Origin of the sequence: Neobacillus sp. SuZ13 (assembly GCF_030123365.1) — a bacterium.
GTDB lineage: Bacteria > Bacillota > Bacilli > Bacillales > Cytobacillaceae > Neobacillus.
Map to the genome: position 1 here is coordinate 4,098,186 of NZ_CP126107.1, position 922,746 is coordinate 5,020,931.

General features: G+C 38.6%; 934 protein-coding genes, 22 tRNA genes, 3 rRNA genes, 3 other RNA genes, 8 pseudogenes, 7 riboswitches and 10 other annotated features (1 of these 987 cut by a window edge). Of the genes and pseudogenes, 205 read left to right on the plus strand and 765 right to left on the minus strand.

Features of this window, described 5'->3' with window-relative positions:
• Positions 1–225 precede the first annotated feature (225 nt).
• Positions 226–411, minus strand: a complete 186-nt coding sequence (locus QNH17_RS20120) for a hypothetical protein (protein ID WP_283874660.1) — start codon at positions 409–411, stop codon at positions 226–228.
• 350 nt (positions 412–761) lie between these two features.
• Here QNH17_RS20120 and QNH17_RS20125 point away from each other — a divergent pair, with 350 nt between their 5' ends.
• From QNH17_RS20125 to QNH17_RS20140, 4 genes are all read left to right on the plus strand, one after another.
• Entirely contained in the window at positions 762–1,139 is a 378-nt protein-coding gene (locus QNH17_RS20125) for a hypothetical protein (RefSeq protein ID WP_283874661.1), read from the plus strand.
• A 282-nt stretch (positions 1,140–1,421) separates the two neighbouring features.
• Positions 1,422–1,547, plus strand: coding sequence for a hypothetical protein (locus QNH17_RS20130; protein WP_283874663.1), 126 nt, complete (start codon positions 1,422–1,424; stop codon positions 1,545–1,547).
• Positions 1,548–2,023: 476 nt separating this feature from the next.
• Positions 2,024–2,812, plus strand: coding sequence for a phospholipase D-like domain-containing protein (locus QNH17_RS20135; RefSeq protein ID WP_283874665.1), 789 nt, complete (start codon positions 2,024–2,026; stop codon positions 2,810–2,812).
• 305 nt (positions 2,813–3,117) lie between these two features.
• The gene (locus QNH17_RS20140; RefSeq protein ID WP_283874667.1) at positions 3,118–3,441 is read left to right on the plus strand and encodes a recombinase family protein; all 324 of its coding nucleotides are present in this window, start codon (positions 3,118–3,120) and stop codon (positions 3,439–3,441) included.
• A gap of 42 nt (positions 3,442–3,483) precedes the next feature.
• On the opposite strand, the gene QNH17_RS20145 is transcribed toward QNH17_RS20140, so the two are convergent.
• From QNH17_RS20145 to QNH17_RS20190, 10 genes are all read right to left on the minus strand, one after another.
• The gene (locus QNH17_RS20145) at positions 3,484–4,959 is read right to left on the minus strand and encodes a recombinase family protein (RefSeq protein WP_283874668.1); all 1,476 of its coding nucleotides are present in this window, start codon (positions 4,957–4,959) and stop codon (positions 3,484–3,486) included.
• 264 nt (positions 4,960–5,223) lie between these two features.
• Positions 5,224–5,448 (minus strand): YozE family protein, encoded by a 225-nt coding sequence (locus tag QNH17_RS20150; protein WP_283879556.1) that lies wholly within the window; start codon positions 5,446–5,448, stop codon positions 5,224–5,226.
• A gap of 128 nt (positions 5,449–5,576) precedes the next feature.
• A complete protein-coding gene (locus QNH17_RS20155; RefSeq protein WP_283874669.1) occupies positions 5,577–5,861 on the minus strand; it encodes a YokU family protein in 285 nt (94 codons plus the stop codon).
• Positions 5,862–5,872: 11 nt separating this feature from the next.
• Positions 5,873–7,312 carry a lysine 2,3-aminomutase gene (gene kamA / locus QNH17_RS20160; RefSeq protein WP_283874670.1) on the minus strand — a complete coding sequence of 480 codons (1,440 nt, stop codon included), beginning with the start codon at positions 7,310–7,312 and terminating at the stop codon, positions 5,873–5,875.
• A 121-nt stretch (positions 7,313–7,433) separates the two neighbouring features.
• Complete coding sequence (locus tag QNH17_RS20165; RefSeq protein WP_283874671.1) at positions 7,434–8,828, minus strand: sigma-54 interaction domain-containing protein; 1,395 nt, start codon at positions 8,826–8,828, stop codon at positions 7,434–7,436.
• 63 nt (positions 8,829–8,891) lie between these two features.
• Entirely contained in the window at positions 8,892–9,746 is an 855-nt protein-coding gene (gene ablB / locus QNH17_RS20170) for a putative beta-lysine N-acetyltransferase (RefSeq protein ID WP_283874673.1), read from the minus strand.
• Between the two features lie 124 nt (positions 9,747–9,870).
• Positions 9,871–11,124: a peptidase gene (locus QNH17_RS20175; protein ID WP_283879557.1), complete on the minus strand. Its 1,254-nt coding sequence runs from the start codon at positions 11,122–11,124 to the stop codon at positions 9,871–9,873.
• A gap of 43 nt (positions 11,125–11,167) precedes the next feature.
• Positions 11,168–11,833, minus strand: coding sequence for a 3-oxoacid CoA-transferase subunit B (locus QNH17_RS20180; RefSeq protein WP_283874674.1), 666 nt, complete (start codon positions 11,831–11,833; stop codon positions 11,168–11,170).
• A complete protein-coding gene (locus tag QNH17_RS20185; protein ID WP_283874676.1) occupies positions 11,818–12,510 on the minus strand; it encodes a CoA transferase subunit A in 693 nt (230 codons plus the stop codon). The genes QNH17_RS20180 and QNH17_RS20185 overlap by 16 nt, the downstream gene beginning before the upstream one ends.
• Positions 12,511–12,532: 22 nt before the next feature.
• A complete protein-coding gene (locus tag QNH17_RS20190) occupies positions 12,533–13,867 on the minus strand; it encodes an aspartate aminotransferase family protein (RefSeq protein WP_283874678.1) in 1,335 nt (444 codons plus the stop codon).
• Between the two features lie 181 nt (positions 13,868–14,048).
• On the opposite strand from QNH17_RS20190, the gene QNH17_RS20195 reads away from it, so the two are divergent.
• Complete coding sequence (locus QNH17_RS20195) at positions 14,049–15,410, plus strand: TrkH family potassium uptake protein (RefSeq protein ID WP_283874679.1); 1,362 nt, start codon at positions 14,049–14,051, stop codon at positions 15,408–15,410.
• A 105-nt stretch (positions 15,411–15,515) separates the two neighbouring features.
• Here the strand turns inward: QNH17_RS20195 and QNH17_RS30075 are convergent, their stop codons facing one another.
• Entirely contained in the window at positions 15,516–15,590 is a 75-nt protein-coding gene (locus QNH17_RS30075) for a YjcZ family sporulation protein (protein ID WP_142332963.1), read from the minus strand.
• A 203-nt stretch (positions 15,591–15,793) separates the two neighbouring features.
• Between QNH17_RS30075 and QNH17_RS20205 the strand changes: the two genes are divergently transcribed.
• Positions 15,794–16,384, plus strand: a complete 591-nt coding sequence (locus tag QNH17_RS20205) for a DUF502 domain-containing protein (RefSeq protein WP_283874681.1) — start codon at positions 15,794–15,796, stop codon at positions 16,382–16,384.
• 58 nt (positions 16,385–16,442) lie between these two features.
• On the opposite strand, the gene msrB is transcribed toward QNH17_RS20205, so the two are convergent.
• The 3 genes from msrB to rsgA all read right to left on the minus strand — a co-directional run bounded on the left by msrB (position 16,443) and on the right by rsgA (position 18,609).
• Positions 16,443–16,877 (minus strand): peptide-methionine (R)-S-oxide reductase MsrB, encoded by a 435-nt coding sequence (msrB, locus tag QNH17_RS20210; RefSeq protein ID WP_283874683.1) that lies wholly within the window; start codon positions 16,875–16,877, stop codon positions 16,443–16,445.
• Positions 16,874–17,359, minus strand: a complete 486-nt coding sequence (gene msrA / locus QNH17_RS20215) for a peptide-methionine (S)-S-oxide reductase MsrA (protein ID WP_481858633.1) — start codon at positions 17,357–17,359, stop codon at positions 16,874–16,876. The genes msrB and msrA overlap by 4 nt, the downstream gene beginning before the upstream one ends.
• A 182-nt stretch (positions 17,360–17,541) precedes the next feature.
• On the minus strand, positions 17,542–18,609 hold the full coding sequence (gene rsgA, locus QNH17_RS20220; protein ID WP_283874686.1) for a ribosome small subunit-dependent GTPase A: 1,068 nt from the start codon (positions 18,607–18,609) through the stop codon (positions 17,542–17,544).
• A 342-nt stretch (positions 18,610–18,951) separates the two neighbouring features.
• Between rsgA and QNH17_RS20225 the strand changes: the two genes are divergently transcribed.
• Positions 18,952–19,704: a DUF4397 domain-containing protein gene (locus tag QNH17_RS20225; RefSeq protein ID WP_283874688.1), complete on the plus strand. Its 753-nt coding sequence runs from the start codon at positions 18,952–18,954 to the stop codon at positions 19,702–19,704.
• 28 nt (positions 19,705–19,732) lie between these two features.
• On the opposite strand, the gene QNH17_RS20230 is transcribed toward QNH17_RS20225, so the two are convergent.
• The 6 genes from QNH17_RS20230 to QNH17_RS20255 form a co-directional block, all read right to left on the minus strand.
• A complete protein-coding gene (locus QNH17_RS20230; protein WP_283874690.1) occupies positions 19,733–20,308 on the minus strand; it encodes a YpmS family protein in 576 nt (191 codons plus the stop codon).
• On the minus strand, positions 20,309–21,139 hold the full coding sequence (locus QNH17_RS20235; RefSeq protein ID WP_283874691.1) for an SGNH/GDSL hydrolase family protein: 831 nt from the start codon (positions 21,137–21,139) through the stop codon (positions 20,309–20,311).
• A 105-nt stretch (positions 21,140–21,244) separates the two neighbouring features.
• Complete coding sequence (locus QNH17_RS20240; RefSeq protein WP_283874693.1) at positions 21,245–21,823, minus strand: SCO family protein; 579 nt, start codon at positions 21,821–21,823, stop codon at positions 21,245–21,247.
• A gap of 83 nt (positions 21,824–21,906) precedes the next feature.
• Positions 21,907–23,073 (minus strand): Ger(x)C family spore germination protein, encoded by a 1,167-nt coding sequence (locus tag QNH17_RS20245; protein ID WP_283874694.1) that lies wholly within the window; start codon positions 23,071–23,073, stop codon positions 21,907–21,909.
• Positions 23,057–24,178 carry a GerAB/ArcD/ProY family transporter gene (locus QNH17_RS20250; RefSeq protein WP_283874696.1) on the minus strand — a complete coding sequence of 374 codons (1,122 nt, stop codon included), beginning with the start codon at positions 24,176–24,178 and terminating at the stop codon, positions 23,057–23,059. The genes QNH17_RS20245 and QNH17_RS20250 overlap by 17 nt, the downstream gene beginning before the upstream one ends.
• Positions 24,179–24,189: 11 nt before the next feature.
• Positions 24,190–25,707: a spore germination protein gene (locus QNH17_RS20255; protein ID WP_283874697.1), complete on the minus strand. Its 1,518-nt coding sequence runs from the start codon at positions 25,705–25,707 to the stop codon at positions 24,190–24,192.
• Positions 25,708–25,898: 191 nt separating this feature from the next.
• Between QNH17_RS20255 and QNH17_RS20260 the strand changes: the two genes are divergently transcribed.
• Entirely contained in the window at positions 25,899–26,789 is an 891-nt protein-coding gene (locus QNH17_RS20260; protein WP_283874699.1) for an MBL fold metallo-hydrolase, read from the plus strand.
• 39 nt (positions 26,790–26,828) lie between these two features.
• Here QNH17_RS20260 and QNH17_RS20265 read toward each other — a convergent pair whose 3' ends face one another.
• The 25 genes from QNH17_RS20265 to QNH17_RS20385 form a co-directional block, all read right to left on the minus strand.
• The gene (locus QNH17_RS20265; RefSeq protein WP_283874701.1) at positions 26,829–27,671 is read right to left on the minus strand and encodes a DegV family protein; all 843 of its coding nucleotides are present in this window, start codon (positions 27,669–27,671) and stop codon (positions 26,829–26,831) included.
• Positions 27,672–27,806: 135 nt separating this feature from the next.
• The gene (locus QNH17_RS20270) at positions 27,807–28,058 is read right to left on the minus strand and encodes a DUF2535 family protein (RefSeq protein ID WP_283874703.1); all 252 of its coding nucleotides are present in this window, start codon (positions 28,056–28,058) and stop codon (positions 27,807–27,809) included.
• Positions 28,059–28,925: 867 nt separating this feature from the next.
• Positions 28,926–29,666: a twin-arginine translocase subunit TatC gene (tatC, locus tag QNH17_RS20275; protein ID WP_283874705.1), complete on the minus strand. Its 741-nt coding sequence runs from the start codon at positions 29,664–29,666 to the stop codon at positions 28,926–28,928.
• A 175-nt stretch (positions 29,667–29,841) separates the two neighbouring features.
• On the minus strand, positions 29,842–30,042 hold the full coding sequence (locus tag QNH17_RS20280) for a twin-arginine translocase TatA/TatE family subunit (protein ID WP_283874707.1): 201 nt from the start codon (positions 30,040–30,042) through the stop codon (positions 29,842–29,844).
• A gap of 213 nt (positions 30,043–30,255) precedes the next feature.
• The gene (locus QNH17_RS20285) at positions 30,256–30,750 is read right to left on the minus strand and encodes a dihydrofolate reductase (RefSeq protein WP_283874709.1); all 495 of its coding nucleotides are present in this window, start codon (positions 30,748–30,750) and stop codon (positions 30,256–30,258) included.
• On the minus strand, positions 30,747–31,541 hold the full coding sequence (locus QNH17_RS20290) for a thymidylate synthase (RefSeq protein WP_283874711.1): 795 nt from the start codon (positions 31,539–31,541) through the stop codon (positions 30,747–30,749). Before QNH17_RS20290 ends, QNH17_RS20285 begins: the two co-directional genes overlap by 4 nt.
• A gap of 55 nt (positions 31,542–31,596) precedes the next feature.
• Positions 31,597–32,304: an anthrax toxin lethal factor-related metalloendopeptidase gene (locus tag QNH17_RS20295; protein WP_283874713.1), complete on the minus strand. Its 708-nt coding sequence runs from the start codon at positions 32,302–32,304 to the stop codon at positions 31,597–31,599.
• Between the two features lie 132 nt (positions 32,305–32,436).
• On the minus strand, positions 32,437–33,015 hold the full coding sequence (locus QNH17_RS20300; protein WP_283874715.1) for a TerD family protein: 579 nt from the start codon (positions 33,013–33,015) through the stop codon (positions 32,437–32,439).
• A 34-nt stretch (positions 33,016–33,049) separates the two neighbouring features.
• Positions 33,050–33,661: a TerD family protein gene (locus QNH17_RS20305; RefSeq protein ID WP_283874716.1), complete on the minus strand. Its 612-nt coding sequence runs from the start codon at positions 33,659–33,661 to the stop codon at positions 33,050–33,052.
• 22 nt (positions 33,662–33,683) lie between these two features.
• On the minus strand, positions 33,684–34,787 hold the full coding sequence (locus QNH17_RS20310) for a toxic anion resistance protein (RefSeq protein WP_251456848.1): 1,104 nt from the start codon (positions 34,785–34,787) through the stop codon (positions 33,684–33,686).
• 3 nt (positions 34,788–34,790) lie between these two features.
• Positions 34,791–36,428, minus strand: coding sequence for a YceG family protein (locus QNH17_RS20315; protein ID WP_283874720.1), 1,638 nt, complete (start codon positions 36,426–36,428; stop codon positions 34,791–34,793).
• A 459-nt stretch (positions 36,429–36,887) separates the two neighbouring features.
• Positions 36,888–37,688: an HAD family hydrolase gene (locus QNH17_RS20320; RefSeq protein ID WP_283874722.1), complete on the minus strand. Its 801-nt coding sequence runs from the start codon at positions 37,686–37,688 to the stop codon at positions 36,888–36,890.
• Positions 37,685–38,806, minus strand: coding sequence for a cysteine protease StiP family protein (locus tag QNH17_RS20325; RefSeq protein ID WP_283874723.1), 1,122 nt, complete (start codon positions 38,804–38,806; stop codon positions 37,685–37,687). Before QNH17_RS20325 ends, QNH17_RS20320 begins: the two co-directional genes overlap by 4 nt.
• Positions 38,787–40,163 carry a phosphoribosyltransferase family protein gene (locus QNH17_RS20330; protein ID WP_283874725.1) on the minus strand — a complete coding sequence of 459 codons (1,377 nt, stop codon included), beginning with the start codon at positions 40,161–40,163 and terminating at the stop codon, positions 38,787–38,789. The genes QNH17_RS20325 and QNH17_RS20330 overlap by 20 nt, the downstream gene beginning before the upstream one ends.
• A complete protein-coding gene (locus QNH17_RS20335; protein WP_283874727.1) occupies positions 40,114–41,301 on the minus strand; it encodes an HpcH/HpaI aldolase/citrate lyase family protein in 1,188 nt (395 codons plus the stop codon). Before QNH17_RS20335 ends, QNH17_RS20330 begins: the two co-directional genes overlap by 50 nt.
• A gap of 75 nt (positions 41,302–41,376) precedes the next feature.
• Complete coding sequence (locus QNH17_RS20340; RefSeq protein WP_283874729.1) at positions 41,377–42,162, minus strand: TerC family protein; 786 nt, start codon at positions 42,160–42,162, stop codon at positions 41,377–41,379.
• Between the two features lie 80 nt (positions 42,163–42,242).
• The gene (locus QNH17_RS20345) at positions 42,243–42,824 is read right to left on the minus strand and encodes a TerD family protein (RefSeq protein ID WP_251456858.1); all 582 of its coding nucleotides are present in this window, start codon (positions 42,822–42,824) and stop codon (positions 42,243–42,245) included.
• 101 nt (positions 42,825–42,925) lie between these two features.
• On the minus strand, positions 42,926–43,519 hold the full coding sequence (locus QNH17_RS20350) for a YpjP family protein (protein ID WP_283874734.1): 594 nt from the start codon (positions 43,517–43,519) through the stop codon (positions 42,926–42,928).
• 142 nt (positions 43,520–43,661) lie between these two features.
• A complete protein-coding gene (locus tag QNH17_RS20355) occupies positions 43,662–44,096 on the minus strand; it encodes a BrxA/BrxB family bacilliredoxin (RefSeq protein WP_144547325.1) in 435 nt (144 codons plus the stop codon).
• A gap of 63 nt (positions 44,097–44,159) precedes the next feature.
• Entirely contained in the window at positions 44,160–45,293 is a 1,134-nt protein-coding gene (locus tag QNH17_RS20360; protein WP_283879558.1) for a conserved virulence factor C family protein, read from the minus strand.
• 10 nt (positions 45,294–45,303) lie between these two features.
• Positions 45,304–47,193, minus strand: a complete 1,890-nt coding sequence (locus QNH17_RS20365; RefSeq protein ID WP_283874743.1) for an ABC-F family ATP-binding cassette domain-containing protein — start codon at positions 47,191–47,193, stop codon at positions 45,304–45,306.
• The gene (locus QNH17_RS20370; protein ID WP_283874744.1) at positions 47,190–47,837 is read right to left on the minus strand and encodes an HD domain-containing protein; all 648 of its coding nucleotides are present in this window, start codon (positions 47,835–47,837) and stop codon (positions 47,190–47,192) included. The genes QNH17_RS20365 and QNH17_RS20370 overlap by 4 nt, the downstream gene beginning before the upstream one ends.
• 292 nt (positions 47,838–48,129) lie before the next feature.
• Positions 48,130–48,978: a DegV family protein gene (locus QNH17_RS20375; RefSeq protein WP_283874746.1), complete on the minus strand. Its 849-nt coding sequence runs from the start codon at positions 48,976–48,978 to the stop codon at positions 48,130–48,132.
• 128 nt (positions 48,979–49,106) lie between these two features.
• A complete protein-coding gene (locus QNH17_RS20380) occupies positions 49,107–49,628 on the minus strand; it encodes a hypothetical protein (RefSeq protein WP_283874748.1) in 522 nt (173 codons plus the stop codon).
• An 18-nt stretch (positions 49,629–49,646) separates the two neighbouring features.
• Entirely contained in the window at positions 49,647–51,335 is a 1,689-nt protein-coding gene (locus QNH17_RS20385) for a formate--tetrahydrofolate ligase (RefSeq protein WP_283874749.1), read from the minus strand.
• Positions 51,336–51,576: 241 nt separating this feature from the next.
• Between QNH17_RS20385 and metA the strand changes: the two genes are divergently transcribed.
• Both metA and QNH17_RS20395 read left to right on the plus strand, forming a co-directional pair.
• Entirely contained in the window at positions 51,577–52,485 is a 909-nt protein-coding gene (metA, locus tag QNH17_RS20390; RefSeq protein ID WP_283874751.1) for a homoserine O-acetyltransferase MetA, read from the plus strand.
• Between the two features lie 114 nt (positions 52,486–52,599).
• Complete coding sequence (locus QNH17_RS20395) at positions 52,600–52,812, plus strand: DUF3892 domain-containing protein (RefSeq protein ID WP_144547341.1); 213 nt, start codon at positions 52,600–52,602, stop codon at positions 52,810–52,812.
• Between the two features lie 34 nt (positions 52,813–52,846).
• On the opposite strand, the gene mntR is transcribed toward QNH17_RS20395, so the two are convergent.
• From mntR to QNH17_RS20410, 3 genes are all read right to left on the minus strand, one after another.
• Positions 52,847–53,269, minus strand: coding sequence for a transcriptional regulator MntR (mntR, locus tag QNH17_RS20400; protein WP_026563854.1), 423 nt, complete (start codon positions 53,267–53,269; stop codon positions 52,847–52,849).
• Positions 53,270–53,339: 70 nt separating this feature from the next.
• Positions 53,340–55,526, minus strand: a complete 2,187-nt coding sequence (locus QNH17_RS20405; protein WP_283874754.1) for a DNA topoisomerase III — start codon at positions 55,524–55,526, stop codon at positions 53,340–53,342.
• Between the two features lie 179 nt (positions 55,527–55,705).
• On the minus strand, positions 55,706–55,993 hold the full coding sequence (locus QNH17_RS20410) for a hypothetical protein (RefSeq protein ID WP_283874755.1): 288 nt from the start codon (positions 55,991–55,993) through the stop codon (positions 55,706–55,708).
• Between the two features lie 278 nt (positions 55,994–56,271).
• Here QNH17_RS20410 and cspD point away from each other — a divergent pair, with 278 nt between their 5' ends.
• Positions 56,272–56,472, plus strand: coding sequence for a cold-shock protein CspD (cspD, locus tag QNH17_RS20415; protein WP_026563856.1), 201 nt, complete (start codon positions 56,272–56,274; stop codon positions 56,470–56,472).
• Between the two features lie 71 nt (positions 56,473–56,543).
• Here cspD and QNH17_RS20420 read toward each other — a convergent pair whose 3' ends face one another.
• The gene (locus QNH17_RS20420; RefSeq protein ID WP_349632549.1) at positions 56,544–56,729 is read right to left on the minus strand and encodes a zinc-finger domain-containing protein; all 186 of its coding nucleotides are present in this window, start codon (positions 56,727–56,729) and stop codon (positions 56,544–56,546) included.
• A gap of 20 nt (positions 56,730–56,749) precedes the next feature.
• Positions 56,750–57,406 (minus strand): reverse transcriptase-like protein, encoded by a 657-nt coding sequence (locus QNH17_RS20425; RefSeq protein WP_283874758.1) that lies wholly within the window; start codon positions 57,404–57,406, stop codon positions 56,750–56,752.
• Positions 57,407–57,604: 198 nt separating this feature from the next.
• Here QNH17_RS20425 and QNH17_RS20430 point away from each other — a divergent pair, with 198 nt between their 5' ends.
• Together QNH17_RS20430 and QNH17_RS20435 are read left to right on the plus strand one after the other, a co-directional pair.
• Positions 57,605–58,012, plus strand: a complete 408-nt coding sequence (locus QNH17_RS20430) for a reverse transcriptase-like protein (protein ID WP_283874759.1) — start codon at positions 57,605–57,607, stop codon at positions 58,010–58,012.
• Positions 58,013–58,017: 5 nt separating this feature from the next.
• Complete coding sequence (locus QNH17_RS20435) at positions 58,018–58,947, plus strand: DMT family transporter (RefSeq protein WP_283874760.1); 930 nt, start codon at positions 58,018–58,020, stop codon at positions 58,945–58,947.
• Between the two features lie 34 nt (positions 58,948–58,981).
• On the opposite strand, the gene QNH17_RS20440 is transcribed toward QNH17_RS20435, so the two are convergent.
• Positions 58,982–59,263 carry a DUF6123 family protein gene (locus tag QNH17_RS20440; protein ID WP_283874761.1) on the minus strand — a complete coding sequence of 94 codons (282 nt, stop codon included), beginning with the start codon at positions 59,261–59,263 and terminating at the stop codon, positions 58,982–58,984.
• A 29-nt stretch (positions 59,264–59,292) separates the two neighbouring features.
• Positions 59,293–59,784, minus strand: coding sequence for a divergent PAP2 family protein (locus QNH17_RS20445; protein WP_283874763.1), 492 nt, complete (start codon positions 59,782–59,784; stop codon positions 59,293–59,295).
• Positions 59,785–59,868: 84 nt separating this feature from the next.
• On the opposite strand from QNH17_RS20445, the gene sspL reads away from it, so the two are divergent.
• On the plus strand, positions 59,869–60,006 hold the full coding sequence (gene sspL, locus QNH17_RS20450; RefSeq protein WP_026563862.1) for a small, acid-soluble spore protein L: 138 nt from the start codon (positions 59,869–59,871) through the stop codon (positions 60,004–60,006).
• Between the two features lie 103 nt (positions 60,007–60,109).
• Here sspL and QNH17_RS20455 read toward each other — a convergent pair whose 3' ends face one another.
• The 5 genes from QNH17_RS20455 to QNH17_RS20475 form a co-directional block, all read right to left on the minus strand.
• Positions 60,110–61,003 (minus strand): 5'-3' exonuclease, encoded by an 894-nt coding sequence (locus QNH17_RS20455; protein WP_283874765.1) that lies wholly within the window; start codon positions 61,001–61,003, stop codon positions 60,110–60,112.
• A 68-nt stretch (positions 61,004–61,071) separates the two neighbouring features.
• Positions 61,072–61,899, minus strand: coding sequence for a sulfurtransferase (locus tag QNH17_RS20460; RefSeq protein ID WP_283874766.1), 828 nt, complete (start codon positions 61,897–61,899; stop codon positions 61,072–61,074).
• A gap of 40 nt (positions 61,900–61,939) precedes the next feature.
• A complete protein-coding gene (locus QNH17_RS20465; protein WP_283874768.1) occupies positions 61,940–65,596 on the minus strand; it encodes a dynamin family protein in 3,657 nt (1,218 codons plus the stop codon).
• A gap of 338 nt (positions 65,597–65,934) precedes the next feature.
• Positions 65,935–66,510: an isoprenylcysteine carboxyl methyltransferase family protein gene (locus QNH17_RS20470; RefSeq protein ID WP_283874771.1), complete on the minus strand. Its 576-nt coding sequence runs from the start codon at positions 66,508–66,510 to the stop codon at positions 65,935–65,937.
• Complete coding sequence (locus QNH17_RS20475) at positions 66,511–67,599, minus strand: type III polyketide synthase (RefSeq protein WP_283874773.1); 1,089 nt, start codon at positions 67,597–67,599, stop codon at positions 66,511–66,513. It lies immediately after the preceding gene.
• Positions 67,600–68,316: 717 nt separating this feature from the next.
• Here QNH17_RS20475 and QNH17_RS20480 point away from each other — a divergent pair.
• Genes QNH17_RS20480 through QNH17_RS20490 form a run of 3 tightly spaced genes read left to right on the plus strand, consistent with a single transcriptional unit; the run spans position 68,317 to position 70,631 of the window.
• Positions 68,317–68,466 (plus strand): cytochrome c oxidase subunit 2A, encoded by a 150-nt coding sequence (locus QNH17_RS20480; protein ID WP_283874774.1) that lies wholly within the window; start codon positions 68,317–68,319, stop codon positions 68,464–68,466.
• A gap of 21 nt (positions 68,467–68,487) precedes the next feature.
• Positions 68,488–68,964 (plus strand): cytochrome c oxidase subunit II, encoded by a 477-nt coding sequence (locus tag QNH17_RS20485; protein ID WP_283874775.1) that lies wholly within the window; start codon positions 68,488–68,490, stop codon positions 68,962–68,964.
• Positions 68,964–70,631 (plus strand): b(o/a)3-type cytochrome-c oxidase subunit 1, encoded by a 1,668-nt coding sequence (locus QNH17_RS20490; protein WP_283874776.1) that lies wholly within the window; start codon positions 68,964–68,966, stop codon positions 70,629–70,631. The genes QNH17_RS20485 and QNH17_RS20490 overlap by 1 nt, the downstream gene beginning before the upstream one ends.
• 345 nt (positions 70,632–70,976) lie before the next feature.
• Here the strand turns inward: QNH17_RS20490 and QNH17_RS20495 are convergent, their stop codons facing one another.
• From QNH17_RS20495 to QNH17_RS20505, 3 genes are all read right to left on the minus strand, one after another.
• Positions 70,977–72,479, minus strand: a complete 1,503-nt coding sequence (locus QNH17_RS20495) for a carboxypeptidase M32 (protein WP_283874777.1) — start codon at positions 72,477–72,479, stop codon at positions 70,977–70,979.
• A gap of 214 nt (positions 72,480–72,693) precedes the next feature.
• On the minus strand, positions 72,694–72,927 hold the full coding sequence (locus tag QNH17_RS20500) for a DUF2249 domain-containing protein (protein WP_283874779.1): 234 nt from the start codon (positions 72,925–72,927) through the stop codon (positions 72,694–72,696).
• Positions 72,928–73,207: 280 nt separating this feature from the next.
• The gene (locus QNH17_RS20505; protein ID WP_283874780.1) at positions 73,208–75,571 is read right to left on the minus strand and encodes a nitric-oxide reductase large subunit; all 2,364 of its coding nucleotides are present in this window, start codon (positions 75,569–75,571) and stop codon (positions 73,208–73,210) included.
• 224 nt (positions 75,572–75,795) lie between these two features.
• On the opposite strand from QNH17_RS20505, the gene QNH17_RS20510 reads away from it, so the two are divergent.
• Genes QNH17_RS20510 through QNH17_RS20530 form a run of 5 tightly spaced genes read left to right on the plus strand, consistent with a single transcriptional unit; the run spans position 75,796 to position 78,560 of the window.
• Positions 75,796–76,488, plus strand: a complete 693-nt coding sequence (locus tag QNH17_RS20510) for a Crp/Fnr family transcriptional regulator (RefSeq protein ID WP_283874782.1) — start codon at positions 75,796–75,798, stop codon at positions 76,486–76,488.
• Between the two features lie 40 nt (positions 76,489–76,528).
• A complete protein-coding gene (locus QNH17_RS20515; RefSeq protein WP_283874784.1) occupies positions 76,529–76,762 on the plus strand; it encodes a DUF2249 domain-containing protein in 234 nt (77 codons plus the stop codon).
• A gap of 18 nt (positions 76,763–76,780) precedes the next feature.
• Complete coding sequence (locus QNH17_RS20520; protein ID WP_283874786.1) at positions 76,781–76,987, plus strand: DUF2249 domain-containing protein; 207 nt, start codon at positions 76,781–76,783, stop codon at positions 76,985–76,987.
• Between the two features lie 15 nt (positions 76,988–77,002).
• The gene (locus QNH17_RS20525) at positions 77,003–78,247 is read left to right on the plus strand and encodes a hypothetical protein (protein ID WP_283874787.1); all 1,245 of its coding nucleotides are present in this window, start codon (positions 77,003–77,005) and stop codon (positions 78,245–78,247) included.
• A gap of 13 nt (positions 78,248–78,260) precedes the next feature.
• Complete coding sequence (locus tag QNH17_RS20530; RefSeq protein WP_283874789.1) at positions 78,261–78,560, plus strand: metal-sulfur cluster assembly factor; 300 nt, start codon at positions 78,261–78,263, stop codon at positions 78,558–78,560.
• Between the two features lie 43 nt (positions 78,561–78,603).
• On the opposite strand, the gene QNH17_RS20535 is transcribed toward QNH17_RS20530, so the two are convergent.
• The 8 genes from QNH17_RS20535 to QNH17_RS20575 all read right to left on the minus strand — a co-directional run bounded on the left by QNH17_RS20535 (position 78,604) and on the right by QNH17_RS20575 (position 88,167).
• Positions 78,604–80,526 (minus strand): ATP-dependent DNA helicase, encoded by a 1,923-nt coding sequence (locus QNH17_RS20535; protein WP_283874791.1) that lies wholly within the window; start codon positions 80,524–80,526, stop codon positions 78,604–78,606.
• A gap of 57 nt (positions 80,527–80,583) precedes the next feature.
• Positions 80,584–81,741, minus strand: coding sequence for a THUMP domain-containing class I SAM-dependent RNA methyltransferase (locus tag QNH17_RS20540; RefSeq protein WP_283874792.1), 1,158 nt, complete (start codon positions 81,739–81,741; stop codon positions 80,584–80,586).
• 372 nt (positions 81,742–82,113) lie between these two features.
• An RNA gene (rnpB, locus tag QNH17_RS20545) (RNase P RNA component class B) lies at positions 82,114–82,519 on the minus strand.
• 79 nt (positions 82,520–82,598) lie between these two features.
• On the minus strand, positions 82,599–82,901 hold the full coding sequence (gene gpsB / locus QNH17_RS20550; protein ID WP_026563881.1) for a cell division regulator GpsB: 303 nt from the start codon (positions 82,899–82,901) through the stop codon (positions 82,599–82,601).
• 143 nt (positions 82,902–83,044) lie between these two features.
• The gene (locus QNH17_RS20555) at positions 83,045–83,602 is read right to left on the minus strand and encodes an SLOG family protein (RefSeq protein WP_283874793.1); all 558 of its coding nucleotides are present in this window, start codon (positions 83,600–83,602) and stop codon (positions 83,045–83,047) included.
• A 130-nt stretch (positions 83,603–83,732) separates the two neighbouring features.
• The gene (locus tag QNH17_RS20560; RefSeq protein ID WP_283874794.1) at positions 83,733–84,185 is read right to left on the minus strand and encodes a CotD family spore coat protein; all 453 of its coding nucleotides are present in this window, start codon (positions 84,183–84,185) and stop codon (positions 83,733–83,735) included.
• Positions 84,186–84,616: 431 nt separating this feature from the next.
• A complete protein-coding gene (locus QNH17_RS20570; protein ID WP_283874795.1) occupies positions 84,617–85,873 on the minus strand; it encodes a ribonuclease H-like domain-containing protein in 1,257 nt (418 codons plus the stop codon).
• Positions 85,874–85,890: 17 nt separating this feature from the next.
• Complete coding sequence (locus QNH17_RS20575) at positions 85,891–88,167, minus strand: DEAD/DEAH box helicase (protein WP_283874796.1); 2,277 nt, start codon at positions 88,165–88,167, stop codon at positions 85,891–85,893.
• Positions 88,168–88,375: 208 nt separating this feature from the next.
• On the opposite strand from QNH17_RS20575, the gene QNH17_RS20580 reads away from it, so the two are divergent.
• Positions 88,376–89,074, plus strand: a complete 699-nt coding sequence (locus tag QNH17_RS20580) for a Crp/Fnr family transcriptional regulator (RefSeq protein WP_283874797.1) — start codon at positions 88,376–88,378, stop codon at positions 89,072–89,074.
• Positions 89,075–89,113: 39 nt separating this feature from the next.
• Here the strand turns inward: QNH17_RS20580 and hcp are convergent, their stop codons facing one another.
• Positions 89,114–90,412, minus strand: coding sequence for a hydroxylamine reductase (gene hcp, locus QNH17_RS20585; protein WP_283874798.1), 1,299 nt, complete (start codon positions 90,410–90,412; stop codon positions 89,114–89,116).
• 186 nt (positions 90,413–90,598) lie between these two features.
• On the opposite strand from hcp, the gene QNH17_RS20590 reads away from it, so the two are divergent.
• Entirely contained in the window at positions 90,599–91,078 is a 480-nt protein-coding gene (locus tag QNH17_RS20590) for an Hsp20/alpha crystallin family protein (RefSeq protein WP_283874799.1), read from the plus strand.
• Positions 91,079–91,131: 53 nt separating this feature from the next.
• On the opposite strand, the gene QNH17_RS20595 is transcribed toward QNH17_RS20590, so the two are convergent.
• Entirely contained in the window at positions 91,132–91,695 is a 564-nt protein-coding gene (locus QNH17_RS20595; RefSeq protein ID WP_283874800.1) for a YppG family protein, read from the minus strand.
• A 191-nt stretch (positions 91,696–91,886) separates the two neighbouring features.
• On the opposite strand from QNH17_RS20595, the gene yppF reads away from it, so the two are divergent.
• A complete protein-coding gene (yppF, locus tag QNH17_RS20600; RefSeq protein WP_283874801.1) occupies positions 91,887–92,096 on the plus strand; it encodes a YppF family protein in 210 nt (69 codons plus the stop codon).
• A 34-nt stretch (positions 92,097–92,130) separates the two neighbouring features.
• Here yppF and QNH17_RS20605 read toward each other — a convergent pair whose 3' ends face one another.
• The 3 genes from QNH17_RS20605 to QNH17_RS20615 form a co-directional block, all read right to left on the minus strand.
• Positions 92,131–92,487 (minus strand): DUF1798 family protein, encoded by a 357-nt coding sequence (locus QNH17_RS20605; protein ID WP_283874802.1) that lies wholly within the window; start codon positions 92,485–92,487, stop codon positions 92,131–92,133.
• A gap of 80 nt (positions 92,488–92,567) precedes the next feature.
• On the minus strand, positions 92,568–92,831 hold the full coding sequence (locus QNH17_RS20610) for a hypothetical protein (RefSeq protein ID WP_283874803.1): 264 nt from the start codon (positions 92,829–92,831) through the stop codon (positions 92,568–92,570).
• A 345-nt stretch (positions 92,832–93,176) separates the two neighbouring features.
• A complete protein-coding gene (locus QNH17_RS20615; protein ID WP_283874804.1) occupies positions 93,177–94,154 on the minus strand; it encodes a DUF2515 domain-containing protein in 978 nt (325 codons plus the stop codon).
• A gap of 195 nt (positions 94,155–94,349) precedes the next feature.
• Between QNH17_RS20615 and recU the strand changes: the two genes are divergently transcribed.
• Positions 94,350–94,964 carry a Holliday junction resolvase RecU gene (recU, locus tag QNH17_RS20620; RefSeq protein ID WP_283874806.1) on the plus strand — a complete coding sequence of 205 codons (615 nt, stop codon included), beginning with the start codon at positions 94,350–94,352 and terminating at the stop codon, positions 94,962–94,964.
• A 29-nt stretch (positions 94,965–94,993) separates the two neighbouring features.
• Positions 94,994–97,681 carry a PBP1A family penicillin-binding protein gene (locus tag QNH17_RS20625; RefSeq protein ID WP_283874807.1) on the plus strand — a complete coding sequence of 896 codons (2,688 nt, stop codon included), beginning with the start codon at positions 94,994–94,996 and terminating at the stop codon, positions 97,679–97,681.
• A 30-nt stretch (positions 97,682–97,711) separates the two neighbouring features.
• Here QNH17_RS20625 and QNH17_RS20630 read toward each other — a convergent pair whose 3' ends face one another.
• The 18 genes from QNH17_RS20630 to QNH17_RS20715 form a co-directional block, all read right to left on the minus strand.
• The gene (locus tag QNH17_RS20630) at positions 97,712–98,074 is read right to left on the minus strand and encodes a YpoC family protein (RefSeq protein ID WP_283874809.1); all 363 of its coding nucleotides are present in this window, start codon (positions 98,072–98,074) and stop codon (positions 97,712–97,714) included.
• Positions 98,067–98,729 (minus strand): endonuclease III, encoded by a 663-nt coding sequence (nth, locus tag QNH17_RS20635; protein ID WP_283874810.1) that lies wholly within the window; start codon positions 98,727–98,729, stop codon positions 98,067–98,069. Before nth ends, QNH17_RS20630 begins: the two co-directional genes overlap by 8 nt.
• Before the next feature lie 254 nt (positions 98,730–98,983).
• Positions 98,984–99,682 (minus strand): DnaD domain-containing protein, encoded by a 699-nt coding sequence (locus QNH17_RS20640; protein ID WP_283874812.1) that lies wholly within the window; start codon positions 99,680–99,682, stop codon positions 98,984–98,986.
• Positions 99,683–99,802: 120 nt separating this feature from the next.
• Positions 99,803–100,999: a pyridoxal phosphate-dependent aminotransferase gene (locus tag QNH17_RS20645; protein ID WP_283879561.1), complete on the minus strand. Its 1,197-nt coding sequence runs from the start codon at positions 100,997–100,999 to the stop codon at positions 99,803–99,805.
• A 31-nt stretch (positions 101,000–101,030) separates the two neighbouring features.
• Positions 101,031–101,504, minus strand: coding sequence for a cell wall elongation regulator TseB-like domain-containing protein (locus tag QNH17_RS20650; RefSeq protein ID WP_283874814.1), 474 nt, complete (start codon positions 101,502–101,504; stop codon positions 101,031–101,033).
• Between the two features lie 15 nt (positions 101,505–101,519).
• Complete coding sequence (locus QNH17_RS20655) at positions 101,520–101,690, minus strand: YpmA family protein (RefSeq protein WP_098574777.1); 171 nt, start codon at positions 101,688–101,690, stop codon at positions 101,520–101,522.
• 116 nt (positions 101,691–101,806) lie between these two features.
• Positions 101,807–102,658 carry a ComEC/Rec2 family competence protein gene (locus QNH17_RS20660; protein ID WP_283874816.1) on the minus strand — a complete coding sequence of 284 codons (852 nt, stop codon included), beginning with the start codon at positions 102,656–102,658 and terminating at the stop codon, positions 101,807–101,809.
• A gap of 66 nt (positions 102,659–102,724) precedes the next feature.
• Positions 102,725–105,526 (minus strand): ATP-dependent DNA helicase DinG, encoded by a 2,802-nt coding sequence (gene dinG / locus QNH17_RS20665; protein WP_283874818.1) that lies wholly within the window; start codon positions 105,524–105,526, stop codon positions 102,725–102,727.
• A 167-nt stretch (positions 105,527–105,693) separates the two neighbouring features.
• Complete coding sequence (panD, locus tag QNH17_RS20670; RefSeq protein ID WP_283874820.1) at positions 105,694–106,077, minus strand: aspartate 1-decarboxylase; 384 nt, start codon at positions 106,075–106,077, stop codon at positions 105,694–105,696.
• 30 nt (positions 106,078–106,107) lie between these two features.
• Entirely contained in the window at positions 106,108–106,956 is an 849-nt protein-coding gene (gene panC / locus QNH17_RS20675; protein ID WP_283874821.1) for a pantoate--beta-alanine ligase, read from the minus strand.
• The gene (panB, locus tag QNH17_RS20680) at positions 106,953–107,789 is read right to left on the minus strand and encodes a 3-methyl-2-oxobutanoate hydroxymethyltransferase (RefSeq protein WP_283874823.1); all 837 of its coding nucleotides are present in this window, start codon (positions 107,787–107,789) and stop codon (positions 106,953–106,955) included. Before panB ends, panC begins: the two co-directional genes overlap by 4 nt.
• 243 nt (positions 107,790–108,032) lie before the next feature.
• Positions 108,033–109,010, minus strand: coding sequence for a biotin--[acetyl-CoA-carboxylase] ligase (locus QNH17_RS20685; RefSeq protein WP_283874824.1), 978 nt, complete (start codon positions 109,008–109,010; stop codon positions 108,033–108,035).
• A complete protein-coding gene (locus tag QNH17_RS20690) occupies positions 108,995–110,194 on the minus strand; it encodes a CCA tRNA nucleotidyltransferase (protein ID WP_283874826.1) in 1,200 nt (399 codons plus the stop codon). The genes QNH17_RS20685 and QNH17_RS20690 overlap by 16 nt, the downstream gene beginning before the upstream one ends.
• Positions 110,195–110,204: 10 nt before the next feature.
• Positions 110,205–111,332, minus strand: coding sequence for an N-acetyl-alpha-D-glucosaminyl L-malate synthase BshA (gene bshA / locus QNH17_RS20695; RefSeq protein ID WP_283874828.1), 1,128 nt, complete (start codon positions 111,330–111,332; stop codon positions 110,205–110,207).
• 2 nt (positions 111,333–111,334) lie between these two features.
• Complete coding sequence (bshB1, locus tag QNH17_RS20700) at positions 111,335–112,045, minus strand: bacillithiol biosynthesis deacetylase BshB1 (RefSeq protein ID WP_283874830.1); 711 nt, start codon at positions 112,043–112,045, stop codon at positions 111,335–111,337.
• Positions 112,038–112,454 carry a methylglyoxal synthase gene (gene mgsA / locus QNH17_RS20705; RefSeq protein ID WP_144547436.1) on the minus strand — a complete coding sequence of 139 codons (417 nt, stop codon included), beginning with the start codon at positions 112,452–112,454 and terminating at the stop codon, positions 112,038–112,040. The genes bshB1 and mgsA overlap by 8 nt, the downstream gene beginning before the upstream one ends.
• A gap of 11 nt (positions 112,455–112,465) precedes the next feature.
• Positions 112,466–113,269 (minus strand): 4-hydroxy-tetrahydrodipicolinate reductase, encoded by an 804-nt coding sequence (gene dapB / locus QNH17_RS20710; RefSeq protein ID WP_283874832.1) that lies wholly within the window; start codon positions 113,267–113,269, stop codon positions 112,466–112,468.
• Between the two features lie 5 nt (positions 113,270–113,274).
• Entirely contained in the window at positions 113,275–113,601 is a 327-nt protein-coding gene (locus QNH17_RS20715; protein WP_035445060.1) for a nucleotide pyrophosphohydrolase, read from the minus strand.
• A 214-nt stretch (positions 113,602–113,815) separates the two neighbouring features.
• Between QNH17_RS20715 and QNH17_RS20720 the strand changes: the two genes are divergently transcribed.
• Positions 113,816–114,688, plus strand: coding sequence for a YitT family protein (locus QNH17_RS20720; RefSeq protein ID WP_283874834.1), 873 nt, complete (start codon positions 113,816–113,818; stop codon positions 114,686–114,688).
• A gap of 298 nt (positions 114,689–114,986) precedes the next feature.
• Here the strand turns inward: QNH17_RS20720 and ypjB are convergent, their stop codons facing one another.
• The 28 genes from ypjB to QNH17_RS20860 form a co-directional block, all read right to left on the minus strand.
• Complete coding sequence (gene ypjB, locus QNH17_RS20725; RefSeq protein ID WP_283874836.1) at positions 114,987–115,781, minus strand: sporulation protein YpjB; 795 nt, start codon at positions 115,779–115,781, stop codon at positions 114,987–114,989.
• Between the two features lie 66 nt (positions 115,782–115,847).
• The gene (gene lhaT, locus QNH17_RS20730; protein WP_283874838.1) at positions 115,848–116,441 is read right to left on the minus strand and encodes a lipoprotein heptaprenylglyceryl N-acetyltransferase LhaT; all 594 of its coding nucleotides are present in this window, start codon (positions 116,439–116,441) and stop codon (positions 115,848–115,850) included.
• A 77-nt stretch (positions 116,442–116,518) separates the two neighbouring features.
• On the minus strand, positions 116,519–117,292 hold the full coding sequence (locus tag QNH17_RS20735) for a menaquinol-cytochrome c reductase cytochrome b/c subunit (RefSeq protein WP_283874839.1): 774 nt from the start codon (positions 117,290–117,292) through the stop codon (positions 116,519–116,521).
• A gap of 65 nt (positions 117,293–117,357) precedes the next feature.
• Positions 117,358–118,032 (minus strand): menaquinol-cytochrome c reductase cytochrome b subunit, encoded by a 675-nt coding sequence (qcrB, locus tag QNH17_RS20740; protein WP_026563914.1) that lies wholly within the window; start codon positions 118,030–118,032, stop codon positions 117,358–117,360.
• Position 118,033: 1 nt separating this feature from the next.
• Positions 118,034–118,540 carry a QcrA and Rieske domain-containing protein gene (locus QNH17_RS20745; RefSeq protein ID WP_283874840.1) on the minus strand — a complete coding sequence of 169 codons (507 nt, stop codon included), beginning with the start codon at positions 118,538–118,540 and terminating at the stop codon, positions 118,034–118,036.
• Between the two features lie 143 nt (positions 118,541–118,683).
• Positions 118,684–119,148 (minus strand): YpiF family protein, encoded by a 465-nt coding sequence (locus QNH17_RS20750; protein ID WP_283874841.1) that lies wholly within the window; start codon positions 119,146–119,148, stop codon positions 118,684–118,686.
• Between the two features lie 110 nt (positions 119,149–119,258).
• A complete protein-coding gene (locus tag QNH17_RS20755; RefSeq protein WP_283874843.1) occupies positions 119,259–119,825 on the minus strand; it encodes a ReoY family proteolytic degradation factor in 567 nt (188 codons plus the stop codon).
• A 32-nt stretch (positions 119,826–119,857) separates the two neighbouring features.
• The gene (locus tag QNH17_RS20760) at positions 119,858–121,123 is read right to left on the minus strand and encodes a tetratricopeptide repeat protein (protein ID WP_283874844.1); all 1,266 of its coding nucleotides are present in this window, start codon (positions 121,121–121,123) and stop codon (positions 119,858–119,860) included.
• A 21-nt stretch (positions 121,124–121,144) separates the two neighbouring features.
• Positions 121,145–122,047: a hypothetical protein gene (locus QNH17_RS20765; RefSeq protein ID WP_283874846.1), complete on the minus strand. Its 903-nt coding sequence runs from the start codon at positions 122,045–122,047 to the stop codon at positions 121,145–121,147.
• 396 nt (positions 122,048–122,443) lie between these two features.
• Positions 122,444–123,730 carry a 3-phosphoshikimate 1-carboxyvinyltransferase gene (aroA, locus tag QNH17_RS20770; protein ID WP_283874848.1) on the minus strand — a complete coding sequence of 429 codons (1,287 nt, stop codon included), beginning with the start codon at positions 123,728–123,730 and terminating at the stop codon, positions 122,444–122,446.
• 27 nt (positions 123,731–123,757) lie between these two features.
• Positions 123,758–124,864: a prephenate dehydrogenase gene (locus tag QNH17_RS20775; RefSeq protein WP_283874849.1), complete on the minus strand. Its 1,107-nt coding sequence runs from the start codon at positions 124,862–124,864 to the stop codon at positions 123,758–123,760.
• Between the two features lie 34 nt (positions 124,865–124,898).
• Positions 124,899–125,987, minus strand: coding sequence for a histidinol-phosphate transaminase (gene hisC, locus QNH17_RS20780; protein WP_283874850.1), 1,089 nt, complete (start codon positions 125,985–125,987; stop codon positions 124,899–124,901).
• A 54-nt stretch (positions 125,988–126,041) separates the two neighbouring features.
• The gene (aroH, locus tag QNH17_RS20785) at positions 126,042–126,416 is read right to left on the minus strand and encodes a chorismate mutase (protein WP_283874852.1); all 375 of its coding nucleotides are present in this window, start codon (positions 126,414–126,416) and stop codon (positions 126,042–126,044) included.
• A gap of 18 nt (positions 126,417–126,434) precedes the next feature.
• Complete coding sequence (aroB, locus tag QNH17_RS20790; protein WP_283874853.1) at positions 126,435–127,502, minus strand: 3-dehydroquinate synthase; 1,068 nt, start codon at positions 127,500–127,502, stop codon at positions 126,435–126,437.
• On the minus strand, positions 127,502–128,674 hold the full coding sequence (gene aroC, locus QNH17_RS20795) for a chorismate synthase (RefSeq protein WP_283879562.1): 1,173 nt from the start codon (positions 128,672–128,674) through the stop codon (positions 127,502–127,504). Before aroC ends, aroB begins: the two co-directional genes overlap by 1 nt.
• Before the next feature lie 164 nt (positions 128,675–128,838).
• Positions 128,839–129,285, minus strand: coding sequence for a nucleoside-diphosphate kinase (ndk, locus tag QNH17_RS20800; RefSeq protein WP_026563926.1), 447 nt, complete (start codon positions 129,283–129,285; stop codon positions 128,839–128,841).
• A gap of 100 nt (positions 129,286–129,385) precedes the next feature.
• Positions 129,386–130,348, minus strand: coding sequence for a heptaprenyl diphosphate synthase component II (gene hepT / locus QNH17_RS20805; protein WP_283874855.1), 963 nt, complete (start codon positions 130,346–130,348; stop codon positions 129,386–129,388).
• A gap of 44 nt (positions 130,349–130,392) precedes the next feature.
• Positions 130,393–131,097 carry a demethylmenaquinone methyltransferase gene (locus tag QNH17_RS20810; RefSeq protein WP_283874856.1) on the minus strand — a complete coding sequence of 235 codons (705 nt, stop codon included), beginning with the start codon at positions 131,095–131,097 and terminating at the stop codon, positions 130,393–130,395.
• Positions 131,098–131,104: 7 nt separating this feature from the next.
• Positions 131,105–131,917, minus strand: coding sequence for a heptaprenyl diphosphate synthase component 1 (locus QNH17_RS20815; RefSeq protein ID WP_283874857.1), 813 nt, complete (start codon positions 131,915–131,917; stop codon positions 131,105–131,107).
• Between the two features lie 220 nt (positions 131,918–132,137).
• Positions 132,138–132,374: a trp RNA-binding attenuation protein MtrB gene (mtrB, locus tag QNH17_RS20820; RefSeq protein WP_144547474.1), complete on the minus strand. Its 237-nt coding sequence runs from the start codon at positions 132,372–132,374 to the stop codon at positions 132,138–132,140.
• A 31-nt stretch (positions 132,375–132,405) separates the two neighbouring features.
• Positions 132,406–132,972 carry a GTP cyclohydrolase I FolE gene (gene folE / locus QNH17_RS20825; RefSeq protein ID WP_283874859.1) on the minus strand — a complete coding sequence of 189 codons (567 nt, stop codon included), beginning with the start codon at positions 132,970–132,972 and terminating at the stop codon, positions 132,406–132,408.
• 153 nt (positions 132,973–133,125) lie between these two features.
• Positions 133,126–133,398, minus strand: coding sequence for an HU family DNA-binding protein (locus tag QNH17_RS20830; RefSeq protein WP_026563932.1), 273 nt, complete (start codon positions 133,396–133,398; stop codon positions 133,126–133,128).
• Positions 133,399–133,792: 394 nt separating this feature from the next.
• Positions 133,793–135,271, minus strand: a complete 1,479-nt coding sequence (spoIVA, locus tag QNH17_RS20835; RefSeq protein WP_144547476.1) for a stage IV sporulation protein A — start codon at positions 135,269–135,271, stop codon at positions 133,793–133,795.
• A gap of 271 nt (positions 135,272–135,542) precedes the next feature.
• Positions 135,543–136,253: a YphF family lipoprotein gene (locus tag QNH17_RS20840; RefSeq protein WP_283874861.1), complete on the minus strand. Its 711-nt coding sequence runs from the start codon at positions 136,251–136,253 to the stop codon at positions 135,543–135,545.
• A 31-nt stretch (positions 136,254–136,284) separates the two neighbouring features.
• Entirely contained in the window at positions 136,285–136,470 is a 186-nt protein-coding gene (locus QNH17_RS20845; RefSeq protein ID WP_026563935.1) for a DUF2768 domain-containing protein, read from the minus strand.
• A 269-nt stretch (positions 136,471–136,739) separates the two neighbouring features.
• Positions 136,740–137,795 (minus strand): NAD(P)H-dependent glycerol-3-phosphate dehydrogenase, encoded by a 1,056-nt coding sequence (locus QNH17_RS20850; protein ID WP_283874863.1) that lies wholly within the window; start codon positions 137,793–137,795, stop codon positions 136,740–136,742.
• 23 nt (positions 137,796–137,818) lie between these two features.
• On the minus strand, positions 137,819–139,129 hold the full coding sequence (gene der, locus QNH17_RS20855) for a ribosome biogenesis GTPase Der (RefSeq protein ID WP_283874865.1): 1,311 nt from the start codon (positions 139,127–139,129) through the stop codon (positions 137,819–137,821).
• A 253-nt stretch (positions 139,130–139,382) separates the two neighbouring features.
• Positions 139,383–139,991 (minus strand): YphA family membrane protein, encoded by a 609-nt coding sequence (locus QNH17_RS20860; protein ID WP_283874866.1) that lies wholly within the window; start codon positions 139,989–139,991, stop codon positions 139,383–139,385.
• Positions 139,992–140,099: 108 nt separating this feature from the next.
• Between QNH17_RS20860 and QNH17_RS20865 the strand changes: the two genes are divergently transcribed.
• The gene (locus QNH17_RS20865; protein ID WP_283874869.1) at positions 140,100–140,240 is read left to right on the plus strand and encodes a YpzI family protein; all 141 of its coding nucleotides are present in this window, start codon (positions 140,100–140,102) and stop codon (positions 140,238–140,240) included.
• A gap of 32 nt (positions 140,241–140,272) precedes the next feature.
• Here the strand turns inward: QNH17_RS20865 and fni are convergent, their stop codons facing one another.
• The 15 genes from fni to QNH17_RS20940 form a co-directional block, all read right to left on the minus strand.
• On the minus strand, positions 140,273–141,331 hold the full coding sequence (gene fni, locus QNH17_RS20870; RefSeq protein WP_283874871.1) for a type 2 isopentenyl-diphosphate Delta-isomerase: 1,059 nt from the start codon (positions 141,329–141,331) through the stop codon (positions 140,273–140,275).
• 11 nt (positions 141,332–141,342) lie between these two features.
• Positions 141,343–142,482 carry a 30S ribosomal protein S1 gene (gene rpsA / locus QNH17_RS20875; protein WP_283874873.1) on the minus strand — a complete coding sequence of 380 codons (1,140 nt, stop codon included), beginning with the start codon at positions 142,480–142,482 and terminating at the stop codon, positions 141,343–141,345.
• 160 nt (positions 142,483–142,642) lie between these two features.
• Positions 142,643–143,224, minus strand: coding sequence for a lysophospholipid acyltransferase family protein (locus QNH17_RS20880; protein ID WP_283874875.1), 582 nt, complete (start codon positions 143,222–143,224; stop codon positions 142,643–142,645).
• A gap of 2 nt (positions 143,225–143,226) precedes the next feature.
• Complete coding sequence (gene cmk, locus QNH17_RS20885) at positions 143,227–143,901, minus strand: (d)CMP kinase (RefSeq protein WP_283874877.1); 675 nt, start codon at positions 143,899–143,901, stop codon at positions 143,227–143,229.
• A 164-nt stretch (positions 143,902–144,065) separates the two neighbouring features.
• Positions 144,066–144,245, minus strand: a complete 180-nt coding sequence (locus QNH17_RS20890) for a YpfB family protein (protein WP_283874879.1) — start codon at positions 144,243–144,245, stop codon at positions 144,066–144,068.
• Positions 144,246–144,323: 78 nt separating this feature from the next.
• The gene (gene ypeB / locus QNH17_RS20895) at positions 144,324–145,673 is read right to left on the minus strand and encodes a germination protein YpeB (protein ID WP_283874882.1); all 1,350 of its coding nucleotides are present in this window, start codon (positions 145,671–145,673) and stop codon (positions 144,324–144,326) included.
• Between the two features lie 14 nt (positions 145,674–145,687).
• A complete protein-coding gene (sleB, locus tag QNH17_RS20900; RefSeq protein ID WP_283874883.1) occupies positions 145,688–146,617 on the minus strand; it encodes a spore cortex-lytic enzyme in 930 nt (309 codons plus the stop codon).
• 96 nt (positions 146,618–146,713) lie between these two features.
• Positions 146,714–147,403 carry a glutamic-type intramembrane protease PrsW gene (gene prsW / locus QNH17_RS20905; protein ID WP_283874885.1) on the minus strand — a complete coding sequence of 230 codons (690 nt, stop codon included), beginning with the start codon at positions 147,401–147,403 and terminating at the stop codon, positions 146,714–146,716.
• Positions 147,404–147,513: 110 nt separating this feature from the next.
• The gene (locus QNH17_RS20910) at positions 147,514–148,470 is read right to left on the minus strand and encodes an asparaginase (protein WP_283874887.1); all 957 of its coding nucleotides are present in this window, start codon (positions 148,468–148,470) and stop codon (positions 147,514–147,516) included.
• The gene (locus QNH17_RS20915; RefSeq protein WP_283879563.1) at positions 148,470–149,450 is read right to left on the minus strand and encodes a YpdA family putative bacillithiol disulfide reductase; all 981 of its coding nucleotides are present in this window, start codon (positions 149,448–149,450) and stop codon (positions 148,470–148,472) included. Before QNH17_RS20915 ends, QNH17_RS20910 begins: the two co-directional genes overlap by 1 nt.
• Before the next feature lie 118 nt (positions 149,451–149,568).
• Complete coding sequence (locus QNH17_RS20920) at positions 149,569–150,846, minus strand: Glu/Leu/Phe/Val family dehydrogenase (RefSeq protein ID WP_144547506.1); 1,278 nt, start codon at positions 150,844–150,846, stop codon at positions 149,569–149,571.
• A 220-nt stretch (positions 150,847–151,066) separates the two neighbouring features.
• A complete protein-coding gene (locus tag QNH17_RS20925) occupies positions 151,067–151,648 on the minus strand; it encodes a genetic competence negative regulator (RefSeq protein ID WP_283874888.1) in 582 nt (193 codons plus the stop codon).
• Positions 151,649–151,723: 75 nt separating this feature from the next.
• The gene (locus QNH17_RS20930) at positions 151,724–152,506 is read right to left on the minus strand and encodes a metallophosphoesterase (protein WP_283874889.1); all 783 of its coding nucleotides are present in this window, start codon (positions 152,504–152,506) and stop codon (positions 151,724–151,726) included.
• 22 nt (positions 152,507–152,528) lie between these two features.
• Positions 152,529–152,897, minus strand: coding sequence for a hypothetical protein (locus QNH17_RS20935; RefSeq protein ID WP_283874890.1), 369 nt, complete (start codon positions 152,895–152,897; stop codon positions 152,529–152,531).
• A gap of 56 nt (positions 152,898–152,953) precedes the next feature.
• The gene (locus QNH17_RS20940) at positions 152,954–153,589 is read right to left on the minus strand and encodes a CBS domain-containing protein (protein ID WP_283874891.1); all 636 of its coding nucleotides are present in this window, start codon (positions 153,587–153,589) and stop codon (positions 152,954–152,956) included.
• Between the two features lie 143 nt (positions 153,590–153,732).
• Between QNH17_RS20940 and QNH17_RS20945 the strand changes: the two genes are divergently transcribed.
• Genes QNH17_RS20945 through QNH17_RS20955 form a run of 3 tightly spaced genes read left to right on the plus strand, consistent with a single transcriptional unit; the run spans position 153,733 to position 154,827 of the window.
• Positions 153,733–153,963, plus strand: coding sequence for a spore coat associated protein CotJA (locus tag QNH17_RS20945; RefSeq protein WP_283874892.1), 231 nt, complete (start codon positions 153,733–153,735; stop codon positions 153,961–153,963).
• On the plus strand, positions 153,960–154,220 hold the full coding sequence (locus QNH17_RS20950; RefSeq protein ID WP_098574829.1) for a spore coat protein CotJB: 261 nt from the start codon (positions 153,960–153,962) through the stop codon (positions 154,218–154,220). Before QNH17_RS20945 ends, QNH17_RS20950 begins: the two co-directional genes overlap by 4 nt.
• 37 nt (positions 154,221–154,257) lie before the next feature.
• Positions 154,258–154,827 (plus strand): manganese catalase family protein, encoded by a 570-nt coding sequence (locus QNH17_RS20955; RefSeq protein ID WP_283874893.1) that lies wholly within the window; start codon positions 154,258–154,260, stop codon positions 154,825–154,827.
• 31 nt (positions 154,828–154,858) lie between these two features.
• On the opposite strand, the gene QNH17_RS20960 is transcribed toward QNH17_RS20955, so the two are convergent.
• From QNH17_RS20960 to QNH17_RS20980, 5 genes are all read right to left on the minus strand, one after another.
• The gene (locus QNH17_RS20960) at positions 154,859–155,314 is read right to left on the minus strand and encodes a YpbF family protein (RefSeq protein WP_283874895.1); all 456 of its coding nucleotides are present in this window, start codon (positions 155,312–155,314) and stop codon (positions 154,859–154,861) included.
• 255 nt (positions 155,315–155,569) lie between these two features.
• Entirely contained in the window at positions 155,570–156,031 is a 462-nt protein-coding gene (locus QNH17_RS20965) for a hypothetical protein (protein ID WP_283874897.1), read from the minus strand.
• Positions 156,028–156,633, minus strand: coding sequence for a CPBP family intramembrane glutamic endopeptidase (locus QNH17_RS20970; protein WP_283874899.1), 606 nt, complete (start codon positions 156,631–156,633; stop codon positions 156,028–156,030). Before QNH17_RS20970 ends, QNH17_RS20965 begins: the two co-directional genes overlap by 4 nt.
• The gene (locus tag QNH17_RS20975; protein ID WP_283874901.1) at positions 156,630–158,144 is read right to left on the minus strand and encodes a RecQ family ATP-dependent DNA helicase; all 1,515 of its coding nucleotides are present in this window, start codon (positions 158,142–158,144) and stop codon (positions 156,630–156,632) included. Before QNH17_RS20975 ends, QNH17_RS20970 begins: the two co-directional genes overlap by 4 nt.
• Positions 158,144–159,181 carry a YpbB family protein gene (locus QNH17_RS20980; RefSeq protein ID WP_283874903.1) on the minus strand — a complete coding sequence of 346 codons (1,038 nt, stop codon included), beginning with the start codon at positions 159,179–159,181 and terminating at the stop codon, positions 158,144–158,146. Before QNH17_RS20980 ends, QNH17_RS20975 begins: the two co-directional genes overlap by 1 nt.
• Positions 159,182–159,437: 256 nt before the next feature.
• Here QNH17_RS20980 and QNH17_RS20985 point away from each other — a divergent pair, with 256 nt between their 5' ends.
• A complete protein-coding gene (locus QNH17_RS20985; protein ID WP_098574836.1) occupies positions 159,438–159,686 on the plus strand; it encodes a ferredoxin in 249 nt (82 codons plus the stop codon).
• 113 nt (positions 159,687–159,799) lie between these two features.
• Here the strand turns inward: QNH17_RS20985 and QNH17_RS20990 are convergent, their stop codons facing one another.
• From QNH17_RS20990 to QNH17_RS21075, 18 genes are all read right to left on the minus strand, one after another.
• Positions 159,800–160,384 (minus strand): ECF transporter S component, encoded by a 585-nt coding sequence (locus QNH17_RS20990; protein WP_283874907.1) that lies wholly within the window; start codon positions 160,382–160,384, stop codon positions 159,800–159,802.
• A 165-nt stretch (positions 160,385–160,549) separates the two neighbouring features.
• A riboswitch (FMN riboswitch) is annotated at positions 160,550–160,683 on the minus strand.
• Positions 160,684–160,792: 109 nt separating this feature from the next.
• Positions 160,793–161,530 carry a peptidoglycan DD-metalloendopeptidase family protein gene (locus QNH17_RS20995; RefSeq protein WP_283874908.1) on the minus strand — a complete coding sequence of 246 codons (738 nt, stop codon included), beginning with the start codon at positions 161,528–161,530 and terminating at the stop codon, positions 160,793–160,795.
• 172 nt (positions 161,531–161,702) lie between these two features.
• Positions 161,703–162,878, minus strand: coding sequence for a hypothetical protein (locus QNH17_RS21000; protein ID WP_283874909.1), 1,176 nt, complete (start codon positions 162,876–162,878; stop codon positions 161,703–161,705).
• On the minus strand, positions 162,853–163,404 hold the full coding sequence (gene sigX / locus QNH17_RS21005) for an RNA polymerase sigma factor SigX (RefSeq protein ID WP_283874910.1): 552 nt from the start codon (positions 163,402–163,404) through the stop codon (positions 162,853–162,855). Before sigX ends, QNH17_RS21000 begins: the two co-directional genes overlap by 26 nt.
• 229 nt (positions 163,405–163,633) lie before the next feature.
• A complete protein-coding gene (locus tag QNH17_RS21010; RefSeq protein WP_283874912.1) occupies positions 163,634–165,415 on the minus strand; it encodes an ATP-binding protein in 1,782 nt (593 codons plus the stop codon).
• A complete protein-coding gene (locus QNH17_RS21015) occupies positions 165,412–166,128 on the minus strand; it encodes a response regulator transcription factor (RefSeq protein ID WP_283874913.1) in 717 nt (238 codons plus the stop codon). The genes QNH17_RS21010 and QNH17_RS21015 overlap by 4 nt, the downstream gene beginning before the upstream one ends.
• A gap of 175 nt (positions 166,129–166,303) precedes the next feature.
• Positions 166,304–167,488: a c-type cytochrome biogenesis protein CcsB gene (ccsB, locus tag QNH17_RS21020; RefSeq protein ID WP_283874914.1), complete on the minus strand. Its 1,185-nt coding sequence runs from the start codon at positions 167,486–167,488 to the stop codon at positions 166,304–166,306.
• Positions 167,489–169,111: a cytochrome c biogenesis protein ResB gene (gene resB / locus QNH17_RS21025; RefSeq protein WP_283874916.1), complete on the minus strand. Its 1,623-nt coding sequence runs from the start codon at positions 169,109–169,111 to the stop codon at positions 167,489–167,491.
• Positions 169,112–169,132: 21 nt separating this feature from the next.
• Complete coding sequence (resA, locus tag QNH17_RS21030) at positions 169,133–169,657, minus strand: thiol-disulfide oxidoreductase ResA (RefSeq protein WP_283874918.1); 525 nt, start codon at positions 169,655–169,657, stop codon at positions 169,133–169,135.
• A gap of 97 nt (positions 169,658–169,754) precedes the next feature.
• Positions 169,755–170,492 carry a 23S rRNA pseudouridine(2605) synthase RluB gene (rluB, locus tag QNH17_RS21035; protein ID WP_283874920.1) on the minus strand — a complete coding sequence of 246 codons (738 nt, stop codon included), beginning with the start codon at positions 170,490–170,492 and terminating at the stop codon, positions 169,755–169,757.
• A gap of 156 nt (positions 170,493–170,648) precedes the next feature.
• Complete coding sequence (locus QNH17_RS21040) at positions 170,649–171,185, minus strand: spore maturation protein (protein WP_283874921.1); 537 nt, start codon at positions 171,183–171,185, stop codon at positions 170,649–170,651.
• Between the two features lie 6 nt (positions 171,186–171,191).
• Complete coding sequence (locus tag QNH17_RS21045; protein WP_283874924.1) at positions 171,192–171,779, minus strand: nucleoside recognition domain-containing protein; 588 nt, start codon at positions 171,777–171,779, stop codon at positions 171,192–171,194.
• A complete protein-coding gene (locus QNH17_RS21050; RefSeq protein WP_283874925.1) occupies positions 171,772–172,917 on the minus strand; it encodes a D-alanyl-D-alanine carboxypeptidase family protein in 1,146 nt (381 codons plus the stop codon). The genes QNH17_RS21045 and QNH17_RS21050 overlap by 8 nt, the downstream gene beginning before the upstream one ends.
• Positions 172,918–173,083: 166 nt before the next feature.
• Positions 173,084–173,974: a superoxide dismutase gene (locus QNH17_RS21055; RefSeq protein WP_283874927.1), complete on the minus strand. Its 891-nt coding sequence runs from the start codon at positions 173,972–173,974 to the stop codon at positions 173,084–173,086.
• A 176-nt stretch (positions 173,975–174,150) separates the two neighbouring features.
• On the minus strand, positions 174,151–174,639 hold the full coding sequence (locus QNH17_RS21060) for a YpuI family protein (protein WP_283874928.1): 489 nt from the start codon (positions 174,637–174,639) through the stop codon (positions 174,151–174,153).
• Between the two features lie 37 nt (positions 174,640–174,676).
• The gene (locus QNH17_RS21065) at positions 174,677–175,096 is read right to left on the minus strand and encodes a hypothetical protein (protein WP_283874930.1); all 420 of its coding nucleotides are present in this window, start codon (positions 175,094–175,096) and stop codon (positions 174,677–174,679) included.
• Positions 175,097–175,216: 120 nt separating this feature from the next.
• The gene (gene scpB / locus QNH17_RS21070) at positions 175,217–175,804 is read right to left on the minus strand and encodes an SMC-Scp complex subunit ScpB (RefSeq protein WP_283874932.1); all 588 of its coding nucleotides are present in this window, start codon (positions 175,802–175,804) and stop codon (positions 175,217–175,219) included.
• Positions 175,791–176,561: a segregation/condensation protein A gene (locus tag QNH17_RS21075; RefSeq protein WP_283874934.1), complete on the minus strand. Its 771-nt coding sequence runs from the start codon at positions 176,559–176,561 to the stop codon at positions 175,791–175,793. The genes scpB and QNH17_RS21075 overlap by 14 nt, the downstream gene beginning before the upstream one ends.
• 210 nt (positions 176,562–176,771) lie before the next feature.
• Between QNH17_RS21075 and QNH17_RS21080 the strand changes: the two genes are divergently transcribed.
• The gene (locus QNH17_RS21080; RefSeq protein WP_283879564.1) at positions 176,772–176,858 is read left to right on the plus strand and encodes a YjcZ family sporulation protein; all 87 of its coding nucleotides are present in this window, start codon (positions 176,772–176,774) and stop codon (positions 176,856–176,858) included.
• 163 nt (positions 176,859–177,021) lie between these two features.
• Complete coding sequence (locus QNH17_RS21085; protein ID WP_283874936.1) at positions 177,022–177,543, plus strand: DUF309 domain-containing protein; 522 nt, start codon at positions 177,022–177,024, stop codon at positions 177,541–177,543.
• Between the two features lie 32 nt (positions 177,544–177,575).
• Here QNH17_RS21085 and QNH17_RS21090 read toward each other — a convergent pair whose 3' ends face one another.
• Positions 177,576–177,926, minus strand: a complete 351-nt coding sequence (locus QNH17_RS21090; protein ID WP_283874937.1) for a GNAT family N-acetyltransferase — start codon at positions 177,924–177,926, stop codon at positions 177,576–177,578.
• A gap of 493 nt (positions 177,927–178,419) precedes the next feature.
• On the opposite strand from QNH17_RS21090, the gene QNH17_RS21095 reads away from it, so the two are divergent.
• On the plus strand, positions 178,420–179,283 hold the full coding sequence (locus tag QNH17_RS21095; protein WP_283874938.1) for a DUF1002 domain-containing protein: 864 nt from the start codon (positions 178,420–178,422) through the stop codon (positions 179,281–179,283).
• Between the two features lie 110 nt (positions 179,284–179,393).
• Here QNH17_RS21095 and lysA read toward each other — a convergent pair whose 3' ends face one another.
• The 18 genes from lysA to QNH17_RS21185 all read right to left on the minus strand — a co-directional run bounded on the left by lysA (position 179,394) and on the right by QNH17_RS21185 (position 195,430).
• Positions 179,394–180,698 carry a diaminopimelate decarboxylase gene (lysA, locus tag QNH17_RS21100; RefSeq protein WP_283874940.1) on the minus strand — a complete coding sequence of 435 codons (1,305 nt, stop codon included), beginning with the start codon at positions 180,696–180,698 and terminating at the stop codon, positions 179,394–179,396.
• Positions 180,699–180,856: 158 nt separating this feature from the next.
• Entirely contained in the window at positions 180,857–182,347 is a 1,491-nt protein-coding gene (locus QNH17_RS21105) for a spore germination protein (protein WP_283874943.1), read from the minus strand.
• Entirely contained in the window at positions 182,334–182,909 is a 576-nt protein-coding gene (gene spoVAEA, locus QNH17_RS21110; protein WP_283874945.1) for a stage V sporulation protein SpoVABEA, read from the minus strand. The genes QNH17_RS21105 and spoVAEA overlap by 14 nt, the downstream gene beginning before the upstream one ends.
• 37 nt (positions 182,910–182,946) lie before the next feature.
• Positions 182,947–183,369: a stage V sporulation protein AB gene (locus QNH17_RS21115; protein ID WP_283874947.1), complete on the minus strand. Its 423-nt coding sequence runs from the start codon at positions 183,367–183,369 to the stop codon at positions 182,947–182,949.
• A complete protein-coding gene (locus QNH17_RS21120) occupies positions 183,359–183,979 on the minus strand; it encodes a stage V sporulation protein AA (protein ID WP_283874949.1) in 621 nt (206 codons plus the stop codon). Before QNH17_RS21120 ends, QNH17_RS21115 begins: the two co-directional genes overlap by 11 nt.
• 284 nt (positions 183,980–184,263) lie before the next feature.
• Entirely contained in the window at positions 184,264–185,022 is a 759-nt protein-coding gene (gene sigF, locus QNH17_RS21125) for an RNA polymerase sporulation sigma factor SigF (RefSeq protein WP_026563988.1), read from the minus strand.
• A 12-nt stretch (positions 185,023–185,034) separates the two neighbouring features.
• A complete protein-coding gene (spoIIAB, locus tag QNH17_RS21130; RefSeq protein WP_026563989.1) occupies positions 185,035–185,475 on the minus strand; it encodes an anti-sigma F factor in 441 nt (146 codons plus the stop codon).
• Entirely contained in the window at positions 185,476–185,826 is a 351-nt protein-coding gene (spoIIAA, locus tag QNH17_RS21135; RefSeq protein ID WP_144547568.1) for an anti-sigma F factor antagonist, read from the minus strand. It lies immediately after the preceding gene.
• A 178-nt stretch (positions 185,827–186,004) separates the two neighbouring features.
• Positions 186,005–187,177 carry a D-alanyl-D-alanine carboxypeptidase family protein gene (locus QNH17_RS21140; protein ID WP_283874954.1) on the minus strand — a complete coding sequence of 391 codons (1,173 nt, stop codon included), beginning with the start codon at positions 187,175–187,177 and terminating at the stop codon, positions 186,005–186,007.
• 145 nt (positions 187,178–187,322) lie between these two features.
• Positions 187,323–188,627, minus strand: a complete 1,305-nt coding sequence (locus tag QNH17_RS21145) for a pyrimidine-nucleoside phosphorylase (RefSeq protein ID WP_283874956.1) — start codon at positions 188,625–188,627, stop codon at positions 187,323–187,325.
• Between the two features lie 98 nt (positions 188,628–188,725).
• Positions 188,726–189,544: a purine-nucleoside phosphorylase gene (locus QNH17_RS21150; protein ID WP_283874958.1), complete on the minus strand. Its 819-nt coding sequence runs from the start codon at positions 189,542–189,544 to the stop codon at positions 188,726–188,728.
• 14 nt (positions 189,545–189,558) lie between these two features.
• Positions 189,559–190,743 carry a phosphopentomutase gene (gene deoB / locus QNH17_RS21155; RefSeq protein WP_283874959.1) on the minus strand — a complete coding sequence of 395 codons (1,185 nt, stop codon included), beginning with the start codon at positions 190,741–190,743 and terminating at the stop codon, positions 189,559–189,561.
• Between the two features lie 214 nt (positions 190,744–190,957).
• On the minus strand, positions 190,958–191,845 hold the full coding sequence (gene xerD / locus QNH17_RS21160) for a site-specific tyrosine recombinase XerD (RefSeq protein ID WP_283874961.1): 888 nt from the start codon (positions 191,843–191,845) through the stop codon (positions 190,958–190,960).
• Positions 191,846–191,850: 5 nt separating this feature from the next.
• Complete coding sequence (locus QNH17_RS21165) at positions 191,851–192,078, minus strand: YqzK family protein (protein WP_283874963.1); 228 nt, start codon at positions 192,076–192,078, stop codon at positions 191,851–191,853.
• A gap of 124 nt (positions 192,079–192,202) precedes the next feature.
• Positions 192,203–192,667 carry a ferric iron uptake transcriptional regulator gene (gene fur, locus QNH17_RS21170; protein ID WP_098574870.1) on the minus strand — a complete coding sequence of 155 codons (465 nt, stop codon included), beginning with the start codon at positions 192,665–192,667 and terminating at the stop codon, positions 192,203–192,205.
• Between the two features lie 118 nt (positions 192,668–192,785).
• A complete protein-coding gene (gene spoIIM / locus QNH17_RS21175) occupies positions 192,786–193,433 on the minus strand; it encodes a stage II sporulation protein M (protein WP_283874965.1) in 648 nt (215 codons plus the stop codon).
• Positions 193,434–193,715: 282 nt separating this feature from the next.
• Positions 193,716–194,879, minus strand: a complete 1,164-nt coding sequence (locus tag QNH17_RS21180) for an endonuclease Q family protein (RefSeq protein WP_283874967.1) — start codon at positions 194,877–194,879, stop codon at positions 193,716–193,718.
• Entirely contained in the window at positions 194,876–195,430 is a 555-nt protein-coding gene (locus tag QNH17_RS21185) for an NUDIX hydrolase (RefSeq protein ID WP_144547578.1), read from the minus strand. Before QNH17_RS21185 ends, QNH17_RS21180 begins: the two co-directional genes overlap by 4 nt.
• Before the next feature lie 70 nt (positions 195,431–195,500).
• On the opposite strand from QNH17_RS21185, the gene mciZ reads away from it, so the two are divergent.
• Both mciZ and QNH17_RS21195 read left to right on the plus strand, forming a co-directional pair.
• Positions 195,501–195,632, plus strand: a complete 132-nt coding sequence (gene mciZ / locus QNH17_RS21190; RefSeq protein ID WP_283874969.1) for a Z-ring formation inhibitor MciZ — start codon at positions 195,501–195,503, stop codon at positions 195,630–195,632.
• A gap of 63 nt (positions 195,633–195,695) precedes the next feature.
• Entirely contained in the window at positions 195,696–196,607 is a 912-nt protein-coding gene (locus QNH17_RS21195; protein ID WP_283874971.1) for an aldo/keto reductase, read from the plus strand.
• A gap of 234 nt (positions 196,608–196,841) precedes the next feature.
• Here QNH17_RS21195 and QNH17_RS21200 read toward each other — a convergent pair whose 3' ends face one another.
• The 3 genes from QNH17_RS21200 to QNH17_RS21210 all read right to left on the minus strand — a co-directional run bounded on the left by QNH17_RS21200 (position 196,842) and on the right by QNH17_RS21210 (position 198,674).
• Positions 196,842–197,096: a YqkE family protein gene (locus QNH17_RS21200; protein WP_283874972.1), complete on the minus strand. Its 255-nt coding sequence runs from the start codon at positions 197,094–197,096 to the stop codon at positions 196,842–196,844.
• A 196-nt stretch (positions 197,097–197,292) separates the two neighbouring features.
• The gene (locus tag QNH17_RS21205; RefSeq protein WP_283874974.1) at positions 197,293–197,961 is read right to left on the minus strand and encodes a 3-oxoacid CoA-transferase subunit B; all 669 of its coding nucleotides are present in this window, start codon (positions 197,959–197,961) and stop codon (positions 197,293–197,295) included.
• 23 nt (positions 197,962–197,984) lie between these two features.
• The gene (locus tag QNH17_RS21210) at positions 197,985–198,674 is read right to left on the minus strand and encodes a CoA transferase subunit A (protein WP_283874975.1); all 690 of its coding nucleotides are present in this window, start codon (positions 198,672–198,674) and stop codon (positions 197,985–197,987) included.
• 149 nt (positions 198,675–198,823) lie between these two features.
• Here QNH17_RS21210 and QNH17_RS21215 point away from each other — a divergent pair, with 149 nt between their 5' ends.
• The 3 genes from QNH17_RS21215 (at position 198,824) to QNH17_RS21225 (ending at position 200,999) form a co-directional block, all read left to right on the plus strand.
• Positions 198,824–199,726, plus strand: coding sequence for a hydroxymethylglutaryl-CoA lyase (locus QNH17_RS21215; RefSeq protein WP_283874977.1), 903 nt, complete (start codon positions 198,824–198,826; stop codon positions 199,724–199,726).
• Between the two features lie 78 nt (positions 199,727–199,804).
• Positions 199,805–199,945 carry a hypothetical protein gene (locus QNH17_RS21220; protein ID WP_180230143.1) on the plus strand — a complete coding sequence of 47 codons (141 nt, stop codon included), beginning with the start codon at positions 199,805–199,807 and terminating at the stop codon, positions 199,943–199,945.
• Between the two features lie 133 nt (positions 199,946–200,078).
• Entirely contained in the window at positions 200,079–200,999 is a 921-nt protein-coding gene (locus QNH17_RS21225) for an alpha/beta hydrolase (protein WP_283874979.1), read from the plus strand.
• Between the two features lie 21 nt (positions 201,000–201,020).
• Here QNH17_RS21225 and QNH17_RS21230 read toward each other — a convergent pair whose 3' ends face one another.
• The 3 genes from QNH17_RS21230 to QNH17_RS21240 all read right to left on the minus strand — a co-directional run bounded on the left by QNH17_RS21230 (position 201,021) and on the right by QNH17_RS21240 (position 203,044).
• On the minus strand, positions 201,021–201,353 hold the full coding sequence (locus QNH17_RS21230; protein ID WP_283874980.1) for an iron-sulfur cluster biosynthesis family protein: 333 nt from the start codon (positions 201,351–201,353) through the stop codon (positions 201,021–201,023).
• A gap of 78 nt (positions 201,354–201,431) precedes the next feature.
• Positions 201,432–201,767, minus strand: coding sequence for a YolD-like family protein (locus QNH17_RS21235; protein WP_283874981.1), 336 nt, complete (start codon positions 201,765–201,767; stop codon positions 201,432–201,434).
• A 17-nt stretch (positions 201,768–201,784) separates the two neighbouring features.
• Positions 201,785–203,044, minus strand: a complete 1,260-nt coding sequence (locus QNH17_RS21240) for a Y-family DNA polymerase (protein WP_283874982.1) — start codon at positions 203,042–203,044, stop codon at positions 201,785–201,787.
• Positions 203,045–203,203: 159 nt separating this feature from the next.
• Between QNH17_RS21240 and QNH17_RS21245 the strand changes: the two genes are divergently transcribed.
• Positions 203,204–203,395, plus strand: a complete 192-nt coding sequence (locus tag QNH17_RS21245) for a YqzH family protein (protein WP_283874983.1) — start codon at positions 203,204–203,206, stop codon at positions 203,393–203,395.
• A 55-nt stretch (positions 203,396–203,450) separates the two neighbouring features.
• Here QNH17_RS21245 and QNH17_RS21250 read toward each other — a convergent pair whose 3' ends face one another.
• Positions 203,451–204,248 carry an SDR family NAD(P)-dependent oxidoreductase gene (locus QNH17_RS21250; protein ID WP_283874984.1) on the minus strand — a complete coding sequence of 266 codons (798 nt, stop codon included), beginning with the start codon at positions 204,246–204,248 and terminating at the stop codon, positions 203,451–203,453.
• Between the two features lie 30 nt (positions 204,249–204,278).
• Complete coding sequence (locus tag QNH17_RS21255) at positions 204,279–205,241, minus strand: MBL fold metallo-hydrolase (protein ID WP_283874985.1); 963 nt, start codon at positions 205,239–205,241, stop codon at positions 204,279–204,281.
• Between the two features lie 481 nt (positions 205,242–205,722).
• Here QNH17_RS21255 and proC point away from each other — a divergent pair, with 481 nt between their 5' ends.
• From proC to namA, 3 genes are all read left to right on the plus strand, one after another.
• Positions 205,723–206,568, plus strand: coding sequence for a pyrroline-5-carboxylate reductase (proC, locus tag QNH17_RS21260; protein ID WP_283874988.1), 846 nt, complete (start codon positions 205,723–205,725; stop codon positions 206,566–206,568).
• 58 nt (positions 206,569–206,626) lie between these two features.
• Positions 206,627–207,766 carry a glycosyltransferase family 2 protein gene (locus QNH17_RS21265; RefSeq protein ID WP_283874990.1) on the plus strand — a complete coding sequence of 380 codons (1,140 nt, stop codon included), beginning with the start codon at positions 206,627–206,629 and terminating at the stop codon, positions 207,764–207,766.
• Positions 207,767–207,846: 80 nt separating this feature from the next.
• Entirely contained in the window at positions 207,847–208,866 is a 1,020-nt protein-coding gene (gene namA, locus QNH17_RS21270) for an NADPH dehydrogenase NamA (protein ID WP_283874992.1), read from the plus strand.
• A gap of 53 nt (positions 208,867–208,919) precedes the next feature.
• Here the strand turns inward: namA and rnz are convergent, their stop codons facing one another.
• On the minus strand, positions 208,920–209,843 hold the full coding sequence (gene rnz / locus QNH17_RS21275; protein ID WP_283874993.1) for a ribonuclease Z: 924 nt from the start codon (positions 209,841–209,843) through the stop codon (positions 208,920–208,922).
• Positions 209,844–210,126: 283 nt separating this feature from the next.
• On the opposite strand from rnz, the gene zwf reads away from it, so the two are divergent.
• Entirely contained in the window at positions 210,127–211,596 is a 1,470-nt protein-coding gene (zwf, locus tag QNH17_RS21280; protein ID WP_283879565.1) for a glucose-6-phosphate dehydrogenase, read from the plus strand.
• Between the two features lie 47 nt (positions 211,597–211,643).
• Here zwf and QNH17_RS21285 read toward each other — a convergent pair whose 3' ends face one another.
• The 4 genes from QNH17_RS21285 to mce form a co-directional block, all read right to left on the minus strand.
• The gene (locus QNH17_RS21285; protein WP_283874995.1) at positions 211,644–212,921 is read right to left on the minus strand and encodes a DNA polymerase IV; all 1,278 of its coding nucleotides are present in this window, start codon (positions 212,919–212,921) and stop codon (positions 211,644–211,646) included.
• Between the two features lie 79 nt (positions 212,922–213,000).
• A complete protein-coding gene (locus QNH17_RS21290; RefSeq protein ID WP_283874997.1) occupies positions 213,001–214,122 on the minus strand; it encodes a tripeptidase T in 1,122 nt (373 codons plus the stop codon).
• 219 nt (positions 214,123–214,341) lie between these two features.
• Positions 214,342–215,892 (minus strand): acyl-CoA carboxylase subunit beta, encoded by a 1,551-nt coding sequence (locus tag QNH17_RS21295; protein WP_283874998.1) that lies wholly within the window; start codon positions 215,890–215,892, stop codon positions 214,342–214,344.
• Position 215,893: 1 nt separating this feature from the next.
• Complete coding sequence (gene mce / locus QNH17_RS21300; protein WP_283874999.1) at positions 215,894–216,307, minus strand: methylmalonyl-CoA epimerase; 414 nt, start codon at positions 216,305–216,307, stop codon at positions 215,894–215,896.
• A gap of 162 nt (positions 216,308–216,469) precedes the next feature.
• Here mce and prli42 point away from each other — a divergent pair, with 162 nt between their 5' ends.
• Positions 216,470–216,565: a stressosome-associated protein Prli42 gene (prli42, locus tag QNH17_RS21305; RefSeq protein WP_222127296.1), complete on the plus strand. Its 96-nt coding sequence runs from the start codon at positions 216,470–216,472 to the stop codon at positions 216,563–216,565.
• Between the two features lie 44 nt (positions 216,566–216,609).
• On the opposite strand, the gene QNH17_RS21310 is transcribed toward prli42, so the two are convergent.
• From QNH17_RS21310 to QNH17_RS21395, 18 genes are all read right to left on the minus strand, one after another.
• Positions 216,610–217,122, minus strand: coding sequence for a L,D-transpeptidase (locus QNH17_RS21310; RefSeq protein ID WP_481858539.1), 513 nt, complete (start codon positions 217,120–217,122; stop codon positions 216,610–216,612).
• A gap of 23 nt (positions 217,123–217,145) precedes the next feature.
• On the minus strand, positions 217,146–218,141 hold the full coding sequence (locus QNH17_RS21315) for an aromatic acid exporter family protein (protein WP_283875001.1): 996 nt from the start codon (positions 218,139–218,141) through the stop codon (positions 217,146–217,148).
• A 307-nt stretch (positions 218,142–218,448) separates the two neighbouring features.
• The gene (locus QNH17_RS21320; RefSeq protein WP_283875002.1) at positions 218,449–219,171 is read right to left on the minus strand and encodes an amino acid ABC transporter ATP-binding protein; all 723 of its coding nucleotides are present in this window, start codon (positions 219,169–219,171) and stop codon (positions 218,449–218,451) included.
• On the minus strand, positions 219,164–219,823 hold the full coding sequence (locus tag QNH17_RS21325; protein WP_144547601.1) for an amino acid ABC transporter permease: 660 nt from the start codon (positions 219,821–219,823) through the stop codon (positions 219,164–219,166). The genes QNH17_RS21320 and QNH17_RS21325 overlap by 8 nt, the downstream gene beginning before the upstream one ends.
• Before the next feature lie 62 nt (positions 219,824–219,885).
• On the minus strand, positions 219,886–220,662 hold the full coding sequence (locus QNH17_RS21330) for a transporter substrate-binding domain-containing protein (protein ID WP_283875003.1): 777 nt from the start codon (positions 220,660–220,662) through the stop codon (positions 219,886–219,888).
• 206 nt (positions 220,663–220,868) lie between these two features.
• Positions 220,869–222,035, minus strand: a complete 1,167-nt coding sequence (locus tag QNH17_RS21335) for a M20 family metallopeptidase (protein WP_283875004.1) — start codon at positions 222,033–222,035, stop codon at positions 220,869–220,871.
• Positions 222,036–222,161: 126 nt separating this feature from the next.
• Positions 222,162–222,599: a BrxA/BrxB family bacilliredoxin gene (locus QNH17_RS21340; RefSeq protein ID WP_283875005.1), complete on the minus strand. Its 438-nt coding sequence runs from the start codon at positions 222,597–222,599 to the stop codon at positions 222,162–222,164.
• Between the two features lie 111 nt (positions 222,600–222,710).
• Positions 222,711–223,826 carry a methylmalonyl Co-A mutase-associated GTPase MeaB gene (meaB, locus tag QNH17_RS21345; RefSeq protein ID WP_283875006.1) on the minus strand — a complete coding sequence of 372 codons (1,116 nt, stop codon included), beginning with the start codon at positions 223,824–223,826 and terminating at the stop codon, positions 222,711–222,713.
• The gene (gene scpA, locus QNH17_RS21350) at positions 223,826–226,024 is read right to left on the minus strand and encodes a methylmalonyl-CoA mutase (protein ID WP_283875007.1); all 2,199 of its coding nucleotides are present in this window, start codon (positions 226,022–226,024) and stop codon (positions 223,826–223,828) included. Before scpA ends, meaB begins: the two co-directional genes overlap by 1 nt.
• Positions 226,005–227,903 (minus strand): methylmalonyl-CoA mutase subunit beta, encoded by a 1,899-nt coding sequence (locus QNH17_RS21355; protein ID WP_283875009.1) that lies wholly within the window; start codon positions 227,901–227,903, stop codon positions 226,005–226,007. Before QNH17_RS21355 ends, scpA begins: the two co-directional genes overlap by 20 nt.
• Positions 227,904–228,029: 126 nt before the next feature.
• Positions 228,030–229,331, minus strand: a complete 1,302-nt coding sequence (locus tag QNH17_RS21360; protein ID WP_283875010.1) for a dihydrolipoamide acetyltransferase family protein — start codon at positions 229,329–229,331, stop codon at positions 228,030–228,032.
• Positions 229,332–229,395: 64 nt separating this feature from the next.
• Entirely contained in the window at positions 229,396–230,379 is a 984-nt protein-coding gene (locus QNH17_RS21365) for an alpha-ketoacid dehydrogenase subunit beta (protein WP_283875012.1), read from the minus strand.
• A 12-nt stretch (positions 230,380–230,391) separates the two neighbouring features.
• Positions 230,392–231,387: a thiamine pyrophosphate-dependent dehydrogenase E1 component subunit alpha gene (locus tag QNH17_RS21370; RefSeq protein ID WP_283875013.1), complete on the minus strand. Its 996-nt coding sequence runs from the start codon at positions 231,385–231,387 to the stop codon at positions 230,392–230,394.
• Positions 231,388–231,566: 179 nt separating this feature from the next.
• Positions 231,567–232,988: a dihydrolipoyl dehydrogenase gene (gene lpdA, locus QNH17_RS21375; RefSeq protein WP_283875014.1), complete on the minus strand. Its 1,422-nt coding sequence runs from the start codon at positions 232,986–232,988 to the stop codon at positions 231,567–231,569.
• A gap of 21 nt (positions 232,989–233,009) precedes the next feature.
• Complete coding sequence (buk, locus tag QNH17_RS21380; RefSeq protein ID WP_283875016.1) at positions 233,010–234,113, minus strand: butyrate kinase; 1,104 nt, start codon at positions 234,111–234,113, stop codon at positions 233,010–233,012.
• Positions 234,114–234,218: 105 nt separating this feature from the next.
• Positions 234,219–235,322 (minus strand): branched-chain amino acid dehydrogenase, encoded by a 1,104-nt coding sequence (gene bcd / locus QNH17_RS21385; RefSeq protein ID WP_098574908.1) that lies wholly within the window; start codon positions 235,320–235,322, stop codon positions 234,219–234,221.
• A 29-nt stretch (positions 235,323–235,351) separates the two neighbouring features.
• Positions 235,352–236,257, minus strand: coding sequence for a phosphate butyryltransferase (yqiS, locus tag QNH17_RS21390; protein ID WP_283875017.1), 906 nt, complete (start codon positions 236,255–236,257; stop codon positions 235,352–235,354).
• Positions 236,258–236,388: 131 nt separating this feature from the next.
• A complete protein-coding gene (locus QNH17_RS21395) occupies positions 236,389–238,464 on the minus strand; it encodes a sigma 54-interacting transcriptional regulator (protein WP_283875018.1) in 2,076 nt (691 codons plus the stop codon).
• 182 nt (positions 238,465–238,646) lie between these two features.
• On the opposite strand from QNH17_RS21395, the gene QNH17_RS21400 reads away from it, so the two are divergent.
• The gene (locus QNH17_RS21400; protein ID WP_098574911.1) at positions 238,647–238,880 is read left to right on the plus strand and encodes a DUF2627 domain-containing protein; all 234 of its coding nucleotides are present in this window, start codon (positions 238,647–238,649) and stop codon (positions 238,878–238,880) included.
• A gap of 326 nt (positions 238,881–239,206) precedes the next feature.
• Here QNH17_RS21400 and QNH17_RS21405 read toward each other — a convergent pair whose 3' ends face one another.
• Complete coding sequence (locus tag QNH17_RS21405) at positions 239,207–239,935, minus strand: glycerophosphodiester phosphodiesterase (protein ID WP_283875021.1); 729 nt, start codon at positions 239,933–239,935, stop codon at positions 239,207–239,209.
• Between the two features lie 37 nt (positions 239,936–239,972).
• Here QNH17_RS21405 and QNH17_RS21410 point away from each other — a divergent pair, with 37 nt between their 5' ends.
• On the plus strand, positions 239,973–240,110 hold the full coding sequence (locus QNH17_RS21410) for a YycC family protein (RefSeq protein WP_144547617.1): 138 nt from the start codon (positions 239,973–239,975) through the stop codon (positions 240,108–240,110).
• 85 nt (positions 240,111–240,195) lie between these two features.
• On the opposite strand, the pseudogene QNH17_RS21415 reads toward QNH17_RS21410, so the two are convergent.
• Together QNH17_RS21415 and QNH17_RS21420 are read right to left on the minus strand one after the other, a co-directional pair.
• Positions 240,196–240,399 (minus strand): annotated as a pseudogene (locus tag QNH17_RS21415) (sporulation initiation factor Spo0A C-terminal domain-containing protein); the annotation flags it as partial.
• Between the two features lie 173 nt (positions 240,400–240,572).
• Positions 240,573–241,370 (minus strand): hypothetical protein, encoded by a 798-nt coding sequence (locus QNH17_RS21420; RefSeq protein ID WP_283875022.1) that lies wholly within the window; start codon positions 241,368–241,370, stop codon positions 240,573–240,575.
• Between the two features lie 467 nt (positions 241,371–241,837).
• Between QNH17_RS21420 and QNH17_RS21425 the strand changes: the two genes are divergently transcribed.
• Both QNH17_RS21425 and QNH17_RS21430 read left to right on the plus strand, forming a co-directional pair.
• Positions 241,838–242,386 carry an HNH endonuclease gene (locus QNH17_RS21425; protein ID WP_283875024.1) on the plus strand — a complete coding sequence of 183 codons (549 nt, stop codon included), beginning with the start codon at positions 241,838–241,840 and terminating at the stop codon, positions 242,384–242,386.
• Between the two features lie 528 nt (positions 242,387–242,914).
• The gene (locus tag QNH17_RS21430) at positions 242,915–244,216 is read left to right on the plus strand and encodes a phospholipase D-like domain-containing protein (RefSeq protein WP_283875025.1); all 1,302 of its coding nucleotides are present in this window, start codon (positions 242,915–242,917) and stop codon (positions 244,214–244,216) included.
• A gap of 419 nt (positions 244,217–244,635) precedes the next feature.
• Here the strand turns inward: QNH17_RS21430 and dcm are convergent, their stop codons facing one another.
• Together dcm and QNH17_RS21440 are read right to left on the minus strand one after the other, a co-directional pair.
• On the minus strand, positions 244,636–245,823 hold the full coding sequence (gene dcm / locus QNH17_RS21435; RefSeq protein ID WP_283875026.1) for a DNA (cytosine-5-)-methyltransferase: 1,188 nt from the start codon (positions 245,821–245,823) through the stop codon (positions 244,636–244,638).
• A gap of 43 nt (positions 245,824–245,866) precedes the next feature.
• On the minus strand, positions 245,867–246,079 hold the full coding sequence (locus tag QNH17_RS21440; protein WP_283875027.1) for a hypothetical protein: 213 nt from the start codon (positions 246,077–246,079) through the stop codon (positions 245,867–245,869).
• Between the two features lie 257 nt (positions 246,080–246,336).
• On the opposite strand from QNH17_RS21440, the gene QNH17_RS21445 reads away from it, so the two are divergent.
• A complete protein-coding gene (locus QNH17_RS21445; protein ID WP_283875028.1) occupies positions 246,337–246,753 on the plus strand; it encodes a very short patch repair endonuclease in 417 nt (138 codons plus the stop codon).
• Between the two features lie 169 nt (positions 246,754–246,922).
• Here QNH17_RS21445 and QNH17_RS21450 read toward each other — a convergent pair whose 3' ends face one another.
• The 4 genes from QNH17_RS21450 to QNH17_RS21465 all read right to left on the minus strand — a co-directional run bounded on the left by QNH17_RS21450 (position 246,923) and on the right by QNH17_RS21465 (position 250,512).
• On the minus strand, positions 246,923–247,984 hold the full coding sequence (locus QNH17_RS21450) for an McrC family protein (protein WP_283875029.1): 1,062 nt from the start codon (positions 247,982–247,984) through the stop codon (positions 246,923–246,925).
• Complete coding sequence (locus QNH17_RS21455) at positions 247,965–249,248, minus strand: AAA family ATPase (protein ID WP_283879567.1); 1,284 nt, start codon at positions 249,246–249,248, stop codon at positions 247,965–247,967. Before QNH17_RS21455 ends, QNH17_RS21450 begins: the two co-directional genes overlap by 20 nt.
• A gap of 406 nt (positions 249,249–249,654) precedes the next feature.
• Complete coding sequence (locus tag QNH17_RS21460; RefSeq protein ID WP_283875031.1) at positions 249,655–249,852, minus strand: hypothetical protein; 198 nt, start codon at positions 249,850–249,852, stop codon at positions 249,655–249,657.
• A gap of 69 nt (positions 249,853–249,921) precedes the next feature.
• Positions 249,922–250,512, minus strand: coding sequence for a recombinase family protein (locus tag QNH17_RS21465; RefSeq protein ID WP_283875032.1), 591 nt, complete (start codon positions 250,510–250,512; stop codon positions 249,922–249,924).
• Between the two features lie 232 nt (positions 250,513–250,744).
• Here QNH17_RS21465 and QNH17_RS21470 point away from each other — a divergent pair, with 232 nt between their 5' ends.
• The gene (locus QNH17_RS21470; RefSeq protein WP_283875033.1) at positions 250,745–250,936 is read left to right on the plus strand and encodes a hypothetical protein; all 192 of its coding nucleotides are present in this window, start codon (positions 250,745–250,747) and stop codon (positions 250,934–250,936) included.
• 339 nt (positions 250,937–251,275) lie between these two features.
• Here the strand turns inward: QNH17_RS21470 and QNH17_RS21475 are convergent, their stop codons facing one another.
• Positions 251,276–251,497, minus strand: coding sequence for a hypothetical protein (locus tag QNH17_RS21475; protein WP_283875034.1), 222 nt, complete (start codon positions 251,495–251,497; stop codon positions 251,276–251,278).
• Between the two features lie 674 nt (positions 251,498–252,171).
• On the opposite strand from QNH17_RS21475, the gene QNH17_RS21480 reads away from it, so the two are divergent.
• Both QNH17_RS21480 and QNH17_RS21485 read left to right on the plus strand, forming a co-directional pair.
• Positions 252,172–252,480 (plus strand): DUF4236 domain-containing protein, encoded by a 309-nt coding sequence (locus tag QNH17_RS21480; RefSeq protein ID WP_283875036.1) that lies wholly within the window; start codon positions 252,172–252,174, stop codon positions 252,478–252,480.
• A gap of 77 nt (positions 252,481–252,557) precedes the next feature.
• A complete protein-coding gene (locus tag QNH17_RS21485) occupies positions 252,558–253,109 on the plus strand; it encodes a hypothetical protein (RefSeq protein ID WP_283875037.1) in 552 nt (183 codons plus the stop codon).
• 176 nt (positions 253,110–253,285) lie between these two features.
• Here QNH17_RS21485 and QNH17_RS21490 read toward each other — a convergent pair whose 3' ends face one another.
• The 26 genes from QNH17_RS21490 to spoIIIAA form a co-directional block, all read right to left on the minus strand.
• A complete protein-coding gene (locus QNH17_RS21490) occupies positions 253,286–254,170 on the minus strand; it encodes an HNH endonuclease (RefSeq protein ID WP_283875038.1) in 885 nt (294 codons plus the stop codon).
• Between the two features lie 601 nt (positions 254,171–254,771).
• Positions 254,772–256,082 (minus strand): hypothetical protein, encoded by a 1,311-nt coding sequence (locus QNH17_RS21495; protein ID WP_283875040.1) that lies wholly within the window; start codon positions 256,080–256,082, stop codon positions 254,772–254,774.
• A 364-nt stretch (positions 256,083–256,446) separates the two neighbouring features.
• The gene (locus QNH17_RS21500; protein WP_283875041.1) at positions 256,447–257,664 is read right to left on the minus strand and encodes a hypothetical protein; all 1,218 of its coding nucleotides are present in this window, start codon (positions 257,662–257,664) and stop codon (positions 256,447–256,449) included.
• 604 nt (positions 257,665–258,268) lie between these two features.
• Positions 258,269–259,249 carry a tyrosine-type recombinase/integrase gene (locus tag QNH17_RS21505; protein WP_283875042.1) on the minus strand — a complete coding sequence of 327 codons (981 nt, stop codon included), beginning with the start codon at positions 259,247–259,249 and terminating at the stop codon, positions 258,269–258,271.
• Positions 259,250–259,406: 157 nt separating this feature from the next.
• Positions 259,407–260,198 carry a sporulation transcription factor Spo0A gene (spo0A, locus tag QNH17_RS21510; protein ID WP_144547618.1) on the minus strand — a complete coding sequence of 264 codons (792 nt, stop codon included), beginning with the start codon at positions 260,196–260,198 and terminating at the stop codon, positions 259,407–259,409.
• A 377-nt stretch (positions 260,199–260,575) separates the two neighbouring features.
• A complete protein-coding gene (spoIVB, locus tag QNH17_RS21515) occupies positions 260,576–261,865 on the minus strand; it encodes a SpoIVB peptidase (protein ID WP_283875043.1) in 1,290 nt (429 codons plus the stop codon).
• 172 nt (positions 261,866–262,037) lie between these two features.
• Entirely contained in the window at positions 262,038–263,756 is a 1,719-nt protein-coding gene (gene recN / locus QNH17_RS21520) for a DNA repair protein RecN (protein ID WP_283875044.1), read from the minus strand.
• 15 nt (positions 263,757–263,771) lie between these two features.
• A complete protein-coding gene (ahrC, locus tag QNH17_RS21525) occupies positions 263,772–264,221 on the minus strand; it encodes a transcriptional regulator AhrC/ArgR (protein WP_026563645.1) in 450 nt (149 codons plus the stop codon).
• 161 nt (positions 264,222–264,382) lie between these two features.
• The gene (locus QNH17_RS21530; RefSeq protein WP_144547621.1) at positions 264,383–265,222 is read right to left on the minus strand and encodes a TlyA family RNA methyltransferase; all 840 of its coding nucleotides are present in this window, start codon (positions 265,220–265,222) and stop codon (positions 264,383–264,385) included.
• Between the two features lie 3 nt (positions 265,223–265,225).
• Positions 265,226–267,121 (minus strand): 1-deoxy-D-xylulose-5-phosphate synthase, encoded by a 1,896-nt coding sequence (dxs, locus tag QNH17_RS21535; protein WP_283875046.1) that lies wholly within the window; start codon positions 267,119–267,121, stop codon positions 265,226–265,228.
• Positions 267,122–267,309: 188 nt separating this feature from the next.
• Positions 267,310–268,203: a polyprenyl synthetase family protein gene (locus QNH17_RS21540; RefSeq protein ID WP_283875047.1), complete on the minus strand. Its 894-nt coding sequence runs from the start codon at positions 268,201–268,203 to the stop codon at positions 267,310–267,312.
• A 3-nt stretch (positions 268,204–268,206) separates the two neighbouring features.
• Complete coding sequence (locus QNH17_RS21545; RefSeq protein WP_283875048.1) at positions 268,207–268,440, minus strand: exodeoxyribonuclease VII small subunit; 234 nt, start codon at positions 268,438–268,440, stop codon at positions 268,207–268,209.
• A complete protein-coding gene (gene xseA, locus QNH17_RS21550; RefSeq protein ID WP_283875049.1) occupies positions 268,430–269,788 on the minus strand; it encodes an exodeoxyribonuclease VII large subunit in 1,359 nt (452 codons plus the stop codon). Before xseA ends, QNH17_RS21545 begins: the two co-directional genes overlap by 11 nt.
• Positions 269,789–269,880: 92 nt before the next feature.
• On the minus strand, positions 269,881–270,738 hold the full coding sequence (folD, locus tag QNH17_RS21555; RefSeq protein ID WP_283875050.1) for a bifunctional methylenetetrahydrofolate dehydrogenase/methenyltetrahydrofolate cyclohydrolase FolD: 858 nt from the start codon (positions 270,736–270,738) through the stop codon (positions 269,881–269,883).
• 36 nt (positions 270,739–270,774) lie between these two features.
• Entirely contained in the window at positions 270,775–271,173 is a 399-nt protein-coding gene (gene nusB, locus QNH17_RS21560) for a transcription antitermination factor NusB (RefSeq protein WP_283875051.1), read from the minus strand.
• Between the two features lie 223 nt (positions 271,174–271,396).
• Entirely contained in the window at positions 271,397–271,807 is a 411-nt protein-coding gene (locus QNH17_RS21565; RefSeq protein ID WP_283875052.1) for an Asp23/Gls24 family envelope stress response protein, read from the minus strand.
• Positions 271,808–271,825: 18 nt separating this feature from the next.
• Positions 271,826–273,181 (minus strand): acetyl-CoA carboxylase biotin carboxylase subunit, encoded by a 1,356-nt coding sequence (gene accC / locus QNH17_RS21570; protein WP_283875053.1) that lies wholly within the window; start codon positions 273,179–273,181, stop codon positions 271,826–271,828.
• Between the two features lie 18 nt (positions 273,182–273,199).
• Entirely contained in the window at positions 273,200–273,712 is a 513-nt protein-coding gene (gene accB, locus QNH17_RS21575) for an acetyl-CoA carboxylase biotin carboxyl carrier protein (RefSeq protein ID WP_283875055.1), read from the minus strand.
• A gap of 252 nt (positions 273,713–273,964) precedes the next feature.
• Positions 273,965–274,534, minus strand: a complete 570-nt coding sequence (locus QNH17_RS21580; RefSeq protein ID WP_144547630.1) for a SpoIIIAH-like family protein — start codon at positions 274,532–274,534, stop codon at positions 273,965–273,967.
• A gap of 114 nt (positions 274,535–274,648) precedes the next feature.
• Positions 274,649–275,302, minus strand: a complete 654-nt coding sequence (spoIIIAG, locus tag QNH17_RS21585) for a stage III sporulation protein AG (protein ID WP_283875056.1) — start codon at positions 275,300–275,302, stop codon at positions 274,649–274,651.
• Positions 275,295–275,924 carry a stage III sporulation protein AF gene (gene spoIIIAF, locus QNH17_RS21590; RefSeq protein WP_283875057.1) on the minus strand — a complete coding sequence of 210 codons (630 nt, stop codon included), beginning with the start codon at positions 275,922–275,924 and terminating at the stop codon, positions 275,295–275,297. The genes spoIIIAG and spoIIIAF overlap by 8 nt, the downstream gene beginning before the upstream one ends.
• An 11-nt stretch (positions 275,925–275,935) precedes the next feature.
• On the minus strand, positions 275,936–277,135 hold the full coding sequence (gene spoIIIAE / locus QNH17_RS21595; protein ID WP_283875058.1) for a stage III sporulation protein AE: 1,200 nt from the start codon (positions 277,133–277,135) through the stop codon (positions 275,936–275,938).
• A gap of 31 nt (positions 277,136–277,166) precedes the next feature.
• Positions 277,167–277,616, minus strand: a complete 450-nt coding sequence (spoIIIAD, locus tag QNH17_RS21600) for a stage III sporulation protein AD (protein WP_283875059.1) — start codon at positions 277,614–277,616, stop codon at positions 277,167–277,169.
• A complete protein-coding gene (gene spoIIIAC / locus QNH17_RS21605) occupies positions 277,573–277,776 on the minus strand; it encodes a stage III sporulation protein AC (protein ID WP_007084610.1) in 204 nt (67 codons plus the stop codon). The genes spoIIIAD and spoIIIAC overlap by 44 nt, the downstream gene beginning before the upstream one ends.
• A gap of 11 nt (positions 277,777–277,787) precedes the next feature.
• Entirely contained in the window at positions 277,788–278,303 is a 516-nt protein-coding gene (spoIIIAB, locus tag QNH17_RS21610) for a stage III sporulation protein SpoIIIAB (protein WP_144547635.1), read from the minus strand.
• Positions 278,304–279,227 (minus strand): stage III sporulation protein AA, encoded by a 924-nt coding sequence (spoIIIAA, locus tag QNH17_RS21615; RefSeq protein ID WP_283875061.1) that lies wholly within the window; start codon positions 279,225–279,227, stop codon positions 278,304–278,306. It abuts the gene before it with no gap.
• 186 nt (positions 279,228–279,413) lie between these two features.
• On the opposite strand from spoIIIAA, the gene QNH17_RS21620 reads away from it, so the two are divergent.
• Positions 279,414–280,109, plus strand: coding sequence for an SIMPL domain-containing protein (locus tag QNH17_RS21620; protein WP_283875062.1), 696 nt, complete (start codon positions 279,414–279,416; stop codon positions 280,107–280,109).
• A 44-nt stretch (positions 280,110–280,153) separates the two neighbouring features.
• Here QNH17_RS21620 and QNH17_RS21625 read toward each other — a convergent pair whose 3' ends face one another.
• The 17 genes from QNH17_RS21625 to QNH17_RS21705 all read right to left on the minus strand — a co-directional run bounded on the left by QNH17_RS21625 (position 280,154) and on the right by QNH17_RS21705 (position 292,819).
• Complete coding sequence (locus tag QNH17_RS21625; protein WP_283875063.1) at positions 280,154–280,663, minus strand: TlpA family protein disulfide reductase; 510 nt, start codon at positions 280,661–280,663, stop codon at positions 280,154–280,156.
• A 77-nt stretch (positions 280,664–280,740) separates the two neighbouring features.
• The gene (locus tag QNH17_RS21630; RefSeq protein WP_283875065.1) at positions 280,741–280,872 is read right to left on the minus strand and encodes a CcmD family protein; all 132 of its coding nucleotides are present in this window, start codon (positions 280,870–280,872) and stop codon (positions 280,741–280,743) included.
• A gap of 12 nt (positions 280,873–280,884) precedes the next feature.
• Positions 280,885–281,646 (minus strand): cytochrome c biogenesis protein, encoded by a 762-nt coding sequence (locus QNH17_RS21635; RefSeq protein ID WP_283875066.1) that lies wholly within the window; start codon positions 281,644–281,646, stop codon positions 280,885–280,887.
• A gap of 3 nt (positions 281,647–281,649) precedes the next feature.
• The gene (locus tag QNH17_RS21640; RefSeq protein WP_283875067.1) at positions 281,650–282,330 is read right to left on the minus strand and encodes a heme exporter protein CcmB; all 681 of its coding nucleotides are present in this window, start codon (positions 282,328–282,330) and stop codon (positions 281,650–281,652) included.
• Positions 282,327–283,031 carry an ABC transporter ATP-binding protein gene (locus QNH17_RS21645; protein ID WP_283875068.1) on the minus strand — a complete coding sequence of 235 codons (705 nt, stop codon included), beginning with the start codon at positions 283,029–283,031 and terminating at the stop codon, positions 282,327–282,329. Before QNH17_RS21645 ends, QNH17_RS21640 begins: the two co-directional genes overlap by 4 nt.
• A gap of 24 nt (positions 283,032–283,055) precedes the next feature.
• Positions 283,056–284,051, minus strand: coding sequence for a hypothetical protein (locus tag QNH17_RS21650; RefSeq protein WP_283875069.1), 996 nt, complete (start codon positions 284,049–284,051; stop codon positions 283,056–283,058).
• Positions 284,048–284,422, minus strand: coding sequence for a hypothetical protein (locus tag QNH17_RS21655; protein ID WP_283875071.1), 375 nt, complete (start codon positions 284,420–284,422; stop codon positions 284,048–284,050). The genes QNH17_RS21650 and QNH17_RS21655 overlap by 4 nt, the downstream gene beginning before the upstream one ends.
• A gap of 12 nt (positions 284,423–284,434) precedes the next feature.
• Positions 284,435–284,941 carry a cytochrome c-type biogenesis protein CcmH gene (locus QNH17_RS21660; protein ID WP_283875072.1) on the minus strand — a complete coding sequence of 169 codons (507 nt, stop codon included), beginning with the start codon at positions 284,939–284,941 and terminating at the stop codon, positions 284,435–284,437.
• Position 284,942: 1 nt separating this feature from the next.
• Positions 284,943–286,925 (minus strand): heme lyase CcmF/NrfE family subunit, encoded by a 1,983-nt coding sequence (locus tag QNH17_RS21665; protein WP_283875073.1) that lies wholly within the window; start codon positions 286,923–286,925, stop codon positions 284,943–284,945.
• Between the two features lie 25 nt (positions 286,926–286,950).
• Entirely contained in the window at positions 286,951–287,403 is a 453-nt protein-coding gene (locus QNH17_RS21670) for a cytochrome c maturation protein CcmE (protein WP_283875075.1), read from the minus strand.
• 16 nt (positions 287,404–287,419) lie between these two features.
• The gene (locus QNH17_RS21675) at positions 287,420–288,472 is read right to left on the minus strand and encodes a hypothetical protein (RefSeq protein ID WP_283875076.1); all 1,053 of its coding nucleotides are present in this window, start codon (positions 288,470–288,472) and stop codon (positions 287,420–287,422) included.
• A gap of 235 nt (positions 288,473–288,707) precedes the next feature.
• The gene (locus QNH17_RS21680) at positions 288,708–289,358 is read right to left on the minus strand and encodes a c-type cytochrome (RefSeq protein WP_283875077.1); all 651 of its coding nucleotides are present in this window, start codon (positions 289,356–289,358) and stop codon (positions 288,708–288,710) included.
• 10 nt (positions 289,359–289,368) lie between these two features.
• Complete coding sequence (locus QNH17_RS21685; protein ID WP_283875078.1) at positions 289,369–289,818, minus strand: PCYCGC motif-containing (lipo)protein; 450 nt, start codon at positions 289,816–289,818, stop codon at positions 289,369–289,371.
• 154 nt (positions 289,819–289,972) lie between these two features.
• Complete coding sequence (locus tag QNH17_RS21690; RefSeq protein WP_283875079.1) at positions 289,973–290,470, minus strand: DUF6803 family protein; 498 nt, start codon at positions 290,468–290,470, stop codon at positions 289,973–289,975.
• A gap of 133 nt (positions 290,471–290,603) precedes the next feature.
• Entirely contained in the window at positions 290,604–291,161 is a 558-nt protein-coding gene (gene efp, locus QNH17_RS21695) for an elongation factor P (RefSeq protein ID WP_283875080.1), read from the minus strand.
• A 20-nt stretch (positions 291,162–291,181) separates the two neighbouring features.
• A complete protein-coding gene (locus QNH17_RS21700; RefSeq protein ID WP_283875081.1) occupies positions 291,182–292,243 on the minus strand; it encodes a M24 family metallopeptidase in 1,062 nt (353 codons plus the stop codon).
• A 78-nt stretch (positions 292,244–292,321) separates the two neighbouring features.
• Positions 292,322–292,819, minus strand: coding sequence for a YqhR family membrane protein (locus tag QNH17_RS21705; RefSeq protein ID WP_283875083.1), 498 nt, complete (start codon positions 292,817–292,819; stop codon positions 292,322–292,324).
• 281 nt (positions 292,820–293,100) lie between these two features.
• On the opposite strand from QNH17_RS21705, the gene QNH17_RS21710 reads away from it, so the two are divergent.
• Together QNH17_RS21710 and QNH17_RS21715 are read left to right on the plus strand one after the other, a co-directional pair.
• Positions 293,101–294,045 (plus strand): DUF1385 domain-containing protein, encoded by a 945-nt coding sequence (locus QNH17_RS21710; protein ID WP_283875084.1) that lies wholly within the window; start codon positions 293,101–293,103, stop codon positions 294,043–294,045.
• 57 nt (positions 294,046–294,102) lie between these two features.
• Entirely contained in the window at positions 294,103–294,498 is a 396-nt protein-coding gene (locus tag QNH17_RS21715) for an SA1362 family protein (RefSeq protein WP_283875086.1), read from the plus strand.
• 46 nt (positions 294,499–294,544) lie between these two features.
• Here the strand turns inward: QNH17_RS21715 and QNH17_RS21720 are convergent, their stop codons facing one another.
• The 4 genes from QNH17_RS21720 to QNH17_RS21735 form a co-directional block, all read right to left on the minus strand.
• Positions 294,545–295,429 (minus strand): patatin-like phospholipase family protein, encoded by an 885-nt coding sequence (locus QNH17_RS21720; protein ID WP_283879568.1) that lies wholly within the window; start codon positions 295,427–295,429, stop codon positions 294,545–294,547.
• A 158-nt stretch (positions 295,430–295,587) separates the two neighbouring features.
• Positions 295,588–296,037: a C40 family peptidase gene (locus tag QNH17_RS21725; RefSeq protein ID WP_283875087.1), complete on the minus strand. Its 450-nt coding sequence runs from the start codon at positions 296,035–296,037 to the stop codon at positions 295,588–295,590.
• A 223-nt stretch (positions 296,038–296,260) separates the two neighbouring features.
• Positions 296,261–298,819, minus strand: coding sequence for a vitamin B12-dependent ribonucleotide reductase (locus QNH17_RS21730; protein WP_283875088.1), 2,559 nt, complete (start codon positions 298,817–298,819; stop codon positions 296,261–296,263).
• A gap of 323 nt (positions 298,820–299,142) precedes the next feature.
• The gene (locus QNH17_RS21735; RefSeq protein WP_283875089.1) at positions 299,143–299,979 is read right to left on the minus strand and encodes a lipoate--protein ligase family protein; all 837 of its coding nucleotides are present in this window, start codon (positions 299,977–299,979) and stop codon (positions 299,143–299,145) included.
• 193 nt (positions 299,980–300,172) lie between these two features.
• Here QNH17_RS21735 and QNH17_RS21740 point away from each other — a divergent pair, with 193 nt between their 5' ends.
• Positions 300,173–300,556 (plus strand): rhodanese-like domain-containing protein, encoded by a 384-nt coding sequence (locus QNH17_RS21740; protein ID WP_283875091.1) that lies wholly within the window; start codon positions 300,173–300,175, stop codon positions 300,554–300,556.
• Between the two features lie 99 nt (positions 300,557–300,655).
• On the opposite strand, the gene gcvPB is transcribed toward QNH17_RS21740, so the two are convergent.
• Genes gcvPB through gcvT form a run of 3 tightly spaced genes read right to left on the minus strand, consistent with a single transcriptional unit; the run spans position 300,656 to position 304,580 of the window.
• The gene (gene gcvPB, locus QNH17_RS21745) at positions 300,656–302,116 is read right to left on the minus strand and encodes an aminomethyl-transferring glycine dehydrogenase subunit GcvPB (RefSeq protein WP_144547660.1); all 1,461 of its coding nucleotides are present in this window, start codon (positions 302,114–302,116) and stop codon (positions 300,656–300,658) included.
• Positions 302,109–303,455 (minus strand): aminomethyl-transferring glycine dehydrogenase subunit GcvPA, encoded by a 1,347-nt coding sequence (gene gcvPA / locus QNH17_RS21750; protein ID WP_283875093.1) that lies wholly within the window; start codon positions 303,453–303,455, stop codon positions 302,109–302,111. The genes gcvPB and gcvPA overlap by 8 nt, the downstream gene beginning before the upstream one ends.
• 18 nt (positions 303,456–303,473) lie before the next feature.
• Positions 303,474–304,580, minus strand: coding sequence for a glycine cleavage system aminomethyltransferase GcvT (gene gcvT, locus QNH17_RS21755; protein WP_283875094.1), 1,107 nt, complete (start codon positions 304,578–304,580; stop codon positions 303,474–303,476).
• A 170-nt stretch (positions 304,581–304,750) separates the two neighbouring features.
• A riboswitch (glycine riboswitch) is annotated at positions 304,751–304,838 on the minus strand.
• A 177-nt stretch (positions 304,839–305,015) separates the two neighbouring features.
• On the opposite strand from gcvT, the gene QNH17_RS21760 reads away from it, so the two are divergent.
• The 12 genes from QNH17_RS21760 (at position 305,016) to QNH17_RS21815 (ending at position 313,113) form a co-directional block, all read left to right on the plus strand.
• Positions 305,016–306,704, plus strand: a complete 1,689-nt coding sequence (locus tag QNH17_RS21760; RefSeq protein WP_283875095.1) for a DEAD/DEAH box helicase — start codon at positions 305,016–305,018, stop codon at positions 306,702–306,704.
• Complete coding sequence (locus QNH17_RS21765) at positions 306,682–307,473, plus strand: YqhG family protein (protein ID WP_283875096.1); 792 nt, start codon at positions 306,682–306,684, stop codon at positions 307,471–307,473. The genes QNH17_RS21760 and QNH17_RS21765 overlap by 23 nt, the downstream gene beginning before the upstream one ends.
• Before the next feature lie 150 nt (positions 307,474–307,623).
• The gene (gene comGA, locus QNH17_RS21770; protein ID WP_283875097.1) at positions 307,624–308,706 is read left to right on the plus strand and encodes a competence type IV pilus ATPase ComGA; all 1,083 of its coding nucleotides are present in this window, start codon (positions 307,624–307,626) and stop codon (positions 308,704–308,706) included.
• Positions 308,693–309,724: a competence type IV pilus assembly protein ComGB gene (comGB, locus tag QNH17_RS21775; protein ID WP_283875098.1), complete on the plus strand. Its 1,032-nt coding sequence runs from the start codon at positions 308,693–308,695 to the stop codon at positions 309,722–309,724. The genes comGA and comGB overlap by 14 nt, the downstream gene beginning before the upstream one ends.
• Before the next feature lie 23 nt (positions 309,725–309,747).
• On the plus strand, positions 309,748–310,059 hold the full coding sequence (gene comGC, locus QNH17_RS21780) for a competence type IV pilus major pilin ComGC (RefSeq protein WP_283879569.1): 312 nt from the start codon (positions 309,748–309,750) through the stop codon (positions 310,057–310,059).
• 6 nt (positions 310,060–310,065) lie between these two features.
• On the plus strand, positions 310,066–310,500 hold the full coding sequence (gene comGD, locus QNH17_RS21785; protein ID WP_283875099.1) for a competence type IV pilus minor pilin ComGD: 435 nt from the start codon (positions 310,066–310,068) through the stop codon (positions 310,498–310,500).
• The gene (locus QNH17_RS21790; RefSeq protein WP_283875100.1) at positions 310,490–310,828 is read left to right on the plus strand and encodes a hypothetical protein; all 339 of its coding nucleotides are present in this window, start codon (positions 310,490–310,492) and stop codon (positions 310,826–310,828) included. The genes comGD and QNH17_RS21790 overlap by 11 nt, the downstream gene beginning before the upstream one ends.
• A complete protein-coding gene (gene comGF, locus QNH17_RS21795; RefSeq protein ID WP_283875101.1) occupies positions 310,776–311,252 on the plus strand; it encodes a competence type IV pilus minor pilin ComGF in 477 nt (158 codons plus the stop codon). Before QNH17_RS21790 ends, comGF begins: the two co-directional genes overlap by 53 nt.
• The gene (gene comGG / locus QNH17_RS21800; protein WP_283875102.1) at positions 311,249–311,635 is read left to right on the plus strand and encodes a competence type IV pilus minor pilin ComGG; all 387 of its coding nucleotides are present in this window, start codon (positions 311,249–311,251) and stop codon (positions 311,633–311,635) included. Before comGF ends, comGG begins: the two co-directional genes overlap by 4 nt.
• 49 nt (positions 311,636–311,684) lie before the next feature.
• Positions 311,685–311,870: a YqzE family protein gene (locus QNH17_RS21805; protein ID WP_283875103.1), complete on the plus strand. Its 186-nt coding sequence runs from the start codon at positions 311,685–311,687 to the stop codon at positions 311,868–311,870.
• A gap of 218 nt (positions 311,871–312,088) precedes the next feature.
• Positions 312,089–312,787, plus strand: a complete 699-nt coding sequence (locus tag QNH17_RS21810; protein ID WP_283879570.1) for a helix-turn-helix transcriptional regulator — start codon at positions 312,089–312,091, stop codon at positions 312,785–312,787.
• A gap of 83 nt (positions 312,788–312,870) precedes the next feature.
• Positions 312,871–313,113, plus strand: coding sequence for a DUF2626 domain-containing protein (locus QNH17_RS21815; protein ID WP_088088969.1), 243 nt, complete (start codon positions 312,871–312,873; stop codon positions 313,111–313,113).
• A 44-nt stretch (positions 313,114–313,157) separates the two neighbouring features.
• Here QNH17_RS21815 and QNH17_RS21820 read toward each other — a convergent pair whose 3' ends face one another.
• Both QNH17_RS21820 and QNH17_RS21825 read right to left on the minus strand, forming a co-directional pair.
• Positions 313,158–314,249, minus strand: coding sequence for a class I SAM-dependent methyltransferase (locus QNH17_RS21820; RefSeq protein WP_283875104.1), 1,092 nt, complete (start codon positions 314,247–314,249; stop codon positions 313,158–313,160).
• 163 nt (positions 314,250–314,412) lie between these two features.
• On the minus strand, positions 314,413–315,048 hold the full coding sequence (locus QNH17_RS21825; RefSeq protein ID WP_283875105.1) for an MBL fold metallo-hydrolase: 636 nt from the start codon (positions 315,046–315,048) through the stop codon (positions 314,413–314,415).
• 215 nt (positions 315,049–315,263) lie between these two features.
• Between QNH17_RS21825 and QNH17_RS21830 the strand changes: the two genes are divergently transcribed.
• Positions 315,264–315,440, plus strand: a complete 177-nt coding sequence (locus tag QNH17_RS21830) for a DUF2759 domain-containing protein (RefSeq protein WP_283875106.1) — start codon at positions 315,264–315,266, stop codon at positions 315,438–315,440.
• A gap of 72 nt (positions 315,441–315,512) precedes the next feature.
• Here the strand turns inward: QNH17_RS21830 and QNH17_RS21835 are convergent, their stop codons facing one another.
• The 21 genes from QNH17_RS21835 to QNH17_RS21935 form a co-directional block, all read right to left on the minus strand.
• Entirely contained in the window at positions 315,513–315,830 is a 318-nt protein-coding gene (locus QNH17_RS21835; RefSeq protein WP_283875107.1) for an MTH1187 family thiamine-binding protein, read from the minus strand.
• Between the two features lie 91 nt (positions 315,831–315,921).
• Positions 315,922–317,058, minus strand: coding sequence for a YqgU-like beta propeller domain-containing protein (locus tag QNH17_RS21840; RefSeq protein ID WP_349632593.1), 1,137 nt, complete (start codon positions 317,056–317,058; stop codon positions 315,922–315,924).
• Between the two features lie 138 nt (positions 317,059–317,196).
• The gene (locus QNH17_RS21845; protein ID WP_283875109.1) at positions 317,197–318,168 is read right to left on the minus strand and encodes an ROK family glucokinase; all 972 of its coding nucleotides are present in this window, start codon (positions 318,166–318,168) and stop codon (positions 317,197–317,199) included.
• A gap of 14 nt (positions 318,169–318,182) precedes the next feature.
• On the minus strand, positions 318,183–318,389 hold the full coding sequence (locus QNH17_RS21850; protein WP_283875110.1) for a YqgQ family protein: 207 nt from the start codon (positions 318,387–318,389) through the stop codon (positions 318,183–318,185).
• Between the two features lie 113 nt (positions 318,390–318,502).
• Positions 318,503–320,065 (minus strand): rhomboid family intramembrane serine protease, encoded by a 1,563-nt coding sequence (locus QNH17_RS21855; RefSeq protein ID WP_283875111.1) that lies wholly within the window; start codon positions 320,063–320,065, stop codon positions 318,503–318,505.
• Positions 320,066–320,237: 172 nt separating this feature from the next.
• Positions 320,238–320,432 (minus strand): hypothetical protein, encoded by a 195-nt coding sequence (locus QNH17_RS21860; protein ID WP_283875112.1) that lies wholly within the window; start codon positions 320,430–320,432, stop codon positions 320,238–320,240.
• Positions 320,433–320,502: 70 nt separating this feature from the next.
• Entirely contained in the window at positions 320,503–321,459 is a 957-nt protein-coding gene (locus QNH17_RS21865; RefSeq protein ID WP_283875113.1) for an L-lactate dehydrogenase, read from the minus strand.
• A gap of 63 nt (positions 321,460–321,522) precedes the next feature.
• A complete protein-coding gene (locus QNH17_RS21870) occupies positions 321,523–322,311 on the minus strand; it encodes a DUF92 domain-containing protein (protein ID WP_283875114.1) in 789 nt (262 codons plus the stop codon).
• A complete protein-coding gene (locus tag QNH17_RS21875; RefSeq protein WP_283875115.1) occupies positions 322,308–322,874 on the minus strand; it encodes a 5-formyltetrahydrofolate cyclo-ligase in 567 nt (188 codons plus the stop codon). Before QNH17_RS21875 ends, QNH17_RS21870 begins: the two co-directional genes overlap by 4 nt.
• 60 nt (positions 322,875–322,934) lie before the next feature.
• Positions 322,935–323,084, minus strand: coding sequence for a 50S ribosomal protein L33 (gene rpmG / locus QNH17_RS21880; RefSeq protein ID WP_015594975.1), 150 nt, complete (start codon positions 323,082–323,084; stop codon positions 322,935–322,937).
• Positions 323,085–323,188: 104 nt separating this feature from the next.
• Entirely contained in the window at positions 323,189–323,800 is a 612-nt protein-coding gene (locus QNH17_RS21885; protein WP_283875116.1) for a hypothetical protein, read from the minus strand.
• Positions 323,801–323,814: 14 nt separating this feature from the next.
• On the minus strand, positions 323,815–324,378 hold the full coding sequence (locus tag QNH17_RS21890; RefSeq protein WP_283875117.1) for a DUF4912 domain-containing protein: 564 nt from the start codon (positions 324,376–324,378) through the stop codon (positions 323,815–323,817).
• Positions 324,379–324,585: 207 nt separating this feature from the next.
• Positions 324,586–325,245: a phosphate signaling complex protein PhoU gene (phoU, locus tag QNH17_RS21895; protein ID WP_283875118.1), complete on the minus strand. Its 660-nt coding sequence runs from the start codon at positions 325,243–325,245 to the stop codon at positions 324,586–324,588.
• 13 nt (positions 325,246–325,258) lie between these two features.
• A complete protein-coding gene (pstB, locus tag QNH17_RS21900; RefSeq protein ID WP_026563577.1) occupies positions 325,259–326,032 on the minus strand; it encodes a phosphate ABC transporter ATP-binding protein PstB in 774 nt (257 codons plus the stop codon).
• Between the two features lie 12 nt (positions 326,033–326,044).
• Positions 326,045–326,866 (minus strand): phosphate ABC transporter ATP-binding protein PstB, encoded by an 822-nt coding sequence (pstB, locus tag QNH17_RS21905; RefSeq protein WP_283875121.1) that lies wholly within the window; start codon positions 326,864–326,866, stop codon positions 326,045–326,047.
• Positions 326,867–326,882: 16 nt separating this feature from the next.
• Entirely contained in the window at positions 326,883–327,770 is an 888-nt protein-coding gene (gene pstA / locus QNH17_RS21910; protein ID WP_283875122.1) for a phosphate ABC transporter permease PstA, read from the minus strand.
• Positions 327,770–328,690 carry a phosphate ABC transporter permease subunit PstC gene (gene pstC / locus QNH17_RS21915; protein ID WP_026563574.1) on the minus strand — a complete coding sequence of 307 codons (921 nt, stop codon included), beginning with the start codon at positions 328,688–328,690 and terminating at the stop codon, positions 327,770–327,772. Before pstC ends, pstA begins: the two co-directional genes overlap by 1 nt.
• Before the next feature lie 81 nt (positions 328,691–328,771).
• Positions 328,772–329,686 (minus strand): phosphate ABC transporter substrate-binding protein, encoded by a 915-nt coding sequence (locus tag QNH17_RS21920; RefSeq protein ID WP_283875123.1) that lies wholly within the window; start codon positions 329,684–329,686, stop codon positions 328,772–328,774.
• A gap of 193 nt (positions 329,687–329,879) precedes the next feature.
• Positions 329,880–331,958, minus strand: coding sequence for a peptidoglycan D,D-transpeptidase FtsI family protein (locus tag QNH17_RS21925; protein ID WP_283879571.1), 2,079 nt, complete (start codon positions 331,956–331,958; stop codon positions 329,880–329,882).
• 190 nt (positions 331,959–332,148) lie between these two features.
• Complete coding sequence (locus QNH17_RS21930) at positions 332,149–333,378, minus strand: MFS transporter (RefSeq protein WP_283875124.1); 1,230 nt, start codon at positions 333,376–333,378, stop codon at positions 332,149–332,151.
• 100 nt (positions 333,379–333,478) lie between these two features.
• Positions 333,479–334,087 carry a superoxide dismutase gene (locus tag QNH17_RS21935; protein WP_026563571.1) on the minus strand — a complete coding sequence of 203 codons (609 nt, stop codon included), beginning with the start codon at positions 334,085–334,087 and terminating at the stop codon, positions 333,479–333,481.
• A gap of 345 nt (positions 334,088–334,432) precedes the next feature.
• On the opposite strand from QNH17_RS21935, the gene QNH17_RS21940 reads away from it, so the two are divergent.
• A complete protein-coding gene (locus QNH17_RS21940; RefSeq protein ID WP_283875127.1) occupies positions 334,433–335,128 on the plus strand; it encodes a Crp/Fnr family transcriptional regulator in 696 nt (231 codons plus the stop codon).
• A 32-nt stretch (positions 335,129–335,160) separates the two neighbouring features.
• Here QNH17_RS21940 and QNH17_RS21945 read toward each other — a convergent pair whose 3' ends face one another.
• Positions 335,161–335,643 (minus strand): DUF456 domain-containing protein, encoded by a 483-nt coding sequence (locus QNH17_RS21945; protein WP_283875128.1) that lies wholly within the window; start codon positions 335,641–335,643, stop codon positions 335,161–335,163.
• A 174-nt stretch (positions 335,644–335,817) separates the two neighbouring features.
• On the opposite strand from QNH17_RS21945, the gene QNH17_RS21950 reads away from it, so the two are divergent.
• From QNH17_RS21950 to ispG, 3 genes are all read left to right on the plus strand, one after another.
• Positions 335,818–336,591, plus strand: coding sequence for a DUF1189 domain-containing protein (locus QNH17_RS21950; protein ID WP_283875129.1), 774 nt, complete (start codon positions 335,818–335,820; stop codon positions 336,589–336,591).
• A 98-nt stretch (positions 336,592–336,689) separates the two neighbouring features.
• On the plus strand, positions 336,690–337,022 hold the full coding sequence (locus tag QNH17_RS21955) for a hypothetical protein (RefSeq protein ID WP_283875131.1): 333 nt from the start codon (positions 336,690–336,692) through the stop codon (positions 337,020–337,022).
• A gap of 117 nt (positions 337,023–337,139) precedes the next feature.
• Positions 337,140–338,240, plus strand: coding sequence for a flavodoxin-dependent (E)-4-hydroxy-3-methylbut-2-enyl-diphosphate synthase (gene ispG / locus QNH17_RS21960; RefSeq protein ID WP_283879572.1), 1,101 nt, complete (start codon positions 337,140–337,142; stop codon positions 338,238–338,240).
• 56 nt (positions 338,241–338,296) lie between these two features.
• Here ispG and QNH17_RS29900 read toward each other — a convergent pair whose 3' ends face one another.
• Positions 338,297–338,779, minus strand: a complete 483-nt coding sequence (locus QNH17_RS29900; RefSeq protein WP_335694448.1) for a DUF4190 domain-containing protein — start codon at positions 338,777–338,779, stop codon at positions 338,297–338,299.
• 196 nt (positions 338,780–338,975) lie between these two features.
• Between QNH17_RS29900 and QNH17_RS21970 the strand changes: the two genes are divergently transcribed.
• The gene (locus tag QNH17_RS21970) at positions 338,976–339,569 is read left to right on the plus strand and encodes a 5' nucleotidase, NT5C type (protein ID WP_283875133.1); all 594 of its coding nucleotides are present in this window, start codon (positions 338,976–338,978) and stop codon (positions 339,567–339,569) included.
• A gap of 43 nt (positions 339,570–339,612) precedes the next feature.
• Here the strand turns inward: QNH17_RS21970 and zur are convergent, their stop codons facing one another.
• Genes zur through QNH17_RS21985 form a run of 3 tightly spaced genes read right to left on the minus strand, consistent with a single transcriptional unit; the run spans position 339,613 to position 341,640 of the window.
• A complete protein-coding gene (zur, locus tag QNH17_RS21975) occupies positions 339,613–340,023 on the minus strand; it encodes a zinc uptake transcriptional repressor Zur (RefSeq protein ID WP_283875135.1) in 411 nt (136 codons plus the stop codon).
• On the minus strand, positions 340,013–340,870 hold the full coding sequence (locus QNH17_RS21980) for a metal ABC transporter permease (protein ID WP_283875137.1): 858 nt from the start codon (positions 340,868–340,870) through the stop codon (positions 340,013–340,015). Before QNH17_RS21980 ends, zur begins: the two co-directional genes overlap by 11 nt.
• On the minus strand, positions 340,867–341,640 hold the full coding sequence (locus QNH17_RS21985; RefSeq protein ID WP_283875139.1) for a metal ABC transporter ATP-binding protein: 774 nt from the start codon (positions 341,638–341,640) through the stop codon (positions 340,867–340,869). Before QNH17_RS21985 ends, QNH17_RS21980 begins: the two co-directional genes overlap by 4 nt.
• Before the next feature lie 169 nt (positions 341,641–341,809).
• Here QNH17_RS21985 and QNH17_RS21990 point away from each other — a divergent pair, with 169 nt between their 5' ends.
• Positions 341,810–342,067 carry a DUF2624 domain-containing protein gene (locus tag QNH17_RS21990; RefSeq protein ID WP_283875140.1) on the plus strand — a complete coding sequence of 86 codons (258 nt, stop codon included), beginning with the start codon at positions 341,810–341,812 and terminating at the stop codon, positions 342,065–342,067.
• 29 nt (positions 342,068–342,096) lie between these two features.
• Here the strand turns inward: QNH17_RS21990 and QNH17_RS21995 are convergent, their stop codons facing one another.
• Both QNH17_RS21995 and QNH17_RS22000 read right to left on the minus strand, forming a co-directional pair.
• Positions 342,097–342,990 (minus strand): deoxyribonuclease IV, encoded by an 894-nt coding sequence (locus QNH17_RS21995; protein WP_283875142.1) that lies wholly within the window; start codon positions 342,988–342,990, stop codon positions 342,097–342,099.
• Positions 342,991–343,012: 22 nt separating this feature from the next.
• Entirely contained in the window at positions 343,013–344,329 is a 1,317-nt protein-coding gene (locus QNH17_RS22000; RefSeq protein ID WP_283875143.1) for a DEAD/DEAH box helicase, read from the minus strand.
• A gap of 249 nt (positions 344,330–344,578) precedes the next feature.
• On the opposite strand from QNH17_RS22000, the gene vrrA reads away from it, so the two are divergent.
• Positions 344,579–345,250, plus strand: a complete 672-nt coding sequence (vrrA, locus tag QNH17_RS22005; protein ID WP_283875144.1) for a VrrA/YqfQ family protein — start codon at positions 344,579–344,581, stop codon at positions 345,248–345,250.
• Between the two features lie 135 nt (positions 345,251–345,385).
• Positions 345,386–346,324 (plus strand): 4-hydroxy-3-methylbut-2-enyl diphosphate reductase, encoded by a 939-nt coding sequence (locus QNH17_RS22010; RefSeq protein ID WP_283875145.1) that lies wholly within the window; start codon positions 345,386–345,388, stop codon positions 346,322–346,324.
• Positions 346,325–346,623: 299 nt separating this feature from the next.
• Here the strand turns inward: QNH17_RS22010 and QNH17_RS22015 are convergent, their stop codons facing one another.
• From QNH17_RS22015 to rpsU, 23 genes are all read right to left on the minus strand, one after another.
• A complete protein-coding gene (locus tag QNH17_RS22015; protein WP_283875146.1) occupies positions 346,624–347,739 on the minus strand; it encodes a Nif3-like dinuclear metal center hexameric protein in 1,116 nt (371 codons plus the stop codon).
• The gene (locus tag QNH17_RS22020) at positions 347,726–348,445 is read right to left on the minus strand and encodes a tRNA (adenine(22)-N(1))-methyltransferase (protein ID WP_283875148.1); all 720 of its coding nucleotides are present in this window, start codon (positions 348,443–348,445) and stop codon (positions 347,726–347,728) included. Before QNH17_RS22020 ends, QNH17_RS22015 begins: the two co-directional genes overlap by 14 nt.
• Positions 348,446–348,704: 259 nt before the next feature.
• Complete coding sequence (gene cccA, locus QNH17_RS22025) at positions 348,705–349,070, minus strand: cytochrome c550 (RefSeq protein ID WP_283875149.1); 366 nt, start codon at positions 349,068–349,070, stop codon at positions 348,705–348,707.
• 200 nt (positions 349,071–349,270) lie between these two features.
• Complete coding sequence (locus QNH17_RS22030; protein ID WP_283875151.1) at positions 349,271–350,410, minus strand: acyl-CoA dehydrogenase family protein; 1,140 nt, start codon at positions 350,408–350,410, stop codon at positions 349,271–349,273.
• A gap of 392 nt (positions 350,411–350,802) precedes the next feature.
• A complete protein-coding gene (gene rpoD / locus QNH17_RS22035; protein WP_026563551.1) occupies positions 350,803–351,933 on the minus strand; it encodes an RNA polymerase sigma factor RpoD in 1,131 nt (376 codons plus the stop codon).
• Between the two features lie 42 nt (positions 351,934–351,975).
• Positions 351,976–353,784 (minus strand): DNA primase, encoded by a 1,809-nt coding sequence (gene dnaG / locus QNH17_RS22040; protein WP_283875152.1) that lies wholly within the window; start codon positions 353,782–353,784, stop codon positions 351,976–351,978.
• Between the two features lie 590 nt (positions 353,785–354,374).
• Positions 354,375–355,184 (minus strand): pyruvate, water dikinase regulatory protein, encoded by an 810-nt coding sequence (locus tag QNH17_RS22045; protein ID WP_283875153.1) that lies wholly within the window; start codon positions 355,182–355,184, stop codon positions 354,375–354,377.
• A 40-nt stretch (positions 355,185–355,224) separates the two neighbouring features.
• Positions 355,225–355,857, minus strand: coding sequence for a transcriptional regulator CcpN (gene ccpN / locus QNH17_RS22050; RefSeq protein ID WP_283875154.1), 633 nt, complete (start codon positions 355,855–355,857; stop codon positions 355,225–355,227).
• A 104-nt stretch (positions 355,858–355,961) separates the two neighbouring features.
• The gene (locus tag QNH17_RS22055; protein ID WP_283875155.1) at positions 355,962–357,344 is read right to left on the minus strand and encodes a glycine--tRNA ligase; all 1,383 of its coding nucleotides are present in this window, start codon (positions 357,342–357,344) and stop codon (positions 355,962–355,964) included.
• Between the two features lie 64 nt (positions 357,345–357,408).
• Positions 357,409–357,593 (minus strand) — a binding site (T-box leader).
• Positions 357,594–357,643: 50 nt separating this feature from the next.
• Positions 357,644–358,396 carry a DNA repair protein RecO gene (gene recO / locus QNH17_RS22060; RefSeq protein WP_283875156.1) on the minus strand — a complete coding sequence of 251 codons (753 nt, stop codon included), beginning with the start codon at positions 358,394–358,396 and terminating at the stop codon, positions 357,644–357,646.
• A gap of 34 nt (positions 358,397–358,430) precedes the next feature.
• The gene (locus tag QNH17_RS22065) at positions 358,431–358,574 is read right to left on the minus strand and encodes a YqzL family protein (protein WP_066257674.1); all 144 of its coding nucleotides are present in this window, start codon (positions 358,572–358,574) and stop codon (positions 358,431–358,433) included.
• A gap of 159 nt (positions 358,575–358,733) precedes the next feature.
• Complete coding sequence (era, locus tag QNH17_RS22070) at positions 358,734–359,657, minus strand: GTPase Era (RefSeq protein WP_283875159.1); 924 nt, start codon at positions 359,655–359,657, stop codon at positions 358,734–358,736.
• 265 nt (positions 359,658–359,922) lie between these two features.
• Positions 359,923–360,303 (minus strand): diacylglycerol kinase family protein, encoded by a 381-nt coding sequence (locus QNH17_RS22075; RefSeq protein ID WP_283875161.1) that lies wholly within the window; start codon positions 360,301–360,303, stop codon positions 359,923–359,925.
• The gene (gene ybeY / locus QNH17_RS22080; protein ID WP_283875162.1) at positions 360,287–360,757 is read right to left on the minus strand and encodes an rRNA maturation RNase YbeY; all 471 of its coding nucleotides are present in this window, start codon (positions 360,755–360,757) and stop codon (positions 360,287–360,289) included. Before ybeY ends, QNH17_RS22075 begins: the two co-directional genes overlap by 17 nt.
• Entirely contained in the window at positions 360,754–362,925 is a 2,172-nt protein-coding gene (locus tag QNH17_RS22085; protein WP_283875163.1) for an HD family phosphohydrolase, read from the minus strand. Before QNH17_RS22085 ends, ybeY begins: the two co-directional genes overlap by 4 nt.
• 298 nt (positions 362,926–363,223) lie before the next feature.
• On the minus strand, positions 363,224–364,192 hold the full coding sequence (locus QNH17_RS22090; protein ID WP_283875165.1) for a PhoH family protein: 969 nt from the start codon (positions 364,190–364,192) through the stop codon (positions 363,224–363,226).
• The gene (yqfD, locus tag QNH17_RS22095; RefSeq protein ID WP_283875167.1) at positions 364,189–365,382 is read right to left on the minus strand and encodes a sporulation protein YqfD; all 1,194 of its coding nucleotides are present in this window, start codon (positions 365,380–365,382) and stop codon (positions 364,189–364,191) included. The genes QNH17_RS22090 and yqfD overlap by 4 nt, the downstream gene beginning before the upstream one ends.
• Positions 365,379–365,681 carry a sporulation protein YqfC gene (gene yqfC, locus QNH17_RS22100; protein WP_144547724.1) on the minus strand — a complete coding sequence of 101 codons (303 nt, stop codon included), beginning with the start codon at positions 365,679–365,681 and terminating at the stop codon, positions 365,379–365,381. The genes yqfD and yqfC overlap by 4 nt, the downstream gene beginning before the upstream one ends.
• An 87-nt stretch (positions 365,682–365,768) precedes the next feature.
• Positions 365,769–366,215, minus strand: coding sequence for a YqfB family membrane protein (locus QNH17_RS22105; RefSeq protein WP_283875168.1), 447 nt, complete (start codon positions 366,213–366,215; stop codon positions 365,769–365,771).
• A gap of 32 nt (positions 366,216–366,247) precedes the next feature.
• Positions 366,248–367,240, minus strand: a complete 993-nt coding sequence (gene floA / locus QNH17_RS22110; protein ID WP_186328576.1) for a flotillin-like protein FloA — start codon at positions 367,238–367,240, stop codon at positions 366,248–366,250.
• A gap of 15 nt (positions 367,241–367,255) precedes the next feature.
• Positions 367,256–367,891 (minus strand): NfeD family protein, encoded by a 636-nt coding sequence (locus tag QNH17_RS22115; RefSeq protein WP_283875169.1) that lies wholly within the window; start codon positions 367,889–367,891, stop codon positions 367,256–367,258.
• 438 nt (positions 367,892–368,329) lie between these two features.
• Positions 368,330–368,776, minus strand: a complete 447-nt coding sequence (locus QNH17_RS22120) for a GatB/YqeY domain-containing protein (RefSeq protein ID WP_144547727.1) — start codon at positions 368,774–368,776, stop codon at positions 368,330–368,332.
• 15 nt (positions 368,777–368,791) lie between these two features.
• A complete protein-coding gene (rpsU, locus tag QNH17_RS22125; RefSeq protein ID WP_007087607.1) occupies positions 368,792–368,965 on the minus strand; it encodes a 30S ribosomal protein S21 in 174 nt (57 codons plus the stop codon).
• Between the two features lie 215 nt (positions 368,966–369,180).
• Here rpsU and QNH17_RS22130 point away from each other — a divergent pair, with 215 nt between their 5' ends.
• A complete protein-coding gene (locus QNH17_RS22130) occupies positions 369,181–370,116 on the plus strand; it encodes a Na/Pi symporter (RefSeq protein WP_283875170.1) in 936 nt (311 codons plus the stop codon).
• 24 nt (positions 370,117–370,140) lie between these two features.
• On the opposite strand, the gene deoC is transcribed toward QNH17_RS22130, so the two are convergent.
• From deoC to gpr, 13 genes are all read right to left on the minus strand, one after another.
• Positions 370,141–370,815: a deoxyribose-phosphate aldolase gene (deoC, locus tag QNH17_RS22135; protein ID WP_283875171.1), complete on the minus strand. Its 675-nt coding sequence runs from the start codon at positions 370,813–370,815 to the stop codon at positions 370,141–370,143.
• Positions 370,816–370,915: 100 nt separating this feature from the next.
• Positions 370,916–372,283: a tRNA (N(6)-L-threonylcarbamoyladenosine(37)-C(2))-methylthiotransferase MtaB gene (mtaB, locus tag QNH17_RS22140; RefSeq protein WP_283875173.1), complete on the minus strand. Its 1,368-nt coding sequence runs from the start codon at positions 372,281–372,283 to the stop codon at positions 370,916–370,918.
• Between the two features lie 6 nt (positions 372,284–372,289).
• Complete coding sequence (locus QNH17_RS22145; RefSeq protein WP_283875175.1) at positions 372,290–373,039, minus strand: 16S rRNA (uracil(1498)-N(3))-methyltransferase; 750 nt, start codon at positions 373,037–373,039, stop codon at positions 372,290–372,292.
• Positions 373,040–373,147: 108 nt separating this feature from the next.
• Positions 373,148–374,089: a 50S ribosomal protein L11 methyltransferase gene (gene prmA / locus QNH17_RS22150; RefSeq protein ID WP_283875176.1), complete on the minus strand. Its 942-nt coding sequence runs from the start codon at positions 374,087–374,089 to the stop codon at positions 373,148–373,150.
• 18 nt (positions 374,090–374,107) lie between these two features.
• On the minus strand, positions 374,108–375,235 hold the full coding sequence (gene dnaJ / locus QNH17_RS22155; protein WP_144547733.1) for a molecular chaperone DnaJ: 1,128 nt from the start codon (positions 375,233–375,235) through the stop codon (positions 374,108–374,110).
• Between the two features lie 194 nt (positions 375,236–375,429).
• Entirely contained in the window at positions 375,430–377,265 is a 1,836-nt protein-coding gene (dnaK, locus tag QNH17_RS22160) for a molecular chaperone DnaK (RefSeq protein ID WP_283875177.1), read from the minus strand.
• Positions 377,266–377,297: 32 nt separating this feature from the next.
• Positions 377,298–377,897: a nucleotide exchange factor GrpE gene (gene grpE, locus QNH17_RS22165; protein WP_481858540.1), complete on the minus strand. Its 600-nt coding sequence runs from the start codon at positions 377,895–377,897 to the stop codon at positions 377,298–377,300.
• Positions 377,898–378,001: 104 nt separating this feature from the next.
• Positions 378,002–379,033 carry a heat-inducible transcriptional repressor HrcA gene (gene hrcA / locus QNH17_RS22170; RefSeq protein ID WP_283879574.1) on the minus strand — a complete coding sequence of 344 codons (1,032 nt, stop codon included), beginning with the start codon at positions 379,031–379,033 and terminating at the stop codon, positions 378,002–378,004.
• 132 nt (positions 379,034–379,165) lie between these two features.
• On the minus strand, positions 379,166–380,299 hold the full coding sequence (gene hemW / locus QNH17_RS22175; RefSeq protein WP_283875178.1) for a radical SAM family heme chaperone HemW: 1,134 nt from the start codon (positions 380,297–380,299) through the stop codon (positions 379,166–379,168).
• 77 nt (positions 380,300–380,376) lie between these two features.
• Positions 380,377–382,212 carry a translation elongation factor 4 gene (lepA, locus tag QNH17_RS22180; RefSeq protein WP_251457392.1) on the minus strand — a complete coding sequence of 612 codons (1,836 nt, stop codon included), beginning with the start codon at positions 382,210–382,212 and terminating at the stop codon, positions 380,377–380,379.
• 116 nt (positions 382,213–382,328) lie between these two features.
• Complete coding sequence (locus QNH17_RS22185) at positions 382,329–382,655, minus strand: DUF3679 domain-containing protein (RefSeq protein WP_283875180.1); 327 nt, start codon at positions 382,653–382,655, stop codon at positions 382,329–382,331.
• 19 nt (positions 382,656–382,674) lie between these two features.
• The gene (gene spoIIP, locus QNH17_RS22190; RefSeq protein WP_283875182.1) at positions 382,675–383,871 is read right to left on the minus strand and encodes a stage II sporulation protein P; all 1,197 of its coding nucleotides are present in this window, start codon (positions 383,869–383,871) and stop codon (positions 382,675–382,677) included.
• A 126-nt stretch (positions 383,872–383,997) separates the two neighbouring features.
• Positions 383,998–385,122: a GPR endopeptidase gene (gene gpr, locus QNH17_RS22195; RefSeq protein ID WP_283875183.1), complete on the minus strand. Its 1,125-nt coding sequence runs from the start codon at positions 385,120–385,122 to the stop codon at positions 383,998–384,000.
• A gap of 211 nt (positions 385,123–385,333) precedes the next feature.
• On the opposite strand from gpr, the gene rpsT reads away from it, so the two are divergent.
• On the plus strand, positions 385,334–385,594 hold the full coding sequence (rpsT, locus tag QNH17_RS22200; RefSeq protein ID WP_088089041.1) for a 30S ribosomal protein S20: 261 nt from the start codon (positions 385,334–385,336) through the stop codon (positions 385,592–385,594).
• A 43-nt stretch (positions 385,595–385,637) separates the two neighbouring features.
• On the opposite strand, the gene holA is transcribed toward rpsT, so the two are convergent.
• Positions 385,638–386,654, minus strand: a complete 1,017-nt coding sequence (gene holA / locus QNH17_RS22205) for a DNA polymerase III subunit delta (protein ID WP_283875184.1) — start codon at positions 386,652–386,654, stop codon at positions 385,638–385,640.
• Positions 386,655–386,958: 304 nt separating this feature from the next.
• On the opposite strand from holA, the gene QNH17_RS22210 reads away from it, so the two are divergent.
• On the plus strand, positions 386,959–387,093 hold the full coding sequence (locus tag QNH17_RS22210) for a YqzM family protein (RefSeq protein ID WP_026563518.1): 135 nt from the start codon (positions 386,959–386,961) through the stop codon (positions 387,091–387,093).
• 73 nt (positions 387,094–387,166) lie between these two features.
• Here the strand turns inward: QNH17_RS22210 and QNH17_RS22215 are convergent, their stop codons facing one another.
• From QNH17_RS22215 to QNH17_RS22225, 3 genes are all read right to left on the minus strand, one after another.
• On the minus strand, positions 387,167–389,494 hold the full coding sequence (locus QNH17_RS22215; protein ID WP_283875186.1) for a DNA internalization-related competence protein ComEC/Rec2: 2,328 nt from the start codon (positions 389,492–389,494) through the stop codon (positions 387,167–387,169).
• A gap of 81 nt (positions 389,495–389,575) precedes the next feature.
• A complete protein-coding gene (locus QNH17_RS22220) occupies positions 389,576–390,034 on the minus strand; it encodes a ComE operon protein 2 (protein WP_283875187.1) in 459 nt (152 codons plus the stop codon).
• 73 nt (positions 390,035–390,107) lie between these two features.
• The gene (locus QNH17_RS22225; RefSeq protein WP_283875188.1) at positions 390,108–390,749 is read right to left on the minus strand and encodes a helix-hairpin-helix domain-containing protein; all 642 of its coding nucleotides are present in this window, start codon (positions 390,747–390,749) and stop codon (positions 390,108–390,110) included.
• Positions 390,750–390,836: 87 nt separating this feature from the next.
• Between QNH17_RS22225 and comER the strand changes: the two genes are divergently transcribed.
• On the plus strand, positions 390,837–391,661 hold the full coding sequence (comER, locus tag QNH17_RS22230; protein WP_283875189.1) for a late competence protein ComER: 825 nt from the start codon (positions 390,837–390,839) through the stop codon (positions 391,659–391,661).
• Positions 391,662–392,474: 813 nt separating this feature from the next.
• Here the strand turns inward: comER and QNH17_RS22235 are convergent.
• The 8 genes from QNH17_RS22235 to QNH17_RS22270 are packed head-to-tail and all read right to left on the minus strand — an operon-like array spanning position 392,475 to position 397,524.
• Complete coding sequence (locus QNH17_RS22235) at positions 392,475–393,236, minus strand: class I SAM-dependent DNA methyltransferase (RefSeq protein WP_283875190.1); 762 nt, start codon at positions 393,234–393,236, stop codon at positions 392,475–392,477.
• Positions 393,233–393,589, minus strand: a complete 357-nt coding sequence (gene rsfS, locus QNH17_RS22240) for a ribosome silencing factor (protein ID WP_283875191.1) — start codon at positions 393,587–393,589, stop codon at positions 393,233–393,235. Before rsfS ends, QNH17_RS22235 begins: the two co-directional genes overlap by 4 nt.
• Positions 393,590–393,592: 3 nt before the next feature.
• On the minus strand, positions 393,593–394,159 hold the full coding sequence (gene yqeK / locus QNH17_RS22245; RefSeq protein ID WP_283875192.1) for a bis(5'-nucleosyl)-tetraphosphatase (symmetrical) YqeK: 567 nt from the start codon (positions 394,157–394,159) through the stop codon (positions 393,593–393,595).
• Positions 394,149–394,718 (minus strand): nicotinate-nucleotide adenylyltransferase, encoded by a 570-nt coding sequence (locus QNH17_RS22250; RefSeq protein WP_283875193.1) that lies wholly within the window; start codon positions 394,716–394,718, stop codon positions 394,149–394,151. Before QNH17_RS22250 ends, yqeK begins: the two co-directional genes overlap by 11 nt.
• A 24-nt stretch (positions 394,719–394,742) precedes the next feature.
• A complete protein-coding gene (yhbY, locus tag QNH17_RS22255) occupies positions 394,743–395,033 on the minus strand; it encodes a ribosome assembly RNA-binding protein YhbY (RefSeq protein ID WP_026563509.1) in 291 nt (96 codons plus the stop codon).
• The gene (gene aroE, locus QNH17_RS22260; protein WP_283875196.1) at positions 395,027–395,866 is read right to left on the minus strand and encodes a shikimate dehydrogenase; all 840 of its coding nucleotides are present in this window, start codon (positions 395,864–395,866) and stop codon (positions 395,027–395,029) included. The genes yhbY and aroE overlap by 7 nt, the downstream gene beginning before the upstream one ends.
• 32 nt (positions 395,867–395,898) lie before the next feature.
• Complete coding sequence (gene yqeH / locus QNH17_RS22265; RefSeq protein WP_283875198.1) at positions 395,899–397,005, minus strand: ribosome biogenesis GTPase YqeH; 1,107 nt, start codon at positions 397,003–397,005, stop codon at positions 395,899–395,901.
• Between the two features lie 3 nt (positions 397,006–397,008).
• Positions 397,009–397,524, minus strand: a complete 516-nt coding sequence (locus QNH17_RS22270) for a YqeG family HAD IIIA-type phosphatase (RefSeq protein WP_026563506.1) — start codon at positions 397,522–397,524, stop codon at positions 397,009–397,011.
• 472 nt (positions 397,525–397,996) lie between these two features.
• Here QNH17_RS22270 and QNH17_RS22275 point away from each other — a divergent pair, with 472 nt between their 5' ends.
• Positions 397,997–398,137, plus strand: a complete 141-nt coding sequence (locus QNH17_RS22275; RefSeq protein WP_251457430.1) for a sporulation histidine kinase inhibitor Sda — start codon at positions 397,997–397,999, stop codon at positions 398,135–398,137.
• Positions 398,138–398,181: 44 nt separating this feature from the next.
• Here QNH17_RS22275 and QNH17_RS22280 read toward each other — a convergent pair whose 3' ends face one another.
• Positions 398,182–398,961: a phosphatidylserine decarboxylase gene (locus QNH17_RS22280; RefSeq protein WP_283875199.1), complete on the minus strand. Its 780-nt coding sequence runs from the start codon at positions 398,959–398,961 to the stop codon at positions 398,182–398,184.
• 127 nt (positions 398,962–399,088) lie between these two features.
• On the opposite strand from QNH17_RS22280, the gene pssA reads away from it, so the two are divergent.
• Both pssA and sigK read left to right on the plus strand, forming a co-directional pair.
• A complete protein-coding gene (gene pssA / locus QNH17_RS22285; RefSeq protein WP_283875200.1) occupies positions 399,089–399,628 on the plus strand; it encodes a CDP-diacylglycerol--serine O-phosphatidyltransferase in 540 nt (179 codons plus the stop codon).
• Positions 399,629–399,868: 240 nt separating this feature from the next.
• Positions 399,869–400,582 (plus strand): RNA polymerase sporulation sigma factor SigK, encoded by a 714-nt coding sequence (gene sigK / locus QNH17_RS22290; RefSeq protein WP_026563502.1) that lies wholly within the window; start codon positions 399,869–399,871, stop codon positions 400,580–400,582.
• Positions 400,583–400,807: 225 nt separating this feature from the next.
• Here the strand turns inward: sigK and QNH17_RS22295 are convergent, their stop codons facing one another.
• Together QNH17_RS22295 and QNH17_RS22300 are read right to left on the minus strand one after the other, a co-directional pair.
• Positions 400,808–401,785 carry a F510_1955 family glycosylhydrolase gene (locus QNH17_RS22295; RefSeq protein ID WP_283875202.1) on the minus strand — a complete coding sequence of 326 codons (978 nt, stop codon included), beginning with the start codon at positions 401,783–401,785 and terminating at the stop codon, positions 400,808–400,810.
• A gap of 35 nt (positions 401,786–401,820) precedes the next feature.
• Entirely contained in the window at positions 401,821–402,504 is a 684-nt protein-coding gene (locus QNH17_RS22300) for a response regulator transcription factor (RefSeq protein WP_283875203.1), read from the minus strand.
• A 181-nt stretch (positions 402,505–402,685) separates the two neighbouring features.
• Between QNH17_RS22300 and QNH17_RS22305 the strand changes: the two genes are divergently transcribed.
• On the plus strand, positions 402,686–404,482 hold the full coding sequence (locus QNH17_RS22305; protein ID WP_283875204.1) for a M3 family oligoendopeptidase: 1,797 nt from the start codon (positions 402,686–402,688) through the stop codon (positions 404,480–404,482).
• Positions 404,483–404,934: 452 nt separating this feature from the next.
• On the opposite strand, the gene QNH17_RS22310 is transcribed toward QNH17_RS22305, so the two are convergent.
• The 6 genes from QNH17_RS22310 to mtnN all read right to left on the minus strand — a co-directional run bounded on the left by QNH17_RS22310 (position 404,935) and on the right by mtnN (position 408,698).
• Positions 404,935–405,075: a YrzI family small protein gene (locus tag QNH17_RS22310; RefSeq protein WP_283875205.1), complete on the minus strand. Its 141-nt coding sequence runs from the start codon at positions 405,073–405,075 to the stop codon at positions 404,935–404,937.
• A 45-nt stretch (positions 405,076–405,120) separates the two neighbouring features.
• Positions 405,121–405,261, minus strand: a complete 141-nt coding sequence (locus tag QNH17_RS22315; protein ID WP_283875206.1) for a YrzI family small protein — start codon at positions 405,259–405,261, stop codon at positions 405,121–405,123.
• 38 nt (positions 405,262–405,299) lie between these two features.
• Positions 405,300–405,440 carry a YrzI family small protein gene (locus QNH17_RS22320; protein WP_081825320.1) on the minus strand — a complete coding sequence of 47 codons (141 nt, stop codon included), beginning with the start codon at positions 405,438–405,440 and terminating at the stop codon, positions 405,300–405,302.
• A 487-nt stretch (positions 405,441–405,927) separates the two neighbouring features.
• Positions 405,928–407,064 (minus strand): bifunctional cystathionine gamma-lyase/homocysteine desulfhydrase, encoded by a 1,137-nt coding sequence (locus QNH17_RS22325; protein WP_283875207.1) that lies wholly within the window; start codon positions 407,062–407,064, stop codon positions 405,928–405,930.
• 1 nt (position 407,065) lies between these two features.
• Positions 407,066–407,989 carry a PLP-dependent cysteine synthase family protein gene (locus QNH17_RS22330; protein WP_283875208.1) on the minus strand — a complete coding sequence of 308 codons (924 nt, stop codon included), beginning with the start codon at positions 407,987–407,989 and terminating at the stop codon, positions 407,066–407,068.
• Between the two features lie 13 nt (positions 407,990–408,002).
• Complete coding sequence (gene mtnN / locus QNH17_RS22335; protein WP_283875210.1) at positions 408,003–408,698, minus strand: 5'-methylthioadenosine/S-adenosylhomocysteine nucleosidase; 696 nt, start codon at positions 408,696–408,698, stop codon at positions 408,003–408,005.
• Between the two features lie 326 nt (positions 408,699–409,024).
• Between mtnN and QNH17_RS22340 the strand changes: the two genes are divergently transcribed.
• Entirely contained in the window at positions 409,025–409,228 is a 204-nt protein-coding gene (locus QNH17_RS22340; protein WP_283875211.1) for a DUF2536 family protein, read from the plus strand.
• 40 nt (positions 409,229–409,268) lie between these two features.
• Here QNH17_RS22340 and QNH17_RS22345 read toward each other — a convergent pair whose 3' ends face one another.
• The 21 genes from QNH17_RS22345 to cymR all read right to left on the minus strand — a co-directional run bounded on the left by QNH17_RS22345 (position 409,269) and on the right by cymR (position 430,254).
• Positions 409,269–409,976 carry a DUF1510 family protein gene (locus tag QNH17_RS22345; RefSeq protein WP_283875212.1) on the minus strand — a complete coding sequence of 236 codons (708 nt, stop codon included), beginning with the start codon at positions 409,974–409,976 and terminating at the stop codon, positions 409,269–409,271.
• Between the two features lie 115 nt (positions 409,977–410,091).
• Positions 410,092–411,852, minus strand: a complete 1,761-nt coding sequence (locus QNH17_RS22350) for a peptidoglycan D,D-transpeptidase FtsI family protein (RefSeq protein ID WP_283875213.1) — start codon at positions 411,850–411,852, stop codon at positions 410,092–410,094.
• A gap of 88 nt (positions 411,853–411,940) precedes the next feature.
• Positions 411,941–412,417 carry a transcription elongation factor GreA gene (greA, locus tag QNH17_RS22355; protein ID WP_026563493.1) on the minus strand — a complete coding sequence of 159 codons (477 nt, stop codon included), beginning with the start codon at positions 412,415–412,417 and terminating at the stop codon, positions 411,941–411,943.
• 159 nt (positions 412,418–412,576) lie between these two features.
• Complete coding sequence (gene udk, locus QNH17_RS22360) at positions 412,577–413,212, minus strand: uridine kinase (protein WP_283875215.1); 636 nt, start codon at positions 413,210–413,212, stop codon at positions 412,577–412,579.
• Position 413,213: 1 nt separating this feature from the next.
• Positions 413,214–414,485 (minus strand): peptidase U32 family protein, encoded by a 1,272-nt coding sequence (locus QNH17_RS22365; RefSeq protein WP_283875217.1) that lies wholly within the window; start codon positions 414,483–414,485, stop codon positions 413,214–413,216.
• A 14-nt stretch (positions 414,486–414,499) separates the two neighbouring features.
• A complete protein-coding gene (locus QNH17_RS22370; protein ID WP_283875218.1) occupies positions 414,500–415,429 on the minus strand; it encodes a peptidase U32 family protein in 930 nt (309 codons plus the stop codon).
• A complete protein-coding gene (locus QNH17_RS22375; RefSeq protein ID WP_283875219.1) occupies positions 415,426–416,076 on the minus strand; it encodes an O-methyltransferase in 651 nt (216 codons plus the stop codon). The genes QNH17_RS22370 and QNH17_RS22375 overlap by 4 nt, the downstream gene beginning before the upstream one ends.
• Before the next feature lie 303 nt (positions 416,077–416,379).
• Positions 416,380–417,516: an endolytic transglycosylase MltG gene (gene mltG, locus QNH17_RS22380; RefSeq protein WP_283875220.1), complete on the minus strand. Its 1,137-nt coding sequence runs from the start codon at positions 417,514–417,516 to the stop codon at positions 416,380–416,382.
• A 166-nt stretch (positions 417,517–417,682) separates the two neighbouring features.
• Positions 417,683–417,994 (minus strand): DUF1292 domain-containing protein, encoded by a 312-nt coding sequence (locus QNH17_RS22385; RefSeq protein ID WP_144547770.1) that lies wholly within the window; start codon positions 417,992–417,994, stop codon positions 417,683–417,685.
• A 12-nt stretch (positions 417,995–418,006) separates the two neighbouring features.
• Entirely contained in the window at positions 418,007–418,423 is a 417-nt protein-coding gene (gene ruvX, locus QNH17_RS22390; RefSeq protein ID WP_283875221.1) for a Holliday junction resolvase RuvX, read from the minus strand.
• Positions 418,424–418,425: 2 nt separating this feature from the next.
• Complete coding sequence (locus QNH17_RS22395; RefSeq protein WP_026563485.1) at positions 418,426–418,692, minus strand: IreB family regulatory phosphoprotein; 267 nt, start codon at positions 418,690–418,692, stop codon at positions 418,426–418,428.
• 72 nt (positions 418,693–418,764) lie between these two features.
• On the minus strand, positions 418,765–421,401 hold the full coding sequence (alaS, locus tag QNH17_RS22400) for an alanine--tRNA ligase (RefSeq protein ID WP_283875222.1): 2,637 nt from the start codon (positions 421,399–421,401) through the stop codon (positions 418,765–418,767).
• A gap of 53 nt (positions 421,402–421,454) precedes the next feature.
• Positions 421,455–421,683 (minus strand) — a binding site (T-box leader).
• A 63-nt stretch (positions 421,684–421,746) separates the two neighbouring features.
• Positions 421,747–422,826, minus strand: coding sequence for an AI-2E family transporter (locus QNH17_RS22405; RefSeq protein WP_283875223.1), 1,080 nt, complete (start codon positions 422,824–422,826; stop codon positions 421,747–421,749).
• 87 nt (positions 422,827–422,913) lie between these two features.
• Positions 422,914–423,048, minus strand: coding sequence for a YrzQ family protein (locus QNH17_RS22410; protein WP_283875224.1), 135 nt, complete (start codon positions 423,046–423,048; stop codon positions 422,914–422,916).
• A gap of 80 nt (positions 423,049–423,128) precedes the next feature.
• The gene (locus tag QNH17_RS22415) at positions 423,129–423,320 is read right to left on the minus strand and encodes a YrzR-like zinc ribbon domain (protein ID WP_026563482.1); all 192 of its coding nucleotides are present in this window, start codon (positions 423,318–423,320) and stop codon (positions 423,129–423,131) included.
• An 11-nt stretch (positions 423,321–423,331) separates the two neighbouring features.
• On the minus strand, positions 423,332–423,805 hold the full coding sequence (locus QNH17_RS22420; RefSeq protein WP_283875225.1) for a PRC-barrel domain-containing protein: 474 nt from the start codon (positions 423,803–423,805) through the stop codon (positions 423,332–423,334).
• A 33-nt stretch (positions 423,806–423,838) separates the two neighbouring features.
• Positions 423,839–426,289, minus strand: a complete 2,451-nt coding sequence (recD2, locus tag QNH17_RS22425) for an SF1B family DNA helicase RecD2 (protein WP_283875227.1) — start codon at positions 426,287–426,289, stop codon at positions 423,839–423,841.
• Between the two features lie 32 nt (positions 426,290–426,321).
• The gene (locus QNH17_RS22430; protein WP_283875228.1) at positions 426,322–426,975 is read right to left on the minus strand and encodes a tetratricopeptide repeat protein; all 654 of its coding nucleotides are present in this window, start codon (positions 426,973–426,975) and stop codon (positions 426,322–426,324) included.
• 515 nt (positions 426,976–427,490) lie between these two features.
• A complete protein-coding gene (gene mnmA / locus QNH17_RS22435; protein ID WP_283875229.1) occupies positions 427,491–428,609 on the minus strand; it encodes a tRNA 2-thiouridine(34) synthase MnmA in 1,119 nt (372 codons plus the stop codon).
• A gap of 38 nt (positions 428,610–428,647) precedes the next feature.
• On the minus strand, positions 428,648–429,790 hold the full coding sequence (locus QNH17_RS22440; protein ID WP_283875230.1) for a cysteine desulfurase family protein: 1,143 nt from the start codon (positions 429,788–429,790) through the stop codon (positions 428,648–428,650).
• 44 nt (positions 429,791–429,834) lie between these two features.
• On the minus strand, positions 429,835–430,254 hold the full coding sequence (cymR, locus tag QNH17_RS22445; RefSeq protein WP_283875231.1) for a cysteine metabolism transcriptional regulator CymR: 420 nt from the start codon (positions 430,252–430,254) through the stop codon (positions 429,835–429,837).
• A gap of 162 nt (positions 430,255–430,416) precedes the next feature.
• Between cymR and QNH17_RS22450 the strand changes: the two genes are divergently transcribed.
• Positions 430,417–431,688 carry a replication-associated recombination protein A gene (locus QNH17_RS22450; RefSeq protein WP_283875232.1) on the plus strand — a complete coding sequence of 424 codons (1,272 nt, stop codon included), beginning with the start codon at positions 430,417–430,419 and terminating at the stop codon, positions 431,686–431,688.
• Positions 431,689–431,741: 53 nt separating this feature from the next.
• Here QNH17_RS22450 and QNH17_RS22455 read toward each other — a convergent pair whose 3' ends face one another.
• The 7 genes from QNH17_RS22455 to QNH17_RS22485 form a co-directional block, all read right to left on the minus strand.
• On the minus strand, positions 431,742–432,686 hold the full coding sequence (locus QNH17_RS22455) for an ABC transporter permease (protein WP_283875233.1): 945 nt from the start codon (positions 432,684–432,686) through the stop codon (positions 431,742–431,744).
• Positions 432,679–433,608, minus strand: a complete 930-nt coding sequence (locus tag QNH17_RS22460; protein ID WP_283875235.1) for an ABC transporter ATP-binding protein — start codon at positions 433,606–433,608, stop codon at positions 432,679–432,681. The genes QNH17_RS22455 and QNH17_RS22460 overlap by 8 nt, the downstream gene beginning before the upstream one ends.
• Before the next feature lie 123 nt (positions 433,609–433,731).
• Entirely contained in the window at positions 433,732–434,499 is a 768-nt protein-coding gene (locus tag QNH17_RS22465) for a tRNA threonylcarbamoyladenosine dehydratase (protein ID WP_283875236.1), read from the minus strand.
• 160 nt (positions 434,500–434,659) lie between these two features.
• A non-coding RNA gene (gene ssrS / locus QNH17_RS22470) (6S RNA) lies at positions 434,660–434,858 on the minus strand.
• A 66-nt stretch (positions 434,859–434,924) separates the two neighbouring features.
• Positions 434,925–436,694 (minus strand): aspartate--tRNA ligase, encoded by a 1,770-nt coding sequence (gene aspS, locus QNH17_RS22475; protein ID WP_283875237.1) that lies wholly within the window; start codon positions 436,692–436,694, stop codon positions 434,925–434,927.
• 13 nt (positions 436,695–436,707) lie between these two features.
• The gene (gene hisS / locus QNH17_RS22480) at positions 436,708–437,979 is read right to left on the minus strand and encodes a histidine--tRNA ligase (protein ID WP_283875239.1); all 1,272 of its coding nucleotides are present in this window, start codon (positions 437,977–437,979) and stop codon (positions 436,708–436,710) included.
• A 94-nt stretch (positions 437,980–438,073) separates the two neighbouring features.
• Positions 438,074–438,314, minus strand: a binding site (T-box leader).
• Between the two features lie 60 nt (positions 438,315–438,374).
• Positions 438,375–438,551 (minus strand): hypothetical protein, encoded by a 177-nt coding sequence (locus QNH17_RS22485; RefSeq protein WP_283875240.1) that lies wholly within the window; start codon positions 438,549–438,551, stop codon positions 438,375–438,377.
• Between the two features lie 167 nt (positions 438,552–438,718).
• Here QNH17_RS22485 and QNH17_RS22490 point away from each other — a divergent pair, with 167 nt between their 5' ends.
• Positions 438,719–440,257 carry an N-acetylmuramoyl-L-alanine amidase family protein gene (locus tag QNH17_RS22490; protein ID WP_283875241.1) on the plus strand — a complete coding sequence of 513 codons (1,539 nt, stop codon included), beginning with the start codon at positions 438,719–438,721 and terminating at the stop codon, positions 440,255–440,257.
• 40 nt (positions 440,258–440,297) lie between these two features.
• Here QNH17_RS22490 and dtd read toward each other — a convergent pair whose 3' ends face one another.
• The 6 genes from dtd to QNH17_RS22520 all read right to left on the minus strand — a co-directional run bounded on the left by dtd (position 440,298) and on the right by QNH17_RS22520 (position 448,997).
• Positions 440,298–440,741 (minus strand): D-aminoacyl-tRNA deacylase, encoded by a 444-nt coding sequence (dtd, locus tag QNH17_RS22495; RefSeq protein WP_283875242.1) that lies wholly within the window; start codon positions 440,739–440,741, stop codon positions 440,298–440,300.
• A gap of 11 nt (positions 440,742–440,752) precedes the next feature.
• Positions 440,753–442,951: a RelA/SpoT family protein gene (locus QNH17_RS22500; protein ID WP_283875243.1), complete on the minus strand. Its 2,199-nt coding sequence runs from the start codon at positions 442,949–442,951 to the stop codon at positions 440,753–440,755.
• 372 nt (positions 442,952–443,323) lie between these two features.
• Positions 443,324–443,836: an adenine phosphoribosyltransferase gene (locus QNH17_RS22505; RefSeq protein ID WP_026563464.1), complete on the minus strand. Its 513-nt coding sequence runs from the start codon at positions 443,834–443,836 to the stop codon at positions 443,324–443,326.
• Positions 443,827–446,190, minus strand: a complete 2,364-nt coding sequence (recJ, locus tag QNH17_RS22510; RefSeq protein ID WP_283875244.1) for a single-stranded-DNA-specific exonuclease RecJ — start codon at positions 446,188–446,190, stop codon at positions 443,827–443,829. Before recJ ends, QNH17_RS22505 begins: the two co-directional genes overlap by 10 nt.
• Before the next feature lie 100 nt (positions 446,191–446,290).
• Positions 446,291–448,555: a protein translocase subunit SecDF gene (secDF, locus tag QNH17_RS22515; protein ID WP_283875245.1), complete on the minus strand. Its 2,265-nt coding sequence runs from the start codon at positions 448,553–448,555 to the stop codon at positions 446,291–446,293.
• Between the two features lie 145 nt (positions 448,556–448,700).
• On the minus strand, positions 448,701–448,997 hold the full coding sequence (locus tag QNH17_RS22520) for a post-transcriptional regulator (protein WP_283875247.1): 297 nt from the start codon (positions 448,995–448,997) through the stop codon (positions 448,701–448,703).
• A 138-nt stretch (positions 448,998–449,135) separates the two neighbouring features.
• Between QNH17_RS22520 and spoVB the strand changes: the two genes are divergently transcribed.
• A complete protein-coding gene (spoVB, locus tag QNH17_RS22525; protein WP_283875248.1) occupies positions 449,136–450,683 on the plus strand; it encodes a stage V sporulation protein B in 1,548 nt (515 codons plus the stop codon).
• A 224-nt stretch (positions 450,684–450,907) separates the two neighbouring features.
• On the opposite strand, the gene QNH17_RS22530 is transcribed toward spoVB, so the two are convergent.
• A complete protein-coding gene (locus tag QNH17_RS22530; protein WP_481858541.1) occupies positions 450,908–451,609 on the minus strand; it encodes a DUF421 domain-containing protein in 702 nt (233 codons plus the stop codon).
• A gap of 216 nt (positions 451,610–451,825) precedes the next feature.
• Between QNH17_RS22530 and QNH17_RS22535 the strand changes: the two genes are divergently transcribed.
• Positions 451,826–452,188 (plus strand): TIGR04086 family membrane protein, encoded by a 363-nt coding sequence (locus tag QNH17_RS22535; RefSeq protein ID WP_144547972.1) that lies wholly within the window; start codon positions 451,826–451,828, stop codon positions 452,186–452,188.
• Positions 452,189–452,244: 56 nt separating this feature from the next.
• Here the strand turns inward: QNH17_RS22535 and yajC are convergent, their stop codons facing one another.
• The 8 genes from yajC to QNH17_RS22575 all read right to left on the minus strand — a co-directional run bounded on the left by yajC (position 452,245) and on the right by QNH17_RS22575 (position 459,288).
• Positions 452,245–452,535 carry a preprotein translocase subunit YajC gene (gene yajC / locus QNH17_RS22540; RefSeq protein WP_098575610.1) on the minus strand — a complete coding sequence of 97 codons (291 nt, stop codon included), beginning with the start codon at positions 452,533–452,535 and terminating at the stop codon, positions 452,245–452,247.
• A gap of 29 nt (positions 452,536–452,564) precedes the next feature.
• Entirely contained in the window at positions 452,565–453,704 is a 1,140-nt protein-coding gene (tgt, locus tag QNH17_RS22545; protein WP_283875252.1) for a tRNA guanosine(34) transglycosylase Tgt, read from the minus strand.
• 27 nt (positions 453,705–453,731) lie between these two features.
• Positions 453,732–454,760 carry a tRNA preQ1(34) S-adenosylmethionine ribosyltransferase-isomerase QueA gene (gene queA, locus QNH17_RS22550; RefSeq protein ID WP_283875254.1) on the minus strand — a complete coding sequence of 343 codons (1,029 nt, stop codon included), beginning with the start codon at positions 454,758–454,760 and terminating at the stop codon, positions 453,732–453,734.
• Between the two features lie 80 nt (positions 454,761–454,840).
• A complete protein-coding gene (gene ruvB / locus QNH17_RS22555) occupies positions 454,841–455,845 on the minus strand; it encodes a Holliday junction branch migration DNA helicase RuvB (RefSeq protein ID WP_283875256.1) in 1,005 nt (334 codons plus the stop codon).
• 10 nt (positions 455,846–455,855) lie between these two features.
• Entirely contained in the window at positions 455,856–456,467 is a 612-nt protein-coding gene (gene ruvA / locus QNH17_RS22560; protein WP_283875258.1) for a Holliday junction branch migration protein RuvA, read from the minus strand.
• Between the two features lie 345 nt (positions 456,468–456,812).
• Positions 456,813–457,367: an intercompartmental signaling factor BofC gene (locus QNH17_RS22565; RefSeq protein ID WP_283875259.1), complete on the minus strand. Its 555-nt coding sequence runs from the start codon at positions 457,365–457,367 to the stop codon at positions 456,813–456,815.
• Between the two features lie 132 nt (positions 457,368–457,499).
• Entirely contained in the window at positions 457,500–458,192 is a 693-nt protein-coding gene (locus tag QNH17_RS22570) for a YhcN/YlaJ family sporulation lipoprotein (protein ID WP_283875260.1), read from the minus strand.
• Positions 458,193–458,298: 106 nt separating this feature from the next.
• Positions 458,299–459,288 (minus strand): phosphotransferase, encoded by a 990-nt coding sequence (locus QNH17_RS22575; protein WP_283875262.1) that lies wholly within the window; start codon positions 459,286–459,288, stop codon positions 458,299–458,301.
• Positions 459,289–460,973: 1,685 nt separating this feature from the next.
• Here QNH17_RS22575 and QNH17_RS30080 point away from each other — a divergent pair.
• A pseudogene (locus tag QNH17_RS30080) lies at positions 460,974–461,027 on the plus strand (hypothetical protein); the annotation flags it as partial.
• A gap of 203 nt (positions 461,028–461,230) precedes the next feature.
• Here the strand turns inward: QNH17_RS30080 and safA are convergent.
• The 4 genes and pseudogenes from safA to nadB all read right to left on the minus strand — a co-directional run.
• A pseudogene (gene safA / locus QNH17_RS30085) lies at positions 461,231–461,365 on the minus strand (SafA/ExsA family spore coat assembly protein); the annotation flags it as partial.
• 162 nt (positions 461,366–461,527) lie between these two features.
• The gene (gene nadA, locus QNH17_RS22585) at positions 461,528–462,622 is read right to left on the minus strand and encodes a quinolinate synthase NadA (protein WP_283875264.1); all 1,095 of its coding nucleotides are present in this window, start codon (positions 462,620–462,622) and stop codon (positions 461,528–461,530) included.
• A gap of 1 nt (position 462,623) precedes the next feature.
• Positions 462,624–463,472 carry a carboxylating nicotinate-nucleotide diphosphorylase gene (nadC, locus tag QNH17_RS22590; protein ID WP_283875265.1) on the minus strand — a complete coding sequence of 283 codons (849 nt, stop codon included), beginning with the start codon at positions 463,470–463,472 and terminating at the stop codon, positions 462,624–462,626.
• Positions 463,441–465,024 (minus strand): L-aspartate oxidase, encoded by a 1,584-nt coding sequence (gene nadB / locus QNH17_RS22595; protein WP_283875266.1) that lies wholly within the window; start codon positions 465,022–465,024, stop codon positions 463,441–463,443. The genes nadC and nadB overlap by 32 nt, the downstream gene beginning before the upstream one ends.
• A 124-nt stretch (positions 465,025–465,148) precedes the next feature.
• Between nadB and QNH17_RS22600 the strand changes: the two genes are divergently transcribed.
• Complete coding sequence (locus tag QNH17_RS22600) at positions 465,149–466,300, plus strand: IscS subfamily cysteine desulfurase (protein ID WP_283875268.1); 1,152 nt, start codon at positions 465,149–465,151, stop codon at positions 466,298–466,300.
• Between the two features lie 55 nt (positions 466,301–466,355).
• Positions 466,356–466,895, plus strand: a complete 540-nt coding sequence (locus QNH17_RS22605) for a transcription repressor NadR (RefSeq protein ID WP_283875269.1) — start codon at positions 466,356–466,358, stop codon at positions 466,893–466,895.
• Between the two features lie 204 nt (positions 466,896–467,099).
• On the opposite strand, the gene pheA is transcribed toward QNH17_RS22605, so the two are convergent.
• The 23 genes from pheA to QNH17_RS22720 form a co-directional block, all read right to left on the minus strand.
• Positions 467,100–467,954, minus strand: coding sequence for a prephenate dehydratase (pheA, locus tag QNH17_RS22610; protein ID WP_283875271.1), 855 nt, complete (start codon positions 467,952–467,954; stop codon positions 467,100–467,102).
• 57 nt (positions 467,955–468,011) lie between these two features.
• Entirely contained in the window at positions 468,012–468,452 is a 441-nt protein-coding gene (locus tag QNH17_RS22615) for an ACT domain-containing protein (RefSeq protein ID WP_283875272.1), read from the minus strand.
• Positions 468,453–468,493: 41 nt separating this feature from the next.
• Positions 468,494–469,789 (minus strand): GTPase ObgE, encoded by a 1,296-nt coding sequence (obgE, locus tag QNH17_RS22620; RefSeq protein WP_283875273.1) that lies wholly within the window; start codon positions 469,787–469,789, stop codon positions 468,494–468,496.
• A gap of 60 nt (positions 469,790–469,849) precedes the next feature.
• On the minus strand, positions 469,850–470,392 hold the full coding sequence (locus QNH17_RS22625; RefSeq protein ID WP_283875274.1) for a Spo0B C-terminal domain-containing protein: 543 nt from the start codon (positions 470,390–470,392) through the stop codon (positions 469,850–469,852).
• Positions 470,393–470,599: 207 nt separating this feature from the next.
• Positions 470,600–470,893, minus strand: coding sequence for a 50S ribosomal protein L27 (gene rpmA / locus QNH17_RS22630; RefSeq protein ID WP_026563442.1), 294 nt, complete (start codon positions 470,891–470,893; stop codon positions 470,600–470,602).
• Positions 470,894–471,238 (minus strand): ribosomal-processing cysteine protease Prp, encoded by a 345-nt coding sequence (locus tag QNH17_RS22635; RefSeq protein ID WP_283875275.1) that lies wholly within the window; start codon positions 471,236–471,238, stop codon positions 470,894–470,896.
• Between the two features lie 15 nt (positions 471,239–471,253).
• Positions 471,254–471,562 (minus strand): 50S ribosomal protein L21, encoded by a 309-nt coding sequence (gene rplU / locus QNH17_RS22640; RefSeq protein ID WP_026563440.1) that lies wholly within the window; start codon positions 471,560–471,562, stop codon positions 471,254–471,256.
• Positions 471,563–471,575: 13 nt separating this feature from the next.
• Positions 471,576–471,658, minus strand: a sequence feature (ribosomal protein L21 leader region).
• An 84-nt stretch (positions 471,659–471,742) separates the two neighbouring features.
• Positions 471,743–473,191, minus strand: a complete 1,449-nt coding sequence (locus QNH17_RS22645; RefSeq protein WP_283875277.1) for an Rne/Rng family ribonuclease — start codon at positions 473,189–473,191, stop codon at positions 471,743–471,745.
• A 183-nt stretch (positions 473,192–473,374) separates the two neighbouring features.
• Positions 473,375–474,244: a M50 family metallopeptidase gene (locus QNH17_RS22650; protein ID WP_283875278.1), complete on the minus strand. Its 870-nt coding sequence runs from the start codon at positions 474,242–474,244 to the stop codon at positions 473,375–473,377.
• A complete protein-coding gene (locus tag QNH17_RS22655; RefSeq protein WP_283875279.1) occupies positions 474,237–475,025 on the minus strand; it encodes a M23 family metallopeptidase in 789 nt (262 codons plus the stop codon). Before QNH17_RS22655 ends, QNH17_RS22650 begins: the two co-directional genes overlap by 8 nt.
• Before the next feature lie 123 nt (positions 475,026–475,148).
• Positions 475,149–475,952: a septum site-determining protein MinD gene (minD, locus tag QNH17_RS22660; RefSeq protein WP_283875280.1), complete on the minus strand. Its 804-nt coding sequence runs from the start codon at positions 475,950–475,952 to the stop codon at positions 475,149–475,151.
• 1 nt (position 475,953) lies between these two features.
• A complete protein-coding gene (gene minC, locus QNH17_RS22665) occupies positions 475,954–476,634 on the minus strand; it encodes a septum site-determining protein MinC (protein WP_283875282.1) in 681 nt (226 codons plus the stop codon).
• A 152-nt stretch (positions 476,635–476,786) separates the two neighbouring features.
• Positions 476,787–477,305 carry a rod shape-determining protein MreD gene (gene mreD / locus QNH17_RS22670; RefSeq protein WP_283875284.1) on the minus strand — a complete coding sequence of 173 codons (519 nt, stop codon included), beginning with the start codon at positions 477,303–477,305 and terminating at the stop codon, positions 476,787–476,789.
• A complete protein-coding gene (gene mreC, locus QNH17_RS22675; protein WP_283875285.1) occupies positions 477,302–478,183 on the minus strand; it encodes a rod shape-determining protein MreC in 882 nt (293 codons plus the stop codon). The genes mreD and mreC overlap by 4 nt, the downstream gene beginning before the upstream one ends.
• 82 nt (positions 478,184–478,265) lie before the next feature.
• Complete coding sequence (locus QNH17_RS22680) at positions 478,266–479,288, minus strand: rod shape-determining protein (protein ID WP_283875287.1); 1,023 nt, start codon at positions 479,286–479,288, stop codon at positions 478,266–478,268.
• A 162-nt stretch (positions 479,289–479,450) separates the two neighbouring features.
• Positions 479,451–480,140: a RadC family protein gene (gene radC, locus QNH17_RS22685; protein ID WP_283875288.1), complete on the minus strand. Its 690-nt coding sequence runs from the start codon at positions 480,138–480,140 to the stop codon at positions 479,451–479,453.
• Positions 480,141–480,182: 42 nt separating this feature from the next.
• Complete coding sequence (locus QNH17_RS22690) at positions 480,183–480,755, minus strand: Maf family protein (RefSeq protein ID WP_283875289.1); 573 nt, start codon at positions 480,753–480,755, stop codon at positions 480,183–480,185.
• A 206-nt stretch (positions 480,756–480,961) separates the two neighbouring features.
• Positions 480,962–482,077 (minus strand): hypothetical protein, encoded by a 1,116-nt coding sequence (locus QNH17_RS22695; RefSeq protein WP_283875290.1) that lies wholly within the window; start codon positions 482,075–482,077, stop codon positions 480,962–480,964.
• 472 nt (positions 482,078–482,549) lie between these two features.
• Positions 482,550–483,314 (minus strand): prepilin peptidase, encoded by a 765-nt coding sequence (locus QNH17_RS22700; protein ID WP_283875292.1) that lies wholly within the window; start codon positions 483,312–483,314, stop codon positions 482,550–482,552.
• On the minus strand, positions 483,311–483,418 hold the full coding sequence (locus QNH17_RS22705) for a type IV pilin protein (RefSeq protein ID WP_481858542.1): 108 nt from the start codon (positions 483,416–483,418) through the stop codon (positions 483,311–483,313). Before QNH17_RS22705 ends, QNH17_RS22700 begins: the two co-directional genes overlap by 4 nt.
• A gap of 168 nt (positions 483,419–483,586) precedes the next feature.
• Positions 483,587–485,308 (minus strand): sensor domain-containing diguanylate cyclase, encoded by a 1,722-nt coding sequence (locus QNH17_RS22710; protein ID WP_283875294.1) that lies wholly within the window; start codon positions 485,306–485,308, stop codon positions 483,587–483,589.
• A 63-nt stretch (positions 485,309–485,371) separates the two neighbouring features.
• Complete coding sequence (locus QNH17_RS22715; RefSeq protein WP_283875295.1) at positions 485,372–486,694, minus strand: bifunctional folylpolyglutamate synthase/dihydrofolate synthase; 1,323 nt, start codon at positions 486,692–486,694, stop codon at positions 485,372–485,374.
• Between the two features lie 75 nt (positions 486,695–486,769).
• Positions 486,770–489,412, minus strand: a complete 2,643-nt coding sequence (locus QNH17_RS22720; protein ID WP_283875297.1) for a valine--tRNA ligase — start codon at positions 489,410–489,412, stop codon at positions 486,770–486,772.
• Between the two features lie 48 nt (positions 489,413–489,460).
• Positions 489,461–489,697, minus strand: a binding site (T-box leader).
• Positions 489,698–489,849: 152 nt separating this feature from the next.
• On the opposite strand from QNH17_RS22720, the gene QNH17_RS22725 reads away from it, so the two are divergent.
• Positions 489,850–490,041, plus strand: coding sequence for a hypothetical protein (locus QNH17_RS22725; protein WP_144547838.1), 192 nt, complete (start codon positions 489,850–489,852; stop codon positions 490,039–490,041).
• An 18-nt stretch (positions 490,042–490,059) separates the two neighbouring features.
• Here QNH17_RS22725 and ysxE read toward each other — a convergent pair whose 3' ends face one another.
• The 8 genes from ysxE to hemA form a co-directional block, all read right to left on the minus strand.
• Complete coding sequence (gene ysxE, locus QNH17_RS22730) at positions 490,060–491,094, minus strand: spore coat protein YsxE (protein WP_283875299.1); 1,035 nt, start codon at positions 491,092–491,094, stop codon at positions 490,060–490,062.
• Between the two features lie 109 nt (positions 491,095–491,203).
• Entirely contained in the window at positions 491,204–492,481 is a 1,278-nt protein-coding gene (gene spoVID, locus QNH17_RS22735; RefSeq protein ID WP_283875301.1) for a stage VI sporulation protein D, read from the minus strand.
• 951 nt (positions 492,482–493,432) lie between these two features.
• Entirely contained in the window at positions 493,433–494,719 is a 1,287-nt protein-coding gene (gene hemL / locus QNH17_RS22740) for a glutamate-1-semialdehyde 2,1-aminomutase (protein ID WP_283875302.1), read from the minus strand.
• Positions 494,720–494,738: 19 nt separating this feature from the next.
• The gene (gene hemB / locus QNH17_RS22745) at positions 494,739–495,719 is read right to left on the minus strand and encodes a porphobilinogen synthase (protein ID WP_026563410.1); all 981 of its coding nucleotides are present in this window, start codon (positions 495,717–495,719) and stop codon (positions 494,739–494,741) included.
• Between the two features lie 3 nt (positions 495,720–495,722).
• A complete protein-coding gene (locus tag QNH17_RS22750) occupies positions 495,723–496,505 on the minus strand; it encodes a uroporphyrinogen-III synthase (RefSeq protein WP_283875304.1) in 783 nt (260 codons plus the stop codon).
• The gene (gene hemC / locus QNH17_RS22755; RefSeq protein WP_283875305.1) at positions 496,502–497,437 is read right to left on the minus strand and encodes a hydroxymethylbilane synthase; all 936 of its coding nucleotides are present in this window, start codon (positions 497,435–497,437) and stop codon (positions 496,502–496,504) included. The genes QNH17_RS22750 and hemC overlap by 4 nt, the downstream gene beginning before the upstream one ends.
• Positions 497,438–497,464: 27 nt before the next feature.
• Complete coding sequence (locus QNH17_RS22760) at positions 497,465–498,298, minus strand: cytochrome C assembly family protein (RefSeq protein ID WP_283875306.1); 834 nt, start codon at positions 498,296–498,298, stop codon at positions 497,465–497,467.
• A 12-nt stretch (positions 498,299–498,310) separates the two neighbouring features.
• Entirely contained in the window at positions 498,311–499,654 is a 1,344-nt protein-coding gene (hemA, locus tag QNH17_RS22765; protein ID WP_283875307.1) for a glutamyl-tRNA reductase, read from the minus strand.
• A 278-nt stretch (positions 499,655–499,932) separates the two neighbouring features.
• Between hemA and QNH17_RS22770 the strand changes: the two genes are divergently transcribed.
• A complete protein-coding gene (locus QNH17_RS22770) occupies positions 499,933–500,421 on the plus strand; it encodes a LiaI-LiaF-like domain-containing protein (RefSeq protein ID WP_283875308.1) in 489 nt (162 codons plus the stop codon).
• A gap of 31 nt (positions 500,422–500,452) precedes the next feature.
• Here the strand turns inward: QNH17_RS22770 and yihA are convergent, their stop codons facing one another.
• The 13 genes and pseudogenes from yihA to QNH17_RS22835 form a co-directional block, all read right to left on the minus strand.
• Complete coding sequence (yihA, locus tag QNH17_RS22775; protein WP_283875309.1) at positions 500,453–501,034, minus strand: ribosome biogenesis GTP-binding protein YihA/YsxC; 582 nt, start codon at positions 501,032–501,034, stop codon at positions 500,453–500,455.
• Positions 501,031–503,358: an endopeptidase La gene (lon, locus tag QNH17_RS22780; protein ID WP_283875310.1), complete on the minus strand. Its 2,328-nt coding sequence runs from the start codon at positions 503,356–503,358 to the stop codon at positions 501,031–501,033. The genes yihA and lon overlap by 4 nt, the downstream gene beginning before the upstream one ends.
• A gap of 237 nt (positions 503,359–503,595) precedes the next feature.
• A complete protein-coding gene (gene lonB, locus QNH17_RS22785; protein WP_283875311.1) occupies positions 503,596–505,263 on the minus strand; it encodes an ATP-dependent protease LonB in 1,668 nt (555 codons plus the stop codon).
• A 326-nt stretch (positions 505,264–505,589) separates the two neighbouring features.
• Complete coding sequence (gene clpX, locus QNH17_RS22790; RefSeq protein WP_283875312.1) at positions 505,590–506,849, minus strand: ATP-dependent protease ATP-binding subunit ClpX; 1,260 nt, start codon at positions 506,847–506,849, stop codon at positions 505,590–505,592.
• 378 nt (positions 506,850–507,227) lie between these two features.
• Positions 507,228–508,505 carry a trigger factor gene (gene tig / locus QNH17_RS22795; protein WP_283875313.1) on the minus strand — a complete coding sequence of 426 codons (1,278 nt, stop codon included), beginning with the start codon at positions 508,503–508,505 and terminating at the stop codon, positions 507,228–507,230.
• Positions 508,506–508,673: 168 nt separating this feature from the next.
• Complete coding sequence (locus QNH17_RS22800; protein ID WP_283875314.1) at positions 508,674–509,699, minus strand: tetratricopeptide repeat protein; 1,026 nt, start codon at positions 509,697–509,699, stop codon at positions 508,674–508,676.
• Positions 509,700–509,811: 112 nt separating this feature from the next.
• A pseudogene (locus QNH17_RS22805) lies at positions 509,812–510,226 on the minus strand (group I intron-associated PD-(D/E)XK endonuclease).
• Between the two features lie 590 nt (positions 510,227–510,816).
• On the minus strand, positions 510,817–511,332 hold the full coding sequence (locus QNH17_RS22810) for a metallophosphoesterase family protein (protein WP_283875316.1): 516 nt from the start codon (positions 511,330–511,332) through the stop codon (positions 510,817–510,819).
• A complete protein-coding gene (locus tag QNH17_RS22815; RefSeq protein ID WP_283875317.1) occupies positions 511,332–511,940 on the minus strand; it encodes an XTP/dITP diphosphatase in 609 nt (202 codons plus the stop codon). Before QNH17_RS22815 ends, QNH17_RS22810 begins: the two co-directional genes overlap by 1 nt.
• 334 nt (positions 511,941–512,274) lie before the next feature.
• Positions 512,275–513,030, minus strand: a complete 756-nt coding sequence (gene rph / locus QNH17_RS22820; protein WP_283879575.1) for a ribonuclease PH — start codon at positions 513,028–513,030, stop codon at positions 512,275–512,277.
• 123 nt (positions 513,031–513,153) lie between these two features.
• Complete coding sequence (locus QNH17_RS22825; protein ID WP_283875318.1) at positions 513,154–514,212, minus strand: GerMN domain-containing protein; 1,059 nt, start codon at positions 514,210–514,212, stop codon at positions 513,154–513,156.
• 152 nt (positions 514,213–514,364) lie between these two features.
• On the minus strand, positions 514,365–515,159 hold the full coding sequence (racE, locus tag QNH17_RS22830) for a glutamate racemase (RefSeq protein WP_283875319.1): 795 nt from the start codon (positions 515,157–515,159) through the stop codon (positions 514,365–514,367).
• Positions 515,160–515,174: 15 nt separating this feature from the next.
• Positions 515,175–515,624, minus strand: coding sequence for a MarR family winged helix-turn-helix transcriptional regulator (locus tag QNH17_RS22835; protein ID WP_283875320.1), 450 nt, complete (start codon positions 515,622–515,624; stop codon positions 515,175–515,177).
• A gap of 208 nt (positions 515,625–515,832) precedes the next feature.
• On the opposite strand from QNH17_RS22835, the gene QNH17_RS22840 reads away from it, so the two are divergent.
• A complete protein-coding gene (locus tag QNH17_RS22840; protein WP_283875321.1) occupies positions 515,833–516,141 on the plus strand; it encodes a HesB/YadR/YfhF family protein in 309 nt (102 codons plus the stop codon).
• A 353-nt stretch (positions 516,142–516,494) separates the two neighbouring features.
• Here the strand turns inward: QNH17_RS22840 and gerE are convergent, their stop codons facing one another.
• The 5 genes and pseudogenes from gerE to QNH17_RS22865 all read right to left on the minus strand — a co-directional run bounded on the left by gerE (position 516,495) and on the right by QNH17_RS22865 (position 520,780).
• Complete coding sequence (gerE, locus tag QNH17_RS22845) at positions 516,495–516,719, minus strand: spore germination transcription factor GerE (protein WP_026563391.1); 225 nt, start codon at positions 516,717–516,719, stop codon at positions 516,495–516,497.
• A gap of 143 nt (positions 516,720–516,862) precedes the next feature.
• Positions 516,863–517,446: pseudogene (locus QNH17_RS22850) on the minus strand (class D sortase).
• 141 nt (positions 517,447–517,587) lie between these two features.
• Positions 517,588–518,349 carry a succinate dehydrogenase iron-sulfur subunit gene (gene sdhB, locus QNH17_RS22855; RefSeq protein ID WP_283875324.1) on the minus strand — a complete coding sequence of 254 codons (762 nt, stop codon included), beginning with the start codon at positions 518,347–518,349 and terminating at the stop codon, positions 517,588–517,590.
• A 15-nt stretch (positions 518,350–518,364) separates the two neighbouring features.
• Positions 518,365–520,113 carry a succinate dehydrogenase flavoprotein subunit gene (sdhA, locus tag QNH17_RS22860; RefSeq protein WP_283875325.1) on the minus strand — a complete coding sequence of 583 codons (1,749 nt, stop codon included), beginning with the start codon at positions 520,111–520,113 and terminating at the stop codon, positions 518,365–518,367.
• Between the two features lie 58 nt (positions 520,114–520,171).
• Positions 520,172–520,780, minus strand: coding sequence for a succinate dehydrogenase cytochrome b558 subunit (locus tag QNH17_RS22865; protein ID WP_283875326.1), 609 nt, complete (start codon positions 520,778–520,780; stop codon positions 520,172–520,174).
• A 445-nt stretch (positions 520,781–521,225) separates the two neighbouring features.
• Here QNH17_RS22865 and QNH17_RS22870 point away from each other — a divergent pair, with 445 nt between their 5' ends.
• Positions 521,226–521,669, plus strand: coding sequence for a YslB family protein (locus QNH17_RS22870; protein ID WP_481858543.1), 444 nt, complete (start codon positions 521,226–521,228; stop codon positions 521,667–521,669).
• 46 nt (positions 521,670–521,715) lie between these two features.
• Here QNH17_RS22870 and QNH17_RS22875 read toward each other — a convergent pair whose 3' ends face one another.
• The 13 genes from QNH17_RS22875 to zapA all read right to left on the minus strand — a co-directional run bounded on the left by QNH17_RS22875 (position 521,716) and on the right by zapA (position 536,957).
• Complete coding sequence (locus QNH17_RS22875; RefSeq protein WP_283875328.1) at positions 521,716–522,933, minus strand: aspartate kinase; 1,218 nt, start codon at positions 522,931–522,933, stop codon at positions 521,716–521,718.
• Positions 522,934–523,047: 114 nt separating this feature from the next.
• A riboswitch (Lysine riboswitch) is annotated at positions 523,048–523,225 on the minus strand.
• 70 nt (positions 523,226–523,295) lie between these two features.
• On the minus strand, positions 523,296–525,068 hold the full coding sequence (uvrC, locus tag QNH17_RS22880; protein ID WP_283875329.1) for an excinuclease ABC subunit UvrC: 1,773 nt from the start codon (positions 525,066–525,068) through the stop codon (positions 523,296–523,298).
• A 348-nt stretch (positions 525,069–525,416) separates the two neighbouring features.
• Complete coding sequence (gene trxA, locus QNH17_RS22885) at positions 525,417–525,731, minus strand: thioredoxin (RefSeq protein ID WP_144547864.1); 315 nt, start codon at positions 525,729–525,731, stop codon at positions 525,417–525,419.
• Between the two features lie 200 nt (positions 525,732–525,931).
• Positions 525,932–526,909: an electron transfer flavoprotein subunit alpha/FixB family protein gene (locus QNH17_RS22890; RefSeq protein WP_283875331.1), complete on the minus strand. Its 978-nt coding sequence runs from the start codon at positions 526,907–526,909 to the stop codon at positions 525,932–525,934.
• Between the two features lie 39 nt (positions 526,910–526,948).
• A complete protein-coding gene (locus QNH17_RS22895) occupies positions 526,949–527,722 on the minus strand; it encodes an electron transfer flavoprotein subunit beta/FixA family protein (RefSeq protein ID WP_283875332.1) in 774 nt (257 codons plus the stop codon).
• Positions 527,723–527,828: 106 nt separating this feature from the next.
• The gene (locus QNH17_RS22900; protein ID WP_283875333.1) at positions 527,829–528,602 is read right to left on the minus strand and encodes an enoyl-CoA hydratase; all 774 of its coding nucleotides are present in this window, start codon (positions 528,600–528,602) and stop codon (positions 527,829–527,831) included.
• A gap of 23 nt (positions 528,603–528,625) precedes the next feature.
• Entirely contained in the window at positions 528,626–529,210 is a 585-nt protein-coding gene (locus QNH17_RS22905; protein WP_283875335.1) for a fatty acid metabolism transcriptional regulator FadR, read from the minus strand.
• 392 nt (positions 529,211–529,602) lie between these two features.
• Complete coding sequence (locus QNH17_RS22910; protein WP_283875336.1) at positions 529,603–531,309, minus strand: AMP-binding protein; 1,707 nt, start codon at positions 531,307–531,309, stop codon at positions 529,603–529,605.
• 233 nt (positions 531,310–531,542) lie between these two features.
• Complete coding sequence (locus QNH17_RS22915; protein WP_283875337.1) at positions 531,543–531,950, minus strand: DUF350 domain-containing protein; 408 nt, start codon at positions 531,948–531,950, stop codon at positions 531,543–531,545.
• 19 nt (positions 531,951–531,969) lie between these two features.
• The gene (locus tag QNH17_RS22920; protein WP_283875339.1) at positions 531,970–534,330 is read right to left on the minus strand and encodes an endonuclease MutS2; all 2,361 of its coding nucleotides are present in this window, start codon (positions 534,328–534,330) and stop codon (positions 531,970–531,972) included.
• A 12-nt stretch (positions 534,331–534,342) separates the two neighbouring features.
• Complete coding sequence (polX, locus tag QNH17_RS22925; RefSeq protein WP_283875340.1) at positions 534,343–536,061, minus strand: DNA polymerase/3'-5' exonuclease PolX; 1,719 nt, start codon at positions 536,059–536,061, stop codon at positions 534,343–534,345.
• A 74-nt stretch (positions 536,062–536,135) separates the two neighbouring features.
• Complete coding sequence (locus QNH17_RS22930) at positions 536,136–536,690, minus strand: CvpA family protein (RefSeq protein ID WP_283875341.1); 555 nt, start codon at positions 536,688–536,690, stop codon at positions 536,136–536,138.
• Positions 536,691–536,696: 6 nt separating this feature from the next.
• Entirely contained in the window at positions 536,697–536,957 is a 261-nt protein-coding gene (gene zapA / locus QNH17_RS22935; protein WP_283875342.1) for a cell division protein ZapA, read from the minus strand.
• 108 nt (positions 536,958–537,065) lie between these two features.
• Between zapA and rnhC the strand changes: the two genes are divergently transcribed.
• Together rnhC and QNH17_RS22945 are read left to right on the plus strand one after the other, a co-directional pair.
• Positions 537,066–538,010, plus strand: coding sequence for a ribonuclease HIII (gene rnhC, locus QNH17_RS22940; RefSeq protein WP_283875344.1), 945 nt, complete (start codon positions 537,066–537,068; stop codon positions 538,008–538,010).
• 61 nt (positions 538,011–538,071) lie between these two features.
• The gene (locus QNH17_RS22945; RefSeq protein ID WP_283875345.1) at positions 538,072–538,362 is read left to right on the plus strand and encodes a 4a-hydroxytetrahydrobiopterin dehydratase; all 291 of its coding nucleotides are present in this window, start codon (positions 538,072–538,074) and stop codon (positions 538,360–538,362) included.
• Positions 538,363–538,458: 96 nt separating this feature from the next.
• On the opposite strand, the gene pheT is transcribed toward QNH17_RS22945, so the two are convergent.
• From pheT to QNH17_RS22960, 3 genes are all read right to left on the minus strand, one after another.
• Entirely contained in the window at positions 538,459–540,873 is a 2,415-nt protein-coding gene (gene pheT / locus QNH17_RS22950; RefSeq protein ID WP_283875346.1) for a phenylalanine--tRNA ligase subunit beta, read from the minus strand.
• A 51-nt stretch (positions 540,874–540,924) separates the two neighbouring features.
• Positions 540,925–541,962: a phenylalanine--tRNA ligase subunit alpha gene (gene pheS, locus QNH17_RS22955; RefSeq protein ID WP_098574324.1), complete on the minus strand. Its 1,038-nt coding sequence runs from the start codon at positions 541,960–541,962 to the stop codon at positions 540,925–540,927.
• A gap of 70 nt (positions 541,963–542,032) precedes the next feature.
• Positions 542,033–542,303 (minus strand) — a binding site (T-box leader).
• Between the two features lie 61 nt (positions 542,304–542,364).
• Positions 542,365–543,114 (minus strand): TrmH family RNA methyltransferase, encoded by a 750-nt coding sequence (locus QNH17_RS22960; RefSeq protein ID WP_283875349.1) that lies wholly within the window; start codon positions 543,112–543,114, stop codon positions 542,365–542,367.
• Positions 543,115–543,380: 266 nt separating this feature from the next.
• Between QNH17_RS22960 and sspI the strand changes: the two genes are divergently transcribed.
• Entirely contained in the window at positions 543,381–543,587 is a 207-nt protein-coding gene (gene sspI / locus QNH17_RS22965) for a small acid-soluble spore protein SspI (protein ID WP_098574329.1), read from the plus strand.
• 310 nt (positions 543,588–543,897) lie between these two features.
• On the opposite strand, the gene QNH17_RS22970 is transcribed toward sspI, so the two are convergent.
• Positions 543,898–544,983, minus strand: coding sequence for a M42 family metallopeptidase (locus QNH17_RS22970; RefSeq protein WP_283875350.1), 1,086 nt, complete (start codon positions 544,981–544,983; stop codon positions 543,898–543,900).
• Positions 544,984–545,226: 243 nt separating this feature from the next.
• Here QNH17_RS22970 and QNH17_RS22975 point away from each other — a divergent pair, with 243 nt between their 5' ends.
• The 3 genes from QNH17_RS22975 to QNH17_RS22985 are packed head-to-tail and all read left to right on the plus strand — an operon-like array spanning position 545,227 to position 549,096.
• Positions 545,227–546,324 carry a GerAB/ArcD/ProY family transporter gene (locus tag QNH17_RS22975; RefSeq protein ID WP_283875351.1) on the plus strand — a complete coding sequence of 366 codons (1,098 nt, stop codon included), beginning with the start codon at positions 545,227–545,229 and terminating at the stop codon, positions 546,322–546,324.
• Positions 546,325–546,355: 31 nt separating this feature from the next.
• Entirely contained in the window at positions 546,356–547,915 is a 1,560-nt protein-coding gene (locus QNH17_RS22980) for a spore germination protein (protein ID WP_283875352.1), read from the plus strand.
• Between the two features lie 26 nt (positions 547,916–547,941).
• Complete coding sequence (locus tag QNH17_RS22985) at positions 547,942–549,096, plus strand: Ger(x)C family spore germination protein (protein WP_283875353.1); 1,155 nt, start codon at positions 547,942–547,944, stop codon at positions 549,094–549,096.
• Positions 549,097–549,429: 333 nt separating this feature from the next.
• On the opposite strand, the gene dut is transcribed toward QNH17_RS22985, so the two are convergent.
• The 24 genes from dut to QNH17_RS23105 all read right to left on the minus strand — a co-directional run bounded on the left by dut (position 549,430) and on the right by QNH17_RS23105 (position 572,773).
• Positions 549,430–549,864, minus strand: a complete 435-nt coding sequence (gene dut, locus QNH17_RS22990; protein WP_283875354.1) for a dUTP diphosphatase — start codon at positions 549,862–549,864, stop codon at positions 549,430–549,432.
• Between the two features lie 77 nt (positions 549,865–549,941).
• Positions 549,942–550,202, minus strand: coding sequence for a DUF1294 domain-containing protein (locus tag QNH17_RS22995; RefSeq protein WP_283875355.1), 261 nt, complete (start codon positions 550,200–550,202; stop codon positions 549,942–549,944).
• 95 nt (positions 550,203–550,297) lie between these two features.
• Positions 550,298–550,657, minus strand: coding sequence for a 50S ribosomal protein L20 (rplT, locus tag QNH17_RS23000; RefSeq protein WP_026563363.1), 360 nt, complete (start codon positions 550,655–550,657; stop codon positions 550,298–550,300).
• Between the two features lie 38 nt (positions 550,658–550,695).
• Positions 550,696–550,896 carry a 50S ribosomal protein L35 gene (gene rpmI / locus QNH17_RS23005; protein ID WP_026563362.1) on the minus strand — a complete coding sequence of 67 codons (201 nt, stop codon included), beginning with the start codon at positions 550,894–550,896 and terminating at the stop codon, positions 550,696–550,698.
• Positions 550,897–550,912: 16 nt separating this feature from the next.
• Complete coding sequence (infC, locus tag QNH17_RS23010) at positions 550,913–551,416, minus strand: translation initiation factor IF-3 (RefSeq protein WP_035444926.1); 504 nt, start codon at positions 551,414–551,416, stop codon at positions 550,913–550,915.
• A gap of 148 nt (positions 551,417–551,564) precedes the next feature.
• Positions 551,565–551,697: a sequence feature (ribosomal protein L20 leader region), on the minus strand.
• Positions 551,698–551,861: 164 nt separating this feature from the next.
• Positions 551,862–553,796, minus strand: a complete 1,935-nt coding sequence (gene thrS, locus QNH17_RS23015; RefSeq protein WP_283875356.1) for a threonine--tRNA ligase — start codon at positions 553,794–553,796, stop codon at positions 551,862–551,864.
• An 86-nt stretch (positions 553,797–553,882) separates the two neighbouring features.
• Positions 553,883–554,132, minus strand: a binding site (T-box leader).
• A 94-nt stretch (positions 554,133–554,226) separates the two neighbouring features.
• The gene (gene ytxC / locus QNH17_RS23020) at positions 554,227–555,105 is read right to left on the minus strand and encodes a putative sporulation protein YtxC (protein WP_283875358.1); all 879 of its coding nucleotides are present in this window, start codon (positions 555,103–555,105) and stop codon (positions 554,227–554,229) included.
• Positions 555,106–555,268: 163 nt separating this feature from the next.
• Positions 555,269–556,195, minus strand: coding sequence for a primosomal protein DnaI (dnaI, locus tag QNH17_RS23025; RefSeq protein WP_283875359.1), 927 nt, complete (start codon positions 556,193–556,195; stop codon positions 555,269–555,271).
• Positions 556,196–556,207: 12 nt separating this feature from the next.
• Positions 556,208–557,596 carry a replication initiation and membrane attachment family protein gene (locus tag QNH17_RS23030; RefSeq protein WP_283875360.1) on the minus strand — a complete coding sequence of 463 codons (1,389 nt, stop codon included), beginning with the start codon at positions 557,594–557,596 and terminating at the stop codon, positions 556,208–556,210.
• A 57-nt stretch (positions 557,597–557,653) separates the two neighbouring features.
• Positions 557,654–558,115 (minus strand): transcriptional regulator NrdR, encoded by a 462-nt coding sequence (gene nrdR / locus QNH17_RS23035; protein ID WP_026563356.1) that lies wholly within the window; start codon positions 558,113–558,115, stop codon positions 557,654–557,656.
• Positions 558,116–558,203: 88 nt separating this feature from the next.
• Complete coding sequence (locus QNH17_RS23040) at positions 558,204–558,599, minus strand: hypothetical protein (protein ID WP_283875361.1); 396 nt, start codon at positions 558,597–558,599, stop codon at positions 558,204–558,206.
• 299 nt (positions 558,600–558,898) lie between these two features.
• Positions 558,899–559,273 (minus strand): adenosylmethionine decarboxylase, encoded by a 375-nt coding sequence (gene speD / locus QNH17_RS23045; RefSeq protein ID WP_283879577.1) that lies wholly within the window; start codon positions 559,271–559,273, stop codon positions 558,899–558,901.
• 329 nt (positions 559,274–559,602) lie between these two features.
• Complete coding sequence (locus tag QNH17_RS23050; protein WP_283875362.1) at positions 559,603–560,634, minus strand: glyceraldehyde-3-phosphate dehydrogenase; 1,032 nt, start codon at positions 560,632–560,634, stop codon at positions 559,603–559,605.
• A 176-nt stretch (positions 560,635–560,810) separates the two neighbouring features.
• The gene (coaE, locus tag QNH17_RS23055; protein ID WP_283875363.1) at positions 560,811–561,416 is read right to left on the minus strand and encodes a dephospho-CoA kinase; all 606 of its coding nucleotides are present in this window, start codon (positions 561,414–561,416) and stop codon (positions 560,811–560,813) included.
• A gap of 22 nt (positions 561,417–561,438) precedes the next feature.
• The gene (ytaF, locus tag QNH17_RS23060; protein ID WP_283875364.1) at positions 561,439–562,074 is read right to left on the minus strand and encodes a sporulation membrane protein YtaF; all 636 of its coding nucleotides are present in this window, start codon (positions 562,072–562,074) and stop codon (positions 561,439–561,441) included.
• 95 nt (positions 562,075–562,169) lie between these two features.
• Entirely contained in the window at positions 562,170–563,006 is an 837-nt protein-coding gene (mutM, locus tag QNH17_RS23065; protein WP_283875365.1) for a DNA-formamidopyrimidine glycosylase, read from the minus strand.
• Between the two features lie 15 nt (positions 563,007–563,021).
• Positions 563,022–565,658, minus strand: a complete 2,637-nt coding sequence (polA, locus tag QNH17_RS23070; protein ID WP_283875366.1) for a DNA polymerase I — start codon at positions 565,656–565,658, stop codon at positions 563,022–563,024.
• Positions 565,659–565,677: 19 nt separating this feature from the next.
• Complete coding sequence (gene pnpS / locus QNH17_RS23075) at positions 565,678–567,096, minus strand: two-component system histidine kinase PnpS (RefSeq protein ID WP_283875367.1); 1,419 nt, start codon at positions 567,094–567,096, stop codon at positions 565,678–565,680.
• Positions 567,093–567,809, minus strand: coding sequence for a response regulator transcription factor (locus QNH17_RS23080; RefSeq protein WP_283875368.1), 717 nt, complete (start codon positions 567,807–567,809; stop codon positions 567,093–567,095). The genes pnpS and QNH17_RS23080 overlap by 4 nt, the downstream gene beginning before the upstream one ends.
• Positions 567,810–567,931: 122 nt before the next feature.
• Entirely contained in the window at positions 567,932–568,408 is a 477-nt protein-coding gene (locus QNH17_RS23085; RefSeq protein WP_283875370.1) for a MaoC/PaaZ C-terminal domain-containing protein, read from the minus strand.
• 87 nt (positions 568,409–568,495) lie between these two features.
• Positions 568,496–569,434, minus strand: coding sequence for a malate dehydrogenase (gene mdh, locus QNH17_RS23090; protein WP_098574379.1), 939 nt, complete (start codon positions 569,432–569,434; stop codon positions 568,496–568,498).
• A 91-nt stretch (positions 569,435–569,525) separates the two neighbouring features.
• The gene (gene icd / locus QNH17_RS23095) at positions 569,526–570,794 is read right to left on the minus strand and encodes an NADP-dependent isocitrate dehydrogenase (RefSeq protein ID WP_283875371.1); all 1,269 of its coding nucleotides are present in this window, start codon (positions 570,792–570,794) and stop codon (positions 569,526–569,528) included.
• A gap of 123 nt (positions 570,795–570,917) precedes the next feature.
• A complete protein-coding gene (gene citZ, locus QNH17_RS23100; protein WP_283875372.1) occupies positions 570,918–572,036 on the minus strand; it encodes a citrate synthase in 1,119 nt (372 codons plus the stop codon).
• Between the two features lie 275 nt (positions 572,037–572,311).
• Complete coding sequence (locus QNH17_RS23105) at positions 572,312–572,773, minus strand: DUF441 domain-containing protein (RefSeq protein WP_144547902.1); 462 nt, start codon at positions 572,771–572,773, stop codon at positions 572,312–572,314.
• Between the two features lie 218 nt (positions 572,774–572,991).
• Between QNH17_RS23105 and ytvI the strand changes: the two genes are divergently transcribed.
• Complete coding sequence (ytvI, locus tag QNH17_RS23110; protein WP_283875375.1) at positions 572,992–574,107, plus strand: sporulation integral membrane protein YtvI; 1,116 nt, start codon at positions 572,992–572,994, stop codon at positions 574,105–574,107.
• A gap of 42 nt (positions 574,108–574,149) precedes the next feature.
• Here ytvI and QNH17_RS23115 read toward each other — a convergent pair whose 3' ends face one another.
• The 8 genes from QNH17_RS23115 to dnaE form a co-directional block, all read right to left on the minus strand.
• A complete protein-coding gene (locus tag QNH17_RS23115; protein WP_283875377.1) occupies positions 574,150–574,536 on the minus strand; it encodes an FxsA family protein in 387 nt (128 codons plus the stop codon).
• A gap of 360 nt (positions 574,537–574,896) precedes the next feature.
• Positions 574,897–576,660 (minus strand): pyruvate kinase, encoded by a 1,764-nt coding sequence (gene pyk / locus QNH17_RS23120; RefSeq protein WP_283875379.1) that lies wholly within the window; start codon positions 576,658–576,660, stop codon positions 574,897–574,899.
• Positions 576,661–576,717: 57 nt separating this feature from the next.
• On the minus strand, positions 576,718–577,677 hold the full coding sequence (gene pfkA / locus QNH17_RS23125; protein ID WP_283875381.1) for a 6-phosphofructokinase: 960 nt from the start codon (positions 577,675–577,677) through the stop codon (positions 576,718–576,720).
• 311 nt (positions 577,678–577,988) lie between these two features.
• Positions 577,989–578,966 carry an acetyl-CoA carboxylase carboxyl transferase subunit alpha gene (gene accA / locus QNH17_RS23130; protein ID WP_283875383.1) on the minus strand — a complete coding sequence of 326 codons (978 nt, stop codon included), beginning with the start codon at positions 578,964–578,966 and terminating at the stop codon, positions 577,989–577,991.
• The gene (accD, locus tag QNH17_RS23135; RefSeq protein ID WP_283875385.1) at positions 578,960–579,838 is read right to left on the minus strand and encodes an acetyl-CoA carboxylase, carboxyltransferase subunit beta; all 879 of its coding nucleotides are present in this window, start codon (positions 579,836–579,838) and stop codon (positions 578,960–578,962) included. The genes accA and accD overlap by 7 nt, the downstream gene beginning before the upstream one ends.
• Positions 579,839–580,037: 199 nt before the next feature.
• Entirely contained in the window at positions 580,038–580,616 is a 579-nt protein-coding gene (locus tag QNH17_RS23140) for a FadR/GntR family transcriptional regulator (RefSeq protein ID WP_481858634.1), read from the minus strand.
• A 58-nt stretch (positions 580,617–580,674) separates the two neighbouring features.
• On the minus strand, positions 580,675–581,913 hold the full coding sequence (ystJ, locus tag QNH17_RS23145; protein ID WP_283875387.1) for an NADP-dependent malic enzyme: 1,239 nt from the start codon (positions 581,911–581,913) through the stop codon (positions 580,675–580,677).
• A gap of 126 nt (positions 581,914–582,039) precedes the next feature.
• Positions 582,040–585,402 carry a DNA polymerase III subunit alpha gene (gene dnaE / locus QNH17_RS23150; protein WP_283875388.1) on the minus strand — a complete coding sequence of 1,121 codons (3,363 nt, stop codon included), beginning with the start codon at positions 585,400–585,402 and terminating at the stop codon, positions 582,040–582,042.
• 403 nt (positions 585,403–585,805) lie between these two features.
• Here dnaE and ytrH point away from each other — a divergent pair, with 403 nt between their 5' ends.
• Both ytrH and ytrI read left to right on the plus strand, forming a co-directional pair.
• Entirely contained in the window at positions 585,806–586,147 is a 342-nt protein-coding gene (ytrH, locus tag QNH17_RS23155; protein ID WP_180230121.1) for a sporulation membrane protein YtrH, read from the plus strand.
• A complete protein-coding gene (gene ytrI, locus QNH17_RS23160) occupies positions 586,144–586,644 on the plus strand; it encodes a sporulation membrane protein YtrI (RefSeq protein ID WP_283875390.1) in 501 nt (166 codons plus the stop codon). Before ytrH ends, ytrI begins: the two co-directional genes overlap by 4 nt.
• A 219-nt stretch (positions 586,645–586,863) precedes the next feature.
• On the opposite strand, the gene QNH17_RS23165 is transcribed toward ytrI, so the two are convergent.
• On the minus strand, positions 586,864–587,814 hold the full coding sequence (locus QNH17_RS23165; RefSeq protein WP_283875391.1) for a DHH family phosphoesterase: 951 nt from the start codon (positions 587,812–587,814) through the stop codon (positions 586,864–586,866).
• Positions 587,815–587,910: 96 nt separating this feature from the next.
• Between QNH17_RS23165 and QNH17_RS23170 the strand changes: the two genes are divergently transcribed.
• Positions 587,911–588,222: a YtpI family protein gene (locus QNH17_RS23170; RefSeq protein WP_283875393.1), complete on the plus strand. Its 312-nt coding sequence runs from the start codon at positions 587,911–587,913 to the stop codon at positions 588,220–588,222.
• 88 nt (positions 588,223–588,310) lie between these two features.
• On the opposite strand, the gene QNH17_RS23175 is transcribed toward QNH17_RS23170, so the two are convergent.
• From QNH17_RS23175 to QNH17_RS23185, 3 genes are all read right to left on the minus strand, one after another.
• Positions 588,311–589,630, minus strand: a complete 1,320-nt coding sequence (locus QNH17_RS23175) for a CBS domain-containing protein (protein WP_283875394.1) — start codon at positions 589,628–589,630, stop codon at positions 588,311–588,313.
• A 126-nt stretch (positions 589,631–589,756) separates the two neighbouring features.
• Positions 589,757–589,996 (minus strand): hypothetical protein, encoded by a 240-nt coding sequence (locus QNH17_RS23180; RefSeq protein ID WP_283875395.1) that lies wholly within the window; start codon positions 589,994–589,996, stop codon positions 589,757–589,759.
• 83 nt (positions 589,997–590,079) lie between these two features.
• Positions 590,080–590,760, minus strand: a complete 681-nt coding sequence (locus tag QNH17_RS23185) for a metal-dependent hydrolase (RefSeq protein ID WP_283875396.1) — start codon at positions 590,758–590,760, stop codon at positions 590,080–590,082.
• A 187-nt stretch (positions 590,761–590,947) separates the two neighbouring features.
• Here QNH17_RS23185 and QNH17_RS23190 point away from each other — a divergent pair, with 187 nt between their 5' ends.
• Together QNH17_RS23190 and ssrS (QNH17_RS23195) are read left to right on the plus strand one after the other, a co-directional pair.
• Positions 590,948–592,045, plus strand: a complete 1,098-nt coding sequence (locus QNH17_RS23190; protein WP_283875397.1) for a M24 family metallopeptidase — start codon at positions 590,948–590,950, stop codon at positions 592,043–592,045.
• 55 nt (positions 592,046–592,100) lie between these two features.
• A non-coding RNA gene (ssrS, locus tag QNH17_RS23195) (6S RNA) lies at positions 592,101–592,297 on the plus strand.
• A gap of 174 nt (positions 592,298–592,471) precedes the next feature.
• Here ssrS (QNH17_RS23195) and ald read toward each other — a convergent pair.
• The 3 genes from ald to QNH17_RS23210 form a co-directional block, all read right to left on the minus strand.
• Positions 592,472–593,590 (minus strand): alanine dehydrogenase, encoded by a 1,119-nt coding sequence (gene ald / locus QNH17_RS23200; RefSeq protein ID WP_283875398.1) that lies wholly within the window; start codon positions 593,588–593,590, stop codon positions 592,472–592,474.
• A 170-nt stretch (positions 593,591–593,760) separates the two neighbouring features.
• Positions 593,761–594,135 (minus strand): hypothetical protein, encoded by a 375-nt coding sequence (locus QNH17_RS23205; protein ID WP_283875400.1) that lies wholly within the window; start codon positions 594,133–594,135, stop codon positions 593,761–593,763.
• 159 nt (positions 594,136–594,294) lie between these two features.
• Positions 594,295–594,456, minus strand: coding sequence for a hypothetical protein (locus QNH17_RS23210; RefSeq protein ID WP_283875401.1), 162 nt, complete (start codon positions 594,454–594,456; stop codon positions 594,295–594,297).
• 103 nt (positions 594,457–594,559) lie between these two features.
• Between QNH17_RS23210 and QNH17_RS23215 the strand changes: the two genes are divergently transcribed.
• Both QNH17_RS23215 and QNH17_RS23220 read left to right on the plus strand, forming a co-directional pair.
• The gene (locus QNH17_RS23215; RefSeq protein ID WP_283875402.1) at positions 594,560–595,012 is read left to right on the plus strand and encodes a universal stress protein; all 453 of its coding nucleotides are present in this window, start codon (positions 594,560–594,562) and stop codon (positions 595,010–595,012) included.
• Positions 595,013–595,190: 178 nt separating this feature from the next.
• Positions 595,191–595,505, plus strand: coding sequence for a hypothetical protein (locus QNH17_RS23220; RefSeq protein WP_283875403.1), 315 nt, complete (start codon positions 595,191–595,193; stop codon positions 595,503–595,505).
• A 38-nt stretch (positions 595,506–595,543) separates the two neighbouring features.
• On the opposite strand, the gene QNH17_RS23225 is transcribed toward QNH17_RS23220, so the two are convergent.
• The 9 genes from QNH17_RS23225 to sppA all read right to left on the minus strand — a co-directional run bounded on the left by QNH17_RS23225 (position 595,544) and on the right by sppA (position 602,995).
• Positions 595,544–596,056 (minus strand): MogA/MoaB family molybdenum cofactor biosynthesis protein, encoded by a 513-nt coding sequence (locus QNH17_RS23225; protein WP_283875404.1) that lies wholly within the window; start codon positions 596,054–596,056, stop codon positions 595,544–595,546.
• Positions 596,053–596,895, minus strand: a complete 843-nt coding sequence (locus QNH17_RS23230; RefSeq protein WP_283875405.1) for an EcsC family protein — start codon at positions 596,893–596,895, stop codon at positions 596,053–596,055. Before QNH17_RS23230 ends, QNH17_RS23225 begins: the two co-directional genes overlap by 4 nt.
• 116 nt (positions 596,896–597,011) lie before the next feature.
• Positions 597,012–598,205: an acetate kinase gene (locus QNH17_RS23235; protein ID WP_283875406.1), complete on the minus strand. Its 1,194-nt coding sequence runs from the start codon at positions 598,203–598,205 to the stop codon at positions 597,012–597,014.
• Positions 598,206–598,438: 233 nt separating this feature from the next.
• Positions 598,439–599,422 carry a class I SAM-dependent methyltransferase gene (locus QNH17_RS23240; RefSeq protein ID WP_283875407.1) on the minus strand — a complete coding sequence of 328 codons (984 nt, stop codon included), beginning with the start codon at positions 599,420–599,422 and terminating at the stop codon, positions 598,439–598,441.
• Positions 599,423–599,534: 112 nt separating this feature from the next.
• Positions 599,535–600,035, minus strand: a complete 501-nt coding sequence (gene tpx / locus QNH17_RS23245) for a thiol peroxidase (protein WP_283875408.1) — start codon at positions 600,033–600,035, stop codon at positions 599,535–599,537.
• Between the two features lie 182 nt (positions 600,036–600,217).
• Positions 600,218–600,712: a GerW family sporulation protein gene (ytfJ, locus tag QNH17_RS23250; protein ID WP_283875409.1), complete on the minus strand. Its 495-nt coding sequence runs from the start codon at positions 600,710–600,712 to the stop codon at positions 600,218–600,220.
• Positions 600,713–600,729: 17 nt separating this feature from the next.
• The gene (locus QNH17_RS23255; RefSeq protein WP_349632550.1) at positions 600,730–601,428 is read right to left on the minus strand and encodes a DUF2953 domain-containing protein; all 699 of its coding nucleotides are present in this window, start codon (positions 601,426–601,428) and stop codon (positions 600,730–600,732) included.
• 76 nt (positions 601,429–601,504) lie between these two features.
• The gene (locus QNH17_RS23260; RefSeq protein WP_283879579.1) at positions 601,505–601,966 is read right to left on the minus strand and encodes an RDD family protein; all 462 of its coding nucleotides are present in this window, start codon (positions 601,964–601,966) and stop codon (positions 601,505–601,507) included.
• A gap of 18 nt (positions 601,967–601,984) precedes the next feature.
• Entirely contained in the window at positions 601,985–602,995 is a 1,011-nt protein-coding gene (gene sppA, locus QNH17_RS23265) for a signal peptide peptidase SppA (protein WP_283875411.1), read from the minus strand.
• 163 nt (positions 602,996–603,158) lie between these two features.
• Here sppA and QNH17_RS23270 point away from each other — a divergent pair, with 163 nt between their 5' ends.
• Positions 603,159–603,962, plus strand: a complete 804-nt coding sequence (locus tag QNH17_RS23270; RefSeq protein ID WP_283875412.1) for an NAD kinase — start codon at positions 603,159–603,161, stop codon at positions 603,960–603,962.
• Between the two features lie 56 nt (positions 603,963–604,018).
• Here the strand turns inward: QNH17_RS23270 and rarD are convergent, their stop codons facing one another.
• The 7 genes from rarD to refZ form a co-directional block, all read right to left on the minus strand.
• Positions 604,019–604,951: an EamA family transporter RarD gene (gene rarD, locus QNH17_RS23275; RefSeq protein ID WP_283875413.1), complete on the minus strand. Its 933-nt coding sequence runs from the start codon at positions 604,949–604,951 to the stop codon at positions 604,019–604,021.
• 465 nt (positions 604,952–605,416) lie between these two features.
• Positions 605,417–607,003: an acyl-CoA synthetase MbcS gene (gene mbcS / locus QNH17_RS23280; protein ID WP_283875414.1), complete on the minus strand. Its 1,587-nt coding sequence runs from the start codon at positions 607,001–607,003 to the stop codon at positions 605,417–605,419.
• 266 nt (positions 607,004–607,269) lie between these two features.
• Positions 607,270–607,476, minus strand: a complete 207-nt coding sequence (locus QNH17_RS23285; RefSeq protein ID WP_088089259.1) for an alpha/beta-type small acid-soluble spore protein — start codon at positions 607,474–607,476, stop codon at positions 607,270–607,272.
• A 100-nt stretch (positions 607,477–607,576) separates the two neighbouring features.
• Positions 607,577–608,782, minus strand: a complete 1,206-nt coding sequence (gene thiI, locus QNH17_RS23290; RefSeq protein WP_283875417.1) for a tRNA uracil 4-sulfurtransferase ThiI — start codon at positions 608,780–608,782, stop codon at positions 607,577–607,579.
• Positions 608,783–609,925: a cysteine desulfurase family protein gene (locus QNH17_RS23295; RefSeq protein WP_283875419.1), complete on the minus strand. Its 1,143-nt coding sequence runs from the start codon at positions 609,923–609,925 to the stop codon at positions 608,783–608,785. It abuts the gene before it with no gap.
• A 118-nt stretch (positions 609,926–610,043) separates the two neighbouring features.
• Positions 610,044–611,732, minus strand: coding sequence for a septation ring formation regulator EzrA (gene ezrA / locus QNH17_RS23300; protein ID WP_283875420.1), 1,689 nt, complete (start codon positions 611,730–611,732; stop codon positions 610,044–610,046).
• Between the two features lie 170 nt (positions 611,733–611,902).
• A complete protein-coding gene (refZ, locus tag QNH17_RS23305) occupies positions 611,903–612,535 on the minus strand; it encodes a forespore capture DNA-binding protein RefZ (protein WP_283875421.1) in 633 nt (210 codons plus the stop codon).
• 157 nt (positions 612,536–612,692) lie between these two features.
• Between refZ and QNH17_RS23310 the strand changes: the two genes are divergently transcribed.
• On the plus strand, positions 612,693–613,175 hold the full coding sequence (locus QNH17_RS23310) for a GAF domain-containing protein (RefSeq protein ID WP_283875422.1): 483 nt from the start codon (positions 612,693–612,695) through the stop codon (positions 613,173–613,175).
• Positions 613,176–613,214: 39 nt separating this feature from the next.
• Here QNH17_RS23310 and megL read toward each other — a convergent pair whose 3' ends face one another.
• Together megL and QNH17_RS23320 are read right to left on the minus strand one after the other, a co-directional pair.
• Positions 613,215–614,399 (minus strand): methionine gamma-lyase, encoded by a 1,185-nt coding sequence (gene megL, locus QNH17_RS23315; RefSeq protein ID WP_283875423.1) that lies wholly within the window; start codon positions 614,397–614,399, stop codon positions 613,215–613,217.
• Positions 614,400–614,500: 101 nt separating this feature from the next.
• Positions 614,501–615,931 (minus strand): sensor domain-containing diguanylate cyclase, encoded by a 1,431-nt coding sequence (locus tag QNH17_RS23320; protein WP_283875424.1) that lies wholly within the window; start codon positions 615,929–615,931, stop codon positions 614,501–614,503.
• Between the two features lie 381 nt (positions 615,932–616,312).
• Here QNH17_RS23320 and rpsD point away from each other — a divergent pair, with 381 nt between their 5' ends.
• The gene (rpsD, locus tag QNH17_RS23325) at positions 616,313–616,915 is read left to right on the plus strand and encodes a 30S ribosomal protein S4 (RefSeq protein WP_026563299.1); all 603 of its coding nucleotides are present in this window, start codon (positions 616,313–616,315) and stop codon (positions 616,913–616,915) included.
• 144 nt (positions 616,916–617,059) lie between these two features.
• Here the strand turns inward: rpsD and QNH17_RS23330 are convergent, their stop codons facing one another.
• From QNH17_RS23330 to QNH17_RS23370, 9 genes are all read right to left on the minus strand, one after another.
• On the minus strand, positions 617,060–618,382 hold the full coding sequence (locus tag QNH17_RS23330) for an MFS transporter (RefSeq protein ID WP_283875426.1): 1,323 nt from the start codon (positions 618,380–618,382) through the stop codon (positions 617,060–617,062).
• A 259-nt stretch (positions 618,383–618,641) separates the two neighbouring features.
• Entirely contained in the window at positions 618,642–620,108 is a 1,467-nt protein-coding gene (gucD, locus tag QNH17_RS23335) for an alpha-ketoglutaric semialdehyde dehydrogenase GucD (RefSeq protein WP_283875427.1), read from the minus strand.
• A gap of 23 nt (positions 620,109–620,131) precedes the next feature.
• Positions 620,132–621,301 (minus strand): UxaA family hydrolase, encoded by a 1,170-nt coding sequence (locus QNH17_RS23340; protein ID WP_283875428.1) that lies wholly within the window; start codon positions 621,299–621,301, stop codon positions 620,132–620,134.
• Positions 621,294–621,593 (minus strand): UxaA family hydrolase, encoded by a 300-nt coding sequence (locus QNH17_RS23345; RefSeq protein WP_283875430.1) that lies wholly within the window; start codon positions 621,591–621,593, stop codon positions 621,294–621,296. The genes QNH17_RS23340 and QNH17_RS23345 overlap by 8 nt, the downstream gene beginning before the upstream one ends.
• A gap of 53 nt (positions 621,594–621,646) precedes the next feature.
• Positions 621,647–622,546 carry a fumarylacetoacetate hydrolase family protein gene (locus tag QNH17_RS23350; RefSeq protein WP_283875431.1) on the minus strand — a complete coding sequence of 300 codons (900 nt, stop codon included), beginning with the start codon at positions 622,544–622,546 and terminating at the stop codon, positions 621,647–621,649.
• Between the two features lie 462 nt (positions 622,547–623,008).
• A complete protein-coding gene (locus QNH17_RS23355; protein WP_283875432.1) occupies positions 623,009–624,919 on the minus strand; it encodes a sigma 54-interacting transcriptional regulator in 1,911 nt (636 codons plus the stop codon).
• Positions 624,920–625,401: 482 nt separating this feature from the next.
• Positions 625,402–626,295, minus strand: a complete 894-nt coding sequence (locus tag QNH17_RS23360; RefSeq protein WP_283875433.1) for an SH3 domain-containing protein — start codon at positions 626,293–626,295, stop codon at positions 625,402–625,404.
• A gap of 157 nt (positions 626,296–626,452) precedes the next feature.
• Positions 626,453–627,379 (minus strand): response regulator, encoded by a 927-nt coding sequence (locus tag QNH17_RS23365; protein ID WP_283875435.1) that lies wholly within the window; start codon positions 627,377–627,379, stop codon positions 626,453–626,455.
• 6 nt (positions 627,380–627,385) lie between these two features.
• Positions 627,386–628,615: a sensor histidine kinase gene (locus QNH17_RS23370; protein WP_283875437.1), complete on the minus strand. Its 1,230-nt coding sequence runs from the start codon at positions 628,613–628,615 to the stop codon at positions 627,386–627,388.
• A 210-nt stretch (positions 628,616–628,825) separates the two neighbouring features.
• Here QNH17_RS23370 and QNH17_RS23375 point away from each other — a divergent pair, with 210 nt between their 5' ends.
• Complete coding sequence (locus QNH17_RS23375; RefSeq protein ID WP_283875438.1) at positions 628,826–630,073, plus strand: cation:dicarboxylate symporter family transporter; 1,248 nt, start codon at positions 628,826–628,828, stop codon at positions 630,071–630,073.
• A gap of 86 nt (positions 630,074–630,159) precedes the next feature.
• Here QNH17_RS23375 and QNH17_RS23380 read toward each other — a convergent pair whose 3' ends face one another.
• Together QNH17_RS23380 and tyrS are read right to left on the minus strand one after the other, a co-directional pair.
• Positions 630,160–630,348, minus strand: a complete 189-nt coding sequence (locus QNH17_RS23380) for a DUF6954 family protein (protein WP_283875440.1) — start codon at positions 630,346–630,348, stop codon at positions 630,160–630,162.
• Positions 630,349–630,467: 119 nt separating this feature from the next.
• Positions 630,468–631,721 carry a tyrosine--tRNA ligase gene (tyrS, locus tag QNH17_RS23385; RefSeq protein ID WP_283875441.1) on the minus strand — a complete coding sequence of 418 codons (1,254 nt, stop codon included), beginning with the start codon at positions 631,719–631,721 and terminating at the stop codon, positions 630,468–630,470.
• 47 nt (positions 631,722–631,768) lie between these two features.
• Positions 631,769–631,989 (minus strand) — a binding site (T-box leader).
• Between the two features lie 145 nt (positions 631,990–632,134).
• Here tyrS and QNH17_RS23390 point away from each other — a divergent pair.
• A complete protein-coding gene (locus tag QNH17_RS23390) occupies positions 632,135–634,969 on the plus strand; it encodes a transglycosylase domain-containing protein (RefSeq protein ID WP_283875442.1) in 2,835 nt (944 codons plus the stop codon).
• Positions 634,970–635,303: 334 nt separating this feature from the next.
• Here the strand turns inward: QNH17_RS23390 and acsA are convergent, their stop codons facing one another.
• Positions 635,304–637,022, minus strand: a complete 1,719-nt coding sequence (acsA, locus tag QNH17_RS23395) for an acetate--CoA ligase (RefSeq protein WP_283875444.1) — start codon at positions 637,020–637,022, stop codon at positions 635,304–635,306.
• 223 nt (positions 637,023–637,245) lie between these two features.
• On the opposite strand from acsA, the gene QNH17_RS23400 reads away from it, so the two are divergent.
• From QNH17_RS23400 to QNH17_RS23410, 3 genes are read left to right on the plus strand one after another with little or no spacing between them, the layout of a single operon-like run.
• Positions 637,246–637,878 carry a GNAT family N-acetyltransferase gene (locus QNH17_RS23400; RefSeq protein WP_283875446.1) on the plus strand — a complete coding sequence of 211 codons (633 nt, stop codon included), beginning with the start codon at positions 637,246–637,248 and terminating at the stop codon, positions 637,876–637,878.
• A 46-nt stretch (positions 637,879–637,924) separates the two neighbouring features.
• Positions 637,925–638,572 (plus strand): acetoin utilization AcuB family protein, encoded by a 648-nt coding sequence (locus QNH17_RS23405; RefSeq protein ID WP_283875449.1) that lies wholly within the window; start codon positions 637,925–637,927, stop codon positions 638,570–638,572.
• Positions 638,569–639,741, plus strand: coding sequence for an acetoin utilization protein AcuC (locus QNH17_RS23410; RefSeq protein WP_283875451.1), 1,173 nt, complete (start codon positions 638,569–638,571; stop codon positions 639,739–639,741). Before QNH17_RS23405 ends, QNH17_RS23410 begins: the two co-directional genes overlap by 4 nt.
• Before the next feature lie 40 nt (positions 639,742–639,781).
• Here the strand turns inward: QNH17_RS23410 and ccpA are convergent, their stop codons facing one another.
• The 5 genes from ccpA to QNH17_RS23435 form a co-directional block, all read right to left on the minus strand.
• Entirely contained in the window at positions 639,782–640,780 is a 999-nt protein-coding gene (gene ccpA, locus QNH17_RS23415) for a catabolite control protein A (RefSeq protein WP_283875453.1), read from the minus strand.
• Between the two features lie 245 nt (positions 640,781–641,025).
• Positions 641,026–642,105 (minus strand): bifunctional 3-deoxy-7-phosphoheptulonate synthase/chorismate mutase, encoded by a 1,080-nt coding sequence (locus QNH17_RS23420; protein WP_283875455.1) that lies wholly within the window; start codon positions 642,103–642,105, stop codon positions 641,026–641,028.
• 253 nt (positions 642,106–642,358) lie between these two features.
• Positions 642,359–642,691, minus strand: a complete 333-nt coding sequence (gene ytxJ / locus QNH17_RS23425) for a bacillithiol system redox-active protein YtxJ (protein WP_283875457.1) — start codon at positions 642,689–642,691, stop codon at positions 642,359–642,361.
• Positions 642,692–642,783: 92 nt separating this feature from the next.
• Complete coding sequence (locus QNH17_RS23430; RefSeq protein ID WP_283875459.1) at positions 642,784–643,278, minus strand: YtxH domain-containing protein; 495 nt, start codon at positions 643,276–643,278, stop codon at positions 642,784–642,786.
• A gap of 22 nt (positions 643,279–643,300) precedes the next feature.
• Positions 643,301–643,762: a DUF948 domain-containing protein gene (locus QNH17_RS23435; protein WP_283875461.1), complete on the minus strand. Its 462-nt coding sequence runs from the start codon at positions 643,760–643,762 to the stop codon at positions 643,301–643,303.
• Between the two features lie 224 nt (positions 643,763–643,986).
• On the opposite strand from QNH17_RS23435, the gene QNH17_RS23440 reads away from it, so the two are divergent.
• Positions 643,987–645,102 (plus strand): aminopeptidase, encoded by a 1,116-nt coding sequence (locus tag QNH17_RS23440; RefSeq protein WP_283875463.1) that lies wholly within the window; start codon positions 643,987–643,989, stop codon positions 645,100–645,102.
• Between the two features lie 231 nt (positions 645,103–645,333).
• Here QNH17_RS23440 and murC read toward each other — a convergent pair whose 3' ends face one another.
• The 6 genes from murC to QNH17_RS23470 all read right to left on the minus strand — a co-directional run bounded on the left by murC (position 645,334) and on the right by QNH17_RS23470 (position 652,431).
• On the minus strand, positions 645,334–646,635 hold the full coding sequence (gene murC / locus QNH17_RS23445) for a UDP-N-acetylmuramate--L-alanine ligase (protein ID WP_283875465.1): 1,302 nt from the start codon (positions 646,633–646,635) through the stop codon (positions 645,334–645,336).
• Positions 646,636–646,865: 230 nt separating this feature from the next.
• Entirely contained in the window at positions 646,866–649,301 is a 2,436-nt protein-coding gene (locus tag QNH17_RS23450; protein ID WP_283875467.1) for a DNA translocase FtsK, read from the minus strand.
• 159 nt (positions 649,302–649,460) lie between these two features.
• Positions 649,461–650,249, minus strand: a complete 789-nt coding sequence (locus tag QNH17_RS23455) for a DUF1444 domain-containing protein (RefSeq protein ID WP_283879580.1) — start codon at positions 650,247–650,249, stop codon at positions 649,461–649,463.
• Positions 650,250–650,396: 147 nt separating this feature from the next.
• On the minus strand, positions 650,397–650,711 hold the full coding sequence (locus tag QNH17_RS23460; protein ID WP_283875469.1) for a thioredoxin family protein: 315 nt from the start codon (positions 650,709–650,711) through the stop codon (positions 650,397–650,399).
• An 81-nt stretch (positions 650,712–650,792) separates the two neighbouring features.
• Positions 650,793–651,296 (minus strand): DUF84 family protein, encoded by a 504-nt coding sequence (locus tag QNH17_RS23465; RefSeq protein WP_283875471.1) that lies wholly within the window; start codon positions 651,294–651,296, stop codon positions 650,793–650,795.
• Between the two features lie 61 nt (positions 651,297–651,357).
• Positions 651,358–652,431, minus strand: a complete 1,074-nt coding sequence (locus tag QNH17_RS23470; protein WP_283875473.1) for a M42 family metallopeptidase — start codon at positions 652,429–652,431, stop codon at positions 651,358–651,360.
• 179 nt (positions 652,432–652,610) lie between these two features.
• Here QNH17_RS23470 and QNH17_RS23475 point away from each other — a divergent pair, with 179 nt between their 5' ends.
• Positions 652,611–652,940: a PepSY domain-containing protein gene (locus QNH17_RS23475; RefSeq protein ID WP_283875474.1), complete on the plus strand. Its 330-nt coding sequence runs from the start codon at positions 652,611–652,613 to the stop codon at positions 652,938–652,940.
• Positions 652,941–652,981: 41 nt separating this feature from the next.
• Here the strand turns inward: QNH17_RS23475 and QNH17_RS23480 are convergent, their stop codons facing one another.
• Together QNH17_RS23480 and trmB are read right to left on the minus strand one after the other, a co-directional pair.
• Positions 652,982–653,824: a YtnP family quorum-quenching lactonase gene (locus QNH17_RS23480; RefSeq protein ID WP_283875476.1), complete on the minus strand. Its 843-nt coding sequence runs from the start codon at positions 653,822–653,824 to the stop codon at positions 652,982–652,984.
• Positions 653,825–653,923: 99 nt separating this feature from the next.
• On the minus strand, positions 653,924–654,565 hold the full coding sequence (gene trmB / locus QNH17_RS23485; protein WP_283875478.1) for a tRNA (guanosine(46)-N7)-methyltransferase TrmB: 642 nt from the start codon (positions 654,563–654,565) through the stop codon (positions 653,924–653,926).
• Positions 654,566–654,731: 166 nt separating this feature from the next.
• On the opposite strand from trmB, the gene QNH17_RS23490 reads away from it, so the two are divergent.
• Positions 654,732–655,010 carry a YtzH-like family protein gene (locus QNH17_RS23490; protein ID WP_098574557.1) on the plus strand — a complete coding sequence of 93 codons (279 nt, stop codon included), beginning with the start codon at positions 654,732–654,734 and terminating at the stop codon, positions 655,008–655,010.
• Here the strand turns inward: QNH17_RS23490 and QNH17_RS23495 are convergent, their stop codons facing one another.
• The 4 genes from QNH17_RS23495 to thpR all read right to left on the minus strand — a co-directional run bounded on the left by QNH17_RS23495 (position 655,011) and on the right by thpR (position 659,706).
• A complete protein-coding gene (locus QNH17_RS23495) occupies positions 655,011–655,784 on the minus strand; it encodes a phosphotransferase family protein (RefSeq protein ID WP_283875480.1) in 774 nt (257 codons plus the stop codon).
• A gap of 216 nt (positions 655,785–656,000) precedes the next feature.
• Positions 656,001–658,133, minus strand: coding sequence for a type I pullulanase (pulA, locus tag QNH17_RS23500; RefSeq protein ID WP_283875481.1), 2,133 nt, complete (start codon positions 658,131–658,133; stop codon positions 656,001–656,003).
• Positions 658,120–659,103, minus strand: a complete 984-nt coding sequence (locus tag QNH17_RS23505) for a diacylglycerol/lipid kinase family protein (protein ID WP_283875483.1) — start codon at positions 659,101–659,103, stop codon at positions 658,120–658,122. Before QNH17_RS23505 ends, pulA begins: the two co-directional genes overlap by 14 nt.
• Positions 659,104–659,124: 21 nt before the next feature.
• Positions 659,125–659,706, minus strand: coding sequence for an RNA 2',3'-cyclic phosphodiesterase (gene thpR / locus QNH17_RS23510; RefSeq protein WP_283875484.1), 582 nt, complete (start codon positions 659,704–659,706; stop codon positions 659,125–659,127).
• 170 nt (positions 659,707–659,876) lie between these two features.
• Between thpR and cysK the strand changes: the two genes are divergently transcribed.
• Positions 659,877–660,806 (plus strand): cysteine synthase A, encoded by a 930-nt coding sequence (gene cysK / locus QNH17_RS23515; protein WP_283875486.1) that lies wholly within the window; start codon positions 659,877–659,879, stop codon positions 660,804–660,806.
• Positions 660,807–660,846: 40 nt separating this feature from the next.
• On the opposite strand, the gene dat is transcribed toward cysK, so the two are convergent.
• Complete coding sequence (gene dat / locus QNH17_RS23520) at positions 660,847–661,719, minus strand: D-amino-acid transaminase (RefSeq protein WP_283875487.1); 873 nt, start codon at positions 661,717–661,719, stop codon at positions 660,847–660,849.
• A gap of 448 nt (positions 661,720–662,167) precedes the next feature.
• Here dat and QNH17_RS23525 point away from each other — a divergent pair, with 448 nt between their 5' ends.
• Positions 662,168–662,389: a DeoR family transcriptional regulator gene (locus QNH17_RS23525; protein ID WP_007086548.1), complete on the plus strand. Its 222-nt coding sequence runs from the start codon at positions 662,168–662,170 to the stop codon at positions 662,387–662,389.
• Between the two features lie 463 nt (positions 662,390–662,852).
• On the plus strand, positions 662,853–664,211 hold the full coding sequence (locus QNH17_RS23530; protein WP_283875488.1) for an amino acid permease: 1,359 nt from the start codon (positions 662,853–662,855) through the stop codon (positions 664,209–664,211).
• A 44-nt stretch (positions 664,212–664,255) separates the two neighbouring features.
• Here the strand turns inward: QNH17_RS23530 and QNH17_RS23535 are convergent, their stop codons facing one another.
• Positions 664,256–665,140 carry a LysR family transcriptional regulator gene (locus QNH17_RS23535; RefSeq protein ID WP_283875489.1) on the minus strand — a complete coding sequence of 295 codons (885 nt, stop codon included), beginning with the start codon at positions 665,138–665,140 and terminating at the stop codon, positions 664,256–664,258.
• Between the two features lie 122 nt (positions 665,141–665,262).
• Here QNH17_RS23535 and QNH17_RS23540 point away from each other — a divergent pair, with 122 nt between their 5' ends.
• A complete protein-coding gene (locus QNH17_RS23540) occupies positions 665,263–667,263 on the plus strand; it encodes a YhgE/Pip domain-containing protein (protein WP_283875490.1) in 2,001 nt (666 codons plus the stop codon).
• Positions 667,264–667,312: 49 nt separating this feature from the next.
• Here QNH17_RS23540 and QNH17_RS23545 read toward each other — a convergent pair whose 3' ends face one another.
• The 3 genes from QNH17_RS23545 to speD (QNH17_RS23555) all read right to left on the minus strand — a co-directional run bounded on the left by QNH17_RS23545 (position 667,313) and on the right by speD (QNH17_RS23555) (position 669,204).
• Positions 667,313–667,693, minus strand: coding sequence for an ArsR/SmtB family transcription factor (locus QNH17_RS23545; RefSeq protein WP_283875491.1), 381 nt, complete (start codon positions 667,691–667,693; stop codon positions 667,313–667,315).
• Positions 667,694–668,119, minus strand: a complete 426-nt coding sequence (locus tag QNH17_RS23550) for an SRPBCC family protein (RefSeq protein ID WP_283875492.1) — start codon at positions 668,117–668,119, stop codon at positions 667,694–667,696.
• Between the two features lie 275 nt (positions 668,120–668,394).
• Complete coding sequence (gene speD, locus QNH17_RS23555; RefSeq protein WP_026563259.1) at positions 668,395–669,204, minus strand: adenosylmethionine decarboxylase; 810 nt, start codon at positions 669,202–669,204, stop codon at positions 668,395–668,397.
• 173 nt (positions 669,205–669,377) lie between these two features.
• Between speD (QNH17_RS23555) and QNH17_RS23560 the strand changes: the two genes are divergently transcribed.
• Positions 669,378–669,812 carry a Dps family protein gene (locus tag QNH17_RS23560; RefSeq protein WP_283875493.1) on the plus strand — a complete coding sequence of 145 codons (435 nt, stop codon included), beginning with the start codon at positions 669,378–669,380 and terminating at the stop codon, positions 669,810–669,812.
• Positions 669,813–670,035: 223 nt separating this feature from the next.
• Here QNH17_RS23560 and QNH17_RS23565 read toward each other — a convergent pair whose 3' ends face one another.
• Positions 670,036–670,755 (minus strand): 16S rRNA pseudouridine(516) synthase, encoded by a 720-nt coding sequence (locus QNH17_RS23565; RefSeq protein WP_283875494.1) that lies wholly within the window; start codon positions 670,753–670,755, stop codon positions 670,036–670,038.
• Entirely contained in the window at positions 670,745–672,376 is a 1,632-nt protein-coding gene (locus tag QNH17_RS23570) for a putative polysaccharide biosynthesis protein (protein WP_283875496.1), read from the minus strand. The genes QNH17_RS23565 and QNH17_RS23570 overlap by 11 nt, the downstream gene beginning before the upstream one ends.
• 205 nt (positions 672,377–672,581) lie before the next feature.
• Here QNH17_RS23570 and QNH17_RS23575 point away from each other — a divergent pair, with 205 nt between their 5' ends.
• Complete coding sequence (locus QNH17_RS23575) at positions 672,582–673,856, plus strand: BaiN/RdsA family NAD(P)/FAD-dependent oxidoreductase (RefSeq protein WP_283875498.1); 1,275 nt, start codon at positions 672,582–672,584, stop codon at positions 673,854–673,856.
• 7 nt (positions 673,857–673,863) lie between these two features.
• Here the strand turns inward: QNH17_RS23575 and QNH17_RS23580 are convergent, their stop codons facing one another.
• The gene (locus QNH17_RS23580) at positions 673,864–674,049 is read right to left on the minus strand and encodes a sporulation protein Cse60 (RefSeq protein WP_026563254.1); all 186 of its coding nucleotides are present in this window, start codon (positions 674,047–674,049) and stop codon (positions 673,864–673,866) included.
• Between the two features lie 148 nt (positions 674,050–674,197).
• Here QNH17_RS23580 and QNH17_RS23585 point away from each other — a divergent pair, with 148 nt between their 5' ends.
• Positions 674,198–674,599 (plus strand): hypothetical protein, encoded by a 402-nt coding sequence (locus QNH17_RS23585; RefSeq protein WP_283875500.1) that lies wholly within the window; start codon positions 674,198–674,200, stop codon positions 674,597–674,599.
• A 252-nt stretch (positions 674,600–674,851) separates the two neighbouring features.
• Positions 674,852–675,175 (plus strand): S-Ena type endospore appendage, encoded by a 324-nt coding sequence (locus QNH17_RS23590; protein ID WP_283875502.1) that lies wholly within the window; start codon positions 674,852–674,854, stop codon positions 675,173–675,175.
• 90 nt (positions 675,176–675,265) lie between these two features.
• On the opposite strand, the gene QNH17_RS23595 is transcribed toward QNH17_RS23590, so the two are convergent.
• The 3 genes from QNH17_RS23595 to QNH17_RS23605 all read right to left on the minus strand — a co-directional run bounded on the left by QNH17_RS23595 (position 675,266) and on the right by QNH17_RS23605 (position 678,743).
• Positions 675,266–675,580, minus strand: coding sequence for a rhodanese-like domain-containing protein (locus QNH17_RS23595; protein ID WP_218349320.1), 315 nt, complete (start codon positions 675,578–675,580; stop codon positions 675,266–675,268).
• Between the two features lie 54 nt (positions 675,581–675,634).
• The gene (gene leuS / locus QNH17_RS23600) at positions 675,635–678,052 is read right to left on the minus strand and encodes a leucine--tRNA ligase (RefSeq protein ID WP_283875505.1); all 2,418 of its coding nucleotides are present in this window, start codon (positions 678,050–678,052) and stop codon (positions 675,635–675,637) included.
• 44 nt (positions 678,053–678,096) lie between these two features.
• Positions 678,097–678,319 (minus strand) — a binding site (T-box leader).
• 145 nt (positions 678,320–678,464) lie between these two features.
• Entirely contained in the window at positions 678,465–678,743 is a 279-nt protein-coding gene (locus tag QNH17_RS23605; RefSeq protein WP_283875506.1) for a hypothetical protein, read from the minus strand.
• Here QNH17_RS23605 and QNH17_RS30090 point away from each other — a divergent pair.
• Positions 678,631–678,951, plus strand: coding sequence for an S-Ena type endospore appendage (locus QNH17_RS30090; RefSeq protein ID WP_481858635.1), 321 nt, complete (start codon positions 678,631–678,633; stop codon positions 678,949–678,951). The genes QNH17_RS23605 and QNH17_RS30090 overlap by 113 nt on opposite strands.
• 168 nt (positions 678,952–679,119) lie before the next feature.
• Here the strand turns inward: QNH17_RS30090 and QNH17_RS23610 are convergent, their stop codons facing one another.
• The 6 genes from QNH17_RS23610 to QNH17_RS23635 all read right to left on the minus strand — a co-directional run bounded on the left by QNH17_RS23610 (position 679,120) and on the right by QNH17_RS23635 (position 684,304).
• Positions 679,120–680,313: an MDR family MFS transporter gene (locus QNH17_RS23610; RefSeq protein ID WP_283875507.1), complete on the minus strand. Its 1,194-nt coding sequence runs from the start codon at positions 680,311–680,313 to the stop codon at positions 679,120–679,122.
• Positions 680,314–680,651: 338 nt separating this feature from the next.
• The gene (locus tag QNH17_RS23615) at positions 680,652–682,103 is read right to left on the minus strand and encodes an ammonia-forming cytochrome c nitrite reductase subunit c552 (RefSeq protein WP_283875508.1); all 1,452 of its coding nucleotides are present in this window, start codon (positions 682,101–682,103) and stop codon (positions 680,652–680,654) included.
• A 2-nt stretch (positions 682,104–682,105) separates the two neighbouring features.
• Entirely contained in the window at positions 682,106–682,618 is a 513-nt protein-coding gene (locus tag QNH17_RS23620; RefSeq protein WP_283875509.1) for a NapC/NirT family cytochrome c, read from the minus strand.
• A gap of 76 nt (positions 682,619–682,694) precedes the next feature.
• Positions 682,695–683,495, minus strand: a complete 801-nt coding sequence (locus QNH17_RS23625) for a hypothetical protein (RefSeq protein WP_283875511.1) — start codon at positions 683,493–683,495, stop codon at positions 682,695–682,697.
• A 363-nt stretch (positions 683,496–683,858) separates the two neighbouring features.
• Positions 683,859–684,038, minus strand: a complete 180-nt coding sequence (locus QNH17_RS23630) for a glycogen biosynthesis protein GlgD (protein ID WP_283875513.1) — start codon at positions 684,036–684,038, stop codon at positions 683,859–683,861.
• Entirely contained in the window at positions 684,035–684,304 is a 270-nt protein-coding gene (locus tag QNH17_RS23635) for a YtzC family protein (RefSeq protein WP_144555210.1), read from the minus strand. Before QNH17_RS23635 ends, QNH17_RS23630 begins: the two co-directional genes overlap by 4 nt.
• Positions 684,305–684,516: 212 nt before the next feature.
• On the opposite strand from QNH17_RS23635, the gene mnmL reads away from it, so the two are divergent.
• On the plus strand, positions 684,517–685,476 hold the full coding sequence (mnmL, locus tag QNH17_RS23640) for a tRNA modification radical SAM protein MnmL/YtqA (RefSeq protein ID WP_283875517.1): 960 nt from the start codon (positions 684,517–684,519) through the stop codon (positions 685,474–685,476).
• Between the two features lie 2 nt (positions 685,477–685,478).
• Positions 685,479–686,051: a tRNA 5-(aminomethyl)-2-thiouridylate-methyltransferase MnmM gene (gene mnmM, locus QNH17_RS23645; protein WP_283875518.1), complete on the plus strand. Its 573-nt coding sequence runs from the start codon at positions 685,479–685,481 to the stop codon at positions 686,049–686,051.
• A 28-nt stretch (positions 686,052–686,079) separates the two neighbouring features.
• Here mnmM and QNH17_RS23650 read toward each other — a convergent pair whose 3' ends face one another.
• Together QNH17_RS23650 and QNH17_RS23655 are read right to left on the minus strand one after the other, a co-directional pair.
• A complete protein-coding gene (locus tag QNH17_RS23650; RefSeq protein WP_283875520.1) occupies positions 686,080–687,162 on the minus strand; it encodes a tetraprenyl-beta-curcumene synthase family protein in 1,083 nt (360 codons plus the stop codon).
• A 17-nt stretch (positions 687,163–687,179) separates the two neighbouring features.
• A complete protein-coding gene (locus QNH17_RS23655; RefSeq protein ID WP_283875521.1) occupies positions 687,180–687,983 on the minus strand; it encodes an alpha/beta hydrolase in 804 nt (267 codons plus the stop codon).
• Positions 687,984–688,128: 145 nt separating this feature from the next.
• Between QNH17_RS23655 and QNH17_RS23660 the strand changes: the two genes are divergently transcribed.
• Complete coding sequence (locus QNH17_RS23660; RefSeq protein ID WP_144555215.1) at positions 688,129–688,641, plus strand: gamma carbonic anhydrase; 513 nt, start codon at positions 688,129–688,131, stop codon at positions 688,639–688,641.
• A gap of 286 nt (positions 688,642–688,927) precedes the next feature.
• On the opposite strand, the gene asnB is transcribed toward QNH17_RS23660, so the two are convergent.
• Both asnB and metK read right to left on the minus strand, forming a co-directional pair.
• A complete protein-coding gene (gene asnB / locus QNH17_RS23665) occupies positions 688,928–690,832 on the minus strand; it encodes an asparagine synthase (glutamine-hydrolyzing) (protein WP_283875522.1) in 1,905 nt (634 codons plus the stop codon).
• Between the two features lie 248 nt (positions 690,833–691,080).
• A complete protein-coding gene (gene metK / locus QNH17_RS23670) occupies positions 691,081–692,280 on the minus strand; it encodes a methionine adenosyltransferase (RefSeq protein ID WP_283875523.1) in 1,200 nt (399 codons plus the stop codon).
• A gap of 202 nt (positions 692,281–692,482) precedes the next feature.
• Positions 692,483–692,622: riboswitch (SAM riboswitch) on the minus strand.
• A gap of 250 nt (positions 692,623–692,872) precedes the next feature.
• Here metK and pckA point away from each other — a divergent pair.
• Positions 692,873–694,459, plus strand: coding sequence for a phosphoenolpyruvate carboxykinase (ATP) (pckA, locus tag QNH17_RS23675; protein ID WP_283875524.1), 1,587 nt, complete (start codon positions 692,873–692,875; stop codon positions 694,457–694,459).
• 34 nt (positions 694,460–694,493) lie between these two features.
• Here the strand turns inward: pckA and QNH17_RS23680 are convergent, their stop codons facing one another.
• The 4 genes from QNH17_RS23680 to QNH17_RS23695 form a co-directional block, all read right to left on the minus strand.
• Complete coding sequence (locus QNH17_RS23680; RefSeq protein ID WP_283875525.1) at positions 694,494–695,447, minus strand: hypothetical protein; 954 nt, start codon at positions 695,445–695,447, stop codon at positions 694,494–694,496.
• Positions 695,428–695,952: an RNA polymerase sigma factor gene (locus QNH17_RS23685; RefSeq protein ID WP_283875527.1), complete on the minus strand. Its 525-nt coding sequence runs from the start codon at positions 695,950–695,952 to the stop codon at positions 695,428–695,430. The genes QNH17_RS23680 and QNH17_RS23685 overlap by 20 nt, the downstream gene beginning before the upstream one ends.
• A 203-nt stretch (positions 695,953–696,155) precedes the next feature.
• A complete protein-coding gene (locus QNH17_RS23690; protein WP_283875529.1) occupies positions 696,156–696,398 on the minus strand; it encodes a DUF2584 domain-containing protein in 243 nt (80 codons plus the stop codon).
• Positions 696,399–696,438: 40 nt separating this feature from the next.
• Positions 696,439–697,233, minus strand: coding sequence for an alpha/beta hydrolase family protein (locus QNH17_RS23695; RefSeq protein WP_283875531.1), 795 nt, complete (start codon positions 697,231–697,233; stop codon positions 696,439–696,441).
• A gap of 122 nt (positions 697,234–697,355) precedes the next feature.
• Here QNH17_RS23695 and QNH17_RS23700 point away from each other — a divergent pair, with 122 nt between their 5' ends.
• From QNH17_RS23700 to QNH17_RS23710, 3 genes are read left to right on the plus strand one after another with little or no spacing between them, the layout of a single operon-like run.
• A complete protein-coding gene (locus tag QNH17_RS23700) occupies positions 697,356–698,372 on the plus strand; it encodes an ABC transporter substrate-binding protein (RefSeq protein ID WP_283875533.1) in 1,017 nt (338 codons plus the stop codon).
• Between the two features lie 20 nt (positions 698,373–698,392).
• Positions 698,393–699,169 (plus strand): ABC transporter ATP-binding protein, encoded by a 777-nt coding sequence (locus tag QNH17_RS23705; RefSeq protein ID WP_283875535.1) that lies wholly within the window; start codon positions 698,393–698,395, stop codon positions 699,167–699,169.
• Positions 699,150–699,956, plus strand: coding sequence for an ABC transporter permease (locus tag QNH17_RS23710; protein WP_283875536.1), 807 nt, complete (start codon positions 699,150–699,152; stop codon positions 699,954–699,956). The genes QNH17_RS23705 and QNH17_RS23710 overlap by 20 nt, the downstream gene beginning before the upstream one ends.
• Positions 699,957–699,973: 17 nt before the next feature.
• On the opposite strand, the gene ytkD is transcribed toward QNH17_RS23710, so the two are convergent.
• Positions 699,974–700,453, minus strand: a complete 480-nt coding sequence (ytkD, locus tag QNH17_RS23715; protein WP_283875538.1) for an RNA deprotection pyrophosphohydrolase — start codon at positions 700,451–700,453, stop codon at positions 699,974–699,976.
• An 89-nt stretch (positions 700,454–700,542) separates the two neighbouring features.
• On the minus strand, positions 700,543–700,860 hold the full coding sequence (locus QNH17_RS23720) for a hydrolase (RefSeq protein ID WP_283875539.1): 318 nt from the start codon (positions 700,858–700,860) through the stop codon (positions 700,543–700,545).
• A gap of 203 nt (positions 700,861–701,063) precedes the next feature.
• Between QNH17_RS23720 and QNH17_RS23725 the strand changes: the two genes are divergently transcribed.
• Positions 701,064–701,321, plus strand: coding sequence for a DUF6154 family protein (locus tag QNH17_RS23725; RefSeq protein ID WP_026563229.1), 258 nt, complete (start codon positions 701,064–701,066; stop codon positions 701,319–701,321).
• Between the two features lie 113 nt (positions 701,322–701,434).
• Positions 701,435–701,596 carry a YtzI protein gene (gene ytzI / locus QNH17_RS23730; protein ID WP_283875541.1) on the plus strand — a complete coding sequence of 54 codons (162 nt, stop codon included), beginning with the start codon at positions 701,435–701,437 and terminating at the stop codon, positions 701,594–701,596.
• 41 nt (positions 701,597–701,637) lie between these two features.
• Here ytzI and QNH17_RS23735 read toward each other — a convergent pair whose 3' ends face one another.
• Positions 701,638–702,111, minus strand: a complete 474-nt coding sequence (locus QNH17_RS23735; RefSeq protein WP_026563228.1) for an S-ribosylhomocysteine lyase — start codon at positions 702,109–702,111, stop codon at positions 701,638–701,640.
• A gap of 140 nt (positions 702,112–702,251) precedes the next feature.
• On the opposite strand from QNH17_RS23735, the gene yidD reads away from it, so the two are divergent.
• Complete coding sequence (yidD, locus tag QNH17_RS23740; RefSeq protein ID WP_283875542.1) at positions 702,252–702,479, plus strand: membrane protein insertion efficiency factor YidD; 228 nt, start codon at positions 702,252–702,254, stop codon at positions 702,477–702,479.
• On the opposite strand, the gene QNH17_RS23745 is transcribed toward yidD, so the two are convergent.
• Entirely contained in the window at positions 702,476–703,048 is a 573-nt protein-coding gene (locus QNH17_RS23745; protein WP_283875543.1) for a beta-class carbonic anhydrase, read from the minus strand. The genes yidD and QNH17_RS23745 overlap by 4 nt on opposite strands.
• A 211-nt stretch (positions 703,049–703,259) precedes the next feature.
• On the opposite strand from QNH17_RS23745, the gene QNH17_RS23750 reads away from it, so the two are divergent.
• A complete protein-coding gene (locus QNH17_RS23750; RefSeq protein WP_283875544.1) occupies positions 703,260–704,207 on the plus strand; it encodes a metal ABC transporter solute-binding protein, Zn/Mn family in 948 nt (315 codons plus the stop codon).
• A gap of 59 nt (positions 704,208–704,266) precedes the next feature.
• Here QNH17_RS23750 and menC read toward each other — a convergent pair whose 3' ends face one another.
• The 6 genes from menC to QNH17_RS23780 all read right to left on the minus strand — a co-directional run bounded on the left by menC (position 704,267) and on the right by QNH17_RS23780 (position 711,947).
• Positions 704,267–705,373: an o-succinylbenzoate synthase gene (menC, locus tag QNH17_RS23755; protein ID WP_283879581.1), complete on the minus strand. Its 1,107-nt coding sequence runs from the start codon at positions 705,371–705,373 to the stop codon at positions 704,267–704,269.
• A complete protein-coding gene (locus tag QNH17_RS23760; protein WP_283875545.1) occupies positions 705,369–706,868 on the minus strand; it encodes an o-succinylbenzoate--CoA ligase in 1,500 nt (499 codons plus the stop codon). The genes menC and QNH17_RS23760 overlap by 5 nt, the downstream gene beginning before the upstream one ends.
• Positions 706,869–707,141: 273 nt before the next feature.
• Positions 707,142–707,960, minus strand: coding sequence for a 1,4-dihydroxy-2-naphthoyl-CoA synthase (menB, locus tag QNH17_RS23765; RefSeq protein ID WP_026563222.1), 819 nt, complete (start codon positions 707,958–707,960; stop codon positions 707,142–707,144).
• Between the two features lie 14 nt (positions 707,961–707,974).
• Entirely contained in the window at positions 707,975–708,793 is an 819-nt protein-coding gene (menH, locus tag QNH17_RS23770) for a 2-succinyl-6-hydroxy-2,4-cyclohexadiene-1-carboxylate synthase (protein WP_283875546.1), read from the minus strand.
• A complete protein-coding gene (gene menD / locus QNH17_RS23775) occupies positions 708,794–710,542 on the minus strand; it encodes a 2-succinyl-5-enolpyruvyl-6-hydroxy-3-cyclohexene-1-carboxylic-acid synthase (RefSeq protein ID WP_283875547.1) in 1,749 nt (582 codons plus the stop codon).
• Between the two features lies 1 nt (position 710,543).
• The gene (locus QNH17_RS23780) at positions 710,544–711,947 is read right to left on the minus strand and encodes an isochorismate synthase (RefSeq protein WP_283875549.1); all 1,404 of its coding nucleotides are present in this window, start codon (positions 711,945–711,947) and stop codon (positions 710,544–710,546) included.
• 364 nt (positions 711,948–712,311) lie between these two features.
• Here QNH17_RS23780 and QNH17_RS23785 point away from each other — a divergent pair, with 364 nt between their 5' ends.
• Positions 712,312–713,247, plus strand: coding sequence for a 1,4-dihydroxy-2-naphthoate polyprenyltransferase (locus QNH17_RS23785; protein WP_283875551.1), 936 nt, complete (start codon positions 712,312–712,314; stop codon positions 713,245–713,247).
• Positions 713,248–713,278: 31 nt separating this feature from the next.
• Here the strand turns inward: QNH17_RS23785 and QNH17_RS23790 are convergent, their stop codons facing one another.
• The 29 genes from QNH17_RS23790 to QNH17_RS23930 form a co-directional block, all read right to left on the minus strand.
• Positions 713,279–715,675, minus strand: a complete 2,397-nt coding sequence (locus tag QNH17_RS23790) for a glycogen/starch/alpha-glucan phosphorylase (protein ID WP_283875552.1) — start codon at positions 715,673–715,675, stop codon at positions 713,279–713,281.
• Positions 715,665–717,116: a glycogen synthase GlgA gene (gene glgA, locus QNH17_RS23795; protein ID WP_283875553.1), complete on the minus strand. Its 1,452-nt coding sequence runs from the start codon at positions 717,114–717,116 to the stop codon at positions 715,665–715,667. The genes QNH17_RS23790 and glgA overlap by 11 nt, the downstream gene beginning before the upstream one ends.
• Complete coding sequence (locus QNH17_RS23800) at positions 717,113–718,144, minus strand: GlgC family sugar phosphate nucleotidyltransferase (protein ID WP_283875555.1); 1,032 nt, start codon at positions 718,142–718,144, stop codon at positions 717,113–717,115. The genes glgA and QNH17_RS23800 overlap by 4 nt, the downstream gene beginning before the upstream one ends.
• Positions 718,145–718,166: 22 nt before the next feature.
• A complete protein-coding gene (locus QNH17_RS23805) occupies positions 718,167–719,312 on the minus strand; it encodes a glucose-1-phosphate adenylyltransferase (RefSeq protein ID WP_283875556.1) in 1,146 nt (381 codons plus the stop codon).
• Positions 719,260–721,203 carry a 1,4-alpha-glucan branching protein GlgB gene (glgB, locus tag QNH17_RS23810; RefSeq protein WP_283875557.1) on the minus strand — a complete coding sequence of 648 codons (1,944 nt, stop codon included), beginning with the start codon at positions 721,201–721,203 and terminating at the stop codon, positions 719,260–719,262. Before glgB ends, QNH17_RS23805 begins: the two co-directional genes overlap by 53 nt.
• Before the next feature lie 538 nt (positions 721,204–721,741).
• Positions 721,742–721,813, minus strand: a tRNA-Glu gene (locus tag QNH17_RS23815).
• Positions 721,814–721,821: 8 nt separating this feature from the next.
• Positions 721,822–721,912, minus strand: a tRNA-Ser gene (locus QNH17_RS23820).
• Positions 721,913–721,915: 3 nt separating this feature from the next.
• Positions 721,916–721,990, minus strand: a tRNA-Asn gene (locus tag QNH17_RS23825).
• 6 nt (positions 721,991–721,996) lie between these two features.
• Positions 721,997–722,073, minus strand: a tRNA-Ile gene (locus QNH17_RS23830).
• A 4-nt stretch (positions 722,074–722,077) separates the two neighbouring features.
• Positions 722,078–722,151 (minus strand) — tRNA-Gly (locus QNH17_RS23835).
• Between the two features lie 16 nt (positions 722,152–722,167).
• Positions 722,168–722,243, minus strand: a tRNA-His gene (locus QNH17_RS23840).
• Positions 722,244–722,270: 27 nt separating this feature from the next.
• Positions 722,271–722,346: transfer RNA gene (locus QNH17_RS23845), tRNA-Phe, on the minus strand.
• A 6-nt stretch (positions 722,347–722,352) separates the two neighbouring features.
• A tRNA-Asp gene (locus QNH17_RS23850) sits at positions 722,353–722,429 on the minus strand.
• A 2-nt stretch (positions 722,430–722,431) separates the two neighbouring features.
• Positions 722,432–722,505 (minus strand) — tRNA-Met (locus tag QNH17_RS23855).
• 22 nt (positions 722,506–722,527) lie between these two features.
• Positions 722,528–722,620 (minus strand) — tRNA-Ser (locus QNH17_RS23860).
• Positions 722,621–722,639: 19 nt separating this feature from the next.
• A tRNA-Ile gene (locus QNH17_RS23865) sits at positions 722,640–722,716 on the minus strand.
• Positions 722,717–722,739: 23 nt separating this feature from the next.
• Positions 722,740–722,816: transfer RNA gene (locus QNH17_RS23870), tRNA-Met, on the minus strand.
• Between the two features lie 21 nt (positions 722,817–722,837).
• Positions 722,838–722,913 (minus strand) — tRNA-Ala (locus tag QNH17_RS23875).
• Positions 722,914–722,930: 17 nt separating this feature from the next.
• Positions 722,931–723,007: transfer RNA gene (locus QNH17_RS23880), tRNA-Pro, on the minus strand.
• A 6-nt stretch (positions 723,008–723,013) separates the two neighbouring features.
• Positions 723,014–723,087: transfer RNA gene (locus QNH17_RS23885), tRNA-Arg, on the minus strand.
• 22 nt (positions 723,088–723,109) lie between these two features.
• Positions 723,110–723,198, minus strand: a tRNA-Leu gene (locus QNH17_RS23890).
• Positions 723,199–723,208: 10 nt separating this feature from the next.
• A tRNA-Gly gene (locus tag QNH17_RS23895) sits at positions 723,209–723,280 on the minus strand.
• A gap of 37 nt (positions 723,281–723,317) precedes the next feature.
• Positions 723,318–723,402 (minus strand) — tRNA-Leu (locus QNH17_RS23900).
• A gap of 13 nt (positions 723,403–723,415) precedes the next feature.
• A tRNA-Lys gene (locus QNH17_RS23905) sits at positions 723,416–723,491 on the minus strand.
• Positions 723,492–723,501: 10 nt separating this feature from the next.
• Positions 723,502–723,574 (minus strand) — tRNA-Thr (locus QNH17_RS23910).
• A gap of 30 nt (positions 723,575–723,604) precedes the next feature.
• A tRNA-Val gene (locus QNH17_RS23915) sits at positions 723,605–723,680 on the minus strand.
• Between the two features lie 9 nt (positions 723,681–723,689).
• Positions 723,690–723,806, minus strand: a 5S ribosomal RNA gene (gene rrf, locus QNH17_RS23920).
• 126 nt (positions 723,807–723,932) lie between these two features.
• Positions 723,933–726,867, minus strand: a 23S ribosomal RNA gene (locus tag QNH17_RS23925).
• Between the two features lie 198 nt (positions 726,868–727,065).
• A 16S ribosomal RNA gene (locus tag QNH17_RS23930) occupies positions 727,066–728,603 on the minus strand.
• Together the 16S, 23S and 5S rRNA genes with 21 tRNA genes alongside form the textbook arrangement of a ribosomal RNA operon.
• A gap of 462 nt (positions 728,604–729,065) precedes the next feature.
• Here QNH17_RS23930 and QNH17_RS23935 point away from each other — a divergent pair.
• From QNH17_RS23935 to QNH17_RS23950, 4 genes are all read left to right on the plus strand, one after another.
• Complete coding sequence (locus QNH17_RS23935; RefSeq protein ID WP_283875558.1) at positions 729,066–729,761, plus strand: MgtC/SapB family protein; 696 nt, start codon at positions 729,066–729,068, stop codon at positions 729,759–729,761.
• 75 nt (positions 729,762–729,836) lie between these two features.
• Positions 729,837–729,909 (plus strand) — tRNA-Ala (locus QNH17_RS23940).
• Positions 729,910–730,352: 443 nt separating this feature from the next.
• On the plus strand, positions 730,353–730,679 hold the full coding sequence (locus QNH17_RS23945) for a DUF485 domain-containing protein (RefSeq protein WP_283875560.1): 327 nt from the start codon (positions 730,353–730,355) through the stop codon (positions 730,677–730,679).
• On the plus strand, positions 730,679–732,217 hold the full coding sequence (locus tag QNH17_RS23950) for a solute symporter family protein (RefSeq protein WP_283875561.1): 1,539 nt from the start codon (positions 730,679–730,681) through the stop codon (positions 732,215–732,217). Before QNH17_RS23945 ends, QNH17_RS23950 begins: the two co-directional genes overlap by 1 nt.
• 311 nt (positions 732,218–732,528) lie before the next feature.
• Here QNH17_RS23950 and QNH17_RS23955 read toward each other — a convergent pair whose 3' ends face one another.
• Positions 732,529–733,869, minus strand: a complete 1,341-nt coding sequence (locus QNH17_RS23955; protein WP_283875563.1) for a DEAD/DEAH box helicase — start codon at positions 733,867–733,869, stop codon at positions 732,529–732,531.
• A gap of 203 nt (positions 733,870–734,072) precedes the next feature.
• Here QNH17_RS23955 and QNH17_RS23960 point away from each other — a divergent pair, with 203 nt between their 5' ends.
• Positions 734,073–734,648 (plus strand): RBBP9/YdeN family alpha/beta hydrolase, encoded by a 576-nt coding sequence (locus tag QNH17_RS23960; protein WP_283875564.1) that lies wholly within the window; start codon positions 734,073–734,075, stop codon positions 734,646–734,648.
• 153 nt (positions 734,649–734,801) lie between these two features.
• Positions 734,802–735,701: a selenium metabolism-associated LysR family transcriptional regulator gene (locus QNH17_RS23965; RefSeq protein WP_283875565.1), complete on the plus strand. Its 900-nt coding sequence runs from the start codon at positions 734,802–734,804 to the stop codon at positions 735,699–735,701.
• Between the two features lie 148 nt (positions 735,702–735,849).
• Here the strand turns inward: QNH17_RS23965 and QNH17_RS23970 are convergent, their stop codons facing one another.
• Positions 735,850–736,599 carry a glucose 1-dehydrogenase gene (locus QNH17_RS23970; RefSeq protein ID WP_283875566.1) on the minus strand — a complete coding sequence of 250 codons (750 nt, stop codon included), beginning with the start codon at positions 736,597–736,599 and terminating at the stop codon, positions 735,850–735,852.
• A 147-nt stretch (positions 736,600–736,746) separates the two neighbouring features.
• On the opposite strand from QNH17_RS23970, the gene QNH17_RS23975 reads away from it, so the two are divergent.
• On the plus strand, positions 736,747–736,890 hold the full coding sequence (locus QNH17_RS23975; protein WP_283875568.1) for a hypothetical protein: 144 nt from the start codon (positions 736,747–736,749) through the stop codon (positions 736,888–736,890).
• A gap of 75 nt (positions 736,891–736,965) precedes the next feature.
• Positions 736,966–739,497 carry a putative bifunctional diguanylate cyclase/phosphodiesterase gene (locus QNH17_RS23980; RefSeq protein WP_283875569.1) on the plus strand — a complete coding sequence of 844 codons (2,532 nt, stop codon included), beginning with the start codon at positions 736,966–736,968 and terminating at the stop codon, positions 739,495–739,497.
• An 11-nt stretch (positions 739,498–739,508) separates the two neighbouring features.
• Here QNH17_RS23980 and thrB read toward each other — a convergent pair whose 3' ends face one another.
• Together thrB and QNH17_RS23990 are read right to left on the minus strand one after the other, a co-directional pair.
• On the minus strand, positions 739,509–740,426 hold the full coding sequence (gene thrB, locus QNH17_RS23985; protein WP_283875570.1) for a homoserine kinase: 918 nt from the start codon (positions 740,424–740,426) through the stop codon (positions 739,509–739,511).
• A gap of 60 nt (positions 740,427–740,486) precedes the next feature.
• A complete protein-coding gene (locus tag QNH17_RS23990; protein ID WP_283875572.1) occupies positions 740,487–741,782 on the minus strand; it encodes a homoserine dehydrogenase in 1,296 nt (431 codons plus the stop codon).
• A gap of 420 nt (positions 741,783–742,202) precedes the next feature.
• Between QNH17_RS23990 and serA the strand changes: the two genes are divergently transcribed.
• Positions 742,203–743,846, plus strand: a complete 1,644-nt coding sequence (serA, locus tag QNH17_RS23995; protein WP_283875573.1) for a phosphoglycerate dehydrogenase — start codon at positions 742,203–742,205, stop codon at positions 743,844–743,846.
• Between the two features lie 44 nt (positions 743,847–743,890).
• Here the strand turns inward: serA and QNH17_RS24000 are convergent, their stop codons facing one another.
• The 13 genes from QNH17_RS24000 to QNH17_RS24060 form a co-directional block, all read right to left on the minus strand.
• On the minus strand, positions 743,891–745,015 hold the full coding sequence (locus QNH17_RS24000; RefSeq protein ID WP_283875575.1) for an HAD family hydrolase: 1,125 nt from the start codon (positions 745,013–745,015) through the stop codon (positions 743,891–743,893).
• A gap of 187 nt (positions 745,016–745,202) precedes the next feature.
• Positions 745,203–746,411 carry an acyl-CoA dehydrogenase family protein gene (locus QNH17_RS24005; RefSeq protein WP_283875577.1) on the minus strand — a complete coding sequence of 403 codons (1,209 nt, stop codon included), beginning with the start codon at positions 746,409–746,411 and terminating at the stop codon, positions 745,203–745,205.
• 14 nt (positions 746,412–746,425) lie between these two features.
• On the minus strand, positions 746,426–747,610 hold the full coding sequence (locus QNH17_RS24010; protein ID WP_283875579.1) for a CaiB/BaiF CoA transferase family protein: 1,185 nt from the start codon (positions 747,608–747,610) through the stop codon (positions 746,426–746,428).
• A gap of 168 nt (positions 747,611–747,778) precedes the next feature.
• On the minus strand, positions 747,779–749,200 hold the full coding sequence (locus tag QNH17_RS24015) for an NAD-dependent succinate-semialdehyde dehydrogenase (protein ID WP_283879582.1): 1,422 nt from the start codon (positions 749,198–749,200) through the stop codon (positions 747,779–747,781).
• Between the two features lie 38 nt (positions 749,201–749,238).
• Positions 749,239–750,609, minus strand: coding sequence for a 4-aminobutyrate--2-oxoglutarate transaminase (gabT, locus tag QNH17_RS24020; protein WP_283875580.1), 1,371 nt, complete (start codon positions 750,607–750,609; stop codon positions 749,239–749,241).
• Positions 750,610–750,637: 28 nt separating this feature from the next.
• Positions 750,638–752,011, minus strand: coding sequence for a putrescine aminotransferase (locus tag QNH17_RS24025; protein ID WP_283875581.1), 1,374 nt, complete (start codon positions 752,009–752,011; stop codon positions 750,638–750,640).
• A gap of 24 nt (positions 752,012–752,035) precedes the next feature.
• A complete protein-coding gene (locus QNH17_RS24030) occupies positions 752,036–753,508 on the minus strand; it encodes an aldehyde dehydrogenase family protein (protein WP_283879583.1) in 1,473 nt (490 codons plus the stop codon).
• Between the two features lie 237 nt (positions 753,509–753,745).
• A complete protein-coding gene (locus QNH17_RS24035; RefSeq protein ID WP_283875583.1) occupies positions 753,746–755,869 on the minus strand; it encodes a sigma 54-interacting transcriptional regulator in 2,124 nt (707 codons plus the stop codon).
• Positions 755,870–755,984: 115 nt separating this feature from the next.
• Positions 755,985–756,233 carry a biotin/lipoyl attachment domain-containing protein gene (locus tag QNH17_RS24040; protein ID WP_283875584.1) on the minus strand — a complete coding sequence of 83 codons (249 nt, stop codon included), beginning with the start codon at positions 756,231–756,233 and terminating at the stop codon, positions 755,985–755,987.
• 21 nt (positions 756,234–756,254) lie between these two features.
• Positions 756,255–756,548, minus strand: a complete 294-nt coding sequence (locus tag QNH17_RS24045; RefSeq protein WP_283875585.1) for an SAV0927 family protein — start codon at positions 756,546–756,548, stop codon at positions 756,255–756,257.
• Positions 756,549–756,580: 32 nt separating this feature from the next.
• On the minus strand, positions 756,581–757,867 hold the full coding sequence (locus QNH17_RS24050; RefSeq protein ID WP_283875587.1) for a Glu/Leu/Phe/Val family dehydrogenase: 1,287 nt from the start codon (positions 757,865–757,867) through the stop codon (positions 756,581–756,583).
• Positions 757,868–758,060: 193 nt separating this feature from the next.
• Positions 758,061–759,422: an APC family permease gene (locus tag QNH17_RS24055; protein ID WP_283875588.1), complete on the minus strand. Its 1,362-nt coding sequence runs from the start codon at positions 759,420–759,422 to the stop codon at positions 758,061–758,063.
• Positions 759,423–759,793: 371 nt separating this feature from the next.
• Entirely contained in the window at positions 759,794–761,134 is a 1,341-nt protein-coding gene (locus QNH17_RS24060) for an APC family permease (RefSeq protein ID WP_283875590.1), read from the minus strand.
• 322 nt (positions 761,135–761,456) lie between these two features.
• Here QNH17_RS24060 and speB point away from each other — a divergent pair, with 322 nt between their 5' ends.
• Positions 761,457–762,392, plus strand: a complete 936-nt coding sequence (gene speB, locus QNH17_RS24065; protein WP_283875591.1) for an agmatinase — start codon at positions 761,457–761,459, stop codon at positions 762,390–762,392.
• A gap of 94 nt (positions 762,393–762,486) precedes the next feature.
• On the opposite strand, the gene QNH17_RS24070 is transcribed toward speB, so the two are convergent.
• Positions 762,487–763,089: a cell wall hydrolase gene (locus QNH17_RS24070; protein WP_481858544.1), complete on the minus strand. Its 603-nt coding sequence runs from the start codon at positions 763,087–763,089 to the stop codon at positions 762,487–762,489.
• A 367-nt stretch (positions 763,090–763,456) separates the two neighbouring features.
• Between QNH17_RS24070 and QNH17_RS24075 the strand changes: the two genes are divergently transcribed.
• The gene (locus tag QNH17_RS24075; protein WP_283875593.1) at positions 763,457–763,903 is read left to right on the plus strand and encodes a Dps family protein; all 447 of its coding nucleotides are present in this window, start codon (positions 763,457–763,459) and stop codon (positions 763,901–763,903) included.
• 125 nt (positions 763,904–764,028) lie between these two features.
• Complete coding sequence (locus QNH17_RS24080) at positions 764,029–765,294, plus strand: FAD-dependent oxidoreductase (protein ID WP_283875594.1); 1,266 nt, start codon at positions 764,029–764,031, stop codon at positions 765,292–765,294.
• A 44-nt stretch (positions 765,295–765,338) separates the two neighbouring features.
• Here the strand turns inward: QNH17_RS24080 and QNH17_RS24085 are convergent, their stop codons facing one another.
• Complete coding sequence (locus QNH17_RS24085) at positions 765,339–766,319, minus strand: 2-hydroxyacid dehydrogenase family protein (protein WP_283875595.1); 981 nt, start codon at positions 766,317–766,319, stop codon at positions 765,339–765,341.
• A gap of 210 nt (positions 766,320–766,529) precedes the next feature.
• Here QNH17_RS24085 and QNH17_RS24090 point away from each other — a divergent pair, with 210 nt between their 5' ends.
• Entirely contained in the window at positions 766,530–766,634 is a 105-nt protein-coding gene (locus tag QNH17_RS24090) for a YjcZ family sporulation protein (RefSeq protein ID WP_283875596.1), read from the plus strand.
• A 64-nt stretch (positions 766,635–766,698) separates the two neighbouring features.
• Here QNH17_RS24090 and QNH17_RS24095 read toward each other — a convergent pair whose 3' ends face one another.
• From QNH17_RS24095 to mgrA, 3 genes are all read right to left on the minus strand, one after another.
• A complete protein-coding gene (locus tag QNH17_RS24095; protein WP_283875597.1) occupies positions 766,699–767,109 on the minus strand; it encodes a disulfide oxidoreductase in 411 nt (136 codons plus the stop codon).
• A gap of 2 nt (positions 767,110–767,111) precedes the next feature.
• Entirely contained in the window at positions 767,112–767,816 is a 705-nt protein-coding gene (locus QNH17_RS24100) for a DsbA family protein (RefSeq protein WP_283875598.1), read from the minus strand.
• Positions 767,817–767,955: 139 nt separating this feature from the next.
• On the minus strand, positions 767,956–768,948 hold the full coding sequence (mgrA, locus tag QNH17_RS24105) for an L-glyceraldehyde 3-phosphate reductase (RefSeq protein WP_283875599.1): 993 nt from the start codon (positions 768,946–768,948) through the stop codon (positions 767,956–767,958).
• A gap of 143 nt (positions 768,949–769,091) precedes the next feature.
• Here mgrA and QNH17_RS24110 point away from each other — a divergent pair, with 143 nt between their 5' ends.
• The 11 genes from QNH17_RS24110 to QNH17_RS24160 all read left to right on the plus strand — a co-directional run bounded on the left by QNH17_RS24110 (position 769,092) and on the right by QNH17_RS24160 (position 782,048).
• Positions 769,092–770,150, plus strand: coding sequence for a lactonase family protein (locus tag QNH17_RS24110; protein ID WP_283875600.1), 1,059 nt, complete (start codon positions 769,092–769,094; stop codon positions 770,148–770,150).
• Between the two features lie 103 nt (positions 770,151–770,253).
• Positions 770,254–770,970, plus strand: coding sequence for a DUF421 domain-containing protein (locus QNH17_RS24115; protein WP_283875602.1), 717 nt, complete (start codon positions 770,254–770,256; stop codon positions 770,968–770,970).
• 62 nt (positions 770,971–771,032) lie between these two features.
• A riboswitch (SAM riboswitch) is annotated at positions 771,033–771,148 on the plus strand.
• Between the two features lie 95 nt (positions 771,149–771,243).
• Entirely contained in the window at positions 771,244–772,356 is a 1,113-nt protein-coding gene (locus QNH17_RS24120) for a methionine biosynthesis PLP-dependent protein (protein ID WP_144554610.1), read from the plus strand.
• Positions 772,356–773,549: a cystathionine beta-lyase gene (metC, locus tag QNH17_RS24125; RefSeq protein WP_283875604.1), complete on the plus strand. Its 1,194-nt coding sequence runs from the start codon at positions 772,356–772,358 to the stop codon at positions 773,547–773,549. Before QNH17_RS24120 ends, metC begins: the two co-directional genes overlap by 1 nt.
• Positions 773,546–775,411 carry a bifunctional homocysteine S-methyltransferase/methylenetetrahydrofolate reductase gene (locus QNH17_RS24130; protein ID WP_283875606.1) on the plus strand — a complete coding sequence of 622 codons (1,866 nt, stop codon included), beginning with the start codon at positions 773,546–773,548 and terminating at the stop codon, positions 775,409–775,411. The genes metC and QNH17_RS24130 overlap by 4 nt, the downstream gene beginning before the upstream one ends.
• Entirely contained in the window at positions 775,389–778,838 is a 3,450-nt protein-coding gene (metH, locus tag QNH17_RS24135; protein WP_283875608.1) for a methionine synthase, read from the plus strand. Before QNH17_RS24130 ends, metH begins: the two co-directional genes overlap by 23 nt.
• Before the next feature lie 143 nt (positions 778,839–778,981).
• Entirely contained in the window at positions 778,982–779,395 is a 414-nt protein-coding gene (locus QNH17_RS24140) for a MarR family winged helix-turn-helix transcriptional regulator (protein ID WP_283875609.1), read from the plus strand.
• Positions 779,396–779,409: 14 nt separating this feature from the next.
• Positions 779,410–780,621, plus strand: a complete 1,212-nt coding sequence (locus QNH17_RS24145; RefSeq protein ID WP_283875611.1) for an MFS transporter — start codon at positions 779,410–779,412, stop codon at positions 780,619–780,621.
• A 119-nt stretch (positions 780,622–780,740) separates the two neighbouring features.
• Positions 780,741–780,950, plus strand: coding sequence for a ribosome rescue factor BrfA (locus QNH17_RS24150; protein WP_283875612.1), 210 nt, complete (start codon positions 780,741–780,743; stop codon positions 780,948–780,950).
• Between the two features lie 122 nt (positions 780,951–781,072).
• Positions 781,073–781,636 (plus strand): NAD(P)/FAD-dependent oxidoreductase, encoded by a 564-nt coding sequence (locus QNH17_RS24155; RefSeq protein ID WP_283875613.1) that lies wholly within the window; start codon positions 781,073–781,075, stop codon positions 781,634–781,636.
• Positions 781,637–781,664: 28 nt separating this feature from the next.
• Positions 781,665–782,048 carry a VOC family protein gene (locus QNH17_RS24160; protein ID WP_283875614.1) on the plus strand — a complete coding sequence of 128 codons (384 nt, stop codon included), beginning with the start codon at positions 781,665–781,667 and terminating at the stop codon, positions 782,046–782,048.
• A gap of 50 nt (positions 782,049–782,098) precedes the next feature.
• Here the strand turns inward: QNH17_RS24160 and QNH17_RS24165 are convergent.
• From QNH17_RS24165 to QNH17_RS24200, 8 genes and pseudogenes are all read right to left on the minus strand, one after another.
• Positions 782,099–782,218: pseudogene (locus QNH17_RS24165) on the minus strand (sugar phosphate isomerase/epimerase); the annotation flags it as partial.
• Positions 782,219–782,221: 3 nt separating this feature from the next.
• A complete protein-coding gene (locus tag QNH17_RS24170) occupies positions 782,222–783,283 on the minus strand; it encodes a Gfo/Idh/MocA family protein (RefSeq protein ID WP_283875615.1) in 1,062 nt (353 codons plus the stop codon).
• A 15-nt stretch (positions 783,284–783,298) separates the two neighbouring features.
• On the minus strand, positions 783,299–784,348 hold the full coding sequence (locus QNH17_RS24175; protein WP_283875616.1) for a Gfo/Idh/MocA family protein: 1,050 nt from the start codon (positions 784,346–784,348) through the stop codon (positions 783,299–783,301).
• A 22-nt stretch (positions 784,349–784,370) separates the two neighbouring features.
• On the minus strand, positions 784,371–785,093 hold the full coding sequence (locus QNH17_RS24180) for a ThuA domain-containing protein (protein ID WP_283875617.1): 723 nt from the start codon (positions 785,091–785,093) through the stop codon (positions 784,371–784,373).
• Between the two features lie 24 nt (positions 785,094–785,117).
• Entirely contained in the window at positions 785,118–785,945 is an 828-nt protein-coding gene (locus QNH17_RS24185; RefSeq protein WP_283875618.1) for a carbohydrate ABC transporter permease, read from the minus strand.
• Between the two features lie 44 nt (positions 785,946–785,989).
• Entirely contained in the window at positions 785,990–787,219 is a 1,230-nt protein-coding gene (locus QNH17_RS24190; protein ID WP_283875619.1) for an ABC transporter permease subunit, read from the minus strand.
• Positions 787,220–787,414: 195 nt separating this feature from the next.
• Positions 787,415–788,728: an ABC transporter substrate-binding protein gene (locus tag QNH17_RS24195; RefSeq protein WP_283875620.1), complete on the minus strand. Its 1,314-nt coding sequence runs from the start codon at positions 788,726–788,728 to the stop codon at positions 787,415–787,417.
• Positions 788,729–788,738: 10 nt separating this feature from the next.
• The gene (locus tag QNH17_RS24200; RefSeq protein WP_283875621.1) at positions 788,739–789,755 is read right to left on the minus strand and encodes a LacI family DNA-binding transcriptional regulator; all 1,017 of its coding nucleotides are present in this window, start codon (positions 789,753–789,755) and stop codon (positions 788,739–788,741) included.
• A 413-nt stretch (positions 789,756–790,168) separates the two neighbouring features.
• On the opposite strand from QNH17_RS24200, the pseudogene QNH17_RS30095 reads away from it, so the two are divergent.
• A pseudogene (locus tag QNH17_RS30095) lies at positions 790,169–790,255 on the plus strand (hypothetical protein); the annotation flags it as partial.
• Positions 790,256–790,466: 211 nt separating this feature from the next.
• Positions 790,467–790,726 (plus strand): annotated as a pseudogene (locus QNH17_RS30100) (HIT family protein); the annotation flags it as partial.
• A gap of 108 nt (positions 790,727–790,834) precedes the next feature.
• Here QNH17_RS30100 and QNH17_RS29910 read toward each other — a convergent pair.
• Positions 790,835–791,062, minus strand: coding sequence for a pirin family protein (locus tag QNH17_RS29910; RefSeq protein ID WP_481858545.1), 228 nt, complete (start codon positions 791,060–791,062; stop codon positions 790,835–790,837).
• A gap of 324 nt (positions 791,063–791,386) precedes the next feature.
• Between QNH17_RS29910 and QNH17_RS24215 the strand changes: the two genes are divergently transcribed.
• Positions 791,387–792,361, plus strand: a complete 975-nt coding sequence (locus QNH17_RS24215) for a nuclease-related domain-containing protein (RefSeq protein WP_283875622.1) — start codon at positions 791,387–791,389, stop codon at positions 792,359–792,361.
• Between the two features lie 221 nt (positions 792,362–792,582).
• Here QNH17_RS24215 and QNH17_RS24220 read toward each other — a convergent pair whose 3' ends face one another.
• From QNH17_RS24220 to QNH17_RS24255, 8 genes are all read right to left on the minus strand, one after another.
• The gene (locus QNH17_RS24220; RefSeq protein ID WP_283875624.1) at positions 792,583–792,981 is read right to left on the minus strand and encodes a cytosolic protein; all 399 of its coding nucleotides are present in this window, start codon (positions 792,979–792,981) and stop codon (positions 792,583–792,585) included.
• Between the two features lie 104 nt (positions 792,982–793,085).
• Entirely contained in the window at positions 793,086–793,253 is a 168-nt protein-coding gene (locus QNH17_RS24225; RefSeq protein ID WP_283875625.1) for a hypothetical protein, read from the minus strand.
• A gap of 102 nt (positions 793,254–793,355) precedes the next feature.
• Positions 793,356–793,508 (minus strand): hypothetical protein, encoded by a 153-nt coding sequence (locus tag QNH17_RS24230; RefSeq protein WP_283875626.1) that lies wholly within the window; start codon positions 793,506–793,508, stop codon positions 793,356–793,358.
• Positions 793,509–793,527: 19 nt separating this feature from the next.
• Complete coding sequence (locus QNH17_RS24235; protein ID WP_283875628.1) at positions 793,528–794,748, minus strand: tetratricopeptide repeat protein; 1,221 nt, start codon at positions 794,746–794,748, stop codon at positions 793,528–793,530.
• 144 nt (positions 794,749–794,892) lie between these two features.
• A complete protein-coding gene (locus QNH17_RS24240; protein ID WP_283875629.1) occupies positions 794,893–796,152 on the minus strand; it encodes a S8 family peptidase in 1,260 nt (419 codons plus the stop codon).
• A gap of 153 nt (positions 796,153–796,305) precedes the next feature.
• Positions 796,306–797,244: a magnesium transporter CorA family protein gene (locus QNH17_RS24245; protein ID WP_144554624.1), complete on the minus strand. Its 939-nt coding sequence runs from the start codon at positions 797,242–797,244 to the stop codon at positions 796,306–796,308.
• Positions 797,245–797,473: 229 nt separating this feature from the next.
• Positions 797,474–798,370 (minus strand): cation diffusion facilitator family transporter, encoded by an 897-nt coding sequence (locus QNH17_RS24250; RefSeq protein WP_283875630.1) that lies wholly within the window; start codon positions 798,368–798,370, stop codon positions 797,474–797,476.
• 121 nt (positions 798,371–798,491) lie between these two features.
• Positions 798,492–798,629 carry a hypothetical protein gene (locus QNH17_RS24255; protein WP_283875632.1) on the minus strand — a complete coding sequence of 46 codons (138 nt, stop codon included), beginning with the start codon at positions 798,627–798,629 and terminating at the stop codon, positions 798,492–798,494.
• Between the two features lie 99 nt (positions 798,630–798,728).
• On the opposite strand from QNH17_RS24255, the gene QNH17_RS24260 reads away from it, so the two are divergent.
• Positions 798,729–798,944 (plus strand): YozQ family protein, encoded by a 216-nt coding sequence (locus tag QNH17_RS24260; protein ID WP_098572791.1) that lies wholly within the window; start codon positions 798,729–798,731, stop codon positions 798,942–798,944.
• 55 nt (positions 798,945–798,999) lie between these two features.
• Here QNH17_RS24260 and QNH17_RS24265 read toward each other — a convergent pair whose 3' ends face one another.
• Entirely contained in the window at positions 799,000–799,755 is a 756-nt protein-coding gene (locus QNH17_RS24265) for a yteA family sporulation protein (protein ID WP_283875633.1), read from the minus strand.
• 230 nt (positions 799,756–799,985) lie between these two features.
• Between QNH17_RS24265 and QNH17_RS24270 the strand changes: the two genes are divergently transcribed.
• Together QNH17_RS24270 and QNH17_RS24275 are read left to right on the plus strand one after the other, a co-directional pair.
• Positions 799,986–800,147 (plus strand): hypothetical protein, encoded by a 162-nt coding sequence (locus QNH17_RS24270; RefSeq protein ID WP_283875634.1) that lies wholly within the window; start codon positions 799,986–799,988, stop codon positions 800,145–800,147.
• A gap of 18 nt (positions 800,148–800,165) precedes the next feature.
• Entirely contained in the window at positions 800,166–801,521 is a 1,356-nt protein-coding gene (locus QNH17_RS24275; RefSeq protein ID WP_283875636.1) for an amino acid permease, read from the plus strand.
• Between the two features lie 91 nt (positions 801,522–801,612).
• Here the strand turns inward: QNH17_RS24275 and QNH17_RS24280 are convergent, their stop codons facing one another.
• The 21 genes from QNH17_RS24280 to QNH17_RS24375 all read right to left on the minus strand — a co-directional run bounded on the left by QNH17_RS24280 (position 801,613) and on the right by QNH17_RS24375 (position 820,186).
• Complete coding sequence (locus tag QNH17_RS24280; protein WP_283875637.1) at positions 801,613–802,308, minus strand: ABC transporter ATP-binding protein; 696 nt, start codon at positions 802,306–802,308, stop codon at positions 801,613–801,615.
• Positions 802,301–803,071 carry an ABC transporter ATP-binding protein gene (locus QNH17_RS24285; RefSeq protein ID WP_283875639.1) on the minus strand — a complete coding sequence of 257 codons (771 nt, stop codon included), beginning with the start codon at positions 803,069–803,071 and terminating at the stop codon, positions 802,301–802,303. Before QNH17_RS24285 ends, QNH17_RS24280 begins: the two co-directional genes overlap by 8 nt.
• Before the next feature lie 10 nt (positions 803,072–803,081).
• Complete coding sequence (locus QNH17_RS24290; protein ID WP_283875640.1) at positions 803,082–804,083, minus strand: branched-chain amino acid ABC transporter permease; 1,002 nt, start codon at positions 804,081–804,083, stop codon at positions 803,082–803,084.
• Positions 804,083–804,949, minus strand: coding sequence for a branched-chain amino acid ABC transporter permease (locus QNH17_RS24295; protein WP_283875641.1), 867 nt, complete (start codon positions 804,947–804,949; stop codon positions 804,083–804,085). The genes QNH17_RS24290 and QNH17_RS24295 overlap by 1 nt, the downstream gene beginning before the upstream one ends.
• Before the next feature lie 260 nt (positions 804,950–805,209).
• On the minus strand, positions 805,210–806,427 hold the full coding sequence (locus tag QNH17_RS24300) for an ABC transporter substrate-binding protein (protein ID WP_283875643.1): 1,218 nt from the start codon (positions 806,425–806,427) through the stop codon (positions 805,210–805,212).
• Between the two features lie 327 nt (positions 806,428–806,754).
• Positions 806,755–808,332, minus strand: a complete 1,578-nt coding sequence (locus QNH17_RS24305) for a benzoate-CoA ligase family protein (protein ID WP_283875644.1) — start codon at positions 808,330–808,332, stop codon at positions 806,755–806,757.
• 138 nt (positions 808,333–808,470) lie between these two features.
• Positions 808,471–809,268, minus strand: a complete 798-nt coding sequence (locus QNH17_RS24310) for an enoyl-CoA hydratase/isomerase family protein (protein ID WP_283875645.1) — start codon at positions 809,266–809,268, stop codon at positions 808,471–808,473.
• 35 nt (positions 809,269–809,303) lie between these two features.
• Complete coding sequence (locus tag QNH17_RS24315; RefSeq protein ID WP_283875646.1) at positions 809,304–810,797, minus strand: aldehyde dehydrogenase family protein; 1,494 nt, start codon at positions 810,795–810,797, stop codon at positions 809,304–809,306.
• Between the two features lie 13 nt (positions 810,798–810,810).
• Positions 810,811–812,010 (minus strand): thiolase family protein, encoded by a 1,200-nt coding sequence (locus tag QNH17_RS24320; RefSeq protein WP_283875647.1) that lies wholly within the window; start codon positions 812,008–812,010, stop codon positions 810,811–810,813.
• Positions 812,007–812,759, minus strand: a complete 753-nt coding sequence (locus QNH17_RS24325; RefSeq protein ID WP_283875649.1) for a 3-hydroxyacyl-CoA dehydrogenase family protein — start codon at positions 812,757–812,759, stop codon at positions 812,007–812,009. The genes QNH17_RS24320 and QNH17_RS24325 overlap by 4 nt, the downstream gene beginning before the upstream one ends.
• Positions 812,749–813,609: a 3-hydroxyacyl-CoA dehydrogenase NAD-binding domain-containing protein gene (locus QNH17_RS24330; RefSeq protein ID WP_283875650.1), complete on the minus strand. Its 861-nt coding sequence runs from the start codon at positions 813,607–813,609 to the stop codon at positions 812,749–812,751. Before QNH17_RS24330 ends, QNH17_RS24325 begins: the two co-directional genes overlap by 11 nt.
• Positions 813,596–813,799, minus strand: a complete 204-nt coding sequence (locus QNH17_RS30105) for a PaaD-like zinc ribbon domain-containing protein (protein WP_481858636.1) — start codon at positions 813,797–813,799, stop codon at positions 813,596–813,598. The genes QNH17_RS24330 and QNH17_RS30105 overlap by 14 nt, the downstream gene beginning before the upstream one ends.
• A complete protein-coding gene (locus QNH17_RS24335) occupies positions 813,783–814,421 on the minus strand; it encodes a Phenylacetic acid catabolic protein (protein ID WP_283875651.1) in 639 nt (212 codons plus the stop codon). Before QNH17_RS24335 ends, QNH17_RS30105 begins: the two co-directional genes overlap by 17 nt.
• 1 nt (position 814,422) lies before the next feature.
• Positions 814,423–814,653, minus strand: a complete 231-nt coding sequence (locus QNH17_RS24340) for a hypothetical protein (protein WP_283875652.1) — start codon at positions 814,651–814,653, stop codon at positions 814,423–814,425.
• The gene (locus QNH17_RS24345; protein WP_283875653.1) at positions 814,650–814,973 is read right to left on the minus strand and encodes a metal-sulfur cluster assembly factor; all 324 of its coding nucleotides are present in this window, start codon (positions 814,971–814,973) and stop codon (positions 814,650–814,652) included. Before QNH17_RS24345 ends, QNH17_RS24340 begins: the two co-directional genes overlap by 4 nt.
• On the minus strand, positions 814,974–815,912 hold the full coding sequence (locus QNH17_RS24350) for a Phenylacetic acid catabolic protein (RefSeq protein WP_283875654.1): 939 nt from the start codon (positions 815,910–815,912) through the stop codon (positions 814,974–814,976). It abuts the gene before it with no gap.
• Between the two features lie 172 nt (positions 815,913–816,084).
• Positions 816,085–817,062, minus strand: coding sequence for an MBL fold metallo-hydrolase (locus tag QNH17_RS24355; RefSeq protein WP_283875655.1), 978 nt, complete (start codon positions 817,060–817,062; stop codon positions 816,085–816,087).
• Between the two features lie 17 nt (positions 817,063–817,079).
• A complete protein-coding gene (locus QNH17_RS24360; RefSeq protein WP_283875656.1) occupies positions 817,080–817,856 on the minus strand; it encodes an enoyl-CoA hydratase-related protein in 777 nt (258 codons plus the stop codon).
• A gap of 45 nt (positions 817,857–817,901) precedes the next feature.
• On the minus strand, positions 817,902–818,780 hold the full coding sequence (paaX, locus tag QNH17_RS24365; RefSeq protein WP_283879586.1) for a phenylacetic acid degradation operon negative regulatory protein PaaX: 879 nt from the start codon (positions 818,778–818,780) through the stop codon (positions 817,902–817,904).
• 84 nt (positions 818,781–818,864) lie between these two features.
• Positions 818,865–819,314 (minus strand): acyl-CoA thioesterase, encoded by a 450-nt coding sequence (locus QNH17_RS24370; protein WP_283875658.1) that lies wholly within the window; start codon positions 819,312–819,314, stop codon positions 818,865–818,867.
• Between the two features lie 74 nt (positions 819,315–819,388).
• Positions 819,389–820,186 (minus strand): enoyl-CoA hydratase/isomerase family protein, encoded by a 798-nt coding sequence (locus QNH17_RS24375; RefSeq protein ID WP_283875659.1) that lies wholly within the window; start codon positions 820,184–820,186, stop codon positions 819,389–819,391.
• Between the two features lie 352 nt (positions 820,187–820,538).
• Between QNH17_RS24375 and QNH17_RS24380 the strand changes: the two genes are divergently transcribed.
• On the plus strand, positions 820,539–821,516 hold the full coding sequence (locus QNH17_RS24380; protein WP_283875661.1) for an MBL fold metallo-hydrolase: 978 nt from the start codon (positions 820,539–820,541) through the stop codon (positions 821,514–821,516).
• A gap of 42 nt (positions 821,517–821,558) precedes the next feature.
• Here the strand turns inward: QNH17_RS24380 and QNH17_RS24385 are convergent, their stop codons facing one another.
• The 5 genes from QNH17_RS24385 to QNH17_RS24405 form a co-directional block, all read right to left on the minus strand.
• Positions 821,559–823,346 (minus strand): adenine deaminase C-terminal domain-containing protein, encoded by a 1,788-nt coding sequence (locus tag QNH17_RS24385; RefSeq protein WP_283875663.1) that lies wholly within the window; start codon positions 823,344–823,346, stop codon positions 821,559–821,561.
• Between the two features lie 153 nt (positions 823,347–823,499).
• Entirely contained in the window at positions 823,500–824,123 is a 624-nt protein-coding gene (locus QNH17_RS24390; RefSeq protein ID WP_283875665.1) for a LysE family transporter, read from the minus strand.
• Between the two features lie 311 nt (positions 824,124–824,434).
• Complete coding sequence (locus QNH17_RS24395) at positions 824,435–824,893, minus strand: GtrA family protein (protein ID WP_283875667.1); 459 nt, start codon at positions 824,891–824,893, stop codon at positions 824,435–824,437.
• Positions 824,844–825,884, minus strand: coding sequence for a glycosyltransferase family 2 protein (locus tag QNH17_RS24400; protein WP_283879587.1), 1,041 nt, complete (start codon positions 825,882–825,884; stop codon positions 824,844–824,846). Before QNH17_RS24400 ends, QNH17_RS24395 begins: the two co-directional genes overlap by 50 nt.
• A gap of 20 nt (positions 825,885–825,904) precedes the next feature.
• On the minus strand, positions 825,905–827,581 hold the full coding sequence (locus QNH17_RS24405; protein WP_283875669.1) for a DUF6044 family protein: 1,677 nt from the start codon (positions 827,579–827,581) through the stop codon (positions 825,905–825,907).
• A gap of 175 nt (positions 827,582–827,756) precedes the next feature.
• Between QNH17_RS24405 and QNH17_RS24410 the strand changes: the two genes are divergently transcribed.
• Positions 827,757–827,954 (plus strand): hypothetical protein, encoded by a 198-nt coding sequence (locus QNH17_RS24410; protein WP_283875671.1) that lies wholly within the window; start codon positions 827,757–827,759, stop codon positions 827,952–827,954.
• A gap of 119 nt (positions 827,955–828,073) precedes the next feature.
• Here the strand turns inward: QNH17_RS24410 and QNH17_RS24415 are convergent, their stop codons facing one another.
• On the minus strand, positions 828,074–828,235 hold the full coding sequence (locus QNH17_RS24415) for an aspartyl-phosphate phosphatase Spo0E family protein (protein ID WP_283875673.1): 162 nt from the start codon (positions 828,233–828,235) through the stop codon (positions 828,074–828,076).
• A gap of 240 nt (positions 828,236–828,475) precedes the next feature.
• Here QNH17_RS24415 and QNH17_RS24420 point away from each other — a divergent pair, with 240 nt between their 5' ends.
• Positions 828,476–829,462 carry a potassium channel family protein gene (locus QNH17_RS24420; protein WP_283875674.1) on the plus strand — a complete coding sequence of 329 codons (987 nt, stop codon included), beginning with the start codon at positions 828,476–828,478 and terminating at the stop codon, positions 829,460–829,462.
• Between the two features lies 1 nt (position 829,463).
• On the opposite strand, the gene QNH17_RS24425 is transcribed toward QNH17_RS24420, so the two are convergent.
• The 6 genes from QNH17_RS24425 to yugI all read right to left on the minus strand — a co-directional run bounded on the left by QNH17_RS24425 (position 829,464) and on the right by yugI (position 835,786).
• Positions 829,464–829,871: a YugN-like family protein gene (locus tag QNH17_RS24425; protein ID WP_283875675.1), complete on the minus strand. Its 408-nt coding sequence runs from the start codon at positions 829,869–829,871 to the stop codon at positions 829,464–829,466.
• A gap of 103 nt (positions 829,872–829,974) precedes the next feature.
• Positions 829,975–831,321 (minus strand): glucose-6-phosphate isomerase, encoded by a 1,347-nt coding sequence (locus QNH17_RS24430; RefSeq protein ID WP_026567932.1) that lies wholly within the window; start codon positions 831,319–831,321, stop codon positions 829,975–829,977.
• A gap of 120 nt (positions 831,322–831,441) precedes the next feature.
• Complete coding sequence (locus QNH17_RS24435) at positions 831,442–832,605, minus strand: iron-containing alcohol dehydrogenase (protein WP_283879588.1); 1,164 nt, start codon at positions 832,603–832,605, stop codon at positions 831,442–831,444.
• Positions 832,606–832,699: 94 nt separating this feature from the next.
• Positions 832,700–833,983, minus strand: coding sequence for a Glu/Leu/Phe/Val family dehydrogenase (locus QNH17_RS24440; protein ID WP_283875678.1), 1,284 nt, complete (start codon positions 833,981–833,983; stop codon positions 832,700–832,702).
• A gap of 27 nt (positions 833,984–834,010) precedes the next feature.
• The gene (locus QNH17_RS24445; RefSeq protein ID WP_283875679.1) at positions 834,011–835,210 is read right to left on the minus strand and encodes an ornithine--oxo-acid transaminase; all 1,200 of its coding nucleotides are present in this window, start codon (positions 835,208–835,210) and stop codon (positions 834,011–834,013) included.
• A 171-nt stretch (positions 835,211–835,381) separates the two neighbouring features.
• Positions 835,382–835,786, minus strand: a complete 405-nt coding sequence (gene yugI / locus QNH17_RS24450; protein WP_144554638.1) for a S1 domain-containing post-transcriptional regulator GSP13 — start codon at positions 835,784–835,786, stop codon at positions 835,382–835,384.
• A gap of 233 nt (positions 835,787–836,019) precedes the next feature.
• On the opposite strand from yugI, the gene QNH17_RS24455 reads away from it, so the two are divergent.
• Positions 836,020–836,217: a helix-turn-helix domain-containing protein gene (locus QNH17_RS24455; protein WP_283875681.1), complete on the plus strand. Its 198-nt coding sequence runs from the start codon at positions 836,020–836,022 to the stop codon at positions 836,215–836,217.
• 137 nt (positions 836,218–836,354) lie between these two features.
• Here QNH17_RS24455 and QNH17_RS24460 read toward each other — a convergent pair whose 3' ends face one another.
• The 6 genes from QNH17_RS24460 to QNH17_RS24485 all read right to left on the minus strand — a co-directional run bounded on the left by QNH17_RS24460 (position 836,355) and on the right by QNH17_RS24485 (position 840,372).
• The gene (locus QNH17_RS24460) at positions 836,355–836,618 is read right to left on the minus strand and encodes a DUF1871 family protein (RefSeq protein ID WP_283875683.1); all 264 of its coding nucleotides are present in this window, start codon (positions 836,616–836,618) and stop codon (positions 836,355–836,357) included.
• 107 nt (positions 836,619–836,725) lie between these two features.
• On the minus strand, positions 836,726–837,928 hold the full coding sequence (locus tag QNH17_RS24465) for an alanyl-tRNA editing protein (RefSeq protein ID WP_283875684.1): 1,203 nt from the start codon (positions 837,926–837,928) through the stop codon (positions 836,726–836,728).
• 127 nt (positions 837,929–838,055) lie between these two features.
• The gene (locus QNH17_RS24470; RefSeq protein WP_283875686.1) at positions 838,056–838,559 is read right to left on the minus strand and encodes a hypothetical protein; all 504 of its coding nucleotides are present in this window, start codon (positions 838,557–838,559) and stop codon (positions 838,056–838,058) included.
• 154 nt (positions 838,560–838,713) lie between these two features.
• On the minus strand, positions 838,714–839,241 hold the full coding sequence (locus QNH17_RS24475; protein ID WP_283875687.1) for a superoxide dismutase family protein: 528 nt from the start codon (positions 839,239–839,241) through the stop codon (positions 838,714–838,716).
• Between the two features lie 85 nt (positions 839,242–839,326).
• Positions 839,327–839,536, minus strand: a complete 210-nt coding sequence (locus QNH17_RS24480; RefSeq protein ID WP_283875689.1) for a hypothetical protein — start codon at positions 839,534–839,536, stop codon at positions 839,327–839,329.
• Positions 839,537–839,628: 92 nt separating this feature from the next.
• The gene (locus QNH17_RS24485) at positions 839,629–840,372 is read right to left on the minus strand and encodes a peptidylprolyl isomerase (protein ID WP_283875690.1); all 744 of its coding nucleotides are present in this window, start codon (positions 840,370–840,372) and stop codon (positions 839,629–839,631) included.
• Positions 840,373–840,626: 254 nt separating this feature from the next.
• On the opposite strand from QNH17_RS24485, the gene kapB reads away from it, so the two are divergent.
• Complete coding sequence (gene kapB / locus QNH17_RS24490; protein WP_283875691.1) at positions 840,627–841,007, plus strand: kinase-associated lipoprotein KapB; 381 nt, start codon at positions 840,627–840,629, stop codon at positions 841,005–841,007.
• Positions 841,008–841,046: 39 nt separating this feature from the next.
• Here kapB and kapD read toward each other — a convergent pair whose 3' ends face one another.
• The 9 genes from kapD to QNH17_RS24535 all read right to left on the minus strand — a co-directional run bounded on the left by kapD (position 841,047) and on the right by QNH17_RS24535 (position 847,858).
• Entirely contained in the window at positions 841,047–841,670 is a 624-nt protein-coding gene (gene kapD / locus QNH17_RS24495) for a 3'-5' exonuclease KapD (protein WP_144554647.1), read from the minus strand.
• 154 nt (positions 841,671–841,824) lie between these two features.
• Complete coding sequence (locus QNH17_RS24500; RefSeq protein WP_283875694.1) at positions 841,825–842,208, minus strand: hotdog fold thioesterase; 384 nt, start codon at positions 842,206–842,208, stop codon at positions 841,825–841,827.
• Positions 842,209–842,328: 120 nt separating this feature from the next.
• A complete protein-coding gene (locus tag QNH17_RS24505) occupies positions 842,329–842,553 on the minus strand; it encodes a hypothetical protein (protein WP_144554649.1) in 225 nt (74 codons plus the stop codon).
• A 310-nt stretch (positions 842,554–842,863) separates the two neighbouring features.
• A complete protein-coding gene (locus QNH17_RS24510; protein WP_283875695.1) occupies positions 842,864–844,372 on the minus strand; it encodes a leucyl aminopeptidase in 1,509 nt (502 codons plus the stop codon).
• Positions 844,373–844,561: 189 nt separating this feature from the next.
• On the minus strand, positions 844,562–845,170 hold the full coding sequence (locus QNH17_RS24515; protein WP_283875696.1) for a stationary phase survival protein SpsC: 609 nt from the start codon (positions 845,168–845,170) through the stop codon (positions 844,562–844,564).
• Between the two features lie 150 nt (positions 845,171–845,320).
• A complete protein-coding gene (locus QNH17_RS24520) occupies positions 845,321–845,644 on the minus strand; it encodes a YuiB family protein (protein ID WP_283875697.1) in 324 nt (107 codons plus the stop codon).
• 137 nt (positions 845,645–845,781) lie between these two features.
• The gene (locus tag QNH17_RS24525; RefSeq protein WP_186328847.1) at positions 845,782–845,907 is read right to left on the minus strand and encodes a YuiA family protein; all 126 of its coding nucleotides are present in this window, start codon (positions 845,905–845,907) and stop codon (positions 845,782–845,784) included.
• 155 nt (positions 845,908–846,062) lie between these two features.
• Complete coding sequence (locus QNH17_RS24530) at positions 846,063–846,554, minus strand: NUDIX domain-containing protein (protein ID WP_283875700.1); 492 nt, start codon at positions 846,552–846,554, stop codon at positions 846,063–846,065.
• An 86-nt stretch (positions 846,555–846,640) separates the two neighbouring features.
• A complete protein-coding gene (locus QNH17_RS24535) occupies positions 846,641–847,858 on the minus strand; it encodes an NAD(P)/FAD-dependent oxidoreductase (RefSeq protein ID WP_283875701.1) in 1,218 nt (405 codons plus the stop codon).
• Between the two features lie 450 nt (positions 847,859–848,308).
• Here QNH17_RS24535 and QNH17_RS24540 point away from each other — a divergent pair, with 450 nt between their 5' ends.
• Positions 848,309–849,307 (plus strand): NAD(P)/FAD-dependent oxidoreductase, encoded by a 999-nt coding sequence (locus QNH17_RS24540; protein ID WP_283875702.1) that lies wholly within the window; start codon positions 848,309–848,311, stop codon positions 849,305–849,307.
• A gap of 40 nt (positions 849,308–849,347) precedes the next feature.
• On the opposite strand, the gene QNH17_RS24545 is transcribed toward QNH17_RS24540, so the two are convergent.
• Both QNH17_RS24545 and QNH17_RS24550 read right to left on the minus strand, forming a co-directional pair.
• Complete coding sequence (locus tag QNH17_RS24545) at positions 849,348–849,713, minus strand: HesB/IscA family protein (protein ID WP_283875703.1); 366 nt, start codon at positions 849,711–849,713, stop codon at positions 849,348–849,350.
• A 129-nt stretch (positions 849,714–849,842) separates the two neighbouring features.
• A complete protein-coding gene (locus tag QNH17_RS24550) occupies positions 849,843–850,082 on the minus strand; it encodes a YuzB family protein (RefSeq protein ID WP_026567906.1) in 240 nt (79 codons plus the stop codon).
• 226 nt (positions 850,083–850,308) lie between these two features.
• On the opposite strand from QNH17_RS24550, the gene QNH17_RS24555 reads away from it, so the two are divergent.
• Positions 850,309–851,376, plus strand: a complete 1,068-nt coding sequence (locus tag QNH17_RS24555; protein ID WP_283875704.1) for an NAD(P)/FAD-dependent oxidoreductase — start codon at positions 850,309–850,311, stop codon at positions 851,374–851,376.
• 84 nt (positions 851,377–851,460) lie between these two features.
• Here the strand turns inward: QNH17_RS24555 and QNH17_RS24560 are convergent, their stop codons facing one another.
• On the minus strand, positions 851,461–851,784 hold the full coding sequence (locus tag QNH17_RS24560) for a YuzD family protein (protein WP_283875706.1): 324 nt from the start codon (positions 851,782–851,784) through the stop codon (positions 851,461–851,463).
• A gap of 124 nt (positions 851,785–851,908) precedes the next feature.
• On the opposite strand from QNH17_RS24560, the gene QNH17_RS24565 reads away from it, so the two are divergent.
• Entirely contained in the window at positions 851,909–852,172 is a 264-nt protein-coding gene (locus QNH17_RS24565; protein WP_283879589.1) for a NifU family protein, read from the plus strand.
• Positions 852,173–852,228: 56 nt separating this feature from the next.
• On the opposite strand, the gene yutH is transcribed toward QNH17_RS24565, so the two are convergent.
• A complete protein-coding gene (yutH, locus tag QNH17_RS24570) occupies positions 852,229–853,239 on the minus strand; it encodes a spore coat putative kinase YutH (RefSeq protein WP_283875708.1) in 1,011 nt (336 codons plus the stop codon).
• A gap of 194 nt (positions 853,240–853,433) precedes the next feature.
• Between yutH and QNH17_RS24575 the strand changes: the two genes are divergently transcribed.
• The gene (locus QNH17_RS24575; protein WP_283875710.1) at positions 853,434–853,946 is read left to right on the plus strand and encodes a phosphatidylglycerophosphatase A family protein; all 513 of its coding nucleotides are present in this window, start codon (positions 853,434–853,436) and stop codon (positions 853,944–853,946) included.
• Between the two features lie 114 nt (positions 853,947–854,060).
• Here QNH17_RS24575 and QNH17_RS24580 read toward each other — a convergent pair whose 3' ends face one another.
• The 3 genes from QNH17_RS24580 to QNH17_RS24590 form a co-directional block, all read right to left on the minus strand.
• A complete protein-coding gene (locus QNH17_RS24580) occupies positions 854,061–854,825 on the minus strand; it encodes a TIGR01457 family HAD-type hydrolase (protein ID WP_283875711.1) in 765 nt (254 codons plus the stop codon).
• A 69-nt stretch (positions 854,826–854,894) separates the two neighbouring features.
• Positions 854,895–855,332, minus strand: coding sequence for a DUF86 domain-containing protein (locus tag QNH17_RS24585; RefSeq protein WP_283875713.1), 438 nt, complete (start codon positions 855,330–855,332; stop codon positions 854,895–854,897).
• A 29-nt stretch (positions 855,333–855,361) separates the two neighbouring features.
• The gene (locus QNH17_RS24590; protein ID WP_283875715.1) at positions 855,362–856,654 is read right to left on the minus strand and encodes an EAL domain-containing protein; all 1,293 of its coding nucleotides are present in this window, start codon (positions 856,652–856,654) and stop codon (positions 855,362–855,364) included.
• A gap of 191 nt (positions 856,655–856,845) precedes the next feature.
• Here QNH17_RS24590 and QNH17_RS24595 point away from each other — a divergent pair, with 191 nt between their 5' ends.
• Together QNH17_RS24595 and QNH17_RS24600 are read left to right on the plus strand one after the other, a co-directional pair.
• A complete protein-coding gene (locus QNH17_RS24595) occupies positions 856,846–857,112 on the plus strand; it encodes a DUF3055 domain-containing protein (RefSeq protein ID WP_283875716.1) in 267 nt (88 codons plus the stop codon).
• A 57-nt stretch (positions 857,113–857,169) separates the two neighbouring features.
• Positions 857,170–857,460: a cytosolic protein gene (locus tag QNH17_RS24600; protein WP_283875717.1), complete on the plus strand. Its 291-nt coding sequence runs from the start codon at positions 857,170–857,172 to the stop codon at positions 857,458–857,460.
• A 27-nt stretch (positions 857,461–857,487) separates the two neighbouring features.
• On the opposite strand, the gene QNH17_RS24605 is transcribed toward QNH17_RS24600, so the two are convergent.
• The gene (locus QNH17_RS24605; RefSeq protein WP_395947805.1) at positions 857,488–857,754 is read right to left on the minus strand and encodes a YutD family protein; all 267 of its coding nucleotides are present in this window, start codon (positions 857,752–857,754) and stop codon (positions 857,488–857,490) included.
• Positions 857,755–857,878: 124 nt separating this feature from the next.
• On the opposite strand from QNH17_RS24605, the gene QNH17_RS24610 reads away from it, so the two are divergent.
• Positions 857,879–858,517: a YhcN/YlaJ family sporulation lipoprotein gene (locus QNH17_RS24610; protein WP_283875718.1), complete on the plus strand. Its 639-nt coding sequence runs from the start codon at positions 857,879–857,881 to the stop codon at positions 858,515–858,517.
• A 36-nt stretch (positions 858,518–858,553) separates the two neighbouring features.
• On the opposite strand, the gene lipA is transcribed toward QNH17_RS24610, so the two are convergent.
• Positions 858,554–859,471 carry a lipoyl synthase gene (gene lipA, locus QNH17_RS24615; protein WP_283875720.1) on the minus strand — a complete coding sequence of 306 codons (918 nt, stop codon included), beginning with the start codon at positions 859,469–859,471 and terminating at the stop codon, positions 858,554–858,556.
• Between the two features lie 201 nt (positions 859,472–859,672).
• Here lipA and QNH17_RS24620 point away from each other — a divergent pair, with 201 nt between their 5' ends.
• Positions 859,673–860,671, plus strand: coding sequence for a M23 family metallopeptidase (locus tag QNH17_RS24620; RefSeq protein ID WP_481858546.1), 999 nt, complete (start codon positions 859,673–859,675; stop codon positions 860,669–860,671).
• Between the two features lie 21 nt (positions 860,672–860,692).
• On the opposite strand, the gene yunB is transcribed toward QNH17_RS24620, so the two are convergent.
• The 15 genes from yunB to QNH17_RS24695 all read right to left on the minus strand — a co-directional run bounded on the left by yunB (position 860,693) and on the right by QNH17_RS24695 (position 875,838).
• A complete protein-coding gene (yunB, locus tag QNH17_RS24625) occupies positions 860,693–861,484 on the minus strand; it encodes a sporulation protein YunB (RefSeq protein WP_283875722.1) in 792 nt (263 codons plus the stop codon).
• Positions 861,485–861,603: 119 nt separating this feature from the next.
• Positions 861,604–861,906, minus strand: a complete 303-nt coding sequence (locus QNH17_RS24630; RefSeq protein WP_283875724.1) for a YunC family protein — start codon at positions 861,904–861,906, stop codon at positions 861,604–861,606.
• A 71-nt stretch (positions 861,907–861,977) separates the two neighbouring features.
• The gene (locus QNH17_RS24635) at positions 861,978–863,324 is read right to left on the minus strand and encodes a bifunctional metallophosphatase/5'-nucleotidase (protein WP_283875726.1); all 1,347 of its coding nucleotides are present in this window, start codon (positions 863,322–863,324) and stop codon (positions 861,978–861,980) included.
• A 7-nt stretch (positions 863,325–863,331) separates the two neighbouring features.
• Positions 863,332–864,153, minus strand: a complete 822-nt coding sequence (locus QNH17_RS24640; protein ID WP_283875727.1) for a sulfite exporter TauE/SafE family protein — start codon at positions 864,151–864,153, stop codon at positions 863,332–863,334.
• Between the two features lie 21 nt (positions 864,154–864,174).
• Complete coding sequence (locus QNH17_RS24645) at positions 864,175–865,020, minus strand: DUF72 domain-containing protein (RefSeq protein WP_283875728.1); 846 nt, start codon at positions 865,018–865,020, stop codon at positions 864,175–864,177.
• A gap of 288 nt (positions 865,021–865,308) precedes the next feature.
• Positions 865,309–866,706, minus strand: a complete 1,398-nt coding sequence (sufB, locus tag QNH17_RS24650) for a Fe-S cluster assembly protein SufB (protein WP_283875729.1) — start codon at positions 866,704–866,706, stop codon at positions 865,309–865,311.
• 94 nt (positions 866,707–866,800) lie between these two features.
• Positions 866,801–867,238, minus strand: a complete 438-nt coding sequence (sufU, locus tag QNH17_RS24655; RefSeq protein ID WP_283875730.1) for a Fe-S cluster assembly sulfur transfer protein SufU — start codon at positions 867,236–867,238, stop codon at positions 866,801–866,803.
• Complete coding sequence (locus tag QNH17_RS24660) at positions 867,228–868,457, minus strand: cysteine desulfurase (protein WP_283875732.1); 1,230 nt, start codon at positions 868,455–868,457, stop codon at positions 867,228–867,230. The genes sufU and QNH17_RS24660 overlap by 11 nt, the downstream gene beginning before the upstream one ends.
• Entirely contained in the window at positions 868,457–869,767 is a 1,311-nt protein-coding gene (gene sufD / locus QNH17_RS24665) for a Fe-S cluster assembly protein SufD (RefSeq protein WP_283875733.1), read from the minus strand. Before sufD ends, QNH17_RS24660 begins: the two co-directional genes overlap by 1 nt.
• A gap of 21 nt (positions 869,768–869,788) precedes the next feature.
• On the minus strand, positions 869,789–870,574 hold the full coding sequence (gene sufC, locus QNH17_RS24670) for a Fe-S cluster assembly ATPase SufC (RefSeq protein ID WP_026567865.1): 786 nt from the start codon (positions 870,572–870,574) through the stop codon (positions 869,789–869,791).
• A gap of 380 nt (positions 870,575–870,954) precedes the next feature.
• Complete coding sequence (metQ, locus tag QNH17_RS24675) at positions 870,955–871,797, minus strand: methionine ABC transporter substrate-binding lipoprotein MetQ (protein ID WP_283875735.1); 843 nt, start codon at positions 871,795–871,797, stop codon at positions 870,955–870,957.
• Positions 871,798–871,810: 13 nt separating this feature from the next.
• Complete coding sequence (locus QNH17_RS24680; RefSeq protein WP_283879591.1) at positions 871,811–872,440, minus strand: methionine ABC transporter permease; 630 nt, start codon at positions 872,438–872,440, stop codon at positions 871,811–871,813.
• 34 nt (positions 872,441–872,474) lie between these two features.
• Complete coding sequence (locus QNH17_RS24685; protein WP_283875737.1) at positions 872,475–873,500, minus strand: methionine ABC transporter ATP-binding protein; 1,026 nt, start codon at positions 873,498–873,500, stop codon at positions 872,475–872,477.
• A gap of 169 nt (positions 873,501–873,669) precedes the next feature.
• Positions 873,670–873,779, minus strand: a riboswitch (SAM riboswitch).
• Positions 873,780–873,900: 121 nt separating this feature from the next.
• Entirely contained in the window at positions 873,901–875,217 is a 1,317-nt protein-coding gene (locus QNH17_RS24690; protein ID WP_283875739.1) for an O-acetylhomoserine aminocarboxypropyltransferase/cysteine synthase family protein, read from the minus strand.
• Positions 875,218–875,285: 68 nt separating this feature from the next.
• A riboswitch (SAM riboswitch) is annotated at positions 875,286–875,396 on the minus strand.
• A gap of 82 nt (positions 875,397–875,478) precedes the next feature.
• Positions 875,479–875,838 (minus strand): hypothetical protein, encoded by a 360-nt coding sequence (locus QNH17_RS24695; protein WP_283875740.1) that lies wholly within the window; start codon positions 875,836–875,838, stop codon positions 875,479–875,481.
• Between the two features lie 235 nt (positions 875,839–876,073).
• Here QNH17_RS24695 and QNH17_RS24700 point away from each other — a divergent pair, with 235 nt between their 5' ends.
• Positions 876,074–876,244: a hypothetical protein gene (locus QNH17_RS24700; RefSeq protein WP_283875741.1), complete on the plus strand. Its 171-nt coding sequence runs from the start codon at positions 876,074–876,076 to the stop codon at positions 876,242–876,244.
• 36 nt (positions 876,245–876,280) lie between these two features.
• Here the strand turns inward: QNH17_RS24700 and QNH17_RS24705 are convergent, their stop codons facing one another.
• The 8 genes from QNH17_RS24705 to QNH17_RS24740 all read right to left on the minus strand — a co-directional run bounded on the left by QNH17_RS24705 (position 876,281) and on the right by QNH17_RS24740 (position 883,990).
• Positions 876,281–876,589: a thioredoxin family protein gene (locus QNH17_RS24705; RefSeq protein ID WP_283875742.1), complete on the minus strand. Its 309-nt coding sequence runs from the start codon at positions 876,587–876,589 to the stop codon at positions 876,281–876,283.
• Positions 876,590–876,596: 7 nt separating this feature from the next.
• Positions 876,597–876,953, minus strand: coding sequence for a toprim domain-containing protein (locus tag QNH17_RS24710; RefSeq protein ID WP_283875744.1), 357 nt, complete (start codon positions 876,951–876,953; stop codon positions 876,597–876,599).
• 142 nt (positions 876,954–877,095) lie between these two features.
• Positions 877,096–877,335, minus strand: coding sequence for a YusG family protein (locus QNH17_RS24715; RefSeq protein WP_283875746.1), 240 nt, complete (start codon positions 877,333–877,335; stop codon positions 877,096–877,098).
• A 107-nt stretch (positions 877,336–877,442) separates the two neighbouring features.
• Complete coding sequence (gcvH, locus tag QNH17_RS24720) at positions 877,443–877,826, minus strand: glycine cleavage system protein GcvH (protein WP_026567855.1); 384 nt, start codon at positions 877,824–877,826, stop codon at positions 877,443–877,445.
• Positions 877,827–877,903: 77 nt separating this feature from the next.
• A complete protein-coding gene (locus QNH17_RS24725; protein WP_283875748.1) occupies positions 877,904–878,260 on the minus strand; it encodes an arsenate reductase family protein in 357 nt (118 codons plus the stop codon).
• A gap of 195 nt (positions 878,261–878,455) precedes the next feature.
• Positions 878,456–880,240: an acyl-CoA dehydrogenase FadE gene (locus tag QNH17_RS24730; RefSeq protein ID WP_283875750.1), complete on the minus strand. Its 1,785-nt coding sequence runs from the start codon at positions 880,238–880,240 to the stop codon at positions 878,456–878,458.
• Between the two features lie 76 nt (positions 880,241–880,316).
• Positions 880,317–881,492 (minus strand): acetyl-CoA C-acetyltransferase, encoded by a 1,176-nt coding sequence (locus QNH17_RS24735; RefSeq protein ID WP_283875751.1) that lies wholly within the window; start codon positions 881,490–881,492, stop codon positions 880,317–880,319.
• A gap of 110 nt (positions 881,493–881,602) precedes the next feature.
• Complete coding sequence (locus QNH17_RS24740) at positions 881,603–883,990, minus strand: 3-hydroxyacyl-CoA dehydrogenase/enoyl-CoA hydratase family protein (protein WP_283875752.1); 2,388 nt, start codon at positions 883,988–883,990, stop codon at positions 881,603–881,605.
• 205 nt (positions 883,991–884,195) lie between these two features.
• Between QNH17_RS24740 and QNH17_RS24745 the strand changes: the two genes are divergently transcribed.
• The 3 genes from QNH17_RS24745 (at position 884,196) to QNH17_RS24755 (ending at position 885,207) form a co-directional block, all read left to right on the plus strand.
• Positions 884,196–884,327 carry a YuzL family protein gene (locus QNH17_RS24745; protein ID WP_098572409.1) on the plus strand — a complete coding sequence of 44 codons (132 nt, stop codon included), beginning with the start codon at positions 884,196–884,198 and terminating at the stop codon, positions 884,325–884,327.
• Between the two features lie 102 nt (positions 884,328–884,429).
• Positions 884,430–884,723 (plus strand): hypothetical protein, encoded by a 294-nt coding sequence (locus QNH17_RS24750; protein ID WP_283875753.1) that lies wholly within the window; start codon positions 884,430–884,432, stop codon positions 884,721–884,723.
• Between the two features lie 148 nt (positions 884,724–884,871).
• On the plus strand, positions 884,872–885,207 hold the full coding sequence (locus QNH17_RS24755; protein WP_283875754.1) for a spore coat protein: 336 nt from the start codon (positions 884,872–884,874) through the stop codon (positions 885,205–885,207).
• Between the two features lie 46 nt (positions 885,208–885,253).
• Here the strand turns inward: QNH17_RS24755 and QNH17_RS24760 are convergent, their stop codons facing one another.
• Genes QNH17_RS24760 through QNH17_RS24780 form a run of 5 tightly spaced genes read right to left on the minus strand, consistent with a single transcriptional unit; the run spans position 885,254 to position 889,128 of the window.
• Complete coding sequence (locus QNH17_RS24760; protein WP_283875755.1) at positions 885,254–885,505, minus strand: YusU family protein; 252 nt, start codon at positions 885,503–885,505, stop codon at positions 885,254–885,256.
• On the minus strand, positions 885,465–886,244 hold the full coding sequence (locus QNH17_RS24765) for an IucA/IucC family C-terminal-domain containing protein (RefSeq protein WP_283875757.1): 780 nt from the start codon (positions 886,242–886,244) through the stop codon (positions 885,465–885,467). Before QNH17_RS24765 ends, QNH17_RS24760 begins: the two co-directional genes overlap by 41 nt.
• Complete coding sequence (locus QNH17_RS24770; protein WP_283879592.1) at positions 886,237–887,055, minus strand: ABC transporter ATP-binding protein; 819 nt, start codon at positions 887,053–887,055, stop codon at positions 886,237–886,239. Before QNH17_RS24770 ends, QNH17_RS24765 begins: the two co-directional genes overlap by 8 nt.
• Before the next feature lie 16 nt (positions 887,056–887,071).
• On the minus strand, positions 887,072–888,127 hold the full coding sequence (locus tag QNH17_RS24775; RefSeq protein ID WP_283875758.1) for a FecCD family ABC transporter permease: 1,056 nt from the start codon (positions 888,125–888,127) through the stop codon (positions 887,072–887,074).
• Positions 888,124–889,128 carry a FecCD family ABC transporter permease gene (locus tag QNH17_RS24780; RefSeq protein WP_283875760.1) on the minus strand — a complete coding sequence of 335 codons (1,005 nt, stop codon included), beginning with the start codon at positions 889,126–889,128 and terminating at the stop codon, positions 888,124–888,126. The genes QNH17_RS24775 and QNH17_RS24780 overlap by 4 nt, the downstream gene beginning before the upstream one ends.
• Before the next feature lie 238 nt (positions 889,129–889,366).
• Here QNH17_RS24780 and QNH17_RS24785 point away from each other — a divergent pair, with 238 nt between their 5' ends.
• Positions 889,367–890,350 carry an ABC transporter substrate-binding protein gene (locus QNH17_RS24785; RefSeq protein ID WP_283875762.1) on the plus strand — a complete coding sequence of 328 codons (984 nt, stop codon included), beginning with the start codon at positions 889,367–889,369 and terminating at the stop codon, positions 890,348–890,350.
• Positions 890,351–891,092: 742 nt separating this feature from the next.
• Here the strand turns inward: QNH17_RS24785 and QNH17_RS24790 are convergent.
• From QNH17_RS24790 to QNH17_RS24800, 3 genes are all read right to left on the minus strand, one after another.
• Positions 891,093–891,290: a hypothetical protein gene (locus QNH17_RS24790; protein ID WP_283875763.1), complete on the minus strand. Its 198-nt coding sequence runs from the start codon at positions 891,288–891,290 to the stop codon at positions 891,093–891,095.
• Between the two features lie 40 nt (positions 891,291–891,330).
• Positions 891,331–892,500 (minus strand): FtsW/RodA/SpoVE family cell cycle protein, encoded by a 1,170-nt coding sequence (locus QNH17_RS24795; protein WP_283875765.1) that lies wholly within the window; start codon positions 892,498–892,500, stop codon positions 891,331–891,333.
• A gap of 105 nt (positions 892,501–892,605) precedes the next feature.
• Positions 892,606–893,370, minus strand: a complete 765-nt coding sequence (locus tag QNH17_RS24800) for a DUF4931 domain-containing protein (RefSeq protein ID WP_283875767.1) — start codon at positions 893,368–893,370, stop codon at positions 892,606–892,608.
• Positions 893,371–893,575: 205 nt separating this feature from the next.
• Between QNH17_RS24800 and QNH17_RS24805 the strand changes: the two genes are divergently transcribed.
• A complete protein-coding gene (locus QNH17_RS24805) occupies positions 893,576–894,358 on the plus strand; it encodes an undecaprenyl-diphosphate phosphatase (protein WP_283875769.1) in 783 nt (260 codons plus the stop codon).
• 34 nt (positions 894,359–894,392) lie between these two features.
• On the opposite strand, the gene QNH17_RS24810 is transcribed toward QNH17_RS24805, so the two are convergent.
• Positions 894,393–895,055, minus strand: coding sequence for an FMN-dependent NADH-azoreductase (locus tag QNH17_RS24810; protein WP_283875771.1), 663 nt, complete (start codon positions 895,053–895,055; stop codon positions 894,393–894,395).
• A 240-nt stretch (positions 895,056–895,295) separates the two neighbouring features.
• On the opposite strand from QNH17_RS24810, the gene QNH17_RS24815 reads away from it, so the two are divergent.
• From QNH17_RS24815 to QNH17_RS24830, 4 genes are all read left to right on the plus strand, one after another.
• Positions 895,296–896,243 carry a helix-turn-helix transcriptional regulator gene (locus QNH17_RS24815; RefSeq protein ID WP_283875773.1) on the plus strand — a complete coding sequence of 316 codons (948 nt, stop codon included), beginning with the start codon at positions 895,296–895,298 and terminating at the stop codon, positions 896,241–896,243.
• The gene (locus QNH17_RS24820; RefSeq protein ID WP_283875774.1) at positions 896,237–897,103 is read left to right on the plus strand and encodes an ABC transporter substrate-binding protein; all 867 of its coding nucleotides are present in this window, start codon (positions 896,237–896,239) and stop codon (positions 897,101–897,103) included. The genes QNH17_RS24815 and QNH17_RS24820 overlap by 7 nt, the downstream gene beginning before the upstream one ends.
• Before the next feature lie 70 nt (positions 897,104–897,173).
• Positions 897,174–897,872, plus strand: coding sequence for an ABC transporter permease (locus tag QNH17_RS24825; RefSeq protein ID WP_283875775.1), 699 nt, complete (start codon positions 897,174–897,176; stop codon positions 897,870–897,872).
• Positions 897,869–898,612, plus strand: coding sequence for an ABC transporter ATP-binding protein (locus QNH17_RS24830; protein WP_283875777.1), 744 nt, complete (start codon positions 897,869–897,871; stop codon positions 898,610–898,612). The genes QNH17_RS24825 and QNH17_RS24830 overlap by 4 nt, the downstream gene beginning before the upstream one ends.
• Positions 898,613–898,672: 60 nt before the next feature.
• Here QNH17_RS24830 and QNH17_RS24835 read toward each other — a convergent pair whose 3' ends face one another.
• Together QNH17_RS24835 and QNH17_RS24840 are read right to left on the minus strand one after the other, a co-directional pair.
• Positions 898,673–900,046, minus strand: coding sequence for an ATP-binding protein (locus QNH17_RS24835; protein WP_283875779.1), 1,374 nt, complete (start codon positions 900,044–900,046; stop codon positions 898,673–898,675).
• Positions 900,024–900,734 carry a response regulator transcription factor gene (locus QNH17_RS24840; protein WP_481858547.1) on the minus strand — a complete coding sequence of 237 codons (711 nt, stop codon included), beginning with the start codon at positions 900,732–900,734 and terminating at the stop codon, positions 900,024–900,026. Before QNH17_RS24840 ends, QNH17_RS24835 begins: the two co-directional genes overlap by 23 nt.
• Positions 900,735–901,084: 350 nt before the next feature.
• Here QNH17_RS24840 and QNH17_RS24845 point away from each other — a divergent pair, with 350 nt between their 5' ends.
• The gene (locus QNH17_RS24845) at positions 901,085–902,446 is read left to right on the plus strand and encodes a sensor histidine kinase (RefSeq protein WP_283875781.1); all 1,362 of its coding nucleotides are present in this window, start codon (positions 901,085–901,087) and stop codon (positions 902,444–902,446) included.
• Positions 902,447–902,488: 42 nt separating this feature from the next.
• Here the strand turns inward: QNH17_RS24845 and QNH17_RS24850 are convergent, their stop codons facing one another.
• The 8 genes from QNH17_RS24850 to nadE all read right to left on the minus strand — a co-directional run bounded on the left by QNH17_RS24850 (position 902,489) and on the right by nadE (position 912,413).
• A complete protein-coding gene (locus tag QNH17_RS24850; protein WP_283879594.1) occupies positions 902,489–904,828 on the minus strand; it encodes an immune inhibitor A domain-containing protein in 2,340 nt (779 codons plus the stop codon).
• A gap of 435 nt (positions 904,829–905,263) precedes the next feature.
• Positions 905,264–906,781 (minus strand): flotillin lipid rafts scaffold protein FloT, encoded by a 1,518-nt coding sequence (locus tag QNH17_RS24855; RefSeq protein WP_283875783.1) that lies wholly within the window; start codon positions 906,779–906,781, stop codon positions 905,264–905,266.
• A 14-nt stretch (positions 906,782–906,795) separates the two neighbouring features.
• The gene (locus QNH17_RS24860; RefSeq protein ID WP_283875785.1) at positions 906,796–907,338 is read right to left on the minus strand and encodes an NfeD family protein; all 543 of its coding nucleotides are present in this window, start codon (positions 907,336–907,338) and stop codon (positions 906,796–906,798) included.
• Between the two features lie 243 nt (positions 907,339–907,581).
• A complete protein-coding gene (locus tag QNH17_RS24865; RefSeq protein ID WP_283875787.1) occupies positions 907,582–908,316 on the minus strand; it encodes an amino acid ABC transporter ATP-binding protein in 735 nt (244 codons plus the stop codon).
• Between the two features lie 15 nt (positions 908,317–908,331).
• Positions 908,332–909,030 carry an amino acid ABC transporter permease gene (locus QNH17_RS24870; protein ID WP_283879595.1) on the minus strand — a complete coding sequence of 233 codons (699 nt, stop codon included), beginning with the start codon at positions 909,028–909,030 and terminating at the stop codon, positions 908,332–908,334.
• A complete protein-coding gene (locus QNH17_RS24875; protein ID WP_283875788.1) occupies positions 909,017–909,847 on the minus strand; it encodes an amino acid ABC transporter substrate-binding protein in 831 nt (276 codons plus the stop codon). The genes QNH17_RS24870 and QNH17_RS24875 overlap by 14 nt, the downstream gene beginning before the upstream one ends.
• Positions 909,848–909,937: 90 nt before the next feature.
• Positions 909,938–911,368, minus strand: a complete 1,431-nt coding sequence (locus tag QNH17_RS24880) for an amino acid permease (protein ID WP_283875789.1) — start codon at positions 911,366–911,368, stop codon at positions 909,938–909,940.
• Positions 911,369–911,591: 223 nt separating this feature from the next.
• The gene (gene nadE, locus QNH17_RS24885; protein ID WP_283875790.1) at positions 911,592–912,413 is read right to left on the minus strand and encodes an NAD(+) synthase; all 822 of its coding nucleotides are present in this window, start codon (positions 912,411–912,413) and stop codon (positions 911,592–911,594) included.
• A gap of 124 nt (positions 912,414–912,537) precedes the next feature.
• Here nadE and QNH17_RS24890 point away from each other — a divergent pair, with 124 nt between their 5' ends.
• Complete coding sequence (locus QNH17_RS24890) at positions 912,538–913,050, plus strand: acyl-CoA thioesterase (protein WP_283875792.1); 513 nt, start codon at positions 912,538–912,540, stop codon at positions 913,048–913,050.
• Positions 913,051–913,081: 31 nt separating this feature from the next.
• Here the strand turns inward: QNH17_RS24890 and QNH17_RS24895 are convergent, their stop codons facing one another.
• Both QNH17_RS24895 and QNH17_RS24900 read right to left on the minus strand, forming a co-directional pair.
• Positions 913,082–914,077 (minus strand): DUF3231 family protein, encoded by a 996-nt coding sequence (locus QNH17_RS24895; protein ID WP_283875793.1) that lies wholly within the window; start codon positions 914,075–914,077, stop codon positions 913,082–913,084.
• 109 nt (positions 914,078–914,186) lie between these two features.
• Positions 914,187–915,161 (minus strand): cation diffusion facilitator family transporter, encoded by a 975-nt coding sequence (locus tag QNH17_RS24900; RefSeq protein ID WP_283875794.1) that lies wholly within the window; start codon positions 915,159–915,161, stop codon positions 914,187–914,189.
• A 151-nt stretch (positions 915,162–915,312) separates the two neighbouring features.
• Here QNH17_RS24900 and QNH17_RS24905 point away from each other — a divergent pair, with 151 nt between their 5' ends.
• A complete protein-coding gene (locus QNH17_RS24905; RefSeq protein WP_283875795.1) occupies positions 915,313–916,023 on the plus strand; it encodes a DNA alkylation repair protein in 711 nt (236 codons plus the stop codon).
• Between the two features lie 38 nt (positions 916,024–916,061).
• On the opposite strand, the gene QNH17_RS24910 is transcribed toward QNH17_RS24905, so the two are convergent.
• From QNH17_RS24910 to QNH17_RS24920, 3 genes are all read right to left on the minus strand, one after another.
• Positions 916,062–916,295, minus strand: coding sequence for a hypothetical protein (locus QNH17_RS24910; RefSeq protein ID WP_283875796.1), 234 nt, complete (start codon positions 916,293–916,295; stop codon positions 916,062–916,064).
• Between the two features lie 63 nt (positions 916,296–916,358).
• Positions 916,359–917,363, minus strand: a complete 1,005-nt coding sequence (locus QNH17_RS24915) for an AI-2E family transporter (protein ID WP_283875797.1) — start codon at positions 917,361–917,363, stop codon at positions 916,359–916,361.
• Positions 917,364–917,459: 96 nt separating this feature from the next.
• Positions 917,460–918,476, minus strand: a complete 1,017-nt coding sequence (locus QNH17_RS24920; protein ID WP_283875799.1) for a polysaccharide deacetylase family protein — start codon at positions 918,474–918,476, stop codon at positions 917,460–917,462.
• 246 nt (positions 918,477–918,722) lie between these two features.
• Between QNH17_RS24920 and QNH17_RS24925 the strand changes: the two genes are divergently transcribed.
• A complete protein-coding gene (locus QNH17_RS24925) occupies positions 918,723–919,190 on the plus strand; it encodes a hypothetical protein (protein WP_283875800.1) in 468 nt (155 codons plus the stop codon).
• A 42-nt stretch (positions 919,191–919,232) separates the two neighbouring features.
• Here the strand turns inward: QNH17_RS24925 and QNH17_RS24930 are convergent, their stop codons facing one another.
• The 3 genes from QNH17_RS24930 to QNH17_RS24940 form a co-directional block, all read right to left on the minus strand.
• Positions 919,233–919,628, minus strand: coding sequence for a 2Fe-2S iron-sulfur cluster-binding protein (locus QNH17_RS24930; RefSeq protein ID WP_283875802.1), 396 nt, complete (start codon positions 919,626–919,628; stop codon positions 919,233–919,235).
• Between the two features lie 3 nt (positions 919,629–919,631).
• Positions 919,632–920,480, minus strand: a complete 849-nt coding sequence (locus QNH17_RS24935) for a family 1 encapsulin nanocompartment shell protein (RefSeq protein WP_283875803.1) — start codon at positions 920,478–920,480, stop codon at positions 919,632–919,634.
• A gap of 342 nt (positions 920,481–920,822) precedes the next feature.
• The gene (locus tag QNH17_RS24940) at positions 920,823–921,395 is read right to left on the minus strand and encodes an IMEF encapsulin system ferritin-like cargo protein (protein ID WP_283875805.1); all 573 of its coding nucleotides are present in this window, start codon (positions 921,393–921,395) and stop codon (positions 920,823–920,825) included.
• Positions 921,396–921,580: 185 nt separating this feature from the next.
• Here QNH17_RS24940 and QNH17_RS24945 point away from each other — a divergent pair, with 185 nt between their 5' ends.
• The gene (locus QNH17_RS24945) at positions 921,581–922,249 is read left to right on the plus strand and encodes a spore coat protein (RefSeq protein ID WP_283875807.1); all 669 of its coding nucleotides are present in this window, start codon (positions 921,581–921,583) and stop codon (positions 922,247–922,249) included.
• 153 nt (positions 922,250–922,402) lie between these two features.
• Positions 922,403–922,746, plus strand: partial view of an LAGLIDADG family homing endonuclease gene (locus QNH17_RS24950; protein WP_283875808.1) — the 5' portion only. The gene runs 64 nt beyond the window's last position; only the first 344 of its 408 coding nucleotides appear in the window; its start codon is at positions 922,403–922,405; its stop codon lies beyond the right edge, outside the window.

Below are 922,746 nucleotides of genomic sequence, written 5' to 3' on the forward strand. Positions count from 1 at the left end.
TAATATATTAAATTCAATTCAACTAATATATAAAAGCATAAGCAACACCTTTTTTCATCTTTAAATAAATAGAAGTAGCATTCCGTTCCGGCACACTCGCCAGACATTTGCTAAATCCTAGACTTCAGCTAATTCTTCTGGTTAGTTTTATTTAATTTTGAAAGAACAAATTTAAGGGCTGTTGATTTTAATCAACAGCCCTATCCTATTCTTGATCATCCAATTTCAACTTACCTGGTCTACTTCATCAATTGAAATAATATCTAAAACATACTCCAATGCTTTAATTTGACCTGCATTATACATCCTATAATTCTTATTAGTCTGAGATTTGAGCCATTTTAACCGATTTATTATATCCTCTTCAACTAATTCAAATAATACCTCATAATCTTCTAATTTAAATTTCATTTAATTTTACCTCACTTTAATAATATTATTTACCATTCTTTAAAATGGTATGTAATATGGGGAGGCATTGAATTATTTTCCATCTCTATTTATATAATATGTACGAAACTATTTTTTATACATAAAAAAGAAATAATTTATTACTATACTTAATCTTTTAAAACATTTAATCGGTTTAAAATAGAATTTAAAATAAATAATATCAAAAACTCCATTTTAAAAATTTGATAGTGACCATATCTATTCCTTTCTCTTTATTCTCCTATTTTTTCTCTCAAATTTCCTACCCTAAATGCCATTTGCATATTCCCCTCTCCCCCTGCTACCTTTGGGATAGAGGAGGTGTTTATTTGAAAGGTTTCACTTTATATCAAATGCTGTTAGCATCAGCGAAGTCTCGAAACTTACTTGAATTGAAATTGGATTTGTTAAATTTAAAGCATACCGGAATATTGTTTTTCACTGAAGATATCCTGCTATTAAATCCGGAAGAACGATTTGAGGTTTATCATTGTGGTTCGCCTGGCAGTATTAAATTCCGCAATGCATTCCCTATTGTTAAACATGAATTTATTAACTCTAAATGTAACACGGAAAATTATACAGCATTTTTAAAGGATAAACATTTTGATTATTACCAAGAGGAAGTGAGTGATGATTCAATAAAGTTATTTCAAAACTGTTATATGGGGCAAGAGTACGTGTGGATTTATAAAGACAATTGTTAACTTGGAGAAATATAAATGAATACACCCATGATAAACAAAATATTGACTATGGTGGTCTGTTTGAAAGAGACTGTGATCATTATAATACCGGGAGTGGAATCCATTATATAGAGTGGGCTAAGACTCACAATGAGCCACAGGTCATTGTGTCGGGAATAAAGAATCCTCGTATTTCTGGGATAGTTGATGTGATTGATTGGCTTAAGGAATTACCGGCAGGAGTTACTTTCTGGATTGACACCTTTTCATAAGGACAGGAACCTAACAAAATGAGGAATCTATATGATTGAAATGAATTTAAATAAATGGAAATTGGTCTTATTAAATGTACGACATTATACAAATGAATCATTAATCGAGGGAGAATTATTATTAAATGGTTTTTCATTTATATCGGCGTGGATTTAGGATTTATTTTAGCTCAGATTTAAAAAATATAATAAAACCAGTTGGGGCGAAGCACTCATTAAGTTTTCTAAAACATATTGAAAAAAGAATTTATAAAAATCGACTTTATATTGTTTGTGGTAATTGGGATGAGATTAGATAAAAGGAGCAGCCGCTCCTTTTATTTTTTAAGAGAAGCCATTTTACTTCAAACTTTAGACACCCTGGATGATCTTATATTCATCGCATGAAAAATAGTATCTAATATTCGTTGCTTATTATACTTCCAAATACATCATCTAGCCCAATCTTTAACCTGTACCTTGACTAGTGGCTCCTATCAATTCCGGAGAATAAATAACATCACCCCATAATTCGTCATTCCGCTTTTTATAAACATACTTCGGCGAAAATTTCGATTTCATAATCTTTAAATTTCCTATTGTTACGAGCAGTATACATATAATATTATTAATATTAAAAGGGGTGGAAAAATATTGAAATTAGATGAAGTCGCACTAAAACAATTAGTACCATTCATAAATGAAGTATATTATCGTACAGGTCCGCAATTAATAGAATTATTTAACAGATTTGGTTCTAGAGACATATATGGGAGAGGTTTCCCTTCAAGAAAAGATTATACATTTGATAAACTAACTCAAATTAATGAATCAAAACAACTTGAGCTATTCTTAAATGAAATCGTTCATTCTAGAACATACCTCGGAACTGACATTGATATCCATTCTGTTTTTATTGAACCGATGAATGAAATTATTAAGTATTGTGGGTACGGATACGAAAAAAATGAACAAGATGAATTTATTATAATAGGAGGAGGATTAATTCCTGATGAAGCAATCGATATACAAACATCTTTTGAAAATATACAACGGGACATACTTCAGCATCTAGACCAAGCGCAATTTACCATTTGGGTATCCGTTACATGGTTTACTGATAGCGTTCTTTTTGAGAAATTAAAAGAAAAGGCTTTACAAGGAGTTAATGTGCAAGTAATTATTAATAACGATGATATCAATACCAGAGCTGGTCTTGATTTTGAATCATATTTTGAAACATACAGGATAGATGGATTTGGAGTTTTTCAAGATAATATTTTACATGAGAAATTTTGCGTAATAGACCTAAAAACAATAATAAATGGTTCATACAATTGGACCAACAGAGCCATGTATAACCAGGAAAATATAAATATAATTCATAGCCACACTACTGCTGAAACATATGCAAAGCGATTTATTGAAAGTAAGAAACGATAATAATAACTAAAAGAAGAAAACTCCCACTAGGGAGTTTTTTTTAACCACTTTAAAAGACGAATGAGGTCTTTAATTGCCAATTATTTTGATATTACCACAAGAAAAAAGTCTAACCTTGGTAGAGCCAATCACAACCAAATTAACAGCCTCTTCATTTTGTAAAAAGTAAATCCAAAAGTAAACATCAATTCCTGAACCGTTTTTTAAAAAATTTCATTATAAGCTACTATTAACTGCCATACAAGTATACAATATTCAAATATTGCCATAATAGGAATCAATTATTAAAACGGAAGGATGATTGCATGTATATTGCTATTTACACCAGGGCAGCCCAAGGGACTATTTCAGACAGTCAACTTGATGAATGTATGTTCAATGCAGAAAAATTAGCAAAGAAAATGGGATTTCTCAAAAGAAAAATAAAAGTATTTAAAGATGAAGGATATTCCGGCATGGACATAAAAAACCGACCGGAATTAACACGCTTACGCAGTGAAATAGGTAATGCTCACGTTTCCCATGTCATAGTACCAGATTATGCAAGGCTCAGTCGTAATTTAGCCGATATTCAAATTCTCGTCGAAGAATTTGAGTATCATGATGTTGAGTTAGTGGTTTGTCAATAAATATGAAAAGGAGCGATTGTTCGCTCCTTTTGTATTTCGAAATTAAAGCCATTCAATTTCTATTGTGACTTCTGGAGGTTCTTTTTTGGTATTATGATCTGCTGTTGCATTAGTTGAGAACCATATTTTCTTTATGAATGTTTTAAGGAAGGTATTACACTCTTCAGCTTCCAATAATTCAAGATTATATAATGTATTAATGCACTGTTCTAACCGCTCTTGCTCCTCTTCTGTATTATTCAAATTTTCTAATTGAATTTCTAATAATTCTTTTTGCTGTTTAATTTGTTTTATTTTCTCTTCATTTTCCTTGTTTAAATCTAAAAAGTCGGTTTTTGTAATTTCTCCATCCATTCGCATTATTTTAAGGTTTTTTTCCCTGTTGTAAAACTTTTCTAACTGTTTATCAAGGGATTCCATTTGAACAATTAATTTTTTTTCTTCAAGAGATGTATCGGAATCTTTTAATTTTAATAACGCTTGTTGAAAGTCTTCCTTTCTCTCCTTAACTTTTTGGATTACAAAATCTTCAACAGACTGATATTTAAATCCTTTATCTTTACAAGTATTATTGCTTATTTTATAAGAACATGTTTTGATGAAGTCCTTGTCACTACCATCTGTTTGAATGTATCTTTTTCTACCGCAGCAATTACAATAAATCAAATTTTGAAGCCTTCTGGTCGCTTTCTTTTTATTAAAGTAATTGCCTTTTGAACTATCATTTAAAATTTTTTGAACTTCTAACCAATGCTGTTTTGAAATGATGGGATCGTGAGCATTTTCAACAAATACTTCATCTACTACTCTCCCATTGACTCTTCTGCAAGCAGCCACAACACCGTAATAAACTACATTTCTTCTAATAGAAGAAATGTGGGCGGTGGTTAACACTTTTCCACTTCTGCTCTTCCAACCAAGCATAAATAATTGTTTAGAAATTTCATTTGCAGAGACTCTTTCGATTGTTTTTTCAAAGATGTATCTGATAATTTTTGCTTCTTCCTCCACAATCACTAATATTTTATTATCGTCTTTTTTATATCCCAGAGGAGCTTTGTTACTCATCACCCATCTGCCTTGTTCTGCAGCAGATAGCCGTCCTCTTCCTAACCGCTTTTTGATTTGCTTATACTCAAAGTTTGCCATCATCGCTTGAAATGAAAATAACATCTCATTACTCTCTTGTGCCAGATCTATTTCTCCATGCGGAGTCAATATTTTTATGTCATGGGCAATCAACATGGTTTTTATTTGCTCCGCATAAGCATTATCACGAGAAATTCGGTCAATATCCATCACAAGTATATAATCATACTGTTCAAGGCTATCCAGTAATTTATTTAATTCCGGTCTTTCCGTGTTTACACCACTGGAAATTTCTTGATAGATATCAAAGCTTAATTGATGTTGTTTTGCAAGTTTAATTAAAGCCTGTCTGTGACTCGTTAAAATCTCCTCGATATCTAATTGCTCTTCGTTCCTTGACAGTCGTAAATAAATAGCAGCCAAAGACATTTTGGTTTTACCACTCCTTTGCTATGTAGTATTACCGTAAATTTAGCAAATTAACATCTGTTACCTTGCCAACTGTTCCATATATGGTAATCACGACCGTATCACCGATCTTAAACTTCGGTTTTTTTCTATTTGCCATTTCCTCCCATCCTCTCAATAATAAGTCGTGAGTTTTGATTACAATAGTATATGCACCGTTCACATAAAAGCGCATGGCATTTGTAAAATGAAAAAATCGCCTCATTAAGAGACGATTCTAATTTCCTATTCTTTGCGTTCAGTTAACAAATATTGCTGCCAGGCCTCATCAAAAACAGTCATGGATTCTAAATAATGACCGTTCAGCTCCAGATAAGAACTGATTTCATCGTAGTCCTCCGACACTTTAGGAAAACTATGATCTAAATAAGCATGATTCGCAAATAAGCTAATTTTATCCTTTGGAGCTGGATGCCTATATTTCATTAAAAAATGGTAAAAGGATTTGATCATATCGAAACGCCTTTCTCATCCAGATTTCTTAGAAATACTATAACGGATTCAATGATAGGCGTCCAGCTTTTCGGAATGAATGAATAAAGTATAAAGCAAAGCAGCCTGCGAGTGAGGCTGCTTCTTTAGGACGAAAAATCAAAATAATTTTTCTTTAATAATCTTGGAATCGCCATTAATTCTTCAAAGCTGACCACTTTTCCTAGCTGTTTACAATCGATTAAATACAACTGATTTTCAATCTCTTTTACGATTGCTTCACTTTGATAAATCATTTTACAGTCAGTGCAGGACTGGGTAGGGGTTTCTGTTATTTCAATTGCCCGTGTCCCATCAGGCAATTCCCAAAACACAGAATCAGTTAATCTCACCACATTTGAGCTATTACACCACTCACATTCAATTTTCAATTACACCCCTCCTAATCCTTCATTTTTTCAGCTGACGTGCCTTCGGTGGCTGGTTTCTGACCTACCGCTTCTTTCTGGGTCAATGCCTTAAACTTCTTATCCTTCAATTCATCCCGTTTACTGCGTTTATCTTTTAATGTGGTATGGGCAGGGTCTTGGTTGTAATCTTTGCGTCGATTTAGCCTCGTTAATCCTTCAGGAACAAGGTTAAAATGCTGATCATTCATGATACCCGCGATTCCTGCAAGTGAACGCTTCTCTTCCATATCCGGATATACCTCTTGAAAATATTTCTCTGCCCTACCCGGGACATAATTCTCAGGTTCAGGGTATGAGGTGATTACGCCTTCAAAGTTCCTTAGGACAACCTTATCTGGACTTTGGGAGATCAGATAATTCGGCTGGAGGGCTATTTTACCACCTCCGCCAGGGGCGTCAACCACAAAAGTTGGTACTGCATATCCCGAGGTATGTCCGCGAAGCCCCTCAATAATCTCAAGTCCTTTTGAAACTGGTGCTCGGAAATGACCAATCCCCTCTGATAAATCACACTGGTAAATATAATATGGACGAACGCGAATTTTGACAAGATCATGCATCAGTTTCTTCATGATTGGCACACTGTCGTTAATGCCAGCAAGGATAACAGATTGATTCCCAACTGGAACACCGGCATTCGCAAGCATTTCACAAGCCCTTTTCGAATCCTCGGTAATTTCAATGGACGTATTAAAATGAGTGTTTAGCCAGATTGGATGATATTTTTTCAAAATATTACAGAGGTTTTCGGTAATTCGCTGCGGAAACACAACAGGAGCTCTTGTTCCAATTCTGATAATTTCAACATGATCGATTTCTCGCAGGTTCTTAAGAATGTATTCCAAGATATTATCATTAATCAGCAGGCCATCCCCTCCTGAAATCAAAACGTCACGAACTTGCGGGGTCTTTTTGATATAGGAAATGGCGGCATCCAGCTGCTTTTTAGGAACACCCATGCCAATTTGACCTGAGAAACGTCTCCGTGTACAGTAGCGGCAATACATCGAACATTGATTGGTTACCAAGAAGAGAACCCGGTCCGGGTAACGGTGCGTTAATCCTGGGACTGGTGAATCTTCATCCTCATATAATGGGTCTTCCAAGTCATATTTCGTTTTGTAAATTTCCTTTGAAATCGGGACCGATTGCATTCTGATTGGACAGCGCGGGTCGTCTGGATTCATTAAGGAGGCATAATAGGGTGTAATATTTAAGGGAATAGTTTTCGTTGAAATTCTTACCCCTTCTTCTTCATCAGGTGTTAAATTGATTACCTTTTTTAAATCGTCTAACGTTCGAATCGTATTTGTTAACTGCCAAAGCCAATCGTTCCACTGCTCTTCGGTCACATCTTTCCATAACTCTATATCTTTCCAATGCCTGCTTGGTTTATATAAAAATTGTTTCATTGTAAGTTCCTCCCATCTTGCTTCACTAAAATAATATGCAAGAAATGTGCCAATGTCATAAAAAGGCGTAGAACTCACGTTAGTTGTTTTTTGCAAAAAAAAGCGCCGAATACTCGGCACCTTATTCAATAATTTTTTTCAATTTATATTGTAGTGTTTGTCTAGGAATTTCTAAAAGCTTTGCTGCTTGGTTAATATTCCCTGCAGATAATTCAAGGGCGTTCATGATCAGATTCTTCTCTAATTTTTCGATATTTTTCCTTAATGATAGATTGTCTAGTTCGCCGCGGTTACTTATGGCTGTGCTTGAAAGATGTTTTAATAAACTCGGTAAATCTTCATATCTCAACTGCCCTGCTTCACAAACATTCATCATATATTCAATGGTATGTTTTAATTCCCGCACATTCCCTGGCCATTGATAATTCGTCAAAAAGAGTCCCAGTTTTTTCTCATATCCTATTATATTTTTGTGGAGTTTTTGATTAAATTCATTGATAAAATGTTCTGTAATAAAAGGAATATCCTCTTTTCGTTCCCTCAAAGGGATAAGTGAAAAGGTAAAGACATTCAATCTGTAGTAAAGGTCAGCTCTAAGTGTATGCTCTTGGAGAGCACTGCTAGGGGATACATTCATGGCAGCAATCACTCGTACATCTACAGAAATACTTTGTGAGCTTCCGACCCTCCGTACCATCCCATCTTCTAGAACCCGTAATAGCTTCGCCTGGAGCTCAATCGGCATCGTATGTAATTCATCCAAAAATAATGAACCACCATCTGCCAGTTCAAATAACCCTTTACGATCAACGGCACCGGTATAACTTCCTTTTGCCGTGCCAAAAAGGATACTTTCTAATAGTGTTTCAGGGATGGCTGCACAGTTTTGGGCAATAAATGGTTCATTTGAGCGATGGGATTCATGATGCACGCCTTGTACAAATAATTCTTTCCCTGTACCCGACTCACCATAGACAAGAATAGGAGCATCTGATTTTGCCAGTTTCTTAGCCTCATTTTTCATCTTTTGAAAAGCTGGATTCAAAGTCAATAGATCATTTAATGTATAAGTGACTTGTTTTGATGTCTTCTTCCTACTGTTTTTATTCAACCCTTTTTGTAAATCTAATAATCGTTCCGCGAGCAGTTTCATTCGGGAATAATCTTTGGCGATTTCAACCGCGCCAATGATTTCATTGCCAAGAAAGATCGGCAAAGTTGTATTAATGGTATCGATTCTTGTCCCATGCAAGTTCATATAGACCTGTGTTTGATTGTAAATGGGCTTGCCTGTTTTAATTACTTTTAGCAAGGTACTCGACTTTTCAGTAAGGGAGGGAAAGACGTCAAGTAAATACTTTCCCTGAACTTCCTTCACGTCCATGCCATCGTGAATGGCTGCTACTTCATTGTAAAAAATGGTTTTCCCCTCTGTATTAACAACATGAATTCCTTCATCAATGCCCTTTAGAATAGCGGTTAGAACTTCTTGTGTTAAAGTGGTTAACAACACCATTCCATCACTACCCTTCATTCTCAACTTACAGATGCCGAAATCTTGGCACTAGGAGCCGGATTTTTAGCAGTTTGCCAGATTTTTTACCCACATATTCATATTTTCCAACTTATCATAGATAAAACAATTATTCATAAACCTCCCCCGGTAAGAATAGCCTAACTGAAATAAGACGGCATTCATCCCAAAGGATAATGACCTGGCAATGGAATAGGCACAATAAATTCCCTTCCTTTGCAATTCCCCTTCCAGTTCCTGGAGAATAATTTTCATCAGCCCGTATTTTCGATGTTCTTTCAATGTAGCACAATCCGTTAATTCTGCGTTTTTATAAAGAGAATTAACTTCAGCAGAAGCAGCACTAACTATTTTTCCTGAGTGGAAGAAAGTGTAATAAATTGTTCCTTCCTTCATGGTCTTTTTAATATATTCCGGCTCATGCAATGGAGTTGGATAAATTTGAAACACCTGCCTGTACAGTGCGGCAAGTTCCTTGGCGCAACTGTCATCAGCCTTTCTTAATTCATACTCTTTCGGTGGAAATGCCTTTTGAACGCTAGTGTCTAATTGATAAATACTATGGATCATCCCATCCTCAATCACCCAATGATCATTATTTTTACGCTCAAGGGTATAAAACTTTGAAAAAAAATAGGCATCCGAGCCAAGAAAATAACGGTCTACTACGGCTTCTGGCTGAAGACCTTCTTCCAAGAAAGTGAAGTAATCTTCACGGCGGACTTTAATAATTAATTTTTCAGCCTTGTGTTTTAAGACGAGTTCTTCGGCCTTCTCCATCAACAATTTTGTATTGCCACGATAATCATCAATACGAATACGTTTATTAAATGGATCAAGATAAACTTCGAGGAAATAATAATCCTCCTCTAGAAAAATAGTGGATGCCGTTTGATTCATTGCACTCACCTCATTTCGATTATTTTTCTAGCAATTTGAAGAAATGTCTGGCCCTTGATAAGCCAGACATTTCTATATCAATTATGACAATTATATGATTAATAAATAGGAAAAATTTTGCTATTTATTCTGCAACCTCACACCATTTTAATAGTGTTAACGCGATAATCTCACTTGCCACAAACATATCCTCGAGAACAATATGCTCATTAGCATCGTGAGCAGTCTCAGTTATACCCGGACCGAATACCACCACGGGAGTATTCCCAATCGTTGAAAGAATACCTCCATCTGTCCCCCATGGGCTTGCCTCGATGATTGGGCTATCTCCCTTAACTTCTATAAAACTCTTTGTCAATTCAGCCATCAAAGGATGATCATTTTCAAGACTTCCTGGCAGCCATCTTCCACCAAACCATTCTAATTTAAGTGGATTCTCATGCAGCCACTCGTCATGATCACCTAAATCACGCAAGCATTTTTCCATCTCCTGCTGTGCAGATTGAATTGTTTCCTCCGGAGAAACGCCCATCCTGCCTTCAATCACTGCGGTGTCAGGCACCGAAGAAGGCCATTCGCCGCTCGTAAGTTTTCCGATATTAATGGGTATTGGGATGGGGATTTTGTCAAAGAGTGGATCTGTCATTCTGGCATTTCTATCTTTCTCTAATTGTTGTAATCTTTGAATGACTATGAGCGCTTTTTCAATCGCGCTGATTCCTTTGTACCTCGTACCTCCGTGTGCTGCCCTGCCTTTGATCGTTATTCTAAACCACATGGACCCCTGTTGCTTCGGAAATATTCGCAGATTTGTCGGTTCAGGAATAATGGCCCCATCCGCATGATAGCCTCTTAGAACAGCTGCAAGGGTACCAGCCCCGCCGCTTTCTTCTTCTATTACACTTTGAAAAATCACATCACCTTTCAGTTTGATTCCATTCGCAATTAATGACTCCATCGCCATTAATAACGCTGCGTTGCCGCCTTTCATATCTGTTGCGCCTCTTCCGTACAGCTTGCCACACTCAATTATCCCGCTAAATGGGTCATGGTTCCAACTTGACTCATCCCCAACTGGGACCACATCAATATGGCCATTTAAAATCATCGACTTGCCGCCGCCAGTCCCTTTTAACACAGCTACCAGATTGGGATTTCCTTCGAAACTCTTACGATCACAGCAATATGCTGAGTGAGATGTTAACTCATCACCGCCGATTTCCCAAATATCGAGGGTTAAGCCTAACTGTCTGCATTTTTCAATGATAATCGCTTGTGTACTACTTTCGTTTCCCCGCGTACTATTTTCTCGTACCATAATTTGTAACAATCTCGCTCCACGAGCCCGATTCTCTTTAATCCAGTGTTTGATTCGCATTTCATCATTGTTCAAACGATTCACTCCTTCAGAATGATTCTGCCTAGTATGGAATCATACGAACAGTTTCCCGTATTTTGAATTCGCAGCCAGTTTTATTGACAACTGTTTCTAAGCTATAAGGGGCAAATAACTCCGTTAAAAGTAAACCCTCTTCCGTTACCATGAAAACAGCTAGTTCAGTTATGATTAAATCTACACAAGCGGATGAAGTTAACGGTAATGTGCAAGAAGAAACAATTTTGGGATTCCCATGTTTATCACAGTGATTCATAACCACAATGACTTTTTTCGCTTTTTGTGCAAGTTCCATTGCTCCGCCCATTCCTGGAACTTTTTTCCCTGGGACAATCCAGTTCGCAATGTCTCCGCTATTACTTACCTGAAGCGATCCTAATATGGTTATATCCACTCTGCCGCGGCGAATTATTCCAAATGAAATCGCACTGTCACAATAAGACCCGCCCTTATTCAAGGTAACTGGAAATCCTCCAGCATTACATAAATTTTCATCTTCTTCACCCTTACTAGGGCTGGGACCCATCCCAGTAATACCGTTTTCCGCATGAAACATCACTTTTGTCTCGCTTGAAAGATGGTTCGGAACGAGCGATGGAATCCCTATTCCTAAGTTGACAACCATACCGGAATGAATTTCTTCTGCGGCTCGTTTAGCCATTTGATTTCGAACATCTACTCCCATGCCCATTTCCAATTGACCCCTTTCGATAAAATTACATAATCCACAAACACTCCTGGAGTTATGATTGCGTCGGGGTCAAGATTGCCAAGCGGGACAATTTCTTCTACTTCCGCAATCGTGATATCCCCTGCCATAGCAACAAGCGGATTGGTATTGCGGGCACTTTTGTCATAAATTAAATTCCCATACTCATCGGCCTTTTTTGCATAAACAATGGACACCTCGGCAGTTAGGGCCGTTTCAAGCAAATACCTCTTATCTGCTAAAGAAATATACGGTTTGCCTTTCATAACTAATTCATTATCCATGCCGATATCAGATAGAATCGCAGGCAGGCCGACACCGCCGGCACGGATTCTTTCAGCTAATATCCCTTGTGGTGAAAATTCGACCTCTAGTTTTCCTTCATGCATCAATTGTCCTGCAAATGGATTGGAACCGATATGAGAGGCGATGACTTTCGATGCTCGTTGTTGGCTGACTAATTTTCCAATGCCAATATGCGGGAATCCCGTGTCGTTCCCTATTAACGTAAGATCACGAACTCCTTTTGCAAGAATGCCATCAATTATGTCTGGAGGGGAGCCGACCCCGCCAAACCCGCCAAACATCAATGTCATTCCATCATGGAAATATTCCATGACTGCTTCTAATGTAGTCACCTTTCTAAAAGGATTTTCCATTTCAGTTCCCCCCTCTCTTCATTCATTGTGTTGACTCTGAAAAGTCTTTAAATGTTTCTATTAGTAACTGGACTAGTTCATCCATCTCTTTTAATGTAATGGTTAGTGGTGGGGAAATAATAATTGAGTCACCATTAATTCCATCCACTCCTGCACCAGCAGGATAAACAATCAGCCCTTTTTCCTTGGCCAGTTCAACCATTCTTTGTGTGACATGCGCTTTTCGAGGGAATGGTGTTTTGGTTGCAGAATCCTGGACAAACTCAATTCCTAGCAATAACCCTTTGCCACGGACATCACCAATAAACGAGTAGTGTTGCTTTAAATTTTCAAGCTGGCTACGTAAATAATTCCCTTTATGTTCAACCTCCTGAATAATATTGTTTTTTTCTAAGAATTGAAGGACCGCCAAAGCAGCCGCACATGCCTGCGGATTCGCACTCAAAGTATGACCGCTCATTACAGCCTTGGTACCAGCCAATATCGGTTCGATGACTTTTTCACTTGCGATAGCTGCTGCTATCGGTGCATACCCCGCACCCATCCCTTTTCCTAATGCAACAATATCAGGGGTGATTCCCCATTGTTCACAAGCCAGCATGGTACCAGTTCGGCCACAGCCAGTCATGACTTCATCGGCGATAAAAAGGATGTCATGATCCTCACAAATTTGCTTTAAGACCTTGTAATAACCAGGGGGTGGGGCTATGGCTCCTCCTGCAGCGCCAATCACTGGTTCAGCGATAAAAGCAGCGATTTGATTGGGGCCGATCCGATTGATCGCCGTTTCCAACTCATGAGCACATAAGTAATTACAACTTGTTGACTCGAGGTTATATGGGCAACGATAGCAATATGGGGGATGAATAACTGGGAAATCCTCTAAAAGTGGAACAAATCTTGCTCTCCTTGCTGTATGCCCTGACATGGATAGTGCTCCTAGGGTTATCCCGTGGTAGCTCACCCATCTTGAAAGCACCTTAGATTTCGATTGCACCCCCTTTTCCTGCCAATATTGAATCGCCATTTTCATCGCCGTTTCAGTAGCCTCAGAACCACTGTTCACGAAGAAGCACCAATTTAGATCTCCAGGAAGCATATCTGCCATTTTTAACGCTAAATTCTCCGCTGCCTCACTCGTAAATTGGGAGCGATACACAAAGGAAACTTTTTTTGCCTGTTCATTCATCGCTTCAATAATTTCTGGTACACCATGACCAATATTGGCTGTTACCGCACCGGAAGCAGCATCTAGATACTTTTTTCCATCCATATCAAATAAATAACTTCCTTGGCCATAGTCAATGACGGGATAAATGTCATCGAGCATTGGCTTTATGAGAAAAGAATGATCCAAAGGGATTCACTTCCTTTTTAAATTAGGCAGTCCTTATAGAAATTGTATGAATGGTTTATATGTTTCTTTCGTGTTATTTACAAAGAAAAGAGGATGCCAAGACAGTTAAATGAAAGGAAACTTTTACATTTCATAGTGATTCATATAAAATTACTCTTAGAATACAGAAGGAATGGATCCGATGAGCGCAATCAAAAAAATAAAGTTAAAAACAAAAGAGATTTCGACGGTACAATTAATTGTTATTTTTTATTTATCTGCTTTAGTCATTTCGACACTACTATTAAAAATCCCGATGGCCCACCGCGAGGATGTTACACTCAGTTTTATTGATGCCATGTTTACCTCGGCTAGTGCGATAAGTGTTACCGGGTTAAGTGTGATTTCCATTAAAGATACTTTTAGCAACTTTGGTATCTTTCTCTTATGCTTAATTCTCCAATTGGGTGGATTAGGGGTCATGTCTTTAAGTACATTCCTCTGGATTATGCTTGGCAAAAAGGTAGGCTTAAAAGAACGACAATTGATTATGATTGATCAAAATCAATCGAAACTCTCTGGACTGGTTCAATTGGCAAAACGAATATTAATTATTTTTATCTCGTTTGAATTTGTGGGTGGAATCATACTAGGGATTCGTTTTTTGAATTATTACGAAGGAATATTATCTGCATTTAAACATGGATTTTTCGCATCAATCAGCGCCACGACCAATGCGGGATTTGATTTGACGGATGAGTCACTCAGTCCATTTAGCGGTGATTATTATGTACAGTCGGTTATCATTGTATTGATGATAGTGGGAGCGATTGGCTTTCCAGTGATGGTGGAGGTTTATGAATTCTTAATAAACTTTAATAAGAGGAAGAAATTTCATTTCACTTTATATACAAAGTTAACAACCATAACGTTTGTCCTTCTTACCGTAGTAGGAGCCTTATTTATCTATATATTTGATAGTCAACACTTTTTTACGAATAAAAGTTGGCATCAATCCTTTTTCTACTCGTTATTTAATTCGGTGACAACCAAAAGTGCGGGCTTAGCAACCATGAATATTAATGACTTTACACCGAGCAACCAACTGTTCTTATCCATATTAATGTTCATTGGCGGCTCCCCTAGTAGTGCAAGCGGCGGAATCCGAACGACTACGTTTGCGATTATCATTTTAGCCATTGTATTTTATGCTCAAGGAAAAAGTTCAATCAAGATCTTTAGACGTGAGTTGCTAAGTGAGGATGTGCTGAAATCCTTTATTGTCATCACGACAGGTGCGCTATTATGTTTATTTTCCATTTTAGTATTATCGATTACTGAAAACGGCACTGTTCTTGAAGTCATCTTCGAGGTTTCGTCTGCTTTCGGGACAAATGGTTTATCACTGGGGTTAACACCTCGACTATCTACCTTTGGACAAATTCTTATTATTATCCTTATGTTTATTGGGAGAGTCGGAATTGTTACTTGTTTACTCATTTTAAGAGGCAAAGGCAGTAAGGAAAAGATCAAATATCCGAAGGAAAAAGTAACGATTGGGTAAATACATACAGGAATGGAGGGCTTTTTGCTCCTCCATTTTTTTGTGAAAATAACCATCAAAAATAGAAAATGGCTGACTCGATATGAGTCAGCCTCTAGTCCACTATTAACAGCCCCAGCTTGCTCCGATAATGATCAATAGGATAAAGAGGACGACAATTAACGCAAATCCACCGCCGATTCCGCAGCCTCCTACTGGATATGCAGGGTATCCACAACCAACACCACAACCACCAAAACCAAAACCACCATGTCCGTAATACATGCACATTCACTCCTCGCGAAATTGTTTCTTAACACTGATACAATATGTAGTAGGTACTTGACCCGCATGTGCATTCGCCTATATTATGTAAGACAATGATAAAAATTGTAGGTGAATCGATGAAATCAATAGCGAAAAATTTTATTAACGGCATTTTAACGATTGTCCCTATTATCCTCGTGGTCTATGTCATTTACAAAACCTTTCTATTTTTAGACGGTTTACTGGGTAATACGCTGAGGCCGTATTTAAAGGAGGATTACATCCCTGGCATTGGATTACTGTCAACCCTTATATTAATTACAGTATTGGGCTGGCTGTCTACGAAATATATCTCAGGAAAGATTATCAGGTTAATTGATAGGCTCCTCGAAAAGATTCCTGTTGTTAAAACGATCTATTCCGTTATTAAAGACACTGTTCAATCCTTTCTTGGCGAGAAAAAGTCTTTTTCCAAAGTTGCTCTTGTCGTCATTCCAGGAACCGAGATGCGGAGTCTCGGATTTATCACCTCGGAACAATTAGAGGACTTTTATTCTCCCTTAAAAGATCATGTGGCCGTATATATTCCACAAACCTTTCAAGTGGCCGGGTTCACGTTTTTAATTCCCAAGGAACAAGTCGAAATTATTGACGTTAAGCCCGAGGATGCGATGAAATTTATTCTCTCAGGCGGGATGACATCTACTTCTAAACAAAAAGCCAAATAGGTCATCAGCCAGACCAATTATACTCCACTAAAATTGAAAAAGCCGCATAGTGCGGCTTTTATTTTGCTCCGAATAGCTTACTGAACTCCCCATACCCTTCTTCTTCAAGTTGATCCCTCGGAATAAAACGTAAGGCGGCAGAGTTGATACAATAACGTAAACCAGTCGGCGCTGGTCCGTCATTAAATACATGTCCTAAATGGGAATCGGCCGATTTACTTCTTACCTCGGTCCGCGTCATATAATGACTGAAATCAGCTTTCTCGATCACTTCTTCCTCTTGTATCGGTTTTGTAAAGCTCGGCCAACCGCAGCCAGCATCGAATTTATCCAATGAACTGAACAGTGGTTTCCCCGAGACAAGATCTACATAAATGCCCTCTCTTGTTTCATTCCAATATTCATTTCGAAACGGTGGTTCTGTGCCATTATTTTGTGTAACTTCATATTGAATTGGTGTTAATTCCTTCTTTAATTGTTCTTTGTTTTTCACTTTTTCTCCCCCCAATGACTTTGAATAAACCCCGCACGTCCTGATCCTACATGATAAGACTCATAATGGGCCCGATTTTTCTTATAATACTGCTGATGATAGTCTTCTGCAGGATAAAATGTCTTTGCAGGCAAGATCGGTGTAACAATGGGTTTGCTAAAAATGCCTCTTTCTTGTAATGCTTGCTTCGACTGTTCAGCAAGCTTTCTTTGTTCCTCATTATGGTAGAAAATCGCCGTTTGATACGATTGTCCACGATCATAAAATTGACCGCCAGGGTCGGTTGGGTCGATTTGCTGCCAGAATAACTCCAGTAATTTTTCATACGGAAAAATTTCTGGATCATATGTAATCTGGACAGCTTCATAGTGACCGGTTGTATCTGAACATACTTGTTGGTACGTTGGATTTTCTACCGTTCCGCCTGTATAGCCGGAAATAACACTTTTTATCCCCGGCTGTTCATCAAACGGCTTTACCATACACCAAAAACAACCGCCGGCAAATGTTGCAACTTGATTTTGCTTATCCAAATTCCCACCCCATTAACTATATTTTCTTGATTAAAAGTATACATAAAGATTTAGTAAAAATAAAATTTCAGAGACTATAAAAAAGCTGAGCAAGTCATGGTCGATATCGACCTAACTTGTTCAGCTTTCCATTAGTAGCTTTTCCGTTGCTGTTTTATTTGTTTGTTCAAATTTTTCCATTGTTTTTTGACTTCAGCTTGGGCCCGTTTATCTGCCTTTCGTTCGATAAATGCTAATTCTTTTTGCAGTTTATTGTAGCTTGTTAACCGTTCAGCTGCTACCAATCCTTCTTCAATCGCCCTCACCACCGCACAGCCAGGCTCATTCATATGCTGACAATCCCGGTAGCGGCAAGAGGTGGCTAGTTCTTCTATGTCTGAAAAGGTTTCCGATAAACCGTCCCTGCTTTCCCAAAGCTGCAATTCCCTCATTCCTGGCGTATCAATCAAGACACAACCATTGGGAAGAAGGATTAGTTCACGGTGCGTCGTAGTATGACGTCCTTTATCATCTGCCAAGCGAATATCCTGAACCACTTGTTTTTCCTCACCTAAAAGGCGATTCGTTAATGTTGATTTACCTACACCTGAGGATCCCAGCAAAGCAATTGTTTTTCCCAGCTGCAAGAAAGGTTCTAGTTTCTCTAAACCACTCTCTGTTTCTGCACTCACAGCAATCACAGGAACTCCCATACTTACTGCTTCAACCTCAGCTAACTTACGATCAAGATCTTGACAAAGGTCTGCCTTACTCAAAACAATTACAGGATTTGCCCCACTTTCCCATGCAAGTAATAGATAGCGCTCAATCCTTCTTAAATTCAAATCCTCGTTTAATGAATTCACGAGAAACACGGTGTCGACGTTGGTGGCCACTATTTGCTCTTCTAAGGTAAGTCCAGCTGTCTTTCTAGAGAACTTCCTTTTCCGCGGCATGATGGCTAAAATAGTTCCTTTCCCTTCGTTGCTTCTCGGCTTAAGTGCTACCCAATCTCCAACAGCCGGGAAGTCCTCTCGGTTGAGGGCATTAAAACTAAGTCGTCCTGACACCTCACACAATAATTCCCCCTGCTCCGTCCAGACCCGATACATATGTTTATGTTCAAGTGCGACACGACCTAGAATCATTTCTTCATTTGTATTTATAGTTTTAAAATGTTGTTTTATCATTTCAGTTAACCCGATTATTACTAAATTCATTTGTATTCCTCCAGCGAAATATTATTTTTTACATAATAAAAAAACCATAGGCATACACAGCCCATGGTTTATTCGCTATTGGAATAAATGTACAAAGGAACCCTACCGAGGTAAACATTGGGCTGTGCAACTTACAATATTCAACTGACTGATTGCTCTCATTGTTTCAATTAACATTGCACGTCACCCACTTTCAAATATATTTGATATAAGTATATGTGTAATATTCCCATTTGTAAATAAAAAATGTAAAAATTCCAATTTTGAGCAGAAGAAGTTAGACACCTACCTATTTAAGCTTGAATAAATTATGGTGTAATCCATTTGATAGGAGTTGATAATATGTCCGAGAAAAGAACTCAACCCGATTATCTTCAAAAAGCAGCTATGTATGATTTGTTGGCTCAATTTTATAAATACTCATTTCCCAACTTACACATGCATTACTACCTAAAACATATCCAATATATGAATAAAGCGATGAACTTCATGAGAACAAATCCTCAACCAGTCCAAGGAGAAGCGACTATTCGCGTCCTCCACACCTCCCCTGATTCTCCAAACGTTGATATTTATATTGATGGGCACCGAGTGATAAGGGACTTACCATTTAACAATGTAAGTAGTTACCTATCATTAAAAGCAGGAAAACATCATATTGATATTTACCCAGCGGGAAATATGGTCGAGAGTGTTTTAAATAAAAAGATTACTGTTGAACCTGGAAAATCATACACACTTGCAGCCATTGACTCTGTGAAGAAAATGCGCTTGTTAGTATTCCAGAATAAACCAAGGGTCCCTGCAAATGAATCGAAAGTTCGCTTTATCAACTTATCACCAGATACCCCGCCCTTAGATATTGCAGTGAAAGACAGAGATGTGGTTTTCCCAAAAGTATCGTATAAACAGGCTACTGATTATTTAGGTTTAACACCAATGACAGTAGATTTGGAGATTAGGGAGGCAGAGACAAAAAACGTGTTATTACCGATGCCAAGAGTCCAATTTTCACCAAATGAAAGCTATACGATTGTGTTAGTTGGTCTTGCAAATAATGAACCAGCATTCCAATTCATCAAAATTAAGGATTAAAAATAGGTGCCTCTAATTAACGAGGCACCTATTTCACTGGAACTAATATCGTAAACCCAATATCATCCTTTTTTAGGTCAAATTTGTCAGCTTTTAGTTTAATATCACTTTTTAATTTCAATTGCTGCATATTGATATAAATCAGTTTATCTTTTGGCCGAATCTCGACACCTTTTGGGATTTTATAATTGCCGCTAATAAAATTAAGAACGTATGAAATAGGAAGATGTAAACTCCCGATTGTCATTGATTTTTGCTTTAATACCAAATCACCATTTTCAAGGGCACTTGGTTTAAAGGTTAATTTCATATTTAATTCTTCACTAAAAAACGGCATGGTACCATACAGTTCGACCTCATCCCCTAGAATGACCTGATAATCAATCGAACCCAGAGCCTCTTCTTTAAGATAATGATTAATTAACTGATTTAAATCATTCTTGTTGGATTTAACATGAAAGGAAACATGTTCACCCACCAGTCCCTTCGTTTTGCTAGTTTCCGGCCCTTCCGATGGGAACATCATTAGGGACACAATAATAATAGCGAACAAAAGGTTGATTCCCAGCAAGATCAGGAATCCTATTTTCCATTTGTTTTTCATCTAATTCTCCTCTGTATTAACCATATATGGCGGCTTATCCAATTCAGGTAATACTTGTTCTTCTAAGGTTTCGTTCAACCTGTGTGCAATCAATTCATAGCCTTTGTCATTTGGGTGAAAATTATCAGTAAATAAAAGGTCTTCTGTTGCATTTAAAAACATATCTTCGATTGGAACAAAATAGGCATTTGGATAATGGGCAATGACCGTTTGACCGGTTTTATTCCAGTCAGCTACAATCTCATCCAACTCTTTAATTTCTGAAAACCATTTAGAAAATGGATTGTATAACCCCACTAAAACAACCTGTGCATGGGGATTTTCCTGATGAATAAGGTCAAAAATTTGCGTTAAATGTTTTTGATATGATGCTTTTTCGGCGGTAAACGTGGAGAGTTGAAGGTTTTCAATATTGTCCTTTACCACTTTCATAATATCGTTGCCGCCAATTGTTAATATGACCAAATCCGCCTTATGGAGTGCACTTTTCATGTCTGATGTCTTCAATCTTTTTAAAAGCTGCGTTGTTCGATTGCCTTTTACACCATAATTATAGAAATCAACTTCCTTGATTCCCTTTTCTTTTTCAAGCATCGTTTCTAAATATGGCAAGTAGCCGCCTTTGTTTGTACTATCGCCTACCCCTTGGGTTAGTGAATCGCCTGCAGATAAAACAGTTAATTTACGAGGGACAAAGTCAGCGGGAACTTGGGCAAAGGCTTGGGCAGCAGTTTTCTTTTCAGAATGAAGTCTTAACTGGTCAACTGGATTACATGAAGATAAGAGTAATACCGAGAGAATTAGAAGGGGGAACAGCTTTTTCATCTCCATTTCACCTTCCTTCTAAATTATTTTTATTATAGCACGGCTAGAATCATTCAAAACAATATGTACTATATCCTATTCCTGCCCAAAAAAATAGACCCGTCCAAAGGTCTATTGTAATGCTTTCATATCATGGATAATTTCATCAAATGGAACATTCTTGTAGCCATCGTAAGTTTTTCGAATATGCCCTTCTTGGTCAACTAAATAAAGGGACGTTCCATGAATGACTTGATTACCCTCTTGTGGCTTTTTAACCAATGCTTTGAAATTTTTCAAGGCAAAGTTTTCAATATAGGCCTGTGAGTAACCAGTCAGAAAGGTCCAATTTTTAAAATCGACTTGGAATTGCTCCGCATATCGTGTCATTACTTCCGGCTTATCTACTGTAGGGTCGACACTGAATGACACAAGTTCAATATTTTTCAACCCTTCATCCTTAACCATTTTTTGTAATTTCGTCAGATTGGCTGTCATTGGTGGACAGACATCTGCACAGCTGGTGAAAATAAAGTCTGAAATCCATACTTTTCCCTTTAAATCCTTTAAACCAAAGGATTTATTGTCTTGATTGGTTGCTGTAAAATCTTTAACTGGCCAATCGATGGCATTTTCTATTTCTTTTTGTCCACACGCCGTCATGATCAAAGTCGATAGAACCACGATAATTAATAAAAACTTAGCTTTCATACGATCACCTGCAACCTTTATTCTTTTCCATTTCGTGATTAGTTTAACAAAGATCTGAAAAAGAAGAAAGGAATTGGTTTTTGTTAATCGATTACACCGGTTCTTTCTATGGTATTTTTGACGTGCACATCAAATGTTACATCCTTATATACCCTGTCCCATTCTTTCTTTGTGATCGTTCTTCCTCTTAGATGTGCTTCGTATTCATTTCCAAAACCAATCGGGTCAATTCCCATTTCCTTAAAATGAACAAGTAACTCTTCCATTTTCTTTTTCATTGCGTGGTCGAACTTGCTTTCAAGCAGCTTTATGGATGCCGGTTTACCTAAATCCAAGGCCTGAGTCATCTCTAGAACCCTTGAATCCAGATTAACATTTACGCTAAAGCGGAGATTTTTTTTATCTACTAATTTAATTTTTGTCTTGCTCCGAATATTATCAACAGTCACATATATTTTACTAAAAATAGGTTTCTTTGTGTAATTTTCATTTTTTAAGATGATTTTTTCTAATTGTTCCGTCTTAAACCCCATTTCTTTTGTACCCGCATTATATTTATCTGCTAATATTTTCAGATAAAAAAGATCACCTTGCCTCAGTTCATCCACTAAGCGGTCATCTTTGAACAAACCCACCCCTTTAATAATGACATCTTTACCTTTAACTTTAAGGATTGGGAGCACAGGATCCCTGCCAATATCATAATAGTTATGGTTAAACTCATGAAGAGTCGGAGAGATAACTTGTTCACCCTCTACATTTTGTTTAATTAGGTTGTACATATAGGTCCCAAGATTTAATCTTCCTTTATTCTTGTTTTCAACTTGAAGAATTTCTGAAGCAGATTTATCAGCAATCGTTAAATAGACCATATTTCCAATCGCTGCATCTCGATTTAACGTATCGACAAGCTGGATAATTCCTTTTTCTGCAAGCTCCCTACTGTAGACAACCGACCGTAGTTGTCCTGAAACAAGCTTCTGATTGGATTTAAGATTCTCTTGTTGTCTTAATCCCTTGCTTGTTTTTGCTATGGACTCGATTACGATCGTGGCTGCTTGGGTCATCGGATCAAATTTTTGTACGACGACTGTCCCTTTAATTTTATTTTTCCCTTCTAAATCGTATCCTGAGGTTGTAATTAATCCTAATTTTTCAAGAGGCTTTTGCTGTAAACATCCTGCACAAAGAACCATCGTCATCAAACAAATTGTCCAAAGAATGAGTTTGCATTTATGAAGCTTCTGCACTAGACTTCTTCCTCCTTTGGAACCATTTTTTCACCAAAACAAGCATTGAAAGGAGAACAGGATAACAGAATGCCGCTAAAAAGCCTAGCTGACCAACAAAATCAGTCAATTCATTCATTTGATACCTAGCTTTAATAAAAAACGTGCCACCCCAAACAAGGACACCAATGATCCAAATCCCCTTTTTTTGTTTCCAATTCATAATCCGATTAAATCCCTTAGATGCCGCCCATAAATAGGAGCACATGTTCGGCAAGATAACTAACATCCAAAATGAGACGGCAATAAATTCAAACCGTTCTAAGTTAGGTAACCTAACAATTTTAAACATCGATAAGACGGGCCAAATGGTTCGTGCTAATCCATTTTCAGCGAAGAAGGTAATGCACACCATTGTCACAGCCGTGAAAAGAATCGTTGTATATAAATTCCCAATTTGTGAGTACATGAAAAGCTTTTTTTTATCTTTTATATATGGATATAGGAACATAAGCAGTTCAAAGCCCATAAGTGACAGAGAGGTTTTATAGACCCCATTGATAATGTGCTTCAAATCTGTGTTTAATAATGGCATCAAATTCTTAGGGTCTGAATATTCCATAGGTACAAGTAAGATAAAAATCATCCAGAGAGTCCCTATGACTGACATAAAAGCTACTCCGACAATGATACGAACGCCGCCATTAACGGCATAAATCGTTAAGAGGATCAGAGCAAGCGAGATTTGCCATGTGGGTAATTCTGGGAAAATCCACACTTGAACAATTTCAATATAATTCATCAGGATAACAAAAAAACTAATGCTCATATACATCATATAAAAAACATTCAACGCATTTCCCAGCCATTTTCCAAACACATCTACCTGAATTCCATATAAATCCGCACTATCATATTTCTTAAGCATGAGAATCATCATTGCTAAGACAAAAGCCGATAATAATCCTCCAAGAAAAACAGAGATCCACGCATCGTGTTTTGCTGCTAAATAGACAATTCTAGGTAAGCCAACAATTCCTACGCCTGTTTGTGCAGCGTGTATAAAAAACATGACCAGGAATGCATTAACCAATAATCCTTCTTTTGGCTGCACATTTACTTTCATCCTGACCGCTCCTATTCATCTACATCCTTTTTTTCAACACCTTTATGTTTAGGAAAAAGCTGTTTGTCCACAGGACGGTTTGTTTCTGGCCTGTAGGATAAATATTGAGTCGGAAATTTAATAATACTGTACCCTAAGTCCTTCCACCTAAAGGGATAGATGGGCATAAGATAGGGCCTCCCAATGGTGGTTAATCTTAATAGGTGAACTAGAATAAAACAAAACGAAAACATAATCCCAATCCCCCCCCAAATACCGGCTAAGATTATTATTGGAAAACGAACCATCCGAATGGCAGTACCCATTAAATAGCTAGGTGATGTAAAAGACCCAAGAGCACTTAGTGCAATAATGATAATTAAGATATTACTTGTAAATCCTGCTTGTACTGCTGCCTGTCCGATGACGATACCGCCAACGATACCCATTGTTTGACCTACTTTAGTAGGGAGTCTTGCGCCCGCCTCCCTTAAAAGTTCGATGACAAATTCTAAGAGAAAGGCTTCGAGGACTGGTGGAAATGGAACATTTGCCCTTGATTGGCCAAGTGAAATGAGCAGTGCTGATGGAATAACCTCATAATGATAGGTCAAAACAGCCACATAAGCTGGAGTTAATAAGACAGAAAGAAAAATTGAAATAATCCGCAGCATCCGTAAGAAAAAGCCCATATTCCAACGCATATAGACATCTTCGGTTGATTCAAAGAAACTAAGGAAGGGTGTTGGACCATAAATAGCCGACGGGGACCGGTCCATTAATACTGCCACTCGCCCCCTCATCAAGGAAAGAGTGACCCGGTCTGGCAGTTCAGTTGACATAATTTGCGGGAAAATCGTCCAGCTATTATCTTCGATTAACTGCCCCAAGACTGTCGTATCCGGTATATAATCAAATTCTAAATCCGTAATCCTCTGTCGAAAGGTACTCACATTTTCCTCATCTGCGATATCCTTAACATAAACAAGTTTTCCTGGGGTCTTAACTCTTTTTCCGATAGTGATATCTTCCATACAAAGGTTGGGGTCTTTCAAATTACTCCTGATAATATTTAGATTACCGATAAGTGACTCGGTAAAAGATATCTTAGGACCATATACAAGCGACTCGGTTTCAGCCTTTTCAAGCGATCGTTCCACCGTTGAACCGACATTGGCAAGTATCCCATAAGGTTCACCATCGATATAAATATACGATTTTCCTTCTATTAAAGAGGAAACAACTTCTTTTAATTGATTGGTAACAGAAAGTTCTGCAATCGGCAAGATCTGTGCCAAACTTTCCGTTGTCCATTCATTTTGTGTACTTTGCTGGACAGCTGACAAGAGAAATTCATCAAAGCTAGATTTATCAATGAGGCTGCTTAAAAAGCAAAAGACAATTTTCTTCCCATTTTTTTTAAGGGTGCGAAAATTCAGATCTGAACAATCCCCTATCTCTGCTTCCAATTCTGACTTAAGTTCATCCACATTCAAACTATGCGGCTTCTTATCCTCTGATCGTTTATTTTCTGACTTCCACTTAAACATAGGCAACACCTTAACCAATCAATTTTTTTTATCTTTACCAGAACATCTAATATTATCCAAAAGAAACTGAATGGGTGTCAGGCACCATCAATGTTTCCATATCTAATGATTTGTGATACTATGAATGAATAATCATTCATAAATATAATGTACGTAACTTTTATGATAAAAAATCCTTTGAGGTGATAGGAATGGAGCGAATTGGACCAATTATGATTTTGGAAGGCACTAACTACAGTAAAGTCCCTTTTTCCCGCAGTCTTTTCATCGATTGTTCGGAAAAGGTGTTGGTCGATAGTGGAGCGGATGCCAAAGCTTTATTGGATGTGGACCGTGAATTCGGGATTGAACTCATCATTAATACCCACTACCATCCCGACCATACCCTTCACAATCATTTGTTTCCCAATGCAACTAAAATAATTAATCCAATTGAATTTGAAACGTCACTGACGATTGAAGGGGTTGCACGAGCGAATGGCGTCTATCAGGAATGGGGGCACCTTGGTGTTGAAAAGTGGAAAAAGTCGCTTCCACAGGAATGGGTGAGAAATCTGGGGGAAATTTCAGGTACGTATGAGTATGAAACGGACTATACCTTTGGGGATATAAGGGTAATATTTATACATACTCCTGGACATACAAGCGGCTTTTCCTGCCCCTACTTTCCTGAATTAGGTGTAGCCTTTGTTGGGGATTATGATATGACATCCTTTGGTCCTTGGTATAATGGGACCGATGGAAATATCGAAGATTTCATTGCTTCAGGCAAACGCCTGCTTTCACTTGATGCAGACACCTATATTACAGGGCATCAGAAAGGGATATTTTCGAAGCAGGAGTTTAAACTGGCAATGGAGAAATTCTTGGCGATTATTGATCGGCGCGATGAAACAATTGAGAAATACGTCCAACAAGGATTAACCTTTGAAGAGCTGACGAAGGTCGGTATCTTTTATCCGAAAAAAAGTTTGGAAAATAACATTCTCTTAACCTGGGAACGCAGTGGGATTCGCAAGCATTTAGACAGGATGGGACTTTCGATCCCCTTATCTAACACCGAGTTGGTAAATGGTAAATAAATAGGATGGTGGCCGGTAATGTGGCACCATCCTTTTTGGCTATTCCGTATAATACATTAAAGCGATTGTACCAGGTCCAGTGTGAGTACTTATTGTAGGACCGGTATAATCAATCGAGATATTTTGATAGCCTGTTAATTCCATGATTGCTTCTTTAAGTTTTGATGAAAGTTGAAACGCTTCGGCATGAACAATGCCTGCGCCAAGTATGGTTTTCCCTTTAACATCTTCTGAAAATTGTTTAGCCAAATATTTAACCACTTGGGTATGACTTCGAACCTTGGCAACTGGGTTGTATTCAGCTCCTTCAAGTGAGGCAATTGGCTTGATATTTAGTAACGAGCCTATAAAGGCCTTCCCTTTACCGATTCGTCCGCCCTTCACCATGTTTTCAAGCGTGTCGACCATAATATAAAGTTTGGTATTTTCACGTATCTTGTCTAGGCGTGTTAAGATTTCCTCGATACTCTTTCCTTGCTTTGCCATTTCTGCTGCTTCCTTGACCTGGAACTGAAGCGCCAATGAAATAAACAACGAGTCAACAACGGTGACTTTTGTTTTCGTCATTTGTGCAGCGCTTTCAGCAGAACGAACGGTTCCGCTCATTTTACCTGTCATGTGGATCGATAATACCTCATAACCTTCATCCCCGAGCCGGTCGTACACTTCAAGGAAGGTTCCAGCAGAAGGTTGCGAACTTTTCGGTAATTCTTCAGATTGTTTCATCACTTGAATATATTCGGCCACATCTATGTCTACTCTATCTAAGTATGATTCTCCATTTATAGTTACGGACAAGGGGACAACTACTATACCAAGTTGTTCCGCCATTTCTAATGGCATGTCCATCGTTGAATCGGTTACAATTTTAATTTTGCTCAAAACAGTCACTTCCCTACCAGTACTGCTTTGTATTATACAGTTAAGTGCAGTGGAAAGGAATAACATACATCACTTTTGATGATTTTTTAAAATTAAAGAGCACCGCAGGGGATCCCCGGCGATGCTCTGGATGCATTAAGCGTTATTCTTTAATTCTCCTATTTTAAACAAGCGTTCATAATCAGGCCATTTCATGATCTTTTTAAGATAATCTTTAAAGGAATAGCATTTTTTCAAGCTTTTTTCCTCATAGAGCGACGTAACATACGTCTGTAAACGAGCTTGGATCATAAATTTATAAGTGCTATCTTCCTCCAATACAGGAATTTCAATAATTTTAACCTTCTGTCCAATAACATTTTTGAACTCTAGGCTTTTGAATAACAAAATATCAATCCTCGTTTTCACCCGTTTGTGTATATTATACACCTAATGCGGTTCGAAATGTGTCTAAATATGCTTGGGTAAGAGAAATATTTATGACTTTATTCTTACTTGTATATTTATAAAAACAGCAAAAAACAGGACCTGTGGAATGGCCTGTTTATCTACTTGGAAGTTTTGAAATTATAAGGTCTAACTTGGGGGCTTTGAAGATTTGTTTTGGTGGGAGTAACCATTTTGGATAAGGAACAATTGCGGTTTCACTTTTTGACGCGATTCAGCATCTTGAGATTTGGTTTTGGTAAGATCACGGTTGCAGGTAGGACAGTGCCACGTTCCGATGGATTTTGGCAATTTGGGCAGAGTTTCTTGTACATCTGGGGCAACTCCAATCTTAATTAAATTCGAGAATTTAATTTTGCTTAAAAAAATTTTATTAATTAAAAATTTAAAATAGATCTTGACTCTGGATTTCAATTAAATCAAGGTCCTGTTATTAATCGTTCGCAAATTTTTTACGTCATTTAATATAGAATTGAAGAATTGACCCTATTAAAACTAACACCGCTCCGGATACTAAAATATTAAACATATTTGTTCTAGTCTCTGGAAGTTTTGGCCCATCAACTGGTAGAGTTCCTCCCTGCTAGAGGAGTCTAAACCGAAGATCCATGAGGACATCGAACTGGATGAGGAATGGAAGATTTTGATCTGCCAGGCGATTGAGGATGGTTTAATGAAAGAAGACTTTCATGAGTATCGCAACTACATAAAATTTCAGTCATGGATGAAAGAACAGAACAAAGGATAAAAAATATGCCCCCATTCCTAATGGAATGAGGGCTCATTTTTTTTGCTATCACAGCCTATTTACGCTTCAACCATCTCTTCTGTATCCTCATCTTGCTGCTTTTTCAACCGTTTACGATAGACAAATTTCGATAAATTAATGCTGATTTCGTACAGCAGTAAAAGTGGTACGGTTACAACAAAATCAGACATAAAGTCTGGTGGTGTAATAACAATCGCAATTATAATAAGTACGAAATAGGCATACTTACGAATTTTTGAAAGAACAAACGGATTGATGATTCCCAGCGAAGTTAAAAACATGACAACAACTGGAAGTTCAAACAATACCCCGAATGGAAGGGTCATGTTCAAGATAAAGCTAAAATATCTTTCGGCTGTGAAGTTTGTGACAAACATATCTTTGCCTATGTTCACTAAAAAGTCTAACACCATTGGGAAAATGACAAAATATCCAAAGGCTAAACCAATAATAAATAGGAAAAATAAAGCTGGAACGTAGGATAGGGTTATTCTTCTTTCAATCGGTTTCAAGGCCGGTCTCACAAACAGCCAAATTTGTAAAGCAAGGACTGGAATGGTTCCTGCCACGGCAATAACGGTTGCCAGCATGAAATAGATCCACATAATATCACTAGGGCCGAGAACTAGTAGTTTTTCATTTCCAACAAACCATTTATAGATATCATCAACATAAATAAAACCAACAATAAAAAAAACTACAAAGGCAAGTGCTGAAATAATAATCCGTTTGCGCAGTTCCTCTAAATGATCCACCAAATTTAATTCTCTATCATCCATGTACTTCCCCTGCCAATTTCAAAAGATTAAAAAAGAGCACGTGCTTGTACTCTAAGTAAAACAACTTTAGTTATGATTATATACGAAATGTCCCATAAAATTCCTTAATCATGGTCAAAATTTTTTTATAGACTTAAATTAAAGAAGAAAAGGTGTAAGACGGAAATCTCACACCTTATTTAGTCAAGTTTTTCTTTTCTTCATCAATGTCAATGTCTTTCATGACATCATCAGTAAGTTCACGTGTGGACTTTTTAAATTCCTTTAAGGTTTGTCCGAACGCACGGCCGATTTCTGGAAGTTTCTTAGGTCCGAATATAATTAATGCAAGTGTTAAAATCAAAATCAATCCGGGTACTCCGATATTAGAAAACATGGATGTACATCCCCTTTAATTGTTTATTATTGCTACTATGATTATAGTACCAAAAATCCTTTTTAGGTAAATTATCATCAATAATTCATAGTAAATTCACAATATCTATATAAAGCAACAACTATGTGATATTTAGTATTGCTTAACACATTATAAATTACTACTGATAATTTAACAATTACAACGTAATGAAGTCAAATAATAAATTATGATTTACACTTTAGACTTTCTATCATAAATTCTAAACTCATAATCATACGGATTTTTATCATCTCTTGGTCCTTTTTCATTAGACACTAGTTCCCAATCGCTTGGATCAAATTCAGGAAAGAACGTGTCGCCTGCAAATTCATCATGAATAACTGTAATGTAAAGACGATCCACGAATGCAAATGTCTCTTTGAATATTTCTGCTCCGCCAATCACAAAGATTTCATCGTTTTGCTTTCGGCAATATTTGACAAAGTTTTCAACCGAGGTAAAAACAGTACAATCTTCACTCCGATAATCAGCTTGGCGAGTGATGACAATATTCTCTCTGCCTGGAAGAACACGGCCAATGGATTCATGCGTTTTTCTTCCCATCGCAATCGGATGGCCCATGGTAACCCGCTTAAAGAACTTTAAATCCTCGGGTAAATGCCAAGGAAGTTGATTATCTTTCCCAATTACTCTATTTTCGTCCATCGCGACAATAAAGGAAATCATACACTGACCACTCCTTTAATATGGGGATGTGGGTCATAACCTTCAAGTGTAAAGTCTTCATACTCAAAAGAATAGATATCCTTAACGGACGGATTTATTTTGAGAACAGGCAAGGCACGAGGGTCTCTCCCCATTTGTAACTTTACTTGTTCGAGATGATTTTGATATATATGAACATCACCGAATGTATGGATAAATTCGCCTGGTTCAAGGTCACATACCTGAGCGATCATCATTGTCAGAAGAGCATAGGATGCAATGTTAAATGGGACGCCAAGAAAGACATCTGCTGAGCGTTGGTAAAGCTGACAGGATAATTTTCCGTCTGCCACATAAAATTGGAACATGCAGTGGCATGGTGGCAGCGCCATGTTGTCAATTTCTGCTACATTCCAAGCATTAACCAGCAGTCTTCTGGAATTAGGATTTGTTTTGATTTGATCGATGAGTTCACTAATTTGATCAACAGTTTTACCGTCTGCCCCTGTCCATGAACGCCATTGATGACCATAAACAGGACCCAATTCTCCGTTTTCATCGGCCCATTCATTCCAAATACGGACACCATTCTCTTGTAAATATCGAACGTTGGTATCACCATTTAAAAACCAAAGTAGTTCATAGATAATTGATTTTAAATGCAGCTTTTTCGTAGTCATAAGCGGAAACCCTTCCGCTAAATTAAATCTCATTTGATACCCGAAGGTGCTAATCGTTCCCGTACCTGTTCGGTCGCCCTTTACGTTTCCATTTTCAAGGACATGCTTACACAAATCTAAATATTGCTTCAACCCGGACAACTCCCTTATCTGCACATATTCATCTATTTTAACAATCAAAGACAAATTAGTGAAGTGATAGTTGTTTCATAAATTCAAATGTTTTCGGTGCTTTCTTCCGTAATAGTTCTTTCGATTCAGTATTTAAATAGTACATTGCAAAAGTCTCAGCAAAATATTCTTCTGGATATTGAAAATAACTGTTGCCCGGAAATAATTGTTCATGTTCCGATTCCAACATATTCAAAAATTCTTTCGAGCCACTAATTTCATTAAACACATAATGATCGATGGAATGTGCCAGTTCATGTAATTCCAAATTTACAGAACCGTGGCCATGCCCTTTATCACTCGCACCGATTTTAACCAATACCACCTTTGAACCGCCAATCCCAGGGACATCATCCCAGGTTACATTATTGGTATATCCTCTTGGAATTTTCCCTTTTAGGTGACTTGCTGTTGGATTATCTGTTAGCTTCCCAGTAAAAAGTTTCAAACGGATTCCTTGGTTTTTTACTTTATTTAAAATATAGCCGGGGATTGAATCAATTCTGTTAATCATTGCAGCCGCTTCTTTTTGATCAAAACTTTGCTTAGGTAAGACAATAATTTGATCGAGAAGTGATAATGATTGATCTATTTTAAGTGATTGGTAGAGTACAGAATTCGTCGAATAATCTCCAAGCCAAACACCATCATAAGATGCTTGCGAAGTAGTGATTGATGATAGAAATAATCCAGCGATTATTACTGAAACGATAGTTTTTCGCACCCTATCATCCCCTTGTCATTTCATAGATTACTTGAATTATAACATGGGAACACGAATGCAGTTTCAGAAAATTATAAGGAATTACTGGATAAAAAAAGGGAAGAAGCTGCCAAAACGGCAGCTTCCTTAAAGTTACACTTCTAAACCATAATTTCGGCAAAGGGCTGCTAATCCACCTGCAAAACCACTGCCAATTGCATTAAATTTCCAATCGCCATTATGACGATAAAGTTCACAAAAAACAACGGCTGTCTCTACGGAAAAGTCCTCGCCAAGATCAAAGCGCAATATCTCATTATCCGTATCTTCATCAACTAGGCGAACAAAAGCGTTGGAGACTTGGCCGAAATTTTGAAATCTTGCCTCTGCATCATGAATGGTTACTGTAATGGCGATCCGGTGCACATGTGATGGGACTTTACTGAAGTCAATCTTGATCTGTTCATCGTCTCCGTCACCTTCACCCGTACGATTATCTCCTGTATGTTCAACCGAACCTGAAGGGTGGACGAGTTGATTGTAAAAAATAAAGTCCGAATCGTTAACGACTCTGCCATTCGCATCAGCTAAAAACGCCGATGCATCCAAGTCAAAGTCATTTCCGCCATGATAACGATTCGTATCCCAGCCCAGACCACAAACTACTTTCGTTAAGCCTGGGTTTGTTTTTGTTAAATCAATTCTTTGCCCCTTTGACAAGTTAATACCCAAAAGGAATCACCTCAATTTGAACTTTTTACCTTACTTAACTAAAGGAACGAACGACTTCACTAAGGTTTGCTGCATTTGTACCACTGCCGATTGCTGCAAACTTCCATTCATTGCCGTGACGATAAATTTCTCCTGTCACAAGGCAAGTTAAACCGCTGTAATCGTCTGTTAGGTTGTAGTGAAGTAACTCTTGATTATTTCCTGGATTTACGACCCTGATAAATGCATTTTTAATCATTCCAAAATGCTGCTTTCTCTTAACACAGTCGTAAATATTTACAACGAAAACAAGTTTCTGAATATTGGCTGGTACACGGCTTAAATCGATCATTACCTGCTCGTCATCGCCGTCACCATCTCCTGTTAGATTATCTCCTGAGTGTTGTACGCTGCCATCATTGCTTCGCAAGTTTCCGAAGTAAACGACATCCTTGTTGTTTTGAAGCTTATCGTTTGTGCCCAGCATAATAACCGAGGCATCACAGTCCACATTAGCCGCACTGCCGCCGCCAAACAAACCTCCGAATAAGCCGCCGCCACCGCCGCTTTGAACTGGGTCCCAACCTAAACCGACCATGATTTTAGATAATCCTGGATTACTCTTTGTTAAATCCACTCGTTGACCTTTTTGTAAATTAATAGCCAATTCAATCACTCCTAAATAAAGTTTAAGATTGTTTCAATTTTTTAAAGTTATCTTGCAGCTGTTCTAAACGTTTTGTGCCTTCAGCCCTCATTCGTTTATTTTCCTCTTCAATCGCCTTTGTTTCCTGCATACCCTTTATGATAATGTTCCAAGATTCTTCAATGGTCTCAATTTTAATACTTGGGCCACCAGCTAATCTCGCAATATCGGTGCTTTGCTGCGAAATGTTCTGCGCATTCTTAAGAAGCATTTCGTTTGTCCTGCGGTCTAATTCACTCATCGAATCAGCCACTAGCTTTTGTCTTTTCGCTGCCATCGCTTGAATTAACCCATTCTTAAAAATCGGAATGGTCGTGACAAATGCCGAATTAATTTTGCCAATCAGTTTCGTATTTCCTCTTTGTAAAAGACGAATCTGAGGAGCAGTTTGCAGAGCAACCATTTTTGCCATTTCCAGATCATAGATGCGCTGTTCCAATAACTCAATAACATTTTTGAGCGAGTCCAATTGCATGGAAGCCATCTGATCACCAGCAGCTGTCCGGGCTTCAAGCTGTGGAAGTTGATTATTCTTTAATTCCTCTACTTTAATTTCACCCGCAACAATATATTTTTCAAGGGTCAAATAGTATTGATAGTTTTGCTCGTACATTTGTTCGAGCATATTGGTTGAATCAACCATTTCATGCTGATATTTTGATATTTCTATGTATACCTTGTCAATTTCTGAGCCCATGGTTTGGTACTTGCCAAACAGCTTTTCGACCATCTTTTCACCCTTTTTAAAGAGCTTTCCGAAAAGTCCGCCTGACGTCTTTTGAAAGTCCTTTGCATCAAACTTATCCATGATGCGGCCAAGTTGCTTAAGTAGCTCCCCTGAGTCCTCTACTTTCGTTGTCCGCATATTATTTAGGATCTGGTCAGAAAATCGGGAAATTTGTACAGCAGGTTCCTTCCCAAACTCTAGCACTTGAATCTGGTCACGTTCATCAATGGTACGGGCCAAATTTTGAATTTCTGGTTCTTTCCGAAGTGCAAGTTTAATGTCAGAGACTTTTGTTTCTGTGAGGATGTCATCTGCACCTGCTGGCGTTAAGCCGCTTGATGGATTAGGCGTAAGATTCACTTATTAATCTCCCCTTAAATTTTTTAAGATTCCTTGGAAAAGCCCTTTTTTGAAAATGGACGGTTCCTTAAACTCCAATTCAAAAACAACATCTTCGAGCCAATGCTTATCAAATAACCGGTCGTCAAGAAAATTTTCAATATCATTATGGCCTGGAGGATTATATAGGATGATATCGATCCCAAATTGATTTAAAAGTAAAAGCAGTGCTGCATCGGATCTTGTCAGCATACCGGCTAATTCATTATTGAAAATGATTAACTTCGGTACATGTTGAGAGTAGTCAAATTTCTCAATCAACTGAATAATCGGTTTAGGCATAAACAAGGCCTGCGTAAATAAATACATTTTTACGTCTTCTATCGTTTCCGTTGGCAGGGGCTTTAAACCTGGTTTATCACATATTCTTCTCACCGCGTTAGCAATTCCCTTTTGTAAGCCGGTTGATAGGAACGAGTAAGGCCAATAATGTGACTTAATCATGATTTCAGGATTAATAAAGCCATCCTTTCCGTGAGCATTTCGATAATGAAAGCGAAAATCACTTGTGCTTTCCATCGTGATCGGCAAGCGTCGAATCAGTAAACTATGATCTAATTCACTCAGTGATTGCAAACGGTCCCAGTACTCTTTACGATTCTTACTCACACCCTGAATCTTAGCAAAGATGGAAGGAATTTTAACTTGTCCGTTCCCTACCTCAAAATCAGGCCGAATCATAGCTATTTCTTTTCCAAGGATAAAAAGTTCATCATACGTGGTTTTTAACGTAATCGAAGATGGTGTGTAATCCCTTAATTGCCATGGCTTGTAAAGGCCAGAACCCTCTTGGTTTAAAATGGTCTCAATTTCTTTAGAGGCTCGGTAAGCAACCGTTGCTTTACGCGTGCGCTTTGCCTTAGGGAATGGTTCTGCAGGGATCCGATTAGGGTATCCATGAGAGAATATCGGCTCATTCATCATCCCTTCTAAGATATCTTTACCTTCTGGGTGGAAAATGACCAGATCACAGCCTAGCTTTATTAAATAATATAAAAAATATTGATGACTTTTCTTAAAATCGCCATACCACAAAAATTTTGGCATTTCTTTTTGTGGATCGCACTTTTCCAAAACTGGCTCTAAATGATTGATAGACCATTTCACTAGATCAACCAGGACCCGTCTTAAATCATGGTTGACTAAACCGTCTTTTTCAATCTTCGCGAACATCTCTAATGTTGCAATCATCGCTTCGCGCAGTTTCCGATGAATAACTGGGACCCTGGATTTCAACAATAGCTGTTCCCCTTCAAGAAAAGCTGTAAATCGGTTGATGGACAGCTTTTGTTCTCGATGGATATTGATAACTTTTTGAATGGATTGAAAGTGATGGTTATTAATCGTTTTATCCAGTGACTCTTCACTTAATAAATGCAGATTCCATTCTGGAATATTCACATAATCAAAGAGCTGGTTATAATAGTGGTCCTGGTCAATAGGTATTCCAAGGAACTTCCCAATTACTTGCCCAATGTGAATGGTGCCATTTTCTAATGAATAAAATGGCCGCTCTGGCAGTGGCTTCTTCAGCAAAGACTGCCAATTTTCATATGAAAGGGCGACAGGTTGGGCCTTTAACTGATTATATGATGGATTCATTCATAATCCCTTCCCTCTAGAAGCGAAAGCTTTTTTTTCAAGCGTTTAGAAAATTATGTAAGGTTTCCATAACATCATATCACAGTTATTTAATTGGTACATTTGTTTATACGAAACTCCTTAAAAAATGTTTCATACAACATGTATTTCCCTAATTCTTCACCTTTTTCCTTGTCCTTACATACTATTGAGTACTCACACTAAAGTAGGTGACTCAAATGCGTTTTTTATATAAGCGGCCGCGGATGGAGCAGATACAAGAGGAATTGGATACCGTTATGGATGTAATGGTTTCAGATGTTTTTGTTTATCTAGATTTATTTGTTTTCAGTTTCATCTTTACGTTTCTACTATCTCCAATATTGCAATCATTAGCCTTGTCAGTCCTATTCTGCTTAGGAACGTATAGTTTATTTTCCTGTGTTTATTTTTTCGTTATTACCCGAAAAGAGAAAAAGATTAAACTGTAAGACGAAGCAGTTGTAGAAATTGCAGGATAATCTCCTCCCCTGCACCGATCCCCTTATTTTTTGTCAGAGTATAATCATTGGTGCCTGACACCCTTGCCAGTTCCCCGTGGGCCGGGACAAAACGATAGTGGCAGTTTTTCAGAAAGTCCCAATCTAGTATGGAGTCCCCCGCACCAGCAATTACTTTCATTCCTTCTCGTTTTGAGATATATTCAAGTGCGTCTCCTTTGCTAATTGCTCTAGGGATAAAGTAGAGTTTTCTCCCTTGTAAGGAGATTCTCCATCCATTTAGAACTGCCACTTTATGAATCACTTGGAGATCAGAAGCAGGTGGAAGACTGTTTAAGATGAAATAGAAAAATAAATTTTCTGCCTGCTTCATTTGCCCATCAAATTGAAAACTTTCCTTTTTTAACTTAGCAAGCAGTTCCTTTTGGGTAACTGATTCCTCCGTCATACGGTTGATAATATGTGCTGACCACTCTTTCAACAACATACCCTGATAAATGATATTGGCCCCATTTGAAGTGATTGCATATTTAATTGCAATGTCATCCTTAAAAATATGAAAACGGTTAAATTGTTCCGTTGTCCTTGTGGTAACTGGAATAAATAAACTATTCCTTGCTAACTCTTTTAATGCTGAATAGGATGTTTCAGTCATATAGGCAACCCAGTTATCGTCTTTTCTTTCAACTGGTTTAAGAAGGCTTGGATCATCGTTACCTAGATCCTCAATCGCCCGGTTTGAATAAACCAATGTACGGTCAAGGTCAGATGCAAAAATCATACATTACTCTCCTTAACCGATTTAATTAAGCCGCAGCATAAATACTTTAAGTTTGGATATGGTACGACTTCTACTCCCTTTTCTTCTGCGAGCATAAGAATATGTTTGACGAATGGACTTGAAGGATCACGCATCAGAATTTTCCATGGAACCCTGCGAAGTAATACTCTCGTTGTTTCGCCAACCCCTGGTTTAATAAAATGAGGGCTCCTAATTCCAAATTCAGTTTGAATTCGTTTGACGTCCTCCATCCCTAGGAATCCCGTTTCTATTCTTTCGTCAACCATGTTTCGAGTGACCTCAGCAGCTTCCACAGAAATGGTTCCAAATTCCTTACTAATCAAATCAATATATTGATTGGAAACATCGATGGGAATCAATTCCTGGTAATACTTGGCTCCATGGAAATCATCCTTGCCGATATATAGATCATTTAAAACGGTTCTGCTTACCAACCCAGATACGGTTGAGTTAAGACAAGCGCTTGGGATTAAAAAATCTTCCCTTGTTCCAAACAATGTTGTGCAGTAGCCGGGATCAGCAATAACTGCCAATGTGTCATCCAGTGAGACCCCGTATTTTTTTTTGTACTCGTGACAGGCTTTTGTCAATTCTTTCGAAATGGCCCCCTTACCCGTCCATCCATCAACAAACTGAATTTCAGCATTAGGGTGTTGAGTTAAAATGTAATTCAAGGCATTTTCATCGATCCCTCTATCACGAATGATAGATATACTATAATGCGGCACTGAAACATGGCAGTTCATGTGTATATATCTTTTTATCAAAATTCCAACCGGTGTTCCTGCACGTGCAAGGGACACGAGCACAGTCTTATCACCTTTCGATTGATAGATTCGTTCGGCCACAATCCCAATGCATAAGGCCACTTTTTTCTTATACTCCTTGAGAGTGGACCAGAATAATTCCACATAGGCATTTGGCGGCTGGTACTCGATAGGTAACGATTCACTGTAGTGAACACCTGATTGAACCTTCATTTCTCGATTCTCTGTGGTATCCTCTAGAGAAATCTCACTTAAATCCTTTAATAGAAATTGAACGTCCTCCGCTTTATAACTTCCGATGCTTGCTGGTTTATTGGTTGTGCTTTTCATTTTGTTCCCCTCGATTATTAGAAAAATAGACGAGCCTAATCATCTTTATTTGTAATTTCTCTAGTTCTTTCAGAAGCGGCTGTAAACTCTCTAATTCTACTTTTCTTTCCATGAAAACAAATAATTCATCGTAGAATCCTGGAGGGATGTTGTAAACAAAGTGAGTTATCGATAAGTCTTCAGGATTTGGAAAAGACTCTCCGAACCTTGCCCCATAACCCACTTTGTTTTTAGTAAAGATAGGGCTGCGGGTGGTCGATTGATAAAATATCCCACTGCCCATTAGAGACGCGAGTTTCATGGGAAGATACATAAACTCTCCCGTTCCTAAGCAAAGAGTCTTATGCCCCGATCTTTTTTGATTCAATATTACTGCAGCTAGGGAGGCTTTATGGTGAAGATTATTATTGTCTGGACTACTAAGACCAAATCGACCTGTTTCGTAAATAAATGCTGATTGATTCATTGGGTTATCCACAGAAAAGGTGGTGTTCGAAAAAAAGGGAGATAGGTCAATCCATTCTATGGATGCTTTTGCATAATCTTCTCTTTCATTGATTGGTGAATGGTTCACTAGTTCTCGAATCTGCTTCACCTGGACAGTACCCGTTATCAGACTTACGACATTGATTTTTATATCAAGCTCCTGTTGAACCTGTTGAAATCTTTTTCGATCCTGTTCTGAACGCCAATCCAAAATGGAAACGATCGTATAGACTTGTCTCGGAAATTTGCTATGAATCGATTCGATAATATTTAAGGCCGTTTTTCCTGTGGTCAATTCATCATCAACAAGGATAATTTCTCGTCCATTTTGAATCATCTCTAACGGAACATAGCAGCGGTGGGATGTTGCATGAGAATGCTCTTCTTCAAAGGTAATTTCCGGTCTTAACTGCTTGATTTCTTCCCGAGTGGTATGGAAATATTCGGCGTTTTGAAAACAATCAAAGAAGGCATGACCCAGGGCTGTGGCTGTTTCAGCAAAACCAATCACTACTGGACAAACATGTTCAGGAACAAACGCCTTACTCTTATATAATTCTTCTCTATAAAATGAGGTTAATAGTTTCTCAGTTTCTACATATTTAATTCCCTGAACCATTTCTAAATATCTTGCACCTAGGAGGGCAGCAGTCAACAGCCCTTTATGGGGATTTATCGGTAGGTGTTTACCAAGCACCTTACTTACGAAAAGGAACGAACGCTTCTTATTAATCCTTGCAGCCATGGTAAATAACTCTTGGATCGACAATTCATACGGATTTTCAGTCACTTCTATCTCGGTTTCAATCGAGTCTAAAATATTATACGTAAACTTCTTTTTTGATAAGGTCAATGGTTGTGAATTCTTCATGCAGCACCCCGTATAACTTTGATTTTAAGATGGTTTTCTTAGCCCAATAATAGTGAGGTTTAATCTCATTCATTTTATTTGCAAAATTACTTTTCATCACACCAATTTCCCCTGTAGCCGCTTTTATGATATTGCTGGCATCAATGAATTCTTCGTAGGAAACCACATTTAGCGCTTGAACGACTTTGATATGTGTGGGATGGATAATCGTTTTACCTGTTAGTCCGTTTGCGATATCCATGAGGACTTCCTGGATTAATCCATCCATATGATCATCAATCAATTTTGCCCGCCATTTCAGCCCTTCATTACCATATCTCTCACGAAAAGGGGTTTGCCTTAACTGTGGCTTGAGCATTCTTTTTTTCGCAGAAAAATACTCCCAGACAGGACCAGAAACAACGTAGGGACTGTCAAAACGTTGAAAGACATTGATTATATCAGAAATGCAATCTCTCAAAACTGCTATATCATACACCGTTGTGTCTGCACTTCGGCGTATTCCATATAATCCACAAAAATCGGTCGCCCCAATCCGAACATTTAGAATATGTTCCTTGTAACGATCAAGTAGATTTTTTATGCCTATTAATTCATCCATTCTCGATTCTTTTTGGATGACCTTGGCTGTCTCCAAAATGGGCATAGCATAAAATGGATGCTGCTTAGTATGAATTCGACTTACCTCTAATAATAGTTCTTCACCTGTTTCAGCACTGAATTTTGGAAGCACCACTCCTGTCAGGAGATGAATAGCATCAGCTAATTGAGCCGTTACCCGTTTAAACTGTTCAAGATTCCGAATTCGGATAAACATTAGTGGGAGATCCATATAGCATAGGAACCCCTTACTCATTTCAGCATGTAATTTTACCAATTCATTGATGAGCCTTGTTTCCGCATCAGTTACCTCGTGATCTCCTACAGCATCTTCTAAGTCGATTACAAGCGAGGTCAATCCTTCATGCTTTTTGGATAATATCTCTTGATGAATATTTGGGCGTGTCGCTGGCATATAAAGAGTAGCTCCTAAACCATAGGATAGGAGTTCACGCTTAGAGTATTTAGTAAATGTCTGCGGTTTTTGAAAGAAGAAGCGTTTAATTTCATCCTGGTAAAAGTATGTAAAAAATTCCATAACCAATTTCTCCTCTTTTAAAGCTAAAAAATAGAGGAGACGGACTCTCGTCAGCTCCCCTTTTAATTCAATAGATTATGATTGGTTTTCTTTACTGGCTTCTTTTTTCTTATTCATAAAGTGAACAATAAAGGTAGCTCCAAATGTTACAGCTAAAATGATAAAGAAATGTAATGATTCAATATGAATGTTGAATAACGGTAAGGTTAGAGCCATCTTAATAGAAATAATCAGGATTAAGATGTAAGCAGTAGTTTCAAGTTCGGGAATTCTATCAATTAATGTGAGGAATACACCAGCAACACCCCGCATCATTAATACACCTAGGATTCCACCTACAAACAGTATCCAAACTTGGTTGCTGACCCCAAATGCAGCAAGAACACTATCGACCGAGAAAGCAATATCCATTAATTCAACAGCTGCTACGGTTCCCCAGAAGGTACCAAATAGACGAATTAGCAAGCCGCCTTGATTAATTCCTTCTGCTTCCTCTTCATCATGACCAGTATCGCCTTTACGCTTATCGATGAAATACTTAATCGCTAACCACGCAAGATAGGCGGCCCCAAGAGCTTTGATGACCCAAAACTTGATTAAGTATACTCCGATTCCAATAGCGATAAATCGGAATATATATGCACCTAATAAACCATAGAATAAAGCTCTTTTCCGCTTTTCAGGCGGCAAGTGTTTAACCATTACGGCCAACACAAGCGCGTTATCCGCAGAAAGCAGGCCTTCTAAAATAATAAGAGTCCCTATAAGTCCCCAGCTGACCGGATCTGATAATATCTTACCCCACATATCTAAATCAAAAAATTGTGCATATGTGTCCAAGATATGATTAATAACTGACATTTAGAATAATTCCTCCCAAGTTGTTAAGAAAGTTTTTGTAAAAAGACCCAGTATGAAACTGGATCTTTCACATTTAACAATTAACCAATCTGTAAGCCGAAGTCTGTGGCAAGTGCAGCTAAACCGCCTTGATAGCCGCTGCCAATAGCACTGAATTTCCATTCACCATTGTGACGATATAATTCCCCGACAACAATGGCTGTTTCAATCGAGAAATCCTCACCTAAATCATAGCGAATTAATTCTTCTCCGTTGGCCTCATTATAGATACGGGCATAAGCATTTGAAACCTGACCAAAGTTTTGGTTTCTGCTGTCTGCATCGTGAATTGTAATTGTAAAAGCAATTCGCTGAATATTAGCAGGGATAGATGTAAGATTTACTTTCACACCCTCGTCATCACCATCCCCAGCACCTGTGCGATTATCACCAGTATGTACAACAGCACCATTTGCTCCTTGAGGATTATTATAGAAAATAAAGTCAGTTTCATTCGTCACTTTTCCATTTTCTCCTAATAAGAAAACAGATGAATCTAAATCAAAATCATTACCGCCATCATATTTGTTCGTGTCCCATCCAAGTCCAACTACCACGTTTGTTAATCCTGGATTGGTTTTTGTTAAATCCACTTTTTGACCTTTTGATAAACTTACTGCCATTTTTCATTCCTCCATTTTAGGTAATAGTCTATTTACGAGTTTGTCATAAAAAGGTTTCAATTATTATAATAATTTTTTTTTGTGCTTATTAGCAAATCACTTTAACTCATCCATTTGGGTGGTGTATTTTTAGCCCAATAAATGGCCCCTAATTCATGGTGGTTCTGGAAATCATCATGATAGGTGTGATAATGAAAGTTAAACCAATAGCCTTCTTGTGGCGGATTATCCCGTCTCACATGGAAACGAAGGACATCTTTACCGGTTCCTCGATTATTAATATTAAATATTTTCTCCGAATGTCCTGCCCCGGGTTGTTCTGTAATAGTGAGATTTTTTAAATCTTCTTCAGGAAATTGAATGGCCATCTCCTCAAGAGCTCTTTCGATATTCGGTAAAATAATTTCTTTGAATTCATTTTCGATGACAGGTTTTATTTTAGTACCAAATTTCTGATAGGACTGGATTTCTGCCTGTTTCATCAGTTCCTCTATAAATTTATCTCTATCAAACTCCGCTGTTTCCTCAAACGTGTTCACTTTTCCATAGGAATCTTCGGTTGACGGGGCTTCAAACGCATCACGATCCGTGAGATTCTCTGCGTTTATATGGTCTATTAATTGTGTTGGTGTAACAAGTCCAAAAGTTAAAACGGAAACTAGTACAAATAACGTTTTACGAACCCAATTGTTCATTATTAATCACCCTATTCTTTATTCAATTTTCTATTATTATCTCAAATTAGTTATTATAGAAAATATTATACTTCCTTTTACACATAATTGGAAAAATTTCCGTCCAACACTACAAAAAAAAGGATGTCGGCTGACATCCTTTTTAACAATGGGCTTCGAATGCCCCGAGTAAATTATGCATTACTGATTCCATCGGCATTCCTTCAATATCATGTCTTGGAATAAAATGAACAACTTTTTTATCCTTTAATAATGCCATTGAAGGAGATGATGGTTCAATTCCTTCAAAATACTCACGCATTTTTGCGGTTGCTTCTTTATCCTGTCCAGCAAACACGGTTACGATATGGTTCGGTTTTTTCTCGCTATTTAGGACAGCTTGCGTTGCCGCAGGACGAGCCAACCCAGCCGCACAACCGCATACGGAATTTACGACAACAAGCGTTGTTCCACTCACATTTTCCATAAATTGTTCTACCTCTTGAGCTGTTGCGAGCTCTTCAAAACCAGCTCTTGTTAATTCTTCTCGCATCGGTAAAACCATTTGTTTCATATATTCTTCATATGCATTTGACAATTTTAATCACTCCGTTTCGGTTCATCCACTTTAGAATACCTAATCTACTGCCTATTTGCAATTTTATTCAACGCTCTTCCTAGCTTCCGTCATTTGCTTCCAAACAGACCCCTTTGCTTCTGAGCCGCCTTCTATTCTTTCGATCGCCATTTTTATTTGCAAACTGACTTCAAACTCCGAATCATTTTCGGCAGCTTTTAATGCCGGAAGTGCCTTTTCATCGCCTGCTTCATATAAAAACATAGCTGCCCGCCAGCGGACAAGCTTGCTCTTATCCTGCAATGCCTTCATCATTTCGTCTGTGGCTTCCGAAAACCCTAAATCTGATAGACAATCTCCCGCTGTCCTGCGAACAGTCACCGTTTTATCTTTCAGTGCCTTATACAGTAACGGCAATACTTTCTTTTCCTTGATCATACCTAGGTACACGGTTGCTAGCCTTCGAATCGAAGCCTTTTCATCTGATAACGCTTTTTCCAGGACTGGTAAATCCTCTAATTCTGGGTCATCCATTTGTTCGAGAACCTGATAGCGAATTTGCCAATCCGGATTATCTAACTCTTTTAACGATACTTTTTTGCGCTTCTTACTATATTTTAATTCCGGCTTAGGATCAGTGGATTGTGCTTTTGCAACCAATTCTTCAAGCCGCACCTCAGGATAGGCGGCAATAAGTTCATCCACCACTTCCTGGCCGATCTGCTCAAACTCTCCATAGCGGACGCCTTGATTTTGCCATTTTCTAAGTAAAAGGTAATGATCATCAGGCAGCTGTGCCCGTTCTCTTGCTTTTAAAAAGGATTCCGGCATTCCAAACCTTTTTTCTGATGTGCCGTCCGTAAGCTTTACTTGGAGGGGAATATCTTTAAACATCTGGATTTCAACCTTAATCTCACCAAAATGTTCGTTGATCTGATTGGTTTGGCTAATTTCCTCCACTTTTTCACCAAATGCTTGGCGTACTTGCGGCAATAATTCCTTCCAATCATATTTCGCATTTCGTTCAATGGCAAGAAAATCTGCCACATGATAAACACCTTTTATACCATCAATTTGAAGGATGGCTTGAATCATTGCTGGAGCATCAGCAACAGTTTCTTTTTTATAATTATGGCTCTTCCCCATGGGAAGTTCTTCATCTAAAATGATCTTCATTGTATTTGGACTTGGCGTTGGTTCAATCGCTTTAATTTTCAACACGATCACCTCATTCCTTTTCCGCGAGTTCGGCCAAGTATGACCAGCGCTCGATTAAATGTTCGAGTTTCTCGTTCAATTCAGTTTCTTGCTTCATTAAGTCTTGTGCCTTGGTAAAATCACTGCCTGTCTTTGCCATTTCTGAAGCTATTTCTTCCAGGCGGGTTTCCGTTGTCTCGATGTCTTGATCAATGGATTCCCATTCTTTTTTCTCTGAATAGGTCATTCTTTTCTTTTTTTCTTTTTCAATTGGCTTTGTTGGCTTAGCGGTAACAGTGACTGTTTTTTGTGCCTCTAATGCCGATTCCTTTTCAAGATACTCTGTGTAATTTCCATAGAAGGATTCAATTGCCCCTTCCCCTTGTAGAACGAGAAGCTGCTCTGCCACCTTATCTAAGAAATAGCGGTCATGGGAAACCGTAATCACCACTCCTGGAAAATCCTCCAAATAATCTTCGAGAACGGTCAGTGTCTGTGTATCAAGGTCATTTGTAGGTTCGTCCAATAGAAGCACATTTGGAGCTGTCATTAGTATTTTCAATAAGTATAAACGTCGTTTTTCACCACCCGATAACTTGCGGATTGGTGTTCCGTGCGTAAATGGCGGAAACAAAAACCGTTCAAGCATTTGGGCCGCTGAGATTGTTTTCCCATCCGAGGTGTTTACAACTTCGGCTGTCTCTTTAATATATTCAATCATCCGCTTATTTTCATCCATGTCTTCGCTTTCCTGGGTATAATAAGCGATTTTCACGGTCTGGCCCATGATGAATTCCCCTTCATCCAGCGGGATTTGTTTAGCAAGAATATTCAACAGAGTTGATTTACCCGTCCCGTTTTTCCCGATAATCCCCATTCTGTCCCCAGGTTTTACTAACAAATTAAAGTGATTTAGGATTGTTCTTGATCCGAATCGCTTGGAAGCATCCTTCAGTTCAAATACTTGTTTTCCTAGGCGGCTTCCGTTTAAAGTAATATCAAGTTTTTCAGAGGCTGGTTTTCCATTAGTAACCTTCTCATCCAGCTCTTCAAATCGTTGAATCCTGGCTTTTTGTTTTGTTGTTCTTGCTTTTGCGCCGCGCCGGATCCATTCAAGTTCTCTTCTAAAAAGATTTTTTCTTTTTTCAAAAGTCGCTGCCTCATTCTCTTCACGAATCGCTTTTGCTTCTAAAAAGGCTGCATAATTGCCTTTATAACTATATATTTGACCGCCATCTAGTTCAAACATCCGATTTGCCACTCGGTCTAAAAAGTAACGGTCGTGAGTGACAAGCAAAATCGAACCACTATACCTGCTTAAATAATCTTCCAACCATTTCACCGAATCAAAATCTAGATGGTTGGTTGGCTCATCTAAAATAAGTAAATCTGGTTCAGCAATCAAAACTTGTGCTAATGCGACTCGCTTCTTTTGCCCCCCGGACATTTCACCAATTCTTTTTGTAAAATCTTCAATCCCTAATTTCGTTAAAATCGATTTTGCATTTGTGCTCGCATCCCAGGCATTTAGCGCATCCATCTGCTTTTGCAAACGAAAAAGGTCTTCTTGGATTTTCGTATCATTTGGGGAACTAGTAAGCTCCAGCAATGTTTTTTCATAGGAGCGCATTAGTTTGAGAATTGGGGCTTCACCATGGAAAACCTGCTCTAGCACTGATTTATCCCCATCTAATTCTGGCTGCTGATTTAAAAATGTGATTGAATAATCTTTGCTTGTAATGATTTTGCCTTCATCCGGCGTATCCAGCCCAGCAATAATTTTTAATAGTGATGATTTACCAGTTCCATTGACCCCGATTAACCCGACACGCTCTTTTTCTCCAATCGTAAAGGAAATAGAGTTAAAGAGTTGTTTTTCCCCATATGTTTTTGAAACATTTTCAACTGTGAGCATTTTCATACCTGTCCATCCCATTCTCGGTAAAATTGTTCTAAAAAAGTTACCATCATTTGTTGACGACTCTCTGCCATTTTTCGAGCAGTATCTGTATTTAGTAAGTCTTTCAATTTAAGCAGTTTTTCATAGAAATGATGAATACTTGTTGATTTCCCTTTTCGATACTCTTCTAAAGTCATTTCATTTCTTACAGAAATGCTTGGGTCATAAATGGATTGCCCTTTTTTGCCGCCGTAGGCAAACGCCCTCGCAATCCCGATGGCTCCAATCGCATCTAAACGGTCCGCATCCTGAACAATTTTTGCTTCAATCGTGGACAGTGTCGTCCTTTGTCCACCCTTAAAGGAAATCGTTTCGATAATCTGTTTTATATGTCTTTTATCAGTATCTGTCAGCAGAAGGGTTTGTAAAAAAGATTCCAGTTTTTCTTCCCCTTTTTCACTGCTTTCATTGAGCTTTTCATCTGCTATGTCATGGAGAAGGGCCGCCATTTCAATAATGAACGGATCTCCTGTCGTTTCTTCCTTGCAAATATGTAGGGCATTTCTTCGAACACGATCCACATGAAACCAATCATGGCCAGTAGCGTCTTCCCCTAATTCGTTGCGGACATAATTTTCTGTTTGTTCTATCACTTGGTTTCTCATTTTCACGAACACCCACTTTCACCCTTGCTATTTTATCATGAAAAACAAATAAAAAATAACCCCGAAGAATCGGGATTATTTTTTATTTGCTTGACGTCCACTTTTTTTCTGACTTTGCGATTTGGTATTACCAATCTGAAATTCACTGCCAAGTTCGATATCATTTCGTTTGTCTTGTTTTTCAATTTGCTCTCTCGTTTGGTTCGCATTTTGTCTACCTTGCTTACTAATTGCGCATCTTCCTCTCATTTAAAATCAAGTGCAAAATTAGTATGCTCCATCCAAGAAAAAGTTATTTCAAGCCGTTGTGCCAACTGATTCCAAGCGTATTTTCACCTGCATGTACACCGATCACTGCTCCTAAGGGACAACGAACTATCTTTAAATCAGGAAATTCCTTGCTTATTTCATATTCCCAATTGGAGGCTTGTTCCTCATGCAATCCATATAAAATATATACTTCTTTAAAGTGATGCTGCTCGTAGGATAATCGTAAATAATCCACTATTCTTTCTTTCGCCTTTTTCTCACTTCTTGCTTTTTCTTTTACATTCAATGCCCCGTCTACGATGGAAATAATCGGTTTAACATTAAGCATACTGCCGAGAAAGAATTTCAAGCCTGACATTCTGCCACTTCGGTGGAGTTGTTCTAAACTTCCAACAAGGACATAAGTCTCGTTCGTTTTCTTGATCCTTTCAAGTTGGTCGATTACCGAATCAAGACTAGCACCAGCCTCCATAAAAGCCATTCCCTCTTTTAGCAAGGCTGTCATCGGATAAGTAAGAATGTTAGAATCAAACGTGGTAACCGGAATTTCAACCAATTTTGCTGCTTGCTCACTTGAGGATACCGTACCACTTAACTTTCCTGATAAAAGTACAGCAACCACTTGGTCATAATCCGCTGACAATTTTTCGTAGAGTGCTTGAAATGCCCCAATAGAAGGCTGTGATGTTTTTGGAGGATTTTTAAGCTGCTTTAGTCGATCAAATAATTGAGCAGATGTTAAGTCAATCCCATCTGAATATTCCTCGCCATCAAGTAAAATTGTTAACGGTATTGTATATAAATCCGGATGATTTCTTAATTCTTCATCTAAATAGGCAGTACTATCTGTAACCCATGCCGTTTTGACCAACGTCATCTCCCCTTATAATAATTTTGAACTAGTATGTAAATTAATCGTACATAAAAATTAGAATATTGTAAATATTATAAGAAAAACAACAAAACCAGCCTTCAATAAAAAAAGCTGGTTTTGGATTTTTAACGAATTTCCTCGTTTAGTTTCTTTAGGGTAGTGATGATAAACTCCGTCATTTCGACTAAGTCCTCGATTTGGTCTTCATGAATCAGCCGATCAAATTCAATCTTTATTATAAGAGCTTTCACTGGATCAATGCTTAACGGGTCATAGAGTACTCTTTGAGTTATTGTTCTGGTCGGCCCCCAAATATCCACTAAGAGGGCTTTTAGTGCGGTAAAATCTATGTCCAATTCATCTTTAGCTGTATGAAATTGCAGACTTAACATACATCCTGCCTGCTCCTCTGATTGGAAGGATGGTAAAAGCTCCGCGGCTAAATTAACAAGTCCTGATTGCAATTCGATTGTCGCCTTTACCTTTTTTTCGGGTAATCGGAACGAAATGTCAAATGTTCGTGACATTTTAGCCATATTAAATGAATCGTTTCGATCGGTAATAACTATCTCTCCACAAATATCCAGATCATAAAGAGCCCCTTCAATCACTACTTTCATATTATCAAATGCAGTTGGATCAAACATAAACTTTCGACTCTCCTCTTAGAATAGCCCGATTGCATTCCCGTTTTCATCGACATCCATATTTAAGGCTGCCGGTTTTTTTGGTAATCCCGGCATCGTCATGACATCTCCCGTTAAGGCGACAATAAATCCAGCCCCGATTGAAGGTTTAAATTCCCTGACTGTTACATTGAAATCCGAAGGTCTGCCTAACTTTGATGGATCATCAGATAAAGAATACTGGGATTTCGCCATACAAACAGCCAAATTAGACCAGCCAAACTTTTCAAAATCAATTAATTGTTTTTTTGCTTTTGATGAAAGTTCAACTTCGTTTCCACCATAAACTTTTTGAACAATCGTCCGAACTTTCTTTTCAATCGAATCCGATAAGTCATAGAGCGGTTTAAAATGGTTTTCTTCCCTGTCCATGACAGCTAACAGTTTATTAGCAAGATCGATGCCTCCTGCTCCACCCTTTTCCCAGACTTCAGTTAAAGCAACGGCCACATTTTCTCTTTGACACCATTCAAGTAATGTGTCTACTTCCTGTTTGGTATCGGTGATGAATTTGTTAACGGCCACAACAACTGGTAATCCAAAGCTCTGAATGGTCTCAATATGTTTCTTTAGATTTGCAAAACCCAGCGTTAATGATGGAATATTTTCTTTAGCTAACTCACTTTTCACTACACCGCCATGCATTTTCAAAGCACGAATTGTTGCAACAATAACAACAGCCTCCGGTTTAATACCTGCACTTCTCGATTTTATATGTAAAAATTTCTCTGCACCCAAATCAGCACCAAACCCTGCTTCTGTAATAACATAATCCGCTAATTTAGCTGCTGTGGTTGTTGCAATTACACTGTTACATCCATGGGCAATATTTGCAAATGGACCGCCATGAATTAGAGCTGGCGTGTGTTCAATCGTTTGTACAAGATTGGGTTTAACCGCATCTTTTAACAATAACGTTAATGCACCTTCCACCCCTAAATCACCAACAGTCACTGGATTCTTATCATAATTATAAGCTACAACCATCCGAGATAATCGTAATTTTAAATCTTTTAAGTCTGTGGCTAAACATAGAACCGCCATAATTTCTGATGCAACTGTAATATCAAAACCATCTTCACGAGGCACCCCTTGGAGTGGGCCGCCAAGGCCGATAATTACTTTTCTTAAGGCTCTGTCATTTAAATCTACCGCCCGTTTCCAGACAATCCTGCGTTGATCAATGTTAAGTTCGTTACCCTGTTGGAGATGATTATCGATTAATGCCGCGAGGGCATTGTTTGCAGTCGTTATCGCGTGAAGATCTCCAGTAAAGTGTAGATTGATATCTTCCATTGGCAGGACTTGTGAGTACCCACCACCAGTCGCCCCGCCTTTAATACCCATTGTAGGGCCCAGGGAAGGCTCTCTTATAGCGATCATTGTTTTTTTACCAATTTTATTGAAAGCATCGGCCAGTCCAACCGTTACGGTCGACTTTCCTTCGCCAGCCGGTGTTGGATTAATGGAAGTGACAAGAATTATTTTCCCACTTTCCTTCGTTCTCAGTTTAGCAAGAGCTTCGTTTGAAATTTTGGCCTTGTATTTACCAAAGAGCTCTAAATCATCCGCTTCCAGACCAATTTTTTCTGCTATTTCAACAATTGGTCTCATCTCTGAATCTTGTGCAATTTCAATGTCTGATTTCACTATTGTTTTTAATACCACCTTTATCCCCCGCATTCAGCATTAGAAATGACCTACGGTTTCATTGTATCAAAAAAGCGCTTTCAATCAATTTGTTAATTATGAACAAATTATTATCTTTTCTGAATTTAGAATAATGTTTATAATATAAATATTAAATATTATAAATATTCATTGACTTCATGTCGTATGTAGTAGTTATATTAATGGATGTAGTATTAGATAAACGCATGAAATTAAACCAGAAAAAGGGGATGGTCACTTGCCAATTAACATTCCAAAACTTCTTCCTGCGAGGGAAATTCTTGAAACAGAAAATATCTTCATCATGGATAACGAACGTGCCATTGCTCAGGACATCAGACCGCTAAATATACTCATTCTGAATTTAATGCCTGAAAAAGAAAGAGCAGAAACACAGCTTTTACGATTATTAGGAAACTCGCCCTTACAAGTAAATGTTAATTTTTTAAAAACGAATTCATATGAATCTACTCATACGAGTAAACAGCATCTCGAACAGTTTTACACGACCTTTTCACAAGTGAAGAACCTGAAATTTGACGGGATGATTATCACTGGTGCCCCTGTGGAACTGTTAGAATATGATCAAGTGAAATATTGGTCAGAGTTAACAGAAATAATGGATTGGGCCAATGAAAATGTCACTTCGACATTACATATTTGTTGGGGAGCCCAGGCTGCACTACATTATCATTACGGAATTGGTAAATTTGAATTACAGAGAAAATGCTCCGGCATTTATGCCCACCGGATTTTTGAACAAAATGATATTTTGCTGCGTGGTTTTGATGATCAATTTTACGCTCCGCATTCCCGTTATACAGATGTTTCGATCGAAGCGATTAAAAAGAATACAGAACTAAAATTATTAGCTGCCTCAGATGATGCAGGAGCCTTATTAATTGCATCTCGCGATAGAAAGCATGTAATGATTACTGGACATTTAGAATATGAATCAGATTCGCTTGCACAGGAATACGAAAGGGATGTGAATAAGGGTCTTGAAATCCATATTCCCGAAAACTACTTCCCAAATAATGATCCAACCCAACCGCCAATAAATCGCTGGCGGTCCCATGGCCATTTATTCTTTTCAAACTGGCTCAATTATTATGTCTACCAAGAAACCCCTTTTTTTTGGGCTTAACAGAAAGCATCGGAAAATAACTTCCGATGCTTTTTTAAGTTTATTTTTTTTAAAAATAGAAAGAATATAGAAAAAGTAAGAGGCTCCATAAAAAATCTAAAGGGGAGAGTTTGTATGGAATCAATCGTTGCACTTCATCGCAATTACTTTGGTGAAATTATTAACTTCGTTACTTCCGAGGGGCGAATCATCTCGTATCGAAAGGCGTTACAAGAGGCTGAAGACGGTCTAATCCAAGGGGTTCAGGCGATAGAGGAAGAACATGGGAAAATGTCTTTAATCCCAGAAAGCAGCCAATCTTTTGACCAGTTCCCAGATTTATATTAAAAGCACCTAGCTTAATTTGCTAGGTGCTTTCTTATTATTCATTTTCATTCTGTTTTTGAATTTCATTTAATGCATCAATTCGCTTTTGATCCTCTTCAAAAAACTGAACAAGGTCACCAATTCGATCGATGGAATCCCAACTTAAATGGTGCTCAATCCCTTCAACATCGTTATAAATATTTTCATCTTTTACACCGATGATTTTTAGGAATTGTTCTAGCAAATCATGTCTAAAGACAAGTCGTTTACCAATCTTTTTACCCTTTGTTGTTAACACGAGACCTCTATATTTTTCATAAACTAAGTACTCATCTTTATCAAGCTTTTGCACCATTTTCGTTACTGAGGAGGGATGTACAGACAGCGCTTCGGCAATATCTGAGACCCGAGCGTATCCTTTTTCTTCAATCAATATATATATTTGTTCAATATAATCTTCCATACTTGGTGTTGGCATCCCATACCCTCCAAAAAAATTACTCAACTAAAAGTGTACTATAAGAAAAAAATAGTGACAAGGAACTTTATCATTTATCTATAAATACTTCCTTATTTTGAGGCTTTTGTTCAAATAAAAATTTGACCCTTTTTTCAGATTCGTCTAAATAAAGCCGGGCATTAAAAGTTTTTTCTTTATTAACAAACCCTTCAATCAGCTCTGTTTTCCCTTCAGATAAAAGAAGCTTAATATTCTTTTGCGTAATGTTTTTACCTAAAATCTTCTTGGATATAGTAAAATCACAATGATTTTTTTGGTAGTTGGAACAGCCATAAAAACTGCCCTTGTCCACTACCGATCCCTCACATTTTTTACAAGTCCCTAATTTGGTAGACTGCTTTCTTCCCTTTTGCTTTCCTGGTGCAAAATTTTCACGCATTTCATCTGAAAACGACCAATTTGCCGCTTGGTCTATACTAGACGTAAATAAATGAAAAACCATCTTTTTCGTTTGCTCCATGAAATGTTTGGGCGCTGCAGATCCTTCTGAAATTTCCTTCAATTTCTGTTCCCACTTGGCGGTCATTTCAGGTGAAGCTAAAATTTCTTTGCCGATGGCTTCGATCAGGATTTTGGCCTTTGCTGTGGCATAAACTAAATTTTTGTTTACCTCAATATATAAACGGTCCTTTAACATCGTAATAATGCCAGCTCTCGTCGCTTCCGTGCCAAGACCCTCAGTTTTAGTTAGGATTTTTTCAAGCTCTTTATCATCTATATGCTTTCCGGCCGTTTTCATTAACGTAATCAATTGACCTTCGGTATAACGTTTTGGAGGCTGAGTCTTACTTTCTTTCACTTCCACTTTATCTGTCTTACCTTGCTCACCCTCTGTTAACTTTGGCAGTGCAGGCTCATCATCATTATCTTTTGGTTTCAGTACCTTTCGCCAGCCTTCCTCAATCTGTACCTTACCTTTTGAGATAAATGCCGCCCTGCCATCTACCAATGTAGTTACAGTAGTATATTCCGCAATCGCCTTATTGTAGTGTGCAGCTATTAAACTTGTTACGACTAAATCATATATTTTCTTTTCATCTGGGGTAAGCCGTTCTACATTTGGGATTTGTTCCGTTGGAATAATTGCGTAGTGGTCCGTGACCTTCTTTTCATTCACATAGCGTTTGTTTTCTGAAATAGATGTTATTGGCAAGGGGAAGAAACTCTCGTAATCCTTAATATGACTTAATTTGTTTAAGATATCTGGGAAAGTATTGGCTTCTTCTTTCGTTACATACCGTGAGTCGGAACGAGGGTATGAGACATTTCCTTTTTGATAGAGCTTTTGCATAACATCTAGTGTTTTCTTCGGAGAAAATTTAAACCGTTTGTTCGCCTCAGCTTGTAGAGCCGATAGATTGTATAAGAGTGGTGGGAGAAATTCTTTTCTTTCTGATTGAACCTCACTAACCTCAGCGGGTTTACCTTTGCAAAAAGCCGCGACTTTATCTGCTAACTCTTTTTTATTTACTCGAGTTTCGCCATCATTCTGCCATTTTCCCGTGTACTTTTTTCCATCCATAATAAAATGTGCTAGAACCTCCCAAAAGGGATCCGACTTAAAGTTCTCTATCTCTAGTTCTCTTTTAACAATCAGGGCTAAAGTTGGGGTTTGCACTCTGCCAACTGAAAAAACATCAGAAAATCCTTGTTTTTGAAGTAAGAGGCTATAGAGCCGTGAGGCATTCATACCAACCACCCAGTCAGCACAAGCCCTGGTATAGGCTTCAAAATATAAACTCCGCGTCTGTTGTTCATCCAAAAGCTTCTGGAAACCCTCTCGAATACTATTGGCTGTCAACGAAGAAATCCAAAGCCTTTTCATAGGTTTGTGACATTTTGTCAGCCTGAGGATATTACGAATTATTAGCTCACCTTCGCGCCCCGCATCACCCGCGTGAATAATTTCAGTAACTCTTGGGTCAGAGACCAATTTCTTAATGACGGCAAATTGCTTTGCCTTATCCTTTGTTACCTCGTATTCAAACTGTTCGGGGATCATTGGTAAATGATCTAATGACCATTTTTTCCAGCCTTGCTGATATTTTTCAGGTGAGACTAATTGGCATATATGTCCAATGGCCCAAGTTATATAGGCTCCCTCTGGAAAAACATCATTTGAAAAAATTTCAATAAAACCATTTTGTTTTTTATGTTTAAAGATTGATGCTAAGGTCGAACCTTGATCCGGCTTTTCGGCAATAATTAATTTCATATGATTTCTCCCTTTTTTACAAGCATCCCGATGTCCATTTTACCCATTAAATCGATAGTTAGTAAAGAGATAAAATACTGGGTATCCAGTATTTCCCTTGACGAATTTATGACAAATGAGTCAGCTGGAGAATAAATAAAAGGATGGCCATTTTATGGCCATCCAGGATAAACTAATCATTACTTTATTTGTTTTAAAGTAGTAAGCTCTGGATCATCATACCAATTGTCATCTGGGATAATATTTGAAACTGTTAATATTAAAGAGGGAATTCTCTCAACTTCGAAAACTATTGCACCAATTTTTTTCGTAAAAATGATAAAGGCACTTCCGTGAGAATATTTACTTAAATCAGCACCGATATGAAGCAGAGCCATGAATATCGCCTGTTTTTCGACTGAATCAATATAAACTTGAGGTGAAAATCTTAATATCCAATCCGCACCTTCAATGGAAAATCGGTACATGGTATCTGCCTCCTGCATGTATATTGGTTATTTAAACATATGATGCAAAAGTAGTTTTATGTTAGTACCTGCAAACGATATCCAAATATTTTCATAGAATCTATGATAAATTAACTAAAAAACCTAAGTCCTTCCTTGACTGTAAATTTTCAATATTGTATATTTAAAGCATCATGTATCTACTATATGCATTCCTATTTTAGTGCAGATCGTTTACATGATAATATTTATCTTTGGCACCATAAGGGTGGCTTGAAAGGCTTAGGAGGAAGAAGTAAATGCAAAACGGTAAAGTTAAATGGTTCAACAATGAAAAAGGTTTTGGTTTTATTGAAGTAGAAGGCGGCGACGATGTATTCGTACACTTCAGCGCTATCACTGGCGAAGGCTTCAAATCTTTAGAAGAAGGCCAAGAAGTTTCTTTTGAAATCGTTGAAGGAAACCGTGGACCACAAGCAGCTAACGTTGTAAAACTATAATCTAAACTAACCAATTAGGGCTGACGAATATCGTCAGCCTTTTTATTTTTGCAGGTAATATGTGACAACCATTAACTTAATTTTTTCCCAAACTCCTGAAGTTGTTCTCCTACTGTACACTGGGAAATGCAAAACCGGTGTGCTGCTCTTCGCCCGCCTTCTTTTTTCATATGTTGATGTAAAAAGCAGCCATCACAGTATTGAGCCATTAACGATTCTACATGACTCAATAATTCTCTTCTGTTGATTTCCTTCACAAGAGTTTCACACCCATTTCCTAAAGAATTAATGTTTTTGCAAATATTTCTTTTCCCTCTAATGCTTGTGTCGCCAGTTTATCTGCCTCTTTATTATCTTTTCTATTAATGGATGTATATTTAGGTATTAAACCTAATTCTTTAATTTTTCCTTCAATTCGGTCAAGCCAGTTGTTAAGGGTATCTTCATAACATGGCCATTCTCCTTCTAACTGTTTTAACACAACCTGGGAGTCACCTTTGAATTCACAGGATAAATGATGGACACCTAAATCCTCTAAAATATTCAATGCATAATAAAAAGCAGCGTATTCTGCTTCATTGTTTGTCTCAAGTTCATCGATCCGTTCATTCGCTCGAATACGGTATTTCTTCTTCCCTTGTTTAAAAAAAATAACTGCTCCGAGACCGGCTTGATTGGTTTCCTTTTGAAAACCTCCATCAAAGTAGACAGTTATTTCATGAGGGTCTTCTTCAATTTCAGTCATCAACTTTTTCATTTCCTTTAAAATCCAAGATGTTCCTTTCTCATCATAAAAAAACAAATCCGATACCTTCCCAGTATTTTCAAGCTCTTCTCCGATTTGTATTGCAGTTTCACCTGATACCAATTCAGAGGAAAACTGAACCTTTTCATTACTTTTCGTTTTATACATCCACTCTAACCGATATTTCAATGTCTTCAACCTTTCTTTAAAGAATTCAATGGCATTTAAAATATTCGATCCTATTCGGCAATTTTACCACTTCATCCTAACCTATTCTGATATATTCTTATCATACCCACTTCTTCATAGTTGTTATAAGAATAAATATTTTCTGCCTTAAAAGAAATATGATAAACTTTCATTAGTACACTTATGGAGGAAACAGAATTGATTGAAGTTTATATTGACGGGGCAAGTGCTGGAAATCCTGGACCAAGCGGGGCCGGGATTTTTATTAAAGGAAATGGCATTACTGAAAAATATTCCATTCCACTTGGAAACATGTCAAATCACGAAGCAGAATATCATGCATTTATTAAAGCATTAGAAATATGTTTAGAAAAAGGGGTTCAGGATTCCGTTTTGTCTTTTAGAACGGATTCTCAATTAGTTAACCAGGCAGTTGAAAAAGAGTTTGTTAAAAATAAGCTTTACACCCCATTACTTGAACACGCATTACATTTATCCAAACAAATTCCTTTATTTTTTATGAAATGGATTCCAAGTGCTGAAAATAAAGTTGCTGATGAATTAGCACGGCAGGCGATTCGAAAAAATCTTCCCGAGGAGCAATAAAACTCATGAAAAAACCTTTATTTGCTGATTTAAGTTTGCTCCTTGTCACCCTTATTTGGGGGACAACTTTTGTATTAGTTCAAAATGCTATTGATTTCCTTGAACCATTTTCCTTTAATAGCATTCGCTTTCTTGCTGCCGCTATAATATTAATTCTCTGCCTTTTCCTATTTGATAAAGAGCAGTTAAAAAAATTGGATAGAGAGTTACTTTTATCCGGTGTTTTCATCGGATTTTGGCTATTTCTTGGGTATGCTACCCAAACCATAGGGCTATTATATACAACTTCTTCTAAAGCTGGATTTATTACAGGGCTAAACGTTGTCCTCGTCCCATTGTTTTCCATGATGTTATTAAAACAGTTTCCAACCAGAAATGCAGTCTTAGGTGTGTTGACAGCGACGATTGGTTTATTTTTGCTTACAATGACTGATATTACTGCATTAAATAAGGGCGATGGATTTGTTTTCATTTGTGCGATTAGTTTTGCCCTTCAAATTATTTATACCGGCAAATTTAGCAATAAATATCCTACACTGCTGTTAACGGTTATTCAAATTACAACCGTAGCTTTTCTTTCGGTTGTATCCTCTTTCTTTTTTGAAGATTGGAGGAAGTCATTTAATCCCGAGATACTATTTAGACAAGAGGTGCTCATTGCCTTAATCATCACGAGCTTGTTCGCGACGGCCCTGGCCTTTTTAATTCAGACTAATTTCCAAAAGTATACTTCAGCAACAAGAGTGGCCTTGATTTTTGCGATGGAGCCGGTATTTGCTGCTATTACAGGGTTTTATTGGGCTCATGAACGACTATCCTATAGTGCTTTAGTAGGCTGTTTCCTTATATTTGCAGGCATGATATTTGCTGAACTTCCAACCCAAAAAATTACTTTATTTAAAAGAAGTAAAAGTATTGAAGATAAAGTTTCATGAAAAAACTCCCTATAAAAAGGGAGTTTTCTCATGTTTATATCGCTAATAGTTCCTTTTCTTTAACAAATCGTATCGCTTCTTTTCTTGTGCTAATCTTGTTTGAAATTAAGGTTTCTAATAATGATACGTAAAAACTTCCATCAAAACTTCTTTGTGCTTTAAGAGTCATTTCAATGGCCGTATTAATTATTTCATCTGAAGCGTTTGTATAGTGTTTCCCAAAGAAAATAAACCCAATTGCATCCTCTTGGAATTGAAAACCCTTTCCTTTCAAGTGATGCAAATAATCTTCGACTGTTCCCACTGACTTTGCCATCCCTCTCCCAACAAACTCTGAACATCCCTTTAAAATCTTAACTTAAATTTTGATAATTTTCTATTCTTTTTTGTACATAAGTGACCAATGACTCCCACCAAAACACCTAGAATGGCCCCGCCAACAACCTCTTCCGGTTCATGACCTAACATCTCTTTTAACTTTTTTGGAGAGTCCTGTTTAAATTCAACGCTTTCCTCTTTATGGATTTTTTCAATTAACTCATTCATGGAATTTACCTTTAAGGTTAATTCCCCTGTTTGTCTCCTAACCCCTTGTGCATCATACATGACAATTAATCCATAGATAAGGGAAAGGGCAAAATCAAAGGTTGTCAGGCCACGCTGCATGGCAATGTAGGTCGTTAAGGTAGAAACCCCGGCTGAATGCGAACTAGGCATCCCACCGGTTCCAAAGAACAGTTCAGGGCGCCATTCTTTCTCTTTTATATAGTGAATCGGAATTTTCATTCCTTGTGCTAGTCCTATACTAAAAAGCGCTAAATAAACACCTTTGTTCATCAAATCACCCCTGCTACTATTGTTCGAATTCCTGAGTTTTATTATTCCAACGGGAAATACTAAAATAGTGGGAGGTGAACGTTTATGGGTAAAAATGGTCAAGCTAATCGTGGCGTGAAAGCACCTGGGGTTAATCCTCAAGGATATGGTCAAGATGCCGAGTTTGCAGAAGAACCGAAAAGTAAATTAGAAAATGCAGCCAAGAAAAAAAATACAAAATAAGAAGATAAAACATGAAACCGACTGCCAATCTTTTGACAGCCAGTTTCAACAAAGTTAGTTTATCCCAAAAAAAGAGGTTGTCTCAAATGGACAACCTCTTTTTTCAGGAAACAAACACTTCGTCGAATGGCACTAGGCGCTGTAATCCCCGAAGTTCTAATTCCATTAACTTATTCAATGCTTTTTCTTTTTCGATTCTTAAGCCTGCCTCATCCAAGGCACAACTAACAGGAACATCACATTTTATTTCTGCAAGTGTTCTCGATAAATGGAGCATTTCTAAATCCTGTTCAATTTTAGTCTTATTGGACTTAGATAAACGTTCTAAATTGGAGATAATACCCTCAACATGGTCGAACTCCTTTAGGAGCTTAAGAGCGGTCTTTTCGCCTATTCCTCTCACTCCAGGATAATTATCACTCGTATCCCCCATCAGAGCTTTTAAGTCGATCATTTGCCGAGGGGTAATTCCCTTCTCTGCCAAAAAGGTTTCTGGCGTATGAACGAGATAGTTCCCATAACCCTTTTTCAACAAAATTACGGAAATACTGTCATCAAGCAGCTGCAGCATATCTTGATCACCCGTTAGGATCGATACATGTGCGAAGTCTTTTGATTGATTGGCAATTGTTCCAATGCAATCATCGGCTTCGTATCCAGCTAGTCCGATATTGGGTATATCAAAAGAGGCAACAACCTCTTTTACTAAATCAAACTGCGGGATAAGCTCAACCGGCGCTTCTCCCCGATTCCCTTTATAATCCGAAAACAATTCCGTACGGAAGGTTTTACTTCCCATATCCCAACAAACTGCAAGATGTGTGGGCTTGAAGGAATTTACTGCCGTGAATAAATGCTTTACAAAGCCATGTATTCCATTTGTAGGAGTTCCTTTTGAATTTATCATAAATTGTCCAGTAACTGCGGTAGCGTAAAAAGCACGGAATAATAAGGCCATTCCATCAACAAGCATCAGTGAAGGTTTTTGATTCGTCATTTTGGACCTCCTTAGTTAGGTGTTAAAAACAACACGATTTCAATTATAACATAAGTTGCCCCAAAATATTATTCAATTTTATTATCCTCATATGAGATCCAATCACTAAAGCTTCCAATATAGAGCTTTACTTTCTCAAAACCTGCTTCTTTCAAAGCTAAGTAATTTGGGGCAGCTGTCACCCCTGATCCGCAGTATACAATCATTTCCTTTGCAGGGTCGAGATTTTCGAACCTTTGTTTCTGGATTTCAGCAGGTTTATAGTACCTCTCATTTAATCCTTCCATCCATGGCTTATTGATTGCTCCAGGAATATGCCCAGCTTTTTTATCAATTGGTTCTTCTATACCTAAAAAGCGCTTTTCTTCACGCGAATCGATTAAGATTTTATTATTTAACTGCTTTTCAACTACTTCTTTTACTTCGTCCGTTGTTGCCAGCAATTGTGGCTGAACCGTGAAATGGAATTTAGTTTTTTCAAAAGCTGGAATTTCCTTCGTTACAGGATAGGATGCTTCTATCCATCCTTTATATCCGCCATCAAGTACATAGACATTTTCATGGCCGAGGTATTGAAGCATCCAGCAAAAACGAGCAGCATACGCGCCTTCACCATAGTCATAGGCAACAACTAGTTTGTTTTCATCGATCCCTGCATTCTCAAGTTTGGAGATAAATTCTTCTAGCACAGGCATTGGATGCCTGCCGCCATAGGTTTGTTTCGGACTTGACAAGTCTTTTTCTAAATCAAAGAACACTGCCCCGGGAATATGACCTTGTAAGTATTCTTGCTTCCCTTTTTCTGGTTCAGCTAACGAAAAACGGCAATCGATGATCCTGACGTGGCTCTCATGTAAGCATTCTAAAACCCATTCCTGATCTTTAATAAATTTCACTAGTGCAGCCTCCTCGAATCTGTTACTTCCCATTAAAAATCTAATCTGCCAACTTTGTTTGGATATCCTTTAAAAATTCAATTGAGATTCCGCCGTCTAAGGCCGAGAGATGGCTTAAATAAAAATCATTTACTTGTTCGATCATTTGTTCTAATAAGCGATTGAATTCCGTTGTGATTTCATCGCTATAGTGACTATTTAAACGTTTCGCTTCTTCTGCTAAATATTCCTCAGCAGGCAAATCCAGTGCTTGATTAAGTTCATCACTCATTAGTTTCTTTTCATTTTTTTCAAAGAAGGATTTTGGATTTTTAAAATAAGACATTGCTTTCGTAAATACTTGTTTATCTACATCTTTAAAAGCATTTGGAAATTCAATTGTTGCTTCATGCTCCATTTCAAATGCTGAAAAGGAGAGGTCAGGATTGATTTCTTGGAGATTCCGAATAAGACCTGATTGGAAGTCAGCCAATTGTTTTTCAGAAAAGCGCTCAATTCGTACAGTAGTAGCTCTCATTTCTTGAGCAAAATCAAACCCTAGACTTTCGAGAAATTCATCCAAAGCACCTTGTAAAACCTTTTTTAAATTACGTCCATCATCCCTTAGGGCGCTAGGATTAAATGACTCCCTAAAGAAATCCCCGAAGCGTAAGAATACCCGCTTCTTAATGTAATAAACCAGCTCATTTGCTTCTTGATGCAAACGGTTTTGTAAATTTCCAACTGTTTGGTTTGTAAATAACTCTTGAATACGCGCTTGCTGATTTCTAATATCCTCACGTTTTTTCTCTTTAACCGATTGATCTTCTTGTGAACTCTGAATCAGATTTGTAATTAAATCATGGACACGAGTTACTTCCTTTTCTGCTGAAGAAATAGCCATTTCTGTTAATTCATTGGTAATAAATTGATAAAATGCCTGTTCAAATTGATTCATTCCTGATTTAAATGTTGGATTAGGTTCCGTTTTTTCCTTTAAAGCTAGCAAACTAGACACAGGATAAAGATGAGGATTTCTTATCCCATATTTGCTAAGTTGATCCTCAACATAATCTATCACCGTTTCTTTTTCTTCTTCACTCTCAGCGAGATCGATTGCATTGATAATAAAGAACATTTTATCCATTTGGAATGATTCCTTCACACGTCCAAGTTGGATTAAAAATTCACGGTCGGCTTTAGAAAAAGCATGGTTGTAATAAGTAACGAAAAAACAAGCATCTGAATTTTTTATATAATCAAAGGCTACCCCAGTATGACGGGCATTGATTGAATCCGCTCCAGGTGTATCAACAAGTGTGATGCCTTTTCGGGTTAACTCACAATCATAATAAAGCTCGATCCATTCGACATAGCAGGATTTTTCTTCTTTTGCGACGAACTCGCTAAATTCAGCAACATCCGTTTCGAGAACAGTTCCTAACATATTCCCATATGATGCATAGCCTTTCATAAATGCCTGCAAGAAGGCAAAATGGGTCTTTTCTAACACGCCGCCCTCTTGGCCTGTTTGCAGCATAATCTGATCTATTTTCTTGGATGCATCTTCTAAATCTGCAACCTGAAGTTCAAATACTTTTAACGAACGATTAACATCTTCCAGCATGGATGATGCATCTTTAAATTTAACAAGGACAGTCCCATGGGGATGATTTTCCGTAACTGGTTTAATTTTATTAATTGCAGCAGTGGTAGGATTGGGTGAAACAGGTAGAACTTTTTCACCCATAAGTGCATTGGCAAAGGAAGATTTGCCTGCACTGAAAGCACCAAATAATGCGACAGTAAATCCTTTGTTTGCAAGTCTTTCTGCTTTTTCCACTAATTCTGCTGAGAGCTTTTGAAATCCTGGAATGTCTTTGATTACTGTTGAAGTCTGACTGAGACGTTCTACTGTTTTTATTAAATGGTCATTCGATGTAATAACTTCTGGTTCCTTAATTATGGATTGATCGACAGTTTCAGTCGTAGAAGTAGTGGTGGCAGTTACACGAGTGCTAGTTGTTGGCTGGGCCCTGACCACTTCAAATTCTTCTTCATCCTGTTCAAAAAGATAATACCTATCTTCTTTGAGCTCAATATCCGTGGTTAATAATTTTTCGATTTTTGATTCCAACAAGGTAATTTTCTGCTGAGATTTTTTTAATTCTGTTAATGCCTTAAGATACCGATCTGTTCTATTGTGTTCTTGTTCAAATTTCTCTATTAATCTGGCCGTTCGTTCCTTTAATGCTTTAAGAAACTCTTCTTTAAAACTCGTGAGTTGGATCCGTGCCAGTCTTTTGATTTCATTGGCCACATCTTCTGTATAATGTAATACATATTCACCAGACATTCGTGCCCCAGACTTTACTGCTTCCGTTAAAAGACTTGTCGGAACTTCGATGGAATAAGACTGTGCCAATCCCTGCAGTTCCCCCTCATCAAGACCTATTTCTTTTAAAGTGCTCAGTAAAAATTCACGGACATGCCATTCAAGCTGAGTTTTCGTTTTATCAAGGATATCAAGATGAAAACGTTCTAGCCTTACCTTTCTCTCTTCTGCTGTTTTTTGCTTAGAAAATAAAAATCCAATTTTAAATTCTGGCTGACATGATTCCAAATAACTTTCAGCCAATTCTCTCGTTTGAAAAGGCATCAGATAGGCATTTTTAAGGATTTGGGCTATTTGATGATCAAATTCTTTCTCCGTTCCTGCAACCCCTTCTTTTAATGTATTAAGATTTCCTACCACTTCTTCAGCCGAATTTGTCAATGTACTTTGTTCTGCCTCAGATAATTCATTCAGGATCTCAAGGACTGGTGCTAACTCCTCCTGATCTAATTTCCGTCTTTGCTGGATATGATCATGGCTAATTTTCTTTAAAGATTGAAAAATGGATGGAACTAATAATTGGTCTTTAGAGGCCAATTTATCCGCAATAAAACCTTGAAGATCAGTAAATTCATTGAAGGGATGGGTTTCATGCTTCAAGGAGGTATAAAAAATCCTTGCCGGTTTAACTCCCCATGAAGCAAACGAATCTAACACGCTATTTTGAAACTCCAGAAAACTTAGTTCTTCATCCTTGTGTTTATCAATTTGGTTTATTACTAAGTAAACTTCTTTCCCTGCTTCAGTTAATTCCTTTGTAAATAAAAAGTTCAACTCTGCTTGGACATGGTTATAATCCATTACATAAAGAATCAAATCAGCAAGATGGATGGCCGATTCCGTTGCAATTCGGTGGGCATCATCAGCTGAATCAATGCCAGGTGTATCCATAATGACAGTATGATCAGGCAGACCGGTATCACTGTGACTTATTTCGATTTCTTCGATTTGGTCGCCGTCTTTACAATAATTCTTTACTATTTCATAATCATAAGGGGCTAAATAAATACGAGGTGTTTCATTTTTAAAAAAGACCTTTGCATAATCTTCGCCTGCTTTTACCTTCACCAGATTTGCACTGGTGGGAATCGGGCTTGATGGCAGTAATTTTTCACCCACAAGTTGGTTAATCATTGTCGATTTTCCTGCAGAAAAATGACCGCAAAAGGCAATCAAAAACTCTCTGTTTTCTAGCTTTTTGGCTAATTGCTTAATTTTTTTGGCATTTTCAAAATCCTCTTGTTCCATTAAATATTCATATATTGAAACGATCTTCGATTTCAATGTCTGGATGGCTTCTTCTTGGTTCGCTATTTTTACCATTACCTATTCCCCTTAACAACTTTGTAATATTTATTTATTTTATACGATAATTCAAACTTTTCCTATCCTGACACTTCATTTGATTAAAACAAATTTTTCCCAAAAACGACAAAAAGCCAAGGTTAACAACCCTGGCTCCAATAAAATAGATATTCATTTCAATGGGTAACATTTTTTAAAACGTGCTTCATGACAAAGGCATAAATAATAACAGTTCCGCCAACTAAAGCAAAAGTCATATGTAACACCTTCCTTATCAAGGTTGTTGAGAATGATTTTCATTGTTAATCAAAGTTTAACATAGGTGATAATCATTTTCAATAGTCCTTTTCTAATTGTCACACTTTTTTAACAACTTTAGGAAGAAAGCGATTGCAATTCTGGAATGTCCATTCATATTCCGTCAGTTCCTTAAGAGCTTTTTCTTCCTCCGGAATCCGAATCATAAGGATTATTCCATTTAGAACGGTAAAAAGACACGCCGTTATATAGCAGTTAAATAGTAGAGGAACGACAGCTAATTCAATCGCAACCACAAAATAATTTGGATGTTTAATATAAAGGTAAGGACCTTTTTTGATCACCTTTGCATCTCTTAAGACAATAATTTTCGTATTCCAGTACCGTCCAAGTGAGGTAATCACCCAAATCCTAATGATTTGCGCCCCAAAGAAAACTGATAAGAAGATCAGCCAAAAATAGGAAAGCTCACGACTCCCATAAACTTCTTCTGCAATAAGGCAAATGAAGAAGAGTACATGCATCAATACCATAAATCGATAATGATTTTTTCCAAATTCAATAGCACCTTGGTTCTTCATCCATTTTTCATTCCGTTTTGCGATTCTTAGTTCAACCACACGTTGAACAACAATTAAGCCAATGATGATTTCGAATACAAGAAATCCATTCATTTACCCCCACCTCATTAAATGCAGTTCTGAACTAAACCCTGGCCCTAGAGCGGTACCGAGACCAAGGGCCCCTTCGGGAATTTCTTTCTCCATGAATCGATTCAGCACAAAAAGTATTGTCGCTGAAGACATATTTCCAAACTGTTTTAACACATCAAGTGAAACCTCTGTCATTGAGGGAGGGATTTCTAATGATTTTACATATGCATCGATCACCTTTTTTCCACCAGGATGGGCAATAAAATAGTTTATTGTTTCAAGGTTTACATGATTTTCTTTTAAAAACTCAGTTACATTCGGCTTTAACCAATTTTCAATTATGAGAGGAATATCACGTGAGAATACCACGTATAACCCGTTACTCTTTATATCCCATCCCATTACATCTAAGGAATCTGGCATAAGTGTTGACTGAGTTGCAATAATGAAGGGGGACGTCTTCTTCTTCCTGTAATTGCAGTAATTTGAATCATCACCGCAAACTAACGCACAGGCAACACCATCGGCAAATAAAGAGGTACCTATGAAATTACTTTTCGATAGATCATTGCGCTGAAAAGTTAAGCTGCAAAGTTCCACTGAGAGAACAAGTACCTTTGCTTTCGGAAAAGCAAGGCAATATTCATAGGCCCGGGACAACCCAGCAGCACCACCTGCACAACCAAGACCCCATATTGGAATCCTTTTGGTGTGAGGCTGGAAGGGAAGTAAGCTCATAATTCTGGCTTCGATGCTTGGTGTAGCAATTCCGGTGGTTGAAATAAAAAAAATAGCATCAATGTCCTGATAGGGAATATTCGTTGTTAAGAAATCAGTATTATCTAAACACTTCACGATTGCTTCTCTTCCAAGTTCAACTGCTGACTCAATATAAGCCGTATTTTTTTCTTCAAACGTTTTATCTTCTTTAAACCAATCAATATTTTTTACAAAATGCCTTTTTTCAATCTGGCCATTTTGAAACGCGCGTAAAAGTCTTTCAATGTCCTTAAAGGAATCGGAGAACAGCTCACGAGCAAACTCTGAGGCTTGATTTTGGTTTACTTCAAATGGCGGCGTTACCTCTGCAACTGAAATAATCGTTGGCATGTTTTTTCTCCTTCAAGCTAAGTAAGGGTATTTTTTCCATATTTAAGATTATTATGCATAAATGCATGCACAAAAAAAAAGCTCCCTTTAAGGTAGAAACCAAAGTTTCCACATTAATGGGAGCAAACGTTTTGAAGGTTGTTGCTGTGCTCTTAAATTATATAATGGATGCTAAATTCGTTCATTAGCTAATGTTTTCCAATTTCAACTTTCTAAACAAAAAGCAAGAAATATGCTTTTCTCGATCTATTTTTTATCAGGTTGTTTTTGAACTTCAATTTTAATTTTATTTTTTACTACCGTTCCACAAACCTTACAAATTTCAACATTATCATACAAAAGCCTACATCGATCACAATAATATTTTTCCACAAAAATCCACTCTTTTCTGGAGGAAAATAAGATTTATTACTATCATATTTTCGAACTCCTCGAGTGTGACATTGATTCCAAAAAGATGTCTTTTATCGTTTGTGAAGGATTATTCAATTACTTAAATCACAGGGGAATTGTGATAGTTCACATTTTATTCACAAATACCCCAGGGGAATTGTGATATAAATCACTGTTACATCAATTTTATAATATTAACATAGTAGATACCTAAGGAATGAACAATTTGTGAACTGTGAAAGTTGTTGTTTTTTCATCACAATTGTTTTGTATTATGAAAGAGAACTAATCATTTATTTTATTACTCTGAAGGGAGTGCGGGGGATGGCGAAGGCGGAACTTAAAACAAACAATAAAACAGAAATCGAAGACAGCTCTTCTCTTAAAGGGACATTAGCGTCTGTTTTCTTATTAGGAGCCTTTATTGTTGTCACTTGGGTAAGTGTTTATTACTTGTTTGTTGAACGTTTTTAATGATTGAAGGGGGAAACGATTATGCATATGCATAAATTCGAGAAAATTTGGCTTACTTTTGGAATTGGCGCATTGGTTGTATTTTTAACAACTGTAGGTGTAAGCGCGTTCTATCTTGGCAACAAGCCGCCAAGCTGTTTAACAACGATTAATGTAGATAAGGTCGATCAAACAAAACCATTTAATAAACCAGGATTACATAAAGTTGAAGGCAAAGATTGGGATTATGAATTAGTCTATGTTGCTTCGGCTTTCTCTTATAATCCAGTAAAAGTGGAAGTACCTCTTGGAGCAAAGGTCAAAGTCATTGCTACAACAAAAGACGTCGTCCACGGCTTTGAGGTGGCTGGTACAAATATTAACATGATGCTAGAGCCTGGTTATGTCAGTGAATATACGACAACGTTTGATAAGGCAGGCGAATATTTAATTGTATGTAACGAATATTGTGGTGCTGGACACCATTTAATGAGTTCGATGATTGAGGTGAAAAAATAATGGCTAACTCCATAACAACGAAAGTAAAAGTAGACACTCGTGATGCAAAGCTTTCAATGGCGCATTTTTTTGTCGCCTTCTCTGCTCTTGCACTTGGTGGTTTAATGGGGCTATTACAAACCCTTGTCCGTTCCGGGAAATGGGAGCTTCCCTGGGGCATTGATTATTACCAAATCCTAACCGTCCATGGTGTGTTAATGGGCTTAGTTTTAACAACATTTTTTATTATGGGATTTCAATATGCTGCCGTAAGCAGAACCACTGGCGGTCATTCAAATGCTGCCCGCCGAACAGGCTGGATCGGTTTTTGGTTGATGTTAGTAGGAACCTTAATGGCTGCAACCATGGTTCTACTTAAAGAAGCATCCGTTCTTTACACTTTTTATGCTCCACTTAAAGCACATTGGATTTTTTACTTAGGATTAACTTTTGTAGTGGTTGGCAGCTGGATTGATGGTTCGGCTCAAATTATGACATATGCAAAATGGCGGAAAAACAACCCAGGTCAGCCAAGTCCATTATTGAGTTTTATGGCTGTTATTAATACTGTTATGTGGATTATTGCTACATTAGGTGTTGCAGCTACAGTTTTATTCCAATTACTTCCTTGGTCGCTTGGATTAGTAGATACTGTTGATGTATTAGTAAGCCGGACTTTATTTTGGTATTTTGGTCACCCACTTGTTTATTTCTGGTTGTTACCTGCGTACATGTGCTGGTATGCGATTATCCCAAAAATTATCGGTGGGAAAATCTTCTCCGATTCATTAGCACGCTTGTCATTTATTTTGTTTCTGCTCTTCTCAATTCCGGTTGGTTTTCACCACCAATTAACAGAGCCAGGGATTGACCCTGCTTGGAAGTTCTTACAGGTAATTTTAACATTCATGGTTATTATTCCATCGTTAATGACTGCCTTCTCGTTATTCGCTACATTTGAAAGATATGGTCGCTCAAAAGGAGCAACAGGCCTTTTTGGCTGGATTAAAGTTTTGCCATGGGGCGATGCCAGGTTTACCGTTCCGTTTATCGGGATGGCCTCATTTATTCCTGCTGGTGCTGGTGGTATCATTAATGCTTCCAACCAAATGGACCAAGTTGTGCATAACACCATTTGGGTAACAGGTCACTTCCATTTAACGGCTGCTACATCCGTTGTCTTAACCTTCTTTGGAATTTCTTATTGGCTGGTTCCACATTTAACCGGCCGGAAATTAACAAAGGCTATGAATAAATTAGGGATCATCCAAGCTTGGGTTTGGTTCATTGGAATGGCCTTCATGTCGGGTGCCATGCACTTCCAAGGCCTTTTAGGCGGACCGAGACGTTCTGCTTTCTCTACTTACGGCGGAGCCAAACAAGCAGCTGAATGGATTCCATATCAAATTGCTCAAGCAGTGGGTGGAACAATTCTTTTCCTAGGAATTATCTTAGTGATTATCATATTCATCAATCTTGCGTTCTTTGCTCCTAAAGGGGAAGAAGAATTCCCTGTAGCTGTGGCTGAGAATCTTGAAGAAAAAGCACCAATGGTCTTTGAAAACTGGAAATTATGGCTAGGAATTGCTGCAGCCCTAATTCTTTTCGCTTACACGATTCCATTTATAGATATTATTCAAAATGCACCTCCAGGCTCTAAAGGATTCCAGACATGGAGTAAATGGTAATAAGAAAAGTGCAAGCGCCCTGTTCAGCGGCGTATGGCCTGGAGCGCTCCAACTGAAATAAAGGAAAGCCGAAAAGCGGAAGCACCTTGCCCAGGAGCGACAGGCATAAGACGAGCCGGCGAGAAGGTTGCTCTTTAACCTTCTTGACGGATTGGCTTATGACCCGAGCCCCTAGGTGCTGTAGCTAGACAACACGAAGAGCAAGAGGCGCATTCGTGCTTGACTTATCGTAGGGCGGAGAGCGAAGGACACTAGCCGCTAGGGCCGCTTGCGCTAGACAATTCTCAAAGTCAAATATTAATAATAAGCAAAGGCTTCATTCTTTTCGATTGAAGCCTTTGCTTATTAATTTAATCTATAGACCTTTCCAAACTTTTCATACAGATAATCAATTAAATATTTGGGATTAAGGCCCTCTCCGGTAACATCCTGTAAGATTTCAAGCGGTTTCTTCATTTTACCGTATCGATGAATTTTAGCAGTTAGCCATTCTTTAATCGGGATAAGGTCCCCTTCTTCAACTAATTGATTAAAGTTCGGAAGATCTTCGACCATTTTCTGTTTAAATTGAGCTGCATACATATACCCTAAGGCATAGGAAGGGAAGTACCCAAAGCTGCCTCCCGCCCAATGGACATCCTGCAACACCCCCAAAGCATCATTTTCAGGACGAATGCCTAAATATTCTTCGTATTTATCATTCCATATCTTTGGTAAATCCTTCACATCAATTTCATCATTAAATAACCCTTTTTCAATTTCATAACGGATTATAACATGGAGCGGATATGTTAATTCGTCCGCTTCAATTCTTATGAATGAGGGTTTAGATTCATTAATAGCCCGATAAAAATCTTCAATTTCCACTTGGTCAAATTGTCCAGTCGCATAGTCCTTAAGCAGCTGGTAATTATTTTTCCAAAATGAAAAGCTTCTACCCAGAATATTCTCATAAAAAAGGGACTGCGACTCATGAATTCCCATTGAGGTTCCCGTGCAAAGCGGTGTACCAATTAAGTATTTGGAAATATTCTGTTCATATAAAGCATGACCGCCTTCATGTATTGTTCCAAAAACGGCGGTACGGAAGTCGTTTTCATTATAATTGGTGGTCACACGAACATCACCAGGGTTTAATCCTGTTGCAAAAGGATGAACCGTTTCATCCAGACGGCCTGCTTTGAAATTATAACCCATTTTTTCAAGAATTTTTAAACTCAGTTCACGTTGGTTTTCCTTAGGGAATTTTTTAAACAGAAAGTCAGTTTTAGGTTTGTGTGACGACTCTGAAATTTGTTTGACTAATGGTACAATTTTCTCTCTCAGTTCACCAAACACTTGATCTAATACATTCATCGTCATGCCTGGCTCATACATATCTAATAATACGTCGTATTTATTTTTTTCATGTCCCCAGTAGCTAACGAACTTCTTAGTCATAGCAACCAGTTTTTCTAAGTAAGGACTAAACATGGAAAAGTCCGAATGTTCTTTCGCCTCCTCCCAAACACTCTCAGCCTTAGATTGGAGAATGACAAACTCTTTATACTCTTCAGCGGGGATTCTTTTATTTCGTTCATATTCTTTTTTGCATTCGTCAAGAATTTTTCTAGTTCTTTCGGACAATGGCTGTTTTCCTAAAGTGGCTATGTATGCTGCCATTTCCTCAGAGGTTGACATTTTAAATACTTCGGAGGAAAGCATTCCAATCACTTCAGACCGTTGCTCCACACCTTGTTTTGGAGCCCCTGTCCTTAAATCCCAATAAATTAATCCTAATGCCTCATTATATGCTGATATTTTTTTCACATATTCCAGAAACTCTTTTTCTAGAAGTACCCTATTCATCCGATATCCCCCTTTAGATTCCATTTAAATTTTAACACATTATTCAGAAAAATAGGGGAATGGCTGTTTCCATCGGAATAAAAAACAACAGAAAGAAATTCTGTTGTAAAATAGAAATATAGGGAAAAGAGGATGAATCCTGGAAAATAAATAGATTGGAAAATTTAGTGATGGTTAAGTAAACCAAGATTATTCGAATTAAATTTTAATGGAATTACTTTTTAGCAATAGCCACTCTCCAAGTTTCTGGACCTTCTTCAAGGTACTCCCAAGAAAATTGCTCCGGTCTTTCCATCATGAATTGATACAATAATGGTCTTGGATCATGGTCATTGACAATCATCATAGTTTCACCAGATGCTAGTTCGTCAAAACAATTAAAAATGGTAGGATGTTTCTCCCGTGGCGGGAAGTCTGGTACATTGATAACTTTTGCGTATGTTTGCATTATTATCACTCCTATTAATTTGTTAACTTCTCTTTTATTATATTGAATCCTGTATGAAAACTTAGTGAGAGGCATCACACCAATAACATAATTTTGTTAGGAGGTATGACAAATGAAGGAGCTCATAGGAAAGTGCTCATGCTGTAGTAAAGATATCTATTGTTTGGATGGTTTTTTTAACGGGATCCATACAGAAGAGAAAGAGCTCTATTGTTTTGAGTGTTTTGAGAAAAAGAGCAAAGAAAATCCGCAAAGCTGATCTTTGCGGATTTTTTTACCATTAATCTTCATCCATTGATAAATCTTTAACTGGAAGTTTTTCTCCTTCTTTGTGGGTTGGCTTCCGTAAATTAAAGATTGCTTTAATACAGAATACTAACAATATCACTACACCAATTAAGAAAATGGTGTCAGGCACCGCGCGCCAAGTTAATAATGTTTCAACAATATCCTTTTGTAGGAAAGATGCTGAACGAGAAGCAGCATATCCATGATTAAATGCTTCTTTAATTTGGATGAACCCAACTGGAAGTAATGATAGAAATACCATTCCTGCGAGTCCAACGTTTAACAGGATACAGCTAATTTTAATCCATTTATCATTCCATGCTTCTGGTTTCACTATGTTTCTTAATGAGTAAAGGAGTACTGCACATGCGAACATACCGTACACCCCCATCATCGAACCATGGCCATGTGCTGGGGTTAAGAATTGTCCGTGTTCGAAATAGCTGACTGCAGGTAAGTTAATTAAGAATCCAAGCACACCTGCACCAACTAAGTTCCAAATGGCAACTGAGATTAAGAACCAGAATGTTCCTTTGTAAGGGAAATTTACTCCACCCTCACGCATCATTTTGTATTGCTCATATGCTTCTAGGATTAACAATGTTAACGGAATAACTTCTAATGCAGAAAAGACAGCGCCAAGAGACAGCCAAATTTCTGCAGAACCATTGTAATAATAATGGTGTCCGATTCCGATTACCCCACTGCCCAAGAGCAGAATCAATTGGAAATAAAGTTGTCTTACGGTAGATTTTTTCGTTACTAGTCCAAGTTGAACTAATAAGAAACCAATAACTACAACGGCAAACACTTCAAAAATACCTTCTACCCATAAGTGGATAATCCACCAGCGCCAGTAATCGGCAAATGTAAAGCTGGTACCTGGGTTGATGAATAAGGCAAAAATATAGAAAGCTGGAACAGCAATCGCTGAGTAGAATAATAGGTGAATCAATCCACCTTTATCTGTTTCTCGCTTAAGACCTGCCTTGACTCCACGATAAACGATAAACAGCCAGATAAGCATCCCCACAATGAGAATCAGCTGCCAAACACGACCTAGTTCAATATATTCCCAACCTGTATGACCAAATAAGAACCACTTGTTTCCTAAATAACCATTTGCACCAAGCCATTCTCCAACCATACTTCCAACAACAAGAACAACCAATGCCCAGAATAAAATATCTACTAATAGACCTTGTTTCTTAGGTTCATATCCGCCAACAAGCGGTGCAACATAGATTCCCATTCCAAGCCATGCTGTAGCAATCCAGAAGATAGCCAGCTGCAGGTGGTAACCTTTTGAAATATTAAATGGAAGAATATCATGAATCCACTTCATTCCGAAGAAACTATCTGGCTCGATATAATAGTGAGCAAGTAAGGCCCCAAACATACACTGTACAAAGAATAAAGCAGCAACAATCACAAAGTATTTCCCTGTTTTCACTTGTGAGCTTGTCACTGGCATTTTCCGTAGATCAATACGAGGGAAATTACCTTCCTTATACGCTTCCTGCATACCAAAATTATAACGGTAGAACACAAACAGGATAATTCCTACCATTAATACAAATAAAGTAATGCTTGCCCCGCTCCACCAAACTGCTGAAAAGGATAATTGGTTGCCCGCGTCTTCATAATATGGCCAATTATTTGTATAAGTAATTTTATCACCTTCACGGACTGTACTTGAAAGCCAGGCAGTCCAGAAGAAGAAATCTGATATTTGAGTGATTTGGTCGCCTGTTGCAACATAAGCACGATCTGTTTTAGGCATGTCGTCTTCTTTAATTAGGTTTGGCTTTAATCCCCAGCCGTCACCTTTAGTGAATACCTCTTTATAGTACTCTCTAACTCTTTCAAGTCCAAACGCCTGTGCATTTGTTAACTTCATAGTATCGCTGCTTGAGTCATAACGGTTTTTCCGCATTTCTTTGATTACTTTATTTTTAATTACTGATTTTTCATCATCATTTAAAGAAGCAAAGTCTTTACTATATTGTTCATTGGCCTTAAAGTCTTGCATTCCCTCTGTATAAAGCTTCAATGCTTCCGCCGTATAGTCAGGACCCATATATGAACCGTGACCTAAAACGGTACCATAATCCATTAATCCGTACTTCTGAAAAACGGCCTGTCCCCCCATAATCGAATCCTTTGTAAAAAGAACTTCACCATTTTCATTGGTTACTTCGACTGGTCTTGGTGCCTGTTCTTTAAAAATCCAATACCCCCCAACTAGTAAAACAGTGAAGCTGAGTAATATCGTGATCACTAATACAGATTTCAGTAATGCATTTTTATTCGTCTTCACCACTTTTTTTGATGGTGTTCCTCGTTGTATTTCCATAACCCTTCATCCTTTCATGTTTCATTACCTTTCGTATTGTAACTTTCACAAGTTCGACACAAAGTGAAGCATTTCATTGTTTTCCTGTGATATTACCCACACACCAGTTTAACTGAGAATAATTTTCATAAAAACTAGCTAACTATGATGGAGGTCACATTATTATTGGTTAAACATTGATAAAATCTAACTAAATCAGATTTACTAATACGAAGGTGATGTTAATGAGGCAAGAGGACATAATTAAAAGATTATCTGTTGTCCCTATCTTTAAAGAACTGTCAGCAGAAGAACTAGAGCCAATCGTAAAGATTGCACAAACTCGTTTTTTTAAACAAAAGATGTATGTTTTTATGCAGGAGGATCCACTTGACCGAGTCTTTTTTATTCATAGTGGGAAGATTAAGATTTGCAAAACAGACTTATCAGGTAAAGAACAACTAATTTCCGTCCTTGAGCCTGGCGAAATGTTTCCACATGCAGGATTTTTCAGAAAGGGCAATTTTCCAGCCCATGCTGAAGTGATGGAGGATGCCAATCTTATTATTATTCCGATTGCTAAGTTTGAAAATATCCTAATTACCTACCCAGAGCTTTGCATTAAACTCTTTAAAGTATTGGGAGAAAAAATAGTAGATTTACAAGGAAGATTAGAAGCACAAGTACTCCATAATACTTTTGAACAAATTATTTTACTACTAATTAGACTTTGTAAATCTAATGGCGAAATGGTTGATGGTCGTTATAGACTCACCACACAGTTCACCAATCGTGAACTAGCTAATATGATTGGTACTTCAAGAGAAACGGTAAGTAGAACGATTAATCAAGTGAAAAAGAAAAACTTTGTTGCGCTTGATGAACAAGGTTTTTATCTGATCGACCGGGAAGCACTTCAACAGGAATTGTTCTATTAATAAATTGATCTCGATTATATAAAAAGGAGTTGTAAATGCTATGGAGCAGAGAATTATTGAACTAGATGTACGAGAAGATTTAAAGAATAAAATTGAACCCTTCCAAAAAATTATTGAGGCAATTAAGGAGTTAAAAGGAAATGATATTTTTATTCTTCATGCCCCTTTTAAACCCGTACCACTCTTCACTGTATTAAAAGCAAAAGGCTTCACCCACGAGGAAGAAGAAATTGATAAGATGCATTGGAAAGTAACTTTCACAAAGAAAGCTTAAGGAAGAAGGGGAAATTGTATGATTTTAGATAATCGCGGTTTAGAACCGCCTCAACCAATGATGAGAACATTAGCTGCCTTGGAAATCCTAGGAGAAAATGAAACATTAACAATCATAAATGATAGAAGACCCATGTTTCTTTATGAGCAACTTGAGGAATTGGGTTATCAACAACGAACAGAACAACAAAGTGACGAAAGTTTTAAAATTGAAATCTTCCGGTAAACGGGGTGAATGATCATGCTTCCTCAAAATTTGGGAAGTGAAACAAATATTAAACTTCCATTTTCATTTATTTTGTTTAGTTTAATTGCATTAGTACTTTCGCAAATTTTACTATTAGTCAATGGTCAATTAATGGCTTCAGGGAATTTTAGAATTCCTGTCATCTGGTCTTCAGCCCATTTATTAGTTTTGGGCTGGTCATTAATGGCGGCCATGGGATCGATGTATCAATTGGTATCAGTTGTTTTCCTAACTAAAATATGGAATGAAAAATTCGGATTTATTCAATTCTTCGTAACGGCTATTGGAATTGTTTCTTTTTCAGGGATGTTATATTGGTCGCCGCAAAATGCGATGCTGCCTGGAATCCTCATGCTGCTTGGGATCTTAATGTTCTTATTCCAAATGTTTATGACCCTTAAATCACAAGCAAAGCCAACTATTCTTACTGCTTTTGTTGGTTCAGCGCTAGTTTGTTTATTCATTACCATTTCCTTAGGGATTACACTAATATATTGCTTAAAAACAGGTTTTGCTGGTGAATATTATCAAGCCATCTTTAAAGCTCATTTGCTAATGGGGATTACAGGCTGGTTTACATTATTAATTTTCGGATTCTCTTACAAAATGGTGCCGATGTTTTCCTTATCCCATGGGTTTCCGATGGTCCAAGCAAAATATGTATTTGCGTTTTATATTTCTGGTCTAGTCCTATCACTGATTGCATTCTTTACTAATAACAATCTGCTATTGAAAATAGGATTCTTTTTACTTTTCGTTGGTTTTACTATTTTTAGCTGGCATATTAGCCTTATTATCAAAAAACGATTAAAAAAAACGCTAGATAAACCATTTACGTTCGCACTAGTTGCGATTGGATTAGGAAATTTGATTCATTTGGCTGCACTTATCATACTATGGAATCACCAATTCACGAGCCTTATAGGAGTGCTTGTTTACGCTTATTTATTACTCTGGATCGTCTTATGTATTGTTAGTTATTTATATAAAATCGTTCCATTTCTATGGTGGACATATAAATATAGTAAGGAAATAGGAAAAAGCAAGGTCCCTTCTTTAAAAGAAATGATGAATGAAAAAATCGTTACCCCCTTGTTTTCAATATTTATCGTTGCGATTCTGGCAGTCTTTTGTGCCTTAACTTTTCATATAACTGTTCTGTTTAATGTCGGTCAGACCATCCTGTCGATTGTATTTATTATTATTGCATTCAGTATCCTTCGAGTTTTAAAAAAATAGTGAGGTGTTTATGATGAATATCAAAGAAAAAATTATTAGTGCGTTAAAAACTGTTTACGATCCTGAGCTTAACATAAATGTAGTCGACCTCGGCTTAATTTATAATATTGAAATTACAGAATTAAATGATGTTACGATTACAATGACGTTAACGACACCAGGCTGCCCGCTCCATGACAGCATAACAAGCGGGGTGCGTTACAGTGTTGAAGGGATGGAAGAAACAAAAAAAGTAGATGTTAACCTGGTTTGGGAACCAGCATGGTCTCCAGATAAAATGACCCCTGAAGGACTCAAATTATTAGGAAGATAATATATGAAAACGGAAGCACCATTTAAGGTACTTCCGTTTTTTATTATGCTTTAGCTTCAGTAGGTAAAACTTCTTTAACTCTCTCTAATAAGTCTGGGTCGATATTTTCATTTACAAAAATATGGACCGCCCCTTGATCCTTTTCACTCCGAATCAAGCGTCCCACCCCTTGGCGTAACCGAAGGAGCATATACGGTAATTCAACCTCGGCAAACGGGTTATCCACGCCCGCCTTTTTTGCCGTAAAGACAGGATCATTCGGTGGAAATGGAAGCGAAAAGATCATCACATTTTCAAGCGACCTCCCTGGAATATCTAAACCTTCCCACAGATGGATCGAACAAAGAATTGCATGTTCTTCATTCTGAAATTTAGAAACAAGTGTGCTTATTTCTTCATCGCCTTCAAAATAAATAGGGTATGGGACTTCTCCAGAAAGATTTTTCTTAAGATATGCTAACTCAACTTTATTATTGAGAAGTATTAATGCACGCCCTTCAGATTCGTGAATTGCCTTTAAAATATAGTTAATTTTTCCGTCCATGTCCGCATGTTTAAAGGCAGGCAGGTAAAGGTCCATTTTATCATCATAATCAAAAGGAGATGACACTGAGAATGATAGATAGTCATCAACACCAAGACTCGATGAAATGTAATCGAATGATTTTTGATTTGCGAGCGTTGCAGACGAGAAAATAAACGGTTTTTTCTGTGTGAATACTTCTTCCCGCATTACTTCTTCAACCATTTTTGGCATAATAACTAGTGTCCGTTCTCCCCCTTTTTCTTCGAACCAAGTAATTCCATTTAACTCCTGAAGAAAAAGTGATAAAGAATAAGTGATTTGTTCTAAGTATTCCTCAACAATTTTCAAATCGTATTCATTAATAACATATAGTTCACTTTCAAATACTAATTCCTCTTCTAATGATTGTAGAGTGGACAGAAGTTTCCTGCATGTCTTCATTACTAGTGGATGCTTAGTAATCATTTGTTTTTCAGACCCCTGTGAAAGTGATGAGAATTGTGAAATACCATCGAAAAATGCTTCATTATCTAATAAAGCCTCTTCTATTGTATATAAGGTCTTTTCACGGACTTCATTTTCCATTAGTCTTGTAAGCAGTGTTTCTAAGGTATAATCCGTAAAACGATAGCTTAACGCTTTCTGTGCCGCATATTCAAGAAGGTGTCCTTCGTCAAAAACAACGGAAGAATGTTCGGGTAATAACGGCAGCTGTCCTTCACGTTTTCTCGATTCTTTTGTCCAAATATGCTCCATATAAAAATCATGGGAACAGATAATTAAATCCTCAGAGTGGCGGTAATACTCTCTGTGCAAGGTCAGCCCACAGCGGTGACGCTTCTCACAAGAAAAACAATCCTGTACAGCATCCCAGCTAACTTCACTCCACATCTCATCAGATAAAGTTGGATAGTCCCTTCTGTCGCCATATTTTTCAAAGGTTTGCATGGAGCCAACAGTATGCACAAAATCAGGCAGGTTTTCATATATACTTGCAATCTCATCGGAGAAATCATTGTTCTTCGTTTGATCCAACTTTTTTAAACAGAGATACTGATCTCGAGATTTAGCCAAGCGGACATCGATATCTAGTCCGAGAACCTTCTCTAATTTTGCGATATCTCCCTCTTTTTTCACCAATTGCTCAATTAAAGTCTCATCTGCACAAGCAATGACAGCCGGGCGATTCGTATAGCGGGCATACATGATCGCATAAAGCAAGTAAACAATTGTTTTCCCCGTTCCAACTCCTGCTTCAGCAAACATCACTTTTTTATCTTTGAAGGCATTTTCTAGTTGAAAAGCCATATATATCTGTTCATCTCTTAATTCGAATCCTGCTTCGGGCAATATATCATAGAATAAATCCCCGATCCATTCACCCAATTTTTCATAAAAGGACTCAGTTTTTGCAATCTCAAATGGCATACGTTTTTGCATGGTACCCTCCCCAAAAAAACTTTCATATAATTCAACAAAAATAATGATTCATTCGAATTACTTGTCTTGATTTAAATCATCTTGACGAGGAGGTTTCTTTCCCCAATATTGATAAAGATCCGTACGAATAAAGCCGTTAAAAAGTTTTCGCTTTTTTGTCGCGGGTTTACCATAAAATTGTTCAAACTGCTCGTTAGAAGTTAAGATATATTTAGACCATGTATCAAGTGTATTGAATGCAACGCCCATTTCTTTATACATCTGTTCGACTGCTTTTTTCTCCCCGAGTCTTTCACCATAAGGGGGATTCCCAACAATGACACCGTATTGCTTATTTGTAGAAATGTCTCTAACCTGCATTTGCTTAAATTGGATCAAGTCCCCAAATCCAGCCTCAAAAGCATTATCTTGGGCAATTTTCACCATTCTATGGTCGATATCTGTCCCTAAAATATCTAATGGCTGATCATAATTTGCTAAGTCCTCCGCTTCATTTCTAGCGTCATCCCAAACTTGCGCTGGGATCCAATTCCATCGTTCCGATACAAACTCCCTATTAAAGCCTGGTGCAATATTTTGCCCGATCATTGCTGCTTCAATCGGAATCGTTCCAGAACCACAGAAAGGGTCCATAAAGGGACGGTCTGCTTTCCAATTAGTGAGCAAAACCAGCGCAGCTGCAAGGGTTTCCTTTAGGGGTGCCTCACCTTGATCCACTCGATAACCGCGTTTATGCAGCCCTTGACCACTTGTGTCAATGGTTATAGTGGCGACGTCTTTTAGTAATGCCACTTCGATGCGAAAATAAGCACCGTTTTCTTCAAACCATGTACTTCGCTTATAGTGTTGTTTCATCCGTTCCACAACAGCCTTTTTAACAATTGCCTGGCAATCAGAAACACTGAAAAGCTTTGACTTAACGGATTTACCAACCACAGGAAATTCAGCATCTTCAGGTAAGAATTTCTCCCATGGAAGTGCCTTAGTTTTTTCAAATAGTTCATCAAAGGTAAACGCCTTAAATTCTCCGACCTTTATCTTTATTCTATCTGCTGTCCGTAGCCATAAATTACTGCGTGCGATTGCAGATTCATCCCCTGTGTAAGTGACCTTTCCATTTTCAACTTCACATTCATATCCCAATGCCCGGACTTCTTTGGCAACTAAAGCCTCCAGCCCCATGGCCGCAGTAGCTATTATTTGATATTTTCCCATTTTTTCACCCTTAATTCATTTCATTAGTATGTATGGTTGTGTTTATAAAATTATCTTTCATTCGCTTTCATTATGGACAAAAACTAGTTAATGAATGCAATATGTTTATCTATAATAATGTCTCTGTTAAATTGTCCTGTTGATTTCCGCTCCAGGCACTTCGCTTTCCGCGGGCGGTTCGGGGAGCCTCCTCGTCGCTGCGCTCCTGCGGGGTCTCCCCTGCCCCGTCCTCCCGCAGGAGTCTTCGTGCCTTCCGCTCCAATCAACAGGGTGCCAAATTAAACAATAACCTTTACAAACATATAATAATAATAAAAAGCTCTCCTTATTAGGAGAGCCGTTTATATCCAGCATACATTCCCATTAATAACGTTCTGTAAGCCATGTTCTGTACCAGTGTACTACAAACGACACGGGTGTGTCTCGTACTTAGGTGGTAATCATCTATCTACAGGCTCAAATTTGAGCCTGTCCTTCTCCTTGTTCAATTCCTCAGAGAAAGTGCCCCTACCATTATTTGGGTTTCTCGCTCGTGGGGTTTACCCGTTCCACCCTTCCCATTTCTGGAAAGGCTACGTCACTGTGGCACTTTTATAGGTATTCATACCATATCCTAAAAAGGACTTAGGTATTTTCCCGGCCGTCAGTTGGATGCTAGCCCCAACTGCCCTAGCTTATGAATTCACTAGGCACGAACACTACGAGCATCTCAGCTCGTGCGAGCATGGACTTTCCTCTGCAAGAAAGCAAATGCATCTTACAGCGATTACCCGAACGTTATTAATGAATACAATTTATTATATGTATTTCACGCTGGTAATTCAATGGTTATTAACAGGAAATCTTCCTATTTTTTGTTAATCATAAAGCTTGTTACCAAAAACATGTTTTTCAAGATTGGATAAACGCTTCAAGATATCAAAATTTGTTGTTCCTGCAGGTTGAGCTGCTGGCTGCCTTTTTGATGTTTCCTCAAGCTGTTTCCGGAGCCGAAGATTTTCCTGTTGAAGATCTTCAATCTCCTGATGAAAAGTTCCATAGTCTTTAATGATTAGATCTAAGAACTTATCAACATCTTCTTGTTTATAACCGCGTACTCCAGACTTAAACTCTTTTTCTAAAATATCCTTCGCTGTTAATTTCACTTTATCTGACAGCATTCCATTCACCTCAGTATTTGCCAATCACTACCTATTATTTTTTCAAAAATATGTAGTTTTGTCAATTTTCATTTGTATTGTCAGTATTATGATTTTTAAAACAATTCAATATATGGAATAACCACCGTAAAAATGACTAAAACCTAAAAATCAGACAGTTTCATTTGTTCTTCTTCCACAATCATTTGTAAATCATAAAATGTTATAAGTTCAATGGAGTATGGATGTTTCTTTCGGTATTCCAAAGCCATTTCATAAATAAATTTTGGATTCCCTTCTTTTTCCTGATCGTACAGAAGGAGGAGTCCATCACTTTTTTCAATAAAAAATTGATTTTTCAACCGAAATTGCCAAGGTTTTTCATATACCTTTTTCGAAACAGAATCAATGAAATCTGCTTGAGCAAGGATCGACTCATACCATTCCCGGTTATTTTCCTTCCATGATGCTTGCTGGTCTAAAAATGGAGTGATCACCGCTAGCTTTACATCAGGAAATTCCATTTGCAGTTCAAAGACAACCTCAGCAGCCCACAGCTCCACGCCTAACTGACCACTGATCAGCACCCACTCTAATCCTTCTTCCATCATTGGAAGTAATGATTTCTTTAAAGCAGCCTTAATAAATAAAACCGACGGATGATCATTCTTAAAAATCCCTAATTCAAACGGTTTATAACCTGATATGGCTAGAACTTTCATCTAAAAATGTTCTCCTCAATATAGGAATTTTTTTAAAAATGGATAAACATTTGGACAAGAATAGCATATCATGTAGTAATAATAAATAAAAAACAAGGGCTAAAAAGCCCCTGTAATCAACTATTAACTATTAGCGTCTAGGTCCCATGAATGGTCCTGGTGCAAATCCTGGGCCTCCTGGACCGCCCATTCCTGGACCAAATCCCGGGCCTCCTGGGCCAACCATTCCTGGACCAAATCCTGGGCCTCCTGGGCCAACCATTCCTGGACCAAATCCTGGGCCTCCTGGACCGAAACCTGGGCCTCCTGGCATAGCGTTTGGTAAAGCATTTGCAGCCGGCAGAGTTGCTGGCAGTGGAGCTATTGGAGCACATGGGTTACAGCAGTTAATATGCTGATTGCATACCTCTTCAGCACATGAAGCAGTTTGTGGGCAGTAATGCTTATGTTGAAACAAATGATGATTCACCGTTGTTGTGTGGACAGGGTGAATATGGGGAACCACTGTTGTTGAAAACGTATGGTTCACAAATTGTTGAGTCGGATGAATAACAGGCGGCGTAATATTAGTTCCAAGATACATATGAAAATCTCCCTTCAGAATTTTGTTTACATTACAGCCTATGTTGAAGGGATTACTCTTGTACTAATGAAAATACCTATTTTTCCTTGGCAACAGTTTATTTCCTTAATTTCTATTTAAATATGTATAAATATGCCTAGCTTAAAACAAAATATTCTAGGCATATGTTTTATTTATAGAAAAGAATAAAAGCTATCTTTTAAACTTGTAAAAATAACTGCAGTCAAACATACGACAACGAAAAATAAAAATAAAATTGCTTTATACATATAACCAGCTCCAAATGTTTTGTATTTCATTTTTTTCAATCCAATTTCAAATTTTACAACTTTCAGCTTTAATTAACAATATGGAAATACTGGTTTTTCAAACAAATTACAAAGATTTTTTGACAAAAAAGTGAACTTTAAAAAAGTTAATTATTTTTCTAGTTATTTTGCCATTTTCCGCTCTAACCGCTTAAGCCTGAATTGCAGTTGTTCTAGACTGCAGTGGCCTGAAATTATGGATGTTTGTTCCGATTGAGACACAAGCATAATCGCTTTCTGACAGTATTCTATAGCAAGTTTATAATCTTTTATTCTATGTTCATATATTTTTGCAAGTTCTAAGCAGGCTTCTAACATCAACCGTTTATTACCCGAATCTGCAACATCTGAAAATAGTTTCTCCGCTTTTACCCAATCTTTTTCTTTTTTGCGTTGTAAAGCTAAAGAAAATTTAGCTTGAAAGGATGTCATATCACTTCCATTAACAAGTTGGGTTAATACTTTCTCAGCCTGATTTTTTTCACCTAAAGCTGCAAACCAGCGCCCTACCTCAAAAGACTCCGGCCTGGTCTGATCAGTATCAAGCCCGCAAAGCTGGAACGTGATATGTGTGTATAAGGTAACAAGCGATAAAATATCAATTTCATTATGCTTTAGAATGCCCATCATCCCATCTGGTTGTTTACTATCAATGAAATCAAAATAAATCATTGGAGCTAAAAAGCCAGGAATATCATCGACTCTTTCCACACCAAGTACCTCTTTCTCAACGACAGCTAACTTCAAACGCTCTAATTTATGCTTCCAAAGTCTCTTCGCCGCATGAAACAAATCAAAATGTCCAAACTGTGGCAGCTTGGGGACATGTTCTCGAACAAGGGTATGTCTAGTCTTTACCTGCGGCCAATCAAATGACTTCCCATTATAGGTCACGAGCGTTTTATAATTGACTTTCTCTAGAAAGCTTTGATATAAAGCAACTTCGGCACCCGGATTAGGTAAAATATGTTGTCTTAAGATGAGGGAATCGCCCGATACGCTGGCATAGCCGAGAAGGAAAATGGTATTTCCTACTCCGCCTCCAAGCCCCGTTGTTTCGGTATCAAAAAAGAATAATTCCTCCGCTTGATGTCCTTCGGCAGATAATGGATGATTGACGGGTTGTTTGTTCCAAATGTCGACTGCAGTGAGGAAATCCCGAAAACAGTAATGCCCGTGCTGATGTGAGAGTGGATATTTCACTTCTCTGATTAAACAGTAATCCTCGTCTAAAAAAAACGGAAACACGTTTGCATGTTCCCATTTTTCCTTGAAGGGAACCTCAATGTTAGCTGTTTTTAGAGGAGTATTCATTTTTTCTGATGATCCCCCAACAGAAAGATGTGGTTTTAAACGATTTAATTTATTTTTTAACGACATCGCTAATCTTCCTTCTCCTATATTGAGGAATTTAAAAATGCTTCAATTATTTTTAAAACATCCTTTTTCGCTGCTTCACTAATTGTGTCCGTACCAATGCAGGATGGGCAGCCATATTCACACTGACATCCGTTAATCATTTTCTTTGTTTCGATAAATACTTCTGACATTCCCATGTGTATTTTTTCGCTTAAGCCAATCCCGCCTGGGTAGCGGTCATAAAAGAAAATGGTTGGCTTTTCATTATGATCTGCCTTCACCTGTGGTATAACATGAATATCCTGTGGGTCCGCCATTACGAATAAGGGGGCAATATGGTTTAGTGCGTGGGCCGTCCCAACAAGCCCCTGTTCGAGTCGCTCATGGCCCAATTCAGACAAAGGCTGGTTTAAGGAAATCCATGCTGCATTGGTGTGCAGCTCCTCTTCAGGCAAATGGATTGGTCCGGACCCAATATTTTCGTGTGTTTCAAATTTTATTTTTTTAAATATGGTTGCCATCGCTCGTACACTAACATCCCCATAGCCAAATTCCGCCTCGTCTAATTCTTGAAGTTTGTCCACTTCAAGCACTTTTAATTGGACGGCTAAATTTGCATCAGTAAAATAGTCTACATCTACTTCCCTTACGAACGCCTTTTTCTCTTCCCAATCGAGTTTTTCAACCTGGAATTGGGTACCTTGATGTAAATAAATGGCTTCATCATGGAGAAGCGTCATCGCAGAAAAGCGGTCCATTTCTCCAATAACTTTGACATTGGCCACATCAGATTGGTCAACAATGATGACATTTTCCTGTGATGCCGATCGCAAACTAATGTTATGTGCAGGGAAGGAATCATTCATCCAATACCACTTTCCGCTGTTATGATAAAGAACACGTTCCTCGGTTAAGTATTCTAGCAATTCCTCTGTTTCCACGCTTCCAAATTGCTCTCCAGCTTTAAACGGAAGTTCATAGGCAGCACATTTCATATGATCGATTAAGATAATAAGATTGTCTGGATTTATTCTTGCTGTTTCAGGGCTTTTATTAAAAAAGTAATCAGGATTCTGGATGATATATTGATCAAGTGGACTAGAACTTGCTACCATAATAACAAGTGCTTCACTATGCCTTCTTCCGGCTCTTCCCGCTTGCTGCCAAGCACTGGAAATGGTACCTGGATAGCCGGTCATAATACAAACTTGCAACTGTCCAATGTCCACCCCTAGTTCTAGAGCATTCGTGCTGACTACACCGTAAATCTCACCAGAACGGAGATCTTTTTCTATCTTCCTTCTTTCGGTTGGGAGATATCCGCCTCTGTAGCCCATTATAGACTTTGCACCCAATTGGTTTTTCACTAATTCTTGCAAATAGGTTAGGATGATTTCAACTCTTACTCTGCTTCTCGCAAAGACTATTGTTTGAATTTTATTTTTTAATAGTTCCCCTGCAATTTTCCGCACCTCTAGCGTGGCGCTTCTCCGAATGTTTAACGGCTTGTTTACGATAGGCGGGTTATAGAAGAGAAAATGCTTTGTACCACTAGGGGCCCCATTGTTATCAATCAGGTGCATTTTTTCTTCTGTAAGGGTTTCGGCTAACTCTAGTGGATTCGCAATTGTTGCGGAAGTACAAATGAACACAGGGTTACTTCCATAATATTTACAAATCCGTTTTAGCCTTCTAATTACATTGGCTACATGGCTGCCAAACACACCGCGATACGTATGAAGTTCATCTATGACAACAAATTTAAGGTTTTCAAACAAGGAAACCCATTTTGTATGATGCGGTAGAATAGCTGAATGTAGCATATCTGGGTTCGTAATCACCACGTGACCTGCTTGTCTTACTCGTTGACGAATATTTGCTGGCGTATCCCCATCATACGTATAACTATTGATGTCTATACCGGCTGCTTGTATAATTTCATTGATTTCGCTCTTTTGATCTTGTGCTAGAGCCTTAGTAGGAAACATATAAAGGGCGCGTGCGCTTGGATTTGCTAGGATTGTTTGCAAGACTGGCAGATTATAACATAGGGTTTTCCCTGAAGCTGTCGGAGTTACTGCAACAATACTTTTACGGTCCCTAATTTTTTCATAGGCTGCGTTTTGGTGTGTATACAGTTGTTCTATTCCCCTGCCATTTAATGCAGATTTTAATGCTGGATGAAGGTCATTGGGAAGCGGAACTGTTTGAGCCTGCTTTTCTTCGAGTGTATGCCAAGTTACGATATTTTCCTTGAATTGATCATTTATTTTTAAGTCCGTTAATATTTCTTGTAGGTTTTTTCTTAATTTCATGCCCTCTCACCTCATTACTTCTATTCTAACCGAATAAGCGTTCGCAACAAAAGTAAAAATGATAAATTTATGCTTTTATTCCAGTGGTATCTTTTTCCTCTTTTATAAAAAGGTCAATCTATTCCTTAACCTTTATTAATACCATAAACTATTTCTTAAATTTTTGTTACAATAGATAATAACTGACAATGACTGTGAAGGTGATTGAATGAAAATTGAAGAAATAAAAAAGGTGCTCTCTGATTTTACTCTTTTTCGAGAATTAAATGAATTTGAACTAACAAAAATAACTGATATCGCCATCTCCAGAGAATGGAAAAAGCAAAGCCATGTATTTCTCCAAGGTGACCCGCTTGAAAATGTTTATTTTATTTATGACGGAAAAATCAAAATCTACAAAAGCGACATTAACGGCAAAGAACAAATTGTTGCTATTGCCCAAAAAGGCGAGATGTTCCCCCATGTAGGCTTTTTCAGAAAAGGTGATTATCCTGCCTATGCAGAAGTACTTGAGCCATCAACACTAATTACTGTTCCAATTTCAAAATTTGAAACCGTTTTGATTGAAAACCCAGAGCTATGTATTAAAGTGTTTAAAGTGTTGGGAGAAAAAATCGTTGATTTACAAAACCGTTTGGAAGAGCAAATCCTAAATAATACCTATGAGCAAATTGTAAAACTTCTGATCCGAATTGCGCAAAAACATGGAAAAGAACAAGAAGATGGGACTATCCTCTTAAAATCGGAATTTACGAACAAGGATCTTGCTAATATGATAGGGACAACTAGGGAAACCATTAGCAGAACACTGACAAAAATGAAAAAGGATGAATTAATTGAAGTAGATGATAAAGGCAACATGATTGTAGATGTTGAAATTCTCATGGAAGAGATCCATCTAATATAAACAAAACCGCAGCCACTCGATGCTGCGGTTTTGTTTACTTTATGTTAATGATAATTTAAGTATATCTTGCATGTCTTCTTGTGCTGTACCAATCAATTTTAGATTAAAGGTATCCTGTAGAACCTGTAACACACCTTCAGATATAAATTCAGGCGGTTTTGGACCAATTCGAATATCCTGTATCCCAAGACTAAATAGACCGAGTAAAATCGCGACGGCCTTTTGCTCAAACCATGACAAAACAATGCTGACTGGAAGTTCATTCACTTCGCATCCAAATGCATCTGCAAGCGCGAGTGCAATTTTTACTGTTGATCCAGAGTTATTGCATTGGCCTAAATCGATATACCTTGGAATATTCGTCCCCGGCACAACTCCATAGTCGACATCATTGAAGCGGAATTTTCCACACGAGGTTGTTAATATTACAGTCTCCGGTGGGAGTGATGTAGCAAGCTCCCGGTAATAATTACCGCCAGGACCTGGGGCATCACAGCCTGCGATGACAAAGAAACGTTTGATTTTTCCTGCTTTAACCGCATCGATTACTTCTGGTGCTAAGCCTAGGACCGTTTCATGATGGAAACCGGTAAGTAATGTTTCATCAGATTCTATGGCAGCATCAGGTAGTTCTAAGGCTCTGTTAATTAATGGGGCAAAATCATCATTGATAATCTTCTCTACATTTTCAAGTCCAGCCACTTCATATGTAAACATTCTGTCAGCGTAGCTTCCTTTGATGGGCATAACACAGTTTGTTGTCGCTAGGATGGCTCCTGGAAATTTTTCAAACAAACGACGCTGATCATACCAAGCTTTCCCGATGTTTCCTTTTAAATGGGCATATTTTTTCAACGCTGGATAACCGTGAGCAGGGAGCATTTCGGAGTGGGTATAAATATTGATCCCCCTTCCTTCTGTCTGCTTTAATAATTCCTCCAAAGCAAATAAGTTGTGCCCTGTAACGACTATGCATTTTCCTTCAATCTTATTTTGGCTGACCCGGATTGGTTCAGGAATTCCAAGTCGGGTTGTATGAGCTTCATCCAGCATCTCCATTACACGAACCACTGATTTACCGACCTTCATCGCCATGTCAATATGTTCTTGAATATTAAAATTGGAATTCGTTAAGGTCATGTATAAAGCTTCATGTGTGGTCGCATCTACAAAGGAATCTGTATACCCTAATTGATTTGCGTGTGTCCGATATGCTGCAATTCCTTTTAAAGCAAAGATAATTGTGTCTTGTAAACTAGCAATGGTCTCATCTTTTCCACATACTCCTATTACATTACAGCCGCCAGTTGGAGTTTGTTCACATTGATAACAGAACATTTTATTTCCTCACTTTCCATTTCTTTTCTGCTTTACTATACTAATCAACCCACACTTTAAATGTGATATAGGTCACATCTGAAGCAATTGTAATAAATCGTTCAAAATCGTTATTTTATGGCGGCACATACCCAGTTTTATTCGCATATACTGGCAATTGAAAAACTGGAAAGCGAGGGAATCCATATGTCATCTATGGTGCCGAATGATAAGAATTCAAAAAAGCCAAGAACAGATTCTTTTGGTGATTTAATGAAAACGATGAACGAATTTTTCCATGAAAAACCGATTAAGGGCTTTTTACAGTCAATCGATGATTTTTTCAAAAGTCCATTTCCACCAGGGGCAAACTTCCATGTTGACACAATTGAAACAGGTAACGAATATATCATCTCAGCTGAGCTGCCTGGGATTAAACGGGAGCAGATTCAATTAAATATCTCAGGTAATTATTTAACTATTTCTGTGGAAAATAGAGAAATTGAAACAGCCGAAGATGAGAATAACCAGATTTATCGACGAAAATACTTACAACAAAAGTCATCCAGAACCATCTCCCTTCCTCACACAATTAACGAGAAAAATGTGAAAGCTTCCTATCGTGATGGTTTATTAAAAGTCCGAATTCCACAGGAAAAAGGGAAAATGATTGAAATTGAGGAGTAGACAACAATATTTCTCCACATGAAAAGACGGCTTACCAGCAGCCGTCTTTTTCTTTACGCTTTAAATATTCCACCAAATCCTTTGACAAGCGAGCTCACCTGATTAACAGCATTCATCATCTGTCCGGCTGTGTTAACCATTTTATTAATATCTACCGATCCATCCTGGGATTTAAAAGAGTTCATAAAGGATTGGACCCCTCCCGGCTGTTTGGGGATTGCACTTTGTTTAGGATATGGATTCATCGCTGGATATCCATTCATTGGAGCGTACTGTGGTTTTTGTACCATCTTTTCTTGCGGCTGTAATGGATTCTGGAAAAGGAATTGCGAATCCGTTTGTGAAAATGGCTGGCTATTGTACGAAGGACCTTGAGAAACGTGACCTTGTTGATAGTTTTGCATATAGGGCGGGTAAGCTTGCTGATAATATGGGTTTTGTTGATTTTGTTGTTGGTATAATGTCCAATCAAAGTTTTGAGGTGGACTTTGATATACGTATGGTGGATTACTAGTAAAGTGCTGCTGATTTCTATACTGACCAACTGGACCTTGGTGCATCATTTGCCCCGGATATCCATTATTGAAGTAATTGGTTGGTCTTTTCTTTCCAAACATGGGCAAACATCTCCTCCGCATTTTTATCTACTACACTTTATGAAGAAAAGGAAGGAATGGTGAATCCTCCAGAAAAGATTCCCAATGTCATAATGACAAGAATTTTGTCTAAAGTTTAAATATTTTAAAAACTAGAAATCCATTACTTTCGTGATACGATAGAAAAAAGGATGAAGGAGGAGCTAATAGAGATGGACATTCGCGAATTAAAAAGCAAATTTATTCAAAGCAGGGATTATACAACTGATGATGTTAATGCATTAATGGATTTTGCTAAGAAAGCGTATATTCATAACGATATTAATATTAAAGAATATCGTCTTCTTGTCCGTGAACTTGAAAAACAGGGCGCGGTAATACCTGAAACGGATCATAAAGACTCCCTCATCGAACATTCTTAATACAGATAAAAGAGATGCAGCTGCATCTCTTTTGCTATTTTTTCATCTCTTTTAATATTTCTAGAAGAAAATATTCAACCGTACGATTTGCATTAATAAACCTTGATTTACTGGTCTCTGGGAAAAAGGCTTGGATTGAAAGTTGATCAATATGCTCAGAAGTAGTGTCAATTTGCTTTAAATGAAGATATTTATGGTTGGAGTCTGAAATCCATTTTTTCATAGCCAGTTTCCATCGGTCATTTATATCCTTAACTTCATTTGCAAATGGCTTTATGACTTCATGAAAATCATACTTAATCCCTGCTGTTCGCCCCTCTTGATAATATTTCATGAATAAGCTGTTAAAAGTTAGTAGTTTTTCTGTTAGAACAATAATTTCTTCAGACATCTCGAAAAAAAACCTTCCTCCCAAAAATAAAAAAGCAGCATGAATTTTTATTCCATGCTACTTTAATTGATATTGTTATTTTAACGGCAATTAAAAGCCCAATTCAAGTTGTAAGGCTCACCGGCTAATTCTAGGTTTGAAATAGAGTTAACTTTATCCATTGTTTGTTGTATTCCAAATAATTTTTGTTTGGATTCCCTTATCTTATCCTGTTCTTCCTGGTCCAAACTTTTTCGCAGGTCTGAGAAGGATGCTTCTAGCACCACTTCCAAGTCTTCTAATTGATCATATATTTCTGTAAGCATTGAAATCAACTTTTCTTTATCGGACAATGGCTTATTCATCAATCAAACCCCTCCCAGCATTTTCTATTTAGTATAATTCTCTTTCTTTCTTTTGCTTCCTTCTGCCTTGACAAAACTAGTTTCTATTCGCCAAAGGTAGTGGTAAAATGGCATTTTTCCCTTAAGGGTTCGACACCAACTTAACTTGCATGAAAATTTAAAAAGCGCACATTCTATTATTGGAGGTGCTATTAATGCCAAAAAATAATAAACAAAACAAAAATCAGCAAACAAAACCAGCCGATGAAGTAAAAAAGACTGGCTACGGTGATAAAAAGCTTGTCGGTGAAAATCGTCCAGCTGAATAAAGCCCAAAAAAGCAAGGGGAAACTTCCCTTGCTTTTTCTAATTCAACTTTTTTAACTGCAAGGTCTTTTGGAGTGCCAGTATTAGTTGAAGTTGATTTGATTTGGTAAAGTACCAATCTGTCAAATGAATCGGATGACGATTGTCAACGGGAAAGTATAACCACCTAGGGGAAACCCTTCGATGCAAACTCCAATCTTCAAATTTATGTTGATTATGCTCTATAATTGGAAAGGTCGCTCGTAAAATCGGTGTTTTTTGACCTGTTTTTAATTTAAAATATTGTTCATAATCATATCTTGAACCAGTATGAGGCGTTTTTACTGCAAACTCATAAAAATAAGGAAAGAGTCGCGGGTGAAAAAGAATATTGGCAAGTCGTTTACCTAAATTGATTCTTTTCGAAAGTGATTTGAAGCCATTGACACTAGCACCGTATAATTCTCCTCCACATGTTGGAAACAATACACAGCTGAAATGAAGCCAATCCTGAAATGAAAAAAGCTTTGTTTGGAAAACCTTTTTTTTATAAACAGGGTGTTCTATTACAGGCGTTTGAATGACATTTTGCTCATTTATGATTAAACAAGTAGTTAGCCTATTCTTATCGTTTTCTTTCCAATATCGATACCATTCCTTTTGGATAAACGTTGAAACATGAAAATAAGGAAGTAAATGAAACATTTGTCGATTCATTTTCGTCGAATATTGATAGACCAACAACTGAGGATAGGCATCATGGAAAATAAGCCAATTTGCCCGTTCATAGGTTAGAAAAAGCTGTTTTCTCGTCATGTCTGTGATCAAATGAGGAAAGATAGACCCTTGCAGGTCACACATATTCCATCCTCCATTTCTTGAAACCATGCTTGCTAAGAAAGCCCAAATGATATCCGGATTTTTTTTAAAAAAAGATAAATATGCTTCTGTCCTTGAGATATTATCGGCATTTTTTTTATTCGTTTCTTCTCGTATTTGACGAATGATTGTTTGTTCCTGTATTGTAAGATGATTCATATTCATCTTCCCTTATGTTTTTTAATAGATTATTAGTACAATTTTAGCGTTTGTTCCTTTTATGAATAATGCATCATGTATAAATTCAGCATTCTCGGTACAATTGTTATTAGCCTGTGTATGCAAAAGTATTTTATACACCCCAATCTTGCTAAGATTTGATATGATAAGGAATAGCTTGAGAGGTGTAAAAAAGTGAATTTTAACTATCCAAATGGAAAAAGGTACATACCTAAAGAACAAGGCACAGACACTGAAAGTACAAGTAAAAAAAGGAAAAATAGTTCTTATAGTAACAGAGGTATGACGCTAGAAGAAGATTTAAATGAAACAAATGAATATTACCGAGAGAGAAAACTAGCAGTTATTCACAAGAAACCAACACCTGTGCAAATAGTCCAAGTTGATTATCCCAATCGAAGTGCAGCTGTGATTAAAGAAGCTTATTTCAAACTAGCATCAACGACGGATTACAATGGTGTTTATAAAGGAAGGTATATTGACTTCGAAGCAAAAGAAACGCAGAATCCCACCTCTTTTCCATTAAAAAATTTTCATCAACACCAGATACAGCATATGGAAGAAGTTCTCAATCAAGGAGGTATATGTTTTGTTATCCTTCGTTTTACAAAGTTTGAACAAGTTTTCTTACTTGAAGCACAACACTTGTTAACTTTTTGGGAGCGGATGACAAGTGGAGGCAGAAAATCAATTACAAAAGAAGAAGTAGAACAACAGGGACATCTGATTCCACTTGGTTTTCAACCCCGAATTGACTATATTAAAATTATAGATAAGCTTTACAATTGAGAAAAGGCTCGAAAGGAAGGAATATTACAATGTCTGAACAATACCAATCAAGAGAGGAGCGCAGAAAGAAGCTCCAATCTAAAGGTAAACCAAAAGCCAAGAAAAAATCTGGAGGACTTGTAAAGAAAATTTTTTTAACATTAGTAGCTCTTGGAATTGTTGGGATACTGGCTGGTGTGGGTACTTTCGCTTACTTAGTAAAAGATGCTCCCGTACTTGACCCGAAATTATTAAAAGATCCAATCCCTTCGAAGATTTTAGATAAAGATGACAAACTTGTAACAGAAGTGGGTGCTGTTAATCGGGAATATGTAAACTATAAGGATATTCCGCCGGTAGTCGAAAATGCGATTTTAGCAACAGAAGATTATCGTTTTTACAAGCACCATGGAATTGATCCGATTCGATTAGGTGGCGCTATTCTAGCAAATATCCAACATGGCTTTGGTTCTGAGGGTGCCAGCACCATTACTCAACAAGTGGTTAAAAACTCATTTTTAACTCCTGAAAAAACCTTAAAGCGGAAAGTTGAAGAAGCTTGGCTTTCTTATCAATTGGAACAGCAATATACAAAGCATCAAATTTTTGAAATGTATGTAAATAAGGTATATGTTTCTGAAAATAGTCATGGGATTGCTACCGCTGCAAAAATTTTCTATGGAAAAGAATTAAAGGACTTAACTCTTGCAGAAGCGGCCCAAATTGCAGGGATGCCGCAAAGTCCAAATAATTATAACCCTTTCGATCATCCTGATTTAGCTGAAAAAAGACGAAACATTGTCTTAACGTTAATGCATCAGCATGGATATATTTCTAAACAAGCGATGGAAGATGCGAAAAAAGTGTCAGTTAAAGATACCGTCTTAAATGAAAAAGAGCGAGAGGTCAAAGAGAAACCCTTTGATTCATTTGTCGATGCAGTCATTGATGAAGTGAATGAAACATCTGATTTTGATATTTTTACTGATGGCTTAACGATTCATACAACACTTGATCCGAATGCACAATCCTATGTAGAGGACATCCTTAATAAAAATGACGTGATTGACTATCCGGATGATGATTTCCAAGCCGGGGTTGCTCTTCTAGATACAAAAACAAGTGAAATCCGTGCCATTGGAGGCGGCAGAAATCAAAAAGTCAAACGTGGATTTAACTATGCAATTGATACTCAGCGTCAACCTGGGTCAACTATTAAACCAGTTCTTGATTATGCGCCTGCAATTGAATATTTAAACTGGGGAACTTATGAAATGATTGAAGATAAACCCATTACTTATTCTTCTGGGAAAAAGTTTGGGAACTGGGACCAAAGCTATAAAGGAGCAATGACCATTAGAACGGCATTGCAATTATCACGAAATTCACCAGCTGTTCAAGCATTGCAACAAGTTGGTCTTGATAAAGCAAAAGACTTTGCAGTGAATTTAGGTATCCCATTAAAGGAAATTTTTGAATCCTATGCAATTGGTGGATTTAAAACGGGTGTATCCCCTCTGCAAATGGCAGGTGCCTACAGTGCATTTGGTAATAAAGGTATTTACACAAAACCTCATGCGATTAGGAAAATAAAACTCCGTGATGGTACTGTGATAAGCACTGCTCCAGAACCGAAGGTAGTAATGAAAGACTCTACTGCTTTTATGATTACAAGTATGATGGAAAGTGTTCTCGAATATCCTGGTACAGGAACAAGAGCGGATGTTCCTGGACTTGACATTGCCGGTAAGACAGGTACAACTAACTATACAGATGAAGAAATTCAAAAATGGGATATTCCAAGCAGCAGATCTGTTCCTGATGCATGGTTCACCGGTTATACCACCAATTACACCGCATCCATTTGGACAGGTTATAAAAATCGGAGCACCCCTATTAATGCGGTTGGAAATAATCAACGTATAGCGCAATTAATTTTTAAGAATGTAATGGAACATGTATCGAAGGATATTGATACACCTGACTTTAAAATGCCTAGCAGCGTACAAAGAGTAAGGATTGAGAGAGGCTCCATGCCTCCAGTTTTAGCAAGTGAATACACACCATCAAGTCAAATTATTACAGAGTATGCTGTGAAGGGTCACTCACCTAATCGAGTTTCCACAAAGTATGACAAACTAGCTGCTCCAAAAAATCTAAATGCAAATTATGATCAGGCAAGTAATACGATTGGATTATCTTGGAAGCACTCTAAAAAATCCAATATTACTTTCTCTATTACAGTGGATAACGGGACAGAACAGAAACAATATACTCAAGCAGAAACGTCATTAACTATTCCAGCGATACCGGGTGCGAAGTATTCCTTCACCATTATTGCGATTAGTGGAGATAGACAAAGCGACCCTGTAACGACAACCCTTGAAATTCCAGCCCAAGAAACTAACCCAGGCACGAGTACCGAACCAGGCACCCCGCCAGGGAACGGAAATGGAAATGGAAATGGAAATGGAACTGGTACTGGCAACGGTAATGGTACTGGTACTGGTAACGGTAACGGCAATGGTAACGGTAACGGTAACGGCAATGGTAACGATAACGGAACTGGTACTGGCAATGGTACTGGCAATGGAAACGGAACTGGTACTGGTACTGGTACTGGTGATGGCACAGGTGACAACGGCGGGGATCAAGGAAATGGAGAAGGAACCACCCCACCAGATACTCCAGTTGACAACGGGACAGGCGAGCAGCCTGCAGTAGGAACTCCTGGCTAAACCTAGCAATCAGAAAACATTAATAAGCGTCTAACCATTTGGTTTAGACGCTTTTTTTAGTATGTTTCTCTTTACAAACAATTTTTCTTGTTCCATCATCAACTCTGATAGTTGTCGATAAGAATGATATAAAGCTGGCCTTGAGGTAATGAAGGCCAATCGTTCCTCCACATTAACCGGCTTAAACTCTAACTGTTTAAAATTAAGCGATTCATTCAAAGTAACTGGCAAATCATTGGACCAAGCCAGAAATTGAATAAACAACTGAATCCCCTTATCCATCAACAATTTTGCATTTTTATACTCACGTTCCCGAAATAATAATTCCAATTGCATTTTACTATTTTTCCATTCTGTCAAAAGGTTGGAAATCTCCACTTCCTTTTTATCCATTGCTTGCAACCTGCCCTTTCATCCTCTTTTTTCCTTCCCTGCAAAGCTCTAATAAAGGGCAGCTTGGACATTGTGGATTTTGAGCTTTACAATGGTAACGTCCAAAGAAAATCAGGCGGTGGTGTGTAAGTGACCACTCTTCTTTTGGAACCTTTCTCATTAATGTCTTTTCCACTTCAAGAACAGAATCCTTCCACCTGCAAATACCTAATCGTTTACTAACTCTTTCCACATGTGTGTCTACTGCAATTGCAGGTATATTATAAGCAACCGACACCACAACATTCGCTGTTTTCCTGCCAACACCAGGCAGTTTTGTTAACTCATCACGGTCTGTTGGGATATCACCGTTATATTCTTCTAATACAATTCGGCAAAGGTTTTGAATGTTTTTAGCTTTATTTCGGTAAAGGCCAATCGAGCGAATATCGTTTTGTAATTCTTCAAGAGGAACTGCTAGGTAATCCTCTGGTGTTTTATATTTTTCAAATAATGATTTGGTTACTTTATTTACAAGCACATCGGTACATTGTGCTGATAGAGCTACAGCTATGACTAGTTCGAAGGGATTCGAATGGTTAAGCTCACAGTGGGCATCAGGAAACATTTCACCCATTTGATCAAGGCAATAACGGATTTGGCTGTTATTAAGCATATCTTTCACCTACTTCTATTTAAATGAAGGGCTGTGTTAAACTTGTCTGTTGATTTCCGTTCCAGGCACTTCGCTTTCCGCGGGCGTGCCGGGGAGCCTCCTCGTCGCTTTGCTCCTGCGGGGTCTCCCCTGCCCCGTACTCCCGCAGGAGTCTTCGTACCTTAAACGAAGGTCAACAGAGTGCCAAAATCAACATTTACCTTTAACAAAGCCAAATGAAATAAAACGAGAGAAATATCTCTCGCTCATCGAATTTATTGTTCTAACCAATTGTAAAATGGGACTGTTGGTTGATGTGGTTCATCTTTAATACTTCCCTTTTGTGTTTGCTTTTGACGAAATTTAAGACCATGGTTTTTGGCCTGTTCAATTGTTTTTATTCCATTCTTTTTCCACTCAAAGAGAATTCTATCAATATAGCGGAAATTTAATTTCCCCGACATTACTGCTTCACGTAAAGCCGCTTTTATGATCATTGGGTCATGATGGTCATCATCCATCCACATTGCAAGTGATTCACATTCAAACGGTGATAGTGGACGTCCGAATTCCTTTTCAAAACATGTATAAAGATCTGTTTCATCAGCTTTCTTATCCAATTCTTTATTCATTTTATTATTTTTTAAGAACTGTTCTATCAGTCTTTCCCATAAAGGCTCAATGGAATACTTCTCATACCGAATACCATCATGATTATATCCATCTGTGATTTGAATAAAGCCTCTCTGTATCAGTCTTCTGAGCATTTCATTACAATCAGAAATAGTTATTGTCATTCTTGCTGAAAGTTCATCTGGAGTAGGAAATTCATGTCCTTTTTCTAAATAGGTGAGAATATTTAATAATAGAACAAGTTCATATTCATTTAAATTTAAATTACGATATTCAGAAAATAATAATGTAGGAACGGTAATGTTCCCTTCTTGAATCCATGCTAATAAGTTTGTTTTCATATTCAGGACACCTCCTGTTAAGTATATCATGAAGCATCTATCCGAGTAAGAGTATAAGGCATCCATCTTTGGTAACTAAAAGCAAAAAGCCTGCAGCTTTTCGCAGACTTTTTACAGTAATTAATTATTGACCATGCTTGATTTTGAAACAACAAATTGGTGGATTCTCTCCACTGCCTTTTCTAACAAGGTTAAAGAGGTTGCGTAGGAAAGACGGATATTATCAGGGGTTCCAAAACCTGACCCAGGAATAACTGCAACCTTTGCGTCCACGAGTAAGGCTTCTACAAAGTCATCCACATTCTGGTAACCTGTCATCTCTGCTGCTTTCCTTACATTTGGATAAAGATAAAAAGCTCCTTGTGGTTTCACACATGTCACACCTGGAATTGCAACAAGCTTAGTAAAAATAATTTCTAATCTTTCTTCAAATGCCTTCCTCATGTCTTCTACTGGCTGTTGTGAGCCAGTGTAAGCTGCAATTGCTGCATATTGGGCAGTTGTTGTTGGGTTAGATGTACTATGACTAGCAAGGTTTGTCATTGCTTCAATAATATTTTTATTACCAGCTGCATACCCTATTCTCCAACCAGTCATCGAATGTGACTTGGAAACGCCATTAATAACAATTGTTTGTTCTTTTAATTCAGGAGAAAGTTGAGCAATTGAAATATGTTTATTTTTCCCGTAAACTAGCTTTTCATATATTTCATCTGAAACAATGAGAATGTTTTCCTCAAGGCAAACTTTGCCTATTTCCAAAAGCTCTTCAGCTGTATATAGGACTCCTGTAGGGTTGCTAGGCGAATTAATAATAACGGCTTTTGTCTTCTTCGTAATCGCCTTTTTTAATTGTTCTGGTGTGATTTTAAATTGATTTTCCTCAAATCCCTCAATATAAACTGGTACGCCTCCAGCTAATTTTACTTGTTCTGGGTAACTGACCCAATATGGTGTTGGGATGATGACCTCATCACCATCATTTAAGACCACTTGAAACAAGGTATAAAGGACGTGTTTTGCGCCATTTCCCACAATGATTTCATTAGGATTAAATGCTAACCCCTGGTCTTCAACAAATTTCTTGATAATTGCCTTCTTTAAAGCAGGCAAGCCAGCTGAAGGGGTGTACTTCGTATGTCCCTCATTCATGGATTGAAATGCAGCATCTAAAATATGTTGTGGAGTATTAAAGTCAGGCTCACCAGCACCTAGACCGATAACATCCTCCCCTTGTTCCTTTAGTTCTTTTGCTTTTGCCGTAATCGCTAATGTCGTTGAAGGTGTAAGTGCTTTTACACGATTAGCTAATTCCACTACCATTCCAATTCCTCCGCTCTCCATCTAGTTATAGGTTTTCAATTTTTTTTAGCCATTCACCTGTATCAAAGTGAACATAGTAATAATTTATTAAATTATTATTAGAACGGTAATAAATTTCCCACAGTGGGATATTCTTTTCCATACCGAGTCGAACAGATATGATCTCCTTCGGGCTTTTTTCTTGTTGAAGTTTTTGAATAGCTTCTTCCCTGGTTAAACCATTCTTAGCTTTTCTTACGAAAATTTCCTTACTTTTCTCAGGCATCCACACGATAATTTTGTTGCCATTCTTACTTTTCCCCTCAATGACATTAACCGTTTCAATACCATTATAAATATGAAAATCTTCTACTTCTTTTAGTGAGGTTTCCTCTTGAGCACGTGAGACAGCTTTTGTCTCTGCTGTTTTCACAGGATCCAATGCTGATAAATAAACTTTTATCAATAACCCACAAAAGGCTACTACTATTATTGATAGAACAATAATCCACTTTTTCATTGCTAATTCACTTCTTTATGTACGATAAATCGTAAAAATCGCTGTATTTTGATTCGCTTGATCCAGTGCAAGTCCAAACATAAGGTCTTCCTGTTTCAAGGTTCGATTAAGGGCGTCAACAATTTTATACAAATCCGGACTGTGTTGGATTTTCACTGTTGATAAAACTTCTATTTTACTTTCCATCCGTTATCCTCCAATTTTTTCCTATATATCTACATTATTTGATAAATCTTATCCATTATTATAACAGGTGGAAGCAAAAAGCGGGTCAAAGATGCTATGATTTTTCTAATAAAATTTTATTCATCCGTTTCTATCGGAATGGTTATGATCTCATAATTTGAATCGGTGAATTTTATTGTTATGGTTCCATGTTTTTTCGTTGAATAAATTTCTGACCAAGTTTCGTGAAGATCGACTAATATATCTGGATCATGTACCTCTTCTTCTGGTGCAAAAAGGACTGAAATTTGCGGATTTAGATATTGAATTAATTTCTCAGATAAGGAGTCTTCCGGTACACCATTAGGGATTTTAAACACATTAATATTCTCCAGATTTTTCTCCAAGAGTGTTTCTTCAGCTCTTGGCGTGAATGAAGTCATAAGGAATATTCGATGATTAAAAAAATCAAGTGTTAGATCCATACCTTCATTCGCATCATTTCCCACAAATTGAACTTCAGCATTCATCTCAGGCAGGATAGGTCTCTTTGTACCCTGCCCCCAAGAGATAACTGCGGGCTTATTTTTTGAATCTAGCTCTGTTTTGATTTGAGCAGACAATTTAGGTGTTGTAATTATTTCTTTGATATTATATTTCGAGATTAGACGATTTAATTGTTGTTTAGAGAGTTCTGTTCCGTTATGTGTAAGGATTAATTTAGAAATCTCCTTCACATCATAAAGGAAAAGCCACCCTTCTAATTCCGCAGCAGTTTCTTTTCCTCCGGTATTTATCAAGGTATTCTCATTATTTGCGCCTTGGATTAGTGTTGCTTCCCCTGCCGACAACCCCAGAAAAGTGACTGCAACCTCATGGTCTTTAATATTTAAATTAATATTTTCAATATTATTTAATGATGGCCCTGATGCCTCTACCATGAGTGTCGTGGGAAGAAAAAATGACAAGATAATTAGTAAGGTTCTCATGACACACCTCCTATATTAAGGATGTGTTTATTTACCAATTTTTATCCAGACTAATTATCCCTCAAATCACAACCAGGACTGGATAATTTCAACTAATTCATCCATCTTTCCTCGATTAATAGGAACGGGGGGAACTGATTTCAAAAATGCCTTCCCATATTTCGTGGTTACAATTCTTTTGTCAAATACCACAATGATACCACGATCACTTTCTGTTCGAATAAGTCTACCAAAACCTTGTTTAAATCGGAGAATTGCTTCTGGCAGGGAGTATTCAGAAAAGGAATTTCCCCCCCGTTTTTCGATTAACTGGCATTTCGCCTCTGTTAAAGGATCATCTGGCGGGCTAAACGGAAGCCTGACAATAACAAGGCATGATAAGTCCTCACCAGGTATATCTACGCCTTCCCAAAAACTGCTTGTCCCTAACAATAAGGCCTTATCATACCGTTGAAAGTTTCTGGTTAGCCTTGTTCTGCTTCCACTGGTTATCCCTTGTGCAATCATTGCGTAGTCATGTAAAAAACCACTTTCTTTGATTAATTCATAGGTTTTCTTTAGCATGTCATAGGCAGTAAATAGAAGCAGCATTCTTCCCTTAGTTGCCTCAGCTATTGTAATGATATGCTCCGTAATTGAAATCACATAATCATCCAAAGATACGGTATTAATTTCTGGTAAGTCCTCAGGAATTAATAGCTGTACCTGTTGATTATATGCAAATGGAGATGGGATATTTAATTGTACTGTAGACACAGGGTCTAAACCCATTTCCTTTATAAAATATTCAAATGATTTATTTACAGTTAACGTTGCCGAAGTAAATACTACCGCTTTTTTTAATTGAAAGAATTGTTCGTATAGTTTCCCCGCAACTGAAGTTGGCTGTACCATAAAGGTAGTTACATTTTGCGGTGAGCGTATATCTATTTCAATCCATTTTACATCATTCGTTATTTTCAGAAAGGAATTGATTACTGTATCTCTAAGTTTTGTTAATTCGATTTGAAATGAAAGAATCTCCTCCAATTTGTTTTCTTCTATACGTGAAAAAGAATTACTTTCATTTTTAATCCATTCAAGACGTTCACTGATTTCTGAATCAAGGTCCTTTAGTAAAAAGGCAAATCTCTCAGCACTGTGAACTAGTGCCTTTTTTTCTTTTGCTTCGTCATTGGGTGAAAAGCGAATTTTGGCACGATTAACTCCTTTTTTATTCGCCATCTTGGCTTTTGCAAAAAGAGCAATCAATTGAAAAAATTCATCCATTTCAAAAATAAGATCAGCCATAAGTTGATTGACCTTAGTTGAGGTGGTCCTGCTCTCATTTTTTGTTGATATAGAATCAATTAGCTTTTCCAATTCATAAAAGAGCTGTTTTTGTTCATATAGCCCAAATTGACCCAATAGGAGACGGGTAGATAAATAATCTAATGTATGTCCAAAAAACTGACTAGCAGCTTTTTCAAAATGATGCCCTTCATCAATAATGGCATAAGAAAATTCAGGCAAGATAGCGGCTTCACCTTTAATATCACTTAGTAATAAAGAATGATTTGTAATAATAAGGTCAGCAACTTCAGCCTTTCTTTTTGCTCTTAAATAAAAATCTCTTTCCTGCCATGCTTCGTCTTGTAAAAATATTGATGGTTCATTCTTTATTTTATTCCAAAAAATTTGCCCGCCACTTGAAAGGTTTAACTCGTCCCGATCACCGGTTTCTGTTTCGATCAACCAAACAAGAATTTGCATTTTTGTTAATCCAGTATCGTAATTATCGTTATCATCCGCTAGTGTCTGGTGAAACTTTTCTAAACTAAGATAATGATTTCTTCCCTTTAGCAATACTGTGTCTAATGGAAAGGGCAAAAGTTTAGCCAAGAGCGGTATTTCATTTTTTAGAATCTGCTCTTGCAAATGGATAGTATGTGTACTTACAACGATAGGATGCCTATTTTTCCTAGAAAAGTAAGCACATGGCAGCAAATAGCCAAGTGATTTTCCTACACCTGTACCAGCCTCAATTACAGCATGATTTTCATTTTGAAAAGCCTGGTAGACTGTATCCATCATGGTAAATTGGCCAGTTCTCTTCTCGAAAGCTTCAAATGCCTGACTGACCAATTCGATTTTTTCTGCCTCAGATGCAGGAAAACGATATTCTTTATCTTCAGCATGAAGCCTAATATGGTTGGGAATTCTTTTTAAAGCAAGTTCCTTAAATATCTCAATTGTCTCAGATAAGTTTTCTACAGTTTCTTCCTTAATAACAAGTAATTCATCAAGCAACTGTTGAAGGTCGCTTTTCAATCCCCCTGATAAATGCGCAAGCTGTTTTAATGTTGTGATTGGTAATGAAGTCAAACGTTCTATAAGAATAAGTAAAAGTTCAGCTGTTACCTGTGCATCACTATCTGCTTGATGGGGGCGATCATGATTCAATTTTTCTCTCTCAGCTAAATCAGATAGCTTATAACCATCTGCTGTCGGATAAAGGATTCTCGCCAATTCAACCGTATCTAGAACAGGACCGAAGAACCCTTCTTGGCCTGATTGGATTAATTCTTCTTGAAGAAAGGACAAATCAAACAAAACATTATGTGCAACAAAATAAGCCCCGTCCAGTAATGTCATGACTTTTTCTGCAATTTCAGAAAAAAGTGGCGCATCTTTCACCATATCATCATTTAAACCAGTTAATTCTTCAATAAATATGGGGATGGATTTTTTGGGATTAATTAATGATGAAAACTTTTCTGTGATTTTCCCATTTTCAATGACCACAGCTGCAAATTGGATGATTTTATCACCTTTTTTTGGAATGTTTCCCGTTGTTTCCAAATCGATTACGACGAATTTATTTCGCATTTATTAACACCCCAAACCTTCGTTCATTAAAACGGTATCACATAATCTTTAAAAGAAAAAGTATACACTACTAGGAGCTCTAGATTCTACCATAAACTTTACGATTATTTTTATTATGTATATTATATAAAACTCTAGGTAAAAAAGAAAAATCCCCTGAACGGGGATTACATGATCGTTAGTGCAGGTTCAGCATGGATAAGTTCTTTAATACGATTATCTTCATCCATGATCGCCACTTTTGGTTTATGTGCAGCTACTTTTTCTTCAGCAATTAGCGCATAAGAGATAATAATGACGATATCACCTTTTTGAACAAGACGGGCGGCTGCACCATTTAAACAAATGACTCCGCTGCCTCTTTCACCAGGAATTATATAAGTCTCTAAGCGGGCACCGTTATTATTGTTAACTATTTGAACTTTTTCATTTGCAATCATTCCGACTGCATCTAATATGTCCTCATCGATTGTAATACTGCCTACATAATTTAAATTTGCCTCAGTAACAGTGGCACGGTGAATCTTTCCGTTCATCATGTTGCGAAACATATCCTCTTCCTCCATTTCCACTTAGTCCTATCAATCTATTTTTGTAATGAAATTGTCTATTAAACGAACCTTTGTAAATTTTACAGCGAGCGCAATAATAATTGTACCCTCTAATTTTTCCAATGGTTTTAATTGCGGATAAGAGTAGATTTGGACATAATCAATTACACCAGATGATTCTTTACCAATCTCTTCACGAATCAGATGAATTAATTTATTGGGATCTCTCTCACCTTCATCTATAGCTGCAGCAGCTGCTTGAAGACTCTGATAAAGAACAGGTGCTTCTTTCCTTTCCTTCGGCAGGAGATTAACATTACGGGAACTCTTAGCCAGTCCATCATTTTCCCGGACAATATCTACTGCTACAAGATTTACAGGAATATTAAAATCTGAAATTAATCCTTCAATAACCGCAACTTGCTGGGCATCTTTTTTCCCAAAATAAGCACGTGTTGGCATAATAATGTTAAAGAACTTTGTAATGACTGTAGCAACCCCGTCAAAATGGCCAGGGCGTGAACTACCACATAAAACATCTGTGCGCTCCTGTACGGTAACTCTAACTGAAAGGTCAGTAGGATACATTTCTTCTACACTTGGATAAAATATAAAATCGGCCATTTCACTTTCAGCCAAAGCACGGTCACGCTCAAAGTCACGTGGATATTCAGCATAATCCTCTTTCGGACCAAACTGTAAAGGATTCACAAATATGCTGAGGACGACGATATCATTTTCTTGTCTAGCTCTATTTAACAGCGTTAAATGTCCTTCATGCAGAAAACCCATCGTTGGAACAAAACCAATAGATTTTCCTTGGGACTTTTGTTTCAAAATTAACTCCTGCATTTCTTTAATTGTGGTGATTACCCTCATTTTATACCTCCATAAAGCCCTTTCAGTTCCTGGTCCTTCATTGTGAATGAATGCTTATCTTCAGGAAACTGTTTGTTTTTAACATCTGCTGCATATGCTTGAATAGATTCGAGCATAAAAGGATTTACAGAATGGTATTGTTTCACGAACTTCGGAACACGCTCAACACCATAACCAAGGATATCATGATATACAAGCACTTGACCGTCCACCTCTATCCCAGCACCAATACCAATTATAGGTATAGAAAGACTTTGTGTAATTTCTTCAGCCAATTGTTTTGGGACACATTCAAGTACGATAGCGAACGCTCCTGCTTCTTCACATTTCTTCGCATCATCTATTAATTTTCTGGCCGTCTCTGCATCTTTCCCTTGTACTTTATACCCGCCTAAAACCCCAACTGATTGTGGAGTTAACCCCAAATGAGCACACACTGGGATGCCTGCTTTCGTAAGAGCAGCTATTTTTTCTAATACATCATCTGCACCTTCGAGCTTTACTGCATGTGCGCCTGTTTCTTGAATGAGTCTGCCTGCATTCATAAGAGTATCCCGGACAGATAAATGATAGGTTAAAAATGGCAGGTCCGCGAGAATAAATGTATCTTTAGCACCTCGTTTTACTGCTTTCGTATGATGGATCATGTCTTCAAGCGTCACCGGAATGGTTGAATCATACCCTAAGACAACCATACCAAGTGAATCTCCCACCAAAATAATGTCAACTCCACCTTCTTCTGCTTGTTTAGCAGAGGGGTAATCATACGCAGTTAACATGACAATTTTTTCGTTATTTTCCTTCATTTTCATAAAATCTGTTGCTTGTTTCATCCATTTTTCCCTCCTTTTAGTTGGGAGAGGGGATTAGAAGATTTCGAAGAGCAAATAAAAAGATCCTTCTGAAGGCAGAGGATCCCTATTACTCAATTACATGCTTCATCCCTCTGTCCCGGTCCGTTAAACGGATCTAGGCAGAAACCTTTTTAAATTGTTGTTTAATACATAAAGGTGCAGTTCACCATGGATACTGCCCATTGGAATGAATTATAGCAAATTTCTCGAAAAGTTCAAGCCTTATAACTCAATATCCGCTGAATAAATTTGGTGAATGAAACCAGTCTGATCTTCTAGTTTCAACACTCCATCATCTGTGATTCCGAGTGCTTTACCTTCAATAGTCTTCGTTAATGTTCTCGCTTTAATGTACTTGCCGATACTGCTGGCATAGCCCTCCCATAAAAGCTTTATTGGTAAGAAGCCCTGCTCCAAATACATTGTATACAAATTTTCAAAATTCTTGAGGATACTTTTAATTAATTCCGCCCTCGAGACAGTTTCTTTTTGCTCAATAAAAAGGGAGGTGGCAATTTCTTGAATTTCTGCTGGGAAATCTTCTGTCTTTTGATTCACATTGATACCAATTCCAATAATAATCGAATGAATTCGATCGGCTTCAGCCTGTAGCTCAGTTAAAATTCCAGTGACTTTTTTTCCATTAATTAGAACATCATTAGGCCATTTGATATCTGGCATTAAGTCTGTCATTTCTTCAATGGCTTGAACAATTGCAACCGCTGCTAATAATGTTAATTGTGGCGCATTACTAAGGGGGATATTGGGACGCAGGATCATGCTCATCCAAATCCCTGTATATTTTGGAGAATGCCATTTACGGGCCATTCTGCCCCTGCCTGACAACTGCTCTTCGGCGATAATGACCGTTCCTTCTGGGGCATCTTCAGAAGCCATGCGATGGGCAATCTTCTGAGTAGACTCAACAGTCTCCTCATAATGGATATTTCTTCCCATGAAGTGAGTTGTAAGGCCAAGTCTTATTTCATCCGCTGTTATTTTTTCTGGGGTTTTCAGAATTCGATATCCCTTATTTCTAACTGCATCTAATTCAAATCCTTCTTTTCTTAGTTCCTCTATGTGCTTCCAAACTGCCGTTCTAGAGCAGCCAATGAGTTCAGCTAGATGTTGACCTGACAAAAAGGCATCTCCGGCATTTGTAAAGGCATCAAGTAATTCTTTTCTTATTTCTGATTGCACTTCATTAGCCACTCCTTGATTTTTTCTTTGTTATTCTCTAGTTGGCAAGATAGGATACTGTTTTCAATATCTAATAGCGTTTCCTTTAGCCATGGTCCGCCTCTTTTATTGTACCAATCCATTAAGTCATTCCCTGATATATTTATTTCTGCCCGTTCTTTAATCGGAAGAGAATCATACAGGTTAACCCAATGTTTAATCGAGCGATAATCCTTTATTCGTTTAATCACAAGGTAGAGTCTTTCTGTTGAAAGAATCGTATCACGGCCCGCAGAATAGAGGTCATAAATAGACCATTCTTGTTCAAGTCTTTTATATAAGAAATGGACCGTTCGCCCAATCTCTCTTATTTCCTTAATTGCAAGCCGCCAGTCTTTTAGAAATGCCTCGATCTCTTTTTCTTTTAATTGTAAACAGAAAATTAATAATGACCACATTTCATTACTATTGAGAGTGTTGCTTTCAAAGCTAATCATTTTCTCTAACGCTTGCCGATTTCCTTTTAAACCAGGCAAATATAAATAGATGTTTGTATCAAGAAGGATATTTAGTGCGGTGGGTTTGTTTTTACCGATTAACAGTTTTTCAAACTCTGTTCTTTTTCTCTCTACAGCAATCTTATCAAGTAAGTGAACAAGACTGGCTAATGCGGTGACAGTTCCCGCTTCAATTTGAAATGAAAGTTGACTAACAAACCGTACCGCTCTCATCATTCTTAAAGCATCTTCTTGGAATCTGTCACTTGGACTTCCGACGGTTTGAATTATTTTATTCTGAATCGCTAAAAATCCGTTAAATGGATCAATCAGTTTTCTATTCCTGTCCATTGCAATGGCATTCATTGTAAAATCCCTGCGCTGCAAGTCATCCTTTAGATTTCGAATAAACGTAACCTCTTTCGGTCTACGATAATCTTCATAATCCGATTCTGTTCTAAAGGTAGTAATCTCATATGCCCCATTATTCACCAAGACTAGAACCGTTCCATGTTCTATTCCAATATCTACTGTTTTCGGAAAAATTTTTTTCACTTCATCTGGTGTTGCACTTGTCGCAATATCCACGTCATTAATCATTCTTTTTAAAAGAAAATCTCTTACTGATCCGCCAACAAAATAGGCCTCATATCCGGCATCCTCTAGCTTTTTTATGACAGGAATTGCAGTTTGGAATGGGTCTGTCATTTCCTTCACCTTAATTCAGTAAATTAAAATATATTTGCTCATATTGTTCAACGATCTTGTCCGCTTTAAATGTTGTTTTTGCTGTGTAAATGGATTGTTTAGAAAATTGCTGATGAAGCTCGGCATCATTTAAAACAGCCATTGCTCGACTGGAAATATCCTCTATGTCTCCTACTTCACAAATAAATCCATTGACACCATGATTAATAACCTCTGGTACACCGCCAACATTTGTCCCAATACAAGGGACACCACACGCCATCGCCTCTAAGGCAACAAGTCCAAAGCTTTCTTTTTCAGATAATAACAACATTAAATCACTAATAGAGTACAATTCCTCTAAACTCTCTTGTTTACCAAGAAAAATGACTTGATCTTCTAAGCCCAGGTCTCTGACCAACTTACAAACGATGGTCATTTCGGGACCATCACCGACCAACAGTAATTTTGCAGGCATTGCTGATGCAATCTTTGCAAAAGATTTCACTACATCTTTCACTCGTTTTACGGGACGGAAATTGGAAACATGAATGATCACTTTCTCCTCTTCCCTTATCTCAAAATCCGACTTCAAAGCGAGTGCATCCATTTTTTTATAGACTCGGTCATCAATAAAATTATAGACAGTTTCGATTGTTTTATCAGGATTAATGAGATCATAAGTTTGATCCACAAGCGCTTTCGAAACAGCAGTTACCACATCAGATTTTTCTATTCCAAATTTAATCGCATCTGTCAACGAAGGATCATACCCCAAGACAGTTATGTCAGTTCCGTGTAGGGTAGTGACGATTTTAAAATCTCGGTGACTCATTTGCTTGGCTAATATAGCACAAACCGCGTGAGGAATAGCATAGTGAACGTGAAGCAAATCTAATTTTTCCCGATTAGCTACTTCCGCCATTTTACTTGCTAAAGCAATATCGTAAGGTGGGTACTGAAATAAGGAATATTGATTCACTTCAACTTGATGATAATAGATATTATGATAAATTTTGTTCAATCTAAAAGGGATGCTTGATGAAATGAAATGAATTTCATGACCTTTTTCAGCAAGCATTTTTCCTAATTCCGTTGCTACCACACCCGACCCGCCTACTGTCGGATAGCAAGTAATTCCAATTTTTAATTTCCTCATGGTTATTCTCCTATCAAATCTCGATTCAAAAGAATAGGAACTTTCGTTTTGAACCCTTCAGCAAATGTAACACCAACGAGCTTGCCAAACATTCTTTCCCTTGCCTCTACTGTTTCAATATACCCATTTACGAGCGGGGTATTGTAGGTTTCTTCTGTTTGCTGGAATTGGCTCTTATACTCCCTTAATGCTTGGAGCTTTTTATCTATGTATTGAGAAATATCGATAACAAAATCTGGTTTATGAAAACCATTAATCATATAAAAATAAACTCTTTCTACTCGGTGGGCAGGTTCATTTCCTTCTGTTACATATTTTCGTATTCCAGCAGAAAAAACTGCCTCCTCCACTAAACTAGCACAATTTCCATGGTCTGGATGGCGGTCTTCAAAATAAGGTGCAAACACAATTTGAGGCTTAGTTTTTCTTATGACCCTTGCAATTTCTCTTATGTATTCTTCTTTAAGAAATAAACCCCTATCTGGAAAACCTAAGGAGGTTCTACATGAAACTTTTAACACTTCAGCTGCTTTCGCTGCCTCTAACTTTCTTAATTCTACGTTCCCATTTGAAGAGAGGTCGGCATCTGTTAGATCACAGATACCCACACGTTTTCCTTCAGATGTAAATTTTGCAATAGTCCCCGCCATGCCTATCTCGACATCGTCCGCATGGGCACCAAATGCAAGGACTTCAAGGTGTTGATTAATCATTAAGTCCACCATTCTCTTTAATTATATTTCTCCATTCAATAAGCCCCAGTTCTAAACCTCTTATTAGCAATTCTGCAGTTCCCATATTGGTTGCAAGGGGTATGGAGTAAACATCACATAGTCTTACTAAGGCAGTAACATCTGGTTCATGAGGCTGGGCGGTTAATGGATCGCGGAAAAAGAAAACAGCATCCATTTCATTTTGGGCAATCATGGCACCGATTTGCTGGTCACCACCAAGCGGTCCGGATTGGAACCGTGTAATACTCAACCCCGTTGCTTCACTAATCCTTTGCCCAGTTGTCCCAGTAGCAAATAAAGAATGCTTCGAAAAAATATTCTGATAGGCGATCGCGAACTGTACCAAATCATTTTTCTTATTATCATGAGCAATTAAAGCAATATTCATTATTTTTCCTCCTACCCTAAAATATTTTCAAGGCCATAAACAAAGGTATTATGTGTCATTACAGATTCCACTGCCACTTTTACCCCAGACATAAACGACCCTCGATGGTAGGAATCATGCCTGATTGTTAGAGTCTGACCATCTGAGCCGAATAACACTTGTTGATGCGCGACCAATCCCGGCAAACGGACCGAGTGAATATGCATTCCATCAAAATTCGCTCCCCGTGCACCTTCTATTGTTTCTTTTTCATTTGGGTGACCTTGTTTTTTTGACTCTCGCACTGAAGATATCATTTCAGCAGTTTTTACCGCCGTTCCAGACGGTGCATCCAACTTCTGGTCGTGGTGCAATTCAATAATTTCTACATCATCAAAATATTTTGCAGCCATTTGGGAAAATTTCATCATTAACACAGCACCTATGGCAAAATTCGGAGCGATGATACACCCCAAATTCTTTTCCTGACAAATACTTTCTAATTCCTCTAAATCACTATTTGTAAAACCGGTCGTACCTACAACTGGGCGTACATTGTAGGCAAGCGCAGTTTTTGCGTGGTGCATACCTACTTCAGGTGTGGTTAGGTCAATCAACACATCTGCTTGAACATTCTGCAGGCATGTTTCAATATTAGAATAAACTTGCACATTATGTATTGAATGAAAACCTTCCAAATCGCTTAGCATGATACCATCATACTTATGATCTACAACAGCCACTAGTTCAAAGTGTTCAGTATTAGCGACCAATTTTACAGCTTCGCTCCCCATCCTGCCGCGGGGACCTGCGATGATAATTTTTATTTTTTCCATAACATTCACTCCATTTTTCCTTCATTAATTCTTGTCCAACGATCTTTGTCTCTTGTCTTAAATTTTGCCATGACATAATCATGTGCATCTTCGAGGCTAATATTTAAAGAATTTGCAAAGCAAATTAATACAAATAAAAGATCCCCCAACTCTTCCTCAATCGCTTTTTCAGTTTCACTAGTTTTTTTGGGTTTCTCCCCATAGTAATGGTTTACCTCTCTAGCAAATTCCCCAAGTTCCTCTGTAAGTCGCGCCAACATGGCCAGCGGACTGAAATAACCCTCTTTAAATTGACTAATGTACAAATCTACTTCTTGCTGAAGATCTTTCATCGTCTTTTCCTTGGCCACTTCGTCTACACCTCGTTATTATGACTCATACTTATGTCCATTTTCTTATTCATTGTTAATGTTAGCTAAATTATTGCGGTTTTACAAATGTTTTCATTTATTAATGCTCTTTTTTACAACCATTGCTCTAACATTTTTAATTCGATATAATAAAAACCGCCATATAAGAGAATTTATGGCAGAGGGGAGATTATGAATGTTATCAGGACTTAAATTTAAAAACATATTGTTCATCCTTTTAGGAGCTGCAATCATGTCGTTTGGCCTTGTCAATTTTAATATGCAAAACAAGTTGGCTGAGGGTGGTTTCACTGGTATTGCACTCTTATTTTATTTCTTGTTCAAGTGGGATCCGTCTTATTCGAATCTATTTTTAAATATTCCACTTTTTTTTATTGGCTGGAAATTGTTAGGACGGAATACATTTTTATATACCATCATAGGAACGGTTGGAGTATCTATTTTTCTTTGGATATTTCAACGCTATGCCATTGAAATGCCACTTGAAAGTGATTTAACATTAGCCGCATTATTTGCTGGGGTTTTAACAGGCATTGGTTTAGGAGTAATCTTTCGTTATGGTGGAACAACGGGCGGAGTCGATATTATTGCAAGGCTCGTCCAAAAATATGCAGGCTGGAATATGGGAAAAACGATGTTCTTATTTGATGCATGTGTTATCGCCTTATCACTAATAACATATTTAAATTATAAACAGGCAATGTATACACTTGTAGCTGTTTTTATAGGTGCAAGAGTCATCGATTTCATCTTAGAAGGCGCTTATTCTGCAAGAGGCGCAATGATCATTTCTGAAAAAAATGAACAAATTGCCGCAAAAATTATGGAGGAAATGGATCGGGGAGTAACTGCCTTAAAAGGTTATGGATCGTACACAAAAAGTGAACGTGAAGTCTTATATTGTGTTGTCGCTAAAAATGAAATCGTCCGGTTAAAAAATGTAATCACTTCGGTCGATCCGCATGCCTTTGTTTCTATTACCATTGTCCATGATGTTCATGGAGAAGGATTCACCCTAGATGAAAATAAAATGCCAATAACAGATTAAAAAGCAATGTCGTTAGACATTGCTTTTTAATGTATAGAAAATTATAAAATAATTAATTGTTGTTAAATAGAAATAGTTCTCTGAATCCAGCTCCAGCACCCAGCGGCTAGTGTACTTCGCTCTCCGCCCTACGATAAGTCTAGCACGAATGCGCTGTCGCTCTTCGTGTTTCCTTTATCTCGGTTGGAGTGCTCCACAAGGAAGGCTTCGGTAGCATAAGCATCGCACGAAGAAAGAGCGTTAGCTCTTTCGAGGAGTCCATACGCCGCTAAACGGGCGCTTGCGCCTTTTGTTCGTCTCAATCTTTTAAATCCCTAGATCGATCCTTTTTCTGATTCTTATCACCTTGATATTTTCTCCAGCCAACGTAGGATAATGTCATGATAATAATGCTTCCAGTGGAGATAATAACCCACCAAATGTTAGGATCTGCCTCATCCTCTTCCATGTTAGAAAAGAGTTTGACTAAGTCAGTATCTAGTTTGTCCAATTCCTGCTGACTTTTTGAATCACTGACTACTAGTGAACGGTATTCATTAATAAAATCAATCCGAGCATCTAATTTTTGTACATTTTCAACAGACACATCAATTTTCATACTTGGGTAGATGACATTGTACAAAGATAAAAATGAGTTGAAGTTTGTATGAAAGTGTCCTGAATCACCTTTTTTGGCGGCATCTTTTGCTTGATGAAAGGCAGTCATAATTTGATCTTCCATTTCAACCCATAACGGTTGATGACTTGTAGCAATCGCATCAATAACAAGTCGAAATTTGACTAATTTATTTATTCGTTCCTCATATTTCATGTTGGAACTAACTGCCGCTTCCATTGCTTCATCATGGGAGGTGTTTATTATTCTTACCTCATCCATGGTTAATGGTGGATCCGTACCAGCAATACTAGTGAACTGATCTGAAAAATAATCAAGGAGTCTTTTAGCATCTTCATATCTATGAAACTTAACCATTTGGAGTGCTTCATCTGATATATCATCAAGCTTCTCCATTGGCGATTGTTGTTCTGCATAAATAGTTGTGGGAGTAAGCATCATGATAATTGCAAATAAAAATAACCATTTGATTTTCAATCCTTGTCCCCCCTTTCATTACTAATAAAATGTATGTAGAGGTGGACAAGGTTAGACCATATTGGATTATTTTATTTCAAGTTTATAACGATTGGACCGAATGGAAAAATAGTAGGCAAGCGCGATGGAAAATATCGAGAGCCAGAAAGTAAAATACCCAATTTGCGGGGTGTAGCGGTCAAGCATATGATAGCTTGGCAACATAAAAAAAACATAATCAATCACATCATTATGTAATGTCCAGATAGCTGTAATGATTAAATGCCACCATTTAAAACGGTAAAATGGAGCATATAAAATACCTTGGACAGCCATTGCGAAATGAGAAAATATCAGCATATAGCCAACTGCATCTAGTTCTCCTTGGACAAAGTAAACAAGAATGTTCATTACCACTGCCCAAATTCCATATTTAAAAAGTGTGACAATCGCCAGAGCCTCTATTAAAGGCCAATTTTTCCTTAAAAGAAAGGCAATCAGAACGAATACAAAAAATAGACTAGCTGTTGGGCTGTCAGGAACGAATGGCAGGAAAATTGTAGGGGTTTCTTTTAGTTGCCATCCATACCAGTAATATCCATATACGGTTCCTGCTATATTTATAAATAATAACAGCTTCATAATTGACCTATTGGCCAAAAGAGGAAAAATCCAACTCACAAGCAAGCTCCTTTCATGATTTTTTTCATGAAGAAAAAAGCTGACGATCGTTCGTCAGCTTTTCAATAATTCGATTATTACTTACCAAGGCCTGAGATAAATTCTGAAAGTGTTTTAAGTTCTTCGTCAGTACCTTTGAAGATTCCGGCTGGCATCTTTCCACCTTTACCTTCTTTAGCAATTGTCGCAATTTCCTCTGGTTTCAAGCCTGTACCGATTAATGCAGGAGCACCGGCACCACCTGAAAGATTTTCACCGTGACAAGTAATACAAGTATTGGCACTAGCTATTTTATAGCCGGCACTCGACTTATCAATATCAACCTTAGCAACAATTTTACCTTGGCGTTCTGCCTGTGCCCAGTCATGTGTCGCAACAGATTCCCATGTTAAGAAGACTGTAGCAGCTAATGCCAAAAGCATAGCACTTGTTGCAATTGGACGCTTCATAGGACGTCGTTCCGGACCATTATCCAAGAACGGTGCTAATAATAACCCTCCAAAAGCAAGTCCTGGTATGATCATTGCTCCGATCACAGTGTATGGACCAGATGCATATGTGTATTTCAATAATTGATACAAAAATAAGAAATACCAGTCTGGCAATGGAATGTACCCAGTATCTGTAGGGTCCGCTATTCTTTCAAGCGGAGCCGGATGGGCAACAGTTAAACATAAAAAGCCGACAAGAAATACAGCTCCTATCATCCATTCTTTCAAAAGGAAGTTAGGCCAGAACGCCTCTGTTTTACCAGGGTATTCAGAGTAATCTTTCGGAATCATTTTTTTTCGTTCAGAAGGTGCTAAAACACGTGAATCACCAACGAACTTTAATCCTTTACCGCGATGCATCGAGCAATCCCCCTCCTTTTTCCGTAGTTAGTAGAAAAACATCGATAAAATAAATAGAGCCGATTTTATAGTGGTCCAGAAATACCTTGTTTACGAATCATTAAGAAGTGAGCTCCCATTAAACCAAGCAATGCACCTGGCAAGAAGAACACATGAATCGCAAAGAAGCGGGTTAATGTTTGAGCACCAACTATATGTTCATGTCCTGCAAGTAAAACCTTAACCTGTGTTCCGATAAACGGTGTTGCTTCGGCAATCTGCAGACCTACTTTTGTAGCAAATAACGCTTTCATATCCCATGGTAATAAGTAACCTGTAAAACCTAAGCCAAGCATTACGAAGAAAATAAGCACTCCGACTACCCAGTTTAATTCACGAGGTTTTTTATATGCACCTTGGAAGAAAACACGTAGTGTATGTAAGAACATCATTACAAGTACTAAACTTGCACCCCAGTGATGCATTCCACGGACAATTTGTCCAAAAGCAACTTCATTTTGAAGATAATAAACCGATTCCCATGCGTTTTTAATATCTGGTACATAGTACATGGTTAAAAACATACCAGAGAGAATTTGAATGACTGTAACGAAGAATGTAAGACCTCCAAAGCAGTATACAAACGCTGAAAAGTGATGCGCTGGATTAACATGCTCAGGTACTTCATGGTCTGCGATATCGCGCCACAAAGGCGTAATATCTAAACGTTCATCTACCCAATCGTAAATCTTGTTTAACATGTTACGCCTCCTTCCGTGGTTCAGCTTTACCTAAATAAAGAAAACCGTCTTTTTCCTTGAATGGATATACATCAAGCGGGTGAAGTGGTGGTGTACCTGGAACATTGGTACCATCCTTTGTATAACGGCCATAGTGGCATGGACAGAAGAACTGGTTTGGATGTTCCTTGTCTGTATTCCAGTTAACCGTACAACCCAAATGTTTACATGTTGGTGAAAGGGCTACAATTTTACCTGCATCATTCTTATAAACCCATGCAGTATTTGTTACCTCTGACTCGTACCATGCATCCTTTTGCTTAAAGGTAAAGTCAACACGAACTGGTTCGTCCGTTATTTCAGAAACCTTTTGTTTTGTTGCGATGAAATCTCCGCCTTCTTCAGCCTTTAAAACAGGATCAACAGCAAATCTTACCATTGGCATTAGCATACCAGCTGCCATGAAGCCGCCTACCCCTGTTAATGTGTAGCTTAAAAATTGACGTCTTGAAACGCGTTGCTTACTCATGCTTATATCCCCCCCTCTATTCACGAAGTTAAGTCCAACGGACAAAATTTAAACACATATAAAACTAGGACATAACAATGATATATCAATCTTCAGGTTAGGTCAATATCATACTATTTTAAAAACATGCTTAAAAGATGGTTTTACTCATTTTCATGCCATTTTTGCGTAAAAAGATCTAATAATTGTTTTACTTGACTATCAACAACCGCCATTTTCTGTGAATCATTCATATGTTCCAGCGGGATGGATGGTAACCATAACACAGTTCCCGATAGTTCTCCTTCTCGTGTTCTCCATTCAATGTCGGATGTTATGTAAAATACGTGTTTAAACTCCCCCTTTGTAAGGCTATCCTCCCAATCCTTCAAATCACTAATAGTATTTTCTCCATTTTTGGACTTCAGATATGTATAGGGAGGTAATAATAATAATCTTCCTGTAAATTGCCTTTCTAAATGGCCTGTTAGCAATGTGATAAATTCCGCACCGGCTGCAGACTGCTTCATCTCCGCACCGACAGAAACGCCCAGTAACGGTACAACAGCTGTGTCTACATACTCCTTGGCATTCAAATACGTTTCAATATCTTGAGGTATCCATTTCATATCTATGCACCAACCTTTTGATTTCACTATTATTATAATATCATTTTCTACAGAAACAATTAAAGATATAGGGCTATAATTAGATAAATTCAAAACAAAAAGGAAGCTGCTTATCGCACGCTTCCTTTTTGTTCAGTCATTGTTAATGTATTAAGTTTTTGCGTCAGCATTTGAAATGCCTTTCGATCTTGATTATCAAGGGCCTCATCGATTAATTGAAGGATTTTCTCACGTTGAAAGTGTTCGATACTCCGCTGCAGTAATTGTTCTGCAATGATGCCATCCTTCTCATTCACTTGCAGATGCTTGGGAACAAATAAATTTTCTTCGAGAACCGCAGCATACTGATGTGCCTGATTAGAAGCATGAAAGTTTAATTGGATAAAAATATCCTCATCTCGATTTAAGCGAATATCGTGAAAGGATTTTTCAGCATCAGTTGTCATCACATTCTCTTTATAAAATCTAAATGGTACCTTATCGACGCAATGTGTAGACATAATTAAACCTCTAGGACAATACTGTGCCTGCTCCACAAAATGGACCTTCTCCATTAGTTGATCGTGGCTCATTAGATAGTTAAGAATCCAAACACATTCTCTTCTCTTTAATTGATAATGATTTAAAAACCAGCGAATAAAGTCCTTCTTCTCGTTGACAGAAACAGGGGTTGCCATGATAGTTTCCCTCCTCTGCAAATCAGCTTTTTTTAATCTTTCAACCCTGTAAGACGTTCAAGTAAATCCATATACTCCCCGTTTGTTGGATCTTCATTAAGCAACTGTTTAAAAATTTCGGCGGCGCGGTCACTTTTTCCTTCTTCAATTAGAAAATAACCGTAATCCTGTAAAAAAGTTTCATTTTTCTTAAAAAAAGTATATGCACTTTCGTATTTGTCTAATGCGTAAGAAAATTTTTCTAACTTCTGATAGCTTACTGCTGCATCCCATAAAAGTTGAGGTTCTTCATCTTCTTTAATATCAAGTTCGGTAATTAAATCAATGATGTCCTCATATCTTTCTTGAAGGAAAAAGAGTTTATTTAATGTGAGTGCTGCTTCAATAAATCCTGGGTCTAAGGCAAGAGCTTCTCGGAAATACTGTTCTCCTGCTTCCGCTTTCCCCAATTGGGTTGCTATTTTCCCTCCAAGGAAAAATAACTCCTTATTAAATTCATCTTGTTTTATGCCTTCTTGAATGGTAAGTAAACTATTTTCAAGTTCTCCCTCCCTTTCATATGCTAAAGCAAGGTGTAAATATAGAGAATGATATTCTGGATCCAGCTCTTTTAATTCAGTGAATTTTCCAATAGCGGTCTGATAATATCCAGCCTGAAGTGCTGTAAAACCATAGCCGAATAACGTGTTAATCTCTAATTTTTCATTCATCGCCTTTTCATAATAAACCAATGCTTCCTCAAACATTCCAGATACACTTAAGAGATCTGCAATCCGTTGATCTATATTTACACCAGCTATTTCATTTTCTTCTTTTAAAACCTTTTCGTATGCTTCCAGTGCCTTGGTCACTTCACCTTGTTCACTGTAAAGTTCCCCTAAAGCAAAATCTATAATGATTTCATCTGGCAACAATTCCTTTGCCTTCAGAAGTTTTCTTTCACAAACTTCATATAAACCTTGTACTTGATAAAGATCGGCTAATAAAAGTAAGGATTGTCCAAAATTTGCATCATATTCTGATATCTTTTCAAGAACAAGAATTGCCTCTTCGTCTTCCCCTGCTTCAACTAATATTTCACCTAACAGGACTAGAAGCTCACCTTCCTCAGGGAATGTTTCTAATAAATTTTCTATTAGTGACTTTGCCTCTTCAAGGAAACCATATTGATACAATTCTTCGCCGAGAAGGAACTTTTCATCGGGCATGCCATTTTGTAATACATCATTATATTCAGTTAAGGCCTCATTATGTTGACCATTTTCTAACATGTTAATAATTTTATTCACTCGTTCCATTGACACTTACCTCTCGTTCTCCTAGATTGACAGAGAAAAATAGGATGGGAGTCGCACCCTAACATGTTCTCCATTTCCAGGTTTAAATATCACTTCACCACCTGCTCGTAGAACATCCCCCTTGTGGACAGTCACTACGAGTCTATCACAATGATAAAGAAATAAATTCACATCATCAACATTCTGGCTTTCATTTATTTTTGTATACAAATTATAACTTACTTCTGTACCACACATTAAACTTGCTTTTTGCGGATATACACCAATTTTATTTAATACAGAAACAGCCAATGGGCTATTTTCTTCAATTTCATCATAAAGAGCCGGGAGATTCTCTCTTTTCATGATACCTTTCCATTTCGACAAAACACTCTTCACTTCCTTCTTGTGAACTGAAGAAATTATTGGGATTAACGGACTGTTGAAGGGAAACATTGCTTCTTTAATCCAACCCCAGGGAATTTGTTCTAATTCTTCATGTGATTGAAGGTCAACAAAAATTGCAGGTACTTTTTCCTTCTTACATTTCCTAATAAACGATTGAGTAATCAAACGAACAGGTATTCTTACCCCAATGAGATAGTCAATTGGGCTGCTTAAGAGAGCCGTTTTCAGCGCAGATATCTTTGTGGATAATTCATTTTCGTAGGAAACATTAACATAGGTGAACAAGGTGGTGCAACCTTTCAACAAAAAATCTTCTCTCAAACACTTTTTTAATTCTTGAAAGGTTCTTATTTGTGGAATATTTGAATTAAACAGAACATAGGTAGGGGCCATAATATATGGATTGGCATTCATTTTTATGAGCCGATAATGTTTGAAATGCGAGTCAATCTTCTCGATTCGGTTGTTACTAATTAATAGTGAACATGTTTTTATTTGCTTGTCTTTCAGGAGATTGGCATTTTCAATGATATACATTATCCACCACCCTTTTCATTGTGTCCTATTTTTCACTTTCACTTTTCCCTTTAAGACAAGCTATGCGAAAATTCTAAAAACTATGCCGTTCTATTTCGGAAATATAACATAAATAAAATTAATATATAGACTTTGCCACATGTCTGTTGATTTGCGCTCTAGGCACTTCGCTTTCCGCGGGCGTGCCGGGGAGCCTCCTCGTAGCTGCGCTTCTGGGGGGTCTCCCCTGCCCCGTACTCCCGCAGGAGTCTTCGTGCCTTCCGCTCCAATCAACAGAGTGTTTTTATAGAGACTTTCAACTCCATAAAAGTCGGTTATAAGGCTAGGACAAAATAAAAAAATTGCCGAGAAGAATACTCTTTCTCGACAATCTGGCCGCATTAAAATGCAGATTTACTAAATTAGACTATTTAAATGGTCAAAGAAGTTCGGATAGGAAACGGAAATGGCTTCTGGGTTTTCTAGCTCTGCTCTTTCATTACAAAGGAGTGCTGCTATTGCCAGCATCATTCCAATTCGATGGTCGCCGTGACTTGAGACAGTTCCACCGCTTAATTTGGTTTTCCCATGAATAATCATTCCATCTTCAGTCGCTTCGATTCTAGCACCTAATGTTTTAAGTTCATGAACAACTGTATCAATTCGATTTGTTTCTTTAACTTTTAATTCCTCGGCATCCTTGATAATTGTTGTACCTTCAGCCTGAGTGGCTAAAAGGGCAATTATTGGGATTTCATCAATTAATTTTGGAATTAAATCTCCTTCAATAACTGTACCTTTTAGACTGGAAGACTTAATAATAAGATCTCCCATAGGTTCAAATGATGATTCCTCGTTTTGAACAATTTCTAAGTCAGCACCCATTTTTTTCATTACCTCGATAATTCCCGTTCTTGTTGGGTTCAGCCCGACATTTTTCAAGACAACTTCACTTTCAGGAATTATCGCACCAGCAACTAAAAAGAATGCAGCAGACGATATATCCCCAGGAACGTATACGTGTGTTCCGGTTAGTTTTTGACCGCCATTGACGATAATCATTTGGTTATCCTTGTGGATTTCTCCGCCAAATTTAATGATCATTCTTTCTGTATGATCACGTGTTTCTTCAGGCTCAATAATCACACTTTGTCCATCTGCTTGTAGCCCAGCAAGAATTAATGCGGATTTAACCTGTGCACTTGCAACCGGAAGTTGATAATTTACAGGTTTTAATTCACCGCCACGAATAGAAATGGGTGTGAAGGAACCGTTGTTACGGCCATCTATTCTTGAACCTAATTCCGATAATGGGTTTGTTACCCTAGTCATTGGACGTTTCCCGATTGACTCATCACCAACAAGGGAGGAGAAAAATGGTCTACCTGCCAATATTCCCATTAATAAACGGATTGTTGTTCCAGAGTTACCAACGTCCAATACTTCATTGGGTTCGGTTAACCCTTCAAATCCTTTACCAATAATGCGAAGTTGACCATCAGATTCTTCGATGGTAACTCCCAGTTTTCGGAAGCACGAAATCGTGCTTAAGCAATCTTCCCCAAGCAAGAAATTGGATACTGTGGTTTCACCGTGAGCAATCGAACCAAACATAACTGACCGATGCGAAATTGATTTATCTCCGGGAATTGTTATTTCTCCGTTTAAGTGTGTTATGCTTGTCTTCAGTTTTAGAGACGTCATGAAAAATCACCTTTTTTATATATCATTTTAAGAACCAATAGATGTAGCAAAACTAGAATAGGAGCCGATACATCGTTCAGCTTTTTGCCGGTCCTCTTCTGTTTGAAAACTAATTACTAAGACACCATTTATATCTTCACGTGTTTCTAAAATTCGAATATTTGTGATACTAATTTCTTCCTTCGCTAAATAACCGGTGATTTCGGAAATCACCCCTGGGTAGTCAGGTACATCAACAAATAAATCATAAAATGCCGGAATCGCACCCTTATCTTTTTGAGGCAGACCATCACGGAATTGTTTTGCCTGATGGAAATAGTCATATATTGCCGAACTGTTTTCATCTTCAAGCAGCGTTTTGACACTATTCATCTCTTCTTGCCACTGATTGAGCAGTTCAATTAATATCTCTCGATTGTGGAGGAGAATATCCTTCCACATCTTCGGACTGCTAGAGGCAATCCGGGTAATATCTCTAAACCCGCCTGCTGCAAGACGCGGAATTAAACTCTCTGCTTCTGCTAACTTTTCAGTTTGGCGAACAATTGAGGCAGCAATGATATGAGGAAAATGACTGACAATTCCGGTAAGATAATCATGATTTTCTGGTGTGATGGTTAAAAACTTGGCTTTCGTCCCAGCTAACCATAATTTTATTTGTTCAACCTTTGAATCTTCTATATGCTCTTGCGGTGTTAACAGGTAAAATGCATTTTCAAATAATATTTCTTTGGCAGCAGAAACACCACTTTTATGTGATCCCGCCATTGGATGCCCGCCGATAAACGTAATCCCTCGATCTTTTAGGCTTTTGGCACCTCCAACAATCTTGCTTTTTGTACTGCCTGTATCTGTCACGATTACCTCTGGATGGAGAGGGAGACCCGCAAGGAACTGGATAATTTCCTCTGTTTCATTTACAGGTGCAGAAATAATAATTAAATTAGCATCAATTGCGCCACTTTGGATATCTTCAGCTATTTCATCAATGACACCAAGCATTTTTGCTAGTCTTGCTTGTTCACTATTAATATCAAATCCTACAATCGTTGCATCCCCATGTTCCTTTTTTATACAAAGGGCAAGAGAACCTCCAATTAATCCTAAGCCTATAACAAAAACACGGCCTTTCAATGATAACTCCCCCTAAAAACAAAGCAGAACTATATTACTTTTGTGATAAAAACTCTCCTAATGCATTGAGAACACCCTCATTTTGTTCAGATGATCCCACTGTAATTCTAACCCCAGTAGGAAAACCAAGAGCTTTCCCGGAACGAACAATAAAGCCTCTCTGCATTAGATTTTCGAATACCAAATCTCCATCTGTTTTACAATCAATTAAAATAAAATTTGTTTGTGATGGGTAATAATCGAGTTCATACTTCCTACAGAATTCATAGAACTGTTCAAGCCCCTGCCTATTTTTTTCTTTGCAGTTGTTTATAAAATCCTGATCTCTTATGGCTGCAGTCGCCGCTAACAAACCTAAGGAATTAACATTAAATGGTTCCCGAGCTGGTTCAAGTGCTTTAATGATTGCCCGATTGGCAACCCCATATCCAATTCTTAAGGCAGCGAGGCCATATATTTTTGAAAAAGTCCTTAGAACAATTAAATTTTCATACTTTTGAGCTAATTTGATGGAATCATAGTAATCTTCCGCAACAACATATTCATAATAAGCTTCATCTAATACAACCAGAATATCAGCAGGAACTTTTTCAAGAAAAGCGTTTAACTTAGATTCTGGTATATAGGTACCGGTAGGATTATTAGGACTGCATAGCCAAATGACATTGGTCTGATCATCAATGGCTGCCAACATGGCATCTAAATCATGGTTTCCGTTTACAAGCGGGATTTCCTTACAAACCGCCCCTTCAATCACTGCGTTATGCTTATATTGTGAAAAACTAGGTGTAGCCATAATTGTATTAGCATTCGGATGTAACAGTGCCCTTGAAATGATTTGAATTAAGTTATCTGAGCCATTTCCAAAGATTATTTCTGCTTCATCAACTTTCAAAAAGGCTGAAAGTGTCTCCCGTAAAGTAGTTGCATAACCATCAGGGTAGATTGCCAAACTTGTTTGGTTTGATTGAAGTGCATCCAAGGCCTGAGATGAGCATCCAAAAGGATTTTCATTTGATGCTAGCTTCACTATCTTGTCAAGTTTATATTGCCTCTTCACTGCTTCGATCGATTTCCCTGGTTGATAAGGAGTCAGTTGTAATAACTGCTCTTTCCATCTCATATTTACTCACTCCGTTCGTAATAAGTTATTCTATTACAGCCTTACTGTTTTTACCTATTTTGCTAGACTGCTGCCAAGGTCGGGCCTCAGAACAGTTGCACCTTTTAAGTATACATGAATAATTTCTTCTTGTGGTTTGTTTGTATTCACATGCATCATGACCCGGACACACTTCTTTAGCGAATTGGGTACAGGAATTTCTTGCATACACATCACAGGGACATACGTCCACCCCTCAAATTTACGAAGTGCCTTTGCAGGGAATGCTGCATTAACATCGTCGGTTGTTGAAATGAAAATTGATCCAACTTGATCGGGTTGAATATGATTTTCTTCAATTAACCTCATAAAAAGTTCTTCTGTTGCAGAGATGATTTCCTCTTCGGAATTCTGGTCAATCGTAATTGCTCCTCTTACCCCTCTAATCAAGAAAAGCCCCCCTTATTATTAACGGTTTAATTGTTCGTATAGTATTGTTTCCGATATTTCCTTAACTGTCGGCTGACCCAATTGTTCAAGTAGAACAAAGCGAATCTCATCCCTAACCGACTTTTTATCCTGCTTCATTTTGCTGATTAATTTTTCATGGGATAGATTTCCCGGGATTTTTGATTCATAACCCAGTCTTTCAATCCAGTTAGTAAATTCTTCGATATCGAAAGTAAGTCCTAATAATTGGTTACTTAGCTTTAGGGCATAAATCATTCCTATCATCACTGCTTCCCCGTGCGTAAAGTTCCCATAACCCATCTCTGATTCAATGGCATGCCCTAACGTGTGGCCAAAATTCAAGTAAGCCCTGATACCAGTTTCTCTTTCATCTTGACCAACAATTTTACCTTTTACCCTTATACCTTTTATTAAAGATTCAGATAGCATCTCTAATGATAAGGTTTGAAGGTCTTGCACATTATCTTTTAACCAATTATAGAAATCAATATCATCAATAAGTGCATGTTTAATAACCTCAGCAAAACCTGAACGAATTTCATGAACTGGTAGTGTTTTAAGGAATGCTAAATCATAAAAAACTGCTTCTGGTTGATGGAAAGCTCCAATCATATTTTTTCCAAGCGGATGATTAATGGCTACCTTCCCGCCAACGGCACTATCATGAGCTAATATAGTAGTTGGCACCTGTATAAATGGAATGCCCCTCATAAAGGATGCTGCAACAAATCCTGACAAATCTCCAACAGCCCCCCCTCCAAAGGAGAGAATGACAGATTTCCGGTCTAGTTTGTTTTCAAGTGCTGTTGAAAGCGCGGCATAGAAAACTTCAAATGTTTTTGCTTTTTCCCCACTTGGAGCAGTAAAAATTACAGGGTTTAACGATTTCAACTCAAACAATAATTTTTCCAGATGAAGCTTTGCAACGGTTTCATCCGTAATGATTAATATTCTAGATAGACCGTCAAAATGGTTCGCCAAAAAAGGGCCGATTTCTTTTCTTACCCCTTCTCCCACATAGACATCATAGTTTTTTGAATCTGTATGGATTTGAATGGTTTCCATTAAAATTCCCTCGCATATTCCCGCTGTCTATTAATTTCCTCTGCAAAAGTCTCAAAACGGTCACTATAAAATTGTTCAACCAAAGCATTGGCAAGTTCCCAAGCAACCGCATGTTCTGCAACAACAGCTGCAGCAGGTACTGCACAACTGTCTGAACGCTCGACGCTTGCTGCAAACGGCTCTTTTGTATCAATATCAACGCTCATTAAAGGTTTATATAATGTCGGGATAGGTTTCATTACCCCTCTGACCACAACCGGCATGCCTGTTGTCATACCACCTTCAAATCCACCAAGGCGATTAGACTTCCGGTAATAACCTTTTTCTTGGTCCCATGCAATTTCATCATGAACTTCACTTCCAGGTTTCCTTGCAGCCTCAAAGCCAATGCCAATTTCTACTCCTTTAAAGGCATTTATACTCATAATAGCGGCTGCTAATTTCCCATCCAATTTCCGATCATAATGAACATAACTTCCTACACCCGCTGGCATCCCCGTAGCGATTACTTCTACAACTCCGCCAATCGAATCCCCATTTTTCTTTGCTTCATCAATTGCAGCCATCATATCACTTTCGACGTTAGAGTCAGCACAACGAACAGGGGAATTTTCTGTCTTTTCCTTCAATTCATTAAATGAAAGGGAACGATCAATATTAGCTTTGATTCCGCCTATTTCAACTACATGTGAAACAATTTCAACACCCACTAATGATAAAAGCTTTTTGGCTACGGAACCTGCTGCAACTCTGACCGTGGTCTCACGTGCAGAAGAACGTTCAAGGACATTCCTCATATCTCTGTGTCCATATTTAATCGCACCATTTAAATCGGCATGACCAGGACGTGCACGCGTTACCTTCCGTTTTACCTCATCTTCTTGTCCTTCTTCTAGCGGTTCTGCACCCATAATCTTTGTCCAATGCTTCCAGTCATTGTTTTGAACTACTAATGCAACGGGTGATCCGAGAGTATACCCATGACGGACACCAGAAACAATTTGGGCTGTATCCTTTTCAATTTGCATTCTTCTTCCACGTCCATAACCTTTCTGACGCCTGGATAATTCTTCATTTATATCTTCCAATAATAATGGCATACCTGCAGGGAGGCCTTCTATAATCGTTGTTAATTGCGGCCCATGGGATTCTCCTGCTGTTAAATATCTCATTCCCATATTACTTTCCCCCTTCAACTCATTAAAGAATTTTGTATCAATATACCATATACTGCGCAATAAACATAGTATAACTATTCAGAAAAGAGGGAATTAATTTCTCATATAAAAAAAGGCATTTGTATAATTTCTTATACAAATGCCTCTCTTGATTTCAATTAGTAGATCCATTCGTTTACTAGTTTATTGTACTCTACTACCCCAGAATCTTTAAAGAATAAGCCAATTTCACGCTCAGCACTTGCAGGTGAATCAGACCCATGGATAACATTTTTTCCGACTGTTAATCCAAAATCACCGCGGATCGTTCCAGGGGCAGCATCCTTTGGATTAGTAGAACCCATCATTTGGCGAGCAGTAGCAATCACATTCTCACCTTGCCAAACCATTGCAAAAACTGGTCCTGAAGTAATAAAATCTACTAATTCTCCGAAGAATGGACGCTCTTTATGTTCACCATAATGCTCTTCAGCTAGTTCATTAGGAATGCTCATTAATTTAGCCCCTACTAATTGAAAGCCCTTTCTTTCAAAACGTGAAACGATTTCTCCAATTAGGTTACGTTGTACACCATCAGGTTTTACCATTAAAAATGTTTTTTCCATGAATTCCACTCCTAAAAATAAATTATTATGTATATTGAATGTTTTTAGAAAACAATCCATGAAAAATATTATCATTTTTTCGAAAATTTAACAAGTTGATTTAAAATTTTCGTTTTCCAATGAATCTTGCTAAGTCATGAAGGGTTTTTTTTGTTCTATTTGCAGGTAACCCTTCTAATTCTGCCAAAGCTTTTTTAAGGTAAAGATCACTAAGTGCAATAGATTTTTCAATTGCATCTGAGTTTTTAATAATGGTGATAATTTTCTTAATCTCTGAAGGAGCCATGGATTCATGTACCTTTTCAATTTCTGTACGTATTTCAGCCTTTTCCATTGCATATAGAGCAGGTGCAGTAATATTCCCTTGGAGCAGGTCTCCGCCGGCCGGCTTTCCTAGTTCCTTCTCTGTAGACGTAAAATCTAAAATATCATCGATAATTTGATAAGACATACCGACGTAGTAACCAAAACGATATAGTTTTTTATGAACGGATTCCTCTACATCAGCTGCAATTGCTCCTAATTGACAACTTACAGCAATTAATAGAGCGGTCTTTCTCTTAATTCTACGAAGATAATCTCGGAGATTTTGATTAAAACGGTATTTATCTTTTATTTGTTGAATTTCCCCTAGTGAAACTTCAACAATGGTATTAGATAAAATTTTATGAGCAATTGGATTTCTAATGTTCGTCATTAATTCTATCGCCAGAGCAAAAACAAAGTCACCTGTATACATAGCAATTTTGTTATCCCATTTAGATTTCACGGTTGGCTGCCCTCGACGAAGATCCGCATCGTCTATCACATCATCATGGACAAGTGATGCCATATGAATTAATTCAAGTGCAACAGCAACATTTTTCATCACATGTATATCATAATTTCCAAATTTACCAGCAAGCAAAACAAAAACAGGACGAATTCTTTTTCCTCCGGCTTGTAATGTATGCATAGAAGCTTGTTTTAGCAGAAGGGACTCCGCATGGATGGTCTCTTCTAACTTTTTTTCGATCAAGTTAATATCCGAATTCAAAAATGAATACATCATTTTTAATTTCATTTGTATTCACCCAGCTTTTCATCCTGTCTTCATGTACAAATAAATTAATTTTTCCTGCCAATATGAACAGCTGCTGCACCGCCGCTATATGGTTTATATTTTACATCTGCGAAGCCTGCTTGTTCAAACATTTTAGCAAGTTCCTTCATCCCTGGAAACTCACGTGCTGACTCATGCAGCCATGCATATTCACGATAACTTTTTGCCAGCAATTTACCAAACATCGGCATAATATAGCGAAAGTAAAAATAATAGAGCTGTTTATATCCGATTAAAGTAGGTTGTGAGGTCTCTAAGCAGACAGCAATACCGCCAGGTTTTACAACACGGTGCATTTCTTTTAATACTTGCAAATAGTCAGGGACATTCCTTAAGCCAAAACCAATTGTTACATAATCAAAACTATTATCTGGAAAAGGGAGTTCCATAGCATTACCATGTACTAATTTCACCTGTTTTAATCCCAGGTCTTTAACCTTTTCAATCCCCACATTAAGCATGTTTTGGCTAAAATCCAAACCTGTAACGTCCCCTGCCTGTCCCACTGCCTCAGCTAATGCTATGGTCCAATCAGCGGTGCCGCAGCAAACATCGAGAGCTCGTGAACCCGGCTTTACATCCATTCTTTTCATCGTGTCTTTCCGCCACTTGATGTGTTGTTGAAAACTGATAACAGAATTCATTTTATCATAGTTATCGGAAATCTTTTCAAACACATTGTGAACCCGCTGTTCTTTCGATTCCTGCATGTTTTTATTACCCTTCTTCCACAAAAGTTTTTGCATATGGCTGGTATTGGTTTAAGAGTGAAATAATTCTATTTTCAAGCAGTTCATTTAAGTAAGGAAGTTGCTCTAGTCCTTTTTCTATCACTTTTTTTGACTTTTCAATATACTGGTCACAATATTGGAACAAATGACTTTTCTGATCACTAGATAATTCTTTTAATTTAAAGTTATGGATTGGGAAAACAATTGATGTCATAGCCTCGAATAAAACGGATCTTTCTGTGCTAATAAATTGACTTTTTTCATTCAATAACCGTTTAAAGAGAAGCAAATTTTCAAGAAATTCGTTCAAGAGGTCTACTTTAAAATACTCAGAGAGACGAGCAAGTAAGGAACTTTCTATCCGCTTAATACTTGTCATTAACTCCTCTACAGAAACCAATTCATGGTGATAAACAGAAATTTTATTTTCGTTTACATCCTTAATTCCTTTAGAAAGTGCCTTAATCATCAAAATATCTTCTGATTCTGCAAGAAGCTTATAATAAAGGCCACTGAAATAATCCCCCGCAAGAACAGTTAATTGACGATTTTTTTCGTCAACAGATGCATTTGATATACGTTCATGGGTATCAAGGGCGATTTGTATTAACATTGTTGATAAGGCGTAGTTTTGCATATCGCTGAATGACAATTCGAGGCGTTCCATAATTGAGACTAAAATAAGAAGTTTATCTTCATCTATAATCGGAATCTCAATATATTTGAGCAGGTAAGTATCACAAACTCTTTGTTCGACCTGCTCTCGAATATTTGTAAATTTTTGTCGAATGTCCAGCAATTAAATCACCCTTGCTTCCCCTATTAATGTCTATATGTATTCTTATTTCCTATTTGCATAGTAAAATTCATGCCGTTTAGCCTTAATAATGAAAAATACCTAATCATTCTCTAAAAACAAGGCAGACACCATTATAACATAAAAGGTATTCTTAAGGCAGAATTTCATAAAATAATCATTTTAGCTAATATGAAATAAGATGAAAACAGTGTGATTAGGATTATTTTTTTATTTCACTTTCTATTTCACCAAGGTGTGTAAGTATTTTAGCATTTCCCCTTATTTTTATAGCCGAAGTATGCTCTGTAAATTGAGCAATTAGGACTTCTCCTTTATCAAGCTTTTCGGAATGATGAAATTTGGTATCAGAGCCCCTTGTTAAGCCGATAACATTAACCCCATCGTCAATTGCCTTAATTACTACATACTCACTGTTTTGGTTTTCTCGCTTCTCCATTTATACACCTCAAATCTTCTTAGAAATAGGACTAATACTTAATTAACGTGAGTACTTCAGACCGTGCAACCGCATCATCTGATAGAATACCCCGGACAGCCGTAGTTACTGTTTTAGAGCCAGGCTTTTTAACTCCTCGCATGGTCATACACATATGTTCTGCTTCAACGACTACCATTACCCCATGCGGCTCTAATTTTTCCATCATACTGTCCGCAATCGTGGAAGTAATCCGTTCTTGAAGTTGAGGTCTCTTTGCTACTGCTTCTACTGCCCTTGCTAATTTACTCAATCCGGTCACACGACCATTTTGGGGAATGTACGCTACATGCGCTTTTCCAAAGAAAGGTACAAGATGATGTTCACACATGGAATAAAACGGTATATCTTTAACCAATACCAACTCTTCGTGGTCTTCACTAAAGATTGTTTCAAAATGCATCTTTGGATCCTCGTTTAACCCGCTAAAAACTTCTTCATACATTTTTGCCACTCGTTTTGGTGTATCATGAAGTCCTTCACGATTTGGGTCTTCCCCGATTGCTTCTAATATTAAACGTACCGCATCTTCAATTTGGGCACGATTTACTTGTGACATATAAAAATTCCTCCTAATGTTCAGTCAAGTATATATGACAAATACATATTAGCACAATCATTAAAGTTCAAGCAAAAAAAATAGAAAAAAGGCCATGGACATAACCATGACCTTTTTGCTTAAGCGTTCGCTTATAGCAATAAATTTATGTAATTATTTTACTGCGTCCTTAAGCGCTTTCCCTGGTTTAAAAGCTGGAACTTTGCTAGCAGCGATATCGATTTCCTCACCTGTTTGAGGGTTACGACCTTTACGAGCTGCACGCTCACGTACTTCAAAGTTTCCAAAACCGATTAATTGTACTTTATCACCATTTTTTAAAGCATCTAAAATCGCATCAAAAACAGCATCAACTGCTTTAGTTGCGTCCTTTTTAGAAAGTTCGCTAGCTTCAGCAACTGCATTAATAAGTTCTGTCTTGTTCATGCCTTTCACCTCCTCCCAAAGAAATTATCAAGATTCGTAAATAAGATTACTTATCTACATTTCTAAACAATTTTTCTAATTTCTATACGTCATAGCGCAGTTTTATTACCAAAATTAACATAAATAATTAAATTGGTAACTAGAATCTATTTTTTAGGAAAAACCCTTATGAAATAAGGGTTCAAACGCTATAATGTAATTCAGTTAAAAGATTATCATAATCAAAACAGCTTATCAAGAAGAATTCATGAAATTATGGTAATCTTTTCTTTGTTTCAACAAAATTCTACTTAATTTGACCTTTTTTGGTAGTTATTTTGAAATAATGGGAAGTTTCCCCCTACTCCTGCCACTTTTCTCAATGAAAAAAAGACTCCGAATTGGAGTCCATAGCTTAAAGTATAATGGCAATTAAGCCACCTGAACCTTCGTTAATAATTCTCTCTAATGTTTCTTTTAATTTATATCTTGCATTTTCTGGCATCAAGGAAAGCTTTGCCTGGATACCTTCTCGAACAATGGAACTTAAGCTGCGGCCAAAGATATCTGAATTCCAGATGGATAACGGATCATCTTCAAAATCCTGCATTAAGTATCTCACTAGTTCCTCACTTTGTTTTTCAGTACCAATGATTGGCGCAAATTCCGATTCCACATCCACTTTTATCATATGGATGGATGGTGCTACAGCTCGCAGCCTTACACCAAATCGTGCACCTTGACGAATAATTTCTGGTTCTTCAAGACTCATATCTGAAAGGGTTGGTGAGGCAATACCATAACCCGTTTGTTTAACCATTTTTAATGCATCAGCAATGTGGTCATACTCTGCTTTTGCATGAGCAAAATCCTGCATTAATTCAAGAAGATGATCTTTCCCGCGAATTTCTACTCCAACGATTTCTTTTAATATATCATCATACAATTCATCTGGTGCATATAAATCGATTTCAGCAACACCCGAACCCATTTCAATTCCGGCTAAACCAGCTCTTTCAATGAATTCAAACTCGCTAAAGTGTTGTACTACTCGGTCAACATCTCTTAATCTCTTGATATCTTTTACAGTATCTTTGACGGCATCTTGATAGCTTTCACGAAGCCAGTGGTTTTCTCGAAGGACCATTACCCAACTTGGCAGGTTCACATTGACTTCGAGGACTGGGAACTCGTAAAGTGCTTCACGCAGAACATTAAGAACATCGCTGTCACGCATACTTTCAACACTCATGGCAATTACCGGAATATCATATTTATCTGCTAAACTGGATCTTAGGGTTTCAGTGCTAGGATGGTAGGGCTGTGCACTATTAACGACCATGATGAACGGTTTGCCAACTTCTTTCAGTTCGTTAATAACTCTTTCTTCAGCTTCAATATAGTTACTCCTTGGAATCTCACCAATGGTCCCATCTGTTGTTACAACGACCCCAATGGTTGAATGCTCTTGTATCACTTTCCTTGTGCCAATTTCAGCAGCTTCATGAAAAGGAATTGGTTCCTCATACCAAGGGGTGGTAATCATTCTTGGACCATTTTCATCCTCATAGCCTTTCGCACCTGGAACGGTATAGCCTACACAATCAACCAGCCTGATATTGACATTTAATCCATCATCAACATGAACAGTTGCTGCTTGATTGGGTACGAATTTCGGCTCCGTTGTCATAATTGTTTTTCCTGCAGCACTTTGAGGTAACTCATCGAGTGCCCGTGATCTCTCAGCTTCACTGTTTATATTCGGTAAAACAACAAGCTCCATAAATTTTTTAATAAATGTTGATTTTCCAGTCCGTACTGCACCTACTACGCCTAAATAAATATCACCGCCTGTTCTCTCGGCAATATCTTTAAAAATATCAACCTTTTCCAAGTGATCCCCTCCCGATCATAGAGTAAAGTGGGATTAAACATCCATTTTAGGTATTTTTGGACAATATATGTTTATGATGTTGTCCTACTATGTTATGACACTTTTCTAAAAATTTTTTTACCCCCTTATTAAAAATTCACTAGGTTCTCTTGTATCTGTAGTGTCTGAACATTTGTTATTATGGAGGGTTTCAATATATGTTTTCTTTTGGGAATAGCCAAAAAAAACCCTTCTCCTACAATATATTTCATCGGAAAAGGGTTATGACTATTTATTCTTCTAAAAATACTGGTTCTTTCGCCTTAGAATCCCAGGTATATGGTAAGGAATATGCAGGCACAAACATGGAATCCTTCACTAAAATTGGGCGAATATCTTCACCTGGTTTTACCTTCGTATCCTTTTTTTCCATGGCTTGATATAAATCAGGGCGATAATCTACATATACCTCCGCACTGCCTGTAATGACAAAGGATAGATTTTGATTTGAAAATGGACTTGTTACATAAGGGGCTTTTTTATACCCTAATTGTTTATAATCAAGAGTAAAAACATTTTTTGCAAGTTGCTCTTTATAGGGAGGATACCCCTTTGTTTTAATTCTTAATTTAATATCACGGATCGCTTCTGTTAATCTTAAATCAAATAATTTTACAGTTGGCTTGGTTTCAACATCAACAAGGACATACTGGAAGATCCCGCCGCTTTCATATGCATTACCAGGAGGCTCAGCGATATATTTTGGTGCTATTTTTTTAAAATCAATCGGATACTTTTGATAAATTGGGGTTTCTGCTTCCTTTGTTTTTATCGGAAGAATCCCGCCATTATCCTTCTTAAATGTATCTACTGCTGTTTGAACAGCTAAAATTTGATCTTTATATGGGATTTGATTTTTTGCTAATTCCTCTTCAGGATACATGCATCCAGTTAGGAAAAGAGCAGTAAATACTATAAAACAACCGAGTACATTCCATTTCATACAATCACCTTTTATTATGTATTTATCCCAATTATGTTAGAAAAACAATTAGAAGCGTTATTCCGGCAATAATCATTAATAAGTAAGCAATTATTGCAGTAACAATTCTGAATACCCCTTTTAGCTTATATCTACTTAGATAAATTGTGATAATTGCCAGGAACATAAAACCCATACCTGCAATTGAGACCCACATTTTAAACATAGCTGGCGACAAACTTAACTCCCCCTTTTTCGAAGATTAATTATATCACAAGCGATAACTTTTCTAGAAAAATTTTGAACGAAATAAAAAAAAACTGAAGTAAAGAGGGGCGAATTCTTTACTTCAGCTTTAACGACTAAATAACCCATACCTGCGTATAACTACTAGGTTGCTTCGTTGCATTGTATGCAATCTAGTCACAAAGCGTTTCACCGAACGCCCATTTATTAAGAAAAACTTTTTAAAACATAAGGTCCCTATTCTCCATTATGCTACATTTTTTAATCTTCAATATTTCGTTCCTCTAAGACATTAACCAAATCTTCCATTTCATGCGTCTTGCCGCGGGCCATTAGAACATCTACAGCATCCGCTGCGCTCTTCTCATTAAATAGGACATCATATAAGGCAAATGTAATCGGCATTTTCACATCATACTTTTGGGCTAACTGATAAGCAGCCTTGGTGGTTCGAACACCTTCCACTACCATCCCCATGTTCTCCAAAACCTCATTAAGGGTTTTCCCTTTACCCAATAGGTTTCCTGCTCTCCAGTTCCTTGAGTGGACACTTGTACATGTAACAATTAAGTCACCAATACCTGCAAGTCCAGAAAACGTTAATGGATTAGCACCCATTTTCGTACCTAGTCGAGCTATTTCTGCTAACCCTCGAGTCATTAATGCCGCTTTAGCATTATCACCATAGCCCAACCCATCAGTAATACCCGCAGCAAGGGCAATAATATTTTTTAAGGCACCACCAATTTCAACACCAATGACATCTGAATTAGTATAAACACGAAAATTATTGTTAATAAATAAATCCTGTATTTTTTCCGCTGCTTCCATATTCTCTGAAGTTACGGTTACCGTTGTTGGGTGGCGAAGGCTAACTTCTTCTGCGTGACTAGGACCGGATAATACAACAACATCCTTTAATAAATCTTTTGGCATTTCCTCTTTAATAATTTCAGAGATGCGTAGTAATGAATCAGGTTCAATCCCTTTGCTAACATGCGCAATTGTCAATGGTTCTGCATGTACGGCACGAATTTTACCGATTACTTCACGTATTGCCTTTGTCGGGACGGCTAATATAAGTGTATCCACACCTGCTAAAGCATCACTTAATGATGAGTATCCAACAATCAATTCTGAAAGATCAATCTCTGGAAGGTATTTCTTATTAGTGTGCTTTTCATTAATTTCTTTGATTTGCTCTTCATTATGGCTCCAAAGACGAACTTCATGACGATTGTCTGCTAGCACTATTGCTAAAGCGGTTCCCCAGCTTCCAGCTCCAATAACGGCTATTGCTGTTTTCGTATCCTTCACTTTACATCACACCCACCTTATCTTTATTTTCTTTCTCTCGCATAAATTTTAATAGGGGTTCCTTCAAATCCAAATGCCTCTCTAATTCTGTTCTCTAAGAAGCGTTCATATGAGAAGTGCAATAATTCAGGTTCATTAACAAATACAACGAAGGTCGGCGGTTTAACTGCCACTTGTGTAGTGTAATATATTTTTAAGCGTCTGCCATTGTCTGTTGGTGTTGGATTCATCGCAACAGCATCCATGATCACATCATTGAGTACGCTGGTTTCAACTCTCATTGAATGGTTTTCACTAGCGGTATTGATCATTGGGAGCAACGTGTGAACCCGTTTTTTTGTTTTTGCAGATAAAAACACAATTGGAGCATAACTAAGAAATAAGAAATGTTCCCTTATCTTCTGTTCAAGTTCTTTCATCGTTTTTTCGTCTTTTTCAATCGCATCCCACTTATTGACCACGATAACGACAGCCCTGCCAGCTTCATGTGCATACCCAGCAATCTTTTTGTCCTGCTCAATGATTCCTTCTTCAGCATTAATTACAACAAGAACAACGTCAGAACGTTCAATTGCCCTTAAAGCACGAAGTACACTATATTTTTCTGTACTCTCATAGACTTTTCCTTTTTTCCTAATTCCCGCTGTATCAATGATGACATATTTTCCCCCATTATATGTATATGGAGAATCGACAGCATCACGAGTGGTACCAGCAATATTACTGACAATTACACGTTCCTCGCCTAATATAGCATTGACTAATGATGATTTCCCTACATTGGGGCGTCCAATTAAGGAAAACTTCACTACATCCTCTCCATATTCAACTGATTTATTTTTGGGGAAATGTTTTGCGGCCTCATCTAAAAGGTCTCCTAAACCAAGCCCATGTGAGCCTGAAATGGGAATCGGCTCACCAAATCCCAATGAATAAAAATCATAGATTTGATCACGCATTTCAGGGTTATCTATTTTATTAACAGCTAATACAACGGGCTTTTTAGACCGATATAAAATTTTTGCTACTTCCTCATCAGCTGCTGTAACCCCTTCACGTCCGTTTGTTAAGAAGATGATTACATCTGCTTCATCAATTGCTATTTCAGCCTGATGTCGAATTTGTTCCAAAAACGGTTCATCACCTATATCAATTCCACCTGTATCGATAAGGTTGAAGTCATGTGTTAACCACTCACCAGAACTATAGATACGATCTCTTGTAACTCCAGGAATGTCCTCCACAATAGATATTCTTTCGCCGACAATCCGATTAAAAATTGTTGATTTTCCTACGTTGGGCCGTCCTACAATGGCAATAACAGGTTTAACCAATTACAATCGCCATCCTTTCTTTCTTATAATTAAATACTATTAGTATGTTAGCATAGAGTGAAATTACATCAGTGGGGGGCATCATCCACGATAATGCTGGGTTATTCCCTTTAGTCCTTATGAAGTAAAGAAACCCTTCTGTGATCTAGAAGGGCCTAACTATGTTATTTTAACAATGTTAATCCTTTCCCGCAATGGAAAAAACCGAAAAGTGGATTACTGAAAACCTGCCATTAATTATATTGGATCTCTTTCAAGATGATTTTTGCTTCTCTTTTTCAAAAAAATGAAAATGATTTTGGAGAATAGGTCCTATATTCTCTAACGCGGTCCAACCTGTAAGCAGTAGCACTGTTAATGAGCAAACATCTAGGTATGCAAAGGTCCCTATTACATACGGAAATTCGAATTTATTTAAAATAAAGGCATATAAAATGTCCCCTTGCATGGCACCAGCAAAAATGATGAGTATTCGCCCTTTTAAAGTTTTCTGCAATAATAAGGCTAAATACCACAATGTTATTCCCATCATCCATTCCTTTTTAAAAATAATCCAAATCGGATCAAATATCTCAAATAAATGAAAGGTCACGTATGCAATTGATACGGTAAATGAACAAATGAAAAAATATATAAGTGCTCCTCGTTTTTCTTGGCTTATAAAAAAATAACATATTCCTAACATAAATAACCCGCTTGCCTGTATATCAAACTCTCCTGCAGCAAACCGGACATTAGATAATATTAGTACTATTAATACATTTGCAGCCAGTTTTAATCGATATGGGTTTTGCTTTTCCAGAATAAAGGTCAAGTATATCCAGAAACCCCAAAAGACCCAATAAAAGATTGCCCCTTCCAACTCATACACCTCCTATTATTTTCATTATTGGTAATCTTTATGTACTTTCATACTTCCCTGAATAATATTTCCTGTGTGAATCATCTTATTAAGAGGAGGTGTGTTTGAATGGGAAAAGACCGACAAGAAAAAAAGTTACGGGCGAGTCGAAGAGTAGAATCAGATCGTGACCAGGCGTTGCACTATCCTGGTGCCACGAAGCTATCTGGACCTGAAGAAGCACGGGGATTAAACGACGGTAAAAAATAAAAAAAAAGCTCTCGCAAAAAATTGCGAGAGCTTTATTTGATGGAACGCTGGGCGAACGCTTTGGTATCGACGCCACGTTGATGTAACCAATGATAGGTTTCTCCTGAGATAATTACGGGTGCCTTCCTTAAATCTGAAATCGTTTTAGCTCCCAAAGCAGTCATAATCATCGTTAATTCATAATGAAGGGCTTCAATTTCTTGTTGCAAAACCTCTACCCCTTCCTTAATCAGGATTGGTAAGAAATAGCCTGCCATGCCGATTGCATTCGCCCCAAGTGCTAATCCTTTTGCAATATCATGTCCTGACTTAAATCCTCCTGAACCAATAACTGAAAGATGCTCCGAAACAGATGATGCTTCAAGAATAGAAACACCAGTGGGGATCCCCCAATGATTAAAAAAAGACAATGCTTTATCTCTGCGTTTATTTTCAATTTCAGCAAAATTTGTCCCGCCAGAGCCGCCTACATCAACCACACTTACACCTACGGATGATAACGCTTGGACCGTCTCCAACCCCATTCCGAAACCAACTTCCTTTACAATTACAGGCACATTTGTCTCTTTTACAATTGTTTCAATCCTTTTAAGTGCACCAGAAAAATCGCGATCTCCTTCGGGCATAGTCAGTTCTTGAATAACATTTAAATGTATTTGCAGAGCGTCTGCTTCTATCATATCAACCGCGGCTTTTGCCTCTTCTACAGACGCTTCGCTTCCTAAATTTGCAATGATAACACCAGAGGGATTCTCTTTACGGACAACTTCATATGTGTATTTTTGAGAGGTATCCTTTAATGCAGCCATTTGTGACCCAACAGCCATCGTTAAACCGGTATTTTTAGCGACAATGGCCAATTCTTTATTGATACGATATGTTTTTTCACCGCCACCACCAGTCATGGCATTGATAAAAATAGGCGAACTTAAATAAAGTCCGCCAATTTCATGGTCTAATCCAACATCGAATACACCGATATTGGGTAGGCCCTGGTGAATAAATTTAATATCATCGAAAGCTGAAGAATGATTTTGCCGATTTTCAAGGGCAAAACGAATATGGTCCCATTTTCGTTCAGATCTAGACACTTATATCACCATTATTTTCCTAAATTCTTTAATTTATCACCAATAACTTCTCCTAGCTGAAAGCCTTTTGACTCTTCAGGAAGTTCATAGTCTTGGTTTTCCTCATACTCTTTTTCAAGTAGTTCTTTAATGCTTAATGATAGACGTTGATCAGACTCATTTGCATCAAGGACCTTAACTTCTACTTCTTGTCCTTCTTTTAATACTTCATGTGGAGTACCAATATGCTTATGTGCAATTTGTGAGATATGGACAAGGCCTTCCACACCAGGGAATACCTCGACAAATGCACCATAAGAGACCAATCTTTTTACTTTACCTTTTAAGATACTGCCTTTAGGCGCTTTTTCGGAAAGATTTGACCATGGTCCAGGGAGTGTTTCTTTAATCGATAGGGAAATTCTCTCACTATCACGGTCCACACTTAAAACCTTAACTTGAACTTGTTGACCTTCATGAACAACATCTGATGGTTTATCAACATGATCATAGGATAATTGAGAAATATGAACTAGACCATCAATGCCGCCAATATCAACAAAAGCGCCAAAATCAGTGATTCTTTGAACTGTTCCATCAATAATTTGACCTACTTGTACGGCACTAAGTCGACTTTGTTTTTGCTTACCTTTTTCTTGTTCTACCACTGCTCGATGAGAAAGGATTAAACGATTCTTTTCCTTTTCAAGTTCAACAATTTTAAAAGTAAGAATACGACCTTTGTAATCACTAAAATCTTCAACAAAATGAGCTTCAACTAAAGATGCAGGTACAAATCCACGAACTCCTAGATCAACTACCAGACCGCCTTTTACAACATCTTTTACTTCAGTTTCAATAATTTCTCCGCTTTGGAATTGATTTTCCAAGTGATCCCAAGCCTTTTCTGCATCCACTTTTCTTTTTGAAAGGATGATTGCTTCTTCCTCGACCTTCAACACTTCTAATTCTAATTCATCACCTTCAGCAACTGCATCAGACGCCTTTTCAATATGCAGACTTGAAAGTTCACTGATTGGGATGATTCCATCCAATTTGCTGCCTTGGATATCGACTAGCACCTGCTTTTCTTCTACTTTGGTAACTTGTCCAGTTACTTTATCCCCGATTTCAAAGCTTCTCACTTCTACTTGATTTAATTCTTCCGACATATGTATTCCTCCTTAATCCATTTACTTCAAAATTCTATATATGATCTGGTGGATGCCACGCAGCATACAACACATATAAAAATAATAAAAAAGCAGTGAATTTTCAAAAAAAACTCTTTCCATTAACTTCTTACAAATAGACTATTTTGTCAAGCAGAAGCTATTGATGTTCTTTTCTAAGTTTATCAATTTTGGACATAATTAATTCAGTAACTTCTTCTGCTGACGCCTTCTCTTTTCTCATTTCCTCTAAATCAATAGGTTCTCCATAAACAACCTTTAATTTTCGGAAACTTTGGTAAGGACCGATGATGGCGCATGGGACAACCGATGCTGAGGACCTTAACGCAAAAAAGCCTGCTCCAGCAAGTCCCTTACCTAGTTCGCCGGTCTTACTTCTTGTGCCCTCTGGAAAGAGACCGAAAACATGACCATCCTTTAGAATTTTCAAGCCTGTTCTAAGTGCTTCTCGATCACTGAATCCCCTTTTTACTGGAAAGGCATTACATTTTCTAACGATATTTCCCAAAACAGGTACTGAAAAAATCTCTTCTTTTGCCATGTAATGAACAGGACGCGGGGCCATTATTCCGACTATAATGGGATCAAAATTATGAATGTGATTCGCACAAAGAAGGACACCACCTTCTTTGGGGAAATGTTCTAATCCGATAGCTTCAACTCTGTAAAGTGGTTTAAATATTCCAGTAACCACTGATTTGGCAAAGTCATAAAACGTCACGCCTATCCAATCCTTTCGTGCACCAACACCATTATTTTTTCTACAACATCTTGAATTGATAAAGAGGTTGTATCGATTTCCACAGCATCATCCGCTTTTTTCAATGGTGCCACTTCTCTCTCCGAATCGATCTTATCTCTTCGAGCAATTTCTTCTTTTAATTTTTCTACGTCAGACGGGAAGCCTTTTTGGATATTTTCCGTATGGCGCCTTTCTGCTCTTTCCTCAACACTAGCAAGTAAAAATACCTTTACCTCGGCATTAGGCAAGACATGGGTACCAATGTCCCTCCCATCCATCACAACGCCGCCTTCCGTGGCAAAAGCTTGCTGTCTTCTGACCATTTCTTCACGGACCTTTTGGTGTTTAGCTACATACGAGGTGGAATTGGTAACCTCAGCAAAACGAATTTCATTTGTAACATTTCGCTCATCTACGTAAACTAACTGACCTTTATCAGATGGCTGTAATCTAATGTCTGTTGATAATAATGTTTCCAATAATGCATCTTCATCTTCTAAATTCAGTTGATTTACGATTGCTTTATATGTTAAAGCTCGGTACATTGCACCCGTATCGATATAAATATAGGAAAGTTTTTCTGCCACTATTTTTGCAACCGTACTTTTACCGGCTGCAGCAGGGCCGTCTATTGCAATTGATATTTTCTTGTCCATAAATCCTCCTATTTGTCATCATGAGTTTCTTAGATGTTGTCTATTATTTATTTTACCACAAGATATTGGATTGCCTCTTTTTTTACCATGATAAAATATGAAATTTTTAACTATTTTTTTAGTTAAAATTGGTCAATCAAAAGAAAGCAGGCTGGCCTGCTTTCTCATTTTCCCTGAAAGGTTTCAAGAATTTCAGTATATGTATTTTCATTTACTCCTTCATATTTTGTCAATTGTTTTATTTGGGGAAGTATATTTAGCTGATGAAAAAAAAGTTGAGTTAGAAATAAAAAAATAAATTGAACGATGACAATTTTTATTAAGATTCTTTCTACCTTTTTCATGAAATTCCACTCCACTGATTAATATACTTATTATTGGAGTTTTTTGAAAAAAATATAAGGAAAAGCAAATGCTTTTCCTTATAACACATCTTCATAAACGGCCTCAGCATTTTTTAACTTTTCAACTTTTTCCTCAACACCACTTTTAGCATTAATATAAATTCGATACGTATCATCATCAATTGTTCCTAAAAATTCATAACAAAGAACTTCTTTGTTAAGGTTATTTATAATCATCGCCTGACGATCTTCCATAACCTTAAAATTTGGGTTTACCTTTGCTCGTGCTTGTTTCACAGAAATAGTTGGTTTTTCTATTTTCCTTGTCTGAAAAGACTTTAAATATTCTTCTGCTGATAGACCAATTATATCACCGTTATCCAGTGCGACCTTTACTTTAATTGATTCAGGATAAATTCTAACTCCGTTAGTGGTTGAAACGAAATTGAATACTCCAATATTGTCATATTGTGTGCTTTCAAAGATTTCTAAACCTTTAAAGCCCGTTTCTTTTAAGAAAGCTGTCGCCTTATTATCAGCATCATTTAAACTAAGAACTTGTTTTTTTACATCACGTTGATTAATAAACCAGATTGGATGGCCGGCTTTTTTCGTAATATCCATACTTCCTTCCTCACCGGTTTTCTTATCTTTAATAGAAACGCTATAAAAACCATAGTCGGAACCTTTCCCATTCTCTGTTACCTTTACCTCTGAATTTCCGTCAATCTTGATGTATTTCTTAGCGATTTGGATAGCCTCTTGCTTAGAAATAGTCTTTCCTTCTATTTTGTTAAAATTTTCATCCTTTTGTTGCAGGTTTGCAAAAGTAGGACCCATATTTGATTCAGTGTAGCCGCTTACTGTCTTTTCTACAGCTTTAAAGCCATCAATAATTGTATTATCTGTTGTTTCTTTTCCAGATGCTAAAGCCAGTTCAACATCCATCCATCGAAGATTATTTTTTAAAACCATATGCTGTACTTTTCTGAGATCATTTTGAATATCACCAGATTGCTTATATAACACCTTTAATGTGTTGTATTCATCCTTTGACAGTGGTTCCTTGTCTAAATCTCTGACAGCAGTACGGTAACTAAAGTTCCCAATTTTAGATAAGAATTCCTCAGTCTTGTTAAACGGAAGCAAGGTTAGCGGCAATTGTCCAACATCACTATGTGCCTCCGAGGTAAGCCTCCATACTTCAATTAAGGAAGGAGACAATGATTGTCTTGAGTTCATTGCTAGGGTTGTACCAATTTTATCGTGTAATAAATCTACTTGATAGGTAAGGTCATGAAATGCCCGTTGATACGTGTTTTCCGCATTTAATAGAACGGCATTTTTCTCCTGATGTTCTTGATAGCCCCAGTATGCTGTTCCCGCAACACCGACAGCGAGAACTCCAATTAATATTCCTCTTATCAATTTAATTCACCTCTCTACTTGCAAAAAATATGTTTCCCGATTCGTTTGATTTGTGGTCGTCCCCAGATCCACCCGCTGGTAGCGGTATCCGGGTTAAAATAATAAAGCGCATCCCCAGTTGGGTCCCAACCATTAATCGCATCCAAAACCGCCTTCTTTGCATTTTCATTTGGGGTAAGCCATATTTGTCCATCGGCTACGGCTGTGAATGCACCAGGCTCAAAAATCACTCCTGAAACTGTATTTGGGAATGTGGCACTATTTACCCGATTGAGAATAACAGCAGCCACAGCAACTTGGCCTGTATAAGGCTCTCCCCGGGATTCTCCATAAACGGCATTAGCCATTAACTGAATATCATTTTGTGAAAAACCATTTGGTGTGTTCGCTGCCGTCGGTTTTTTAGGTGCTGTTTTCTGGGGTGCTGTGTTTTTTTGTGGCACCGTTTGTTTTGGAGCTTGCTTTGCTGGTGCCTGTTTCACTGGCGCTTGGTTAGCTGGCGGCTGATTTTCTGGTGCTTGGTTAGCTGGCGCCTGTTTCGCAGGACTTGGTGCAACCTGTTTACTTTGATCAACCCCACCGTAATGTGTAAACTTTTTGCCAGTATTAATATGTTTTTTTACAAACTGTTCATTGTATTTACTTGCTTTGGCTAGTTTTAATTTTGTTGGCCACCCTGCAAGCCCATCTACCGGCAAGCCAAATTCATATTGAAAATTTCTTAATGCCCAATATGTGCTCCAGCCAAAAACCCCATCAATCTTACCGTTATAAAAGCCCAAATACTGGAGTCTTGATTGAAGCTCAATGACATCATCTCCAACCGCCCCCTTTTGAATTACCTGATTAGAGAAAGCACGCACCTCCTTGCTTTCAGAAATCGATGATGTCACGATCAGAAGGATTAGTATAAATAACTTAATTAGGATTTTCTTCTTTTTCATGGAATTTTAACCCCCATTGTAAATCTTTTAAGCAGTAAACCTATTTTTTGTTTTAATGGGTTTTTTATTCCAATTATATAAATAAAAAACCCTTCTTTATGACTGAAGGGTTTTTTGGACAGAATATTGTTTTTTCAAATGATTGGCACTTAAGATTTTTGCTTTCTTAACTTTTCTTAGACCAAACCACCAAAGAAAAATCATAAACGGAAAAATAATCATAAGCCAATTTTCTTGTGATATTAAGATAAAATCATAGGCTCCATGGAGAATAAATGGCAAAAACAAGGAAAGAATGACCCACTTCGCTTTACTTCCTTCTGTAAATTTTGCCTTTCCAATGTAAAAGCCCATAATTACACCAAATAAGGCATGACTGGAAACAGGTAACAATGCACGTGTCATGGCATGTTCGATTCCATTCGCTATTAAGTAAAAGATATTTTCGATTGTAGCAAAACCAAGTGAAACAGCTACTCCGTAAACAATACCATCAAAGGGTTCATCAAACTCTACATGCTGATAAATAACGTAAAAGAGGATAAACCATTTAAAGAACTCTTCAAACAGGCCTGAGCTAAAGAATGCATTGAATATTTCAGATTTTACTATATGTTCTGTTTCAAGGACATGCTGGATAAACATAATTGGAAACACAAGCAATGCTCCGTACATAAACGTCCTTAAAACGAAAGAAATTGGCTCTGGTTCATATTCATCTTTTAAATAAAAGTAACTTAGTAATGCCAGTCCGGGGGCAAGTCCGGCTGATAATATTCCCAGCATGATGAACCTCTTTTCAAATCCATTTTCTTAATCGTAACATGGTTTCTCTATAAAGAAAATGAAAGATTCATTCCAATTACTAATAGGTTATTCCATTTGGTTAGTTAAGCTTAAAATCTAATCTCATTCAAATTACTTGCAAGCGCAACTGCCAATTTAATTCTAGCTTTTTTAGAGTCATTATCACTTCCAAGAATTACGCCTTTATTAAATAGGTCAAAGGCACTTCCTTCATAATCATAGGTTGTATAAACTGAACCTTCTTCTGCGCTTGTGGTTATAACTAGTTTCATTCCTTGAGCAATAGCTTTTTCAATTTCTGTCATCATTTTAGGAGCAACTTGACCACGCCCCACTCCCTCTAAAATAATTCCAGCAATCCCCGCCTCCCGCGCTGCCTTGATAAATTTCCCATCCGCTCCAATATAGCATTTAATGATTTCAACTTGAGGGATGGAAGTTTTAATCTCAAAATACTCTCTTTTAATTGGTTTTTGGAAAACATGAACTTGATCATTATCTATAATGCCTAGATATCCAAACCCAAATGAGTTAAATCCTTGGATATTAGATGCATGTTCTTTTTTCACATAACGTGCAGCAAATATTCGTTCATTAAAAACAACCACTGTTCCGGCATTCCTTAAATCTTCAGCACAAGCACAATAAATGGCATGACGTAAATTAATATATACATCGCTTCCTACATCCTCCAGTGAGCGCTGTGAACCTGTCACGACCACAGTCCTGGAGTCATTAATTGTTAAATCAAGGAAATAGGAAGTTTCTTCCATCGTATCTGTTCCATGAGTGACAACAACACCTGAAACATCGTCATCCTTAAAATAGCCTTCTATTTTATCCTTCAATAATAATAGATCATCGAAGGTAATATGAATACTGGCTTTCTGAAAAACAGATTCAACAACCACTTCGATGTCGTTTGGCAAATTACACATACTTGCCAATTCCTCACCCGTTATCGCTCCTGAGGCTAATTTTCCTGAATCTTTATTTGTCTTGCTTGCAATAGTCCCGCCTGTCGTTAATAAAACTACCTTTTTCATTATTTAGCCACCTTTTTTGCATCTTTTTCTATAATTGAACGAGAGATTGCCTCTCCATGGAACCTGCCATTTTCAATAAATATTTCATTTGCGTTATTTCCGGCTGCAATAACACCTGCAATATATATTCCCTCAATGTTTGTCTCCATCGAATCCGGACTAAAGAATGGCCTTCCTGATTCTTCGTCTATTTTTACACCCATATTTTTTAAGAATTGATGGTCTGGATGGTATCCGGTCATGGCAAATACAAAATCATTGCTTATAGTTTTATCTTCTGCGTCTTTTGTATAAATAACTTGATTCTCTGTTATTTCCTTAACGAGGGCGTTAAACTCCATTAGGATTGTTCCTGTTCGAACTAGCGACTCAAACTCAGGGAGAATCCAAGGCTTAATACTTGGTGAATATTTATTACCACGATATAAAACGGTCACTCTCGCACCTGCTTTAACAAGTTCAAGGGCCGCGTCAACACTTGAATTTTTTCCGCCGATCACACAAACATCCTTATCGAAATATGGATGGGCCTCTTTAAAATAGTGGAATACCTTGGATAAATTTTCACCCGGAACATTCATATAGTTTGGATGATCATAATAACCAGTTGCAATGATTACATGGCGTGCATTATACGTATTTTTATCAGTAAAGATTTGAAATATCTCATCCTTTTTAAGAACTTTATTCACTTGTTCGAAAGAATTAATACGGAGCTGTTTTCGTTTAGCGACTTCTCGATAATAGACAAGAGCTTGATTTCTTTTTGGTTTATAGCTCTCAGTAATAAATGGGACTTCCCCAATTTCTAACTTTTCTGCCGTGCTAAAAAATGTTTGATGAGTAGGATAGTGATAAATGGAATTTACCACATTCCCCTTTTCAATGATTAATGGTTTTTTTCCTTTATCCTGAAGGGCGATGGCTGCTGCTAATCCACAGGGTCCGCCACCAACAATTATAATATCTTCTATTTGCATCATCGGTACACTCCTTAATACAATCACATGGATGACAAAAAAAACTCCTATCGTCTATGATAGGAGTTTTTATTCTATGTTTCAATGGTTTAGTATAATATTTAGCCTGGGGCCGTTATTAAATCCAGCCTCTAAAGCGGCTCGCTTCTGCCATTTTTCTAACCCCAACCATATATGCAGAAAGACGCATATCTACTCGACGGGTTTGAGCAGTATCGTAAATATTATTAAAAGATTTTACCATTACTTTTTCAAGCTTTTCTTCCACTTCTTCTTCCGACCAATAGTAACCTTGGTTATTTTGAACCCACTCAAAATAAGAAACGGTTACACCGCCCGCTGAAGCTAAAACATCTGGTACAAGGAGAATTCCACGCTCTGTTAAAATTTCCGTTGCTTCGAGTGTTGTTGGACCATTTGCAGCTTCAACAACGATGCTCGCACGAATATTATGAGCATTTTCTTCAGTAATTTGATTTTCTATCGCAGCAGGTACGAGAATATCGCACTCAAGTTCCAGCAATTCCTTATTAGTTATCGTGTTATTAAATAACTTTGTAACTGTTCCGAAGCTGTCTCGTCTATCTAATAAATAATCAATATCTAAGCCATCGGGATCATGCAGGGCACCGTAGGCATCGGAAATCCCAATTACTTTTGCTCCTGCATCATGCATAAATTTAGCTAAAAAGCTTCCGGCATTACCAAAACCTTGGATCACTACACGTGCGCCCTCAATTTCGATACCTTTCTTCTTGGCAGCCTCTTGGATACAGATTGTCACACCTTTTGCAGTTGCAGACTCACGCCCATGAGACCCACCTAGAACAAGCGGTTTCCCTGTAATAAAGCCTGGTGAGTTGAATTCATCTATCCGACTATATTCATCCATCATCCATGCCATGATTTGCGAATTAGTAAATACGTCTGGAGCTGGAATATCTTTAGTTGGTCCTACAATTTGACTAATTGCTCTTACGTAACCTCGGCTTAATCTCTCTAGCTCTCTAAAGGACATATCTCGAGGGTCGCAAACAATCCCGCCTTTACCACCACCATAAGGCAGGTCAACGATTCCACATTTCAAGCTCATCCAAATTGAAAGGGCTTTCACTTCCGTTTCTGTCACACCCGGATGGAAACGAATCCCACCCTTTGTTGGTCCCACTGCATCATTATGTTGTGCACGGTATCCAGTAAAAATTTTTATGGAACCATCATCCATTCTAATTGGAATTTTAACGGTCATTAAACGTAATGGCTCTTTTAAGAGCTCGTAAACCTCTTCAGGATAACCTAACTTTTCAAGGGCCTTATGTATAACTGTTTGTGTCGATTTCAACACATCATGCTTTTCCTCTTGATTAGTCTTTTCATTTTCTTTTTCGGCTACCATTTGTAATCCTCCCTAAAAAAATGCTACGAATGTTGTCATCTTTCAGACACAAGTATACACCTTTCATTCATTTATGCAAGAAGAAAAGTATAAATAAAATCAAATATGTAAACGCTGCCATTAGCATTTTTAAAGGGGTTACAAATGTAATGGCTAAATATTATTGTTCAATATCTTTTTTCCATTTAAGGGCGGTGGGCGCCCTTTTTTATCTATCCTTTTACTTAAAATAATGAAGAATGGTTTCCACCGCTTGTTGTTCGATTATTCGTTTACCGTACTCAGCCAGCACATATGGACTAAGAATAGATGCATTTCCAAATTCGGATAAAACACAGGCTGCTTTTATATTTTTTTCCGATTCTAAATTATCCATTAATAAATAGTAGCGGTTGTTCCAAGCATAGAGACTTCCGCCGAAAATATTGACAGTAGACAGTCTTTTGGCTAGACCAATAATATCTTCAAATTCATCAAATTCATATAACAGGTCCTCATATCCTTCAACCCTAACTTGCATTTCAATAAAACCATCATACAAAATTTCTTCATCTTCTATTACTTCATCAACGGTAATAATCAATATCATCCCTTGAGCCTGGAGGGAAAACACCTCTACCGCAACAGAACCTTGAATATCAACATCAAATTCCTCACTTGCCTCTTCCAGCATATCATGGAAAAGCTGATTCCATTTAATGGAGTCCTTCCAAATATCTTCTTTGGAGAGTCCTCTGTCAAATAAATCATCAGAGGTTAGAAAAATCTTTATTTTATTGGCTGTTAATCGTTCTAAGCGCATGATTTTGCCCCCTGCCGTGACATAACTCTTGTTTTCAGTGTATGCCTCAGGGTTCTGTTGGTGAATTGTCTAAATTTATCTCTCCTCTCCAGATTTGCCATTCAGTGTAATCAGGTGACATTCAGCCGGTGCACCTAACCGAAGTGGAATGGCAGTTGTACCATAACCATTACTAATTAAAAGGATCGTACTATCCAGCTTTTTAATTTTCCCTCGCTCATGAGGGCTGTACCCCAAAATATGGATTTGTCCTCCGTGTGTATGCCCGCTTAACACCAAGCGTATTTTATGTTCTGGAAGTATCTTATTTGTAATATTAGGATAATGACTTGCTAATATCTTAAAACCACTTTCTTCCGCATCTAATAAGGCCAAATCAAGGCGATCTCGTTCTTGGCTTAAATCATCCACACCTAGTAAACAAAATTTTTCTCCTTCAGCAGATTCAAAGGTAACAGCTGTATTAGCTAATACTTTTATTCCCAATTCTAGGAGAATGGCATCCAATTTATGATAATCCACTTCATAATCATTGTTCCCCCAAACAAAATAAACTGGACCAATTTGTTTTAATTTCATTAAATTTGCCTTTACTTTTTCAAAAGAGACTCCTTTTTCAGTTAAGTCACCACCGATTACAACAATATCCGCTTTTCCAATTACAGGATTTACCACTTTATCAGAAATCGTTCGCCTATGTATATCCGAAATAAAAAAAATCGAAACACTGCCAAGTGATTTAGGAAAGTCAGGAAAGCTAAATTCATGTTCTATGATATTATTTAAAAAAGCTTCTCGTATCATGTATAAAAGCAGGCATCCACCAATGATGAACAAGAAAACTAATGTAATAACCATTTCTCTTTTCCCCATTTCTTAACTAACGTTCAATTGAAATAATACCATAAAAAAGACTTAAACTAAAAAAGACAATCGTTTGGACCAAACCTAAATAAAAGAGAAGGCAAAAAACAATTAGAAGATAGAGATACTCAATGAGAAGGTCAACACCAATTACTTTTCGTTTTTGCCAAGCTATTTTTGTTCCTACGATAAGTTCTGATAGGACTCTTCCAGTTAAGAGAAATCCGATAAAAAAAACCAATGTTGCTGCAAAAAATTTCAAGGGATTTACGACAAGGCTTATAAAGAAATCAGCTAAAACAAAAGGATGTGGAATTGAAATCCATTTGATTAGTATATATCCACATAAAAAAATCACAAAATACTTAACTACTTTTATGAACATAAAAAACCCCTCCCATACAATGTATGAGAGGGATTTAAAAATCTTACCTACAGCTATTAATCATCTTCTTGGATGCTCAGTATTCTGAAGCCATGGTCTTCCAGCCTCTTGGTGAATTTATCGATATTGTCTTTCTTCTCTATCTTCATTACAATTCTCCGGACAAGTTTATCTGTTTCATCAAAGGTTACCAGAGAGATAATATGCTCGTGGAATTGATGTGCGATTTCAGACAGACGTGCAATTCGTCCTTCGGTTTCAACTGATGTAAAGGCAATCCGCACACCTGGACGATTTACCCCAAATGCACTTTCGAAAGAACTAATTACATCAGAGCGCGTAACTACTCCCAGGAAGTTTTTGTTGACATCGACAACCGCTAATAAAGGAAAATCCTTTAAATCAAGTAGTGTTTTCTCAAATAATTCTCCACCTTCTAGAAACTTATCTTGATGCGAAGCAATATCTTTTACATAAGTTGTGGTTAAATACTCATTCTTTTGTTTATCAGACTGAAAATAGCTCTCATAAATGTTGAATCTTGTCGCCACTCCAACGTATTTTTCTCCATTTAATATCGGTAGCCCATCAATCTGATATTTTTCCAAACTTTCTAAAGCTTCTTTAAGCGTAGTGTTTTCTTGGGAAGTAATACATTCATGCTTTGGAATCATAATATTTTTTACGAACAAATCCCATCACCTCGAAATAAAATCATGCTTTATTTAGTATACTTCTATAAGACTTGGATAAAACCCTTTTGCATTTAAGATTATGTCATAGAAAAAGGAATATTTCATATTATTAAATGATGTTGAATAAAGGGAGGGCTAAAATGAATACACATTTCAAAACCTTTCATCCATATGCGAGTCCTTTTGACCCTTGCAAACCGATTCTTGAAAAGTCCTATTCCACCCCGCCTAATTTATATATGGGTTTTCAGCCGCCGAATCTTCCACAATTTACACCACTAGAAGCACTTAGAGCTGGTACGCTCTGGAAAGCATTTTATGATCCATGGTTTAGTCCACTGGAGCCTGGCAAAGGAGGATTACCTCAATGAAACAAGTTCCTGCTGAATACTACCAATTAATGGAACAACTACAAGCTGTTGACTTTGTCTTAGTTGAACTCACCCTCTATTTGGATACTCATAATGATGATCTTGAAGCCATCAATCAATTCAATCATTACGCAAAAGAAAGAAAACGCCTTAAAAAAGCATTTGAAAGCCAATTTGGACCTCTTTTGCAATTTGGTAATAGTTACTCAAGTTATCCATGGAATTGGGACGATACCCCTTGGCCATGGCAAGTATAGAAGCACCCGTATTATTTTAGAGGAGGGATTGGTGTAAATGTGGATTTACGAAAAGAAATTACAATATCCTGTTCGCGTAAGTACATGTAATCCGCGATTGGCTAAATATTTAATTGAGCAATATGGGGGTGCAGATGGGGAATTGTCTGCAGCACTACGATATTTAAACCAAAGATATTCCATTCCTGACAAAGTAATCGGACTTCTGACTGATATAGGAACAGAGGAATTTGCTCACCTCGAAATGATTGCGACGATGATTTATAAGTTAACGAAAGATGCTACTCCAGAACAAATAAAAGCAGCAGGGATTGAGGATCACTATGTAAATCATGATAAAGGTTTATTTTACCATAATGCCTCTGGAGTTCCTTGGACTGCTGCATACATTGCAACTAAAGGTGATCCAATTGCCGATCTTTATGAAGACATTGCAGCAGAAGAAAAAGCGAGAGCAACCTATCAATGGATTATTAATATGAGTGATGATACAGATTTAAATGATGGTCTACGGTTCTTAAGAGAACGAGAGATTATTCATTCACAGCGCTTCCGTGAAGCAGTAGAAATTTTAAAAGACGAACAGGGCAAAAAGAAAATATTTTAATATAAAATAAGAAGCAGTCTTTTCCTGCTTCTTATTTCTTTTCATGATATAGATTTATGTCATATTTGGATTTCATCATTTCAAAGACGATATGGCGGTTTTTCCATTCTTCTTCCTTCTTCCAGTAATCTTTACTGCGGTCTACAATTTCACAGCGTAATTCATGGTATTCTTTTTCTGCTTTGTCTTTTTTCTCTTTCAACAAGTTCATCGTTCCATACATGCCTACACAAAAGACTAACAGTGTTAAATTATTCGAATCATTGACAAAGGCAGAAAACATCGCTGCAAAGGAATAGGAATAGTTGCTAGCAACTGTTAGATATAAATAGACAAAAAAACCCGCAGCCAAAATAATCGTTGCCCAGATTGAAAGGATATGCCGCTTTTTAAACCGATCAAACTTTTCTTTCCTTTTCCTTACATTTTCAAGCGCTTGCTTTGTTGCCTGATCCGTATTTTCAAGTAATTGGATTGGAGAATCCATGTTATCACCCTCCATTTCTATAAATATACATATGAACTTGTCCCTTCTATTATGTTTTTTTCATGAAAAAACCGATCACTTTCGGATCGGCTAATTGTTTATTGGTATTTTCAAAACCTGTCCTGCATTAACTTGTTTACTCTTAAGATTATTGGCTTTCATAATGATGTCCATCCCCTTGGCAGAATGGTAGTACTTCAAGGCTATTCTATATAGATTTTCGTTTGGTTTGACCTTATGCGTTACAGTAGAATTTTATTGTGGTTCTGTAGTGACTTCAGTTGTTTTTTTTATAGGTTCTGTGGTTTCAGCTTGTTTTACCTCGTTGCTAGGTTGTTCTGTTGTATTATCCTCAGGATTAGTTTCATTCGATTGATCCAAATCTTCAACTATTGGTTCGTCTTCCTCATTTGACGTATCTAAATGAATGGTTTCATATCCAACAGAATCCTCAGTGTTTTTCGGAACTCCATTAACTTTATTAGCACCATCACGGTACGAAATTACACTAAAAATAATGATCGGCAGAAGGATAAAGAACAAAACTAATAACCGTATAACTGGGTACTTTAGCTTCCACTTTGTTTTTTTCTTCTTTTGCCGGTGTATATGCTCACGAGGCGGCAAGTCGTCTTTGACGTCCATTTTCTCATTAATTTTTTCTATTCGTTGTTTTAAACGTTCCGCCTGGTCCCTGTAAGGCTCTTCGCTATTCATAGCCGAACTCCTCCCCGTTCATCTTCTCTAGTTGGACTTTTACATTTTATATAAACACCTAATAAAAAATCAATAATAAAATGCATAGCAATTGTAATAGCTAAATTATTGGTCCATTCAAAAATGAGTCCAATCAAAAAGCTTAATACAACAATATTCACAAATAAAAACCAATTAAAAAGGTAACGATAGTGAATAATCGCAAAAATAATGCTCGCTAAAACCAGTCCTACTTTTGTTTGTATGATTCCTCTGAACAATAATTCCTCACTAAACGCTACAAAAAAAGCAATCAGTACAATGTGGAAAATATTTCTATTTTTAAAGATTCTTTCATTTAAACCCCCATCATCATAATAGGAAGAAGGCAGCCACTTCATTAAGAGGACATCTAACATCACAACTATTAATCCTGCAGGAATCCCAATTGTAAAAATTTGAGAGTCATCTAAAATAATTGTCTCTAAATAGGAGAAATGGTCAAAAAATATAAACCCCAATAGTAATGAGATGACACAGAGAATTACTTGTGTCATGTACAGATGAAAAAGCAAATCTCTATCAGTTAATCCATTTATTAATTCAAAATACTTCTTTTTCATTCCCTCAACTCACTATTGATTAGAATTTTGGCAAGATATTCTTTCCAGTTTTGTTCCGTTTTTTTCACAAAAGTATCATTACTGGAATTACTAGTTTGGTAATCGATTATTTGAAGTCCGCAAATGTCACAGCACTTATTTACCCTGTTTAATAATGTTTCATCAAAATAATGTAAAATATTTTCACGTCTGCAAAACTTAGATTCAACCCATTTTTTCATTCGATAAATATTATTTTTTTTAATTGTTAATCTTTCCTGAACAAACTCTTTAATAAGAATTTGTAATTGTTTAAGACTTATTGTTTCAAGCGGCGAATTTATTACAAAGTCCTCAATAATCCGCCATTGAATTTCTGAGAAACCCCCAAGGTCCATTAACTTGATATCTAAAGTAATTTTTCCATCTTTTAAAATCTGTTTCTCATCTATCATTTTAAACAACCAGTCTATTTGGAGTTCTGATGGTAACTCACTCTCGGCAAGTTGTAGCGGCAGTTGTTCATCCCCAGGAGTATATAAAAGGATGGCAATACTTGGTTTACCATCTCGACCTGCCCTTCCAATTTCTTGGAGATACGACTCTATTTGCATCGGCATATGATAATGAATAATAAACCGGATATTTTCTTTATTTATTCCCATACCAAATGCACTCGTTGCACATATAACATCCAATTGTCCATAAAGAAACTGCTGTTGAATTAGTATTCTTGTGTTTTGGTCCAATCCGCCATGATAGGCCATCGCACTGCAAATTCCTTTTTCTGCTAATAATGAAGCCATTTGTTCCGCCATTTTTTTACTTGAAAAATAAATAATTCCTGGTTTTTTCAAATTAGCAACAAGCTCACAGACAATCCCTTGCTTTTCTCGGTAGTCTAATAATTCTTTAACATAAAAACCGATATTCGGCCTGTCAATCGTTGACTCTATTTTATTAATTTCATCCAAATCAAGTGAACGAATGATGTCCTCTCTTACTTTTTTTGTTGCAGTTGCAGTTAATGCAAGTGTGAGCGGATTGCCAAACTTTTTTCTAACTTCACCTAATTTTGAATAATCTGGTCGAAAGTCAAAGCCCCATTGCGAAATACAATGTGCTTCATCAACCACAAATAATGAAATAGTAAGTTCTTGTAGTTTGCGGAGGATAAAAGGTACCAATAACATTTCTGGTGATATAAAGATAAACTTATACTGATTAAGTTGATGAAGTGCATTTTGCCTTTCATCTGCACTAAGAAAGGAGTTTAAAGCAATTACTCTCTTTTCACCAAATTTCTTAAAATGCTCCACTTGGTCTTGCATCAGTGAGAGAAGAGGCGATATTATTAAAACTTGCCCCTTTAACATTAACCCTGGCAGTTGATAACATAATGATTTCCCTGTTCCTGTCGGGAGCATGGCCAATGTATGTTGACCAGATAAGACAGATGTGATGACCTCTTTTTGTCCTGTCTTAAAACTTTGAAAACCAAAATGTTCTTTTAATACTTTTTCTAGTTCCATTATCTATCACCATATTTCGCTAATACCAACCTTATTTGAAAATATGTTGCAATTACTATTTTTTCTCGAATTAACTTTAACTGTTTAGTTGCAATTTGATGTGAAATTTCTAAAATCTTATTTTGTAACTCTATATCTACGTAAGTATCAATAGAGAAATTCTCTATATTTAAGGCTAATTCAACCAGATGATCTTCTATTGTACTTAATTTTAAGTTCCTTATATTTGCAATCATATCAAGTGTATATCCTTGATTTAATAATCTCTGTGTTTTCCTAGTAGATAACGTTAATTCATCATTTTTCATTAGACCTTTGACTAAAAAAGGCAAAATTTTAAACTCACTACTATCTTCCTCAATTTTTTGCATTAAATAATGAAGTGTATTAGTAAACCCAATTTGGTAATCGTGAAAATCTATATTTAACTGTTTGGCTGCTTGAAGAGGGGTCAAGCCAATTTGTTGAAAACCTGTTAACTGAATTACTACAATCGCAGGGTCAAATCCATTTCCTGTGTCAAAACAATCCTCTAATTCTGAATAAACAGTGGTCCCCATTTCCATCCTAGGCATATTAATACTTTTTAGAGTAGATTTTAACCAACTATGAACCTCTTTGTTTTTTTGGATGGGAATATATCTTGTTTCACCGAACATTAAATTGGATATCACCTGCACTAATAAGGACAATCTTTCCCAAAATAAGGATGTCATTTGATGATAGTTCCAGCCATTAATATACTTTGGGAGTTGTTTTTTTTCTAGGAGTTCTTTTCCAAGAAGAGTTAATATAAATCGTTGTTCTCCGATATTTTTTATCCACTTTTTTTCACTCATCGATTGGATGATCTCTTCAAAAGATTCCCTTGATAATTGTTCGTAAATCCCAAAAAAACTTTTCAACGAAAATAAATGGGCATCTTGGATTGTTTGCGATGACTTTTTTCCATTAAGAAGGTGATAGACCGCATAAATGGTCCGTTCCCTATTTAATTGTTTTATACTGTAAAGAATGATGGATTCAATTTGGAGCATACGAACCTCCCACCACTTATTTCGCGCATATTCGACCAAAAACACCATTTTCCTTCTTTATTCTACCATGAAATAAGGGAACTTGATGACCAAAAATGTGGAAGATTTAGAAAATCGCTTGGATAAACTAAAGGGATAAAGGCATTTTTCTATTGAAAAGTTGACGATACAGTTTTACAATAGATATGAGTTATCCGTTTTCATATTATTAATGGAAATGAGTCTTATTTTTTTAATTTACTGGGAGGTTTTTTTCATGGCAAAGTATACAATTGTTGATAAGGAAACATGCATTGCATGTGGAGCTTGCGGCGCAGCAGCACCAGATATCTATGATTACGACGATGAAGGTATCGCATACGTAACTCTTGATGATAATGAAGGAATTGTTGAAATTCCTGATGTATTAATCGATGACATGATGGATGCTTTTGAGGGCTGCCCTACTGATTCCATTAAAGTAGCAGACGAAGCTTTTGATGGCAATCCAACTAAATTTGAATAATATTTAGGATAAGATGTTTAAGCTACTACCCCTCTCCTTTTTAGGTGAGGGGCTTTTATTTTTATTTACAAAATAAACAACAGGAGGAATGATTCCCCCTGCTGTTCAGCTGCTTAGGCGCTTTTTATAGTTGTATATTTAATGATCCATGCTTGCATCCGTATGAACAGAAGCATAAAGATGCCTGACATCATGACACCTTTTAAAAGGTTAAATGGTAAGATTGCTGGCAACACTAAATTCCGCATATCTGGAAAGCCCATCAGTACGGTATATGCAGGTAAAATTACCAAGTAGTTTAAAATACTCATCATTACCGCCATAATTGTCGTACCGATAATTAAAGCTAGCGTCATACCTTTTCTAGTCTTAAGTCTATTATATACAAAATAAGTTGGCAGGATAAACACAATTCCTGCAACGAAATTGGCTATATGCCCCACAGGAATTCCTGTTTGGCTTCCTGTCTGAATATAATTAAGGACATTTTTAAAAAACTCAACTAAAATTCCTGCAATCGGACCAAAAATCAATGTGGCAATTAAGGCTGGAATGTCACTGAAATCGACAAACAAGAAATTTGGGAATAGCGGCAATGGAAATTGTATTAGCATTAACAAAAAAGCAATACTACTCAGCATTCCTATTGACACATAAGCCCTAACGTTCATTTTCCTCTTTTTCTGCATTTTCTTCATCTTCCTCTCTCCTTTTTTGATCCATCGCGTTAAGGAAGAGAGGTTCAGCAAACAAACGAGACCAATGTAAATAAAAACTCCCTCAGCAATAATTGCTTGAGGGAGTTTACAAAGGCACGCTTAATAAACGTTCATTAATATATAATTTTTGAACGTCTGCAGAACCTCCATCTTCTCCCATCCAGACTATACTGTCGGCTTTGGAATCTCACCAAATCCTGCCTAAAACGGCTCGCGGGCTTATGAGTATTTACTCAAATACCGCCGATCGGGAATTTCACCCTGCCCCGAAGATAGATCGATATTAAATTACAATATTAATTATACTGTAGAACATTTCTTTTGTTAAGTAAAAGATTTTAACAACAAAACCCGCAGACAACAGTCTGCGGGTCTTACTGCCCGAGATTAATGGACATTTAATATTTGTTTAGGTTTAATCAGATCGGTGGAAAGATGGTTTAGCTCTTTAATCCGGGTCACCGAGATGTTTTTTTTCTTCGAAATTGAATACAATGTATCACCCTGTTTGACGATATATTGTTGGTTCGTCACTTTGATTTTATCCTCTTTAATGTGTGAGCTCGCCTCTAATACATCGTGATTACTTGCCGCAATACCTCCGCGTACAGTCTCCCCGGTGTCTGCTTTTCCTAATATCGTTTCTGGATCCAAGGCAAATTTCTTATCGTATCTCCATTCTTGCTGATGCGTTTCAAAATGGAGATGAGTCCCGGTAGCTTGTCCAGTTTCCCCCATTTTCCCTATTACTGTTCCTTGCTTAATCTTTTGCCCTTTATACACGTTTCGCTTGTTTAAGTGTGCGTAAACAGTCACTATATGACTTGGATGTTTAATAAACACAACATTTCCATATGTATTAGAGTAATAAGATTTCACCACTTGCCCGTCAGCCACGGCTAGTACAGGTGTATTTAATTTTCCAGCGATATCTATCCCCTTATGCTTACCCATCCTTGTTCCATATGTATCAGAAACTATACCATCTGCAGGCCATATCCACCCATCCTTAACCTTTTTATCAATTTTCATGCTGGCTTCTGAATGCTTTCCTCCTAAAAATAACAAACTGACACATAGCGCCATAATTAGGGCAATAATAACCCTTTTTATGTAATCTCGCATTTTCTTTAGTCACTCTCCTTAATTCTTTTCTTCCTCCACACAATATGTTGTTTTTTTCACCTTTAGAACATATTCCTTATCGGTGGAGTGATTAGGCATACTTGTTATAATTTGGAGAAACGATAAATAATATTCATAAAAAAATCAACCTTTAACGGTTGATTAAAAAAGATTATTGTAATTTCCGTTGATTCGGGGCCAGCGGTACTTTGTTCTCTTTTGAGAGGTCGAATGGTCCAATATTTTTTATTGGTGGATTCGTAATAAAGACTTTTTCTAACCCGAATTCTTTTGCAGTTAATAACAGTGACTCATAAGCGTTTATTGTCGGTTGATCATCTTGAAGGCTTGCATCTTCCTTCAATGATACAATTAACGTCTTCTCTTTAATTGACACCTCATCAATCGGCAGTGCAGGTAAAAGCGAACTTTTTAACCCTAGTGTGGGCTGATCCTTTTTCATATCCTCAACAGCCATCTTAATATCTTTATATTTTTCTATAGATGGGACTAGGAAGGGTATTTCATTACTATCGGAATAGTAAAAGAAGAAGGCATGATTCTTTTGTTGCTGTATGCTTACTTCTTCCTGATGACCATAATTCCCCAATTCAATACCAGGTTCACCATTGGTTGAAAATCTTATCTTTTTTAAATCACTATTGGAGGAGATATCTTTTTGCAGTATATTAATAAAATTTGTTTCTGTCGCTGAACCTTGTCCATACTGATGGTTTAATGGCAAATCCACTTTAATTGACTTATTCTTATTATCAAGTTTCAATGAAGCATTAAGAGGGTAGAATTCACTTAACCCCCATTCTTGCTCCTTTAAATTCACCATATTTTCATTAAATAGCTCCAGCCATGTTCTCTCATTTGAATCATTAATAATTGTTGAAACAGGTACAAGAATTTGTATTTGTGGGTCTGGAATCCAGTAGGTTAACACTTTTCCTTTGCCTACTTCTCCATCATATATAGCCGTTTTCAAAGTTTGAGTCTTATCCGCTCCTGAAAATGTTCTTGCTTTTGAACTTGTATCATCCTTTTTTAACGCAATCGTTGAATTTTTATCTGCCGTTTGTATATCTCGCTCTACAGATGATTTCTCTTGACTAGCATTATCCTCTGAGTATTGTGGCCCGACCATTAATTTAGGAATTAAGATAAAGAATATGAGCAAGGCAGCAACAGTTGCAAGACCAGGTACCAGCCATTGTTTTGGTTTTGTTTTTCTTATTGGAAGATTTCGATATATGTCACGAGAATTGCGATCATCTTGTATTTTAGGCATCTGCCTTAATAGTTCTTCGAGCTGCTTATCGCTCCACTCTGACTTTTTCACTAGCTGTTCCCTCCTTTTCATAGGAAAATTCCATATGCTTCTTCAAAACCTTTAAGGAACGGTGTTGTGTAGTTTTTACCTTACTTTCAGTCCATCCTAATGCTTGGGCTGTTTCAGCAATAGATAAATCTTGTATATACCGTAGAATTATCACAGCTCGTTGATCAAGTGTGCAATATTCCAGGCAAGTATATACCCATCTGATTTCTTCCCTTTGTACCGCAATTTCTTCTGGAATCGGATATCCATCTTTCAGTTGATCAGTTGACCAATCGAATTTTTCCAGTAATCTCTCTTTCCATCCCTTTTGTTTTCGAAAAGAGTCTATGGCCACATTTCTTGCAATCGAAAAAAGCCATGTTTTCTCGCTGCTTTTCCCTTCAAAACGCCGATAGGATTTAAATACCCTTATATACACCTCTTGGACAAGATCTTCTGCTTGTTCCTTGTTTCTAACCATATAAAATAGAAATTGAAAAACGTCGTGATGGTATTTTTGATAAAGTTCATCGAAAACGGAGTCCATCAATTCCCCTCCCCGTTCATAATATTAGTCGATTTATATGTATAAAAGTTTCACCCTATAAATATAGACTTTTTTGTGACAAAATGAAAGGTATAATTTGGAATTGATTTCCTAAAAGTTCGATAAAAAAACTCATCCTAATTATGGATGAGCTTTTGATTTAACACTAATTTTTTCTTAATTGTTCCCCGTGAATCAAGAACAATCGGCAAAAAACTTGTTCAATTTACTATTTTCGAGGTACCAAGAAGGAAAATGTCGTTCCATGCCCGATTTTACTCTGAACCGAAATATGACCATGGTGTGCATCTATAATATTTTTAGCTATGGCAAGTCCAAGTCCAGTCCCTGCTCTTCCTCTAGTTCGTGCTTTATCGGCTTTATAAAAACGTTCAAAGACGAACGGCAGGTCTTCTTCGGGAATACCAGAGCCAGAATCCTTTACCCGGATCTTAATTCCCATTTCTTCTGATGTAACATTTAATTTAACCGAACCACCCTTAGGTGTGTGTCTGATCGCATTATCAATTAAATTCGTAAGTACCTGTTCAATACGATCAGGATCAAACGAAATAGAGGTGATTCCATTCTCAATTTCTGCATACAATTGAACTTCATTCTCTTTAGCTAATCCCTGAAACTTATGAATAATCCGATTAATAAATGATGGAATATCAATTTCTTCCTTTGTTAATAGAAGATGTCCTGCTTCCATTCGGGCCAAATCAAGCAACTCATTTACAAGCCTGCCCATCCTTAATGATTCATCGTAAATGACCTTTGCCATTTCCTTTTTCTCTTCTTGAGATTCAGCAATATCATCTACAATCGCTTCACTATACCCTTGTAACATCGATATAGGCGTTCTGAGTTCATGTGAAACATTCGCAATAAAGTCTTGTCTCATTTTATCTAACTGCCGTTCTTCTGTCATATCCCTTAAAACAGCAACAGCACCGCGGATAAATCGGTTACTATATAATGGACTTACCAGGATGACCCAGTGCCTGCCTTGAAACGAAATTTCACCAACTTGTTCGGACTCAGTATTTACTGCTTGTTGGAATAGATCCATTACTTCTGTTGGGATTGCCTCAGAATCAGAACTAAATCCACCCATCTCATAATACCAATATTGTAGAAAACGATCAGCAGGGGGATTGGTAATTAATATCGTACCGTCCCGATTAAAAGTAATTACTCCATCTGCCATACTACTTAAGATACTTGAAAGCTGTTCTTTTTCTTGGCTAAGTGCACTCATATTGAATTTCAATTGTCTGCCCATTTGATTAAACGCAGTTGCTAATTCACCAATTTCATCGTGAGTAAGGATTGGAACTTTGGTATCGAACTTCCCTCTAGCCACTTCAAATGCAGCTTCCCGCATCTTTCTTAACGGAGCAGCAATTCTTGTAGATAAAAAGAAAGCAAAAATGGTTGTTAGAATAATCGCAACACCAGCAACAAGTAAAATAAATTTAGTTGTTTCATGGGTTGTTTCCTGCATGACTTCCATTGATTGATATATAAAGACGGCACTATGCTCTTCCCCAGGAAGATGCAAAGGTACACCGATAATCGAAAACTTAGTACCCTTTCCATCTTCATCATTGAAGGTAAGTGTGGAAACCTTTTCAACATTAACATCTCGTTTAAAGACTTGTGATAAATTTGGGTCATTCTTAATATCTGCCAATGATAACCTTTTCGTCTTTTCTGTGTTTGGAGAGTAGTAGATTTCATTCTCATTTTTGATAATTACTACATTATTCACTTTATCGATAATTTCCCAAGATATCTCTAATCCAAGTGATAATTCTCCATTAGTATGTCCTTCTAAAACGGAAGCAATCTTCTCGGCTGTGTTGGTTAAATCCTCTTTCATCTCAAGAGTATTGTAGTTTTGGAAAAATTCGAGAAGCATAATTGTTAAAATGAATAGCACAACTGAAACTAATAAAAGGATTGTTAACCATAGCTTTCCTACAACACTTCTTAAAAAGGTCATTCATTAATAACCTCAAATTTATAGCCTACACCCCAGACTGTGACAATCATTCTTGCCGCTTGCTCGGATACTTTATTTAATTTTTCACGGAGACGCTTTACATGTGTATCTACTGTACGTAGATCTCCGAAAAACTCGTAATGCCAGACTTCCTTAAGTAATTGTTCACGATCAAAAACTTTATCTGGTGCTTTTGATAAGAAATAAAGTAATTCATATTCTTTTGGAGTTAGACTAACTTCTTTACCATCAGCTGCTACTCTGTGTGCATCATTATCAATTGTTAGGTGCGGAAATACAATTACGTCTTTTGTTGTTGTTTCTGTTTGCAAGTAACTAGTTTGTGATGATCTTCTTAACAAGGCTTTCACCCGTAAAACAACTTCTCGTGGACTGAATGGTTTAACAATATAATCGTCTGTCCCCACTTCAAATCCTTGAACTCGATTAATTTCTTCACCTTTTGCGGTAAGCATGATTACTGGCGTTGCTTTTTTTTCTCTTAATTCACGGCAAACTTCAATTCCATCCTTACCAGGCATCATTAGGTCGAGGAGAATGGCATCGTAATCATTAGCAAATGCTTTCGCTAATGCCTCATTCCCGTCTTCTGCTTCATCAATTATATAATCTTCTCGCTCTAAGTACATTTTTAATAAGCGACGAATTCTTTCCTCATCATCTACCACTAAAATTTTTACGTCTTTATCCATTATTAATCCCCCCATGGAGTTTATTTTACAAAACACTATTGTTTTATGCTATAATTTCCTGCTAATTTGCCTTAAAAGTTGTGTCAATATTTTGACAAACAATAAAACATTTGAGTTTTAAAAAGGCCCTCACTTTAATAAAAGTGAAGGCTATAAAAATTAGTTTTAAAGCAAATTAACCAGCATAGGAATGAAGCCCAGCAATAACGAGATTAACTGCAACGAGGTTAAACATAATTATGACAAAGCCAATGACAGCTAGCCATGCGGATTTTTCTCCATGCCAGCCTTTTGAAAGGCGCAGATGTAAAAATGCTGCGTAAAACAACCAAGTAATTAATGCCCATACTTCCTTTGGATCCCAGCCCCAAAATCGCGACCAAGCCATTTGTGCCCAAATCATTGCAAAAATAAGTGCACCTAGAGTAAAGACAGGAAAACCGATTAACACAGATCGATAGCTAATTTCATCCACAAAGTCTAGTTTAATGTTTTTAACAATCGGCTTTAGCGCTGCAGCAATTCGCTTTCTTAAAATTAATCTAATGATGCCATAAATAATAAGACCCGCCATCAATGACCAGATAACTGTATTTAATTTTTTCGCATTAATAAAGGCTGGAACCTCAAACAAAGGTTTAAATCCATCTTTAGTTACTAATTCTCCTTCATGCGGACCAGAAAGAGCAGGCATAGTATATTCAAGCACTGCCGCGTTATCGTGTTTATCAATCCAATTAAACTTTTCATGGTAACCCAAACTAGAAAAGATTGAAGATACAGCTACGAAACCAATGACTGCAACTAGTGAAAACATCACCATTTCGAGCCAGAATGTCTGTTTACTGGATTTTGTTTGATCAATTGCCTTAACCAAATAAATAAGACCTGCTGCAAAACTAATTGCTAAGATGGCTTCTCCAATTGCCGCAGTAGTTACATGAATATGGAGCCAATAGCTTTGTAAAGCTGGTATTAATGGCGAAATATCCTTCGGAAACATACTAGCATAAGCAATAACCAAAATAGCCACTGGCATTGTAAATAATCCAAGTAAGGTGGTTCGATAAATAAAATATATAACAATAAATGCACCTACAAGAGCCATTCCAAAGAATGTCGTAAACTCAAACATATTACTTACTGGAGCGTGTCCCGCTGCAATCCATCTCGTAATAAAGTACCCTAACTGCGAAATAAAACCAACAATCGTTAGAAAGACCGCGATTTTCCCCCACTTGTTGGTTCCTTGTTTTTCATCACCTGGCTTTTTTGATTTAATCGACCCACCAAAAAATAGGGTTGCAACTAAATATAGAATAAAAGAAATAAATAATAAATTACTACTTATTGATGCCAACTAGACTCCCCCCTTATCCGATTCTTCTATTTGCGCTTGATCAATTGGCATTTTAAGATTCGTATCTGCCAATACAACTTCAATTTCTCGTTTTATTCCATACCAATTTTTGTTTGTGTGAGCAGCAATCCAGACTTCGCCGTTTTTGTTTTGAAGCCAAATGCGGCGATGATTCCAATAGGCACCTTGAATAACACCAATCATAAAGATGATTCCGCCTATTATAATTACCCAAAGGGTTGAATCTTTACGAACAATAAAGCCTGAAACATTTGTTGTTTCGATTCCTTTGAAAGACATCTTATATTGGTTAGCACCAAATGGTTCAATTGTTTGCTTGATGGCTACAAAACTTGTTTCTCCTTTTGGTTTATCAGGAGTCACCATTCGAAAGACAAAAGCAGGGTTGTTGGGTACGCGTGATTTAGTGGTTGGCTCACCATTGTCTGCAAATTCAAAGTCAGGAAAATAGTTTAATATTTCAACCGAATAGCCATTTCCAAGATCATACTTCATCTTTGGGTCTCTTAGGTCAATTGTAAGTTCACCCATGGATTTATTTGTCTGTTTATTTGTCAAACCAAATGACATTTTATTTAATTCATTCCTGAATGAAGCTTGAAAAACCGAATAGCCTTCATATGTGAGCGGTAAATTTACACGTACTTTATAATCTTCAACCTTCTTTAGTGTTGGTTTCTCACCAGGGAGATTTTGTCCAACCCGTTTATATAGAACAACGTTAGATTGATAATTTTTTACAACTTCCCCGGCCTTATCAATCGCCTTTTCAAAGGTCTTATCTTTATTTTTATCGTAATGCTCCAGAATGAACTTGTTATTTTGAAGGTAGAACTGTCCATCCGTCTCTGGAACAACAGCCGTTTCACCTTCCCGTACCCAAAGGTCTTCATTAACATACATCCCCGGAATAAAGCGCAGCACACCACCGAATAAGAAAATAATTAAACCTACATGGTTTACGTATGGACCCCAGCGAGAAAATCGTCCCTTTTCCGCTAAAATATCGCCATTTTCTTCACGAATATGGTATCGTCGTTCTTGTAAATGTTTCTTAACTGTTGAAAAATCGCTTTCACTCGCTGCTTCGTTCACTCCGAAAACACGCTGACGTTTTAAAAAGCCTTCATGCCTAGTTACTCTTTGGGCCTTAAGGGCCTTATATAATGGAACAACTCGATCAAGACTACAAATGACTAGCGATATTCCAATCATTGCAATCAGGACTAGGTACCACCAAGAACTATATAGGTTATTGAATCCCAATTGGTAATATAATTTACCAAACCAGCCATATTCTTGCTCGTAGTATACATCTGCAGGTAAATCGATATACATTTCTTGAGGTAAAATGGTACCAAGCGACGAGGCAATTAAAGTAATAATAATCAGCCAAACGCCAACTTTTACTGATGAAAAAAAGTTCCATATTTTATCAATAATCGTTTTATTGTATGTTTGTGAACGGCGTGCACTCCCTTCATAGCGCATATCAATAAGCTGATCTGTATTAGTTTGAACGATCAGTTCTTTTCCACATGCTTCACATAAAACGGTTCCATGGGGATTCACATGCCCACATTCACATTTAACATCATTCATTCGAAAAAACTCCCTACAACCTTAAGGTTTAATTTTCTCCATAAACTCCCTTACTTTTTCTTCCGTAAGTGCACCTGTATAATACTCTACGACCTCGCCATTCTTATCAATCAAAAATGTAGCAGGAAGCGGATCAATCCCATAAGTACTCATGACTTCTTTATCCGTATCAATCATAATTGGAAAATCCAGTTTTAGACGCTCTGCAAATTGATTAACTGCGAGTTCAGATTCTTGAATATCTACTGTTAGTACTTGAACACCTTTGTCTTTATACTGATGATATTGATTATTAATATAAGGCATTTCCTTTTTACATGGCGGGCACCATGTTCCCCAGAAATTCAGGAATACCCCTTGTCCACGGTAATCTGAAAGCTGATGCTTGTTTCCTTGCATATCGACCAATACAAAATCAGGAGCCTGTGCACCCACCGCAACTTTTTGCTTCGTATCTTTTGTAAAATTTGCATATAACGTATAAACAACGGCAGCACCTAGTAAAAGTAAGATGATGGATCTTATAACTAATCGCCGTTTTTTCATAAAAAAACCCTCCCATAACCACTTGACACAGTTTGTCTAATTATAGCATTTTCCAATATATTCACAGTGTTTACACAGAACAAAATTTGTGACGGTTTTATGAATTTTTTTTGGCAGATCCCATCCCGATTGCTCTAAGTTGCTTTACTTCATGTGGTGTCAGTTCCCTGGCGTCACCTGTTCTTAAACCACTTAATGTTAAGAAACCGTAGCGTTCTCGTTTTAATTTCAACACTTCATGGCCAATCGCTTCGAACATCCTTCTAACCTGACGATTTCTACCTTCATGGATGGTTATTTCAACGATTGCAGTTTGTTTTTTATTATCTGCCGAGAGCAATTTTACTCTTGCTGGGGCTGTTTTTCCATCTTCTAGACGGATACCCCTTTCTAGTTTCCTCAAATTCTCCTTTAAGGGAATTCCTTTTACTTTTGCTACATAAACTTTATCAATTTCATTTTTAGGATGCATTAGTAAATTAGCAAATTCCCCGTCATTGGTTAACACTAATAAACCGGATGTATCGTAATCAAGACGTCCAACCGGATAAATTCTTTCTTTTAAATGCGGAAAGAAATCCGTGACTACTTTTCTGCCCTTCTCATCATTAACACTTGAGATAACTCCTCTTGGTTTATATAAAAGGAAATAAACAGGTTCTTCTTTCTCAATCTGAATTTCATTTACTTCTACCCTATCAGATGCAGAGACTTTCAGACCAAGTTCTGTAACAACCTTTCCATTAACCTTTACGCGCCCATCTTTTATAAGGTCTTCCGCTTTTCTTCTAGAAGCAATGCCCGCCCGAGCAATTACTTTTTGTAATCTTTCCATTATTCCACCTCGAATTTATCTATATAAAACGATAGACAGCACAAAAATGCATCCTATCCTTATGAATTATGACACAATTCCTTCACTTTTCAAAGTAACGGATATTATAACAGAAAAATAAAATAGCATGTCCAAAAGAACATGCTACATTCAGTATTATTTTGTACCAAAAATGAAAGCAACAACTACAATCGCCGCAATAATGCCGACAACGTCCGCGAGAAGTCCTACTTTTAAAGCATCCCCCATTTTTTTAATACCAACAGCGCCAAAATAAACTGTTAACACATAAAACGTAGTGTCAGTACTCCCTTGCAAAACAGATGCTAAACGGCCAATAAATGAATCAGGACCATAAACAGCAATTAAATCACTCGTCATCCCCAGTGCTGCATTCCCAGAAATTGGCCTTATGATAAGTAAAGGCACAATTTCTGCAGGTACTCCCATTGTTTTCATGAGTGGGCGAATCCAATTCATTAAAGCATCCAGTGCCCCAGATGCCCGGAAGACGGAAATAGCCACAAGCATACCAACAAGAAAGGGAATAATGGAAACAGCAATCTTTATGCCTTCCTTTCCACCTTCAACAAAACTTTCATAAGTAGAGACGCGTTTGAACGTACCATATAATAGTATGATCCCAATGAGTAATGGAATAAAAGTTAATGAAATTACCGAAATGAGCTCCATGCCTCTTCATCCTTTTCTGTTTCTGCGATAATAGAAATAACGGTCAATTAGGATTGCACCTAGTGCGGAAATAATTGTCGCAATGATCGTAGGAACGACAATCTCGGTAGGAGATGCTGAATTATAGTTCATTCTAATCGCAATGACAGTAGTGGGAATAATCGTAATACTTGCCGTATTAATGGCTAAAAAGGTAACCATGGATCTGCTAGCCGAGTCCTTTCCCCCATTTAACTTTTTTAATTCTTCCATTGCCTTAATCCCTAAGGGAGTGGCAGCATTCCCTAATCCAAACATGTTAGAAATCATATTGGATAATATATATCCCATCGCTGGATGGTTTACTGGTACTTCCGGAAAAAGCCGTTTAACAAGCGGTCGAAAAAGTCTAGAAAGGCGCTCTAGAAGACCAGACTCCTCAGCAATCCGCATCATTCCAAGCCAAAAGACCAGAACACTAATAAGTCCGATACAAAGTGTCACCGCTTCTTTCGCCCCGTCAAAAATTGCTTTGTTCACTTCAGTCATTGTTCCATTGATGAGTGCGAAAATAAAACCAACAATGAACATAAACATCCAGATATAATTAACCATTGTCTTGTACACCAATGAAGATCAGAAATATTTTCTTTACAAAATCAAACAATCCTTCTTTCTTTTCAGGCACATTTTGATAGTAAATGGGGGTCTCTTGGACAACTCGCCCATCTAAATAAACCAAAGCCTTACCCACAACTGCATCATTCTTCTTATCATTATCAAATTTTTGGGTCGATTTATTCAGCTTATATTTTATAGAAAATAAATCCATTTCTTCGCTCGTAACCGGATAGACAATTGTTTTCTTTACATATAGGTGATTTTTATAACCCTTAGTTTTAATACCATCAATTTTCCCCTTAGCTAATACTTCAGCCATATCAAACCCTTTAAAACCACTTTCATACATAGAAATATGGTCATTCCAATCGTCAGGGCCGTTCAGGGTTACTGCAATTAAACTCATATCTCCTTTTGTTGCAGTTGTAACCAGAGTTCGTTTTGCCCGTTTTGTGTACCCTGTTTTTCCACCGGTGGTATATTTATATTTTGTTAGCAAGCGGTTTTTATTTTTCCAAACACGGTCCCAATCTTCCGTAGGATTTGGCGCTCGATAAACCTTTGTTCCAGAGATTTTTTTAAAGGTTTTATCTTGCATGGCATAACGCATTAACACAGCCATGTCATAGGCTGTGGAGTAATGATCTTCATGATCATCAAGGCCATGAGGATTGGAAAAATGGGTATTTAACATCCCGATTTGCTTTGCCTTTTGATTCATTAGATAGACAAACCCCTCTACACTTCCACCCACATATTCGGCGATTGCTACAGCTGTATCGTTTCCAGACCTAAGCATCAATCCATAGACTAAATCTTTAAGTTTAATTTTTTCACCTGGCTTTAAATATACAGATGATCCTTCCGCACGAGTTGCTTGTTCACTTACTTTTACATATTCATTCATTTTCCCCGATTCAATAGCTAGCTTCGCAGTCATTATTTTCGTAATACTCGCGATCCTTCTTTTTGTGTAGGCATCTTTCTCGTAAAGGATACGCCCTGATTTCTGCTCTATTAAAACAGCACTTGCTGCACTTACGGAAACAGAAGCTTCCACCTTTTGAGGAATGTTAGCAATGAATAGTGAGACTATGAGGGAATACATAATTAGCTTCCAAATCATTCTCATTAGATTAACCTCGTTCCCTTGTAAAGTTATCTTCTAAGTCAAAGCTCATTTTGCTTTTCATTTTTCTTGTACAAGTTTATGCAGGACAAGGCTTGTTATGACAACTTGCTTAATAAAAACGAAAGCAGACGACATAGTGACGTCTGCTCCATACTCATTTCCCTAATTATAATGCTGTCCATTTCATGTCTGCTGCTTTTTCAAAGCGCATTTCTACATCATGCCAATTGACTATGTTCCACCAATTGTCTACATATTCAGGTCTTTTATTCTTGTACTGAAGATAATAAGCATGCTCCCAAACATCTAATACCAAGAGTGGAATAGTATCCCATTGGGTCAAAAGCATATGTCGTTCAGATTGTAAAATCTCCAAATGTCTTGCTTGAGGTGACCAAACCAAAATGGCCCAGCCTACCCCTTCAACTTGTTTAGCCGCTTCAGTAAATTGCTTCTTAAATGCCGAAAAACTGCCAAAGTATTTTTCGATTTCACTTTTCAAAGGTCCTTGTGGACTCCCGCCTCCATGCGGGCTCATGTTTTTCCAAAAAATTGAATGAAGAAAATGCCCTGAGCCGTGAAAGGCAAGTTCTCTTGACCAGTGCTTAATCAATGCGAAATCATTTGATTCCCTAGCTTTTTTAAGTTTAAGTTCTGCTTTATTTAATCCATCAACATATGCCTGGTGATGCTTATCATGATGTAGTCTCATAATTTCCTCTGATATATAAGGTTCCAAAGCATTATAGGGATAGGGGAGGTTAGGTAGTGTATGCCCACCCGCAGGAACTCTTTTCTCCGCCAGGAAAATGTCGCCGCTCGCTTGTTTTCTTTGAAAGTAATGTTCCATTTGTTCATGGATATATTCAGCCTTAGCTTGTAATGTTAATAGTTCTTCATTTGATAACTGCGTTCTTGTGCTTTCGATTAACTCTGTAAAATTATCCAGTTGTTCCCATAACTCTGAGCTGCTGCCCTCTTTTTCCGATTGAAGAAACTGCTTCATTTGCTCATTCCACTCAAACATTTCGTTAACATATTGACTAAATTTATTCATGCCATCCCTCATTCCTGACTTGTTGTTGAAAAGTAATCTACCTAAATGGTATGAGTGATACGGTTTAATAAGAACAAAAAACAAAGCTGCCCTAGTAGGACAGCTTAAAGAATATAAATATTAAGTTTTTGAACAAAAATAACAGTACAGCTGCAGCGCCAAGGCGCTTCCTCTTTTTATTTTGATTGGATCATTTTTGTTCTGTAGTCTGTTTCATAATACTCAAGTTCTTCCCTGATTCGTTGAAAGTCACCTTCTAAACTTTTAACCAACTGTACGATATTGTCTGATACAGTGCGGTAAAACTTAATGGAATTTCTTCCAGTGTAAGCTGACCTGCTGTCCTCATACCATGCATCATTCTTCGGTGAGAAAAACTCTTCAATACATTGATGGTAAATTTTATAAAGAGTCTTTTCCGCTGCTGCTTTTTGAAAAGGGCTGCCCTGCAAAATAACCGAGCATGCATCTAACCCTTCCTCGCTATAAACAGCTAATTTTCGTAAATTTGCAAAGATCAATTTATTATAGTTACGATCTTCTTCATTCTCTAAGTTTAATTGTGAAATAGTTGCTTCATTTAAAAAATTCTCTAATGTTAAAATGGACTTTCCTAGAAAACTCTTTACATCATTTAATTGTGTTTTTACCAATGTATTACCCATTGTGTACCCCCTAAATTTTTTACTTCGTTTAGTATTCTTACTGTGGCTGCAAAATAAAATCAAGCGGAGAACGAAGCTCATATAATTTTTTTTGATTTAGAGACAGAAATATTTCAGGTAATTTATTAAAATTGATATCTTGAAAATAAGAAGCAAATTCCTGCTTGGAATTAATATAAAGCCGTTTCCGGCTGCGCAGGCCTGGGTTTTTCACGAGACAGACTAACGCTACAATATCTTTAAAGGCTATTTCATGATCTTGCTGAACAAAAATTGGGTCTTGCTGGTATGGTGTAAATTCATGACGAATTTCATCAAAATACCTTACATATAGAACATGAAGAGTTTTTTCCTCTCCATCTTCATAAAAGGTAACGATGCTTCTGTTAAAAAAATCCTCAGAAGTATTTGATTTTTCTTTTTCTAATTCAAACCCTTTGCACTCTTTAATTAACAAATTAATTTCACTCCTTGGCCAATGAAAATATGGCAAATAAATCTGATCAACTCACCTGAGGAAGAATTGAATAATTTACTTAGATTCATTTTATCATAAATTCGGATAAGTATTTGAAAATTAAGAATTAATCGTGTCATGAAATCTCTCAAAAAATAAATCTGCCTCTTCTTGAATAAATTCCTCTTCTGCCTTTTCGGGAAGCTTGGGTAGTTCTTCAATACTCTTTAATCCAAAGTAATCAAGGAACTCTTTTGTCGTCCCATATAAATATGCTCTTCCAGTCCCTTCCGCACGACCAACCTCTTTGACCAATGCTTTTGCCATCAGGGTATGCAACGGTCTCTCGGTTTTGACACCACGTATTTCCTCAATTTCAGCCCGAGTTATTGGCTGTTTATAGGCAATGATCGCTAACGTTTCTAATGCTGCCTGTGACAATGTAGATGTATGCGGGGAATCAACTAACTTTTTTAAATAGGCCGCATTTTCTTTTTTCGTGGCAAGTTGGTATGTTCCCGCAAGCTGAACGATCATAATTCCCCTATTAGTATCACGGTCATATTCTTTTTTCAAATCATCGATAATTTCATTTGCTTTTAGTTCATTTACTTCAAGGACTTCTGCTAGTTGTTTTAATGAAAGACCTTCATCTCCAGCAGCAAACAAAAGGCTCTCTAGAATGCTGTTCCAATTAATGATGTCCAATCATTTCTGCCCCTTTCTTTACTGCTTCAACATAAATATCTCCAAAGTTCTCTTGTTGCTGTGCATCGATTTCTTTTCTTTTTATTAGCTCTAAAATAGCCAAAAAAGTAACTACAATATGGTCTTTAGTTGGATAAGGAAATAAATCATTAAAGTTTTTCCGACCTTTAAGCTGTTTTAATTCAGCCATAATTTCCGTCATTCTGGTATCAATCGATATTTCTTGGCGAGCAATCTTTGTAGCTATTGGGCGCTGAAGCTTCTTCCGACGCATTAGTTTTTGAAAAGCCGCAAGCATATCATATAGTGAAACATTTAGCTCTGCTTTTTCAGGCTGGCTTTCCTTCGTAAACTCGGAGAGATCACTTGGCGGCTTTGTATACATAAGCCCACGCTCTACTTCCATCGATTTTAAGTCATGTGCTGCTTCTTTATATTTTCGATATTCGATTAGCCGCTCAACAAGTTCATCTCTAGGGTCTTCTTCATATAAAATATCTGGATCCTCATAACCTGGATCCTCCTCATGTTTGGGTAAAAGCATTTTACTCTTAATGACAAGTAATGTCGCAGCCATTACCAAAAACTCGCTTGCAACATCTAACTTAAGCTCATTCATTGTCTTAATATACATTAAGTACTGCTCGGTTATTTGAGCAACTGGAATATCATATATGTCAATTTCGAGCCCATTAATTAAATGGAGCAACAAATCTAACGGTCCTTCAAATGCATCAATTTTCACCTGGTATGGCATTGTACTTCACCAAAATTCTTTAAATATAAGTTGTTGATTATTCACATCGACTATTAATAGTATAGAGGATTAAATAAGGTTATCCAATAGAAAAATCACCTTCCTGAGGGAATATTATCAAATCATGATGTTTGCCCATAACAACGGACAACTATTCTACATATGATGACAAGGAAAAGAACAAAACATCATTTTTAGGAGGTAATGAATATGTCTGATGGATTTGGATCCGGATTTGCTTTGATTGTAGTTCTATTTATCTTGTTAATTATTGTTGGTGCTTCCTGGATTTATTAATTAGGCAGGAAGGCTGAAGAACTACTACAAAACCAGTTCATTAAAGCAGCCATTAACGTTAGACTTACTGGACCCGTCTTTCATGACGGGTTTTTTTATTTATCCGAGACAGCATATAACTGTGATACACTATACATAATTATTTAGTAAGGAGGGGAATTGCTTGTACCCGAGTGAGTATATCCATTTTTTAGCCCATTTCCATGGTGACCGTGATTATTTTGAATGTCATGAACTTCTTGAAGACTATTGGAAAAAGACAGATTCGAGAAACAAAAATTCCATCTGGGTTGGCTTCATATTATTATCGGTTTCTCTTTATCATCATCGTCGAAATAATTTTAGCGGTGCACAGCGGACGTTAGCTAAAGCAATTCAAATTTTTGAATTACAACCGGATTCTATAACTAAACTTGGAGTAAACCCTGAGTTGCTTATCCATTTATTACATGAACAAGTATTGTTACTTCAGAATGGTGAAACCTATCGAAGCATCTCTATCCCGATACTTGACACTTCCTTAACTGAATTAGCGAAAAAAACATGTGAACAAAAAGGGTTTATTTGGGGTAACCAAAGTGATATGACAAATAAATTCATTATTGACCGTCATAAATTACGCGACAGAACCAGTATAATCAAAGAAAGAATGCAGTCATTAAAGACGCGAAAAGGCAGCGAATAAGTTATTATTCGCTGCCTTTTTTAAAGGTAAGACTAACAAAAGTCACATTTTTCGATAAAAGCGGCTGTATTTTCATTAGGAGTAATTTCTTTTTCAGCATACATTTCTTTTAGAGCTTTAACCATCTTTTTACCGATTCCCTGATACCGATGTGAGGGATTAACGGAGATGTGTAAAATTTCTAAAGAATTAGTATCATTATGAATTAAGACACCTAACAGACCGATGATATCTTCTTCTTTCCAAAGAAACAGCTGCAATTGCTCTTCGGTTTCATATTCCTTCATAGTTTGCTGAAGCTTTTTTAAGTCCTTTTCGCTGGGCATAAAAGACAATAATCCCATGGCTATTTTTTCGAAAGCTTTCTTATAACGAATTAACATTTAGATCCCTCATTAAATTAAATAAACCGATTAACTTGATGGTTTAACAATAGTATATTTTTACCAAGTAGCTGAATATTAAACACTATTCATTATATGTACTAAAAGTTATTATGTTTCATCAATCACCATGATACATAATAAATGATCAATCATCAATGAAAATTATTAGTGTTTCGGTCCGATAAAAATCCAATAGATAACTCCCCATAAAATCGACACACCAATAAGAATACAAAATATAACCCAGTTGCTTCTCTTCATTCAAATATTTCCTCCAAAAGAATATTGAAGATATTGTACTGACCTTCATTCTACACTATTTTACAAAAATAAGCTATTCTACTTACATATTCTACATTTTTTCGAGCAAGTTTAACTTTCTATGAAACTTCAAGCTTGTTATTTACGTTATTATTATTAAATTCGGTTATATTATAATAACAGAGTCTCTACACTTTGATGATTATCTGTAAATTCCGAGGAGGAAACTATGAAAAAAACTCTTATTTACTTCATGTTAGCTTTTTTAATTTTCAATCCAGTTCGCACCTTTGCTGATGTTGCAGAAGGTGACATGATTGTTACATTAGGTCAAAATTTAACAGAAGATCAGAAGAAGGCACTTTTATTAGAAATGGGTGCTCCTGATGATGTTCAGATTGTTACTGTCACAAACGAGGAAGAACACCAGTATTTAGGGAAATATGTATCAAAATCACTTATCGGGACAAAAGCCATTTCATCATCGGCGATCACCATCCAACCGAAAGGTGCGGGTATCACGGTTGAAACGAAGAATATTAATTGGGTTACGGACGAGATGTACATCAATGCCCTTATAACTGCGGGAGTAAAGGACGCAAAAATTTATATAACAGCCCCGATTACTGTTTCCGGAACTGCAGCATTAACAGGGATTATAAAAGCCTACGAGATATCTGCTGATAAGACCATTCCGGAAGAAGTGAAACAGGCAGCAAATCAAGAAATGGTTGAAACTGCGAAACTAGGTGACTCCATTGGTGATGAGAATGCGGCCGCGTTAATTGCAAAAATTAAAGAAGAAATTGCAAAAAATAAACCAAAAAATGATCAAGAATTACAAAATATTATCGAACAAGCTGCAAAGGAATTAAATGTAAAGCTTACTGATGAAGAAATGCAACGGCTAATAGACTTTTTTAACAAGCTAAAGGATTTAAACATTGACTGGAATCAGGTTAGCGATCAACTAAATAAAGCGAAGGATCGAATTTCTAATTTTCTTCAGTCGGAAGAAGGGCAAGGTTTTTTAGATAAGTTAAAACAATTTTTCAATTGGCTGATTGATACGATTAAGTCGATATTCTCTTAACATTAAAATTGGGGATGTTGATTTCCGCTCCAATCAACATCTGCCAATATCATCAATGAGCTTTAAATCGAAATAAAAAAACTGCCGCAGAAAAATTCTGCGGCAGTTTTTTATTTAAGTGGTAAATCATATTTTATTAAGTCTTCATATGTCTCTCTCTTAACCACAAGGGTTGCTATTCCGTTTTCTACGAATACAACTGCTGGACGCGGGATGCGGTTATAGTTATTCGACATTGAATAGCCATAGGCACCTGTACAAAAAACGGCGAGAATATCTTCTTCTCCTACATCCGGTAACGGTAAATCCCAAATCAACATGTCACCTGATTCACAGCATTTCCCAGCTATTGATACAGTTTCTTTCGGTTTCGTTAATGGTTTATTCGCAAGGACAGCCTCATATTTCGCCTGATAAAGGGCTGGTCGAATATTATCACTCATTCCACCATCCACAGCTAAATACTTTCGTACACCAGGAACCTCTTTGGATGAACCCACTTTATAAAGAGTAATTCCGGCATCGCCAACAAGCGAACGACCTGGCTCAATCCAAATTTCCGGCATTGTTAAAGAATAGCTATCTGTTAACTTTTTTACTTCTCGAATAATTTCACTCACATATTGAGAAGGTGGAATGGGTTCATCTTCTTTCGTATAGCGGATTCCAAAGCCCCCGCCCAAATTTAATACTTTTGCTTCGAAAGAAAGCTCTCTTTTCCATGCTTCCATTTTTTCGACAATCTTTTTAGCGGCTAATAAAAAGCCAGTTGTTTCAAAAATTTGTGATCCAATATGGCAATGGAGACCAAGGACTTCAAAGTTATCATTTGTTAGTGCCATTTTTAGTGCATCTTCCGCTTGTCCATTTTGAAGATCAAATCCAAATTTCGAATCTTCCTGCCCTGTTAAAATATAATCATGCGTATGGGCTTCGATACCAGGGGTCACCCGAAGCAAGATATTAACATGAACATTTTTCTCTTTGGTAATGGTTTTTAAAAGGTCCAATTCTGAAAAATTATCCACAACGATGCAGCCAATTTCATGTTCCAATGCCATTTCTAATTCTTCTCGGCTCTTATTGTTGCCGTGAAAATGAATTCTCTCGACAGGGAACCCTGCTGCAATTGCAGTATACAATTCGCCGCCAGATACGACATCTAGTGACAATCCTTCTTCCTCTGCGAGTTGAATCATTGCAATGGTTGAAAAGGCTTTGCTAGCATAGGCAACCTGCGCCTTGATTTCTTGTTCTTCAAAGGCCCGTTTAAAGGATTGAGCCCTTTCACGCATTAATGCTACATCATATACATATAGGGGCGTTCCATATTCTTTCGCCAACTCAATAGAATCAATCCCGCCAATTTCTAGATTTCCGTTTTTGTTTACGCCTGTTGTCCCGTAAAAATACATACCCTTCCCTCTCTCCCAATCGCTCACTATAGTTTATGCGGACAATTATAAAAGATAATAATAAATAGACAGAATCTACAAAAGATACTGCCTATTTTTCATGCTTTATCCCTTTATTTAATTAAAAATACTTTAGCATACCTATTAGAAAAGTGCAATTATTTCTCGTTTGCTTTAGGAGGCTGCCGGTAACGATTTCTAGGGTGAACAATACTTGGTCTAAGGATCGAACCTGGTATGGCTCTACGCACAATGATTTGCAAAAATCCTTTCGGCTCAAAAGGAAGGAAAGGCCACAGATATGGCGTATTAAGGGCACGTATTTTTACAAGGAAAAGAAAGAATACTGTTGCCCCGATAACAAATCCTGGAAGATGAAATAATGATACAAGAATTAATAGGGTTAACCGTCCAATTTTGTTGGCTACGCTTAATTCATAACTTGGGGTTGTAAAGGAACCAATCCCTGAAACTGCAACATACAAGATTACCTCTGGAACAAACAGCCCCACGCTAATCGCAATCTGCCCAATTAATACCGCTGCAATTAAGCCCATTGCAGTCGAAAGTGGAGTAGGCGTATGTATAGCGGCCAATCGTAAAAACTCAATCCCAAAATCAGCCAAGAAAATCTGAACAATAATCGGTATATTTGTTGTTTCATTTGGTCCAATAAACGAGAGTCTCTCAGGTAATAAGGATGGTTCTAATACGAATAACATCCATAGTGGGAGAAGTAAAATAGACGTTAGTACGCCTAAAAAACGCGTCCAACGCAAAAATGTTCCCATTGCAGGAGATTCGCGAAATTCTTCTGCATGCTGTACATGATGGAAATATGTCGTAGGAGTGATTATGACACTTGGGGAGGTGTCAACATAAATTACAACATGCCCTTCCAGAATATGCGTTGCAGCGATATCAGCACGCTCCGTATATCTTACAAGCGGGAAGGGATTCCAACCCTGTTTTAGAATGAATTCTTCTATGGTTTTATCGGCCATTGGAATTCCATCTGTTTTAATGGCTTGAATTTCTTTCCTGATCACATTTACCATATCTGGATCTGCAACATCCTCTAAATACCCTAAAGCCACATCTGCCTTTGACCGTTCTCCAACCTTTAGCATTTCAAAGCGAAGTCGTTCATCCCGAATACGCCGCCTCGTTAAGGCTGTATTTAAAATAATATTTTCAACAAACCCATCACGGGAACCTCTAACCACCTTTTCTGTATCAGGTTCTTGAGGCTGCCTGCCTGGATAGCTTCTGACATCAACGACAAAAGCTGTATTTTCCCCTTCCATTACTACAGCAACTAATCCGGACAAAACCTTATCAACAATGTAATCTAGTGTTGTAGCTTGTTCAACCGATTGATTAATCAGCCTATTTTCAATTACCTTAAAGAAATCTGATGATAATTTTTCATGGTCATTGATTTCAACTAATTCTTCAATTAATTCAATTACGAAACGGGAATCACATAATCCATTTACATAGTAAATATGTACGTCTTTTTTGAGGATTTTTAATTTCCTCACACCAAAATCAAAGCTTTTCCCAAGACCAACCCGTTGTTTCATATAGTTTTCAATTTCATTTACTGATTCAGGGATTGGCCATTTTTGTTCGTTACTTCTTGACATGGAAGCCACTCCTTTCAAGTATAAGCTCCACTGCTTTTTTCGTTATCGGGGAACCGTTTTTGTAGGAGTCATGTCTCGCCATCTTGCCAATATCACCAATTCCTACGATGACAGGTACCTCCAATTCATCAAGGCAGTATACTGTATCACCATTTATTCTCCCGATTTCAAGCTCAGGTATACCAAATTTATCTACTCCATATGGAGTTAAATTTCCATCACGATCAATACTTACATCAACCCTTGACCATTCTTCATGTCTTGATTTTGCCGCAACCGCAATAATACCTAGAACTTCAATGTCTTCATGCCCGGCTACATATTTCAAAGCATTCTCACCAGCACCTTCTCCAACTATGCCACTATCATCAAACATCACTAATACAGGATCGTGAGGGGCCCTTTTTATTAACTGGACTATTTTCTCACCGGTTAAGGTTGAAGGATTCCCATGGGAACTAGAAATACATCTACCGCCTACTTCCTTGGCAACATATTCTACTGCTTTCTTAGCATATTCATCACCGTCAGTAATTAAAATAACACGCCTCCGAATGCTCATTTTGTGATGTCCTTTCTTTGCCCAAGTTGAAGATGGGTTAATGGTGGACAAAATAAACCCATTGAAATATTGACCCCGCAATTTTTCCTAATACGATTGCCATGATTAATATAACAATCTCGCCATCCAATCGGATTCTTTTGGCAAGAATAGGCAAAACGTTTAATACCTCGGTGAGGGCTGCAGCCAGCATCCCATAAAAAATCCCACCTGTAATTCCGAGAAGAATTAATGAAAAAGAAGGAATATGTAAAATAGGATCTCTCAAACTTGCACCTACCCCAGCAAGTGCTCCAAACACAACTGCCCACTCATAATGCTGGATCATTTTCATTGTTTTACTTAGTTGCGTCAGTCTCGGGATAATCCCTAATACCGTTAGAAAAGCTACAAACCCAGAACCTACTGCCAGTCCACTTGCTATACCTAAAAAAAGGATGGATATGATCTTAATCGTCACTGATTTTTTTTATACTTTCTTTATTTTCGTGGATAATTACGTAATTATCTAAATCCATTTGATAATTAAACATTTCTACTTCGAGGGGACTGGGTTCTTCATTTATACGTTTCTTAAAGACATGATTAAAAAAAAGAATCATTCCCATGCCTAATCCAATTGAATAGGGAATTTGAAACAGTAATGGTTTTGAATCTTTTTTTCCAGTGATGATCGTATATATTTTTTCGTGGACACTTTTCATACTTACATCATCATGAAAATTCATAATTGCCAAGGCTGAGCCGAAAAATAAAAGAAACCAGATTAAAAAGAAAAAAGGCAGGTAAACTCCCTTTTTCTTATTCATGACTTCAATGATGGTTTGGGCAGGTCCAATCGTTTGTATTTCCATTCCTTCAAATTCATTTTTAATTAAGTGGATGACTTTCATTACATCGATAATGACGATATTCTGATCTGTATCTGTTAATTGATGAATGATCATAGTTTGTAGTCGTGAAAGAACTTCGTCAGGTGCAATGACTTGGGCAATATCATTTAACAATACTTTTTCTTGAGGCGGAGCCTGTACACGATTCCGCATACGGATATATATTGTTTCTTCCAAAACATTCACTTCCCAAACAATGATTTCCTGTATAAATAGTATGAGTAATAAGCACTTTTTTCATGAAATCCAAAAAATACCAAGAAAAGCGAAAGCGCCCTGGTCAGCGGCGTATGGCCTGGAGCGCTCCAACTGAGATAAAGGAAACACGAAGAGCCGAAGGCGATTCGATGTTGACTTATCGTAGGGCGGAGAGCGAAGGACACTAGCCGCTAGGGCGCTTTTGCTAGACAGTAAACTAAGTTCAAAAAACTTTATTTTATCAGCACAAAAAACCGTATGAATCAGAGATCCATACGGCCTTTCATTTGCTGCAATATTTTCTTTTCAAGTCGTGATACTTGCACTTGGGATATTCCAAGCCTAAGAGCGACCTCAGATTGTGTTTGGTCCTTATAATACCTTAAATAGACAATGAGTCTTTCGCGCTCATCTAATTCTCGGATTGCTTCCTTTAATGCAATTTTATCAAACCATTTGCCTTCATTACCATCATCAATTTGGTCCAGTAGAGTTATAGGATCTCCATCATTTTCATATACAGTTTCATGTATAGAAGAAGGTGTTCTGCTGGCTTCTTGAGCGAGAATGACATCCTCAGGTGTGAGTTCAAGATGGGCTGAGATCTCGTTTACCGTTGGTATTCTGCCAAGCACTTTTGATAGTTCGTCTTTCGCTTTTCGGATTTTGTTTCCCATTTCTTTCAATGATCGGCTAACCTTAACCGTACCATCGTCACGGATAAATCGCTGGATCTCACCAATAATCATTGGGACTGCATAAGTCGAAAACTTTACATCATAGGAAAGGTCAAATTTATCTACTGATTTTAATAATCCAATACACCCAATTTGGAACAGGTCATCAGGGTCATACCCTCGATTAAGAAACCGTTGAACAACAGACCAAACAAGACGCATATTTTTTTCAACAATTAAATCCCTTGATTCTTGGTCGCCATCTTGGCTCTTTTTTATGAGCTCTTTTACTTCATGATCCTTTAAATATGTTTGACCTTTATCATTCTTAACCTCCACATCCATTGGCAAGTCTCCTTAATTGCAAAGCATTTTGCGGTTTTGTAAATGCTTTCGTAATCTAACTTCGGTTCCTCGACCTGGCTGTGAATGAACCTCTACCTCATCCATGAAATTTTCCATGATAGTAAAACCCATTCCGGAACGCTCTAAATCCGGCTTTGTTGTAAATAATGGCTGACGAGCTTCTTCCACATCTACAATTCCCAATCCAACATCTTTAATAGTTAGATCAATTAAACTATCTTCGATGATTACTTGAATATAAACAATTCCATTAGGATCATTCTCATATCCGTGAATAATCGCATTGGTTACTGCTTCTGATACAACTGTTTTAATTTCAGTCAACTCATCCATATTAGGGTCTAACTGGGCGATAAATGCGGCCACGGTTACTCGGGCAAATGACTCATTTTGACTTAGTGCACTGAATTGAAGATTCATTTCGTTCTTCATTCAGGCCACCCCCAATCTTTGCAATGCAAATTCTTCTGTCAGTTCCATTTTGATGATTTTAAATAAACCTGACATATCGAATAATCTTTGTATCGCTGGGGAAATCGCACATACCACCATTTCACCGTGGACCTGTTTAATTTGTTTATATCTGCCTAAGATTACGCCTAATCCAGAGCTGTCCATAAAAGCGAGATGTTCCAGATTTAAGACAATATGACGAATTTCATTTTTTTCAATTACGGTTATCGCTTTTTCGCGAAGTTCATCCGCGGTGTGATGGTCTAATTCACCGCTTAAACGAATACATAGAACGTCATGTTTTGTTTCCATATCAATTTTAAGACTCACTATCCCGTCCTCCTTAATCTGGTATAGTGAGACAATTCTCTTTCGGGCTGTTAATATCCTTCTGTAAATACAAAACTAGTCGCATTTCGCTAAAAGAAGTGATTTATTCGTAAAATTCGACACAACCTAGGTACCTTAGAAAACTGTCTAGCTACAGCGCCTCGGAGCTTCCGCTTTTCTATTTACCGGCCTTTGTGAACATCCCAAATGAACGTTTATATAGAGTCCACCATCCTGCTTCTTTTACGGTTCCTCTTGCTAATAAAGGACTTTCTACAAAGACTTTTCCGTCTTTTATTAATTGAATGGTTCCTATCTTATCGCCTTTATTAATAGGAGCTTGAAGATTTTTATTAATCTTTATTTTTTGTTTGACATCCTCGGTTTTTTCACCTTTTTTTGTAAGTAATGAAATCGGCTCACTTGTTACTGCTTCGATCGACTTCTCCTGTCCTTTACTTATTCTTGCTTTGGCTATTATCTGGTTCCGTTTATACATGGGATGCGTTTGATATTGGTTAAAAGCATAATTAAGCATTTTTGTTACTTGGGCATTTCTTTCTTTTGAAGTAGGTGCTCCGAACACAACGGCAATGACACGCATCCCATTCTTTTGCGCTGTGGCCGTTAAGCAGTATTTTGCTTCCGCAGTAAAGCCTGTTTTTAGTCCGTCTACCCCAGGGTAAAAGCGCACTAATTTATTTGTATTAACAAGCCAGAATTTTTTGTCTGTATTTTCACGAAGATAGGCTTCATACATACCAGTAAATTTCGTAATGTCTTCATATTTTAATAGTTCTTTCGCCATAATAGCCATATCATTTGCTGTGCTGAAATGGCCACTAACTGGAAGTCCTGTTGTATTTTTAAAGAAGGTATGTTTCAAACCAAGTTCTTTCACCTTGTCATTCATCATGTCAACAAATGCTTCTTCTGAGCCAGCAATTCTTTCAGCCATGGCCACAGATGCATCATTTCCAGAACCAATGGCTATTCCTCTTAGCATTTCTTTGGCGGTCATTTCTTCGCCAGGTTCAAGAAAAATTTGTGACCCACCCATCGATGCTGCATACTCACTTGCACGGACTTTTTCATTCCAGGACAGTTTTCCTTTATCAACAGCTTCCATGATTAAAAGCATGGTCATAATTTTGGTCATACTGGCCGGTGGTAACTCTTCATTCCCGTTTTTCTCATAAAGTACTTTTCCTGTATCTCGTTCAATTAAAATAGCGGATTTTACATTGTTGACGATATCAGCATTCTTTTTTTCTTCAGCAGCAAATGCTGATGTACTCCATAAACTTGTAAGTAAAAAAATTGTCACTATCAAAGAGACAAATCGTTTCATTCGCATAACCCTCCATTCTTTATAGCATCCATTTTTTCCAAAATTGATAACTTTATACAGTTATTTCCTCATAAACAAAATAAAAATAGGGTGTCAGGCACCATGTGAATTCTTCACATGGTGCCTGACACCCTTTATACTCGATTTATTCGGTTATTTCCCCATATATGAGGGTTGGTGCGTCTACTTTTGTTGCGGAAATTTTAATGTTGTTGTAAAGTCTTGTTTTTACTTCTTCGACATTTTCGAAATTGCTGTAAATCGTTACTAAGGATTCACCTTTTTTCACTTGGTCACCGATTTTCTTTCTTAACATTAGACCCACAGCTAAATCAATGATAGATTCCTTAGTTGCTCTTCCTGCACCAAGAATCATCGCAGCTGTTCCGACTTCATCTGCCACGATTTCAGATACATAGCCATCCTCTTTTGCTTCAAGTTCAATGATAAACTTTGCTTGAGGCATTTTCGAAGGTTCATCAACAATGGACGCATCCCCGCCTTGCGAGCTTAAAAATACTTTTAATTTTTCTAGCGCTGAACCGTCTTTAATTACGCCTTCAAGCTTGGTCCGAGCTTCTGCTAATGACTCCGCCTTTTCTGCTAAATAAACCATATGACTGCCAAGAGTTAAACATAATTCAGTTAAATCTTCCGGGCCTTCACCTTTTAATGTATCAATAGCTTCCTTTACTTCAAGGGCATTCCCAATCGCAAAACCTAGCGGTTGGCTCATATCAGAAATAACAGCCATTGTTCTTCTGCCTACATTATTTCCAATTCGCACCATTGCTCTTGCAAGTTCGCGAGAATCTTCTATTGTTTTCATAAATGCACCTGCACCGGTTTTAACATCAAGAACAATCGCATCAGCACCAGCTGCAATTTTTTTACTCATAATTGAACTTGCAATTAGTGGAATACTATCGACTGTTGCTGTCACATCTCTTAATGCATAGAGTTTTTTATCTGCAGGAGTTAAATTTCCGCTTTGACCAATTACGGCGATCTTGTTTTTATTGACAAGTTCAATAAATTCTTTATTTTCAATTTCAACATGGAAGCCTTTGACCGCTTCTAATTTATCAATTGTACCTCCGGTATGACCTAAGCCGCGCCCTGACATCTTGGCAACTGGCACATCAAGTGCCGCAACAAGAGGTCCAAGCACTAGCGTTGTTGTGTCACCCACACCACCGGTAGAATGTTTGTCAACTTTGATTCCCTCAATTTGCGATAAATCAATTTGGTCACCTGATTCAACCATTGCCAAAGTCAAGTCGGCTCTTTCCTGTTCAGTCATCCCTTTAAAAAAGATAGCCATAGTTAAGGCGCTGACTTGGTAATCTGGAATTGATCCGTCGGTATATCCATTTATAATAAATTTAATTTCATCTGATGATAGTTCTTGCCCATCTCTTTTTTTCTCTATTAAGTCAACCATTCTCATCTAAATCACCACTTTACGAAAATTTCTAAAATCAGAGTTAATATATTTGAACTTTTATAACTGTCTAGCTCCAGCACCTAGGCGCTTCGGCTTTTCTATTATGCGATTGTTCTTACAATTTCTTTTATATATTGAAGAAAGTCAGCTTTTACTCTTTCGGTTGTTTCAATAACCTCATCATGGGTAAGCGGCTGGTCAAGAATACCCGCCGCCATGTTTGAAATACATGAAATACCAAGTACCTTCATGCCACTGTGTCGGGCCACAATTACCTCTGGGACAGTGGACATTCCAACTGCATCTCCGCCCATCACTCGTACCATTCTAATTTCAGCTGGTGTTTCATAAACAGGTCCAGGATTACCGAAATAAACTCCTTCTTTGACATTGATATTTAGTCTGCTCGCAATTTCTTTTGCAGCAACCCGCAATTCTTTCGTATACGCCTCTGACATATCAGGGAAACGAACACCAAGTTGGGAATCATTTGGTCCGATTAACGGATTTGTTCCCATATTATTAATATGATCTGAAATAATCATTAAATCTCCTGCAGAGAAGCTTTCATTAACTCCGCCTGCAGCATTGGTCACAATTAACATGTCAACGCCTAACTCTTTCATGACGCGAACAGGGAAGGTTACTTTTTCCATACTATACCCTTCATAGAAATGGAAACGTCCCTGCATAGCGACAACTTCTACCCCACTTAATAATCCAAATACTAGTTGACCCGCATGACCCTCCACAGTTGAAATAGGAAAGTCAGGGATCTCATTGTAAGGTATTTTTACTGGGTTCTCAATTTCGTCCGCTAATACCCCTAGTCCAGATCCTAAAATTAGTCCTACCTTAGGTGTATTTGCATATTTCTGTTTTAAAAAGCTTGAAGCATTTTGAATTTTTTCAGTGTTCATTCTTCATTCCCCTTTTATTTCAATTCATTTAAAAAACTTTTTCCGTAGTTAGGTAATTTGACTTTAAAGTTTTCTGCAACTGTTGCACCTAGGTCCGCAAACGTCTCTCTTAATGGGAGTTCCTTACCTTCCGTCATTCCCTTGGAGTAAACTAATAAAGGTACATATTCACGTGTATGGTCCGTACCTGGTGCTACTGGGTCATTTCCGTGGTCTGCTGTAATCATTAATAAATCGTCTTCTTTCATCTTCGTAAACACTTCTGGAAGACGTGCATCATATTCTTCCAAAGCTTTCCCATAGCCCTCAGGGTCCCTGCGATGGCCATATAATGCATCAAAATCAACCAGATTTAAAAAACTAATTCCTGTAAAATCCATATCTAAGGTTTCGACAAGCTTATCCATACCATCCATATTAGAAACCGTTCTTAGGGATTGAGTCACGCCTTCACCATCATAAATATCGGATATTTTTCCAATTGCAATGACATCAAAGCCGCCATCTTTTAATTCACTCATCACCGTCCGATCAAATGGTTTAAGTGCGTAATCATGACGGTTCGAGGTACGTTTAAAGTTCCCAGGTTCGCCTAAGAATGGGCGGGCAATCACACGTCCAACCATATACTTTTCATCTAGCGTTAATTCACGGGCAATTTTACAAATTTTATATAGCTCATCAAGTGGAACAATTTCCTCGTGTGCTGCAATTTGAAGAACGGAATCAGCTGAAGTATAGACAATTAATGCCCCAGTCTTCATATGCTCTTCACCCAACTCATCAAGTATTTCTGTTCCGCTTGCCGGCTTATTCCCAATAATTTTCCTTCCTGTACGCTTTTCTAATTCTGAAAGAAGCTCATCTGGAAAACCCTCTGGGAACACTTGGAAAGGTGTTTGTATATTTAAACCCATGATTTCCCAGTGTCCTGTCATGGTGTCTTTACCATTAGATGCTTCCATCATTTTTGTATAAAATGCTAATGGCTTCACTGCTTTTTCAATTCCTTTTATTTCACGGATATTACTTAAACCCAATTTGCCCATATTTGGCATATTAAGACCATTCATCCGTTCCGCAATATGACCAAAAGTATCTGCACCTTTGTCCCCAAACTTTTCTGCATCCGGTGCTTCTCCAATCCCAACCGAATCCATCACAATAATAAAAATTCGTTTATATGTATTTGCAGCCATTCAATTCTTCCTCCTTTATCTATCGAAAACGTTTGCAAATATAAAAATTACACATAAATATGATGCCCTCATTATTTAGGTTTATGAAAAATCTATTTGTCAGAAGTCTGACATCTATATTGTACTAAATGTTTCAGAAATTACAAGAAAAAAAGCCACCAAAATTTAGGCAGCTTTTTGACAATTTTACGTTTTTTTAGATTCTCCTACTCTATTAAGCTCGTGGATGAAATTTACTATATACGTCTTTTATCTTTGTTTTCGTAACCTGTGTATATATTTGAGTGGTTGAGATATCTGCATGACCTAACATTTCCTGAACAGCTCGCAAATCAGCCCCATTTTCTATCAAATGTGTTGCAAACGAATGACGAAGGGTATGTGGGGTAAGTTCCTTATTGATGCCTGCTTCTTTTGTAAGCTTTTTCAAAATTTTCCAAAACCCTTGGCGTGTCAACCTTTTCCCTTGATGGTTTAAAAACAAAGCATGATCCTGATGCTTTGTGGATACAAAACGCGGTCTTCCTTCTTCTAGATAATGTTTTATTGCCTCAGAAGCTGTTCGCCCAATCGGAATGATTCTTTCTTTATTCCCATTACAGCGAACAAATCCCATCATTAACTGAACATTATCAATCTCAAGACCTATTAGTTCACTAACTCGGATCCCTGTTGCATATAACAGTTCAAGCATCGCCTTGTCCCTTATTCCAAAATGATCATGTGGTTGTGGTGTCTCTAGCAGGGATTCTACTTCCTTTAAACTCAATACAGTTGGAAGGGATCTTTCAAGCTTTGGTGTTTCAATTTGAACGGAAGGATCTTGGTCTGTTTCCTTTGCTCTTAATAAATATTGATGAAATGCTCTTACGGAAGCGATGTGTCTTGCCAAGGTTTTCTGTGATTTTCCTTGTTCATTTAAAAATCTTAAAAAGTGAATGATATGGACTCGTTGTACATCATTTAAAGTCATGACCGATTCCACATTTTTTAAATAATGAAGGTAACTTTTTAAATCTCGCTCATATGCCATAATTGTATTATTGGATAAACCTTTTTCAACGATTAAGTAATGCATAAAATCCTTTAATTGCTCGTCCATCGCATTTACTCCCCATTTAAATAAAACAACATCAACCGATCAAACAAAGAAGAATTATCCTCATTTACTGTGTTCGAAACCTTGAGAGAGGCTCCTTCCGGTTCATCATAGCGATGATAATTTTGATATTCTTCATTTACCAACATGATACCATAATAAAAAAGAATCGTGCATCCTGTGAATATAATAAAAACTTTTAAGGTTTTTAGTGCTGCTTTAATAAATTGGCCCATTCTACATCCCCCCATTTTCAGGTCGTCTAGTAAAATGTATGCCAAAACAGACAATTTTTATACCTAGTCATTAGTATTACAGGAAAAAAGAAAAAAGCCCCCTTTTCAAGGAGAACTTCTTTGGTTAATCAGTTTTTTCTTCATCTTTCACTTTATCCTGGCATCGGTAACAGATTCCATGAAAAGTGAGACGATGGTCTTTTATTTTAAAATTCCATTTACGTTCCACAACGGCTTCTACATCTTCTAGTAAATCCTCTTGAATTTCATCAACGGCACCGCATTCAATACAAACTAGGTGGTGATGAAAATGGGCCGCACCTTCCTGTCTGAGGTCATAGCGGGAAACCCCATCCCCAAAATTTATTTTATCAACAATTTTTAATTCCGTTAATAATTCCAACGTTCGATAAACAGTTGCTAAACCAATTTCAGGCGATTTTTCTTTTACGAGGAGGTATACATCTTCTGCACTTAAATGATCCTCTTCATTTTCTAATAAAACACGAACTGTTGCCTCACGCTGAGGTGTTAGTTTATAACTTGCGGAATGCAACTGTTTTTTTATTCTCTCAATTCTAGTTTCCATCCTGAAGTCCCTCCCTCGCCACTGTTAATTCTCATTATAACAGATGACAATTGAGAATCAAAATAAAATTATTATAAATAACAATAAACAATCATTGATAATAAGTATCATAAGATAATTACTTTAAAGTAGTTGAAGTTACGATGGTTTTCATTAACCATGGCGAAAGATAGGCCTCGATTCCGGATGCAGCAGATATAAATATCACAGCTATAATCAAGGCAAAAATGTATCTCTTAAAAAAAGGAAGGATCGGCTGGGCATATTTTTTCATAAATTGTTTTTTAATCATTCGGAGTGAGAAAATTACTGATAATGCTGCCATCATTATAAAGATGGGAATAATAATCAAATTCTGCGGTAATATGGAAACAAAGGCTAGCATAAATCCCTGCCAGCCCATTTGACTGACAAGGAAACCAACAGTAAATCCCACAACCATTCCTTTAATAAATAATAGAATGAGAATAACCGGCAAACCAATGATTGAAATACCTAGGATCCACATAAGCCCAATAAACTTACTATTATGGAATAAGCTTTGTAAGAATAAATCACTGTCTTCGGCATCTTTCCCACTTGAGACTTGGCCAAAAAATTGGGATAAATAGTAGAATAAATCTTCCTTCTGGGTAATGCTCATACTATTTACGACAATGGCCCCAAAGATTACTCCCATCAAAAATAAGATGACAATAAACAAAAATATTGAGGAATGCTCACGGAAATAACTAGCGGCATCGGACTGGTACAATCGTTTTTTCATTTGCGTTTCCTCCCACTATTCTCGATTCAGTTAATACATTGTATGCCAGTCTAGTATTTCTATGACCAATTTTTAATAGATTCTAAGAAAAGCGCAAGCGCCCTGTTCAGCGGCGTATGGCCTGGAGCGCTCCAACTGAGATAAAGGAAACACGAAGAGCCGGAGGCGCATTCGTGCTTGACTTATCGTAGGGCGGAGAGCGAAGGACACTAGCCGCTAGGGTGCTGGAGCTAGACAGTAATAATAAGCCCCGGTAACTTTTGCTACCGGGGTTATTTTTATTTAATCTGAAATTTTTCCGTATTTCCCGCCGCCGCCAGCTGCTAGATTTACTTTCCCCTCTCTAGCTTTCAGGATTAGGTCGGCAATTCTTTCGGGGACGACTTCTTTCAACCCCTCATATGGAACATCATGTAAAATCGCCATTTCACTTCCAAAATGATCGACCAGCTTCTCCAATAAGCGAGGTCCTAAGCCAGGGATGAATTCAAGCGGGACCTGGTGAATATAGGGCGGACGATCCTCTGGCCCTTGATCAGCCGTTTTCAGTTCAAGGATTCTGTCAGCTACACCTTTAATAATCTTGGTATTCCCACATTGGCTGCATATTTGATCGTCATCTGCTGCGGGATTTAGGCACTCTGCACAAACTGTCTTATGATATTTACCAAGCAATGGATCAAGACCATAGTTTGCGACAATTTTCCGGCCATCTTCCTTATTTAATGCTTTCTGCAACTCTAAAAATGTTGGTTCCTTCATCGCTATAACTTGATATTCTCGAGCAATTTTTGCAAGGGAATGGGCATCAGAATTCGTTACAAAGGTATAATCATGCAGCTCTTTAATTTGATCTGCCATATTCGTATCGGAACTTAATCCAAGTTCTACCGCATCAATCAAATCTGGGTCTAATACCTCAGTTAATGACTGGTTGACACCTTTCCCATATAAGCTCTTAAAGGGCGTGAATACATGCGCAGGAATGAAGATTCCACCTAACTCTTTCACCTTCCTTTGCAAAGTAAGGCCCGAAGCATAAATCCTTTGAGAGCTTAGTTGAATATTTTTCAAGTGACCAGACAGCCATGTGGAGAACTCCCTCATAACGGAAAGATTCGGAAAGTAACTCAGTAGATGGATTGGACCATTGCATTGCTCATCGTAAATTTCTAATTCCGAACCAGGTATTACCGTTAAATCACCAAATACTAATCCCCCGTCTGGATGCTCGATCACATCTCCACTTTCAATAAGACTTTCCATTTCGAGAATGACTTCAGGTGAATGACTATCGATGATTCCCACCATATTAAGCCCTTTCTCATGTCGTGCGTGTTCAATGATATTCGTAAACGTTAATGACTTGGCCCCAGTGATTTTTACTGGCTTCCCCGTCCAGGTCCGGCCAATATGAATATGTAAATCTACATAGTAGCGATTCATTTATTTTTCAACGCCTCTTGTAACTGTAAATACTGCACAGCGTAAATCGTTTTGGCATCATAGATCTTTTGCTCTTCCACATATTGAACCGCTTCTTCAAGGGTTAGTTCTTCAAGATTAACAAACTCGTCTTCATCAAGTGTGGCTGCATTTTCCTTCTTAGTCAGACCTGTTGCTACATAGACATGTACGATTTCATCGGCGAATCCTGGGGAGGTGTAGAAAGAGGTGAGCCACTCTAAGCTCTTACACTCATAACCTGTTTCTTCTTCCAGTTCACGGCGTGCACAAAGGGCTGGTTCTTCACCCTTTTCCAGCTTTCCAGCAGGAATTTCGACAATAGTCCGTTCCAGTGCTTTTCTGTATTGCTCCACCATAACGACCTTTTTGTCATCAGTCAGCGCTAAAATAGCGACAGCACCCGGATGCTTAACGATCTCCCGCTTGGATTGTTTCCCGTTCGGAAGTTCAACGTCCTGTAAGTGAACACTGATTATTTTTCCAGAGAAAATCTCTTCGCTCTGGAGCGTTTTTTCTTCAAGATTGCTCATAAGGGTCACTCCTGTTCTATTCCAATAATCTGCTCATACATTTTACCATACTTTAATTGGAGGGTATGAGATGAAGGTGTACGTGCACGAAAAGGGAATCATTCTTGTCGGAAAAGGGTGGGAGATAGTTCAGAAACTAAAAGAATATAATAAAGATCATCTCACCGTTTCAAAATGGGTTGAAAAGGTCAATCAAAAATAATGCCTTTCGATTGTAGTCTGTCCTTTTCTTTATTAAAATTGTAGAAAAAGGACGGGTGATTTTTTGAAAAAGAGAAAACTGGGAAATTCAGATTTGTATGTAACAGAATTAGGGCTTGGTTGTATGTCAATTGGAACCGAGGAGAAAACGGCACGAAAAATTATTGAGGCCGCACTTGAGGAAGGCATTAATTATTATGATACGGCTGATTTATATGATTTTGGTGAAAACGAAAGAATTGTCGGTGCAGCATTAAAGGGTATACGTGAAAATGTGATTATTGCCACCAAGGTTGGGAACCGCTGGAGCCAAGATAAGAAAGGATGGTCATGGGACCCGTCGAAGTCATATATAAAGGAAGAAGTCAAACAGAGTCTTAAACGACTGGGCACGGACTATATCGATCTCTATCAGCTCCATGGCGGGACAATTGATGATCCTATTGAGGAAACGATTGAAGCGTTTGAAGAATTAAAATCGGAAGGCTTTATTCGCTATTACGGGATTTCATCAATTCGCCCCAATGTTATTAGGGAATATGTGAAAAAATCTAGTCTTGTTTCAGTGATGATGCAATATAGTATCCTAGACCGCCGTCCTGAGGAAGAAGCACTTCCATTACTACAAGAGCATGGTGTAAGCATTGTAACCCGCGGCCCGCTTGCCAAAGGCCTTTTAAGTGACAAAATGCTGGAGAAAGTAACTGATAAGGGTTATCAAGACTATAGCTTAACCGAGTTGAATGAAGTCTTGCCAATGCTGAAGGAAAAGCTAGCAGACTCTCGTTCCTTTACTGAGATCGCCCTTCAGTATAATCTCGCAAATCCTGTTGTTGCTTCTGTTGTCACCGGGGCAAGCAGTCCAGAGCAAATTAGAAGGAATGCGAAAGCAGTTAGAAGTCAACCACTTTCTGCTGCAGAAGTTTCTCTCATTAGAGAATTAACGAAAGCAAGTATCTTTAAAGAACATCGTTAAAGGAGAGCGTTTATTCGCTCTCCTTTTTATCATTTTTTATTTGGCTGCTGTGTTAAAACTAGTCTGTTGATTTCCGTTCCAGGCACTTCGCTTTCCGCGGGCGTTGCGGGGAGCCTCCTCGGCGCTTTTAGCGCCTGCGGGGTCTCCCCTGCCCCGTACTCCCGCAGGAGTCTTCGCGCCTTCCACTTCAATCAACAGAGTGCCAAAATCAAAATTAACCTTTAACACAGCCTTTTATTTAAATTCCTTCCAATTCATGCCGCTTTCATTTAATAGTTCTTCAAATGATTTGTTTTTTTCTTTTAATCTTCTTTCTTCCCGTTTTTTTTGCTCTTCTTCTTCTATTCTTTTTGCTTCTGCTGCTTTCAGCTGTTCCTGTTGATCTTTTAATTGTTTAAATAAATTGGGATTGATCATATCGCCAAGCGTAACCGCTGAATCATCTTTTTTGGGTTTCGATTGATTTCTTTGTCTGTTTTGCTTTTTCATCAAAACGCCTCCGTTGTCAATATTTCATTTATATTATACCATGTCAGCAAAGCTGCCCACAGAAAAAAGCAGGCTATATTTTCTTGCAGCCTGCTCCTCTATATTATTGGCTCTTTTAACTAGTCTGTTGATTTCCACTCCAGGCGGCTTCGCTCCAATCAACAGAATGGCTAAATCAATTGTGACCTTTTATTTATTAATAAGCTTCAATTTTCACATTTTCGTCCACTGATAGTGCGGCTTCCGTAGAGTTGACAACTTCCTCAATTGTAAATCCTTTTGCTACTTCCACCAATTTAAGACCAGTGTCCGTCACATCCATGACTGCGCGCTCGGTGATAATCCGATTGACTACCCCTTTACCTGTAAGAGGCAGCGTGCACTCTTTCAATATTTTTGATTCACCTTTTTTATTAACATGCTCCATGATTACAATTATTTTTTGAGCACCATGAACAAGATCCATTGCACCGCCCATGCCTTTTATCATCTTTCCTGGGATCATCCAATTCGCTAAATCGCCAGTTTCGGATACTTCCATTCCACCAAGGATCGCCAAATTGACATGGCCGCCGCGAATCATTGCAAATGATTCAGCGCTATCGAAATAGGCTGCACCACTAATCGCTGTAACAGTCTCTTTACCAGCATTGATTAAATCGGGATCCACCTCGTCCACACTTGGATAAGGCCCGATGCCAAGAAGACCATTTTCAGATTGCAAGACCACTTGTTTATTAGCTGACATATAATTGGCAACCAAGGTTGGCATACCAATGCCTAGGTTTACATAAAAACCATTTTCGATTTCCTTCTCTGCCCTGATTGCAATTCTCTCTCTGACAGAGACTTTTTCATTCGCCATTGTACTCTCTCCCTTCCCCAAAACTATTTACTCACTGTCAATCTCTCAATTCGTTTTTCCTGTGTTCCTTCGATGATTGTTTGCACGTAGATACTTGGGGTATGAATAAAATTAGCATCTAATTCACCAATTTCATAAAGCGCTTCCACTTCTGCAATCGTTACTTTCCCAGCCGCCGCAATCATCGGGTTAAAATTCCGTGCCGTTTTGTGGTAAACAAGATTCCCCATTTTGTCACCCTTCCACGCCCTCACAAGACTAAAATCGGCCGTTAGTGCCTCTTCTAGCAGGTATTCTCTTCCGTTAAAAATCTTCGTTTCTTTCCCCTCTGCAACCTTTGTTCCTACTCCAGCAGGTGTATAAAATGCTGGAATTCCAGCCCCACCTGCCCTGATTTTTTCAGCGAGTGTGCCCTGAGGCGTTAATTCTACCTCTAGTTCACCAGTTAAAACCTGTCTCTCAAACTCTTTATTTTCACCCACATAGGATCCAATCATCTTTTTGATTTGTTTATTATTTAGGAGCAATCCTAACCCCCACTCATCAATCCCACAGTTATTTGAAATGACCGTTAAATCCTTCACGCCTTTTTCTGCTAAGGCCAAAATCAGATTTTCTGGTATTCCGCACAACCCAAATCCACCAACCATCAAGGTAGCCCCATCATGAATATCAGCAACTGCCTCCTGGAAGGATGTACAAATTTTCTTCATGCTGTTTTCCCTCCTTCATCCTTTTTTCCTTTATTATTTCTAGTAAATTACGAAAAAATCCTTTTATTTTGTCAAAATTTCTATTATTCTTGCTTTTTTGAATTTAACACCACTACAATGAAAGTATGATTATCGGAGGTGGAAAATGAATGCTAAATTTACCTAAAAAGGTCACGATCATCGAGGTCGGCCCTCGGGATGGACTTCAGAATGAAAAGTTATTTGTACCAACTGTTATAAAAAAACAATTTATTAGCAGATTAAGAAATGCTGGTCTTCAAGAAATGGAACTCACATCGTTTGTATCACCGAAATGGGTGCCTCAAATGAGCGATGCCGCTGAAATAGTAACTGACTGCCTTGATGCTGATGCCAGAAATATTGTTCTAGCTCCGAATCGTAGAGGGGTTGACAGGGTATACTCTACCGATTGTCAGGCTGTTGCTGTGTTTGTTGGCGTCAGCAATAGCTTTAATCTTAAAAATATTAATAAAACAACAAAAGATAGTATGACGGAACTTGTACCGATCATCTCTGAATTAAAAGAGAAGAATTATTTTGTCCGGGCCTGTATTTCTACCGCCTTTTATTGTCCTTATGAGGGAAAAATCAATGAGAGTGATACGATAAAACTTTGCCAGGAATTTGTTGACGCAGGGGTCGATGAATTAAGTGTTGCCGATACCATCGGGATGGCAGCTCCAGATGAGTGCTTTGCATTGTTTTCCCAATTGAAAAGTCTTTTTCCTCATACACTCTTAACCGCCCATTTTCATGACACACGAAAGCTTGCCCTTGCGAACATTTTTGCCTCTCTCCAGGCAGGAATCGACCGATTCGATACCTCTGCCGGCGGGCTTGGCGGTTGTCCATTTGCACCTGGTGCTTCCGGAAATGTAGCAACAGAGGACGTAGTGTATATGCTTGAACGGATGGGGATTGATACCGGGGTTGATTTGAATAAGTTGATTGATGCGATTGAAGTCGTACGTCCTCATCTTTCCAGACAAATTGAAAGCGGATACTATCGTCTGCATGCACAAACTGTCTAAATTTACTTTCTGTGAATAATCGGTCTTCTACTAATGCATCTTATTAATTGAGACTAGCTTGAAGGGAGACTGATTATTTTGAGCCAAAAACGGGATAAAGGTTCCAGTCAAAAGGGAAAAAACTATGCTGAAACTGCAGGTGGAGGACAGCGAGTGATGGCTGCTGAAGAAGTCGAAAAAGCAATCCATCCTACAAAAAGACAAAACGCTGAGCAATAAATTATTTTGTCAACTCAGGAAGCCGCTCGTTGGTGCCAGCGGCTTTTTCTATGCTAAAATTAAAATTGTTAATTTATGGGCGCTTGGGCTTATTTTTTCATACCTTATATAAAAAACACGGGAGGTGCCATTGGTGAAGAAGACACTCCGAACTTTGTTTGCCTTGTTGTTATTCTGGTTATCTCTTGGTTTGTATTTTACAAACCGCCTTATGTATATGAAAAAGAAGGATGAGGATTTAATTTTAAGACGGGAAAAAGAGGCTGGCAGATATAATCCTGAGGAATTTGAATCCTTGCCGAAGCGGGAAATAGATATTTCTTCCCCTTTCGGTTATATGATTAAAGCTCTACTCGTTGAACCGCATCAGACGAATCGTTATATCATTATTTCTCATGGTGTAACCGAAACGAAAATTAATTCGATTAAATACGCTAATCTGTTTCTAGCGCGGGGGTTTAATACATTAATTTATGACCATCGCCGCCACGGGGAATCCGGGGGCAAAACCACTAGCTTTGGTCATTATGAAAAATTCGATTTAAAAACTGTCGTCGATTGGCTCAAAAAAGAAAAAGGACCTCAGCTTGAACTGGGGATTCACGGGGAATCGATGGGGGCCGCTACCATGCTTCTCTATGCTGGGCTTCTTGAGGACGGTGCTGATTTTTATATTGCTGATTGTCCATTTTCGGATTTTAAGGAGCAGCTTTCCTATCTCATTAAAAGGGACTTTAAGCTAGTCCCTAGCCTTTTATTGCCGCTTGGTGATGCTCTTTTACGTCTGCGGGATAAATATTCGATTCGAAATGTATCACCGATTTCGGTCATTGAAAATATCAAACATCCAATTTTGTTTATTCATAGCCAAAAGGATGATTTTATTCTTCCGACCATGACAAAGGATTTGTTTGAACATAAAAAAGGGCCTAAAATGCTCTACTTAGCGGCTAATGGCCGCCACGCTCAGTCCTTTAACGAAAACCGGGCTGATTATGAACGGGTAATTGATGAATTTTTACAAAAGTATGTTGATCATGCCTTACCAAGCTAAAAACAGACTGTCCAAAATGGATCAGTCTGTTTTTTCTTTGATTAGTAAACTCATATGGCCATTAAGAATTTGCTGTGGACTCTTTAGTTGAAAGCAATTGGCCGCATTAGAAAAATCAATTTTCATTTGCTCATCCAAAAAAACTGTTTTTGATTTTTCCACATAAACTGTTCGATCATTTGTCTCAATCGCAATATCATCTGAATCTAGATTCGGGACAAACCACAATGCCACTACCCCATTAACCGCACAACCACAGCCTTCGGTATCGTATTTTAGCTTTAAGTAGCCTTCTCGACCATTAACTCTTTGATTTATTTTTTCTACTGCCGCTTCTGTTATATTGATCTCCACGTTGATTACTCCCCTCTGTTTAGCATATGGTGATTGTACCACATGTTACGTGAGGTTGATTTAACTTTGCTCATGGATTTAAGTCTCCGTCATCCGGATGTCAGCAATGGCATCTATCGGAATCCGGTGCACCTCTTCAAAGCGGTCCAGTACATGAAGCCGTTGGGTCAGTTCGTCCCAGTAATGGATTTTGCCAATCACGATTTCATAGTTCCGATTTCGGTAATGGGTAATTGTTACGTACTGATTATATTCAATCGCTTCGGACAAAATCTCATTCATCAATTCCAGCTGCTGTTCATCCATCTCTCGTTTCTGTTCATACCGATCTTCCTTCACCCAATCCCTGAGTAATTTCACATGCTCAGGAAGCATCATCGATGTCCATTTGATCCTTCCGCGATCACGAATCATACACTTCTCCTTCTTTCCTATCTTTTATGTCCGCCGACAAGTGTAGCCCGGTGCTTAGCGGTTCCGGCAGCCGTATAAGAAACAGCGCGCAACAGGGAACCTGAGCCAAAGCGTCTGCGCACCGTATCTACCACATAGCCAAGCTCACGCCGCTTATAGGCACCCATGTCGAAAAGATCCAGCTGGAGCTCAAGGTCATCAACAATATTGCTGATGGCAATCGAAATTTGCCGCACCGTCTTTCCAGAGTAATGCTCATGAAATAATTCAAGGCAAACACGATAAAGCTCCATCGTCACATTTGTTGGCTGTCCGATCGTTCTCGAGCGATGAAAACCGCCGCCAAATTCGTCCTGGCTATAGCCAACTCCGAGACTAATCGTTCTCCCTGCCTTTCGATGCGTCCGTGCCCTTCTTGCTACTTCCTCACACATTTCTAAAATGACCGTCTTAATTTCCGCTTCCTCTTTATAGTCCCTTAACAGAATTTGACTTTTCCCAAAGCTAATCTGCCCTTGAATAAGCGGTGCACCCAATTCAGAGAGATCAACACCCCAGGCATGATAATAAAGCTGGTTTCCCATGATGCCAAATTTCTTTTCCAACATTTCTAAATCATAGCGGGCAAGCTGACCAACATTAAAAATACCCATTCCATTTAATGTTTTTTCCACGCGTCTGCCGATCCCCCACATTTCTCTAAGCGGCGATACATTCCATAGCTTGGTTTGGACATCTTCATACGTCCACTCGGCTACTCCTTTTTTCTTGGCATCAAGGTCAAGACATAGCTTCGACAATAGCATGTTCGGGCCAATTCCAACGGCACATGGCAACTGAAACTCCCGTTCAATATCACTCTTTATTTTTTTGGCGATCGTGTGGGCATCTCCCCACAACTTCATCGCACCATCCACTTTAATAAAGCTTTCATCGACGCTATAAACATGGATGGCTTCTTTTGGAACATAGCGATTAAATACACGGGAAATTTCTGTGGCAATGCGCAAATACGTTGCCATTTTGGGCTCAACAATTTGAATCCTAGGATCTTTGGGAATCTCGAACATCCGGGAACCGGTTTTGATGCCAAATTCTTTTTTCATCCGCGGCGAAGCAGCAAGGACAATACTTCCCTGCCGCTCTTTTTGACCGACAACAGCTAAATAACATTCCATTGGGTCAAGGCCGTGCATGACAGCCGAACAACTGGCATAGAAGCTCTTCATGTCTACACATAAAATTTTATTTTGCGGCAGTACGCTGTAATCCACCATGACTGATCCCTCACAACTTAAATATCGAACACTCGTTCCTTTTTATTATATTCATTATCATAAGCGAATATGCGTTCGTATTCAATGGAAATTTTTTAACATGTTTTCATTTATGGAAGCTCGATAAAAAATAGTATAATGTGAGTGAGGTGCATGTTTATGGATAAAAAACTAGTTGTGAAAATGATCAAAAATTGCTTTAAACAATATTACGATGCGGACTCCATGCCTATTGGTGAAAAGGATTTGGAAATGCTCACAAAGCGAATTCTCCAATTAAAAGAGGACGAACCAACCGCAAACTTATATGAGGTCATCAATGATACGGTGTATGAATTTTTAACAGGCTAATTTATACCTTCAAAACAAAAAAAGCCCCCGATAAAGAGGCTTACTACTTCAATGTTTATTTCTGATTAAAAGCCCGTCTGCCAATCCGCTCAAACAGTCGGGGGAATAGCACGTACACGACGCTTCCCATATTCATCCAACGAGGCAAATTAATCTCCCTAGTTTTCGTAAGCATACTGTTGACGACCTTCTCGGCAACATACTCGGGCTTAAGCATAAATCTCTGCACATTTTTAACATAGGTGCCTTTTTCGTCAGCAATATTAAAAAAATTGGTAGCGATTGGACCAGGATTCACAGAGGTCACAAGTACATTAAAATCTGCTAATTCCATCCGCAGTGAGTTGGTGTAACCAAGAACCGCATGCTTAGAAGCTGAATAGACACTTGATTTAGGCGTGGCAATTTTCCCAGCTTGGGAGGCAATATTGATTATATGCCCAAAACGCCTTTCACGCATTTTCGGCAGCACCATGCTTGTGCAGGCCATAAGCCCCACCACATTCACATCAAACATTCCCTTGATTTCATCCACTGTCGCCAAATGGGCTTCACGGAAAACTCCAAAACCAGCATTATTGACAAGAATATCAATATCTCCGATTGTATCGAAAATCCGTTGAAATATCTTCTGTACCTGAACTGTATCTGACACATCCAACTGATAAACAACCACTTTAACCGGATGCTTTTGCTGGAGTTCCATTCGCAATTGTTCGAGTTTACCAATACTTCGGGCTAATAGCACAAGATTGGCACCGCTAGACGCACATAGCTTGGCGATTTCCGCTCCGATACCTCCAGATGCACCAGTTATCACAATATTTTTACCTTTTAATTGTTCCCTAATCATTTCTACACCTCATCTGAGTTGATTCCAAAGCTAAAATTTAGCCTGAAAAAGAACAGGATTTGTCCCCTTACTACTAATCTCCCCAATAGATGATAAATAGTCAAGTTGTGCGACGGTTTCGGAAATGGTCAGCATCAGTTCGCGCTGGTAAACAGACGGAAACAAGCGTTTACAAATTTCAAATACGGTCAACTCTTCTTCTTTTAACCAGCTATGAACTGTCATGGCCCGCTCGTGCTGCCGCACTAATCGTTTATCAACCAACTCTGCTAACTTATAAACTTCCTCCCCATGCCCTGTATAGACACATTGAATGGGATACGAAAGCAGCTTCTTCATCGAGTCATTATGCTGCAGCTGTGGCTTCGGTCTTTCAATTTCACCAGGGGCCGGCGGCTCTAACAATGGATTGGGTGAAATATGTGCTAAAATCAAATCTCCGCCAATTAAAATCCCATCCTTTTCCCGGTACAGGGCAATGTGGCTTTGGGCATGACCTGGTGTTTCAATGACCTGCCATTCATTTAGCCCAGGAGGTCTCATTCCCTCAACAAGATGTCCGGTCAATGAGCGGTTGCAAGAATATTTCAATGTTTTTCTTAATTTTGAAAGTAAAGGAAAGTATTCCTCAGGCAGTCCGAACTCTAGAAAATGAATACGAAAAAATTCTTCTTGTTCTTGAAAAAAAGCTTCTGTTGGTTGAATCCATCGTTCATTCAGATGATGACCGTATACTTCTAAGGTATCTGGAAGAAAATCAAGCATCCCCACATGATCTGGATGATGATGTGTTAGAATTACTTGCTCGATATCCGCTGGACTTAACCCTATATCTCCCATTTGAACATTAAACGACTCCCAAGCCTGTTCAGTTTTTACTCCAGCGTCAACAAGCGTTAAACGATCGCCTTTAATCAAATAAACATTGACATCCCCAACAGCAAAAGGAGTTGGCACCGTAATTTTTGCTATTCCGTCTTTCCATTTTGTCATTCCTAAATCCCCTTATCATTATTTTCCAATAAAGAATCCATTGATATAGATATGAACATTATGTGACATTTATGATATATACTAAAGTGTAGCGATATTTTAACCAAATGTCATTATTACTGCATAATTTTTTAGAAAAAATAAAAAATTCTCTAAATTTAACTATTGACAGATAGGTTGTTTATCTTGCATAATCTAGTAAAAATTTAATTCGCTAAAGCGATGAGTAAGGCCAGTAAATGAGAAATGGCGAAAGAGAGTGAAGTTCGACGGCTGAAAGACTTCACCGCCCTCTTAATCATTGAACCTACCTTAGGAGCACTTAGGAAAACCTAACGTATATCCGGCGTTATCGGAGTCGAGTGAACCCTTATGGAAATGATGTGAGGGTAATGAAGGTGGTACCACGGAAGTTAGACCTTTCGTCCTTTACGGATGAGGGGTCTTTTGTTTTTTTTGAGAAAATAAAGGAGGAACATACATGAAAAAAATCGCAATTATTGGTGCAGGATCGATGGCTGAAGCATTCATTTCAGGAATTCTTGAAAATGGATTTATTGATAAAAAAAATATATGGATCACAAATAATTCTAATCAAGAAAGATTAGCTAACTTAAAAACACGTTATGGAATTCAAACGACTTATAATTTGAATGAACTGTTTGATCAAGCAGACATTGTGATGTTAGCCATGAAACCAAAGGACGTCGCCACTGCCATTCACTCGATTCGTGAACACTTAACAGAGGAGATGCTCATCGTCTCTGTCTTAGCAGGTGTATCCATGGATACCATTGAAACATTGGCAAGAGTACCACTTGCGATTGTAAGGTCGATGCCAAATACCTCGGCAGCTGTTGGAAAATCGGCCACTGCTGTTGCGGTGAATCATCGTGTTACCGATTCTCAGTTAGAAACAACTAAAAACTTATTTGGCACCGTCGGCTTGGCTTCCGTTGTGGAGGAAGAACAGTTAGATGCCGTTACTGGCCTTTCCGGGAGTGGCCCCGCCTATATTTATTATCTAATTGAAGCAATGGAGAAAAGTGCTGTTGAAGTAGGTCTAGAAAAAGAGATGGCCAGTGAATTGATTGTACAAACACTGCTCGGTGCAGCGGAAATGGTCAAAAACTCAAGTAAGTCCTCTACCCAGCTGCGCAAAGATGTAACAAGCCCTGGCGGAACTACAGAAGCTGGGATTCGAGTGCTTGAGGAACACGGGGTCCAAGAAGCATTCATTTCTTGTATCAAAGCAGCAACGGCCCAATCTAAAAAAATGGGAATGGAATTAAGTTCTAAGCTTCAAACTGCTGACCAACCTTCCTAAATTGGCTTTTTGCCTTTATTACATTAAACTAGGAAAAAAGGCTAGGGAAGTGTCAGGCATGCTAACGATCTTATTTTCTTTAGGAATTCTAGTCTGGATTATCTTTCTTATAGACGGAATAATTGGTTTGCGAAAAATAGATCCATTAGAAAAAGAAGCAGGCTTAGAGCATGGATCATTGTTGTCTGTAGTGGTTGCTGCCCGTAATGAGGAAAAGCAAATAGCTGCAAGTATCCTCAGCCAGTTAGAGCAAACCTACAAAAATGTAGAATGGATTCTCGTCAATGATCGGTCTACGGATGCCACTGGTAATATCATGGAGGAATTAACAACAAAAGACCCGCGCATAAAGGTCATCCATATTGAAAAATTACCTGAGGGCTGGCTTGGGAAGAATAACGCCTTGTACACGGGTGCACGTCAAGCTTCAGGTAGATGGCTGTTGTTTACTGATGCAGACATACAATTTGAAAAACAAGCATTCGCAAAAGCGCTTCATTATTTTGAAAGGAATGACTTGGAGCACCTAACTGCTGCGCCAAACTTAAGCGCTAACCGGTTTTGGTTAAAAACATTTGTTGCCTTTTTCCTGTTTGGCTTTTCATATTTCAAACGTCCGTGGTTAGCCAACAACCCCAAATCAAAGATTGGAACTGGAATCGGCGCTTTTAATCTAGTTTTAAAAGAAGCTTATGAGTCTTTTGGAACACATGAAAGAATAAAAATGCGTCCGGATGATGACTTACAGCTCGGGATGAAGATGAAAAAAGCTGGCTATCGACAAAGTATTGTAACTGCATTACATTTAATTGAAGTAGAATGGTATGGAAGTTTAAAAGAAGCTTTTATCGGCCTAGAAAAGAATACATTTGCCGGATTACACTACCGAATCAGCATGGTTATATTTGCAATCCTCGGGGTTTTTATCACTAACGTTTTGCCCTTTGTGACGATTTTTTCCGGGAACAAGACTGTTGTCCTATTATCCTTTGGAAATATCATGCTAAGCGGAATACTTTATGTAATGGTCATAAGAAAATTAACCCTATTCTCCCCGCTCATGTTTTTGGTTTTGCCAATCACTGCCCTGTTGTTTATATATTCGATTATTCGGGCGAGCCTTCTAACCTTTAAGCGTGGCGGTATTGTTTGGAGGGGAACCACCTATCGGTTAAGCGAACTCAGAGAAAAAGAGTAGAAGCTTAGTTTTTTCAATAAAACATTCCTTTTGCTATACTATAAAAGGAATGTTTATTATTGATTTCGGGAGGCTTCTAAATGGCAATAAAACTATTTTCCCCCTATACCATAAAAGGTATCACATTTAAAAATCGTATTGTCATGGCACCGATGTGCATGTATTCGAGCCATAACGAAGATGGCCATATCCAAAACTGGCATCGCACTCACTATACAACCAGAGCCGTTGGTCAGGTTGGTCTGATTATAGTTGAAGCAACTTCCGTAACACCTCAAGGAAGGATTTCAACTAGAGATTTAGGGATCTGGAGCGATGAGCATATAGAAGGTTTTAGAGAGCTTGTTAGTCTAATGAAAGAGCAAGGAGCCCAAACAGGAATTCAACTCGCCCATGCCGGCAGAAAAGCCGTATTAGAAGGTGAAATTCTTGCCCCATCTGCATTAGCTTTTAATGAGAAAATGAAAACGCCAAAGGAAATGTCCAAAACGGATATTGAAGAAACAATCGAAGCATTTAAAAAAGGGGCGAAGCGTGCAGCAAAAGCCGGTTTCGATGTGATTGAAATCCATGGCGCTCATGGGTACCTTATCAATGAATTCCTATCACCTCTATCCAATAAAAGAACCGATGAATACGGTGGCTCTGCCCAAAACCGCTACAGATTCCTCCGAGAAGTGATTGATGCAGTAAAAACCGTTTGGGAAGGTCCATTATTTGTGAGAGTTTCTGCACATGATTACCACGAAGAAGGGTTAACACCAAATGATTACATAACTTATAGTCAATGGATGAAAGAACAGGGTGTCGATTTAATCGATGTAAGTTCTGGTGCGGTTGTCCCCGCCCATATTGACGTATATCCTGGATACCAAGTAAAATACTCTGAAACCATTAAGAATGGTGCTAGCATTTCCACCGGCGCTGTAGGGTTAATTACTACAGGGATTCAAGCGGAAGAAATTTTACAAAATGAAAGAGCAGATTTAGTCTTCTTAGCTCGTGAATTACTTCGCGATCCATATTGGCCGCGGACTGCAGCCAAGGAACTTAACGTAAGTATCGAAGGACCAAAGCCATACGAACGCGGCTGGATTTGAATCGTATAAATCAAACGCACTTACCTAATTTTTATGGTAAGTGCGTTTTTACATTACTTGAGTGGCAGGTTTATTTCTTTAAAATCCTCAGCAATATCCGTATTCAGGAATACTTCTTTCGCCTCATCTACTAATTCTTGCCAAGCATTTCGATCATAACGAGAGCTAATGTGGGTTAGACATAGCAGCTTACAACCGGCCTTCTTTGCAACATCGGCAGCTTGATGTGTGGTTGAATGAAAATAGTCATGGGCCAGCTTTTCTTCATTAGCAGAAAAAGTCGCTTCATGTACCAGTAGATCGGCATTCTTAGCCAAGAAAATTGCATTTTCGCAATAGCGGGTATCACCTAAAATCGTAACAACTCTCCCCTTCTGTTCCGGACCAAGAAACTCCTTAGGATCAATTGTCCTTCCGTCATCCAGGGTTACAGCTTCACCATTCTTAATTTTTCTAAAAATAGGTCCAGGCTGTACACCCGCTTCCTTCAACTTATCAGCAAGCAATGTTCCAGGTCTGTCCTTTTCTACAATTCGATACCCATAGGAAGGTATTCCGTGGTCAAGCCGTCTGACTTCCACCGTAAACTGCTCATCTTCAAAAATAATTCCCTCTTCGATTTCAATAACAACTAAAGGATATTTCAAATAAGTCTGACTTATCGAAAGGCTGACATGAATATAGTCTTTTATCCCTTTGGGACCATAAACCGTTACCTCAGATTCCCCGCCTTGAAAAGAGCGGCTCGATAATAATCCTGGCAGCCCGTAGATATGATCACCGTGAAGGTGGGTAATAAAGATTTTTTCAATTCGCCGCGGTTTTATAGAAGTATGTAAAATTTGATGCTGGGTAGCCTCACCGGCATCGAACAACCAAACAGCCCCCCGCTCCTCAAGCAATTTCAGTGCAATAGACGTGACATTGCGGAGTTTTGCCGGCATTCCAGCCCCTGTTCCTAGGAAAAAAATATCCACAATAATAAACTCCTCTCAAATTCCGTTCCTTTGTTTCCAATATTGATAATATAGCACAAACAAATATTATTTTCTCCTCCAAGGGCAGCTAGTGATAAGTGAATATCAGGAATTATTATGTGAAAAATAAAAGAAATTGTCTAATTACGTTGTATTATTTTTGCGAAGTCTAGACGAATGAGATAAAATCAAACAATATAAACATAAGAGTAATATGCAATTTTACATAAACAGAAAAGAGGTATTTACTTTGGAGCAAACTGGAAACATGACTTCATTAATTATGATTTTTGGTGCGACTGGTGATTTAGCAAAGCGGAAGTTGTTTCCTTCCCTTTACCGGTTATTTGAGAAAGGAAAATTAACTAAATTTGCGGTGGTTGGGGTTGCAAGAAGATCGCTATCCAATGATGAATTTCAGCATTCAGTCAAAGACTCGGTCATCTCAGCCTTAGGAAATAAAGATAAGATTGATGATTTTATCTCGCATTTTTACTATCAATCGCATGATGTTAGTGATTCCAACTCTTACGCATTGTTAAAAAATTTAGCAGATGAGATTGATCAAAACTATCAATTAGAAGGCAATCGTATCTTTTACCTTGCCATGGCTCCTGAATTTTTCGGAACGATTGCTTTACACTTAAAATCAGACAAACTTACAGAGGTAAAGGGTTATAAACGCCTCGTCATTGAGAAACCATTCGGACATGACTTAGAATCTGCCATCGAGTTAAATAGACAAATTAGAAGTGCATTTAAAGAAAAAGAAGTATATCGTATCGATCATTATTTAGGAAAAGAAATGGTGCGGAATATAGAAGTAATTCGATTCGCCAATGCTATATTTGAACCGCTTTGGAATAATCGTTATATTTCAAATATTCAAATTACCTCTAGTGAAATACTCGGGGTTGAAGAACGGGGCCGTTATTATGAAACAAGCGGCGCACTTAGAGATATGCTTCAAAACCACATGATGCAAATGGTAGCCTTGCTTGCGATGGAGCCACCAATCAACCTCTCCACCGATGAAATTCGTTCCGAAAAAGTTCGTGTGTTTCGTGCACTTCGGTCGGTTGAGGGAGAAAAGGTTAATGATTATTTTGTTCGCGGCCAATACGGTGAGGGTACGGTTGAGGATGTTCCAGTTCCTGCTTATCGTGATGAAACGATGGTGGACAAAGAATCAAATACAGAAACCTTTGTTGCTGGTAAAATCATGATTGATAATTTCCGCTGGGCTGGTGTTCCGTTCTACATTCGGACAGGAAAAAGGATGTCAACAAAATCAACCAAAATTGTCGTTCAATTTAAAGATATTCCGATGAATTTATATTATCAAACGGAAAAAATGCTAAACCCAAATCTCCTTGTAATTCATATTCAACCTGAAGAGGGAATTACATTACATCTTAACGCAAAAAAAGCAGGCGGACACTTAGATGCTCAGGAAGTAAGAATGAGCTTTGCCAATACCGGCATCCATGCGATGAATACTCCTGAAGGCTATGAGAAGCTCCTTTACGATTGTATGCGAGGCGATGCCACGAATTTTACCCATTGGGATGAAGTGGCCTATTCTTGGAGTTTTGTTGATAAAATTTCGGCAGTTTGGGAAAACACGAAGGCTGAAAACTTTCCTAATTATCAATCCGGGACCACGGGACCGAAAGCGTCGGATGAGCTTTTAGAAAAAGACGGCTTCTTCTGGTGGCCAGTAACTGATTTAGAAGTAGATATGTGTAAATAAAAAATTCAAAAGCACTACTTTTGTTATGATAGCAAAAGTGGTGCTTTTTAGTCTGGTTTATTTATTTTATTGGGAGGTAATTGGAGAAAATCTTTATTAAAACTTGTTCCAGTACCGATATTATCCGAGGAAGGAGCCTGGTGCTCCCCTGCATTTTCAATGATTTTTTTACCGTATTTTGCACGGAGACTGGACAGTGTATTAAGTAAAGGCTCTTTTTTGGCATCCTTTTCATAGGAAAATAAATCTAACTGTTTAAAGGCATGGTCATGATCAACTAAATCATTTCCTGTAATTCCTAACAGCCTAACAGCGTCCCCATTCCAAGCTTTTAGAAAAATCTGCTGTGCAAAGGAAGAAATGTCCTCATTTTGATTAATAGGATTGGGAAGTTTTTTACTTCTGGTAATCGTTCTTCGATCCTTGTAGCGAATAGTTATTCCAAGAGTTCCAGCTAAAACCTTCTTTCGCTTCAGCCTTACGGAAACCGTTTCAGCTAATGCTGTTAATACACGAAAAAGTTCCTGCTGATTGCTGACGTCCCGAGGAAGAGTGGTTGAATTGCCAATACTCTTAAATTCCTCAATTGCTTCCGGGTCAACAGGGCGATGATCAATCCCATTGGCTCGTTCTTTTAATCGAATTCCATTAATGCCAAGCAGTGTTTTTAATTGAATCTCATTTCCTTTTGCTAACTCACCAATGGTATGAATCCCAATCGTCTGTAATTTTTCCGCTGTCTTCTTTCCAACGCCATGCATTTCATTTGTATTCAACGGCCAAAGAACTTTGGGAATATCACGTTTTCGAAGAATGGTAATTCCCATTGGCTTTTTCATATCTGAGGCGGTTTTCGCTAAAAATTTATTAGGAGCGATCCCAATACTGCAAGGAATATCTAGTTGTTCTAATATCCTTTTTTGAATGCTTTGAGCAATCTCGATTGGACTTCCATATTCAAAACTTTCTGTAATATCTAAGTATCCTTCATCAATGGAGACAGGTTCTACAAGTTCTGAATAATGCCTGAGAATTTCAAACATGCCAATTGAAACAGCTCGATACCGTTCAAAATTCGGTTTCATCACGATTAACTGAGGACAAAGTTTTTTCGCTTCCCAAAGCGGCATCGTTGTTTTGACACCAAATTTTCTAGCTTCGTAATTGCAGGTGACAATAATTCCTCTGCGCTCTTCTACATTTCCAGCAATCGCGAGCGGTTTCCCTTTAAGATTGGGGTCATAGGCCATTTCGACGGATGCATAAAAGCTATTCATATCTACATGTAAAATGACTTTTCCGTTTTTCGGGTACATTTCCTTCATGCTGGCACTTCCTTAACGCATATTCTTCCCTTAGTATATCAAAAAGGAGAACCCTCGGTTAGGTTCTCCTTTCATTAGATTATTGATTTGCTACTTCATCGATAATCGCAAGTGTCATTTCTGCCAGTTTATACAATTCTTCCACTGGCATACGCTCATTGGTTGTATGAATTTCTTCATAGCCAACAGCTAGATTGACAGTAGGAATATTAAAGCCAGCAAATACGTTGGCATCACTGCCTCCGCCGCTATGCTGAAGTTCACAACTACGGCCGATTTTTGCAGCTGCCTTACGAGCTACTTCGACAACATGGTCGCCTTCGCCAAATTTAAAGCCTGGATACATGACCTCTACATTAACTTCGGCTCTGCCGCCCATTTCTGCTGCTACTGTTTCAAATGCTTCTTTCATTTTGCTTACCTGAGCTTGCATTTTTTCAGGGATTAATGAACGGGCCTCAGCTAAAATATCCACACGATCACAAACGATATTGGTTGCTTGACCACCCTCAAAGCGTCCAATGTTAGCAGTTGTTTCATGATCGATTCTTCCTAACGGCATCTTCGCAATCGATTTTGCAGCAATCGTAATCGCGGAAACACCTTTTTCAGGTGCAACACCCGCATGAGCTGTTTTACCGTAAATAATAGTTTTTACCTTTGCTTGTGTTGGAGCAGCTACAACAACATTACCAACTAAGCCATCGCTATCCAAAGCATAACCGAATTTTGCTTTTATCAGTGAGGAATCAAGTGCTTTTGCACCAACAAGTCCGGACTCTTCCCCAACGGTAATCACGAATTGAATCAAACCATGTGGGAGGTTTTGTTCTTTTAACTGACGGATGGTTTCAAGCATAACAGAAATTCCGGTTTTATCATCGGCACCTAAGATTGTTGTGCCATCTGTAACCACATAGCCGTCCTTTATAGAAGGCTTTACTCCTTTAGCTGGTGTAACAGTATCCATATGACAAGTAAAATAAATCGGGTCAACACCCTCTTTAGTTGCCGCTAGCGTGCAAACTAAATTTCCTGCACCGTGCCCTGTCACAGCTGTTGTATCGTCTTCAAACACTTCAAGACCAAGTTCTGAAAATTTTTGTTTTAATACCTTGGCAATTTCAGTCTCAAATTTCGTTTCTGAGTCAATTTGCACAAGTTCTAAAAACTCATTTAATAGACGTTCTTGATTAACCATTAGATTGACCCTCCAATTATATACTCACTAATGTCCAGCTCCAGCGCCTAGGGGCTCGAAGGTCTACAGCCAATCCGTCCAGAAGGTTAAAGAGCAACCTTCTAGCCGGCTCGTCTAGACTCACGCCCCTGGTCAAGGCGCTTCCTCTTTTCTTATTTCAGTATACCTTTTACCAGTAATATCATCAAATTGAGAGTACAAACCGATAGAGATTTTCTTTTATAACGGGATGTTACCGTGCTTTTTATAAGGTCTTGACTCTTTCTTGTTTCTAAGCATTTCTAAGCCTTGGACAATTTTCATTCTGGTTTCGCGTGGGTCAATGACATCATCGACCATCCCTCTGCTTGCTGCCACATAAGGATTGGCAAACTTTTCGCGGTATTCATCAATTTTCTGCTGTCTTGTCAGTTCTGGATTCTCACTATTGTTAATTTCCTTCGCAAAAATAATATTAGCTGCACCTTGAGGTCCCATAACCGCAATTTCAGCATTTGGCCAGGCAAATACCAAATCGGCACCAATTGATTTACTATTTAACGCAACATAGGCACCGCCATAAGCTTTTCTTAAAATTACTGTTAACTTTGGAACGGTCGCCTCGGAATAAGCAAATAATATTTTTGCCCCGTGGCGAATGATCCCACCGTGTTCCTGCTTAACTCCTGGGAAGAAGCCTGTCACATCCTCAAACGTGATAATTGGGATATTAAAAGAATCACAGGTTCTGATAAATCGAGCCGCTTTATCAGAAGAATCAATATCCAGGCCGCCAGCCATTACCTTTGGCTGATTACAAACAAGACCTACAGATTCACCTTTAATTCGAGCAAATCCAACAACAATATTTCTAGCAAAATCCTTTTGAACTTCCATGAAACTGTTCTCGTCAACCACTTGCTCGATAACTTTGCGGACATCATATGGACGTACTGTATCAAATGGAATAACATCCATTAAATCTGGACGATAATCTTCGTCATCCTGTACCTCAAACCTAGGAGCCTTCTCCTCATTATTCTGCGGAAGATAGCTTAACAACCTGCGGACGTTTAGTAACACTTCTTCCTCTGAATCAGCTTGAAAATGGGCATTTCCACTAATGGAGCTATGGACATTCGCACCACCTAATTCCTCAGCTGAAATCTTCTCACCTGTCACTGTTTCAATGACTTTAGGTCCAGTAATAAACATCTGACTCGTCTTTTCCACCATAAATACAAAATCAGTAATCGCTGGTGAATAGACTGCACCACCCGCACATGGACCCATAATTACCGATATTTGCGGAATGACACCGGAATAAATCGCATTTCGGTAAAAAATATGTCCGTACCCATCTAATGATACAACGCCTTCTTGAATGCGCGCCCCACCGGAATCATTTAAACCGACAAAAGGTGCTCCATTTTTCGCTGCTAAATCCATCACATTAGCAATCTTTTTGGCATGCATTTCCCCTAATGCCCCGCCAAAAACAGTAAAATCCTGCGAGAAAAGATAAATGGGACGACCGTTAACTTTCCCGTATCCAGTTACAACTCCGTCCCCTGGGCCCTTTTGTTCATCAAGGCCAAAATCATTCGTACGGTGCTCAATGAAAGGATTTAACTCAAAAAATGTTCCTTTGTCTACTAAAAGATCGATTCTTTCTCTAGCAGTCAGTTTGCCTTTTTGATGCTGCTTCTCGATTCTCTCATCGCCGCCGCCCATCTCAACCTCTCTGCGTTTATCATACAACTCATTTATCTTTTCATAGATGTCTATCATTTTACCCCTTCATCCCTTTCTTCTCACAAAGTTCGAATAATACCCCAGATGTCGATTTTGGATGCATGAAAGCAATGTTTGCCCCACCTGCCCCAGGTCTTGACTGCTCGTCAATCATACGTATCCCTTGTTCCTTTATTTCGCGAATTCTTTCTTCGATCGAGTCCACTCCGAGGGCAACATGGTGAATTCCCTCACCGCGTTTTTCGATAAATTTGGCGATGGCACTTTCTTCTGATGTAGGCTCAAGTAGTTCAAGCTTTGTACTGCCCGCCTGTAAAAAGGCCACTTTTACCTTTTGAGTATCCACCTCTTCGGTTCCAATCAAAGGCAGATTTAACACATCGGTATAAAAGGGAAGCGCTTTCTCAATAGACTTCACCGCAATTCCAATATGGTCGACTTTTTTAATCATTTTTACCCCTCTGTTCTAAATATTAAAATTTATTCGACAATAATCTTATTCGTTAAAAAGTTCATAAATCCTTCCTTAATTACTTAGTTGTTCCGTTGTTCATTTTTGCATTTCCTTGTACAATATAAGTAAAGTTTTAAAATGTTAAGGGAGGTACCCATATTGAATAGTAAGAAATCGAGGAAAATCATTGTTTATTTAATGTTATTTGCTATGCTTGCCTCAACTCTCCTAATAGGAATTGGTTCATTTCTATAGATAGATATAGGAAAAGGGACTGTTCAAACGAACAGTCCCTTTTCCTATTTCATCGCTCCATGATCTTTTGCAAGTGTCTCATATGATTTTTTTGAAGAAATTACTAATACTTTTGTTCCTAATGGAATGACTGGATATAGCGAGGTAACCACTTCATTTTGAGTGCGGATACAGCCTTGAGAGACATATTTTCCGATTGAAGCAGGCTGATTCGTTCCATGGATGCCATAGGTTCTACCATCTGTTCCTTTTGCATCAAAGCCAATCCACCTCGCTCCCAGTGGATTCTTTGGATCTCCTCCAGGAATATTCCCTTTCCGAAAATAAGGTTCTCTGGCCTTTACCGTAATGGTAAAAATTCCTTCAGGTGTCAGCTCTTGTGTTTTTCCAGTTCCGACACTTACAACCGTTTGTACTTTGTTTTCATTGATAAAAGCCATTTCATTTTTACTTTTATTCACAATAAGAAATGGATCGCCTGGCATAGGGTTTGGCCCCAATGGCCAAAGTGGTGACATGAAAAAAGCAATCAGGATTGGCGAAAAAATTTTTATCAAAGCAGCCACCTGCCTTTTTTTCCCTAGTTTGCTTCAATCTTCTTCTGTTCATTCACTATTGCTGATGTTTTTATTCCCTTAAATGAACTTTTAATAATCAGATATTCGTTCATTTCATTTACTAACTGCAACAGAGCAGCCCTCGTTTCAAATTCTTCTCTTGTCTTTGGGAGCTCCATTTCCTCAAATTCCTTTTTCATTTCTCTTAATTTTTCAAGATAAATATAAGCTGTATTTCCAGGATGGACATTTTCAGAGAGTTCTTCCAGAAACTCAGCTACCATATGCCCTTGCTTTACCGTCCGGGTAATAGAAGTGACAATTGGTAAGACACGTTCGATAATTTCAAATTGCTTTTGTCTCATTTTAAAATAATGAAAATAAAGATTCTCATCTCGTAAAAAATGATTTTCAACATCCTGAAGGGCTATGGCTATCGCTTCATCAAGTAAACGAGCCCCATCCGTAATCTCTTTTCCATCCCAATTACTATCCCCAGTACGTAAATAACGGACTATTTCAACGAAGATGATTCTAAAATTCTCCTCAATTTCACTTTGATAATCCTTTAGTTTTTTCTCAACACTTGGCATATAAAGATTAATAAGTAGTGCGACCCCAATACCAATGGTGATTACCCCAAGCTCATTAAAAAAAATAGCCAAGGTTATTTTTTGGGCCATATAAATATGTAAAATAATAACACTACTCGTCACAATTCCGTCGGGCGCCTTCAGCATTACTATGGTTGGGATAAAGAAAAATAACATAACACCTATTACAATCGGATGATAGGAGATTCCTTCAAAAAAGACGGCCGAAAAAGGCATCGCTAATACACAGGCTAAAAACCGAGCCCATGCCGTTCTGAGTGACCTCCGCTTTGTCACCTGAATACATAATATGGTAAGTATTCCTGCAGAAGCGAAGTTCTGCAGTCCTAACTGCTGAGCAAGTAAAATTGAAATGGCTGTCCCAACAGCTGTTTTAATTGTCCGATATCCAATCCGAAATTTCATAGTTACCTCTCCAAAATAGAAAAATAGGCTTTGTTAAAGATTAATGTTGATTTTGACACTCTGTTGGCCTTCGTTCCAGGCACGAAGACTCCTGCGGGAGTACGGGGCAGGGGAGACCCCACAGGCGCTAAAAGCGCCGAGGAGGCTCCCCGGCACGCCCGCGGAAAGCGAAGTGCCTGGAACGGAAATCAACAGACAATTTTTAACACAGCCAAAAAATAAAAAGATGATCGTTAAGACCATCTTTAGCATATCCCTATTAAAGCATTCTTTTGCAAGAATGTCTCATATTTATGATTGCGATTCTCTACAATACTTTTTCTAAAAAGTCCTTAGCCCTGCCAGTCCGTGGGTTATTAAAGAATTCATCAGGAGATCCTTCTTCTAATAATACCCCTTCATCAAGGAAGATGATCCGGTCAGAAACTTCACGAGCAAACCCCATTTCATGGGTAACAATGGCCATGGTCATTCCTGTTTGCGCAAGATCCTTCATTACATTAAGTACTTCTTTTACCATTTCTGGGTCAAGTGCGGATGTTGGTTCATCAAATAACATTAACTTCGGTTCCATCGCGAGTGCACGAGCGATCGCCACACGCTGCTTCTGTCCACCTGATAAATTATTCGGAAATGCTTTTTCTTTATCAGTAAGACCAACGCGTGCAAGCAATTCTCGGGCTTTTTTCTCAGCAAGTTCCCGCGATTCGCCTTTTACTTTCATCGGTGCATAAGTTAAGTTATCCAAAACCGACAGATGTGGAAATAAATAAAAGTGCTGAAAAACCATGCCGATTTGTTCACGCGCTTTCATGATATTCGTTTTGCTATCGGTAAGCTCTTGATTATTAATCCAAACTTTCCCTTTGGTTGGTGTCTCTAACAAATTTAGGCAGCGAAGAAAGGTAGATTTACCAGAACCCGATGGTCCAATGATCGAAACAACTTCCCCACTATTAATACTTGTAGAAATATTTTTTAATACTTCGTTATTTCCAAACTGTTTATAGAGGTTTTCCACTTTAATCACTGTACTTCAGCCTCCGTTCAAACCGTTTACCTGCCAAAGTAAGCACCATAACTAAAATCCAATAGATGAAACCAACAAAAATTAATGGTTCAAAATTACGATAAGTATCTGCTCCAACAACCTGTGCACGGCGCATCAAGTCTAAATAACCAATCGTCGAGACGATGGCTGATTCTTTGGTTAAGGTAATAAATTCATTCATAAGTGCAGGTAAAATATTTTTTAGTGCTTGTGGTAAAATCAAGTCCTTCATCATTAGACGATAAGGAACTCCTAGTGCTTGGGCTGCTTCGGTTTGACCCTTATCAACTGCTTGTATTCCGGCCCTGATTATCTCCGATACATAAGCTGATGAATTTAAACCAAAAGCTAGGATAGATGATAAAAATGGTGAAATGTCATAACCCGTTAATTGCGGAATGGCAAAATAGATTAACATCAATTGTAAGATTAATGGTGTCCCACGAAAAATAGATGTATATAGATCCCCAAACCAATTTAATGCTTTGATTCGTGATATTTTACATAGAGCTAAAATTGTACCAAGGATAAAACCTAATATAATTGAAATAATAACAAATTTTAATGTAACCCATATTCCCTCTAAAATAAAAGGAATATAAGGCACAATTTGGCTAAAGTCCAAATTCATGCCTTACACCTCACTTTATAATTTTCTTTGCAGCATTAGTCTTGTTGAAATTCAGTTTATGCTTATTGCTGGTCTTTTAACCACTTGTCCTTTAATTCTTGGAGTTTTCCATTCTTCTCCAAGTCTTTTAGAGCTTTATTTACTTTTTCAGTTAAGTCACTGCCTTTTGGAAAAGCAACAGCCATACCAGGAGAACTTGTTGTCGGATCATCAAATCCGCCTAAACCTTGTTCTTTTATATATCCGGTTGCGACTGATTTATCCATATAAGCAACCTGGATACGATTTGATAATAGCTCTTGAATTAATGTTGTTGCATTATCTAATGGCTTTAACGTAAAATCAACCTTTTTTTGAAGAGTTTTTGCCCCCTCTTCTTGAATGGTTCCTAACTGTACTCCAACTGTTTTTCCTTTAAGATCATCAATTGTTTTAATATTAGAATCTTTTAGCGTGATAAACATCTCACCTGAATGGTTATATGCTGTTGAGAAATCAACATTTTGCTTACGCTTTTCAGTTGCAGACATACCAGCAAGTACCATGTCCACACGTTTTGCCTGTAATGCACCGATTAACCCATCAAACTTCATGTCTTTTATGTCTAGTGTGTAACCTAATTCTTTAGCAATGGCATTAGCTAAATCAATATCAAAGCCCTCGACCTTACCAGATGGGTCTCTTGATTCAAAAGGTGCAAAATCAGCTGAAGTAGCCATTGTTAATACTTTCTTATCTGCTGTCTTTCCTCCATTTGCTCCTTCTTTATTACTCTGTCCACAAGCAGCCAAAACCACTAATGTTAAAATCATCGTAAAAAATAAAATTGTTTTTTTCATGATGTATCCTCCTATGATAAAAATATCGACTTAATATGATTTGAATTTTTATTCAACAAAACGAATATTAACACATAGATATTATTTTGAAAAGATATATTTCTAATATAAAAATTTTCTAAAGATTCTGCACTTGGTTATATTAAAATAATATTAGTAAACATTGAAAAAGCACCTCTTTGGAAAGAGATGCCTTTAGAAAAAAGTTATTTTACTACTGTTTGACTAAATTCATTTTTCATTTTTTCCAATGCTTCTTTGTTAGTTATTAAATCATATCCAGTTAATGCAAGAGCCAATGCTCCTCTTGAAAGAATCTGGTGGGAGTTATCAGTGATTGTTAAGTCGGCAAATTCCCTTGTGTGAGCAATTAATCCAGGCGAATCAAGACCAATATAAGGATGAATGGCTGGCACAACATGACTGACATTTCCCATATCAATGGAACCATATGAGTCTTTCGCTTTCTTTACCTGCTTAACACCGGTAGTTAACAAATTGGCAGTAAATAACTGGGAAAGGGTTTGATTGGTCACCATATTATCATAGCTTAATTCATAATTTTCAATATGCAGCTCTGCCCCTGTCATCGAAGATGCCCCTTTTGCAATGCTAATTACCTTTTGAACCACTTCATTTAGATAGCTGCGATCCTTGGCACGAACATAAAACTGAGCTACGGCTTTATCTGGGACGATATTCGCTGCTACTCCGCCTTCTTTAATAATTCCATGGATTCTAACATCTGAAGTCACATGTTGACGCAGCGCATTGATCCCATTAAATAATTGAATGACTGCATCCAGAGCATTAATTCCCATCTCTGGGGAAGCTGCCGCATGACTGGTCCTGCCACGGAAATCGAACTGAATCGCATCCATTGCTAGAGATTCACCACTTTCATAGGATTCATCAGCAGGATGTAAAATCATCGCAGCATCGATTTCATCAAAAATGCCATGTTCAGCCATCGGCACTTTGGCACCATTTGTTTCTTCAGCAGGTGTTCCTAAGACCACCACACGTCCGCCAATTTCATCTACCACTTTACTTAAAGTTACTCCAGCACCGGCACTCATCGTCCCGATCAAATTATGGCCGCATCCATGCCCAACCTCAGGCAACGCGTCGTATTCAGATAAATAAGCAATCGTTGGGCCATCCTTCTTGCTATCATAAACGGCTTTAAAGGATGTTGACCTGCCAACGATTCCCTTTTCAACAACAAAATTATGTTCTTCAAGGAACTCTATTAACCGTTTACTAGATTCAAATTCTTGATCCCCTAATTCGGGATGATGATACAGTGTATCACTAATTTCCCATAATCTATTTTGAATTTTTTCTAAATAATTTTTTAATACATTTTTCATGATGAAAATCTCCTCTATATTATGATTAAAATTGCGAAATAATTAATAAATATACATCAAAATATTCATTTCGACAAGAAAAAAAGCCAAATCAATATATGATTTGGCTTTTTTCGTATTCGTTTATTATACTTCTTCACAATGTTGATCAAATTCATTTTGAAGTTTCGATACAACTGTTGCAGGATCATAGCCCTCTATTTGATGTCTTTCCACCATTGAAATAATCTTACCATCCTTTAATAGGGCAAATGACGGCGAGGATGGTGGATAACCAGTGAAATAGCTTCTAGCCTTTTCAGTTGCTTCCTTATCTTGCCCTGCAAAAACAGTGACAAGGTGATCAGGGCGCTTATCATAATGCAGGGCATGTGCTGCCGCAGGACGTGCCACGCCGCCAGCACAACCACAGACGGAATTAATCATAACTAAAGTAGTCCCTTTTTGGTCAAGAGCTTCTTCCACTTCCTCAGGTGTTGTCAGTTCTTTATATCCAGCAGACACGATTTCTTGACGTGCCTGTTTCACAACATCATTCATAAAGAAATTAAAATCCATGCTCATTAAATTCACTCCTTAGATTTATGCCTATACCTACATATTAACAGTAAAAATATGTTTTTTTCAAATGAAGAATCTCAATACTTTAGAAGAATTTAATGGCTGCTTCACTTTCTATCCTAAATAAATAGTAAATAACTCATCAACAGCTGTAGCCACTGTCTTTTCTCCTGCGATTACTTCATTTTCTAAAGTTGATAGGATACTTTTCACACCATTATGATGAAAAAAATGAAATTGAAGTTGGTCAGTAATCAGCGAATAGAGCCATTCTTTCGCCTGGTTTTTTCTTCTTTCGAACAGCACACCTGATGTTTTACCTTTTTGCTCAAAGGACTGAATGACATTCCAAACATCCTTTATCCCCTCTTGAGTCAACGAAGAACATGTATAGGCTTTAGTTGCCCAGCCCTTTGTGGCGGGATGAAGAAAATGAAGAATACGGTTGTACTCTTTTCTCGTCTGCTCAGCGATTTGTTTGTTCTCACCATCAGCTTTATGAACAAGGACAGCATCAGCCAATTCCATAATCCCTTTTTTCATCCCTTGTAATTCGTCGCCCGCACCTGTAAGAACTAACAGCATGAAAAAGTCTACCATATCTCTAATAATCACTTCACTTTGCCCAACCCCGACTGTTTCGATTAAGATGACATCAAAACCGGCTGCCTCACAAATTAACATGGCCTCTCTCGTCTTCCGATGAACCCCGCCTAGTTTTCCTGCGGTAGGAGAAGGACGGATAAAGGCACGAGGGTTCCTTGATAACTGCTCCATCCTTGTTTTGTCTCCAAGGATACTGCCGCCGCTTATGCTTGAGCTTGGGTCAATGGCTAAAACCGCTACACGATGTCCTAAGCTGCAAAGGTACGTACCAAAGGTTTCGATAAAGGTACTTTTCCCTGCACCGGGAACACCTGTTATTCCAATTCGGATAGCTTTCCCACTTTTAGGCAGGAGTTTCTGCAGTAGCTGTTGTGCTTTTTGAAAATGCTGCTCTGCATTACTCTCAACAAGCGTAATAGCCCTAGCTAAAAGACTCCTATCGCCCCTTATTACTCCTTCATAGAGCTCTTCCACCGTCGGTTCAGAACTTTTGCGCTTTTGAAAGCGGATATTTGGTTGGATGGATGATGCTTGACCCTCTTGTTCTTGACCTTTTCTTATCACACTTGAGCATTTATCTGGATCGTTTGGATCGATCCATTCCGGCTTTTGATCAAGAGACATTATTGAGACACTTCCTCATAACCGAGTTTGTGATAAATCTCCTTGACGACCTTTTGTGCGGCAACAGGAATAATTGTACCAGGTCCAAAGATAGCTGAAGCACCGTGGTCATATAAAAATTGATAATCCTGTGCTGGGATAACGCCGCCAATCACAACCAGAATATCATCTCTGCCAATTAATTTTAATTCTTCCACCAATTGCGGGAGAAGCGTCTTATGGCCTGCAGCAAGCGAGCTTATCCCAATCACATGGACATCGTTTTCAACAGCCTGCATCGCTGTTTCCTCTGGAGTTTGAAATAGAGGGCCAATATCGACATCAAATCCAAGGTCAGCGAAGGCCGTGGCAATCACTTTGGCACCGCGGTCATGACCATCCTGACCCATTTTCGCAATCAGTATTCTTGGTCTTCTGCCCTCATTTTCTAAGAATTCATCGGTCATTCTTTTTACTTCATTAATTTCTTCATCATTGCTAAATGCGGTGCTATAAACGCCGCTGATTGAACGAATCACAGCCCTATGCCTGCTTGCCACTTGCTCTATTGCATCAGAAATTTCCCCAAGCGTGGCTCTCGCCCTTGCTGCTTGTACAGCTAATTCTAATAGATTCTGTTCACCAGTTTCCGCCGCTTTCGTTAATTTAGTAAGCGTATCTTGTACTTTCTTCTCATCGCGATTAGCTTTTACTGTATTTAATTTTTCAATTTGTTTCAACCGGACGGCTGTATTATCGATATCCAAAATATCAATCGCTTCTTCCTTTTCTAGTCGGTAACGATTGACGCCGATAATAGTTTCCTTCCCAGAATCAATTTGCGCCTGTCTTCTAGCAGCTGCTTCTTCAATTCTCATCTTAGGCAGACCAGTTTCAATTGCCTTGGCCATTCCACCAAGATTTTCAATCTCTTCAATATGTGTCCATGCTCTATTAACCAATTCATCTGTTAATTTTTCAACGTAGTAAGAGCCTGCCCATGGATCGATGACATTAGTAATCCCCGTTTCCTCTTGCAAAAATAATTGTGTGTTACGGGCAATCCGTGCAGAAAAATCGGTTGGCAGTGCAATTGCTTCATCCAAGGCGTTCGTATGCAGGGATTGGGTATGCCCCATCGCAGCAGCATGTGCTTCTATCAACGTCCTTGTGACATTATTAAACGGATCTTGCTCAGTTAAACTCCAGCCGGATGTTTGCGAATGTGTCCGTAACGCTAATGATTTTTCGTTTTTAGGAGAAAATGATTTCATCATTTTAGCCCAAATCAATCGAGCAGCGCGCATTTTAGCTACTTCCATGAAGTAATTCATCCCAATTGCCCAGAAAAAGGACAATCTTGGCGCAAATGAGTCGATTTCAATACCTGCCTTAAGACCTGTACGTACATATTCCAAGCCATCGGCAAGAGTGTATGCCAGTTCTAAATCCGCTGGTGCCCCCGCCTCCTGCATATGATAACCGGAAATACTAATACTATTAAACTTTGGCATGTGTTTGGACGTATATTCAAAGATATCAGCTATTATTTTCATAGACATTTCAGGCGGATAAATATAGGTGTTTCGGACCATATATTCTTTTAAAATATCATTCTGAATGGTACCAGCCAGTTTCTCCTGACTAACACCTTGTTCTTCAGCAGTCACGATGAAAAAGGCAAGTATCGGCAGAACTGCCCCGTTCATGGTCATTGATACGGACATCTGGTCTAACGGTATTCCCTCAAACAATGTCTTCATATCAAGAATGGAATCGATCGCCACACCTGCTTTACCGACATCTCCAACTACTCGTGGATGATCGGAGTCATAGCCGCGATGTGTAGCTAAATCAAAAGCAACTGATAATCCCTTTTGTCCCATTGCTAGATTTCGGCGATAAAAAGCATTGCTTTCCTCAGCTGTTGAAAAACCTGCATATTGTCTAACCGTCCATGGACGGTTGACATACATGGTTGGATACGGTCCTCTTGTATAAGGAGGGAGCCCAGGAAGATCATCAATATGCGGAAGATCATTACGATCTTCTTTTGTATAAAGCGGTTTTAGAATGATTTGTTCATTCGTCTCAAACAGTAAATCATCGATCGAACCATTTATTTCTTGATCGACTTTTTGCTGCCACTCTTTTTTTGTGATAAATTTCTGTTCATCAAATAAGGAAATATTTTGAAAATCAGGCTTTTGTTTCTTCAACCTTACTCACCTCCAAATCCCTTATAATAGACAACAGCGTTTCATAGCAATTGCTTTTCACATGGATAAACTGCTTAATACCTTCTTCCAGCCAAAGATCCTGTTTTTCTTTTTCTGGGAGTCCCGCTAAGTAAAAAATCCGCTCAGGAAATTCGGTTTTAAGAATCTTTAGGATGTCATGTCCAATTATTTCATATTGATCATTCGTTCCACATAAGCAATAGTGCTTTGCAGGATGTTCTAAAACGAATTGTCTGGCATTCTCAACAGTTATAATAGAATTACTTACAAGCGCTTTCAAACCTCCGGCTGCGAGAAATCCCTTCATAAAATCAAGCCTTGCTTTATGCTGTTTTAATCCTCCGAGACAAATCATACCTACAGAGGGCTTAGATCCTACTTTTCCTTCGAGATCAACTGACTTTTTTCGTAATTCTTCGAATGGTTCTGCCAATCTACGGTTTGGAATAGCCTCTATATTTATTAATGAGTTTTCACCATTTGCAAAATATGAATTTTTCGCTGGCGGGTTTTTATATGGTACCATTTCATCCAGATTGGCGTAGACATTGGATCCCACAATACTTTTCCTTCTTGTTTGGATATCATGAATCTTTTTTTCATAGACCGCCGCTATCTCTTGTTGCAACCATTTAGATTTTAGTACTTCTAAAATCCCTCCATGTGCGTCAATACGTTGAAAAAATGCCCAAGCTTTTTCAGCAAGTTCATTGGTTAGATGTTCCACATACCAAGAACCCCCAGCAGGATCAATAACCTTTTGCAGATGTGCTTCTTCCTTCAAAAGCAATTGAGTATTTCTAGCAATTCTATCCGAAAATGAAGTGACTCTTGTGAGATCATCGAAAGGACTCACATGTAAGTACTGAATGCCCCCAACCACGGCTGCAAAAGCTTCATTTCCAGCCCTGAGGAGGTTAACATACGGGTCATGTAAGGTTTTTGTGTTAGTAGAAGTTTCAACAGCAATATTCATCCTGGAATTCTCTTCATTAGCTCCATAAACACTGCTCACACGGCTCCATAGGACACGGGCAGCGCGAAGTTTTGCGATTTCCATGAAGAAATTGCTGCCAATGGAGAATTGGAAAATCATTTTTGAAAAGATCGTATCTAGATCCATGCCTGCATCCTGAAGATGTTCAAGATAGAATATCCCCTCAGCAATTGCAATCCCCAGTTCTTGAGCTGCACTTGAACCACCATTATGATAGGCACTAGTATCAATTAGAATTGTACGCAAGTTGGGAAACTTTACAGCAGAATTACTAATGTTATTAACCCAGTCATTCAGAAATGCTTCTGAAATAACTCCTTCTTCAGCAAAAATGGCAACAGGATCTGAACCAACATATCCACAGATTTTTTCGCTAACATCTTCGTGCTCTACTATTGCTTCTAATTCAGTGAGGAAAGTGGATTGGTATTCTTTAGCGTTGATTGAAAAGGGATATTGAGTATATGAATCTGCTAATACCTTTCCTAGGGTTTGATCCCCACCTAACAGATTTTTCGAGACATTAAATGAAATGGCTGATTGACCTTTTTTAAATGATTGTTGGAGTTTTGCCTGCAGATCTTCTACCGTTTGGCAGGATAGTCGTTGAGCAACCTTCCAGTCATTTTTCAAGTAACCTAATGGATAGATCCCTCTTCTAAAATCTGAACCTCCTGGATATTCCGGTACCTGACACTCATCTTGACGGGTGTAAAGCGGTTTCAAAATAATCTCTTCATATGTAATAGTTTGTAAAGATTCAACCGATTTTCCTTTTAAGGATTGCTCTGCTTTTTCTGTCCATGCTTGTTCTGATATTGAAGGAAAAGACTGATTCTTTAAATTTTTCAAACTCCTCATCCCCCTCTCGACTCAATTGAATTAAAATTCAAATAATTCTACCTACTACTATTTTATGGTACAAACACATTTCAAGCAATCTAAAAACAAACAACCGCTGCCATGCCTGGTAGCGGTTGTTTTGTTTTAATAAATCGAAGTCGTTGATTTTGAAGTATTTTCTAGTATTTCTTTCACTCGTTGTAAGAAACGTCCGCAAACGAGGCCGTCTAATACTCTATGATCGAGCGACATACATAAATTCACGATATCACGAACAGCAATCATTCCATTATTCATGACGACTGGTCGTTTGACGATGGACTCTACTTGAAGAATAGCTGCTTGTGGATAATTGATGATACCCATTGATTGAACAGATCCAAAGGAACCCGTATTGTTCACCGTGAAGGTTCCGCCTTGCATATCTTCAGATCTTAGTTTCCCGGTTCTCACTTTGACAGCAAGCTCAGAGATTTCACGTGCAATCCCCTTGATTGTTTTTTCATCGGCCTGTTTAATGACAGGTACATAGAGTGCATCATCCGTAGCCACTGCAATTGAAATATTGATATCTTTCTTTTGGATGATTTTATCCCCTGCCCACATAGAATTGATTTGTGGGAATTCTTTTAACGCCTGTGCAACAGCCTTCACAAAGAATGCAAAGAAAGTTAAATTAAAGCCTTCTTTTTTCTTAAACTCATCTTTTATAGAGTTACGGTACTCCACCAAATTCGTGGCGTCCACTTCAATCATCGTCCAAGCATGCGGTGCTTCGTGTTTGCTTCGCAGCATATTAGCAGCAATCGCTTTACGGATGCCTGTGACTGGAATTTCAATGTCACCAACCGCTACTGGAATATTCACAGCTTGAGCAGGTGCCGTTGGCTGGGCAACTTGCGGAGCCTCTTGTTTTGGTGCCTTGATAACGGCAGGCTCATTTATCGCTTCTACATTTTGTCCCGCTTCAGGAATATTACCCGATTCAATAAGTTTTAAGAGATCTTTCCTCGTAATTCGTCCACCTGCACCGGTGCCTGACACCCTAGTTAAATCAATGCCATGTTCTTGAGAGATTTTAAGGACAGCGGGCGAGTAACGTGCTTTATTGCCTTGTTCAGTTTGTTCCACATTTTCTGGTGCACTTGCTGGTGTGCTTGGGCTTGCTGCAACAGATGCTTCAGGACCTTCTTCAGTTGTACCACCTTCCAAAGCTATTGTGCAAATTTGCTCCCCAACGGCTAAGGTATCACCTTCTTCAGCAATTAGTTCCTTAATTACACCTGAAAAGGAGGATGGGATTTCCGCATTTACCTTATCTGTCATCACTTCTGCCAGGGGGTCGTATTTATTTACTTTATCTCCTACAGATACAAGCCATTTGCTTATCGTACCTTCGGTTACACTCTCCCCTAACTGAGGCATTTTAATTTGTTCAATTACCACTATTTACACACTCCTATTGTCCAGCACTGGCGCCTAACCCCATTCAGTTGCCAGGGCTTTCGTTTTAGTACTCAGCTAGTTCGCGCATCGCTTTTTCGACTTTATCTGGATTTACCATAAAGAATTTTTCCATTGTTGGCGAATACGGCATGGCCGGAACATCTGGTCCAGCTAACCGCATAATTGGTGCATCTAATTCGAATAAGCAATTTTCTGCAATGATTGCAGCGACTTCGCTAATAATACTGCCTTCTTTTGTATCCTCTGTAATTAGAAGAACTTTACCCGTTTTTGATGCCGCCTCAATAATAGCTTCTTTATCTAGAGGATAGACAGTTCTCAAATCAAGAATATGAACGGAAATACCATCTTTCGCTAATTTTTCCGCTGCTTGAAGGGCAAAATGAACACAGAGACCATACGTAATGACAGTAATATCTTCTCCTTCGCGCTTTACATCTGCTTTCCCAATTGGCAGGGTGTAATCATCAGAAGGTACCTCACCTTTAATTAACCGATACGCCCGCTTATGCTCGAAAAATAAAACCGGATCATTATCACGAACTGCAGCCTTTAACAGTCCTTTTGCATCGTATGGTGTGGACGGCATAACAATTTTTAATCCAGGCTGATTAGCAAATACTGCCTCAACAGATTGGGAATGATATAGTGCACCATGAACCCCGCCGCCATAGGGAGCACGAATCACCATCGGACAACTCCAGTCATTATTAGAACGATAGCGGATTTTCGCCGCTTCTGAAATAATTTGATTTACTGCCGGCATGATAAAGTCGGCAAATTGCATTTCGGCAATCGGACGCATGCCGTACATCGCTGCACCAATTCCTACGCCAGCAATGGCTGATTCAGCAAGTGGTGTGTCAATAACTCGTTCTTCCCCAAATTGATCATATAATCCTTGTGTGGCCTTAAATACTCCGCCTTTTAAACCAACATCTTCACCAAGGACAAAAACCTTTGGATCTCTTTCCATTTCTTCTCGCATTGCCATTGTAATGGCATCAATATATGAAATTATCGCCATGTTTCATCCCCCTTACAAGTCCGCATAAACAAATTTCAGCGCATCTTCTGGTGCAGAGTACGGTGCATTTTCTGCATAGTCTGTCGCCTCATTGACAAGCTTCATTACGCGGTCATTTATTTCTTTTTCTAGCGCATCGTCCATGACACCAGTTTCCTTTAAATATGCACCAAAGGTAATAATTGGATCTTGGGTTTTTGCTTTAGCAACCTCATCTGGTGCACGGTAGGAACGGTCGTCATCATCAGAAGAGTGCGGTGTCAGACGATAAGAAATGGTTTCAATCAACGTTGGTCCTTCGCCGCGTCGACCGCGCTCTGCTGCTTCCTTTACTGCTTTATAGACCTCTAGTGGATCATTTCCATCAACAGTGTAGCCTGGCATACCATAGCCAATCGCACGGTCTGAAACCTTCTCACACCCCAATTGTTTTTCAATTGGAACAGAAATAGCATACTTGTTATTTTCACACATAAAAATAACAGGAAGTTTATGAACACCTGCAAAGTTGGCGCCCTCATGAAAGTCCCCTTGGTTAGAGGAGCCCTCACCGAAAGTTACAAAAGTTACGAGGTCTTTTCTCTCCATTTTCCCAGCAAGAGCAATTCCAACTGCGTGGGGAACTTGAGTTGTTACCGGAGAAGAACCTGTGACAATCCGATTTTTCTTTTGGCCAAAGTGCCCAGGCATTTGCCGGCTCCCTGAATTAGGGTCTTCAGCTTTTGCAAAACCTGAGAGCATCAATTCCCTCGGAGTCATCCCAAATGTTAATACCACACCCATATCACGATAATATGGAAGAACATAATCTTTTTCACGATCAAGCGCAAATGCAGCCCCTACTTGTGCTGCCTCTTGCCCTTGACAAGAAATAACGAAGGGAATTTTCCCGGCCCGGTTTAATAACCACATCCGCTCATCAATACGGCGGGCCAATAGCATAGTTTCGTACATTTCCAATACTTTTCCGTCATTTAAACCTAAAGCATCATGACGCTTTTCTGTCATTTATTTCTTACCTCCCAAATTCGAAAAGCGGAAGTGCCTTTTCCAGGGGCGACAAGCATAAGACGAGCGCTGACAGAAGGCGTGCTTTTTGCCTTCCGAAGCGATTGGCTTATGTCTTGAGCCACTAGGCACTGTAGCTAGACACTAACACTTTTTCAAAGATTTAAACTTTTAATTTTTTAAGAATGAATCGCTTTTCCATCTACGGCAAGCGCAGCCTCACCAATAGCTTCTGAAAGAGTTGGGTGTGGATGAATTGTATGTGCAATTTCCCAAGGGGTTGCATCTAATACCATCGCAAGTCCTGCCTCCGTAATCATATCAGTTACATGTGGCCCAATCATATGCACCCCTAGAATATCATTGGTCTCTTCATCCGCAACAATTTTCACAAATCCGTCAGATTCTCCAAAAACAAGTGCTTTCCCAATCGCTCGGAAAGAAAACTTTCCTGTTTTTACTTTATGACCTTTTTCTATAGCTTGGTCTTCTGTTATTCCCACACTAGAAACCTCTGGGTTGCTATAGATACATCTAGAAACTAAATGATACTGCAGTGGCGAAGGATCCTTTCCTGCAATATGTTCAACAGCAATGATCCCTTCATGTGATGCCACATGGGCAAGTTGTAATCCACCAATCACATCACCAATCGCATAAATATGTGACTCTTTCGTTTGGAAGAATTCATTTGTTGCAATAAACCCCTTCTCTATTTGTATTTCTGTATTCTCTAGGCCAATTCCTTCTGTATTTGCCTGACGACCTACAGAAACAAGAAGTTTTTCTGCTTTAAATTCTTTCACAGTGCCCTTTACTTCTGCAGAAATCGCTACTCCATTGTCTCTTACCATGGTTTCGGGGAGGACCTTTGCACTTGTTACCAGTTTTATTCCTTTTTTCTTCATCAAGCGCTGCATTTCTTTTGAAATTTCTTTATCTTCTGTCGGAATAATACGGTCAGCATACTCAATAACTGTTACATCAACACCAAAATCATGAAGCATGGACGCCCACTCGATTCCGATTACGCCACCACCAACAATAATAATGGAATTAGGCAATGACTCTAATTGCAATGCTTCATCAGATGTCATGACATATTCACGATCAATCTCAAGACCTGGAAGTGTCCTTGGTCTTGAACCTGTTGCAATGATCACATTTTTAGGAAGAAGCATTTCGTTTTCTTCACCGTTATTCATTTCAACAGAAATAGTTCCCGGCATAGGAGAAAAAATGGACGGTCCCAAGATTCTGCCTATACCTTCATAGACATCGATTTTGCCCTGTTTCATTAAATGTTGTACACCTTTATGAAGCTGGTCAATAATTTTATTTTTTCTCTCTTGTACTTTACCAAAATTTATCGATACATCACTAGTAATAACACCGAAATCCTCACTATGTTTTGCTGTTGCAAAAACCTCTGCGCTCCTAAGCAGTGCCTTACTTGGTATACACCCTTGATGCAGACACGTCCCGCCGAGTTTTCCTTTTTCAACAATCGCAGTTTTTAAGCCAAGCTGAGAGGCCCTAATTGCAGCGACATAGCCGCCAGTCCCCCCGCCAAGAACTACCAAATCATATTCTTGTGCCACTCTTTTTTCCTCCCCATAACCTTAAATTTTAGCTGTTTTAAAATTCCCAGGATAAATTTTTTCCTCTTCTTCGCCTCTTAAGACTCGCAGTGCACCCTCAGCAAGTGCTTGTAGTTCATTTTCACCCGGTTGAACCATGACATCAGCAATCCAATTGATTCTATCGGTAATTGATTTCACAAATCCTTTCCCGTAGGCGAGACCGCCAGTTAGAACAATCGCATCCACTTTTCCAGAGAGAACTGCACTAGCAGCTCCAATTTCCTTAGCCACTTGATAGGCCATTGCGTCATAGATAAGCGTTGCCTCTTTATCACCTGCTGCAATTCGCTGTTCTACCTTTACCGCATCATTGGTGCCGAGATAACCTACAAGACCGCCTTGACCAACCAGCATTTTCATAATTTCTTCCCGATAATATTCACCAGAATAACAAAGGGCCACTAAATCCCCTACAGGAACGGTTCCGGAACGTTCTGGACTGAAGGGGCCATCCCCATGAAGACCATTGTTTACATCAATGACCTTCCCTTGCTTATGGACACCCACGGTAATACCGCCACCCATATGGGTAATAATTAAATTTAAGTCGTTGTACTTTTTACCTAATTCCTTGGCAACCCTTCTTGCAACGGCCTTCTGATTCAACGCGTGGAAGATACTTTTTCGTTCAATTAAAGAAAAGCCAGAAATTCTCGCAATTGGTTCTAATTCATCAACAACAACTGGATCGACGATAAAAGAAGGAATATTTAAACCAGATGCAATTTCGTAAGCAATGATTCCGCCAAGATTAGATGCGTGCTGCCCTGCATAACCAGACCGTAAATCTGTTAACATCACATCATTAACTGCATAGGTACCTCCTTCAATCGGACGAAGTAATCCCCCCCGTCCACATACAGCCGACAGTTTGGAAATATTTATCCCTTCATTATCCAGTGTTTCCAAAATTGTTGTTTTTCTAAATTCATATTGATCAATAATATTTGCAAAAGAGTTGATTGTCTCTGTATCATGACGAATTGTTTTTTCGAAAATAGAAATATCATTATCGAAAACCCCGATTTTCGTGGATGTCGAGCCTGGATTGATGACGAGAATCCGATATTCATTATCGTGCAACGTATTTGACCTCCAATTTTATTTTTCAACCTAATTGCCCCATGAAAGGCAAAGACGCTGAATTCCCATTCAGCGCTTCCAAAAACTATTTTTTGTCAAAAAGGTTTATCTTGAAATTCTATGACTTAAAATATGATGACCGTTTTGGAGAAATTGGCTTCTTGAATTACGAATTCTTGCGATTCTTTCTTCTGCCATCCTATCAGCAGCTACGTAAGTTGGAATACCATCACGTTTTGAAATTTCAATAACTTTTTCAATGGTAGAATATAGCTGTTCAACCTTTTTCATTGCCCGCTCTTGGTTATAACCATATAATTCATCTGCCACATTGATTACGCCTCCAGCATTAATTACATAATCCGGTGCATAAACGATACCCATTTCATGAATAATATCTCCGTGGCGGGTATCTTTTAATTGATTGTTCGCTGAACCAGCAATTACTCTTGCTTTTAACTGTGGAATGGTTTCGTCATTAATTGTTGCTCCGAGTGCGCATGGGGCATAGATATCACATTCCACACCATAAATTTCATCAGGATCAACAGCGAGAGCACCAAATGCTTCAACCGCACGGTTAACTGCCTCTTTATTAATATCAGTTACAATCAGCTGTGCTCCTTCTTCGTGCAGATATTCGCAAAGTGTATATGCAACATTTCCCACACCTTGAACAGCCACTACTTTTCCTTCAAGAGAATCTGAGCCAAACGCCTCTTTCGCAGCAGCTTTCATACCACGGTATACACCAAAAGCTGTTACTGGAGATGGATTACCAGATGAACCAAATGCTGGAGAGATTCCTGTTACAAAATCTGTCTCTTCATGAATTAAATCCATATCAGCCACCGTTGTACCAACATCTTCTGCGGTAATATATCTGCCGTTTAATCCTTGAATGTAACGGCCAAATGCACGGAACATTTCTTCATTCTTATCTTTTCTTGGGTCTCCTATGATAACGGTTTTACCACCGCCAAGATTTAATCCAGCAGCCGCATTCTTATATGTCATTCCTTTTGCAAGTCGGAGGGCATCCTCAATGGCTGCTTCTTCAGATGCATAAGTCCACATCCGTGTTCCACCTAAAGCTGGTCCTAAAGTTGTATCATGAATAGCAATAATCGCCTTTAATCCTGATTGTTTATCCTGACAGAATACCACTTGCTCATAATCGTATTGTTCTAGGTATTTGAAAATTTCCATGTAAAATTCCTCCTCAAATGATTTACTATCTAATTTGATGTAGCACAGCATAACGCTAGTGCAAGTGAATAAAGCTTACTTTCAGCTGAATCTGCTCTGGATGTTAACACAATGGGTGCTTTTGCTCCGGCAATAACGGCGCCAACTTTTGTATTTGCAAAATAAATTAATGATTTATATAATACATTTCCAACCTCAATTGTTGGGACTAATAAAATATCTGCACTTCCCGCTACTTCACTATGAATCCCTTTATGTTCTGCAGCAAGCGCTGATACAGCATTATCTAAACCTAAAGGACCATCAACAATACAGTCCGGAATTTGCCCTCGTTTATTCATTACCGTTAATGCAGCTGCATCCAAAGTAGCTTGCATAGCTGGATTAACCACTTCCACCGCAGCTACAGGGGCCACTTTCGGCACATCTATTCCAATAGACCTTGCAATGGAAACTGCATTTTTAATAATTTGTGCTTTCTGTTCTAAATCGGGAGCAATATTCATTGCAGCATCTGTAATGATCGTAAAACGATTGAAGCCAGGAACTTCAAACACAGCAATATGTGATAAGACATTTCCTGCCCTAAGTCCATACTCCCTATTTAAAACTGCTTTTAATAAGATATTGGTTGGGATATTACCTTTCATCAAGACATTTGCTTCTTTATTAAAAACTGCTTTTACTGCTAATTCTGCCGCTAAAGCATTCGAATCAGCATTGACAACTTTTAAATTAAGATTGCTGATGTTCGGGTGTTTTTCTTTAATAATGGATTTGATTTTTTCTTCGTCACCGTAAAGTATAAATTTTGCAAGATTTTGCTCTAATGCAGCGATAACCGCTTCAATGACTTCTAAATCTTCTGCCGCAGCAACTGCAACGGTGTTTGTACGTACTTGGGCTGCTTTGTCAATAAGTGAATCAAGCAACAAGTTGTCATCAACCCTTTCTCCTCTTCCTGCAACTCCCATAATATAATATGCAATTTCCGTGCCAAACCACCTTCAATGAAAACGCTTTACTACCCACACTTAAGTGTGCACTTTTTTTCATTATATGAAATTTATTGCATGCTATTTTTTTCAATATTATATTTTTCAATCTTATAGTATAAATTCCTGACAGACAATCCGAGCGTCTTAGCTGTTAATGTTTTATTCCCATTTAAACGAAGAAGTGTCTGGTTAATTATTTTAGCCTCAAATTCTTCCATCATATCTGATAAGGTTCGATCCATAACCATTGAATCAGTACTATTACTTACAGATGATTCCGCTAAATTCTTTTTATTTTTTAATTCTGGTAAGTGCTGAACATCAATAAACTGATCATTATACTTCATAAAAATAATCGCTCTTCCAAGAATATTTTCTAATTCTCTTACGTTACCCGGCCAGTCATATTCCATTAATTGCTTCAGTGCCGCTGGGGTTATACCTTCTACATTTCTCCCATAGTCCTGACTTATTTTTTGAATTAGCCTCTCATTTAAAAGAGGGATTTCCTCCTTACGTTTCCTTAAAGGAGGAATATGGATTGGCATACGATTTAATCGATAATATAAGTCTTCCCGAAAGGAGCCTTTAGCAATACCTTTTTCTAAATTGACATTAGTTGCCGCAATAATCCTAACATTAATGGAAATAGGCTTAGTCCCGCCTACCCGGATTATCTCTTTTTCCTGAAGAACCCTTAGCAGTTTTGCCTGTGTATTCACTGGAAGTTCACCGATCTCATCAAGGAAAATACTTCCATTATTAGCCTCCTCAAAAAAGCCTCTTTTTCCGCCTCTTACCGCCCCTGAAAAAGCACCCTCTTCATAGCCAAATAGTTCACTTTCCAACAATGTTTCTGAAATTGCAGCACAATTAACCCTGATAAATTTGTTATATTTCCGATCACTTGCATTATGTATAGCATGTGCAAACAATTCCTTTCCTGTTCCCGATTCACCTCGCAGGAGGACGGTTGCAGGAGTTTTTGCTCCTAATTTCGCTTGTTCTATTGCCAGCATCATTTCATCGGATTGACCAATGATATCCTCAAATGTATATTTGGCTTCAAGTTTGCGAATGAGTTGACGTGCACGATTCAATTCCCTATTTAATGATTTCATCTCGGACATATCGTGGATAACACCAACACTGCCTTTCAATTTTCCTTTTACAATAATTGGTGCAACATTGACTATAACTTCTCGTTTACTTGGTCCCACTCTCATCGGTACCCCGCGGACGGCTCTCCTTGTTTGCAGCACTTTCATATGCATACTTTCGCCCTCAGATATATCAGTTGTGGCAGGTTGGCCTATTACTTGCTCCTGAGTAAGACCGGTAATTCGTGAGTATGCAGGATTAATAAGTATTCCCCTGCCATTCTCATCCACAACAGAAATGGCATCATCACTAGAATGAATAATAGCCTGAAGCATCGTTTGAATTTCACGTAAATCTGTAAGTTCCTCCGCAAGATTAACAACTTCAGTAATATCTTTGAAGACAGCAAATGCTCCAATCAGGGTGCCATTTTCCTCAATAATAGGAATCCTTGTGGTAATAATTTTTCGATCATTTTCCAATACCATTTCTTGATTTGCTTCAATTCTTCTTGACTCAAGGATGAATGGGAGCCTGCTTGTAGGAATAACTTCAACTACATATTTGCCTATTGCCTGTTCTTTTGTTACACCGATAATTTCTTGTGCACGTGTGTTAAATAAGATGACTTTACCATTTTTATCAATAACAACCATTCCGTCATTGGTTGCATTAAATATAAGTTCTTGCTGGTAGGATTCATTTTTGTGCTTTTCAATGAGATCTTCCTTTTCTTCCATAATCTTTGCAACTAGAAAGGCAACGCTTCCCGGAATCAAAACAGTCTGTTTATTTTTTGCATTTCTTAACTCTTGGAAAACTACCTCATCTCCAGTAACTTCGATAATAATATCAATTTGATCAGTTAAATAATGCTGCCAGTCTATCCCCGTGTTTATACCTTCTTTACGTGCTAACAAAATGCCAGGTGCATTTAAATTCCGATCAATGACAACACTTACCTTTAAAACTTCAGATTCTTTTAGTATTTTTAAGATTGCCGTACCACCTTTTCCTGCACCAACAATCATTACGTTTTGCATTTAAATACCCCTTATAAGAAAATTTTTTCATAATATTTAAGAAATCCATGCAACTTTTTTCATAACTATTTTATCTCCAATCTCAATCATTGACAAATTATATCTATGTAATAATATTTTCTTGAGATATAATCAAAATAAGGCTTTCACATTGCAAAATTTGATATTGGAAGGATTTATTTATGAAGCGAATTATTGCCCTCTTGATTGTATTAATTCCTGGTATCCTAGCTGCTATTGGCATTAAATTAATGCGTGATATGTTATTCGGAATAGTACAAGCACCATTTCCTAATTTATTACTTCAATTTCTAACAGGATTAATCTTTTTTATCGGCGGACTAGGCTTTGTCGCAGGATTTATTTTCCATCGCGATCGAAAAAGAAGCAAAGTTCAAAAGAGATTTAAAAAATAGGCTGTGTTAAAGAATAATGTTGATTTTGGCACTCTGTTGACCTTCGTTCCAGGCACGAAGACTCCTGCGGGAATACGGGGCAGGGGAGACCCCGCAGGAGCAAAGCGACGAGGAGAAGGAAAAGCGGAAGCGCCTGGTTCAGCCCCGACAAGCGCTGGAGGGCCTGACGTTGAAGTCGTTCTTTGACTTCAGCGGCAACCCCGAAGCGACCTCGAGGGGCTAGGCGCTGTAGCTGGACAGGCTCCCCGGCACGCCCGCGAACCGCTCGTGCCTGGAACGGAAATCAACAGACAAGTTTAACACAGCCCAAAAATAAAAAGAGGCCTCTACGGTCTCTTTTCAAATTGCTTTCGTATTTTTAACGCCTTAACAGGGTCATCAGTAATTAGAGCAGTACAATTAATATTAAAAAGACGCTGCAAATCCACTTCTTTATTTACCGTATAAGGTCGTACGGCAATTCCATTTTCAATGGTTTTAATGATAATCTCATCAGACATCGCAGAATATTTAGGATGAATCCCTTTTGCTCGAATCGCTTTTGTATAAACCCAAGGCATGTATATTCCTTCTAGAAATAGAGGGGCTGTTTCTATTTCAGGTGCTATACTGTAGGAATAGACGATACTATAATGATTAAATGAGGAAATAATAATTCTATCCACTAACTTATATTTGTGAATAAGCTGAATGACTTTTTCTTCCATTCCCTTATAAGGAATGAGTCCATTTTTGAGTTCAATATTACATAACAGGTTATTTGTGCATAGCCATTCAAACACTTCCGTTAATGCAGGGATTGGTTCCATTTTGTTGTTTTTTTTATTTGCATTCAATTTTCTAAGATCTTTATATAAAAAATCTTTTACAAACCCTTTCCCTGTCGTTGTTCGATCAACTTTTTCATCATGGATGACAACTATTTCTCCGTCCTTAGTTAATTGTACATCCAATTCTAATCCGTCAGCTCCGGCTTTTTCTGCTTCTTTAAAGGCTGTTAGTGTATTTTCGGCATAAGAAGCGGAATAACCACGGTGCGCAAAAATCTGAGTCATCTCTTCACTTCCCAACTTAAATATAGGAGGATTACAAATGAAACCCTTACAGTTATCACCTGAAACGGCCATAAAGCTTTCCCAAAAATTAAATGTTCCGATAGAACAGCTTATGCATATGCCTCAACATATTCTTATTCAAAAACTGATGGAATTGGAGAACGAAAAGAAATAAATTTCTAAAATGTTTAACCAAATTTTAAAAGTAAAAGAAAAGCCTTCATTTCTACGATGAAGGCTTTCATTCATTGTTATTCTTTTCAAGATGCTTTATGCTCTAGACGGAGCTTGTCAGCGACCATTGCAATGAACTCGGAATTGGTTGGTTTTGCCTTGGACATGCTCACTGTATATCCGAACAAAGAGGAAATGGAATCAATATTCCCACGGCTCCATGCAACTTCAATCGCATGGCGGATTGCCCGTTCTACACGACTTGCGGTCGTGTTATATTTTTTAGCGATAAAAAAATGTTCGGATTTTGACCTAATAAACTTTGTCATCTCATATGTATTTGTTGGTTTTTAATAAAGTATTTGTTGCTTTCCATTAATTATATTCATACTTGGAATTTAATTCAAGTTATTTCCTATGGCGGGATTACCTTTTTAGTAAGAAAAATCTCATAGCACCATTCTTAATTCAAATCTACTTCCTGCGATTGGACAATAATTTCTTCAATTTCTTTCAAATACATGTCATATAAATCATTCCCCTTATTTGTATCCACACAAACAATAGTTGGAAGCTTGGTAGTTCTCCCCTTAGAAGGCTTTGACTGTACATTTATTAAAGTATCATCAAACCTATATAAGGAATAAACCGGGAAGGATTCACTATAATAGAGATTTAATGAACTCTGAGTTTTTCTTTTTTTTACGGTTATCTTTGCTTGGTATAATTGTTTCCACGTTTCTTCCATCTTTATAATGTTAGTCCTTAACTCATCTTCAAGCATCCCAAATTGTTCAGCCAAAGGCATTATAAATGAAGAATTAGGTGATAACAATATTACTCTTACATTACAGTTGGAACGAAGTAATTTATCTTTAATTGTTTCTAGATGAGAATTAGTCCATGTTCTACCATAGACATGAAATATATCTATATTCCGACTTGCTTTTTTCATATAGAATCGATAGTCAATGTCATTAATATCAGAAAAGACTTCTGTTATTCCTGTCTTATCAATAGTCTCCTTCAATTTTAGTTTATTAAGTATTAAATCGACTAATTTTTCCTTCAAATAAAACTCATTCATTATTTCAAATATTCCACCAAAAAAAAGGGCAACAGCTACATTATTTAATATTTCCCCCCACAAATTACTTTTAACGTACATTTCTTTTATTATAATAAGTACCAATCCTGCCACGATAAAAAGCAATGATGTTATTTGAAATCTATTTTTCATATTTTCATTTGCTCTCGCCATAATAAAGTGATTCCCCCATTAGATAAATGTGCATATTGTAATTTTAACAAACTTTCAATTTATTGGAAGTAAAATTGACATATTAGTATTTTATTATGAATTAAATAATATCAATTCCAACTTCGATTTAATATTTTTATTCAAGAAATTAACACGTTAAAATATTGTCAAATAACTGTATTTCCTATGCTTTACACGGTACTGTTATCAACTCTGATTGCGGGAGCGGGAGAGCTATAGCATAATTCATTATCACCATTATTAAAAATGGTGAAAAGTACCCCCACTACCAGTAAAAGAACTTTATTTTTTCTCCTATCCTTTAAATGCTCTTTATAATGCTCCTGATGGCACATAATTATTGACAGACATTCCATACGTATGATTAAATCCTGTTGTAAAACATGTAAAAAGAACCAGTTTTTTCTTATTATTTAATTTCTAAATTTTGGAAAGGGGTTTTGTAATTGGCAATTTACAATACGTTTTCAGATTCTGCAAATACTTCAGTAAGGGCTTTTTTAACAAAAGTAGGTGAATATTACTTAGGAAGTGTATTTAATACTGGAAATGGAAAAGGGCAACAAATTTGGAATGATATTAAAAACAATATCTTCCACGAACAATGTGCGTACTGTGGAAAAACGGGAAAACTACAAATAGAACATTTATTAATGTTTAACAGAGAAGAATGCGGACTTCATCACCCTGGCAATATAGTTCCTTGTTGTTTAAACTGTAATACCAGAAAAAAAGATTCAGCAGGTAAGTATTTATCATGGCAGGATCACCTGGTAAAAATTTGTGAGGAAAATGGTGATTTACCTTCTGTTGAGAAAAGAAAAGCAAAAATTAAACAACATATTGAGGAAGGTCCATATAAATATCCTGCTCTATCAGATGAAGAGCAAAAAGCAATTAAAGTTATTGCTAAAAGACTGTATGAGCATATTAAATTAGAAAATAATAAATGCCTTGACTTATACACTGATTTACAAAGTGAATTTTTAAAATAATATAAAGAGTTTGATGAATTACATTAATATCTTTCCAATAAAAATAATTAATAGGTGGAAATTCTAATTTATGGGTTTATTAAACAAAATTAATATTTTGTTATTATTATAGACCCATATTTACAATATACTGAAGTAAGGGAGAGACTCAAAATTTATAAACGAGTAGAAAGTATGGAGGAATTTGTAAGTTAAAACATTGTAACTATCAATAATAGAATTACTTCAATTGCTAATAATGTTGATATTAAAAACTACTTACAAAAAAATTATTACAGAGATTCAAGATCTGGATATTAGGAATAAAGTAATCGAAAGGTTTAAGAATGTTAATTATGTACGACCAGAATAAAAGATATTGCTAACGAATTTGTGTATTATAATAAAGATCTTGAAAATTTTTGTGATACTTTAATTATATCCCGTGCTATATTGGCTGGATTTAATACTTCAAATGTGGATATTAGATCTAGTTGTTATGAATCAATTATTGACAATGAAAGAAAATGAAATTATTGGGGAGATTATATGGCAGATATTATATGGCAAACATTTTCTGAACAAGAAAAAGAAGAATATATTCGATTTTTGAAAATATTCGGTTCGTTGTCAGGATTATTTAAAGATAATCAAGAGGGGAATAATGCAAAGAAGCCATATCTTTATTATCGTAATCATGAACAACTTTATAAACGCTGTTTTAATGTTGAGGACTTGACACGTAAAGATAGTGCTTTTGATGCATTGGCTCACGTAGGTGATAAGAAAGTAGGTGTGGGATTAAAAACATGGATTCACACTGGTGATTTATCTTATCAAAAAGTTGCTGAATTTAATAAGTTAGCACCAACTGAAATTCGGCCTTTGATAGATCATGCCACTCCTGAAGAAGTAATTACAAAAGTTTCCAAATTGAGAAATGAGCGTATTTGGTTGGATAAGCGTTTGTATAATACACTGGAGGGCGATGATATTTATCATTATATTACTCGTGATGATGATGTAATGAATATCATTGAAACAAAATATGACTTGGTTCAAGAAGATAGCTTGAAATTGATTTCATCAAATGGAAAAACATTTTCATTTACTGATGGATTGAGAAATTATAAGTTTTATGCAAGTAAAAGTGTTTTGTTAGAAGAATTTGACGCAACAAAACCAAATATTATTACAACTGTTCCTATTAGGCAATTTGATGATCCATTTGAGTTATTGCGAACGATTGATTTTGCTGAAGATAAAACAATTCAAAAAATAGAGGAAGTAATTTACTTGCCTTTATATTCAGATGTGTCTTTTACAGTTGAAGAACATTCAGGATTTAATGCTTGGAATGGTAAACCAAAAACAAAAGGCTCGTTAACTCCTAGACCAGTATTTGAAGCTTATGCAACTATTCCGTCATGGATACATAGACTATTTCCTCGTTTCTTTGTTATTGATGCTTTCGATAAAAATGAAATAAAAAATTCGGATGGATTTAATTTACATTTGCCGGATGGAAGAATAATTCAAGCTCGTTGCACACAAGAAAATGGAAAAAGTTTACAAACAAATCCACAATCAATTTTAGGTAAATGGATCTTACATGATGTTTTAGGATTAGGGGCTAGAGAAGTTTTAACACTTAAACGTTTAAATGATTTGGGTGTTGATAGTTTGAAAATAACTAAAATTGATAATGAAAATTTCAAAATAGATTTAGCTGAAACTTATGCGTTTGAAAAATGGAAGATTGATTTGCGTAGCAAATTAGAAGAATTGAAGAAAGATAATCCACGATTACGATTGCCAGTTTTTCGTGACGAACTATTTGAAGCTGAATAACAATAATTCTCTTATTTTGGGGTCTAGCCGATAATCTAGTATACAATTAGAAAAGACACTTTTTGTAACTTTTTGTAATATAATATAAATTACACTTTTACCCAATATAAAATTGAGAGTGAAAAAATGATTTCATATAAGAGAAGGAACTGTCTCAGTATCACTTATTATTGTAAAACTAGGCTCATACTCTAAACAAAACAGTTTCGCTTTTAAGATAGAAAGTGGTGGGCAAGGTATAGACCATGCCCCCAAAAGTAATCAAGGTCAAATTCTTACTAGTTCAAAACTGTGATGTTTATGTGAAGATAAACAATGTGAATGTGGATTGTATTATAAAATCCCAATTAATGCAAGTGAACTATCCCGATATCTAGAAAATTGGGAAATTATTAAAGATATAGCTGTCAGGTTATCAGTTAGGAATGAATAACATCTTTTTCTACAGCTTTATTAGAAGTTAATGCCTTTAGTATTTCTTTTGCAATTAATGAAACAACATCTACAGAAACTGCATTTCCAGCTTGTTTATATAATCTGCCATCAGAAAAGTCTCTCCCCTTATATTCAGTAGGCAATGTATAACCAAAGCCGATTGGAAATCCTTGTATTTTAAATGTTTCAGCAGGGGTTAATTTTCTTACACCATCTTTTACCTTAATTAATGGTACATTGTGTCCTCCAGTTCCCATATTTGCTGTTAAAGTAGGACAAACCCCATTTTTATTTTTCCTTACATACATACCTCTTCTAACTTGGTAAAACTCGTATTCTTCATCGATTTGTTCCTCAATATTTACTCGTTGTTCTCTTCTTTCTTTCGCATCCATACTTAGGTACTCTTCTTCAGTTAAAAAATAAGATGGATATTTTTCTTTTGTATAATAATATTTTTCGCTATCTTCCTTTGTTAAATTAAGGTCTAAAACACTTCTTATATCTTCTCTTCGTTGTTCTTCTGATTTTGTGAGTTTAAATTTGTCAATTTCCTCAAACAAAGTAAAGTGGTCAGCAACTTTTGAATCTAGAAATGCAACGATATAAATTCTTTCACGATTTTGTGGCAATCGGGTTACATCTTTTGTATTAATTACCTTCTCTTTGACCGTATAGCCTAAATATTCTAATTGGTTTTTAATTACTTTATATGTTCTACCATTATCGTGAGTTTTAAGATTTTTTACGTTTTCAAGACAAAGAACAGAAGGTTTGCCTTGACTTTCATCTAATAATCTAATTAGATCTACGATACTCCAAAATAAATTCCCTCTTTCATCGTCAAAACCTTTTCTGAAACCAGCTATACTGAAAGCTTGACAAGGGAAGCCACCTACTAAAACATCTATTCTTTGTCCTAGAATATCTTTCTGCATTTGAATATATTTCATTCTTTCTTCTTCATCTACTTCTCTTTCAGGTTTCACTATTTTTTCAATGTCACCATGAAACATTTGATGGTCGAAATTATGTCTATATGTTTCAACTGCGTACTCATCAATTTCATTTGCCCATATTATATCGTACTGGTCTTCTTTAAAAGTGGCCTTTTGAAATCCCAGATCAATACCACCGACACCAGCGAATAAACTACCTACTTTATAGTTCACAATTTTAGCTCCCTTTTCAAGATAATTTTATAGAATTATCTTATCATTCTCCACTTGAAATTACAATTCGTTTTTTCAAGTTGTTATATTCCTTAATTAGATTTCTTAATGAATCACTTCTGTTTTTTCCCTCAAAGGATTCTATAAAATTAATGTCTGTTTCTGTTAATTGAAAGGTATATCCTTTCAATTTTAAGTTTTCAGGGATTTCTTTTCTACCAGAACCTTTTCTTGCTCCACCCCAACCAGTATCCAAAATAATCACCCTTTTTTATTGTTAACGATCAATTATATCATATTTTTATTTGGATTTTGGATTACAAAGAAACTTCATAATACAATACTTCTCATACTTGTCCTAATTAATTTGTTAATAATTAATTAGACCAAAATGGGTAAAAATAAAAAGGCTAGAAAAAATTGTAATGATTTCCCTTCATATTTTTAATGCAGAATAAGAATTATTATATAATACTAAATGTATAAAGGAAATCCATTTACACGAGGTATATAATGGCTGATAACTTATCCAAAGAATTAAGGACAAAAAATATGAAAGCAATCCGATCTCAATCAAAACTAGAAAGTTTAGTATCGCGTGAACTATGGAAAAAAGGATTTAGATTTAGGAAGAATGTAAAAACATTATTCGGAAAGCCAGATATAGCGATTCAAAAATATAAAATAGTAATTTTTATCGACTCATGTTTTTGGCACGCTTGTCCTATACATGGTAGCAGACCTAAAAGCAACCAAGAATATTGGGATAAAAAACTTAGTCGAAATAAAAAAAGAGATGATGAAGTCAATGAATATTACAAGAAAAATAAATGGCATATAAAAAGAGTATGGGAGCATGAGATTAAACAAAGTCTAGATCAGATAATAAGTGAACTTATTGACTTTATTGAAAAAAGTAAATCAGAGTAATAATTGTGTACTTTTAATAATACAAAAAAAGAGCGAAATTTGATCGCTCTTTTTTGTGTGATGTCTTGTTTCTATTTCAGTTTTATCACTCTCCATTCAACTGTATAAATGAAGTTAAAGTGAATTTTTATATTATATTACATTCAATATTGTAGTTTTTTACATACATCTAAATTTTATTATCTAACAACCCTAACATTTGCTCCCTTATTTTTCCCCAATCTTGATTCAAATTAATCGTATAAATTCTTATTGTAGTATCTATTATTTTATTACCTACTTGAATAGGTAACGAATATGTTTCATCGATCGAAGTTCCATTAGTTGGATATACCAAAATACCTCGTGTGCTTATCGTATCATGACTGTGGTTCAAATAGGAGTAAAGTTGGTATAAATGGCTACTCCTTATTTTCCTTACATCAAAGTAATCAATTAATGTTTTCGAATAATATTTGGCATCGATTATAATCTTCTGTTTTTGATCTTTACTAAACAATGAAATATCAGTATTCATCTCTGGAACTAGATTTTGGTTTCCAATGCCAAGATTCCATTTAAGCTTTTCAACGCGAGATTGAAAAGCAATTTGTTCGTATTTATAAAAATTCAATATGAACTTTTCAAAAATCTTCTGCATTTTCTTTTCATCGTTTAATATTTCGAACAAATTTATTTCACCATCTTGCTCTGACACGTTTTGTAATTCATAAATAAGACGTGCTAAGAGTAACATTGTGCGATAATAAAAATTATTTCTATTTAGCAGAACACTGATAAAATGTTTACGTTGTATCTTTATGGTCTCCACTTTTGAAAGTCTATACAATAGTGAGCGAATATTTATTTTTAATTTTTGGGGTAACTGACTTATGCCTATTAAATTTAAAAGTGTTGTTTTTAATAACTGATTCAGCAAGTTATTTTCATCAAACTCATCTATTTCACAAGTCAAATACGACTTAGTATTCATAATTTGTTGCATAGATGGATTAAAAAGAACTTTTCCCCTTAACTGACTAGTTTCTTCTTCAATACTTCGATAACTCTTATATAAGTCTCTTTTAATAATTTGATCCGCTTCCTGAATAAATAGTTTGGCAATAACGATTAAATTGGGCAAATCCTTATCAGCACTATTAATAGCTCGTACCAACTCTGGGATTTCATTTGCATAACATAAAATACAGAATAGATTTCGGATTGGGACTTTATATTTCGAATCGTCCACTTGTTAGCACCTCAATAAGTTCTTTGCACTTTATTTCATCATCGAAATAATACTCTTCAATTAAAGGAACTAATTCATACTCAACTATATTATTATACCAATTACTTATTTCATGAACTCCCTTTACATTTGTAAAATAGGCATGTCCAATTTCAAACCCTTTTCCTAAGCGAAAATCATTTCTAATTTCTTGATTAACTTTATTAATATTATGGACGATCATATTAACAAATTGTTCGCTAATTCCCTTATTGGATAAAAAAGTTACAAATTTATCTAGTGCTTCCCCATTAAATGCAGGTTCAATGTGAACAAAAGAAAATCGTCTTCTAAGGGCAAAATCTAAATTTGCCAATGATCTATCTGCAGTATTCATAGTGCCAATAAAATATATATTTCCAGGTACAGTAAACTCTTCTTTTGAATAAGCGAGTTTAATCTTCTTCCCTCGTTTGTCATTTTCGATAAGCATAAAAAGTTCACCGAAAATTTTAGATAAGTTTCCTCGATTAATTTCATCGATTATCACGAAATAATCTCTTTCAGCATTTTGTAAGGCATCTACTACAAATTGTTTAAATAAACCATCCTGTAATTCAAATTTCCCCTCTTTATTGGGACGATAACCTTCAATAAAATCCTCATAAGAAAAGGATTGGTGAAACTGCACCAGTAAAAGTTGTTTTTCTGTTATATTAAAAGTATTTTTTATTAATTTTTCTGCTATATATGTTTTACCTACTCCCGGAGAACCTTGAAGGATAATGTTTTTTTTATATTTTAGTAATTCAATGATATTATATTGCATTGCACCACTAATAAAGATGTCATCTAATTTTTGTAACTCTTCTTCTTTTTCTACTACTTGTATCTCTTCATCATTTTCTTTAATATTAGGCAGTTGGTTTTTATTTCGGGAGTTTAACAAAGTTTCTAGGTTATTATACTTTATTGGATTTCCTTTACCCTTATGGAAATTGCTTACGTCAAGGTTAATAAGCTTATTACGGATCTCATCTGATGCGAGCCTACCTATAAGAATAAATCTTGCCTCTTTCCCCTCATTTTGGTCAGGCTCATGACCATGTAGTTCATAAACTTCTTTAATATTATTTTGGTACACTGCACAAAAATATTTTAAATTTCCCTCTTCTAATTTGTCTACGCTAATTACCCAGCTTATACTTGTTGCTTTATATAGTTCTTCAGCAGACATTCCTTCAACATATGATTTATTGATTTTAATTAAAATCGTATCTTCCATAGTCACTTTTTAACCTCCATAATCATTTTTGGAGTTCTTTATTATTACGAACTTTTAGTTAGTGTCCGAGCGATAAACCCAATATATCTCTTTATATCACACAATGTAAGAAACTTTCTCGAGAAGTTACGTAATAAATCTGAATCATATTGTGGGGATGGGTCAGCTCAAAGTTTTACTGAGTATCAAAATAGTATTACTGGTGAAAAGTACCCCTAAGCTTAGTTAGGTACTTACCATACTCAGGTAATACTGTCCCATATTAACCAGTAAAATAGGTGGCTATTCCTATAGATTCATTACTAGCAAAAGTAAAGTTATTTAAAAAGAAGTGTAGGTATTTATACCGACACTTCTTTTGTTGTTTTCATTTTTACATAAACGAGGTGATCCTGTACCAATTTTTCTATTGTAACGTTATCTTCATCTTCACATTTGGCTCTAATACTTCAGTTTTATATGAAGCCTTCACACCTTTTAAAGTTTCTTCAACATAGTAAACAATTTCATCAACATAAAGTTCTTCATTCCTCTCAATGACTACTTCACCTTCAGCTTGTAGGGTGATTAACGCCTTACCAACTTCCCCCAATATTCCGTTCATTGTAAACTTCCTTTCTACGTTTAATAGTTTAATTTCAAAAAAGCACTACCCTCGGTAATGGTAACATGACTACTCTTGAATTTTTTTCAATTCTGCATAGATTGTCGATCTTGGCACACCTGTTATTTTTGAAATATCATTTACACTCATTTCGTTTGTTTTCCTGTCATCATATAACTTTAATGCCTTTTGAATTGCCTTTTTGTCTTGTGCCGGTCGCCCCATGTGCTTCCCTTGCTTTTTGGCTCTCGCTCTACCTTCTTCAGTACGTTCTACAATTATATCTCTTTCAAATTGTGCAAATGAACCCAGGATATTAAATAGTAAATTTTGAAGTGAATTATTATTTTTATTGGCATTAAACTCCATATTCTCTTTTAGAAAACGGATATTGACACCTTTGTCATTTAGTTCTTTGACTATCTTGTTTAGGTCGATTATGGAACGTGCTAGCCGGTCAATCTTTGTTACTGCTAGTGTATCACCATTTTCCAAAAATTCCATAACATCTTTTAGCTCATTTCTTTTTATTGTGCTTGTTCCTGTTACCTTTTCAAAGAATATCTTTTTGCAACCTGCTTCTTTTAATAATTGCTTTTGTGTTTCTAATCCGTTCTCCTGGCCGATCGTTGAAACTCTAGCGTAACCAATCAATGCCATTCTAACCATTCCTTTTTGTCTAAAAGTTTACTATATTTTATATTTTTATTTTAAACTATCTTCTAGACAATAGCAACACCTTTTCAGACTAACTTTTATACATTTTTAGTATGATGTTCAAAAGTTGAAACTTTTAGACAAACCCTTCTATTATTCATAATTACATTTTATGAGTATTCGATTTATTCAATATTGCTGTGATAAAATAAGAATAAAAAAGGGAGAAATAAAAATGAGTGGATATAAAATAACTACGACACCTAAGTTTGATGATTTAAACACCATAAATGATATCGAAGTAAGAGCATTAGTGTCTTACTTACTTAGCAATCCAGAAGATTATTTTAAACTACATACTGGAGATAAAGATCTTTATGAAAAAGTTACAAAATTTATAGAAGTAAAAAAAGAACCTATCAAATAAAAGAAGCTTCTATCAAGCTTCTTTTATTTTCTATAAAAAATCTAGTTTTTTTGTATCTACCTTCAAACAATCATTCACAATAGGTGGCATTATTATTTAGTAAAAAATTATTATGAAGTAACTTATAATATTTTTTCCTTCAAGTAACAAGCGAACGCTCACATCAAAGGATTGAAACTCGACTTTGAGTAAAATTCTACAAAAACATGCTTTATGTTGCATTTAAAAGTAATAAAAACAAAAGCGAAACCCTCATGTATCAAGGATTTGGCTTTTCTATGTATATGATGTTCTTGGTATTCAACACATTGGATATATTTGTTGTGTTTATTGTAAATTTTAGAAAGTGTCATTTCCTCGAAATCCACCATCATCAGACTTAACTCTCATGTTTTCTTTATTACACCCTGTCATTGTGTTGCATTTCGGACATTGGACTGTATTTCCTAACAACATAAAAGTATCAAATGAACCCATGTCACCAAAACCTATAGGAGAACGAAACCATTCGCCACACTTTGGATTTGTACATTTTATTTCTACAGAGTTTGTCTTGCTCATCAATTCTCACCTCCTGACCACGAGTATAACTAGAAAGCCAACCATGTAAAGTTACCTAGTTACCTATTCTACTTATGTATACTAGAGGAATAGGAAAATACTAGAAAATTATATGGATGAGATTTATTTTCTCTCGTTCACGGTCATTCACACGATAAAACCCTGTTAAATAAGGTTGTTCTAGGTAGCTTTCATACGTCAATCGTTTTTAACAGGGTTGGAGGAGCAGAACACTTCTTCGTGTAAAAACCCACCATTTAGATAGATTAATACCTTCTTTAATTTTGCTTAGCTAAAATTTACAATAACGTTCAAACGGTAATAAATATAAGTATTGATACCCTTGATACGTCTAGGTTTCCTTTACACTTGTTCATTACCGTTAAAGTGTAGTCTATCCGTAATTACATTCCTTAGATAAGTATTGATGTTTTCAACATTATAATCTCTTCCTAACAAACGTGAAAATTATGTCAAATGACCTGTTTTGATGGTTTCACAATAAAACATTTACATTTTGCAAAAAAAGAACACTTAATCACCTTACGAACTTTAATTGAAGCAAAGAGTTTAATTTTTGTTAAATTCTTAATTTTCCCACTACACTAATGACTATTCTCAAGAAAAACCTTATAATTACATTTAAATACAAGATTTGGATAGAGGGGATTAAAATGGGATTTCGTTATAAAAAAAGTCTTAATCTTGGTGGCGGTGTAAGATTAAATGCTGGAAAAAATGGGATAGGAATAAGTGCAGGCACAAAAGGATTGCGTATTAGTCATGGTGCTGATGGAAAAACCAGAGTAACAGCATCTATTCCGGGGACAGGCATCTCTTATCAAGAAACGGTTGGTTCCAAAAAACAAAATCGGAAGGTTATAATCTTTATCAATCTGCAACTCGTTTGCTTTATGAGTTTGCAGGCACTGTTCGAAATAAAATCGAAGATGGCGAAAGAGCTTCACTGTCCGTGTTATTAAATCAACCATCTACAGTGTCTTTTTATAATGGAGTTATTCATATTAAAACACATAACCTTGAACTAGGTGGAGACGAAATGTATTATTCCATCGACCAAATTAAAATTGAGAAGGATGTACGAGAAGGCAGGTTCTTATTTAAAAAATATCGAGATGTTGAAGTAAGATTAATTTTTGATAATGGCTTTATAACTGAATATACTTTACTTGTTAAGGATGAATCGGTTGCTGACGAATTAATGAACTGGTATTCATCCTTTAGGAAAATAATGGAATCTCATTTCGAAACATTTGATGATAAATCGGATGCTGTGGAAGAAGATGAATTTGAACTCACCTGTACCAATTGTTTTACAAAAGACATCGTAGAAAATTGGCAAATCAGAGAAGATGACGAAAATGACTGTTGGTGGGTTTACTGCCAGCATTGCTCGGAGGAATATCAAGTTGGTATCTCTGAAGAAGAGGAAGAAGCTTTACTTAATAGTGATGAAGCATCTATGTTACCACAATGCCCTAATCCTGAGTGTAATGGTGAAATCCCTCTTTTTGAATCAGATTTTGATGAAGAAGGCACAGCTATTGTTGTATGTCCAAACTGCTTTGAACAAATTACATTCAAACTCTAAAAACAAAGTAGGAGACTACGAATTGTAGTCCCCTCTTTTCTTACCACACTAGCGTACAAAATAGCAATACTATGAATAAAACTTCTCATTTATGTAAGAACCCCCTATAAAAAATGAGGGTTTTCAATCGTTTTCACTGTGCTTGTACGACTTATAAATTTCTTATTAATATAATTTTATAATTCAGTTGTCATATTATTTTTTACGAATTTATTCTCTCTATGCCACTGCATATACTGTAATTGTTTTTTGTTCATTTTAATCTTAAACTTGTTATTGATGTTAAATAAAAGCCTTGTTGACTCATCTATGCTAGCTGAAATCAAAATATCCCCATTATCTTCAAAGCTAATATAACCTTTATCAAATAAAGCATCATGATTTGGACAAAGAAGTAAGCCATTGTCGACATCTAATCTTTCTTTATTATTTGAATGAACCCACGGCTTAATATGACTTGCGATTAAAAACCGCTCGTCCGAAGCACCACATAATTTACATTTCATTTCAATGTTTAACAATTTATTTCTAAAAACTGATTGGCCAATTCGTGACTTAATAATCTGTTCTTTTTCAGTTCTATCAATTACTTCCAATCTTCCTTTATCCATAAGAGTTAATAACTCATTATTATTTATTTCTTGAACTTCAAAAAATGTCATGACTTCGTTAAAATAATAACCAATTCCTTTAATACTTTCCTGAAGTTCTTCGTCTTTCATTTCCCATTCTTCAGTCTTTTCTTGTTCGTAAAAATCTGGATTTTTCTCAAGGAAATTTCTAAATATAATAAATTTCTCTTTTTGTCGTAGCACTGCACCAATTGCTAAGCGAAAACCTGAACCATCCTCGAAATTTTTAATGTGGTATATTTGATTTTCATCTTTTGTAATTAGATCTACAAAATAAGTTATTAAATCTTTTGTCTCTTCAGAAACTGTGTTAAAAACAAAAGATACCCAATCCTTATTTTCCTTAGTTTTTTCTTTTAATTGATCTACATTATAGAAAATAATTTTAGAATCTTCTTTTAACCGTTCAATAAAATTATTTTTTTTCATTCTTTTTTGCTCCTAATATTTAATTCGCTCCTAAACAAATGACTAATATTAACTTCAAGTACATGAAGATTTAAATTAATTTTTACTTGTAACACTCGTTTTTTATTATATAAAATCTAGAACAATCGAGCTATTCTTTAATGGAAAGAATAAATAGTGAAAGGAAACGACCGCAACTTCCTCCTTATTCAACACGTAAAAATTTGTTAATATAATACAAGAGTTTGGAAGATAAATTTTTGCAATAAAATAATTCCATTTGATAAAAATCGAATTTTATACAGCAAAAAACCGAACTAAATGGGTTTATTCGTGTTTGAAGTGATGTTCTTATCTTTTATTTTCTTAAAGAAAATCACACCTCTATAGATAGATATGTGTAAACTTTAGTGTGTTACATTACCCTAATTTAGTAATTATTTTTTCGAACTTCCGTTACAGAAAGTGTTTGCAATTTTCACACGTTAAAATATTGTCAATAAAGTGTATTCTCTAATGCTTTACACGTTACTGTTTTTACATCAGATTGCAGGAGCGGAAGTACTATTACACCTTCCAATCATAAAGTTCTTTTGAACCAAAAAAGAGCAGGTAAATGACCCTACTCTTCTTTATCACTAATAAAATCAGATAGTAAATACTTTATTTCTGCACTATAGGTTTTAATATCATTAATACATATATCAATATCCTTATCATAACTTAATAAAGCATAATTTTTATATTCGCCTTTTTTAACTCCATTATATTTTATTCCATTAAAACCAATGTATCTACAACACTCAGCTATATAATTGGTAAGCAGGTATTCTAATTTTAATACATTAGAACTGTTTGGACTTGTAGAAAGTATACGCCCAAACTCCCCATACATAGAACTTAAATCCAGTATCTTAATTGGTTTATTAATATGAAATGTAGCTATATCAAGCACTTCAGAACTCTTATAGTTTAATTCATATGGAATATATTGTATATTGTCTGTCAAATACAAAACAGAAGAACCCACTAGATTATATCTTCCGTGAGAAGAAACACCAATCGGAGGATTCCACATTTCACTCCCTAAAAACTGTTTTGTTCCAGTTTTTCTGACCCTTCCTCTATAAAGATTTATGTTTTCAAGGGAAATAAATTCATTGTTGCGATAAATCATCTCAAATAGTTCAAATAATTGTAAACCCACCGAATGCTTAAACCCAAGCATGGCATTTTCTTGCAGAAATTTTGAAAAATTAGTTACTTCCACTTTTTTAATATTTATTCCATATGAATCCGCATATTGTGTAAGTTCCTCTAAATCTACTTTTAAATATTCATCGATATCTTTATAGTTGTATATCCTAAGTTCCTGATCTCCATTATCTTCTTCAGATAAAATGGATTCACAGTTTTCACATGCTAGATGAGGTAAAAGGTTATTAATATATCCTTTAGGCACATAAAATTTAGTTAGAAACTCCTCAATAGATTGCCCTGGAACAGTTACGCTTCTTCCAGTCTCACTTTCTAAAATGCTGTTATAAACAAGAAAATCTTTTATTAATTCACATCTAGAGCAAAATTCAATATATCTAGATAATTTATCACCAATTAAAGAAAAAACTTGGGTTATAAACTCATTAATATTAGCTTTTTTTATGAATCGAGATCCGAAGAGGATTGACGTCTTACACTGAGAACATTTTAATTCAACATTAACACTAGCATAATTATTATCTTCGTAGTTTTTCCAATCAATTTTATCTATTTCATGTTTATATAATGTTTCAAATAAATCATCGTCATAAACCCCAATATATGTTTCTAAATATTTATCGTAATTACTCACACTTTCCAATGGTGGCATATCTAAACGTGCCAAAGTTTTATCAAGATCAAGACAGTCAAAACATATTACTTCTTTTATCATAAAAATCAACTCCATACTAAAATATTACACATTTTCCCCATCGTAACAATATTTGTATATCAAAACAATATTATTTTCAAAATAGCTCAGCTCAAAACCATAACACGTATACTACGCACAAAAAACAATCTAAATTGACACCATTTTTTAGACCTTAGTCTGAAAAGATATTAGGATTTTTGATACGTAACAACACAATAGTTATGTAAATTAAAAAAAATATAAAAACCCCATTTCTAATTAGATAGGGGTTCTCTGTAAGTTTGTGTTTGAAATGCTTGATTAGCATTATATGTATGTTTATATAAGGTTAATCAAATATTCCAATACCTCATATCTATTAATTAATCATTACAAATATTTTTTATTTAAAAGTGTATCCATAGTATTCTTGTAGTTTTTGATATGCTTCTACATATTTCCCTTTAAGCATTAAGTCCTTCACCTTTTTATATTTGTCATCTTCAAACTGCCTAAGATTGATTTTCCCACCTAATTCACTGACTTTTGCTTTTTCATCCTCTTGAAATTTCTTTTGTCTTTTCTCTGCTAATTCAACAACATAATTATGTAATGTCTCGTGAAACTCCATTCTGTTCTCAAGAAAGTATTTCATGTCATCGCTATTGTATGTGTCAATTGCTTCACGATTATTCTTCTCTAACCATTTAATGATTGGGTTTCGACCTGCTTTTATGAAAAGTGCATGTGCATCATAAACTAATTCTATATATAAACGCTCTCCTGATTCATCTATTACCTCATTCAATTGTTTCTTGCACTCTTTCCAGTACTCCATTACCAATGGCTTGTTCTTGTATTTATTAATATCTGTAATCGTTAGTTCTCTAAATTCAATCGAATTTTGCAGGTTTGCTTGGATGGTTGAAATTTGTTCTAAAACATAAGGTGACAACTCAATATATCTAGTTTGATGATTTACATCTCTCACCATTTGCCCACCTGCATAATACTCATTAATTACTGGTATTTCACATTTAGCCATCGTGTACGATTGGTGAGTGATAATTTTTGCATCCTTTAATTTTTTTACAACGTGCATGAAATATTTACTTAGTCTTTCGACTTCTTTAACAAGATAGTCTTTAACAAGATAATCTTCACCTTCGTTGATTTTTTTCAACTTCACTAACTTTGATGATTCAGTTCCTAATACCTTGTCGTTATATCTAATTTTACATGCTTTAAACATTTCTGTTGTGATAAACCCCATTTTTTGTAACCAACCAATAACTGTTAAAGGTGTAGCATCTTGTCTTTCTAGTAAAGTCTGCAACATCATAATCGGAAACGCTTGCTCATATTTCAAAGGGACTTGCCCCTTTCCGTTATTTACTCGATTATCTTTTTTATCTGATTTTATTACTTTCTCTTCACCAAAGATAAATTTCTTTGAATAACCTTTACCCTTTACATCAACAGATTCATAAATGGAATCAAGCTCCTTCATTAAAGCGTCGTTGCTTTCTTTTCTCCACTTTTTCCCCTCTAAAACACATTTCCTTTGTTCTTCAGTCCCATGTAATTCCACCACTTCACGTAATGTCTTTTCTACTGTCATCGTTTATACTCCTCTAATTTTCGAATTTGTAAATGGACGTATAATCGTATAATAGTATATACAATTACTATTACTCGATTTTACGTACTTTTCTATTCCCTTTTCATTTACCATCTGGTTTCACTCGCTACTTGTCCACCATCCTTTAAATGTTCCGCTACGCTCCACATTTAAAGCCTAGCCACAAGTAGCACAAAGGCTCGCTTAAATTTAAACTTCTTTTTTCACTCCCTTAACATCATTTGTCCGTATGTTCTAGAAAACAAAAAAACACAAATAACCTCATTAAAAGAGGAAAATTTGTGTTTGATTTTGTTTATTCTAATGTTTTATTTAGTTCTAATGTTATGTGTTTTTATAGTCACTTAAAACCTGACTATACTAAATATTATACCATAAATAATAAAAAAAGTCAAAAAATACGCTACATAACTATTGACATATTTTCAACGTTATAATAAAAAACCCGCTTTATTAAGGGCAATTTTTCAGTTCAATTGTTTGTCTAGGGTATTACCTTCAGTATTAGATCGTCAAAGCAGGTCATAGGCTACCGCACAGAGTGCGGTCTATGCGGAGCTACGGAGTAGCTACCGCAAGTGTATTATCTAATATTCCATTTAGACAAAGGACTATGTTGTTGATACTTCTTCGCAATCTCTTCCCTTGTTAAGTCCATATAGGCTTTTTCTGTAACTGTCACCGAACTATGCCCTAAAATCCTTGAAAGTGTGTAAAAGTCACCACCATTAAGCAAATAATGCCTAGCAAAGTTATTTCGTATTTGATGTGGGTGTATATTAAGTCCTATCTTTTCCCCCGCTTGTTTAAGTTGCTTTTCAAAGGAGTGGATAGTAAGAATTGTGTTTCTTGTTGTAGGGAAGAGCAAATTCGTTTCTGTATATCTGTCTTTAAATTTCAAGTAATGTTTTAGTTCTCTTGCCATAACTTGAGAAAAGTAGACATACCTTTCCTTTCTCCCTTTTGTTCTGGTGACTAAAATCATTCGATGTTTAAAATCAATCGATTCTACATCTAAAGCTAAACATTCGGTAATTCTCATCCCTGTATCCTGAAGAATCATAGTAATAACTTTATTTCTGTACCCATGAAACTTAGTGTAGTCAAACTGTGAAAGCAATCGATTAAATTCTTCTTGGTCGATTCCTGCCTTTTGCCTTCTTTCCGTTTTAATTTGTCCAATGTTGGTGACAGGATTCTTGTGTAGTTCCCCTTCTTGTTCCAACCAATTAAAAAACACTTTTATATTTCGAATGTAGTTATTAATGGTTACATTCGAAACTGTCTTTTTGAAATCCCTACGATTTTGAGGATGATTAATCGTTTTGGATACTTCTCGATTTACTACGGTGTATTTTCCTCTTTCTTGCAAATAAGCCACATATTGCCGTATATGTCCTGCCTTAACTCTTTGAACATCTTCTACACCATGTTCAGCTTTCAAATAGGCTAGAAATAGCTTTAAAGACTGCTCATACGATGATAAGGTCTTAGGTGACAAATTCTTACTTTGACATGCCAATAAAAAGTCCTCAAGATAAAACTCTAATTCAGTTAATTTCATTATTTACACTCCCATCCCAACAAATACAAAACCCAACAAATCAAAGGATTCATTGGGTGAGATGGTAAAAGTTTATTGGCTCTAATTCCGAAATTAAGTTAATTTTTAAGGTATTGGTTGGTTTAGCAATTAACCTAAACCCTTGATACACCTATTTTCAAGATGCTTTATGCTCTAGACGAAGCTTGTCAGCAACCATTGCAATGAACTCGGAATTGGTTGGTTTTGCCTTGGACATGCTCACTGTATATCCGAACAAAGAGGAAATGGAATCAATATTTCCACGGCTCCATGCAACTTCAATCGCATGGCGGATGGCCCGTTCTACACGACTTGCGGTCGTGTTATATTTTTTAGCGATGTCTGGATACAACACTTTCGTAATGGAACCTAAAAGTTCGATATCATTATAAACCATTGAGATGGCTTCTCGTAAATATAAGTACCCTTTAATATGGGCTGGGACACCAATTTCATGAATGATACTTGTAATACTGGCATCTAAATTTTTAGGTTTTTGTTCAGTTTGAGTACGGTATGTGGTGGTTGTTGATTTTCGGGTAAACGAATTAGTATTTCCACTAACTTGTCTAATATGGCTGCCTAGATTCTCCATATCAAATGGTTTCAAAATAAAGTACGATGCACCAAGTTCAACCGCTTTTTTCGTAACATCTTCTTGTCCAAATGCCGTTAACATAATTACATTTGGCAAAACTCCTTTTTTAATTTCACGGAGGCGCTCTAGTACAGCTAAGCCATCTAGGTGGGGCATGATAATATCTAAAACTAGAACATCAGGATCGGTTTGCGCTAACATTTCTAAACATTCCTGACCATTGTGAGCAATCCCTGCCACTTCCATATCATCCTGGGACGAAATAAAGTCCTCTAATAATCCTACTAGTTCCCTATTGTCATCAACGACACATACTTTAATTTTCTTCACTTCCAGTTCCTCCTCAGGGTTCAAATCATAAACTCTATTTCAACTTATATTCTTAATCAGTTGTATTGTCTTAATTATATTCTAAATTAGAAATTCGACAATGCAACAAAAATTCCTCTCATTTTTTTAATATTTCTTAAAATAGTGATAAAATCTTATCTTTTCTTTGTTTTTCTCTCCTTTTCGACGAAAAACGCGTATATTCTAATATTTGGGTTAGTTTTGTCGAAAATTATTTATGTAAGGGCTGTGTTAAACTTGGCTATTGATTTCCGTTTCAGGCACTTCAATCAACAGAGTACAAAAATCAAAATTAACCTGTAACACAGCCTATGTAAAAAAGCAAAATAGGGATCATTCCTATTTTGCTCCCAATGTTAACTTGCTTTATTTTTCGGCATTTCATATATGTTAATTCCAGCTTCATCTAACATCCATTCGATGTGTACCCCATATCCTGAGGTTGGATCATTAACAAAGACATGTGTAACAGCGCCAATTAGTTTTCCATCTTGAATAATTGGACTTCCGCTCATCCCTTGAACAATTCCTCCTGTTTTTTTAAGGAGTTTAGGGTCGGTTACTTTGATTACCATGCCTTTGGTTGCTGGAAACTTTTGCGGGATTGTGCTAACGATTTCAATATCAAATTCTTCAACTCGGTCATTATTTACAACCGTTAATATTTTGGCAGGTCCTTCTTTTACCTGATGCGATAAGGCAATCGGCATTGGTTTATCCATAACACCATTTTTTAATTCTTTGACCATTTCTCCAAAAATCCCGAATGGGCTATTCTTTTGGATATTCCCAACAATTTCTCGGTCTGAAGAAAACCGTGCAAGCTTTTCACCTGGGTCTCCGTTACTCCCTTTTTCAATGGAGGTAACAGTTGAACGGACAATTTGTCCATCCTCTACAACGATCGGTTGTTTTGTATCCATATCAGATATTACATGCCCTAGAGCACCATATTTTTTTGATTGTGGGTGAATAAATGTCATTGTTCCAATTCCTGCTGCAGAATCTCTAATATATAAACCGAGCTTATAGATGTTTTCACCTTTGTCTTTTAATGGGGTTAGTTTTGTAGTAAATTTCCCACTTTCTCGACTAATAACCATGTCGAGCGCTTTTCCTTCTTGTCCTGCAGTTTGCACAAATGGTGCTACATCCGTCATTTTTTCTATTTTATTGCCATTTATTTCTGTAATGATATCCCCAATTTTAATCCCTGCAATTTCACCTGGAGATTTTTTTCCCGATATGGTATTGATTAAATGGTGGCCCACTACCAATACGCCTACGGTATTTAACTTCACTCCAATCGACTGTCCACCTGGTATAACCCTAAAATCTTTTAAAACGCGTACATCCACCTTTTTTATCGGAATCCCCGCATACTCTAACAGCATTTCATTTTTACCATTCTTTGATGCTGTCATTGAAACCGAGTTTTTTCCTTCATCCAAAGTGATATTTGAATTTTGAGAAACCAAAGAGGCTGATACCGGTACAGCCTTTTGAAAAGTATAGTCTTGTCCTTCGAAAACCGTAATAGTCTTGGGTATAGCGAGATATTGCTGTATAGGCTGAAAAAAAATAAGGCTAATTAATGAAACAAGGAGAATTCCACCAATAATCTTTCTAATTAGTTCTAACTTCAAATTTTTTCACTCTCCTCGTCTTTTCATTACACTTAAATGGCTACATCTATAATTTTGCCTCCTTGACAATCATTTATAACTTGGTTCAACATAAAAAAGCTACCCAATATGGATAGCATTACAATTTTTATTAAAAATATAGTAATTATTGCTTTTCTGAATGGAAAAATAACTAACGATTAAGTCGTGTCAGTGCTCCGCTTCCACTTTTCTTACTCTCTGCGGCTAAATATAATAATTCTTCAGCATGTTTTTTAGTGAGATCGGTTATTTCAGATCCAGATATCATCCTGCCAATTTCATTGATTTTATCTTCAAGCTGCAAAGGAGTTACAGACGTCTTTGTTCTTCCACCTTTAATAACCTTGGAAATAAACAAGTGGGTATCGGCCATTGCAGCAACCTGTGGCAAATGCGAAATACATAACACCTGGGAAAGACTTGCCACCTTATAGATTTTCTCGGCAATTGACTGAGCCACTCTGCCGCTGACCCCTGTATCAACTTCATCAAAAATAATCGATGTCACACCTTGATGCTGGGAGAAAATACTTTTTAGAGCCAGCATAATTCGTGATAATTCCCCTCCAGATGCAACTTTTGACAGGGGCTTTAATGGCTCACCAGGATTTGTGGAAATATAAAATTCGACATGATCCACTCCATTTTTGGTAAACTGCATGGTATTAGATTCAAAGCGAATTTCAAAAACGGTTTTCTCCATATACAATTCTTTTAGCTCTTTATGTATTAACTTTGTAAGTTTATCTGCCCATTTCAGACGGATTTCTGTTAACTGTTTTGCTTCAAGCATTAAGTCTTTTTTTATCGAGGCTAATTCTTTTTCTAATTCGCTTATATGCGTTTCTTTATTTTGTAATGTTTCAATTTCCTCTTCAATTTTCCCTGCGTATTCTAATATTTCATCAATTGTTTTACCGTATTTTCGTTTAAGACGATTTATTTCATTTAGGCGATCTTCAATTTCATGCAATCGCTGCGGATCGAACTCCAATGCATCTAATTCAGTTCTTAAGGATCGTGCAGCATCCTCCAATTGGTAATAGCTATTTGATACAGCTTCGTATATGTCCTTATACGCGCTATCAATAGAAGCAGCATCCTCAAGATGCCCCATGACCATACTAATCCAATCAAGTCCCTTTTGTTCCCCCTGTAAAGCCGTATGACTCGATTGCAGGGCTTCAAACACCCGTTCAAAATTATTTAGTTTTCTTTTTTCTTCAAAAAGTTCTTCATCTTCATTAATCTTTAAATTTGCATTTTGGATTTCATCCAATTGAAATGAAATGAGATCAAGCCGGTGGGCCGTCTGCTGGTCATTTTCACTTAATGCTTTTAACCTTTGTAATGTTTGCTCATAGCGTCGAAAAACTTGCAGGTATTCTCCTTGGGAAGGGTAAATATCATCTGCACCAAATTGATCAAGCAATGTTAAGTGTCTCGACTCATCCATTAATTCTTGATGCTCATGCTGTCCGTGAATATCAACCAGTGTTGACCCAATTTCCCTAAGTGTGGAAATCGTCACTAACTTCCCATTCACCCGGCAAATACTTTTACCCGAATGGGAAATATCTCTTCGTAAAATAACCATTCCTTCATCAACGTCGATTCCAAATTCTAAAGCTTTAGAAATGACAGGATGATTACTATCTTCTAGCTGGAAAAGTCCTTCAATTTCGGCTCTCTCTTCCCCATGCCGGACAAATTCTGCAGATCCTCTCCCGCCAACTAATAAGTGAATGGCATCAATAATGATTGATTTTCCTGCCCCAGTCTCTCCCGTTAAAACCGTTAATCCCTTCGAAAAAGTTACAGACAAGTTTTCGATAATAGCGAAGTTTTTAATAGATAATTCTGCTAACAAGGAACATTCCCCCAATTAAAGCATATCTAGGAACCGATTTGTGATAACTTCAGTATCCTCTGGAGTTCGGCAAATAATTAACATGGTATCATCACCGCAGATGGTTCCTAATATTTCTTCCCAATCCAGATTATCAATTAATGCGCCTATGGCCATTGCATTACCTGGTAAGCACTTCATGACCAGCAAATGACCTGCTGAATCGATCCGCACAAACGCATCAATTAATGATCTTTTTAATTTTTGTAATGGATTAAATCTTTGGTCAGCCGGCAAGCTGTATTTATACCTTCCATCGCTTAAAGGAACTTTAACAAGATGTAATTCCTTAATATCCCTTGAAACCGTGGCTTGGGTTATATTGTAGCCCGCATTCTTCAGTTCATCCACTAAATCATCTTGTGTCTCTATGTCATTACTTGCAATAATTTCTCTTATTTTAATATGACGTTGGCCTTTATTCATTGTCTCACCCCATAATCATTAGAAACATTTATCTATGTATTATGTACTAATACGTGCTTCTACCCATATGTTAGCCGATTTTCATAAACTTGTACATTTTTTCTTAAAAAACTTACCTGTTGTTTAAGACCTTGAATACGAAGAAAAGGATAAGCATTTGCCTATCCCTCTGAATTTTGTTTTGTTTTAAATTCTAAATGGGATTCCTTTACAATTTCAACCGGCGTTACAGGTAATTGATTATCGCCCGTTTCCCGTTCCCCTTCCCATTTTAAGTGAAGCAAGTATTCAATATTCCCATCACCACCAGTAATTGGTGAAAAGGATAAGTTTTTAATCGTATAACCTTGTTGGATCGCAAAATTTATGATTTTATCAATTACTTGAAGATGCACTTTCTCATCTCGGACAATTCCCTTTTTCCCAACCTGCTCACGTCCAGCTTCAAATTGTGGTTTTACTAGAGCCACTACATCACTTCCAGTGACTAAAAGCGTTTTTAAAACAGGCAAGATTAAAGTTAGCGAGATAAAGGATACATCAATTGTAGCGAAATTCGGCATTTCTCCAATCAAATCAGCAGGTGTGACATAGCGGAAATTTGTCCTTTCCATCACCACAACTCGTTCATCCTGTCTAAGTTTCCAGGCGAGCTGATTATAACCTACATCCAAGGCATAGGACATCTTTGCTCCATTTTGAAGTGCACAATCTGTAAAGCCTCCCGTAGACGATCCAATGTCTAAGAGCACTTTATCTGCAACACTTACATCGAAAACTTTTAAGGCCTTCTCAAGCTTTAATCCCCCACGGCTAACATATGGAAGCACTTTTCCTTTTATAGAAAGCGGGATATCAATTTTGACTTTCTCTCCAGGTTTATCCAACCGCTCTTCATTTGAATAAACAAGCCCTGCCATAATTGACCTCTTGGCCTTTTCCCTTGTTTCGATTAAACCTCTTTCAACTAGTAATACATCTAACCGTTCTTTATTTTTCATTTGTTAAGCCCTTTGTTGTTTTTTTCTTGCTAGAATGGAAACCCTTTTGACTACTTCTTCTGTTGTTAAACCAATCTCTTCAAGAAGGGAGTCAACATCCCCATGTTCGATAAATTTGTCCGGAATTCCGATTCTGTCAATGTGTGAATGATAAAAGCCATGGTTTTGCGCAAACTCAAGAATTGCACTCCCGAAACCGCCTTGTAAAACAGCCTCCTCAATGGTGAGAATCGGCAAATTTTTTGCAAGTAGATCAGTGAGCATTTTTTCATCTAATGGCTTAATAAAACGGGCATTTACAACCTTGACGGATATCCTTCTCTTTTCAAGGACCTCAGCAGCTTTTAACGCCATCGGTATAGTGGTTCCAAATGTTAAGATAACTGCATCATCGCCTTCTTTAAGAACCTCCCATGTACCAATTGGAATATTATGATATTCCTGATCCATTGGAACCCCAAGTCCATTTCCGCGAGGAAATCTCATGGCAATAGGGCCATCATTATAATTTAGAGCGGTGTATACCATATGTTGGCCTTCGTTTTCATCCTTTGGCATCATTAACACCATATTAGGGACATGTCTTAGAAAAGCAATGTCAAATACACCTTGATGGGTTTCACCGTCTGCACCAACCAATCCAGCACGGTCGATCCCCATAAAGACATTTAAATTTTGTCTGCATATATCATGAACAACTTGGTCATAGGCTCGTTGTAAAAAGGTTGAGTATATAGCAAGAAAAGGTTTCATATTTTGTGTAGCTAAACCAGCAGCTACTGTCGCAGCATGTTGCTCAGCGATCCCAACATCATACATTCTCTCAGGGAATTCACTAGCGAAGCCCTCGAGTTTAGAACCAACAGGCATTGCAGGTGTAATCGCAACAATTCGGTCATCAGTTCGGGCAAGCTTTCGAACGGTTTCACTCACAAGACTGCTCCAGGCTGGCGGTGGAGTTTTTGCGGGCTTAACGAAGGCGCCTGTGTCCATTTTATAAGGTCCAGTTCCATGCCATGTTCCTGTTTTGTCACTTTCCGCTGGTTGGTACCCTTTTCCTTTTTTAGTAATGACGTGCAGAAGGATTGGGCCTTCTGTCTTTTTGGCATAGCTGAAGTTTTCAAATAACGCTTCAAAGTTATGACCATCAATTGGACCGAGATAGGTAAATCCTAATTCCTCAAAAAACATTCCTGAAACAAATAAATATTTAAGGCTGTCTTTCACTCTCTCAGCAGTTGCAGCTAATTTCCCACCCACTGCAGGCACTTTTTTCAGCAGTACTTCCAATTCATCTTTAACCCATTGGTACTTTCCAGCTGTACGTAATTGGCCAAGGATATTATGAACGGCACCAACATTAGGCGCGATTGACATCTCGTTATCATTTAAAATAACAATCATGTCTTTCTTCTCGTGACCTATATGATTTAAGGCTTCCAACGCCATCCCACCAGTTAAGGCACCATCTCCGATGACAGGTATAACAAAAGATTTTTCCTTTTTTAAATCTCTAGCTATTGCCATTCCCATCGCCGCTGAAAGAGATGTGGAACTATGACCAGTTTCCCATACATCATGCTCACTCTCATTTCGTTTCGGGAATCCACATAAGCCTTTATACTGCCGCAATGTATCAAACTCACAAGCCCTGCCAGTCAAAATTTTATGAACATAGGATTGATGTCCCACATCCCAAATAATTTTATCTGTAGGACTGTTAAAACATTTATGTAAAGCAATAGTTAATTCGACAACACCCAAATTTGGTCCAATATGGCCTCCAGTAACAGACAGCTTTTCAATCAAAAACTTTCGGATATCTTGACTTAAAGCCTCCAATTCGGTATTCGACATGCCTTTTAAAAAGGACGGGTCTTTTATTGATAATAGATCCATTTTTGGACCACTCACTTTCATACGTTTATGCATTCTCTGTTTAGTTGCTGTGTAAAAAGGACACATCCAGAAAATTTAACTTTGATTAAAAAATAGCCGCTAACACTTGAGTGATAACGGCACTGACAACGTTTTCTACAATGAAAATAATTATAACACACTTATTTCAATGCCTCAAATTCCATATATTAATGGTCTCTAGAAGCAACTAAATCAGTTATTTCCAAAAGTAGGTTTGTATTCAATCCTGTCATGCCTAAATATTTCTTTGACAGATTGATTTGTTTATGCAATGCTGCAGTTGCCCCTTCTAGTGTTAACAACTGCGGATAAGTGCTTTTATGATTGTTGGTATCGCTGCCTACGGGCTTCCCTATTAATTGTTGATTACCAACTAAATCAAGAATATCATCCTGAATTTGAAAAGCGAGACCTACGTGATGCGCAAATGCTGAGAGGTTTTCTAATTGATCTTGAGTTGCACCTGCCATAATCGCTCCTGCAAGAACACTGAACCTTAGCAACTTTCCTGTTTTATGGATGTGTATATACTCAAGTTCTTCTAAGGTTAAAGATTTTCCTTCTCCTTCCATATCGGCCACTTGACCGCCAACCATTCCTTCTGTTCCTGCAGCCTTTGCTAACTCAATCACTAATTTTAGTTTCGTTGCATCTGATGCAATCTCAGGGGGGATTTTCCCTATTACCTCAAAACTATAAGTTAATAATGCATCTCCAGCTAATATAGCTATTGCATCACCAAAAACTTTATGATTTGTCGGTTTTCCTCTCCTTAGATCATCATTATCCATGCTTGGCAAATCGTCATGTATGAGAGAATATGTATGGATCATCTCTATAGCCGAAGCAGCAAGAAGCCCTTTTTGCGGCTCTACTCCAAATGCGTCTAAAGTAGCGAATAGTAATAGCGGCCGTATACGTTTGCCACCTGCTTCAAGGGAATAAAGCATCGATTCCTTAATGATAGGAGGGGCATCAAGCTTATTAACCAGAGTCCGAAGCTCCGAATCAAGCAGTAGTTTATGTTCGTGTGCAAATGCATCTAGTAACCCGGTTCCCAAGACTTATACCTCCTCGTCAATAGTAAAACTCTCTGTCCGACCGTCCTCCGTAATAATCTGTGTTAATTGGTCTTCAACACTTTTTAATTTATCATGGCAAAGTTTGGACAACTCCATACCTTCTTTATAGAAGATAATTGCTTCTTCCAAAGGTACATCACCTTCTTCGAGCTTATCCACAATTTGCTCTAACTTAGTCATTGCATCTTCAAAGGATAGTTTATTTTCAGTCTTCACGTTTTTCGCTCTCCTTAATATTCTCAACTTTACAAAATAGACTACCATCTGTTAATTGAATCTGAACTTGCTCGTTCATATTCACTTGATGAATACTTTTTATCAGTCTGTTCTCTTCCGAATATGCTAAACTATAGCCACGTTCCATAATTTTTAAAGGGCTTAATGCCCCAAGGGTGGAAAGAATTCGTTCAAATTCAGTTTGCTTTTTTGAAAATACTTGGAGCATGGCACGTCTCATTTCTTTATCGGTAAGATCTAATCGCTTATTTGCTTCCTGTAAAGATTGGCTCGGATGGTTCCTCTGCAGGCGTTTATGAAGAATTTCGTGTTGCCCTTTTTTAATTTGGGACAACCTAGACGTTCCGCGAACAAGCAATTCAGTTAGTTTATCAACCTGTTCTAGTTTTTGTTCATATAGACGATGTGGATAACGAAAGGCATAGGATTTCTGGACACGTGTTAACCGTTCTTTTTCTAACTGAAATTTCCCTTTCATCGTACGAAGAAGGCGAGTTTGCCGCTGCAAGACTCTTTCCATTAACTCATCAATATGCGGAACTGCAAGTTCAGCTGCACCAGTTGGAGTCGGTGCACGTAAATCTGCAACAAAGTCTGCAATAGTAAAATCAGTTTCATGTCCTACGGCTGAAATGATAGGAATGTCTGAAGAAAATATTGTACGTGCAACGAGTTCTTCATTAAAGGCCCACAATTCCTCAATGGAACCTCCACCCCGTCCCACAATTAGCACATCAATTCCAGTCATGCTATTTGCTTTAGAGATAGCTTTAGCAATCGATGGTGCCGCATTTTCCCCCTGTACCAGGGCAGGAAAGACAAGAATATTTGCAATAGGATATCGCCTTTTAATGGTTGTAATGACATCTCTTATAGCAGCCCCTGTTGGGGAAGTAATCACACCAATCGTTTTTGGATACAATGGTATTTTCTTTTTTGCTTCAAGAGCAAATAATCCTTCTATTTCAAGTTTTTGTTTTAGCTGTTCAAAAGCTAAAAACAATTCCCCAATCCCATCTGGAAGCATTTCTTTTATATAAATTTGATATTGTCCACTTGGTTCATAAACCGAAATTTCACCTTTTACGATCACTTTCATGCCGTTTTCTGGAGTGAATTTCATCGTCCGTGAATGACTCGAAAACATCACGGCAAGTATACGGGCTTTTTCATCCTTTAAGGTAAAATACATATGTCCGCTCGAATGCTGTTTAAAATTTGAAATTTCACCTCTTACATGCACATCTCGTAAATGCGGGTCTGCATCAAATTTTCTTTTTATGTACTTGGTTAGAGCATTCACAGTTAAATATCTTTGTTCCTGCATATGTAACTCCTTTTTTACCCAATAATTAAAAACACTTCTATTAGCGAAAAACAGTCCTTATCTAAAAAATCAGATAAGGACAATTCCTACTTCTAATTGCGATCAAGGCTTTCGGCAGCAGATTTTAGGGTATTATACATAAGCATTGTAATTGTCATCGGCCCCACACCTTTAGGAACAGGTGTAATGTATCCGGCTTTTTCGGATACTTCAGCAAAATCAACATCACCACAAAGCTTTCCGGCTTCATTACGGTTAATACCTACATCAATCACGACAGCTCCATCTTTAACATGCTCAGCTTTAATAAAGTTAGCTATCCCAACAGCAGCAATCAGGATATCCGCTTGATTGGTATGGAACTGCAAATCTTTTGTTTTCGAATGACAATATGTAACAGTCGCATGCTGATTAAGGAATAATTGTCCAACAGGCTTACCGACAATATTACTTCTCCCTACCACTACAACATGCTTCCCTGCTATTGAAATACCTGTCTCTTCTAGTAGTACCATAATTCCATAAGGAGTACATGGTAGGAAGGCATTCTGGCCTGTCATCATTCTGCCAATATTTATTGGGTGAAATCCATCAACATCTTTAAATGGAGAGATTGATTCAATCACTTTTTTCTCATCAATATGTTGAGGAATAGGTAACTGAACTAAGATTCCGTGAATATTAGTATCCCTATTTAACTCATCAATTTTAGATAGTAATTCCTCTTCGGAAATCTCCTCTGGCAATTCAATTAAAACAGAATTCATCCCCAGTTCTTGGCAGGCTTTTTCTTTATTTGTTACATATGTTCGAGAAGCGTGGTTATTACCGACAAGGATCACGGCAAGTCCAGGAGTAACCCCAAGTTTTTTTATCCTGCTAACTTCTTCAGCTATTTCCATTCTTTTCTTTTCGGCAATTTCTTTTCCATTTATAATTATAGCAGTCATTTTCTCTTCACCCTTTGCTCTTGTTATTTCAATACCTTAATTATTTAGAAGCTTATGTTTAACCTTTGATAGTACACCATTAATAAACTTACTTGATTGATCATCTCCATAGATTTTTGCTATTTCGATGGCTTCATCCAAAATGACATTTTCAGGAATTTCCGTTCGGAAGAACTTCATTTCATAGGCAGCTATTCTTAATAAATTTCGATCAACTGTTGCTAAGCGGTCCATCGACCATTTTTCTAGATTTTCACTGATTAAATTGTCAATTTCAGCTTTTTGCTCGATTACTCCTAGAACGAGTCTAGTTAGATAATCGTCACCCGCCTCTCCTTCCAATACGTGTTCAATTGCGTCGGAAGGCTCTGTATTACTTATATCAATTTGAAAAAGTGCTTGCAGTGCCTTTTCCCTTGCTGTTCTTCTTTTCATTATACCTTTAACTCCTTTAGAGAAATTAATTAAATTTTGTCTATTTTTCATACACATCAATAGTAATAAGTAACGAAATAGGATTCACATTAACGATAATAGCATAACTAAAAATGATTCGCACTCTAACCTTGTTATTTTTCCAATATGTAAGCACTTTTATTTAAAACTAAATTCTAGAAATAGAAAAACCAAAGGAATAAAATCCTTTGGTTTCCAAATATTAGACTTCAGTGTCGATTATCTCTGGTTCATTCTTTTGGTTTTCAAATTGTATGCCTACCACATGAATGTTTACTTCTTCTGCATCTAGAGCAGTCATATTCAGCAATGCTTGCCGAATATTATCCTGAACTTTACTTGCAACAGATGGAATGGATATTCCAAACTTCATCATACAATAAACGTCAACTTTTATTCCTGATTCGGTTAGTTCTACTTTTACGCCTTTACCGTGATTTTTTTTCCCTAAACGTTCAACCACACCTGTTGCGAAATTCCCACGCATTGAAGCAACACCTTCCACCTCAGAAGCAGCAATGCCTGCAATCACTTCAATCACTTCAGGAGCAATTTCAACTTTTCCAAGTCCGTTATTGCCTTGTTCCATTTCCAAGACACTAAACTCACTCATTCATAACACCTCCAAATTTTAATGAGACTTCATCACATCATACAATTCCAAGAATTTGGTATTAAAGCCGCCTTCTACAAATTTTTCATGATCGAGCAGTTTTAAATGGAATGGAATGGTTGTATGAATACCTTCTACAACGAATTCACTTAATGCACGTTTCATTCTTGAAATTGCCTCTTCCCTGCTTGCGCCATATGCAATGACTTTTGCAATCATGGAATCGTAATATGGAGGAATCGTATACCCTGGATAAGCTGCTGAGTCAATACGTACACCAAATCCACCTGGTGGAAGATACATGTTGATTTTTCCGGCTGATGGGAGAAAATTCTTTTCCGGGTTCTCGGCATTAATCCGACACTCGATTGCCCATCCAGTGAAAGTTACATCCTTTTGATTTAACTTTAATTTCTCTCCAGAAGCCACTCGGATTTGTTCTTTAATGAGGTCTATCCCGGTGACCATTTCCGTTACAGGATGTTCCACCTGAATCCGTGTATTCATTTCCATAAAATAAAATTTCCGATTGCGGTAGTCATATATAAATTCTACCGTGCCGGCACCTGAATAATCAACTGCTTTTGCAGCTTTTACAGCCGCACTTCCCATTTCTTCTCGTATTTCCCCATCTAATGCTGGTGATGGTGTTTCTTCAAGAAGTTTTTGGAGTCTGCGTTGAATGGAACAGTCTCTTTCTCCTAAATGAATGGTGTTACCATAGGAGTCAGCAAGGACTTGGATTTCAACATGACGGAAATCCTCAATATATTTTTCAATGTAGACACCAGGATTTCCAAAGGCTGTCATCGCTTCTTGCTGTGTAATACTTATGCCCTTTACTAATTCCTGTTCGTTCTTGGCAACGCGAATCCCTTTGCCGCCTCCGCCCGCTGTTGCTTTAATAATTACTGGATATTGGATTTTTTTCACAAGTTCAAGCGCCTCATCGATGTCGTTAATAATCCCAGTTGATCCTGGAACAATTGGAACACCGGCTTCACGCATGGTTTCCCTTGCAATATCCTTTGTACCCATTTTTGTAATCGCTTCAGGGCTTGGACCGACGAATGTAATATTGCATTCCCGGCAAAGCTCTGCGAAATCAGCGTTTTCGGCTAAGAACCCATAACCCGGGTGGATAGCGTCACAAGCTGTTAACTTTGCTACACTAATAAGATTTGTTACATTTAAATAACTGTCTTTTGATGAAGTTGGTCCTATACAGTAGGCTTCGTCTGCCAGCTGAACATGTAATGCTTCTCGGTCTGCTTCAGAGAAAACAGCTACCGATTCAATTCCCATTTCACGGCATGCACGAATAATTCTAACTGCAATTTCCCCTCTGTTTGCAATTAACAGTTTTTTTATCATCCTGTTATCGCTCCTAACTTAAGGTTTTACTAAAAATAAAGGCTGTCCGTATTCAACTAATTGACCATCTTTAACGAGGATTTCAACAATTTCTCCGTCAATTTCTGCCTCAATCTCATTGAATAATTTCATAGCTTCGACAATGCAAACAATGGAATCTTTTGTTACGTTCGATCCCTGTTTCACATAGGCGTCAGCATCTGGAGTTGGTGAAGCATAGAAAGTTCCAACCATAGGAGATACAATTTTGTGAAGATTTGTTGTATCGGCTTGTTTTACAGTTTCTTGCTTTTGAACTTCTTGGCTTACTTCCTGAACGGCAACGGATGGTGTTGCGGTTTGAACGATTGGTGCTACTGGAGTTGATACAGCTTCAATTTCAGATGGAGCAGCACTAACTTGTGAAACATATGTAGCTGAAACATTTTTTTTCATTTTAATTTTTGAACCCTCGTTTTCATATACAAACTCATCGATACTAGATTGGTCCACCAATTTTATTAATTCGCGAATTTCTTGAACTTTTAACATTGAGTTACACCCCTCATACTACAAAATTATGACGAACTACTATAACTATACGATAATATCTAGTGAAAATTCAATGATGTATATCTTCATCATTGAAAAATCCACCCTCTGTCTTATACCTTGTTCTTAATATTTTTACGGACAAAAAGGAAATTTTGGACAGTTGATATATCACAGCATCTCATTTTACCCTATTTGATGGACCTCTAGCAAAAAAAAAGGAAAGTCAGTGACTTTCCTTTTGATCGTAACTTATTTAGTTGGCTGAAATTCAACTGCTACATAGTTGGTTTCACCAATTTCTTTTTTCACTTGTAGGATGATTTTATTTGCTTCAGTTGCAGAAGGCTTATTCTTAGATTTAACGGTAACTCTTACTTCCTCACCATCTGCTCTGACTAATGCATCTTCATAGCCCATTGTTTTAATTAGGGTTTCAAGAATTTCTTCTTTTTGTGCTGTTTGATTCAATTTATCCATTTGGTCCTTTACTTTACTGCGTTCGACTGCTGGTAGATCAGTCGAGGCAAGCTCAGTCGTTAAATCCTCTTGCTGTTGACTCCTTAGGTCATCTAACTTCATACGAAGTTCTTCAAACTCTTGATCGCCAGCAACGGTTGATACAATTGTTTTATCATCCTTAGCTTCTGTTTTTGTCGTTGTTTTTGTTGTTGTTTTTCCTTTATTTTGTTCCTTGGCATCTTGCTGTATAGCTGCAAGATCATTACTCTTCTGCTCTGGTGAAGTAATGTAATAAACAGATAATACAACAACTAAACTTAACATCGTTAATAACCAAACTGTTTGTTTTTTCAATAACATATAAAAACACCCCTTTTATTTTTTAGGTCTATTAAACTTGCCTGTTGATTTCCGCTCCAGGCACTTCGCTCCAATCAACAGGGTACCAAAATCAACAATAAGCTTTAACACAGTCTATTTTTTAGGCATTACTGCTACCCGATGGCTTGGTACATCTAAGGCGCGTGTAACTGCTTCTACGATCCACTTTTTAACTTGAATATTCTCAGCGCCTTTCGCAACGACGAGGACTCCTCGAATTTCTGGCTTTTTCGTTTCTACCACAATAGGAACTTCTTTTTCGCCATCCCGGATGATGACTAGCTGCTCATCTGTTGAGGCCTCTTGAACTTTACGTTCCCCGCCTTCTCGATCTGTTTCTTCTGTGGTTTGTGATTTGGAAACCCTATTTTTTTCCAGGACCTTTTTATCAGTTGAATCGATATTGACGACAACTGTAACATCGTTTACCCCCAACATTTGCTGGAGGGCTTTTTTAAGTTGACTTTCATATTTTTCTTCATATGCAGACACGGTCTTATTGCCTGAACTCTTGTTTAGACCAAAGGCAGGTACATCTTCGGCATCGACCTTATTACTGGCTGTAACCGGGATATCTGCTGAACTCGGGTTTTTTTTGAAAACAATATTGCCAACAAGCATAAAGGCTGCACCAATGCATAAAACAACAATCATATATTGGTATTTTCCTGGTTTTTTTTCTGAATTCCCTTCGATTTTCAGCACCTTTTTAAGCCATGAAAACGGCCCCTGGTTTTTATTATCCATTTTTGTTATTAATCCCCCCTTCAATCGAAACTTCAACTGTTTTTTCGGTCACATTCCATTTTTGCGAAAGAAAAGCGGCTATTTTTTCAGTTTCTTCTGTTGAGCTTTTAGATGGAAGAGGTGTTTCTGTGTTAATTTCAACTTGTTTAATTGCTTCGACTGTCTTCACTTTGTTTTCTGGTTGTTTCAGAAGAACCATAACCTTTTGGAGGTTTTCAGGGAATGCTTGGTCGCTTTCTTCATTTGTAGCTAGGTCAATTTTCGCTATCTCCAATCCGTATTGTTCCATCAACTCCTCTTTCACGTCCTTTTCCAGTTGGACAGCCATTTCTTCTAAAATATATGCATGTTGTAATGCTTGTATTTCTTTTTTCTTCAAATCTATTGAATTTTTCATATTTTTTTCTCCAGGGGCTTGATATGAAGGGATAGATCCAAGTGCAGTTTCAAAATCCTTGGAGATCAATTTAAAGATTGGGGTTAGAATAATCGCAATTAAGAGGAGCCCCGTCACCATTTTCGTATATTTTTGCATACTTGAATTTGGGAGGAGCATATCAATTACCGTTGCTAGTAAGATAAAGAGAATAATATTCGTTACCCACTCTATTAAGAAATCCATTTTTATCCCCCCTATCTGATCATCATCGTCAGATTTCCAGCTGCTACAATAACTGTTACACATAAAAAGAACATTAGTGACACAATTCCCAGTGCAGCGAAAACATATATGACACTTTTACTAATAATGTCTAGACAGGTAATGATGGGACCGCCGCCTAACGGCTGTAAAATTGCAGCTGCAAATTTATAAATAAAGGCAATCATTAATATTTTAATAGCCGGAAAGGCTACGATAATAAGTAAGATTCCTACCCCAGCAATACCTACCGTATTTTTTAACAGGACTGATGCACTAACGATCGTATCTGTCGCATCTGTAAACATCCTGCCGATTACAGGAATAAAATTTCCTGTCACAAACTTCGCTGTCCTGATCGTTATTCCATCTGATACAGCAGCTGAAGCTCCCTGTACTGAGACAACACCCAGGAACACTGTTAAAAAGAGTCCCATTAACCCAATACTCCAGTTTCTTAACAGCGCTGCTAATTGTGACACTTTATATTGGTCGGACATCGTACTCACAATACTCAAAAGTGTAGCTAGAAAAAGGAGTGGCAGAATGATATACTGCATAAATAATCCGCTCATATTCATTAGAAATAATACCACCGGATGAAAAAAGGCAGCTGAAATCAGGCCTCCTGATGCTGCAATTAATGCGAGTAAAAGTGGGACAAGAGCAAGCACAAACGAAATCATCGAACCGATTGCCTCATTTGTATAACTGATTGCGATATGGAAACTATTTAGGGCAATAATGACTAACACCATATAAACGATCGAATAAGCAACTTTGCTAATAGCGCTTTTCTCGAAAGCATTTTGCATCGATTGAAGGAACATACTAAAAATTGTTAACATAATCAATGAACCTAGTAATTTACCGTTTGCAACAAATTCTTGAAAGGCAAATTTTACGATTCCCAAACCCCATTGTTTTAAAGAAAATTTTTTCTCACCACTAATGAAGTCATACAAACTGCCTTTCTGGCTTTCTGGAAGGAATCCCCCGTATTTATATTTAATGTCCTCCCAAAATTGTTTAAGTTCTGTAATATCGAGCGATTTAAGCTGTTCATCAACTAACTCCTGGGGGGAAAGAGGATTGGATTGGTCTTTACCCTCTTCAGCAGCTTGTACACTTGGAATCAATAAAAAAAAGAATACGAGAATGGTAATAGGAATAAACTGCCACCGCTGCTTCAATTTTTTCTACACCTCTTTTTCGGGTATGTCATTAACTTGGAATCAGCTTAATAATTGTTTCGATCAATACTGTTAATATTGGAATAGCCATTGCAAGAATAATAATTTTTCCAGCTATCTCGATTTTAGAGGAGAGTGCTCCCTGACCTGCATCCTTGGTAATCTGGGCGGCAAATTCGGCAATATAGGCAATTCCTATGATTTTAAGAATCGTTTCAATATAAACCATATTCACATTTGCATTCACTGCCAGTTTTTCAAGCATATGAATAATTTCATATATTTTATCTACTAAAAAAAGAAAAATAACACAGCCTACAAAGACGACTAAGAGAAAAGCAAAATTAGGCTTTTGTTCCTTCACAATTAAAGCGAGAAAAGTTGCTACGAGTGCTATGCCGACGATTTTTATGATTTCAATCTTAGGGCCCCTCCTTTCATTGAAATAAAAATACTGATTTAATTTTTTGAAAGAGATCATCTACAATGGAAGCTACCTGAAATAATATATAAATGAATCCAAACAATGTTACCCACTGAGCGTATTCTTTTTTTCCCACTTGGTCCAAAACAGTATGCAAAAAGGCTACCACGATTCCCACACCTGCAATTTTAAATATGATATCCACTTCTAACCCCATTGCTTTTCCCCCTAAAATAATAAAATAATCAGTAATAATCCTGACAAGAAGCCCAGGCTCTTTACCATTTTTTCGTATGTTGCTTGTGCTTGAATCGCTTCGGCCTCTTCTCTTTCAAGATGTGTCAGTGTCAGCATAATGTGTTTTTGCTGGGAGATACGATCATGCCGGCCTAGGGTTTCCCCAAATTGCTTCATAATCTCAAATTCTCCTTGTTTTAGTGCTGTAGAACTCCATATATCTCTTAAACTTGTTTCCCAGGCTTCTTTAACCGTTGTCTCAGTGTCCGTTAATTTCTTGGAAAAGGCTTCAAAAAAGGTCGAAAGTGGTTTGGATAATTGGTCGGCTAACCTTCGGGCAGCTTCATGTAACGGTGTATGACCGTACATGATTTCTGCTTCAAGTGATTGAAGTGCAGACCTTAACGCTCTGAGCTGTCTTGGCCGTTCACTAAAGCGTCTGGAAATCTCAAACCCAATCCAGGTTGTCGCGACAATGATGAAAACGGCTCCTATTAACTTAATCATTTATGTCACTCTCACTTTTTGAATCATTTCTTTACCATTTGCATCTAAAATTTGTGCAATTGTTCCCGGTCCTAATGACCTATTTAGAACAATAAAGCGTTGAAAGATTTTTTGTTCGAGAATATATCGTAGAGATGGTCTGTTTTTTACTTCTTCAATGCTCGTCCCATGTGTGGTCATCATCAAAGTGATCCCTGCATGTACAGCCTCTTGGATTGCCTCACTATCTTCTTTCCGGCCGATTTCATCCACTACCAATATATCTGGACTCATAGAACGGATCATCATCATCATTCCTTCAGCTTTCGGACAGGCATCTAATACATCCAAGCGGTCACCAAAGGTCAATTGCGGGATCCCATTAACACAACCGGCAATTTCACTTCGTTCATCTACAATTCCGACTTTACTTGACTCTACTCCCCTTACACCGAATCCTGAGGAGGCAATTCTTGCAATATCACGCAGTAATGTCGTTTTACCTGTTTGGGGCGCTCCAATCACCATGGTATGCATCCAACTGCCTTGAAAGATGTATGGTATAAGCGGTTCTGCTATCCCTACCTTCTCCCTGGCAATCCGTATATTAAACGAGGAAATATCCCTGATCGCCTTCACCTTGCCACCCTCAAGGATTACCTTGCCAGCGAGACCAATCCGATGTCCTCCAGAAACAGTTATAAACCCCTGCTTAAGCTCCTCTTCAAGTGTATAGATGGAGAAATGACTGATTTTATTCATTAGATGAATAGCATCTTCTGGATGGATAATATGGGATAAAAATCTGGGTTTCCCTTTCATTGTTATTTCAATTGGTCGATTGATGCGAATACGAATTTCTTCTAATTCTTCTTTTTGGTTGGGAGGGATTTTGCTGATTAGGTCTGCTATTTTTTTGGGTAAGAAGTTTAGGATTTTTTCCACGTATGCAACCTCCTCAAATTTGTATTTGTCATTATTTAAAATGTATGCCTGCTTGGTCACATTATGACTTTCAAATCTGTCAATTCTTATCAATTTCCTAGATTATTGCTAGACGAAAATTTGATAAGTTTATTAATATTCGGAACGTATCATAAGGTAAATCGTATTCTATAGGTGAGTATAACCATGAAGGAGGAATTAAAAGTGTACAATAACAATCCCCCTCCCCTTGACCGCAATGGACGCTCTCACAAGGGTCACTTAATTAAAGTATCGGGTGAGGGAGAACTAGCCGTCCAGCCTGACTCGGCTTCAGTAAACTTAGGAATTATTACTGAAGATAAGCAATTAATCACGGCGCAACAACAAAACTCCGCTGAAGCAACTAAGGTAATCGACTCGCTTATTGCACTGGGCATACCAAAAGATCATATTCAAACATTCGATTATCGAATTGAATCGGAATATGATTTTGATCAAGGAAAACAAATTTTTCGCGGCTATAAAATAACTCATATTTTGAAGGTAATCATAGATGATTTATCAATTATCGGAAACGTTGTAGACACTGCTGTTCAAAACGGGGTAAACTACGTCTCTAATGTTCAATTTACTGCAAAAAACAAAGATTTATTTTATCAGCAGGCCTTAGTTCTTGCAGTAAATAATGCCACTGAAAAAGCTAAAACCATTGCAAGCACTATAAATGTATCGTTAATACCTACACCAATTCTAATCGTTGAAGGAGGAAGTACGGTCCAGCCTGTATTTAATCAGTCTGCAACTTTCGTGAAAGGAATAGCTTCCACTCCATTAGAGCCAGGACAAATAAAAGTCCGAGCAGATGTAATCGCAGATTTTAAATTTACCCCTTCACATTAAAAAAGGATTGAACCAATTTTTATGGTTCAATCCTTTTTTGTAGTTTAATTATCGTATTTCTTTGCCCAATTATATAATTGCATTTCTGTCACTGGGCCATTAAAATGCTCTCTAATGACTCCTTGCTTATCAATCACAAAGGTTTCAGGCTGCCCTGTCACATTATACATTTTTGAGACCTTGGCATTATAATCGAATATGTAGTTCATTCCTGCTTTATTTTTCTCTGTTACTTTATTAATCTTATCCATGGTCTCGCCGCGATTAATCATTAGAAAATGATACTTTTCCCCATATTCTTTTTGAAACGATTCTAATTCCGGTAACTCTTCCTTACACGGAGCGCACCATGAGGCAAAATAATTCAAGATTACAACTTCTCCCTTAAAATCACTGAGTTTCGTTGTACTTCCATCTAAATTTGGCAATGAAAAGTTATAAGCTTTATCCCCTACATCTGTATGTTTTCCTTTTGTTACTAAACTATAACCAAAGAAACCAAACATACCTACAATAAGAATCAATACGAGTATTTTAATGACCCGCTTGTTCATCGTATTTCCTCCTGACACCACTAAGGTTCTATGCAAAAGGCCTGCAAATTCTACACAGGCCCTAATTTAAATCCTAACTATTTTTCGAGTTGTTCTAAGAATTCAATTTCTTTCTTCAATTTTGTATGTCTTTTACCAAGTATTAGCATATATGAAAAAATAACAACCCACGCCACTGAATACGCACCATACATAAATTCAAATCCCATGATTAATTCCTCCTATTTTTCCATGTCTTCTCGTAATTTCTCTTTATACCGCTCAACTTTAAGTTTCATTTTTTCAAAAGAAACACCTTTATGAAGAAGGTAAGAATAAAGAATGGTAAATGCTGCAAGTGAAACAAACAGGGCTACTAACATGGTACCTTCAATACCTCCACCTTTTTGGGAAGGCCCCTCACCAAATACAATTGGGTGAAACTTTGTTTGCCACCAGCGAATTGCGAAGAATACAATTGGAACGTCAGCAAACCCGATAATTCCAAATACAGCAGCCAGCCTGGCTTTTTTATCCCAAACTCCATCCATTTGTCGTATCATAATGTAGGCAATATAGATGAAAAATAGAATCAACGTTGTAATTAACCGCGGTTCCCATACCCACCAAGTATTCCAAGAAGATTTGGCCCAAATCGGACCTGTCGTTAAAACGATAATTGTAAACACGACACCAATTTCCGCAGAAATATAGGCATAGGTGTCAAATATTCTTTTCCGCTTGATTAAAAACAAAATACTAAATACAAATGTTACAAAGAATGCCATGAATGCAAGCCATGCAGAGCTTACATGAAAATAAAAGATTTTTTGGGCCGCTCCCATCGTTACTTCCTCAGCAGCAAAGATAAAGATAAAATACAGGGCAACCAGCATAGATATAACTGTCGCACCAAATAAAATCTTTGACAGATCCAAGCTCTTTTTAACAGTTAATTCGGTTCCAGAAAGCACTGCCTTCTCCCGTTCGAGATTCATACTCATCACTTAAACCTCCAGCACATAATCTATTAATAAGAAACAAACAACAAAGAAGATAACATCGTATGCTGTAACCAACTGAATCCAAGCCACGGCACTTGAAAATTTCTCCATGTTGGTTAGGATGATTCTTGTTGCTTGAACAACACCGATTAAGATGGGTGTTGTAATCGGAAACAGCAACAGCGGAAGCAGCATTTCACTGCTTTTAGAATTCGCTGCCAATGCAGCTAGGAAGGTACCGATGGCGATAAATCCAAAACTTCCCAGGAATACTACTAAGATAAAATATGGAATGCTTCCATAGAATTTGAAATCAAATAATAGGAACAAAAACGGGATCGAAACAAGTTCTACGATCAGCATCATCGTAAAATTAGCTAAAAACTTTCCTAAATAAATGCTGGCTGCCTCCATTGGTGCCACCAATAATCCTTGCATCGTATCATTCCGCTGCTCTGATATAAATGACCTGTTCAGACCTAATATTCCTGCAAAAACGATAATTACCCAAATAACTCCAGGAATAACTGCCTTGGTTGTATTATTAGCAGGGTCAAAGGCAAAGCTGAAAACCACAATCGCCAGACCGGCAAATATCATTTGTGTGACCATTATCTGCTTTGTTTTCAGCTCAGAATATAGATCTTTTTTAGCTAGTAAGAGGGCTGTTCGAAAAAGGTTCATGATACTCCCTCCACTAATTGTTCATATTTTTCAGAAACATATCCCAAGTTTTGATTTTCAATCCTAAAATCATCGACAATCTTTCCATTTTTAACAATAATAATCCTGTCGCAGATTTCAGCTGCTTGTTTAAAATCATGTGTTACCATCAAGGTAGTCGTCCCTTTTGCTTTCATAGACAGGATCACGTTGTTTAGAATCCCAATCGCCCCTTGGTCCAACCCGGTGTGCGGTTCGTCCAATAAGAGTATTTCTGGTTCATGAACGATTGCCCTTGCGATAGCAATCCTTTGAATCATCCCACGTGAGAAGTTCTTTACAGGTTCATTCAAAAAGAAAGATAATCCTACCTCTTTAACAAGCTCCGTTGATCGTTTTTCAACATTTTTAACACCATAAATATTGCCGAAGAAGACAATATTTTCAAATGGTGTGTAATGATCATAAAGCAAACTTGAATGGGGTAAATAACCCATTAATTTTTTTATTTTTATATGGTTTTTTTTCAAATCCAAACCATTAACCTCTATGAGTCCTGATGTAGGTTTTATTAAGGTTGCCAGGACTTTAAGAAGTGTGCTTTTCCCTGCACCATTGGGTCCGAGTATGGCAACTGTTTCTCCTTTATTAATTAAGAGGTCTACACCACGCAAGATAAGTTTATTATCTGCTTGCTTGGTTAGCTTTTTTATTTCTATCATTTGCAGTCTCTCCCATCCCAGCTGCTACTCTACAAAATTACGCAGATTTAATTTTACTTGGACAAGATGTTGTTTATAAGCTTCAAGCTTTGCGTGATATTCATCCTCTGAAAGCTTCCCATCACCGAAGGATTCTTCCAATTCAATGATCTTATCCATAATTGCTTTTTGCTTGGTCATTAATAGTTTAAATGCCTTCTCTTCCTTATCTTCTCCAAGGCGTTCGTCTAGTATTCTTGCTTTCCTTCTAAAATAGATATAATAAGAGATTCCTGCAATGACAATCGCCAGTAAAATAATCAAGAACACGTGTGGGTTAAAACGATGTAATGGAGACTGCGCCCAAATTCTTAAATGACCAGGATTATGGAAAGCAGGCGCTGTATGTGTAACCGAGCTATTATTTCCACTTTCGCTAGTTGTTTCCGACTTTTTGGTCTCATCTGCTGGTGGCTGAACATCTTTGTTATAAACCAGAGTAAAATTCTGGTCAGCCTTAAGTCCTTCAATACTATAGCCAAAGTAATTTTGGTCATCAAATTTGAAGCTGCCTTGACTTGTCGCTTCTGCGCCTTTCACTTCAATACTTCCTCGTCCTTCTGGAACAAGAATCTGCATCATTTGTACGGGATAGTCAGATTTTAAACTTATTTCTTTCCCCTTTGCCATTCTATAGCTGTACGGCAATACCATCGTTTGATTGGCTGGGATGGGTGTGGTTGTAATAAACCCCCTATCCACCTCTTTAAATGCAATTTGATTATCTAAAAAGTTAAGATCTTCAGCTCCTACAGGAAGGGTTACATTTAAGACTGCTTCACTTTTTCTGTCACCTTTAAATTCTTGGCCAGCGGTATTTGAATAGTTAACCATATTCATCATATTCGTCCCACCGTCTTCTGTAGGACTAATCACGAGATAATGCATATCAATCGAAACTTTTGTATCTGATGCCGCTAAACTATGTAATGGGATTAACAGCATCAGCCCGAGGAAGAAAACGGTGATTTTTTTGATCACTTTCCTTCCCCCTTTTTGTTCTTATAGGTCTTCATCTGAGCTTCAATTTCCTTTTCCACTTCATCCATTAATTCTCTGTCGATATTCGTTTGCATTAATTCTTCTTCTTCCTTCATAATACTAGCCACTTCTGTCTCATATTGTTTCTTTAAATGCTTATAATCAGCATGTGAGATTTTATCCATCTTGAACTCGAATTCTATTTCATTAAGAGTTGTCAAAAGTGCTTCTTTGGTAGCATTGATATCTTTTCCTTTGGAAGAAACCTGTATATAATTATCCCACTTAAATAAAGGTGATAAGATTAGAAATAGACAAGCCAGCGCTAAAATGGTTGTAAAAATCATCGAAATGACGGTGATATCTTGCATATTGTTCACATCCTAAAGATACTTTTTGCGTTCTTCATCAATGATAGAGGAAAGGATTTCTCCTTCTACTTCATCCTCGGGACTCTCGTATTCCGCCACATCTTCTTCTGTTCCTTTTTTCTTCACCCATTTACGGATGATGAAAAACACAGCAATTCCAGCAGCGCCGATTACAACAAACGGCAGGACCCAAGCGGTTAGACTAAAGCCACTTTTCTCCGGTGAGGTTAATATCTCTTCACCATAAATATTGATGTAATATTCACGGATTTTATCCTTATCCCAGCCCTTATTCATCATCTCGACTAAGTCTGCTTTAAACTCTGTTGTTAGATTACAAGTATTGGGATCGCATTCATAATGATCCTGACCGCAGCCACATGTACAGGCAAACTGCTGAGCAACTGCTTTGAATTCGGCAGATTTATAGTCAATCTGTTTTGCAGCTTCCACACGAAGGAATGATCCTTGAAAGACGAACAAGATGATGAGAAGCCCAATATAAATTTTATTTTTCATATTATGACACCTCTTTGCGAACTCCTGTGTATCTCGGAGTAACATTTCCATATTTTCCATTCCAAACGGCAAACAGCGCACCAATAACAATCATGAAAGATCCAATCCATAACCAATTCATCATTGGATTAACTTTTACAACAAAGGTAGCTTTTCCATCGTCTTCCCATGCACTCAAGACGATGTATAAGTCTTCCTTAAGTGAGGAAATAATGGCAACTTCAGAAGATGGCTGTTCCCAGTTCCCATAGAACACCTTTTCAGGCTGATATGTGCCCAGCTTTTTACCATTTTTAAATACAGTTACATCGGCATAAACGATGTCATTAATTCCTTCTTTTTTCTGATCTAGCCGATCATAGTTGATTCGATAATCTTTTAATACAATTGACTTTCCTAAATCGACTGTTTTCATAGTTTGTAAATCATAATTCTGTGAACCTATAATCCCCATCGTAATAAAGGCAATTCCAAGGTGAACGATATATCCGCCATATCTGCGCCGATTTCGAATCATTAAACGATAGAGGGCAACTAGTGGAGATTCCTTGGTCATCTTTCTTCTAGCTTTCACACCTCTATAAAACTCTAAGAAATGGGTAATTAATAATAGACTGATAACTCCATAACCAATGACTGCCCAGGCCTTTTGAATTCCTAACACTACCATTAATATCATCGCTAAGATCGCAAGGATAGCTGGAATCATAAAGTTTTTCCTAAGATTTTTTACGGTAGATTTTTGCCAAGCAAGCAACGGACAAACTGCCATGATGAACATCATTGATAATAAAATTGGTGCTTCAACCTTATTAAAGAATGGAAGTCCTACCGTAACTTTTGTACCACGTACAGCTTCCGATACTAAAGGGAAAATGGTTCCCCAAAATACAGCAAAGGCGGCTCCAACAAGTAATAAATTATTGATTAAGAAGCTGCTTTCTTTAGAGACAAAGGAGTTAAATTCACCTGCACTTCTTTTAAGTAGATTGTATCGGCTCATCAATACATAAAGCGCACCAATGACCGCTACGCCCATAAAGATTAAGAAGTATAATCCTAGGTTTGAATTGGCGAAGGCATGGACAGAAGTCAATACCCCGCTTCGTACAAGGAATGTACCAAATAAAGTAAGTGCATAGGAAACAATGATCAAGCTAATATTCCATATCTTTAACATGTTTTTTCGTTCTTGAATCATAACGGAGTGCAGGAATGCAGTGGCTGTTAACCACGGCATAAAGGAAGCATTTTCAACTGGATCCCACGCCCAGTAACCGCCCCATCCAAGTTCAACATAAGCCCATTGCCCGCCAAAGATATTACCTAGGCTTAAAAATAACCAAGCAATGATCGTCCAGCGTCTTGTCATTTTAATCCAGAAATCATCAACGTTTTTTAAGATCAGTGCAGCCATCGCAAAGGCAAATGGGATGGCAAGACCAACATAGCCTAAGTAAAGTGTGACTGGATGAATAATCATACCAGGGTTTTGGAGCATTGGATTTAAGCCTTTACCTTCGATTGGAATCTCATCTAATAGAATGAAAGGTTTTGCTACAAAGCCTAGAATAAAGAAGAAGAAAACCGCATTTGCTAGTAAGATAGCAGAAATGTATGGAACCATTGGGTTCCCCTTCAACTTCCGTGAGAAAGCAATCATACAGGTATATAGAGTTAAGAAAAACGTCCACAATAACAACGATCCGGCATTACCAGCCCAAAGTGCAGTCAGTTTATAAATAATAGGGAGTTCACTGCTTGTGTAATCATGAACATATTCATATTGAAATTGAGATGTTGCTAATAGGTAGAATAATGAGAGCATTGCAAGTGAGGAACAAACTAATAATGCAATTAATCCACCTTTACCACTGTTAACGAACTTTTGATTTTTTGTGCTAATTCCCAACGTCATAATAAGGAGAGAATAAATCGCAATGGCTAAGCCTATATAAATCGTTGCGTTGGCAAATAAATACATTTCGTCACCTTCTTAAGTTAGCCTGTTATTTTTCTTTCGTTGTTTTATTTAACTTATCTTTATGTGTTTCTGGGTCGTAATCTTTGATGTCTTTTCCTTCGTATTTAGATGGGCACCTTGTTTTAACTGTCTCAGCAACGAATGTGTTCTTTTTAGTTGGTGCCCCTTGGAGGATCGTTATGACACCTTCTGAGAAATTATCCGGCTGAGTTCCATTGTGAATGACGTGCATAACATTACCATCGTTATCTTGCACATCAAATTTCAATTCAATTTTGTTTGCATCCCATTTAATCGAATCTTCTATTAGTAAACCCTCAACCGTAACAAAATCATCTTTATGTTGTTCTTGAGTAGCCAAAAGCTCCTTCATTGTTAACTCAACACCACTTGATCCAGGAGTTGCTGCCATCAATAGGAAAACAATGGCACCCGCAATAATAAACCCACCAAGCATTACAATCGTATTTTTTTTCATTTTACTCATCACCTCATTAGATTAATTTTTTCATTTCCTCTTCGTACATTTCCTGATCAATCTTTCCTGTTAACAACTTTTTGCGTAATTCTTTCTTTTCTTCAGAATTTGCTATTTTGTTGTCCTTTTTTGCCGATTGAGTTTGTTTCCTGGGTTGTGTTTTAGTTTTTTTGGTAACTTTAGAACCTGATTGCGAATTTCCTTTTAAACCCAGGAACACAAAGAGACCTGCTATAACAATCGCCATTCCAATGATTGCTGCCCCACCAAGTCCGATAATAGGACGTTTGGAAGTGTTGGATGCTCCACCATTTTTAACAACTTGATCTGTTGCAGTTACACCACTATGGTTTTCATCGTTTGGCGGCTGCTTTTTGTTTATAGCCTCCATCGTAGACTCAGTACCATCTTTTTTATACGAGAAAGAGTATTTTAAGCCTGCATCAGCTTTTACATTTTTGTATTGGTAGTAATAGAGCTCTTCTCCATATTCATTTTTCGAATTGTTCTCTGCTTTTGGCTCAATATCAATTTCCTTAGCATCCATGGGGGCATAAAAAATCACATCTAAAAGTTCGATATTTGCTTTATTTTCAAGCTCATATGTAAAAGTCTTGTTGTCCTTCACATTGATTGACTTTGTATAGTACTCGATAACAAATTCGTAAGTTTCATTATTCTTAATCGCCTTTGCCGGCTTCCAAGTAATAAGTCCTTTTTCTTTATCCACATCATACGGACGCTGTACTTCAGGCTTATCTTTTTCAGGGAATTCGGCCACCAAGAAAGCTTCAAAACCTTTATCCATTGCTGGAACGGCAATCTCAATCTTCCCATCATAATCTTGACCACTTTTATTCGTTATAGTTCCGTATTGACCAATTAATAAGGACGGAATATCACGTGACCAACCCTCGGGATAATCAAACTCTGGCATTACTTGAACCTGCATTTCCTTAAAAGGAAATTTTTCTGCCTGAAAGGCTGTTTCAGCACTAGCCTTTGGGATGATGAAATTCGTTAAAAATGATGCAATTACGAATAATGCCAACCACTTTTTCTTTAGCATCTTAATCCTCCTTGACTTGAAGAAAATACTATTTTTTACTATAGTCCTCTTTGAAATAAATATAATCTTTATACGAACTTATTTGTTGAATCACTCTTGAACATTTTGTTAAAGGATATAAATCGTTGCGTTTTCGTCAAAAAACCACCACATAATGTTCACATTTGGTCATTCATGTAAAAAAAGACCTGAATCCACTTGATAGATTCAGGTCTTACAACTCTATTCCATTTTATTACTTCTCCAAAGAACGGATATAAGTAACAATATCGTTAATATCCTTTTCTTTAAGTTGACGTGCACCATCTAAACCTTTTAATGAAGGTCCCATCCGAGTTTCTTCACGACCATATGCTGCATCAATCCAAATTTGTTTATCCGTGGTATATTTCAAATATTGTGGATTAGAAAGCGCCGTTCCCATTTTCTCCTTACCAATACCAGCTTCACCATGGCAGTTTAGGCAATATAAATTAAATTGCGCCGTCCCACGTTCAGGATCACCAGAAATTGTTTTTGGGACATCAAATTCTATTTCCTTTGTTTGCCAGTCTCTTATGAATGCAACAAGATTCTTTAATTCCTTGTCTGATAATCTTGGGCCATAGGCAGGCATAACTGTGCCATCTCTTCCATACTTCACATAATGATATAGGTCTTTATCGGATACATTGCTTAAAAAATTCTGGCTATTTAAGGCCGTCCCAGTTTTTGAGCCTTCTCCTTTTCCTGTCTCACCGTGGCAAGAGATACAATTTTTTTTGTATACTTTCTCACCGTCATCAATCGCTTCTGACTTCTTGCTATTAAAAATGCCGCTATTACTTATACAGACAATAATGCCAATAATAATCAAAATATAAAATCCGATTAATATTTTCTTCATGGGTTACCCCTTACTTAGGTTCGGGCGTTGGGGTTGGTTCCCCAATATCTTCATATTTTCTTGTTAATAAATCGTAAATTTTCGCAGGGCTTTTACCATTTAAATGCATTTCTACCGCCTCCCGGGCGATATTGACACAAGTGTCTCATGCTATACCATGCGAATCCCATTCTTCTACCGCATTTTCCGGCCCCATTCCTTTAATGAAGCAATCAAGATTACTTTTATGACCATCATTTACACATCCACAATAGCAAGGAACTTGGGCTACCACTTCTGGATATGTTGCCGCCATAACATATGTTTCTTGGATTTTTTCAGATGTATTTAGAACGAAATCTGGTAATGGCGAATGTTTTTTATCAAGTTTCCAAGTTTCAGAACTTAGTTTGGAACTGCAGCCAGCTGCAACAATGGCAAACAAAATCCCAAGGAACAAGAGAGATGTAATTCGTTTCATTATCTGTTGCCCCCCTTCCCTATAGTTTTAAATACTCTTTTAGTTTAGCAAAAAGAAATTAGTCAAAAAGTAACTAAATCTTACTATTTCGTGAAGTTTTTTAAGTAGTTTAAGTTATTAACGTTTTCCTCATCGCTTATTCATCCTTATTACATTACATATTCATCATATCATGGCTAGAAGTTGAACCGGTACCTAGTGATGGGTCAATCATCCCAAAAATCATTGCGATGTGTGCAACTACTAGAAAAATACTTACAAAGATGGCATGAATTCTCAGCCTATCTTCCTCTGGTTTATTTCTATAAATAAGACCTAAATCAAGCAGTGCCATGCCAAGAAATGGGATGATTCCGAGTAAATAGAAAGTAACAGCTATAACGTCAATCCAACCTTTCCACTCTCCGTTAACAGTTAAGGGAATATAAGCTGTTTTCATAAGGTAAATAAAAATTCCCGTAAAATAAAAACCTGCAAAGATACCTGTTATTTTATTCAATTTTTTAAGTGCACCATTTAATTTTCTTGTAAACAATATAGCTATTTCCGAGATCGCAAGGATCTCTGCACAAATGACTGGAACCGCCATAAAAATTAATAAATTCCAAGGTTGATTGTCTGCTAATAATCCCATATAATGCGTCATATTCATGTTCATCTTCTCCTTTAATTTTTCTACATCTATAATGTAGTGAAAAAGTGTGCAGAAACTTAGGAGAAATTATGGAGAAATTGTTAAAAAAAAGCCTTAATCCGACAAGTTTCGGACTAAGGCTTTATAATGATTATGCACGAGAAACGTATGACCCATCAGTAGTGTTAATAATTAATTTATCACCTTGATTAATGAAGAAAGGCACCTGAACATTAAGGCCTGTTTCAAGAGTAGCGTTTTTAGTACCGCCGGAAGATGTGTCACCCTTAATTCCAGGTTCCGTTTCAGTTACTTCTAAAGTAACGTTATTTGGTAATTCAACACCTAGAGTTTCATAGTTAAACATCATAATGTGTACTTCCATGTTTTCTTTTAAGAACTTTAATTCATATTCAATGTTTGCTGCTGGTAATTCTACCTGCTCATAAGATTCCATATCCATAAACACGTGATTATCGCCGCTTGCATATAGGTATTGCATTTTACGATTATCAATTTGTGCTTTCTCTACTTTTTCACCTGCACGAAACGTTTTTTCTTGAATGGCACCATTCCGCAGATTACGTAGTTTGGAACGAACAAAAGCCGCACCTTTACCTGGCTTTACGTGTTGGAAATCCAGAACACGCCATAGGCCTCCATCGACTTCAATCGTTAATCCTGTTTTAAAATCATTTACAGATATCATGTTAAAATCCTCCTAAATCGTTACAGTATTATTAGTTCTTTTGTAGAGTGTGTAAGTGCTTCGTTATGGTCCTTGGTAATCAACGTATCATCTTCAATTCGAACACCGCCGAGACCTGGGATATAAATGCCCGGTTCACATGTTACCACCATTCCAGGTTCTAAAACGACATCTGATTTCATCGACAATCCTGGACCCTCATGGATCTCAAGCCCAATCCCGTGCCCAGTTGAATGGCCAAAGTATTCACCATAACCCTTTTCTGTTATGTAATCTCGTGTGATTGCATCTGCTTCCTTACCGGTTAATCCTGGTTTAATTCCCGCCATCCCACGTAATTGTGCTTCAAGAACAATTTCATAAATCTCTTTAAGCTTGGCATCTGGCTCACCAACTGCCACGGTTCTTGTAATATCAGATACATAACCATTGTAATAACATCCATAGTCCATCGTTACAATATCTCCAGCCTCAATAACTTTGTCACTTGCCACACCATGAGGAAGTGCTGAGCGATGACCTGAAGCAACAATCGTATCAAATGAAGAAGATGTAGCACCAGCTCTTCTCATAAAAAACTCTAACTCATTCGATACTTCTAATTCCGTTTTTCCTGGACTAATGAAGTCTAAAATGTGTTTAAATGCAGCATCAGCGATATCAGCTGCCACCTTTAATATCTTAAGCTCTGAATCCGTCTTTATCAAGCGTAACTTTTCAATAACCCCGGAAATCGGGACAAGTTCAGCTTCAATTTCCTTATCATATACTTTAAAAGAGGAATAGGTTAGAAAATCTTCTTCAAACCCAAGTTTTTGAATGCCTAGTTTCTTGGCTTGTATCGCTACCTCTTCATGGATAGATCCTGTTATTTTAATAATTTCAAACCCTTGACATTGTTTAGTTGCTTGTTCAATATAGCGAAAATCTGTAAGAAACTGCGCTTTATCTGCACTGATTAACACAACACCGGCTGTGCCAGTAAAATTAGATATATAGCGTCGATTAAATGGGCTTGTAATCAGAATCCCATCAATTCCCTGTGTTGAAAAATTCAATCTTAATTTTTCTATTTTTTCCACGACTCTCCACTCTCCTTTTCAAATCAAATGAGGACAAAAATATTTTATCACAACCTACCAAATCCGACTAATCGAAACTTAGGCTGACTCCTCTTTCTCTTGAACTTTATTATTTTGATACTCATAATTTATGGAATATCCAATAAAAATTCCATATACGATATATATACAAATGGAAGTAATGATTGTATCTCGGTTTAAGTCAAAGAATGGTTTTATTCCAGGAAACAGTGGATTAAGAATAAAGAATACCACTGCAAACAATACCAGACCATACCCTAGACCAAACCAAAAACCTGTGAACTTTTTCAACACTGCATAGTAAACAAATGCAGCAACCACTGAACAGATTCCAATTAAAATGATGGAAATGAGTGTACCAAGCCATTCATGCTTCCAATCGCCTAGAGCCCAGGGCTCCAGTATGACAGTGGGACGAATTTCTGTAAAACTTAAATAGGAAGCTAACCAGCCAATTGTTCCCCAAAACAAGCCTCCAAATAACCCTGTCCAAAAGACCATTACCGGAAAGGACATGGGTTTAGGATAATTACCTAGTATTTGCTCATTTGCCATTATAACAACCTCCATTAACTTCTTGCTTCTTCAATGCCTTATATGCCGTTATTCTTGTGATACTGTCCTAAAAAAACAGGGTCAACAAAGGCCATAATAAATTCCATTTTTTATTATGTCCTTAGGTATACAATCCCTTGCATAAAAAAAAACTTTTTAATTGGAAATATTATGTCATTCCTAGAGGTTTTTTCATTTTTCTAGTAGAATAGAATTAAGTACATACAGATTTTTTCTACTTCTGCTGTTGTGCAACTTTTGATTAGGTTGGTGTTCTGTATATGTCTAATTCTCAAAAACCTGTTTATGGCGGCCAAGCGGTTGTCGAAGGTGTAATGTTTGGTGGAAAACATCATTATGTAACTGCGGTTCGCAGGAAGGATCAATCTGTAGAATATTTTCATTTGCCACGTAAAGCAAATCCTTATTTTACAATGTTAAAAAAAATCCCTTTTCTTCGGGGGATTATTGCCATTATTGAGTCGAGTGCAAATGGATCTAAACATTTAAACTTCTCAACGGAAAGATTTGATGTTGACCCAAAAGAAGATGAAATCATAAAAGAAAAAGAAGTCTCTAAATTAACCATGTATCTTGGTGTAGCAGCAATTGGTGTCATCTCATTTTTATTTGGTAAATTCGCTTTTACATTAATTCCGGTGTTCCTTGCCGTTTTAACAAAACCAATTTTCCCTTCAGATTTTGCTCAAGTGCTAGTGGAAGGCTTTTTTAAACTGATCTTACTAATATCCTATATTTATTTTGTCTCCCTTACACCATTGATAAAAAGAGTGTTTCAATATCACGGAGCTGAGCATAAAGTAATTAATACGTTTGAAGCAGGGGTAGAGTTAACTGTTGAAAATGTGCAGGCTCATTCTCGACTCCATTACCGCTGTGGCAGTAGTTTCATTTTATTTACAGTTATTGTAGGTGTGTTTGTTTACATGTTTGTACCGACTACTCCGCTTTGGTTACGGGTTGTCGATCGACTCCTTTTAATCCCGGTTGTTCTAGGAATCGCTTTTGAAATCCTTCAGGTGACTAACAAACTCAGAGATGTTCCTGTCTTAAAATATCTTGGGTTACCTGGTCTTTGGCTTCAATTAATAACAACGAAGGAACCACAAGATGACCAAGTGGAAGTAGCGATTCTTTCTTTTAACCGATTATTAAAAATGGAGAAGGAAACTGAGTTCTCCAAAGAAAGTGAAGAAATTGTCTAAATCTTTGTTTTATCGTGTTTAAAAGATTATAAAAATGCTTAAGATGCTCTTAGGGAGGTGGCTTTCTTGAAAAATCGGACATTTGTTAATGTGGTTATTGGGGGACTTATCATTCTTGCATTACTTGGTGTTATTAGTACATTTACAGCTAATCCAGCCGGTTTCATTCAAAGTATAGCTGTCATGGCACTGGTTGTTTTAGTCGTTTATTTCCTAGTTCGAAAGTTTACCGGCTCAAGCCCTCAGAAAAAAGAGCAGCGGGCATTTCTAAAAGCAGCAAAAAAATCAAAAAAACGATTACAACAAAAGAGTGGGGAAGGAACTGTTAAGACCTCCTCTCTCGGGACGTTAGCATCATTAAAGAAAAGCAACAAGACAAAAAAGAAATCGCCTATACATTTGACCGTTATCGACGGCAAAAAGGGGAAAAAGAAAAATCGAGCGTCTCTATAGGCGCTCGATTTTTTATATTTTTTTGCACAGGTATAAGAGATATTTATTAATACCCCCATGTTTTCAAAAATTGTTTGGCTTTTTCTTTTCCTAAATTGAATAATTCGCGTTTCTTTTCCTCTGTTAAAGAAAATTCAGTAGATAAAACACCCTCTGTTGGGATAAAAATTATATTCTTTACATGTTTTTTGGAAATATATCTGGAATCGTGGGCATCTTTCATTGTTTCAAATAAAGCAGCAAATAATTGTACCGCATTTTTAATTTTATGTTTTTCATGCTCATATTCACTAGCGTTTAATTTAATTCCGAGCACTGGTCTTACTTTTTGTACATTTTCCTGATCAAAAAGCCACATTGGAAAATTGCTCAGAACTCCTCCGTCAACTAATACATTCATACCGTCCATTGAACGCATTTTTACTGGCTCAAAGAAATAAGGGATACTGCAGCTGATTCTTATTGCTTTAGCAATGGAAAAGGAGCCTGGTGCAATGCCATACTTCTGTAAGTCATCAGGTAAAACAATCATTTGCCCATTTGAAAGGTCTGAAGCGATGACCCTAAGTGCCTGAGGGGGTAAATCTGCAAATGTTTTTAACCCTTTTGCCTCAAGTTTTTCACAAAGCCATTTTTCAAGCTGGTTTCCTTTATAAAGTCCTAGCCTCCAATAGACAAGCAGCCATTTTGCAAATGGAAAGGGAATGATTGTTTTGCGGGCATCAAGTAGTTTTGAAAGATCTAATTCGTCGACCAATTGGAAAATTTCTTTACTGGTATAACCGGCGGCGATAAAGGCGGCAACGATGGATCCTGCACTAGTTCCTGCCAACCTGGCAAATCTCATACCCTTTTCTTCTATTTCATCGCAGGCCCCAATTAGTGCAAACCCCTTAATACCTCCTCCAGAAAACACGCCGTCTATATACATGGCAGCCACTCCTAAAGATGAAGTTATTTTTACATCTTTAAGCAGTTGCTTTAATAAATAGTACTCTAGACAAGCAGAAAATTTATAAATAAAAAAGGACATTGTTTCTGCACAATGTCCTTGGTTTATTAACAAAATTGAAACCGCTTAACTTTTCATTAAAATCTTTTTGCTCCGATAAATCTAGGCTTCCAATAGCTATTATTTGTATAAGCAATGGAAACTCCCTTTGAAGATGAAGATTGAATCATTTTTCCGCCACCTATGTAAATCGCTACATGACTAGGTTTACTTGCCTTATTTTGGGAAAAGAACATTAAGTCTCCAACCTTTAAGGATTTAACACGGTATCCTTTTTTGTAGAACATTTCAGACGCTGTTCTTGGCAATACTTTGCCAGCCTTACCATAAGAATATTTAACCAAGCCTGAGCAGTCAAATCCTCTTGGTGATAACCCGCCCCATCGATATGGAACTCCGAGATTTGCTTTTGCAACTGAGATTGCTTTTGTATGATAATATGCCGCTTCCGCTTTATCACCCAAAGTGGTAAACAATGAACTAAGAATAATAGTCATAGCTACGGCTGCAATGATTTTTTTCAACATCTTGTTTAATCCCCCTGTGTGCTTCGATACTATTAATATACAAAAAAAGATTAACACCGAAGTAACAGCTAGATTACAGTTATATTACAAATTTCGACTTTATTCTAAAAATTCAATTATATATTCAATTATTTTGTAGTATTTTATTAAATTTATCAGGTTTATCGACATTTATCACGCAAAAAAATGGGGGAAACTCTCCCCCCCATTAATTACTTACAAATTATAAACCACATTTTAATTGGGCTCCGCAGTTGGTACACGTATTGCACCCGCCCATTTCTTTAACCTTACCAGTCCGACACACCGGGCATGTGTTTCCGACTTCAGATCCAATTGTAACACTTGTCGAACGAAGTTCGCTGATTGTATCAACAAGGACCACATGCTGTTTTGGTTTTTCACTAAAAATGGATAATTGTTCATTATTATTTTCTTCTGCTTTAAGCGTTAGTACCTGTGAATCACGGGAGCCATCAACATAAACAGTTCCGCCTTTTGCTCCTCCTCGGTACAAACGTTGGTATACTTTTTCAACCTGTTCTACGCTATACCCTTTTGGTGCATTAACAGTTTTACTGATGGAGCTGTCGATCCAGCGCTGGATGACACATTGAACATCTGCATGGGCTTCCGTCGTAAGTTCCATCGCAGTAACAAACCAGTGTGGAAGATTGTTTTCATCCACTTCAGGGTGCTTATCTAGGTATTCTTTCACGATATCCGCTTTTACTTCGATAAATTTACCAAGACGTCCGCTGCGGAAGTAAGAGAATGAGAAATAAGGCTCTAAGCCGGTGGAAACCCCAACCATTGTCCCAGTGGATCCCGTCGGAGCAACAGTTAATAAATGAGAATTTCTTATTCCACTGTCTAATATAGATTGGCGGATATCATCAGGCATTTTCTTCATATATCCAGTTTCGATGAATGCTTGACGTAATCGATTGGTTTCAGTTTGTGTATCAGCAGTTAAGAATGGAAAACTTCCTTTCTCTTTTGCCAATTCTATCGAAGTTCTGTAAGCAGTAGTTGCAATTACTTCAAAAACTTGATCAACTAATTGGTTTCCTTCAGGTGAGCCGTACTTCGTTTCACAATAAATCAGCATGTCATGCAAGCCCATTACTCCAAGCCCTACACGTCGTTCACCAAGTGCCTGCTTTTTGTTTTCTTCAAGGAAGTATGGTGTTGCGTTGATGACATTATCCTGCATCCGTACTCCTACGGCTACTGTTTTCTTAAGTTTTTCAAAATCAACAGTTTTTGTTTCTTTATCAGCCATTTCCGCCAAGTTGACTGCCGCAAGGTTACAGACAGAAAATGGTGCAAGTGGTTGTTCCCCACATGGGTTTGTGGCAACTACTTGTTGGCCATAGGCTTTTGCATTGGTCATGTCGTTTGCGTTGTCGATAAAAAATATTCCTGGTTCTGCTGAGTAGGTCGCACAAATATTGATTAGGTTCCAAAGTTCTTTTGCTTTGAACTTTTTATAGACTCGTACTTTATGTCCAAGTTTTTCCCACTCGCGCACGTCACCCACTTTATGCCATTCTTCATTATAAATCTTCATTTCTTCTTCATCATAGTGTTCAACATATGGGAAGCGCAGTTCATATTCACTATCGTTTTCAACAGCTTCCATAAATTCCTTTGTTAAACACACAGAAATATTTGCCCCAGTAAGGAACTCAGAATTGTGCACCGTGTAGTTACCACCGGTTAATAATTTCTCTTCTGCATCAGCAATGATGTTTTCATCAAATCCACCGAAGCCTTGAATGTTTTTATAATTTACAATTCCTTGATACATTGCAGTTTCTCTTAGAGTTAGAGGAGTAAACTTTAACTTATCTTTAGCAAGTTTTTTAATCGTTTCATCATTTGTATTTTCAATTAAGAATCGTAGAATTCTAGGATTTTGCATCTTAGAAATAATAAATTCAATAATGTCTGGATGCCAGTCAGCTAGCATGATCATCTGAGCTCCGCGTCTTGAACCGCCCTGCTCAACCAAATGCGTCAATTTCGCAATATCATCCAACCATGAAACTGATCCAGATGATTTACCATTTACACCTCTAGCTAGTGTATTACGAGGTCTCAATGTTGAGCCATTTGTACCAACTCCGCCTCCGCGGCTCATAATCTCCATTACCTGCTTACGATGGTCAGAAATCCCTTCACGTGAGTCTGGGACGAAAGGCATAACATAGCAATTGAAGTAAGTGACATCGGTATCTGCCCCAGCACCGTAAAGGACGCGGCCAGCAGGAATGAAGTTCATGTTAACAAGTTCTTGATAAAACTTTTCCGTCCATTCTCTTCGCTTCTCTTCCGTTTCTTCAACAGAAGCAAGTCCCGTAGCATTACGCTTTGCAATCTGCTCATAGAAGAGCTCCAATGGCTTTTCAATCACATCTAATGACCTGACAATTACTCCTGTGCTAGCTTCTTCAGGATCATCAAGTACTCCTCTAAATTCCTCTTCGACTAGAACTTTTGCTTTTTTCTTTTCCCAGTCGATCTCCTTGATATATCCAAGGCCGCGTGCTGGAAATTTTGGATCCTCTTTAATAGTTAAAACAACGAAGTCGCCGTTAGTAAGGGTAATTTTTGCAGTGTCTTTAAAGGTATAGCGGTCCAACATTACCAAACGAGAAACACCTTTGTGAGTTATTTTCATATCTGGGGTAACTGGATGCACCTGGGGGAATAAGCGGATATCCTCATTCAACCTTTCAAAATCAATATTCATTGTTTGTCTAAAAACTACAGACATGAGAACAACTCCTTCATGTAAATATCTACCTATTGTGCTAAATCTAGCAGCATTATGCTATATCTAGTTGGTTTGTATTTTAAGGTTATCATAGCCGCCCAGAATAAATCAACTAAATATCAATATATAGTACCGAAAATATTTTCGACACCACTACATATTGTGTACGGAACAAGTAACAACTATTTTGTCAAACTCAAGAAATAATATATTTAATAGTAATCAAAAGCTTTTCGTCGATTTTCGTCAGAAATCAGGAAAATTTAACAAATTTCGCAGGTTGCTTCTTTCAGAAAACAAAAAAGCGACGAATTCGTCGCGATTTATCTTTTATAATTCCATTCATCACTCTCATAGCGCTCTTTAGCAATTTTATCAACGTATTTTAGCTCTTCTTCAGTTAATCGATATGGTTCAAGGTCAACATTCAAACCTTCCGCAAATCCCTTATAAAAAGCTTCCTTTGCTTCCTCAAGAGAAATTCTTCTTGGACTAATCGCGTTGATAGCAACCGCTTTGTCCTTAAAGGCTTTTCTCATTCGTTCCTTGACTCTTTCACTAGGATATTTAAATAAACTAAATAATTTATCCTCATCTAAATCCAACAATATGGAACCGTGTTGAAGGATGACTCCCTTTTGTCTCGTTTGTGCACTGCCGGCTACTTTTCTGCCTTCGACCACAAGTTCATACCAACTCGGAGCATCAAAACATACAGCTGAGCGAGGGTTTTTCAAAGCATCCCTTTCTTCCGCTGTTTTTGGGACTGCAAAGTATGCCTCAAGTCCTAAATGGTGAAATCCTTTTAAAATACCTTCAGAAATCACACGATAGGCTTCCGTCACTGAATTTGGCATTTCTGGATGGTCCTCAGAAACGATTACACTGTAGGTAAGCTCGTGCTCATGGAGCACCCCACGGCCGCCTGTAGGTCTCCTGACAAAACCTAATTGGTTAGCTTTGACTGCTTCCATATCAATTTCCTTTTCCACTTTTTGGAAATATCCTACAGACAGGGTTGCCGGGCTCCAGCCATAGAATCGAATTACTGGAGGAATTTTCCCCTCACTATGCCAATCGAGCAGCGCTTCATCTAAAGCCATATTAAAAGATGGTGAACTATTTCCAGTATCAATAAAACGCCAAACTTCTTTTTTCATTATTAAAACCTCATTTTTTTATATTATTTCGAATTTAAGTCTACCAAAATCTGATATAGATTCAAAATAAGATGTTTCTGCTATAATTAATTTAGGCAGTTTGGAAAAGATTTTTTAGCATTCATCTTTATCTTTATGAGATTGGCTTATATAATAAACTAGTGCAGGAAAGCTTGAAAGGAGCAAAAAGAAATTGAGTTCACTTTATCCCTTATTAATTATCATTGCAGCAATTATTATCTATTCCGTTTTCACCTATTTCTATCAGAAAAGGATTGTTAAAACGGTAACAGAAGAAGAATTCCGTGCGGGATACAGAAAGGCACAACTAATAGATGTTCGTGAAGCAAACGAATTCGAAGGCGGCCATATTTTAGGATCACGTAATATCCCAATGTCACAAATGAAAATGCGCATGAAAGAAATTCGACCTGATATGCCAGTATATTTATACTGCCAAAGTGGGATGCGTAGTGCTCGTGCCGCACAATTCTTACACCGAAAAGGCTACAGAGACCTAACCCAACTACAAGGCGGGTTCAAAAAATGGTCAGGCAAAGTAAAAACGAAGAAATAAGCAATAAGCATAAGGTTTCGGAATCCATTCCGAAGCCTTTTTTGTATTGAAAAATACAAAAGGTCAGATTCCATTTTCGAATCTGACCTTTCTAATTAATTAAGCTTGTTGATATTTTAAAACTGGCTTACGAGCAGCTTTAGTTTCATCCATGCGGCCGACCACAGTTGTATGTGGAGCTTCTTGAACGATTTCAGGATTTTCTTCTGCTTCTTTAGCTATTTGGATCATAATATCAATAAACGAATCTAAGGTCTCTTTTGATTCCGTTTCTGTCGGTTCAATCATGATACATTCTTCTACATTTAACGGGAAGTAGATGGTTGGCGGATGGTAGCCAAAATCGAGCAGTCGTTTCGCGATATCCAACGTACGGACACCTAATTTCTTCTGACGTCTTCCACTAAGTACAAATTCATGCTTACAATGACGATCAAACGGTAGATCATAATATTCAGCAAGTCTTCTCATCATGTAGTTCGCATTCAATACAGCATACTCTGTTACTGCTTTTAAGCCATCTGGACCCATTGAACGGATATAAGTGTAAGCACGAACATTTATGCCGAAGTTTCCGTAATACGGCTTCACACGGCCAATAGACAGTGGACGGTCATAATCAAGGACAAACTCTTCACCTTGTTTTGTGATAATTGGTTTTGGCAGGAACGGAATCAAATCTGCTTTGACACCGACTGGTCCAGAACCAGGACCGCCACCACCGTGTGGACCAGTGAACGTTTTATGAAGGTTTAAGTGAACAACATCAAATCCCATATCTCCAGGTCTTGCTTTTGAAAGAACCGCATTTAAGTTAGCTCCATCATAATAAAGCTTTCCACCTGCTTCATGAACAATTTCAGCTAATTCAAGTATGTTTTCTTCAAATAAACCAAGCGTATTTGGATTGGTTAGCATTAGTGCTGCAGTATCTTCACCAACCACTCTTCTTAAATCTTCAAGATCAACTAGACCATGTTCATTTGATTTAACGGTAATTGTTTCTAGACCTGCAATTGTTGCTGATGCTGGATTAGTCCCGTGTGCGGAATCAGGAACAATTACTTTTGTACGTTTCATATCTCCGTTGGCTTCATGGTAAGCACGGATCATCATTAACCCAGTCCATTCTCCATGCGCACCAGCTGCTGGCTGGAGGGTTACTTCATCCATCCCGGTAATTTCAATTAAATGCTCCTGCAAATCATATAAAAGTTCAAGAGCACCTTGTACAGAACTTTCATCTTGCAGCGGATGGACATGTGCAAAGCCGTTAAAGCGGGCTACATTTTCATTGATTTTCGGATTATATTTCATTGTACAAGAGCCAAGTGGATAAAATCCTGAATCTACACCATGATTTCTTCTTGAAAGTGCGGTGTAGTGGCGCATGATATCAAGTTCTGAAACCTCAGGAAGTTCTGGCTCTTCAGTGCGAATATAACCATCAGGAAGAAGCCCATTGAGATCTAGTTCTGGTACATCCATTTCTGGCAGACTATAGCCGATACGGCCTGGTGTGCTAAGTTCAAAAATGAGTGCCTGGTCTTGATTATGCATGGAAATCCCCCAATTCTTTCACTAGAGTATCAATTTCTTCCTTCGAGCGTTGTTCTGTTACAGCAATCAGCATATGGTTAACTAGTTCTGTATAATCACGACCCAAATCATAGCCGCCAATTATTCCTTTTTGTAAAAGCTGTTGATTAATTTCCTTGACAGGTTTATTTAATTTTACAACGAATTCGTTGAATGAATGACCTTCATAAACCACTTCAAAGCCGGCTTCCTTAAATGCATTTTTTGCATAATGAGCCTTTTGCAAATTGGCGACAGCCATTTCACGTACACCTTTTTTACCAAGAGCAGTCATCGCTACAGATGCTGCAAGTGCATTTAATGCTTGGTTTGAACAAATATTTGATGTCGCTTTATCACGACGGATATGCTGTTCACGGGCTTGCAGGGTTAATACAAACCCACGGCGGCCTTGATCGTCTGTTGTCTGTCCAACAAGACGTCCAGGAACTTTTCTCATTAACTTAGTAGTAACCGCGAAATAGCCGCAGTGTGGCCCGCCAAAAGCGGTTGGGATTCCAAATGGCTGGGCATCACCAATCACAATGTCTGCCCCAAATTTACCTGGAGGTGTTAGCACCCCAAGAGATAGCGGGTTGCTTGAAACAACAAACATGGACTTGTTTGCATGGATAATTTCTTCCAACTCTTTTAAAGGCTCGATTCGGCCAAAGAAGTTTGGATATTGGACGATCACAGCTGCAACATCTTCATTAATCAATTCTTTTAATGAATCTACATCTGTAACCCCACCTTTCACAGGTACTTCCACCACATTAAGGTACTGACCCTTAGCATAGGTTTTAAGAACATCGCGCGATTCAGGATGTACTGCACTAGAGACTACGATTGTTTTTCTTTTTGTATGGCCTGCACTAAGCATCGCTGCTTCAGCAAGTGCAGTTCCACCATCATACATGGAGGAATTGGCCACATCCATACCAGTTAATTCACAAATCATCGTTTGAAATTCAAAGATTGCTTGAAGTTCTCCTTGAGATATTTCCGGTTGATATGGTGTATAAGCTGTATAAAATTCTGATCTAGAAATAACATGATCGACAATAACAGGCATGTAATGGTCATATACACCTGCACCAATAAAAGATACATTTCTTTTTAGATCAGCGTTCCGGCTAGCCATCTTAAACAGTTCTTTCATTAAGTCTGTTTCAGACTTCGCTGCTTTGATATTGTATTCACCCTTAAATCTTACTTTTTCAGGGATATCGCTAAACAGTTCATCAATAGAGGAAACACCAATTGCCTCGAGCATAGTCTTCTTATCTTGTTCAGTCATAGGTAAATAGCGATGTTTCATAAACCTAACTCCCTTCTGTTATTTCTTTTCTCTTTTATAAAAAGGTGTTGGAACGACAGTAGCCTTTAAGCGTTTGCCGCGAATCTCTACTTCAACAACGGATTCAAGGCCAGTAAATTCGGAATTAATTAGGGCAAGGCCAATATTTTTCTTTAATGTTGGTGATTGAGTTCCTGTTGTAACTTCACCAATTAATTGTTCCCCACAATATACTGGGTATCCATGACGCGGAATCCCACGATCAATCATTTCAATCCCTACCAATTTTCTTGGCAAGCCATTTTCCTTTTGTTGGATTAACGCTTCTTTTCCGATAAAATCAGCTTCCTTAGTTAATTTCACGGCAAAGCCAATTCCAGCTTCTAGTGGTGAAATTTCCGAAGAAAGTTCTTGACCATAAAGTGCTAATACCGCTTCAAAACGCAGTGTATCGCGGGCACCTAACCCAACAGGGATAACTCCGTCTTCCTTACCTGCAGCTAAGATATCTCTCCAAAGGTTAACTGCATCCTCTGCATCACAATATACTTCAAAGCCATCCTCACCAGTATAACCAGTTCTTGAAACTAAAGCTTTTTTTCCATTTAGGATTACTTCTTGCTGGAATTTGAAAAAGCCAATCCCGCTCAAATCTGTATTCCCGGCGAGCTTTTGTAGTACTTTTTCTGCAAGTGGTCCCTGAAGGGCGAGCTGTGCTGTTTTTTCTGATAAGTTTTCTAAGCTTACATCCCCAGTTAGATGATCTTCAAGCCACTTATAATCTTTTTCAATATTTGATGCGTTAACTACTAGAAGGTAATGATTGTCCTCAATTTTATACACAAGGAGGTCATCGACAGTACCACCATTTTCATAACACATGGCAGTGTACTGGGCACCGCCATTTTTAATTTTTGAAATATCATTCGTCATCATTTTTTGCAAAAAATCCAAGCTATTAGTGCCTTTTACTTCTACTTCACCCATATGGGAAACATCAAATAATCCTGCACGCGTGCGAACAGCTTCATGCTCTTCTTTAATGCTGGAAAATTGAACTGGAAGCTCCCAACCTCCGAAATCAATGGTTTTTCCTCCCCATTCCTTATACACATCAAAAAGCGGAGTTCGTTTTAATTCAGACATTCTTAATCCCCCTTCAATCTTTGGCACATATTATTCTTGGGATAACATAAAAAAGGACAGAAACCTCCCATGTAACGTAAGAAGGTCTCTGTCCTGGCACCTGAAAGTTTACCTCGAAAGGCTTTCCCCTTTGGTGGCTGCAAAAGTCTAATCAGCACTCTCCAGAGCTGCGTCAAACAAGAGTTCTTTTGCCTGAGAGATTCACATTTCTGCTTGCTCCTTCGGCGCTACAAAGGTAGTCTCTCCCCTTGTTATCATTCGCATTATAATATTATCCAAATTGGTCATACTAATTATACTTATAAAATAAATTACCTTATTAAAATATTTAAAACATTCAAGACTATTATCATCCTACCATTAAAATAATACATTGGGCAATAACTTTATTAGAAAAGAAAAATGTTGAAAATTGTAAAAAAAGGAGCTGGCACCATGTCGATCGAAATTGAATTTGATTCCTCCTGGAAGGATGATTTTTTACATAGAATCGAAAACGATGGTCCATGGGGGAATTGGGACCTTTTTAAACTAGCAATTGGAGTAGAAAAGCATCTCGTCGTTCCTGATTTCAATGGTCTATTGGCACCAAGTCATTTACCTAATTTAACCCCGCTTCCACACCAACTTGAAACAGCAAAACAAGTAATTGAAAATATGAATGGAAAAGCTATCCTAGCCGATGAGGTTGGGCTTGGAAAAACAATTGAGGCTGGATTAATTCTAAAGGAATATATGATACGCGGATTGGTGAAAAAGGTATTAATTCTTGTCCCTGCCTCACTAGTTACACAATGGTCTATCGAGTTAAATAGCAAATTTTTCATTCCTGCCATATCCCAAAGAAAAAGCTATGTATGGGAACAATGTGATGTCGTTGTATCGTCAATTGATACGGCTAAACGCAATCCGCATCGAGACATCATCAACCAACAGGACTATGATCTCATCATCATTGATGAAGCACATAAATTAAAAAATAACAAAACAAAAAACTACGAATTTGTTCAAAATCTGAAAAAGAAATTTTGTTTATTATTGACGGCAACACCGATTCAGAATCGGGTCGAGGAAATTTTTAATCTGGTTTCGTTATTAAAACCAGGACATTTAGGGAGCGAAACGGCATTCTATGAAAAATACAAGCGTGATGCACGATCCTTAAATGATGATGAGCATTTAAAAGAATTAGTAAACAAGGTCATGATTCGGAACCGGCGGGCGGATACAGGAATTGAATGGACAAAAAGGCATGTCGAAACGATTCCAATTGAATGCAGCCCAGAGGAGAAGGATCTTTACGAGTCAATTACTGACTTAAAAAGCGAAGGGAATTGGGTCCAAACTAGTTCTTTCTCAGTCATGACATTACAGCGCGAGGCCTGCAGCAGCCGGGAAGCTGTGTTTTATACATTAAAAAATATGTTGCAAAAAAAGGAAGACCCGACACCAGCTTTCGAAGAACAAATTCAGTATTTAATGAAAAAGGTCGAGGCAGTTCAGAAAAATTCCAAAGCGGAAAAAGCATTAGAGTTAATTCAAAAGGTAAATGATAAGGTGATTATTTTCACCGAATATCGGGCCACCCAAATGTACTTACAATGGTATTTAAAACAGCATGGAATAACATCTGTGCCATTTCGCGGCGGGTTTAAGCGCGGAAAAAAGGACTGGATGAGGGAATTATTTCAAAAGCATGCTCAAGTTCTGATTGCGACAGAAGCCGGCGGCGAAGGAATCAATCTTCAATTTTGCAACCATATTATTAATTTTGATTTGCCCTGGAATCCAATGAGGCTCGAACAGCGGATTGGTCGTATTCATCGTCTTGGTCAGGAAAAAGATGTAATGATTTATAACTTTGCAATTAAAAACACTGTCGAGGAGCATATCTTAAAGCTACTTTATGAAAAGATCCATTTATTTGAAAAGGTAATCGGCGAACTTGACGATATTTTAACAAAGTTGGAATTTGGCAATATTGAAGACCATTTAATAGATATATTCGGACAATCCTCTACTGAAGGGGAAATGCGAATAAAAATGGAAAATTTATCATCAATGATTGAATTTGCTCAAGAGATGAAGAAAGGAGATTCCCATGCAGCAGCAGGAAATTCATAACTTTCTATTGAACTATTTTCAGGCTAATGATTGTGAAATCGTGGAGAATGGCCCTGGATATTTAATTGTTCAGTTAACAGTGGAACTTGATAAGGAATTAATGAACCGTCCTTTTTACTGGCATTATTTAGAAAAAACAGGCGGAATTCCAAATCCAATGAGGCTAACCTTTATTACGAATCAGGATGCCGCTCCTGAAAACATGAAGGGAGAAATCATTCATTTTGGTTCTCCTCGTCTACATCAAATTTTTGCTTCGACAAAGAAACTAGCCAGCTATATGCGGCTTTACGAGAATCATCGCTACCAGAACAGGCAAACTCCCTTGCTGCCGTGGCTTTGTATGAATGTTAAAATCTCCTACCAATGTGACCGAAAACGTGATATTTTCAAGTCAATTGGCTTACAGCTTATTAACGGAACAATGGTCGAAGACTTCCATGACAGGCTTCTACAAATACCGTTAACACCAAAAATACCTGATTATTCCTTTACCCTATCACCATTAGTGAGGCCGCAGAGTGGGATGTCAAGGATTGAAACATACCTAACTGCCGTAATTGAGAAAGAGGATCACACCTGGGCAGAGGATGCAAGAAAACGCTGGGAGCAGGACTTACGACTCTTAAACCATTTTTATGAAGATGTCGAAGAAGAAAACGAAAACTATGAAACGGAAAAACTCGCCCTAAAAGAACAATACGAACCAAAAATATCCATCTCCTTCATAAATGGTGGCCTCTTCTATCTAACCGATAAAGCCATATAAAGCCAAGGGTGTCAGGCACCATGTGAAAATTTCACATGGTGCCTGACACCCTAATATTATTTTGCCGAAAAAATAAAAAATTTTTTTGAAAATAAAAAAGGATAAGCAAGAACGCTGTCGAATATTATCAAATGAAAAATAATAAAGGCGGTGGTACCTATTGTTAGCGCGATAGAAATCTTAGCAAATCGAATTATTGCAGATGCGGCACGAAACCAGGCAACAGACATTCACATTATCCCAAGGAAGAATGACACACTCATTCAAATACGTTTAACCAACAATCTCATTCCCCGACTATCCCTTCCAAAAGATGAATGCGACAGATTAATCTCACATTTTAAATTCACAGCCAATATGGATATCGGCGAAAGAAGACGGCCTCAAAGCGGAGCATTTTTTTGTGAGGTTGACGGACAATTAATGGGCTTAAGACTATCCACCCTTCCTTCGAATAACAGAGAGAGCCTCGTCATCCGGCTGCTGCCTCAGCAAGAACAAATTCCTTTTCACCAACTATCACTATTCCCGTCAATGACACGAAAACTACTCGCCCTTCTCAAACATGCTCATGGACTAATCATTTTCACCGGGCCGACTGGCAGCGGCAAAACAACTACCCTTTATTCCCTTTTAAATGAAACAGCCCACCTATTTCACCGAAATGTCATCACACTCGAAGATCCCATTGAAAAAAACTATGACTCCGTCCTGCAAATACAAGTCAATGAAAAGGCAGGCGTAACATATGCATCTGGTCTAAAGGCTATTCTTCGTCATGACCCTGATATTATTATGGTTGGTGAAATCCGCGATGCTGAGACGGCGAAAATTGCGGTAAGAGCTGCCTTAACAGGCCATCTCGTCCTTTCCACGATGCATACTCGGGATGCGAAGGGAGCGGTTTATCGCCTGCGAGAGTTTGGTGTGAATTGGTTAGAAGTTGAACAGACGCTGATTGCCATAACAGCACAAAGATTAGTTGAACTCTCCTGCCCTTTTTGTGAAGGGGACTGCACTCCTATTTGCTATTCATATGGCAGATGGAAACGTGCAAGTGTGTTTGAACTATTATCAGGGAGAAATTTACACGGTGTAATGAAGGCCGCCCAAGGCGATAAAATAAATACTCGTTACCGCACCTTAAAAGATGTAATAAACAAAGGGATTGCCCTTGGTTATATTCAAGAATCTGAATACGATCGATTGGTGTATGATGATGAATCGTCATAAATGGACAGTGAACGAACAGGCGAATTTCTTGAGAAGAATTGGTGAACTTTTGGCAAGAGGATATCCAATTGCACTTGCAATTGAGTCCATAGCATTACAATTACCCTCAAAACGAAACGAGGAACTTAAAGATTGTTTAGAAGAATTGAAAAAAGGTCAACCATTTCATGTTGCTTTAAACAATATGGGCTTCCAAAAGGACTTAATCGGTTATGTTTATTTTGCCGAACAACATGGCTGCTTTACGGATGCTCTGCTGGAGGGAAGTGAACTTGCATTACTTAAGGATAAAGATTTACACAAGCTTCTAAAACTGCTTCAGTATCCTGCAGTGCTTATCATCATTACAGGATTTCTTTTTATTTTTGTAGAAAATACATTACTGCCAAGGTTCACAAGTCTTTTTTCGTCCCTTGGTCTAGAAGCAAATTTTTTCATGAATGTCATATACACTTTTGATCGTTATTTTCCAATTGTGATCAGCATCTTGCTTTTTATTCTACTTTTGGGAGCAATTTATTACTTGCTTATATTTCGAAAGCTCACCATCCTAAAACAAAGGGTACATCTAGTCCGCATCCCTATTGTTGGCAGAATCCTCAAATTACTTTTTACACACTACTTTTCCATTCAACTAAGCTTCTTACTTTCCGGTGGGTTATCCGTTTCCGAAGCACTATTACTCTTTGAACAGAATCTCAGACATCCTTTTTACAGCCACTTAGCTACTGCAATTAAAAGCAAGCTTATTACCGGAGAAAGATTGGAGTCAATTTTAGCAACGATGTTATTCTTCGAAAAAGAATTTCCGATGATTGTAAAACATGGCCAAGAAAACGGAAAGTTGGAGCAGGAGTTGCTATTTTTCAGTAGGCACTGTATCAAAATCATGGAAGAAATGATTCAAAAACGCTTATCAACCATTCAGCCTATTCTTTATATTATTATTGGATTCCTTGTGGTATCGATGTATTTAGCTATCCTTTTACCCATGTTTCACCTACTTGATAGTATTTAAAAAAATTGGAGGTTGTTAGAATGATGAAAAATGAAAAAGGTTTTACATTAATAGAAATGATGATTGTTATGCTAGTAATCTCAGTGCTGTTAATTATTACAATTCCTAACGTCGCCAAACATAATTCAAATATCAACAAGAAAGGTTGTGAGGCCTACGTTAAAATGGTCCAAGCTCAAGTTCAAGCATATGAAATGGATAAGAACAAGATCCCTACGATTGAAGAACTAAAAGCAGAAGGATATTTAAAGCAAGATGCTACTGGTTGTCCGAATGGTAACGAAGTTGCAATAGATGCTGAAGGTAATGTAACCTCAGTTGCAAAGGTAAACTAATCACTAATGAAAAACGATCAAAACGGCTTCACTTTAATTGAGTCCCTGTTAGTCCTTTCAATCTTCATGATTATTTCCTCAATTACAGTTTTCTCCTTAAAACCGCAGCACTCAGTCCTGGAGGATGAGGCCTTTTTAACCCAATTAAAAGCAGACCTATATTATTCACAACAATATGCTATATCTCATCAACATGAAGTATCCGTTGTTATTCTTCCAGCGCAGTATAAGTATTACATGCTATTGAGACCCGAACTGCCGCCAATCGTCATGCGTAATTATTCAAAAAATATTAATCTTGCTACAAGCACTCTACCCTTATATTTTAAATTCCTAAACGATGGAAATGTGAACCAGTTTGGTACCTTACTCATCCAAACCAATAATAAAACCTATCAAATGACCGTTTTAATCGGAAAGGGACGGTTTTATGTTAAGTAGTTCTAAAGGCTATTTTCTGCTTGAGCTTCTACTTTCCTTATCAGCATTGTTTATACTTAGTTTGTTTTTACTGCCATTATTGACCGAACTAAGAGAACAATCCAGACAATTGGATTTAGAAAATAAGGCCCGACAGTTGATGTACGAAGAATTACAAGCGAATTTACTCAGTAATCGGGGAACATCGTTTTCCACTTCTATTCAAAACGGAATTGAATATCAAATCATTTGGAAAGAAAGTGAGTTGGCGGGACAAAAGGAGGTGTGTGTGAGAGTTGAAAAAAATTCGTTTCTTCCGGAAGTCGAAGTCTGTGGGCTGCTTGAATGACGGTGCCTTTACACTCATTGAAGTGCTTATTTCTTTTTCAATTTTTACAACAATTATTTTTTTTATGGCACCTTTATTCCAAATAATTCTTAGTAATAAGGATACGGAGGCAGCTTTACAGACAATGGAGTGGGATGTTTTTTCGAGCCAAATAAAAAAGGAGATCCGGCTTTCCAGCCGTGCAGAGGTGATCTCGAATCGGTTAATTCTAACAAAAGAAGCTGAAACCATCCAGTATGAAAAGTACGGAACGAACCTTAGGCGCCGTGTGAATTCAACTGGTCACGAAATACTTCTCCAAAATGTTGCACAGTATTCATTCACACTTTTAAATAATGCGGTTAAAATCGATGTAACTGACCTATGGGGAAGAAAATATTCTGTTACTGCATTCTCAATGGGGAATTGGCTGAATGTTCCATGATAAATAATGAGAGAGGCTTTACCTATCCACTTACCTTATGCCTTCTAATCATTTTTTTATTATTTCTTTCGAGCCGAATTGAAGTTTTGTTATCCGAAAGAAAAATTGCACACGAAACAAATTCAATCATGCTCGAGGAGTATTATTTCCTCTCGTCAGTAAAAAAAGTTGAAGCAACTTATCAAAAGACTGGCACCTTGCCTGCCAAAGGCACGATTACGTTTGTAAAGGGAACCATAGATTACCAAACCGAAACACCAATTGGGTATATTCAAAAGGTCAATTTCACATTGCACCTCAATACGGATGGTATAACAACTTACGGAAGGGGATATTTTGATTCACGAACCAAACGATTATCCAAATGGCTTGAATTGAATTAATTAAATATGGGCATACTTGTTCATGAAAATTAAAGGCAGGTGTGTGTCCATGAAAACTAATGACTATGTAAAATACATGACTCAAACGATTGTAAAATATGCAGATCAGCCGAAGGATGAAAGGAAACGTCTGCGTATCGAACGAAAAGAAACAAAAGCTTCTTTCTGGTATCGTTGGTTCGGTATTCTTCCTTACATCCTCTATTTTGAAGTTAAAAAGAGACGAAGAATGTAACTCCTCTAATTCTTTATTTCTCCAAAATAATTATATTTTTACTGTTGACAAATGTTTTATTACCGAAATTTGTTGTCTTTTTAATATATTGTTACAATATAAAGTCGCTAAATGTGAACATTTTCTAAACATACTGTGTTAACATTGTTAACCTCATTCCCATGTTTAAAGGGCTGTATTATAATGGAATAAATTATGGGGGTCCGAGGTGAACAATGATGGAACAAACATTAAAGATAACAAACGTTTTATCAGATCCAACACGGTACTATATTTATCAATACATTACCAAACGTCATCAAGAAGTAACAGTACAAGAAGTGGCAGAAAATTTTAATATTCATCCAAATGTTGCACGATTGCATTTATCAAAACTTGAAGATGTAAATATGTTAGTGTCTGAAACAAAGAAAACTGGTAAAGGCGGCAGACCGAGTAGACTGTATCGCCTATCAGATGATGTAATACAGTTGCATTTTCCATTTCGTGACTACATGCTCTTATCTAAAGTCGCAATCCAAACCATGATTTCACTTGGAGAAGCTGGAAGAAAAGCACTTTTCCTTACTGGAAAACGTTTTGGTACAGAGCTGATTGAACAAGAAAAGGCAAAAAGAGCGTTTGGAGATGAATTAGAATTTGACCAAAAGCTCACAATATTAAAAAGCGCTGCAACTCTTGCTGGTTTTTATCCTGAATTTGAAGCAAATGGCGATAAAACAAAAATATATTTCCAAATTTTCAATTGTCCATTCAAAGAAGTGGCAGAAGATCATTCGGAAACAGTTTGTAGTATGCACCATGAATTCTTGAAAGGGATGTTTGGAGCACTTTTTGAATCAGTTGAGTTAATTGAAAAAGATAATATTATTTCTGGATGTGAAACTTGTTCATATCAAGCGCTTGTAACAAACTAATTCGAAACCATTATTTACATTGTACCTCCTTTTACTTTATAATATTGTAATGATGGGATCGCAGGGTAAAAGGAGGGATACATATGGATCGCATGTTCAGAGTTTGTGGTTTCTGGACGGGCATTTTTACAGTAATGTTTTATCTAGGCGATATGGATAAGACGGCAATGTTATTCTTAGCCCAAACAGGTTTTTTCGTTCTGCTTAGCTATCTAAAACTATCCGAGCGCATGTATTTGTGGGTATTCGGAGCATATTTAACAGTTTTCTTCGCAGGCTTCACTTATTGGACAACGTTCATGATGGTGCCTGGTGCAGGACATTAAGTAACAATTAGAAATAAACGCCGGAAAACTCCGGCGTTTTTTCTTTATTCGATGAAGATATCACTCAATTTTAATTTAACCCCTTTTTGCTGAATAACCACATGAAAATAGGAACTCATCCCTGAGGGCATAATCAAACTGCGAATCGCCCGATTCCGTTTGCTTACCTCCGAAAAGGGATTGGGGTCATAATGGTTAGCTAATTCTTTCAGAATACCTGCCTTTAATAAAAACTCATCCTGCCGTTGCTTTGAAATAAGTTCTAAGTTTTCCTGTTCACCTTTTTGAATAAGATAATCAAAATGGATATGTGTTGTGATATCTATTTCGCCAGGATTTTGCAAGATATCATCAATCATCTGATGCTGATAATAACCTCTCAAACTCCCCTTTACCCTTATAGGGTCCATCCACTCTTCATTTGTATAACCATAATCAGCTGTTACTACAATCCCTTTTAACAATGCACGGGAAATTTCCTTTATCATCTCCACCATGGCTAACGGGACCTCCAACCGCTGCTTTTCCTTTAATTCAATTTGGCTTTCCTTTAAAAACATTTTGATATCAGAATTGGTTAAAGGAACCTTTTGCTCATACAGTTGATTATTTCGAACGCCTATCATTACTTCATGAAGTTCCCCGTTTTTTTTTTCAATGACATGAACAGGTAATGCATCAAAGAGTTCGTTAGAAAAAATCATTCCTTCAAATGACGTAACTTCGTTAATGCTCTCTACTTGGACAATGGGAAAATCGGCCATTAACAATTCTTGTTGCAGTTTCCGGTGATAAGGACTGCTTTCAACAATTATATAGGTTAATGGGGTTTGAATCGTTTCCTTCCATTCCTGTAAAAATGCTTTGGCAAAACGTCCATTTCCAGCTCCTATTTCACAAAAAACAGGGTCAATTTGTGCCCTCTTACATACTTGAGAAAACCACTTTGCCATCATACTTCCGTATATATCTGAAATATTACTTGTTGTTATGAAGTCTCCTTGCCGCCCAATTTTTTGTTTTTCCCTCATATAATAGCCAAATTCAGGATGATACAATGCTGCACCAATGTATTTTTCGTAGGTGATCAAATCATTGGGTGAGTTTGAAAATAATGTTCTAAAAAATGTGTTCATACATGCTCCTTTTCAAATAAACACTATTGACACAGTGAAAACTTTATAATATTGTAAGATTAGTAGCTTAAACTTTATCCCCTCCCATATTAGAATAGAATATCCCCCAGAAAAACCCTTCTCATTTCGGAGAAGGGTTTTTCTATATTGTCTCCCCTCGTTGCTAAAATCCATTCAAAAACGGATTACTATCCATTTCTGCACCAATGGTTGTCACAGGACCATGACCAGATAATACATACGTTTCCTCAGGTAATACAAGCAGCTTATCGTGTATACTTTTTAATAACTGTGATGCGTTCCCTTCCCTTAGATCTGTGCGGCCAATGCTGCCTTGAAAAAGGGCATCACCAGAGATAACAAATCCCTGCTCTTCAAAATAACAAGAGATACTTCCTGGTGAATGACCAGGGGTATGAAAAATGCTAAATTCAAAATCACCAATTTTCATACCTCCCTCATTTTTAATGATCTGATCAGCAGGATTGACTCTTAATGAATCCTGAATCATAAAGAATTGTGAACCATTTAGTGCGGGGTCACCAAGCCAGTTTTCTTCCTTTTTGTGAAGATAGACTGGAATTTTATAAAAGTTCCTTACTTCATCGACACCCCCGATATGATCAAAATGTGCATGAGTTAGAATAATGGCAAGAGGTTTCAGTTTTCTATTATTCAACAATTGAATGAGCTTTTTCCCTTCACTGCCGGGATCAAAAATTAAACATGATCGGTCTGAATTTTCTACGATGTAACAGTTAGTTTGAAGTGCTCCCAATGGGATTTGCTGCCATTTCATAATTACGTACCTCCAATTGAATTTGCGATATTATTATTTTACACTATGTATTAAGAAGAGAGAAAGAATACAAATTCACGTGAGTTCTTTTTTGCTCTCGACAAATGAAAGAAAAAAATATAAAATAAGAATCGAATGTAAATAATATAGGTACATAATTTTTTTAAATTTGTTTTGATGTATGCCTGCTTATAATAATAAAAGGGGGGTTTTCCATGGGATTAGTAATTATTTTTGCTCTTGTAACCATTCTTGCTGCTTTCGGTGGATTTTCAGCACTAAAGAAAAAAAATTTCTTAGGTGCATTTTGGGGTGTAGCATCATTTGTGGTTTTCGGCTGGTTTACAGTCATGACCATCATCAATTCTGGATTTCCAACAGGAACTCACTAAGAGTTTTAAAAGACTGCCAACCGGCAGTCTTTTTATTTTGAATGGATTGGAGTGTCCAGCTACACCCATATATTAATCCTCATTTAAAAGGTTGGTTACCCTCTCTACTTTATATTCCATACTCCGCTGAACATCTCTTCTGTCATCAATACGAATCGTTGTAGCGACCCTCTGGATACCTTCAGAAAAGGGTACCTCGTGCATTTCTTGGATAACTTCAAATAAAACGGAAAGTTCACCTTCGATAATCGTATTCATGGGTGTTAATTGAAAACGTATTTTCCCTTCCTCTTGATTTTTTCTCAAAACCTTTTGAATACTTGCTACATATTTACTAACACTAGGAGTTTCTGTTCCAATTGGAATTACTGTTACATCTACTATAGCCATGACTGAATACCTTCCTCTTTAAGTTTTTGATTCAACGTGATTTTATCATAACAGAAGATAAAATAAAAAAATGACACTGTCCATACTCGTGTCATTCCTTTATCAATTCATATAATTTCTTTCCATTCAGATCGATAATTTTTTCATATCGATTCCCATACAAGAGAGCATCACCAGTTGGTGAAAGTATCATTGGCTCGTTTTCTAAACCATTCATGATTAGGTTGCTGCGCCCATTCTTAAGATTATAAGTTAGAAGTTGGAAACCCTCTGAATAAGTATCCGATTCTCCACCTGATAGAGGCCTTAAGGTAATAAATTGGCTTTTTTCTTCATTATAGTCATAAAAAGGAACTAACCAATCAGTATACTTTGTTAACTGGGGCATAGAAAAAGTAAATAGTTTACGTAATTTGTTATCAAAAAATGAGTAACTAGACATGGATTGGTTTTGTTCATTTTTGGTGATTGTCATTAGTAAGTCAGGATAGGCAGAAAAATTTATAACTGATGGAAACAAATTTTTCTCGATCCCAGTTTCTAAATTTCTACCATTAAGCGGTGCTAATAAGGCTGGCTGATCTTCAATCAAATTAATCCAAGCTATCTGATTAACAGCTACCCACTTCATAAAAGGCTGAGGCACATCAAGTTCAGATGTGGTTGATTGTCCCAAGTCTAGTAAAAACACTTGAAAACTCCAATCCTCTGCAAATTTAGTTACTAAAATCTGAGATTCATTATATGGGTTCCATTCAAAGGCTAATTCATAGGATGGAAAATCCTTTTGAAGGATTACGCTCCCTTTTGTATCAATTATTGTAACCTTCCCTTCAGATGCTGATGGCGAAGCATGGATAAGGATGCTTTTTTGGGAAGGACTAATTTGTACATTGATGATGGGATATTCACTTTTATAAATTAATTCACTTTTACCTGTAAAGAGATTGTAGCGGTATATACTTGAAGATTGTTCTAGATTCGTAATATAGAGGACTTGTTTCTCAGAAAGCCAGCCGGCGAGTTTTGAAAATTCACCTTCTGGAATTGAAATCGGTAGTTTCCACTTATCTCCAGAAGTAGTGGCAACTGGAGACTTAGGCTTTGCATTTTTAACAGGCACTTTTTGTTTTACTTGCTCGTTTTGAGCGCATGCACCTAAGATGAGGATTAATAAAAATAAATAGAGGACCAGAAACATGGGATTTATATTACTATTCCTTTTCACATTAATCAATATTTCCTCCTCTCTTATTCTCTCTCATAAAATAGTACGTTTTTTGAACTGTAATGTTTCAATATTATAACAAATTTTGCGGAAAGTAATAAAGGAAAAACCGCATCAATGCGGATTTTCCTTTATAGACTATTGATTCAATTTATTTTTAATAAGCCATGCAGCACCAAGGACACCTGCATCATTTCCAAGAGTAGCCAATGCGAGTTCTGTTGAGTCACGGACTGCTGAAAAAGCAAACTTCTCAAAATTACTAATTACTGGATTTAATAAAATATCGCCTGCTTTAGAAACACCGCCACCTAAAACAATTTTTTCCGGATTTAGTGTATTGGCAATACTAGCTAACGCAAAACCTAAGTGAAAGGATACCTCATTCAATACGGTCTGAGCCAAGCGATCATTATTGCGCGCTGCATCAAAGACGTCTTTAGCTGTAATCATATTATTCTCAACCATTTTTGAGGTTAATTCACTTTGTATCCCCTTAGCAAGTTCCATTCTGGCTAAGCGTACAATTCCTGTTGCAGAAGCCACTGTTTCAAGACAACCTTTTTTCCCACAGTTACATTGTGCTCCATCAAACGGTATAGCAGTAATATGGCCTATTTCACCAGCTGCACCATTTATACCTTGAACAACTTTTCCGCCAGCAATAACACCTCCACCGACACCTGTTCCAAGTGTAACGCAAACAAGATCCTTCGCTCCATTGCCTGCACCCATCCACATTTCACCCAATGCTGCACAGTTGGCGTCATTTTCAATCGCAGCTGGGAGCGAAGTTGCTGTCTCAAGACTATTCTTTAGAGGATAATTATTGGGCCAGCCTAGATTTACAACATTTAATAGTATTCCCTTTTCATAGTTAACCGGACCGGGTGCACCCATACCAATTCCTAGTAGATGATCTTTTGTTTGTCCATGTTCCATTAGTTTTTCATCAATTGCATTTGCGATATTAGTGGTTATGTTTTTTCCTTCATTCGAATTATCTGTTGGTATTTCCCATTTATGAACGATCTCGCCATCCATTGTTATAAAAGCTAATTTAGTCGTTGTACCACCAAGGTCAACACCAACAATCCATTGTTTCGACAATAAAATCACCTATCTTATTTTTGACTTTTTTCTCTTTGAAATTGAATTTCATGCCTCAAAATTAATAAAGCGGTTTGAAATTCTCTTGGTTCTATTAGTTGTGACTGATACAATTCCTTTAATTCCATTTCCATCAATTCAAGGTCGGCAACTCTATCGCCAATATAAATTAATGTTCCAAATCTCTTTAAAAATTGTTGAATATCATAAATTGTTTTCATCCTATATCTCCTATTGATTTAATGGAGAAAAAATATTATCCAAGAAAAAGTATAACCCAACCCGTCCTCTATCCTCAAGAAAATATAATCTTAGTTTTAGAGAAACTTCAATCCTACGGCCCATTATTGGAAGATTGGAGTTGGCGATTAATCTCTTGTAGTAAATCAGCATAGTTCTGTTGATTCGGATTGAGCTTTATAGCCTGTTGTATATTTTCTTTAGCTTCTTCCAATTCTTTTTGTTCGAGGTTAATAAGTGCTAAATTAAAGAACGCCTCATCAAAACTTGGGTCAAGTTTTATTGCCTTTTCTAGATGTGTCTTTGCTTCAGAGAGCATTTCCTTCTTAATTTCTACAAAGGATAAGAGAAAATAAGTTTTCTCCGATACATTCACTGCATTTTTTTCAGATTCCTTTAAAACGTTATATGCCTTATCATAATTGTTTTGCTTTATATATTCCTGAGCCATTAACAAACTGGAGTTTTCATCATGAGATTTTCCAAATGCACTGTAACCGTATGATAAAGAACCCCACAACAGTGAGGCGGATGCCATTAAAAATAACATTTGCAGCAGTATTTTTTTCTTTTTCGGCAGGTGGACAACACCCGCGGCAAGGAATCCCCCAACCAATCCGCCTAGATGTCCAGCATTATCTATTCCGGATGCAGAGAACCCAATCATCAAATTTATTCCGAGCACAACAAGTAAATTTACTCCCATTGTTCGGAAAAATAATCTCGGATAAATAACTCCAAAATATAGTAACGCACCAAAACATCCAAAAATTGCCCCACTGGCCCCCGCTGATAAGTTCGCACTAAAGATGAAACTGGCAATGAAGCCTGTAACTCCGGCAAATAAGTAAATCACTAAAAATCGAAGACTGCCAAAAATTCTTTCTACTTCGATACCAAGAAAGTATAAAGCTAATGTATTCATGGCTAGATGAACAAAACCAATATGAAGAAAAACCGGTGTTATAAATCTCCACCATTCCCCATCCATAATCAATTGATTGACTTTTGCTCCATATTTTATCAAAGTAGAAGTATTGGTGCTCCCACCATGAACTTGAAGCCAGAAAAAAACAGCTAGCTGTATTGCAATGAATATATAAGTAAAGAATGGTTTACCACTTAATAGAATCGCTCTTTCCGTCTTTTCTTTTTTTATCGCATAATCCAATGATGCTTTCTTCATTAACTCAACATCTTCTTCTGAATAGTCTTCTTTTATAGCAAAAGAAAAATCATGCGAAAGCCTCTCTGATAAACGTCTGAACCCTTCCTCGTATTGCCCCTGTGCAATTAGAATTGAGGTAACCATGGTCTTATTTCCATCTGAATGGACAAAAGGCTTCGTGAGACGAAATTCGTACTCATCAACAGGTGGAAATTCACTGACGTAGATGTTAACAACACTCAACTCATGACGACCTATTTGTTTTCGGACTCTTTCCCCATTGCCAGCAGTAAACTCAATATCCCGCTGCATGGCACTACTCCAATCCAAATTATGATGCAGTATGCGAATGATCGGTGCTTTTTTATTTTCAAGCTTTTCGAGCCATAATTCTTTTTGATTTTCAAATAATTGAATAATACGATAACCATGACCAGATATCAATAAATTGGCCAAATTCCAAAAAATGAATCCTTCTCTATTACTCATTTCCCCCCAACTTCCTATGTAAGAATAAGCTTCAGGTAAACCTGCTTTCATTTTATTCGTCTTTTTCGCTTATCTTTCATTATAAACGAAATCTCTCGTTACAATAATTAAACAAGTTGATTATTTTTGCAGCCAACTCTCAAAATCAAAATAAAAAAACCATCTGTGGTTTTCACCATTCAGATGGTCTTCCAAACATCGTTTGCATCATTTTTTGCTTTACACCTGGAAAACTCATAACTGAGCCTACTGCAATTCTGCGCATCCAACTAGACCCGAGCAGGACATTAATAAGTCGGAATTTGTACTTATAAACCAAATACCCTATAGAGCCAATCATTAATATGGATGTTAATATGCGAGACATCATCATCCCTCCTCTATCTATTTTGTGAAGATGACGAATAAATTATCCAATAAAAATGATTAAATTCTGATTAATAGTTCTTAAAGACAGGCTCCATTGTTTTCTTTAATACATTCACGGAATTCTCGAATTTTGCTTGCTCGTCTTGATTTAAATTCAGTTCAACCACTTGTCTAACTCCGTCACGATTAACTACAGCCGGAACACCAATATAAATATCATTTTGTCCGTATTCTCCATCTAGATAAGTGGAGACAGTGAGTACTGAATTTTCATCACGGAGAATTGCTTTGGTCAATCTGACAAGGCCCATAGCAATTCCATAATAGGTTGCACCTTTCCGTTCAATGATATGGTAAGCAGCATCCCGAACATTTAGAAAGATTTGATCAAGGTCTGTTTGTTTAAAACCAGTTTTGTTTTTTGACCAATCGCTGATGGAAGTTCCAGCAATATCTGCATTACTCCACACTGGTAATTCTGTATCTCCATGTTCTCCAATTATATAGGCATGCACGTTGCGAGTGTCCACATCAAAATAATCACCCAATAAAAACCGAAATCGTGCTGTATCTAAAATCGTCCCTGAACCAATTACCCGTTCTTTTGGTAAACCTGAAAATTTCCAAACCGCATATGTTAAAATATCCACTGGATTTGTGGCCACAAGGAAAATACCGTCGAAACCACTTGCCATAATTTCGTCCACGATTCCTTTAAAAATTCTTGTATTCTTTTCTACCAAGTCTAGCCGCGTCTCCCCTGGCTTTTGGTTTGCACCTGCTGTGATCACGACAAGATCAGCCTGACCGCAATCCTGATAACTCCCAAACCATATTTTTGTTCGCGATGGAGAGAATGGTAATCCATGATTTAAATCCATTGCGTCTCCTTCTGCCTTTTCCTTATTTAAATCAATTAAAACTAGTTCTTCGGTGATCCCCTGATTTAATAGTGCAAAAGCATAGCTTGAGCCAACAAATCCAGTTCCAATAAGGGCAACTCTATTTACGCGGCGATTTACCATGACCATTCCTCCCTGTAAAAGTATGATAATAATATTATTAAAAGTTCATTTGTGATAGGCGAGTTATTTATTTAAATACGTGATGACGATTGCAAGCAGCGCAGCAATAAAGCCTGAAATAAAATTCACCATATCATTATCTACAAAGACCATCCCTTTTATTCTAGTGGTCGGCAACTGACAATGACTTTTCTTCTCCGTTTCAATACCACATTGCCTACATACATATACCTGCTGATAAAAGGCGCCAATCAACGTATCAACAACATTCCCGAGATAACCAAATAAAAAGACCAGACAAGTTAAAAATAGACCTAAATCAAAAAGCCAAAATCCAATAATCGAAATGAGTAAAGAGCCTGCAAGTGAAGCCGCACTTCCTAAAAAACTAATCGCTCCAGATGTCCCCTTTTCGACTCGCTTAAAGGTACGTATGTATAAGGGGTCATTTTTACTTAAACTGCCAATTTCCGAAGCCCATGTATCAGAATTTGCACTTGCGAGACAGACTAAAAAACCAATTAACCAAATCGTATCATGATTAAAATAATGAATGATACTGAAAAGCCCCGCAGCACCTCCATTCGCAGCAACTTGACGCCAGTCTCTTGTAGCTCCTTTAGCCAACTTTTCTTCTATTATGTACTTTGAACTACTCTTATATTTTGACCAAAAAGTTGATGAGGCAAAAAAAGCACCAAGCAGGTAAAGACCATTTATACCGAATCCTAAATAAACGGCTAGTCCACAAATACTTGCTGCCAAGGCACCCGAGCGGGTCAAGGATTTAGAGCGATAACCTGAAGCAGCTCCTAACAGGATAAAAATGAAGATAATAATGGTTTCAATCATCTTATCTTGATTACCTCATCGTTTGTAATAATTTTCGAAACAGGAATATCATGGTCCTCCACATGAAGCTGTGGGACCAGCTGCTGGGCAAAGGCAAGTGAAAGGGTTTTACCACTATAATTTTGTAAATAACGATCATAATAACCCCCTCCAAAACCCAAACGGTAGCCTTCTCGTGTATAGGCCAAACCTGGAACAATGATTAAGTCAATCCTATCAGCGCTCATTTGATTAGTTAATGCTTCAATTGGCTCGAGTAGACCATAATATACTGTTTCCAGTTGTGAAAAATCAGTAATTCTTCTAAAAGTCATTCTCTTTTCCTTGGGGTCACATTTTGGAACAACCACTTGTTTCCCTAATTCCCATGCTCTCTCAATAATTTGATAGGTATCAACTTCTGGCGATTTCGATATCGTTATTCCAATCACTTGTGCTTGCTTCCAATCTGAATCCTCATAAAGTCTGCACGCAATTTTATTTGAATAATCTTCATATAAAGGTTTTGTAAGCCTGGAAAGTTGCTCTTTCATATCTTTACGAATAGACACTTTATTATTCATCACAGCTAACCTCACCAATTATTTTTAAACAACAAAAAAAGCAGCAGGAAGCCCTACTGCTTATTTTGTTTCACGATGTGCTGTTGTACGTTTTTCTCTTGGGCAATATTTCTTAAGCTCAAGACGATCTGGATTATTACGTTTATTTTTTGTTGAAATATAGTTACGATCTCCACACTCAGTGCAAGCCAATGTAATATTCACGCGCATGTTTATTTCCCTCCAAACAATTAAGCATTTCATTCATACGACTTTTCCATAATATCATTTTTTAAAAGGAAATGCTAGTATGTTTTTTTGGATAATTATTGGATTCAATCTGTTTGCTTTATAAGGGCTTGCTCCATTGAGAGTAATTCATTTTTATTGGAACCTGTAATCGTCCAAGTATTCATTTTTCCAATCTCATGCGGACCTAACGACATTTTGATTGAAAAAATACTAGAAGCAGGCGTTTTAGCCATTGGCAGGTAATTTAGGCTCCCTTTTTGAAGAGAACTCCATATTTGGTCGGTAAAAACCTTCCATTGCTGCATGGCCGTGTATTCCTTCATTCCAACTCCATTATGTTCTCCATTAACCAAGTAAATATTATTATTTGCATGATGAAAGATTCTTTTATCTGTCGGTGATACAAAGACAAGATTATCTTGAATAACCAATGGATAGTAATGCATGGCCAAAAGCTTAATTTCTTTCTTTTCCTTGCTGTGATTACTAATAAAGACACTTGAATACCGTATTTTGGAGTGGGGTTGCTCTTGTTTCACTTTGATAATTATTTCTTCGTTATGTAAAACCTTTTCCTTACAATCTTGAAGCCAAAAGTATTTTCCGTTAACCCATAAACCGGGAATAAACTGAAGTGTTTCCTGTGGAAGTTGGAGACTAGGTTTCTTTTGTTGTAGCTGCTCAATTATATTCATCGAATTACACCTTTTTATTCATTATTTAGTGTTTCATTTGCTATATTAGAACATACACTTTTGTTTAAATGATACATACTACTATGATCCATCCATTTTGGAAGATGCTCTTCATATTGCTTCAGTTGAATTAGATCATAATTGATATCAGCTCGATTCGGTATTTCCATCATTGGAGTGTGAATGATATTGGAGCGAAACAGTGGCAAAAAATCCTTATCCGGAATATTAATCCCTAAATCTGCTACGTAGTTACGATTTGCGACTAACCCTTTAATGAACCAATGTCCATTTTGATACGGCACCTTGATTTCAAAAAAATAGTGAGCGTTTTTACCGGTAAAATCCAAATCTGTCACATCATAAATTCGAACAACTGGGTTCAGTCGATCAAAACTTAGATGAAAATAGCGTTCCATAATTGTTTGGGGGATGTTAGATACTTCCCAGAAGAGAAGCATTTTACGGGGAGTAACTAGCTTAGCAATCATTTTACTCTTAAGCGGAAGATAGTCTGTAGATGGATGGTTTGTTATATTTCTGCCATCTCCTTTTAACTTAGTAGTTTCATAAACCATTTTGTCCTCCATTTCTGCAACTGATTAATTTATGCGCAAATTTTCAAATTATTCTCAATAGATGATAATTTAATCGTACCACCAGTTGCGAACGCGCACAATAAACGCAAATTGTCGTTTTTTGGAAACTTTGAGACCTATAACTTCCCGTATAACTAAAAAAAGATAAGGCAGAAAACTCCTTATCTTTTACAAATCTATTGTCCTTTAGGCATTTAAATTAACTCGGTTTCCTGTCACGAGGTAAATAACATGTTCTGCAATATTCGTTGAATGGTCTGCGATTCTTTCGATATATCTGCAAACAAATGCCAATTGAATAATTTGGTTGGTCGCATGTGGATTTTGTGGAATATGGCCTAACAATTCTTGTATTAAAATTCCAAACATTTTATCCACTTCATCATCTTTTTCTGCACAGTTTTTTGCAACCTTAATATCCTCTGAATAAAAGGCCTTTATGGAATCAGAAACCATCTCCAAGGCCATTTCCATCATTTTTGGGATATCAATTATTTCTTTAAAATGCTTTTCATTACCTATATGCAATGTTGATTTAGCAATATTTACTGCAATATCTGCTAATCGCTCAACCTCAGAAGATACTTTTAAAGCTACATTTATTTTCCTTAGATCAGTCGCAACTGGTGATTGTCTTGCAATTAATAATAATGCCTTATCATTTATTTCGTATTCTAAATCATCGATTTCATTATCACCATCGATAACTTGCTTAGCCTTTTCCATATCCTGATTAATAAGAGCAATCATCGCTTCCTTGATTGCATGCTCCGATTTTTCAGCCATTGTTAAAAGCAAATCTTTCAACTCTTTTAAATTATTATCAAAAATTGCTCTTGTACTCATAGTAGACACCTCATCATCCGAATCTTCCTGTAATGTAACCTTCAGTCCGTTCGTCTCTTGGATTTGAAAAAATTGTCGATGTTGAATCTAATTCGATTAATTCACCCATTAAAAAGAATGCAGTCTTATCTGAAACCCTTGATGCCTGCTGCATGTTGTGGGTTACAATAACAATCGTATATTTTTCTTTTAATTCTAAAATCATCTCTTCGATCTTTAGCGTAGAAATTGGGTCTAACGCAGATGTAGGTTCATCCATTAATAACACTTCTGGTTTGGTTGCCAGTGCTCTTGCAATACATAACCTTTGCTGTTGTCCCCCTGATAGTCCTAATGCAGGAGCATGTAAACGATCCTTGACTTCCTCCCATAGCGCCACATCCATTAGTGATTTAATGACAATTTCATCAAGATGCTTCTTTTTTGTGATCCCATGGACTCTTGGCCCATAGGCAACATTATCAAAAATAGATTGCGGAAAGGGATTTCCCTTCTGAAAAACCATTCCCACGTGTTTGCGTAAATCGACGAGATCCACTTTCTTATCTAAAATATTTTGGCCATTAATATTAATTTCGCCCGTCATTTTTACATTTGGGACCATATTAATCATCAAGTTTAGTGTTTTAATAAATGTAGATTTACCACATCCCGAGGGACCGATGATAGCGGTAACCTCTTTCTTGTTGATCGGAAAATTGATGTTTTTTAATGCATGATGCTCACCATACCATAAATTCAGGTCTTTTATATCAAAAACCTGTCTGGTTAATGTTGAAGTTTCCACAACTTTTCCCCCTTATCCAAACCTTCCAGAGATATATTCCTCTGTCTTTTTAACAGATGGATTGGTAAAAATCTTTTCAGTATAATCATATTCAATGATATCACCGCTCAAAAAGAAGGCTGTTTTATCGGAAATACGGGATGCCTGCTGCATATTATGGGTAACGATGATTATCGAATATTCCTTTTTTAAATCAACGATTAAATCCTCCACTTTTGCATTGGATATCGGATCTAGCGCCGATGATGGCTCATCAAGAAGCATGACCGTAGGTTTCATTGCAATCGTCCTAGCAATGCAAAGACGCTGCTGCTGACCGCCTGAAAGGGATAGTGCAGATTTATGAAGCCTGTCCTTTACCTCTTCCCACAATGCAGCTTTTTTCAAACTCTCTTCGACAATTTCATCCAGTTTACTTTTTTTCTTAATTCCAGCAAACTTAAGGGCATGCGTAATATTTTCATAAATTGATTTTGGAAAAGGGTTGGGTTTTTGAAAAACCATGCCAATTTCCTTACGGAGAGCAACAACATCTATTTGCTCCGACAAGATATTAAGATCTTCATAAATGATTTCTCCCTCTGCCCTTGCACCTGGAATGAGATCATTCATTCGATTGATACTTCTTAAAAAAGTCGACTTACCACAACCGGACGGACCGATTAGGGCAGTAACAGAATTTTTTTCTATATTCATTGAAATTCCATTTACTGCTCGTTTTTCTCCATAGAATATTTCTAAATTATTTACCTCTAATATTAGATCATTTTGTAATTGGCTGTTTGACCGAACAGCTGGGTTTACTATTTCCTTTTCCTCAAAAGCTGTAACCATCCTATCTCCCCGCCTTTTATTTAGATGCAGTAACTTTCTTATGAATCATACTTCCAATCCACCTTGCAAGTAAGTTAAATACTAATACCGATAATACTAAAACAGCAGCCGACCCATTGGAAACTTCTTCAACATCAGGTATTAACCCTTGTGTGTTTACGGACCAAATGTGAACAGCAAGCGTTTCAGCCGGCCGGAAGATATTTAATGGTGATTGAGCGGAAAATGGATTCCAGTTTGCGTAATCAAGTCTTGGTGTTGAAAGTCCAGCAGTAAATAATAGCGCAGCTGCTTCCCCAAATACACGCCCTGCAGCAAGAATCGCTCCCGTTAAAATAGATGGAAAAGCACTAGGTAATAAAACAGTTTTTATCGTATGCCACTTGGTAATCCCTAACGCAAGACTTGCCTCTTTCAAATCTCTTGGGACTGCACGAATAGCATCCTCACTGACACGAACAATTACCGGTAAGTTGAAAACAGTTAATGCTAAGGCTCCTCCCAAAATGGTGTATCCCCAGCCTGTTAAATTAACGAACATTAATAGGCCAAACATCCCGATAACAATAGATGGCAGCGAAGCTAAAACTTCTATACAAGAACGGATTATGTCTGTAATTTTTCCTGGCTTAGCGTATTCCGCCATATAGATCCCCCCGCCTATACCTAACGGAAGAGCAATTAACATCGTAATAAATAATATATAAAATGAATTGAACAATTGGTCGCGAATTCCCCCACCTGCACGTACATTGCTTGATGGAGTGGTTAAAAATTCAAGAGAAATATGTTTAAGTCCATTAACCAAAATATAATAAAATAAACCAACTAAAATAGAAATGATTATGATTGCAATTGTAATAAATACGCCTGTAGCAATTCGATCTGCAGTTTTACTGTTCATTACATTTTCCTCCTTGACGATAGGTAGCGAATGAGGAGAATAAATGCGAACGACATGATTAATAAAATTAAGCCCATTGACCATAGGGTATTATTTTCTACACTACCGTATGTTGTATGACCCATGTTTAAAGTAATAATTGTCGTTAAGGTTGCTGATGCGTCTAGTAAGCTTGTTGGTAAGTCCCTCACGTTACCGATGACCATTTGAACTGCAAGAGCTTCTCCAAATGCTCTTGCCATACCAAGAACAATAGCAGTTAAGAGGGTAGGTAATGCTGCAGGTATTAATACTTTCCGTATCGTCTGCCAGCGAGTAGCGCCGAGAGCATACGAACCTTCACGAAGATTTTTAGGCAGTGAACTCATCGCATCTGTTGCAATCGTTGTTACAGTCGGCAAAATCATAATTGATAAAACAATCGTACCTGATAGCAAGCTAAAACCAAGTCCGCCCACATGCTCCCTAATAAATGGGACTAACACTGTAAGCCCAATGAAGCCATAAACAACAGATGGAATTCCAACCAAAAGTTCTATGACTGGCTGCAAAATCTTTCTACCCCATGAGGGTGCAATTTCTGTCATAAAAATGGCTCCGCCAATACCTAATGGTGCTGCAACAATGGCTGATAGAAAGGTTACCGCAAATGAGCCAAAAATAAACGGTAACGCTCCATATTCAGGTTTCGCTTGATTTGTAGGGTTCCAATGAGTACTGGTTATGAATTCAATAAGACTTACACCATTTTTAATAAAGGATTGCAAACCCTTTGAGCCCAAGAAAATGGTGATCGAGATTGTTGCTGATATCATTATGACAGCACACAAGATAACGAGAATTTTCCCGCGTAATTCCCCATCCAGCCAATTTTTCTTAGACTTTAACAATCTGTCTTTTGCAGGTACTAACTTTTCCATAATGCACCAAACACCCCTAAAATACGTCATAATAGGGTAAATGCCTACTAGCATTTACCCTTTCATTATTCAACCCGATTTCTAAAGGTCTTTTTGATTCCCTTCAGCATCGCGTTCTACTTTCATTTTTGTAACAGGAAGATATCCTTGTTCTTTTAATAGAGTGTTTTGGATATCGTCAGACATTAAGTAATCAAGGAACGCTTTAGCAAGATCTTTTGCTTCACCTTTTGTATAAGAGTGTTGATAAGCCCAAACTGGGAATTTACCAGATTGTACATTTTCTTCTGTTGGTTCTACGCCATCGATTGCAAGTGGTGTGACAGATTCGTCAGTGAAGTATGAGAATGCAAGGTAACCAACTGCACCATCAGTTTCATTAATAATCTTTTTAACTGTGTTTGATGAATCTTCGGTAATTCCTTCAGCAGGTGTAGCACCATCAAGAGCGAACTTATTGAATACTGCACGTGTTCCTGAAGAGTCTGGACGATTCACAAGAACAATTTTCTGGTCTGCTCCGCCAAGTTCTTTCCAGTTCGTAATTTTACCAGTGAAAACTTTAATTAAATCTGCTTTTTTAATATCTTTAATTCCAACTTTAGGGTTAACTGCAGCAGTCATACCCACAACAGCTACTTTATGGTCAACAAGCTGATCTGCTGGGATACCTTCTTTTTCTTCCGCGAATACGTCAGAGTTACCAATCTGTACTGATCCTTCAGCAACTTGCGATAGGCCTGTACCAGATCCACCCGCATTTACCTGAATATCGACATTTGGGTTTTCAGCCATAAATTCTTCAGCAGCAGCGGCAACTAATGGCTGCATCGCAGAGGAACCGGAAACGCTTAAAGTGCCAGAGAGTTCAGTGGTCTTAGAATCTTTATTATCAGTTCCTTCGTTTTTATCAGTAGAAGCTCCGCCACATGCAGCTGCAAATACCATTAATGCGGCAAGAGTAAGTAATAAGCCGAATTTCTTTAAGCTTTTCATTTGTTTAATTCCCCCTGTGAAATTTGGTTTGTTTGTTATTTGTTCTGCCTTACATGAATAAGAATAAACCTCAACTGTTAACTGAGTTTTAATTGAATGTAAAGGTTTTGTAAATGAATGTTGAGTTTTTGTAAATTATGTATAAAAAAACACCTGTCTCCGACTTGAGAGACAGGTGTTTGGGTTGTTGAGTTTACTCGTTGTTACTTGTGGTTTCTTCCTTTTGTTCAGATGTTGATTTTTTTTCTTTTTCTTGACGTTCTTTCTTTAAATCAAAATATGCATCCAAGACTCTTCGCCCTATTAGGTTATTAATACTTGGACCGCTGTTTCCTTGATATGCCCAAGGTACGACAACAGCCATGGCTACCTCGGGATTATCAGATGGTGCAAAGCTCACGAGGCTTAGGTTCATAACTTCTGTGCCACGCTTTGATTTATCAGATCCATCATAAAACGCCTGTGCCGTTCCTGTTTTTCCTGCAGGGGAATAATCTGCACTCTTAAAGTAACTTACAGCAGTACCGTCACCTACTTGCATGACCATTCGAAAACCTTCTTGCACTCGCTTAATCCAAGATTCCTTCATATCCAATCGGTTTAATACTTTAGGTTGGATTTCCTCTACAATCGGGCCTAACTCATTATTTTCCATAACTGGCTCACGAATTTCCTTCACTAGATGGGGCTGGATACGATTACCACCATTTGCTATCGTGGAAACATACTGAGCGAGTTGGATTGGTGTATACGTATCATACTGACCAATCGATAGGAAAAGGAGTAAACCAGGAGTTTTTTCAGGACCTGGAAAGCCGCTCATTTCATTAGGCAGGTCAATCCCAGTACGCGTCCCTAAACCAAACTGACTAAATGACTGCCGCATCGTATCAAAGGCTGAATAATCGAGCGGTAATGGCTGATTAGCTCGATACTGTCCACCCGCCATCGCAATGACAGTTTTCCACATATATACGTTGGAAGAAACCTGTAGCGCCCTTAAATCATTGATTCGGCCAAATGTTCTCCATGAAGACATAACTGGGGAACTAGCAATTCTCAAAGGCTCATCTAGTTGTGTCGAACCAGGTTGAATTGCCCCCGTTTTATAACCAGTTAAAATCGTTGCCCCTTTTACTGCAGACCCAACGTTATAGGAAGTCGTAATATTTCCTCCAGCAAAGTCATTCATGACTGTTTTTCCTTTTTTATCTTTACTAATTTGTTTTCCAGCCAGTGATAAGACTTCACCGGTATGAGGATCCATCAAAACAACAAATGCACGGTCGAGAAGGGCGGTATTTGGTTTTTGCTTTGCACTCCACATTTCTTCTTCGATGATTTTTTCTACCTTCTTCTGAAGATCCATATCAATCGTTAAAACAAGATCTTTTCCTCTTTTGCCTTCCGAAACTACTTCTGTTGAAAGGATTTTTCCCGTCTTATCTGTTACATTTTTCACTTTTGCCTTTTGACCATGCAAGACATCCTCGTATTTTAATTCAAGATAACTTTTTCCGACTCGGTCATTACGGCTGTAGTCACGGGCTATATATTTTTCTAACTGCTCCTTGGGAATCCCTGCTTCGGAGGTAGTAACATCTCCTAATATTGACTTTAGTGTCTTCCCAAAAACATACTTTCGTGTCCAATCTGTTGTTGTATCAACACCAGGCAAATTTTCTAAGTTTTCACTAACAACCGCAAATTCTTCAGGTGTTACGTCTTTGTTTTTAACAATTTGTGGTGTTAAGGCATAACCACTGTTAAAGACTCTATAGATGGCAAGAGTTTCGAGCTCTTCGCCAACAATACTTTTTACTTCTTTATCAGTTATCCGATCGATCTGAAGTTTATAAATTTGCTTATCGTCTAACTTTTCTTGTTTATAGAGTGCCCATTCTTTTTCAGTAATTTTTGCTTTTGCTTCTTCGGGATGTTTTAAGATCCAATAATCCTTTCTATCCCGAATAGGAACTTTCTTTGCATCTTCAGTTTTGTCAATGATTTTTGCTAATTTCGCTGCACTTTCCAACATTTCCTCTTGGGTTGTTTGTTGATATTTCGTGTAAGTAATTGCGTTCAATGGCGTATTATCAACAATAATTTTCCCATTACGGTCAAACATTTTTCCTCTTGGGACCGGGTTATTTACTGTAACATCTTCTGTCCGCTCAATTTCACGTTTAAAATCATCACCAAAAACGATTTGTAATTCACCAAGTCTAAGAATGAGGACAGAAAATAGCATGAATACCACAAAGAATAACATGTTTAAACGAAATGGCACATGTTCCTTCTTTTTTTTCTTTTTATTATTCAAGGGATAAAAACACTTCCTTTTTCACGGCTTAAGCTTAACTTTCTCTATTTTATAGGATAAGTCTGCTTTTTTCTATGAAAAACCCTTACCAATTTCTAAGGTAAAAATGCCAAAGAAAAAAAGGCGCTGAGTAATTAATTTACTCAACGCATTCCGGGACTGGTAAGTGTACCCTTTTAAGAAAAAAATAGATGCATGTATGCCCGGCACCTAAAATGAGAAGGAGAATGGGAATACTGTTTTCAGCTTTAAACCAAGTGATAGCTGCTAAAAAGGATAATATAGATACAATCCTGCCGAGATTCAAGTATATTTCTCTGACAACAATATATTCAATCCTCATTTCTGCAGCCTTCCATCCGGTTCCAATAACATCGTATGTAGTTGACATATACGGGACGAGTAAAAGCGGATAAGCGATTGCAATCATCCCGCCATAGATTAGCAATTTGACAAAATTAACGTCCCAAACAATTATCAGAACAGCTGCATATAAAATAATCCCACCGATTAGAATCGCTTTTTTACGATTTTTTTGTTTTATTAATCGTGAAGCAAAATAATAGGCTACAAATGATACGCCTGAATTAAGGAGACCAAATGTACCTAGAGACAATTCACTTCCCGTCGAAAGGTAAACAAAAACGGAGATAACAAATGCAAAGGTACCTTCCCTCAAGCCCTGAAAGAAGTTAGCATTTGTAATTAAACGCCAATTTTCATTTTGTTTTCTTTCATGTAGAATTTGCATAAAGCAATAGCTGCCTGACGATGGTCGTGGTTTCAACGAAAAGCTCATAAAAACCGCAAGTGCAAATAATGCGAGTGAGAGCCCAAAAACAATTGTGTAACCAGTATACTTTTCAAATCTTGTAATGATGATTCCTGCAGCAATGGGTCCAATCATCCCCCCTGCAGATGATAATATTCCTAAAAAGCCATTAAAAAAATCTCTTGTATCTGGTTCGGTAATTTCAAATGTTAACACATTGTAGGCTAGCCAATAAAAACCATACCCTACTCCTAAAAAACTTCCTAAGAGAAGTAAATAGGTTGAAGCATTTGTGCCAAATACTAAAACCATTACATAAAATAGAGCTAAAAAAATGACACCAATTCTAAGCACGATTACCCTGTCAATTTTTTTCGCCCATCGTCCTGCTAAGATAAATGTAAGCAATTGTAGAATCACTATCGATAGGTTATAGAAGGCGATATCTGAGTATTTCCCCGTCTGTTTCCATAGATAAATATTCACAAAGGTGTTAGACAAAGCAATGCTTAATGAGTAAAGCCCTCCAATAATCAGTAATAGTGATAAATCTTTTGTAAGTTTAACATCACCCAGTATCTTAAATTTTTTGGCCATTAAAAACTCCCCTTTATCTTATGGGTAGTCTTTATCAAGCTAGTTTTTCTTATTCACATAAAAAAAAAGACAACCAAATGGCTGCCTTTTTTCATTAATATTATTTTGCTTGGCTGTAGCGTTTTGACACTTCATCCCAATTTACTACATTCCAGAAAGCGGAAATATAGTCAGGGCGCTTGTTTTGATAGTTTAAGTAGTAAGCGTGCTCCCAAACATCAAGACCAAGAATTGGCGTCTTTCCTTCCATTAGTGGAGAATCTTGGTTTGGTGTACTAGAAACTTCTAACTCACCATTGTTTACAGATAACCATGCCCAGCCAGATCCGAAACGAGTAGTTGCTGCTTTAGCAAACTCTTCTTTAAAGCTTTCGAAGCTGCCAAATTTGCTGCTGATTGCGTCAGCTAATTCACCTGTTGGAGCACCGCCTCCATTTGGTGAAAGGATTTGCCAGAATAAAGAATGGTTAGCGTGACCGCCGCCATTGTTACGAACAGCTGTACGAGCAGCCTCTGGAACCGCATCCAAATTAGCAATAACCTCTTCAACTGATTTTGAAAGTAATTCTTCATTACCAGCTAAAGCGTTATTTAAATTTGTTACATATGTGTTGTGGTGTCTTGTGTGGTGAATATTCATAGTTTCTTTGTCAATATGTGGTTCAAGTGCGTTTTCTGCATAAGGTAATTGTGGTAATTCAAATGCCATTTTAATTCCTCCTATGTATTAATGATTTTATGGCTTTAGAATTTCGAATATTTCTAAAGCTTTCCTCCTTAAGATACCAAAGTTGGTTATTTGTATCAAATAAAATGCTTAGGTACTTAACATAATTACCATTCCCATTATGTAGGATATTATTCAAAAATATAGGATTGAGCCATCCATTCGTAATTTTTCGAAAAATTGTCACCTTTTACCTAAAGGGCAATCTGTCAACGGTTTTTGTCATATCCGACTTTTGTCACTTCCAAATCATGTATTAGACATATTGACACTTAATAAATTATTTATTTAAATCAAAGGGAAGTGGTACCTAAGGAGTGATTTACTATGCAATTAAACCGTTCTTCTATATATAATTTATTAGCTGCTTTTTTTCAAAAAAAAGAACCCATTCAAAAAATAAAAGCTGGTTCAGTTCTTTTTCAAGAAAAAGATGCTGCCCAGTATGTCTACTTATTACTTAAAGGGAGTATCTCACTTGGAAGAGTTCATTTACGCGGCAAGGATTTTATCTTAAAAATCTTAAACGATCAAGAATTAATTGTTGAATACCAACTTTTCAAAGAGAATCCTCATTATCAATTTTATGCAAAAACATTGACTGATTGTGAAATGATTCTAATAAAAAAAGAGCAATTTGAAGATTTCATTTTGACAGACCCTGAGGCAATGAATGCTCTGGTTACATGGTTAAGTACAGGTTATTTAAAGGCACAAATGAAATGCCAGGATCTTATTATGAACGGAAAAAAAGGCGGTTTATATTCAATCCTCATCCGTCTATGTAATTCATATGGAATAAAAACAGAAGATGGTATTTTAATTGACCTTCCGTTAACACATCAGGAACTTGCTAATTTAACATTCGGAACACGTGAAGTAATTCAACGCTCTTTAAAAGAACTGCGCGAAAAGAATATTATTTCCTATGATAATCAGAAATTTACGATAAAAAAACTGAACCACTTAAAAGAAGAAGTCGACTGCCAAAACTGCTCCTTTGAAATATGTGGATTAAATTAGTTGAAAAAAGCCACACAGGTGGCTTTTTTCTATTAAAGTACGACGATGAAAAAGAAGATGACCATGATTATTTGAATAATAGTTTTTGTGACAACACTACTTATGAATCCAATCACTGACCCAAATCCAACTTTTATACTTTCCATGAAACTTCTTTTGTTAAAGATTAGTTCCGCAGCAATGGCCCCGATAAAAGGGCCGATGAGAATTCCTAAAAAAGGAATAACAAAAGGCCCCACCAAAATACCAATCGTACTCCCCCAGACACCCGCCTTAGACCCGCCATATTTTTTAATTCCAATCATATTAGCAATGTAGTCAGCAATAAAAAGAAGGACGATAAACAAACCTTGTATCAACCAAAAATACCATTGAAAGGGTTCAAAACTAAAAAAGACTCCATATAATAAAAACCCAGCTAATAAAAACAATACACTTGGAATAATCGGGTAAATCAGACCAACAAATGCGACAATAAATAATACGATGATGATGCTCCAATAAATCATTTCCATTCTACTCATCCCTCATAACTTATTGTTATTATTAAATGTATACATTCCTACATACGATTAAACTTATGTTTGGTTTCAAATATTAAATAGACAGTGTCATTTCTTGTATAAACCCTTTACTAAAGATACAATAGATGCGGAAGCATTTATTGTATTTGTGTAGAGGTGGTCATTATGAATATTTTTAAACAACTTTATAAAAGTATCTATTCTCCAAAGGATATTGCCTTGTTTCGGTTTCAAGGAATCGGAAAGACAATCTTATATGTCTTTTTCTTAACCTTTATTTCGATTCTCCCGTCCGTTATTTATTTAAGCACAGCTCTTACCACTGGATTGGAAAGTGCAGAGACAATTATCAATGATAAATTACCTGATTTTTCAATTGAAGACGGACATTTAACGGCGGATACCAAAGTTCCAATTACCATTAATAAGGATGACTTTACAATCATTCTCGACCCAACAGGTGCTATTACTGACGATGATGTAGAGGATGAAGGCAATGCTTTTGCATTATTGGAGGATCAATTTGTATTTGCAGCTGGGGGCAGAGTTGAGACATACCCCTATTCAATGTTAGAAGGTGTAGCCATAACAAAAGGGAACTTCGTCGATTTTATTAACGGAATTGGCGGTATGAAATGGATCATCATCCCTGTAGGAGCATTATTTATTTACTTATTTGCAAGTGCTGGCAGTTTTATTGAAGTCACAGTATTGGCTTTAATTGGATTGTTACTTAAAAATCTTATTGGAAGAAACTTAAATTACCGGCAATTATGGAGAATGGCCGCTTACAGCGAAACATTGCCTACCCTCTTTTTCACCATCATGGCTGCCATTAAAACAACGGTACCTAGCAGCTTTATGATTAATTGGTTTGTCGTAATTGTCGTATTATCTTTAGCGATAAAGGAAATTCCGAAACCCAAAAAAGTAAACTAAACTGCGCCCATTGCGGGTGCTTTTTTTTTATATACTCGTTCTTTTTATTAATGGACAAGCATACCTATGTACAAACTGTCATTTTGGAGGCTTGTCCGATGAAAAAATTATTTGGTTTCTTATTAGCCGTTTTAATTATATATGTCATATATATTGACTTAACTGTTGGTACTCTCCCAACTTCACTAACACAGCAGGTCGATGCGAAAATTGAAGTACCAAAACTACAACAGAAATCTGACCTGCCTTCGTTTGAAGCAAAGGTGGAACCTGGAGAAACCGTGATATCAATTGTAGAACATCAACTGGATAAACCCCTTCCTGTCTCAATTAATGACTTGATTCAAGACTTTCGAAAACTAAACCCTGGGGAAACGCCAGAAAAAATTCAAATTGGCTCTACATATCATTTCCCTGATTACTCAAAATAAAGAGGATAATGCTTATTCTTGTCAAAAATAGTGAAAGGCTGATAAAATAAAAGGCGGATTGTTTATATAAACCTTATTCGAATCCCATTTTGAAGGAGCGAATTACACGTGAGTGAAATAATACATCGCACAAAGACCCGTCCAATTAAAGTAGGTAACTTAACAATTGGCGGGAGTAACGAATTGTTTATCCAAAGTATGACCACAACAAAAACACATGATGTGGAAGCAACTGTTGCTGAAATAAAACGTCTTGAGGAAGCAGGCTGTCAGATTGTTCGGGTGGCTTGTCCCGATGAACGTGCCGCAAATGCCATTCCTGAAATAAAGAAAAGAATCAACATTCCACTGGTTGTCGATATCCATTTTGATTATAAATTGGCTCTTAAAGCTATTGAAGGCGGAGCAGATAAAATTAGAATTAATCCAGGAAATATCGGAAAACGTGAAAAAGTCGAAGCTGTCGTTAAAGCTGCTAAAGAACGTGGTATTCCGATTCGAATTGGCGTAAATGCAGGTTCGCTTGAGAAGAGAATTTTAGAAAAATATGGTTATCCAACAGCTGATGGCATGGTTGAGAGTGCTCTTCATCATATTAAAATACTTGAGGATTTGGATTTTCATGACATTATTGTCTCTATGAAGGCATCTGATGTAAACCTAGCGATTGAAGCCTATGAGAAGGCATCTATGGCATTTGATTATCCTCTTCATCTTGGGATTACTGAATCAGGTACTCTTTTTGCTGGAAGCATAAAAAGTGCGGCTGGTTTAGGGACTATTTTACACAAAGGAATCGGGAACACGCTACGCGTTTCCCTTAGCGCTGACCCTGTTCAAGAAGTAAAGGTAGCGAGAGAGCTATTAAAGGTTTTCGGCCTATCATCAAATGCTGCCACATTGATCTCATGCCCGACTTGCGGCCGGATTGAAATTGATTTAATCAGTATTGCAAATGAGGTAGAAGAATACATTGAAAAAATCAAAGCACCGATTAAAGTAGCGGTATTAGGCTGTGCTGTTAACGGTCCTGGTGAGGCTCGTGAAGCTGATATTGGGATCGCCGGTGCTCGTGGTGAAGGGTTATTATTCAGGAAGGGTGAGATTGTCCGCAAGGTTCCTGAAGCGCAATTAGTTGAGGAATTGAAAAAGGAAATCGACCAAATCGCTGAAGAGTACTTTCAAAAAAAGGCAGAAGAAGAAAAGGTCATTCAATAACATGAAGAAACCCGGTGTAATCACCGGGTTTCTTTTTGCTCCTATGCAGGTTTACGTTAAAAGAACGGAAGAATAAAGATACCGATTACAATTGAAATTGCACCGATACCAATTGCCCATGCACCTAAACCATTGGCCCCTCTTCTTCTTGCAACGAAGCCTAACACAATCCCTGCAGCACCAAAAAGTATCGGCATAACAAATAGTGATAAAATCGAAAGCACTAACGCAAGCGTCCCAACACCTGTGCCACCAGCAGCTTTTTCCCTTCCCCCTTCGGTTTCCCTTCTGCGAATAAGAGGAACAGGTGCAGCAATCTCTGCAGCTGTTTCTTCCCTATATTCAGAAGATCGTATCGGAACCGAAGCACCAATCCGTGGTGTAGACTCTTCTTTTTTCAAAGTGTAGTGAGCCTTAATGGGTTCAGTAAATTCTGATGCGGTTTCCTCCCTAAATGATGTAGGAGAATTGGGTATATCTTGACCAATAGTCGAGCTTTGAAGAGCCTCTTGCACTTTCGTGTCTCTTTCGTCTGCCATCCTAATCCCTCACTTTCAGTAATAGGAGCATTAATTATTGTTTGCTTCCGAATGTATTTTAGTATGTCAATGTTTGCCTAAAATAGTTTTTTATTTCTATTTTCAAAAATTAATTGTAAATAGTTACTTTATTGAACCCAATACTTTGGTAAAATATAAAGAGATACGGAAAAGAAATAAGAAAGTGAGTCTACACATGAAAAAAAGATTTGGCATCGATATCGATGGAACTGTAACTTGTCCAAAATCATCAATCCTACCTTTTATTAATAAAGCATTTGGCCTGAACATCTCGTATGAGGACGTTACCCAATATGAATATACGCCATATGTAAATGTCTCTGAAAAAGTTTTTGCTGAATGGTTCACAGAAAACGAACCGACCATCTATGCCAACTCCCCTCTTGCAACTGGAGCAGAACATGTCCTAAAAAAATGGGAAAATGAGCATGAATTGTTTTTCATCAGTGCTCGTAGTTCTCATCTACTTGATATTACAATTAAATGGTTTATTGATAATGGTTTAACCTTTGATCACATCGAATTAATCGGTTCACACGACAAAGTCGCATCCGTTAAAAAACACAGTTTGGATATCTTTTTTGAGGATAAGCATGATAATGCGGTAATGATACATGAAGAGTGTCAAATCCCAGTCATTTTATTTGATACACCATATAATCAAGACCCGATTCCAAATGGGGTAATTCGTGTTAATAACTGGAGTGAAGCAAAGAGGTGGGTAGAACATTGGATGAAGGAAAGTCGCCCATTAGTACAAACGTTCTAACAGCTACCTATAAAAAACAGCTTGTGCCTCCACAAGCTGTTTTTTAATGACAATTAGGACAAAGACCGTAAATCTCAAATTTATGACCGGAAATATCGTATCCTTTTAAATTTTCACTTAGATCTTTCATCGGGCAGGTGTCAATTTCTTTTGTTTTTCCACATGTCAAACAGATAAAATGATGATGATGGTGTTGCCTAGAACATGAAAAACGGAAATGCTTTTCCCCTGATAACTCAGTCATCTCTAGAATTCCCATATTGACAAATAAAGAGAGATTTCGATAAATTGTATCAAAACTCAGACCAGGATAATCATCTTTGAGGTGATCCAAAACGTCCTTAGCCGTTAAATATTTATCACTATCTGCAAATAATTGCAGCATATCTTCTCTTTTACCAGTTTGTTTAAATCCTTTTTCTTTTAAATATTGAATCGCTTCATCAACGTTCACCTGGCTGCCCCCCCTTATGGATTAAGAATTTTTTATAAAAGATGGAGATAATTAGGATGAGAACGGCAATCATCACAATCGTTCCACCGGGAGCCAAATCCAGGTAGTAGGCTGTAAACAAGCCACCAAGAACTGAAACTTCCCCAAATAAAACAGATAAGAAGATGGTTTGTTTAAATCCTCTGGCTATCCTAATACTGGCAGCAACAGGTAATGTCATTAGTGATGACACCAATAAAATCCCAACAATTCTCATCGATGCAGCGATGACCAAGGCAACCATGACAATAAATATGAAATGAATACTTTTCGCTGCAATGCCGGAGGCTTTTGCATGTTCCTCATCAAAAGATAGTAAAAACAGTTCTTTATATAATAAAATAATCACCAGAATCACTAAAATTCCAATAATAAAAACGACCCATAAATCTGTTCTGCTAACAGCGGAGACACTGCCGAACAAATAACTGAACAGGTCTGTATTAAAGCCATTGGCGAGTGAAATAAATATGACGCTTAAGCCAATCCCGCTCGAAAGGATAATTGGAATCGCAAGTTCTTGGTAGTGCTTGTAGACACTTCTAAGTTTCTCGATGAATAGTGATCCTCCAACAGAAAAAACCATTCCTATATATAGTGGATTCAAACCTGCCATCATGGCCACATTTCTTTCTAGAAGCAAACTCGCTGCTATTCCAGCTAATGTCACATGGCTTAAAGCATCTGCTATTAATGATAATCTCCTGACAACAACAAACACACCCAGTAACGGGGCAATAATCCCGATCATCATCCCAGTTATAAAGGCATTTTGTAAAAATTCATAATGGAATATTCCCTGAATCATCTTATAACGCCTCCGTGCTCATGATGATGGGCAAGCAGGTGAACATCGTGCCCATAGGCTTTAGACATATCATCTGCTCGGAGTTGTTCAAATTCCTTTGTTTCTCCATGAAAATGCAAATGTTTGTTTAAGCAGGCCACATGTGAAACTTTATCTGAGATCGTCCCAATATCATGCGTAACTAATAGAAGAGTAATTTCACGACTTTTATTTAATTCACCAAGCATTTGATAAAAATTACTTACATTCTCTGCATCTACACCAACGGTTGGTTCATCTAGAATGAGAAGACTCGGTTCACTAACTAGGGCACGGGCAATAAAAACTCTTTGTTGTTGACCTCCAGAGAGTTCGCCAATATTTCTATTACTGAACTTTGTCATTCCCACTGCATCCAAGGCTTCATGAACTTTTTGAGCATGTTCGTTTTTAAAAAATTTAAACATTCCTAGCTTTTTCGTCAAACCACTTGCGACCACTTCCGAAACAGTTGCTGGAAAACCAGTGTTGAAGGAATTAGCTTTTTGAGAAACATAGCCAATTTTATGCCAATCCTTAAATTTATTTATTTCCTGACCAAATAAATGGATTTCCCCTTTTTGCGGCTTTAGTAAACCTAAGATCAACTTCAACAGTGTTGATTTCCCCGAACCATTAGGTCCGACAATCGCCAAAAAAGAACCATGAGGAACAGTAAAATTGATATCCTCCAGAACAGTATCTTTTTCATAACGATAAAAAAGTTTTTTTATTTCAATAATTGATTGCATAATCTGCACATCACCTTTTAATTATAAGAATCATTCCGATTTACCTCAAGTAGTATACAATAGGTCAGATGGATTGTAAAGCAACTACACTGTATTAGACAATTGTTTCAGAAAATCTTTAATCACACTCCGTGAACTCCATCATACATTAAGGTGAGGAGTGGTGAATGTGACAATTTTTCAGAGCATCATAAATCATAAAATCAATACGATAACCGCAGAAGAGCTGCTAAAATACGCAGAACAGTTTAATATCTCAGTGACTAGGCAGCAAGCAGGGAAAATTGCGGAGTACTTAAGAGGGAAAAATGTTAATATTTTTGATGATTCACAACGAGCGCAATTAATAAAAGAAATTGCCAAAACTGCGGGTCCAACAACCGCACGCGAAGTAAATAAATTATTTACGCAACTGACCAAAAAGTAAAAAGCTGTGAATTCTCACAGCTTTTTTCCTTATGACTCCATGATTAAATCCAGCAGGTTCTCATTGAACTTTTGCTCACGAAGCATATTGATCTCAAACTTATAGGGTGCTTTTTTATTATTCTTATCTTCACCTACAAATGGAGTTTCTAAAATCTTAGGAACATCTGTAAGTTGTGGATGGTGGACGATATAATTAAGTGCCTTGAAGCCGATATGGCCAAAACCGATATTTTCATGTCTGTCCTTTCTCATCCCGACAGCATTTTTACTATCATTAATATGCAAGACCTTTAATTTGTCCAGCCCTATTATTTTGTCAAATTCATTTAATACACCATCGAAATCCTCGACAATATTATAACCCGCATCGTGGGTATGACAGGTATCAAAGCAAACGGATAGCTTATCACTATAGTTGACACCGTCCATAATCATGGCTATTTCCTCGAACGATTTACCGCATTCAGAACCCTTACCAGCCATAGTTTCCAAAGCAATTTGCACTTGCTCTTTCCCAGTTAGAACTTCATTTAACCCTTCGATAATTTTTTTAATGCCTGCTTCTGTTCCAGCACTAACATGTGCTCCTGGATGGAGGACAATTTGCTTTGCTCCGATTGCCTCGGTTCGTTCAATTTCAGATCGAAGAAATCTAACACCTAGTTCAAATGTATCTGGATTTGTTGTATTTCCGATATTGATTATATATGGAGCATGGACAATAATTTCAGAAATACCGTTCTGCTCCATATGTCTGCGACCTGCTTCAATATTAAGGTCTTCTATTTTTTTTCTTCTTGTATTTTGCGGCGCTCCCGTATACACCATAAACGTGTTTGCACCATAGGAAACTGCTTCTTCACTTGCTGCAAGAAGCATGCCTTTTCCACTCATTGATACATGTGATCCTAATTTCAGCATGCCTTTTCTCTCCCTGCTTTCATTATTTTTTTCTTTGTTCGATTCTTCGTTCTCGTTTTTTTATTTTATCCATTTCCCACTGCATTTTCTTTTTATACCCAGGCTTAACTTTAGTTGGTTTTTTTACCATTGATTTGGCCTTTTGGTCTGCCTTATCCTCTTGTCTTACACGAGTCTTCCGCTTATTACGCTCATCAATTTTCACTAGTTCGTTATTTTTAAGATCGACGTAATTAAATTGAATCCCCATTTTTTCTAATCGATTTAACGCATCCTCATCAGATGCTTCATAGATTGTCAGTGCAATCCCAGAATATCCAGCGCGAGCAGTTCGTCCAACGCGATGAATATAAAAATCTAAGTCGGTAGGAAGTTCATAGTTGATGATATGGCTGACACCTTCAATATCTATTCCTCGTGAAGCAAGGTCCGTGGCAACTATATATTGGTACTCTAGATCCTGAATTTGCTTCATCATTTGTTTTCGTTCACGCGGGTTTAAATCCCCATGAACTCGGCCAACTTTTAACCCTTTTTCATTTAAAAAGTAAGCCACCTCTTCAGCCATTTTTTTGGTATTCGTAAACACGATTGCTAAATAGGGATTATAAGCAACAAGTGCATCATGAACTAGTTGCTTCTTACTCCGATGTCTAGACGGCAGGAGGTAGTGTTCTAAATTTTCTGCTGACCTTCTTTTTGGTTCAATTTGAATTGTCTTTGGATTTTCCATATACTTTTTAAGGAAAGGTTTTAATTTTTCTGGGATGGTTGCTGAGAAAACAAGCATTTGCAGATTTTCTGGCATTTTTCCAGCTACTCTGTCCAAATCCTCAATAAATCCCATGTCTAACATCATATCTGCCTCATCGACGACCAGTATTTCCGCTGTATGAACAAATAATGCTTTATCACTCATCAGGTCCTTGATTCTTCCTGGAGTCCCGACAACAATATGTGGTTGGACTTTTAACTTTTCAATCGTCCGCTGCTTGTCCGTTCCCCCAATGTAACATCTAGTCATTATCGCTTCCTCTGGGTTGCAATGTTCCGTTATTTTTAGAATTTGATGGTAAATTTGAGAGGCTAGTTCTCTAGTCGGTGCTGTAATGACAGCCTGTACTTCCGAACGTTTCGGATCAATTTTTTCGAGAATAGGAAGAACAAAGGCGAGGGTTTTCCCCGTCCCTGTTTGGGATTGACCAATTGCACTTTCTCCTTTTAAAACAACTGGAATCATACGTTCTTGAATTTCAGTCGGTTCACTAAACCCGAATCCTTTAATAGCTTCTATTATAAATGGTTGAAACGTAAAACGAGCAAAACGGTTTTCTTTCATATTTTTTCTCCTTATATTAAAACTTTGATTAGTTTTTCTTATTCAGCATGATTAACACTTTTTATTCCATCATGCAATTATAGTCAATATTCCTTCAAAACTCCAGTTTCTTTCGTTTTAATATCATTTTCTACCTTCTGCCAACTTTTAAACAACTAATTTTAGTCTTTGTCCTGTGTATAATACCTAAACCAATTTAGGATAAATGCATAATTTAAAGCATGAGGCAATTTGAAAGGAGGCTAAGATATGCAACCAAGATCTAGAATGCCTATGCAGGGGGGAATGGGAGCTGTGCCATTTGGGCGGAATAATCAGATGATGAATCCCAGATTTAACCCTGGCAGCAGGAACCCAATGATGGGTCCCTCATCCAACCCATTTGGAGGAGGATATAACCCGATGATGGGGCAAATGATGGGAAGACCTAATCAGATGAATACAGGGGGCGGAGGAATCCTTTCGAAATTATTCGGAAGAGGTAACCAAGCAGGCGGCTTTATGGGGATGCAATCAGCAGGTAGAGCAGCGTCTGGAGGTAGAGCAGCATCTGGAGGTGGAGGCCTGCTCCAATCGTTAAGTAACCCTGGCGGATTAACAAGCATGTTAAATAATACCCAACAGGTACTAAAAACAGCCCAGCAACTCGGTCCAATGGTCCAACAATATGGCCCGATGATAAAAAATATACCCGCCATGTGGAAGATTTATAAAGGATTTAAAAATGCCACAAAAAATACGGATGAGGCCTCAAACGAAAATAGCCAAAAAACCGAAACAGCCTCAGTTGAATCATCTTCTCATGAAGTAGAAAATAAAAGTACAAAAAAGAAAGTCCAACGTAAGAACAATGAACAGCCAGTTTCTTCAAAAAAAACTTCTCGCCAAAAGGGATCTTCTATTCCTAAAATGTATATCTAAATGAAGAATGCTGGTAACAGCATTCTTTTTTCCTTTAAATGTTAAGGAAAAATGTATCTTTGTATTATATCTATTAGTTTTATATAATAAATAAATAAAACTATGAATCAATGTCTTTTTTAGGGGGACTTTAAGATGCAAATCATCAAAATTTCACCACGAGGCTATTGCTACGGTGTTGTTGATGCAATGGTTATTGCTCGAAATGCGGCTTTAGATAAAACATTACCTCGCCCTATCTACATATTAGGGATGATCGTTCATAATAAACATGTTACAGATGCGTTCGAGGAAGAAGGGATTATTACCCTAGATGGGAAAAATCGCAAGGATATTCTCGATAAGGTAGATACAGGAACCGTTATATTTACTGCCCATGGAATATCGCCAGAAGTAAGAGAGTTAGCCAAAAAGAAAGGTCTAGTAACGATCGACGCTACTTGTCCTGATGTGACTAGAACCCATGATCTAATTGAAGAAAAAACACAACAAGGATATCAAGTCATTTATATAGGGAAAAAAGGCCATCCAGAGCCTGAGGGAGCAGTTGGTGTCGCACCTGACATGGTGTACTTGGTTGAAACTCCACAAGATGTAGAGGCATTAACAATTGACAGTGACAAATTGCTGGTCACTAATCAAACAACGATGAGTCAATGGGATGTATCCGAAACGATGAAAAAAGTTCAGGAAAAATATCCACATGTTGAAGTCTATAATGAAATTTGCCATGCAACACAAATTCGCCAAGAAGCAGTTGCCGAACAAGCAACAGAAGCGGATGTAACTATTGTTGTCGGTGATCCAAAAAGTAATAATTCTAATCGACTCGCACAAGTTTCAGAGGAAATTGCTGGGACAAAAGCATATCGCATTGCTGATATTTCCGAGTTAGAAATTGATTGGATTAAAGATGCCAAAAACGTTGCAGTCACATCTGGGGCTTCCACTCCAACACCAATAACAAAAGAAGTTATAACGTTTCTCGAGCAATTTGATCCAAATAATGAAACTACATGGGAACGAAGTAAAAAGGTCCAGTTAAGCAGAATTCTGCCGAAAGTAAAAAAATAATAAGAAAAGCGTAAGGGCCCTGGTCAGCGACGTATGGCCTCCTCGAAAGAGCTAACGCTCTTTCTTCGTGCGATGCTTATGCTGCCGAAGCCTTCCTTGTGGAGCACTCCAACTGAGATAAAGGAAACACGAAGAGCCGGAGGCGCATTCGTGCTTGACTTATCGCAGGGCGGAGAGCGAAGGACACTAGCCGCTAGGGCACTGGAGCTAGACAATAATCTAAGTTCAAAAACTTAAACTTTCTTCTCATATTAAAATAAACGAAAAGAACCGTGCCTCTATGACCGGTTCTTTTCATATTATAAAAATTTGAATGGATCTGTATTTTCTTCTGATGGAAATATCTCTACAGCAAACCCGGAATCCTGGCACATCTTTTGTAAAGTTGCAGTTAACCCTTTTTTCATTACCTTTTCAACATTATGACCTGGATCAATCATATTCAAGCCTTGCATCATTGCGTCATGTGCAGTGTGATAATAAATATCCCCTGTAACATATACATCTGCCCCTTGATATTTGGCATTCATGAAGTATTTATTACCATCGCCGCCTAACACGGCCACCTTTTTAACCTTTGAAGACAAATCGCCAACCACTCGGACATGGGAAACTTCTAATGTCTTCTTCACTTTTTCCGCAAATTCTTCTAATGTCATTTCTGGAACTTTACCGATTCGGCCTAGACCGAGCACTTCTCCTTTGTTTTCAAGCGGATAGACATCATAGGCCACTTCTTCATATGGATGAGCCTTAATCATTGCAGTGATGGTCTTTTTGATCATGGATTCTGGGACAATCGTCTCAAGCCTCACTTCCTCCACTTCTTCTAATCGGCCAGCTTCACCAACAAATGGATTAGTATTTTCTCCTGGTAAGAATCGACCTTTACCACTGACTGAAAATGAACAATGACTGTAGTTCCCAATAAATCCTGCACCTGCATTTCCAAGGACTCTCCTGATTTCCTCAGCATGGCTGACTGGTACAAAAACAACTAATTTCTTTAGTTTTGTTTCAAATGTAGGTACTAGAACTTCTGTATCTTCCAGTTCTAGTGCTTCTGCAAGAAGGTCATTTACTCCCCCCGTTGCTACGTCGAGATTCGTATGCGCTGCGTAAACAGCAATATCGTGTTTCAATAATTTTTCAATGATTTTCCCCTGAACGGAATCCGTTAATAAATTCTTAAGGGGGCGATAAATAATCGGATGATGGGCAATAATGAGCTGAACATTTTTTTCAATTGCCTCATCGATTACATTTTCAAGGACATCGAGTGCAATCATGATTCGCTCAACTTTTTTATTTAAACGACCAACTTGTAATCCTATCTTATCTCCCTCCATCGCCAGGCCTTTGGGAGAGAACTGTTCAAACAATTGAATGACTTCATGTCCATTAGGAATTTTCATTGGTTAAAGCCTCCTTTACAAGCTTAATTTTACCGATGATTTCTTGTTTTTTTTCTAATGTTTCCGGTGATTGAGCAGCATTTTCAAGAGCCTCATATATACGTTCCCAGTTTTTCAATTCTGCTGTCCATTTCTTTTTAAAAGTCTCATCCTGTTTTTGAACAAGGAAAGGGCCTACTAACAATCCTAGATCTTGATTTTTATTATACGGCTTATTCGGGTCGCCCTTTTCTCCGATTAAAATTTCGTATATTTTCCCATCTTCTTCGAGTATTTCTTCAGCAATTAGTTCCCAATTATTATCAATAAACCATTTCCTAATCGAAATCGCACTAATATTCGGTTGTAACACAAGGCGCTTGACTGACGATAACTTATTTCGACCATTTTCTAAAATACTTGCAATTAAAGCTCCGCCCATTCCAGCGATAGTAATACAATCGACTTCACCTTCTTCTATAACCTTTAGACCATCACCCATTCGCACCGAAATGATATTAGCCAATCCTTCTGCTAAAACATTTCTTTCAGCTAATTGAAATGGTCCTACTGCAACTTCACCCGCTATCCCAAATGATAACCCTTTGTTTTTCGCTAGGAAGCAAGGTAAATATGCATGGTCTGAGCCAATATCTGCAACCCTAGCCCCACTTGGAACATATTTAGCAACCGATGCCAGCCTAGCTGACAATTTGTCTGTATTCAATCATACCACCACTTTTTTATGTAATTATTATAGTATAAAAAAAGTCCTTCACAGATGCAAAGGACCTTTTTTAAAAGATACGAAAGTTAAGCACTGAACTTAGATTACTGTCCAGCTCCAGCGCCCAACTGCTAGTGAACTTCGCTCTTCTCCCTACGATAAGTCAAGCACGAATGCGCTATCGCTCTTCGTGTTTCCTTTATCTCAGTCGAAGCGCTCCAGTCCATACGCAGTTAAACGGGCACTTCCGCTTTTCTAATTATTTAATTGTTGCTAACCAGTCTGCCATAGCAGCTGCTTGTTCTTCTGGAACAAGTCCTGCTGGCATGCCTGTACCCTTACCTTTTGTTACAAAGGTCATTAGTTCTTCTTTAGAATACTTGCTGCCAACACCTTTAAGTGATGGTCCTACAACCCCTTGGTACTGATCGCCATGACAGCCAATACAAGTTTGCTTGTAAATGTCTTCTGGCTTTGATGCGGACACTTCAGTTTTCTCAGTGCCTTCTCCTTTATCCTTCGCAATTTCTTTACTATCACCAAGACCTTTGAAAGACAAAATTAACATAAGCACAATTCCAAAAGCCATGATGAGAACGTAAGGAATAACAGGATTTCGCTTCATGATATAACCTCCCTTATGTACGAACGTCAGTAAATATGAAAATAGTCTGCAAACAACTACTATTTTACTCGAAAAAGAACCGAAGGAAAAGCCCTAAACTTATTTTATCACTATAATCTTAATAAAAAAAAGAAAACAGGCTAAATTAGTGAAAATATCTAACTTAGCCTGTTCTTTATTTTTTTCGGTTTTTTATTTTTTTAACATCCAATTAACCTTGAAATGACCATTCTTTGGACCTCAGATGTACCTTCGCCAATTTCAAGCAATTTTGCATCCCTCATCATTCGCTCCACATGATACTCTTTCATATAACCATAACCGCCATGTATTTGAACAGCTTGATCAGTCACTTCCATACAAATTTCTGATGCATAGAGTTTACACATCGCTGACTCCTTTGAAAATGGTCTTCCCTGATCCTTTAACCATGCTGCCTTATACACCATATTCCGGGCCAATTCAATTTTCATTGCCATGTCAGCAAGTTTAAACTGGATAGCTTGGAAAGAGGAAATAGACTTTCCAAACTGTTTTCTTTCCTTTGCATAGGCTAAAGCTTTTTCATAGGCCCCCTGAGCAATTCCTACAGCCATTGCACCTATCCCTATACGTCCGCCGTCTAATGTCATTAAAAACTGTTTAAAACCCTCTCCACGCTTCCCTAAAAGGTTCTCAACTGGCACTCGTACATCCTCTAACACTAATTCTGTTGTATTTGATGAATGAAGACCCATTTTTTCATAGTTATCAATAATAGAGAACCCATCAGTACTAGTCGGAACAATAATTGCACTTATTTCTTTTTTTCCGTCCTTCTCTCCTGTTATAGCTGTCAATGAGAGGTGCTTGGCATAACTAGCATTGGTAATAAAACATTTATTTCCGTTTATGACAAACATACCATCTTCTTCACGTGCAGATGTTCTAGTCCCTCCAGCATCTGATCCAGCGTTAGGCTCAGTAAGGCCAAACGCACCAAATGATTCTCCTGTACAAATCGGCGTTAGATATTTTAACTTTTGCTCCTTGGTGCCAAATAAATGCAGGGGTGCCCCTCCTAAAGATATATGCGCAGAATAGGTAATCCCTGTCGAACCGCATGCCCGGCTTAACTCTTCAGTTACAATTGCAAAACTAACCGTATCTGCCCCGCCGCCACCATATTCCTCTGGAAAAGGCAGTCCCATAATTCCCATTTCGGCTAATTTTTTAAATATTTCTACTGGAAATTGTTTATTTCTGTCGCGCTCAATCGCACTTGGTGCGACTTCCTCATCCGCAAATTGCCGCATTGTTCTTTTTATCATTTCTTGCTCAGAAGTTAAGTCAAAATTCATGTTCATCCCCCTTATCTGAAACCAAATGAATGCGCTTTCTTTATTATTATAAGAGGAATTATCTTTATTTCACAATACTTAAAAATTTTTAAAAATAATCTATTATATGGATATAACAAAAATTCAATTAATTATAACGGATAACTAAATATTTCACTATCCTGATAATGGAAAATAAGTTTCATCCCTTTTTTACAAAAATAAAAGATGAAAAACCATGTCAGGAAATTCTCATGTCTATTTGCAAAATGAGAGACAATTCAGTAAAATGGATTCAAATACAGCTACAGAAAGTGCTTACATTTCCAACCCGGTATACCCAGTTACTTTAGATTGATACAAAAAAAATAGCCTACTTCAAGTAATGAAGTAAACTATTTATTAATGTTATTTTATTCTAAGAAATCTTTAAGACGTTTACTGCGGCTAGGATGACGTAATTTCCTTAATGCCTTAGCTTCAATTTGACGGATACGTTCCCGGGTAACACCGAAGACTTTACCAACCTCTTCAAGTGTACGAGTCCGGCCATCATCCAGTCCAAAACGAAGGCGAAGAACATTTTCTTCCCTGTCAGTAAGAGTATCTAGCACATCTTCCAACTGCTCCTTTAATAATTCATAAGCAGCATGTTCTGAAGGTGAGGTGGCATCCTGGTCTTCAATAAAATCACCTAAATGGGAATCATCTTCTTCACCTATAGGTGTTTCAAGAGATACAGGCTCTTGGGCGATTTTCAAAATCTCCCTTACCTTATCAGGTGTAAGATCCATATCTTCACCAATTTCTTCTGGTGTTGGTTCACGGCCAAGGTCCTGAAGTAATTGACGCTGAACACGGATTAATTTATTAATCGTTTCAACCATATGCACAGGAATACGAATCGTTCTAGCTTGGTCAGCAATTGCACGTGTAATGGCTTGGCGGATCCACCAAGTTGCATAAGTACTGAATTTAAAACCTTTTTGATAATCAAATTTTTCAACGGCCTTAATTAATCCCATATTTCCTTCTTGGATAAGATCAAGGAATAACATACCACGGCCAACATACCGCTTTGCTATACTTACAACAAGCCTTAGGTTTGCCTCTGCAAGGCGTCGCTTTGCTTCTTCATCGCCTTGTTCAATACGGAGCGCCAATTTTTTTTCTTCATCAGCAGAAAGCAGGTCAACCCGGCCAATTTCTTTTAGATACATACGAACCGGATCATTTATCTTAACTCCAGGAGGAACGCTAAGATCGTTTAAGTCAAATTCATCATCATCACCTTTTGCTAATTGCTTAGGATTTGGATCTTCCTCTTCACTATCGCCAACTAGTTCAATACCTTGGTCACCGAGGAACTCAAAGAATTCTTCCATTTGGTGGGAATCTAATTCATAGTTAGCCAATTTCTCAGCAATATCATCATAGGCAAGGACGCCGGTTTTTTTCCCCAGTGCCGTTAACTGGTCTTTCACTTGTTCAAAAGTGAATTCATTTTCCACTTCTTTTGAACGGGCTGATTTTTCAGCAGCCATATGTCCCACTCCTTCCAGAATCAAAGACAGTAAAAATGGAATCTATAGAGATTTACGCAATTGAAGGATTTCCATTGCAATTGCTGCAGCTTTAGTAAAATCACTTTGTCGCTCTGCTTCTTTTTGTTCCACTTCTTTTTCTTTTATCTTTAACAATTTTTGATAATTCAACACCTGTTTGATATAATCACTTAATTCATGATTGGTTAACTCATCGTTAATGGGCATCATTTCAATATTTGCAACCATTCTTCTGAGATTATCATCTTGAATATAGGACAAAAACGCACTTGAATCAGACTGGAAATGTTCTTCATAAAAAGATAACAGATAGGTTATTATTGCCTGATGCTCATCAATATTAAACGTATCACCTTGTAATAAATCCTGCACTTTATAAGCCACATCTCGATCCTTTAACATGTGAGCAATTAATCGTCTTTCTGCTGTATAATGCTTGGGCTTAAGTTTATTGTCTTGCTTTTGGACTATAATAGGCTTATTTACAGGTTGCTTACTTCCAGTTGATTTTCTTTTTTCTGCGAAGAATATCTCCTTTTGCTGCTGTTTTAAAGCATCTAGTGAGAGTGAAAATTCAGCCGCCAATTGGCGTAAATAGTGATCCCTTTCAACAGCTTTATTCAAAGTGCTGATTTCCTTAATTACCACTTCGATATAGGCAAGTCTATCTCCTTCATGTTGCAGATTTTTTCCCCTGCGAAAGTAAAGAAATTTGAACGCCATCCACGTTAGACTTGCACCGATAACCTCGTTGCGGAATTTTTCGGGACCATTCTTTTTTATATATTCATCTGGGTCCATTCCATCTGGCATCATCGCAACCTTTACCTGAAACCCACCATTGTTAAGGTGGTTTCCAGCACGATATGCTGCCTCAATCCCGGGTTTATCAGAATCGTAACAAATGGTTACGGATTGGACATTTTGCCGTAAGAGGGCTATATGTTCATCTGTCAAGGAAGTCCCCATTGTGGCTATACCATTTTCCACACCAGCGCGATCTGCTGAAATGACATCAGCAAATCCCTCAAATAAAACAGCAAATTGCGATTTTTTTAAGTTTGGCTTCGCATTATGGTAATTGTATAAAATTTTACTCTTATTAAAGATTGGCGTTTCAGGACTATTTAAATATTTGGGCTCGTCGGCCCCAAGTGTTCTTCCTGAAAAAGCAATCGTATTGCCGTTCCGGTCAAAAATCGGAAACATAATTCGATCTCTAAATCGATCGAAATACGTCCCATCTCTTTCACGTTTGATAATTAATCCGGCTTTCTCCATCCATTCAGGAGGAAAATCTCTTTTTGAAAGAAATTTAAAAACATAATCCCATGAATTTAAAGAATACCCAATTTGGAATTTATCTATTGCTTCTCGAGTAAATCCTCTCTGTAGCAAATATTCCAAAGCATGTTGACCTTCCTTTGTATTTACTAGCAAATGATGGTAAAATTTCTGTAACAGCTCATGAGCACCTAGAAATGCTTGGTGCTCTTCTGAAAACTTTTTCTCACCATGTCCGCCAGATAAATTGATTTCAAGGTCAATATTAGCCTTTGCAGCTAGTTTAATGGCTGCTTCTTGGAAGGAGATACCTTCTAGCTCCATTAGAAATGAAAAAACATTACCACCAGCGCCACAGCCAAAGCAATGGAAAATTTGTTTATCAATAGATACAGAAAATGATGGGGTGCTTTCTCCATGGAATGGACATAATCCGAAGTAATTTCGCCCCTGTTTTTTCAGTTGAACATAATCGCTAATTACTTCGACAATATCAACAGACTGACGAATTTGATTAATCTTTTCTTCGGCAATACGTTCTGCCATGTAAAACAACTCCATTTGGTCTATCAGGTATTCGGCAGGCATCTTTTAAATTCCTGCAAATTTCGACAAAATTTTTGTTAATCCTGTCTTAAATTTTTCATGTTCTTCAGTTTAAATAGGTTTTAATCCTTTCCATAAACTCCCATTTTTCTCGCCTGTCCGTATCAACATATTTCCAGTCTGTATGTAGATTTTTCTTCTTTGATATGATGAACGTAGAAAGCAACAAAAAGAACACGGGTGCTATCCTTCAACACTATTTCGACAATCTCCGCTTTAACCTGGCATGAACCTACATCGGCATAAATAGTCGGATTGCCTTTTACATAAGTATTAATTCTACATTACTCCGCATATTCCTTCTTTAACAAATAACTTTTGTAAAAGGAGTTATGTCGAATTCTTTTTAGGGGGTCCCCTTGACATCTAACAATAAATAGTTTATTCGTTCATAAGCAAGTCTAAACCTAAAAAGATATATTTTTATCACAATTTTTTATTATAGTACATTTATTATCATTTTACCATAATTTTTTTTGTTATTATTCCACTTTCTATCAGTAGAAAACACATAATCCAATGACTATGTGTTAAACGCTCCCTTTATGAAAATAATTTAAGATAACATTTGCCGTCTCTTCTACCGCTTTATTGGTAACATCAATAACAGGGCAATTTATTTTTTGTACTACTTTTTCAAAAAAGATTAACTCCGCTTTGATCCTGTCGAGCGTGGCATAACTTGCCTTATCATTTAAACCCAAAGAAATTAACCGTTCCCGTCTGATATTGTTTAACTTTTCAGGGCTTATTTTCAAACCAAAACATTTCTCGATTGGAACTCTATAGAGTTCTTCTGGCGGATCTACTTCCGGTACAAGCGGGACATTCGCTACCTTTAATCGTTTATGAGCTAGGTACTGTGAAAGTGGAGTCTTTGAAGTCCTTGAAACTCCTATTAATACAATATCCGCTTTTAATATACCTCTTGGGTCACGGCCATCATCATATTTTACGGCAAATTCGATTGCTTCCACTTTTTTGAAATAATCTTCGTCTAATTTTCGAACCAGTCCTGGTTCACATAATGGTGTTTTACCACTAAACTGTTGAATCTGATCCATAATTGGACCAATTAAATCGACAGCTATAATCCCTTCCTGTTCAGTTCTATTCTTAATATATGTACGCATTTCAGGTTTTACCAGTGTAAATGCAACCATTGCTTTATCTAATAAAACAAGTGAAAGAACCTCATCAATATGTTCCTTATCCTCCACATAAGGGAATCTCTTTAATGTCATTCCGGAGCCATTGAATTGGCTTATTGCTGCTTTTGTAACTAATTCAGCGGTTTCTCCCACTGAATCGGATACTACATAAATAATTGGCGATCTCATTCTCCCTCAACAACCCCTCAACATGTTATCTTCTTACTTGTTACTCATCACCCAACGCAACGAACGCTTTGGTAATATTTGTTTTGGTTATTCTTCCAATAACCTCAAATCCATTTTCTGTTTCCCGAACCACTGGAAGTGCATCGATTTGTTTTTCAATTAATTTCTTAGCGATATCAATTAATAAATCTTCCCGTTCACACATGGTGATATTAGGCATTCTTGTCATAATAATATTAACTGGTATAGTAGTCAGTTCTTGCTTACCTATACTAGCTCGGAGCAAATCCTTTCTGGATAAAACTCCAACAAGAATCGTGTTTTGATCTACTACAAACAATGTTCCTACATCTTCGAGGAACATTGTACAAATCGCATCATAAACGGAGATATTTTCATTCACTACAACAGGAATGGACTGATAATCTTTCACGTATATTTTTTGTAAATTTTCAGTTAAAAGCTGAGTCCCCGATTTACCTGTATAAAAATACCCTACACGGGGCCTCGCATCTAAATAACCGGCCATCGTCAGTATGGAAAGATCCGGTCTAAGTGTCGCCCTAGTCAAGCTTAATTGCTCTGCAATATGTTCCCCTGTGATTGGGCCATTTTCTTTAACAATTTGTAAAATATGCTCTTGCCGTTTGGTCAGTTCGATTGTCCACACCACCTTTGTCTCCCATTTAGAAAGGGTTATCTCAAAAGCTTACTTTATTAGGAATATTATATACTATTGAATCTATTAAGAAAACTCGCCAATCGGCGAGTTTTTCCTTAAAACATCATTTTTTCTTGCAAGAAGTTAACTAGTTCATGAATTGAGATACGTTTTTGCTCCATTGTATCACGATCGCGAACTGTAACCATATTATCCTCTTTAGATTCGAAGTCATAGGTAATACAAAACGGCGTACCAATTTCATCATGACGACGATAGCGTTTTCCAATCGATCCTGATTCGTCATAATCTACTGAAAAATGTTTAGCCAGAGTGGCGAAAACTTCACGTGCTTCTTCTGACAATTTCTTTGATAACGGAAGAACTGCTGCTTTAAATGGAGCTAATGCAGGGTGGAAATGCATGACTGTTCTAGATGTACCATCCTCAAGCTGTTCTTCATCATAAGCATCAATTAAGAATGCTAACGTAACGCGGTCTGCCCCTAAAGATGGTTCAATACAATAAGGTACATACTTTTCATTTGTTTCCGGATCGAGATAATGGAAGTCCTCACCAGAATACTCCATATGCTGCTTCAAATCATAGTCTGTTCTTGAAGCGACCCCCCAAAGTTCACCCCAGCCAAACGGAAACTTAAATTCAAAATCAGTTGTTGCATTACTGTAATGAGACAATTCATCTTCTGAGTGGTCGCGAAGTCTTAAGTTTTCCTTTGTAAGGCCTAATGACAATAACCATTGTTCTGCAAATTGCTTCCAATAATCAAACCATTTCAGTTCCTCACCAGGCTTACAGAAAAATTCAAGTTCCATTTGTTCGAACTCTCTTGTTCGGAACGTGAAGTTCCCCGGAGTAATTTCATTTCTAAAGCTTTTACCAATTTGAGCAATACCAAAAGGCATTTTCTTTCTCATTGTCCGCTGAACATTTTTAAAATTAACAAAGATACCTTGTGCTGTTTCAGGACGAAGAAAAATTTCATTTGTACTAGATTCTGTTACTCCTTGGAAGGTTTTAAACATTAAGTTGAACTGGCGAATTCCAGTAAAGTCATGACTGCCGCAATCTGGACAAGCGATATTGTGTTCTTTCACCAACTCTTCCATTTTTGCAAATGGTAAGCCATCGACGACCATTTCAATGCCTTTTTCATCAAGAGCATTTTCAATTAATTTATCTGCACGATGACGTGCTTTACAATTTTTACAATCTATCATCGGATCATTGAAGTTCCCAATATGACCAGACGCTTCCCACGTACGCGGGTTCATTAAAATACTTGCATCTAGTCCGACATTATACGGTGACTCTTGGACGAATTTTTTCCACCAGGCCTGCTTAATATTGTTTTTAAATTCAACGCCTAACGGGCCGTAATCCCAGGTATTTGCAAGGCCTCCGTAAATCTCTGAACCAGGAAAAATAAATCCTCTGTGTTTTGCATGTGAAACGATTTGTTCCATTGTTACATTCATAGAAATTGCTCCTTTAAATAAATTTTATTCAAACAAAAAAACTCCCGTTCCTATGCTAGACTAGCATAGGGACGAGAGTTACCCGCGGTTCCACCCTATTTGCTGCTAAGAAGCAGCCTCTTTTATCGTGTTATAAACACAAAGATTGCTCAGGAGCTCCTTCGTTAGTTCCCTATACCCTAGCTTACACTACCCTAGGTTCGCTTTTATAGAGGATGACTAAGTACTCTTCTCCGTCACGGCAATTATTTTATTAATGAAAATAATAGCGAAAACTCCAAACATTGTCAACAAGGCAATTATAAGAGATTGCGAAATTTATCCATGGAATTTAGAAACTTTTTGGATTTAAGGTGCAAACCAGAATACTCTTCATAGTAGGCAGTAATCACCTTCTTAAGTTCTGCTTTCGTTTCTTCTTTAACAGAAACATTTCCAAGCCTGGAAAGATCAAAATAATAAAATACCCTTAATAATTTAACCGCAGCAGCTGATAGTTTAAGATGGTACGGGTCTTTATCTAAACATCGATGACAGATAAACCCTCCTTCACGAATCGAAAAAGAAAAATGTCCGTCTGTACTGCCGCAAACGGAACATTGATTTAAGATTGGGTTCAATCCCATCACATTTAACATTTTCATCTCATAAATATTCATAAGGATATCTGGATCATAGCCTTCATTTAAGTAATTTAATGTTTGAAAAAGCAACTCAAAATGAAAAGGGTTTGGTTTCTTTTCATCCGTGCATTTATCCGTTAATTCGACAATATAACTAGCATATGCAGTCAAAAAAATGTCTTCACCAATCGACCTTAATGAAGTAGCAGTCTCTCCTTGCTGCAAGCCTCCTAAACCAGTTCCTCTCGTAATGAGAAAATAACCATGTGTAAACAGTTGTGTGACGGAGGAAAGGCGGCTGTTAGGCTTTTTTGCACCACGAGCCATCACTCCAACCTTTCCCCATTCCCTAGTATATATAGTCACAATTTTATTTGTTTCACCATAATCAGTTGTTCTAATAACGATGCCTTCACACTTCTGAAGCATTATTGTCACCTTCTAAAGTAGCACGAAGACAAACTTATGAAACGGGAAAATCGATTTGTGCTAGCTCATCATTCAGATTTCCGGGTATTTCCTGGTTTTCCTTCTCTAGTTCCTTAATGAGAAGGTATGTGTCAATATTGCCTGTTTGGAGGAATACTTTCCACGTAAAATCCATCATTGAAAACCCCACCTTTCATATTTAGACTAGCTATCATTCGGTCCCAAACCTTACATTTATCATAGCCTGCCAGCGCAAAAATCATAAGACGAAATATTTGTTAATTGTGTCCATGCATAATTTAAAATAAAAGTTAATATTTTAGTTAGGGCTTATTTATTAGTATTCATCTTCGTTAAAACCGTAATCTCGCAGCTGGGACATCTTATTACGCCAGTCTTTTTGAACTTTTACCCATAACTCTAAATACACTTTAGATCCTAAAAGATTTTCAATATCAGCACGTGCACGTTTACCAATTTCTTTTAACATACTTCCTTGCTTTCCGATAATGATTCCTTTTTGGGAATCACGTTCAACAATTACGGTCGCCATGACATCAATCATGTCTTTACCTTCTCGTCGTTCCATTTTGTCGAGAACAACAGCGAGTGAGTGTGGAATTTCTTCTCTTGTTAAGTGAAGAGCTTTTTCCCTAATCAGCTCTGTTATAATAAAACGTTCCGGGTGATCTGTTACTTGGTCGGCTGGATAGTATTGTGGTCCCTCTGGCAAGAAAGACTTAATCTGTTCGAGCAATCGTTCCACATTATTACCTTCAAGCGCTGAGATTGGTACGATTTCTTTAAATGGATACTTTTCTTGATATGATTCAATAATTGGTAATAATTTGTCGGGATGCACTTGATCAATTTTATTAATGACAAGGAAGATTGGCGTATTTACATTTTGAAATTTTTCAAGGATAAATTCTTCGCCACGGCCAAACCCTTCTTCAGCATTCACCATAAACAAAATCAAATCTACTTCTTTAAGCGTATTTACTGCTACTTTCATCATAAAATCGCCTAATTTATGCTTTGGTTTATGAATTCCTGGTGTATCAATAAATATCATCTGTGCATCATTTACTGTTAACACACCTTGGATTTTGTTACGGGTGGTTTGTGCTTTATCACTCATGATGGCAATTTTTTGGCCAATCACGCGATTTAAAAACGTGGATTTCCCGACATTGGGCCTGCCTATAATAGAAATAAAACCTGACTTATAACCTTTGCTTGAGGACTCATTATTTAACATGGAGATCCTCCGATGCAACAAATACACATGCTATTGCTTCTTCAATTAGGTGTTCGATATTCACTAGTGTTCTTCCCTTCCAGCAGAAGTCTGCTGTTCCTTTATTTTACCTCAAAATCCATTCTAAATCATTACTTAATGCCGAAAAAAATCAAAAAATTAGAATTTTCTCATAAATTAGCGAGTCTACTTTTTCGCTGTTAAGTCATTTTACCGAATTCATTATTCCATTTCAAATTGCCGTCAGATCCCTATTTCAAATCGTCTAAAATAACTCTAAAATATAAGGTAAAAAGATCACAATCCCAATGACAACAGATAGAATGGCAAATACCAAGACAGCACCAGCCGCTAAATCTTTCGCCTGTTTTGCCAAGAAATGATATTCATCTGTAACGAGATCTACTACTCGTTCGATCGCTGTGTTCACCATTTCGAGCGCAAACATTCCTCCTATTAACACAAGGATAAATAACCATTCAGTTTTAGTTATTGAAAAATAATACGAAAAAAGTAAAACAACAATCGAACTAAAAAAATGGAAGCGCATATTTCTCTCGGACCTCAGGGCAGTTGCAATTCCCGCGAATGCATATGAAAATGACCTTAGAAGTCCAAACTGTGCCGGTTTAGCGTTTGAGTCCATATTCGTCTAAAATGTCCTTCTGCAAGGTAAACATTTCTTTCTCTTCTTCTGGCGTCATATGATCATAACCGAGAAGATGCAAGAATCCATGTACAGCTAAGAAACCAAGTTCACGTAAGAAAGGATGCCCATATTCTTCTGCCTGCTCAATAGCTTTAGGAACAGAAATAATGATATCACCTAAAACCCGCGGCATGTCAGCTCCTACTAGTTCCATTTCACCTTCCCCTAGTTCTTCCATTGCAAACGATATAACATCGGTTGGCTTGTCTTTATCGCGGTATTCTCGATTAATTTCCTGAATTCTTTCATTTGAGACAAATGTGACAGATACCTCACTATGCTCTTCCACATCCTGTTTTTTTGCGGCAAAGTTAATTACCCTTTCGATTTCAAGCATTTGTTCTTCAGTAAGTGTTTCCGTTTCGTCGATACAATCAATTAGTAATGTCATGCTTGCTTCACCTTCTTTATCAGTTCTGGATACTCAATTCTAGAGTGAAAAATTCCTTTTAAAGTTTCACATAACGCTTCAGAAACCGTTTCAATTTCTCTCATTGTGATATCACATTCGTTTAATTGTCCGTCTTGAAGACGATCTGCAACAATTTTCTTAACTAGTGATTCAATTAATTCAGGCGTAGGCTGGGATAAAGATCGAACTGCTGCTTCGACACTATCAGCAATCCCAACCACTGCAGACTCTTTTGTTTGTGCCTTAGGTCCAGGATATCGATAATCCTCTTCCTTAACTTCCGTATCAGCTTGGACAGCCTTGTGGTAAAAGAATTTTAACAAGGTAGTTCCATGATGCTGTTCCGTAATATCAATAATTTCCTTGGGCATATTGTATTTTTTCAAAATAGAAGATCCATCTGTTACATGTGCAATAATAATATTCGCGCTTTTATCTGGCGGGAGACGATCATGTGGATTCTCAAGATGCATTTGGTTTTCAATATAAAAATTAGGTCGCTTTGTTTTTCCAATATCATGATAATAACTTCCTACTCTTGCTAAAAGCCCATTCGCTCCAATTGCTTCACAGGCAGATTCCGCTAAATTAGCGACCATCACACTATGATGATATGTACCTGGTGCTTCCATTAAAATTTTTCTAAGTAATGGATGGTTGGGATTAGATAGTTCTATTAGCCTCATCGTTGATAAAATCCCGAAACTCGCCTCAAAAAAAGGAAGGAGCCCAATCGTAAGGACCGCTGAACCTATCCCTGAAACAAGGGCAGTAATAAGATAATATCCATACTCAATTCCAGTAAATTGTCCATTCGGCAGATACATTAACGCAAAGATTGTCAACAGGTTTACAAGTGCCGCAAAGGAGCCTGCCTGAAAGATTTTCGACCGTTGATTGAGTTTACTTAAAAATAGGATACCCGCTAAGGAACTAAATAGAATATAGATCCCCTCTGAAAAATTTAAAGTCCCTGTAACCCCTTCATTAAATAATATACTGCCGCAAACCGCCATAATAATCGACATTAGAGTGGCTAACTTTTCATCAATTAATATTTTTATTAGCATCCCACCTAAAGCAGCAGGAAATAAATAGCCGATTCCAGCATAATTAAAAATTTGCAGCATGCTGATAATTTTCATAATAAGTATCGTAAGAATGAATATTATCCCAAATAATAACAAGTCCGTCTGCCGTTTTCCTGGAATAGACTTTATTTGAGAAAAATAAAAATAGAGAGTTGATAGAATGATCGTTATAAGAACAATTAAGCCAATAAAAGGTTTGTACGATCGTTCATTATCAAGGAGGCCGACTAATTTTAATTGACGATAAATATCCTGGTTAATTAATTCTCCTTCTTCAACAATAATTTGCCCCTGTAGGATTTTAGCAGGTTCCACACTTTCTACAGCTTGCTGCCTTAGTTCCTCGGTTGCACTAGGGTCATAAAATTCATTTTGAATAATAGCATATCTGCCCAATTCAATGACACCACTTCTTAAATCATCATTTAAAGTTGTATATTTTAATTCTTCCTCAACCCTTTTTTTGGCATTTTCAACATCATCAGCTGAAATACGCTGAGCCATGACATTATTAATCGCTGTTACAGTTAAATCCTTAGCAATCGATAATTCATCATGACTGGCTTGGACTAAAGCAGCAAAGACTTGATCAGACAGACCTTTTGAGACATTCGGTGTTAATTTTGCTTTTAACCGGTCCATTTTTTCTGAATCACTTGGTTCAGGTTGTTCAGGTTTTTCTTCCGTTGCTAACTCAGCATGCTTGTTCATTTCTTCTTTTATTTCATCATTCACTTCAACTGTGGCTTGAAAAATAGAGCTAATTAAATCCACTCGATTTTGTGTGTATTCTTTTTTTAAGGTATAAACATCCTGCACCTGATCTAGTGCGTCTTTACGCTTATTTTCTGTACTTTTCCGATCTTCCACTGTTCCTGGTGAACGAATTGTTTTTTCCGCAACTGAAAATAGGCTTAAATCTAATTTCTCAGGTTTTACATTACTATACATCGCTGCTAATAATACAGAACCTAACATTATAAAGAAAAGTACCAGAAAGAAAGTTATATCCAACAGCTTACGTATCCGTATGAAGTATTGCTGAAGTTTACCCAACTATATCCCTCCAACCACTGCCCTTGAAAAAAGATTCACTTTGTTCATAAATCAATTCTCAATAATTGTCATATTTTCACTGTTTTTGCTTCATGTAAAATGATAACAGTTTTTCGTACAAGTTTCACCTTCTTTAAAAGAAGATTTGTTTTTACGGAATTTTACAGAAAAGCTGTGTTAAACTTGTCTGTTGATTTCCGTTCCAGGAACGAAGGCCAACAGAGCGCTAAAATCAACAATAACCTTTAACACAGCCTACAGAAAAAAGAGGTAAACCTTTATAGGTCTACCCCACATGTTATTGTTGAACTGCTTTCTTCTCGTATGCTTCAATAATTCTGCCAACGAGCGGATGACGAACGACATCCGTTTGTTCTAAAAAGATAAACGATATGCCGTTTACATTTTTTAAGATTGCTTCTGCTGCAACTAAGCCTGATTTTGCCCCTTTTGGCAAATCAATTTGTGTTTGATCCCCTGTGATAACCATTTTGGACCCAAAGCCAAGTCTTGTTAAAAACATTTTCATTTGTGCATGTGTTGTATTTTGAGCTTCATCTAAGATGACAAATGCATCATCCAATGTACGCCCCCTCATATAGGCAAGCGGGGCAATCTCAATTGTCCCTCTTTCCATTAACCTTTGTGTATGTTCTGCCCCCAACACATCATGAAGTGCGTCGTATAAAGGTCGTAAATATGGATCCACTTTTTCCTTTAGGTCTCCTGGTAAAAAGCCAAGACTTTCCCCTGCCTCAACCGCTGGTCTTGTTAGGATTATTTTATTTACCTGTCCATTTTTAAGGGCATTAACAGCCATGACAACAGCTAAATAGGTTTTGCCCGTTCCAGCTGGCCCTATCCCAAATACTAGGTCATTTTTTTTGATGGCCATCACATATTGTCTTTGACCAAGTGTTTTAATTCGAATAGTTTTTCCTTTTACATTTTTGCCAATTTCTTCTTCATATAAATTTACAAAATACTCCAATGTCCCAGCATTCGCCATTTGCACCGCATATAGGACGTCTCTTTGACTGATATTTATCCCTTTACGAATCACAATCATTAATTTATTAAGAATCTGCCCTGCCAGAATAACCTTTTCTTCGTCCCCTGACAAACTAACTGCTTCACCACGAGTAATGACTGTGACTCCAAGTTCCTGTTCAATGATTTTTAAATTGGAATCAGAATTCCCTAGCAAACTAATTGCTTCTGCAGGATTTTCAAGCTGTACACTTATGGAAGTTAACTTTTCTGTCATTCACTAGTCTCCTTGGAAATCGGTTGTCCGACCGCGATATTTTCTATTACCTTAAAATGAATATCCAGTATAACTTTACCATTTTTATTTGCTTTGTGTAAAATTTTTTCATCCTTTATGATAGCATCCTCATCTAACTGCCCTTTTATTTGTTTTTTTGCAAGTTCAATTGCTATTTGTTGTGCCTCTTTATTAGTATAGGAACGCCGCACCTCTTCTCGTTCGCGAAGTGTCTTATTGAGATAAGAAACTGGCAATTCCCACTTCAAGAAATGAATTTTATGAATATTCTCTTCTGTTTCATAATTAGTGAATTCCGGCTTACCAAAACCCCAAACTGGGAGTTCAAAATTGCCAAATAAAATAAAATGTTTTTCCTTTTCTTTTCCGTTATAAACTTTAAAGTTGGTTTCTAACGGGAGTTCAACGTGACTTTTATACCATGTTTCACCCCAAACTTCACCTTTAGCAGCAACCAATTCTGGGCTTTCTTCTTGTCCAAATGCACCTGAGACAAGGAGTTGTCCTTTGTCAACGTGATCATTAATATCCACCATTTTTTGTCCATTTTCAATGTACATATTAACAATTACTGCCTTCTTTTTCGCAATTAGATTCCTCGGTGATAATTTTTCCGGTTTTTTGGGCTCATTCTTTTCAACTACTTGGAGGTGAAAGGTTGTCCCTTTTAACTCCACACCAACCCATGTTAAGTCCCCGACATTATTAGTCAGTTTCCTCTGGATCCCCTCCACATTATCTACAAAAAATTGTAACTTTCCAATTTTCACGCCCATCTTGTCCAATTCTTTACGAATCTGATACTCTGTTGCTGGTTTTGCGCCTTTTATTTCAATCCCCCAAATAACATTGGATAAAAACATTAAAAGCAACAAGAAAAGTCCTGCACCTGCCAAAAAACCACTATTCTTCAGTATTCTCCGGATTAAAAAAGGAACCCCGTTCCTTCGTAAGAAGGATATGGAGCAATTACTTTTCCTAGCATATTTCCTGATATTCTTGGCATCTTTAAGCCTCATATTAAACGTTATTGTCTCGGTTCCATGTCTTTTGATATTCCAGACTGGAAGATCATTTCTTGTCAGGACATTAATAAATCGTTCAGTGCCCTTGCCTGTTACTTTAACAGTAACCCTGCCATTAAAAAATTCGATCCACTGGTTATTCATTTTTTTCCTCCCGGATTTTCATTTATATAAATGACCTGATCAATTTTCCCTTCTAGCAAAATTTCTTCAGGTAAGATTGTTTTAATTACAAAAGATTTACCTTTTATTAATAACTGCCCTTGCTTTAACAGCAAACGGAGTTCTTTATCAGTAAATACCAACAACCCCCGGTGATTCTCAATATAGACATGAATTTGCCCAATCATGGTAATCCTTGGTAAATCCATCATGACATCTTGAGGAAGATCCATTTTTTCAGCCATCCAGTTACGAACCCGCCCGGCCCAGTTTTTTGCCATAAAAAAAGAACCCCCTTTCATCTCATATTTATGAAATGAAAGGACGTTCTAGCACACCTTTTTCGTATTAACTAAGTTGATTTACCACTAACCATTTCTTGGACGATATGGCTTTTTTGACCGGGGTTCCCCAAGAATCTCAGCCCAAATAATACCGTTAATGAGCGCTTTTTCATCTGGATTAAGGGAGATTTCGCTTCCATCTTCGTGTCCGGGATTTACTTTTACTTTTTCAGACTTATGTTGGGCAACTGTCATTCCGATCCGTTTAACCTCAGGCTCTTGTTTTAGTTGAAGGTATTTTTTTTCAAGATGTCCAAGATTATCTTTTGGCACAGTTGGAGTATTTTTGGGTTTTAATGGGCCATTTGTTCGGGATTCCTCAATATCCAGTTGTTTTTTTACTAAGTTTCGAATTTCCTCAAAAGTTCCTTTTGAAAATGTTTTGTTTCTAGATTCTCCTTTTTTCCCTTTTGCATTACGGAAAACGATAGAAACAATACCGATGATAATCATAAACAAGAAACTTTCCAATAATCTCCACCCCTTTCATATCCCAAAGTGGATTATTGACCGTCTTTTTTGTCCCCAGTCATCTTACCGATAGAACCTCTCATATCAGTGTCTGCTGAAATATTTTTATAGTTCATATAATCCATTACACCTATATTTCCCGATTTAAGCGCTTGAGCCATTGCCAGCGGAACCTCAGCTTCAGATTCTACAACCTTAGCCCTCATTTCTTGAACCTTTGCTTTCATTTCTTGTTCGAGAGCTACCGCCATCGCCCTGCGCTCTTCTGCTTTGGCCTGAGCAATTTTCTTATCTGCTTCTGCTTGCTCAGTTTGTAATTCTGCTCCTATATTTTTACCGATATCTACATCCGCTATATCGATGGAGAGAATTTCAAAGGCCGTGCCAGCATCTAGACCTTTTGAGAGGACAGTTTGGGAAATTAAATCTGGATTCTCGAGCACCTTGCTATGACTATCTGACGAACCAATGGTGGAGACAACACCTTCCCCGACACGAGCAACAACCGTTTCTTCCCCCGCACCACCAACAAGTCGTTCGATGTTAGCACGAACAGTAATTCTTGCCTTTGCCTTTACTTCAATCCCATTCATAGCCACACCAGCGATAAATGGCGTCTCAATGACCTTAGGGTTAACACTCATCTGAACCGCTTCTAAAACATCACGACCGGCTAAATCAATAGCAGCACAACGTTCAAAGGATAATTCAATATTTGCCCGATGAGCAGCAATTAGAGCATTTACGACTCTGTCAACATTACCACCGGCAAGGTAATGACTCTCCAGTTGATTAGTAGTAACGTTCAAACCCGCTTTATGGGCCTTTATAAGGGGATTAACCACTCTGCTCGGCGTTACCCTCCTAAGCCTCATACCAACTAATGTAAAGATACTGATACGTACACCCGCTGCCAAAGCAGAAATCCACAGCATGACGGGCACAAATGATAATAAGATCCCAAATAATATTAAGGCAACGACTACAACCGCAATGATAAAAATTGTTCCATTACTTGCTATCATATCTAAACCCCCTTCTTAATTTACCTCTCTTACAACAATACGTGCTCCTTCGACTTTTATCACTTTAACGAGAGCGTTCTGCTCGATAAAGCCACCTTCACTAACTACATCAACTCGCTCATTATTAATAATAACAGTTCCAGCAGGCCGCAGTATCGTTAGTGCGAATCCTTCCTTTCCCAACAAATCGGTCCTGTTAATGTTGGAGACATAGCCGTCTTCTTTCCTAGCTGATTCAAATAGGACCATTTTATTAAATAGAACAAGCTTTTTATTAAAAATCTTAATCATTATAAAGAAAACTAATACGGAAAAGAAAATAGCTATTAGGATGGAGACACCGATTTGAATTGTATCCTCACCTGCTAAAAAAAGACTTAATATTAATGCAGCGACTCCTAGAGTACCAGCAATCGCTCCGGGTAAAAAGAACTCGAGGAATATAAGGATTAAACCTGCCACAAATAATAATAACGTGCCATAGCCTGCAAGACCCGCCTGGAAATGGCCATAAAAGAATAAAGTAAGCGCTAACACACCGATAAATCCTGCCACACCAAATTTTGTTGAAAATAACTCCAGTACAATTCCGATTCCCGCAATCGATAGAAGGATGGTTACAACAATCGGGTCAGTAAGAAATTGCGTCATTCGAGAGCCCCCTTTCTTTCTTTAGTCTCGACTATACTTATTACGTATGTAGATTAATTAAGTTTCATTATTAAAATTAAGGCTGTGTTAAACTTGTCTGTTGATTTCCATTCCAGGCACGAGCGGTTCGCGGGCGTACCGGGGAGCCTGTCCAGCTACAGCGCCTAGCCCCTCGAGGTCGCTTCGGTCCTGTCGCTGAAGTCAAAGAACGACTTCAACGTCAGGCCCTCCAGCGCTTGTCGGGGCTGAACAAGGCGCTTCCGCTTTTCCTTCTCCTCGTCGCTTTGCTCCTGCGGGGTCTCCCCTGCCCCGTACTCCCGCAGGAGTCTTCGTGCCTGGAACGAAGGTCAACAGGGTGTAAAAATCAACATTAACCTTTAACACAGCCAAAATTAAAAAGACTGCAGGCCAGTGACCTGCAGTCTTTATGTCAGAATACTATGAAAGGTGTTGTTGTACAAGTTTATTTACAAGTGCCCCATCTGCCTTACCCTTTACTTTAGGCATAATCGCAGACATCACTTTTCCCATTTCTGCTTTTGATTTTGCGCCGACTTCAGAAATCGTTTCTTTAACGACCTCTGCCAGTTCCTCTTCAGAAAGCTGTTTTGGCATATATAATTCAACAATAGCCAATTCCGTGCGCAACTTATCAACTAGGTCTTCACGACCAGCTTTACCAAATTCATGGAGGGAGTCTTTGCGTTGTTTCACTTCGCGAGAAAGGACTGTTAACTCAACATCATCGGAAAGCTCTTTCGTGCCGAGCTTAATAGCTTCATTTTGCAATGAAGCCTTAACCATCCGAATGACTGAGAGTTTGTCTTTTTCCTTGTTTCTCATCGCTTGTTTCATATCATTATTCAAACGCTCGAGAAGACTCATGTATTACACCCTCTCTTAAAACTTACGTTTTCTAGCTGCTTCAGACTTTTTCTTACGTTTTACACTTGGCTTTTCATAGAATTCGCGCTTTCTTGCCTCTTGCAAAGTACCAGTTTTTGATACTGTACGTTTGAAGCGACGAAGAGCATCTTCAAGCGATTCGTTTTTACGAACGACGGTTTTAGACATTCTCTTTCCCTCCCTCCGAAACACAACACACTAACATTCAATCCATGTACCTTGCAATTATAATATAACCTTGATACAAGGTCAACTGAAATTCGCATTGATAAAACAAGCTTTTTATTTTTTTATTCAAATAAACGTAGACTTGTCTGTATTCCCCTTAAAAACTGGCATGTCCCTCTTAGTACAACCATACAATGAAGCAAGGGGGCCATATTATGCTATACATATTATTATTTGTTCTGTGCATTTTATTATTTATATTTGGGATGACCATTATGCGATTTGCACTGTTTAATTTATCAGCTAACAAATTAAAGGGTTGGCTGATTAAACTGACTAGTACTCCTTTAAAAGGGATGCTAACGGGGACATTTATAACAGCACTTTTACAAAGTAGTACCGCCGTAATGGTGATTACAATTGGATTAATTTCAGCAAGAATTATGACGTTCCCCCAGTCAATTGGGATCATTCTTGGCACAAATATAGGTACAACCTTTAAAACAGAATTAATTACGTTTAATATTGATAAGGTTCTCGTTCCACTCGCCATTTGTGGAGCAATGCTTATTTTATTAAAAAATAAAAAAGCAAGAAGTATCGGGATGCTGCTATTTGGAATATCCTCAGTTTTCGCAGCTATGAAAGGCTTCGAGATGCTGGCTGTCCCTTTAACATCAATGGATTATATTAATAATTTCATCCTTTCCATAAATGATCATATTCTTTTAAGCCTGTTAACCGGCACAATTATAACAGCTATTATACAATCGAGTACTGCAATGACTGGCATTGCAATGAGTTTTTTATTAACTGGACTCTTGCAGCTAGATGCGGGTATAGCTATTGTCCTTGGTGCAAATATTGGTACATGTATTACCGCTCTTATTGCTTCGATTGGCGGGGGGAAGGAATCGAGATTAGCTGCATTTGCGCATGTTTGGCTTAATGTATTCGGGGTATTGCTTTTTATCCCACTGATACCAACACTTACTGAAAATGCCTCACTTCTTGCCGATACAAAAAATGTACAATTAGCACACATCAGCGTCATTTTTAATGTTGTTTCATCAATTATTGTTTTACCTTTTGCAACGAAATTTGGGAAGATGATTTTATTTTTACATGATAGGCCATCTAAAAGCACCTAAAAAAGACGGCATTCGCCGTCTTTCTTAATAATTTGAAGTGACTGTAAGACCATTGACGATCGCAATACTTGAACTCGCCCCGATTCTAGTTGCGCCGGCTTCAATCATTTTTTGGACATCTTCTGTACTTCTCACTCCACCAGATGCTTTTACCCCCATGTCCGGACCAACTGTTTTCCTCATTAAAGCAATGTCCTCCGGTGTCGCACCACCTGTAGAGAATCCTGTGGAAGTTTTAACAAAATCTGCACCAGCCTTCAAGGCTAGCTCACAGGCTCGAATTTTTTCTTCTTTGGATAACAGACTAGTTTCTATAATCACCTTCGTATGAGCCTTACCCTTTGCAGCCTCAACAACGGCTCTGATATCATTTTCAACTAATTCATCGTTATGATCTTTTAGGGCACCAATATTAATGACCATATCCACTTCTTCTGCGCCATTTTCAATAGCGTTCTTAGTTTCAAATGCTTTTGTTTCAGAAGTAGTCGCCCCTAATGGAAATCCAATTACAGTACAAACCTTCACTCCACTGCCTTGCAACAATTCTTTTGCGGTGCTTACCCATGTAGGGTTTACACAGACCGAAGCAAATTTATATTCCTTTGCTTCATGGCAAAGGGCCTCAATTTGCGGTTTTGTAGCTTCCGGCTTCAGTAGGGTGTGGTCAATCATTGCAGCAATATTTTTAGTAGCCATGTACATACTCCCTTCGATTTCCATAAGAATTTTAGAAAGTAATTTGCTGCTGTCAATAGTTTAACCTAAACACTATAAAAAAAAAGGACCTAAATGGTCCTTAAATGGCAGCTTCTTCTTCTATAAACAATTCTGTCTTGGATATTGAATCCTCCACAACCTTAACAAATTGCCCACGATTGTATGGGTATCCAGCTTGGTTAATTTTAACTTTAACAATTTTACCAATTAATTCTTCTGACGCTGAGAAAATAACTTTCATGTAATTATCAGTATATCCAATAAGATAACCTGAATTGGCTTCTTCTTTTGATACTTCTTCAGGAATCACTTCTAGAACTTCACCCTCAAAGCTTGAAGCGTATTCTTTTGCCAATTGATCGGAAAGCGTGATGAGGCGATGAACTCGTTCATTTTTAATTTCTTCATCAACTTGGTCTTCCATCCGAGCAGCGGGTGTTCCTGTCCGTTTAGAATAAGGGAACACATGAAGCTCAGAAAATTTATGCTCATTAATAAAATTATATGTTTCCATAAACTCTTCCTCAGTTTCACCTGGGAAACCGACAATGACATCCGAAGTGACAGCAAGGCCAGGAAGAACTTCTTTTAGTCGATCTAATCTTTCTCCGAAGAACTCCATTGTATATTTACGGCGCATTCTTTTTAAGACAGAATTCGAACCAGATTGTAACGGAATATGCAAATGGCGGACCACAATAGGAGAATGTTTAATCACTTCAATTACTTCATCAGTAATCTGACTGGCCTCTATAGATGATATCCGCAGGCGTTTTAGTCCTTTTACTGCTTCCAAATCACGAAGTAATTGGGCAAGATTGTAATCCTTCATGTCTTCCCCATATCCTCCTGTGTGAATACCTGTAAGAACAATTTCCTGGTAACCTGCATCAACTAATTGCTGGGCTTGCCGAATTACTTCCTTAGGATCACGTGATCTCATTAAGCCACGGGCCCAAGGAATAATACAAAAAGTACAGAAATTGTTACAACCTTCTTGGATCTTTAAAGAAGCTCGAGTCCTGTCTGTAAAGGAAGGAACATCTAGTTCTTCATAGACACGGCTTTTCATGATATTGCCAACACCATTAATTGGCTGACGCTCACGTTTGTATTGCTCAATATATTCAAGCATTTTTATCCGATCCTGTGTTCCCACAACCACATCAACACCAGGAATAGCCATAATTTCTGCAGGAGATGTTTGTGCATAACATCCTGTTACACAAATAACCGCATCTGGATTTTTCCTAACGGCACGACGAATCACTTGGCGGCTTTTTTTGTCGCCTGTATTTGTTACGGTACAAGTATTAATAATATAAACGTCCGAAATTGATTCAAAATCAACTCGTTCGTAACCTTCTTGTTTGAATAACTGCCAAATAGCTTCAGTTTCATAATGATTTACTTTACAACCTAAAGTATGAAACGCAACTGTTGCCATTATTTTTCACCTCATTAATTCAAAATGATAGGAAATTGCTGATAATGCATATAAAGGAGCTGTTTCGGTTCGTAATATTCTCGGGCCTAACCCACAAACTGCAAATTCATTATCCTTTAATTGCCTAACTTCTTCATCAGTTAATCCGCCTTCTGGGCCAAATACGATAAGGAGTGTATCGCCTTTATTGATTTTTTTTAGCGTATCAGCAAAAATGGAAGTTTCACCATTTCTACTCTCTTCCTCAAAGGCAACTAATTTATAATGAAAATCATTGCTTTTTAATAGCAAATCTTTAAAGCTAATCGCACTCATGACATCCGGTAAAATGGCACGATGGGATTGCTCCGCAGCTTCTTTAGCTATCTTTTGCCACCTATCGACTTTTTTCGCTGCTTTTTTTTCATCCCATTTAACGACTGAACGAGCTGCTGAAAACGGAAGGAATTGATACGCACCTAGTTCTGTTCCTTTTTGGATAATCCATTCCAACTTGTCCCCTTTAGGCAGTCCACTAGCAATCGTAATTTTAATGGGCAGCTCGGAAACCCCATCTATCCATTGTACAACGTCTGCAACAACACTTGTATCGGTAATTTCTGCAAGGGAACATACTGCTTGCTTCCCATCTAGATCAACGCAAATAATTTTGTCACCAATTTGCATGCGCATAACTTTTACGATATGATGGCGGTCTTCGTCATTAATCAAAAAGCGCCCATCGTTTGCTCGTTGTTTAACAAAGTATCGTTGCACACTTTTGCACCCTCTCTTAAACCATTTACACTTAATTTTACTAAAGAAAAGTCTGTTCTAAACGCATGGCACGAAAAAAAGGGGTATGTTACCCCTCTTAATCAACCATTATATCCGTTTGGCAACAATAGCAACCCAATCTTCCATCAAAATTGTTTCGGATATCTCAAAGCCAACAGCAATTAAGGCCTCTTTGACTTGATCTTTTTTCTGCTGTATGATCCCAGAGGCAATGAACGATCCGCCAGGTTTGACAACTCTTGCAGCATCCTCAGTAAATCTTAAGATAACCTCGGCCAAAATATTAGCTACAACAACATCAGCAGAATTTTCCTCTACACCATCCAGTAGATTATTTTGGGCAGTAACTGCTCGGTCACTAACTTTATTAAGTTTAATATTCACTCTTGCTGTTGTTACTGCTACCTCATCAAGATCAAATGCACGAACATCTTCGGCACCCAGCATAGCTGCGGCAATGCTTAATACCCCCGATCCTGTTCCAACATCGATAACCCGGTCACCAGGACGAACAGTTCTTTCAAGAGCCTGAATACACAAGACCGTAGTCGGGTGTGTTCCAGTTCCAAACGCCATTCCTGGATCTAATTCAATGATTAATTCATCACTGCTGACCGGAGTATAAATCTCCCAAGTAGGTACAATTGTAAATTTTTCTGAAATTTTAACAGGATGATAATATTTTTTCCATGCCGTTGCCCATTCTTCTTCATTTACTTCACTTATTGTCACTTTATTTTTACCGATATCGATATTATGAATAATCAAATTATTAATGGATTCTTTAATTGCATCCACTGTTTCTCCTAAAAAGCTATTAACCGGAAGGTACGCCTTTAAAATAACCCCTTCATCTGGATAATCATCGGGATTGAGTTGATAGATTTCTCCAAATTGATCTTGTCTTTCTTTCGTCAATTCAAATGGATCTTCAATGACTACGCCACTCGCCCCAGCTTCGTGCAAAATATGAGAAATAGGTTCAATCGCCTCATTTGTTGTGTGAATACTGATTTCAGACCATTTCACATCTACCAACTCCAATCCTTACTCGCTTTTAAAGGCACGTTTTACTTTTGAGAAAAAACTTTCTTCGTGTTCACCAATCGGAGAAGAGCCACTAAGCTCTGCGAATTCTTTTAAAAGCTGCTTCTGTTTATCTGATAACTTGGTTGGGGTAATAATCCGAACAATAATATATTGATCACCAACACCGTATCCACGAACATTAGGAACACCTTTTCCTTTTAAACGGAATTTTTTCCCGGTCTGAGTACCTGCAGGAATTTTCAATTTCACTTTCCCGTGTAAGGTAGGTACTTCAATCTCATCACCTAATGACGCTTGAACGAAAGTGATCGGCATTTCACAATAAATATCATCGCCATCTCTTTCAAAAAACTCATGTTGTCTTACATGGAATACAACATAAAGATCGCCCGGAGGTCCACCGTTAATTCCTGCTTCGCCTTGTCCTGACATGCGGAGTTGTTGACCATCATCAATACCCGCCGGGATTTTAACATGAATCTTCTTTCGTTTTTGTACTTTTCCTTTACCGCCGCAAGTCGAACATTTATGTTTAATTTCTTTCCCAGTCCCATTACAGTGATTGCAGGTACGTCGATTGACGATTCTTCCAAATGGAGTATTTTGCTCCACATTTAACTGACCTGTTCCATGACAGTGCTGGCATGTTTCTGGTTTCGTTCCAGGTTTTGCACCAGAACCACTGCATGTTCCACAAGTTTCTTCACGAGGAATTTCAATATCTGTTTCTTTCCCAAAGGCTGCTTCTTCAAAAGAAACTGTCATCGTGTACTGAAGATCTGCACCTTGTCTTGGTGCGTTTGGATCACGTCTTCTTCCGCCTCCGCCGCCGCCAAAGAAAGTATTAAAGATATCCTCAAATCCTCCAAAACCGCCGCCGAAATCACTGCCGCCAAAGCCTTGGTTAGGATCTGTATGGCCAAATTGATCATAATGAGCCTTTTTCTGGTCATCACTTAATACTTCATATGCCTCTGTTATTTCTTTAAATTTATCTGCCGCATCTTCTGCTTTATTTATATCTGGATGATATTGTTTGGAAAGCTTTCGATAGGCTTTTTTTATTTCATCCTTTGAAGCACTTTTACTAAGCCCTAGTACTTCATAGTAATCCCGTTTACTCATGATTACCCACTCCCGAATCTGTCACATAAAGGTTATTGTATCATTCATCACAATGTTAATGCAATAAAAAAGCCAAAGCCCATAGTTCTGACTTTGACTTTTTTCTGAGCTGTGAAAACTCTTATAAATGCCTAGCTCCAGCGCCTAGGAAAAAATGAACTGCTTTTTTCCGTGGACAAGGCGCTTCCGCTTTTCTATTTATCGTCTTTTACTTCTTCAAATTCTGCATCAACAACATCATCTTTAGAACCAGCAGTATTTCCAGCTTCAGGGCCTCCCTGTTGTGCTTGCTGGGCAGCTGCTGCTTGTTCATAAAGTTTTACTGTTAGAGCTTGAACGATTTCTTGTAATGCATCCTTTTTCGCACGGATTTCTTCAAGTTCGTTTTTCTCAATCGCAGCTTTTAACGCATCTTTAGCCTCATTAGCTTGAGCTACTTCACTAGCATCAACTTTACCTTCAAGGTCTTTTAATGTCTTTTCGGTTGTAAAGACAAGTTGATCTGCTTCGTTACGAAGTTCAACTTCCTCTTTACGCAGTCTATCTGCTTCTGCGTTTTCTTCAGCTTCTCTAACCATGTTTTGGATTTCTTCATCTGAAAGTCCAGTTGAAGACTTAATTGTGATTTGTTGTTCTTTATTTGTTCCAAGGTCCTTTGCACGAACATTAACGATACCGTTCTTATCGATGTCAAAGTTTACTTCAATTTGTGGAATTCCACGTGGTGCTGGTGGAATATCAGATAATTGGAACCGTCCTAAAGTCTTGTTATTTGCTGCCATCGGACGCTCACCTTGAAGAACATGGATATCAACAGCAGTCTGATTATCAGCAGCAGTTGAGAACACTTGCGATTTAGATGTAGGGATTGTTGTATTACGGTCAATTAACTTTGTAAATACTCCACCCATTGTTTCGATACCAAGGGAAAGTGGTGTAACGTCTAGCAATACAACATCTTTTACATCTCCTGTAATAACTCCACCTTGAATAGCAGCACCCATCGCTACCACTTCATCAGGGTTAACCCCACGATGCGGCTCTTGTCCAGTCGCTTTTTTAATCGCTTCTTGAACAGCTGGAATACGAGTAGAACCACCAACTAAGATCACTTTATCAATTTCTGAAGGAGTTAATCCAGCATCGCTTAATGCTTGGCGAGTTGGGCCCATTGTACGCTCTACAAGATGAGCAGATAATTCATCAAACTTTGCTCTAGTCATGGTTACTTCAAGGTGAAGCGGACCAGCAGCACCAGCAGTGATAAATGGTAATGAAATTTGCGTAGAAGTTACACCTGATAAGTCCTTTTTCGCCTTTTCAGCCGCATCCTTTAAGCGTTGTAATGCCATTTTATCTTGGGAAAGGTCAATCCCATTTTCTTTTTTAAATTGGTCTACAAGGTAATCAATAACGACTTGGTCAAAATCATCTCCACCAAGGCGATTATCACCAGCGGTTGATTTAACTTGGAATACCCCGTCACCTAATTCTAGAATTGAAACGTCAAATGTACCGCCGCCAAGGTCATAAACAAGAATAGTTTGATCTTCGTCAGTTTTGTCTAATCCATATGCAAGTGCAGCTGCAGTTGGCTCATTGATAATACGTTCTACTTCAAGACCAGCAATTTTCCCTGCATCTTTTGTTGCTTGACGTTCTGCATCATTAAAGTAGGCAGGTACTGTAATTACTGCCTTTGTAACTGGCTCGCCTAGATAGTCTTCAGCATAAGACTTTAAGTATTGAAGAATAATCGCAGATAATTCTTGTGGTGTATACTCTTTACCTTCTATGTCCACTTTATAATTTGTGCCCATATGACGTTTGATGGACATGATCGTGTTTGGATTTGTAATTGCTTGACGCTTAGCCACTTCACCAACTTGGCGTTCCCCATTTTTAAATGCAATTACGGAAGGAGCCGTACGATTACCTTCTGGATTTGGAATAACCTTTGGTTCGCCACCTTCAAGGACAGCAACACAAGAGTTGGTTGTACCAAGGTCGATACCGATAATTTTACTCATTTCCTTTTCCTCCTAGAAAAAAATATGTAGTTTTATTGATTTACTTTCACCATTGCAGGTCGGATAACACGGTCTTTTAATAAGTAACCTTTTTGAAATTCATCCGTTACAATGTTTGAGCCATAGTTCTCATCCTCACCCTGCATCACAGCTTGATGCTGATGTGGATTAAACTCTTTACCTACAGATTCAATCAGTTCAACACCTTCACTTTTCAGAGCATCAAGCAAACTGCGGTAAACCATGTCCATCCCTTGTAGAAGTGACTTAGTTTGTTCATTATCTGCTTCAATTTTCATTGCTCTTTCAAAGTTGTCAATTGCAGGCAATAAATCTGTAATAAGTTTTTGTGCTCTATATTTTTGGCTCGCTTCTTGATCTAATCTAGTCCGTCTCCGGAAATTATCAAAGTCTGCTTGCAAGCGTAGATATCGATTATCTGCTTCCTCTAACTTTTCTTTCAGCAGTTGAATTTCTTGGTCCTTTTCATCAACCAGTGAATCAGATGCCTGTTCTGTTGCTTCACCTTCGTCAAAAACAGTCTCAACCGTTTTTTCTTCGGTAAGTTCAACATTATCAGTACTTTCAACTTCCATTTCTTCATTTAGCGTTTTATTATTCTCATTCGTCAACTTACTCACCTCCCTTAAAGCATTTGCTGTCATTTATAGGATAATTCATTTTCATAGAAAAGGGGGTGAAACAGGTATTTCACCCTTACTCAATATTACCCGAGCTATTTATTTTGATACAATTTCGTCCATACAGCAGTTAAATCCTTACTTAGAAACTGTAATAAGCTAATGACTCTGGAATATTCCATCCTTGTAGGGCCTAGGATGGCGATCGTCCCTAAATTCTCAACACCAGCCGAATAAGTAGCTGTGATTAAGCTGCAATTATCCATAACACTATTATTATTTTCAGTACCAATTTTAACTTGAATTCCAGCTGAATCGTTTCTGATTAAATTATAAATCCACTCTTCCTGGTCAATCATCGTTAATAAGCTTCGCAGTTTTGTTACATCATGAAACTCCGGCTGGCTTAACATATTGGTCTTTCCAGCGAAGAAAAGTTTTTCATTAACTGGCATTTTTAATGAATCTGCGATAGTATGCAGCATTAAGTCATAATCATGGATATGCTGCCTTAAAAGCATGGCTACTTCTTTATAAATCTTATCATTTAGATCTTCGAGAGGTACGCCTGATAAACGATCGTTTAAAATATTCACCGTTTTTTCTAAATCACTGGCATCAACTGATGGTGGTAAAGAAAAGGTCCTATTTTCTACATGGCCCGTATCTGTAACAAAAATAGCTACGGCTGTTTCTTTGTTTAACGGGATAATTTGAATTTTTTTCAACTTATTAATACTAACAGCCGGACCAAGAACAATGGATGTGTAGTTCGTTAAGTCCGATAATATTTTTGCAGACCTTTGGATAATTTTTTCGAATTCGAAAATTTTCTCAGCAAAAATCGACTGAATGATTGATGTATCATGTTGATTTAATACCTGTGGAGACAAAAGATGATCCACATAATAGCGATATCCTTTTTCCGAAGGGACACGACCTGAAGAGGTATGTGTCTTTTCAATATACCCCAACTCTTCAAGGTCGGACATTTCATTACGAATGGTTGCCGAACTGAAAGAAATCTCTTGCTTTTTCGACAAACTTCTTGAGCCGACTGGTTGGGCAGATCGAATAAAGTCATCAACAATAACCTGAAGAATTAACAATTGACGATCTGTTAGCAACATTCATCACCTCTGTTAGCACTCCTAGTTAACGAGTGCTAATTATATTAATAAATTATCAAATGAAGGGGGATGGTGTCAATCAAAAAGAACAGTAAACTACTCTAATCAAGACAATAATTAAAATCTTGCTTATCTTAAAAATGCCAGGAATACTTCATTTCCTAGCAGTCTCCCCTTTTTCGTTAAAAATATATGATTTTTTTCCACATCTAACCACTGTTTTGCCGTTAATTCACTAATCTCTTTTTCGAATAATTGAAGGGGGTCTTTTGCAAACTTTTCAATAAAATGAGGAATGAAGATACCTGCAGTTTTTCGCAATCCCAAAAACATTTCTTCTTCCATTTGTTCAATTTTTGAAGTTTGATGTTCTTCCATTACCGGCAGGAGCCCCTTATTTATTTGCTCCATATACCTTTTTAAGGGACCAATATTCGAACGTCTTATCTCATTTAAATAGCTATGTGCACCTGCTCCAAACCCATAATAGGAATCATTATTCCAATAGGTAAGGTTATGTTTGCTCTCATACCCTGGTTTAGAAAAATTACTAATTTCATATTGGTTGAAGCCATGTTTTTCCATTTCTTCCATTAGTAATTCGTACATAGCTGCTTCCACATCCTCACCGGGAGTTGGCAGTTTTCCTTTTTTTAGTAAATTATAAAAAACTGTTTTGGGTTCAATGATTAACGAATAGGCAGAATAATGTGTGATATCAAGTAAAAAAGCCTCTTTTAATGTCTCTTTAAAATCTGAAAGAGTTTGTGAAGGTAAACTAAAGATAAGATCAATACTGATATTTTCAAATCCCAAGGATTTTGCGTTATCAATTGTTTGGTAGACATCCTTCGCTTTGTGGACGCGGCCGATTCTTTGCAGTAGTTCCTCATTAAACGTTTGAACTCCAAGACTAATCCGGTTAACCCCAGCCTCTTTTAATATTTCTAATTTCCCTGCCGTTAAATCACCTGGATTCGCCTCAAAGGTATATTCTATATCCTCACCCTTAGGTAAAATTCTGTTAATACTTTCACAAAATTGATAAAGCTGCTTTTCATTTAACGATGTCGGTGTACCCCCACCCACAAAAATCGTCTCAAGGACATTTGTTGGAAATTGGGTTAGAGTCAGTTTCATTTCTTGCTCAAGTGCTTTTAAATAATCATCAACCGGCTGCCCCTTTAGAAACACTTTATTAAAATCACAATAATGGCAAATATGCTCACAAAAAGGGATATGGAGATATGCTGATTTAATCATTTCGTTCACTTCCTCATTCTTCAACAAAAAGAGGCTAGAATTCGCCAAAAAATGGCTTGTCCTAACCCCCAGCTAGTTTATTTTTTTGTGTTGCTATCGTCCATTTTTAAGACAGCCATAAATGCTTCTTGTGGTACTTCAACGGATCCTACTTGCTTCATCCGCTTTTTACCTTCTTTTTGCTTTTCTAATAATTTTCGTTTACGGGAAATATCTCCGCCATAACATTTGGCTAAAACGTTTTTACGCATAGCCTTAATTGTAGAACGAGCAATAATCTTTTGACCCACTGCAGCCTGAATTGGAACTTCAAACTGCTGCCTAGGAATAAGCTCCTTCAGTTTCTCAACAATAATCTTCCCTCGTTCATAGGCGAAGTCTTTATGAACAATAAAGCTTAATGCATCCACTTTTTCACCATTTAACAATATGTCCATTTTAACAAGGCTGGAAGGTTTATAACCAATGAGCTCGTAATCAAAGGATGCGTAACCTCTTGTGCTTGATTTCAATTGATCAAAGAAATCATAGACAATTTCTGCTAATGGCATTTCATAAATAATACTTACCCGATTTTCCGCCAAGTATTCCATTGTTACAAAAATTCCCCGTTTTTGTTGGCAAAGTTCCATAATGGTTCCTACATAATCATTTGGAGCCATCATCGTTGCTTTCACATAAGGCTCTTCAACACGGTCAATTTTTTGTGGATCCGGTAAATCTGAAGGATTGTCCACCCTTATTTCGGAGCCATCTGTCATATGAACATGATAGATAACACTCGGTGCTGTCGTTATTAAATCAATTTTAAATTCACGTTCAATCCGTTCTTGAATAATCTCCATGTGAAGCAATCCTAAGAATCCACAACGGAATCCAAATCCAAGTGCTTGTGAAGTTTCTGGTTCAAATTGAAGTGAAGAATCATTTAACTGAAGCTTTTCAAGTGCTTCACGCAGATCATTAAACTTCGCTGTATCAATTGGGTAAAGTCCACAGTAAACCATTGGGTTTAATTTCCTGTAACCTGGAAGCGGCTCTGTTGCCCCATTTTTTGCATTGGTAATTGTATCACCCACACGAGTATCGCCGACATTTTTTATTGATGCAGATAAAAAGCCAACATCACCAACGGTTAACTCATCACGCATGGTTGCTTTTGGTGTAAAAACGCCTACCTCATTTACTTCAAATTCTTTTCCGGTAGCCATCATTCGTACTTTATCGCCCACCTTAACGGTTCCTTCGACCACACGAATGTACGCGACAACACCACGATAGGCATCATAAAGAGAATCGAAAATAAGGGCCTTTAATGGTGCTTCTGGGTCTCCCTGCGGTGCAGGGACTTTTTGAACGACTTGTTCAAGGATTTCTTCTATCCCAATCCCAGCCTTTGCTGAAGCTAACACGGCTTCCGAAGCGTCCAAACCGATGACATCCTCGATTTCTCCTCGAACACGCTCTGGATCTGCACTAGGCAAGTCAATTTTGTTAATGACTGGTAAAATTTCAAGGTCGTTATCAAGGGCAAGATAAACGTTGGCTAGTGTCTGTGCTTCAATTCCTTGTGCAGCGTCAACGACTAAAACAGCCCCTTCACATGCTGCAAGACTTCTTGAAACTTCATAAGTAAAATCGACATGTCCAGGTGTATCAATTAAATGGAATATATATTCTTCTCCATCTTTTGCTTTGTATTTTAACTGAACGGCATTTAATTTAATGGTAATTCCACGTTCTCTTTCAAGGTCCATTGAATCAAGGAGCTGATCTTTCATTTCCCGAGAGGTCAATGCATTGGTTCTCTCCAAGATCCGGTCAGCTAATGTTGATTTCCCATGATCAATATGGGCAATAATTGAGAAATTTCTAATTTTTGATTGTCGTTTGAGTCTTTCATTATTGTTCATGGTCTTTCACTCCTACTATACTCGCACATATACACTATTTTGAATTATATCAATAGGATTAACAAGATTCAATCAAAATCGAAAAGCGGCACCAAACTGGTGCCACTTCGATTATTTTAATCAGCAATAAGATGAACTAACTTTTCAGAAGCGCCTGATATCCCCTCAGACATCTTCTTGCCCATTGAAGAGAAAAAATTATATGCACTTATTTCTTCTAGTTTCTTTTGCTTTGCCTCAAGATCATGACTTGAGATTTCGTTTCCCAAAAAGGTAGCTTGCAAGTTACTGTCTGTCCCATTTAAACTAACAGCATTTTGAAAGTTTGGATCATCATAGCCTTTCATTTTATGAATACCATCATTAGCCAATTGCATACCTACTAAAACAGAGATTAACATGAGAGCAGCCAAGCATACACTTTTTAACATGAACATCTTCATAAAAAATGCTCCCTTACATCTATTGTTCTTTTGTTGATTGTTCAACATCCTTGTTAACTTTTTCAGCATCCCAGTAAAAATCACTAAACACATCAGCAAGGGCATCTGCCGAACGATTTAATTCTTCAAACGTATTGTCGACACCGCCAAATTCAATCAAGATTGCATTATTTGATAGGTTCTGATTATAAACAGCATTTCCACTATACTTCACGAAAACACCTCTGCTTAAACCTTTATACTTTTTTTCTAAACTTTTATGCAGTTCGGTTGCTAATTTCTCGTTTTTCTCATGATTTGGGTTTTTACCGCCGATGATAAAGGCGAGCTTTGCATATGACTTGCCGTTAATGGTAATGGTTGATTTATCTTTACGGTTAGAATCCCTATGAATATCAATAAAGTAATGCAAATCACGATCCGATGCCATTGCCGATTGAACAACTGAGCGGGATTCCTGGTAAGAACTGGGATATGTCAAACCTTTTTTATTGAGGTTTGCTTGAACATCCGTTTTATCTATAAAGGTTCCAATTCCTCTATCTTCCAAACTTGTCTTTAAGTGATCACCAATTTTTGTTACGTTGATTTTTGAATGAAAAGCTAAATTCGGATTGGTAACACCCTTTAAATAGGGCAAATAAGATTCCCTGTTATGTGTAAAATATAGATAGACAACCTTACGTGAGCCTGTTGTCTGACTAGGTGCAGGAAGTGGATTTTCATCCTCAGGCTTTTCTAAGCCCTCTAAATTTTGTAAGGATGCCTCTCGCTCCGCTTTCATTATTTCAATGGGCGGGGCAGATTCAATCGGCATATTTGTGTAGTTTGTCCCCTCACCAGCGACTAGAATTTTACCATCAAATTGATAAAATCCTGGCAGCTCCCTACCAAGGAGACTGCGGGGATCATTTAAGTTAATGTTACTTGATAACTTAAATACCATGTTCGTTAACGTAGGAGTTGAGGTCCAATCATGTTCAACTGATAAGAAATGATGATTTTCCCAACCCATTAATTGATAGAGCAATTCCCCATTCACATTTGTTGCCGCCTGATTAACCGAAGACGACATAAGTCGATATTGTGGCTTTAACGAGGTTAATAACCCACTAATAGAGAAAATCAATAGCATAAATAGTAACAATAATCCAGCGGCTTTAAGTAGACTTGTCCCTTGCACCATAACAAAAGTTCCTGAATTTCTAGCTTTCATGGTTCCACCTCGCAAAACTGATTCTAGTAAATGATATGAAGCTACTAGAATTGGTAGAACCCGAAATTTAACTTAAGAGGCATCCTTTCAAATAAATAGATTTGAAAGATGCCTCTTATTATTCCTTTATTTGGTGTAGTAGCCAGCATTCCCTTGGTCAACAGCACCATGTAGTGATGAATTTAAACCGTTGGCAATTAGATTAGCCATATCTTCAATAAAAACATCAACTTCCTTAGGAGTAACCATTAAATTATGACCAATTGGTGATAAAACTTCATAAATTAATTTTCTTTTCTCTTCCTCTTCCAATGTACCAATCATTCCAAGAAAGGTTTTCCGGTGCTTTTCTTCCGGTAAGTCCTCTTCAGTCAACTTTCGCTTTTCACCGAAACTCATCCCTGCGGGTGCAAGTGCTCTTGAAGGACGATCGCCCTCCTTTAGCTCTTTTCCAAAGTGTTTCAGGATAAAATCGATCGTATCACTAGTAATGGACACAGCATCTACCACGGTCGGAACCCCAATGGCAATGACAGGTATTCCTAAGGTTTCTTTACTCAATTCTTTTCTTTTATTACCTACCCCCGAACCAGGATGTATTCCTGTATCGGAAATTTGGATGGTTGAATTAACCCGTTCAATCGAACGTGATGCAAGTGCATCAATAGCAATAACAAAATCAGGCTTTGTTTTTTCCACTACACCAAAAATAATATCGCTTGTTTCAATCCCCGTTAACCCCATAACACCTGGTGAAAGGGCACTAACGGACCTGAAGCCTTCCTCTACATTTTCGGGCTGCAACTGAAACAAGTGGCGGGTGACCAGTAAATTTTCACACACCATCGGTCCTAGGGCATCTGGGGTCACATTCCAATTGCCTAGACCCACCACAAGACATGAATCCGTTTTTTGGATCCCAGACCCTTCCAAAAAGTAGGAGAACTCTCTAGCAAAAATCTCCTCCACCTTTTGCTGTACCTCTGTGTTTTGCTGGCGAATCCCTTGTACTTCAACAGTTAAATATCGACCAGCTTTTTTCCCTAGCTGGTGGGCCCCTTGTTCAGTTACTTCGACCAAAGAAACCTTTATGTCATCGACATCTTTTTCCTTAATAATCACGCCTTCAATTTGTGAAAGATCTTTCTCTTGCCCGACTGACCCTTTTTGCTGTGTAAGGACCATCTCTCTTGCTTCAATCGCCAAATCCGTTCGAACAGAATATTGACTTAAGTCAATTGACTTATCCATTAATATTCACTCCCATCAAATCTTTCAAAAGTCTAGCAACTATTTCCTATTTTTGCCCTTACCATCTTAAATCATGCAAATGATATTCTTCTGCGAAAACAGTATTGCATTATAGCCTTCCATTTGATAAAATATTTCATGTTCTGAATTATTTTTTAGGAATGTTAAGTCGAGTTCATATAGTCTCGATTCTTTGTAGGAGGTGAAAGTAATGCCTAATATTAAATCTGCTATTAAGCGTGTAAAAACAAGTGAAGCTCGTAACGCTCAAAATACAACTGCGAAATCTGCAATGCGTACTGCTGTTAAGAAAGTAGAAGCTGCAATTTCTACTAACGACGGTGCTGCTGCTAAAGAAGTATTTGCTACTGCTGCTAGTAAATTAGACAAGGCTGCTGCAAAAGGTCTTATCCACAAAAATGCTGCTGCTCGTAAAAAATCTCGTCTAATGAAAAAGACTAACGCTCTTTAATTTAGAGAAAAAAAACGATTCCTTTTCAAAGGAATCGTTTTTTTTATTTCTTTAAATGAAATAGAAACATTTCAATCAATAAAGATTTATTCATGCCGCCGGTTTTCATTTGATAATCAGCTTCAGCGAGGAGGTCAATTAAATGGGCCAATTCTTCATCCGTAAATTTATTTGCTTGTCCGAGTGCTAGCTTAACACGGAAAGGATGTGTTCTTAAGTAACCAGCAATTTGCTGCTGCCCATATCCTCTCCTCGACAGTTCCTTTACTTGGTAAATCAACCTAAATTGTCCTGCAAGTAAAGCCAAAATCTTTATAGGTTCTTCATTTTGTTTTAACAAATCGTAATAAATCCTTAACGCTTCATCAAGTTTTCGCAGCACTACTTTTTCGATTAGCGTAAAGATATTCTGCTCAAGTGATCGTGCCACTAATTTCTCTACTAGACCTATGTCAATTCTTTTTTCACCGGATGCATATAATGCCAATTTATCTACTTCACTGGTAATCATAAACATATTTGTTCCAACTAGTGCCAATAATTGGTCGATCGCTTCTGGTTCGAATTCTATCCCACTGTTCTTGGCCCTGCCCTTGATCCAGTTCCTTAAGTCATGTTCATTTAACTTTTTTGCTTCAACGACTTCAGCATGTCTTTTTAATTCCTTTGTTATTTTTTTCCGTTCATCCAACTTTTCATAGGGCGCGGAAATTACTAACACTGAATAAGGTGAGGGCTCTTTTAAATACATTTCGAACCTGGATAAGTTGTGTACCGCCTTATCCTTAGATTTTTCTGCTGTTAAAAAAACAGGATTATGTAAAAAGATAACTTTTTTTTCCCCTAAAAAAGGAAAGGTTTCTGCATCTTCGATGGCCACCTCAATGGGTGTTTCCTCTAAATCATAACTAGCAAAATTAAAATCCTTCTCTTCTTCGGTCAAAATATGATCGAGTAGTAATTGCTTTGTTTCATTAATTAAAAAAGACTCAGTTCCAAATAATAAATAAACAGGAGCAAATTCCTTTTGTTTAATTTTTTTCCAACTATCCATTACCATGTTTCAGCGCTCCCCTTCTTTCCATTCATACCTATGGTAAAGAAGCTTGGCCATTTTGACAAGCATTTTAAAGGGAATTAGCACCTATTTCAGAAGTGCTAATTCCCTATCTATAATGAACGCCTGCAATAGAAGCCCTAGGATATTCTATTGTCTGGCGGAGTTCCTTAAGTAAATATAGTTTAGCCTTTTATCAGTCTCACTATTTTGACAACTCTTGTCAGTTGTGGAAAGCAATTTGAAGTATGCTGGATTTTTTTCCGAGAATGACTTATACTATATTGTGAAATAGGAGGGGTAGACTGTGAATGAATTTGAAAAAGATGTGCAAAGTAAACGAAACGACGCAATTGATTCAGGGGTAGGATTTGGGGTTTCTTTTGGTTTTTTTGCCATAATGTTTATTGTTGCAACAGTCATTAAGGTAATCGGTTCGTAATGTTTGGCTACATATTTGTAAGGTAGAAGGCTGCGTTGATGCAGTCTTTTTTAATTATTAGAGATGTTTTATCCTATGGTAAATACGGGAAAAAGGTTCCTTTCTGATGATAAAATTTATAGGTAATTGCCCCCTGTTGATCGGTTCGAAAGATAATCGTATTTGTTTTTTCTAACCGCTCAAGCACCTCTTGATGGGGATGACCAAAGCGGTTATTTTCACCTGCTGATATAAGGGCAACTTTGGGTTTTATTTGATTAATAAAAGAAATTGAACTTGAAGTTTTACTTCCATGGTGACCAGCTTTTAATACATCAATATGCAAATGGGGATATTGCTGTATGATTTTCTCTTCCCCAGCTTGATCTAGATCTCCTCCGAAAAACCAACTTATACCCCCTAATTGAGCAATAAATGCAATGGACCCGCCGTTTCTTTCTCCCGAATAATTCTTTTCTGGGGAAACAATATAAAAGCGATTTTCTTCATTTTCCCACTGATCGCCTGCCGACACTCTTACAACAGGAATATTTAGTTTTTTTGCCTCCTTAATAATGTCAAGTTCTGTACTAGAGGGTTCAACAACAGCTGGCATTAAGATTTGTTTGACGTTAAGCTCGTTAATAATCGAAAATGTCCCCCCAATATGATCCATATCCCCGTGTGTTAAAATTAGTTTATCAATTTGCGTTATTCCCTTTCCTTTTAAAAATGGAACAACTACATCCCTTCCCACTTCAAAGGCTTCAGCACGTTCACGCCATTTTTCTTCAGCAAAGCGCATGGTTCCACCTGTATCAATGAGATAGGTCCCTTTTGAATGTGGAAAATGGATTAAGATACTATCCCCTTGACCCACATCAATCATTGTTACTTCCCCATATGGAGATAACCAGTTCCAACTTTTTTGTGAAATTATCAGCATGATACTTAAAAAAATCAGGTAAACCATTCTATCGGGATACATTTTTGACTCCCAAAGATAAAAAATAGCAGACAGCATTAAAATATAAGCGATGAGGAAAATCAAACTTGGTCTCCCGGGAATAAAATGAAAGAAAGTAAAATCGGCGAGATATTCAATAAGTTGATTAGCGACAGTAATAATGGCTAAAAAGAATTTAGTAAGTAGTAGTGGAGTTGTTCCGAAAATTAACTGAATAAAAAACAAAAGATATAATCCCGGAAGATATAGAAATGAAAAAAGCGGAATATAGACCATATTGGCAATGATGCCGATTAATGAAACCTCAAAATAATGATACAGCAAGAAAGGCAGTGCCCCTAATTGCGCAACCAATGAGGTCGCAAGCATCCGTGTTACATTCCTTGAATAATCTGTAAGAATACTATTGGCAGATAAAATGATGACAAGACTCACTGCAAAAGAGAGTTGAAAGCCAGCATCAAAAACCACCATTGGACTACCAATCAAATAAGCAATAAAAGCCAAACTAATGGCATCATGTGGAAAAAGCTTTAGGCGGGTGCGCCATTTCACAGTAATTAAGACAAGAAATATCATTAGGCCTGAGCGAATAACGGAGGGCGAACTACCAGTCAATATCACATAGATTGGAAGAAGAAAGAGAAGGAAATTAATCATAAACTGTCTCGTAAGTCCGAAGCGGATCCCAAGATAAAAAACCATCGCGATTAATAATGAGACATGGAGACCAGAGATCGCAAGCAAATGGACAATACCAGTCTTTTGATAAGCAGATAGTACATCCGGGTCAAATAAATTTCTATCACCAAAAATTAAAGCAGCTGAAAGGGAAGCAATTTCCATGGGAAAATGAGACTCGAGATAGTTAATTCCTTTGTAACGCAGTTGTTTGATTATCACTAACGGAGAAGGTTTCAGAGGAGTGCAATGTTTAAGCGGGTTTTCTTGTACTTCTATGATCCAATACATGTTCTTCCTTGCTAAATAGGTTCTATAATTAAACGCATTAGGGTTTTTGGCAGTCGCCGGTTTTTCCAAGGTACCTGATACGGTGCATAATCTTTGATAAAATATTTCCGTTTTTAAATTCATTTTTTCCTGTTCAGATGGAATATTGTAACGGATTAAGATACTCTCATTGTAGCGTTGTTCTACTGCTTGCACTTGTAATAAATCACCATCGATTTTGGGGTCTTGGGTAAATTGAAGAGAAAAGGTCGTTGTAGCAGCGGAGATAATAGATTTATTTATTGAATTTGAATGAAGTCCTATAAAAAAGAATAGCAAAAAACATACATTTAAACTGGTTAGTTGTAAAGCGGAAAAACGTTTGTATTTATATAGAAGATAAAGAGCAAAGACTTGTAATAAAAAAAAAGGAAGGAACTTATTAAGTGCAGATAGAACACCAAATAAAGCGGCAATTGCAAAATAAAGATATTTTCCATTCATTCGATTTTCTCCATTAAGAATTTCTTTTTATAAAATATTTAGGGGAGCCGGTACATAAACCGGCACCCATTTGGAAAATTATTATTTAACCATTCTTAAATCAATCACTGACTCGTTTAGAGCAACCTTTTCAATTGAAACATTTGCCTGTTTAAAAAGGTCGATTGCATATGGATGATTTTTATAATCCTCGGCGTAATAAACTGTTTTAATCCCTGCTTGAATAATTGCTTTACAGCATTGAAGACACGGAAAATGGGTGACATAAATTTCAGCGTCAGCGGTTGGAACTCCAAATTTAGCACACTGGAGTAATGCATTCATTTCAGCATGGACCGTCCTGACACAATGATTGTCTATCACAAAACATCCCTTATCAATACAATGGTCACCGCCCGCAATGGAACCATTGTAGCCCCCGGCAATAATTCGTTTATCTCTAACGATGGTTGCACCCACTGTCAACCTGGTACATGTGCTTCTAAGTGCGAGCAAATGGCTTTGTGCCATAAAATATTGATCCCAAGAAATTCTCTCCACTTCTCCCACTCCTTTTTTGAATCGTTCTCTATAAGTGTAATAGCGCTTGTCCTTTTTGGTCAAATAAAGATTTTTAAATAGCAATCAAATCCTTTAATTTTTCAAAGGTTTTATCCCCTATCCCGCTGATACTTTTTAAATCTTCGACCGCTTTAAAGGGGCCACTTGTATTCCTATATTCGATGATGGCCGCTGCCTTAGCAGGTCCAATGCCGGGTAGATTCTGCAACTCTGTTTCATTTGCCTTATTAATATTAATTTTCGCTTCCTTTTGACTGCCAACTGCCAAGCCAGGGTTACCCGGAGAGGTGATAGGTGTTGAAATTCCCGCCTCTCCCTTTGCGGGTATGTAAATGATCATTTCATCCTTTACATGTTCAGCAAAATTCACCATGCCCTGGTCTGCTTTGTCCGTTAAACCCCCAGCCCGGCTAATAACATCAATCACTCTTTCACCCGTATTTGCTTGATAAACTCCAGGCTGTTTAATTTGTCCTTTCACATCCACCATAATTTTTTCTGGTAGTTCAGGTTGTTTGTCGGATTGAATACTTCCTATTTCTTTCCCATCCTCTTGAACCTTTTCTTCCAAACTAAGTGTGTTAACGGGGGAAGTGGTTGCAGAATCACTAACATAAAAATAATAAATACCACCTAATACTAATAATGCCCCCAGCAAAACAGAAATCTTGTGTTCAATCATCCAGTCTTTCACTTGGATCCTTCCTTTCTAAAGGTATATTTCACATTCTGATTTCATATGGTTATAAAAGAATAATTGCATGCGAGGAGGGTCGGAACAATGAATATAGGCATTATCGGTACTGGTAATATGGGGAGCATGTTGGTAGAAGCCATGATTGAAGGAAAAGCCATTTCCCCTGCTTCTATGATGATTACAAACAGAACAAAATCAAAAGCCTTGTTGCTTAAAGATAAATATAAGGAAATAAAGGTTGGGGCAAATCCAGGAGAAGTAGCTGCTGAGTCCGACTTGGTATTTGTTTGTGTCAAACCATTAGATGTATATAAAATTTTAAATGAAATTAAACCACAGTTAAGTCCAAAAAAATGTGTAATTACGATTACAAGTCCTATCAGTACAAGCCAAATTGAAAAAAAGGTTTCCTGTTCAGTCGCAAGGGTAATTCCAAGTATTACAAATCGAGCCTTATCTGGGGTAACGCTGATTACTTATGGAGAAAATTGCAGTGAGCGATGGAAGAGGAAGATTGAGGAATTAATCAATAAAATTGGGGTACCAGTCCATATCAATGAAAAAATTACTAGGGCTGCATCGGATATCGTTAGTTGTGGTCCCGCTTTCTTCAGTTATTTACTTCAAAGTTTCATTAAAGCAGCAGTTAAAGAGACTGAAATTGATGAAAATGATGCAACTACGATGGCTAGTGAAATGATTGTAGGACTAGGTGAATTATTGAAGCAAGGGCATTACACCTTGCCGTCACTACAAGATAAGGTATGTGTTAAGGGCGGAATTACAGGTGAAGGAATAAAGGTATTGGATAATGAACTCGGGGACGTTTTTGAACATATCTTCCAGGCAACACATGCAAAATTTAAAGACGACCTTGATAAAGTGGAATCACAATTCTCTAATTATTAATTTCGCCAAGAACTGACAACATTCCTTTTTTTTTTATAAAAAAACCATCTTTTTTATAGATGGCTTCAGATTGTCGAGAAAGGGTATTTTTCTCGGCAATTTTTTTATTATGATTGTTCTAAAATACAGATTATTATAAAAAGATTTTCTATGCGACAAGTCCTGTTGATTTCCGTTCCGGGCACTCGCTTTCCGCGGGGAGGTCCTGGAGCCTCCTCGGCGGTACGCCTGCGGGGTCTCCAGTGACCTCTATATCCCGCAGGAGTCGAGTGCCCTCCACTCCAATCAACAGGGAGGCAAATCAACCTTAAGTATTGCAACACACTTTTACATCCCTTTCTAAAAATGATGCAATCTATTTTATATTTTGGCTCGCTGCAGTAAGGAGAGCCTATTCACTTGCATGCTTTAACCCTAGTTTAATTCCTCAAAACATCCTGAGTCTCTACTACCACTTCTTCTTTTGTAAATTTATGATATTTGCATTTGCCTGACTTAAACGTTGAATTCACCACTTATTTTTATTATTAAATGTGAGTGGCAGGTCTTTATTGTATACACCTGTTGATTGGAGCGGAAGGCGCGAAGACTCCTGCGGGAGTACGGGGCAGGGGAGACCCCGCAGGAGCGAAGTGACGAGGAGGCTCCCCGGCACGCCCGCGGAAAGCAAAGCGCCTGGAGTGCAAATCAACAGACCTGTTGCAAAGCCTATATATTAAAATTATTTAATGAAGTAACGCGGTGTACTATTAAAGAAAAGGAGTAAAATAAAAAGCTATCGAAAGTTTTTCGATAGCCTGAAACCATCTTTTTTTATAGCTGGCTTTCTTTATGTTTTCTTGCTACAAAAAAGATTCGTTCTGATTGTGAGTGAGGGTCTGAGTTTTCAAAATCAGCACTGACTTCCAGCACTTCAAAACCGGCCTCGACCAACCAGTTTGAATATTGCTGCACTGTATATGTACGTTGAAAATGAAGTTCATCAAAGCGGTCATACTTATCGGTTTGTTCGTCCAAGACAAAGAAGCTTAACTCATGCTCAACACTATTTAAACTTTCTCCAGCAAAACTATTCCAAATAAAGGAAACACTTTCCTCGCTTGAAGCATAGGTTTGATTTATGAATAGATGCTCTATTTTATAAATCGAATGGACATCAAAGAGGAAAATTCCCTTATTGCTCAAATGCTGAATAACGCTTGAAAAAGTTGCCCTAACTTCTTCCTCAGTTTGCAGATAATTTAACGAGTCACATAAAATACCAATGACATCAAATTCCGCTTGACCTTCCAAATCCGCCATATTCTGCTGAAAAAATGGAATTCTTAGCCCATTTTCCTCAGCTTTTGCCTGGGCTACGGCTAGCATATCCTCAGATAAATCGACACCCGTTACTTGAAAACCATCTTGAGCTAAGCGGACGGATAATTCACCCGTGCCGCATGCCAAGTCAAGTAAACGGGTGCCCTCAACATGATATTTTACGCACCTATCTTTAACGAACTCGACCCACTCCTGATAGGGTGCATCCTTCATTAATTCATCATAAAGATAAGCGAATTGTTGATAACTCATGTATTTAACTCACTAAGGATATCTTCAATCGGTGCATCGCCCCATAAGCGTTCTAACTTATAATAGCTTCTTTCGTCACGATGAAATACATGGGCCACAACGTCACCAAGATCAATTAATACCCATCTTGCTTCATCAAAGCCTTCTATTCTTTTTACTTCACAACCATGTTCTTGCGCTTTTTCTTTTATTTCCCTTGCAATTGCCTGAACTTGTTTATCGGAATTACCATGACAAATGATGAAGTAATCCGCTATGAGGGAAATCCCCCGCATATTTAATGCAAGGATGTCTTCTGCTCGTTTATCATCCGCAGCTTTAACTGCAATTTTTAGTAGTTCATGATTATCCATGAATCAATCCTCCAGTTTCGTAATTAGGTCATTGTACGTATAGAATGTATCAGGGTAAACCGTTTGATTCTTTTTTAATAAAAAGCTAATTGTGTTTCTAATTGCCATAATTAATGCTTTATCTAAATTTTCTTTGGCCATTTTTCTTACTTCATCCACACCTGGAAAATGACGGCCTGGTTCAATGTAATCGGCCAAATAGATTATTTTTTCTAAAAGCGTCATTGCCGGTCTTCCTGATGTATGATAGCGAATGGCATCTAACACCTCAGGATCGTTGATGCCCGCTTCCTTTTCCACCAAGTACATACCCGCAGGTGCATGCCACAATTCTGAATTAAATTGAAGTAAATCCTCTGGGAATCCTTGACTAGCGATAATTTCCTTCATTTCTTCTTTAGGCCGAAATTTTGCATAATCATGAAAAATGGCAGCTAATTCAGCTTTCTGTTCATCCCCGCCATATTGCTTTGCAAGGACGATTGCTGTCTCCATTACTCCTAGGGTATGTTGATAGCGATGGTCAGTTAATTGTTTCTTAACAAGCTTTAATGCCGCTTCACGTTCCATACAAATGCTTCTCCTCGATAAATTGAATGACCGAATCCGGCAATAAATACCGAATGGTCTGTTTGTTTTTTACCCTAGCTCTTATCATACTTGATGAAACATCGATTGCAGGCACATCTACGAAAAGGACAGGGTAATCGGTTTGACTGCTATATGCAGGTCTTTCAACTCCAACAAATTGGACAAGTCTAATTAATTCGTCAATTTTATGCCATTTTGGCAGGTATTGTATCATATCCGCGCCAATAATAAAGAAAAATTGATGGTCGGAATACTGGGCATTGATCATTTTCATCGTATCGACTGTATAAGAAGGGCCTTTTCTATGAAGTTCAATCGTTTCGACTCGAAAAGCATCATTTCCTTGGATGGCTAATTCAAGCATTTCCAGGCGGTCTTCATTTGTTATCGATTCCGATTTTTTCTTATGTGGAGGCTCTTGATTTGGCATAAACCAAATTTCATCTAGATCTAGGCTAGAAAGAACCTCATTTGCAATTAAAAGATGTCCGTAATGCGGAGGATCAAAGGTCCCTCCCAATATTCCCACCTTTTTCATGCGCTCGTCTCCTTATACATTCGATTATGGAAGCTTGATTGTTTTCTTTTCTACAGACTCTTTATAGAGGACGATCGTATTCCCAATAAGTTGGACAATTTCTGCTCCTGTACCCTCTGCCAATTGCTCAGCCACGACCGTTTTATCATCTTCACAATTTTGCAAAACGCTGATTTTAAAAAGCTCCCTTGCTTCAAGTGCATCAGCGATTTGCTTAATCATATTTTCGTTTACTCCCCCTTTACCTACTTGAAAAATAGGATCTAAATGGTGAGCCTTTGAACGTAAGAATCTTTTTTGCTTTCCTGTTAACATGTTCTTCCTCCTAGTTGTTTTAACACATTATCTCTCATTCTTTCTACATCTGGGAATATACCTGTCCATTTTTCAAAAGCAAGGGCTCCTTGATAAACAAACATATCTATTCCGTTTTGGATTCTTGCTCCATTTTGACGTGCGTCTTTTAAAAATTGTGTTTCAAGTGGATTGTATATGATATCACAAAAGACTGACTGATTCCTTAAATTATTTAGTGCGATTGGCTGCTCATAAATTTTTGGGGACATGCCGATCAAAGTTGTTTGAATAACCAAATCATATTCCCCTAATGATTCAATTACTTCTTCAAAAGAACATGCTCTTGAATCAACAGAATAAGGGCAATCATTGATCAATCCAATAGCCCGATCAATTGTACGATTAGCAATGTCTAATCTCTGAGTGTTTTCCTTAGCCAACGTAAAATAGATGGCTCTCGCTGCACCGCCCGCTCCAATAATCAAAACTTTTTGACCAGTTAATTTTGGTAATATAGCATTTAACCCTTTTAAAAAACCAGGACCATCTGTGTTATAGCCAATTAATTGACCATTCTCATTCACTACCGTATTAACCGCTCCGATATTTAAGGCTAATTCATCTATACCATCCAGAAAGGGGATAATGTTGCTTTTATGTGGTACCGTTACATTAAATCCACCGACACCCACCGCTTTTAAACCCTTGACAGCATCATGTAAATTCTCCCCCTTCACATGAAATGGTAAATAAACGGAATCCATGTTATAAAAGGAAAATAAATCATTCATCATAAACGGAGACATTGAATGTCCGATTGGATCCCCTAAGACAGCATATAATTTTTTCACCAGTATTCCCCCACCCATTAAGCATTATCTATTTATATTAAGGATTTCCGAATTAATGCTTGTACACCTTTAGGAACGTATGCAGCTACCTTTGCATCAGGCTCATTGACAGTAATCCAGCCAAGACCTGAGAAAACAATGTCTGTTTTTGCTTCTTTGATGAAAAATTCCTGTCTCACTAGTTCCGGAAAGGATTCGATTTGATTCATACGAGGTGGAGTTAACATTTCCCCCACATGTTTTTCATAAAGCTCATCGGCATTCTCCATTTTAGTTCTATGAATATTTAATTCATTGGAGACATAACAAACAAATGACCTACGGCCTCCGCTAATATAATCAAAGCGAGCTAACCCGCCGAAGAACAAGGTCTGCCCTTCGTTTAATTGAAATACCTTTGGCTTGATTTCCTTTTTAGGGGTAATAATTTTTAAATCCTGCTTATCTACAAAATGAGCCATTTGATGATGGTTAATAATACCAGGAGAATCAATTAATGACTTTTCATCATCGAGCGGAATTTTGATAATATCCAATGTCGTTCCTGGAAAATGGGAGGTGGTAATCACATCAGTTTCACCTGTTACCTCTTTAATAATTCGATTGATAAACGTTGATTTCCCAACATTTGTACAACCCACGACATAGACGTCTTTACCGTTCCGGTGTTCATCAATGGCCGCAGCAGTTTCCCGAACATACATCCCTTTGGCTGCACTGACAAGGAATACATCTTCCGGTTTTAATCCGAGTTCTTTTGCCTCGTGTTTCATCCAATGAATTAATTTGCTATGCTTCACAGATTTAGGTAACAAATCAACCTTATTTCCGACAAGGAGCACTTTATTACTTCCAACAAAACGATGTAATCCCGGTAACCAACTGCCATTAAAATCAAAAATATCGACGATCATGACAATCAATGCATCAGACTTACCCATTTCATTTAATATTTTTAAGAAATCATCGTCCGTTAAGCTGACATCTTGGACTTCATTATAATGCTTAAGACGAAAACATCGCTGGCAGATAATCATTTCCTTTTCCAAAGCCGATGTTGGGGCATATCCTAGTTCCTCTGGGTTTACGGTTTGAATTTTTACCCCACAACCCATACATATATGTTGATGTTCACTCACACATTAATCCTCCCATTGAAGCATTCCTTTTTTTCGAAACCAATTTAAAATCCTTCTTTCAGCAAAACGGTTAAATTTTGTCCAAAAGCCATCCGTTTGCGCAACAGGGACAACCAGGATAGTATGAAATCCACCCCGGTTTCCGCCAAGTACATCCGTCAGTAACTGATCTCCAATTACTACAGCTTCTTCTTTTTTTATTCCCATTTGTGAAATTGCTTTATGAAAAGCGACTGCAAACGGCTTCCTCGCCCTAAAAATAAACGGAATTTTTAAAGGATCAGAAAAAGCTTTGACTCGTTCTTCATTATTATTAGATACAATTGTCACGAGGATATTGTGTCTTTTAATTTCCTCAAACCATTTAATTAATTGAGGAGTAGCAAAGGGGCGGTCCCACTCTACTAACGTATTATCTAAATCCGTAATGATCCCTTTAATCCCCTTGGCACTTAACTGCTCTGGTGATATATCAAGAATGCTTTTGACATGCTCATTCGGTAAAAATTGTTTTAACACTAAGCTTACACCTCATTGACATCTAAATTCGTTCATTATTTTTTCACATGTACCATCATAACCAATTTTAACCTTTGTTTCAAAGATTAAAAGAAGTTTTAAACTTATTATTCATCAAAACATGGTAATACATGATTAATACTTTTTCTCTCTATGTTCATCAGCAAATCACTTGTTTGGAGCAGTAATCCATATACAGGATAAAAATAATTAAAATATTTTTCGACAAATTTCGTCATTTCCAAATATTGTGGATAAAGTTATTAACATTATACCCATTGAATCAGACACTTTTCATCATTTTATAAACAAAGTAATCACAAGTTATCCACCAGATTATGTGGATAAACGGAACGATTGTTCTACAGGAATAAATTTGGTAGATTTAGGGTACACCAATTGAACATACCATTTTATGTTTATCATTCCTATAATAGAACACTTTATTTGCAAATCGGAGGTGGAATTTGCCGTGAGAAAACTATCAGATGAATTACTAATTGAATCATATTTTAAAGCAAGAGAATTAAACCTAAGTCCTGAATTTATTGGACTAATTGAGTCAGAAATGCTCCGCCGTTCCTTATACCATAAAATAAAAATGTCTTCATAACTTGGCCCTAATTGGGCTTTTCTTTTTGCCCATTTTTATTCGTACTATCTAAAAACCCCAATTTTTTCTCCGACTTTTATTTCTTTCGGGGTATGAATGGTTGAATCGATTTGAAAAATATCTTTTTCGAATAATAAGACAACCGTTGAACCGAAACTAAAGTAAGCCATTTCACTGCCCTTTTCTAATTCGGATCCTTTGTGTGTGGTTTCAATCGAATTAACAAACATTGCCCCAACCTTAACAATTGCTACATGCCCGTAATCTGTTTTAGCTTCAGTAATCACCCGATAATTCTTGGCAAGCGTTCGAACCCCATATTTTAATCCCAACTTATTGACAGGATATGATTTAGAGCCAAGTGTCCATTGCTTGGTGACAATCCCATTTACTGGGCTATGTATGCGATGATAATGACTTGGGCTTAAATAAAGAATCATATATGTACCATGTATATATTTGGCTAATAACTCTTGGTCACCGAGCATTTCTTCGATGGAATACGTCTTCCCTTTGACCAGAATATCACTAGTCTTTCTAATTTGACCAACATCTTCAATAACAGCATCCACAGGGCTGACAACTGTTTCTTCACTTTTATCAATTATTCTTGCTTCCCTTTTCAATGTCCTAACAAATAAATCATGAAGAGTAGGATAATCTGATAACTCCTTCTCCATTTCTTCTTGGTTTAAGCGATAAATCTTGGCGAAGGAAGGTATCATAAAACGACTAACAGAAGAACGAGCAAATCTTCTTAAAATAACTGATGTCCACCTGCCATTTGTTAACTCAATCATAAAACGATAAAGACCTTGAATCATCGAACTACCCCCAAATAGTGTAAAAATACTCTTTACGAAAAGACATAAAACGCTTAGAATTAAATATTATAGAATAAATTAACGAATTTGAATTCCCTTTTGGCTTAAAAAAGGAGTGATGTGGAGCATGTTTTTGTTGGACGTACTTGATCAAACAATAAAAAAACTTAAATCGCAAACAGCAAATGTACTCACCTTAACAAACTTATCGCTTGGCGGATTTGCAATAATATTCGGGCTCCATGGGAATTTAAGATTAAGCTTGCTGTTAATTTTTATTGCGGCATTGGCGGATCGTTTTGATGGCATGATTGCACGAAAGTTTAACATCGAATCGGAATTAGGCAAACAGTTAGATTCCATGAGTGATATTATATCATTTGGTGTAGCACCAGCACTATTACTATATCAAGGAATTTTACATGAATTTGGCGGACCGGGTTCATTTTTTACCGTTTTCTACATTGGATGTGGAGCTTTCAGATTAGCCCGCTTCAATATATCTGAGAGCAATGGATATTTTACAGGTTTACCTATTACCGCAGCAGGTTGCTTGGCCACTCTTAGCTACTTGGTCATACCTTATATTCCATCGCAATCATTCCTATTTATTACCATCATTCTATCTTTCCTTATGGTAAGTCCATTTAAACTGAAAAAAGTCTAATTATTGAACTTAAGGCATCCATCACACCAACGATGGATGTTTTTTTTCTGGTTATAATTTCAAACCAAAGTGATTTTTTGCCACTGTTGATTGGAGCGGAAATCAACATACTAGTTATTAACATTACCGTCAAAAAAATGTCTCGCAAATAAAAAAGTTTATGGACAGACACAATTTCCCTTTTCCTTCATAGGAATTAATAATAGGCGAAATAGCCAAAAAAGACGGGGGTAGATATGGATGTCTGGAATCTTAACAGCTCTCGGATATTTAATGAAAGAATTTTTATTCCTTGTCTCCTATGTAAAAAATAATGCCTTTCCACAACCCCTATCTGCTGCAGAAGAAAGAAAATATCTTCGCTTAATGGCAGAAGGGGATTCACATGCGCGTAATATGCTAATTGAACACAATTTGAGATTGGTCGCGCATATAGTAAAGAAATTCGAAAACACAGGGGAAGACTCGGAAGATTTAATTTCGATTGGAACGATTGGTTTAATTAAGGCGATTGAGAGTTACTCAGAGGGAAAAGGCACAAAGCTAGCAACCTATGCCGCACGGTGTATCGAGAACGAAATTTTGATGCATTTAAGGGCCCTTAAAAAAACAAAAAAAGATGTTTCCTTACATGATCCAATTGGTCAAGATAAGGAAGGAAACGAAATATCATTAATCGATGTATTAAAATCAGAATCTGAAGATGTAATTGATACGATTCAGTTGAACATGGAACTTGAGAAAGTAAAGAAATACATTGAAGTTCTTGATGATCGAGAAAAAGAAGTAATTGTCGGACGCTTCGGTCTAGACCTGCAAAAGGAAAAAACACAAAGAGAAATTGCGAAAGAATTGGGAATATCAAGAAGCTATGTCTCCAGAATTGAAAAACGCGCCTTAATGAAAATGTTCCATGAATTCTATCGGGCTGAGAAAGAAAAAAAGAAAAAGTAAGAACAAAAAGCGTAAGCGCCCGTTTAGCGGCGTATGGACTGGAGCGCTCCAACCGAGATAAAGGAAACACGGAGCTCAAGTCGATTCGATGTTGACTTATCGTAGGGAGGAGAGCGAAGTACACTAGCCGCTGGGCGCTGGAGCTGGATTCAGAGAACTATTTCAATTTATCCATAATAATTATATTATAATTTTGTATTTAACAGAAAAAACAGAGCCGAAAGTTTATTTCAGCTCTGTTTTTCCATTCTGCATCGGATTATTCCATTTAACTCCACCATCTATCGATTCATATATATCATTATTTATAGTGGTGAAGGCTATTTGGTTAGGATCTTGCGGATTGACTGCTAAGAAAGTAATTGGATTTTCATAATCAAGGAATGGAATCTCGATATTTTTTTGTTCACCAGTTGCAGGATTAATCGTTTTTAATAATATTTTCTTGTTTTCCACACTTGAGAATAAAACTGTATCACCGCTAAATGTAAGAGACGTTACCATAAATGGATTTGTAATCTGTTTCATCGTATTTCCGTTATCGGTTGAATAATAAATACCAGACCGTGTCGGCATCGCGATGATATCCCCATTTTTCGGATGAACGGCAATCCTCCCATAGGAATCCGCATTAAAATTCTTTAGTGTACTATTTTTCCACGTGGCCCCATTATCCTTAGAATAGTTCAGACCTTGACCTAAGGTTTTTGCCTTTGGATCTTCTTTAATAACATAGAGCCCTTTTCCTGAATAACTTGCGCCCATGAAATGAAAAAGCGACTGACCGTAGAAGGATAATTTACTGATAGTTTGTCCTTTATTGACACTTTGAATGATACCAAGTGGGTCCTTTAATCCCGAACCTTTTTGCGGGTGTCCGCTTGCAATAAAACCAGTACTTACAGCTTGAAAACTATAATATTCATGTTGGTTCGTTGTTGTTTCAAACCAATTTGAACCGTTAAACATTTTTAGGCCCTTATCTGTCGCTACGTACAAAGCAAAATCATTTCCTGGATAACCAATACCAAGAATCTGTCCTACTTTTAATGATTTCGCATGAATAATATCATAGGTTTCTTTTTCTTTCTTTTCTTGCTGTGGCTGCTGCTTTTTTTCTGGGCTTGTGCCTTGACAACCTGAGGCCACTAGCAGCAGGATTCCGGTCAACATTGCAAGAAAGACTTTCATTGTTTTCTTCACTTTTTTCCCTCCATACTAAACTATGAGGTATTCATTTATGAATCCTTATCCATCCACTTATACCCCAGTCCCCATACGGTTGTCAAATATTCATCAACTGGAAATTCTGTTTTTCGTAATTTATCTCGTAAATTCCGAACATGGGAATCAATTGTCCGGTCCTCTGCCTGAGCAGCATAACCCCAGATTGATGTCAATAGATGTTCCCGTGTAAACACTTTATTCTGATTTTTAAGTAAAAGCGCTAATAAAGCAAATTCTTTTGGTGTCACAGGGATTTGCTGATTATTGAAAGAAACACTGAAAGAGTCCTCATTCAATTCAAGACCCTTAAAGCCAATTATTCCTGTATAACCTGTTTTTCTTCTTAAAACGGCATCAATACGAGCAAGTAATTCTTCTTCATCAAAAGGTTTTGAAATATAGTCATCCGCACCCATGTTTAAACCCTTTACAATATCATTTTTTTCACTTCGTGCAGTCAGCATGATGATTGGGATGTCCCAGTTTTTTCGAATTTCCTGGCATGCTTCCCAGCCATCCATTTCAGGCATCATTACATCTAACAAAATGATTTCAGCTTTCTTCTCTTCTTGCAAATAATGAATTGCCTGCAAAGCAGTTGTCATTTTTATGCAGCTATATCCCTTGGGAGTTAGATAAAGGGAAAGTAAATCTAACATTCTTGGTTCATCGTCTACGAGTAGTATTTTTTTCACGAACTTTCACTCCCATAAATAGAAATCTAGAATTAAATTATACTATATACAAACTAATACAAATATGAAGATAATAGTAATTTCCACCGCTTCGATCTATCCTTCGGAAAGCGTGGTGTATAGAATTTTTTGAAAAATATTTATATAATTAAGTTGTAAATACATAAAGGGGGTATATAGAATGACAACCACTCCATATTTGGATGTTTGGGACCTGGACATAATTTTTAAAGGTGGCAGTGAGTCCGCAGAATTTGCAAACCACTTAATCCTCACCTCAGAATTAATAGCGCAATTCCAAGCAAAAGTGAATAACTGGTCGCCACTCAATTCCACTGAGGACGCAAAACTCTTGAAAGAATTACTTGAAGACTTTGAACATGCGGCTAAAAAGCTGCGTCAAGCAGGTGCCTTTGTTGGGTGTTTACAGGCACAAAATACAGACGATAAAAAGGCTTATAACCTGGACGCGAAAGTAACCAGCTTAAGTGCTGCCTTCCAAACAGCTCTTAGTAAGTTTGACAGTTCATTAACATCGATCACTGATGCTGTTTGGACGAAGCTATTAGCGGATGAACAACTAAATGTACTTTCTTACATATTAACGGAACGGCGTGAACGTGCAAAAGACAAACTCTCTAAAGAAGAGGAAGCATTAATTAGTGCCCTTGGAGTGGATGGTTATCATAGCTGGGGTCAGTTGTATGATTTAATCGTAGGAAAAATAAAAATTCCTTTTAACGAAAACGGAGAAGAGAAACTGCTGTCAGTCGGTCAGGCTTTTAACAAATTTTCAAACCCTGACAGGGATATCCGTGCAGCAATTTTTGCGAATTGGGAGAAGGCTTGGGGAGAACAGACTGACTTTTTAGCCAAAACCCTTAATCATCTTTCTGGCTTTCGCTTAAGCGTTTACCAGAAAAGAGGCTGGCAGGATATATTGAAAGAGCCGCTCAGTATTAACCGTATGGAAAAAGGAACGCTGGAAACCATGTGGGCGGTCATTTCGAATAATAAACAAAAACTCGTTAAGTATTTAGAGCGGAAAGCATCGCTCTTAGGAATTGAAAAAATGAGTTGGTACGATTTAGATGCCCCCTATGGAAAAACGGCTTCACAGGTTACTTATCAAGAAGGAGCTGAATTTATCACACAGAACTTCGCGATTTTCGGTGAGAAAATGGCTTCTTTCGCTCGAAAAGCTTTTGAGGAGCGATGGATTGAGGGGGAAGATCGTCCTGGAAAAGCACCTGGCGGCTTTTGTACCTTCTTTCCGGAAAGTAATCAGTCTCGCATTTTCATGACTTACTCAGGAACACCATCAAACGTTTCAACATTGGCACATGAACTAGGTCATGGCTTCCACACATTTGCTATGAAGGGTGTCCATCATCTTAACCGCAATTATGCGATGAATGTTGCTGAAACGGCTTCAACCTTTGCTGAAATGATAGTTGCAGATGCAGCAGTGAAAAATGCAAAGAATGAAGAGGAAAAGCTGGTTCTTCTTGATGATAAAATTCAAAGAACAGTTGCTTTATTGATGAATATTCATGCACGCTTCTTGTTTGAAACCCGCTTTTATGCGGAAAGAAAACAAGGTCCTGTCGCGGTAGAACGTTTAAATGAGTTAATGCTTGAAGCTCAAAAAGAGGCCTATAACGATGCATTAGAAGAGTATCACCCATTATTCTGGGCTTCGAAACTACACTTCTTTATTACCGGGGTTCCGTTTTATAATTTCCCGTATACATTTGGTTTTCTTTTCTCACTTGGCATTTATGCACAGGCGCTAGAGGAAGGCAAAGGTTATGAAGAAAAGTACATTGCCCTATTAAGGGATACAGCATCAATGTCAGTCGAAGACCTGGCAAAGAAACATTTACAAGTTGATTTAACCCAACCAGATTTCTGGGAGAAAGCCGTTCGAATTTGTCTTGATGATGTTGATGAATTCTTAATGCTAACAGATAAATAAAGAAAAATAAAAGCATCGACCGATTTGAATGGTCGATGCTTACTTTTTATTCAACACTAAGTTCAGCTGAAATTACGCAGCCGATCGCCGCAGTAATGACGATTGCCATCACAACCATGAACATACTCTCCACCCCTTAGATAGATCCTGTTCTTTCTAATTTGAATTTATCATATTTTCACAGTATCTATCGGAGGGAAATTTGAACATTTCGTTAACAAAAACTTTAAGCTATTAGTAATTAAATTTAACAATGATCTCATCTTGAACTTCTTTTCTTTAGTATAAAGAATAGCGACAAGAATAAGATATGCAGCGGCATCTCGTTACCTCCTAATTTTTATGTTCAGCTAGGTGGTATCCTTCATAATCCAGAAACTTGCACCCCGACCTTGCATTAATAAAAACCTCATATATAAAACCACCTTTCTTTTTATCAAATTTTTAACTAATTACATGCTGCGGAAAATGGATGCTTGACGGTCTTTGTTTTGTTCATAAAGCTTCTCAACCATTTCTTGATGATTAGCTTCTTCTCTACTTACTACTCTTTTCTTAATCGTGATCGAAAAGAAGATGATATTTAGAGTCATTTTTGTTCACTTCCTTGTTTCAGTCTTTTAATTTAAGTATTTCCATTACATATAGCGGTACATGGAAATTTGCTTATCCTTGTTTTGCTCATAAAGCTTTTCAACCATTTCCTGGTGGATAGATTCATCTGTGCTTACTTTTCGTTTCCTAATTGTGACCGAAAAGAAGATTATATTTAGAGTCATTCTGTTCACATCCTTAATTTATTCCTTAAGTATTTCCATTACATATAGCGATACATGGAAATTTGTTTATCTTTGTTTTGTTCATAAAGCTTTTCAACCATTTCCTGGTTTGCAGCCTCTTGAAGACTGATCTCACGTTTTTTAAATGTAATCGTGAAGAAGAGTATATTCAGGGTCATTGGGTCCCACCTCCTTAAAAAACTTTCATAATCTAGCCGCAACAAGTTTAATTTATGCTGCACATATCCAAAATGCTCGTAAAAAGGGCACAAAAAGGCCGCAGAAGAATATCCCCTGCGGTCCAGTGATTTTTAGGCACAAAAATACCGCAAAGAGTCATTCTCCCTGCGGCATGGATATGTATGGGTAACTTAACGTAATCTTAAGCAATCCATTCCAGTCGGGTCGAATGTTTGATATTCAAATATACAGTTGTAGATGCTAAAGTCATGCCAATTGGTGCAACAGTCTTTCCAGTTAGAGCTAACATCATTTTCTTCGACCTCCTTTTTGGAATAAATTACTTACTACGGTAATTATATCCACACACCATTACTTTGTAAACCTTTTTAATGGAAATTTTTTAAATTAATTCAAAAGCCTAATTTTAAAAAGGGTGTCAGGCACCATGTGAAATTTTCACATAGTGCCTGACACCCAATGGTTTTACGATTTTAATGCATTGTCTAGGTCCTCAATGAGGTCCTCTGCGTCTTCTAAGCCCACGGAGATTCTTACGAGGCCATCTGTGATTCCAAGTTCTGCTCTGCGTTCTGCGGGAATTGATGCATGGGTCATTCTTGCTGGTACTGAAATCAAGCTTTCTACTGCTCCAAGGCTTTCTGCTAATGTAAAATATTTTACCTTACTAAGTAATTTGTCAGCATTTTCGGCACTTCCAACATCAAATGAAACCATCCCACCAAAACCTCTTGTTTGCTTTTTAGCGATTTGATGATTTGGATGTGATTCAATCCCAGGGTAATAAACTTTTTTCACATTCTCGTGTCCTTGTAGAAATTCTACAATAGCTTTTGTATTGGCTTCCATCTCTTCCAAGCGAACCCCTAAAGTACGAATCCCTCGAATTAACAAATAGGAATCTTGCGGACCTAAGATTCCTCCTGTTGAATTTTGCACAAAATGGAGATCTTCTGCGAGCTTTTCACTGTTAACAACAGCTAAACCTGCTACAACATCGCTGTGCCCGCCAAGGTATTTGGTGGCACTATGCACAACAATATCAGCACCAAGTTCGATTGGATTTTGCCAATATGGTGTCGAAAATGTGTTATCGACAATGGTTAACAGATTATGTTCTTTAGCAAGCTTCGCTACTGCCTCAATATCAGTAATCTTCAAAAGCGGGTTGGTAGGTGTTTCTAAATGGATCGCTTTCGTATTTGGTTTAATTGCACTTAAAATATTTTCGGCTTTACTTGTATCAACAAACGTAGAGTCAATTCCTAATCGATTCAAGACTTTAGTCATAACACGAAACGAGCCGCCATAAACATCATCTGTTAGAATGACATGATCACCACTATTAAACAACATCATTACTGCGGTCATGGCTGCCATCCCAGAGCCAAAAGCAAATCCTGCTTTGCCTCCTTCAAGTTCCTTAATCAATTCTTCAAGCGCAAATCTTGTTGGATTTCCGGTACGTGAATATTCATAACCCTTATGTCCACCGACACCTTCTTGCTTATACGTACTCACTTGATAAATGGGAAAGGTAACCGCCCCAGTTGCAGGATCATTACTTATGCCACCATGAATCAATTGGGTTTTCCTTTTCAAACTAAATACCTCCTTCGAAAATCTTCTTGCTTAAATAACGTTCACTTCCATCAGGGAAGATAACCACAATATTTGTTCCAGGCTCCGCCGCAGCCGCCTCTTTCAATGCAGCATGAAAGGCTGCACCTGAAGAGCTGCCCACCAGTAATCCTTCTTTCATAGCTAATTCCTTGACCAAGGCAAAAGAGGCCTGATCCGGGACTGTATGAATTGCATCAAAGTAATCTGGATCCATATAGCCTGGCAAAAATTCCATTCCAATCCCTTCGGTCTTATGAGGACCTGATTCTCCGCCGTTTAGGATCGATCCTTCTGGTTCCACAATGACCGTTTTAACGGCTTTCTTTTGATCCTTTAAGTACCGTGAGGTTCCCATAAATGTTCCGCCAGTGCCTGCTCCCGCGACGAAGATATCAATCTGACCGTCCATTTGATCCCAAAGTTCCGGTCCTAGTGTTTTATAATAGGTTTCAGGGTTCGCAGGGTTACCAAATTGCTGCGGACAATACGAACCAGGTATTTCCTTCAGAAGCTGCTCAGCCTTGGTAATTGCCCCTTTCATCCCTTGCTCAGTTGGGGTATGAACAATTTTAGCCCCTAGAGCTTTCATTAAGTCTTGCTTCTCTATGCTAAACTTTTCAGGAACACATAATATCACTTGTACTCCCTGGTTAATAGCCGCAAGCGCTAAGCCAATCCCGGTATTTCCGGCCGTTGGTTCAATCACGGTTCCACCGGTCTGCAATTTTCCAGAAGTAAATGCTTCCCGTAATAGTTCGATCCCGAGGCGGTCTTTTACACTGCCGCCTGGATTCATAAATTCTAGCTTTGCAAAAATACGAACTCCTTCAGGCAAAGGAAACTGTGAAATTTCAACAATCGGTGTATGCCCGATAAGTTCATGAACATTTTTGTAAACCTTCATGTTTTCACCTCTACTATCGTAAAGCTGCCACCATTTTCATTACAAGAGTTGCGGAATTGGTCGCCGCTTTATCAATAAATTGATCAAACGAAAGTTCGGATTCTTTTCCAGCAATATCTGAAAGCGAGCGAATAATTACGAAAGGAACACCAAATCGATGGGCCACTTGCGCAATCGCTGCCGCTTCCATTTCAACAGCTTGCAAGTCATTAAATTTGGAACGGACAAAATCAACTCGGACAGGGTCTTCCATAAATGAGTCACCAGTGACAATTAAGCCCTTAACGATTTGGAAATTATCAAGCTCTTGTGCAGCAGTTTCAGCGACTGTAATTAATTTTTCATCAGCCAAAAATGCAGCAGGTAACTGTGGTACTTGACCATATTCATATCCAAATGCCGTTACATCGACATCATGGTGTCTGACTTCTGTTGAAATAACCGCATCTCCAACATTAAGTGCTGGGTTAAATCCACCTGCAGAACCTGTGTTAATGATGCAATCAGGCTTATATTTTTCTAGCAGGATCGTTGTAGACATAGCTGCATTTACTTTTCCAATGCCAGAGCGAAGCAAGATGACATCTGCTCCATGCATTTGTCCAAAAGTAAACTCACATCCTGCGACGGTTTCTTGTGTTTGATTGTCGATATTGTCTCTAAGTAGGGTAACTTCTTCTTCCATTGCTCCGATGATTGCGATTTTCATACTTGGACCTCTTTCTCATTTTTTTACGCCTCTAATAGCTCTTTTGCTTTGTTTAAAGGTCGTAACGTTTCTGCTTTTAATCTTCCTCGGATTAATCCATCATATCCGCAAACACTATTCTACCGTTTTTGAAAAAAGCATGCTAATAAAATAGCAAGTACTTCTTCTATTTTTCCCGCGATTGAAAATTTAGCATCAATCCTATAAGTATAATATGGGTTAGTGAAAAACCTGTTCCCAACTAATTTTATTTACCAGGTTCTTCGCAATTTCGTTGTGCTAATTCATGGAAAAAGCTAAAATACAAACAGTAGGAAGGTGATCTTATGAATTTTCAATTTGAACTTATTGAGGATAAAGTGGAATTTTTTGAGGCAAATAATTTAAAAACCTTACAAAAAAAAATTGAATCCCAAATTGACGAAAATCGGGCAATTTTACTTTCTGTCCATTCCGTTTCCCACCAAATGCATGTTAGTGAAAATGGTCAAACATATTTTACTGCCGTTGTCCATTTTAAAAAGAAATAAAAAAACCTCTCGGATTTGAGAGGTTTTTTACTATCTATTTTTACTGGCCATTCCCAGATAGATCTTCTACTTTGGTAGGTTTCCAACCTTGGCCATCCACCCACTGAAGGTAGACATTGTACTTCTGCTTATTATCTTTTGAAGCGACTGTGCTAAACGAACCATTTTTGGTAGATTTATCTCTTCCAAGCCAATATACTGTCATGTTTGCTTTATCTAAGCCAGTGGCATAGGAAATGGCATTCAACATTTCTTGCCAGTCAGCGGAAGAACTATCATAATTAGCGGTATGTTCGCCTGTTTGAGTTGTACCAACAGGCTGCCATGATGAATCTTCAGTCTCTCTTACTCCATTCCCATTCTCATCACCCTCTGTTACCACTTCCTGTGATTCATCTGCTTCCTCTGAAGCTGACGCATCTTCTGTAGCAGCAGATTCATCCGTTGTTGAAGTCTCTTCACTTAGTTCGTCTTCATTAGCCGCAGGATCAGTAACATTGTCGTCCTCAGTTGAGGTAGCATCTTCCGCCTTTGTTTGCTCCGTACCCTTTTGTACCGTTTCTTTTTGTTCTGTTTTAGTCGTTTCCTTTTTTGGTGAAGCATTATCATTACCTGTTGCAAAAATATTGTATGCGACAAAAATTATGAGTAAAAGCACAACGACGATTAAACTATTTAAGACGATATTTGTCTTTTTTCTTTTTGCACGATAACCTGAACGTGATTTAGAATTAATGTCATTAGTCAATATTATTCCCTCCTAAATAAAAATACAGAAGCTCCCTTTCAAATTGGAGCCAGACATTTATAGACTCTCAATATTCTAACATGATTTTAAGAGAACTTGAAGGAAAAACCATTTCCTATTGCATTCTATGATCTTTTTGATACAGCATTTTTACCATCTCAGCAAATAACAAATTTACGCCGCCCTCCGAATCAAGCACATCTAAATTAACGGCAACAAGGACATATTTTGGATGTTCGTAAGGGAAATAACCTGCGAACCATTTATTATGCAGCTGCATTCCAGCTTGATATTTTCCAGTCTCTGCCGTCCCTGATTTCCCTGCGACTTCGTAAGGTAAGTCCTTGAACCATCTTCCCGTTCCGTTTGGGTTTACTACAACCTCCCGCAGTAATCTCTGAAGTTTCATTGCGGTATATGGCGAGATCTTATCACCATTTAGGTTTTGCTTTGGGAAATCAGCCATTGTTGTTCCGTTCTTATACTCAATTTTTGAGACGGCTCTTACCATCTCCTTTTCTCCACCTCTTGCGATTGTTGCCATCATATTAGCGACAGCTAAAGGAGTTGCCCGTACCTCATGCTGTCCGATGCCAGACATGGCAGCGATATTTGCATCCTTTCTTGCATCATCCGATAGAAACACTCTTCCTTTGTCTTCATCAGCCATTTGCTTAAAATCATTTGTATGAAATATATCACCATGCCAGCCAACAGAACCTGTAAGTGACAGTTTTTCTGCATAATCTTCTAAAAGATGTGGATTAATATTTTGCAATTCCTTTGCTAATTCCCCGAACGTCCGATTACAGCTTCTCGCAAAGCTAGTGGTAAAATCCAACATTCCGTAATTATATCTTAGCTCTGGTTTACCATTTATTTTTTTACTACAATCAAACAGTCGCTGCGCATTATCAAGATTATGATCAATTGCCGCAGCTGCAACAACCGTTTTGAATACTGAGCCCATGATCTGTTGTTTTAGCATCATATTTGTCATTCCTGTACCATTGTAGGGGTCATTCTTATTGATGGTTGGCCGCGATACAAGGGAAAGAATGCTATTATCCTCAATATTAAGGAGAACTAGTCCTCCTTTTTTTATTTGATATTGGTCCACTATATCCTCCGCTTTTTGCTGCAAATCCTTATCCAGGGTTGTCCGAACATTAACAGGATAAAACGGATTGGCCGGATCCACATATTTCACATTAATTCCGAACAAGGGGGCCCCTCCTCCATCGACATGATAAACCAGCTTAGACTTTCCTTCCGGAAGGAGGAATTCATCAAAGCTCTCTTCCAGCCCCGATACACCGATCAATGTTTTCTCCGCTAGTTCTTTATCAGGGTACCGCTTTTGTAATTCGGCTGCATTTTCTCCTGTAAGCCCAATCAATTGTTCTGCCGGTACTTCTGATCGCTCAAACTTTTTTTCTATCGCAAATACTCCTGGGATTTTCAAAGAATTGATTCTATCCCTTTGTGAAGTCGTAAGTTCTACTGGTTCAGGGTCGCCATAGGCAAATGGCTTTTTCGCACCTTCTACAGCCATTTTAAGAACCTCCACAGGTATACCAGAGATGTCTGATACCCTGTCAGCATCCCAATCCATTTTTTTTAAAAATGGAAAAAGGACTAGAACGGACACTTTTTTATGCGTGAGCATGGTACCATTTCTGTCAAGAAAATTCCCTCTGCCATTATCAATAACTAGTTCCTGTGTTCGCTGTTTTACACTTTCTTCTAGTAAATTTACATTATGTTTCGAAAAAGTCTCCGTCTCAATTAACTGTATTTGCATTAAACGTACTAGAAGTAATAGCAAACCGATTATAGAAATAATTAGCCATCCAATCGCTCGTTTTCGCCACATAAAAAAACACCTCGTCAAAAGTTTTGACGAGGTTTTCTTATTTCAATCAATTATTCAAATGGAAGACCAAAAATAATTATAATTACGATTATTTGATACTTACGATACGGACGCTCATTTCTCCGCCAGGAGTCTGAACCGATACTTGATCGCCAACTTTTTTACCTAATAGGCTTTTGGCGATTGGGGAATCATTTGAGATTTTCCCTTCAAATGGATCAGCTTCAGCGCTGCCAACAATCGAATACGTTTCTTCATCACCATCTGGAAGCTCAACAAACGTAACAGAACTACCTAATGTTACAGAGTCACTTGCCATAGCAGCCTCTGCAATGATCTTGGCATTACGGATCATATTTTCTAAAGTGGTAATTCGGCCTTCAACAAATGCTTGTTCCTCTTTCGCTGAATCGTACTCAGAGTTTTCAGATAAATCACCAAAACTTCTCGCGATTTTAATTCTCTCCACCACTTCTTTACGTTTTACAGCTTTTAAATATTCAAGTTCTTGGATTAGTTTTTCTTTACCTGCTTGTGTCATTGGAAATACTTTCTCTGTAGCCAAAACCCTCACTCCTTCTAGTCCTTAATTGTGTATGTACTTTATGTAATTCTATGCCAATCAGCATAATAGATAGTAGCGCGTCCTTTTTTAAAAGGGCGCGCGACAGAAAATATTTTTCCAGTCTGAAATTTTATATTTAGACTATTCCTTGCTATTGTTTCATAAAAATGACTTTTGTTCAAGAATTGTTTGAATTTTTGTGACCATTAAATCAATCGCCACATGGTTATGGCCGCCTTCAGGGATAATGATATCTGCATATCGCTTGGTAGGTTCAATAAATTGATTATGCATTGGGCGAACAACATTTAAATATTGATCAATAACGGAATCAAAGGTCCTGCCCCGCTCACTGATATCACGAGTCAAACGGCGGATAATTCGTAAATCCGCATCCGTATCTACGTACAATTTTATGTCCATTAAATTTCGAAGGCGTTCATCTTCAAGTACTAAGATTCCCTCTAAAATGATAACATCTTTTGGTTCTACAGGGATAACCCTGTCTGAACGTGTATGGATTGAATAGTCATAAACAGGTTTTTGGATGACTTCATATCTTAACAGTTTTTCAATATGTTCAATAAGTAAGTCATTATCAAAGGCAAGCGGGTGATCATAGTTTGTTTTCAAACGTTCTTCAAATGGTAGATCACTTTGGTCCTTATAATAATAATCCTGTTCTAATACTAAAATGGAATGAGCTTTCAATGTTTCATAAATGGATTTTGTTACACTGGTTTTTCCGGAGCCGGAGCCGCCGGTTACACCAATAACAACCGGTTTTCGCATCATGCTAGTTCTCCTTTCGCATCATGTTGTTAGGGTAGACCGGTTTGTTCAATTTAAATTGTACAATTTGAAGCGGATGTCTTGCCGCATCCAATTCATTACCTTTTTCATCCCATATTTTATCAATTACATGTGTAAAGTTTTGAATTTCAGGTCCAAAAAATTCCACTTCTTCACCTGGTTTAAAATGGTTGCGCTGCTGAAGCGTAACGATTTGTGTTTCTGGATTATAGTCCAAAACCAGACCTACAAAGTCAAAATTTGTCTTCTTGCTATGATTACCAAACATTTGCTCTTTATACCCAGGAACACCTTCAAAAAATGCTGGTGCTGTTTCCCGATTAGCGCACTTGTCGAGCTCTGTTAACCATTCTTTCTGTATGACAAAATTCTCAGGATCGGCGCAATAGGCATCGATTACTTTACGATATACACTTACGACTGTTGCAATATAGTGAATAGATTTCATTCGGCCTTCAATTTTTAAACTATCGATTCCAAGTTCAATCATTTGCGGGATTGCTTGAATTAAGTTAAGATCTTTCGGGCTCATTGCAAACGGAGCGTCCCCCTCTTCATAGAGAGCCACTTCTGTATTACTTCCTTCCAGTTGGTAAAGATCATAATCCCATCGGCATGATTGACAGCAGCCACCACGATTCGAATCTCTTGCAGTCATATGGTTGCTCAATGTACAACGGCCAGAATAAGCGATACACATTGCACCATGAATAAAGGTTTCAATCTCAACGTCGACCTTTTCTTTCATTTCTTTAATTTCGTCAGCACTTACCTCACGTGCTAAAACGACTCGCTCAGCCCCGGCCTCTTTCCAAAACTGGGCTGCCTTCCAGTTAGAAAGTGATTGTTGTGTACTAATATGGATTTCAATTTCCGGCGCAAGACGACGGCAAGTTTCAATAATTAACGGGTCTGCGACAATAATTCCCGCAATTCCTGTTTCCTTCAAGCCTAAGATATATTCTTCTAATCCATCCAAATTTTCATTATGAGCAAAAATGTTAGTGGTTACATAGATCTTTGCACCGTAGTTCTTAGCAAACTCTACACCCTCTTTCATTTCTTCAAAGGTAAAGTTGTCTGCATTTGAACGAAGTCCATACTCTTGACCGCCGATAAACACGGCATCAGCACCATAATGGACAGCAATTTTTAATTTTTCAAGATTTCCAGCTGGAGCAAGGAGTTCCGGCTTCTTAACAATGACACGTTTTCCATCGATAATTTCAGAAATCTTATCTTTAACTGTATTCATAGTTGAACCCCTCCTTAATAAACTGTCTCTTTGAAAAAGAATCCTGTATCTAATGAACGATTTTCTGGCTGAATTTCTTCAATTGCAGCTAATAGCTCGTCCTTTTTATCTTCATATGCGTCTGGATCTTCACTAAACACATCGATTGCTTCACGGTAAGCCTTTGTTACTGCAAGAATATATTCAGCGCTTTTTAAGATTCCATCTATTTTAAACGAGTCTACACCCGCTTCCAACATCTCTTGCAGTTCATCAATGATACAAATATCATTTGGACTCATAATATGTGTTCCATTTTCGTCTTCAAAAATGGGATATTTATTTTCACGCTCTTTATCATGAAGAAACATATTCTTTTCCATTTTGCGGTTTTCGACTTCCAATACCTTCCCTTGGTACTCATAATAATTCCCCAGCAAGGAACGTTTCGATTGGAACATGCAACTCATCCCATGAACTTGGACTTCGATTTCCACTTCCGCATTTTCTTTTGTTTCCACAATGGCGTCCATATTTATTTCTCTTGCAAGAACAGCTCTTTTCGCGCCTTTTCTTCCCCAATAGTTGCAAGTAAACCAGTTTGTTCCAGTGGTTTCCGTACTCCAATGGAGTTTCATGTCAGGAGCAACCTCTCTGACGGTCATTAAAACGGCCGGATCACCGAAAATAATCGCATCAGCCTTCGCATCTGACACAAATTTAATATAATCATCTAGTTCATCAATCTTTTCATTATGAAAAATCGCATTCATGGCCACATAGACTTTTTTACCTTTTGAATGTGCTAATTCAATTGTTTTTTTTACATCTTCACGGGTAAATTCACCAGCCAGCCGCAGCCCATATCGTTGTTCACCAATCACAAACGCATCCGCACCGGCTTCAATTAATGGCAAGATATCATCAACTGTTAACGGAGTTACAAGTAATTCCGGTTTTTTCATATACTCTCACCTCTTCTTTTACTTATCGCAACCCCATCTCCTACGGGTAGAATGACAGAATGATAACCAGGATGGCTCATTAACCAGTGGTTAAATTCATCAATTTTTTTGACAAGATTACGGATTCTTTTTGTTTCAATTTCTGGTTCAGCGACCAGTCCTTTAAATAAAACATTGTCAGTAATGATCATTCCATCATCACTTAAATATTTAGAATATATCTCGAAGAACTTTTTATATTGACCTTTCGCTGCATCAATAAAAATGGCGTCAAATGATGCATGTTCTTTCACAGCATCCTCAACCTCTAGTGCATCACCTTGGATCAAAGTAATTTGATTACGATGTTCCGAACGTTGTATAAATTCTTCTGCCAATTGGAGCCGTTCCACATCACGCTCGATTGTTACTATATGGGCTTTTGGCAGCGCATCAGCCATTCGTAAAGCAGAATAACCGATTGCTGTGCCTACCTCAAGAATTCTTTCCGTACGGTGAATTCGTAATAATTGAAGCATGGTTTCTATACCCGAGAGTTCCATAATAGGAACATTATGAACACTTGCATAGTTTTCCATTTCGGTTAATAACGGATTTCGTTCTGAAATAAGACCATCTATATAAGAATGCAGCTTTTCATTTAACAAGCTGCCCTCACCTCTATCCTTAAATAAGAATTGCACAATGGGTAGCAATTCTCTAAGTAAAATACTTTTATTATCTCTATCCATAATGCTCTTTAGACATGAAAAAATAGCGTTCACAGTAATCTTAAGCATTTAACGGTTAAAATCCGCCATCATGCGTCCAAGCAATTGCTGCTTAGGATACCTTTACTGTGAGTTACGCTATGGATCCTTTATTTAAAACACTTGAACTATTTTATCATAAACCAATCATAAATTTCAATACAAAAACGAGGGAAAGCGAATGTTTCCCTCGTTGAATCATTATTTTTTACTAGTAATATGTTTTGCTTTTTCTTTATTATGTTCTTCTAGTGTTTTTGTAAAAATAACATCTCCATCTGCTGTTGCTATGAAGTAATAATAATCTGTTTCAGCAGGATCAAGTGATGCTTCAATCGATGACTTTCCGGCATTTGCAATTGGACCAGGAGGTAAACCAGTATTCTGATAGGTGTTATAGGGAGAATCCACTTCTAGATCCTTATATAATACCCTTGCCTTGTGTTTCCCTTGTGCATAGAGAACGGTTGGATCCGTTTGGAGCATCATTCCCTTTTTAATGCGATTATAAAAAACACTTGCAATCGTTTTACGGTCCGCCTTTTCGGTTGCTTCCTCTTCGACTAAGGAGGCCATTGTCAAAAGTTGATGAACCGAAAGCTTTTTCTTCTCACTTTGTTCTGCATAATCTGATAATACGGTCCGCGTTTTCGTAAGCATGGCAGCAACCATTTCCTCTACTGACGGATTATTTTTGTAAAAAGGATAGGTTGCAGGGTATAAATACCCCTCAAGAGGATATTTCACGGAAGAATTTAAGATTTCTTCTGTTAAGATATCAGGATATTTTGCCATCAATGTTTTAATAAATTCCTGATCGTTCAATTTATTAAAAACATCATTTTCCTTCTGTTTAGTTGCTTTCGCCATTATAGCAGCAATTTCTTTTAGTTGTTTTCCTTCAGGTATCGTAATTTTGAAGCTGGCTTGTGCTAGTACTTTTCCTGTCTTGAGGCGGTTGACGATTTCAGGGACATCCATAGATGGACTTAGTTGATATTCGCCAGCCATAAACCCACCTTCATTTTTTAACTTCACATAATATTTGAATACTTTAGCACTCTTTATAATGCCATTTGATTCTAACGTTTCAGCAATACCAGTTACTGAGGAACCCAACGGAATATCAACCTGTTTAAACTTTTTACTACCTGCGTCAATAGGTTTAAGTGCTGATTCTATGTACAAATATCCTCCACCACTAATTAAGAGTATAAATAATAGCAATAAAATGGAAATAATTAAAACTATCTTTCTGACAACTTTTGCTTCTTTTTGATGTTCTAACATTTTTTTACGAATAACTTCTTTCTTTGTATCTGTCTTGTCTGTTGTCATTTGACTCCCCTTTCCTTTGACTCATAGAACGGCGCACTAAAAAATAGACCATCTTAATTATTTCAGCATATAGTAAGAAAAATGTCAATTTAACAATAAATTTGTCAGATTTTATAACAGATTCCACAAAAAAAACGGCCATGGAAATGGCCGGTTTTTCTCTTTTCTATTCTTCGTCTTCTTGGTCTTCGTTAAAGGTATTGAAAACTTCTTCAACCATGTCCCATTCTTCATCCGTTTCAATTTGCATTAACGGACCATATCCGCCGTCTTCTGTTGGAATGTAGGCATAAACATGAATGTCGACATCCTCTTCATCATCATCAAAAGATCCTACTGGATAAAAGAATACATAGGATTTTTCGAATTCATCAGAATCAAAAGTAAAAAGCACCTCATGTAATTGTTCATTACCATTTTCGTCTACTAAGGTAATATATTGTTCTTCTTCATGTTCGTGATCGTGTTCGTTTACCATTTCTTCACCTCATTAATTTTTACTATCTAGATAGCCTTGCAGGATCATTACCGCTGCCATCTTATCGATAACTTTTTTCCGTTTTTTTCGACTTACGTCGGCTTCAAGTAACACGCGCTCCGCTGCCATTGTTGTAAGACGCTCGTCCCAAAGAATTGTTTGAACTGCATATTGCTTTTCAATTTCAGTGGCATATTGCATACTCGCTTCTGCACGCGGTCCGATGGTCCCGTTCATATTTTTAGGCAAACCGATGACAACCTTCTCTACTTGATACTCTTTTATTAATTGACCAATTTCCTCAAAACCAAACTCATTTCTTTCTTCATTTATTTTGAGAGTGGTGAGGCCCTGGGCAGTCCAGCCAAATTCATCGCTTAAAGCAACACCGACTGTCTTCGTGCCTACATCTAAACCCAATACGCGCATTATTAACCCTCTCGCTGCTGTTTAAGATAGGATTTTACTAATTCCTCAATAATTTCATCACGTTCAAGCTTGCGAATTATATTGCGGGCATCACGATGACGTGGAATATAGGCAGGATCTCCTGATAATAGATAACCAACAATTTGGTTGATCGGGTTATAGCCTTTTTCCTGCAAAGCTTCATACACTTGATTAAGAACATCATTAATATCATGTTCAAATGGTTCTTCAGGAAAATTGAATCGCATCGTTTTGTCAAATGAGCTCATTGCATGCACCTCGCTTTTTATTTGAGGAAAATTATTCTAGTAATTTTTATTTTACACTACTTTATTTTAATATCAAATGGATTTTACCCATTCCTCTACAAATTGAAGCGCTGCATCAAGCTTTTCTGGGTCTTTACCACCAGCTTGAGCCATGTCAGGACGACCACCGCCGCCACCGCCGCAGCGGGAAGCAACTTCTTTGATTAACTTACCTGCATGGTAACCTTTTTCAATAAGGTCCTTCGTTACCGCTGCAATTAAGTTCACCTTTCCTTCCTGAGCACTACCCAAAACAATCACAACAGAGCCCAGCTTTTGCTTTAAATCATCAGCCATATTTCTGAGGTTGTTCATATCTGCACCTTGAACATTTGCCGTTAATACGGTTACCCCATCAATTTCTTTTGCTTTTGATACGAGGTTTCCAGCTTCAATATTTCCAAGCTTGGATGCAAGAGATTCGTTTTCTCTATGAAGTTGTTTGATTTCAAGCATCAAACTATCAATTCGGTTAACGATATCCTTTGGATTGGTTTTAAGTTTCTCAGCTGCATCCTTTAACAAACCAACCTGTTCATTTAGTGACTTGTATGCAGATTCGCCGGTTACTGCTTCAATCCTTCTGGTTCCAGCACCAATTCCACCTTCGGAAACAATCTTAAATAATCCAATCACAGATGTATTCGGCACGTGGCATCCGCCGCAAAGCTCAAGGCTGTAATCGCCCACCCTTACTACACGGACAATATCACCATATTTTTCGCCAAAAAGAGCCATCGCTCCCATTGCTTTTGCTTCAGCAATCGGTTTTAAACTGATGTCCAGTTCGATATTTCTCCAGATTTTTTCATTGACGATTTGTTCAACCTGTTCAAGTTCTTCTGGCTTAATTTGACCGAAATGCGAAAAATCAAAGCGGAGACGATCTGGTTCTACAAGGGAACCAGCTTGATTAACATGCTCGCCAAGAACGTCTTTTAAGGCTTGGTGTAACAAATGTGTCGCTGTATGGTTTTTAATAATCTTGACACGATTTTCGGCATCCACTTCAGCTTTCACCTTGTCATTCGTTCTTAAAATTCCAGCTGTAACCATGACTTGATGAAGGTTTTGACCATTAGGTGCTTTGTGTACATCCTTAACAGCAACGCTGCTACCTTCGCCTACGATCACTCCACGGTCCGCAATTTGCCCACCGCTCTCGGCATAGAATGGTGTCACATCAAGAATTAATTGTACTTCCTCACCACTTGCAGCACTGTCAACAAGCTCACCATTTTTAATAATCGCCGCCACAGTGGAATTTGTTTTGAGTTCATCGTAGCCAACAAATTTACTCTCGACCTTTACATCACGAAGGACTCCACCTTGTACCTGCATCGAATCAACATCTTGTCTTGCTGCCCTTGCACGCTCACGCTGCTGCTCCATTTCGACTTCGAAGCCGGCATGGTCTACCCTCATACCCTCTTCTTCTGCATATTCTTCTGTTAATTCAACAGGGAATCCATAGGTATCGTAAAGTCGGAAAATATCAGCACCTGTGATGGTATCACTGCCTTTTTCTTTTTCCTTCTTAATGACAGTAGCAAGAATCGCTAAGCCTTCATGAAGGGTCTCATGGAAGCGTTCTTCTTCACTTTTGATTACCTTTTGAATGAAATCTGTTTTATCCTTCACTTCTGGATAGAAATCATCCATAATCTCACCCACGACCGGCACAAGTTCATACATGAATGGGCGATTAATATTAATTTGTTTTGCATACCGAACAGCTCTGCGCAGCAGGCGGCGGAGCACATAGCCACGTCCTTCATTGGATGGCAATGCTCCATCTCCAACAGCAAAAGCAACCGTCCGAATATGGTCAGCAATTACTTTGAAAGCAACATCGATTTCTTTGTTTTGACCGTACTTTTCACCAGAAATCTCTTCTGTTGCACGAATAATTGGGATAAATAAATCTGTATCAAAATTGGTAGGGACGTTTTGTACAACAGAAGCCATACGTTCTAATCCCATCCCCGTATCAATATTTTTCTTTGGCAGCGGTGTATACGTGCCATCAGGATTATGATTGAATTGAGAAAATACAAGGTTCCAGACTTCAAGATATCGGTCATTTTCACCGCCCGGATAAAGCTCGGGGTCTGATGGATCATTTCCATACTCTGGACCGCGGTCATAAAAAATTTCAGTATTCGGGCCACTTGGACCTTCTCCAATATCCCAGAAATTCCCTTCCAAACGAATAATACGCTCTTCTGGCAAACCAATGGTGTTCCGCCAAATGTCATATGCCTCGTTATCCTCAGGATGGATCGTAACTGATAGAAGTTCTGGATCCCAGCCAATCCATTTTTCAGATGTTAAGAATTCCCATGCCCATTCAATTGCTTCCACCTTAAAGTATTCACCAATGGAAAAGTTACCAAGCATCTCAAAGAATGTATGGTGTCGAGCCGTTTTCCCAACATTCTCGATGTCATTGGTTCTGATTGATTTCTGTGCATTTGTAATTCTTGGATTTTCAGGAACAACTCGTCCATCAAAATATTTCTTTAGGGTTGCGACACCACTGTTAATCCATAAAAGTGATGGATCATCATGAGGCACTAGTGATGCACTTGGTTCGATGGTGTGACCTTTTTCTTTACTAAAAAACTCTAAAAACATGGAACGAATTTGTGAACCTGTTAAATTCTTCATATGTAGTCCTCCTTTTTATAAATAAGCATACAAAAAAGCCCTCATCCCCAAAAAACAGGGACGAGAGCTTATCTCGCGGTACCACCCTGATTATGGATACAATAAAACGTATCCATCTCTCAAAAATCCCTTAACGCAGGCATACGGCAGTGATTAGCTGCACTCCAGATTAGCTTTCTGTCGTCCTTCATCTAGAGCTTCTTTCAGCTAGGGAAGCTCCTCTCTTCTTCGCAAATGCGATACAGATGGTCTACAACATACTTTATCCTTCAACATTTTCATACAATGTTTCTATATCACGAATTATAGACACCCGAAAAAAGTTTGTCAAATCAATCTTTCCGCTTAAGTGGAAGGTTCTTTTGTATTCCGGCGGATAAAATGATTTTTTGCGTGAATAATAGCTACTTTGATCACAACAAGGGCCGGAACGGCCAAGATTAGTCCCAGAATCCCACCAATTTCTCCTCCAGCTGTTAATGCACCCATAATAATTAAGGGGTGCATATGAAGACTTTTCCCGACAATCAGAGGGGATAGGATGTTTCCTTCTAGAAATTGAAGACCAAACACAATGACTAATGTAATCAATACCAATTTTACGGATGATGTGGCCGCGATAATGACGGCAGGGACTGCCCCGATGATGGGTCCAAAATAGGGAATGACATTTGTAATCCCAACTATTAATCCTAATATCAATGGGTAATTTAAATGGAACATCCAAAACAATAGGGCAGAGACACTGCCTATAATGATACATACCAAGAGTTGTCCCCTAATATAGCTGCCAAGGGATTCATCGACATCTTTAAGAAATTGAGTTCCTTTTCTCCGCCATTGTTTAGGTGTTATATACCAAAATGCCCGTTTTATCAAAGGAAAATCCTTCAACATATAAAAGGCAATAAATGGGATGATCATCATAATTAATGCCGAATTAAGAAAATTAATTAATATATTGACGATAACCGTTAATAAGGAATCCAATTTTTTTTCAAACGCATCAATTCCTTCATCCATCCTAGTCTGTAGACCATCTGGCCATTCTCGTGTGTGGGATTGAAGCATAGTAATCCATTCTCTATATTGCTCTGCTAATACTGGTGCACTTTCAGAGAGATCTTTTATTTGGTCGATGATCGCGGGAACTCCTTTATAAACACAAATGCCGAGTCCACCAAAAAATAGAATATAGATAAGAAAAATAGCAAGTCCTCGGTGAAGGCCCTTTTGATGTAGTTTCTCTACAATTGGATGGAGCAAATAGGTGATAAATCCTCCAATTGCAAACGGAAGAATAATAATGGCAGCGACTTTTAGAATCGGCAGCCAAACAAAGCGAATTTTTAGAAAAACATAAATGGCAATTAATAAAAGGAGTAAAAAACCGATGCGGTAATACCACTTCATTCGAATTTCCACATTCCGAGCCCCCTTTAGGTTAGTGTTAGAGACACGTGGGTGAAATATGCATATAAAAATCCCCCTCTGGTTTGAGGGGGATTCGTTCTAAAACATCGCTCGTTTCACTTTCTTTGTCATTCTTTTCATATTGCGGGCTGACATCATATTATTTCTTTGGGCAACATTATAGGCCGCCATTCCCGCACCAAACGCAATCATCGTCGTCATCATTTTATTCATACGTTTCACCTCTTTAATAGACGTTAATAAGTTTCTGTCACTTTGATAACGATCTAGCTCAGCGTTTCCGCTTTTCTCTCTTAAAGGGTGTAACGACGTTCTTCTTCTTCAAACAAATCGTCCAAGGAACTAAGTGACCCGTCTTCTTCGACTTGATGGGTATTGATTAGGCCTTTGTTTACTGAAAGTTCAATAAAGCAATTCCAACAATAATATTGGTTAATACCAATCTTACCGATATCCTTACTTTGACAATTGGGACACTTTAACATGAAAAGACACCTCACGTATTATTTACATCTACGATAATGGCATCCTTTCCGATTGCTAAGGGCTTCCCGGATTGAATGACTTGTTTGCCTTCCGTAAGATCCGAAAAGAAGCCATCCGTGATTTCGTACCCTATGATTGTGCCCAATTCCTCCTGAAAATATACATCTTTTAACAAACCGAGGGATTCTCCGCTTTTTGAAAGCATCATCATCCCGTCTAATGGCTGTTGATGTGTAAGTGTATATTGGGGATCTTTCAGCTTTACCAAGTAGTCGCTATCCTCAATCATTACCCCATCTGCACCGAAGGAAGCCACTTTTTGGATATCCAAAAAAAAGGATTGTTTGAAAAAAACGCCTTTTTTTACCAATAACCCGTCTACCTTACCGGTGCTCGAGATACATAAATCACTTACCTCGCCAATTTTTTGACCGCTGTTTGTTTCAAAAACAGGCTGTCCTTTCAATAAAGAGAATGTCCGCAAAGAGTGTCCCACCTCCTGTGAACATTCATAGTGTTAGTCATTTAACATAAAATCATAAGGTGTAACGTTTTCCATACCCACCATTGGATTAGCCTGCATGAATTCTTCTTCGTAGGACAATACAGAGCCTATTTTTTCTTCAAGGTTATTATTTTCTTTAGCTGAATTGGGTTCATTCTTTTTACCAACAAGTGGAGTAGCTGAAATTAACTCTTGCAGCTTTTGGCACAAGGTTGTTTGGCGAGAAAGTTCATCCGCTCTTTCTACGCCCATTTTAAGAGCATCGACTTCGCCGCAAAGAATTAAGGATTGTTTACTTCGTGTGATGGCTGTATAGATTAAATTTCTACGTAACATCCGATAATAACTTCTTGTCACTGGCAAAATGACAATCGGGAATTCACTACCCTGCGATTTATGGACGGAGCAGCAATAGGCGTGGGTAATTTGAGTTAAATCTTGTCTGGTATACTCGACTTCATTACCTTCAAAGGAAATGTAAATCATATCCTGTTTTTCAGTGTTTTCCTTCGCATAGATAATCGAGATAATTTCCCCAATATCACCGTTAAAGACATTGCTTTCTGGTTGGTTTACTAGTTGAAGTACTTTATCACCAATCCGATATTTGACCTCACCAAAAGCAATTTCCTTTCTCTTTCCATCAGGATTAGGATTAAAAATTTCTTGCAATAAAACATTCAAGCGGTCGATTCCAGCCGGTCCCCTGTACATAGGCGCTAACACTTGAATATCCTTCGCCGAATAGCCTTTATTTTTGGCATTAAAGGCGACTTTCTCAACCACTTGTGCAACCTGTGTTGTTGAGCATTTAATAAACGAACGATCCGCTTGCTTTACCGTAATATCCGCGGGCAAGTAGCCTTTTTTAATTTCATGGGCAAGTTCAATAATCGAAGAGCCCTCTGCCTGCCGGTAAATATCTGTTAAACGAACGGTAGGTATCCGTTCAGATGTTAGCAAATCCTTTAGAACCTGTCCCGGTCCGACCGATGGTAATTGATCTTCATCACCTACCATGATGACTTGTATATTTTCTGGAAGTGCCTTAAACAATTGATTAGCGAGCCATATATCGAGCATGGAGGTTTCATCTACGATGATAATTTTCCCTTCGAGCGGACTTGCATCGTCACGGTCAAATCCTTCTTGACCATTAAATCCAAGGAGACGATGAATGGTTACCGCGGGCAGACCGGTGGATTCACTCATCCTTTTTGCGGCTCTTCCTGTCGGGGCTGCTAATAAGAACGGAAAGGGTTCGCCTTTTTTCTGGTAATCCTTAAGTTCTAAGGAGCAACCATGCAGTTCTGAATAAAGTTCTACAATTCCTTTGATAACAGTTGTTTTTCCTGTTCCTGGTCCACCTGTTAAAATCAACATTGGCGACATTAACGCCGTTTGGATGGCCTCGCGTTGCGAGGGTGCATATTGCACACCTAGTCGCTCTTCTAAACTTCCTAATGAGAGAAGGAATTCAGACTCCGGAAATTGGTCCTTATATTCTGTTTGTGCAAGGATCCGCTGGATGTTCGTTACCAGCCCCTTTTCGGCAAAATATAGGGATGGCAAGTATACACGTTTCTCTTCACCAATTAATTTACCCTCTTCTTGCAGCTTGATGACTTCATTTGAAATATCTATGTATTCAATTTGATCACGTTTGTTCTCTTCTAAAAGTGTCTTTACTTGCTCTAATAAATCCTCAGCATGTATATATACATGGCCCGTCTGCATGCTTTCATTTTCAAGGATGTAGAGGCAGGCTGCTTTAATTCGATCAGGATGATTTCCTGTTATGCCAAGTTGGTAACCTAGCTCATCAGCTCGCCCAAAACCGATTCCTTCTATATCTTCGACAAGTTTATAAGGATTTTTTTGCATAATTTCAAGCGTTTGATCTTTATAGGCTTGATAAATCCGCATGGAGATCTGTGGTCCAAAGCCATATTGGTTTAAAGCCACCATGACTTGCTCTAATCCTTGATGCTCCATTAATGTATCGTAGAGCATTTTTGCTTTTTCAGAAGGGAGTTTTGGTATGGAATCAAGCAAGGACGGCTGGTTGAGAATCTTTGAGATGGCATCTTCTCCTAAGATTTCAACAATGTTTTCAGCAGTTTTTTTCCCAATCCCCTTAAACATCTCTCCCGATAAATAATTGATGACCCCTTGTTTTGATTGGGGCATGTCTTTACGGAAATGATTGGTATGAAATTGCAGACCAAACTTGGGATGATCCTTAAATTCACCGAAAAAGATATAGGTCTCCTGTTCATGGATTTTTGGAAAATAACCGGTGACCACAGCTTCTTTGTCCTCATATGGATGATTTGTTTCATCGACTCTTATTCGCAAAACCGTATAAAGGTTTTGTTCATTGTGGAATATGGTGACAATCGGTCTGCCCTTTACGAATTTCCCCTGTTCAGCAAATAAATCCAACGTGTCTTGCTTTTCCATTTGGCTCCCTCCCTTCTCTAAAAAAATGATTGTTATTGGTTACTTTCTAATAATTTTTTCGCGTGACCTGCAAGCAGATGGTCAGGTTGAATGTCGAGTGCTTTATTTAACATTTCTAATGCTTTGGCTGGATTGTCTTGAAAAGCGTAGGAGACACCTAAATTATAAAAAGCATCGGAATGAGCTGGATCCAATTCGATACATTTTTCAAATTGAATGACAGCCTCAGCAATTAATTCTAACTGTGCTAGGCATAATCCGTATTGAAAACGAGCTTCCGCATCATTCTCATTTAATTCCACACTTCTTTGTAAGTAAGGGAGTGCAAATTTCCCCTGATCCAACTGAACAAGAGTCAGCCCTAACATGAAATAATTATCACTAGATTGCAGACCCTTTTTCATGGCCGTCTCAAACATATTCTTTGCTTCGTTAAATAGGTCCTTGCTAAATAACAAAGTTCCAATACTATAATAAGCCGCCGCAGCGTTTTCATCTATTTCAATGGATTTTTGATAAAAGTTTAGAGCCTTTTCGTCGTCCCCAACCGCGGAAAGGACATTTCCGAAATTAATATAGGCAACAGGGTCGTTTGGGTTTTCTTGAATGGCTTCATTAAAGGCCTTTGCCGCCTCTTCCAGGTTGCCTTCCTGCATGTATTGTACACCTAATTGGTTTTTATCCATTATTACCACTCCAATCTAAGAGAAAGTATATCATATTTTATAAAAAAATAATTTCAAGAGTTGTAAGAGGATTTTTATTTGAGTGTTTAGGGGAGGATCTCGCGGATTTTCGGAGGGATTTCGCCAATTAGAGATTTAATTTCGCCTAGTTTGATGCTTATTTCGCCAAACTTTGGAAGAATCTCGCCAACTTTCACTCTTATTTCGCCAAACTGTATTTACCTGCTAAACTGGGCGGTGGATTTCGCCAAGTTTGATGTTTATTTCGCCAAACCCTGGAGGAATTTCGCCAACTTTAATGTTTATTTCGCCAAACCCTGGAAGGAATTAGCCAACTTTCATTTTTATTTCGCCAATCAGGTAATTTACCTGCTATACCTGGCAGTGGATCTGACCAAATTTGAAGTGTGTTTCGCCAAAACTACGGCATAATTCCACCAACTATTAATTTTTTCCGCCAATCAAGAGTCTTCCCACAAAAAAACCTGATTCCAATTGAGGAATCAGGTCTTCTATTAACCAACATAAGTTAAACGTTCACCATTTTTAAATACATGATCAATGGTCCCACCGCCGAGACATTCATCACCATTATAAAAAACAACCGCTTGTCCTGGTGTGATCGCGCGAATTGGTTCATCGAAAATAACTTCCACTTGATTATCTTCCAAGAGACGAACGGTTACGTGATTGTCTTCCTGGCGATAGCGGAATTTTGCAGTACATTTGAATTCAGTTGGTTTTTCTCGGTCAGATACCCAGCTGACACCTACAGCTGTAATCGAGTCTGAATAAAGTTTTTCATTATGAAAACCTTGACCAACATAAAGGACATTTCTTTCTAAATCCTTACCGATTGCAAACCATGGTTCACCAGAACCGCCAATTCCTAGGCCATGACGTTGGCCAATTGTGTGATACATTAAGCCTTCGTGTTTACCTTTTACTTCACCTGCGAACGTCTCCATGTTCCCTGGCTGGGCCGGCAAATATTGACCTAAGAACTCTTTAAAATTCCGTTCACCAATAAAACAAATCCCCGTGCTATCTTTTTTCGTAGCGGTAGCAAGGTTTGCTTCCCTAGCAATTTCCCGGACTCTTGGTTTTTCAAGATTTCCAATAGGGAACATTACCTTACTTAATTGATCCTGGGTCAGTTGGTTCAAGAAATACGTTTGATCCTTATTTTCATCCAGACCGCGGAGCATTTTATATTCTCCATCCCGATACTCAACTTGAGCATAGTGCCCTGTCGCTAAGTAGTCAGCTCCTAAATTCATTGCATGTTCAAGGAAAGCTTTAAATTTAATTTCCTTATTGCACATTACATCTGGATTTGGGGTCCGTCCTGCTTTATATTCTTCAAGGAAATAGGTAAATACCTTATCCCAATATTGTTTTTCAAAATTTACTGCATAATACGGAATGCCGATTTGGTTACAAACACGTATAACATCTTCATAGTCTTCTGTTGCTGTACAAAAACCAGTATCATCCGTGTCATCCCAGTTTTTCATAAAAATTCCGATGACATCGTAGCCTTGCTGCTTCAACAAAAGTGCTGCTACAGAAGAATCTACTCCACCAGACATTCCGACTACCACTCTTGTGTTTTTCGGATCTTTTCTTTCCAATGATTTCACCCCTCTATTGCAAAAAACCTTTACTAAATTTATTTTTTCAAACGTGCAACAATTCTTGCCGTTTCTTCCGCAGCCTTAACAACGTCTTCATTGGTTGTATTATAGCCAAAGCTGAAACGAATCGAATTTGTTAATCGTTCTGAGTTTTTACCAAACATGGCAACAAGCACATGGGAAGGTTCAATTGAGCCGGCCGTGCATGCTGAACCGCTCGATACAGCAATTCCAGCTATATCAAGATTGACGAGCATTGCTTCCACACTTGTCCCAGGAAAGCTTAAGTTTAATACATGAGGCAAAGATTTTTCAAGTAATCCGTTTATGTCAAATTCTACATCCAGCTCTCGCAGCTTATTGATCAACGTTCTTTTCAGTTCAAGGAATTGTTCGCGCTTAGCCTCTCGATTTTCATTTGATATTAAAACAGCTTCATGAAAACCAACAATAGCGGCAATATTTTCAGTCCCTGCCCGTCTCTTTCGTTCTTGCTCACCACCGAAGGAACGTGGAGAAAGCTTAATATTTGATTTTGAAAAAAGGAAACCTACTCCTTTTGGTCCATTAATTTTATGGGCCGAGACAGATAATAAATCAATGAAGCTATGATTGACATCAATTTCTTCAACGCCATATGCTTGTACAGCATCCGTATGGAAGATTGCTTGATGATCTTTTAATAACAGTCCAATTTCTGAAATTGGTTGAAGTGTACCCACTTCGTTGTTACCGTACATAATCGACACCAAGATGGTATCTTCTCTTAAAGCTTCTCGCAGCTCAGCCAGCGAAATTTGCCCATTTTGGTCCACTGGTAAGTACGTAACCTCAAAACCCATTTTTTCTAACTTATGACATGCGTGAAGAACAGCATGGTGCTCAATTTCAGTGGTAATAATATGTTTGCCCTTATGCTGATATGTTTCAGCGACTCCAAATAACGCCATATTATCTGCTTCTGTTCCGCCACTTGTAAAAATAATCTCAGTTACCTTTGCGCCAATGCTGCCTGCTAGCACCGAACGTGCCTGGTCAATCAGGTGACGAGCTTCCCTCCCATAAGAATGGATACTTGAAGGATTCCCGAAAGTTGCTTGCATCACCTCAAGCATTTTTTCAATAACCATGGGATGCATAGGCGATGTAGCCGCATGGTCGAGATAGATTCGTTCCACATTTACACCTTCTATCAAATAATTCTCAATGTTACTTTTTTACCCTAAATATAAAACATATATCCTTCTGGCGTTTCGTCATTACTATGATTCGCTAAATCCTCTAAGGTAGTATTGTCCAAAACGTCCTTTATGGCATCCCGAATTCGAATCCACAATTCCCGCTTAGCTGGTTCTTCATCTTCAATCCCTTCAACCGGTGCAATCGGTCCTTCTAGGACACGGATCACATCACCTGCAGTAATTTTAGATGGGGTGTTAGTTAAGATATAGCCGCCGTATGCACCACGAATGCTTTTTACTAAACCTGCATTCCGCAATGGGGCAATTAATTGTTCTAAATAATGTTCGGATAAATCATTCGCTTGTGCAATTGTTTTTAATGATGTTGGACCCTCGCCGTGCTTTTTGGCAAGCTCTATCATAATCGTTAAACCATAGCGACCTTTTGTTGAAATTTTCATATCGCACCTCTTTTTTTATCTATAAAATATCAATTAAAATCCTTAGTAATTTGATAGGCATTAAAATTATATCATATTCTACTTTAATATGCTTTTTCAATGGAAAATGGTAAAGTAAGGCTATATATCGTTAGATTGTATTAAATTTTGGAGAGATGTAACATGCAGCAAAAGCCTTTAGCATTTAGGATGCGGCCTAAAACGATTGAAGAAGTTGTCGGGCAGCAGCATTTGGTTGGCGATGGAAAAATCATATCAAGAATGGTGAAAGCAAAACAACTGACCTCGATGATTTTATATGGTCCTCCCGGTATAGGCAAAACATCCATTGCCAGCGCGATTGCCGGCAGCACCAAATATGCCTTCCGCACCCTTAATGCTGTCACGAATAATAAAAAAGATATGGAAATTGTTGCCGCCGAGGCAAAAATGTCTGGAAAAGTTATTTTGCTTCTTGATGAAGTCCATCGTTTAGATAAAGGGAAGCAGGATTTTTTATTACCATATTTAGAAAACGGGATGATCGTTTTAATTGGTGCTACCACGAGTAATCCGTATCATGCTATCAACCCAGCAATCCGGAGCCGCTGTCAAATCTTCGAGTTAAAACCACCTACACCCGATGAAGTAAAATTGGCATTAAATCGTGCCCTCGAGGATGAGGAACGCGGGTTCGGAAAGATAAAGGTAGAAATCGCAGAAGAGGCCTTGCTGCATTTTGCCCAAGGATCCAATGGGGACGTAAGAAGTTCACTCAATGCCTTAGAATTAGCTGTATTGTCCACTGATACAGATGATAATGGGATCATTCATATTGATGTAGAAACAGCAGAAGAGTGTTTGCAAAAAAAGAGCCTTGTTGCCGATAAAGACGGGGATGGGCATTATGATGTTCTATCAGCTTTTCAAAAGTCGATCCGGGGAAGCGACGTTAACGCTGCCCTCCATTATCTCGGCCGATTAATCGAAGCAGGAGACATGCCAAGTATCAGCCGAAGATTAATTGTGATTGCCTATGAAGATGTCGGGTTAGCTAATCCAGCAGTTGGTGCACGCACGTTAGCGGCGATTGAAACGGCTGAGAGAATCGGCTTTCCTGAGGCAAGAATCCCACTTGCAAATGCGGTGATTGAATTATGTCTGTCACCAAAATCGAACTCGGCTGTTTTGGCTATTCAGGCTGCACTCGAAGATATCCAAAAAGGCATCGTTGGCGAAGTACCTGACCATCTAAAGGATGCTCATTATAAAGGAGCAAAGGAACTTGGAAGAGGAATCGACTACAAGTACCCACACGACTACGAAAACGGCTGGGTCCCGCAGCAATATCTACCCGATAGGTTAAAACACAAACAATACTATCAACCAAAGAAAACAGGAAAATTCGAACAAGCCCTTGCAATCGTATACGAAAAGTTAACAAGGAAAAAATAGGGTGTCAGGCACCATGTGAATTCTTCACATGATGCCTGACACCCCTTTCTTTTTTATGAGGCCACATCCCGTTTCTTGAAGACTGTGAAGGCTAAGAGTTGGAATACGGCAAAGTAGATGAGCAGCATGATGATTGAGAATGACATTGACATCCCTTCGACCATTGGTGTTCCTTCCACATATTGCATAAGATTTGTGTTGGCAAACAAGATGTATTTAGCCCAGCTAAATTTCAAGGACAAAAGGACAGTAAATTGTGCCCCGGTGAACAATAAAAACAATGATAAGCCGATAGCTAAGGAACTGTTACGGAATACAGATGAAATCATGAATGCCATCGTCGCTAACATAATCGTATCAATCGAACTTAATCCGTAATAAATCATTAAGTGGATAATAATGGGTTGTTCCGTTACTTGCCCATTGGAATAATTCAAATATGGCACCGGTTGTTCCGGCATTCCAAAAAGGATTGTACCAAGTAGAGCCGAGAAAACGAACAAAACAGCCAGCAGCCCGAACGCAAATAAAATCACGGTTAAATATTTCGAGGTTAATATCTTGCTGCGGTTGATTGGTCGTATTAATAACAATTTGATGGTTCCCCAGTTGAATTCACTGGCAACAATTCCTGCTGAAATGATAATTGTAAATAAGCCAGGCAAAATAATCAGTTGGGACGCATCTTTTACAAATGTCCAGACATTATATTTTTCATTAAAGGGGATATGATGCTTGATGCGGTAATCATTTATTGCGATTTCCTCTTTATAAAATTGCTTCTCCAGCTTTGAAGTGCTTTGATTCATCTGCTTCTTTAGGGCTTCATTCTCCTGCACTAATGTCTGTTCCCAATTTTTATCGAGGTTGAAATCCTTTTCTTGATATTTGTGAAAAATACCGAAGATCGCAGTGATGACTACTAGAATGGCAATCATTACATAGGTCCCAGGCCGTTTAAAAATTTTCATCCATTCATTTTTAATTAAATTAACCACGGCTTGGCACCCCCTTTTCGGTTGTCAATTCAAGGAAACGATCTTCTAACGTCTTTGCAATTTCTTTGACCGCAAAAACCTGAATATCTTCAGCGACGTATTGTTTAATTAGAATCGGGATTTGTTGTTTTGGAAGTTCAATAGTTATTCCATTCCTAGAACGGTTCGCTCGAACATTGGGATAGTGAACTCCAATCAGATTTAAGGCTTTATCCGCGGGGACTACTTCTAGTTCATAGATCGTTTCAGAAGTGCCGTGGACAAGTTCCTGGACAAGATGCACATCAATTAAGCGGCCATTTTGGATAATGCCAATCCGATCACACATCATTTCCATTTCTGAAAGCAGATGGCTAGAAACAATCACAGCGAGATTTTTTTCACGTGCTAAGAGACGGACATAATCGCGAATCTCTCGGATACCAGCAGGATCTAATCCATTTGTTGGTTCGTCCAAAATCAAGACTTGAGGGTCATGTAAGAGACACTGAGCCAATCCTAGTCTTTGGCGCATTCCAAGAGAATAGGTTTTTACCTTATCGTGGATCCGATCAGTTAATCCTACTAATTCTACTATTTCAGCAATCTTCTCTTTGGAAATACCATTTGCCATTCTTGCATAGTGAATTAAATTTTGGTACCCCGTCAAGAATTTATACATTTCCGGGTTCTCCACAATTGCACCGATATGACGAACAGCCTCTTCAAAATTAGTCTTAATACTGGAACCGCCAACCTCAATGTCTCCGGATGTAATCGCCATCAAACCTACAATCATTCGAATCGTTGTTGTTTTTCCGGCACCATTTGGACCTAAAAAGCCAAATACCTCTCCTTTATTTACCTGAAAGCTAATATTATCTATGATCGTTCGTCCTTTAATGACTTTCGTTACGTTCTTCAACTCGACAATTTTTTCCAAACTCTCTCTCCTCTCTATGTATTCTCACACTAGTTTATCGTATTATAGAAAAATTTACCTCCTAAAACTATTTAACAAAAGAAAGGCCCCAAACCAATAAAAGTTCAGGGCCAACAAAAACATTTATTTCTCATCCGATACACGTTGAATTTTAATGCTGCTTAATAATTGTCGCACCACATAACTTGCCATGATCAAACCAGCTGCTGATGGGACAAAAGCATTTGATGCAGGCGGCATTTGCGCTTTGCGGATCGGTGCATTTTCGTTTCCTACTTCTTTTTTAATATCTTCACGAATCACAATCGGGCTTTCATCAGAGAACACGACCGGAATTCCTTTGTGGATTCGTTCCTTACGCAGTTTCGTACGAATGACTTTGGCAATCGGATCCGTATGGGTCTTTGAAATATCCGCAATTTTAAAACGGGTTGGGTCCATTTTATTGGCTGCTCCCATACTTGAAATGATGGGAATATTTCTTTTTAAACATTCCTTCATTAAATGAATTTTATAAACAATCGTATCTGAAGCATCAACCACAAAGTCTAATTTGTGGCTAAAAATTTGCTCATAGGTTTCTTCTGTATAAAACATTTTTAAGGAAATTACTTCGCAGTCAGGATTAATATCTCTAATCCGCTCCTCCATTATTTCCACTTTCGGCCTTCCAACAGTGGAAAGCAAAGCAATCAATTGGCGGTTGATATTGGTAATATCTACATCGTCTTTATCTATCAAAATTAACCGGCCGACGCCTGAACGAGCTAGTGCCTCGGCAGCAAAAGAACCGACACCGCCGATACCTAAAACGGCGACCGTACTGTTTTTCATAATTTCTAGGCCTTCCTTACCAATGGCAAGTTCGTTACGTGAAAATTGATGCAGCATGAATTTCACTCCAATTATTAAATTCGTTATGTTTCTTTTTCCCGATTAAAAATATATCATACACTCCATCAAAAACAAGTATCTTGATAGGAATAATGAAGTAAAAAGCAAAATAAAACCTCCCGAATTGTCCAGGAGGTTGATCATTTTGCAAATAGAAAAGAGTCCCAATTATGCCGTCACTTTTAACATCCTTAGTTTTGATCCCGCATTCAGCAGGGGGGTGCCCTGTTCCCGAAATTGTAAGTCCCCTTACCCGTGTAAGAGTGGGGCATTTACGCAATCAGGAAACTCTAGACTCCCGGATAATTAATGTTCGGTCAAAACTTCAGGCAACGCAACGTACATCTCAGGACTCTTCTTTGTTGCTTTTATAATAGCATATTGAAAAAGCTGATTCAAGGTTTCATGAAAGCGAATTCCTGCTATTTTTTAACATTTAGTGACAAATATAATTCCTTCAATTGGGCCTCAGAAACTTCACCCGGAGCGTCCGTTAACAAGCAGCTTGCGCTAGCGGTTTTAGGAAATGCAATGGTATCTCTTAGGTTTGTGCTTCCTGCAAGAAGCATAACCAATCGGTCCAATCCAAGCGCGACCCCCCCGTGTGGCGGTGTTCCATAATCAAACGCATTTAATAAGAAACCGAATTGCTCATTTGCCTGTTCGGGTGTAAATCCAAGAATGTTAAACATTTTTTCTTGGATAGGACGTTCGAATATACGGAGTGATCCGCCGCCAAGCTCATATCCATTTAAGACGATATCGTATGCTTGGGCACGCACTTTGGAAGGATCAGAATCTAAATATTCAAGGTCTTCCCTAAACGGCATTGTAAATGGATGATGTGCGGCATAGTAACGGCCTTCTTCTTCATCGTACTCAAGGAGCGGCCAGTCTGTTACCCATAAGAAATTGAATAAACTTGGGTCAATTAAATCTAAATCTCTTGCCAACTTTTGACGAAGGGCCCCTAATGCATCAGCGACAACCTTTTTCTTGTCGGCAACAAATAGAAGTAAATCTCCTTCGGCTGCTTCAAGGGTCGCTTTAAGCGCTTGAGCGTCCTCTTCTGAGAAGAATTTAGCAATCGGACCCTTTAGCCCTTCAGAATCAACTTTAAGCCACGCAAGCCCCTTCGCGCCATATACAGCAACAAACTCTGTTAAGGCATCTATGTCTTTACGTGAGTAGTTGTCAGCTGCACCTTTCACATTGATTGCTTTTACTTGGCCGCCATTTGCCACTGCCGATGCAAACACTTTAAAGCCTGAGTCTTTAACGATTTCGGAGAGATCAACTAGCTCTAATCCAAAACGGGTATCAGGTTTATCCGAGCCGTAGCGGCTCATTGCCTCGTCATATGTCATCCTCGGGAATGACTCAGGCAGGTCTACACCTTTTACTTCTTTCATTAACTGCCTCATCATTTTTTCCATCATGCCCATGATATCTTCTTGGCTTAAAAAGCTTGTTTCGATATCGATTTGGGTAAATTCTGGCTGACGGTCTGCACGTAAATCCTCATCGCGGAAACAGCGAGCAATTTGATAATAGCGTTCAATGCCGCCAACCATAAGCAATTGTTTAAAAAGCTGTGGTGACTGTGGCAGGGCATAGAACTCGCCAGGATGAACACGGCTAGGTACTAAATAATCCCGCGCCCCCTCAGGAGTACTTTTTGTCAAAATAGGTGTTTCAATATCTAAGAAGCCTTCTCCATCAAGAAAATCTCTGATTTGCTTGGTCACTTGATGACGCATCTTAAGGGTTTCAAAAATAACCGGACGACGGAAATCAAGGTAGCGGTATTTTAAACGAACATCTTCAGACGCATCCGTTTTATCAGAGATCATAAATGGCGGTGTCTTGGCTTCATTAATGATTGTTACTTTTTCTGCCTGCACTTCAATTTTTCCAGTTTTCAGGTTATCATTGAAGGTAGCTACCTCGCGCGCTACAACAGTTCCAACTATATCTAAAACATACTCGTTACGGATTTTTTCAGCAATTTGCAATGCTTCTTGTGATAAATCCGGATTAAAAACTACTTGAACAATCCCTGAACGGTCGCGAAGATCAATAAATATTAATCCGCCAAGGTCGCGTCTTTTTTGGACCCAACCCTTCAAGGTTATTTTTTCACCGACTGCTGATTCTGGTACTTCCCCACAAAAATATGTTCTGCCAAACATAATTATCCCCCTCTTAATCCTGCAACTCTTGGAATTGCTTAATAAACGTTGCTAAATCAATTTCTACTTGCTCACCTGTAGCCATATTTTTTACATTGATTTTATTATTTTTAAGCTCTTCATCGCCTAAAACCGCTACAAACTTAGCTTTCAGACGGTCAGCTGCTTTAAATTGAGCTTTAATTTTTCGATCCAAATAATCTCTTTCTGCTGAAAAACCTGCCCGCCGCAGCTGCTGTAACAATCCAACAGTATAATCTTTAGCTTCTTCGCCGAGTGCGGCAAGGTAACAATCAATGCCCTCGTTTGATGCAAGTTCAATCCCTTCTGCATCAAGAGCCGCAATAAAGCGTTCAATACTTAAGGCAAAGCCGATACCTGGTGTTTCAGGCCCGCCAATTTCTTCAGCTAAACCATTATAACGACCGCCGCCGCATAACGTAGTGATCGCACCAAACCCTTCGGCATTACTCATAATTTCAAACGCCGTGTGGTTGTAATAATCAAGTCCACGAACTAAGTTGGCATCAACTTCGAAAGGAATATCCAATTGGGTTAAATACTTCTGTAATTTCTCAAAATATTCCTTAGAAAAATCATTTAGGAATTCAAGGATCGAAGGTGCTGTTAACATCAATTCATGCTCGCGGTCCTGCTTACAATCCAAGATTCGAAGTGGATTTTTTTCAAGGCGATTTTGACAGTCATGACAAAACTCACCGATTCTTGGTTTGAAGTGATTTACAAGTGCATCGCGGTGAGCACTGCGACTTTCCTTATCACCAAGGCTGTTAATAATCAGCTTCAGCTTTTTTAAACCCATTTCTTTATATAAGTTCATTGCTAGGGAAATGACTTCGGCATCAATGGCGGGGTCATTACTGCCTAATGCTTCAATTCCGAATTGGACAAACTGGCGAAAGCGTCCTGCTTGTGGACGTTCATATCGGAACATTGGTCCCATGTAGTAAAGCTTAACTGGCTGATTAGCCAGACCAAACATTTTTTTCTCCACGAAAGAGCGGACAACAGCTGCGGTACCTTCTGGTCTAAGTGTAAGACTTCGTTTGCCGCGGTCTTCAAATGTGTACATTTCTTTCTGAACAATATCCGTGCTATCGCCAACGCCTCTTGAAAAAAGATCTGTATGTTCGAAAATTGGGGTGCGAATCTCTTTATATTGATATTTCTCACAAAGTTCACGGGCTTTAGCTTCAATCAGTTGCCACTTTTCTACCTCACCGGGTAAAATGTCTTGCGTTCCTCGAGGAATGCTTATGGACATAGTGGAAAACCTCCTTATTTTTTCTTATGTAAGTAGACAGGATGCATCACTTGTTTCCATTAAAAAACAAAAAACTCCCATCCCTTGTATGAATACAAGGGACGAGAGTTTGATTAATCCCGCGGTGCCACCCTAGTTGAAGGCATAAACAACATGCCTTCCTCTTTAACAGTTAACGCCTGCTACGTTCTTCTCCTACTAGAGGGTACCCTTTTTCAGAGAGAAGCCTACGGAGTGTTCATTCATTAAGTTCCATGTAGAAATGCTTTCAGCCCAGGACATTTCCTCTCTATTCATGAGTTTGCTTAATTACTATGCTCCATCATTGGTGTATCACAATATGTCATTTTATTTAATTAATATTACGGAGCATCGCAGGTATTGTCAATAGCCATTTATGATCTTTCTAAATGTTTTTTTAACTTTCTGACATCACCAATTGTTATTCCGAATTCTGATGCAAGTTCAAACGAGGTTGCATGCTGTTCCTTTTGAATAAAATCATGAAAATCAACACCGAAAAGCCGTCCATCCATCGATTGGATGTTCATTCCTTTTTCACTTGCTCTCATTACTAATCACCTCAGCCTTTTCTTCATTACTGATATTATCTCCACCATTCGTGAAAAACTTGCATCCTTGATAGGGATTTCTCACCAAATTGGTCAATATTAGCAATTTAGGAATGATTTTCAGCTTTTTATACGCTAAAATAAAATAAATAGAAAAGGAGGGTGTTATGGTCAAAAAAAGTAGTTTATTGCTATTATCTATTATTCTTATTATTGGGGCCTTTCTTCCTCATAGTAAAAGTGTGGCAGCAACAGAGTCCATTACGATTTCCACCGATTTTGTCAATGTCCGCGGTGGTCCGGGTCTGAGTTACCCTCTTGTAAAAACAGTAAATCGGGGCGAAACGTATCCAATCGTGACAGAACAGGACGATTGGATTGAAATTGAACTTGCCAATGGTCAAACGGGCTGGCTCGTTAATTGGCTCGTCACCAAAGAAACAGGTTCAAATAACACTGGTGTCACAGCAAATTCGGCTATAAAAACTAATTACGGTATCGTGAATGCTGATACCTTAAATATGCGCCAGGAACCTTCTGCATTCAGTCCGGTTGTTGGGAAACTTACCTATGGGACAAGCGTAACCATGTATTCGAAACAAGACAATTGGCTGGAAATTGGTTTTTCTAATTTAAGAGGATGGGTTAATTCTGAGTTTATTGACGGCCAAGCGACAGGTTCCTCAACATCAGATACTGCACAAAAGAGTGGCATGATTGGAACAGTAACAGCTGACAGCCTTAGTGTCCGCTCGAGTGCCTCATTGAATTCCAACACCATTGGGACTGTAACCATGGGGGAAAGTTTTACGATCGTAGAAGAAATGAATAATTGGGCGAAGATAGAGTACGAGTCTGGTAGTTTCGGGTGGGTAGCCGGTTGGTTTCTTGAGAAAGTGGCCTCCAGATCTCAAACCGGACAAGCCGTGAAGAAAAATATCATTACGATAATAAATAACGGGACAAATATCCGCAAAGGACCGGATGTACAATCAGATGTTATCGAACGGACCAATACAGGCGCAACGTATACAGTGAAAAGTATCATCAATGACTGGTATGAAATTAAGTTAGAGGATGGGAGAATTGGTTATATTGCTGGCTGGCTGGTCTCCATTAACGGAACCAAACCACAGATTAAAAAAACAGGTGCTGAAGGCTATCTTTATAATAAAACAATTGTCCTTGATCCAGGGCATGGCGGTACGGATAAAGGGGCAACTGGAGTCAGCGGTATTTATGAAAAGGACCTCACACTTCGGACGGCACAGCTTTTGTCAGATAAATTAATGGCAGCAGGGGCTAATGTCTACATAACGAGAAAAGATGATTCTTATTTACAACTTGCCTCCCGCGTGAATATGGCACGCAGCTACAATGCCGATGCCTTTATCAGTCTTCATTACGATAGCAATGTAGATTCAAGTATCCATGGTATGACTGGCTATTACTATCACTCCTATCAACAAACCCTTGCTGAATCCATTTTTGCATCAACCGTCGGCCATACAAAAATGACAAGTCGTGGGGTTCGATTTGGTGATTTCCATGTCATCCGTGAAAATAGTCAAAAAGCTGTTTTAATGGAACTAGGTTATCTAAGCAATCCGGCTGAAGAAATGATGATAAAATCTGCCGGATTCCAAGAAAATGCGGCTTCAGGTTTATTTGATGGATTGGCCAGATATTTTAAAGAAAATCCATAACCAAAAAGGCTTAGCACTAAATTTAAGTGCTAAGCCCTTTTTATGCTTTACTTTCAATAATCAACGTCACGGGACCGTCATTGATTAATTCAACATCCATCATGGCACCAAATATGCCGGTTTCAACACGAATTCCCTTTTCACGGAGCATACTATTAAAAACCTCATAAAGTTCAACAGCCTGGTCTGGACGTGCCGCTCCCATGAAATTAGGCCTTCTTCCCTTTCGACAATCACCGTAAAGGGTAAATTGTGATACTGAGAGAATTTCACCACCAACATCCATTAAAGAGAAATTCATCTTTCCATCTTCATCTTCAAAAATACGGAGATTGGCAATTTTATCAGCTAGATAGGCCGCGTCCTCTTCCTTATCATCATGGGTAACACCGACAAGTAAGACAAGCCCTTTGGTTATTTGCCCCGTTACTTCCCCTGCAACGGTTACGCTGGCATTTTTACTTCGTTGAACAACTACACGCATTTTGAAACTCCTTAATTCATCATTCGACGTACTGAATAGATATCTGGGATCTGTTTAATGCGCTCGACCACTTTTTGTAAGTGCGCCACATTATGGATTGCAATCGACATGTTAATTGTAGCCATTTTATTTCGATCTGTTTTACCAGAAACAGCAGAGATATTGGTTTTCGTTTCATTTACTGCTTGGAGCACCTCATTCAGAAGCCCTCTGCGGTCATAGCCGCTAATTTCAATGTCAACATTATATTCTTTCCGGTCATTTAAAGAAGATTCCCATTCAACCGGGATCAACCTTGACTGGGCATCATTGGAATCAATATTCGTGCAATCCGAACGATGAACAGATACCCCGCGTCCTTTAGTAATAAAACCGACAATCTCATCGCCAGGTACAGGGTTACAACATCTAGATAATCGAATCAGTAAATTATCAATACCAGAAACACGGACACCGGATTCACGCTTTTTCGTTGCTGGGAAGGTTTTTAAATCCGTTATGGCATTGGTAATATTCGAGCTCTGTTCTTGATCTCTCTTTTTACGCCATTTCTCAGTCAGACGGTTTGCCACCTGTAGGGCCGTTACACCATTATAGCCCACCGCTGCATACATATCTTCTTCATTGGAAAAATTAAACTTCTCAGCAACTTTTTTCAGATTGTCTGTGGTTAATATTTCTTTAATATCAAATTCCATATTACGAATTTCTTTTTCAACTAACTCTTTACCTTTATCAACATTTTCATCACGGCGCTGTTTCTTAAAGAAAGCTCGAATCTTGTTTTTCGCTTGCGAGGTTTGCGCGAGCTTCAACCAATCCTGACTTGGGCCGTATGAATGTTTCGATGTAAGGATTTCAATAATATCGCCGGTTTTAAGTCGATAGTCAAGGGTAACCATTTTGCCATTCACTTTTGCACCTATCGTCTTATTGCCAATTTCAGAGTGAATTCGATAAGCAAAATCAATAGGAACAGAACCAGATGGCAACTCGATTACATCACCTTTTGGCGTAAATATAAACACCATATCGGAAAATAAGTCGATTTTCAATGACTCCATAAACTCTTCCGCGTTGGCAGTATCATTTTGAAATTCAAGAATTTCTCTAAACCAGGTTAATTTTTGTTCAAAAGTAGTGCTATCGTTGATTGCTTCTTTGCCCTCTTTATATGCCCAGTGAGCCGCAACCCCGAATTCCGCAATCCGATGCATTTCCTTCGTTCTAATCTGAACCTCAAGTGGATCTCCCTTTGGCCCGATTACCGTGGTATGTAACGATTGATACATATTCGGCTTCGGCATCGCAATATAATCCTTAAAACGGCCAGGCATCGGCTTCCAGCAGGTGTGAATGATCCCTAGGACAGCATAGCAATCTTTAATACTGTTCACGACGATGCGTACGGCTAGTAAATCATAAATTTCACTGAACTGCTTATTTTGCAAAGCCATTTTTCGGTAAATACTATAAATATGCTTAGGGCGGCCAGAAAGCTCTGCTTTAATAGCCACTTCTCCCATTCGGCTTTTTACTTCCTCAATGACATCCTCTAAATATTGCTCGCGTTCGGCTCTCTTTTTTTTCATTAAGTTTACAATTCGATAGTATTGCTGCGGATTTAAATACCTTAATGCTGTATCTTCGAGTTCCCATTTAATTTTAGAGATCCCCAGACGATGTGCCAAAGGTGCAAAAATTTCAAGTGTTTCATTTGAAATCCGACGCTGCTTTTCTAAAGGAAGATGTTTAAGTGTCCGCATATTATGCAAACGGTCGGCAAGCTTAATCAGAATAACCCGGATATCCTGAGCCATGGCCACAAACATTTTTCTGTGATTTTCTGCTTGCTGTTCCTCGTGAGATTTATATTTAATTTTCCCTAATTTTGTTACCCCGTCGACAAGCATCGCCACTTCGTCATTAAAAGCTGTTTCTATATCTTTTAAGGATACACTCGTATCTTCAACAACGTCGTGAAGAAAACCAGCTGCAACCGTAGCAGGATCCATCTCCAAGTCAGCTAAAATACCCGCAACCTGGATGGGGTGGATGATGTAGGGTTCGCCTGATTTTCGATATTGTTCACGATGAGCATGTTTTGCGAATTCGTATGCATTTTTTACTAATTCAACATGTTCCTCATTTAAGTAGTTCCGAGTCTTGTCGATGACTTGGTCGGCAGTCAACACTAAATCATTCGCCATGAAATCACCTTTATTTTCGTCTCATTTTATTTATATAAATGTCATTCGCTAAAAATTAGTTTCTTGAATATGAATGATTGTTTCTATTATCGAAAAAATCAGCCAAGTTGTAAAGGGATTGAGAAGTTTTTTTATTCTGCTCTGTTAATTTAACTGTTGATTTCCGTTCCAGGCGCTTCGCTTTCCGCGGGCGTTGCGGGGAGCCTCCTCGGCGCTTTTAGCGCCTGCGGGGTCTCCCCTGCCCCGTACTCCCGCAGGAGTCTTCGCGCCCTCCACTCCAATCAACAGAGTGACAAAATAAATAATATCCTCTAACATAGTCTTTAATTATATAAAGAGAGCACTCGCGCTTCGAGTGCCCTCACTAATGGTTTAATAATGCATTAATGTTAAAACATCATAACCATCAAGTTTTTGTCTGCCTTCTAAATAGCTTAACTCAACTAGGAACGCAATACCGGCAACTACACCGCCAAGCTGCTCCACTAATTGAATCGTAGCATCAATTGTTCCGCCGGTAGCTAACAAATCATCCGTAATAAGGACGCGTTGCCCCGGCTTAATAGCATCTTTATGGATGGTTAGAATATCTTTCCCATATTCAAGACCATAACCTACCTTAATGGTTTCTCTAGGAAGCTTTCCTTCTTTACGAACAGGGGCAAAACCAATCCCTAAGGCATAAGCCACAGGACAGCCAATAATGAAACCACGGGCTTCAGGTCCAACGATAATATCTATCTTACGTTCCTTGGCATAAGCAACGATTTGGTCTGTTGCATATTTATAAGCTTCTCCATTATTCATTAAAGGAGTAATATCTTTAAATTTAATTCCTTCTTTTGGCCAGTCAGGCACAATTGTAATAAATTCCTTTAAGTCCATTCTGTAATTGCCTCCTCAAATTCAACCGACTCTTGAATTACTTGATCGAACCAGCCTTTTAATTCTTGAAAGGACGAAAACAATAACTCTCTTTCAAGTTCATATTGTGCTTGTTTTAACTGATAGGTTCGAGAGTCCGTTAAGTCACGCTTTTGCGCTCCAGTTTTTAAAGTGATAAATCCATTGTTTATTGTAACAAAATCTAGGTCAGAAAACACCTTTGACATAAAGTTAATGGTTTCCTGTGACCAACCGCGGTGTTTAGCAAGTTCATCACCATTACGTTTAAGATCAATCGGCCCTTTCTTTAAGAGGAAAGCATAAAACCATTTAAAATGATCACGTGTCGGAACCGTGCTGAAGAAATCACTTGATTCTTTATAAAAATAAGCATAAATCCTAGCAGGTTGTTTTCCTTTAAATAAAACCTTAAGAATCTCTTTCGATGATGGAAAATCAACCAGAACAATATTCGCCTTTTTTCCATCGAAAGACTTTGCTGCCTCTATATCCTGAATTAGAATGGTCTCCGCCATCAAATTAGGGTTTATTTTTCCAAGATGCTCTTCATTAAAGATAATAAATTTCCGGTTTTCTGCTGGGACTGTATTTGAAAGACTGTTGATTCGCTTTTGTCCCCGATAATCAAATAATTGCCATGACTCTACTGCGATATCATGGATAAAAATTTGTGGTTTACGTATATTGTTCCATTCGTTGACAGATAATTCTCCAATTAATGAAATTTTTGATGAAGGTGAGATATGGTCCACCAAGTGGCCTAACCCAAAACCGACCCCATCTAGATTTGCATCTTTTTCTTTTACAAGGAGCTTTAAATGGTTTTGCTCACTGCCAATTTTTCTGATACTTGTAATATCAACATTATTTATTAAAACCTTTGGCTTTGGGTTGTCCATACCAAAAGGGGCTAAAAGACTCATCTCATCTAATGATGATAAACTAACATGCTCAAGTTGAATTTCCTCATCAAGATAGGTCACCGGAATAAAATCTTCATCGGTAAGCTGCTCTTCTGCCAGTGTATTTAACCGTGTGCGAAGTTCAGCAACATCTTCTAGTTTTAAGGTCATTCCTGCTGCCATTGGATGCCCGCCAAAGTGAGGCAGAATTTCACGGCAGGTTGATAAATTCTTAAAGAGATCAAATCCAGCAATACTACGGGCAGAACCCTTAGCTACTCCCTTTTCTGGGTCAAAATTTAAAACAATCACCGGACGGTAATACTTTTCAACCAGCCTGGAGGCGACAATACCGATGACACCAGCATTCCAGCCTTCCTTACCGATAACAAGAACCTTATTGGTATCAATTGGAAAGTGTGATTCAACCTCGTCCATCGCCTCTGTTGTAATTGCATTAACAATTGCCTGTCTTGACTTATTAAGGTCATCCATTTCCGCTGCCAAGGTCTCCGCCTCAATTGGATCATCCGTTAAGATAAGCTGGACGGCAAGGTCCGCATCTTCTAAACGGCCTACGGCGTTAATCCTTGGTGCGAGTGTAAAACCAATCGTTTCTTCATTTATTGACAGTGGATCAACCCCTGCCTGTTTTAATAAGGCTTTCAAGCCAATATTTTTAGTTGTTTTTAACCTTTCAAGTCCTTTTTTTGCAATCAGTCGATTCTCATCTTTTAGAGAGACTAAATCAGCAATCGTTCCTATCACAGCGATTTCTAGCAAATGCTCTGGGACTTCTCCATAGAGGGCATGGGCTAATTTAAAGGCTACACCTACTCCAGCCAACTCACGAAACGGATAGGTACTATCAGGGAGCTTGGGATGAATAATTGCAAGTGCTGTTGGTAATACCGGACCTGGCTCATGGTGATCAGTAATAATTAGATCCAATCCAATCTCTTCGGCAATGGCTGCCTCATGGACAGCCGATATTCCAGTATCCACAGTAATAATCAATTTTATTCCATTTTCCGCAGCCTGCCGGAATGCAGTCTCATTCGGACCATATCCTTCAGTGAAGCGGTTAGGAATATAAAATTGAACATTGGCACCAAGGTCTCGAAGCGTAATCATTAATACGGATGTACTGCTTACACCATCTGCATCATAATCACCGAAAATAAGAATCGGCTCTTGTTGTTCAATGGCTTGACTAATTCTATTAACTGCTATATCCATTCCTTTTAAAAGAAAAGGATCGTGAAACTCTTCCTTTCCAAATAAAAAATACCGCGCTGATTCAACGGTATCAAAGCCACGGTTAACAAGCAGTGAAGCGACAAGAGGCGTAATTTTTAATTCAGTTTCAAGCTTTTTAATAAGTTGCTCATCGGATTTCCGAACAATCCATCTAGTTTTCGAACTTAACATGTGTATGTTCACCCCTCAGACTTTCTCATTATACAGGAGTGCAGGACAGGATTCAATCAAAAGAAAAAACCGCAGAGGGTCTGCGGTTTTTCTCAGAAACTTACACTTGTGGTTGATCAGAATATTTTCTTTTTTCTTTTACCGTTTTAATAACGCCCTTCTTCTTCAGTTCTTTACATTTCATAACATACCATAAAGAACCCGCGACAAAGACGGAAGAGTAAACACCAACAATTAATCCAACAAATAAAGCGATGGAGAAGTTAAAAATCGACGGGCTTCCAAAAATCATTAAGCATACTACCGTAATAAGGACGGTTAAAACAGTATTAAATGACCGAGTTAATGTTTGACGAATACTTACATTTACCACATCAGCAATATCCTGAACTGTTTTAAGCCGCTTTTTCTTTTGCATATTCTCACGAACTCTATCGAAAGTAACAATCGTATCATGGTTTGAGTACCCAATAATAGTTAAAATCGCCGCGATAAAGTTTAAATCTACTTCAAGTCTTGTAATACTAAAAACAGCAATCATAAAAAAGGCATCGTGAAGGATGGCCGCAATCGCTGCGATTGCCATATATGCTTCAAATCGAATTGAAACGTAGAGAATAATACCGATTGATGCAATCAAGACAGCAAAGAAGGCATTTTTCGCTAGTTCTTTTCCAACAGTAGGAGAAACAGTACTAACATTCGGCTCATAGCCAAATTGCTTTTTAAAATCTGCTTTTAAAGTGGCTATTTCATTTTTTGACAGGACCCCAATCATTCGGACTGCCCCAATTTCCTTTTTATCGCCAGAAATGACAACATCATCTGGTGTTAAATTTAGTTTAGTAAAAGCATTTTCAACTTGAGTAGTTGTTAAAGGTGTTTTTGATTGAACCTCTACACGTGTACCACTTGAAAAATCAATTCCTAAATTCATACGGAATATTGAAATAGCAATAATACCAGCAACAATGAGAACTCCCGATAGGATGAATACTTTATTCCTAAGTTTAACAAAATCAATTTTATCAAATCGAGTCGGCAGTTCGGTTGTATCTACATTTTCATTAATAGATCTAATTTGGGACTTGCGTACAGCAAACCATCCTGGTTTGTTATTTAATAAACCACTGTGGACCCATAACCCTAGTAACAGCCTTGCACCATAAACATTGGTAAGAAAGCTCATAAGTACACTCACAAGTAACATAGTTGCAAAGCCTTTTACAGAACTTGTCCCGTAAAAGAATAAAACACCCGCTGTTAACATTGTCGTTAAGTTTGCGTCAAAAATGGCTGTAAATGCATGTTGCTCACCAGCTTGGAATGCAGATTTAATGCTTCTGCCTACCTTTAGTTCTTCTCTAATCCGTTCATAAGTAATAATATTGGCATCAACTGCCATACCGATTCCGAGAATAATCGCGGCAATTCCCGGTAAAGTAAGAACTCCATTCATCCAATCGAAAATTAATAAAACTAGATAAGTAAAAATAGTTAAGGTAACGGTTGCGATAAGTCCTGGAAAACGATAATAGAAAATCATAAACAGATAAATAATAATGACACCAATGATTCCAGCTATTACCGTATCATTTAATGCCTGTTCCCCGAACTTAGCCCCAACAGAAGTGGAGTATACCTCATCAAGCTTAACTGGTAACGACCCCGCATTTAAGAGCGAAGCCAAAGTTTGCGATTCTTCAGTTGTGAAACTACCAACGATCGAAACGGTGTTTTGATTGAAAATTTGTTTTACTGTTGGTGCTGATAAGTATTTTGGGTTTTCTTTTGTTACTTCCTCTTTAAAAGAGTCTTTTCCTTCTTGAAAATCAAGCCAAATAACAAGGACATTATTTGGAGCCATATTCATAATTTGTTCGGACACCTTACGGAATTTATCCGCACTCTTTAATGTAAGGGAAACGCTTGGAGCTCCATTTTCATCAAAGGTTTGCTTAGCACCGCCTTGTTTTAAGTCAGAGCCATCCATCATCAATTTATCATTAGCATCTCGGAAAGTTAGATTTGCCTGGGTAGATAAAATCTCACGTGCTTGATTTTGATCGGTAACCCCCGCTAGTTGAACACGAATCCGGTTATTCCCCTCAATCTGAATATTCGGTTCGCTTACACCAAGGACATTGATCCGTCTGTCAAGTGCTTCAGCTGTGCTAGCCATTACTTCTTTATCAATTTTTTGTCCTTTTTTCGCTGGTTTAACATCGTACAAGACCTCAAATCCACCTTGCAGGTCTAGCCCGAGTTTAATATTGTTTAATATGTTCTTGGTAGTTGCTCCCATTGTGCTTCCGATAATTAAGACCACAAGTAAGAAAGCAACGATTCTACTGCGCTTTACCATTATGTATTGTTCCTCCTTAATGCATGTGCAACAGCACTGTTCCGTCTCATCCTTATATAAAATTAAGAAAAAAGTCACTTCCTTCATTATGAAAGAAGATGGATTGGCTGTCAATTTACAATAATATCAAAAATATATAGTAATTCTATTTTAACAGTTCCTTTAATTCATCCTCATCATCCATGGAGAACTCAGAAGTTTTATAAGCCTCTATCGTCGCGAAATTGAGATAATCACTAGCTTTAACAGACAGTATTTCTTGGATCATTACGTACAGTTTCATATCTTCCTTGATTTTTTTCCACTTTTTCTTAATTAAAAAATCCCAAAAATCCTGCTCTGATACCGAATCAAGCCCTAGCAACTGAAACTCTAAAAGTTTACTCGCTACGGCCGGCTGGACCTGGGGGCGAAAATGTTCGAATCTGTGACTTTCATCCATTACGACTGCCTCCTTGGAAAATCTCCCCTTTAATTGAACCTTGCCAAAAAGCTGTTACAACTTGTCATGCTTTGTCCACCCTTACGCATATAGTTAATTGTATATGAATTCTTCTTATTTGAGAAGGTGGGAATCCGCATGTCGAAGTTTTTAAAAGGGACCTTTATCCTATTAATCGCAGGCCTTATCACAAGAGTCCTTGGTTTCATAAATCGAATTGTTATAGCTCGAAGTATAGGAGAAGAAGGCGTGGGCCTTTACATGATGGCGTTTCCTACTTTTATCCTTGTAGTGACGCTTACTCAGATGGGGCTGCCTGTAGCTATTTCAAAAAATGTAGCTGAGGCAGAAGCGAAAGGGAATTTTGCAGAAATCAAAAAAATTCTTGTTGTTTCCCTAGCGCTAACGATTTCACTATCACTTATTTTTACCCCGGCACTATTATTACTTGCGCCACTGCTTTCGAAAACATTGTTTACAGACCCACGGACCTTCTATCCATTAATCGCCATAGCTCCAGTAGTTCCCGTGATTGCTATTTCCTCGGTGCTAAGAGGGTACTTTCAAGGGAGACAACAGATGCGTCCGTCTGCAATCTCACAAATTTTAGAACAATTTGTACGTATTTCCCTGATAGCAGTTATGACAAAAGCGTTCCTGCCATATGGAATTGAATATGCAGCCGCTGCTGCCATGATTGCTTCGGTGATCGGTGAACTTGTCTCACTCATTTATTTAATGACAACTTTTAAATTAAAAAAACGATTTAGGCTCCGGAAAAAATTCTTTCAATTTGTTCACAGTGGGAAACAAACTTTTAAAGACTTAATGGATATTGCCCTGCCGACCATGGGAAGCCGGATGATTGGGTCCGTGGCATGGTTTTTTGAACCAATCGTTGTAGTCCATAGCTTAGCCCTTGCAGGTGTCGTCACCGTCGAAGCCACAAAACAATATGGTGCTTTAACCGGTTTTGCCATGCCGCTATTGATGTTACCATCATTTATCACTTTTTCTTTAGCCACTTCACTCGTCCCAGCGATTAGTGAAGCCAATACCCAAAACAACAAAAAATTAATTGAATACCGATTACAGCAAGCTTTAAGGTTTGCCTTCTTATCTGGTGGATTGGCTGTTGTTGTTCTCTACGTATTGGCTGACCCGTTAATGCAACTTATGTATGGCTCAGCAAAGGGCTCTTATTTTATCCGTTTGATGGCTCCTTTCTTCCTTTTCTATTACTATCAAGGACCATTACAAGCAGTTTTGCAGGCATTGAATCTTGCCCGGGCAGCTATGATTAATAGTCTGATTGGTGCCATCGTTAAAACAGCGGTCATTTTTTTACTGGCATCCCAAGCTTCCTTTGGGATTAACGGGGTGGCAATTGGGATTCTCGTCGGCTTTGTTTTAGTGACCGTTCTTCACTTTGCCACTGTACTAAAAAAGATTTCCTTTTCGTTTTATGTTCGCGATTATTTAAAGGGATTCTTGGTTATGGGCGGGTCTGGCTGGCTTGGTTATTGGACATTTGCCCATCTATTCCTAAATGAACCGTTAACGATAAGAGTCCTATTAGCATTACTAGTTATGACTGTTTCCTATATTGTTTTGGTACTTATCTTAGGTCTAATTAAAAGGGATGAACTAAAACGAATTCCTTGGATTGGAAACTTATTTGCCTAATAAGAAAAGCGCAAGCGCCCTGGTTAGCGGCGTATGGCCTGGAGCGCTCCAACCGAGATAAAGGAAACACGAAGAGCCGGAGGCGCATTCGTGCTTGACTTATCGTAGGGCGGAGAGCGAAGGACACTAGCCGCTAGGGCCGCTTGCGCTAGACAGTAATCTAAGTTCAAAAACTTATACTTTCTTATCATTAGAAATAAGACACGCATCCGCGTGTCTTTTGTTCATTCATCCTTTAAGTCGATAAAGAACTTTCCGTTTTCAAAACTACAGAAAGAGATCTTCTTAACATCCCGATAGCCCTGTTTTTTCAACTCCTGACGCAGCCAGAGATTTGTTTTATTAATTCTTTTTAAATTTTCATCATCAATATTCCCATCTAATATTAAAGGGATCGTAATATCTCCTTGCTCAGATTCTGCGTTATCATTTTTTAACTTTTCAATGACTGACAGACTTCCCGAGGATTCAAGAATCGCAAATTCAACATCGGCAATACTGCGAATATCCTTTTCACGGAGCTGTGTCATTAAATCATCAAAATTGTACCGTTGCTTCCGCATCGCCTTCTCATCAATTTTCCCCCGATTAATAATAATGCTCGGCTGTCCATCAATGAGATTACGAAATTTTTTACTTTTTAAAGAAATAATGGCTAACAATATTTGAACTAACATCAATAACAGCATGGGGATAATGGTATGAAATAAAGGCGTATTTGGTCTTTCAATTGCTACCACGGCCATCTCACCAATCATAATGAACACCACAAGGTCTAATATACTTAATTCCCCAATTTCCCTTTTTCCCATCATACGAAAAATGAATAGGATTAAGGAATAGAATAATAGCGTTCGTAACACAATCGTTACATAATTATCCACAACTGTCGCCCCTTTATTTACATTCAATTGTATTGTTTGCATTACTTGAAAAAAAATGAGCGGAATAAACTGCCAATAATATCTCAATCGTCAAAAGTAACGAAATTTTAATTCTACTTTTCCTCTTGTCCGAATACGCTTGTACTAGGAAGAAACTTATTTAGAGGCCGGCACTAAAGCGTTTATATAAATGCCAGCCTAGAGGGCAATTGAAGGGGGAGAGTTAAAATCGAATCGAAAAGCTTTGGCACTTCCATTCTGTACGGATTAATTTTTATTCTCGTTTTTGCTGTAATTAGCAGCCTAATATTTGCGTTTATTCTTAGGTTCACGTCTGCACGTGAGGTATCACTCCAATACGTAATTACAGCATTATCATTTATCGGGCTATTCGGAGGCGGTTTTTTATCTGGAGGAAAAAGAAAAGAAAAGGGCTGGCTTATTGGGGGAGTGACTGGAATAATCTACTCCGTCATAGTCTTTTTGTTCCAGTACCTAGGATATGATCGCTTGTTTAATGCCGAACAAGTAGTTTATCATACTTGCTACACATTAATTGCGATGATGGGTGGCATTTTAGGGGTAAATATTTCTACAAACAATTCTCGAAGATCTGCATAATCTAAAAAAGGTTAAAAAAAGGAAGCCAACTCCGCGGCTTCCTTTTTTGTTTGTTATTATTTTGAAAGATTAACGCTTTCGCCTGCATCAGCAGTGACTTCACGAATAGCATTACGGTCAAATGTAAGACGGCTTCCGTCACCACATTTAATAACGGCTTTATTATCATCAATTGAATCTATAAAACCATGTAGTCCGCCAATCGTGACGATTTTATCACCCTTTTTTAAATCGTTTTGCATTTGCTGAACCGCTTTTTGGCGCTTTTGTTGCGGGCGAATTAATAGGAAATAAAATAACACAAACATTAATATTAATGGAATGATTGTACCAATTCCTCCAGACATCCTGTTTCCCTCCTTTCAATAAACATCTATTAGAAATTTTTCGCGTTCGGTTTATTAAAACCATAACGTTCAAAAAATTCTTCTCTGAAATCACCAAGCCGGTCTTCCATGATCGCTTGTCTGACTTTCTCCATTAATCTTAACAGAAAATAAAGATTATGGTAAGACGTTAAGCGAATTCCAAACGTTTCATCGCATTTTATTAAGTGGCGGATATATGCACGGCTGTAATTTCGGCAAGTGTAGCAATCACAATTTTCATCAAGCGGACCAAAATCACGGGCAAATTGTGCATTTTTCACGACAAGACGGCCTGTGCTGGTCATCAATGTTCCATTTCTGGCAATTCGTGTTGGCAATACACAGTCAAACATATCAATTCCGCGAATCGAGCCGTCAATTAACGAGTCTGGTGATCCCACTCCCATTAAATAACGTGGTTTATTCGTTGGTAACAATGGTGTCGTAAACTCAAGGACACGGTTCATGACATCTTTTGGTTCACCAACTGACAAACCTCCAACAGCATAGCCTGGAAAATCTAAGGAAACAAGGTCTTTAGCACTCTGTTTACGAAGTTCCTCATATTCTCCACCTTGAACGATTCCAAATAAGCCTTGGTCATTTGGCCGGCTATGGGCTGTTAAACAACGCTCCGCCCAGCGTGATGTTCGCTCCACAGACTTTTGCATATATTCGTAAGTGGCAGGAAATGGCGGGCACTCATCAAAGGCCATCATAATATCGGAACCAAGGGCATTTTGTATTTCCATCGCCTTTTCTGGTGATAAAAATAATTTTTCACCACTCATATGGTTACGGAAATGGACTCCTTCTTCTTCAATTTTACGGAATTCACTTAAACTAAATACCTGAAACCCACCTGAATCGGTAAGGATTGCCCGGTCCCAGTTCATAAACTTATGTAATCCGCCCGCTTCCTTGATGATTTCGTGTCCAGGTCGGAGCCATAGATGATAGGTATTACTTAAAATGATTCCCGCACCCATTTCCTTTAAATCTTCAGGTGACATTGTTTTTACAGTAGCAAGTGTACCAACAGGCATAAATGCAGGCGTATCAAATGATCCGTGCGGGGTATGGACTCTGCCTAGCCGGGCCCCCGTTTGTTTACATGTCTTAATTAATTCATAACGAATAGCAGTCAATATTTTGTCTCCTTCCTAATGCAATCCTTAGATGATCAACATCGCATCACCAAAACTAAAAAAACGATACCGCTCAGTAACCGCAGTTTCATAGGCATGTAACACATGTTCTCTGCCTGCTAACGCACTGACAAGCATAATCAAGGTTGATTTTGGCAAATGAAAATTAGTAATCATGCCATCAATTGCTTTAAATTCATAGCCGGGATAAATAAAAATACTTGTCCAGCCGCTTCCTTCTATAAAATGTCCATCATTTGCTGAGGCAATGGTTTCAAGGGTGCGAGTGGAGGTTGTCCCTACTGAAACTATTCTGCCCCCATTACTCCTAACCTCATTTAGCAACCGGGCTGTCCCCTCTGTCATCATATAAAATTCTGAGTGCATATCATGCTCTAAGACATCATCTACACTCACAGGACGGAAAGTCCCCAGTCCGACATGGAGGGTAATAAAGGCAATATGGACACCTTTTGCTTTAATGTCTTCTAATAAGCTGTCTGTAAAATGAAGACCTGCTGTTGGCGCTGCGGCTGAACCAGGTTCCCGCGCATACACTGTCTGATACCGATCCCGGTCCTCTAGCTGCTCTTTTATGTATGGTGGGAGCGGCATTTCACCTAACTGGTCAAGCACCTCATAAAAAATACCTTCATATTTGAATTCTAAGACACGCCCGCCATGGTCTGAGGTTCCAGTACAAACGGCCGTAAGTAATCCATCGCCGAAATCGATTTCGGTTCCTTCTTTTATTCTTTTTGCTGGCTTGACAAGTGTCTCCCAACTGTCTCCTTCCAGCTGCTTCAAGAGTAACACTTCAATTTTGGCACCTGTATCTTTTTTGACACCAAAAAGACGTGCAGGAAGTACCTTTGTATCATTCAAGACAAGGCAATCTCCTTCACGCAAATATTCAATCACATCTTTAAATACTTCATGCTTTATTTCACCGGAATGTTTATCAAGGACCATTAAGCGGCTGTCGGTACGATTATGTAATGGGACCTGCGCAATTAACTCCTCCGGTAAATGAAAATCAAATAAATCTACCTTCATATTATGACACCCTAATCTATTTTTTAATAAGAAAAGCTTAATTCCTCTACCACTTGGACGGAACTGAAGCGTATATCCGCTTAGTTCTGGGGAGGAACCTCTATACCAAAATGGTGATAGACCAGCGGGGTTACCACTCGGCCACGTGGAGTTCTTTGTAAGAAGCCAATTTGTAATAAGTATGGTTCATAAACATCTTCGATGGTTTCAGATTCTTCTCCAATTGAAGCTGCAATGGTATCCAGGCCGACGGGTCCACCGCGGAACCTTTCGATAATGCCCTTCAGCAATTTATGGTCGATATGGTCTAAGCCAAGTTTATCGACTTGAAGGAGTTCCAGCGCTTCCCGTGCCAGATCTAGGTCAATTGTTCCATCCCCTCTTACCTGGGCAAAATCTCTTACCCGGCGAAGGAGGCGGTTCGTAATCCTCGGGGTCCCCCGTGATCTCCGAGCAATTTCTGCTGCAGATAGGCCATCAATTTCGGTCCCGAACACTTCGGCTGTTCGCAGGACAATATTTTTCAATTGGTCTTCTTTATAATACTCGAGACGACTTAAAACTCCAAACCGGTCGCGTAATGGGGCCGATAAGGAACCAGCCCTCGTTGTCGCACCAACCAGAGTAAACGGTGGGAGATCAAGGCGGACAGACCTCGCACTTGGTCCCTTGCCGATAACAATATCAAGACAAAAATCCTCCATCGCTGGATAAAGAACTTCTTCAATTGTCCGTTGCAAGCGATGGATTTCATCAATAAATAATACATCTCCAGGCTCAAGTGCAGTAAGAATTGCAGCTAAATCACCGGGTCTTTCAATTGCTGGTCCTGAAGTGGTCCGGATATTTACTCCCATTTCATTGGCGATAATGACAGCAAGTGTCGTTTTCCCCAATCCAGGCGGACCATAAAGAAGCACATGATCTAACGTTTCCTTCCGCATTTTTGCAGCCTTTATATAAATATCAAGATTTTCTTTTACTTGATCTTGTCCTATATATTGACTGAGAACTTGAGGCCTTAGGCTTTGTTCTATGCTCATCTCGCTCTCGTTAACTTCACTAGATATAATCCGGTCTTCCATGAATCATCACCTATTTTAAAAGCCGCTGCAGGGCTTTTTTAATGTATTGGTCCGTAGACATTTGTTCTTTTCTTAACTCAGGTGTTATCTTTTTGATTTCTTTCTCGGAATAACCTAATGCTTTCAAGGCAAGAATGGCTTCTTCTAAATTTGAATTCCCCTTTTGTGTATGGAGCTCTAGTTGGTCGGCATTAAATAAGTTGGGGAAATAGTCTGGAACAATGTCCTGCAATTTTCCTTTTAGGTCCAGAATCATTTGACGAGCCGTTTTTTTACCTACTCCTGGGAATTTGACAAGGAAACTCTCATCTTCATTTTCAACAGCCGTAACCACCTGCTGCACTTCACCAGAAGCAAGGATGGCCAGTGCCCCTTTGGGACCAATTCCAGAGACATTTAATAATTTTGTAAAAAGCTTTTTTTCTTCTCTTGTTTCAAAACCGTAGAGGGCGAAGATGTCCTCACGAACATAATGGTAGGTAAACACTGTTACCATTGTTTCCATTTTACCTGCATAGATAAACGGATTGGGTGTTGCAATTTGGTAGCCGATTCCGTTGTTTTCAATCACTATATATTCTGGCCCGACAAATTCGACGGTCCCTTTAATAAATTCGTACACTTGAATTCTCTCCCCTAGTTTTACACTGTATTTCATTCTACCACACAATTTTGAGTTAGTTATAGAAAATAACTATTGGGAGAAACATCAAACTATTCGGAATATGGATTCCCTGATTGAAATGTGGAATTCGCTGATTGAAGTTTGAAATTCGCTGATTGAGGTTTGAAATTCGCTGATTGAAATGGAATTCGCTCATCGAAGTCCGGAATTCGCTCATTAAACTATGGAATTCGCTCATTAACATATGAAATTCGCTCATAGAACTTCAGAACTCCCTAATTGACCTATTTTCAAAAAAAAACCAGGCTGAATGGGCGGCTTCAGTCTGATTAATAGATATTTCTATTCTTTTTTTAAAGAATAATGCTTAAATGTCTCTAAAACTTCTACATATCGATCCTTATTTTTGATTGGAATGCCTTGAATCAATTCTTCTTGCTTTGTGCTTTCCAGCTTCTTAATATCTATTTGAAAAAATGATTGTATAATTCTTAATTGGCCAGGTTTTCCATTAAAAATGCTCAGAACACCATCTTCGGTAATTCCAAAAAAGCCATTTGCTTTTAGCAATGGTGATATGTCATTGACCTGCTTTTGAAAAACCAATGTCGATCCGTCAATGTCAATCAGCTGCCATTGATCATACTTAGCCCAAAAGTTTTCCATGGACCAGCATGTCTCATTGACCACTTCCTGACTTATTTCCCCATCCAAATAAACCCTTTCCAAAATAACCTTCATATTTAGAGGTTCAGTTTTTTCCTCTTTCTGATGGTTATCCATAGGAGCGGCCGAGCCGATAATGGTCATTTCCTCGGCATTAAAAATAAACATGAAGAGAAGAACAGCGATTCCGGCGAACATATACCTACACCATGCCATCCAATGATACCTCATGCTACTCACCTCTTATTGTTAAAAATTAAACATTCTATCCAGTAATAGTTTAGCCTTATTTTGCCTTTTTATCCTCCATTACATGTTAAAAAGGGTAAAGCTAAATCGCTTTACCCTCAACCCTGGAAGAAATTATCTTCCGCCCTTTTCCTGCTGACTATCATTATAAAAGTTTCGGTCGCGGCCAAGGGTTCCCTCATCAATGATGACCTTTACCGTTCTTCCATTTGCGTATGGCTGTACAGCTTTCTGAATCGCTCTTTTGGTAGCTGCAGCTTTGCCATGGTTATTTAAATTTACAGAAACAATGATCGTATTTCCATAGGAAACGGATCGAACAGCCTGTACATTCGGAACCGCACCTACTTTGTTTCTGATTTTATTCGTAACATTATTTTGAAAGTCGGGGTCGGTAGCCACCCCAGTATTTCTGGTATTAACATTTAAATGACCGTGATAATTCATATCACTCGTACTAAAGCGATTATCTCGTTGAAAGAAATTACGGTCATGAGAAGCTAGAGGTTTTGTTGGATTCGTTGGATTCCCATTTCCATCTCTGGTTTGAAGCTGCCTTCTTCTGTTTTCGTTCGTAACTTGATCCTCATCCCCTAGAGAATGATCCATCATTTCCGTAATTGCCCCATCATCATCTCTAAAAAGATTATCCGAGGTTGGGTGGTTTTCATTGGAGTAATATCCGACCGGATTTAAAGAATTTTTATTGTTATCATTAACCCCTGCACGATCATTATTACTTGCACATCCAGCCAGCCCCAACATTAATGTGGCTGAAAGAGGAATCATCCACTGTTTCTTGTTCAAGCGAAAAAACCCCCTCCATTAACATCCTGAGCATGTAAAACCCATGCTCATTAATAGGGTGTTATTTTTGAGGGGATTTCATTCAGACGGAAAATTCCAACTCCGTTTAGTCCACTAACTCCTTTAAATAGTCAATAAATTTTTTCCTAGCATAAAACTGACTGATTGTTAAATCCATTACTTGTTTATATTTCATATGGTCCATATAAGATTTTTCACGAATCATTCGATTCCATTCCCGAAAAATATCAGCTGGATAGGCTAATGCATATAAAAAAGCTGCTTCGTGTAAATATTTCTTTATTTGTTTCAGACTTGAAAGTTTTTCAAACGACCAATCAATATACGGTAAAATCCTGTTAGCATATTGTAAATAATCAAAGGAAGCAGGACCAATGCTAATTAAATCAAAATCAATAAGATTTAATTGTCCCCCTGTGTCCCTTAAAAAATTATGATGGGCTACATCCCCATGGAGAATAAGAGTGGGCTCAGTTTGAAAGAAACTCCGGTTATTTTCCATCCCTTCCAGTGACCAGTTTGCCCAAGCAAGCATTTCCTTGATTACTGGCTCATTGATAAAATAGTCAATATAGGGAAGGTTATTGGAAAATACATTTAATCGTTCCGACCATTTTTCGATGAGATGTCCTTTTGGAAGTAAGGTTCGATAGCGTGCTTCAAACGATGCCGTGGTTTGGTGAAATTGTTCTAATAACTCAATTCCTTCTTGACGATTTTTATGTGAGTGGAACGAAAATACCGATTTATTTGGAGGTATGTACTCCATACATCCAAAGTAGGTTCCTTCAAAAAACAGCTGTTCTCTCACAGGGGAAGTCAAAAATAAATAGGTCTTTGTAAATCCTTCTTTTTTCAGAGTGGCCGTAAAGGCTTCTTGGAGTCTTAGCCTATTGTTGGTATGATACCCTTTTAAAACGTAAGTATTTCTATCTGTTCTTAAATAAATAACAGATTTTCGAATCGGAACCATCTGAAGGATTCGCTCATAGAACTGTGATTGAAAATAAGAGAGGAGACGATTAAAATAATCATCGTCTCCCTTTTTATGATTTGGTGTATTAAAGGCTCTCATCTTGGTAACCCGGCATCCCATAAGGACTTGTTCCTACCGGACCCATACCATATGGATTCATATAAGGAGGCTGTGCTGCATTAACAGGCCCTGTATATGGTGCACTGTATATTGGCGGGGTTGGCGGCTCAAAGTCCGGAGTCATTGGTTCTCGCTGAAACATTTGTGCCTGTTGTTGCATTGGTGCTTGCTGCGGCATCGCCATTTGTGCCGGCATTCCCACTGGCATTCCTGCTGGTGTTCCTCCACAGCCGCAATCACCACCACCACCTACTGGAAAACCTTGTGGTGGTTGCATGAATGAACCATGTCCAGTCATTTCTGGAGATTCGAAATTAGCAGGTACACCCATTGGACCACTCGTTTGCGGGTAGCCAAATGGCATTTGACCATACGGTACACCCATTCCATACGGATTTCCCATCGCAGGATTTCCGAACATGCTTCCAGGCATTACCTGAGATGGTGCAAAGCCAGCTGGATTTTGTGCGGTCTCAAATCCTGAAGGACTTTCCATTGGGAAACCTGTTGGCATTTGTCCAAAGCCTCCTGGCATTTGCTGACCAAATCCTTGTGGCATTTGTCCAAAGCCTCCTGGCATTTGCTGACCAAATCCTTGTGGCATTTGACCGAAGCCTCCTGGCATTTGCTGACCAAATCCTTGTGGCATTTGACCGAAGCCTCCTGGCATTTGCTGGCCAAATCCTTGTGGCATTTGATCGAAGCCTGCCGGCATTTGCTGGCCAAATCCTTGTGGCATTTGATCGAAGCCTGCCGGCATTTGCTGACCAACTCCTTGTGGCATTTGATCGAAGCCTCCTGGCATTTGCTGGCCAACTCCTTGTGGCATTTGTCCAAAGCCTCCTGGCATTTGCTGGCCAAATCCTTGTGGCATTTGGTCGAAGCCTCCTGGCATTTGCTGGCCAAATCCTTGTGGCATTTGATCGAAGCCTGCCGGCATTTGCTGACCAAATCCTTGTGGCATTTGATCGAAGCCTGCCGGCATTTGCTGACCAAATCCTTGTGGCATTTGGCCGAATGCTGACGGATCCATGTAAGGGTAACCCATTGGCGCCTGTGGTGATTGAGCACCCATTACTGCCCCCGGATTATACGCTGGGTTCATAACAGGCAATTGCGGCATAAAGGATGATTCCTCATCAAAATGCGGTGCAACAAACGATGTTCCTGCAACAGATGGCGCTGCCCCAGGATTTCCTGGGAACCCACTAGGCATGGCAGGCGGCATTGGTATTGCACCACCTTGAACGTGTGGGTAAGGTACAAATGGGTGCATAGGCATCGGAAATCCGCCAAAAGGGGGACAGAATCCAGGCCCTGGCATAATTGGAGTAACTGGAACACAATTATCCGGTAGCGGTGCCACCGCTGCAGGTGCTTCCATCACTGGAGGCGGTGCAGGAACAACGGGTGTTTCTTTAATTGGGGCTTCTTTGATTGGTGCTTCTTTGATTGGCATTTCTTTAATTGGCATTTCTTTCTTTGGTACTTCTTTAATCTCTGGCAGGATATTGGTAGGTTTAGGCGGCAATTGTGGTTGTTGTACTGTCATATTTTGCATGTTCATCATGTAATAATTGTTAATATCTATTTCCGGGACTACTTGTATGGGCATTTTTGGAGTATAGGGTGCTATAGGTGCTTCTTTGATTATTGGTGCTTCCTTGATTGGAGCCTCTTTTATTGGCGCCGCCTTAATTGGCGCTTCTTTAATCGGCGCTTCCTTAATTGGTGCTTCCTTAATTGGTGCTTGTTTAATCGGTACTTCTTTCGCTATCGGTGCTTCTTTTATGGGTTTCTCTTTGACTAACGGCTGCTCAGCAAGCGGCTGTTCTTTCTTCGTTCCTAAAGTGATTTTTGTACCGGGTTTAGTTCCCATTGGTGCTTCTTTTTTTATAGTTCCACCTGAAGTTGGGACCTTTACTTTCATACCGGGCATAATCATATCAGGGTTGCTGAGCTGTGAATTCATCTTTTTCAGCTCTTCAAAATTCACGCCGTACTTCTTGGCAATCTTCCAAAGAGTATCCCCTTTCTGTACGATATGGATCTTCACTCTGATTTCCCCTCCTATGGCATAAGTCCATATAGTCTATGTGAAAATGGGCAAAGTGCTATCCTTCTTCACAAAAACTTATGCATTTTCTCAATAGAATATGAATCCCGCATAAAATATAAAAAGATGCAATTAGGGAAAATTGCATCTTTTTAACTGATATTATGAATTTGCTAGCATCCGCTCAAGCGCTAATTTTGCATTCTCGGCAACCTCAGGACTAACTTTAATAATATTATTTGTCTCTTCAAGTGTATCAAGGCTCCAAACCAAATGCGGCAAGTCAATCCTGTTCATCGTTAGACATGGACACATATGCGGATTTAGCGAAATGATGTTTTTATCCGGATGGTTTTGAATTAAGCGATTGACAAGATTCATTTCTGTACCAATTGCCCAAGCTGTTCCAGGTTCCGCCTTTTCGATAGCCTTAATAATATAACTCGTTGACCCTGCCATATCGGCCAATTCTACCACTTCGCGGCGGCATTCAGGATGAACAATGATTTTCATATTAGGATATTTATAGCGAGTATCAATCACATTTTGCACCGTAAAATTTTCATGAACCGAACAATGACCTTTCCAAAGGATGACTTTAATTTCTGAAGTGTCACCCTCAAATTCCAATTCATTCGTAATTGGGTTCCAAACCGCCATTTCGTCTAAGCCCACCCCTAGTTCGACCGCTGTATTTCGGCCAAGATGCTGATCGGGTAAGAATAAAATTCGTTCCTTCATTTCAAATGCCCACTTAACCATCGTTTCGGCATTAGAAGAAGTAACCGTTGCCCCGCCATGTGCACCAACAAACGATTTAATGGCTGCTGTTGAGTTAACATAGGTTAATGGAAGAATCGTATCTCCAAACAATTCTTGGAGCTTTTCCCATGCTCTTTCTGTTTGCTGAAGATCAGCCATATCAGCCATCGAACAGCCCGCGCGCATATCAGGCAGAATAACCTTTTGGTTTTGGTTCGTTAAAATATCGGCTGTCTCTGCCATAAAATGAACACCACAGAACACAATAAATTCGGCGTCTGTATTTTTTGCTGATAATTGTGCAAGTTGTAAGGAATCACCGGTGGCATCTGCAAACTGTACAACCTCGTCTTTTTGATAATGATGGCAAGGAATATACAGACGAGGACCAAGCTCCTTTTTCGCCTCTATGACCCGATTTTCGAGCTCTTCTCTCGACATATGTTTGTATTTTTCAGGAATCATATTTTTTTGTAACGTGGCTATTAAATTCATGTTACTCATCTCCTTTATTCCATTGCACTTTTACACTGATATCTAGTGCCTTGTAAGAATGAGTTAAGTACCCAAGGGAAATATAATCAACGTCCGTGTCGCGATAATCAGCAATATTAGCCAATTGGATTCCGCCGGAGGCCTCAGTAATAATCGTCGCAGGAACCAATTGAATTAATTCTTTAATTTCATCCGGAGTCCGGTTATCAAACATGATCACATCTGCCCCTGCATTTACCGCTTCTAACACCTGATCTTCCGATTCCACTTCGACTTCCACTTTCACCATATGACCTGCCTTTTTCCGAACCGCTTCTACTGCTTTCGAAATGGAACCAGCAAATGAAATATGGTTATCCTTGATCATGACCCCATCATATAAACCGTAGCGATGATTAAATCCCCCTCCACAGCGAACGGCATACTTTTCAAGCATGCGAAGCCCCGGAGTAGTTTTCCGGGTATCACATATTTTCGTATGGCCGCTATCAAGGGTTTCGACCGTTTTTCTTGTGAGCGTGGCAATCCCGCTCATACGTTGGACCAGGTTCAGGATTACTCTTTCCCCTTTTAATAAATCAGCTATTTTTCCGGAAACTTGAGCTAACTTATCACCATAGTTTATTGCTTGGCCATCCTTCACAAACACACGTGTGGAAATCTCGTTATTTAGCAACTGGAACCCTGTCTTTATAACTTCCTCTCCACAAAAAATCCCTTTGTCTTTGGCAAGAAAAACAATTTCTCCTTTTGTTTCATCTGCAAAGATTAAATCAGTGGTAATATCCTGTTCCCCGATATCTTCAATAAAAAACTTCTCAAGTTGCGAGCGCAGTTTCAATGTGTTCATTAGACTTTTTCCTTCCTTGTTTATAGTTATGAATAATTGATTTCCGCAACCAATGGTGATCATCTTCTTTTGGGCAATCACTTCGAAAATGCCCGCCCCGGCTTTCTGTCCGTTTTAATGCTGCATCTGTCATTAGCTTGGCAGTGACCAGCATAAAAATCTTTGTTATCTGTTGAGTGGTACACGTATCTAAATGGATTGTTTCGGCCTTGAATTGCTGTAACCAAGCTTGCTGTTTTTTCAAATTCACTTCATTACGAACAATTCCCACCCGTTCCATCATCGAATCCTTAATTTGTTGGACATGCGGTAAATAAACTTCTTTTTCTTTTGTAAAATGAGAATCCGAATGTTTTGGTTCTATTTGGGGACTTTTCCATCCTTCATTTATCCACTTCGATAACTGTTCTCCTTGAAATAATCCCTCTAACAAGGAATTACTTGCTAGACGATTGGCACCATGTAAACCTGTACAAGAGGATTCGCCGATCGCATATAGTCCATTTAGGGAAGATCGTCCGATTAAATCGGTTTTAATTCCGCCCATTAAAAAGTGGCTGCCTGGAGCTACAGGGATTTTCCCATCCGCAATTTGGATCCCATGTTCCTCACATAGGGCTGTAATCGAAGGAAATCTCACCCTAAAATCTTCAATGTTACTTATATCTAAATAGATCTGTTTTCCTTTTTTCAAGTATTCATAGATTCTTTGGGAGACGACATGCCTTGGTCCGAGATCCTTTAACGGGTGAACCCCCTCCATAATTCGGGTCCCATCTTCTGTAACGAGAATGGCACCTTCTCCCCTTACTGCTTCAGAAATTAAGCCGTTTGTTTCTCCGTTTATATATAAGAGTGTAGGATGAAATTGATTAAATTCCATATCAACGATGTCGGCGCCGGCTAAATAAGCCATTGCAATCCCATCACCCGAGACAGTTTTGGCGTTAGAAGTGTAAGTATATAGCTGACCACAGCCCCCCGTTGCGATGATTACATGATGTCCATAAAATCTTTGGATGGAACCCGCGGCTGTTTTCGCTTTAACACCAATGCAAATGTTCTGTTCGCTATTGAGGAGTAATTCATAAGCGAAGACATTTTCCTCGACAGTGATATTTCTTTTTTGCTTAAGCTCAGTGATCAGGTACTCCATGACGTTCTTACCTGTAGCATCACCGCCGCCATGGACAATTCTTTTCTCACTGTGTGCCCCTTCCATCCCAAGAAACAATTCGCCAAGTTGATTTTTATCAAAGATCTCTCCTTGTCGTGCCAGGTTCTTGATAAGTTCCGGCGCCGCAGTAATAATTTCCTGAACCACCTCTTGATTGTTGTGAAATCTTCCCGCTTCAAGTGTATCGACCACATGCTTAGAGGGGTGGTCGTTCTCCCCCAGTGCAGCCGCGATCCCACCTTGAGCTAGATAAGAATTGGCTGTTCTTAATTTTTCCTTTGTGAGTATCCTCACATTTAAATTGCTAGATAACTGAACAGCCAGCTGTAAGGCGGCTATTCCACTTCCAATTATTAATACATCATCATTTGCCATGTTGACCCTCCTGACATAACAGGTGTCTTGACATATATATTTACATAGAATTAAACTAAAAACAAGTATTTTTATAGAAAAGTAGAATCGCCCGTCCTTAAAAAAATTGAATGGGAGAAGGATCATGAAATATTTTGATTATGCAGCGACCACTCCACTAGACCCTGAAGCAGCTGAGGTGTATTTAAAAGTGGCAACAGAATACTATGGTAATTCCAGCAGTCTCCACGATATTGGTGGACAATCAGCTGCCTTACTGGAAAATTGCCGCGAAGAATTGGCCAGTCTAATGGGAATTGATAAAAATGGGCTGTTCTTTACTAGTGGTGGGACAGAGGGGAATTTTTTAGCCATCGAGGCTTTGTTATCCTCTAATAAAAAAGAGGGTAAGCATATAATCGCAGGCATGGCGGAGCATTCATCCATCCATGGAATCCTATCGAGATTAAAGGAAGCTGGATATGAAATCACCCTGCTTCCGCTTAATGAAAACGGCCTGATTGATCAAGAACAGCTGGTCCATTCAATTAAGCAAGAAACCATTTTACTCACCCTGCAGCATGTAAATTCTGAAATTGGCACCATCCAGCCAATCGATACAATTGCAAAGATTTGTAGAGAAAACGAAATCCACTTCCACAGTGATTTTGTTCAGTCGTTTGGAAAAATAGATGTAAAAAGACTAGCTTCACTTGTCAGCAGTTTTACTTTTTCAGGTCATAAAATCTATGGTCCAAAAGGCATTGGCGGAGTATATGTCGATCCTCAACTTAAATGGGAGCCTTTTTTTCCAGGAAGTTCTCATGAACGCGGATTTCGTTCAGGTACAGTCAATGTTCCGGCTATTGCTGCGATGACAGTTGCTGCACAGAAAATAATCGGAAAATTGCCAGAGGATACAAATAGATATGGATTACTGCGGAAAGCTTTTATTGAGACACTTGAGCCAATTAAAGAACAGGTGAAAATATATCAAGCGGGCGATGCCTCTCAACAGCTCGCTAATATCATCGGGCTCAGGATTTCTGGTATTCAGGGTCAATGGATGATGCTTGAATGCAATCGGCTTGGATTTGCTATTTCAACCGGAAGTGCCTGCCAAGTAGGTATGCAATCCCCGGCAAAAGTGGCTCAGGCACTAAGTTTAACCTCTGATGAAGCAAAAGAGTTTATCCGTATTTCTTTTGGTCAATCCACTCGATTGAAAGATGTGGTTGACCTGGGTGAGAGGATCGTGAATATCGTTCATGCCTTCAAGGCAACTGCAGTTATATAAAAAAATTAAACTATGCTAAAATAGGGAAACAGCAATAGAAAATAGGAGGAATTATATGGTAGAGCCAAAAAAAATATTAGGAGAAGAAAGGAGGTCTTTCATTTTACAACTGCTAAAAGACAGTCCTGTCCCGGTGACAGGAAGTGAATTGGCTAATCGAACCAATGTAAGCAGGCAGGTGATAGTCGGTGATATTACGCTGCTTAAAGCAAAGAATGAACCCATTATTGCAACGAGCCAAGGTTATATTTATTTAAAGCAAAACACCAGCACTTATTCCTTTGAAAGAACGATTGCCTGCAGGCATTCACCTAATGACACTGAAAAAGAGCTGAATTTGCTCGTTGACCATGGAGTATTTGTGAAGGATGTCAAAATTGAACACAAGGTTTATGGAGATTTGACGGCATCAATCATGGTTTCTAATCGCCAAGAGGTGAAACAATTCATGGCAAACATGCAAAAGACCGGAGCCTCTTTATTATCGGAACTAACCGAGGGAATCCACCTTCATACGATCTCAGCATCAAGCATCCAAGTCTTAGATGAAGCTGAAAAAGCTTTAAAAGCAGAAGGCTTTTTAATTGAGTCATAAGAAAAGCGCAAGCGCCCTGGTCAGCGGCGTATGGCCTGGAGCGCTCCAACTGAGATAAAGGAAACACGAAGAGCCGAAGGCGATTCGATGTTGACTTATCGTAGGGCGGAGAGCGAAGGACACTAGCCGCTAGGGTGCTGGAGCTAGACAGTAATTTTAGTAAAACCTCACATAAAAAGGACCCGAATTGGGTCCTTTTTATGTTTAATCTAAACTCACCATAACAGATGGATAACTGCCTAGTATTGTAACCCCGCAGCCTAATGCTTCTATTTCTGCTATTGCTCCAGGAATCAACACTTCATCCACTTTCATTTCGAGGTCAATAATGAAAAAATAATTGCCAATTCCGGTTTTCATCGGTCTCGATTCAATTTTAGATAAATTCAATTTTCTCCAAGCAAAGGCGGATAATACCTGATGAAGAGCACCAGCGCGATCCGATGGGAGTGTAACCATCAGTGTTGTTTTATAATGAGTTGATCCGCTAATCGCCTGAAAATCAAGTTCTTTCTTGGAAAGAACAACAAACCGAGTATGATTATAATCAAAATCATGTACATTTCTTTTGACAATCGATAACCCGTATTCCTGCGCAGCAAGTTCATTGGCAATAGCTGCAATTTTCAAATCAGGGTGTTCCATTACCATTAATGCCGCAGCTGCTGTTGATGAGACGCTTTGAAACGGGACACCTTTTAAATGGTTATGTAGAAATTTATGGCATTGGGCAATCGCATGGGAGTGGCTATACACCTTACTAACATCCTGCCATTTTTCCTGATTATCAGGATGTACCATTAAATGCTGCTTGATTGGCAAGGTTATTTCACCAATTATTGGTATTTGGACTTCCTGTGTTAAATAATCGAGTGTAATGTTCACAGAGCCTTCTAGCGCATTTTCAATTGGAACAACAGCCAATTCTACTTCTTTATCAACTATGGCATCCATGCTAGCAGGAATTGTTTGATAGGGCTCATGTTCATATCCTTGAAATACCTTTTTTACGGCTAATTCTGTGAATGTAGCTTTTGGTCCTAAGTATCCAACTTTCACTGTTTCCCCACTCCTTATTTTTATAAAAAGAGAGCTGAGAACCGGGTGTAGTTTGTCCTACACACCTGTTCCCAGCACTTCTACCTTCTCTACAAATTCGAGCTTCCTAAGTTCCTCAAGTAACTCATCTATTTCCATCGTGATGTTTGAAGTGTTTAATGAGAGTGTTACATTTGCCCTGCTTTGCAACGGAATCGTTTGGTGAAGGGTAACAATATTGCAGCCTGAGTTTGCTACAACACTGAGCAAGTGTGACAGCGTACCAGAGCGATCTTCCAAATGAAAGAAAAGCGAGACAATCTTTTCTTTTTTTATGGTTGAAAAAGGAAAAACAGTATCTCGGTATTTATAAAAGGCGCTTCTGCTTAAATCTACTTTTTGAACAGCATCCGCAACAGATTCGGCCTTACCTCTTTCCAGCATTTCTTTTACATCAAGCGTTTTCTTCATTGCTTCCGGCAAAACATCTTCACGCACTAAGTAAAATTTCTTATCCATTTTTATCACTCTACCTTACTCTCTTTTGGACACGTTCCCTTCTACTCAATAAACTCAAATTCAAACTCCATTAATTTCACAATATCCCCGTCTTTTGCTCCTCTTTCCCTCAAGGCTTCATCTACACCAAGACCACGAAGTTGACGTGCAAAACGGCGAACGGATTCTTCTCTCGAGAAGTCTGTCATCTTAAAGAGTTTATCTGTCTTTTCACCAGAGACGACAAATGTGCCATTCGGTTCTCTTGTAATTTTAAATGCTTCCGGTTCTGCCTCGTGCTTATAAAGAACACGGTGCACACCCGTTGTTTCCTCCTCATCCTCGTGCTCAAGTGGAAATTCAGGTGTTTCCTCAATCTTATCTGCAACAGCATACAATAATTCACGAAGACCTTTTCTTGTTACGGCTGAAATCGGGAAGATTGGATAATCCTCTTCGAGCTGCTCTCTAAACTTTTTCAAATTTTCTTCAGCTTCCGGCATATCCATCTTATTGGCAACGATGATTTGCGGACGCTCGGTCAAGCGCAAATTATATTCACTTAATTCGCGATTGATGGTCTGATAGTCCTCAAATGGGTCTCTGCCTTCCATCGCAGACATATCAATCACATGGACAATCACTCTCGTCCGTTCAATATGACGCAGGAATTGATGTCCTAAGCCCACACCTTCACTTGCTCCTTCAATTAAACCTGGAAGGTCTGCCATGACAAAGCTGCGCCCATCTTCCGTTTCGACCATCCCAAGATTCGGAACAATCGTTGTAAAATGATACTCAGCAATTTTCGGCTTTGCCGAAGATACAACGGATAACAGTGTTGACTTCCCTACGCTTGGAAATCCAACTAGACCAACATCAGCAAGCAGTTTTAATTCAAGGATTACTTCCCGCTCTTGACCTGGTTCCCCATTTTCAGAAAGCTCTGGTGCAGGGTTTGCAGGGGTGGCGAATCGTGAATTTCCGCGCCCGCCACGGCCGCCTCTGGCGATGATTGCTTGTTGTCCATTTTCAACTAAATCAGCAATCACTTCTTTCGTATCTGCATCAATTACCACTGTTCCAGGCGGTACCTTGACAATCATATCCTTTGCACCGGCACCGTGCTGGTTTTTGGACATGCCATGCTCGCCGCGCGGTGCTTTAAAATGACGCTGATAACGGAAATCCATTAATGTACGTAAGCCTTCATTTACTTCAAAAACAACATTGGCACCTTTCCCGCCATCCCCACCTGCTGGACCGCCTTTTGGTATATATTTTTCTTTACGGAACGCGACCATACCATTACCGCCGTCTCCGCCTTTTACATAAATCTTCGTTTGATCAACAAACATCTTATTCCTCCAGTCTGCAATTCAAATCAAAAAATGTCACGAAAAGAGTCTTAGCTTTTCCTATTTTTTTTGATAAGGTAAATAAACTTCTAATGCGAATTCGCTTTCTGAGAAGTCCTTGACCACGATGTCGAGTAGACTAAATGGTTCTGAAAGGAATTCATTCATTACTTCGCTTTTAATTATTATCCCGCTAAAATCAAAAAAGAAACGAATCCCCTTTAATTCCGGGTCAATTGTTACAGATAAATGATTTTCTTGAAAAGCTTCAATCGTCTCATTTAAACTTTTAAATAAATGGGATGTCCACTTTGTCAACAGGTCCTCATTGATTGGATCAACTTTCGTATCATGAAGGACCTCATATTCAAGTTTAAAGGAAGGATTCTCCCAATTTGATTTTAACAATAGTGAGGCAAACAAAGGCATTTTCAAATTTGAAAGCTTTGACTCATGCTGCGCTTCGATAATGATTTCATCAATGACCGCTTTTGCCCGGTCGATTCGATTTAAATCCAAGTTCCCCTTTATTAGTTGAAGCCTATTTAACCAATCATGACGAGCATGCCGCAGCACTTCAACAATATCCCAATCTTTCTCCATACGTACACTCCCACATTAAGTGTCACAACACTAGTTTGCTGATAGTATATCAAAAAATGAACCATGAGTAAGCTTATTTTGTGATGAAAGTTAATTAGAGGCAAAAAGAAGCATCTACGTAGCGTTTCCCGAAGTATATTATGGAAGGAAAAATTCGCTGGCAAAAAGAAAACTCTAACCAATCAGGTTAGAGTTTTCAAAGAATCCTTAAGCTTCTTGAGCTACTGGATAAACGCTCACTTTTTTGCGATCACGGCCGACACGTTCAAATTTCACAACGCCGTCAACTTTTGCAAAAAGTGTATCGTCGCCTCCACGGCCAACGTTTTCACCTGGGTAAATCTTTGTACCGCGTTGACGGTAAAGGATTGAACCACCAGTTACGAATTGTCCGTCTGCACGCTTAGCACCAAGGCGCTTTGCGATAGAGTCACGTCCGTTTTTTGTAGAACCTACACCCTTTTTAGATGCAAACAACTGAAGATCTAATTTTAATAACATTTATTCCACCTCCTGCTTTTTGAAGGTAATCTTTATGTGCTTTCCGTATTCTTCTTCAATCGCCCGTAATGAAACAGCCATGCCTTCAAGAAGAATTTGCACTTTCTCTTGCGTGTTATCTGGAAGATCTTCCGGAATCACACAGCGGAGAAAACCATCTGCTCGATGTTCAAGATCAGGAGTGACACCGGTTAGCTCATGCACCGCATTAATCGCACCTACAGATACGGCTGATACGCCTGCACAAACAATGTCTTTCCCACGATCTGCAAACAATGCATGTCCGCTCATTTCAAATGATTGAATCGTTCCGGACTTCGTACGATAAATCGTAATGTTAATCATCTATGATCCAACACCTTACGCGTTGATTTTTTCGATGACAACTTTAGTATAAGGTTGACGATGACCTTGCTTCTTACGGTTGTTTTTCTTCGCCTTGTACTTGAAAACAATGATTTTCTTTTGACGGCCTTGTTTTTCAACTTTAGCTGTAACTGTAGCACCTGCAACAACAGGAGAACCTACCTTTACGTTTTCACCGCCAACGAAAAGAACCTTGTCAAAAGTAACTGTTTCACCAGCTTCAACATCTAATTTTTCGATGTAGATAGCTTGGCCTTCTTCAACTTTCAATTGCTTACCGCCAGTTTCGATAATTGCGTACATGAACTGCACCTCCTTATAAACTCAGACTCGCCATACACAGGCGCTTTAAGCATATGCTAAAGACTTAGGACCTGTTCTGTGCGGTTGTAGCACGGGTGCGCTACAAACATAACATTAAAATCCTAACATATTCTAGGCAAAAGTGTCAATAGAAATTTAGGAAGATCATTTTCAATCCAATCATTTTTGAACAATCTCATTTTCATTGCCAAACTGCTTTATAACATAATAATGGCGGTTAGACGGCTGAATCGAAAAAAACAACTTAAGATGTAAGAGCTCTTCTAAGGCTTCCCGGTGGGCTTCATTTGGCCCTAGCAGCTTTTCTTTTACCTCAGTGGTCGTTTCCACCAGGACAGCCTCAAATTCAGAATAGCGGTGCTCTAATAGCTCTCGTTCAAGCCGAAAACCAACCGTTTCTGGACTAAGAATCCGGCCCGTCCCATTACAGACAGGACATTTCACCTCGAGTGCCTCTGAAAGAGTAACCTTCGTTTTCTTTCGTGTTAGTTGTAGAATGCCTAACGGGGTAAAGCCAATAATCTTTGTTCTTTTTTGATCCTTGGCTAATTCCGATTCGATAAGAGCATGAATAGCCTGCTTGTCCTTTTCACGTTTCATATCGATAAAATCGATGAGGACGATTCCGCCAATATCACGCAGACGGAGCTGACGCACGACTTCCTTTGCAGCCAACTGGTTGGTTTTTAACACCGTTTCCTGATAATCCGTCTTTCCAGAAAATTTGCCGGTGTTCACATCAATAATCGTCAGCGCTTCCGTTTCATCAAATATTAGGTAGGCGCCGTGATCAAGCCAGACAATCCGTTTGAGGGCTTTATCAATTTCATGCTCGATATTATGTACTGAAAAAATATTCTCTTTTCCATTGTAGTAAATATGTTTGACCTGATTATTTCGCTCCTCAGAAAGCTTTTTTAGTGGTAGGTCATCGACGATTACCTCTCCGTCTTTCATTCTCCCCACCTTATCCAAGACCATTTCGATGAAAGTGTCCTTTTGAAAAATAATCCCTGGCTTTTTAAGGCCTGCCGTTTTCTGCAACAGTTGTTGATACTGCTCGCGCAGGTTTGTTAGTTCAGAGTGTATTTCTTCTTCGGTACTTGAAAGGGAGGAAGTTCGAAAAATCATCCCTTCTTCGTCTGTTTTTAAGTGACTGCCGATTCGGCGTAGTGTTGCTTGTTGCCTATCATCCGCAATTTTTTTTGAAACGGCCACATAACGACCCTTGGGCATGTAAATGAGATTGGGCCCCGAAATTTCAATAATCCCCGTAACTCGGGCACCTTTCGTGCCAGTCGCGTCCTTATCGACTTGCACAAGCATTTTTTCTCCTTGATGAACGAACGAGCTGACGTTTTTTTGTTTATCTTGTGAAAAGAGATAGGAAGGAAGCACATCCCGGTGTAAATACGCATTTTTTTCCTCGCCTATATCAATGAACACGGCATTCATGCCGGGCAATACTTTCGTCACAGTCCCAAAATAAATATTACCGACCAGTGATCGATGTTCTGGCCGGTCAAAGACGATATTTTCTACACGGTTATCTTTTATATAAGCCAATCGCTTTTCCCGTGAGTTGTAGTTAATGATTAACGTTTCCAAACAAGCGACCTCACTTTTTTCTACTTTCTAGCTCCAGCTCCCAGCAACTAGTGTACTTCGCACTTCTCCCTACGATAAGTCAACATCGAATCACTTCGCTCTTCGTGTTTCCTTTATCTCAGTCGAAGCGCTCCAGTCCATACGTTGCTAAACGGTCGCTTTCGCTTTTCTTTTTATTATACCTTAGTAATAAGAAAAGAGAAGGTCGCTGATTTTGTCGGTTAAGCGTTTTTCGGTAAAGTAGGCGTGTAAGAGTTCATTTTCATCTAACATCCCTTTTTCCTTGCCATCGGCTTCGACAATGATTGGATGTTTGCAGCCGCGTTGAAACTTTTCTAAAACGTGAATAAGTAATTCCTCTTCATTGGCCTCAATTGGTTTCAATGTTTGCAGACTTGATTTCTTGCCATAATAGCGCTCCAATAAAAATCTCATAAAGATATAGCGGCGCTGCTTCCACTCATGGTAGAGCGAGAAATAAAGGAAGGCAATGATGACCCAGACATTGATATGAGTTGGGGCTGCTACAACAATAACCAGCGAAAAGATCGACAAACTTACCAAGGAAAGGATAAGCGTTAAGCGATGGGCGATTGGGAAGGAACTTTTTAATGAAAGCAGTAAGAATACCAGTTTCCCGCCATCAAGCGGCCAAACAGGAAATAGATTGAATACGAGTATCATCAGATTATAGCTAAAAAATAGGTGAAAAAGGTCCACAGATATCAGGTCCATGCTAACCAATCCATACGCTAAGGCCACCATCCACACATGTTGGAGCGGCCCTGCTAGTACGACAATCATCTCTTCTTTTAACGGGCGATTGCCATGCTCATCCATTTCGGCAACCCCGCCAAACGGCAGCAGGGTGATTTTTTTGATTCTCCATGAAAAAAAAGAAGCCGCAGCCGCATGCCCCAATTCATGGATGAAAATAATTCCAAGTAATAAGCAAACCTCAAGGAAATGAGCTGTGGCAACTGAAATGGCAATGACAATCCATAATAATGGATGAATACTAATCAGTCGAAGTAAATTTATGGCTTTATTCAAAGCGTATCACCTGAATGGGATCGATAAATTTATCGTCTTTTTTAATGGCAAAGTAATATTTACCTTTGCTTTTATCTTCACCTGTGGTTCCAGAGACGGTGCCAACTACTTGTCGTTTTTCGACATACTCATATAATTTAACGTCGATTTCATCCAAATTCCCATACCATGTTTCCGTTTTATCTGCATGTTGAACGACGACTGTTTTTCCAAGACCTTCTTTTACACCCGCAGACATAACAAATCCCTCATTAATCGTTTGGACGGACGCCCCTTTTCCCGTTTCAATCATAATTCCCTGCCCGTTCTTTTCGAAGTTTTCAAGGATTTTCCCCATTGCTGGGACGGAAAACTCAGTTTCAGCCACCTTTTTTTTCTCCGTTTGATCTTTATCCGAAAAAGGCAGCAGGGCTAAAGGTTTTCCAAATTTACTTTCGTACCAGTTTGATACGGTTGCAAACTTAAAATCCTGGTCCATTGTTTTAGTCACCAAGGCTCTTGCAGGGTCAAAGGTAGTGGAATGGTTCCGAAATAATATAGCAATCACTAAAAATAGGAGGATAGAGGACAAAATTTTGAAAAAGAAAACTTCCTTCTTAAATAAAGGATGCCCGTCCTCACTATCACTCCCCCCTGGAGGAGTATACTGATTAAAACCATATTTTTCATCGTCACTAGGCCAAGCAATTTGGCGGTCGGGACTTTTTACAGATGTTGTTCCTTTATCATTTTTTCGCTTTGCGATTCGTCGCCGAATTTCTTCCGGTGTAGACCGCGCCATTTCCATCCACCCTTTTCACACTAATTTGTACAAGTCTATGAAGAGGAATGAAAGAGTATGACTTTAAAATAAATCAGCCTGTCCACAAGTGAGTGGACAGGCTGATTTATAGCGGCGCTTTTTTTAACGGACACCAAAAAACTTTTTAATTTTCGTAAACATTCCCTTGTCTGCATTTTCGAGTGACTGCAATGGAATTGATTCACCAAGAATTCTTCTCGCAATATTTCGGTAGGCAATTGATGCTTTGTTATTCGGATTGAGGGCAATCGGTTCCCCGTGGTTAGAAGCTTTAATCACTTCATCATCATCAGCGACAATGCCGATGAGTTCGATGGAAAGATGCTGTGTTACCTCATCAATCTCGAGCATATCCCCATTCTTGACCATATGATTTCGAATCCTGTTGATGACTAATTTTGGCGACTCCATATTCGGTTGTTTCTCAAGGAGACCAATTATCCGGTCAGCATCACGGACGGCAGAAGCCTCTGGTGTTGTCACGACGATCGCCTTGTCAGCCCCAGCAATCGCATTTTGGAATCCTTGCTCAATACCTGCTGGGCAATCGATAATAATATAATCGTAGTCCTGCTTTAGTTCGATGATTAATTCTTTCATTTGCTCTGGCTTCACGGCTGATTTATCAACCGTTTGTGCAGCGGGCAATAAATATAATAAGCCATCAAAACGTTTATCCTTCACAAGGGCTTGATGGATTTTGCATCTTTTTTCAACAACATCGACAAGATCATAGATAATTCTGTTTTCAAGTCCCATGACGACATCCAAGTTACGAAGACCGATGTCAGTATCTACTAAACATACTTTTTTACCTTGAAGGGCTAATGATGTGCCGATATTAGCAGAAGTTGTTGTTTTTCCTACGCCGCCCTTACCGGATGTAATTACGATTGCCTCTCCCACTTTAATGTCCCCCTTCTAATCTCGTTAAATTAGGTCTTAATTGGATTAACACTTGTAATCTATCAACAATGATTTGACGGTTTTCATCGATGTAAGCACATTCCATTTCCCGCTTTTCATTGCTTTGAAGGCTGTCTAATGCACTATTTAAACAATCACTAATTCGAAGCTGAGATGGCTTCATGCTGGATGCGGCAATGACTGCTTCATCATTCCCATAGCAGCCCGCATGAGCTATTCCCTTTAAGGTTCCCATGATAAAGATGTTTCCGCCTGCAATGACCGTTCCGCCTGGATTGACATCACCAATTAACAACAGGTCACCTGGGACTTCGAGGACTTGTCCCGAACGAATGATTCTAGAAACAGTCATTACTTCCGTTTCGGCCAATAATTCCTCAGCTTCATCCTTCGTGATTACATTCGATTCAATTTCATCCACAACAAAATTCTTTTTTTGACGAATTAATTCTTTTAGTTCTTCCCGCTGCGGTTCCGTTAAATAGCGGTTACCGATTTCCACTTTGACAGAGGTTAAATGACGCTCATCCTGTGTACTAGAGTTGGCTGAAAGTTTATGATCAAGTTCCCTTTTTAGTTCTTCGTAGGAACAACTATCATCAAGATGAAGGACAAGTCCTTCCTTTGTCCCTTTTATTGTTACATTTTGCCGTTTTTTCATGGAGAATTTTTCACCTCATAATAAGAAAGCAATTTCGAAACAAGCCAGTTCGAGAGGAATACGGGCCCTCTAGCCTATTCCGAATCAATAGTCATACTATCCTAATAAAATTTCGACACGATGCGTCCATTCTCCTCTTTTTTAATGAAAAATCATTCGGCTCTTATTGCTTCCGAATGTTTTTCAAAAAGCCACTTTAATGGGTAGGCAACAATGAGTGTAACACCTGCATTTAAGATAAGACTTGGGTAAAAACGCAAGTTCATATAACCGATAAAATCAAGGTCTGTTACATGAATTAAATAGTTCATTTCATAAACACCAATCTCTAATAGTGAAACACCGAGAACCGCTGCAAGAAACGCCGTAATAATATTGGATTGCAAAACCTGCAATAGTTTATATATCAGATAAGAGATAAATGGAAATAAGAAAAAGTAGATCCCGATAATTTCAACATATACGACATCAAATAAAAGTCCAAAAATGGCCGCATAAATAATTCCATGTTTTCTTCCGACAAAAATCGTTAAAAACAAAATAGCAATAAAAAGAAAGTGAGGGACAAATATTCGTTCAAACCCGAAAACCTTCTCGGGTAAATACTCCACAAAAAGACTTTCAACAATAAAAAGCAACAAAAATAAAAGAGGAAGAAGGAATTTTCTCAAAAATCTTTCTCCTTCCCATCAGTTGATTGCATATCTACTGGCTGAGTCATTAATCTTTTAATGACAATAACATTTTCAATATCATAAAAGTCTGCACCAGGCTGAACTAAAGCCGTTTGATTTAATCCATACTGGTCGGGCTTTACGTCAACCACTTTTCCAATCAGCAGTCCCTTCGGAAAAACTCCGCCTAGGCCAGACGTGATTACTTTTTGCCCTTTTTCAATTTTTTCCCCCGATGGTATGGCTTTAACTAAAAGTAGTTTTCGTTTGTCATCAAATCCTTGGACAAATCCATAGACATCTTTCTTGCCCTGCACAACAGCTGATATACGATTTTTAGGATCCATAGCACTTAACAGCTGAATGGTTGAACTAAATTGGGTTACATTTTTGACTTTACCTACCAAGCCGGTTGCCGTAACAACAGCCATATTTTTTTTGATGCCATTTAATTTGCCTTTGTCGATAATAATCATTTCATGCCAACGATCAGGGTTTCTGCCAATTACGGTAGCTGGTAATGGTTTGAAGTCTCTCAGGGTTCTTTTTTCACCGAGAATGTCACGTAATTCTTTATTGTCTTGTTTCAACTCTTGTACTTGTGCTTCAAGATTGACAAGATTTTCGACCCGCGATTTTAATTCCTTATTCTCATCGTATGTATTTTGCAAATCCTGGAGATTTTCAAAAAAGCCTGTCACAAAATGAGTAGGCTTTGAAACCAGGGATTGAACCCAGCCGGTGGTATCTTTTAGAAATTGCTCCGGCCAGGATAGTTTACTTCTCTCCCTTAAAGAAAACCCAATCAATGCCACGAGAACAATGATGCTGACAAGCAAGATAATCAGACGTTTATTCAGAAAGAACTGTGGCATGATTATACACCTCTATTTTTCTAGATAAAAAGTATCGTTTTTAATTTGAATATTCCATATGTGCCAATTAGCACAATCTAAACTAACGCGAATCTCTTGATTTGTTTTTAAATAAGTGAATATGGTCCAATGCTTTTCCTGTCCCAATGGCCACGCAATCAAGCGGATTCTCAGCAATCAGCACTGGCATTTTCGTTTCTTCACTAATAACCCTGTCCAAATTACGGAGTAGTGCACCGCCGCCGGTTAGAACAATCCCGCGGTCCATAATATCTGCCGCAAGTTCAGGTGGAGTTTTCTCCAATGTATTCTTGACTGCCTCGACAATCGCAGTAACGGTATCTCTTAATGCACCAGCAATTTCTTTAGCCGTGATTTCAATCGTTTTTGGAAGGCCTGTTAATAAATCTCGACCGCGAATTTCCATATTGTCGACGCCTTCAGCTTCCCCAGCCGAGCCAATTTCCATTTTAATCGTCTCTGCAGTACGGTCCCCGATCATTAAGTTATAATTCTTTCTAATATAAGTAATAATCGAATCGTCCATTTCATCGCCAGCCACTCTAATGGATATGCTTGTAACGATTCCACCTAATGAAATGATCGCAACCTCGGTAGTTCCCCCGCCAATATCAACGACCATGCTCCCGGTTGGTTCCCAGACTGGTAAATTGGCACCAATTGCTGCTGCGAATGGCTCTTCAATCGTATACGCATCCTTAGCCCCAGCTTGTTTCGTTGCATCGATGACAGCTCGTTCTTCAACTGCGGTAATCCCAGAAGGCACACAAACCATAACATAAGGATTCCCGGTAAACACGTTTTTACTTTTTTGTGCTTGACGAATATGGTACTTCATCATGGCTGCAGTGGTTTCAAAATCTGCGATGACGCCATCCTTCATCGGTCTCATTGCAACAATATTCCCCGGCGTCCGTCCAATCATATTTTTCGCGTCATTACCAACGGCGACAATGTTTTTTGTATCAGTCTGCATTGCCACAACGGATGGCTCGCGCAGTACAATTCCTTTTCCTTTTACATATACAAGGGTATTTGCAGTCCCCAAGTCAATCCCAAGATCTCTTGCTCTAATTCCAAACATAGTTTTGTATCTCCCTTTCTGAACCGTAATGCAAAAACTCCAATAGATAGATATTCACTTTACTATCATGTCTTTTTTCCTAATATTTATCTAGCTTAATCTTTAAGAAGTCCTAAAAAATCATAACCATTATTATAACTCAACGTCAAATAAAATCATAGTTTATAAATAACCTTTTTCCTTCAAACTCACAAACTTATTCTCGCCGATAATCAAATGATCGAGGAGATCAATTCCAATAATCTTTCCGCATTCGACGAGCCTTTTCGTGACTTCAATGTCTTCACGGCTTGGAGCCGGGTCTCCGGAAGGATGGTTATGGGCTGCAATAATCGAGGCGGCAGACCGCTTTAACGCCTCGCGAAACACCTCTCTTGGGTGGACGATCGAGGCGTTTAAGCTTCCGATGAAAATGGTTTGTTTATGAATGACTTGGTTCTTTGTGTTTAGGTATAAACAAACAAAATGCTCTTGTGATAAAAAGCGCATATCATTCATGACATACTTTGCTCCGTCTTCCGGGGAGCGGATGACATAACGGTCCTTATAGTTGAGGTTTGAAATCCTTCTGCCAATTTCGACGGCAGCGAGGATTTGGATGGCCTTTGCAGAACCAATCCCTTTGATCTCGGTCATTTCTTCTAAAGTAGCTGCTTTTAAAAGACGTAACCCTTCAAAATGAGTCAACAGCCGGTTCGATAATTGCAGGACCGATTCGTCTTTTGTTCCGGTTCGCAGCAAAATAGCGATCAGTTCATGATTCGATAGGCTTTGTGGGCCATGTTGAACAAACCGTTCTCTCGGTCTTTCATCTTGAGGGAAATCACGGATCATTAATGTATTGGTGGACACTTTTTTTCCTCCCTTTTTAAGGGAGTTAATGAACAAAAAAGTTTAATACGGCAACTTGTAGCCTGCCTTTTTCAATTCTCTTACCAAACGCGAAACAGGCAGTCCGACAACCGCAAAATAGTCTCCATTTATTTTTTTGACAAGCATGCTTCCGAGCTGCTGAATGCCATATGCACCTGCTTTATCAAGCGGTTCACCACTTTTTACATACGCCCGTATTGAGTCGTCCGTTAACTCCCAAAACCAAACTTCTGTTCTTTCATAAAACTTTGTTGTACCTGTTTTCGACACAATTGAAACACCTGTAAATACTTCATGCTGACGACCCGACAAGCTTTTTAACATGGTAAACGCTTCTGCTTCATCTGCGGGCTTTCCTAAAATTTGATTATTCGCAACAACAATGGTGTCCGAGCCTATCACAAAGGCATCCTGGTTTTCTTTAAAAACGGTTTGTGCCTTTCGGTCGGCTAACTCCATCACTACATCTTTAGGAGCGAGAGCTGGATCAAAACTTTCATCAACTTCACTGCTTGAGATCGCGAATGTTAAACGGAGAGTTTCTAGAAGTTCTTTTCGCCGTGGAGAAGAAGAGGCTAAAATGAGGTTCTGCATTCGATCACCTTACCTTTATGGTACGTATTAGGGAGATACAATTCAATCCTATCAGAAATTACAGTAGCAAACAATTTTTATATAATTAAAATTTGATGGAATTTGTAAAATTATGCAGAGGTTTTTTATTTTTGGAAAGACGAAAAGCCTATCAAGTTTTTGATAGGCCTTATTTCCCGGAAAATATCGAGGAGTGTCGATATAAATTACTTTGAGAAAAATATCGATAAAAAGTTTAGTAAATGCTGTTGAGCTTCACTAAGATTTTTCTCGTCTTTTGATTCTTGAAATGCCTTTACTTTTTCGTTTGCACTGACCAATTCTGCTTTTAGATCTTTGATCTTTTCATTTTTCACACTAGTTTTCAATGGTGTTTCAATTTCTGTAAGAACTTTACTAGCTTCCTCCGAAAGATCCTTGGTCACTACCGCATTGGAGGTGGTAAGTGAGAGCGTTTCATAAATGGTTGGTACTGCTTTTAAGAAGGTCTTTTCTTTATCTGTAATATTAGAAAACTTTCTTTCCTCTAATAACAAAGGCTTTGCAAATACATCATCAATACCATTTTCTTTATATTGGGCTCCTAAGGCTTTAGCACCTTCGATGGAGTCAGCCACACCTAGAAATAAATAATACTTGCCATCCATTTCTACTGTTTTGGTTGGTACATTTTTCGAGGATAGATTATCCGAAGTTTCTTTAGCTCCAGAATCTGACGAAAAAACACCGCCTTGAATGACATAGGTCGTTAACTGGGAAATGGAAGCTGCAGAAGTATTTTTGGCTTCTGCTGTTTTCGTTCCGGCGCTGCTGGCTGGCTTGTCCGTGACCTCAGTTGGTATTGTTGTCACCGTTTTGTCAGATGGAGATGTGATGACTAACTTCAGCATCACTATACCAATTGTTATTCCGATTAAAATAGCGAAGGCTGCAGAAATTAAGATGGATCCTAAGGGGCGGCCATTTTTCTTTTTGATATTCGATGTGAATGTTGTTATTTTGGGAAGGGACGTTTTTTTACTCGTTTGACTCGGTTTAATTTTAAACTCCTCAATGTCATTGTCGGAGGATTCAGGAATAATCCAATCAAAACTTTCGTCAACCGATTCTTGTGCTGCCGCCGTCTCACTAATAACATCCGATTCTGTCTGCTCCGTATTTATTTTTATTACTCTAGGAATAGGGTCGCTGTTAGGTCCAACCTCTTTTTCGGGAGGTAATTCTTGAATGGGCGGGTTTTCTGCATTTAATTTGATCTTAATTGTATTGCCTTTGTTAGGCTTGTCCACTAAACCGTACTCCTCTCTCTTCCGATGGGTCATTGGCTTCATCCTATCACAAAGACAAAAAAAAATAACAAGACTTTTGTCGTCTTGTTATCGTAGACTTTCGCCAAATTATTTACTAGTTTGACATGGTGTTAATTAGATCCTGTTGTATCGAAAAACTGGCTAAGTCGGTTTTCTTTATTTACAGGCTCTGGTGCATCTATTTCTGGAAGTTCAGCTTCCAGGGCTTCTAGGCAAGACATTAAAAAGCTGAAACCGTAAGACTGTAGTTTATTGGCAGTTCATCTTGCAACAAACTAGTTATTTCTTGTTCACCTGAATAAGTAATCGCTTCGACAACAACAATCCTTTGTAACGATTCAATTGTTTCAATAAACTTTTCTAAATCCTTGTATGTCAGGGATTCGTTTGCTCAAGAAAACAAATCGAATGTTCATTGACCACCAGGTTGATCATTCGGTTTTTGGATGAAAAAAGAGGAAAAAGCCATAAAAAAACCCCTTAATTAATTTCCCCTATTTAAAAAACGCAAGTAAAAGTCAATTATTTCTGTTCCCCAATAATAGGCGGTTAAAGTACCTGCGGCAATAAACGGTCCAAATGGAATTGGTTGACGTTTCTTGACGATTTTAAGAAGTAACGCTAATCCACCAATTACTGCACCGTATAATGTTGATAGAAAGAAAGATAAGAGGACAAGCTTAAACCCAAGGACTAAGCCAATCAGTGCATAAAGTTTTACATCCCCTCCCCCCATTCCACCTTTGCTGACAATAGCAATAAGTAAAAGAAGGCTGAAACCTGTCACGGCACCGAGAATACTGTCCCACCATGGGCTAAGCGGTAAGAATATACGCTCCAATAAAAAAATCCCTGCAAACCAAATTAGAATTTTATCAGGGATGAGCATATAGTGAATGTCTGAAACAATGATAATCATAAACATCGAAATTAGTGAGAGGGCAACTAACAATTCACTAGACCATCCAATAACTAATGGTGCAGTGACAAACATAACCCCTGTAAGTAGTTCAAAAGTTGGATAAACAGGAGAAATCTGTGACTGACAGCCGCGACATTTCCCACCTTGAATTATATAAGAAACCACAGGGATGAGTTCAAATGTTTTTAATTGATGCCCACATGTTGGGCAAGCTGATCTTGGTTTTATAATTGACTGCTTTATTGGAACTCGAAGGCCAACTACGTTGTAGAATGATCCTAGCGTTATACCATATAGAAAAATAACAAATTGGAGCAAGATAATCATACCGCAATTGTAACAATGATGCCTAATATAACTACAACATCGAGTAATTCAATTAATGTTAATCCACGTTGGTCTTGAATCTTATTTTTTAACATTTGAATCATATTGTCATCTCCCCACGGTTCTATAAACCTAGTAATATTGTCTATTTTAGTATACATTATTTTAAAAAGATAAAAAAAGTACACATTCATGAAAATTCTCAAGAATGTGTACTTTTTTATTTTCCATATAAACTCAGTTTCGAAGAAAAGACCTCTTATATCAACTGCTTAACACGACGAATACTCCGCGACCCGATTCCGCCCAGCCCTCTTTGCCCCCACATAAAGCGCTCGATCCGCATGGCGAATCAACGCCAATGCATCTTCTGCATCCTCAGGTGCTGTTGCCACTCCAATCGAGACGGTTATCATTACCTTCTGCTGCATTTTGTCTAAAACCATAGACTGTTTGAGTGTAAATGGCCAATTGGCGATCATTTGCCTTATTTGTTCTGCAATTTGGTAGGCCTCTGCCTTGGAGGTATCAGGTAAAAGCACGACAAATTCTTCCCCGCCATAACGAGCGACGGTTCCTCGCGTATGCCCAATCAGCTTTGTTAGTCTGCTGGCAAGCTCAGACAGGATTTCATTTCCGCTTTGGTGGCCATACGTATCATTGACTTGTTTAAAATGGTCAATATCAAGAATAATTAACGATAATGTCCTGCGTTCGAATCTTGTTAATTTCTCAAATTCTTCAGTTAGCATGTTTTCAAAATAACGATAATTATACAGTTTTGTTAATGAGCACCGTTCACTTTGCATTTTTGTCATCTCATAATGCTTGGCATTTTCAATGGCAACCGCAAAGTGGGAACAAAGGATATCGATGATCATCAACTGGAATTTTTCAAATGCCCGCTTTCGCTTGGAAGCAAGTAATAACACGCCAATTACTTTCTTGCTTCGAACGATGGGTACGCCTAAGATACTCTCTGCATCATCAGGTAAATGGCCGTTAGCATATTTCTGCCACTCTTTCTTTGCTGTGTATAAGAACGTCTTTTGCTCGCCCCATACCATCCCGCTAATTCCTTCGTATTTCTCTACAGGTGGTAAACTATTAGGCATGCCATCTTCCAGTCCGCGAATGACTTGAAGTTCATCATTCTTCGTTACTTCAAGGATATAGGCATAATCCACTGGAAGCATTTCACTGACTTTTTGAATCAATAACTCAACTACATCAACGACATTTAAGCGTTCGGCCAATTGATGACCGATTTCGGCAGCCTTTTGTAGATACCCGTTAATCTTTTCACTAGAATAATAAAGTCTGAAAATCATAGATAAACTGACAAAAGGAATCCCCACAAACAACAGGGCTAAACTGCCAACTTGATTATAAAGGATATAAAGTACAAAGCCAATCGGGAAGGTGATGAAAGTGGTTATGGTCTCAACAACAAAATCCTTTCCAAAATAGGATTCTTTGCTTTTATAAATAAAATAGAGATTGAACGAGACAATGATTTGATTCATGGAATAACTTACCACGGCGTATAAGAGAGCCAAGTATAAGTAATTTGAGTTTTCAGTAAAGTTAGGGCGTGTCTCTCCACCAAGCCAGTGATAAACCAGACCGCTCGTCAAGGAAACAAGAAAAAACATAATCAAGTTAAGCGGCAGTCGAAATAGCTCACCTTTGCGGAGGATCCGTAACTTTAGTAGTAAAACAAGAACGGCTATTTGTGCAAAAATGATTTCAACGAATAAACCAAATCTTAAAAAGGTAGCAAGCGCCACCCATTGGATTAAGAAAATAAACATATTATTTATGACAATGGGCATAGTTGCCACCACACAGGTTAACAGCAAAAAGGCAAGGATATCTATCCAGTGCCCGGAAATATTTGGAGGATAAGTCTTATAGGTGAACCATGTTCCAGCTGGAACCATTAAAATCCAAGTCAGAAAAATCAAATTCTTGATGTATGGTTTTACCTTCATGCTTATCCTCCTCTCTCAATTTTTATAGTGATAAAATTATTTTACCATCGAAAAAATATCATGTCATAAAGAAATTGTTTTATTTTTCAAATATTTAACTAAAAATGGTTTTACCTCTGAAATAAAATAAAGTGATCCTGTTATGACTAATATGCTATTGTTATCCAGTGATTTTATTTCCTCTGAAAGATACGAACCCCAGTCATCTATGGCAAGTTTGTTGGCTGAATGGCTGATTTTCAGTAATTCCTCTGCCTTCGCCGCACGCGGAAAATCAAAGCTAACAAAAGTAATTTGTGTAGCAATGCTATCTAGTTTCCCAATCATCTCGTCCAGCTTTTTATCCGTTAACGCAGCAAAGACAATCTGGATTTTGCGATTTGGATATCGAGTTGATAGTTCGTGTGTGAGAGCCGTAATCCCTTCCTCATTATGGGCCCCGTCAATGATGACTAATGGACTTTCTGACAGCATTTCAAATCTACCTGGCCAATAAGCCTTCTTTAATCCTGCTCGAATTGCTTGTTCGGTTAGGATAAACTCGCCCTTTTGATGCAAAAATTGGGCGGCTATAACAGCAAGAGCGGCATTTTCCGTTTGATGTTGGCCAATCATGCTGATTTCCAGCTGGTCGAGGGTTTGATACGGTGTAACAACGTTAAAAACTTCTCCCTTCACTAAGGATTTATGGCCGCTAATTAAAAATTCCTGATTTAGGCGATAAAGTGGTGACTCTTTCATTTGAGCTTGTTCCTCAATGACCTTCAGCGCACCAGGGTGTTTTACAGCTGTAAAAAGGGCCGTATTCTTTTTAATGATACCTGCTTTTTCAAAGGCGATTTCCTCGTATGTAGACCCAAGGATATTAGTGTGATCTAGCCCAATATTGGTAATGATGGAAGCTAAGGGTTGAATGATATTGGTAGAATCAAAGCGACCTCCTAACCCTACTTCAAAAATAACGATATCAACCTTATTCAGGCTTGCGAAATAATGAAACGCCATGGCGGTAATCACTTCAAACTCTGTCGGACCGCCTAATTCTGTCTCTTCTAATTCGTCTGCTAATGGCCGGATGATGTTTGTTAGCTGAAGCAAATCCGCATCGCTAATTGCTTTGCCGTTAACACTAATTCGTTCATTAAACTGTTCAATATAGGGCGAGGTAAAAGTACCGACCGTATAACCCCCTGCTTCAAGAATCGAACGAAGATAGGTAACTGTAGACCCTTTTCCATTGGTGCCGCCAATATGAACGGTCTTCATTTTTGTTTCTGGATGACCCAGTCTATCCATCATCCATTCCATCCGCTTTAAACCTGGTTTGATGCCCAGTCTTAACCTTGCATGGATCCATTCTAGGGCTTCTTTATATGTAGTAAACATCCGTGACACCCCATCTTTTTGTATGTGTAATAAAGATGAGACGACTCCATTGCTGGACTCGCCTCACCATTTAGTTTACCCTCTTAATTCTTTAATTCGTGCTTCCACAATCGCTCTCTTCTCACGATAATCACTTTCTTTTGCCCGCTCTTCAGCTACAACACTTTCTGGGGCTTTTTTCATGAAGCCTTCATTGCCTAGTTTCTTCTGAACTCGTTCAACTTCTTTATTTAAGCGGTCGAATTCTTTCTCGAGACGAGTAATTTCTTCGTCAATGTTAATCAAGCCTGCAAGTGGCAAGATGATTTCAACGCCAGTAATAACAGCTGTCATGGCTTTTTCTGGTGTTTCAAGTTCCACACCCATTTGCAATTCTTCAGGATTGCAGAAACGTTCAATATAACTGCGGTTATTCTCAAGCGATTTAAGAACTGTTTCATCCTTCGCTTTCACTAGCATTTTGATTTTCTTACTCATTGGTGTGTTTACTTCAGCACGAATATTCCGGACAGAACGAATCATTTCCATGAGCAGTTTCATTTCTTGGGCTGCTTGGTCATCAGAAAGAGCTGGATTTACTTCAGGCCACTGTGCCGTCGTAATCGATTCTCCTCGATGTGGAAGGTTTTGCCAAATTTCCTCGGTGATAAAAGGCATGAATGGATGTAACAAACGCATCGTTTGATCCAATACATGTGCTAGAATCGAACGAGTGGTTTTCTTTGCAGCTTCATCTTCACCATATAATGGCAATTTCGCCATTTCAATATACCAATCACAGAAGTCATCCCAAATGAAGTTGTACAGGGCACGGCCCACTTCCCCGAATTCATAGCGGTCAGAAAGACGTGTCACATGTTCAATCGTTTCATTTAAGCGTGTTAGAATCCACTTGTCAGCAACAGATTTTTCGCCGCTAAAATCAATTTCATCATAGGTCATGCCATCCATATTCATTAACGCAAAGCGGGAAGCATTCCAAATTTTATTGGCAAAGTTCCAAGTCGACTCTACTTTTTCGAAACTGAAGCGTAAATCCTGCCCTGGAGAACTTCCTGTTGAAAGGAAATATCTTAGCGCATCAGCACCGTATTTTTCAATAACATCCATTGGGTCTACGCCGTTTCCAAGTGATTTACTCATTTTGCGACCTTGCTCATCACGAACAAGCCCGTGGATGAGAACATCTTTAAATGGACGCTCTCCTGTAAACTCGATACTTTGGAAAATCATACGGGATACCCAGAAGAAGATAATATCATAGCCAGTCACTAACACATCGGTTGGGAAGTAACGCTTGAAATCGGCTGCTTCAGTATTCGGCCAGCCCATCGTTGAAAACGGCCATAATGCCGAACTGAACCAAGTATCTAGAACGTCCTTATCCTGTTCCCAGTTCTCTGCATCTGCAGGTGCTTCTGTTCCTACATATACCTCACCTGTTTGCTTGTGGTACCAAGCAGGGATTCGGTGACCCCACCAAAGCTGTCTCGAAATACACCAGTCACGAATATTTTCCATCCAGCGCAGGTAGGTTTTTTCAAAGCGGTCTGGAACAAAGTTTACTTTCGCCTCTTTATCTTGCAGAGCAATCGCTTCATCTGCGAGCGGCTGCATTTTAACAAACCATTGTGTAGAAAGATACGGTTCAACTACTGCTCCGCTTCGCTCGGAGTGACCTACGGAGTGAGGATGCTCTTCAATTTTGAAAAGAACACCTTGTTCCTGCAGATCTTTCACGATTTGCTTGCGGCATTCGAAACGGTCTAAACCTTTATATTTGCCGGCTTTATCATTCATCGAGCCATCTTCGTTCATAACAAGAATACGTTCTAAGTTATGACGATTACCAAGTTCAAAGTCGTTTGGGTCATGGGCAGGTGTAATTTTAACCGCACCCGATCCGAATTCCATATCGACATAATCATCAGCAACAATTGGAATTTCGCGGCCAACGATTGGGAGAATCACATTTTTGCCAATCAGGTGCTTGTAACGATCATCTTCTGGATGAACGGCTACCGCAGTATCCCCTAGCATTGTTTCCGGACGGGTTGTCGCCACTTCGATATGTCCAGAACCATCAGCAAGTGGATAGCTCATATGATAAAATGCACCTTGAACATCTTTATAAATAACTTCGATATCTGATAGAGCTGTTTTGGTGGATGGGTCCCAGTTAATAATATATTCCCCGCGGTAAATGAGACCTTTTTTATAAAGGGTAACAAATACCTCTTTAACGGCATCAGATAAACCTTCATCAAGTGTGAAACGCTCACGGCTGTAATCTAAGCCTAAGCCTAGTTTTGACCACTGCTGGCGGATATGAGAAGCATACTCTTCCTTCCACTTCCATGTTTCCTCAACGAATTTTTCTCTGCCTAAATCGTAGCGGCTTTTACCTTCGTTCCGAAGTTTTTCCTCTACCTTTGCTTGGGTAGCAATTCCCGCATGGTCCATCCCTGGTAACCAAAGAACATCATACCCCTGCATCCGCTTCATACGGGTTACGATATCTTGAAGAGTCGTATCCCAAGCATGGCCTAAATGAAGTTTCCCCGTTACGTTTGGCGGCGGGATGACAACCGTGTATGGTTGCTTACTTTCATCATCTTTTGCTTCGAAAAATTTACCTTGCAGCCACCATTCATAACGACCTTTTTCAATCGTTTGTGGATCGTATTTTGTAGGCATTGTTAGTTCCTTTGTTTCCATTTTTGTTCCTCCTTTGATTCCTTTTCAACATAAAAAACCCCATCGTCATAAAAGGACGAATGGAGTTTGCTTCGCGGTACCACCTTTTTTCCAATCAAAAAACTGATTGGCACTTATGTAGATAACGGATTTAGTCCGTCTTCAACTAATAGGATTCTATTGATCCGTTCGCAGAAGAAGCTCGTGGGCGACCTTCCGACTGTCTGCTTAGGAAATCTTGCAGCTATTGATTTCCCTCTCTATAAAGCAGGTTTATATCGTACTCTTCCCTGTCGTTGCTTAATAATTAAATTATATTGTTATACTACCGAAAAAAAGGGTTTGACGTCAATAATGATAACCACTTTTTTTATTTTTTATACTATATGCTTCTTTTTTGGAGAATTCTCCGCTCTTGTGGAATATACATAAAGAAAATAAAAAAGGGGGGGTTTTTGGTGAAGAGAAATTTGAATAAGTTTAAATACCAACCCTGGTTTCGGACTTGTCGGAGGGTTGCAGCGCAATTAGTTATTCCGTTTGTGGTCTTCCAATTCATTCGAACACTAATCATTCCAACATTCTTTGATATCGTCTTATTAACTTTATTTGTCGCGATTGCTGTGTCGATCTATTTTGAAATCGTATAGGGAGCCCTTGTAGCAAGGTTACTGCTGCTGGGCTCCTTCTTTTGCTGCTGCCTGCGCATCAATCTCGGTCATTCTCATGACGACATACTCTGAATTTTTCAAATGCCAGTAGCGGTGCTGCAGCTGGCGTACATATTTTAACTCATTTTTGGGACGCTGCTTCCGATAGTAGCTTTCTGCTACTTGGATGATTGGAATCGGGAGCGCTAAATAGCTGAAGAATAATAATTTTTCGTCGGCTCTAAATGGAAAGTATTTAAAATAATGATATACCCAATCGACGGCTGTATCGCTTCGCTTTGGATTAGTGTTTAAGGCTCTTGATAAATATGGCAGGAGATCATGGATCGGTGAGCCATAGCGGGCATTCTCAAAGTTTATAAAATATCCATATCCTTTATCATCATATAAAAAATGCTCGGGTGACAATTTTCCGTGCGTGATCACCATACGCGCCTTTTCATTGTCTTTCGTTTTTTCATACCATTCTTCAAATTTGGTTTTCGAGAATTTCAGCGCTTGGCTGATTTCATTGTAGTAGAGGCAATATAGCAATTCGAACGGCGACATGTAGGTCTTTTTTTCACATTCGTCGATGAAGCCATCGAGAAATTCCTGTTGTTTTTCATGCTGTTGAAGAGTCTTTTCATAGTGCTCGGTTCTTTCTTCTTTATTCATGGTGATTTCTTTGGCGGATAGAGTATGAAGGCGTGCTAGTTCACGAAAGAGCTGTTGATTTCTATGCTCACGGTCTTCCTTTTGTTCATTTGACATCCATGGCATTAAGTAATAGAGATTATTTTCATGTAAAACTGCATACCTGCCGTCCATGGTAGGATAAATTGGAACGATACGGTTAAAGCCTTTTTGGTAAAGAAGATGGACATGGCGAATGAAATCTGTCCCAGCCGACGGGTCAATTTTTTTTAAAGCAAAGGTTCCTTTATTTGAATAAACCTTGAGGACGCTGCCAAAATCCTCTACAAATTGAGGTTCAACAAGATATTGTTTTAAGATCGGTGCAAGTGTGGCTAGATGATTGGAGCTATTCATGAAAACTCAACTCTCTTTCCAATGGAAAAGCGTAATCGCCACTTGGAGGGCGATATTTCTTCATGAAAAGAAGGTGAGCAGGTCAAAAGAACCCGCTCATCTCTTTTAGTTATTTTTTTGCAAAGCTGCTAGGAATATATAATACTTGACCTTCGTATACATCTTGATTGATTTCAAGATTGTTGACTCGAAGGAGGTTTTGTACGGATACATCATATCGATCTGCTACGCTGCTCACGGTATCTCCCTTTTGGACGATGCAAATCTTAACTCTTGCTTGATCCGCATTATCATCCTTTCGAGCAAAGAACTCGGTTAACGTCATGCTTTTCTTTTTGGCCGCTTTTTTCTTTTTAATATTCTTTGGTGGTTCTTCCTCCGGTGACGAAGAGCTTTCTTCTACCTGACTGACTTCCTCTTCAACATGCTCTGCTGGTTGTGGTTCTGCTTCAACACCGACCCCTTGCACTGGCTCTGGCTGGCTTGCTTCACTTCTTTCTTCCTGGAAAAACCACGCTGGCTGACTAGCTTCACTTTTTACTTCTTCTACATCCCAAGATGAATGGTACCCTTCATTTCTTGCTTCTTGGTATTCCCATGATGGTTGGTTTTCCTGATTTCTGGCCTCTTGTAACTCCCATGTTGGTTGGATTTCTTCATTTCTTGCTTCCTGTAAATCCCATGTAGGTTCGTTTTCCTCTTCTTCAATTTCTTCCTGCGGCTGGTAATTGAAGGTAGGAAATTTAGGTAAAACTTCTACACTCTCTTCTTCTTGCTGTTTTCTTGCCTCTGCTTCAAATAAGAAGTTATCTTGGTAACTGCTTTGAACTGTTTCCAATTCAACTTCTACTTCCTCTACATCTTCATATTCAGATTCAGCACGATGGACGACCTCAATTTCAGTAGCCTCTTCCTGCGGTTGTTGTTGTTCGGTGGCATATAAGCCGCTAATCGTTAGTTCTGCTGCCAGCTTCAGGCAGCTGCGTTCAGGAATCGAATAGTCAAACGATTCAACGAGAACATCAATATCGTAAATACTCTGTATCCGATTATTTGGGATGGTGATGTCGACAGGGAATCGGTGCGAAAATTCACAGGTTCCTTCCTCCCGGTTATCGACCCTTTCCACAAACTTTTGTGATGTTACACCTTCTTCTTCGTTTTCACTGTTAGTTTCGTAACTTTTATATTCGCCTGTGAGTTCGAGCGAACCTCTTATGGTTACGTACTGGTCGTTTTCCTGGATGGTAATGTCCGGGTCTAAAGAGATGGAAATAAGCTCTTCGACTTCCTGTCCTTTTCTAAACCACAAAGACTCCTCCAAGGAAAAGCGTAGGCACGATTGGTTCTCTTGGGACAAAGCGACTCCTCCTTTCGTTTCCTTCACGCAAAATCACTATGTCACTTACACTCTATGACCCAAGGGCTTTTTTTATGATAAAAAGTGTTGTTTTGAGTGGAAAAGAAATGTAGTTTTCGTGTTTAGAGATTTGGATGAGGTTTTTATGTTTTTAGGAGAGGAGGGGATTTCGCCAAGTTGAGTGGGGATTTCGCCGGTTTACTTGATTATTTCGCCTAACTGGGACTTTATTTCGCCAACTATGATCTTTTTTTCGCCTAAACTCTAAATTATTTCGCCAAACAGCTTTTTAGTTACCTATTTTAATGACTGCTCAGGCCTCGATCGCTGTATTATCTGGGAATCTTGCTTTTACTAGGAGGCGGAGGGGGATTTCGCCAAGTTGAGTGGGGATTTCGCCGGTTTACTTGATTATTTCTCCTAACTGGGACTTTATTTCGCCAACTTTGATCATTATTTCGCCTAAACTCCAATCAATTTCGCCAAACAGCTTTTTAAGTTACCTATTTTAATGACTGCTCAGGCCTCGATCGCTGTATTATCTGGGAATCTTGCTTTTACTAGGATGCGGAGGGGGATTTCGCCAAGTTGAGTGGGGATTTCGCCGGTTAACTTGATTATTTCGCCAAAATGGAACTTTATTTCGCCAACTATGATCTTTTTCTCGCCTAAACTCTAAACTATTTCGCCAAACAGCTCTTTAGTTACCTATTTTAATGACTGCTCAGGCCCCGACCGCTGTATTATCTGGGGGTCTGCCTTTACTAGGAGGCGGGGGATTTCGCCGAATCCCTATATTATGTCGCCTAACCGAAACTTTTTTTCGCCAAACTTTGACAATTATTCCGCCAAAACTCCAATTTATTTCGCCAAACCCATTTATTAACCTTCCTCTTCACACAGACTGGCCCAACAACAAATAAAGCTTCTAACCATACAAAAAACACCCACCAAACCAGGTGGGTGCCAAGAAATAGTTTATTTAAGTTTCGAGAAGGCAATCTCAGCTGCACGGATAGTTTTTTCGATATCCTCATCGGAGTGCTCTGTTGATAAGAACAAGCCTTCAAATTGTGATGGCGGTAAGAAGATCCCTTGAAGTGCCATCTCACGATAATATGCTGCGAAGAATTCCAAGTTGGATGATTTCGCTACATCATAATTAATTACAGCTTCATTAGTAAAGAAGAAGCCAATCATTGAACCTGCACGGTTAAATGTGATTGGAACATCATATTTTTCAGCAGCTGCCTTGAAACCTTTTTCCAATAGATCACCCTTACGGATAAATTCTTCATAATGCTCTGGAGTTAATTGGCTAAGTGTTTCATAACCTGCTGTCATCGCAAGTGGGTTACCAGAAAGAGTACCCGCTTGATAGATTGGACCGCTTGGGGCAATCTGCTTCATGATTTCTGCTTTACCACCATAGGCTCCAACCGGAAGTCCGCCCCCGATTACTTTACCAAGACAAGTGATATCAGGAGTGATATTGAAATAACCTTGAGCACAGTTATAACCCACACGGAAGCCTGTCATAACTTCATCAAAAATTAGCAATGAACCGTTCGCTGACGTTATCTCACGTAAACCTTCTAAGAATCCAGGAAGCGGTGGAACCAGCCCCATGTTCCCAGCAACAGGTTCAACAATGATACATGCAATATCATCACCGTATTGTTCAAATGCATATCTTACGCCTTCAAGGTCATTGTAAGCGACTGTAATGGTATTTGAGGCTACCCCTTCAGGTACACCTGGGCTGTCTGGCAAACCAAGTGTAGCCACTCCAGAACCGGCCTTAATCAACAAGGAATCCCCATGACCGTGGTAACAGCCTTCAAATTTCAAAATCTTGTTCCGGCCTGTATATCCTCTAGCTAAGCGAAGGGCACTCATCGTCGCTTCTGTTCCTGAGGATACCATTCGAATGACTTCAATGGATGGGACACGTTCAATCACAAGATTAGCAAGTTTATTCTCCATTAATGTCGGTGCACCGAAACTTGTTCCAAGTTCAGCTACCTTTTTCAAGCCTTCTACTACACGGTCATTCGTATGACCAAGGATGAGCGGTCCCCATGAAAGGACGTAGTCAATGTATTCATTGCCATCAATATCATAGATTTTTGACCCTTTTCCTCGTTCCATGAAAATCGGGTCCATATTTACTGATTTAAAAGCACGTACCGGACTATTTACTCCGCCAGGCATAATAGCTTGGGCTTCTTTAAATGCTTCTATCGACTTTGTATACGAACGCATACCGTTCCCTCTTTTCAAATTATTGGTCTTCCCTTAACCAGCGAACCGCATCTTTTGCAGCATAGGTAATGATCAAGTCTGCACCCGCACGTTTCATGCCCATTAACATTTCAAGCACGGTGTTTTTTTCATCAATCCAGCCGTTTTGTGCTGCCGCTTTCACCATTGCATATTCTCCGCTTACATTGTATATAACAATCGGTAAATTAAAGGTATTTTTCATATCACGGACGATGTCTAGGTACGGCATACCTGGTTTCACGATGAGGAAGTCTGCCCCTTCAGCGACATCAGATTCAGCTTCTCTAAATGCCTCCATCCGGTTCGCAGGATCCATTTGATAGGTCTTACGATCACCAAATTGCGGTGCACCCTCCGCTGCTTCACGGAAAGGACCATAGAACGCTGATGCATATTTCACGGCATAAGACATAATAGGAATCTCAGTAAAGCCTGCTTCATCCAATCCCGCACGAATAGCGGCGACAAAGCCGTCCATCATGTTAGATGGGGCAATAATGTCTGCCCCTGCTTCTGCCTGAGCAATAGCCGTTTTTACAAGCAATTCAAGCGATTGATCGTTAAGAATCTTCTCCCCTTCAACCACTCCACAATGCCCGTGGCTTGTATATTCGCAAAGACACGTATCTGCAACGACAATAATTTCAGGGAATTTTTCTTTGATAAAACGAGTAGCTACCTGAACAATCCCATGGTCATGATAGGCTTGCTCACCGCATGCGTCTTTTGTTTTCGGAATGCCGAATAGTAAAACCGACTTAATTCCGTGTGCCACGATATCTTCCATTTCTGCTTCTAGGTGGTCCATCGATACTTGGTAAACACCCGGCATGGATGATACTTCATTGCGGATATTTTCGCCTTCATAAATAAAAAGTGGATAAATGAAGTCCTCTGCTTTGAGGTGATTTTCACGAACAAGTGAACGCATGCTCGCACTCGAGCGTAAGCGGCGATGACGTTTAAATTGAAGTTCCATTTATTATTCCTCCGTCTCTATATAAGCAATCATACTATTAATCATTTCTTTTACGGTATACTCTTTCGGTGACGCATGGACCGTTAATCCATAGTCATGTAATTTTTTCTCGGTAACTGGACCAATACAGCCAATAAGGCAGTTGCCAAGCTGCATATCCAATCCGTACTCTTTAACGACAGCCATTAAATGATCCACCGTTGAAGGGCTTGTAAAGGTAAGAATATCGAGTTGTTGATCCGCTAGCTTTCGAGCCAACATATCGCGACTTTCATCTGGCAGGTATGTCTCGTAAATGATAACCTCATCCACCTGTGCACCACGCTCTGTTAAGGACCTCGCAATATATTCTCGGGCAAGATTTCCTTTCGGAAGCAGGACCCGTGCACCCCTATCCAATAATGGGCTAAATTCTTCCACAAACGTTTCTGCCACATAAGCGGACGGAACAAATTCAGGTGAGAATTCCATTGTTTCCAAAACCTCTGCTGTCTTTTTCCCAATCACAGCAATTCTCGGAAAAGAATGACCCGCCTCTTTCTTTTTAAAAAAAGAAAAGAAGGTTTCAACTGTGACATTGCTAGTAAAGATAATCCAGTCATATGTATCAAGTGTCATCAAAGCATTGTGCAGGCGTTGATTTTTTTCAATCGGACGAAAGGCAATAAGAGGGATTTCGATTGGAATCCCTCCGTACCTTTCAACAAGCTGTGAAAAGGATTTTGCTTGACCTTCGCCTCTTGGTACAAGAACGGTCTTATCAAGCAAAGGTAACGTTTGGGTCATTGACCTTCAAGCTCCCGTTTTACCTTCTCAATCAGGTCCTTACCACCCTTTTTGATTAAAAGGTCAGCTGCCTGAACACCAAGCTCTTCTGGGTTATGTCCTCTCACTTCTTCTTTAATGATTTCATGTCCTTCTGGGGAAGCCACTAACACATTTAGGACGATTTCATCATTGTCAGCCACATAGGCGAAGCCGGCAATTGGTACCTGACACCCACCCTCCATTTTTTGAAGGAAGGCACGCTCGGCATGAACGGCTCTTTCTGTTTTCTTACAAGTGAATTTTTCAAATAGTTCTAAAAGTTCTTTATCATCTTCACGGCACTCAATCGATAATGCGCCTTGACCCACAGCAGGAATACAAAGGTCAGCATCTAAAAATTCCGTAACTACATCTGAAGCCCAGCCAAGGCGGGAAAGGCCAGCAGCTGCTAGAATAATCGCATCGTATTCTTCCGTTTCTAATTTTGCTAATCTTGTATCTACGTTACCACGGATCCATTTAATCTCTAAATCTGGACGCGCCACTAATAACTGAGCACTGCGGCGCAGGCTGCTTGTCCCGATAATCGCACCGGGTTTTAAATCCTTTAACTTTACATGTCCTCTGGAGATTAGCGCATCTCGGTGATCCTCACGGAATGGGATACAGCCAATTGTCAGTCCCTCTGGTAGAACAGCTGGCATGTCTTTCATACTATGCACGGCCATATCAATCTCTTTATCAAGCATAGCCTGCTCGATTTCTTTTACAAATAATCCTTTACCGCCAACTTTTGAAAGGGTAACGTTAAGAATTTGATCCCCTTTTGTGACGATTTCTTTCACTTCAAATTCGAAACGAGGATCCAACTTCTTCAATTGGTCCATCACCCAATTCGTTTGTGTTAAAGCCAGTTTGCTTCGTCTAGAACCTACAATGATTTTTCTCATGAATGTGCCTCCTGAGGTGGTTATGCACTACGCATACCATAAATGAAAAGATGATAATCTACCAAATAGGAAAAAGTTAATTAAGACAATTAAAAATGCCGCTGTATTCCAAATGGCCAATTTTCTGCCAGATAAATTTTTCATAATATGCAAATATAAAAGGATACTATAGGCTATTAATAACAGAAATGATCCAACGATTTTCATATCATACCATGGCATCCCAGGAACCTTAAGAAAGGCCCACTGCAGTCCTAAAATCAAACTCAGCAGCAGCATTGGCACACCGATCACAGCCAATATGTAGGATGATTTTTCGAGTTTATCTAAGTCGGCAATTCTTATGAGTCTAGTTCCCCATTTTTTCCTTTTTAATAAATCATATTGAAGCAAATATAATGATGAGAAAACAAAGGATAGGGAAAATGCACCATATGATAGAATAGCCATCGTTATATGAATCAACAACAGTTCGGAAACCAGCTGCTTCGCCATGATATGCGAACTATATTGCATTGGGGCAAATGTATGAATGGCCATTACCGTAAAGCCAAGGATATTCGTGAAAAAAACGATAAAATCAACCCGTAATAAATGATTGATCACAATGGATAATGTAACCAATATCCAAGCATAAAAATAAAGTCCCTCAAAAATCGTTAATACCGGAAATCTGCCTGTTTTATACATATAGATTCCGAGAAAGACGGTTTGCAAAACCCATACAAACGCAAGTAACCAGAAAGCAATACGGTTTGCCTTCCGGTTATGGTGTAGAAAATCGAAAAAATATAACAACACACTAAAGGCGTAGAGAACAACGGTTAATTCGTGAAGCCTTGTCATAAAGACATTAAACATAGAATGTACCCCTTATGACTGAAAGGAAGCCCGCGGTGTTGTAACCGGTATTTGATTGGTTTCGGCTGCTTTCGAATGTTGTTCTTGGACAAGCTCTTCAATATTAAAAATTTTCATGAATAATTCCATTGCCTGATTTGCGTCAGGGCGCGCAGCCAATTCTTTTGCTTGTAAAATCGGATCCTTTAAGAGCTGGTTGATGATACTCTTTGTATGCTTATTTAAAACTTTTAAGTCACGTTCTGATAAATTTGGTAATTTCCTTTCCAAACTTACCATCGTTTCAGATTGAATCGCATGGGCTTTTTCCCTTAATGCTGAGATGACTGGTACCACTCCAAGCGTTCCAAGCCATTGCTTGAAATCCACGATTTCTTTTTCAATCATGAGCATGATTCTTTCAGCTGCTTTCTTGCGCTCTTGCAAGTTGGCCTCAACAATACCTTCTAAATCGTCGATATCGTATAAAAAGACATTTTCAAGTTCACCGATTCTTGGATCTAAGTCACGTGGTACAGCAATATCAACCATAAATAATGGCTTCCCTTTGCGTTTTTTCTCAACGCCAACCATCATTTCTTTTGAAATAACAAAGTCCTTCGAACCAGTTGAACTGATAAGGATATCAGCTTCCACCATTGCTTTCTCTAATTCAGCCAATGTTCTCGCTTTACCGCTGAATCGATTCGCCAAATCGATCGCCTTTTCATACGTTCGGTTAATTACCGTAACTTGTTTCACGCCATTTCCGTGAAGGTTTTGAGCCGCTAATTCTCCCATCTTTCCTGCTCCGAAAATTAACACATGTTTGTTAGCAAGTGAGCCAAAAATTTTCTTGGCCAATTCGACGGCTGCATAGCTGACAGAAACGGCATTGGCACCAATATCTGTTTCTGAATGAGCACGTTTGGCAAGGGTAATCGCTTGTTTAAACAAGTGGTTAAATACCGTACCAGTTGTTGCTTCCTGCTGTGCTAACATGAAGCTCGTACGAACCTGTCCAAGGATTTGTGTTTCTCCTAAAACCATGGAATTGAGTCCGCAAGTCACGTTAAATAAATGATCAATCGCCCCATCATCTTCATACACAAATAAGAACGGAGAAAATTCTTTTTGTTCTAGTCCGAACCATTCTGACAGAAATTCTTTAATATAATAGCGGCCTGTATGTAATTGATCTACAACCGCATATATTTCCGTACGATTACATGTAGACAAGATGATATTTTCTAGGATGCTTTTTTTTGTATTCAGCTTTTTAATGGCATCGGAAAGGTCGGCTTCATTAAATGACAACCGCTCGCGAATTTCAACAGGGGCAGTTTTATAGTTTATACCGATCACTAATGTATGCATTTGTATGGACACCCCCAATAGATATTACAACTTAACTAGTATGATTATATCATGAGCAATTTCGACTTTTGCTCCTAAAATGTGAACAGAAAACGAAACTATATGGTAATATATTAAAGTAAAGTCGCCGATTAACAATCCCAATAGGGACAGTTTATCAAAGTTTCCTTTAGACTTTCTTAATCATGATAAATGTTTTTTTAAAATACTTCCTTATGTACAGTACCAAAAAAATGGACAAGATTCAAGAGAACCTTACTGGAAGTGTGGTGTTTTTAATGAAGAATCAACGAGTTTTTCCTGGGATCATTCTTATCGGCTTTGGTGCTTACTTTTTGTTGCAGCAATCCGGCATAACTATCTTTCAACAATTTTTCACATGGCCGACACTGCTGATTATTGTCGGAATTGCTTTTTTAGGTCAGGGGTATTCTGCACACGAGTACGAGGCAATTCTTCCTGGGGTCATAATGGCTGGCTTTGGACTCCATTTTCATTTGGTCGGGAAGATGTCCTTTTGGCCAAGTAACACGATTGGAATGCTAATATTAATTATTTCTGTAGGTTTTTTCCTGCGCTTTCAAAAGACCAATTCCGGTTTATTTCAAGCATTCCTTTTTCTTATTTTAGCTGTTCTCCTCTTATTTTATGATAAAATTACAGCATATTTTGACTTACTCCAAAACGGAATGAGTTTAGTGTGGAAGTTTTGGCCCGCCCTGCTTATCGTTGTTGGTATTTATTTTTTACTGAAGAGAAAAAAATGACGCCTGGCGCAATTGCCAGGCGTTTCTTTTTTTACATATAGCTCTGAAGTGCCGACCATGCTTCCTCTTTCCCAAGTCCAGTTTCTGAAGAGAAAAGAATCATTTGGTCATTTTTATCAAGGTCTAATGTCTCTCGAACAACTTTTAAATGCTTTTGCCATTTCCCTTTTGGGATCTTATCAGCTTTTGTTGCGATGATAATACACGGGATCTCATAATGCTTTAAAAAATCATACATCATCACATCATCTTTTGATGGTGGATGTCTAAGGTCAACAATTTGTACCGCTGCTCTTAGTTGCTCGCGTGATGTAAAATAGGTTTCGATCATTTTTCCCCACGCTGCCCGCTCTGATTTAGAGACTTTCGCATACCCATAACCTGGAACATCCACAAAATGAAGCATTTCATTTATTAAGTAGAAATTTAACGTTTGTGTTTTTCCCGGTTTGGAAGAGATTCTCGCCAAACCTTTTCGATTGAGCATTTTATTAATAAAAGATGATTTACCAACATTGGAACGGCCGGCAAGCGCAAATTCAGGTAAATCTGTTTCTGGATATTGTTCTGGCTTTACGGCACTGATGACTATTTCTGAACTGACTACCTTCATTGTACTTCACCTTCCAAAAGGGCATGCCTCAAGACTTCATCCACATGGGAAACAAGGACAAAATCTAGTTCATTCCTTACGCTTTCTGGGATATCATCAATATCCTTTTCATTATCTTTTGGAAGAATAATCTTCGTTAAGCCAGCGCGATGGGCACTAAGCGTCTTTTCTTTCAAACCGCCAATCGGAAGGACTCTTCCTCTTAATGTAATCTCTCCCGTCATCCCAACTTCGCGGCGAATTGGCCGGCCCGACAATGCGGATACCAGTGCTGTTGCCATGGTGATTCCTGCCGATGGTCCATCCTTTGGAACGGCACCTTCTGGCACATGAATATGGATATCATATTTTTCATGGAAATTTTCTTCAACACCTAGTTCTTCCGCTTTAGAACGGATATAACTAAACGCTGCTTGCGCAGATTCCTTCATGACATCGCCAAGCTTTCCAGTTAATACAAGTTTCCCTTTACCTGGAGCTAAAGATACTTCGATCTGGAGTGTGTCTCCACCCACAGTTGTATAGGCTAACCCAGTTGCTACTCCGACCTGATCTTCGCTTTCTGCCATTCCATAATGGAATCTTGTTTTTCCTAAAAACTCTTCGATATTCTTTTCGGTAATGATGACGCGTTTCTTTTCACCGGAAACAATAATTTTTGCGGTCTTCCGGCAAAGAGTTGCCATCTGACGTTCTAAACTTCGAACGCCAGCTTCCCGTGTGTAGTAACGAACGACTTTTAGAATCGCATCATCGCGGACCTGAAGAATTCCTTTAGAAAGACCATTTTCTTTCATTTGTTTTGGAAGCAAATGATCTCTACAAATATGAACCTTTTCAAGCTCAGTGTACCCAGCAATTGTGATTATTTCCATTCTGTCTAATAACGGTCCTGGAATGGTTGATAGGTTGTTGGCCGTTGCGATAAACATGACCTTAGAGAGATCATAGGTTTCTTCTATATAATGGTCGCTAAAATTACTATTTTGTTCTGGGTCTAGAACTTCCAGCATGGCACTCGAAGGGTCCCCGCGGAAATCACTGGACATTTTATCAATTTCATCGAGTAAAAAGACAGGGTTAATGGTTCCTGCTTTTTTCATTCCCTGGATGATTCGTCCTGGCATCGCACCCACATAGGTCCTGCGATGGCCGCGAATTTCGGATTCATCACGCACTCCGCCAAGTGAAACACGAACAAAATGACGATTGAGCGACGTCGCAATCGAACGAGCCAGACTTGTTTTACCAACCCCTGGAGGTCCTGCTAGACAAAGAATCGGTCCTTTTAACGAGTTGGTCAGCTTTTGAACCGCCAAATATTCGAGGACACGTTCCTTCACCTTTTCAAGACCATAATGGTCCTGATTTAAGATTTTTTCTGAACGGTTAATGTCAATGTCATCTTCCGTTTTATTCGACCAAGGGAGACTAATAAGCCAATCAAGGTAGTTTCGAATCACAGCACTTTCTGCTGAACTGGTTGGTACCTTTTCATACCGGTCTAATTCCTTTTGTGCCGCTTTTAACACATGTTCAGGCATGCCTGCTTGCTCAATTTTTTTCGTAAGCTCGGCAATTTCACCGGTTTTGCCTTCTTTATCGCCTAATTCCTTTTGTATCGCTTTCATTTGCTCTCGTAAATAATACTCTTTTTGTGTCCGTTCCATTGAACGCTTAACACGCTGACCAATCTTTTTCTCTAAATTTAAAACTTCTTTTTCGTTATGGATGATATCAATTACTTTGTTCACTCTTTCTTTGATATCCGTTGTTTCCAGGATTTCCTGCTTTTCCTTCAACTTGATCGGTAAATGGGAGGAAATGATATCTGCCATTCTGCCAGGCTCTTCAATATCTGCAACAGATGCATAGGTCTCTGCAGAAATCTTTTTCGATAATTTTATGTATTGTTCGAAATAGTCAAGCATGGTTCTCATTAGGGCTTGATCTTCGACATCCTTCGTATCTGGGTCATCATAGGTAACGATTGTAACCGCATAGTAGTCTTCTTCATCATGAAATGAAGTGATTTCCCCGCGATTTAATCCTTCTACCAAGACTCTTATCGTGCCGTTTGGCAGTTTAAGCATTTGTTTTACTTTTGTTAATGTTCCTATCGTGTATAAGTCCTCTTCAGAAGGGTCATCAATTGAAACCTCCTTTTGAGTGGTTAAGAAAATTAAATGGTCATCTACCATTGCTTTTTCAAGTGCTTGTACTGATCTTTCACGTCCAACATCTAAATGCAGGACCATGGTCGGATAGACGAGCAATCCTCGAAGCGGCAGGAGGGGGACGATCAATTCGTTCTTTTTCGTCAAATTACTGCACCTCCACATGCAAACAATTTTTCAATTCAAAATCAGAATGGTCTTTGTACAATTCTATCCTATTTATTTTTAAGTGTCTATTTTTAGAGAAAGAGGGTTGATTCTCTTTTCAGCATACGTTTATTTTCCCCAATCATTCCGATTTCTTTCTATAAAGATGGTAGAAAACTTTTGATAAAATAGGCAAAAAACTTCGGCTTGCAGATGGACCACAAACCGAAGTTTTAATTAGATACTCTCTTTTTTAGATAGCTCAATCGATGCAGGGATTGCATCCATTTTTTGATAATCATTTACTAGCGCAATCTCGAATACTTCATGTAGGTGGGAAACGGGAACAATTTTTATTCCATCAATCTCATTTAAAATGGTTTGCATGTTTTCCTCTGGAATAATCACTGTTTTTGCGCCTGCTTTTTTCGCAGCTTTTACCTTTGGATACACCCCGCCAATCGGTTTAACATTTCCATGGATACTTATTTCTCCTGTCATGGCAACCGTGTTGTCGATTGGAATTTTATAGATGGCAGAGTAAATGCCTGTCGCCATCGCAATTCCTGCCGATGGGCCATCGATTGGAACACCGCCCGGGAAATTCACATGGATATCAAAGTCGTTAGCTGGAACACCCATTGATCGTAAAACCGTAATTACATTTTCAATGGAACCGCGCGCCATGCTCTTTCGGCGAATCGATTTGCCTTGTCCGCCAATACTTTCTTCATCCACAATACCTGTGATATTGATTGTCCCTTTATCTTTTGCAGGGATGACGGTCACTTCAATTTCCAGAAGCGCACCTGAATTTGGCCCATAAACTGCCAAGCCATTAACAAGACCCACATGGGATAAATCATTAATCTTACGTTCCATTCTCGGTGACATTTGACTCGCATGGATGACCCACTCTATATCTTCATCCTTGATATAATCGCGTTCTTCCGTTATCGCAAGTCCTGCCGCAATTTGAATTAAATTCACTGTTTCGCGCCCATTTCTTGCATAGTTTGATAACGTATTGACGCCTGTTTCGTTGATTTGCAGGTTCACTTTTTGGGCAGCCTTATTCGCAATTTCCACGATTTCTTCCTGTGTTAAATCCCGAAAGAAAACCTCCATACAACGGGACCGAATCGCAGGGGGAATTTCACTTGGTGTCCTTGTGGTAGCCCCTATTAATCGGAAGTCGGCTGGAAGGCCATTTTTAAAAATATCATGGATATGGGTTGGGATTTGGTTATTTTCCTCATGATAATACGCACTTTCAAGGAAAACCTTCCGATCCTCTAATACCTTTAAAAGCTTATTCATCTGAATCGGATGCAATTCTCCGATTTCATCAATAAAAAGGACCCCGCCATGAGCATTGGTCACCGCCCCTTGCTTCGGCTGCGGAATTCCTGCTTGTCCCATTGCCCCTGCCCCTTGATAAATAGGATCATGTACAGAACCGATTAACGGATCGGCAATACCTCTTTCATCAAATCGTGCGGTCGTTGCATCTAGTTCGATAAAAACAGATTCAGGTTTAAAGGGTGATTTGCGATTTTTTTTCGCTTCTTCTAAAACCAGGCGTGCAGCTGCTGTTTTTCCAATTCCAGGCGGTCCATAAATGATCACATGCTGGGGATTTGGTCCACATAGTGCTGCTTTTAATGATTTGATTCCATCTTCTTGGCCGACAATATCTTGAAAGCTTGAAGGCCGTACTTTTTCAGCTAATGGTTCTGAAAGTGAAATAGATCTCATTTTGCGAAGTTGTTCCATTTCTTTCCGGGATTCCCGATCAATGGATACTTTTTGTGTACGCTGATTCCTAAGCAAATTCCAAAAATACAGCCCAATAATGATTCCGAAGAATAGCTGTATAAATAAGGCAATCCCCGTCCAACTCATACATTTCCCTCCTGCACTTCAACTTTTTACTAAATATATATTAATAAGTATTTCCTGCAGTTGGGTGGAATAAACCACTAATCCTAAGAAACTGTTTAGGAAATGGGGGGAATGGGATTCGCTGATTGAACGGGGATATTCGCTGATTGAATGCCAAAATTCGCTGATTGGACTATGGAATTCGCTGATTGATCGCAAAAATCCGCTGATTGGCATGATTTTCCCGGGAAAAATCCTCTAAAAATCAATGATAACCCAAAAGCAAAACTGAAAAATTATCCGATTTTACTAAAAAGACCCGGCTATAAGCCGGGTCTTGAATAATCTTATGCAGATTTTTCTTCAGCAACGACGGTTCCATCTTCTAATAATAGTTTTGGAACACCATTGTTAATGACTGTTTCTTTGGTAATGACACACTTGGTAATGTCATCACGAGAAGGAAGGTCGAACATAACATCCAACATAATTCCTTCAATGATGGAACGTAAACCACGCGCACCAGTTTTGCGTTCAATTGCCTTTTTGGCAATTTCAGTCAAAGCACCCTCTTCAAATTGAAGCTCAACATCGTCAATTTCAAGCATTTTTTGATATTGTTTAACAAGCGCATTTTTCGGCTTCGTTAAAATTTCAATTAATGCTGCTTCATCTAACTGCTCTAGGCTCGCAATTACTGGAAGACGTCCAATAAATTCGGGAATTAATCCAAAGCGGAGTAAGTCTTCTGGTAATACTTTAGAAAGCAGTTCTTTCTGAGCAACATCCTGCTGCTTAATATCTGATCCAAAGCCAATTACTTTTTGACCTAAACGGCGCTTAATAATTGGTTCAATACCATCAAATGCTCCACCGCAAATAAAGAGGATATTGGTTGTATCGATTTGAATAAATTCTTGATGCGGGTGTTTTCTTCCACCTTGTGGCGGAACACTTGCAACCGTACCTTCAAGAATTTTTAATAAAGCTTGTTGAACGCCTTCACCAGAAACATCCCTTGTAATCGAAGGATTTTCTGATTTACGGGCAATTTTATCAATCTCATCAATATAAATAATCCCTTTCTCAGCCTTTTCTACATCGTAATCAGCAGATTGGATTAATTTTAATAAAATGTTCTCAACATCTTCCCCAACATACCCAGCTTCCGTTAGTGAAGTCGCATCGGCAATTGCAAATGGTACATTCAAAATACGTGCCAATGTTTGGGCTAGTAATGTTTTACCGCTTCCTGTTGGTCCAATCATACAGATGTTACTTTTTGCAAGTTCAACATCATCAATTTTACTATTGGAATTGATGCGTTTGTAGTGATTGTATACTGCCACAGAAAGGGATTTTTTCGCTTGATCTTGACCGATAACATATTCATCAAGAATTTCACAAATTTCCTTCGGCTTCGGTACATCTTTAAATTCTACTTCTTCTTCTGTTCCAAGTTCTTCCTCAACGATTTCGGTGCAAAGTTCAATACATTCGTCACATATGTAAACTCCAGGCCCGGCAACCAATTTACGAACTTGGTCCTGTGTTTTACCACAGAAGGAACACTTTAATTGACCTTTTTCATCATTAAATTTAAACAAATCCTTTCACCCCTTAAATCATGTTAGTATCTTATGCGAAGCAGCGAATTACACAAACAAAAGTCAAGTCTCTCTCTAATTATTGAATAGTATGTATGTTGCATTGTAACACAGAATGCCAATGGACTGGAAATAAAAAGCTTAAGGTAAATAGGCTTCCCTTTGTTTGTGTAGTTCATTTTAAATCTCTTATGTATTCTTTAATCTTAACCATTCTGATAAAAATAAATCTTAATGCTGTCTGGAAATTATTTTATATTTATTTCGCTATGTCTTAGATATTTTCCTGCCCATTGTTAAATCTTATTATAATATGTATTTTAAAAAAAGTATAAAACAAGGCACGATTTAAATCGTGCCTTGCAATAAACAGGTTAATTACTTCTTGTTTTCAACAAGAAAGTCTACTGCTTTTTTAAGTTTAAGGTCTGATTGGATGCCTTCAAGTCCGCCTAAAGCTTGTTTAATGCTATCAACAGTCATGTTGTACATGCCAGCCATGTTTTCAAGTTCAGCATTGACATCTTCGTCAGTTACTTCTAGGTTTTCAGCCTTAGCAATCGCTTCTAGTGTTAAGTTTACACGTACGCGGGTAACAGCTTCTTCCTTCATTTGCTCACGTAAAGCATTTTCGTCTTGACCTGAGAATTGGAAGTATAGTTCAAGGTTCATACCTTGCATTTGTAAGCGTTGTTCGAATTCTTGAAGCATACGGTTAACTTCGTTAGTAACCATAACTTCTGGAATTTCAACTTCTGCATTTGCAGCAGCTTTTTCAACAACAGTATCACGTAAATGATGCTCAGCTTCGTGCTTCTTGCTGTTTTCTAAACGAGTTTTGATTTTCTCTTTAAGAGCGTCTAATGTTTCAACTTCATCATCCACATCTTTAGCAAACTCGTCATCTAATTCAGGAAGTTCTTTTCCTTTAATTTCATGAACAGTTACTTTGAAAACTGCAGGCTTACCAGCAAGTTCTGCAGCGTGGTACTCTTCAGGGAATGTTACTTCCACGTCTTTAGATTCACCAGCAGCTAGTCCTACTAATTGCTCTTCAAAACCTGGGATGAATGAACCAGATCCGATTTCAAGTGAATGGTTTTCAGCTTTTCCGCCTTCGAAAGCAACGCCATCAACGAATCCTTCGAAATCAAGAACAACTGTATCGCCGTTTTCTACTGTGCCTTCTTCTTTTACAACAAGCTCAGCTTGGCGCTCTTGAAGAGTTTTTAATTCGTTAGCAACATCTTCGTCAGTTACGTTTGTATCAAGTGCTTCTACTTCTAAACCTTTGTATTCGCCTAATGTTACTTCAGGCTTAACTTGAACAGTAGCTTTGAAGATAAGTTCTTTGCCTTTTTCCATTTGCTCGATGTCGATGTCTGGACGGTCGATTGGCTCGATTCCAGTTTCGTCAATTGCGCTTCCATATGCTTCTGGAAGAAGAATATCTAATGCATCTTGATAAAGAGACTCTACACCAAAACGCTTTTCGAACATTTGACGTGGCATTTTTCCTTTACGGAAACCTGGAACGTTAACTTGCTTTACAACCTTTTGGAATGCCGCGTTTAAACCTTCGTTTACTTTGTCCGCACTTACTTCAACAGTAAGAACGCCGCGGTTTCCTTCTAACTTTTCCCATTTTGCTGACATACATTTTCCCTCCAACAATCTATTCTCATATCATTCGTAACGAATTTGAGTAGTTTGGAAATCACTTTCTATCAAAGCCAATTTCCTTTTTTTAAATGTAAAATATAGTTTTTTACACAATGCAACCACTACATTATAACATAGGATTGATTTCTTTCAACAGCGAGCCTATATATTAGGATAAGAAATTTTCTCAATTACCTCAATTTTTGCGATTGCTTCTTCAATTTCACTCACAGATACACCGTATTCGCTGGAAAGAAGATCCATTCTTGTATCCATCCCCATATAATCTTGTGCCAAGTGGTGGAAAGCTGCAGCCCATGCATGAGTACTCTCTGGCTCTAGTTCAAACGGATAGGTTATAAAAAAATTACGTTCAACCATTCCACTCGTGTTTTCAAAAAGACCAGGGTTTTCGCTTTCCAGATGAGATTCGACAAGCGCTTTTACCTCTCGCATTCTTGGTTCTTCTCTAACCTCGGGAAGTTGTGCTGGAATAACTTTCTTTTTCATGCCAAATTTCCTGATAATAAGTTCTCTATCAATTTCTTGCTCTTTTAAAAGAGTTAAGAGAATGGTTTTTAAAAATGGATGACCGGCTTCCGCTTCTAAATAATCTGTAATTTCATGGAGGTAGGGGCGAATATTTTTCTCTGCTAGACTTGAAATGAGGAGCAGTTGTTCGTTTAGATTATCATTTGCAAATAGGTTTAAGTTTTGGACCGCTTTTTCCTCTGGTTCGATTTCCTCAAGATCTAGTTGACGATTATCTGCCATCCTTCGGCTGAATTGAAGGATCGTTAGGAAATGATCATGTTTTTCCGGCGGAATCTCTTTTTCTTCTAAGAGTGCTTCGACGGTTGACACGATTTCATGATATTCATGGAGTTGGATCAATACTGTCAAATAAAGGTCGACCATTTGGAGGTAGTCACCAATCCCCTTATGGAGCATTTCCTTGGCGAGTTCTTTCGCTTTTTGAAAGGAAGAAGCTTCAAAATAAGCAAGAACCAGCCCAATCAAGACTTCATCATTGTCAGGGTCATATTCTCTTGCTTCCTCCAATAGATTTATCGCTTCGTTAAATTTTTTCTTCTCAAGGCTTTCGAGACCCTTGTTGGTTAATCTTTTTTCAAGTCCGGGAAAAAAGACTATATTATCAATTCGTTTCACAGGTTCCCTTTTTTTCATAAAAAAACCGTCCTTAGGATTGTCATGGGAATTAGTTTAGCATAAATTAAGGGCAAAAAAAAATAATGATGCGGCTAAGTAGTGTACAATTGTGTAGTTACCAATTTTCTTGTTAAGGAACCTCTCGATAGTTTTTTTGCAAATTTTACATTTTGCATTTGATTATTCTTTGGTGTATCAACCCTTAAACTAATTGATTTTTGAAAGGATTTTGGATTAAAGTAATAACATTCATCCGTTTGTGGACAATAGACGCAATAAATATCTATTTCACATTTGTCTACGAACTTGGTCATTACACCCTGGCTTGTACTATAAGAAGAACTAAATCTAACTTCTAAAATTCCTTTTTTATTTAAATTTCTATATTTAACCTGTACTCTTTTAAAAATCTGATCTTTATAACCAACTAAATCAAATGGAGCATGCTCTGTATGAGGGAGTAAAATCATAAACCCCTTTTCATAAAGATCAACCTGAGCCTTTAAAACACCTAGGTCCCCTTTACTTTTAGTATGGTGTTTCATTGAAATCTCCACCCTTCTTCCATTTGCAAAATGATGAATGAGGATTGTTTCTATATGTAATAAAGCAGAAAAAAACCCACTTATAAAAGTGAGTTTTTTTCTCTAGTATGTAGTATAGCGTCCCAGGAGAGATTCGAACTCCCGACCCACGCCTTAGCTTACCACTATGACTTTCGTCACCAAACAATGCTGTTTGTGGTCTGGACTATATCTTCACCATTTCAGGTGCGACACGTGTAGTCTCTACGGAACCTCACGATAATCAAAATGATTATCTTTTAAAACCTCTACCACTGACATTGTCAGTCATTCAAGATTTCTCTTCCTTGTGAAAGGCGTAAGTTTCCTCGGTATTACCATCAGCATAATCTGTTAAGGCTTCACCGATATAGTGTCGTCCACTTTATAGGTTCTTGTTTCCCTATAAAGGCTCCTATTTTCTTGAAGGGCGTTGCTCTATCCAGCTGAGCTACTGGGACATATTAGTTATTTAAGACAAGATTTATTATATTATCTTAATATCAGAAAGTCAACACACTTTCTAATATTTTTTTAAAAAAGAAAAGAGGGAGAGGAATTCTCCCTCTTAATTATGATAGGACAAACTCACGGGCAAGTTCGGTAACCTCCTGGCCACTTACTTCAAACACCGACATTTTAATTTTTTCATTCTGCAAATCCAGAATGATATAAGTTTTTTCAAAGCGTTCCCTCGGCAAACGGATACTGCCTGGATTTAAAAATAAGACTCCATCAATCACTTCTGCACCAAGGACATGTGAGTGTCCGAAACAGGCGATATTCGCGTTTACTTCCTGTGCTTTGTACTTTAAATTCATCAATGTGGATTTAACCGAATACCGGTGGCCATGGGTAATAAAAAACTTCCACCCAGCCACTTCAGAAATGGTCTCTAGTGGATATCCGCCACCAAAATCACAATTTCCCATTACCGTTAAATAGCCAGAAATCGCTTGATCATCTGGGGATAGTTCTGAATCACCGCAATGAATCATTAAATCGACCTCATTCAGATGCCTTTCTCTTATAACACGGAGCTCCTTTGTTAATCCATGACTATCACTAACAATTAAAACCTTACTCATTACTGCTCCGCACTTTCTAAAATAGAATCCAATACTACATCTAGCTTTTTCAAGGCATTCGCACGATGGCTGATCTTATTCTTTTCATCAGATGATAGCTCGGCCATCGCTAAGCCCTTCTCAGGCACATAAAAAACCGGATCATAACCAAACCCATTGGTACCTCTTCTCTCTTCAAGAATACGTCCTTCACAGGTGCCTGACACCGTTTTTGTTTCTTGACCCGGAACCGCGACTGCTAAGGCACAGTAGAACCTAGCTGTCCGCTTCTCCTCGGGAATATCTTCTAGTTCAGACAATACTTTATCCGTATTGTTCTGGTCATTCTTTGGTTCCCCCGCATAACGCGCTGAATAAATGCCTGGTCTCCCTTCAAGGGCGTCCACGATCAAGCCTGAATCGTCGCCAATGACCATTTTCCCAAGAGCTTTGGAGACCGCTTCCGCTTTCAAAGTTGCATTTTCTTCAAAGGTTGTACCCGTTTCCTCAACATCAGGAATTTCAGGATAATCCAGTAAGGTGCGAACCGTGATCCCTCTTGATGAAAAGATATGTTCAAATTCCTTCGCTTTTCCTGGATTTTTAGTTGCAATAATAACTTCTTTCATTTCAATCGCCTCTTATTATTTAATAAAAAGGCTGTGTTAAACTAGACTGTTGATTTCCGCTCCAGGCACTTCGCTTTCCGCGGGCGGTCCGGGGAGCCTCCTCGTCGCTGCGCTCCTGCGGGGTCTCCCCTGCCCCGTACTCCTGCAGGAGTCTTCGTGCCTTCCACTCCAATCAACAGTGTGCCAAAAACAACATTAACCTTAAACACAGCCAATAAAAATTTAGTTTGATCAGATTATTATAGAAAAACGCGAGTATTTCATTCGTATCGAGTGTAACGCCACCCTATCCGAGAGTAACGCATCCCTCTTACGTCCCGAAAGGATAGATCCCTTACTTCTGCCTTCTACTTTCAATCTTTTTAGTAATTTCTTCACCCAGGACTGCTTTTTGCTGTTCAAATAGTTCCATAAGCCCTTCTTGAGCAGCACTAAGCAGGCCTTGAAGCTGTTCGTAGGAGAAAGTCGATTCCTCTCCTGTCCCTTGCAGTTCAACAAATTCTCCATTGCCCGTCATGACTACATTCATATCCACCTGTGCCTTAGAATCTTCAGCATAGTTTAAATCAAGGACCGTTTGATTATTTTGCAGGATCCCGACACTTGTCGCCGCTAAATAATCAGTAATCGGGAATTTAGCGAAGGACTTTTTCTCGGAAAAGGCATTTAAAGCAAGGGCCATCGCAACAAATGCTCCTGTGATCGAGGCTGTTCGAGTACCACCATCCGCCTGGATAACATCACAATCGATCCAAACTGTTTTCTCACCTAGAGCACTTAAATCGACAATTGCTCTAAGGGCGCGCCCGATTAGCCGCTGAATTTCCATCGTTCGACCAGAAACCTTTCCTTTTGAAGATTCGCGAATGTTTCTTGTTTCTGTTGCTCGGGGCAGCATAGAATACTCGGCAGTAATCCAGCCTTTGCCTTCCCCCCTCATAAAGTGAGGCACTCTGTCTTCGATGCTCGCAGCACAAATCACTTTCGTATTCCCTACAGAGATAAGGACAGATCCTTCCGGGTGCATTAAATAATTGGGTTCAATATGTATGGGTCTTAGTTGTAACGGCTCTCTACCATCAACACGCACCATTACTACCTCCTTTTATTTTTGAATTGGTACATTCATTTTTCTTAAATACCAAATAAAGAAGAGGCGGCATCCAAGCCAACCTCTTTCATTGTCACTATATAGTATAACAAATATTATTTTTTAAAAACTACCTGTATTGACTTTTTCTGGACGAGTTACAGGTTCAGTTAATTTCTTCCCGCTATCATTTTTAATGTCTGCCTTTCCCTTAACTTGAATAGCTACTTTTTCTACGCCCTCTTGCTCAGTTAAGGACAGCACGAGTGAATCTAATAAATGCTGTGAAATTTCCTTTTCTTTAAAGCTTCCATAAATATTCTCATTAAAGTTCAAGGTGACTTTTCCATCTTCATATTTTGGAGCTTCAAGAAGCTTTACATCTGACATGAATTCAGATACTAGAGTTGATTTTTCACTTGGTCCTTTAATTAATTCATTAACGACAGCTACGTAGTTATCTTTTTCGTTATTACTCACCCGGCGTGTGACAGGTACATAATAATAGGAGCCCTCTTCACCGCCAATATAGTATACAGTTACAGGTTTAGTATTAGTAATATCCGTCACATTCGTTGTATCCAGGTTGATACCGGTTGCTCTGGAAAGATTTTCGCTTATCGGTGTTCCGTTCACAGGCATTTCCGTCAAGTCATGTCCATTCATTTTAAGCTTCACAGTTTTCACATTATCAAACTGTGTCAATGTCCAAGTAACAGATTGGAGAATTTTCATCTCATCTTCAGCTTGGTAATTCTTAAACTCTTTTGAAAAATTAACCGTTGCAACGCCATCTTTATCAATATTTACAGAAAGCTCCGTATCCTCAGGGAGAACCGCCCGGAAATCATTTGGGAGTAAATCAGTCACTGGACCATTTGCCACTAAATATTCAAGTGCCTGTTTAGCGACCGAACTGGTTTTCGGCAGATCCAATGTTTGCGGAACGACATAGCCGTCTTTATCAACCAGGTATAGTTCTGTTTTGACGGTGTTTGCCGGTGCCTCCTTACTTGCTTCTGTAGCGCTCGTTTTCTTACTTGTTGTTTCCTCTTTGATCGTCACACTCTTTGGCGGATCGATTTTCTTTTCTGTTTCAGTCCCAAATAATCCACAACCTGACAGTAGAACTGATGATGTCAGCACAGTCGACACAAGGATCTTTGCTTTATTTTTAGACATAACTATTTCCCCCCTAAGACAGTTTGTACTAACATATATACGAGCCTTATGATAAATTAGACCGACTTATGAAAAAAAATAGAACAAAATTAAAAGGTGTCAGGCACCGCTCGTGGACAAATGTACACGAGTGGTGCCTGACACCTTTGATTTTATAGTTTTATTTTTTTGACATCGGTAATTGGATATCCCAGCCACTGTGAGGCGATTTTTGAGAATATTCGTCTTGAACCAGTGGTGTAAAATTCATGCTCTGGATCTTCCTCGCAAGTATCTAATAAACCATTGTATTGAAGGATTGCACTTATTTCATGTGCTGTCTCATCACCCGAGCTAATAACGCTGACAGACTCACCCATGACATTTTTTATCACGGGCTCTAACAGCGGATAATGTGTGCAGCCTAAAATCAGCGTATCCAATTTTTCATTGAGCATCGGCTTGAGGGCTTCGTCGACAATTCTTTCCGCAATCGGACCTGCAAACTCGTTACTCTCCACAAGCGGAACAAATTTAGGACAGGCATGTGCTTTTACAAAAAGCCTGCTATTTAACGATTTTAACGCTCTTTCGTATGCCCCGCTTTTCACAGTGCCCTCAGTGCCAATAATACCGACACGATAATTTTTTGTCTTCTTAATTGCCGCTCGTGCTCCTGGATTAATTACCCCTAGGACCGGGATTGGCAATTCCTTACGAATCTCGTCTAATGCCGCAGCTGTAGCCGTATTACAGGCAATGACGAGCATTTTGATTTTTTTCTCTAGTAAAAAAGAGGTCATCTCCCATGTGAACCTCTTAACTTCCTTCGTTGTTCTCGGGCCATATGGGCAGCGCGCTGTATCTCCCAAATAGATGATTTTCTCATTTGGAAGCTGGCGCATCACCTCTTTGGCAACTGTTAACCCGCCAACGCCCGAATCTATCACACCAATTGCTTGTTTCAAAACGTATCGCCTCTTTTATCGCATTTCCTGATGCAATTTCGTTAAGCTTCTTTGAAGAACCTGAATTTCTTCCGGAGTGAAATCAACCAACACTTCTTCTAAGTAAACTTGACGCTTTTTAATTACTTCATCAATGATTCTTTTGCCCTCTTCAAGCAAATGTATTCTCACCACACGACGGTCATTTGGATTTTTCACCCGTTCTACGAGGAGATTTTTTTCCATCCTGTCAACAAGATCTGTCGTCGTACTGCACGCCAAGTACATTTTAGTAGAAAGTTCCCCGATTGTCATGTCTCCTTCTTCAAATAGCCATTGCAAGGCAATAAATTGTGGAGGTGTAATCGTATAAGTACTTAACATTTCTCTTCCTTTTTGCTTGATGATGCCAGAAATGTAGCGTAAATCCTTTTCAATATTTGCAACAATTTCCCCATTTGCTCTTTGTGAATTCTCGAGTTTCATCTCAAACACTCCTATAAAAAGCTTTCTTTCCCTGAAACATTAATCTATATAAAAATCTTGTTCCTCATTGTCGTACTTCATGTTTCTTCTTATTTTCTACTTTTTTCTCTAAAAATTCAAGTTGAAACTATTAGAAAAATATTAGTTTGCCACACTTTGGAGTATAATAAAGTGGGAATTTGAATATTAAGCCAAAGGTGAGAATAGAATGGAAATTGTGATTAGCAAGTCGGCACTAAACTGGTTTAAAGAAGAGGTCGAATTAAAAAAAGGGGATAAAGTAAAGTTTTATCCGAAGGTATATGGAAACAGCCCTGTCCAAGAAGGGTTTTCGCTTGGTTTCACTGTGGATAATGATCCTATTGATATCATTGTGAAATCCGAAGCAGAAGGTTTTTTATTTTATATTGAAGAAAGGGATTTGTGGTTTTTCAATCAACATGATTTGCATGTCGACTACAATGCACAAAGGGATGAAGTAGAATATAGTTACACCAAGTCGCAGTCGCAAAATTAGGGGAAAAATACAGTTCAACGAATAAAATTAGTTTACAGATTAACAATAATCCTAGTGTTACTTATTAACACTAAAACTTCAATGTGGAGGGGTTACTTTGAATATAACTTACGGCTTATTTTCAACCATACTCATTTTGGGGTTTAGAGCGGCATTCTTATTAAATAACCTATCCTCATGGTTTAAAAGGATGGTAAGAATACCTGCTTTTAATTAAGCAGAGAAGTATTTTCAAGTATCATTAATCCGCATTGTAACAAAAAAGGTAAGCATCTCGATTCGAGTATGCTTACCTTTTTTATGTTTATCTATTCAAAATTAAACCGGCCTCCCAAGAAGGATGCCGGTCAATGTTAAAGTTCTAGCTCTCCCATTCGAAGGAGCTCTACAACTGCTTGTGAACGCCCCTTGACACCAAGCTTTTGCATGGCATTTGAAATGTGATTCCGAACCGTTTTTTCGCTTATAAATAATTCACCAGCGATTTCTTTCGTTGTTTTGTCTTGTACTAATAACTCGAATACTTCTCTTTCACGTTTGGTGAGTAACGGCTTATGATTATAAACATTCTCCTTCAAGTACTGTAACCCTCCTTGCCTTCGCCAGTTATGAACACGGGGTGGGTATATATTTAGTCAACATATCTTATGTGAACAATACAAATGTAGTGACTATATTTACTGAAAGGAGATTGATTTTTGAAAAAAAAAGCTCCTAATCCCTAGGAACTTTTGAGTGTTGCATAAATAATATATCGCTTTGGTGCATTCCCTACATAACTAAACGGATAACAAGTTGTTAATATTAATTCCTCTTTTTCGTGTTGGAGCGTAATAACGCTAGTATCATCAGCCTGAACAATCTTGGTATCAATGATTTCATATGTATATGAACCATACGGCATTCCATTTTTAGCGAATCACCAAGCTTTAACTCTCCTAATTTACGAAAAACGGTGTCACGGTGTCCAGATAAAACAATTTGCCCTTGATCACCAGGAAAATAGGCACCCTTATAATGACCGACGCCTTTTTCGAGGTCATCTGGATCTGTTCCTTCAACAATAGCTAACTCTGCCTTAATTTTTGGAATGGCTAATAGTCCGACTGTTTCTCCCATATTAGGAGGCGGACTGTTTTCAACCCTCTTTTTAGGAGCAACAACCGCAGGCTGATCGGCGATTAGTTCCTTTGCTTCCTGGAGAGATGCATGGGTTTGCGTCTTCACATTGATAAATTGCCAGAGTCCAACCCCTACTAAAACGAGTCCTGTCAAAATAATAAACAGCGGAAATTTATATTTCACCTCTAATAACCATCCTTTTCTAACAGGCTTTGCATTAATATGAGTATAACAAACAGCCAACCGAAAGAACCAAGCAATTATTCGCCCATAAACGACAAAAAACCCTCTTTCCCACATGAGAAAAGAAGGTTTTTCGCCTTATTATGCGTGGTCACTGCCAAAGAAGCTTCTGAAAGCTTGAATGGTTGTATCACGGTTCAATGCAGCAATAGAGGTTGTTAAAGGGATACCTTTTGGACAAGATTGAACACAGTTTTGTGAATTACCGCAGTTAGCAAGTCCGCCATCGCCCATAATTGCCTCAAGTCGTTCCGCCTTATTCATAGCGCCCGTTGGATGTGCGTTGAAAAGACGAACCTGTGAAAGCGGCTGTGCACCAATAAAGTTTGATTTGCTATTAACGTTCGGGCAAGCCTCAAGACATACGCCACAAGTCATACATTTAGAAAGTTCATATGCCCATTGACGCTTGGTCTCAGGCATACGTGGACCAGGTCCTAAATCATAGGTCCCATCAATAGGAATCCATGCTTTTACCTTCTTCAAGGCATCAAACATTCTGCTTCTGTCAACCTGAAGGTCACGCACCACAGGGAATGTTTTCATCGGCGCTAATCGAATTGGCTGCTCCAATTGATCGATCAGTGCTGAACAAGATTGGCGCGGTTTGCCGTTGATGACCATCGAACAAGCTCCGCAGACTTCTTCTAAACAGTTCATATCCCAAGTAATTGGGGTAGATGCTTGTCCTTTTGCATTGACAGGGTTTTTACGGATTTCCATTAACGCTGAAATAACATTCATATTCGGGCGATAAGGAACCTCAAATTCCTCCTCATAAGGAGCAGCGTTTTCGTTATCTTGACGTGAAATAATAAATTTCACCATTTTAGTATCAGACATTTTTTCTACTCCCCCTTAACTTTTTGCGTAATTGCGTTCGCGTGGCTTAATTAATGAAACATCAACATCTTCATAATGGAAAGCCGGTGCGGATGAGCTGTCAACAAATTTCGCCATTGTTGTTTTTAAGAATTCCTCATCATTACGTGTAGGGAAGTCAGGCTTATAATGAGCACCGCGGCTTTCATTCCGGTTGTATGCACCAATCGTAATAACACGAGCCAATTGCAGCATGTTTTGTAATTGACGAGTAAAGGCTGCCCCTTGGTTACTCCATTTCGATGTATCATTAATGTTAATGTTTTGGTAACGTTCTAATAGTTCTTGAATTTTCTCGTCCGTTTTTAATAGTCTGTCATTGTGGCGAACAACGGTTACATTATCCGTCATCCATTCGCCAAGCTCTTTATGAAGAATATAAGCATTTTCATTTCCATCTAGAGACATAACGGCATTCCACTTATCTTCTTGTTCTTTAACATGACGGTCAAATACTGTAGAAGATACGGCATCAGAACTCTTTTCAAGACCTTTGATGTACCTCACTACATTTGGACCAACGACCATTCCACCGTAAATGGCGGAAAGCAAGGAATTGGCACCTAAACGGTTCGCACCATGTTGTGAGTAATCACATTCACCAGCTGCAAATAGCCCAGGAATGTTTGTCATTTGATCATAATCAACCCAAAGGCCACCCATTGAATAGTGAACAGCTGGGAAGATTTTCATTGGTACTTTACGAGGGTCATCACCCATAAACTTTTCGTAAATCTCGATAATACCACCGAGTTTAACATCTAATTCATGTGGATCTTTATGAGAAAGATCCAGGTATACCATGTTCTCGCCATTGATTCCGAGTTTTTGATTTACACATACATCGAAAATCTCACGTGTTGCAATATCACGTGGTACAAGGTTTCCATAGGCAGGATATTTTTCTTCTAGGAAGTACCAAGGCTTTCCATCTTTATATGTCCAAACACGGCCACCTTCACCACGAGCGGATTCACTCATTAAGCGAAGTTTATCATCGCCAGGAATCGCAGTCGGGTGGATTTGAATCATTTCTCCATTCGCATAATAAGCGCCCTGCTGATAAACGATTGATGCAGCAGAACCTGTATTAATAACAGAGTTAGTTGATTTCCCAAAAATAATACCAGGGCCACCTGTAGCCATGATTACGGCATCGCCTGAGAAGGATTTTATTTCCATTGTTTTTAAGTTTTGAGCAACAATCCCACGGCACACACCATCGTCATCAACAACTGCACCTAGGAATTCCCAGCCCTCATATTTCGTTACAAGACCTGCCACTTCTTCGCGGCGAACTTGTTCATCTAATGCATAAAGTAACTGTTGACCAGTGGTTGCTCCAGCAAATGCAGTACGGTGATGCTGTGTTCCACCAAAGCGGCGGAAATCAAGTAATCCTTCAGGAGTACGGTTAAACATAACTCCCATACGGTCCATTAAGTGAATAATACCAGGTGCTGCGTCACACATTGCTTTTACTGGCGGCTGGTTAGCCAAGAAATCTCCACCATAAACAGTGTCATCAAAGTGAATCCATGTGGAATCGCCTTCACCTTTTGTATTTACTGCTCCATTAATACCACCCTGGGCACAAACAGAGTGAGAGCGTTTAACAGGCACTAAAGAAAATAATTCTACTGGTGTTCCTGTTTCTGCAACCTTTATCGTTGCCATTAAGCCAGCTAAACCACCGCCGACTACAATAACCTTACCTTTACTCATTCGTGACTCACTCCCTTAATCCAAAATCCAATATTTTTCCGTTCAATCATTTCATTAGTTATACAAAAGCTAATAATGTCGTTACACCAACAAAGGATAGAGCCAAGAAAATCACGATTGTCACGTATGTAGAAATTACTTGAGAACGAGGCGATACAGTGATGCCCCAGCTTACCAAGAATGACCACAATCCATTTGCAAAGTGGAAAATTGCTGAAATGATACCAACAACATAAAAACCAAACATGAATGGGGATGAAAGGATATCTTGCATCATTTGGAAGTTAACTTCATTTCCAAAAGCGGCAGCGATACGAGTTTCCCACACATGCCATGTGATGAAAATTAATGTAATTACACCAGACACACGTTGTAGTAAAAACATCCAGTTTCTGAAAAAACCATATTGACTTGCATTGTTTTTAGCTGTAAAAGCGATATACAGCCCGTAGATTGCATGGAATAAAATCGGTAAATAAATAATTACAGTTTCTAAAACATAGCGAAATGGAAGATTCCCCATAAAGTTCGCAGCTTTGTTGAAGGATTCTACCCCTTCTGTTGCATAGTGATTCACAATCAGATGCTGCATGACAAAAATCCCGATTGGAATAACCCCAAGCAACGAATGCAATCTCCGATAAACAAACTCTCGATTACCTGCCATAAATTTACCCCCCTATAATGTTTAAAAAAAATGATGTTCAGTTTCTATCAATATAAATCCCCTTAGTTTGAAACCTAGCATCACTGTGACAATAATGTGACATGTTCATTTTACTCCCATCATCTAAGAGCGTCAAGAAAACGGATACACATAACTCGCATGAAAACTAAAATTTTTTAAATATATTGATATTATAATAAATTATATATACTCGCTAAAAAAATGGGTTTTTTCTTAACATTTCTTGAATTCCTTCAATTAATTACCAAGAAAAAACGGTTGTTATTATTTCTTTATCGGGAATGATAATTATCATGGAAAACAAGGTAAGATATTGCAAAATAACAAAAAAATCAAGCTAAATTTGATTCATAATAACTAGAAAAACTGTACTGAAATTTAACCAAAAGTGTATATAATAGAATGATAGAAAGAGGGGAAGCTTGTGAATAATAGTACAGTTATGAATGAAATGATCGATACTGATGAACCAAGAACCATATCCATCTTCGGCTATGAATTAATCAGGGAAGTTCTTTTGCCTGAGATTTTAGGGAAAGATACACCTGAAATTTTATATTGGGCCGGAAAACGACTTGCACGAAAATATCCATTACTGGATATAGAACAAATTGTTGATTTCTTCGATAAGGCCTCATGGGGGCAGTTGGAACTTGTAAAAGAAAATAAAACAGACTTCCAATTTGAATTAATAAGTCCGCTCATTGTTTCACGTGTTAAGTCCAAGGCTGAACACTTTTTCCAACTCGAAGCAGGATTCCTAGCTCAACAAATTGAAATGCAAAAAGAAGCCAACGCCGAAACCTTCGAACATCCAGTCAAAAAATCAAATAAAGTTGTTTTCACAGTGAAATGGGAAAAAAACTAATTGAAAATGGTGTCAGGCACCGAATAGTGCCTGACACCATTCTTTTTTATTGAACTGCAAGTCCGAATGCTTCGTGTAAAGCTTCTACTGCTTTTAACATATTTATTTCTTCTACTACGGCTGAAACTTTAATTTCTGATGTGCTGACCATTTTGATTTGGATGTTGTTTGCAGCGAGTACCTCAAACATCTTTGCTGCGACACCAGGGTTGGAGATCATCCCCGAACCGACAATCGACACCTTCGCTAATTTGTTTTCAGCATCAATTTGCTCATAATTAAGTACTGCTTTATTGTCTTCTAGGACCTTTAAAGTTTCTAATAGATCATCCGTATGAATTGAGAATGACAAATTCGCAGAACCACCCTCTGTTGTGCTCTGGATAATAATATCCACATTTAGATGATTTTCAGCAAGTGTTGTAAAGATGGTAGATAGGCTGGTTAATGAATTAGCCAATCCTAATACTGTTACTTTTGTTATTTCGTCTTCAAATGCGACTCCGCGGACTACTAAGTTTTGTTCCATTGCTGCTTCCCCCTCAATAACTGTTCCTTCTGTTTTCTCCATGCTCGAACGAACTTCAAGCCGAACTTGATAATTTTTCGCAAATTCTACTGCTCGTGGATGAAGTACACCTGCACCCAAATTAGCTAACTCGAGCATTTCATCGTACGATACTGATAATAGCTTGCGAGCACTCTTCACATATCTTGGATCCGTTGTAAAAACTCCCGTTACATCAGTATAAATGTCGCATTTATCCGCCTTAAGGGCTGCAGCGAGAGCAACGGCTGTAGTATCGGAACCGCCGCGGCCAAGTGTGGTAATTTCACCGTCTTCGGTAATTCCTTGGAATCCTGCAACAATAACCACCTTGCCGGATTCAAGCTGTGATTCAATCGCTGCTGTCTTAATATTAGAAATCCGGGCATTCCCATGGACTGGTTCTGTCATAATACCTGCCTGCCAGCCTGTAAAGGATACGGCATCAAGCCCTTGCTGGTTGAGAGCCATGGACAGTAACGAAATCGTTACTTGCTCCCCAGTCGATAACAGCATGTCCATTTCTCGTTTATTAGGCTGCGATGAAATTTCCTTTGCTAAACCGACGAGTGTATCCGTCGATTTACCCATTGCAGAAACAACAACAACCACATTATTTCCCCGGTCAACCTCACCTTTTACACATGACGCGACATTTAAAATTCTTTCTACATTAGCAACCGAAGTGCCTCCGAATTTTTGTACAATTATCCCCATGTTTGTTTTCCCCTTCTCTAGAAGTAATTCATATTTTTCCCCAAATTAAACGCAAAAAAGCAATGAGAAGGGCATCTCATTGCTAAAAACACGAAAAAAATTCTCGCACCTACAATGTAAGATAGCTCTCCAAGACATTAGTCTTGACAATCCAGCATTTATTCAATACGGGACCAGCAAAGAAAGTTATGAGACCATCTTTACTTCGGCGAACATCCCCTTTCATGATCCCTCTCAGAAGCTCATCCTTCTCAGAACCACTACTCTTGAAGCTCGCACCTCTACCTTCACTTTAATACGTAAAAGTGATAGTAAATTAAATTTTCACTAATTATAGCATGTTCCTTTTTTTCTGACAATCACTAGGATTGAAGTTTTTTGATTAATTCTTCTGCAACATTCATAGGAATTCCAATATTTATGAATTCTTCTTTACTTGCTTCTTTCATTTTTTTGACCGAGCCGAACTGTTTTAACAATAACTTTTTCCGTTTTTCCCCAATTCCCGGAATATCATCAAGCAAGGATTGAAACGCAGTTTTTCCGCGCAGTTGTCGATGGAAGGTGATCGCAAATCGATGGACTTCATCTTGGATCCTTTGCAGTAAATAAAACTCTTGGCTGTTTCGTCCGAGCGGAACAATTCCTAATGGATTGCCATACAGCAATTGTGATGTCCGGTGCTTTTCGTCTTTTACAAGCCCAGACAGCGGAATATCTAAACCTAATTCATTTTCCAATACATCACGTACAGCTTCAACATGGCCTTTTCCTCCATCGATGATGATTAAATCAGGAAGAGGAAGTTCCTCTTTTAACGCACGTGAGTACCTTCTTCTTGTTACTTCCCGCATCGATTCATAATCATCCGGCCCTTGAACAGTTTTAATTTTGTATTTACGGTATTCTCGATGATTCGCCTTGCCATCAATGAAAACAACCATCGCTGATACAGGGTCGGCCCCTTGGATGTTAGAGTTATCAAAAGCTTCAATCCGGTGCGGCGTATAGATTCCCAGTAATTCTCCCAAATTCTCGACTGCCTTAATGGTTCGATTTTCATCCTTTTCAATCAGTGAAAATTTTTCATTCAGTGCAATTTTTGCATTTTTAATCGCCAATTGCACAAGATCCTTTTTTTGTCCTCGTTGCGGCTGAAGCACTTTAACTTCTAACAGTTGTTCAGCTAAACTCAACTCGACATCATCTTGGATGAGAATTTCTTTCGGCTTAAAGTGATTGGCTTTAGAATAAAATTGACCGAGGAACGTTAAGATTTCTTCCTCTGGCTCATTATAGACAGGGAACATGGAGACGTCTCGCTCAATTAGTTTTCCTTGGCGGACAAAAAAGACCTGCACACACATCCAGCCTTTATCGACTGCATAGCCAAAAACATCACGGTCCGTAAAATCGGTCATCGTAATTTTTTGCTTTTCCATAATCGTTTCAATATGAATGATTTTGTCACGATAGTCTTTTGCTCGTTCAAAGTCTAATTCCTCTGACGCAGCAGCCATTTTTTCCTTAAGCTCTTTTTTTATTTCATTATACCCGCCATTTAAAAAGCGGGTGATTTCATCAGTCATTTGTTTATACTGTTCTTCTTGAACCTCATTCACACATGGTGCCAGGCACTGTCCTAAATGATAGTATAAACAGACCCTGTCCGGCAGTGTTGAACATTTGCGGAGAGGGTAGATTCTGTCTAGAAGCTTTTTGGTTTCATTCGCAGCTGTCACATTGGGGTATGGACCAAAGTATTTCCCTTTATCCTTTTTTACTTTTCTTGTGATAATAAGTTTGGGATGCTTTTCCGCTGTCAACTTTATAAACGGATAGGTTTTATCATCCTTCAGCATGATATTGTATTTCGGATCATACTTTTTAATTAGATTAAGTTCCAGCAGAAGTGCTTCAATATTCGAAGAGGTTACAATATATTCAAAGTCCTCAATTTCATTGACAAGTCTTAGTGTCTTCCCATCGTGCGATCCAGTGAAATAGGAACGGACACGATTTTTTAGTACCTTTGCTTTTCCTACATAAATAATCGTCCCCTGACGGTCTTTCATTAAGTAGCAGCCAGGCTGATCTGGCAGCAGCGTCAGTTTTTGCTTAATTGTTTCATTCATTCCGGCCACTCCCCTCCCGTCTTATATATATTCTACTGTTAAAATATTAAAGGAAACTGCGCATAATTGAAAGTAGTAGTCTCTTGGAAAAAGAATAAAAAGCGCAAGCGCCCGTTTAGCGGCGTATGGACTGGAGCGCTCCAACCGAGATAAAGGAAACACGAAGAGCGATAGCGATTCGATGTTGACTTATCGTAGGGCGGAGAGCGAAGTACACTAGCCGCTGGGCGCTGGAGCTGGATTCAGAGAACTAATTAAATTTATCAACAATTAATTATTTTATAATTTCCTATACAGTAAAAAAACCTTAGCTCGGTTATTTCCAAGCTAAGGCATTTTCCATTCTATTTACACATGTTTTTCTAAAACACTTGCTAGTGCATCTTTTGGTTGGAAGCCGACAACTTTATCAACGACTTCGCCATTTTTCATCACTAATAAAGTTGGGATGCTCATTACACCAAAGTTTGCTGCAGTTTGCGGGTTATCATCCACATCAAGTTTAGTGATTTTTACTTTATCGCCCATTTCTAAATCAAGTTCTTCAAGAACGGGAGCGATCATTTTACAAGGTCCGCACCATGGTGCCCAAAAATCTACAAGAACAAGGCCTGAACCAGTTTCAGCCGAAAAGTTTTGATCAGTTAAATGTGAAATTGCCATTTATATTGCCCTCCTAATGATTACTGAGTTACTATCGAAAGTATAACAAAGTTTGAAAAATCAAGCTAATAAATTGCTTAGCCACATCGTTAATTCTTCCCAAGTATGAACCTAAGTATCCGAAAAATTAAGCGAGCGGATACTTTCCGCTCGCTTTTCTATAGTCTAGTTATAGCAACTAAGCACTTCCGCTCTTATTATTATGAGTGTACCTTCAATTTTTTAAACTCTTCAGTTAATAAAGGCACTACTTCAAATAAGTCGCCGACGATTCCATAATCTGCTACTTTGAAAATATTTGCTTCTGGGTCCTTGTTAATAGCAACGATTACCTTTGAGTTGGACATTCCCGCTAAGTGTTGAATAGCTCCAGAAATACCACAGGCAATGTAAAGGTCTGGTGTGACAACCTTACCAGTCTGGCCAATTTGCAGCGAGTAATCGCAATAGTCAGCATCACAGGCACCACGAGAAGCACCTACCGCTCCGCCAAGCACGGCTGCAAGTTCTTTAAGCGGCTGGAATCCATCCGCACTTTTTACACCACGGCCTCCCGAAATAACCACTTTTGCTTCACTTAGATCAACACCCTCGCTCGCTTTTCTGACGACCTCTTTAATAATTGCACGAAGGTCTTTGATTTCTACAGAAAGGGTTGTTACATCGCCGCTTCTGCTTTCATCTTTTTCTAATGGGGTGATGTTATTTGGTCGTACTGTTGCGAAAATTAAGCCCTCTGTAACAATTTTCTTTTCAAAGGCTTTACCGGAATAAATCGGTCTTGTGAACACAACATTACCACCTGCTACTTCAACATCTGTGGCGTCGGAAATTAAACCTGATGCTAATTTGCCGGCAATTCTTGGGGAAAGGTCTTTACCTAATGAGGTATGACCAATAACCAATCCTTCTGGTTTCTCTTGGTCGAGCACCGCTAAAAGTGCTTGAGAATAACCATCCGATGTATAAAGTTTTAATTTCTCATCTTCAACCACAACCACACGGTCCGCACCAAATTGGATTAACTCAGTCGATAGAGCGCTTACAGAATCGCCCACTAAAACACCAACAACTTCTCCGCCCTCAGCAATTGTTTTTGCTGCTGCAATCGCTTCGAATGATACATTACGTAATGAACCGTCACGAACTTCTCCTAAAACTACTACTTTTCTTGACATTCCATATACCTCCTGAGAACAAAATTTGTATTTAACCAGTTAGATTACTTTTGCTTCGGTATGAAGAAGATGAACAAGTTCTTTTACTTGATCATTCAAATCGCCAGCCAAAACGCGGCCTGCTTCTTTCTTAGGCGGCAAATAAATTTCGATCGTTTTTGTTTTTGCTTCCACATCGTCTTCTTCAAGGTCTAGGTCATCTAATTCTAATTCTTCAAGCGGCTTCTTCTTTGCTTTCATGATTCCTGGTAAGGATGGGTAGCGCGGCTCGTTTAGACCTTGTTGGGCTGTAACTAAGAGCGGAAGGCTAGTTTCAATAACTTCTGAATCACCTTCAACGTCGCGGGTAACGGTTACATTTGTTCCGTCAATTTCTAACTTAGTAATAGTTGTTACATAAGGGATGTTTAACAGTTCTGCAACACGTGGTCCCACTTGGCCTGTTCCACCGTCAATCGCTACATTCCCGCCAATAATTAAATCAGCATCTTTATCCTTTAGATATTCAGCGAGGATTTTTGCTGTAGTAAATTGATCTCCACCTTCAACATCATCCTCCGTATTGATAAGGACTGCTTTATCTGCACCCATTGCCAGCGCAGTACGTAATTGCTTTTCTGATTCTTCAGTTCCAACAGAAATAACGGTAACTTCTCCACCCTTAGCATCGCGTACCTGGATTGCTTCTTCAATTGCATATTCATCATACGGATTGATGATGAATTCAGCACCATCCTCATTAATTTTTCCAGCAGAAATCGAAATTTTTTCCTCAGTATCAAAGGTTCTTTTCATTAATACATAAATATTCATGATTTCCCTCCTAATAAGATTTCGAGCATTCGCTCAGTTTGAAAGATTAAGAAAATTTCTTATAAAAAAAAGGGCTTCCTTTACAATTATACATGCAAAGATATGTTTATTCACCCTTAAAATTTGGTTCTCTTTTTTCAATAAAGGCTTGAATGCCTTCTTTTCCATCGTTAGAAATAAACACTTCACCAAATAACTCAGATTCTCTTTTGGAACCTACGTAGAACTCGTCTGTTTTTGCATAATTTAATAATTCAATCGTTGCTTTAATGGACCCAGGACTTTTTTTGGCGATTTTTCCTGCTAGCTTTAACGCCTCCTCGACTACTTCTGTTTCGGGAAAGGCTCGATTCGCTAAACCAAATTGGACTGCTTCAACACCTGTGATTGGATCAGAGGTGAACAGCATTTCCGCAGCTCTTGCCACGCCCACATATTTAGGAAGGCGCTGCGAACCGGCGAATCCTGGAATTAAACCAAGCTGCAATTCAGGCAGACCTAGTTTGGCCTTGTCACTAACATAGCGGATATGGCATGCCATTGCTAGTTCTAGCCCCCCACCTAGCGCTGCTCCATGGATAGCGGCAATAATCGGTTTCGGGAATTTTTCCATCCGGTCAAATAAGTCTTGTCCAAACTTCCCAAGATTAGAAAATCCTTCAGAAGTAGTAACCGTAGTAAATTCCTTTATATCTGCACCAGCAGAGAAAAAGCGCCCTTCGCCATGAATGACAATCACTTTGATCTCGCGATTAGGTTCAATTTCATCGAGCACAGTTGACAATTCCCTTAATAGTCCTGAGGAAAGGGCGTTTGCCGGTGGACGATCAATAGTGATTGTGGCAATACTGTCCTGAAAAGACCATTTTAAGTATTCCATTGGAATTCCCCCTATTTTAATATTTACCGGCTTCCACAGCCATTAATCAAGAGGCGATGGACTGGAGATGCCAGTGCAACTAGATCGTACTTTTCCTCGTTCATCACCCACGATGTCACAGTTTCATCGATAGTACCGAAAATCATTTGCCGGGCCAATCGAATATCGAGGTCGCTGGAAAACTCTCCGGTTTTTTTACCTTCAATAACAATCTTATCAATTACCTGCAGGTAACCTTTTAGAACATTATTAATTCGGAGCCGCAAATCCTTATTCGATTGCCGTAACTCCAGCTGTGTCACGATAGCCATGTGATGATCTTCAGAAAGCATACTAAAATGAGCTTCTACCATCATTAATAACTTCTCTGCCGCTGTCCCTTTTCCTGCTATCAATGTATCTATTTTTTCAATGAAACTTCCCATTTTTTCTTCAAAGAGAGAGATAAGGATGTCTTCCTTGTTTTTAAAATATAGATAAATGGTTCCATCAGCTACTCCAGCTTGCTTAGCAATTTTTGAAACTTGTGCTTGATGGTAGCCATTTTCCGCGATTACAATCACCGCAGCATCAATAATTTGCATGTATTTTGGCCTGCTTTTTTTCAACTATATCCCTCCTTTGAAAGAAAAGTTTCGATCAGTTAATACTTTTAATATTATTAGGCTGTGTTATTCTTGTCTGTTAATTTCCGTTCCAGGCACTTCGCTTTCCGCGGGCGTGCCGGGGAGCCTCCTTGTCGCTTTGCTCCTGCGGGGTCTCCCCTGCCCCGTACTCCCGCAGGAGTCTTCGCGCCTTCCACTGCAATCAACAGAGTGCCAAAATCAGTATTAACCATTAACACAGCCTATGCCTATTATTAAAAAAGAAAAATATGAATGAATAATCATTCATATTTTAATAATAGTAATTAACTCTTGATCTGTCAAGATATCTCATTACCTTTTTCTTAATCTGGGATATGGACAGGCTTAATCTGTCAAAAAAAAAGAGGTAACACTTATGCGTGTTTTTGGTTTTCTTCTTCTCTTTTTTGTTTCTCTTCTTCAACTAGCATTCTTCTTAAAATTTTCCCTACAGCAGTTTTGGGCAATTCTTGTCTAAATTCATAGTATCTCGGTGCCTTGTAAGCCGCAAGATATTTTCGTGAAAATTGGTTCATTTCTTCTTCCGTAACCGATGAACCTTCTTTTAAGACAATATAAGCCTTAACCGTTTCTCCGCGGTATGGATCGGGAATTCCTGCTGCGACTGCTTCAACCACATCCGGATGTTCATATAATACTTCCTCAATCTCTCTTGGATAGATATTATACCCGCCAGCGATAATCATATCCTTTTTGCGGTCAACTACATAAAAATAGCCATCTTCATCCATATAGCCAAGGTCACCCGTATATAACCATCCATCATGCAAGACTTCCTTCGTATCCTCTGGACGATTCCAGTACCCCTTCATGATTTGCGGCCCTTTTATCACGATTTCTCCAATTTCCTTTATAGGCACCGGTTCACCTGTGTCTGTTGATACAACTTTTACTTCTGTATCTGGCCACGGCACACCAATACTGCCTTTTACTCGAGGGGCATCCCATAAAAAGTTCGCATGTGTGACTGGAGATGCTTCCGTTAGCCCATAGCCTTCTACAAGTTTCCCTCCAGAAACGTCTTCAAACTTCTCTTGTACCTCGACTGGAAGTGCGGCTGAGCCACTGATACAAGAATGAATCGATGATAAATCATACTTTTTCAAATCAGGATAGTTTAAGATTCCAATATAAATGGTTGGTGCACCTGGGAACACTGTCGGGCGCTGTTGGTGTATGGTCTTCAATGTTGTCTCAACATCAAATTTAGGTAATAAGATCATTTTATTGGCCTGCATCACCGATAAAATAAGCACAGTTGTCATGCCGTACACGTGGAAAAACGGGATGATTGCAAGAACGGATTCTTCTCCTGGCTTGGATTTATAAAGCCAGGCCTGGCACATCTTGGTATTTGCAATTAAATTCTTATGGGTAAGCATGACGCCTTTCGGAAATCCTGTTGTTCCTCCTGTGTATTGAAGGAGTGCAACATCTTCCTCAGGATTGAATTCAACATGCCTCACTTTTTGTCGCTTCATTTTTACTATTTCCGAAAGCAAATGTGTACTTCCTCCGTGTTTTACATTCACGACAATTCCATATTGTTTTTTCTGGATGAAGGGATAAATTAGATTTTTAGGGAATGGTAAGTAGTTCTTGATAGCGGTTACAATAATATGTTGTAAATCTGTTTGCGGCATCACTTTAGATACGCGTGGGTAGAGGATGTCGAGTGTAATAATTGCCTTTGCGCCTGAATCTTTCATCTGGTATTCTAATTCACGTTCGGTATATAACGGGTTCGTTTGAACAACAATTCCGCCTGCTATTAGTACCCCAAAATAACTAATCACAGCCTGTGGTGTGTTAGGAAGCATGATCGCGACCCGATCACCTTTTGAAATGCCAAGGGTTTCCTGCAAGTAACCGGCAAAATTCAAGGCATCTTCATAAAGCTGTTTATACGTGATATCTTTTCCCATAAAATGAATCGCTATTTTTTCAGGGTATTGCTCTGCAGAATTCACTAAGTATTGCTGAACAGGCTCTTTGGAGTACTCGAGTGTGGCTGGTATTTCTTTTGGATACAGTGTTAGCCAAGGTTTTGCTTCATACATAATATCCCCCTTTTCTATGTGGATAATTGTAAAAATTCAAACTTCTCTTCTATTATATTACAGTGCTTCGCATTAAACAATTGACGATAAAGTTAAAAAAATCACCGCTGAATGATCCTCAGCGGTGATTTTGACTTATGCAAAAAATAACATATAGATCAAACCGATTAGCAAAAACAAGCCGCATAATCCGAGAAGTATCTTAGCTAATGTCTCCACTTTTTATTCTCCCCTTACGTAATACCTGCACCAATGACAATCGATAAGCCAATCGAGATCACCAATGAAATCAACCCAACTGCCCGATTATCATTTTGAATTTCTTCGTCAATTTTAAATTTTGGCGTTAAAAATTCAAAGATAAAGTAACCAACTACTAATAACAAAAATCCATAAATCCCCCAGCCAATCATGGAAAGAAGCGAATTGTTCTGCTCAATTGTACAGCGAAAGATATTGGCCACCCCCAATATCTTCCCCCCAGTTGCCATCGCCACAGCCACATTTCCTTTTTTGATTTCTTCCCAATTTTTATATTTCGTCACCATTTCAAAAATAGCTAAAAAGACGACCAAACATAAAATGACTACACTATAATTAGCAGCTATCTGAATATATTCGTTCTCCCAAAACTGGTCCATTGCCAAAACTCCCCGGACATTATTTAAACTCTACGATGGTTACGCCTGATCCGCCTTCCCCAGCTTCTCCAAAGCGAATTTTTTTAACAGATCGATGGTTTCTTAAGTATTCCTGAACGCCCTGTCGCAGCGCACCCGTTCCTTTACCATGGATGATCGATACACGTGGATAACTGGAAAGCAGCGCATCATCAATATATTTTTCCACCTTAAGAAGAGCATCTTCATAACGCTCCCCGCGAAGGTCTAATTCTAGTTTAACATATGAATCCCGACCTTTTACAATTGCCATCGGCTTGGTTTCAACCTGTTTCGGGGTGCTCATATATTCCATATCTTTTTCTTTTACTTTCATTTTGAGAATTCCAATTTGTACCTGCCATTCATTCGAAGAAACTCTTTCAACCAGTGTACCTTTTTGGTCAAAGGTAAGTACTTTTACCTCATCGCCCGGCATATACGTATGTTTCTGCGTTTTTTTATTTGTGAGTTTAGCAGCGGATTTTGGTATTTCTGGTGCAGCCTCTTCTAAGCGCCGTTTTGCTTCAATTAATTCATGTTCCTTTATATCGGCATGCTTTTCCGTGCGCATTTTGCGTAGATCCCGGATGACCCGTTCTGCCTCACTCTTTGCCTCGTCAACGATTTCTCCAGCTTTTTCTGCTGCCTTTTCAAGCATAGAGTCTTTTTTCTCGTAAAATTCCATTAGTTGTTTTTGCAAGTCTTGATGGAGTTTCTCAGCAGACTTTAAATAATCGCGAGCTTCCTCTTGCTCTTTTTCTGCCAGTCGTTTACTGTCTTCCAGAGATGAAATCATTTTATCAATTTGGTTCGTATCTTCACTTACATGCGAGCGTGCCGCCTCGATGACCCGTTCATTTAAGCCGAGGCGTTTGGAAATTTCAAACGCGTTGCTCCGCCCTGGAACTCCTAATAACAATTTATAGGTAGGGCTTAATGTTTCCACATCAAACTCGACACTCGCATTCAAGACACCCTCACGGTTATAACCATATGCTTTTAACTCAGGATAATGTGTCGTGGCAATGACTCTTGCGCCCCGCTTGTGGACCTCATCCAAAATGGAAATCGCCAAGGCCGCACCTTCCTGCGGATCGGTGCCTGCCCCGAGTTCATCAAATAGTACAAGACTATTAAAATCGACTCGATTTAAGATATCCACGATATTAACCATATGGGATGAAAAGGTACTTAAGCTTTGTTCGATGGACTGTTCATCGCCAATATCAGCATAAACTGCATCAAAAACAGCTAACTCTGAACCGTCATAAGCCGGAATCTGCAAACCCGCTTGGGCCATCAATGTACACAATCCAAGTGTTTTTAAGGTGACCGTTTTACCACCTGTATTCGGACCCGTGATAACAATCGTTGTAAATTCTTTTCCAAGCATGATGTCGTTGGCTACGACTTCATCGATTGGAATAAGTGGATGTCTTGCCTTATATAAGGCAATTCTTCCTTCATTATTCATGATTGGCATGGATGCTTTTATACGTTTTCCATACCTTGCTTTTGCAAAAATAAAGTCTAAATTGGTAAGGACCTCGACGATGATCTTAAGTTCACTCTCGTGTTCAGCCGCTGCGGCCGATAACTCTGTTAGAATCCTATCGATCTCGAGTTGTTCCTTCACACGAATATCCTGGAGTTGATTGTTTAATTGGACAATCACTTGCGGTTCTATAAAAAGAGTTTGTCCTGATGCGCTCTGGTCATGAATAATCCCGCCGTAATGGCCGCGATACTCCTGTTTAACAGGAATGACAAACCTGTCATTTCGAATCGTGACAATTGCGTCGGAAAGCATTTTGCTGGCATTCGATGAACGAATCATGCTTTCTAGTTTTTCCCGTACGCGCGATTCATTTGACCTTAGTTGGTTCCTCAATGAACGTAGCAGGTCGCTTGCGCTGTCTAATACTTCTCCGTTATCATCGATGGCATGTTTAATCGAATGCTCAAGGTTTGTGAGCGGAATAATTCGTCCTGCCTGTTCAGACAAAATTGGAATTTCTGTTCGTTCATCAGCAAACTCCTCTATAAATCGTTTCATTTGTCTGCTTGCATGGATGGTACTAGCTATTTGAATGAGTTCATTCGGGCTTAACACACCGCCAATGACCGAACGTTTGATGTGTGCAGTAATATCATGAACACCTGAAAGTGGAACATTCCCTTTTACCCGAAACACTGTTGCAGCCTCATCTGTTTCTGCTTGAAGTTTAACCACTTCATCAAAATCAGTAGACGGCACCAAGTCCTGTATTTTTCTTCTCCCAAGAGAAGAAGCGGCATGTTCTAACAGCTGTTCTTTAACTTTAGTAAATTCTAGTACTTTTAAAGCTTTTTCTTGCATGGAGATAACCTCCTATTCTCGATTATGTAAAAATTCTAGCAGGTCATTTTTATCCAGTGCATTTAGCACTGATGATTTTTTAATCCAGCCTTTTTTGGCTGCGGAAACACCGATTTCCATATGCTTTAATGTATCCATTTTATGGGCATCTGTGTTGATAAGGATTTTTACTCCCGCCTCCTGTGCACTACGTAAATACTCCGCTGCTAAATCAAGCCTGTTTGGATTTGCGTTTAGTTCTAAGGCTGTATTAGTTTCTTTGGCAAGTTGGATTAATAAATCAATGTTTACATCGTATCCTTCGCGGCGCCCAATTTTCCTGCCAGTTGGATGAGCAATTAAATCCACATGGGCATTTGTTAACGCTGTCTTTAGACGCTCCATGATTTTTTCCCGTGGTTGAGAAAAGGCAGAATGAATGGAGGCAATCACGAAATCCATGTCAGCTAGCAACTCATCATCATAATCCAAACTGCCATCTGGAAGAATATCCATCTCGACACCCGCTAGAATAAGGAAATCATCATACTTTTGATTAAGTCTGTTTATTTCTTCTCTTTGCATAAGAAGTCTTTCCCGTGTAAGACCATTAGCCACTTTTAAATACTGTGAATGGTCAGTGATGGCCATGTATTGATAACCTCTTGCCCGGCAGGCATCAGCCATTTGTTCAATGGAATGGGCACCGTCGCTCCAGGTGGAATGCATGTGAAGATCACCTTTAATATCTGCTAACTCAATTAACTCCTCAGTTGCACTGAATGTTTCGACTTCCTTCCCGTCCTCTCTTATTTCTGGAGGGATGAAGGGAAGATCAAAATGCTTGAAAAATTCTTCTTCAGATGAGAATGTGAGAATTTCTCCCGTCTCGATGATTTCCACACCATACTCACTAATCTTTTCACCGCGTTCTTTCGCAAGTTGTCTCATCCGGACATTATGGTCTTTTGATCCAGTGAAATGATGAAGGGTTGTGATAAATTCTTCGGGTTTTACCAGACGGAAATCGACTGAAATATCGTAATCATAGGCAAAAACGAGGGAAACCTTCGTTTCTCCAGCTCCAATCACTTCTTTGATGTTTGCTAATTGTAATAGCTGTTCGCGCACATGTTCAGGTTGTTTGGTTGCAATGATAAAATCAAGATCCTTAATCGTCTCTCTCATTCTGCGCAGGCTTCCCGCACGTGAAAATCGGTCAATATCCTTGAAATTCTCTAGTGTAGCTTCAATCTGCTCTGCAATTGGAAGCATGTAGGCTAATGGCAGCCGATCAGGCCTTGTACCCACATTGGCAATGGCACTGAGGATTTTTTCCTCTGTCTTCTTGCCAAAACCAGCGAGTGCTTGAACTTTTCCTTCCTCACAAGCTTCTTTTAAGCTGGAAACATCCACAACTTTCAATTCTTTGTATAGTTTGGCAATTTTCTTACCGCCTAGACCAGGGAGCTGAAGCAATGGGATTAATCCTCTTGGAACTTCCGCCTTTAGTTCCGTTAGAACAGAAGAAGTACCCTCTTTTATGTATTCATCTATGACAGCGGCCGTCCCTTTACCGATCCCAGAAATCGTTGTAAAATCTTCAATTTCTGTTAAGTCTCGTTCATCTGTTTCCAAGGCATTTCCAGCTTTTCGAAAAGCAGAAACCTTAAAAGGATTTTCTCCTTTTAACTCCATATAAGTGGCAATCGTTTCTAATAATCGTAATAAATCTTTTTTAGTTACTTCCATTAATAAGTCACCTACCTACTGATTAGCATTTTCATTTTAGCCTACTTTATGGCATGAATAGAAAAACTTCTCTGCTACAGAGAAGTTAAAGCAGCTGTATATTCAATCCACAAGCTTTTAATTTGCTGTGAAAGGATCGGAGTACTATTCACAATTGCTTTTGCCATGATCGATTGATCCAAAGCATTTTGCATAAATTCTATTGGTACAAGGGCTGAAATATATAATAAAATAAAGATAACTAAATACACTTCAACGAAACCTAGAATTCCTCCTGCCCAAACATTCAATTGCCGTAAGATAGGCAGATGAGCAACGAAGTCGAGCATGGAACCAATAATTTGCAATAACACTTTTGCTGCAAAAAAGATGATGACAAAGGCAATCGCACGATAGAAGGCGGCTTCCATATTACTACTGTCACCTAAGATTTTTAGTGTAGACATGTTACCAAAGTTCGGATAAGGAATCCATAATGTTAACCTCGGTGCTAACTGTTCGTAGTATGAATATGCCGCTACATATGCAATAATAAAACCTATTAAATGAAAAAGCTGCAAAATAAAGCCTCTTTTCAAGCCTACAAAGAATCCAATAATTAAAAAAATGATAATTGCTATATCCAACATGGTCTTTTAGTCCTTTTCCTTTTGTTGTTCTTTTTGCAGCCGATTTAATTCGTCTTTCATTTGAAGAAAATCATTGACTGCATTTACAGCTGTTAAAACGGCGAGTTTGGTTGCATCTAAAGTGGGATTCTTATAACTGATTTCGCGCATTTTATTGTCAACTAATGAGGCCACATGCCGGATTTGACTTGGACTTTCGGAACCCACAATAACATATTGTTGTCCGTATATTTCTACGGTTGTTCTATTTTTTTGATTATTCGACAACGTCATGCCTCCATTCAGAGAATCCTATTCTCTATCATAACATGAACCGTTATCTGTGGAAAAGTTAAAGCGTATTTTATCTTTATTTAGAAATGTGGTGTGTATAGTATGGGTAATGTTGTATTAAATCTAGAAATAAATAAAATCATGGAAATGAGAAACTACTACGGTAAAAATTTATTAGATAAAAACATTCCCGGGAGCGTGTTTGCCGCAAAAACGTCTGCCTGCATGATTACAGCTTATAAATCTGGCAAAGTATTATTCCAAGGGAACGATAGTGAAAAAGAGGCTAGTAAATGGGGAAGTGCCACCTCAAACAAGCCTTCCTCTCCTACTAAATCGAAATCACCAGCGAAAGGCGACCTGCCGGTTGGGATTAGTCAAATGTCAGTGATTGGTTCAGATGAAGTTGGGACGGGAGACTTTTTCGGTCCAATTACAGTCGTGGCAGCCTATGTAAAAAAAGAAAATATTCCATTGTTGAAAGAATTAGGCGTGCGGGATTCGAAGGATTTAAACGATGAAAAAATCATTGCGATTGCAAAGGTCATTAAAGATATTATTCCATTTAGTTTAATGACCTTAAAAAACGAAAAATATAATCAGGTTCAACAATCAGGAATGTCGCAAGGAAAAATGAAAGCGATCCTCCATAATCAAGCGATTTTAAATGTATTAAGCAAAATTTCGCCTGAGAAGCCAGAAGCGATTCTTATCGACCAATTTGTGCAAGGCAGTACCTATTTTCAGCATATTAAAGGCCAAAAAGCAGTGGCCAAAGAAAATGTTTGCTTTAGTACGAAAGCAGAAGGCATTCATCTTGCCGTTGCGGCAGCAAGTATTCTCGCACGATATGCCTTCATCCAATATATTGATAAACTCAGCGAGTCTGCTGGCTTCAAAATTCCAAAAGGTGCAGGAGCACAGGTGGATATAGCTGCAGCAAAGCTAATTATGAGCAAAGGCCGTGACATCCTTCCTTCTTATGTGAAGCTCCACTTTGCCAATACCGATAAAGCGATCGCCCTTGTTAATAAAAAACGAAATTGAAATGATTTTTTGGGCTGTTCTAGGAATAGATATATAAAAATGGCGTTTGGAGGAATTTAGGTTGGCAAATCGATTAAGTGAAGCGGAGATAACTGCAGCTGTTGCGAGCTTACAGGGCTGGAAATTGGACGGAAAATTCATTGTGAAAAAATACCGATTTCGTGAGTTTTTACAAGGCGTAGCGTTTGTGAATGTCATAGCGCAGCTTTCAGAAGAAAAAAATCATCATCCATTCATTGCGATTGATTATAAACTAGTAACACTGCGATTAACCTCATGGAATGCCGGGGGATTAACTGATTTGGATATCACTTTAGCGAATAACTATGACTCGATTTATGAAAAGATATAAGAGTAAGGGAAATGAAACGAGGTTAATCTGTGGAAACCTCGTTTTCCTAATCAAAAAAGCTAGTTCGAAGACAATCTTCGAACTAGCTTCTTTTGGTTAACCCCTTAAAACCGCACCCGCTTTTTCTTCTAACGCTGCAAGTACTCGATTATGAATCTTCGTTACTTCTTCATCCGTTAACGTACGTTCCGGATCAACATACTTTAAAGAGAATGCAATAGACTTCTTGCCTGCCTCCATCTTATCTCCCTCATATAAATCAAACACTTCAGCTTCCTTAAGAAGCGGCGAGCCCGCTGTTACGATAATTTCTTTTAGGGTGCCTGACACCGTTTCTCTGTTTACCACAAGGGCAATGTCTCTTGTGATGGACGGGAAGCGTGGGATGGCCTGATATTGTAATGCTGGTGTTTCTGCTTCAAGTACTGCTTTCAATGAGAGCTCGTATACGTAGGTATCCTTTAAATCTAGCTCTTTTTGAACTGTTGGGTGGACTTGGCCGATAAAGCCGATTTTCTCACCGTTTAAGAGTACCTCAGCCGTACGGCCTGGGTGCATGCCATCTACTTGCGCTTGAACAAATTGAACCTGTTCTAGTAAACCAAGCATAGCAAACATTCCTTCTAGGATTCCTTTAATCACGAAGAAGTCGACTGCCTTCTTCTCTCCTTGCCAAGAATGACTTGACCATAGCCCTGTAATAGCGGCAGCTAAGTGTTCTTTTTCTGATGGAAGAGTTTCTGTGCCATTCGCTAAGAATACAGCCCCAGTTTCATACACACCTAAGCTATCATTTTGACGTGCACTGTTGTATTTTAAAACTTCCAACAACTGTGGCAGAATGCTTAAACGCAAGATACTGCGCTCTTCACTCATTGGCATTGAAAGACGGATGGTATCTCGCTTTTCAAGCGCGAATTGAGTTGCTTTTTCCTCGCTAGTAAGGGAATAAGTTACTGCTTGGTACAATCCTGCTCCTTCAAGGTATTGACGAACCATACGGCGTTTCTTCTGGTACTCAGATAACCTTCCAGGGGTTGTTGAACCAATTGGCAATGTTTTAGGGATGTTGTCGTAGCCGTAAAGACGAGCCACTTCTTCTAGTAAATCTTCTTCAATTTTAATATCACCGCGGCGAGTTGGCGCCGTTACAGTTACGGTATCCTCCTCAATGCTGATACCAAATTGAAGGCGATCAAAGATATCTTTTACGTCATTCATCACTAGGTCTGTACCAAGAACTCGATTGATTTTTTCTAAAGTGATAGAAACTACAGCTGGCTCAACTGTCATTGTATCCGCCTCTGCTGCACCTTCTAGTACTTCACCGCCAGCGTATTTTGCCATTAAGTAGGCAGCTCGATTTCCAGCGGCACGAACACGATTAGGATCAACACCTTTTTCAAAACGCGCGCTCGCTTCACTTCTTAAGCCATGGTCTTTCGAAGCTTTTCTAACAGTTGCCCCGTTAAAATAAGCGGATTCAAGTAGTACAGTTGTTGTATCTGAAGTTACCTCTGAATTTGCTCCGCCCATGACACCAGCAAGTGCTACAGGTTCGGTTCCATTAGTAATAACAAGATGATCAGATGTTAACGTGCGTTCTGCGTCATCCAACGTTACAAATTTCTCCCCATCTGTTGCACGACGGACAAGGATTTCTTTTGAACCTAAGCGGTCATAATCAAATGCATGAAGCGGCTGACCATATTCAAGCAGAATGTAATTGGTAATATCGACAACGTTATTGTGCGGACGAATTCCAGCTGACATTAAGCGAGTTTGCATCCAGAGCGGAGATGGTCCGATTTTTACATTTTTAATGATCTGCGCTACATATAATGGATTATCCTCTTTTGCTTCGACCGTAATTTTTACATAATCTGATGCTTTTTCAGTTGAAGCTTGCAGGTTCGTTTCAGGAAGTTTAACGTCTCTGCCAAGAATCGCTGCTACTTCATAAGCAACACCCAGCATGCTCAAACAATCGGCACGGTTAGGTGTTAAGCTAAGTTCAAGAATCTCATCATCTCGATTTAACTCAGCCAGTGCATCAACGCCTACTACTGCATCCGCTGGAAAAACAAAGATCCCCTCTGAATACTCTTTCGGAACTACCTTTCCTTCCATACCTAACTCTGTCAGTGAACAGATCATTCCGTTCGATTCTTCACCGCGAAGTTTTGCGCGTTTTATTTTAAAATTACCTGGTAATACTGCACCTACTGTTGCCACCGCAACCTTTTGCCCTTGAGCCACATTTGGCGCACCACAAATGATTTGTACCGGTTGGTCTCCTCCAACATCGACAAGACACTTGCTTAATTTATCCGCATTTGGGTGCTGTTCACGTTCAAGAACATGACCAACAACAACGCCTTGAATGCCGTCGTTAAGGATTTCGACTCCCTCAACCTCAATACCGCTTTTTGTAATTTTTTCTGCTAATTCAGCAGCAGTTACTCCAGTTAAATCGATGTAATCTTGGAGCCATTTATAAGAAACGAACATGTCGTCATCCTCCTTTTTTTATTCAACTTCAACGGATTGAAGCGTTCCAATTTACTCGTGTTTTGAAAATTGTTTTAAGAAACGAACATCATTGGTATAGAAATGTCTGATATCATCGACACCGTACTTTAACATTGCAATCCGCTCAGGTCCCATACCGAAGGCGAAGCCAGTGTATTTTTTAGAATCGTATCCTGCCATCTCTAGAACGTTAGGATGGACCATTCCTGCTCCAAGAATTTCGATCCAACCTGTGCGTTTACAAACGCTGCAGCCATGGCCGCCGCAAATTTTACAAGAAATGTCCATTTCAACAGATGGTTCTGTGAAAGGGAAAAAGCTTGGGCGTAAGCGGATTTCACGATCTTCCCCGAACATTTTTTTCGCAAACACTTCTAAAGTTCCTTTTAGGTCACTCATCCGGATGTTTTCACCGACAACTAGACCTTCGATTTGCATAAATTGGTGGGAGTGTGTCGCGTCATCATTATCACGGCGGTACACTTTACCTGGGCAAATAATCTTGATCGGACCTTTGCCTTGGTGCTTCTCCATTGTCCGGGCTTGAACTGGAGAGGTATGAGTACGAAGAAGGATGTCTTCTGTAATATAGAAAGAATCTTGCATATCCCGGGCTGGGTGGCCCTTCGGTAAATTAAGAGCTTCGAAGTTATAATAATCCTGCTCAACTTCCGGACCTTCTGCTACCTGGTAACCCATACCGATAAATAAGTCTTCAATTTCTTCAATGATTCTTGTCAGCGGATGATGATTTCCAACCTTCACTGGGCGGCCTGGAAGAGTAACATCGATACTTTCAGAAGCTAACTTTTCTAGGACAGCAGCTTCTTCTAATCCCTTCTGTTTGGCTTCAATTTTTTCAGCAATCGCTTCACGAACTTCGTTTGCTAGTGCTCCCATAACTGGACGCTCTTCAGCAGAAAGTTTACCCATGCCACGCAATACTTCCGTAATTGGCCCCTTTTTTCCTAAGTAGGCAACACGGATGTCATTTAATTCTTTTAAGCTTCCGGACTGTTCAATTTTTTGAATAGCCTCTTCCTGCAATTCCTTTAAACGTTCTTGCATGTCAATTCCTCCTTAATAATAATCGGTAATTGGTGTCAGGCACCAAAAAAACAAAAAAACCCCATCCCTGGAAAGGGACGAGGTTAAAGTTTCGCGGTACCACCCTTGTAAACACGTTATGTAAAACACATTGTGTTCGCTTCATTCGGATAACGGCTTATGCCGGCGCATCTTTACACGAAAAGCGGAGTAGCCGGACAGCTATGCTTTTTATCGTGGTCCCGATGCCAACTCAGGAGGTGAACTTCTCTTATCGTTTACCATAAAAGTGCTTTCAGTCGCGGCACTTTCTCCCTAAATGGTTTTAAAAATAAGATACTTTTCTCCGTCATCGTCATTTTATATTCCATATTGTTCATTATTATATAATAATTCTCCATGCAAGGTCAAACTAGTTTACGCCTATTTTTTCAAATAATAAAGGAGGATCCCTGTTGCCACGGCTACATTTAATGACTCACTTTTCCCGTAAATCGGGATATAAAGGTTGGCAGTTGTACTAGCAAGAATATCCTTACCGACACCATTTCCTTCATTTCCAACAATTAAGGCAAACGAGTCACCTATGGAAATATCAGTATATGCAGAAGCACCTTCAAGTGCTGTACCGTAAACAGGAATATTTTTTTCTTGCAGTTTGTCAATCCACTCGTGAAGGTCCCCTCTAATGATCGGCAAGTGAAAGTGACTTCCTTGTGCGGACCTAAGAACCTTAGAGTTATATATATCTACACTTCCACGTCCAACCACAACAGCGTCAATCCCGGCTGCGTCTGCTGTGCGGATCATAGTTCCGAGATTGCCTGGGTCCTGAACTGCGTCAATGAACAGGTAGGTTTTTGCATTACGTACTTCCGTAGCTGCGATTCGGCACACAGCATAAATTCCTTGCGGTGCCTCTGTATCAGATAGTGAACTCGATATCTCTTCAGTAACTTGTGTTACTGGTGTGGATCCAGCATCCCATCGGGAAGGTAAATCCACCTTTTCAGAAACAATGATTTCTAAAATTTGTTCTCCCTGTTTCAGGGCTTCTTCCACTAAATGAAAGCCTTCCACTAAAAAAGTCCCTGATTTATCCCGCTCTTTTTTCGTTAACAGCTTTTTCCATTGTTTAACTCTCGGATTATTTATTGATTCAATATGCTTCAAAACCCGCTCTCCTTTTACAATAACGATGATTTTTATATTATAGCCTAATAAAAATACATAATAAAACCAAAAATAGAAAACATATAAAAAGAAAAGCGAAAGCGCCTTGTCCAGGGGAGACAAGCATAAGACAAGCACTGACAGAAGGCGCCGTTTGCCTTCCGAAGTGATTGGCTTATGTCTCGAGCCCCTAGGCGCTGTAGCTAGACAGTTCTCCAGGTTCAGAGTTTTAGACTTTATTATTTATTGAAAAGGAGTGCATATACATGAATTTAAATTTACGTAACGCGATTGTTCACAATGTTGCTGGGAATACACAAGATCAATTAGAAGATACGATTGTTGATGCGATTCAAAACGGGGAAGAAAAAATGCTCCCGGGTCTCGGTGTTTTATTTGAAATCATTTGGAAAAATTCATCCGAAGAAGAGAAAAAAGAAATGCTCGCTACTCTTGAAAGTGGGTTAAAGTAGTCATATGTTTGTTCAGGGGCTGTCAATTGGTTAAGGTTGACAGCTTTTTTCTGTAAAGATTTAAACTTTCAGCAAAAATAGATGCAATAATTAACTTCTAACAACAATTCAGGCACTCAATAAGCGAATTTTTGGGTTCAATCGGCGAATTTGGGCATTCAATCGGCGAATTTTCATGCTCAATCGGCGAATTTCACCTTTCAATCGGCGAATTTCCATGCTCAATCAGCGAATTTCACCTTTCTATCAGCGATTCAAAAACTCGAATAAAAAATCCCCGGCAAAGTTCTACCGGGGACCCCACAATAAGTTATTTAAATGTAATTTTATTAACCGTCTCGCGGTCTAAACGCTTGATGACTTCAACAATCAGCTTCACAGCATTTTCGTAATCATCACGATGGAGCATCGCGGCATGGGAATGGATATACCTTGTTGCAATAGTAATTGGTAACGCCGGAACCCCATTATGGGTCAAATGGATCGACCCAGCATCCGTACCGCCGCCAGGAATCGATTCGAACTGATAGGGAATGCCCAATTCATCAGCTGTGTCGGTCACTAAATCGCGCAACCCTTTATGGGCTACAAGAGAGGCATCATAAATCACAACTTGCGGTCCCTTACCCATTTTACTCATGGCTTCTCTTTCAGAGACTCCCGGTGTATCGCCGGCAATACCGACATCAACCGCAAAGCCGATATCTGGGTTAATTTTTGCCGCTGCCGTCTTGGCGCCACGCAAACCAACCTCTTCTTGAACATTTCCGACACCAAAGACAACATTAGGATGGTCTACACTCTTAAGCTGCTTCATCACATCGATGGCAATGGCACAGCCAATCCGGTTATCCCAAGCTTTAGCTAATAACATCTTTTCATTGTTCATAACGGTGAACTCAAAATATGGAACAACCATATCGCCCGGTCGAACGCCCCACTCCGTAACTTCCTCACGGCTGGAAGCACCTACATCAATAAACATGTCTTTAATTTCAACAGGTTTCTTGCGTGCTTCTGGTGATAAAATATGCGGTGGTTTGGAACCGATAACCCCAGTTACATCTCCCTTTCTCGTAACAATCGTCACGCGTTGCGCGAGCATAACCTGGCCCCACCAGCCGCCAACCGGTTGAAAACGAAGAAAACCTTTATCATCAATTTGGGTAATCATGAAGCCAACTTCATCTAAATGACCTGCGACCATAATTTTCGGGCCGCCTTCTTTACCTACCTTTTTGGCAATCAAACTGCCAAGTCCATCGGTTGTGAGTTCATCCGCAAATGGTTCTATGTATTTTTTCATAACTTCACGAACTTCACGCTCATTACCAGGAATTCCTTTGGCATCTGTTAACTCTTTTAACATCGTCAAGGTTTCATCTAGTTTTGCCATTATTTCGCCCCCTTTATATAGGTACATTTTTTATTATACCGAAGTATATTGTAAAGTTACAAATTTCGCCTAATTAGTTGAAATCACTCAGCATCCTTTGAATCTTTAAGAAGTTCATGGAATCTAGGCTTCATGGATAACATGTATTTCTATGGAGAATATTAAATAAAAAGGAATACTTTGTAAGGAACGGGTTGTTTTGTAAGTCATAAGCTTTTCTTACTGCAAAAGGGAGATAAATTAATGATTAAGGAAAAAATTAGTGCAATCCAGCTTGTTTATTTAATGGCAGGCTATGTATTAGGGACGGCGATGATTCTGGGTTTAGGGGCTGACACGAAGCAGGATGCATGGATCTATATCCTAATTGGCATGGTATCCAGTCTAATATTAATGGTTGTTTATACTCAATTATCAACCTATTATTCAGGGGATACACTCGTTCAGATGCTGCCAAAGATAATCGGAAGGTTTCTTTCCTTTCCCGTCATCCTGCTTTATATTGTGCATTTTACCTATTCTGCCGCAAGAGCGTGCAGAGAATTGGGGGATCTGATTGTCACAACCATCTTAACTGAAACCCCCATCTTAGTGGTAATAGGAAGCTTTATGGTGTTAATGATCTATTGTTTGCTGGGCGGAGTAGAGACTTTGGGGCGAATGGCGGAAATCATCTTTCCTATCTATATTTTTGCACTTATCCTGATTTGGTTTCTCTTATTTAGTGTTGAATCATTTGATGTAAAAAATCTAACTCCTGTTTTAGGTAATGGAGTACAACCTTTATTGAAAAAAGCAATTCCAACTGCCATAAACTTCCCATTTGGCGAAACCATTGTCATTATGATGTTTTTTCCTTTTTTAAGCAATAAAAAACAAATAAGAAAGATAGGATTGTCTGCTCTAGTAATTGGAGGAATCCTATTAACAGTTAATTCTATTATGATGCTTTCTACGCTAGGACCGGAAATTTACAGCAGAGATCTTTTTACCTTGCTTGCTGCAACTCAAATGGTTTCTGTTGCAGATTTTCTTGAGCGGTTTGATGCCCTTGTTATTTTAATGATGGTAGCAGGAGTATTTTTTAAGGTGGGCGGATTTACATTCGGTGCTTCCATTGCCATATCTCAATTATTCAAGTTAAAACAAACTCGTTCCGTACTGATATCACTAGGGTTAATTATTACCCCATTATCACTCATAACCTCATCTAATTATGTTGAACATATAGATTTTGGATTTAAGTTTTTTGTTCCATATTTTTTAACTCTATTACAAATCATTGTGCCGATTTTATTACTTTTCACCGCAATGATTCGTAAAAAATTGGGCCTTTTATAGTCTCATTTAATCAATAAGGGTGGTACGTTCATTGAGAACTTTAAGACGGATTAAAAAATTATATTCGACTTTCCAAAATCAAAACCGAGACAAAACGCAGGAGGAAAAAGGCAACGATCAATTATCAGGATTTCTTCAGGAAGATTTTTTACAGGTAAAGCATTATTTTGAAGGGGCTTCAGATTTCAGATATCGTGAACTCGAAATCAACTCTACATATTCGGCTATGATTTTTTATCTCGATGGATTAGTGGGTATAGAAAGAATTGAATTAAACGTCATCACTCCATTACTCAAAAACAATGATGCATTCCTAAATAACCCTAAACCGACAATTGAGACTATCCTAGAAGAACTAAGTTCAGCTCAAGTAAAACAAGGGGAAACAATCCAGGAAGTGATTAATCATATTTTGTTAGGTGACACTGTTTTATTGATTAATGGACTTAAACAATCCCTTTTTATTAGTGAACAAGCATGGGAAAAGCGCTCCATTGAAGAGCCCCTATCTGAGGCGGTCGTTTTAGGACCAAGAGAAGGCTTTACTGAAAATATCCGAACCAATACAAGTATGATTCGAAGACGATTAAGAACAACAAAGCTTAAATTCGAAAGTATACAGATTGGGAACCTTTCCCAAACTGAAGTAGTCATTACCTATCTTGATGGGATTGCACAACATTCAATCATAGAAGAAGTTCGCAGCAGATTAAACCAGATTAATATTGATGCGATTGAGGACAGCGGTTACATTGTGGAGCTTATTGAGGATCATCCTTTCTCGGTGTTTCCGCAAATATTGCAAACTGAACGGCCTGATCGAGTGGTCGGTAACCTTCTTGAAGGGAGAATTGGGATTATTGTTGAAAATAGCCCTTTTGCTCTTGTTGTTCCTGTTACTTTTTTTCAAATGATGAGTTCCCCAGAAGACTATTATGGAAAGTTTATAATGGCAACCTTTATTCGATTCATCCGCTATCTATTTTTATTGGTTGCACTATTGTTTCCCTCCATTTATATCGCTGTGACTACCTTCCATCAGGAATTACTGCCAACCAATCTTTTGTTTAGTGTTGCAGCTTCACGGGAAAAGGTGCCCTTTCCAGCGGTTATCGAAGCCCTATTAATGGAAATAACTTTTGAAGCATTGCGTGAAGCAGGTTTACGATTGCCGCGGCCCATTGGATCAACAGTTAGTATTGTTGGAGCTTTAGTAATCGGTCAAGCTGCTGTTGAGGCGGGGATTGTTTCCGCTCCACTAGTTATTGTTGTATCCACTACAGGCATTGCATCATTTATGTTTCCTAGTTATACCCTAACTGGAGCTATTCGGATCCTTCGATTTTTAATGATTTTTTTATCCGCAACATTAGGTTTTTATGGAATCCTATTAGGAGTTTTCTTTATTTTAGTACACCTTGTTCAACTGCGCTCCTTTGGTGTTCCTTATTTGGCCCCTGTTGCCCCACTTAATTTTAACAACCTTAAAGATGTTTTTGTTCGTGCTCCTTGGTGGAGGATGAATGAACGGCCAGAACAAACAGGAAAAAGGAATTTGAGGAGATTACGTCCCCACAACCGTAAAAACTAGTTCGTTTAAAAGGACGGGATGGGATTATGAAGGTGATTAGAAGACTGCTATTTGGAGTCATAACCGTTTTTTTGCTTACAGGTTGTTGGAACCGAATTGAAGTGAATGATATTGCCATTGTTACTGCGATTGGATTAGATCTTGTTGAAGACAATATGATTCGCTTAACCCTACAAGTGGCCATACCAACTAAACTAGGACCAACTGGAGGAAGTAGTGGAGGAGGAAAAGAACGCAGTACATTTGTCATTTCAGAGAAGGGTGTCACTGTTTCTGAAGCGTACCGAAATTTACAAATGAAGCTATCGAGACGTGTATTCTTTTCTCAAAGCAGGATCTTGTTAATCGGTGAGTCTTTAGCTAGAAAGGGAATTTTTAATATTATTGACTTTTATACAAGGTTCCAACAACCTCGAATGAATAGTTTTATTATGTTCACAGAAGAAGCGGCTTCAGAAGTTATTAAAAACATACCAAATTTAGAAAGTGTTTCAGCAGAGGAAACGAAGGAACTTGCAAAGCTAAGTGTAGGTTTAAAGGTTTATGTCAGGGATTTTTTAAACATGCTTCTTACAGACGGAGTAGAACCATATGCCCCTCAGTATAAATTAACTTCATTAGAAGTAGATACAGAAAATGAATCAGGAAAAGTACAGACTATTAATGGGGCGGCTGTATTTAAAAAAGACAAGCTAATAGGTTGGATGGATGAAACTGAAACCCGGGGAATTTTATGGCTTCGTAATGAAATAGAAGGAGGAGTCATTTCTATTAAAATCCCAAAGGAAAAAGGCGGGGGAAATATTAGTTTTGATATTATTAGATCAAAAACCCAAATCCTTCCTCATCATGAACATGGACAAATGAAAATTACAGTTAATGTTACCTCAGAAATGAGTGCAATTGAAAATGCTTCAAAGCTAGAATTATTTAATCCAAAAGTAATCGAAGAGATCCAAAAAAATATTGAAAAGGAGATTAAAGATCGAATCCAATTAGTAGTTAATAAGGCTCAAAAAGAATTTCAATCAGACATATTTGGATTTGGCCAAGCCGTTTACAGAGAATATCCAAAAGCATGGAATACATTTTATAAAAAGAATTGGAACCATGAGTTTTCACAAGTAGATGTAAATATCAATTCAAAGGTTTATATAAGAAGAATCGGCTTAAGTAAGTGAAGAAATACTTCATAAAAAGGAATGGAAAATGTTTAAGATTTTTTTGATGATTTTTATCTTCGTTATAATCTTTTCCTGGGAAGCTTTACGGTTAATACGAAAAAAGGAAATAAAAGAATTGGTTGTTTTTTCTATTCTTTCATTAATTGGCTTAGCATTGAGTATTGTGGTAGTTATTCAATCATTTATCTAATAATTTTGTATAAAAGGTCATTTTTATCTTCAAAACATTATCGACTCAAATAATATGAAGAGGACATTCTCACCCATTTAAAGAAATTTGAAGCTGCAAAGTCCAAATTCTAATGGAGTAACGAATGTCCAATCATACTTTTATTTACCGGAAGAACCGAATCCACCTTCTGATCTACCCGTATCCGCTACTATTTCTGTTTCGATAAGGTTAACTTTTAAGACTGGGGCAATAACCATTTGAGCAATTCTCATTTGTTTTTCAATTGTAAAATCTTCTTTCCCATGATTAATAAGGATAATTTTTATTTCCCCTCGGTACCCTTCATCAATAGTCCCCGGACTATTAAGCACAGTTATAGAGTGTTTTAAGGCTAGTCCACTTCTTGGTCTAATCTGTGCCTCCGTTCCTTTAGGTAATTCAATTTGTATACCCGTTCTTATTAAGCCCGCCTCCCCTGCTTTAATTATTTTTTCTTCAATAGAAAATAAATCTAATCCAGCATCACCTTCATATGCTCGATGGGGTAATACAGCATCATCGTCTATTAATTTAACTTTCAATTGATATTCCATTTCGAACCTCGTTTCAAGAAATTTTTATGTAACTTAATTGATAACGCATGCATTGCTTAGCCGCCCAGATGCAGCTTTTATAGTAAAAACTTGATTAACAGAACGAATTCAATCACTGCAAGGACCGGAAAACCAATCTTAAAAGAAGTATGCTTCGTTTTATGTCTATAAAGTTGCATGCCTGCTGTCGCACCTATAGCACCGCCAAATAACGCCACTAGCCATAAGGTCCGCTCACTGATTCGATATTTATGCTTTTTAGCCCGCCTCTTATCTTCCCACATAATCACAAGTCCTGCTATATTCATAATCAAATAAGCCACTACCCATTTAACCATCCCCCGTATCCCCCTTATAGAAAAAGCCATCCTCATAAGAGAATGGCTTTTGATATGTCTAGCTACAGCGCCTAGGGGCGCTTTCGCTTTTCTAATTACTTGTTGATGTTTTGTTTTGCAACGTTTGCTAATTCAGCAAATGCGTTTGCATCGCTTACTGCTAATTCAGCGAGCATCTTGCGGTTTACTTCGATACCAGCAAGCTTTAAGCCATGCATTAAACGGCTGTAAGAAAGACCGTTCATACGAGCTGCTGCATTGATACGAGTAATCCAAAGTTTGCGGAAGTCGCGTTTTTTCTGACGACGATCGCGGAAAGCATACATTAAAGATTTCATAACTTGTTGGTTAGCTACTTTATATAATGTATGTTTTGAACCGAAATAACCTTTTGCTAATTTAAGAACTTTTTTACGACGTTTGCGCGTAACTGTACCGCCTTTTACACGTGGCATTTAATTTCCCTCCAATATATAAATCGATCACTTAATTTTTACTTCATGTAAGTTAATAATTGACGAATGCGTTTGAAATCACCTTTAGAAACAAGTGATGCTTTGCGAAGCTTACGCTTTGCTTTAGTAGATTTGTTAGCAAATAAGTGGCTTGTATAAGCGTGGTCACGTTTTAATTTACCTGAACCAGTCTTTTTAAAACGCTTTGCAGCGCCACGGTGAGTTTTCATTTTTGGCATTGGGATATCCTCCTTATTACTTTTCGGTTTTAGGTGCTAAAACTAGGAACATGCTTCGACCATCCATTTTTGGATGTGATTCAATCGTTGCAACTTCCTTGCACGCCTCTGAAAAACGGTCTAACACACGTTGACCAATTTCTTTATGGGTAATCGCCCGGCCCTTGAAACGGATTGAAGCTTTTACCTTGTCGCCTTTTTCTAAGAACTTAATTGCATTGCGTAACTTTGTATTAAAGTCATGCTCATCAATTGTCGGGCTGAGACGAACTTCTTTAGTGGTGATGATTTTTTGATTCTTACGAGCTTCTTTTTCTTTCTTTTGCTGCTCGAATTTAAATTTGCCATAGTCCATAATTCTGCCGACTGGAGGCTTTGCATTTGGTGCTACCAGTACCAAATCAAGGTTCACTCTTCCGGCAATCTCTAAGGCTTCAGTTTTGGTTTTAATCCCCAACTGCTCGCCATTTTGATCAATTAGGCGAATTTCGCGAGCGCGAATGCCCTCATTTAACAACATGTCTTTGCTAATAATTAGCCACCTCCAAGGTTTTATCAAGAATACAACATCTTGGTCAAGAAAATCATAACAAGCCCTTTCAAACCTAAACGTAAGACGCTACACAAGAATCAACAGGTATAAAACTTTTTAGCAGTGCTATTATTGCACAAACAAAAAAGTGCGGATGAATGCACCCACACTTTACAGAACAAAAGTAATAAAACCAAAAAGTTCAAGTAAAACCTGCCAACTGCCTATTGCGTCAATCAGGTGAGAAGCGGGTGCTTCTTCTTTTCCCAAAAACAAGTATTCAATTTTTCACCTTAGTAAATATAACATAAGCAAAGATATAATGTCAAACGAACTATTTTCTTTGACAACGAAATTTATTTTAGCAAGAAATAAATAATTATTCAATAGTTTTTTTCAAACAACAAGAGAGGCGAACCTCTCTTTCTACTGTTTATCCTCTTTTCACTTCAGCAATTAATGAAGTTAAAAACTCTGAGAATGGCTTTGTTTCTGAGTTTTGCTCGCCATATTTGCGGACATTAACAGCCTGATTTTCGACCTCTTTATCCCCAACAACCAGCATATATGGTATTTTTTGCATTTGTGCTTCACGGATTTTATAACCGATTTTTTCATCACGGCCATCCAATTCGACACGGAACCCTTCATTTTGAAGCTGTTCTTGAACTTGTTTCGCATAATCGTAATGGACACCTGGAGAAACTGGAATGACCTGAACCTGGACCGGAGCAAGCCAAGTAGGGAAAGCACCTTTGTATTCTTCAATTAAGAAGGCAACAAAACGTTCCATTGTTGATACCACGCCACGGTGGATAACGACTGGACGATGCGGTTTGCCGTCCTCACCTACATATGTTAAATCAAAACGTTCTGGTAATAAGAAGTCTAATTGCACTGTTGATAGTGTTTCGTCTTTTCCTAGAGCTGTCTTCACTTGAACGTCAAGCTTAGGACCGTAGAAGGCTGCTTCTCCTTCTGCCTCATAATAATCAAGACCAAGGTCATCCATTGCTTCCTTCAGCATACTTTGTGCTTTTTCCCACATCGCGTCATCGTCAAAATACTTTTCAGTATCTTGCGGGTCACGGTAAGAAAGACGGAAGGAATAATCATTAATATCAAAGTCTTTGTATACTGCTAAAACGAGGTTCACAACCCGTTTGAATTCATCTTTAATTTGGTCCGGACGAACAAAGATGTGTGCATCATTTAAAGTCATTCCACGAACACGCTGTAGTCCTGAAAGTGCACCAGACATTTCATAACGATGCATTGTTCCAAGTTCGGCAATCCTGATTGGAAGTTCGCGATAGCTGTGGATACTGTTTTTGTACACCATCATGTGATGCGGACAGTTCATAGGACGAAGAACTAATTGCTCGTTATCCATATCCATTACTGGGAACATATCTTCCTGGTAATGATCCCAGTGACCTGAAGTTTTATATAAATCGACACTGCCCATAATTGGAGTGTATACATGGTCATAACCTAGACGTTGTTCTTTATCCACAATGTAACGTTCAACCACCCGACGGATAGTTGCACCCTTTGGAAGCCATAACGGTAATCCTTGACCTACCAATTGATTGCTAGTAAAAAGGTTTAATTCTTTACCAATTTTGCGGTGGTCACGCTCTTTGGCTTCTTCAAGTAAGCGAAGGTGTTCAGCTAAATCTTCTTTCTTGAAGAAGGCTGTTCCATAAACGCGCTGAAGCATTTTATTTTTACTATCCCCGCGCCAATAAGCACCTGCAATACTTAATAACTTAAATTCTTTGATTTTTCCTGTTGATGGGACATGGACTCCGCGGCATAGGTCAAAAAAGTCACCTTGTTCGTAGATTGTCACTGTTTCCTCATCAGGAATCGCTTCAATTAGTTCTAGCTTATATGGGTCACCGGCTTCTTTAAAAAGCTGTACCGCTTCTGCACGGCTTACTTCCTTGCGAACAATTTCAATATTTTCATTAACGATTCTGGCCATTTCCTTTTCAATCTTTGGAAGATCTTCTGGAGTTAATGATTCCTCAAGGTCCATATCATAATAAAATCCACCTTCGATTACAGGGCCTACACCTAAATTCACACCAGGATAGAGTCTTCTTACAGCCTGTGCCATTAAATGCGCAGTACTGTGGCGTAAAATTTCTAACGCATCATTGGAATCTGGTACGACAATTTCTATTGAACCGTCTTCATTAATTGGACGGCGAAGATCAAACAACTGACCGTTCCATTTGCCGGCAATCGCTTTTTTCTTTAGGCCTGGGCTGATGGATGCGGCAATATCTTCCGTTGTTGTTCCTTGTGGGAACTCCTTTACTGCCCCATCTGGAAACGAAATCTTAACAACGTCTGACATGGTAATTCCTCCTTTGAATTAAGCGTTTCGGGGTCATTTTTGCCCAAAAATCCGCTTTTTGAAAAATAAAAAAAACCCGTCCCTGGAAAAGGGACGAGTTTTAATAAACACGTGGTTCCACCCAATTTTTCAATTTCAAATAATAACAATTTGAAAATGACTTTGGTCTGTTAACGGTCGAGAGCCGTCAGACAATTACTAACCTCATAAGGCATGAAGCGTTCACTGCTGAAGTTTAAAGGTGGTAAGTATTATTTTCGTGTTAGGAGACTTTCAGCCATGATCTCCCTCTCTAGAAACCGTAAAAAATACTATTGTCCTTATCATTACTTTTACTATGACTATACTATGTATGCAATTATAATGATTAATTTTTGAAAAATCAAGGGACATCATCCTAATAAGACAAATTTTCACACAATTCCTGTTTTCAAGCCTGATTTTCAGAAGATTGATGATCCTCTGCCCATTTATCCACATCTCTAAGTGCAGCAAATGATTTAATCGTTACTCTTTCTTCAAAAATATTTTTGATGGTCCTTACTAAGGGCTCATCTGGGTCCTTTGTATACAAAAAAATAGTTGTAGGCGCAAGTGATAATAATGGGGCAATCGATGCAGAGTCGACATAGACAGGATGATTAACCAGTAATTTACGGTCAATCAATCTTGTTAATTCAGCACGTTTCATTTCAACAAACTGCTCATTATAAAAAGTAATTTCCTCGTCGAACAATAAATGGAGCACTTCCATTTTCGGTTCACGATTCATCAGAAACTCCCGGAGCATTTGCACAAATATTTGATATTCTTGCTCCATCTTATATTCATCAATAGCAATCTCAACATACCCCTGCAGCGACTGAAAGTACGGACGCAATCTAAATTTGAGAAACGAATCAAACGAAAACGAGATATTATCCAAGAAAATATGCTCAATGGCAGATTTAATTTGTGTCTCTTCATTTGCATTATTCAAGAAAATAGACAAGTCTTCTCTTTGACCCTCGAGAATAGAATCAATAATTTCGATAATTTGTTGCTGTTCTTCAAATTCATCGTAAAAATAATGGCTTTTTAATATTTCTCTAAACCAATCATCCCGCTTAATATTGGTAATGAATTCGAAAAATGCATGTTTAACAATTCTGGAAATTTCTAACGATATCATATTACCTGAAAATTTAACTATATGTCGATCTTCAATTAGAAGAATAGTTTCTTTGTCATGATTATTTGGTAAGTACTTCAGCAAGTGGTCATAAAATTTTTCTGCATCCAACTTGCTTTGGAAGATGATTTCCGCCAACCAAATCCCCCCTTTAAACCAATCTTTGTATTAATATATATGGGGGACTTGGCTAAAATAGAAGTTAGCTGGTACATGCTTTTGTTATTTACAGAAAAAAAGTATAAAAAAAGGACTGCCGACTTGTTTACGACAATCCTAAAACTTCTTTCTTTGATTTAAATTACCTTCTGTTTGGACCCTCGACCATCACAGGCACACTCAAGGAACGAATTCGCTCCATGATTCGTCTTGCTTTCATTTTCTCTTCTTCGCCCCTCTGGCTGTAGGTTAGATGATGCTCCAGGCCTTTAAAGTCAAAATTTGATGTGAAAAATGTAGGAAGACTCTCAAGCATTCTAAATTGTAGAATAGGGCCAAGTACCTCGTCCCTTGTCCAACTTGATACAGCTTCAGCGCCAATATCATCAAGCATGAGGATCGGTTCTTTTTTTAATGCCTCAATTTTTTCATTCAATGTGGAATCCGCGATTGACCCTTTCATCTCTCGCAACAATTCAGGCACATAGACAATCATCGAAGAAATTTGTTTCTTCGCCAATTCATTGGCAATTGCCCCTAATAAATAAGATTTTCCCACCCCGAATTTTCCATAAAGAAAAAGACCTTTTGGTTTTTTTCCTGCCTCATAATTCATTAAGAACGTTGCCGCCTGATCTCCGGCATCAAGTCGGCCTGTGTCCGCTTCAAATTCCTCAAAGGAGGCTTCCAAGATATCTCTAGGGACGTATAAACTCTTGATCAACTTCTCATTTTTCTTCTTTTCATCAGCCATAATTTTCCGAGGACATTTTTTATAAACAACATCGATAGAATTTCGAGCTAGAACCAAATCAGGGTGATACCCCTTCATAAAATTGATGCAGCCATCAAGGGAATCACATTTATTGCAATCCTTGCTCTGATTGATGTACTCATACAGTTTACTCATACTTTTATCAATCATCACAGAATCAATAGACTCTTTATTCTGTGATAGAAATGCTTTAACATCAGGATTTTGCAGGACTTGCATTCGCTGTTGTTCATAGCGTTTTTGAAAACTTTCATTTGAAGCCAATCTATTTAAGGTTTTATTGATTTTCTCCAACTACGGCACCCCCTATTTGCGGAACGCTTTTAATTTTTCTTCAATCGCCCGTTTCTTTGCTTCGACCTCATTGTTCGTTCCCTGCGAAGGCTCTTTCTTTGTCTCCTGTTTGCCCTCATCAAACCAATCAGGAATTAACTCTGTCCGAATCGGCTTTTTACTAACTGATTTCCCCGTTTTTTTACTTTCAGCTGCCTTGTGTTCTTCATTTTTCGCAAGTTCCATTGCTTCCTTCACCGTTTTAACCTGCTTCCTTGCCCAATGACTAGCAATCGACTCCACAAAACCCTTGGTAAATTTCATGTCCGTTTTTCTCATTGCCACTTCAATTAAAACATTGACAACACCCGGTGGCAGTTTATATTTAATCATAATTTCTTCTAATGTTTTCAAATTGGCATTCGAAGGCTCTACTCCGCCTGAGAATTCTTTAAAAACGATAAGCGGCGGGGTCGTTTCGTAAGAACGAATTAATTTTTCCTCCTGGGTTTTCGGTTCAGTTATTTGCGTTTGGTGAACAATAGGCTGGGTTCGGTTAATAAGGCTTGGCAACTGGTCATAATTAACAAACTGATACCAATCACGAGCACCTTTTCTTAAGTCTTCAATATCAATTTCATCATGTTCGTTAATAGCACCTAAGATGAAATTTTTCATTTCTGATGGTGCGATTTGATACAGAAATGCAAGATTACTAATCACAGTTTTCACTTTTGGTGTTAATGCTTTTTTCGGAACGAGTGATTCATTCAGCCCTGCAGTTAACATATCAAAATCAAACGTGTCCACACCAATTTGAATCGGATTTGATTCCGCTCGTCCGATAAACTGCTGATTTTCTTCCTCATGTAATTCTTCAGAAATCCCTTGTATATATTGCATACTGCCTGGGGCCGCTGAAGCAAACACATCCTGAAAGGCTTTGGTAACATCGACATACTCATCATCGCTCGGCTTTTGTTGGTCGCTAAAAAAGCGTTTTAACCGAGAAAAGTGATTTTTTCCAATTTTACGGTAAAGATAAATATTTAGCATCCCATCTAAAAAGAATTGTTCGGGACTTAGTGGAGGACGAAGTTCATATAAAAAAGACCGTCCACCTTCATCTGTTTTGACACGGGTCTTTAACAGACCTATGCCTTCTAACTTTAATCTTGCTTCGAAAATGTCCTTTAAGTTCATCTCTAAGAGATTCATCAACAGATGGTGTGTGGAGGACTCAGACCAAAGCCGGTTTTCCTCTACCTCTGCCCAGAGAGTCATATATAAACTAAAGCAAGTTGAACCAATCAAGGGCTGATATAAAAACGTCAGCACTTTACGGTCATAATCATGCAGTAGCCCATCAGCAGTTACGATATAACGGTCAATAGGAAGAATTTCCTGCCAATGCTGCGCCATATTACTACAACCTTCCCCTGTTATAAAGTCAAAAAGAGCCAAAAACCTCTTTAGCTCTTAAGATTTTTCTTTTTTTATTAATTCTTTTAATTCATCAATGAATACATTGATATCTTTAAATTGTCGATAGACAGATGCGAATCTGACATAAGCAACTTCGTCCACGTGTGCTAGCCTGTCCATTACCATTTCACCTATGGCTTCACTTTTTATTTCAGAAATCCCCTGACTGCGCAGGTCTTTTTCAACACCATGGGTTATATCTTCTAGTTCCTTTAAGGCCACAGGCCGCTTCTCACAAGCTTTTATCAAGCCTCGTAAGATTTTATCACGACTGAATTCTTCTCTGGTACCTTCTTTTTTGACTACAATTAGCGGGATCTCTTCAATCTTCTCAAACGTAGTAAAACGATACCCACATTCTTCACATTCGCGTCTCCTCCGTGTGGCCCGGCCTTCATCAACAGGCCTGGAATCAAGGACACGTGTACCATAATTTTGACAAGAAGGGCATTTCATTGTAATCAACTCCAAATCTACACTGTATAACCCGAACTAAACGCTTACTTTCATCTTATAAAAAAGAATATCTTTATACAAGTAAGTATTAGGAGTTTTTTATTCCAACAAAGGTATGTAATTGATTAATTCGTTCGTAATAAGAATTAATTCGCTTTTTTAAAGCAGGATAGGAACCGAGTATCGAAAATTTTTCAGATGATATATTAAAATCCACAGCTGTTTCCATTGGTTTTACAGACACAATGGTAACAATCAGAAAGCATTTAATTGGTCTACTGATTTCAACAGCAATTTCTCCATGATCTTTAGAAACGGTTGTTACTTGGCAATCAGCATCATCTTGAAATAACTTTTCAACTGAATCGAAAACTTGATTAAATTTCGCCTTATAATAATGTGTTTTTAAAGAATCATCCGCAATTCGGTCTGAAGTCTCAATTTGCTGCTTAAATCGAACAAATAAGTTACCTAACATAGCCATACTTTTCCTCCCCAATTGTCTTTTGTCTTATTGTACAACATTTTCGCTTAAAATATAGCCTCTGTTAAAGTTGCCTGTTGATTTCCGTTCCAGGCACGAGCGGTTCGCGGGCGGTCCGGGGAGCCTCCTCGTCGCTGCGCTCCTGCGGGGTCTCCCCTGCCCCGTCCTCCCGCAGGAGTCTTCGTGCCATCCGCTCCAATCAACAGGGTGCCAAAATCAGCAATAAGCTTTAACACAGACAAAATATAAAAAGAGGTGTATGTTAAGATACACCTCTTCACTAATTATTTTTATAAAGATTATAGAACTTTTGCTTGTTTTACATGGACAGGACCCATGCCACGTGGAATTTCTATATTTTCACGTGTTTGGGCATTCAATGCCTCAGCAATATAATCAGCTGCAACATTAGGATTTAAATCGCCGCAAGTAAAGACATCAATGCTGGCGTACCCATGCTCCGGGAAGCTGTGAATAGTTAGATGTGATTCGGAAATAATGACGACACCGCTCACACCTTGTGGAGCAAATTTATGAAATGCTACTTCACGGATTTCCGCTCCTGATTTAAGAGCTGCTTCAACAAAAGTCGTTTCAATAAAATTCATATCGTTAAGTTTTTCAAAGTCGCATCCCCATAGCTCAGAGATCACGTGACGTCCCATTGTTTCCATATTCATTTTTCCCCCTCTAACCTTTTTGTTCTTTCTTGAAATCATGTACTGACGGTATCTTATAACTACCACGGGGGAAAGTTAGTCCAGAGAGGTCCTAACCCTTTAAGTAATTAATCGCTACCCAATTTCAAGAAGTTCACGATGACTAGTATACTTTGTTTATATTTTTTTTGCAACCTATCAATATAAAAAACTTTATTAGGACGGGCTTTTTCATCACTTTATAAAAAAATTCAACAAAGCTATTTTATGCCTTTTTACACCAAATGTTACAAGATAGCACACAAAAAAAGGCTGTCAATCGACAGCTTTTTTTGTGCTTTATTTTACCCAACCTTAAGCTCGGAGGATTCTGCTATTTTCTGAGCTACTAACAGTGTGAGATCTACCACTCGTGAAGAATAACCCCACTCATTATCATACCATGCCAAAACCTTTACTTTTCTTGTCCCCATCACCATTGTGGAGAGACCATCAATAATGGCAGAATGTTCATTCGTATTAAAATCAACAGATACTAACGGTTCCATCGTTAAATCTAAAATGCCTTTTAATGGGCCATTTCCTGCTTCAATAAAGGCTTGATTGACTTCATCAACCGTTACATCTTGTTTAAGATCCACGACTAAATCAACCAGTGAAACGTTTGGTGTTGGTACGCGAAGTGACATACCATGTAATTTCCCCTTTAACTGTGGTAAGACTAGAGATATTGCTTTCGCTGCCCCTGTTGTCGTTGGAATGATTGATTGACCGCATGCACGAGCCCTTCGTAAATCTTTATGAGGATTGTCTATATTTTTTTGATCATTTGTATAGGCATGAATGGTCGTCATTAATCCGCTTTCAATTCCAAATTTATCATCTAATACCTTTGCAACTGGCGCAAGACAGTTGGTTGTACATGATGCATTGGAAATAATTTCATGTTCATGAATATCCAGCATTTCCTCATTAACACCCATAACAATTGTAACATCCTCATTTTTTCCTGGTGCAGTTAAGATCACTTTCTTTGCCCCTGCTTCTAAGTGTAATGCTGCCGCTTCACGGGCATTAAACTTCCCAGTAGCTTCGATCACAATCTCAATCCCGAGCTCTCTCCATGGAAGTTCCTCTGGATTACGACTGCTCAATAGTTTAATCCTTTTTCCATTTACAAGAAGCTCATCATCTAATGGGATAACCTCTCCTTGAAATGGTCCATGATTTGTATCATATTTAAGTAAATGGGCTAATGTTTCTGCAGGATAACTAGCATTTATGGCTACAACATCAAGCTTATTTTCAAGGATCGCTTTTCTAAAAACCATCCTTCCAATTCTCCCAAACCCATTAATCGCAACTTTTGTCTTCATTTTGCAACCCCTTCTGTATTAATGTCATACTTAATACTTGTTTTGTTGTAATTAGTATAACATATTTAGGTGGAATTGTGATGAATAAAGTGCGGATTTTTAAAATGTTTTATAATTTAGACAACTTAATAATATAAAAAAAGAGAAGGTGGCTCCTTCTCCTTAATTATTTCATCTTATTTTTTATTGATGCCAAACTGCGCTAAGATTTCAAGAAGCTGTTTTTTTGTATCCTCAACCGAACCATTATTATTAATTACAGCGTCCGCGAGCCTGAGTTTATCAGACAATGGCATTTGAGAATGAATCCTTGCTTCTGCATCCTCAACAGATAGGTTATTTCTCGCGATTAATCTTTTCAATTGAGTTTCATTGTCAACAAACACTAGTAATGTTTTATCCACCATATACGTAAGTTTACTTTCAAATAGTAACGGTATATCGAGAACAACCACTTCTTCACCGTTCTTTTTCGCCGTTTCGACTTTATCCTTCATTCTTCTTCTAACTTCTGGGTGAACGATGTCATTTAATACTTGTCGTTTTTCGACTTGATGGAAAATAATCGAGCCCAGTTTAGGCCGATCGATTTCTCCATCGGCTAATAATATATCTTCGCCAAACTCAGCAAGGATCTTAAAATAAGCCGTTTCACCTTTGGTTACCGCAAGGCGTGCTTCAATGTCTGCATCAACCACAGTGATATTCATTTCTTTAAAAAAGTTAGAGACGGTACTTTTTCCACTGGCAATTCCACCTGTTAAACCGATAACTAATGACATCCCAAGATCCTCTTTCTAGTTCTTATAATTTCCAAATCCCTATAATAATCAATAAAATCCCTGGTAAAAAGGTGAACTTTTGAATCCAATCAAATTTATGAAAAAAAGTTCCACTTTTTATTCCTAATAGTACAAATAACGAACTCATAATCGCGACAGTAAACGCTAAATAATAAGGAGAAAAGCCAAGCATTGCTGCTCCAATCCCAGCTCCAAAAGCATCCAGTGACAAGGCAAAACCTAACATTAACGCCTCAATTCCAGTAATCGTACCAGATCGATCGAAATCAGCCGACATCGGCTTTTTCAATATATTAATGGCTAATCCTAGGGACTTGATCTCAAAATTTACGATTGTCTTTTCACAATCTAGTACATCCTTTTCTTTTTCTGGCCGAAAAAATTGAAACAAAACCCAAGCACCAAGACCAATTAGGATTATTCCCCCTAGGCTTGCCGTAATTCTTGGTGATAAAACTTTCTCAAGTCCGTGTCCAATTGACACAGCGATCATTAAGGAAATCGCAGAGCAACTTGCAATAATAATTATTGACCTAAGCGGCATGATCATTTTCCTTAGTCCATAGGTAAATCCTACGCTAAAGCTGTCAAGGCTAAGTGCAAAAGCGAGGATGAGAAGTGATAACAACTGAACCATGATGTCTAGGGCTCCTTCCACCAAAATCATTACGATAGTATATGGCAGGAGCCTATCCATGGTTAATGTTATTCTATTTTCACCTTTTACTTTTTCTATTCTGCTTCGATCTTTTGACATTGTGGACAGTAATGGGTTCCTCTTCCGCCAACAGTTGTTTTTTCTAAAGGTGTCCCGCACCGTTTACACTCTTCACCTTTTCGACCGTAAGCAAATAATTCAAGCTGAAACATACCAATTTCACCTTGTGAGTTAACATACGATCGAATCGTACTTCCCCCTTTTTTAACTGCTTCACTTAAGGTTGCCACGATTTCACGATGAAGGAGGGTAAGTTCATTTATATCAAGTGTGTTGGCAATACGTTCTGGATGGATGCCGGCCCTAAAAAGCGCTTCATCCACATAGATATTACCCAATCCCACAAAGACTTTTTGGTCTAATAAAGCGGTTTTTATTTTTCGATTTGTTTTTTTCAGCTTTTCCGCCAGATACTGGACGGTAAATTCCTCTGAAAAAGGTTCAGGGCCCAGTCCTATTAAGGGCTCCGTTAAAAATTCATCCCCTTTTTTATAGAGGTGCATGGTTCCAAATTTCCGAACGTCCCGATACCTTAATTCGGTCCCATCTGTAAAATGAAAGAGAACATGTGTATGTTTATCATAGGGCTCATCCTTAGGAAATAGACCATACTTTCCTTCCATTCTTAAATGGGAAACTAGAGCGAAATTTCCTGTATAGATAATTAAAAATTTCCCTCTTCTTCCTACATCAATAATTGTCTCCCCAATCAAGGCATCGACAAATTGTTCCACTTCTAGTGGGGTTTTTATAATTTTTGGCCAATAAACAGTTATATCCTTGATTGTTTTATTAACCACTAGTTTTTTTAATGTTTTTCGAACGGTTTCTACTTCCGGAAGTTCTGGCAATATAGCCCACTCCTTTTATTTAGCATCAAACCATGTTGGACCGTAGGCATAATCCACTTTCAAGGGCACCTTTAATTCGAGGGCATTTTCCATCACATTTGGGACTAACTTCTTTAAAGTTTCCAATTCTTCCTCAGGTGCTTCAAAAATTAATTCATCATGAACCTGAAGTAAAAGCCGTGTTTTTAACCCCATGTCCTTCAATGCCTCGTCCATATCTATCATTGCTTTTTTGATGATATCCGCAGCACTGCCTTGAATTGGCGTGTTCATAGCCGTTCTTTCGGCAAAACTTCGGATATTAAAATTTCGCGCAGTAATTTCAGGAATATATCTCCTTCTTTGCATAAGAGTTGAAACATATCCCTTTTGCTTAGCAGAGTGAATAATATCATCCATATATTCTTTGACACCTGGGTAAGTATCTAAATAGCGTTCAATAAATTGACCGGCTTCCTTCCTGGTTATTCCTAAGGATTGGGATAGTCCATAATCACTGATTCCATAAACAATTCCAAAATTAACGGCTTTTGCCTGACGTCTCATATTCGAGGTTACCTCATCTTTATTGACGTGGAAAACCTCCATCGCGGTCTTCGTATGAATATCCATATCTTCCTTAAATGCTTGAATAAGCTTATCATCATCAGCAATATCAGCAAGAACGCGAAGTTCAATCTGGGAATAGTCAGCAGCAAAAATGATCCACCCTTCCTCAGAAGGAACAAAGGCCTGACGAATTTTCCGACCTTCTTCCAATCGAATCGGGATATTTTGCAAATTGGGATCAATTGAACTTAACCGCCCTGTTGCTGTTAAGGTTTGTTGATATCTTGTATGGACTTTTCCGGTTTTAGGATTAATCACCTTTAACAATCCTTCGATATAGGTAGATTGGAGCTTCCCTAATTGTCTGTATAGAAGGATGTATTCAATAATTTCATGATCCTCCGCTAATTTCTCCAAAACATCCGCTGACGTGGAATAACCTGTTTTTGTTTTCTTTAATGAAGGCAGGTTTAATTTTTCAAATAAAATAACACCGAGCTGTTTCGGTGAGTTGATATTAAACTTTTCGCCTGCTAAATCACATATCTTTTCTTCAATTTCAATTAGTCTTTCATTTAGTTCTTTGCCCATTGTCTGGAGGCGTTCCTGTTCAACTCTGATTCCACATGATTCCATATCCGCTAAGATAAGCGATAACGGCATTTCTAGTTCGGTAAATAACTCATATTGTTCATTTTCCCTTAATTCATCCTCTAGTTTTCCTCTTAGATCAGACATAGCAAGACTTTTACGGACAAGATGCTCTGCAAGTTGTGCTACTTCAGGGACCTTTCGTTTCGCCCCTTTCCCATAAAAAGATTCATCGGTTTGGATTGTATGTACATCATATCGTTTTGTAATCGCGGCGAGATCTTCAATGTTTTCCGAAGGATTGATGATATAGGAGGCCATCAGAATATCAAAATCGACTCCTTTTAAATGAATATCATATCTTCGTAAAGAGACCTCAGAACGCTTGGCATCATAAACCGTCTTCTTTTTACTCTCATCCTCCGCCCATTTTTTGAAAACTTCAGATTTTATTACCTGTTCCGTGGGGAAGTAGAAATGACCGTTTTTATTGACAAGGGAGAAACCAATAATCTCCGCATAATGATAATTATCATCTAACATCTCAACATAAAAATAATTATCATCTGCGAATATCTCTTCCGTGATTTCTTCTGGAGTTTGAAACTCAATCTCTTCCAGTTCTGGCACATCAGCCATGTCTGGACCTTCTCCCAGCTTTTCCAATAACGAATGAAAGCCTAATTCTTTAAAGAGAGCGACTAATTTATCGCGCGTAAAACCCTCATAGGCGATCGTGTCTAAATTTACTTCAATAGGTGCTTGCCTTTCAATTGTTGCCAGCTCTTTACTCATTATGGCTTGATCCTTAAATTCTTCCAACTTCTCTTTTAGCTTATTACCATTAACCTGGTCAATGGAGGCTAATAAATTTTCAAGCGTAGTAAACTCCTTTAAAAGTTTGATAGCTGTTTTTTCACCAACGCCGGGTACACCAGGAATATTATCGGAAGGGTCTCCCATCAGCCCCTTCATATCAATGATTTGTTCTGGTGTAAGTCCATATTTTTCAGCGACATGTTCAGGGGTATATTCCTCAATATCTGTAATACCTTTGCGAGTAATTCCTACGGTAGTCGTTGGTGAAGAAAGTTGCGTTAAATCTTTATCTCCAGAAATCACCTTTACTTCGTACCCATCATGTTCAGCACTTAATGACAAAGTACCAATGATATCATCGGCCTCATAATTTTCAAGTTCGTACCTAGAGATTCCATAGGCATCTAGAAGATCACGAATGAACGGAAATTGTTCCGATAGCTCAGGCGGAGTTTTTTGTCTGCCGCCTTTATATTCACTAAAGGTTTTATGTCGAAAGGTCGTTTTACCGGCGTCAAATGCAACAAGAATATGGCTTGGCTTTTCATCCTCAAGTATTTTCATCAGCATCATCGTAAAGCCATATACGGCATTCGTGTGAATTCCTTTATCGTTATTAAGCAGGGGTAGTGCAAAGAATGCCCGGTAAGCAATACTATTACCATCTATAAGGACAAGTTTCTTCTTTTCCATTTGTATCCACCTTCCAAAATCACCTTAAATATTTATATAATTCAATTATAAACTCGCTTCCTTCACCCAATTCACTTCTAACACTTATATTTCCATGATGGGCTTCAATTAAATGCTTAACGATCGCTAGTCCTAATCCAGTCCCACCAGAATTCCGGCTTCTCGCTCGGTCGACACGGTAAAATCGTTCAAAAATACGCGGAATTTCTTCCTTACTAATTCCGACCCCAGTGTCTTTTACATGTACTCGTACCTTTTCACCGTGTTCGAGTAGGATAATTTCCACATCCCCTTCAGGCGGAGTGTAGTTCATAGCATTGGCTATCACGTTTATAAACACTTGTTTTAAACGGTCTAAATCACCCTGGATCATCACTTGATTTTGCTTACAAAGAAGGTTAATGCGGATATTCTTTGCTTGGGCTTTTCCACTAAGAATCGTAATCACTTCTTTTAATAGCTCGTACAAATCTAGTTCCTGAATATTTAATCTGAACCCCTGTTGTTCTATTTTTGAAAGATCTAATAGATCTTGGATGAGGGTTTGGAGTCGGTCACTTTCTTTTAGAATAATGGAAAGAAACGCTTCCAATGTTTCTTTATTATTCATGGCACCATCCATCAGTGTTTCAGTAAATCCTTTAATAGAAGTGATCGGTGTTTTTAATTCATGTGATACGTTGGCCACAAAATCCTTGCGCATTTGCTCGAGTTTTTTAATTTCAGTAATATCATGAAATACGAGCAATACACCTTTCCATACATTGTTTGTTCCAAGAATCGGAACACCATAAACAACAAAGTACCTTCGTTCAATGAATAGTGGAACAAGTATTTGTTTGCTAACCTTCTTTTCCGTCCGAAAAACTTCAGCCACTAACTGACAAATTTCCTCATATTCAATAACTTCATAATAAACTTTATTTAAATAATCGCTAGAATTGACGTGAAAAATATCAATAAATCCTTTATTGATTAGGTTGATGTACCCTCGACTATCAATTAACACTAAACCAGCGCCCATATTTTCAATTAGTGCACTGAGCCGGTCCTGCTGCATTTCTTGCGCTTTAGTGAGCTCTTGCAGGTTTTCGGCCAGCATATTGATTGATGACCCAAGCATCCCCGTTTCATCTAATCTACTTACTGTAGTTCGAGCACGGTAATTTCCTTTAGCCAGTTCAATGGCAACATTTGTTGCAGCCTCAATTGGTTTTGTATACTTTGAGGTAATTCTTAAACATAGAAAAAGAATAATAATGATGGCAATCCCAAGACAAATGGAAAGAACCCATAAGACTTCAAATTTCAGATGTTGAGTTAGTGACTCTAGGTAATAGCTTTTAAAAAATTGGCCTAACAAAATTCCTACCCCAACTAATACAATAATAATTAATATGATTAGTGATATTAGCAGTCCTTTTCGGAATTTGGTCATTCTCCCTTAGGCTCCTCCAGTTTATAGCCCAAGCCTCGAATTGTTTTAATATAGGCCGGCTTTTTTGTGTCCGCTTCAACTTTTTCTCTTAAATGTGAAATATGCACATCGACTATTCTAGTATCGCCAGCAAAGTCATAATTCCAAACAGCACTTAGTAATTGATCACGAGTCATAACACGTCCTTTATTTTGGGCGAGGTAAAGAAGCAATTCAAATTCTTTTAAGGTTAACTCCAACAGATTGTCGTTAAAATAAGCCTCATATTTGTCAGAATTGATTTTTAGATTACCTATTTGTAGTAATCCCGTCTCTTCTCCACTTACTTGTCCAGCTTCTGTTTGAATTTGAGTCCTTCTAAGGATGGCTTTGACACGAGCGATTACTTCTCTTGGGCTGAAAGGTTTCACCATGTAATCATCTGCACCAAGTTCCAGCCCCAAGATTTTATCGAATTCATCCTCTTTAGCTGTTAACATTAGAATCGGAGTCATAATCTTGTTTTGTCTCAACTGCTTACAAACTTCCATTCCATCCATTTTAGGCAGCATAAGATCTAAAACAATGATATCAGGGGATTGTGCCTCAGCAATTTGTTTCCCCTCTTCACCATCCATTGCTGTTATTACATCAAACCCCGCTTGCTCCAAGTTATATTGTAGTAAAGTAACAATTGACTGTTCGTCATCGACAACAAGCACTCTATTTTTCATAATAACCCCCACTTAATTAGTTACCTCCATTATAATAATAAAGTTTGTGTATTTTCTAGCTTTACAAAACTTTAACAAAAAAAAGGAATGTGAACAAATCACATTCCTTCTTAATTCCTTTATTAAAAATTCTCTAAAGCCCTGCCATGAATTTCTTCCAATCGGTGTGGCGGACAAACCTTGACCTTGCCTTGAATGACTGTCTCGTCCTTTTCATTGGTTCCTGCCACATTAATTACAATGGTATGCTCTTCCCTTGTTACTTGAACCACTTCGAATAAGAGCTCAACTGCACCATAATGATAAACAGGTTTTGGAAAACTGATTTCTTGACTTAAAATATGGCTTCCAGGACCGGGTAAATATTTCGAGATGGCTGAGGTAATCATACCTGTCAGCATAATGCTCGGAACGATTGGCTTTTTAAAAGGAGTCTGTGATGCATAATCATGCTGTATATAGAGGGGATTTGCATCATCAGTTAATCCTAAATAAAGAAGCAGATCCTTGTCCTCTATTTTTTCAGTCATAGTTAGTTTTTCACCGACAGTAATTTCTTCAATTTTACGTCCTAACCTTCTCTTTTTACCTAAAAGCAAAAGACTCCACCTCCATGTAAGCGATTTCAATCAAATACAAAGAAATTCGGGGAACCATTGTAACCCCGAATTTCTCTTTTATTCTTTTTACGCTAATACTTGCATCACATTGCGAACGGATTCAACCGATTTATCTAAAGCAGCTTTTTCGTCAGCAGTTAATTCAAGCTCGATGACTTTTTCAATGCCATTTGCACCAAGGATTGTTGGTACACCTAGGTAGATGCCATCGTAACCAAATTCACCTTCAAGATAAGCAATAGATGGAAGAACGCGACGTTGGTCCTTAAGTATTGCTTCACACATTTCAACTAAAGAAGCAGCAGGAGCATAATATGCACTTCCATTACCTAGAAGGTTAACAATTTCACCGCCGCCTTTACGAGTGCGTTCTACAATTGCTTCAAGACGGTCTTTAGGAATTAATGTTTCTAATGGAATTCCACCAGCATATGAGTAACGTACAAGGGGAACCATGTCATCACCATGACCACCTAAAACGAAACCTGTAATGTCTTTAACAGAAAGGTTCAATTCTTGAGCAACAAATGTACGGAAACGAGCAGTATCAAGAACACCAGATTGACCAATTACACGGTTTTTAGGGAATCCTGATTCTTTAAATACTGTGTATGTCATTGCATCAACTGGGTTGGTTAAAACAAGAATTGTACAGTTAGGGGAATACTTCACGATTTCTTGAGTTACACTTCTCATAACCTTTTGGTTTGTCTGAACTAAATCATCACGGCTCATACCAGGTTTACGAGCAATACCAGCAGTGATCACGACGATATCTGAATCACGAGTATCTTCATAGTTTGAAGTACCAGTAATATTAGCATCAAAACCTTGAACTGGACTTGCTTCAAGCATATCTAATGCCTTACCTTTTGTAGGGTTTTCCATTGGAGCGATATCTACTAAAACTACATCTCCAAGTTCCTTTTGAGCTAGTAAAAATGCCGTAGTTGCTCCAGTAAATCCTCCGCCGATTACAGAAACCTTTTTACGTTTTAATGACATTATAACTCTCCCCTTTAAACGTTTTTGTTGGTCATGAACCTTAAAATGCAGGCGGGGCTATTAAAGAACAGCCCACATCTGCATCAATTCTTTACTCCATGTTCTTAATAAGCTCGTTAGCAAATTCAGAAGTTTTTACTTCTGTTGCGCCTTCCATTAATCGAGCAAAATCATATGTTACAACTTTAGAAGCAATTGTTTTTTCTACTGATTTAATAACCATAGTAGCGGCTTCGTTCCAGCCTAAGTGCTCAAGTAATAACACACCTGATAAAATAACAGATGAAGGATTCACCTTATCAAGACCTGCATATTTAGGTGCAGTACCATGTGTTGCTTCAAAAATCGCATGTCCTGTTTCATAGTTGATGTTAGCGCCTGGTGCAATACCAATACCGCCTACTTGCGCTGCAAGTGCATCTGAAATGAAATCTCCATTTAAGTTCATTGTTGCAACAACATCAAATTCACGTGGACGTGTAAGAATTTGTTGTAAGAAGATATCAGCAATTGCGTCTTTTACGATAATTTTGCCTGCTGCTTCTGCATCAGCTTGAGCTTTATTAGCAGCTTCTGAACCTTGTTCCGCTTTAATGCGGTCATATTGAGCCCATGTAAATACTTTATCGCCGAATTCCTTCTCAGCAAGCTCATAGCCCCAGTTTTTAAATGCGCCTTCAGTAAATTTCATGATATTACCTTTGTGTACAAGTGTAACTGACGAACGGCCTTCTTTAATTGCGTAGTTAATTGCAGCACGGACTAGACGCGAAGTACCTTGTTCAGAAACAGGCTTAATACCGATACCAGAAGTTTCTGGGAATCTGATTTTGTTAACACCCATTTCATTTTGTAAGAAATCAATTACCTTTTTAACAGCTTCTGAACCTTTTTCATACTCAATACCAGCATAAATATCTTCTGTGTTTTCACGGAAAATAACCATATCAGTATCTTGTGGACGCTTAACTGGTGAAGGAACACCTTCGAACCATCTTACTGGACGTAAGCAGACAAACAAATCTAACTCTTGACGAAGAGCAACGTTCAATGAACGAATTCCTCCGCCTACAGGAGTAGTTAATGGTCCTTTAATAGCAATCAAATATTCATTAATTACATCAAGTGTTTCTGATGGCAGCCATTCGCCAGTTTGGTTGAATGCTTTTTCTCCAGCTAAAACTTCTTTCCAAATTAGTTTGCGTTCACCTTTGTACGCTTTTTCTACAGCTGCATTTAAAACTCTCTCAGAAGCAGCCCAAATATCTGGTCCAATTCCGTCACCTTCAATAAATGGGATAATTGGATTGTTTGGTACATTTAATACTCCGTTAGTAACTGTAATTTTTTCGCCTTGCATAGTTGATTTTCCCTCCTATTATGTAAAAAAGCTACGTTATGACTTATGGAAAGGTTAGAGATTTTTGTCTCTAACCTTATCATACATTCTTATTAGACCAATTATTGCGACAAAAGTAAATAATTAACCTCGTTGCTCAATTGGAATATATTTTTGCATACCAGGACCTGTATAATCTGCACGTGGGCGGATTAAACGGTTGTTTTGATACTGTTCAAGAATATGTGCAAGCCAGCCTGATACCCTGCTTACTGCGAAGATTGGTGTCATTAAATCATGGTCAATCCCTAAGCTGTGGTAAACAGAAGCAGAATAGAAATCCACGTTAGGTGGTAGATTCTTTTCACCGGTTACAATGCTTTCAATTTTTTCAGAAATATCATACCATTGTGGTTCGCCTGTTAGTTCAGTTAATTTTTTAGACATTGCTCTTAAGTGCTTGGCACGTGGATCTCCTTTTCGATAAACACGATGACCAAAGCCCATGATTTTTTCTTTCTTCTCAAGCTTACCACGTACATATGGTTCAACATTTTCGAGCGTACCAATTTCTTTTAACATTTTCATGACTGCTTCATTTGCTCCACCATGTAAAGGTCCTTTAAGGGCCCCAATTGCGGCAGTAACTCCAGAATAAACATCAGATAATGTCGCCACACATACACGTGCTGTAAATGTAGATGCATTTAATTCATGGTCCGCATGTAATACAAGCGCTTTATCAATCGCCTCAACAGCAATTGCTTCTGGCACTTTCCCAGTCAACATGTATAAGAAATTAGCAGCAAAGCTTAATTCTGGTTTAGGTGCAATTGGCTCTAATCCTTTTCTTACACGAGCAAATGTTGCAACAATCGCAGGCATTTTTGCCTGCAGGCGAATCGCTTTTCGGTAATTTGAGTCTGGCTCCATTAAATCTGCTTCCTCATCATATAAACCTAAAAGAGAAACGGCTGAACGAAGTGCTGCCATTGGGTGTACCTTATCAATTTGGTACATCTTAAAATGCGCGATTACTTCCTTTGGTAAGGCGGCATTTTCAGAAAGTTGTTTTTTCAATTCAGCTAATTGTTCTGCATTAGGCAGCTTAAGGTGCCATAATAAATAGATGATTTCTTCAAAACTAGCATTCACAGCTAAATCATCAATGTCATAGCCAACATAAGTAAGCGTATCATCAATAATTGAGCTGATGGAGGATGTTGTAGCCACTACCCCTTCAAGACCGCGTGTTACTGTCATACTAAATCTCTCCTTCTCATTCTAAATTTCCCCATACCAGTAAAACAAAAATATTCCCCTTATACATTCATAAAATTAACTGAGCGATTGCTCGGGTCAAAAGCAAACAATTAGAATCTATTCCTTTAGGAAAAAATTAGTTAATAAACAAATCAGCGTTTTTATGTGGTTTATGTAAAAAAAGAAACGCTTACAAGCCTATTATAAACAATTATCAGATTTTTGTGAATGAAAAGGCTTCGAAAAGTGTAAAAAAATATTATTTTACAAAAAATCTAAGTAAAAAAACTAAAAATTTTCATTGCGGTATAAGCGATTCCAGCGCCAATTAATGGACCAACTGCTACACCTTTGAAAATAGAAACAGATAGAATTGTTCCAAGTACTAATGCTGTAGTAATCTGGGGGTCATCGGCTAATAATTTTACCCCCCCTTTTGCAAGCATAGCCACAATCATTCCCGAGATAAGGGCAATCCACGCATAAGAAGATTTAAATGCTCCTGTTAAGTCCTTAAAACCGATTTCTCCACTTGCAATTGGTATTAATACAGCAATGGTTATAATCGTTACTCCCCAGTTGATCCCTTTCGACTGTATAATTGAGAATGCTTTGGTATCTAATCCTCCAATTTTTAAAGCAAGGAGAACAGCAATTGCGATTAGTAAAGAACTATTTTTCGCGATAAAACCAATAACTAGCAGTAATAGTAAAAATAAGACTGACTCGTTAAGCATGTTTTCACCCTTCCTGTTCGAAATTATCGTAACATAACATCTTCCTTAGAGTGAAATTTATGTAAACAGTAGCTTTCTGGTCTAATCATTTTGGAATGTTTCTTAAAAAAAACCATTGTAATACTTTCACTATTATAATTATCTGGAAAAATATGCAGATTATTTCGTAAAATGTTAAACTAGAATTAAGATAATTGCCGATACAAGGAGGTTTGTCTTTGAATCTAAAGTATATATACCGGACGATACGATTTATCATTGTCATTGGAGCAATTGTTTTGGGACTGTTGTGTTGTTTTTATTTATCAAAACTAATCTATCCATTTTTAATTGGTTTAATTATTGCCTTTTTAATTAATCCGCTAGTTGATATTTTTGAAAGAAAAGCTAGGATGCCTCGTGCATTAGCTGTTTTTATTGCCCTTATTATTATTTTTGCTTTATTTGCAGGACTTATTACTCTCCTAATAGCCGAAATTGTATCAGGTGCGAATTATTTATCTACTGTGGTACCAAAACATCTTGATACGCTAATAGAGTATGTAGAGAATTATTTCACAGCGCAGATCCTGCCAATATATGAGCAATTATCCAGTGTCTTTAAAAAACTGGATTCTGGGCAGCAGGATACCATTATTAGTAATATTCAGAATGTCGGGACTAGAATTGGCACAACTGTTGGCACTTTTATTCAAAACCTATTCGGGATTATTCCCAATATTATTGCTTGGCTTCCGAATGCAGCAACAGTTTTAATCTTTTCTTTATTGGCTACATTTTTTATTAGTAAAGATTGGTACCGATTCTCGAAATTGGGCGGCAAACTCTTACCCGAGAAAGCAAAAACAAGCAGCAGATCTGTTTTTTTGGATTTAAAAAGGGCGCTATTTGGCTTTATTAAAGCCCAATTAACATTAATCTCAATTACTACAGTTATTATTCTAATAGGTTTGCTTATTCTTCGAGTTGATTATGCAATAACGATTGCATTAGTTACTGGCATTGTCGATATTATTCCCTATTTGGGAACAGGTGCTGTTTTTGTCCCTTGGATTATTTATGCTGCGATTAGTGGAAACATGGGACTTGCCATTGGATTAGGCGTTCTTTACATTGTTGTTCTCGTGCAACGGCAGATTATGGAACCAAAAATCCTATCGTCTAATATTGGCCTCGACCCATTAGCCACACTGATTGCCTTATTCGTCGGTTTTAAATTAATTGGATTATTAGGATTAATTGTTGGCCCTGTCACTCTAGTAATTATTAGTACTCTTTATCGGGCCAATGTTTTTCATGATTTATGGGGATTTATTATGGGGAAAGAAATATAATGTTTTAAGGAAAAAAGTCAGCTCCTAAACGGAAGCTGACTTTTATTTTATTATTTTGATATTGCCTTTATTAATCCTTCTTTTCCACATTTTAATGATTAAAAATTTTATTGGCTTGCGGGTTGGTGGAAAAAGGAATAAGAAGCCGGTTACATCTGTAATAAATCCAGGAGTTAAAAGCAATGTTCCACCGATTAATATGCATATTCCATCTAATAATGCATCTCCAGGAAGTTGTCCATAACTCAATTGTTCTTGCACCCTTCGGATCGTCTGCAAGCCCTCTCTTTTGGCTAAATAAGCCCCAATGATTCCCGTTAAAATAATTAGAGTAATGGTAGGCCATACACCAATTGTCTTGCCTGTTAATAGCAGTACGCCAATATCCAGAGCTGGAATTAATATGATTAATAGAAATAAAAATCGCATAGATTGTCCCCTTTCCATAAGGCTTATTTTTTCATTATATTACGAATGGGGATCATTTTGACAGGAATAAGAAAAGCGCAAGCGCCCTGGTCAGCGGCGTATGGCCTCCTCGAAAGAGCTAACGCTCTTTCTTCGTGCGATGCTTATGCTGCCGAAGCCTTCCTTGTGGAGCGCTCCAACTGAGATAAAGGAAACACGAAGAGCCGAAGGCGCATTCGTGCTTGACTTATCGTAGGGCAGAGAGCGAAGGACATTAGCCGCTAGGGCCGCTTGCGCTAGACATTAATCTAAGTTCAAAAACTTATACTTTCTTATCAGAGAAAAAAAAGAAGGGTTTCCCCTTCTTTTTATACAAACAGTTTATAGGACGCTAGCATGACCGTTGTAAATAACTCCTTGTTTTGCATCAACGGTTATTTCTTGACCTTCTTTTAACAAACCAAAAGCATTATCTACCCCTACAACCACAGGGATACCTAGGTTTAGACCAACTACAGCCGCATGGCTAGTTAATCCACCTTCTTGGGTAATCACAGCAGCACATTTTTCAAGCGCCGGGATCATGTCACGATCCGTACCGATCGTTACCAAAATGGAACCTGGTTTTACCTTATCTAAAGCTTCTTTGGCATCATGTGCGATAACCACCTTACCAAATGCAGACCTACGGCCAATTCCTTGTGCTTTTGTAATGATATCTCCAACCACATGAATTTTCATTAAGTTCGTGGTACCAGCTTCACCGACAGGCACGCCTGCTGTAATAACTACTAAATCACCACGGTTTACTATACCGCTATTTAAGCTGGCTTCAACCGCATTATCCAGCATTTCGTCAGTTGTGGTCGCAATATTGCCAAACTGCGGGTAAACACCCCATACAAGGGAAAGACGACGACAAACTTGCTCAACAGAAGTTACCGCAACAATCGCTGCTTTTGGGCGATATTTAGAAATCATTCTTGCCGTGTGTCCACTTTCTGTTGGGGTAATAATGGATTTCACTTCAAGGTTTAACGCAGTGTGTGCAACAGATTGTCCAATTGCATCGGTCAGATTATGCTCTGTATCTTTACTGCGACCTGAGAGAATTTCTTTGTGATCTAATGCTGATTCTGCTCTAGAAGCAATATTGTGCATAGTTTGGACAGCTTCGACTGGATATTGGCCAGCAGCTGTTTCACCGGAAAGCATAATCGCATCGGTACCGTCGAAAATCGCATTCGCGACATCACTTGCCTCAGCGCGAGTAGGGCGTGGATTCCTTTGCATGGAATCAAGCATTTGTGTTGCAGTAATGACAGGCTTCCCATTCGCATTACATTTCTTAATTAACATTTTTTGAACTAGTGGAACTTCTTCAGCTGGAATTTCTACACCTAAATCACCACGTGCTACCATTAAACCATCTGAGAATTCCAGGATTTCGTCAATATTATCGACACCTTCCTGATTCTCAATTTTAGGGATAATATGGATATGGGTTGCGTTATTCTGTTCTAAAAGCTGACGGATTTCTACTACGTCCTTAGCACGTCGCACGAACGAGGCAGCAATGAAATCAATTCCTTGTTCAATTCCAAAAAGTATATCTTGTGTATCCTTTTCTGTGATACCTGGCAGGTTAACCGATACACCTGGTACGTTCACACCTTTTTTATTTTTCAATGTACCACTATTTAAAATTTTCGTATGGATCTCTTTATTTGATTTATCTACGTTCGTAACTTCTAGACCAATTAAGCCGTCATCTAAAAGAATTTTAGATCCAACATGAACATCATCAATTAATCCAGCATATGTAACAGAAAACTTATCAACTGTTCCTTCAACTTCTGTCATAGAGACAATTATATTTTTTCCAGCCTCAAGCTCAATTGCGCCGTTAACCATATTATTGGTCCGAATCTCAGGACCTTTTGTATCAAGCAGGATTGCCACTGTTTTACCAGTTAGTTTTGCTGCTTCCCGGATATTTTTAATTCGTGCTCCGTGTTCTTCAAAATCACCATGTGAAAAATTCAAACGAGCCACGTTCATACCTGAATTAATTAATTGAGTTAGTTTCTCCACACTTTCACTTGCTGGACCGATTGTACAAACAATTTTTGTTTTTCGTAACATCCGTGATTTCCTCCTATATTAAAAAAGCACTTAAAGTTTTTTTTAAATATAAAATCGTTAAATTGATAATTCCATCGAAAGTTTATATAAATCAAGGTCTAATTTATGTTCACGACCAAGAGCCTCAATAATGTCATAGTCCACCAGTTGATTCTTCTCAATCCCTACCGCACGACCGCCTTTGCCTTCAATTAAAAGCTCAACTGCTCTGGCTCCTAATCTACTAGCTAGGACTCTGTCTGCCGCTGTTGGTGAGCCACCACGTTGAATATGCCCCAAGACAGAAACTCTAGTGTCAAAGTTGGTTGCTTCTTCTACCTGTTTACCAAACTCTACACCACTGCAAACACCTTCTGCTACCACAATAATACTATGCTTTTTACCACGTTCATTCCCTTTTCGAAGTTTGTCGACAATATCATCCATGTCATAACCTTCTTCAGGAATCAAAATTGTTTCTGCGCCACCCGCAAGACCAGCCCATAAAGCAAGGTCACCCGCGTTTCGTCCCATTACCTCAATGACGAAGGTTCTTTCATGAGATGTAGCGGTATCCCGAATTTTATCTAATGAATCAATTACGGTATTCAATGCTGTGTCAAAGCCAATTGTAAGTTCTGTTCCAGGAATATCATTATCAATCGTACCAGGAACCCCCACACACGGATAGCCATGTTCCGTTAAAGCCTTCGCCCCACGGTAAGAACCATCGCCACCGATAACCACTAGTCCTTCAATTCCATGAGCTTTAAGCTGTTCAATCCCTTTTTGTTGTCCTTCTTTTGTTTTAAATTCTGGACAGCGAGCCGATTGAAGCATGGTTCCACCGCGTTGAATAATATCACCAACCGAGCCTAACTCAAGTTTTTTAATATTACCAGATATTAACCCCGTGTACCCTCCATAAATACCATACACTTCTAAATTATGATAAATGGCCTTCCGTACAACAGCACGAATTGCTGGATTCATCCCTGGAGAATCTCCACCACTTGTAAGAACTCCTATTCTTTTCATAGCTATCACCTCAGTTATTTAATTAGGAAATTATGTATAAAATCCAAATGCTGTAAAAATAAAGGAACAATGAGTTTTATAAATTACCTCTTTTATTATTTACATAAAACCCGCGAATATTTATAAAATAACATGAAGAAATAACTATAACAACCTTATGGTAATAGTAAATATAAGAGACGGAATAGTCAGTAAACTGAAAACGTTTCATTCCTTTATGTAAGCGTGAACATTGGTTTTTTTATGGAATTCTCGTGAACATTTTGTGAAAAGGTCAAAAAAAGAGTGCCCATAAATATGAGCACATTATATTAATTAACACCAATGTAATCATTAATTGTTGCAAATTCACCTATTGTTCTGAAACGATTATAACGATCAGCGATAAGATCCTCTTCTGACAGCTTGAGAAGCTGCTCCAAGGCTTTCTTCAATACATGATCGATTTCCTCAGCTTGTTTCATGACGTCCCTTTGAGCTCCACCCTTAACTTCTGGAATAATATCATCGATGACACCTAGTTCCTTTAGATCAGGAGCAGTTATTTTCATTGTTTCGGCTGCGTTTTTTGCTAACGATGCATCTTTCCACAAAATAGCTGCTGCACCCTCCGGAGAAATAACTGAGTAAGTTGAATTCTCGAGCATATATATCCGATTACCTACCCCAAGTGCAAGAGCACCACCGCTGCCGCCTTCACCAATCACGATACAAATTACAGGAACCTTTAAACCAGCCATCTCAAACAAATTGCGTGCGATTGCTTCACTTTGTCCACGTTCTTCCGCGGCCTTCCCAGGATAGGCACCCTTTGTATCAATGAAACAAATAATCGGACGATTAAATTTATTCGCCTGATTCATTAATCGAAGTGCTTTCCGGTATCCTTCTGGATGTGGCATTCCAAAATTTCTACGAATATTCTCTTTTGTATCTTTTCCACGCTGGTGACCAATGACTGTAACTGGTAATCCTCTATATTTAGCAACACCGCCTACGATTGCCTCATCGTCAGCAAAGGTACGGTCTCCATGACATTCAAAGAAATTCTCGAACAAATAGGGTATATAATCTAATGTTGTCGGCCTGTTAGGAAGACGAGCGATTTGTACTCGGTCCCATGGCTTAATATTTTCATATATGCTCTGTTCAAGTTTTTCAAGTCTTTTTTCTAATTTTTCAATTTCTGAACTTAAATCGACATCAGCTGTTTTGGTGAACTCCTGTAACTCAGAGATTTTCTTCCTTAATTCGATTACGGGGCGTTCAAATTCTAATTCTCCTACCATCTGAGCACACCTCCAGGTTGATGGATTTCTAGAATATTGGTGATTTTCTCAACTAATTCCGTCCGATGAATGATTGCATCCAGTTGCCCATGTTTTAAAAGGAACTCGGATGTTTGGAAATCCTCTGGCAATTCTTCACGGATGGATTGCTCGATTACTCTTCTTCCAGCAAAAGCAATGAGCGCACCAGGTTCGGAAAGGTTGAAATCACCTAATGACGCAAAACTCGCAGAAACCCCGCCGGTTGTAGGATGTGTCATAATTGAAATGATTAGGCCGCCATTATTACTAAACTTCTTTAACGCAACACTAGTTTTTGCCATTTGCATTAAACTAAGTGCACCCTCCTGCATTCTGGCCCCGCCTGATGCAGTAAAAATTATAAAAGGAACATTTAACTCATCTGCTTTTTCAATAGCTTGTGTAATTTTTTCGCCGACAACAGAGCCCATGCTCCCCATTCGGAACGAAGCATCCATGATGGCAAGAACAATCTTATAATCGTTAACTGTTCCAATTCCAGTTACAACAGCCTCATTTAACTTACTTTTTTCCCGATCTTTTTCGAGCTTTTCAAGATAGTCAGGAAAATTTAAAGGATTTTTAGAAATCATATCTTCATTAATTTCTACAAAGCTTCCTTCATCAATGAAACTGTCTAAACGTTCCCTGGAGTTCATTGGAAAATGATGTCCACAATGCAAACAAACCTTTAGATTTTTTAACAATTCTTTTGAATACATGATTTTCTTACATGAAGGGCACTTTGTCATTATGCCTTCAGGAACATCATGTTTTGCAATTTCCGTCGGTATTTGAGCGTATTTCTTCTTTTTTGTCTGGTTTTTTGAAAAAAGATCTTTAAGCGCCAAAAATTCTACCTCCTTTGTGCTACGGTAACGCCAAATGGCATGTTTCTCCAATTATTACATAATAAAAGTTTTTCTATTATAGCTTTACTTCATACCTATTAGCTTCCCAGTGGTGGTCAGACCACTAATAGTTAAAAAACACCTTGTTTTCTTGGGCTTGGATAACCTTCACTATAAGATAAAATGTGTTCAAAGTCTGTTAGTATTTGTCGTTAAATACTGACAAATTCCGTAACCTGTAATAAGCAGTTAATATTTTTGCTTCATTTTTTTCGGCTAATGCCTCAAGTAAGAATACATAGTCTTCACGTGAATAGATCATCCTACTTGAATCCAAAGAATGGTAATAATCCTTTAAAATGGACCAAATTCTAGCGAAGAGGTGGTTATCAGCTATTTCAACTATTTGATAAAAAAAATCATTATCATCTATAATCCCTTGCTGATTCACCCACTTTTTTAAGTTCACAATACTTTGATCATCGATTTTATGAATGGCTAATCGAAGGCAATCCATCTCAATAAAGTTCTTTGTTTCAAACACGTCTCGTTTCGCTTTTTCATCTTGTAAAATAAATGTACTTAGTAACTGAACGAGATGATTCCCCCTAAAATCCCGAATAAACGTCCCTTCACCACGCCTAGTTTCAATTAATCCAAGCAGTTCTAATGCTCTAAGGGCCTCTCTAACGGAAGAGCGCCCGAAATTCAGGCGCTCAGACAATTCTCGTTCAGAAGGAATTTTATCACCAGTTTTTAAACCATCAATGGTAATCATTTCTCGTAATTGCTTAACAATCTCTAAATAGACCTTAGTATTGTTTACCACTTACGTATCACTCACTTTTACCAATAATAGCGAGCCTCTTTGTTTTTTCCTTTACTTCTTCAGGATCAACTTTAATGCGGGCAACACCTGTTTCCATCGCTGCTTTAGCCACAGCTGCGGCTACATCAGGTGCAACTCTTGGATCAAAAGGTCCTGGAATAACATAATCAGCATTAAGTTCATCTGAGCTAATCAGGTTGGCGATAGCTTCTGCTGCCGCAACTTTCATTTTTTCATTTATATGTGTAGCGCGAACATCGAGTGCACCACGGAAAATTCCTGGAAAGGCTAGAACATTGTTAACTTGGTTTGGAAAATCTGAACGACCAGTTCCCACCACTTTTGCTCCAGCAGCTTTTGCCTCATCTGGCATGATTTCAGGGTCCGGATTGGCCATTGCAAAAATAATAGAATCAGAATTCATGGATGCAACCATTTCTTTAGAAAGTGCACCTGCAACTGAAACCCCAATAAATACATCAGCACCTTTGATTACATCTTCAAGGCTTCCTGATAGGTTATCCCGATTTGTAAACTTTGCAACTTCTGCTTTCACGGAATTCATACCTTGTGGACGCCCTTCATAAATAGCTCCTTTGGTATCACACATAATTATGTCCCTTACACCATAACTATATAACAATTTAATAATTGCAATACCAGCAGCTCCGGCACCGTTTGCAACTACTTTAATTTCAGTCATTTTTTTGCCAACTAGCTTAAGTGCGTTAACAAGCCCTGCTACCGTAACTATAGCTGTACCATGCTGGTCATCATGAAAGATAGGAATGTTTGCTTCCTTTTTCAATCGTTCTTCAATGACGAAACAATTTGGAGCAGCAATATCTTCTAGATTAACGCCACCAAATGTAGGTTCAAGCAATTTCACTGTTTCAACAATTTTGTCTACATCGGTTGTGTTTAAACAAATTGGAAACGCATCAACACCAGCAAAACTTTTAAATAATACTGACTTACCTTCCATTACAGGAAGGGCTGCTTCTGGTCCAATATTCCCCAGTCCAAGAACGGCTGTTCCATCGGAAACGACGGCAACCATATTCCCTTTCATGGTATATTCGTAAACCAATTCTGGTTTCTCATAGATATCCTTACATGGTTCTGCAACACCTGGTGAATAAGCTAAGCTAAGATCATGTGCATTTCGGACTTGAACTTTGGATTTCGATTCTAACTTTCCCTTATTAATTCGATGCATATGTAATGCTTCTTCACGTAATGTCAAGATATCCACCCCTCAAATTTTTACAAAAAATATACAAACATCCCACTTATGCAGCCCGCTATTTTTGGTGGTCAGACCACACTTGTCTCATTATCACTATAACATATCTGTGATAGTTGTAAAGAATTATTCCTTCAGAACGACATTTTTCGGGCCTAGCATCTCTCGTAATAATTGCAATAATTCAAGGGTTGGATTGATATTATTTTCATCACCTAACTTTATTGTTTTTCGGCTTTTTTCATAGTGTAAAATGACTGATGCGGTTCCTTGATTTTCTTTAAGTAGTTGGTGAATCTTAAGAAGAAATTTATCATCTTGTTTTTCCTCTATTATTTTCAAATATAATACTGATTGCTTACGTATTTTTGTTTTTAGCCACTCTTCTATCTGAAAAACTTGTTGAATGATAAATTGCAGTTTCCCATCACGTTCTTCGATCTTCCCTTCAAGTAATGTAAACTTTCCATGGCCTAATAAGTGCGAATATTTCTTGTATACATTAGGAAATGCAACAGCCTCCATTTCACCGCTTGAGTCACTTATTGTTAAAAAGGCCATCGAATCACCTTTTTTGGTACGTATTGATTTCATTGAAGTAATATATACTCCAGAAGATACTCGCTGGTTGCTATGATTTATTCCAAATAAGGAGTGTGCACCACTTCGCTTCAACTGCTCTTCGTAAATAGATACCGGATGGTCAGAAAGATAAAAACCAAGTGCCTCTTTTTCAAATGTCAGCTTATTTTCCTGGCTGATCGGATCGACTTGCATATATTTCGGCTTAGGCATGAACTCATCCTCAAATAAATCAAATTGGTTATTGTCAGCTGGTTTAAATATTTGTGCATGTTCCAGTGCCACATCTAAACTCGCAAGCAAAACGGCTCGATCTTCACCAAATTCGTCAAAGCAGCCAGAATGAACAAGGAACTCGAGCGTTTTTCGATTGATGGCTTTAGTAGATACCCGAATACAAAAATCAAATAAGTCAACAAACTTTTTCTTTCTCCTAGCCTGAAAGATTTCTTTTAATGCAGCAGCCCCTACACTTTTTATCGCTGCCAAGCTGAAACGGATTCCTTCTTGCTCAACTTGGAAGGAGTAACTGCTGTAGTTGATGGATGGTGGCAGGACTGTGATATCTTTTTGTTTCGTTTCCATCACATATTGTGATATTTTCGTATCGTTTCCTATTGCCGAGGTAAGCAGGCCTGCCATAAAATAAACCGGATAATTTGCTTTTAAAAAAGCCAATTGATAGGCAATCATACTATAGGCAACTGCATGACTTCGGTTAAAGCCATAGTTAGCAAAGCGAACGATTAAATCATAAATATCATTAGCCAAGGTATGTTCATACCCTTTTTTTTGGGCCCCTTGAACAAAATGACTGCGCTCTTTATCAAGAATATCTTTTTTCTTTTTCCCAACAGCCCGTCTTAATAAATCGGCTTCACCCAATGAGAATCCAGCCATCTTTGAAGCTATTTGCATTATTTGTTCTTGGTAGACAATAACACCATATGTATTCTCAAGAATTGGCCGTAAATCAGGGTGTGGATATTCAACTTTCTGATTACCATGTTTCCTATCAATAAAGAGCGGGATATTTTCCATTGGTCCTGGGCGGTATAAAGCATTGACTGCAACAATATCTTCAAATCGGGAAGGCTTTAAACGAGTTAGAACCTTGCGCATTCCTTCTGATTCAAGCTGAAATACACCCGTTGTTTCACCTTTGGCTAGCAGGTTAAAGGTCAATGTGTCATCTAATGGTATCGAACCTATGTTTATTTTCTTCCCTGTTTTACGTGAGATCGAGGATACTATTGAATCGATCAATGTAAGGTTTCGTAAGCCAAGAAAGTCCATTTTCAAGAGGCCGATTTCTTCCAGATGTTCCATTGAAAATTGTGTTAAAAATACATGGTTAGACCCTCGTTGGATGGGGATTAAATCTATGAGCGGCTTCTCACTTATTACTACACCTGCTGCATGTGTGGAAGTATGGCGCGGCAGTCCTTCTAGTTTTAAAGCTGTTTCAAAAAGGCGTTTATTCATAGGACTTTCATTAACAAACTTTCTAAGGGATTCTGATTCTTTATAGGCACCTTTAAGGTCGATTCCTAATCGTGACGGGATCATCCTTGATACATGTTCAAGCTCCTTGGAATTTAATCCGAATACCTTTCCAATATCTCTAAGTACTGCTTTGGCTGCAAGCGTTCCAAAAGTAACGATTTGTGCGACATGCAGGTCCCCGTATTTTTCAGCTACATAGTTAATCACATCATCACGCTGATGATCTGGAAAATCAATGTCTATATCCGGCATAGAAATTCGTTCAGGATTTAAAAACCTCTCAAAAAGTAGATTATGCTTTAATGGATCCACATCTGTAATGTACAAAACATAGGCAACTAGTGAACCCGCTGCAGAACCCCTTCCTGGGCCAGTTAAAATCCCATTTTCACGTGCGTATTTCATAAAATCCCAAACAATTAAAAAATAATTGCTAAACTTCATCCGTTTAATAACTGCCAATTCATAGGACAACCGTTCAAAATGTTCCTGTGAAGGCGAGGAAAAACGTTCACTTAATCCCTGTTTGCATAACATATCGAGGTAGTCCTCAGCAGGAATCCCTTTTTCCGTTGGAAATGCAGGCAAGTAAGTTTTATTTAACTCAATGTTAAATTGACATCTGTTGGCAATCCGGATTGTGTTTTCTAATGCATCGGGGATATCAGAAAAGCAATCGACCATTTCACTTGCAGTTTTTAAATAGAACTGGTCGTTTTCTAACTTTTCTCTGTGGTCATCTTGCAATTTATCACCATTTTTAATGGCTAACAAACACTCATGAGCAAACATATCTTCTTTTTCTAAATAATAGACCTGATTTGTGGCCACCATTGGGACATTCAGTTCATTTGACAAACTAACAAGCTTGTTTCTAATTTTTGTTTCTTGTTCGAGTTGGTGGTTTTGAATCGCTAGGAAAAAGTTATCGTTGCCAAAAATGGAATCTAGTTTTCTAATTACTTCTTTAGCCTTTTCCTCGTTGCCATTTATAAGTAACTGTTCAATTTCTCCTTCGAGACCAGGAGTAATTGCAATGAGACCGTCTGAATAATGTTTCAGCCATTTTAATGGGATTCCATGCTCCGTTTTAGTTTGAACGGTACTAGATATCTTTAAAAGATTTCTATAACCCTGATCATTTTCAGCGAGTAAGACTAGAGGATAGGATTCATTTGAGGTGTACTCACTTTCCACATCTACTGTTATACCGATAATAGGTTTCAAATTATTTTTTTTGCATAACTTATAAAATTCAATGGTTCCGTACATGACGTTTCTGTCCGTTAAAGCGATGGCAGAAAACCCTTTTGTCTGTGCATTTTTTATTAAATCTGGGACAGAAGCCGTACTTGATAATAAACTATATGCACTATATACATGCAGGTGAATAAAAGACATAATTGTCACACCCTTAATTCGATAATCTCTCCCTCTATTATAGAACGAGAAAGCTAAAAAAGAAAATATGTTCCCTTTTTTATTAGAAAAGCGGAAGCGCCTTGTTAAGGGGCGTGAGTCTGGACGAGCCGGCGTGAAGGTTGCTCTTTAACCTTCATGACGGATTGAACTAAAGGTGGAGACGACTGTCCTGGGACGAAGGCATAAGACGAACACTGAAAGAAGGCGCTTTTTGCCTTCTTCAGGGGGTGGCTTATGACTCGAGTCCCAAGGAGCCGAAACTAGATAAGCTTATGACCCCGAGCCCCTAGGCGCTGTAGCTAGACAATTCTTAAAACATATTTGCACATGTTTGTCCATATACATGAGTATTAGGTATTGACTATGCGTAGAGGCGGTTGACATGATGAAAGAGATTGGTTTTTTTCCTGCTTTTATTGAAAGCTACTTTATTGCCTTGGGAGTCGTACTCGGCGGATCACTTATTGGGGGAATTGCTTCATTCCTAACTGGTCAGCCGCCGTTGACAACGGTATATCGCTTATCTTCAGCACTTAGAATCTGGGCCATTGTATCCGCCATTGGTGGAACGTTTGACGCAGTTTATACGTTTGAAAGGGGTTTATTTAACGCAGATACAAAGGATCTTTTTAAACAATTCTTATTAATCCTCTCTGCCCTTGGCGGTGCCCAGACTGGAGCTCTGATTATTAATTGGTTAACCCAGGAGCATATCTCATCATGAGAATCCCGCCATTATATCGAAAACCTGCCTGGCAGCGTTTTTTTGCTGGAATGGCCGTTGGGGGAGCGATTAGCTGGTGTATTTTTTTATATATTTATGGAGTCTGGCAGGAAGAGAATACCGAGTTAATCCGGAAACAAGCACAGGAGATTGTTGACTTAAACGAGGAGAAAAAAATTTGGCAGGATGAATATAAAGAAATCAACAAGCGGAACATTGAACAACTTACGGTACAGAAAATCAATATTCGAATTACAAATTGGGAAAAATATAAACTTGATTCCTTAAGTGTATTAGAGACAGAAGACTCAGTGAAGGATGACATTAGTATGATGCTTGCAAAAGATATTGAAACAGTCTATAAAAGTAAAGACCTTCTGAAAAAGATTATTGAAAATAAACCAGTAAAAATAAATGATAAAAGGTATAAACTTAAGGTTAAAGAAATGGCTTTTTATACGAACCTTTCCATTCAACTAGAGATTCAATTTGAATAAAAAAGCGCAAGCGCCCTGGTCAGCGGCGTATGGCCTGGAGCGCTCCAACCGAGATAAAGGAACCACGAAGAGCCGGAGGTGATTCGATGTTGACTTATCGCAGGGCGGAGAGCGAAGGACACTAGCCGCTAGGGCCGCTTGCGCTAGACAGTAATCTAAGTTCAAAAACTTATACTTTCTAAGTATATAAAAAAATCGGCCGGATGAGGGCCGATTTTTTTATTTGCTTAAAGAATAGTTTTCACAAACCTCACCAAGTGCTTTCAATACATCATCCACTTCGCTCCAAGAATAGATGGAGGCTCCGGACGCTAGTGGATGTCCTCCTCCTTTAAACTTTCTTGCAACTACATTTATCACCGGGCCCTTGGAACGCAGACGAACTCTTATTTGCTCGTCTTCTTCAATAAAGAATACCCATGCCTTAATCCCTTTTACATTCCCTAATATTCCGACAAGCAGTGATGCTTCTGCTGGTTTTGCATTGTATTCTTTGAGAAGTTCTTTTGTTAATTTAACTGACGCAACACCATTTTTCTGAAGTTCAAAATTTTGAAGTATATATCCGTTTAATTTAACGATATTGAGATCTAATTCATACATCTTGTCAAATAACTCGGTACGAGAAAAATTATAATGGATCAATTCTCCCGCATAGCCTAGCGTTTTTTCTGTTGTACTTGGAAATAGAAATCTGCCCGTATCGCCGACTATTCCAGCGTATAAAAGTCTCGCCGCTGAGTCGTTCATTTTTAGCCCTTTGGCTTGTCCCTTCAAATAAAATTCATAAATCATTTCGCTGCATGAGCTTGCACTTGTATCCACCCATAGTAAATCACCATATGGGTCTTCATTCGGGTGGTGATCAATTTTTATTAATTTATCACCAAGAGTGTAGCGTTTGTCACAAATTCTTTCCGCATTTGCAGTATCACAAACGATTACTAATGCACCCTTGTAAACTTCATCTTCAATCACATCCAGCCTGCGCATGTAATGAAGAGTTGGTTCTTCTAGACCAACAGCATAAATCTTTTTATCCGGAAAGGATTCTTGTAAAATGGCTGCTAAGCCGCCTTGTGAACCATATGCATCCGGATCTGGACGGACGTGACGATGAATTATAATGGTTTCATATTTTTCAATCTCTGCTAATATTTGCTCAATCATGGGCGCTTCTCCTTTACCAACTCATAAACCATGGTGGTATTTTTTTGTTTTTACAGGTACAATAATAGAAGATTTTCTATGCTTGGAGGAAATAATATGTTTGTACTTGTTATATTAATTGCTATATTCTTTGCTTTCTACCTATTTTATAAAACAAAATACATCAGAAGCAACCGTTTAGTAGAAAAGAAATGGCTTGCGGCTAAATCAAATATTGCATTAGGGCTTTTTGTCTTTTTATTCGGAGTCAATCACCTGCTATTTATTTCCGAAACAACGGTTATGTATATTGTTGCCGCAGTATTTATAGTTTATGGAGCAATATTCAGCTGGATTGGTTTCAAGAAATACAAACATTACCTTCCTTTCGCAATCGAGGAAGCAAAAAATTTTGAACTACAAAAATAAAAAATGTGAAGCCGCTTCTCTATGAAGCGGCTTTGTTTTATACCGATAACTGTCTAACTCCAGCGCCTAGGCGCTTCGGCTTTTCTTTCTAACTTCTATCCAGCAGTTGACACATCATCATCGCTTTCCCGACTAATACGCCTTCATTGAAAACCTCAACATCCACTTTTCCAAATTTGCGCCCTACTTCAAGTACTTTTGGATAAATTTCTAATGTACTTTCCATCTGAACTGGTTTAATAAAATAAATGGTCATATTTTCAACGACAAGGTCACCTTTTTTATAGGATCGTAAGACTCGGTTCGCAGCATCTGAGACAATGGTAGTAAAAACACCGTACGAAATGGTTCCCAGCTGGTTTGTCATTTGCGGTGTTACTTCACAAGAGTAAACCTCTTCTCCTTTTGCTCTCCCTTGCATTAATACCATTTGATTGGTAACGATATCATCAATGGTTTCCCCAACCTGTGGCTGTCGTTGGTTCATTTGTAAGGCCTTTAATACATCCTGCCTGCTGATGATTCCTTCTAGTCGATTAGCGTCATCTGTAACAGGGAGAACTTCAATCCCTTCCCAGACCATGGTATGGGCCGTTGAGGCCACACTTGTTTTCCCATTAACAGACATTGGGTGTTTGGTCATAATCTTATCGATAGAAGTATCCATACCTTGACCTAAAATATCCTTACTTGTAACCATCCCTTGTATTTTCATGTTTTGATCGACAACAGGATAGCGGCTGTGGGCAGTTTGTTGGTTAAATTCGTGCCATTTGGATACCTTATCCGTCGTTTTTAGATAAAAAGTATCGGCAAGTGGTGTTAAGATATCTTCAACTAAGATTATTTCTTTTTTTATCAATTGGTCATAAATCGCCCGGTTAATCATTGTCGCAACAGTAAAAGTATCATAGCTTGTTGATATTACCGGTATTTCGAGTTTATCAGCCAGTTTCTTGATATGTTCTTCCGCATCGAATCCACCGGTAATGAGTACAGCGGCACCTTCTTTTAAGGCTAGTTCATGTGCCTGTGTCCGGTTACCAACAATTAAAAGGTTGCCTGCTTCGGTGTAGCGCATCATGGCTTCTAATTTCATCGCACCAATCACAAACTTACTTAATGTTTTATGCAGCCCTGTTCTTCCGCCTAACACCTGTCCATCAACAATGTTTACCACTTCTGCAAAAGTCAGCTTTTCAATGTTTTCTTTTTTCTTCCGTTCGATTCTAATTGTTCCAACACGTTCAATGGTACTAACATATCCTTTATTCTCTGCTTCCTTAATCGCTCGGTAGGCTGTACCTTCACTTACAGTCATCGCCTTAGCAATTTGCCTGACAGATATTTTTTCCCCAATTGGGAGTCCATCTATATATTGTAAAATTTGTTCATGCTTTGTGGCCAAGACCTTCACCCTTTTTATAGTTAACTTCCAATCATTCAGTTACGAATAATCTGGATTACATATAAATTTTATTATAGAGTGTTAAAAGCCTTGATTCAATGCGGATTCTCACATTGACCCTAATTCTCAATGAAAGGACCTGGATTTCTTCTTTACTCGTCGATCTAATTGAGGTTTCTGTCCTTGCCTTTTTGGACTATAAAGCAGACCTGTTAGATTTCCGGCAATGACCATTAACGCAAATGCGAGCCAAGCTAATGAAAATATCCCTTCGGCACCATCGGCATGAATCGATAAGCGCGGTGCTCCGTAATAAAGTAAGAAGCCACATAGTAACAAGCAAAGTAAATATCTGTTCTTTTTCATCTTAATTTCCTCCCCTAAAAAGACTGCTTGTTCCATATTTATGCATAGGGAAGGGAAAAAAGTATGTAAATCACCTAGAACATTTAAATTTCGATCGCTTCGCCTGGCTGAAGTAGTTTACCATTTTTATCTTCAAGCAGTTCGATAAACTTAAAAGGATCCTGTTTAATTGGCGGGAAGGTATTGAAGTGAATTGGTACAACTGTTTTAGCTTTTAACAGTTTAGCTGCATATGCTGCATCCTCAGGACCCATGGTAAAATTATCACCTATCGGCAGGAAGGCAACATTGATAGGATGACGTTCACCAATCAGCTTCATATCTGAAAATAATGCCGTATCTCCAGCATGATAAATGGTCTTTCCTTCATTCATAAATAAAATCCCAGCAGGCATCCCACAATAGATAATTTCATTATTTTCTGTTGTATAGCTTGAACCATGAAAGGCTTGTGTTAATTTAACTTTGCCAAACTCAAATTGATGAGCTCCGCCAATATGCATCCCATGGGTATTCACTCCCTGCCAGCTTAAGTAAGTTGAAAGCTCATGGTTTGCTACAACGAGGGCATTATTTTTCTTTGCTAACTCGACCGTATCCCCAACATGGTCGTTGTGTCCATGCGATAAAATAATGACATCAGGTCTTGTTTCAGCCACTTTCAAGTCTGTTAATTGGTTACCATTAATAAATGGATCAATTAAGATTTTCTTTCCATTTGTTTGGATTTGTACTACTGAATGTCCGTGATAAGATAATTTCATCACAATCGCTCCTCTCGTTTTCCTCTATTACTTATTTCAATACAATAACTGGAATCCCTTCCATAATCTCTAGTATATTCCTGAAAAATCGAATTTAAGCAAGAGGAATTAAATGCATCGAAAGTTTACTTTTCATGTTTTAATTGATAATCTCAAATAGGATATGAATTACATAGGGGGAGTTAACATGAATCAACGATTAACGAAACTTCAATCATGGATGAAGGATAACGATATAGAAGTTAGTTTTCTAACCTCTTCTGAGAATGTATTTTATTTAAGCGGATATTACACCAATCCACATGAGCGGCTGCTCGCACTAGCAGTCTTTCAGACGGAAGAGCCTTTCCTTGTCTGCCCTGCAATGGAAGTGCCTGATGCCAAACGGTCAGGCTGGGACCATGAAATTCTTGGTTACAGTGATATCGAAAACCCCTGGGAAATGATTTTAAATTCTATTAATAAAAGAATAAAGGGCGTATCGAAAGCAGCGATTGAAAAAGAACATATGAATGTAGAACGCTATGAAAATCTCTCTAAATTGTTCCCACAAGCATCTTTTGTTTCTGCTGAAGAAAAATTACGGATGCTTCGAATGATTAAAGACGCCAAGGAATTAAAAATTATTGAAGAGGCTTGTGCCCTTGCCGATTTCGCCGTTGAATTCGGGGCTAGTGAAATTAAGGAAGGTAAAACAGAGTTAGAAATTCTAAATGCCCTAGAGTACGCCTTAAAACAAAAGGGTGTTACCAAAATGTCGTTTTCGACAATGGTTCTTACCGGAGCCAATGCCGCTTCTCCACATGGAAACCCAGGAGAAACAAAAATTCAAAAAGGGGATCTTGTCTTATTTGATTTGGGTGTGGTTGTTGACAGGTATTGTTCTGATATCACTAGGACTGTGGCTTACGGAGATATTAATGACAAGCAAAAGGAAATCTATGACACCGTATTAAAAGCACAGCTTGCTGCTATTGAAGCAAGTAAACCAGGCGTAACAGCGGCAGAAGTAGATTTGACTGCCCGTCGAATTATTGCAGACGCAGGCTATGGAGACTATTTTCCACATAGACTCGGTCACGGCCTCGGAATAAGCGTCCACGAGTACCCGTCACTAACAGAAACAAACCAGCTCATTATTGAAGAAGGTATGGTCTACACGATTGAGCCAGGGATCTATGTACCAAATGTGGCCGGTGTTCGGATTGAAGATGATGTATATATTACTTCAGACGGGGCAAAAGTTCTTACAAAATTCCCGAAAGAATTACAGATCATAAAATAATGTAATTTGTAATTTTTTACATTGAAATTCAGGAAGAAATGATATATTATACTTATACAAGCTGCGTTGTTCGTACTCATAATAAAGTTTTAACCTTTAAGCTGTAAAAGGGAGTTTAACCATTGGAACTGGAATGACAAGCCTCTGTCTATAAGACTTGGAGGACATGCAGGAAGGGTTTCTGAGAACACCCACTTTGAGGAGTGGTGGTTTAAAACTTTCTTATATTAATACGGCAAATGCGGCTACATAGTATGTATTTCAAACCAGTTCCTTTTAGGAGCTGGTTTTTATTTTTTATGACTCTGATAAACTGGCCTGTTGATTTCCGCTCCAATCAACAGGGTGCAAAATAAACAATAAGCTTTAACATAGCCATTCTTATAAAAAAGAAGAGGAACACCCTGTCCCTCCTCCGTAATATTATTATTTTTCAAGCAATGTTTTTGTATCTAAGAATTCTAGCCCATGTGCTTCTGCGACGGCTTGATAGGTTACGTAGCCGCCTAGTGTGTTGATTCCTTTTAACAATGCTTCATTGCTGAGACAAGCTTGTTTATAGCCTTTATTGGCAATTTGTACGGCATATGGGACCGTTACATTTGTTAAGGCGATGGTAGAGGTTCTTGGGACCGCACCCGGCATGTTTGCAACTGCATAGTGGACTACATCATGTTTCACATAGGTCGGATTGTCGTGCGTGGTTATCTGGTCAGTGGTTTCAAAAATCCCCCCTTGATCAATTGCAATATCTACAACAACACTGCCTGGTTTCATCGTTTGAATCATTTCTTCCGTTACGAGTTTCGGGGCTTTTGCTCCTGGAATTAGAACGGCTCCAATCACCAAGTCCGAATCCTTCACTGCTTCTGCGATATTATAAGGATTGGACATAAGAGTCGTCACATCTGACCCAAAAATATCATCTAATTGACGGAGACGATCTGGATTTAAATCAATAATGGTCACTTTGGCTCCCAAACCAATCGCCATTTTAGCGGCATTCGTTCCAGCCACACCTCCACCGATAATAGTAACCGTTCCTCTTTGAACCCCTGGGACACCAGATAGTAGAATTCCCATTCCCCCATGGACTTTCTCAAGAAATTGGGCTCCAATTTGCGGTGCCATTCTTCCAGCAACTTCACTCATCGGCGTTAACAACGGTAAACTTCTATTTGGCAACTGAACTGTCTCATAAGCGATGCCTATTACTTTATGATCAATTAATGCTTTTGTTAATTCTGGTTCAGGTGCAAGATGTAAATATGTAAATAAAATTAATCCTTCACGAAAGTATTTATATTCGCTTGGAAGCGGTTCTTTCACCTTCATCACCATTTCCATGGACCATGCTTCTTCTGCTGAATCTACTAATTTCGCACCTGCTGATTTATAATCCTCATTTAAAAAACCAGATCCAAGCCCAGCTCCATTTTCAATAAAAACCTCATGACCAAAATTAACCAAGTTTACTACTCCAGCTGGTGTCATAGCTACACGGTTTTCATTATTTTTGATTTCTTTAGGTACACCGATTCGCATGTGTTTACCTCCAAGTATATTTATAATTAGCAGAATTAACCAAGGCGCAATTTTATTATAACCTTTTTCATAAGTTAGATGTAACCTCGTTGCCCCTTACTATTAATATTTGATTTCGACAAAAAAATAAAGTAAAAGCCTTGCCGATATGGCAAAGCCTTTGTTTTTCATTAATACCAAGGATAGTATGGGTATGGGTAAGGATAATATGGGTATGGTGGGTAGTAAGGATACCCGTATCCGTAACCTGGAGTTAATAAGGCACCTGCTGCTAATCCCGTTAAGAATGGGATCCCAAAACCGAAGCCAAATGGGCGGCCAAAGCCAAAGCCGAATGGGCGGCCAAAGCCAAAACCAAATGGGCGGCCAAAACCACCAAATCCAAATCCAGGGCGGCCAAAACCGCCAAAACCAAAGCCCGGACGGCCGAAACCGCCAAAGTGGCCAAATCCTCCGTGGAATCCATGTATCCTCTCATCTGCCGGATCCACCATATTATAGTTCACATCTACGTTATTAGGCGCTACATACATTTCTGTACTCATGTTTCTCCTCCTCATTTTTATTAATAGACACACTAAAGAATATGCATAAGTAAATGCACATTCTTGGGTATTGGCCCTTATTTACAAAAAATCCATGATATTTGTCCACAAAAAAAGACTATCCCATATAAGGACAGTCCCTCCATACCATCAACAATATTAGCTCTCGGATCCAGCAAAATCGGCATTATCAGCAATTGCTGTGCCTTCGCCAATAAATCCACTATTATATGAATCCAATATTTGTTGGCTTACTTCATTGGCCCCATGCTCATTAAATTCAAATACAAACTTTTTGTTTTGTTCATTTTTTCCCATCATTCAAATCTCCTTTCCATTGAAGGTTACCTCTATATTGTTCGAAAAGTTGCAACAGTTATCCCTTGTTAAATAATGTATAATTTAAGTAAGGAGATGATTAATCATGGGACTTAAATATAGAAATATTTTAGTCGCTATTGATGGTTCAAAAGAAGCTGATTGGGCTTTTAAAAAAGGGATTGAAATCGCCAAGAGAAATGATGCCACCCTATTATTAGTCCACGTTATTGACACTAGAACATTTGCATTAATTGAGGCTTATGATACTGTAATTGGAGATCGAGCAGAAAAGCTGGCAAAAGATATGCTTGAAAATTACCGAAAGCAAGCCGAAGATGCAGGCATAACTAAAGTGCAATATGAAATTGATTATGGTTCTCCAAAAATTCGTATCCCAAGAGATTTAGCTAAAAAACACGGAGTAGATTTGATTATCTGCGGTGCAACTGGATTAAATGTTGTCGAGAGGTTTTTTATCGGAAGCGTTTCTGAACATATTACTCGTTATGCACATTGTGACGTTCTCATTGTTCGTACAGAAAAAGATATAGCCTAAGATAGAATCAAAAGCACGCAGCGGATTGAAGCTTCGTGCTTTCTTTACAGATAGGCTGTGAAAGGAAATCAACAGACAAGTTTAACACAGCCCATAAATATTAAACAAAGATTTCTAGTGAATGGGTGGTAATTGTATAGTAAAATAAAATGTAGTCAGTCAGATTGGAGGCAATCATATGGAAGAATATTTTTCTTTTGATCATCGTCTTGGTATTCCAGTGCCCGAATTAACTTTGGAATGGGACCAATACAACGAGGAAACACAACAAAAGATTCTCTTTTACTGGGAACAAGTCCGCGGTTCGATTCCTGACCGGATTAGTGAAATTGAAACCGAAATTAATTTGAAACAAACACTTCTCTCCAATGAAAGTAATTTTCCTCGTTCTTGTCAACTGAACACGGAAATTGCGGAACTCGCTTCCATTATTAATGATTTATGGCTATGGTACCGAGCAAACGAAGTTCTTTCAACAAAAGTCCACCAATAGAAAACTCCCTTTCCATTGAAAAAGGGAGTTTTCTCTATTTAGAGGTCTTTTTGTATTTCTCTTACTACATGCCCTATTTCAGGCAGAATTAATTTATTCATTGCGAGCTTCACGGCGCCTGTTGAGCCTGGGGTAGAGAATACTGCTTTATTTTTCACCACACCAGCTATGGCCCTTGAAAGAATGGCTGCAGAACCAATATCTTCTTGAAAACTCAACATCCGGAATATTTCACCAAAACCGACAATCTCTTTATCAAGTAATTTTTCTACCGTTTCAATCGTTACGTCCCGCTTGGCAATACCCGTTCCGCCATTTGTTAAAATGACATCAATATCTTCTCTTGCACATCCTTTTACGATTTCATCTTGGATGGGCGCTGCTTCATCTTTTACAATGACGTAATCAACAATCTTGTGTCCTGCATGTTCGAGTAGGTCGATCATTAACTTTCCACTTTTATCTGTTTCCCTAGTTCTTGTATCACTAACTGTTATAACTTTGCAATTAACTATTCTAGGTGCAGCCTTTTTATGTTCTTGAGTACTCATCCCATTAACTCCTCTTTTTCTCGTAGGTAACGTAGTTGATAATATTTATGAGCCACATCCGTTACTTTTCTAGTTAACTGATAATTAGCACCAGCCCCAATGGCCATGCTGACTAGCGGAATTCCTTGAATCGTTTTTTTTCTGAACAGCGCAATGACCAGCGCTTTCATAAGTTGTTGAACCGGTTGTTCAAGCCAGGTTATATCAGTTATTTCTTCATTTCCTTCATAAAAATAAAAGTCTTCCTGCTCCTCCAATTCTTCCATCAGGGAGGTCCAGCCTGCTCCTTGCAGTCTTGGGGGTAATGTAGCCGTGTGAAAGACCTTCAGAGAGGTCATCATTTCAAATGGAGTATTAACTTCCACCCCGTAAGTCATCGCTATTAATTGGACAACCCTTAAATTAATCACTGCTATCCCTGGTATATCCGTGCTTAATAGCAATGTACCACCGGTCCCGGCTAATCCCCCTTGCGCAAAGGAATAAAAACGATGACGGGAAATTTGCTGCTCAGCAATATATTGTAATTGTTCAATGCTTAATTTTTTTAGATCTTCAATTTTTTCTAGGTCCTTATGAAAGATTCGCCCCGATGAAAGAATTCTATCCTTTGCATCCATTTGCAGTTGAGAGCCTTGGATCATGCTATGTAAATGAAACAGCCAGCTATCAATCACTGAAAAGAATTGGCTTTGAACCTTATCAGGTAATAATGAAAATGATTGTTGCAGAAATTTTTCATAGGTTAATTGGAAATCATTCGGCTCGAATTCAAATAAATTTCTTTCCCAATCCTGTATTTCATTCAAGACCATTGCTTCACGATCTGTTAATGGCATGTTTGATTCCCCCTCACGGCAAAGGCTTTCTGTTTCCAGTATATCATAAAGAATTACCTGGATAAAAAGGCAAAAGGCAAAAGCTTTCCTAGCTTTTGCCTTTTAAATATTATCGATTAATGAATGTTACCAAGACGTACAACGTCGCGGGCAATCATTACTTCTTCGTTTGTTGGAATGATTAATACTTTAACTGGTGAATGTGGGTAGTTAATAAATGCTTCTTCGCCCCTAACTTTGTTAAGAGCTGGATCCCAATAAACACCCATAAATTCTAGACCTCTTAAAACATTTTCCCTAATTGTGTCACTATTTTCCCCGATTCCTGCTGTGAAAATAATAGCATCGACACCATTCATACGTGAAGCATAAGAACCGATGTATTTATGAATTCGGTTTGCAAAAACTTCCAAGGCAAGCTTCGCACGCTCATTGCCTTTTTTCGCTTCAATTTCAATATCACGTAAATCACTTGAGAAACCGGACATGGCCAGCATACCACTCTTTTTATTAAGGACATCAAGTACTTCCTCAGCCGTTTTATTGGTTTTTTCCATAATATATGGGATCAATGCTGGGTCAATATTACCTGAACGAGTACCCATGGTCACCCCGGCAAGTGGTGTAAAGCCCATGGATGTATCAATTGACATACCGCCTTCAATTGCTGCAATACTTGCACCGTTTCCTAAATGACAAGAAATTAGACGTAATTGTTCAACAGGTCGGCCTAGAAGTTCTGCTGCACGTTGTGAAACATATTTATGAGAAGTTCCATGGAAACCATACTTACGAATACCATACTTTTCGTAATACTCCATTGGTAAGCTGTATAGGTAAGAGCTTTCTGGCATCGTTTGGTGGAATGCCGTATCAAATACAGCTACTGCTGGAACATTAGGAAGTACGCTCTTGAAAGCCTTGATTCCTGTTAAATTGGCTGGGTTATGCAATGGAGCAAGTTCAGATAATTCTTCAATTTTATTTAACACTTGGTCAGTAATCAGTACAGAATCGGTAAATGTTTCTCCACCATGAACAACACGGTGTCCAATTCCAACAATCTCATCAAGTGATTTAATAATTTCTAATGTCGTTAATTTATCTAAAAGCATCTTTACAGCGACTTCATGATCAGGAATATCAATTATTTCTTGAATTTTTTCACCATTAACCGTTATATTAAAAATCGAATCATTTAAACCGATTCTTTCAATTAATCCTTTTGTAATGACATCTTCACTTGGCATTTCAAACAATTGAAACTTTAAGGAAGAACTCCCCGCATTTATTGCAATAATTTTTGACATATCGTTACCGCTCCTTTTATATAACAACACTGGTTTGGCATTTTTTTTAAGTAGTACAACATTATTTTGCTCAAACCACTCTTGATTATTTCCATCCTTAATTGAATCATTGTGTATATTATATTTCAAGGCAAAATTCTCATGGCAGCGATTACATTACAAATGAAAGTGTATTCTGATATTTCTTATTTTACAATATTAAAAAAAGGATGAACCTAGAGAATAATCTCGGTTCATCCTTTGTTCTCTTGAAACCATTTATCCATCTTAGATAGTATTTTATCCATCTCGACAGCACTTGAAAGATTAGGTAATTCAACAAGCAATGCCTGCTTCGGCGGGTGAACTCCTTCTCCCTTTTTCTGCAAGATAAGGATACTTTTCGCTGAATTTTTATTTTTAAACATACTTATTGGCAATTGCAGCAATCCTTGAACAATAACATGCTCTTTAAAAAATTCATGTAATTGTGGTGCTTGCTCACTTTCAAATAATCCATTCGGTATAAGGAAGAATAAATAACCGCCTGGCACCGCTTGGCGGACACTTTGTTCGATAAATAAATGATGGGAAAAGGTATGCCCTTCACTTGCCTTGACCATATAATCTGCCGCTCTGACATCATTTGGATAAAAGCCCACCGGCAAATCTGCGATTACTGCATCAACAGGATCAATAAACATCGGCTCCAGACTGTCTTGATTGAAGAGTTGAATAGGATGAGCTTGTAAATTGGCATTAACATAGGCTAACTTAATAAGAAGATCATCAATCTCAACGCCGACTGAGTCAATTTTTCTTTGGAGATGATTTAAAACAGTTGTTAACAAATTGCCCGTCCCCACTGCTGGATCAAGCAAACGAAATGAAGGCTGCTTCATAAATCTCTCTACTAAATAGCCAATAAGTATCCCCACAGAATCAGGGGTCATTTGATGGTTCGGCTGAACATTATCGTTCATCCCTTTTAAAATAGCCAGTTGATAGGCTTTCCGAATTTCATCGTTTGAAAACTTCTCTAAATTAATTTGTCCATATTGTTTCTTCATTCTTTTTTCTGTTAGTTCGCTGACCTCATCTTGCAGGATAGAGCCTTGGAATAAATTCTCTCCCGTCTCAGCGAGAGCCTCTAAATATGTACAGTTTAATTCTTCCTGCAAAAGAAGTGCAGTTTCATTAAATAACGTAAACAATTGTTCCACTGGAGAAACTTTCATTTGATCCCCGCCCTCATTAATTTCCTTATTCATTTTAATGAGTATCGACATATTATACAAGTTTTAAGCATAGAAAAAGGCCCTGCAATGCAGAAGCCTCTAAATCTTTATCTTACTTTGCCGCCTTAGCTGCTTCTAGTGCTGCTTCATAGTTCGGGTGGTTTGTTGCTTCACTTACATATTCAACATATGTAACTGTATCGTTAGAATCAACAACAAATACGGCACGTGCTAGTAGTCTTAATTCTTGGATAGCTACTCCAAATGCTTCACCAAATGAAAGATCACGATGATCAGATAATGTTTGCACATTCTCAATTCCGCTAGCAGCACACCAGCGTTTTTGTGCGAAAGGCAAGTCAACACTTACCGTTAATATTTTCACATTACCTAAGCTGTTTGCTTCTTCATTAAAACGACGTGTTTCAGCATCACAAACACCAGTATCTAAAGAAGGTACAGAAGTAATTAAACGTACTTGACCTTTGGTACTTTCTAAGGTAACTTGTGACAAATCATTTGCCAGTACAGTAAAGTTAGGTGCTTTGTCCCCTACTTTAACTTCATTGCCTAAAAGTGTAATTGGATTCCCTTTAAATGTTACATTTGCCATTTTACATCCTCCTTTGTTTTGTTCAAGTTCTAGCGGATTGTAGAAAACCGCTTCCCTTCAAATATGTACAGTGTAAATATATCTTTTCAAAATCTAATTTGCAATTAATAAGCTTTTGAATTTTCACACATCACATGAAAAAAGTTAACCTTCCTAATCTTCTGGAAGATTAACCTTTTCTGCTATAATTCAAGTTCTTCTTTTGGCTTATGCTCGACTTTCGATCCTTGATTACTATTTTGGTGTTGGCCTTGGTCCTTTTTTGAGAACATTTGCTGAATTTTATCTATCGCCTGTGGAGCAAGCTCTAATATTTTTTCATACAAATGAGTGCTTTCATCCAAATGCAGCATTTTAACGCCATGAGAGTTGACAATTAAAAAGGCAATTGGGGTAATTGAGACACCGCCCCCACTCCCGCCCCCAAATGGATGGGATGGACTTTTACTCTGACCTTGACCTTGACCTTGACCTTGGCCTTGCCCTTGACTTTGAGATCCCTCAAGTTTAAATTCACTACCACCTGCGGCAAATCCAAAACCTACTTTCGATACAGTCAAAATAACACTGCCATCAGGGGTTTCGACAGGATCACCAATAATCGTATTCACATCAATCATTTCTTTAAGGCTTTCCATTGCAGTTGTCATCAAACCTTGAATTGGATGGTCAGACATGGTTGTTTCCTCCTTTTTCAAATGGATTTTGTTTTATCATTTGCAAAATTTGTTTTCTTTTTAAAGTGCGGAAGTCCGCCCCTCCAGAATTTAAATAGTTTTAATCCTGCTAGAATAGCATACCCGATACGAAACTGAATAATACATGTTATTCTTGTCTGAATAACGGCCGCCTGAAAGTGTGGAGTCACCGTTATTTTTGGCATTTCTTTCAGTTTTAAATAATGACTAATAAGACCTATAATGCTCCCTTTAAATGCCCAAATGGCACCCGTTATCGTGCCAGTGTGTGCTGCATCTCCTAAACCAATCAAAGTATTCCACTCAAAGCCTTTCAAAGTAACTTTTCGAAAAAAACTCCTTACAATCCGGTGTAACCCAAACACATGATGCAGTAATTTTTTTGCATTCGAAAAATTACCTTCAACATCTTCAGCTGTGAATTGCTTGGATTCTCCGCTAGTTGCTTCAGCTGAGGAATCACCCATACTAGTTTTACTTTTTACAACAATGCTAGGAGAATTATCATCCACTTTTATTAACGGAACGGTAATTGTATATTTTATTAATCCAAACCAAATCTTAAATTTTACCTTTAAATCATCATTGTCATTATGATGATAATAATTAATTAGTATTGTTAATTTAGTAAAAAGAATGAGAATGAAAAAGAGCAATAGAATCGACAGAACTACAAGCACCCAGAACAATTTCAATCACAACCTTTCAGCGGGTAGTATTTGCTTTTCCATAAAAAAATAAACCTACCAACAAATGTTGATAGGTTTATGCTCACCGTTCCACATGTATGACTGAAGTGTCGGTGAACAGATCATGCAAGCCTTGTTTTTTAGGTAAAAAAGCAATAATTATATATCCAATGATGATCGTTGATGAAATAAATCGACCAATCCATTCACGAAAGAGAATTGTTCCCCATGTCATTTGATTACTTTTTAAATCAACTACTTTCAAACCAAACACCATTTTTCCTAAAGTTTGATTTAGATACTTTGTCATTAACACGAAATAAAAATAGAAGATTAACGCGGATGCGATTGAAGCTGGAGCAAACATGGACGATTCCGATAAAGAAAAATCCTGCATTCGAAAAACTGGTTTAATCAACATCCTAACAATACTTCCCACTACCACCAAATCAAGAAGATAAGCCCAAAAGCGCATCCAGAAGCCCGCATATCGAAAGGAAGGTTCCTCTTTTCTGTCGTTCGAGTATTCTTGATACTCATTCATTTCCATGGATACTCCCCCCTATTCCGCATATAGGTACATAAGTCGCGGAGAATTTGGTCTTGATAGGACCTTCAATAAGCCAGCCATTTCCATATCTATACCCATTAATTTCTTTGCCTGCATTGTAAATAAGGATCCCAGCCCAAGTGAGTCTGAATAACGAACAACTTGTGCACCTTTAAGTTTCTCTTGTTTTTTCATATATTTCACCACATCGTCTAAGTAGCCAAAACCATCAATTAACTGCAATTCCTTGGCTTGGCGGCCATCATAGACACGTCCATCTGCAATTTTTTTTACCTGCGTGATTGGGAGCTTCCTTCCCTCTGAAATAACTTTGACAAATCCTTGATATGAATTATTTATCATCGACTGTAAGATTTGTCGTTCTTCCTCGGTCATTTTTCTTGTTGGGCTCATAATGTCCTTATGCTTTCCACTTTTAATCGTAACAAAGTCAACACCATATTTATCAGCTAGCCCTTTATAATTGATCCCTTCCATAATCACACCGAGACTGCCAGTCATTGTCTCGGGACTGGCATAAATCTTTTTAGCTGCTGTTGAAATATAATATCCTCCCGAGGCGGCCATGGACCCCATTGAGATATAGACTGGCTTTTTAGTCTCTTTTTGAATTTCAGTTAGTTTATCATGAATTTCTGCACTTTCAACCACTCCGCCTCCGGGAGAATTGACTTTAATAATTATTCCTTTTACCGAATCATCGTCTTTAATATAGTTTAACTTTTTCATGAAGTCCTGATGATTGAAGCCAGAACTTTGCAGGATTGAGCCAGTTTCCCCTGTATCCTGGATGACCCCATTTACATCAAGAATCACTATCTTCTTTAATTCATTCCCTTCATTGACCACCTCTTCTGTAAAGGGCTGCTCCGCCGAAGCCATAAAATCAGTGAAATTTGTTTCCCATCCTTTAAAGGCAAAAGAGGATAAAAAATTAATGACCACCGAGAAGAAAAATAACGCTGCTGCAATCCCTAGTGCGGCCCACCGTTTTCCATTCATAAATACGTATGTCCCCCTTTTTTGTTCATCTTAAAATTAAGTCCTATTTCATATTGTCTCAATAAAATGCTAAACTAATTTCAGACTAGCATTATTTCTTAGAGAATATTTTCGTGATGGGGATAATGTTACATAGATCTCATTTACCAGGGAGGTAGATAATATGGAGAATAGACGCAATATTTACTTTTATCACAAACGAGATTCGGACATGCTTTCAAAAGTTGCTCCGCTTATAGATATAGCAAATCGATATGGATTTACAATTGTCACTGATTACCGAAAGGCAAATATCATTGCCAGTGTTGGTGATGATGGAACATTTCTACAAGCAGTTAGAAAAACTGGCTTCCGGGATGATTGCCTTTATACGGGGATTTCAACTGAGGATACCTTGAGTATGTATTGTGATTTCCGAATTAATGATAGATCTAAAATGATTGATGCGATTATCACCAATGAAAATATAAAAGTGCGCCGTTATCCGTTAATTGAAGTAGAAGTTGATGGTCAAGGGACGTTTCCTTGCTTAAACGAATTCAGCATTCGCTCTTCAATCATCAAGACACTGGTAGTAGATGTCTACATTGACCAGCTTCACTTAGAAACCTTCCGTGGTGATGGACTTATTGTCGCAACACCAACTGGTAGTACTGGCTATAATAAATCGGTGAATGGTTCGATAGTTGATCCACTTCTTCCATGCATGCAGGTGAGTGAAGTAGCCTCTGTTAATACCAATAATTATCGAACACTTGGTTCGTCCTTTATTGTTGGCAGTGAAAGAACACTTACGCTTAAAGTAATATCTGAAGGCAATGACCATCCAACAATGGGCATGGATAATGAGGCATTAAGCATCCGTCACGTGGAGAAAATCAGCATAAAAATAAGCGATAAAAAGTTAAAAACACTTAAACTAAAAGATAATTCTTTCTGGGAAAAAGTAAAGCGGTCTTTCCTTTAAAAAGAGACAGTTACTCACAAAAAAACCTTATCCAAGGAAGCGGATAAGGTTTTTCATTATATGCTAGTGCCCTTCTCTTTTCGTAAATGGAACGATTGTGAAGGTAACAACTTTGTTTTTGATAAAGAATAAATCGTTAATGCTGACCAAATGAAGATAAAGGATAGTAATTGTATTTTTGAAAAATGTTCATGATAGACAAATACGCCTAAAAGTAAAGTTAATGTCGGAGCAATATATTGCAAAAAACCTAATAATGATAAAGGGATTTTTTGTGCGCCTTTTGCAAAATAAAGGAGCGGTACTGCCGTTGCAACCCCAGCACCCATTAATAGCAGGTCAGTTGGAATCCCAGCGTTTAAAAAGTCATTGGTGCCGCTAATAAATAAAAATCCAATATATATAACAGCAATCGGTGTAATCACTAGAGTTTCTAAGGTTAGCCCTACTTCAGAATCCACATTGATCAACTTTTTCGCTAATCCATATAATCCAAAGGAAAGAGCTAACACAATCGCAATCCACGGAAACTGCCCATGGGAAATAGAAATAATTAATACCCCAATTGCTGCTAAGACGAATGATACGTATTGGTAAACCGTTAATTTTTCTTTAAGCACAATCATCCCTAATAAAATACTGATTAATGGATTGATATAATAACCAAGACTCGCTTCAATCATATGACCGCTGTTAACCGCCCAGATATAAATGAACCAGTTCACACTGATTAACAGGGAAGCAATTGTCAAAGCGCCCATTTGTTTTTTATTTTTCGCAAAACCTTTAATTGTGCTAAGAAAAAGTCCCCATTTTTTGGTTAGGAGAAGAACGACGACCATAAAAATAAACGACCAAACAACACGACTGGCTAGGATTTCTTTAGCATTAACATGGTCTAATAGCTTCCAATAGATTGGCAATAATCCCCAAAGTAAATAGGAAAAGCCGGCATGAATGACTCCTTTTTGCGTTTCTGTCTTTTTCATATTTGTACGAGCCCCTATTCTTTCTAGTTTCGAAATAATTTCTATTATAACGCGAAATTATATAAAAAGGGGAATTTTTTACTTCCAAGAACAAAAAGCGCTAGCGCCCGTTTAGCGGCGTATGGACTGGAGCGCTCCAACCGAGATAAAGGAAAATAGAAAAGCGGAAGCGCCTTGCTCAGGGGGGACAGGCATAAGACGAGCCGGCATGAAGGTTGCTTTTTGACCTTCAGGACGGATTGGCTTATGACCCCGAGCCCCTAGGCGCTGGAGCTAGACAACACGAAGAGCGTTAGCGATTCTCTGTTGACTTATCGTAGGGCGGAGAGCGAAGTACACTAGCCGCTGGGCACTGGAGCTGGATTCAGAGATCTAAGTCAATTTATACACAATTAAATATTTTATAATTTCCTATCCAATAAAAATAAGCAGACGCTTGACCGCCTGCTTACTCTCTAACTTGCCTTATGCTTGTTTCGCTCCCTCAAGTTCCTTTTTCCGAAGTTCAATCCGACGAATTTTCCCAGAGGTAGTTTTAGGAAGCTCAGTAATATATTCTATTTTCCGTGGATACTTATATGGTGCTGTAAGGGTTTTCACATGTTCCTGTAAAGTTTTTGTTAATTCAGGGTCGGTGGAATCCACATCGTCTTTTAAGACAACAAATGCTTTGACAATAAAGCCGCGAATCTCATCCGGACTCGCCACGACTGCACATTCCTTAACAAAAGGATGTTTAACAAGCGCATCCTCTACTTCAAATGGTCCAATCGTATACCCAGAGCTGATAATAATATCATCTCCACGGCCCTCAAACCAGAAATAGCCTTCTTCGTCCATTTTTGCCTTATCACCGGTTACATAATAATCACCGCGGAACTGCATCGCAGTTCTTTCCGGATCTTTATAATAGTTTTTAAATAAAGCTGGCGTTTCAACATGGACGGCGATATCGCCCACTTCACCGACTGAACACACCTGGCCCTCTTCGTTAATGATTTCAACCCTGTTCCCAGGGGTCGGCTTGCCCATAGACCCAGATTTCAATTCCATACCTTTGGTAACCCCTACAAGTAAGGTATTCTCTGTTTGTCCATAACCGTCACGGACATCAATATTAAAATGTTTTCTAAACGTATCAATTACTTCTCGATTTAAAGGTTCACCTGCAGAGACAGCACTATGAAGATTTGGTAATTGGTAATCAGCTAAATTATCTACCTTCGCCATTAGTCGATATTCCGTCGGTGTACAGCAAAGGACATTTACATTATATTTTTGGAGGAGACTCAAATATTTTTTCGGTTCAAATTTTCCGTTGTAAACTAATCCTGTTCCACCGGAGCCAAGAACAGATAAGAATGGGCTCCAAATCCATTTTTGCCAGCCAGGGCCGGCAGTTGCCCAAACCGTGTCACCTTCTTCAATACAAAGCCACTGTGGAGCAGCTGTTTTTAAATGAGCATATGCCCAGCCATGTGTATGGACAACCCCTTTAGGATTCCCTGTTGTTCCAGACGTATAGGATAAAAAGGCCATATCTTCTCTAAGGGTGTCCGCTTGTTCGAAGCTTTCGGAAGCAGCTGCCATCTCTGTTTCCAAGTCAATCCAGCCCGGTTCAGTTCCACCGATCGTCAATCTTACCAATGGCTGGGATTTGCTGATATTTTCAAATTGATCCACGTAGGGATAATAACTAATCACACCTTTTACATCGCCGTGTGTAATCCGGTAATGCAGATCTTTTTCCTTTAACATTTCCGAACTTGGGATAACGACCATCCCCGCTTTTAAAGCGGCCAAATAAACGACATATGCTTCAATAAGACGCGGTACGATGACAAGGACCACATCTCCCTTATCTAGGCCATTCTTAGCTAACACATTTGCCGCTTGATTCACTTTTTTTACTAATTGTTCGTATGTAACATGCTGGGTTTCTCCTGCCTCATTCTCCCACTTCAATGCCACTCTGTTCGGTTGCTTAGCAAAACGCTCCATTTCTGAAACTAGATTATACTTTTCTGGTGCAATTAAATCTTCCCGCTTCATGCTTCTCCCCCTAATGATATTTTATTTTTATCCTACAATTTTAATTATACAAAATTATTAGATAATTTTAAATTATTATCTAAAAAGCGGAATCACCCGTTTTGCGACGTATGGACTGGAGCGATTCGATGTTGACTTATCGAAGGGAGAAGCGCGAAGTACACTAGTCGCAGGGTGATGGAGCTGGATTGTTTTCTATGTAATAGAAACAAAAAAGAGAGCGCGGGAAACCCCACGCTCTCTGTAGCCATCGTATTAATTTTTTATTAACGAGAGAATCCGCCGCCTAATTGAGATTCAGCCATTGCTACTAGACGCTTTGTGATTTCACCACCAACAGATCCGTTGGCACGTGAAGTAGTGTCAGCTCCAAGATTTACACCAAATTCAGAAGCAATTTCATATTTCATTTGGCTAAGAGCTTGTTCAACACCAGGAACCAATAATTGATTTGAGTTGTTGTTGTTTGCCATGTGATATCACCTCCTTGTGAGTATAGAATGTGTAGAACTTAAGATCTTCATTCTATAATCCAATTGGTAATTGTTCACAAAGTGTTCAAATTTTACCTTTTTAAAACAAATCGCTAAATTCTGATCGCTGTTTGTTATCCGGTTTGATCACAATTCTTTCTGTCTTCTGAACTGCTTCATGAATAAGAGGTTCAAAATCAAAGAAACTTTCAAAATGCTGAACCTTTTCCCTTTTTGGTTTTGTTTTTGGAGATGCAGGAACAAAGATGGTACAGCAATCCTCAAAAGGTCTGTTTGAGATTTCAAATGTATCAATTTCTTGAGCAATTTTTATAATATCCGTTTTATCCATTGTAATCAACGGACGCAAAATTGGCGTATTCGTTACTTCATTGATTGCAAACATACTTTCTAATGTCTGGCTAGCCACCTGACCTAGGCTTTCACCGGTAATAATCGCAAGACCTTCATGTTTTTTTCGAATTTCGTCTGTAATTCGCAGCATCATTCTTCTTGTTGATGTCATCGAGTAATTTTCTGGTATTTGTTCGCGAATCGTTTGCTGAATATTTGTAAACGGGACAATGTGTAAGGTCAGTGAGCCATAAATTTCAGCTAGTTTTTGTGAAAGATCAATGACCTTTTCTTTTGCTCTTTCACTCGTAAATGGCGGGCTGAAAAAATGGACTGCTTCCACTTCTACTCCCCTTTTCATTGCCAAATAGCCTGCAACAGGGCTGTCAATTCCGCCTGAAAGCATGAGCATAGCCTTTCCGCTTGACCCAACCGGAAGTCCGCCAGCACCTTGTATGGTTTGACAGGATAGGTAAATGGCTTCCTTTCTAACTTCAATCCGTAAATTAATATCAGGATTTTTCACATTAACTTTCAACCCCGGGATATTCTGCAGTAAATAGCCGCCGATGGTATGATTGATTCCATCTGTATCCAACTCAAACGATTTATCCGATCTTTTAGGAGTAATCTTAAAGGTCTGTCCATCTCTATATAGGGACCGAACCAATTCTAGCGAATTCTCCTTTAATGCCTCTAAACCTCTTTCTACCTTTATCGCAGGGCTAAAAGACTGGATTCCAAAAATATTCTTTAATTTATCATTTACTTCTGCACAGTCTTCACCATTTAATAGGACATACATCCGGTCACGGCTTGCTTCCACTTTCACATTCGGGAAAGAAACGAGCGCGATCCTTACACTTTTTTTTAACTTATCTACAAATTTATTGCGATTTCTGCCTTTTGTTGAGATTTCTCCATAACGTATTAGTATTCGTTCATAATCCATTTATTTCATTACCTTCCTTAATTGGTTTGCAGATTCTTTGAAGGCCTCTAAAGCCGTACTTGCTTCTTCTATACTATTTTCAACAGAAAGGCTTATTCTGATGGCACTTTCGGCTAATGTCTCCGGAACACCCATTTCTAGAAGCGTCTTACTTGGCGATTTCTTTTTTGAGGAACATGCACTTGTTGTTGAAACAAAGATGCCCTTCTGCTCAAGCGAGTGGATAAATACCTCCGACTTAATTCCTTTTAATGAAAAATTTATGATATGCGGGGCAGCATTATCATGTGGCGTATGAATTTGAACATCCTCTATTTCAGTTAATCCGTTCCTGAGCATGCTTTGGATCCTCTTCATTCTTGTTAAACCGGTTTCAGCTTTCGTTAATGTCATTCTAAGTGCTTTTGCCATCGCAACAGCTCCTGCCACATTTTCAGTACCGCTGCGGAGTTTTCGTTCCTGATTTCCACCAGAAAATAATGGAGCAAGTCTTGTACCTTCACGAATATATAGGGCACCAGTACCCTTTAAACCATGAAATTTATGGCCAGAAATGGAGCAAAAATCCACTCTACTTTCCTTAAGTGAAAGGGGAAGTTTCCCAATGCTTTGAACAGCATCAACATGAAATAAAATCGCAGGATGTTTTAATAATAGTTCGCCAATTTCTTCAATCGGCTGAACCGTTCCTACTTCATTATTCACATGCATAATCGAAATTAAAATGGTATCTTTCCTAATCGCGCTTTCAAGATCGGCGACACTAATTCTTCCATGCTGGTCAACAGGCAGGTAGGTAACCTCGAACCCCTCCTGTTCAAGCTGTTCCATCGCAGATCGTACGGATGGATGCTCTATACTTGATGTAATCAAGTGGCGTCCTTTATTTTTATGCAATAACGCAGTCCCTTTAATTGCTAAGTTGTTTCCTTCTGTGCCACCTGATGTAAAATAAATCTCGGAGGGCTTCACCTTTAGGAGCTTGCTTACTTGTTCCCGTGCTTGTGATAACAACTTTTCTGCTTGCGCCCCCATCTTATGTAGTGAGGACGGGTTCCCATAATATTCACTAGACACCGTAACGAAAGAATCTAACACTTCTTTAAACGGTTTTGTCGTTGCACTATTATCTAAATAAATCATTTTTTCTCCTCCGAACTTCCGAACCATTGAACTTACAAAAATAAATCTTATCATAAAGACATATAAAAGGAAAAACAAAAAACCGATTCAGCCAAAGTGTGCTGATCGGTTTTGTTATTTATTCACTAACAAAAGAGGCTTTTATTTTTTTCAATGCATCGGGATCAATAATATCTAGTGTTGCTGCCGCTTGCTCTAGAGCCACTTGGTATTCATAGTGCCTAAATGCGATTTCTGCTTCTGTTAAGCCTTTAGCAACTTCTGGGAATTTGCTCTTATATCGATTCCCATATTGAATGGCTTTTTCGGCAAGCATCACATTTTCTAATAGCTCAATCGTTGAATTAGTAAGTTTATCCACTGTTAAAACAGCTATTTCTAAATACTGATTCAGAGCGGAAATATTAAGCGGTTTTTCTTCAAGTTGATATTTAACATTTTGAATACTCTCATTTGTATCCTCAAACAAATACTTATAATCCTCTGGTAAGCCTGGGACGTTGCTTTTCGTCACGAGACGAACGGTATCGCCCACCTTTTTAGTAAGTTCTTTTAGCTTTTCTCTGGCTTCAAATTCATCTTTCCTAAGGGCTTGGAGTTTTAAAGCAAAATCTTGCTGTCCCTCACGGATAATATCCAGCTGTTCTTTAATCTGAGCTAACTCTTCGCTTATGACGCTTTGTGCGATTTCGTTTAATTTTACTTTTTCTATAAGGATTTCAAAATGTTTATAGACAGTGGAAAGTTCCTTTTCCAGATGTCGCTGTGTTTCAAAATCACTATCGGACACCTGATAACTTTCTTGAACATGAAGGAATTCACTTGATAGATGACTATTTTCCTCATGGGCGGATAGGAGAAGATCACTTGCAATTTGTTCATTTTTCAAGACAAAATGCTTAGCGTGAACTTCTTTTTCCAATAGATCGAAAAGGATATCGATTCTTTCCTTTACTTCTGTTACTCCTTCCACTGCCTCGTCAATTTTCGTCGCTTCGATGAGTACTAAATTCTCAGACAGCTTTTCCTCTAAGCGTTTAAGCTCTTCATCCACGTTGATATGTTCTAAGTAATATTCTTGGCTAGACATTTCACGGTACCCTTCAAGGATATCGGATAGCTGATTCGGTAGAAGAGATTGGCATTCAATTAATAACTGCGGGATTAGGTCCATATCTTTCTTAATCGTTCCCAGTAGACTTTGAATAGACAAAACTACTTCACGGGCTTCAAGATAATTACCATGTTCCGTTTTTTCATCAAATTCCTGAAATTTTTGTGATACACCATTAAGATGTTCTTCTAAAGACTTTTCTGAGCTTCCAAAACTGTGGCGGTGGGCAAGCAGCCTTTTCTTTGATTCCCGATACTGCTCTTTTAATTCTTCAATTTCAACACGGTTCTTTTCCTCGCTGCCAACCAGTTCATGTAACTCTTCTAAAATACTTTTTATCTGATCCTCTGTTTCTTGTAACTTCGCAGCAATGGCAAGTTGAACACCTTTGGCTTTATTAAAACGATACCGATCTATGTACTCTTCTGCATCAAAAAGCATTTCTTCTAAATTAGGAAGTTGCACCGTAACAACCTCGTCCCACTGATTTCGCCAGCGTTCGAAAAGCTCTTCAGTTTGACCTGTCATATTAAGCAGCTTAACCTTTGACATTTCATCCAGTACTGGACGATTCATTAAATCGATTTTCCATGCTTCCAATCGATCCATTTCCTTAAAGTACTTTTTCTTAATTAGATACCCTACTACAAATAAGGCCAGTATTAGGATAAAAAATCCAATGAAAAATTTCACAAGTAAGCCCCCTATTTCCAAAAACATTCGTTCCAAATGCAGTTATCGTACATCTATTTTAAATGAATCTTATAATGTTCTGTTCAATGCTATTATGATACCATGTAAACGACATTTTTTGACTATTAATTTCATTTTTTTTGTAAAATAAAAAAAAATAGCGATTGCCGCTATTTGACGACTGCACCCATTTTCATCGGCACATCTGAGCATAAAGTTTTTTCAATCCACGAATTAATATCCTTTAAATATTTCTGCTCAAAAAATGGTTCATTAGGAAATACGTACAGCACTTCCCTCATATAGTGAGTATTCATAAATGGCATCATGAGTAATCCTTTTAACTGGATGATTAAATACGGAATCGAATGCGGGCGGAATTCATTCCATTCAAAACCTCTTTCAAAGATTAATTGAAAATAGTATTTTTCTTTAAGTAAGTATGTTGACATAATCTCTCGAACTATTTGCGAGTCCATCGACATTTCTCGGTAGACCAAACTAGCCAATTTACTATTTTCACATTGATAGTGTAATAAATCCGCGACAATTCGTTTTAAACATTCCTTTGCTCCCTTTTCGATGGATGCATAGGCTTCTTCCATCTTACTAATATATTGTTCAAAAAAATGCGTAAAGCAATATTCTAATAAACCTGGTTTGTTTTCAAAATGGTAGGCAATCGTTGCCGTATTTACGTTAGCCAGACGGGCGATATCCCTAATGGACGTTCCTGTGTAACCATTGGACTTAAACAATGTGATAGCAGCCTTTACAATAGCCTCTTTAGCATTTTTCTTCATAAAATGGCCCCTTTCTGGAATACCCGATAATCCCCTTACTTAAAAATTCTTTGTTACACGACAGATTCCTTTATAAAAATATCGACAAAGTCCGCTTATATTCTTGTGAATTTGATAAAATACTTATATTAAATTGTTGAAACAAAGGGGAAATATCATGTTTAACGTCGAAATGTATACAGGAAGCCGCGAAGAAAATTATAATCTTGTCATAAAGCAGTTGCATGCTCTCATCCATGATGAGGAAAATCCAATCGCCAACCTCAGCAATGCAAGTGCCCTGCTGAACCAATTTCTTGATCGAACCAATTGGGTTGGATTTTATTTATTGGATAAAAACCAACAACTTGTTCTGGGACCATTCCAAGGTCTACCAGCATGTGTCCGAATTCCGGTTGGCAAGGGAGTTTGCGGAACAGCTGCCTTAAAACAGGAAACGGTTCTAGTCGATGATGTTCATCTGTTTCCGGGTCACATTGCCTGTGATGCCGCTTCCCAATCAGAAATTGTCGTTCCGATAATAAAAGATGAGGAGCTTTTTGGTGTTCTTGATATTGATTCACCCGAAAAGAACCGGTTTGATGAGTTAGATCAACAAAAACTAGAAGAGTTTGTGGCTGTTCTTGTTGACCACATATAGAAAAAAGCACAAAGGAAATTTCCTTTGTGCTCTTTTTTATTATATCTTATCCAGCGCCTGCTCGAGGTCTTCTTGAAGATCCTCCCATGCTTCTAGACCAACTGATAGCCTTAGCAAGGTATCATCAAAGCCCATTTTTCTTCGTTCCTCTTCTGGGACTACGGCATGGGTCATCGTTGCAGGATGTTGGATTAATGTCTCGGCATCACCGAGACTAACAGCAATTTTTATTAATTGCAGCTGATTCATCAACTGTTGTGCCGTCCCCTTTGTTCCTCTGATCGTAAAAGATATAAGCCCGCCGGGTTGCTTCATTTGTTTTTTAGCGATTGAAAAATCTTGATGTTCCGGATCGCCAGGAAAGTAAACCATTTCGATTTTCGGATGGTCTTTCAAAAAACGAAACAATTTACTGGCATTTTCACAGTGGCGGTCCATGCGAAGTGGCAGTGTTTTCATTCCTCTTAATAATAGCCAAGCATCAAAAGGTGAGATAATCCCACCGATGTCTTTTTGGGTCGTCTTTGAGACCTGTCTAATAAATTCCTTCTTCCCAATGACAAGCCCTGCAATGACATCTCCATGTCCGCAGATATATTTGGTTGCACTATGAATGACAACATCGCAACCTATTGTTAAAGGAGTTTGAATATAAGGGGAACAAAATGTGTTATCAACCACAACAGGAATCCCTTTTTCATTCGCTACCCTCGCCACTAATCCTAAATCTACCAGCTTCATTGTAGGATTTATCGGCGTTTCAATATAGATACAAGCGGTGTTTGGACGGATTTCTTGTTCTAATAATTCCGCCGAGTTCATTAATGAAAAGTCGTGGTCGATTCCATATTTCTCTTTTAATAACTCTAACAATCCAAATGTACAACCATACACTCCTTGTGAACAAAGAATATGATCCCCAGTCTTTGTTAAGGCCACTAATACTGCACTGACGGCCGCCATTCCAGACGAAAACGCTAAACCCGCTTCACCTTGTTCAAGAACTGCAATCCTATCTTCTAATATTTTCACCGTTGGATTTCCTAAGCGTGAATAAATAAATCCCTCTTCCTGACTAGCAAATCTTCTTTCCCCTTGTTCGGCGTTGGCAAAAGTGAAGGTGGATGTTTGATATAACGGGGGAACTAAACTGTCTTGATGTTCATCCGCCTTGTAGCCTGAATGAATAACTTCCGTTTCAAACCGTGATTTCTTCTTCCCCATACTGGATTCCTCCTTTTTTGAAAACGTTTACATTTAATTAGTTTATAATATGTCAGTTAGGTAAATATCGTTAGGGCACTCTTAAATATGAGTGCCCATCCCTAACTAACTCTTATATTTTGCTTTTGAATGACGACCTTGTTCTTTCCAGTCCCCTTTGCAATATACAGTGCTTCATCTGCCCGTTTAAATAAGTAGTTGTAAGCATCGACCTGTTCCTTATTCCAATAAGAAACACCACAAGAAACTGTAATATGCGGTTCAGAGGATTCAGCTATTTTTTTCACTAATCTTTCAGCTACAGCAGCTCCTTTGTCTAAGGGGACTCCCGGAAGATAAAGAGCCAGCTCTTCCCCGCCCCATCTGGCGCCAATATCTTCTCCGCGGATATTGTTTTTTATCAGGTTTGCCACCTGTACAAGAACCTGATCCCCCACCTGATGTCCATATGTATCATTTATTTCTTTAAAATTATCAATATCAAGCAGGATAAAAGTACCCTCTCCGGACTCTTTCATTGACCCCTGGATTCTCTCATCCAAAAATTTACGTGAATAGAGCTTTGTTAGGTGATCGGTAATAATCATATGCTCCAACTCTTCTCTGAGCATTGAATTGGTTAGTGCAAGCGATGAATGATGAATAAGTGACTGAAGGAGTTTAAATGTATCAAAAGAAAAGAAATAGGGCTTTTGATGCATTACAATGGAAAAACCTTTTAATTTTTCGCTATGAATCATTGGAACTGCGAGTATCGAATGAAATCTTGGTGTATTTTTTATGTTTTGGAGGGTGAAATCTCCAATAAATAAAGGATTTCTTTCTCGTTCAATTTTTCTCTTTAAATAATCAATATAAATTTGGGCTTGTGGTGTGTAAAAGTAGGGTGTTGAGCCTGGGAGTATTTTTACCTTAACATGTTCGTTTGTGAATAAGAAAAATCCAACTTCTTGTGCATCTATGGAAGAGATGATTTGTTCTGACATGTATGTCATCGTATCAGCTAGTCGCAAGTTGGAATTTAAGCAATGCGAAGTTTCGTTAATTAATTGTAAATTGAAGATTTCCTGCTTTGATTGTTGGTGGAGATAGGCATTTTCCAAAGAACTACCTGCAGCACTCGCCAGTAAACTTATAAACTCTACCTCAAACTCATGGAATTCAACCGCTGTTGCTGCCACAACCTGCAAAACACCGTAGGTTACTTTTCTCCCTTTTAGGGGGGCATAAATAATGGCATGGTCACCAGTAGCGGAATACTCAAATTGAATTTCTCCTGATCCATAAGCTTTGATAGCTGCAATATTTTCACTATCATATTCAAGTTCAATAATGGGAAGTTCATTGTGACTATATGTATCCTGTGAAAGCAATAGAGAAAAGGAGGAGTCAGGATATAATTCTTTCAAAGTAACACATAATTCATCCAAAAGGTTCTCTACATCCAGAGATGAATGAAGTGTTTCTGTAATCTCTATTAATTGTTTGTACCTTTTTATTTGCCACTGTAAATCACACTCGAGAATATCCATTTAGGTTTCACCCGATCTAATTCCAGATATATACATCGCCCCTTAATTATAGTTAATTTTCAGACACTTTGGCGATATTTATTTGTATAAATTATTAACATTTATTAAAATAATATTTTCGACAAAATTCTTCTAAACGCACTTCTAAAAAAATATTCTTGACTTTGATGGAATAAAAATTATATAATACTTTTTGTGTAAAATATTGCAGCCTATTGTGTTCACTTTGAATAGTCTCATTTTATTCCTCATATTTAAATGATGGTGTATCTCGTAACCCTTAGCTGCAAGGGCGAAGGTGCATGAAAATAAAATGGTTGTCAAAGAGGCTCATAACGGTTTTTATTTTACCAAAATAAAAACACGAAGGAGGAGTCATTCATGGCTCGTTATACTGGCTCTAGCTGGAAAATTTCCCGTCGTCTTGGAATCTCTCTAAGCGGCACAGGTAAAGAATTAGAAAAGCGTCCTTACGCTCCTGGACAACATGGTCCAAACCAACGCAAAAAGCTTTCTGAATACGGATTACAATTACAAGAGAAGCAAAAGCTTCGTCATATGTATGGCGTAACTGAGCGTCAATTCCGTAATCTTTTTGATAAAGCTGGCAAATTAGCTGGTATCCACGGTGAAAACTTCATGGTTCTTCTTGAATCACGTCTTGACAACGTTGTATACCGTTTAGGTTTAGCTCGTACTCGTCGTGGAGCACGTCAATTAGTTAACCACGGCCACATCTTAGTTAATGGTTCACGCGTTGATATTCCATCATTCCGCGTAACTCCTGGTCAAACAATCAGTGTTCGTGAAAAATCACGCAACCTTGATGTGATCAAAGAAGCGATCGAAGTTAACAACTTTGTTCCTGACTTCTTAACTTTTGATGCTGACAAATTAGAAGGTACTTTCACTCGTTTACCTGAGCGTTCTGAATTACCTGCTGAAATTAACGAAGCTCTTATCGTTGAATTCTACTCTCGTTAATTGATTTGCTTATTAATTAGCAATCACAAAAACCCTAGAAACTGCGTTATATCAACGTTTCTAGGGTTTTTTATTTATGTTATTTTTAAGTATTCGTGGACATGAAAACCTCTATTTTCAATTTTTTATAAGCTTTTATGATTCTTAAATGTTTATAGAATGGTTATCTATTTTTCCTAGATTCCTGCTTGTTTTAGGAACAATAGGTTCAACTTTGCCAAGCCAAAAGAGATAGGTTAATGCCCCGATTAAGGTGGCAGTTCCTGACACTATAAGTGCAGGGGTAAATGAGTGGGTAGTAGAAATTATAAAACCGGTTACAATTGGACCCAAAATGCCACCCATATTTGACACACAGTTTTGAAGTCCTCCAACAACTGAAGTCATATTTACAGGGGCTACGTCTCCAGGAAGTGACCAAATAGCACAAGCAGCAGTCGTTAAACCCGCATAGGAAATCGATAGTAAAGCGATAGATAGAACAGCTGAATTAACCAGCCCCGCAAAAGCTATCGAGGTTGCCAATAACATACCTCCACCTAGGTTCAATTTACGAACAAAGGTTAAGGAATAGCCTCTTGAATAAAGATGGTCGGAAAACCAGCCCGCTAAAAGTTCAGCAACTAGACCAAAGAGTGGAGGAATCATGGATACCCAACCCATTTTCATCAATTGGAAGCCTCGTTCTTGTACAAGATACGTTGGGAACCAAGTGATAAAGAAATAAATGGCATAGTTTAACATGAAAAACCCTACACACATTGCTAAAATATTACGGTATTTAAGAAGTTGATACCATTTCATCGGCTGGGTATTTTCAATGCCATCCTTTTTGACCTGTCCATCACGAATATAGGTTAGTTCCTCTTTGTTTACATACATATGCTTTTCCGGATCACGATAATAAGCCCACCAAATGGCCACCCAAACCAATCCTAACAGACCAGATACGATAAATGGAACTTGCCAGCCAAAGGCAGTCATTAACCAAACAACAAAGGGCATCGCTAGCGCCGTACCCACTTTAGAACCGCTGTCAAAAATAGCAGAAACTCTTGTCCGTTCTCGATCAGGGAACCATTTTGCTGTCACACCAGCATTGCTTGGATATGCTCCTGCCTCCCCCATTCCTAATAGGGTTCGAAAAATGAGGAGGGATTTCATTCCTTGGCTAACAGCTGTCAATGCGGTGGCAATGGACCACCAGGCAACGCTTAAAGCAAGAGAGAATCGTTGTCCAACTTTATCGGCCAGCCAACCAGCAGGAATCTGAAATAACGCATATGTCCAAAAGAAAGCAGACATGACAATCCCCATTTGTGCCGCATTTAGTCCAAATTCTTTCATTATAGTCGGGGTGGTAGCAGACAGGACTGTACGGTCCAAATAATTAATGGCTATAGCTGCCCACATGAAGATGGCAATCTTCCATCGAACTTTCGTTCTTTTTTGATTTATTTCTCTCATTTTAAAGCCTCCTATAATAGAAATCGCTTCCAAATTAAATTAAGAATATTATAACAATTCCAGGCATTCCTTGGTTAACCAATTGATAGATAGCCATCGTGCAAAGTCTATAGAGGATAAAATTCTGAGTCTTACCATTTTCTGCTTTATTTCTAATCATTTAAACACGATCGCAAAAATTAATAAATGAACTTTTATAACTTAATGCCGTCCCCCTAAAATCTAAGAAGATTTTAGGGGTTTAATGGAATCTATCTTTTTATGCTTTTACAAATACTGTTTTGATTGCAGTAAAGAATTCGACCGCAGCCTGGCCCTGCTCACGGGAGTGCGAGCTGGACTGTTTCATGCCGCCGAATGGTGCCTGTAATTCAACACCAGCAGTTTCCGCGTTAATCCGCACAAGTCCGGCCTCGATGTCGTTGATAAACGACATCATGGTGCCGATGTCTTTTGTATAAATAGAGGCACTAAGCCCGTACTCGACATCATTAGCCTGCGTTAACGCTTCCTCAATTGATTCCACTTTAATAAGTGCCAGCACCGGACCAAAAATCTCCTCCTGGGCAATGACCATTCCATTCGTAACCTCATCAAATATGGCAGGCTGGATAAAAAAGCCGTTTTCGCCTCCGTTCTCCGTGTACCGTTCACCGCCGTATATCAATCTTGCACCCTCTGCTTTCCCTTTTTCAATATAAGAGAGAACGGTTTTCATCTGATTCTCACTGGCACATGGTCCCATCCATGAATTGCCTTCCATGCCGTTTCCAATTGTAATTTCTTTGACCTGCTCAAGCAGCTTCTCTTTAAATGCATCGTATACCTCTGCGTGAACGAATACCCGGCTTGTAGCAGTACACTTTTGTCCTGTCGAACGAAGACCGCCGTTAATTGTTCCTTCTACCGCCAAATCTAAATCCGCATCTGCTGTAATAATGACAGGATTTTTCCCGCCCATTTCCAGCTGATATTTTGCTCCACGGGCCAGAGCTGCCTGACCAATTTGTTTCCCAGTGGCATTGGAGCCTGTAAACGTAATGCCGTTTACGTCTGAATGGTTAACGATTGCTGTGCCGACTTCGGATCCAGCCCCTGTAACCATATTGACTACACCTGCTGGGATGCCGGCCTCATGCATACACTCCATAATCTTTGCTGCTGTAACAGCTGCTTCCTGTGCCGGTTTAAACACAATGGTATTCCCATAAATCAAGGCAGGGGCCATCTTCCAAATCGGGATGGCTACCGGAAAATTCCAAGGGGAAATTACACCGATGACTCCAAGCGGAACGCGTGTCGTAAACATTAACGCCTTGCTGTCAGTGGATGGTATCACATCACCCGCTTTACGCATCCCCTCACCAGCATAGTAACGGAGGATGGCAATCCCACGAATTGTCTCACCTTTTGCTTCAGGGAACGTTTTACCCATCTCTCTTGTCATCGTTTCGGCAACCTCTTCAAGCCGCCTTTCCAGACTATTTGCTATTTTATAGAGATAATCACCTCGTTCTGCTCCTGAAAGACGGCGCCACTCTTTTTGCGCTCTCTTGGCTGCATCCACAGCCCTGTCAACATCTTCCCTTGTCGAGCACTGTACGTAGCCGACGATTTCATTTTTATTGGCAGGATTAATAGCTGCGCCGACTTTATTTCTGAGGGATGATACCCATTCACCGTTAATATAGTTAAGATGGGTTTTTACCTGAACTGAAGTGGTCATGAATAAAACTCCTTTCCATATTCCTAAAATGTAGGGCCAATGCGCCAAATACCAAAATCATACTGCTTCAGAATTTCTGCCTTCGTCAGCTTTCCAGAAGCAACAAGCTCAATTTCATCAAAAATATGCTGGCCAACCGACTCTATTGATTCAATGCCTTCGATAATCGCTCCGGCATTCAAATCGATGTTATCTCCCATTCTTTCAAAAATTCCAGTGTTGGTTGCAATTTTTATAACAGGAGCAATAGGTGATCCGGTCGGTGTACCTCTTCCTGTAGTAAACAAAACGATTTGGGCTCCACCAGCCACCATCCCCGTTAGCTGTTCAATATCATGTCCCGGTGTATCCATCCAAACCAGACCTTTTTTGGATGGGACTTGTGCATAATCGATCACTTCTTGTAATGGGCTGCTGCCAGACTTATTGGAAGCACCTAACGATTTTTCTTCGAGAGAACTCAACCCTCCCTTGATATTTCCAGGGCTTGGATTCCCTGTACGGATATCTACTCCCATCATGATGGCCCGATTTTCCATAGCACCGATTACTTCATATACTCGCTTGGCTGTCCTGTCATCGACTGCACGTTGTGCCAATAAATGTTCAGCACCAATTAGTTCTGTCGTTTCGGCTAAAATCGCAGTACCTCCGTGATCAACAAGCATGTCGCTAACGACCCCTACGGCTGGATTGGCTGATAGACCGGAACATGCATCTGAACCGCCGCACTCGGTCCCGATAATGAGCTCACTGAAATCACAGAGTTCCTTCATTTGGGCGGAAGCATCCTGCACCATTTTCACTGCTATTCTAGATCCTTCAGCGATGGCACCAAGTGTTCCATTGTGCTCCTGAATGGAAACCACTTCAACCGGCTTTCCTGTCTTGGCTATCTCTCCTGCAACACTGCGTGCTTGATGGGTTTCACAGCCAAGCCCTAGAACTACCACGCCATAAACATTGGGATTGGCCCCCATTCCTACGTAAGTACGGAATGTTTGATCATAATCTACACCTACCTGTGCACATCCATGCTGATGTATAAAAGAGACCGTGCCTTGCACTAATTCGGTAATTTGTTTTGCTGCCTGGGTTGCACAAGTAATCGTAGGCAAGATTAACACGTGGTTTCTTACCCCTACTTGACCGTTTGGGCGCCTATATCCCCAAAACTTCTTTCCACTATTCAACTTTATCCCCCCGTCCTCTTTTTCCTTCCAGATTGTGAATATGAACATGTTCACCCATATCAATCTTTGTAGTGGCTGAACCAATCACTTCACCATATTTAAGAATATCCTCCCCCTTGGAGATCGACTTGACAGCGAACTTATGCCCGAATTCAATTTTTTCCTTTAATTTAACGTCAAAGCTGTTCCCCTGGCATGTGACCTTGACATGACTCCCTGCTGGAATACCCTCTAAAGCCACAGCCACTTTATCATTCGGCTTCATCATCACCGTTTTAAAAGCTGTACTCATCTTAAATCTCCCCTGCTTTATATTGGACTTCTTATAAATAGTTAGAGAATGGTTTACAAATTGTGTACAACATTTTTTGCAAGATAGACAGTATTTTGTAAAACCCCAATATCAGATATGTCAATTTCTATTTGGTCTCCATCTGCTAACGTAAATTCATTTGGGGGAACAATACATGTGCCTGTCAATAAAACAGTGCCGTTAAAAATCAGATTATCTTTAAGAAGATATGAAACAAGCTCGTCAAATTTCCGCTTTAACTGGCGGGTATTAGCGCTCCCTTCCACCACTTTTTCGCCGTTCCGATAGATTCTGCAGGTAATTTCAAATTGATAAGGATCTAGAACCGCTTCAGATAGAAGAATGGCTGGACCAATAGAACAAGAATTTCTCCAGATTTTTGCCTGGGGTAAATAAAGCGGGTTTTCCCCCTCAATATCACGGCAGCTGAGGTCATTTCCAATGGTATAACCTAAAATTTCTCCCTCGCTATTAATGACAAGCCCTAATTCCGGCTCAGGGATTTGCCACTTAGAATCACTTCGAAGATATAACTTATCATTTGGACCCACTGTCCTTGCGGCTGTGGATTTAAGAAAAATTTCAGGACGTTTGGCATCATAGACCTTGTCATAGACAGTGGTTAAACCGTTTATACCATCAATAGATTCGAAGTTTCTGGCGTCCCTGCTTCTTTCATATGTAACACCAGCCGCCCACACTTCAGGAGCTTCAATCGGAACGAGCAATGATAATTTTTCAAGAGACTGTGATATTGGATCTAAGGTTGAGATAGCGTTTTCAACAAAGTGAAGAAGAGAAGTATCTTGATCTTTTGCTTGCTGAGCTAACTCAAAGAAATCTTTTTGTGGCAGTGAATAGATATGCCCCTCATTTGTTAAAGCAGCAAGAACTGGAACTGACTTTTCATTTAAATAAGAAATAATACGCATATAGTCCTCCTTTTAAATATTAATTACAGCGTTTAAATGGTTGTTTCCCTCCCAATTAAATTTTTCATGCGTTCTCATTAATTTTAAGTGCAAATTTCGTGCCAAAAAGAAAGATGAATTCATTTTTTAAAAAAATAAACACCAAACTACCTATCAAATCAAGGTTTGTCATGCTCTAACAAAAATAACTCCTATTCAGTAAAGAACAAGAAACTATTTAATTTAATTACTTATTCACTTCAAATCTTTCATATTTGAAATTCATATTTCAAATATGAAAGATTGAAGACTAATTTAAAGTATAAAAAAACAAGGGGGTCTGCATGACCTCCCTTGTAAAAAAAATTGTTTCTTTTTTTCTATTCTTCAATAAATCTTTTCGTTCATCTAACAAGTCTCTCCATTTCAACTGTAACAACTTAACCAACGCCTGTATAATAGTTAAATATAAAATGATGCAACTCATTTATGAAAATTCAACTTACGCCAAAGGGTGGTTTTACTTATTCCAAAATCCTTGCAAAGTCTATCCTTGTTTCCATGATAACGCTCAAGAAGCTGCTTCCAGAGCTGATTTTCCATGTCCTCAAATCGATTTGAAATGGCGACTTGTAACTCGTTTTGATTTTGTCCCCCTCTGTCGTAAAGCTTCCCTTTCTTCTCAGCCAACAGCTCACAAATCTTGTGTTCTGTTAACTCTTCACCCTCCTCAGTACTAATGACTAACCTTTCGATGAAGTTTTGCAATTCCCGCGCATTACCAAACCAATCGTAACTTTTTAGACAATCAAAAAGTTGATCCAGCGGCAAAAACAAAACCTTTTGCTCTTTTATACATTCGCTCTTGAAAAAGGATATAGCCATAGGGACGATGTCGTCTTTACGCTGCCTAAGTGGTATTAATTGTAACTCCAATACACTCAGCCGGTAATAAAGATCTTCACGAAAACGCCCCAATCGAACTTCTTCACGCAGCTCCCGGTTCGTAGCACAGATGATCCGAACATCAATCGGAGTTACCCGATCTCCTCCAACACGTCGAACCTCCTTTTCTTGCAATACCCTTAGGAGTTTCGCTTGAAAATTAAGGGAGATTTCCCCTAATTCATCGAGAAATAATGTACCTCCATGGGCTAATTCAAAAAGCCCCATCTTACCTCCCTTCAGTGCCCCTGTAAAAGTACCCTCGACATATCCAAAAAGTTCACTTTCGAGTAGATTTTCACTCAATGCAGCACAGTTAACGGAAACAAAAGGTCCCTTAACCCGCTTACTCTCATTATGAATGCTCTGTGCAAAGAGTTCCTTTCCTGTCCCCGTCTCACCATAAATTAAAACTGTACCGTTAGATTTAGCATACTGTCTGGCTTGTTGAATACATTTGAGCATTTCTGGGCTATCACCCTGAATATCATTGAAGGATTTCTTGGCCACTAATCCTTTTTCATTAAGCCTAGTCCTGATGTTCATTTCTAAATTTTGAATTTCACCAATTTCTTGAAAAATAGCCACTGCTCCATGGAATCTACCATGAATGATAATAGGAATCCGATTACAAACAATCTTCTTTCCATTAATCTTAAGAAGGATATTTTTTTCCTCATCATGTTCGGATAAAACTTTATTCAATAGACTTTCGGGTAAGCACTCAGTTAACTTATTCCCGAGTACCTGGTTTATTGGCACGCCAAATATTCTCTCAGCTGATGCATTATAAACGGTAACCTTCTCGTTATTATCTATTGTAAGAACTGCCTCAGTTGTAAAATTAAGAATCGCTTCAAGTTGCTTTAAACGAGCCTTCTCCTTTTCCATTGATTTTAAAATTGTCGCGGCTTCACTAAGGGCAATTTGAAGGGACATAGGACCCGATTCTAAAAGACATCCATAGATTCCACGCTCTATTGCTTGTTGTGTGGCTACTACATCACCCACTACTGCATCTATTCCCTGTTCTTCAATAAGATGTTTCACCTTCGCAGGTATTTCGTTAGCATCTTGACAGGGCAAAATTTGCAAATCTATGTCCATAATGTTATTAAAATGCTTAGCTTGAAATAAAATATTTAACGTCGTGATAAAGGCGATTTTTTTAAAACCTTGCTCACTTGCCTTACTTAACGCCATTAAAATGTCGACAGACGTAACGGGTATTTCAATGACAGGTAAATCGAATGAATTTCGTAAAGCTTGGGCTGTTCCCCCACGAGAGATGAGGATCTCTACACCTTGATTGATATAAGATCTGATTTCATCAAGATTTTCCTTGAGATTCCCTGGAATAACGGCATAGGGTATATCACAAATTTCATTCATTCTTTCGGCTTGCTCTACTAAGGCTTCATAGGGGGCAATGACGAGTATATTGTTCATTAAGTAGACACCTCTATCTTTTTAAAATAATCTGCGAAATTAAATGCGGCTTTATCTCCCCCATAAACAGGGAGGTGATCAAACCATTCCCCTTGACAAACCTCTCTCTAAAGATTAAAAGATGAGATTTACTAATCACTTAAAATGACGGAATCATTTTAATATCTTTAACTATATTTATAACTTTTTAGTATCGTAAGTTTTGTGTGGAGCTATTTGGATTGTTAGCGATTTCAGTACAATTATACAGAAAAACTGATTAACCGTTCTTTTTGTTAAGTGGTTCGAACTGTTCAAGTTCTCTTTAAACTAGTATAAAGCTCAAAGAAGGTTCTTTGTACTCCTTTATTTTGGACATAAAGAAAAAGCTCAACGCAAACGTTTTCGAGCAAATGAAAAAGCACCACATAGGGTGCTTTCAAATGTTTTTATTCCACTGACAAAAAAACACGAAAAATACTCTGTTTTTTCTCTGTGTAGAATTAGTATTTATTTAGCTCCTTAATCGGAGTTTGAATGATAACTGGATTCTTTTTAGGATTCAACCATTTCAAGATGTTTACAACATTCTTTTGAGAAGTTGAGGTACATCCGAGCGTGTAGCCACTTCCAATGTGGAAGAAGATAGCACTGCCTTTATACGGAGTTCGTTGTGTATTGTAGTTGATAACGAAACCGTAGGTATAAGCTGAGATATTCATGTTTTCAGCACTCTTCCATTGACCTCGTGTTTTACTTCTTGATTGCCAAGTGTTGTAAAGTTTTGAAGTTGGATCATCTACCCAAACATCATCGATTGTGATTTTTCGGTAAGGCATTTTGGTACCCGGATTTCCATAACGTCCAAATGCTGTACCAATTGAATACTTTCCAATTGGAGACTTTTTACCGCCTTCATGCATATTTGCTGCAGAGGCAAATCCATATTTACCAATATGGCCTGTTGTGGTTAAAACAGGAATCCATTTACCTTGGGAATTTCTTTCAAATGTACGAATTTGAGCATTAGGGGTATTGTACCCATTAGAAGTGACAAGAATTAACTGTTTGTTGCTTCCTACTGTCTTTAAACCTGCCGCCAAATTCTTAGGAGGTGCGGGTTTTTTAGTCGTTAGGTATTGATTGGATGCCCAACCTGTTTTACCACCAACAGTTACTCTATCCCAAGACCCTTTAGTTTGTGAAACTTTTACAGCTTGGTTTTTCTTAACAGTTGTTACCACTTTGTAGGTCGTTCCCGGTCCAGTTCTGACATTCAATGCAGTCGCTGTGACATATTTTGTTACGCTTGTCGCAGCATGAACCGGTTTAACCGCATGAAATCCTGTAAATAAAACAAACATTGCAACAAAGATTGCAAATCCTTTTTTAAACATCTACTTCAATTCTCCATTCTAGTCATGATAACTTATTTATTTTTATTATATAACGATTATATCATTCTATTTCAATAGGAATTAAAGCACATTTAAAAGGGCCGTCCTGGCCCTTTTTTGTTTTTGCCAAGAGGAAACTCGTTTGAACGAGAGCAATCTACCTATGGAACAGTCTGTCTTTTGACTCCATTTGCAAAGCATAGAGGAATTTTTTGATGTCGATTCGGGTAGTTGTGGTGTGGTTTTTTCCTTCCAGTTCGAGCATCTTCATTCTTACTTGGGTGTAGTCAAACAATTTGGATGAGTAGTACTCAAATGTTGGGTTGGCATAATCGGTTAATCCCAGTGAAGCAAGATGCTCGAGCACCTGTTGGAGGATACGGCGGATCCGTTGTTCCACAGCCTTAGCTTCTTTTCTTACTTCCTCCGGAGAGACAGACGAACCAAGCCGCTTTTTAGCCGCTTGCTCATAAAGATCCTTCATAGGCGGGAGCTCCCGATTTCCCTCCATATCCCATTGATGTAAAATTTCTAGAAGATCCAGCAAATCCTTTTCACCGTTTTTGCCAACAATTCCAAGTTCAAGCAAGATGCTTTTGGCAGAGGACGGAAACAAAGGTTGTTTACTTGAGAGAGTGTTCTCAAACAGCCGTTTTTTTGTATTATGCGTATTTAAAAAGCTTAATGACTTTTGAATGTTATGAAGTGATTTTTCCAGTAAAAGATAGTCACTTACTTTCTTAATGACACTTACCACCTCAAGCCGGTTAATCGGCTTTGTGATATAATGCTCGACACCTAGGGAATACGCTTCACTAATCATATCCTTCGTTTCGACTTGGGAGATCATGATGATTTTTCCCCGAAAGGAGGGAGCAATTTCTCTGACAGTCTCAATCCCGTCCCTGATGGGCATGAGCAGGTCAATCATTAGAATATCAACTTCCTGTATATCGAGGGTATGTGCATCTACCTCAGACCCGTCAGCTGCATCCCCCACAACCGAGCCCAATCCCTCTTCTTCAATAATATTGGATAACATCCCTCTGATAGTTGGGGTATCATCGACAATAAAAAATTTCACTGTAAATCACCCCTTTTTCGTTAAATTCACAACCGGAAGCTGAACTTCAAAGGTGGTTCCTTTTTCTTTTGAAGACTCAATCAAGTTAATTTTGCCATCAAGATCTTCAATGACATTTTTTGTGTAGGATAAACCAATTCCATTAGAAGCGATTCCGGCTTGGTCAAATTTCGTCGTAAAGCCTGGTTCAAAAATATACACTTTGTTTTTGTTAGAAATCCCGTTTCCATTATCCTTTATAGTTATTTTGACTAGGTCTTGAACCTTTTCAACCGTTATCACAATCTGCCCCTCTTGATTGATAGCTTCCACAGCATTGGCGACAAGATTATTAATTAGGGAAAGGAGGATAAAAGTGCGGTACTCCGGATGTTCACCGGAAATTCTTACTTGGAAATCAATCGTTTTCCCAAGCAACTCACTATAATTTTTATTCGAGATGGTTGCAACAAAAATGATTTCCTGAATGTTCATAAAATCATCTAATTTTTCTTTGGCCATTAATTTGGACAAACCGGCATATATACGTTGATTATCTTTTTTAATCTCGTGTAATTCCCCGGCGATTTTCAGCATCGCTTGCGCTTGTTTCTGATTGTTTAGAGCTTTCAAATCACGATAAATTGCATAGCAGGCGCTGGTTAACTTCTCCGCATCTTTCGCTGATTTTTCCAATTGAAACATTTCTACATACAAATTTGAGACTAATAGTAAAACCTCTTCGGTCCGCTTTTTTTGCTGCTCTTCAGCCAACCTAGTTTCCCGTACTAAGATGGTATTGAAAAAACCAAGGACAAAGAAACTGCGGATGATCGCTACCCCTATAATAATTAAGAAGCTCGAAGTTGTCATTTTCATATCGGTTGTAAAATGGCGAATGGTCATTTCGGTAACATTCCCCATGATTTCGAGCCCCATGCCAAGCAGACCAATGAGAAGCGGCCGATGATACAATTTCTTTACCTTGAAAATATGGAAAAACATGCCGAAGACCATGTAATAAAAAAACACGGGAAAATGGATAGGGAAATCGAATGAGCCAACCTGTAATTTGTCCAGAATCATCCGAAAACAAACAACGGCACTTCCCGTTAAAAAGCCGGCTAAAACGGGATGGATTTTTCGTGACCATAACAAAATGAAGAAGAATACAGTCGTACTCATGCTGAATCTTAAATCAGCTCCGTTTAGGGGGTAAAACTTTAATTCTCCAGTAATGGGCACAGCAATCATCATAAATAAATACGCTAATAATTTATCGCGAATACAATTACTCCCTTTCTATTGTAAAAAAAATATTATCAATTTTAAAAATATTTTTAATCATTTTTGTAGTTTTTTGTAGTTTATCGTAGTACTACAAGTATGATGAAAACGTTGGTAACGTTTACAAACTATATTCTACTATAATACTATCAAAAAAAGGGATCGATGGGAGAGAAGCGAGTGAAAAAAATTAGTTTAGCATGGCAAATTTTTATTGGTTTAATTCTTGGGATTATTGTGGGTGCCATATTTTACGGAAATCCACATATTGAGGAATTTTTACAGCCGATTGGAAACATCTTTTTACGATTAATTAAAATGATTGTCGTCCCGATTGTTATTTCATGCCTTGTTGTCGGCGTGGCAGGTACGGGCGATATGAAATCGTTAGGGAAGCTCGGCGGAAAAACGCTCCTTTATTTTGAAATTATTACAACAATCGCAATCATTGTTGGGTTATTAATCGCCAATGTTTTCCATCCGGGTACAGGCGTGGACCGTTCACAACTCGTTAAATCGGACATCAGCTCCTATGTAACGACTGAAAAAGCAACGGAGTCACACTCCCATATTGATACAATTGTGAATATCGTACCGACTAATGTGGTGCAGGCGTTCGCAAATGGGGACATGCTGGCCATTATTTTCTTCTCCGTAATGTTTGGACTTGGCGTTGCGGCAATCGGTGAAAAAGGCAAGCCGATTATCGCGTTTTTTAGGGGTACAGCTGATGCGATGTTCTATGTAACCAATCAAATTATGAAGATTGCTCCCTTTGGGGTGTTTGCCTTAATTGGGGTTACGGTTTCAAAATTTGGGTTGGAATCATTAATACCGCTTGGAAAATTGGTTATGACCGTTTATGGCGCAATGATATTCTTTATTATTGTCATTCTTGGCATCGTTGCGAAAATAGCCGGCTATAATATTTTTAAGCTATTAGCTTACTTGAAAGACGAATTAATTTTAGGGTATTCCACAGCAAGTTCGGAAACCGTCCTTCCGAAAATTATGGAAAAAATGGAGCGAATCGGCTGTCCGAAAGGGATTACTTCTTTCGTGATTCCGACTGGCTATTCCTTTAATCTCGATGGTTCAACCTTGTACCAGGCGATTGCAGCACTGTTCATCGCTCAAATGTATGGCATTCATATGAGCATTGGACAACAGATTACATTAGTCCTTATTTTAATGATTACCTCAAAAGGGATTGCAGGTGTTCCTGGTGTTTCAATTGTCGTCCTGCTTTCAACCTTAGGAAGTGTCGGTATTCCAGTCGAGGGCTTGGCGTTTATTTTAGGCGTAGACAGGCTGCTGGACATGGCCCGTACATGTGTAAACATTGTTGGTAACTCACTAGCTGCTATTGTAATCACAAAATGGGAAGGTCATAAAGTCAAAGAACACATCGAAGAACAAGCTGCATAAGCTGTCCTATTGGAAAAGGCACAACTAGTGAATAATAGCTAGTTGTGCCTTTTTGGTTTTTATAGTTGTTGGTACAGGATCTTTTTCTATCGTCGATTGACCCAATGGATTGATTTCCGATATAAATACGATAGTATGATATAGATAACGATGACAATAGCAGCAGTCCAAAGTCTTTCTTGTAAAACCCCGTCTGCGAATAACACAGGACCTAATCCGAAAAATGTAACTAATGCGATGAGAATGATAAATAGGAAGTGCAATAAAAATTTCACTCAATTCACCCCCGGAATGCTCTTTTCTTTGTATATTAGACGAATGTATTTAACACCTTGTTACAGGAATTTAGTTATAAGCAAAAAAAGGGCTTTGATTACTCCAAAGCCCCTTTTTATTAATAATTTATTAATGTGTATTTCTTTTTTCCTCGTCTAATAATCGTAAACTGCCCTTCAATCCGATCTGTTTCCGTTAGAGCATAAGTTGTGTCAGTGATTTTTTGACCATTAACTGTGACGGCACCATTTGCGATGTCTTCCCGTGCTTGACGCTTAGATGGAGAAATTTTCGCTGCAACCAATAGATCGACCAAATTCTCCTCATTTTGTGAAGTATATGCTGGTACATCTTTAAAGCCCTGCGCAATTTCCGCCGCTGAAAGACTGCTTACATCCCCACTAAATAACGCTTGAGAGATTTTAATCGCCTGTTGTAAAGAATTCTCTCCATGTATTAACCGTGTCATCTCTTCAGCTAATACCTTTTGTGCTTTACGAAGATGAGGCTCTTCCTGAACAGCTTTTTCTAATTGTTCAATTTCCTCGTGCGAAAGGAATGTGAAAATCTTTAAGTATTTAACAACATCGGCATCCGCTGTATTAATCCAGAACTGGTAGAACTCATAAGGTGTTGTTTTTTCAGGATCTAACCAAATCGCACCGCTTTCCGTTTTCCCAAACTTTGTACCGTCTGCTTTTGTCACAAGTGGAATCGTTAACCCATATGCCTTCGAGCCTTCTGGCTGAACTTTACGGATTAATTCCAACCCTGTAGTGATATTCCCCCACTGGTCACTTCCTCCGATTTGCAATTTACAATTGTGATGCTCATATAAATGAAGGAAATCCATTGCTTGTAAAATGGTGTATGTGAATTCTGTGAATGAAATACCTGTCTCAAGACGGTTGGCAATGGTGTCTTTAGCAAGCATATAATTCACACCGATATGTTTACCAATATCACGCAAGAAGGTAACAACATCCATAGAACCTGCCCAATCATAGTTATTAACCATGATAGCCCCATTTTCGCCTTCAAATTGGAAAATAGATTCAAGCTGCTTCTTAATACCCGCTACGTTATCTTGAACAGTTTCAAGAGTCTGCAGCTTTCGTTCTTCACTTTTTCCACTTGGGTCACCAATTAATCCTGTGGCTCCGCCAACTAATACAATCGGACGATGTCCGTGTTGTTGAAATCGTCTTAGTGTTAAGAATGGCAGTAAATGGCCAATGTGCATACTATCTGCGGTTGGGTCAACCCCGCAATATAAGGAAATTGGCTCCTTACTTAATGTATCCTTCAAACCTTCTTCATCGGTTTGCTGATAGATAATCCCTCTCCATGCTAAATCTTGTAATAGTTCCATAAATATTTCCTCCAATTTTGTAAAAAATAAAAACGCCCCTGCATAAATGCAGGGACGTAAAAATTACGCGGTACCACCCAGCTTGAGGAATAGTTCCTCCAACTCAAAAAATTAACGGTTAAGACCGTTCTCCGCTACTAGCAATCAATTTTCACAGAGAAAGCTCCAGGACGTAATTCATTCTTCTATTTGTATCAGCTTACACCACCGCTGACTCTCTTCAAACAGGGATAGAAGAACTACAGTTGGTTCCCTTCACAGCATACTTATTAAATTAATGTATAGCTTTTTTTACCATAATTATAGTTCCTTGTCAACATAACTGGAAATTTCAGATAAATGTAGAACTTTGTCAGTTTTTATACCTTTGATATGCTATAATGTATGTGATTTTAGATGAGGTGATACTATAGATGGTTGAAAAATTACAAGCCTGGATCGAAAAAGCAAAGTCCGTACTGAATATATTTACCCATAGAAAAACGGTTAAAAGTGCACGAATCACATATCAAGTCGTTTGGAATCTGTTTCTCCTTGTACTAACAGTGGTAATTCTAGGTGGATCATTTGCTACAGGTGTCGGTGCTGGTTATTTTGCCTCACTTGTTAAAGATGAACCTGTCCGTTCCTATGATAGCATGAAAAAGGATATTTATAACTACACAGAAACCTCTGCGTTATATTTTGCCGATAATAAATATCTTGGAAAACTCCGTACAGATTTAGAACGGGAAGAAGTAAAACTAGACGATGTATCCGATTATTTGGTAAACGCAGTTGTTGCAACAGAAGACGAATACTTCTACAAACATAAAGGTGTCGTACCAAAAGCCGTATTTCGGGCTGTCTTCCAAGAAGTGACAAATTCCGCAGTTCAATCCGGCGGCAGTACACTAACACAGCAATTAATAAAAAATCAAATCTTAACTAATGAAGTTTCATTTCAAAGAAAAGCGAGTGAGATTTTACTTGCCCTTCGGTTAGAGAAATTTTTTGATAAAAAAGAAATTTTGGAAGCCTATTTGAACGTTTCTACGTTAGGGAGAAATTCGTCTGGACGAAATATTGCTGGTGTTCAAGCAGCAGCAAAAGGAATTTTTGGTAAAAAGGCAAGTGATTTAACATTACCACAAGCGGCCTTCATTGCCGGATTGCCTCAAAGCCCATTCGGATATACGCCTTTCACAAGAGAAGGTACGATAAAAGAACCAAAATATCTTGAACCAGGTCTTACACGGATGAAAACTGTCTTAAAGAGAATGTTTGACGGTGGTTATATTACTCAAAAGCAATATGCTGAGGCTTCTGCCTACGATATTAAAAAGGATTTTATCAAACCCGTTCCAAATCCACTGGAAAAATACCCGTGGCTAACGATTGAAATTGAAAAGCGTTCTATTGAGGTTTTAACTACTGTTTTAGCAAAAGATGATGGGATTTCAGAAAAAGAGTTAAAGAACGATGATAATCTAGCCTACAAATATCAAATCTTAGCTAGAAATGCTTTGCGTCAGAATGGATACCAGATCCATTCGACAATTGACAAAAAAATCTATGATGCCATGCAAAAGGTAAAAGATAATTATCAATATTACGGACCTGATAAACCTCAGGAAAAAAAGGATCCTGAAACTGGTGAAGTTAAAACGGTTATGGAACCCGCCGAGGTTGGAGCAGAATTGATTGAAAATAAAACTGGAAAGATTATAAGTTTTGTGGCTGGAAGGAATTATGATGATCAACAGCTTAATCATGCAACCAGTGCAATTAGACAAAACGGTTCAACTATGAAACCACTTCTAGTCTACGCTCCAGCGATTGAGTTAGGAAAAGTAGCTCCAGGCACACCACTTCCAAACGTAGCGTTAGCTTTAGCGCCCGGCAGAAGTGATCCATGGCCGCAAAACTATGACTATCGCTACAGTGGACTGGTTTCAGCAAGATATGCCCTGGCGAAGTCCTATAATGTTCCAGCTGTTAAACTTTACAAGAGTATCGTTGAACAGCGTCCTGCCAAGTATCTTGAAAAAATGGGATTTACCTCTTTAAGAAAAGATGATTATACAAATCTAGCTACTTCGATTGGCTCAATGACAAATGGGGTAACGATTGAAGAAAATACAAATGCATTCAGCACCTTTGCTAACGAGGGAAAATTTGTTGATGCCTATATGATTGATAAAATTGTTGATAAAAACGGCAAGGTCATCTATCAGCATCAAGTAACACCTGTTAAAGTCTTTAAACCGCAAACAGCTTATTTAACCATTGATATGATGCGAGACGTTGTTAAAATGGGGACGGCTGCAGGTGTTAGAAGCCAATTAAACTTTAGCAGCGACTGGGCAGGGAAAACAGGGACAGGAAATCAATATATTGACTCCTGGTTTGTTGCTTCAAACCCTAATGTCACCTTTGGTCTTTGGAGAGGATATGATACACCAAAATCGCTCCAGACATCTGGAATGTCATATAGTGCACGGACCAATAACTTATGGGCAAAGTTAATGAACGCTGCCTATAAAATTAGACCAGATTTAATTGATCCAGACAAGTCATTTAAAATGCCAAAAGGAATCGTGAAACGCTCCTATTGTGCTGTTTCAGGAATGCTTCCTTCTGAAGCTTGTTCAAAAGCGGGCTTAATCGAAAGTGATTACTTTAATGTGAATAATGTACCTACAAAAGTAGACGATAGCTTAATTGAAGCAAACTATGTCACGGTAGGTGACAAAAAATATTTAGCCTTAGACTCAACACCAAAAGAGTTTTCCCAATTTGGTCTCGTATTAAATCCTGATTTTATCAAACGAATTGTTGGAAGTAACTTCCATAATTATAGTCAACTGATTCCACAGAAGGATCGTTGGGGAAAAATTCTTGTTTCAACCGCAAGAATGTCCGATAACGGAAAAAGCCCTGCTAGTGTTAGCGTAACAGCAAAAGGAAATTCCTTATCATGGTCAGCCTCAGAGGATAAGGATGTCGTTGGTTACCGCATCTATCAAGGTGGGGTAAGCGCTAAAAAAGTAGGAAGTGTAGTAAATGGTTCTAAGCGTTCATTTAAAGTGGGGACTGGATCTTTCTATGTAACAGCAGTTGATATAGCCGGTAAGGAGTCTGCTCCATCGAATTTAGTCGATGCAGGTGTGATCATACCAACGGTTCCAACTAATCCTGTCGTACCGAATGACCCTAACGTTCCAACTCAGCCAAATCAACCGACAGATCCAGCAACAACCCCATAAAGCCAAAAACCCGCATCGAAATTGATTGTTTCGATGTGGGTTTCTTTTTTTAGAATGATTCCACATTCATTTACCCAGAATTTATAAAGTTGAGTGTGAAATGTAATGAATTCCAGAAGAATTGATTTTATCGGCCACTTTCACAACTTTATCGGCCACTTTAACTTTTTATCGGCCGCTTTTGATTTTTATCTGCCACTTTGACCATCTTATCGGCCACTTCCTCTTTCCCTCCTCCCCAAAAGACTCAACACTCTCCTAAATAAACACGAAAAAGCCAGGCCGTATAGCCTGGCTTTTTCGTGTTTATTTTCCTTAATAAAAAATGATCCTTTTAATCTTCCATCGTAGAAAGGTCACCAGTTGGAAGGTTTAGTTCCCATGCCTTTAGTACCCGTCTCATGATCTTACCGCTTCTTGTTTTCGGCAGTTTATCACGGAAATCGATTTCACGTGGAGCTGCGTGGGCGGCCAGTCCTTTTTTGACAAATTGGCGGATTTCTTCTTTTAGTTCATCCGTTGCCGAGTACCCGTCCCTCAGTGCAATGAATGCCTTAATGATTTCCCCGCGGACAGGGTCTGGTTTCCCTATGACACCTGCTTCAGCAACAGCAGGATGCTCGACAAGTTTGCTTTCTACTTCAAACGGCCCGACTCGCTCTCCTGAAGTCATAATGACATCATCCACACGTCCTTGGAACCAGAAATAGCCATCTTCGTCCATGTACGCTGAATCGCCTGAGACATACCAGTCACCTGGCATAAAGTAAGATTCATACTTTTCAGGATTATTCCAAATCGTATGCATCATGGAAGGCCAGCCTTTTTTAATCGCTAGGTTCCCCATTCGATATGGAGGCAGCTCGATTCCTTGATTATCAACAATCGCTGCTTGTACCCCTGGAATTGGTTTACCCATGGAGCCAGGCTTAATCTCCATACAAGGATAATTAGTAATCAGCTGTGCACCAGTTTCTGTCATCCACCAACTATCATGAATGCGCTTATTGAATACCTTTACCCCCCATTTAACTACCTCTGGGTTTAAAGGCTCTCCAACACTTAGGACGTGACGGAGGCTGCTTAGGTTAAATTTCTTAACTAACTCATCACCTGCACCCATTAACATCCGGAACGCCGTTGGTGCACTATACCAAACTGTTACCCCGAAGTCTTCAATCATTTGATACCAAGATTCCGGACTAAAGCGCCCGCCTACAATCACATTCGATGTTCCTGTTAACCATGGCCCGAAGATACCGTAAGAGGTACCTGTTACCCAGCCTGGGTCTGCTGTACACCAGTATACGTCGTCTTCTTTTAAATCGAGCACCCATTTTGTTGTTTGATAATGCTGAAGCATGGCATTATGTACATGCAGTACGCCTTTTGGTTTCCCAGTTGACCCAGATGTATAATGCAGGATGAGACCATCGGTCCTGTCAACCCATTCAATTTGAAGCTCTTTACTTGCAGATTCAAATTTTTTCAGAAAGTCAATATATGGTCCTTGCTCATCTACATTGCTGCCAATAAGGAAAATAGTTTTTAGTGCTGGCAGCTCTTGAACAGGTACACGTTCCAACAGTTCAGGCGTGGTAACTAAAACTTTCGCCTCACTGTCTTGCAAACGGTCCCTGACAGCCCCTTCCATGAATGCCTCAAATAAAGGACCAACAATCGCACCAAGTTTAATGGCACCCAATACTGTAAAATAAAGTTCAGGAGAGCGCGGCATAAAAATAAAGACACGGTCGCCTTTATCGACATCACCGAATGTTTTTAACACGTTGCCCGCTTTGTTTGATAATTCTTTCATTTCCTTAAAAGTATACTTTTCATTTCTAGATCCATCTCGATAATATAGAGCTACTTTATTTTTCCGGAAGGTTTTCGCGTGACGGTCGATGGCCTCGTAAGCCATGTTGACAAGACCAGTTTCGCTCCATGTAAACTCCTTTTCCGTTTCCTTCCAATCAAAGTCCCTATACTTTTCTTGATAATTTACTAGATTATGATCCCCTTGTACGACTGGTAACGCTTCCACTTTCATTTAATCTCCCCCTTTGACCTTATTTTAAAATTACTATAGTACAAATATATACTATTCGCAATTTTTTAAAAAGTAAATTATATACATTTTTTATTTTTACTTACTAAATGCCTAGAAAATATTATTCTTATCTTACAGAAAATTTTGTGAAGTTACTTATCATTGATAGATTTTATGTATAATAGAATTAATATGGATTGATTTTCCCAAGGTAGGTGACCGTATGGAACACAAAAAGACATACAATGCCAAACAATTAAAAACACCTCATGGTTCTATAATCGTTGAAGGACCTATTACTGCAGATAAACTAGCAAGCTTCGATTTCCATGAAGACCTTATTGCCTTCCGCCAGCCCAGGCAGCAGCATCAGGCCTTAATTGGAATAGCAAACCTTCCAGAAGGCAGAATTATTATTGCCAGACATCTAAATACCATTGTGGGTTATGTAACCTTTCTATACCCTGATCCGCTTGAACGATGGTCAGAGGGCAAAATTGAAAATTTAATCGAATTAGGTGCAATCGAAGTCATTCCAAAATATAGAGGCTGTTCTGTTGGTAAAAATCTTCTTATTGTCGGCATGATGGATGATGCGATGGAAGATTACCTCATCATCACGACTGAGTACTATTGGCACTGGGATTTAAAAGGTACCAATCTGAATGTGTGGGAGTACCGAAAGATCATGGAAAAGATGATGAATGCGGGTGGTCTTGAATGGTATGCAACCGATGATCCTGAAATTTGCTCACACCCAGCCAACTGTCTCATGGCTCGGATGGGGAAAAGACTCGATCGAGAAACCATCCAAAAATTTGACCGCCTCAGATTTATGAACCGGTTTATGTACTAACTTAATCTTTGTTCATGATAAATGATTAAGCTAAGGAGGATGTCCAATGATAATAGAACAAATCATGAAAACAGATGTCGCCACACTTCTTCCGACAGATACAATTGCGGATGCCATTCAATTAATGGAGTCAAGAAAAATACGCCATATCCCTATTATCAACCATGAAAAACATTTAGTCGGCCTTGTCACAGTGGCAAAAATCCATGAAGCAACACCGTCAATTTTCCATGCGAATGAGCATCCAGAAGATATGAAAAAACCACTTAACGCAATTATGGAGCCAAACGTTATTACCGGGCATCCCTTAGATTTTGTTGAAGAAGTAGCTGGCCTTTTTTATGAGCATAAAATCAGTTGTCTTCCCATCATAAATAACCGAGAATTGGTTGGAATCGTGACAGAAACAGATTTACTTCGGACAATGGTGGAATTAACAGGTGCCCATCAGCCAGGTTCTCAAATTGAGATAAAAGTCCCGAATCTTGCCGGTAAACTTAGTGAAATAACCACTGTGATTAAGAATCGGAAAGCAAATATTCTGAGTGTCCTCGTTTATCCTGATAGGCTGGATGATCAGTACAAAATACTTGTGATTAGATTACAGACAATGAATCCCACTGTGTTGATTCAAGACCTCAAACAGGCAGGTTTTCATGTGCTTTGGCCTAATCTTCCGGGGATTTCAATATGAGTGATAAGTGTTCCTTCGTTTTTTCAGATGAGCTGCTGAAATATAAATTCAGCAATCACCATCCTTTTGACCAATTCCGGCTTAAATTAACAGTGGACTTATTAGAAAAGTTGAATGCGCTTCATTTAGAAAATGTCATCCCGCCAAGAATAGCCTCTGATGAAGAGTTAGCCTTAATTCACGATCGGAGTTACATAGAAGCAGTCAAAAAGGCAGGCAATGGTCAATTGTCTCAAGATATAGCAGAAAACTATGGTCTCGGTACAGAAGATACCCCTATATTCCCTAACATGCATGAAGCGAGCGCCCTGCTTGTTGGGGGGACACTAACAGCTGTCGATCAAGTTATGACGGGAAAGGCCCAGCATGCTCTCCATTTAGGCGGTGGATTACATCACGGATTCAGGGGAAAAGCGTCAGGATTTTGCGTATATAATGATAGTTCAGTCGCCATCAAATATTTACAGGAAAAATATAATGCTCGTGTTTTATACGTGGACACAGATGCTCATCATGGAGACGGGGTTCAATGGTCCTTCTACGATGATCCAAAGGTATGCACACTGTCCATTCATGAGACAGGAAGATATCTATTCCCTGGCACAGGCAATGTGAACGAACGGGGACAAGGCATGGGCTATGGTTATTCATTTAACATACCCGTTGATGCTTTTACCGAAGATGAATCTTGGCTTTACGCCTATACACATGCACTTAGAGAAGTAGCTGATTTTTTTAGACCCGATGTGATTCTTACCCAAAACGGTGCAGATTCTCATTATTTGGACCCACTAACACATCTTTCTTCAACCATGAAAACCTATCGTGAAATACCTAGACTAGCCCATGAAATCGCCCATCAATATTGTAATGGTAAATGGATTGCTGTTGGCGGCGGCGGTTATGATATCTGGCGGGTGGTGCCGAGAGCGTGGGCTCTCATTTGGCTTGAGATGACTGAAAACTCAAACTGTTATGGCAGCTTACCACAGGAATGGCTAGATGCTTGGCAAAAAGAATCCCCTGTAGGATTACCAAAGGAATGGGACGATACAGAAAATTTATATACCCCCATCCCAAGAAAAGCAGAGATTACCGAAAAGAATTTATTAACTCTTGAAAAAGCACTCTACCCGATTCGAAGCCAGCAAAAAAGTGAATCCATATAAAAAGATGGGTTGACCTAATTTGGTCAACCCATCTTACCAATTATTTTGTTGATCGACGGTGTTCAATCCGGTGTGGAAGAACCACAATTTGGTCTGACACCTTTTCTTTGTTCATCAATTTGGTTAATAGACGCATCGCAACCGCACCAATATCGTATAACGGCTGAACAATGGTTGTTAATTGCGGACGCACCATTAGTGACAACCTTGTATTATCAGATGTGATTACCTCAAAATCCTCTGGGATTTTATATCCTTTGTCCTCTGCACCGTGGACAACTCCAAGAGCCATTTCATCAGATCCAACCAAGATCGCCGTAGGTCTAGCAGAGACTTCCAGAAGTCTTTCGATTGCTTCAATCCCAGAGTCGTAAGTATAATCTCCTTCCACAATAAGTTCTTCATTATAAGCAATACCAGATTCCTGTAATGCCCTTTGATACCCTCTCAATTTCTTGATTGTATTCTTAGGTTCATGAAGTGGACCCACCACAAAGGCAATATTCTTATGACCTTTTTCGATAAATTCCTTGATGGAATCATATACTGCTTCCTCATAATCAATATTCACGGAAGGGATCGTGTTCGATTCTTCAATCGAACCCGCAAGCACAATCGGTACAGGTGATTTTTCAAATTCTTCGACATGGTCTGCAGTAATATTGCCACCCATGAATACTAGCCCGTCCACTTGTTTGCCAAGCATTGTATTGAGCAAATGTAATTCCTTATCTTTGTTTTGGTCTGAATTACTTAAAATGATGTTGTACTTATACATCGTTGCAATATCTTCAATCCCGCGAGCTAATTCTGCAAAAAAGATATTTGAGATATCAGGAATTATGACCCCGACAGTTGTTGTTTTTTTACTAGCCAATCCTCTTGCCACAGCATTAGGACGATATCCTAGTCTTTCAATTACTTCTAACACTTTTTTCCTTGTTACTGGTTTAACATTCGGATTTCCGTTTACTACACGGGAAACCGTAGCCATCGAAACATTTGCTTCTCTTGCGACATCATAAATTGTAATATTCACCTAAAATACACTCTCCTAGAACGATCATCGTTTTCATTATTTTACAACAGGTTGTATAAACTTAATCATTTGTTTTTTGTTTTTGTTTGTGAGAACGTAAACAATCTTTAATATGTATTTAATCATACGATAAGAAGGGAAAAGCCGCAATTACATTTGTCAACATTTTTTGCATAATTACTAAATATTATTAAAAAAACCTCCTGCAATGAAAAGCAGAAGGTTTAAATCATCTTTACTTCCAATTAAATCCGAACATAATTGGATGCAAGCAGTTCGTTATAAAATTTATCAAACTGATTAAGGTCCATTTGCTGCTTTTGATCGGAAAGCGCTACAGCTGGATCTGGATGTACCTCAGCCATCACACCATCTGCACCAATTGCAATAGCAGCTTTCGCACATGGTAATAACAGGTCTCTTCTACCAGTAGAATGTGTTACGTCAACCATGACAGGTAAATGTGTTTCTTGCTTTAAAATTGGTACCGCTGAAATATCAAGAGTGTTTCTTGTGGCGCGTTCGTAAGTTCTTATGCCTCGTTCACAAAGAATGATTTGGCTATTCCCCTGTGATGCAATGTACTCGGCTGCATTAATAAATTCTTCAATTGTTGCCGCAATCCCTCTTTTTAACAATACAGGTTTATTTACAGAACCTGCCGCTTTTAACAATTCAAAGTTCTGCATATTACGTGCCCCAATTTGAATGACATCGATATAATCAATCGCCATTTCAATATCAACAGGGTTGACAATTTCACTGATTACTGCCATATCGAATTCTTTAGCTACACGTTTTAGGATTTTTAAGCCTTCTACCCCCAACCCTTGGAAATCGTAAGGAGAAGTTCTTGGTTTATAAGCTCCGCCACGAAGAAGCTTTAAGCCTTTTTCTTGCATGGATTTCGCCACAGTTGCCACTTGTTCATAGGATTCAACTGCACACGGACCGAATACGAAGTGTGGCTTTCCATCGCCAATATTTTCACCTTTTAATGGAACAATGGTATCTTCAGGCTGTCTTTTTCTAGAGACAAGCAACGCCTTACTATGGTCATCCTGTTGGAGGTCAAGACCTGCTTTAAAAATCTCTTTAAAAATATGATCAATCGTCGAATTTTCAAAAGGACCATCATTATGCTCTTTTATTTTATCTAGCATCTTTCTTTCACGCACTGGGTCGTAACGGTATACACCTTGGTTTTCTTTCACCCGGCCAATATCTGAAACAAGCTGTGCTCTCTCATTAATTAACCTTAACAATTCTAAGTTTAGCTCATCAACCCGTGCCCTCAATTGTTCTAATTCGATTTTTTTGCCCATCCTTCGTCCCCGCCTTTTCTTTTGCTAAACAGATCACCTTTTGAAAAAGTTCTGATTGCATATATGTTCTTTTGTGAAAAGCTAAACGTGTAAACTCAAATATTTACATTTTTATAATTAGGCTTATTATATCGGATATGTTTTTATTTGTCACTAATTTTTTCTTTAATGATTAAACGCTTTTAAGCGCTAAAGTATTTTATGTGATACTAAAAGGAAATCAGCTTGTCCATTAACGAAAACCTAAATAGAATTATTGATTTTCACCAACTGCACCTGTTAAGGAACGGCTTGTAATTTTCCAGTGGGATGCATTCCATAATGGCTCCCCATTTGAAAACAGGATCGTTTGCGGCGATTCATGTTTGATTTGGAATTTTTCTGCCACTTCATTAGATAGTGGACGGGAATCCTGAACGGCTAGGAAATAAGTAGGTACAGACTGATTTTCATTTGCAAACTTTTCATATTCCTTGTAAGCCGCATGACTAATTGGACATGTTAAACTGTGCTTTAAAAGAAAAAACTTACTCTCCTTTTTTAATACTTCATCAAATTGTTCTACGGTATCAATTTTTTCTAACATGTGTACATTCCTCCAAAAATGAAATAAACGGTGAAGTAATTTTATCACTCCACCGTTTCTATCACAAATAAACTGATTCAACTCATCAATTTTTAAAGTTTAACCTTATTTTCTTCCTCTTCTAATGCCTTTTCTGCTTCTTCAATTTTTCTTCTTATTTCAGTGCTGTTTAGGGTTCCAATTTCGATGGATTTCTTTGCTTTACTTTTTTCTTTTAAGGGCTGAATGGGAATATAGGTTGATTCTGATTCGTCTACCTGTTCGCTCTGATTTGTTATTTTTCCTTTTACCTTATCCAATAGTCCAGTAGATTGCAGGACAATCCCTTGGGACAGGGAGGAACTTTTAGAGACTAATTCATTACTCTTGCTAATTACATTATCTCTTATTGTCGATGTCTTACCGATAATGGAACCAGCTTGGTTACTAAACCTATTCCGAAGATCTTTTCCCGATTTGGGAGCCAGAAAAAGTGCAGTAGCAGCACCAACTACTCCTCCGATAATTGCACCAAGTAGAAAACTATTGGATGACTCTTCATTTCGAGCTTGATTCGTCTCTCTTGAATCAAAATCCCTATTTGACATCTTCAAATTCCTCCTCTATTTTCTAGTGTGATCTAACCTTCTTACCCTGATTTAAGCTAATCTCATTTTTTTCTTGCTTTCTTGCCTGCCACTTATCCTTTAATTCCAGAATGACATTACTCCATTGCACAATTTGCGAAATTTTTTCTTTGCTTTCCTCAACCTGGGTATCCACTGATTTTGTAATATTTTTTAGTGTTCCATTAAATTTAGTGACTGTTGTACCTACGTCTTTGACGGCATCAACAACACTTGTTAAACTTTCAGTTTTCTCTTTGAGCTCATCAGCTAATGCGTTTGTTTTTTGTAAAAGTATGGTCGTTTCAGCTGTTACGCCATCTAACTGTTTTTCTAATCCAGCTAATGTTTTTGAAACACTTGTAAGTGTAACTTGAAATGATTTGAGTGTTGTCGATAAAAAGATGACAAGCACAAAAAATGCGATTGCTATCAAGGCTACGCTTAAGTATAAAATTATTTGCATCGTGCACCTCCGCCTAAATCCTATCAATATGTATATCCCATCACGGATAGATATAAACCTCGCTAATTATCTTATACTACTTCCATATTTTTGTCCTCTTTTCCTGCTGTTTCTTTTAAAAAGTTTCAACAACATGGTCACAAATGTTTTATTTTTCAACTTTAAGGCTTGATTCGGTTACAATATGTGAGTAAGGATATAATTTTTTGTTGGAGGCGTAAAAAATGAAAGATCCTCGTATTGAGAAACTAGCAAAAAACTTAATTAATTATTCGGTCCAGCTTCAAAAAGGAGAAAAGGTTTTAATCGAGAACTTTGGGCTGCAGCGTGAGCTTGTGACCGCCCTCGTAAAGGAAGCCTATTTAGCCGGGGGGTACCCTTTTGTGCTGTTAAAGGACCATCAGGTAGACCGCTCACTCTTATTCGGTGCACAAGAAGAGCAATTTAACATGATGGCCGAGTTCGAAGCAAATGTAATGAGTAAAATGGATGCATACATAGGTCTTCGTTCCGGTGATAACATCAGTGAACAATCTGATGTCCCGGATGATAAAATGAAAATCCATGGCAATACGATTGGTAAAAAAGTTCATCGCGACATTCGTGTTCCAAAGACAAAATGGGTTGTCCTTCGCTACCCAACCTCTTCTATGGCTCAATTAGCTAAAATGAGTACAGAGGCATTTGAAGACTTTTATTTTGATGTTTGTAACCTCAATTACGGAAAAATGGATAAAGCAATGGATAGTTTGAAAGAGCTAATGGATCGAACAGACAAAGTTCGAATCACAGGTCCAGGAACAGACCTTTCCTTTTCCATTAAGGATATACCGGCCATAAAATGTGCCGGACGATTAAATATTCCTGACGGTGAGGTTTATACGGCTCCTGTACGCGACTCAGTCAATGGCGTAATTACGTATAACACTCCTTCACCATACCAAGGGTTTACGTTTGAAAATGTGAAATTAACCTTCAAAGAAGGGAAGATTGTTGAAGCGGAATCAAATGATTCTAGCCGGATTAATAAAATCTTCGATACCGATGAAGGTGCACGTTATATTGGAGAATTTGCCATTGGCGTTAATCCGTTCATCCTTAATCCAATGCAAGATATCTTGTTCGATGAAAAAATTGCTGGCAGCTTCCATTTTACACCTGGACAATGTTATGATGATGCCTTTAATGGCAACCATTCCAATATCCATTGGGATATGGTTAACATTCAGCGGCCGGAGTATGGCGGTGGAGAAATCTATTTTGACGATGTTCTAATTCGAAAAGATGGACTATTTGTTCTTCCAGAGTTAGATGTTTTAAATCCGGAAAACTTAAAATAAAGGCTGTGTTATACGTTAATGTTGATTTTGGCACTCTGTTGATTGGAGTGGAAGGCACGAAGACTCCTGCGGGAGTACGGGGCAGGGGAGACCCCACAGGAGCAAAGCGACGAGGAGGCTCCCCGGCACGCCCGCGAACCGCTTGTGCCTGGAACGGAAACCAACAGCCAAGTTTAACACAGCCAAAATAAAAAGAAAGGATGCCAACTACTTGCTGGCATCCTTTCTTTATTATTTCGCTACCTGTTTTTCGTAGGATTCCTGGAATTTTTGAATATCTCCAGCACCCATAAAAATAATAACGCTATTGTCATAGTCATTTAATACTGAAGTATGTTCTTCTGTAATGACTTCGGAACCTTCAATTCTTGCCTGAAGATCCTTGATTGTTAGTTTTCCATGATTTTCACGAGCAGACCCAAAAATCTCACATAAATAGGCTTTATCTGCTTCTCTTAAACTTTTGGCAAAGTCTTCAAGGAACGCTTGAGTCCGTGAAAAGGTATGTGGTTGGAAAACAGCCACAATTTTACGGTCAGGATATTTTTGCTTTGCCGCATCAATCGTTGCTTTAATTTCAGTCGGATGATGGGCATAATCATCGATTAATATTTGGGAACCGATTCTTTTTTCTGAAAATCTTCTCTTTACACCCTGGAAAGTAATTAATTGGTCCTTGACTGCTTCCACACTAATTTCTTCATAATGACATAGACCAATAACGGCAAGTGCGTTTAATACGCTATGATCGCCGAAGGTTGGAATGGTGAATGTGTCATAGAATGTATTACGAATGAAGACATCAAAAGTCGTTCCAGTAGTTGTCTTCACAAGGTTTTTTGCTTGATAGTCATTTTCATCGCCAAAACCATAAAACAAGACGGGAACCTTTGCCTGAATTTTCTGAAGCTGTTCATCATCACCATAAGCAAATATGCCTTTTTTCACTTGAATCGCCATCTCTTGAAACGCTGAAAAGACATCATCAATATTTGCAAAATAATCAGGATGATCAAAATCAATATTCGTCATAATCGCATAGTCAGGAAAGTAGGATAAGAAGTGCCTTCTGTATTCACAAGCTTCAAATACGAAATATTCTGAGCCCTCTTTTCCTTTACCTGTCCCATCACCAATTAAAAATGATGTTGGCTTAGCTCCTTCAATCACATGGGCAAGTAAGCCTGTTGTAGAAGTCTTTCCGTGCGCACCAGTAACTGCTACACTAGTAAAGTTTTGCATAAAGTCACCTAAAAACCGATGGTAACGAACAATAGGAAGCCCAAGTTTCATCGCCTCTTGAATTTCCTCATGTGTATCTGGAAAAGCATTTCCTGCAATAATCGTCATTCCTGGCTTGATATTCTCCTTTTGGAAAGGAAGAATGGTAATCCCTGATTGCTCAAGGGCCAGTTGTGTAAAAAAGCGCTTTTCGACATCGGAGCCTTGCACCTTAAATTTCATATCATGCAGAACTTGTGCGAGTGCACTCATCCCAGACCCCTTTATACCGACAAAATGGTAAATAGTCATAGAAGAACCTCCAACAACGTCTATCTGTAAAACAGTATATGACATCTGTCTGTATTTGCTAACAAGAAAACAGAGGACTATTGTACACTATAACTTCAATAACCTCTAAAAACATATTTAATAATTATATCATTAATCAGCCCGAAAAACTATTTGCAAACAAATTCTTTAGATTCTGACTAGTTATTCACTATATATTATTTATCCTTGTAATGAAAGAATACTCTCAATTAATTATTTGCATTAGCCTCTAGAATGGATTCTAAATCTGCCTGGGTAATTAATACTTCACGCGCTTTGCTTCCATTTGCACTAGTAATATAGCCACTAGTCTCAAGCATATCCATCAATCTTGCCGCACGATTATAGCCTATTTTAAAACGCCTTTGCAGACTTGATGTTGATGCTCCGCCCTGGTCAATGATAAATTCACATGCCTCATAAAAAAGTTCATCTTCTGTTTCCGTTACTTGAGCTTTTTTTAATAATTCTTCTTGCTCAAACAAGTAATCCGGTTCGCGCTGCTCCCTTACATGACCTACAACCAGATCAATTTCTTCATCCGAGACAAACGTTCCTTGCAAACGGACAGGTTTAGATGAACCATTTTCTAAAAATAACATATCACCGCGGCCAAGTAACTTTTCTGCCCCGCTAATATCAATGATTGTACGTGAATCCACCTGAGAAGAAACAGAAAAGGCAATTCGCGTAGGAATATTGGCTTTAATTAAGCCCGTGATTACATCAACAGATGGTCTTTGTGTGGCGACAATTAAATGAATCCCACATGCTCTTGCCTTTTGAGCGATTCGACAAATAGCTTCTTCCACATCTGCTGGGGACATCATCATTAAATCGGCTAACTCATCGATAATAATAACAATAAATGGAAGTTTATCTGCATATTGTTTATGCTTTATTGCCAGTTCATTAAAGCGATTAATGTCACGAACACCGGTATGAGCAAACAATTCGTATCGTCTTTCCATTTCTTCAACCGCCCATTTTAATGCAGCTGTTGCCGCCTTAACATCCGTTATAACAGGACTGACAAGATGTGGAATACGGTTATATGGTGCGAGTTCGACCATTTTTGGGTCAATTAATAATAGCTTTAAGTCTTCAGGGCTGGCTTTAAAAAGCAAGCTAACTAAAATAGTGTTAATGCAGACACTCTTCCCTGATCCTGTCGCACCAGCAATCAAACCATGCGGCATTTTCTTCAAGTCTGTGACAATCGGCTTTCCGGCAATATCCAGGCCAAGCACGGCTGTTAAGGGAGAGGTAGATTCTTTGAATGTACTGCTTTGAATAATTTCGTTAATGAATACAGGACGTGACTTTTGGTTTGGTACTTCAATCCCAATCGTATGCTTTCCTGGTATTGGAGCTTCCATCCTGATGTCTCTTGCGGCAAGACTTAACTTAATATCATCAGTTAGGTTGGTAATTTTGTTTACTTTGACCCCTGGCTCCGGTTGAACTTCAAAACGAGTAACCGCAGGACCTTGTGTTACATTAACAACACTGGCGCCGACATTAAAGTTTTGTAAGGTTTCGTTTAAAATTTCTTCTTGCTCTAATAACCATTTTGTATCATTCCCTACTGTCACAGGAGGGTTTAGCAAACTAGATGTTGGGAACACATAATGACCATCATCTGGTTCATCCTGGGTGATCTCTTCTATTCTTGGGAATAGATCGATCACTTGGTTATTCTGTTCCGACTGAACATTTTCTTGTGTCTGCATAACTTGTGCTTCCACTGTCCTATTTCTCTTCCGCTCTTCCCATTTTTGTTTATCTTGTTTTAACATCATCACATTAAATGGCAAATGGGAACGCTTTGGTACTGTGGGTTCAGGTATAGTTTCTGGTTCTGAAACGATCATAGGTTCTGAAATGATCTCTGGTTCTGAAACGAACTCTGGTTCTGATAAGGAATCTAGTTCTAAAATTGGCTCTGGTTCTAATGTAGTCTTGAATTCTGGTAAATCCTCTACCACATCATTTGTTGCTGCTATTAATTCTTTTACCGCTTCAAATGAGTCTTTATCCTGTAGTTCCATGAATTCTTTCTGAATCGTTTCTCCATGTGTTGTTTCCACATCGATGATATCCATTTCAATTTCTGATTGTTTAATGATTTCTACTTCAGTTGTCATCCTTTCTGAAGGAGTTAGACTTTCAATCAGATTTTTTTCATCCTCTTCTAGAAAGTGGCTTAATTCATGCTCGACAATTATCTTCGTATTCTTTGGCCGATTAAACCCAAAAACGGGAGAAGGAATTTCTGTCGGTTGGAAGGGACCGCTCTTCTTACTAGTTGGTTCTTTTTTTAGTTTAGGCGGTTCCTGTTTAACCATTTTAACTTCTGGTTTTTCCCTAATAATTCTCTGATCAGGTTCTGGCAGCGAATTTTTTCTTTTTTGTCGTAATGTTTGTTCTTTTGGCTTAGGTGTTTCCTTAAGTTTTGGCGGATGAAAAGGATGATTACTGCCTTTTGGGTATTGATAGGACACCTTTGTCTCTAAATCCTTTACACTTTCATTTTTGTTTAGAAACGGCAGTCCTTCTGGTTTATGTATTATGTAACCTTCAAATTCATCATCATCATCATCTTCTTTTCTTAATTTTTGAAATAGGTTTTGGAACCAGCTCAAAACTATCACTCTTTCTACTAACTACTTTAAATCTATCACTTTATTTTATCAGTTTTTTAGATTTTTTCGACATAATTCTTTTAAATGAGGCAAAATACACTCTGACAATTGATTAATGAAAAAAGATCACTGTGATTGTGATCCTTTTTCTATTTTTAATTATTTATTTTTTCCTAAAATAAAAATAGGTTCTAATTCACCATTTTCATATAAAAATGATAAGGCTGTAATTGGTACATGCCCGTTTGCAAAAAAGCTCATGGCCATCTGTGCCATTATATCATATCCTCGATCGTTACGAATATCAGCAATAATTAACACATCCTGGTGTGGAACAGCAAGCACCATCGTCCCCGTAATCTTCTTTTCGAATTCATTCAAGAACACCTTATTTAAGATCCGGCTTGCATCGTATCCATCATTTGTGTTTAAAAAGTAAAAGCTGTTGCCGGCGACTTGATCCTCTTTTAGTGGAGTAGAAAGGGATCTGGCATTAAATAAAGCAATTTCCTTAATTCTTGTTGCTTCCCAGCCCTCTTTCGCCATGATACGAGAATCGATTAACCGATAGGTATTGCCTTGATCGTAGGCATAATAAATTTTGGTTTCCGCTGTGTGCTCATCAATTAAAAATGGCACTCCCTCCTCTGCTTCCTTAGGGAAGGATGAAGAGCGAATTACGGGGAAGATTTTTTTCTCATGGTCGGTTAACTGAACTGCGTCCTCCATCGCATGAAGTCCTTCTTCGATATAATAAACAACTTCATCGATGGCTTTTTCCTTTTGAATATGCCATTTGGCAATAATCCCAGGTAAAGCAACTGTTATTCCTTTTCCTGATTCTTTACTTTCAATGCGCAATTGGTCCTTCTCTCGATCATAGGAGATCACCCGATCTTTACGAGACAGGCGTCTCTCTAATTCGGTTTTCATTTTTCTGCTATCCATTTTCATTTTGAATTCCTCCATTTTAGGAGCTGCTTGTCTATTGTACATGAAAAACCCTCCATCTCAAAGTGATGGAGAGTTCTTAATAGTTTTCTGGTTCTGGTAACTAGTCTGTTGATTTCCGCTCCTATCAACAGAAGTAAAATATTATTTTAAACCTGAAATAAAGTTTTCTATTTCTTCTTGTGTTTTTCTGTCTTTGCTTACGAATCTGCCAAGTTCGTTTCCGTTTTCGAATGCGATAAAGCTTGGAATTCCGAAGACATCTAATTGCTGGCATATATCGATATACTCATCTCGATCAACATGAATAAATGTATACTCATTAAATTTGGATTCAATTTCTGGTAAAATCGGTTCAATAACTCGACAATCTGGGCACCAGCCTGCTGAAAACATGAAAATTGTTTTTCCATGATCACGCAGCTGTTCAAATTGCTCTACTGACTCTAAATTCTTCAAAATCAACGCCTCCGTTAGAATCTTTTCACTTTACAATGCTTTCTTCTGAAATCATAGCAGTTAGACTGCTTTTCAGTCCACTCATCTGCTCCTTTTGTATTGTCCCACTAACAGGTTCATAACATGAGTAAACATTTCAGAGCGATTCACCATTCCGTTAGTAAAAATACCAACCGCTCCCTCTTGTTTCCTTACATTTTTACTTTTCGCATAATCTTCCATAACCGGTCCGAGTTCTTCACCAGCCCTTAATCGGTCTGCTACTTCTTCCGGAAGAGGGATCCTTGCTCCTCCGGCAATTATCGGTTCCCTATCATTGCATACAAGTGCTCCCCAGTTACATATGAATAAACCATAACTCGTTTCTTGTACACCGCCCTCAAGTCCAATCCCAATATCACCATTTCCTAGCTTTAAGGCACCTTTTGCCCGATTAATAGCTCCTTGGATTGTTTCTTCATCTGAAAACGGCTGCTCATTAACGCCCGATGGGATGTCTAAGTCAACAAACTCATGGTCCTCAGTAAAACAATTTTTCACCGCAGTAATTTTAGCAGGATTCTTTGACCCAATAATTATTTTCATGATGATATGTACTCCTTTTGACAAAGTAAAGGGAGCATAAAATGCCCCCTAAAAAAATCACTTAACTGTTAGCTTTAATCGTATCAACTGTTGTTTGATCACAAGCCTTAACTAATTTAACAATTAGTTCTTTCGCTGCTGCATAATCATCCACATGTACAATCGAGGCATGGGTATGAATATAACGTGAACAAATACCAATAACCGCACTTGGAATACCCTCATTTGATTGATGGACCCGGCCGGCATCTGTTCCGCCCTGTGAAACAAAATATTGGTAAGGAATTTTATGTGTTTCAGCAGTATCGAGAACAAACTCTCTCATTCCGCGATGTGTGACCATTGTCCGGTCAAGGATTCGAAGCAATGCCCCTTTCCCCAATTGGCCAAATTCATTCTTATCACCCGTCATATCATTAGCAGGACTTGCGTCGAGTGCAAAAAAGATATCTGGATTGATCATATTAGCCGCAGTTTGAGCACCACGTAAACCAACTTCTTCTTGGACCGTTGCTCCTGAATAAAGCGTATTTGGTAATTTTTCGTCTTTTAATTCCTGCAGTAATTCAATAGCTAAGCCACAACCGTAGCGGTTATCCCATGCTTTTGCTAATATTTTTTTGGGATTGGCCATTGGTGTAAATGGACAAATTGGCAGAATTGCCTGCCCTGGCTTAATCCCTAACCGCTTCGCATCCTCACGATTATCCGCACCGATATCGATCAGCATATTTTTTATTTCCATTGGTTTATTCCGCTTTGCATCGTCTAATAGGTGTGGTGGAATCGAACCAACGACTCCAATTACAGGACCATTATTGGTCATCACTTGGACACGCTGGGCAAGTATTACTTGACTCCACCAGCCACCAAGCGGCTGAAAGCGAAGCATTCCATTTTCTGTAATCGCAGTCACCATGAAGCCTACTTCATCCATATGACCTGCTACCATTACAGTTGGACCCGTCTCAGCTCCCCTTTTCACCCCAAAAATACTGCCAAGGTTATCTTGAACAAGTTCATCTGAGAATTGAGATAATTGTTCCCTCATAAATTTTCTAACTAAATGTTCATTTCCGGGAGCACCGGGAAGTTCTGTTAATGTTTGAAAAAGCTTTAAGGTTTGATCGTTCATTTTTTTGAGCTCCTTTAGGTTTCTCGGGTTAATTTATGTATATATTTAATTTTACAGAACTTTGGTTTCTCTTTCCATCAATTGAATTTAATATATGTAATAGTATGTTCCTTTCCATAAATACGATATACTGAGAAGAGAATCCTATCTTTTCCAAATTTAACTTTGGGAGGTCCTTTATGAATTGGAAGTCATTTCTCCTCGGTGCAGCGGTCGGGTTGATTAGCGGGTATGCTGCCAAAGAAATCATTTATAGTAAAACAAATGTATCGCCCGAAAAAGTATTAGAACAAGTAAAGAAGCAATTTACTAAGAATGGACCAATCAATGGTTCATGGATACATATGGAAGCAGAGCCGTATGAAAAGCAGCACATCAATTACCTCGTCTATAAAGGCGGCATTTCTAAAAACAATGATGGTACAACTGAGCAATTCGAATTCATTGCCGATGCCCAAACTGGGACCCTTTTGGATATTCGGTCTTTGTCCAACGAACTTGTTTCATAGTAAGAATAGCCGTAACTGAGAGGTTACGGCTATTTCTTTGCTTAATTTTCTCTTTTAATACTTTCAACAATTTGCTTGCCTTCCGAATCCCATTTCACTGCCCGGTAAAAAGCATCATGATAAAAACTAAACCATGCGTTTTTATGTAAACCGTATGGAATCCATTTTTCCTTTGCTGCAATCGAGGTCATAGGATAGTCGTCATAAGCCATCACCCATAACACAGGTTGATGGACATGAGTTGCCATCAGATCAGCCATATGAATTAACAATTCTCCGCGGTCCTCTATAAAAAGGATTGAATGTCCGTTACTATGACCGCTAGTATGAACCATGGTCAGCGCCCCTAAGTTCCATTTTTCTTCAAATGGAACTACCTGCGCTTCAATTGCTTCCCAGTTTTCTTTCCAATATGTATTTTTCGAGCGAATATTAGGGTTACGCATTTCATCCCATTCTACTTGTGAGGTAATGATTTTTGCATTAGGAAAGGCTGAAACGTAATGTCCATTCTCTAGCTTTGTCAGGCCGCCTGCATGGTCAAAATGCAAATGAGTCATCAAGACGTAGTCGATATCTTCTGCATGTAAACCTAACTTATCTAAAGATTCATCCAGCTCTGATTCTTTCGTTACACCAAAATTTCTTAATTGTTTTTCTGATAATTTCCCTTTACCGATTCCAGTTTCAACTAAGAAATTTTTCCCATCCATTTGAATGAACATCGGATCCGTTGGTAATTCAATTTGATTTCTTTCATTGGATGGGTATTTCTTTGACCACAATCCTTTCGGTACAACCCCAAACATAGCCCCGCCATCTAAATTTGTGACACCTCCAGATAACCATGTTACGGTGACACCGCCAATTTTTACTGTTTCCACCCTTCTTCCCCCTTTAACACTTTTTCTATATTTTAACATTGTGGATGTACTTGAAGAAATAAAAAAAGAACAGCTCACTAATGAACTGTCCTGAAAAAACTAGTTTTGATATTTTACTTCGCAGCGATAAATACGGCTTCCTTTTTCTGAAAATTTCTCTTCATACTCTGTCATGATGTTTCCTTCATAATCACTTTTATGAAGATCTAGACTAATGTACTTTAATAATAATCCGTACTCCGAAAAGCTAATTAGAGAATGTTCAAATAACCCTTGGTTGTCTGTTTTAAAATGGATTTCTCCACCATCAACCATAATATCCTCATAAAGCTTTAGGAAGTCCTTATATGTTAATCTTCTTTTTCTATGACGGTATTTTGGCCATGGATCAGAAAAGTTCAAATAGACCTGGTCCACATCATTTTTGGCAAAATATTTCGGCAAATCCACCGCATTTACATTAAGGAGCCTGAGGTTTGGTAAATCGGCTTCAATTAATCGTTCTAAAGCAGTAATGATAACACTATCATATAATTCAATACCAATATAATTTATCATCGGATTCGCTCTAGCCATTTCCGTAATAAATTGACCTTTGCCTGTACCCACCTCAATATGAAGCGGTTGATCGTTATTAAATACTTCATGCCATTTTCCTTTATATTCTTCAGGATTGGCAACAATATATTGAGGATGCTGCTCGATTTTTTCCTTTGCCCAAGGTTTATGTCTAACTCTCATTTATGACACTCCTAAAAATAATATTGTTCGTTACATATATCATGCACCATTTTTCAGTACAAGTTTAACTTAATGGAAAATAAGATCATGCATAAACAAAAAAAGAATTCACAACCTAACAGTGTGAATTCTTGTTTTTAAAAAACACTTGAGAGGGTGTACATTCATGCCATTAAGTCATGATGACCAAGTCACTTTATTAAAAGATATATTAAACAATCATCAAACCGATTGCTGTGGGTCTGTTGCCGAATGTGAACAATTGGAGCGATTAGTGAAATCTCTAATGGTAAACACAGAGGTTGATCAAAATGTTAAGAATATCTTACAGGAAGTATATCAGTATAGCCACCATGGCGTTGGTACAGCTGATTTGGATCAACATATTTTATCTAACCAAGCAAACTTATCAAGTTGGGTAAGTAATATTGATCAATTTTCCTGATTAGCAAATTTCATCCAAGAACTTTATCCACTTGTTCATTTCTTCCAAGCGATTTTTATTCTTATACCATTGAATTGACGAAAGCGTCTGAATGGTAACATACCATTTCATTCGTAACTTTAGGTTATCGGTCAGCTCTTTGCCGTACATGCTTAACCAATCCTGCCAATTTTCTTTTGGAATATACCAATAAAGGAGCAATCCTAGATCAATGGCGGGGTCCGCGATCATTGCCCCGTCCCAATCAATCAAATACAACTGGTTGTCTTCAGCAAGCAGCCAGTTGTTATGGTTAACATCTCCATGACAAACCACTTTCTCATCGCAATAGACATTTAATGCTTCCTTTTTTAAAAAGCTCATTGCATTTTGCACTTCAGGCAAGGAAAGTACCTGTTCATCTAACTCGTTTACCACCGATTGCAATATAGGCTCTGGATGTAAAGGAGAGGTCTCTATCCGGCTTAACATACCCAGCATTGGCTCTGAGCAATGAATCTTCTTTAGCAGTCTAGCAACGAGTTTTTGATTCATTTCTGACGGCTTTAGTTCTCTGCCGGGAAGCCACTGCTGTGCAGTAATTACATCTCCACTTTCCAACCTTTTTGTCCAAACAAGCTTTGGGACAATGCCTTCTGCTGAGAGTACAGCAAGGAACGGAGACGAATTCCGCTTCAAAAAAAGCCTTTGGTCTTTATATTTTGCATAAAAGGCTTCACCTGTTTTGCCTCCAGCAGGGGTAATTTCCCACTCTTGTCCTAGTATATGATCCAAAATTGCTCACCTTCAATTTATGCCGTTCTTATGGGCTTATTCCCCTATATCAGAGGTATAACCTGCGTTGCCGGAAGGTCTTATTTTACCACAGTTTCATCAACAGCTTTTATTTTTTTAAAATAAAAAAAAAGCTATTGAAACCATTGCACACAATAGCCATCTTATTAAATTTTATCTCGGATTACCTTTTTTCGTCAAGTATATCTGCAGAAACTATTTTTTTAGCAAAACATTTATGGAGACTGGTTCGATACTCATCTCTTCCACAAACAAAATCCCATTGGAAGTGATGCCTGCTTTTTCATGATCAACTAAGACCGTCCAATCCCCGTCTGGTAACGTAATAATATGCTTTTTTGTGGTGGGATTGATTAATAAGATTAGTTCATTTTCACCTTTAAACCAATATCCCAACAGGGGTGAAGCTAATGGCATTTGGTGAATATTTGATCGGATTTCTGCAGAAGTTCTCATTCGGAAACAAGCAAATTCCTTACGTACTTGAATAAGTCCTTTTACATATTCTACGTTATCTTTATAAATAATTTTTCTTTCCCAGTCCAGTTGATTGATTTCATCAGAGGAACGATAACTATTCCCATTCCCCTTTTTTGTTCTAAAAAACTCTTGGCCACTGTGTAGGAAGGGGATTCCCTGAGACAACAAAACAATCGCTGTGGCGAGTCGATGATACTTTATTCGTAATGTATCATCTGCATCGGGGAGACATGCTAGAAGTTTATCCCACATCGTGTGGTTATCATGACATTCTACATAATTTATTGACTGAAAGGGTTCATTAAAAGTACCCGGCCCCTGTTTCGTATAACCGATGCTGCCAGTCATGACTTCATTAGCTGCCCCGAGGTAATGTTCATTACCCAAGGCATAGCCTTTATCAAATAAGTTAAATGAGCTTCCCTTGATAGAATCACGAAATTTATCATTGAATTGAGCGATATGTGGCATTTTTGCCTGGTTTCCAATTGTTGCTTTCTGCTCTGTTGGAAGTGGTGTGTTGAGGTTCCAGCCTTCGCCGATGATTATTGTCCCTTTTAAAAGACTATCGCAAACTTTCCTTACCTCTTTCATCGTCTCCACATCCAAGATCCCCATTAAATCAAAGCGAAATCCGTCAATATGATATTCCTCCAACCAATATTGAATGGAATCCACGATGTATTTTCTGACCATCCTGCGTTCCGAGGCAATATCATTTCCAACCCCCGTACCATTTGATGGAAGTCCAATCTCGTTATGACGAAAATAATAACCAGGAACCACCTTTTCAAAAGATGAAGTCTCACGAACATATACGTGATTATATACCACGTCCATGATTACTCTGAGGCCAAGACTATGAACTTGATCAATTAACTGCTTTAATTCGATAATTCTTGAATATGGATTGGCAGGATTCGTTGAATAGCTTCCTTCAGGGGCATTGAAATGAAGTGGATTGTATCCCCAATTATATTCCTTATTTGGATGCAGTTCATCCACACCAGCAAAATCATGAAAAGGCAGGAATTCAATATGGGTAACACCCAAGTCTTTAACATATGCTAACCCCGTAGGTTCCCCATCCATTCCTTTTGTATTTTGCTCGCCAGCACCTAAATACAGCCCCTTATTCTTTACACCACTTTTAGGATGAATCGTTAAGTCCCTTATGTGGGTCTCATATATGATGGCATCCACTGAATTTTCAATTTCAGGTAAGTTAGGGCGCGATCGCTGGGTATTATCAAGTCTTACAACCACTCCAAGTTCGCCATTAAGAGTCACAGCTTTTGCATAAGGATCCACTGCCTCACGCCATTCTTGATTGACTAAGATAAGAAAGCTATATTGATAGAGCTCTATATCACGAGTTATAGCAACGGACCATATACCACGATCTTCTCGTCTCATTTTTACAATTTCTGAAAAACTGCTGTTAGATGGACGTAACTTTAATTTAACCTGAGTAGCAGTGGGTGCCCAAAGCTTAAACCGGGTTAGCCCCTGTTGAAAGGTAACACCGAGATCATTTCCGTCATAATAAAATTTCTTATCAAATTCTTCTGTTCGAATTACGGCACCAATTTGGAGGTCTGTTTTCCCTCCATGCTCATCAATAATCACATATTGCTTTTCAAAGGCATAATCCTTTGAAAATTCGCAAATATATTTCATTTTATTTTCTATTTGTACCTTCTCGATGATTTTCAATGGATGTTCTTGAAAATCACTTGTAATCGAAAAGGAGGATGACAATCCGTGATGATAGGAAAGAGGAAGAAGAATCGTAATGATCTTCATCTCATCTAGATAGGCGAAGAAATTTCGGTCAGTAGCAATCATTCGAGTCCCTCTCTTTCATCTCCACTTCATTCGGACATTTTCTTCTTATTAACACTTCCAGAGCGCTTGCTTGAAGGTCTATCTTCAAGGGTGTAAACCCGATATGCTCCCCATCGGCATGAACAAAAAGTTTTGTTGGAGAATGGATAGAAACACTCCTGCCCGTATAGGTTTTCACCTCTTTAAAATGGATGTGCTTTCCCCAAAATACACTAATAAAAACTAGGAGCAGTTTCCATCGTGTTAATTGATGAACCACGGTAATGTCAAAAAGGCCATCATCTGGTTCAGCGGCAGGGGCAATTTTCATCCCACCGCCATAATATGGTTGATTGGAAGCAGTTACAAACCATGTCTGTTCAAATATATGCTTTTTCCCGTCAATTGATAAATCAATTGTTGAGGTTTTATAAGTAAATAATTTTTTTAGCAAAAAATAAACATAAACCATTCTGCCCAACGAAAGTTTATTTAATATGGCTTTCATCCGGGATTGATTCACTTCATAGGAAATGATGGCATCAAATCCTGCACCCATATTATTAATAAAAAAGTGCTGATTTGATTCAGCCAATGTAACTTTGCCAATATCGATTGGCAAACCCTTATGTTTTGCTAGACGGAGTATCACGGCTAATGCTTCTACAGGATCACCTGGAATTTGAAAGCCTCTAGCAAAGTCATTTCCAGACCCGCCAGGAATAAATCCAAGTATAATGTTATTATTCTTGATTGCCCCATTCATCACCTCGTGCATCGTTCCATCTCCACCTACGGCAATAACAATCTTTTGCTCAAAATTCTTTTGCGCGATTTGTGTTGCAAGAATCTTGGCATGTCCAGGGGATTCAGAAAAAAATGCAAGGTACTTTACATGATTAGCTTTTAGTTGGTGCTCCACTCTTTCCCATATCTTAAAGCAATGACCGTTGCCCGCTTTAGGATTTATAATAAAGTATATTTGCTTCATAATACCAACCTTTATTTTATTTTATTTTATGTGTTTGTGGGTTAAAGGATAAATATTTATGGCTTCATACTTTGGTGTTTTGTTCAGGTGTGTTTGATAAAGCACCACATCAATAGCATCAAATGAAAGGGGCATAGGCTGGAGTTTCTCCCACAGTTTAAGCATATCGTTTTGAAAAGGATGTTCCCCCATCCATTTTCTCGCAAGAGTAATATGGGGACGGAATGGTCTTGTTTCCAGTTGAAACCCTGCCTGTTCACAAGCGGAAAATACCTTTTTTCTGATGGTTTGTAAATGTGTGCTTTCCTCTGTATCTGCCCAGAAAACGCGGGGTGAAGTAACACTTCCGAAAAAACCAAGTTTGTTGATGTTCAATTTAAGTGCAGTCTCATCGCTAAGGGCATTTCTAACGTTTTTATCTGCTTCTGTTAATTTATCAGGCGGGGCACCGCCAAGAAACGCTAGGGTAATATGTAAATCCTGATAATGTACCCACCGGCTAAATGGAATCATTTCCTTAATTTTTTCCATATGATCTCTCATGACTAATTTTGTATGCTCTGGTATTCTTACAGCAAAGAAATAATGGGATCGTTTTTCCATAAGTTATGTTCCCTTCTATAAATAATTCTAGTCTATTTTGTCCTAAATGTATCTATTAGTAGACAGACAATTAGCTGATTTTTTTACAAGGAGTTAATATTTATTTATTATTAGATAGGAAACGAATTATTACGTATTTACTTCAAAGGATAGAAAGGACGCGGGGCCGCTTGAAAGTAGTCAATAATATTGCTGAACTAATCGGAGATACACCACTCGTTAAACTAAATCGATTAGCACCCAAGGATGGGGCATCGGTTTATTTAAAGTTGGAATACTTTAATCCTAGTAAGAGCGTAAAAGACCGTGCAGCATATAATATGATTGTTGAAGCTGAAAAGGCTGGAAAATTAATAACAGGTTCCACTATTATCGAGCCGACCAGTGGAAATACAGGCATTGGCCTTGCCATGAATGCCGCTGCACGAGGATATAAATCGATTATCGTCATGCCTGATACAATGACGGAAGAAAGAATCAGTATTTTAAAGGCATACGGTGCGGAAGTTGTCCTTACACCTGGGGATGAAAAAATGCCAGGTGCCATCAAAAAAGCCCTTGAATTAGCTAACGAGATTCCCAATAGCTTTGTTCCGATGCAATTTGAAAATCACGCGAACTCAGATGCACACCGTCATACTACTGCTGTAGAAATCATTAAAGCCATGAACGAACTTGGCAAACCCCTTGCTGCCTTTGTTGCCACTGCCGGAACGGGGGGAACGATTACGGGTACAGGTGAAACCTTAAAAGCACATTTTGAAAATATAACAGTCCACGTCGTGGAACCAAAAGGCTCGCCTGTTTTGTCAGGCGGAAAACCTGGCAAGCACAAACTTGTTGGTACAAGCCCAGGATTTATTCCTGACATTCTTAATCAGGATGTCTATGATGAAATCCATCAAATCAATGATGAAGATGCCTATGATATTGCACGCAGATTGGCTGAAGAAGAAGGTATTCTTGTCGGACCATCCTCGGGTGGGGCTTGCTTTGCTGCGATAGAAGTTGCCAAACGATTAACCCCTAATGATGTCGTTGTTTGTATTGCCTGTGATACAGGGGAACGGTATTTATCTAGTGATTTATTTCAATTTTAAGTAAAAGACGTGGACACTTCTGTGTTCACGTCTTTAATCCTTAAAAAAGAATTTTATCATTAAGTGCTCCGCATCGTTTTTCAATTTCTAACTCAAACCATTCCTGCAGTAATTTGGTGACAGGACCAGGCAAAGCATCCCCTACACGCTTCCCATCCACTTCAATAATCGGCATTACCTCTGCCGTCGTACTTGAGAGGAACACTTCCTCAGCATCGATAAGTTCATCAAGTGTAAATGTTCGTTCCTCTACAACAATGTTATTTCTTTCGCAGACCTGCAATATCACATCTTTTGTAATTCCCTTTAAAATTAAGTTATCCGACTGATGTGTAATTACCTTGCCATTTTTAATCATATAGATATTTGATGAACTTCCTTCCGTCACATCCCCGCTGCGATGTTGAATTGCCTCAAAGCAGCCCGCTTCGGCAGCTTTTTGTTTTGCTAATAAATTGCCTAGTAAATTTAAACTTTTAATATCACAGCGCAGCCAGCGAATATCATCTGTAACGATTGTTTTTACACCCATCTTCAAACTCTCTAACGGCCTAGAAACTTCCTTCGTATATGCTACTAGACTTGGCCTCACATTTTCTGTTGGGAAAGCATGATTACGAGGGGCGACTCCTCTCGAAATTTGCATATAAATCGTTCCTAATTGAAGTTTATTTTTCTCAATCAGTTCTTCCAGCAAATCATTTAATTGATCCATCGTGTATGGGAGTTTGATTCCGATACTATCTAAACTTTTCACTAAACGATTTAGATGTTCGGTTACTGTGAACATTTTTCCGTTGTAGACACGGATCACCTCATACACTCCATCCCCAAATTGGTAGCCACGGTCTTCTACATCTACCTTTGCCTCTCTTCGCTCAATTATTTTTCCATCCAAGATTGCAAATTTCATTCTCCCATTTCCTCTCTATTTTTTATTTAAATCGTTACTAAAATAACCATATCATTATTCTAATTCTGTTATCAATTTAGCTTTGATTTTTTTATTATGCAAAATTAAGAATAATAATTTAACTAAAAATTCAAATAATTTGTCATAATCCATACATTATAACCCATAACCTATAGTAAGAGTACTACAAGGGAGGGCGAATATCCGAACAATTTTTGTTAATTTTTGAAGATTATTTTGTAAAATAAAGTATATTGGTGGAAATTTTCAGATTTTGTGGTTACAATAAGGATAGATGGACAACATCTAAGTATCCACAGTTATCATCCATAAAAAGGAGTTGTCTGCGCGGAAAAGAAAACTACATATTATTGAAGAGGAATCTTCAAACAGGCTGTCGGTAGAGGGATTAAGCCATAGGTTTGAAAAAAGGATAGGGAGTGGTTCTTTGAAACCTTCGACTAACCGGATGTTAAACCGCATCAAATGTATCTACATGTTTATTCGCAATAATGGAACTGTCACAACGCAGGAACTTGTAGAGGAATTTGGTATCACTCCTCGCACCATACAACGAGATTTAAATGTCTTAGCCTATAATGACTTGGTAATAAGCCCAAGCCGCGGAAAATGGACGACTACACAAAAAAAAGTTAAAATGTCTTCTTAAAACGAAAAGTAACTTAACAGGATAGCATAAAAAAGCACACGAGATTCTCTCGGTGCTTTTTGTTTGTGTCTATTGATCAGGCTGGCCATGTACATAATTAGTGATTTTATTATATTCTTGTTCACTTAAGATGCCGAGCTTTCTAAAAACATATGAATACATGAAAATTCTCCGCTGCAATCGAGGGGTTATGAACATATGAATCATCCTCCTATTTTACTTTATTTATATTCGCCACTTCAAACAAAGTTTCCTTCAACCAAAAAAAATTCTTTTGGTTAATTTTTTAACCTGTGACAAATTCTAAAAGAATCATGCGACAATCCATGGCAAACAGGTAGATGCTTATCCTCTCAGTCTTCAACTCCATTTGACAGTTTTTAATAGTATGGTAATATACTATTATAGAAAAATACTTTAGCGCTTAAAAGCGTCTAAGTGAAAAAGTTTGGTGGGAGAAGACATGAAAAAAAAGCATCAGAATTTACAAAAAGGATTATTACCAAGGCATGTCCAGTTTATGGCTTTGGCTGGTATGATTGGGACGGGGATATTTAAAGGCAGTTCCGATACATTAGCCATTGCTGGACCTAGTGTAGTCGTTGCCTATTTAATTGGCGGTCTAATACTATTTATCATAATGGCTGCCCTAGGGGAAATGGCGCTTGCTTTTCCAAATTTAAATGTACAGCATTTAGTAAACAAAGCATTTGGATTCCAAGTTTCTTATATCGTGGGATGGCTGTACTGGATCAATTGGGTTCTTGTTACTGTGGTTGAATTATTAGCAGCGGGAAGTTTTCTACAATTTTGGTTTCCTACGATACCTTTATGGCTGCTAAGTTTCCTTTGTGCGGTTGTAATCGTAGGAATCAATTTAACTCAAGTAAAAAATTATGGGGAGCTTGAATTTTGGTTTGCAGGAATTAAAATCATTGCACTAGTGGCCTTTATTGTCTTAGGCTTTTCACTCCTCTTTGGTATCATTCCTAGCTCGGTTCAGGATCCGCTCTCAAACTATACAGCACATGGCGGATTTTTTCCGCACGGAATAGGTGGAACGTTCAGTGCCTTTTTAGTCGTCATGTTTTCTTATGGTGGTGCGGAATTAATCGGGATCGCTGTTACGGAAACAAAAGATGCCGAGCGAGTATTGCCTAAAATTATTAAAGGCGCTGTATGGCGTGTAATTATTTTTTATATCTTACCAATTATTATTATTTGCGGACTCATGCCTTGGGATAAAGTTACTGGTGTAGACAGTCCCTTCGTCCAGGTCTTTAGCGCAACCGGGTTACCTGGAGCTGCACATATTATGAACTTTGTCCTTTTAACAGCTGTCCTATCGGCTGCAAATTCAGGAATTTATGCGACTTCAAGAACGCTATTTTCAATGGCACAAAGTGGTGTTGCACCTAAGGGCTTAGCAAAACTCTCTGCAAAGGGAATCCCATTAACAGGAATCATGCTGACGAGTGCATGTATACTGGGAGCTGTCTTTTTAGCCTATTTAACACCTAGTCAGGTAATCGGCTATCTCATGACCATTCCTGGGTTTACTGTGATGTTACTCTGGATCAGTATTTGTGCCGCACATTTAAAACTAAGGCCGCTTTATAAAAATCAACCGGCTTTTCAAGTAAAATGGTATCCATATACGACGATTTTTGCGATTGTATCTTTAAGTATTATCTTTATTGGATTTGTGTTCAATCCAAATAATATTATTGGTTCATCGGTTAGTTTGGCAACGATTGGCTTACTCATCGTCCTCTCATTTATTGTAAAAAAAAAGGGATTGAATGAAATTACCGTCCGATAAATACAGAAAGGCCGACCATTTATTTGGCGGCCTTTTTTGCTATTTCAAGAAGAAATTTTCGAAAAATATTCAATCACATATTGACGAAATTGTTGTCCCGCATCTGATAAATAACGCCTTTTTGACCAGCCTAACCCTATTGTCCTTCGACATTTTGGTTCGATTATTCTGAGTTTGTTTGGAAAGGGATTTGTACCATGGTTCCAGGAAATTTCTGGAATGAAAGCAATTCCTAATCCTTGTTTTACCAAATCTCCTATTACCCCTGGCTCATCTCCTTCAAAAGCTATGGTTGGAACAAAGCCTGCCTGTAGACAAAATTCATCGGTTAGGTTTCTAAATCCATAACCTGTATTCATACTGATAAAAGGCTCGTTCTTTACTTCATGAAGAAATATTTTCTCTTTCCTCGCAAGCCTGTGTTCGGGCGGAACAATTAAGTAAACCTCTTCTGTCATTAGCGGTTCCCAAACAATATCTGTGCCCTCAATAGGCACCGATGAAATACAAAAATCAATCTCAGCCTTTTCAAGTTGGCTTTTCATAGAGGAAGTTGACTCGAGGACTTGTTGAAATTTCACCTCGGGATAATGCTTTAGAAAAGAACTTATTAACTCAGGAAGGACTCTTGGAATACTGACCGCTAAAGTAATTTGAGTTTTTCCCTGATGTGCCTTTTCTGCAATTTCCCTTTTCCCTTCATTTAATTCTAAAAATATCCTATTGACTCGCTCTAAGAACATCTTTCCGTATTCGTTTAGTCGAAGTTGACGATTTTTCCGATCAAATAAAGGAACACCCAAATCTTCCTCTAATCGAGCTATGGTTTTACTTAAAGAAGGTTGGGCAATTTGAAGTTCTTCAGCAGCTTTGGTCATATGCTCAAGTCTGGCAACGGTCTGAAAGTATTTTAATTGTAAAAACTCCATGGATTACGCCCCTTTCAATAGCTTAAAAGCTACTAATTGATAACTAATTATATATTATACAATATAAAAAAAATTATTTATCATAGTGTTTATGTTCAAAATTCACATTCAAAGGGGTAACTATGAAGGGTATTAATTTGATATTTAGAGATTTAAAGATGATGTGGCATCATAAGCATGGAAGGATTGCTTTAGTGTTTCTATTGATCGTTCCGTTAATATATTCCGGTTTCTTTCTAGCGGGTTATTGGAATCCCTATGGACGGTTAGATCAACTACCTGTCGCTGTTGTAAATCTAGATCAAGGATCGATGATGGATAACAAATCGATTGAGGCAGGACAGGAATTTGTCAAAAGCTTAAAACAAAACAAGGATCTTAAATTCTCTTTTCTCTCTGAAAAGACCGCAAACCAAGGTTTAATAGATGGGAAATATTATATGGTCCTGACGATTCCAAAGGATTTCTCAGAAAAAGTCTGTACATTAATGGATGAACATCCTGAACAGGCTAAACTAAAATTTAAAATAAACCCAGGGAAAAACTTTGTTGCATCTCAAATTAGTACTACCGCAACGGAAAAAATGAAAGCTAAAATAGCAGCTAGCATCACGAAATCTTACGCGGATGGCGTATTTTCAAATTTTGTTGAATTAGTAGACGGGTTACGTGCTGCCGGCGACGGTGCGTCAAAAATTAATCAAGGAACGATCGATGCCAAGAATGGAATGATTCAGCTTTCAAATGGTGTCAATCGCTTAAATGATGGTGCAGAAAAGCTAGAGAATGGAAGTCAGCAGCTTTCAAAAGGTCAACAAAAGTTAACTGAAGGGCTTGACGGTTTGAAAGAGGGATCACAATCACTTTCGACAGGCATTGAAAAGCTTTCTGAAGGTCATACCAATTTAGAAGCTGGGACGGAACAATTAACGGAAAGCTTGCAAACTTTGGCTTTGAGTAGTGAAAAATTATCGCAAGGTCAAGCAGGGATGGAAAATACGACAGATGATTTAAGGAGAACTGTGGAACAATTTATTAAAAATCACCCTGAGATGCAAGATGACCCAACTTTCCAACAAATTGCAGCTATGTCGACCGGCTTATCAAATGCAGCTAATTCATTGAGCAATGGTCAAGCCCAACTTACTGAAGGGGCACACCAATTAGTCCAAGGACAAACAAAAGTCCACGATGGAATGAAGAATTTTGGTGAAAAAATCGAAGAAGCTGCCAGCGGGGCAAAAAAATTGTCTGAGGGCACGATTCAATTCTCCGATGGTTTCTCTAAATGGAAAAATGGTTTTGACTCTTTAAACGTTGGAATATTTGATTTAGCAAACGGTGGAGAAAAATTAGACCACGGCACGAATCAGTTAGTAAATGGCTTAGGTCAATTAGCAGTGGGTTCAGATGAACTTGCTGGTAAATTAAATGATGCAGCGAAACAAACGTCTAGTATCCATAATAATGACGAATTAACCTCCATGTTTTCAGAACCAGTGAAATTAGTAGAATCAGATTTATCAGAGGTACCGAATTATGGTACTGGAATAATGCCATATTTTCTATCTCTAGCATTTTATGTAGGTGGAATTATGGCAGCCAACATTCTACCATTAGGACGCAGACAAGACTTAATGGTGAATGGAACACAGCACTTTATTAATAAACTAGGGCTTAAGTATTTGATTGCATTAATACAGGTGGTATTTGTAGATTTAGTTGTCATGTTTGGATTCAAAGTACATGTAGCAAGCGTTCCATTGTTTATTTTATCAAGTATCATTGTCTCTTTAACCTTTATGACGTTCATCCTCATGTTAGTGACGTTGTTTGGTGTTGCAGGGAAATTTATGGCCGTCACATTATTAGTCTTACAATTAGCAACCTGCGGTGGGACATTCCCTGGTGAATTGAGTAATCCTCTTCTTAGCAAAATTGGCAGCATTTTACCGATGGCCCATTCATTACGCAGTTTCCAAGATGTGATTTCTCTAAGGGACTGGGCTGGGCTACAACAGCAAATACTAATCTTACTATTCTACCTAGTAGTAGCTGGTGGTATTGGTTGGGTGGCAAGTCATCTTCAACATTCAAAACAATCCGTGGAGACCTCTCATTAATTAGAAACGAAAAAAGGTGATACCCAACATAATATGGGTATCACTTTTTTCATTCCTTATTGTCCCCTGGTTTAAGAATTGCTGGGTGTTGTTGATGTTCCACTTCTCTTCCATCCGATTCAACAAAAAGCCTAAGCGCGGACAATTTATTTTCCCAAAACAATTCAAAATATTGGAGCCAATCTTTTAATTCATATAACGGTTCCGGCTCCAGTTTGTACCTTGTTTCCCTGCCTGCTTTCCGTTCCTTAACCAGTCCTGCCTCTGCTAATACACGAAGATGCTTAGAGACGGCGGTACGGCTTATCGGGAAATGTTCACTTATTGCCGTGACAGGCATCTCTTCTTTGCTAAGCAGTTTTAATAGCTTTCTTCTTGTTGGATCAGCGATGGCTTGAAAGACATCATGCTTTGCCGAGGAAGCTGCCATTTATGCCTCAACATATCCCTGTAATTTTTTCACAAGACCTGCCCAGCCCTGATTCATATGTTCACGGATTGGAGTATGCGGTTGACCAAATTCAGTGACTTTATTGGCATCCCAGCCTCCATGGATTAATGTTAACTCCGTTTTATCATCTAGTTCTTTTAGTTCGAATGTGAGTGTCCAATCCTTACCCCAATTAAAGGATAGACGGTTTGGAGGATCAACTTGTGTTACCTTACATGGTGACATACCGAATTGGGCTGCATTTAAATGAAATTCATGACCTTCAACTGCCTGAAGATCATTCGGCATGAACCAGGCACTTAGACCCTCTGCTGTAGCCACTGCATCCCATACTTTTTTTATTGGGGCATTATAAACTAAGGTATACTTTATATCCTCTAATGTTGCCTGTGAATCGTTACTCAAAATAATTGCCTCCTCGAATTTTTCTGCGATCTTTTTTTAATTTACGAAACCATTCGGTTTCATATGAAGACTATATAACACCATATGGTTGCACGTCAAGCAGATTTTTTTTAGGCTGTTTGCATCTACGTGAGTTTAATCTTGATGCTGACATTGTTTAAGTCACGTAGACTCCTTCTACGTGACCCTAGTATTGATTCTATTACTGTTTGGGTCAAGTAGACCCGATCTACACCTCTGTTCAGAGTAACCTAATATATCTGTTCTTTTTCCTGTTATTGAACAATATTTTTCCCATAAAAAATTTCATCCATCTCAATCTTTAACCGCTCAGTGATTTCAATATGTTCATCAGGTGTTAAAGTGTCTTTGGTATATCCAAATAAATAATTATTTAAATCGAATTCACGCAGTTTGCATTTCGTGTGAAAAATATGCTCCTGATAGACATTGACGTCAATCATATCGAATAGTTCGCCAACATCATCCGGGATATAATTCTGAATCGAATTGATTTCATGGTCAATAAAGAGCTTATGCCCCGATTTATCCCGTGTAAACCCGCGCACGCGGTAATCAATCGTCATTACATCCGTTTCAAACGATCTGATTAAGTAATGAAGTGCCTTAAGCGGCGAAATCTCCCCGCAAGTGGAAACATCAATATCCGCTCTAAACGTACTGATACCTTCATCAGGGTGAAACTCCGGGTATGTATGAACCGTGATATGACTCTTATCTAACTGCATAACTACCGATTCTGGCAATGGTCCAGGTGATTCTTCAAATGATTCATCTGGTGCATTCGCAACCGGTCCCTCTGAAACCAATAAAGTCACGCTCGCCCCAGCCGGTTCAAAATCTTGGCTCGCGACATTTAATACATGGGCACCAATGATATCCGATACATGCTTTAATATTTTTTGCAGCCTGTCCGCACTGTATTGTTCATCAATATACTTTAAATAAGCTTCACGCTCTTCCCTCGTTCGCGTAAAACAAATGTCATACATATTAAAGCTTAACGATTTCGTCAAGTTATTAAAGCCGTGTAACTCAATTGCCTGCTCGTGAGTAAGTTTCATGACAGTTCCCCCTTAATATTAAGTTATCCATTTCAAGTAAATATTATTAAGATACCCAGAAATCCGTATAGTTAATTATTTTTTACCTTATTTATAATAATTATAATTTAATATTTACTTTTAATTGATATGTGTTATAATTAATTCAGATAAGAAATTAGGAGGAATGCTAAATGACAGTCGAACAAATAATCAACCATCAAATTGCCAACTGGAATGTACTATATACTAAATTACATCGTTTTCACTGGTATGTGAAAGGTCCTCACTTCTTTACCTTGCACGCAAAATTTGAAGAATTATATGAAGAAGCAGCCGCCACAATTGATGAGTTTGCAGAACAATTATTAACGATTGGAGGCCGTCCTGTTTCTACCCTTAAAGAGTATCTTCAACTCTCAACGATTGAAGAAACAAACGAAACACTAACAGCCGAGGAAATGGTACAAGCAATTGTACATGACTTTTCTTTAATCATTGATGAGTTAAAAGTTGGGATGGAGGTCGCTGACCAAAATAATGACGAAGTCACTAGTGATATGTTTTTAGGTTTAGTGGGAAAACTCAGCAAACATAACTGGATGTTGCAAGCTTTTTTACAGGCTTAACCCGTAAATGAAAAAGGACAACGCTTATGGCTTGTCCTTTTTTCATGGGATAAAACTGATTTCTTCCTATATTAAATTTATAAGTTCGCTGATAGAATGTGAAAATTCGCTGATTGAACCTTAAAATTCGCCGATAAAAATAAACATTCATGAAAATAGCCATACCTGGTACTATAAAAAGAGAAAAAGCAGCTTCAATGAGGCTGCTTTTTCTCATATAATGCTATTTCACTTGATAATTTCGGAGTAACTCCACTTCTTCATCAGTTAATTCTCGATATTCACCTAATTCCAGTGTCTCATCGAGTGGCAATGGCCCCATTGAAATCCGTTGGAGATAGACTACTCTTTTTCCAACGGCTTCAAACATTCTTTTGACCTGATGAAATTTCCCTTCCGTAATTGTTAATTCAATGTCAGAACGGATGCCAGATTTTAAAATTTTCAATTCACCTGGCTTGGTTTCATAGCCATCATCCAAGGTAACGCCATTAGCAAACGCCTCAATATCGTCCTGAGTCACTTCACTATCAATGACTGCAAAATACGTCTTCGGAACATGCTTTTTCGGTGAAAGCAAGCGGTGGGCTAATTGACCATCATTGGTGATTAGCAGCAACCCTTCTGTATCCTTATCCAATCTACCAACGGGAAACGGTTCATAGACTTGGTCCTCGAGTTCCAATAAATCGATGACTGTTTCGGTGGAGCTATCTTCTGTGGCTGATAGCACACCTTGGGGCTTGTTCATCATCAAATAAATAAATTCTTTGTATTCGATAATTTCTCCGTTTAAGGTTACAGTTTGTGAGGATGGATCCACATGCTGTTTGGCATCTTTTACAACCACATCATCTACTTTAACCGCACTGCTTTTTAACAGTTGCTTAACTTCTTTTCTGCTTCCATAGCCTAGGTTTGCAAGCATTTTGTCAATTCTCAACGCTTCTCTTCCTCCCAGGTAATTTTAATTTGTTCATGATTCGATCAAGTTTATCTCCAAATAAACGGCTGGCAAGTCCAGATTTTAAGCCAAGATAAAAATAAATTCCAGCGCCCACTGCCGCACAAATAACAATCATTATAACAGATTGAACTTTTGATGCCGGAGAAAGAAATAACAATAATAGTTTGTACATTAATTCTGTGCCCACCCACATGAATCCAGCAAAGATGACAATTAACAAGCTCCTTCTCCAAACAAGTCGGAATGGATAACGGGCATATGCCTTAATAACAATAAAATTGATGAGAATGGCTGCAACATATCCAAGTGTTGTTGCCAATACTGCCCCTCTTGTTTCCATCATTTTTATTAACGGAATATTTAGAGACAGTTTAATTAATAATCCGACAAGTAAACTTAACACCGTAAATCGTTGTTCGTTGATCCCTTGTAATATGGCTGCAGTCACAGAATATAAGGAAAAAAGAATGGCTACAGGTGCGTATGCCCTTAATACTTCCGTACCAATTACATCATGCTGATAGAATGCTGTATAAACAGGTTCTGCCAATAACGAAAGACCGATAGCTGCAGGTAACGTTAAAAATAACAGGACCTGAAATGTCTGATTTAACTGTTGGTTTAGGCTTGCTCCTTCACCCTCAACGAAGGCCCTCGTTATACTTGGTACAAGGGTTAACGAAAATCCTGTTGCCAGCGAAACTGGAATAATAACAATTTTATGGGATTCAAAGTTCAAAATAGAGAAAAAGGATTCTGCAAATTTCGCTTTCCCGATTTCTGCCATTGCCTGACTAAAGGTGAATTGATCAATCGCCTGAAATAAAGGGTTGGCAATTCCCACTAATACGAAGGGAAAAGCATAAACAAGAATTTCTTTATATATATCCTTAAGAGAGATATCAATTGTGCCCTTATCATGTATAAGGAGTTCGTCTAAATACGGCTTTCGTTTATACCAATACCAAAATAAAACGAATAAACCTCCAATAGCCCCAATAAAGGCAGCAAACGTCGCCACACTTACGGCTGTTACCATTTTGCCATTAAAAATATGCAAGACGGCGTAGGCCCCTAGAAGGGTAAACGCAATCCTGACAATTTGCTCCACGACTTGAGACAGTGCAGAGGGGCCCATCGATTGGTGCCCTTGAAAGAATCCCCTAATGAGGCTCATGAATGGAACAACAATTAGCGCAAAGCTTACAGCTCGCATGACCGTTGTGACACTATCTAAATTTGCCTTTTTATCACCAACACTCATTTCCGCTAATGTCGGTGCCGCAAGATACATCACTAAAAAAGCCATAACCCCTGTTAACATCATAATGACTAACCCTGATTTAAACAGCTTCCTGCCAACTGCATATTCCTCAAGAGCATTATATTTTGAAATAAATTTCGAAACGGCAAGCGGCACACCAGCTGTTGCAACGCTAATAAAAATCGTATACGGCACATAGGAAAACTGATAAAGCGTAGTCCCTTCCCGACCGACAATTTGAAAAAATGGTATAACATAAATTAAGCCGATCACCTTTGAAAGTATCGTTCCTAGCGTTAATATAAATGTTCCTCTTAAAAGCTTAGACTGCATAAAATCCCTTCCTACCCGAAGAAATACGTGCGCTTTTTCACAAAAATTAATAGACTTTTTTTGCACACTATAGTAGTTTACAACTTCTTGCTCCCGGACGCTACTAACAACCAAGTGAAATTTATGAAAATATGGGCACATTCGTTTTATTTTGATGATAAATGTTTATAATGGAGTGATGGATTAATAAAAAGTTGGTGTATATATGGAATATGATGTAATTGTCATCGGCGGTGGCCCATCAGGTTTAATGGCGGCTATTGCCGCTGGTGAAAAAGGCGCAAAAGTTCTTTTAATAGATAAAGGTGACAAACTTGGCAGAAAACTAGCGATATCCGGAGGCGGACGCTGTAACGTTACCAATCGCCTGCCGATTGAAGAAATCATTAAGCACTTGCCGGGAAACGGGAAATTTTTATATAGTGCCTTTTCTATCTTTAGTAATGAAGATATTATTAAATTCTTTGAGAAATTAGGAATTGCCTTAAAGGAAGAAGATCACGGCCGGATGTTTCCAGTCTCTAATAAAGCACAGTCCGTTGTGGACGCATTACTAAATCAATTAGAAAAACTTCATGTTCGGGTCTTTAAAAATAGCCCTGTCCGTGAACTCATCTATGAAAATGGGCAAGTTTCGGCTGTTTCTCTTAAGGACGGTCAAACAATTACAGCTAAATCAATTGTGATTGCGGTCGGTGGAAAGTCTGTCCCTCATACAGGTTCTACAGGTGATGGCTATGCATGGGCTGAAAAAGCGGGTCATACTATTACTGAACTTTTTCCAACCGAAGTTCCAGTGACATCGAAGGAACCATTTATAAAAAACAAAGTCCTTCAAGGATTGTCGTTAAGAGATATCGATTTGAGTGTCTTAAATCCCAAAGGAAAGCCCCTCATCTCGCATCGAATGGATATGATTTTTACCCATTTTGGACTAAGCGGTCCTGCTGTCCTTCGCTGCAGCCAATTCGTGGTGAAAGCAATGAAAAAGTGGAAGTTAAACGAAGTAACCATGAGTCTTGATGTCTTGCCTGATAAGAAAGAGGAAGAAGTCTTTCAAGAAATTCTATCACTTGTAAAAAGTGAGCCTAAGAAAAGCATTAAAAATACACTCAAAGGGCTCGTCCCTGAACGTTACCTCCTGTTTCTTTTAGAGCATAACGGCATTGACCCATCTGAACAAGGCAGTACTATTTCTAATGAAAAAATTCGTAGTTTTACAAAAAGCTGCAAGCACTTTCCTATTAAAGTCAACGGCACCCTACCTCTTGAAAAAGCGTTTGTCACTGGCGGCGGTGTGTCTGTAAAAGAAATTGAACCGCAAACGATGGGATCGAAACTAATGAATGGTTTATATTTTTGCGGTGAAATCCTAGATATCCACGGGTACACAGGAGGATATAATATTACCTCTGCACTTGTAACGGGAAGATTAGCTGGAACTAATGCAGCCCTATCTGCAAAAAATAATAAGGTCTGACAAGTTGTCAGGCCTTATAAATAATCATCGCTGAAAAACAGTAAATCTGCTCCTCTTCTTCTTCCTCTGCCATTGCGGCCACATTATATTTAATATCAAGCAGACTTGTTTCATCCAGCCCTTTTAAAAAACGATTCATTTCCTTTTCCAAATCCTTCTCATGTTCCCGGTCAAACAACTTCACTTGTATCATGTTCTCTCCCTCTCTTTTTTACTACTATTCTTACCAGTTTTCTGAATTTTAAAAATCTATTCTTCGTAAAAAGTTAAGTTTATTTTAAGTTTAAGCTTGTAAACTTCCTTTTAGAAAAACTGTTTTTCATTTTGAAAGGAGAATAAACATGTATAAAAAACAACGAATCTCATGGGGCGTTAGTTTTGGAAGCTTAGCATTAGTAGCCGGATTGGTCTCATATTTTGGAATACCTAACAACAATCAATCTAGCAATCAAATAGCGCTTAATCAAGGGCAAGCGGCAAATAATAATTCCTTTCAGCAATCACAGGATGGCTTTTCTACACAACAGCGCAACGGACATGGACATGGTTTCGACCAATCTATGAGAGGAGATAGCTCATCGGAAACTGATGGTTCAACCAATAATTTTAATTATAATGAACAACCCTCAACAGGTAATGATCCATTCTATGGAAATAACAATCAACAAGGGCAATTCTCAAGTGGCGGCGGTCCTGGAATGGGGCAACATGGCGGCTTTGATACAACTACTGGTGGCACCTGATGGATACCTTAAAATAACCATATACCTACTGAAGTCGATTCCTTAATGTACAGGAAATCGGCTTTTTTAATGGGGTGGAAACTTCTTTAGCGTTGTAAACCGTATTTTCCTGACAAAACCGCTGCTGTGGTGACTCTATTTTTCCCAGAATAAAGGACAAAAATCCGCATTTGTAATATAGCACCTCCCGGACAAGTAGCATTTAATATACAGAAATAAAAAATAAATTAGACAACGGAAGGATGGATTTATATGTGTGGATCTCATAATAAAACATCATTTTGCTGCCCAGAGGCAGAGATTTTTACAGAAGAAATTTGTGGCAACCTTGAGGGACCGATTGATCAGGCGGTGTGGACAGCACCTACACCAAGTGACTATTTTCAAGGTACTTTCACAGTGACTAACACTGGAAACTCACCATTTATTTTTTCGGTAAATGGCGTTGTCTTAACTGTACCACCAGGAAGCACTGTATCATTATCGGCGAATAATCCAGTTAGCTTGATTGTTACTTTAGGTGCAGAAGATAGAGGCAGATTTTGCATCACTTTGTACAAGCGTGTTTTCGCTTAATCCTCTATAACAAAAGGGAGGACAGACACAACCGGCTTTTCCGGTGGTCTTCCTTCCTTTTACTTTTGTTGGTATCCCTAGAGGAATCAGTTATTCTGTGTATTCCGTCTCTCCAGTCCATGCCAGCATCCCGCCAACCATATTACGAACCTTATATCCTTGATCCTGCAAATAATGGCAGACATTTCCGCTTCGTGCACTGGAGCGGCAAATAAAGATATACTCTTTTTCCTTGTCAAAATAGTCGAGATTATCAGGGATCTCACCCATACGGATATGCTTTGCCCCTGGGACCATCCCGAATACAACCTCATGATCTTCCCTTACATCAACCAGCTCAAGTTTTTCCCCTGCCTCAAGCTTTTTTTGTAATTCTTCTGGTGTAATCGTTTGAATTTCTTCCATCAAATCCATCCCCTTTAGGAAAAACAGCCCCAGAAAAGGGGCTGCTCTTTTTAATTAATTTGCAACGATATTTACAAGTTTCCCAGGAACAGTAATAACTTTACGAATTGTTTTTCCTTCAATTTGTTCCTTAATTTGGGCATCTTCCATGGCGATACCTTCAAGTGACTCTTTACTTGCATCTGTAGGTACCATTAGTTTTGCTTTTACTTTCCCATTAACCTGGACCACAATTTCAACTTCATCATCCACTAGTTTTGCCTCATCATAGGCAGGCCATGCTTCGTAAGAAATTGTTTCATTGTGACCTAACTTTTCCCAAAGCTCCTCAGCGATATGCGGGCAAACAGGAGCAAGCATTTTAACGAATCCTTCAATGTATTCCTTTGGAAGAACGGTTGCTTTATAGGCTTCATTAATGAATACCATCATTTGAGAAATTGCTGTATTAAATCTTAAGCCCTCATAATCCTCTGTCACTTTCTTCACCGTTTGATGATACACTTTTTCCAAAGTAGAGGCTTCTTCATTTGTTTGGATTTTTGGATTTAATTCCCCGTTTTCTTCCACCAATAAACGCCAGATACGATCTAAGAAGCGGCGGGAACCATCCAGCCCATTTGTCGACCAGGCAATCGAAGCATCAAGCGGCCCCATGAACATTTCATAAAGGCGAAGGGTATCAGCACCGTGGCTGCCAACGATATCGTCAGGGTTTACGACATTCCCTTTTGACTTACTCATTTTTTCATTTCCTTCACCTAAAATCATTCCTTGGTTAAATAACTTTTGGAATGGTTCTTTGGTTGGAACAACCCCAATATCATACAAGAATTTATGCCAGAAGCGCGCATAAAGTAAATGTAGTACGGCATGTTCGGCCCCGCCAATGTAGATATCAACAGGTAACCAATGATTTAATTTTTCCTCCGAAGCAAGTGCCTGATCATTTTTCGGATCAATATATCGCAAATAATACCAGCAGCTGCCAGCCCATTGCGGCATCGTATTGGTTTCACGGCGACCCTTTTTACCTGTTTCTGGGTCTACGACATTGACGAAATCGGAGATAATCGCAAGTGGTGATTCACCAGTTCCAGATGGACGAATTTCTTTCGTTTTCGGTAACATTAATGGAAGCTGGTCTTCAGGAACGGCAGTCATTGTGCCATCTTCCCAATGGATAATTGGAATAGGTTCTCCCCAATAACGTTGGCGGCTAAACAGCCAATCACGAAGGCGGAAGGTTACTTTCTTTGTGCCGATTCCTTTTTCTTCTAACCAAGCAATCATTTTTTGAATGCCTTCAGCTTTATCCGTGCCATTTAAGAATTCTGAGTTAATGTGTTCCCCATCGCCTGTGTAGGCTTCTTTTTCAATATCTCCACCCGCGACAACGGCTTTAATCGGAAGGTTAAATTCTTTTGCGAATTCAAAGTCACGCTCATCGTGAGCAGGAACTGCCATAATGGCACCTGTACCGTAACTTACTAATACATAATCAGCAATCCAGATTGGCATTTTCTCACCATTTGCAGGATTGATGGCATAGGCGCCAGTAAATACGCCAGTTTTTTCTTTTGCAAGATCAGTACGCTCTAAATCGCTCTTTGTCTTCACTTTATCTAAATAAGCTTCAACCGCAGCGCGTTGTTCAGTTGTTGTAATTTTATCAACAAATGCATGTTCAGGAGCAAGCACCGCATACGTAGCACCGAATAAGGTATCGGGACGTGTTGTGAAAACCGTGAATGTCTCTTCGTGCCCTTCGATCGAGAAAGTTACCTCAGCACCTTCAGAACGGCCGATCCAGTTGCGCTGCATTTCCTTTAAGCTTTCTGGCCAATCCAGTTCTTCTAAATCTTCAAGTAAACGGTCACCATAAGCAGTGATTTTTAACATCCATTGCTTCATCGGACGGCGTTCAACAGGATGCCCGCCGCGTTCACTCTTGCCATCAATGACTTCTTCGTTTGCGAGAACTGTTCCAAGAGCCGGACACCAGTTTACCGCAACTTCATCAATATAAGCCAAGCCTTTTTCGAATAACTTTAAGAAAATCCATTGGGTCCATTTGTAGTATTCAGGGTCAGTAGTGTTAACTTCCCGATCCCAATCATAGGAAAATCCTAATGATTTAATTTGGCGGCGGAAAGTGTTGATATTCTGTTCAGTAAATTCCGCTGGGTCGTTCCCCGTATCTAATGCATACTGCTCTGCCGGTAAGCCGAACGCGTCCCAGCCCATCGGGTGAAGCACATTGTATCCCTGCATCCGCTTTAAGCGGGAAAGAATGTCGGTTGCAGTATAACCTTCAGGGTGTCCAACGTGTAGTCCTGCACCTGATGGATATGGAAACATATCTAAAGCGTAGAATTTTCTTTTATCGTATTCTTCGCTTGTTTTGAATGTTTTTTCTTCTTCCCATTTCTTTTGCCATTTCTGTTCGATGTGATTATGATCGAAACTCATACTGCTCTTCCTCCTAAAAAAAAATAAAAAACCCCCTCATCCCAAAAAGGGACGAGAGGATTGTATGTATCTTCCCGCGGTACCACCCACATTAGTGTTTTAAACACTCGCTTCATTCATCCTTAACGCGGAAAACGGCAAGCCTTACTATTCCTTCACGCTTGCAACTCAAAGGCGAGTTCATGATGTACCCGGTTGACTTCCACCAGCCGTCAACTCTCTATCGCACGGGTATTAACCATTACTACTCCTAATCACAGTCTTTTCAATATAAACTATTACGGTAATTGTAATAAATTTTTAATGAATATGCAAGTAAGGTTAAATAATTAGGGCTTTTCCCCAAGCAAAGAGCTGTTAACTTACATTCTATATTATTAAAAAGGAATGATTTTCTTATGGGACCTACGTTTTATAGTTGGAGTAAACCTTTCAAGTCTTTTTCTGATTCTAATACCGATACCAATTCTGCCTCTGATTCTGACTCTGATTCTGGCTCTGATTCTGGCTCTGATTCTGGCTCTGATTCTGGCTCTAATTCTGGCTCCTGTTTATCCCCAGACCAGGAAATAAGCGAGATGGTATGTAATAATATATGTGGGAATTTGTTATTGAACGACCAGGTTTCAAAATTGGAGATTTGGAGAAAGAGCATTGAGCCAGAAGCTACTGTAACTATTTCCGTATTCAATAGCGCAAGGAACTCTGCAGCCATTCAAGTTATGGTGATTAGAACTGTAGGAAATCCTCTTCAATTCACCATTCCTCCTGGAAATACAATCTCTGCAACAATTGATGATGCTGAATCAATAAGAGTAGCTCGGGTAGGAGTAGGGTTAACGGAGGGGAAATTTTGTTTGGATGTGTGTTACCCTGTTTTTAGCGATGTCAATAATTAAAATAAAAAAAGTTGAAATGTGTTAAAAATAGTAGCCTCACTTAGTAACCTCTTGCTTTTTCATTTAACAAAAGCAAGTAAAAAGCAAAATTCCTATATTTTGGAACTTTGCTTTTTACTACATACTCCACTTTAGCTCATCACTTTGTCCACCTCACGTGGACAAACGTTAGATTTGTCCACGTATGGTGCCTGACACCATTTTCGTTTTTAGACTTCGATCGTAAAGTAATGTGGTTACAATGGCGATTAGGAATAGCCCAATCAATACAATGAATAATGCTGACATGTTATAGATGTCGACGATCATTCCACCTAATAAGGGTCCTATCATTCTGCCGCCAGTGGCGGTACTGTTGACGATTCCTTGGTAGAAGCCTTCACGGCCCTTTGGTGCTAAGTTAAAGGCGACAGTTGGAACGGCTGGCCAGATAAACATTTCTCCGATAGTTAAGATAATCATTCCGACAAGGAAACCTGAAAACGCAGTTGATTTTCCTGCAACTATAAATGAAACAATAAAAATACCTATTCCAATCATCATTTGCAGTTTAAGTGACGCAGAAAGGCGCTTCAAGGCACTATTTAGGAGTGGTTGGGCAACGACAATTAAAGCTCCGTTAATCGACCATAATAAGCTATACTGCTTTAATGAAATACCGATTTCTTGAGTATAGGAAGAAATCGTGGTTGTCCATTGAACGTAGGCAACCCAGCACAGCAAATAGCCTGAGCATAGTATTAATAAGGCATACAGGTTTTTTCTATTCTTAACGATTGGAACATTTATATCGTTGGTTGCCTGTTTTCCAGACTCCACTGAAATTCCTTTATAGCCAAATAGCGCTATAAGCAAAAAGAGGATATACATAATGGTATTGGCAAGGAAGATGAGTTGAAAGGAGTAAGCGGCAACAATCCCGCCAAGGGAAGCACCCAAGGCTACCCCAAGGTTTTGGGCAACATAAATGGCGTTAAAGGCTTTACGCCCACCTTCTTTCCAAACTGACCCTGCCATCGCATACATCGATGGAAAAATAATACCGGTACCAAATCCAATGATGATTTGGAATACAATATATTCGGGCCATCCATGCCAAAACGTTAAACCGATGAGTGCTGCAAGGGTAATACTAATTCCTATTATGATAGATTTGTAGCCGCCTATTTTATCAAATAGACTGCCGCCATAAAGGTTTCCAATCACACTAGCTGCTGAATTTAACATTAAAACAATCCCGGCAACCGATAGTGATTTACCCAAATGGTCGTGGATATAGATTGTATTTAATGGCCACAGAAATGAAGAGCCTGTGACATTAACGACCATCCCTATTATTAAGAGCCATAAGGCACGTGGCATATATAAAACGCCCCTTTACATATTACAATTTAAATTACCAAGGATATATTCTATTATTTTTTCTAGCGTGGCGCAATGTTATTTGTTTTCCAGTGGGGAGTAGGTGTAGGGGATGTGATGAAGATTTGGCGTTCCCGCCAAATTAGTCCGGGATTCCGCTGATTTTCTAGTTTATTCCGCCAACTTGGGCAGAATTCCGCCAAAGTGTGATAGGATTCCGCCCAATTAATGATTGATTCCGCCAAACTCAATTTTCCCCTTAAATTAACGAATTAGGGAAAAAAGAAAACACTGTCCACATAAAAGCAACAGTGTTTTCCTGACCACAATATTTAGGGTTATTTCTTCGGCACTGCCGGCACTACCGGTGCTTGCGCAGGGAAGTAGCTATTCACAGCGGCATCTTTTTTCTTCTCATTATCCTTTTCATCGAGAACAGCCTTTTTCACTTTTTCAATTTCCTTGTCTACCTCTTCCATGTTAACGCCTTTTTTAACAAGCTCTTCTGTGGCAAGCCGGACTGCTTTGTTCGATTGGACAACTGATTCTCTTAGTGAATCCATCGAACCCTGGGGGTTATGGAAACCGGCAGAGTTTTCAGCTGCGATAATATCCCAGAACCATTGACCTTTACGGACAAATTCTTGTGCTTGCTTGATTTTTTCTTGACTTACACCAGTTGTAATCATTTTATTTACATAATAGTGTGATGTTGTTGAAATGTCTTGTGCTTCGTGTAATGCACTGACATTCGCTTCTTGAATTTCAAGGACACGCTCCTTCAATTTATCTAAATCACGGTCGCCATGACATTGACCGCAAGAAGTTTGCATAGTTTTAAGTGGTGAAGTCCACCAGTGGGATGTGATTTTTCTTTTCCCATCGACGCGCTCATATGGCATATGGCAGTCAGCACAGGAAACATTCGCTTTACCGTGCGTACCTGACGAATGGGTTTCATATTCGGGGTGCTGCGACTTTAACATCGGTGTCCCAGAAATATTACTAATCCAGTCTTTTTCAAATCCCTTTTCTTTAGCAATGGTGCTGTAATACTCATACATTTCTTCAGGTTTAAATCCTTTTGTCCACGGGAAAGTTACTTCACTATTATCAGCCGCGAAATAATACTCTACGTGGCACTGTCCACAAACATAACTGCGCATATCGTTCTTGGTTGGATTGGATATATCTACACCTTTCGCTTTCAATGCCTTATAAAAGCTTGGACGAGTCACACGCAAATCCATTGTTTTTGGATCATGACAATCGGAACAGCCGATTGGGGAATGTCCCATCGCTTCACCTTTTGGCCAAATATCTTTATTAAAATTAGCCCCCCAATAGCTGTCGCCCATTTCTTCAATCATTTTTGGAACAGCTGTTGATTTACAGGTATAACAAGAACCAACCGATTTATCTGTAATCCGTTTAACGCTGCGAATATCTTCTAAAGCGTATGTATGTCCACGCTCCTCATTATACTCGGTCGCAAATCCATATCCGTTGAAAAGGATGGGTAACAATGGCTCTTTATCTGCCTCATACTTACTGTGCTTTACAGAACCCCCGTAAGTAGTATCTTCCATCTTTTCATTTTTTTTGTAACTATTATATTGAAGTGGAAATAAGTCCTTAAACGCTTCATTGCTAATTTCATCGGCTGAGAGGCCTGTTGTATTCTTACCCGCAGCAGAGGCTGTTTTCTCACTGGATTCGTGGCTGCACCCAGTAATAATCAAAACAATTGCTAGCAGGAGAAGATATGCCCCATATCGAAACCTTCCCATTTCTAAAACCCTCCCTTATTTTCTATTAACTCTCCTGAAACAGGTGGCTTATTATAACTGTCATCTTTAAAGCCTTTCCCGTGTGGTACTGTTTTGTGACAGGATATACACTTTTCCTTTGCATCATGAGATACATTACTTAGCGTACTCTTGTGACAAGAACTACAGTTGTCATTCATGATTTTTTCAGTGCGATCGGTGGCCTCAATCACATCCGGAATCTTCTTTGTTCCGAGTGTGTTGAAATAAATATGTGTCATCCCAGCGCGGCCTTTAAAAAATAATTTCCCCACTTCACTTTTATGTGGCAGATGGCAGTCATTACACTGTAAATCCGAGTGCGTAGAACCCATAAATGACTTATGCACGGATTTCATCGTATGACAGTTTTGACAAAAACCAGGCGAATCCAAATAGGCCATTGTTTTTACAGTTGAAAAAGATAAAAACACACCAATTAGAAGTGCCAACACAATTAAAAACTTTTTGTCCATTTTCAGAAATTTTTTAACCATTCCTTCACCTCCCATAGAATATCTCTTCTCTCTTTTTTATAGTTAAAGTACATTTTTGTACTTTAATCCCAATGAATCACCTTTTTCTCTTCCTTATCAAAAATGTTAGTGCACCCACTGAGAGGACTCCAATCCCACTAATTGCTCCAATTGCAAGATTGGTTGGTTTATAATCCGTCGTCTTTTCAATGGATTGTGCATTCATCAGTTCAGATGTCGGTTTCGATTCGCTGCGTGTGTAGAATAGGGTAAAGGTTTTTACTTCACCAGCTTTTACATCATGAAATAGATAGGAATGGGTATTTTCCTCACTGCCATGGTTCTGTGCTTTATCAGATGCGGGTATAAGCTTGACATTTTTTGCCCCAGATGGCTCAGTAAAGGTTACATTCACCAAATTAATATCGGCAAAACTTTTAAATTGGTACTGAAGAGATTTCACATCTTTTTTTACATGGATGCCGTCTGAATAAAACTCAATCACAAATTTATAACGTTCGTTAGGTGCAATTACTTCACTGGTTGTCCAGGAGATGGTCCCTTTTTCAAGATCATTTATGTATTCAATTTCATAAGTCTTGCTAAAATTACTAGAGTAATCTGCCACATAGCCAATCCGAAAATCCTTATCTTTCATTGGAAGGGGAATTTCAATTCTTCCTGTTTGTGGCTGGCTCGAGTTGTTAACCATTGTACCTTGATATCCAATTAATAGTGGTACATGGTCCTTCTGGTGATCGTTTGGATGGTAGGCAAATTCGGGCATTACTTGAATGGATAGCTCTTCCATTCTTAAAATATTTGTATCTTCAGCGAAACTATGTGATGGGCATAAAAAGGTAAGGAATGTGCTGACAATCAATAGGTACTTTTTCATTCATTTTCTCCTTTATTAGATGTGGATGAAATGTGAACTCGTTCACATAATAGTCAAAAAAGGGGTTAGATGAACATTTCTTCCATGATACATCTATCATAGAGTGGAGGTTTCTGAGCTGAAATTTCTTATCCATATCTTATTTAAACCATGAGTTGAAAGCGCAAACTGTGACGTACGTCACATATAAATTAACACTTGTTACCAAACTGTGAACGGAGTTTTCCTTCTATTTTTAAGGTGTTTTTATTGTAAAATTGTAATGCCAAGTGGTTATAAGCACTTTTTTATGTATTTTTCGAAAAATTAATTTTCAAAAAAAGAACCCCTCAATGAAAAAAAATTGAGGGATTCTTCCTTGTTTTAAGAGGACTGACCTTTTTCTTGGTGGAATTTAGATTTTACGGGCTGCCCACCTGATTTTTCATAGTTCTTCTTGGATTGCTTAACAAGATCGAAATCTTGCCCAAGTTCTAAATCTTGATTATTTATTCCATTTCGTGTTTTTTGTTCAGGATTTTGTTGTTTAGAACGTTTTTTCAAAGGTTTTCCCCCTCTAGAATCATGGTATTCTGAAGCTGCTGCAGCTGGAGTCTCATTCTATGGAGCTGTTCCCGTTGCTGCGAGTTTGCACTAAGTGCCATTTTGGCAATGTCTTGATAAGTATCTTCAACCTGCTGCAGCGCCTTTGTGTAATCATCATCATTATAATGCTCTTGGAGACTGCTTTGTTTGTATTGTTCTTGTGCAAAGCGAACTGTGTCCTCAACCTGTTGCATTAAATCGTCCATAGAGTCGCGAGTAGCCATCTAAGAACCCCCTTCTATAATAACTGGAATCCCCGTGTAAGAAGCATAATGCTTCATTTCTTATTTTGTTCTCCATTTTCTTTCCTATAACATAAACAGTTGAATAATTATTACCAGCCAGTTCCGTAAATAATTACGTTTGGATTAGCTGGCCACATCATGATAAAATTGTTGTTATGCGCTTTTTAATTTTTTAAAAGGAGGTTTTCTGATTGGTTCAGATGAGACCTTTTATATATGCTTCTGATGATAAACGTTACCATACTTGGAATTACCACTTACGCCAAGAATTTGGTCATAAGGTGTTTAAAGTCGCGCTTGATGGCGGCTTTGATTGTCCGAACCGGGATGGCTCGGTTGCGCACGGAGGCTGTACGTTTTGTAGTGCGTCAGGGTCTGGTGATTTCGCCGGCAATCGAATCGAACCCCTAGAAACTCAATTCAATAATATTAAAGAAAAAATGCACACGAAATGGAAAGATGGCAAATACATGGCCTACTTTCAAGCATTTACAAATACCCATGCACCAGTAGATGTACTTCGTGAAAAATATGAATCCGTACTAAAGCATGACGGTGTTGTAGGTTTATCGATTGCTACGCGTCCTGATTGTCTGCCAGATGATGTGGTCGAGTATTTAGCAGAACTGAATGAACGTACCTATTTATGGGTTGAGCTTGGTCTCCAGACAGTTCACGAACGAACAGCCTTACTCATCAATCGTGCCCATGATTTTCAGTGTTATAAAGATGGGGTAAATAAGCTAAGAAAGCACGGCATTCGTATCTGCTCCCATATTATTAATGGATTACCACTAGAGAACTATGACATGATGATGGAAACTGCTCATGAAGTTGCCAAATTGGATGTTCAAGGAATAAAAATTCATTTGCTCCATTTGTTAAAAGGAACACCCATGGTCAAGCAATATGAAAAAGGAATGCTCGAGTTTATGTCCCAGGAAGACTATGTAAAATTAGTATGTGACCAATTAGAGATTTTACCACCCGAGATGATTGTTCATCGGATAACAGGTGATGGTCCTATTGATCTAATGGTTGGACCGATGTGGAGTGTGAACAAGTGGGAAGTCTTAAATGCCATTGATTCGGAACTGAAGGAACGAGAAAGCTGGCAGGGGAAATTTTATCAAGGACTATTGGTGAAGTAATCATGAAAATAGACAAGATTCTTTTGTTTGCGAAAAATCTACTCAAAAAAGCGGTTCATCCAGGCGATGTCGTAATTGATGCGACAGTCGGAAATGGCTATGATACAGTTTTCTTGGCAGAACTTGTTGGAGCCTCAGGCCACGTATTTGGATTTGATATTCAAGAAGAAGCAATTGCCGCAAGCAAAGAACGGGTGATCAAGAAAGGCCTGTCAGAGCAAGTTACACTATTTCAATCAGGGCACGAACACATTTCCCAAATGATCCCCAACAACTGTCAAGGTAGAGTAACGGCTGCAATTTTCAACTTAGGATATCTGCCTGGCAGCGATAAAACAATTGTTACTCGACCTGAAACAACGATTGCTGCCCTGCAACAACTATTGGAAATGATTGTTCCTGAAGGAATCATCGTACTTGTTATTTATCATGGCCACAAGGGCGGGGCCGAAGAGCGTGATTCCCTGCTTGATTATTGCCAAAAGATTGATCAAAAAACGGCACATGTGCTTCAATACCAATTTATTAATCAACAGAACAATCCAGCATTTATCATTGCAATCGAGAAAATATAAAAACCAGGCCTAAAAATTGGCCTGGTTTTTATTTTGAGATTAATCTTGTGACAAAAGCCGGTACTGATTTTTGCACTGAACGGTAGGCAAGACCATTGAAATAGAAGAAATAGCTAATCCAACCGCCGGTTTTAATCATACCTTTGGCTAATTTCCTAACGCTCTTCTGTTTGCGAACCTTGGAATCTGATAAATAAATTCCTAACAGTCCGCGGTTAATCAAGCGATGGAAATTTTTATGAGGAAGAAATTCCGTGTGTCGATCGGCTTCCCTGACAAAATGGTTCAACCGTTGAAACAGCATTTCCTCATTATCATAATAGGTACAAAAGTTTAAATCTCCCCCTATAAGGTCTTCCTCTTGATCAATAAAATAATCTAAAAGAATATGTAAGCCCTGTATATATGGAAAGTATCCATTTCGAATATTATCCGCATCACCCAACTGAAAATCATCACGATGAGCGTAGGACACAAGGCAAAAAATCCCTAAGGTAGAACCCGAACAAGCTGAAAATTCATACCATTCCATTTCCGGCAAGTGGTGTTGGTTTTTTTGAAACCATTTTTCAAGGCGTGGTACCCGCTCTTCATGAATGACATGTTTGTGAATTTGCAATTCACAATAGTACTGGCATAGTTCAAGCAAATAATTTTTAATTTCTTCATAATTCTTAATATCTCTTAGGACAGAGCGACAGGTCTCCGATAAATCATTTAAATAATTACCATCGTCCTGGTCTTCGCGGAGCCGGTAATAATTTTTCTTATCTGCCTTAATGACAAGCGCATCTGCCATGGATTCATGGAGCGCTGCAAAATCCTCAGGATCCAGTGAGGTAGACCGGTCACAAAGATTATCCAAATAATCACTAATCGTTTGATAGGCAACGATAAATTTTATCGCTTTTTTATAATCCTCTTTTGCGGTTAGTGCAAGGATCGCCCCACCCTCGCAATGGAATGTTTTATGATTGATACTTGCAAGGGCTTGAGTCCTCAGTTCCTCATTCGGGATTTTTTCTGCACGGCTTTTCCAATAAGCCAATTCTTTGTGTACTGCTGGAAGTATTTTACTGTATACCCTCGACATAAGGGTGATTGGCATCATTGAAACCGACAACCTTTCTAAACAATATAACCGATTGCTTTTAATTGACTATAAACAAAATCCTTTGCGTATTCAAACACTTCTTCCCGCTCCGGTTCATTAAAAATTTCATGGTAGCATTTTGGCCATTCCTTAAATCTTTTTTCAGAAAGAGGTACGTGATTGAACCATTCTTTTACGGTACTTTTATTGACTATTTTGTCATCTCCAGCTTGCATGACAAGCATGGGGATATCCTGTGTATTTTCAAGTGCTTGAAAAGCCTCTTTCATGGCACTCACTAATTCCCGATACCATCGAACCGATACTTTCGTTACATAAAGGGTATCATTTGAATCCGCTTCACGGACCTCTTCGTTTCTTGTGGCCATTTGGACCGATAATCCAGAATTTATCCGAAGTGAAGGAAAAACCACATTCAGACCATGCGAAAGAAGATCAAGAATTTTAGACGGGGTGTGAACTAACCCTAAACACGGAGATGAAAGAATCACTCCAGCAACATTCAGTCTCTCTTCCTGTAAGAGTCGGATTGAAATTAATCCTCCCATACTGTGACCAAGTAGGAATACTGGTAAATTATAGCGGTATGCCGCCTGAATCCAATCCTTTACTTCAAAGATATAATCATCGAAGGAATGAATATGACCGCGGTTGGCCCTTGTTGTCATCCCCTGGCCTGGAAGGTCTGCCATAATCACATGGAATCCAGCTGAACGCCACATTTCAATTAGCCAGCCATAACGGCGATGATGTTCCATCGCACCATGGACCATCACTATGACTGCTTTCGCTTCTCCTTCTGCTTCCCACTTCCACATAGTTTTCCCCCCTATAGTAGTTATAACCAATTAGTGAATGAATTTCCAATGTTCCTAAATTTCACTAATTCAAAAAAGACGAATTATTTTTAATCGCCTCCTACTTCCGATAAAATAATATCATCATGGAAAAGGAGCGAGAAGAATGATCTATCCTTATAAAGATAAGTATCCTCACATAGCGGATACTGCTTATATTGCCGACTATGTGACAATTACTGGTGATGTTGTAATTGGTGAAGAATCAAGTGTCTGGTTCAATACTGTCATTAGAGGGGATGTAGCCCCAACCATTATTGGTAAAAAAGTAAATATCCAAGATAATTCTATCTTACACCAAAGTCCCAATAACCCGCTAATTTTAGAGGATGAAGTGACCATTGGACACCAGGTAATTTTACACAGTTGTATTATAAGAAAAAAAGCACTCATCGGAATGGGATCGATTATCCTTGATAATGCTGAGATTGGTGAAGGTGCATTTATTGGGGCCGGCAGTCTGGTTCCCCAAGGAAAGAAAATCCCCCCTAATACCTTAGCATTTGGCAGACCTGCAAAAGTTATTAGAGAATTAACACCTGACGACATTAAAGATATGGTAAGAATCTCTACAGAATATGCGGAGAAGGGACAATATTATAAGTCCATTCAACCTTAATAATAAAGCGCAAGCGCCCTGGTCAGCGGCGTATGGCCTCCTCGAAAGAGCTAACGCTCTTTCTTCGTGCGATGCTTATGCTGCCGATGCCTTCCTTGTGGAGCGCTCCAACTGAGATAAAGGAAACACGAAGAGCGATAGTGATTCGATGTTGACTTATCGTAGGGCGGAGAGCGAAGGACACTAGCCGCTAGGGCCGCTTGCGCTAGACAGTAATCTAAGTTCAAAAACTTATACTTTCTTATCATTAAATAAAGCACCCAAGGAAACTTGGGTGCTTTATTCATTAATTTTTGGATGTTTGCAATGCCTTTTCTAGTGCATACTCTTTCTGAAAGGAGTAGACATCTTCTACATACACTTGATGCCATACCATAAACATCAGTACAGTCCAGATTTTTCTGCTGTTATCTGCTTTGCCCTGGCAGTGATCTTCAAGCAATTGAAGTACATAGGATTTATTAATCAAATGATCTGTGTTGCTTTCACGGATGATTTTTTTGGCCCATTCGTTCATTTCATCCTTCAACCAGTGTCGGATCGGAACAGGGAAGCCTAGTTTCTTCCGGTCTAGCACATGGGCAGGCACGACTCCTTCAGCGGCTTTACGCAAGATATACTTCGTTGTCCCATGAGCTGTTTTTAGGCTGGTTGGGATTTTGGATGCCACCTCGAAAACGGCTTTATCAAGGAATGGAACGCGCAATTCCAATGAATGAGCCATTGTCATTTTATCGGCCTTCAGTAAGATATCCCCGCGCATCCACGTGTGAATATCAATATATTGCATCCGATCAACTGGATCATAGCCCCGTGATTCCGCATAAAGAGGCCTTGTAATATCCTTATAATCTAATCCTTCACGATAGACGTTTAATAGTTCGCGTTTCTCTCCTTCCATAAACATTTTTGCATTACCGATATAACGATCTTCCATTGGCGTTACACCGCGTTCGATAAAGCTTTTCCCTCTCATTCCTTCAGGCATCATACCCGCGATCCCTTTTAAAAGGACCTTACCTGCTCTTGGAATTTTATTAAATACCTCTAAGGATTGTGGTTCACGATATATATTGTAACCGCCAAATAATTCATCTGCGCCTTCACCAGACAGTACAACTGTTACGTGCTTTCTTGCCTCACGAGCAACAAAATAAAGCGGGACACAAGCAGGATCGGCAAGCGGGTCATCCATATGCCACATGATTTTTGGAATTTCATTCATGTATTCCTGCGGTGAAATCACATAACTGATATTTTCAACACCAAGCTTTTCTGCAGTCTCTTTCGCGACATCTATTTCACTGAATCCATTATGCTCAAAGCCAACTGAGAAGGTTTTAATAGCAGGATGAAATTCTTTAGCAATCGATGCAATGATCGAAGAATCAATACCGCCTGATAAGAACGAACCAACCGGAACATCACTGCGCATATGCATTTTAACTGAATCAAAGAGGACATCTTTAATTTCTTTTATAAAATCAGACTCTGATTTTTGAACAGGTTTAAAATGTGCCTTCCAATATCTTTTGATTTCCATTGGAGAGCCAATTTTTTTAGTAAAATAATGACCTGGTTCTAATTTTTTTATACCATCAGACAATGTGTATGGCTCCGGAACAAATTGATAGGTCAAATAATGCTGCAAGGAATCATAATTAAGCACATCATTTTCAAGGCCTAACAAGATACTCTTTTTCTCAGACGCAAAAAAGGTTCTATCACCATCTTCAAAATAAAAGAACGGTTTTATTCCAAATGGGTCGCGTGCCCCATAAAGGCTTTGCTCTTGTTTATCCCAAATCACGAAAGAGAACATTCCACGCAGTTTTTCAACGGCTTTTTCCTTTAAATGACTGTAAAGGGCAATAATAACCTCCGTATCAGAACTTGTTGCAAACGTTAAACCTTCAGATAATAGTTCTTCACGCAACTCAACATAGTTATAAACTTCACCGTTAAAGATAATCCAATAGCGATCATTTTCATAGGTTAACGGTTGATGACCGCTCTCGATATCAATAATACTTAAACGGCGGAATCCAAATTGAATATGATCATCATAATAAAAACCATCGTCATCTGGTCCACGATGAGTAATAATATCATTCATATTTTTAAATTGTTGTTTTTGTACTTCACTATAGTTTTGTGTTGTATCGTGTACACAACCTATAAAGCCACACATTATGTACCTCACCTCTTCTAAATATCCCTATATAAAGGATTTAATCCAAAAAACATACTCTCTAATACTACCACTTTTTTTTGAAAAAATGCACTGAGAACAATAGGTAAATTTACTATCCACATTTTTTACTTCTTTTGGCCCGTATAAACATTTCATTTTATGCAATTATCGATTCATTGTACAGGTATATAGACGTACAAATAAAAACGGGAGTTACATGTCGTATGTAACTCCCCTCTTTCTATTTATATATTTGCTTGCGCTCGCAATGCCTCTACTTTGTCTGTACGCTCCCAAGGAAGGTCTACATCTGTACGGCCAAAGTGACCATATGCTGCAGTTTGTTTGTAAATTGGACGGCGAAGGTCCAACATGTTTATGATCCCAGCAGGGCGAAGGTCAAAGTTTTCACTTACAAGATCGACTAATGTATCTTCGGTTACTTTGCCAGTACCAAACGTATCAACAGCAATCGAAACAGGTCGTGCCACACCAATCGCATAAGCGAGCTGAACTTCACACTTTTCAGCAAGACCTGCAGCAACGATGTTTTTAGCAACATAACGTGCTGCATATGCAGCGGAACGGTCCACTTTTGTTGGATCCTTACCTGAGAAAGCACCGCCGCCATGACGAGCATATCCGCCATACGTATCAACAATAATTTTACGGCCAGTTAAGCCTGCATCCCCTTGTGGTCCGCCAATAACGAAACGTCCGGTTGGATTAATAAAATACTTTGTGTTCTCATCGATAAGTTCTTTTGGTACGACAGGGTTGATGACATATTCTTTCAAGTTACGTTGAATTTGCTCTAATGTCACTTCTGGATTATGTTGAGTCGAAATAACAATGGTATCAATTCGTACCGGCTTATCGTTCTCATCATATTCCACTGTTACCTGAGTTTTCCCGTCTGGGCGAAGGTAATCAAGAACATTATCTTTCCGGACTTCTGTTAATTTCCGAGCAAGCTTGTGTGCAAGTGATATAGGAAGCGGCATTAGTTCCTTCGTTTCGTTACATGCAAAACCAAACATTAACCCTTGGTCCCCTGCACCAATTGCTTCGATTTGTTCATCAGACATTTGACCTTCACGTGCTTCCAAAGCCTGGTCAACACCCATAGCAATGTCTGGAGACTGTTCATCGATAGATGTTAAAACAGCACATGTCTCGGAGTCAAAACCGTATTTCGCACGGTCATAACCAATCCCTTTAATCGTTTCACGAACGATTTTTGGAATATCCACATATGTAGATGTCGTGATTTCCCCTGCAACTAACACTAATCCAGTTGTTACTGAAGTTTCAGCCGCAACACGAGCATTAGCATCCTTTGCTAAAATAGCATCTAAAATGGAATCAGAAATTTGGTCACAGATTTTATCAGGATGACCTTCAGTAACTGATTCAGAAGTGAACAAACGACGTTTTGTTGACATCTGAATTCCTCCTATATTATGAGATCACGAGGTTTTTTTCGAAGGTTACAGGTATACTTCTTAAACCTCGAGAATTTGATACGGTACTCATTCCCTTAGTATGTAATAAACAAAGGATTTTTATTAGAGACTCATTTCATAAAAGGACTTATACAAAACAAAAAACCTTACCATAGAGGAAAGGTTGTTTTCGGGCCTTTCGCTCTTATCGTTCAAGGCATTAGCCTTGCGTCAGATTAGCACCTTCGCATTTGAAAAGGACCTTTTAAAGTGGTTAATCTTTTCATACTGCAGGTTGCTGGGTTTCATTGGGCCTGTCCCTCCACCAGCTCAGGATAAGAGAGTATCCGTTCATCTTAGAATAATAACATACTGGATAACAATGTCAATGAATTTTTTTAGAAATGTCTTCCTCTATAAAATAGGAAAAAACGGAGCAAGTTAAGTATCCTTTTATAAATATTTTTTATATCTTCAATTAAAGTTTTAAAATATATAAATTCAGTTGAATAAGATACATTAATTCAACTAATGTGTTATACTTTTTGTATTATTAACAACATAAAACTTAAATAAAGGACGGTCTCATTAAATGAATTCTGTTGATACTCCTAATGAATTAAATCAATTGTTGAATGAAAGTAATGTTCATGTGCAATTATCTGTTCCACAGTTAGTAGAAAAAGTCTTAACTCGTCATGAAGGAGCGCTAACTTCTACGGGAGCAATTAGTGTAGCTACTGGTAAATATACTGGCCGGTCTCCACAGGATAAATTCATTGTTTTAGAAGATTCAACTAAAGATAAAATTGAATGGGGCACAACCAATCAACCAATTTCAGAGCCGGTTTTCACAAAGCTTTATCAAAAGGTCATTAATTATTTACAACAGAAAAATGAGATCTTTGTTTTTAAAGGCTTTGCTGGTGCCGATAAAAAATCGCGTTTACCTATCCAGGTTGTAAATGAATTAGCATGGCAAAATTTATTTGTACACCAGTTATTTATTCGCCCGACTGCAGAAGAGCTGCTTGAACATGATACTGGTTTTACCGTTATTTCTGCCCCTAATTTCAAGGCCGATCCAGCAATCGATGGTACGAATTCGGAAGCCTTTGTTATTATCTCATTTGAGAAAAGAATTGTTTTAATCGGAGGAACGGAATACGCCGGCGAGATGAAGAAGTCTATTTTCTCGGTCATGAACTATCTACTTCCTGAAAATAATATCTTTTCCATGCACTGTTCTGCAAATGTTGGCCTTGAAGGCGATGTTGCATTATTCTTTGGCTTATCCGGAACTGGAAAAACCACCTTATCAGCGGATCCAAATCGCCGATTAATTGGTGATGATGAGCACGGCTGGTCATCTACTGGTGTCTTTAATATCGAGGGAGGCTGCTATGCAAAATGTATTAATCTTTCTCGTGAAAAAGAGCCACAAATTTTTGATGCGATTCGCTTTGGAACGGTATTGGAAAATGTTACTTTGAATCAGGAATCCAGAATACCTGATTATGATGATGGCACATTAACAGAAAATACACGTGCCGCTTATCCGATTGATGCGATTGATAATATTGTTCAACCAAGTATTGCTGGTCATCCAAACACTATCATTTTCTTGACTGCTGATGCTTTTGGTGTATTGCCTCCTATTTCAAAACTAACTAAAGAACAAGCAATGTATCATTTTTTAAGTGGTTATACTTCAAAACTAGCTGGAACAGAGCGTGGAATAACTTCACCACAAGCTACCTTCTCTACCTGCTTTGGTGCACCATTCTTGCCGCTGCCTGCAACCCGATACGCAGAAATGTTAGGAGAGAAGATTCTTGAGCACAATGCGAATGTATTCCTTGTGAATACAGGCTGGACCGGCGGTGAATATGGAGTCGGTAATCGGATGAAACTTTCCTATACCCGCGCTATGATCCAAGCGGCGCTTGAAGGGGAACTTAATCATGTAGAAACTACCAAGGATAAAATTTTCGGCTTAAATATTCCTCTTCATATTGCTGGAGTACCAGATGAGGTTCTTCAACCTAGTAAAACATGGTCTGACCCGTTTGCATATGAGAAGAAGGCAGAAGAATTAGCAACACAGTTCCGAGAAAACTTCAAAAAATTCACGAACGTCTCAGAAGAAATAGAACAAAAAGGCGGACCAATTGCGTAAGCGAAAAGTGTCCTTTATATTCTAAAAGCCCATATCATTTCGATATGGGCTTTCTTACTTCTACCGTTTCTGATTTATTTAATAAAGTAAACCGATATTTGCCGCTTTTTTTCAGGTCGAAATCTCCCTTATAAATGGAAATCTTTTTTCCATCAGTGGTGGTATAATCTGTTTTATTTTTAAAGGTAAAGGTTGTTACATCAGCATTTTCTAAGTCAAATATTTCTAATTCAATTTCAGGTGGAAGGTTTTCCCCCTCTACCTCAATAGCAGCATCTTCATAGAAACCTGCATATAAAACTTCTTGGGAAATCATTAGAGTGGAATCACCTATCTTGATATAAGGCTCCATTACATAAATTGAAAACTCACCGACCTTTTTATTGCCGGCCATAAATTCAAGATTATATTCACCAGAAAAAGTAAATGGGTTAAAACTTGTCATTGCATGACCATCTGCCCCATACATCCCCCCTGATATTACAGTTGTTGCAAGATGTTCTTTTACTCCTGTTTTTACATGGGTTGCCGTTATGTTTAAAGGTTTATTGGCAAAATCTTTATCATAGTCACCCCATAAATAGACTGCTATTTTGGAAACACTCCTTTGATCCTTCGCTATCCACTCAAGTGGAGCAAGCAGGCTAACTTTGTTTGGTATACCAAAATTGCTATCAGGATAATATGGGGTCCCACTCTTATCAATTAAAGCAAAAAACTCGCCTTTTTTTACAACTTCTGTCTTTACAGACCCCGAATTGCTTAAATCTTTACCATGGCTTGTGAAATAAAGGAGTGGAGCAATTATTGCCAACATAAACACAGCTGCTAATGCCGCTAGTCTTTGAAAATTAAATCGCCTGCTTTGTTTCTGAGACCCTGCCTCACTAATTGCTTTAAGCAAAGCGGTTCTCTGCTTTGCAGTTAACTCATGCTTTGGAAAATCGGCCATCATATCCAGTAATTCTTTATCCTTTAATTGACTCAAAATACTCCCCCTCCTTTAAGCGCTCATTTAGTTTTCTTACTGCCCGAAAAAAAGTAACATTCACTTTATTCTCCGTCCAGCCAAGGACTTGGCCTGCTTCTTGGGATGAAAGTTCTGCAATACCTCTTAATAAAATCACATCACGATAGGTAGGCTTTAACTCATTAATTGCTTCATACAAATAGGCATATTCCATTTTCCTAACAATTTTTTCCCCTGTATCTTGTTCATGAAGCTTAGGGGATTCATAATCTAAAATCTGTTTAAGTCTGTTCCAAACAGATTTTTTTCGGTAAAAGTCTATCGCTGTATTTCTTGCAATTGATATCAGCCATGTTTTCGGGCTTGAATCATTTTTAAATTGACTTAAGGCTCTAAATGCCCGTAAAAAGGTCTCTTGAACCAAATCCTCAACATCCACCGAACCTGTATAATAAACTAGATAATTGGTAACATCCTGCTCATATTGAATAAACCATTTCTCTATTTGATGGCCGCGTTCCAATCCAATCCCCCTTCCCAAAACCTTAATCCTATAAATCTACTAATAAGACGTATGTATCGAAAGTTTATTACACATTAATAATATTTTTTTAAAAGGCTGTGTTATACTAGTCTGTTGATTTCCGCTCCAATCAACAGGTGCCAAAATTAACAAATTGCTTAACATAGCCTTCATAAAAAAAAAGCAGGTTGCAAATCCCCTGCTTAGTTCGTTGAATTTAATGAAATTAATTGATAGGTGATGGTCGTGCTGTTATTCTGCAGCTCGACTTTTTTAATGACTGCTGTACCACTTGAATCACTATCTATTGTTTTTCTTACATCAATCGGAATTTCGATGGGATAAAGCCTGTACCCTTCTTTTTCCAATGTAAAGACATTTTCCTCTACTCGTTTCTCTCTTCCTTTTGTCACGATCATCGTATTTAACTCAAGAGGCATACCCATATCTTAAATCCGCTCCTCTGCTTGTTTTATCTATATATTATCATCTTTTACTCTGACTTTTCATCCACTTTGATAAATCCGAAACGACTTTTCTATTTATTTCTGGTGGAAAGTAATGTGTATACTCACTAAAATACCAACAATCGACTGGCTTTTCTATCTCTCTCAGCCTTCTTTCCAGGCGATAGGCGTGCTCCACTGAGACATTACCGTCGTTTACACCATGGATAATTAGGACTGGAGCGGTTAGTTTCTCTAAGGTATATAGAGGGGTTCTATCATGATAACGTTCTGGATATTTTTGTGGAGTCCCGCCAATCACTCGTTTCATCATTCTTCGTAAATCCTTCCGTTCCATATAGGTAAGGGACATATCACTAACTCCTCCCCAGGTGACTAAAGACGCAGTCTCAGGGAACTTGATCCCAGTCAAAAGCGCCATCACTCCACCGCGCGAGAACCCAAAAATATGTACGTCCAGAACCCTCGGCAAAGATTTTAACAGCAAAAACGCCGCAAATGCATCTTCCCGGTCGTCCCCGGCAAAATCCTCATTTCCCTCCCCGCCTTGATTGCCACGATAATAAGGCGCGAAAACAATGAACCCCTCAGAGGCAAACTGGGCAATCCTTGCTGGTCGAACTTTGCCTACATTCTTGATGCCTCCTCGCAAATAAAGGAATCCATCATACTCACCTTTTCCGATAGGCTCCGCCAACATTCCTTTGACTCTTAAACCATTGGAAAGGTAGGTGATGACCTTTAATTCAACTTTTGGATTTGGGGAAGGAAAACGCCTTATCTCAATAATTTTTCCTTCAAGGCTTTGGTTCATCTACACATCTTCCTCTTTTTGTAAAAATTATAACACATAGGCATTCACACATTTTTTTCCACTTCATACGATATCTTAGGTTATTAGCCCAGATTCTTTCTAAATATAAGGAGGCTTGCTTCATGAAAAAATCATTAAAATTCAGTTTCTCCTTGCTTCTCATCACTATACTTATGATTTCACTAGCAGCTTGTAATAGCACCTCAAAAAATGAAACGAAGAAGCTTGAAAAGGTTCGTATCGCTGAAGTTACTAGGTCCATATTCTATGCTCCGCAATATGTTGCTCTATCAAAAGGATTTTTCAAGGCAGAAGGCTTAGATGTGACACTGACAACAACACCAGGCGGCGACAAAACCATGACTACATTAATTTCCGGAGGGGCTGACGTCGCTCTTGTTGGATCAGAAACCTCGATTTATGTATACGCACAAGGCTCAAATGATCCGGTCATTAATTTTGCCCAATTAACTCAGACAGATGGTACATTCCTCGTTTCTAGAGAAAAAATAGATAATTTCTCATGGGATCTGTTAAAAGGAAAAACCTTCTTAGGTCAACGTAAAGGGGGCATGCCGCAAATGGTTGGTGAGTTTGTTTTAAAGAAGCATGGCATTGATCCACATAATGATTTGAACTTAATCCAGAACATTGATTTTGCTAATATTGCCAATGCTTTTGCCTCAGGAACGGGCGAATTTGTGCAATTATTTGAACCAACTGCGAGTATTTTTGAAAAAGAAGGCAAAGGTCATATTGTTGCATCCTTCGGGAAAGAATCTGGCCATGTTCCATATACCACGTTTATGTCAAAGGAAAGCTATATGAATGAAAATAAAGAAACCATCGAAAAGTTTACTAGGGCTATTTACAAAGCACAACAGTGGGTAGAATCCCATAGTGCCGAAGAAATTGCCAAAGCGGTCGAATCATTTTTCCCGGACACAGACTTAGCCATTATGACAACCGTTGTGGATCGTTATAAAAGTCAAGGTTCCTTTGCCACAGATCCAATCCTCGACCAGGAGGAATGGGATAATCTTCAGAACATCATGAATGAAGCGGGAGAACTTCCAAAAGAAGTAGATCATCAAACACTTGTAAACACAAAGGTAGCAGAAAAGATTATTAACGAATAAAAGAAAGGGAGGCCGTTTCCATGAGTTTTTTGTCCGTTCAAAATATTCATCACACCTATTTTACTAAAGCCTCTGCTGCCACGGCCCTCTCCGATATTTCATTAACCATTGAGGAGGGAGAGTTTGTCTCCCTTCTCGGCCCTAGCGGCTGTGGTAAGACGACTCTGCTTTCCATTATCTCTAGTTTGCTTAAACCAACACAAGGTACTGTTTTGTTGGAGAATAAGCCTGTAACTACCGCCAAAAACCAAATCGGTTACATGCTCCAGCAAGATTATTTGTTTCCATGGAAAACGATTGAAGAGAATATCCTGTTAGGTCTGAAATTATCGAAACAGTTGAATGACCAAACAAAAGCGACTGCCCTTAACCTTTTAGAGCAAATCGGATTAAGCGGGGTGGAAAAACAACTGCCTAGGCAGTTATCTGGTGGGATGAGGCAACGGGTAGCGCTTGTCCGGACCCTCGCCACTGAACCAAAACTGCTAATGCTCGATGAGCCTTTTTCAGCTCTCGATTATCAAACAAAATTGAAACTTGAAGACCTAGTTTCACGAACATTAGATGACTTTGGCAAAACCGCCATTCTCGTGACACATGATATTGGTGAAGCAATTGCTATGAGTGACCGTGTCTATTTGCTTTCACAAAGTCCAGGCCAGATTTATAAAATATTTACAATGCCCGATGAACTAAGAAAGATCTCCCCGTTTGAAGCAAGAAATCATGAAGCATTTTCAAACATCTTTCAAACCATATGGAAGGAGTTGGAGTCTCTTGAGCGAGAAAAAGAATAAGGTAGAACTCCTCCATAGAAACTATATTCAATCGTTAAAGGTTGAAAAAAGATGGGTTAGATTTTATCAAGCGATTATTTTTGTCGTCTTTTTTGCTAGTTGGGAATTTACTAGTCAAAAACAGTGGATTGACCCGCTTCTTTTTAGTTCTCCGTCGAAAATTTGGAACTTGCTTCTGGAAAAGATTAACGATGGAACATTAGTCAGCCATATTGGGGTGACCTTAACAGAAACTGTGCTAGGATTTATTCTTGGCACACTTCTTGGTACGATATTAGCTGCTATTCTTTGGTGGTCACCAATGATTTCAAAAGTGCTTGATCCGTACCTGGTCATCCTTAATGCTATGCCCAAAGTCGCTTTAGGGCCGATATTGATTGTGGCTCTTGGTCCTGGATATCCATCAATTATTGCCATGGGCGCGATTATCTCGATTATCATTACCACAATCGTTGTTTATACCTCATTCAAAGAGGTAGATCCGAACTATCTAAAGGTACTCCAAACATTCGGAGCCACCCGTTTGCAATGCTTCAAAGAAGCGATTCTCCCTGCTAGTTTTCCGACGATTATATCTACCTTAAAGGTAAATGTCGGCTTATCATGGGTCGGTGTTATTGTTGGGGAATTCCTTGTGTCCTCGAGAGGGCTGGGCTACATGATCATTTATGGCTTCCAAGTATTTAATTTCACCCTTGTTTTCTTATCACTCTTGATTATTGCCGTAATTGCCACTATTATGTACCAACTCGTAGAATTATTCGAGAAAAAGCTTATCAAGGAATAGGAATAGCAGCCTCTCTGCTATTCCCTTTCACTTTTTAATTTATGTATGAGTTTCAAACATTGCTCCACAACCTGATCTTTCATGATAAAGCTGTATGTATCTCCAAATCGCTTCGATAAAATATCACCTTGAACTAGCACGGGACCATTGGTTTCGTAGTAACCAGACGTTTTCTCTATCCTTTTAACTTTCCCCCAAAAGACGATTTTTACAAATGACCTGTTAGGTTCGGAAATTTTGTATTCAGCCAAAAATCTTAGTTCAGCTAAAATTGCACCTGTCTCTTCAAATACTTCTCGTCTTGCTGCCTCTTCCAGTGATTCCCCAAACTCACTTTTTCCACCTGGAAATTCAAGTCCTCTTTTTTTATGGTTCGTCAAAAGCCACTCATCCCCATGTTGGCAGATGACTAACACATGATTTGCTTTCTCTTGAAAAGAATTTGGTCTAAAAGACAGTTCAACTTGATTTCCATTTTCATCCAAAAAATGCATCATCCTATATTCCGCCTCAACATTTATTGCTTTTATTATAATCAAAAAAAGAAAAATCCTAAAGGAAGGATTTTTCTACTAAATAAACTTATTTACTTTGGTAAAATATTCATGCTCTCAATGTGGTTTTTCGCTTCTTCATCACCCAGTTTATGCAGCATTCCATACACTTGTTGGAGTGTACTATCATAAGCATCGTTTTCACGGTCGTAATGATACTCGACATATGGAACATGGGCTCGAAAGAAGTTCTTCCATTCCGTTGAATAATTTTGATTAAATAATTCACGCAGTTGAGTAATTTCTTCATCATTTGCCTGGATTTTATAACTCCATGTTGAACTTGTAGCACTTTGCGAAATTTCTCCGCTCCCTACATCAATATAATAGGTTTTCTTTTGCTCATCCATTATGTTCATCCCCTTTTACTCATTAGTAATTTGCAAATAGAAAAAATTTATTCTCTGCCAAATTTCGATTCATTTTTTAGAAACAAATACTGTATAATAAACATACAACCAAAGAAACAGACTTTTCTGTCAATTTACAAAAACGAAAGTTAGAATTATTTTATTCTTAAAAGGGAAAAGAATATAACAAGGAGGTGTACAAAATGAAATTAGTCGATGAATTGTATGAAATGTACCGTAATAAGTTAACCGGTGACGAAGAGGATATTGATATGCTGGCATTTGCCTTCTTAGAAGAAATGTCACATGAGGATTTACTTGCATTAATTCAAGACATGGATAAACAGGAATTATATAATCTAATGGGCATTTATTTAATTGAAAGTTTAAAAGGTAAATTTGCCCAAGAAGAGTACGGCCAGCATCGCACGAATACTTATCATCCTCGAAATATTCATTGATTATACATAATAGTGTAGAAACGGAAGCCAAAACAGATGGCTTCCCTTTTTCTTTTCTCAACAAAGCTTCAAATCATGTTACAATATAGTAAAAAAGGAGGAAGCCTACAGAAATGTATGTAGTAGCCGTAATTTGTATCCTTATTGTTATCGTAGTTCTAATTCTAGCCGTGGGCACCACTTCTAAAGCCTACACCTATAAACATACTGTAGACCCATTAGAAAATAACCCGCATCTTGAACAGGAAAAAAATCAGGATGAAGAGAAAGCTTAAAAAAATTCCTATTCACGTGAATAGGAATTTTTTTAAAATAATCATGCAAAAACCTGCTTGAGGTCTTCTTTGCTTTGCTCGAGCCAGAAACGCATTAAACGCTTCGCTCCTTCCAGATCATGCAGTTTTGCTTGACCGCATTGTCTTTCATTAGCAGCAGGAATTTCAATAATTTCAAGGGCATCTTTCATTGTATCTTCCATAAGATCAATAATTTCTTCCACTGTAGGTTCGCCGCTAACAACTAGATAATAACCAGTTTGACAGCCCATTGGTGAAATATCGATAATATCGAAGTGGTCATACTTCTCAGAATGCTTACGAAGATTAAAAGCAAGCAAATGCTCTAATGTATGAATCACATCTGGTTTCATTGCTTGTTTATTTGGCTGACAAAAACGAATATCATATTTATTAACAACACCGTCACTACCAACTTTGTGAACACCACAATGTCTCACATAAGGGGCTTTAACAGCGTTATGATCTAAATCAAAGCTTTCAACTGAAGGCATCGAAATCACTCCTTTTTTTATCTACTAGTATCATACAATAAATTCCGAGTTTTTTCATCCACTTACATTTATTTAACAATTTAGACGTTACTATTAATTTATGGTATGTTGTAGATAATTGTCATAAAGGAGTGATCCGAATGGTAAAAAAATTTTTCCTTGCAATTATTCGTTTTTATCAAGTTGCTATCTCACCATTAAAACCACCCACCTGCCGGTTTTATCCGACATGTTCTCATTATGGGGTAGAAGCTATTCAACGGTTTGGTGCCTTAAGAGGCGGCTGGCTTACGCTTAAAAGGATATCAAAATGTCATCCGTTTCATCCGGGAGGGTTAGATCCAGTTCCCGAAAAGGATTCACATTAATTCTTATAACCATCCACAATAAGATCCAGTTTTCCTGTCTTAGGGTCAATGACTAAGCCATGGACAGGAACATCCTTCGGCATTAACGGATGATTTTTTATAATTCCTACGCTGTGTTCTACGCTTTCGGTTACATTGTCAAACCCATGCAGCCATTCTTTTATATTAATCCCCGAATATGTAAGCGTATCGATCGTTTCCTCCGATATTCCCCGCTCTTTCATGTTTTCAATTACTGGTTCTGCCTTCATACCGCTCATCCCGCAATCATAATGAGCAATCACCAAAACCTCTTGAGCCTTTAATTGATAAAGTGCAATCAATATACTTCTCATCACACTGCCAAATGGGTGTGAGATTAAGGCACCAGCATCTTTGATTATTTTTGCATCACCATTTCCCAAGTTCAATGCTTTGGGTAATAGTTCGAGCAGCCTTGTATCCATACATGTTAGAATGACCATTCGTTTATTCGGGTATTTGGTTGTTTCATACTTTTCATACTCATGGTCTTCCACAAATTTTTCATTAAAGTCTAGAATCTCATTCAGCAATTTTGAATTATTCAAGTTAACCACCCTTCCTTTTTTCTATCTAAGCATACATAATATTTGATGAAGAAACAAAATTTTATACTTGCTTTTGAAGAAAATTTTTTGTAAGATACTAATGGTAATCGGAATCGTTCCGTATTATGTAGTTATTATTTTTCAGAATTCAAAAAAATTTTCGATAATAAATCGTAATAAATCCGATTTATAAACATATGAAGGAGTTCCTATGAAAAAAATCATCCTTATCTTATCTATTCTATTACCATTAAGTCTGCTGATGTCTGCGTGTTCAAATGGTAAAGAACAAGACCAAAAAAAGAAGGACCAATTAACCATTTATACCACTGTATTTCCACTTCAATACTTTACTTCGCAAATCGGTGGAAAATATGTAAATGTTAACACGATCTATCCACCTGGGGCAGATGAACATACATTTGAACCTTCCCAAAAGGATATGATGAGGCTAGCTGATTCGGACTTATTTTTCTACATCGGGCTTGGGCTTGAAGGGTTTGTAGAAAAATCAAAAGAAACATTGAAAAATGAACATGTCAAACTAGTACCTACCGCAGAGGACATTAATCTCCCAAAATCGACGGATACACATGATGAAGAAGAAGAGCACCATGACACAGACACACATACAGATGTTAACCCACATGTATGGCTTGACCCTATTTATTCTAAGGAAATGGCAGCTGTCATCCGTGATGCACTAATTAAACAGATGCCGGAGCACAAAGATTTATTCAATAAAAATTTCCAACAAATTGCCCTTAAATTAGATGAACTTAATACCAATTATGAACAGACAATTACAAAGGCAAAGCATAAAAAGATCATCGTTACACATGCAGCGTTTGGTTATTGGGAAAAACGATATGGAATTGAACAAATTAGTATATCAGGACTTTCGACTGCCAATGAACCTACCCAAAAGGAGTTAGAAAAAATCATTACAATTGCTGAAGATGAAGGATTACACTATATGCTATTCGAACAAAATGTCCAATCGAAACTTGGAAAAATCGTTCAAAAAGAAATTGGGGCTAAAGCATTACCAATTCACAACCTTGCTATTTTATCGAAAGAAAATATTAAAAATAATGAAACTTACTTTACATTAATGAATCAAAATCTTGAATCATTAAAAACAGCTTTAAACAATTAAATAGATGAGAAAATGAACCAGTCTATAACTGGTTCATTTTTTATTACCATCTTTTACTTCTAAAAAACAATGGTTTCTTTCCATTGCAAAACTTCCTGTAGTCTTTTCTCGTTAATTTCAAAGCCGATCCCAGGACTCTTTGGTACGGCAACAGAACCGTTTTGAACTTTTACCTCTGGAGTTATGATATCCTCTTCCCAAAAGCGATTGGAAGAAGAAATATCCCCTGGGATTGAAAAGCCTGGTAAAGAAGCAAGTGAAATATTATGGGCCCTGGAAATACCGAATTCAATCATCCCTCCACACCAGACGGGTATCCCCTTTTCATAGCAATAATCATGAATACGTTTCGCTTCATTCAAACCTCCGACCCTGCCCACCTTAATATTAATCACTTTGCAACTTCCGAACTCGATTGCTTTTCGTGCATCATCAAAACTGTTAATACTTTCATCTAAACAAATGGGCGTATTGATTTCCTTTTGAAGTAACGCGTGTTCAAGAATATCATCAACGCTGAGCGGCTGCTCAATCATCATTAAATTGAACTCATCGAGAGCTTTAATTCGATCCATATCAGCTAATGTATAGGCAGAATTCGCATCAGCCATGATTGCAAGGTCTGGATAAACACGGCGGATTTCAGACAGTAGGGAATAGTCTAGTTTTGGACTAATTTTCACTTTAATTCTCTGATACCCTTCCTGAAGATATTGATCAATCTGCCTGAGTGCGTTTGTAGTAGAATCTGTCGCCACCACCACACCTGCTGCAACTGCCGAATATATGCCTCCAAGGGCTTTTGACAATGGCTGTGAATGACATTTTGAATATAAATCCCATAAAGCCGTTTCTAAAGCAGCTTTAGCCATATTGTTCCTTCGTACCGAACTAAAAAGCTGCGACACCTGCCGAGGATGATCGACTGGATTTTTTTGAAGAAGTGGTATGAGAAAATCAGTGATCATATGTAAACTTGTTTTAACTGTTTCTTCTGTATACCATGGAGTCGAAAAAGCAACACCCTCACCGAATCCTGAAACACCATCTGAATTATTTATTTTAATGATAATTCCCTCACGCACCTCTACCGTCCCTAAATGGGTCAGAAATGGGTCCTTTAATGGCATTTCAATGACATTTATCTCGATGGAGTTTAACTTAATCAATGGTGATGCCCTCCTTTATCCACTCACGGAGTTCCCGTCGTAGCAGTTTTTTCGAGGCATTTCTGGGCAGTTCCTTCGTAAAATAAAATGCTTTTGGCACTTTATATTTGGCTAATTTCTGTTGGCAAAATTGTTTAAGTTCTTCTCCCGAAAGGTTAGCTCCGTTTCTTGTCACAATAAAGGCTATTGGTATCTGCCCCCACTCCGCATCCTCTGCATGTGTCACACCTGCCTCACTCACATCAGGGTGTGACAATAAGGCAGCTTCTATTTCTGCGGGGTAAATATTTTCTCCCCCTGAAATGATTAAGTCTGAACGCCGGTCGAGGACATATAAGAATCCCTCTTCGTCCTGGTACCCAATATCACCGGTATAAAACCAACCATTCCTAAACTTTTCTTTTGAAACTTCCGGTCGAAATAAATAGCCTGGAGTAACATTGGGGCCTTTAATGACAATTTCACCCGGAATATCCGGTAGCGCCACATTACCATCCTCAGTTACGATTTGGATTTGTGAGGGGAACAAAGGTTTGCCTGCAGAGCCCAGCCTTGTCAAACTGTATTCAGGTGCAAGGGTAACTATTTGTGAAGAAGATTCGGTCATGCCATAAGTTTGGAATACAGGGATATCTTTTTCGACACATGCTTGAAGTAATGGTAATGGTGCGGGTCCACCTCCAAGTAGCATACAGCGGAATTGTTTTGGAAGGCGCCGTTCTTGAAGAGCTTCAACGATTCTTGTCAAGGTGGTTCCAACAACAGACATAATCGTCACCCTCTTGTCATTGATATCAGCAATTATCCTTTCCACATCAAAATGGTCATGAAGAACAATTGGCATGCCATAAATGACACTGCGCATGAGAATGGAATAGCCGCTAATATGGAACAATGGCACATTACAGAGCCAGCAATCCCCTTCCATAAAGCCTAAATTTAAGGCTGAACCAACGGAACTCCACCAGTGATTTCCATAGGTTTGAATTACCCCTTTGGGATTACCTGTGGTTCCTGATGTATACATAATGGTGCATATATCGGAAAGCGATATTTCTTCAATGATATTCGGCACGTGCGTGGCACAGGAAAATACATCGTCTTTTGTTAAAATTTTTAGCGATGGAATTCTTTCCATTATGATGGATTTTGTTTCAAAAAAAGAAGCATCAAGGATTAATGAAACTGCCTTTGAATCATTAAGCTGCCAGGAAAGTTCTGATGGAGAGAGGCGATTATTCAATATCACGGATCTAACTCCTAATAACTGAAGGGCAAATAATATAACAACTGTATCAATATTGTTTTTTAATAAAACACCCACATATTGGTCTTTTTGAAAACCAACTCCTTGTAGATTCCCTGCAACCTGGTAAGAAAGTCGGTAAAGTTCTTCAAAGGTTACTACTTCTTCTTGAAAATAAATCGCAGGTCGTTTAGGAGTTAAAAACGCTCTTTTCTTCAAAAAATTAGGCATCATTTCATTCTGCATAATGGTTCACCTTTCTTAATCTATCTAGCTTAAAGACCCATTTCGATTAAAAACAGCTTGATGGAAACCATCAAGCTGCATAGAAAAGCGCAAGCGCCCGTTTAGCTGCGTATGGACTGGAGCACTTTGACTAAGATAAAGGAAACACGGAGAGTGTGAGCGCATTCGTGCTTGACTTATCGAAAGGAAAAGAGCGAGGTCCACTAGCAGCTGGGCGCTGGAGCTAGACAGTTATCTTCGTTCAAAAACTTAAATTATCGTTTACTAAAACGATCAAGGAAAACGTGGGAATTTCCCAAAGTCAGGCTTACGTTTTTCTTTAAAGGAATCGCGTCCTTCTTTAGCTTCATCTGTTGTATAGTAAAGCAGGGTTGCATCCCCAGCAAATTGTTGCAGTCCTGCTAAGCCGTCTGTATCTGCATTCATTGCTGCTTTCAAGAAGCGCAAGGCTGTAGGACTTTTCTCAAGAATTTCATTACACCACTGAATCGTTTCTTCTTCTACTTTTTCAAGTGGAACAACCGTATTAACTAAGCCCATATCAAGTGCTTCCTGGGCATTATATTGACGGCATAAGTACCAAATTTCACGAGCTTTTTTATGACCAATGATTCTTGCAAGATAACCAGAGCCATAGCCTGCATCAAAACTTCCTACCTTTGGTCCAGTTTGCCCAAACACCGCGTTATCAGCCGCAATCGTTAAGTCACAAACAACGTGAAGAACATGGCCGCCCCCTATCGCGTATCCTTTTACCATCGCGATAACAGGTTTTGGAATCACACGGATCAGGCGTTGAAGGTCAAGGACATTTAGACGTGGAATCTGATCCTCCCCAACATATCCTCCATGGCCGCGTACACTTTGGTCTCCACCTGAACAAAATGCTTTATCTCCTGCACCGGTTAAGACAATAACCCCAATACTTGCATCATCGCGTGCATACGCGAATGCATCAATCAATTCAGAAACTGTTCTCGGTGTAAATGCATTATGTACATGTGGACGGTTAATGGTAATCTTAGCAATACCATTGGATGTTTCATATAAGATTTCTTCATATTTGCGTCCTGCAATCCATTCTACTGTCAATATAATCTCCTCCTTTATTTATTTACATTCGACAAAAAGTCACTTACTATTGTACCAAACTTTTCAGGTTCTTCCACATGAATTGCATGACCACAGCCATCAATCACTACCCAGGAGCTATTTTTCATCTCCTTCATCATCTGTCTTGCAATCGCACAAAACTTATGATCCTCTGCACCTGTTAACAATAAAACTTCACAAGTTAGTTCACTTAATCTACCCCACCAAGAGTATTGGGAACCCGTTCCCATCCCTAGCAAACTGTTGGTTAAACCAATGGGCGAATTTTTCAAACGCTGTTTCCTAATCTTTTTCTGAGTTTCCCATGGGAGGCGCTTCATGGTGGAAAAAAGGGGAATTTCTTCCCAATAATCCACAAACGCTATGATTCCCTGTTCTTGTATAAAGTTAGCAAGTTCGGCATCTTTCATACGGCGATGTTGTTTTTCGGACTCCATCGCCAGACCCGGAGAAGAACTTTCAAGTATCAATTTTCGGACTCGCCCTGGATACAAAAGGGCAAAGGTTAATGCAAGTCTACCACCCATGGAGTAACCAAGAAGATCTACTTGCTCAATCCCCATTTGAACAAGGATCGTGTTTAAATCAGAAGCAGCGGCATCCATTTGATATCGATTTAGTGCTTCGGGAGACTCTGTTTTTCCATGTCCAATAATATCAGGGATAATCAACTTTGTTGACTTTCCCCAGCTTTCATGAAATGGAGCCCAAGTGGTAGAGTCCCCCGTAAAACCATGAAGCAAAACAAGCGGAACAAGGCCGTCACCACAAACTTCGACATAGTAACGACTCTCATCGATAACGATATACATTTATTGTTCACCTTTGACAAAGTTTGATATTTCCTGGGAAACATAACCCCAGAATTCGCGGTGTTCGTCACGATTCCTCTCTCTGTTTGTCACTATTTCGTATACATTTATCCCAGTCGAATTGATGGATTTCCTCATTTCTGCTCCAAAATGATCCCAATCCTCAATCTTTATGTAATTACCATTAAACATTTTAACAGCATGCTCAAAATCAATTCCGATCGGAGTGCCGAACAAAAGTTCAAAGTTTTTCGGATGCTCAGATTGCGGGAGGAAGGAGAAGATTCCGCCACCATTATTGTTGATTAGTATAATATTAATATTTATATTGTACAGTTTTGCTGCAATCAGCCCATTCAAGTCATGGAAAAAGGTTAAATCACCTAGGACAAGGTACATGGAAGATGTGTTTAATGCAGCACCCAGAGCCGTAGAAACAGTACCGTCGATCCCATTTGCCCCCCTATTTGCCATTAGTTTAATTGTTTTATGATTGCTAAGGAAAAAGCTATCTAGGTCGCGGATTGGCATACTATTTCCTACAAATAATGCAGCTCCTTCAGGGAGCATTTCCGCTAATTGATAGAACAGCTTGCCTTCACTTAAATCTGTTATATCGCTAAGCGATATCATTGTATCTTTTGATAGTTGGTTAACTCTTTTCCAAGCTGTTAGAAAATCGGCAGAAGATTTCTCAACTGTATATGTTTCTAGTTTCTCGCAGAATAACGTTTCATTACAGAAAATCATATTTGTTGATAATGATGCTGGATCACGCCAGCCACCGCCGCCATCAATTACATATTGTTCTACGTCTCCATTTTCTTTTATAAAAATTGTTAATGCTTTAGAAATGGGCATTGCTCCAAATCTAAGAATAACATCCGGCTTTAAAAAGGCTTTTGCATCGTCGTTTCTTAAAAAGGTATCATAGGCTTCAATGATATTCTCAAGGCTATGCTGCCCACTTCTTAACTGTGACAAGGGGTCAGCAATAATCGGGAAATTAAGTTTCTCAGCTAGCCGTGTTACAGCTTCAGGAAAAATATCATCGACAATATTTCCACAAACAATAATTCCTCTATTTGTTTTTGACAGTTTTCCGGCAATTTCTTTAAATTGTTCCTCCGCCATTGTTAAGTCACCAGTATGAACTTTCACATAGCCGTTCGGACGTTCACGAAGCTGGAAGAGTTCATCGTCCAGCTTAGGTACTAATGGTTCCCTAAAAGGAAAATTCAAATGGACAGGACCAGAAGGCGCACTTTTTGCAATGGCTACCGCTCGTGCACAAATAGTTCGAGCATAACGAATGATTTCATCACTTTTTTCAGGTAAAGCCATTTCAGAAAACCATTTTACATGTTTCCCATATAAATGGATTTGATCGATTGCTTGTGGTGCACCTACTTCTCTGAGCTCATGCGGCCGATCTGCCGTTAACACAATCAGAGGTACACGTGCATACCGCGCTTCAACAATTGCAGGGAAATAATTCGCTGCGGCCGTACCTGAAGTACAAAGGATTGCAACTGGCTTATTTAAAGACTTGGCTATTCCTAAAGCAAAAAAAGCAGCTGACCGTTCATCCACATGTATATGAACATTAAGATCCGGATGCTCTGCCATAATCATCGCCATTGGAGTGGACCGAGAACCAGGGCTGACAACCACATCGGTTACTCCCGTGAAGATAAGTTCTGAAACAATAGCTGCTATATAGGCTGTTAATGATTCTTGATGATCCATATCAATTTCCTCCAAGAGCTCGGAGCATGGGTTTAAATTTCAAACTTGTCTCCAAATATTCACTTTCTGAGTCAGAATCTGCCACTACTCCACATCCTGCAAACAACGAAACTTCTTCCCCCTGAATGAGTCCAGAGCGAATGGAAACAGCAAATTCACCATTTTTCCTATAATCCATCCAGCCTAATGGAGCAGCGTAGAAACCACGATCCAGTTGTTCTACTTCTCTAATCTTAACAACTGCTTCCTCCTTCGGAAGTCCACCCAAGGCTGGTGTTGGGTGCAGTCTTTCGACCAATAGCATCAGTGAAGCATCTTTATGACATTTTCCGACCACAGGGGTATACAAATGCTGAATATCTCTTATCTTCATTAACTGTGGCTTTTTAGGCAAAATAATTTCTTGGCATGATTCTTCCAGAGCTTCTTTTATCATTTCCACCACAAAACCATGCTCTTTCAGGTTTTTTTGGTCATTTAATAACATCTGACCCAATTTTATGTCTTCCTCTTCTGTTTTGCCTCGTGAGATGGAACCAGCAAGACACGTTGAGTACACTTCATTTCCTTGCTTTTTCACTAGTCTTTCAGGGGAGGCGCCAATAAAACAATCACCATTTGATTCAAATGCAAAAATAAAGCTTTCATGCTGCTGCATATACAAATTATTTAGGACGTCCTCTGCCATAACTTGGTCGTCAAACACAAGCCTCAATTCACGAGCAAGCACAACCTTTTTTAGGCGACCATCTGTTAATTCCTTCACAACTCCATCAACAGTTTTCTTCCACATCTCAGGTCCAATCTCTTTCATTTCCTGAAGTGCAGCAGCCGACTTTTTGGGGTCATATTGATGGAGAGCATTTAAAATTTCATTTCTCTCTTCGCTTACTTTTTTAAATAAGTAAGGATCCTCTTGAGGAGTACAAACTGTATTTGTTGTTAAAAACGTTTGACCATCAATAATACTCAATAAATATTTCGGCAGATGGAACAAAGAATTTGCGTACTCCGACCAAAGGTCGGTTTTTTCTTTGTAAGGGTCAAACGAAAAGCCGCCGAACATGACTGGCCCTACACCCATTTCGGTATATGGATTAAAAATAAGGCTATCCCTTAAAAATTTTTCCCATTCTTTTTCAACATGAAAAAAGCGGTCAGAAGCCTGATCCGACTGAATTTGTTTAGAAATCCCGAGTCCAATAAGTACAGTTTCATCCGTTGGGTCTTTCCAAAAGAATCGTTCACCGCGGAATTGTTCTTTTCCTATATTAAAAAATGATAGTGGGTTTATCGTGTCCATTTTATGAACTTCACTAATTAAAATGGGCCGGCCTAGTTCTTTTGCGCGTTTGACAGCCAAAAGACCTCGTTCCATTATTTCCAATTCTTGAATGGTAATCAAACAAATCCCTCCAAAACAGCCGAAATGACTGTTATCCATTCATATTAAAGCAATTTTTAGCATACTACCTTCATTGTAAAGAAGTCAGTAATACTTGTCACTAGCAAACCTGCTCCATTCCCTATTATATCTTAAGATTTCACCTAATTGATAAAATCAGCTCGATCATTGATTTTTTCATTTTTATCATTTTCCCACCAACCATTCAATAATAATCAAACAGGTATAATCTTCTAGATTTGATAGGAAAAATTAATTGACACTATTCCTTGAATTACATACACTTAGTTTTGGGCACGGCCCATTTTTACATCGAACCTAACCTTTTATATAGAGAAAGAAACTAAAAAAGGGAGAGAAGAATATGCAACCAACTATACAGAAGAATTCTGAACCTGTAGTTGAATCAAACCGCGGCTTTCAAGTATGGTGGCAAATGACCCGTCCTCATACATTAACTGCTGCATTCGTACCTGTTCTGCTTGGTACCGCCCTATCACTTAAACATGGGAACATTCATTTTGGTCTATTTTTTGCTATGCTTATAGCAAGTTTATTGATTCAAGCTGCAACCAATATGTTTAATGAATATTTCGATTTCAAGCGCGGGCTGGATACTGCTCAATCCGTTGGAATTGGTGGCACCATTGTCCGTGACGGAATAAAGCCAAAAACAGTCCTAAATCTAGCATTTGTCTTTTATGGAATTGCCTTATTATTAGGGATCTATATTTGTGCCAATAGCAGCTGGTGGTTAGCAGCTGTGGGGTTAATATGTATGGCCGTGGGGTATTTTTACACTGGAGGTCCTTTTCCGATTGCTTATACACCATTTGGTGAAATACTTTCCGGTTTCTTTATGGGAATGCTGATTATTTTAATCTCTTTCTTTATTCAAACTGGAACAGTCAGCACCACGAGTATTCTCGTCTCTGTTCCAAGTATGATATTGGTTGGAATGATTATGTTATCAAATAACATCCGGGACCTTGATGGCGACAAAGAAAACGGGCGTAAAACAGTGGCCATTCTATTAGGGAAAAAACGTGCCATTTACTTATTAACAGGGATGTTCACTTTTTCATTTCTTTGGGTCTTGGGACTTATCATTTTGGGTATTTTGCCAGTTTGGACAGCACTTGTGATCCTTAGTGCGCCAAAGGCTATTAAGGCAACTAAAGGCTTTATTAACAACACGATTCCAATTAAAATGGCACCAGCTATGAAAGCTACTGCACAAACAAATACTATATTTGGATTTTTATTAGCGATTGGAATATTTATTGGGCATTATCTATAAAAAAAGGCTTCTGCGATGGCAGAAGCTTTTTTTAATGCATAGGCTTAATCCCCCATATATCATCAGCGTATTCCTTAATGGTGCGGTCGCTTGAAAAGTAACCTGCTTGGGCAATATTTCTCAAACTCATTTGCTGCCAACGTAATCGATCAGTAAATGTTTCACCAATTGAACGCTGTATTTCCGCATAGGATGCAAAATCCTTTAAGACAAAATATTGATCATTTTCCTGAAGGAGCGAATCAAATATTGGTTCAAATTCATTATTAGCCCCAGGAAAAAATCCGTTAACAAGTTGATCTACTGCTTGACGAATCCGATAATCATGGTGGTAATATTCATCGGATTGATAGCCGCCGTACTGATAGTAGTTTAGAACCTCATCAGCCGTTAATCCAAACGTGAATATATTGTCATTACCGACTAATTCCCGAATTTCAATATTGGCACCATCTAGTGTTCCTACCGTTAATGCTCCATTTATCATAAATTTCATATTTCCTGTCCCGGAGGCTTCCTTACTTGCAGTAGAGATTTGTTCACTCACATCTGCTGCAGGGAAGATTTTTTCCGCAAGCGAAACACGATAATTTTCTAGAAAGATCACTTTCATTTTATCGCCGATTACTGGGTCATTGTTTACCTTTTCCGCAACAGAATTTATTAATTTGATGATTTTCTTCGCATAGTAATAGCCTGGCGATGCTTTTGCACCAAAAATAAACACTCTAGGAACAACAGGGTAACTTGAATCTTCTTTGAGTCGATTATACAGATGCATAATATGTAAAACATTTAAAAGCTGCCGCTTATACGCATGCAGGCGCTTTACTTGCACATCAAAAATAGCATTAGTATCCACCGCAGTTCCCGTTTTCTCGAGAATAACTTTCGCAAGTGTTTGTTTGTTTTCATTTTTTATTTTTAACAGTTGTTCCAAAAACGAAGGATCATTTTGATAATTAAGCAATTGGGAAAGTTCTGTTGCTTGATAGGTCCAATCGGAACCGATTGTTTCTGTAATGAATGAAGATAACTTTGGATTTGCTTTTAACAGCCAGCGCCGATAGGCAATTCCATTTGTCTTATTGTTAAATTTCTCAGGAAACAGTTGATAAAATTGATTCATCTCACGCTTCTTTAAAATTTCTGTATGCAGTTTTGCCACACCATTAACACTAAAACTTCCAACAATGGCTAAATGAGCCATTTTCACATAATTGTCGGCTAGAATGGCGAGTTCCCTAATCCGATCCCAGTCCCCGGGAGTTTGTTCCCACAAATCCTTGCAAAATCTTTCATTGATTTCTTCTACAATCATATAAATCCTGGGAAGCAACGGTTGGAAAATATGTATCGGCCACTTCTCTAAAGCCTCAGACAATGTCGTATGATTCGTATAGGAAATGGTTTGTTTGGTAATATTCCATGCCTGTTCCCAATCATAGCCTTCTTCATCAAGCAGAATCCTCATTAGTTCTGGAATGGCTAATACGGGGTGCGTATCATTGATATGAATACAGATATGTTCATGAAGTTGTTTCAAGCTGCTGTGCTGCTTTCGATAGGTCTTTAAAATAGATTGTATACTGGCAGATACTAAAAAGTATTGCTGTTTCAATCGTAAAATCTTTCCTTCATCATGGGTATCATCAGGATATAAAAACTCCGAGATCATTTCCGTTTCCCGCTTATATTTTAAGATATCCTTATGTAAGGGATATTGGGATGGTTCGGCATTCCAGAGTCTTAATGTATTAATTGTTTTTGATTGATACCCAATGACAGGCATATCGTGAGGCACAGCCGTAACCGTTTCAGTATTTAGATGATGGAAAACAAGACGGCCATTTTCCATCTTCGCTTCTACTTTACCCCAAAAAGGAATTTTAATAGAACTGTCAGTTTTACGTATTTCCCAGACATTACCGTTTTTTAACCATTGCTCCGGTAATTCGACTTGATAGCCATCAACAATCTTTTGTTCAAATAAACCATGTTTATAACGAATTCCATGGCCATGGCCAGGTAGACTTAGTGAAGCTAATGAATCTAGAAAACAGGCGGCTAATCTTCCTAAGCCGCCATTTCCTAAGCCTGCATCTGCCTCAAATTCCTCTAGTTCACCTAAATCTATACCTAATTCCTTCAAACCAACTTGAACGGTTTCTTCCACACCGAGATTGATTAGATTTTGTCTAAGTAATTTCCCCAATAAATATTCAATGGAGAGATAATAAACCTGCTTTCCCTTTGCAGCTAGATGTTTCTCGTTTGTAGTAATCCAATCACCACTAACAAATTCACTAATCATCGTACCAAGTGTTTGATAATGGTCTCTGGCTGAGCTATCTGCGAAACTCTTTCCACATACCATCTCAATCCTTTTTAGAAAGGTTTCTTTAAATTCGACCGCATTAGAAAACATGTGTTTCACTCCTTGCAACGATCTCTGCATATAATTGATTATAGCTATACGCTGACTGTGCCCAGCTATAATCCATTTCCATTGCTTGTTTTACAATGGAGTTCCACGATTTTGAATCATGGTAAACACTTAGAGCTCGTTTAATCGTATAGAGCATATCGTGGGCATTAAAATTGGAGAAGGAAAATCCGTTTCCTTTTCCTGTGAATTCGTTCCAAGAGTTTATTGTATCATTTAAACCGCCTGTTTCCCTAACAATCGGGATAGCTCCATATTTCATTGCGATCAATTGTCCAAGCCCGCAAGGTTCAAATTGGGAAGGCATTAAAAACAAATCCGCAGCTGCATAAAGTTTATGGGCAAGCCCTTCATTGAAACCTGTATGAACTTTTAATTTTTCGGGATAGATCCGCGCCGCCTGTCTTAAATGTTCTTCGTATTCATAATCCCCTGTACCCAAGACAATTACCTGGACGTCCTCTTGCAAAATTTCACGAAGTACACACTTAACTAAATCAAGGCCTTTTTGCCTTGTCAGTCGTGTAATCATCACTAATAAAGGTGTACGTGACGACTGAGGCAATCCAAAGTGATCTTGAATCTCACTTTTATTTATTGCCTTTTTCTGATGATGATTAACCGTATAAGTTTGAAAAATTAATGGATCTTTAGCAGGATTATAGAAATCTTCATCAATCCCGTTTAGAATTCCAATCAGATCCTCTTTTCTTGCTCTTAATAAACCATCTAATTTTTCACCATAAGCAGGTGTTTGAATTTCCTCTTTATAGGTTGGGCTTACTGTCGTAATTTTGTCCGCTGCGACAAGTGCACCCTTCATATAATTAATATTTCCGAAAAACTCTAAGTGACCGGAATGAAAAGAATTATAATCCATTCCTAACAAATCTCCTAATACCTCTTTCGGAAAAATCCCTTGGAATTGCAGGTTGTGAATGGTAAACACCGTTCGTATGTGACCATATCCTTTTCGTTTATGATATTCTGTCCGTAAAAGGAAAGGAATCATTGCCGTATGCCAATCATGACAATGCAGCACATCGGGGTAAAAATTAAGCTCCGCGATTGTTTCTAAAACTGCTCTATTAAAATAAGCAAATCTTTCCCCATCATCAAAATATCCATATAAACCTTCTCGTTTGAAATAATATTCATTATCGACAAAATAGAAGGTTACTCCTTGATAGGTAAGTTCCTCTATTCCACAAAATTGATTTCTCCAGCCTACAGAAACGGTGAACTCCTTCACCTGTTTCATTTCACTCTTAAATTCATCTGCAATGGTTCCGTATTTTGGAAGAATGACTCTAACATCAGTTCCTAAACTCTTTAATTCTTTTGGAAGGGAACCTGCAACATCGGCTAATCCTCCCGATTTTGCAAATGGTCCACATTCCGAAACTGCAAATAGTACTTTCACGAGTTCATCAACGCTCCTTGTTGGGTCCCTTTACGAATCACAAATGGTGATTGTGCTGTGCCAGACAAATGCGTTCCGGCCTCCACTTTAACGTCTTTGTCTAAAATTACGGAATCAAGATAACAGTTCTCTTCAATTTGGCACTTTTGCATGATGATGCAGTTCTTAATAACAGCACCTTTGCCAATCTTTACTCCTCGGGAAATAATACTATTTTCTACCGATCCATTGATTACACAGCCATTGGCAATCATTGAATTTCTTACTTCAGACCCCTTTACATGCTTCGTTGGTGGTTCATCCTTAACCTTAGTAAAGATTGGCTGATCCTTTGGAAATAGCTGTTGCCATACTTCGGACTGTAATAAATTCATGCTAGTAGAAAAATAGTTTTCAATTGAATCTATCATCACGGCATAACCGTCATATTCATAGTGACAAACAGAGTAAAGATTCTGAAGGTCATTAACCACATCATTCATACATGTATACCCTGTTTCATTTCGTGTTTCAATTAACTTAATTAGGAGAGATGTTTTAATTAAATACATCTCCATTGAACCGCCATCTTTGTGATGGATTTCGGTGATGTCACAGCCAGAACGACTATGCCAATCTAGGATTGGTCTAAAGTTCATGTTGAACACGGTATTACAATTAGTAATGATTGCATACTCTTGAGTACTGCGATAAAAGAAGTCTAAATTTGCTGCAAAATTTTCAAACGAGCCGATTTTATTTCCATCAAAATCAACGATTGGAGAAGGGAAAAAGAAAAGACCATCCCTTTTTCTGTTTAAATCCCAATTCTTACCTGAACCCAAATGATCCATAAGTGAACGGTATTGCATTTTTGGAAATATAGCCACACTACGAATACCTGAATTCACCATATTGGATAAGACAAAATCAATAATCCGGTAACGCCCTGCAAAAGGCAGAGCAGCGAGTGAGCGATGCGTTAATAAATCCTCTAAATCGTCATGATATGTTGTGGCGTCAATTACACCTAAAAGCTCTCTTTTCAATCAAAGTCCCTCCTGGATTTTATTAAAAAGCAGGATAAAGCCCGCTTAACATTTCATTAGTAACTAAAATAATCTCATCATCAAACGAGCGAATAACGGTCCCATCTGGAACCTTTACATCTTCTTGAACTATCGCTTTCTCAATCAAACAATTACTGCCAATGATCGCATCAGGCATGATGACAGACTCTTTAATAATTGTTCCTTTACCGACCGTCACACCTTGAAAGAGAACAGATTTGTCAACTTCTCCTTCAATCGTACACCCTTCATTAATAAGTGACTCTTTTACAATTGCATCTGAAGAAATATATTGCGGCGGCTGGTTTGGATTGACAGAATAAATCCTCCAACCGTGATCAAATAAATCTAAATCGCAATCTTCACTTAACAAATCCATGTTAGCTTCCCAAAGGCTTTTAACTGTACCCACATCTTTCCAATATCCTTTAAACGGATAGGCAAATAACTTCTTATTTTCCTCTAAAAGCATCGGGATTACATCTTTACCAAAATCATGACTTGAATCAGGATTTCGTTCGTCCATTTCTAGATATTCTTTAAGTATATTCCAGCTAAATATATAAATGCCCATTGAAGCAAGATTATTCTTCGGATTGTCTGGCTTTTCATCAAAATCGGTAATTCTTAAATCCTCATCCGTATCCATGATCCCAAAACGGCTGGCTTCATTCCATGGAACTTCTATCAAGGAAATCGTAACATCCGCTCTTTTTTCAATATGGTACTCTAGCATATTCTCATAGTTCATTTTGTAGATATGGTCACCTGAGAGAATTAACACATAATCTGGCTGGTATTGTTTAAGATAATTTAGGTTTTGATAAATGGCACTGGCCGTGCCAGTATACCACTTTACTTCAGAAGATTCGGCATATGGAGGGAGTACAGTTACGCCTCCATCCTTTCGATCAAGGTCCCAGGCACTGCCAATCCCAATATAAGAATTTAATAATAATGGTTGGTATTGTGTTAAAACCCCAACTGTATCAATGTTAGAATTAGCACAATTGCTTAATGGAAAATCAATAATTCGATATTTCCCTCCAAAAGGAACAGCAGGTTTCGCTAGCTCCTTTGTCAGCGAATTAAGCCTACTCCCTTTTCCTCCTGCTAATAACATGGCTACGCACTTTTTCTTTGCCATTACCTTTTCGCTCCTTTCGCTTTTTAACCGGTCTGATAATTTGAAATCCAAACGCAGGAATTGTTAGATTGATTGAATGCGGCAGGCCATGGTATGGCTCTTCTGCTGCAATAATTGTTTTTTTATTAACCAATCCAGCTCCGCCGTATTCTTCATGATCACTATTGAAAATTTCGCGGTATTCACCACTTTTAGGAACCCCAATTGTATAGACAGGATAACTAACGCCTGTAAAATTACAAATAACAACTAAAGTTTCATCTTCCTTTTTCCCTTTTCTTATAAATGAAAAAATAGATTGTTCACTGTTATTTGCATCTATCCATTGGAATCCGTCTTGTAAATAATCAAGTTCGTAGAGAGCTTTTGATCGTTTATAAACTTTCGTTAGGAACTTAACATAAGCATTTAATTTTTGGTGCATTTCATAGTCCAATAAGTTCCAATCAAGCTGCTCTTTATCCTTCCATTCAGCAAACTGTCCTAATTCAAATCCCATAAACAGGAGTTTTTTTCCTGGATGGGCAAACATATAACCTAACAAAAGCCTTAGCTGTGCAAATTTTTCCCAATAATCACCTGGCATCTTATCCAATAATGACTTTTTCCCGTGAACCACTTCATCGTGAGAAAACGGAAGCATAAAGTTCTCTAAAAAGGCATATAAAAATGAAAACGTTACCTTGGAGTGAACATGAGACCGAAGAAACGGTGGTGTTTCCATGTACTCCAACATGTCATTCATCCAGCCCATATTCCATTTATAATCAAAGCCAAGTCCACCGTAACTAACTGGGGTTGTAACATTTGGATATTCGGTTGAGTCCTCCCCAATCATTACAAAATTTGGATCATGCTCATGAACTTGATTATTTAATTTTTTCAAGAAATCAATGCCAAATGGATTTTCTCGTCTTTCATTAGTTGCGTTTGGCCAGTATATGATATTTGCTACTGCATCCATCCGAAAACCATCAATATGGAAATAATCAATCCAAAATATGGCATTAGAGATAAGGAAACTTTGTACCTCACCTTTTCCAAGATCAAAGTTTGCTGTTCCCCATACAGCATTTTCTCGATCACTTTCGGTTGAATAGGAATAAATGTGTGTCCCATCGAAACGGTAAAGTCCATGCGCATCCTTGCAATAATGACCAGGAACCCAATCAAGAATGACTCCAATACCATGTTGATGCATTTGATCAACAAATTCTCTAAATTCATCCGGTGTCCCATACCTGGATGTTACCGAAAAGTAACCAATTCCTTGATAGCCCCAAGATGCATCCAGCGGGTGCTCAACAAGCGGTAATATCTCAATATGGGTAAAACCATGTTCCAATACATATGGAATAAGTTCTGCTGCCAGTTCTAAATAGGTTAGGTACTCCCCATCTTCTTTCTTTTTCCAAGACCCTAGATGCACTTCATAAATCACGGCTGGCTCTGAAAGAAGGGGCTTTTTTCCTCTTCGAGTCATCCATTGATTGTCCTGCCACTTATAATTTTCTAACGAATAAACAATCGAAGCTGTATTGGGTCTTAATTCAGAATAAAAAGCAAATGGATCTGACTTTAACAACCTTTCACCTGTTTGTGAGAAAATTTCATACTTATAAAGCTTTCCTGTTAGATCCCTGTTTACAATCAGAATCCATACTCCTTCATCGTTTACCCTTTGCAATTCATACCCTTCACCATTCCAGTTATTAAAATCCCCCGTAAGCCTAACTTCCGAAGCATTAGGGGCCCATACGCAAAATCGTGTATATATTTTATCGGAATTCTTAAAGATATGAGCGCCAAAAAGCTGATGACTTTGAAAAAAATTTCCTTCATGAAATAAATGCAACTGATAATCAGTCGGAAAAAACGTATTCACTGTCATGGCTCTCCTCATCCTCAATGAAAATATGTATTTCAAAAACCAATTATAAGTGTATTTTATCAATATTCCTCATAAAACTTTTTTATCTTTTCTGACAATAATCGATACAGTACGCCATGAAAAACTAATATTCGTCATATTTCGACACCATTCTTCAATATATCTATCATGAATCGTCAAAAAATTATAAAAAATTTTTGTCTTTTATAACTTTCTAGGCCCAAAAATGTTATTTTCTATATAATTCAAAATAAGCCTAAAATGCGGAAATGTAAGCGTTGCCAGTAGATTTTCAAAAAAAAGTAAGAGCGAAAGTATTATATCGATATAACACTTCTTAATGGGATGTTTTCTGTTCACTGGTGTGTGGTTTAAAAATCTAAGCGGTTATAATGTCAGGAATTAAGGAGGAGATTTTCTAGCTGAAGTAGAAATTTCATGGTATCGATAGATGTTTAGCAGCCAAGTTAAATATTGACTAAAATCGATCCAATTCAAACATAAAAAAACTGATAACAAATATGTTATCAGTTTTCTATGACCCCTACGGGACTCGAACCCGTGTTACCTCCGTGAAAGGGAGGTGTCTTAACCGCTTGACCAAGGGGCCATAAGATATGGCGGAGAAGGAGGGATTTGAACCCTCGCGCCGGTCACCCGACCTACACCCTTAGCAGGGGCGCCTCTTCAGCCACTTGAGTACTTCCCCGTTTGGCTCCGCAGGTAGGACTCGAACCTACGACCGATCGGTTAACAGCCGATAGCTCTACCACTGAGCTACTGCGGAATAATATGGTGGGCCTAAATGGACTCGAACCATCGACCTCACGCTTATCAGGCGTGCGCTCTAACCAGCTGAGCTATAGGCCCATATTGGAGCGGGTGATGAGAATCGAACTCACAACATCAGCTTGGAAGGCTGAGGTTTTACCACTAAACTACACCCGCATATTATATTTTATTATGGGGCGACTGATGGGAATCGAACCCACGAATGTCGGAACCACAATCCGATGCGTTAACCACTTCGCCACAATCGCCATAACAATATAGATTTAAAGCAAAAATGGTGGCTCAGGACGGAATCGAACCGCCGACACAAGGATTTTCAGTCCTTTGCTCTACCGACTGAGCTACTGAGCCATCATATGGCGGTCTGGACGGGACTCGAACCCGCGACCTCCTGCGTGACAGGCAGGCATTCTAACCAACTGAACTACCAGACCAATTGCGGGGACAGGATTTGAACCTGCGACCTTCGGGTTATGAGCCCGACGAGCTACCAGACTGCTCCACCCCGCGACAATAATATAGGTGATACATATGGAGGAGGAAGAGGGATTCGAACCCCCGCGCGGTATGACCCGCCTGTCGGTTTTCAAGACCGATCCCTTCAGCCAAACTTGGGTATTCCTCCAAATAAATGATGAAACTAATGGTGGACCTTGTAGGACTCGAACCTACGACCGGACGGTTATGAGCCGTCTGCTCTAACCAGCTGAGCTAAAGGTCCAAGTTAGAAAATCAATGAATTTTTGGTAGCGGCGGAGGGGATCGAACCCCCGACCTTACGGGTATGAACCGTACGCTCTAGCCAGCTGAGCTACACCGCCAAACTATTATTTTAAAATTATTGGTGGAGTCTAGGGGGATCGAACCCCTGACCTCCTGCGTGCAAAGCAGGCGCTCTCCCAGCTGAGCTAAGACCCCATTTATTATAAGAAGCATGGTCGGGAAGACAGGATTCGAACCTGCGACCCCTTGGTCCCAAACCAAGTGCTCTACCAAGCTGAGCTACTTCCCGTAAAAGTGCGCCCTGAGAGATTCGAACTCCCGACCTTTTGATTCGTAGTCAAACACTCTATCCAGCTGAGCTAAGGGCGCATATGAATTTAATAAATTTAAATGGTGCCGAGGACCGGAATCGAACCGGTACGGTAGTCACCTACCGCAGGATTTTAAGTCCTGTGCGTCTGCCAGTTCCGCCACCCCGGCATTAGTAGAGAGCGGAAGACGGGATTCGAACCCGCGACCCCCACCTTGGCAAGGTGGTGTTCTACCACTGAACTACTTCCGCATATCATGGGAAGTTATTTTGCTATCGCAAAATACTTTGGTGCGGGTGAAGGGAGTCGAACCCCCACGCCTTGCGGCGCCAGATCCTAAGTCTGGTGCGTCTGCCAATTCCGCCACACCCGCATATTCATTTAAATGGTGAGCCATGAAGGACTCGAACCTTCGACCCTCTGATTAAAAGTCAGATGCTCTACCAACTGAGCTAATGGCTCATACATAAGGTGCCGGCGAGAGGACTTGAACCCCCAACCTACTGATTACAAGTCAGTTGCTCTACCAATTGAGCTACCCCGGCAAGTAGTATGGAAAAGTATTAAAGTAAATATGGTGGAGGATGACGGGATCGAACCGCCGACCCTCTGCTTGTAAGGCAGATGCTCTCCCAGCTGAGCTAATCCTCCGTAATTACAGCCTGGCAACGTCCTACTCTCACAGGGACGCGTGTCCCAACTACCATCGGCGCTGAGAAGCTTAACTTCCGTGTTCGGTATGGGAACGGGTGTGACCTTCTCGCCATAATTGCCAGACCATATATTCGACACTATTTTATTATAATGTTTTTTTCATATTTTTCAAGAGGAAAATTTATTTTTTTCATTCCCTCAAAACTAGATAATGCAGAAGAAGTGGTAAACTCGAATTCACCTTAAAATTAGGATAAGTCCTCGAACGATTAGTATCAGTCAGCTCCACATGTTACCACGCTTCCACCTCTGACCTATCAACCTGATCATCTTTCAGGGTTCTTACTAGCTTGCGCTATGGGAAATCTCATCTTGAGGGGGGCTTCATGCTTAGATGCTTTCAGCACTTATCCCGTCCGCACATAGCTACCCAGCGATGCTCTTGGCAGAACAACTGGTACACCAGCGGTGCGTCCATCCCGGTCCTCTCGTACTAAGGACAGCTCCTCTCAAATTTCCTGCGCCCACGACGGATAGGGACCGAACTGTCTCACGACGTTCTGAACCCAGCTCGCGTACCGCTTTAATGGGCGAACAGCCCAACCCTTGGGACCGACTACAGCCCCAGGATGCGATGAGCCGACATCGAGGTGCCAAACCTCCCCGTCGATGTGGACTCTTGGGGGAGATAAGCCTGTTATCCCCGGGGTAGCTTTTATCCGTTGAGCGATGGCCCTTCCATGCGGAACCACCGGATCACTAAGCCCGACTTTCGTCCCTGCTCGACTTGTAGGTCTCGCAGTCAAGCTCCCTTGTGCCTTTACACTCTGCGAATGATTTCCAACCATTCTGAGGGAACCTTTGGGCGCCTCCGTTACTTTTTAGGAGGCGACCGCCCCAGTCAAACTGCCCACCTGACACTGTCTCCCACCCCGATCAGGGGTGCGGGTTAGAATTTCAATACAGCCAGGGTAGTATCCCACCGACGCCTCCACCGAAGCTAGCGCTCCGGCTTCTCAGGCTCCTACCTATCCTGTACAAGCTGTACCAAAATTCAATATCAGGCTACAGTAAAGCTCCACGGGGTCTTTCCGTCCTGTCGCGGGTAACCTGCATCTTCACAGGTACTATAATTTCACCGAGTCTCTCGTTGAGACAGTGCCCAGATCGTTACGCCTTTCGTGCGGGTCGGAACTTACCCGACAAGGAATTTCGCTACCTTAGGACCGTTATAGTTACGGCCGCCGTTTACTGGGGCTTCGATTCAGAGCTTCGCTTGCGCTAACCCCTCCTCTTAACCTTCCAGCACCGGGCAGGCGTCAGCCCCTATACTTCGCCTTGCGGCTTCGCAGAGACCTGTGTTTTTGCTAAACAGTCGCCTGGGCCTATTCACTGCGGCTCTTCGAGGCTATTCACCTCAAAAAGCACCCCTTCTCCCGAAGTTACGGGGTCATTTTGCCGAGTTCCTTAACGAGAGTTCTCTCGCTCACCTTAGGATTCTCTCCTCGCCTACCTGTGTCGGTTTGCGGTACGGGCACCTTTTATCTCGCTAGAGGCTTTTCTTGGCAGTGTGGAATCAGGAACTTCGGTACTAAATTTCCCTCGCTATCACAGCTCAGCCTTCACGAGAGGCGGATTTGCCTACCTCTCAGCCTAACTGCTTAGACGCGCATATCCAACAGCGCGCTTACCCTATCCTCCTGCGTCCCCCCATTGCTCAAACGATAAAGAGGTGGTACAGGAATATCAACCTGTTATCCATCGCCTACGCCTTTCGGCCTCGGCTTAGGTCCCGACTAACCCTGAGCGGACGAGCCTTCCTCAGGAAACCTTAGGCATTCGGTGGATGAGATTCTCACTCATCTTTCGCTACTCATACCGGCATTCTCACTTCTAAGCGCTCCACCAGTCCTTACGGTCTAGCTTCAACGCCCTTAGAACGCTCTCCTACCACTGACATCAAAGATGTCAATCCACAGCTTCGGTGATACGTTTAGCCCCGGTACATTTTCGGCGCAGAGTCACTCGACCAGTGAGCTATTACGCACTCTTTAAATGGTGGCTGCTTCTAAGCCAACATCCTGGTTGTCTAAGCAACTCCACATCCTTTTCCACTTAACGTATACTTTGGGACCTTAGCTGGTGGTCTGGGCTGTTTCCCTTTTGACTACGGATCTTATCACTCGCAGTCTGACTCCCACGGATAAGTCTTTGGCATTCGGAGTTTGTCTGAATTCGGTAACCCGATGAGGGCCCCTAGTCCAAACAGTGCTCTACCTCCAAGACTCTTACTACGTGAGGCTAGCCCTAAAGCTATTTCGGAGAGAACCAGCTATCTCCAAGTTCGATTGGAATTTCTCCGCTACCCACACCTCATCCCCGCACTTTTCAACGTGCGTGGGTTCGGGCCTCCATCCAGTGTTACCTGGACTTCACCCTGGACATGGGTAGATCACCTGGTTTCGGGTCTACGACCACATACTCATACGCCCTATTCAGACTCGCTTTCGCTGCGGCTCCGTCTCTTCAACTTAACCTTGCATGGGATCGTAACTCGCCGGTTCATTCTACAAAAGGCACGCCATCACCCATGAACGGGCTCTGACTACTTGTAGGCACACGGTTTCAGGAACTATTTCACTCCCCTTCCGGGGTGCTTTTCACCTTTCCCTCACGGTACTGGTTCACTATCGGTCACTAGGGAGTATTTAGCCTTGGGAGATGGTCCTCCCTGCTTCCGACCGGATTTCACGTGTCCGGCCGTACTCAGGATCCACTCAGGAGGGAACGAAGTTTCGACTACAGGGTTTTTACCTTCTCTGACGGACCTTTCCAGGTCGCTTCATCTACCCCGTTCCTTTGTAACTCCATGTTGAGTGTCCTACAACCCCAAGAGGCAAGCCTCTTGGTTTGGGCTATGTCCCGTTTCGCTCGCCGCTACTCAGGGAATCGCGTTTGCTTTCTCTTCCTCCGGGTACTTAGATGTTTCAGTTCCCCGGGTATGCCATCAATACCCTATGTATTCAGGTAAAGATACTGTTCCATTACGAACAGTGGGTTTCCCCATTCGGAAATCTCCGGATCAAAGCTTACTTACAGCTCCCCGAAGCATATCGGTGTTAGTCCCGTCCTTCATCGGCTCCTAGTGCCAAGGCATTCACCGTGCGCCCTTTCTAACTTAACCTAAAAGGTTTATAACTCTTACTTACATAAGAGAGAAAAACTAAAATGGCGATTACTCGATGTTTACTTTGCTTCTTCATTACGATTATCTAGTTTTCAAAGAACGAATGGTTTGAGAGAATTGCACTCTCAAAACTAAACAAACAAAGATCGTGTACAAACTGTTTTGTCTGGCTCACAGGTCCAGCTTTATCCTTAGAAAGGAGGTGATCCAGCCGCACCTTCCGATACGGCTACCTTGTTACGACTTCACCCCAATCATCTGTCCCACCTTAGGCGGCTGGCTCCTTACGGTTACCCCACCGACTTCGGGTGTTACAAACTCTCGTGGTGTGACGGGCGGTGTGTACAAGGCCCGGGAACGTATTCACCGCGGCATGCTGATCCGCGATTACTAGCGATTCCGGCTTCATGCAGGCGAGTTGCAGCCTGCAATCCGAACTGAGAATGGTTTTATGGGATTGGCTAAACCTCGCGGTCTTGCAGCCCTTTGTACCATCCATTGTAGCACGTGTGTAGCCCAGGTCATAAGGGGCATGATGATTTGACGTCATCCCCACCTTCCTCCGGTTTGTCACCGGCAGTCACCTTAGAGTGCCCAACTAAATGCTGGCAACTAAGATCAAGGGTTGCGCTCGTTGCGGGACTTAACCCAACATCTCACGACACGAGCTGACGACAACCATGCACCACCTGTCACTCTGTCCCCCGAAGGGGAAAATCCTATCTCTAGGAGTGTCAGAGGATGTCAAGACCTGGTAAGGTTCTTCGCGTTGCTTCGAATTAAACCACATGCTCCACCGCTTGTGCGGGCCCCCGTCAATTCCTTTGAGTTTCAGCCTTGCGGCCGTACTCCCCAGGCGGAGTGCTTAATGCGTTAGCTGCAGCACTAAAGGGCGGAAACCCTCTAACACTTAGCACTCATCGTTTACGGCGTGGACTACCAGGGTATCTAATCCTGTTTGCTCCCCACGCTTTCGCGCCTCAGCGTCAGTTACAGACCAGAAAGCCGCCTTCGCCACTGGTGTTCCTCCACATCTCTACGCATTTCACCGCTACACGTGGAATTCCGCTTTCCTCTTCTGCACTCAAGTCCCCCAGTTTCCAATGACCCTCCACGGTTGAGCCGTGGGCTTTCACATCAGACTTAAAGGACCGCCTGCGCGCGCTTTACGCCCAATAATTCCGGACAACGCTTGCCACCTACGTATTACCGCGGCTGCTGGCACGTAGTTAGCCGTGGCTTTCTGGTTAGGTACCGTCAAGGTACCGGCAGTTACTCCGGTACTTGTTCTTCCCTAACAACAGAGCTTTACGACCCGAAGGCCTTCATCGCTCACGCGGCGTTGCTCCATCAGACTTTCGTCCATTGTGGAAGATTCCCTACTGCTGCCTCCCGTAGGAGTCTGGGCCGTGTCTCAGTCCCAGTGTGGCCGATCACCCTCTCAGGTCGGCTACGCATCGTCGCCTTGGTGAGCCGTTACCTCACCAACTAGCTAATGCGCCGCGGGCCCATCTGTAAGTGTCAGCCGAAACCGACTTTCAGCTTTCCCTCATGAGAGGAAAAGGATTATCCGGTATTAGCACCGGTTTCCCGGTGTTATCCCAGTCTTACAGGTAGGTTGCCCACGTGTTACTCACCCGTCCGCCGCTAGACTCCGAAAAGTCTCGCTCGACTTGCATGTATTAGGCACGCCGCCAGCGTTCGTCCTGAGCCAGGATCAAACTCTCCAAGAAAGTTGATTAGCTCATTTGTTACGTTGGCTTAGTTTCGCAATTGAAACTAAAATTTATTGTTTGTTTGCACGATTTTGTTTGTTTAGTTTTCAAAGAACAATTTCCATAAAGCGAACAAGTCACTTGGATTTCAATTAACCGCTCGAAAGCGACTTCACTAATTTATCACACCTCACATCGTGGTGTCAACAACTTTTTTAATTTCTTTTTTCATTTGTTGAACCGCTTGATGAGGACGAGATTTAATATAACATGATAAATAAATGTTTGCAATATAATTTTATTTTTTTTCGAAACTACTTTCTAAATAGTTAAGCAAACAACATTTATATGCATCTTCCCATAGATACTCGTTTATGTGTAGAATTAAAGAAAGGAATTCTATATTTATCTTTTATTATCGGTATTTTTTCTAAGAATCAAAATTTCAGTCAACGACTGTATAAATGGACGTGATTTAAAATGAGCAGTGTCGATATGCAAATTTTAGTTAAACTTGGTGTTTCTGCAGTTTTTGGACTTATTATTGGTCTTGAACGTGAATTAAAAAGGAAACCGGTTGGCCTTAAAACAAGCCTAGTTATTTCTGTTGTAAGTTGCCTGTTGACGATTGTATCAATTGAATCGGCGTACATGTTTCCTGATTCAGATGATGTCAAAATTACTATGGATCCTCTTCGCTTAGCTGCACAAATTGTTTCAGGTATTGGTTTCTTAGGTGCAGGTGTAATATTAAGACGGGGAAATGATAGTATATCCGGTTTAACTACTGCTGCAATGATTTGGGGTGCTGCAGGAATTGGCATTGCAGTGGGAGCTGGTTTTTTCATAGAAGCATTCGCTGGGGTAGCACTACTTATACTTAGTGTTGAATTTGTCCCATTTTTAATGAAAATCATTGGGCCGAAACAATTAAGGGAAAAAGAAATTATGCTGCAACTATTTATTAGGGATCAAGGCCAAATTGAAAAAGCTATTTCCTTCCTATTAGAAAAAAATTATATCGTTCGTAGACTTAAGATTAAGGATTTAGATAATGGCGACCATCTCGTTCAAATATTAGTTGCCGTGGACTATCGCGAAAAAACAACTGATGTGTATGCCTCTGTTTCTAATTTAGAAGGTGTTCAAAAAGTAGAAATCGAAAGTATTAGTTAAAAAATTTATCCTTATTAAAATTTTCACTTGCAAGATTTTAATAATACAGATATAATTTTCTTGTACCAAATATTTGGGGGATTAGCTCAGCTGGGAGAGCGCTTGCATGGCATGCAAGAGGTCAGGGGTTCGAGCCCCCTATTCTCCATTATCTCGAAAACCTTTGCGATGCAGAGGTTTTCTTTTTTTGTTAGCATGTTAATTTCATTTTTTCCTACATAAAGTAACTGGACTCGAGAATACGTTTCTTATTACTATTTTCATTGATTTTTTAGATCAGACGGATTTATAAACTCTTCTTATTGGCCTCTCCTGTAATTTTTTTATAAAGTTATAAATCGTATAGCAGAAACTGCCTCCGATGGGCAATTTTACCTTTTTTCGAATTTTCTATTGCATATAACCTTATCACTATAATAAAATCATATTTGTAATTTAAAAATTTAGAAAAATCTGTATATAAAGGGGGATTTTTAAAAATATATACATCAACATGCTTCGATTTATTCTTTCTACAACCAACGACCAATCAGCATTGTCTTTATTGACCTCAATTTGAACAAAGGGTTTTATATGAGAGGGGGAGCTTCCATGGAGGCCAAAAAAACTAAGACTTATTCTGAAAGCGATTACACCTCAATTGTACAGTCATCATCTTTTCAAACATTACTCTCCGAAAAGAAAAAATTCATCATCCCGGTCACTATATTCTTTTTTTGTTTTTACTTTGCTTTACCAGTACTAACTTCTTATTCTACCGTGTTAAATCACAAGTTTATCGGCAGTATTACTTGGGCATGGGTTTTTGCCTTCTTACAATTCGTTATGACGTGGGCTTTATGTATGATTTATTCGAAAAAAGCTGCAAGATTCGATGAATTGGCTAATGAAGTCATCCAAGAAGGGAGGAATAACTAATGAATACAGCTGCTTTTACGATGTTTCTTTGTATCGTTTTTGTAACGTTAGTTATTACATATTACGCTTCAAAACGAACAAAAAATGCTAGTGAGTTCTACACAGCTGGCGGTGGTCTAACCGGATGGCAAAATGGACTTGCCATTGCTGGGGATTATATGTCTGCGGCTTCGTTTCTTGGAATTGCAGGTGCAGTTGCCTTAACGGGTTTTGATGGTTTCTTTTATAGTATTGGTTTCCTTGTAGCCTATCTTGTTGTACTTTATTTAGTTGCTGAACCACTAAGGAACCTTGGAAAATATACATTTGCTGATATGATTGCTGCCCGTTTTGATGCTAAAAAGGTCCGTGGCTTCGCTGCTATGAACACGGTTACGATTTCTATTTTTTATATGATTGCACAGCTTGTTGGTGCAGGAGCACTTATTAAATTATTATTAGGCTTAGAATATACCACGTCCGTATTAATCGTTGGGGTCCTAATGACTGTATATGTTATCTTTGGCGGTATGCATGCAACAAGTTGGGTACAAATTATAAAAGCTGTTCTATTAATGGGTGGTACCTTAGTTATTTCAATTATTGTTTTTGCCAAATTTAACTGGAGTATTACGGATATGTTTGCGCAAATGAAAACTGCCACTCCGTTAAAGGAAACCTTTTTAAATCCTGGTGTAAAATACAAAATTGGCCTTGATACCATCTCACTAAATATGGGCTTAGTTCTTGGAACAGCTGGTCTGCCACATATTCTTGTTCGTTTCTTTACAGTAAAGGATGCCAAAACTGCTCGTTCTTCGGTAGTTTATGCCACATGGATCATTGGGATCTTTTACGTTATGACTATTTTCCTCGGCTTCGGTGCCGCAGCCTTTGTTGGTAATAGTGCAATTGTAGCTGCAAATCCGGCAGGTAATATGGCTGCTCCACTTTTAGCACAAGCTCTTGGTGGAAACATGCTGTTTGCTTTCATTTCAGCAGTTGCTTTTGCAACGATATTAGCTGTTGTGGCTGGCCTTGTATTGACGGCTGCCTCTGCATTTGCTCATGATTTCTATAACGTTATCCTAAAAAAAGGAAAAGCAACAGAAAAGCAGCAAGTTGGTATGGCTCGCTGGGCAGCAGTGGGCGTTTCGGTGATTTCTATTATTCTAGCCTTAGGGGCACAAACCCTAAATGTTGCCTTCCTTGTGTCACTTGCCTTCGCTGTCGCAGCCAGCGCTAATCTACCGGTAATTCTTTATACCATTTATTGGAAGCGCTTCAATACAACTGGTGCTATTTGGGCGATGGTGGTTGGGCTTATTTCAGCCATCGGTTTGGTGATTGTCAGCCCGAATGTTTTCAGTCCTGAAGTTGGAAAAGCCATTTTTGTTGGCGAACCATGGTTCCCATATACAACCCCTGGAATTGTTTCGATTCCACTAGGATTTATTGCGGGGTACCTCGGAACGATCTTCTCTAGTCAAAAAGCCGATGTGAAAAGATATGAAGAAGTTTTGGTTAAGTCTAATACTGGCATTAACATAGGTGGCTAAATTAGAAAAGCGCAAGCGCCCTGGTCAGCGGCGTATGGCCTCCTCGAAAGAGCTAACTCTCTTTCTTCGTGCGATGCTTATGCTGCCGAAGTCTTCCTTGTGGAGCGCTCCAACTGAGATAAAGGAAACACGAAGAGCGTTAGCGCATTCGTGCTTGACTTATCGTAGGGCGGAGGGCGAAGGACACTAGCCGCTAGGGCCGCTTGCGCTAGACAGTAATCTTAGTTCAAAAACTTATCATATAAAAAAGAAATGGGACTGAATTGCTTCAGTCCCATTTTCATTGTCCTTATGAACTTTTCCTAAGAAATTTATTTTTTTCCTTTTCTTCCGGCACCACTGTTCGAACTGTTACTTCTAGACTTAATGGTATTGGACCTTCTTTCAGATCCTCCACTTCGACCAGTTCTATTTTCTCTTCTGCCTGATTCGTTTCGATTTCGTGGTGTACTTGGTTTTGCTTTTCTAATTCCATGTTTATCTTTTTGAGTACTGTGCTCTCTATTATCGTTTATTTTGCTCTCACTGCCCTCTTTGGTATTTCCCATATTTTGTTTTGCAATCGTGATATTTAGCTCAGCTTCAATTGTTTCAAGCATAGGTCGATCTGTCGAAGTATAAAAGGTAATTGCCAGACCAGTCATCCCAGCTCTTCCTGTCCGGCCAATGCGATGGACATAACTTTCAGTATCTTGAGGGATATCATAATTAAACACATGGGTAACCCCCTCAACATCAAGTCCTCTTGCTGCCACATCTGTCGCAACGAGCAATTGTACCTCTGCATCCCTAAACCGCTTCATCACCCGCTCTCTCTTTGCCTGAGACAAATCCCCATGTAATTCATCGCAAGAAAATCCGTTTGCCTTCAGTACATCAAACAGTTTACTTACACGGCGTTTTGTCCGGCAGAAAATAACCGCTAAAAACGGACGATACGTTTCTACTAGTTGAATAAGCGTGCCTTGTTTTCCACGATCAGTCGTATGAATCGCAATTTGTTTCACTGTTTCAGCAGGTCCTTGGGTTTTTTCCACTTGAATATATTCTGGTTCACGCATATGTTTTTTTGCTAGTGTGCGAATTTCAGGCGGCATTGTTGCTGAAAAAAGCATCGTTTGCCTGCTTGCTGGTGTTTCTCTTATAATATCTTCCACTTCATTGAGAAACCCAATATGGAGCATTTGGTCTGCTTCATCTAACACAAGGTAATCTATTTCTGATAAACGAATGGTTTCCCTTCTAATATGATCCAAGAGTCGTCCGGGTGTTCCTACTACTATCTGCATTCCCCTTTTTAATTTTTTCAGTTGTTTATCAACATCCTGACCTCCATATACGGCTAGAACATCGATACCTGTTAGATCAGAAATTAGTTTTTCAATTTCCTCTGTTATTTGCAGAGCTAATTCTCTCGTTGGCGTTACAATCAGCGCTTGAACATATTCTGCTCCAGGATTAATCTTTTCTAATATTGGCAGGATGAAAGCGAACGTCTTTCCTGTTCCAGTCTGTGCCTGTGCAATTATATCGATATCATCCATTACTAATGGAATTGCTTGTTTTTGAATCGGTGTTGGTTTAGCAATACCATGACCACGTAATTTTTCCACAAGTGGTTCTGAAATACCTAATGATAAAAAATCTGACAAAAATACCCCTACTTTCTATTTAACCAATTAATTTATTTTGATTGTTTTTCAATACAATTGCAAATATACTTTTCAGTCGTTTATCCAAAAAATTAATAAATATTAAGACATTGATTGCCTTTTTCGTTTAAAACAACTATAATCTCAATAAAACCAACTTATTTCATCGGAATAGTAAAAATTAAAATTTAGGTGGGGATTAAATGAACCAACAAAGTTTTGTTATCATTCATGGATTAGGCGGTAGTGGACCTGATCATTGGCAAACTTGGCTGGCACAAGAATTAACCAGAAAGAATTATCATGTACAGTATCCAACCTTCACAAACTTTGATTCGCCTAATAAAAGCGTTTGGCTGAAGGAATTAGCTGCCACACTTCGGATGATCCCAGAAGGAAATGATTTAACCGTCATTACACACAGTCTAGGATGCTTATTATGGCTTCATTATGCTTCTACTCTAAATAAACCAATTGCCAACCGGGTGATTTTAGTCGCACCGCCTTCTCCAAACCACATTATCACTGAAGCAAAATCATTCTACCCTGTCCCTTTGGATGGAAACAATCTAGAGAAAGCAGCTGAAAATACATTATTTATCCACTCATCTAATGATCCTTATTGCAGCTTGGCAGATGCAATAAGCTATTCAAATCTTAGCTTTCCTTCCATCACTATCCCTAATGCAGGTCACATAAATACACAGTCAGGACACGGAAAATGGCCATGGATATTAGATTTATGCCTGGCGGAGGAAAAGCATTCTCTAAATATTTAAAGTATTAGAAGGAGTGATAAAGCTTTCACTCCTTCTTTTTATTTGATTGCTAGAATCACTTCATGCACAGTAAATGATATAATGACTTCGAATTATTTATCTATCTTACCAATATAAATTAATCGATTTTATATATATAAGGAGATGATAAACGTGGATTTGCATCAGTTGTTTGTTTTTACAAAGGTGGTCGAGCACAAAAGCTTTTCTAAGGCAGCAGATGAGATATTTTTAAGCCAATCAACGGTTAGTTCTCACATTCAGGCATTAGAGAAAATGCTTAATATAAAGCTATTTGATCGAGTCGGAAGAGAGAGTATTCTTACTCCACAGGGAGAACGTTTGTATCAATGGGCCCTTAAACTCTTATTAATTAAAGACCAAGCATTGCTCGATATAAAAGAGGGGATGACTGACCTGAGGGGAATGATTCGGATTGCAGCCAGTTCCGTTCCAGGGCAATTTATGATTCCACGCATGGTCAAACAATTTAGGAAACATTATCCTGAAGTGACATTTCATATCAACCAATCCTCATCAAAAATTGTTGCCGAAAAGGTGTTAAACGGATCTGTTGATATCGGTATCTTGGGTGAAAAATATGAAAACGATAAACTTCGTTATATTCCGCTAGTAAAAGAAAAATTAGTCCTAATTACATCGAACCATAACGAAATGGTTGGTCCAGTAAAGATTCGCGATATCTTAAATTATCCATTTGTGATGCGTAATTCAAGCTCAGGAACAAATGCCCTTTTGGAGCGGGTTCTTAAAAAAAATAACATTCAAAAGGAGCAATTAAATATCATTGCTTACACGGAAAGCGGACAAAGCTTGATGCAGTTTGTCATACAAGACATTGGTATTTCCATCATTTCCGAAATCGCAGCAAGAGAATATTCCTCTAACAACATGCTTAAGATGCATGCGATATATGGATTTGACGACGAAAGATATTTTTATTTGGTCTATAACATTAATAAAACACAATCCCTTCTATCAAAACTATTTATAGATAGTGCTGTCCATTTAGTTGACGGCAAACTGGGCTGAGAATGTTCCTCCTCGAGCCCAGTTTGTTGTGTTTATGGTTTTAGAATCACTTTAATACAATCTTCTGTTTTCGTATCAAATACTTCATACCCGCGCTTCGCTTGATCCAATGTCAGCACGTGAGTAAACAAACCTATTTCCTTTTGTTCTATTCCTCATAAATCATCTTTCTCGTCATTCCCCCATCTACTACTAAATTAATCCCTGTTACAAAATTATTTTCACGATTAGTTAAATAAAAACATGCACGAGCAATATCACTTGGCTCGCCAACACGTTTTGAGAAATGCTGTTCATGGTCGAGTTTTGTTAATTGTGATTTATCCCCATTGTGTATCCATCCAGGCGATATAGCATTAACGGTAATTCGATATTCACTTAAGGACGCAGCCAAAGCATGGGTTATCGCAACAATTCCTCCTTTTGAAGCAGCGTAAGCTTCCGAGTTAGGTTCTGACATAAGTGCCCGTGTGGAGGCGATATTGACAATTGATCCGCCAGATTCATTCTCCCGCATATATTTTGCCACTTCCCGTGAACAGAGGAAGGCACTTCTTAAGTTCGTATGAATCACATCATCCCATTCTTCAATTGTTAACTCTAAGGGGGACTTAAACACCCCTTTACCTGCATTATTAATTAGAACATCAATTTTTCCATACTTCTGTTTTGTTACGTCAACTAACCGCATAACATCTTCTTCGCTTCTAACATCCGTCTTTACAAATAGAACATCCCCTCCTAGACTTCGAATTTCTTCCGTGATTACATTACCTATTTCTTCGTCAACATCCGCTAGAATAACTTTAGCCCCCGCTTTGGCATAAGCACTCGCAACACCTCGTCCAATCCCATTGGCTGCGCCTGTTACAATAATCACGTCATTTAAAAATTCCATTGTTTCTCAACTCCCCTTCTTTTAGTTGTATTTAATCATATTTTACGTGTCAAACTAAGTTAAAACATACATGGAGATTTTTTCTATGCAATAAAAATAATATTTGGAAAAAACTATAGTACTAAGACAAATTTGAGGGGGATTCCAATGCCTGAAAAGTGTTTCTATTGCAGCAATGATATTGAAGAAAGACAGTTGCACTATGTATCCTTTATCTCTTCAAACAAAGAAAGAGATGAATCATTGTGTAATGAATGCTATCAAGAATGGCTCGAAGGTTTAAAAGGGTAAAGTTCATATCAAATCGGTTGTGACTCATTCTGGTAATATCCTATGGGTCACAGCTTAACCTGAGGTGTTGCGTCATTGTCCATCAAGAAAAAGATGCCACTGATTTTTTGCTTGTTAGTTTTTTTAATTTTAGTATCTAATAATACAATTCATTTTCTTCGTTCAAAAAATCAGCTGCTTTCAAATAATGAAAGAGAAATTGATATGATCACTAAAGAAGTGTCATTCCAAGTTGAAAATATAAGAGAGGGCTCATTGTATGTTGAAGATATTCTTGGCAGGGATTTAAGGACGGCTTCGTTGGCGATTAAGCACGCCCTGCCACCCAATTATCAGGATATTACAAATGAGCAGCTAAAAAAACTGGCCCAGGAAGTAAGAGTATCACATATAACCCTGCTAGCGAAAACAACAGATGATATTGTTGGAGTCAGATCGTCCGATCCAAAAGAAATTAATATGTCTACAAAGGGGTGGGGATATTGGTATGATGCCTTCGGGCAACTATTGAATTTAACCCCTGTTTCTGTTGGAAAAGGTTTAACCCTGCCCCATTTTTGGTCTGGTCCGATTGAGGTTGCCTCTTCCAATCCAGATCATACCGATAAATGGGGCTATTTTTTTGACGGGACGACGAACTATATTATTAATCCATACTTTCGTGACAATGAAGTATTAGAATATGAGAGACGGTTTGGTCCAGGACAGGTGATTAAAGGTTTTACAAAAGAACGCGGGGTTTTAGAAATCACTGTTTTCAATCCCAAAAACTTTGGCAAAAAGAAAGAAATTGTCCATTTAAACGGAAATAGTTATATTCGGATATCTGCTCAACAAATATGGTATGGCTCATATAAGTACCGTAACGAAAAAGTAGATGCCTCCTATATCAAACGGGCGATAAATTCAAAACAAGTACAATCCTATAAGGAAGATGATATTCAGGGCAGAAATTTGATGAAAACCTTCGTTCCTGTTTATTCCACATCAGAACCATTTGTCATTGGACTTGCCTATGATTATGGACTCATTAATAAGGAACTCATACATGAACTTATGGTTCATGTTCTACTCTCCTTTATCGTTATGTTGATTGTCTTTATTATCAGTTTGATCTTCTCCCGTTCCATTACACAGCCAATTGGGTATATTGTTGAGCAGGTTAATGATATTGCACAAGGTAACTTTGGAAATATACTGCATCTAAATAGAAAAGATGAATTAGGTTTGCTTACAGAAAATGTGAACGCCTTATCGAAAGACTTGCAGAGTTACGTAAATGATTTAAACAAAAGCAAAGAACTCATCGAATATCAGGCATATCATGACCCATTAACTGGTTTGCTAAACCGGAGATTCTTACAAGAAAAGTTAGAATCATTTATCCTGCAGGCCAATCAAACTAGTGACACCCTATCAGTTTTATTCATCGATATGGACCGTTTTAAACAAGTGAATGACTCTTTTGGACATAACAAAGGAGATGAAATTCTTAGAATCATTGCTGAACGGATTATCGCAAGTATACCTAGTGATCATGCAATTATTACTAGGCAAGGCGGCGATGAATTTATAATTTTGTTATTAAGTCATAGTCTAATGGAAACAAAGGCCGCAGCAGAAAAAATCGTCAATAATCTTAAAAAAATATATCTTTTAGATGGCAACGAAATTTATCTTAGTGCAAGTTGTGGTATTAGTTTATTTCCGGAACATACGGACAATATGGATACACTTATTGTTTATGCAGACCTTGCGATGTACTCCGCTAAAAAGCTGGGGGGAAATAAAGCCATCGTTTATTCGGAGAAATTAATTCAATCGAATATCGAAAGACCAAGACTAGAAGCGCGGTTACGGAAGGCAATCGAAAGTGGAAGTGTGGATGTTTATTATCAACCAAAGGTTAATGTTGAATTAGGAGTGATTTTTGGGGCAGAGGCCCTGATAAGATGGAAAGATGAAGAATTAGGATACGTCTCACCCGAATTGTTTATTCCAATTGCTGAAGATATTGGATTAATCCATCCCTTATGGGAATATGTAATGAATGAGGCGTGCCAACAGGTTAGTAAGTGGAATCGAACACGTTCCCTCCCACTATCTGTTTCAGTTAATTTTTCAGCCCGGCAATTTCAAGAACCTTGCAATATGGTAAATCAGGTCAAAGAAATTCTTGCTGCGAGTCAATTGGGTCCTAACAATTTTGAAATAGAGATTACAGAAAGCATTCTCTTAAATAATTCTTCCGAAATTGTCGAATCATTAAAAACCCTTCAGAATATGGGGATTAAGATTTCCATTGATGATTTTGGAACAGGTTATTCTTCCTTAAACTATTTAAAGAATTTACCGATTGATATCTTAAAAATTGATAAATCTTTCATTCAAGATATTCATGAGGATTATGTAAATTCGGAGATTCCTGAAGCGATCATTAATCTTGCACGCAGTCTCCATCTTAATGTAATCGCAGAGGGGGTAGAAGAAGAGTACCAAAAAGAATTCTTACTATCGAAAAACTGCGTACAAATGCAGGGTTACTTATTCAGTAAACCTTTAAATAAAGAAGAATTTGAGCAATTTCTTCAAAGAAATTCAAAATAAAAGTGGAGAGATTATCTCACAAATCTCTCCACTGGGTTAACACTGCTTCCAATATAATCAATCGTCAGGATTTTTGTAGACATCGTTGAAAACTCACTTCTCAAGCCTCGTTCGACAAACTGCCCCTTCCCTTTCTCTGTAAAACAAAGAACAGTTGGTCCTGCACCACTTAGTGCCACTCCGAACGCACCAAGTTCTTTAGCCCTTTCCTCTATCTCCTGATAGGCGCGAATAAGTGGTTTTCGGTATGGATGATGAAAAAGGTCTTGGCCCATCATTTTCCCTGCTAACCCCCAGTTTTGGGTTAAGAGGGCTGCGACCAACAGATTAGCCTTTGAAGAAGCTTGGATCGCACATTCACGAGAAAATTCTGCTGGGAGGACCCCGCGAGAATCCTTCGTTAAGAGAATTTCATCTGGAATGACGGCCACCATCTCAAAAGAAATGTTGGAGATGCTGAGCATGTCTACTTCATTGTCCTGATAAGAGCCGATGAATAATCCGCCAAACAGTGAGGCACCCACATTATCGGGATGGCCTTCCACTTCTGTCGCAATAAGCAATTTCTCTTGCTGAGTTAAACCGATATTACCTACTGAATCCGCAAGTTCAATTCCTGCAACAATTGCTGCGGCACTTGAACCTAGACCACGAGCCAAAGGAATGTCACTGGCAACTTTGATTTGACAAGGCTGTAGATCGATTCCGTATTTACTAGCTGTTTTGATGGCAATCTGTAGGATAAAATTGGTCTCATCTGTAGGGAAGGCATTCAATTCATCACTAACAGATTGAATGTTCCACTTGTCACTTTTCTCGACTTCTAATGTTAAATACAAATCGACAGCTAGGCCCATCGAATCAAAACCTGGACCTAGATTTGCTGTACTTGCTGGTACTTTTATAATAAAACGATCATTTAGGGTCACCCATGGACAACTCCTCGTATATGTTGTGTGACTGATTTTAGGCTAATAATATTGGCCAACTTATAACGATTTTCTTACCACTCGATAGGCACTTTTTATTTCCTTAACCGCATGGAGATCATTCAATTCTAGTAATATTTTATCATAATTGGATAATGATGCTCGATGAGTGACAAGCACAATTTCTGATGTTTCATTTTTCTTAACAGGAAGCTGTAAGATTTTTTCAAAACTGACCCCATATTTTGCAAAAATGGTGGTGATGTCAGCGAAAACACCCACTTCGTCTTGTACATGGATTCTTAAAAAGTATTTAGAGTATTTTTCATCATTATCTTTCAATTGCTTTGGATATTGTGGCGTCACTGCACTTCTTCCATTTACCCCAAGCCTTAGATTTTTTATTACCGCAACTAAGTCTGACACGATGGCCGTTGCTGTTGGCAAACTTCCGGCACCAGGACCATAAAACATGGTCTCGCCTACCGACTCACCGTAGACATAAACGGCATTATACTCATTTTGAACCGATGCCAGCGGATGATTATTGGATAGGAAAGTTGGTGCGACACTAACTTCAACTTTCTCCCCTTCACGATGAGCATAACCTATTAGTTTCATAGTATATCCCAATTGTTTACCATAGCGTAAATCTTCGTCGGTAACCTTCGAAATCCCTGAAACTTGGACATCTTCTAAATCAATATGCATAGAAAAGCCCAATGTAGCTAGGATCGTCATTTTACGAGCAGCGTCCAGTCCTTCTACATCTGAGGTCGGATCAGCTTCAGCAAAGCCAAGCTCTTGTGCTTCTTTAAGGACCTCATCGTAGGTACGTCCTTCTTCACTCATTTTAGTTAGTATATAATTGGTTGTTCCATTTACAATTCCCATAAGTTGTTTAATTCGGTCAGAGGCAAGTCCATCGACTAATCCTCTCAAAATTGGAATTCCCCCTGCTACACTGGCTTCATAAAACAAATCACAGCCGTGTTCTGAAGCAACTGTTAACAGTTCAGATCCGTGTAAAGCCATTAAATCCTTATTGGCCGTGACAACGTGCTTGCCTTGTCTAAGTGCAGTAATTAAGTAATCTTTAGTATCTTGGAGCCCGCCCATTACCTCGATCACTACATCTATTTCTTTATCATAAAGAATTTCGTCTGCATTTGAGGTTAAAAGGTTTGTATCTATTTCTACTGGTCTGTTTTTATGTAAATCCTTAACAAGGACCTTTTTAATAACAACCGGGCACCCCACTTGGTGGATTAATTTATCTTGATTTTTTTTAATAATTTTCACTACACCACAACCAACAGTACCTAAACCTAATAATCCAATCGTGATTGCCTTCATGTTTTACCCTCCTATATATGTCCTTGTATGACGCACATTTGTTTTTCTAATGTAGACATTATATTATTCTCTGAATTTTTTTACAATAGATATGTTTCTATTATTCTATTGTGTAAACGCTTACCACCGCGTCATAGAAGGATAACAATTTTTGAACAAAATTTTTTATCATTAATTTTAATAATTTTATCTTCTTTCCCTTTACAATCCTTAAGGTTTGGTTGTAGAATAATCCCTATATTTAGTTTATTTTTGAATATTCAATTAATTTTACATTTCTATATATGACGAAGACGACATAAAGAATATGACTCAGCAAACGAGGGTGGCACCACTATTTATATACGTCCCTCATAACAAGACAAATCAGTCTGTTATGAGGGGCGTTTTTTATTAGAAAATTAAAGGAGGATTACGAATATGTATAAGGTACTTGTAACCGATGGAATTAGCAGCACCGGATTGAAATGTTTAATTGAACACCCTAATTTTACCGTAGATCGCCAGCCAACACTACCGACAAAGGAATTAAAAAATATAATTGGAGAATACGACGCCCTGATTGTCCGGAGCCAAACAAAAGTAAGTGAAGAACTGCTCAAAGCAGCCGGCCGTCTCCGGGTGATTGCTAGAGCAGGTGTCGGTGTCGATAATATTGATGTGAATGCGGCAACGAAAAAAGGGATCATTGTCATCAATGCCCCGGGCGCCAATACCATTGCAGCAACAGAGCATACCTTAGCGATGATGCTATCACTGGCGAGGAAAATTCCTCAGGCCCACCATAAGACCGTATCAGGGCAATGGGACCGTAACTCTTTTAAGGGTGTGGAATTATACAAAAAAACTCTTGGCGTGATTGGCATGGGTAAAATCGGAACTGAAGTAGCCAAACGGGCAAAAAGCTTTGGGATGAACATTTTAGGTTTTGATCCATACCTGACCGAAGAACGGGCAAAAAAACTTGGAATGATGAAAGCGAGCCTCGATGTAATTGCACAAGAATCAGATTTTATTACCATTCATACACCTCTTACCAATGACACAAGAGGACTGATTAATGATGCGTATTTACGAAAAACAAAAAAAGGCGTCCGATTTGTCAATTGTGCCCGCGGTGGTGTGATCGACGAAAAGTCATTAGTTAGAGCCATTCAGTCCGGCCATGTTGCAGGTGCTGCGCTTGACGTATTTGAAAAAGAGCCTGTTTCCGACCCAGAATTATTGCAGAATCCAAATATCATTGTAACACCACATCTCGGGGCTTCAACGGTAGAAGCACAGGAAAAAGTAGCCCAAGAGGTCAGCGCGGAAATCATTGAGATTTTTGAATCACAGTCGATTCAAAACGCTGTTAATATGCCGCAAATGTCAGGAGAAACACAAGCGAAACTACAGCCGTACCTACTTCTTGGGGACCAAATGGGGCAGCTCGTTATTCAATTATTAAATAAGCAGGCTCCTGCTAAAATAGAAATCAATTATTATGGGAATTTAATTGATGAAGATACAGAATTGTTGACACGTACCATGTTAAAAGGTGTCTTGTCCTATCATTTAAGCGATTCTGTTAATCTAATTAATGCTTTGCACTTACTAAAGGAGCAAGGAGTTTCGTATAATGTCGTTAAAAATGCAACAAATAAAGGATTTGCTAATTATATGGAACTAAGTGTTTCCAATGATATTGAAACAGCAAAAATTGGGGCAACCGTCTTAAACGGGTATGGAGCGAGAATTCTAAAAATCAACCAATACCGAATTGATGTTAAACCCGAAAAGTTCCTATTATATATAAAACATCGAGATGTTCCAGGTATGATTGGCAAAGTAGGTTCACTCTTGGGAGACCATCAAATCAATATTGGCACGATGCAGGTTGGTCGTACGGAAGTAGGCGGTGAGGCAATCATGGTATTAACTGTGGATAAAACATTAAATGCCGACGTCATTCACGTCTTAAAATTAATTGATGGATTAGAAGAAGCACAAGTTCTGGAGTTATCGAACGTGGATACATTTGAACCTGGCCGTGTGGAATTAGAGAAGATAAAAAATATCTAGCGAAGAAACAAGGGATTGCACTGAGGCAATCCCTTTTCTATTTTTCATAATATACCTTTCAAATCGAGCACCGTATCAAGAATGTAGTCTGCTTTATGTTTCTCAAAGTCACTTCTCGCATCTTTTCCTGAAAGGCCGGTTAGAACGGCTGCAAACTGACAGCCAAGTTTTCTTGCTGCTAATAAATCCGCCAAAGAGTCGCCTACAACTAAAACTGACTCAGCATTTTCAAGCGGTAATCTCGTATTTAAACACTCTTGAATTGGTGTCTCCTTCCCAAGCAGCCCCATAATATATGTAAATGGGTGCGGCTTCGATAGCGACATTCGTTCTGGAAGCTCCAATTCCGCCTCTAGCACATCATCAGCAGTTACGATCCGATTTTCACTAAAATGCTTCAACCAATCTAAATGCTGAAATGGCTGAATAGTTTCAAGTTCTGGCCTGCCTGTCCCAATACCAATCATGTATCCTGATGAATTCAGGAATTGGAATAACTCGTCAATTTCCTGCCTAGGGGCTAATGTTGTTTCATTTGCCAAGAAGCCCTTTTTCCCATGTTGAACAGATGGCCTTCCAGTTGAAGCGAAGACATGTTCATCCCCCACATACCACTCTTGGGAAACATGCTCACAAACGGACCAGAGCTCACCCTTATAAAAAATCGAAGTTTCTACCCCCATTTTCTCAGAGGCTAGCTCATTCAAATAACTGAACAACTCCTGCTTCAATGCCTCAGAGCGAGCAAACTCCTTCACAAACAAATCGAAGTTCATCCTTACAGAATAGTTACTTAACACCTTGCCCATCTCAACTAGGGTTTCACGATTGATGGGTGCCTGACACCAGGTATTAATTTTTTCCGATTCAGTATCTTTGATTTGCGAGAGCAGATGGATTAGCTGGTGGCAGAATGAAAGGTAGATCATGTCCCAGTTGGCGTTTAGGCCGCGTGATTTCATAAACTTTAGAACTTTATCGTTTTCAAATACTAAAGCTCTTATTTCCTGGATTTCCTCATCATTATAATCCGTTTTAAACTGCATAGGTTCGAGCCCCAAGTAATTTGGGCTGATCAGCATTTCCCAAACGGTTAGAGCAGAAGCATCAAAATAATGTTCCTCGCTTAATAGTACCCCATCAACGTCAAATAAAATGTTTTTAATCAAGCTCCCCACCCTCATTTCCTCTTACTTTATTACGTTATCGTAACACAGTAGTACAAACAATTTGAAGTAAATTATTTAATATAACAATTAATAGTCTTCCATTGAAACAATCATTATATTGTTTTAAATGCTAAAAAAACAAGCCATTTACGTAGGTTTTCCTACACCTGGCTTGCTCTTAATAAATTTACCCTTTAATTAAACTTTCTTCAAACGGCCAGGCTGGAAGCATTTTCCTTAGTGGTTTGTCCTCACGATAGCCGAGGGCATATTCTCCCTGCATGATGGTGTGGATTTCTCTTGTTCCTTCATAAATTACAGGAGCTTTAGCATTTCTTAAATAACGCTCCACTGGGAATTCATTAGAGAAGCCATACGCCCCGTGAATTTGGACCGCATCGTTGGCAGCTTCAAAGGCGGCGTCACAGGAAATCCATTTGGCTAAGGACGTTTCTTGGGTATTCCGTTTGCCCTTATTTTTTAGCCAGCCGGCCTTAAAAACAAGCAAACGTGAAATCTCTAGATTAGCGGACATTTTTGCAATCATTTGCTGGACAAGCTGGTGCTTGCCAATTTCTTTGCCAAAGGTCTTCCGCTCCTCACAATATTTGACGCTAGCTTCCAGCGAAGCCATAATTGTACCACATGCACCTGCGGCTACTGTAAAGCGGCCATTGTCGAGGGCGGACATAGCAATTTTAAAGCCTTCTCCTTCATAGCCCAACAAATTCTCTGCTGGAACCCTGACATGATCTAAGAATATCTCCCCCGTATTTCCTGCCCGAATTCCCAGTTTTCCTTTTATAGCTTTAGTAGAAAGCCCTGCAAATGTCCGTTCTACAATAAAACAAGAGATTCCATAGTGACCAGCTTTCGTGTCTGTTTTTGCAAAAATTAAGAAGTGATCAGCCACATCACATAGGGAGATCCATGTTTTTGATCCATTTAAAATATAGTAATCTCCATCTTTGACTGCTGTCGTTTCCATGGCAGCCACATCGGAGCCAGCATTCGGTTCTGTTAATCCAAAGGCACCTATCTTTTTACCACTCGCCTGCGGAAGAAGGTATTTTTGTTTCTGCTCCTCTGTACCCCACTGCAATAATGTCATACTGTTCAAACCAGTATGTACTGATACCGCGGTCCGGAAAGCCGTATCACCTCGCTCCAGTTCTTCACAAACAATTGCGAGGGTATTATAGTCCATTCCCACTCCGCCATATTCCTCGGGAATACATACTCCCATTAACTGTAATTCTGCTAATCGTTTTAAAATATTAATTTCAAAATGCCCTTTTTCATCCCACTCCTTGATATAGGGCAGAATTTCTCGGTCTACAAATGATCGAACCACCTTTCTAACGCTTTTTTGCTCTTCAGATAAAGAAAAATTCATGATAAGTTCCTCCCCTAGATAATATAATCTTGTTTCATTTTTACGATTTCAGGCTTGGAATAACCCAGTTTAAGCAGGACTTCATCTGTATGCTCACTGTGCAAAGGCGGATGCCTATCGATTTTTACTGGCGATTTTGAAAACTTTAATGGTGAACCCACAAGCATTAAGTCAGAAATCGTTGGATGCTCTATCTTCACAACCATTTCCCTTGCGATCGCTTGTTCAGAATCCAAAGCCTCCTTCACATTGTTAATCGGTGCATTGGGAATTCCTGCTTCATCAAGTAACACTTTCCACTCCGCCCTTGATTTCGTCTTTAATTTTGCTGCAATGATTTTTTCCAGGTCATCCTTTTTTTGCAGGCGACCTGAATTTTTTTTATACTGGTCACTTAAAAGGACTTCATCTTCAAGCATGATTGCTAGTTTCTGATATTGTCGGTCATTTCCAACGGCAAGGATAAAGTCGCCATCGTTTGCGGCAAACAATTGATATGGAACTATATTGGGGTGCGCATTACCCAGCCGTTCAGGGATCATCCCAGAGCATAAAAAATTACTAGCGACATTCACTAATGCAGCCAACTGGGAATCAAATAATGAAATATCTATTTCCTGCCCCTCTCCAGTCTGATTGCGGTGCTGAATGGCTCCTAAAATACCGATACAAGTAAAAAGACCAGTGAGTACATCTGCTATGGCAACACCGACCTTTGCAGGCTGTCCATCCTTTTCACCTGTAATGCTCATCAAACCTGACATGGCTTGAATCATATAGTCATAGCCAGGAAGATGGGAATTAGGACCGGTAGTGCCAAAGCCACTGATTGAGGCTAAAATAATTCCTTCATTAACTTTCTTCATTTCCTCATATCCGAACCCTAATCTGTCGAGGGTTCCTGGCTTAAAATTTTGAACAACAACATCAGCATCACAAACGAGCTTTTTTAAGATTTCAAGGCCCTTTGGTGTTTTTAAGTTTAAAGTGATCCCCTGTTTGTTTCGATTAGCACACAGATAATAGGCACTCTCTCCTTCTAGAAAGGGCGGTCCCCAGCCCCGTGTTTCATCTCCAAAATCGACACTTTCAATTTTGATTACCTCAGCCCCCATATCGCCTAAGATCATCGTGCAATAAGGACCTGCTAGCACGCGCGATAAGTCTACAATTTTTAATCGGTGGAGCGGCCCTGCCATTTTTCTGTCTCCTTTCTTTCAAATTAGTAAATTAATAAATTGATTCTATTTAGAGACAAAAGGAAGCAAATCTATCATCTGGACTTCTCCAAAATAAAAGCCAGCGAAACAATCAATAGAAAAAAACAAAAACTCTGATCGTCTCGCTGGCATTTTTTTAAAACGCTATTATAAATCCAAACCTATCGATATATATTTTACTTCTAAAAACTCTTCAATGCCGTAGTGTCCACCTTCACGTCCCAGACCACTCTCCTTAAAGCCCCCGAATGGTGCTTGAACGACTGAAGGCAGGGCATCGTTTAGGCCAATGATGCCGTACTCTAGCTGTTCCGTTATTCTAAATGAACGGCTTAAATTTTCTGTATACACATAGGCAGCTAATCCGTAACAAGAGTTGTTGGCACGTTCAATAACTTCTTCTTCGGTTTTAAAAGTGGAAATCGGAGCGAGTGGGCCAAAGATCTCATCTTTCATACATTCCATCTCATCATTAATATTGGTCAAAATTGTAGGTGCATAGAAATATCCGTTATTTTCGGCTGGGGTAAGCCCGCTATAAATGACTTTTCCACCTTTCTCAACCGCATCCTTAACCAGCCCATCTACTTTTTTATAAGCGGCATGATCAATTAATGGACCAATATCCGTTCCCGCTTCCAGTCCGTTGCCGACTTTTAGCTTTTCTAATTCTGCTTGAAAAAGCTTAGTAAATTCATCTACAATCCCTTCTTGTACATAAACACGATTCGTACAAATGCAGGTTTGACCAGCATTTCGAAATTTTGATTGGACAAGTCCTTCAGCGGCTTTCGCTAAATTTGCATCATCCATCACAATAAATGGGGCATTCCCGCCAAGCTCGAGGGACACCTTTTTGACAGTATCAACGGCACCACGCATTAACGTCTTTCCTACCTCGGTTGACCCTGTAAAGGTAATCTTTGTCACGCGCGAATCCTTCAGCCACACTTCACCAATTTCCGACGACCTTCCAGTAATCACGTTCAGCACCCCTGCAGGAATGCCTGCTTCATGGGCTAGCTCAGCCATTTTTAATGCTGTAAGCGGCGTTTGGTTTGCAGGCTTCACAACAGCCGTACAACCTGCTGCTAGGGCAGGTGCTACTTTTCTCGTAATCATGGCAGCCGGGAAGTTCCACGGAGTAATCGCTGCAATCACACCAACCGGTTCTTTTCTAACTAGTATTCTTTTATGTGGATGTGTTGCTGGAATCGTCTCACCATATACCCGTTTCCCCTCTTCGGCATACCAAGAGATAAAGCCATTTGCATACTGAACTTCACCCAGCGCTTCTTTAAGTGGTTTACCTTGTTCAATTGTCATGATTCGAGCAATTTCATGCTTGTTTTCCTCAATTAAGTAAAACCATTTCATCAAGAGTTGATACCGCTCATCCGCAGTTTTTTTCGACCAGATTTTAAAGGCTTTATGAGCAGCATCCACCGCTTGTTCTGCTTCATAAGCACCACCTGTTGGCACAGCACCAATTACTTCTTTTGTAGCTGGATTATTAATTTCAGTTAAAACCTCATAATCATTGCCAACCCATTCCCCATTAATATACATGGGATAGATTTGATAATTTTTATTTACAATATCCATTTTTATTCCCCTCCAACCGATAAGGCAGGATCATTTGTATATACTGCTTCTATCGCTTCCTCCATAATTTGCAAACCTTCTTCCAGTTGCTCATCTGTGATCGTAATTGGCATGAGAAGGCGAATCACATTGCTGTAAATCCCAGCACTAAGTAACATCAGGCCGCGTTCCCCGGCAGCTTTTACAATTTTTCCAGTCGCTTCTTTATCTGGTGTTTTGGATTGTCGGTCCTTCACTATTTCCATCGCACACATTGCACCTAGACCGCGGACATCACCAATCCCCTCGAACCGCTCTGAAAGAAGATGCATTTTTTCAAGCACGCGATTACCTATTTTTCTTGCCCGGTCATTAAGTTGTTCACTTTCAATAATATCTAATACTGTCAGTGCTGCCCTACATCCTAGTGGACTTCCCGCGTAGGTTCCACCGATTTCACCAACCTCGGCAGTATTCATAATTTCCGCCCTGCCAATCACGCCGCTGATAGGAACGCCAGCACCCATTGATTTCGAAATCGTAATTAAATCAGGTACCACTCCAAAATGATCAATCGCAAAGTACTTTCCTGTCCGCGCGAACCCAGTTTGTATTTCATCGGCAATAAACAAGATACCATACTGTGTGCAGATTTCTCTAACCCGTTTAACAAAGGCGGTGTCCGGCACTATAAATCCGCCTTCTCCTTGCACAGGTTCCATTACAACTGCAGCAATCGTTTCAGGTGCAACTTCTGCCAGTAAAAATTGTTCAAATTGGTCGATCATCATGGCACTATATTGCTGTTCATCCATTCCTTCAGGTCGGTGGTACGCATATGGGTATGGCGCCTTGTAAACCTCTGGAGCGAATGGTCCAAAGCCGAACTTATACGGCTTCACTTTACTTGTCATCGTCATGGTCATTAATGTTCGGCCATGGAACCCCCTTGTGAACGAAACGATTCCCTGGCGCTTTGTATATTTCCTGGCAATCTTTACGGCGTTCTCCACCGCTTCTGCACCACTGTTAAAAAAAGCAGCCTGCTTGTCAAATTCACCCGGAGCAAGCTGGCAAAGCCGCTCGGCTAAGTTGATATACGATTCATACATCATTACATTAAAACCGGTGTGGATAAATTGACTTGCTTGTTCCTGAAGAGCTCTAACCACTCTAGGATGCGAGTGGCCAACGTTTATCGTTCCAATAGCACCAGCAAAATCAATATAACAATTACCGTCCACATCTTCTACCAAAGCTCCTTGTGCTTTTTTAACAAAGGAATGGCAGTTATTGCTAATTCCTTTTGGGACATATTTATTTCTTCGCTCCAAAATTTCCCTCGATTTCGGTCCGGGTATCTCTGTTTGGAGCTTGACATATCTCTTTTCCACTTCTGTGCTCCCCCTTTCAAAAAAATCGTTATGCATCTAAATGTTCTAAGACGGATTTGAAGGTGCTAACCACTTTATTAACCTCTTCATAGTTTATGGTCAATGCCGGTTCGATACGAATGGTTTTTGAATTAATTAATGTCCCGGCTACAAGGACTCCTCTGTCAAACATCCCTTTTGAGACTTCGTAGCCAATTTCATCTTGATGGAATTCAATGCCAATCATTAAGCCTTGACCACGAATCTCCAGGACCTTATCTTCATGGCCTGTTGCTGCCTTTTTCAGTTCTGCAAGGAAATAGGCGCCCACTTCCGCTGCTCTCTCTGGTAACTTATCTTCTATTAAAACCCCAATTGTCGCAATCGCTGCGGCACAAGCTAACGGATTGCCTCCGAAAGTTGTTGTATGCATAAACGGATTATCAAACCAGCTCTTGAAGACTTTTTCACTAGCTACAACTGCCCCAGCTGGCATCACGCCGCCGCCAAATGCTTTTGCTAGACAGATAATATCCGGAACAACTTCATATAGTTCTGCGGCGAACATTTTCCCCGTTCGGCCCATTCCTGTTTGCACTTCATCAAATATGAGCAAGGAGCCGTATTGATCACAAAGCTCACGGACTTGCTTTAAATAGTTTTCCGGTGGAAGAATAATACCGCCTTCACCTTGAATCGGCTCTAATAGAACAGCAGCGACATCTTCGCCAACAGAGGCACAGACCTCAAAGGTTTTTCTCATCATATCAATATCGCCAAATGGCACATGACGGAAGCCTGGGATTAATGGTAAGAAGGGTTTACGGAACATCCCTTTCGCGGTACCTGACAACGAGCCTAAACTTTTCCCATGGAATGCACGAGTCGTAGAGATAAATGTTGTCCGCTCACTGTACATTTTCGCAAGTTTTAGGGATGCTTCCACACTTTCTGTCCCACTGTTTGTAAAGAAGGCATACTTTAAATCCCCAGGAGTGATATCGGCTAAAATTTTTGCTAACATCGCACGAAGTGGATCTAGCAAATCCTGACTATGGAGCGCTTGCCGTTTTAATTGATCAGTTACCGCTTTAACCACCTTAGGATTGCGATGACCTACATTATAGATACCAAATCCGCCAAGACAATCGATATATTCTTTGCCATTGACATCCTTAAAGCAAGATCCATTATCAGACCATTCCACTGCTGCAAATTGGCCGCCTTCAGTAACTGTTTTGCGGTATTCTAGGAATCCCGGATTTACGTGTTCACGGAAGCCTTCAACTGTTTCTTTGGTAATCCAAGCCGCTTCCACTTCATTAATTTCCTCTTTTTCTATTAAGCTTAAAACCTTATTAATATATTCACTTACATTTTGATTTTGCTCACTTATTAATTCATTTTTTATATCAATACTCATAATTTTATTCCTCCTATTAAATGATTAATTAGAAAACCAGCCAATTGGTTCAACCTGTAAATTAATATTTATCTGTTTTATTTCTTGAAATTCTTCAAGTCCAAATGTACCAAGACTGCGTCCAATTCCACTTTGCTTATAGCCGCCCCACGGTGCTTCGTTATAAGTAGGATGGTAGGAATTTACCCAAGTAATCCCTGCACGCAGCTTTTTAATGACCCTTAGTGCCTTTGCACCATTGTTAGAAAACACACCACCGGCTAACCCATAAACTGTACCATTTGCTAGTTTAATAGCTTCTGCTTCGTCCTTGAACTTCTGGATGACTACAACAGGACCGAAGATTTCCTCCTGAACAATTCTCATCTCTTGGGTGACATCGACAAAAACCGTCGGTTCCACAAAATAACCATTTCCTAATCCGTTTGCGACCATCCGCTTTCCACCGCAAGCTACTTTCGCACCTTCCTTTTTACCTAGTTCAATGTAGGAAAGAACTTTTTCTAAGTGTTCCTGACTGACAAGCGGGCCCATTTCTGTTGCAGGATCATCACCAGGTCCAACTTGAATTTGCTTTGCACGTTCCACAAAGCGCTGGACGAATTGATCATAGATGCTTTCTTCAACAAGGATCCTGGAACCAGCGGAACATACTTGACCAGAACCTGCAAAGATACCAAATAACGCATAATCCACTGCTGTTTCAAAGTCAGCATCAGCAAAAATGATATTCGGCGATTTACCGCCCAGCTCTAACGAGACTTTCTTCATCGTGTCAGCTGCTATTTTCATAATATGCTTGCCTGTTTTCGTACCGCCGGTAAATGAAATCATATCAACCTCAGGGTGGGAAGCGATTTCATTTCCGACAACTGCTCCAGCTCCCATCACCAGATTGGCTACCCCTTTTGGCAAACCCACCTCTTCAAAAATTTCGAAAAGTATTTTCGGTGTAACTGGTGTCACTTCGGACGGTTTAAAGACAATTGTATTTCCTGCAGCCAAGGCAGGGGCAATTTTCCACACACTCATTAACAGTGGATAGTTCCAAGGAACAATCAAACCACATACTCCTACCGGTTCGCGGACTACCATGGCCTGCATTGGATCAGCGACATGATAGGTCTGTCCATCAGGCTTTGTAATCAGTCCTGCATAATAGCGAAAACAGGCGGCAGCATCACCGACGTCAAAGCCCGCTTCTCTCAATGGCTTCCCATTATCCATCGTTTCCAGATGGGTCAATTCATCGGCATATTCATCAATTTTGTCAGCAATCTTTAATAAATAGGAGGATCTTTCCTGTGCTGAAATCCCAGACCAAACACCTTCTTCGAAAGCCCTGCGTGCTGCATAAATGGCTGCACGGGCGTCAGCCCTTGTTCCTTCTGGCGCATATGATATAACCTCACCACTTGCAGGATTAATTACTGGACGTGTTTCTTGATTTTCGGCATCTTTCCATTCACCATCAATAAACATTTTCAAATTTACCACTCGTTTTTTTATCTCAACCATTTAAATTCCTCCCTTATTCACCCTCACTAACAATATATGCAAGAAGCGTGCCAATGAATAAAACCTACCAAAATAATGATCTTTCAAAAAATCTGAATGAATACTATTCAAATCTGCATAACCCTATGATTGATTGAATAGGAGAAAATATTACCCCCATATTTAGCGATTAATTAAAAAAAGCTGCTTCAGATCATTAGACCTGAAGCAGCTCAATTAAAAGGGTGATAGGTTTTCCATTTTTATATTTTTCTCAGTTAATATTTTTTGATACTTTCTACTAACAGATGACTGGCTGATTCCTAGGGCTTTTGCTGCTTTTGTTGTCGTTTTGTATTGGTTCATTGCCATCACAATTAACTGCTCCTCGACATGGTCGATAGCCTCCTGTAATGGGATGACCCTTGTAATGACTGGCTTCATCTTTTTATGTTCAAAGCCCATGGATAAAAATTGGCTGACGAACTCCGCATCAATCGAAGGGTTTTCGGCCGTGACTACTAATCTTTCAATAATATTTTGAAGTTCCCTGACATTCCCCGGCCAAGGGTAAAACTCTAGTACATTAATAGCATCAGGGGTTAGATGATAATTTCGCTCATATTTCTCATTCAATTGCTGGAGGAAATGAAAGGCAAGCAGCGAAATATCCTCTGTCCTTTCCCTTAAGGGCGGGATGTGTATCGGTATGACATTCAAGCGATAAAATAAATCCTCGCGGAATGTCCCTTCCTCAACCATTTTCTCTAATTTTTTGTTCGTAGCCGCAATAATCTGCACATTCACCTTAATAGGGGTAGTACTCCCAATCGGAATAACTTCCTGCTCCTGTAGAACTCGTAATAGTTTCACCTGTAAATGGATTGGCATCTCACCGATTTCGTCTAGAAATAAAATACCACCATCTGCTTGTTTAAAGTAGCCTTCTTTTCCGTTTTTATCAGCACCGGTAAAAGATCCCTTCGCATAACCAAATAGTTCACTTTCGAGTAAATTTTCCGGAATTGCCCCGCAATTTAATTTAAGGAAGGGCTTCGCCTGGCGTCTGCCTAATTGATGGATTGCTTGAGCAATTACCTCTTTTCCGACCCCAGATTCTCCGTTCAAAAGTACTGTGGAAGAAAAATCAGCTATTTTCTTTGCCTGATTAATAACCTTCTCCATTTTAGGACTACAATAAATAAGTTTTTTCAAAAAGCGGTCTTTACTCTTAAAATCATCCAATTCCTTCTTATATTGTTCTGAAATCTTTTTCATTTCCTGTAATTCACTTTTTAGTCGTGTGGTTTCGGTAATATCGCGTGATGCAATGATAATCCGGTCAAGTTCATTTTGATCATTAAAGACGGGATTTCCGACGGCAAGAATTTTTCTCCCAGCTTTGGTTTCTTGAACAACAGAGACTTTTTTTCCTTTCTCTAATACAAGTCTTGTGACCGAAGGTGTAAACAGCCCCTGGTCTTCAAGTTCAAGAATATTCTTGCCAATCAGCTCTTTTAAATCGACTTTCCAGAAATCTTGGATAATGTTTTCACTAAACCTGATTAGCTCTCCTTTGTTATTCACCACGAGAATTTCATCATAGATACTAGACAAAATCGCATGCAGGTCCATATTTAAATCTTTAATATATTCTATTTCCATAGCCATTTCTTCGACCATTGGCAAGTCCTGGGCAACAATGATGATTCCATCTACTTCATTCTCATAGTTCAAGATAGGGCTATAATCGACGAGAATCCCAATTTCATTCTTTATGACCAAATGATTAAGAAGCGTCTTTCCGGTGGAAAATACCTGTTCAAGATGGGTACGGCTAAAAATTTCTCCTGCTGGAAGATTCATAACCTTTTCTGCGGTCGATCTAATCATTTTTAAACCAGCTTCATTATAATTAATAATTCGCTTTTCTTTATCCAATACGAAAATGCCCATCGGAATCGAGGTTAGAATAATTTTAAGTAAGTCGACACTTTTATTTTCCTGTTTAAAAAGCTCAGCAAGAACATCTTCTCTGCTAATGTAACCAGCTGGATTAGCATCCACATCTCTAATAATCGCAAAAGGTTCGCCAATAATTTGGAACAACGCAGGCAAAGAGATTTGTTCACTAAGATGGCAGATACTATCTAAAGATTTCGCTTGTTCAAGTAATGATTCAATCGAGACATGCTCTTTATTATTGTTTTCAAGCATGACATACGCAAATAAATGATTTTGTCTTTTTAAAAACAAAAAGGGTTCTTTAAGGTTATTAAAGGTTGATCGAAGAACTACTTCACTTTCATCCACGTCCACTGAAATAATTGGTTTTACTTTTTCTTTTGCAACAGAAAACATCGTTTACTTCCCCCTCAACACCTTATCTATCTAATACTATCATTTTATTTGCAATATTTTAAATTAAATATTACATAAAAAAGAAGATGAGCGACCCATCTTCTTTTTCTTGCCATTAATCACTACCGGTAACAAATAAATCTTCTTTTATATACGCGAGAACCATCCCGGGTATAACATAATCTCCTTCCTGTACTTCGAGCGATTCTACTTCACCACTTAAACATGTCTGAACCGTTTCCTCTTTTCCTGCTTCGGAAGTAATGATAAATAGGGTTTCCCACTCATAAATTCTCGACTCATTTTTAATTGAAATCCTTTCCACCTTACCATAACATGGGCTTAGAACAACACCATAATACATGGAATCTCTCTCCTTTTTCGTTTAATAATATTGCTCGTGAAAAGGTCGTGTCTGTAATACTTGACTAAAAAATTCTTGAAATTCTGGGATATCCTCTGCCTCGATTCCCAATCTATCTGCCCAATGATCATCTGATAAAGTGTCTTCTTGACAAAGTAAAACCATGTTCCCTGACTGAATCGAAGTGACCATCGCTTTCCCAAAAAATTGCTCTGAATAGCCAATCATCAAATCGTAGCGGTGGTTATGTGAAATTAAACAAAAGTAATGTAACAGCTGCTGTTCTTTTTGTTCGGCTAATATATCCAGCTTCATTAAACTTCCTCCTTTTTTCTGCTGTTTCATTTTTAATATTTCAACCAGCCACGAAGTCTTGAAGCTTCTGCTAGCTTTTGAATTCCTTCAATATAAGCAGCAACTTTCATATTTACACCAAATCTAATGGAGGTATGGTAAACCTTTAAAAAGCTTTCTGTCATTTTCTCCTTGAGACGTTCATCCACAATCTCCTCGGTCCAGTAATAGCCTTGATTATTCTGACACCATTCAAAATAAGAGACAATGACACCACCGGAATTGGCGAGGATATCTGGGACAACAAGGATCTGCTGATCATCTAGAATTTTTAACGCTTCTTTTGTGGTCGGTCCATTGGCAGCTTCAATAATAATGCTACAGTTAAGTTTACTAGCATTATACTTATTGATTACTCCTGAGATTGCAGCAGGGATAAGGATATCACATTCTTTTTCTAATAAATCTTGGTTAGAAATGGAGCTATTAAAGCGATTAGAAACAATACCAAAGGAATCTCTATTTTCCAGAAGAAATGGTATATCTAGTCCGTTCTCATCATATACACCGCCAAGCATGTCGCCGATACCAATTACTTTTGCTCCAATCTCATATAAATACTGGGCAAGATAACTGCCGACATTACCGAACCCTTGAATGATGACACGTGTATCTTTTAACTGCATTTTCTTTAATTCACAGACCATTTGGAGCGTATATAAAACACCTTTTGATGTTGCTGTTTCCCTTCCCTTCGATCCCCCGAGAGCAAGTGGCTTTCCGGTGATAAAACCGGGAGAGTCGAATTCACGGATATGGTCGTATTCATCGAGCATCCATGCCATAATTTGCGAATTTGTATACATATCAGGTGCTGGAATATCCTTTGTGGGACCGACAAGTTGACTAACAGCCCTTACGTAGCCACGACTCAACCTTTCCAATTCATCTAAACTCATTTTACGAGGATCGCAGATGATGCCTCCTTTAGCACCGCCATAAGGAAGGTCGGTAATGCCGCATTTTAAGCTCATCCATCCGGCCAAAGCCTTTACCTCATTAGGCGTGACATCTGGATGAAACCGGATCCCTCCTTTGGTTGGACCTGAAGCATCATTATGTTGTGCACGGTACCCTTGGAATATTTCTGTCTGACCATTGTCCATTCGAACAGGGATGCTTACTTCTAAAAACCTCATTGGCTTCTTTAGAAATTCGAATACTTGGGGTGGGTAATTCAGGATGTTCACTGCTTCTTTTAATATTTCTTGAAACTCAACAAGGGAATTATCCTGTTCTATTCCTTTCATATTCTTCATGTCTAGAGATTCGACTGTCATTCTAACACCTCATTTTTTATTGTTACTTAAAGTTAAAGCAAGTTTCATGCCAACTTAGCAACACCGTTCTTAATAGGTAACCTAGTAAAAAAGAAAGAAGACCTATGAAGAAATGAGTCAATTATTCAATTCTGCATACCAACTCTTTTGAACAGTAAAAAAGCCAAGCGATATCGCCTGGCTCAATTAATTTTTATAAGGAAGAGGTTTTCTCCGCATCATCGATATTTAAATCAGCTATTTTGATTTGGAAAAATTTTGTTTGGTAAAGCATATACACTGCACCAATAACGATCCATACAATTCCGCCAATGAGAGCATCAAATTGTAAGTTCGCCCACAAAATTCCTGTTAATCCTGCTCCAATGACTGGCATAATGAGATAGGAGAAAATATCTTTCGCTGTTTTATATCTCTTCTGGCGAAAAATGAAATGAGCGATGACAGATAGGTTAACAAATGTAAAAGCAATTAATGCGCCGAAATTAATAAATGAAGAAATGAGCTCTAAACTAGGTGAAATCGCAAGTAATGAGACGACCCCAACCAAGATGACATTAAAAACCGGTGTCCGGAATTTGGGATGAACATACCCAAAAGCCTTTTTAGGCAAAACACCATTTCGTCCCATAACGTACAAAAGCCTGGATACACTTGCATGGGAGGCTAGCCCGGAAGCTACAGTGGCTGCAAAAGCACCGGAAAGGAAAACTAGTTTAAAAATGGTTCCACCCACAAACAATCCGATTTCAGGTAGTGTATCATCGGTTACTTTGAAGCCCGACACATCCGGAAATAGAGCTTGGGCGAAATAACTACACATGAAGAAAATGGCTCCGCCAATAAAGACCGTTAACATAATCGCTCTCGGCATCGTTTTTTGATCGATAGCTTCTTCTGCATACATGGTTACTGCATCAAAACCAATGAAGGAGAAACAAACTACCGTAGCTCCTGTCAAAATGGCTCCGGGGTGAATATCAGAATGGAAGAGGGGTGCTGTGGTGAAAATGGTTCCTTGTCCCATTCCTTTGGAGAGCTGGACAAAGGCAAGAACAATAAATGCCGCAATTAAAACCACTTCAAAAATGACAAGCAGTGAATTTAAGCTCGATGTTTTCCCCATGCTCCAAGCGTTAATCGCCGTGACGATACCAACATATGCGACAACCCAAACCCATGCTGGCACCATTGGAAATACTGAAACCATATATATACGAATAATTAATGCATTAACCATAGGAAGCAATATATAATCAAGCAACGCTGACCAGCCGACTAGGAACCCAAGATGCGGGCTCATGGTCTCTCGTGTATACGTATAAGCCGAACCCGCACTCGGGAACACTCTGACCATTTTCCCATAACTAATTGCGGTAAATGCCATTACCACTAGTGCTGCGAGGTATGCGAGTGGGACAACCCCATTCGTTTCTTCAGAGACAATTCCAAATGTATCAAACACGATCGTTGGTGTCATATAGCCCAATCCAAGCATAACGATTGCCCATAGCCCAAGTGAACGCTTAAGAGTAGTATTCTCCAATTTAACCATCTCTCCTTTTATATCTGTTTATTAGCAAGGATTTGTAAGCACTTTCATTTTGTTTTAGCAATGAAGAACTTAAATATTAAAAAACACCACAATAATTGTAGATCGGCTCCTCCTTCCATTTTACCTACTAATCTAACTATTTAAAATAGTTGCAATTTTCATGCCAATCATCTTTCTTTTTAAATCTTATCTTTGATCAAAATTTTTTATGAAAAAATGCATAACCTACTCAGGTTTGAATAAGAAAAGCACTAGGGCGCTGGAGCTAGACAGAAAACTAATTTCAAAAATTTATACTCTCCTATCATTGAACAAAAAAAGCAGTGGATTCTATCCGCAGAATCCGCTGCTTTCATAAAAAAATTATTCGTTTATGCTTCCTCCGCTTTATATTGGGGTGGCGCTATTCGGAATGCCTTTGTTAGAAAAAGCAAGTAAGTAAACCCAGCCATGAACCAAAGAATTCCCATAATCAAGGAGCTGACCTCTAGATTAATCCAAAGGATCCCAACCGCGCCCGCACCAATTAAAGGCATTATAATGTAATCAAAAAAACCTCTAGGTGTCTTGTGCATCTTTTGACGAACGGCAAAGTGATTAATAACAGAAAGATTAACAAACGTAAAGGCCATTAACGCACCGAAATTAATTAACGAAGTCGCCGTAACTAGATCGAAGAACCAGGCCGACAATGAGATGACACCCACGACTAAAACATTAATTGCTGGTGTCCGCCATTTTGGATGAACGTATCCAAACCATTTTTCCGGGAATACCTTGTCCCGCCCCATAACATACAAGAGTCGGGATACACTAGCATGTGATGCAAGTCCGGAGGCTAGTGTATTAACAAAGGTTGTACACAAGAAAATCGATTGGAACAGCTTACCGCCTACATATAGAGCAATTTCTGGAAGTGCGGCATCAGGTTCTTTGAATCTAGATATATCTGGAAAAAAGGATTGAATAAAAAACGATGTGGTAATAAAAATAACCCCTCCCCATAAAGCTGTAAGCATTATTGCTTTTGGGATCGTCTTTTGTGGATTGGGAGTTTCTTCAGACAATGTTGTAACAGCATCAAAACCCAGGAAAGAAAAGCAAAGAATTGTTGCACCGGTAATAAGGACTGGCAGGTTCATGCCTTCAACAAAAAATGGGTTTAAGCTAAAAACAGTTCCTGTTCCCTCGCCCGAATGTAAACCTTTAATCACCAGGATAATAAAGACAGCCATGATCAGTATTTGAACGAGAACAAATAATGTATTAAAATTTGCCAGGGCATTTACACTTCGCAGGTTTAAGAAGGTAACAATTCCTACAAACACTACTACCCAAATAAAATCTGGCACAGATGGGAACAATGCATTGAGGTACAGTTTTGTTAACAAAGCGTTTACCATTGGCAAAAACAAATAATCAAGCAGCGAAGACCATCCAACTAGAAAACCCAGGTGCCTGTTCATCGCTTTTTGGGTATACGTATAGGCTGAGCCAGCTTGTGGGAAAACCTTAACAAGCTTCCCATAACTTGACGCAGTAAACAGCATCCCAATCAATGCAATAATATAGGCTGTTGGAACATGCCCCTCGGTTACACCCGAAACAATGCCAAATGTGTCAAATACCACCATGGGTGTCATATAAGCTAACCCCATGATTACGACCTGCCACAACTTTAACGATCTTTTCAGCTTTACGCCATTCTCCACATATCATACCTCCTTTTTGATTAAAACGCTTTCATAAAAGAAATAACCCCTTTGACTTCTGAAAATTTTTAACTCCCCCTCACTTTTTTGAAAATTCAAATATATACTTGCAAATTCCGTGCCAAACTATTTACTTTTTACCTTAATCTCAAAGGGGAGCCAAATATAGTCAACCTAAAGTCTTTTGAATTATTCATCTATGCATACAATATTCCCAATTAAATAGTTTCTCGCTCCATCCACTACGATTCCTCTCATTATTTCATCTGGCACAATTCTTGCACTTTACCATATATGAAAATAAGAAATGGGGGAATCTTAAATGCACTATCCATTATCACCGGATGTTAAACCAGAATTTTGTACCACCGGGACCTTTATGAGGTTACCCTCCCACAGGGAAAATGCTAAATTGGCCATTGTTGGAGTCCCGTTTGATACTGCAGCCTCCTTTCGTGTTGGTGCTCGGTTCGCTCCTCAGGCTATTCGTCAGTCGTCAATGACTCTATTCCCATATCATCCGATTCACAAGGTTTATCCTTTTGACGAATGTAATGCCATTGACATCGGTGATATATCTGTCATTCCACATAACATCCATCGCAGCTATGAGGTGATTGAAAAAGCAATGGGGGACTTGATGGAAAAAGGGATTATTCCTATTGGACTAGGGGGAGATCATTCTGTAACATTAGCCCATCTTCGAGCCGCAGTAAAAGTGCACGGTCCTGTTGCCTTAATTCACTTTGATTCTCATACAGATACTTGGGACACATATTATGAAGAAAAGTATTGGCATGGTTCACCATTCATCCGAGCATACGAAGAGAATCTCCTCATTCCTGATAAGGTTTTCCAAGTAGGAATTCGAGGAACTCTGAACCATCCCGGTGATATTGACGCCAGCACGGATTTAGGCTATCACGTGATAACAACGCCTGAGCTAAAGCAACGAGGTATTGAAAATGTCTTGAATGAAATGAAAGCAAAAATTGGTGATACTCCTTGTTTCTTAAGCTTTGATATTGATTTTGTTGATCCTTCATGCGCACCAGGAACGGGAACACTAGAAGTTGGTGGTTTAAATAGTTTTGAAACGTTGCAAATCATTCGATCTCTAACTGATTTTCACTTTATTGGTTTTGACTTAGTTGAAGTCTTGCCACCATATGATCCGACTCAGATTACATCATTACTTGCTGCCACCATTATCCATGAATTTGCTAGTCTCGTTGCTCTAAAAATTAAACAAGGTTAATAGTTCAATATAAAAAAGCAGTGATTCCATTTTTAGGAAACCACTGCTTTTTGTTTAGAGTACAATTGTTATGAAATACTACTTAACATAGCTTTTATTTCGCAAATCGGTGGTTACCAATGGTAACCGTTACTGGACGTGAGTAAATCCATTTACTTACAGCTGTTTTTGGATTATAGAAAAATAATGATCCATTTCCCTGGCCTCTGAATGCAAGTGCTTCATTCACTGCTCTCTTTGAAGCAGCATCAGCTGGTTGATTAATTGTTCCATTTTTTACAGGCGTGAAGGCATAGTACCCATTCGACTTTTCATAAATAACACCTTTAACGGTATTAGGGAAATCAGGGCTGGATACACGGTTAAGAATAACCGTTGCAACGGCTACTTTCCCTGCATATGGCTCCCCCACTGCCTCAGCACGAACTAATCGAGCCATTAAATCTTTTTCTGCTGCCGTAATGGTAGAATTCGGGATTACTAGATTAGATCCTGCATAAAGAAGATTACTAGTTTTATTGTTTGCCTTTTTTAGATTATTAACAGTTACACCGTACTTCACGGCTATTTTCCAATAAGTTTCTCCTGATTGTACTTTATGCGTGGTCGTTGCCGCTTCTGTTGTTCCATTTAACGTAAAAGCTGACATTGATAAGATAAGTCCAGTCGCAATTAGTAATTTTTTAAATTTATTCATATTTTATTACCTCCAATATTTGTTCCGCGCTTGTCATACTAATAAGGCTAACAGTTGTTACAATCGGATTCATTGCCCAAAAAATGGTAACGAATAAGATGCTTAAATAGCGCCCAGCATAAAGGGATTTGTCTACTAAATAGAATTATCTTCCATTAATATATTCATTCCATTAGATGGACATTGTGGAAGTAATAGGTTAAATTATTACAAATTGTTTCATGCTTGTAACATACAAATAGAGTGTAACGCTCTTTAAAACCAATGAATTTTTCACTAAATTGACAACAAATTCCTCAAATACATACAGGATTTCTGCTGAATCTTTGGTAATAATATAAGTGAAGTGATAAAGGAGGCTATTTTTATGGAAAATCAGTTAGTCAGTGTACTTAACAAACAGATTGCAAACTGGTCTGTACTGTATACGAAGTTACATAACTATCACTGGTATGTAAAAGGTGGACAATTTTTCACCTTACATGTCAAATTTGAAGAGTTTTATAATGAGGCGGGTCTTCATGTCGATGAACTAGCAGAACGTTTGCTATCCATTGGTGGAAAACCTGCAGCTACCATGAAGGAATACCTTGAGATCTCATCAATAAAAGAAGCGTCAGGTAACGAATCTGCGGATGAAATGGTTGAATCTATTATCAACGACTTCTCAATTATTATTGGCGAATTGAAAGAAGGCATGAGCTTTGCCGAAGAAAATAATGATGAAACAACAGGAGATATGCTGCTTGCGATTCATTCTGGCCTTGAGAAACATGTTTGGATGCTAACGGCTTTCTTAGGCAGATCCATTTAGAATCACACTACAGTCCAACCATTGGTTGGACTGTTTTCTTATTTATAATAATTATTAAAAAGGATTGACTTTCACTTAATATTTATATTATTATTAAATTATCAAATAATTGGAGGTTGGAAAAATTGTCTAAACCTGAAGTGATCGTTTATAGCAGTTCCGGCTGTCCCTATTGTGAAAAAGTAAAATCATTCTTAAAAGATCGCCACATTGATTTCGAAGAGCGGAATGCTTCCATACATAAGGAATATTTTGATCAATTAAAGGAACGGAAAATTTATGGAACACCAGCAACGCTTATTAATGGAAAACTAGTCCTTGGCTTTCAGGAGAAAAAATTAAATAAATTACTTGGACTCTCGGATGACCAAGTTCCTGTGCTTAGCTCTGCAAAGACTGAAACTAGCAATGCAAATGCTGATACTATTTTTCAAGCAGTCAATGAAAATGTTCTTGACGAAGTCTATGATTTTGTTACCATCGGCGGCGGTCCCGCCGGAGCATCTGCAGCTGTTTATTCAGCCCGAGGCAAGTTAAAAACACTCGTGATTGATAAAGCCCCAAAAGCTGGCACACTTGCCATCACACATAAAATCGCGAACTACCCAGGTGTACGCGAAGAAGTTACCGGGCTTGAACTTTTAACAAGAATGCAAGCACAAGCGAAGGATTTTGGAGCAGAATTCGTTCGTTCAACTGTCCTATCTGTTGATTTTTCAAATGAAATCAAAATGATAGAATTAGCCGAAGGTACCATTAAAGCTAAAAGTGTCTTTATTGCTGTAGGTGCAAAAGCCCCTTCCGGTAAGATTAAAGGGGAAGAAGAATACACAGGACGTGGTGTTAGCTATTGTTCAACCTGTGATGCAGCCTTTTATCAAGACAGAGTGGTCGCTGTTGTTGGTGATAATGATGAAGCCATCCACGAGGCAGAAACTTTGGCCAAGTATTGTAAAACAGTAAAGTTGTTAATTCCAACTGAATTAAAGGGCGATGTAGATCTTTCTGTATTGGAAAATAACTCTAATGTTGAAATTTATAAACGTCATCGTGTAAGAGAAATTATTGGGACAGATAGTGTGGAGAAAATTGTTGTGCTTACCGATAAAAAGGAAGAGCAGTTATGGGATGTGGATGGAATCTTCTTATATCTCGGCGGTATGATGCCAGGTACAGACTTCTTAAAAGGAGCGGTGATCCGCGATGAAGAAGGCTATTGTTTAGTAGATGAGTACTTACGCACAAATGTTGACGGAGTCTTTGCAGGCGGCGACGCCAGAAGAACACCGATTAAACAAGCAGTTATTTCAGCAGCTGACGGGGCAATTGCAGCTTTGAGTGCCGAGCAGCATGTCAATAAACGGTCAAAACTCCGCCCACAGTATTCATAAAAAAAGACGGCAGCTGCCGTCTTTTTTATTGCTAATCATTAGTTTTAAACGAGGATTGTTGCTTTCACCCCATTAACCACATACGACGGTGCTTCACCGTTTAACACCTTAACGATGTTTCCTGCTGCCATAATTGCCATGGCATCACGCGTTTCATAAGTAGCATTTCCGATATGTGGAGTTAGTACAACGTTTTTCAGCTTTTTCAAACCGTCGCTTATTTCAGGTTCGAATTCAAATACATCAATTCCTGCTCCCTCAATCTGTTTCTCTGCTAAGGCCTTAATCAGCGCCGCCTCGTCAACGATTGGTCCACGGGCACAGTTAATTAAATAGGCAGTTGATTTCATCATTTCAAACTGCTTTGTGCTAAACATATGTTTCAGCGCTGGATTATAAGAACAATTTATCGCAATAAAATCTGATTCTGCAACTAACTCATCAAACGATACATAGGTGGCATTAAGTGCCTGTTCAACTTCTAGGTTTTTTCGATTCGGACCTGTATATAGGACCTTCATATCAAAGGCAGCCGCTCTTTTCGCAACTGCTTGGCCAATTTGACCAAATCCAACAATACCGATGGTTTTTCCTGTTACTTCCCGGCCTCGAAAATAAAGAGGGGCCCACCCATTAAAACCAACCGTCCGACAGACTTCATCCCCTTCAGCTACTCTTCTTGCTGAGGCAAGTAAAAGGGCCATAGTCAGATCAGCTGTTGCAGCAGTAGACGCTATAGGTGTATTTGTAACTGGGATTTCTTTGGATGCGGCATATTCAAAGTCAATATTATTAAATCCAGCTCCATAGTTTGCAATAATCTTTAAGTTAGGGGCTTGGTCAATTACTTCTTTTGTTACAGGGGTAGATAATAAACTGAGAAGAGCATCCTTATCTTTGATTCGCTCTCTTAATTCTGTATCAGAAATCAATTTCTCGCCTGAAAATACTTCAACCTCGTGATTTTCTATCAACAACTCTAGCCCCTTTTGCGGGATCTCACCTGCTACTAAAATTTTTGCCATTGCCTAACACCTCTCCTGAATAAAATGACTGCCTTTTCCATTAATCCAAATAACTGTATATTATTATACTATAACAACAGGTTCTATAAAATTGTTTATTTATTAAATTTACTTCAACGATTTTTCTAAATAAATTATTTTCTTTTTCTAGGAGTCAACGTTTGTCCATTTCATCTTCTCCCTTCTGGCATACATTATAATAACTCAGCAATGCAGGAGGTGATTGCTATGGGACATGGACATAACAGCAGCTTCGCTTTAATTGTTGTGTTGTTTATTCTATTGATCATTGTTGGTGCATCCTTTATTTACTAATTGAGGCTTAGTGCCGACAGAAAAGAGCGGGAAACCTATTGGTTTCGCCGCTCTTTTTTATGTACTATAATTGCTTTTTGTCACGAGAGATTATGATTAAGCAAACAGTAATAATCATAAAAGCAATGAAAGCTAATAAAGGAATAGTAATAAAGCCAAGCCAGTTAATGTAATCCTTTGAGCAGGGCACTCCAGATGTACACATTTCAAATTGCTGTAAATACGGTATTTTTTGTAATAACGTATGGTATCCAGCGATTAGCAGACCAACGATAGACAATGGCAGAGCATATTTATAGATGCCTTGGTCGTTTCGGTAAACTGCCACTCCGAGGATGATGGCTAACGGGTACATAAATATCCTTTGATACCAACAAAGTGTACATGGAATAAAATGCATCACCTCACTAAAATAGAGACTGCCTAGTGTGGCAATGATGGCTGCTATCCAGGCGAGAAGTAAGGACTTATTCATGCTTAATCACCCTTCGCAGCTTTTTCAACCATGTCTTTTAAGTCATCGATGGTTTGTCCATCAAACTTTTCCCCATTAACGTAAATGGTTGGGGTTCCTGTAACACCTAATTTTTGAGCGTAATCCATATCTTTTTGCCAAGCATCATTGGATTTCTTAGCATCGAAATTCTTTACGACCTTGTCAACATCGCTAGCGCTAGCCACTTCTTTTAAGGTATTCGTCAAAAATTCTTCCGTAAAAACGTCCATTTTCTCATATTTGCTATCTTCGGGCTGTTTTTCGTAAAGGAGCTCATGGAATTTCCAAAACGTATCATTGCCAAGTTCCGCGAAAACGGATTCCGCAAATTTAGCTGATCGTTCGGAGTCAACGTTAATGAACGAATCATTCATAAAATAAAACTTTGCTTTGCCGGTATCAACAAGTTCCTTTTGAATAATTGGTACAACATCCTTGCCAAAGTTTTTGCAATTCGGGCATTTATAATCACCAAATTCAATAATCGAAACGGGAGCTGATTCCTTACCTAAGTATGGCTGATTGCTATAATCAATTTTTGTGGATGTGGTTTTATCTTGTTGTTTGGAGTGATTGCCTAAAAAAATGAAACCTAAAATAAAAACGGCAACCAAGCCGACCATCCAAAAAGTAAAAGCAGAGGATGATTTTGCTTCTTTTTTCTTATCTTTATTATTATTTGCCATAATAGTCTCCTTTTTATAGATGTGAGTTTTCATAGCTAGTATAAATATCACTTATCCCACTGAATAATGCAAATAAAAGGGCCTTCTTACATATAAAAAAATGCCATCCTAAAATGGCATTTTTCACAATTCGTCTACACTAGCTTTTAAGAATATCCTCAATCCTTGCTAATTCTTCCTCTGAAAAATCAAGGTTATTCAACGCGGCAACGTTTTCCTCAATTTGACTCACTCTGCTCGCACCAATTAGGACAGTAGTAACCCTTCCACCCCGTAAAACCCAAGCAAGGGCCATTTGTGAAAGACTTTGACCACGCTCTGTTGCAATGTCATTTAATTTTTGAACTCGAGCCAATACTTCAGCAGTTACATGCTCCTCACGCAAGAACCCTGTAGAGCTTGCTGCACGAGAATTGGCTGGAATCCCTGTTAGGTATTTATTCGTTAATAAACCTTGTGCTAACGGACTAAACGCAATCGAACCTACCCCGTTTTCCTGAAGCACATCCTGTAAGCCGTCCTCTATCCAACGGTTAAACATGGAATATTTGGGTTGATGGATTAACAAAGGTGTTCCTAATTGATTTAATATTTTAATTGCGTCAGCAGTTTGTTCGGCACTATAGTTAGAAATTCCAACATATAAGGCTTTACCTTGACGAACAATAGAATCTAATGCTCCCAGGGTTTCCTCAAGCGGTGTATTTGGATCTGGCCGGTGCGAATAAAAAATATCCACATAATCAAGGCCCATTCGTTTTAAACTCTGATCTAGACTAGATACTAAGTATTTTCTCGAGCCCCAATCCCCATAGGGTCCTGGCCACATCGTATAGCCAGCTTTTGTAGATATGATCATTTCATCACGGTAAGGAGCAAAGTCTGTTTTTAAGATTCGACCAAACATTTCTTCAGCTGAACCTGGCGGCGGACCATAATTGTTGGCCAAATCAAAGTGGGCAATCCCCAAATCAAACGCTCTTCTGAGCATGGCCCGTCCATTTTCATAGGGATCTACTCCGCCAAAGTTATGCCAAAGCCCCAGCGAGACGGCCGGCAGCATTAATCCTGAACGGCCGCTGCGATTATATTTCATAAATTCATACCGATTTTCGGCTGCTTGGTAGATCATGTAGTTTTCCTCATCCCTATATTTTTTTTGATACGCTAACTATATCATATTAATAAAATTTCATTCACCATAGTTGCAATATTTGAGTAATAAACTGAAACTTTGATAAAATAAACAGACTACATTTTATGAGGAGTAAAAAAATGACAAACAATCAAAAATATTTTGGTTTTATTGGAACGTATACGAAGGGTGGCAGCGAAGGAATCTATTCCTTTACACTAGATGCAAGCGAGAAAAGAATCACCGATATTACAATTGCTGCTAAGTTAGAAAACCCTACATACCTAACCATTAGTAATGACAATCGCTACCTCTACTCTGTTGCCAAAGAAGGTGACAATGGTGGCGTTGCTGCTTTTTCTATTAGTGAAAATGGCGCATTAACTGAACTTAATCGTCAGATGCTTCCAGGGTCTTCCCCTTGTCACGTGAGTGTAGACAGTAAGAACCGCTATGCATTCAGTGCCAATTATCATAAAGGATCCGTAGAATCTTATCTAATTAACGAGGAAGATGGATCGGTTCAACCAGCTGCATCAGTGATAAAGCATGAAGGTTCTGGACCAGATCCAAGACAAGAGAAACCACATACCCATTATGCTGGCATCACCCCTGATGAGAATTATCTAGCGGTTGTTGAATTGGGTATTGATGCATTAATCACTTATGCAGTTAACAGTGATGGCACTCTTTCAAAAGCGCATGTTCTTCCATTAAAAGCTGGAAGCGGACCAAGACATTTGGTTTTCCATCCAAATCAACAATTTGCTTATATCATGACTGAGTTTAGCTCTGAAGTGATTGTTTTAACCTATAACTCTGAAAATGGTCATTTCACAGAGAAACAATATATTTCTACGCTGCCTAACGATTTCAACGAGAATAATCAAGGCAGCGCCATTCATATTTCATCTGATGGACAGTTTGTATACGCTGGTAATCGTGGCCATAACAGTATTGCGGTTTTCCGTGTAGATCAAGAAACGGGAGAGCTTAGCTTTGTTGATCGTACATCAACTGAAGGGGATTGGCCGAGGGATTTTATGTTAGACCCATCGGAGAAATTCATTGTGGCATCGAACCAAGAGTCCAGTAACCTCGTCTTGTTTTCACGTGATGAAAACACTGGAAAACTAACATTAATACAGGCTGATATTGAGGTTCCGTATCCGGTTTGTATCAAATTCTTACATGTGTAATATAAAGACAGGATAAGTGATGAACTTATCCTGTTTTTTAATAAACCAATGTACTCTAAGTTAATACTAAGTGGGATGCTTTTTTGTAAAGGATGTGTCCCCATTGTTTGATTTTTTTCATAGCCAAGAATCACTTAGTTCACTTGAGTGGATAGTCAGAGCTGTGATTGCCTTTTTCTTTTTGCTAGTTGTTGCAAAAATCATGGGTCAGCGCGCCATTTCACAGTTAAGGTTATTGGATTTTGTTATCGCTTTGGTCTTAGGAAATATTATTGCCCATCCCTTATCAGATGAACATCTTGGGATGAAAGGTTCTATGATTACAACTGTTGTATTGGTGGTTTTGTACTCTGGGGGATTAATACTTACACTAAAATCAAACCGCATTGAAAAGTTTCTCGACCCGGCACCTTACATACTTATTAAGAATGGGAAAATCAATTATAAGGGCTTAAAGAAAGCGAGAATTTCTATTAATCATTTATTAGCGGAGTTACGAAAAGAAAAAGTAGAGAATGTGAAAAAAGTAGCTTTGGCATTGTGGGAATCTGATGGGAAAATCTCGATTTTTTTAGAACCAAAATATACTGCACTGACACCGGCAATTTCTCAAATGACCGTTGAGCCATTTGATTTTCCAAAAACAATCATAAAGGAAGGCAAGTTAGATTACACTGCCCTTAAAGAATTAAATGTAATGGAAGACTGGCTTGTTCAAACACTTAGGAACCTTCATCAGGTTGAAATAAGAAATATATTACTTGCCACAATCGATAGCCAGAAAAAATTACAGGTTTTATTATTTAATGAAATAGATTAACAAAACTATTGACTACACGTACTAACTTGTAGTAAATTTTATAAATAATCTAAATAATTGTTTTCTTATCAAGAGAGGTTGAGGGAAAGGCCCTGCGACACCTCAGCAACCATCAATGGCTATTTCATTGAAAAGGTGCTAAGTCCTGCAAATTAGCTGCTAATTTGCAAGATAAGAAGAATGACTTTTTGGTCGTACGTACAAAAGCCATCTTCTTACAAAGATGGCTTTTTTTATTTTAATATTTTTTATATTACACAAGGAGTGGTAATCATGTACAAAATTGATACGAAACTTGCCCAAATTGGAAACCGCAGTGAAACAACTACTGGAACGGTTAATCCACCTGTATACTTTTCAACGGCCTTCCGCCATGAGGGAATTGGCCAATCAACTGGCTTTGACTATACGCGAACAGGAAATCCAACACGCCAGCTCCTTGAGAAAACAATTGCTGATTTAGAGAATGCTGATCAGGGATTTGCATGCAGCTCTGGTATGGCTGCCATTCAACTTATCCTTGCACTATTTGAATCTGGTGACGAATGGATCGTTAGTGAAGATTTATATGGAGGTACCTACCGTCTATTAGAAAAGGGCTATAAAAAATGGGGCTTAACCACTCAATATGTGAATACGTGTTGTCCGGAAGAGATTGAAAAGAAGATCACCCCGCAAACAAAAGCTATTTTCTTAGAAACACCAACCAATCCGCTTATGCAGGAATCTGACATTGCAGCGGTATCAAAAATTGCAAAGCAGCACGGATTATTATTAATCGTCGATAACACTTTCTACACTCCACTCCTGCAGCAGCCGATTACCCTTGGCGCGGATATTGTCATCCACAGTGCAACGAAATACCTAGGAGGACATAATGACGTCCTTGCCGGTCTTGTTGTTGCAACTGGAAAAGAACTTTGTGAAGCCTTGGCCTTCCACCATAACGGTGCTGGAGCGGTGCTAAGTCCATTTGATTCGTGGTTATTAATGCGCGGAATGAAAACATTGTCCCTTCGGATGGAACGACATGAAAAAAATGCAAAAAACATCGTCGAATTTCTTTCCGAGCATGATGCGGTCACTGATGTCCTTTACCCTGGTCGAGGCGGAATGGTTTCCTTTAGAATCAAAGACGAAACATGGGTTAACCCATTTTTACAAGGTTTACAGCTAATTAGTTTTGCAGAAAGTTTAGGTGGTACAGAAAGCTTTATTACCTATCCGGCAACACAAACACATGCGGATATTCCAGAAGAAGTTCGAATTCAAGCAGGCGTTTGTAATCGGTTATTACGTTTTTCCGTAGGACTTGAGGATTCACAAGATATAATAGAAGATTTGGAAAAAGCGTTTGTCCATGTTCAAGAAGGAGTGATTGCCTAATGTCACACGATCAATATACTTTTGAAACCAGACTCCTTCATAATAAGCATAAAATTGATCCTGTAACTGGAGCAGTTAGTGTACCAATTCAGCATGCATCAACCTTCCATCAATCGGATTTCGATCAGTTTGGCAAGTATGATTATGGCCGCAGTTTAAATCCGACAAGAGAAGCACTCGAAGATGTTATTGCAGAACTCGAAGGCGGAATCAAAGGATTTGCCTTTTCATCTGGTATGGCGGCCATTTCAACAGCGTTCCTCCTGCTGTCTGCAGGGGATCATATTGTTATTACTGAGGATGTGTATGGTGGTACGTTTCGGATGGTCACACAAGTCCTTACGCGACTCGGAATTGACCATACTTTTGTTGATATGACTAATTTAGAGGAAGTAAAAGAAGCCATTCAGCCGAATACAAAGGCGTTTTATGTGGAAACACCATCGAATCCATTAATGAAAGTGACTGACATACGAGCAATAAGCAACATTGCAAAGGAAACGGGCGCATTAACATTCGTTGATAACACGTTTCTTACTCCTTCTCACCAAAAACCTTTAGAACTAGGAGCAGATGTAGTCCTGCATAGTGCGACGAAATTTTTATCTGGCCATAGTGATGTCGTTGCTGGGCTTGCGGTCGTCAATGACGAAGACCTGGCAAAAAGATTAGGCTTTTTGCAGAATGGATTTGGTGCCATCTTAGGCGTTCAAGATGCATGGCTCGTTTTAAGAGGAATCAAGACTTTGCACGTTCGCTTGGAACAATCTCAAAATTCGGCTATCAAACTAGCAGAGTTTTTAGATTCCCACCCGCTGGTTGATAAAGTCCATTATCCGGGGCTTGAAAGTCACCCTCAATATCACATTCAGAAGAATCAAGCTGCTGGACCTGGAGCAGTGCTATCCTTTGAATTGGCAAATGAAGATGCTCTTCGAACCTTTCTAGCGAACGTGGAAATACCTGTATTTGCTGTCAGCCTTGGAGCGGTAGAATCTATTCTTTCATATCCGGCAAAAATGTCCCATGCTGCGATGCCTCAAGAAGAACGAGAAAAGCGCGGGATTACCAATAGTCTAGTTCGCTTATCAGTTGGACTTGAAAATCCTGACGATTTGATTAAGGATTTTTCGCAGGCGCTAGAGCACGTTCGTACGAATCATTTGGTATTACAGCAAGGAGAATCATCATGAGCTTTTTAGAAAAATTAAAAAATCAAATCTTAATCGCTGATGGCGCCATGGGAACCCTATTGTATTCCTACGGTAAGGATAGCTGTTTAGAGGAATTGAATCTTTCCCAGCCAGACCACATCCGCTCCATCCATAAAGCCTATATTGATGCAGGGGCTGATGTGATTCAAACCAATACCTATGCAGCAAACTATCTTAAGCTGCAAAGGTATGGTTTAGAGGATTCTGTCAAGGAAATTAACAGTGCTGCTGTCCAATTGGCTAAACAAGCTGCTTCCAGATCCAATACGTTCGTCCTTGGGACGATTGGCGGCAATCGTGGAATTAAACCAGATTCAGTCTCGATTGACGAATTAAAACGCAGTTTCCGTGAACAATTGTATTGTCTCCTTCTAGAAGGAGTAGATGGCCTATTGTTCGAAACCTTTTATAATCTTGAAGAGCTTGAGACCGTTCTATCGATTGCTAGAAAGGAAACGAAACTGCCAATCATTGCTCAGGTTTCCCATCAGGAGCCTGGATTTTTACAGGACCGTACACCTGTTAATGACGCCTTAAGACGACTAGAAGCTCTTGGTGCTGATGTCGTTGGACTTAATTGCCGACTCGGTCCCCATCATATGTTATTAGCCTTGGAACAGGTCGAACTACCTGAACATGCTTTCCTATCAGCCTATCCAAACGCTAGTCTCCCTGCCTATACGGATGGTAAATTTCATTACGAGGGCGATGCCGATTATTTTCGAAATTCAGCACGGGCTTTCCGCAGCCAAGGCGTTCGATTGCTTGGGGGTTGCTGCGGGACAACACCAGAACATATTCAAGCCTTTGCCGCTGAATTAAAGAATAGTGTCCCGATTACTGAAAAAATAGTAAAATTAAAACCAAAGAGAATTATCGTTGATCAACTTTCTCCACAAAGGGAGTTCACTCCCCTTCAAGAAATCGTGAAAGAAAGGCCATCGGTGATCGTAGAATTAGATCCGCCTAGAAAACTAGATACAACAAAGTTCTTCGAAGGCGCCAAAGCCCTAAAAGAAGCAGGCATTGATTCAATTACCTTAGCGGATAATTCTCTTGCAACCGTTCGTATCTCAAACGAATCTTTAGGATATTTGGTGAAAGAAAAATTAGGAATGCGTCCGCTGATTCATATTGCTTGCCGTGACAGAAATATTATTGGCTTGCAATCCCATTTAATGGGGCTTCATACGCTTGGGATGAATGATGTTTTAGCAATTACAGGTGACCCTGCAAGAGTAGGAGATTTCCCTGGTGCTTCTTCTGTTTATGATGTTTCTTCCTTTGAGTTGATCCAGATGATTAAGCAATTAAATGAAGGCTTATCCTTTTCTGGAAAGGATTTGGGGCAAAAAACGTCTTTTAGTATTGCCGCAGCCTTTAACCCAAATGTTCGCTCTGTTGAGAAAGCTGTAAAGCGGTTAGAGAAAAAGATACAGTACGGGGCTGATTACTTTATCTCCCAGCCAGTTTTTTCGGAGGAAAAATTAATCGAAGTCTATGAAAATACCAAACATCTTGATGCACCTATTTATATTGGCCTTATGCCACTGACAAGCAGTAAAAATGCCGAGTTCCTTCATAATGAAGTGCCGGGAATCAAAATTGCTGATTCAATCCGGAACCGAATGGCAATGTTCAACGATAACCCTGAGCAGGCAGCGCGTGAAGGAATTGAAATTACTAAATCATTAATAGACACTGCACTCGATTTATTTAACGGAATTTATTTGATTACACCATTTTTACGCTATGAAATGACTGCTGAATTGGCGTTATATGCTCGTCAGCGTGCAAGTGAATTGAGGAGGAGCAACTATGCCGAAAACACCATTTACTGAACAACTTAAAAAACGAATCCTCGTCATGGACGGGGCGATGGGAACGATGATCCAAGAAGCAAATCTAACAGCGGAAGATTTTGGTGGCGAGCAGTATGAAGGCTGTAACGAAAACCTAGTGTTAACCGCCCCCTCTGTCATTGCCAATATTCATCGTGAATACTTAGAAGCTGGTGCAGACATCATTGAAACAAATACGTTCGGGGCGACAAGTCTTGTTCTCGATGAATATGAGTTAGGTTATAAAGCCTATGAGATTAATAAAATTGCTGCTTTCCTTGCGGTGAAAGAAGCTTACAAGATATCAACAGATGAATGGCCCCGATATGTGGCCGGGTCGATGGGTCCCACGACAAAAACATTAAGTGTTACAGGCGGAACTACCTTTGATGCCCTTGCAGCCTCATACGAAGAACAAGCGATTGGTCTCATTGATGGCGGTGTTGATTTACTACTGCTTGAAACAAGTCAGGACATGTTGAATGTAAAAGCAGGTTATGTTGGAATTGAGCGGGCGTTCGAAAAGACGGGTAAAACACTGCCATTGTTTATTTCTGGAACGATTGAGCCAATGGGAACAACCCTTGCCGGACAGTCGATCGAATCGTTTTTTATCTCAGTAGAGCATATGAATCCTGTTGCTGTTGGACTTAACTGTGCTACAGGTCCTGAGTTCATGCAGGACCATGTCCGCTCACTTGCAGATTTGGCATCTACAGCTGTCAGCTGCTATCCAAATGCTGGTTTGCCTGATGAAGAAGGACATTATCATGAAACACCTGAAACGTTAGCGAAAAAGCTGGCTGATTTTGCTGCTCATGGCTGGCTGAATATTGTTGGCGGCTGTTGTGGAACGACTCCTTCTCATATCAGAGCAATCGCAGATGCGATGAAGGAATTCCAGCCGAGAGAATTTAAGCCAAATGCCGTTCATATGGTTTCAGGTATTGAACCATTCATTTATGATGATCCGACGTTACGACCAATTATGGTCGGTGAACGGACAAATGTAATTGGCTCACGTAAATTCAAACGTTTAATCACTGAAGGAAAATTTGAAGAAGCAGCAGAGATTGCCCGTGCCCAAGTCAAAGGCGGCGCGCATGTCATTGACCTCTGCCTTGCCGACCCTGACCGTGAAGAAATGGTTGATATGGAAAATTTTATTAAAGAAGTGGTAAAGAAAGTAAAGGCTCCCCTTGTTATCGATTCTACTGATGAAAAGGTTATTGAACGGGCGCTTAAATATTCGCAAGGTAAAGCCATTATCAATTCGATTAATCTAGAAGATGGCGAGGAACGCTTTGAAGCGGTGGTCCCATTAATCCATCGCTACGGTGCAGCTGTGGTTGTCGGGACCATTGATGAGGAAGGAATGGGGGTAACTGCCGAGCAAAAACTAACCATTGCGAAACGGTCCTATGATCTGCTTGTCAATAAATATCGTCTAAAACCACAAGATCTCATTTTTGATCCGCTCGTGTTTCCTGTTGGGACTGGCGATGAACAATATATCGGTTCCGCCAAGGCTACGGTTGAGGGAATCAGGTTAATTAAGGAAAATTTACCAGAGGTACAAACAATCCTCGGAATTAGTAATGTCTCCTTCGGGCTTCCACCTGTCGGAAGAGAAGTTCTTAATTCTGTATTCCTATACCACTGTACCCAAGCAGGACTAGATTATGCGATTGTTAATACGGAAAAACTAGAGCGGTTTGCTTCCATTTCTAAAGAAGAAGTTCAATTAGCAGAAGCTCTTTTATTTAATACAACTGATGAGACGTTGGCAACCTTTACTGAATTTTATCGCGGCAAAAAGAAAGAATCGAAATCCACTGTTCCAAATATGACTCTAGACGAGCGTCTCGCCTATTACGTGGTGGAGGGAACAAAGGAAGGATTACTACCAGATTTAGACCTAGCCCTTGAAACCTACCCTGCCCCGCTGGATATTATAAATGGGCCATTGATGGAAGGGATGAAGGAAGTCGGCCGTCTCTTTAACGACAACCAACTCATCGTTGCCGAGGTTCTTCAAAGTGCTGAGGTTATGAAAGCAGCTGTCTCGCATTTAGAGCCACACATGGAAAAAGGCGATGTTTCTGCTACAAAAGGGAAAATTATTTTAGCCACGGTGAAAGGCGATGTTCATGATATTGGGAAAAACCTCGTCGATATCATCCTCAGCAATAATGGTTATGAAGTAATCGACCTTGGGATAAAGGTCAATCCAACTGATTTAGTTCAGGCGATTCAGCGTGAAAAACCAGACATGGTTGGTTTGTCAGGCTTACTGGTAAAGTCTGCACAGCAAATGGTATTAACAGCTCAGGATATGAAGGAATCCGGTATTGCAATCCCTATCCTGGTTGGAGGAGCAGCCCTTTCTCGGAAATTCACTGATTCGAAGATTGCCAAAGAGTATGATGGACTTGTCCTTTATGCCAAAGATGCGATGACCGGTCTTTCGATTGCGAATCAATTGAATTCGGAAGAGGAAGTTCAAAAATTAATGCTTGAGAAAAATGAAAAATTGGCCTCTTTAGCTATTCCTAGGGAGTTTGAGCGCCCCTCATCTGTTTCCGTTGCTGTAAAACCGAAGCCAGCGGTGTCGACCCAGGTTCCTGTCTTTACGCCAATGGATACAAAGAGGCATATCCTTAAATCATATTCCCTTTCTCATATTGAACCATATATCAATATGCAAATGTTAATTGGTCACCATCTTGGTGTGAAAGGGAAAATCGCCAAGTTATTAGCCGCAAAGGATGAAAAAGCAGTTAAGGTGAAAGAGGTCGTTGACCAATTATTGACTGATGCGCGTGTAAACGGCTGGATTTCTCCAGCTGCAGCTTATCAATTTTTCCCAGCACAAGCGGATGGCAATAAAGTCTTGATCTTCAATCCGGAAAATCAAGACGAGGTCATTGAAACATTTGACTTTCCTCGTCAGGAATCGGCACCACATCTTTGTTTAGCTGATTTCCTTAAGTCAGTGGACAGCGGTGAGAAAGATTATGTCGGCTTCTTTACGGTTACAGCCGGCAGGGGAATCCGAGAAAAAGCGGAGCAATTTAAAAAAGATGGGCGCTTTTTAGAATCTCACGCTCTCCAAGCGCTGGCATTAGAGACGGCAGAAGGCTTTGCGGAGTTAATTCACCGTCAAATGCGCGACCGCTGGGGCTTCCCAGATCCGCTTGATTTCACAATGCAAGACCGTTTTACGGCTAAATATCAAGGTCAGCGTTTTTCGTTTGGCTACCCTGCTTGTCCAGAATTGGAGGATCAAAAGAAGCTATTTAAGTTGATACAGCCGGAGGAAATCGGCATTCAGTTAACAGAAGGCTGTATGATGGAACCTGAAGCTTCTGTTTCAGCAATCGTATTTGCACATCCGGAAGCTAGGTATTTTAATGTGTTGAGATAGGGATGTTTTTGGGATTCCGCGGGAGGTTATTACCTTCTGCGGAATTTTTTTGTGTGTGCACCTACCTTGACATTTAAAAACAAATACACTATAGTTACCTAGGTAACTAATTAACAAAAAGAAGTTTGAGGTGTGCTACATAAATGAATAGCCACGAATTATTCCATACGCTCCATCAGCTTTCACGTCATCTGACCAATACACTTAATGAAGCATTAAAACCCTTAGGTTTATACGGGTCACAATGGTCCGTCATTTTTGTTTTACAAACCAAAGGCTCATTAACCCAAAAAGAGCTTTGTGAATACTTATTCGTTGAAGCCCCACCGATGACCCGCACCATTCAACGGCTTGTTAAACAAGGATACGTACGTCAGGAGCCTGGTAAGGACAAGCGCGAGAAACTGATTCAATTAACAGATATGGCATTGTCGATGTATCCTGAGTGGGAAAAAACCGTCATGGAAAATAATCAATCATTATTGAAGCATCTTCCAGAATCATCACAGGAAGAGCTTTTTCATCTTCAAAAAAGCTGGTTACAAAAGCTTTTATAAAAAGGAGCGATCATATGAATAAACCTAAATTATGGACGAAAAATTTTATCAGTATTTCGTTAAGTAACTTTTTTTTATTTTTAACCTTTTATGTTTTACTCGTTACACTTCCTATTTATGCAATACAGGAGTTTGACAGTAATGCGTCACAAGCGGGTTTAATGACAACCGTGTTTTTGATATCAGCGATTATATCACGTCCGGTTGCTGGCCAATGGCTTGAAAAATCTGGCCATAAAAAAGTACTGCTTACTGCGCTGATTGTTTTCTCAGGCGCCTCGCTATTATATTTTTTTCCAAAAACAATCATGGGATTCTTGGCCATCCGTTTGTTACATGGGGTTGGTTTTGGGATGGCGACAACCGCTGTAGGAGCAATCGTGGCAGACCTTATTCCAATTTCGCGCCGTGGTGAAGGAATGGGCTATTTTATCATGTCGACGAATATGGCAATGGTATTAGGACCATTTATCGGCTTAACTGCCATCCAGCAATGGGGTGCGGAAACCCTGTTCATCATTAGTGTCATTGTTGCCTTCGGGGCCCTGATCACTGGGTTAAGTGTAAAAGTTAAAGGAACAGAGGAAACAGTCCTTCCGATTGTACAGTCTACCTTTTCATTCAAAAACTTAATTGAGCCTTCAGCCGTTCCGATCGCAATTGTTGGTGGCTTTCTTGCCATCGTTTATTCAGCACTTCTTTCTTTCGTATCTGTTTTCGCAACGGAGATACACCTTGCAGAGGTTTCCTCCCTTTTCTTTGTGGTTTATGCGATTGTTTTATTAATTTCAAGACCTTTTACTGGAAAATGGTTAGACCTGTATGGTCCCAATGTGATTGTCTTCCCATCCATCCTATTATTTGCAATAGGAATGTTTGTCTTAAGTCAAAGCGGCAGCGCGTTAAGCTTTCTTCTCTCAGCAGGAATGATTGGTTTAGGCTGGGGAACGCTGTTTCCAACCTTCCAAACAATTGCGATTCAAGACGCTGCGCCTCGAAAAAGAGGATTAGCTACAGCTACTTTCCTATCAATCTATGATATCGGGATCGCCTTTGGCTCGTTTGTGGTCGGGTTAGCAGCCGCAAAAATGGATTATAGTTCTCTTTATTTCTTTAGTTCCTTCTATGTTCTAATCGGGATTATACTATATTATTTCCTTCATACCCGGAAACAAGTATCGTTTAAAGAACATAAACAGACAGAGTTAAATAACCTTAACTCATAATGATTGCTACCACCTTTCAAAAATGGATTCATTTCAAACCCATTTTTGAAAGGCGTAGTGTACTATCTGTATTTTTGTTATATAATGGAACTCTAACTATGATTAGAGGAGTGATTGTTTTGGCGAAATCTAAAGCCAAAAAGTTACGTGAAAAACTGACCCGTGAAGGCCGAATGAATCCAGCAGAAAAGCGAAGCCCGTTTGTTTTTACTGATATGAGAACAAGGATAACAAAATCTAAAAAAGACCATTTATATCAATTTAAACACAAGAACCATCAATCCCAAACAGGAAATGATGGTTCTTTTTTTTGGCAGACAGCGATATAAAATTTATTTATTATAAATATTCAAATATTTTCTACTAATATAGGCAGTTGATTTTACATATGTTTCTATTTACGCTAATCTTATTTTGAAATCAATTTTTCAATATATGGGAGGTAAATAATATGTTTGATGTACTAATTGTTGGTGCTGGACCTACTGGCGCAAGTGCGGCTCTTTTTACTGCAAAAGCTGGAAAGAAAACAGTGGTTATTGATAATGATAAGAGCGTGACAAAGAGAGCCTGGATTGAAAACCATTATGGTGTGGCAGAAATTACTGGACCAGATCTTGTTGAAACTGGAAAAAAACAAGCAACTAAATTTGGCGCTGAAATCGTTCAAGCTACGGTATCCAACATCAGCAAAACGGAGACTGGTTTTAAAGTTGAAACTGAACAAGGGGAATTTGAAGCTAAACATGTTATCCTTGCTACAGGCATGTCTGTTGATCTTGCTGAAGCGGCTGGCTTAACAACAAAGCCAGGAACAGAACCAAGAATCAAGACAGTATTGGCCGTTGATGCTGCTGGTAAAACAAATATTGATGGCATTTGGGCTGCTGGGACAGTTGCTGGTGTGAGTATGCACACTATTATTACTGCTGGCGACGGTGCCAAGGTAGCCATAAATGTTATCAGTGAAATTAACGGTGTACGCTATGTCGACCATGATGTGTTAAAAGCCTAAAAAAGGTTACATAAAAGGAGGAAGACAAATGGCTGTTAAGAAAATGGACCATGTTGGGGTCATGGTAAACGACCTTGATGCCTCACTTCGGTTTTATCAAGAAATAGTTGGTCTGGCGTTAAAAGACAGATTTACGATTGCAAATGGTACCATAACGTTAGCCTTCCTTGGATTCCAAAGTTCAGACGAGACAGAATTAGAATTAGTATATGGTGGTAATGGAGATCTTCCTGCAGAAGGGAAAGTCAATCACGTCGCCTTCTTGGTGGATGATATAGAAGAGGAATTCGATCGTTTAAAGGGCGTCAACGTAGTTTTCATTAGTGATGAGATCGTGACACTCCCGAACGGATATCGTAATTTCTTTGTGCAAGGCCCTGATGGTGAAAAGGTCGAGTTTTTCCAACGATAGCTCTAGGATAGGAAAATGAATTAAGGGACTCAGCTGCTGAGTCCCTTGATATTTCCTGGATAGTTTCCAGTACCTATTTCTACTGCGGTGAGACCGGAAGCATTCACATAATCTAGCATTTCTTCTAAAGACTTATCTGCAAATAAAACGGTAAATACCCCGAGTTTCATAGACTATCCCACAATACCTTCAATCTTAAATTTTACACTGCTGCCTATCCGGCTGCTTTCATAAATCGCTTCCATAATTTTTGAAACCCGTGCTGCTTCTTCTGGTTTTACTACAAGTTCTTCAAGACCAAGACAAGCATTCACAAAATTTTTCGCTTGTGGAAGATCAGGCTTTTCTTCCCCTGGCATCCAAGTAGCTTGGCTATTAATCAACATACCATGTTTGGCGTAGTTCAGACTGAATGGAAATACCTCCAAACCACCTTTGTCTCCAGAAATACTGACGTTTTCAATCACATCTTCTTTAATGTTATTAGACCAAGAGGTTTCAAGAAGCATAGACGCTCCATTTGAAAATTTAATATAGCCTGTAACATGATCATCCACATCAAATGCACTTGGGTCGAATTTTCCCCATTGATTTACCTGACCTTCCGTTTTACTCAAGACATTGTAGGTAGAGCCTATTATTTCAATCGGTTCACAATCGCCTAATAGCCACAGTGACAGGTCCAAGAGATGGCAGCCATAATCGATTAGACTGCCTCCTCCCTGTAATTCTTTATTGGTAAAAACGCCCCAGCCAGGCACCTTCCGGCGGCGCATTGCCTGTACCCTGACAACAAGCGGGTTACCAATCTCACCGGCTAACATTACCTTTTTAGCCGCTTGAACTTCCTTCATAAAACGGTAATGGTAGGCAATGGATAGGACTTTTCCAGATTGTTTTGCAGCTTCAGACATAGCCTTACAATCAAAGGCTGTGAGAGCCATCGGTTTTTCACAAAGAACATGAATCCCTGCTTTTAGCGCCGCAATTGCAATTTCAGCATGAAACTTATTCGGTGTACAAATCACAATCGCATCGACTTCATTGAACATTTCCTGATAGGTTTCAAAAATCTTTAGAATACCAAACTTTGTAGCTACTTCCTTCGCTCGCTCATGGTCAATGTCATGAACGGCTACAATCGATACTAATTCTTCCAATTGTAGGAAGGCAGGAATATGCCTAGATTGAGCAATCCCTCCTATTCCAATCAAACCAACCCGCATTTTACTCATGACAACACCTCATACCTAGGCATGTGAAATTTCTCTAGTATCGACTTTAACAATTTGCCTTGTTTTATCCGATTCAAGCGCTGCTAGAATAACATTTAACGATTTCATGCCTTCTTCCCCGGTGATTGGAGGCTCAATGTTTAAAAGAATACTATTTACAAAGTTTTCTATTACATGAGAACTTTTTTGCCCAGCCTCTTCATTCGACTGAATGTTTCCGAGTTCATATTTCACCGTTTCCCCATTTATGTATTGGATAATAAGCGAGAAATTCGGGTCTTCCTCAAGCCGCAAGATCGCATTTTCTCCATATATAATAGTAGAATTATCTTCTTTAGACACATACGACCAGCTTGCAGCAAGTGTACCCACAATTCCCGATTCCGTCTTAAGTATACATACCGCATTATCATCCACATCAGTGTTAGTCTTTGCGCTCGTTTCTACAAAGGCACCAACTTCGACAATTTCTTCCCCAAGTAAATAGCGAATAAGATCTGTTTTATGAACACCGAGATCACCCATCGCCCCTATAAAGGCCTGTTCTTTTTTGAAAAACCAGCTATCCTTCCTGTCCGCACTCCACTTTTCTGGACCTGGGTGACCAAATGCGGTTCTGAAACTGTAGATTTTTCCAACATCACCATTCTCAATGAGCTTTCTTGCCTTTACATGAGAACTTACAAATCGTTGATTATGACCAATCATTAGCTTTTTGTCATTCTTTTTTGCTGCCAAAATCATTGAAAGTGCTTCTTCTTTTTTCGTTGCCATCGGTTTTTCACATAGGACATGTTTTCCTGCATTTAGCGCTGCAATGGAGATAGGAGCATGCAGGTAATTAGGGGTACATACTGAAATGGCATCAATTTCCTCAAGGGCAAGTAATTCTTCATAACTTGTAAAAGCTCTCGCATTATACTTTTCAGCGAACTCGATTGCTCTTGCCTCCACAATGTCACAAACAGCAGCAATTTCAACATTTACGTTTGCTGCATATTCAGGTAGATGGCGGTGCCTTGCAATACTACCGCAGCCAATGACGGCTATTTTTAATTTGCTCATAATTTTTTCCTCTCCAAATAAATTATTTTATCGAAATCGGTTCAATAGACTGTGCATTACCATAAACAGGTCGTTTCCGATTTACCGGCTGTGCCCATTTCACCGCATTTGTGATTACTTTTTGGACATCCTGATGATGATAGGTTGGATAGGTTTCATGACCGGGTCTAAAGTAGAAAATCCTGCCGTTGCCGCGACGATAAGTGCAGCCGCTTCGGAAAACCTCTCCGCCTTCAAACCAGCTAACAAATACTAATTGATCGGGGACTGGAATATCAAAGTGCTCTCCATACATCTCTTCCTTCTCAAGCTCAATGTATTCACCAAGGCCTTCTACGATTGGATGGCTTGGATCTACTACCCAGATCCGCTCTTTATCGTCTGCTTCCCGCCATTTTAAATCGCAGGAGGTTCCCATTAAACGTTTGAAAATTTTGGAGAAGTGACCAGAATGGAGAACGATCAATCCCATCCCATCCAATACACGCTGATGTATTTTTTCAACGATATCATCGTTTACTTCCCCATGGGCAAGATGTCCCCACCACACGAGAACATCGGTGTTCCTAAGGACCTCGTCAGTTAGCCCGTGTTCAGCTTCATCTAAAGTTGCAGTACTTACATCAAATCCAGCTTCTTCTAAAAATCCTGCAATCGCCCCATGAATTCCCTTCGGATAAATTTCTCTTACAATTGGATTTTTCTGCTCATGTCGGTTTTCATTCCAAACTGTGACTTTGCTCATTTTTCGTTCATCTCCAAACATTTTTTATTCTTTAACAGAACCAGATGTTAAACCAGATACAATTCTACGCTGAAAAACAAGGACCATGATTACTAGAGGAACGCTCACAACGACCGTAGCTGCTGCAATTTCCCCCCACGGAATCGTAAACTGCCCTTGGAACATCGCAATCCCAATCGGTACGGTTTTATATTTTTCATCTGTATTGATGGTAAGCGCGAAAAAGAACTCATTCCAAGCTGCGATGAATACTAGGATAGCGGTTGTAAATATCCCTGGTACTGCAAGTGGCATAATGATTTTCCAGTAAGTTTGCATTAAGGAAGCACCGTCTATTTTGGCCGCCTCTTCAAGATCCAACGGAATTTTACGGAAGAATGTCACCAAAATCCAAATAGAAAGCGGAAGTGTGAATGTTGTATATGGGATAATTAATCCTAAATAAGAGTTAGTTAATCCTATATTCTTTAAGAAGATATAAATAGGTGTAATCGTTGCGATTTGCGGAAACATAGAAACGGATAACACAATTCCAAGAATAAAGGTTTTTCCTTTAAACTGAAGCCTTGCGATTGCATATGCAGCAAACGAAGCAACAGTCACTGTATAAACTGTCGTCACGCTGGCAACAACCGTACTATTCCATAAATATCGTAAAAACGGATGTTCAGCAAAAACTGAAATGTAATTCTTCCATGTCGGATGCGTGGTATAGGGAGTAAATGCCCTTTCGCCAAACAATTCTGTAGCTGGTTTTACCGAGCTTATTAGCATCCACAAAAATGGAAACATCACAACAAATACAAATATGACGAGAAACACATAAAAGAATGGACTCGCTTTTTTCTGCATGTTAAACTTCCTCCCTCGAAAATTGGTGTTCCTATAAATCTCCCTTATCTGTCATTTAGCAGATCTCTACCCAAAAACTTGATATAAATCATCGAAATAATCGCAACGCAGATAAATACAATGACAGAGAGAGCAGAACCGTCACCAAAATTCGTCTGAGAGAACATCACTTTATAAGCAAGGAGTGAAATGGTTTCAGTAGAGTTAGCAGGACCTCCACCGGTTAACACGTAAACTAAGTCAAAGACACGGAATGCATCAAGTGTTCTAAATAAAAGGGCAACAAGAAGGCTGGACTTTATGAGCGGTAAAGTAATTTTGATAAATTGCTTCCATCTACTAGCACCATCAATGGCGGCCGCTTCATAGAGGGAAGCTGGAATAGTTTGCAGCCCGGCCAATAGCAGCAATGCCATGTAAGGAGTGGTTTTCCAAACGTCAGAAAAGATAACCGAAAACATGGCTCCCGTATCGGTCACAAGCAGTTTTTCCATCTTGTCAACTAGTCCAAAATTTTCAAATAACTTGGCTACCACACCGTTTTGACCATCATATAGAAATTTCCACATTAGGGCAGAAACAGCCGTTGGAATCGCCCAAGGGATTAAAATACTAGCCCGAATAAGCCCACGCCCAACAAATGCTTTGTTAATCAAAAGCGCAATGGCCAGTCCTAGAACGAGTTCCACAAAAACAGAAATGACCGTAAAAGTGGTTGTATTTCCGATTGCTTTCCACATACGTCTATCGGATAAATTATCCTTGTAATGTTGTAAACCAATAAAATTCGGCTCAATGACAGCGTCACCATATCCAGAGGCCAATCCAAGTAGTTTTTTCTCTTGAGCAAATTTGACAGATTGGGAGATTTTTATCAACTCATTGCTTGTTGTTTTTCCTGTTTTCTTTAAATCTTCCGCCGTTTTTTGGTCGATCTTGGCAATGCTAAGATCACTGGTCACCTGCTTAAAACTCATTAATTTATCATTAACTGAATTATATTTCTTTTTTATATCCGCATTGCTTTGAATTTTTTTGTCTATCGATTGAAGGTTTTTCTTTAATAAGGTAAGTTTGTCAGAGGCATTCCCTTTGCCAATTTCAATGTCAATCTCACTTATTAAAAATGGATAATTATTAAGATATCGTTCAAGATCGATATTGTAACTTAAATTGACTTCAGATTTCGTAGGATCACTTAACCTCAAATCAAAAAGACTAAAGTAAAATGATTGCAAAACAGGCCAAATCGCAATGAGAAAAATCAAGATCATGGCTGGAGCGATGAGATAATACCCCGCCGTTTTTTCTGTAAAGAAGTTTTTTCTCTTCTTTGGTACCGAATCATACTTAATAATAGAAGTTTTTTTTGATTCTGTTTCTATTTTCAGGGCTTATCCCTCCCTCTGTTTCTTGGATGAAATGGATTAGCCTTCATGAGTGAAGACTAATCACATCTCAATCAATTTTTATTGTCCAAGTTTTTCTTTCATGTCTTTTTCCATATTTTGAACTGCTTGTTCAACGGTTTGTTGACCTGCAATTGCTTTTGATACATTTACTTGAATGATTTCAGAGATTTCAGGATAGTTTGGAGCTACTGGACGAGAAACAGCTGCACTTAGGCCATCAACAAAGCCTTTATCTGCAAATGTTGGGTTCGCTTTAAGAATCTCTTGATCTTGATATAACTTTGTGATTGTAGGTGCGTGTCCACCGTAAATCGCATCGATTTTTTGTCCTTCTGCACCAGCCATAAACTTCAGAAATTCCCATGCTTCTTTTGGATGCTTCGAATACTTATTGATACCAGCCATCCAGCCACCAAGCGCCGCCGCTGATCCTTTGTCACCTGCAGGAAGTGGTGCTACTCCAACCTTATCAGCAATTTTGGATTTCGTTTTGTCATTCGCACTTGCATATTCATAAGGCCAGTTACGTAGGAAAACCGTTTGACCTTCAATAAACGCCTGGTCTGATTCAGTTTCTGTAAATGTTGTTACATTACCAGGAACAACACTTGACTTAGCAATTTCAACCATTTTCTTTAATCCTTTGATTGCCTCCGGACTATTAATGGCTACCTTACCATCTTTATCGATGAACGCTCCGCCATAGGATGCAACAAATTCTACAGCGTTACAGACAAGCCCTTCATACTGTTTCGCTTGAAAAACATACCCAAACTTTGTATTGCCCTTACCTTTATCTGCCTTCGCTTTTGTTAATAATTCATCCCATGTTTTTGGTACTTCATTTGGCTTAACTAAGTCTTTTCTATAGAATAGTAGACCGGCATCAACAAATTTAGGAAGTGCCCATTGTTTTCCGTTAAACTGAGCTGCACCTAAAGCACCCTGGTTATATTCGTTTAAATCAATTCCATCCTGTTGAATGAAACGGTCTAGCGGAAGTACATATCCAGCCTGAGCAAATTCCGCCGGCCAAATAACATCCATATCAATAACATCAATTTCAGAAGACTTCGCGTTAAATGCAGTAATATAGGCATCATGTTGCTGACCAGTGTCAGCAGGCATTTCCCGAAACTCTACATCAATGTTCGGATGAGTTGCTTCAAACGCTGCCACCATTTTTGCAGTTCCCTGAGTAACGTCCTTACCACGAGCATAAATCAGTTTTACCTTTTGCTCTGTTGTCGTCTTGGTTTTGTCCCCCGCCGGCTTTTCCTTCGTGCTTGAAGTATCCGAACTACAGGCAGCAAGCGCAAGTGATAATGTAGCAAATACAGCTAAAAGTTTGGCTTTCTTCGACTTTTTCATGTTTTTCCCCCTATTTTGAAATCGTTTTCAATTTTGACATGGTTGAATCTCTAATTACCAAATCAAAAGGTAATAGAATTTCTAGGTGATTGGCTACTTCTTTCTTATGGGCAATAGATTCTATCATCACTTCCATTGCTGTCTTTCCCATTTCTTCGATGGGCTGTCGAATCGTTGTCAGAGCCGGTTCTACAACTCTGGCAATCGGTTGATCATCAAAACCGATGATGGCGAATTCGTCCGGCACTTTTTTGCCTATGGCCTTGGCGGCCATAATGATTCCTGTTGCTACCTGATCACTTCCTGTAAAAACAGCAGTGGGGGCTTCTTTCATGTTTAAAATCGTTCTTAAAATTCTTTTACCGTCATCTAGGTCGAATACATTTGAAAACATCCATTCAGTACGAAACGGAAGCCCGTATTCTGCGAGAGCCTTTCTGAATCCAGCCTGCCTATCCTTGGCTAAATTACTTTTATCACCACTGGTACAAGCAATTCTTTTATGGCCTTGTTCAACTAAGTGGCATGTCCCTATGTAGCTCGCCTCAAATTGATCCATACGGACAATTGGCACCCTTGTATTTCTTTCATATTCATTGCAAAAAACCATTGGACCATACTCTGTAAAGGGCTCAATCATATTCCATTCGTTTTCATATGATGTAAGGATCAACCCATCTACTTGCTTTGTTCTTAACAGCTCCAAAAAATCCAGTTCCTTCTGTTTGCTATATCTCGTCTGGCAAATGAGTAACTGAAGATTGTTTTGAGTTGCAACCGTATCCATTGCTTCCACTAGATACGCAAAAAACGGATTTGTCATGACTGGAACTAATATGGCAATCGTATCTGTTTTTTGATTCCGTAACCGCTGAGCAGTGGTATTGGGGACATAATTCAAAGCCTCCATTGCTTCACGAACTAACCTTTTCTTATCCTCAGTTACATTTGGATGGTTATTAATCACCCTTGAAACGGTCGCTCTTGAAAGCCCTGCTCTTATTGCTACATCCGCAATCGTGGCCAAACAAAATCCCCCTTCCCCCTCCTTTTATTAAAGATGGTTTAAATGTTGAAATCTATTTCTTGAAATCGATTTCAATTACACTTTAATAGATTTTGAAAGCGATTTCAATATTTTTTTCAGAAAAATCTATAAATTCCTAATTGTTTCGGAAAGTGAAATAATTTTTATTTTTAAATACTCGGATATCATAGTATAGATATCAGTACTAACGTTTTTTCCTTAGGAGGGAAAAATGTCACTCCCTTCGTAAAACCGAATCTTATTACTCGTGGTCTGCATCCAGAGAATAAAGAAACACCCATTCAATTCAAACTGACATAATGGATCATAAAGAGTTTTACAGAAGCTACTCACTTTATTCAAACTATTTGCTGACGATCAATGGTTTCGTTAGAACACCCATTTTGTTTTCCATGCAAGAGATCAACCTGCCTTCAAAAAAAATTAAAGTGGTCCTAGAATGTTCTGGTGACAAGCGGGAATTATTCAAACCTAAAGTATATGGAGAACAATGGAGAAAAGGTGCGATAAGTCAGGAATATTGGAAAGGGAAAGCATTTAATCAAAGGTATTTTCTTGAACTGGAATGGATTATATTTCGAAAGTTGAAATCAGTATGGATAATGGGGAAAACTGGACAAAAGCAAGACTCATCGTCCAACATCAAGGAAGTTATCGATGGTCTTCTTGGTCATACAAATGGTTCGTTTGGAAAAAATGGATTATATAATTTACATACAAAAATTAGAAAAGCTCAAAGAGTTGTACTTGGAATCGAATATGTATATTATTTCTACAACGAAGATACAACGCATCATTTTCATACTTGGTATGTCCCACGTTATGAGTGGATGTATGAATTAGGACGTTCTGTAGAGTCTGTTAGACCCGTCCTCCTTCACGCTAGAAATAAAATGAACAACGATGATCATAAACAAAAAGTTTTACAAGCAATTGATGCATTAAAAAAAGAGTTAAATCGATCTTCATCAAAATACTTTAATGTCTTTTGTATATTTAATACTATAGATAACACTGGACATCACCAGGCTCAAGTTCGCCTCGGCCCGATTTATTATCTAGTGCTCCAGTTTGCCCTCAATCACATAGGTCACGGTTTCAATCCCGCGATGCGGGTCAAAATCAAACGTACCTTTTTTAAAAAAATCCTCTGTGAGAAAAAGGAAAGGATCAGACTCCTTCATTTTTTGGGGATCTAATACCATTCCTGCAGTGTAAATCGAACTATGTTGGTGATGCTGAACGGTCCAAACACGCTCAATACCCCTTTGAAGAATTTCGCTCATATTCTATCCCCCTAGTAAATCAAGATAATAGTATCGTTATTGAAATGCTTTATCAAATTTAAAACTTCGGAAATGAGCGAAAATGGCGAATCGACTGTTAAACGTTGAAATTCGCTCATTGAATGCTGAAATTCGCTCACAAAACACCGAAATTCGCCCGTTGGAACTCAAATTCGCTCAATAACTCTGAAAATTCGCCCGTTCAATAATAACATTGGCTTGTAAAATTATTTTCGGAAAATATTTTACAAGAATCGATAAAATTCGGCAGGATATTCAGTCTTATTATTAGAATTTATTCTTAAAACGAGAGGAGTGATTATTTTGATAATCAAAGAAAGGACAAAACCATTAATTATGCTTATTTTAGAAGCTTTACTGCGGCGTCTTCCCTGCAGTCACCAAAAGTACCAACAGATACTAGATGAGCACGGAAGGAGACAAGCAGGTTACATCGGTGAGAAATCGCTCGATTACTATTATCGCGAATTGCCTCATCAAAAATATATGATCCTCCACGATTTAAACCTTCCTGATGGCGACTACAACTGCCAAATTGACACCCTGCTTTTAACACCTGAATTCGCCCTTGCGATTGATGTCAAAAATATGGCTGGAAAGTTAATATTTGATACGGATAATGAACAGTTTATTCAGATCAACAATGGTATTGAAAAAGGATACCCCTATCCGATTGCGCAGGCAGAAAGACATCAGAAGTACTTACAGAAACTACTTGCTGCACATCATTTTCCTCCCATTCCGGTTGAATATTTAGTGGTGATCAGTAATAGTTATACTTCCTATGCTGTTACAGGAAAAAATGCCCACAAAGTTAAACCCCGAGTTTGTAAGTCCGATGTCTTCTTAAACAAAATTACCCTTTTAGAAAAACAATATTCGAAACCGCTTTTGACCTCCAAGGAAATCAAGAAGCTTTGCCGCCTCCTAGTGAAGATGAACACCGTTCCGACAAGCTATGTATTGAAAAAATATGATATTCACACATCAGACTTGTTAAGTGGTGTCCACTGTCCTACCAACTCTAATCATTCCCTAATTCGTAAAAAACAGAATTGGTACTGCCCTTCCTGCGATGCTTTTTCAAAAGACGCACATATTAACGCACTGAAGGATTATTTTCTGCTATTTGGACCGACGATAACCAATAAGCAGTTTCGGGAATTTGCTCATATAAAATCACGTGATGTAGTAAAAAGAATACTTCTATCTTGTAATCTTCAATGCCTTGGAAAGTACAGAGCACGATACTATGCCCCTAAGAATTTCCCTTGGTGAGTTTTTAATTATTTTCTAACATGGTAAATAACGATTCGCTCATAAAGTATCTAGATTCGCCCATTGAACATGAAAATTCGCTCGATGATTGATGAAATTCGCTCATTAAACAACGAAATTCGCCCATAAGCTAAAAAATATAACTCTTAGAGTTCCCATTTCAGAAAAAAAACCAACAAAGGACACCTAATTTAGGTGTCCTCTATCAATAACTCAGCTATTTATACCGCAATATCCTTCCCTTCTTCAACAACATGGAACAATAAATGGGCTAAATGATGAATTGGGCCATATTCTTCTTGGTCTTCATCATCAGGTTCCTCGTTAAATTCCATGTCATTTAAGAACAACGCCATAAATTCATAAAAGTCCTTCAATTGGAAGGAATAGCAGCCGACTGGATCTTCATTGTCTTCTTCATAGTGCAAGACCATATAAGACAGGTCACCGTCCACATCTTCTGCATCAAAAAACACAAATAGGCCAATGTTCGTGTCGAGCTCGAATAAATGCCTAGTCCCACCTTCCGTTGCTTTCGTAAAATCGGCCTGGCTTAGTTTTTGAATTTGCATACTATCTACATTATCTTCTTGATGGAATCCGACAACAAATGATTTCATGATTTCCTCCTTAAAACTTCACAGAAATAAAACAACACATGCTTTTATCTTGCCCTACTCCTAGTTGGTTTCATTCTTTCTATCTTAAAATTTATAAAACAGTATTAATCACAATGCTTATCTTCTAATTCAGTATGCTCATTTAGGAGTGGATTTTCACTTGGAGCAAAATTCACTGACTGTAGACTCATATTTGGCTCAAGTCCATAAAGGTCTTGGGAGGATTTACTTTCATATTCCGTCAGGGATTGCTTTTTTTCCCCCTTTTTCATACTACGCACCTCTTCATAATCATATTTTCCTAGTATTGTCTCCGTAATTATTGAAAACATTCAAATCATAAAAAAATCCCTGATAATTTCAGGGATTTACAATCAGCCGATCGGAGGTTGAATTGGATGGTTCAATACATTATCTTCTGTGGAAATGGCCACATCACTATTTGACGTTGACACTTTCACATCCTTTGCAGTAGTGAAAAGTGCAACCAATGAGATCGAAAACAATAGGACAACAAACTTTTTCATTAAAATTGCCTCCTAAACCTTAAATTATTTTATTTAAATATTTTACTGCATCAATAACCAGACCCTTTTGAGTGTAATAGTCGGCAAGCATTTTATAAAAATGCGTTAAGTCTTCGCTATGTTCATTTTCCTCTTCCAGGTAGGGAATGACCTTCGCTTCTAAATATTTGAATGCTTTTACAGGAGATGCTAGATGAAGGAGATAATAGTCTGCTAAGATTCGGTATTTTTTTACGGATAGTTCTTTTGAAAGTAGGTTCACTTCTTGGAAGCAAAGTTTCGCTTTCTCAAATGATTTGAGAGAATGGTGAAGCTCCCCAATTGCATATAGAGTTACTAGATAATGCTGGTTTTTGTTTGGCTGCAGGGCCAAACTCTTTTCATAATAGAATAGTGCTTCCTTTGCATTTTTCATTTTAAATTGCAAATGGCCCATATTATGATAGATTTGGGGAAGTAACTTATCTTTTCTTAGTAATTCTGCATTGCGGATTAAATGTTGAAAACACTCTTGGGCTTCTTCGTAAATATTGGAATGGGTATAATTAATACCTAACAGCATAAGTGTGTGGAGTATTCTGATGAAGTTGTGCTGATTCATAAATATTTGCAGTGCCATTTTTCCGAAATGGATGGCATGTCCTGAAAGCTCTAGTGAACTTTTTACAAGAGATCGATGGTACAGAAATTCACCACTGGTTGTTTCTTTATTGTTTTCTGTATGTAAGGCATCGAGGATTTCATCTGCATTTTGATATTGACCCTTCCACATTAAGAATATCGCATTATAATAGCGAAATAAATGGTCTTCATGTTGGGAAAAATTTTTCTTTTGCTTATATAAAAGTGCTCTTTGACCATCAGCTTCATCCACTTGGCCTTTAAAAATTAAATAGCGGAACTTATACAATTCATAAATATAAATATATTTAGAGAATGGGATCAGATGTTCAATTTCCATAAGTTTTTGATAATATTCTTCTATTTCATTTCTAAGATAAAAATTAATCTTCTCGTCAAGTCCTTTTAATAAGGATTTAATTTCTTCTTCCTGCTCCTCCATCTCTTCGAGGCCAATATTTAGACGCTTTAGTAAAAGAGAGATCGTCCCTTCATTTGCTTCTTTTGAGTTGTTTTCAATTTTACTTAAATGCGGGACAGAACATATTCCCTTTGAAAGCTCTGCTTGTGTTATTCCTCTTTGCGTTCGATAAAATTTAATCAGGGCTCCATATTCCATATTGCCACCAGACAAACCTTTCTTTTTTTCCTATTTTACATCAAATGGTATTTTTCCAACAGTACTTTTCTAACTATTTTAAAGATTTAGACTTCAATTCCAAAAGGTCATCAGTCAAAACAACCTGATGACCCCTTTCAAGATTTACTTGACTCTTGGAAAACCAAATCCTGATGCGTAATCATCAGCTGTTGCTGCCCCTGAACCGCCTTTAATATCATATAGTTTTGCACGATTTTGGAGTTCTGTGCGAAGCTGATCATTGGACTTGGTAGGGTTAGCTGACCAAATCTTTGCAGCAAGCCCAGATACGTGCGGTGTTGCCATCGATGTGCCACTAATAGTGTTGTAACTTCCATCATTCCAAGTAGACTCAATTGCCCTACCTGGTGCAGAAACCTCCACATCCCGCTCTTGAATTACAAAGTCACCATCAGTACTCGGATTTCCACGCGATGAAAAATCGGCTACACGGTAGGTTCCATTTTCCTGAACGTTTTCCAGGGCGGCAACTGCAACTACATTTACTAGTGCACCAGGATAGCCTATCGTGTTGGTTCCAGGTCCGTCATTTCCTGCAGCAGCAATAATTAATACACCTTTTCCATAGGCATAATCAACTGCACTTGAGATGAGAGAATCTTTTACGCTAGACCCAAGCGACATCGATATAATCACATGTGATCCAGTTCGTGTTGCTTCATCTGCTGCTTTTCGAATGGCCGCTGCAATATCATCGGAGTATCCACTGCCACGGTTGTTTAACACTTTATAGGACCAGAGCTCAGCTTCAGGTGCTACCCCGTAAATTCCCTGACCAGTACCGCCGTTGGCCAAAACCGTTCCGGAAACATGCGTCCCGTGCCCATTTCCATCCGCGCAACTTCCCTCAACCAATGAGACTTTATTTTGGGAAAAATCCTTACATTGCTCAACATTGCTCTTTAAATCCACATGATTTACATTGACACCCGTATCAAGGACCGCTACCTTAATTCCGTTTCCACCTGAAGTTCTTGCAATCGCTGGATCATTGTAAATGGCTTGAATGCCCCATGGTGTTTGATCACTAGGACCTGTAACTGCTGTCCCTCCCGGCTTTGCCGCTAAATCTGTCTTAGATATGAACTGTAATTCTGGTATTCTCTCAATAGATAAATTCTTGTTATTTAATAGGGCTTGATATTGTTGTGCATTTACGTTGGTAGTAAACCCTTTGCTTGCGAAATCCCAGCGGGTTCCGAAGCTCGCCTTCGCTTTTGCCTTTTCAGAAGCGGGACCTTGAATTAACACCCGATAAGTTTCCTGGCCATTTGTTTGCTGTCCGAATGCTCCGGTGGCAAACATCGAAATTCCCATGATGAAGCTAAGTAATACAGATCCTACGATTCTCCTTTTCTTCAATAAAAAAACTCCTCCTCCAACCAGAATAAAAGCCAACGCTGATTCTTAATACTATTCAAAATATCTCGGTTACATATCAAACGAGCCAAACTAAAAAGTTGGGAAAATTTTTAGTTTTTAATAAAAAAAACCAGTCCAATGATGGACTGGTTTCTAAAAATATTTCTTTTTCCAAAAAATAAAAGCTGTTAAACTCGTTAAAAATGCCGAGATTACTAGTGGTATGGCATACGAATGGGTAGCGTGCTGCAAAGGGATATCCACATTCATCCCATAAAAGCTCGCCACCATTGTTGGGAAGGATAAGATAATCGTAATCGAAGTTAGGAACTTCATGACGATGTTTAGGTTATTGGAAATAATGGAGGCGAAAGCATTCATCATTCCGGTTAAAATGGAACGATAGGTTTCGGCCATCTCAATCGCCTGTGTTTTTTCAATAATAACGTCTTCTAATAAGTCCTTGTCTTCTTCGTACATTTTTAAATAATTAAATCGCAGGATCTTATCGAGGACAACTTTATTCGACTTTAGGGAAGTCGTAAAGTAAACCAAACTTTTCTCTAATGCTAGAAAGGCGAACAATTCTTTATTTTTTAATGACTGATGAACGACATGTTCAATTTCATTTGTTTTCTTGTTAATTTGTTTTAAATAACGTAAATAATACGAAGAAATAACGAATAATATTTGCAAAGCAAAACGTGTCTTTTTAAACGTGAAAAACTCTTTTACTCTGTTTTTCCGAAATTCTTCTAATATGGGGGTATCCTTTAATGAAACCGTAATGATACAGTCATCTGTTAGAATAATACCGATCGGAATGGTCTCATATCCTGCAAATCCATTTTCATCATGAACGATATAAGGAAAGTCGACAATGATATACACGCGGCCATCGTCTCGTTCAATCCTCGGACGTTCCTCATCATCGAGTGCATCTTTAATGATATCTACATCGACCTGGGCTTCCATTGACACCTTATTGATTTCTTCTTGGGTTGGGGAATACATATTAACCCAGCACCCTTTTGATATGACATTAACTGTTTCTAAAACTTTTGTCTCTGTACTTTTAAAAATTTCCAGCATGATTTAACCTCCTCACTCACTTTGTTCGAGGAAGCCAACAACCTTTTCTAGAGTTGATATTCTTGCTATTCATTTCAATCCATTCAAAGATCACATTGACTTCCCCACACCTACTACTTGGGTCCGGGTCTACGGAATAACTCAAAAATATCAACTCCCTCTAACTATTTTTATTTCCTATCCTATCATAAACCCTAATCACTGAAAGTACAAAGGAGTTTTTCTGAATTTATTCATCTTCTGCAAAAAAAGGATTTAAATGTATCAAAACTTCCTGAATATTATCGTTCTTATCCATCAGTTTTTGTTTGATCGCTTTTGCCAAATCATGTCCCTGCTTGATGGTTTTATAATGATCGATCGAGATACGCAAATCCACCAATACATAATGACCAAGTTCTCTCGCTCTAATTCGGTCAATTCGTTTTACTTCATTGAATTCCTTCACAACTGCAACGTATTCTTGTAATGTCTCTGTATCAATGTTCCGTTCCAGTAAGATATCAAATGCCTCTGTTAACATTTCCTTAGCGATTTTAAAAATCAAATAAGCGACAAAAATACTTGCGGCTTTGTCTCCGTATAATAAAAAGTGAATATCAAACCGGCTGCCTGTAATCGAAAGGAGCACCCCGATTGCAGCCGCAATTGATGCCACAATATCTGCTTTATGATCAAATGCAATGGCCTCAATGGCTTTACTCTTATTTTCCTTTGCCACTTTTAATGAACTTCGATACAGAATAACTTTAGTCACATAAGAAAAGAGGGCCACCCACATCGCCAAAAAGCTCGGTGATTCCACTTCATGAAAGAAACCGCTAATCCCTTCGTAAACCACATAAATGGCAACCAGAAAGAGCAAGATCCCGATTATCCCAGAAACAATGACTTCTGCCTTTCCATGTCCATATGGATGTTCATCATCGGCTGGCTTATTAGCAATTTTTATAACTAATAATACAATCACTGATGCAAACACATCTGCTGCTGAATGTATCCCATCTGCGAAAACTGCGTCACTATTTCCAACCAATCCAATGATTATTTTTCCTAATGTAAGAATAATGTTACTAATTACACTAATCCAGGCCACTTTTTTAGCCAAAGTTTCTCTCATTTCCATAATATGTAAACCACCTTTAAAAATACCTCTAGAAATCATAGCAAATGCATCCATGATGGGTCTAGAGAAAAAGTCTTACCCGCTTCAAGCTATGTTGCAGCCAGTCAAAATATGTATGTCCTTATCCTTCCTGGCCTTCCATTTCTCCCTTCACCATTTCCACTTCTTCAACTACAGATATTTTGTTAATTTGATCATGAAGAAAATGAAACGCCTCATCTAATTCTTCTCGTGATGGAAACTCATCTTTTTTGTTCATTACGGTACCTCCAGTTAGATTTATTTTTTATTAGGAGTAATCCTGTGGAAAAAAGAAAAAAATACCCTTGTATCAAACATTGAAAGGGAGGAATACAGGATGGACAATAAGAATCAAAAAGCAAATCCTAAGAAAGAATTGGCAGGCAGTTTCTATCATCCCAGTTATTATCAAGAAACGGATGATCTATCTGCCGGGATAGCAACTACGCATGAGCAAGCCAGTGACACCTATACTGAAGGTGAAATTGGAGCGGTCATTGATGATGTGAACGGTAAGGATATACCAATACCGCAAAAAGGCTACGATAAATAATAAAATCAGAGAAAACAGCTCTCTATGGAAGCTGTTTTCTCTTTTTGTGTCCCCATTATTTATCATCATCAACGTAAGGATCGTGTTCAAAGGCGGGTAAATCACCAAAACTGGTCATGATGCCTTCCTCATCAAGGGCATCTTCGTAACTTTCATGCTGCGGGTTTGGATAAACCTTGATATTATTTCCATACATGTCATTTCCAACAAAATTTTCATAGTCCTCGACATAGCTAATGTTTTCGTCTGCTTCAGTATAGATATCACTATAACTATCCTGTGGAAAGGCTAAATCGGAAGGAGTCTCGGATGTGCCCCACGCGGCAACAGTCTGCCAAGAATCTTCTGCATCAAAAGCAACGTTCTCATCTTTTTCGTCCATATCAAACTTACCAAAGGGCGGCATCAAAACGCCTTCTTCCACGGGGCGCTTGTGTGAAGTAACCTGATCGGGACTGTGCTCAATACAATAGGTTGTATTTGGCAATGCCTGTAAACGTTCTAAAGGAATCTCCTTACCGCATACTTCGCAGGTTCCATAAGTGCCATTTTCCATTGCCTCCAAAGCGTGATCGATATTTCTGAGTTGAAATTGATAATGTTCATTTAAAGCAATATCTTTCTCACGTTCATATAATTCTGTTCCCTCATCAGCTGGGTGGTTATCATAGCTGGATAACTCCCCCATCGACTCATGAAAATGCCCTCTTTCCAATCCAAAGTGATCATTTTGTTCTATATGTTCTTCTACCTCACTTTTTTCTTGTAACAATTGTAAACGTAACTCAGCAAGTTGCTGTGTCGATAACATGTGCTAAACCCCTTTCAATGAAAAGCGCTAAGTATCTTGCTCCATCTATTTCACTTTTATATTTATTGTTTTTATCTTTCTCTTCTATTTTCATTTTTTTCGTGGTTGATTATGTAATGAAAATTTAATTCCATCAAAAACCTAACTGCAGGATTGTTTATTAACTGAATAAGAAATGGACAGGAGTATATCTTAAGAAATATCTTAACTAGGAGAAATGAGGAGATTGTGTGGTTAATGAAAACTTTGACAAATTCAGACAAGAGCAAAAGGAGCATCAATCAACCTATTTAGGCGGGAACAGGAAACAAAAGCCTGGGCTTAATGATGCAGAATATAATAATCAAGATAATACCGACAAATCACCAGGCGCGACGGGTAGAGATATTTAGAGAAAAAGGAGGATGTCGATGAGTAAATCCAATTCCGGCGGGAATGAGAAGAGTGACATGAAATGGTGGCAACTCTCTTTGTTTGGCGTGGGCTGTACGATTGGAACAGGTTTCTTCCTTGGCTCAGGCTTAGCAATTAAAATGACAGGTCCATCGATCTTAGTTGCCTTTATAGTTGCTGCCCTTGGGACATATTTCGTCTATGATGCTTTATCCAAAATGACGTCCCAAGAACCCTTACAAGGCGGGTTTCGGTCGTATGCGAAGAAAGCCTATGGCAGGTGGGCCGGATTCAGCAGCGGTTGGGTCTACTGGTCATCAGAAGTGTTAATCATGGGAAGCCAAATGACGGCGCTTTCGATTTTTTCCCAATTTTGGCTTCCAAAAATCCCCTTATGGATATTTGCTACTATTTACGCAGTTTTAGGACTAGTAGTGATATTAATTGGAGTAAAGGTCTTAAATAAGCTAGAAAATATACTTGCAGTCTTAAAAATCTCAGCAATATTAATGTTTATTGTGATTGCATTTCTCGCCATTTTTGGGGTGATCGATGGTGATCGCCCTATTCAGTATCCGAATACACAAAAAGAAATTATGCCCCATGGTTTGAAAGGCTTATGGTCAGCAGTCATTTTTGCTTTCTATGCTTTCGGGGGCATCGAAATTCTTGGATTAATGGCAACCAATTTAAAGGATCCCAAGGAAGCTCCAAAAGCAGGAAAAGTCATGTTGTTTACACTTATGATCATCTATGTAGTATCGATTGGTCTTGCAGTCATTATTGTTCCTTGGAATCATTTTAACACAAAGGAAAGTACCTTTGTTGTCGCTTTAAATGCATACCATCTTTCCTTTGTTCCTCATTTTTTTAATGCAACATTAATTATTGCAGGATTTTCAACAATGACTGCTTCTCTTTATGGCGTAACAAGCGTGCTAGTTACCCTTGGAGAAGAGGGTGATGCACCTGCATGTTTTTCAAAGCCAGGGAAATTAAAGGTCCCGCTGGCATCGCTGCTTATTACCATGTTAGGAATAACTGCCTCGGTTGTTTCAGCCTTGGTTTTGCCTAATAAAATTTATGAGTGGGTTACCACAGGTGCCGCCTTAATGCTCCTTTATAATTGGCTCTTTATACTGGCATCCTCTCGAAAAATCTTAGAGTTAAAGCTGAAGGAAAAAATCATGTATTCCATTGGCGCCTTGTTTATTTTAATTGCCGTCAGCGGTACTCTTTTTCATGAAACAAGCAGACCTGGCTTTTTTATTAGCCTGGCCTTTCTTGGCATCATAGGAGTGATTACTTTATTCATGCAGTTTAAATGGAAAAAGTCGAAGAAAAAAGTGCTTAGCCCATGGCCTACTGCGTAGAAATTAACAACAAAAAGTCATAGAAAAGGCCTCCTCAAAAGTTCATTACTTAATGACCTTTTGAGGAGGCCTCCGTTTATGAGAACAGAACTTAACTTATAGCCAGATGGTGGTAAGCAATATTCATATTTTTCCTAAGTTCATTAGGATGATCATGATAGACAACTTCACCTTTATTAAGAATATAAACATCGTCAGCAATACTTAAGGCGGTAGCAATGTTTTGCTCGACTAAAAGCATCGACATACCTGTTTCCTTTAATTTTAAAAGAACATCCATTACTTCTCCGACCATTAGCGGAGAAAGCCCTTCTGTGGGTTCATCAAGGAGGAGGATTTTTGGATTCCTCATTAACGCCCGGCCAATGGATAGCATGGATTGCTCACCGCCGCTTAGATTTCCGGCATGAGTCTTTTCTCTTTCCTTTAACCGCGGGAATAGATCAAAAATTCGTTCCAAGCTCCAGTCCCCATGGTTTTTATTAGCGAAAACACTTAAATTTTCATGTACGGTCAGGTTGGTGAAAATTCTTCGTCCCTGAGGTACAATCCCGATGCCTTTATTGGCAATTTGGTGGCTTTTCAATTTTATAACATTTTCTCCTTCAAATACGATATCACCTTCTTTTTTGGTGACAAAACCAATGATTGAATGAATAGTCGTTGTTTTTCCCATGCCATTCCTGCCAAGCAGCGTTACCACACTTCCCTTTTTCACCTCTAGGTTGACTCCATGAAGGATATGGCTGGCACCATAGTAACTATGAACACCCTGTAAGCTAAGCATTGATCATTTCCTCCTTTCCCATATAGATTTCTTTTACAAGAGGATTTTCCCTTACCACTTCTGGACTTCCATCCGCTATTAATGTCCCGGCATGAAGCACAATCACTCGGTCCATATTACCAAATAACACCTCGATATCGTGTTCAATCATCATAATTGTTACCTCTGACGATAATTTATTAATTAAAGCAATGATTTGATCCGTTTCCACTTGAGACATCCCAGCAGTCGGCTCATCCAATAAAAGCAGCTTGGGTTTACCCGCAATGGCCATAATAATCTCAATTTGCCGTTGGACACCATAAGATAAATCTTTGACCTTCAAATGGCTATATTCTTGCAATCCCCACTCATACAGGAGTTTATCTACTTTTTCAAATAGGGAAGGATAATTTTTCTTATTAACTTGTTTCCACCATTGGGTATGTTTTTTATTGATTCGCTGTAAAACTAGCAGCAAATTCTCTTTAACAGTTAAACCCATCATTAAATTGTTTTTTTGGAATGTCCGGACAATTCCTTGCTCTGTCCGTTTATAATTAGGCAAGCGATTAATCGGTTCTTCAAAATAGCTAATCGTTCCCCCTGAAGGTTCTAAATCTCCGGCAATCATATTAAATAAAGTTGATTTACCAGCACCATTGGGTCCAATCAGCCCCACTCGTTCACCTCTGCTGACTTCTAATGTAACATCCTCGATCACCTTAATTCCGCCAAAATGTTTTGAAAGGCCTTTTAGCGAAAGAATCTTTTCCTTCTTCATCCAGCTTCACCTATCCATCCATTTTAGTTTCTTGCTTCATTTGGATTATTTTCGATGTCTCATGTTCAAGCTTTTGGCGTTTAAATAAAGTTCTTTTTAGACTATTAAAAATACCGACAATCCCATTAGGGGCAAATATAACAAATAATATAAAGGCAGCCCCAATAATCATCATCCAATTTTCTGTATAAGAACTAATAATGGTTTCTAAAATAACGATAAAGGCTGCTCCAATGACTGGACCCCATAACGTTCCAACCCCGCCGATTAATACCATGATTAACACAGACCCAGATGCCGTCCAATAAACGTCATTTGGCGAAATAAATCCGTTAAATACAACGTATAAACCTCCAGCTAACCCGCCAATGGTACCAGCAATTAAAAAGCTAATGTTCTTATATAACGCCGTATTATAACCAATTGATTTCATCCGTTCTTCATTTTCTTTAATACCAATAAAAACAGTTCCTAATGGGGAATGTAAAAATCGGCTCAAAATGAATAGAAGAATGGCAATCACAACAAGGATAAAGTAGTAGACAAACACTTGATTTGAAAGCCTGAGGCCGCCAACTAAATCTACCGGTGCGATACCTGATAATCCGTTCGACCCCCCGGTAACATTTGTCCATTGATAAACAATAGAGTAAAAGATTTGTGAACAGGCAAGTGTGAGCATTAAAAAATAAAATCCATGTGCTTTAGTAGAAAGCAGGCCAATGATGAGTGCTAATAAAAGGGCAAATATAAGCCCTATTCCAATTGTGATAAAAATGTTGGTGCTGAACTTTAGTGCAGCTAAGCCCGTTGCATACGCACCAGCACCGAAGAAAGCAGCGTGACCTAATGAAACCAAACCTGTCTGCCCAACTAAAATATTTAAGCTAACAGCAAAAATACTAAGAATAAGTATTTCTGATAAAATATTTACGTAATAAATAGATAGAAAGAATGGAACAAGAACCATTAACAAAAATAATAGTGTTCCTTTGACTGGACCCATCTTCATTACGCCACCCTCCTGCCGGTAAGACCTTGCGGGCGAACCACTAGTACCAATGCCATTAACGCAAACGTAATAATTAAACTTAATTCAGGTACGAAATAACGGCTAAAAGTTTCAACAAAGCCTACTAGTAAACTGGCAATAAACGTTCCCATGACCGAACCTAGTCCGCCAACTACAAGTACAACCAGAGACAAAATGAGAATTTGGAACTCCATTCCTGGAAAAACTCCTAAAATCGGTGAACCAAGGACACCGCCTAAACCTGCCATTAAACTTCCTAAGAAAAAGACGCAAGTAAACACAAAATGAATGTTAACTCCTAATCCACCAACCATTTCTTTATCAGACAATCCTGCTCGGATCACTGCTCCCCATTTAGTTTTTTCCTGGGTGTACCATAAGAGAATAGCCAATACAATTCCAATCACAATTAAGGCGAGGCGGTATGCTGGAATGGCATTACCGGCAATTTCTACTGAAACGTTAAGTGCTTCCGGCGGGTTGACAACTAGAATATTTTTTCCCCACATCATTGAAAAAATGTCGTGAAAAATATATGCCAATCCGAAGGTTAATAACACCTGAGAAAGGTGCCCTAGCTTGTATGTAGGCCGGAGCATAACAATTTCCAATACTAAGCCTATGATGGCAATTAGGATCGGTACTGCCATTAAGGCAACCCAAAATGGCAAGCCTGCTTCCATGATTAGCGAGTATCCTATATAGGAACCTAGTACATACAAAGAACCATGTGCCAGGTTTAAGACACCCAATATACCAAAAACAATGGTAATCCCACTTGTGATAATAAAAAGTAATACTCCATAGCTTAGTCCATTCATCAATTGTAGAAGAAGAGCATTCAAATGTTTAGCCTCCTTATCCCTAATTTTTAGGCTCTGTTAAACTTGACTGTTGATTTCCACTCCAGGCACTTCGCTTTCCGCGGGCGGTCCGGGGAGCCTCCTCGGCGCATGCGCCTGCGGGGTCTCCCCTGCCCCGTCCTCCCGCAGGAGTCTTCGTGCCTTCCGCTCCAATCAACTTGCTATAACACACAGCCAATTTTTAAAAGAAAGAGGCAAAGGATTTCCTGCCTCTTTCATCATCTCTATTGATTTATTTAATTTTATTTCCCTGGGTCTACGACTTGAGGAATGGTATCAATTACCTTATTCTCTGTTTTTCCATTAACAATACCTGTTTCAACGATATAAAGATTTTGAATCACATTATGCGTTTCTTTATCAAACTTAATCGGTCCTCTAGGACTGTTAATTTTAATCTCAGAAATTGTTTCAACCAACTTATCTGGATCGGAAACATCGCCATCTAACTTTTTAATGGCTTCCGCCAGAATCATAGCCGCATCATATCCCTCAGCTGATTCAATACTTGGACGTTTGTTGTATTTCTTTTCGTAGGCTTGTACAAATGCCTTATTTTCTGGCGTATCTATACTGTAATCCCAGAAAATCGAGGCCTTAATTCCATCCGGTGAAGTGCCTTGCTGCGGACGAGTATCTTCGGCAGTAAGCCAGCCTGAGCCAATTAGCGGTATCTTCCCTTTTAATCCATATTGATCATATTGCTGAACAAATCGAACCGCATCACTACCAGCATAGAAGGCATAGATACCATCAATACCTTTCTGATTCATTTTGCCCAGATAAGAAGAATAGTCATTGTTTCCTAGTGGTGGATACACTTCCCCAGCAATCTGACCGCCCGCTTTTGTGTACGCTTCCTTAAAGGCCTCTGCGACTTCGTGACCGAATGCATAATCTGCTGCGGTAACATAGATTTTCTTACCTACGTTTTTATATGCCCATTCACCCATAGAATGACCAATTTGCCATGAACTAAAGGAGGAGCGGTAAATGTAATTGCTTCGCTTGGCTCTAGTTAGATCATTCCCTCCAGCATGGGAATCAAGAAACGGAAGTTTTTTGCTGTCTACTTCATCACGGATAGCATACGCAACAGCCGTACTAACAGGTCCTGTTAAGATATCGATTTGATCTTGATCCGTTAATTTTCTAAGCTTTCTTAACGCCACCTGTGGATCTGCCTCTGTATCTTCATGGATTATCTCAATCTTTTTGCCTGCAATCTCAAAGTTTTTTTCTTCAAAGTAAAGGTTCATACCATTTAATAGATTTTCACCTAGAGATGCATAAACACCTGTGGAAGGAAGCAATGCCCCGATTTTGATTGGAGAATTATCATTGGTTTTCCCTTTTGTTTTCTCTTTGGAAGTAGAAGTGTTAATAGCACCAGAACTACATGCCGAAAGTAATAGAACTAATAGAATCAAAATAGATCCATTTCTTTTAAAATTTTTCATAATTACCCCCTGTTTTTTGTTAACGCTTCCAAAAATAAATATTTATCCTCCTTATTTCAAATATTTTGAACATTTCTAATATTATTATATTGTTTACCTCGTTTATTTACAATACCTTTTTTTTACACTAATAAATATTTCATAATGAATTTTTTACGTATTTATCAGTTTTTTTCATAATTATCTTTGATAAATCACTTATGTTTTTATTACTAACGAAAAAAATTCACATTATATATCAGGCATTTATTACTACCACCTTCACATACCAAAAGACAAAAAAATAGCCAGGAACTTTAACTGGCTATTTAGTGACAATATATAATTTTATGCTTGTTTTAACCTAAACCGTTGGACTTTACCCGTTGTTGTTTTAGGCAATTCTGAGATAAATTCGATTTCCCTAGGATATTTATAAGGTGCTAGGTTTTGTTTTACATAGAGTTTGAGATCTGTCTTTAAGTCATCGGACGGCTCGACCCCATCCCGTAAAACAATAAATGCCTTCGGGTAAACAAGGTTATTCTCATTTTTAGCACCGACGACTGCAACCTCCTGAACTTTCTCATGTTGGAACAGGGTAGTTTCAATTTCTATCGGTGAAACCCAAATTCCGCCTACCTTCAACATATCATCTGAGCGGCCGCAGTACCAAAAATATCCTTCTTCATCTTGAAAATATTTATCCCCTGTATACATCCACTCACCGTGGAATTTACTTTGATTCTCAGCCAAATTACAAAAATAACCAATACTAACACTATCACCTTTAATAACAAGGTCGCCAATTTCATTTACAGCCACTGGCATCGATTCTTCATTGACGATTTTTACGTTGTATCCCGGAACAACCATCCCCGTACTTCCTTCTTTAATTTGACCCATTTGATTGGACAGAAAAATGTGCAAGGCTTCTGTTGAACCAATGCCATCTAAAATATCCAAATTAAACAACTGCTTCCACTTTCTAATAAAGGTTGCTGGCAGCGCTTCACCTGCGGATACGCAAATTCTAACAGATGAAAGGTCTGGAATGATTCCCGTTTTTTCAACATATTGAATCAACGCCCCAAACAATGTAGGTACGCCGAAAAAGATTGTTGGCTTTTGTTTTTCAATCGTTGCAAAAATGTTTTCTGGTGTTGGGCGATCCTTCAATAATACGGTTGAAGCACCTGCTCCCAATGGGAAATACATCCCGTTCCCCATTCCATAAGCAAAGAATAACTTGGAAGCAGAAAATGTTCGGTCATCCTCGTTGATTCCAAGGATATTTTTCGCATAATTATTATACGCTACCTCCATACTTCTTTGAATATGGACAACTCCTTTTGGATTACCCGTACTTCCAGAGCTGTAAAGCCAAAAAGCAGGATCTTCCGAAGTGGTTCGTTCAACCTCTAATTCAGACGAAGCAGGAGCAATAAACTCGTAGTAGTCAGTTGCATCGGGATTACGATAGCCTGTCTCTGAGATGACAATGATGTTTTTTAGAAAAATAAAGCGGTCTCGCTCGTACTTGATTGTATTCCAGACTTCCTCTTGAATGAGCAACACTTTGGCACGACTATGATTTAGGAAGTATTCGTAATCTTGTGGTTTCATTGAAGTATTTACTGGTATTGGTATAGCCCCTATTTTGACGGCACCAAAAAAGGAGTAAATAAACTCAGGTGAATCACTGACTACCTGCAAGATCCGATTTTCCCGTTCCACGCCTATCTCCTTGAGAGCGTTTCCAAATTTATTCGCTTTGTTAAGAATCTCACTATAGGTGACCTGCTCATCCTCACAATAAATTGCTACTTTATTTCCTAGACCTTTTTGGACATTTTCCTCTACAAAACGATACGCACTATTAAAATTATCTTTTATACCCTTTAATTGTTGAACTGACTCTAGCATTCTATAACCCCCAAGGAAAAATTGGAACTCGATACTCCAGGTATTCCTTCTGCCGAATCTAGTAGGGAAACAACTTCTATTGATTTGCGTAACAGCAGGGCTAACCCATCGATTGAGTCAACCCCTGCGAGTTTTATTTTACTTACCAGCCCATTCAGCTTCACGTTTTTCAATGAAGGCTGATAGCCCTTCTTTTGCATCTTCTGAACGGAATAATAGATTTTGTAATTCACCCTCATAGCGAATCGCTGCATTTAATGGCATTTCTTTGCCGTTCATGATCGAAAGCTTAATATTAGAAGCAGCATATGTTGCACTAGAAGCAATCTTCCTAGCATATTCTAATGTTTTTGCACGTGTCTCTTCTTGTGGATAAACGCGGTCTACTAATTTGATATTCAATGCTTCCTGCGGTGTTAATGTTTCCCCAGTAAGGTTTAAATCAAGTGCTTTGGAATGGCCAACTTGGCGGGCTAAACGCTGTGTACCACCTGTCCCCGCTAATACGCCAAGGGTAATTTCAGGCAGTCCAATTTTCCCTGCTTGATCGCCCATAAAACGCAGATCACATGCTAATGCCATTTCTAGTCCGCCACCAACGGTGTGGCCTTCAAGACAAGCGATCCAAATTTGCGGAGAACGGGCGATTTTATCTAATGTTTCATTACAGAATAAGCAAAATTGCGTTTTAAACCGCGGCTCTGCTGCTTTAAGGAAATTAATATTCGCTCCAGCTGAGAAGAATTTTGGCATATCACTCATTAAAACAGCAACTTTAATATCACTATCAAAACGAATATCATCAATAGCAGCGTTTAGTTCTTTGTAATATTCAAGATCATAGGCATTGGTTTTATTGACGTGAATATGAACCTCAGCAATTCCATTTTCTTTTTTCACTGTTAACGTCTTAGTTTCTAATTGGACATTTGTCATTTTAATTCCTCCAATAAATTTTATTTAAATTTTTATTAAATTCCGAAAATATTTAGTGGTTTTGCTCCAATATAGGAAACAACACTTTTTGTTTCTGTATATAAATCTAGCGTTTCGATACATAATTCCCTGCCGAAGCCAGATTGTTTATAACCTCCAAACGGTGTTCCTGGGAAGGCAGAAATTGGACTATTAATCATGACAATTCCTGCACGGATTCCCGCAGCAATACGATGAGCTTTTCCATTGTCCTTTGTCCATACTGCAGAACCCAAGCCAAAGATTGAATCATTTGCTTGTTTTACGACTTCAGATTCATCCTTAAACTTCATCACTACAACGACAGGACCAAATACTTCTTCTTGAGCAATTCTCATATCATTCGTGACACCTGCGATAATAGTCGGTTGATACCAATAGCCCTTTTCAAACTCTGGTCCTTCGGGACGGCCGCCGCCAAACAGAATTTCCCCGCCTTCTTCGATTGCCAGTTTAACGTAGCCGTCGACTGTTTGTTCATGGCTTTTTGATATCAATGCGCCCATGTGGGTTTCTTTATTAAACGGATCTCCTACTTTTAATTTTCTTGCTTTTTCTATGAACCTTGTTAAAAACTCATCATAAACGTTTTCATGCACGAAAATCCGTGAACGTGCTTCACAGGATTGACCCGAGTTGTAGAATATTCCATAAATTGACCCCGCAACTGCCGCCTCTAAGTCACAATCATCAAAAACAATACTCGGTGACTTTCCGCCAAGCTCTAGGGTCACACGTTTAAGAGTTTGTGATGCACGTGCCATAATGTCTTTCCCCGTCTCGGTTTCGCCAGTAAAGGCTACTTTATCGACACCTTGATGTTCAGTTAAATATGGTCCAATCTCTGAGCCGCTTCCTGTTAATACATTTACTACACCGGCTGGGACTCCTGCTTCATGGCAAATATCAGCAAGCATAAATGCCGTTATCGGTGTATAACTTGCCGGTTTTAAAATAATCGTACAGCCTGCAGCTAATGCTGGGGCTACCTTCCATGCAGCCATCATTAGTGGATAATTCCACGGAACAATCTGGGCACATACCCCAACTGGTTCCTTTACGGTATAGTTAAAGAATCCGTTTGGCACTGGGTTTGTACGACCGCCATGAGTAGAAATCGCCGCAGCATAAAATTCAAAATCCTCAATTGCCTGGCCAATTTGCCCTTGGGCAGCAGTAACTGTTTTTCCAGTATTTAACACCTCAACCTCCACTAGCTCATTGAAGCGCGCTCTCATGATATCAGCCACTTTATTGAGAACCCTTGCCCTTCTTGCCGGTGTCAGTTTTGGCCACTTACCTGTATCGAATGCCTTCCTTGCTGCATCAACAGCACGATCCACATCCTCTTTCGTGGCTTTTGCCACCTTTGCTATTACTTCACCCGTAGCAGGATTATGTGTGTCAAAAAATTGTTCATTGCTGCTGTTGCTGTATTCACCATTTATTAATAACTGGTATTCTTCCTTCAACGTCGATGTTTTTAACATTTAGATAACCCCTTTAAATTTTTTCAATAATTGTGGCGATCCCTTGACCAACCCCGATGCACATCGTGGCTAGACCATAACGGCAATCACGCTTTTGCATTTCATGGACTAGTGTTGTTAATATTCTGGCACCACTGCAGCCAAGCGGGTGGCCAAGCGCAATTGCTCCTCCATTCACATTTACCTTACTCAAGTCAAACCCCAGCTCGTTAATGCATGCTGCAGATTGAGCAGCGAATGCTTCATTTATTTCGATTAAATCCAAATCGTTAACCGATAATCCGGCTCTTTTGAGGGCCTTCTGAGTTGCAGGAACCGGGCCAATCCCCATGTAAGCAGGATCCACCCCTGCGACTGCAGAAGTTACGATTCGCGCTAATGGTTTTAAGCCCAGCTTTTCTGCGAGATCCCTTTCCATCATTAACAGGGCACTTGCGCCATCATTAATTCCGGATGAGTTACCAGCCGTAACAGTTCCGCCATCCTTAAATACAGGCTTAAGCTTTGCCAGTGTCTCCCAAGTGGTGGCAGGACGCACATGTTCGTCTGTTTCAAAAACAAGCAGTTCTCCTTTTTTCTGCGGTATATCAATTGGAATAATTTCATCACGGAATCGTCCAGATTTAATCGCTGCGGCTGCTTTTAATTGGCTGTTAAGCGCTAGTTCATCCTGCTCTTCTCTGGAAATGTTATACCTTTCCGCTACATTTTCCGCGGTTTCTCCTAAACAAATGGGAGGATATTCCTTCGCCAGGCTAGGATTCACAAGGCGCCAGCCAATCGTTGTGTCATACAGCGTTTGATTACTTCTTGGGTTTGACAAGTGGGGTTTCATCATGACATATGGAGCCCTGGTCATGTTTTCTGTTCCACCCGCTATAAAGACATCTCCAACCCCTGCCTTGATGGCCGCGGATGCTTGATTGACTGCATCCAAACCCGATCCACATAATCGATTAATCGTCACTCCAGCCACAGACTCGGGAATTCCGGCTAGTAATAATCCCATTCTTGCTACATTACGATTGTCTTCCCCCGCTTGATTCGTACATCCGAAGTAAACATCTTCTATTAAAGACCGATCCAAATTTACTCTTGCTAGTAACTGTTTCATGACATGCCCGGCTAAATCATCTGCTCGGACATTTGTTAGCGCTCCATTTACTTTTCCAATTGGTGTCCGAATGGCATCAACTATGACTGCATCCCTCATATGGAATACTCCTTAACTAGACGATTTTGCATGTAATAGAATCCCTTCCCAGATTCTTTCCCGGTCCAACCAGCATGGACCAATTTACGGATTAACGGGGCAGGACGGTATCTTTCCTCTCCATGGTTCCGATAAAGCCCATATAGAACCGCATAAACATCATCGATCCCGATCTTCTCTGCCCATTCTAATGGTCCGCTGGGATAATTCGTTCCTTTTTTCATCGCTTCATCAATGTCCTCTACCGAAGCTGTCCCTTCAATTAGTGAAAAGGCCGCTTCATTAATTATCATGGAAAGAATTCGTGGATAGACAAGGCCGACTTCATCCTGAACCACTTCTGTTTCCTGTCCGATGGCTCGAAAAAGCTCTTCAACAATTTTTAAATAATACGGATCAGATTGTAAGGCTGGAGCTACTTCAATCAGTTGCCCTTCATGGAAATTAGAAAAGGTCCCAAACCCAATTAGCCTTTCAGGGTGCTCTAGCCAGGATGCTGCTTCAGTAGCCGTTAAAGCAAGCGTGGTAGATAATATCAGCACCTCGGGCGGTACATTTGCTTCAATCTCTTTTAGATTCCTCTTTTTTTGTTCTAAATTAAGATTACTAGTTTCAATTACCGCATCCACGTCATGGACTGCTTGGTAATCATTGAGCACTACATTGTTAAACCCACGCCTTCGAAAGGAATGAACCAGTTCTTTTGCTAACAAGTTTTCACCTATAACAACAATTCCTTTAGGTGTCATATGAAAAGAACCCTCCCTTCGTTTTTCTTCCCAAGCTGCCCGCTTGCACCATGCGTTCTTGAACGTAATGCGGGCGGAAACGGGTCTCACCGTGAAAACTGCTGTGTACGGATTTTGTTACCGCAAAGTTTATATCTATTCCGATTAAATCTTGAAGTTCGAATGGTCCCATCTTAAAATTTCCCGCCTTTTTCATAATGCGGTCAATTTGTTCCACCGTTGCTACTTGTTCATTCATTATTTTTAAGGCTTCGCCATAAAATGGACGGGCCACACGATTGACGATAAATCCAGGGGTATCTTTACAAACCACTGGACTTTTACCGATTTTCTGAGCAAACACCACCAATGTATTTACTGTTTCAGCATCAGTTTTTAAACCATGGATGACTTCAACTAATGGCATGACTGGGGCTGGATTAAAAAAGTGGAATCCGGCCACTCGCTTTGGAGTTTGGATTTGTCCTGAGATTTCTGTAATCGATAGGGATGAGGTGTTCGTAGCCAAGATTGTTTTTTCGGAACAAACCTCTTCTAATCTTTTAAAAATGGCTCGCTTGATGTCCAAGTTCTCTGGGGAGGCTTCAATGACTAGCTGACAATCATGGAAGTCTGATAAATTTGCTGTTGTTTTCAAATGATCTTTCATTGTCTTTACTTCAACAGTACTGATTCTTTTTTTCTCAACAAAACGATCTAATCTAGACTCTATGGCTGATTGGGCCCGGCCTACTGTTTCCATGTCGATATCATACATAATCGTGGTATATCCGTTCTGAATCATTAACTGGGCAACCCCCGCACCCATTGTTCCAGAACCAACTATACCAATTTTTTCAATTTCCCTCATTAGGAACTAGACACCTCTCAGTATGTGGCTGTGAGTCTTGCCAGCGGATATATTCAAAGACCGTACGGCAACTGTTACAATAGTACTGTCTTACTAGTTGAGCAGTCCCAAACGAAGAAATCTTTTCTACATTCTCCGAAGAACAAAAGGAGCATTGGATGGATTTCATCTGATTAGACATGCTGAACATCCTCAAGGGTTGTCAACTTTTCGATTGTTTCCTTGTATGCGTTTACAAGATTACTATTTTTCAAGATGATCTTTTCAGAGGTTAACAGATTGTCATTTTCCACATGAATTAACCATTGCAAAGCTTCTTGTGATACTTTTTCTAGTTCTTCTTTTAGTGTTTTTGGAACAGCCCCTCGATCATTAAGCAATTGTTTACACCAACTTCTCGAATACAGGAGATGTTCCTCTTGTTCCTTAAGCATCTTACTAAATGGGGCATTTAATTCGGGATTCTCGGCAAGGATTATTGCGTTTATGACGAGATTAACCGCAACATTGACCGCATAAACGCCGGCAATTAAGGAAATCCAATTATTTGTATTTACAGCCGCTGGAAAGGCCTTTCCTGTTTGGTTTTTAATTTCAATTTTACTTCCATTTATCCCCTGTAATTCATTTGCCCATTTATACATTAGTCTTGCATGACCAAGTTCAGCTTGGGCCATCGCAATCGATGATAGCGTCGCTTCTAAATTTGGCCCGCTAATACCAATTTCCACCAAACGGTCACCTAAGATAAATTTGTTATCGGCAATTGTTTCGGCTAGTTCGATAAGAGATACATTGTTTACTATTCTCATATTAATTTACACCCTCTTTTTCAAATAATGGTTCAGGAAGGCGTACAGTTATGAATGCATCTTTTCGGACAACTTGCATTTCTACCCAGTCTTCCTCATCGTAAATATACTGGGAATAAACTTTTGCCAGTTCATCACTCTCCGCCTGAAATGACCCAACTTGAATCAAATCATCGCCTCGATTGATCCGGGTAAAAAGAAGATATTCTGATTTTTGTTTCTTTTCATTCATGAGCTAACACCCCAGGTTCTGAGTTTTTCTTTTCCTTTATCACTCATATTTTTGATGGTCCATGGCGGACTCCAAACGACTTCAATATTCACTTCTTTAATCTCTTCTTCTTTAAGAAGCCGTTCTCTGATATCGCTTTCAATCCATTGCATACAGCCGCAGCCTGTTGAAGTATAAGTCATCTTTACGGCTACTTTTCCTTCGTCCTCTTTGGCAATTTCATAGATTAACCCCATATCAACTACACTAATTGGAAACTCAGGATCCATAACCTCTGTTAAAGCATTCCAATATTTTTCAGTCTCTACAGTTGACTGCATCTAAATAACCTCCTCTGTTCGCAGTACTTCTAATTCGAAGAATCCCTTTTGAATTCTTCTAACAAACTCTTGATTTTGTGGTCCGCGTTTTTTAAAACGTTCGATCACTCCCTGCCATGTATCAGGTTGATCGAGCAGCCACTTTTTATTTTCTACATCAAATTTACACGGGAAAGGAACATCAATTACAAATTTCCCTTGTGCCTCATCATAGTGCGCCGGAACTTTTACACCAATCGATTCACAAAACGGAACTGCCGTGGATAACCATTTTTGTCTAAGTTCATCATTGGTCTTTCCTTTTAACTTGTAGTCCAGCTGGGCGGAACGGCTCTTAAGACTGTCGGCCACTCCGAAAAACTCTAATGCCATTAAGAACATCCAATCAACAGCTTCTTGAACTTGTTTAGCTGTTTCCGGATTTTTCATGCCTGCTTTCATGATGATTTCACCATTTCGCAAGTGAAAAAGCTCTTCTTTGTCTACCTTTACTAATGCGCGTTTCCACGGACCATAGGATGTATTTTGATAGGCATCACCCAGCAGGGTGTAACCAGAACGGTCAAACAGTCCATTAAATACGCCAAGCTCAATCCAATTGTCTAATTTGAAATCAAAGGCGTACGGGTTTTTCCAACGATTAGCCGGCCGGTTATAAAGGAGCTCCTCAACATCTTCCCCTAGATCCTCCAGTAAACGATAGGCAATATGTGCGTGGCCTATTTCATCCTGTATAACAGCTAATGCCGTAATTTTATAGTTAAGATTTGGGGCTTCATTATACACGGTTAACAGGGGAGGAACACTTAATAGTTCTGTGTCACCAACAATCCTTAACGTTTGTTTTAAGGCACGAAGATACTCCTCATTCATATCCTCTTTACATTCAAGCATATATCCTTTTTGAATCTTCTCGATTAAAACTTCAGCCTGACTCATATTTATCGCCTCACCTTATTACGTTTTTTATATTATCGTCTATATTAGATAATATAGATTATTTTAAATTATCTGTCAATATGTTTATTATGTTTTTATGTTGATAATATTAAAAACATAATTAAACTTGTTTTTGACAGAAAAAAAGACGCTCAAAGTTAGTAGCGTCCGTTTATCTTTGATATTTAATTGGAGAACCTATCACTTTATTAATCCGGTTTTCAATAGATAAATAGTCTAAGTGAGCGATTGTTTCAGCAATCGCAAAGCGCCATTGATGTGGTGTTAACTCTTTATGAGCAAAACTTGCCTCAGCTACTTCGAAAGCTGTACAACCATGTGCCATTTCCTCCATAGCTGACAAACGCATTTCATGGTGATCCAGTAATTGGTCTATCCGTTTATTTACGTGATCAACAGGGATTCCATGTGCCGTGAGCGCTTTCTTTACGGGCAGTTGGCTGATTTGATGGAGAGAATTTATATACTCATGTAAAGGAGTCTGGCTTGCACCAGGCCACACACTAATATTTGGGGTGATTTTATCTAGAATATGGTCTCCGGAAATTAATATTTGCTCTTCATCCTGATAAAAACAAATATGCCCCGTACTATGACCAGGTGTGTGAATAACCTGCCATTCCTTTCCTGCGAACTCGACCTGTTTGGCAATGATTGAAATGGACGGGAGCGGTCGAATATGGTCAATCAATAACTCCATTTGTCTCTCAATCTCATCAGCTAATACAAGGGGTGTCCCATGCTCTAGTACCATTTCCTTAATATTTTCCGCCTGTCTGCTTTCATCTCCCCAGACGTGCTCCATCATTTGGGCATCAATTTCGTGCATATAGAGCTGCGCACCTGTCAATTGCTGCATCCAGCTGCCAAGACCGGCATGATCCGGATGAAAGTGAGTCAAATAAATCGTTTTAATTTCATTAGGATGGATGTTTAGCTCTTGGAAGGCTTCTTCCCAAGCAGCTCTGCCACGCTTATTGTTATAGCCAACATCGATTAATACGTAATGACTATCATGTTTAAAAAGATAACAATAGACAAACTTCATTGGAAAAGGGATAGGGATACCGATCCGATACCCATTTAACTCAATCTGCTCAATCGTCACAAATTCACCCTTTTTGAACATCTTTCATCATCCGCCTCCTATTCCCCTTTAAAGTTTGGCGGGCGTTTTTCCTTAAATGCTTCTAATGCTTCGATGCGATCTTTCGTTGGAATAATAACCTCATACGCCTTGGATTCAATCGCTAACCCTGTCTTTACATCTACATTGCTTCCATAATTGATCGCATACTTGGCTTGTGTCACAGCCAACGGTGCATTTTTCATGATTTCTGCGGCTAATTCGCGCGAGGTATCTAGTAATTGGCTTCCTTCGACCACTTGATTGATGATTCCCAAATCAAAAGCCTGGAAAGCACCTATTTTTCTTGCAGTCAAGATCAATTCCTTCGCCTTTGATGTTCCAATTAATCTGCTTAAACGCTGTGTTCCTCCTGCCCCAGGAATAATCCCCCAACTTACCTCTGTTAACCCCATTGTTGCTTCTTTGGCAGCAATCCGGAAATCACAGACCAAGGCAAGCTCAAGCCCGCCGCCAAGTGCGTAACCATTGACAGCCGCAATCGTTGGCTGCGGCAATTCTTCGATTTTTGTAAAGACATCGCGTATCATATTTACGTTCCTGCGGACTTCTTTTTCACTCAGCATCCGTCTTTCCCGTAAATCGGCACCAGCACTAAATGCTTTTTCTCCCGCGCCAGTAATAATGACGACACGTATATCCTTTTCTAATTTAAGTTTGTCTACAATTTCATCTAACTGAGTGAGCGTTTCATAATCAAAGCAATTTAATTGTTCAGGGCGATTAATTGTAACAACCGCTAAATGTTTTTCTATACTTAAGATAACTTTTTCCAAATCGATCCCTTCCTTGTTAGAGATTTAATCTTTCCATGAAAATTGTTATACATAGATTTCCTTAAAAGGATTGATTGCTTTGTCTCGTACCGGTTTTATATCTTGGTCTGGGGCTGATTCATAGATAGATTCAAAATAGCGAATAGATGGGATAGATATTAATTGATGAATTTTCCAAAAGAGTTCTCTTGCTTTTGTTCCAGCCCATTCCGCTGGCAGTAAATCCCTTGGAAAGCCAGGGTCCTGAAATAAGAACTTCCGGTATTCATGGACGATGGACGTTCGTTTAATAAAGCATTCTTCATCCGTTAATGTGTTTGTTAACGCCTTTTCACGTAATTCTTCAAATTCTGATGAATACTTCTCCATAAATCGATTGTAATTATCAGAAACCTGCTCCAGGTCCCAGCCTTTTTCAATAATCCCTTCACTCGTATGTGAGATGACATCGGAGGAACTGAATAACATGGTATTTTCTTCAATTTGATAATTCTTAATCATTTCCATTACTTGATTTTCAAGAGGATTGGGGCTGATCCAGGTACTATTAGAAAGCATTCCAAATCCAGTCCAGGTCAGCTCTTTTCGAATTTCATTCCTTAGTTCCCGTTTTTCTTCAGGAAAGGAATAGCTTAGTATTCTCCACTTGCCATCCCATGCAGTAAGAGGGGCGGCATAGACCCTTTTTACTCCATCTTCGACTCTTCTTCTTCCCTGTTCTGTAATAGAGTAGTAGCTTTTATTCCCCTTTTTTCTAACTTGCAATAGATTCTTTTGAACCATCCTTAAAATGGCCCCGCGCACAGAGGATTCTGATATCCCAAAGGCATTCATTAACTGAATTAAACTCCCAACCCAGATTTCTCCCCCATAATATTGAATGTACTCTCCATATAGAGTAAACATTAGTGATCTCGGCTTCATCATTGCCACCATCCATTAATTATTGGTAAATACATTAAATGTCTTTTCTACAAAGACATTTATATTATAGAGGAACGTCGGGATTTATGCATTAAACCTTGGCCTGTTCTTATCGGTTTTCGTATGAATATTTTCACTTAGAATTGATTTAACGTCATCAGGAATGATGACTGCTTTGATTTGCTCGGATGATTGTTGGACCCAGCCGCGAATTTCATAGCCGTGTGCGACACGTTCCCCTTCCCGATACACATTATGTTTTAATTTAATCGTCTTTCGGTTGATTTCCTCCACATTTGTATGAATGGAAATAAGATCATCATAAAGCAGGGCCTTTTCAAAGGTACATTGGACATCTAAGAGCGGGATAATGATTCCTCGCTGCTCTTCCAATTTGGCAGGAGCTAAATCACAGCTCCTAAAAAATTGGTGCCCTGCTATATCAAACCATTTAAAAAAGTTTGGATAATAGACAATACCCGCTTTATCGGTATCACCCCAATTGACTAACACTTCAAGTTCATTTGACCGCATATTTAAGGGTCCCTCCCTTTCTACTTCGTTGATTAAAATGGCGATATCGATAATCGATATCGCCATTTTTTATATTATTGACCTGACCAATCAGCACTGCGTTTTTCAATAAAAGCACTTAGTCCTTCTTTCGCATCTTGAGAACGGAATAATAGATTTTGAAGTTCTCCCTCATAACGAATCGCTGCATTTAATGGCATTTCTTTTCCATTCATAATAGATAGTTTAATATTCGAAGCCGCATACGTAGCGCTACTAGCAATTTTCTGAGCGTATTCTAAAGTTTTTTCTCTTGTTTCCTCCTGCGGGAAGACCCGATCCACTAATTTAATGTTCAAAGCTTCTTGTGGTGTTAACGTTTCTCCTGTGAGATTCAAATCAAGTGCCTTAGAGTGCCCTACTTGACGCGCTAAACGTTGTGTACCACCAGTTCCTGCAAGAACACCTAGAGTAATTTCAGGCAGTCCGATTTTTCCTGCATTATCACCCATGAAGCGCAGGTCACAAGCTAAGGCCATTTCTAATCCTCCGCCAACTGTATGACCTTCTAAACATGCAATCCAGATTTGCGGTGAACGGGCAATTTTATCTAATGTCTCATTACAGAATAAACAAAATTGTGTTTTAAAGCGTGGCTCCGCCGCTTTTAGAAAATTAATATTTGCTCCAGCTGAGAAGAATTTAGGCATGTCACTCATTAATACCGCTACTTTAATATCGCTATCAAAACGAATATCATCAATAGCTGCATTTAATTCCTTGTAGTATTCCAAGTCATAGGCATTGGTTTTATTGACATGAATATGTACCTCTGCCACACCATTTAATTTTTTAACTGTAAGTGTTTTTGCCTCTGTTACTGTTGTTGTCATTTTAAATCCTCCTCAATGTTTTTATTACGAATTAATCTCTTTCGTTGTTAATACATAATATATATAGTTTTCTAACTATTTGCAATACTCGAAATTTGACTATTTTCACCGTTTTACCTATCCTTTTCTTTGATTATCTTAGTCATTCTCCCTTTTTCTCTCATTTAATATTTTTCACATCACCATAGTAAAAACATAAAAAATGTTTCACTTATATTATCCTTTTATGACAACCGTAATAAATTCGAGTAATGAAATAATTGCTTAGCCTTCAATCGGTTGATATAATAAAAACTAAATTCAAAATCTTTTGAAAAGTAGAACAGGAAAATATTTTTGTGAGGTGTAAACTTTGTATGATTTGAAAAAAGCAGACTGTGAGGTATTCCCGATCATTATTCCAGATCGTTCTTCATTAAAGAGTGTTAACTTCTTTCTAGTAAAGCAGGAACATTCCCTTTCATTGATAGATGCAGGTTGGAATAATGAGGAATGCTGGGATGGATTAATCGAAACTTTACAAAAGAATGGATTCACAATGAAGGACATAACGGAAATTATCCTGACTCATCATCATATTGACCATATTGGATTAGTCAATCGAATTACCGCTGAAAATCGCATTCCAGTCTTTTCCCATCCCGAGTCTATTCCCCGTTTAAAAAGGGACCCCGCCTTTCTTGAGATGAGAATAGAGTTTTATTCACAGTTTTATCGAGAAATGGGAAGTGGTGAAAACGGGGAGAAGCAGGTCGTTTATTTAAAAGATGCTGTCAAGCGGAATAAACAAAACGCTATTCAAGCAGATGTCATGGGAATTACCACCAACCAGCTCCTCAATTTTACTATTATCGAGGTTCCTGGGCATTCACCCGACCAGCTTTCCTTTCATGATAAACAGAATAACTGGTTATTCGCCGGTGATTTATTGATTGAACATATTTCTAGCAACGCTTTGATTGAACCCGATTTATTTGGAAACAGAATCCCCACACTCCTGCAACTTATAGATTCCTTAAAGAAATGCATAGCTTTAAACGTGGATTTCGTTTTCCCTGGACACGGAACAATCATTGAACAGCCAAACGAATTAATTAGTAAACGGCTGAATCGAATTAATGCAAAAGCTGAAAGTCTCCTTCAGTTAATTCAATCTGGATGTTCAACTGGGAGTGATATTGCTAAGTCCTATTACAAAAATACCTATTACGAGCAATTTTCTCTTGTCATGTCTGAAATTATCGGCCATTTAGATTACTTAGAAGCTAGCGGAAGAATCGGAAAAGAACTTATTCAAGGCATTTGGAATTATTCAGTGCTGGAAAAGTAGAAAAGAGGATCATGCTGTCAAAGGCATGATCCTCTTTATTGGTTAATTTTTAATCTGATAGCTCATGGTATCCAATGGGGAAGCATGTAACAAAATATCATCCGTCTTTACCTCGTACAAACCATAAGGGACCAATCGAAGTCCTGGGAGGAAGTCACATGTTAAAAATAATAAAGTGTAAAGAATATCATGGAATGGAAACCCACGTTCCTGTAAGGCAGATAACAATTGATCATGATACTCCACTGCAGCATTAAATCCTGTATTTGTTGTCATCATTCCTGTAAACGGCAGAGGGATTTCTACTACAATTTCATTTCCATCCAAAATTGCAATTCCTCCCCCCATCTCATGAACCCTACAAGCCGCTTTGGCCATTGCTTCAGGATCCCGCCCCACTACTAAAAGTTCTGTGGTGGTATTATACGTAGAAGCCATCCCATCTAAATTTACTGCAAATCGCTCCAAAATCCCTTTGCTCACCCATTCTCCATTACGATCAATTAATGCTGCCTGTACTAGTCCTTCATGACCAGAAAGGTCTGCATAACCATTAACGGATGGAAGTTCCGTATCTTTTCTTTGAGTAATGACGTTACTTTTAAAATAAACAACAGGAACTGGATCATGTTCGGCTGGATGTGGATAGCGATAAAGATTGATATTTTCTAAGAGTGATTTAGAAAAGGCAAAAGGCTGACGAACAATATATTGATGCCAATCTATTTCAGGCAATGAAACAGTTAGCCTTCCCTTCTCCGCTGCGATTTCTCCAGATGCAATCACGATTTCGGGACGGAAATCCTCTAGATTAGGTAATAGTAGAATGTCTGCTTTTCTCCCCGGTGCAAGGCCGCCAATATAATCATCCAATCGCAGGTAGGTGGCAGCATTGATAGTGACCATCTGAATCGCAGTCATCACAGGGACTCCTAGTTCCACAGCCTGCCGCACCAGACCATCAACAAATCCCTCTTTTTCAATAAATGAAGGATGCGGGCCATCTGTCGTCATAAGAATTCTGCTTGTATTTACATTTCCCTCGGTAATCAGTTTAATAATTTCTTGCAAATCCGGACGAAGTGAACTGTTTCGAAGTGTTGTCCACATTCCTAATCGAAGCCGGTCAAAGGCTTCACTTGCTGTAATCGCTTCATGACAAGCTGTTACACCCGATGCAACAACAGCATTCAATTTTTCATAAGAACAGCCTGCTGTATGCCCATCGGAGACCTTGCCAAGCTCCTTAATAAAATTCATCGTATCAAGTAAAAATGGATCACCGTTATATAATAACGGCCATCTAGTTACTTCCGCTGATCCTAGCACTTCATCAAGTTCCAGCAGTTCTCTAATATCCTTATGGTTGTACCACTCCCGTTCACCCGGATAATCCGCTTGTGATACAAGCCGGGCCAGCCAAAAAAAGTTGCCTGGTAATGGTTTCAAATCCTTAACCATTTCTTTAAACCCTTTTGCTCCCATATGTAAATAAAAAAATAAATTATCATTCACGGTGGTAGTGGTTCCTAACGGCAAAACCTTTTCTGTCATACTTACGGGATTATAAAATACCCAAGGATGGGCATGTGCTTCGATAAATCCTGGTGATACGTACTTTCCTTCTGCATCAATTACTTTTGTATGTTCACCGATTGAGGCTTCACTTGTACCAATATAAGCAATGGAATCCTTATAAACAGCAATATTTTGTTTTAAAAATTCACCAGAATAAACATTGATCACCGTTCCGCCTTTAATATATAAATCGGCAGGGCGGATTCCCTTAGCTACTTCGATTAATTCACTTCTTTGTGCTATTAGATCCATATTTCCTCTCCTATCAATAGTATTGTATAGTAGCCGATAAACAACATTATGTTTTATTATTTACCGTGTATATTACATAATATTAATTGGAAAGGGATTTACCTGTCAATAAATTGTATGAATAATCCGAATTATTTATAGGGATCGGTATTTCTAAAATAAATTATTAAAAGCTTGCATTCCAAAATAAATCCCAAATCCAATCAATGAAAGACCGGACAGGCAAGATATACCTACAAGTAATCGGGGAGTTAAGAATTTACGAAAACTGCTTGATACACTTGCCATGGCAATATCCCAAATCAACAGCCCAATAAAAATCGCACAGCTGTACAGAACTAATTGAGTCGGATTTGAGGATGCAGCTGTTTTTGCAAGGACGGACCCATAAATCCCTAACCAAAATAGAATTGTTAAGGGATTAGAGATCGACATAAGAAATCCTGAGAAGAAAGATTTTATCAGTGGTTCCTTCCCTCTGGATTGCTCTAAATTAATTTTCCCCGCGTTCATGAAGGTTTCTATTCCTGTATACATCAGGACAAAACAGCCAAAAAACCAAAGAAACGTTTGCATAAATGCTGTTTCCAGAAACTGGACAACTCCTATATAAACAACAAGCATATACACGCCATCTGCAATAACAGCCCCGACTCCAATAAGCCACGAATTCATAAATCCATTCCTTATGCCTCTGTCAATCTGCGCTGCATTAATCGGACCAATCGGAGCAGCCAGCGATAATCCTAAAAGTATATAGCTCAAAAATACATTCATCCATATCTCTCCCTAATAAATAAGTAGAAGCCTGTCTATAATTTTTATTCAGAGAAATAGGTTTGTACCACTAAAAATAGGCTTGGTTAGGAAATATTGTTGATTATGGTATCCTGATGATTGGAGGGGAAGGTGCGAGAGCCTCGAAAATGCTAGCGCATTTCCTTCGTACAGTGTTGATTCGACGAAGCTTATTCAATGTCCTGTGGGAGCACGGGACTGGAACAGAAATCACTGGCCTGTTTAACAGAGCAAAAAATAAAAAGAGCCTCCTTAACATCAAGGAAACTCTCGCACTGATTTTATATAAATCAACAAAGTTTACGTAAGGAGCTATTCTTAAAAACAATATACTTTTGTCCAAGATAATTGGCTATTGTATACAAAGTACTACCTAATAGAACGGAAGCACTTTCCTCACTAGAGGTGCTAAGCAGATAATATTGACTTGTTAATTCGACTAATTTCTTACTACAGAAATAAGCTGAAAAATAACAAATAAGAATAATCAGGAAAAACCTAGGCACACCTTTATGAAAAGAAACATTACTTTTAAACGTAAAAGTCCTATTTAATAAAAAGCTTACAGATGCACCTATTGCATTTCCTGTTAACGTGGATGTCCAGTAGGATAATCTCATAATGTTAAGAAGAAAGAACATACAACCTAAACCAATAAATGTGTTCACAATGCCCACAAGGAGAAAACGAACAAGTGAACTAGTGGTTGGTTTCAGATATTTGTCTAAGGTCAAGATGATAAAATTCATCCTCTGCTGTTTGATTAAGTATGTTATTCCTAGGTTTTGACAGACTATAGGAATCAATATCAACAATATATTTTGGACGCCGCTTTGATTCTTTGTAAATTTTTCCAATATATTCACCAATCAAGCCAATCGCAATTAACTGTAAGCCCCCAATAAGCCAAATCGAAGTAATCAGCGACGTCCAACCCGTCTCAGTTTCCCCAAAAAACTTTAGCGTTAAAAAATAGACTCCAAAGAATAGGCTCAAGAAAAAAGATACAAATCCCAATAGTAATACAATGCGAATCGGCGAAACAGAAAAGGAGGTAATTCCTTCAAAAGCAAAGGCAAGCATCTTTGTTAAAGGATATTTCGTTTCCCCCGCATGCCTCTCAAGCCTGTCATAATAGACTACATCCGAACGAAAGCCGAGGAGCGGAACAATTCCGCGTAAAAATAAATTGACTTCGCTAAATCGTTCTAACTCTTGTACTGCTCTTTTACTCATTAATCGGAAATCAGCATGATTAAACACGAGGTCAACCCCCATCTTTTCCATGATCTTATAAAATCCCAAGGCAGTAGTTCGTTTGAAGAGAGTATCAGTATCACGTCTCTTCCGCACACCGTAAACAATTTCATACCCTTCATGAAACTTCAGTAAAAACTCACGAATTACTTTGATGTCATCCTGTAAATCGGCATCAATGGAAACAATACAATCAGAATGATCCTTTGCTATAAATAAACCTGCAAGTAATGCATTTTGGTGGCCTACATTTTTTGACAACTTTAAGCCCCGAACATATTCATTTCTTAATCCTTCTTTATATATCAATTCCCATGTATGGTCCTGACTTCCGTCATCGACGAACAAGATTTTGCTTTGTTTCGAAACAAACCCATCGGTAATAAGTTCCTTCAACAAGTTTTGAAGCTGGAAGATGGTTACGGGTAAAACCTCCTCCTCGTTATAGCAAGGAACTACAATTGTAAGAACTGGTTCCATTATCAATTTAAATCCTCCGCTGTCTACAATGTCTTATATAAAAATATTTTCCATGCTGATGTTTTCGATTCGAATACTTTAACAAGCACTAATTGATTTTCCTTTGGATTATCGATAGGGAGTGCTGAAAAAATATATCGGCCGCCCATTTTTTTAAAGACATCCGTATTCAATTCTAAATTCTTCAAATGCTGTTTAGAATTTTTTTTGATCATATAATGTTTTCCAAGTTGAGCGGTAAAAATGTAACAACGACCTCCCCATTTATCAAAATATTTGCGGACCCTTTTATTTTTCGCCAATTCTTTTTCAATTATTTTCCTAAACTGATGTTTATAAGCTAATGGATAAAAATTATTATAGGTATCTAACGTGTAAAACCCGTTATATTGAGAAATAGCGGGGTGTATTCCAATACTGGCCACACGATATTCTTCCTTTGGAAGTTCGATATACTCCTCTATTTCCCGAAACAATTCCACAGCAAAAAATTCTTTGACAGTGGGCTTTTTTCGATAAATGACTTCATCATTAAACAGCCCTAATAAGAGGAGCTGCAGGACGAGAAACCACTTAGCCGTTCTTGCCCAATTCTTTCCTTGAAGCAAAAGGATTTTTAATGCAAGAGCAAAGCCTGCATAGATCACCATTGGTCGTAAAAAGTGATACCGGGCGAAATTAAAGGTGCCCAGAAAATGGAACCGCCTCACCAAAGGCATCCATCCTTCATAAAACCAAAAGGCATACCAAATCGATAACAAAATATTTAAAATGAATAAAAATACAAAAAGCTTTTCCTGCTTCCAAAGCTTTTTCAAATAGACAAGATAAATCGCAATAAAGGTTGGAGGTAAAACAAATAGAGTATGAACCGTCATCACATGGGTGTGGCCAAGCAGATAATTTTTTAAAACAAGTCTTAACGATCTCCAAAAAGGCAGGGTCGCATAAATATATTCATCCCGACTATTTGGTTCATCAATTACTAGAAATGAAAAAATGAGCCGATATTCAACTAACATAAAAATCATTGTCATATAAACTATTGCGATGAAAAAGCCCGGGTTCCATCCCTTCCCTCTAAAACAATCAGTTAACCATAAGATTCCCATGGCAGTTAAGAAAAAGAAAAAGCCTAAAACAATACTTGCATAAAAAGGTAATAGGGCGAGCACCAAATATTCCTTCCAAGTTCTCTCACCGTTGCGAATGTTAAGGATTGCCCAAAGTGCAAGCGGCATCCCCATTGTACTCAGCATCCCTGACGGCCAAAACGGAGTAAGGGCAAAGGCGAGAGCAGTTGCAATTTGTAAAAACAGCCACTTTTCACCAGGTAAAAAGTGTTTTTTTAAGAGCCAATACATTCCAAAAAAAGCTACTATTCTGGTCAGAGTTTGGCTTAAACCATATGCGATCATTGTTGGGAAAAGGGCGTAGAGCCAGACAATAATACTGTATTCGGTCCCAAAGGCATTTCTCGATAATCGTCCATTAATTATTTGAGGAATGGTCGCATTAACTGTGCCGAACATTTCTCCACTTCTCGCTAAAACCTTATACCAAGCCAGGTTAGAATCCAGATTATCATGGACTCTTATATGCGCGTTTTCCTGTAGAATAAAAAGTGGTGAAAGATAGACCGCTATAACAAGCAAAGCAAAGAGAATGAATCTCTGCTCTTTTTTAGTTTTAATTAGCATTTTCTTCACCTCATAGGTCAAGACTTAAAAACGGGCAATTCCATTATAAATTTTGCATTTATAGGAAATATATTCTTCAATTATTTTTTATAGATGTTTTTAGAAGGGCTAATAATCACTCTTGCCCATTGGTATCTAAAAAAGGCAAGCCGGACTTTGAAAGCAAGTTAATTTAATGATTAGTTTACCTACTTTGACCGGAAAAGAGTGGGAAACATCCCATGGACGAATGATGAAGGCAATTCGGGAAGAACCTGTTGAGGAGCATATTTTCGAGGATTCAAGTCTTCCAAAGCTAACAGAAGAGGAGTTAAATAAAAAGTCAAAGTATGCTTTTGTCATGTTAAGTTACCGAATTGAAGATACACAATAAACCGGAAGCGCCTTGCCCAGGGGCGACAAGCATAAGACGAATCGGCGGGAAGGTTGCTCTTTGACCTTCTTGAGGATTTGCTTATTCCCCCGAGCCCCTAGGCGCTGAATCTAGTTACATTATTTCTTTCCAAAGTTATTATAGACATTTAATAGGGAATCGAGCTTCTGACTGCATTGGACTACATTAGGATTAGAGTAACCGTAACGATGAGCTAATTCAATCATTTCACCCCTTGTTTTTTCAATATTTGATAATAGCGAGTTTAATCTAGTCCCCATGGACTAACCCTCTTCCTATGTTGTAACTATATTAATGGTTGTAACCATAATTTAAAAGTTTTGGGCATTAAAAACAAGTAGCTTTGAGAAAAATAAAAGTATCTCTTGTGAACATTGACCTATTGGTAAAATCGTTTAATGGTCCTATTAGATTAATCCGTTTTCGTTAATAATAGAAATAACTGTTTCAGCACCTAATCTAAGTGGTGGAGCTAAAGACACTAGAAAGAGGTGACAATTATGCCGAACAGAGTGTATATCAGTTTCTTACGTTTGCCGCTCCTCGTCCGAATTCTATTAATGGCATTGCTTGTGTTTCTCTCATTTGGAATATCTATTCACTTTTTAGAACCAACCACTTTTCCCACCATTTTTGATGGTATCTGGTGGGCCATTATTACTGCATCAACGGTAGGGTATGGCGATTATGTCCCACACTCCTTCTTAGGCAGACTAACCGCATTAATCCTAATCCTATTCGGTGTTGCATTTGTTTCTTCCTATTTTGGAACATTGGCCGCAGCTGCCGTCACAAAACAAGATGCCCTGTCCGAAGGGCGAATTCCTTATAAAGGTGAAGGTCATATCATCATTATCGGCTGGAATGAACGATCGAAAGAGTTAATAAGTAAGCTTACAACTACAAAATATCAACAAATGATAGTATTAATTGACGAAACGCTTGATGCAAACCCAGTAAAGTCAAGGTTTGTGCACTTTATTCAAGGGAAAGGTCATGTAGATGAAACCATCGTTAAAAGTGATATCAAGAATGCGGAGAAGGTGCTAATTACTGCAGATCGCGGAAACGATGAACTACAGGCAGATATGAATAGCATTCTTACTCTGCTCACTATTAAAGGAATATGTGCACAAGTAAAATGCATCGTGGAAATATTAACTAGAGAGCAAGTAATAAATGCTTATCGAGCCGGTGCTGATGAAGTGATTCAATCAAATAAATTAACAAGTGTCTTCATGGTTAACAGCCTGCACTCCAATGGGGATGGACTGTTGTCAAACGTCGTTCATGAGTTACAGGAAAGCAGATTGTCATCATATCCAGTTGAGGAACCTGAAATTGGTAAGCCATTCAGCGATGTATGTCATTTATTATTAAAAAAAGGCTACCTCCTGATTGGCATTCAAAGAGGGGAGGAAACATTACTGAATCCATCCCACTCCTTGCCTATTGAAGAAAATGACCAATTATTAATTTTTAAATAGCTTAATCCTGAAGGAGAAGCATTTCCAATTCTTGTACCAACGCTGTTCCAGATTCCCTATACTTCTCGGGAATGCTCGCATCCTTATCGACAGGTTCCTGAAATTGATTTAGGGTACCTGAAAAGGTTCCTGTGCTCCCTTCGTCATCAAGACCTGCTTCATATTTATGAGACAAGAGGAATGGTCTTCCTAACCTTACCGTACAATTGTTATCATCTAGTTGCCCATCAACGGCTTGAAATGGCAGCCGTACGAATTGATAGCCATCCTGATCATCAAGTTTATAGTCAAAGGCACCATGGTCATAATCCCAGTTTCCGCCAATCGAATAGCCGATTGGTTTTAATTTTTGTTCAAGTTCATATAAGTCAAACTGTTTTCCTTCCACTTTCGATGGTAACTCAATCATTAACCTTACCCCCTAATTTTCGATACCATTAGTTTCTCCAAATCCATTCATTTCAATAAAAAAAAGAGAACTGAATGATTCCATCAGTTCTCTTTTCTATATTTTATAAACGTTTTTCTAATTCTGCTTTTTTCTCTTCGTATCCTGGTTTACCTAGAAGGGCGAACATATTTACTTTGTATGCTTCAACACCTGGTTGGTCAAATGGATTTACTCCTAGTAAGTAGCCGCTCATGGCACAGGCTTTTTCAAAGAAGTAGACAAGATACCCTAATGTATACTCATCCATGGCTGGAATTGTCACGATTAAGTTTGGCACGCCTCCATCGGTATGGGCAAGCATCGTCCCTTGAAATGCCTTATTATTGACGAAGTCTACTGTTTGACCAGCAAGGTAATTCAAACCATCTAAATCATTTTCCTCAGCTTCAATTTTCAGCTCGTGACGAGGAGTTTCCACTTTAATGATTGTTTCAAACAAATCACGGCGTCCTTCTTGAACATATTGTCCAAGTGAGTGAAGATCTGTTGAAAAATTCGCTGAAGAAGGATAAATACCTTTTTGATCTTTACCTTCACTTTCGCCAAATAACTGTTTCCACCACTCTGAAAAATATTGCAAGCCTGGCTCATAATTAATCAACATTTCAATGGTTTTACCTTTGTTGTACAACACATTTCTAACAGCAGCATATTGGTAAGCGGCATTATCTTCGAGTTCGGAATGACCGAAGTCTGTTTGTGCCACTGCAGCACCTTCCATGATCTTCTCGATGTTTGCCCCGCTTACTGCGATTGGAAGCAAACCAACTGCTGTTAGAACAGAATAACGTCCACCAATGTCATCAGCGATTACAAACGTTTCATAGCCTTCTTCTGTTGCTAAAGTTTTGAGGGCTCCTCTTGCTTTATCTGTTGTGGCATAAATCCGCTTGCGCGCCTCATCTTGACCGTATTTTTCTTCAAGCAGCTTACGGAAAATGCGGAAAGCAATTGCTGGTTCAGTTGTAGTTCCCGATTTGGAAATGACATTAATAGAAAAGTCTTTTCCATCAAGGAGATCCATCAAATCTCTCATATAAGTGGAGCTAATATTATTCCCTACAAAAATCACTTGTGGTGTTTTTCGCTTATCTTTGGGAAGGACGTTATAGAAGCTATGCTGTAACATTTCAATCGCAGCTCTTGCTCCAAGATACGATCCCCCAATTCCAATAACAAGAAGCACATCAGAATCAGCTTTAATTTTCTCAGCAGATTTTTGAATGCGTGAGAACTCTTCTTTATCATAGTTAGTCGGGAGGTCAATCCACCCTAGAAAGTCATTACCTGCACCGGTTTGCTCATGTAGTGAATGATGAGCTACTTTCACGGCATCACGTAAATATGTAAGTTCATGTTCTCCAAAAAATGTTAAAGCTTTTGAGTAATCAAAACGAACGTGTGTCATGCATGATCCTCCATAATTTTATTTACATAACCACTTTAACGAATGATGGGATGATTATCAAGGCAGGTCCATCATTGAAAGCGCACCCAATTTCGACAAATTTCTTTTTAATCCTTTATTTTATAGTGATGCGCGATAAATAGCTAAAACATCCTCACGGTTTAACTTTTTAAAATTCCCAAACTCGCCGTTTTCCATTGCTCTGTCTGCCATTAAGTCAATTTTCGAATCATCAATCTCATAATCAGCTAAACTGGACGGTGCTTCAATACTATTCCAGAACTCACGTAATTTTTGAATCCCTTCGAGACCTATTTGTTCTGCACTCTTGTTCGCTACATTTACCCCAAACACCCGAACGGCAAGTTGCTTAAAGCGTTCTGGCTTCACCGCTAGATTATGCCTCATCCAATGCGGGAAGAGGATAGCCAGCCCGCCGCCATGCGGAATGTCATATACGGCCGATACAGCGTGTTCTAAATTATGTGTAGCCCAATCACCGCGATATCCCATATTTAAGATTCCATTGAGAGCCATCGTCCCACAGTAAAGAATGGTTGCCCTGTGCTGGTAATTTTCTAGATCAGCAAGCAACTTAGGTGCCGTTTCCATTACAGTAATCAATAAAGATTCACACATGCGGTCTTGAAAATCTGTATTTTCTTCTAAATGAAAATAATGTTCAAGTACATGTGACATCATATCCACTATGCCATAAATGGTTTGATTCCTTGGCACCGTAAATGTGTTAACGGGGTCTAAGATCGAGAATTTTGGAAAGGTAACCGGACTTCCCCAGCCATACTTTTCATTTGTTTCCCAATTAGTAATGACCGAGCCTGAATTCATTTCTGAACCCGTTGCTGCGAGCGTTAACACCGTCCCGAATGGAAGTGCATCTTGTGCAATTGCCTTTTTAATGACTAGATCCCAAGCATCACCTGCATATTTCGCACCGGCAGCAATAAGTTTGGTACAATCAATAACACTTCCGCCGCCAACTGCTAATAAGAATTCGATTCCCTCTTGTTTACAGATTTCTACCCCTTTTCGTACGGTAGTAATCCGCGGGTTCGGTTCCACTCCTGGGAGTTCAAAAACCTCCGCTTCAATTTCTGCTAATAAATTTATCACATTTTCATACAAGCCGCTTCGTTTAATACTGCCGCCGCCATAGACAAGCAAAACCTTTTTACCATAAAGAGGTACTTCAGTTTTTAGTTGCTCCAACTCACCTTTTCCAAAAATCAATTTGGTCGGATTTAAAAAAGTAAAATTTTCCATCATCATACACCATCCTTTTCCTTACTCATTATTAGTTATTATGGTTCTTTTTGCAAAAAAACTTCCTCGCACCATTCGGATGCAAGGAAGTTTTTTATGCCCATCCCCTATACAAGGAGGCTTCTGCCATTTTTCTGACGCCGATCATATATGCAGCCAATCGCATATCCACGTTGCTAGATTGAGCAAGTTGATAAACATCCTCAAACGATTTGACCAGTTTATGGCGCAATTTCACTTCTACTTCCTCTTCACTCCAATAAAACCCTTGCTTATTTTGAACCCATTCAAAATAGGAGACAGTAACACCACCTGCTCCAGCCAAAACATCTGGTACAAGCAATATACCACGTTCGGTAAGAATATTGGTTGCTTCAAGCGAGGTCGGCCCGTTTGCAGCTTCTACGACAATTTTAGCCTTAATATTGTAGGCATTTTCAGCGGTAATCTGATTTGAAATCGCTGCCGGTACTAAAACATCACATTCCTGCTCAAGCAATTCTTTATTGGTGATTGTCCCTTCGAATAGAGTAGTAATTGTGCCAAAGCTGTCCCGTCGATCCAACAGATAATTTATATTCAATCCATCAGGATGATAAAGGGCTCCATAAACATCTGAAATCCCAACTACATTCGCTCCTGCTTCATCCATAAACTTTGCCACATAACTGCCTGCATTTCCAAACCCTTGAATAATAACACGGGATCCCTTAATGCTAATCCCCCGTTTTTTGGCTGCCTCTTCAATACAAATGGTTACGCCTTTTGCTCCTGCCTTTTCCCGGCCCTCAGAGCCTCCAAGTACAAGTGGTTTGCCGGTAATAAAACCAGAGGAATCAAATTGGCGGAGACGGCTGTATTCATCCATCATCCATGCCATGATCTGAGAATTAGTGTACATATCGGGTGCTGGGATATCCTTTGTCGGGCCGACAATTTGGCTGATTGCACGAACGTAACCACGGCTTAATCGTTCAAGTTCACCAAATGACATCGTCCGCGGGTTACAAAGAACCGCTCCTTTTCCCCCGCCAAATGGTAAGTCAGCGATTCCACACTTCAAACTCATCCACATCGATAATGCCTTCACTTCAGTTGCAGTGACCTTAGGGTGAAAACGAACACCGCCCATGGTCGGTCCAATTGCATCATTATGCTGAGCTCTATACCCATTAAATATTTTGGTCGAACCATCGTCCATCCGAACGGGAATTCTAACATCTGACATTCTTAATGGTTCTTTCAACAATTCGAACATTTCTTCGTTATAGCCCATCTTTTTTAATGCATCATGAATAACAATCTGTGTTGATGTGAGCAGGTCTAATTTCTCTATTTTCTTATCACCGCCACTATTTGTTACATCATATATCCCCATTTTTGCACCCCTAGTATTTTTTACCTTTCATCCAAGTACGTTGTTAATCCTCTCCAAAGCCCAATTCAGTTCATCTTTACTAATAATCAGCGGCGGCGCAAAGCGAATCACCGTGTCATGGGTTTCCTTACACAATAGCCCCTGCTCTTTTAATTGCTCACAATATTTGCGTGCCGGCTGAGATAGTTCTACACCGATAAATAAGCCACGGCCGCGAATTTCTTTTATGATTGGATTTTTTATTTCTTTTAATTTACTAATAAAATACTCGCCAAGTTCTAACGTTTTTTCTGCAAGTTTTTCATCCACTAACACATCAAGAGCAGCTATGGAAACTGCGCATGCCATTGGATTCCCCCCGAAGGTAGAGCCGTGTGATCCTGGGTTAAATACACCTAAAATATCTTTATCAGCGACAACACATGAAATCGGAAACACACCGCCGCCTAGTGCTTTACCAAGAATATACATATCCGGTTCAATCCCTTCCCACTCACAGGCAAACATTTTACCTGTCCGGGCCAATCCAGCTTGAATTTCATCAGCAATAAACAAAATATTGTTTTCTTTACATAAATTATAGGCCGCCTTCATAAAGCCTTCAGGCGGAATAACAATACCAGCCTCTCCCTGAATCGGTTCAATTAAGAATGCTGCTGTATTAGGCGTAATCGCAGCTTTTAATGCCTCTATGTCTCCATAAGGGATTAGCTTGATCCCTGGGAGCATGGGTCCAAACCCGCGTTTATACTCGTCATCTGATGAAAGGGAAACAGCCGTCATTGTTCTGCCGTGAAAATTCCCTATACAAGCAATAATTTCAGCTTGGTTCTCGGCCACTCCTTTTACATCATAGCTCCAGCGGCGTGCCGTTTTCACAGCCGTTTCCACTGCCTCCGCCCCAGTATTCATAGGCAATACCATTTCTTTTTTGGTTAATTGACATACTTTTTCATACCACGGACCAAGTTGGTCATTGTGAAATGCCCGGGAAGTTAATGTAACTTTATCAGCTTGATCCTTTAACGCTTGAATAATTTTTGGATGACGATGCCCTTGGTTCACAGCTGAATAGGCGCTAAGCATATCCATATATTTATTGCCTTCTGGGTCCTCTACCCAAACACCTTCTGCCCTTGTAATGACAATTGGGAGAGGATGATAGTTATTAGCTCCATATTTCTCTGTTTTAGCAATTAATTCATTCGTATTTACATTTGCTGTCATAAATAAACCCCCGTTTCATTGTAATATTATGTACATATAGTACTATTGTAGCCGAGCATGAAAAAAGAATGAATACCGCATTAAAACTTTATCACTGAAAAAGCTCTAATTATGTAAAAAAAAGCCTAGCACCAAGCTAATCATAGCATTGGGTCTAGGCTTTTCTTGAATTTATTTTTTTATTAAATCTTCACGTTGTGACTGGTCAATCCACTCTTGCAATTTATCCTTTAATGTGTTAAATCCTTGCTGACCTTCCACTTCTGGAATAATCGGAGCAACTGGTCGTTTACGAGGCTTCTTTGCTTTAGGAGCAGCCTGCTGAACAGGAGCTTCTTCTGTAGCACGGATAGAAAGACCAATTTTGCCTGCACCTTCATCCACTGATAATACTTTCACCTTAATTTCGTCCCCAACTTTAAGGTGCTCGTTAATATCTTTAACATAGCCATGTGTAATTTCAGAAATATGGACAAGGCCTTGTGTATTATCGTCGAGCGCAACAAACGCTCCGTATGGTTGAATTCCTGTTACCTTACCTGTTAAAATACTTCCAGTTTCGATCTTTTCTGACATGAAAACACTCCTAAGTAAATAATTATTTTATCCCATATATACGCATTATAATATTCTACCACAAAGAACGCCTTAAATCAAAAAAGATTGAAAAATAAACTGTCAATAAAGCTTACCATATTGGGATTGTTGAAAATTCTTAACATAATGTTCAAGGATGTCGAAAGAAATATTTACCAAACGTGATAAACTAATAGTGAGGAAACCTATTTTTAAAGGGAAGGTGAACCAGTATGAATACCATCGGCCAAACCATTAAAAATGCCCGCGAAATGCTCCATATGTCTCAGGAGGAGCTGGCACAAAAAGTAAGAGTTGGAATTCACACAATTGAGAAATACGAATCTGGGGAACAAATTCCAAGCACACAAACATTATTAAAATTATCAACTGTATTAGATCTTCCTGCTACAGAATTAAAAAAACAATAATAACAGTAAAGTTTTTTTCTCTTCTAATGTATAAAAAAGGGAATACTGGGTAACCTTATATCATAAGGCTTTCTAGTATTCCCCCCTTTTTGAAGTGGACATCCATCATGGTATGTCCTTTTTTTTGTTCTAAATCGTTAAATAGAACAAGCATCATTTGCTTTAATGACTAATAATTCTTTTGCTATCTTCAAGCACTCTTCTAACGGAATCATTTTTTCAAATGAAAAATCATAAATGCTTTGTATTCTTTTGGCCAACTCATCATAATCATCTAGTTCATGGATGGCCTGAATGGTATCAGCGATTTCTGTGTCATATCCTCCATTAGTTAAATTGAAAGGGTCCCATTCATTTAATAGATCCACATATTGCAAATTAGTTTGCAGTTCTTTTCTCATTGTTTTTACTCCCAAATTTCGGCTTAACCTGAGCACTTTTATATTGCCCTGGTGCGATTCTAGTATACTTCTTAAAGGGTGAGGTGTAAAAGATTGGAGCCAACCAACTATCCTTTTATTTCCAATAATTGCTGAAGCATTTGCTCTCCCGAGATTTTCGCCTCGCCACCACCCTGAGCAAACAAATCATTTCCTCCACCCTTTCCATCAATTAGCGGTAGGACACTAGCGATTACTTTCTTCATACTCTCCGTTCCAGCTTGTCCGCGTGCACAAACTACCTGCAATCGCTTATCATTTTCTGATACAAAGTAAACAATAGCTGCTTCATCTTCAGTAGTGATGATTCGTGCTAAATTCTGCAGTTCTTGAATGGACCGATTTTGAAATACTTCACATACGAGCAGCCTCTCATTTTGAATTCTTTTTCCTAGTAGGTTCTTTGCTTCATAATGAAGGATCTTTCCCTGAGTTTGTTCAAAGGCCTTTTCTAATGTTTTATTCGTTTCAAGGAGACGAAGGACAGCCTGTTCCATTTCCTTTTCAGGTGCATTGAGGATTTTGGTTAATTCAAGGAGTACTGTTTGTTTTTTTCCAAGCTGTGTAACTACTCGATTCCCACAAACAAATTGAACCCTGATCTTCTTCTTTTGACGTTCCCAATCTAATACTTTTACTGCTCGAACCTCCCCAGTAGCTCTTGGATGTGTCCCGCCGCACCCGTTATCATCAAAATCGGGAATAATAACCAGGCGAATATCCTCTTTCACTTTTGTCTCTTTTCGCAGATTAAATTGAGACAATTCTTCTTCTGTGACCCATTTCGTCTCAATCGGTCTGTTTTCTAGGATGACTTGATTTGCAAGTGCCTCTGCATCTTCTATTTGTTGCTGGCTAAGATGTTCTGTTTCTAAATCGATGGTGAGCATTTCCGCCCCTAAATGAAATCCGATTGTTTTGTATCCAAATAAGTTGTCAAATGCTGCAGATAATAGATGCTGACCCGCGTGTTGCTGCATATGATCCAAGCGTCTATCCCAATCGATAGTCCCTCTGACTTCTTTTCCTGTATCATCTATTGGCCCTTCAAGGTAATGACGAATTTCTCCTTTGATTTCTTCCACATTCATTACCGTCTTGTTAGCAATTGTTCCAAGGTCATGCGGCTGCCCGCCGCCGGTTGGATAAAAGACCGTTTGATTTAATACAACATACCAGTTGCCAGTTGGGTCTTTTTCTTGTTTTACCACTTTTGCTTTAAAAGTTTGTATGTATGGATCTTGATAATACAGCTTGTTCTTGTTCTCCATGTTTGTGGTCACTCCAATATATAATTATGAACTCATTGTCTAAAAAAAAGGAAAATAAAGCAAGCAAACAAAAAACTGCTCCTCCTTTAATTGAGGAACAGTTTATTCTAACTCAAATGTGACTTAATTACTTCTTTTCTTTACGCTGTCCAAATGAAGTAGGCATCGTTGGTGGTTTTTGTCCACCTTGTTGGAAACCGCCCATGCCTTGGGGAAAACCAGTTTGCTGTTGGCCGCCCATCGCACCGCCTTGCGGAAAGCCTGATTGCTGGCCACCCATCATACCGCCTTGTGGAAATCCTGAGTGCTGACCCCCCATCATACCGCTTTGCGGAAAGCCTGATTGCTGGCCACCCATCATACCGCCTTGTGGAAATCCTGAGTGCTGACCCCCCATCATACCGCTTTGCGGAAAGCCTGATTGCTGGCCACCCATCATCTGCGGAAAACCACCCATGCCTTGAGGAAATCCTGAGTGCTGACCGCCCATCATATGTGAAAAGCCCGGGTGCTGGTATCCTCCCATTTGCGGATAGCCTCCCATTTGTGGATACCCCCCCATTTGTGGGTAGCCCATTTGCTGGTAACCAGGTTGTCCCGGAAATCCGCCAAAGAATTGTCTTTTTTCCAATAATATCGCCTCCTATACCGTCTCCATGCTAGTGTATGTCCACTATTAGGATAAGCATAGATTCTTACCTATTTATAAGAAAAAAATTCAATGTTAAAGGCTATCACACCTAGCTGATAGCCTTTCAATAACATTATCTCTCATCCCGTCACTTCTATTGACCCGCTTTTTTATCTTTTGTAATTTCACCACAGGCAATCCGTTTTCCAGAGTCTCCCGAAGGCTGTGTCATGCCATCATCTTTTCCTTCATCGATGACGATTGTGGTCCCCTCTTTTGTAAAAAGTGATTTCTTACCGTCTTTTAAGGAGACATTGGGTGCCATTAAATCTGCTTTAACAGCCCCATCATCCTCAACTATTAGGTTTGGCAGATCGCCTGCATGAGCACCTTTTGGATGAAGAAGCCCGTGTTCCTTATTATCGGGATTAAAATGGTTTCCTGCTGATTTAAAATCAGGAGCTTTACACTTTCCCTTGTCATGGATATGAATCGCATGCTCTCCGGCTGGCAGACCTTTTAAATCTACTGATAATTTTACACCGCTAGATTGCTCAGCTACCTTTATTTTGCCAAGGGAATCTCCTACAGCATTATACATCTCCACATCAATCTTTTTAATATTCTCTTCCGTACATCCAGTTAGAATGAGCAGTGGAATGATCATCCAGCTTTTCTTCATATGTATACCCCCACACTAAGACAATTTGCCCTTAGTATGAACAATCCCTCGCTCCTTTATCCAATGAAAAAGGAACAGTATTGGGTTAACTGTTCCTTGGAAAGTGCTCTTGATTTTTCAATTGTTCTTCTAATTCTTTTGCCTTTTTAGCCTCGCGTTTTGAGACTAAAATGATGACGCGCATCGTTAGAAAGGCTCCAATTAAGAAAATCAAAAAGGTGATCGCAGCAGGTATATATTCCGATTTATCTTCCGGAAAGTATAAAAACAATGAAAGTACCGATGGATGAAACATTTTTCTTCTCCCTTTCTTAAAGGAACTGCACTAATAATTCATTATAGCAACAAAAAACATTTCATACCACTTTCTCAAATTATCTATAACTGTTATTCTTCTATCACCTTTATTTTCTTAATGATTACATCTTTTTCAGGTTTATCCTGGGCACCAACAGGTGTGTTAGCAATTTTATCCACGATATCCATGCCCTCAACCACTTGTCCAAAAACAGTATGACGATGATCAAGCCACGGGGTACCACCGTTTTTGTCATATGCTTCAATAATTTCTTTTGGATATCCTGCTTTTTCCATTTGTTCTTTCATCGCTGGATCCAGTGACGAGGTTTGCACAATAAAAAACTGACTTCCGTTTGTATTACTGCCAGAATTAGCCATTGATAAGGCACCGCGGAGATTATAAAGGTTTTTTGAAAATTCATCTTCAAAAGGCTGGCCGTAAATGCTTTCCCCGCCAGTACCATTACCATTCGGGTCACCGCCCTGAATCATGAAATCTTTAATGACCCGATGAAAAATAAGTCCATCATAGTAGCCTTCTTTACCATGTTCAATAAAGTTTTCAACTGCTTTTGGGGCATACTTAGGAAACAATTTGATTTTTATGTTACCCATTGATGTTTCCATTTCAACGACTTTTTCATTATCCAGCACCTCTGTTGAAAGCTGAGGATAGACAGCATTTGACACGGTTTTGTCCCCTTCCTTCTGTTCCGTTTTTGGCGTGGTCTTTTTACTTGTTGCATCTTCTTTCTCCGTGCTTGTCCCACATGCTGCCAAAACTAGAACTATTGTAAATAATGTTAGTAAGAATTGCAGATTCTTTCTCATATATCATTCCTCCAATTTTTTCACTTTAACCGAAATAAAATTATTTCACACATTGTTTTTAATTTACTATGTTTCATATTAAAATAAAAGAGAAAAGTGGAAGCGACCGTTTAGCGGCGTATGGACTGGAGCGCTCCAACCGAGATAAAGGAAACACGAGGAGCGATAGCGATTCGATGTTGACTTATCGTAGGGCGGAGAGCGAAGTACACTAGCCGCTGGTCGCTGGAACTAGACAGTGAGGGGTGTTTTTTGTGTCAGAATTACAAATTGGAAATATTGTAACAGCTATTTATAAAACAGGGAAATATATCGGTGAAATAACAGAGGTACGCCCGCAGCATTATTTAGTACGAGTTCTAGCTGTACTTAAACATCCCATGCAAGGAGATTTACATAGCCCTAAAGATGCAGATGTACTTATTTTCCATGAGAGAAAAGCACTCAGCTATCGTGAGCAAGCAAATATTCCCCTCAAAATGGTTAAACCCTTTGAGATTGAGGTTCCCGATTATAAGGAATCATTAAAAGAGGCGTTAGCCAAGATAAAACTGGAATTAGCAGAAACTCATTCAGAATGGGCTGAGATGAGCCTTAGAGCCTTGGAATCGCTTGAAAAAGATTATAAAATATAAAAACGCTAAAGGCCAAATCAGTTTGAATGATTTGGCCTTTTATGCGAATTCATTTAATAACTTTGAGAAATCAATCCGATCCCCAATGGTCGTTGGTTCTGGTTTTTCTAAATAACGTTTATCCTTTTCAACGAGTTTGAATATATTAAAGGTAGTTAACGCATCATCAAGTGCACGATGATGTTTGCCTGTCCCTTCTTTCCCATATTCCTGAACTGCCTTCCAAAGTCCCGTTTGATTTTGGTCACCAAAGAATCGCTTATATTCCATAGAAAGATCCAGCTCTGAAGCCTTTAGCGGAAAAGCAACACCTGCCTTTAAACAATTATGACGAAGCACCTTCATATCCATATTTCCCCAAGTAACAATGGTTGTTTCATAATTATGCTTATTGAATTCCTCCAATTTTTTAACAAGTTCAAAAATAGATAAACCCTTGTCTACCTGCTGCTGAGAGATATGTAAAAAGGATTTACAGCGTTCAGTTAGTTTTGGGAATTTAAGTGGAGTAACAAAGGATGAAAACTGTTCTGTTACTTGATCATCTACGACCGCAACAATTCCAACTTCGATAATTTCCGCATAAAAATCCTTCATGCGAACATTCCGTTCAGGCATCGTAAACTCAAAATCGATAAATAAATGTTGCCGCCTTGCCCTCATCAATTTCACCACCTTTACGTTTACTCTTACTACATTATATAAAGAAACATGTACAAAAAATTGTGCTTTTTTTCTATTTTTTCTTATATTATAACACGAAATTAAATTTAATTTTTTAAATTTTAAATCAATAATCAGATAAAAAAGAACATCATTATTTTTTTAGCTTAATGACAGCCATCGTACATCTTGACACGCAAATCATGCGGTCTTGCTCATCAGTAATTTTAATATCCCAGACTTGAGTTGATTTCCCTTGATATAGAACAGTTGCAATCGCTGTAACCACACCCTCAGTTTTTGGCCGAACATGATTGGCATTAATCTCTAGACCCGCGACAGCCTCCGCTTCTTTATCTACCAATTCATATGCTCCTACACTGGCCACTGTTTCAGCCAAAGCAACAGATGCACCGCCGTGCAATAATCCAAATGGCTGGCGAGTCCGCTCATCCACAGGCATGGTCGCCATAACCCTTCCTTTTTCGACTAAGGTAATCTCAATTCCAAGAGAATGTAGCAATGTATTTTCAATCATTTAAGTTCCTCCTATATGTAAACAGTTGTTATCTATATAAACTATTCGCCTTTTTAACTAATTTTCCTTTAATTCATCATTTTCCGCATAAAAAAACAGCCCAAGAGCTGTTTTTTCAATTTAGTAATAATAAGGAGCACCGAAGCCGGGATAAAAAGCCCCAGGGTAGCCTATGGGCGGCGGGGGCGGGGGATAAAAGCCAGGATATCCGTAACCACCATAAAATGGCCGGCTAATTAATGCGCCTCCTAATAAGCCTCCTAAAAATCCTCCAAGTAATGGCAACCCGAAACCAATAAATCGTTGATCTTGAACTTGATGAGGGTTCCGATAATAAGGGTACATGCAGCAAAACCTCCTTCTTCTATACTTGCCTACACTATTTCATATGCGAAATGAAGGGTTTTGGAGTGGGCAAAAACAAAAGGCGGAAGCGCCTGTTTAGCGGCGTATGGACTGGAGCACTCCAACCGAGATAAAGGAAACACGAAGAGCGACAGCGATTCGATGTTGACTTATCGTAGGGTGGAGAGCGAAGTACACTAGCCGCTAGGCGCTGGAGCTGGATTCAGAGAACCATATCACTGTTTAACTATAAATAATTTTATATACCACAAAAAAGCCTCCGAATGTCTCGTGAGGCTTTTTCAAATCATTATTTCTCTATGGGTTCAAAGCGTTCAACAAATAAGGCAAGTGTCCGAGTCATGACTCCGGTTGCACCTGAAGGTCCTAGATCATGGTTTTTGGCTGTGGTGGCCGTCCCGGCAATATCTAGGTGCACCCATGGTGTCCCCTCGGCAAATTCACCGATAAAAGCCCCAGCAACCAACGCATGGCCTTCACTGCCAGGGGAATTATTTAAATCTGCAACTTTACTGTTTCTAACCCGTTCAATCTCTGTTTCAAACAATGGCAGCTGCCACATTTGCTCGCCCGCTTCTAGGGAAGCTTCCAAGACTTGATTATATAGTGGACCATGATTAGTCATGGCTCCCGTAGTATGGAGACCAAGTGCTGTAATTACTCCACCTGTTAAAGTGGCGACATCGACAAGATAGTCTGCACCATGCTGTTTCGCATAGGTTACCGCATCCGCTAGAACAAGCCGTCCTTCAGCATCAGTATTTAAAACCTCAATGGTCTTACCGGACATCGAGGTAATCACGTCATCAGGCTTAAAGGCATGGCCGCTAATCATATTATCCGTAGAAGGAATAACCGCGACCACATTTTGCTCGGGCTGAATTTCACCGATGATTTCCATGGCACCAAGAACCGCGGCTGCCCCGCCCATGTCAGTTTTCATCCCAACGATCCCTGATTTCGTTTTAATGGAGTAACCGCCTGTATCAAAGGTTATGCCTTTTCCAACTAAACCGATAACATCTTTCCATTCATCTTTCCCTTGATATTTAAGGACAATCATTTTAGGAGGCTCAGTTGATCCCTGGTTCACGGCAAGGAAAGCTCCCATTCCAAGCTTCTCTATTTCAGCTTTATCCAGGATTTCCACTTCGAAAGCATATTTACTTCCAAGTTCCTGTGCATATTTAGCTATATCTGTTGCGGTTAACATGTTGCCCGGAATGTTAACGAGCGTTCGTGCCGAATTGGTTCCTTTACCAAACGCATGTCCTACCGTTAAAGAAGCTAGGATTTCTTCTCCATCAAGGCTGTCACAATAAATCGTTAGATGATCCAGCTTTTTCTCTGGCTCGTTCGATTTTTGCTTGTACCCTTCAAATTGATAAGTTGAGAGGACAAAGGCTTCGCTCAGCGCATGGGCAGCGTCCAAACCATCCACTTGTTCAGTCGTAAAGGAATCTAAATAAACGGCTGCTTCTTCAAGTTTATTTGCCTTCACTTCCTTAAAGAGTCTTCCAAACGCAGATTTTAGTTTATCAAAGGTAAACTCCTTTTCCTTCCCCAGGCCAACAAACCAAATTCGTTTTGAGCCGATTTTCCCCAAACTATGTACTTTATTGATACTTTTTAACTTAGCTGAAATGTCACCTGATTTTACAAGTTCTTTTAATTGGCCATTGAATGCCTCATCGAGCAATGCTAATATTCCTGTGAATTTTTCAGGTTTATCAAAGAGTCCAATTACTAAACCTTCATGCTCTGTTGATAGTTCTAGTTCTTTTTTAACATCAAACAAATTACTTCACCTCCATATTATTCGTGTTTAATTATAGCGAATAACAGTGTTTATTTCGAGCAACTAATTATTATAAAATTTGCCTGTTGATTTCCGCTCCAGGCACTCCGCTCCAATCAACAGGGTGCCAAAATAAACAATAAGCTTTAAACACAGCCTAAAAATAAAAAACAGGCCTGCAGCCTGCTTTTATCTCTTCTCAGAACTTATATACTGCCCGCGGAAGACTTGCATCGATTTGTCTTCATTTAATGACTTAAGTGTTTGCTCTGTGAGTTTTCCATTACCTTTTTGTACCACATAGATATCAAGTTTCTTTTTCCCCCATTTATTATAAACATCCTCAACTGTTTCATAATAAAGGTCTAGTTCATTCCCTTTGATAGCCCCGCCCTTATCGGCAACCACACCATACCCATATCCAGGAATAAAGAGAATCGTTCCAATGGGGAATACATTTAGGTCTGCGGCAATCGTAGAAAACAAATCACGTTTTACTTTTACTCCGGAGTAAGTTATCCCATATTCAGGGTGGCCTTTACTTTTCCCTGTAGATTCTACTCCTGCTGTATAACCAGTGGCGGTAACCGTTTGTTTAGGATATTTCGACCAATCGATTTCGTTCTCCAAGGACCTTTGGGTTCCTGAAACAGGTTCAGTCGATGCAAGAACAGACCCAAATTGGTTTAAGAACAATTGTGCATTCACTCCAGAGATTGATTGGAAGGTCGCAAAGACAGCCATTAAGAAGAGACAAACCATGGCTAATCGCCTACTCCAATGTTTCATTTTGTTCATCAAAATTTTCACTCCTCCCAAAATATTCATTCCCAAGTTGCAGGAAAATATTCAAAATAGGAAAAGGGAAATTTTACATGTATTATTGCAAATCATAAAAAAAGGCTCTTACCAAGGAGGAATGGTCTGTCTTTCCCCTTGGTAAAAGCCTTAAAACATTTGGTATCCATTTTTCCGTAACAGTTTAATCGTGAAACCAGCAGCAACCGCACCAGCTAGTCCACTAATTAAAATAAGAATATCAGCAGTGGCTAACGAAGTAAACCTCTGGCCCAACTCACTAAACGCCATTTTACTATTTGTAAAATACTCACTAAAACTCACTTTATCTACAATAAAAATTGCCACAATAGGATAAACTACAGCCATTACCCACGACATACGTAGCAGCATATTTAGAATAAATCCAATTCCAAAAAATAAAACAAAGAAAAGTAAAATCGATATGATTAAGACAACAATGCTCATTTGCATCCGAGATTCCCCCTTATACATCAACACTTAGTGTACTGAATGTCGAAAAAGGAGTCAATATAAACGACTATTTTTCTTTTTACATACAAGAAAAAAGCCCCTCGAATAATTCGAAGAAGCATTTGAATGAATACAATTTATTCTTTTTTCTTGCCAGTTCCTTCGCAGCAGCTACAGGTTTCTGATCCCCCTAAAACTAGTTGAAAATAGCCTTTCCCGGAACAATAATCACATGTTTTTGAATCTACGATCTTTACCGTCATCCCTAGTCATCCCCTTATAATTAACTTAATTTTCTGATAATATACCAAGAATTTTCTAAAAAATAAAGGACGGAAATCCGGCAAATTTAAACGAGAAAGCGGATACATGTCAAGTTTTCTTACAATTACTTGTCGTTACTCAAATTTTCTAAAAATTACAAAAATAATTTATAAGCTGTATATCCAAACTGGTCTCCTGGGTTTAGATTATCAATCGCTTGCTTCGAGAAGGTAATATCATTTCGAATTAAATATTGGAGTATGATAGATGCATCTTTTTCATGGAGTAGTTTTTCTGGTTCCATAAATCTCGCTTCAAAAAGTTCGTTATCCTGATGACTCACCACCTGATCATTCACCGGTTCAAGTAGAAAATGGAGTAAATTATCGCTAATTTCTCCTTTAATCACACCAGTTCTTAGGCCAATAAGTCCCTTCACCTGACATTGGATGCCAGTTTCTTCTAATACTTCTCTAATAACAGCCTCATCCGCTGTTTCTCCCATTTCAACAAATCCTGCGGGCAGTGACCATTGGCCCTTCAAGCCGCCATATCGTTTCTTTACGACGAGCCATTTCCCCTCATTTGACCTGACAACCCCTGCAACAGCTAACCAAACCTTGCCCCGTTTTTCACGATTACTCACTTAAACTCCCCCTGACAAAGTATTACTTTATTTAATCATAACAAAAAAAGGACAGATATTTCTCTGCCCTTTTATCTATAATAATTTTAAAAAACATTAAATTTTCCTTTTTTCAATACAAGTCCGGCGCCGCCAATCATGTATAGTGAGCGATTATCGACTACTTTTTTCATGAAGGATGCTTTTGCACCAGTTAGTTTTTTACCAAAAACAACCCCGATTGCATCATCTTCGCCAAGGGAGCAAACGGTCCCTTTATTATCGAACTTGAAAGTCTCTAACTCTGATTTATTACGAACTAAAGCCGCGATATTGCGGGCACAAACTTCCCCTTGCTGCATGGCAATCTGTGCAGTTGGCGGATATGGACGGTTGATTTCTTCATTAATCATTAGTGAACTGTCACCAATCATGAAGATATTGTCAAAGCCTGGAACGCGTAAATCCGGCTGAACTTTGACCCGGCCTCTCATTGCTTCAAAGCCTGATTTTTCAACAATTGAATTCCCGCGAATTCCTGCGGCCCACACGACAGTACCCGCCTTGATTTCACGTGCTTCCTCTTCACCTTTAGCGACAAAGATGCCTTCTTCCGTACATTCCTTAATCGCTGTTCCGATTAAGAATTCAACACCTTTTCGTTCTAATTGTGATACGGCATAATTCACTAGTTCAGGATCAAAACCTGGTAATACTGTTGGAGCAGCTTCGACACAGATAATTTTTACTTTATGTGAATCTACATCATACTCATGGCATAATTCAGGAATTCTATTTGTTAATTCACCAAGGAATTCAATTCCCGTAAAACCAGCACCACCGACAACAATAGTCAAACGATTGTCGTTTTTCTCTTCTTCCATATTGTATGTCGCAAATTGGTATTCAATATGTTCACGCAATTGACGAGAGGAGTTTACATTTGAGATTCCAAAAGCATATTCTTTTAATCCTTTGATCCCAAATGTCTCTGGTTCACCACCAAGAGCAATAACGAGGTAGTCATAGTCGACTTCCCCTTTTTCCAAAATAACCTTCTTGTCCTCTTTGTTAATTTCTACTACAGTATCTTGAACAAAATCCACTTTACTGCGGTCAATTACATCACGGATATCATAACGTACACGGTCATGATGCAATGTGCCAGCAGAAGCCTCATGCAGCCATGTGGTTTCATAATGATAGTCATTTTTATTTACTAAAACAATGTCAGCTTCATTCACACCGATTAACTTCTGTAGGCGAACTGTTGTCATTAGTCCACCGTAACCAGCACCGAGAATAACAATTTTAGGCTTTCTCAAAGTGATCACTTCCACCCTTTATTTTTTAGATAATCCCTTTTTTCTTAGTTTCCACTGCTATGACCATTTTTATTTTATATAATAAAAAAATGTATGTGATATAATTCACGAATAAGGCTAAAAAAAACGAGTTACTTGAAATTCATATAGGTCAAGCAAGGTATTTGCTAAGAATGTGATTTTTTACTATCTGACATAAAAATGTACTTTTTATGTCACAAAAAATTAACAATCTATCCTCAATACATCTTATGCTACTTTCACACGATTATCAAGCAATTTTCATAAATTTTTCTCTAAGTTTTATAGATTATTAATTGGATTTGACTAATACACAATGTTTTAAAAATTGCCACAGTTGTGAATATTCTCGCTTAAAGATGTGAGAATTTTTAGTTTTATGATAATATAAATAAAGGAGTCTGTTACTACAGGTTGGGGGGATGCGGAGTGCAGGAGAAGCAAGAGGTTTATGATATTACCATCATTGGCGGAGGTCCTACCGGTTTATTTACGGCTTTTTACGGGGGTATGAGACAAACCTCGGTGAAGATTATTGAGAGCTTACCGCAACTGGGCGGCCAACTGTCAGCCCTTTACCCGGAAAAGTATATTTATGATGTTGCTGGTTTTCCAAAAATCCGTGCACAAGAACTAATAAATAATCTTAAAGAACAAATGAGCAAATTCAAACCTACGGTTGCACTAGAGCAATCAGTTGAAAAGTTAGAGAAACAAGAAGATGGAACGTTTAAATTAACAACAAACAAAGAAGTTCATTTTTCTAAAACGATTATTATTACAGCCGGCAATGGTGCCTTCCAACCACGTCGTTTAGAACTCGAAAGTGCCGCTCAATATGAGCGTAAAAATCTATATTACTTCATTGAGGATTTAAATCAGTTTGCAGGTCAAAAAGTAGTTGTTTTTGGCGGCGGCGATTCTGCAGTTGACTGGGCCTTGATGTTAGAGCCAATTGCTGAGCAAGTTTCGATTGTCCACCGCAGAGATAAGTTCCGTGCTCACGAGCATAGTGTAGAAAACTTATATAATTCCAAAGTATATGTGAAGACACCTTATGTTCCTGCAGAATTAGTTGGTGATGAAAGTGGAATTAAACAGGTTGTTCTTGAAACCGTTAATGGTAAAGAGAAGGTTACAGTAGATGTCGACGCTGTCATTTGTAACTATGGATTCGTTTCTTCCCTTGGACCAATTAAGGAATGGGGCTTAGCCATCGAAAAGAATTCGATTGTCGTCAATTCTAAAATGGAAACGAGCATCCCTGGAATCTATGCAGCTGGAGACATTTGTACCTATGAAGGAAAAGTGAAATTAATTGCCTGCGGCTTTGGTGAAGCTCCAACAGCTGTTAACAACGCTAAGGCCTTCATTGATCCGAAGGCAAAAATTCAGCCATTACACAGTTCTTCAATGTTCAATAAATAAGAAAAAGCGTCCTTTGTATGGACGCTTTTTCTTATTTATATTAGCATTCTTCCGGTGTACCAGTAGCTGTAGCCGTTCTAAACGATGACCCACATCCACATGATGCGATTGCATTCGGATTGTCAATGGTAAAGCCGCCGCCCATCATTGATTCCTTATAATCAATCTTGGTTCCTTGTAAAATCGCTGCACTCTCTTTATCGACTAAGATTTTAATTCCAAATTGTTCAAGTTTCAAATCATCTTCATTTGCTGTATGATCAAAGCCCATCCCGTAAGATAAACCGCTGCATCCACCGCCTTTTACGCTGACACGTAACAATGCGCCTTCTTCTTCGTTATGCTTCATCATTTCTTTAATATGCAGTGACGCCGCTTCTGTTAAAATAACTATATCATTACTCATTGTAATACCCTCCCTAAATGAGGCTTTAAATTAATTATATACACGTATGGTTAACTACTCAAATAATACGATTCCTTTGTACTATCCTATGAAATATATATAAATAAGGGAGCGGCAGTGCTCCCTATTTTAAAACATTGGATTATCTTCCAAGTATTGATAAATGTTATCGACCAATTCGTCAGGTGTTTTTCCTGTGACTACTTCTCCATTAACAAGAGCGTATAACGTAGTCGCACATTTACCGCAATATCCAAGACATCCATATTCAATAATATCCAAATTAGGATCTTTTTCTAATTTCTCAAGTGCTTTTTGTGCACCATTCGCAAGATTGCTTATACAAAATTCGATGATGGGTTGAATCATTGCTTTCACCTCTCCACAACTAATTATCCTACTCCATTTCATCCACTCCGTCAAATACCATGTATACTATATCGATGTCAAGAAAATCATGAAAATTGTTGTTATTTTGACATAATTCCGCTATACTCGAATGTGTTAAAGGAACGGAATTATTTTTCTACAATTTTTTTATGACACTTCAGCCAACTTTAAATATGAAAACGGGATATTCAAAGGGGAAATAAAAATGAAAAACCTTGTAATTCTTGGTGGCGGCTACGGTGGGATGAAGATTCTAAATGAAATTCTCCCCAACCATTTACCAGAGGATATGACGATTACACTAGTGGACCGTGTACCTTATCACTGCTTAAAGACGGAATACTACGCATTAGCAGCAGGAACGATTTCTGACAAAGAAGTAAGAGTTGCATTTCCGGAGCACCCACGATTAAAAGTAGTGTATGGTGAGGTAACCGGGATTCAAACAACTGAAAAAAAGATCACTCTAAAGGACGCTTCGCCTATCGACTATGATGATGTAATCATTGGTCTGGGCTGTGAGGACAAGTATCATGATGTTCCAGGGGCCGATCAGTTTACCTACAGTATCCAGTCTATTGAAAAATCTCGACTTACCTACTCCGTTTTAAATAATTTGGGACCTGGCTCAGTGGTTGGTATCGTGGGCGCTGGTCTAAGTGGTGTGGAGCTAGCAAGTGAATTAAGCGAAAGTCGCGAAGACCTAAACATCAAATTATTTGATCGGGGAAAACATATTCTCTCTGCATTCCCGGAACGTTTAAGCAAATATGTAGAAAATTGGTTTGTAAAAAACAATGTCGAAATTATTAACAACTCGAATATTACCAAGGTGGAAGAAAACTTATTATACAATCACGACCAGCCGATCCATTGTGATGTCATCGTTTGGACAGCAGGAATCCAGGCCAATAAAATTGTCCGCGCTATGGACGGGGATAAAGATGGAATGGGAAGACTAGTGATAAGCCCACTTCACCACCTGCCCAATGATGAACATGTCTTTATTCTCGGCGATTGCGCAAGTCTTCCTCATGCACCAAGTGCTCAATTAGCGGAAGGTCAGGCGGAACAAATTGTTGAAGTATTAAAAAGACGTTGGAAAGGCGAAGAGCCTCCAACATCTTTCCCGCAAATTAAATTAAAGGGGATCCTTGGTTCCCTTGGGAAAAAGCATGGATTTGGGATGATGGCAGACCGAGCTATTACAGGACGTGTCGCCCGTTTGCTTAAATCCGGGATTCTGTGGATGTATAAATTTCATAACGGGTAATATAAAAAGCGCGAGCGCCTTGAACAGGCGCTGGAGCTGGATTCAAAAAAGAAGCATTCCATTTTTGTGGAATGCTTCTTCCAATTATATAGCTGTATATCCATGTTTCTCTAGTTCGGAAAAAATAGTTTTCAATCTTGGGTTCCCTTCGCCAACGATTTTGTCTTTGATGACAACCACTGGATAAAACATATCCTCTTCGATCACTTTTTCTGCAAATGCAATCTTTTCATTCTCCCCACTTGGCTGATAAATATCCACATAGGTCATTTTAAATGGTTGGTCTGGAAATTTTCTCGCAATCGCTGCTTCTAGCCATTCATACGTTTCTTTGGAAGATGGTAAATTCACACAACTCGGGCACAATTGTTCCGCACCATAAACAACAATTTCTACTTCTGATTTCATCTAATCATTCCCGCCTTTTTATTTCAGGTTAACTCATTTTTACGATATTAACCACGAAAATGTCTATTAATGTGTGTTTTCCTAATTTCTGATAATGGATTTTTCACGATGATGACATTATAATATAGGTATAGGAAGGGAGTCGATTAATTTGGCAGAACAAGAAATTTTTGAACAAGTTCAAGAAGTATTAGATAAATTACGTCCATTTCTTCTTCGCGACGGCGGAGATTGTGAATTAGTAGATGTTGAAGAAGGTATTGTCAAGCTTCGCCTTTTAGGTGCATGCGGCAGCTGCCCTAGTTCAACCATCACACTTAAAGCTGGTATCGAAAGAGCACTTTTAGAGGAAGTACCAGGGATTGTGGAAGTAGAGCAGGTATTTTAATTATTAAAAAAGTGATTGCCATTCATAGGCAATCACTTTTTTAATGAAAACATGTTTTAGTACAGCCATTCCAATAAAGGCAGATTTAAACGCTTGATTGGAGCGTCCGTAAGTTGATAAAAACCCGCCAAAAATTGTTCATATTCTCCGGACTGTCGTAAAATTCTCATTAACTTTTCTTCCAATACCTTTTTGTCCTGTTCTGATGTGGTAATATAATAACTTTCAATACATTCAAAGTAATGAAGTGGGAAAATTAACCGGGAATACAATAATCGCCAGGAAAATGGCGACAAAGGAGCAACACTTTGATATTCTTCAAAAAAGCGCTTTAATTCCACATCATAGGTCTGGGAATTGTGAAGATATCTTTCCCTTGTCCATTCAGCTATGTCACGGCTGCGATGGTCAAATACCCAGTCAAACGGATTTTTGATCATATAATTATTGAGCGGTCCCCAAGTCTTTTGCGTAAAACGTTCATGACAAACCGTACCGCTATCCGTTTCAAGTGGTTCATCATCAATCTCGGTATCCACTAGATATTGAATAGCGTTTTCCGTTAAGCCTAGATAATAGGGGAAGGAATCAATAAACATCCGCTGAAATTCATCTTCAGGTGTTTGAAATAGAAGACCATTCCACACCTTTTCCATCTGCTCGAGCCGTTTTTCCCATAAGGACTTCCATTGTCCGATCCGGCTAGACCTCTCTATTTGAAAGGGAACTCTCCTGCCACGTTCATGGAATTTTGCTAATTTCCTGCCCAATTTAATTTTTTTCTGTTCTTCCGGTTGCCGATTTGCAAGGACACAATATTTATTTTTTTCCCATTCCGTAATTAAATGCCCTTCTTTGGACTGTAGAATGACGGGAACATTATGATCACCATAATTTCGTAAATGCTCCGCTATTTTCTCAAGTTCTGCAATATCTTCTTCTTCCTTACCCGCTGGTTTGGAGATTAAATAGAGCCAGCCATTTCCTCTTAACGCATCAAACCTTTCCAGTTTTACATATTCATCGACCGTAACGCCATATTGGTTTTCCAGCATTTTTTGAAGCATTTGTCCACCTCATTTCTTTCCCATTTCTTACCTCATATATATGTTTTAGGTTAAGAAAACTTGTTCCTGAATAGCTTAGAAAAATGAAGGAGAATATAAGGTTTTAACCATGCTCATTTTTAGGATTCTTTTGCATAAGTTAGAACAATACAGTATATATATAGTGAAAATCCACAGAAAAGGTGATCAGAGGAATGGCAGACGACAAAAACGTAAATCTAACCGAAGTAACTGCACGCAGATGGCTGAATGAAAGAGGCGTCAAAGTACAGGACATCGCTGATTTAGTTTTCTTTTTGCAGGAAAAATATCATGAAAACCTGAAAATGGAAGACTGTTTAGCAAACGTGGAACGCGTTCTTTCCAAGCGTGAGGTTCAGAACGCAATTTTAACAGGAATACAGCTGGATGTACTTGCCGAAAAAGGAATGCTTGAGGAACCGCTCCAATCCATTATCGGAACAGATGAAAGTCTTTATGGAGTCGATGAAATTCTAGCCTTTTCGATTGTAAATGTATATGGTTCGATCGGTTTTACCAATTACGGATATATCGATAAATTAAAACCTGGAATATTAGCGCATTTAAATGATAAATCAACAGGCGAGTGCCATACTTTTTTAGATGATATCGTCGGGGCAATTGCAGCTGCCGCATCGAGCCGACTCGCACACCGGGCTGCTAGGGCTGAAAGTGAAAAGAAATAAGCAGAAAAAGGATGGGAGTCCCCATCCTTTTTGAGTTAAAGGAAAGTATAATTTTCTGAACTTAGATTACTGTCTAGCTCCAGGCCATACGCCGCAAAACGGGCGCTTCCGCTTTTAAATTTCCCATTCATCTAAGGAATCAATCGTGTAAGTTGGCATCCGGTCATAGCCGGAAAGCAGTTCTTTTGTCGTTACCCCTGTATGTACTAGTAATGTATCCATCCCGGCATTCATGCCTGCTAAAATATCCGTATCATAATTATCCCCGACCATCAATGTCTCTTCTTTCGGTGTTCCAAGTACCTTTAAAGCCTGTTCCATGATGATTGCTTCCGGTTTGCCAATAAAAATCGGTTTGGTTTGAGTAGAAACGGTAATAACGGATGTTAGTGAACCATTCCCTGGAACCAAGCCTCTCTCTGTAGGGATTGCGATATCTCCATTAGTGGAAATGAACGTCGCACCGTTGCGGACGGCCAAACAGGCAACTGTCAATTTTTCATAACTGATCTCCCGGTCAATTCCTACCACGACAAACTCAGCATCTTCTCCTGCAAATTGCAGCCCCTTTTCCTCTATTGCTGTCCGTATCCCCTCTTCCCCAATCACATAAATGCGCGCATTATTCTTTCGTTCATAAATATAGTTGGCCGTCGCTTGGCTTGTTGTGAATACCTGCTTTTCTTCCGCTGGGATGTCAAACTGAGTCAACTTATCAGCAACCTGTGCTGGTGTCCTTGAGGAATTGTTTGTAACAAAAAGATAGGGTATCTGTTGATCCCGAAGTTTCTTCACAAAGTCAGATGCGGCTTCAATGCTCTCTGATCCCTTATACATGGTTCCATCTAAATCAATTAAATAACCTTTGTAATTTTTCATATCTCTCACTCCAAAAAGTTTTTTTCCATATATAACAAAAAGACCGCGCATAACGGTCTTAATATTTTATCAGTTTCTAAACGCTGAAACTGGTCCTAACTCGGTGGTAAGATATTCACGAACATTGGAAGCAAAATTCCCTAACTCATGTAAATGCTTTGTAAACATCTCTTGAAGTTCGTGATGATTAACATTCGTATAAGATTGGACAAGCATTTTCCGATATTGAATCAGGACTTTCAAACTACTTCCCGTTTCAGATGAAATAACTCTTTCATCCATTAAGATATCAATGATGTCTTCGTAACTGCCTGGGTCGCGCATAATAAACCCATCAATCATTGCATTTCCGACATCCAAAACGGACTCAATCATCATATGGTTTACACGCTCTAGAGCTGCCTTTTCAAGTGGGTTGGACCACTCTTTTTGGCTTAAGAATAGTTGAATTTGCATTTCTAAAAATTTCAGTATCTCTTCAATTTTTTCTCGATCAACAAAATACATTTGAGCACACTCTCCATTTTTCTAAGATGTTATATTTTTGCAAGCGCGGATGGCCTGGCATAGAAGAATCCTTGGGCTAAGTCAACATTATTTCTCTTTAGCACTGATGCTTCTTCCTCGTTTTCAATGCCTTCTGCGACCACGAGTGACCCTGCTTCTTTCGCAATCAGCATTAACCCTTGTAACATAGATTCTTTAACTGAATTTTTATCAATATTAGAAATAACTGAACGATCGATTTTAATAATATCCGGCATGATTTCACTGATACTACTCAAACTAGAATACCCCGACCCAGTATCATCCATAGCAATTTTATATCCCATTAAACGAAGCATCTTTATATTATAGATAAAATTCTTTAAGCCGTCGATTGAATCATTTTCAGTTATTTCAATTGTAATCTGTTGGGGAGAAATCCTAGGATATTGCTGGATTAGTTTTTTTAAATCACCTGTAAATCGAATATTCCCAAGTGTTAATGGAGTACAATTGATAAAGATATTCTGTTTGCATCTGGTTGCCTTGATTTGCTCGAATACTTTTTCGATGACAAGCAGTTCAAGATCATAAAGCATTCCAGTTTGCCTCGCAACTGAAAAAAGCAATCCCGGGTTCTCTAACATCGTTCCAGCAGGTCCTCGTGTGAGCATTTCCAAAGCCCTTACTTCTTTTGTAGACACATCAATTATTGGCTGTGCTAATAACTTAATTTCCTTCTTTGAAATAATTTGTTTCATAGAATAAACCATCTCATTCCATCCCAATTTAACCCTTTTTTCTGACATGGCAAAAGCCTGCCGCCGGGCACTTTCGACCGAATGCATGATAGAGTAGTTCTTCCTTTCAACAAACATATATCCTGATTCAAATTCAGGCTCGAGGGACGGGTAAAGTGGATGAAGGCTTTTTTCCACGTTATGTATTATTTTACCCATGATCGTATTAATTTCAGAAAGGGACTGCTGAATATATCCAATCTTTATAAACAGAGTCAGGCCCTCATTGTAATGATCATGGAGCGTAATGATATCTTCCTTGTCAATTTGCTGTTCAATGGTCATCCGAAAGAGTCTTTTGATGCGCTTTTGCAATTGTTCATACTTATATTGACCCAATTGTGCTGATATTTCGTTCATATCCTTTAAATTAAAAACCATCACAGCCACTTCATGTCCATTGTTCATGGCAGATGTTACCCCTTCCAATACAGGGTTACGTAAAATGAATGGAGGAGGATAAAAACGTATAGACGAAAGAGGTAATAAAATCTTTCCCCATTGCATTACATTTTTGACCTTTTCCATGTAACGACGGATCATTCAATCATTCCTCTCGGTAACAACTTTCGAGAATTCAAATTTATTGTAACATAATTTGACAGCCTTCGCGTTTTTCGATTGATAAAAACTTTGAAAATTGTGTAAAAATCTTTACTCCCCTTGATTGGTTTTATTTGTTACTATATAGAAGATGTCTAAAAATATCTATTTTTATTAAAGGAGACCATTAAATGAAAGAACGCTTTTTCTTATACGATGATACAGAAAATACAAAAACAAGATTTGTCAGCTTCGTTGGTGAAAATCAGCGCTTTGATTTAGCGATTGTTCAAAGTGACCGTCATTATGGAAAACATCTAGTTCTTGATATGCAAGGAAGCCGTTTTGCAATTATTGGCTTAGATGATTTGCAAGAGGAAGGATATTTAGAATTCGCATTTCAATTAAATGAGGAAGAAGCGGAGGAATTAAGATCCTTTTTAATGGAATTAGTGTAATGGTTCGTCATGAATTACGCTCCCTTTGAAAATAATAGTGCTAAAGGGGGCGTAAGCATGACAAAAAATGAAGAAGAAAAGTACACGGATTTATCCAATGTTGAAAAACAAAGGAACTTTCTTACAGCGGAAGAATTTCCAGAAGGTCCTTTTGGTTCAGCCATTCGTCAAGACGAACCAGTTGAGAACAAAAGCACACCATGGAAAGAAGGGCAACGGCCTTACAGTGCCTTTAATTATGAAAATAAAACCCTTCATCAAGATCTTCCTCGGCAAATGGACGGGGCGCATCCGACCCATGATGATTCAGAAACAGATCAACAGCCGCCTTATACAGAGTCAACATAAAGAAGGGCCAGCAACTTGGCCCTTCTTTTATTTTTTCACTTTTTTCAAGACAAAATAGGCACAGCCAAAATTACAGTATTCATACAGATATTCACTTAGCGTGCTAATTTTTGTATCGAATGTAGCTTTTTGGTTTTGGTCATCGAAAAACCCCTTTAATCGGAGTTGTCCATATCCCCAGTCCCCCACTACATAATCATATCTTGTTAAAATATCACTAAATCTTGCTTTAAGGGCTTCTTCGTTAAATCCGTTTCGGTGTTCTTGGACGATTTCATAAACGGCGTTGTTCATTATTATCAAGATATTTCACCTCTTTTGCCAGCTAATTCCTACTACCCATTATAACCGATTCCCCATCAATTACTAAGAAAAAAAATCACCTTATTGGCTATTCTAAGAAAAGGAGGTGTTTCAAATGAAAAAATTAGTTATCATCTTGGGATTATGCACGGTAACGGCCCTAACAGGCTGTACTAAGGATATGAGCAACCGAGATGTCTATGAAGAAAGCGGAAATACCATTAATGTCAACAATAAAAGGCATGACCTCTACAATGAAGGAGCAAGCCGTGGGATGCGTAATGTGAGTAACAATTACGGCTTTGTCCGTCATCAAAAAAGTCCGCTAATGAACGATAATACGGCTAATGACCATTATTCTGCATTAGACCGTGAACAAGCGGCCAATATTATAAGTAAATTAAGTACAGATATTCCCAATGTAAGTGATGTATCCACACTTGTCACAGACCAAGAAGTGTTAATTGCTTATAATACCGATTCAAAAGACCGTAATTTGACTGCAGATCAAGTGAAAAAAACAGCAATGTCCGTCGTTCCAAGGTATTACCATGTCTATGTTACTGACAATACAGTGTTAAGGAGAGATGTAGAAAATTTGGCAAACGTTGATTCCACAAGCCGAAATGCCCGTAATCTGGTCAATGGGCTAATCACACAGATGAAAAAATCACCGCAGGGGCAGCGGATAAATGCAAGTGAGGATGAAAATGGGCGAACTGCGGACGACAATATCGGTAGAGACAATCGATAAAAAAAGAGTTCAGTCGACTTGACTGAACTCTTTTTTTTAAGCTTCTTGAGCATTTTCTTCCCCAAGCATTTGCTTGTGTTTCGCTGCTGCGTTCACTTGCTCGTCAGCATGATAGGAGGACCGAACTAGCGGGCCTGCTTCACAATGACTAAAGCCTTTGCTTAATGCAATTTGCTGTAATTCTTTAAATTCATCTGGGCTATAATATTTTTCAACCTTGAGATGACTTTTTGTCGGCTGTAGATATTGACCAATAGTCATAATATCGACGTGATTTGCTCTTAAATCATCCATCACTTCAAGTATTTCTTCCTTTGTTTCCCCAAGTCCAACCATTAAACTCGATTTTGTTGGAATATTCGGCTGCATTTCTTTAGCACGACGGAGGAATTCAAGGGAACGATCGTATTTCGCCCTAGCTCTTACTCTAGGGGTCATCCGTTTAACCGTCTCGATGTTGTGATTTAAGATATCAGGTTTTGCATCCATTAACAGACGTAAATTTTCTTCTTTCCCACCCATATCAGATGGAAGAACTTCAATACTTGTAAATGGATTTTTGCGGCGAATAGCTCGGACTGTTTCGGCAAAAACAGCTGCTCCGCCATCCCTAAGATCATCACGGGCTACTGCGGTGACCACGACATGTTTTAAGTTCATCAATTGAACGGAGTCCGCCACTCTTTCAGGTTCTTGCCAATCCAACTCTGTTGGCAATCCAGTTTTAACTGCGCAGAAACGGCATGCGCGTGTACATGTATCACCAAGGATCATGAAAGTAGCCGTACGTCGCTCTGCCCAGCATTCATGAATATTAGGGCAGCGTGCTTCTTCACAAACCGTGTGAAGGTTTTTTTCACGCATCATTTTCTTCAAGCCCGTATAGGACTCATTTGTGTTCAGTTTTATTTTTAACCAATCCGGTTTTCGTAAAATATCTTCTTTCTTACTCATTAATGCTACACCCCTTGAAGCTAGAAATGGATCCTCATTGTCACTTTAACATACTAAAAAAATAACGACAAGCATATCGGGTTATATTATCATGATGAACTGTTCCATCAGCAAAAAATATTGTTTACCATTTATTAACCATAATGAAATGGTTTAGAAAACATAAACTAACCTTGTACATTAATTGGAAGGAGGATTCTTGTGCGGGCTGTTCTATTATTGGGAACTTTTCTTTTATTCTTTAGCACTTCATTGGCTGTTACGGACGTTTGTGCCGCGGCAAATGAACCGAATCCATACCAAGAACGAATGAAGCTTTATAAGAAGGTGGAAACCGTTACACAAATTCCTTGGTACTATTTAGCGGCCATTGATCAATACGAAAGAAGCATCCGCCAGGTCCGCAAAGACTTACCTAAACCAGATAGTGTGATCGGCATCTATTTTCGCCCAGAAGAATGGTCTGGATTAACCAATCCAAATCCTTTGGAAGAAAACCCAGCCACGATTCAATTTTTTGATGGAAAAGGTGTAGATGGAGATGGGGATGGGAAGGCAAGTGCTAAAAATGATGAGGATGTCCTCTATGCGTTTGCAAAATATCTCCTATCATACGGTGTCGATCATGATAATATAAAAATCGGCTTATGGAATTACTATCATCGTGATAAAACGGTTAGTATCATTGCTGGAAAAGCAAAAATATATCGGCATTTCGGTCGGATTGACTTAGATACTCAAGTATTTCCTGTCCCAATTCGCAGTAATCACAGTTACCGGAGCACGTGGGGGTCTGCCCGAGGCTGGGGCGGCCGAAGGATACACGAAGGTACTGATATCTTTGCTGGTTACGGCGTTCCTGTTCGAGCAACAAACTATGGGATTGTTGAAATGAAAGGCTGGAATAAGTTTGGTGGCTGGAGAATCGGTATTCGCGATATTAATAATACGTATCATTACTTCGCCCACTTAAGCGGTTTTGCTAAGGATTTAAAAATCGGTCAAGTGGTTGAGCCAGGAATGCTAATTGGCGGTGTAGGAAGTTCTGGTTATGGCCCTCCTGGAACCTCAGGAAAATTCCCTCCCCATTTACATTACGGGATGTACAAAGACAACGGTGTCACCGAATGGTCTTTTGATCCTTACCCGCATTTAGCCAAATGGAAGCGGATGGAACGGATGAATGCACGTAAAAAATAGGACCTTCCACTGTGGAACGTCCTATTTTTTCGTATCTGATTTCTTCACGTCTGCCTGTTTATCAGGAAGTTGAATTGATGGGGTAATCCCGCCGCCGCCATTATAAAATTGCGGAACATCTCCTTGGATGAGCGAACCATCCACGGGGATACTTTGTGTCAGTTTGGTGATCTTTGTAGCAAACGGAGTGATGATTTGGACAGAGACTTCAATATGAATCGAAACATCGACCCAGGTATTATTAATCCCTACTTCTTTCGTTTCAATTTTAACATCTGGCTCCACTTCACCAATTGCATGAAACTTAACCGGAATTTTCGGTCCTATATTTCCTAATAATGAAATATTGGTTGCTTGGCCAAGCGGGACGTACCAAATAATCCCGTCTTCCTTATTTGAATTTTGAGTTTCTATTTCTACATCGGTTAACTGCTCCAGTGAGGCAAGATCACCTTTTTTGGCTGCTTTCAGGTTCTTTTGAATTTGTGCGGTTGTTTCCGCTAAGACCCGGTTTATATAAACTGTATTGAGCTTCACATTTGACGCCTTTCCATTTTCACTAGGCAGAATCACAATGACTTCATTGTCTTCCCCTGTATCAGTTGTCCGTTTTGTGATCGCCTTATTGATGACTAATGAAGCAATATTTCGGGTTTCAGAAGTAGCAATTCTCATCAAGGTAGGTTCAATACCCTTATTTACAAGCCATAATCCAGTCGCGGTAGAAAACAGAAAAAAAACAAACGTCAATAGCATGACATAACGGAAAGGCAACGGTCCCTTTTTAGGTCGCCGTCTGCGAAACTTCGCCAAGAAAATCACCCCTTCAAGCTATATGTATGCTTTAAAAAGAGGAACTAGCCTAAAAATGTACCTAAAAATATTGGGTAATGGCAACAATAGAAAAAAGCTTGCTGTCTCTAGCAAGCTTTTTAGATCATTTTTAATAATGCGTCTCTGCCAATCATGCCAGGGTGAATGCCTAATTCCTCTGCTTCAACAGTAACAGACTCTAACGGGGCATTCAGAAGCTGTTCAATGGTCCTTACTCCGACAGCACGGCCTGCAATTATTTTGCGGTCCTTTAGCTTTTCGTTTAACAGCCCTACGTCTAAGGCGCCACACATGATATACCCTTTATCATTTGAGACCGATAGCAAGGTTGTTTTCGGAAGTAAAACTGAAACACCGATAAACATATGTCCATTTATATTAATGGGTAAAAGATCAACCACAGATTCCCCACACTCCTTTCCTCTCTATCACATTATGATTAGAAATGAAAAAGCGTGTTTATGGGCTATGATTACCTTTGTAATTTCCACTTTAAGATATCGCGAAGAAATTCCGGTAAGAAATATTTCTTTTCCTTATATGGCAGTACCTCTTTGAAAAAGTGGCCAAATGTGAACATATCCGGAAGAGCCAAACTATATTTGCGTTTATGTTCCAAATGCATTCCATTTACGAGGATGATTTCATCATGGAAGCTAATTTGGTCGTAGACAAATACTCCTAGTAGGGTCCCTCTAAATCCAAGACCTTTAATGTGTCTATGGACTAACTCTTCATTTTTTGATTCCCACAATACCTTTTCTAATTCAAGACCAGTCAGTTCAACTACACATGGATTTATCGGATGCGGGCAGATCTTTAACAAATCGTATACCGTAACATCATCCTCTAAAGAGCCTAAGAGGAGTCCCGCGTTAATCATCGCACAATCGGTTTGACACCATTCCCTTAACGACCTGCTGAGCATTCGGGAAAATTCCGTTTCCTGAAACAGGTCGGTTTTAAGTGGTGTTTTTAAGGTCGTTACTTTTTGATTTAATAAGGCTTTTCCTTTGGAAAGATATGCGTCTATTAGTTCCTGCTCATTGTGAACCATTGGCAGTTCTTCCGTGTCATAAAGAATGGCTTCTTTATTTGTAATTGTTTTTTCTTCGTTTACACTGAGTGTGATGTGCCCCACAAATTGTCCATACTTTCCAGCCGCTCCAAGGAGGGTATTACCTACGAACTTTCCTTTTTCAAGAAAGTGGTGGGTGTGTGAGCCTAAGATGACATCAATATTAGGAAATTCAGTTGCAATCGATTCATCTTCATTCAGACCGAGATGGGAAAGTAGAATAATGATATCCGATTCAGCTTTTAATGGTTCCAGCCATTTCTTTAGTTCGTTGATTGGTTCGGTCACCTTCCATCCTAATAATCCATACAGATGGGCAAAGTGTGCGGTTAGACCGATGACCCCCACCCTCGTTCCCTTGTTCGTATGATATACCTTATATGGCTTTACCCAGGTAGGATATCCTTCGTTGGGCTGATAAAGGTTTGCTAATAATACATCAAACTGAGCATGTTCATAAAGCGTATTTAAGTCGTTATAGGGAAGGTTAACACCTTCGTTATTCCCGATTGTTACCGCTGTATACTGGCTTTCATTTAAAAGGTCGATGTTTCCTTTTCCCTTAGTAGCCTCAGTGAAGGGATGCCAACGGTCAATAAAATCGCCAATGTCAAAGAGAAACACATCCTCATCCTTTTTCTGATGGACTTCATTTTTATCAGCTAGGAATTGCTTAATACGCGGCCAATTTTCTATGTGACTGTGGACATCATTTGTATGATAAATATGTATGGTTTCCATTCTGTACCTACCCAAAAATTCCTTGATAAATTAAACGAATCCCAACAACAATGAGGATCGTCCGTAAAATTAAGACAATCGTTTTACTCTTAAGTCTTGTGTTTAAATAAACACCTATTTGAGCTCCAATCCATGCCCCTGGAACTAATGCCAGTGCGTACATCCAGTTAACATTTCCTAAGGTAATGTGCGTAATCGAGCTAAGTAATGAGGTTGGTAATATCATAAACATCGATGTTGCCGTAGCTACATGAGGCGGAAAAAAGAAAACCAAAATCATCGTTGGAACCAGTAAGGAGCCGCCGCCCACCCCGAAAATCCCTGATATAAAACCCACAACAAAGGCAATCAGAACGGCCATAACTGGATTATATCCATATTCTAAGGTATTCCCTCGATTATCGGTAAACGTACGGACGATTCCCCGGTCCTTCTTATATGGTAATGGCTTTAATTTATCTTTTAGTAATAAGATAATCGAAACAAAAATAATAAATAATCCGAAAAAGATATTAAAGGCCTTCATCTGTAATCCTTCTGTTACCCACGCGCCCAAAATACTTCCGGGACCGCTGCCAATCAAGAAAATCAAGCCGCTTTTATAATCAATGGTCTTGTGTTTCATATACGCTAAGGTGGAAGAAAGTCCTGTAAAAATCATCGTAAAAAGGGAGGTTCCCACCGCGACCTGTGGTGTTACATGCCCAAAGGCTGACAGTGTTGATAAATAAAGTAATGAGGGAACAATTACAATCCCGCCACCTAAACCAATGAGCGAGCCTAATGAGCTTCCGAGTATACCGATAATTACGATTATGATCCATTCCATGTTATTCCTTCTCCTAACTTTTTATAGTAGATCCAACTGGCGTGGAGCAAGCCCCTTGTATTCGAGCTGCAAAAGATTGATCATTTCATTTGCATTATCAGCTGCATCTCCGCCAGAATTGTTGTTAAAAAGGAGATAGATATCTTTCGATTCTTTGGCTAATTCTTGAATGGAGTTTGCCCATTCTTCTAACTCTTTTTGGTTATAGCGGTATAGATACCGAACCTCGCGCCAATCCACTCCGACTCGTTTTTGCCAGCCATGAAAATTACGGCCATGAAAGCGGACGAGGACCTTCTCAGGGGTGGTAGATTGCAGGACCGTTGGGATGGACCCTTCTCCTGATTGTGGTTCATCGCAAATGCTATGGATCCATTTTCCTTCCGTCATAAACTCAATGGTTTTTTGACGATATTGGGGGGCAAACCAGGATTGGTGTCTGAATTCTAATGCAGATGGGATATCCCCCATTTCCTGCTTGCACCATCTTAGGTATTGGACATTTTCTCTCGTACACGTAAACAAGGGTGGAAATTGAAAGAGGGTCATGGCTAATTTATTGGTTTCTATGTAAGGCTCGAGCGATTCTTTGAAAGCTCTAAACATCGCTTGTTTATTTTCAAACGGAATTTCTCCGCGCATATGTCCGGTCATTCCTTGGTAGGCTTTGACGATAAACTGGAAGCTAGTCGGTGTTTCATTGACCCACTTTTCCGCATTTCTTTTCGGCTGAATCGCATAAAATGCCGAATCTACTTCAACAATCGGAAAATGGCCTGCATAGGCTTTTAGCTTATCCCGTGAGGATATCTGACCTGGATATAAGCTATCATGATCGCCCCAGCCCGTTACGCCAATATAGATCAAAAAACTCACCTCCAACTATTAATAATAGCATAACCATTTTTGAAAGGTGGTAATTTTTGAAAAGATGATTGTCGCCAGTATTGGGGTGATATCCTCCAAGTGTTTTATGCTTTCGCTAGTAATGTGGCGCTTTCCGCCAGTGTTGTGGCGCCATCCGCCAGTAAAGTCACGCCTTTCGCAAGTTATGTGGCTATCGAGAGTAAATTGACCTTATCTGAGAGTTTCCCCAATCACCAGCACAAAAAACCCGCCTGCCATCCTTGGCAAGCGGGTTTTTAATTAAAACTATTAACCAATAGAGCCTTCCATCTCGAATTTGATAAGACGGTTCATTTCAACGGCGTATTCCATTGGTAATTCTTTTGTAAACGGCTCGATAAAGCCCATAACGATCATTTCAGTTGCTTCCTGTTCTGAAATCCCACGGCTCATCAAGTAGAAGAGTTGCTCTTCAGAAACCTTAGAAACCTTCGCTTCATGCTCAAGTGAGATGTTATCGTTTAAGATCTCATTATAAGGAATCGTATCTGATGTCGACTTGTTATCCATGATTAATGTATCACATTCGATATTAGAACGGGCACCGTCTGCCTTACGACCGAAGTGAACGACACCGCGGTAAGTTACTTTACCGCCATGCTTAGAAATGGACTTCGAAACGATCGTTGATGATGTATTTGGTGCTAAGTGAATCATTTTTGCACCTGCATCTTGGTGTTGACCTTTACCAGCAATCGCGATAGAAAGTGTCATCCCACGTGCGCCTTCACCTTTTAAAATAACGGCTGGATACTTCATGGTTAATTTCGAACCGATGTTGCCATCAATCCATTCCATTGTCGCGTTAGCTTCACAAACCGCACGCTTAGTAACCAGGTTGAAGACGTTGTTCGCCCAGTTTTGAATCGTTGTATAACGGCAGTATGCATCCTTTTTAATCACAATCTCAACGACGGCACTGTGCAGAGAGTTGGTTGTATAAACTGGTGCTGTACAACCCTCAACATAATGCACATGGGCGCCTTCATCAACAATGATTAACGTACGTTCAAATTGACCCATATTTTCTGAGTTAATTCGGAAATATGCCTGTAATGGCGTATCCACTTTCACACCCGGTGGTACATAGATGAACGAGCCGCCAGACCAAACAGCCGAATTAAGAGCTGCGAATTTGTTGTCTGTTGGCGGGATAACCTTTGCCCAGTGTTCGCGGAAAATATCTTCATTTTCCCTTAAAGCTGAATCTGTATCCTTAAAGACAATACCTAAATCTTCAAGTTCTTCCTTCATATTGTGATAAACTACTTCAGATTCATACTGAGCAGATACCCCAGCAAGGTACTTTTGCTCCGCTTCAGGAATTCCTAGTTTATCGAAAGTAGCCTTGATTTCTTCCGGTACTTCATCCCAAGACTTCTCGGATTTCTCAGATGGTTTTACATAGTAAGTAATTTCATCAAAGTTTAATGCGTTCAGATCGCCGCCCCATTGTGGCATTGGCATTTTGTAAAAATGCTCAAGCGACTTCAAACGGAAGTCTAACATCCATTGTGGTTCATTCTTCAATTTAGAAATTTCTTCTACTATTTCAGATGTTAAACCACGCTTAGATCGGAATATGGAAACGTCTTTATCGGCAAAACCATATTTATAATCACCGATTTCCGGCATTTTTTTCGCCATCGTCGTGTTCCTCCATTCTTAGAAAAGCGGAAACGCCTTTATTTCAGGCGCTGAGGCTGAATCATGGCCCTCTCCCAACCGCGTTTTCTTCATTTTATTCTTTTTCCTCGTTTTTCAATCCCTTTTCCATTGCTTTCCAAGCTAAGGTTGCACATTTGATGCGGGCTGGGAATTTAGCTACACCCTGAAGTGCCTCGATATCACCTAAATCGATATCTTCGTCATACTCTTTGCCTTGCATCATGTCAGAAAAGATTGTTGAAAGTTTTAACGCTTCTTCAATTGTTTTCCCTTTAATCGCCTGGGTCATCATTGATGCGGATGACATGGAAATCGAACAGCCTTCGCCTTCTTGCTTTGCGTCAACCACGATTCCATCAACCACCTTAAGAGTCAGTTGAATCCGGTCCCCACATGTTGGGTTATTCATATTAATCGTCAGACTGCCATCATCTAAAACGCCACGATTACGTGGATTTTTATAATGGTCCATTATCACCCGACGGTAAAGATTATCTAAATTAGAAGACATCGCTGAAATACTCCTTTGTTTTAACAAGTCCTTCAACAAGTTTATCTATATCATCTTCTGTATTATACAGGTAAAAACTGGCACGAGCTGTCGCTGAGGCTTTTAACCATCTCATTAGCGGCTGGGCGCAATGATGTCCAGCACGAACCGCAATTCCTTCTGCATCTAGAACAGTTGCCACATCATGAGGATGAACATCACTGATATTAAAGGTAACCAGTCCTGCCCGCTTCGCTGGGTCAAGTGGACCATAAATAGTCATTCCCTCAACTGCTGCCATTTTTTCTAAAGCATATGCAGCAAGTTGATGTTCATGCTCGGCAATCTGGTCTAAGCCCACTTCATTTAAAAAGTCGATGGCAGCGCCAAGACCAATGGCCCCAGCAATGATTGGTGTACCGCCTTCGAACTTCCACGGCAGTTCTTTCCATGTTGATTCGTACAATTGCACGAAATCAATCATTTCGCCGCCAAATTCGATTGGTTCCATATTTTCGAGCAGATGTTTTTTTCCATAAAGGACTCCAATGCCTGTTGGACCGCACATTTTATGTCCTGAAAAAGCAAGAAAATCACAATCTAAATCTTGAACATCAATCTTCATATGCGGCGCACTTTGTGCTCCGTCGACGACCATAATTGCTCCGTTTTCATGGGCAATCTGCGCAATCTCTTTCACTGGATTAATGACGCCAAGGACGTTGGATACTTGCATAACAGAGACTACTTTTGTGTTGGTAGTAATGGTTGCACGAACGTCATCGAGTGAAATGGTTCCATCTTCTTGTAATGGAATGTATTTCAATTGAGCACCAGTTCGTCTCGCAACTTGCTGCCACGGAATGATATTACTATGGTGCTCCATATACGTAATGACGATTTCATCGCCTGCTTTTAAATTCGCCGCCGCATAGCTTGCTGCTACGGTATTAAGAGCGGTTGTTGTTCCTCTTGTAAAAATCACTTCTTGAATAGACTTGGCATTGATAAACTTACGAACCTTTTCCCTTGCACCTTCGTAAGCATCAGTTGCTCTTGTTCCTAGTGTATGCACACCACGATGGACATTGGAATTGATTTCACGATAATATTTTTCAATCGCCTCGATTACTTGGATGGGTTTTTGAGATGTTGCAGAACTATCCAAGTATACTAATGGCTTCCCATTGACTTCTTGATCTAAGATTGGAAATTGTGCGCGAATATCCCTGATATTCATTAGCGCACTTTCCTTTCAATTACTTCAGTTAACTGTTTCTTTACTCCTTCAATCGGCAGTTGATTAACTACTGGAGCTAAGAATCCATGAATAACTAAGCGTTCAGCTTCTTCTTTACGAATTCCGCGGCTCATCAAGTAATAAAGTTGAACAGGATCAACTCGACCTACAGATGCTGCGTGACCAGCTACAACATCATCTTCATCAATTAAAAGAATTGGGTTGGCGTCGCCACGTGCTTTTTCACTTAGCATCAGAACACGGGATGTTTGCTCTGCATCCGATTTAGATGCACCATGCTCAATTTTACCAATTCCATTAAAAATCGATGTAGCACTATCCTTAGCAACACCATGATTCAAGATATTTCCTACGGTATGTTTTCCGAAGTGAACTACCTTTGTGGTAAAGTTCTGTGTTTGGTCGCCACGTCCGACAACCACTGTTTTTGTATCGCCCGACGAACCATCGCCAAGTAGGTTAGTCGTATTTTCTGAAATAGTATTCCCTTCATTCATTAAACCAAGGGCCCATTCAATTTTGGAATCTCTGCCAGCAACGCCGCGACGATTTACATACGTAGTAATACCTTTAGCCAAGGTATCAACAGCACCGTACCTTACGCTCGCGTTAACATTCGCAATGACTTCAGTCAAAATATTAACTAATGCATTAGAAGTTTCCACAGTTGAAATGTAGTTTTCAACATATGTCACCGTACTATTATCTTCAGCAACAACAATTACGTGGTTAAACAAATTCGCCTCGGCATCATCTTGCACAAACACTGCCTGTATAGGTTCAGAAACTTCTACATTTTTCGGAATGTATAAGAAAACTCCTCCGTTAACAAGGGCCGCATTTAGAGCTGTTAAGCGATGTTCATCGGCATTGATGGCCTGAGTTAGATAATACTTTTTCAGGACGTCACCATGTTCTTTCGCAGCGGTAAAAATATCTGTAAATATAACACCTTGGCTTTTTAGTTCTTCAGATAAAGATAAAAAAGCTGGAGTTTGATTGCGTTGAATATATAAATTTTTATTTTCGGCTTCCATGTCAATTAAGGCTTTTACTTCTTCTGGTAATTCAGCAAGAGAAGTGATGGGAGCACTTGTTACCGTATGTTGAGTGAACTGGGTGAAGTTCCATTTATCAATCTTTGTTTTATCAGGTCTTGGCATTGGAAGCTGTTCAAAATCAGCTAATGCCTTAAGACGGAGCTCCTCAAACCAAGCAGGCTCGCTTGTTTCTTTTGAAAAAGAGCGAACATTTTCCTGATCAAATGATAATTTGATTTCTGTTGTCATTGTAATCCTCCTAACCCTCTCTTACGCTTCTTGCCCAACTGTTTCATCTTCAATTCCAAGTTCTTGTTTGATCCAGTCATATCCTTCAGCTTCTAAGCGTTGTGCTAGTTCAGGTCCGCCTGATTTTACAACACGGCCCTGCATCATTACATGCACATGGTCTGGAGTGATATAGTTTAAAAGTCGTTGATAGTGTGTAATCACTAAGCATCCGAAATCTTCGCCGCGCATTTCATTGATTCCTTTTGAGACTACTTTTAGAGCATCGATATCTAATCCGGAGTCAATTTCATCTAGGATCGCGATTTTTGGTTCTAACATCATTAATTGCAAGATTTCGTTACGTTTTTTCTCACCGCCGGAGAAGCCTTCGTTTAAATAACGTTGTGCCATATCAAGGTCCATTTCAAGGAATTCCATTTGCTTATCCATTTTACGGATAAACTTCATTAATGAAATTTCATTTCCTTCACCTAGGCGGCTATTTAGTGCTGAACGTAAAAAATCGGCATTTGTCACGCCGTTAATTTCACTTGGATATTGCATTGCTAAGAATAGTCCAGCACGCGCGCGCTCATCCACTTCCATTTCAAGGACATTTTGTCCATCTAGAGTGATAGATCCGCTTGTTACTTCATATTTTGGATGGCCCATAATAGCAGAAGATAAAGTGGATTTACCTGTTCCATTTGGTCCCATGATTGCGTGGATTTCTCCACCCTTTATTTCAAGGTTAACACCTTTTAAAATTTCTTTCCCATCAATTGCTACATGTAAATCTTTAATCGTTAACGTTGATCCAGCCATATCTATACCTCCAAAGAGAAAGTGTTGTATCATGTAATCGGGTCATTTGATAACCCTATTCTCATTTTATTCTCATTCCAATCTTATAACAAATGAAATGTATTAGCAACTCTAAAACAGTAAAAACATAACATCTGTTTTCATTAAGCTAGTACCAAATGAGAATGAAAAGTGACTTTTAATGAAAATTCAGACTAATTCTATTTAGGAAGAATTCACCCGAGTAAAATCATACCTCATTTTTTTACTTTTTGCCAATGGAATTCAGGTCTAATGGTCTTTCTATTTTTACCCAATGAAACGTTATAAATGTATACCGCTTTAGACAGCAGCAAAGAAAAAGCCAGTGTTTCCACACTGACTTTCTTCCTACTTATAACTTATTCAGAGACCGGTACAACGGCACCTTTGTATTGCTTTAGGATGAAGTCTTGGATTTCTTTTGAATGTAGAACTTCAACTAATGCTTTAATTGATTCTTTATTTTCATCACCTTTACGGACAGCAATCACGTTTACGTATGGTGATTCTTTGTCTTCAATGGCAATGGAATCTTTAACAGGGTTTAAGCCAGCATCAATCGCATAGTTAGAATTGATAAGTACAGCGTCGCCTTCGCCATTGTTATAGATTTTTGGTAGTAAAGCTGCTTCATAATTTGTATCAAACTTTAGGTTTTTAGGATTTTCAACAACATCTTTCAATTCTGCTTTTGTTTTATCAATGCCTTCTTTTAATTTGATAACTCCTTCTTTTTCAAGTAAAGAAAGAAGACGGCCGTGGTCAGCTACTGAGTTGCTCATGATTAAGTGTGCACCTTTTGGAAGATCACTTAGCTTTTTATATTTTTTAGAATAAACACCAATTGGCTCGATATGGATACCGCCAGCGTTCACAAAGCCATAACCATTCTCTTTATTTTGTGATTCCAAGTATGGGATGTGTTGGAAATAGTTAGCGTCAAGTTCTTTTGAAGCTAAGGCTTTATTAGGTAACACATAGTCTTGGAATGTTTTGATTTCTAAGTCAATACCTTTTTCTTTTAAAAGCGGCTTTGCTTGTTCAAGGATTTCAGCATGGGGAACGTTAGATGCTCCGACAACTAGTTTAGTTGTTTTTGCTTCGTTACCAGTAGTACCCTCTGATTTTTCCTCCGACTTGCCACAAGCTGCGACAACAAACACAATCGATAATGCTAACAATAAACTTAATAATTTTTTCATCTTGACCTCTCCTTTATCTTTTATCTAATTTTGAAGTGATAAAATCACCGATAAACTGAATGATAAACACAATAATTAAAATGATGATGGTTGCGACTAAGGTTACATCGTTTTGGTTGCGTTGAAATCCTTGGAGGAAAGCGAGACTTCCTAAACCTCCTGCTCCAATTACACCTGCCATTGCTGTGTAACCAACAAGAGCAATCGCGGTTACGGTTATCCCAGAGACCAGCGCTGGCATCGATTCTGGTAAAAGAACCTTCCAAATGATCGTCCCAGTTGTGGCACCCATTGACTTTGCTGCTTCAATAACGCCTTTATCAATTTCCCTGAGGCCAATTTCCACCATCCGTGCATAAAATGGCGCAGCCCCAATTATCAATGCTGGCAATGCAGCATTTTCACCAATCATGGTTCGAAAAAGTATCGTTGTAAACGGGATTAATAATACAATTAATATGATAAATGGGATGGAACGGAATATATTCACTACGCCGCTAATGACGACATTAATGGGTTTATTACTCCACAGGCTTCCTTTTGAGGTAAGAAATAACAACAACCCCAGCAGGATACCCAGTATAAATGTGGCAACAACGGAAATCCCTGTCATGTAAAGTGTTTGTCTGGTTGCTTCCCACATCGCCGGCCAATCAAAATCTTCGAAATACGGTTTACTATTCACTTGTAACCACCTCCACTCCTACTTGCTGTGAACGAATATAGTCGACTGCTTTATTGACTTCTGCTTCGTCCCCATCAATATGAATGAATAAGGTTCCATAGGACCCGCTTTGGGTTTGCGAAATCTTCCCTTGCAAGATATTAACTGTCACGTTATTATGGCGAATGACATTTGTAATGATCGGCTGTTCAACAGATTCCCCAATAAAGGTTAATTGAACAATTTGACCGGAACGATAACGTTCTATTAAATGTTCCGCTGTCTCTTTTGTTTCTTCTGGTTCAGTCACCTGCTGGACAAATCGTTTCGTAATCGACTGCTGTGGATTTTTGAATACATCTAATACTTGTCCAAGTTCGACGACCCTTCCACTTTCCATGACGGCAACCCGATGACAAATCTTACGGATTACATGCATTTCATGGGTGATGAGAACAATGGTCAGACCGAGTCTTTTATTAATATCAACTAACAACTCCAAAATAGAATCGGTAGTTTGTGGGTCGAGGGCAGAAGTAGCTTCATCACAAAGAAGTACTTTCGGATTGTTGGCAAGCGCCCTGGCAATCCCGACACGCTGTTTCTGACCGCCGCTTAACTGGGAAGGATAAGCATTTTCTCTTCCTTCCAGACCGACTAATTTAATTAGTTCACTTACTCTTTTTTGGCGCTCAGGACCTTTGATGCCTGCAATTTCTAATGGAAAAGCAATATTTTCACTAACGGTTCTTGACCACAGTAAGTTAAAATGCTGAAAAATCATACTGATCTCTTGCCGAGCCTTTCGAAGTTCAGCACCTTTGATTTTTGAAACCACGCGGCCAGCAACGGTTACGGTTCCACTGGTTGGCAGTTCCAGACCGTTTAACATTCTGATCAATGTACTTTTACCAGCACCGCTGTAACCAATTACCCCGAAAATTTCACCTTCTTGAATCTCAAGGTTAACATCATCAACGGCCCTTAACTGACCTTGTTTAGAAGGAAAAATCTTCTGAACACTTTTTATAGAAATCATTGTATCACCTGCTTTTTATCCAATTTACCTTAAAATTCTGAAAGATTTTTCTTGTAATATACCATTTATTCTAATATAGGGTTTGACTTTTTTAACGAAAAGATTCTATTTCATCAAAATAAAAAGCCTTTCTGCGCAGGCAGAAAGGCATCATAAATAATAATCCTTTCTCCCATCTTCCAAAGCAAACGCTTTGTGTGAATTGGCACCATTTCAATAATAAATATTGACGGTTGCCGGGCTTCATCGGGCACATCCCTCCACCTCTCTTGATAAGAGTATCAATTCCTATATTCAATTAACACGTTAATTTATTTAAGTAACTATATTACAAAAGTTATCGTATCACGGATAAAAAGGAGTGTCAATGAAAATAATTTCATATTGGGAAAAATAAGTTTTAGGCATTAACGTTTAATGAAGTTAAACCTGTTGCAGAAACAATCGCCGATTCTAGGTCTTCAATAAGATCTTCTACATTCTCGATACCGATGGATAGGCGTATTAAATCCTCTGTTACACCTGCAGCTATCAGGCCTTGGGCATCTAATTGCTGATGAGTGGTGCTAGCTGGATGAATAATTAAACTTTTTGCATCGCCAACATTGGCCACATGCGCCCAAAGTGTGATGGAATCAATTAATTTAGCCCCTGCTTCTTTTCCGCCTTTAATTCCGAATACCACCATAGAACCCGCACCTTTTGGTAAATACTTTTTCGCTAGTTCATAATCTGGATGGGATGGATGCCCTGGATAGGAAACCCATTCAACTGCAGGATGATTGGTTAAGTAATTGACGACTTCTTTAGTATTCGCGACATGCTCTTTCATACGGACATGTAGTGTTTCAAGCCCCAGAACAAACTGGAAGGAATTTTGCGGACTTAATGCCGGTCCCAGGTCACGCAGCAATTGGACACGAGCTTTGATAATATAAGCGACTGCACCTAAGGCTTCTGCATAAACAAGATCATGATAGCTTGCGTCTGGTGTTGTAAAGCCCGGGAATCTAGGAGAATTCCAATCGAATTTCCCGCCGTCAACAATAATTCCGCCCGTTGTCGTTCCGTTCCCTAATAACCACTTTGTAGCGGAATGAATGACAATATCTGCTCCATGTTCAATTGGCCGGCAAAGGTATGGAGTGGCAAAAGTATTGTCAACGATTAGTGGAACACCTGCTTCATGAGCAATTTCAGCTACCTTTTCAATATCGAGGATGCGCAGGCTTGGGTTACCAATCGTTTCCGCAAAAACAGCTTTTGTTTTGGCAGTGATGGCTTGGCGGAAGTTTTCTGGATTTTCCGGATCAACAAATTTCACATTAATTCCGTATTTCGGAAGGGTCACTGCAAATAAGTTATAGGTGCCGCCATAGAGGTTGGAAGCCGAAACAATTTCATCACCTGCCTCAGCAATATTTAAAATGGCAAGAGTAATAGCAGCCATTCCACTCGCAACCGCTAGGGCCCCAACACCGCCTTCCAATAATGCGACTCTTTCTTCAAATACAGTGGTCGTTGGGTTGTGTATTCGTGTATATATGTATCCAGTTTCTGCTAAGCTGAAGAGGTTTGCAGCATGTTCAGTATTCTTAAATTGGTAAGCATTGTTTTGATAAATCGGCACAGCGCGAGCCCCTGTTACCGGGTCTGGAGTTAAGCCACCATGGACACTTAATGTTTCAAAACGATACTTCTTCTGGTTTTCACTCAATTTGCTTCCTCCTTTTTTGACAACACACCATACAAAAAACCCCGCTTCGTAGAAGAGGGGGTTCACTCTCCTCATCTTCCAGAGCTGTTTGCTCTGCTGGATTTAGCACCGTGTTATTTATATAGTAAACCGGTTGCTGGGCATCAAAGGGCCAGTCCCTCCGCCACTCTCGATAAGAATGTATAGATTAAGTTGTAATAATTGGTTAAATATTCTAATTCCAATGGTATCTAAATTTTAATTCCGAGTCAATAGGTTTGATTAAAAATTTGTAATTTTTGCAATATTACCCTGCGTTTTTGTTAAATAGAAGATAGACTCTAGCAATAATGTTGTGCGGATGGGGGCCGATATACTTAGAAGGCCGTTGCGTTCAAGTGCTCGCAGCCTTTCTTCTCCTGTAAGCAGCTGCTTCATGGCATGAAGGTCCCCACGAATTTCGGATCTCGCAGGTGTCTCCACGCTATCATAAAGAATGAAAACTTCTCTATCCTTTATGATGATTTGATAGGTATTTTGTTCACAAATTAAATTCACTCTTGTTTGAATATGCTCAAGTAACGGCAGTAAATGTCCTTGCTGTTTGATTGCTATTTGAAAGGTTTCCAATACCTCTATCATTTCCACCACTCCGGTCTACGCTCTTATATTTACTATACAGGACATAGGCCTGAAATCCTCTTTAAATTAGTCGACAATTATCTACTTTGGTAAGGCAGTGGTGAGAGGATTTCCTGAGAAATATGTCGGATGGATGGTGTTTTTGAAAGTGTTGGAAATTGGTCATAACTGGTTGGTTTCAAAGGGGGTGGAATTTTGTAATATTTATTTATTCTAGATGAAAAGGATGTGGATTATGTGTTATAAACCTCGGATTGAATCGGATGAAATAAAAATTTTAAGATCTTTAAATTTGCGAATGAAATTAACAAGTAAAGAGAAACACCGCTATCATAACCTCGTGACGGGGTATGAGGGCGAGGTTATGTTTGATGCATGGACAGAGAAGCTTGTCCGTAAAGCTTGATTCCCATAAAAAAACAGATGCATCTCGCATCTGCTCTTATAATATCTGCTGCTTTATTTTTTCAAGCAAAAATGGAACAGAGTGAAAGGCGTAGAGTGTTTCCTTTACCTCTCCAGCTTCGACCAATAACAGGCAAGGAACACTTTCAATTTCATATTCCCTAGCAAGGTCTGGATAGAAGTTTAGGTTCATTTTACCCATATCTACCTCTACAAGTTCCTCGATGACCTGGAGCATTTTTGAAGCAACCTGACAGGTCCCGCACATTGGTGTGTAGAAATACACTAATCCATTTGCCTTCCCTTCAATAAAGGCAGATAATTGGCTTCGATTCCATTCGTTCATATATCTTTTAACTCATTTCTAAAAATTCAGTATGCACATCAATATTTGCACCTAATAGAACGGTGGCTAAGTGGTGCACTGGTGCGGTCGCTACCTCGCGATACATCCTGTCGATATATAAATGTTCAGCTTGCGGTAATTCGCGCTTTAATTGCTTGCGAAGTTTCTCACCGGAGAAGTCAGCATCGACAAGAATATAGACATCCTTATCTTCAAGAAAATCAATCAATTCATCCAATTTTGTAATACTGATGGTCCCATTGGTACAAATGATTTCAACGGGTTCCTTCACAATTTTTTTCACTTTATTTTTATCCGACTTTCCTTCGACAATAAGAACTTTGTCAACATACGAATCATTCATCATCCATCACCTGTATTAGAAGTTGTTTTATGTTAACATATTCTAAAATATTGATTACGTGTGCCTTCTTCTGACTATGTTAACCTTATCATTATTGTCTTTTGAAAAAATAGGCCTATGACTATAGACTCAAGCTATATAGTTAGCACCAGCCGCCATCATCACAATCAGTATATTTAGCATCCGAGCCTTCTGTTGATGTCACATGTTGATAGATCTTCTGCTGTTCTACTTCAAAATGATGTTCTAATTCCACTTGCATGTGGTCTGTCAGTTTCATTTTTCCAATTGGCGTATTATCTAGAAACAGTTCCATTTCTCCATTTTTCATTTTGCCTATTACCCGGTCGGTTACGTCTATTCTTTGCTGCTTTAATGTCATGCTCCCACCCTCTTCAATATATTTATTATAAGTTTCCCAAAAATAGTAGAAGAAAAAGTGGGAAATTAAGAGAAAAAGCACCTTGACAAGGTGCCTTTCCCTAGTAATTAGTCTTCTTTTATCATTTCTTCATATTGTTCAGCTGTCATAAGCTTATCAAGTTCGCTGCTGTCTGATAATTCAATTACGATCATCCATGCTTTTTCATATGGTGATTCGTTTACAAATTCAGGGCTGTCGCTTAAATCTTCATTCACTTCCACGACTTTACCGCTGACAGGTGCATAAAGCTCAGAAACCGTTTTTACAGACTCAACACTTCCAAATGGTTCGTCAGCAGTTACTTCATCGCCCACTTCTGGAAGCTCAACAAAAACGATATCTCCTAGTTCATGTTGTGCAAAAGCAGTAATCCCAACGCGGACCTTTTCTCCTTCAACCTTTACCCATTCATGCTCTTCTGAATAACGTAATTCTTTTGGTGTACTCATCGCTAAATCCCTCCATTGTTTTTTCTAAAAAATCTATCATCGAAATAAATCGATTTCCATAGTGATGAAGAGCCGGCTTATCGCCACATTTTTTCAAACTCTTCTTCCTTGAAACCTACGGTGACACGCTCGCCATCCGTTAAAATTGGGCGTTTGATTAACATGCCATCGGAAGCAAGTAATTCGAGCAGTTCTTCCTCAGTTGCAGACTTCATTTTATCCTTTATACCTAATTCACGGTATTTCATACCACTTGTATTAAAGAATTTCTTTAATTCCAGTCCGCTTTTTTGATAAAGATCCTGCAACACCTCACGACTTGGAGGATGTTCCACAATATGTACTTCTTCATAGGAAAGCTGATGGGCATCCAGCCATTTCTTCGCGTTTCGACATGTGCCGCATTTTGGATACCAATAAAAAGTCAGTGACATTCATTATCACCGCCCTTTCCCGTAAAAATCTTTGACTTGTCTAAACGTCACTTGAATATTATCATAACGTTTTTCAAAATCCTAATGCAAAAAAAATGTTCCACTTAATAAAATTCGACTAATTTTTTAAAATTCCTTCCTATTCTACAATAAAAATTTAGGCTCCCTTTCTAATCGAAAGGGAGCCTGGTTTCATTACACGATATAGCGCTCTGCTTCGATGATCACATCGGCTGCTTCACGTTTTTTCGCTATCACATTAATCGGAGTATGACGCGTAAATTTGCGAAGTGACGATAACATCATCCGGAGGGTATCGCCCTGTTCGACTGCAACTAATGTTTCTTTCGCAATCGCTTCAAGTTGATTAAAAGCTTCTTGGCAATAGATTTGTGTATACAGAAGTTTTTGCTTGTTCTTCTCTAATCCAGTTTTCGCGATTGCTTTTTCCGTACGAAGCACAACGGATTCCATTGCATACACGTTAGAAATTAGGTCAGCGATATTGGCTAACACTTCTTGCTCTTTTTCAAGTGCTTTGCCAAATTTCTGGGCAGCTAAACCAGCTGCTAATAGAGCGATTTTCTTCGCATTTCTCACAAGGTATTTTTCTTGTGCAAGCGGTTCGTCACCAGGCTCTTCTGGCATTAACATCATTAATTCCTCTTGCAGGGCCATCGCTTTTTGGAATAATGGCAGCTCACCCTTGAAGGCTTTTTTCAATAAGGTGCCTGGCACCAACAGACGGTTAATTTCGTTGGTCCCTTCAAAAATACGTTGGATCCGTGCATCACGATAAGCTCTTTCAATTGGATATTCCTGCATGAAGCCATATCCACCATGTATTTGAACACCTTCATCTGTTACATGGGCTAATACTTCACTGGCGAAGAATTTATTCAGTGAACATTCAATCGCATATTCGGCAATCGAATTCGCAACTAATTTAATGTCCTTTTCTTGCTCAGTTGTCAGTTTGCCTTGGTTGTCTTCGTATAGACCAATCGTACGGTAAACCGAGCTTTCCGCCGCATAGATTTCAGAGGCTAGCGTTCCAAATTTTTCTTTTGTTAAATTGAATTGCGAAATCGGTGTTTTGAATTGCTGACGGCCATTAGCATATTTAACGGTTAATTCGAATGCTTTTTTAGAGCCGCCGACACTTCCAACCGCCAACTTATAACGACCAATATTTAGGATGTTAAAAGCAATTACATGACCTTTACCAATTTCGCCTAATAAATTTTCAACAGGTACAGGAACATCTTCTAAAATGAGCGTCCGAGTGGAAGAACTTTTAATGCCCATTTTCTTCTCTTCCGCCCCAGTAGAAACGCCTGGGAGATCTCTATCAACGATAAAAGCAGTAAATTGCTCGCCATTGATCTTGGCATAAACAACGAATACATCTGCAAAACCAGCATTGGTAATCCATTGTTTTTCCCCGTTTAGAATATAATGCGTGCCTGCCGCATTTAATTTAGCCGTTGTTCTAGCACCAAGGGCATCCGAACCAGACCCTGGTTCTGTTAAGGCATAAGCAGCAAGTTTTTCGCCTGATGCAAGTGCAGGTAAATATTTGCGCTTTTGGTCCTCATTTCCGAATAACACGATTGGCAGCGAGCCAATTCCGACGTGTGCTCCGTGTGAGAGGGAGAATCCGCCCCCTCCAGCCATTTTCTCTGTCAAAAGAGAGGAAGTAATCTTATCTAAGGCTAAGCCGTCATATTCTTCAGGTACATCTACCGCTAAAAGGCCAAGTTCGCCTGCTTTTTTAAGAAGTTTTACCGTACGATCAAACTCATGATTTTCTAAATGTTCCAGCTGTGGGACCACTTCTTTTTCCACAAAGTCTTCTGCCGTTTTCGCAATCATTAAATGCTCTTCAGTAAAATCCTCTGGAGTAAATAGCCGCTCATATGAAATATCTTCTATCAAAAAGCTTCCGCCTTTAATGACTTTTTCTGTTTGGTTTGTCATTATTTATTCCTCCTAATCTTGATTAGAAAGGGGGGATCATTGAAGCCCCTTTCTTAAATTTATATGTTTGGGACAGTTACAGTAATTCAAATACTCCAGCAGCGCCCATTCCACCGCCGATACACATCGTTACGACACCAAATTGTTGATTGCGGCGTTTTAATTCGTGAATAAGTGTGAGTGTTAATTTAGCACCTGTACATCCAAGCGGATGTCCTAGGGCAATCGCCCCGCCATTGACATTGACAATCTCTTCGTTTAGACCAAGTTCACGAATGACTTGAAGTGATTGTGACGCAAACGCTTCATTCAGTTCGAACAAATTAATATCCGATAATTCGAGACCAGCTAGTTTGACCGCCTTTGGAATCGCGACGACCGGACCAACACCCATAATTTCAGGCGGGACACCGCCAACAGCAAACGATCTGAACTTCGCCAATGGCTTAAGTCCAAGTGATTCAGCCTTTTCGCGGTCCATCACCATCAGTGCTGCCGCCCCGTCACTTGTTTGTGAAGCATTACCAGCTGTTACGGTGCCTGACACCGAGAAGGCTGGGCGGAGTTTACCTAATGTTTCTAAGTTCGTATCTGGACGAACACCTTCATCCATTGAGAATTGAATTGTTTTTTCAACGAGATTATTGTCATTGCCGACGGTCCGAATCGTCACGTCAACTGGGACAATTTCATCGACGAATTTTCCTTCTGCAATTGCTTTAGCGGCTTTTTGATGGCTTCTTACGGCAAAAGCGTCTTGATCCTCACGTGAAATGCCATATTTCATCGCTACTTGCTCTGCCGTGTGACCCATTCCCATATAATATTGCGGAGCCGTTTCTGCTAGTTTAATATTGGGACGGACAACATGACCCATCATTGGGATCATACTCATCGATTCAGCCCCGCCAGCGATGGCTGTATCGGTGTGGCCAAGCATGATTCCTTGTGCAGCATAAGCGATTGCCTGTAATCCTGAAGAACAAAAACGATTGACTGTGATAGCAGGAACAGTATAGGGAAGTCCTGCTAATGCCCCGATATTGCGGGCCATATTGTTGCCTTGCTCAGCTTCAGGCATGGCACAGCCAATAATTAAATCATCAATATTTCCTTCATAGTTTCCAGCTCGCTTTAATGTCTCTTTTACCACCAATGCCCCTAAATCATCGGGGCGAACATGGGCAAGCGACCCTTTCTTTGCTTTTCCGACCGGGGTTCTCGCTCCGGCAACGATTACCGCTTCTCTCATGTAAGTTCCCTCACTTTCTATCAAAATAGAAAAATATTATCTTAGGGTCTGATCCCTCATTCTAAACTAGCTATAATAAAGCCTTTGACAGAGGGGTCAGCCCCTTTGTTTTAGTTTCTTAATGGTTTGCCTTTCACAAGCATATGCTGCATGCGCTGTTGTGATTTTGGCTCCGCAATAAGGCTTAAGAATGCCTGCCTTTCGAGATCCAATAAATATTGCTCATCTACTTCTGTACCAAACGGCACCCTGCCGCCAGCAATAACATAGGCAATTTTCTTTGCAATTTTTAAATCATGTTCTGAAATATAACCAGATAAACGCATCGCTTCAGCACCGAGTAATAGGGTGGCATAACCTGTTTCACCAACGACTGGAACTTTACGGCGCACCTTAGGCTTGTAGCCACTTTCATGTAACGCTAGAACAGCCTGCTTCGCATCATAGAGCAGATGATCATTATTAAAGCTGATGCCATCAGACTTACTTAGGAAATTGTTTTCCCGTGCTTCTTCTGCGGAAGTAGAAACTTTTGCGGTCGCAATCGTTTCAAACACTTTATTGGCGATCGTTTGCAGGTCAAACGGAACCCCGTTTGGCAGGTTTTCTAAATGCTTCATATAAAGCTCTTTGTTTCCGCCGCCGCCTGGGAGTAAGCCGACACCAACTTCAACAAGCCCCATATACGTTTCGGCTGAAGCTTGAATATGTGCAGCCGGCAAACAAACCTCTGCTCCGCCGCCAAGTGTCATGCCGAATGGAGCAGCGACCACTGGCTTCGAGCTGTATTTCACTTTTAGTAAAGCACTGTGAAGATGACGCACAATCATATCAAGTTCATAAATATTGTCATCCTGTACTTCCATGAGCATCATCGCCAAATTGGCACCAACACAGAAATTCTTTCCTTGGTTACCGATGACAAGTCCCTTATAGTTCTTCTCCACTTCTTCGACGGCATAGTTAATCATTTGCACGATATCAAGACCTATCGCATTGTTAGGTGAATGGAATTCTAACAGCGCAACACCATCACCGATATCAATCAGACTTGCACCGCTATTCTTTTTAATGACACCCTTTTGGTTCTTGATCTTCTTAAGGTCGAGGGCCTTCGGGTTGATTTCCACTAATCGATATTGACCGTTATCATAGTAAAACTTTTCTCCGTTTTCTTCTAAATAGAAGGATGAATGTCCTTTTTCCAACATTTCTGTTACCCAAGCTGGAACTTCTAAACCGGCTTCCTTCATTTTCTGAACAGACTTTTCGACGCCGATGGCATCCCATGTCTCAAAAGGACCTGTTTCCCAGCCAAAGCCCCATTTCATTGCACGGTCGATGGAAACGATATCGTCTGCAATTTCGCCTAATAACCGGGCGGAGTATATAAATGACTGTGCCATCGTATTCCATAAGAATTGTCCAGCCCGGTCATTTGCGTATACAAGCGCTTTCAATTTATTGGCTGTGCCTTTTTCCTGCTTTGCTAACTCAACCGCAGGTGTGGACAGCTTTTTACGCGGACCATATTCTAATGTATTTGGATCAAGTTCAAGAATGTCCTTACCTTTTTTCAAAAAGAATCCTTGACCGGATTTGCTGCCAAGCCACCCTTTTTCTACCATCTTTTTCAAAAAGGCAGGAATTTCGAATACTTCCTTTTCTTTGCCTTCGACTTTTTCATAAACGTTATTAGCCACATGATAGAAAGTATCCAAGCCGACTACATCAAGTGTGCGGAAGGTAGCACTTTTTGCGCGGCCAATAAGTGGGCCAGTGATTGAATCGACTTCGCCGACACTAAGGCCCGCCTTTAGCATTTCCTGAACAGTTACGAGAAGTCCGTAAGTTCCAATCCGGTTCGCAATAAAGTTTGGTGTATCCTTTGCAACCACCACACCTTTTCCTAAAACGTCTTCACCAAAAGTTTTCATGAATGAAAGGACTTCTGGAGACGTATATTGAGTAGGAATCACTTCAAGCAATTTCAAATAGCGCGGCGGGTTAAAAAAGTGGGTACCAAGGAAATGCTTTTGGAAATCTTCGGAACGGCCTGCGACCATCGCTTCTACTGAAATTCCTGATGTATTGGAGCTGATAATGCTGCCCGGTTTCCGGTATTGATCAACCTTTTCAAATACCTGTTTCTTAACGTTCAGGTTTTCAACGACCACTTCAATGACCCAGTCAACATCCTTCAGTTTGAATAGATCGTCTTCTAGATTGCCTGCTTCAATTAAGGCTAAATTCTTTTTCACTGCCAATGGGGCAGGCTTTTGCTTCAATAATTTTTGGATGGAAGCTGCACTAATTCGATTACGCACTTGTTTATCTTGTAGTGTCAGTCCTTTTGCCTCTTCGTCTTTCGTAAGTTCACGTGGCACGATATCTAATAATATTGTTGGGATGCCGATATTTGCGAGATGGGCAGCAATTCCAGACCCCATCACACCAGATCCTAGGACAGCTGCTTTTTTAATTACTTGGTTCAACATTGTCTCCCCCTTCAAACCTTGAATGAATACTCATTCATTTTTTAACCAAAAAAAATTCACATTTGAATGAGTCTTGTTACTACTTACTATAGAATATTTTGAAAATTTGTGCAATCATTAAACGCGGAATTTTGGATTTTTTTTGAAAAATAAATTTTTAAATATTTTCACCTAAAAGGGCATCCTATTATCAGAGGTGATAACGATGGCGAAAATGAAAAAAGACCCTTCCAAAGCTGGGGTAAGTGCGGCAAGTGTGAAAGGCAATGGCGGGCCAGGCAATGAAGAGGCTCATCTTGATAAAAAGAACAGCCAGAATAATCAATATAAGCGCTAAGGAAAGCAGGCTGATTGTTTCAGCCTGTTTCTCTTTTTGCATAAAAGTTCCTGTTTGAGAGACCATAAAGTCGTAAAGATTACATGAATTAGGAGGGTTATTATGCAGCAACAAAATATGAATATGCCCAATATGAATATGCAAAATCAACAAGCAACCATGCAACAGCCTCCCGGAGTCGTGTCAACAAAGGATGCTCTTTATTTAACCGATATGATGTCTTGGAACTTATTGTCCGCGAAGAAAGCTCACTTTTTTGCGGGACAGTGTCAGGACACTGAAATCAAAGCGGAAGCCGAAAAAGTAGCCCAAATGCATCAGCGCCACTATCAACAGATTCTAGGCCACTTAGGCCAGCATGCCAGCCAGCAGCAGCCCTTAAACAATATGCAATAAAGAAAAGCGGAAGCGCCTTGCTCAGGGACGACAGGCATAAGACGAGCGGGCATGAAGGTTGCTTTTTGACCTTCAGGACGGATTGGCTTATGAACCCGAGCCCCTAGGCGCTGGAGCTAGACAACAATAAATAAGGAGGAAAGTTAAAATGAATCAACAACAAAAGATTCAAAACCCTGAAACGCAAGTACCAAAAACCCCGCAAATGAATGACCGTGATTTTATCAATGATTTATTGACAACAGAGAAATATATGACAAGTGCTTATAGTATGGCCTTGCATGAAGCAAGCCATGAAGGCTTATATCAGGACATAATGCAGATTTTTTCGGAGACCCAACAATGCCAGCGCAATCTTTATGACCTGATGTTTAAAAAGGGCTGGTATGCGATCGAGGCTGCTGACCAGCAAAAATTGCAGCAATCGTATCAGCAGTTTCAAGGATATACGAACCAGTTACCATCTGGCGGTACCCTTCAATAATGGCAAAAACCGGAGGCATCGGCTGCTTCCGGTTTTTGTATGAAATTTATTTTTGAGAAGAGGAACGATGCTGTTCATTCATGACTTTAATTTCATTGATTATTTGCTTCATTTCTTCCTTCGCATCCGGGTATAGACCATTCCAATGCTTAGCCAAGGCTGGCATGGACTTGGCAATATGGGAGTACAATGCCCACATCTTTACCTTCTCCTTTATTTCCTCGGTGGATTCCCCCACCATTAGTTCACTATATTTTTCAAGCAAAGCTTCGAACTGCTTCACAAATGTTTTCTCCATCATGGCACCTTCTGTCCTTAGCAATATGGGTACATGGGCAAGTTTTGCAGCGCTTACCTGCTGGCATTTGGTATGTAAAACAACAAGTCTTTCTTACTCTTACCTCTGTATCCCATTCTTCCAAATACGTCTTTTCAGCAAAGTACTTTTGCAAAGGATTTAAGTTGTAGCGGCCAAACAACTTCCCTTCTGCTTCTGAAAGTAAGTAACGAAAATCCTCTGCAGCCTGTTCATAATCTATTAGCTCGGTTTCATAGAGCCAAAATAGGTAGACTGCAATATTTTCCCACAGGATTAACTTCGATATTCCGAAAGTTTTTTCCAATTGAGAGATGAGTGGATAAACATTATTTGCAAACAGATCTTTCAATACTCTTGTACGCCATTCAGCGCGGTCGTTTCCATCCCAGCCCTGTAGGTCAGCATCCTTTAAAGAAATCCCTGGCAGCCAATCTTTCCCCTGTATAGCTGTTTCCATTTTTATATTATCCAACGATACATTTAGCTTTTTATTCAAAGCCGTCATTGCATAAAGTGACATCACAGCCAAAAAGGCATATCGTTTAATAAAAATCGAAGCAGCTATTTTTTCCGAAGGAGCTCCTATCGTAACGGATAAATTTTCCAAAAAGTTTCTAAGGTGCTTTTCATCTAAAAGATCAGCCACATTGAAAGTATGCTCCAAGCTGGGATTGAAACGGTATTTTTCCAATTGATTGACCGTGAATAATTTATCCATTGACCGCTACCGCCTTCTCGAGGATACATCTGCCCTTTCCATAAGGAATACAGAGCGGAGTCCCAAATAGTGGATCCACCGTTACCTCACAGTCCATGCCAAACACATTTTTAACAAGGCTGCGGTTGATGACGTATTCTGGTTTCCCTTGGTCATATACTTTCTGATCCTTGATGGCAACAACGTTATGTGCATAACGGCAAGCTAGATTAAGATCATGAAGCACCATGACAACCGTCCGTTTTTTCGTTTCATTTAGTTCAAACAGCAAATCGAGGATTTCGATTTGATGGGTCATATCCAGGTAAGTGGTTGGTTCGTCAAGGAGGATAATATCCGTATCTTGGGCCAGCGTCATCGCGATCCAAGCACGCTGTCTTTGCCCGCCTGATAGTGAATCAACCGTTCTTTCTTTCAGGTCCTCTAATCGTGTAGCCTTTAAGGCATCATGAACCTTTTTCTCATCTTCCTCAGACCACTGTTTTAACCACGTTTGGTGTGGGTAGCGCCCTTGTTTAACGAGTTGAAGGACTGTTAATCCTTCCGGTGCTGAAGGCGATTGTGGTAAAATCGCCATTTTTTTGGCAATGTCCTTTGTGGACAACTTGGCAATCGCTTTCCCTTCGAGCAGTACAGCACCAGATTTGGGCTTCAAGAGACGAGCGATTGAGCGAAGCAGCGTTGATTTTCCACAGCCATTTCCACCAATAAACACAGTGATTTCACCCTTAGGAATCTTCAAATCTAATTCATCAATAATGAGTGTATCCCCGTAGGAAAGTGATAAATTCTTCGTTTCAATCGCATTCATCATCTGACAGCTCCTTTTATGAATTTCTAGTTTTAAATAGCAGGTAAATAAAGTACGGTGCACCGATACCAGCAGTGAATACGCCCGCTGGCACTTCTAATGGTGAGAACAGGGTTCTGCCAATTAAATCAGCGACCATGACAAGAATGCCGCCAATTAATGCACTCGCAGGAAGCAATGCTCCAAACGAGGAGCCGACTAACCTTCTCGCCATATGCGGAGCCATTAAGCCGACAAAGCCGATTCCGCCTGCAAAGGCAACCGAACCACCAATCAAGGCGGTGCTAATCATTAATAAGAGAAACCGTTGTTTTTGCACCTTGCCGCCTAAACCAGTTGCTACCTCATCACCGAGCTCTTGGATATTAATGGTCCGGGCTAAGGCCAAAGCAATAATTACGAAGATAACCGTCCACGGAACAAGAATGGCTACATTTTTCCAATTGGAGCCATACACGGTTCCGGTAATCCAGATATTCGCTTGGCTCGCCTGATAAATCGGACCCATTACCATCGTTAAGGTGGTGATCGCTTGCATTAAAGCAGAGATCCCAATCCCAATCAACACCAGCCTGACTGGTGACACACCATTTTTCCAAGCCAGAAAATAAACTAAAAAACCTATCACTGTTGCACCGATAAAAGCAGCTAAGGGCAGCCAAGCAATGCTGACAGTTAAGGAATGATTCTTATCACTAAACATTGCTAAAAAACTAACAACGGCGGCCGCCGCTCCACCAGTAATCCCCAATACATCCGGAGAAGCAAGTGGATTGCGGATCATTCCTTGTAATATGCCGCCTGCAACCGCTAAAGAGATTCCAACCATTAAAGCGACAATAATTCTCGGGAGGCGAAAGGATGTAATAATGAGCTTTTCCATCTCTGGGCCGCCGCCGAATAATACACTTACAACAGTAAGCGGGTTAATCTTCATTTCACCGCTTCCCGTACTAACGACAAAAACAAGGAAAGCAATGACGAGAAGAATCGTGAAAGTTATGGCAGCTTTTCGATCCATTAAAAAGGACAGTTTGCCATTAAAGAGGCGGAAATTTTTATATTTACTCATCGACCGTTGAACCCCTTTCTTGCGATGTAAATAAAGAATGGAGTTCCAATGATGGCTGTCATGACTCCAACAGGCACCTCAGACGGCATGAACATGTATCTAGCAGCAATATCAGCAGCGATTAAGAGAATCGCCCCTAACACACCTGAAAATGGGATGACCCAGCGATGATCGATTCCTACAATCGACCTAGTAATGTGGGGAACAACAATTCCAACAAAACCAATTGGACCGGCGACAGCGACAGATCCGCCTGCTAATAAAATAACAATCACACCAATCGCGATTTTGAGAAGTCCGGTGTTTAAACCAAGCCCCTTGGCCACATCTTCCCCCATGGACAGGATATTCATTTTTCCAGCAATGAACATTGCACCTAACCAGCCTATCCCAATATAAGGTAATACAGATACAAGCGTCTCTAATTTTCGACCTTGGACAGAGCCTGCCAGCCAAAATAATACTTGATCAAGCATGACTTCATCTAACACGAGCAACCCTTGTGTAAAAGAGGCAAACATCGCTGACATCGCAGCGCCAGCTAATGTTAGTTTCATTGATGTTAACCCCTCACGACCAAATGAACCGAATGCATAAACACTTATGGCTGCGACAGCAGCACCGATAAAAGCAAGAACGCTAAATGCTTGTAAACTATTAACGGAAAAAACAGTCATTGCAACGACAACTGCAAATCCGCCACCGGCATTGATCCCAAATATACCAGGAGACGCGAGTGGATTCTTCGTTAAGGTTTGCATCAGGACACCGGCAATGGCCAAGCTAGCCCCGACGGCGGAAGCGATTAAGGCTCTCGGCAGCCTTACGGTTTGAATAATGATATGTTCATTGGATCCGTTATTGTTGGTAAATGCATCAACTGCTGTGTGCCAGCTGGTATCGGTGTACCCAAATATGATACTGGCGCACATGGCTAACACCATCACCACGACGGCAATTAGGAATCCAATCCATTTAAATGCAGTACTTTTTAAGAGCATCTCATGGTAACCTTTCTACCTTATTATTTAATTTAAGTCTATCCCCAATTGATAATGATTGTCAATGACTTTGAAAATCATTTTCATTTAAAAAGATTCATATGTTCACAAAAAAAGTTAGTGATTTTGAAAATCATTTTCAATTAAAGCGTTGACATAGGGGTACTTCTCATTTTATGATTAAGTTATCATTGAAAATGATTATCATTAACAATTAGCTAAGGGGGCTACATAAACAATGAAGGCAATCAAGACCATACTTACTCTTTTCTCTATCATGACCCTTTTCTTATTAGCGGCATGCGGCAGCAATGAGGAAAAAACGAGTGAAGAAACAAAAACTACTGCAGAAAAATCTTATACAGTAGAACATGCGATGGGAACGACTACCATTAAAGGTACTCCAAAAAAAGTCGTTATTCTTACAAATGAAGGAACAGAAGCACTGCTTGCTTTAGGTGTAAAACCTGTGGGTGCTGTTCAGTCTTGGCTTGGAGATCCATGGTATGATCATATTAAAGCCGATATGGATGGCGTAGAGGTTGTTGGGGTTGAAAGTGAAGTTAATGTAGAGAAGGTTGCTTCATTGAAACCTGATTTAATTATCGGTAACAAGCTTCGTCACGAAAAGATATATGACCAATTAAGCGCCATTGCTCCAACAGTATTTTCCGAAACACTCAGAGGTGATTGGCAAGATAACTTTAAATTATATGCAAAAGCTTTGAATCTTGAAGAAAAGGGCAACCAAGTTTTAAGTAATTTTGATAAACACATTGCAGATTTAAAAGGGAAACTCGGTGATAAAGTGAATCAACAAGTTTCAGTTGTTCGCTTTATGGCTGGTAAATCTCGTATTTACTACACAGATTCTTTTTCAGGTGTGATTTTCGATAAATTAGGCTTCAAACGTGCTGCCCAGCAGGAAGCACTGTTTACTCCAGATAATAAGCTTGGTTTGCTTGCTGTAGAGGTTGGCAAGGAAGTTATTCCTAAAATGGATGGAGACCTTCTCTTCTACTTCACTTATGCACCACAAGGTGATCAAGCAGCCTTAGATACAGCAAAAGAATGGACAAATGATCCACTTTGGAAAAATTTAAATGCAGTGAAGAGCGGCCATGTGTATGAAGTCAGCGACGCAACATGGAACACTGCAGGCGGCGTTCTCGCAGCCAATATTATGCTCGATGACCTAGAGAAAATCTTACTTAAGAAATAAGTATTTTTATAAAAAACCTCCCAGTTTTTTATATTTGAAAAGAGCAAGGCTTGCCATGGCCTTGCTCTTTTTGTTTTGTTTTTTTGATTTGGGATAAGGGGGATTCCGCCGATTTTTCGGGTTATTTCGCCAAGCTGGGTTGGGATTCCGCTGACTTTCTGGTTTATTTCGCCGAACCGGACCGGAATCTCGCCAACTCTCTGACTTTTTTCGCCAAACCTAATTAGGAACGACTCAAAATACTGTTCAAGATCGCTTTACCAGGGGATTCCGCCGGCTTTCTGGATTATTTCGCCGAACTGGGTTGGGATTTCGCCGATTTTCTGATTTATTTCGCCGAACTAATCCGGAATCTCGCCAACTCCCTGATTTATTTCGCCAAACCTAATTTGGAATGAGTCAAAAAACTGTTCAAGATCGCTTTACCAGGAGATTCCGCCGGCTTTCTGGATTATTTCGCCAAACTGGGTTGGGATTTCGCCGATTTTCTGATTTATTTCGCCGAACTAATCCGGAATCTCGCCAACTCCCTGATTTATTTCGCCAAACCTGATTTGGAACGACTCAAAATACTGTTCAAGATCGCTTTACCAGGGGATTCCGCCGGCTTTCTGGATTATTTCGCCAAACTGGGTTGGGATTTCGCCGATTTTCTGATTTATTTCGCCGAACTAATCCGGAATCTCGCCAACTCTCTGATTTATTTCGCCGAACTAATCCGGAATCTCGCCAACTCTCTGTTTTATTTCGCCAAACCTAATTGGGAACGACTCAAAATACTGTTCAAGATCACTATAGCTGATGGGATTCTGCCGATTTCCTGGATTATTTCGCCAAACTGGTCCGGAATTCCGCCAACATCTCCATTTATTCCGCCAAACCAAACCAGAATTCCGCCACAACCAAAATAGATTCCGCCAACCACCCATTTCAAGCACAAAAAAAGAGCGACCGATATGCCGCTCTCTTTTTTCAAACTTTTATGCTGATGTTGAAAACATGTATTTTTTATAATGATAACGAATTGAAAAGATTAAGCCGAGCCCGAACATGTTCCCCATTAAGGCACTACCACCGTAGCTGATAAACGGTAATGGAATACCTGTGATCGGCAGCACGCCAATCGTCATTCCGATATTTTGGAAGACGTGAAAGGTAATCATGCTGATGACCCCGACACAAATATACGTATAAAAATTATTCTTTGTTTCCATTCCGACCTTAGTTATATGGTAAACCAATAAGAAGAATAAACTGATTAATACACTGGCCCCGATGAAGCCATATTCTTCGCCGACGACACTAAAAATAAAGTCGGTCTGGCTTTCAGGTAAATAGACTTCGCGGTTTCCAAAACCTTTACCACCCGTCTGTCCTGAGCCGATTGCTAGCAGGGATTTGGTCAACTGATAAGCGTCCGATCCTTGGTAGCTATAGGGATCAAGCCATGAGTAGATTCGACGGAGCTGATACTCACCCACTCCAAGATACTTTTCCAATAAATCCGGTTTCCATAATACAAAATAAAAAATCGTCCCAACAAGTGCAATCCCGGCGGTAAATAGCGGGGTCAAAAGCTTCCACGAGATCCCTGAAATAAATATCATTCCGAGCATAATAGCAAGAAACACAAGCGAGGTCCCTAAATCCTGCTTGATGATCAGCGCTAACGGGACCATGGTGACAATCCCGATCTTCACTAACAGCCAGAAATCGGTTTGCATCGTCTTAATCTGGTTCTTTTGATGATGATCTTCAATTACACGTGCAAGAGCCAGTATAATGAAGATTTTAACAAACTCTGATGGCTGGATCGTTCCCACACCAGGTATTTTAAACCAGTTTTTCGCCCCATTAATGACAGGCGCAATACTCTCCGGCGCTACAATTAAAAATCCCAGCATCAGAAGTCCGAACCCATAGGCATACCAGGTTAGCTTTCGTAATTGATCCGAATCAAGGGTCATAACACCGGTGATAATCCCACTGCCCACCGCATACCAAAAAATCTGCTTAATTAAGAAGTTCTCCTTGTATTGTCCGCTCGCCTGGGCACTATAAATCGCTAAACAGCTGGCTAGAAAAAGTAATATTAAGATAAAAACAAGATTATAATCGAGTTTTGAAGTTTTGTTCGTATTTGAAGTCATATAGGTTCCACCTTACTAAGAAATACTACATTCCTTCATTATATTTTTAATATCAACAAATCACAACTTCTAAACCGTTAATGGATTAAATTACATAAGAAAGTCCTATTCTTTAAAATAAATCCGCTGCAGCTCCCCTGCCATCCATTCGAGATTACTTGGCACCTGTGGAATTCCGTAGCCAATATATAACGGCGTGGTCACAAAGCGCGATACAACCTTGGCATAGATTTTATTTTCGATATGATGAAAAAACAGATTGTAACTCGTTGCTTTAAATGGAAAGTTGTTCAAGATATAATGAACAGCCGTTTGCAGATAATCGGAGAACCGTTCCTGGTAACTGGAATCATCCATTTCAACATTGAACTCATAAAAGCCCACGCGCGGCTTAGTCGACAAGGTAAACCGGACCCCTTCCTCCTCGGCAATCACAATCCCTTCAAACATATCATGGGTTACCTTTTCTTTATAATCAATTTCATCCAGGCCAATAATTTGCATATGCGGATGTGAGAGCGTGCCTCCGGACAATGGCCCATGGTTTTTGAAAAAAATCACCGATTGATAGCGGCCGGTTGCCTCCAGATCCAACCAATGTTTGATGCCAAACCTCATCAATTTATGTAAATGCTCTTTTGAGTAGATGGATAATTCACCATGACAATCATCCGTTTCGATTAATACTGTTTGAAAGGTATGTTCTAAAACGGGATATTTATTTTTCAAAAGAATAATTGGTTCGTCCACTGCGATAAGGTTGGTCAGTTGATCTCTTTCACAAAATGGACAGGCCTGGTCTTTGTTTCGTATATTCTCAGGCTTTTGAACACCGATCGACGTATTAAAATGTAGATGTGAATTTTCCAAATGCGTTTCTCCTCTCGAAACAGTATAATTCTATTTTATGGGAGAACGCCTTCCAATTGCACTTATTTTGTTTACATCACTGATATTTTCATTGACCTAATTGGTAATTAAATCCTAAAATAGAGGAGAATTTCATGAAGTAGCTAATTTTAGCATATCTATAAAAGGTACAGGCTTACCATTTCTTTAGATTGTGAGGGTATTTATGTTAACAAAATTAGAAGCATTTATTCTTGGGATTATTCAAGGGTTAACGGAATTCTTACCGATTAGCAGTACAGGCCATCTTTATTTAGGAAGAAATTTATTCGGACTTCAAGAAGCCGGGCTTATGCTGGATACCATGCTTCATGTCGGAACATTGCTGGCTGTTTTTGTTTTTTACAAGGATGAATTTATTAAAATCATTAAAAATCCGTTTAGCAAGTTAACCTTTTTGTTGATCGTTGGGACGATCCCAGCGGTAATCTTTGGACTTGCGTTTAAAGATTACATCGATGAAATTTCGAAAACCGGAGTGACGATTGGCTGGGAGTTTTTAATTACGGGTATTTTCTTGTGGGTTGCTGATTCAGTAAAAAATGGATATAAAAAGATGGATGATATCAGTTATAAGGATGCCCTAATTATTGGTACTTTCCAGGCCGTCGCAATTATGCCAGCGATCTCTCGTTCAGGGATGACGATCGTTGCGGCACTTTGGCGAAAATTAGACCGCGAAACAGCTGCGTATTTTTCCTTCTTATTATCCACTCCTGCAATTGTAGGTGCGATTGTCTTGCAAACGAAGGATTTACTTGAAGGTCAAGGGGAAGAAATCTCCCTATCGGCATTGCTCGTTGGGATTGCCGCCTCTGCAGTGTTTGGATATGTTGCGGTTAAGTGGATGATTGGCTATTTGAAGAATCACTCATTAAAACCGTTTGCTATTTATGTTTGGGCATTAGGGGTACTCGTACTATTTTTCCAATTTACAGGTAAATTCTAAAAAAGCGGCTCGATGCACTCGAGCCGCTCTTTTTTTACAATGAAACAGGTAATTTTGCCATTTCTCTGGCCGCTTCTGCTGCTTGTTCTTTCGCTTTTGCCATAATTTCAGGAATTTGTTTTGGAAAATGGTCCATTCCTTCTGCATAAATGGTTTCCATTAAATCAAAGCCGAGGAATTCAAGTGCTTTGCTTAAATAACGATCGCCCATCTCAAAATCGACCATCTTACCAGTGGAGTAAATGCCTCCGCGGGTTTGAATGTGAATTGCCTTTCTGCCAGTAAGGAGACCCTCTGCCCCATGTTCAGAGTAAGTAAATGTTTTCCCGGCAATAAATAAACAATCCATGAAGGATTTCAAAATGGCTGGTGCACCAAGATTCCAGATTGGGGTGACGAACACATAGTATTCTGCAGCTATAAACCGGTCAGCAAGGGCATGCATTTTTTCAAGTTTGGTCCTCTCATCTTCGGAAAGTTGTTCTTTTGTATAGCCCATAAACGATAATTTTGCACGTGCATATAATAAATCCATGTCTATTTCAGGGATATCCATGCTATATAAGTGCATATGTTCAATTTCCACATCTGGCTGTTCCTTTTTGAACTCCTCTAAAAATACTTCCCCGATTTGCATCCCTTTTGAAAGTTTTATATCATTCTTTGGATTTGCCGTAATATATAGAAGCTTCGACATATAGATCCCCTTTCCTTACCCTACAATATTTTCTTCTATTTCTATAGTACAATAAACTTCTTTGCTCACGAATGAACAATCCGTGAAATTTATGAATTTAATGTGAAAACTGCCTGCTTAATTGAACAAATCTTGACAATTCCAAACAAAACTTAACGAAAATTAACAATACTTAACAAAAGTCACTTTTAGTATGCTATTCTTTTTATAAAATAAAAAATGGAAAAAGGAGGGTGTCTTATGGAAGAAAAAGCTTATACTCCCGATGAGGTGGCCCAACTCTTTCAAATCTCAAAACATACGGTTTATGAGCTAATTAAGAGAGGTGAACTCCAGGCATTCAAGATTGGCAACAAAATGAGAATTGAACATGCAGAGCTTGAAAGATTTAAAAACAATACAAAAGCTCCTGCTAAAAAAAATCCAACAGAACCAACTGGGGCACCCAGTAATCCGGCCCCATCAATCCGACTATCTGGCAGTCACGATTTTCTCGTTGAACATTTCGCGAAACAAGCAGCAACTACCTTAAACTTGCAAATTCAGCCATCCTACATTGGCAGCCTCGAAGGGTTAATGATGTTATACCGGGGTCAATGTGATGTTGCTGCGATACATCTTTTGGATCCAAACTCACAAGAATATAACTTACCATTTATCCATCAATTGTTTATTTATGAATCCATTCTCGTGCTTAGATTGGCAGCAAGACAGCAAGGCTTTATTGTCGCGAATGGCAACCCGAAAAACATTCAGGATTTTCCTGACTTAACGAGAAGTGATGTTCAATTTGTAAATCGCCAAAAAGGAGCAGGTACACGTTTCTTACTAGACTCAAAGCTTTCTAGTTACGGCATTGATCCTAGTAAAATCAATGGCTATAGTACGGAAGAATGGAACCATTTATCTGCCGCTTCCTATATAAGCAGGGGCATGGCAGATACAGCCTTTGGAATTCAGTCGGCTGCCAGCCATTTAGGACTGGACTTTATCCCTGTCGCTAAAGAAAATTTTGATTTGGTTTTCCGCTTTACCGCTGAAAATAAACAAAGCTTAACAGACCTCATTCAGTATTTACAATCAACTAGTTTCAAAGATAGTTTAACGAATCTAGAAGGATACGATATTTCTGAATTAGGTAAAATCACTTATCAAACTAGTCAAACGGAGGATACAACCACATGTTAAAAAATCGTTATCTTTCTTTCTTATTCGCGATGATACTATTAGTTTTAGCAGCCTGCGGAAATGCTGCCTCAAAAGATTCAGCAGAAAAAGTAAAAAAAGAAGAACCTAAAGCTGCACCAACTGAAATGATTCTAGCAACAACTACAAGCACACAGGACAGCGGCTTACTTGACGAAATCATTCCTATGTTCGAAAAAGAAAATAACGTAAAAGTTAAAACAATTGCCGTAGGGACTGGACAAGCATTAGAAATGGGGACAAAAGGGGAAGCAGATGCCCTTCTAGTTCATGCTCCAGCAGCTGAAAAAGCAGTGGTCGATGCAGGCGATGCGATTAACTATAAACGCGTCATGTACAATGATTTTATTTTAGTAGGACCAAAGGAAAATCCAGCTGGCGTTAGCGGTGATAACATCAACGCGGCTTTCAAAAAATTAGCTGAATCTAAAGCTACGTTTGTTTCTCGCGGTGATGATTCTGGTACACACAAGAAAGAACTTGGAATTTGGGATGCAAATGCCATTAAACCTGCTGGCGAATGGTATGTGTCAACAGGACAAGGGATGGGTCAAACCTTACAAGTAGCCGCAGAGAAAAAAGGTTATGTCTTAACCGACCGCGCTACATGGCTTGCCCAAGAGAAAAATTTAGACACCCTTCAAATCGTCGTTGAAGGCGGCAAGGATTTAATGAACATCTATCATGTAATGCAAGTAAATCCAGAAAAACATGATAAAATTAATAGCAAAGATGCTGAAAAATTTGTAGAATTTATGGTAGATCCGAAAACCCAAGATGTGATTGAAGAATTCGGTAAGAAAGAATTTGGCCAATCCTTATTCAAAAAATATACAGAGTAGTTGACATGGAGGCCCTTTTACAAGGGTCCTTCTGTTTTTGCAGCTAAAGCTAAACCTGGAGGCACTTGAGATGGAATTACTCATTGATGGACTAAAAAAAGCAATTGACATGATCCTTTCTGGTGAGCCCGAAGTATTAGCGATTACTTGGCTGACGCTAAAAGTTTGTCTATGTTCCATTCTGATTAGTACCCTGATCGGATTGCCGCTAGGTATATTTCTTGGATTAACTAGATTCAGAGGGCGCAGAGTTCTATTGCTGTTCATCAATATTGGATTAGGGCTGCCACCCGTCGTTGCCGGCCTTTGGATTACGATGCTGTTATGGCGCTCAGGCCCATTAGGCGACCTCACACTGCTCTATTCACCTACAGCGATTGTTATGGCTCAGGTGCTCGTCAGCTTGCCCATCGTCACAAGCTTGACCTGTTCCGCTTTTCAACAAATCAGTGAAAAAATGCTCCTCCAGATTAAAGCACTTGGCGCAACAAAACTGCAAACCCTAATGATTCTCATCAAACAATTAAAAATTGCGATATTGGCGGCGGTTATGGCTGGCTTTGGCCGGGTCATTGCTGAGGTTGGTGCCGCGATGATGGTCGGTGGTAATATTCAAGGGGACACGCGCATTTTAACAACAACGATTGTGATGGAGGTTTCAAAAGGAAACTTCGATATTGCCTTAGCACTATCGTTTATTTTATTATCGGTTGCCCTCTTAATTACAGCAGCATTAACCTACTTACAGCAAAGGAAGCGAATATCATGAGCCCGTTACTCGAGTTGAAAAATCTTACCTATCAAGCGCAAAGTAAAACGATTCTTGATATTCCTAACTTCCAGATTGGGACGGGAGAATTCCTTGGCATTATGGGACCAAATGGCGCTGGAAAAAGTACGCTGCTTAAATTGCTGGCCTTTCTAGATCAACAAACAAGTGGCGACCTTTTTTACCGAGGACAAGCAGTTCCGCAGGGAAATGCTCCGCTGGAATTACGGAGGAAATTCTCGATTGCCCTTCAGCAATCCTTACTATTAGACGGAACGGTTTTTCAAAACATTGCGATTGGTTTAACCTTACGGAAGGTACCTAAATCGATTATTAAAGAAAAAGTGGAACAATGGATGGACTTGTTTGGAGTTAGTCATCTTGCGAAAAAAAATGCCCTCTATTTATCAGGCGGTGAAGCACAACGGGTCAACCTAGCACGGGCAATGATTGTAGAACCGGAAATTTTGTTTCTGGATGAACCTTTTTCTGCATTAGACTTTCCAACGAAAATTAAATTGATGGAGGATTTTAAGGGAATTATCGAAGCTGCACAAACCACCGCAGTGTTTGTCAGCCATGATTTGATGGAGATTAACTATCTTACCAACCGGTTGGCGATTATTGTTAATGGGGAAGTGAAGCAAGTAGGACCAACGCAGCGTGTTCTAGAACAACCCAATTCCTCCACTGCTCCCTTTTTAAACGAATGGAAAAAGTTTTACCCTGTTGCCCGTTAATAAAAGTGGGAAATCCACAAAAGGCCCCTGCATGATGCAGAGGCCTTTTTATGGTTTGTGCTAATCTTCTTGCGGAAACCACAAGGTAACGCCCGTTCCCTTATTCAGCCTGCTTTTTACTTTAATGACACCTTTATGCGCATCCATTAAAGCTTTGACAATCGAGAGCCCAATCCCTACCCCTCCGGTTTTACGATCACGTGATTTATCACCACGATAGAAACGTTCGAAGATATGCGGAATATCATCTTCTGCCATTCCTGAACCTTCATCTTGGATGCAAAAGCCGACATAGCCGTCCATTTCCGTTTTTACTGAAAGGGTGACATTTTTTCCTTCCGGTGTATACTTTAGGGCATTATTAAGGATGTTAGATAAGATTTGCATTAAGCGATCCTTGTCTGCTTCAAATAATTCGTCCTCGGCAGGTTGGATGATTTGAAGATAAACGCCCTTTTCTTTAAACAAGGGCAAGAACATCTCATATAAAGCCGCCAACACACTTCCTGCATCTAATTCAATTTTCTCCAGCCTCATCTGCGGATTTTCAGCTGCAAGCAATTTTTCTAATTCATTAACCAGTCTAACTAAGCGCATTAATTCTTCATGTGTGGTCTGTAACCGCTGCGGTGTCGGCTCCCAAATCCCGTCCTGAAATGCTTCGATTTGGCTTCTCAAAGTCGCAAGCGGTGTACGGAGTTCATGGGCCAAATCACCGGTAAAATGCTTTCTTAGGTTTTCTTCTTTTGCTAACGACACCGCCAGATTATTAAAGGAGATTGCAATATCCTTTACCTCGGTTGGCAATCCCGATAATGGAATCCGAATATCAAGATTATGATGCTGCAGTTCATTTGCCGCAAACGATAACTTTTGTAACCCTGAGGTGAGCTTTTTTGAAAACAGCATACTAAAAACAATCGCTAACACAATCGTCAAGCAAACGGCTGCATAAATGTATAATTGAATCGTTTGGATAAACGTATTTTCATCATCAATCAACCCCTTTGGATAAATAGCGACAAGTTTTCCAATAACCTGATTATTTACCCTCAGCGTATAGGTCATAGAATGCCACTCTTCCCCATTTGGAGCAGGTTCTGTTAACCCGAAGCTGTTGAGCATGCCGCGGATGTTGGATGAATCCATTTGCAATTGGCCTAAGTGGTCATACAGTTGGAAATACAGCTGCTCGGTCATAGCATGTTCATGCAAGAGGCCAAATACGGGATCGCTGGTAAAGTGGCCATTTTTTTTATAATCCTTTTCAATTTCCGTAATAATTCGGTCAATCTTTTTTTCCCGATTTCGATCCAAGTAGCTGTTAAAACTTTCCTCAAATCCATATTGGATAAAAAAGCTAACAATGACGATCGCAATCATCGAGATAAGTAGTAAGTAAAAAAGAATCTTAGACCGGAGCGTTTGCAGCATCTAATACCCCTCCAAATTTGTAGCCCATTCCGAAAACAGTCACGATAAAATCTGGCTGTCGTGAATCTCGTTCGATTTTCTTCCGGAGGTTTTTGATATGGGTATCAACACTGCGTTCATAGCCTTCATAATACATGCCTTCATCCTGTATCTTTTCGAGCAAATCCATCCGGCTGTATACCCGGCCTGGATTCACCGCCATATTAGTTAGTAGCTTGTATTCGATTGGTGTTAAAGTAATCGAGTCTCCGTTTGCGGTCACGTCTTTTTTTATTAAGTCGATGACCAGCTTTTTGCGATTGAATTCAAGTCGTTCCACTTTCTCTGTCTTTTTTACACGTCTTAAAATTGCTTGCACGCGTACAACGACTTCGCGCGGGCTAAACGGTTTTGTTAAATAATCATCCGCCCCCATTACAATTCCGTTGATCCGGTCATCTTCTGCTGATTTGGCTGTCAACATGAGAATCGGCACATCTGACTCTTTTCGCACGAGACGGCAGACTTCTTCACCAGAAATGTCCGGCAGCATTAAATCTAATATAATTAAGTCGGGGGTTACTGTTTTTACTTTTTTCAACGCATCAATTCCATTATCGGCGCTATGAATTTCATAACCTTCTCTTACTAAATAGGCTTCAAGAACTTCTATAATTCTACGTTCATCATCTACTAATAGTATTTTCACTTTTACCACTCCCCACATATTAAATATATCATTTCGAGTCTGTGATGTTTGTAACTTCACAAATTCACCACAAGTTCTTCATAACATCTTCAATTTTTCTTTGTAAGATGGGGGTGTAGTTAGGAAGAGGCGATTACTAGAAGGACTCCCAAGTTTGTAGTGATCGCCTCTTTGATGAAGTACATGGTTCAAAGCCATCTTACTCATCCCAAATTTTACCTCTCTTTTTTATATAGTTCGGGCGTCCCAACGGTGGGGCGCCTCCTTTTTTTATTTAAAAAATTTGCTACAATATGAAGCTCTTTTAATACAAACGTTATAGTATGCTATAGGAGTGAGGTGTCGTTTTTATGAATAAAATATCAATCAAGATTGGCGTTCTTTTCTTTCTAGCGATTTTTATACTAGAAGGCATTTCAATGATTTTTTTGCATAATAATATCATTCATTCCCGGGTGCATGACGAGCTAACTTCCCTCCAGACACGCGGAAATAATCACCGCGAAATCCTTGAGGCTTCTTTTCATGATGAAACGATGCGGCACATTGCCATGATGGAGGCGCGGACGGATACACAGGTGATTTTAACCAAACCGGATGGAACCATTTATATGTCTTCCAATCGAGTGACAGATGATATGAAAAGGATTATGAGTACTAAGCAAAAACAAGTTCCGCACGCCGGATTAATTTTAGAAGATGATTGGAAACATGCGGCCTATATCGCGTCAATTAGTCCAGTAATGGTTGACCATACGATTACCGGATATGTCTATATGTTTCAAAACACCCAAAAAATCAAAGAGTTGATTTCGGGATTAAACCAGCATTTCCTGATTGCTGGTCTGATTTCCCTGATGTTCATGATTATTATCATTTTCACTTTAACAAGGTATGTCACCCAACCGCTGATTCAAATGAGTGAAGCCACCAAACGAATCAGCAAGGGCGATTTTTCCTTGTCTCTACCGAAGATTGGCAAGGACGAAATCGGTGAACTTGGGGAATCGATTAAGGTATTAGCAAGCGATTTAGAAATTCTAAAAAATGAACGAAATGAATTTCTCGCCAGCATCTCGCACGAACTCCGCACACCGCTAACCTATATTAAGGGATATGCGGACATTGCCCGCCGGCCAGAAACGATTCATGAGGACAGAGAGAAATATTTAAGTATTATTGTTGAGGAAACTGGCAAACTATCGAAATTAGTGAAGGAGCTATTCCATCTCGCAAAAATGGATGAAAATTCTTTTTCGATTGAGAAGGTAGAGGTTCATTTACGTCCTTATCTTCAGAGCATTCTTGAAAAAGTAACTCCTGCTCTTAAAGAACTTCAAATGGAACTAGTGCTTGAATGCTCAGATTCCCTTTATATGTCTCTTGATCCCATACGATTCGAGCAGGTCATTCTCAATCTCATTGATAATGCACGAAAGTATTCTGAACCGTATACAACCATCCGTATGGAGGTCACAAATAGCAGTGGAAAAGTTCAAATTAGAATTCAAGATGAAGGAAAAGGCATTCCGGCGGAAGATTTACCACGTATTTTTGAACGGTTTTATCGTGTCGACAAATCAAGAACGCGTGCCCTTGGCGGAACGGGTCTTGGACTCTCAATCGTCAAACAGTTAGTCGAGGCACATGGAGGTACGATAAAGGTAACGAGCAACCCGAATATGGGGACTTCATTTGAGATTACTTTATAACAGATAAAAGACACCAGGCATGCCCGGTGTCTTTCTTAGTCTTTATTTATGGATCCAAACCGCACCAGCAGAGTTGTCTTTTGCTTCGCCAATGACTTGGAACTTGATTGGGTACTGTGCTGGAACTTTAACACCAGCATCAGGAATAATTGTGTTGATATAAGACTTAGTTGAATCAAATTCCGTTACACCTGGAAGACCTTTGTAATCATAGATTCCACGAGTTGGAGAATCAATATACCATGCAGGTGCCTTATCTAGTGAGAAGGCTGCATCTGCAACTTGGTATCTTACACTTTGATTAATAGATGGTTTGCCAGCTAACGTACCGATAATTGCCTCAGGGTGTGCATCTACCACATTTAGGAATCCTTCACCAGGGTGAACGCCAGTCCAGTTATCAGTAAACGTGTCATCACCATACCAAACTACTAAACCAGTATTATATTTTACTCCACGAGAGAATTGCAGTGCTGTATCAGAACCAGCATAGTTTCTCCACTCCAGGTAGTAGTAGTGAGGCTTGTTAATCCAGCCGTCAGATATTTCGAAACCGTTTAATGTTACTTTTGCTTCACCTTCTGCATCATCAGAGAATGTCACATTGCCATCCACTGTTAATTGAAGATTATCAAGCGCAAATCCGTTTGGAGCAAGCCCGCCGTCTGTAACATATTCAAACACTAATTTTACCTTTTTACCTGCAAATTGGCTTAGGTCAAGAGATTTGCCTAGCCATTCGCCTTTTGATGTATCTAAACCGCCTTCAGTGTCTTCATCACCAATGAGGTCAAGTTCTACACTCTTCCCATCTTCAGTTACTGCATTTACAGTTAGGTAATCATAGTCAGTTTCGACTTCGTACCACTGCTTGTAATCGAATGTTGCGGATGTAGCACCTGTTAAATCAAACACTGGGGTTTCTAGTACTGTATCAAGGTCATCCCCTTTAGTACTATAATAGTACTTTGCACCAAACCCAGGAGTAATACCTGGAACCTTTTTATTAGGAAGGTTTACTTTTACAATACCAGGATTCTTAGATTTTGTTACACTCTGGTCGATAACAGCTGCAAGACCATTTTTATCGATATCTTCATAGTTTACTTCAGTTATATTAGCCCAATTTCCGCCAATTGTTTTTTGATAGAATTCTTTCACTTGTGGTGAGAAGCTTGGTGGCTGGGTACCGGCGATGTTACCGCTCCAGCTTCCGCCGCTCATGATTGACCATTGTTCAACAGTATCACCATGACCAGTATATTGAGTGTCATACTCATCAGGAGCACCTAAGTCATGACCAAATTCGTGAGCGAATACTCCGACTGCTCCATCTTCTGGCTCGATTGTGTAGTCGTAGGCAGCCATTTTACCGCCCCAGTAATTTACTAATGCAGTTGTATTGGCAACTGGATAAACACCATTTAATGTCCAACGGTGTGACCAGATTGCGTTATCGCCTAATTCTCCGCCGCCAGCTTCTTGTCCAACACCGGCATGGAGTACCATTAAGTGGTCGACTAAGCCGTCCGGCTCGTTTTGATTACCGTCTCCATCTAAATCGTAAAGATCAAATTTATCATAATCTGCTAAATTGATTCCTTTCGCAACAGCTGCATTCAGTGCATCCTTTACAAGACCACGTGGCCCTTTTGTTCCAGCTGCATTATCATGTCCGCTGCCGCTATCTAAACCGTAATCCGCTGCATTCCCTGGTACTGTCAGCCAATCAGATACAGTTCCATCCACTGTGTAGCTTCCACCAGACTGCTCTTCATAATATTGTTTAAAGGTTTTAATTTTATCACCATTGAAAAGGGTGAAATCCTCGTCACCAAACAACATCTTTTCGTAATGCTCTTTGTTGAAGTCATCTGCATACATATATCCTGGTTCTTGCTCGATATTGTTGTGCTTAAAGTCAGCATACTCTACTAGAAGCACTAGTACTTCATCTGTTCTAACATCGCCGTTATAACCAGCCTGTTTAGCAGAATCTACTTTCACAGCTCCCGTTGGCTTACCCTTTTTAAAGTTTTCATGGCCTTTTGCAAGTTGCTTAGCAAGCTTGTCCTTTTGCTTTGTAACAAAGTCCTTTGCTTTTTTATCAAAAGCTTTTTGTTCTTTGGTTAGGGCTTTATCAGTTTTACCTGGCTTTTCACCCTGCTTTTTCTTTATGTAGGCTTTTGCTGCTTTTGTAATCTCTTCTTTAGATGCATTCTTCGCAATAAGTCCTCTTTTTTGCAAAGCTGCACCTAGTCGATCGATATCAACAATATTTAAATCGATTGGAGCTGATGCAACTGTTGTTGCTGCAGATGCCGGTTTTGGTGCAACCGTGCTTCCAGCGAATGCGCCCGCGAACATGGTAGTAGCTACCATTGTACTAGCAGCGAGGCTGGATAAGACCTTTAAAGTGGTTTTCTTTTTCAAATCTTAAACCCCCTAATTTTTTTATATTTACATCGTTCTACTCTATGAACGGTGCTTTGCTAGTTTATCAAATTAGCGCGAAAATTGTAAATAGTCTTAATTTAGTGAAAAATACTTATATTAACCATTATATTGTACCTAATAAATATAATAAGAGGATTTTTAAATACGCATTTAAACCCAGAAAAAGAGTTATTAAATATGCCTTTCATCCTTATTTTTCATGTCGTTTGAAAATCACTACAGAAAACGTAAGTTTCGGCAACCGAAATTTAAGTAAAAAGACCTATCGAAACCTACCAATATATTTAATTCCTCTTATAAAATGAAAAACTCATCAAAAAAAAACCTTATCATCATTTTGATAAGGTTTTTTTGAGTTAATTATTCAGCTTTTTTCTTAAATTCATCAGTTAATTCCTCAATGCTTTTTTTAACATTTCCTTTTCCAGAGTAGTTCTCAATCAGTTCTTTTACATCAATCCCACTTGAGGCTTTTAATGATTCCTGCAGACTCGCCATCAAGTTCGTTGCATAGCCTGTAATTTTGTTTGCACCGCCATTTTCACCAGATCCACCGGTATCGACAACGGTAATTTTATCAATATTGGACAGAGGGCTTGCTACTTGCTTTGCATATTCTGGCAGCATTTTGATAATCATGTCTAGGATTGCGGCCTGACCAAATTGCTCGAATGCTTCAGCGATTTTTTCTTTCGCTTCGGCTTCAGCTAAACCTTTGAGGCGGATAATTTCTGCTTCAGTCGCCCCTTGTGCTTTTTCCGCTTCTGCTTTGGCTAAACCATCCAAGCGAATCCGTTCAGCCTCTGCTTTTGCCATGGCTTCAATCCGATACTTATTGGCCTCAGCTGCGGCAATTTCTTTTGCTTTATTTGCAGCGGCCGATTGTTCGACGGAATAACGGTCAGCATCAGCCTTTTTCTTCACTTCCGAATCATATTGACGTTCACGGCGTTGAATTTCTTTTTCTTCTAATTCAATTTGTTTTTGTCTTTCAATAATCTTAATTTGCATTTCTTGTTCCATGACATCTTGTTTGGACCTAGCTGTTTCCAAATCGTATGCTTGGTCAGCGCGTGCTCTGGCAATATCTTGTTCACGTCTAAATTCAGCCACTTTTAACTGATTGACTTTTTCCGCCTCGGCAATTTCTGTGGCCCGCTCTAATTCATTGCGTTTGGCTTCTTTAGCTGCCTCTGCCTTTTTAATACGAGTTTCTTTTTCTGCTTCCGCTGTTGCGATATCCGCGTCTCTTTTCACTTGAGCAATCCGCGGTTTACCAAGTGAGTCCAAGTAACCATTTTTATCCCGGACGTCTTTAATCGTAAATGACACAATCACCAAGCCCATTTTGGCAAGATCCTGTGAGGCAACCCTTTGGACCTCTTGAGAGAATTTATCACGGTTTTTATAGATTTCTTCTACGGTCATCGAGCCAAGGATCGACCGCAGATGTCCTTCTAGGACTTCTCTTGCCTCATTCTCACGGTCTTCCTTTGGTTTGCCGAGGAACTGTTCTGCGGCCGTCGCAATTTCACTAATAGACCCGCCAATTTTAATAATAGCTACCCCATCGGCCATAACGGGCACACCCTGCTCAGTATAAACCTCGGGAGTCGTTACTTCCAGTTTACTAGATAGTAAGCTTAGCGGTTTTGCCTGTTGGAAAACTGGCAAAATAAACGTACCGCCGCCGCGGATAATTTTCACTTTATTCCCAGACTCATCAACGTGGACATTTCCATTGCCAAGGAAGCTGCCTGTCACGATCAAGGCCTCATCCGGTCCGGCCGTTCTGTATTTTGTGATAAAAACGCCAATTAAAGCTAAAAGAATAAGTGCAACAATTCCAATGATTACCCATATAATATTGAATTCCATCTTTTAAAACCCCCCTATAAAAAACTTTCTAGTTGATGATGAACCGTCACTTGCAGGACGCCATTTTCTATCTGTACAATCAACACTTTTGTGCCACTCTCGATAAGGTCACCATCAAAACTTGATGCCGGCTTCGCTATTCTGCCACTGGTACTGTCAATCATCACTTCGCCAAAGCCGTCAACAGGAATAGTCGTAATGACCGTCCCAACTCGGCCCCGCAAGTCTGATTCTTTATAAACAAGCGATTCCTCGGCAGACGAGAGCGGGATGAGCACAAAGACATTTAGTAATGTCACAACAATGAAGGCTATCGCGGCGGATATGCCTAAAATCAGTAAATAGTGAATAGATGAGAGCCGTTCAAACAGATAACCGCTTGCTGACAGAATGGTCATGAAAGCAAAAATTAAGACAGGATTTAGAAAATCGAATCCATCTCCAGCCCCATGAAAATGAAAAACATCGGCAAATAAAACATATAAAACTGTGATTACTCCCGAGATAATTAATCCATATAAATAAATCGTTTCTAAAGGAATACTGAATGGTTCCATGCGCATCCATCCTTCTTTTTCATTTAAAGTTCTTTTTTACGAACACCACTCCTCATCCATATGCATCCATCCCTTCTTATGTATCTACCTTTCATACGGTTGAATAATGAAAAAGTTTCATTTTTTACTAAAATTTTCCTGTTTCACTTATAATTTTGATAATGCTTGTCGAAAATCCTGCCAAGCAAAACAGACTATTGTTCTACAAAATAAAAAAGTGCCATAGCATTTAGCTACAACACCTTATTGAATCATATTCAAGAACTTCCTCGTTCGTTCTTCTTTTGGATTGGTAAAGATTTCTTCTGGCTTGTTCCTCTCGACAATCACACCTTGATCCATAAAAATAACTTCATCTGCCGCTTCACGGGCAAAACGCATTTCATGGGTCACCACAATCATCGTCATTCCTTCTCTTGCCAGGTCTTTCATGACTTTTAACACCTCACCGACAAGTTCGGGGTCAAGTGCTGAAGTTGGCTCATCAAAGAGCATCACTTCCGGCTCCATCGCAAGTGCCCGGGCAATACCCACACGTTGCTGCTGACCGCCGGAAAGTTGTGCGGGAAAATAATCCTGCTTATCACCTAGTCCAACCTTTTCAAGGAGTGCCTGGGCTTTTTTCCGTGCATCCTCTTTACTCTCCCCTTTGACAATGATCGGCCCTTCCATAACGTTTTGAAGAGCAGTTTTGTGTGGGAACAGATTATAGCTTTGAAAAACCATTCCTGTTAGGCGCCGAAACGAGGCGATTTGTTTTTTTTGTACATTTTTCGAGAAGTCCAAGCTTTGTCCCTCTATGGAAATGACTCCTTGATTCGGAGTTTCGAGAACATTCAAACAACGCAGCATCGTGGTCTTACCTGAGCCGGATGGACCGATGACAACAACCACTTTTCCTTTTTCAACGAGAAGGTCAATTCCTTTTAAGACTTCTAATTGACCAAATTGCTTATATAATCCTTTAATTGAAATCATTGAATAACTCCCTCATTAAGACGTGTACCGGTCCATTCTCTTTTCCAAGGACCCTTGCAAGATCGAGAGGAAAAAACAAATAACCCAATAAATTAACGCTGCTTCTACATATACCAATAAAAATTCATAAGTGGTTGAAGCAATTTCTTGGGCCCGGCGAAACATCTCTGTTACAAGGACAACTGATGCAAGAGAAGTATCTTTTACAAGACTAATAAAAGAATTCGATAATGGCGGTATAGATACCCTTGTTGCCTGTGGCAAGATGATTCTTTTCAATGCCTGGGTGTAGGTCATTCCAATCGAATAAGCTGCCTCCCATTGTCCCTTCGGAATGGAGATAATCGCAGCCCGAATAATTTCTGAAGCATAGGCCCCAACGCTTAGGGAAAAACCAATGACTGCGGAAATAAAGGGATCTAAGGTAACTCCTATATTAGGAAGTCCATAAAAAATAATGAATAACTGAACAAGTAATGGTGTGCCGCGAATGGCTGAAACATATACCCTGGCAATTCCTTGAAATAGTTTTACTTGAGAAATTCGGGCAAGTGCGGTTAGCACAGCCAAAATGATCCCAATAATAAATGAAATGATGGTTAATGGAATGGTATTCATAACAGCACCCTCCAGCAGTGGCTGGAGGGAAGTCTTTGCAATCTCAATTAACCTGTCCATTCTTTCTGGGTCAGCAAAAATACTATTTAAGTACATCTTCACCAAACCATTTCTCAGAGATTTTTTTGTAGGTGCCATCGTCAACTATTTCTTTTAGCGCCTTGTTGACTTCGTCTACGAGTGTGTCGCTTTTCTTTCTAAACATGAACCCGCTTGAAGAAGCATCATTAGCAGTTGCCACAACCTTGATTGGTGCATCCGGCTTTTGTTTTTTATAGTCTAAAAATGAAAGCTTATCGTTAATCGTCACATCCACACGTTTTTGAGCAAGGAGCTCAACTGCTTGCTGGAAACCATCCACTCCAACGATTTTAGCACCATATTTCTTGGCCATATCCGCGTAGTTACTTGTCAACGATTGAGCTGCATTTAATCCTTTAATATCTTCAAATGATTTCACCTTATCGTTATCCTTATGAGCAATCAATACACCTGCAGACGTAATATATGGATCAGAGAAATCATACTTTTCCTGACGGTCAGGACGAATTCCAACTTCGTTAGCAATCATATCAAAACGCTTTGCATCTAGTCCTGCAAACATCGCATCCCATTGTGTTTCTTTAAATTCAGGTTTTACCCCAATTCGTTTAGCTACCTCTGTCGCAAGTTCCACATCAAATCCAGTTAGTTTGCCACTTGGATCATGGTAAGTGAATGGCGGGTATGTACCTTCTGTACCAATTAACAATGTTCCATCATCTTTTACCTTTTTCAATAAATCATTCTCTGCCTTTTCATTATTCTTGTTGTCAGTTTTGTTCGTGTCTTTATCGGTATTATCCTTGCCGCAAGCTGACAGTACTAACATAAAGCTTAATAATAGTGCAAAAATGATGGTAAGTTTTTTCATTGATGTAACCCCCTAAATGAAATTATCATTATTTTACCCTTAATTTACAAAATAAAACCTATCAGAGGCGATCTGATAGGTTAAATAATATTATGCTGATAAAGCTTTTTTACGTTCGGAAATTACTTCCTTTTTTCGTCTAAACAGTGGTCCATAAAAGAGGAGGCCGCTCGCCAGTAATATCATTCCGTAGGTGAAGGTTTTAATATCTGCCGTTCCTGCTATGATCACCCAAACTGAATAAATAGTTGAAAGCAAGGCAATCATTCCGTCTGTAATTCTTGAACGATCCCCTTTATATGTCTCCCCGGTTACAACTAATTTCAACTGATAGATGGAGGAGATAAAGTAAGGTACCAAGTAAGATAACGTTGCAATGATTATGACAAATCCAAAGGCATCAGAAATGGATTTTGAAACCGTTGAAAAGATAAACAGTTGACCTAAACCATTAGAGACAATCATAGAAAACAATGGCAGACCCTTTTTGTTTTCTTTTTTAAAAGCAGGTATGAATAATCCTTGCTTTGCCGCTTGATAAGGGACTTCTGCACTTAGCATTAACCAGCCAATCGTTGAACCAAATAAGCTGATCAACCCAATCCCTGCTAAAACTTTCCCGGCAATAGGTCCTAAGAAAGAAGAAATAGCATCAATTAGGGGCTTATCTGAATGGATAAGAGTGTTTTGATCTAACATTCCCATCGTCAAAGTACTAATACCGATGTAGATACCAAGTGCAATAAATAATCCAAGGATGGTAGCGCCTTTCACATCGGTTTGCTTTCGAGCACGAGAAGCAAATACGACCGCAGATTCAACCCCAATAAATGCCCATAATGTATTTACAGCAGCACCGTTCACTTGACTCAACATTCCCACCGCATGGCCGGCCTCGTCCATTCTAACAGCCATTAACGGAAGAATATTGCTTTTTTCAAAGGCAAATAACCCAACAAGAATAAATAGAATAAATCCGGCAACTTTAGCGGCTGTTGCCACAAAATTCATCTTCCCAGCACTTTCGATTCCTCGCAGGATGATGAAGTGAGTTCCCCAAAGCAGCAGAGAACAGACAAGAAACGTTAATCCATTACCGACCTTAAGTGTAAAGCCGCCAATCGTAAACCAGTTAGCTTGGCTTGTTAGGATTGGGAAAAAGGTTGATAGATACCCCGCAAAGGTTGTAATCATCGCAACATTCCCGGCGAGATTACCAATCCAGTAACCCCAAGAGGACATAAAACCTGATAAAGTGGAAGCATGGGATCCTGGTTTAAACAGTTCCTTAGCATAAATTTGCGGACCGCCCGTTATATTTGGTTTTCTGATCGCAAGATTACCAAATACAAGAGCGGTCATTAATACACCAAGTCCTGTTACTAGCCATGCTGAGATGACACCAGCAGGACTAGCTGCTTCAGAAAGTGAGCTTGGCAGCATAAATATCCCTGACCCGACCATGTTTCCGACAACAAGTGCGGTTAATACCCAAAATCCTAATTTATTAGCGTTCCCCATGGTGTAATCCCTCTCTCTAATCCGTGTTATTTATTTTAAAATAATGCTTTTTAGTATTTTGTTGAATAAATATTAATTTGCTTTATAAATATAGAACCAGTAAAGGATTGTGTCAATGGAAATTTTATTCTAATAAAGTATTAGAGTGGTGAATTAGTCAAACATCTCATAAATTTTTCGAATATAAAAAGAGACTGCTTATTTAGCAGTCTCCCGTCTTTAATTATTTCCACCACTCATCGAACATCGTTGTTGGCAGTTGCCGTTTATGTTCTGTCATTAGGTAGCGCTTTTCTATTTTATCAGCGACTTCTTTTGAAACGGATTTCCCTTCCAAATAGTCATCGAGTTCATCATAGGTAATCCCTAATTCTGTTTCGTCGGCCTGACCAGGCTTTTGGTCGAGAAGGTCTGCTGTAGGAACTTTTAAATATAAAGACTCTTCAGCACCGAGCTCTTTTAATAGGACTTTCCCTTGCCGCTTTGATAAGCCGCTCAGAGGAAGAATATCAGCCCCGCCATCACCGTACTTCGTATAGAATCCTGTTACTGCTTCCGCCGCATGGTCCGTGCCAATCACAAGCAGACCTTCCATGCCGCCAATTGCATATTGAGCAATCATTCTCAACCTTGCCTTGACATTTCCTTTTTGATAATCGCTTAACGGTGCGCCTTGATAGGTGTTATCATATTCTTTTTGGACTTCATCTACTGCGGATTTAATGTTAAAGACTGTCTCACGGTCAGCGCGAATAAAGGCTAACGAGCGTTTAGCATCCTCCTCATCCTGCTGGACACCGTATGGGAGACGAACAGCGATAAACATAGCATCGGTCCCTTCATTACGCAGCTCTTCTACTGCTAGTTGGGCGAGCCGCCCAGCCAGTGTCGAATCCTGCCCCCCGCTTATACCTAGCACATAACCCTTGGCCTTTGTCTTTAACAGGTAATTTTTTAAGAAATCGATCCTTTTCCTAATTTCCTCTTGCGGTTGTATGGTCGGACTGACATTTAAATCCTTCATAATCTGTGCTTGTAAACTCATTACTGTACCTCCTGACAAACAATCGATATATTAACTAATGTACCACAAATGTTTAGATTTCACTAAATCGGTGAGAAAATAGTAAAATGGGTAAATTAACAGTGACAATTCAGGAGGGATTAGGATGGAAGCAAAAACATGTAATGAGTCTCGGGTGGTAAGAACGAGCCGGATATTTCCTAATGATGTAAATAACCATAATACCTTGTTTGGCGGGAAGTTAATCAGCGATATCGATATGATCGCCTCCATTTCTGCGGTTAGACATTCACGGGCAGAGTGTGTGACGGCTTCAATTGATTCGGTCGACTTTCTTAGTCCGATTACACCGAAGGATTCTGTTTGCATTGAAACGTTTGTTTCTTCGACAGGAACCTCATCGATGGAGATTTTCGTCAAAGTGATTGCGGAGAATCTCATGTCAGGCGATAGAAAAATTGCCGCCACCGCCTTTTTAACCTTTGTCGCACTAGATGACAACGGCAAGCCGACAAAGGTCCCAAGTATCATCCCAGAAACAGAAGAAGAAAAAAAGCTGTTTGAAACGGGAAAAGAAAGAGCAGCCAAACGGAAGGAACACAGAAAAAGTAGTAAAGAACTAGCAAGCGTACTAACAGTACATAAACCTTGGGAATGAGCACAAAAAAGGTTCGCGAAGTTCGCGAACCTTATAATTTCTGGAGATCCCTTCGACTTGGTGCATGCGGTGGCAGTTGGGCCCAGCCACGATCAACCATAAGATTGAAACCTTTAGTTGAATAAACCATTATATCTATAATGTATTTTTGATAATAAGAAGCCAGATCTGTTCTCATTGCCAATGACAATGCATGCCCAATAAGGGTAATGTCTATAGCATTCAATGAATGGAAAAGTGTGACCACAAGCCTTTCTGAAAAAGGAGAAACCGTAGAATCCGTCACTTCCATACTTGTTGCCACGTTCCCGAGCAGCTCCTCTCTCATAAGGATATTATTGAAGGTTTTTATTTGCTTTTCTGATATTTTCTTGCCTTCCTCAATATAATTATGAATCTCCTTGTCTGATACCACTTGTAGTAACCCCATACATAGGAGGATTGAAAAATAATTCCGCTCCGTATTAAAATGAATTTCTGTAATTTCAGCCACGTTTAACGGCCTTTTTTTCCCGAATCCACTTAAATAAGACAGTTTTTCAATGTATTCTACATCATTCGGATAGGGTATCATCGGCGGGCGGTCATAGATTCCCTTCGAAAGCATAAGATTTGTGGATTCTTGATATAACAATGAAGTTTGCTGGACCATCGTAACAAAGAAATCCATCACATCTTTTCTAGCTACGTTTGCTGTTATAAATCCTGTATTTATCATACTCATGCGGCTCATCATATAAATAAAACTTAGACCAAACATATCATAAAATAATGGCGGGGCTGATAAATTTAGATCTTTTTCAGAAAATCCATCAGGGATAGGAATGCCTTCCTCATTCAAAATGGCCGTGATTTTCTGAATATGACTTTCAGATATTTCATATGCCTGTTGGAGAATTTTTTTTATCTCTTCATCTTGATTGTGATGAAGAAAATAGATCAGCAAGCAAACAGACATATTCTCCAGAATATACGTAGCCCATAATCCTCCGATTTCCGCACTAGTTAACCGTATTTTGTGTTCCACCCTTTGTGCCCCCTAAATTAGCCTTAGAGAATAGAATTCCACTTAAAAACTGCTTTATTCGTCCTGTTAAGATGCAAGAAGGTTCATATAATTTAACTACAAGGCATCTCTAATTTGCGGCTGATCCACTGCGTTCCTTCCAAGTCATGACTTCATCTTCCTCGTCAATCTCAATCGTCACATCAACGACGCCTTTTTCTGCCATGATTTTTTCTTCTAATCGATCTTTAATATCATCAGCTGCAGCCACCGTTAATTTTGGATCTACTTCAATTTCTAATTCCACATGAAGGTCCTCACCCTCTTTAATGACGGTGATTCCTTGAATATCCTTAACATCAGGATCTTCCATCACAAGCGTGCCAATTTTGTTTTCCATTTCTTCATCTGCTTGACCAAGGACCCCTGCTGCATTATCTAAAAAGACCTTTCCGACAACAAAGAACATCATCGCTCCAATCAGCATGGAGGCGAGTCCCTCAATTTGATGGAATGCTGTAAAGTGGGAAATAACGACGGCAATAATCGCTAACAATCCACCTAAGGTGGCAACTAGATCCTCCATAAAAACCAGTTTGGTTGCAGGTTTAGCTTTTCCCAAATTGGCAAAGCTTTTTGAAAACACTTGAAGTCCACTTGCTTCAACGTCAATCTCATGTAAAATCTCTTTCATTGCTTTAAATAAAACAAATGTTTCAAGAAGGGTGGCAACAGCTAAAACGACCAGGTTAATGATAAAACCGCCAGACTCTGTCGGATGGATGACATGGTGGTACCCTTCTTTTATGGTTTCAAACGCCATAATTCCAACGATTAATACGGCACCTAAAAGAACAAGGTTGACTAAGCGGCCAAATCCATTGGGATATTTTTCGGTTGGAGCCTTCTTACTTAAGGCCGAGCCGACAAACACAAAAAACTGATTTGCAGCATCACCAAGGCTGTGCATCGTTTCTGCAAACATCGCAACATTGCCTGTAAACATAAAGGCGATTCCTTTGATAATGGAAATAATCGTATTAATGATTGCTGCCAATAAGGCAGATTTATTGCCGCGTTTTAGTAATTGTAGAAGTTCGCTCATTATATCCTCTTTTCCTAAATAAAGTTTGATTTTCTTTAATATTTTCAAAAATAACCTATTTCATTATAACTAACTTTTTAAAACGAGGAAGGGAAATTGTTCCAAACTGATGATAAAATGATACAATAAACAACCCATTGGAGGATGAGAAATGACATTAGATGAAATCATGTGGAAACTTGCTGAACTGGGGACCGAACAAACCAAAAAAACGTTTATCAATCACGGCGCAAAGGAGGGTACTTTGTTTGGGGTAAAGATAGGTGATTTAAAAAAGCTCGTTAAGTTTGTAAAAAAAGATCACCAGTTAGCTTTGGACTTATACAATACAGGGAACTATGATGCCATGTATTTAGCAGGTCTTTCTGTGAATCCAAAGTTGATGGAAAAAGAAACACTCCAAGATTGGGTTAAGAAAGCAAACTGGTATATGCTTGCTGAATATACGGTAGCAGGAGTTGCCGCTGAAAGTCCTTATGCCCTAGATCTAGCAAGAGAATGGATGAAATCCAATGAAGAAATGATTGCCGTCTGCGGTTGGAATACGTATGCCAATTATATATCAATTACACCAGACGAAAATCTCGACATGGAGGAAATTCGTGGCCTCCTTCAACAAATTGAAAGCACAATTCATGAAGAAAAAAACCGTGTCCGCTATGTAATGAATGGGTTTGTCATTAGTACAGGTGCCTATGTGACGGCATTGTATAACGAAGCAGTCACAGTCGCAAAAAAAATCGGTAAGGTTCATGTGAATGTCGGTCAAACAGCTTGTAAAGTCCCAATCGCCAATGACTACATAAAAAAAATCGAACTCCGCAATAAAATTGGAGTCAAAAGAAAAACATGTATTTGTTAAAAAATCAGGGCCCTATTATTTCATAGGGCCCTCAATAATTATAGATTCTTCAGTACCAAAAATAAGCGGTTATTTCTGTTTTCTTGTTCTTCCTTTGTAGCCAAATCGTACTTTTTAAGCAAATGAAATACCTCATTTAAGAGGTCCTGTGTATGTTCTTTTTCAAAGAACTGATTAAATAATGGCTTCATCTCTTCCGGAAGAAAGGACGCTTGTGATTCATACTTACTTTTTACATCTTCATGGCTATGGTTAAGTTTACATTCGCTCATGTGATTTCCCCCTTATCCTTCATACCTTTAGTATAAACAAAAAAGCCCTTAACATGGGCTTTTTTATTTAACCTTCTTACTCTCAGTTACTTCTAGAACATCCAATAGGAAAACAAAGACGGGAATCCCAACGATCAAACCCCACACACCAAAAAAGTGCTCAGAGAAGATCAATACAAGGAATGTATAGAAAACTGGGAGATTTGTTTTTGAACTCATTAAATTTGGATTTAAAATATAAGCTTCGATGCCATGAATAATCATAATTGCAATGCCGACGTAAAGAACAGTGGCCATGCCGCCAATACTATAGGCAATGATGGTAAGTGGAATCAATGAAATAATGACACCTGCAACTGGGATCAGTCCCAAAACAAAAATCATAATGGATAGTCCGCCAAGCTGTGGAAAGTCCAGTATCCATAAGGATATGGTGGTTAAAATACAGTTCACAACAGCAATGATCAGTTGGGCCTCAATTACCTTACCAAATGTTCCCACAAACTTCCGTGCAAAAAATTCAACTTCAGAGTAAATAGGTGCAACTTTACTAGTTCTAAATTTCTTTGTAAATTCAATCAAGCGCGGTTTTTCTAATAAGAAGAACAGACTCATTAACAGGGCTAATAAAATTTGCAAACCAATTTTACTAATATCCGTAAAGTACTTAAATACAAAGGTAACACCTTGCTCTAAGTAACTTGAGATTTTAATTTCTTCCAAGCGACTGACAATATAATTCAGCACCAAGTTATCGTGTTTTGCTGTATAAAAAGCAGTCAACTGCTTGATTAATGCTGTGATTTCACCTGCAATCATTGGCAGATACATGACCAAGCCATATGATAGCAAACCAACAATACTTGCATAGGAAATCACAACAATCAACTTTCGGTTAACCGGTATTTTTCCTTCAATAAAATGCACTAACCGATCCATTAAAAAAGTAAAAATAAAAGTTAACAAAATTAAATTGATCATTGACTTCATGGCATAAATTAAGATAGCAATTAAAACAAAAATAGATATTCTCTTAAAACCTGTACTCTGCAAAAGTTTATTGATCATAGGCTATTATCGATCCCCATTATATTGAGCTATATTTACATGAAAATTTTATAACAATATATTGATTATACCAAATCTACAGATATATTGTCTGTTTTAAAATTGGATTGGCGCAGTTGTTTTTTCAATTGGTTTTCCTTCATACCCATGTTCCTTTAAATAGTCTAGAAGCTTAGGCAAATGGGCAAGTGTTTCCTTTCGCTCATGTAAAAGGATGACAAGCGGTCCATTATGGTGTTTCATCTGTTTAATTTGTTCAATAACACTATTTACATAGCGCTTATCCTTATAATACCAATCCTTACTATCAATATTCCAATCCCACATAATGTACCCTTTTTCCTTCACAGCCTTTTTATACTCGTTTGTCATGTTTGGGGCACTGCCATAAGGGGTTCTCATGATAAAAGAATTGACACCTGATACCTTCATTAAAGTGTTCCGGTTTTGGTTTAGTTCATTGAGTACTGTTTTTTTAGATTTATAAAATTTCTTTGTACTGTGAGATACACTATGTAATCCAACCGTTTCGCCTGATTTGACCATTAATTTGACCGATTCAGGATATCTCTTAATATTCCCATCAATCATGAAGAAAGTAGCTTTAAATTGATACTTTTCCAGTTGTTTGATAATCTGATTGGAAAAGGGTGCAGGACCATCATCAAATGTTAAATACACTATTTTCTTTCCACTTTCGCTTAGTTGTGTAATGTTTGGTTTAGTCGGAGCTGCATTAGATTTCTTTGACGGTGGTTGAGAAGAAGTATTATCTTTTGTGGTGGGTTGTGCCGCCGTAACAGGAGTACGTTTATTGGGCACCTTACTAATCTCACGTTCTTGTTCGTTTCTCTGGTGCAAAGCATCCTCTTGCTGTTTTCGCATTCTTTCTTTTTCCAACTTTAAGTCGTTCGTATTTCGCACAATTGTTTCCGGGCTTACATTTTTTTTCACAGACAGATTAGTAACTTTATTTTTTTGGTGATTATTAGATTCACCGCTTGATGCTTTTGCTTTAAAATAATTACTAACGAATATCCCTGCAAACAAAAAAGTAACAACAATGACGGCAATTAATGTTCCCTTCGACCAACTGCTCTTCAGATTCCCCATTGATCAATCCCTCTTTGATGTTTTTTATTTACTACCTCCATTATAGACGAAGTTTTGACCAAAGTGTTACCAAACTATGAAAATATTACAAATCAATTTACAGGATAGTATTCTTATATTTAAAAACTCAGAGTTCAGTTGTTTTGTTCAAAAAACCTCCACAAATTGGTGCCTGACACCCATTGACAATGATTCTCATTATCTATAATATAAACTTACAGAGATTAAATTGGAGGGGGATTCAACATGTTTAACATGTTATATGGGTTGAAGGATATTCACACGGTTATTTCTAATCAACGGAAAATCGGCGGTGCGGCTGAAGCTGATTCGATTCGGTTATCATCGGGTGAAACCTATCTAAACCCCGTGTTTACGAATGTTGATTTCTCAAAAGGTCATTATGTATCTGTTGGTTTTATTGACCAAGATGGTGCGAATGTGATTGCACATGTTGATCAGATTGCTGTAATCAAAGGTTTGCAGCACAAATTAATTTGCCAGCTAAATAATACTTATATTAAGCAATACTTAGTACATGATACATTAAAATATTTACAAAAGCTTTGTGAAGTGAATAACGGTTTTGTCACCAACTCTTTCAAAAAAGAAGCGTTGAAACTTGTGCGTGATATTAGTGTGAAAGAATTAAAAAACCACAACATCTCGCTTCCTTTCCCTGTTGAAGATAAATTAGTGCAATTATATGCATAGAAAAACGAGGTCACACTTTCGAAGTGGACCTCGTTTTTGTGTCTATAGGATGACTGTTTGGCAGGCTAATCGATAGCCATTGTTTAGTTCATTGCCAAGTTTTTTATGTTCTTGTTCATTTGGTTTCGATAAACCTGGACCTTGCAAGACTTGGACCATACATTGTCCGCAGGTTCCTTTTTGGCATTTATATTTGATGGGCATGCCTTGGTTAAGTGCTATATCAAGGAGTTTCCCTTTTGCAGGTGAAATTTCGAATTTATTCTCACTCTGTACAACAATTATTTTTTTAGGAGTAGAAACTTCTTTAATTGCAGTGTATGGCTCTTTTGGTCTTTCTTTTTCAAATAATGGACTTTCGACTATATCGGGAGACTTCGGTACTGGCGCGATTTTTCCTGGAATAAGAGAGCCAACCGTAAAAGTTCGATAGTTCACCAGTTAATCCCCTATTGCTTCTAGTGTGCAAATAGCACCAGGTCGCTTAATCCTTAATACTGCTGTTTCATATACACGGAACGGGTGATTCATTCCTTCCACGCCTAAGTAGGCTGTATCAAAATCCTCGGAAACAGCAAGGTCTAAGTTGTTTCGTCCAGTGTTAAGTATGACACCTGTTTTCCCTTTTAAAACGGGTGATTGGAACACTCCATCAGTCACTAACTCTCGGATATGTTCAATTTCTAACACATTGGTGTCTTTATGGACCCGATGGATTAGAGAATAGAGTTCTGGTGATAGGACAAGTGCAAACGGACCATGATGATTCATTTCGAGCAATTTATTTCTAGCGTCGACGATATCCTGAAAAGCTGCTCCGGATTCATACCATTCCCCAATCAAGTGTGTCAGCCGTCCTTGGACGTTCATTAATCCCGGGATATCAAACTCCCTTGCGCCATGAAAAATCATCTGATCCTCCAGGTTTGCTACGTCTCTGGCAGCATTGGCAGCCGGTGAAAAATCAATCGGAATATCGAGCGTCTTGGTCTGTTCGATATCACGCCAATAGAGGACGAAATCCTTATAAAGTAAGGGAATCGTGTGATTTACACGTTTGCTGGATTCAACAATCGTCTCAAAGGAGCCCTGGAAATCCATTTTTGCTTCCATATTTTCTAAAAAGATATCATTAGGGATACTCTGCATGCCTCGTCCAAGCGGACCATATAATTCAATAAAGCGCCGGCCAACTAACTGTCTGCGTGCTGACTCAATGACGGTTTGATCTAATTGGCTGAATTCTAGTTCATTTAACGGTGAATCTGGATATAAGTGCAATTTATTCATTTGTCTATCCTCTCTTGTTCAAGTGGTCATTTTTTCGAATTGGGTTTGGTAGGCGATGTCCGATGATTGGTGTTTAGATCTGATTGGATTTCGCCGATTGTTAGGTGGATTTCGCCAAGTTTAAGATTTATTTCGCCAAACTATGGAAAAAATTCCGCCGTTTGCAACTTCGATGGGGTGAACCTTGCGGGATATCGCCGGTTTTAGCGTGAATTTCGCCGATTTCTGCGTGGATTTCGCCAAGTCTAGGAATTATTTCGCCAATCTTGAGAGGGATTTCGCCAAATTCACCATTAATTTCGCCAAACACCAAACTCGTTTTAATTCTTATGTAATAAATGCCTAAATTAAACTCCCCACAGTAAACCCCTTTTTATATTTAGCAGAAGTCGTAACGGCAGCAGCAGTTGATGTAGTAACGGACCGGTCTAGGTGATCATGGTCGTGATCATGATGGGCATGCGGGTCGACGTAGTCATTATCGAACCTTTTATTGATGTCGATCAACATCGCTTTAACTTGCTGATAATCCTTATAAGATACCTCCCGCAATTGGTTCAGCAAGGTGCTTCGTTCCTCGTCAGTAAATCGAAACAGAGCCAAATCTAAATGCTCAACAAAATTATGTAACCCGAATTTTTCAAGATTCAGCTCTTGGAGAAGTCGATTGAACTCATTATTGGTCGGTGCAAAATCCTTTTCTTCCTTTTCGTTTTCGAACTTACTAATAAGCGGAATTAACTCAACTAAACGAGAAAGCCGCTGCTCCTCTTCTTCAAAAATATGATGATAATAAAGCCGTTCATGGTCATCAGTGGCGTTTTGAATGACCGGGTCAAGCATATTCATAAATTTTTCAATCGCATCTTTAGTTGTTGTAAAAATTTGATAAAAAATCTTTAATTCCTCTTTCATCTTAAGCACCCCTAGTTTCTTAACTACAGTCATTATTGACGCTAGCGAGTGCTTTTAATACCTATTTATTAGTAATTTTAACAATCCTCTTTCGGTTTATGGACAGTATTTTAGAGAATAACTCTCCTTTCTTGAAACATAATAAATATGGTTATGCCAATACCTTTAGGAGGAGATACAAAATGATGCAAAATCAACAGGGCCCAATGCACCAAAATATGCATACAGGAAATGTACCTCAACAATTAAATCACGGTGGCCATGAAGTATTTGATGTCCATGAAGTGCTTTCAGGAACCATTGGGACATTGGATCAATACTTAATGTTACGCCAACATGTAAAAGACCCAGAATTACTCGATATTCTGGATCGCCAATATCAATTTATGCAAGATGAATATAACATTACTTTAGAATGTTTCAGCACGGGGCAAAATCCTTCCAAACCAACACAGAGCTATAAGATGAATCAAGGAAATGACTTTGTTTACGGCTTAAAACCGTCCCAGCCGAAAAAGCCGGTGCAATCTGTTTCCGAGCTTACAGATGAGTGCGTTTCCAGCATGATGCTTGGTTGTGTAAAATCAGGTGCTTCGATGAAGACAATGGCCGCTTTAGAAGTGACAAACCCTGTTGTACGTCGTGTACTAGCCGACTCGGTTCCGAATTGCATAGAAATGGCTTATGAAATCTCTATTTATCAGAATAAGCATCATTATTATCAAGTACCTCAGCTGGCCCAGCAGGATATGAATCAACTGCTTAATGCCTTCGCCCCTGCACAAGGAATGCCACAAGCAAACAATATGAATATGAATGCAACTATGAATATGAACTCTAATATGAATCATTAAATACTTTGGAATATGTGAAAGAAGATTTAGCTAGCTATCCTTAAACGGGATAGCTTTTTTTATTTATATTTGAAAAGAGCAATTGCAATTAGTAAAATAAAAATAGAACATATGTTTCAAATATATGTAGAACAAACTTAAGGGGGAGTTTAAATGGAATCCTGGGAAGCTGCCTATATTGCAGGTATTTTTGATGGAGAAGGGACAATTACATTAACAAGAATGCATGAAAAGGAACATCGGCGCCCATGTATTACTATTGCATCCACCGATAAGGAATTATTAATTTATCTTCAGCTATTAACAGAAGGAACCATCAATAATAAGAAGAACTACAATCCTGACCGGCATAAGGATTCATACACACTGAGTATAAAAAATAAGGAAACTGTACTGTCTTTATTAAATCATGTTACACCCTATTTAAGAGTTGATAAAAAAAGAAATCGAGCAATATGGATACTTAACAACTATGAAATGGTTACATCAAGAAATGG

Coding starts and splice junctions, on each gene's coding strand:
- rpmG (WP_015594975.1), bottom strand. CDS start 323,084: ATGCGCGTGAATATTACATTGGCTTGCACTGAGTGTGGAGATCGTAAC.
- QNH17_RS23360 (WP_283875433.1), bottom strand. CDS start 626,295: ATGTTTAAAAAAGGATTTGCAATCTTTGTTGCAATGTTTGTTTTATTT.
- QNH17_RS22635 (WP_283875275.1), bottom strand. CDS start 471,238: ATGATTAACATTACGATTTATCGTACGAAGTCCGGAACGATTCAATCA.
- QNH17_RS24505 (WP_144554649.1), bottom strand. CDS start 842,553: ATGTACCCTTATTATCGGAACCCTCATCAAGTTCAAGATCAACGATTT.
- QNH17_RS23695 (WP_283875531.1), bottom strand. CDS start 697,233: ATGAACCAAAGCCTTGAAGGAAAAATTATTGAGATAAGGCGTTTTCCT.
- QNH17_RS23235 (WP_283875406.1), bottom strand. CDS start 598,205: ATGTCAAAAATTATTGCAATAAATGCGGGGAGTTCTTCCTTAAAGTTT.
- spoIIIAB (WP_144547635.1), bottom strand. CDS start 278,303: ATGATTAAGTTAATAGGAGCCGTTTTCATCATTGTCGCGACAACCTGG.
- comGB (WP_283875098.1), top strand. CDS start 308,693: ATGAATCGTCATAAATGGACAGTGAACGAACAGGCGAATTTCTTGAGA.
- accB (WP_283875055.1), bottom strand. CDS start 273,712: ATGTTAAAAGTTCAAGAAATTCGCGAATTAATAAAATTGGTGGACCAA.
- minC (WP_283875282.1), bottom strand. CDS start 476,634: ATGAAAAAACGGCAAAATGTAACAATAAAAGGGACAAAGGAAGGACTT.
- QNH17_RS21255 (WP_283874985.1), bottom strand. CDS start 205,241: ATGACAAAATGGAAAGACGGAATAGCAAAAATTACGGTGCCAACTCCT.
- QNH17_RS24475 (WP_283875687.1), bottom strand. CDS start 839,241: ATGAAGAAAAGCTGGATGATCATTCCACTGCTCATTCTAACTGGATGT.
- QNH17_RS23945 (WP_283875560.1), top strand. CDS start 730,353: ATGGAGGCCAAAAAAACTAAGACTTATTCTGAAAGCGATTACACCTCA.
- QNH17_RS24440 (WP_283875678.1), bottom strand. CDS start 833,983: ATGGGGATATATGATGTAACAAATAGTGGCGGTGATAAGAAAATAGAG.
- QNH17_RS21500 (WP_283875041.1), bottom strand. CDS start 257,664: ATGACAGTAGAAAAGACATTACGTGAAGTGGTGGAATTACATGGGACT.
- resB (WP_283874916.1), bottom strand. CDS start 169,111: ATGAATGATGTTAAATGTGAATGTGGGCATGTGAATCCCCATGGAACC.
- QNH17_RS21720 (WP_283879568.1), bottom strand. CDS start 295,429: ATGTATATAGACGGCGTGTTTTCTGGAGGAGGTATTAAGGGGTTTGCA.
- QNH17_RS24070 (WP_481858544.1), bottom strand. CDS start 763,089: ATGAATAAATTTAAAAAATTACTAATTGCGACTGGACTTATCTTATCA.
- mreC (WP_283875285.1), bottom strand. CDS start 478,183: ATGCCACAGTTCTTTCTGAATAAACGTCTGATTATCTTGCTTGTCAGC.
- QNH17_RS20225 (WP_283874688.1), top strand. CDS start 18,952: ATGTCCGAGAAAAGAACTCAACCCGATTATCTTCAAAAAGCAGCTATG.
- dxs (WP_283875046.1), bottom strand. CDS start 267,121: ATGGATCTATTATCAATAAAAGACCCGTCCTTTTTAAAAGGCATGTCG.
- kamA (WP_283874670.1), bottom strand. CDS start 7,312: ATGAAACAATTTTTATATAAACCAAGCAGGCATTGGAAAGATATAGAG.
- QNH17_RS22975 (WP_283875351.1), top strand. CDS start 545,227: ATGATTAAGGAAAAAATTAGTGCAATCCAGCTTGTTTATTTAATGGCA.
- QNH17_RS22835 (WP_283875320.1), bottom strand. CDS start 515,624: ATGAAACTCGAGAATTCACAAAGAGCAAATGGGGAAATTGTTGCAAAT.
- QNH17_RS30105 (WP_481858636.1), bottom strand. CDS start 813,799: ATGTTCAGCATGTCTAATCAGATGAAATCCATCCAATGCTCCTTTTGT.
- QNH17_RS22710 (WP_283875294.1), bottom strand. CDS start 485,308: ATGAAGGTAAAACCATACATCAAGAATTTGATTTTTCTGACTTGGATT.
- QNH17_RS21045 (WP_283874924.1), bottom strand. CDS start 171,779: ATGGTTAATTATATCTGGATGTTTATGTTCATTGTTGGTTTTATTTTC.
- floA (WP_186328576.1), bottom strand. CDS start 367,240: ATGATAGCAAGTAATGGAACAATTTTTATCATTGCGGTTGTAGTCGTT.
- QNH17_RS21955 (WP_283875131.1), top strand. CDS start 336,690: ATGAAAAAATTATTTGGTTTCTTATTAGCCGTTTTAATTATATATGTC.
- QNH17_RS21400 (WP_098574911.1), top strand. CDS start 238,647: ATGAAGCGAATTATTGCCCTCTTGATTGTATTAATTCCTGGTATCCTA.
- ytzI (WP_283875541.1), top strand. CDS start 701,435: ATGTATGTAGTAGCCGTAATTTGTATCCTTATTGTTATCGTAGTTCTA.
- sdhB (WP_283875324.1), bottom strand. CDS start 518,349: ATGTCTGATACTAAAATGGTGAAATTTATTATTTCACGTCAAGATAAC.
- gcvT (WP_283875094.1), bottom strand. CDS start 304,580: ATGTCTGAATTAAAACGAACTCCGCTTTTTGATGTGTATAAGGAATGG.
- QNH17_RS23225 (WP_283875404.1), bottom strand. CDS start 596,056: ATGAGTACTCAAGAACATAAAAAGGCTGCACCTAGAATAGTTAATTGC.
- QNH17_RS23490 (WP_098574557.1), top strand. CDS start 654,732: ATGCCATTAAGTCATGATGACCAAGTCACTTTATTAAAAGATATATTA.
- QNH17_RS23105 (WP_144547902.1), bottom strand. CDS start 572,773: ATGCTTAACGAGTCAGTCTTATTTTTACTATTACTGCTAGTTATTGGT.
- QNH17_RS22045 (WP_283875153.1), bottom strand. CDS start 355,184: ATGAGATCGCCAATTATTTATGTAGTATCCGATTCAGTGGGAGAAACC.
- QNH17_RS22395 (WP_026563485.1), bottom strand. CDS start 418,692: ATGAGCTCATTTGACAAAACGATGCGATTCAATTTTCCTGAAGAACCA.
- QNH17_RS24155 (WP_283875613.1), top strand. CDS start 781,073: ATGTTTGATGTACTAATTGTTGGTGCTGGACCTACTGGCGCAAGTGCG.
- QNH17_RS22465 (WP_283875236.1), bottom strand. CDS start 434,499: ATGCTGCATCAATTTTCACGTAACGAACTTGCCATTGGTAAGGAAGGC.
- QNH17_RS22415 (WP_026563482.1), bottom strand. CDS start 423,320: ATGTTAAAGTGTCCCAATTGTCAAAGTAAGGATATCGGTAAGATTGGT.
- xerD (WP_283874961.1), bottom strand. CDS start 191,845: ATGGACGAGCAATTAAAGGATTTTATGCATTACTTAATCGTTGAAAAA.
- QNH17_RS24595 (WP_283875716.1), top strand. CDS start 856,846: ATGAAAGAACGCTTTTTCTTATACGATGATACAGAAAATACAAAAACA.
- QNH17_RS24180 (WP_283875617.1), bottom strand. CDS start 785,093: ATGAGCAAAGTCACAGTTTGGAATGAAAACCGACATGAGCAGAAAAAT.
- QNH17_RS20505 (WP_283874780.1), bottom strand. CDS start 75,571: ATGGAAATACAACGAGGAACACCATCAAAAAAAGTGGTGAAGACGAAT.
- QNH17_RS24145 (WP_283875611.1), top strand. CDS start 779,410: ATGAATAAACCTAAATTATGGACGAAAAATTTTATCAGTATTTCGTTA.
- hisS (WP_283875239.1), bottom strand. CDS start 437,979: ATGTCCATAAGCATTCCTCGAGGAACGCAAGACATTTTACCCGGTGAG.
- rpsA (WP_283874873.1), bottom strand. CDS start 142,482: ATGTCGGAAGAATTAAATCAAGTAGAAGTGAGAAGCTTTGAAATCGGG.
- rpoD (WP_026563551.1), bottom strand. CDS start 351,933: ATGGCTGCTGAAAAATCAGCCCGTTCAAAAGAAGTGGAAAATGAATTC.
- QNH17_RS22130 (WP_283875170.1), top strand. CDS start 369,181: ATGCTATACATATTATTATTTGTTCTGTGCATTTTATTATTTATATTT.
- QNH17_RS23720 (WP_283875539.1), bottom strand. CDS start 700,860: ATGGATGAGCAAAAGAAAACCTATTATATTGATGTAGGGAGCGGAGAA.
- QNH17_RS21165 (WP_283874963.1), bottom strand. CDS start 192,078: ATGGGCCAATTTATTAAAGCAGCACTAAAAACCTTAAAAGTTTTTATT.
- QNH17_RS22995 (WP_283875355.1), bottom strand. CDS start 550,202: ATGGTTAAATGGGTAGTGGCTTATTTGATTATGAATATAGCAGGACTT.
- QNH17_RS24935 (WP_283875803.1), bottom strand. CDS start 920,480: ATGAATAAATTGCACTTATATCCAGATTCACCGTTAAATGAACTAGAA.
- QNH17_RS23230 (WP_283875405.1), bottom strand. CDS start 596,895: ATGCCATTAACAGATCGTGAAGCAATGGTCTTGAATGAAATACAGGAT.
- QNH17_RS20395 (WP_144547341.1), top strand. CDS start 52,600: ATGGAATCAATCGTTGCACTTCATCGCAATTACTTTGGTGAAATTATT.
- secDF (WP_283875245.1), bottom strand. CDS start 448,555: ATGGTAAAGCGCAGTAGAATCGTTGCTTTCTTACTTGTGGTCTTAATT.
- bshA (WP_283874828.1), bottom strand. CDS start 111,332: ATGAGGAAATTAAAAATTGGAATTACTTGCTATCCGACAGTAGGCGGG.
- QNH17_RS24925 (WP_283875800.1), top strand. CDS start 918,723: ATGTTTAACATGTTATATGGGTTGAAGGATATTCACACGGTTATTTCT.
- folE (WP_283874859.1), bottom strand. CDS start 132,972: ATGTCACAAGTAAATCGTGCCCAAATTGAAGATGCGGTACGTTTAATA.
- QNH17_RS24750 (WP_283875753.1), top strand. CDS start 884,430: ATGCAGCAACAAAATATGAATATGCCCAATATGAATATGCAAAATCAA.
- QNH17_RS22600 (WP_283875268.1), top strand. CDS start 465,149: ATGAAATATTTTGATTATGCAGCGACCACTCCACTAGACCCTGAAGCA.
- QNH17_RS21730 (WP_283875088.1), bottom strand. CDS start 298,819: ATGTCTGTAGTTTTTAGACAAACAATGAATATTGATTTTGAAAGGTTG.
- QNH17_RS20540 (WP_283874792.1), bottom strand. CDS start 81,741: ATGGGAAAATATCAAATAATAGCTACTGCGGCCATGGGGCTGGAGGCT.
- QNH17_RS24005 (WP_283875577.1), bottom strand. CDS start 746,411: ATGAATTTTTCTTTATCTGAAGAGCAAAAAAGCGTTAGAAAGGTGGTT.
- QNH17_RS24455 (WP_283875681.1), top strand. CDS start 836,020: ATGAATACCATCGGCCAAACCATTAAAAATGCCCGCGAAATGCTCCAT.
- QNH17_RS20610 (WP_283874803.1), bottom strand. CDS start 92,831: ATGAATAAGCCATTGTCCGATAAAGAAAAGTTGATTTCAATGCTTACA.
- QNH17_RS20445 (WP_283874763.1), bottom strand. CDS start 59,784: ATGAACAAAGGTGTTTATTTAGCGCTTTTTAGTATAGGACTAGCACAA.
- QNH17_RS22385 (WP_144547770.1), bottom strand. CDS start 417,994: ATGGTAAACGAACACGATCACGAACATGAAGAAGAACAATATATTACC.
- QNH17_RS21150 (WP_283874958.1), bottom strand. CDS start 189,544: ATGAACACTGAAAAAATTCAAAATGCTTCAAGCTTTTTAAAACAGAAA.
- QNH17_RS24515 (WP_283875696.1), bottom strand. CDS start 845,170: ATGAACAAAATGAAACATTGGAGTAGGCGATTAGCCATGGTTTGTCTC.
- QNH17_RS21675 (WP_283875076.1), bottom strand. CDS start 288,472: ATGCTAAAGAAAAAGTGGTTGGCATTATTCGTAATTGCATCATTTTTA.
- QNH17_RS23590 (WP_283875502.1), top strand. CDS start 674,852: ATGTGTGGATCTCATAATAAAACATCATTTTGCTGCCCAGAGGCAGAG.
- QNH17_RS23115 (WP_283875377.1), bottom strand. CDS start 574,536: ATGCGATTTTTATTTCTATTAATCATATTAATTCCAGCTCTGGATATT.
- QNH17_RS20745 (WP_283874840.1), bottom strand. CDS start 118,540: ATGAGTAAGCAACGCGTTTCAAGACGTCAATTTTTAAGCTACACATTA.
- xseA (WP_283875049.1), bottom strand. CDS start 269,788: ATGCAGGAACAAAGATATTTAACTGTGAATGCTCTAACCAAGTACATA.
- QNH17_RS23270 (WP_283875412.1), top strand. CDS start 603,159: ATGGAGAATAGACGCAATATTTACTTTTATCACAAACGAGATTCGGAC.
- recJ (WP_283875244.1), bottom strand. CDS start 446,190: ATGTTAAGTTCGAAAACTAGATGGATTGTTCGGAAATCCGATGAGCAA.
- resA (WP_283874918.1), bottom strand. CDS start 169,657: ATGAAAAAACGGCGATTAGTTATAAGATCCATCATCTTACTTTTACTA.
- QNH17_RS22985 (WP_283875353.1), top strand. CDS start 547,942: ATGAAGGTGATTAGAAGACTGCTATTTGGAGTCATAACCGTTTTTTTG.
- QNH17_RS24305 (WP_283875644.1), bottom strand. CDS start 808,332: ATGCTAGAGTCAGTTCAACAATTAAAGGGTATAAAAGATAATTTTAAT.
- QNH17_RS20810 (WP_283874856.1), bottom strand. CDS start 131,097: ATGCAGGAATCGAAAGAACAGCGGGTTCACAATGTGTTTGAAAAGATT.
- QNH17_RS20990 (WP_283874907.1), bottom strand. CDS start 160,384: ATGAAGAAAATGCAGAAAAAGAGGAAAATGAACGTTAGGGCTTATGTG.
- coaE (WP_283875363.1), bottom strand. CDS start 561,416: ATGTCATTAGTTATCGGTTTAACAGGTGGAATTGCCAGTGGAAAAAGT.
- metH (WP_283875608.1), top strand. CDS start 775,389: ATGCCGAAAACACCATTTACTGAACAACTTAAAAAACGAATCCTCGTC.
- QNH17_RS20260 (WP_283874699.1), top strand. CDS start 25,899: ATGGAGCGAATTGGACCAATTATGATTTTGGAAGGCACTAACTACAGT.
- QNH17_RS22430 (WP_283875228.1), bottom strand. CDS start 426,975: ATGGATAAAAACCAATTAGGTGTACAATACATGCAGGAAGGCAACCTG.
- QNH17_RS20405 (WP_283874754.1), bottom strand. CDS start 55,526: ATGAAATTAATTATTGCCGAAAAGCCGGATCAAGGTTCGACCTTAGCA.
- QNH17_RS24780 (WP_283875760.1), bottom strand. CDS start 889,128: ATGCTCTTAAAAAGTACTGCATTTAAATGGATTGGATTCCTAATTGCC.
- recD2 (WP_283875227.1), bottom strand. CDS start 426,289: ATGGAAAAGCAAGACACGTTGGATTTATTTGCTGAACAGGGGAAATTC.
- QNH17_RS24175 (WP_283875616.1), bottom strand. CDS start 784,348: ATGAGCAAATTAAAAATAGCCGTCATTGGCTGCGGTAGTATTGCAAGG.
- QNH17_RS22015 (WP_283875146.1), bottom strand. CDS start 347,739: ATGAAAATTCCTAATGGACATGAAGTCATTCAATTGTTTGAACAGTTC.
- QNH17_RS21890 (WP_283875117.1), bottom strand. CDS start 324,378: ATGGTTTATGAAACTACTAAGTTAAAAGGAGATGGCAGAAATATAACA.
- refZ (WP_283875421.1), bottom strand. CDS start 612,535: ATGAAGAAAAATGCTAAAGAGGCTATTGTAAAGGCTGCTATCACATTG.
- QNH17_RS20660 (WP_283874816.1), bottom strand. CDS start 102,658: ATGAGAACCTTACTAATTATCTTGTCATTTTTTCTTCCCACGACACTC.
- QNH17_RS21765 (WP_283875096.1), top strand. CDS start 306,682: ATGCAGCAGCAGGAAATTCATAACTTTCTATTGAACTATTTTCAGGCT.
- QNH17_RS20970 (WP_283874899.1), bottom strand. CDS start 156,633: ATGAAAAAGAAGTATTTTGAATTAATAAATGGATTAACTGATAGAGAT.
- QNH17_RS24235 (WP_283875628.1), bottom strand. CDS start 794,748: ATGGAATATGGAGCCCTGATTAAATTTTATCGAACGCAAAGAGGAATA.
- QNH17_RS21670 (WP_283875075.1), bottom strand. CDS start 287,403: ATGAAAAAAAATACGATTGTAATGCTTGGTGGGTTTATTATTGCGGGT.
- QNH17_RS20625 (WP_283874807.1), top strand. CDS start 94,994: ATGTCTGAACAATACCAATCAAGAGAGGAGCGCAGAAAGAAGCTCCAA.
- QNH17_RS24420 (WP_283875674.1), top strand. CDS start 828,476: ATGCCGAACAGAGTGTATATCAGTTTCTTACGTTTGCCGCTCCTCGTC.
- QNH17_RS22030 (WP_283875151.1), bottom strand. CDS start 350,410: ATGAATTTTGACTTAACTTCTGAGCAAGAAATGATAAAAAGAACAATG.
- QNH17_RS22330 (WP_283875208.1), bottom strand. CDS start 407,989: ATGAAGGTTTACAAAAATGTTCATGAACTTATCGGGCATACACCGATT.
- QNH17_RS20910 (WP_283874887.1), bottom strand. CDS start 148,470: ATGAAAAAGGTAGTTTTATTAACGACAGGCGGGACTATTGCAAGCAAG.
- QNH17_RS20440 (WP_283874761.1), bottom strand. CDS start 59,263: ATGGCAAAGTCAGTGGGAACAGTCGAAGATTATTTGCATCACTTGAAA.
- mciZ (WP_283874969.1), top strand. CDS start 195,501: ATGAAGGTGTACGTGCACGAAAAGGGAATCATTCTTGTCGGAAAAGGG.
- QNH17_RS20690 (WP_283874826.1), bottom strand. CDS start 110,194: ATGACAGACCCATTCCAAACTGCAATTCCTGTCATAAAAAAGCTAGAG.
- QNH17_RS20755 (WP_283874843.1), bottom strand. CDS start 119,825: ATGGCAACCCCTGTTTCTGTCAACGAGAAGAAGGACTTTATTCGCTGG.
- QNH17_RS24735 (WP_283875751.1), bottom strand. CDS start 881,492: ATGAGAGAAGCGGTAATCGTTGCCGGAGCGAGAACCCCGGTCGGAAAA.
- QNH17_RS22840 (WP_283875321.1), top strand. CDS start 515,833: ATGGAAATTGTGATTAGCAAGTCGGCACTAAACTGGTTTAAAGAAGAG.
- QNH17_RS24945 (WP_283875807.1), top strand. CDS start 921,581: ATGCAAAATCAACAGGGCCCAATGCACCAAAATATGCATACAGGAAAT.
- nadC (WP_283875265.1), bottom strand. CDS start 463,472: ATGAACACATTGAAACTGCGCTCGCAACTTGAGAAGTTTTTTATTGAA.
- QNH17_RS24910 (WP_283875796.1), bottom strand. CDS start 916,295: ATGAGCGAATGTAAACTTAACCATAGCCATGAAGATGTAAAAAGTAAG.
- QNH17_RS22750 (WP_283875304.1), bottom strand. CDS start 496,505: ATGACCCAAACGTTACCTTTGCTTGATAAGACCGTTCTTGTACCAAGA.
- metC (WP_283875604.1), top strand. CDS start 772,356: ATGTCACACGATCAATATACTTTTGAAACCAGACTCCTTCATAATAAG.
- QNH17_RS20960 (WP_283874895.1), bottom strand. CDS start 155,314: ATGGATTCTCCAATCCAATTACTTGAAAATACGGATCAGGCAACAAAG.
- QNH17_RS23725 (WP_026563229.1), top strand. CDS start 701,064: ATGAAATTAGTCGATGAATTGTATGAAATGTACCGTAATAAGTTAACC.
- QNH17_RS22315 (WP_283875206.1), bottom strand. CDS start 405,261: ATGACTCTAAATATAATCTTCTTTTCGGTCACAATTAGGAAACGAAAA.
- alaS (WP_283875222.1), bottom strand. CDS start 421,401: ATGAAGAATTTAACAGGTTCACAAATTCGTTCCATGTTTTTAGAGTTT.
- sspI (WP_098574329.1), top strand. CDS start 543,381: ATGAATTTAAATTTACGTAACGCGATTGTTCACAATGTTGCTGGGAAT.
- QNH17_RS23805 (WP_283875556.1), bottom strand. CDS start 719,312: ATGGCAAAGAAAAAGTGCGTAGCCATGTTATTAGCAGGAGGAAAAGGG.
- QNH17_RS24250 (WP_283875630.1), bottom strand. CDS start 798,370: ATGGAAATGAGAGAAACTTTGGCTAAAAAAGTGGCCTGGATTAGTGTA.
- QNH17_RS22215 (WP_283875186.1), bottom strand. CDS start 389,494: ATGAATGGAAAATATCTTTATTTTGCAATTGCCGCTTTATTTGGTGTT.
- QNH17_RS20365 (WP_283874743.1), bottom strand. CDS start 47,193: ATGAAAATGCTCACAGTTGAAAATGTTTCAAAAACATATGGGGAAAAA.
- QNH17_RS21640 (WP_283875067.1), bottom strand. CDS start 282,330: ATGAACCTTTTTCGAACAGCCCTCTTACTAGCTAAAAAAGATCTATAT.
- QNH17_RS24875 (WP_283875788.1), bottom strand. CDS start 909,847: ATGAAAAAACTTACCATCATTTTTGCACTATTATTAAGCTTTATGTTA.
- folD (WP_283875050.1), bottom strand. CDS start 270,738: ATGACTGCTATAATTATAAATGGAAAAGAAATTGCCGAAAAGAAAAGA.
- sufU (WP_283875730.1), bottom strand. CDS start 867,238: ATGTCTTCTAATTTAGATAATCTTTACCGTCGGGTGATAATGGACCAT.
- QNH17_RS22520 (WP_283875247.1), bottom strand. CDS start 448,997: ATGGATGAAAGTCACAGATTCGAACATTTTCGCCCCCAGGTCCAGCCG.
- deoB (WP_283874959.1), bottom strand. CDS start 190,743: ATGGCTGCAAATACATATAAACGAATTTTTATTATTGTGATGGATTCG.
- QNH17_RS24445 (WP_283875679.1), bottom strand. CDS start 835,210: ATGACAGCAAATGTAAATACGAATGAATTAATTGCTAAAACAGAGAAA.
- QNH17_RS20175 (WP_283879557.1), bottom strand. CDS start 11,124: ATGCGAATCAAACACTGGATTAAAGAGAATCGGGCTCGTGGAGCGAGA.
- fur (WP_098574870.1), bottom strand. CDS start 192,667: ATGGAAACTAGAATTGAGAGAATAAAAAAACAGTTGCATTCCGCAAGT.
- QNH17_RS23580 (WP_026563254.1), bottom strand. CDS start 674,049: ATGATACAAGTGAAGTTGTTTGACCGGGAACATGAGAAGGATTTGGAA.
- mgrA (WP_283875599.1), bottom strand. CDS start 768,948: ATGATCTACCAAGCAGCCGAAAATCGGTATGAATTTATGAAATATAAT.
- yppF (WP_283874801.1), top strand. CDS start 91,887: ATGGACATTCGCGAATTAAAAAGCAAATTTATTCAAAGCAGGGATTAT.
- QNH17_RS23215 (WP_283875402.1), top strand. CDS start 594,560: ATGGGACTTAAATATAGAAATATTTTAGTCGCTATTGATGGTTCAAAA.
- QNH17_RS23545 (WP_283875491.1), bottom strand. CDS start 667,693: ATGGCAGCTTCCTCGGCAAAGCATGATGTCTTTCAAGCCATCGCTGAT.
- megL (WP_283875423.1), bottom strand. CDS start 614,399: ATGGGGAAGAAGAAATCACGGTTTGAAACGGAAGTTATTCATTCAGGC.
- spoIIM (WP_283874965.1), bottom strand. CDS start 193,433: ATGAAAAAACGATTGTACCAGTCCGATGCCGCTAGTTATTTCCGTGAG.
- ndk (WP_026563926.1), bottom strand. CDS start 129,285: ATGGAAAAAACATTTTTAATGGTAAAACCTGATGGTGTACAACGTAAC.
- QNH17_RS22565 (WP_283875259.1), bottom strand. CDS start 457,367: ATGAGGTATCATTGGATGGCATGGTGTAGGTATATGTTCGCCGGAATC.
- QNH17_RS24785 (WP_283875762.1), top strand. CDS start 889,367: ATGAAGGCAATCAAGACCATACTTACTCTTTTCTCTATCATGACCCTT.
- QNH17_RS24795 (WP_283875765.1), bottom strand. CDS start 892,500: ATGACTTCAAATACGAACAAAACTTCAAAACTCGATTATAATCTTGTT.
- yugI (WP_144554638.1), bottom strand. CDS start 835,786: ATGTCAGAAAAGATCGAAACTGGAAGTATTTTAACAGGTAAGGTAACA.
- QNH17_RS23420 (WP_283875455.1), bottom strand. CDS start 642,105: ATGGGCAAAAAAATCGAATTAGAACAATTGAGGGCACGGGTTGATGAG.
- mtnN (WP_283875210.1), bottom strand. CDS start 408,698: ATGAAAATCGCAATCATCGGAGCAATGGAAGAAGAAGTTACCCTACTT.
- nadE (WP_283875790.1), bottom strand. CDS start 912,413: ATGAGTTTACAAGCACAGATTATGAAGGATTTAAATGTCAGTCCGACC.
- QNH17_RS20975 (WP_283874901.1), bottom strand. CDS start 158,144: ATGGAACTAGAAAAAGTATTAAAAGAACATTTTGGTTTTCAAAGTTTT.
- QNH17_RS20640 (WP_283874812.1), bottom strand. CDS start 99,682: ATGAAAACAAACTTATTAGCATGGATTCAAGAAGGGAACATTACCGTT.
- QNH17_RS22720 (WP_283875297.1), bottom strand. CDS start 489,412: ATGGAAACAAAGGAACTAACAATGCCTACAAAATACGATCCACAAACG.
- lonB (WP_283875311.1), bottom strand. CDS start 505,263: ATGAGTTGGACGGGGATTGCCTTATTTATACAGCTATTCTTCGGAATC.
- QNH17_RS22895 (WP_283875332.1), bottom strand. CDS start 527,722: ATGAATATTTATGTATTAATGAAAAGAACCTTTGATACTGAGGAAAAA.
- pstB (WP_283875121.1), bottom strand. CDS start 326,866: ATGGTTACAGCTTTTGAGGAAAAGGAAATAGTAAACCCAGCTGTTCGG.
- QNH17_RS24830 (WP_283875777.1), top strand. CDS start 897,869: ATGAGCCCGTTACTCGAGTTGAAAAATCTTACCTATCAAGCGCAAAGT.
- QNH17_RS21445 (WP_283875028.1), top strand. CDS start 246,337: ATGGCTGATAACTTATCCAAAGAATTAAGGACAAAAAATATGAAAGCA.
- QNH17_RS21180 (WP_283874967.1), bottom strand. CDS start 194,879: ATGAATCGCTACTATGTAGATTTACATATTCATATTGGCCGGACCTGG.
- QNH17_RS22875 (WP_283875328.1), bottom strand. CDS start 522,933: ATGGGGATAATTGTACAAAAATTCGGAGGCACTTCGGTTGCTAATGTA.
- QNH17_RS24085 (WP_283875595.1), bottom strand. CDS start 766,319: ATGGCAAAAATTTTAGTAGCAGGTGAGATCCCGCAAAAGGGGCTAGAG.
- QNH17_RS21810 (WP_283879570.1), top strand. CDS start 312,089: ATGGAACAAACATTAAAGATAACAAACGTTTTATCAGATCCAACACGG.
- QNH17_RS20480 (WP_283874774.1), top strand. CDS start 68,317: ATGGCGAAGGCGGAACTTAAAACAAACAATAAAACAGAAATCGAAGAC.
- QNH17_RS23040 (WP_283875361.1), bottom strand. CDS start 558,599: ATGGCTATGTTAGGTAACTTATTTGTTCGATTTAAGCAGCAAATTGAG.
- mbcS (WP_283875414.1), bottom strand. CDS start 607,003: ATGAAGCGGGAAGATTTAATTGCACCAGAAAAGTATAATCTAGTTTCA.
- QNH17_RS23440 (WP_283875463.1), top strand. CDS start 643,987: ATGAAAGATCCTCGTATTGAGAAACTAGCAAAAAACTTAATTAATTAT.
- QNH17_RS20510 (WP_283874782.1), top strand. CDS start 75,796: ATGAGGCAAGAGGACATAATTAAAAGATTATCTGTTGTCCCTATCTTT.
- QNH17_RS21430 (WP_283875025.1), top strand. CDS start 242,915: ATGGCAGATATTATATGGCAAACATTTTCTGAACAAGAAAAAGAAGAA.
- QNH17_RS24705 (WP_283875742.1), bottom strand. CDS start 876,589: ATGAACGAATGGAATCGAAGCCAATTATCTGCCTTTATTGAAGGGAAG.
- QNH17_RS22320 (WP_081825320.1), bottom strand. CDS start 405,440: ATGACCCTGAATATACTCTTCTTCACGATTACATTTAAAAAACGTGAG.
- QNH17_RS22120 (WP_144547727.1), bottom strand. CDS start 368,776: ATGAGTCTTCTCGAGCGTTTGAATAATGATATGAAACAAGCGATGAGA.
- QNH17_RS20120 (WP_283874660.1), bottom strand. CDS start 411: ATGAAATTTAAATTAGAAGATTATGAGGTATTATTTGAATTAGTTGAA.
- QNH17_RS21855 (WP_283875111.1), bottom strand. CDS start 320,065: ATGAGTAATAGAGAAGGATTCATTTTTTGGAATTTGGCCAATTTATTG.
- sufC (WP_026567865.1), bottom strand. CDS start 870,574: ATGGCTGGATCAACGTTAACGATTAAAGATTTACATGTAGCAATTGAT.
- QNH17_RS24575 (WP_283875710.1), top strand. CDS start 853,434: ATGGCAGACGACAAAAACGTAAATCTAACCGAAGTAACTGCACGCAGA.
- QNH17_RS24275 (WP_283875636.1), top strand. CDS start 800,166: ATGAGTAAATCCAATTCCGGCGGGAATGAGAAGAGTGACATGAAATGG.
- QNH17_RS21825 (WP_283875105.1), bottom strand. CDS start 315,048: ATGAAATGGCAGCAAATCCCATTGGGAGCACTTCAAACTAACTGTTAC.
- QNH17_RS24260 (WP_098572791.1), top strand. CDS start 798,729: ATGGACAATAAGAATCAAAAAGCAAATCCTAAGAAAGAATTGGCAGGC.
- QNH17_RS23540 (WP_283875490.1), top strand. CDS start 665,263: ATGAAGGGTATTAATTTGATATTTAGAGATTTAAAGATGATGTGGCAT.
- QNH17_RS21850 (WP_283875110.1), bottom strand. CDS start 318,389: ATGAAAACAATTTATGATATTCAACAATTTTTAAAGAGATTTGGAACA.
- QNH17_RS22485 (WP_283875240.1), bottom strand. CDS start 438,551: ATGAGAGCAAGTGAAAAAGGAATGAACATCCAATCGATGGATGGACGG.
- thiI (WP_283875417.1), bottom strand. CDS start 608,782: ATGGATTATGAACGAATACTAATACGTTATGGAGAAATCTCAACAAAA.
- QNH17_RS20410 (WP_283874755.1), bottom strand. CDS start 55,993: ATGTACCGATTTTCCATTGAAGGTGCGGATTGGATATTAAGATTTTCA.
- QNH17_RS20590 (WP_283874799.1), top strand. CDS start 90,599: ATGTCATCTATGGTGCCGAATGATAAGAATTCAAAAAAGCCAAGAACA.
- QNH17_RS23330 (WP_283875426.1), bottom strand. CDS start 618,382: ATGAGAGAAATAAATCAAAAAAGAACGAAAGTTCGATGGAAGATTGCC.
- QNH17_RS20255 (WP_283874697.1), bottom strand. CDS start 25,707: ATGTTTAAGTGGAAGTCAGAAAATAAACGATCAGAGGATAAGAAGCCG.
- QNH17_RS21760 (WP_283875095.1), top strand. CDS start 305,016: ATGTCGATCGAAATTGAATTTGATTCCTCCTGGAAGGATGATTTTTTA.
- QNH17_RS24770 (WP_283879592.1), bottom strand. CDS start 887,055: ATGAATGCGATTGAAACGAAGAATTTATCACTTTCCTACGGGGATACA.
- QNH17_RS20350 (WP_283874734.1), bottom strand. CDS start 43,519: ATGAACAATTGGGTTCGTAAAACGTTATTTGTACTAGTTTCCGTTTTA.
- QNH17_RS21200 (WP_283874972.1), bottom strand. CDS start 197,096: ATGAAAAAGCAAAACAGACAAAGAAATCAATCGAAACCCAAAAAAGAT.
- QNH17_RS21940 (WP_283875127.1), top strand. CDS start 334,433: ATGCAATTAAACCGTTCTTCTATATATAATTTATTAGCTGCTTTTTTT.
- QNH17_RS23350 (WP_283875431.1), bottom strand. CDS start 622,546: ATGCGTATTATTTCTTATTTAAATGAAAAGTCAGTTCCAGTTCTTGCT.
- QNH17_RS20140 (WP_283874667.1), top strand. CDS start 3,118: ATGTATATTGCTATTTACACCAGGGCAGCCCAAGGGACTATTTCAGAC.
- QNH17_RS21055 (WP_283874927.1), bottom strand. CDS start 173,974: ATGAATAAATTTAGTCAATATGTTAACGAAATGTTTGAGTGGAATGAG.
- QNH17_RS20995 (WP_283874908.1), bottom strand. CDS start 161,530: ATGCGAGATTACATAAAAAGGGTTATTATTGCCCTAATTATGGCGCTA.
- nadA (WP_283875264.1), bottom strand. CDS start 462,622: ATGAATTTAATAGCCACGTTACAAAAAAATATGATTCCTGAAAAATAC.
- QNH17_RS24100 (WP_283875598.1), bottom strand. CDS start 767,816: ATGGCAAATAATAATAAAGATAAGAAAAAAGAAGCAAAATCATCCTCT.
- gcvPA (WP_283875093.1), bottom strand. CDS start 303,455: ATGAAACATCGCTATTTACCTATGACTGAACAAGATAAGAAGACTATG.
- rsgA (WP_283874686.1), bottom strand. CDS start 18,609: ATGAATTTAGTAATAATCGGGTTAACTGAAATGATAAAACAACATTTT.
- recO (WP_283875156.1), bottom strand. CDS start 358,396: ATGCTTCAGAAGTGTGAAGGCATCGTTATTAGAACAACTGATTATGGT.
- panB (WP_283874823.1), bottom strand. CDS start 107,789: ATGAAACAAGCAACAGATTTTATGAAAATGAAGGAAAATAACGAAAAA.
- QNH17_RS24035 (WP_283875583.1), bottom strand. CDS start 755,869: ATGTTTTCTGTTGCAAAAGAAAAAGTAAAACCAATTATTTCAGTGGAC.
- bshB1 (WP_283874830.1), bottom strand. CDS start 112,045: ATGATTAATCAACACCTTGAAGTCCTTGCATTTGGTGCCCATGCGGAC.
- QNH17_RS22010 (WP_283875145.1), top strand. CDS start 345,386: ATGCAAATCATCAAAATTTCACCACGAGGCTATTGCTACGGTGTTGTT.
- spoVAEA (WP_283874945.1), bottom strand. CDS start 182,909: ATGAGCATTCGGAGGCGTGTTATTTTAATTACTGACGGTGATGAATAT.
- QNH17_RS23750 (WP_283875544.1), top strand. CDS start 703,260: ATGAAAAAAATCATCCTTATCTTATCTATTCTATTACCATTAAGTCTG.
- ytxJ (WP_283875457.1), bottom strand. CDS start 642,691: ATGTTAGAAAAAATTGATACCGTAGAACAATTTGATGAAGTATTAAAA.
- QNH17_RS23785 (WP_283875551.1), top strand. CDS start 712,312: ATGCAACCAACTATACAGAAGAATTCTGAACCTGTAGTTGAATCAAAC.
- QNH17_RS24815 (WP_283875773.1), top strand. CDS start 895,296: ATGGAAGAAAAAGCTTATACTCCCGATGAGGTGGCCCAACTCTTTCAA.
- QNH17_RS21920 (WP_283875123.1), bottom strand. CDS start 329,686: ATGAAAAGCTTAAAGAAATTCGGCTTATTACTTACTCTTGCCGCATTA.
- QNH17_RS23220 (WP_283875403.1), top strand. CDS start 595,191: ATGGAAGAATATTTTTCTTTTGATCATCGTCTTGGTATTCCAGTGCCC.
- rplU (WP_026563440.1), bottom strand. CDS start 471,562: ATGTACGCAATTATCGAAACTGGCGGTAAGCAATTGAAAGTTGAAGAA.
- bcd (WP_098574908.1), bottom strand. CDS start 235,322: ATGGAAATTTTCAAATACCTAGAACAATACGATTATGAGCAAGTGGTA.
- QNH17_RS23030 (WP_283875360.1), bottom strand. CDS start 557,596: ATGGCGCAGCATTGGCAGGAAATTCTTCCTATTGACCGTTATATCGTA.
- QNH17_RS24485 (WP_283875690.1), bottom strand. CDS start 840,372: ATGAGAAAGAATCTGCAATTCTTACTAACATTATTTACAATAGTTCTA.
- QNH17_RS24410 (WP_283875671.1), top strand. CDS start 827,757: ATGATTAGTTTACCTACTTTGACCGGAAAAGAGTGGGAAACATCCCAT.
- aroB (WP_283874853.1), bottom strand. CDS start 127,502: ATGGAAACCATTCAAATCCATACAGATTCAAAAAACTATGATGTCTAT.
- QNH17_RS24040 (WP_283875584.1), bottom strand. CDS start 756,233: ATGTATTATGGTGTTGTTCTAAGCCCATGTTATGGTAAGGTGGAAAGG.
- QNH17_RS21480 (WP_283875036.1), top strand. CDS start 252,172: ATGGGATTTCGTTATAAAAAAAGTCTTAATCTTGGTGGCGGTGTAAGA.
- QNH17_RS23975 (WP_283875568.1), top strand. CDS start 736,747: ATGCCTGAAAAGTGTTTCTATTGCAGCAATGATATTGAAGAAAGACAG.
- QNH17_RS23970 (WP_283875566.1), bottom strand. CDS start 736,599: ATGGAATTTTTAAATGACGTGATTATTGTAACAGGCGCAGCCAATGGG.
- nth (WP_283874810.1), bottom strand. CDS start 98,729: ATGCTTAATAACAGCCAAATCCGTTATTGCCTTGATCAAATGGGTGAA.
- QNH17_RS21495 (WP_283875040.1), bottom strand. CDS start 256,082: ATGATAAAAGAAGTAATATGTTTTGACTGTCTTGATCTTGATAAAACT.
- QNH17_RS23080 (WP_283875368.1), bottom strand. CDS start 567,809: ATGAAAAATAGAGTGCTTGTTGTCGATGACGAACAGTCAATTGTTACT.
- QNH17_RS24870 (WP_283879595.1), bottom strand. CDS start 909,030: ATGTACTTAAATAGTATTTTTGCTGACCCAGAAAGAATGGACAGGTTA.
- ysxE (WP_283875299.1), bottom strand. CDS start 491,094: ATGAATAGCTCCAATCATCTAGCCACACTTGCACCGATCTTAAAACAA.
- spoIIIAF (WP_283875057.1), bottom strand. CDS start 275,924: ATGGATTTCTTAATAGAGTGGGTAACGAATATTATTCTCTTTATCTTA.
- yqfC (WP_144547724.1), bottom strand. CDS start 365,681: ATGGCAAAAAACTGGGCCGGGCGGGTTCGTAACTGGATGGCTGAAAAA.
- QNH17_RS22920 (WP_283875339.1), bottom strand. CDS start 534,330: ATGCAAGAAAAAGCTTTAAAAGTACTAGAATTTACTAAAGTTAAAGAA.
- QNH17_RS21075 (WP_283874934.1), bottom strand. CDS start 176,561: ATGCCATACCAGGTGAAAATTGATGCATTTGAAGGACCGTTAGATTTG.
- accC (WP_283875053.1), bottom strand. CDS start 273,181: ATGATAAAAAAACTGTTAATTGCAAACAGAGGGGAAATTGCAGTTAGA.
- QNH17_RS22605 (WP_283875269.1), top strand. CDS start 466,356: ATGGTAGAGCCAAAAAAAATATTAGGAGAAGAAAGGAGGTCTTTCATT.
- QNH17_RS21185 (WP_144547578.1), bottom strand. CDS start 195,430: ATGAGCAATCTTGAAGAAAAAACGCTCCAGAGCGAAGAGATTTTCTCT.
- QNH17_RS22760 (WP_283875306.1), bottom strand. CDS start 498,298: ATGTTTAATGTCTTTATGACAAGGCTTCACGAATTAACCGTTGTTCTC.
- QNH17_RS24340 (WP_283875652.1), bottom strand. CDS start 814,653: ATGAATGAAAAGAAACAAAAATCAGAATATCTTCTTTTTACCCGGATC.
- QNH17_RS21145 (WP_283874956.1), bottom strand. CDS start 188,627: ATGAGAATGGTTGACTTAATAGAGAAAAAAAGAGATGGGCAAGAACTA.
- QNH17_RS20325 (WP_283874723.1), bottom strand. CDS start 38,806: ATGAAAAGCACAACCAATAAACCAGCAAGCATCGGAAGTTATAAAGCG.
- QNH17_RS24805 (WP_283875769.1), top strand. CDS start 893,576: ATGTTAACAAAATTAGAAGCATTTATTCTTGGGATTATTCAAGGGTTA.
- QNH17_RS24170 (WP_283875615.1), bottom strand. CDS start 783,283: ATGAGTAAAATGCGGGTTGGTTTGATTGGAATAGGAGGGATTGCTCAA.
- QNH17_RS21040 (WP_283874921.1), bottom strand. CDS start 171,185: ATGGAGCTCATTTCGGTAATTTCATTAACTTTTATTCCATTACTCATT.
- QNH17_RS21655 (WP_283875071.1), bottom strand. CDS start 284,422: ATGCAAGATATCACCGTCATTTCGATGATTTTTACAACCATTTTAGCG.
- QNH17_RS21995 (WP_283875142.1), bottom strand. CDS start 342,990: ATGCTGAAATTAGGATCACATGTATCAATGAGTGGAAAAGGCATGCTT.
- QNH17_RS20920 (WP_144547506.1), bottom strand. CDS start 150,846: ATGGTAGCCGAAAAAGAAAATGAAAAGACTAATCAAGAGGAAAAGCAT.
- lipA (WP_283875720.1), bottom strand. CDS start 859,471: ATGAGTAAGAAAGAAGATATTTTACGAAAACCGGATTGGTTAAAAATA.
- deoC (WP_283875171.1), bottom strand. CDS start 370,815: ATGGCTACTAAAAATATTGCTGCAATGATTGACCACACCCTACTGAAG.
- paaX (WP_283879586.1), bottom strand. CDS start 818,780: ATGAAGCCGAGATCACTAATGTTTACTCTATATGGAGAGTACATTCAA.
- holA (WP_283875184.1), bottom strand. CDS start 386,654: ATGGTAATGGATAGTTGGAAAAAAATTAAACAAAAGGAATTTGCTCCT.
- ruvB (WP_283875256.1), bottom strand. CDS start 455,845: ATGGAAGACCGGATTATATCTAGTGAAGTTAACGAGAGCGAGATGAGC.
- mdh (WP_098574379.1), bottom strand. CDS start 569,434: ATGTCATTAAAACGTAAAAAGGTTTCTGTAATCGGCGGAGGATTTACT.
- QNH17_RS22615 (WP_283875272.1), bottom strand. CDS start 468,452: ATGGATAAGAAATTTTACTTAGTGCGTGAAGATGTTTTGCCGGAAGCA.
- QNH17_RS24730 (WP_283875750.1), bottom strand. CDS start 880,240: ATGACAAACCAAACAGAAAAAGTCATTAAAGGCGGAAGCTTTTTGATA.
- rarD (WP_283875413.1), bottom strand. CDS start 604,951: ATGAAAAAGACAGAAACGCAAAAAGGAGTCATTCATGCCGGCTTTTCC.
- QNH17_RS24755 (WP_283875754.1), top strand. CDS start 884,872: ATGAATCAACAACAAAAGATTCAAAACCCTGAAACGCAAGTACCAAAA.
- QNH17_RS20525 (WP_283874787.1), top strand. CDS start 77,003: ATGCTTCCTCAAAATTTGGGAAGTGAAACAAATATTAAACTTCCATTT.
- QNH17_RS24465 (WP_283875684.1), bottom strand. CDS start 837,928: ATGGAGAACAAGAACAAGCTGTATTATCAAGATCCATACATACAAACT.
- QNH17_RS24325 (WP_283875649.1), bottom strand. CDS start 812,759: ATGACACCTAAAGGAATTGTTGTTATAGGTGAAAACTTGTTAGCAAAA.
- QNH17_RS21105 (WP_283874943.1), bottom strand. CDS start 182,347: ATGTCAAGAAGTAACGAACAAAAATGGCCAATCCCTGAATCAGTAAAT.
- QNH17_RS21410 (WP_144547617.1), top strand. CDS start 239,973: ATGAAACCCTTACAGTTATCACCTGAAACGGCCATAAAGCTTTCCCAA.
- mltG (WP_283875220.1), bottom strand. CDS start 417,516: ATGACAACAGACAAGACAGATACAAAGAAAGAAGTTATTCGTAAAAAA.
- QNH17_RS21985 (WP_283875139.1), bottom strand. CDS start 341,640: ATGCAATCAATTATTGAAATAAAAAAACTTTTTTATCGTTATGAAAAA.
- QNH17_RS24300 (WP_283875643.1), bottom strand. CDS start 806,427: ATGAAAAATTTTAAAAGAAATGGATCTATTTTGATTCTATTAGTTCTA.
- hemB (WP_026563410.1), bottom strand. CDS start 495,719: ATGGAACTTCAATTTAAACGTCATCGCCGCTTACGCTCGAGTGCGAGC.
- QNH17_RS24725 (WP_283875748.1), bottom strand. CDS start 878,260: ATGTCACTGACTTTTTATTGGTATCCAAAATGCGGCACATGTCGAAAC.
- QNH17_RS20560 (WP_283874794.1), bottom strand. CDS start 84,185: ATGTATCTTGGAACTAATATTACGCCGCCTGTTATTCATCCGACTCAA.
- dut (WP_283875354.1), bottom strand. CDS start 549,864: ATGGAATATCAATTGAAAGTTAAATTAATAGACGATGATGCTGTATTA.
- dnaG (WP_283875152.1), bottom strand. CDS start 353,784: ATGGCAGAACGTATTGCCGAAGAAAAGATTAATCAAATTCGTCAGTCT.
- QNH17_RS24220 (WP_283875624.1), bottom strand. CDS start 792,981: ATGAAATCATTTGTTGTCGGATTCCATCAAGAAGATAATGTAGATAGT.
- QNH17_RS24860 (WP_283875785.1), bottom strand. CDS start 907,338: ATGGAACCATTCAGTATTCCTTTAGAAACGATTTATTTATATGGATTA.
- QNH17_RS22450 (WP_283875232.1), top strand. CDS start 430,417: ATGCAGCAAAAGCCTTTAGCATTTAGGATGCGGCCTAAAACGATTGAA.
- phoU (WP_283875118.1), bottom strand. CDS start 325,245: ATGAGTACAAGAGCAATTTTTGATAATAATTTAAAAGAGTTGAAAGAT.
- thrS (WP_283875356.1), bottom strand. CDS start 553,796: ATGTCAGACGTTGTTAAGATTTCGTTTCCAGATGGGGCAGTAAAGGAG.
- comGC (WP_283879569.1), top strand. CDS start 309,748: ATGAAAAATGAAAAAGGTTTTACATTAATAGAAATGATGATTGTTATG.
- QNH17_RS23700 (WP_283875533.1), top strand. CDS start 697,356: ATGAAAAAATCATTAAAATTCAGTTTCTCCTTGCTTCTCATCACTATA.
- QNH17_RS21680 (WP_283875077.1), bottom strand. CDS start 289,358: ATGAAGAAAATATTAATCGGATTTTATATTTTGATTATTATTGGCATT.
- yhbY (WP_026563509.1), bottom strand. CDS start 395,033: ATGTTAACAGGAAAGCAAAAAAGATTCTTACGTTCAAAGGCTCACCAT.
- kapD (WP_144554647.1), bottom strand. CDS start 841,670: ATGAGGGCAAGGCGGCAACATTTATTTATCGATTTTGAGTTTACGATG.
- QNH17_RS24010 (WP_283875579.1), bottom strand. CDS start 747,610: ATGGCAGGGCCGCTCCACCGATTAAAAATTGTAGACTTATCGCGCGTG.
- QNH17_RS20570 (WP_283874795.1), bottom strand. CDS start 85,873: ATGTCGTTAAAAAATAAATTAAATCGTTTAAAACCACATCTTTCTGTT.
- QNH17_RS23790 (WP_283875552.1), bottom strand. CDS start 715,675: ATGTTTTCTAATGCGGTCGAATTTAAAGAAACCTTTCTAAAAAGGATT.
- QNH17_RS23435 (WP_283875461.1), bottom strand. CDS start 643,762: ATGCAAATAATTTTATACTTAAGCGTAGCCTTGATAGCAATCGCATTT.
- spoIIIAG (WP_283875056.1), bottom strand. CDS start 275,302: ATGGATAATAAAAACCAGGGGCCGTTTTCATGGCTTAAAAAGGTGCTG.
- QNH17_RS21830 (WP_283875106.1), top strand. CDS start 315,264: ATGGGATTAGTAATTATTTTTGCTCTTGTAACCATTCTTGCTGCTTTC.
- QNH17_RS24350 (WP_283875654.1), bottom strand. CDS start 815,912: ATGAGTCAGGCTGAAGTTTTAATCGAGAAGATTCAAAAAGGATATATG.
- QNH17_RS23410 (WP_283875451.1), top strand. CDS start 638,569: ATGAGTGATAAGTGTTCCTTCGTTTTTTCAGATGAGCTGCTGAAATAT.
- QNH17_RS20575 (WP_283874796.1), bottom strand. CDS start 88,167: ATGAAATTAAGAAAAAACCTACAAGAAATATTAACGGACTTAAAAATA.
- QNH17_RS21620 (WP_283875062.1), top strand. CDS start 279,414: ATGAAGGAGGAATTAAAAGTGTACAATAACAATCCCCCTCCCCTTGAC.
- pckA (WP_283875524.1), top strand. CDS start 692,873: ATGAATTCTGTTGATACTCCTAATGAATTAAATCAATTGTTGAATGAA.
- QNH17_RS21465 (WP_283875032.1), bottom strand. CDS start 250,512: ATGGCATTGATTGGTTACGCTAGAGTTTCAACGATCGGCCAGGAGAAC.
- QNH17_RS24905 (WP_283875795.1), top strand. CDS start 915,313: ATGACATTAGATGAAATCATGTGGAAACTTGCTGAACTGGGGACCGAA.
- dinG (WP_283874818.1), bottom strand. CDS start 105,526: ATGCGAAATAAATTCGTCGTAATCGATTTGGAAACAACGGGAAACATT.
- nrdR (WP_026563356.1), bottom strand. CDS start 558,115: ATGAAATGCCCTTCTTGTCAAAATTATGGTACACGTGTCCTTGATTCC.
- QNH17_RS23240 (WP_283875407.1), bottom strand. CDS start 599,422: ATGAAAGTTTCTCCAGTGGAACAATTGTTTACGTTATTTAATGAAACT.
- lysA (WP_283874940.1), bottom strand. CDS start 180,698: ATGTATTTTTACGGGACAACAGGCGTAAACAAAAACGGAAATCTAGAA.
- QNH17_RS24330 (WP_283875650.1), bottom strand. CDS start 813,609: ATGAGGGAAATTGAAAAAATTGGTATAGTTGGTTCTGGAACAATGGGT.
- sigK (WP_026563502.1), top strand. CDS start 399,869: ATGTCTGGAATCTTAACAGCTCTCGGATATTTAATGAAAGAATTTTTA.
- QNH17_RS24820 (WP_283875774.1), top strand. CDS start 896,237: ATGTTAAAAAATCGTTATCTTTCTTTCTTATTCGCGATGATACTATTA.
- pstC (WP_026563574.1), bottom strand. CDS start 328,690: ATGGAAAAGTTAGTACCTGCAAAAGACAGATTGTTAAAGTCTAAGAAA.
- hemA (WP_283875307.1), bottom strand. CDS start 499,654: ATGCATACATTAGTGATCGGTATAAACTATAAAACTGCCCCTGTTGAA.
- QNH17_RS24075 (WP_283875593.1), top strand. CDS start 763,457: ATGGAAAATCAGTTAGTCAGTGTACTTAACAAACAGATTGCAAACTGG.
- QNH17_RS20925 (WP_283874888.1), bottom strand. CDS start 151,648: ATGCGCTTAGAACGATTAACAGCCAATAAAATAAAGATTTTTCTAACC.
- QNH17_RS20945 (WP_283874892.1), top strand. CDS start 153,733: ATGAATACACATTTCAAAACCTTTCATCCATATGCGAGTCCTTTTGAC.
- comER (WP_283875189.1), top strand. CDS start 390,837: ATGAATATAGGCATTATCGGTACTGGTAATATGGGGAGCATGTTGGTA.
- QNH17_RS24370 (WP_283875658.1), bottom strand. CDS start 819,314: ATGCGGTCAAATGAACTTGAAGTGTTAGTCAATTGGGGTGATACCGAT.
- QNH17_RS22930 (WP_283875341.1), bottom strand. CDS start 536,690: ATGTTGGATATAGCAATTATCATTTTTTTAATTATTGGATTCTTTGTA.
- QNH17_RS20315 (WP_283874720.1), bottom strand. CDS start 36,428: ATGAATCCATCATATAATCAGTTAAAGGCCCAACCTGTCGCCCTTTCA.
- QNH17_RS20455 (WP_283874765.1), bottom strand. CDS start 61,003: ATGACGAATCAAAAACCTTCACTGATGCTTGTTGATGGAATGGCCTTA.
- QNH17_RS23950 (WP_283875561.1), top strand. CDS start 730,679: ATGAATACAGCTGCTTTTACGATGTTTCTTTGTATCGTTTTTGTAACG.
- QNH17_RS21490 (WP_283875038.1), bottom strand. CDS start 254,170: ATGAAAAAAAATAATTTTATTGAACGGTTAAAAGAAGATTCTAAAATT.
- QNH17_RS24255 (WP_283875632.1), bottom strand. CDS start 798,629: ATGAACAAAAAAGATGAGTTTCCATCACGAGAAGAATTAGATGAGGCG.
- QNH17_RS21710 (WP_283875084.1), top strand. CDS start 293,101: ATGTCTAATTCTCAAAAACCTGTTTATGGCGGCCAAGCGGTTGTCGAA.
- QNH17_RS20715 (WP_035445060.1), bottom strand. CDS start 113,601: ATGAAAGATCTTCAGCAAGAAGTAGATTTGTACATTAGTCAATTTAAA.
- pfkA (WP_283875381.1), bottom strand. CDS start 577,677: ATGAAAAGAATAGGAGTTCTTACAAGTGGTGGAGATTCTCCAGGGATG.
- pssA (WP_283875200.1), top strand. CDS start 399,089: ATGTTTTTGTTGGACGTACTTGATCAAACAATAAAAAAACTTAAATCG.
- QNH17_RS21340 (WP_283875005.1), bottom strand. CDS start 222,599: ATGAGCATGGATTTTAATTTCTTTATGAATGATGTTGTGAAACAGGCA.
- QNH17_RS23180 (WP_283875395.1), bottom strand. CDS start 589,996: ATGAAAAAGAACAGATATTTACTTTGCTTGTTACTATGTGGCTTCTTA.
- QNH17_RS24195 (WP_283875620.1), bottom strand. CDS start 788,728: ATGAAAAAGTCGAAGAAAGCCAAACTTTTAGCTGTATTTGCTACATTA.
- ytrI (WP_283875390.1), top strand. CDS start 586,144: ATGAGAATCCCGCCATTATATCGAAAACCTGCCTGGCAGCGTTTTTTT.
- queA (WP_283875254.1), bottom strand. CDS start 454,760: ATGAAGGTAGATTTATTTGATTTTCATTTACCGGAGGAGTTAATTGCG.
- nusB (WP_283875051.1), bottom strand. CDS start 271,173: ATGAAAAGAAGAACAGCAAGGGAAAAGGCACTGCAAGCACTTTTTCAA.
- QNH17_RS24560 (WP_283875706.1), bottom strand. CDS start 851,784: ATGAAATCAGAAGTAGAAATTGTTGTTTATGGTGCGGAACAATTGTGC.
- nadB (WP_283875266.1), bottom strand. CDS start 465,024: ATGGCAAATGATGATGTATTAATAATTGGAAGTGGAATAGCCGCCTTA.
- QNH17_RS20230 (WP_283874690.1), bottom strand. CDS start 20,308: ATGAAAAACAAATGGAAAATAGGATTCCTGATCTTGCTGGGAATCAAC.
- QNH17_RS24775 (WP_283875758.1), bottom strand. CDS start 888,127: ATGAGTAAATATAAAAATTTCCGCCTCTTTAATGGCAAACTGTCCTTT.
- comGG (WP_283875102.1), top strand. CDS start 311,249: ATGATAAATAATGAGAGAGGCTTTACCTATCCACTTACCTTATGCCTT.
- QNH17_RS21210 (WP_283874975.1), bottom strand. CDS start 198,674: ATGAAGAAAATTTGTACATCCTTCCAGGAGGCAGTTGCTGATATTCAT.
- tpx (WP_283875408.1), bottom strand. CDS start 600,035: ATGGCAAATGTAACATTTAAAGGGAATCCAATTACACTTTTAGGCAAT.
- QNH17_RS24915 (WP_283875797.1), bottom strand. CDS start 917,363: ATGATCAATAAACTTTTGCAGAGTACAGGTTTTAAGAGAATATCTATT.
- QNH17_RS22530 (WP_481858541.1), bottom strand. CDS start 451,609: ATGCAAACAATACAATTGAATGTAAATAAAGGGGCGACAGTTGTGGAT.
- QNH17_RS22115 (WP_283875169.1), bottom strand. CDS start 367,891: ATGACGCAATTTCTTACTGACCCGATTGTTGTAACCATCCTTCTATCG.
- QNH17_RS22410 (WP_283875224.1), bottom strand. CDS start 423,048: ATGAATAAAATGATGACGACGATGATTGCGTTTGGTGCGGGAATGGCG.
- QNH17_RS20630 (WP_283874809.1), bottom strand. CDS start 98,074: ATGGATAAAAAGGAAGTGGAGATTTCCAACCTTTTGACAGAATGGAAA.
- QNH17_RS21405 (WP_283875021.1), bottom strand. CDS start 239,935: ATGACTCAGATTTTTGCGCACCGTGGTTATTCCGCTTCTTATGCCGAA.
- QNH17_RS23660 (WP_144555215.1), top strand. CDS start 688,129: ATGATCTATCCTTATAAAGATAAGTATCCTCACATAGCGGATACTGCT.
- QNH17_RS24225 (WP_283875625.1), bottom strand. CDS start 793,253: ATGAAAAAGGGGGAAAAAAAGCAATCCCTGACGGAATATGAAAGTAAA.
- QNH17_RS20485 (WP_283874775.1), top strand. CDS start 68,488: ATGCATATGCATAAATTCGAGAAAATTTGGCTTACTTTTGGAATTGGC.
- sleB (WP_283874883.1), bottom strand. CDS start 146,617: ATGAAAAAGAAGAAAATCCTAATTAAGTTATTTATACTAATCCTTCTG.
- QNH17_RS24740 (WP_283875752.1), bottom strand. CDS start 883,990: ATGTTGAACCAAGTAATTAAAAAAGCAGCTGTCCTAGGATCTGGTGTG.
- QNH17_RS20980 (WP_283874903.1), bottom strand. CDS start 159,181: ATGCTCCAAATTGAATCCATCATTCTTTACAGTATAAAACAATTAAAT.
- cspD (WP_026563856.1), top strand. CDS start 56,272: ATGCAAAACGGTAAAGTTAAATGGTTCAACAATGAAAAAGGTTTTGGT.
- QNH17_RS23370 (WP_283875437.1), bottom strand. CDS start 628,615: ATGATGATTGCTGTGCCCATTACTGGAGAATTAAAGTTTTACCCCCTA.
- QNH17_RS23650 (WP_283875520.1), bottom strand. CDS start 687,162: ATGATGCCAATCACCCTTATGTCGAGGGTATACAGTAAAATACTTCCA.
- QNH17_RS23705 (WP_283875535.1), top strand. CDS start 698,393: ATGAGTTTTTTGTCCGTTCAAAATATTCATCACACCTATTTTACTAAA.
- QNH17_RS23185 (WP_283875396.1), bottom strand. CDS start 590,760: ATGAAATTATCTTATCACGGACATTCAGTAGTACAAATCCAAACAAAT.
- dapB (WP_283874832.1), bottom strand. CDS start 113,269: ATGGAAAAAATAAAAATTATCATCGCAGGTCCCCGCGGCAGGATGGGG.
- ruvX (WP_283875221.1), bottom strand. CDS start 418,423: ATGCGCGTATTGGGTTTAGATGTAGGCACGAAGACAGTCGGTGTTGCT.
- QNH17_RS24550 (WP_026567906.1), bottom strand. CDS start 850,082: ATGATTCAACCCATCATCGAATTTTGTATAAGCAATCTTGCGAATGGT.
- QNH17_RS21285 (WP_283874995.1), bottom strand. CDS start 212,921: ATGAAGGAAATGTACCCGAAAAACGGAAAAGTCATTTTACATGTAGAT.
- QNH17_RS22680 (WP_283875287.1), bottom strand. CDS start 479,288: ATGTTTGGAATTAGAGCAAGAGATCTTGGGATTGACTTGGGGACTGCA.
- QNH17_RS23655 (WP_283875521.1), bottom strand. CDS start 687,983: ATGTGGAAGTGGGAAGCAGAAGGAGAAGCGAAAGCAGTCATAGTGATG.
- QNH17_RS22000 (WP_283875143.1), bottom strand. CDS start 344,329: ATGAAAGAAAACCGTTTTGCTCGTTTTACGTTTCAACCATTTATAATA.
- QNH17_RS21050 (WP_283874925.1), bottom strand. CDS start 172,917: ATGAGAATGATTTGGAAGCTAATTATGTATTCCCTCATAGTCTCACTA.
- QNH17_RS24685 (WP_283875737.1), bottom strand. CDS start 873,500: ATGATTTCTATAAAAAGTGTTCAGAAGATTTTTCCTTCTAAACAAGGT.
- QNH17_RS20765 (WP_283874846.1), bottom strand. CDS start 122,047: ATGTATATCATTGAAAATGCCAATCTCCTGAAAGACAAGCAAATAAAA.
- QNH17_RS21935 (WP_026563571.1), bottom strand. CDS start 334,087: ATGGCATTTGAATTACCACAATTACCTTATGCAGAAAACGCACTTGAA.
- QNH17_RS21455 (WP_283879567.1), bottom strand. CDS start 249,248: ATGGAAGATACGATTTTAATTAAAATCAATAAATCATATGTTGAAGGA.
- QNH17_RS21095 (WP_283874938.1), top strand. CDS start 178,420: ATGAAAAAAACTCTTATTTACTTCATGTTAGCTTTTTTAATTTTCAAT.
- QNH17_RS20535 (WP_283874791.1), bottom strand. CDS start 80,526: ATGCAAAAACGTATGCCATTTGAGATTGCAAAAACTGAGTCCTTTTAT.
- QNH17_RS24460 (WP_283875683.1), bottom strand. CDS start 836,618: ATGAGAAAAGAACTGCAAACTAATTTGCAATATGTGGATCTATTAAAT.
- QNH17_RS21625 (WP_283875063.1), bottom strand. CDS start 280,663: ATGAACAAGCGGGTCATTAAAATACTCGTATTGATTCTTATTGTAGGT.
- QNH17_RS24890 (WP_283875792.1), top strand. CDS start 912,538: ATGGAAGCAAAAACATGTAATGAGTCTCGGGTGGTAAGAACGAGCCGG.
- QNH17_RS24425 (WP_283875675.1), bottom strand. CDS start 829,871: ATGATTGAGTTACCATCGAAAGTGGAAGGAAAACAGTTTGACTTATAT.
- QNH17_RS21370 (WP_283875013.1), bottom strand. CDS start 231,387: ATGACAGAAAAGCGTCATGATGCTTTAGGTTTAAATGACGGAAAAGTA.
- QNH17_RS20475 (WP_283874773.1), bottom strand. CDS start 67,599: ATGCCAACGATTATTTCAGTTGCAGAGGTAACGCCGCCATTTGAAGTA.
- QNH17_RS23610 (WP_283875507.1), bottom strand. CDS start 680,313: ATGCCACGTGCCTTATGGCTCTTAATAATAGGGATGGTCGTTAATGTC.
- QNH17_RS23405 (WP_283875449.1), top strand. CDS start 637,925: ATGATAATAGAACAAATCATGAAAACAGATGTCGCCACACTTCTTCCG.
- QNH17_RS20605 (WP_283874802.1), bottom strand. CDS start 92,487: ATGTCTGAAGAAATTATTGTTCTAACAGAAAAACTACTAACTTTTAAC.
- QNH17_RS23535 (WP_283875489.1), bottom strand. CDS start 665,140: ATGGAGTTTTTACAATTAAAATACTTTCAGACCGTTGCCAGACTTGAG.
- QNH17_RS24430 (WP_026567932.1), bottom strand. CDS start 831,321: ATGACACACGTTCGTTTTGATTACTCAAAAGCTTTAACATTTTTTGGA.
- QNH17_RS24435 (WP_283879588.1), bottom strand. CDS start 832,605: ATGGAAAATTTTACTTTTTTAAATCCGACCAAATTGATTTTTGGAAAA.
- QNH17_RS20180 (WP_283874674.1), bottom strand. CDS start 11,833: ATGGGCATGGGAGTAGATGTTCGAAATCAAATGGCTAAACGAGCCGCA.
- QNH17_RS24855 (WP_283875783.1), bottom strand. CDS start 906,781: ATGGAATTCAATATTATATGGGTAATCATTGGAATTGTTGCACTTATT.
- QNH17_RS21010 (WP_283874912.1), bottom strand. CDS start 165,415: ATGACCTTTTTAAGAAGTGTTGTAGGAAAGCTATGGTTAACAATCCTT.
- QNH17_RS22250 (WP_283875193.1), bottom strand. CDS start 394,718: ATGAAAAAGGTGGGAATATTGGGAGGGACCTTTGATCCTCCGCATTAC.
- QNH17_RS23960 (WP_283875564.1), top strand. CDS start 734,073: ATGAACCAACAAAGTTTTGTTATCATTCATGGATTAGGCGGTAGTGGA.
- gucD (WP_283875427.1), bottom strand. CDS start 620,108: ATGACCACTTCAGTTCAGGTAAAAACCCATCTTAACTATATTAACGGT.
- QNH17_RS23140 (WP_481858634.1), bottom strand. CDS start 580,616: ATGATTACCATTGATGGTTTAAAAACTGGTGATAAAATTCCTTCTGAA.
- QNH17_RS21015 (WP_283874913.1), bottom strand. CDS start 166,128: ATGGATAAAGACGTAAAAATTTTAGTGGTAGATGATGAGGAAAGAATT.
- QNH17_RS24760 (WP_283875755.1), bottom strand. CDS start 885,505: ATGGAGAAAACATTTGTGAAGCAGTTCGAAGCTTTGCTTGAAAAATAT.
- QNH17_RS29910 (WP_481858545.1), bottom strand. CDS start 791,062: ATGAGCGAAATTCTTCAAAGGGGTATTGAGCGTGTTTGGACCGTTCAG.
- QNH17_RS21505 (WP_283875042.1), bottom strand. CDS start 259,249: ATGAAATTAACTGAATTAGAGTTTTATCTTGAGGACTTTTTATTGGCA.
- thpR (WP_283875484.1), bottom strand. CDS start 659,706: ATGGAAAAACGATCCCATTATTTCTTTGCTGTAAGAATACCAGAGCAT.
- QNH17_RS23355 (WP_283875432.1), bottom strand. CDS start 624,919: ATGAACAATATACTCGTCATTGCCCCCTATGAAGCCTTAGTAGAGCAA.
- QNH17_RS21240 (WP_283874982.1), bottom strand. CDS start 203,044: ATGGTGGATTACAGCGTACTGCCGCAAAATAAAATTTTATGTGTAGAC.
- QNH17_RS24710 (WP_283875744.1), bottom strand. CDS start 876,953: ATGAATGATTCGTATGTTGACAAAGTTCTTATTGTCGAAGGAAAGTCG.
- metQ (WP_283875735.1), bottom strand. CDS start 871,797: ATGAAAAAATTATTAAGTTTATTGTTAGCATTATCGATTGTGTTTGTT.
- dtd (WP_283875242.1), bottom strand. CDS start 440,741: ATGCGTGTAGTTGTTCAACGAAGTAAAAATGCCAGCGTAACCGTTGCA.
- tig (WP_283875313.1), bottom strand. CDS start 508,505: ATGTCAGCAAAATGGGAAAAGTTAGAAGGAAACCGCGGCGTTCTTACT.
- yajC (WP_098575610.1), bottom strand. CDS start 452,535: ATGTCTGGAGGAATTGGTACAATCATTCCATTAATATTAATGTTTGTG.
- QNH17_RS21835 (WP_283875107.1), bottom strand. CDS start 315,830: ATGGCTATAGTAGATGTAACAGTAATTCCAATTGGAACAGAAACTCCT.
- QNH17_RS23260 (WP_283879579.1), bottom strand. CDS start 601,966: ATGAATGAGTATCAAGAATACTCGAACGACAGAAAAGAGGAACCTTCC.
- QNH17_RS21330 (WP_283875003.1), bottom strand. CDS start 220,662: ATGAAAAAAACAATTTTATTTTTTACGATGATTTTAACATTAGTGGTT.
- QNH17_RS21315 (WP_283875001.1), bottom strand. CDS start 218,141: ATGAAATTTCGGATTGGATATCGGACAATTAAAACAGCTGTTGGGACA.
- QNH17_RS21335 (WP_283875004.1), bottom strand. CDS start 222,035: ATGAAAAATGTATTAAAAAATTATTTAGAAAAAATTCAAAATAGATTA.
- QNH17_RS21885 (WP_283875116.1), bottom strand. CDS start 323,800: ATGAATATAATTGAGCAGCTACAACAAAAGAAACCTAGTCTCCAACTT.
- QNH17_RS24335 (WP_283875651.1), bottom strand. CDS start 814,421: ATGAGAATAGTAAACAATGTATCTCTTATCGAACTAGCCGAAACAATT.
- QNH17_RS23615 (WP_283875508.1), bottom strand. CDS start 682,103: ATGGGAAGGTTTCGATATGGGGCATATCTTCTCCTGCTAGCAATTGTT.
- aroA (WP_283874848.1), bottom strand. CDS start 123,730: ATGACGTCTCTAAAACTGAAGACAAGCATAACACACTTAAACGGAGAA.
- QNH17_RS20930 (WP_283874889.1), bottom strand. CDS start 152,506: ATGGTTATTACATTAGTTTTCTTGTTCATCATTGGTGGATGCCTGCTT.
- mnmM (WP_283875518.1), top strand. CDS start 685,479: ATGAAAATAGACAAGATTCTTTTGTTTGCGAAAAATCTACTCAAAAAA.
- QNH17_RS20830 (WP_026563932.1), bottom strand. CDS start 133,398: ATGAACAAGACAGAACTTATTAATGCAGTTGCTGAAGCTAGCGAACTT.
- QNH17_RS23165 (WP_283875391.1), bottom strand. CDS start 587,814: ATGATTGAGCAAATATTAGCAGAGATTGAAAAATATGAAACCATTATA.
- polA (WP_283875366.1), bottom strand. CDS start 565,658: ATGGAAAAGAAGAAACTTGTCCTTATAGATGGTAATAGTATTGCTTAC.
- QNH17_RS22825 (WP_283875318.1), bottom strand. CDS start 514,212: ATGTCTAAAAATAAAGCAAAGATCCTTGTGTCGACTGTGCTGACATCA.
- hemL (WP_283875302.1), bottom strand. CDS start 494,719: ATGCGTTCGTATACAAAGTCGATAGAAGCATTTAAAGAAGCCCAAGCT.
- QNH17_RS20595 (WP_283874800.1), bottom strand. CDS start 91,695: ATGTTTGGAAAGAAAAGACCAACCAATTACTTCAATAATGGATATCCG.
- QNH17_RS23635 (WP_144555210.1), bottom strand. CDS start 684,304: ATGGCTACTCGCGACTCTATGGACGATTTAATGCAACAGGTTGAGGAC.
- QNH17_RS22575 (WP_283875262.1), bottom strand. CDS start 459,288: ATGAGAGCCTTTAATACACCAAATCATAAAAAGGGAGACGATGATTAT.
- QNH17_RS20130 (WP_283874663.1), top strand. CDS start 1,422: ATGATTGAAATGAATTTAAATAAATGGAAATTGGTCTTATTAAATGTA.
- QNH17_RS24845 (WP_283875781.1), top strand. CDS start 901,085: ATGAATAAAATATCAATCAAGATTGGCGTTCTTTTCTTTCTAGCGATT.
- lepA (WP_251457392.1), bottom strand. CDS start 382,212: ATGAACAATAATGAAAGACTCAAACGACAATCAAAAATTAGAAATTTC.
- asnB (WP_283875522.1), bottom strand. CDS start 690,832: ATGTGTGGCTTTATAGGTTGTGTACACGATACAACACAAAACTATAGT.
- QNH17_RS29900 (WP_335694448.1), bottom strand. CDS start 338,779: ATGGCAGACGAAAGAGACACGAAAGTGCAAGAGGCTCTTCAAAGCTCG.
- QNH17_RS21705 (WP_283875083.1), bottom strand. CDS start 292,819: ATGGCAAATGAGCAAATACTAGGTAATTATCCTAAACCCATGTCCTTT.
- QNH17_RS21470 (WP_283875033.1), top strand. CDS start 250,745: ATGAGTGGATATAAAATAACTACGACACCTAAGTTTGATGATTTAAAC.
- QNH17_RS20555 (WP_283874793.1), bottom strand. CDS start 83,602: ATGAAAGTTCTAGCCATATCAGGTTATAAACCGTTTGAATTAGGGATT.
- QNH17_RS24745 (WP_098572409.1), top strand. CDS start 884,196: ATGGCGAAAATGAAAAAAGACCCTTCCAAAGCTGGGGTAAGTGCGGCA.
- QNH17_RS21690 (WP_283875079.1), bottom strand. CDS start 290,470: ATGAATATGACGCATTATATGGGATTATTAGCAGACAATCAACCTTGG.
- speD (WP_283879577.1), bottom strand. CDS start 559,273: ATGGAAACAATGGGACGTCACGTGATCTCTGAGCTATGGGGATGCGAC.
- QNH17_RS21250 (WP_283874984.1), bottom strand. CDS start 204,248: ATGATTAGGGAACAATTAAAAGGTAAAAATATTGTGATAACTGGTGCA.
- QNH17_RS20195 (WP_283874679.1), top strand. CDS start 14,049: ATGAGCGCAATCAAAAAAATAAAGTTAAAAACAAAAGAGATTTCGACG.
- obgE (WP_283875273.1), bottom strand. CDS start 469,789: ATGTTTGTTGATCAAACGAAGATTTATGTAAAAGGCGGAGACGGCGGT.
- ytfJ (WP_283875409.1), bottom strand. CDS start 600,712: ATGTCTGACCATCCAATTCAAGGTTTGATGACAACTGCAATGGAAAGC.
- aspS (WP_283875237.1), bottom strand. CDS start 436,694: ATGTTTGGCAGAACATATTTTTGTGGGGAAGTACCAGAATCAGCAGTC.
- yqfD (WP_283875167.1), bottom strand. CDS start 365,382: ATGAATAACCAGTGGATCGAATTTTTTAATGGCAGGGTTACTGTTAAA.
- ald (WP_283875398.1), bottom strand. CDS start 593,590: ATGCGAATCGGTGTACCTAAAGAAATCAAAAATAATGAAAACCGTGTA.
- spoIIIAD (WP_283875059.1), bottom strand. CDS start 277,616: ATGATCTCTTTCAAAAAATTAAATCAGTATTTTTATTTCAATGAAAGG.
- QNH17_RS24265 (WP_283875633.1), bottom strand. CDS start 799,755: ATGTTATCGACACAGCAACTTGCTGAGTTACGTTTACAATTGTTACAA.
- QNH17_RS24120 (WP_144554610.1), top strand. CDS start 771,244: ATGTACAAAATTGATACGAAACTTGCCCAAATTGGAAACCGCAGTGAA.
- QNH17_RS21290 (WP_283874997.1), bottom strand. CDS start 214,122: ATGGTTAATCAAGAACGTCTATTAAATGAGTTTTTAGAACTTGTGCAA.
- hepT (WP_283874855.1), bottom strand. CDS start 130,348: ATGAAATTAAAAATGATGTATTCATTTTTGAATTCGGATATTAACTTG.
- QNH17_RS24660 (WP_283875732.1), bottom strand. CDS start 868,457: ATGAATATCAGGGATATTCGCGCACAATTTCCAATCTTAGATCAAGAA.
- speB (WP_283875591.1), top strand. CDS start 761,457: ATGCACTATCCATTATCACCGGATGTTAAACCAGAATTTTGTACCACC.
- QNH17_RS22305 (WP_283875204.1), top strand. CDS start 402,686: ATGACAACCACTCCATATTTGGATGTTTGGGACCTGGACATAATTTTT.
- hcp (WP_283874798.1), bottom strand. CDS start 90,412: ATGTTCTGTTATCAATGTGAACAAACTCCAACTGGCGGCTGTAATGTA.
- acsA (WP_283875444.1), bottom strand. CDS start 637,022: ATGAAAGTGGAAGCGTTACCAGTCGTACAAGGGGATCATAATCTAGTA.
- QNH17_RS21980 (WP_283875137.1), bottom strand. CDS start 340,870: ATGATTCAGGGAATATTCCATTATGAATTTTTACAAAATGCCTTTATA.
- QNH17_RS21925 (WP_283879571.1), bottom strand. CDS start 331,958: ATGTTATTCTTTGTGGTATTCATGCTATTTTCTGTCCTCATTCTTAGA.
- QNH17_RS22915 (WP_283875337.1), bottom strand. CDS start 531,950: ATGGACCAGTTTTGGGAGAACGAATATATTCAGATAGCTGCTAATTAT.
- QNH17_RS24375 (WP_283875659.1), bottom strand. CDS start 820,186: ATGACAACAACAGTAACAGAGGCAAAAACACTTACAGTTAAAAAATTA.
- QNH17_RS22280 (WP_283875199.1), bottom strand. CDS start 398,961: ATGATTCAAGGTCTTTATCGTTTTATGATTGAGTTAACAAATGGCAGG.
- QNH17_RS22235 (WP_283875190.1), bottom strand. CDS start 393,236: ATGAGTTATCAACAATTCGCTTATCTTTATGATGAATTAATGAAGGAT.
- QNH17_RS24395 (WP_283875667.1), bottom strand. CDS start 824,893: ATGAATTTTATCATCTTGACCTTAGACAAATATCTGAAACCAACCACT.
- yihA (WP_283875309.1), bottom strand. CDS start 501,034: ATGAAGGTAGTCAGTTCAGAAATAGTCATCAGTGCCGTAAAGCCAGAA.
- QNH17_RS30090 (WP_481858635.1), top strand. CDS start 678,631: ATGGTATGTAATAATATATGTGGGAATTTGTTATTGAACGACCAGGTT.
- QNH17_RS21325 (WP_144547601.1), bottom strand. CDS start 219,823: ATGAATTTGGACTTTAGCCAAATTGTGCCTTATATTCCTTTTATTTTA.
- QNH17_RS20495 (WP_283874777.1), bottom strand. CDS start 72,479: ATGAATAGGGTACTTCTAGAAAAAGAGTTTCTGGAATATGTGAAAAAA.
- spoIIAB (WP_026563989.1), bottom strand. CDS start 185,475: ATGAAGAACGAAATGAATCTTCAATTCAGTGCACTAAGTCAAAATGAG.
- QNH17_RS24590 (WP_283875715.1), bottom strand. CDS start 856,654: ATGATCCGTCGTTACATGGAAAAGGTCAAAAATGTAATGCAATGGGGA.
- QNH17_RS20735 (WP_283874839.1), bottom strand. CDS start 117,292: ATGCATCGCGGTAAAGGATTAAAGTTCGTTGGTGATTCACGTGTTTTA.
- pnpS (WP_283875367.1), bottom strand. CDS start 567,096: ATGACCAAATTCCGAAAAGGACTGCTAATATCACTAATCATATTAATT.
- QNH17_RS20145 (WP_283874668.1), bottom strand. CDS start 4,959: ATGTCTTTGGCTGCTATTTATTTACGACTGTCAAGGAACGAAGAGCAA.
- QNH17_RS24585 (WP_283875713.1), bottom strand. CDS start 855,332: ATGTATTTTGTTGATCGAGAAAAAATTGAAGAGATACTGAAATTTTTA.
- QNH17_RS20650 (WP_283874814.1), bottom strand. CDS start 101,504: ATGAAAAAGTGGATTATTGTTCTATCAATAATAGTAGTAGCCTTTTGT.
- ytrH (WP_180230121.1), top strand. CDS start 585,806: ATGATGAAAGAGATTGGTTTTTTTCCTGCTTTTATTGAAAGCTACTTT.
- QNH17_RS21645 (WP_283875068.1), bottom strand. CDS start 283,031: ATGATAGAAATAAAAAAGCTAACCAAGCAAGCAGATAATAAACTTATC.
- QNH17_RS24545 (WP_283875703.1), bottom strand. CDS start 849,713: ATGAGTAATGATATAGTTATTTTAACAGAAGCGGCGTCACTGCATATT.
- aroC (WP_283879562.1), bottom strand. CDS start 128,674: ATGAGATATTTAACAGCAGGAGAATCCCATGGGCCGCAATTAACAACG.
- QNH17_RS20320 (WP_283874722.1), bottom strand. CDS start 37,688: ATGATTTTTGCATCTGACCTTGACCGTACATTGGTTTATTCAAACCGG.
- leuS (WP_283875505.1), bottom strand. CDS start 678,052: ATGAGTTTCGATCATAATCACATCGAACAGAAATGGCAAAAGAAATGG.
- QNH17_RS24695 (WP_283875740.1), bottom strand. CDS start 875,838: ATGATAGAGGTATTGGAAACCTTTCAAATAGCAATCAAACAGCAAGGA.
- proC (WP_283874988.1), top strand. CDS start 205,723: ATGAAAAAAATCGCAATTATTGGTGCAGGATCGATGGCTGAAGCATTC.
- QNH17_RS24700 (WP_283875741.1), top strand. CDS start 876,074: ATGTGTTATAAACCTCGGATTGAATCGGATGAAATAAAAATTTTAAGA.
- QNH17_RS21565 (WP_283875052.1), bottom strand. CDS start 271,807: ATGAGTGAGTTTAGTGTCTTGGAAATGGAACAAGGCAATAACGGACTT.
- QNH17_RS21820 (WP_283875104.1), bottom strand. CDS start 314,249: ATGAACACATTTTTTAGAACATTATTTTCAAACTCACCCAATGATTTG.
- QNH17_RS22900 (WP_283875333.1), bottom strand. CDS start 528,602: ATGGAATACTTAAAATGGTCTTTTCAGGACAGTATTGCCACAATCACT.
- QNH17_RS21735 (WP_283875089.1), bottom strand. CDS start 299,979: ATGAAAAAAGAAGTTTGGCGTTTTATTGATACTGGAAATAGTTCACCA.
- QNH17_RS24610 (WP_283875718.1), top strand. CDS start 857,879: ATGAAAAAATTAGTTATCATCTTGGGATTATGCACGGTAACGGCCCTA.
- gcvPB (WP_144547660.1), bottom strand. CDS start 302,116: ATGCATAATCAAGACCAGGCACTCATTTTTGAACTTAGCACACCAGGC.
- QNH17_RS24315 (WP_283875646.1), bottom strand. CDS start 810,797: ATGTTAAAAACATCGACGTTGAAGGAAGAATACCAGTTATTAATAAAT.
- qcrB (WP_026563914.1), bottom strand. CDS start 118,032: ATGTTAAACAAGATTTACGATTGGGTAGATGAACGTTTAGATATTACG.
- QNH17_RS23575 (WP_283875498.1), top strand. CDS start 672,582: ATGGAATATGATGTAATTGTCATCGGCGGTGGCCCATCAGGTTTAATG.
- QNH17_RS20580 (WP_283874797.1), top strand. CDS start 88,376: ATGAAAATTGAAGAAATAAAAAAGGTGCTCTCTGATTTTACTCTTTTT.
- cymR (WP_283875231.1), bottom strand. CDS start 430,254: ATGAAAATTTCAACAAAAGGTCGCTATGGTTTAACGATTATGATAGAG.
- menD (WP_283875547.1), bottom strand. CDS start 710,542: ATGGATCATCAAGAATCATTAACAGCCTATATAGCAGCTATTGTTTCA.
- QNH17_RS23530 (WP_283875488.1), top strand. CDS start 662,853: ATGAAAAAAAAGCATCAGAATTTACAAAAAGGATTATTACCAAGGCAT.
- QNH17_RS20280 (WP_283874707.1), bottom strand. CDS start 30,042: ATGTTTTCTAATATCGGAGTACCCGGATTGATTTTGATTTTAACACTT.
- QNH17_RS22715 (WP_283875295.1), bottom strand. CDS start 486,694: ATGTTTACTACATATAAAGAAGCCCTAGAATGGATCCATGCAAGGTTA.
- QNH17_RS20235 (WP_283874691.1), bottom strand. CDS start 21,139: ATGGAGATGAAAAAGCTGTTCCCCCTTCTAATTCTCTCGGTATTACTC.
- QNH17_RS23470 (WP_283875473.1), bottom strand. CDS start 652,431: ATGAACGATCAAACCTTAAAGCTTTTTCAAACATTAACAGAACTTCCC.
- QNH17_RS21725 (WP_283875087.1), bottom strand. CDS start 296,037: ATGTTGAAAAAAATCATTGCAGCCGTAGCTATGACTATTATTCTTAGT.
- QNH17_RS21930 (WP_283875124.1), bottom strand. CDS start 333,378: ATGGCCAAAAAATTTAAGATACTGGGTGATGTTAAACTTACAAAAGAT.
- QNH17_RS21245 (WP_283874983.1), top strand. CDS start 203,204: ATGGATAAAAAACTAGTTGTGAAAATGATCAAAAATTGCTTTAAACAA.
- dnaE (WP_283875388.1), bottom strand. CDS start 585,402: ATGTCTTTTATTCACCTGCATGTATATAGTGCATATAGTTTATTATCA.
- ytkD (WP_283875538.1), bottom strand. CDS start 700,453: ATGATGCATTTTTTGGATGAAAATGGAAATCAAGTTGAACTGTCTTTT.
- QNH17_RS24825 (WP_283875775.1), top strand. CDS start 897,174: ATGGAATTACTCATTGATGGACTAAAAAAAGCAATTGACATGATCCTT.
- QNH17_RS24520 (WP_283875697.1), bottom strand. CDS start 845,644: ATGCAAATGAGCATTGTTGTCTTAATCATATCGATTTTACTTTTCTTT.
- spoIIIAC (WP_007084610.1), bottom strand. CDS start 277,776: ATGGGGTTAGAAGTGGATATCATATTTAAAATTGCAGGTGTGGGAATC.
- QNH17_RS22090 (WP_283875165.1), bottom strand. CDS start 364,192: ATGACAGAAAAGTTAACTTCCATAAGTGTACAGCTTGAAAATCCTGCA.
- QNH17_RS20465 (WP_283874768.1), bottom strand. CDS start 65,596: ATGGTAAAAATAGCGAACCAAGAAGAAGCCATCCAGACATTGAAATCG.
- QNH17_RS21530 (WP_144547621.1), bottom strand. CDS start 265,222: ATGAAAAATAAAGAACGGTTAGATGTATTACTAGTTGAAAGAGGTTTA.
- QNH17_RS23205 (WP_283875400.1), bottom strand. CDS start 594,135: ATGAGTACAGAAATGTATGTAGCGCCTAATAACGTAGATGTGAACTAT.
- QNH17_RS23345 (WP_283875430.1), bottom strand. CDS start 621,593: ATGAGTACAGCTTTTAAAACGGTGATGATGAAGCCGAATGATAAAGTG.
- rnhC (WP_283875344.1), top strand. CDS start 537,066: ATGGGTAATGTTGTATTAAATCTAGAAATAAATAAAATCATGGAAATG.
- QNH17_RS24230 (WP_283875626.1), bottom strand. CDS start 793,508: ATGAAAAAGTTTGTTGTCCTATTGTTTTCGATCTCATTGGTTGCACTT.
- QNH17_RS20965 (WP_283874897.1), bottom strand. CDS start 156,031: ATGAATAGCGAAGAGCCTTACAGGGACCAGGCGGAACGTTTAAAACAA.
- QNH17_RS21090 (WP_283874937.1), bottom strand. CDS start 177,926: ATGTTAATTCGTTATAAGAAAGCTTTCGAAAAAATAGCCATGGGATTA.
- QNH17_RS21060 (WP_283874928.1), bottom strand. CDS start 174,639: ATGGGTAATACATTGGTAAAAACACAATTAAATGATGTAAAGAGTTTT.
- yqeK (WP_283875192.1), bottom strand. CDS start 394,159: ATGGAACGTGAAGCGGCATTAAAGCTTGTTAAGAAACAATTAACTGAC.
- pyk (WP_283875379.1), bottom strand. CDS start 576,660: ATGTTACGAAAAACAAAAATTGTTTGTACAATCGGTCCAGCAAGTGAA.
- QNH17_RS20840 (WP_283874861.1), bottom strand. CDS start 136,253: ATGAAATGGAATGTACTCGGTTGTTTTATAGTATTTACTGCTCTTTTC.
- pheT (WP_283875346.1), bottom strand. CDS start 540,873: ATGTTCGTTTCTTATAAATGGCTCCAAGATTACATCGATTTAACTGGA.
- vrrA (WP_283875144.1), top strand. CDS start 344,579: ATGCAACCAAGATCTAGAATGCCTATGCAGGGGGGAATGGGAGCTGTG.
- rluB (WP_283874920.1), bottom strand. CDS start 170,492: ATGGAAAGATTACAAAAAGTAATTGCTCGGGCGGGCATTGCTTCTAGA.
- QNH17_RS22910 (WP_283875336.1), bottom strand. CDS start 531,309: ATGTATGAAGCAAAACCTTGGCTAACACTGTATCCAAAAGAAATACCA.
- QNH17_RS21875 (WP_283875115.1), bottom strand. CDS start 322,874: ATGAATAATAAAGTGTCTATTCGTAAAGATATGAAAGAGCAACTTTCC.
- QNH17_RS21140 (WP_283874954.1), bottom strand. CDS start 187,177: ATGAAACGATTTGTCTCTTTGATAGTGACAATTTTTTTACTTACAAGT.
- QNH17_RS24185 (WP_283875618.1), bottom strand. CDS start 785,945: ATGCAGAAAAAAGCGAGTCCATTCTTTTATGTGTTTCTCGTCATATTT.
- QNH17_RS23735 (WP_026563228.1), bottom strand. CDS start 702,111: ATGCCTTCAGTTGAAAGCTTTGATTTAGATCATAACGCTGTTAAAGCC.
- QNH17_RS22705 (WP_481858542.1), bottom strand. CDS start 483,418: ATGATTCAAATGTTAAAAAATAAGATTCAAGACCAACGTGGATTAACA.
- ahrC (WP_026563645.1), bottom strand. CDS start 264,221: ATGAATAAAGGCCAACGTCATATTAAAATAAGAGAAATTATTGCAAGT.
- sigX (WP_283874910.1), bottom strand. CDS start 163,404: ATGGACTCCGTTTTCGATGAACTTTATCAAAAATACCATCACGACGTT.
- QNH17_RS20865 (WP_283874869.1), top strand. CDS start 140,100: ATGGGAAAAGACCGACAAGAAAAAAAGTTACGGGCGAGTCGAAGAGTA.
- QNH17_RS22310 (WP_283875205.1), bottom strand. CDS start 405,075: ATGACTCTAAATATCATCTTCTTTTCGATCACGATTAAGAAAAGAGTA.
- mtaB (WP_283875173.1), bottom strand. CDS start 372,283: ATGGCAACAGTTGCGTTTCATACTTTAGGTTGTAAAGTAAATCATTAT.
- sppA (WP_283875411.1), bottom strand. CDS start 602,995: ATGAATGGAAAACGGTGGGCCGCACTAGGGATTGCAGCAGCGTTATTT.
- QNH17_RS22815 (WP_283875317.1), bottom strand. CDS start 511,940: ATGAAAGAAGTTATTATTGCAACTAAAAATCCAGGAAAAGCGAAGGAA.
- spoVB (WP_283875248.1), top strand. CDS start 449,136: ATGTCGAAGTTTTTAAAAGGGACCTTTATCCTATTAATCGCAGGCCTT.
- QNH17_RS20720 (WP_283874834.1), top strand. CDS start 113,816: ATGTTATCAGGACTTAAATTTAAAAACATATTGTTCATCCTTTTAGGA.
- QNH17_RS24280 (WP_283875637.1), bottom strand. CDS start 802,308: ATGCTTAGCTTACAGGGTGTTCATAGTTACTATGGTGCCAGCCATATC.
- QNH17_RS20165 (WP_283874671.1), bottom strand. CDS start 8,828: ATGGTGTTGTTAACCACTTTAACACAAGAAGTTCTAACCGCTATTCTA.
- sspL (WP_026563862.1), top strand. CDS start 59,869: ATGGGTAAAAATGGTCAAGCTAATCGTGGCGTGAAAGCACCTGGGGTT.
- glgB (WP_283875557.1), bottom strand. CDS start 721,203: ATGACAGTGAATACGTTTTTTCCGACTGATTATCAGTTGCATTTATTT.
- comGD (WP_283875099.1), top strand. CDS start 310,066: ATGAAAAACGATCAAAACGGCTTCACTTTAATTGAGTCCCTGTTAGTC.
- QNH17_RS24140 (WP_283875609.1), top strand. CDS start 778,982: ATGAATAGCCACGAATTATTCCATACGCTCCATCAGCTTTCACGTCAT.
- QNH17_RS24600 (WP_283875717.1), top strand. CDS start 857,170: ATGACAAAAAATGAAGAAGAAAAGTACACGGATTTATCCAATGTTGAA.
- citZ (WP_283875372.1), bottom strand. CDS start 572,036: ATGACAGTAACACGCGGTCTTGAAGGGGTAGTGGCTACAACATCCTCC.
- sigF (WP_026563988.1), bottom strand. CDS start 185,022: ATGGATGTGGAGGTTAAGAATGATAAAGGTCAAACATATTTAAAGGAT.
- QNH17_RS21265 (WP_283874990.1), top strand. CDS start 206,627: ATGCTAACGATCTTATTTTCTTTAGGAATTCTAGTCTGGATTATCTTT.
- pstA (WP_283875122.1), bottom strand. CDS start 327,770: ATGAACAGTAAAACTGCAGATCGAATTGCTACAGGCGTATTTATTACA.
- QNH17_RS24245 (WP_144554624.1), bottom strand. CDS start 797,244: ATGCTGGAAATTTTTAAAAGTACAGAGACAAAAGTTTTAGAAACAGTT.
- QNH17_RS23625 (WP_283875511.1), bottom strand. CDS start 683,495: ATGAAAAAGTACCTATTGATTGTCAGCACATTCCTTACCTTTTTATGC.
- ybeY (WP_283875162.1), bottom strand. CDS start 360,757: ATGACATTACTAATTGATTGTATCGACGAAACGGAAACACTTACTGAA.
- mce (WP_283874999.1), bottom strand. CDS start 216,307: ATGATTAAAAAAGTCGACCATATTGGAATTGCGGTGAAGTCTATTGAG.
- QNH17_RS22890 (WP_283875331.1), bottom strand. CDS start 526,909: ATGTCAAGAAAAGTAGTAGTTTTAGGAGAAGTTCGTGACGGTTCATTA.
- QNH17_RS21580 (WP_144547630.1), bottom strand. CDS start 274,534: ATGTTATTGAAAAAACAAACAGTTTGGTTATTAACGATGTTAAGTTTA.
- mtrB (WP_144547474.1), bottom strand. CDS start 132,374: ATGGAGAAGCGAGAAAACCAAAACAGTGAGTATGTAGTAATTAAGGCA.
- QNH17_RS23505 (WP_283875483.1), bottom strand. CDS start 659,103: ATGAAGCAAATATACTTTATTATAAATCCTAAAGCGGGCAACGGTCAT.
- QNH17_RS20370 (WP_283874744.1), bottom strand. CDS start 47,837: ATGAGAAACCAAGTGATAGAACAAACAGAAAATTATGTCCGCAACGAA.
- QNH17_RS21630 (WP_283875065.1), bottom strand. CDS start 280,872: ATGGGATTTGAATTTATGTATGGTGCGTATTCAGTGGCGTGGGTTGTT.
- QNH17_RS21635 (WP_283875066.1), bottom strand. CDS start 281,646: ATGAGTATGAATCTCGAACGGGAGAAGGCAGTGCTTTCTGGAACCGAA.
- QNH17_RS20515 (WP_283874784.1), top strand. CDS start 76,529: ATGGAGCAGAGAATTATTGAACTAGATGTACGAGAAGATTTAAAGAAT.
- dnaK (WP_283875177.1), bottom strand. CDS start 377,265: ATGAGTAAAATTATCGGTATCGACCTTGGTACAACCAACTCTTGTGTT.
- QNH17_RS24130 (WP_283875606.1), top strand. CDS start 773,546: ATGAGCTTTTTAGAAAAATTAAAAAATCAAATCTTAATCGCTGATGGC.
- QNH17_RS23390 (WP_283875442.1), top strand. CDS start 632,135: ATGGTTGAAAAATTACAAGCCTGGATCGAAAAAGCAAAGTCCGTACTG.
- QNH17_RS21460 (WP_283875031.1), bottom strand. CDS start 249,852: ATGAACGGAATATTGGGGGAAGTTGGTAAGGCGTTAATCACCCTACAA.
- QNH17_RS24555 (WP_283875704.1), top strand. CDS start 850,309: ATGAAAAACCTTGTAATTCTTGGTGGCGGCTACGGTGGGATGAAGATT.
- QNH17_RS23760 (WP_283875545.1), bottom strand. CDS start 706,868: ATGCAGAATGAAATGATGCCTAATTTTTTGAAGAAAAGAGCGTTTTTA.
- QNH17_RS20240 (WP_283874693.1), bottom strand. CDS start 21,823: ATGAAAGCTAAGTTTTTATTAATTATCGTGGTTCTATCGACTTTGATC.
- QNH17_RS24320 (WP_283875647.1), bottom strand. CDS start 812,010: ATGAGGGATGCAGTCATAGTTGATGCCATTCGGACACCAATTGGAAAA.
- QNH17_RS21805 (WP_283875103.1), top strand. CDS start 311,685: ATGAAAACTAATGACTATGTAAAATACATGACTCAAACGATTGTAAAA.
- QNH17_RS20435 (WP_283874760.1), top strand. CDS start 58,018: ATGAAAAAACCTTTATTTGCTGATTTAAGTTTGCTCCTTGTCACCCTT.
- QNH17_RS21295 (WP_283874998.1), bottom strand. CDS start 215,892: ATGATAGACATCTATGAAAAGATAAATGAGTTGTATGATAAACGCAGA.
- QNH17_RS21205 (WP_283874974.1), bottom strand. CDS start 197,961: ATGGCGAATGAAAAAGTCTCTGTCAGAGAGAGAATTGCAATCAGGGCA.
- QNH17_RS22700 (WP_283875292.1), bottom strand. CDS start 483,314: ATGATTATCTTGCTCCAATTTGTTATTTTTCTATATGGTATAACGCTA.
- QNH17_RS24480 (WP_283875689.1), bottom strand. CDS start 839,536: ATGTTTCATCCATCGGTACTTTCATTGTTTTTATACTTTCCGGAAGAT.
- QNH17_RS23170 (WP_283875393.1), top strand. CDS start 587,911: ATGTTTGTACTTGTTATATTAATTGCTATATTCTTTGCTTTCTACCTA.
- QNH17_RS21790 (WP_283875100.1), top strand. CDS start 310,490: ATGTTAAGTAGTTCTAAAGGCTATTTTCTGCTTGAGCTTCTACTTTCC.
- QNH17_RS23455 (WP_283879580.1), bottom strand. CDS start 650,249: ATGGATAGCAGAAAAATGAAAACCGAATTAGAGAGACGCCTGTCTCGT.
- QNH17_RS20655 (WP_098574777.1), bottom strand. CDS start 101,690: ATGGAAAGTAAAATAGAAGTTTTATCAACAGTGAAAATCCAACACAGT.
- efp (WP_283875080.1), bottom strand. CDS start 291,161: ATGATATCTGTAAATGATTTTAAAACAGGATTAACGATTGAAGTCGAT.
- QNH17_RS23310 (WP_283875422.1), top strand. CDS start 612,693: ATGTTTAACGTCGAAATGTATACAGGAAGCCGCGAAGAAAATTATAAT.
- zwf (WP_283879565.1), top strand. CDS start 210,127: ATGATTTTTGGTGCGACTGGTGATTTAGCAAAGCGGAAGTTGTTTCCT.
- rpmA (WP_026563442.1), bottom strand. CDS start 470,893: ATGTTATTAAAATTAGATCTTCAGTTGTTTGCATCTAAAAAGGGTGTA.
- rsfS (WP_283875191.1), bottom strand. CDS start 393,589: ATGGATAATCATGAACTACTAAAAATTGCAGTTAAAGCTGCGGATGAT.
- QNH17_RS22810 (WP_283875316.1), bottom strand. CDS start 511,332: ATGAGTAAGGTTTTAATTGTTAGTGATAGTCATGGATTAACAAAGGAG.
- QNH17_RS24090 (WP_283875596.1), top strand. CDS start 766,530: ATGCAGGAGGTGATTGCTATGGGACATGGACATAACAGCAGCTTCGCT.
- cccA (WP_283875149.1), bottom strand. CDS start 349,070: ATGAAGCGAAATCCTGTTATTCCTTACGTTCTCATCATGGCTTTTGGA.
- QNH17_RS21475 (WP_283875034.1), bottom strand. CDS start 251,497: ATGAGCAAGACAAACTCTGTAGAAATAAAATGTACAAATCCAAAGTGT.
- QNH17_RS24190 (WP_283875619.1), bottom strand. CDS start 787,219: ATGATCTTGATTTTTCTCATTGCGATTTGGCCTGTTTTGCAATCATTT.
- QNH17_RS23430 (WP_283875459.1), bottom strand. CDS start 643,278: ATGTCAAATAGGGATTTTGATTCAAGAGAGACGAATCAAGCTCGAAAT.
- QNH17_RS24835 (WP_283875779.1), bottom strand. CDS start 900,046: ATGCTGCAAACGCTCCGGTCTAAGATTCTTTTTTACTTACTACTTATC.
- era (WP_283875159.1), bottom strand. CDS start 359,657: ATGTTAAATAATGAGTCCTCAAGCAAAGGTTATAAGTCAGGTTTTATT.
- QNH17_RS21860 (WP_283875112.1), bottom strand. CDS start 320,432: ATGTCTCGCATATTAACATCCATATTAATGATTGGCTCTATAGGGTAT.
- rplT (WP_026563363.1), bottom strand. CDS start 550,657: ATGCCACGTGTAAAAGGCGGTACAGTTACGCGCAAACGTCGTAAAAAA.
- QNH17_RS20185 (WP_283874676.1), bottom strand. CDS start 12,510: ATGGAAAATCCTTTTAGAAAGGTGACTACATTAGAAGCAGTCATGGAA.
- QNH17_RS22695 (WP_283875290.1), bottom strand. CDS start 482,077: ATGACCCATCGGAAGAGAGAGGAGTACGGTTTAGTGGACAAGCCTAAC.
- QNH17_RS20285 (WP_283874709.1), bottom strand. CDS start 30,750: ATGATTTCCTTTATTGTCGCGATGGACGAAAATAGAGTAATTGGGAAA.
- QNH17_RS21945 (WP_283875128.1), bottom strand. CDS start 335,643: ATGGAAATGATTTATTGGAGCATCATCATCGTATTATTTATTGTCGCA.
- QNH17_RS20750 (WP_283874841.1), bottom strand. CDS start 119,148: ATGAAATGGATACCTCAAGATATTGAAACGTATTTGAATGCCAAGGAG.
- tyrS (WP_283875441.1), bottom strand. CDS start 631,721: ATGGAACTATTACAAGATTTAGCATGGAGAGGGATTATCTATCAGCAA.
- QNH17_RS22690 (WP_283875289.1), bottom strand. CDS start 480,755: ATGCAGAACCTCATTTTAGCCTCTTCTTCTCCACGGCGAAAAGAACTT.
- QNH17_RS22655 (WP_283875279.1), bottom strand. CDS start 475,025: ATGGCGCGGTCTACACCGGAAGAAATTCGGCGACGAATCGCAAAGCGA.
- QNH17_RS21355 (WP_283875009.1), bottom strand. CDS start 227,903: ATGAGGAGTTTGAAAAATTTAAAGAATCAGTCTTTTCCTTCAATATCA.
- rpsT (WP_088089041.1), top strand. CDS start 385,334: ATGCCTAATATTAAATCTGCTATTAAGCGTGTAAAAACAAGTGAAGCT.
- QNH17_RS22340 (WP_283875211.1), top strand. CDS start 409,025: ATGAATTTTCAATTTGAACTTATTGAGGATAAAGTGGAATTTTTTGAG.
- QNH17_RS24285 (WP_283875639.1), bottom strand. CDS start 803,071: ATGAAGAAGGAAAAGATTCTTTCGCTAAAAGGCCTTTCAAAACATTTT.
- polX (WP_283875340.1), bottom strand. CDS start 536,061: ATGGAAGTAACTAAAAAAGATTTATTACGATTATTAGAAACGATTGCC.
- hisC (WP_283874850.1), bottom strand. CDS start 125,987: ATGAGATGGAAAGAGCAGTTATTACAACTGACTCCTTATCAACCAGGG.
- sufD (WP_283875733.1), bottom strand. CDS start 869,767: ATGACAACAGAAATCAAATTATCATTTGATCAGGAAAATGTTCGCTCT.
- QNH17_RS20985 (WP_098574836.1), top strand. CDS start 159,438: ATGGCAAAGTATACAATTGTTGATAAGGAAACATGCATTGCATGTGGA.
- QNH17_RS20335 (WP_283874727.1), bottom strand. CDS start 41,301: ATGGAATTTTTTACATACTTTTACCAGGATGAAATTAAACGCTTCTTC.
- tatC (WP_283874705.1), bottom strand. CDS start 29,666: ATGGATGATAGAGAATTAAATTTGGTGGATCATTTAGAGGAACTGCGC.
- QNH17_RS24025 (WP_283875581.1), bottom strand. CDS start 752,011: ATGAGTATTGATATAAAAAATGAATTAATAAGTGAGCAAAATCAAAAT.
- QNH17_RS24290 (WP_283875640.1), bottom strand. CDS start 804,083: ATGAAGATGGGTCCAGTCAAAGGAACACTATTATTTTTGTTAATGGTT.
- QNH17_RS22075 (WP_283875161.1), bottom strand. CDS start 360,303: ATGGACTCAAACGCTAAACCGGCACAGTTTGGACTTCTAAGGTCATTT.
- QNH17_RS24810 (WP_283875771.1), bottom strand. CDS start 895,055: ATGTCGAAGCTTCTATATATTACGGCAAATCCAAAGAATGATATAAAA.
- dat (WP_283875487.1), bottom strand. CDS start 661,719: ATGAAATTTGCAATCTTGGATGGAAAAATAATTGAGCGAAGAGAGGCA.
- QNH17_RS23560 (WP_283875493.1), top strand. CDS start 669,378: ATGACAGTCGAACAAATAATCAACCATCAAATTGCCAACTGGAATGTA.
- QNH17_RS23585 (WP_283875500.1), top strand. CDS start 674,198: ATGTATAAAAAACAACGAATCTCATGGGGCGTTAGTTTTGGAAGCTTA.
- QNH17_RS24850 (WP_283879594.1), bottom strand. CDS start 904,828: ATGGTAGCTACTACCATGTTCGCGGGCGCATTCGCTGGAAGCACGGTT.
- gcvH (WP_026567855.1), bottom strand. CDS start 877,826: ATGAGTACACCAAAAGAATTACGTTATTCAGAAGAGCATGAATGGGTA.
- mntR (WP_026563854.1), bottom strand. CDS start 53,269: ATGCCAACACCAAGTATGGAAGATTATATTGAACAAATATATATATTG.
- trmB (WP_283875478.1), bottom strand. CDS start 654,565: ATGAGAGTTAGACATAAACCTTGGGCAAAGGAAAAAATCGAGCAGCAT.
- QNH17_RS24345 (WP_283875653.1), bottom strand. CDS start 814,973: ATGCAGTCAACTGTAGAGACTGAAAAATATTGGAATGCTTTAACAGAG.
- speD (WP_026563259.1), bottom strand. CDS start 669,204: ATGAAACTTACTCACGAGCAGGCAATTGAGTTACACGGCTTTAATAAC.
- QNH17_RS22500 (WP_283875243.1), bottom strand. CDS start 442,951: ATGGCGAATGATTTAGTGTTGACTGCCGACCAAGTCATCGACAAGACT.
- QNH17_RS21395 (WP_283875018.1), bottom strand. CDS start 238,464: ATGCAAAACGTAATGATTGTTGGTGCAGGAAAAGGTGGTACGGCAATC.
- QNH17_RS22625 (WP_283875274.1), bottom strand. CDS start 470,392: ATGGAGAAAGATTGGGATATTGTTGAAGTGCTGCGGCATGCTCGTCAT.
- QNH17_RS24680 (WP_283879591.1), bottom strand. CDS start 872,440: ATGTGGGAAGCAACCAGACAAACACTTTACATGACAGGGATTTCCGTT.
- infC (WP_035444926.1), bottom strand. CDS start 551,416: ATGTTGTTAAATGAGGGCATTCGCGCTCGCGAAATTCGCCTAATTGAT.
- QNH17_RS24865 (WP_283875787.1), bottom strand. CDS start 908,316: ATGATTTCAATTAAAGGATTATATAAGCAATTTGGTCAATTAGAAGTC.
- QNH17_RS20490 (WP_283874776.1), top strand. CDS start 68,964: ATGGCTAACTCCATAACAACGAAAGTAAAAGTAGACACTCGTGATGCA.
- serA (WP_283875573.1), top strand. CDS start 742,203: ATGTATAAGGTACTTGTAACCGATGGAATTAGCAGCACCGGATTGAAA.
- namA (WP_283874992.1), top strand. CDS start 207,847: ATGGCAATAAAACTATTTTCCCCCTATACCATAAAAGGTATCACATTT.
- hemW (WP_283875178.1), bottom strand. CDS start 380,299: ATGATTAAATCAGCATATCTCCATATCCCTTTTTGTGAGCATATTTGC.
- QNH17_RS22865 (WP_283875326.1), bottom strand. CDS start 520,780: ATGGCAGGTAATCGAGAGTTTGTTTATCGGAGATTGCATTCGTTGCTT.
- QNH17_RS23465 (WP_283875471.1), bottom strand. CDS start 651,296: ATGAAAATAATTATTGGGTCAAAGAATCCTGCTAAAATTACTGCGGTG.
- QNH17_RS20520 (WP_283874786.1), top strand. CDS start 76,781: ATGATTTTAGATAATCGCGGTTTAGAACCGCCTCAACCAATGATGAGA.
- QNH17_RS23990 (WP_283875572.1), bottom strand. CDS start 741,782: ATGAAGGCAATCACGATTGGATTATTAGGTTTAGGTACTGTTGGTTGT.
- QNH17_RS24050 (WP_283875587.1), bottom strand. CDS start 757,867: ATGACAGTCGAATCTCTAGACATGAAGAATATGAAAGGAATAGAACAG.
- QNH17_RS21950 (WP_283875129.1), top strand. CDS start 335,818: ATGAATATTTTTAAACAACTTTATAAAAGTATCTATTCTCCAAAGGAT.
- gpsB (WP_026563881.1), bottom strand. CDS start 82,901: ATGCTGTCAGATAAAGTGAAATTAACAGCGAAGGATATTTTAGAAAAA.
- QNH17_RS23190 (WP_283875397.1), top strand. CDS start 590,948: ATGAATCAACGATTAACGAAACTTCAATCATGGATGAAGGATAACGAT.
- trxA (WP_144547864.1), bottom strand. CDS start 525,731: ATGGCAATTTCACATTTAACTGATCAAAACTTTTCGGCTGAAACTGGT.
- QNH17_RS24390 (WP_283875665.1), bottom strand. CDS start 824,123: ATGAATGTATTTTTGAGCTATATACTTTTAGGATTATCGCTGGCTGCT.
- menH (WP_283875546.1), bottom strand. CDS start 708,793: ATGTATATCGTTATCGATGAGAGTCGTTACTATGTCGAAGTTTGTGGT.
- QNH17_RS22800 (WP_283875314.1), bottom strand. CDS start 509,699: ATGAAAAAAAGGGAACCTGTGAAACGAATTGATAATATAGTCTTTTTT.
- accA (WP_283875383.1), bottom strand. CDS start 578,966: ATGGTAGGAGAATTAGAATTTGAACGCCCCGTAATCGAATTAAGGAAG.
- dnaJ (WP_144547733.1), bottom strand. CDS start 375,235: ATGAGTAAACGGGATTACTATGAAGTACTAGGGCTTAGTAAAAGTGCT.
- QNH17_RS20890 (WP_283874879.1), bottom strand. CDS start 144,245: ATGAAAAAGGTAGAAAGAATCTTAATAAAAATTGTCATCGTTCAATTT.
- cmk (WP_283874877.1), bottom strand. CDS start 143,901: ATGGACAAGAAAATATCAATTGCAATAGACGGCCCTGCTGCAGCCGGT.
- QNH17_RS20950 (WP_098574829.1), top strand. CDS start 153,960: ATGAAACAAGTTCCTGCTGAATACTACCAATTAATGGAACAACTACAA.
- QNH17_RS20615 (WP_283874804.1), bottom strand. CDS start 94,154: ATGAATCATCTTACAATACAGGAACAAACAATCATTCGTCAAATACGA.
- QNH17_RS20330 (WP_283874725.1), bottom strand. CDS start 40,163: ATGAAGAATTCACAACCATTGACCTTATCAAAAAAGAAGTTTACGTAT.
- QNH17_RS24765 (WP_283875757.1), bottom strand. CDS start 886,244: ATGGATAAATTATTCACGGTCAATCAATTGGAAAAATACCGTTTCAAT.
- ytaF (WP_283875364.1), bottom strand. CDS start 562,074: ATGGTTCAGTTGTTATCACTTCTCATCCTCGCTTTTGCACTTAGCCTT.
- QNH17_RS23475 (WP_283875474.1), top strand. CDS start 652,611: ATGAATTGGAAGTCATTTCTCCTCGGTGCAGCGGTCGGGTTGATTAGC.
- QNH17_RS22505 (WP_026563464.1), bottom strand. CDS start 443,836: ATGGACTTAAAGGAATTTATTACAATTGTGCCTGACTGGCCAAAAGAA.
- QNH17_RS21365 (WP_283875012.1), bottom strand. CDS start 230,379: ATGGCGATAATTTCATATATTGATGCCATTACAATGGCAATGCGAGAA.
- QNH17_RS21235 (WP_283874981.1), bottom strand. CDS start 201,767: ATGATTCGTGATCGCGGAAGGATCAAATGGACATCGATGATGCTTCCT.
- QNH17_RS24940 (WP_283875805.1), bottom strand. CDS start 921,395: ATGAAAGAGGAATTAAAGATTTTTTATCAAATTTTTACAACAACTAAA.
- QNH17_RS23690 (WP_283875529.1), bottom strand. CDS start 696,398: ATGGGTATGCCTCTTGAGTTAAATACGATGATCGTGACAAAAGGAAGA.
- QNH17_RS21420 (WP_283875022.1), bottom strand. CDS start 241,370: ATGGCGAGAGCAAATGAAAATATGAAAAATAGATTTCAAATAACATCA.
- QNH17_RS20345 (WP_251456858.1), bottom strand. CDS start 42,824: ATGGCAGTAAGTTTATCAAAAGGTCAAAAAGTGGATTTAACAAAAACC.
- QNH17_RS24355 (WP_283875655.1), bottom strand. CDS start 817,062: ATGTTCAAAAAGGGTGAATTTGTGACGATTGAGCAGATTGAGTTAAAT.
- murC (WP_283875465.1), bottom strand. CDS start 646,635: ATGACTATTTACCATTTTGTCGGTATAAAGGGGTCTGGGATGAGTGCA.
- prsW (WP_283874885.1), bottom strand. CDS start 147,403: ATGCTGGGAATATTATCAGCCGGACTTGCCCCCGGACTGGCATTACTA.
- QNH17_RS20935 (WP_283874890.1), bottom strand. CDS start 152,897: ATGTTCATAAAAGTAGTTAAGTATTTTGTGATTTTTTTATGTGGATAT.
- QNH17_RS21815 (WP_088088969.1), top strand. CDS start 312,871: ATGGATCGCATGTTCAGAGTTTGTGGTTTCTGGACGGGCATTTTTACA.
- QNH17_RS24055 (WP_283875588.1), bottom strand. CDS start 759,422: ATGGTTAAATTGGAGAATACTACTCTTAAGCGTTCACTTGGGCTATGG.
- QNH17_RS24160 (WP_283875614.1), top strand. CDS start 781,665: ATGGCTGTTAAGAAAATGGACCATGTTGGGGTCATGGTAAACGACCTT.
- hemC (WP_283875305.1), bottom strand. CDS start 497,437: ATGAGAAAAATCATTGTAGGTTCTAGACGAAGCAAACTGGCTTTAACA.
- metK (WP_283875523.1), bottom strand. CDS start 692,280: ATGTCAACAAAACGTCGTTTGTTCACTTCTGAATCAGTTACTGAAGGT.
- QNH17_RS20380 (WP_283874748.1), bottom strand. CDS start 49,628: ATGTTTGATCCAACTGCATTTGATAATATGAAAGTAGTGATTGAAGGG.
- QNH17_RS21865 (WP_283875113.1), bottom strand. CDS start 321,459: ATGGTAAATCGCCGCGTAAATAGAGTTGCCCTTATTGGAACTGGATTT.
- mgsA (WP_144547436.1), bottom strand. CDS start 112,454: ATGAATATTGCTTTAATTGCTCATGATAATAAGAAAAATGATTTGGTA.
- uvrC (WP_283875329.1), bottom strand. CDS start 525,068: ATGAATGAAACAATTAAGCAAAAACTGACGCTGCTGCCAGATCAGCCT.
- udk (WP_283875215.1), bottom strand. CDS start 413,212: ATGATGCGAAAACCGGTTGTTATTGGTGTAACCGGCGGCTCCGGCTCC.
- QNH17_RS20530 (WP_283874789.1), top strand. CDS start 78,261: ATGAATATCAAAGAAAAAATTATTAGTGCGTTAAAAACTGTTTACGAT.
- msrA (WP_481858633.1), bottom strand. CDS start 17,359: ATGGTAAAGCCGTTTGATGAACAGCCGGGGATAAAAAGTGTTATTTCC.
- QNH17_RS23935 (WP_283875558.1), top strand. CDS start 729,066: ATGAGCAGTGTCGATATGCAAATTTTAGTTAAACTTGGTGTTTCTGCA.
- panD (WP_283874820.1), bottom strand. CDS start 106,077: ATGTTTCGCAACATGATGAACGGAAAGATTCACCGTGCCACTGTTACT.
- QNH17_RS23285 (WP_088089259.1), bottom strand. CDS start 607,476: ATGGCAAACAACAACAACTCAAATCAATTATTGGTTCCTGGTGTTGAA.
- QNH17_RS24525 (WP_186328847.1), bottom strand. CDS start 845,907: ATGACGGTAAAGATCGTAGATTCAAAAACATGTGATTATTGTTCCGGG.
- QNH17_RS24095 (WP_283875597.1), bottom strand. CDS start 767,109: ATGAATAAGTCCTTACTTCTCGCCTGGATAGCAGCCATCATTGCCACA.
- QNH17_RS24015 (WP_283879582.1), bottom strand. CDS start 749,200: ATGTATATTAATGGGGAATGGGTTGGCAATGATTATGAGGTTTTAACT.
- ablB (WP_283874673.1), bottom strand. CDS start 9,746: ATGAATCAAACGGCATCCACTATTTTTCTAGAGGAGGATTATTATTTC.
- QNH17_RS22055 (WP_283875155.1), bottom strand. CDS start 357,344: ATGAATGTAACAATGGAACAAATCGTTTCACATGCAAAACACAGAGGA.
- rpsD (WP_026563299.1), top strand. CDS start 616,313: ATGGCTCGTTATACTGGCTCTAGCTGGAAAATTTCCCGTCGTCTTGGA.
- QNH17_RS24900 (WP_283875794.1), bottom strand. CDS start 915,161: ATGAGCGAACTTCTACAATTACTAAAACGCGGCAATAAATCTGCCTTA.
- pheS (WP_098574324.1), bottom strand. CDS start 541,962: ATGCAAGAACGTTTAAAGGAATTGCAGGAAGAGGCTATTCAAAAAATT.
- QNH17_RS24605 (WP_395947805.1), bottom strand. CDS start 857,754: ATGAACAACGCCGTTTATGAAATCGTCCAAGAACACCGAAACGGATTT.
- QNH17_RS22185 (WP_283875180.1), bottom strand. CDS start 382,655: ATGAAGATGTTCATGTTAAAAAGTGTATGCTTGGCTGCTCTCATGTTA.
- QNH17_RS22065 (WP_066257674.1), bottom strand. CDS start 358,574: ATGATGGATTTTACGTGGAAAGTATTCCTCCAAACAGGCAATATTGAC.
- QNH17_RS20205 (WP_283874681.1), top strand. CDS start 15,794: ATGAAATCAATAGCGAAAAATTTTATTAACGGCATTTTAACGATTGTC.
- QNH17_RS22370 (WP_283875218.1), bottom strand. CDS start 415,429: ATGAAAAAACCGGAATTACTTGTAACTCCGTTAACAGTTGATGATATC.
- QNH17_RS24405 (WP_283875669.1), bottom strand. CDS start 827,581: ATGCTAATTAAAACTAAAAAAGAGCAGAGATTCATTCTCTTTGCTTTG.
- QNH17_RS21870 (WP_283875114.1), bottom strand. CDS start 322,311: ATGATTGAAACCATTATTATCTTCATTTTTATCCTGTTAGGAGCTGCT.
- QNH17_RS21485 (WP_283875037.1), top strand. CDS start 252,558: ATGTATTATTCCATCGACCAAATTAAAATTGAGAAGGATGTACGAGAA.
- QNH17_RS21215 (WP_283874977.1), top strand. CDS start 198,824: ATGCTAAATTTACCTAAAAAGGTCACGATCATCGAGGTCGGCCCTCGG.
- QNH17_RS22770 (WP_283875308.1), top strand. CDS start 499,933: ATGAAGAATCAACGAGTTTTTCCTGGGATCATTCTTATCGGCTTTGGT.
- QNH17_RS20915 (WP_283879563.1), bottom strand. CDS start 149,450: ATGCAAATAGAAGATATTATAATTGTTGGTGGCGGACCCTGTGGATTA.
- QNH17_RS20760 (WP_283874844.1), bottom strand. CDS start 121,123: ATGGAACGAGTGAATAAAATTATTAACATGTTAGAAAATGGTCAACAT.
- sdhA (WP_283875325.1), bottom strand. CDS start 520,113: ATGAGTAAAGGTAAGGTTATTGTAGTCGGCGGTGGTTTAGCTGGCTTA.
- QNH17_RS20470 (WP_283874771.1), bottom strand. CDS start 66,510: ATGAATGGATTTCTTGTATTCGAAATCATCATTGGCTTAATTGTTGTT.
- QNH17_RS24045 (WP_283875585.1), bottom strand. CDS start 756,548: ATGAAGCTGGATATATTAGCCGAACAAAAAGAACAGCAGCTGTTACAT.
- QNH17_RS22365 (WP_283875217.1), bottom strand. CDS start 414,485: ATGAATACAGTTAAAGATAAGATTTCTGAAATTATCGATGGAAAACGT.
- QNH17_RS21970 (WP_283875133.1), top strand. CDS start 338,976: ATGAAAAAAAGATTTGGCATCGATATCGATGGAACTGTAACTTGTCCA.
- QNH17_RS21660 (WP_283875072.1), bottom strand. CDS start 284,941: ATGAAAAATAAAATTTATATTGGGCTTCTCATCATCTTGTTCGTCTTT.
- QNH17_RS23400 (WP_283875446.1), top strand. CDS start 637,246: ATGGAACACAAAAAGACATACAATGCCAAACAATTAAAAACACCTCAT.
- QNH17_RS20955 (WP_283874893.1), top strand. CDS start 154,258: ATGTGGATTTACGAAAAGAAATTACAATATCCTGTTCGCGTAAGTACA.
- QNH17_RS23595 (WP_218349320.1), bottom strand. CDS start 675,580: ATGGAAGAAATTCAAACGATTACACCAGAAGAATTACAAAAAAAGCTT.
- QNH17_RS23570 (WP_283875496.1), bottom strand. CDS start 672,376: ATGCAGTCTAAGCTTTTAAGAGGAACATTTATATTAACGCTAGGAACG.
- QNH17_RS24880 (WP_283875789.1), bottom strand. CDS start 911,368: ATGGGGAACGCTAATAAATTAGGATTTTGGGTATTAACCGCACTTGTT.
- QNH17_RS24110 (WP_283875600.1), top strand. CDS start 769,092: ATGACAAACAATCAAAAATATTTTGGTTTTATTGGAACGTATACGAAG.
- QNH17_RS24385 (WP_283875663.1), bottom strand. CDS start 823,346: ATGGATCTAATAGCACAAAGAAGTGAATTAATCGAAGTAGCTAAGGGA.
- QNH17_RS23620 (WP_283875509.1), bottom strand. CDS start 682,618: ATGGTTAAAAAATTTCTGAAAATGGACAAAAAGTTTTTAATTGTGTTG.
- spoIIP (WP_283875182.1), bottom strand. CDS start 383,871: ATGAAAGCTAGAAATTCAGGAACTTTTGTTATGGTGCAAGGGACAAGT.
- sufB (WP_283875729.1), bottom strand. CDS start 866,706: ATGGCGAAAAAAATGCCGGAAATCGGTGATTATAAATATGGTTTTGCC.
- QNH17_RS21080 (WP_283879564.1), top strand. CDS start 176,772: ATGTCTGATGGATTTGGATCCGGATTTGCTTTGATTGTAGTTCTATTT.
- pulA (WP_283875481.1), bottom strand. CDS start 658,133: ATGATTGCTACTGACCGAAATTTCTTCGCCTATCTAGATGAGATGAAG.
- panC (WP_283874821.1), bottom strand. CDS start 106,956: ATGAGGGTAATCACCACAATTAAAGAAATGCAGGAGTTAATTTTGAAA.
- rpmI (WP_026563362.1), bottom strand. CDS start 550,896: ATGCCAAAAATGAAAACTCACCGTGGCGCTGCAAAGCGTTTTAAAAAG.
- QNH17_RS24920 (WP_283875799.1), bottom strand. CDS start 918,476: ATGGGGAATCTGAAGAGCAGTTGGTCGAAGGGAACATTAATTGCCGTC.
- QNH17_RS23295 (WP_283875419.1), bottom strand. CDS start 609,925: ATGATTTATTTAGATAATAGTGCAACGACAAAACCGTTTAAAGAAGTG.
- QNH17_RS24580 (WP_283875711.1), bottom strand. CDS start 854,825: ATGAAAAATTACAAAGGTTATTTAATTGATTTAGATGGAACCATGTAT.
- QNH17_RS20340 (WP_283874729.1), bottom strand. CDS start 42,162: ATGTCAGTTATTAATCATATCTTGGACACATATGCACAATTTTTTGAT.
- QNH17_RS22350 (WP_283875213.1), bottom strand. CDS start 411,852: ATGTGGCGAAAACGAGCGATTGGATGGCTAATTATTTCTATAATCGGT.
- QNH17_RS24415 (WP_283875673.1), bottom strand. CDS start 828,235: ATGGGGACTAGATTAAACTCGCTATTATCAAATATTGAAAAAACAAGG.
- QNH17_RS24500 (WP_283875694.1), bottom strand. CDS start 842,208: ATGATTGAAAATACATTGCTACATTCTCTTGGAATTGAGATTACCTTA.
- icd (WP_283875371.1), bottom strand. CDS start 570,794: ATGCAAGGCGAAAAAATTACAGTTACTAACGGAGTATTAAATGTACCA.
- meaB (WP_283875006.1), bottom strand. CDS start 223,826: ATGTCTCTTGATCAAAAGCCGGAATGGATCGATCCAAACGATCCAGAT.
- QNH17_RS24310 (WP_283875645.1), bottom strand. CDS start 809,268: ATGACAAATGTCCAATTAGAAACTAAGACGTTAACAGTGAAAAAAGAA.
- QNH17_RS23320 (WP_283875424.1), bottom strand. CDS start 615,931: ATGGATATTCTCGAGTGTGATTTACAGTGGCAAATAAAAAGGTACAAA.
- QNH17_RS21665 (WP_283875073.1), bottom strand. CDS start 286,925: ATGTATTTATTTGCCAACGCAACGATTTATATAGGCTTAGCCATTGCG.
- QNH17_RS22970 (WP_283875350.1), bottom strand. CDS start 544,983: ATGGCAAAACTAGATGAAACCTTGACGATGTTAAAAGAGTTAACAGAT.
- yidD (WP_283875542.1), top strand. CDS start 702,252: ATGGTAAAAAAATTTTTCCTTGCAATTATTCGTTTTTATCAAGTTGCT.
- QNH17_RS23210 (WP_283875401.1), bottom strand. CDS start 594,456: ATGATGGGAAAAAATGAACAAAACAAAAAGTTTGTATTTGAATTTAAT.
- yutH (WP_283875708.1), bottom strand. CDS start 853,239: ATGCTTCAAAAAATGCTGGAAAACCAATATGGCGTTACGGTCGATGAA.
- QNH17_RS23050 (WP_283875362.1), bottom strand. CDS start 560,634: ATGAAGACAAAAGTTGCGATTAATGGGTTTGGGAGAATTGGAAGGATG.
- gpr (WP_283875183.1), bottom strand. CDS start 385,122: ATGGATAAGTCAATTGACTTAAGTCAATATTCTGTTCGAACGGATTTG.
- QNH17_RS24715 (WP_283875746.1), bottom strand. CDS start 877,335: ATGACATTAAAGCAGCAAAGAATAGACGTAACCGACCGGGTAATAGGC.
- QNH17_RS24640 (WP_283875727.1), bottom strand. CDS start 864,153: ATGGAATGGATCATAATCGTAATTATCGGTATACTCGGAAGCTCATTA.
- QNH17_RS22490 (WP_283875241.1), top strand. CDS start 438,719: ATGGTCAAAAAAAGTAGTTTATTGCTATTATCTATTATTCTTATTATT.
- QNH17_RS20250 (WP_283874696.1), bottom strand. CDS start 24,178: ATGAAAGTAAATGTGCAGCCAAAAGAAGGATTATTGGTTAATGCATTC.
- QNH17_RS20500 (WP_283874779.1), bottom strand. CDS start 72,927: ATGCAAACATACGCAAAAGTTATCAATGTACCAGACTTCCCGCCACGG.
- rpsU (WP_007087607.1), bottom strand. CDS start 368,965: ATGTCTAAAACCGTCGTTCGTAAAAACGAATCGCTTGAAGATGCTCTT.
- QNH17_RS24635 (WP_283875726.1), bottom strand. CDS start 863,324: ATGGAAACCATACATATTTATCATACAAATGATGTCCACAGTCACATA.